Annotated in this window: 826 protein-coding genes, 4 tRNA genes, 18 pseudogenes, 3 riboswitches and 1 other annotated feature (2 of these 852 only partly in view); of the genes and pseudogenes, 493 read left to right on the forward strand and 355 right to left on the reverse strand. The window is 42.3% G+C overall.

All coding sequences use genetic code 11. The features are described from left to right. Nucleotides 1-2,965: the 3' portion of a chromosome segregation protein SMC gene (gene smc, locus H70737_RS12680; protein ID WP_042187708.1), read on the forward strand. It extends 605 nt beyond the left edge of the window; 2,965 of the gene's 3,570 nt are visible here — the last part of the coding sequence; its start codon lies off the left edge, out of view; it ends in the stop codon at nucleotides 2,963-2,965. Between the two features lie 105 nt (nucleotides 2,966-3,070). Then, nucleotides 3,071-4,069, forward strand: coding sequence for a signal recognition particle-docking protein FtsY (ftsY, locus tag H70737_RS12685; RefSeq protein ID WP_042187710.1), 999 nt, complete (start codon nucleotides 3,071-3,073; stop codon nucleotides 4,067-4,069). A gap of 127 nt (nucleotides 4,070-4,196) precedes the next feature. On the opposite strand, the gene H70737_RS12690 is transcribed toward ftsY, so the two are convergent. Beyond that, complete coding sequence (locus H70737_RS12690; RefSeq protein ID WP_052404267.1) at nucleotides 4,197-5,084, reverse strand: DUF1835 domain-containing protein; 888 nt, start codon at nucleotides 5,082-5,084, stop codon at nucleotides 4,197-4,199. Between the two features lie 353 nt (nucleotides 5,085-5,437). Here H70737_RS12690 and H70737_RS12695 point away from each other — a divergent pair, with 353 nt between their 5' ends. The 4 genes from H70737_RS12695 to H70737_RS12710 all read left to right on the forward strand — a co-directional run bounded on the left by H70737_RS12695 (nucleotide 5,438) and on the right by H70737_RS12710 (nucleotide 9,738). Next, entirely contained in the window at nucleotides 5,438-6,901 is a 1,464-nt protein-coding gene (locus tag H70737_RS12695; RefSeq protein WP_042127226.1) for a circularly permuted type 2 ATP-grasp protein, read from the forward strand. A 72-nt stretch (nucleotides 6,902-6,973) separates the two neighbouring features. Next, nucleotides 6,974-7,927: an alpha-E domain-containing protein gene (locus H70737_RS12700; protein ID WP_042187712.1), complete on the forward strand. Its 954-nt coding sequence runs from the start codon at nucleotides 6,974-6,976 to the stop codon at nucleotides 7,925-7,927. Then, nucleotides 7,924-8,790 carry a transglutaminase family protein gene (locus H70737_RS12705; RefSeq protein ID WP_042187715.1) on the forward strand — a complete coding sequence of 289 codons (867 nt, stop codon included), beginning with the start codon at nucleotides 7,924-7,926 and terminating at the stop codon, nucleotides 8,788-8,790. The genes H70737_RS12700 and H70737_RS12705 overlap by 4 nt, the downstream gene beginning before the upstream one ends. Nucleotides 8,791-8,928: 138 nt before the next feature. Next, nucleotides 8,929-9,738, forward strand: coding sequence for an SDR family oxidoreductase (locus tag H70737_RS12710; RefSeq protein WP_042187718.1), 810 nt, complete (start codon nucleotides 8,929-8,931; stop codon nucleotides 9,736-9,738). Here H70737_RS12710 and H70737_RS12715 read toward each other — a convergent pair. Continuing rightward, nucleotides 9,727-10,206, reverse strand: coding sequence for an SRPBCC family protein (locus tag H70737_RS12715; RefSeq protein WP_042187720.1), 480 nt, complete (start codon nucleotides 10,204-10,206; stop codon nucleotides 9,727-9,729). The genes H70737_RS12710 and H70737_RS12715 overlap by 12 nt on opposite strands. Before the next feature lie 1,158 nt (nucleotides 10,207-11,364). Here H70737_RS12715 and H70737_RS12720 point away from each other — a divergent pair. Further along, nucleotides 11,365-11,763 (forward strand): DnaJ family domain-containing protein, encoded by a 399-nt coding sequence (locus tag H70737_RS12720; RefSeq protein ID WP_042187722.1) that lies wholly within the window; start codon nucleotides 11,365-11,367, stop codon nucleotides 11,761-11,763. Nucleotides 11,764-11,878: 115 nt separating this feature from the next. Here the strand turns inward: H70737_RS12720 and H70737_RS12725 are convergent, their stop codons facing one another. Continuing rightward, nucleotides 11,879-12,298, reverse strand: coding sequence for a GNAT family N-acetyltransferase (locus tag H70737_RS12725; protein WP_042187724.1), 420 nt, complete (start codon nucleotides 12,296-12,298; stop codon nucleotides 11,879-11,881). Nucleotides 12,299-12,455: 157 nt separating this feature from the next. Between H70737_RS12725 and hrpB the strand changes: the two genes are divergently transcribed. The 5 genes from hrpB to H70737_RS12750 all read left to right on the forward strand — a co-directional run bounded on the left by hrpB (nucleotide 12,456) and on the right by H70737_RS12750 (nucleotide 18,192). Continuing rightward, the gene (gene hrpB / locus H70737_RS12730) at nucleotides 12,456-14,948 is read left to right on the forward strand and encodes an ATP-dependent helicase HrpB (protein WP_042187726.1); all 2,493 of its coding nucleotides are present in this window, start codon (nucleotides 12,456-12,458) and stop codon (nucleotides 14,946-14,948) included. A 96-nt stretch (nucleotides 14,949-15,044) separates the two neighbouring features. Further along, nucleotides 15,045-15,629, forward strand: coding sequence for a general stress protein (locus H70737_RS12735; RefSeq protein ID WP_042187728.1), 585 nt, complete (start codon nucleotides 15,045-15,047; stop codon nucleotides 15,627-15,629). Nucleotides 15,630-15,818: 189 nt separating this feature from the next. Continuing rightward, the gene (locus H70737_RS12740) at nucleotides 15,819-16,685 is read left to right on the forward strand and encodes an NAD-dependent epimerase/dehydratase family protein (protein WP_042187729.1); all 867 of its coding nucleotides are present in this window, start codon (nucleotides 15,819-15,821) and stop codon (nucleotides 16,683-16,685) included. Between the two features lie 26 nt (nucleotides 16,686-16,711). Next, a complete protein-coding gene (locus H70737_RS31475) occupies nucleotides 16,712-16,840 on the forward strand; it encodes a hypothetical protein (protein WP_256716254.1) in 129 nt (42 codons plus the stop codon). Between the two features lie 407 nt (nucleotides 16,841-17,247). Next, nucleotides 17,248-18,192 carry a GNAT family N-acetyltransferase gene (locus tag H70737_RS12750; RefSeq protein WP_042187733.1) on the forward strand — a complete coding sequence of 315 codons (945 nt, stop codon included), beginning with the start codon at nucleotides 17,248-17,250 and terminating at the stop codon, nucleotides 18,190-18,192. Between the two features lie 112 nt (nucleotides 18,193-18,304). Here the strand turns inward: H70737_RS12750 and H70737_RS12755 are convergent, their stop codons facing one another. Beyond that, complete coding sequence (locus H70737_RS12755; protein ID WP_042187735.1) at nucleotides 18,305-19,195, reverse strand: GNAT family N-acetyltransferase; 891 nt, start codon at nucleotides 19,193-19,195, stop codon at nucleotides 18,305-18,307. 121 nt (nucleotides 19,196-19,316) lie between these two features. On the opposite strand from H70737_RS12755, the gene H70737_RS12760 reads away from it, so the two are divergent. The 18 genes from H70737_RS12760 to H70737_RS12845 all read left to right on the forward strand — a co-directional run bounded on the left by H70737_RS12760 (nucleotide 19,317) and on the right by H70737_RS12845 (nucleotide 36,581). Beyond that, nucleotides 19,317-19,892, forward strand: coding sequence for a GNAT family N-acetyltransferase (locus tag H70737_RS12760; RefSeq protein ID WP_042187737.1), 576 nt, complete (start codon nucleotides 19,317-19,319; stop codon nucleotides 19,890-19,892). A gap of 276 nt (nucleotides 19,893-20,168) precedes the next feature. Further along, entirely contained in the window at nucleotides 20,169-20,834 is a 666-nt protein-coding gene (locus tag H70737_RS12765; protein WP_042187739.1) for a response regulator transcription factor, read from the forward strand. Nucleotides 20,835-20,837: 3 nt separating this feature from the next. Beyond that, nucleotides 20,838-22,244 (forward strand): sensor histidine kinase, encoded by a 1,407-nt coding sequence (locus tag H70737_RS12770; RefSeq protein ID WP_042187741.1) that lies wholly within the window; start codon nucleotides 20,838-20,840, stop codon nucleotides 22,242-22,244. Between the two features lie 70 nt (nucleotides 22,245-22,314). Further along, complete coding sequence (locus H70737_RS12775) at nucleotides 22,315-23,103, forward strand: DUF3919 family protein (protein ID WP_042187743.1); 789 nt, start codon at nucleotides 22,315-22,317, stop codon at nucleotides 23,101-23,103. Nucleotides 23,104-23,125: 22 nt separating this feature from the next. Next, nucleotides 23,126-24,163, forward strand: a complete 1,038-nt coding sequence (locus H70737_RS12780; RefSeq protein WP_042187745.1) for an ABC transporter substrate-binding protein — start codon at nucleotides 23,126-23,128, stop codon at nucleotides 24,161-24,163. Nucleotides 24,164-24,254: 91 nt separating this feature from the next. Further along, the gene (locus tag H70737_RS12785) at nucleotides 24,255-25,910 is read left to right on the forward strand and encodes an ABC transporter permease (protein WP_042187746.1); all 1,656 of its coding nucleotides are present in this window, start codon (nucleotides 24,255-24,257) and stop codon (nucleotides 25,908-25,910) included. A 23-nt stretch (nucleotides 25,911-25,933) separates the two neighbouring features. Beyond that, the gene (locus H70737_RS12790; RefSeq protein WP_042187748.1) at nucleotides 25,934-27,016 is read left to right on the forward strand and encodes an ABC transporter ATP-binding protein; all 1,083 of its coding nucleotides are present in this window, start codon (nucleotides 25,934-25,936) and stop codon (nucleotides 27,014-27,016) included. A 109-nt stretch (nucleotides 27,017-27,125) separates the two neighbouring features. Continuing rightward, nucleotides 27,126-28,142 carry an extracellular solute-binding protein gene (locus H70737_RS12795; RefSeq protein WP_042187750.1) on the forward strand — a complete coding sequence of 339 codons (1,017 nt, stop codon included), beginning with the start codon at nucleotides 27,126-27,128 and terminating at the stop codon, nucleotides 28,140-28,142. 308 nt (nucleotides 28,143-28,450) lie between these two features. Continuing rightward, the gene (locus H70737_RS12800; protein WP_042187753.1) at nucleotides 28,451-28,810 is read left to right on the forward strand and encodes a replication termination protein; all 360 of its coding nucleotides are present in this window, start codon (nucleotides 28,451-28,453) and stop codon (nucleotides 28,808-28,810) included. Nucleotides 28,811-28,903: 93 nt separating this feature from the next. Next, nucleotides 28,904-29,290 carry a DivIVA domain-containing protein gene (locus tag H70737_RS12805; RefSeq protein ID WP_042187755.1) on the forward strand — a complete coding sequence of 129 codons (387 nt, stop codon included), beginning with the start codon at nucleotides 28,904-28,906 and terminating at the stop codon, nucleotides 29,288-29,290. A gap of 215 nt (nucleotides 29,291-29,505) precedes the next feature. Continuing rightward, the gene (locus H70737_RS12810) at nucleotides 29,506-30,378 is read left to right on the forward strand and encodes a PRD domain-containing protein (protein WP_042187757.1); all 873 of its coding nucleotides are present in this window, start codon (nucleotides 29,506-29,508) and stop codon (nucleotides 30,376-30,378) included. Between the two features lie 22 nt (nucleotides 30,379-30,400). Further along, the gene (locus H70737_RS12815) at nucleotides 30,401-30,907 is read left to right on the forward strand and encodes a PTS sugar transporter subunit IIA (protein ID WP_042187759.1); all 507 of its coding nucleotides are present in this window, start codon (nucleotides 30,401-30,403) and stop codon (nucleotides 30,905-30,907) included. Nucleotides 30,908-30,954: 47 nt separating this feature from the next. Then, a complete protein-coding gene (nagE, locus tag H70737_RS12820) occupies nucleotides 30,955-32,409 on the forward strand; it encodes an N-acetylglucosamine-specific PTS transporter subunit IIBC (protein WP_042187760.1) in 1,455 nt (484 codons plus the stop codon). Between the two features lie 147 nt (nucleotides 32,410-32,556). Beyond that, nucleotides 32,557-32,874 carry a hypothetical protein gene (locus tag H70737_RS12825; RefSeq protein ID WP_042187762.1) on the forward strand — a complete coding sequence of 106 codons (318 nt, stop codon included), beginning with the start codon at nucleotides 32,557-32,559 and terminating at the stop codon, nucleotides 32,872-32,874. A 173-nt stretch (nucleotides 32,875-33,047) separates the two neighbouring features. Next, nucleotides 33,048-33,566 (forward strand): sigma-70 family RNA polymerase sigma factor, encoded by a 519-nt coding sequence (locus tag H70737_RS12830; RefSeq protein WP_042187764.1) that lies wholly within the window; start codon nucleotides 33,048-33,050, stop codon nucleotides 33,564-33,566. A gap of 53 nt (nucleotides 33,567-33,619) precedes the next feature. Further along, a complete protein-coding gene (locus H70737_RS12835; RefSeq protein ID WP_042187766.1) occupies nucleotides 33,620-34,741 on the forward strand; it encodes a hypothetical protein in 1,122 nt (373 codons plus the stop codon). Then, nucleotides 34,738-35,700, forward strand: a complete 963-nt coding sequence (locus H70737_RS12840; protein ID WP_042187768.1) for an ABC transporter ATP-binding protein — start codon at nucleotides 34,738-34,740, stop codon at nucleotides 35,698-35,700. Before H70737_RS12835 ends, H70737_RS12840 begins: the two co-directional genes overlap by 4 nt. Continuing rightward, nucleotides 35,697-36,581, forward strand: a complete 885-nt coding sequence (locus H70737_RS12845) for an ABC transporter permease subunit (RefSeq protein ID WP_042187770.1) — start codon at nucleotides 35,697-35,699, stop codon at nucleotides 36,579-36,581. Before H70737_RS12840 ends, H70737_RS12845 begins: the two co-directional genes overlap by 4 nt. A 91-nt stretch (nucleotides 36,582-36,672) precedes the next feature. On the opposite strand, the gene H70737_RS12850 is transcribed toward H70737_RS12845, so the two are convergent. Beyond that, nucleotides 36,673-36,999 (reverse strand): catDE operon transcriptional regulator CatR, encoded by a 327-nt coding sequence (locus tag H70737_RS12850; protein ID WP_042127276.1) that lies wholly within the window; start codon nucleotides 36,997-36,999, stop codon nucleotides 36,673-36,675. Nucleotides 37,000-37,192: 193 nt separating this feature from the next. Here H70737_RS12850 and H70737_RS12855 point away from each other — a divergent pair, with 193 nt between their 5' ends. The 19 genes from H70737_RS12855 to H70737_RS12945 all read left to right on the forward strand — a co-directional run bounded on the left by H70737_RS12855 (nucleotide 37,193) and on the right by H70737_RS12945 (nucleotide 53,070). Beyond that, a complete protein-coding gene (locus tag H70737_RS12855) occupies nucleotides 37,193-37,972 on the forward strand; it encodes a GTP cyclohydrolase II (RefSeq protein WP_042187772.1) in 780 nt (259 codons plus the stop codon). 78 nt (nucleotides 37,973-38,050) lie between these two features. Further along, a complete protein-coding gene (locus H70737_RS12860) occupies nucleotides 38,051-39,106 on the forward strand; it encodes an ABC transporter ATP-binding protein (protein WP_042187774.1) in 1,056 nt (351 codons plus the stop codon). A gap of 127 nt (nucleotides 39,107-39,233) precedes the next feature. Next, nucleotides 39,234-39,983, forward strand: coding sequence for an ABC transporter permease (locus H70737_RS12865; RefSeq protein WP_042193809.1), 750 nt, complete (start codon nucleotides 39,234-39,236; stop codon nucleotides 39,981-39,983). A gap of 48 nt (nucleotides 39,984-40,031) precedes the next feature. Next, nucleotides 40,032-40,775 (forward strand): ABC transporter permease, encoded by a 744-nt coding sequence (locus H70737_RS12870; protein ID WP_179085851.1) that lies wholly within the window; start codon nucleotides 40,032-40,034, stop codon nucleotides 40,773-40,775. 114 nt (nucleotides 40,776-40,889) lie between these two features. Continuing rightward, nucleotides 40,890-41,519, forward strand: coding sequence for a hypothetical protein (locus H70737_RS12875; protein WP_042187776.1), 630 nt, complete (start codon nucleotides 40,890-40,892; stop codon nucleotides 41,517-41,519). 322 nt (nucleotides 41,520-41,841) lie between these two features. Then, on the forward strand, nucleotides 41,842-42,795 hold the full coding sequence (gene mraY / locus H70737_RS12880; protein WP_042187778.1) for a phospho-N-acetylmuramoyl-pentapeptide-transferase: 954 nt from the start codon (nucleotides 41,842-41,844) through the stop codon (nucleotides 42,793-42,795). Nucleotides 42,796-42,842: 47 nt separating this feature from the next. Next, nucleotides 42,843-43,154, forward strand: coding sequence for an ArsR/SmtB family transcription factor (locus tag H70737_RS12885; RefSeq protein WP_042193811.1), 312 nt, complete (start codon nucleotides 42,843-42,845; stop codon nucleotides 43,152-43,154). 82 nt (nucleotides 43,155-43,236) lie between these two features. After that, nucleotides 43,237-44,415 (forward strand): MFS transporter, encoded by a 1,179-nt coding sequence (locus H70737_RS12890; RefSeq protein WP_042187780.1) that lies wholly within the window; start codon nucleotides 43,237-43,239, stop codon nucleotides 44,413-44,415. Between the two features lie 171 nt (nucleotides 44,416-44,586). After that, entirely contained in the window at nucleotides 44,587-45,207 is a 621-nt protein-coding gene (locus H70737_RS12895; protein ID WP_052404268.1) for a thermonuclease family protein, read from the forward strand. Between the two features lie 151 nt (nucleotides 45,208-45,358). Continuing rightward, complete coding sequence (locus H70737_RS12900; protein WP_042187782.1) at nucleotides 45,359-45,814, forward strand: NUDIX hydrolase; 456 nt, start codon at nucleotides 45,359-45,361, stop codon at nucleotides 45,812-45,814. Between the two features lie 91 nt (nucleotides 45,815-45,905). Next, the gene (locus tag H70737_RS12905; RefSeq protein ID WP_042187784.1) at nucleotides 45,906-47,009 is read left to right on the forward strand and encodes a PRK06851 family protein; all 1,104 of its coding nucleotides are present in this window, start codon (nucleotides 45,906-45,908) and stop codon (nucleotides 47,007-47,009) included. A 147-nt stretch (nucleotides 47,010-47,156) separates the two neighbouring features. Next, on the forward strand, nucleotides 47,157-47,900 hold the full coding sequence (locus tag H70737_RS12910; protein ID WP_042187786.1) for an AzlC family ABC transporter permease: 744 nt from the start codon (nucleotides 47,157-47,159) through the stop codon (nucleotides 47,898-47,900). Beyond that, on the forward strand, nucleotides 47,897-48,208 hold the full coding sequence (locus H70737_RS12915) for an AzlD domain-containing protein (RefSeq protein WP_042187788.1): 312 nt from the start codon (nucleotides 47,897-47,899) through the stop codon (nucleotides 48,206-48,208). Before H70737_RS12910 ends, H70737_RS12915 begins: the two co-directional genes overlap by 4 nt. A 33-nt stretch (nucleotides 48,209-48,241) precedes the next feature. Then, nucleotides 48,242-49,750, forward strand: coding sequence for a MocR-like pyridoxine biosynthesis transcription factor PdxR (pdxR, locus tag H70737_RS12920; RefSeq protein ID WP_042187790.1), 1,509 nt, complete (start codon nucleotides 48,242-48,244; stop codon nucleotides 49,748-49,750). Between the two features lie 106 nt (nucleotides 49,751-49,856). Continuing rightward, complete coding sequence (locus tag H70737_RS12925; protein WP_042187792.1) at nucleotides 49,857-50,831, forward strand: ROK family protein; 975 nt, start codon at nucleotides 49,857-49,859, stop codon at nucleotides 50,829-50,831. Nucleotides 50,832-50,918: 87 nt separating this feature from the next. Further along, nucleotides 50,919-51,185 (forward strand): PQ-loop domain-containing transporter, encoded by a 267-nt coding sequence (locus tag H70737_RS12930; RefSeq protein ID WP_042187794.1) that lies wholly within the window; start codon nucleotides 50,919-50,921, stop codon nucleotides 51,183-51,185. 92 nt (nucleotides 51,186-51,277) lie between these two features. Continuing rightward, nucleotides 51,278-51,535 (forward strand): GNAT family N-acetyltransferase, encoded by a 258-nt coding sequence (locus H70737_RS12935; RefSeq protein WP_081951111.1) that lies wholly within the window; start codon nucleotides 51,278-51,280, stop codon nucleotides 51,533-51,535. A gap of 22 nt (nucleotides 51,536-51,557) precedes the next feature. Continuing rightward, a complete protein-coding gene (locus H70737_RS12940) occupies nucleotides 51,558-52,433 on the forward strand; it encodes a hypothetical protein (protein WP_042187797.1) in 876 nt (291 codons plus the stop codon). Nucleotides 52,434-52,536: 103 nt separating this feature from the next. Beyond that, complete coding sequence (locus tag H70737_RS12945; protein WP_042187799.1) at nucleotides 52,537-53,070, forward strand: hypothetical protein; 534 nt, start codon at nucleotides 52,537-52,539, stop codon at nucleotides 53,068-53,070. Nucleotides 53,071-53,073: 3 nt separating this feature from the next. On the opposite strand, the gene H70737_RS12950 is transcribed toward H70737_RS12945, so the two are convergent. Then, nucleotides 53,074-53,508, reverse strand: a complete 435-nt coding sequence (locus H70737_RS12950) for a DUF4395 domain-containing protein (protein ID WP_042187801.1) — start codon at nucleotides 53,506-53,508, stop codon at nucleotides 53,074-53,076. A gap of 162 nt (nucleotides 53,509-53,670) precedes the next feature. Between H70737_RS12950 and H70737_RS12955 the strand changes: the two genes are divergently transcribed. Continuing rightward, a complete protein-coding gene (locus tag H70737_RS12955) occupies nucleotides 53,671-54,240 on the forward strand; it encodes a TetR/AcrR family transcriptional regulator (RefSeq protein ID WP_042187803.1) in 570 nt (189 codons plus the stop codon). A gap of 49 nt (nucleotides 54,241-54,289) precedes the next feature. Further along, nucleotides 54,290-55,744: a DHA2 family efflux MFS transporter permease subunit gene (locus H70737_RS12960; RefSeq protein WP_042193817.1), complete on the forward strand. Its 1,455-nt coding sequence runs from the start codon at nucleotides 54,290-54,292 to the stop codon at nucleotides 55,742-55,744. A gap of 159 nt (nucleotides 55,745-55,903) precedes the next feature. Here H70737_RS12960 and H70737_RS12965 read toward each other — a convergent pair whose 3' ends face one another. Beyond that, nucleotides 55,904-56,722, reverse strand: a complete 819-nt coding sequence (locus tag H70737_RS12965) for an SDR family oxidoreductase (RefSeq protein ID WP_042187805.1) — start codon at nucleotides 56,720-56,722, stop codon at nucleotides 55,904-55,906. 58 nt (nucleotides 56,723-56,780) lie between these two features. Continuing rightward, complete coding sequence (locus H70737_RS12970) at nucleotides 56,781-57,314, reverse strand: PadR family transcriptional regulator (protein WP_052404270.1); 534 nt, start codon at nucleotides 57,312-57,314, stop codon at nucleotides 56,781-56,783. A gap of 235 nt (nucleotides 57,315-57,549) precedes the next feature. Here H70737_RS12970 and H70737_RS29785 point away from each other — a divergent pair, with 235 nt between their 5' ends. From H70737_RS29785 to H70737_RS12990, 4 genes are all read left to right on the forward strand, one after another. Beyond that, the gene (locus H70737_RS29785; protein ID WP_052404271.1) at nucleotides 57,550-58,455 is read left to right on the forward strand and encodes a hypothetical protein; all 906 of its coding nucleotides are present in this window, start codon (nucleotides 57,550-57,552) and stop codon (nucleotides 58,453-58,455) included. Nucleotides 58,456-58,505: 50 nt separating this feature from the next. Then, on the forward strand, nucleotides 58,506-59,270 hold the full coding sequence (locus H70737_RS12980; RefSeq protein WP_197071288.1) for a M15 family metallopeptidase: 765 nt from the start codon (nucleotides 58,506-58,508) through the stop codon (nucleotides 59,268-59,270). Between the two features lie 126 nt (nucleotides 59,271-59,396). Further along, on the forward strand, nucleotides 59,397-60,146 hold the full coding sequence (locus tag H70737_RS12985) for a stalk domain-containing protein (protein ID WP_042187807.1): 750 nt from the start codon (nucleotides 59,397-59,399) through the stop codon (nucleotides 60,144-60,146). Between the two features lie 244 nt (nucleotides 60,147-60,390). Further along, nucleotides 60,391-61,890 (forward strand): DHA2 family efflux MFS transporter permease subunit, encoded by a 1,500-nt coding sequence (locus tag H70737_RS12990; protein WP_042187809.1) that lies wholly within the window; start codon nucleotides 60,391-60,393, stop codon nucleotides 61,888-61,890. Between the two features lie 84 nt (nucleotides 61,891-61,974). On the opposite strand, the gene H70737_RS12995 is transcribed toward H70737_RS12990, so the two are convergent. Continuing rightward, entirely contained in the window at nucleotides 61,975-62,868 is an 894-nt protein-coding gene (locus H70737_RS12995; RefSeq protein ID WP_042187811.1) for a DMT family transporter, read from the reverse strand. A gap of 129 nt (nucleotides 62,869-62,997) precedes the next feature. Here H70737_RS12995 and H70737_RS13000 point away from each other — a divergent pair, with 129 nt between their 5' ends. From H70737_RS13000 to H70737_RS13025, 6 genes are all read left to right on the forward strand, one after another. Next, entirely contained in the window at nucleotides 62,998-63,873 is an 876-nt protein-coding gene (locus H70737_RS13000) for a LysR family transcriptional regulator (RefSeq protein WP_042187813.1), read from the forward strand. A gap of 110 nt (nucleotides 63,874-63,983) precedes the next feature. Beyond that, the gene (locus H70737_RS13005; protein ID WP_042187815.1) at nucleotides 63,984-65,084 is read left to right on the forward strand and encodes a LacI family DNA-binding transcriptional regulator; all 1,101 of its coding nucleotides are present in this window, start codon (nucleotides 63,984-63,986) and stop codon (nucleotides 65,082-65,084) included. Nucleotide 65,085: 1 nt separating this feature from the next. Continuing rightward, a complete protein-coding gene (locus H70737_RS13010) occupies nucleotides 65,086-66,246 on the forward strand; it encodes a Gfo/Idh/MocA family protein (protein ID WP_042187817.1) in 1,161 nt (386 codons plus the stop codon). Nucleotides 66,247-66,295: 49 nt separating this feature from the next. Then, the gene (locus H70737_RS13015) at nucleotides 66,296-67,018 is read left to right on the forward strand and encodes a ThuA domain-containing protein (RefSeq protein WP_042187819.1); all 723 of its coding nucleotides are present in this window, start codon (nucleotides 66,296-66,298) and stop codon (nucleotides 67,016-67,018) included. A 20-nt stretch (nucleotides 67,019-67,038) separates the two neighbouring features. Continuing rightward, nucleotides 67,039-68,142 carry a Gfo/Idh/MocA family protein gene (locus H70737_RS13020; RefSeq protein WP_042187821.1) on the forward strand — a complete coding sequence of 368 codons (1,104 nt, stop codon included), beginning with the start codon at nucleotides 67,039-67,041 and terminating at the stop codon, nucleotides 68,140-68,142. A 75-nt stretch (nucleotides 68,143-68,217) separates the two neighbouring features. Further along, on the forward strand, nucleotides 68,218-69,045 hold the full coding sequence (locus H70737_RS13025) for a hypothetical protein (RefSeq protein ID WP_042187823.1): 828 nt from the start codon (nucleotides 68,218-68,220) through the stop codon (nucleotides 69,043-69,045). A gap of 64 nt (nucleotides 69,046-69,109) precedes the next feature. Here H70737_RS13025 and H70737_RS13030 read toward each other — a convergent pair whose 3' ends face one another. Further along, a complete protein-coding gene (locus H70737_RS13030) occupies nucleotides 69,110-69,994 on the reverse strand; it encodes a helix-turn-helix domain-containing protein (protein WP_042187825.1) in 885 nt (294 codons plus the stop codon). Nucleotides 69,995-70,117: 123 nt separating this feature from the next. On the opposite strand from H70737_RS13030, the gene H70737_RS13035 reads away from it, so the two are divergent. The 4 genes from H70737_RS13035 (at nucleotide 70,118) to H70737_RS13050 (ending at nucleotide 73,342) form a co-directional block, all read left to right on the forward strand. After that, nucleotides 70,118-71,005: a sugar phosphate isomerase/epimerase family protein gene (locus H70737_RS13035; protein ID WP_042127341.1), complete on the forward strand. Its 888-nt coding sequence runs from the start codon at nucleotides 70,118-70,120 to the stop codon at nucleotides 71,003-71,005. Nucleotides 71,006-71,023: 18 nt separating this feature from the next. Further along, entirely contained in the window at nucleotides 71,024-72,070 is a 1,047-nt protein-coding gene (locus H70737_RS13040) for a Gfo/Idh/MocA family protein (RefSeq protein ID WP_042187827.1), read from the forward strand. 78 nt (nucleotides 72,071-72,148) lie between these two features. Continuing rightward, nucleotides 72,149-72,844 (forward strand): HAD family hydrolase, encoded by a 696-nt coding sequence (locus tag H70737_RS13045; RefSeq protein WP_042187829.1) that lies wholly within the window; start codon nucleotides 72,149-72,151, stop codon nucleotides 72,842-72,844. Nucleotides 72,845-72,868: 24 nt separating this feature from the next. Then, the gene (locus H70737_RS13050; protein ID WP_042187831.1) at nucleotides 72,869-73,342 is read left to right on the forward strand and encodes a GNAT family N-acetyltransferase; all 474 of its coding nucleotides are present in this window, start codon (nucleotides 72,869-72,871) and stop codon (nucleotides 73,340-73,342) included. Nucleotides 73,343-73,412: 70 nt separating this feature from the next. Here the strand turns inward: H70737_RS13050 and H70737_RS13055 are convergent, their stop codons facing one another. Further along, complete coding sequence (locus H70737_RS13055) at nucleotides 73,413-74,171, reverse strand: hypothetical protein (RefSeq protein WP_042187833.1); 759 nt, start codon at nucleotides 74,169-74,171, stop codon at nucleotides 73,413-73,415. A gap of 97 nt (nucleotides 74,172-74,268) precedes the next feature. Then, on the reverse strand, nucleotides 74,269-74,763 hold the full coding sequence (locus tag H70737_RS13060) for a hypothetical protein (protein WP_042187835.1): 495 nt from the start codon (nucleotides 74,761-74,763) through the stop codon (nucleotides 74,269-74,271). 147 nt (nucleotides 74,764-74,910) lie between these two features. Here H70737_RS13060 and H70737_RS13065 point away from each other — a divergent pair, with 147 nt between their 5' ends. The 9 genes from H70737_RS13065 to H70737_RS13105 all read left to right on the forward strand — a co-directional run bounded on the left by H70737_RS13065 (nucleotide 74,911) and on the right by H70737_RS13105 (nucleotide 81,247). Then, entirely contained in the window at nucleotides 74,911-75,897 is a 987-nt protein-coding gene (locus H70737_RS13065) for a phosphotransferase (RefSeq protein ID WP_052404272.1), read from the forward strand. Continuing rightward, nucleotides 75,894-76,655: a class I SAM-dependent methyltransferase gene (locus tag H70737_RS13070; RefSeq protein WP_042187837.1), complete on the forward strand. Its 762-nt coding sequence runs from the start codon at nucleotides 75,894-75,896 to the stop codon at nucleotides 76,653-76,655. The genes H70737_RS13065 and H70737_RS13070 overlap by 4 nt, the downstream gene beginning before the upstream one ends. Nucleotides 76,656-76,666: 11 nt before the next feature. After that, a complete protein-coding gene (locus tag H70737_RS13075; protein WP_042187839.1) occupies nucleotides 76,667-77,302 on the forward strand; it encodes a pyridoxamine 5'-phosphate oxidase family protein in 636 nt (211 codons plus the stop codon). Between the two features lie 20 nt (nucleotides 77,303-77,322). After that, nucleotides 77,323-78,180, forward strand: a complete 858-nt coding sequence (locus tag H70737_RS13080; RefSeq protein WP_042193826.1) for a S66 family peptidase — start codon at nucleotides 77,323-77,325, stop codon at nucleotides 78,178-78,180. Nucleotides 78,181-78,249: 69 nt separating this feature from the next. Then, a complete protein-coding gene (locus H70737_RS13085) occupies nucleotides 78,250-78,780 on the forward strand; it encodes a ClbS/DfsB family four-helix bundle protein (RefSeq protein ID WP_042193828.1) in 531 nt (176 codons plus the stop codon). 115 nt (nucleotides 78,781-78,895) lie between these two features. Next, on the forward strand, nucleotides 78,896-79,636 hold the full coding sequence (locus tag H70737_RS29790; RefSeq protein WP_052404273.1) for a DUF5071 domain-containing protein: 741 nt from the start codon (nucleotides 78,896-78,898) through the stop codon (nucleotides 79,634-79,636). A gap of 43 nt (nucleotides 79,637-79,679) precedes the next feature. Continuing rightward, nucleotides 79,680-80,573 carry a PhzF family phenazine biosynthesis isomerase gene (locus H70737_RS13095; RefSeq protein WP_042187841.1) on the forward strand — a complete coding sequence of 298 codons (894 nt, stop codon included), beginning with the start codon at nucleotides 79,680-79,682 and terminating at the stop codon, nucleotides 80,571-80,573. Next, nucleotides 80,564-80,998 (forward strand): NUDIX hydrolase, encoded by a 435-nt coding sequence (locus H70737_RS13100; RefSeq protein WP_231573439.1) that lies wholly within the window; start codon nucleotides 80,564-80,566, stop codon nucleotides 80,996-80,998. The genes H70737_RS13095 and H70737_RS13100 overlap by 10 nt, the downstream gene beginning before the upstream one ends. Nucleotides 80,999-81,031: 33 nt before the next feature. After that, entirely contained in the window at nucleotides 81,032-81,247 is a 216-nt protein-coding gene (locus tag H70737_RS13105) for a sulfurtransferase TusA family protein (RefSeq protein ID WP_042187842.1), read from the forward strand. 2 nt (nucleotides 81,248-81,249) lie between these two features. Here the strand turns inward: H70737_RS13105 and H70737_RS13110 are convergent, their stop codons facing one another. Next, on the reverse strand, nucleotides 81,250-82,134 hold the full coding sequence (locus H70737_RS13110; RefSeq protein WP_042187844.1) for a LysR family transcriptional regulator: 885 nt from the start codon (nucleotides 82,132-82,134) through the stop codon (nucleotides 81,250-81,252). A gap of 174 nt (nucleotides 82,135-82,308) precedes the next feature. Here H70737_RS13110 and H70737_RS13115 point away from each other — a divergent pair, with 174 nt between their 5' ends. The 9 genes from H70737_RS13115 to H70737_RS13155 all read left to right on the forward strand — a co-directional run bounded on the left by H70737_RS13115 (nucleotide 82,309) and on the right by H70737_RS13155 (nucleotide 92,612). Further along, nucleotides 82,309-82,998, forward strand: coding sequence for a YeeE/YedE thiosulfate transporter family protein (locus H70737_RS13115; RefSeq protein ID WP_042187846.1), 690 nt, complete (start codon nucleotides 82,309-82,311; stop codon nucleotides 82,996-82,998). Between the two features lie 65 nt (nucleotides 82,999-83,063). Next, nucleotides 83,064-83,291 (forward strand): sulfurtransferase TusA family protein, encoded by a 228-nt coding sequence (locus tag H70737_RS13120; RefSeq protein WP_036678256.1) that lies wholly within the window; start codon nucleotides 83,064-83,066, stop codon nucleotides 83,289-83,291. Between the two features lie 22 nt (nucleotides 83,292-83,313). After that, nucleotides 83,314-83,874, forward strand: a complete 561-nt coding sequence (locus H70737_RS13125) for a YeeE/YedE thiosulfate transporter family protein (RefSeq protein WP_231573440.1) — start codon at nucleotides 83,314-83,316, stop codon at nucleotides 83,872-83,874. Nucleotides 83,875-83,956: 82 nt separating this feature from the next. Beyond that, a complete protein-coding gene (locus H70737_RS13130; protein ID WP_042187848.1) occupies nucleotides 83,957-85,177 on the forward strand; it encodes an FAD-dependent oxidoreductase in 1,221 nt (406 codons plus the stop codon). Between the two features lie 262 nt (nucleotides 85,178-85,439). Further along, a complete protein-coding gene (locus tag H70737_RS13135; RefSeq protein WP_042187850.1) occupies nucleotides 85,440-86,408 on the forward strand; it encodes an ABC transporter permease in 969 nt (322 codons plus the stop codon). Nucleotides 86,409-86,437: 29 nt separating this feature from the next. Continuing rightward, nucleotides 86,438-87,334 carry a carbohydrate ABC transporter permease gene (locus H70737_RS13140; protein ID WP_042127373.1) on the forward strand — a complete coding sequence of 299 codons (897 nt, stop codon included), beginning with the start codon at nucleotides 86,438-86,440 and terminating at the stop codon, nucleotides 87,332-87,334. Between the two features lie 72 nt (nucleotides 87,335-87,406). Further along, nucleotides 87,407-89,092 (forward strand): extracellular solute-binding protein, encoded by a 1,686-nt coding sequence (locus tag H70737_RS13145; protein WP_052404491.1) that lies wholly within the window; start codon nucleotides 87,407-87,409, stop codon nucleotides 89,090-89,092. Between the two features lie 168 nt (nucleotides 89,093-89,260). Then, nucleotides 89,261-90,847 carry a response regulator transcription factor gene (locus H70737_RS13150; protein ID WP_042187852.1) on the forward strand — a complete coding sequence of 529 codons (1,587 nt, stop codon included), beginning with the start codon at nucleotides 89,261-89,263 and terminating at the stop codon, nucleotides 90,845-90,847. A 16-nt stretch (nucleotides 90,848-90,863) separates the two neighbouring features. Next, nucleotides 90,864-92,612 (forward strand): sensor histidine kinase, encoded by a 1,749-nt coding sequence (locus tag H70737_RS13155; protein WP_042187854.1) that lies wholly within the window; start codon nucleotides 90,864-90,866, stop codon nucleotides 92,610-92,612. An 85-nt stretch (nucleotides 92,613-92,697) separates the two neighbouring features. Here H70737_RS13155 and H70737_RS13160 read toward each other — a convergent pair whose 3' ends face one another. Beyond that, on the reverse strand, nucleotides 92,698-92,904 hold the full coding sequence (locus H70737_RS13160; RefSeq protein WP_036678243.1) for a DUF1657 domain-containing protein: 207 nt from the start codon (nucleotides 92,902-92,904) through the stop codon (nucleotides 92,698-92,700). Between the two features lie 208 nt (nucleotides 92,905-93,112). On the opposite strand from H70737_RS13160, the gene H70737_RS13165 reads away from it, so the two are divergent. The 11 genes from H70737_RS13165 (at nucleotide 93,113) to H70737_RS13215 (ending at nucleotide 107,343) form a co-directional block, all read left to right on the forward strand. Beyond that, a complete protein-coding gene (locus tag H70737_RS13165; protein ID WP_042187856.1) occupies nucleotides 93,113-93,973 on the forward strand; it encodes a DUF421 domain-containing protein in 861 nt (286 codons plus the stop codon). Between the two features lie 158 nt (nucleotides 93,974-94,131). Continuing rightward, nucleotides 94,132-95,574 carry a spore germination protein gene (locus tag H70737_RS13170; RefSeq protein WP_042187858.1) on the forward strand — a complete coding sequence of 481 codons (1,443 nt, stop codon included), beginning with the start codon at nucleotides 94,132-94,134 and terminating at the stop codon, nucleotides 95,572-95,574. Continuing rightward, nucleotides 95,571-96,725 (forward strand): Ger(x)C family spore germination protein, encoded by a 1,155-nt coding sequence (locus tag H70737_RS13175; RefSeq protein WP_042187860.1) that lies wholly within the window; start codon nucleotides 95,571-95,573, stop codon nucleotides 96,723-96,725. The genes H70737_RS13170 and H70737_RS13175 overlap by 4 nt, the downstream gene beginning before the upstream one ends. Before the next feature lie 20 nt (nucleotides 96,726-96,745). Beyond that, nucleotides 96,746-97,834, forward strand: coding sequence for a GerAB/ArcD/ProY family transporter (locus tag H70737_RS13180; RefSeq protein WP_042187862.1), 1,089 nt, complete (start codon nucleotides 96,746-96,748; stop codon nucleotides 97,832-97,834). A 139-nt stretch (nucleotides 97,835-97,973) separates the two neighbouring features. Further along, nucleotides 97,974-98,951: an AAA family ATPase gene (locus H70737_RS13185; protein WP_042187864.1), complete on the forward strand. Its 978-nt coding sequence runs from the start codon at nucleotides 97,974-97,976 to the stop codon at nucleotides 98,949-98,951. A 3-nt stretch (nucleotides 98,952-98,954) separates the two neighbouring features. Then, entirely contained in the window at nucleotides 98,955-100,043 is a 1,089-nt protein-coding gene (locus tag H70737_RS13190; RefSeq protein WP_042187866.1) for a DUF58 domain-containing protein, read from the forward strand. Then, entirely contained in the window at nucleotides 100,040-101,374 is a 1,335-nt protein-coding gene (locus H70737_RS13195; RefSeq protein WP_042187868.1) for a hypothetical protein, read from the forward strand. The genes H70737_RS13190 and H70737_RS13195 overlap by 4 nt, the downstream gene beginning before the upstream one ends. A 136-nt stretch (nucleotides 101,375-101,510) precedes the next feature. Then, a complete protein-coding gene (locus tag H70737_RS13200; protein WP_052404274.1) occupies nucleotides 101,511-104,096 on the forward strand; it encodes a hypothetical protein in 2,586 nt (861 codons plus the stop codon). Nucleotides 104,097-104,135: 39 nt separating this feature from the next. Beyond that, nucleotides 104,136-104,855, forward strand: a complete 720-nt coding sequence (locus tag H70737_RS13205) for an ABC transporter ATP-binding protein (protein WP_042187870.1) — start codon at nucleotides 104,136-104,138, stop codon at nucleotides 104,853-104,855. After that, nucleotides 104,845-106,224 carry an ABC transporter permease gene (locus H70737_RS13210; RefSeq protein WP_042187872.1) on the forward strand — a complete coding sequence of 460 codons (1,380 nt, stop codon included), beginning with the start codon at nucleotides 104,845-104,847 and terminating at the stop codon, nucleotides 106,222-106,224. The genes H70737_RS13205 and H70737_RS13210 overlap by 11 nt, the downstream gene beginning before the upstream one ends. A 30-nt stretch (nucleotides 106,225-106,254) precedes the next feature. After that, entirely contained in the window at nucleotides 106,255-107,343 is a 1,089-nt protein-coding gene (locus H70737_RS13215; RefSeq protein ID WP_042187874.1) for an efflux RND transporter periplasmic adaptor subunit, read from the forward strand. A gap of 18 nt (nucleotides 107,344-107,361) precedes the next feature. On the opposite strand, the gene nagZ is transcribed toward H70737_RS13215, so the two are convergent. Further along, nucleotides 107,362-108,432 (reverse strand): beta-N-acetylhexosaminidase, encoded by a 1,071-nt coding sequence (nagZ, locus tag H70737_RS13220; protein ID WP_231573441.1) that lies wholly within the window; start codon nucleotides 108,430-108,432, stop codon nucleotides 107,362-107,364. 49 nt (nucleotides 108,433-108,481) lie between these two features. On the opposite strand from nagZ, the gene H70737_RS31210 reads away from it, so the two are divergent. Then, nucleotides 108,482-108,691, forward strand: coding sequence for a hypothetical protein (locus H70737_RS31210; protein ID WP_231573442.1), 210 nt, complete (start codon nucleotides 108,482-108,484; stop codon nucleotides 108,689-108,691). Nucleotides 108,692-108,787: 96 nt separating this feature from the next. Continuing rightward, complete coding sequence (locus tag H70737_RS13225) at nucleotides 108,788-109,291, forward strand: ferritin (protein WP_042187878.1); 504 nt, start codon at nucleotides 108,788-108,790, stop codon at nucleotides 109,289-109,291. 43 nt (nucleotides 109,292-109,334) lie between these two features. Here H70737_RS13225 and H70737_RS13230 read toward each other — a convergent pair whose 3' ends face one another. Further along, nucleotides 109,335-110,693 (reverse strand): outer membrane protein assembly factor BamB family protein, encoded by a 1,359-nt coding sequence (locus tag H70737_RS13230; RefSeq protein WP_042187880.1) that lies wholly within the window; start codon nucleotides 110,691-110,693, stop codon nucleotides 109,335-109,337. A 307-nt stretch (nucleotides 110,694-111,000) separates the two neighbouring features. Between H70737_RS13230 and H70737_RS13235 the strand changes: the two genes are divergently transcribed. From H70737_RS13235 to H70737_RS13255, 5 genes are all read left to right on the forward strand, one after another. Next, nucleotides 111,001-111,870 (forward strand): cation diffusion facilitator family transporter, encoded by an 870-nt coding sequence (locus tag H70737_RS13235; protein WP_042187882.1) that lies wholly within the window; start codon nucleotides 111,001-111,003, stop codon nucleotides 111,868-111,870. Nucleotides 111,871-112,012: 142 nt separating this feature from the next. Then, nucleotides 112,013-112,423 carry a bacteriohemerythrin gene (locus tag H70737_RS13240; protein WP_081382799.1) on the forward strand — a complete coding sequence of 137 codons (411 nt, stop codon included), beginning with the start codon at nucleotides 112,013-112,015 and terminating at the stop codon, nucleotides 112,421-112,423. 187 nt (nucleotides 112,424-112,610) lie between these two features. Next, on the forward strand, nucleotides 112,611-113,804 hold the full coding sequence (locus tag H70737_RS13245) for a metallophosphoesterase (protein ID WP_042187883.1): 1,194 nt from the start codon (nucleotides 112,611-112,613) through the stop codon (nucleotides 113,802-113,804). A gap of 147 nt (nucleotides 113,805-113,951) precedes the next feature. Then, entirely contained in the window at nucleotides 113,952-114,398 is a 447-nt protein-coding gene (locus H70737_RS13250) for a MarR family winged helix-turn-helix transcriptional regulator (protein WP_042187884.1), read from the forward strand. Nucleotides 114,399-114,426: 28 nt separating this feature from the next. Continuing rightward, nucleotides 114,427-115,263: an SDR family oxidoreductase gene (locus H70737_RS13255; protein WP_331281436.1), complete on the forward strand. Its 837-nt coding sequence runs from the start codon at nucleotides 114,427-114,429 to the stop codon at nucleotides 115,261-115,263. A 22-nt stretch (nucleotides 115,264-115,285) separates the two neighbouring features. On the opposite strand, the gene H70737_RS13260 is transcribed toward H70737_RS13255, so the two are convergent. Next, a complete protein-coding gene (locus tag H70737_RS13260; protein WP_042187885.1) occupies nucleotides 115,286-115,759 on the reverse strand; it encodes a ferritin family protein in 474 nt (157 codons plus the stop codon). A 144-nt stretch (nucleotides 115,760-115,903) separates the two neighbouring features. On the opposite strand from H70737_RS13260, the gene H70737_RS13265 reads away from it, so the two are divergent. The 4 genes from H70737_RS13265 to H70737_RS13280 all read left to right on the forward strand — a co-directional run bounded on the left by H70737_RS13265 (nucleotide 115,904) and on the right by H70737_RS13280 (nucleotide 119,831). Beyond that, entirely contained in the window at nucleotides 115,904-116,581 is a 678-nt protein-coding gene (locus H70737_RS13265) for a response regulator transcription factor (RefSeq protein WP_042187886.1), read from the forward strand. Further along, nucleotides 116,578-117,954, forward strand: a complete 1,377-nt coding sequence (locus H70737_RS13270; RefSeq protein WP_042187888.1) for a sensor histidine kinase — start codon at nucleotides 116,578-116,580, stop codon at nucleotides 117,952-117,954. The genes H70737_RS13265 and H70737_RS13270 overlap by 4 nt, the downstream gene beginning before the upstream one ends. Nucleotides 117,955-118,023: 69 nt before the next feature. Further along, a complete protein-coding gene (locus tag H70737_RS13275) occupies nucleotides 118,024-119,142 on the forward strand; it encodes an ABC transporter permease (RefSeq protein ID WP_042187890.1) in 1,119 nt (372 codons plus the stop codon). Further along, nucleotides 119,139-119,831, forward strand: a complete 693-nt coding sequence (locus H70737_RS13280; protein ID WP_042187892.1) for an ABC transporter ATP-binding protein — start codon at nucleotides 119,139-119,141, stop codon at nucleotides 119,829-119,831. Before H70737_RS13275 ends, H70737_RS13280 begins: the two co-directional genes overlap by 4 nt. 65 nt (nucleotides 119,832-119,896) lie before the next feature. On the opposite strand, the gene H70737_RS13285 is transcribed toward H70737_RS13280, so the two are convergent. The 4 genes from H70737_RS13285 to H70737_RS13300 form a co-directional block, all read right to left on the reverse strand. Continuing rightward, nucleotides 119,897-121,057, reverse strand: coding sequence for an asparaginase (locus H70737_RS13285; RefSeq protein WP_042187894.1), 1,161 nt, complete (start codon nucleotides 121,055-121,057; stop codon nucleotides 119,897-119,899). A 318-nt stretch (nucleotides 121,058-121,375) separates the two neighbouring features. After that, on the reverse strand, nucleotides 121,376-122,266 hold the full coding sequence (locus H70737_RS13290; protein WP_042187896.1) for a LysR family transcriptional regulator: 891 nt from the start codon (nucleotides 122,264-122,266) through the stop codon (nucleotides 121,376-121,378). Between the two features lie 31 nt (nucleotides 122,267-122,297). Next, a complete protein-coding gene (locus tag H70737_RS13295) occupies nucleotides 122,298-122,729 on the reverse strand; it encodes a GNAT family N-acetyltransferase (RefSeq protein WP_042187898.1) in 432 nt (143 codons plus the stop codon). 78 nt (nucleotides 122,730-122,807) lie between these two features. After that, the gene (locus tag H70737_RS13300; RefSeq protein ID WP_331281437.1) at nucleotides 122,808-123,644 is read right to left on the reverse strand and encodes a helix-turn-helix domain-containing protein; all 837 of its coding nucleotides are present in this window, start codon (nucleotides 123,642-123,644) and stop codon (nucleotides 122,808-122,810) included. Nucleotides 123,645-123,799: 155 nt separating this feature from the next. On the opposite strand from H70737_RS13300, the gene H70737_RS13305 reads away from it, so the two are divergent. The 24 genes from H70737_RS13305 (at nucleotide 123,800) to H70737_RS13420 (ending at nucleotide 141,609) form a co-directional block, all read left to right on the forward strand. Beyond that, complete coding sequence (locus tag H70737_RS13305) at nucleotides 123,800-124,963, forward strand: Gfo/Idh/MocA family protein (RefSeq protein ID WP_042187902.1); 1,164 nt, start codon at nucleotides 123,800-123,802, stop codon at nucleotides 124,961-124,963. A 24-nt stretch (nucleotides 124,964-124,987) separates the two neighbouring features. Beyond that, a complete protein-coding gene (locus tag H70737_RS13310) occupies nucleotides 124,988-125,749 on the forward strand; it encodes a sugar phosphate isomerase/epimerase family protein (protein WP_042187904.1) in 762 nt (253 codons plus the stop codon). Between the two features lie 30 nt (nucleotides 125,750-125,779). Continuing rightward, the gene (locus tag H70737_RS13315; RefSeq protein WP_042187906.1) at nucleotides 125,780-126,868 is read left to right on the forward strand and encodes a Gfo/Idh/MocA family protein; all 1,089 of its coding nucleotides are present in this window, start codon (nucleotides 125,780-125,782) and stop codon (nucleotides 126,866-126,868) included. Between the two features lie 30 nt (nucleotides 126,869-126,898). Next, nucleotides 126,899-127,900 (forward strand): Gfo/Idh/MocA family protein, encoded by a 1,002-nt coding sequence (locus tag H70737_RS13320; RefSeq protein ID WP_042187909.1) that lies wholly within the window; start codon nucleotides 126,899-126,901, stop codon nucleotides 127,898-127,900. A 207-nt stretch (nucleotides 127,901-128,107) separates the two neighbouring features. Beyond that, nucleotides 128,108-128,368: a hypothetical protein gene (locus H70737_RS13325; protein WP_042187911.1), complete on the forward strand. Its 261-nt coding sequence runs from the start codon at nucleotides 128,108-128,110 to the stop codon at nucleotides 128,366-128,368. Nucleotides 128,369-128,614: 246 nt separating this feature from the next. Continuing rightward, nucleotides 128,615-130,111, forward strand: a complete 1,497-nt coding sequence (locus H70737_RS13330; protein WP_042187913.1) for a malate:quinone oxidoreductase — start codon at nucleotides 128,615-128,617, stop codon at nucleotides 130,109-130,111. 102 nt (nucleotides 130,112-130,213) lie between these two features. Continuing rightward, the gene (locus H70737_RS13335) at nucleotides 130,214-130,483 is read left to right on the forward strand and encodes a DUF2691 family protein (protein WP_052404275.1); all 270 of its coding nucleotides are present in this window, start codon (nucleotides 130,214-130,216) and stop codon (nucleotides 130,481-130,483) included. Between the two features lie 174 nt (nucleotides 130,484-130,657). Continuing rightward, on the forward strand, nucleotides 130,658-131,314 hold the full coding sequence (locus tag H70737_RS13340; RefSeq protein WP_042187915.1) for a CatB-related O-acetyltransferase: 657 nt from the start codon (nucleotides 130,658-130,660) through the stop codon (nucleotides 131,312-131,314). A gap of 155 nt (nucleotides 131,315-131,469) precedes the next feature. Beyond that, nucleotides 131,470-131,706: a DUF3977 family protein gene (locus H70737_RS13345; protein ID WP_042187917.1), complete on the forward strand. Its 237-nt coding sequence runs from the start codon at nucleotides 131,470-131,472 to the stop codon at nucleotides 131,704-131,706. Nucleotides 131,707-131,750: 44 nt separating this feature from the next. Beyond that, nucleotides 131,751-132,401 carry a uridine kinase family protein gene (locus tag H70737_RS13350; RefSeq protein WP_042187919.1) on the forward strand — a complete coding sequence of 217 codons (651 nt, stop codon included), beginning with the start codon at nucleotides 131,751-131,753 and terminating at the stop codon, nucleotides 132,399-132,401. Next, nucleotides 132,398-132,949 (forward strand): CDP-diacylglycerol--glycerol-3-phosphate 3-phosphatidyltransferase, encoded by a 552-nt coding sequence (pgsA, locus tag H70737_RS13355; protein WP_042187921.1) that lies wholly within the window; start codon nucleotides 132,398-132,400, stop codon nucleotides 132,947-132,949. Before H70737_RS13350 ends, pgsA begins: the two co-directional genes overlap by 4 nt. Nucleotides 132,950-133,230: 281 nt before the next feature. Beyond that, entirely contained in the window at nucleotides 133,231-133,641 is a 411-nt protein-coding gene (locus H70737_RS13360; protein WP_042187923.1) for a GntR family transcriptional regulator, read from the forward strand. After that, entirely contained in the window at nucleotides 133,638-134,324 is a 687-nt protein-coding gene (locus tag H70737_RS13365; RefSeq protein ID WP_042187925.1) for an ATP-binding cassette domain-containing protein, read from the forward strand. The genes H70737_RS13360 and H70737_RS13365 overlap by 4 nt, the downstream gene beginning before the upstream one ends. After that, complete coding sequence (locus tag H70737_RS13370) at nucleotides 134,321-135,166, forward strand: hypothetical protein (protein ID WP_042187927.1); 846 nt, start codon at nucleotides 134,321-134,323, stop codon at nucleotides 135,164-135,166. Before H70737_RS13365 ends, H70737_RS13370 begins: the two co-directional genes overlap by 4 nt. A 23-nt stretch (nucleotides 135,167-135,189) precedes the next feature. Continuing rightward, nucleotides 135,190-136,389: a hypothetical protein gene (locus tag H70737_RS13375; protein ID WP_042187929.1), complete on the forward strand. Its 1,200-nt coding sequence runs from the start codon at nucleotides 135,190-135,192 to the stop codon at nucleotides 136,387-136,389. A 220-nt stretch (nucleotides 136,390-136,609) separates the two neighbouring features. Beyond that, entirely contained in the window at nucleotides 136,610-137,092 is a 483-nt protein-coding gene (locus tag H70737_RS13380; RefSeq protein ID WP_042187931.1) for a DUF2975 domain-containing protein, read from the forward strand. A gap of 10 nt (nucleotides 137,093-137,102) precedes the next feature. Continuing rightward, complete coding sequence (locus tag H70737_RS13385; RefSeq protein WP_042127458.1) at nucleotides 137,103-137,318, forward strand: helix-turn-helix domain-containing protein; 216 nt, start codon at nucleotides 137,103-137,105, stop codon at nucleotides 137,316-137,318. A 204-nt stretch (nucleotides 137,319-137,522) separates the two neighbouring features. Continuing rightward, nucleotides 137,523-137,996 carry a DUF2975 domain-containing protein gene (locus H70737_RS13390; RefSeq protein WP_042187933.1) on the forward strand — a complete coding sequence of 158 codons (474 nt, stop codon included), beginning with the start codon at nucleotides 137,523-137,525 and terminating at the stop codon, nucleotides 137,994-137,996. A 10-nt stretch (nucleotides 137,997-138,006) separates the two neighbouring features. Then, complete coding sequence (locus H70737_RS13395) at nucleotides 138,007-138,222, forward strand: helix-turn-helix domain-containing protein (RefSeq protein ID WP_042187934.1); 216 nt, start codon at nucleotides 138,007-138,009, stop codon at nucleotides 138,220-138,222. Between the two features lie 66 nt (nucleotides 138,223-138,288). Beyond that, nucleotides 138,289-139,062, forward strand: coding sequence for a DUF817 domain-containing protein (locus tag H70737_RS13400; protein ID WP_262495498.1), 774 nt, complete (start codon nucleotides 138,289-138,291; stop codon nucleotides 139,060-139,062). Between the two features lie 67 nt (nucleotides 139,063-139,129). Continuing rightward, nucleotides 139,130-139,534, forward strand: coding sequence for a hypothetical protein (locus H70737_RS13405; protein ID WP_042187936.1), 405 nt, complete (start codon nucleotides 139,130-139,132; stop codon nucleotides 139,532-139,534). Between the two features lie 109 nt (nucleotides 139,535-139,643). Continuing rightward, nucleotides 139,644-140,042 carry an RrF2 family transcriptional regulator gene (locus H70737_RS13410; RefSeq protein ID WP_042127470.1) on the forward strand — a complete coding sequence of 133 codons (399 nt, stop codon included), beginning with the start codon at nucleotides 139,644-139,646 and terminating at the stop codon, nucleotides 140,040-140,042. 74 nt (nucleotides 140,043-140,116) lie between these two features. Then, nucleotides 140,117-140,746 carry a class I SAM-dependent methyltransferase gene (locus H70737_RS13415; protein WP_042187938.1) on the forward strand — a complete coding sequence of 210 codons (630 nt, stop codon included), beginning with the start codon at nucleotides 140,117-140,119 and terminating at the stop codon, nucleotides 140,744-140,746. A 56-nt stretch (nucleotides 140,747-140,802) separates the two neighbouring features. Further along, nucleotides 140,803-141,609, forward strand: a complete 807-nt coding sequence (locus tag H70737_RS13420) for a class I SAM-dependent methyltransferase (RefSeq protein ID WP_042193848.1) — start codon at nucleotides 140,803-140,805, stop codon at nucleotides 141,607-141,609. 54 nt (nucleotides 141,610-141,663) lie between these two features. Here H70737_RS13420 and H70737_RS13425 read toward each other — a convergent pair whose 3' ends face one another. Then, nucleotides 141,664-142,572 (reverse strand): aldo/keto reductase, encoded by a 909-nt coding sequence (locus H70737_RS13425; RefSeq protein WP_042187940.1) that lies wholly within the window; start codon nucleotides 142,570-142,572, stop codon nucleotides 141,664-141,666. Between the two features lie 163 nt (nucleotides 142,573-142,735). Here H70737_RS13425 and msrA point away from each other — a divergent pair, with 163 nt between their 5' ends. From msrA to H70737_RS13445, 4 genes are all read left to right on the forward strand, one after another. After that, nucleotides 142,736-143,248 carry a peptide-methionine (S)-S-oxide reductase MsrA gene (gene msrA, locus H70737_RS13430; protein WP_042187942.1) on the forward strand — a complete coding sequence of 171 codons (513 nt, stop codon included), beginning with the start codon at nucleotides 142,736-142,738 and terminating at the stop codon, nucleotides 143,246-143,248. Nucleotides 143,249-143,421: 173 nt separating this feature from the next. Continuing rightward, nucleotides 143,422-144,612 carry an ArsR family transcriptional regulator gene (locus tag H70737_RS13435; RefSeq protein WP_042187944.1) on the forward strand — a complete coding sequence of 397 codons (1,191 nt, stop codon included), beginning with the start codon at nucleotides 143,422-143,424 and terminating at the stop codon, nucleotides 144,610-144,612. 21 nt (nucleotides 144,613-144,633) lie between these two features. Beyond that, complete coding sequence (locus tag H70737_RS13440; RefSeq protein WP_179086671.1) at nucleotides 144,634-145,341, forward strand: response regulator transcription factor; 708 nt, start codon at nucleotides 144,634-144,636, stop codon at nucleotides 145,339-145,341. Continuing rightward, the gene (locus tag H70737_RS13445; protein ID WP_042187946.1) at nucleotides 145,338-146,744 is read left to right on the forward strand and encodes a sensor histidine kinase; all 1,407 of its coding nucleotides are present in this window, start codon (nucleotides 145,338-145,340) and stop codon (nucleotides 146,742-146,744) included. The genes H70737_RS13440 and H70737_RS13445 overlap by 4 nt, the downstream gene beginning before the upstream one ends. 59 nt (nucleotides 146,745-146,803) lie before the next feature. Here the strand turns inward: H70737_RS13445 and H70737_RS13450 are convergent, their stop codons facing one another. Then, nucleotides 146,804-147,352: a PadR family transcriptional regulator gene (locus H70737_RS13450; protein ID WP_042187948.1), complete on the reverse strand. Its 549-nt coding sequence runs from the start codon at nucleotides 147,350-147,352 to the stop codon at nucleotides 146,804-146,806. A 151-nt stretch (nucleotides 147,353-147,503) separates the two neighbouring features. On the opposite strand from H70737_RS13450, the gene H70737_RS13455 reads away from it, so the two are divergent. The 3 genes from H70737_RS13455 to H70737_RS13465 all read left to right on the forward strand — a co-directional run bounded on the left by H70737_RS13455 (nucleotide 147,504) and on the right by H70737_RS13465 (nucleotide 150,376). Beyond that, nucleotides 147,504-148,952: an MDR family MFS transporter gene (locus H70737_RS13455; protein WP_231573443.1), complete on the forward strand. Its 1,449-nt coding sequence runs from the start codon at nucleotides 147,504-147,506 to the stop codon at nucleotides 148,950-148,952. Nucleotides 148,953-149,102: 150 nt separating this feature from the next. After that, complete coding sequence (locus H70737_RS13460; protein ID WP_042187950.1) at nucleotides 149,103-149,783, forward strand: HAD family hydrolase; 681 nt, start codon at nucleotides 149,103-149,105, stop codon at nucleotides 149,781-149,783. Beyond that, the gene (locus H70737_RS13465; protein ID WP_042187952.1) at nucleotides 149,780-150,376 is read left to right on the forward strand and encodes a GNAT family N-acetyltransferase; all 597 of its coding nucleotides are present in this window, start codon (nucleotides 149,780-149,782) and stop codon (nucleotides 150,374-150,376) included. The genes H70737_RS13460 and H70737_RS13465 overlap by 4 nt, the downstream gene beginning before the upstream one ends. A gap of 79 nt (nucleotides 150,377-150,455) precedes the next feature. Here H70737_RS13465 and H70737_RS13470 read toward each other — a convergent pair whose 3' ends face one another. Continuing rightward, entirely contained in the window at nucleotides 150,456-151,508 is a 1,053-nt protein-coding gene (locus H70737_RS13470; RefSeq protein WP_042187954.1) for a 2,3-butanediol dehydrogenase, read from the reverse strand. 326 nt (nucleotides 151,509-151,834) lie between these two features. On the opposite strand from H70737_RS13470, the gene H70737_RS13475 reads away from it, so the two are divergent. The 22 genes from H70737_RS13475 (at nucleotide 151,835) to H70737_RS13580 (ending at nucleotide 178,027) form a co-directional block, all read left to right on the forward strand. Next, nucleotides 151,835-152,860 carry a LacI family DNA-binding transcriptional regulator gene (locus tag H70737_RS13475; RefSeq protein ID WP_042193856.1) on the forward strand — a complete coding sequence of 342 codons (1,026 nt, stop codon included), beginning with the start codon at nucleotides 151,835-151,837 and terminating at the stop codon, nucleotides 152,858-152,860. A 70-nt stretch (nucleotides 152,861-152,930) separates the two neighbouring features. Continuing rightward, nucleotides 152,931-153,869, forward strand: a complete 939-nt coding sequence (cysK, locus tag H70737_RS13480) for a cysteine synthase A (protein ID WP_042187956.1) — start codon at nucleotides 152,931-152,933, stop codon at nucleotides 153,867-153,869. 164 nt (nucleotides 153,870-154,033) lie between these two features. Then, nucleotides 154,034-154,396 carry an acylphosphatase gene (locus tag H70737_RS13485; RefSeq protein WP_231573444.1) on the forward strand — a complete coding sequence of 121 codons (363 nt, stop codon included), beginning with the start codon at nucleotides 154,034-154,036 and terminating at the stop codon, nucleotides 154,394-154,396. A gap of 208 nt (nucleotides 154,397-154,604) precedes the next feature. Further along, nucleotides 154,605-156,137, forward strand: coding sequence for a TPM domain-containing protein (locus H70737_RS29795; protein ID WP_052404277.1), 1,533 nt, complete (start codon nucleotides 154,605-154,607; stop codon nucleotides 156,135-156,137). Nucleotides 156,138-156,311: 174 nt separating this feature from the next. Beyond that, a complete protein-coding gene (locus H70737_RS13495) occupies nucleotides 156,312-157,427 on the forward strand; it encodes a phosphodiester glycosidase family protein (protein WP_042187959.1) in 1,116 nt (371 codons plus the stop codon). A 122-nt stretch (nucleotides 157,428-157,549) separates the two neighbouring features. After that, nucleotides 157,550-158,482, forward strand: a complete 933-nt coding sequence (locus tag H70737_RS13500; RefSeq protein ID WP_042187960.1) for a LysR family transcriptional regulator — start codon at nucleotides 157,550-157,552, stop codon at nucleotides 158,480-158,482. A gap of 16 nt (nucleotides 158,483-158,498) precedes the next feature. Next, entirely contained in the window at nucleotides 158,499-159,608 is a 1,110-nt protein-coding gene (locus tag H70737_RS13505) for a 5-methyltetrahydropteroyltriglutamate--homocysteine S-methyltransferase (protein WP_042187962.1), read from the forward strand. Nucleotides 159,609-159,776: 168 nt separating this feature from the next. Then, a complete protein-coding gene (locus tag H70737_RS13510; RefSeq protein WP_042187963.1) occupies nucleotides 159,777-160,496 on the forward strand; it encodes a YebC/PmpR family DNA-binding transcriptional regulator in 720 nt (239 codons plus the stop codon). 7 nt (nucleotides 160,497-160,503) lie between these two features. Next, nucleotides 160,504-160,565: riboswitch (Fluoride riboswitch) on the forward strand. A 68-nt stretch (nucleotides 160,566-160,633) separates the two neighbouring features. Beyond that, the gene (locus H70737_RS13515) at nucleotides 160,634-161,944 is read left to right on the forward strand and encodes a voltage-gated chloride channel family protein (RefSeq protein WP_042187964.1); all 1,311 of its coding nucleotides are present in this window, start codon (nucleotides 160,634-160,636) and stop codon (nucleotides 161,942-161,944) included. Nucleotides 161,945-162,388: 444 nt separating this feature from the next. Continuing rightward, entirely contained in the window at nucleotides 162,389-163,945 is a 1,557-nt protein-coding gene (locus H70737_RS13520) for an ABC-F family ATP-binding cassette domain-containing protein (RefSeq protein WP_042187966.1), read from the forward strand. A gap of 8 nt (nucleotides 163,946-163,953) precedes the next feature. Further along, nucleotides 163,954-165,156, forward strand: a complete 1,203-nt coding sequence (locus H70737_RS13525) for an MFS transporter (RefSeq protein WP_442950258.1) — start codon at nucleotides 163,954-163,956, stop codon at nucleotides 165,154-165,156. A gap of 75 nt (nucleotides 165,157-165,231) precedes the next feature. Then, entirely contained in the window at nucleotides 165,232-166,518 is a 1,287-nt protein-coding gene (locus tag H70737_RS13530) for an amidase (protein ID WP_052404278.1), read from the forward strand. 148 nt (nucleotides 166,519-166,666) lie between these two features. Next, entirely contained in the window at nucleotides 166,667-167,257 is a 591-nt protein-coding gene (locus H70737_RS13535; RefSeq protein WP_042187969.1) for an RNA polymerase sigma factor, read from the forward strand. Further along, nucleotides 167,235-168,860, forward strand: coding sequence for a DUF4179 domain-containing protein (locus H70737_RS29800; protein WP_052404279.1), 1,626 nt, complete (start codon nucleotides 167,235-167,237; stop codon nucleotides 168,858-168,860). The genes H70737_RS13535 and H70737_RS29800 overlap by 23 nt, the downstream gene beginning before the upstream one ends. Before the next feature lie 89 nt (nucleotides 168,861-168,949). Next, the gene (locus H70737_RS13545) at nucleotides 168,950-169,177 is read left to right on the forward strand and encodes a hypothetical protein (protein ID WP_042187971.1); all 228 of its coding nucleotides are present in this window, start codon (nucleotides 168,950-168,952) and stop codon (nucleotides 169,175-169,177) included. A 448-nt stretch (nucleotides 169,178-169,625) separates the two neighbouring features. Then, nucleotides 169,626-171,119: an SMI1/KNR4 family protein gene (locus H70737_RS13550; RefSeq protein WP_042187973.1), complete on the forward strand. Its 1,494-nt coding sequence runs from the start codon at nucleotides 169,626-169,628 to the stop codon at nucleotides 171,117-171,119. A 112-nt stretch (nucleotides 171,120-171,231) separates the two neighbouring features. Then, complete coding sequence (locus tag H70737_RS13555; RefSeq protein ID WP_042187975.1) at nucleotides 171,232-172,683, forward strand: serine hydrolase domain-containing protein; 1,452 nt, start codon at nucleotides 171,232-171,234, stop codon at nucleotides 172,681-172,683. Between the two features lie 575 nt (nucleotides 172,684-173,258). Beyond that, a complete protein-coding gene (locus H70737_RS13560) occupies nucleotides 173,259-173,738 on the forward strand; it encodes a DUF4265 domain-containing protein (RefSeq protein ID WP_042187977.1) in 480 nt (159 codons plus the stop codon). A 137-nt stretch (nucleotides 173,739-173,875) separates the two neighbouring features. After that, complete coding sequence (locus H70737_RS13565; RefSeq protein WP_042187979.1) at nucleotides 173,876-174,457, forward strand: hypothetical protein; 582 nt, start codon at nucleotides 173,876-173,878, stop codon at nucleotides 174,455-174,457. 127 nt (nucleotides 174,458-174,584) lie between these two features. Then, a complete protein-coding gene (locus H70737_RS13570) occupies nucleotides 174,585-175,196 on the forward strand; it encodes a suppressor of fused domain protein (protein WP_042187980.1) in 612 nt (203 codons plus the stop codon). A gap of 381 nt (nucleotides 175,197-175,577) precedes the next feature. Further along, the gene (locus H70737_RS13575; protein WP_042187982.1) at nucleotides 175,578-176,738 is read left to right on the forward strand and encodes an alanyl-tRNA editing protein; all 1,161 of its coding nucleotides are present in this window, start codon (nucleotides 175,578-175,580) and stop codon (nucleotides 176,736-176,738) included. Nucleotides 176,739-176,884: 146 nt separating this feature from the next. Beyond that, the gene (locus H70737_RS13580) at nucleotides 176,885-178,027 is read left to right on the forward strand and encodes a copper amine oxidase N-terminal domain-containing protein (protein WP_042187984.1); all 1,143 of its coding nucleotides are present in this window, start codon (nucleotides 176,885-176,887) and stop codon (nucleotides 178,025-178,027) included. 68 nt (nucleotides 178,028-178,095) lie between these two features. Here the strand turns inward: H70737_RS13580 and H70737_RS13585 are convergent, their stop codons facing one another. Continuing rightward, nucleotides 178,096-178,896, reverse strand: coding sequence for a polysaccharide deacetylase family protein (locus H70737_RS13585; protein ID WP_042187986.1), 801 nt, complete (start codon nucleotides 178,894-178,896; stop codon nucleotides 178,096-178,098). Nucleotides 178,897-179,328: 432 nt separating this feature from the next. On the opposite strand from H70737_RS13585, the gene H70737_RS29805 reads away from it, so the two are divergent. Both H70737_RS29805 and H70737_RS13595 read left to right on the forward strand, forming a co-directional pair. Next, entirely contained in the window at nucleotides 179,329-180,774 is a 1,446-nt protein-coding gene (locus H70737_RS29805) for an ABC transporter ATP-binding protein (protein WP_197071289.1), read from the forward strand. Between the two features lie 14 nt (nucleotides 180,775-180,788). Next, complete coding sequence (locus H70737_RS13595; protein ID WP_042187987.1) at nucleotides 180,789-182,531, forward strand: ATP-binding cassette domain-containing protein; 1,743 nt, start codon at nucleotides 180,789-180,791, stop codon at nucleotides 182,529-182,531. A gap of 44 nt (nucleotides 182,532-182,575) precedes the next feature. Here the strand turns inward: H70737_RS13595 and H70737_RS13600 are convergent, their stop codons facing one another. Beyond that, the gene (locus H70737_RS13600; RefSeq protein WP_042187990.1) at nucleotides 182,576-183,472 is read right to left on the reverse strand and encodes a LysR family transcriptional regulator; all 897 of its coding nucleotides are present in this window, start codon (nucleotides 183,470-183,472) and stop codon (nucleotides 182,576-182,578) included. Nucleotides 183,473-183,605: 133 nt separating this feature from the next. On the opposite strand from H70737_RS13600, the gene H70737_RS13605 reads away from it, so the two are divergent. The 24 genes from H70737_RS13605 to H70737_RS13720 all read left to right on the forward strand — a co-directional run bounded on the left by H70737_RS13605 (nucleotide 183,606) and on the right by H70737_RS13720 (nucleotide 201,638). Further along, nucleotides 183,606-184,829: an MFS transporter gene (locus H70737_RS13605; RefSeq protein ID WP_052404281.1), complete on the forward strand. Its 1,224-nt coding sequence runs from the start codon at nucleotides 183,606-183,608 to the stop codon at nucleotides 184,827-184,829. A gap of 57 nt (nucleotides 184,830-184,886) precedes the next feature. Further along, nucleotides 184,887-185,288, forward strand: a complete 402-nt coding sequence (locus tag H70737_RS13610; RefSeq protein WP_042187992.1) for an NUDIX hydrolase — start codon at nucleotides 184,887-184,889, stop codon at nucleotides 185,286-185,288. Nucleotides 185,289-185,478: 190 nt separating this feature from the next. Then, entirely contained in the window at nucleotides 185,479-185,904 is a 426-nt protein-coding gene (locus tag H70737_RS13615; RefSeq protein WP_042187994.1) for a DMT family transporter, read from the forward strand. Nucleotides 185,905-185,942: 38 nt separating this feature from the next. Beyond that, nucleotides 185,943-186,401 (forward strand): DMT family transporter, encoded by a 459-nt coding sequence (locus H70737_RS13620; protein WP_042187996.1) that lies wholly within the window; start codon nucleotides 185,943-185,945, stop codon nucleotides 186,399-186,401. A 121-nt stretch (nucleotides 186,402-186,522) separates the two neighbouring features. Continuing rightward, a complete protein-coding gene (locus H70737_RS13625; RefSeq protein ID WP_042187998.1) occupies nucleotides 186,523-186,840 on the forward strand; it encodes an iron-sulfur cluster biosynthesis family protein in 318 nt (105 codons plus the stop codon). A 164-nt stretch (nucleotides 186,841-187,004) separates the two neighbouring features. Further along, nucleotides 187,005-187,352: a PadR family transcriptional regulator gene (locus H70737_RS13630; RefSeq protein WP_371916540.1), complete on the forward strand. Its 348-nt coding sequence runs from the start codon at nucleotides 187,005-187,007 to the stop codon at nucleotides 187,350-187,352. Then, nucleotides 187,333-188,544 (forward strand): DUF2812 domain-containing protein, encoded by a 1,212-nt coding sequence (locus tag H70737_RS13635; RefSeq protein WP_042188002.1) that lies wholly within the window; start codon nucleotides 187,333-187,335, stop codon nucleotides 188,542-188,544. Before H70737_RS13630 ends, H70737_RS13635 begins: the two co-directional genes overlap by 20 nt. A 17-nt stretch (nucleotides 188,545-188,561) precedes the next feature. After that, complete coding sequence (locus H70737_RS13640) at nucleotides 188,562-189,305, forward strand: class I SAM-dependent methyltransferase (RefSeq protein ID WP_042188004.1); 744 nt, start codon at nucleotides 188,562-188,564, stop codon at nucleotides 189,303-189,305. Between the two features lie 95 nt (nucleotides 189,306-189,400). Beyond that, a complete protein-coding gene (locus H70737_RS13645; protein ID WP_042188006.1) occupies nucleotides 189,401-190,201 on the forward strand; it encodes a GNAT family N-acetyltransferase in 801 nt (266 codons plus the stop codon). 169 nt (nucleotides 190,202-190,370) lie between these two features. Continuing rightward, nucleotides 190,371-191,054: a response regulator transcription factor gene (locus H70737_RS13650; protein ID WP_042188008.1), complete on the forward strand. Its 684-nt coding sequence runs from the start codon at nucleotides 190,371-190,373 to the stop codon at nucleotides 191,052-191,054. A 1-nt stretch (nucleotide 191,055) separates the two neighbouring features. Then, nucleotides 191,056-192,057 (forward strand): sensor histidine kinase, encoded by a 1,002-nt coding sequence (locus tag H70737_RS13655; RefSeq protein WP_042188010.1) that lies wholly within the window; start codon nucleotides 191,056-191,058, stop codon nucleotides 192,055-192,057. 95 nt (nucleotides 192,058-192,152) lie between these two features. Then, entirely contained in the window at nucleotides 192,153-192,836 is a 684-nt protein-coding gene (locus H70737_RS13660; RefSeq protein ID WP_042188012.1) for an ABC transporter ATP-binding protein, read from the forward strand. Further along, a complete protein-coding gene (locus H70737_RS13665) occupies nucleotides 192,833-195,436 on the forward strand; it encodes an ABC transporter permease (protein ID WP_042188014.1) in 2,604 nt (867 codons plus the stop codon). Before H70737_RS13660 ends, H70737_RS13665 begins: the two co-directional genes overlap by 4 nt. A 171-nt stretch (nucleotides 195,437-195,607) precedes the next feature. Continuing rightward, on the forward strand, nucleotides 195,608-197,002 hold the full coding sequence (locus H70737_RS13670) for a protoporphyrinogen oxidase (protein ID WP_042188016.1): 1,395 nt from the start codon (nucleotides 195,608-195,610) through the stop codon (nucleotides 197,000-197,002). Nucleotides 197,003-197,191: 189 nt separating this feature from the next. Continuing rightward, complete coding sequence (locus H70737_RS13675; protein WP_042127555.1) at nucleotides 197,192-197,458, forward strand: CD3324 family protein; 267 nt, start codon at nucleotides 197,192-197,194, stop codon at nucleotides 197,456-197,458. Nucleotides 197,459-197,552: 94 nt separating this feature from the next. Beyond that, the gene (locus H70737_RS13680; protein ID WP_042188018.1) at nucleotides 197,553-198,158 is read left to right on the forward strand and encodes a TetR/AcrR family transcriptional regulator; all 606 of its coding nucleotides are present in this window, start codon (nucleotides 197,553-197,555) and stop codon (nucleotides 198,156-198,158) included. Between the two features lie 144 nt (nucleotides 198,159-198,302). Then, nucleotides 198,303-199,319 (forward strand): zinc-dependent alcohol dehydrogenase, encoded by a 1,017-nt coding sequence (locus tag H70737_RS13685; RefSeq protein ID WP_231573445.1) that lies wholly within the window; start codon nucleotides 198,303-198,305, stop codon nucleotides 199,317-199,319. Nucleotides 199,320-199,468: 149 nt separating this feature from the next. After that, the gene (locus H70737_RS13690; protein WP_231573446.1) at nucleotides 199,469-200,002 is read left to right on the forward strand and encodes a GNAT family N-acetyltransferase; all 534 of its coding nucleotides are present in this window, start codon (nucleotides 199,469-199,471) and stop codon (nucleotides 200,000-200,002) included. Further along, a complete protein-coding gene (locus H70737_RS13695; protein WP_042188022.1) occupies nucleotides 199,999-200,532 on the forward strand; it encodes a GNAT family N-acetyltransferase in 534 nt (177 codons plus the stop codon). The genes H70737_RS13690 and H70737_RS13695 overlap by 4 nt, the downstream gene beginning before the upstream one ends. 88 nt (nucleotides 200,533-200,620) lie before the next feature. Further along, nucleotides 200,621-200,861: a binding site (T-box leader), on the forward strand. A 53-nt stretch (nucleotides 200,862-200,914) separates the two neighbouring features. Next, nucleotides 200,915-200,987: transfer RNA gene (locus H70737_RS13700), tRNA-Phe, on the forward strand. Between the two features lie 18 nt (nucleotides 200,988-201,005). Further along, nucleotides 201,006-201,078: transfer RNA gene (locus tag H70737_RS13705), tRNA-Phe, on the forward strand. A gap of 18 nt (nucleotides 201,079-201,096) precedes the next feature. Continuing rightward, a tRNA-Phe gene (locus H70737_RS13710) sits at nucleotides 201,097-201,169 on the forward strand. 18 nt (nucleotides 201,170-201,187) lie between these two features. Beyond that, a tRNA-Phe gene (locus H70737_RS13715) sits at nucleotides 201,188-201,260 on the forward strand. Nucleotides 201,261-201,371: 111 nt separating this feature from the next. Next, the gene (locus tag H70737_RS13720; RefSeq protein WP_042188024.1) at nucleotides 201,372-201,638 is read left to right on the forward strand and encodes a CD3324 family protein; all 267 of its coding nucleotides are present in this window, start codon (nucleotides 201,372-201,374) and stop codon (nucleotides 201,636-201,638) included. Between the two features lie 45 nt (nucleotides 201,639-201,683). Here H70737_RS13720 and sleB read toward each other — a convergent pair whose 3' ends face one another. Continuing rightward, complete coding sequence (sleB, locus tag H70737_RS13725) at nucleotides 201,684-202,325, reverse strand: spore cortex-lytic enzyme (RefSeq protein ID WP_042188026.1); 642 nt, start codon at nucleotides 202,323-202,325, stop codon at nucleotides 201,684-201,686. A gap of 176 nt (nucleotides 202,326-202,501) precedes the next feature. On the opposite strand from sleB, the gene H70737_RS13730 reads away from it, so the two are divergent. The 4 genes from H70737_RS13730 to H70737_RS13745 all read left to right on the forward strand — a co-directional run bounded on the left by H70737_RS13730 (nucleotide 202,502) and on the right by H70737_RS13745 (nucleotide 206,775). Continuing rightward, nucleotides 202,502-203,035 (forward strand): YdhK family protein, encoded by a 534-nt coding sequence (locus tag H70737_RS13730; RefSeq protein ID WP_042188028.1) that lies wholly within the window; start codon nucleotides 202,502-202,504, stop codon nucleotides 203,033-203,035. Between the two features lie 203 nt (nucleotides 203,036-203,238). Next, a complete protein-coding gene (locus H70737_RS13735) occupies nucleotides 203,239-204,225 on the forward strand; it encodes a phosphotransferase enzyme family protein (protein WP_042188030.1) in 987 nt (328 codons plus the stop codon). A 54-nt stretch (nucleotides 204,226-204,279) separates the two neighbouring features. Continuing rightward, nucleotides 204,280-204,597, forward strand: coding sequence for an NUDIX hydrolase (locus H70737_RS13740; RefSeq protein ID WP_442950253.1), 318 nt, complete (start codon nucleotides 204,280-204,282; stop codon nucleotides 204,595-204,597). A 144-nt stretch (nucleotides 204,598-204,741) separates the two neighbouring features. Beyond that, nucleotides 204,742-206,775, forward strand: coding sequence for an acyltransferase family protein (locus H70737_RS13745; protein ID WP_231573447.1), 2,034 nt, complete (start codon nucleotides 204,742-204,744; stop codon nucleotides 206,773-206,775). Nucleotides 206,776-206,893: 118 nt separating this feature from the next. On the opposite strand, the gene H70737_RS13750 is transcribed toward H70737_RS13745, so the two are convergent. Beyond that, a complete protein-coding gene (locus H70737_RS13750) occupies nucleotides 206,894-207,478 on the reverse strand; it encodes a P-loop nucleotide/nucleoside kinase family protein (protein ID WP_042188032.1) in 585 nt (194 codons plus the stop codon). 232 nt (nucleotides 207,479-207,710) lie between these two features. Here H70737_RS13750 and H70737_RS13755 point away from each other — a divergent pair, with 232 nt between their 5' ends. Next, a complete protein-coding gene (locus tag H70737_RS13755; protein WP_042188035.1) occupies nucleotides 207,711-209,267 on the forward strand; it encodes an ABC-F family ATP-binding cassette domain-containing protein in 1,557 nt (518 codons plus the stop codon). 89 nt (nucleotides 209,268-209,356) lie between these two features. Beyond that, the gene (locus H70737_RS13760; protein ID WP_042188037.1) at nucleotides 209,357-210,454 is read left to right on the forward strand and encodes a phosphotransferase; all 1,098 of its coding nucleotides are present in this window, start codon (nucleotides 209,357-209,359) and stop codon (nucleotides 210,452-210,454) included. A 56-nt stretch (nucleotides 210,455-210,510) separates the two neighbouring features. Here H70737_RS13760 and H70737_RS13765 read toward each other — a convergent pair whose 3' ends face one another. Next, nucleotides 210,511-212,178 carry a ribonuclease J gene (locus H70737_RS13765; RefSeq protein WP_042188039.1) on the reverse strand — a complete coding sequence of 556 codons (1,668 nt, stop codon included), beginning with the start codon at nucleotides 212,176-212,178 and terminating at the stop codon, nucleotides 210,511-210,513. Nucleotides 212,179-212,303: 125 nt separating this feature from the next. Here H70737_RS13765 and H70737_RS13770 point away from each other — a divergent pair, with 125 nt between their 5' ends. From H70737_RS13770 to H70737_RS13815, 10 genes are all read left to right on the forward strand, one after another. Next, on the forward strand, nucleotides 212,304-212,780 hold the full coding sequence (locus H70737_RS13770; protein ID WP_042188041.1) for a GNAT family N-acetyltransferase: 477 nt from the start codon (nucleotides 212,304-212,306) through the stop codon (nucleotides 212,778-212,780). A gap of 91 nt (nucleotides 212,781-212,871) precedes the next feature. Further along, nucleotides 212,872-213,405 carry a TetR/AcrR family transcriptional regulator gene (locus H70737_RS13775; RefSeq protein ID WP_052404282.1) on the forward strand — a complete coding sequence of 178 codons (534 nt, stop codon included), beginning with the start codon at nucleotides 212,872-212,874 and terminating at the stop codon, nucleotides 213,403-213,405. A 13-nt stretch (nucleotides 213,406-213,418) separates the two neighbouring features. Next, complete coding sequence (locus H70737_RS13780; protein ID WP_042188043.1) at nucleotides 213,419-213,745, forward strand: DMT family transporter; 327 nt, start codon at nucleotides 213,419-213,421, stop codon at nucleotides 213,743-213,745. Nucleotides 213,746-213,762: 17 nt separating this feature from the next. After that, nucleotides 213,763-214,113, forward strand: a complete 351-nt coding sequence (locus H70737_RS13785; RefSeq protein WP_042188045.1) for a DMT family transporter — start codon at nucleotides 213,763-213,765, stop codon at nucleotides 214,111-214,113. 275 nt (nucleotides 214,114-214,388) lie between these two features. Further along, nucleotides 214,389-218,306, forward strand: coding sequence for a discoidin domain-containing protein (locus H70737_RS13790; protein ID WP_042188047.1), 3,918 nt, complete (start codon nucleotides 214,389-214,391; stop codon nucleotides 218,304-218,306). Nucleotides 218,307-218,541: 235 nt separating this feature from the next. After that, entirely contained in the window at nucleotides 218,542-219,351 is an 810-nt protein-coding gene (locus tag H70737_RS13795; protein ID WP_042188049.1) for an alpha/beta fold hydrolase, read from the forward strand. Nucleotides 219,352-219,370: 19 nt separating this feature from the next. After that, nucleotides 219,371-219,805 (forward strand): YciI family protein, encoded by a 435-nt coding sequence (locus tag H70737_RS13800; protein ID WP_042188051.1) that lies wholly within the window; start codon nucleotides 219,371-219,373, stop codon nucleotides 219,803-219,805. Then, a complete protein-coding gene (locus H70737_RS13805) occupies nucleotides 219,802-221,064 on the forward strand; it encodes an RNA polymerase sigma factor (RefSeq protein WP_042188053.1) in 1,263 nt (420 codons plus the stop codon). Before H70737_RS13800 ends, H70737_RS13805 begins: the two co-directional genes overlap by 4 nt. 50 nt (nucleotides 221,065-221,114) lie before the next feature. Further along, nucleotides 221,115-221,456, forward strand: a complete 342-nt coding sequence (locus tag H70737_RS13810; RefSeq protein ID WP_042188055.1) for a DUF1801 domain-containing protein — start codon at nucleotides 221,115-221,117, stop codon at nucleotides 221,454-221,456. A gap of 151 nt (nucleotides 221,457-221,607) precedes the next feature. Continuing rightward, the gene (locus H70737_RS13815) at nucleotides 221,608-222,144 is read left to right on the forward strand and encodes a hypothetical protein (protein WP_156113110.1); all 537 of its coding nucleotides are present in this window, start codon (nucleotides 221,608-221,610) and stop codon (nucleotides 222,142-222,144) included. Nucleotides 222,145-222,230: 86 nt separating this feature from the next. Here H70737_RS13815 and H70737_RS13820 read toward each other — a convergent pair whose 3' ends face one another. After that, complete coding sequence (locus H70737_RS13820) at nucleotides 222,231-222,665, reverse strand: MarR family winged helix-turn-helix transcriptional regulator (protein ID WP_197071317.1); 435 nt, start codon at nucleotides 222,663-222,665, stop codon at nucleotides 222,231-222,233. 275 nt (nucleotides 222,666-222,940) lie between these two features. Between H70737_RS13820 and H70737_RS13825 the strand changes: the two genes are divergently transcribed. The 3 genes from H70737_RS13825 (at nucleotide 222,941) to H70737_RS13830 (ending at nucleotide 225,301) form a co-directional block, all read left to right on the forward strand. Then, the gene (locus tag H70737_RS13825) at nucleotides 222,941-224,476 is read left to right on the forward strand and encodes an MDR family MFS transporter (protein ID WP_042188062.1); all 1,536 of its coding nucleotides are present in this window, start codon (nucleotides 222,941-222,943) and stop codon (nucleotides 224,474-224,476) included. A 171-nt stretch (nucleotides 224,477-224,647) separates the two neighbouring features. Continuing rightward, entirely contained in the window at nucleotides 224,648-224,800 is a 153-nt protein-coding gene (locus H70737_RS31045; RefSeq protein ID WP_197071290.1) for a hypothetical protein, read from the forward strand. 66 nt (nucleotides 224,801-224,866) lie between these two features. Beyond that, nucleotides 224,867-225,301 carry a hypothetical protein gene (locus tag H70737_RS13830; protein ID WP_231573448.1) on the forward strand — a complete coding sequence of 145 codons (435 nt, stop codon included), beginning with the start codon at nucleotides 224,867-224,869 and terminating at the stop codon, nucleotides 225,299-225,301. Here the strand turns inward: H70737_RS13830 and H70737_RS13835 are convergent. Continuing rightward, nucleotides 225,292-226,377, reverse strand: coding sequence for a helix-turn-helix transcriptional regulator (locus tag H70737_RS13835; protein WP_042188064.1), 1,086 nt, complete (start codon nucleotides 226,375-226,377; stop codon nucleotides 225,292-225,294). The genes H70737_RS13830 and H70737_RS13835 overlap by 10 nt on opposite strands. A 128-nt stretch (nucleotides 226,378-226,505) precedes the next feature. Between H70737_RS13835 and H70737_RS13840 the strand changes: the two genes are divergently transcribed. From H70737_RS13840 to H70737_RS13860, 5 genes are all read left to right on the forward strand, one after another. Next, nucleotides 226,506-227,585, forward strand: coding sequence for a saccharopine dehydrogenase family protein (locus H70737_RS13840; RefSeq protein ID WP_042188066.1), 1,080 nt, complete (start codon nucleotides 226,506-226,508; stop codon nucleotides 227,583-227,585). 191 nt (nucleotides 227,586-227,776) lie between these two features. After that, on the forward strand, nucleotides 227,777-230,161 hold the full coding sequence (locus tag H70737_RS13845) for a polyprenyl synthetase family protein (RefSeq protein WP_042188069.1): 2,385 nt from the start codon (nucleotides 227,777-227,779) through the stop codon (nucleotides 230,159-230,161). 145 nt (nucleotides 230,162-230,306) lie between these two features. Next, nucleotides 230,307-231,122: a sugar phosphate isomerase/epimerase family protein gene (locus H70737_RS13850; protein WP_042188072.1), complete on the forward strand. Its 816-nt coding sequence runs from the start codon at nucleotides 230,307-230,309 to the stop codon at nucleotides 231,120-231,122. Between the two features lie 17 nt (nucleotides 231,123-231,139). After that, complete coding sequence (locus H70737_RS13855; protein WP_081951116.1) at nucleotides 231,140-232,213, forward strand: Gfo/Idh/MocA family protein; 1,074 nt, start codon at nucleotides 231,140-231,142, stop codon at nucleotides 232,211-232,213. Nucleotides 232,214-232,226: 13 nt separating this feature from the next. Then, the gene (locus tag H70737_RS13860; RefSeq protein WP_042188077.1) at nucleotides 232,227-233,033 is read left to right on the forward strand and encodes an alpha/beta fold hydrolase; all 807 of its coding nucleotides are present in this window, start codon (nucleotides 232,227-232,229) and stop codon (nucleotides 233,031-233,033) included. 50 nt (nucleotides 233,034-233,083) lie between these two features. Here the strand turns inward: H70737_RS13860 and H70737_RS13865 are convergent, their stop codons facing one another. After that, on the reverse strand, nucleotides 233,084-233,839 hold the full coding sequence (locus H70737_RS13865) for a DeoR/GlpR family DNA-binding transcription regulator (protein ID WP_042188080.1): 756 nt from the start codon (nucleotides 233,837-233,839) through the stop codon (nucleotides 233,084-233,086). A gap of 184 nt (nucleotides 233,840-234,023) precedes the next feature. Here H70737_RS13865 and H70737_RS13870 point away from each other — a divergent pair, with 184 nt between their 5' ends. From H70737_RS13870 to H70737_RS13915, 10 genes are all read left to right on the forward strand, one after another. Further along, nucleotides 234,024-234,518, forward strand: coding sequence for an RNA polymerase sigma factor (locus H70737_RS13870; protein WP_042188081.1), 495 nt, complete (start codon nucleotides 234,024-234,026; stop codon nucleotides 234,516-234,518). 20 nt (nucleotides 234,519-234,538) lie between these two features. Then, complete coding sequence (locus H70737_RS13875) at nucleotides 234,539-236,011, forward strand: DUF4179 domain-containing protein (protein ID WP_042188083.1); 1,473 nt, start codon at nucleotides 234,539-234,541, stop codon at nucleotides 236,009-236,011. Between the two features lie 146 nt (nucleotides 236,012-236,157). Continuing rightward, the gene (locus tag H70737_RS13880) at nucleotides 236,158-237,024 is read left to right on the forward strand and encodes a carbohydrate ABC transporter permease (RefSeq protein ID WP_042193877.1); all 867 of its coding nucleotides are present in this window, start codon (nucleotides 236,158-236,160) and stop codon (nucleotides 237,022-237,024) included. A 58-nt stretch (nucleotides 237,025-237,082) separates the two neighbouring features. Further along, complete coding sequence (locus H70737_RS13885) at nucleotides 237,083-237,916, forward strand: carbohydrate ABC transporter permease (RefSeq protein ID WP_179086678.1); 834 nt, start codon at nucleotides 237,083-237,085, stop codon at nucleotides 237,914-237,916. A gap of 20 nt (nucleotides 237,917-237,936) precedes the next feature. Beyond that, nucleotides 237,937-239,097, forward strand: coding sequence for an efflux RND transporter periplasmic adaptor subunit (locus tag H70737_RS13890; protein WP_042188088.1), 1,161 nt, complete (start codon nucleotides 237,937-237,939; stop codon nucleotides 239,095-239,097). 38 nt (nucleotides 239,098-239,135) lie between these two features. After that, the gene (locus tag H70737_RS13895) at nucleotides 239,136-240,476 is read left to right on the forward strand and encodes an ABC transporter substrate-binding protein (RefSeq protein ID WP_143764108.1); all 1,341 of its coding nucleotides are present in this window, start codon (nucleotides 239,136-239,138) and stop codon (nucleotides 240,474-240,476) included. 37 nt (nucleotides 240,477-240,513) lie between these two features. Then, nucleotides 240,514-243,021, forward strand: a complete 2,508-nt coding sequence (locus H70737_RS13900; protein ID WP_042188091.1) for a hypothetical protein — start codon at nucleotides 240,514-240,516, stop codon at nucleotides 243,019-243,021. 253 nt (nucleotides 243,022-243,274) lie between these two features. Beyond that, on the forward strand, nucleotides 243,275-244,663 hold the full coding sequence (gene nhaC / locus H70737_RS13905) for a Na+/H+ antiporter NhaC (protein ID WP_042188094.1): 1,389 nt from the start codon (nucleotides 243,275-243,277) through the stop codon (nucleotides 244,661-244,663). A gap of 113 nt (nucleotides 244,664-244,776) precedes the next feature. Continuing rightward, entirely contained in the window at nucleotides 244,777-245,997 is a 1,221-nt protein-coding gene (locus H70737_RS13910) for a GNAT family N-acetyltransferase (protein WP_042188097.1), read from the forward strand. A gap of 100 nt (nucleotides 245,998-246,097) precedes the next feature. Next, a complete protein-coding gene (locus H70737_RS13915) occupies nucleotides 246,098-246,421 on the forward strand; it encodes a coiled-coil domain-containing protein (RefSeq protein ID WP_042188099.1) in 324 nt (107 codons plus the stop codon). 57 nt (nucleotides 246,422-246,478) lie between these two features. Here H70737_RS13915 and H70737_RS13920 read toward each other — a convergent pair whose 3' ends face one another. Both H70737_RS13920 and H70737_RS13925 read right to left on the reverse strand, forming a co-directional pair. Continuing rightward, nucleotides 246,479-247,357, reverse strand: a complete 879-nt coding sequence (locus tag H70737_RS13920) for a deoxyribonuclease IV (RefSeq protein WP_042188101.1) — start codon at nucleotides 247,355-247,357, stop codon at nucleotides 246,479-246,481. Between the two features lie 163 nt (nucleotides 247,358-247,520). After that, the gene (locus H70737_RS13925; protein ID WP_231573449.1) at nucleotides 247,521-248,552 is read right to left on the reverse strand and encodes a M23 family metallopeptidase; all 1,032 of its coding nucleotides are present in this window, start codon (nucleotides 248,550-248,552) and stop codon (nucleotides 247,521-247,523) included. 194 nt (nucleotides 248,553-248,746) lie between these two features. Between H70737_RS13925 and H70737_RS13930 the strand changes: the two genes are divergently transcribed. From H70737_RS13930 to H70737_RS13960, 7 genes are all read left to right on the forward strand, one after another. Next, the gene (locus tag H70737_RS13930; RefSeq protein ID WP_042188104.1) at nucleotides 248,747-249,502 is read left to right on the forward strand and encodes a response regulator transcription factor; all 756 of its coding nucleotides are present in this window, start codon (nucleotides 248,747-248,749) and stop codon (nucleotides 249,500-249,502) included. Next, entirely contained in the window at nucleotides 249,499-251,250 is a 1,752-nt protein-coding gene (locus H70737_RS13935) for a sensor histidine kinase (RefSeq protein ID WP_042188106.1), read from the forward strand. The genes H70737_RS13930 and H70737_RS13935 overlap by 4 nt, the downstream gene beginning before the upstream one ends. Before the next feature lie 183 nt (nucleotides 251,251-251,433). Then, on the forward strand, nucleotides 251,434-252,300 hold the full coding sequence (locus H70737_RS13940; protein WP_042188109.1) for an SDR family oxidoreductase: 867 nt from the start codon (nucleotides 251,434-251,436) through the stop codon (nucleotides 252,298-252,300). 178 nt (nucleotides 252,301-252,478) lie between these two features. Next, complete coding sequence (locus tag H70737_RS13945; RefSeq protein WP_042188111.1) at nucleotides 252,479-253,027, forward strand: CueP family metal-binding protein; 549 nt, start codon at nucleotides 252,479-252,481, stop codon at nucleotides 253,025-253,027. Nucleotides 253,028-253,311: 284 nt separating this feature from the next. Then, nucleotides 253,312-253,812 (forward strand): DinB family protein, encoded by a 501-nt coding sequence (locus tag H70737_RS13950; protein ID WP_042188113.1) that lies wholly within the window; start codon nucleotides 253,312-253,314, stop codon nucleotides 253,810-253,812. A gap of 317 nt (nucleotides 253,813-254,129) precedes the next feature. Then, nucleotides 254,130-255,608, forward strand: a complete 1,479-nt coding sequence (locus H70737_RS13955) for an Lsa family ABC-F type ribosomal protection protein (RefSeq protein WP_042188115.1) — start codon at nucleotides 254,130-254,132, stop codon at nucleotides 255,606-255,608. A gap of 219 nt (nucleotides 255,609-255,827) precedes the next feature. Further along, nucleotides 255,828-257,456, forward strand: a complete 1,629-nt coding sequence (locus H70737_RS13960; protein WP_042188117.1) for a response regulator transcription factor — start codon at nucleotides 255,828-255,830, stop codon at nucleotides 257,454-257,456. 56 nt (nucleotides 257,457-257,512) lie between these two features. Here H70737_RS13960 and H70737_RS13965 read toward each other — a convergent pair whose 3' ends face one another. Then, nucleotides 257,513-260,242, reverse strand: a complete 2,730-nt coding sequence (locus H70737_RS13965; RefSeq protein ID WP_231573450.1) for an alpha-mannosidase — start codon at nucleotides 260,240-260,242, stop codon at nucleotides 257,513-257,515. 131 nt (nucleotides 260,243-260,373) lie between these two features. On the opposite strand from H70737_RS13965, the gene H70737_RS13970 reads away from it, so the two are divergent. The 7 genes from H70737_RS13970 to H70737_RS14000 all read left to right on the forward strand — a co-directional run bounded on the left by H70737_RS13970 (nucleotide 260,374) and on the right by H70737_RS14000 (nucleotide 269,624). Next, nucleotides 260,374-262,179, forward strand: coding sequence for a cache domain-containing sensor histidine kinase (locus H70737_RS13970; RefSeq protein ID WP_042188119.1), 1,806 nt, complete (start codon nucleotides 260,374-260,376; stop codon nucleotides 262,177-262,179). Nucleotides 262,180-262,385: 206 nt separating this feature from the next. Then, nucleotides 262,386-263,312 carry an ABC transporter permease gene (locus tag H70737_RS13975; RefSeq protein ID WP_042188121.1) on the forward strand — a complete coding sequence of 309 codons (927 nt, stop codon included), beginning with the start codon at nucleotides 262,386-262,388 and terminating at the stop codon, nucleotides 263,310-263,312. 39 nt (nucleotides 263,313-263,351) lie between these two features. Then, on the forward strand, nucleotides 263,352-264,236 hold the full coding sequence (locus H70737_RS13980) for a carbohydrate ABC transporter permease (RefSeq protein ID WP_042188123.1): 885 nt from the start codon (nucleotides 263,352-263,354) through the stop codon (nucleotides 264,234-264,236). Nucleotides 264,237-264,288: 52 nt separating this feature from the next. Further along, the gene (locus tag H70737_RS13985; protein ID WP_042188125.1) at nucleotides 264,289-265,848 is read left to right on the forward strand and encodes an extracellular solute-binding protein; all 1,560 of its coding nucleotides are present in this window, start codon (nucleotides 264,289-264,291) and stop codon (nucleotides 265,846-265,848) included. Nucleotides 265,849-266,148: 300 nt separating this feature from the next. Continuing rightward, on the forward strand, nucleotides 266,149-267,372 hold the full coding sequence (locus H70737_RS13990; RefSeq protein ID WP_042188126.1) for an enolase C-terminal domain-like protein: 1,224 nt from the start codon (nucleotides 266,149-266,151) through the stop codon (nucleotides 267,370-267,372). A 43-nt stretch (nucleotides 267,373-267,415) separates the two neighbouring features. Further along, nucleotides 267,416-268,258 carry an NAD-dependent epimerase/dehydratase family protein gene (locus H70737_RS13995; protein WP_042188128.1) on the forward strand — a complete coding sequence of 281 codons (843 nt, stop codon included), beginning with the start codon at nucleotides 267,416-267,418 and terminating at the stop codon, nucleotides 268,256-268,258. 37 nt (nucleotides 268,259-268,295) lie between these two features. Further along, nucleotides 268,296-269,624: a family 43 glycosylhydrolase gene (locus tag H70737_RS14000; protein ID WP_081951117.1), complete on the forward strand. Its 1,329-nt coding sequence runs from the start codon at nucleotides 268,296-268,298 to the stop codon at nucleotides 269,622-269,624. Between the two features lie 345 nt (nucleotides 269,625-269,969). Here the strand turns inward: H70737_RS14000 and H70737_RS31650 are convergent. Both H70737_RS31650 and H70737_RS31655 read right to left on the reverse strand, forming a co-directional pair. Beyond that, nucleotides 269,970-270,479, reverse strand: a pseudogene (locus tag H70737_RS31650) (MFS transporter); the annotation flags it as partial. Nucleotides 270,480-270,518: 39 nt separating this feature from the next. Further along, nucleotides 270,519-270,803: pseudogene (locus H70737_RS31655) on the reverse strand (rhodanese-like domain-containing protein); the annotation flags it as partial. 180 nt (nucleotides 270,804-270,983) lie between these two features. On the opposite strand from H70737_RS31655, the gene H70737_RS14015 reads away from it, so the two are divergent. Beyond that, complete coding sequence (locus H70737_RS14015; RefSeq protein ID WP_042188130.1) at nucleotides 270,984-273,773, forward strand: glycoside hydrolase family 3 C-terminal domain-containing protein; 2,790 nt, start codon at nucleotides 270,984-270,986, stop codon at nucleotides 273,771-273,773. Nucleotides 273,774-274,084: 311 nt separating this feature from the next. Further along, the gene (gene spoVB, locus H70737_RS14020; RefSeq protein WP_042188132.1) at nucleotides 274,085-275,641 is read left to right on the forward strand and encodes a stage V sporulation protein B; all 1,557 of its coding nucleotides are present in this window, start codon (nucleotides 274,085-274,087) and stop codon (nucleotides 275,639-275,641) included. Between the two features lie 316 nt (nucleotides 275,642-275,957). On the opposite strand, the gene shc is transcribed toward spoVB, so the two are convergent. Then, nucleotides 275,958-277,850, reverse strand: coding sequence for a squalene--hopene cyclase (gene shc, locus H70737_RS14025; RefSeq protein WP_042188135.1), 1,893 nt, complete (start codon nucleotides 277,848-277,850; stop codon nucleotides 275,958-275,960). Between the two features lie 128 nt (nucleotides 277,851-277,978). Then, entirely contained in the window at nucleotides 277,979-278,425 is a 447-nt protein-coding gene (locus H70737_RS14030) for an OsmC family protein (RefSeq protein WP_042188137.1), read from the reverse strand. Between the two features lie 258 nt (nucleotides 278,426-278,683). Between H70737_RS14030 and H70737_RS14035 the strand changes: the two genes are divergently transcribed. From H70737_RS14035 to H70737_RS14075, 9 genes are all read left to right on the forward strand, one after another. Beyond that, nucleotides 278,684-280,141: a benzaldehyde dehydrogenase gene (locus H70737_RS14035; RefSeq protein ID WP_197071318.1), complete on the forward strand. Its 1,458-nt coding sequence runs from the start codon at nucleotides 278,684-278,686 to the stop codon at nucleotides 280,139-280,141. An 18-nt stretch (nucleotides 280,142-280,159) separates the two neighbouring features. Continuing rightward, on the forward strand, nucleotides 280,160-281,029 hold the full coding sequence (locus tag H70737_RS14040; protein WP_042188141.1) for a methyl-accepting chemotaxis protein: 870 nt from the start codon (nucleotides 280,160-280,162) through the stop codon (nucleotides 281,027-281,029). Between the two features lie 244 nt (nucleotides 281,030-281,273). Further along, complete coding sequence (locus H70737_RS14045; RefSeq protein WP_052404285.1) at nucleotides 281,274-281,657, forward strand: hypothetical protein; 384 nt, start codon at nucleotides 281,274-281,276, stop codon at nucleotides 281,655-281,657. Continuing rightward, nucleotides 281,644-282,129, forward strand: coding sequence for a nitroreductase family protein (locus H70737_RS14050; RefSeq protein WP_042188143.1), 486 nt, complete (start codon nucleotides 281,644-281,646; stop codon nucleotides 282,127-282,129). Before H70737_RS14045 ends, H70737_RS14050 begins: the two co-directional genes overlap by 14 nt. 11 nt (nucleotides 282,130-282,140) lie before the next feature. Next, nucleotides 282,141-283,880 carry an ABC transporter ATP-binding protein gene (locus tag H70737_RS14055; RefSeq protein ID WP_042188145.1) on the forward strand — a complete coding sequence of 580 codons (1,740 nt, stop codon included), beginning with the start codon at nucleotides 282,141-282,143 and terminating at the stop codon, nucleotides 283,878-283,880. Beyond that, on the forward strand, nucleotides 283,867-285,720 hold the full coding sequence (locus H70737_RS14060; protein WP_081951118.1) for an ABC transporter ATP-binding protein: 1,854 nt from the start codon (nucleotides 283,867-283,869) through the stop codon (nucleotides 285,718-285,720). Before H70737_RS14055 ends, H70737_RS14060 begins: the two co-directional genes overlap by 14 nt. A 143-nt stretch (nucleotides 285,721-285,863) precedes the next feature. Next, a complete protein-coding gene (locus H70737_RS14065) occupies nucleotides 285,864-288,395 on the forward strand; it encodes a GH39 family glycosyl hydrolase (RefSeq protein WP_042188147.1) in 2,532 nt (843 codons plus the stop codon). A gap of 167 nt (nucleotides 288,396-288,562) precedes the next feature. Beyond that, entirely contained in the window at nucleotides 288,563-289,876 is a 1,314-nt protein-coding gene (locus tag H70737_RS14070; RefSeq protein WP_042188149.1) for an MFS transporter, read from the forward strand. A 36-nt stretch (nucleotides 289,877-289,912) separates the two neighbouring features. After that, nucleotides 289,913-292,186, forward strand: coding sequence for a glycoside hydrolase family 3 protein (locus H70737_RS14075; protein ID WP_042188151.1), 2,274 nt, complete (start codon nucleotides 289,913-289,915; stop codon nucleotides 292,184-292,186). Between the two features lie 91 nt (nucleotides 292,187-292,277). On the opposite strand, the gene H70737_RS14080 is transcribed toward H70737_RS14075, so the two are convergent. From H70737_RS14080 to H70737_RS14090, 3 genes are all read right to left on the reverse strand, one after another. Then, nucleotides 292,278-292,823, reverse strand: a complete 546-nt coding sequence (locus H70737_RS14080) for a TetR/AcrR family transcriptional regulator (RefSeq protein WP_042188153.1) — start codon at nucleotides 292,821-292,823, stop codon at nucleotides 292,278-292,280. 142 nt (nucleotides 292,824-292,965) lie between these two features. Further along, complete coding sequence (locus H70737_RS14085) at nucleotides 292,966-294,102, reverse strand: glycosyltransferase family 61 protein (RefSeq protein WP_042188155.1); 1,137 nt, start codon at nucleotides 294,100-294,102, stop codon at nucleotides 292,966-292,968. A 111-nt stretch (nucleotides 294,103-294,213) separates the two neighbouring features. Further along, nucleotides 294,214-295,077 (reverse strand): AraC family transcriptional regulator, encoded by an 864-nt coding sequence (locus tag H70737_RS14090; protein WP_042188157.1) that lies wholly within the window; start codon nucleotides 295,075-295,077, stop codon nucleotides 294,214-294,216. Between the two features lie 143 nt (nucleotides 295,078-295,220). Between H70737_RS14090 and H70737_RS14095 the strand changes: the two genes are divergently transcribed. Next, nucleotides 295,221-296,717: a glycoside hydrolase family 43 protein gene (locus H70737_RS14095; RefSeq protein ID WP_042188159.1), complete on the forward strand. Its 1,497-nt coding sequence runs from the start codon at nucleotides 295,221-295,223 to the stop codon at nucleotides 296,715-296,717. Nucleotides 296,718-296,799: 82 nt separating this feature from the next. On the opposite strand, the gene H70737_RS14100 is transcribed toward H70737_RS14095, so the two are convergent. Then, nucleotides 296,800-297,342 carry an RICIN domain-containing protein gene (locus tag H70737_RS14100; RefSeq protein WP_052404286.1) on the reverse strand — a complete coding sequence of 181 codons (543 nt, stop codon included), beginning with the start codon at nucleotides 297,340-297,342 and terminating at the stop codon, nucleotides 296,800-296,802. Nucleotides 297,343-297,812: 470 nt separating this feature from the next. Here H70737_RS14100 and H70737_RS14105 point away from each other — a divergent pair, with 470 nt between their 5' ends. Then, complete coding sequence (locus tag H70737_RS14105) at nucleotides 297,813-298,706, forward strand: hypothetical protein (protein ID WP_042188161.1); 894 nt, start codon at nucleotides 297,813-297,815, stop codon at nucleotides 298,704-298,706. A 103-nt stretch (nucleotides 298,707-298,809) separates the two neighbouring features. Here H70737_RS14105 and H70737_RS14110 read toward each other — a convergent pair whose 3' ends face one another. Next, entirely contained in the window at nucleotides 298,810-299,031 is a 222-nt protein-coding gene (locus tag H70737_RS14110; protein WP_042188163.1) for a DUF3955 domain-containing protein, read from the reverse strand. Between the two features lie 389 nt (nucleotides 299,032-299,420). Here H70737_RS14110 and H70737_RS14115 point away from each other — a divergent pair, with 389 nt between their 5' ends. The 8 genes from H70737_RS14115 to H70737_RS30715 all read left to right on the forward strand — a co-directional run bounded on the left by H70737_RS14115 (nucleotide 299,421) and on the right by H70737_RS30715 (nucleotide 329,525). Further along, on the forward strand, nucleotides 299,421-300,980 hold the full coding sequence (locus H70737_RS14115; RefSeq protein ID WP_042188165.1) for a response regulator transcription factor: 1,560 nt from the start codon (nucleotides 299,421-299,423) through the stop codon (nucleotides 300,978-300,980). After that, the gene (locus tag H70737_RS14120) at nucleotides 300,977-302,755 is read left to right on the forward strand and encodes a sensor histidine kinase (protein WP_042188167.1); all 1,779 of its coding nucleotides are present in this window, start codon (nucleotides 300,977-300,979) and stop codon (nucleotides 302,753-302,755) included. The genes H70737_RS14115 and H70737_RS14120 overlap by 4 nt, the downstream gene beginning before the upstream one ends. 185 nt (nucleotides 302,756-302,940) lie before the next feature. Next, on the forward strand, nucleotides 302,941-304,251 hold the full coding sequence (locus H70737_RS14125) for an ABC transporter substrate-binding protein (RefSeq protein ID WP_042188169.1): 1,311 nt from the start codon (nucleotides 302,941-302,943) through the stop codon (nucleotides 304,249-304,251). Nucleotides 304,252-304,479: 228 nt separating this feature from the next. Further along, nucleotides 304,480-305,292 (forward strand): carbohydrate ABC transporter permease, encoded by an 813-nt coding sequence (locus H70737_RS14130; RefSeq protein ID WP_379423446.1) that lies wholly within the window; start codon nucleotides 304,480-304,482, stop codon nucleotides 305,290-305,292. Continuing rightward, complete coding sequence (locus tag H70737_RS14135; protein ID WP_042188171.1) at nucleotides 305,292-306,113, forward strand: carbohydrate ABC transporter permease; 822 nt, start codon at nucleotides 305,292-305,294, stop codon at nucleotides 306,111-306,113. Before H70737_RS14130 ends, H70737_RS14135 begins: the two co-directional genes overlap by 1 nt. Before the next feature lie 37 nt (nucleotides 306,114-306,150). Continuing rightward, nucleotides 306,151-309,219: a beta-galactosidase, LacZ type gene (locus tag H70737_RS14140; RefSeq protein ID WP_042188173.1), complete on the forward strand. Its 3,069-nt coding sequence runs from the start codon at nucleotides 306,151-306,153 to the stop codon at nucleotides 309,217-309,219. A gap of 210 nt (nucleotides 309,220-309,429) precedes the next feature. After that, entirely contained in the window at nucleotides 309,430-316,458 is a 7,029-nt protein-coding gene (locus H70737_RS14145; protein ID WP_042188175.1) for a discoidin domain-containing protein, read from the forward strand. An 83-nt stretch (nucleotides 316,459-316,541) separates the two neighbouring features. Further along, on the forward strand, nucleotides 316,542-329,525 hold the full coding sequence (locus H70737_RS30715) for a glycosyl hydrolase family 95 catalytic domain-containing protein (protein WP_042188177.1): 12,984 nt from the start codon (nucleotides 316,542-316,544) through the stop codon (nucleotides 329,523-329,525). A 74-nt stretch (nucleotides 329,526-329,599) separates the two neighbouring features. Here the strand turns inward: H70737_RS30715 and H70737_RS14155 are convergent, their stop codons facing one another. From H70737_RS14155 to H70737_RS14200, 10 genes are all read right to left on the reverse strand, one after another. Next, on the reverse strand, nucleotides 329,600-330,853 hold the full coding sequence (locus H70737_RS14155; protein ID WP_042188179.1) for a sensor histidine kinase: 1,254 nt from the start codon (nucleotides 330,851-330,853) through the stop codon (nucleotides 329,600-329,602). A gap of 249 nt (nucleotides 330,854-331,102) precedes the next feature. Then, nucleotides 331,103-332,242, reverse strand: a complete 1,140-nt coding sequence (locus H70737_RS14160) for a Ger(x)C family spore germination protein (RefSeq protein WP_042188181.1) — start codon at nucleotides 332,240-332,242, stop codon at nucleotides 331,103-331,105. Continuing rightward, nucleotides 332,239-333,690, reverse strand: a complete 1,452-nt coding sequence (locus H70737_RS14165) for a spore germination protein (RefSeq protein ID WP_042188182.1) — start codon at nucleotides 333,688-333,690, stop codon at nucleotides 332,239-332,241. The genes H70737_RS14160 and H70737_RS14165 overlap by 4 nt, the downstream gene beginning before the upstream one ends. Then, nucleotides 333,687-334,781, reverse strand: coding sequence for a GerAB/ArcD/ProY family transporter (locus tag H70737_RS14170; protein WP_042188184.1), 1,095 nt, complete (start codon nucleotides 334,779-334,781; stop codon nucleotides 333,687-333,689). Before H70737_RS14170 ends, H70737_RS14165 begins: the two co-directional genes overlap by 4 nt. A gap of 125 nt (nucleotides 334,782-334,906) precedes the next feature. Beyond that, nucleotides 334,907-336,658: an ABC transporter substrate-binding protein gene (locus H70737_RS14175; RefSeq protein ID WP_042188186.1), complete on the reverse strand. Its 1,752-nt coding sequence runs from the start codon at nucleotides 336,656-336,658 to the stop codon at nucleotides 334,907-334,909. A 76-nt stretch (nucleotides 336,659-336,734) separates the two neighbouring features. Then, entirely contained in the window at nucleotides 336,735-337,637 is a 903-nt protein-coding gene (locus H70737_RS14180) for a carbohydrate ABC transporter permease (protein ID WP_042188188.1), read from the reverse strand. Nucleotides 337,638-337,646: 9 nt separating this feature from the next. Beyond that, entirely contained in the window at nucleotides 337,647-338,603 is a 957-nt protein-coding gene (locus H70737_RS14185) for an ABC transporter permease (RefSeq protein WP_042188190.1), read from the reverse strand. 131 nt (nucleotides 338,604-338,734) lie between these two features. Then, nucleotides 338,735-340,288 carry a response regulator transcription factor gene (locus H70737_RS14190; RefSeq protein WP_042188192.1) on the reverse strand — a complete coding sequence of 518 codons (1,554 nt, stop codon included), beginning with the start codon at nucleotides 340,286-340,288 and terminating at the stop codon, nucleotides 338,735-338,737. Next, the gene (locus tag H70737_RS14195) at nucleotides 340,281-342,068 is read right to left on the reverse strand and encodes a sensor histidine kinase (RefSeq protein WP_042188194.1); all 1,788 of its coding nucleotides are present in this window, start codon (nucleotides 342,066-342,068) and stop codon (nucleotides 340,281-340,283) included. Before H70737_RS14195 ends, H70737_RS14190 begins: the two co-directional genes overlap by 8 nt. 286 nt (nucleotides 342,069-342,354) lie before the next feature. After that, nucleotides 342,355-342,906: a TetR/AcrR family transcriptional regulator gene (locus H70737_RS14200; RefSeq protein WP_042188196.1), complete on the reverse strand. Its 552-nt coding sequence runs from the start codon at nucleotides 342,904-342,906 to the stop codon at nucleotides 342,355-342,357. A 148-nt stretch (nucleotides 342,907-343,054) separates the two neighbouring features. Between H70737_RS14200 and H70737_RS14205 the strand changes: the two genes are divergently transcribed. From H70737_RS14205 to H70737_RS14225, 5 genes are all read left to right on the forward strand, one after another. After that, nucleotides 343,055-343,978, forward strand: a complete 924-nt coding sequence (locus H70737_RS14205; RefSeq protein ID WP_042188198.1) for a ketopantoate reductase family protein — start codon at nucleotides 343,055-343,057, stop codon at nucleotides 343,976-343,978. Nucleotides 343,979-344,335: 357 nt separating this feature from the next. Continuing rightward, nucleotides 344,336-344,971 carry a glycoside hydrolase family 11 protein gene (locus H70737_RS14210; protein ID WP_042188200.1) on the forward strand — a complete coding sequence of 212 codons (636 nt, stop codon included), beginning with the start codon at nucleotides 344,336-344,338 and terminating at the stop codon, nucleotides 344,969-344,971. A 154-nt stretch (nucleotides 344,972-345,125) separates the two neighbouring features. After that, the gene (locus tag H70737_RS14215) at nucleotides 345,126-345,959 is read left to right on the forward strand and encodes a formylglycine-generating enzyme family protein (protein ID WP_042188202.1); all 834 of its coding nucleotides are present in this window, start codon (nucleotides 345,126-345,128) and stop codon (nucleotides 345,957-345,959) included. A gap of 313 nt (nucleotides 345,960-346,272) precedes the next feature. After that, the gene (locus tag H70737_RS14220) at nucleotides 346,273-347,400 is read left to right on the forward strand and encodes a glycoside hydrolase family 11 protein (protein ID WP_042188204.1); all 1,128 of its coding nucleotides are present in this window, start codon (nucleotides 346,273-346,275) and stop codon (nucleotides 347,398-347,400) included. Between the two features lie 60 nt (nucleotides 347,401-347,460). After that, nucleotides 347,461-348,564, forward strand: a complete 1,104-nt coding sequence (locus tag H70737_RS14225) for a polysaccharide deacetylase family protein (protein WP_042188205.1) — start codon at nucleotides 347,461-347,463, stop codon at nucleotides 348,562-348,564. A 103-nt stretch (nucleotides 348,565-348,667) separates the two neighbouring features. Here H70737_RS14225 and H70737_RS14230 read toward each other — a convergent pair whose 3' ends face one another. Beyond that, the gene (locus H70737_RS14230; RefSeq protein ID WP_042188207.1) at nucleotides 348,668-349,750 is read right to left on the reverse strand and encodes a GntR family transcriptional regulator; all 1,083 of its coding nucleotides are present in this window, start codon (nucleotides 349,748-349,750) and stop codon (nucleotides 348,668-348,670) included. A gap of 262 nt (nucleotides 349,751-350,012) precedes the next feature. Between H70737_RS14230 and H70737_RS14235 the strand changes: the two genes are divergently transcribed. The 3 genes from H70737_RS14235 to araA are packed head-to-tail and all read left to right on the forward strand — an operon-like array spanning nucleotide 350,013 to nucleotide 353,789. After that, nucleotides 350,013-351,620, forward strand: coding sequence for a xylulokinase (locus tag H70737_RS14235; RefSeq protein WP_042188209.1), 1,608 nt, complete (start codon nucleotides 350,013-350,015; stop codon nucleotides 351,618-351,620). A gap of 16 nt (nucleotides 351,621-351,636) precedes the next feature. Beyond that, nucleotides 351,637-352,332, forward strand: a complete 696-nt coding sequence (locus H70737_RS14240) for an L-ribulose-5-phosphate 4-epimerase (protein WP_042188210.1) — start codon at nucleotides 351,637-351,639, stop codon at nucleotides 352,330-352,332. A gap of 32 nt (nucleotides 352,333-352,364) precedes the next feature. Continuing rightward, nucleotides 352,365-353,789, forward strand: coding sequence for an L-arabinose isomerase (gene araA / locus H70737_RS14245; RefSeq protein WP_042188212.1), 1,425 nt, complete (start codon nucleotides 352,365-352,367; stop codon nucleotides 353,787-353,789). Nucleotides 353,790-353,872: 83 nt separating this feature from the next. On the opposite strand, the gene H70737_RS14250 is transcribed toward araA, so the two are convergent. The 3 genes from H70737_RS14250 to H70737_RS14260 all read right to left on the reverse strand — a co-directional run bounded on the left by H70737_RS14250 (nucleotide 353,873) and on the right by H70737_RS14260 (nucleotide 356,663). Beyond that, entirely contained in the window at nucleotides 353,873-355,015 is a 1,143-nt protein-coding gene (locus H70737_RS14250; protein ID WP_042188213.1) for a family 8 glycosyl hydrolase, read from the reverse strand. A gap of 49 nt (nucleotides 355,016-355,064) precedes the next feature. Next, complete coding sequence (locus H70737_RS14255; RefSeq protein ID WP_042188215.1) at nucleotides 355,065-356,039, reverse strand: glycoside hydrolase family 43 protein; 975 nt, start codon at nucleotides 356,037-356,039, stop codon at nucleotides 355,065-355,067. 141 nt (nucleotides 356,040-356,180) lie between these two features. Next, a complete protein-coding gene (locus H70737_RS14260; RefSeq protein WP_042188217.1) occupies nucleotides 356,181-356,663 on the reverse strand; it encodes a nucleoside deaminase in 483 nt (160 codons plus the stop codon). A 151-nt stretch (nucleotides 356,664-356,814) separates the two neighbouring features. Between H70737_RS14260 and H70737_RS14265 the strand changes: the two genes are divergently transcribed. From H70737_RS14265 to H70737_RS14285, 5 genes are all read left to right on the forward strand, one after another. Then, nucleotides 356,815-357,264 carry an OsmC family protein gene (locus tag H70737_RS14265; protein ID WP_042188218.1) on the forward strand — a complete coding sequence of 150 codons (450 nt, stop codon included), beginning with the start codon at nucleotides 356,815-356,817 and terminating at the stop codon, nucleotides 357,262-357,264. 52 nt (nucleotides 357,265-357,316) lie between these two features. Then, complete coding sequence (locus H70737_RS14270) at nucleotides 357,317-357,679, forward strand: hypothetical protein (RefSeq protein ID WP_042188220.1); 363 nt, start codon at nucleotides 357,317-357,319, stop codon at nucleotides 357,677-357,679. Beyond that, nucleotides 357,660-358,610, forward strand: a complete 951-nt coding sequence (locus tag H70737_RS14275; RefSeq protein ID WP_042188222.1) for an LLM class flavin-dependent oxidoreductase — start codon at nucleotides 357,660-357,662, stop codon at nucleotides 358,608-358,610. Before H70737_RS14270 ends, H70737_RS14275 begins: the two co-directional genes overlap by 20 nt. Before the next feature lie 40 nt (nucleotides 358,611-358,650). Next, nucleotides 358,651-359,679, forward strand: a complete 1,029-nt coding sequence (locus H70737_RS14280) for an AraC family transcriptional regulator (protein WP_042188225.1) — start codon at nucleotides 358,651-358,653, stop codon at nucleotides 359,677-359,679. Between the two features lie 92 nt (nucleotides 359,680-359,771). After that, the gene (locus tag H70737_RS14285; RefSeq protein ID WP_042188227.1) at nucleotides 359,772-360,566 is read left to right on the forward strand and encodes an SDR family NAD(P)-dependent oxidoreductase; all 795 of its coding nucleotides are present in this window, start codon (nucleotides 359,772-359,774) and stop codon (nucleotides 360,564-360,566) included. A gap of 58 nt (nucleotides 360,567-360,624) precedes the next feature. Here the strand turns inward: H70737_RS14285 and H70737_RS14290 are convergent, their stop codons facing one another. Beyond that, nucleotides 360,625-363,621 (reverse strand): hybrid sensor histidine kinase/response regulator, encoded by a 2,997-nt coding sequence (locus tag H70737_RS14290; RefSeq protein WP_231573451.1) that lies wholly within the window; start codon nucleotides 363,619-363,621, stop codon nucleotides 360,625-360,627. 333 nt (nucleotides 363,622-363,954) lie between these two features. Here H70737_RS14290 and H70737_RS14295 point away from each other — a divergent pair, with 333 nt between their 5' ends. Together H70737_RS14295 and H70737_RS14300 are read left to right on the forward strand one after the other, a co-directional pair. Further along, nucleotides 363,955-364,755, forward strand: a complete 801-nt coding sequence (locus H70737_RS14295) for a phosphotransferase (protein ID WP_052404287.1) — start codon at nucleotides 363,955-363,957, stop codon at nucleotides 364,753-364,755. Between the two features lie 76 nt (nucleotides 364,756-364,831). After that, on the forward strand, nucleotides 364,832-365,185 hold the full coding sequence (locus H70737_RS14300; RefSeq protein ID WP_042188233.1) for a VOC family protein: 354 nt from the start codon (nucleotides 364,832-364,834) through the stop codon (nucleotides 365,183-365,185). A gap of 208 nt (nucleotides 365,186-365,393) precedes the next feature. Here the strand turns inward: H70737_RS14300 and H70737_RS14305 are convergent. After that, nucleotides 365,394-366,620: pseudogene (locus H70737_RS14305) on the reverse strand (IS110 family transposase). A 576-nt stretch (nucleotides 366,621-367,196) separates the two neighbouring features. On the opposite strand from H70737_RS14305, the gene H70737_RS29815 reads away from it, so the two are divergent. After that, on the forward strand, nucleotides 367,197-369,707 hold the full coding sequence (locus tag H70737_RS29815; RefSeq protein WP_052404288.1) for a discoidin domain-containing protein: 2,511 nt from the start codon (nucleotides 367,197-367,199) through the stop codon (nucleotides 369,705-369,707). 312 nt (nucleotides 369,708-370,019) lie between these two features. Here the strand turns inward: H70737_RS29815 and H70737_RS14315 are convergent, their stop codons facing one another. Continuing rightward, nucleotides 370,020-370,931 (reverse strand): helix-turn-helix transcriptional regulator, encoded by a 912-nt coding sequence (locus tag H70737_RS14315; protein WP_042188235.1) that lies wholly within the window; start codon nucleotides 370,929-370,931, stop codon nucleotides 370,020-370,022. A 98-nt stretch (nucleotides 370,932-371,029) separates the two neighbouring features. On the opposite strand from H70737_RS14315, the gene H70737_RS14320 reads away from it, so the two are divergent. The 3 genes from H70737_RS14320 (at nucleotide 371,030) to H70737_RS30330 (ending at nucleotide 372,951) form a co-directional block, all read left to right on the forward strand. Next, on the forward strand, nucleotides 371,030-371,971 hold the full coding sequence (locus H70737_RS14320) for an alpha/beta fold hydrolase (protein ID WP_042188236.1): 942 nt from the start codon (nucleotides 371,030-371,032) through the stop codon (nucleotides 371,969-371,971). After that, nucleotides 371,947-372,546: a YdeI/OmpD-associated family protein gene (locus tag H70737_RS14325; protein ID WP_231573452.1), complete on the forward strand. Its 600-nt coding sequence runs from the start codon at nucleotides 371,947-371,949 to the stop codon at nucleotides 372,544-372,546. Before H70737_RS14320 ends, H70737_RS14325 begins: the two co-directional genes overlap by 25 nt. Nucleotides 372,547-372,780: 234 nt before the next feature. Then, the gene (locus H70737_RS30330) at nucleotides 372,781-372,951 is read left to right on the forward strand and encodes an alpha/beta fold hydrolase (RefSeq protein WP_197071291.1); all 171 of its coding nucleotides are present in this window, start codon (nucleotides 372,781-372,783) and stop codon (nucleotides 372,949-372,951) included. Between the two features lie 474 nt (nucleotides 372,952-373,425). On the opposite strand, the gene H70737_RS14330 is transcribed toward H70737_RS30330, so the two are convergent. Continuing rightward, complete coding sequence (locus H70737_RS14330) at nucleotides 373,426-373,968, reverse strand: IS110 family transposase (protein ID WP_231573453.1); 543 nt, start codon at nucleotides 373,966-373,968, stop codon at nucleotides 373,426-373,428. Nucleotides 373,969-374,376: 408 nt separating this feature from the next. Between H70737_RS14330 and H70737_RS14335 the strand changes: the two genes are divergently transcribed. The 3 genes from H70737_RS14335 to H70737_RS14345 all read left to right on the forward strand — a co-directional run bounded on the left by H70737_RS14335 (nucleotide 374,377) and on the right by H70737_RS14345 (nucleotide 376,244). Continuing rightward, on the forward strand, nucleotides 374,377-374,958 hold the full coding sequence (locus H70737_RS14335; RefSeq protein ID WP_042188238.1) for a TetR/AcrR family transcriptional regulator: 582 nt from the start codon (nucleotides 374,377-374,379) through the stop codon (nucleotides 374,956-374,958). Nucleotides 374,959-374,981: 23 nt separating this feature from the next. Beyond that, nucleotides 374,982-375,605 (forward strand): HXXEE domain-containing protein, encoded by a 624-nt coding sequence (locus tag H70737_RS14340; RefSeq protein ID WP_042188240.1) that lies wholly within the window; start codon nucleotides 374,982-374,984, stop codon nucleotides 375,603-375,605. Nucleotides 375,606-375,845: 240 nt separating this feature from the next. Continuing rightward, complete coding sequence (locus tag H70737_RS14345; RefSeq protein WP_052404289.1) at nucleotides 375,846-376,244, forward strand: contact-dependent growth inhibition system immunity protein; 399 nt, start codon at nucleotides 375,846-375,848, stop codon at nucleotides 376,242-376,244. Nucleotides 376,245-376,611: 367 nt separating this feature from the next. Here the strand turns inward: H70737_RS14345 and H70737_RS14350 are convergent, their stop codons facing one another. Beyond that, nucleotides 376,612-377,310 (reverse strand): MerR family DNA-binding transcriptional regulator, encoded by a 699-nt coding sequence (locus tag H70737_RS14350; protein WP_042188244.1) that lies wholly within the window; start codon nucleotides 377,308-377,310, stop codon nucleotides 376,612-376,614. A gap of 157 nt (nucleotides 377,311-377,467) precedes the next feature. Here H70737_RS14350 and H70737_RS14355 point away from each other — a divergent pair, with 157 nt between their 5' ends. The 5 genes from H70737_RS14355 (at nucleotide 377,468) to H70737_RS30720 (ending at nucleotide 381,557) form a co-directional block, all read left to right on the forward strand. Then, nucleotides 377,468-378,334 carry an alpha/beta fold hydrolase gene (locus H70737_RS14355; protein ID WP_042188246.1) on the forward strand — a complete coding sequence of 289 codons (867 nt, stop codon included), beginning with the start codon at nucleotides 377,468-377,470 and terminating at the stop codon, nucleotides 378,332-378,334. A 29-nt stretch (nucleotides 378,335-378,363) separates the two neighbouring features. Beyond that, entirely contained in the window at nucleotides 378,364-379,104 is a 741-nt protein-coding gene (locus H70737_RS14360; RefSeq protein ID WP_156113111.1) for a hypothetical protein, read from the forward strand. Between the two features lie 320 nt (nucleotides 379,105-379,424). After that, nucleotides 379,425-379,982 carry an RNA polymerase sigma factor gene (locus H70737_RS14365; RefSeq protein ID WP_042193899.1) on the forward strand — a complete coding sequence of 186 codons (558 nt, stop codon included), beginning with the start codon at nucleotides 379,425-379,427 and terminating at the stop codon, nucleotides 379,980-379,982. After that, on the forward strand, nucleotides 379,979-380,887 hold the full coding sequence (locus H70737_RS14370; protein ID WP_231573454.1) for a hypothetical protein: 909 nt from the start codon (nucleotides 379,979-379,981) through the stop codon (nucleotides 380,885-380,887). Before H70737_RS14365 ends, H70737_RS14370 begins: the two co-directional genes overlap by 4 nt. Nucleotides 380,888-381,233: 346 nt before the next feature. Next, entirely contained in the window at nucleotides 381,234-381,557 is a 324-nt protein-coding gene (locus H70737_RS30720; protein WP_156113112.1) for a hypothetical protein, read from the forward strand. On the opposite strand, the gene H70737_RS29820 is transcribed toward H70737_RS30720, so the two are convergent. The 3 genes from H70737_RS29820 to H70737_RS14385 form a co-directional block, all read right to left on the reverse strand. Continuing rightward, complete coding sequence (locus H70737_RS29820) at nucleotides 381,541-382,788, reverse strand: sensor histidine kinase (RefSeq protein WP_052404290.1); 1,248 nt, start codon at nucleotides 382,786-382,788, stop codon at nucleotides 381,541-381,543. The genes H70737_RS30720 and H70737_RS29820 overlap by 17 nt on opposite strands. Next, the gene (locus H70737_RS14380; protein ID WP_042188250.1) at nucleotides 382,785-383,477 is read right to left on the reverse strand and encodes a response regulator transcription factor; all 693 of its coding nucleotides are present in this window, start codon (nucleotides 383,475-383,477) and stop codon (nucleotides 382,785-382,787) included. The genes H70737_RS29820 and H70737_RS14380 overlap by 4 nt, the downstream gene beginning before the upstream one ends. Before the next feature lie 126 nt (nucleotides 383,478-383,603). Beyond that, nucleotides 383,604-385,703 carry a subtype B tannase gene (locus H70737_RS14385; RefSeq protein ID WP_197071292.1) on the reverse strand — a complete coding sequence of 700 codons (2,100 nt, stop codon included), beginning with the start codon at nucleotides 385,701-385,703 and terminating at the stop codon, nucleotides 383,604-383,606. Nucleotides 385,704-386,050: 347 nt separating this feature from the next. Between H70737_RS14385 and H70737_RS14390 the strand changes: the two genes are divergently transcribed. The 8 genes from H70737_RS14390 to H70737_RS14425 all read left to right on the forward strand — a co-directional run bounded on the left by H70737_RS14390 (nucleotide 386,051) and on the right by H70737_RS14425 (nucleotide 394,250). Beyond that, nucleotides 386,051-386,380: an ArsR/SmtB family transcription factor gene (locus tag H70737_RS14390; RefSeq protein WP_081951121.1), complete on the forward strand. Its 330-nt coding sequence runs from the start codon at nucleotides 386,051-386,053 to the stop codon at nucleotides 386,378-386,380. Next, nucleotides 386,380-386,796 carry an SRPBCC family protein gene (locus H70737_RS14395; RefSeq protein ID WP_042188254.1) on the forward strand — a complete coding sequence of 139 codons (417 nt, stop codon included), beginning with the start codon at nucleotides 386,380-386,382 and terminating at the stop codon, nucleotides 386,794-386,796. Before H70737_RS14390 ends, H70737_RS14395 begins: the two co-directional genes overlap by 1 nt. Before the next feature lie 102 nt (nucleotides 386,797-386,898). Next, nucleotides 386,899-390,066, forward strand: a complete 3,168-nt coding sequence (locus H70737_RS14400; RefSeq protein ID WP_042188257.1) for an ATP-binding cassette domain-containing protein — start codon at nucleotides 386,899-386,901, stop codon at nucleotides 390,064-390,066. Between the two features lie 202 nt (nucleotides 390,067-390,268). After that, nucleotides 390,269-391,627 (forward strand): right-handed parallel beta-helix repeat-containing protein, encoded by a 1,359-nt coding sequence (locus H70737_RS14405; protein ID WP_231573455.1) that lies wholly within the window; start codon nucleotides 390,269-390,271, stop codon nucleotides 391,625-391,627. Further along, a complete protein-coding gene (locus H70737_RS14410; RefSeq protein ID WP_042188259.1) occupies nucleotides 391,624-392,181 on the forward strand; it encodes a nitrous oxide reductase accessory protein NosL in 558 nt (185 codons plus the stop codon). Before H70737_RS14405 ends, H70737_RS14410 begins: the two co-directional genes overlap by 4 nt. A gap of 2 nt (nucleotides 392,182-392,183) precedes the next feature. Further along, the gene (locus H70737_RS14415; protein WP_042188261.1) at nucleotides 392,184-393,005 is read left to right on the forward strand and encodes an ABC transporter permease; all 822 of its coding nucleotides are present in this window, start codon (nucleotides 392,184-392,186) and stop codon (nucleotides 393,003-393,005) included. After that, nucleotides 392,998-393,717, forward strand: coding sequence for an ABC transporter ATP-binding protein (locus tag H70737_RS14420; protein ID WP_052404291.1), 720 nt, complete (start codon nucleotides 392,998-393,000; stop codon nucleotides 393,715-393,717). The genes H70737_RS14415 and H70737_RS14420 overlap by 8 nt, the downstream gene beginning before the upstream one ends. Beyond that, nucleotides 393,714-394,250 carry a redoxin domain-containing protein gene (locus tag H70737_RS14425; RefSeq protein WP_042188266.1) on the forward strand — a complete coding sequence of 179 codons (537 nt, stop codon included), beginning with the start codon at nucleotides 393,714-393,716 and terminating at the stop codon, nucleotides 394,248-394,250. The genes H70737_RS14420 and H70737_RS14425 overlap by 4 nt, the downstream gene beginning before the upstream one ends. Here H70737_RS14425 and H70737_RS14430 read toward each other — a convergent pair. Then, nucleotides 394,213-395,247 carry a PocR ligand-binding domain-containing protein gene (locus H70737_RS14430; protein ID WP_042188268.1) on the reverse strand — a complete coding sequence of 345 codons (1,035 nt, stop codon included), beginning with the start codon at nucleotides 395,245-395,247 and terminating at the stop codon, nucleotides 394,213-394,215. The two genes, H70737_RS14425 and H70737_RS14430, sit on opposite strands and share 38 nt — an antisense overlap. Nucleotides 395,248-395,449: 202 nt before the next feature. On the opposite strand from H70737_RS14430, the gene H70737_RS14435 reads away from it, so the two are divergent. The 6 genes from H70737_RS14435 to H70737_RS14460 all read left to right on the forward strand — a co-directional run bounded on the left by H70737_RS14435 (nucleotide 395,450) and on the right by H70737_RS14460 (nucleotide 402,128). Further along, the gene (locus tag H70737_RS14435) at nucleotides 395,450-396,586 is read left to right on the forward strand and encodes a glycerol dehydrogenase (protein WP_042188270.1); all 1,137 of its coding nucleotides are present in this window, start codon (nucleotides 395,450-395,452) and stop codon (nucleotides 396,584-396,586) included. Between the two features lies 1 nt (nucleotide 396,587). Then, nucleotides 396,588-398,348, forward strand: coding sequence for a dihydroxyacetone kinase subunit DhaK (dhaK, locus tag H70737_RS30335; protein WP_042188271.1), 1,761 nt, complete (start codon nucleotides 396,588-396,590; stop codon nucleotides 398,346-398,348). Between the two features lie 284 nt (nucleotides 398,349-398,632). Next, a complete protein-coding gene (locus H70737_RS14445) occupies nucleotides 398,633-399,607 on the forward strand; it encodes a helix-turn-helix domain-containing protein (protein ID WP_042188273.1) in 975 nt (324 codons plus the stop codon). Nucleotides 399,608-399,737: 130 nt separating this feature from the next. Next, nucleotides 399,738-400,727: an ABC transporter substrate-binding protein gene (locus H70737_RS14450; RefSeq protein ID WP_042188275.1), complete on the forward strand. Its 990-nt coding sequence runs from the start codon at nucleotides 399,738-399,740 to the stop codon at nucleotides 400,725-400,727. A gap of 156 nt (nucleotides 400,728-400,883) precedes the next feature. Next, nucleotides 400,884-401,087: a biotin transporter BioY gene (locus tag H70737_RS14455; RefSeq protein ID WP_052404293.1), complete on the forward strand. Its 204-nt coding sequence runs from the start codon at nucleotides 400,884-400,886 to the stop codon at nucleotides 401,085-401,087. A gap of 141 nt (nucleotides 401,088-401,228) precedes the next feature. Continuing rightward, nucleotides 401,229-402,128 (forward strand): glycerophosphodiester phosphodiesterase, encoded by a 900-nt coding sequence (locus H70737_RS14460; RefSeq protein ID WP_052404294.1) that lies wholly within the window; start codon nucleotides 401,229-401,231, stop codon nucleotides 402,126-402,128. Between the two features lie 35 nt (nucleotides 402,129-402,163). On the opposite strand, the gene H70737_RS14465 is transcribed toward H70737_RS14460, so the two are convergent. Both H70737_RS14465 and H70737_RS14470 read right to left on the reverse strand, forming a co-directional pair. Further along, the gene (locus H70737_RS14465; RefSeq protein ID WP_052404295.1) at nucleotides 402,164-402,733 is read right to left on the reverse strand and encodes a hypothetical protein; all 570 of its coding nucleotides are present in this window, start codon (nucleotides 402,731-402,733) and stop codon (nucleotides 402,164-402,166) included. A 180-nt stretch (nucleotides 402,734-402,913) separates the two neighbouring features. After that, a complete protein-coding gene (locus H70737_RS14470; protein ID WP_042188277.1) occupies nucleotides 402,914-403,783 on the reverse strand; it encodes a helix-turn-helix domain-containing protein in 870 nt (289 codons plus the stop codon). Nucleotides 403,784-403,906: 123 nt separating this feature from the next. On the opposite strand from H70737_RS14470, the gene H70737_RS14475 reads away from it, so the two are divergent. From H70737_RS14475 to H70737_RS14490, 4 genes are all read left to right on the forward strand, one after another. Further along, nucleotides 403,907-404,965: a Gfo/Idh/MocA family protein gene (locus H70737_RS14475; RefSeq protein WP_042188278.1), complete on the forward strand. Its 1,059-nt coding sequence runs from the start codon at nucleotides 403,907-403,909 to the stop codon at nucleotides 404,963-404,965. Then, entirely contained in the window at nucleotides 404,962-405,819 is an 858-nt protein-coding gene (locus tag H70737_RS14480; RefSeq protein ID WP_042188280.1) for a sugar phosphate isomerase/epimerase family protein, read from the forward strand. The genes H70737_RS14475 and H70737_RS14480 overlap by 4 nt, the downstream gene beginning before the upstream one ends. A gap of 25 nt (nucleotides 405,820-405,844) precedes the next feature. Next, nucleotides 405,845-406,738, forward strand: coding sequence for a sugar phosphate isomerase/epimerase family protein (locus H70737_RS14485; RefSeq protein WP_042188283.1), 894 nt, complete (start codon nucleotides 405,845-405,847; stop codon nucleotides 406,736-406,738). A 216-nt stretch (nucleotides 406,739-406,954) separates the two neighbouring features. After that, entirely contained in the window at nucleotides 406,955-408,892 is a 1,938-nt protein-coding gene (locus H70737_RS14490) for a YhfM domain-containing protein (RefSeq protein ID WP_042188285.1), read from the forward strand. Between the two features lie 133 nt (nucleotides 408,893-409,025). Here H70737_RS14490 and H70737_RS14495 read toward each other — a convergent pair whose 3' ends face one another. Next, entirely contained in the window at nucleotides 409,026-409,559 is a 534-nt protein-coding gene (locus H70737_RS14495; RefSeq protein WP_042188288.1) for a GNAT family N-acetyltransferase, read from the reverse strand. A 363-nt stretch (nucleotides 409,560-409,922) separates the two neighbouring features. On the opposite strand from H70737_RS14495, the gene H70737_RS14500 reads away from it, so the two are divergent. From H70737_RS14500 to H70737_RS14555, 12 genes are all read left to right on the forward strand, one after another. Continuing rightward, entirely contained in the window at nucleotides 409,923-410,816 is an 894-nt protein-coding gene (locus tag H70737_RS14500) for a LysR family transcriptional regulator (RefSeq protein ID WP_042188290.1), read from the forward strand. Nucleotides 410,817-410,934: 118 nt separating this feature from the next. Beyond that, the gene (locus H70737_RS14505) at nucleotides 410,935-411,450 is read left to right on the forward strand and encodes a GNAT family N-acetyltransferase (protein ID WP_042188291.1); all 516 of its coding nucleotides are present in this window, start codon (nucleotides 410,935-410,937) and stop codon (nucleotides 411,448-411,450) included. Between the two features lie 4 nt (nucleotides 411,451-411,454). Further along, nucleotides 411,455-412,306: a transporter substrate-binding domain-containing protein gene (locus H70737_RS14510; RefSeq protein ID WP_042188293.1), complete on the forward strand. Its 852-nt coding sequence runs from the start codon at nucleotides 411,455-411,457 to the stop codon at nucleotides 412,304-412,306. Between the two features lie 33 nt (nucleotides 412,307-412,339). Then, nucleotides 412,340-413,125, forward strand: coding sequence for an amino acid ABC transporter permease (locus H70737_RS14515; RefSeq protein ID WP_042188294.1), 786 nt, complete (start codon nucleotides 412,340-412,342; stop codon nucleotides 413,123-413,125). After that, nucleotides 413,122-413,832 carry an amino acid ABC transporter permease gene (locus H70737_RS14520; RefSeq protein ID WP_042188296.1) on the forward strand — a complete coding sequence of 237 codons (711 nt, stop codon included), beginning with the start codon at nucleotides 413,122-413,124 and terminating at the stop codon, nucleotides 413,830-413,832. The genes H70737_RS14515 and H70737_RS14520 overlap by 4 nt, the downstream gene beginning before the upstream one ends. Then, complete coding sequence (locus tag H70737_RS14525; protein ID WP_042188298.1) at nucleotides 413,829-414,581, forward strand: amino acid ABC transporter ATP-binding protein; 753 nt, start codon at nucleotides 413,829-413,831, stop codon at nucleotides 414,579-414,581. The genes H70737_RS14520 and H70737_RS14525 overlap by 4 nt, the downstream gene beginning before the upstream one ends. 11 nt (nucleotides 414,582-414,592) lie before the next feature. Beyond that, nucleotides 414,593-415,609: an LLM class flavin-dependent oxidoreductase gene (locus H70737_RS14530; RefSeq protein ID WP_042188300.1), complete on the forward strand. Its 1,017-nt coding sequence runs from the start codon at nucleotides 414,593-414,595 to the stop codon at nucleotides 415,607-415,609. A gap of 51 nt (nucleotides 415,610-415,660) precedes the next feature. After that, a complete protein-coding gene (locus tag H70737_RS14535; RefSeq protein WP_042188302.1) occupies nucleotides 415,661-416,842 on the forward strand; it encodes an amidohydrolase in 1,182 nt (393 codons plus the stop codon). After that, the gene (gene solA, locus H70737_RS14540; RefSeq protein ID WP_081951122.1) at nucleotides 416,839-418,014 is read left to right on the forward strand and encodes an N-methyl-L-tryptophan oxidase; all 1,176 of its coding nucleotides are present in this window, start codon (nucleotides 416,839-416,841) and stop codon (nucleotides 418,012-418,014) included. The genes H70737_RS14535 and solA overlap by 4 nt, the downstream gene beginning before the upstream one ends. Then, complete coding sequence (locus H70737_RS14545) at nucleotides 418,014-418,493, forward strand: DinB family protein (RefSeq protein WP_042188306.1); 480 nt, start codon at nucleotides 418,014-418,016, stop codon at nucleotides 418,491-418,493. The genes solA and H70737_RS14545 overlap by 1 nt, the downstream gene beginning before the upstream one ends. Nucleotides 418,494-418,568: 75 nt before the next feature. Further along, nucleotides 418,569-419,906 carry an LLM class flavin-dependent oxidoreductase gene (locus H70737_RS14550; protein WP_042188307.1) on the forward strand — a complete coding sequence of 446 codons (1,338 nt, stop codon included), beginning with the start codon at nucleotides 418,569-418,571 and terminating at the stop codon, nucleotides 419,904-419,906. Continuing rightward, complete coding sequence (locus tag H70737_RS14555) at nucleotides 419,903-421,183, forward strand: M20 metallopeptidase family protein (protein WP_231573456.1); 1,281 nt, start codon at nucleotides 419,903-419,905, stop codon at nucleotides 421,181-421,183. Before H70737_RS14550 ends, H70737_RS14555 begins: the two co-directional genes overlap by 4 nt. Nucleotides 421,184-421,230: 47 nt before the next feature. On the opposite strand, the gene H70737_RS14560 is transcribed toward H70737_RS14555, so the two are convergent. Further along, the gene (locus H70737_RS14560) at nucleotides 421,231-422,277 is read right to left on the reverse strand and encodes a stalk domain-containing protein (RefSeq protein WP_042188309.1); all 1,047 of its coding nucleotides are present in this window, start codon (nucleotides 422,275-422,277) and stop codon (nucleotides 421,231-421,233) included. A gap of 243 nt (nucleotides 422,278-422,520) precedes the next feature. Here H70737_RS14560 and H70737_RS14565 point away from each other — a divergent pair, with 243 nt between their 5' ends. Next, entirely contained in the window at nucleotides 422,521-423,576 is a 1,056-nt protein-coding gene (locus tag H70737_RS14565) for an LLM class flavin-dependent oxidoreductase (protein ID WP_042188311.1), read from the forward strand. 19 nt (nucleotides 423,577-423,595) lie between these two features. Continuing rightward, on the forward strand, nucleotides 423,596-424,162 hold the full coding sequence (locus H70737_RS14570) for an NADPH-dependent FMN reductase (RefSeq protein ID WP_042188313.1): 567 nt from the start codon (nucleotides 423,596-423,598) through the stop codon (nucleotides 424,160-424,162). Between the two features lie 64 nt (nucleotides 424,163-424,226). On the opposite strand, the gene H70737_RS14575 is transcribed toward H70737_RS14570, so the two are convergent. Continuing rightward, complete coding sequence (locus H70737_RS14575) at nucleotides 424,227-424,790, reverse strand: TetR/AcrR family transcriptional regulator (RefSeq protein ID WP_042188315.1); 564 nt, start codon at nucleotides 424,788-424,790, stop codon at nucleotides 424,227-424,229. Nucleotides 424,791-425,116: 326 nt separating this feature from the next. Here H70737_RS14575 and H70737_RS14580 point away from each other — a divergent pair, with 326 nt between their 5' ends. From H70737_RS14580 to H70737_RS14590, 3 genes are read left to right on the forward strand one after another with little or no spacing between them, the layout of a single operon-like run. Next, on the forward strand, nucleotides 425,117-425,959 hold the full coding sequence (locus H70737_RS14580; protein WP_042188317.1) for an SDR family oxidoreductase: 843 nt from the start codon (nucleotides 425,117-425,119) through the stop codon (nucleotides 425,957-425,959). 55 nt (nucleotides 425,960-426,014) lie between these two features. Beyond that, entirely contained in the window at nucleotides 426,015-426,410 is a 396-nt protein-coding gene (locus H70737_RS14585; protein WP_042188320.1) for a cupin domain-containing protein, read from the forward strand. 41 nt (nucleotides 426,411-426,451) lie between these two features. Beyond that, nucleotides 426,452-427,432: an aldo/keto reductase gene (locus H70737_RS14590; RefSeq protein WP_042188322.1), complete on the forward strand. Its 981-nt coding sequence runs from the start codon at nucleotides 426,452-426,454 to the stop codon at nucleotides 427,430-427,432. A gap of 141 nt (nucleotides 427,433-427,573) precedes the next feature. On the opposite strand, the gene H70737_RS14595 is transcribed toward H70737_RS14590, so the two are convergent. Then, nucleotides 427,574-428,407: an AraC family transcriptional regulator gene (locus H70737_RS14595; protein ID WP_042188324.1), complete on the reverse strand. Its 834-nt coding sequence runs from the start codon at nucleotides 428,405-428,407 to the stop codon at nucleotides 427,574-427,576. Between the two features lie 167 nt (nucleotides 428,408-428,574). Between H70737_RS14595 and H70737_RS14600 the strand changes: the two genes are divergently transcribed. Then, a complete protein-coding gene (locus H70737_RS14600; RefSeq protein ID WP_042188325.1) occupies nucleotides 428,575-429,234 on the forward strand; it encodes a ThuA domain-containing protein in 660 nt (219 codons plus the stop codon). Between the two features lie 24 nt (nucleotides 429,235-429,258). Continuing rightward, nucleotides 429,259-430,362 (forward strand): Gfo/Idh/MocA family protein, encoded by a 1,104-nt coding sequence (locus H70737_RS14605; RefSeq protein WP_197071293.1) that lies wholly within the window; start codon nucleotides 429,259-429,261, stop codon nucleotides 430,360-430,362. 133 nt (nucleotides 430,363-430,495) lie between these two features. On the opposite strand, the gene H70737_RS14610 is transcribed toward H70737_RS14605, so the two are convergent. Next, a complete protein-coding gene (locus tag H70737_RS14610; RefSeq protein WP_042188327.1) occupies nucleotides 430,496-430,969 on the reverse strand; it encodes a MarR family winged helix-turn-helix transcriptional regulator in 474 nt (157 codons plus the stop codon). A gap of 152 nt (nucleotides 430,970-431,121) precedes the next feature. Between H70737_RS14610 and H70737_RS14615 the strand changes: the two genes are divergently transcribed. The 14 genes from H70737_RS14615 (at nucleotide 431,122) to H70737_RS14680 (ending at nucleotide 453,603) form a co-directional block, all read left to right on the forward strand. Continuing rightward, nucleotides 431,122-431,706 (forward strand): DUF3238 domain-containing protein, encoded by a 585-nt coding sequence (locus H70737_RS14615; protein ID WP_042188329.1) that lies wholly within the window; start codon nucleotides 431,122-431,124, stop codon nucleotides 431,704-431,706. A 34-nt stretch (nucleotides 431,707-431,740) separates the two neighbouring features. Continuing rightward, nucleotides 431,741-432,367, forward strand: coding sequence for an FMN-dependent NADH-azoreductase (locus tag H70737_RS14620; protein WP_042188331.1), 627 nt, complete (start codon nucleotides 431,741-431,743; stop codon nucleotides 432,365-432,367). Nucleotides 432,368-432,498: 131 nt separating this feature from the next. Beyond that, complete coding sequence (locus tag H70737_RS14625; protein WP_042188333.1) at nucleotides 432,499-433,635, forward strand: MFS transporter; 1,137 nt, start codon at nucleotides 432,499-432,501, stop codon at nucleotides 433,633-433,635. Between the two features lie 102 nt (nucleotides 433,636-433,737). Continuing rightward, on the forward strand, nucleotides 433,738-436,197 hold the full coding sequence (locus H70737_RS14630; protein WP_042188335.1) for a GH39 family glycosyl hydrolase: 2,460 nt from the start codon (nucleotides 433,738-433,740) through the stop codon (nucleotides 436,195-436,197). A 239-nt stretch (nucleotides 436,198-436,436) separates the two neighbouring features. Next, the gene (locus tag H70737_RS14635; protein WP_042188337.1) at nucleotides 436,437-437,549 is read left to right on the forward strand and encodes an alpha/beta hydrolase; all 1,113 of its coding nucleotides are present in this window, start codon (nucleotides 436,437-436,439) and stop codon (nucleotides 437,547-437,549) included. 230 nt (nucleotides 437,550-437,779) lie between these two features. Further along, entirely contained in the window at nucleotides 437,780-440,584 is a 2,805-nt protein-coding gene (locus tag H70737_RS14640) for a DUF8487 domain-containing protein (RefSeq protein WP_042188339.1), read from the forward strand. 502 nt (nucleotides 440,585-441,086) lie between these two features. Continuing rightward, the gene (locus H70737_RS14645) at nucleotides 441,087-443,729 is read left to right on the forward strand and encodes a glycoside hydrolase family 2 protein (RefSeq protein ID WP_042188341.1); all 2,643 of its coding nucleotides are present in this window, start codon (nucleotides 441,087-441,089) and stop codon (nucleotides 443,727-443,729) included. Next, complete coding sequence (locus tag H70737_RS14650; protein WP_042188343.1) at nucleotides 443,722-445,827, forward strand: alpha/beta hydrolase; 2,106 nt, start codon at nucleotides 443,722-443,724, stop codon at nucleotides 445,825-445,827. The genes H70737_RS14645 and H70737_RS14650 overlap by 8 nt, the downstream gene beginning before the upstream one ends. 275 nt (nucleotides 445,828-446,102) lie before the next feature. Further along, a complete protein-coding gene (locus tag H70737_RS14655; RefSeq protein ID WP_197071202.1) occupies nucleotides 446,103-447,035 on the forward strand; it encodes a carbohydrate ABC transporter permease in 933 nt (310 codons plus the stop codon). A gap of 5 nt (nucleotides 447,036-447,040) precedes the next feature. Next, nucleotides 447,041-447,925, forward strand: a complete 885-nt coding sequence (locus H70737_RS14660) for a carbohydrate ABC transporter permease (protein ID WP_042188345.1) — start codon at nucleotides 447,041-447,043, stop codon at nucleotides 447,923-447,925. 141 nt (nucleotides 447,926-448,066) lie between these two features. Continuing rightward, nucleotides 448,067-449,494: an ABC transporter substrate-binding protein gene (locus tag H70737_RS14665; RefSeq protein WP_156113113.1), complete on the forward strand. Its 1,428-nt coding sequence runs from the start codon at nucleotides 448,067-448,069 to the stop codon at nucleotides 449,492-449,494. 99 nt (nucleotides 449,495-449,593) lie between these two features. Continuing rightward, on the forward strand, nucleotides 449,594-452,041 hold the full coding sequence (locus tag H70737_RS14670; protein WP_042188347.1) for an alpha-L-rhamnosidase-related protein: 2,448 nt from the start codon (nucleotides 449,594-449,596) through the stop codon (nucleotides 452,039-452,041). A 64-nt stretch (nucleotides 452,042-452,105) separates the two neighbouring features. After that, nucleotides 452,106-453,134, forward strand: coding sequence for a cache domain-containing protein (locus H70737_RS14675; protein ID WP_042188350.1), 1,029 nt, complete (start codon nucleotides 452,106-452,108; stop codon nucleotides 453,132-453,134). 220 nt (nucleotides 453,135-453,354) lie between these two features. Then, nucleotides 453,355-453,603: a hypothetical protein gene (locus tag H70737_RS14680; protein WP_042188352.1), complete on the forward strand. Its 249-nt coding sequence runs from the start codon at nucleotides 453,355-453,357 to the stop codon at nucleotides 453,601-453,603. A 150-nt stretch (nucleotides 453,604-453,753) separates the two neighbouring features. Here the strand turns inward: H70737_RS14680 and H70737_RS29830 are convergent, their stop codons facing one another. Together H70737_RS29830 and H70737_RS14690 are read right to left on the reverse strand one after the other, a co-directional pair. Beyond that, nucleotides 453,754-455,481 carry a cache domain-containing sensor histidine kinase gene (locus tag H70737_RS29830; protein WP_197071203.1) on the reverse strand — a complete coding sequence of 576 codons (1,728 nt, stop codon included), beginning with the start codon at nucleotides 455,479-455,481 and terminating at the stop codon, nucleotides 453,754-453,756. Nucleotides 455,482-455,512: 31 nt separating this feature from the next. Next, nucleotides 455,513-456,754: a response regulator gene (locus H70737_RS14690; RefSeq protein WP_042188354.1), complete on the reverse strand. Its 1,242-nt coding sequence runs from the start codon at nucleotides 456,752-456,754 to the stop codon at nucleotides 455,513-455,515. Nucleotides 456,755-457,061: 307 nt separating this feature from the next. On the opposite strand from H70737_RS14690, the gene H70737_RS14695 reads away from it, so the two are divergent. The 4 genes from H70737_RS14695 (at nucleotide 457,062) to H70737_RS14710 (ending at nucleotide 467,698) form a co-directional block, all read left to right on the forward strand. Continuing rightward, nucleotides 457,062-459,239: a beta-galactosidase gene (locus H70737_RS14695; RefSeq protein ID WP_042188356.1), complete on the forward strand. Its 2,178-nt coding sequence runs from the start codon at nucleotides 457,062-457,064 to the stop codon at nucleotides 459,237-459,239. A gap of 57 nt (nucleotides 459,240-459,296) precedes the next feature. Further along, on the forward strand, nucleotides 459,297-461,468 hold the full coding sequence (locus tag H70737_RS14700) for a GH92 family glycosyl hydrolase (RefSeq protein WP_156113114.1): 2,172 nt from the start codon (nucleotides 459,297-459,299) through the stop codon (nucleotides 461,466-461,468). A 193-nt stretch (nucleotides 461,469-461,661) separates the two neighbouring features. Continuing rightward, nucleotides 461,662-462,750, forward strand: a complete 1,089-nt coding sequence (locus H70737_RS14705) for a peptidylprolyl isomerase (RefSeq protein WP_042188360.1) — start codon at nucleotides 461,662-461,664, stop codon at nucleotides 462,748-462,750. Nucleotides 462,751-462,775: 25 nt separating this feature from the next. Next, entirely contained in the window at nucleotides 462,776-467,698 is a 4,923-nt protein-coding gene (locus H70737_RS14710; RefSeq protein WP_042188362.1) for an S-layer homology domain-containing protein, read from the forward strand. Between the two features lie 65 nt (nucleotides 467,699-467,763). Here H70737_RS14710 and H70737_RS14715 read toward each other — a convergent pair whose 3' ends face one another. Continuing rightward, a complete protein-coding gene (locus H70737_RS14715; protein ID WP_042188363.1) occupies nucleotides 467,764-468,621 on the reverse strand; it encodes a class I SAM-dependent methyltransferase in 858 nt (285 codons plus the stop codon). A 369-nt stretch (nucleotides 468,622-468,990) separates the two neighbouring features. Between H70737_RS14715 and H70737_RS14720 the strand changes: the two genes are divergently transcribed. The 5 genes from H70737_RS14720 (at nucleotide 468,991) to H70737_RS14740 (ending at nucleotide 472,654) form a co-directional block, all read left to right on the forward strand. After that, nucleotides 468,991-469,662 (forward strand): Rossmann-fold NAD(P)-binding domain-containing protein, encoded by a 672-nt coding sequence (locus H70737_RS14720; RefSeq protein WP_042188365.1) that lies wholly within the window; start codon nucleotides 468,991-468,993, stop codon nucleotides 469,660-469,662. Further along, a complete protein-coding gene (locus tag H70737_RS14725; RefSeq protein ID WP_042188367.1) occupies nucleotides 469,659-470,183 on the forward strand; it encodes a GNAT family N-acetyltransferase in 525 nt (174 codons plus the stop codon). Before H70737_RS14720 ends, H70737_RS14725 begins: the two co-directional genes overlap by 4 nt. A 291-nt stretch (nucleotides 470,184-470,474) precedes the next feature. Continuing rightward, the gene (locus tag H70737_RS14730; protein ID WP_042188369.1) at nucleotides 470,475-471,686 is read left to right on the forward strand and encodes an MFS transporter; all 1,212 of its coding nucleotides are present in this window, start codon (nucleotides 470,475-470,477) and stop codon (nucleotides 471,684-471,686) included. 53 nt (nucleotides 471,687-471,739) lie between these two features. Then, nucleotides 471,740-472,099 (forward strand): GIY-YIG nuclease family protein, encoded by a 360-nt coding sequence (locus H70737_RS14735; RefSeq protein ID WP_042188371.1) that lies wholly within the window; start codon nucleotides 471,740-471,742, stop codon nucleotides 472,097-472,099. Nucleotides 472,100-472,174: 75 nt separating this feature from the next. Further along, nucleotides 472,175-472,654 carry a DUF6530 family protein gene (locus H70737_RS14740; RefSeq protein WP_042188373.1) on the forward strand — a complete coding sequence of 160 codons (480 nt, stop codon included), beginning with the start codon at nucleotides 472,175-472,177 and terminating at the stop codon, nucleotides 472,652-472,654. Between the two features lie 62 nt (nucleotides 472,655-472,716). Here the strand turns inward: H70737_RS14740 and H70737_RS14745 are convergent, their stop codons facing one another. After that, a complete protein-coding gene (locus H70737_RS14745; RefSeq protein ID WP_042188375.1) occupies nucleotides 472,717-473,658 on the reverse strand; it encodes an AraC family transcriptional regulator in 942 nt (313 codons plus the stop codon). A 151-nt stretch (nucleotides 473,659-473,809) separates the two neighbouring features. Here H70737_RS14745 and H70737_RS14750 point away from each other — a divergent pair, with 151 nt between their 5' ends. The 9 genes and pseudogenes from H70737_RS14750 to H70737_RS14785 all read left to right on the forward strand — a co-directional run bounded on the left by H70737_RS14750 (nucleotide 473,810) and on the right by H70737_RS14785 (nucleotide 484,286). Beyond that, nucleotides 473,810-474,718: a DMT family transporter gene (locus tag H70737_RS14750; protein WP_042188377.1), complete on the forward strand. Its 909-nt coding sequence runs from the start codon at nucleotides 473,810-473,812 to the stop codon at nucleotides 474,716-474,718. A gap of 42 nt (nucleotides 474,719-474,760) precedes the next feature. After that, a pseudogene (gene csaA, locus H70737_RS14755) lies at nucleotides 474,761-475,092 on the forward strand (chaperone CsaA). Between the two features lie 243 nt (nucleotides 475,093-475,335). Next, complete coding sequence (locus H70737_RS14760) at nucleotides 475,336-476,262, forward strand: aminoglycoside phosphotransferase family protein (protein ID WP_042188378.1); 927 nt, start codon at nucleotides 475,336-475,338, stop codon at nucleotides 476,260-476,262. Nucleotides 476,263-476,509: 247 nt separating this feature from the next. Next, nucleotides 476,510-478,762, forward strand: a complete 2,253-nt coding sequence (locus H70737_RS14765; protein WP_231573266.1) for an endo-beta-N-acetylglucosaminidase — start codon at nucleotides 476,510-476,512, stop codon at nucleotides 478,760-478,762. 36 nt (nucleotides 478,763-478,798) lie between these two features. Then, a pseudogene (locus H70737_RS31220) lies at nucleotides 478,799-479,161 on the forward strand (discoidin domain-containing protein); the annotation flags it as partial. A gap of 232 nt (nucleotides 479,162-479,393) precedes the next feature. Continuing rightward, a pseudogene (ppsA, locus tag H70737_RS14770) lies at nucleotides 479,394-482,005 on the forward strand (phosphoenolpyruvate synthase). A gap of 231 nt (nucleotides 482,006-482,236) precedes the next feature. Beyond that, a complete protein-coding gene (locus H70737_RS14775) occupies nucleotides 482,237-482,614 on the forward strand; it encodes a VOC family protein (RefSeq protein ID WP_042188380.1) in 378 nt (125 codons plus the stop codon). A 164-nt stretch (nucleotides 482,615-482,778) separates the two neighbouring features. Further along, entirely contained in the window at nucleotides 482,779-483,465 is a 687-nt protein-coding gene (locus H70737_RS14780; RefSeq protein WP_042188382.1) for a FadR/GntR family transcriptional regulator, read from the forward strand. A 38-nt stretch (nucleotides 483,466-483,503) separates the two neighbouring features. Continuing rightward, nucleotides 483,504-484,286, forward strand: a complete 783-nt coding sequence (locus H70737_RS14785; protein ID WP_042188384.1) for an ABC transporter ATP-binding protein — start codon at nucleotides 483,504-483,506, stop codon at nucleotides 484,284-484,286. Between the two features lie 53 nt (nucleotides 484,287-484,339). Here the strand turns inward: H70737_RS14785 and H70737_RS14790 are convergent, their stop codons facing one another. Continuing rightward, nucleotides 484,340-485,218: an AraC family transcriptional regulator gene (locus H70737_RS14790; RefSeq protein ID WP_042188386.1), complete on the reverse strand. Its 879-nt coding sequence runs from the start codon at nucleotides 485,216-485,218 to the stop codon at nucleotides 484,340-484,342. A 210-nt stretch (nucleotides 485,219-485,428) separates the two neighbouring features. Here H70737_RS14790 and H70737_RS14795 point away from each other — a divergent pair, with 210 nt between their 5' ends. From H70737_RS14795 to H70737_RS31230, 3 genes are all read left to right on the forward strand, one after another. Beyond that, nucleotides 485,429-487,702 (forward strand): family 78 glycoside hydrolase catalytic domain, encoded by a 2,274-nt coding sequence (locus tag H70737_RS14795; RefSeq protein WP_231573268.1) that lies wholly within the window; start codon nucleotides 485,429-485,431, stop codon nucleotides 487,700-487,702. Nucleotides 487,703-487,804: 102 nt separating this feature from the next. Beyond that, nucleotides 487,805-487,897 (forward strand): alpha-L-rhamnosidase C-terminal domain-containing protein, encoded by a 93-nt coding sequence (locus H70737_RS31225; protein WP_231573486.1) that lies wholly within the window; start codon nucleotides 487,805-487,807, stop codon nucleotides 487,895-487,897. Continuing rightward, nucleotides 487,870-488,088 carry a hypothetical protein gene (locus tag H70737_RS31230; RefSeq protein ID WP_231573269.1) on the forward strand — a complete coding sequence of 73 codons (219 nt, stop codon included), beginning with the start codon at nucleotides 487,870-487,872 and terminating at the stop codon, nucleotides 488,086-488,088. Before H70737_RS31225 ends, H70737_RS31230 begins: the two co-directional genes overlap by 28 nt. On the opposite strand, the gene H70737_RS14800 is transcribed toward H70737_RS31230, so the two are convergent. After that, nucleotides 488,069-488,626, reverse strand: coding sequence for a TetR/AcrR family transcriptional regulator (locus H70737_RS14800; RefSeq protein WP_042188388.1), 558 nt, complete (start codon nucleotides 488,624-488,626; stop codon nucleotides 488,069-488,071). The two genes, H70737_RS31230 and H70737_RS14800, sit on opposite strands and share 20 nt — an antisense overlap. 170 nt (nucleotides 488,627-488,796) lie before the next feature. Here H70737_RS14800 and H70737_RS14805 point away from each other — a divergent pair, with 170 nt between their 5' ends. From H70737_RS14805 to H70737_RS14815, 3 genes are all read left to right on the forward strand, one after another. After that, nucleotides 488,797-490,311, forward strand: coding sequence for an NAD-dependent epimerase/dehydratase family protein (locus H70737_RS14805; RefSeq protein ID WP_042193931.1), 1,515 nt, complete (start codon nucleotides 488,797-488,799; stop codon nucleotides 490,309-490,311). A 177-nt stretch (nucleotides 490,312-490,488) separates the two neighbouring features. Beyond that, nucleotides 490,489-491,337, forward strand: a complete 849-nt coding sequence (locus H70737_RS14810; protein ID WP_042188390.1) for a sialate O-acetylesterase — start codon at nucleotides 490,489-490,491, stop codon at nucleotides 491,335-491,337. A 30-nt stretch (nucleotides 491,338-491,367) separates the two neighbouring features. After that, nucleotides 491,368-491,889, forward strand: a complete 522-nt coding sequence (locus tag H70737_RS14815) for a PadR family transcriptional regulator (protein ID WP_042188392.1) — start codon at nucleotides 491,368-491,370, stop codon at nucleotides 491,887-491,889. 27 nt (nucleotides 491,890-491,916) lie between these two features. Here the strand turns inward: H70737_RS14815 and H70737_RS31660 are convergent, their stop codons facing one another. Then, the gene (locus H70737_RS31660) at nucleotides 491,917-492,237 is read right to left on the reverse strand and encodes a YfjL-like protein (protein WP_042188394.1); all 321 of its coding nucleotides are present in this window, start codon (nucleotides 492,235-492,237) and stop codon (nucleotides 491,917-491,919) included. A gap of 89 nt (nucleotides 492,238-492,326) precedes the next feature. Further along, on the reverse strand, nucleotides 492,327-493,169 hold the full coding sequence (locus tag H70737_RS14825; protein WP_042188395.1) for a copper amine oxidase N-terminal domain-containing protein: 843 nt from the start codon (nucleotides 493,167-493,169) through the stop codon (nucleotides 492,327-492,329). A 285-nt stretch (nucleotides 493,170-493,454) separates the two neighbouring features. Between H70737_RS14825 and H70737_RS14830 the strand changes: the two genes are divergently transcribed. The 4 genes from H70737_RS14830 to H70737_RS14845 all read left to right on the forward strand — a co-directional run bounded on the left by H70737_RS14830 (nucleotide 493,455) and on the right by H70737_RS14845 (nucleotide 497,760). After that, on the forward strand, nucleotides 493,455-494,138 hold the full coding sequence (locus H70737_RS14830) for a MarR family winged helix-turn-helix transcriptional regulator (protein WP_052404298.1): 684 nt from the start codon (nucleotides 493,455-493,457) through the stop codon (nucleotides 494,136-494,138). 242 nt (nucleotides 494,139-494,380) lie between these two features. After that, entirely contained in the window at nucleotides 494,381-495,733 is a 1,353-nt protein-coding gene (locus tag H70737_RS14835) for an MATE family efflux transporter (RefSeq protein ID WP_042188396.1), read from the forward strand. 76 nt (nucleotides 495,734-495,809) lie between these two features. Further along, the gene (locus H70737_RS14840) at nucleotides 495,810-496,688 is read left to right on the forward strand and encodes a LysR family transcriptional regulator (RefSeq protein WP_042188397.1); all 879 of its coding nucleotides are present in this window, start codon (nucleotides 495,810-495,812) and stop codon (nucleotides 496,686-496,688) included. A gap of 172 nt (nucleotides 496,689-496,860) precedes the next feature. Continuing rightward, nucleotides 496,861-497,760: an NAD-dependent epimerase/dehydratase family protein gene (locus tag H70737_RS14845; protein WP_042188398.1), complete on the forward strand. Its 900-nt coding sequence runs from the start codon at nucleotides 496,861-496,863 to the stop codon at nucleotides 497,758-497,760. A 138-nt stretch (nucleotides 497,761-497,898) separates the two neighbouring features. On the opposite strand, the gene H70737_RS14850 is transcribed toward H70737_RS14845, so the two are convergent. Then, nucleotides 497,899-498,876: a biotin--[acetyl-CoA-carboxylase] ligase gene (locus H70737_RS14850; RefSeq protein ID WP_042188399.1), complete on the reverse strand. Its 978-nt coding sequence runs from the start codon at nucleotides 498,874-498,876 to the stop codon at nucleotides 497,899-497,901. Nucleotides 498,877-499,123: 247 nt separating this feature from the next. Between H70737_RS14850 and H70737_RS14855 the strand changes: the two genes are divergently transcribed. The 8 genes from H70737_RS14855 (at nucleotide 499,124) to treR (ending at nucleotide 509,562) form a co-directional block, all read left to right on the forward strand. Further along, the gene (locus H70737_RS14855; protein WP_042188400.1) at nucleotides 499,124-499,675 is read left to right on the forward strand and encodes a biotin transporter BioY; all 552 of its coding nucleotides are present in this window, start codon (nucleotides 499,124-499,126) and stop codon (nucleotides 499,673-499,675) included. A gap of 120 nt (nucleotides 499,676-499,795) precedes the next feature. Further along, nucleotides 499,796-501,229, forward strand: a complete 1,434-nt coding sequence (locus tag H70737_RS14860) for an AcpB/EbpR/MafR family transcriptional regulator (RefSeq protein WP_042188401.1) — start codon at nucleotides 499,796-499,798, stop codon at nucleotides 501,227-501,229. Between the two features lie 161 nt (nucleotides 501,230-501,390). Beyond that, a complete protein-coding gene (deoD, locus tag H70737_RS14865; RefSeq protein ID WP_042188402.1) occupies nucleotides 501,391-502,098 on the forward strand; it encodes a purine-nucleoside phosphorylase in 708 nt (235 codons plus the stop codon). A gap of 3 nt (nucleotides 502,099-502,101) precedes the next feature. After that, nucleotides 502,102-503,448 (forward strand): purine/pyrimidine permease, encoded by a 1,347-nt coding sequence (locus H70737_RS14870; RefSeq protein WP_231573270.1) that lies wholly within the window; start codon nucleotides 502,102-502,104, stop codon nucleotides 503,446-503,448. Between the two features lie 15 nt (nucleotides 503,449-503,463). Further along, nucleotides 503,464-504,645, forward strand: a complete 1,182-nt coding sequence (locus tag H70737_RS14875; RefSeq protein ID WP_042188403.1) for a NupC/NupG family nucleoside CNT transporter — start codon at nucleotides 503,464-503,466, stop codon at nucleotides 504,643-504,645. 310 nt (nucleotides 504,646-504,955) lie between these two features. Then, complete coding sequence (gene treC / locus H70737_RS14880; protein WP_042188404.1) at nucleotides 504,956-506,659, forward strand: alpha,alpha-phosphotrehalase; 1,704 nt, start codon at nucleotides 504,956-504,958, stop codon at nucleotides 506,657-506,659. A 50-nt stretch (nucleotides 506,660-506,709) separates the two neighbouring features. Further along, nucleotides 506,710-508,680 (forward strand): PTS system trehalose-specific EIIBC component, encoded by a 1,971-nt coding sequence (gene treP / locus H70737_RS14885; protein WP_042188405.1) that lies wholly within the window; start codon nucleotides 506,710-506,712, stop codon nucleotides 508,678-508,680. A gap of 162 nt (nucleotides 508,681-508,842) precedes the next feature. Continuing rightward, entirely contained in the window at nucleotides 508,843-509,562 is a 720-nt protein-coding gene (treR, locus tag H70737_RS14890) for a trehalose operon repressor (protein ID WP_042188406.1), read from the forward strand. A gap of 100 nt (nucleotides 509,563-509,662) precedes the next feature. Here the strand turns inward: treR and H70737_RS14895 are convergent, their stop codons facing one another. From H70737_RS14895 to H70737_RS14905, 3 genes are all read right to left on the reverse strand, one after another. Continuing rightward, entirely contained in the window at nucleotides 509,663-510,397 is a 735-nt protein-coding gene (locus H70737_RS14895; protein WP_042188407.1) for an IclR family transcriptional regulator, read from the reverse strand. A 289-nt stretch (nucleotides 510,398-510,686) separates the two neighbouring features. Further along, nucleotides 510,687-511,145, reverse strand: a complete 459-nt coding sequence (locus H70737_RS14900) for a heme-binding protein (RefSeq protein WP_042188408.1) — start codon at nucleotides 511,143-511,145, stop codon at nucleotides 510,687-510,689. After that, nucleotides 511,146-512,339 (reverse strand): MFS transporter, encoded by a 1,194-nt coding sequence (locus H70737_RS14905; RefSeq protein WP_042188409.1) that lies wholly within the window; start codon nucleotides 512,337-512,339, stop codon nucleotides 511,146-511,148. A 239-nt stretch (nucleotides 512,340-512,578) separates the two neighbouring features. Between H70737_RS14905 and H70737_RS14910 the strand changes: the two genes are divergently transcribed. The 4 genes from H70737_RS14910 to H70737_RS30340 all read left to right on the forward strand — a co-directional run bounded on the left by H70737_RS14910 (nucleotide 512,579) and on the right by H70737_RS30340 (nucleotide 513,974). Further along, nucleotides 512,579-512,848: a hypothetical protein gene (locus H70737_RS14910; RefSeq protein WP_052404299.1), complete on the forward strand. Its 270-nt coding sequence runs from the start codon at nucleotides 512,579-512,581 to the stop codon at nucleotides 512,846-512,848. A gap of 71 nt (nucleotides 512,849-512,919) precedes the next feature. Next, a complete protein-coding gene (locus H70737_RS14915) occupies nucleotides 512,920-513,108 on the forward strand; it encodes a hypothetical protein (protein ID WP_042188410.1) in 189 nt (62 codons plus the stop codon). Between the two features lie 423 nt (nucleotides 513,109-513,531). Next, complete coding sequence (locus tag H70737_RS31235) at nucleotides 513,532-513,597, forward strand: hypothetical protein (protein WP_231573487.1); 66 nt, start codon at nucleotides 513,532-513,534, stop codon at nucleotides 513,595-513,597. Nucleotides 513,598-513,635: 38 nt separating this feature from the next. Continuing rightward, entirely contained in the window at nucleotides 513,636-513,974 is a 339-nt protein-coding gene (locus H70737_RS30340; RefSeq protein WP_231573271.1) for a YncE family protein, read from the forward strand. Nucleotides 513,975-514,160: 186 nt separating this feature from the next. Here H70737_RS30340 and H70737_RS14925 read toward each other — a convergent pair whose 3' ends face one another. Beyond that, the gene (locus H70737_RS14925) at nucleotides 514,161-514,826 is read right to left on the reverse strand and encodes a helix-turn-helix transcriptional regulator (RefSeq protein ID WP_042188411.1); all 666 of its coding nucleotides are present in this window, start codon (nucleotides 514,824-514,826) and stop codon (nucleotides 514,161-514,163) included. A gap of 528 nt (nucleotides 514,827-515,354) precedes the next feature. Here H70737_RS14925 and H70737_RS14930 point away from each other — a divergent pair. The 6 genes from H70737_RS14930 (at nucleotide 515,355) to H70737_RS14955 (ending at nucleotide 520,544) form a co-directional block, all read left to right on the forward strand. Beyond that, nucleotides 515,355-515,714: a HesB/IscA family protein gene (locus tag H70737_RS14930; protein WP_427471628.1), complete on the forward strand. Its 360-nt coding sequence runs from the start codon at nucleotides 515,355-515,357 to the stop codon at nucleotides 515,712-515,714. Between the two features lie 23 nt (nucleotides 515,715-515,737). Next, a complete protein-coding gene (locus tag H70737_RS14935) occupies nucleotides 515,738-516,022 on the forward strand; it encodes a HesB/YadR/YfhF family protein (RefSeq protein ID WP_042188412.1) in 285 nt (94 codons plus the stop codon). A 144-nt stretch (nucleotides 516,023-516,166) separates the two neighbouring features. Beyond that, nucleotides 516,167-516,973: a helix-turn-helix domain-containing protein gene (locus H70737_RS14940; protein ID WP_042188414.1), complete on the forward strand. Its 807-nt coding sequence runs from the start codon at nucleotides 516,167-516,169 to the stop codon at nucleotides 516,971-516,973. Nucleotides 516,974-517,189: 216 nt separating this feature from the next. Next, a complete protein-coding gene (locus H70737_RS14945) occupies nucleotides 517,190-518,494 on the forward strand; it encodes an NtaA/DmoA family FMN-dependent monooxygenase (RefSeq protein WP_042188415.1) in 1,305 nt (434 codons plus the stop codon). A gap of 27 nt (nucleotides 518,495-518,521) precedes the next feature. Further along, entirely contained in the window at nucleotides 518,522-519,568 is a 1,047-nt protein-coding gene (locus H70737_RS14950; RefSeq protein ID WP_042193944.1) for an NAD(P)/FAD-dependent oxidoreductase, read from the forward strand. 28 nt (nucleotides 519,569-519,596) lie between these two features. After that, entirely contained in the window at nucleotides 519,597-520,544 is a 948-nt protein-coding gene (locus tag H70737_RS14955) for an ABC transporter substrate-binding protein (protein ID WP_042188416.1), read from the forward strand. Between the two features lie 161 nt (nucleotides 520,545-520,705). On the opposite strand, the gene H70737_RS14960 is transcribed toward H70737_RS14955, so the two are convergent. Next, entirely contained in the window at nucleotides 520,706-521,281 is a 576-nt protein-coding gene (locus H70737_RS14960; protein ID WP_042188417.1) for a dihydrofolate reductase family protein, read from the reverse strand. Between the two features lie 159 nt (nucleotides 521,282-521,440). Here H70737_RS14960 and H70737_RS14965 point away from each other — a divergent pair, with 159 nt between their 5' ends. From H70737_RS14965 to H70737_RS14985, 5 genes are all read left to right on the forward strand, one after another. Next, entirely contained in the window at nucleotides 521,441-523,363 is a 1,923-nt protein-coding gene (locus tag H70737_RS14965; RefSeq protein WP_042188418.1) for an AraC family transcriptional regulator, read from the forward strand. Between the two features lie 399 nt (nucleotides 523,364-523,762). Beyond that, entirely contained in the window at nucleotides 523,763-525,040 is a 1,278-nt protein-coding gene (codB, locus tag H70737_RS14970) for a cytosine permease (RefSeq protein WP_042188419.1), read from the forward strand. After that, entirely contained in the window at nucleotides 525,009-526,277 is a 1,269-nt protein-coding gene (locus tag H70737_RS14975) for a cytosine deaminase (RefSeq protein ID WP_042188420.1), read from the forward strand. The genes codB and H70737_RS14975 overlap by 32 nt, the downstream gene beginning before the upstream one ends. Before the next feature lie 375 nt (nucleotides 526,278-526,652). After that, nucleotides 526,653-529,949, forward strand: a complete 3,297-nt coding sequence (locus H70737_RS14980; RefSeq protein ID WP_042188422.1) for a chitinase N-terminal domain-containing protein — start codon at nucleotides 526,653-526,655, stop codon at nucleotides 529,947-529,949. A gap of 219 nt (nucleotides 529,950-530,168) precedes the next feature. Continuing rightward, nucleotides 530,169-531,155: an alpha/beta fold hydrolase gene (locus tag H70737_RS14985; protein ID WP_042188423.1), complete on the forward strand. Its 987-nt coding sequence runs from the start codon at nucleotides 530,169-530,171 to the stop codon at nucleotides 531,153-531,155. A gap of 80 nt (nucleotides 531,156-531,235) precedes the next feature. Here H70737_RS14985 and H70737_RS31050 read toward each other — a convergent pair whose 3' ends face one another. Continuing rightward, on the reverse strand, nucleotides 531,236-531,871 hold the full coding sequence (locus H70737_RS31050; RefSeq protein WP_197071204.1) for a TetR/AcrR family transcriptional regulator: 636 nt from the start codon (nucleotides 531,869-531,871) through the stop codon (nucleotides 531,236-531,238). A gap of 79 nt (nucleotides 531,872-531,950) precedes the next feature. Here H70737_RS31050 and H70737_RS14995 point away from each other — a divergent pair, with 79 nt between their 5' ends. From H70737_RS14995 to cydC, 6 genes are all read left to right on the forward strand, one after another. Further along, nucleotides 531,951-533,798: a zinc-binding metallopeptidase family protein gene (locus H70737_RS14995; protein WP_042188424.1), complete on the forward strand. Its 1,848-nt coding sequence runs from the start codon at nucleotides 531,951-531,953 to the stop codon at nucleotides 533,796-533,798. 62 nt (nucleotides 533,799-533,860) lie between these two features. Further along, a complete protein-coding gene (locus H70737_RS15000; protein ID WP_042188425.1) occupies nucleotides 533,861-534,712 on the forward strand; it encodes a GNAT family N-acetyltransferase in 852 nt (283 codons plus the stop codon). Between the two features lie 539 nt (nucleotides 534,713-535,251). Further along, a complete protein-coding gene (locus tag H70737_RS15005) occupies nucleotides 535,252-536,616 on the forward strand; it encodes a cytochrome ubiquinol oxidase subunit I (protein ID WP_042188426.1) in 1,365 nt (454 codons plus the stop codon). Next, on the forward strand, nucleotides 536,613-537,629 hold the full coding sequence (locus tag H70737_RS15010) for a cytochrome d ubiquinol oxidase subunit II (protein ID WP_042188427.1): 1,017 nt from the start codon (nucleotides 536,613-536,615) through the stop codon (nucleotides 537,627-537,629). The genes H70737_RS15005 and H70737_RS15010 overlap by 4 nt, the downstream gene beginning before the upstream one ends. Nucleotides 537,630-537,730: 101 nt before the next feature. Next, complete coding sequence (cydD, locus tag H70737_RS15015; protein ID WP_371915718.1) at nucleotides 537,731-539,530, forward strand: thiol reductant ABC exporter subunit CydD; 1,800 nt, start codon at nucleotides 537,731-537,733, stop codon at nucleotides 539,528-539,530. Beyond that, nucleotides 539,527-541,254 carry a thiol reductant ABC exporter subunit CydC gene (gene cydC / locus H70737_RS15020; RefSeq protein ID WP_042188429.1) on the forward strand — a complete coding sequence of 576 codons (1,728 nt, stop codon included), beginning with the start codon at nucleotides 539,527-539,529 and terminating at the stop codon, nucleotides 541,252-541,254. Before cydD ends, cydC begins: the two co-directional genes overlap by 4 nt. Nucleotides 541,255-541,322: 68 nt before the next feature. On the opposite strand, the gene H70737_RS15025 is transcribed toward cydC, so the two are convergent. Then, complete coding sequence (locus H70737_RS15025; RefSeq protein ID WP_042188430.1) at nucleotides 541,323-541,850, reverse strand: DUF1036 domain-containing protein; 528 nt, start codon at nucleotides 541,848-541,850, stop codon at nucleotides 541,323-541,325. 58 nt (nucleotides 541,851-541,908) lie between these two features. On the opposite strand from H70737_RS15025, the gene H70737_RS31480 reads away from it, so the two are divergent. The 3 genes from H70737_RS31480 to H70737_RS15035 all read left to right on the forward strand — a co-directional run bounded on the left by H70737_RS31480 (nucleotide 541,909) and on the right by H70737_RS15035 (nucleotide 543,818). Beyond that, entirely contained in the window at nucleotides 541,909-542,031 is a 123-nt protein-coding gene (locus tag H70737_RS31480; RefSeq protein ID WP_269321747.1) for a hypothetical protein, read from the forward strand. A 283-nt stretch (nucleotides 542,032-542,314) separates the two neighbouring features. After that, entirely contained in the window at nucleotides 542,315-542,908 is a 594-nt protein-coding gene (locus tag H70737_RS15030; protein WP_042188431.1) for an RNA polymerase sigma factor, read from the forward strand. Between the two features lie 85 nt (nucleotides 542,909-542,993). Beyond that, on the forward strand, nucleotides 542,994-543,818 hold the full coding sequence (locus tag H70737_RS15035) for a hypothetical protein (protein WP_042188432.1): 825 nt from the start codon (nucleotides 542,994-542,996) through the stop codon (nucleotides 543,816-543,818). 163 nt (nucleotides 543,819-543,981) lie between these two features. Here the strand turns inward: H70737_RS15035 and H70737_RS15040 are convergent, their stop codons facing one another. Beyond that, on the reverse strand, nucleotides 543,982-545,004 hold the full coding sequence (locus H70737_RS15040) for an MBL fold metallo-hydrolase (RefSeq protein ID WP_042188433.1): 1,023 nt from the start codon (nucleotides 545,002-545,004) through the stop codon (nucleotides 543,982-543,984). A gap of 155 nt (nucleotides 545,005-545,159) precedes the next feature. Between H70737_RS15040 and H70737_RS15045 the strand changes: the two genes are divergently transcribed. The 13 genes from H70737_RS15045 to H70737_RS15100 all read left to right on the forward strand — a co-directional run bounded on the left by H70737_RS15045 (nucleotide 545,160) and on the right by H70737_RS15100 (nucleotide 572,109). Continuing rightward, nucleotides 545,160-546,170 (forward strand): fumarylacetoacetate hydrolase family protein, encoded by a 1,011-nt coding sequence (locus H70737_RS15045; protein ID WP_042188434.1) that lies wholly within the window; start codon nucleotides 545,160-545,162, stop codon nucleotides 546,168-546,170. A gap of 91 nt (nucleotides 546,171-546,261) precedes the next feature. Beyond that, nucleotides 546,262-546,843 carry a TetR/AcrR family transcriptional regulator gene (locus tag H70737_RS15050; protein WP_042188435.1) on the forward strand — a complete coding sequence of 194 codons (582 nt, stop codon included), beginning with the start codon at nucleotides 546,262-546,264 and terminating at the stop codon, nucleotides 546,841-546,843. A gap of 18 nt (nucleotides 546,844-546,861) precedes the next feature. Beyond that, nucleotides 546,862-547,011, forward strand: coding sequence for a hypothetical protein (locus H70737_RS30730; RefSeq protein ID WP_231573272.1), 150 nt, complete (start codon nucleotides 546,862-546,864; stop codon nucleotides 547,009-547,011). Nucleotides 547,012-547,361: 350 nt separating this feature from the next. Continuing rightward, complete coding sequence (locus H70737_RS15055) at nucleotides 547,362-548,309, forward strand: ABC transporter permease (protein WP_042188436.1); 948 nt, start codon at nucleotides 547,362-547,364, stop codon at nucleotides 548,307-548,309. 13 nt (nucleotides 548,310-548,322) lie between these two features. Further along, a complete protein-coding gene (locus tag H70737_RS15060) occupies nucleotides 548,323-549,192 on the forward strand; it encodes a carbohydrate ABC transporter permease (RefSeq protein WP_042188438.1) in 870 nt (289 codons plus the stop codon). 66 nt (nucleotides 549,193-549,258) lie between these two features. Continuing rightward, a complete protein-coding gene (locus H70737_RS15065; protein ID WP_042188440.1) occupies nucleotides 549,259-550,845 on the forward strand; it encodes an extracellular solute-binding protein in 1,587 nt (528 codons plus the stop codon). A 288-nt stretch (nucleotides 550,846-551,133) separates the two neighbouring features. Beyond that, entirely contained in the window at nucleotides 551,134-552,873 is a 1,740-nt protein-coding gene (locus H70737_RS15070) for a sensor histidine kinase (protein ID WP_042188442.1), read from the forward strand. Next, nucleotides 552,870-554,495 carry a response regulator transcription factor gene (locus H70737_RS15075; protein ID WP_231573273.1) on the forward strand — a complete coding sequence of 542 codons (1,626 nt, stop codon included), beginning with the start codon at nucleotides 552,870-552,872 and terminating at the stop codon, nucleotides 554,493-554,495. The genes H70737_RS15070 and H70737_RS15075 overlap by 4 nt, the downstream gene beginning before the upstream one ends. 99 nt (nucleotides 554,496-554,594) lie before the next feature. After that, nucleotides 554,595-556,811 (forward strand): FAD-dependent oxidoreductase, encoded by a 2,217-nt coding sequence (locus tag H70737_RS15080; protein ID WP_042193948.1) that lies wholly within the window; start codon nucleotides 554,595-554,597, stop codon nucleotides 556,809-556,811. 17 nt (nucleotides 556,812-556,828) lie between these two features. Continuing rightward, nucleotides 556,829-558,037 (forward strand): SGNH/GDSL hydrolase family protein, encoded by a 1,209-nt coding sequence (locus H70737_RS15085; RefSeq protein ID WP_042188446.1) that lies wholly within the window; start codon nucleotides 556,829-556,831, stop codon nucleotides 558,035-558,037. A 297-nt stretch (nucleotides 558,038-558,334) separates the two neighbouring features. Further along, on the forward strand, nucleotides 558,335-563,941 hold the full coding sequence (locus tag H70737_RS15090; protein WP_042188448.1) for a golvesin C-terminal-like domain-containing protein: 5,607 nt from the start codon (nucleotides 558,335-558,337) through the stop codon (nucleotides 563,939-563,941). Between the two features lie 343 nt (nucleotides 563,942-564,284). Continuing rightward, nucleotides 564,285-565,226 carry a hypothetical protein gene (locus tag H70737_RS15095; protein ID WP_042188450.1) on the forward strand — a complete coding sequence of 314 codons (942 nt, stop codon included), beginning with the start codon at nucleotides 564,285-564,287 and terminating at the stop codon, nucleotides 565,224-565,226. Between the two features lie 109 nt (nucleotides 565,227-565,335). Then, nucleotides 565,336-572,109: a stalk domain-containing protein gene (locus tag H70737_RS15100; RefSeq protein ID WP_042188452.1), complete on the forward strand. Its 6,774-nt coding sequence runs from the start codon at nucleotides 565,336-565,338 to the stop codon at nucleotides 572,107-572,109. A 376-nt stretch (nucleotides 572,110-572,485) separates the two neighbouring features. Here the strand turns inward: H70737_RS15100 and H70737_RS31240 are convergent, their stop codons facing one another. Together H70737_RS31240 and H70737_RS31245 are read right to left on the reverse strand one after the other, a co-directional pair. After that, a complete protein-coding gene (locus tag H70737_RS31240) occupies nucleotides 572,486-573,202 on the reverse strand; it encodes a galactose-binding domain-containing protein (protein ID WP_231573488.1) in 717 nt (238 codons plus the stop codon). Then, nucleotides 573,179-574,327: pseudogene (locus H70737_RS31245) on the reverse strand (glycosyl hydrolase family 8); the annotation flags it as partial. The pseudogene H70737_RS31245 and the gene H70737_RS31240, both read right to left, overlap by 24 nt. Nucleotides 574,328-575,485: 1,158 nt before the next feature. Between H70737_RS31245 and H70737_RS15110 the strand changes: the two are divergent. From H70737_RS15110 to H70737_RS15235, 26 genes and pseudogenes are all read left to right on the forward strand, one after another. Continuing rightward, on the forward strand, nucleotides 575,486-577,366 hold the full coding sequence (locus H70737_RS15110) for a peptidoglycan D,D-transpeptidase FtsI family protein (RefSeq protein WP_052404302.1): 1,881 nt from the start codon (nucleotides 575,486-575,488) through the stop codon (nucleotides 577,364-577,366). 250 nt (nucleotides 577,367-577,616) lie between these two features. Then, nucleotides 577,617-578,294 carry a response regulator transcription factor gene (locus tag H70737_RS15115; RefSeq protein ID WP_042188454.1) on the forward strand — a complete coding sequence of 226 codons (678 nt, stop codon included), beginning with the start codon at nucleotides 577,617-577,619 and terminating at the stop codon, nucleotides 578,292-578,294. Then, nucleotides 578,291-579,298: a sensor histidine kinase gene (locus H70737_RS15120; protein WP_042188455.1), complete on the forward strand. Its 1,008-nt coding sequence runs from the start codon at nucleotides 578,291-578,293 to the stop codon at nucleotides 579,296-579,298. Before H70737_RS15115 ends, H70737_RS15120 begins: the two co-directional genes overlap by 4 nt. Nucleotides 579,299-579,381: 83 nt before the next feature. Continuing rightward, on the forward strand, nucleotides 579,382-580,104 hold the full coding sequence (locus H70737_RS15125) for an ABC transporter ATP-binding protein (protein WP_442950241.1): 723 nt from the start codon (nucleotides 579,382-579,384) through the stop codon (nucleotides 580,102-580,104). After that, complete coding sequence (locus H70737_RS15130) at nucleotides 580,101-580,874, forward strand: ABC transporter permease (protein ID WP_042188459.1); 774 nt, start codon at nucleotides 580,101-580,103, stop codon at nucleotides 580,872-580,874. Before H70737_RS15125 ends, H70737_RS15130 begins: the two co-directional genes overlap by 4 nt. Then, complete coding sequence (locus H70737_RS15135; RefSeq protein ID WP_042188461.1) at nucleotides 580,871-581,638, forward strand: ABC transporter permease; 768 nt, start codon at nucleotides 580,871-580,873, stop codon at nucleotides 581,636-581,638. Before H70737_RS15130 ends, H70737_RS15135 begins: the two co-directional genes overlap by 4 nt. Nucleotides 581,639-581,789: 151 nt before the next feature. After that, entirely contained in the window at nucleotides 581,790-582,365 is a 576-nt protein-coding gene (locus tag H70737_RS15140; RefSeq protein WP_052404303.1) for a CPBP family intramembrane glutamic endopeptidase, read from the forward strand. Between the two features lie 179 nt (nucleotides 582,366-582,544). Beyond that, nucleotides 582,545-583,471, forward strand: coding sequence for a VanZ family protein (locus H70737_RS15145; RefSeq protein ID WP_042188463.1), 927 nt, complete (start codon nucleotides 582,545-582,547; stop codon nucleotides 583,469-583,471). Between the two features lie 996 nt (nucleotides 583,472-584,467). Beyond that, nucleotides 584,468-585,178, forward strand: coding sequence for a metallophosphoesterase family protein (locus H70737_RS15155; protein ID WP_042188466.1), 711 nt, complete (start codon nucleotides 584,468-584,470; stop codon nucleotides 585,176-585,178). Nucleotides 585,179-585,460: 282 nt separating this feature from the next. Then, entirely contained in the window at nucleotides 585,461-586,642 is a 1,182-nt protein-coding gene (locus tag H70737_RS15160; RefSeq protein WP_052404304.1) for a polysaccharide lyase 6 family protein, read from the forward strand. Nucleotides 586,643-586,663: 21 nt separating this feature from the next. Continuing rightward, the gene (locus tag H70737_RS15165; protein WP_042188468.1) at nucleotides 586,664-589,018 is read left to right on the forward strand and encodes an AraC family transcriptional regulator; all 2,355 of its coding nucleotides are present in this window, start codon (nucleotides 586,664-586,666) and stop codon (nucleotides 589,016-589,018) included. Between the two features lie 173 nt (nucleotides 589,019-589,191). Then, nucleotides 589,192-590,862 carry a type 2 periplasmic-binding domain-containing protein gene (locus H70737_RS15170; protein WP_231573274.1) on the forward strand — a complete coding sequence of 557 codons (1,671 nt, stop codon included), beginning with the start codon at nucleotides 589,192-589,194 and terminating at the stop codon, nucleotides 590,860-590,862. Nucleotides 590,863-590,965: 103 nt separating this feature from the next. Next, on the forward strand, nucleotides 590,966-591,919 hold the full coding sequence (locus H70737_RS15175; protein ID WP_042188470.1) for an ABC transporter permease: 954 nt from the start codon (nucleotides 590,966-590,968) through the stop codon (nucleotides 591,917-591,919). 12 nt (nucleotides 591,920-591,931) lie between these two features. Beyond that, nucleotides 591,932-592,807 carry a carbohydrate ABC transporter permease gene (locus tag H70737_RS15180; RefSeq protein WP_042188472.1) on the forward strand — a complete coding sequence of 292 codons (876 nt, stop codon included), beginning with the start codon at nucleotides 591,932-591,934 and terminating at the stop codon, nucleotides 592,805-592,807. A gap of 21 nt (nucleotides 592,808-592,828) precedes the next feature. Next, nucleotides 592,829-593,959, forward strand: a complete 1,131-nt coding sequence (locus H70737_RS15185; RefSeq protein WP_052404305.1) for a glycoside hydrolase family 88 protein — start codon at nucleotides 592,829-592,831, stop codon at nucleotides 593,957-593,959. A gap of 142 nt (nucleotides 593,960-594,101) precedes the next feature. Further along, entirely contained in the window at nucleotides 594,102-596,396 is a 2,295-nt protein-coding gene (locus H70737_RS15190) for a chondroitinase-B domain-containing protein (RefSeq protein WP_081951131.1), read from the forward strand. A 208-nt stretch (nucleotides 596,397-596,604) separates the two neighbouring features. Further along, a complete protein-coding gene (locus H70737_RS15195) occupies nucleotides 596,605-597,573 on the forward strand; it encodes a glycoside hydrolase family protein (protein WP_231573275.1) in 969 nt (322 codons plus the stop codon). Nucleotides 597,574-597,641: 68 nt separating this feature from the next. Continuing rightward, nucleotides 597,642-597,785 (forward strand): annotated as a pseudogene (locus tag H70737_RS31580) (MFS transporter); the annotation flags it as partial. Between the two features lie 284 nt (nucleotides 597,786-598,069). Further along, entirely contained in the window at nucleotides 598,070-600,271 is a 2,202-nt protein-coding gene (locus H70737_RS15200; RefSeq protein WP_042188474.1) for a M1 family metallopeptidase, read from the forward strand. Between the two features lie 549 nt (nucleotides 600,272-600,820). Continuing rightward, nucleotides 600,821-601,216: a BlaI/MecI/CopY family transcriptional regulator gene (locus H70737_RS15205; protein ID WP_042188476.1), complete on the forward strand. Its 396-nt coding sequence runs from the start codon at nucleotides 600,821-600,823 to the stop codon at nucleotides 601,214-601,216. 412 nt (nucleotides 601,217-601,628) lie between these two features. Continuing rightward, on the forward strand, nucleotides 601,629-602,360 hold the full coding sequence (locus H70737_RS15210; RefSeq protein ID WP_042188478.1) for a hypothetical protein: 732 nt from the start codon (nucleotides 601,629-601,631) through the stop codon (nucleotides 602,358-602,360). Between the two features lie 75 nt (nucleotides 602,361-602,435). After that, entirely contained in the window at nucleotides 602,436-602,849 is a 414-nt protein-coding gene (locus H70737_RS15215; RefSeq protein WP_042188480.1) for a BlaI/MecI/CopY family transcriptional regulator, read from the forward strand. Further along, on the forward strand, nucleotides 602,846-604,717 hold the full coding sequence (locus H70737_RS15220; protein WP_042188482.1) for a M56 family metallopeptidase: 1,872 nt from the start codon (nucleotides 602,846-602,848) through the stop codon (nucleotides 604,715-604,717). Before H70737_RS15215 ends, H70737_RS15220 begins: the two co-directional genes overlap by 4 nt. Nucleotides 604,718-605,251: 534 nt before the next feature. Next, nucleotides 605,252-608,377, forward strand: coding sequence for a hybrid sensor histidine kinase/response regulator (locus H70737_RS15225; RefSeq protein WP_042193964.1), 3,126 nt, complete (start codon nucleotides 605,252-605,254; stop codon nucleotides 608,375-608,377). Between the two features lie 89 nt (nucleotides 608,378-608,466). Beyond that, a pseudogene (locus tag H70737_RS15230) lies at nucleotides 608,467-608,655 on the forward strand (DNA alkylation repair protein); the annotation flags it as partial. A gap of 58 nt (nucleotides 608,656-608,713) precedes the next feature. Next, nucleotides 608,714-610,352: pseudogene (locus tag H70737_RS15235) on the forward strand (DUF6138 family protein). 725 nt (nucleotides 610,353-611,077) lie between these two features. Here the strand turns inward: H70737_RS15235 and H70737_RS15240 are convergent. Beyond that, complete coding sequence (locus H70737_RS15240; RefSeq protein WP_042188484.1) at nucleotides 611,078-611,794, reverse strand: hypothetical protein; 717 nt, start codon at nucleotides 611,792-611,794, stop codon at nucleotides 611,078-611,080. Between the two features lie 85 nt (nucleotides 611,795-611,879). Here H70737_RS15240 and H70737_RS30355 point away from each other — a divergent pair, with 85 nt between their 5' ends. From H70737_RS30355 to H70737_RS15250, 3 genes are all read left to right on the forward strand, one after another. After that, nucleotides 611,880-612,077: a hypothetical protein gene (locus H70737_RS30355; protein ID WP_269321845.1), complete on the forward strand. Its 198-nt coding sequence runs from the start codon at nucleotides 611,880-611,882 to the stop codon at nucleotides 612,075-612,077. Between the two features lie 457 nt (nucleotides 612,078-612,534). After that, on the forward strand, nucleotides 612,535-613,134 hold the full coding sequence (locus H70737_RS15245) for a TetR/AcrR family transcriptional regulator (protein WP_042188486.1): 600 nt from the start codon (nucleotides 612,535-612,537) through the stop codon (nucleotides 613,132-613,134). After that, nucleotides 613,131-613,868 carry a hypothetical protein gene (locus H70737_RS15250; protein ID WP_042188488.1) on the forward strand — a complete coding sequence of 246 codons (738 nt, stop codon included), beginning with the start codon at nucleotides 613,131-613,133 and terminating at the stop codon, nucleotides 613,866-613,868. Before H70737_RS15245 ends, H70737_RS15250 begins: the two co-directional genes overlap by 4 nt. A gap of 613 nt (nucleotides 613,869-614,481) precedes the next feature. Here H70737_RS15250 and H70737_RS15255 read toward each other — a convergent pair. The 18 genes and pseudogenes from H70737_RS15255 to H70737_RS15345 all read right to left on the reverse strand — a co-directional run bounded on the left by H70737_RS15255 (nucleotide 614,482) and on the right by H70737_RS15345 (nucleotide 630,961). Continuing rightward, nucleotides 614,482-615,006 (reverse strand): putative immunity protein, encoded by a 525-nt coding sequence (locus H70737_RS15255; RefSeq protein WP_042188490.1) that lies wholly within the window; start codon nucleotides 615,004-615,006, stop codon nucleotides 614,482-614,484. Between the two features lie 15 nt (nucleotides 615,007-615,021). Next, complete coding sequence (gene asnB / locus H70737_RS15260; RefSeq protein WP_042188492.1) at nucleotides 615,022-616,899, reverse strand: asparagine synthase (glutamine-hydrolyzing); 1,878 nt, start codon at nucleotides 616,897-616,899, stop codon at nucleotides 615,022-615,024. A gap of 162 nt (nucleotides 616,900-617,061) precedes the next feature. Next, the gene (locus tag H70737_RS15265; RefSeq protein WP_042188494.1) at nucleotides 617,062-618,000 is read right to left on the reverse strand and encodes an alpha/beta fold hydrolase; all 939 of its coding nucleotides are present in this window, start codon (nucleotides 617,998-618,000) and stop codon (nucleotides 617,062-617,064) included. A gap of 277 nt (nucleotides 618,001-618,277) precedes the next feature. Then, the gene (locus H70737_RS15270) at nucleotides 618,278-618,502 is read right to left on the reverse strand and encodes a DUF896 domain-containing protein (RefSeq protein WP_042188496.1); all 225 of its coding nucleotides are present in this window, start codon (nucleotides 618,500-618,502) and stop codon (nucleotides 618,278-618,280) included. Nucleotides 618,503-618,528: 26 nt separating this feature from the next. After that, a complete protein-coding gene (locus H70737_RS15275; RefSeq protein ID WP_231573276.1) occupies nucleotides 618,529-618,951 on the reverse strand; it encodes a MarR family winged helix-turn-helix transcriptional regulator in 423 nt (140 codons plus the stop codon). Between the two features lie 146 nt (nucleotides 618,952-619,097). Next, the gene (locus H70737_RS15280; RefSeq protein ID WP_042188498.1) at nucleotides 619,098-620,195 is read right to left on the reverse strand and encodes a HAMP domain-containing sensor histidine kinase; all 1,098 of its coding nucleotides are present in this window, start codon (nucleotides 620,193-620,195) and stop codon (nucleotides 619,098-619,100) included. Between the two features lie 83 nt (nucleotides 620,196-620,278). Continuing rightward, nucleotides 620,279-620,917 carry an ABC-2 transporter permease gene (locus H70737_RS15285; RefSeq protein ID WP_042188500.1) on the reverse strand — a complete coding sequence of 213 codons (639 nt, stop codon included), beginning with the start codon at nucleotides 620,915-620,917 and terminating at the stop codon, nucleotides 620,279-620,281. A 17-nt stretch (nucleotides 620,918-620,934) separates the two neighbouring features. Beyond that, on the reverse strand, nucleotides 620,935-621,570 hold the full coding sequence (locus H70737_RS15290; protein WP_042188502.1) for an ABC-2 transporter permease: 636 nt from the start codon (nucleotides 621,568-621,570) through the stop codon (nucleotides 620,935-620,937). Beyond that, the gene (locus H70737_RS15295; protein WP_042188504.1) at nucleotides 621,563-622,432 is read right to left on the reverse strand and encodes an ABC transporter ATP-binding protein; all 870 of its coding nucleotides are present in this window, start codon (nucleotides 622,430-622,432) and stop codon (nucleotides 621,563-621,565) included. The genes H70737_RS15290 and H70737_RS15295 overlap by 8 nt, the downstream gene beginning before the upstream one ends. Next, entirely contained in the window at nucleotides 622,429-622,809 is a 381-nt protein-coding gene (locus H70737_RS15300; protein ID WP_042188506.1) for a GntR family transcriptional regulator, read from the reverse strand. Before H70737_RS15300 ends, H70737_RS15295 begins: the two co-directional genes overlap by 4 nt. A 160-nt stretch (nucleotides 622,810-622,969) precedes the next feature. After that, nucleotides 622,970-623,647: a M14 family metallopeptidase gene (locus H70737_RS15305; RefSeq protein ID WP_042193970.1), complete on the reverse strand. Its 678-nt coding sequence runs from the start codon at nucleotides 623,645-623,647 to the stop codon at nucleotides 622,970-622,972. A gap of 122 nt (nucleotides 623,648-623,769) precedes the next feature. Beyond that, on the reverse strand, nucleotides 623,770-624,417 hold the full coding sequence (locus H70737_RS15310; protein WP_042188508.1) for a HupE/UreJ family protein: 648 nt from the start codon (nucleotides 624,415-624,417) through the stop codon (nucleotides 623,770-623,772). A 19-nt stretch (nucleotides 624,418-624,436) separates the two neighbouring features. Further along, nucleotides 624,437-625,777, reverse strand: a pseudogene (gene larC / locus H70737_RS31250) (nickel pincer cofactor biosynthesis protein LarC). Between the two features lie 3 nt (nucleotides 625,778-625,780). Then, nucleotides 625,781-626,530 (reverse strand): nickel pincer cofactor biosynthesis protein LarB, encoded by a 750-nt coding sequence (gene larB, locus H70737_RS15325; RefSeq protein ID WP_042188514.1) that lies wholly within the window; start codon nucleotides 626,528-626,530, stop codon nucleotides 625,781-625,783. Between the two features lie 30 nt (nucleotides 626,531-626,560). Then, nucleotides 626,561-628,033 (reverse strand): gluconokinase, encoded by a 1,473-nt coding sequence (locus H70737_RS15330; RefSeq protein WP_042188516.1) that lies wholly within the window; start codon nucleotides 628,031-628,033, stop codon nucleotides 626,561-626,563. A gap of 16 nt (nucleotides 628,034-628,049) precedes the next feature. Continuing rightward, complete coding sequence (gene larE / locus H70737_RS15335; protein WP_042188518.1) at nucleotides 628,050-628,856, reverse strand: ATP-dependent sacrificial sulfur transferase LarE; 807 nt, start codon at nucleotides 628,854-628,856, stop codon at nucleotides 628,050-628,052. A gap of 42 nt (nucleotides 628,857-628,898) precedes the next feature. Next, nucleotides 628,899-629,669 (reverse strand): SDR family oxidoreductase, encoded by a 771-nt coding sequence (locus H70737_RS15340; protein WP_042188520.1) that lies wholly within the window; start codon nucleotides 629,667-629,669, stop codon nucleotides 628,899-628,901. Between the two features lie 23 nt (nucleotides 629,670-629,692). Then, on the reverse strand, nucleotides 629,693-630,961 hold the full coding sequence (locus tag H70737_RS15345; RefSeq protein WP_042188522.1) for a nickel pincer cofactor-dependent isomerase, group 22: 1,269 nt from the start codon (nucleotides 630,959-630,961) through the stop codon (nucleotides 629,693-629,695). Between the two features lie 165 nt (nucleotides 630,962-631,126). Between H70737_RS15345 and H70737_RS15350 the strand changes: the two genes are divergently transcribed. Next, on the forward strand, nucleotides 631,127-632,293 hold the full coding sequence (locus H70737_RS15350; protein ID WP_042188524.1) for an ROK family transcriptional regulator: 1,167 nt from the start codon (nucleotides 631,127-631,129) through the stop codon (nucleotides 632,291-632,293). 72 nt (nucleotides 632,294-632,365) lie between these two features. On the opposite strand, the gene H70737_RS15355 is transcribed toward H70737_RS15350, so the two are convergent. The 4 genes from H70737_RS15355 to H70737_RS15370 form a co-directional block, all read right to left on the reverse strand. Further along, complete coding sequence (locus H70737_RS15355; RefSeq protein WP_042188526.1) at nucleotides 632,366-633,223, reverse strand: sugar phosphate isomerase/epimerase family protein; 858 nt, start codon at nucleotides 633,221-633,223, stop codon at nucleotides 632,366-632,368. Continuing rightward, a complete protein-coding gene (locus H70737_RS15360) occupies nucleotides 633,216-634,232 on the reverse strand; it encodes a Gfo/Idh/MocA family protein (protein WP_042188528.1) in 1,017 nt (338 codons plus the stop codon). The genes H70737_RS15355 and H70737_RS15360 overlap by 8 nt, the downstream gene beginning before the upstream one ends. Nucleotides 634,233-634,305: 73 nt before the next feature. Beyond that, nucleotides 634,306-635,466: a Gfo/Idh/MocA family protein gene (locus tag H70737_RS15365; RefSeq protein WP_042188530.1), complete on the reverse strand. Its 1,161-nt coding sequence runs from the start codon at nucleotides 635,464-635,466 to the stop codon at nucleotides 634,306-634,308. Continuing rightward, nucleotides 635,463-636,359 (reverse strand): sugar phosphate isomerase/epimerase family protein, encoded by an 897-nt coding sequence (locus H70737_RS15370; RefSeq protein WP_042188532.1) that lies wholly within the window; start codon nucleotides 636,357-636,359, stop codon nucleotides 635,463-635,465. The genes H70737_RS15365 and H70737_RS15370 overlap by 4 nt, the downstream gene beginning before the upstream one ends. 153 nt (nucleotides 636,360-636,512) lie before the next feature. Between H70737_RS15370 and H70737_RS15375 the strand changes: the two genes are divergently transcribed. Continuing rightward, a complete protein-coding gene (locus H70737_RS15375) occupies nucleotides 636,513-637,775 on the forward strand; it encodes a helix-turn-helix domain-containing protein (protein ID WP_042188534.1) in 1,263 nt (420 codons plus the stop codon). A gap of 19 nt (nucleotides 637,776-637,794) precedes the next feature. Here the strand turns inward: H70737_RS15375 and H70737_RS15380 are convergent, their stop codons facing one another. The 5 genes from H70737_RS15380 to uxaC all read right to left on the reverse strand — a co-directional run bounded on the left by H70737_RS15380 (nucleotide 637,795) and on the right by uxaC (nucleotide 645,772). Further along, nucleotides 637,795-639,201 carry an MFS transporter gene (locus H70737_RS15380; protein WP_042188536.1) on the reverse strand — a complete coding sequence of 469 codons (1,407 nt, stop codon included), beginning with the start codon at nucleotides 639,199-639,201 and terminating at the stop codon, nucleotides 637,795-637,797. A gap of 308 nt (nucleotides 639,202-639,509) precedes the next feature. After that, entirely contained in the window at nucleotides 639,510-640,916 is a 1,407-nt protein-coding gene (locus H70737_RS15385; protein WP_042193972.1) for an MFS transporter, read from the reverse strand. Between the two features lie 179 nt (nucleotides 640,917-641,095). Next, nucleotides 641,096-642,511: an NADP-dependent phosphogluconate dehydrogenase gene (gene gndA / locus H70737_RS15390; protein WP_042188538.1), complete on the reverse strand. Its 1,416-nt coding sequence runs from the start codon at nucleotides 642,509-642,511 to the stop codon at nucleotides 641,096-641,098. Between the two features lie 17 nt (nucleotides 642,512-642,528). Further along, the gene (gene uidA / locus H70737_RS15395; protein ID WP_042188540.1) at nucleotides 642,529-644,337 is read right to left on the reverse strand and encodes a beta-glucuronidase; all 1,809 of its coding nucleotides are present in this window, start codon (nucleotides 644,335-644,337) and stop codon (nucleotides 642,529-642,531) included. A 31-nt stretch (nucleotides 644,338-644,368) separates the two neighbouring features. After that, on the reverse strand, nucleotides 644,369-645,772 hold the full coding sequence (gene uxaC / locus H70737_RS15400; protein ID WP_042188542.1) for a glucuronate isomerase: 1,404 nt from the start codon (nucleotides 645,770-645,772) through the stop codon (nucleotides 644,369-644,371). A gap of 206 nt (nucleotides 645,773-645,978) precedes the next feature. On the opposite strand from uxaC, the gene H70737_RS15405 reads away from it, so the two are divergent. Then, on the forward strand, nucleotides 645,979-647,154 hold the full coding sequence (locus H70737_RS15405; RefSeq protein WP_042188544.1) for an ROK family transcriptional regulator: 1,176 nt from the start codon (nucleotides 645,979-645,981) through the stop codon (nucleotides 647,152-647,154). Nucleotides 647,155-647,422: 268 nt separating this feature from the next. On the opposite strand, the gene H70737_RS15410 is transcribed toward H70737_RS15405, so the two are convergent. Then, nucleotides 647,423-647,845 carry an NUDIX hydrolase gene (locus H70737_RS15410; protein ID WP_042188546.1) on the reverse strand — a complete coding sequence of 141 codons (423 nt, stop codon included), beginning with the start codon at nucleotides 647,843-647,845 and terminating at the stop codon, nucleotides 647,423-647,425. Between the two features lie 328 nt (nucleotides 647,846-648,173). Then, nucleotides 648,174-649,472, reverse strand: a complete 1,299-nt coding sequence (locus tag H70737_RS15415) for an alpha-glucosidase/alpha-galactosidase (protein WP_042188548.1) — start codon at nucleotides 649,470-649,472, stop codon at nucleotides 648,174-648,176. Nucleotides 649,473-649,726: 254 nt separating this feature from the next. Here H70737_RS15415 and H70737_RS15420 point away from each other — a divergent pair, with 254 nt between their 5' ends. After that, a complete protein-coding gene (locus H70737_RS15420) occupies nucleotides 649,727-650,590 on the forward strand; it encodes an AraC family transcriptional regulator (RefSeq protein ID WP_042188550.1) in 864 nt (287 codons plus the stop codon). A gap of 11 nt (nucleotides 650,591-650,601) precedes the next feature. Here the strand turns inward: H70737_RS15420 and H70737_RS15425 are convergent, their stop codons facing one another. Both H70737_RS15425 and H70737_RS15430 read right to left on the reverse strand, forming a co-directional pair. Continuing rightward, nucleotides 650,602-651,126 (reverse strand): GrpB family protein, encoded by a 525-nt coding sequence (locus tag H70737_RS15425; RefSeq protein ID WP_042188552.1) that lies wholly within the window; start codon nucleotides 651,124-651,126, stop codon nucleotides 650,602-650,604. Beyond that, nucleotides 651,123-652,346: an MFS transporter gene (locus tag H70737_RS15430; RefSeq protein ID WP_042188554.1), complete on the reverse strand. Its 1,224-nt coding sequence runs from the start codon at nucleotides 652,344-652,346 to the stop codon at nucleotides 651,123-651,125. The genes H70737_RS15425 and H70737_RS15430 overlap by 4 nt, the downstream gene beginning before the upstream one ends. A 175-nt stretch (nucleotides 652,347-652,521) precedes the next feature. On the opposite strand from H70737_RS15430, the gene H70737_RS15435 reads away from it, so the two are divergent. Beyond that, nucleotides 652,522-653,301 (forward strand): GNAT family N-acetyltransferase, encoded by a 780-nt coding sequence (locus tag H70737_RS15435; RefSeq protein ID WP_042188556.1) that lies wholly within the window; start codon nucleotides 652,522-652,524, stop codon nucleotides 653,299-653,301. A gap of 24 nt (nucleotides 653,302-653,325) precedes the next feature. Continuing rightward, complete coding sequence (locus H70737_RS15440) at nucleotides 653,326-653,643, forward strand: DUF4190 domain-containing protein (protein ID WP_042188558.1); 318 nt, start codon at nucleotides 653,326-653,328, stop codon at nucleotides 653,641-653,643. A gap of 76 nt (nucleotides 653,644-653,719) precedes the next feature. On the opposite strand, the gene H70737_RS15445 is transcribed toward H70737_RS15440, so the two are convergent. The 13 genes from H70737_RS15445 to H70737_RS15505 form a co-directional block, all read right to left on the reverse strand. After that, nucleotides 653,720-654,904 (reverse strand): response regulator, encoded by a 1,185-nt coding sequence (locus H70737_RS15445; protein ID WP_042188560.1) that lies wholly within the window; start codon nucleotides 654,902-654,904, stop codon nucleotides 653,720-653,722. After that, on the reverse strand, nucleotides 654,885-656,666 hold the full coding sequence (locus H70737_RS15450; RefSeq protein WP_052404306.1) for a cache domain-containing sensor histidine kinase: 1,782 nt from the start codon (nucleotides 656,664-656,666) through the stop codon (nucleotides 654,885-654,887). The genes H70737_RS15445 and H70737_RS15450 overlap by 20 nt, the downstream gene beginning before the upstream one ends. Nucleotides 656,667-656,743: 77 nt before the next feature. Beyond that, nucleotides 656,744-657,568 carry a carbohydrate ABC transporter permease gene (locus H70737_RS15455; RefSeq protein WP_042188564.1) on the reverse strand — a complete coding sequence of 275 codons (825 nt, stop codon included), beginning with the start codon at nucleotides 657,566-657,568 and terminating at the stop codon, nucleotides 656,744-656,746. A gap of 17 nt (nucleotides 657,569-657,585) precedes the next feature. Continuing rightward, a complete protein-coding gene (locus tag H70737_RS15460) occupies nucleotides 657,586-658,479 on the reverse strand; it encodes a carbohydrate ABC transporter permease (RefSeq protein ID WP_042188566.1) in 894 nt (297 codons plus the stop codon). A 76-nt stretch (nucleotides 658,480-658,555) separates the two neighbouring features. Beyond that, nucleotides 658,556-659,929: a sugar ABC transporter substrate-binding protein gene (locus H70737_RS15465; RefSeq protein ID WP_042188568.1), complete on the reverse strand. Its 1,374-nt coding sequence runs from the start codon at nucleotides 659,927-659,929 to the stop codon at nucleotides 658,556-658,558. 190 nt (nucleotides 659,930-660,119) lie between these two features. After that, nucleotides 660,120-661,310 (reverse strand): Ger(x)C family spore germination protein, encoded by a 1,191-nt coding sequence (locus H70737_RS15470; RefSeq protein WP_042188570.1) that lies wholly within the window; start codon nucleotides 661,308-661,310, stop codon nucleotides 660,120-660,122. Beyond that, nucleotides 661,303-662,406, reverse strand: coding sequence for a GerAB/ArcD/ProY family transporter (locus H70737_RS15475; protein WP_042188572.1), 1,104 nt, complete (start codon nucleotides 662,404-662,406; stop codon nucleotides 661,303-661,305). The genes H70737_RS15470 and H70737_RS15475 overlap by 8 nt, the downstream gene beginning before the upstream one ends. Before the next feature lie 37 nt (nucleotides 662,407-662,443). After that, complete coding sequence (locus H70737_RS15480; RefSeq protein ID WP_042188574.1) at nucleotides 662,444-664,114, reverse strand: spore germination protein; 1,671 nt, start codon at nucleotides 664,112-664,114, stop codon at nucleotides 662,444-662,446. A gap of 178 nt (nucleotides 664,115-664,292) precedes the next feature. Beyond that, on the reverse strand, nucleotides 664,293-666,491 hold the full coding sequence (locus tag H70737_RS15485) for a DEAD/DEAH box helicase (protein WP_042188575.1): 2,199 nt from the start codon (nucleotides 666,489-666,491) through the stop codon (nucleotides 664,293-664,295). Further along, entirely contained in the window at nucleotides 666,488-667,807 is a 1,320-nt protein-coding gene (locus tag H70737_RS15490; RefSeq protein WP_042188577.1) for an ATP-binding protein, read from the reverse strand. The genes H70737_RS15485 and H70737_RS15490 overlap by 4 nt, the downstream gene beginning before the upstream one ends. Nucleotides 667,808-667,822: 15 nt before the next feature. After that, nucleotides 667,823-669,427: a TerB N-terminal domain-containing protein gene (locus H70737_RS29840; protein ID WP_052404307.1), complete on the reverse strand. Its 1,605-nt coding sequence runs from the start codon at nucleotides 669,425-669,427 to the stop codon at nucleotides 667,823-667,825. A 195-nt stretch (nucleotides 669,428-669,622) separates the two neighbouring features. Further along, a complete protein-coding gene (locus H70737_RS15500; protein WP_042193977.1) occupies nucleotides 669,623-670,825 on the reverse strand; it encodes an MFS transporter in 1,203 nt (400 codons plus the stop codon). A 91-nt stretch (nucleotides 670,826-670,916) separates the two neighbouring features. Beyond that, nucleotides 670,917-671,684 carry a DUF1836 domain-containing protein gene (locus H70737_RS15505; protein ID WP_042188578.1) on the reverse strand — a complete coding sequence of 256 codons (768 nt, stop codon included), beginning with the start codon at nucleotides 671,682-671,684 and terminating at the stop codon, nucleotides 670,917-670,919. Nucleotides 671,685-671,797: 113 nt separating this feature from the next. Between H70737_RS15505 and H70737_RS15510 the strand changes: the two genes are divergently transcribed. Further along, nucleotides 671,798-673,123 (forward strand): hemolysin family protein, encoded by a 1,326-nt coding sequence (locus tag H70737_RS15510; protein WP_042188579.1) that lies wholly within the window; start codon nucleotides 671,798-671,800, stop codon nucleotides 673,121-673,123. Between the two features lie 35 nt (nucleotides 673,124-673,158). Here H70737_RS15510 and H70737_RS15515 read toward each other — a convergent pair whose 3' ends face one another. From H70737_RS15515 to H70737_RS15525, 3 genes are read right to left on the reverse strand one after another with little or no spacing between them, the layout of a single operon-like run. Then, complete coding sequence (locus H70737_RS15515) at nucleotides 673,159-673,692, reverse strand: GNAT family N-acetyltransferase (RefSeq protein ID WP_042188581.1); 534 nt, start codon at nucleotides 673,690-673,692, stop codon at nucleotides 673,159-673,161. A gap of 24 nt (nucleotides 673,693-673,716) precedes the next feature. Then, a complete protein-coding gene (locus tag H70737_RS15520) occupies nucleotides 673,717-674,145 on the reverse strand; it encodes a GNAT family N-acetyltransferase (RefSeq protein ID WP_042188583.1) in 429 nt (142 codons plus the stop codon). 25 nt (nucleotides 674,146-674,170) lie between these two features. Continuing rightward, nucleotides 674,171-674,524 (reverse strand): VOC family protein, encoded by a 354-nt coding sequence (locus H70737_RS15525; RefSeq protein ID WP_042193979.1) that lies wholly within the window; start codon nucleotides 674,522-674,524, stop codon nucleotides 674,171-674,173. Between the two features lie 161 nt (nucleotides 674,525-674,685). Between H70737_RS15525 and H70737_RS15530 the strand changes: the two genes are divergently transcribed. Continuing rightward, complete coding sequence (locus H70737_RS15530; RefSeq protein ID WP_081393020.1) at nucleotides 674,686-676,032, forward strand: TrkH family potassium uptake protein; 1,347 nt, start codon at nucleotides 674,686-674,688, stop codon at nucleotides 676,030-676,032. A gap of 61 nt (nucleotides 676,033-676,093) precedes the next feature. Here H70737_RS15530 and H70737_RS15535 read toward each other — a convergent pair whose 3' ends face one another. Then, a complete protein-coding gene (locus tag H70737_RS15535) occupies nucleotides 676,094-676,369 on the reverse strand; it encodes a hypothetical protein (protein WP_042188584.1) in 276 nt (91 codons plus the stop codon). A gap of 177 nt (nucleotides 676,370-676,546) precedes the next feature. Between H70737_RS15535 and H70737_RS15540 the strand changes: the two genes are divergently transcribed. The 3 genes from H70737_RS15540 to H70737_RS15550 all read left to right on the forward strand — a co-directional run bounded on the left by H70737_RS15540 (nucleotide 676,547) and on the right by H70737_RS15550 (nucleotide 679,464). Next, the gene (locus H70737_RS15540; protein ID WP_042188585.1) at nucleotides 676,547-677,779 is read left to right on the forward strand and encodes an aminopeptidase; all 1,233 of its coding nucleotides are present in this window, start codon (nucleotides 676,547-676,549) and stop codon (nucleotides 677,777-677,779) included. A gap of 51 nt (nucleotides 677,780-677,830) precedes the next feature. Beyond that, nucleotides 677,831-679,060, forward strand: a complete 1,230-nt coding sequence (locus H70737_RS15545; RefSeq protein WP_042188587.1) for an aminopeptidase — start codon at nucleotides 677,831-677,833, stop codon at nucleotides 679,058-679,060. Nucleotides 679,061-679,281: 221 nt separating this feature from the next. Next, a complete protein-coding gene (locus tag H70737_RS15550) occupies nucleotides 679,282-679,464 on the forward strand; it encodes a hypothetical protein (RefSeq protein ID WP_042128123.1) in 183 nt (60 codons plus the stop codon). 71 nt (nucleotides 679,465-679,535) lie between these two features. Here H70737_RS15550 and H70737_RS15555 read toward each other — a convergent pair whose 3' ends face one another. From H70737_RS15555 to H70737_RS15600, 10 genes are all read right to left on the reverse strand, one after another. Beyond that, nucleotides 679,536-680,228 (reverse strand): AlkZ-related protein, encoded by a 693-nt coding sequence (locus H70737_RS15555; protein WP_042188588.1) that lies wholly within the window; start codon nucleotides 680,226-680,228, stop codon nucleotides 679,536-679,538. Between the two features lie 26 nt (nucleotides 680,229-680,254). Further along, a complete protein-coding gene (locus H70737_RS15560; protein ID WP_042188592.1) occupies nucleotides 680,255-680,827 on the reverse strand; it encodes a TetR/AcrR family transcriptional regulator in 573 nt (190 codons plus the stop codon). Between the two features lies 1 nt (nucleotide 680,828). Continuing rightward, the gene (locus H70737_RS15565) at nucleotides 680,829-681,545 is read right to left on the reverse strand and encodes an MBL fold metallo-hydrolase (RefSeq protein ID WP_042188594.1); all 717 of its coding nucleotides are present in this window, start codon (nucleotides 681,543-681,545) and stop codon (nucleotides 680,829-680,831) included. 83 nt (nucleotides 681,546-681,628) lie between these two features. Next, nucleotides 681,629-682,096, reverse strand: coding sequence for a DUF6773 family protein (locus H70737_RS15570; protein ID WP_042188596.1), 468 nt, complete (start codon nucleotides 682,094-682,096; stop codon nucleotides 681,629-681,631). 2 nt (nucleotides 682,097-682,098) lie between these two features. Beyond that, entirely contained in the window at nucleotides 682,099-682,278 is a 180-nt protein-coding gene (locus H70737_RS15575) for a helix-turn-helix transcriptional regulator (RefSeq protein ID WP_042132222.1), read from the reverse strand. Nucleotides 682,279-682,517: 239 nt separating this feature from the next. Continuing rightward, nucleotides 682,518-683,120, reverse strand: a complete 603-nt coding sequence (locus tag H70737_RS15580) for a nitroreductase family protein (RefSeq protein WP_042188597.1) — start codon at nucleotides 683,118-683,120, stop codon at nucleotides 682,518-682,520. A 120-nt stretch (nucleotides 683,121-683,240) separates the two neighbouring features. After that, on the reverse strand, nucleotides 683,241-684,017 hold the full coding sequence (gene pstB / locus H70737_RS15585) for a phosphate ABC transporter ATP-binding protein PstB (RefSeq protein ID WP_042188599.1): 777 nt from the start codon (nucleotides 684,015-684,017) through the stop codon (nucleotides 683,241-683,243). Between the two features lie 39 nt (nucleotides 684,018-684,056). After that, nucleotides 684,057-684,953 (reverse strand): phosphate ABC transporter permease PstA, encoded by an 897-nt coding sequence (gene pstA, locus H70737_RS15590; protein ID WP_042128135.1) that lies wholly within the window; start codon nucleotides 684,951-684,953, stop codon nucleotides 684,057-684,059. Next, entirely contained in the window at nucleotides 684,950-685,852 is a 903-nt protein-coding gene (pstC, locus tag H70737_RS15595) for a phosphate ABC transporter permease subunit PstC (protein WP_042128137.1), read from the reverse strand. The genes pstA and pstC overlap by 4 nt, the downstream gene beginning before the upstream one ends. A gap of 91 nt (nucleotides 685,853-685,943) precedes the next feature. Continuing rightward, nucleotides 685,944-686,876: a phosphate ABC transporter substrate-binding protein gene (locus H70737_RS15600; RefSeq protein ID WP_042193985.1), complete on the reverse strand. Its 933-nt coding sequence runs from the start codon at nucleotides 686,874-686,876 to the stop codon at nucleotides 685,944-685,946. Nucleotides 686,877-687,208: 332 nt separating this feature from the next. Between H70737_RS15600 and H70737_RS15605 the strand changes: the two genes are divergently transcribed. Next, complete coding sequence (locus tag H70737_RS15605; protein WP_042188601.1) at nucleotides 687,209-688,093, forward strand: LysR family transcriptional regulator; 885 nt, start codon at nucleotides 687,209-687,211, stop codon at nucleotides 688,091-688,093. Between the two features lie 62 nt (nucleotides 688,094-688,155). Here the strand turns inward: H70737_RS15605 and H70737_RS15610 are convergent, their stop codons facing one another. The 17 genes from H70737_RS15610 to H70737_RS15690 all read right to left on the reverse strand — a co-directional run bounded on the left by H70737_RS15610 (nucleotide 688,156) and on the right by H70737_RS15690 (nucleotide 705,252). Then, complete coding sequence (locus tag H70737_RS15610) at nucleotides 688,156-689,145, reverse strand: substrate-binding domain-containing protein (protein WP_042188603.1); 990 nt, start codon at nucleotides 689,143-689,145, stop codon at nucleotides 688,156-688,158. After that, the gene (locus tag H70737_RS15615; protein WP_042188605.1) at nucleotides 689,142-690,926 is read right to left on the reverse strand and encodes a cache domain-containing sensor histidine kinase; all 1,785 of its coding nucleotides are present in this window, start codon (nucleotides 690,924-690,926) and stop codon (nucleotides 689,142-689,144) included. The genes H70737_RS15610 and H70737_RS15615 overlap by 4 nt, the downstream gene beginning before the upstream one ends. After that, nucleotides 690,923-692,533 carry a response regulator gene (locus tag H70737_RS15620; RefSeq protein ID WP_042188606.1) on the reverse strand — a complete coding sequence of 537 codons (1,611 nt, stop codon included), beginning with the start codon at nucleotides 692,531-692,533 and terminating at the stop codon, nucleotides 690,923-690,925. The genes H70737_RS15615 and H70737_RS15620 overlap by 4 nt, the downstream gene beginning before the upstream one ends. 113 nt (nucleotides 692,534-692,646) lie before the next feature. Further along, on the reverse strand, nucleotides 692,647-693,627 hold the full coding sequence (locus H70737_RS15625) for an ABC transporter substrate-binding protein (RefSeq protein ID WP_042188607.1): 981 nt from the start codon (nucleotides 693,625-693,627) through the stop codon (nucleotides 692,647-692,649). A 60-nt stretch (nucleotides 693,628-693,687) separates the two neighbouring features. Further along, the gene (locus tag H70737_RS15630) at nucleotides 693,688-694,680 is read right to left on the reverse strand and encodes an ABC transporter permease (RefSeq protein ID WP_042188608.1); all 993 of its coding nucleotides are present in this window, start codon (nucleotides 694,678-694,680) and stop codon (nucleotides 693,688-693,690) included. 32 nt (nucleotides 694,681-694,712) lie between these two features. Then, nucleotides 694,713-696,212, reverse strand: coding sequence for a sugar ABC transporter ATP-binding protein (locus tag H70737_RS15635; RefSeq protein ID WP_042188609.1), 1,500 nt, complete (start codon nucleotides 696,210-696,212; stop codon nucleotides 694,713-694,715). Nucleotides 696,213-696,453: 241 nt separating this feature from the next. Further along, a complete protein-coding gene (locus tag H70737_RS15640; protein WP_042188610.1) occupies nucleotides 696,454-697,299 on the reverse strand; it encodes a class I SAM-dependent methyltransferase in 846 nt (281 codons plus the stop codon). Nucleotides 697,300-697,331: 32 nt separating this feature from the next. Further along, nucleotides 697,332-698,246, reverse strand: a complete 915-nt coding sequence (locus H70737_RS15645; protein ID WP_197071205.1) for a DMT family transporter — start codon at nucleotides 698,244-698,246, stop codon at nucleotides 697,332-697,334. 141 nt (nucleotides 698,247-698,387) lie between these two features. After that, complete coding sequence (locus tag H70737_RS15650) at nucleotides 698,388-699,524, reverse strand: zinc-dependent alcohol dehydrogenase (RefSeq protein ID WP_042188612.1); 1,137 nt, start codon at nucleotides 699,522-699,524, stop codon at nucleotides 698,388-698,390. Nucleotides 699,525-699,604: 80 nt separating this feature from the next. After that, nucleotides 699,605-700,423, reverse strand: a complete 819-nt coding sequence (locus H70737_RS15655; RefSeq protein ID WP_042188614.1) for a VanW family protein — start codon at nucleotides 700,421-700,423, stop codon at nucleotides 699,605-699,607. After that, complete coding sequence (locus H70737_RS15660; RefSeq protein ID WP_042188616.1) at nucleotides 700,424-700,948, reverse strand: cysteine hydrolase family protein; 525 nt, start codon at nucleotides 700,946-700,948, stop codon at nucleotides 700,424-700,426. A 128-nt stretch (nucleotides 700,949-701,076) separates the two neighbouring features. Beyond that, the gene (gene queE, locus H70737_RS15665) at nucleotides 701,077-701,799 is read right to left on the reverse strand and encodes a 7-carboxy-7-deazaguanine synthase QueE (protein ID WP_042188618.1); all 723 of its coding nucleotides are present in this window, start codon (nucleotides 701,797-701,799) and stop codon (nucleotides 701,077-701,079) included. After that, nucleotides 701,792-702,274, reverse strand: coding sequence for a 6-pyruvoyl trahydropterin synthase family protein (locus H70737_RS15670; protein ID WP_042188620.1), 483 nt, complete (start codon nucleotides 702,272-702,274; stop codon nucleotides 701,792-701,794). The genes queE and H70737_RS15670 overlap by 8 nt, the downstream gene beginning before the upstream one ends. Next, the gene (gene queC, locus H70737_RS15675; RefSeq protein ID WP_042188622.1) at nucleotides 702,274-702,936 is read right to left on the reverse strand and encodes a 7-cyano-7-deazaguanine synthase QueC; all 663 of its coding nucleotides are present in this window, start codon (nucleotides 702,934-702,936) and stop codon (nucleotides 702,274-702,276) included. Before queC ends, H70737_RS15670 begins: the two co-directional genes overlap by 1 nt. Nucleotides 702,937-702,965: 29 nt before the next feature. After that, complete coding sequence (gene queF / locus H70737_RS15680) at nucleotides 702,966-703,439, reverse strand: preQ(1) synthase (RefSeq protein ID WP_042193989.1); 474 nt, start codon at nucleotides 703,437-703,439, stop codon at nucleotides 702,966-702,968. A gap of 163 nt (nucleotides 703,440-703,602) precedes the next feature. Continuing rightward, nucleotides 703,603-703,646: riboswitch (PreQ1 riboswitch) on the reverse strand. 74 nt (nucleotides 703,647-703,720) lie between these two features. Then, nucleotides 703,721-704,407 carry an ABC transporter permease gene (locus H70737_RS15685; RefSeq protein ID WP_042188624.1) on the reverse strand — a complete coding sequence of 229 codons (687 nt, stop codon included), beginning with the start codon at nucleotides 704,405-704,407 and terminating at the stop codon, nucleotides 703,721-703,723. Then, nucleotides 704,404-705,252: an ABC transporter ATP-binding protein gene (locus tag H70737_RS15690; RefSeq protein WP_042188626.1), complete on the reverse strand. Its 849-nt coding sequence runs from the start codon at nucleotides 705,250-705,252 to the stop codon at nucleotides 704,404-704,406. Before H70737_RS15690 ends, H70737_RS15685 begins: the two co-directional genes overlap by 4 nt. A gap of 213 nt (nucleotides 705,253-705,465) precedes the next feature. Between H70737_RS15690 and H70737_RS15695 the strand changes: the two genes are divergently transcribed. Further along, complete coding sequence (locus tag H70737_RS15695) at nucleotides 705,466-705,801, forward strand: protein YmzB (RefSeq protein ID WP_042188628.1); 336 nt, start codon at nucleotides 705,466-705,468, stop codon at nucleotides 705,799-705,801. 60 nt (nucleotides 705,802-705,861) lie between these two features. Here the strand turns inward: H70737_RS15695 and murB are convergent, their stop codons facing one another. The 9 genes from murB to H70737_RS15740 all read right to left on the reverse strand — a co-directional run bounded on the left by murB (nucleotide 705,862) and on the right by H70737_RS15740 (nucleotide 716,307). Then, nucleotides 705,862-706,773, reverse strand: a complete 912-nt coding sequence (murB, locus tag H70737_RS15700) for a UDP-N-acetylmuramate dehydrogenase (RefSeq protein ID WP_042188630.1) — start codon at nucleotides 706,771-706,773, stop codon at nucleotides 705,862-705,864. Nucleotides 706,774-706,923: 150 nt separating this feature from the next. Continuing rightward, nucleotides 706,924-707,724 (reverse strand): ABC transporter ATP-binding protein, encoded by an 801-nt coding sequence (locus tag H70737_RS15705; protein ID WP_042188632.1) that lies wholly within the window; start codon nucleotides 707,722-707,724, stop codon nucleotides 706,924-706,926. Nucleotides 707,725-707,799: 75 nt separating this feature from the next. Further along, nucleotides 707,800-708,834, reverse strand: a complete 1,035-nt coding sequence (locus H70737_RS15710) for a FecCD family ABC transporter permease (protein WP_042188634.1) — start codon at nucleotides 708,832-708,834, stop codon at nucleotides 707,800-707,802. Further along, complete coding sequence (locus H70737_RS15715; RefSeq protein WP_042188636.1) at nucleotides 708,834-709,889, reverse strand: FecCD family ABC transporter permease; 1,056 nt, start codon at nucleotides 709,887-709,889, stop codon at nucleotides 708,834-708,836. Before H70737_RS15715 ends, H70737_RS15710 begins: the two co-directional genes overlap by 1 nt. 221 nt (nucleotides 709,890-710,110) lie before the next feature. Further along, nucleotides 710,111-711,118 (reverse strand): ABC transporter substrate-binding protein, encoded by a 1,008-nt coding sequence (locus H70737_RS15720; RefSeq protein WP_042188638.1) that lies wholly within the window; start codon nucleotides 711,116-711,118, stop codon nucleotides 710,111-710,113. A gap of 202 nt (nucleotides 711,119-711,320) precedes the next feature. Further along, a complete protein-coding gene (locus H70737_RS15725) occupies nucleotides 711,321-713,138 on the reverse strand; it encodes an APC family permease (RefSeq protein WP_042188640.1) in 1,818 nt (605 codons plus the stop codon). A 123-nt stretch (nucleotides 713,139-713,261) separates the two neighbouring features. After that, nucleotides 713,262-713,420, reverse strand: a riboswitch (cyclic di-AMP (ydaO/yuaA leader). A 197-nt stretch (nucleotides 713,421-713,617) separates the two neighbouring features. Continuing rightward, the gene (locus H70737_RS15730; RefSeq protein ID WP_042128176.1) at nucleotides 713,618-714,082 is read right to left on the reverse strand and encodes a disulfide oxidoreductase; all 465 of its coding nucleotides are present in this window, start codon (nucleotides 714,080-714,082) and stop codon (nucleotides 713,618-713,620) included. Continuing rightward, on the reverse strand, nucleotides 714,079-714,831 hold the full coding sequence (locus H70737_RS15735) for a DsbA family protein (RefSeq protein ID WP_042188642.1): 753 nt from the start codon (nucleotides 714,829-714,831) through the stop codon (nucleotides 714,079-714,081). Before H70737_RS15735 ends, H70737_RS15730 begins: the two co-directional genes overlap by 4 nt. A gap of 159 nt (nucleotides 714,832-714,990) precedes the next feature. Next, a complete protein-coding gene (locus H70737_RS15740) occupies nucleotides 714,991-716,307 on the reverse strand; it encodes a hemolysin family protein (RefSeq protein ID WP_042188644.1) in 1,317 nt (438 codons plus the stop codon). A gap of 693 nt (nucleotides 716,308-717,000) precedes the next feature. Here H70737_RS15740 and H70737_RS15745 point away from each other — a divergent pair. After that, on the forward strand, nucleotides 717,001-717,207 hold the full coding sequence (locus tag H70737_RS15745; RefSeq protein ID WP_042188646.1) for a hypothetical protein: 207 nt from the start codon (nucleotides 717,001-717,003) through the stop codon (nucleotides 717,205-717,207). Nucleotides 717,208-717,971: 764 nt separating this feature from the next. On the opposite strand, the gene H70737_RS31055 is transcribed toward H70737_RS15745, so the two are convergent. The 25 genes from H70737_RS31055 to H70737_RS15865 form a co-directional block, all read right to left on the reverse strand. Continuing rightward, on the reverse strand, nucleotides 717,972-718,127 hold the full coding sequence (locus tag H70737_RS31055) for a hypothetical protein (RefSeq protein ID WP_197071206.1): 156 nt from the start codon (nucleotides 718,125-718,127) through the stop codon (nucleotides 717,972-717,974). Between the two features lie 421 nt (nucleotides 718,128-718,548). Then, nucleotides 718,549-718,767 (reverse strand): hypothetical protein, encoded by a 219-nt coding sequence (locus H70737_RS15750; protein ID WP_042188648.1) that lies wholly within the window; start codon nucleotides 718,765-718,767, stop codon nucleotides 718,549-718,551. Nucleotides 718,768-719,215: 448 nt separating this feature from the next. Next, nucleotides 719,216-719,536, reverse strand: a complete 321-nt coding sequence (locus tag H70737_RS15755) for a DUF3139 domain-containing protein (RefSeq protein WP_042188650.1) — start codon at nucleotides 719,534-719,536, stop codon at nucleotides 719,216-719,218. 227 nt (nucleotides 719,537-719,763) lie between these two features. Beyond that, on the reverse strand, nucleotides 719,764-720,447 hold the full coding sequence (locus H70737_RS15760) for a C40 family peptidase (protein WP_052404308.1): 684 nt from the start codon (nucleotides 720,445-720,447) through the stop codon (nucleotides 719,764-719,766). A gap of 428 nt (nucleotides 720,448-720,875) precedes the next feature. Continuing rightward, on the reverse strand, nucleotides 720,876-721,067 hold the full coding sequence (locus tag H70737_RS15765; protein WP_231573278.1) for a hypothetical protein: 192 nt from the start codon (nucleotides 721,065-721,067) through the stop codon (nucleotides 720,876-720,878). Nucleotides 721,068-721,126: 59 nt separating this feature from the next. Next, nucleotides 721,127-721,453, reverse strand: coding sequence for a hypothetical protein (locus tag H70737_RS30740; RefSeq protein WP_156113122.1), 327 nt, complete (start codon nucleotides 721,451-721,453; stop codon nucleotides 721,127-721,129). A gap of 409 nt (nucleotides 721,454-721,862) precedes the next feature. Next, nucleotides 721,863-722,273, reverse strand: a complete 411-nt coding sequence (locus H70737_RS15775; RefSeq protein ID WP_042188653.1) for a hypothetical protein — start codon at nucleotides 722,271-722,273, stop codon at nucleotides 721,863-721,865. Nucleotides 722,274-722,385: 112 nt separating this feature from the next. Continuing rightward, entirely contained in the window at nucleotides 722,386-723,453 is a 1,068-nt protein-coding gene (locus tag H70737_RS15780) for a hypothetical protein (protein ID WP_042188654.1), read from the reverse strand. Between the two features lie 80 nt (nucleotides 723,454-723,533). Beyond that, nucleotides 723,534-723,977 (reverse strand): phage tail tube protein, encoded by a 444-nt coding sequence (locus H70737_RS15785; RefSeq protein WP_042188656.1) that lies wholly within the window; start codon nucleotides 723,975-723,977, stop codon nucleotides 723,534-723,536. A gap of 3 nt (nucleotides 723,978-723,980) precedes the next feature. After that, a complete protein-coding gene (locus H70737_RS15790; protein ID WP_042188658.1) occupies nucleotides 723,981-725,333 on the reverse strand; it encodes a phage tail sheath subtilisin-like domain-containing protein in 1,353 nt (450 codons plus the stop codon). Then, nucleotides 725,314-725,559: a hypothetical protein gene (locus tag H70737_RS15795; protein WP_042188660.1), complete on the reverse strand. Its 246-nt coding sequence runs from the start codon at nucleotides 725,557-725,559 to the stop codon at nucleotides 725,314-725,316. The genes H70737_RS15790 and H70737_RS15795 overlap by 20 nt, the downstream gene beginning before the upstream one ends. A 69-nt stretch (nucleotides 725,560-725,628) precedes the next feature. Beyond that, nucleotides 725,629-726,303 carry a hypothetical protein gene (locus tag H70737_RS15800; RefSeq protein WP_042188662.1) on the reverse strand — a complete coding sequence of 225 codons (675 nt, stop codon included), beginning with the start codon at nucleotides 726,301-726,303 and terminating at the stop codon, nucleotides 725,629-725,631. A 106-nt stretch (nucleotides 726,304-726,409) separates the two neighbouring features. Then, the gene (locus H70737_RS15805) at nucleotides 726,410-726,886 is read right to left on the reverse strand and encodes a hypothetical protein (protein WP_042188665.1); all 477 of its coding nucleotides are present in this window, start codon (nucleotides 726,884-726,886) and stop codon (nucleotides 726,410-726,412) included. Beyond that, complete coding sequence (locus H70737_RS15810) at nucleotides 726,883-727,377, reverse strand: HK97 gp10 family phage protein (RefSeq protein ID WP_042188667.1); 495 nt, start codon at nucleotides 727,375-727,377, stop codon at nucleotides 726,883-726,885. The genes H70737_RS15805 and H70737_RS15810 overlap by 4 nt, the downstream gene beginning before the upstream one ends. Further along, nucleotides 727,364-727,678 (reverse strand): hypothetical protein, encoded by a 315-nt coding sequence (locus H70737_RS15815; RefSeq protein ID WP_231573279.1) that lies wholly within the window; start codon nucleotides 727,676-727,678, stop codon nucleotides 727,364-727,366. The genes H70737_RS15810 and H70737_RS15815 overlap by 14 nt, the downstream gene beginning before the upstream one ends. Nucleotides 727,679-727,686: 8 nt before the next feature. Further along, entirely contained in the window at nucleotides 727,687-728,073 is a 387-nt protein-coding gene (locus tag H70737_RS15820) for a hypothetical protein (RefSeq protein WP_042188672.1), read from the reverse strand. Then, a complete protein-coding gene (locus tag H70737_RS15825; RefSeq protein ID WP_042193994.1) occupies nucleotides 728,051-728,356 on the reverse strand; it encodes a Rho termination factor N-terminal domain-containing protein in 306 nt (101 codons plus the stop codon). Before H70737_RS15825 ends, H70737_RS15820 begins: the two co-directional genes overlap by 23 nt. Further along, nucleotides 728,356-729,303, reverse strand: a complete 948-nt coding sequence (locus tag H70737_RS15830) for a xkdg (RefSeq protein ID WP_042188674.1) — start codon at nucleotides 729,301-729,303, stop codon at nucleotides 728,356-728,358. The genes H70737_RS15825 and H70737_RS15830 overlap by 1 nt, the downstream gene beginning before the upstream one ends. Nucleotides 729,304-729,324: 21 nt before the next feature. Next, complete coding sequence (locus tag H70737_RS15835) at nucleotides 729,325-730,551, reverse strand: XkdF-like putative serine protease domain-containing protein (RefSeq protein WP_042188676.1); 1,227 nt, start codon at nucleotides 730,549-730,551, stop codon at nucleotides 729,325-729,327. A gap of 559 nt (nucleotides 730,552-731,110) precedes the next feature. Continuing rightward, nucleotides 731,111-732,193 (reverse strand): DUF4179 domain-containing protein, encoded by a 1,083-nt coding sequence (locus H70737_RS15840; RefSeq protein ID WP_042188678.1) that lies wholly within the window; start codon nucleotides 732,191-732,193, stop codon nucleotides 731,111-731,113. Then, a complete protein-coding gene (locus H70737_RS15845; RefSeq protein WP_231573280.1) occupies nucleotides 732,190-732,714 on the reverse strand; it encodes a sigma-70 family RNA polymerase sigma factor in 525 nt (174 codons plus the stop codon). Before H70737_RS15845 ends, H70737_RS15840 begins: the two co-directional genes overlap by 4 nt. Nucleotides 732,715-733,170: 456 nt before the next feature. Then, a complete protein-coding gene (locus H70737_RS15850; protein WP_042188680.1) occupies nucleotides 733,171-734,001 on the reverse strand; it encodes a phage minor head protein in 831 nt (276 codons plus the stop codon). Continuing rightward, on the reverse strand, nucleotides 733,994-735,472 hold the full coding sequence (locus H70737_RS15855; RefSeq protein WP_042188682.1) for a phage portal protein: 1,479 nt from the start codon (nucleotides 735,470-735,472) through the stop codon (nucleotides 733,994-733,996). The genes H70737_RS15850 and H70737_RS15855 overlap by 8 nt, the downstream gene beginning before the upstream one ends. A 3-nt stretch (nucleotides 735,473-735,475) precedes the next feature. Beyond that, complete coding sequence (locus H70737_RS15860; RefSeq protein WP_042188684.1) at nucleotides 735,476-736,792, reverse strand: PBSX family phage terminase large subunit; 1,317 nt, start codon at nucleotides 736,790-736,792, stop codon at nucleotides 735,476-735,478. Further along, complete coding sequence (locus H70737_RS15865; RefSeq protein WP_081951135.1) at nucleotides 736,779-737,684, reverse strand: phage terminase small subunit-related protein; 906 nt, start codon at nucleotides 737,682-737,684, stop codon at nucleotides 736,779-736,781. Before H70737_RS15865 ends, H70737_RS15860 begins: the two co-directional genes overlap by 14 nt. Nucleotides 737,685-737,790: 106 nt before the next feature. Here H70737_RS15865 and H70737_RS15870 point away from each other — a divergent pair, with 106 nt between their 5' ends. Then, nucleotides 737,791-738,435 carry a DUF4145 domain-containing protein gene (locus H70737_RS15870; RefSeq protein ID WP_042188685.1) on the forward strand — a complete coding sequence of 215 codons (645 nt, stop codon included), beginning with the start codon at nucleotides 737,791-737,793 and terminating at the stop codon, nucleotides 738,433-738,435. Here the strand turns inward: H70737_RS15870 and H70737_RS15875 are convergent. The 7 genes and pseudogenes from H70737_RS15875 to H70737_RS15900 form a co-directional block, all read right to left on the reverse strand. Then, nucleotides 738,432-738,641: a hypothetical protein gene (locus tag H70737_RS15875; RefSeq protein WP_042188687.1), complete on the reverse strand. Its 210-nt coding sequence runs from the start codon at nucleotides 738,639-738,641 to the stop codon at nucleotides 738,432-738,434. The genes H70737_RS15870 and H70737_RS15875 overlap by 4 nt on opposite strands. 196 nt (nucleotides 738,642-738,837) lie before the next feature. Continuing rightward, entirely contained in the window at nucleotides 738,838-739,965 is a 1,128-nt protein-coding gene (locus H70737_RS15880; RefSeq protein ID WP_042188689.1) for a hypothetical protein, read from the reverse strand. Nucleotides 739,966-740,059: 94 nt separating this feature from the next. Continuing rightward, a pseudogene (locus tag H70737_RS15885) lies at nucleotides 740,060-741,094 on the reverse strand (DNA cytosine methyltransferase). Next, the gene (locus H70737_RS15890; protein WP_042188690.1) at nucleotides 741,091-741,627 is read right to left on the reverse strand and encodes a ParB N-terminal domain-containing protein; all 537 of its coding nucleotides are present in this window, start codon (nucleotides 741,625-741,627) and stop codon (nucleotides 741,091-741,093) included. The pseudogene H70737_RS15885 and the gene H70737_RS15890 overlap by 4 nt, the downstream one beginning before the upstream one ends. 200 nt (nucleotides 741,628-741,827) lie before the next feature. After that, nucleotides 741,828-742,184 carry a hypothetical protein gene (locus tag H70737_RS15895; protein ID WP_156113123.1) on the reverse strand — a complete coding sequence of 119 codons (357 nt, stop codon included), beginning with the start codon at nucleotides 742,182-742,184 and terminating at the stop codon, nucleotides 741,828-741,830. A gap of 121 nt (nucleotides 742,185-742,305) precedes the next feature. Then, a complete protein-coding gene (locus H70737_RS30745; RefSeq protein WP_197071207.1) occupies nucleotides 742,306-742,470 on the reverse strand; it encodes a hypothetical protein in 165 nt (54 codons plus the stop codon). Between the two features lie 162 nt (nucleotides 742,471-742,632). Next, nucleotides 742,633-743,244: a restriction endonuclease gene (locus tag H70737_RS15900; RefSeq protein WP_081951286.1), complete on the reverse strand. Its 612-nt coding sequence runs from the start codon at nucleotides 743,242-743,244 to the stop codon at nucleotides 742,633-742,635. 437 nt (nucleotides 743,245-743,681) lie between these two features. Between H70737_RS15900 and H70737_RS15905 the strand changes: the two genes are divergently transcribed. Next, entirely contained in the window at nucleotides 743,682-744,770 is a 1,089-nt protein-coding gene (locus H70737_RS15905; protein ID WP_052404310.1) for a GTP pyrophosphokinase, read from the forward strand. 119 nt (nucleotides 744,771-744,889) lie between these two features. Here the strand turns inward: H70737_RS15905 and H70737_RS15910 are convergent, their stop codons facing one another. Together H70737_RS15910 and H70737_RS15915 are read right to left on the reverse strand one after the other, a co-directional pair. Continuing rightward, nucleotides 744,890-745,381 carry a hypothetical protein gene (locus H70737_RS15910; protein WP_042188695.1) on the reverse strand — a complete coding sequence of 164 codons (492 nt, stop codon included), beginning with the start codon at nucleotides 745,379-745,381 and terminating at the stop codon, nucleotides 744,890-744,892. 92 nt (nucleotides 745,382-745,473) lie between these two features. Beyond that, nucleotides 745,474-745,755 (reverse strand): hypothetical protein, encoded by a 282-nt coding sequence (locus H70737_RS15915; protein ID WP_042188697.1) that lies wholly within the window; start codon nucleotides 745,753-745,755, stop codon nucleotides 745,474-745,476. 185 nt (nucleotides 745,756-745,940) lie between these two features. Between H70737_RS15915 and H70737_RS15920 the strand changes: the two genes are divergently transcribed. Continuing rightward, nucleotides 745,941-746,324: a hypothetical protein gene (locus H70737_RS15920; RefSeq protein WP_042188699.1), complete on the forward strand. Its 384-nt coding sequence runs from the start codon at nucleotides 745,941-745,943 to the stop codon at nucleotides 746,322-746,324. A 124-nt stretch (nucleotides 746,325-746,448) separates the two neighbouring features. Here H70737_RS15920 and H70737_RS15925 read toward each other — a convergent pair whose 3' ends face one another. Beyond that, complete coding sequence (locus H70737_RS15925; protein ID WP_042188701.1) at nucleotides 746,449-747,039, reverse strand: HNH endonuclease signature motif containing protein; 591 nt, start codon at nucleotides 747,037-747,039, stop codon at nucleotides 746,449-746,451. A gap of 3 nt (nucleotides 747,040-747,042) precedes the next feature. Further along, the gene (locus H70737_RS15930; protein ID WP_042188703.1) at nucleotides 747,043-747,273 is read right to left on the reverse strand and encodes a hypothetical protein; all 231 of its coding nucleotides are present in this window, start codon (nucleotides 747,271-747,273) and stop codon (nucleotides 747,043-747,045) included. A 124-nt stretch (nucleotides 747,274-747,397) separates the two neighbouring features. On the opposite strand from H70737_RS15930, the gene H70737_RS15935 reads away from it, so the two are divergent. Next, complete coding sequence (locus H70737_RS15935; protein ID WP_042188705.1) at nucleotides 747,398-747,700, forward strand: hypothetical protein; 303 nt, start codon at nucleotides 747,398-747,400, stop codon at nucleotides 747,698-747,700. Nucleotides 747,701-747,731: 31 nt separating this feature from the next. On the opposite strand, the gene H70737_RS15940 is transcribed toward H70737_RS15935, so the two are convergent. The 4 genes and pseudogenes from H70737_RS15940 to H70737_RS30365 form a co-directional block, all read right to left on the reverse strand. Next, entirely contained in the window at nucleotides 747,732-748,163 is a 432-nt protein-coding gene (locus H70737_RS15940; protein ID WP_042188707.1) for a DUF5348 domain-containing protein, read from the reverse strand. A gap of 4 nt (nucleotides 748,164-748,167) precedes the next feature. Next, a complete protein-coding gene (locus H70737_RS15945; protein ID WP_042188709.1) occupies nucleotides 748,168-748,350 on the reverse strand; it encodes an IDEAL domain-containing protein in 183 nt (60 codons plus the stop codon). 32 nt (nucleotides 748,351-748,382) lie between these two features. Further along, complete coding sequence (locus H70737_RS29845; protein ID WP_052404311.1) at nucleotides 748,383-749,213, reverse strand: hypothetical protein; 831 nt, start codon at nucleotides 749,211-749,213, stop codon at nucleotides 748,383-748,385. 22 nt (nucleotides 749,214-749,235) lie between these two features. Further along, nucleotides 749,236-749,397: pseudogene (locus H70737_RS30365) on the reverse strand (RusA family crossover junction endodeoxyribonuclease); the annotation flags it as partial. Here H70737_RS30365 and H70737_RS29850 point away from each other — a divergent pair. Both H70737_RS29850 and H70737_RS15960 read left to right on the forward strand, forming a co-directional pair. After that, on the forward strand, nucleotides 749,369-750,064 hold the full coding sequence (locus H70737_RS29850) for an ImmA/IrrE family metallo-endopeptidase (protein WP_081951136.1): 696 nt from the start codon (nucleotides 749,369-749,371) through the stop codon (nucleotides 750,062-750,064). The pseudogene H70737_RS30365 and the gene H70737_RS29850 overlap by 29 nt on opposite strands. A gap of 17 nt (nucleotides 750,065-750,081) precedes the next feature. Further along, nucleotides 750,082-751,245 (forward strand): tyrosine-type recombinase/integrase, encoded by a 1,164-nt coding sequence (locus H70737_RS15960; protein WP_052404313.1) that lies wholly within the window; start codon nucleotides 750,082-750,084, stop codon nucleotides 751,243-751,245. Nucleotides 751,246-751,486: 241 nt separating this feature from the next. Here the strand turns inward: H70737_RS15960 and gerQ are convergent, their stop codons facing one another. The 6 genes from gerQ to H70737_RS15985 form a co-directional block, all read right to left on the reverse strand. Beyond that, entirely contained in the window at nucleotides 751,487-751,897 is a 411-nt protein-coding gene (gerQ, locus tag H70737_RS15965; RefSeq protein ID WP_371916527.1) for a spore coat protein GerQ, read from the reverse strand. Nucleotides 751,898-752,081: 184 nt separating this feature from the next. Next, on the reverse strand, nucleotides 752,082-752,513 hold the full coding sequence (locus H70737_RS15970; protein WP_042188711.1) for a cell wall hydrolase: 432 nt from the start codon (nucleotides 752,511-752,513) through the stop codon (nucleotides 752,082-752,084). A 213-nt stretch (nucleotides 752,514-752,726) separates the two neighbouring features. Further along, nucleotides 752,727-753,119 (reverse strand): DUF2500 domain-containing protein, encoded by a 393-nt coding sequence (locus H70737_RS15975; protein ID WP_042194012.1) that lies wholly within the window; start codon nucleotides 753,117-753,119, stop codon nucleotides 752,727-752,729. A 194-nt stretch (nucleotides 753,120-753,313) separates the two neighbouring features. Beyond that, complete coding sequence (locus tag H70737_RS31060; RefSeq protein ID WP_179085723.1) at nucleotides 753,314-753,490, reverse strand: hypothetical protein; 177 nt, start codon at nucleotides 753,488-753,490, stop codon at nucleotides 753,314-753,316. A 241-nt stretch (nucleotides 753,491-753,731) separates the two neighbouring features. Further along, complete coding sequence (locus H70737_RS15980) at nucleotides 753,732-755,021, reverse strand: WD40/YVTN/BNR-like repeat-containing protein (RefSeq protein WP_052404314.1); 1,290 nt, start codon at nucleotides 755,019-755,021, stop codon at nucleotides 753,732-753,734. Between the two features lie 26 nt (nucleotides 755,022-755,047). After that, a complete protein-coding gene (locus tag H70737_RS15985) occupies nucleotides 755,048-756,430 on the reverse strand; it encodes a branched-chain amino acid transporter BcaP (RefSeq protein ID WP_042188713.1) in 1,383 nt (460 codons plus the stop codon). Nucleotides 756,431-756,602: 172 nt separating this feature from the next. On the opposite strand from H70737_RS15985, the gene H70737_RS15990 reads away from it, so the two are divergent. Beyond that, nucleotides 756,603-757,526: an L-lactate dehydrogenase gene (locus H70737_RS15990; RefSeq protein WP_042188714.1), complete on the forward strand. Its 924-nt coding sequence runs from the start codon at nucleotides 756,603-756,605 to the stop codon at nucleotides 757,524-757,526. An 89-nt stretch (nucleotides 757,527-757,615) separates the two neighbouring features. Here H70737_RS15990 and H70737_RS15995 read toward each other — a convergent pair whose 3' ends face one another. Then, a complete protein-coding gene (locus H70737_RS15995; RefSeq protein ID WP_042188716.1) occupies nucleotides 757,616-758,521 on the reverse strand; it encodes a tyrosine-type recombinase/integrase in 906 nt (301 codons plus the stop codon). Nucleotides 758,522-758,584: 63 nt separating this feature from the next. Beyond that, nucleotides 758,585-759,481 (reverse strand): LysR family transcriptional regulator, encoded by an 897-nt coding sequence (locus H70737_RS16000; RefSeq protein WP_042188718.1) that lies wholly within the window; start codon nucleotides 759,479-759,481, stop codon nucleotides 758,585-758,587. Nucleotides 759,482-759,607: 126 nt separating this feature from the next. Between H70737_RS16000 and H70737_RS16005 the strand changes: the two genes are divergently transcribed. After that, nucleotides 759,608-760,930 (forward strand): APC family permease, encoded by a 1,323-nt coding sequence (locus H70737_RS16005; RefSeq protein WP_042188720.1) that lies wholly within the window; start codon nucleotides 759,608-759,610, stop codon nucleotides 760,928-760,930. Nucleotides 760,931-761,017: 87 nt separating this feature from the next. Then, nucleotides 761,018-761,974 (forward strand): alpha/beta hydrolase, encoded by a 957-nt coding sequence (locus H70737_RS16010; protein WP_042188722.1) that lies wholly within the window; start codon nucleotides 761,018-761,020, stop codon nucleotides 761,972-761,974. Nucleotides 761,975-762,213: 239 nt separating this feature from the next. On the opposite strand, the gene H70737_RS16015 is transcribed toward H70737_RS16010, so the two are convergent. From H70737_RS16015 to H70737_RS16025, 5 genes are read right to left on the reverse strand one after another with little or no spacing between them, the layout of a single operon-like run. Then, complete coding sequence (locus H70737_RS16015) at nucleotides 762,214-762,594, reverse strand: hypothetical protein (RefSeq protein WP_042188724.1); 381 nt, start codon at nucleotides 762,592-762,594, stop codon at nucleotides 762,214-762,216. Nucleotides 762,595-762,597: 3 nt separating this feature from the next. After that, nucleotides 762,598-762,774, reverse strand: coding sequence for a spore gernimation protein GerPD (locus tag H70737_RS30750; protein WP_156113126.1), 177 nt, complete (start codon nucleotides 762,772-762,774; stop codon nucleotides 762,598-762,600). Next, nucleotides 762,755-763,375, reverse strand: coding sequence for a spore germination protein GerPC (gerPC, locus tag H70737_RS16020; RefSeq protein ID WP_042188726.1), 621 nt, complete (start codon nucleotides 763,373-763,375; stop codon nucleotides 762,755-762,757). Before gerPC ends, H70737_RS30750 begins: the two co-directional genes overlap by 20 nt. A 48-nt stretch (nucleotides 763,376-763,423) precedes the next feature. Further along, nucleotides 763,424-763,645, reverse strand: a complete 222-nt coding sequence (locus H70737_RS30370) for a spore germination protein GerPB (protein ID WP_081951137.1) — start codon at nucleotides 763,643-763,645, stop codon at nucleotides 763,424-763,426. A gap of 12 nt (nucleotides 763,646-763,657) precedes the next feature. Further along, on the reverse strand, nucleotides 763,658-763,882 hold the full coding sequence (locus tag H70737_RS16025) for a spore germination protein (protein ID WP_036687577.1): 225 nt from the start codon (nucleotides 763,880-763,882) through the stop codon (nucleotides 763,658-763,660). Between the two features lie 115 nt (nucleotides 763,883-763,997). Here H70737_RS16025 and H70737_RS16030 point away from each other — a divergent pair, with 115 nt between their 5' ends. Further along, nucleotides 763,998-764,456, forward strand: coding sequence for an Hsp20/alpha crystallin family protein (locus tag H70737_RS16030; protein WP_042188728.1), 459 nt, complete (start codon nucleotides 763,998-764,000; stop codon nucleotides 764,454-764,456). A 238-nt stretch (nucleotides 764,457-764,694) separates the two neighbouring features. Further along, nucleotides 764,695-764,871 carry a hypothetical protein gene (locus H70737_RS31065; protein WP_197071208.1) on the forward strand — a complete coding sequence of 59 codons (177 nt, stop codon included), beginning with the start codon at nucleotides 764,695-764,697 and terminating at the stop codon, nucleotides 764,869-764,871. 131 nt (nucleotides 764,872-765,002) lie between these two features. Here the strand turns inward: H70737_RS31065 and H70737_RS16035 are convergent, their stop codons facing one another. Then, nucleotides 765,003-765,941: a GNAT family N-acetyltransferase gene (locus H70737_RS16035; protein WP_331281382.1), complete on the reverse strand. Its 939-nt coding sequence runs from the start codon at nucleotides 765,939-765,941 to the stop codon at nucleotides 765,003-765,005. Nucleotides 765,942-766,089: 148 nt separating this feature from the next. On the opposite strand from H70737_RS16035, the gene H70737_RS16040 reads away from it, so the two are divergent. Together H70737_RS16040 and H70737_RS30375 are read left to right on the forward strand one after the other, a co-directional pair. Continuing rightward, nucleotides 766,090-766,485, forward strand: coding sequence for a hypothetical protein (locus H70737_RS16040; RefSeq protein WP_156113127.1), 396 nt, complete (start codon nucleotides 766,090-766,092; stop codon nucleotides 766,483-766,485). 289 nt (nucleotides 766,486-766,774) lie between these two features. Continuing rightward, a pseudogene (locus H70737_RS30375) lies at nucleotides 766,775-766,960 on the forward strand (transposase); the annotation flags it as partial. A 340-nt stretch (nucleotides 766,961-767,300) separates the two neighbouring features. Here H70737_RS30375 and H70737_RS16045 read toward each other — a convergent pair. The 4 genes from H70737_RS16045 to H70737_RS16060 form a co-directional block, all read right to left on the reverse strand. Continuing rightward, on the reverse strand, nucleotides 767,301-767,978 hold the full coding sequence (locus H70737_RS16045; protein ID WP_042188731.1) for a stalk domain-containing protein: 678 nt from the start codon (nucleotides 767,976-767,978) through the stop codon (nucleotides 767,301-767,303). 843 nt (nucleotides 767,979-768,821) lie between these two features. After that, nucleotides 768,822-769,235 (reverse strand): VOC family protein, encoded by a 414-nt coding sequence (locus tag H70737_RS16050; protein WP_042188733.1) that lies wholly within the window; start codon nucleotides 769,233-769,235, stop codon nucleotides 768,822-768,824. Nucleotides 769,236-769,269: 34 nt separating this feature from the next. Further along, nucleotides 769,270-770,193, reverse strand: a complete 924-nt coding sequence (locus H70737_RS16055) for a ketopantoate reductase family protein (protein ID WP_042188735.1) — start codon at nucleotides 770,191-770,193, stop codon at nucleotides 769,270-769,272. A 287-nt stretch (nucleotides 770,194-770,480) separates the two neighbouring features. After that, nucleotides 770,481-772,178 (reverse strand): ABC transporter substrate-binding protein, encoded by a 1,698-nt coding sequence (locus tag H70737_RS16060; protein ID WP_231573282.1) that lies wholly within the window; start codon nucleotides 772,176-772,178, stop codon nucleotides 770,481-770,483. A 221-nt stretch (nucleotides 772,179-772,399) separates the two neighbouring features. Between H70737_RS16060 and H70737_RS16065 the strand changes: the two genes are divergently transcribed. Then, complete coding sequence (locus H70737_RS16065; protein WP_042188738.1) at nucleotides 772,400-773,635, forward strand: MDR family MFS transporter; 1,236 nt, start codon at nucleotides 772,400-772,402, stop codon at nucleotides 773,633-773,635. 169 nt (nucleotides 773,636-773,804) lie between these two features. Here the strand turns inward: H70737_RS16065 and H70737_RS16070 are convergent, their stop codons facing one another. Continuing rightward, nucleotides 773,805-774,761, reverse strand: a complete 957-nt coding sequence (locus H70737_RS16070) for a helix-turn-helix transcriptional regulator (RefSeq protein ID WP_042188740.1) — start codon at nucleotides 774,759-774,761, stop codon at nucleotides 773,805-773,807. A 111-nt stretch (nucleotides 774,762-774,872) separates the two neighbouring features. Between H70737_RS16070 and H70737_RS16075 the strand changes: the two genes are divergently transcribed. Further along, nucleotides 774,873-775,808: a Gfo/Idh/MocA family protein gene (locus H70737_RS16075; protein ID WP_042188742.1), complete on the forward strand. Its 936-nt coding sequence runs from the start codon at nucleotides 774,873-774,875 to the stop codon at nucleotides 775,806-775,808. 288 nt (nucleotides 775,809-776,096) lie between these two features. On the opposite strand, the gene H70737_RS16080 is transcribed toward H70737_RS16075, so the two are convergent. The 4 genes from H70737_RS16080 to H70737_RS16090 form a co-directional block, all read right to left on the reverse strand. Continuing rightward, entirely contained in the window at nucleotides 776,097-776,576 is a 480-nt protein-coding gene (locus H70737_RS16080) for a flavodoxin domain-containing protein (RefSeq protein ID WP_042188746.1), read from the reverse strand. A 33-nt stretch (nucleotides 776,577-776,609) separates the two neighbouring features. After that, nucleotides 776,610-777,257, reverse strand: a complete 648-nt coding sequence (locus tag H70737_RS16085; RefSeq protein ID WP_042188748.1) for a TetR/AcrR family transcriptional regulator — start codon at nucleotides 777,255-777,257, stop codon at nucleotides 776,610-776,612. 184 nt (nucleotides 777,258-777,441) lie between these two features. Continuing rightward, on the reverse strand, nucleotides 777,442-777,543 hold the full coding sequence (locus H70737_RS31070; RefSeq protein WP_197069683.1) for a sporulation protein YjcZ: 102 nt from the start codon (nucleotides 777,541-777,543) through the stop codon (nucleotides 777,442-777,444). Nucleotides 777,544-777,727: 184 nt separating this feature from the next. Continuing rightward, nucleotides 777,728-778,273, reverse strand: coding sequence for a GNAT family N-acetyltransferase (locus tag H70737_RS16090; RefSeq protein ID WP_052404316.1), 546 nt, complete (start codon nucleotides 778,271-778,273; stop codon nucleotides 777,728-777,730). 263 nt (nucleotides 778,274-778,536) lie between these two features. Between H70737_RS16090 and xerS the strand changes: the two genes are divergently transcribed. Continuing rightward, nucleotides 778,537-779,619 carry a tyrosine recombinase XerS gene (gene xerS, locus H70737_RS16095; protein WP_042194019.1) on the forward strand — a complete coding sequence of 361 codons (1,083 nt, stop codon included), beginning with the start codon at nucleotides 778,537-778,539 and terminating at the stop codon, nucleotides 779,617-779,619. 230 nt (nucleotides 779,620-779,849) lie between these two features. On the opposite strand, the gene H70737_RS16100 is transcribed toward xerS, so the two are convergent. The 8 genes from H70737_RS16100 to H70737_RS16135 form a co-directional block, all read right to left on the reverse strand. Beyond that, on the reverse strand, nucleotides 779,850-781,112 hold the full coding sequence (locus H70737_RS16100) for a molybdopterin molybdotransferase MoeA (protein WP_042188750.1): 1,263 nt from the start codon (nucleotides 781,110-781,112) through the stop codon (nucleotides 779,850-779,852). A 176-nt stretch (nucleotides 781,113-781,288) separates the two neighbouring features. After that, nucleotides 781,289-781,795: a DUF4178 domain-containing protein gene (locus H70737_RS16105; RefSeq protein WP_042188751.1), complete on the reverse strand. Its 507-nt coding sequence runs from the start codon at nucleotides 781,793-781,795 to the stop codon at nucleotides 781,289-781,291. A 14-nt stretch (nucleotides 781,796-781,809) separates the two neighbouring features. After that, nucleotides 781,810-782,214, reverse strand: coding sequence for a DUF350 domain-containing protein (locus H70737_RS16110; protein ID WP_042188754.1), 405 nt, complete (start codon nucleotides 782,212-782,214; stop codon nucleotides 781,810-781,812). A gap of 123 nt (nucleotides 782,215-782,337) precedes the next feature. Further along, nucleotides 782,338-783,006, reverse strand: a complete 669-nt coding sequence (locus H70737_RS16115; RefSeq protein ID WP_042188756.1) for a PspA/IM30 family protein — start codon at nucleotides 783,004-783,006, stop codon at nucleotides 782,338-782,340. Nucleotides 783,007-783,076: 70 nt separating this feature from the next. After that, the gene (locus H70737_RS16120) at nucleotides 783,077-783,415 is read right to left on the reverse strand and encodes a prenylated flavin chaperone LpdD (protein ID WP_081951138.1); all 339 of its coding nucleotides are present in this window, start codon (nucleotides 783,413-783,415) and stop codon (nucleotides 783,077-783,079) included. Between the two features lie 23 nt (nucleotides 783,416-783,438). Next, on the reverse strand, nucleotides 783,439-784,371 hold the full coding sequence (locus H70737_RS16125) for a dihydroorotate dehydrogenase (RefSeq protein ID WP_042188759.1): 933 nt from the start codon (nucleotides 784,369-784,371) through the stop codon (nucleotides 783,439-783,441). Then, complete coding sequence (locus H70737_RS16130; RefSeq protein WP_156113128.1) at nucleotides 784,364-785,068, reverse strand: dihydroorotate dehydrogenase electron transfer subunit; 705 nt, start codon at nucleotides 785,066-785,068, stop codon at nucleotides 784,364-784,366. The genes H70737_RS16125 and H70737_RS16130 overlap by 8 nt, the downstream gene beginning before the upstream one ends. Before the next feature lie 87 nt (nucleotides 785,069-785,155). Beyond that, nucleotides 785,156-786,190, reverse strand: coding sequence for an NADH:flavin oxidoreductase/NADH oxidase (locus tag H70737_RS16135; protein WP_042188760.1), 1,035 nt, complete (start codon nucleotides 786,188-786,190; stop codon nucleotides 785,156-785,158). Between the two features lie 185 nt (nucleotides 786,191-786,375). On the opposite strand from H70737_RS16135, the gene H70737_RS16140 reads away from it, so the two are divergent. Beyond that, complete coding sequence (locus H70737_RS16140; protein ID WP_042188762.1) at nucleotides 786,376-787,257, forward strand: polysaccharide deacetylase family protein; 882 nt, start codon at nucleotides 786,376-786,378, stop codon at nucleotides 787,255-787,257. A 131-nt stretch (nucleotides 787,258-787,388) separates the two neighbouring features. Here the strand turns inward: H70737_RS16140 and H70737_RS16145 are convergent, their stop codons facing one another. Next, nucleotides 787,389-788,048: a 3D domain-containing protein gene (locus tag H70737_RS16145; RefSeq protein ID WP_042188764.1), complete on the reverse strand. Its 660-nt coding sequence runs from the start codon at nucleotides 788,046-788,048 to the stop codon at nucleotides 787,389-787,391. 401 nt (nucleotides 788,049-788,449) lie between these two features. Here H70737_RS16145 and ppk1 point away from each other — a divergent pair. Further along, nucleotides 788,450-790,563: pseudogene (gene ppk1 / locus H70737_RS16150) on the forward strand (polyphosphate kinase 1). On the opposite strand, the gene H70737_RS16155 reads toward ppk1, so the two are convergent. The 6 genes from H70737_RS16155 to glgB all read right to left on the reverse strand — a co-directional run bounded on the left by H70737_RS16155 (nucleotide 790,511) and on the right by glgB (nucleotide 798,236). After that, a complete protein-coding gene (locus H70737_RS16155; protein ID WP_042188766.1) occupies nucleotides 790,511-792,040 on the reverse strand; it encodes a Ppx/GppA phosphatase family protein in 1,530 nt (509 codons plus the stop codon). The pseudogene ppk1 and the gene H70737_RS16155 sit on opposite strands and share 53 nt — an antisense overlap. Before the next feature lie 157 nt (nucleotides 792,041-792,197). Beyond that, nucleotides 792,198-792,920 (reverse strand): amino acid ABC transporter ATP-binding protein, encoded by a 723-nt coding sequence (locus H70737_RS16160; protein WP_042188767.1) that lies wholly within the window; start codon nucleotides 792,918-792,920, stop codon nucleotides 792,198-792,200. Continuing rightward, the gene (locus tag H70737_RS16165; RefSeq protein WP_042128253.1) at nucleotides 792,907-793,572 is read right to left on the reverse strand and encodes an amino acid ABC transporter permease; all 666 of its coding nucleotides are present in this window, start codon (nucleotides 793,570-793,572) and stop codon (nucleotides 792,907-792,909) included. The genes H70737_RS16160 and H70737_RS16165 overlap by 14 nt, the downstream gene beginning before the upstream one ends. 106 nt (nucleotides 793,573-793,678) lie before the next feature. After that, a complete protein-coding gene (locus tag H70737_RS16170) occupies nucleotides 793,679-794,497 on the reverse strand; it encodes a transporter substrate-binding domain-containing protein (protein ID WP_042188769.1) in 819 nt (272 codons plus the stop codon). A gap of 328 nt (nucleotides 794,498-794,825) precedes the next feature. Then, entirely contained in the window at nucleotides 794,826-796,250 is a 1,425-nt protein-coding gene (glgA, locus tag H70737_RS16175) for a glycogen synthase GlgA (RefSeq protein WP_042188772.1), read from the reverse strand. Nucleotides 796,251-796,298: 48 nt separating this feature from the next. After that, entirely contained in the window at nucleotides 796,299-798,236 is a 1,938-nt protein-coding gene (gene glgB, locus H70737_RS16180; protein WP_081951140.1) for a 1,4-alpha-glucan branching protein GlgB, read from the reverse strand. A 216-nt stretch (nucleotides 798,237-798,452) separates the two neighbouring features. On the opposite strand from glgB, the gene H70737_RS16185 reads away from it, so the two are divergent. Continuing rightward, nucleotides 798,453-799,676 carry a glucose-1-phosphate adenylyltransferase gene (locus H70737_RS16185; RefSeq protein WP_042188775.1) on the forward strand — a complete coding sequence of 408 codons (1,224 nt, stop codon included), beginning with the start codon at nucleotides 798,453-798,455 and terminating at the stop codon, nucleotides 799,674-799,676. Between the two features lie 97 nt (nucleotides 799,677-799,773). Here H70737_RS16185 and H70737_RS29855 read toward each other — a convergent pair whose 3' ends face one another. The 6 genes from H70737_RS29855 to H70737_RS16215 all read right to left on the reverse strand — a co-directional run bounded on the left by H70737_RS29855 (nucleotide 799,774) and on the right by H70737_RS16215 (nucleotide 806,277). Next, complete coding sequence (locus H70737_RS29855; RefSeq protein WP_052404317.1) at nucleotides 799,774-800,832, reverse strand: GNAT family N-acetyltransferase; 1,059 nt, start codon at nucleotides 800,830-800,832, stop codon at nucleotides 799,774-799,776. A gap of 11 nt (nucleotides 800,833-800,843) precedes the next feature. After that, nucleotides 800,844-802,301, reverse strand: coding sequence for a sensor histidine kinase (locus H70737_RS16195; RefSeq protein ID WP_042188776.1), 1,458 nt, complete (start codon nucleotides 802,299-802,301; stop codon nucleotides 800,844-800,846). Further along, nucleotides 802,298-802,996, reverse strand: coding sequence for a response regulator transcription factor (locus H70737_RS16200; RefSeq protein WP_042128265.1), 699 nt, complete (start codon nucleotides 802,994-802,996; stop codon nucleotides 802,298-802,300). The genes H70737_RS16195 and H70737_RS16200 overlap by 4 nt, the downstream gene beginning before the upstream one ends. Continuing rightward, on the reverse strand, nucleotides 802,989-804,278 hold the full coding sequence (locus H70737_RS16205) for a hypothetical protein (protein ID WP_231573283.1): 1,290 nt from the start codon (nucleotides 804,276-804,278) through the stop codon (nucleotides 802,989-802,991). The genes H70737_RS16200 and H70737_RS16205 overlap by 8 nt, the downstream gene beginning before the upstream one ends. A 28-nt stretch (nucleotides 804,279-804,306) precedes the next feature. Continuing rightward, nucleotides 804,307-805,032 (reverse strand): phosphonate ABC transporter ATP-binding protein, encoded by a 726-nt coding sequence (locus H70737_RS16210; RefSeq protein WP_042188778.1) that lies wholly within the window; start codon nucleotides 805,030-805,032, stop codon nucleotides 804,307-804,309. 90 nt (nucleotides 805,033-805,122) lie between these two features. After that, nucleotides 805,123-806,277: an MFS transporter gene (locus tag H70737_RS16215; protein ID WP_042194031.1), complete on the reverse strand. Its 1,155-nt coding sequence runs from the start codon at nucleotides 806,275-806,277 to the stop codon at nucleotides 805,123-805,125. A 162-nt stretch (nucleotides 806,278-806,439) separates the two neighbouring features. Here H70737_RS16215 and H70737_RS16220 point away from each other — a divergent pair, with 162 nt between their 5' ends. The 3 genes from H70737_RS16220 (at nucleotide 806,440) to H70737_RS16230 (ending at nucleotide 808,969) form a co-directional block, all read left to right on the forward strand. Beyond that, entirely contained in the window at nucleotides 806,440-807,357 is a 918-nt protein-coding gene (locus H70737_RS16220) for an ArsR/SmtB family transcription factor (protein WP_042188782.1), read from the forward strand. Between the two features lie 36 nt (nucleotides 807,358-807,393). Then, nucleotides 807,394-808,140 carry an HAD family hydrolase gene (locus tag H70737_RS16225; RefSeq protein WP_042188784.1) on the forward strand — a complete coding sequence of 249 codons (747 nt, stop codon included), beginning with the start codon at nucleotides 807,394-807,396 and terminating at the stop codon, nucleotides 808,138-808,140. 103 nt (nucleotides 808,141-808,243) lie between these two features. Further along, a complete protein-coding gene (locus tag H70737_RS16230) occupies nucleotides 808,244-808,969 on the forward strand; it encodes a DsbA family protein (protein WP_042188788.1) in 726 nt (241 codons plus the stop codon). 89 nt (nucleotides 808,970-809,058) lie between these two features. On the opposite strand, the gene H70737_RS16235 is transcribed toward H70737_RS16230, so the two are convergent. After that, nucleotides 809,059-811,314, reverse strand: a complete 2,256-nt coding sequence (locus tag H70737_RS16235; RefSeq protein WP_042188790.1) for a type IA DNA topoisomerase — start codon at nucleotides 811,312-811,314, stop codon at nucleotides 809,059-809,061. Nucleotides 811,315-811,500: 186 nt separating this feature from the next. On the opposite strand from H70737_RS16235, the gene H70737_RS16240 reads away from it, so the two are divergent. Beyond that, nucleotides 811,501-812,364, forward strand: coding sequence for a pentapeptide repeat-containing protein (locus H70737_RS16240; protein WP_042188794.1), 864 nt, complete (start codon nucleotides 811,501-811,503; stop codon nucleotides 812,362-812,364). Between the two features lie 11 nt (nucleotides 812,365-812,375). Here the strand turns inward: H70737_RS16240 and H70737_RS16245 are convergent, their stop codons facing one another. The 9 genes from H70737_RS16245 to pdhA all read right to left on the reverse strand — a co-directional run bounded on the left by H70737_RS16245 (nucleotide 812,376) and on the right by pdhA (nucleotide 824,250). Next, complete coding sequence (locus H70737_RS16245) at nucleotides 812,376-814,091, reverse strand: proline--tRNA ligase (RefSeq protein ID WP_042188796.1); 1,716 nt, start codon at nucleotides 814,089-814,091, stop codon at nucleotides 812,376-812,378. Between the two features lie 423 nt (nucleotides 814,092-814,514). After that, nucleotides 814,515-816,002 (reverse strand): glutamate synthase subunit beta, encoded by a 1,488-nt coding sequence (locus H70737_RS16250; RefSeq protein ID WP_042188798.1) that lies wholly within the window; start codon nucleotides 816,000-816,002, stop codon nucleotides 814,515-814,517. Nucleotides 816,003-816,232: 230 nt separating this feature from the next. Further along, complete coding sequence (locus tag H70737_RS16255; RefSeq protein WP_042188800.1) at nucleotides 816,233-816,724, reverse strand: dihydrofolate reductase; 492 nt, start codon at nucleotides 816,722-816,724, stop codon at nucleotides 816,233-816,235. Nucleotides 816,725-816,777: 53 nt separating this feature from the next. Beyond that, nucleotides 816,778-817,758 (reverse strand): thymidylate synthase, encoded by a 981-nt coding sequence (locus H70737_RS16260; RefSeq protein ID WP_042188802.1) that lies wholly within the window; start codon nucleotides 817,756-817,758, stop codon nucleotides 816,778-816,780. Nucleotides 817,759-817,865: 107 nt separating this feature from the next. Further along, nucleotides 817,866-818,840, reverse strand: coding sequence for a S66 family peptidase (locus H70737_RS16265; RefSeq protein ID WP_042188804.1), 975 nt, complete (start codon nucleotides 818,838-818,840; stop codon nucleotides 817,866-817,868). A gap of 177 nt (nucleotides 818,841-819,017) precedes the next feature. Then, the gene (gene lpdA / locus H70737_RS16270; protein ID WP_042188806.1) at nucleotides 819,018-820,430 is read right to left on the reverse strand and encodes a dihydrolipoyl dehydrogenase; all 1,413 of its coding nucleotides are present in this window, start codon (nucleotides 820,428-820,430) and stop codon (nucleotides 819,018-819,020) included. A gap of 2 nt (nucleotides 820,431-820,432) precedes the next feature. Next, entirely contained in the window at nucleotides 820,433-822,079 is a 1,647-nt protein-coding gene (locus H70737_RS16275) for a 2-oxo acid dehydrogenase subunit E2 (protein ID WP_042188808.1), read from the reverse strand. A gap of 110 nt (nucleotides 822,080-822,189) precedes the next feature. Then, a complete protein-coding gene (locus H70737_RS16280) occupies nucleotides 822,190-823,167 on the reverse strand; it encodes an alpha-ketoacid dehydrogenase subunit beta (protein WP_042188810.1) in 978 nt (325 codons plus the stop codon). A 15-nt stretch (nucleotides 823,168-823,182) separates the two neighbouring features. Then, nucleotides 823,183-824,250, reverse strand: coding sequence for a pyruvate dehydrogenase (acetyl-transferring) E1 component subunit alpha (gene pdhA, locus H70737_RS16285; protein ID WP_042188812.1), 1,068 nt, complete (start codon nucleotides 824,248-824,250; stop codon nucleotides 823,183-823,185). 265 nt (nucleotides 824,251-824,515) lie between these two features. Between pdhA and H70737_RS16290 the strand changes: the two genes are divergently transcribed. After that, on the forward strand, nucleotides 824,516-825,247 hold the full coding sequence (locus H70737_RS16290; RefSeq protein WP_042188815.1) for an alpha/beta hydrolase: 732 nt from the start codon (nucleotides 824,516-824,518) through the stop codon (nucleotides 825,245-825,247). A 136-nt stretch (nucleotides 825,248-825,383) separates the two neighbouring features. On the opposite strand, the gene H70737_RS16295 is transcribed toward H70737_RS16290, so the two are convergent. Continuing rightward, nucleotides 825,384-825,848 carry a low molecular weight protein-tyrosine-phosphatase gene (locus tag H70737_RS16295; RefSeq protein WP_042194033.1) on the reverse strand — a complete coding sequence of 155 codons (465 nt, stop codon included), beginning with the start codon at nucleotides 825,846-825,848 and terminating at the stop codon, nucleotides 825,384-825,386. 162 nt (nucleotides 825,849-826,010) lie between these two features. On the opposite strand from H70737_RS16295, the gene H70737_RS16300 reads away from it, so the two are divergent. Continuing rightward, entirely contained in the window at nucleotides 826,011-826,652 is a 642-nt protein-coding gene (locus H70737_RS16300; RefSeq protein ID WP_042188817.1) for a thiamine diphosphokinase, read from the forward strand. A 326-nt stretch (nucleotides 826,653-826,978) separates the two neighbouring features. Then, nucleotides 826,979-827,479 (forward strand): C40 family peptidase, encoded by a 501-nt coding sequence (locus H70737_RS16305; protein WP_042188819.1) that lies wholly within the window; start codon nucleotides 826,979-826,981, stop codon nucleotides 827,477-827,479. A gap of 45 nt (nucleotides 827,480-827,524) precedes the next feature. On the opposite strand, the gene H70737_RS29860 is transcribed toward H70737_RS16305, so the two are convergent. The 18 genes from H70737_RS29860 to H70737_RS16395 all read right to left on the reverse strand — a co-directional run bounded on the left by H70737_RS29860 (nucleotide 827,525) and on the right by H70737_RS16395 (nucleotide 845,729). Continuing rightward, nucleotides 827,525-828,418: a response regulator transcription factor gene (locus tag H70737_RS29860; protein WP_052404318.1), complete on the reverse strand. Its 894-nt coding sequence runs from the start codon at nucleotides 828,416-828,418 to the stop codon at nucleotides 827,525-827,527. Then, a complete protein-coding gene (locus H70737_RS16315) occupies nucleotides 828,363-829,403 on the reverse strand; it encodes a ThiF family adenylyltransferase (RefSeq protein ID WP_042188821.1) in 1,041 nt (346 codons plus the stop codon). The genes H70737_RS29860 and H70737_RS16315 overlap by 56 nt, the downstream gene beginning before the upstream one ends. Nucleotides 829,404-829,475: 72 nt before the next feature. Next, nucleotides 829,476-831,029 (reverse strand): ABC-F family ATP-binding cassette domain-containing protein, encoded by a 1,554-nt coding sequence (locus tag H70737_RS16320; RefSeq protein WP_042188823.1) that lies wholly within the window; start codon nucleotides 831,027-831,029, stop codon nucleotides 829,476-829,478. 336 nt (nucleotides 831,030-831,365) lie between these two features. After that, a complete protein-coding gene (locus H70737_RS16325) occupies nucleotides 831,366-832,865 on the reverse strand; it encodes a serine/threonine protein kinase (protein ID WP_042188825.1) in 1,500 nt (499 codons plus the stop codon). Nucleotides 832,866-832,982: 117 nt separating this feature from the next. After that, entirely contained in the window at nucleotides 832,983-834,050 is a 1,068-nt protein-coding gene (locus tag H70737_RS16330) for an SAM-dependent methyltransferase (protein WP_042188827.1), read from the reverse strand. Further along, nucleotides 834,047-834,829: an ABC transporter ATP-binding protein gene (locus H70737_RS16335; protein ID WP_042188828.1), complete on the reverse strand. Its 783-nt coding sequence runs from the start codon at nucleotides 834,827-834,829 to the stop codon at nucleotides 834,047-834,049. Before H70737_RS16335 ends, H70737_RS16330 begins: the two co-directional genes overlap by 4 nt. Next, nucleotides 834,829-835,152 carry a thioredoxin family protein gene (locus H70737_RS16340; RefSeq protein ID WP_231573284.1) on the reverse strand — a complete coding sequence of 108 codons (324 nt, stop codon included), beginning with the start codon at nucleotides 835,150-835,152 and terminating at the stop codon, nucleotides 834,829-834,831. The genes H70737_RS16335 and H70737_RS16340 overlap by 1 nt, the downstream gene beginning before the upstream one ends. Next, nucleotides 835,149-835,493, reverse strand: coding sequence for a cyclic-phosphate processing receiver domain-containing protein (locus tag H70737_RS16345; protein ID WP_042188830.1), 345 nt, complete (start codon nucleotides 835,491-835,493; stop codon nucleotides 835,149-835,151). The genes H70737_RS16340 and H70737_RS16345 overlap by 4 nt, the downstream gene beginning before the upstream one ends. A gap of 2 nt (nucleotides 835,494-835,495) precedes the next feature. Beyond that, nucleotides 835,496-836,419 (reverse strand): deoxyribonuclease IV, encoded by a 924-nt coding sequence (locus tag H70737_RS16350; protein ID WP_331281441.1) that lies wholly within the window; start codon nucleotides 836,417-836,419, stop codon nucleotides 835,496-835,498. Then, nucleotides 836,343-837,158 carry an Fpg/Nei family DNA glycosylase gene (locus H70737_RS16355; RefSeq protein ID WP_042188834.1) on the reverse strand — a complete coding sequence of 272 codons (816 nt, stop codon included), beginning with the start codon at nucleotides 837,156-837,158 and terminating at the stop codon, nucleotides 836,343-836,345. The genes H70737_RS16350 and H70737_RS16355 overlap by 77 nt, the downstream gene beginning before the upstream one ends. 46 nt (nucleotides 837,159-837,204) lie before the next feature. After that, nucleotides 837,205-837,993 (reverse strand): HAD-IIA family hydrolase, encoded by a 789-nt coding sequence (locus tag H70737_RS16360; RefSeq protein ID WP_042188836.1) that lies wholly within the window; start codon nucleotides 837,991-837,993, stop codon nucleotides 837,205-837,207. Nucleotides 837,994-838,276: 283 nt separating this feature from the next. Next, nucleotides 838,277-839,224 (reverse strand): ribonuclease Z, encoded by a 948-nt coding sequence (gene rnz / locus H70737_RS16365; RefSeq protein ID WP_042188838.1) that lies wholly within the window; start codon nucleotides 839,222-839,224, stop codon nucleotides 838,277-838,279. Between the two features lie 144 nt (nucleotides 839,225-839,368). After that, nucleotides 839,369-842,746 carry a methionine synthase gene (metH, locus tag H70737_RS16370; RefSeq protein WP_442950259.1) on the reverse strand — a complete coding sequence of 1,126 codons (3,378 nt, stop codon included), beginning with the start codon at nucleotides 842,744-842,746 and terminating at the stop codon, nucleotides 839,369-839,371. A gap of 174 nt (nucleotides 842,747-842,920) precedes the next feature. Continuing rightward, entirely contained in the window at nucleotides 842,921-843,352 is a 432-nt protein-coding gene (locus tag H70737_RS16375) for a FixH family protein (RefSeq protein ID WP_052404319.1), read from the reverse strand. Nucleotides 843,353-843,600: 248 nt separating this feature from the next. Next, on the reverse strand, nucleotides 843,601-844,386 hold the full coding sequence (locus H70737_RS16380) for an HAD family hydrolase (protein WP_042188841.1): 786 nt from the start codon (nucleotides 844,384-844,386) through the stop codon (nucleotides 843,601-843,603). A gap of 33 nt (nucleotides 844,387-844,419) precedes the next feature. Further along, complete coding sequence (locus H70737_RS16385) at nucleotides 844,420-844,947, reverse strand: hypothetical protein (RefSeq protein WP_042188843.1); 528 nt, start codon at nucleotides 844,945-844,947, stop codon at nucleotides 844,420-844,422. A 49-nt stretch (nucleotides 844,948-844,996) separates the two neighbouring features. Then, complete coding sequence (locus H70737_RS16390; RefSeq protein WP_042188845.1) at nucleotides 844,997-845,206, reverse strand: DUF896 domain-containing protein; 210 nt, start codon at nucleotides 845,204-845,206, stop codon at nucleotides 844,997-844,999. Nucleotides 845,207-845,315: 109 nt separating this feature from the next. Then, nucleotides 845,316-845,729 carry a LysM peptidoglycan-binding domain-containing protein gene (locus H70737_RS16395; protein ID WP_042188847.1) on the reverse strand — a complete coding sequence of 138 codons (414 nt, stop codon included), beginning with the start codon at nucleotides 845,727-845,729 and terminating at the stop codon, nucleotides 845,316-845,318. 295 nt (nucleotides 845,730-846,024) lie between these two features. Here H70737_RS16395 and lexA point away from each other — a divergent pair, with 295 nt between their 5' ends. From lexA to H70737_RS16415, 4 genes are all read left to right on the forward strand, one after another. Further along, nucleotides 846,025-846,651, forward strand: a complete 627-nt coding sequence (gene lexA, locus H70737_RS16400; protein WP_042188849.1) for a transcriptional repressor LexA — start codon at nucleotides 846,025-846,027, stop codon at nucleotides 846,649-846,651. Between the two features lie 273 nt (nucleotides 846,652-846,924). Beyond that, nucleotides 846,925-847,263, forward strand: a complete 339-nt coding sequence (locus tag H70737_RS16405; protein ID WP_042188851.1) for a L,D-transpeptidase — start codon at nucleotides 846,925-846,927, stop codon at nucleotides 847,261-847,263. Nucleotides 847,264-847,412: 149 nt separating this feature from the next. Continuing rightward, entirely contained in the window at nucleotides 847,413-847,793 is a 381-nt protein-coding gene (locus H70737_RS16410) for a hypothetical protein (protein ID WP_042188853.1), read from the forward strand. A gap of 233 nt (nucleotides 847,794-848,026) precedes the next feature. After that, nucleotides 848,027-848,605 carry a hypothetical protein gene (locus H70737_RS16415; protein ID WP_042188855.1) on the forward strand — a complete coding sequence of 193 codons (579 nt, stop codon included), beginning with the start codon at nucleotides 848,027-848,029 and terminating at the stop codon, nucleotides 848,603-848,605. A 124-nt stretch (nucleotides 848,606-848,729) separates the two neighbouring features. Here the strand turns inward: H70737_RS16415 and H70737_RS16420 are convergent, their stop codons facing one another. The 18 genes and pseudogenes from H70737_RS16420 to H70737_RS31490 form a co-directional block, all read right to left on the reverse strand. Next, complete coding sequence (locus H70737_RS16420; RefSeq protein ID WP_442950242.1) at nucleotides 848,730-849,512, reverse strand: MBL fold metallo-hydrolase; 783 nt, start codon at nucleotides 849,510-849,512, stop codon at nucleotides 848,730-848,732. Next, entirely contained in the window at nucleotides 849,509-850,009 is a 501-nt protein-coding gene (locus H70737_RS16425; protein WP_052404320.1) for a cupin domain-containing protein, read from the reverse strand. Before H70737_RS16425 ends, H70737_RS16420 begins: the two co-directional genes overlap by 4 nt. A 133-nt stretch (nucleotides 850,010-850,142) precedes the next feature. Continuing rightward, nucleotides 850,143-850,766 (reverse strand): DUF4352 domain-containing protein, encoded by a 624-nt coding sequence (locus tag H70737_RS16430; RefSeq protein ID WP_042188860.1) that lies wholly within the window; start codon nucleotides 850,764-850,766, stop codon nucleotides 850,143-850,145. Between the two features lie 266 nt (nucleotides 850,767-851,032). After that, nucleotides 851,033-851,236 carry a DUF5316 family protein gene (locus H70737_RS16435; RefSeq protein WP_042188862.1) on the reverse strand — a complete coding sequence of 68 codons (204 nt, stop codon included), beginning with the start codon at nucleotides 851,234-851,236 and terminating at the stop codon, nucleotides 851,033-851,035. Between the two features lie 309 nt (nucleotides 851,237-851,545). Next, nucleotides 851,546-851,653, reverse strand: a pseudogene (locus H70737_RS31665) (IS3 family transposase); the annotation flags it as partial. Nucleotides 851,654-851,668: 15 nt separating this feature from the next. After that, the gene (locus tag H70737_RS30755) at nucleotides 851,669-851,950 is read right to left on the reverse strand and encodes a DDE-type integrase/transposase/recombinase (protein ID WP_269321753.1); all 282 of its coding nucleotides are present in this window, start codon (nucleotides 851,948-851,950) and stop codon (nucleotides 851,669-851,671) included. A 12-nt stretch (nucleotides 851,951-851,962) separates the two neighbouring features. Continuing rightward, nucleotides 851,963-852,367, reverse strand: a complete 405-nt coding sequence (locus tag H70737_RS30760; RefSeq protein ID WP_197071209.1) for an IS3 family transposase — start codon at nucleotides 852,365-852,367, stop codon at nucleotides 851,963-851,965. Nucleotides 852,368-852,420: 53 nt separating this feature from the next. Beyond that, entirely contained in the window at nucleotides 852,421-852,738 is a 318-nt protein-coding gene (locus H70737_RS16445; RefSeq protein ID WP_042188864.1) for a transposase, read from the reverse strand. A 310-nt stretch (nucleotides 852,739-853,048) separates the two neighbouring features. Further along, complete coding sequence (locus tag H70737_RS31670) at nucleotides 853,049-853,183, reverse strand: sigma factor-like helix-turn-helix DNA-binding protein (RefSeq protein ID WP_197071210.1); 135 nt, start codon at nucleotides 853,181-853,183, stop codon at nucleotides 853,049-853,051. Between the two features lie 447 nt (nucleotides 853,184-853,630). Then, nucleotides 853,631-853,900, reverse strand: coding sequence for a hypothetical protein (locus H70737_RS16450; RefSeq protein WP_197071211.1), 270 nt, complete (start codon nucleotides 853,898-853,900; stop codon nucleotides 853,631-853,633). 161 nt (nucleotides 853,901-854,061) lie between these two features. After that, complete coding sequence (locus H70737_RS31485; protein WP_269321754.1) at nucleotides 854,062-854,190, reverse strand: hypothetical protein; 129 nt, start codon at nucleotides 854,188-854,190, stop codon at nucleotides 854,062-854,064. A gap of 72 nt (nucleotides 854,191-854,262) precedes the next feature. Next, nucleotides 854,263-854,907, reverse strand: a complete 645-nt coding sequence (locus tag H70737_RS16455; RefSeq protein WP_042188868.1) for a hypothetical protein — start codon at nucleotides 854,905-854,907, stop codon at nucleotides 854,263-854,265. Between the two features lie 222 nt (nucleotides 854,908-855,129). After that, entirely contained in the window at nucleotides 855,130-855,459 is a 330-nt protein-coding gene (locus H70737_RS16460) for a hypothetical protein (RefSeq protein ID WP_042188870.1), read from the reverse strand. Nucleotides 855,460-855,653: 194 nt separating this feature from the next. Further along, complete coding sequence (locus H70737_RS16465) at nucleotides 855,654-856,337, reverse strand: hypothetical protein (protein WP_042188872.1); 684 nt, start codon at nucleotides 856,335-856,337, stop codon at nucleotides 855,654-855,656. Nucleotides 856,338-856,520: 183 nt separating this feature from the next. Further along, the gene (locus H70737_RS31260) at nucleotides 856,521-856,658 is read right to left on the reverse strand and encodes a hypothetical protein (protein WP_231573491.1); all 138 of its coding nucleotides are present in this window, start codon (nucleotides 856,656-856,658) and stop codon (nucleotides 856,521-856,523) included. Between the two features lie 426 nt (nucleotides 856,659-857,084). Then, nucleotides 857,085-857,288: a hypothetical protein gene (locus H70737_RS16470; protein ID WP_042188874.1), complete on the reverse strand. Its 204-nt coding sequence runs from the start codon at nucleotides 857,286-857,288 to the stop codon at nucleotides 857,085-857,087. Between the two features lie 528 nt (nucleotides 857,289-857,816). Continuing rightward, nucleotides 857,817-858,023: a hypothetical protein gene (locus H70737_RS16475; protein WP_042188876.1), complete on the reverse strand. Its 207-nt coding sequence runs from the start codon at nucleotides 858,021-858,023 to the stop codon at nucleotides 857,817-857,819. A 162-nt stretch (nucleotides 858,024-858,185) separates the two neighbouring features. Next, complete coding sequence (locus tag H70737_RS31490) at nucleotides 858,186-858,311, reverse strand: hypothetical protein (RefSeq protein ID WP_269321755.1); 126 nt, start codon at nucleotides 858,309-858,311, stop codon at nucleotides 858,186-858,188. Between the two features lie 623 nt (nucleotides 858,312-858,934). Between H70737_RS31490 and H70737_RS30395 the strand changes: the two genes are divergently transcribed. Beyond that, nucleotides 858,935-859,102, forward strand: a complete 168-nt coding sequence (locus tag H70737_RS30395) for a DUF4083 family protein (protein WP_231573285.1) — start codon at nucleotides 858,935-858,937, stop codon at nucleotides 859,100-859,102. A gap of 6 nt (nucleotides 859,103-859,108) precedes the next feature. Here H70737_RS30395 and H70737_RS16485 read toward each other — a convergent pair whose 3' ends face one another. The 3 genes and pseudogenes from H70737_RS16485 to H70737_RS30400 form a co-directional block, all read right to left on the reverse strand. Continuing rightward, nucleotides 859,109-859,435: a hypothetical protein gene (locus H70737_RS16485; protein ID WP_042188880.1), complete on the reverse strand. Its 327-nt coding sequence runs from the start codon at nucleotides 859,433-859,435 to the stop codon at nucleotides 859,109-859,111. 263 nt (nucleotides 859,436-859,698) lie between these two features. Beyond that, nucleotides 859,699-859,830: a hypothetical protein gene (locus tag H70737_RS31495; RefSeq protein ID WP_269321756.1), complete on the reverse strand. Its 132-nt coding sequence runs from the start codon at nucleotides 859,828-859,830 to the stop codon at nucleotides 859,699-859,701. Between the two features lie 195 nt (nucleotides 859,831-860,025). Then, a pseudogene (locus tag H70737_RS30400) lies at nucleotides 860,026-860,112 on the reverse strand (2-oxoglutarate dehydrogenase E1); the annotation flags it as partial. A gap of 83 nt (nucleotides 860,113-860,195) precedes the next feature. On the opposite strand from H70737_RS30400, the gene H70737_RS16490 reads away from it, so the two are divergent. After that, nucleotides 860,196-860,666 carry a hypothetical protein gene (locus H70737_RS16490; protein WP_042188882.1) on the forward strand — a complete coding sequence of 157 codons (471 nt, stop codon included), beginning with the start codon at nucleotides 860,196-860,198 and terminating at the stop codon, nucleotides 860,664-860,666. 105 nt (nucleotides 860,667-860,771) lie between these two features. Here H70737_RS16490 and H70737_RS31675 read toward each other — a convergent pair. The 15 genes and pseudogenes from H70737_RS31675 to mutS all read right to left on the reverse strand — a co-directional run. Beyond that, nucleotides 860,772-860,966 (reverse strand): annotated as a pseudogene (locus tag H70737_RS31675) (hypothetical protein); the annotation flags it as partial. A gap of 91 nt (nucleotides 860,967-861,057) precedes the next feature. Beyond that, a complete protein-coding gene (locus H70737_RS16495) occupies nucleotides 861,058-861,393 on the reverse strand; it encodes a hypothetical protein (RefSeq protein WP_052404321.1) in 336 nt (111 codons plus the stop codon). A gap of 57 nt (nucleotides 861,394-861,450) precedes the next feature. Beyond that, nucleotides 861,451-862,779: a type I glutamate--ammonia ligase gene (gene glnA, locus H70737_RS16500; RefSeq protein ID WP_042128352.1), complete on the reverse strand. Its 1,329-nt coding sequence runs from the start codon at nucleotides 862,777-862,779 to the stop codon at nucleotides 861,451-861,453. Between the two features lie 33 nt (nucleotides 862,780-862,812). Further along, a complete protein-coding gene (locus tag H70737_RS16505) occupies nucleotides 862,813-863,223 on the reverse strand; it encodes a MerR family transcriptional regulator (protein ID WP_042128355.1) in 411 nt (136 codons plus the stop codon). 83 nt (nucleotides 863,224-863,306) lie between these two features. Next, the gene (locus H70737_RS16510; RefSeq protein WP_042188884.1) at nucleotides 863,307-864,560 is read right to left on the reverse strand and encodes a methionine gamma-lyase family protein; all 1,254 of its coding nucleotides are present in this window, start codon (nucleotides 864,558-864,560) and stop codon (nucleotides 863,307-863,309) included. Between the two features lie 133 nt (nucleotides 864,561-864,693). Next, nucleotides 864,694-865,983, reverse strand: a complete 1,290-nt coding sequence (hflX, locus tag H70737_RS16515) for a GTPase HflX (protein ID WP_042188885.1) — start codon at nucleotides 865,981-865,983, stop codon at nucleotides 864,694-864,696. A 40-nt stretch (nucleotides 865,984-866,023) separates the two neighbouring features. Then, nucleotides 866,024-866,989 carry an AAA family ATPase gene (locus H70737_RS16520; RefSeq protein ID WP_042188887.1) on the reverse strand — a complete coding sequence of 322 codons (966 nt, stop codon included), beginning with the start codon at nucleotides 866,987-866,989 and terminating at the stop codon, nucleotides 866,024-866,026. Between the two features lie 93 nt (nucleotides 866,990-867,082). Then, nucleotides 867,083-867,739 (reverse strand): YdcF family protein, encoded by a 657-nt coding sequence (locus H70737_RS16525; protein ID WP_042188889.1) that lies wholly within the window; start codon nucleotides 867,737-867,739, stop codon nucleotides 867,083-867,085. Between the two features lie 4 nt (nucleotides 867,740-867,743). Beyond that, nucleotides 867,744-868,298: a ribonuclease FAU-1 family protein gene (locus H70737_RS16530; RefSeq protein ID WP_042128364.1), complete on the reverse strand. Its 555-nt coding sequence runs from the start codon at nucleotides 868,296-868,298 to the stop codon at nucleotides 867,744-867,746. Nucleotides 868,299-868,508: 210 nt separating this feature from the next. Then, entirely contained in the window at nucleotides 868,509-871,079 is a 2,571-nt protein-coding gene (locus H70737_RS16535) for a transglycosylase domain-containing protein (RefSeq protein WP_042188891.1), read from the reverse strand. A gap of 139 nt (nucleotides 871,080-871,218) precedes the next feature. Beyond that, entirely contained in the window at nucleotides 871,219-871,458 is a 240-nt protein-coding gene (hfq, locus tag H70737_RS16540) for an RNA chaperone Hfq (RefSeq protein WP_042128368.1), read from the reverse strand. Nucleotides 871,459-871,477: 19 nt separating this feature from the next. Continuing rightward, complete coding sequence (miaA, locus tag H70737_RS16545) at nucleotides 871,478-872,458, reverse strand: tRNA (adenosine(37)-N6)-dimethylallyltransferase MiaA (RefSeq protein ID WP_042188893.1); 981 nt, start codon at nucleotides 872,456-872,458, stop codon at nucleotides 871,478-871,480. Beyond that, nucleotides 872,448-873,227, reverse strand: a complete 780-nt coding sequence (locus tag H70737_RS16550) for a class I SAM-dependent methyltransferase (protein WP_042188895.1) — start codon at nucleotides 873,225-873,227, stop codon at nucleotides 872,448-872,450. Before H70737_RS16550 ends, miaA begins: the two co-directional genes overlap by 11 nt. Before the next feature lie 42 nt (nucleotides 873,228-873,269). After that, nucleotides 873,270-875,255 (reverse strand): DNA mismatch repair endonuclease MutL, encoded by a 1,986-nt coding sequence (gene mutL / locus H70737_RS16555; protein ID WP_081951145.1) that lies wholly within the window; start codon nucleotides 875,253-875,255, stop codon nucleotides 873,270-873,272. Nucleotides 875,256-875,287: 32 nt separating this feature from the next. Next, nucleotides 875,288-878,041: a DNA mismatch repair protein MutS gene (gene mutS, locus H70737_RS16560; RefSeq protein WP_042188898.1), complete on the reverse strand. Its 2,754-nt coding sequence runs from the start codon at nucleotides 878,039-878,041 to the stop codon at nucleotides 875,288-875,290. 275 nt (nucleotides 878,042-878,316) lie between these two features. Between mutS and H70737_RS16565 the strand changes: the two genes are divergently transcribed. Then, the gene (locus H70737_RS16565; protein WP_042188900.1) at nucleotides 878,317-879,114 is read left to right on the forward strand and encodes a GNAT family N-acetyltransferase; all 798 of its coding nucleotides are present in this window, start codon (nucleotides 878,317-878,319) and stop codon (nucleotides 879,112-879,114) included. Between the two features lie 114 nt (nucleotides 879,115-879,228). Here the strand turns inward: H70737_RS16565 and H70737_RS16570 are convergent, their stop codons facing one another. The 7 genes from H70737_RS16570 to H70737_RS16600 form a co-directional block, all read right to left on the reverse strand. Beyond that, nucleotides 879,229-880,221, reverse strand: a complete 993-nt coding sequence (locus H70737_RS16570; protein ID WP_197071212.1) for a putative amidoligase domain-containing protein — start codon at nucleotides 880,219-880,221, stop codon at nucleotides 879,229-879,231. A 608-nt stretch (nucleotides 880,222-880,829) separates the two neighbouring features. Further along, complete coding sequence (locus tag H70737_RS16575; protein ID WP_036687755.1) at nucleotides 880,830-881,387, reverse strand: outer spore coat protein CotE; 558 nt, start codon at nucleotides 881,385-881,387, stop codon at nucleotides 880,830-880,832. A 225-nt stretch (nucleotides 881,388-881,612) separates the two neighbouring features. Beyond that, nucleotides 881,613-882,635 carry an HD-GYP domain-containing protein gene (locus H70737_RS16580; RefSeq protein ID WP_052404322.1) on the reverse strand — a complete coding sequence of 341 codons (1,023 nt, stop codon included), beginning with the start codon at nucleotides 882,633-882,635 and terminating at the stop codon, nucleotides 881,613-881,615. Nucleotides 882,636-882,800: 165 nt separating this feature from the next. Next, nucleotides 882,801-883,787, reverse strand: coding sequence for an aromatic acid exporter family protein (locus H70737_RS16585; RefSeq protein ID WP_042188904.1), 987 nt, complete (start codon nucleotides 883,785-883,787; stop codon nucleotides 882,801-882,803). A gap of 95 nt (nucleotides 883,788-883,882) precedes the next feature. Continuing rightward, complete coding sequence (locus H70737_RS16590; RefSeq protein WP_042188906.1) at nucleotides 883,883-884,719, reverse strand: ABC transporter permease; 837 nt, start codon at nucleotides 884,717-884,719, stop codon at nucleotides 883,883-883,885. Continuing rightward, nucleotides 884,719-885,495, reverse strand: a complete 777-nt coding sequence (locus tag H70737_RS16595; RefSeq protein ID WP_042188909.1) for an ABC transporter ATP-binding protein — start codon at nucleotides 885,493-885,495, stop codon at nucleotides 884,719-884,721. The genes H70737_RS16590 and H70737_RS16595 overlap by 1 nt, the downstream gene beginning before the upstream one ends. 53 nt (nucleotides 885,496-885,548) lie before the next feature. Next, nucleotides 885,549-886,571, reverse strand: a complete 1,023-nt coding sequence (locus tag H70737_RS16600) for an ABC transporter substrate-binding protein (protein ID WP_042188911.1) — start codon at nucleotides 886,569-886,571, stop codon at nucleotides 885,549-885,551. A gap of 274 nt (nucleotides 886,572-886,845) precedes the next feature. Here H70737_RS16600 and H70737_RS16605 point away from each other — a divergent pair, with 274 nt between their 5' ends. Then, entirely contained in the window at nucleotides 886,846-888,540 is a 1,695-nt protein-coding gene (locus tag H70737_RS16605; RefSeq protein ID WP_042188913.1) for an alpha-amylase family glycosyl hydrolase, read from the forward strand. On the opposite strand, the gene H70737_RS16610 is transcribed toward H70737_RS16605, so the two are convergent. Continuing rightward, nucleotides 888,527-889,195 carry a hypothetical protein gene (locus H70737_RS16610; protein WP_042188915.1) on the reverse strand — a complete coding sequence of 223 codons (669 nt, stop codon included), beginning with the start codon at nucleotides 889,193-889,195 and terminating at the stop codon, nucleotides 888,527-888,529. The genes H70737_RS16605 and H70737_RS16610 overlap by 14 nt on opposite strands. Before the next feature lie 142 nt (nucleotides 889,196-889,337). On the opposite strand from H70737_RS16610, the gene H70737_RS16615 reads away from it, so the two are divergent. Continuing rightward, on the forward strand, nucleotides 889,338-889,577 hold the full coding sequence (locus tag H70737_RS16615; RefSeq protein ID WP_042128392.1) for a hypothetical protein: 240 nt from the start codon (nucleotides 889,338-889,340) through the stop codon (nucleotides 889,575-889,577). Nucleotides 889,578-890,072: 495 nt separating this feature from the next. Then, nucleotides 890,073-890,699 (forward strand): FMN-dependent NADH-azoreductase, encoded by a 627-nt coding sequence (locus H70737_RS16620; RefSeq protein WP_042188917.1) that lies wholly within the window; start codon nucleotides 890,073-890,075, stop codon nucleotides 890,697-890,699. Between the two features lie 118 nt (nucleotides 890,700-890,817). On the opposite strand, the gene rsgA is transcribed toward H70737_RS16620, so the two are convergent. From rsgA to H70737_RS16640, 4 genes are all read right to left on the reverse strand, one after another. Continuing rightward, the gene (gene rsgA / locus H70737_RS16625; RefSeq protein WP_042188919.1) at nucleotides 890,818-891,909 is read right to left on the reverse strand and encodes a ribosome small subunit-dependent GTPase A; all 1,092 of its coding nucleotides are present in this window, start codon (nucleotides 891,907-891,909) and stop codon (nucleotides 890,818-890,820) included. Nucleotides 891,910-892,405: 496 nt separating this feature from the next. Next, nucleotides 892,406-893,077 carry an HAD family hydrolase gene (locus tag H70737_RS16630; RefSeq protein WP_042188921.1) on the reverse strand — a complete coding sequence of 224 codons (672 nt, stop codon included), beginning with the start codon at nucleotides 893,075-893,077 and terminating at the stop codon, nucleotides 892,406-892,408. A gap of 160 nt (nucleotides 893,078-893,237) precedes the next feature. Next, nucleotides 893,238-893,693 carry a DUF3939 domain-containing protein gene (locus tag H70737_RS16635; protein WP_042188923.1) on the reverse strand — a complete coding sequence of 152 codons (456 nt, stop codon included), beginning with the start codon at nucleotides 893,691-893,693 and terminating at the stop codon, nucleotides 893,238-893,240. Nucleotides 893,694-893,814: 121 nt separating this feature from the next. Continuing rightward, nucleotides 893,815-894,411, reverse strand: a complete 597-nt coding sequence (locus H70737_RS16640; RefSeq protein ID WP_042188925.1) for a DUF2087 domain-containing protein — start codon at nucleotides 894,409-894,411, stop codon at nucleotides 893,815-893,817. A gap of 180 nt (nucleotides 894,412-894,591) precedes the next feature. Here H70737_RS16640 and H70737_RS16645 point away from each other — a divergent pair, with 180 nt between their 5' ends. Together H70737_RS16645 and H70737_RS16650 are read left to right on the forward strand one after the other, a co-directional pair. After that, a complete protein-coding gene (locus H70737_RS16645; RefSeq protein WP_042188927.1) occupies nucleotides 894,592-895,596 on the forward strand; it encodes a YpdA family putative bacillithiol disulfide reductase in 1,005 nt (334 codons plus the stop codon). A 1-nt stretch (nucleotide 895,597) separates the two neighbouring features. Then, nucleotides 895,598-896,041 carry a DUF441 domain-containing protein gene (locus H70737_RS16650; RefSeq protein ID WP_042188929.1) on the forward strand — a complete coding sequence of 148 codons (444 nt, stop codon included), beginning with the start codon at nucleotides 895,598-895,600 and terminating at the stop codon, nucleotides 896,039-896,041. A gap of 77 nt (nucleotides 896,042-896,118) precedes the next feature. Here the strand turns inward: H70737_RS16650 and H70737_RS16655 are convergent, their stop codons facing one another. The 3 genes from H70737_RS16655 to H70737_RS16665 all read right to left on the reverse strand — a co-directional run bounded on the left by H70737_RS16655 (nucleotide 896,119) and on the right by H70737_RS16665 (nucleotide 899,450). Next, nucleotides 896,119-897,057 (reverse strand): hypothetical protein, encoded by a 939-nt coding sequence (locus H70737_RS16655; protein WP_042188931.1) that lies wholly within the window; start codon nucleotides 897,055-897,057, stop codon nucleotides 896,119-896,121. After that, nucleotides 897,050-897,568: a sigma-70 family RNA polymerase sigma factor gene (locus tag H70737_RS16660; protein WP_042194048.1), complete on the reverse strand. Its 519-nt coding sequence runs from the start codon at nucleotides 897,566-897,568 to the stop codon at nucleotides 897,050-897,052. The genes H70737_RS16655 and H70737_RS16660 overlap by 8 nt, the downstream gene beginning before the upstream one ends. A gap of 133 nt (nucleotides 897,569-897,701) precedes the next feature. Further along, nucleotides 897,702-899,450 (reverse strand): ABC transporter ATP-binding protein, encoded by a 1,749-nt coding sequence (locus tag H70737_RS16665; protein ID WP_042188932.1) that lies wholly within the window; start codon nucleotides 899,448-899,450, stop codon nucleotides 897,702-897,704. Nucleotides 899,451-899,574: 124 nt separating this feature from the next. Here H70737_RS16665 and H70737_RS16670 point away from each other — a divergent pair, with 124 nt between their 5' ends. Then, on the forward strand, nucleotides 899,575-900,090 hold the full coding sequence (locus H70737_RS16670; RefSeq protein ID WP_042128412.1) for a hypothetical protein: 516 nt from the start codon (nucleotides 899,575-899,577) through the stop codon (nucleotides 900,088-900,090). 76 nt (nucleotides 900,091-900,166) lie between these two features. On the opposite strand, the gene H70737_RS16675 is transcribed toward H70737_RS16670, so the two are convergent. Beyond that, the gene (locus H70737_RS16675) at nucleotides 900,167-900,484 is read right to left on the reverse strand and encodes a HesB/YadR/YfhF family protein (RefSeq protein ID WP_042188934.1); all 318 of its coding nucleotides are present in this window, start codon (nucleotides 900,482-900,484) and stop codon (nucleotides 900,167-900,169) included. 547 nt (nucleotides 900,485-901,031) lie between these two features. On the opposite strand from H70737_RS16675, the gene H70737_RS16680 reads away from it, so the two are divergent. From H70737_RS16680 to H70737_RS16690, 3 genes are all read left to right on the forward strand, one after another. After that, the gene (locus H70737_RS16680; protein WP_042188935.1) at nucleotides 901,032-902,780 is read left to right on the forward strand and encodes an ABC transporter ATP-binding protein; all 1,749 of its coding nucleotides are present in this window, start codon (nucleotides 901,032-901,034) and stop codon (nucleotides 902,778-902,780) included. A gap of 47 nt (nucleotides 902,781-902,827) precedes the next feature. Then, nucleotides 902,828-904,915, forward strand: a complete 2,088-nt coding sequence (locus H70737_RS16685; protein ID WP_042188937.1) for an ABC transporter ATP-binding protein — start codon at nucleotides 902,828-902,830, stop codon at nucleotides 904,913-904,915. A 107-nt stretch (nucleotides 904,916-905,022) separates the two neighbouring features. Next, nucleotides 905,023-906,276, forward strand: coding sequence for a winged helix-turn-helix domain-containing protein (locus H70737_RS16690; protein WP_042188939.1), 1,254 nt, complete (start codon nucleotides 905,023-905,025; stop codon nucleotides 906,274-906,276). Here H70737_RS16690 and H70737_RS16695 read toward each other — a convergent pair. The 3 genes from H70737_RS16695 to H70737_RS16705 all read right to left on the reverse strand — a co-directional run bounded on the left by H70737_RS16695 (nucleotide 906,253) and on the right by H70737_RS16705 (nucleotide 908,426). Beyond that, nucleotides 906,253-906,717 carry a hypothetical protein gene (locus tag H70737_RS16695; protein ID WP_042188942.1) on the reverse strand — a complete coding sequence of 155 codons (465 nt, stop codon included), beginning with the start codon at nucleotides 906,715-906,717 and terminating at the stop codon, nucleotides 906,253-906,255. The genes H70737_RS16690 and H70737_RS16695 overlap by 24 nt on opposite strands. A gap of 241 nt (nucleotides 906,718-906,958) precedes the next feature. Beyond that, nucleotides 906,959-907,306: a four-helix bundle copper-binding protein gene (locus H70737_RS16700; protein WP_042128424.1), complete on the reverse strand. Its 348-nt coding sequence runs from the start codon at nucleotides 907,304-907,306 to the stop codon at nucleotides 906,959-906,961. A gap of 94 nt (nucleotides 907,307-907,400) precedes the next feature. Next, on the reverse strand, nucleotides 907,401-908,426 hold the full coding sequence (locus H70737_RS16705; RefSeq protein ID WP_042188944.1) for a CobW family GTP-binding protein: 1,026 nt from the start codon (nucleotides 908,424-908,426) through the stop codon (nucleotides 907,401-907,403). Nucleotides 908,427-908,598: 172 nt separating this feature from the next. Here H70737_RS16705 and H70737_RS16710 point away from each other — a divergent pair, with 172 nt between their 5' ends. Together H70737_RS16710 and H70737_RS30410 are read left to right on the forward strand one after the other, a co-directional pair. After that, a complete protein-coding gene (locus H70737_RS16710) occupies nucleotides 908,599-909,111 on the forward strand; it encodes a MogA/MoaB family molybdenum cofactor biosynthesis protein (RefSeq protein WP_197071213.1) in 513 nt (170 codons plus the stop codon). A 99-nt stretch (nucleotides 909,112-909,210) separates the two neighbouring features. Further along, a complete protein-coding gene (locus H70737_RS30410) occupies nucleotides 909,211-909,423 on the forward strand; it encodes a hypothetical protein (protein ID WP_081951146.1) in 213 nt (70 codons plus the stop codon). Between the two features lie 531 nt (nucleotides 909,424-909,954). Here the strand turns inward: H70737_RS30410 and H70737_RS16715 are convergent. From H70737_RS16715 to H70737_RS16725, 3 genes are all read right to left on the reverse strand, one after another. Beyond that, nucleotides 909,955-910,548 (reverse strand): hypothetical protein, encoded by a 594-nt coding sequence (locus tag H70737_RS16715; protein ID WP_042188946.1) that lies wholly within the window; start codon nucleotides 910,546-910,548, stop codon nucleotides 909,955-909,957. A 370-nt stretch (nucleotides 910,549-910,918) separates the two neighbouring features. Then, a complete protein-coding gene (locus tag H70737_RS16720) occupies nucleotides 910,919-913,225 on the reverse strand; it encodes a thiamine pyrophosphate-dependent enzyme (RefSeq protein WP_042188947.1) in 2,307 nt (768 codons plus the stop codon). 25 nt (nucleotides 913,226-913,250) lie between these two features. Beyond that, nucleotides 913,251-914,261 (reverse strand): 2-oxoacid:acceptor oxidoreductase family protein, encoded by a 1,011-nt coding sequence (locus tag H70737_RS16725; protein WP_042188948.1) that lies wholly within the window; start codon nucleotides 914,259-914,261, stop codon nucleotides 913,251-913,253. A gap of 322 nt (nucleotides 914,262-914,583) precedes the next feature. On the opposite strand from H70737_RS16725, the gene H70737_RS16730 reads away from it, so the two are divergent. Next, complete coding sequence (locus H70737_RS16730) at nucleotides 914,584-915,927, forward strand: amino acid permease (protein ID WP_042188951.1); 1,344 nt, start codon at nucleotides 914,584-914,586, stop codon at nucleotides 915,925-915,927. A 317-nt stretch (nucleotides 915,928-916,244) separates the two neighbouring features. Next, nucleotides 916,245-916,700 carry a hypothetical protein gene (locus H70737_RS16740; RefSeq protein WP_331281383.1) on the forward strand — a complete coding sequence of 152 codons (456 nt, stop codon included), beginning with the start codon at nucleotides 916,245-916,247 and terminating at the stop codon, nucleotides 916,698-916,700. A gap of 226 nt (nucleotides 916,701-916,926) precedes the next feature. Here H70737_RS16740 and H70737_RS16745 read toward each other — a convergent pair whose 3' ends face one another. The 6 genes from H70737_RS16745 to miaB all read right to left on the reverse strand — a co-directional run. Continuing rightward, complete coding sequence (locus H70737_RS16745) at nucleotides 916,927-917,616, reverse strand: DUF6273 domain-containing protein (RefSeq protein WP_042188953.1); 690 nt, start codon at nucleotides 917,614-917,616, stop codon at nucleotides 916,927-916,929. Between the two features lie 100 nt (nucleotides 917,617-917,716). Then, entirely contained in the window at nucleotides 917,717-919,168 is a 1,452-nt protein-coding gene (locus H70737_RS16750) for a nicotinate phosphoribosyltransferase (protein WP_076283476.1), read from the reverse strand. A 52-nt stretch (nucleotides 919,169-919,220) separates the two neighbouring features. Beyond that, complete coding sequence (locus tag H70737_RS16755; protein ID WP_042188955.1) at nucleotides 919,221-919,760, reverse strand: cysteine hydrolase family protein; 540 nt, start codon at nucleotides 919,758-919,760, stop codon at nucleotides 919,221-919,223. A 30-nt stretch (nucleotides 919,761-919,790) separates the two neighbouring features. Next, nucleotides 919,791-920,561, reverse strand: coding sequence for an NUDIX domain-containing protein (locus tag H70737_RS16760; protein ID WP_042128449.1), 771 nt, complete (start codon nucleotides 920,559-920,561; stop codon nucleotides 919,791-919,793). Between the two features lie 165 nt (nucleotides 920,562-920,726). Continuing rightward, entirely contained in the window at nucleotides 920,727-921,176 is a 450-nt protein-coding gene (locus H70737_RS16765) for a YlbF/YmcA family competence regulator (protein WP_042188957.1), read from the reverse strand. Between the two features lie 28 nt (nucleotides 921,177-921,204). Beyond that, nucleotides 921,205-922,746 carry the 3' portion of a tRNA (N6-isopentenyl adenosine(37)-C2)-methylthiotransferase MiaB gene (gene miaB / locus H70737_RS16770; RefSeq protein ID WP_042188958.1) on the reverse strand. It continues 45 nt past the right edge of the window, so only the last 1,542 of its 1,587 coding nucleotides appear in the window; the start codon falls outside the window, past its right edge; its stop codon occupies nucleotides 921,205-921,207.

Consider the following 922,746-nt stretch of genomic DNA (forward strand, 5'->3'; position numbering starts at 1 on the left):
TGGTCCCCTTAAGGATCAATCGGAGAAGGCCATTCGCTTTAAAGAGCTTCGGGAACAACTGAAGCATCAGGAAATTTCAGTCTATGTGCATCAGATTGAAGGCATTCATACAGCTTGGCAGGAAGGTAACGCTAAGCTCGAAACTTTAAAGGATGAGCAACTGGAATTATCTACAGTTGTCTCAGCCCATGATGCCAAGCTGGAAAGCGGACGTGCTGAACTGCGCGCGTTAGAAGAACAGATCGAGAAGCAGCAAGAGCAATTGCTCCGTTATAGTGAAGCTTATGAGAAGAGCGAAGGTTACGGGGAAGTGTTGAAGGAACGCAAGCGTAATCTTGAGAGCAACCGTGAACAGTTAATGCTCACATTAGGTTCTGTAGGTGAGCGTTCTGCGGACCGACAGCGTGAGCTTGGGGATTTAGAAGCTAAGCTCGAAGCGTCCCGGCTTAAGCTTGTTGAGCTTCGGAAACAGATCGAAGCGGAAGAGGCAAGACTCGAAGGTGTCGCTGACGGTATTAGTCAGAGCCAGGAGGAGAAGCTGAAAAGTGCTCTCCTGGAGTTAATGAACCTTATGGCGAATGCACGTAACGAAATTCGTTACGCGGATCAACAGAAGGAGAACCTGGAGCGTCGTATGAGCCGCAGTGAAGAAGAAAGCGGCAAATGGACTGCACGGCATGAAGAGCTGTCTGCTAACCAGAAAGGGCTAAAAGACAAGATTGCCCAGCTTGGAAAAGAACTAAGCAATCTTCGTGGTGCTTATATTACTGAAAGTGAACAACTTAGTAAACGTCAGAGGCTGATTGAAGAGACGCAATCAGGTCTGAGAAAGTGGGAACAGAAGCGGGAAGCACAAGTCTCTCGTCACGAGACCATGAAAGAAATGCAGGATGATTTCGATGGCTTTATGCTTGGGGTTAAAGAAGTTCTCAAAGGAGCTCGTAAAGGACAGCTTAACGGTGTGCATGGTGCGGTTGCTGAACTCATCTCCGTTCCTGAGAAGCTGGAAATGGCTGTTGAGACTGCACTGGGTGCATCGCTGCAACACGTGGTTATGGATAATGAGAGCGTGTCTCGTCAAGCGATATCTTTCCTGAAGCAACGTCAATTGGGACGAGCTACTTTTCTACCACTCGATGTTATCCGGCCACGCCAAATTTCCGGTAGCGACCGAGGAATGGTGGAAGATGCTGAAGGTTTTGTTGGAATTGGTTCCGAACTCGTTGGATACGATGATAAGTATGCAAGTATTGTTGGCAGTTTGCTTGGCAATGTAGTTATTGCTGAGAGCCTGGAGCAGGCTAACCGCATCGCCGCTAGATGCCAGTATCGTTATCGTGTGGTTACGCTAGAGGGTGATGTAGTCAATGCCGGGGGCTCCATGACTGGTGGTAGCCAGCATAAGAAGAACAATAGCTTACTTAGTCGTAAACGCCAGCTGGATCAGCTGAGCAGTGAGATCGAAGAGAGCGAGCGTCAAATTGTTAAGCTGAAACAAGGCATAGCCAGACTTCGTGAAGAGCAGGAAAACGCTAGCGTGAAGCTAGAGGACCTGCGCCGTGATGGTGATGAGAAGAGACTGGAAGAGCAACGTGTTTCTGGCGATTTGAAGCAGCTTGAACAGGAGCTTCGGCATGTGCAGGAACAAGTGGAGAGTACAGGCGCGGAACGTAGTGGCTTTGAAAGTGAGGTCCGCACGCTTGAGGAGACTCGGAAACAAGCCTCTGCTGAGCTTGAACGTCTCGAGAAGGAAGAGAAGGAAGCTCATGAGGGTATCCGTAATGCCGAATCGGCGCGTAAAGCGAATGAATCCGCTAAGGAAGAGTTGCAAGGTAAGCTGACCAGTATGAAGGTTTCGGAAGGCAAGCTCGATCAGGAGATCTTCTCCTTGGAGGAGCAATTACGTCGTCTAAGACAAGATGCGGGTTCACAGGATAAAGAGCTGCGCCAGAATCGAAATCTGTTACATACGATCGAACAGGATTTGGCTAGTAATGCTTTGGAAACCGTGAAACAGAAAGAAGATTTGAATAGTTATCGTCTGAAGAAGGAAGAGACAGCCGGTACTTTGGATCTAGCTCGGGCGGAACGTTCAGCGTTAACCCGTAAGCTTGAGCTAGAGGAGGGCAAGACCAAGGATCAGCGTCAGGCACTTAGAGTCGTGGAGGACAAGCTGCGTTCTACTGAAGTTTCTGTGGGTCGTCTCGATGTTGAACTTGATAATATTCTTCGTAAGCTGAGTGATGATTACGAGCTAAGCTATGAACTAGCGAAGCAACGTTATCCTGTGCCCGAAGATGTGCCTGCCGCACAAGCAGATGTACAGCGTCTGAAACGCAGTATTTCTGCATTGGGCGAAGTGAACTTAGGTGCGATTGAAGAATATCAGCGTGTTCATGAGCGTTATACCTTCCTCAGTGGACAAAAAGATGACCTGGTCGAAGCCAAGACTACCCTGTATCAAGTTATCCGTGAGATGGAAGATGAAATGTCCAAACGCTTCAAACAGACCTTTGATGCGATCCGTAAACAATTCGGTACGGTATTCTCGAAGCTGTTCGGAGGCGGTCGAGCTGATCTCATGCTGCTGGATCCAGAACATATGCTTGAAACAGGTATAGATATCGTAGCCCAACCACCGGGTAAAAAGCTTCAAAACCTGCAGCTCCTATCTGGTGGGGAACGCGCCTTAACTGCGATGGCCCTCTTGTTTGCCATCCTGCAAGTGAAGCCGGTTCCGTTCTGCGTACTGGATGAGGTAGAGGCTGCGTTAGATGAAGCGAATGTCGTGCGTTTTGCACAGTATTTGCGTGAGTTCTCGGAACAAACGCAATTTATCGTCGTTACACACCGCAAAGGAACGATGGAAGAGGCGGATGTGCTCTACGGAGTGACGATGGAAGAAGGCGGAGTATCTAAGCTTGTCTCTGTACGTTTAGAGGATGAGGAAGCAGAGATCGCTTAACGGCTTGCCAAAATGGTGATTTTTTTAAGTGTCTGCTTTCGAAGCGAGTTTTGTACGAAGTTAAAACAATGAAGTGTCGCTCACAAAACTTTTAGGAGGAAACAAATGAGCTTTTTCAGGAAGTTAAAAGAAAGCATTTCCGGCAAAACGGAAAGTGTAACCAAACAATTCCGCGACGGATTAGAGAAAACCCGTAAAGGCTTTGTCGAGAAGGTAGCAGATCTGATTATCCGCCGTAAAAAAATAGATGAAGAGTTCTACGAAGAACTGGAAGAAATCTTGATTGGTGCGGACGTAGGTGTTAATACAGTAATGACACTTGTCGAGGATCTGCGCGCCGAAGTGAAGCAAAAACGAATTGAAGATGCAGCTGAGCTGCAACCCATTTTGTCCCGTAAGCTCATGGAATTGCTGCGCGGCGATGACGATAACAGCCTGAAGGAAAATCCGGATGGCATTACAGTTATCTTGTTCGTTGGGGTAAATGGAGTAGGCAAGACGACTACGATCGGTAAACTAGCACATCGTTACAAACAAGAGGGTAAAAAAGTTCTTTTGGCCGCAGGGGATACGTTCCGTGCCGGAGCGATTGAACAGCTCGAAGTTTGGGGTCAACGTGCTGGCGTAGACGTAATTAAGCAACAAGCTGGCTCTGACCCAGCCGCTGTTATGTTCGATGCTGTTCAAGCGGCTAAGCAGCGGAATGTAGATATCTTGATTTGCGATACGGCAGGCAGACTTCAGAATAAGAGCAATCTGATGGAAGAGCTCAACAAGATTTTCCGCGTTATTCAAAGAGAAATTCCTAGTGCTCCGCATGAAGTACTGATGGTGCTAGATGCGACCACAGGTCAAAATGCGCTTACTCAGGCCAAGCTATTTGGTGAAAAGAGTGGGGTAACAGGGCTCGTCTTGACGAAGCTGGATGGTACAGCTAAAGGCGGAATTGTAGTAGCCATTCGTCAGGAAATGAACTTACCAGTGAAGCTCGTAGGGCTCGGAGAAAAGATGGAAGACTTGCAGCCATTCGATTCTCAGCAGTTCGTGCATGCTCTTTTTGCCGGATTAATTGCTGAGGAAGAGTCAGAAGAATCGGAAGAGTAAGTGTAATCCATCCCTACACATGATCATAAAGAAGTCATATTTACAAGGAATGTCCTCGAAGCTATATTTAGTTTATGAGGGCATTCCTTTTTTATAAAATATTTGTTAGTTGTTAATGTAGTGACCTCTAAGGAATTCTTAAAAAGTACAAATGCATCGCGTAGGGTATCCCTTTAAATAACAGCTTTCCCTCACTAATAAGCCTCCAGAAGCGATATTCTATAAATGAGGTACTGATAAATAAATTCCACTGCCCTATAATTGCACCTACAATAAGTCCTGCATTTACGAAATGATCTCCCTGTTCATTCTTTTGCAGTTGCAGAATTAAGGATAGAATGTCTTCGTCATAGTATGTTTCGGGTACATTCGTTAGCTGACCTTTGGACCAGACTCGAAGCATATCCTCAGTGTTGCTGATTTCTTGCCACTCCAGCTCATACTGTTTTCTCTGCGCGGAGGTAAGGGGTTGCGTATTTTCGGTGTTTTTGATAATAGTTTGCACAGCTTCGTTTGGGAGCTGACCCAGGGACTGGGGAGATAAGCTCATGGTAAATTGTTCAGCAATCCCGGGAAGCTCCTCATAAGCTTCGATTGGATTTATAACATAAATAGGTTGCTTCCTCTCACTAAGAACAGAAAGTGCAAATCGTAAACCTGTCTGATCATGGGAGTTGTTTCCGCACCAAATAGTGATTTTTTTGTCCTCGGGAATTTCTTTTAAGGTCTGAATCATGGCTCCCAGTTTATGCTGGGGATTGAGATGATAACCCTGATCCGGAAATCGTTCCTGAAACCATAACTCACGGGCTTGACACCCTTCATCATTAGGTAATTTGCACAGCGGTCCAGCAGAGAACGTCTCATTAAATGAAAGTACTCTTATTAAATGACGACTGCCTACACGACTAAGTGCTACCTTCATCGAACCAGCTTCTGACAAGCCAAATAAAAGAAAAATATGATCCCGCCTAGCCTCTTCCTGCTCCATGGTCATAGTATATTTGTGATCCATTTGTTCACTCTCCTAACGCTCCAAATTATACCATATAACTGAAATCACCTTCCCAGACAACTATATAAAAAATACAACATATGAAAAATTCATAATAGTAATGCTTGTCACTACTCCTGCATACAATTCAATGAAGAAACTACATTTCAGCTCCGGCAACCTATATAAGAGAGAAAGGAAGCGATTCCAAAACACGGAAATATTCAGAGATCGCATTTCTCTGTTATATATATTGACATCGGTGATAGGATTTACGTATTATGGGAATACAAAACAATATTTTCTTGGATATTTTCAGAAATTAAAGTATGAATTGTTAGTAAAGATAACATTTATCGAAAGGAGTCGGGCTCATGTCCAAATTAGATCCTCTGCCAGGTCTGTCTCCGTATCCGCTGCAACATTTTTTCGATGAAATGTATGCAGATAAGAGAAATGTCCGGCCGCATTACAGACATGTGAATCGCATGTTTTCCGGAATGAGCTCCGAAGAGCTGCAGGGTAAGCAGAATTTGATGCAGCGCAGGATGATGGAGGAAGGAATTACTTTTACGCTATACAATCCGGCTCAGGATCATCCCATGGAGCGTACGATTCCCTTCGATATGATTCCACGCATTATTCCTAAGAATGAATGGGAGAGGCTAGAGGCTGGAATTATTCAGCGTATCACGGCTTTGAATCTGTTCATTCATGATATCTACCATGAGCAGTACATCGTAAAGGATGGAATAGTCCCAAGGCGTATGATCATCTCTAACTGTTATTTCCGGCCAGAAATGGCTGGTCTAAGGGTACCTGGTGGAGCCTACATCACTACCTCGGGAATCGATCTGATCCGCCATCATGATGGGCAATATTATGTGCTTGAAGATAATCTACGAACGCCTTCAGGTTTTTCATATCTTTTTAAAGGCAGAACCCTTATGAATCAGTTGTTTCCTGAATTGTCCTTTGCCAGCTCCATCCGAGATGTTGATCATAGCTTGAATCGCTTCTTATCCGTTCTACGTAGTTTATCACCCTCACGAAAGTCAGACCCGGTTATAGCACTCCTTACACCTGGGGAATATAATTCTGCTTATTATGAGCATGCTTTTCTAGCACAACAGATGGGTATACATTTGGTTGAAGGACGAGATTTGGTTGCAAAGGATCACAAAATATATTTGAAAGAAATGAACGGACTTCGCCGCGTAGATGTACTATATCGCCGTTTGGATGATGATTTCATCGATCCGTTAGCTTTTCAGCCGGATTCACTTCTAGGGGTGGCGGGTCTGATGAATGCGTATCGGGCAGGGAATGTAGCGATTGCTAATGCCCCGGGGACTGGTGTTGCTGATGATAAAGCGATGTATGTCTATGTACCGGATATGATTCGTTATTATCTGAATGAAGAACCGATTCTTGGGAATGTCCCGACCTATTTGCTAGGCAGGCCTGATGAACGTTTATATGTCCTTGAGAACCTATCTGAAATGGTTGTTAAGGAAACCTCTTTATCCGGGGGATATGGAATGTTGATCGGAAGCGAAGCTACGAAAGAAGAACTTGCTGAATTTCGAATGAAGATTATCGCAGATCCGGAACGTTATATAGCACAGCCTATTATGTCTCTGTCCAGAGCACCTGTATTGTCTGGTGGGACTATGGCACCGAGACATATCGACCTTCGAGCTTTTGTATTAATGGGTGCTGACCGTAAGCCACATGTTATCCCTGGGGGATTGACACGGGTGGCTATGAAAGAAGGGTCTTTGGTCGTAAACTCCTCGCAAGGTGGTGGCGTAAAAGATACTTGGGTCATGGCTTAATACAACCTAGTGAGGCTTGTTGATGATTAACAAAATGCAGCATCAATTTGTTAAATAAGGGAGTGGCTGGAGATGCTGAATCGAAATGCTGAAGCTTTGTTCTGGATCGGCAGATATATTGAAAGGGCAGAGAATCATGCGCGGCTAATCAATGTTCATTATCATATCCAGCAGGAAGAGGATTTTCATGAAGAAGGAAATAAATGGTCAAGGTTAATCGATGCGCTAGGCGTTCGAGGTGAATATATGCAGCAGTTCGAAACCTTTTCCGAGCAGGATGTCCTATCTTTCATCACACTTGATTTAGGCAATTCTAATTCATTATTCTCTTGCGTACATCATGCCAGAAATAATCTGCGAACACTCCGTCAGCAGCTTCCAAGTGAATTATGGGATGTTGTCAACAGCTTCAACCTATGGCTTGGTGAGCGGTCTGTTGCAGATATTATGAGCGGCCCACATCAGTTCTATCAGCAGGTTAAGGAGCGTACAGCCATGTTTCTCGGAGCAGAGCAGTCGGTAATGCTTAGAGGGAATGAGTGGCATTTCATTGAGAGCGGACGGTTTCTAGAGCGGGCAGAGAATACAACTCGTATCTTGCAGGCGGTCATTGCCTCATGCCGATTTAAGGAGCTTGACGCGGTTTATACTCAGTTGCAGGCGGTGCTTAAATCCGTTAGTGGGTACCAGGCGTTTCGCCGTTATTATGCAGATGCTATGTCCCCGGAGAGCATTTTAGATTTCTTGATTGCGAATCCCAAATTTCCGCGTTCCATTCGTTTTTCTTTTCATCAGCTGGAAGAGCATTTAGCAAAGCTTGAACTAGATCCCTCAGAGAAAGGTTCAGGTCATGAGAAGGTTATCCGGCAAGCGGGTAAGCTAAAAGCAGAACTGGATTATATGGAAAAGGAAGAAATGTCCGGCGAGCTAGTGGAAGATTTGCTTAAATCGCTGGTGATATCCTGTCAGAAACTTGGTAAAACAATGGAGGGCGCCTTTTTTCGGCGAGAAGGAGTGTCTGTATGAAGATTCAAATCAATCATACCACCACATACAGCTATCCAGAGCCGGTTACGGACAGTGTCAATGAGATCAGACTCACGCCACGTACGAATTATCGCCAATCCTGTTATCACCATGAAGTGGATATTTACCCGCCAGCCAATCTATTAACCTATGAGGATTTCTTCGGGAATCGGGTCCATGCCTATTCGGTTAATAAGCCGCATACGGAGATGGTCATCCACACTAAAGCTACTGTAGTTACACTGGATAAAGCTCAGGGGACAGATCTCCCGAGAACATCTCTTGAAGAACAAATTAGATTGTTAAATGATGAGGGATTTCAGAACCGTTATATTGAGTTTATATTGCCGACTCGTTATACCGAGGTGACGCCTGAATTAGTGGAATTTGCCTCACAGTACCCTTTTAATGAAGCAGAGGATATGTATGAATGGATTCTTAAATTATCTGCGACGATTTATGAACAGTTCACCTATGACCCTGAGGCTACAAGTGTAAATACTACGGTAAAAAAAGCACTGAAGCTTAAACGCGGTGTATGTCAGGATTATGCTCATCTAATGATTGCTGTCTGCCGTAGTGTCGGTCTGCCTTCCAGATATGTAAGTGGATATCATTTTGTTGGTGATCTGCAAGGGAGTAATGCTAATTTTGAGCAAGCTTCTCATGCTTGGGTGGAGACTCACATTCCGGGTACAGGTTGGCTTGGTTTCGATCCGACAAATAATGTTGAGGTCAATTGGCGCTACATTAAGTTAGGTCACGGACGGGACTACAAAGATATTGTACCTGTAAAAGGTGTATATCGTGGTGGAGCGGGCACTCTGACCGTGAAAGTGGATGTGCGGAAGCTGGACAATTAGATGTATAGATCTAGATGAAACTCTCAGTTCAAGTTTTTGAACGGGGAGTTTTTTTGTGAAGATGATTCCAGTGTGCATGTATTTGGGTAATCTTGATCCATAGTACATCACTAAGAGATCTTAAGGGAGAGATTACATATGAGTCCAAACATAGCTAAGAAACAAAGATTCATTGGAAAAACAGCAATTATAACAGGAGCGGGCTCAGGAATTGGTCGGGCTACCGCTATTAAGCTGGCGAGGGAAGGTGCTAATGTAGCGCTTTTTGATTTGAATCTTGAACGTACCTCATCTTTGGCGGATAAGCTGAACAAGTTTCGGAAAGATTGCGCATTGGCCATAGAGGTAGATACTTCAGATGAAAAAGGGATGGAGGAAGCCGTTCGCAGGACTGTCGAACAATTCGGCGGCTTAGATGTAGTATTCGCTAACGCGGGAATCAATGGTGCGGTGGGACCAATAGAGGAACTGAGCCTGAGTGATTGGGAGCGCACGATGTCGGTGAACTTGACGGGGACCTTTTTGACCTTGAAATATACGATCCCTCATCTGAAGGATAAAGGGAAAGGTAGCATTATCATCACTAGCTCCATCAATGGGAATACTAGATTTGCCAGCTTTGGGTGGTCTACGTATAGTACTACCAAAGCTGGACAGGTAGCTTTTGCCAAAATGGCTGCACTTGAGCTAGCTAAGTTTAAAATTCGAGTGAATGTGATCTGCCCCGGGGCGATTGCTACCAATATAGATGAAACCACTGAAATGAACGAAGAAGTAGAAGCGATCGTCATTCCGATTGAATTTCCCGATGGTGCGCAGCCGCTGGCGGATGGGCCGGGTAAACCGGATAATGTTGCCGATCTAGTTTCTTTTTTGGCTTCCGATGAATCTATTCATATTACAGGTGCGCAAATTGTGATTGATGGAGCAGAGTCCTTATTGTCCTAATTTAGAGATCGCTTCCCGGTATCGTTCATACCAAACGTTCCATTCAGCTTTTCGTGACTCCAGCGTCGTACCATCCAGAAGATGCTGGATCACGTCCAGACATACATGCCAGCCAGCTAAATCTCGGGGTGTGTGTGGCGTGAGCGTTCGGATCGTTTCATTCAAGACGAGTAAACATCCTTCTGAATTAGGATATAGCTCAAAGCGAACGGAATCTTCAGCCCACGTAAATTCAAGAACAGATTCATGTTGCAGGGCGGTAATCGTCATTTCCTCAAAGGTTCCGTCTTGCATATCAAACTTGATTAATCCCCCTTCACGCAGGTCTTCAACACGTAATTCAGTGAACCATAAAGCAAGCTTCTCATTCTCTGTCAGAAAGGACCATATTTCTGATGCGGGATGTTTTAGTTGACGTTCGAAACGAGCGACATAATGATCATCTGCTTTTTTGAGGTTAGCTATCATGTTATATTTCTCCTTTGGACTACTGCTGTAGTCCTTTTTTTATTGTTTAGGAAATTATACAATACAAAAAAAATGTGGATAACTCCGAAGAAAGAGGAAGGAGGGGTGAACGTGAAGAAGCAGGAGACATGAAATAAACGAGGAGTCATCCATCAGATTCTAAAAACCGAGCGGACCTTATATCCTCCGAAATGCATGTTTTAGTCGAGCCTACGGACAAATGTAAGCGAAAAACCGAATACAAATGTGCCGCCAGTAACGTAAATGAGCCAAATGTATGCGGAAAATCGAATACAATGTGCCGACGGTAACATAAACGAGCCAAATGTATGCGAAAAATCGAATACAATGTGCCGCCGGTAACGTAAACGAGCCAAATGTATGCGAAAAACCGAATACAATGTGCCGCCGGTAACGTAAATGAGCCAGCGCTGTTATTCGCCCCAGATCACCCGGGAAGGGGCTTGTTATTAGGGAATAAGTGCAATACGGTCCCTCCCTAATAGATGTGCTCATTTCATCAAAATAAAGCCATTCGGTCCGTAAGCGGAACCTCACTACGAAGGTGTATATGGATACGATTATGGAATTACGGATGTACTCAGCTTGTAACTCTACCTCCAAGGACGACGTCAGGCGTTTTCTTGTTGAGTTGAGGCTTATTAGAACGAGTATAACAATTGTTCGCATGAAAAAAAACTATTGTACGGTTTGGTTAGGCGTCTGTAATATGTTGCGGACAGGGAGCAGAGAATGATGGTGTAGCAGAATGAATTGAATTTGCGGAATGGGGACTCTTGAGTCCTGAGCGATCTGCGGAGGCGAATATGAGGATGCGCAGACTTTTCGGACTGCAGAGCTCTTATTTCCACAATTTCTATTAAAAATAGGGTGTATTTGCGTGAATAGGTGCAACTGAGTCCGATAGTGTAGCAAAATAGCCTGAAATTGCGAAATAAGGGCTCCTTAGTCCGAACGATCTGCGATGACGAGGAAGATTCATAGAACGGAGAAGGATCGCCTTTTATAAGAATGCATTGCGGCAGTTTGATGTAAATCTACAGTTTTTTATGCTAAAATAGACGCAATTCTGCTTACCATACTTTTGCTTAGGCGGGATAGATCATAGTAGTGGTATTGGTGAAGGAGGCTGCGTATATGGGGATGATGTCCTGGCTGGTTGAGCAGCGGATTCAGGAATCTATGCGTAATGGGGAATTTGGAGATTTACCTGGGCATGGCAAGCCACTGGAGCTTGAGGATTTATCGGGCGTGCCAGAAGAATTGCGCATGTCTTTCAAAATTATGAAGAATTCCGGGCTGGTGCCCGAGGAAGTATCTTTGCGTGCAGAATGCGTTACCCTCGAAGGGCTGCTTGCTGCCTGCCACAATAGCGGAGGCGCTGAAACTAGTGAAGGTAAGGCAATCCGGGCAAAATTGTCTTTGAAAAGGCTGCGTCTGCAAGAGCTTCTGCGTGAACGAGGCTTAGATAGTAATCCTGCTTTTATGCAATACAGTGTTCAAATACATGAACAGATAATTAGGGAAGAAGAATAACGCTTATTAGGGTCCTGTTGTATGGACATGAGGATAAATAGTGTGAAATAAAAGCAGCTCTTAGTCCATAAAGAGACGAAAGAGCTGCCTTTTTGCGTGCTTCGTTTCACAAGTGTCATTTTACTTGCTTGAAATATACCCATTCTGGATCACCATCGTCTAAATTCTCAATGATTCCGCTTCTTACAAATCCTAGAGAAAGACACACTTGCTGCATGATCGTATTGGATTCATTGGTGGAAGTAAACAGCTTGGGGGTTGGAGAGTGTTCTTCAATGTAACGAATAAGTGCACCGGCAATGCCAAGACGTCTGAAATTGGGATTCACAATTATGAGCTGAATAAAACAGCATTCGAAAAAAGTGGTATCGTAACAAGCAAAACCGACAGGCTCACTGTTAATCGATGCTACAACACATTGCTCATTTAGAATATATTGTTCAATTTTAGGTTTGCGAATTTCGCTGCCAATGACCATGCTATCGATCTTGCTGAGTATAGATAAATCTGAAATAGTGGCTTTAGTTACGAGCATTTTAGAAAGTCTCCTTTTTTATAATATAATAAAGTTATACTTGAAATGGTAAGTACAGATTGTCTTGATCTTTGAAGTTTTTTCGCACATGATGAATAGGGTTTAGACCACATCAAAGGAAATCATAACATATTATTACAAACGATGGAGAGATATAATGAAACAGCTTCCAATAATACAGGTGCTTCCAGACCTGAAACACATACTTCGCTCAACAAGGGCGGCTGTTCTGATCGCAGAACCCGGTGCGGGCAAAACAACTGGAACGCCTCCGGCATTTCTGGACGAGCCATGGATGGCTGGTAAAAGCATTCTTATGCTTGAGCCTAGAAGACTTGCCGCTAGATCAGCTGCAACTTACATGGCTTCCAATCTTGGAGAAAGTGTTGGACAGACGGTAGGTTATCGGATGCGGAACGACACTAAGGTAGGCAAGAATACACGAATTGTTGTAGTGACTGAAGGTGTCTTAACGAGGATGCTTCAGAGTGATCCATCGCTAGGGGATGTGGGGCTGATTATTTTTGATGAGTTCCATGAGCGTAGTCTACATGCGGATCTGGGACTTGCTCTGGCGCTGGAAGCGCAGGCTGTGCTGCGTGATGATCTTCGGATTCTGATTATGTCAGCAACACTAGATAGTGAACGGGTCTCGGTTATGCTGGGCGATGCGCCAGTGATTGATTGTCCGGGACGAACCTATCCGGTGGAAACTATCTATACCCCAACTACAGGGAATCTTCCGATTGAAAAATCGGCCACAGCCGCAGTGAGACGTGCGCTTGCTGAACAGCCGGGAGATGTACTGGTATTCTTGCCGGGTGAACGGGAGATTCGCAGAACCCAAAATGAGTTGGAACATGGAAAACTGCCTGTCGGGGTAGTGCTTCGTCCTTTATACGGACAATTACCACAGGCTATGCAGGATGCTGCAGTGGCTCCATCCATAAACGGCGAACGTAAAGTCGTACTAGCGACCTCCATTGCGGAGACAAGCTTGACAATCGAAGGTGTGCGAACGGTAATTGATACAGGGCTGCGTCGCACGCAGATTTTCTCTCCGCGTACGGGAATGCCAAGTCTTACGACGGTTCCGGTATCGAAAGCCTCTGCCGATCAGCGGCGAGGACGGGCCGGGCGGACAGCTCCGGGCGTATGCTACAGGCTGTGGAGTCAGGAGGAGCATAATCGCCTTCCGGATGACAATGTGCCGGAGATTATGGAGACGGATCTTGCGCAGCTCGCTTTGGAGCTGGCGCTGTGGGGCGTGCGCGATCCTGCCGCGCTAGCTTGGCTTGACGCGCCGCCCGCTGCGCCCTATGCGCAGGGCACCGCGCTGCTGCGCCAGCTCGGCGCGCTGGACGCCGGGGGCGCCATTACGCCGCACGGCCGCAGCATGGCCGCGCTTGGCGCGCACCCGCGAGCCGCGCATATGCTGCTGCGCGCGGCAGAGCTTGGCGCAGCACCGCTCGCCTGCCGGCTGGCGGCGCTGCTGCAAGAGCGGGACCTGTTCAAGGGTCCCGCGGCACTAGATTGCGACCTCACGCTCCGCGTAGAGGCGCTGCTCCGGTTCGAACGCTCCGCCGACACGGGCGGAGCGGACTCTGCGGTTCTGCGCGCGGTGGTGCGCGAGAGCCGCAATTTCCTGGCGCAGCTGCAAGCAGCGCCGGGCGGGACCGTGAACGAAATCAGCTTCTGCGGGCTGCTTCTGTCGTTCGCCTATCCCGACCGGATCGGGCAGAAACGCGGTGATGGCGCGTTTCTGCTCTCCGCCGGTCGTGGCGTGGCCATGCGGGAAGGGCAACCGCTGGCACGATCCGCTTATATTGTGGCCGCGTCTGTTGACGATCGAGCCACACAAGGTGCAATCTTGCTGGCAGCTGAGCTAGAAGAAGGACAATTGCTTAAATATCATATAGATCACATCACAGAGGATTCTGACGTGTATTGGGATAAAGAAAGTGGAAGTGTGAAGAAACGCCGTCGAACGATGCTTGGAGCTCTTGTCTTAAAAGAAACGTCACATGAAAGACCCTCCTCAGAAGAAACAGCGAAAGTACTGCTAAGTGTAATCGCAGAGGATGGGATTGATATCTTACCGTGGGAAAAGGGACCTCTGCAGCTTCGTGAGCGGCTAATGTTTATGCACGCCTTACGTTCAGATTGGCCGGATGTCTCTGATGAAGCATTAATTGAGATGCTTGATGAATGGCTATTACCTTACATTCACGGTATGCGTAATTTGCGTGACCTTCAGCGAATCCCGTTATCCCGTGCGCTTGAGGGGTTGCTGGACTGGAATCAGCGACAGCTTCTTGAACAGGAAGCGCCGACACATATAACAGTTCCTAGTGGTTCGCGTGTGCCCGTGGACTATGCTAATCCAGCTGCTCCCGTACTGGCTGTGCGTTTGCAAGAGATGTTTGGACAGTTAGACACCCCTAGAATTGGAGGGGGGAAGGTACCTGTTTTACTTCATCTTTTGTCACCGGCAAGAAGACCGATGCAGGTGACTTCTGACCTTGCAAGCTTTTGGCGTGGTACTTATTTTGAGGTTAAAAAGGATCTAAAAGGACGTTATCCTAAGCACTATTGGCCAGACGATCCCTTGCAAGCAATTCCGACCAATCGAACACGTCCCAATAAATAATAAGGTCCTTCGTGCACTTGAAATTTTAATTAGATGTTTTGTCTTCAGCTTACAGGGTAATTAACTAGCGAAGACAATTACTAAGGAGGGCTTCAAGTGACTAAAAAAATCGTAGGTATCTTTGATACAGAACAAGAAGCAACCAGAGCAATTGAAGGACTTCACAATCAAGGGTTTAGTAATGATGAAATATCAGTAATCACACGTGATCGCGATGAGCTAAGACATATTTCGGATGATACAGGCACAAAAGCGCCCGAGGGTGTTGCAACAGGTGCAGCTACAGGCGGCGTATTGGGTGGTGTTACCGGACTGCTAGCAGGTATCGGAGCGCTCGCAATTCCGGGGATTGGTCCTATACTGGCAGCGGGACCTATTGTGGCAACGTTAACAGGTGTAGCCGTGGGTGCAGGTGCAGGTGGCTTAGTTGGTGGCTTGATCGGTCTTGGCATTCCTGAGGACGAGGCAAAAGAGTACGAAGGATACGTTGAAAGTGGCAAGATCCTTGTGCTTGTTGAGGATAATGGACGAGGGTATCAAGCGCATGATGTGTTCCGAGACAATCGCTCACTAAATGCTCAGCGTTACGAAGGCGTCTATAACGAAGACACTCGACTGGGTAATTCGATGGCTAACAGAGCAGACCGAACGGCTGAAGTTTACAACCGCGATAAAATCTAAAATGTTAATCGACCTACTTTTACTATAAACAATCCATTAAAGACTGCACCTCCTAGCGATAAGCTGTGAGGTGCAGTCTTTATTATACATACATGTGGTATGATATGGATAATAATCCAAATTATAATTGGGATTTTGAGAAGTAACTAGCAATCTTATACTTAGAGGCTGTTCTTAAGGAGGGCGTAGATGAAGATATTTGTAGCCGGTGCGGCGGGCGTGATTGGACGGCTATTGCTACCTAAGTTATTAGAAGCGGGGCATGAGGTTGTCGGAATGACCCATAAGGAAGAAAATAGAGCATTTATTGAGAAGTGTGGAGCACAGGCGGTAATCGCGGATGTCTTCGATCGAGAGGCCATATTTGCGTCCATTCACAAAGCACAGCCAGAAGTGGTTATCCATCAGCTAACTTCACTAAGTCAGCGGAATTTCTCAGATAATTCCAGGATAAGAATAGAAGGAACACGAAATATTGTGGATGCATCTCTTGCAGCTGGCGTGGAACAAATCGTTGCACAAAGTATTTCATGGGCTTATGAAGCTGGAGATGTGCCAGCTACGGAGGAAACTCCTTTAGATCTTAAGGCTTTAGAGCCTCGGAGAAGAACGATTGAAGGTATATACTCACTAGAGAAAGCAGTTGCCGAGATCCCCAATCATGTGATCTTGCGGTATGGAATGTTGTACGGCCAAGGAACATGGTATGACACTAATGGCTATATGGCAGAGGAAATTCGTCAAGAACGAATGACAGCGACAGATGCCGTTGTATCATTCCTACATGTGGAGGATGCAGCTAACGCAGCGGTGCTTGCTCTGAACTGGCCTTCAGGCCCTGTGAACATCGTAGACGACGAGCCTGCTAAAGGATTGGATTGGTTATCAGCTTATTCAGATACCATAGGTGCTCCTGCTCCTAATGTTCAAGAAGGCAGAGCAGGATGGGAACGGGGAGCCTCCAATACGAAAGCTCGAATGGATTACGAATGGAGTCCACTATACCCGTCATGGAGATCAGGATTTGCTCGGAGCTTGAATGTCCAGAGTGAATGAATTCAGCTACTGAAAGGAAGTGCAGTATGAGTTTACTTCTTGTGATTTTGTTCTTTATTGGTTTAATCATGATGATTAGCAATCAATATGCGATGATCAAGAAAATGGACGAAATGAATGAGTCACTAAGTGAAATTAATAATAAACTTGGCTAGCTAAAGTTGAAAAGGAGTGATGACGTGGGGGTAATAAAAAAATTCTCTCTAGTGGTCGTGAATTTAATCGCGGATCTATGGTTTGGAATCGTACGAAAACCTGAATTTTATGATAATCACACGGTTACTAGAACAAAGAGAGGGTATGTCCTATTTGTAACGTTAGCAGGTATTATCGCTGTGGGAACCGCCATTTGGCTATGCTCTAGAATTTATTGAGGATAAGACTGCCAATAGGCAGTTTTTTTATATTATAAGGTTTCTTCTTATATATTGGACTTCCAGATGCAATTACACTTGCTGTAGTTTAGTAAATAATCATTATAAGTGTTTATTACCAATCATTTACTTTAAGAAGTGATACTATAGAAAATAGAAGTTGAAGTAGCAGCGAGGAGGAATTGTACATGCAATTAATGGGATGGTCCGAGGATGAAATATCGTATGAGCTAAGTAATGATTATTCAATTCGTAAGGCTGAATCGGAAGAGTGGGGAGTGTATTGCTCCATTTATTATAATATTCAATATATTGGCTTTTTTAGAGAAGATGGGTTCAATTCTGCCCAAAAGAATGCTTTTTGGATCTATAAAGGGGAGGCGAAAATAGGTGGAGTAAGGATGTCACCTAATCGGATCTATCATTTATTTGTTATTCCACCTTTTAACGATACATTTGTGGTGCTTAAACTTCTAAAAAAGCTTTTGATATATTGGTCTGACCGAACGGAGCCTATAAAAACATTTGAGGTTCTACCGGATCAAGTTCATTTATTTGCGCGGGCAGGATTTTGGCCTGATGAATTCAGATGTCGCTGGATGCAGCGTCCTACAGATCATTTTGAGGTGGAATGGAACGAAGAATTTAGAATTGAAAGTCCACAGATCGAAGAGGATGGAAAAGGAGCTAAACGCTTTATTCTTGAAGATCAGATCGCCGAATGTAGCTACGCTAGCTTTGCCGGAAGTCTCGAAGCGACCAGAAGAAAGCAATTTTCCTATGAAGATTTTATTCCAAGTGAAGAACCGAATTATACGAATGAAGCATTACTTACCGCGTCAACGCTTGTGTATGATAGGAAATCGGGACAGTTAATTGCGAATTGTCTCTTGGGCTTACAAGGAGATTACGCAGCAGTTTATAGTATTGGTGTAATGCCCGGTTATAGAGGCAAAGGGATAGCGACACTGATGTTGAAAAGAGGACTAAGTCTCCTTAAAGATAAGTATCCTTTCCTTAGATTATATGTCATGGAAGGTAATGATGCGGAGTCTGTTTATACGAATCTAGGATTTGTTCCAGGAGTACAAGAGATACAGAGCATGTATATTCCAGTGAACGATCAAGCATAAACGTTTCTGCGTTCTTCTAAGGGCGGTAAGCGTTTAAGCGAGTATAGGCGGGGAATTTATAATTTCTAAAATTAATAAAAGGGCTGCCGGAGGGCAGCCTTCTTCATCCTATCTAGGCATGTGAGGTTATGGGAAAAATGAAATGTTTAGGTAGTTCTTTTAAAAGTGGACGTACAAATAACACATCCTCACTCTCGGGAATAAATTCGGTCTCCATGTGATCTATATTGAAATCTGGTGTGAAATGAAAATGAATAACCTCCGTTTCAGGTGAAATAATGCTATTCAATATCACGCTGATATCTATGTGTGAAGTACTGATAATATCAAAAATATGAAGCTGATGCTCCTCATGTCTAAAGATCACTACGACGTCAGCTTCTTCAATATAGTAAAAAGAATCATGGAAAGGAAGGATAAAATAAAACAGCAGCTGATGTTCATTGTTTACAACGCTGAGTATAGAGGACACCGGAACTTTTTCTTCAGCGAATTTTTTTATTATGGTGAAATCAACGGAATTATTCATAGATAAGGGACGCACAGAGAAGATTTTAGACGTTTGATTTCTAAGATTAGAAGCGTTAATCGAAAAGCTGCTTTCTTGCATACGTTCAAATCCGAATTTAGGATAAAAGTCCAAAGCACTGTCGTTTGCAAATAAGTAAATGAAGTCAAATTCATGTTCGTATTTCGCGATAATATGATCTATTAATTTCCTGGATAATCCTTGCATGCGATAATCAGGATGTGTCATTACAGTGCCAATTTGAATGGCGTTATACTCTTTTTGATTTATGAGAATCGTCATTTTGTTTATGGACGCATTAGCGATCACATGGTCCCTATCGATGTAGGAATAACAAATATACTTGTCACTCCAGCCTCCTTGTTCATACCATGGGGAAAAATCAATTCCGAAGATTGATTTAGCTAAGGAATTAAAGCTTTCTTTATATTTTTCGATATGCTTATAATCACTGACCAATTGGTAATCACTCATAAGTATGCCTCTTTTCCAAAGTGTTTTTCATAGTCACGTTTAATGGTTATATCTTACTACATGGTTATTAGGTAATGTTTATTATAAAAAAACAATCCCAATATTATTTGGAGGCTAGAAAATGAGAGAGATAGATTATAGCAATTATTACTGGAAAGATGACCAAATTAGATTGCGTTCAATACAAGAAGGAGATTGGGAAGGTTATTATACGAACCGATTCGATACTCCAGCGCGGCGACTCTTACAATGTGCAGTTGAACTACCACCTACCATTGCCGAAGCCAAAAATTTTGCGGAGACTTACGCTGAGTTCTCATCGGATAGACTAATGTTTACGATCGAAGATTTGCATGGTGAAAATGTTGGAGGCGTAAATCTGAACAGCATTGACGAGAAAAATGGTACGTTCAGCATAGGTGTGCAGGTGGATAAAGATCATCGAGGTAAAGGGTATGGAACGAGAGCTATAACCATCCTCTTAAAATATGCTTTTTTCGAGCGACGGCTAAATAAATTCAATGAATGTGCGCTTGAAGGTAATGAAGGTTCTATAGGGATGTTAAAGAAAGTCGGCTGTGTGCAAGAGGGCGTGCGACGGAAAGTCATTTACACGAACGGACGATATTATGATTTGATATTGTTTGGATTGACGAAGGATGAATTTATGGAAAAAAACGGAGATGAGCAATCATGAACACAATCGCTGGATTAAGAGATTTTCGAGTGGTATAGTCCGTTCTACAAAATCCTGAATCCGTAAAGCTCCCATTATATGGGGGCTTTTTTGTGGTTTTTTCTTACTATACTAGACATATAAATTGTAAGTTTATAGTCAATTATTTGATTTGTATTTCTAATTGTAGATAAATGGAAAGCGTTTTCGTATTGAATGTTATCCGCTATTATAAGAGGGTAACTAAAAATATGAACGTTCAGTGTAATATAGCATCTAAGGAAAAGAGGGCTACATATGAATATTTTAATTATTGAAGACGATCCCAGCATTCAAATGCTGCTAAAATTGAGCTTAGAGGTGGAAGGGTATCAGACGAAAGCTGTAGGAACGGTGACTAAGGCATGGGATGAACTTGCAACATGGTCTACCGATTTAATACTGTTAGATCTTATGTTACCTGACCGTTCCGGGTTCGAGCTTCTTCAAATGCTTCAACAACAGTATAAGTCAGTCCCGGTAATCGTGCTCACCGCTAAGAATGAAATGAATGATAAAATCCTTGGCTTTCAGTTGGGAGCAGACGATTATCTAACGAAACCTTTTGAGACAAGGGAACTTATCGAGCGCATTAAGGCAGTTATGAGACGAATGAAGATGGTAGCGCCTCCTGAAGTGATCAAGATTGGACCTATTGAAATTGATAAGAATGGACGTACTTGTAAGATAGGGGAACAATGGCTTAAGACAACTAGTAAAGAGTTTGACTTCATGTGGCTCTTATGTGCTCATCCTAAGAAAGTTTTCACACGCGAAGACTTGCTTGATCAGGTCTGGGGTTATGATTATTATGGGCATACAAGATCCGTGGACATGGTGGTAAACCGTCTTCGGGAGAAAATGAAACCCAACGAGCATCTGATCGCCACTATACATGGGACAGGCTATAAGCTGGAGGTATAGAAGATGGGGCTGCGAAATAAAATGTTTATTCAGCATGCCGTTACGATTGTTATGCTGCTCACAGCGATGTTTTTTATCGTTAATTATACGCTTAACCAAAGTATGATTAAAAGGGATACTCAGACGTTAAGTCAGTATTTTGGCTTGCATCGTATTGAGGCATTGAAGATTGTCAGTGATCAGAAAATTAATATAGAACAATTATTTTCAGGTAAGTACGCCCCCTTTATTGCGTCGCATTTGGCGTCAAACAGCAATTTTCAAGTACAACTATTCGCACTAGATGAGACGATTGTTGGGAGCAGCAGCGATAAAGAAAACTTACTTAAACGTAACGATATTCAGAAAGCGCTTACTGGTAATGCTGCCACAGTCATAACTGCAGGTGAAGGTACACAATATCTAATTTACTCAGTTCCCTTCTGGTATGAAGGAGAAATTGTGGGTGGATTTCGATATTTATTGGACCTCCATGAGAATTTGCAGACATTAAACCAGATGCGCACATGGTTCATCGCTGCAGCTGTAGGATGTTTAATTTTTTCGCTTATGGTCAGCTATTCATTCTCATCTTTGTTGGTGAGGCCTCTACATGCCTTGCAGCAGGCGCTTAAGCTTGTATCCATTGGCGATTTTAGCAGAAAGATACAGGCGAGTAGTCAGGATGAGGTAGGAGAATTAGCCAAGGATTTCAATCATATGTCGGATGCGCTGCAACATCATATCAAAATGTTAAAGTATGAACAGGGAAAGCAGAAAGCTTTCTACGACAACATAACTCATGAATTAAAAACACCATTAACTTCGATTATCGGGTTTTCGGATTTAATTGAAAGAATGAATAAGAAGGATGATATACAGGAATGTAATACCTATATCCGTAAAGAGAGTACTCGGTTGTTAAATATGGTTGAGGATTTGTTACAGACCTCACTGATTGGTGATGAGGCTTGGCGTATCAAGCTGGAGTGTACTGATTTAGGGGCTGTCATTATGGATAGTCTACGTATCTTAGAGCCGACCCTTCAAAAATCCGCGATTGTTACCACGCTAAAGATCTCATCTTGTGAAGTGAATTTAGATCCCAAGAGAACTCAGCAAGTTCTATTTAACGTGATTGATAACGCTATTAAGCATAGTGAATGTACAAATCTCTATATCGAGTTAACGGAGCATGGGGACTGTGGGCTGGTTCGTATCATAGATAACGGGAGAGGGATATCACAACAATTGCAAAGTATATTATTTCTACCCTCGGCAGAGAAACAGGATCGTATTATTTCAAACGAATCACATGGGTTAGGATTACCTCTATGTAAACAGTTTATGGAACTTCAAGGAGGGAGTATCGTCATTACTAGCTCGGAGAAGAAGGGGACAGAGATTCAGCTGAGATTCCTCTTAACATAACAAATGTAAGCGCTGTTACAAAACTGATACAAATTTAAAATTTTTCTGATATATGAGGAGGTTAAAGTAAGTGCCAGAGGATAAGAAAGGGCTTTCATGGTTTCGCCTCATCTTGTTACAAGTCATCATAGGCAGTCTGCTAATCGGCATGTGCGCTTACACTTTTCGAATACCTCTTGATGAAGTACATGTTGTACCTCGACAGGAGGATCAACTTGACCGGATTGCTGGCGTTCCGATGCGCGTGGATATTACGTATCCAGGCCTAGGGACGATATCCATTGAGGATCCGAAGGAATTGCTGAAATTGAGATCTACTTTTTCCGGGTTGTTATCATCAGGAATGCAGCGTCCACAACAGTTAGTTCCGAGACTTCTGTTGACGGGAACGATGGCCTATCTGGATCAAGAAGATATTCCTTTTCAAGTGGAAACGAATGCGTTTCACTTCGGTGCAGAGTCAGTTAATTCGCTTAATGTAAGTGCAACTATCCGCAAGCTGCAAAGTACACTCATCGATAAGATGTTAACAACGTCGAGTATTGGATCTGCTGTGGAAAACAAGATTAATGATGTGTTCACACTACAGCAGGGAGTACTTACAGCTCTCACTCAGGTTGAGAGGAAGGCGTTGATATCGCAGATTCGTGCAGCAGAGCGTATTATCGATTTCAGCCATTTTGATGACTTACAACGTACACCCGATGCTCACTTTGTCATTCAGCTCACGAATGATTATCGAGTGAAAAAGCACTGGATCCATGTGGATCGTTATAACGGCGCTTACTTCGTGGTCTATGACCTTCTGGATGAGACCAATCAAAGAGTCTATTTCAAACTAAATAATGCCTCATACTGATCTTGAAGGGATGGTTTAGTCTATGGCGAGAAAGAAAAAAAACAGTAAGTCAGTCATTTTATTGTCAGTCATAGTAGTTGTGTTGGTAGCGGGGTTCTTCATGTATAAATCAGGAGTATTTGGCGGTAAAGAAATGAAAAAAATCACCGTATATTCCATTTTTCAAGAGGAAGAGGCTCGTAAAATTCTGGATAAATTCAAAGCTGAAACTGGAATTGACTATGACATCCTACGTTTACCAAGTGGAGAAGCGGTATCCCGTGTACAGAATGAAATGTCGAATCCACAAGCCGACTTTCTGATGGGAGGGCCAGCGGATTCGCACCAAGTACTGAAAGAGGCAGGTTCATTGGAAGCTTATGATTCTCCGAATGCTTCTGACATCGCTGACAATATGAAAGACAAAGATGGCTTCTGGACAGGGTTTTATCTAAATCCAATCGCTATAGGTATTAATGAAGAACGTTGGAAAGAGAAATATGGTAGTGATCCATACCCTGAAACTTTTAAGGATTTGCTTGATCCTAAATTCAAAGGTGAAATTGGTATGTCCGATCCAGCAACATCGGGTACAGCATATACAGCAGTAGCTTCTTTAGCCCAAGTATGGGGTGATGATGAGATGTTGAACTATATCAAACAGTTGCTGCCTAACCTTAAGGAAAGACCTAAGTCTGGCATTGAGCCCATTCAGAAAGCTGCTAAAGGGGAGTATACAATTGGCGTGACTTTCCTAGGCGATCAATTGAAGATTAAATACCAAGGCAACCCAATTGTTAGTGTTGTTCCAGAAGCAGCAGGTTATGAAGTTGGAGCCTTATCCATTGTTAAGGGTGGGCCTAATACAGAGGCTGCGAAGAAGCTTATGGACTATATGCTTACCAATGAACCGGGTGAGTTGTATACGCAATCTGCATACGCAGTATCCGTTAAAGCATCAGTACCGATTCCTAAAGGTGGCATTGATATTAAAACAACGAAATACAACGATGCTTATGATTTGTTAAAAGCAGCATCGCAGCGTAAAGAGTTGCAAAATGCATTAAAAGATTTGAAATAAAAGAGCCAATAGGGGTATTGCAGGGCTGTACCATATATGATGACTGTAATGCCCCTCAAATTGGATGGCAGAAAGGTGGGAGTCGCCCCCTATGAAAGAAAAAAAAGGCATTGGGGAGTCGATCAACAGGCTCTTTAAAGATCCGTCGTCACTCGTACTTGTACTGACTAGCTTTGCATTTCTCATTCTATTTGTTATTTATCCGCTGGTAATCGTTGTGTTTACATCTGGATTTGATAATTGGGCAACGTTTTTTAGTAAACCCCGTTATGGAAAAGCGCTATTAAATACGGTAGTTAGCTCATCATTATCCGCTTTTACAGCAACAGTGTTTGGATTTATATACGCGTATGCAATTCACTACAGTAACATCAGAGGAAAGAAGTTCTTTCGATTTATAGCCTTTATTCCATTATTAGCTCCTTCGGTTATGAGTGGTTTAGCATTCCTATTGCTTTTTGGACGTGGGGGAATGATCTCACAATGGTTAAATACCAACTTTAATTTTGAGCTTGATTTGTATGGATTACCGGGGTTGTGGATTGTTCAAACGATATCCTATTTTCCACTTGCCTACATGACTATAACGGGTGTGCTCCGCGCTATATCACCGAATCTGGAGATAGCAGCACAGAATCTTGGAGCTAGAGGATTCAAATTATTCAGGACGATTACGCTGAAACTTGCACTTCCAGGTGTTATTAACGCATTCTTGCTGGTAGCGATTAACTGCTTCGCTGACTTCGGAAATCCAAAGCTAATTGGTGGTAACTATTCACTTTTAGCAGTTGAAATTTACGGAGAAATCATTAATAACGAGGCAGGACTAGCTTCGGTCATGGGGATTATCTTAGTAATTCCTGCACTGATTGTATTCTGGGTTCAGAATAAGATTTTATCTAAAGGCTCCTACTCAACGATAACTGGTAAGCCGGTATCTGGTTTGAAACGGATCACTACGTCTAAGAAGACAGATGCATTACTTTTCTCTTTTAACAGTTTAATCTCATTGTTCATTATTTCGATGTTTGCGATCACCATTCTTTTCGCCTTTACGAAAAACTTTGGTCGAGATAATACATTCACACTGGATCATATAATGAAAGTTGTCTTTAGTTCATCTAGTCCAGCCGTTTTGAACAGCTTAGTGTTATCGCTAATTAGTGCGTTGCTGGCGGTGGCTCTTGCATTAGTGCTCGCCTATATAGTAGTTCGCAAACCTTTTCCAGGAAAAAAATTACTAGATTTCAGCGCGGTTCTTCCAATTGCGCTTCCAGGAACATTCGTTGGTCTTGCACTGATTGTTGCGTTTAGTAAAGGTCCGATTGTTTTGCAGGGATCTGCAGCATTGATTGTCATTGCGATGTTACTTAAACAGATGCCTGTAGGTTATCGGGGCTTGACTGCGTCTTTTAAACAAGTGGATAAATCGATCGAAGAAGCAGCCACCAATCTGGGTGCGAGTAGCCGTAAGACGCTAACAACGATTGTATTTCCAATGTTGCAAAAAACCGTCGTAGCGAACTTTGTCTATGCGTTTATGAAAAATATGAATACTTTGAGTACGATAATCTTCCTAATTACCCCTAAATGGGTTGTTGCAGCAGTATCGATCTTTAACTATGCCGAAACGGGAACCTATTATTGGGCAGCCGCTGTGGCAGTGGGTTTGATGGGTGCAACGCTTGGAACACTGGGAGTGATCAAGTTGATCTTCCGTTCCAAAGTGAAAATATTTGATTTCTAATGATTTTGAAGGGAGTGGGTACGATGGAATCCAACATACTACTAGATTTGAAAAATGTGAATAAAGTGTTCGGCAATAACCATGTCTTGAAAAATATCAACTTAAAGATTGAACGAGGGAAGTTCATCACCTTCCTTGGTCCGAGTGGTTGTGGGAAGACGACTTTATTACGTTCCATCGCGGGTTTCTATACCATCGATGATGGTGAGGTGTGGATTGACGGGAATTTGGTTAATGAATTACCTCCATATAAAAGGGGCACTCCAATGGTGTTCCAGGAATATGCCTTGTTCCCGCATATGACGGTATTTGATAATATTGCTTATGGACTAGATATTAAGAAAAGACCTGAAGCAGAAGTACAGGAACGGGTAATGGCTGTTATGGCTCAGGTCAAATTATCCGGACTTGAAGAGCGATATCCCCATGAAATGTCTGGTGGACAACAGCAACGTGTAGCTATGGCTCGTGCCTTAGTGATGAATTCGCCGATTATTCTCCTGGATGAGCCACTAAGTAATCTAGATGCTAAATTACGTGAAGAGGTACGCGTTGAGCTGCGAACAATTCAACAGGAACTTGGACTAACCGTAATATATGTAACGCATGATCAATTGGAAGCTTTGTCGATGTCAGATCAGATCGTTGTTTTTAATAAAGGAGCTATTGATCAGTACGGTACGCCGCATGAAATATATTATAAACCTCGTACACAATATGTAGCTGATTTTATTGGTTCTACCAATTTTATTGAGGCAGTAGTCATGCAAAGTAAAGAGGGTACGGCAACAGTTAGCTACGGCTTTGGAGGGGATAATGTTACTATTACTACAGATGAAAAGCTGACAGAGGGTGAGGAAGTTCTTCTGAGTGTTCGCCCCGAATCATTGCGACTAAATCATCCGGACATTAGCGGATTTAACATCATGGGAGTAGTCCAATCCTCGATGTTTCTAGGAGAAAAGGAAAGATATTTCCTTGCAGATCAATGGGGCAAAGAATGGATTGTCGATGCTTATGATATTGGTCAAAAGACTTTCGATGGTCAAGTTCGGATGAGTGCGGCAATAGACAAAATTCATATTATTAAAAAGGTTAGTCCGTAAACTGAAGTAGATGTTCCAAAAAAGGAAAACAGTCGTTTTCCTTTTTTGGCGTATCGTTTTTTTATAGAACGGCGGCTATAGGCTAGTTTAGCGGGAGGAGACGTTCTAATTGAGAACAAAGGTAATTATCCTGTCATTGGTTGCGGTAACAATACTTCTTCTAATATATTTCTATCCTGGCCAGAAAAGCAATCAGCCTCTCAAAGTATATGTAATTTTTCAAGAGGATGAAGCGCGTATTCTGTTGGAGAAATATAAGAAGAAGACGGGACAGTCTTATGAGCTTATTCGCATGTCTGGCGGTGAGGCAAGCTACCATTTGATGTCGATCAATAAGACAGGCATTGATGTTGTTCTCGGTGGGCCTGCTGATCTTCATGAGCAGCTCAAGAACAAAGGGAAATTAATTCGCTATTCATCACATGTTGCTGATGAGATCCCCGACATCTATAAAGATAAAATGGGCTATTGGACAGGTATATACATGGGTGCATTGGCTATTGGTGTAAATGAGCAGGTCTGGAATCAAGATCCTCAGCTTGTAGCTTTACCTCTTCCGGAACGCTACGAAGACTTATTACGTCCCGAGCTCAAGGGGAAAATTGAAATTCCGGACCCAGAAACCTCAGGTACAGGATACACATTGCTAGCCTCTCTTGCACAAGAACGTGGGGAGGAGCAAGCTCTAGCATTGGTGAGTGCTCTTAAGAAGCAGAGTTCATCAACTACATTCTCAGGAATTAGTTCTGCCCAGCGGCTTGCAGTAGGTGAAGTTGCTGCTGTTATCAGCTTTATGGGCGACCAGCTTCGATTTAAGAATTCGGGATATGCTATACAATCTTCTATTCCTCCACAAGCTGGATGGGAGATAGGTGCAGTGTCGATCTTGAAAGGTGGGAACAACGTGACTGCTGCTAAGCAGCTGGTAGATTTTGTACTGTCAACAGATGCTCAGACAGATTATATGAATTCCGCATTTTCCTTACCTGTGATGCCGAATATTAAGATCCATCCGCTTTTGTCTTCTGTTAAGCTGGAAAAATTAATGATTACGTATCGATTCGATATCGCTGCTGCGAACCGAGAGGAATTACTCGCTAAATGGCATGAGGCCAATAAACGCTAAGGGATTGTTCACTCATTATTCAACGGCCATCGAGAACTTTATGGTTAAGTTCTCAATGGCCGTTATTTATTACTCGAGAAAACCAACTTTCATCATATGAAAAATTCACAATAGAAAATCACAAAATAAACAACTCTATCTAGTTACTTTCAATAAATTCATCATCTATCCCTATTAAATTTCTATACAAATCGGAAAAAGTGAACCCACTACCACATTTCAGGTTGTGAAAGTTGGAAAATAGTGCTTATACTAGAGTTATAGAAGGTAAGATTAACCAAAAAAAACACAACATGAGGAGGGTTTATATGGCGTTTATGATTGCTCAACGGGCTTTTATCAAGGTGTATCTTATAACAATGGTAGAACAACATCGCGGGTATGGATACCAAATGCTTGAGGATTTACGTCGAGATTTCAAGGCACATGGATATTCCCCTCCACAGAGCGAAATTTATCGCGCGCTGCATGAGCTGGTACAGCAAGGAATTTTATATCGTACTAAACAGCTAAAAGGGAATGACCCGAAGGTGGATTTTCAAGAAATCGTCTTATACCATTTCACAACTGATGGAGAAGAGAAAGCGAAGCTATATAAGAAGCAGGTGAAGACGGATCTTGATCGCTGCTTAGGTATTTTGAACAAGGCGGTTGCGGATAACTTCTAGAACTGGAACTATAGTTATATTTTCAGGATGCTCTCACCCTGTTATAATGGTTACTGCCGGATAATTGCAGTATATACTTGGAGGTAACAAATGATGGATGAACATATGAAACGTCGATTGGACAAACAACGTAAGCTATTCAGCCAACTTGGCATCACTCTAGATGCTCTAACCATACATGAAAAAGAATTCAGTATGAAGCTTCGTGGTTACGATGCGGAGGAAGTGGATACATTTTTAGATAGCGTAATCAAGGATTATGAGCGTTTTTATGCGACAATTGCTGATCTGATGGATAAATGGCAAGAACAGCAGCTGGAGATGCGAGAATTAAAATCAGAAACCAAAGCCACAGAGGTTATTCAGGTCCCAGTACTTAGAGGCATCGACCCAAAGGAATTAGAAGAGGTCATTTTAAAACTAGAGACCAATGTCCGTCAGCTTAAAGAAAAGCTTCCCCAAATTGAAAGCTATTTATAACTCGTGGATTTTTGAGTTTCAGGAGCTGCGCTTGACATTTATAAATTTACCATTGACGAGTTAGCAGTTCATGATTTATGATATGTTCATAAATGATCATTTATATTTTAGTGGCGTGTTACCGTTAAGGGCATGAGCCAAGGATTGTCTTCATCTCGATGAGACATTTCTTGGCTTTTTTTGTTCCTAATTGACGATAATATGGGAAAGGAGTGATGAGCTTGTCGCGGGAGATCGAGCAATTTCAAGTACAGCGTGTGATTGGGAACAACGTTGTAATGGTTCAGGGAAGCAAGAACGGCAAGGAATATGTCATTATCGGTAAAGGCATTGGTTTTGCTGTGAAAGGTTCAGGTGTGATTGAAGGAAACGATCCTCGTATTGAGAAATTGTTTCGTCTAGAAGACCGCGAATCCTGGAGTCAGTATCAAATATTGCTGGAAGACATAGATCCCAAAGTGATGAGAATAACTGATGAAATAATTGCTGATATCCAAAGTCAATTTCCTGACAAATTAAACGACAAGATTTATTTGGCACTCCCGAGCCACATTCAGTTCACCATTTACCGTCTGCGCAACGGGATGGATATTATTAATCCTTTTTTACAAGAAACTAAGATGTCTTTTCCGAAGGAATTTGATATCGCTTACAAGGCATCAGAGAAGATCAATGCTGAATTTCAGGTGCAAATTCCCGAAGACGAGGTTGGATTTCTAACTTATCATGTGTACTCCGCAGTTAACAATGTATCGGTGGGTCAGTTAGTAAAAGCATCTAATATCGTGAGTGAACTTCTAGACATGATTCAGCAAGAACGGAATATAACTTTTGAGCATGGCAGTATGAATCATATTCGATTAATGATCCACTTGCGGTTTTCGCTGGAACGTATTTTGAAAGGATCACTAATAGATAATCCTTTTGTGAAACATATTAAGAAGGAATACAAAGAGGAATACAAGTTATCTCAAAAGCTCGGTAAAGTGATGCAAAAATCTCTTGGTGTAGATATCCCGGAAGAAGAGCTGTGTTTCCTAGCGATGCACTTACACCGATTATTTCAGACTTTAGTGAAACAAAACTAACAACTTTAGAGGAGTGGAGCATATGTTTTCCAAATGGAAATCAAAAAAAGAAGAGAAACATACTGGACATACAATCGAAATCATGGCACCAATCAGTGGAGAAGCAGTTTCATTAACAGAGGTTCCGGATGAAACCTTTGCTGGTGGTCATATGGGTAGCGGAGTTGCAATCAGACCTTCTGAGGGGATCCTAAAGGCTCCTTTTGATGGCACGGTTGCTCATATCGTGAAATCGAGTCATGCAGTTATTCTGGAACATTCCTCCGGTGTGCAATTGCTGTTACATATCGGAATCGATACTGTCAGTCTTAAGGGCAACGGATTTGTTAGTCATATTGCCTCTGGAGATCAAGTGAAGGCAGGTCAAACCTTAATCGAATTTGATCTGGACGTTATTCGCGCAGCAGGCTGTGACACAATTTCACCTGTAATCGTGACTAGTACGGAGGAAACACCACCTCAAGTGAACGGACATTATGGTCAGGTTACAGCAGGACAGGATCTGATTCTTACAGTGGCTTCAAAGTAATAAGCTGATACAGCATTACTACTATTGAATCGAAAGGATGATATTTTATGTTGGGTTTTCTACAGAAATTAGGTAAGTCGCTTATGCTTCCGGTAGCAACTTTGCCTGCGGCAGCTATTCTTCAAGGATTAGGTCTGATTAACTACGAAAAAGATATACCTCTGGGGGCAACGATAGGTGGATTCCTGAACCATTATTTTGTTCCATTTCTAAATGCCGGTTCGGGTGCTATCTTCGGAAATCTTGCTCTAATCTTCGCAGTAGGGGTTGCCATTGGATTTGCCAAGGACGCCGTAGCAGCCTTGTCAGCAGTAATTGCATACTTAGTACTAGACAAGATTCTGATTGCCGTACCCCTTCAGTTCTCTTTTATTGATGATGCTGTAAAGTTGAATATGGGTGTGCTTGGGGGTATATTTGCCGGTGCCTGGGCAGCATTTCTATATAAGAAATATCACAATATAAAGATGCCAGATTGGCTTGGGTTCTTCGCGGGTAAACGTTTTGTTCCAATCATTACCGCAGCTTCCACGATGGTCCTTGCAGTATTAATTGGGATGGTCTGGAGCCCTGTACAAGATGTAATTAGTGATTTCGGAAACTGGGTAGTGTCACTTGGCGCAGTTGGAGCGTTCATTTTCGGTACAGCTAACCGTTTGTTGATTCCGACAGGTCTTCACCACGTACTTAATTCGATTGCTTGGTTCCAAATTGGTGATTTTACGAATGCAGCGGGTGAATTGGTTAACGGTGACTTAAATCGCTTCTTCGCTGGAGACAAAACAGCTGGGATGTTTATGACTGGATTCTTCCCAATCATGATGTTTGCGCTTCCAGGTGCAGCGCTTGCATTTATTCATACAGCTAAACCAGAAAAACGTAAAATGGTAGCTTCCATCTTCATCGGTTCTGCTATTGCTTCCTTCTTAACAGGAATCACAGAACCACTTGAGTTCTCCTTTATGTTCTTGGCACCAGCCTTGTACGCAGTTCATGCTTTACTTACAGGATTCTCGATGGCGTTAATGTACATTCTGGATGTTAAGCTTGGTTTTGGTTTCTCCGCTGGTTTGATCGATTATCTGATAAACATGAAGCTATCCACCAATGCATGGATTCTTATCCCTGTAGGTCTGTGTTTCTTCGTTCTGTACTATGTGTTGTTCCGCTTTATCATCACGAAGTTCAAGCTTAAGACCCCTGGTCGCGAAGATGATGATGATGCGCTTGTAGCACCAACTGGAGGTAACGGAACAGGTTCAGCTGTTTCTTCCAAGGCTGCTCAAATTCTTGAGCACATCGGCGGACCTTCAAACATCGAAAATATCGATGCTTGTATTACACGCCTACGTCTGATCGTTAAAGACGAAAAAGCCGTTAAAGATTCCGCACTGAAACAACTCGGTGCTTCCGGTGTAATGAGACTTGGTCAAGGTGCTGTACAAATCGTATTTGGTCCGAAATCGGAGCAATACAAAGAGGAAATCGAGAAGTTACTATAACTTAACGTACTCCGTTTAAATTTATTAGCAAGGGCTAGTCCGCATACTAGCCCTTGTTTTTTTTGTATACTTACAGGTATAAAGTGTTGCAATATACACAATACCTAGTATAATACTTGGTATAACCATACAAAGGAGTCGGTACATATGTCAGTCGACGATTATCTGGACCTTTTAAATTATGCCAAAGCAATTAACGATGGACAGTGGCAGGCTGACATCATAGAGAGCTTAAAGAATCTTAACACAGTATCGGAAGAACCTCAGGTTCAAGAAGAAAGTGTGATAGAATTATGGTCACGGTTTGATTCCGTTAACATATTGATCATGAAGTTGTTTGAGAAGCTGCGTAAGAATGAAGAATCAGATGAAGTGTTACATTGGAAAGAACAGCTGCTGGAGCTTAAGCTGGAGCGGAGTATTTTGTCCAAGAAGATTCTTAACCGATATATTCGAATTCGATAATTGGGATCAAAATAGATAGGTAAGACCAATAATGAAGACAGTTACCTTATTAATTAGGGGCTGTCTTTTTGTATGTTTTATAATGGATTATGATAATTATGAAGAATTCTGATACAAAAATGTACTGACAGTCGTCTTACTTATAGCTGCAGCTGATAAGGAGGATTTAAACGATGGAAATTCCGGAATCTGAAATTTTTAAAACAATATTTTATGAACATTACCCTGTTGTCCGCCGTAAGCTTGCCGCTTTGGTACGTGATGAATCGGCGGCTGATGATTTAGCTCAAGAAGTTTTTCTGAGATTGTACCGTAATCCACCAGATGATCCAGCAGCGCTGGGTGCCTGGCTTCATAGAGTCCTAACTCGTATTGGATATGATTATTTGGACAAAAAAGCAGGGGAACGGCGACTGCAGAATAAACAAGAGCAGCTTTATGATGCTAGTGAATCTCCCCCTTCAGGTGAAGAAGTCATTATTAGTAAGCTAGATCAGGAAGATGTACACATCTGGCTGAATGAATTGCCTGAAAGAGACAGACAAGCGCTTCTTCTTCGCTACTCGGGGTACAGTTATGTGGAAATCGCAGGAGAGCTTGGAGTAAGACCTCCAGTAGTAGGGACCCTGCTTCACCGAGCGACAGAAAAACTAAGACAAAATGCAACGAAGGCGATACCCCAGACGAAGTAGACTTCTTTTGAGGAGAAGTTACGAAGTAATCTTTAAAATCAGGAGGTATAATAATGAATAACTATTCAGGAAAGCAAGATAAAGATAAGCAAAGTACAGACGAAGCCTGGGCCAAGCTACAGTGTAAGTTAGAGAATGAACCTTATAATCCTCAATGGGCAAAATGGAGTCAAAATACGGAAGCTCAAACTGAGGATTCTGTTAACTTAAGTCAGGTAGAAAATCTAGAGAACCTTGAATCAGAGTCAACTCCAACGGTAGTACAGGACATACTTATAACTACCCATGATAAGAAAGTACAACGTCCGCGTCGACTGCGTATGAACCGTCGTCGGAAGCTAGGAGTTGTAGCTGCGAGTGTAGCTGTTTTTGCAGTCATTCTCGCGACCCCAATAGGAAACACAGCAATGGCATCCATTCTGAATCAGTTCAGGATGGAACAGGTTACGGTTGTTCATGAGAGTGATCTGCGTAATATTTTCACACAGGTGGCTGAAGACGGTGAACTTAATCGATCAATTAATCAATTCGGTGAGTTTACAAACGCTAGCGGGGCTTACATTGGTGAGTTGCCTGCGGATCAACTGAAGGCTACCCTAGGCTATCCAGCGAAAACCGCTGCTTTAGTGGAAGGGCATAATTCAGTTACGGTGGGTGCTTCACAAGATATCACGCTTAATCTGAAAGTGGACGAAGTGAACAAAGCCCTGAAGAAAATTGGAGCAGAACATCTGCTGCCCGAATCGATTGACGGTAAACCAATTACACTTCATATCCCGGAATTTGTGAATTACAATCTCTCATCTGACGAAACACACTGGGCAAGTCTGTCGCAGATGAATGCACCTGTACTTAACGTTGATCCTTCTATTAAAGTGGAAGAGGCTTTGGAAGCTGTAATGAATTTCCCACTGCTCCCAGATTACTTGAAGACTAGCTTAATGCAAAGCAGGGTCTTATCCGGAGAAATCCCAATGCCGTTAATCGCTGGTGAAAATACGGAGCAAATAACTGTGGGTGACACTTTAGTTATAGTTGACAATTATGAATACAGCCGCGGTCCTGTATATCAAGCCACATGGATTCAGGATGGACAGCTATTCAATTTGTCAGGTGAGCTCTATTCGAGTAAAGAGAAGCTTATCACCAAGGTTCAGGAGCTGATTGAATCATGAGTACTGCAGCAATTGAAGCCAAGTCCCTAACTAAAGAATATGATAACGGACGCGGTTGTCGAAATGTAAGTATTACTGTAGGGAAAGGGGAAGCCTTTGGCTTCCTCGGCCCTAACGGTGCAGGTAAAAGCACCTTTGTAAAAATGCTTGTAGGTCTTATTCATCCATCAAGTGGCAGTGGAACTCTGTTCGGGCATAAGATTGGTTCGCTAGAAGCTAAATCACTAATCGGTTATTTACCCGAATTGTATCGTTATCAGGAATGGCTAACGGGTGAGGAGGTAGTGAGGCTGCATGCAAGACTATGCGGAATGCAGCGGTCTGTGGCAGATAAGAGAATTCCACAACTTCTTGATGAGGTTGGAATTGGTAAGCGCGGACGTGACCGAGTGAAGCATTACTCTAAGGGAATGCAGCAAAGACTGGGTTTAGCTTGTGCACTTGTTAATGAGCCGGCTATCGTATTTTTGGATGAGCCCTCATCGGCACTAGATCCAATCGGACGTCAGGAAGTCAGGCGTATATTACAGAATCTAAAAGAAAAAGGGGTTACGATATTTCTAAACTCTCATCTGTTAGAGGATGTTGAAGTACTTTGCGACCGAATGGCGCTACTTAATAACGGAGTTATTCTCCGGCATGGTAAAGTGTCCGAGGTGTTAAACAAGCGTATGAGCTGGCGATTTAAAGTAGGCGGCTTTGCGCCTATTTTATTGTCGTGGCTAAAAGATCAGACAGGCTTGCAGATCCGGGTGTCTTCCCATACCGAAGAATCCATAGACAGTAGTAGGGTTTGGTTGGAAGCGGAGCTGGAAAGTGAAGAGCAGGTGGGTTGGCTGAATACACTGATTATAGAACAAGGGATGACCTTATATGAAGTTTCACATCAGCAAGAACGTCTGGAAGAGTGGTTTATGAATGCTGTATCAGGACTAAGCCACAGAGGTGAACACGAATGAGAATTATAATGGGTATGACCTGGAAAGAACTGATGCGCAAAAGAGTAATGGTGCTGACATTAATTATGACCGTGGTCTTTCTTATTGGGTTTTGGTTTATTGCGGGTACGATCGGGCAAAGTTCTATGTCTCACGGATCGAGTTTTCCTAGCGGAGAAGAACTCCTTATTCGTTTTACAAATGGTTTATTTATTTTATCGTTTGGATTTTTCTTCGGAGCATTTGTAATTGCTTTTTTAGCAATTTTTAGTTCGTTTTCCGCCATTTCAGGTGAGGCAGAGCAGGGAGTGATGCAAGCCTTGCTTCCAAGACCAATTCCACGCTGGAAATGGTACGCAGGTCGCTGGCTTGGTTATGTAACTCTAGGAATAGGTTATGCACTTATTTTATTTGTTTCTATATTGCTAATTACGCAAGCCCATACCGCAATTCCAAGAGATGGATTAGCGTTATTTAAATCATTTTTGCTCTTTTCTTCCATCGTACCGTTGCTAATAACTGTTTCTATGCTGGGTTCAGGATTCTTCTCAGCCCTTGGGAATGGAGTCTTTATGACGATGCTTTATGGAGCAGGATGGCTAGGAGGAATGATTGACAAGGTAAGTAGTTCTTTATTATCTAAGCCCGAAGCACTCAGCACTCTAAATAATATGACGGGTATAATGTCCTTACTTATGCCTGTAGATGGGTTACAGCGCAGAATGACTGCTGAACTGTTTAGTATTAACGAAATGAACGGAATGTTTAACGCTTCCAATAGTCTGTTTGGGTTAGATAACTTCACCTCAGTCCCATCTAATTCATTTATCGTCTATGCGATCTTCTATACACTAATCGCGTTCTTAATCGGATTGTATCGTTTTCAACGGAAGGATCTATAGCAGTTTAACAATATATCGAAGAACTTAAAATGCCCTTTTTGTTGCCGGATTTACGGAACAAAAAGGGCTCTTCAAGTTAGTATAAGTCGGATTAATTTGTAACACCAAGCTCAATCCAGTCTGTAGACCAATTTCCAATTTCACCAAGTATAGGAGCCAACGCGGTTCCTTTTGGAGTAAGGGAGTACTCAATGCGTACTGGCATTTCTGGATATACGGTTCGCTCAATAATACCTTCGATTTCCATTTCTTTTAATCGGTCAGATAACACTTTACCACTTAGATTGGACAGACAGCTTTCTATTTCGCCAAAACGACGTGGACCTGGCATAAGCACGAAAACGATCAGCGCGACCCAACGTTTACTTAGCAAGTCTACCGCTTTTTCAAAGCGAGGACACATGTTGAAATCATTCATAATATCACCTCGACATTCATTATATCATAAACTTACATAAAGTAATTATAAATATTTAAAGATATATTATAACTTGACGAAGTTATATTACAATGATAAACTTACTTACAAATAGTTACTTATATTTTAACTAATATTCGATCCTTATGTATAGCTATAGCTATACCAGATGAAATTGAGGAAGGTGTTACACATGACAAAACCAGATATTATTTCTATCCTACAAAATAAAATTACTCGGATTCCTTTAGAAAACAGTACAAATATATTAGTTGGACCGATTACTTTACCCGTGAATTTAGACGGAGAGACTGTTACTTTTAAATGGTACAACTGGCTGAACACTACGGATGCAGAGCTTCTTGGTGATAATAGTGAAGCAACAGCCGCTTTGATTTCAAAGTTACCATCCATGAGCCTCGCAGATGGTCAGCAATCCAGTGTTTTAGTATATGGTGATTTCGAAGGCTCAGATGAAGCATTGATTCGGATGCACAGCATTTGTCATACCGGCGATATTTTTGGCAGCAAACGTTGTGATTGTGGCTTCCAACTGCATCAGTCCATGAAAATGATTGTCGAACACGGTTCAGGTGCGTTATTCTATCTTGCTAACCATGAGGGTAGAGGCATTGGACTGTTTAGCAAATCTTTAGCGTATCTTTTACAAGAAGAAGGATACGATACAGTTGAGGCTAATTTAGAACTGGGTTTTTCTGATGATTCAAGAAATTATGAAGAAGCGATCAGCGTTCTACAACAGCTACGTCAAAAACCAGTCACGTTAATTACTAACAATCCGAAGAAACTGGAAGCTCTCAAGACTGCAGGTATGAATGCTGTGAAAAGAGTAGCGCTGTGGGGAGATGTATCTTCTTTTAACGAGAAATACTTACGCACCAAAGTGGCTCGTTCAGGACATTTAGAGGCAGTGAAAGAAGGGAATCCAATTGTAGGAAGACTGGCTAAGTAAAAATTGAGGTAGTGCTTTTGCACTTCTTCAATTATAATGGGTTACTGGAACCCAACTTTAAGCTTAGTGAGGTACAATATGACTGCTATTCAAGTACAAGACTTACGCAAAACATTCAAAGTACAAAAAAACCGCGAAGGTCTCAAAGGGGCCTTCGCTGATTTGTTTAAAAGGGAGTATACGGAAGTAACTGCCGTGAAGGATATTTCCTTTTCCATTCCCGAAGGTGAGATTTGTGGTTACATCGGCGAGAACGGTGCCGGGAAATCAACCACGATCAAAATGCTCACGGGTATTCTCGTACCAACTTCAGGAAATCTTACGGTGGGTGGTTATGTTCCTTATTTGGAGCGCGAGAAATTTGTGAAGAATATAGGTGTGGTGTTCGGGCAACGCAGCCAGCTATGGTGGGACATTGGGGTCATTGAATCCTTCCAGCTGCTGCGCAAGGTATACCGGGTATCTGAACAAGACTTCAAGAAACGGCTGGATGAATTAGTCGAACGATTGCAGTTGCAAGAACTACTGAATCGTCCTGTTCGTAAGCTCAGTCTCGGTCAGCGGATGCGTTGTGAATTAGTCGCAGCATTACTTCATAACCCTTCGATTGTATTTCTGGACGAGCCAACCATTGGTTTAGATATTGTGGTGAAGTCAGAGATCCGTGAATTCCTTAAAGATATGAACCGTGAGCATGGAACAACCATACTATTGACTACACATGATCTGCAAGATATTGAAGCCCTTTGCTCGCGGGTGATTATGCTTGACGATGGTCGAATTATTTATGACGGCGGCCTAGAAGATCTGAAACAGCGCTGGGGAACCGGACGTGAAGTTCAATTTCAATTCGGAAATGCAACGAAACGGCAATTGCTTGAGCTTTGGACTGAAGGGATGCCGGTTACTTGGTCTGCAGACAACGATCTTGGAGCATCGGTTTGGATACCGCTGGATATAAATGTATCCGATGTTTTGGGACGGGTAGTAGGGAAAGCCGACATTACTGATATCAAAATCATTGAGACGAATACGGACGATATTGTTCGCAGTATTTATCAATCCGGGTCTGCGGATAAACCAGAGAAACAAGCTGCCGCTCTGAAGGATGAAAGAGAGGCTTTACATGTCTGATAAGCTTAATGCTGCAACAGCTATGTCTTCGTCCTCAGGAGGTTCGTCTTCAGGTGGTCCTCCAGATAATAGTCGTAGATTACTGTTTGGGGCGTACTTAGATTTTATACGGATCCGGTTCCTTACCATGCTTGCTTATCGGATTAACTACTACTCAGGTATTCTTATCTATTCACTGAATATTGGGGTTAACTATTTCACTTGGATGGCCATCTATGGTAATGGGGATTCATTGGGTGGCTTTACTGCAACGCAAATGACATCATATGTTGCTGTGTCGTGGATGGCTCGAGCCTTTTATTTTAATAATCTAGATCGTGAGATCTCTACGGATATACGAGACGGAAGTATCGCTATCCAGTTTATAAGGCCTTATAACTATGTCTTAGTCAAAATGATGCAAGGACTCGGAGAGGGAATGTTCCGCTTCCTCTTGTTTATGATTCCGGGTATGGCTATAGCGATGTTGTTGTTCCCGGTTCAATTACCGACAGCACCATCTGCTTGGGCGGGTTTTCTTGTAATGCTCTTTTTCAGCTTTTTGATTAATTCACAGATCAATATTATTACTGGGCTCTCGGCTTTCTTTGTTGAGAATAATGAGGGCATGATGCGTATGAAGCGGGTAATTGTTGATCTGTTCTCTGGTCTGATCGTGCCGATCAGTCTGTTTCCTGACTGGCTATCTTCTATACTTAAGGTGCTGCCGTTTCAGGCGATTACTTACTTGCCAGGTTCTGTATTTACAGGACGGGTGCAAGGGGTTGGGATTTGGAATGTACTAGGGATACAGATCGTTTGGTTCCTGGCATTACTGATTCCAATTGTCTGGTTATATCATGCGGCGCGGCAGCGTCTCTTCGTGCAGGGAGGTTGAGGAAACGTGTATTACCTTGGATTATTAATTGAATACATTAAAAACTATATGAAGTCCCGGCTCACCTATCGCGCCGATTTTTGGGTAGAGGTCATATCAGATTTGCTCTTTCAGGCTACAAACTTTATCTTTATACTAGTAATTTTCATGCATACGGATAGCCTTGGCGGCTGGAATCAGAACGAAGTAGTGTTCGTCTATGGGTTCTTTATGGTGCCTTTTGGGGTGTTTAGTTGTTTTGTGAATCTATGGGGATTTAGTGAGCGTTATATCGTCAAAGGTGAGATGGACCGTATTTTGACACGTCCGGCGCATAATCTGTTCCAGATCTTCTTGGAAAATGTTGATCCACCAGCACTAATGGGCTCATTCATAGGTATTATTATTATGGCCATCAGTGGTAGTAATCTGGGTCTTCCCTTTGAATGGTGGACGATACCGGCTCTGATCATTCTTACATTAAGTGCCGTCGCCATCTATACTGGGATTTATACAACATTGACTTCATTGTCTTTCTATTCTGATGCACCAACGGGTATTCTTCCTCTAATGTACAATATTCAGACCTATGGCCGTTATCCGGTAACGATTTACAATCGTGCTATTCAGGTACTTCTAACTTGGATTATCCCGTTTGCATTCGTCGGAGTTTATCCAGCAGCGCTCTTCCTGCAGCGTGAAGAAATGACGAGCCTGGCGCTGATGACACCTGTTGTAGGTGCGATATTCCTTGGGATTGGTCTGTTAGCTTGGAGTTATGGGGTTAGAAGATATAAGGGCGCGGGATCTTAAGCTAAGTTAGTGTCTTCTTAAGTTGGAAAGGCTACCTTCGGGTAGTCTTTTTTTTCACTCCTAATTCATGAATATGCTAAAATCATTAATAACTACAATGGGGAGGAATCATAAATGAATGTGTTAAATATTTTACCATCACCCGAAAACTTAAAAAAACTCATGAAAATACTTGCTTCTCTAAATATTGTCCTATGTCCAGAGGAATGGCTTCGCTATCATAGTTTTGTTTCTGAATTCGATAAGAATGTTTCCTTAGCATCGATTGACAATGGATCAGATGATCATTTGTTTATTATTTTTTCACCTCAAGGAACGATAATTAAAGGATTTGATCATGAGTCAGAAGTAAGTCCATATGCGCGCGACGAACATGAAGTTTGGCCAGGAATCTATGAAGAAGTCCCGACCTCACTATTGTCTTTACTGGAAGATGAGGCGATAACAAAGGATGATGTTACTTTTTGTTTTTGGCGTGAAAATAATGACTTGACGTGGCAAAAGGGGAAGGTAGAGATTCCAGCGGGGACAGAAGATGGTTCGGACTTTTTGCTAGGAACTATTTTCCGCACAGCTGAGGATTTTGTGGAATTTGCCGAAGGTTATTTTGAACTCACACTCCCCTTAGAGGTTGTTGCACAAGTTTATGAGGGTGCAGCTATTACGAAAGAGATGATTAAAGCGTTAAATCCTGATGGTGATATTGAGAAAATCCTTCAGGAGTTAGCAAAGCTAGACTCTTAGGTAATTATCGATTTTGAAAACAAAGGGGGATGCGAAATAAATGAAGGGCTGCCGATAGGCAGTCCTTTATTTATTGATCGGAAGTATTTCTTAATGAGGAGCGAAAATAGGAAATAAAAACAGATTACTTTCTCTTTATCAAAGTTTTATTTACATATATCATTTTACTAAAGATACAAGTGAGAGGGATAAAACTTTACATAATTCAAGCGATCTTAATAACTCTCAAATCAATTTCGTGAGTGTGAGTTAGGTTCCAGAGTAGAGTATTTGGAGTGGAAATATTAAAATATTGTTTTTCAAAGAGGGGGCAGTTTATTATATGTTTGGAATTATGGCTATTTCCGGCCTGTCTTTTCTTCTAGTGGCGATATTTACGCCGTTGTTGATCTGGACACTGCACAGGCTGAGGCTAACGCAGCCAATTCGCTCCGAGTTACCAGCGGATCATCAGGCCAAACGTGGTACACCGCTTATGGCAGGGTTGGTCCTGCTTATCGGGATAGCGATCTCGTTACAGTTTCATCCCGGACCTCTAATGTTACTCTTATGCGTCACGTTTTTGTTGTTCAGCTCAGTCGGATTTCTCGATGATTTCAAAAAGGCTTTTTGGCAAAATCCGTCCGGCATCACCGGTCGCTCAAAACTAGTGTTACAATTTATTTTTACTGGAACCATTTTGTATATGTTGTTCCATTCGTTCGGCCTGACGAGCGATATTGGGTTATTTCAAGGGCACTATTTGCAATTGCCTTTGTACCTTTATGTCGGAATCATTTTGCTGTTTGTGGTGGGCTCCGCAAATGCTATCAATTTTACGGACGGTCTTGATGGGCTACTGATCAATGTAGCCATTCCAACGTATTTTTTCTTTTTTATGATTTCGGACAAACCTGAAGTGCAGACATTTTCCCTTGTCATGATCGGCTGTCTGCTTGGGCTTTTCCTTTATAATATTTATCCGGCAAGAGCTTTTATGGGCGATACAGGATCACTGGCGATCGGTGGCTCCCTTTCCATTTTAGCTGTCATAGAGAAGGTCGAGCTTTTGATTCCGATTTTGTTTTTCGTCTATTTTGCGGAGCAGTTGTCGGTCATATTACAAGTTTGGTACTATAAACGGAATAAGCTGCGGCTGTTCCGAATGGCTCCGATTCATTACCATTTCAGTTTAAAATACGGATGGAGCGAAAATAAAATCGTGATGATTTTCGGTTTCATTTCGTGGGTATCCGTACTGATTTGCTGGTTAATTTGGAAATATCTTATGCACTAAATTAATTTTACATTTACAAATCTATAAAAGTAGATATAATGAAATGCATGGAACCTTTAGTGATATTTAAAGCTTTGTCTAACGAGACACGTAGTCAGATTATGATGTGGTTAAAAACTCCGGAGGAATTCTTTGATGAGAAGCCTTATTTACAACAAGGCCTAAGTTTTCGAACTGGAATATGCGTGGGAGATATTCAAGCTAAAGCGGGACTTGCACAGTCTGTTATCTCGAGTTATTTGTTGACAATGCAAAAAGCTGGATTGTTGGAATCTCAGCGAATTGGGAAGTGGACGTACTATCGTCGGAACGAGAAGACAATTCAGGAATTTTCCGAGTATATTAAACAGAAACTATAAATGAGAGGAGGGAAGACTTTTTTTTGATAATACATATCTACAATTCTGTATATGTAAATATAAATGGAGGATTATTTTAAAAATGAAAAAGATTAACCCGTTGCTTATTATTATTTTGGCTTTAGGTGTATTTGGTATTATCACTACGGAAATGGGGATTATAGGTGTTCTTCCGCAGATAACTCAAAAATTTAATATATCGACTTCACAGACTGGATGGCTTGTAAGTATATTTGCTTTAGTCGTTGCCATTTCTGGTCCATTTCTAACATTACTGGCTTCTGGTATTAATCGTAAAGTTATTCTATTAACGGCTGTACTTATTTTTGCAATTTCAAATGTTGTGTACGCTTATACAACTATGTTTGAAGTAATGCTGATTTTTCGTATTATCCCTGCTATTTTTCATCCTGTCTTTTTTTCAGTTGCTCTTGTGACCGCTGCTCAACTTGTCCCACCAGAAAAGAGTACTAAAGCAGTTACAAAGGTTTTCGCCGGAATCACAGTCGGGTTTGCTTTTGGTGTGCCTTTGACTTCTTATCTTGCGGACAAAATATCATTAGAAGTTGCTTTCCTGTTTGGTGCTGTTGTAAGTATAATTGCCTTTTTAGGGATACTCGCTTGGCTTCCTTCCATGCCTGTTAAAGAAAAAATGTCTTATGGCAAGCAGCTTGGTATACTACGCAAACCCCTATTATGGTTAAATATTGTGACTGTTATTTTTATTTTTGCAGCTATGTTTTCTGTATATAGTTACTTCGCTGAGTATCTTGGACAAGTAACACATATGAATGGATCATGGATTAGTATCATGTTGATGGCCTTTGGTATAGTCATGATTTTTGGGAATTTTTTATTTGGGGGCCTTTTGCATAAAAGCATTTCAAAGACCGTCATCATGTTTCCTCTGCTATATGCGGTAACTTACCTCTTCGTTTATTATCTAGGATCTTATTTCATTCCGATGGTTATTATCATAATCATTTGGGGGGCAGTGCATTCCGGCGGACTCATTGTCAGTCAAGCATGGTTAACGACCGAGGCGAAAGAAGCTCCCGAATTCGGTAACAGCTTGTTTATTTCATTCTCCAATCTTGGAATTACTATAGGGACTGCTATCGGTGGTTGGTTTATTTCTCATGCAGGAATACATCAGCTCATCTGGATCGGAATTATGTTTTCCCTGCTTGCTTTCTTATCGATCATAATCAAAATAAAAATTTCCAACTTAAACGTAGCAGAAGCTAAACTGGGTGATTAACGGAGATTATGAATTTATTAAAACGGCGACAGCCATGTATCTTATTTTTCTGGTACATAGCTGTCGTTGTTTTCTATATTAAATATTACAAACTTGTGTTTTTTACTATTTTGATTTATTTTAATTAGACCCCATGAAGCTATTACATATGTATAAGAAAGAGGTTTAACCATGAGTAAAACGTATCTATTAAAAATCTGCTTAGCCATCACCCTCATACTCGGAACAGCTACCGCTTGCACTTTCGCCGAGCAGTCTACTCCAGATCAAGCTCCATCTATAACAACAAGTCCTAGCCCTAAATCTGATGCTACGGCAAAGAATACACAAGAGGATAACAGACGTTTATTAGATGCTAAGGTAACACGGGTAGTTGATGGTGACACCATGAAGCTGACTATCGACGGTAAAAAAGAAACAGTACGCTTGCTACTAGTCGATACCCCTGAATCCGTTAATCCGAACATTCCTGAGCCACAGCCATTTTCGATAGAAGCCTCTGATTATGCCAAAAAGATGCTTACCAATAAAGATGTGCAAATTGAACTAGATGTATCAGAACGAGATAAATATGGTCGTCTACTCTGTTATCTCTATATCGATGGCAAAATGTTTAATGAGCTTCTGCTAGAGCAGGGTTATGCACGTGTGGCATATGTATTTGCACCTAATACGAAATACGTTGATCAATTTAGAGTTATTCAGGATAAAGCAAGAGAGCAGGGAATCGGCATCTGGAGTATTGAAAATTACGCGCAAAACAATGGTTTTCATGTTCCAAAAACGAAATGATTATCTAGTAATCAGGATTTATAGAGCTACCATGAGGTAGCTTTTTTTATTTGCTTTCGAATGTTATAAATGTAATATTGTGGTATGGTTCCTGTGATTATATTTGGGGATGAACAAAAAAACAAGCCATTAAGGAAAAGGATGCTGTGTAATGAGCAATTATATTATGGAGCTAAGAAAACTAGTAGGTACCAGGCCGCTTATTATGGCAGGAGCCTGTGTTTTGTTGTGTAGCGAGCAGCAATTACTATTACAACGTAGAACGGACAACGGTTGCTGGGGGTTGCCAGGTGGCTCGATGGAGCTTGGGGAGACTTTGGAAGAGGTTGCTAAAAGGGAACTTTTTGAGGAGACAGGTTTACAAGCCAGAGGACTTGAATTGTTCGACATGTTTTCTGGACAAGAGCTTTATTACAAATATCCAAACGGTGATGAAGTATATAATGTTGTAGCCGCTTATCTATGTACAGAATTTGACGGTGCGCTTAAAGAAGATGGAATTGAAGTGCAAGAAGTCCGTTTTTTTAATTATGGAGAATTGCCTAGCGAGTTATCACCTCCTGATGTTCCAGTCATTAAGAGATTTATGGATCATTTTATGAAGTAAGACCACATCTCACTTAAAGTGTCACCTTTCCCAGGGAACCATAATACGATGAAATATGAACCATGACATTAGCCCGGAAAGGTGTGCGATTATGAACGGAACAATCCTCAATTTCTTTGCTGGCGGGAATACGGCTCACGGCTTTTACAGCCTCTATGAGTCGTCATTGCAAAGTTTAACGCGTCTATATGTTTTAAAAGGAGGCCCAGGTACGGGGCAGACCAAACTGATTAGAGAAATTGGAGAGCAGTTGAATCAACAAGGTTATGAGATCTGGTTCATCCACACTGCATCAGATAACGATTCATTCGACGGTGTGATTATTCCCAAATTAAATATAGGAATTGTGGATGGAACAGCTCCGCGAGTAATAAACCCTGAACTGCCTGAAGAGTCCATCGTATTCGTAGATTTGGAGCAGGCCGCTGATCAGTTCCAGTTGTGTCAGCAGAAGTTGGAAATCGATAATTTAGTCGGAGCCATTAAACAAGAACATGAATTGGCTTATGCTGGCTTTGCTGAAGCTCTTCGCATTCATGACGAATGGGAAGCAATTTATATCGCGAAAATGGATTTTCAAGCAGCTGATGAGCTGACACAGGAGTATATTAAGCTTTTGTATGGTGATCAGAAATCTGATAAATCCAGCCGGGTAGATCATCGTTTTTTAGGTGCGGCGACGCCTAAGGGGGCCGTGGATTTTGTTCCTAATCTAACCTCAGGACTAAAAAGATATCTGGTTAAAGGACGTGCGGGCTCCGGAAAATCTACATTGTTGAAGAAAATAGCGGCTGAAGGCATCAAACGTGGTTTCGATGTTGAAATTTACCACTGTGGCTTCGATCCAAATAGCCTTGATATGATTATTGTGCGTGAGCTTGGCTTTGCTATTTTTGATAGTACGGCTCCACACGAGTACTACCCAGATCAGGCAACCGACGAGATCGTCGATATGTATTCCCGCTGTATACTGCCTGGTACAGATGAAGAATATTCCGAAGCTATTGCCGGCATTAAAGAGCGATATTCGAGTACCATGAAGCAATCCACACAACATCTTACAGACGCAAAAGTATTCCTAGTTGCATTAAAGCAAATCTATACTTCTACCCTGAATTTTGATCGTGTAGACCAGATTAAATCGCAGATTTTAGAGGAAATCAACGAGATTGTTGAAAGTCCACTGGAGGTTTAAACCTACATTTAAGATCGCTCTCTAGAGGGCGGTCTTTTTTTGTGAGAAAAGAAATTGGTATGGTACATACGCACCAATGTGGTTATTTCCACTGGAACTGTATCCAAGTATGCTCTCTCTAGTAACAACGATAAGGGAGAGAAGCTTATGAATGATCAAAAAGTAATGTTTAGAACAGGGCTAAAAGATTCTATCGCAATTGTTGCAGGATTTATCCCAGCTTGCTTTACGTTTGGATTGGTCGGTAAGGGGTTAGGTCTAGAAAGTCTGGAAGTATTCTTATTGTCAGCGCTCGTATTTGCGGGGGCTAGTCAATTTATCGGTGTAAAAATGCTTGCCGCAGGAGCAGCCGCTCCAGTGATTTTACTGCTTACTCTGATCATTAACTTAAGATATTTGTTTATCAGCTTATCCTTTGGAGGGCAGTTAAATCGTAACATCAGTGTACTAGCGAGAACTTGGATTGGATTCAGTTTAACAGAAGAGGTATATGCCGTTAGTATGATCCCTCGAGAAGGAGTAAATCGTAAAACGGAGAATGAAAAAATGAACCAGCCCTTAGGACTTCCTTATCTGCTAGGCCTACAAATTCCTCCCTATGTCGCTAACCTGATAGCAACAGCTTCGGGGATCACCCTTGCCTCCTATATCCCAGCTTTATATCTACCGGCGCTAAACACGTCATTATATGCCTTACTAATTGCACTTGTTGTACCTCAATTGAAAGGCAGCTTACGGAATATGGCTATATGTATATCAGCTGCAGGATCATCTTGGCTACTGAACCCTTTGCTGGGAAACTCATCGATTCTTATAGCTATGTTGATCGGCATGGCAGTGGGTTCCTTAATTAAAGGGCAAGTCAAAGCGGAGAAGGGGGTATCCATATGACTATATTAATCATCATAGGTATGGCTGTTATTACATTTTTATTTCGTTTTGTGCCTTTACTGCTTACGAACCATACGAATGGTTCTTCCAAAGTCCAAGCGCTACTGGAGTATTTGCCCATAGCGGTACTTAGTGCGTTAACGGTACCTGGAATCATTCAGGTAGACCCAGATGTTAATCTTGTGGGTATCGCATCAGGGACTGTCGCTGTTATACTGGTATTAATTAGAAAAATTCCGCTGCTCTTCGTGATTCTAGGCTCTGTTTCCGCAGCAATACTCGTAAAAATGCTAACCCTATATTTTTAAATCAAAAGTCGGAAAAGAAGGGGAGGACCTCTTATGAAGCATGATTTGCTGATCACACTCGATAAAGAACGACAGATACCATTTAGCCGTCAAATTTACGAGCAAGTTCGAAATGCTATCCATTCAGGAGCTTTAAGCGGGGGGGACCCCCTGCCTCCGTCTAGAACTTTGGCCAATCAGCTTGGAGTATCCAGAAGCGTGGTCCTTCAATCCTATGAGCTACTACAGGCAGAAGGGTATCTGGAGATGAGAAAAGGGGCGGGAACGTTTATTGCGGAGTTGACGTTAGAGGAGAAAATTACAAAAGATTATGAGAGCCCTTACAATTTTATAACGAAGGGACCTGATATCCTTACGCTTAATCCTCCTGCTACTAGAGAAGTTGATCATTTGAACCCGGTATTTTGCGATTTTCGACATGGTGTACCTGCTTGGGATGCGTTTCCTATGGATCAATGGCAAAAAGCTCTAATGAATGCTTGCCGCCGCGCTTCACCGGATACTTTAGGCTATGGCCCTGCGGAGGGTTCACTGGGACTACGCAGAGAAATTGCTCGTTTATTACGTTCCACGCGGTCTATGCCCGTTGTTCCAGAACAAATCGTGATTACTTCTGGAGCTACGCAAGCTCTTGATATTTTATCGAGGATTTTCTTATTTAAAGGTGATCAAGTCATTGTTGAAGATCCATCACATAGCGTTGTGCGTGAAATATTTTCTTTTGCTGGGGTAGAGGTCATACCTGTTAAAGTAGATCAAGATGGCATCTGTGTGGAAGAGATCCAGACAAACAGTGATAACGATAAAGAAGGTAATCTTAAAAAATCGCCAAAGCTAGTCTATGTTACGCCTTCTCACCAGTTCCCTTTTGGGACGACACTGTCCTTGAAACGAAGAGTTCAGCTGTTGGATTGGGCGAAAGCTAATCATGCTTTTATTATTGAAGACGATTATGACAGTGAATATAGGTACGAGGGTCCGAAATTATCTGCGCTTGCTGGTCTAGATGTTGAAGGTCGAGTCATTTATGTAGGCAGCTTTAGTAAAGTATTATTTCCTTCTCTGCGGATAGGTTATGTTGTATTGCCTCCGGCTTTGCTTCAACCTTTTTTGGCCGTTAAATGGATTACAGATCGCATGTCTTCTGCTTTGGATCAGGAAGCGTTAGCTGAATTTATACAGAATGGTCACTATGCAAGGCATATTACACAGATGGGTAAGCTGTATGCCTCACGTAGAGCCTGTCTCGTAAATAGCTTGAATACTGAATTTGGGAGTCGTGTGCGATATTATGGCGAGGAAGCGGGGCTGCACTTACTGATTGAGCTGGAGTCGGATGCCGAAGAGAATCGTATAGCTGAAGTGGCGCTCCATTACGGAGTTCGTGTATATCCTGCATCTTCTTATTTTCTGGAGAGTAAACCTAAGGGACCTGTGTTTCTACTAGGCTATTCTAATCTTACCGAGAATCAGATTAAGATGGGTGTGAACAGACTGATGTTAGCCGAAGCAGAAGCGACAGTTAGTAGTAGTCATTTGTAATAGAAATGTTGGAACTTTATCATATAACTTGTATGTTCCCTCTATAGTTTCAGCCTTCAGACATTCATAATAAAAGGTGAAGTTATTTCTAATTCTGGAGGTTCTTATGAAACGCTACATTATAGGAATTGATCTCGGTGGAACGAATATTAAAGCAGGAATTTACGATTTCGATTTTATAGCTGTAAAAGAAATATCTACACCTACAGAGGCAGCCAAAGGCCCGTTACATGTGCTGGAACGGATTAGAGAAGCTGTACGTTTGATTACGGTTGAAGCGGATATTTCGTTAGATTTAGTAGAAGGTATGGGAATCGGAGTGCCCGGATTACTTGATCCGGTAGCGGGCATTTCTTTTTTCTCGCCTAATTTTCCGGGGTGGGAGCAAGTATATGTTGTTGACGAGATGAAGCAGTTTTATGATTTCCCTATTTTCATTGATAACGATGTGAGGGTTAATCTGTATGGAGAATGGCAGCAAGGTGCAGGCAGAGGTTATAACAATCTAGTTCTGATTACTTTGGGAACGGGTTTAGGATCGGGTATTGTGAATAACGGGAAAGTAATCTACGGCACGTCTTATAGCGCTGGTGAAATTGGGCACATGAATATGTACAGGAACGGACGACCTTGTAAATGTGGGAGCTCGGGCTGCTTGGGACGATATGTCTCCGCGCTTGGCATGGTGAACACTTTTAAAGAGAAGCTGAAGGAAGGCCGAACCAGCATGATTCAGACCTGGGCAAATAATCAAGAAGAGCAAATTACCGCGCTAATGATATCTGAAGCCTACGAACTCGGAGACGATCTCTCTATGGAGGTCATGCAGGAGACAGGGACTATACTTGGCTTTGGATTAGCGAATGTAGTGAATATGCTCAACCCTGATCTTATTATTGTAGGTGGGGGGATGGCGGCAGCGGGTGATAAGTTGCTCCAACCTGTAAGAGAAACTGTAAGTCAGCATGCGTTGAAGCTATCTGGCAGTAAGTGTGAAATTGTTCAAGCTTCGCTGGGAAGTCGGGCCGGAACTATTGGTGCGGCCTCTTATGCATATAGTAAGCTTAAAGAAGCAGAGTAGCTAAAAATAATTGTTAAATTAGTATGAACTGGAACCAGATGGAGCCGCCCGGAATACAACAGTAATAAAATCCGTGGAGGTGCTCATATGTTTGCAATCATGCAATTAATAGGTGGGGTGATCCTGTCTTTGGGATGGATTCCTCAAATTATTCAAATCCTTAAATCAAAATCCGTAGTCGATTTAAATTTGAAGTCGTATTTACTTATGCTGCTCGGGATTAGTCTAATGGAAGCATACGCGATAAGTTTGGCGGTTACGGGAGTAGGTTTAGCTTTTTTGATTACGAATACGATGTCCTTATGTGTTGTGTTGCTGGTTATTATTCTAGTGCTTAAATATCGAGCAAGATAATGATTAAAGTTAAGAAGGTAGGAAACGGAATGACGTACAGTTATCGAAAAGCCGCATCTACGGATTATGCCGCAATATGACAAGAACAAGATTTGTACTGGCTAGGAAATGTTATTGTTTCAACCGATTATAGAGGTAAGGGAGCCGCGGAGTATTTGATTCGTACCATGCTTGCTGCTGCTAAAGAGGACTTACAGCTTCAAGAGTTACATCTAGTTTGTCATAATGTGAATACTAAAGGGATGTTATTATACTCCAGGTTAGGGTTTAAGCCGTATGAAATTGTCAAAAGAACAGGTCCTCATGAAACAATCATCGCCGGAATCTTTATGAAAATAGAGCTAACTTAGGTTAGTAAATGTGGAGGTACATTTGAGCGAAAAATATTTTACATACGAAATCGATGCAGTAACTTTTCAATTGCAAGAGCCTTGTGATTTTGCTTGGTTATCTAAACTTGGCAGGGTGTTCAAAGTGTTCGATCAGCAGGATTCGGGCAATCTTTCTTTTGGTGTGGAGAAGGAAGGTCAGAGGTATTTTGTGAAATTTGCTGGTGCAAAGCCTTTGACTTACAATGGAAACCCCTCGGATGCTGTTGATAATTTGATTAAAGCTATTCCGGTATATAAAGAGCTTGAATCTGAAGTGCTGATCTATCTGGTGTCACATTTTGAAGTTGGAGTGGGATATGCAGCAGTGTTTGAATGGTTTGAAGGTGAATGTTTGCATTCGCATTGGCTGTTTGCGGGAGAAGCTAAGTTGAACCATCCGGAATCGCCTTTTTACCGCTATAAGCAACTATCTATTGAAAAACGTTTAGCGTCCTTAGACGTAATCTTTGCATTTCATGAACATGTTGAGTTGCAGGGGTATGTCGCTGTCGATTTTTACGATGGAAGTATTCTTTATAATTTCGCGAACGATGAAACAAGGATTTGTGATATTGATTTTTATAGAGCTAAGCCAACTGTAAATGACCTGGGAGAGAACTTCTGGGGCTCATCGAGATTCAAGTCACCGGAAGAGTTTATCTTGGGTGCACCGATTGATGAAGTTACCAATGTATTCAATATGGGCGCAACTTCATTTGTTCTTTTAGGAGGAGCCTCCGACCGGTCGTTTGCAAAATGGGAAGCGAGCGAAGCTCACTACGAGGTTGCTTTACGGGCGGTTAGCCTGGAGCGTGAGCAGCGGTATCAGAGTGTGGCGGAATTTAAATTAGCTTGGGATAGAGCAGGAATTGTTTGAGGTAGGTGGGAAATGAGAACTGCTTAAGCTGTAAGATAAGAATGATAGCCCTGCTATTGTCACATGATATGATTTATAAATAGAACAAGCAGGAGGGATTTCAATGAAAAGAGACATTCAGCATGTTCCCTACGGCTATGAGCCACCGGTTGAACAACGTAAAGGGACGTTAGTGTTTTACGATTCTTTTGAACATATAACAGATCAGGAGCTTGTAATCGCGGCAAAAACGGCCACCGATCGGCGTTTCACTAAGCTAGTGCTATATCCGCTTCATGAAGAAACGGTGAGACGGATGACCAAAGAGCCGGTGAGCGCTTATTATAAGCGTGAGGACCGGCTGCATGAATGGAAGAGGGAGCAAGGACTTAGCTTCATCACGGTAGAGAGTTTGGAGGGAAAGCGAAAGAAATATACTCCGCTTGATTCTGCGCTTAGACATCTTGCAGAAATCTATCCTTCGCCGATTTTTTTGTATTTAACACCTGAGGTGGCGAATCAGTTTGCGTCTTACTCCTCTTTTGAAGAATGGATTGTAAAGATCCGCTTATTGCTGCCATCTGCACCTTCATCACTTCATCCAAGGCTACTAAAATTTCGCCATCGCTGGGATGTTGTTGGAGAAGAGAAAGATTAAGATTTAATGTGTGCTGCTCTGTTTACGTCTGTAATTGTACATTCTCCACTGATAATGGATAAAACATCCGATGCAAAATCCAAGTATCGCAACAGTGGCTGCCACTGCAACTAGCGCTGTGAAAATATAGGCAGCAATCGTCCACCCCGCGATGAAGCTGATCAGACCACCTGTGAGGCAGAAGACAGCAATCGTTTGGTTAAACTGTTGCTGTGACCAGTCTTCGAGTACATAGTGCGAACGTTCTTTTGTCAGAAACTTAGCAGCCAGTTTAATAATGGGATTATAGCCGAACAAGAGTCCGAGCAATCCGGCAAACAAGGGCAGCGCAAGAATCCAGTGCTGTCCTGTTAGCCATGTCAATATTACAGAAATGACGATAAACGCCTGATTAGTCTTTACTAATGGTCGTGGAATTCCTTTGGGCACGACTTGCATTTTATTCACACCTTTCTTATTGGAATAATTATAGTATACGCTGAGGTTGATGGAATGGGAAGTAGATTACTTTGAATTTAAGTAATTTATATGTTGACATATCTCTTAAAAATATGGTTTTATTATGTAGACCAATTGTTATAATGCAAAGGAAGTGTCAGCTTGTCGAACAAGCCGAATACGCGTGAGGCGATTCTGGACACCGCTTCGAAATTATTTTTTTCTCAGGGATATCATGCAACAGGACTAAATCAGATTATTAAAGACAGCGATTCACCGAAGGGATCTCTTTATTATTACTTCCCCCACGGTAAAGAAGAGCTGGCTTTAACATGCATTAACCGGACTAGTCTAACAGTCGCTCAGAAACTGAACTGTCATATGGAGAGCAGCAATAGTGCAGCTGAAGCAATGGAGGATTTTATTCTAGGCATGGCTATGGATGCAGTGGAATCTTCATTTGAGGGGATTGTTCCATTTAGTTTTTGGTTAGCGGCGGAGACCTCTTGTATTAGTGAGGAGCTGCGGACTGCATGTAAATCTGTGTTTATGGACTTGCAGGATGTGATCAAGAAACGCCTTCTGGAAGAAGGTGTGGAGAGCAACACTGCAGCCGATAAGGCTTCAGTAATAGTCTCATTATTTGAAGGAGCGCTTCTTCAGACGCTGACTTTACGGGATGAACAGCCGCTTCTCGCGGCGGCGAAGATTATCCCAGCAATACTTGGTTAGAGATAGACAATAGATAAGAACATCAGGGGGATTAAGAGTGGAAGCAACTATGCAAGGAAAGCAACAAAAGGAAGTAAAGAAGTTTAAAACCATTCCGATTCTAGTCTCTTTACTACTTGCAGGATTTATCGGAATGTTCAGTGAAACCGCACTGAATGTAGCTTTAAGTGATCTTATGAATGTCCTTCAAATTACTCCAGCAACAGCACAATGGTTGACGACGGCTTATCTGCTTACACTGGGAATTCTAGTACCGATTTCGGGTATGCTGCTTCAGTGGTTCTCGACTAGACAGTTGTTTGTTGCTGCTTTATGTTTTTCAATACTTGGAACGTTTTTAGCTGCAGTATCACCTAGTTTTGAGTTCCTATTAACAGCGCGTGTGGTACAAGCAATGGGTACAGCGCTTCTTTTACCACTTATGTTCAATACGATCCTTATTATCATTGCTCCTGAAAAACGTGGTGCCGCGATGGGGATGATAGGATTGGTTATCATGGTAGCACCAGCGATCGGTCCTACTATTGCCGGTCTTCTAATTGAAAGCCTTAGCTGGCACTGGATCTTCTGGCTGTCACTGCCATTCCTGGTGATCGCATTGATATTCGGGATCCTCTTCATGCAGAATGTAACGAAGGTTACGAAGCCGAAGATCGACATCCTCTCCATAGTGTTATCATCAATCGGGTTTGGTGGAATCGTGTTTGGTTTCAGTAGCGCCGGTGAAGAAGCTGGTTGGGGAAGTCCAAAAGTAATCATTGCTATCGTAGTAGGTGTGGTATCACTCTTATTGTTTGGTTTGCGCCAAATGAAGATGAAGCAGCCTATGATTAATCTGCGAGCTTTTAAATATCCAATGTTCTCTATTGGTGTGGCTATGGTATTTATTTGTATGATGGTTATCCTGTCATCCATGTTGATTCTTCCAATGTATCTTCAACAGGGTCAAGGGTATACAGCGTTCAAGGCAGGCTTGCTGCTACTTCCAGGGGGGATTATTAACGGATTGATGTCCCCAATCATGGGTCGTCTGTTCGACAAATACGGTCCCAAATGGCTCGTTATTCCGGGTCTAATTATTGCAGCTACTGCTTTGTGGTTCTTCTCCAGTATTACTGTTGCTTCTACGGTTGTATTCGTAATCGTACTTCACAGTACGCTTATGATTGGTGTGTCGATGGTATTTATGCCTGCACAAACCAACGGAATTAACCAGCTGCCGTTAGAATTATATCCAGATGGTACAGCGATCATGAATACTTTGCAGCAGGTTGCTGGTGCGATCGGTACTGCATTAGCTGTCAGCATTATGTCCGCAGGTTCTAAGAGTTATTTGAAGACTGTGGCCGATCCTGCCGATCCAGCTAATATGTTGCCTGCATTCACGCAAGGTGTACAAAATGCATTTATTTTCGGAATGAGTATGGCGATTGTAGGTCTAATTCTTGCGTTCTTCGTGAAAAGAGTAGTCGTTAATCATAAAATGAATACACCAATGCATTAATCATTAAGCTTGTAAAATCCCCTTACGGTAGATAGTGGAGAAGGTTCATGTACATATGAACATACCACTGTTAATCGGAGGGGATTTTTTTAATCATAACAAGAAAGAGGGACCTCTCCCCGGTAGAATACCGAGAAGCGTCCGCCACCTAACTTCTTTTTAAGAAAAATGCTGGGCTATATTAGTCAGATACTCTGCATCATCTGTATTTTCTTTCATATGAATGAGCATTTTTGCATCTTCTCCAACAATGTACCGGAATTGACTTGTCCCATCTGTGGCGGCTTGATATATTGTTTCCGCAACAATTTCTGGAGGCGAAGCATAGGTAGGTTGTTTTTCCATCTCACCCAATTTACCCAAAAATGCAGTAGTAAAGGGTTTATAATCCGTTAATGTATCATTAAAAAAGAACTCCATCGATCTTCCACCAAAGTCCGTCTGAATAGCACCTGGTTCAATTAACTTAACTTTAATGTTCTGTGATGCTAATTCATAAGATACGGATTCAGAAAAACCTTCAACGGCAAATTTCGTTGAATGATACAGAGACATTGTAGGAAAGGTTACTTTTCCACCCATAGAAGAGATATTGATTAGCAAACCATCTTGATTAGATCTAAAATGTGGCAATATGGCTTTAGTCATACTGATAAGACCAAACACGTTCACTTCAAACTGCCTTCTGATCTGCTCATCTGTAGCTACTTCAATAAGACCCATTGTTCCATAACCAGCATTATTGAGAAGAACGTCAATTTTACCGAACCGCTTAATCGCTTCCGCTAACGCAGGTTGAATTGTATCTGATTTCTCAACATCAAGCTGTAAAACCAATACATTATCAAGTGTAATAAGTTCACTTTCTTGTTCAGGGGAACGCATCGTGGCTACGACGTTCCATCCTCTTTCAGCAAAATGTTTTGCTGTAGTTCTCCCAATGCCAGAAGAAGCACCCGTTATAAAAATTGTTTTCATTAACAATTCCTCCCAAAAGTTTTCTGAGCGTTACATTTTCACTTGGTACGTACAAAACTTACTTCGTAAGCACTAACTGCTCCATGTTTGACAACCCTTCGGCAATGATTTTGAGTTTTGCTTTATATTCTTCAATGCCAATTTGGATACAGATGATCTGCGCTGGATGCATTTCATCTTTATAAAGTGAATACTGCGCAAGTAACTGATCTAACTTATGTTGTGATTCCTCCTGTACCTGCTTCAACCAAAGAATCACCTTGTCATACCCAACAAATTCACCAAAATATAGCCTCATCATAAAATCAGATTTCTTAATACTGTCAGCCTCTAGTGGGGCTAGTAAATAGGCGTTAAAACTATCTCTTCCTTTATCCGTGATGTTTAAAAGATTCTTATTAGGCTTACCTGCCTGCTGTACATTTTCCTTAGTTATCAAACCCTCCTTTTCCATGCGAGCAAGTGTGGGATAAATCGTTCCATAACTAGAACTATAGAAATTAGAGAATACATCCTCCAATAACTGTTTTATTTCGTAACCAGTCTTCGATTCTTTCATAAGCATGCCTAAAATAACATCCTGACTGTTCAAAATAGAACCTCCTTGTTGTTTAGAAATATTTGTATATCACGCTTATAATATATCGGTTAGATATATATTGTGTCAATATATATTATTTTGATACAGGTAACTTTATCGAAATCATAAATCACTTGTTCCTTGAGGATTGTTTGGAATGGGTACTATGAACCAATTAGTTTCAGGTTATTCCCGTATGTCTAAATATTAAGTACAATTACATATATGGCAAAAGGGAGGTCATCTATTGAACTGGAAAAAATCCGGCTTGTTAAGTATTGCTATAGCCCTTGGTTCAGTGACAGGATTCAGTACTTTGGGTATAGAGCCAGTATCTGCCGCAACGGCAACGGAATCTGCAGGCGTTTATAATCAATTCCAGCAGTATGTACAGAAGCCGACATCTCTTGCTAACGCACGTAATTATTTAATTAACCATATCAAAGAAGTGGATACCTGGACAGCGACTCAGATGACACTTCAGCTCGAGAATGCACAGAAGGCACATTTATCTGTATACTCAGAAAAGGTTTTTCCGGACAAGATGCAGAAAGAGATAAACAGTGCTTTTTCCAAAAGCAAAAATCTAACCTATACCTCACTCCTTAATACGATCAAAGATGCCAACGTACGCAAAGTGTTAATTGAAGGCCGGGATAAGGGATATAAGCTGGAGACCAGTGAGGGCATGTACTATCCGGTGATGCATTATGAGGGATTTAAGATCTTTAAGCCGTATATTACGAAGGACATCGCAGCATATATTGACATCATGGCCACCGAATCTAATCAACCGAGTGTATCTGATGCAGCGATAGTAATCAGTTGGACCGAGTTAACAAATAGAGCGCTTGCAATAGAGGATTTTGTGACGAAATATCCTGCTTCTAACCGTTCAACCGCTCTTCAGAAAGAACTTCTCATTGCAACGTCTCGCTTATTGTATGGAACAAGTAATACACCTGCATATGACTATGATGAGCAAGTTATCAAACCAGAAGTAAAAAAGGCGTATGAGAATGCACTAAAAAATAGCAAAGTTGATACTAGAATTCTTTCGATTTTAGAAAAGCTACTACAATTACTTAATTCCACGAATAATAAATTCACTCCTGTAATAGAAAAATTTCTAGTTGAAACCGTAAACTCGTAATTATTAGAGTATGTAAAGACAAGACAACATCTGAGAAGAGGCTGGATTAATTGAGATTAGGATCAAAAGGAATAAGAATTCCAGTTTTCGCAGTTGTGCTGTTGTTGTGGACAAACACTATGTTTATGGGTAGCGCAGAAGCTGCTTATGTCGGCTCTTCAACAGACTCTGTGCTGCAGCAAATGCATATGGAGAAGAAGAACCATTTACCGCAAGATTTTGTCTATCTGGATGAAGTGATTCCAACGGCACAATATGAGATTCGATATTACGGAGATAATAATTTTGTGGGGAAGCGGATTGATGGCTACAAGGCGCCTTTAGCGATATTCTCGCGGACAGCGGCAACAGCTTTGAAGGCTGTAAGTGAGGATTTAGCGGACAAAGGGTATATTCTTAAAATTTATGATGCTTATCGTCCGCAGACGGCGGTGAATCATTTTGTAAGATGGTCACAGAATGCCGTAGATACTAAAATGAAACAGCAATATTATCCGCGACTGGATAAACGTAATCTATTTAAACTTGGTTTTATAGCTAAAAAATCAGGCCATTCCAGAGGTAGCACCGTCGATTTAACGATCGTAAATAAAGAAACGGGAGCTGAAGTAGATATGGGAAGCCCTTTTGATTTTTTCGGAGACATCTCCTATTACGATACGTCCTTAATCAACAAGACTCAGAAAGCAAATCGGGCGATCCTCAAAGAGGCGATGGTAAAACAGGGATTTAAACCTTACAGTAAAGAATGGTGGCATTTTACGCTGATCAAGGAACCTTATCCTAAACAATATTTTGACTTCAAGGTGGAATAACCTAGAACTTGAATGTCCATGTAAGAAGCGATTCACTTTTTTTGTTGAGCTTTACTACCATTAGGATTAGCAGATGCTGGAAACGCACATAATACTAATAGTCAAAAAAAGGGAGGTTTCGAACGGATGAACAAAATCGCGGTTGTTGTAGTGTTAAGTGTACTGTTATTGGTAAATGGATTTGGAGGAACTACCTCTTCTACGGCTTGGGCAGATGCTAGTGAAGTCAAGGTGGTTTTGAATGGTCAGGTTCTGAAATCAGATCAATATTCAGCGTATCCAAACGGTTCTACGGTCATGCTACCCCTTAGAGAGGCATCAAGCGTCTTGAAATATCAAACCACTTATCAAAAAAGTACGGACACCATTACATTAAGCGGAGTCAAACAAAAGATTGAATATAAAGTAGGAAACGACTATATTACCATTAATGATAAAGAGAAAAGAGACTTTAAGGATAATGTTGTGTTTAGGAAGGAACACTTATATGTTCCGCTCTCTTTTTTCACTAGTGCTGGACTGGTAACCTCTTATAATGCTGAAGCTAATCTAGTGGAAGTTTATGCGCCCGAGGTTACAGCAAGTGTGATAGCGGGACTGCTGAGCACTGGACAATTTCAAGAGTTAGAGAATCGATTCTTTAGTGATGAAATGAAGCGTTCGCTTTCCACTACGGGTTTACAGAAATATTGGGCTGATTTTACTGCACGAGCTGGTACTTACCATGGGATAAAGTCTACTGAAAGTATTCAAAAAGAAGATCAAATGTCAATACAATGTGTACTTGGCTTTGCTGTAACGGATGCGTCCCTTGAGTTTGTTCTCAATAAGTCTGGTAAGATTGTTGAATTAAAAGGAAACCTTCCTTCCATTTAATCTTGAGAATAATAAAGATTTAGGTTTAGAACAACAGGCTATGTGTGCGTCCCTTAAGAAGAGATTTCTTCTTGGAGCCATGCATAGCCTTTTTTGTGATTCAATAAACATACTGAGATTGCAATGTATTTTTATTGTAAAAAAGGGTTTTATTTGTTGACTTTCACATTCATCGAAGGTAAATTAAAATTTGAAATAATTGTTAAAGCATTTAACTAAATTAGAGAAAAGAGTGGAGTACTGGATGACAAAATCAATTACTCAGAGTAGCCCGACAGAAGAACGGCCCTTCTCGCTAAGAGCGATCCTTCCCCCGCTTCTTGCTATTATCGTCGGAATGATTATGGTTATTCTGGATGGAACCGTCGTGAATGTGGCTATACCCAAACTGGTGGACTATTTTTCTTCAGATTTAAAAACGATTCAGTGGGCGATTACAGGTTACACGTTAGCTTTAGCTGCTGTAATACCGCTCGCAGGCTGGATGACAGATCGCTTCGGTTCTAAACAAGTGTTTCTGGTGACGCTCACGTTGTTCATTCTCGGCTCCATGTTATGTTCTGTGGCTCAAACTTCTTCGCAGCTTGTTATTTTTCGTGTGATCCAAGGACTTGGTGGGGGGATGGTAGCTCCTATTGGGATGGCTATGGTGTTTAAGTTAGCTCCAGCAGAACGAAGAGGATCGATTATGGGAATGCTTGGGATTCCCATGCTGCTTGCACCTGCACTTGGCCCGATATTGTCCGGATGGCTTGTTGAATATGTTAGCTGGCATTGGATCTTCCTGATTAACGTGCCGATTGGGATTGTTGGTATTATTCTTGGTGTTAAATATTTGCCCAAGACGGAGAAGATCGGTAAAGGCAACCTCGACATACTTGGCATTATACTGGCACCGATTGCGTTTTCCATGCTAGCTTATGGAGTAAATGAAGGTGGGTCGAATAGTTGGTCATCGACTCCAGCAATCCTTGGATTATCTGTTGGGGGCGTTGCACTGATTCTATTTATAATCGTTGAGCTGCGGCATAAACAGCCTTTGCTGGATCTGCGCGTCTTTCGCTCCTCAGATTTCACCCGCGGCATTATTTTAACATGGGTCATGCAAGCCGCACTGTTTGGTTCCATGCTGTTCGTGCCGCTATACTTACAGCAGATTCGGGCTTATACACCACTAGAGACGGGGCTGATTCTGCTTCCGCAAGCTTTAGCTTGTGTAATCGGCATGCCGCTTGGTGGTAAATTGTTTGATAAGATAGGGGCACGACCGCTGGCTTTTGTGGGTCTGAGCATCATTACAGTTACCCTATTCCTACTGTCTGGGATTTCGATGACTACAAGTCTAAACACCATTATGATGTATCTTGCTTTATTAGGATTTGGGATGGGTATAGCGATGATGCCACTCAATACACATGTTCTAAATGCAGCGCCGCGTGAATTGGTGAGCCGGGTCACATCGCTTACAGCAGCGGCACAGCAGGTGGTTGTGGCCTTTGCCGTAGCAGGCTTGACGGGTTATCTGACAAGTCAAATTACTGTGCATATGGGAGCATTGAAAGCAGGAAGTAATCCTTTATCAGCAGCAGTTCTAGGTTTTGATGATGTATTTTTTCTATCTGGTTGTATAGCTGTAGTCGGTGTACTTATGAGTATTATCCTGCGCAAACCAAAGCTTTCCTCGAATGATTCCTCCTCCGAAGAGAGTCAGAAAGCAGATGCAGCAATGATGATGGGACATTAATTTATACGATAATCTTAGATAATAAAAAAAGGCGTCGTTCAGCTTGTATAGCTAACGACGCCTTTTTTGCATGAGAAAATCATCCTATAGATGTTCTGGTTTCTTCTGAGCCCACCTAGGGCTGAATGTAACTTTACCGAGTAGCTCCGATGCTACAATGCCTAGTAGAACAAGAGCTGCACCAGCATATCCTTGTATCGATAGCTTTTCAGCGGCGAACCAATAGCCAAACAACGCGGCGAATACCGGCTCAAGGGAGAAGATCAGTCCGGTGCGTGTAGGTGAAGTATATTTTTGAGCAATGGGTTGTAGGATGAAGCCACAGGCACTACAGAGAATCCCAAGTGCGAGGATCGCAATCCATGCTGGTAAGGTCGAAGGAAGCGAAGGTGTCTCGAATAGCGCAGATAACACTAGAGCAAACCCTCCGGCAAAACCCAACTGTAAGATTCCAATATTCAGTGAATCACACTCTTTTACAGCCTTGCCTGTAAATAAGATCTGTACCGCATAGAACACCGCCGAAAGAATACAGAGGAAGTCACCTGGTCCAATTTTTAAGGTAGCATTTAATGTAAGAAGTCCAATGCCAGCTATAGCGAGTACGGAGCCAAAGACTTGCGGAGGTGCAACTCTTTTTTTGAAAAGTATACGATCTATTATCGGTACAAATATGACCGTCAAGGCTACTAAAAATCCAGCGTTGGAGGTTGTCGTAGTCTTCAGTCCGAACGTTATACATGTGAACACGCCGAGGAGTAAGAATCCGAGTAGAGCACCATATTTCAATGTTTTGATGTCAACTTTTCGTAAACGTTTGTGGAAGATCACTGTGGCTAATATAAAAGCAAGTCCGAAGCGGAGTGCAATCAGATTGAATTCGCCTAACGTACCTAACCCCATTTTCATAAATATGTAGGAAGAACCCCAAAATAATGTTACAACTAACAGCATCAGCTCAGCTTTGAGCGGTTTCATCGCGTCATCCATCCTTCTTCATTTTCAATTCAATTTAGTATAATACGGCTCTATACATAAGGTAACTGAATGTTTATCATAGGATACATGAGTAAAACTTATGTAAATTTAAAAGGTGAGGGATAGAGGTTGAGCATCAATAAGTATGAGATTTTTCTAAAAGTTGTAGAGCTAGGTAGCTTAACAAAAGCAGCAGATGTACTGGGCTTTACGCAATCTGGAATTAGCCACACGATTAGTAGCTTGGAGATGGAATTTGGTTTCACGTTATTAATTAGAAATAGATCTGGCGTTAAATTGACGGTAAACGGGGAGCAAGTACTACAGCCTATCCGTGAAATTCTGAAGTGGAATGAAAAATTGAAGCAGGAAGTAGCAGATATACATGGGCTAGAGGTTGGGACCATTACCATCGGAACATTCACCAGTGTATCCGTGCATTGGCTGCCAGGAATGATTAAGCAATTTCGCAGTGAATACCCCTATATCGAAATCAGGTTGATGGAAGGTGGTTATTTAGAGGTTGAACAATGGATCGAGGCTGGAGTCGTTGACTGTGGTTTTATTTCTCTGCCTACGCGTGAGAAGTTCGAAGTGATTCCCTTAAAAAAGGACCGGATGTTAGGAATCGTATCCAAAGAAAATCCGCTTAGTGCAGAACCTTTTCTCTCCTTATCCCAAATTGCTAAAGAGGATTTCATCATCCCGAAGGCAGGTTCAGATTATGATGTTAGGCGTGTACTGGATAAGGCGGGCATCAAACCGAATATTAAGTTCTCAGCAGGTGATGATTATGCCATTATGGCCATGGTGGAGAAGGGACTCGGAATTAGTATTTTGCCAGAGCTTGTATTAACCCGTCAGAATTATAATGTAACGATGCTTGAATTGGAAGAACGTAGTTTCAGATCACTTGGAATCGCTGTACATTCTATGAAATACGCATCTCCCGCCACTAAAAAGTTCCTAAAGCATGTACAAGCGTGGTTGATGGGGCATCCCTGAACCCTAAGAATACACCGTTTAGAATGAGCAAAACCCCTGATTAATTCAGGGGTTTTATTATGAATGAATATCCAAAATAAGGGTTGACGAGGGACTTTGTTCATGAGAGAATGTACGCGCGTACATTTATTGAATGCGCTTTCGTAGGAGGGGTTTTTATCGCCAGCCGTAAAGAGGTTGCCGAGCTTGCCGGAGTCTCAGAAGCCACAGTCTCCCGCGTGTTAAACAACGTAGGCCCGCTCAAGGAAGAAACGAAGGAACGTGTGTTGGCAGCTGCGCTCAAGCTGGGATATACCCCTAGTTCACTCGCGCAGAGCTTTGCTCGTAGAAGAAGTGGGCACCTTGGTGTAGTAATGCCTTATTTGCCAAATGCACGCTTGTTCTCCACTTATTATTTTTCAGAAATATTAAGTGGAATTGGGAGTAAGGCGCGAGAAGAGGGTTATGATCTGTTAATGCTGTTTCGAAATGCCGAAGAGAGAGTGGACTATAACGAATTGTTTAAGATGCGGAAGATTGATGCTTGTATTGTACTCGGTGCTAAAGAGGATCCAGGTGAGCTAGCCTCACTTCGACGTTTGAAGGAGGAAGGTCATCCGTTTTGCCTGATTAATCAGCATTTTGAAGGAGAGGCTTTTCACGAGGTGGATGCTGATCATTTCGAAGGAAGCTGGCAAGCGGTCAGGCACTTACTGGATCAGGGCTTTACGAGGATTGCCTTTCTAAACGGGCCAGCATCTTATTCGAACAGCCGAGATCGTTTAACTGGTTATTTGCGCGCTTTGGAGGATTCTAACCTTCCTTTAGATGAATCACTTCTATTCGAAGGTAACTTCAGTCGTAAAAGCGGTGCTATTGCTGCCAAGAAGATGTTGCCTCTGCTGAATGAGATTGATGCCATTGTAGCGGCCAATGATCGAATGGCCATTGGATTGCAGCAAGGCCTACAGGAACTAGGCATCCCAAGAGATCGCATCCCAGCCATGGTGGGTTATGATGATTCAGATGCTGCTGAGCTTACTACACCAGCCTTAAGCAGTGTGCGTGTTCCCTTTTATGAGCTAGGAGAAATTGCTGTATCTAAGGTATTAGAATTGCACGGGAATAGTCGCTCAGAAATATCACCCCCCTCCCAAATTATCCAGATTAAATTACCGACTGAACTAGTAATACGAGCTTCATCTAAATCTAAGAAATCTGAGGAGGAATAAGATGAAACAGCTTCGCATTGGAATGATCGGTTATAAATTTATGGGTAAGGCGCACAGTAATGCTTATCGCAGTTTGCCAATGTTTTTCCCGAAAGCGCTTAAACCTGAGATGTCTGTGATTTGTGGACGGAATGCCGAAGCGCTTGCAGAGGCTGGCACTCAGTTAGGATGGTCGGATTGTGTTACGGATTGGAAAGATCTAATCGCTCGTGAGGATGTCGATCTTATTGATATAAATGCCCCTAGTAATGCACATAAGGAGATTGCTCTGGCAGCAGCCAAAGCTGGTAAACATATTTTTTGTGAAAAACCACTCGCACTGACCTTAGCGGATTCTCGTGAAATGCTGCAAGCCGCTGAAGATGCAGGGGTTACACATATGGTTGGTTTTAATTATCGCTTTTCACCGGCGGTTAGACTTGCTAAGAAGCTAGTAGAGAGCGGGCGGCTTGGGAAGATCTATCATTTTCGGGCTTGGTTTCTACAAGACTGGATTATTGATCCGGAGTTCCCGTTAGTGTGGAGATTGCAGAAGGGGATTGCGGGTTCAGGCTCACATGGTGATTTGGGTGCGCATCTCATTGATCTGGCACATTTCTTAGTAGGTGATGTGAAGGAAGTAATCGGTATGAGTGAGACCTTCATTAAAGAACGTCCACTTGCTGCTGAAATGACCGGATTAAGTGCCAAAGGGGATAAGGATGCTCCTAAGGGCAAGGTAACTGTAGATGATGCCACATTGTTTTTAGCCCGTTTTGATAACGGTGCCTTAGGTAGTTTTGAAGCTACAAGATTCGCAGCAGGTCATCGCTCTACCAATTCTTTTGAGATCAACGGAAGCCTTGGCAGTGTGAAATTTGATTTCGAGCGAATGAATGAACTCGAGGTTTATTTAACCTCAGATGCTGAGGATGTACAGGGCTTTCGGCGTGTGCTGGCAACGGACCCTGCTCATGAATATGCGGAGGCTTGGTGGCCGCCGGGTCATACGATTGGTTTTGAACATACGTTTATTCACGAAATGTTGGAGCTTTCTAACGCGATTGAAGAAGGACGTCAGCCTGTACCTAATTTCCATGATGGAGTGAAATGCCAAGCTGTGTTAGAAGCGGTAGAACGCTCTATTGAACAGCGCCGGTGGGTCGATATCTCTGAGATGTAATCAACAAAAATGCGTGTTTGAACAATCTCTATTAGAAGGAGTGCGAAAGATGAGAAAAGCATTGATAGTATGGGGCGGTTGGGATGGTCATGAGCCTGAACAGGTAGCTGATATATTCGCTAAGGTACTGCAAGAGGAACAATTTGAAGTTGAGGTATCGAATACACTTGAGGCTTTTGCCGATGCGGAGAAGCTTCTTGAACTAGATTTGATCGTTCCGGTATGGACGATGGGTACAATCGAACAGAATCTTGTGAATAATGTCTCGGCAGCTGTTCAGAACGGAACGGGTCTTGCGGGTTGCCATGGCGGGACGTGTGATTCTTTCCGAAATAATGTGGATTGGCAGTTTATGACCGGGGGGCAATGGGTAGCTCATCCCGGCAATGATGGTGTGAACTACACCGTAGAGATTTGCCAAAGCTCAAGTCCTCTCGTAGAAGGATTAGAAGACTTCACCGTTTGTTCAGAGCAATATTATCTGCATGTAGATCCCGCTGTAGAAGTACTTGCAACGACTCGTTTTCCAGTTGTTGAAGGCCCACATTCCTTCAACAAAGCCGTGGATATGCCAGTAGCCTGGACCAAACGGTGGGGTCATGGCAGAGTGTATTATAATTCACTCGGACATCATGCCGATATTGTAGCTATGCCACAGGTAAAGGAAATGATGCGCAGAGGACTGCTATGGGCTGCCGAGGGTAAAGTTCGCGCACAATCCCAAATTTCAGCGGTTAGTAGTAGCTATAGCGGAATGGCAGACAGTCAATAATCTCTGGGAGCGATCAACGAATGGATAAAGTCAAAGTAGGAATTATCGGATGCGGTAAAATCAGTAGCATATATATGGAGAACTGTCAGAAGTTCGAGATTCTTGATCTAGTTGCATGTGCGGACTTGGACTTGGAGAGAGCGAAGGAACAAGCCGATAAATACAATATTCCAAGCGTTTACACCACAGAGCAATTACTGAATGATCCGGAGATAGAGATCGTTATCAACCTGACGATTCCAGCTGTTCATGCGGATGTATGCCTGAAAGCTATCGAAGCGGGTAAACATGTGTATGTTGAGAAGCCACTTGCTGTGACGAGAGAAGAAGGACGCCAAGTTCTGTCAGCGGCTCGAGAAAAGGGCGTACTAGTAGGCAGCGCACCGGAAACATTCTTTGGATCGGGCATCCAAACCGTATTGAAACTGATCGAAGAGGGGGTAATTGGCGAACCCGTTGCAGCTACCTCATTTATGATGGGGCGTGGACATGAGCATTGGCATCCAGATCCAGAATTCTACTATGCCGCTGGTGGAGGTCCAATGTTCGATATGGGACCATACTATTTGACAGCATTGGTGCAGTTATTGGGTCCAATTCGTACGGTTAGCGGGATGACTGGTAAAGCGCTAGTCGAACGCACGATTACAAGTGAGAAGAAATCGGGTAATAAAATTCCTGTTCAAATTCCAACTCACGTTGCCGGAACATTAAGATTTGAGAATGGAGCCATTGCAACGCTGATTACAAGCTTTGATATCTTTGGCGGCAGTAACCTGCCACATATAGAAATCTACGGAACACTTGGAACGATTCAAGTGCCGGATCCTAATAACTTTGGCGGTCCGGTGAAATTCCGGCTCATGGGTGAGAATGAATGGACAGAGCAAACGCTGTTATCTGGATATGATCAAAATACGCGCGGAATTGGTCCAGCGGATATGGCTTATGCCATTCGGACGGGAAGAAAGCACCGTGCCAGTGGAGAATTGGCTTATCATGTACTAGAAGTGATGTGGGCATTCCATGATTCTTCAGATGCTCATTCATTCTACGAAATGAAGAGTACCTGCACCCGTCCTGAAGCTCTTCCGATTGGACTCGCTCCTTACACATTAGATTAGAGAATTCATTCTGAATCTGCAACCTATCACTTCCAATCTCCGTTTGAGAAGATAAAGAGTGAGGGAGTGACAAGGATGCGTAAGAGGCTTGGTGGCTGGATATGGATTTCAGTTGTTATTCTTTTCATAATTGGTTGTTCAGAAGATCAACAATCGAATAAGGAGCCGGCTCCAGCTGCTGCAATTACTGCAACTCCAGATATCTTGCCTACTGCGAGCGCTGGAATAGAAGATCCTAAAGCTGAAAAAGTACTTTACTCCAGTGATCCTGAAGCGATTAAAGCTTTCCTATCCGCTCAGAAGATTCCTAACGGAGATATCTATCTACAGGATAATAAGGTTCATATCAATATAGTGGGTTTGAACTCGCAGATTGAGCAGCGGTTTGCTCAGACTTTCGCGGCAGGTACTTATGAGCTCCATGATGTTAAATATTCGATGCAAGAGTTATTAGCTGCACAAGAACTTTTGCATAAGCAAGAACTCTACCAGAAGCTTAATCTATACGGTTCCGGTGTGGACACGATTGGTAATAAAGTAACGATCACAATTCCATCTGATTATGCTGACACGGCCATACTTGAGATAGAAAAATGGATCGCTCCGGATATGTTGACCTACGACATTTCAGAGCTAGGCGAACCACATGTAATAGGTCAAATCGTAGATATCGATACCAAACAGGCGAAGCGGATTCTCATCCTTGAACCTGGCATGGAAGATCCCTCTTACTGGTTCTCATTCAATCAGAAGTCAACATTGTTTAATGAAGCTGGAGAATCGATTAGCTTTAAGGATTTGAAGGTTGGACAGCAGGTTGAGCTATGGAGTACCGGTATGGTGGATGAATCTTTTCCCGCGCTTGCAAGTGTGCGGAGGTTACAGCTTAATGCTACGGAATAATCCAATAGCCAGCACCGTTTGGGAGAGGCAAACGGTGCTATTTTTCGTGAATAGAGAGAATCGCCTATTTTCGAACCCCTGAAGGGGTAATCCCTTTATACTGCTTGTACAGCTTGGTAAAATAATTGGGATTGTCGCAGCCGACTCTACCTGCAATCTCAGTCACTGTAAAATTGGTCTCGAGCAGCAATCGCTCTGCTTCATTTACTCGGCAAAGATTAACATAATCGATGAAGGTTCGACCTGTTAGCTTCTTAAAGGTTTTGCAGAAATGATATGGATTTAGATTTACGGATCTTGCGGCGCTTTCTACGGTCATTTTGTCATCGAAATGATTCTCCATGTACTCTAGAAGTGGCTTAAAACGTTCGCGATTAAAGGAGTGCCGCTCATTCGTTCTACCGGATACTTGTTCAGGTAGAAAGGTGCGAGAGAGCAGCACAAAGAGTAAATGCAGTTGATTCTTGATGACCAGTTGAAAAGCAGGTCCCTTCTGCAGTACTTCATCAACGATGGTATCCAGAAGAGAAAAATATGTGGAGCAGGTCGGAACAAGCTCTGCAGGTTTGACCGGCAGCTGATAACGATTCTCTAAATAAGGGATTACAAACTGCTCATGCTGAGGATCCTGCTTCCAATCCTTAAATAAAGAACTATGGAATACGACGGAGATAAAACGAACATGATCATCCCGCAGACTGTACCCAACATGCAATCCTCCAGAGGGAACAAACAATACCTCTCCGGCATGCAGTTCATAGGGCTTGCTGTCTATGTGAAAAATGGCGCTGCCTTCTTGCATAATGATGATTTCGAAATGCTCGTGCCAGTGTAAATACAGGATATTCTGACCGATCTTTGCGTTCTTGCATTCATTAAAAAATAATCGGAATGGATACGTTTTTTCTTCTAATTGAGGATATTCTTTAAGATCATTAGGGTAACTCATAAATCACTCAACTCCCACAAGATACGACTATATAAACACAAGATAATAAGAGTTTTAAGCTCAGAAGCAGTATATACTCGGGTTGTAGCACTTACTATAAACCAATATTGGAGTGGTCACAAGATGAAGGATACAATGCGAATTGGAACATTAGTAGGCGGCGGCGACGCTGTAAGAGTGATTCCACAAATTGTAGGACATGGATTTGAATCTTTTAGCTTAACCTTCTGGCAAACAACAGGGGAAACAGATCTCGTGGAAACTGGAAAGCGTGTGCAAGAGCTTGCAGCAGAACATGACTTCGTGATCTCATCTGTTGGGATCTTCGGCAATCCTTTGACGAATACTGGTGATAATTCCGATGCAATCGCGAGCTGGGAGCGACTGATTGATCATGCTCATTTGTTCGGAACGGATATGGTATCAGGTTTTACAGGAAGGTTACCAGGGGTATCCATTGATGAATCTATTCCGAAGTTCACCGAGGTGTTTGGAGAGTTGTCCAAAAGAGCAGCGGATCGCGGTTTGCGAATTGCTTTCGAGAACTGTTCCATGGGTGGAGACTGGGGATCAGGTGACTGGAATATTGCTCACAATCCATTAGCTTGGGAAAAGATGTTCAATGCTGTGCCTGCTGATAATATAGGACTCGAATGGGAGCCATGTCATCAGATGGTCCAATTGATTGATCCGATTCCGCAGCTTCGTAAATGGACAGATAAGATCTTCCATGTACATGGTAAGGATGCCACCATCGCTTGGGATATCGTAAAAGAATATGGAATTCATGGCCCCAATCCTTATGTATGGCACCGTACTCCCGGCTTTGGAGATACGAACTGGACTGATGTTATTTCTATTTTGCGTCAGGCAGGTTATAAAGGTACGATTGATATTGAAGGCTGGCATGATCCTGTTTATCGGGATGAGCTGGAAATGATGGGACAAGTACATGCTTTAAATTATTTGAAACAATGCCGGGGCGGTAGCTTTGTACCTAATCCGCTGTAACCATAGAGGGGGAGAATGATGACAGCTCAGTACCGTGTAGCGGTTGCAGGTTGCGGAGGAATGGCTAACGCCTGGATTGAATACGCTTTATCACGTTCAGATACTCAGATTGTTGCTCTTGTAGATATACGATTGGAGTCAGCACAAGCGATGGCGGCAAAGCATGAGATTTCCTGTCTAACGTTTACTGACATTAAAGAAGCGATTCAGGCGACTGGAGCTAATCTTGTGTTTGACGTTACAGTTCCGGGAAGCCATTACAGCATTTCTAGCACTGCATTAGAACTCGGATGTAATGTGTTTAGTGAGAAACCACTGGCCGAGACTATGGAAGAGTGCACTAAGATTGTTGAGATCTCAGAAAGAACCGGAAAAGCTCATGCTGTGATGCAAAATCGCCGATATGATCCGCGTATTCGTTCTTTACGCAACTTAATCGAGTCTGACACCATTGGTAGAGTAGGATACATCAGTTCTAGCTTTTTCCTCGGCGCTCATTTCGGAGGGTTCCGTGATGTCATGGAAAGTCCTCTGCTGCTGGATATGGCGATTCATACCTTTGATCAGGCCCGATTTATTAGTGGAGCCAATCCGATTTCCGTTTACTGTCAGGAGTTTAATCCTCCCGGATCATGGTATAAGGGGAATGCGTCGGCAGTGTGTATCTTTGAGATGTCGGACGGATCTGTATTTACTTATCAGGGGTCTTGGTGTGCAGAAGGTGCCTCTACCTCTTGGGAAGCAGCTTGGCGTCTGAATGGGGAAAAAGGAACTGCGATTTGGGATGGTCATGACATGCCGTATGCAGAGGTAGTCGTAGCAGGAGATCAGAGTGATAAATTTATTCGTGATGTTGAGCGTGTAAATGGAGAAGCTGTTGATATGGACAAAACCTTCCATCAAGGATGTTTGGAGGAAATGTTCCTGTCCCTAGCAGAAGAGCGTTCAGCAGAGACGAATTGTAGAGATAATCGGTATAGTATGGCAATGGTATTTGGAGCGCTGGAAAGTGCTAAAACAGGTCAGAAAATTGATCTAGTAGAGTTCATGAGTACCTCAGAGTGATCAAAACTTTTTGTTAATTTTATCCAAACTTTAATGTTCATGTTATGATAGATAAGAACATTATTCGGGGAGGATATTATGTACAAAGCCATTATATTTGATCTAGATAATACATTAATAAATTATAGTACTTGTGAAATCGAAGCGATGAAAAGAACCTGTAACGATCATAATCTCTTTGTAGAAGATATTGAGGCGTGGTCTTTATTTTATGGAGAGTTTTCCGGTCATAATTTTCGCCATTGGATGAACTTTGTGGGTGGTGGTGAGGTGAAGACTATAGGAGAGGTATTGAGGTATTCTTTTAGAGACACTCTTAAACAGGAGGAACTTTTTCATAGCAAACTGTCAGATACTTATTGGGATTATTTTTGCAATTCCTGTTATTTTGAAGAAGGAGCGGAACAGATCTTAACTTCATTTAAAGATAAGTATGCTCTGGGGATTATCACCAATGGGATCAGTGAGGCACAAAGAAAAAGACTGCAAGCCGGTAAGATCTATGAAATATTCAAATCCATAATGATCTCTGATGAGGTAGGCATCCGAAAACCTGATAAAAGGATTTTTGAAATGTCTTTAATAGATCTACAGCTAAGCAATCATGAAGTGCTGTTCGTTGGGGATTCTTTACAAGATGATTACCATGGTGCTGTGAATTCTGACATTGACTTCTGCTATTACAATCGCCAGAATATAGAGGTTCCTAAAGACCTCAAGCCTAACTATATGATTAGTTCTCTTCTGGAGCTTAAAGATGTAGTGGGGTTGTAGCAATGCCAGCAAGGAGAACACACAATGGAAATTAGAGCTTATCAAGAATCGGATATTAGTCAGCTTATCTCATTGTTCTATGAGACAGTTCATTTCGTAAACAAACAAGACTATTCACAAGAACAGCTTAATGCTTGGGCACCTAAAGAGGAAAAGACCCTCAAACTTGATGCTTGGAGCACTTCTTTACGTCAAAATATTACTTATGTAGCCGAAATTAACGGGTACATAGTTGGCTTTTCGGATATGACGTTGGAAGGACATTTGGATCGTCTTTATGTCCACAAAGATTTCCAAGGCCAAGGCGTAGCCTCTGCTCTCGTGAACAAGCTTGAAATGAAGGCGAGAGAGCTTGGTCTTCATGAAATGGATACCGAAGCAAGTATTACAGCTAGACCCTTTTTTGAACGACAGGGATACCAGCTTATGATGAAACAAAGTGTAGAACGAAAAGGAGTACACTTAGTTAATTATCGGATGAGTAAAAAGCTAATTTAATCAAAAAAGCAGATTGCTATGGTGAGCAGTCTGCTTTTTTATCTAATGAAGGAGGATCAATCAACAAGCTTTATTTGGATGAAGAATAACGATTTATAAAATTAGCGATTCCATTTGGAACGAATTTGTTAACTTCATTATTAAACAGGTCTGTATAGTTTGCAGTGATAACTTTACTTGGTACTAACGTCAAGTTTGAAAAATATTGCTTATACGCCTTATCATAGGCGGATTTATTCACTTCTTTTTGATTTACATAATAGCTTGGCAAATCATCCGTTTTTTCTTGATCTGGAATGTCGGCCAAGAATATCTCTTTGTCATTAAATTTGGTTCCTTGGAAACTAATCTCGAAAACCTGCAAATTAGAATTGTACGAACCGCTGCCATCTACAAAAGCGATATAACGTAATGTTCCATCTTTTTTGTTCTTATAGAGATGCAGGCCACGATTTTCATCGCGTGGTAGAAATCCACCCATACCTACATTAAATATACCCTCTGAAATATCCTTCAGTTTTCCTTGATAATTGAATGGAATGACTTTTCCATTTTGGACGGTTAGAGCAGTGTTGATGGGCTGAATGAATCGTAAAGAATACCCCTGTATAAGTTCAGGAGTACCATCAAAGTTCAAATCTACTAAAGTGAAATAATTGAAGTCACCGTCATAAGAACTATCTCTAGTAGCATCCATTAACGTTTTCTTGATATACTCAGAGTAAAGTGTCTTCCATGATTTTGCAGTTGCTGCTTTTGCTGACGCAGTAATTGGAATACTCCCCGATAATAAAAGTAATGTTACTATGATCCATGCAGTTCGTTTCATGACTCATTAGCTCCTTATCATATTACTATGTACTGGAAATTAATATTACTATTGTTAGACAATATGTTCCAGTAATAATATGGTATATGAAGGGTGATTAGTCATAAATCAATTTCATTAAAGCCTCCGAGTCAAAACGATCTCCTTGCACTAACCATTGACCATCCACATCAAACATAGTCAGTATTCCCTCCAAAGGGACACGTTTACTTTCTTTGTCATCCTTATCCAACATAACAAGATCACAAGTATATTTTAACTCAACAATATTTTTCTTTTGTTCGGAAAGGGTGAACTTTAGATTATCTGGTTTTAAAGAAAGCTTTTGTTTATTAGCGATTTGAAAAGGGATAGTTGTGATTCGGCTTCCTATAGCTTTTTCGGTATAGTATTCAGTAAAGTACGGTTTCATTTCTTCATTTCGGGCTAGAATGGATTCCTCTGAAAATAAATCATCAGAAACCTTAATGGTATATTCAACATTTTTGTACTTCTCAGCGGCTTTAGTGGCATCATCCACTTCTGAACTACAGCCCATAATTAACGTTAGGGATAATAAAATCATACTCAAGATCAACGGTGATTTACGCATTCGAACACCTCCATGTAATTGATTCTGTATTATTATACTTATATTACCATACATTGGTTTCGCGAATTCAAGAAGGAAATGATTCAATTCCCTAAATATGGTATGGTGTAAGTATTACTATCAATAACCTAAAGGGATGGGATACACTTGATTTTTTTTCCTATTACATACTCACTGTTGGCAACAGACGCATTATTATTACATATTAAAGAGCATTATGAGATTCCAGAACCAGTACAGCTGCAGTATTTTCTTAGAGGCATGAACGATACATACATCTTAGAAACGGCATTGGAAAAATACATCTTTCGTGTTTATCGTGCGGATAGACGGAGTAGATCGGAGATTGATTTTGAATTAGAATTGTTGAACGATTTGCACGAAAAAGGTGTAAACGTCTCCATTCCTATTCCTCGAAAAGATGGGATCATATTTAATGAATTTTTGGTGCCTGAGGGTGTGAAGTATGGCGTTATGTTTAGTTTTGCTGTAGGAAATGAAAAGCCTATTCATGCGGTAGAAGACAGCTATTTATTTGGTCAGTCAGTTGCACAAATTCACACAGCTACGGACAACTTTAAGAGTGCACATGTAAGAGGTAAGCTTGATTTTGAACATTTAATTGAGAAACCGCTTCATACGATCAAACAGCATATGAACCATCGACAAGAGGATTATCAATTCCTGTATGACCTGGCCATACAATTAAAAGCACAGATTGAAGTATATCTGGAAGCGGGGCTCGACTGGGGCATCTGCCATGGCGATTTGCATGGGAATACGAATGTGACTTTCACGGACGAAGGGAAATTAACTCATTATGATTTCGATATTTGTGGTTACGGATGGAGAGCCTATGATATCGCAGAGTTTAGATTGGCAAGAGAGATTCATAGTGGCCATGATAAAGATGAAGTAGAACGGTTATGGGCAGCATTTTTAAATGGATATAAAAGTTTAAGAAATCTCAGTGACAATGATATTAGTGCTGTTCCTATGTTCGTTGCGCTTAGACAGCTTTGGTTATTTGCTTTATGTTTCAGTGAAGGTGAGCTTATTGGTGCAGCTGACTTTGACAATGGATTTATCGACAGTAAAATGGATTATTTTAGAAATTTAGAGGTGATCAAATGAATGATGAATTGGGCAGTAAAGAAGCCATAAAAAGATGGGATAGATACGCAGAACTAATCTCAACTTCGTACGGCGAAAACGGGGATATCCATCGAGAAATTTTTTTGAATCCAGCTTTATTCAGTCTCATGGGTTCTGTTGAAAATAAGAAGGTGCTAGATGCAGGCTGTGGTGAAGGATATTTAAGCAGAATGTTAGCTAGGGCAGGTGCCTCAGTCACTGGCGTTGATTACTCGCAGAACATGATAACGATAGCCAAGAGTAAATCACCAGAGGAATTAAAGATAAACTTCTATCATGGCAATTGTGAAGATCTCAGCTTTCTCCAGAAGGAGAGTTATGCTCTCATCGTTTCTAACATGGTGATTCATGATTTATCCGATTATGAGATGGCGATTCATGAAATGTATCGGTTGTTAGTCGATGGAGGGACGTTTATATTCTCAATTCCACATCCTTGCTTTGTAACCCCTGGTAGCGGGTGGGTGAAGTCGGATACTGGAGAGAAGCTTTATTGGAAAGTAGATAATTATTTTTACGAGGGCACTTATAATCAGAACTTCCCAATAGATCAAGAGGAAAAGTTTTTGATTTTTCATAGGACGTTATCCAGTTATGTAAATACGATTGTACGGGCTGGCTTTCAAATCGAAGAAATGATTGAACCGAAGCCCTCTGCTGAAATGCTTGCGAAGTATCCGTCTTTTGAAGAGGATTTTCGTTGCAGCGATTTTTTGGTTTTTAAACTGCGAAAGTAGGAGGGAGAAAGATGAACCATAACATTTTCAAAGAAGTTATAGACTCTGAAGAAGAGTTAAGGTCAATGTATGGGTATCCCAGTGAATTGGTAAACAACAAGAGTATAACCTTCATCGATCATCATTGCCGAGATTATATATCCAAATCACCGTTACTCTTTATAGCAACAAGTGATTCAGCTGGCAATTGTGATGTATCTCCGCGTGGGGATGCTGCAGGTTTTGTATATGTGTTAGACGACAAACATTTAGTGATTCCTGAGCGACCTGGTAATCGACGGTTTGATTCTTTGCGTAACATCCTTTTAAATTCAAAAGTGGGTTTGATATTTATTATTCCCGGTCTTGAAGAAACTTTAAGAATAAATGGACATGCAAGGATTATCAAAGATCAAGAAATAATGGTTCATATGGAGGCTCAAGGTAAACTGCCGAAATTGGGCATTGCCGTTGAAGTGGAAGAGTGTTATATGCATTGTGCTAAAGCTTTTAAAAGATCACATCTATGGGATGATACGTATTGGCCATTGAAAGCAGAGCTGCCTAAACCTTCGGTTATCATAGCAGAACATGCAAAAGAGCTTGGGATTTCTCAAGAGGATGTATCAAAGGGATTAAAGGATAGCTATGAGAATCGGTTATATTAGAAATGAAAGGATTAACTAAGATGAGCAAAGCTTTAAAACTCACTCCAGGGAATAAAGTAGGACTTATCGCTTGTTCTGATGGTGTGAGAGTGGAGAACCTGCCTAAAGTAGAAGAATTAATTAGAATTCTGAACTCGGTTGGTCTAGAGGTAGTAATGTCTAACACCTTGTTTAGAAGAGATGGTTATTTCAGTGGCAATCCTAAGGAAAGAGCAACGGAGTTGAATCGTCTATTTAATAATGATGAAATTTTTGCGATTTTTGATATTTCAGGTGGGGATTCCGCGAACCAGATCTTGGAATATATCGACTACGATAATATTCGATTGCATCCGAAGCCTTTTTTCGGAATGAGTGACTTGTCCGTTATTTTGAACGCTTTACATACACAAAGTAATTCAAAATCCTATCACTATCAGTTGATGAATCTCGTATCTTCTGATGGGGCGGAGCAGCAAGCTGCTTTCTATCGAACATTTTTCGAAGGACATAACGATCTTTACGATTTCGACTTTCATTGGGTCCGTGGGAACCAGATGAGTGGGATTGTAATTGGTGGCAATATTCGATGTTATATGAAGCTGGCAGGAACAAGTTATTTTCCAGACCCTTCGAACAAGATTTTATTCTTAGAGAGTTTAAGTGGCAGAGCTAACAAAATCGTCTCTTTACTTGCTCAGCTTCAGCAAGTTAGAACTTTTGATAAATGTGCTGGAGTGATTCTTGGGTCGTTTACTGAGCTTGAGAGCTATAATGAATTTTCAATCGTAGAAGCGTACTTGAAGGAAATCAGCGGGATTCCTATCGTGAAGACGGACGAGATCGGGCATGGTAGTGACAGTAAGTGTATTGTTGTGGGTGAGAATATTACTTTATAAGAGCTAAAGGTGGATGATTGGTTTTCAAGGTGATTTATGTTGATAAGAGAGGAGTCAGAGAGAGTTATGATGTCCACACACGACTACCCATCTAAAGAGGTATTGAAAAATGCTATACATACTGCCTATCTATCTCTCGATCTTGAATTTGAGGGCATTGAGAATGCTCAAAAAGACACTCGTATGGAAGGCGTCGATCGTACTCCAGCAGAAATCCTTGCCTATCAATTGGGCTGGTTGAATCTTGTTATGAAATGGGATAAGGATGAAAAAGCAGAGATAACCGTTATTACACCTTCACCGGATTATAAATGGAATCAGCTTGGCGGATTATATCAATCGTTTTATCATACATATGCTGCCTACTCATTAGACGAGTTAAGATCTTTATTTCAAGAGACAGAACATCAGTGGCAGAGCTGGATTGATTCTTTAAGTGATGAAGAACTTTTTACGCAAGGCGTGCGGAAATGGACAGGAAACAATCCGAGATGGCCTATGATCAAATGGATTCATATTAATTCAGTAGCACCGTTTAAGACTTTTCGTTCTAAGATTCGTAAGTGGAAAAAGCTCAATCTAAACAGCTCAACATTATAAGAACAGACCCAAGCCCCTGCCTAAGAGAAGAAATCTCTGAAGCAGATGGGAAATCCTGCACTACCGATTAGGTTATCCATGAAGCTTGCAATGATGACGAAATGATGATGAGAAGGTGGATGTAATAGAAGACATATCGAGTTTAATCGAAAAGTTATCATGGAATTTATCCGAAGAAGAAAAGGAAGATGTAATTAATAAGCTACAATACATAAAGGATGAAGATTTGCATTTATTAGTACAACCTATATCAAAAGACTATTGGGATGGAGCGGCTGAAACAGTCATACGTTTAGGATATCCACGTGTGAAAAGCATATTGTCGGGTTTACTTGAATGGATACAAGATATAAATTGGCCAGGTGCGGGGGAAATAGCTGTTTTTTTACTTGAAATAGGGGATCCGATGATTCCATATGTAAAAGATGTACTAAATCAACACAGTGATGATGAAGAATGGGTGTACAGGATTTTTAATGATTTAATTGATCATTGGAATACGGTACAAATCCTACAGATACAAGCAGAATTAATTAAGATTTCACAGGAAAAAGCCAATGATCTTTCGGCATTAAGAATCTTATTAACTCACGGTATATACGCAAAAGATGTGGTCTGTGAAATAATCCAGCGCAAAAAAGATGTCCTTGTATTTGAACTCAAGGAACTTCATGATACTCATCCTGAAATTGATTGTGAAGCTCTTTATAAAGAATTCTTCAATATGCAGCCTAATGTAATTAAACAGTTTCATGAGCACAATAAAGAACGTTTTTATATATGTAATTCGATATCAAAGCGCCAAGAAGTTTTAAGAGAAATAGAAATCTTTACAGCTGAGTTTCTCACTTCATGATGTTATCAAGCTTTACTGAAATAAATTGAAAGGAGACTTACCAGTGAACAACATCAAAGTGCTTCATTATGATGCTTTTTCGCCTTATCCGAACAAAGGGAATCCTGCGGGAGTCGTGTTAGAAGCTGATCATTTAAGCGAAAGTGAAATGCAATCAATAGCTCATAAGGTCGGATTTAACGAAACAGTTTTTGTAGTCCCATCAGATGTAGCTGATTTAAGGCTTAAGTATTTTACGCCAGGCCATGAGATCAATCTTTGTGGACATGCTACAATGGCATCTTTATTTGCTTTAAAAACAAAGGGTATTCTTGGAGAGGCTAGCTCGATAAAGATCGAAACAAACGTGGGTGTGCTACCCATCCAATTCAGTATGGACAACAATAATCACTTACTAATAAAAATGAAGCAAAATCAACCGAAGTTTATTGAATTTAACGGCGATAGAGCGAACCTTGCACACGCCATAGGTTTAACCCTTGATGAGATAGAAGAGGATCTGCCTACTGTTTATGGCTGTACTGGCGCATGGACTCTATTAGTCCCGATTAAGAGAATAGATAGCTTTAATAAAATGAAACCGATTAACTCGTTGTTTCCGGAGATTTTAACGCAGGTTCCAAAAGCATCTGTACACCCATTTTCACTCCAAACGCTTGATCCGCACGCTTTAATGCATGCCAGACATTTCTCATCGCCTTTTTCGGGAACCGTTGAAGATCCAGTAACAGGTACAGCATCGGGAGTCATGGGGGCTTTTTATTTAAAATATATTAATCCGCATTTGGACTCGATAAAATTTGATGTGGAACAGGGTTTGGAAATGGGTAGGGACGGCAAGGTGAACGTAGAAGTATATCGAAATGAATCCGGTGAAATGGATGTGTTTATTTCTGGAACTGCGGTGTTTGTGGGGGAGGTGGATTTATGGAGATGATAAAACATACTCATCTTGGAGTGTATGGAGTCTTAGTGAAGAACGATAAAGTATTACTAATTAAGAAAGCAAGAGGCCCTCATACGGGGAAGTGGGACTTTCCAGGGGGTTCTATTGAGTTTGGAGAGGAGCCGTATGAGGCCCTTAAGAGGGAGTTTTGGGAAGAGACCGGAATTACAAGTTTAAAAGGATTGCTTCATGATTCCATTTCCTATACGTTAATTTATCCATACAGTGATACCCAGTTAGAAGAATTACACCATATAGGGATCATATATAATGTTTCATTATTAGATGTGAACTTTGAGCTTAAGACTGATGGAGACGGACAAGACTCTGATGGGGCACAGTGGATAGAAATCAAACAACTAAACAACCTTGCTTTAACCCCTTTTGTGAAGAAAATAATGCTGGGTCATTATTAGAACTTTAATGATCTAAGGAATGGAGGCAGCTTCATGATTGAAATTGATTGTCTGGGTGAAATCTGCCCAGTACCAGTAATGATGTTAAAAAAACATCAAAAAGCCATTCAGAAGGGTGAAAAGGTAATGCTAGTTACTGATCATAGCTGCGCAAAAGTTTCTATCACGGATTACTGTCGTGGTTCAAATCTAAAATGTTCCATTCAAGAAGTGATTAATGGAGTATGGGAAATTACGATTGAGGTTTAGGCTCAACACAAAGTATCTATTAAAGTCTTTTCAATATATCGAACTAATTGTTTCGTATCGTTGTGACAGCGCTGATTTTGTTTCTTTATCATGTAGACATCGTTATTGACCTGGAACTGATCAATAGGAATGATCTTGAGTTGTTTACTATACAACTCTTTTTTTATGGACATATAAGGGAGAAAGGCGAGACCATGTCCTCTAATGGCAGCAAGCTTTACCGCCTCAAGAGAGTCTAGATTAAAGAGTATATTTAATTTAAGCTCGCCCACTGACACTGCATTCAAAGCTCTTTGCACACAATGAAGCTGTGAGGACCAGATTAAAGGATAATTCGGGAGCTCAGTCAATGTGATTTTATCAGGGCAAACGGTCGTATTGCTTGCCACCAACATAACTTGATCTGAAAATACCATATGTGACCTTAATTCGGATTTTGGAGAGGGACCGGAAATAAACCCGATATCACCTTCTTCAAGAAGTAAACGTTCTTCTACTAAGGACGATGCCCCTTCATTTAAAGTGATATGGCAATTGGGAAAATGTTTTTTTACCTCATACAAGGTACAAGGGAGAGCATAATTACAGACCTCCGGAATTGCATAAATAGACAGCTCTTGTTGTGTTGGCTGTAAATGATTGATTTCTGTGATCATATCATCATACAATTTACAGATTTGCTCCACGTACTTCTCCGCAATAATCCCTGCTTCGGTTAGGCTAGCGCCTTTATTACTTCTCACAAAAAGTTCAGAACCTAGGGTATTCTCCCATGATTTCAACTGCTGACTAAGTGCGGATTGGGTGATATGAGATTTCTGAGCGGCTTTAGATATACTTTTTAACGATGCGATATCTAAAAATAATTTAAGCGTTTCCATATTCATACCTATTCCTCCTGTTGCCCGCTGTTAGTGCACACTATAGCATACTTGATTACGCTCCATCTGTGCCATTAGTAACACTTATACAGCATAAAGAAAGCAGATAACCACAGCACAAATAAGTATGTTACTATTTTCACATAGTCAATTACATAAAAACGATGGAGGTGTTAGACTATGGGGCAAACCGTAAGTCCCGAAACGAGATCAACCCGAACCAGAGCTCCTAGAAAACCTAAAAAGAGTCAGTTGCCCATCGCGTTGCTGGTCACAGCTCTCATTATTGGGTTTGGTTTTTTCCTAGACCATTCCCACGATAAAATGGTTGTCTACCTGCTTTTCGGTATTTCGTTTGGCGTTATTTTACAAAGATCACGTTTCTGCTTTACTGCATCACTTAGAGATCCCTGTATTACAGGCAGCACATCAGTTACAAGAGCGGTTCTGATTGCATTTTCTCTCGCTACGATCGGATTTACAGCCATTAAGTATCCAGCGTTCCTGGAAGGTAAACCGATTCCTGGGATGGACAATGTGGGTCAGATCAGCTTAGCTTTGATCATTGGTGCTGTATTATTCGGAATTGGCATGGTTATCGCGGGTGGATGCGCTTCGGGTACATTAATGCGTGTAGGTGAAGGATTCACGATGCAGATGCTTTCACTTGTGTTTTTTGTCATTGGTTCACTTTGGGGATCACATGATATGGGTTGGTGGAGAGCTAACGTTATAAAGGATGCACCAACTGTATTTTTACCAGACGTCTTTGGTTGGCTTGGAGCACTGGTTGTTCAGTTCCTGATTATTCTTCTGTTATACATTGCAGCTGTTAAATGGCAAGAGAAAAAGATGGGAAGCGCAGATTAGTTTAGATTATCACGTGAATATTTTCACTATTGTTATTCCAAAAAAATATAAAGGTGGTTTTTAAAATGGCTGAATTTACACTTGATTGCATGGGAGAAGCTTGTCCGGTTCCGTTAATGAGAACAGAAAAGAAAATGACTGAACTCAATGTAGGTGATGTACTAGTAGTAGCTATTGATCATAGCTGCGCAATGAAGAACGTTCCAGAATGGGCGAGAAAACAGGGACATAATGTGGAAATCGAAGAGGTTGATGATGGCGAATGGGAAGTTGTTATTGAGAAGGTAAAATAAGATCGGTTACTAGGAAAGGACGGTGAAGGAAACGGTGAACGAATTCTGGTTGAAGATATCGTCTAACCGCTTTTACAAGCAATTGCTCAAAGAACCGTTTACTTATGTAACTGGAGCTGTACTTCTCGCTGTGTTCGCTACAGCACATCTGGCTGTTTTCTCAAAAGGATGGGGAGTAACCAGCGCCTTCGCGGACTGGGGAGCTTGGGCGTATCGACTGGTAGGAGGAAATGTAGATAACTGGGCTTACTTTAGTACGGAGAAAGCTCAAAAAACATTATCTTCCGGATTTTTAAATGATGGTGGGTCCATTCGAAATGTAGGGATTATCTTAGGTGCATTAGCAGCGACATTGTTTGCTTCCGAGTTCAAGCTTAAGAAAATTAAGTCCAAAAAGCAGGTTGTAGCAGCGGTACTTGGCGGATTGCTCATGGGGTACGGAGCTAGACTGGCTAATGGATGTAATATTGGTGCATTGTTTACGGCTATAGCTTCCTTATCGCTTTCAGGATGGATATTTGGATTGTTCCTGCTGGTTGGCGCATTTATAGGCAGTAAATTATTAGCCAAATTCTTTATGTAAAAGTGAAATAGGCTGAGCTTGTAGCGCTGACGAGAGTCAGCCTATTTTATTAAGGCACAGACTCACAGGAGGGACAAAAGGAATGGAAAAGAAGACAGAACAGTATGATGTCGTCATTATCGGTGGCGGGGCTGCTGGTTTAACAGCGGGAATCTATTGTGGACGTGCAAAATTAAAGACTCTCCTCTTGGAAAAATCACTGGTAGGTGGTCTTGCCACTTATACTAATGAAATAGAAAATTATCCTGGTTTTCCTGAAGGATCGACCGGTACAGACCTTATGGGATTATTTCATAAACAAGCTAAGAAATTTGGTGTGGATTTTAAAATGACAGATGTAAAATCTGTTTCGGTAGCGGAAGATATTAAGGTAGTGGAGACCTTTCGGCTTCGTTATGAGTGCAAGGTCATTATTATAGCCAGTGGGGGAAAACCAAGAATTACCGGGGCAGCTAATGAAGATATGTTCTTATATGATAAAGGAATTTCTTTCTGTGCAACCTGTGACGCTGCAGCAAATACGGGAAAGACGGTTATGGTTGTTGGCAGTGGTGATGCAGCTATTGAAGAAGGAATGTTTCTGACCAAGTTTGCAGATAAAGTAATCGTTTCTGTTATGCATGATCATGGGAAAATGGATTGTAATGAAATTGCCAAAACGCAGGCACTAGAAAACCCTAAAATGGAATTCATGTGGAATACGGTGGTAAGCTCTTTCGAAGGTGAGGAACGTTTGAATTCCGTCGTCCTGAAAAATTTAAAATCTAATGAACTGCAAAACGTAAAGGTTGATTCATGTTTCTTATTTATTGGATATACCCCGAACACAGAAATTTTATCAGGTGTAGTTGAGTTGAATCGAAATGGATATGTCCTAGTCAATGAAAAAATGGAAACAAATATACCTGGTGTGTTCGCAGCAGGCGATGTATGTGATAAGTTCCTTAAGCAAGTGGCTACAGCTGTTGGCGATGGTGCCATTGCAGGGTATGGTGCAGAGAAGTATATCTCTGAATGTGAGACCTATGAGCATCAAATTCTAAATCAAGGAAAACCATCCGTTGTTTATTTATGGAATGCAACTGATCCTTCTTGTCGGGAGCTATTACCACTCATTGAGGCGTTTGAACAATCCCATACTGAGATCAGGGTCACAAAGGTAGATGTATATAAGTCACCCGGACTTGCTGCCAAGCTGGGAATAGATTCAGTACCTTCTATAGTTTATCTAGATGATGGAAAGATCCAAAGGGTAATTACAGATAAGATAAGTGATAACATATTGAATGCTCTAACGAATTGATGGAAAAGCCCTATGCAGATATCTCTGCATAGGGCTTTTTTTAATTATGCTTTTATTAATTGGACGAGCTATTTCAAGAAAGTGTCAAAGTATCAATAATAGTTGTTTTGTCATATACCTTTGAAAGCGCTTAGATATTAAGATTAATTCATAAGATAGCAAATCAACGGAGGGAGAGTAGAGGAGAACCAAGGCTGCAAAAAGAGAGAAAGCCATGAAAGATGCTTTATTTATAAGAATCTAGGTTTAGGAGGACTTACATATGGCGAACGCAAGCGTCGCACCAGACAAGACATCAAGACCGAATATCGGCAAGCATCGGACCAGCGGGATAAGACGCTTTTTTAAGCAAATAGATCTGCAGCTTATGGTATTGCCAGCACTTGTTTTAGTTTTTATTTTTGCCTATATCCCCATGTACGGTATTCTAATCGCTTTTCAAGATTACAAGTTAGGTAATAGTTTTATTAGCAGTGATTGGGTTGGATTAAAGCACTTTATTTACTTCTTTAATGCTCCTGAATTTGAAGTGGTTATGAAAAATACAATCATAATCAGCTTACTGAAGTTCTGTTTTGGATTTCCTGCACCGATTATTTTGGCGTTAATGCTGAACGAAGTTCGTAAGATGTTCTTTAAACGGGTTATTCAGACCGTTACATACTTGCCTCACTTCTTATCTTGGGTGGTTATCGGCTCGATGGTTACCTCGATGCTATCCGTAGATAATGGCAGTATAAATATGCTGCTTGAGAAATTGAGATTTATCGATGAACCGATTAACTTCCTGTCTATGACCGAATATTTCTGGGGCATTTTAGTTACAACCAATGTGTGGAAGGAAATTGGATTTGCCTCAATCGTTTACTTAGCTGCCATTGCTGGTATTGATCCGCACTTATACGAAGCTGCTTCGATGGATGGTGCGAGTCGCTTTAAACAGATATATTTGATTACGTTGCCTTCCATTATGCCAGTTGTGATCATCTTTATGATTTTGGCGATCGGTAATCTGGTGAATGCAGGATTTGAAGATATTTTGATCCTTGCTTCCAATCCGGCTCTACGAGAGGTATCAGATTCAGTTGATGTATATGTTGTACGTGTCGGTATAGATAACTTCAGGTACTCCTATGCGACTGCTATCGGATTGTTCAAGGCCGTTATCAGTGTGACATTACTTACCTTTGCAAATTTCATTGCCAGAAGAGCGGGAAACAGCTTGTGGTAATGAATTACTCAATATAGGGGGACTGAATTATGAAACGTACTAACATAGGAGACCGATTGTTTATTGGATTCATATATGTATTCTTGACCTTACTGGCATTCTCCGCGTTTTATCCATTTTGGAATTCACTTGTGATTTCTTTTAATGAGGGGATGGATACTTCCAAAGGCGGAATTACTTTCTGGGTCCGTGAGTTCACGCTTGAGAATTATAAGATCGTATTTGAAGATTCTCGTTTAATGGGTGGATTCGTCATTGCAACATTGCGGACGGTAATTGGTACAGTAACAGCGATATTGGCCACTTCGATATTTGCTTATGGGATGTCGAAGCGCGAACTAATGGGTCGCAAATACTACATGATTATGTGTATCATTACAATGTATTTCGGTGGGGGACTCATTCCGTCATACATGCTTATCAGAAGTTTAGGCCTCTTCAACTCATTTTGGGTGTTTATTATTCCTGCACTTGTCAGCGTATGGAATATGATCATATTCCGGACCTTCTTCCAAGGTCTTCCGCAAGGTTTAGAGGAGTCAGCAAAAATTGATGGCTGCGGATACTGGGGAACTTTTCTCCGAATCGTACTTCCCTTGTCAGGGCCTGTCATCGCAACATTATCATTGTTCACAGCAGTCAATCACTGGAATGAGTGGTTCGTAGCGAGTATTTACATTACGAAAGAGGAGTTAATGCCGATTCAGACCATCTTGAGACAGATATTGTTCTCTAATATTGCTTCAGAACAGCTGTCTAATGTAGATGCAAGTTCCATTGCTCATATTAACTCAGCCAAGAAAATAACGTCGAAGTCATTAACGATGGCTACGATCATGGTTGCAACCATTCCGATTGTATGTGTATACCCATTCCTACAAAGATTTTTCGTTAAAGGTGTCTTGGTCGGATCATTGAAAGAGTAGGATGATAGAATGAGATGGGGTTTAGAGCATATTGCTTTGAACATAGATTACAAATTGAAAGGGGAAAATACATTGAAGACTAAGAGAAAGATGCTTCTCGGAACGTTGTCTACCTTGCTATTGTCGACTGTGGTGGCGGGTTGTGGTGGCAACAATTCAAGCGCTCCAGCTGCAACTGCTGAACCAGTGAAAGAAGGAGGAACAGCGGTTAACACAGCAACTGAAGCTCCAGCGGCTGATTTGTATGAGTTAGGGAAAGAACCGCTTGAAGTATCATTCTACGGAAACTACGGCTGGTATCAAATGCCGAAATGGGGCAAAGATGCTGCTTCTAAATGGATTTTAGATAATTTGAAAATCAATGTCACTGGAATTAGCTCTGGTGGTAATAATGCTCAGAAGCTGCAAACGATGATCGTTGGTAATGAGCTACCGGATATTGTATGGACTGAGAAAGGTGCTGACGTAGAGCGTCTTCGTCAAGCGGATATGCTAGTTCCTTTGGATGAATACATTGATAAATATCCAAACTTTAAAAAGTACTTAACAGCTGGACATTTGGAATTGCTTCGTTCTCCTGATGGTAAAATCTATCAGCTGCCGAATTATTATACAACACAGCCAAACGGTAATGCCGGTTATGCGATCAATAAGAAAATTTACAAAGAACTCGGTTCTCCTAAGCTAGAGACTACGGATGATTTGTATGCTTACTTAAATGCTGTTAAAGCGAAGTTCCCAGATGTTATTCCGTTTGAGACTGGCTTAGCGAAAGATGGTAACGGTATTGACCAGTTGTTCTCCTCTTTTAAAGAGAATAACCTTTCGTATACTAGAATATATGCTGTACCTGATGGCGACAAAATGGCTTCCATTTACAAAGATGAAGGGTTCCGTGAGTCCGTTGTCTTTGGTGCTAAATTAATGCGTGAGAAGCTTATGACACAGGATGCGAATACCCAAACAGAAGACCAAATCAGAGAGAAAGCGATGAACGGTAAGTTCGCTGTGATTGCGACATTCGATCCGATGAAGTTGCTCGCTACTGCTGATGAAGAGATGAAGAAGAAAAATCCGGAAGATGGTTATATGTTTATTAAACCAATCTACAAACCGGGCTTGGATCAAAGTAAAATCACTCCGGGAACGTACAATCAGTTAGGCTGGAACGTGGCTACAATCACTAAAAACGCTAAAAATCCAGAAGCTGTATTCGCAATGCTTGATTGGATGACAGGTGCAGAAGGTTCTATGGTTCTGAACTGGGGCCCTCCAGGACCAGACGCTTACTGGGATGGCTTTGAAGCAGATGGACTTACTCCTAAATTTAATAAAGATAAATATCTAAATGAGCCAGAAGCATTGTCTGAAATCAGCGGTAAGGCTGGTGACTTGGTTTGGGTAGGAAACACGGTTTTCTTGGATAATACGAAGAAAATGATGTTGCAAACCCTTCCAGCTGATAAGATCGACTTTAGTAACCGTTGGCAGATGGAAGTAACGTGGGCTTCACAAGGCGACTTTACGGAGTTCCTAAACTGGGATCCGGCTCCAGACAGTGAAGAAGGTATTATCAGACAAAGCGTTAGAGATATCTGGCTAACTGCTAGAGCGAAATCAATGTATGCTAAGACCGATGCAGAAGCATTAGCCATTCTTGACAAAGCACATGATGATTCCATGAAGGTTGGTTATGAGAAATTCCTTGATTATGTTACAAAAGTATGGACAGAAAACAAGAAAGCTTTAGGAAAATAATAATTAGTAATACGAAGGTTTGCTACTAGGCAAGCCTTCGTTTTTACGTTGTATTCCGATGACTCATTGTTTATAGGCTGGTAGACAAATTTATGAATGGTATACTGGGAAAGAGTAATGGTAGAATTTACAGGGACAGATTTATGCATTTCAAAGGGGGACTTGTTGATGTACAACGTATTATTAGTAGACGATGAGATGCTGGATCTAGAAGGTATGAGACAATTTATTCCTTGGAATGAGCTTGGTATGGAAGTTGTAGAGGCAGCAAATAACGCGTTTACCGCGTGCGATATTTTAGATCAGCATGTTATTGATATTATCGTAAGCGATGTGAATATGCCGAATATGTCGGGCCTTGAGCTGGCTCGAATTGCTATAGAGAAAAAAAAGGATATACGCGTGATATTTGTAAGCGGTTACCAAGATTTTAGCTATGTTAAGCAAGCACTGTCACTAAAGGCGTATAGCTACGTCCTTAAGCCAATGGATGATAGCGAACTCATTGCTGCACTTCAGAAAGTAAGGCAGGATTTAGACGATGAACGTAAACGACGTGATGTTGAAGAAGCCTATCAGCATATGATTCCAATGGCCAAAAATGATTTGTTGATACGCTTATTCGAAGGGGAATGGGAAGGGGAAGAGGGTAGCCAGGCCGGAATGTTGTCGCTTGTGAAGTCATACGGTCTGGATAAGCTGAATTGGCCTGTTCGTGTAGCTGTCTTGGAGCTTGACTACTTCAACTGGCTTCAAGGACAGGATAATCTATCTAAACATCAAATGGCTAAGGACTTCCTTTATGAAGTGAATAGAATAGGTCAGAAGCACGGAATGCCACATTGCTACAAGGTATCGTCCTATCGGATTGCATTATTGATTAACGAGCAGGAAATGGAAAAGTTCACTGAAGATATTTACGCCTCGATTCGTGCGAAGTTTCCAGTCACAATGACTGTAGGTGTAGGCAAACCAACATTTTCTATGGAACAGATTCATATCTCCTATCGACAAGCTATGGAAGCTGTGGACGGAAAAATGTTTATTGGCAAAGGCAATCTAATAATGTATGAGACCGTTAGCAGTGAACCAGGGATGATCGATGCTCGTATGTTAGATACCCGTATGGATACGCTGTTTAAAGCGGTGAAAGAGTATGAGCTAGTTCTTATTTATGATGAGATTGACAAGTTATTCCGCTCTGTAAGTAGTTTGAGATCCAAATTCACTATTCATAATCTGGCAATGTATATCATTTGGAAGCTGGATCAGCAGTTAAAGGATGTTAGTGAGGATTTATTTGAAATTTTAGGTATGGAAATACATAGTTTAGATGTTTTACACCAATTCGATACGATCAGTGATATTCGCTCGTGGCTCGTACTCAAAACGTTTGAGATCTCCGAGTACCTGCGTAGTAAATCAGATTCAGTGAACCATAAATTGATTAGAGAAATCATTCAAACGATGCAGGATAGAATGAGCGATAACTTTACGCTTAAAGATATTGCGCAGCAGTTCTCTTTCTCCCCTAACTATTTGGGCTATCTATTCAAAGAGGAAACAGGGAAAACGTTCAGTGAAGTGCTTACACAGCTTCGAATGGATCAAGCAGGCAAGCTTTTAAAAGATCCGACCTGCAAAATCTATGAAATCGCTAGCAAGGTAGGCTATCGGTATCTCCCTTATTTCAGCAGACAGTTCAAAGAGGCTTATGGTATGACACCTATGGAGTATCGTAAGCGCGACAAGTGATGGGGGATGATGTTCTATGAAATTACGAAGAAGACATAAGTATGTGCCGATTGGTTATAAGTTAATGCTGACGTATATGTTTTTTATTATTATTCCTATATCCTTGATAGGGTTCGTCTCTCATTCCATGTATAATGATTCATTACGCGAACATATCAATACGAATATTAAAGGAACGTTATTGCAGATTCGTGACAATATTGATTATAAAATGGACGAAGTTACTCGAATATCAACGCAATTATACAGTGATTTTGATTTTTATCGGAATCTTCGGAGTTATGAGGAAGGCTGGGAAAATTACGATCGGATGTCTAAGAAGGTGCTGCCAAAGCTTGACGTAGCTATTCAATCTACTGGTGTGAAGATAGGGATGTCGCTATTCTTAAAGAATGAATCGATCCCTGAGATCTATTCGAATTCACTTGAGGGCTATTTGGATAATAGTAGCTTTTATCATCTCTACCACATGAAACGGATTGAAGGTAAGTCCTGGTATTATGATTTTCCAACTGAAAAATACGCTGAAACTATGAAATGGTGGCAGATCGAGAGTGATGTAGAGAATAATCGCATCTCGTTACTCCGTAGACTAATTGATACATACGAGCCTCTTAAGCCTAAAGAGATAGGATTCCTGCGGATTAATGTAAGGATTCCAGATCTATTTGACAGTGTCAATTATACGAAGATAGGAAAAGGAAGTAATTTAATTATAAAGAATGAGTTTGGAAGAACGATGTATCAATCGGGTGAATTACCGGAGAACTATACTAATGAAGCCGAGCTAAATAAGGATTACCTGACGATTAAAGAAACGATTATGGTTGCTAACCAAGCATGGCAATTAATCGCGCTTGTTCCGATTGCAATCCTTGAAAAGGATGCAATGAAGGTACGTTTGTTTATTATTTTAATGTGTCTCATATGCTGTGTGGTTTTTAGCTTTGTAGGTATATTTATATCCCGTTATTTTTCGATTCGGATTAATAAGTTCGTATATGTGCTTAATGCCTATCGGGAAGGTGATCTTCACAAGCGTATTAAATATCGAGGGAAGGATGAATTCTCTCAGATAGCAACCGCACTGAATGATATGGGTGAAAATATTGATATGTTGATTAAAGAGGTATATCTGACGCAGCTCCAGAAGAAGGAAGCGGAGCTTGAAATCCTACAATCGCAAATCAACCCACATTTTCTGTACAATACTTTGTCGTCTATTATTCAATTAGCCAAGTTTGGTCAAAATGAGAAGCTGCAGAAGATGGTGATGGAATTAGCGAAGTTTTACCGCTTAACGCTTAATGAGGGCCGTACGATGATCCCGGTTCCAACTGAAATTGAGCAAGCAAACGCCTATTTAGAAATCCAGAAAATTAAATACGGTGACCGCTTAGAGGTTCTGTTTGATTTTGATACTGAGATCTGGCCTTATGAGACCATTAAACTGATTCTACAACCCTTTATCGAGAACGTCCTGAAGCATGCTTGGTGCGGCGATCACATTCATTTACGGATTGTAGGACGTAAGGAAGGCGATAATATTCTCTTCCGTATTATTGACGATGGTATTGGCATCAGACAAGAGCGTATTGATCAAATTTTCGATTCGAAGGGACACACAAATACAGGTTATGGCGTCCGTAATGTGGATCAACGGATTAAGCTGCAATATGGACCTGAGTATGGCGTAAGTATTTTTAGTCGTGTCGGAATTGGAACATCAGTTCAGATCCTGATTCCTGCCAAAAAAAGAAAGTAAGCGGTATAGCAGTGATGATGTAGAGAAGGGGTCATTAAGCTAGTTATCGCTAGCTTAATGACCCCTTTGATTGTTCAAGTGATCGTTAGAAACCTTTGTATTGAGGTTCTTCTGACTCTAATTCGGTTACCCGATTTTCAACCTGTGTAACGATTTGTTGCGTTTGCTCAGCTGCATTTGTGAATAAAGTTTTTGCACTTTCGTTTTGTGTTTCAAGTGCAAATTGCTCCAAGCTCGCTTGAGCGCCTTTTAAAGAAGATAAACATGTTTTAACTTGTGAGGCTACTGTCATTAGGTTTCTCTCCTCTGTTTTAAGTTTCTAGCATGACGTTTTCTATTGTCCTCAACCGTTACTTTAGTTATGCAGGAAAAAAATAGAAGCTTTACATGTTAACCGATTTCCATAAATAAGTAGTCTAATTCAGGATTGAATGGACCTTTTTTGACAAATAATGAGTGTTAATAAACAAGTGTTGATTTAAAAAAGGAGGAAAATTGTGATGCCGGAGTGGTTGGAGGTTGTAGTACGAACACTCTTTGCTGTGGTTGTGCTTTTCTTTTTAACTAAATTACTGGGGAAGAGACAAGTATCGCAGCTTTCGTTCTTCGAGTATATTACGGGGATAACCGTCGGCAGCTTAGCCGCCTATATTTCTTTGGATACGGATAAGTATTGGCATTTAGGACTCATTGCACTGATTGTATGGGTCGCTTGTTCTTTAGGAATTGAATGGCTTCAGATGAAGAGTAAAAAAGCAAGAGACTTCATTGACTTTAAGTCCACCGTTCTTATAAAAGACGGGAAAATACTTGAAGATCATATGAAAAAGGAACGTTTAACAACAGATGAATTATTGGAAGAGCTACGTAAAAAGGATGTATTCAATATATCTGAAGTGGAATTTGCGATTATGGAGTCTGATGGAGCGATTAATGTTCTGCTTAAGAAGGAGTATCTCCCTCTATCGGCAAAAGACCTGGGTGTGAAGGTTGCCCCACAGAAAGAGTCACAAGCCGTCATTATGGATGGGAAAGTATTAGATAAACCGTTAGATACCTTAAATCTGACTCGCAGCTGGCTTGATGGAGCGCTAGAGAAAATGGGGCTAACCGTCGAGAATGTATTTCTCGCTCAAGTTGATTCTTATGGAGAGCTGACAGTCGATTTGTATGCCGACAACTTTAAAGTTCCACAGCCACAAGATAAACCACAATTATATGCTTTGCTAAAAAAATGTGAAGCGGATCTGGAAATGTTCAGTTTGTCGACAGAAAATGAAAAAGCTAAAAAAATGTACGAACAATGCTCAGAGCAATTGCAAGCATCTTTGAAAGTACTAAAGCCTTTAATCCAAAGTTGATGTGCTACAAAGCTCATACCCAAAAGCAAGAAAGAACCGATTTTTCACATCGGTTCTTTTTTTCGTATACAGCTGAATGGAGTAGGAAGTATAAACCTCGTAAACAATTGGCAAACTAAGCCAGATTCGCAAGTCACAACCAAGGAGGTATACAGCCTATGTCAGGAATTCTAGAAACTATTAAAGATCAACTGGAGGGATGCAGTGATGCGGTGTATCAGTCCATTTCTGTTCATGGGCACACATGTCTTTTGATCTATATCCCTTCCATCATCGATTCTAAGACACTTCATGAAAGTATTGCTTTACCGCTAAAAACAGAAGCAGAAGCAAAGCTCGAATGGGCGAATTTTTTAGAACGGTTAGATCAAGGAATTGTTTTTCCTATCCAATATCTCAAGGCATTTGACTTACAGAAGGTCGTAGATATGATCGTTGCTGGAAAAGTAGTGCTTTGTATAGAGGATCTTCCTTATGTTTATTATTTTGAAATTACCCAATATCAAAAAAGATCAGTGACCGAATCACAAAACGAACTTGTTGTGATTGGTCCCCAAGAGGCTTTCATTGAAGATATTGAAACGAATCTCTCTTTGATTCGACATAAAATTAAACATCCGGATCTAAAAACCATTCATTATTCGATTGGTAAATATACAAAAACTGATGTGTATGTGGTCTACATTGAAGGACTTTACAAAAAAGAAGTTCTTGAAGAGATAAAACAGAAACTAAATGAAATAGATATCGACGGGATACTAGGGATTAGTTATATATCAGAATATTTAAGGGATGGTAATCTCACGCCATTTCCGTTATTTCAATATACAGAACGTCCTGATTCGGTGGCTGCTTCTTTAATGGAAGGCCGAATCGGAATCTTACAAGATGGCACACCTACTGCAATGCTCGCTCCGACATCTTTTTTCACCATGCTGCAATCCTCTGAGGATTATTACCAAAGCTTTTATGCAGCAAGCTGGATTCGTGTTGTTAGATTTCTGTTCTCAATCATATCCATGATTCTTCCATCACTTTATGTAGCGATTACAACCTTTCATCCTCAAATCATTCCACCAAACCTGTTAATTACAATTGCTTCTGCGAGAGAGAACATTCCTTTCTCAGCGCTTACCGAGGCTTTAATTATGGAGCTTACCTTTGAAGCGCTTAGAGAAGCCGGGACTAGAATTCCGAAACCTGTAGGACAGACGGTTTCAATTATTGGGGGTATCGTTATTGGTCAGGCTGCGGTCCAAGCAGGAATTGTATCTGCTCCAATGGTTATTGTTGTTTCTATTACTGGAATTGCCACCTACATCATTCCACATTATGAGCTAGGTCTGACTTTCCGGCTACTTCGTTTCCCGTTACTCGTTATGGGTGGAACAATGGGGCTGCTCGGGGTATATATTACAGCTTTTTTGATTTACGGTCATTTAGCTAATTTAAGACCGTTAGGTGCTCCATATTTGCAACCCGTTGCCCCACTTGTGTTACGGGACTGGAAGGATACATTAGCTCGTTTTCCCTCGAACTTTATGACGAAACGCAGCAATCTCTATACTGATAGGAATAAAAGGAGACAGAAAGAGAAATGAGAATCCTGAAGATAGGAGTGATTGTAATCCTGCTCCTAAATATAACAGGTTGTTGGTCGTCGAAGGTTGAGTTGGATGAACTAACATTTGTATATGGAATGTTTATCGATGAAGGCAAAGAACCAAATACTGTTGAAATTACGATTAACTCACCCTTGCCCAATCGTCTTAACGCAGCTGGACAACCTTCAAATGGCGGTGGAGGAGACGGTAATACTTATTCTACCGTCTCTAAGACCGCAGAAACGATTGCAGATGCCATGCTGTTAATACAAAAAGACTTAACACGTCAGCTTAGTCTTGCTCAATTAAAAGTAATTGTCTTAGGGAAGACCTTTGCTGAACAAGGAATCAGCGAACTACTATTATGGATTGAAAGAGAACCAAGTCTTCCTCTGGGTGCTTTTGTTATGGCTAGTCCGGGAAGTGCAAAAGAGATGAATACTTTAACACCTATTTACGAGCAAATACCCTCGGATGTACTAAGGAACTTTGGATCAGAGAGATATTTGTTTTCTACTACGATTAAGGATTGCCTGTATGCAGAGGCATCCGGTGTTGGATTTGCTATAAACAATCTTTCATTTGGTAAAAAAGAAGAAACATCTAAAGATGGAAAACCGGAATTCTGGGCAGGAATCCAAGGGGCAATGCTGTTTCAAAAAGATAAGATGAAAGGAGTTCTTAAGCTTAAAGAGGGAAGGGCATTAGCTTGGGCGGCAGGCAGTCTTAAGCTGGCAGTTTACTCCGTCGATTGGGATGAGGGAAAAAGCGCCGCAAGTGTTGTATTTGTAAGCACAAAATCATCAAAGAAGTTAAATAAAACGGATAAGGGTCCTGTGTTTACAGTGAATTTAAAGGGGAAAGCTAGTGTAATTTATTTAAGGGATCCTAAGAATAGGGATGCAGAGGAACTCGGCCAAATTATCATTGCGAAGCTTAAAGAGAAAGTCTCTGATAATCTTAACGAAGCTATTCGTAATACCCAAAAAGCAGGTGCCGATGTTCTGCAACTCGGATTGTTACTAGAATGGAACGATCCAAAGCAATGGAAACAGCTTAGAGAGCGGTGGGATAATTATTATGCTCAAGAGGCTGATATTAAAGTGAAGACAGATTTTAGCATTGTGGATTTTGGAACAGCAAAATAAGACGTTTAGAGGGAGAAGTTATGCAAACATCGAAATGGCAGCTGTTCCGTTTTTTTATTATTTTCTTCAGCTCCCAAACCACTATTTTTTTGATTCCGACTCTAATTGCTACTTCATCCTATCAAGGCTGGATTGGTTTAATAGTGGGATCTTTATTAGGGTTAATATTATTGTGGTTTACTTTTCACGTCGGTATGATGCGGCCTAATCAAGCGTGGGTTAGCTTTGGAAAAGATATCATAGGTAAATGGCCACACAAGTTCATGCTTCTTATGCTTTTATGCTGGTGTGTTTATTATGCATCCTTTGATATTGAGAACTTTGTGCTATTCTTTGGTTCTAATTATTTGAGGGGAACTCCACCTCTGTTTATTCAATGTGTGATTGGGCTAGTGATTATGTATACTGCAAGTTTAGGCTTTACAACGATTGCGTATATGGCGGATGGACTTTTTCTTATTTTTTTCATCACGATGATCATTTTATTTAATTTATTTCTCCCAAATGCGGATTTCAATATGCTGCCAGCCTTCATTCATTATCATGATCCCGGGATTGCCCTGAAGGACTCTATTGTAGTCATGTCATGGTTTGGGGAATGGATTGTCCTCTTGTTTGTTGTGCCCGATCTGAAGCTTGAAGCGAAGATGCTGAAAAGATTAGTTCTTACGGGGATATTTGTCTTAGTAACTGTCTTAATTGGTTGGTCACTGACGATGATGAGTTTTGGTCCACATTTGGGTCAGGAACTGCAATATCCTTTCCTTGAATTGGTGCGCAGCGCCAAACAAGATAATCTGCTAGGTAATTCGGATCCGCTCTTAATTGGAATATGGTCGTCTTCTATGTTCATTCACAGCTCTTTTCTTATCTATGTAGCCTCTAGATGTGTATCCGGCTTGTTTAATACAAAAGCTAGAAAAATGTACATTCCCTTTTTAACAATAGCTTCAATAACGATAGCTTTTTTATATTCACGACACATAGGCAGTTATTATAAACACTATAATAGTTATGCTATTGTTGTCATTTGGCTAATCGTTGAAAGCATACCGATCTATTATGCCATCACGGCTTTCTTTCGATATCGGTATAAAACTGCGAAGTAAATGAAAACAGGAGGGGAAATTTAGGTTCTGCCTTTTTAATAGGCAGGGTCTTTTCTTGTGAATTATATATTGGGTACACTTTCTGTTATGATTAAAGGACTTATTACAATAATTTCCTCAGATTGGATGGTGTATTTACATGAATCTTCAAGAAGTTACTGAACTCATCAAATCTATTAGAACCAATCTAGCTAAAGTCATTGTAGGTAAAGAAGATGGAGTAGACCTGCTATTAACCGCATTACTTGCCAATGGTCATGTTCTACTGGAGGATGTTCCGGGTACAGGTAAAACCTTGTTAGCCAAAGTCCTTGCAAAGTCTTTAGATTGTACATTTAAACGTATTCAATTTACACCAGACTTGCTGCCTTCTGATTTAAGCGGCATTAATTTTTATAATCAAAAGTCAGGTGAATTTCAGTTTAGACCAGGTCCAGTATTTGCGAATATTTTGTTGGCTGATGAAATTAACCGTGCAACACCAAGAACTCAATCCAGTCTGCTGGAATGTATGGAGGAGCGGCAAATCACGATCGATGGTGTGACTCATGGCCTAGAAGCACCTTTTCTCGTTATTGCTACTCAGAATCCGATTGATAACCAAGGCACTTTTCCGTTGCCTGAAGCTCAATTAGATAGATTTCTAATGCGGATTACTACGGGGTATCCTTCATTTGACGAAGGGATTCATATTTTGCAGCGTTTCCGCGAGAATAATCCACTTGAAGAGACTTTTGCTGTGGCTGCCGCTCAAGATATACAAGCTGCACAGCGTTTGGCTGCTTCCGTGAGTATAAGTGATGATTTGCTAGCCTATATCGTTCGGATTACGGAAGCTACTCGCAAATCTGCGGCAGTAAAACTAGGGGCGAGTCCACGTGCGAGTGGAGCATTGCTCAGATCATCTCAAGGATATGCTCTAATCCAAGGCAGATCTTTCGTTACACCAGATGATATTAAAGCCGTAGCTGTTCCGGTGCTTGCTCATCGTCTACTTCTTCATCGTGGATTGGGTTCAAAAGAGGGACAGGCCGCGGAAATTGTGTTACAAGTGCTTCGTGAGGTAGAGGTGCCGACAGAACTCGTTGCATCCTTAAGAGGCGGAAAGGTGGAATGAGCTATGGCTTTGCCTTGGTTCATTTTCATTACAATAGCTCTCCTGTTCCTTCTTGCCGTTATCTATGAACGGAATGGTCTGAAAGCGCTTAGTTATACTCGGTATTTTTCAACGAAGGTCGCTTATGAAGGGGATAACCTTGAGATGATCGAGGAGATCGTTAATGCGAAACTTCTGCCATTACCATGGCTTCGACTGGAATCTAGTATTGCAAGAGGCTTGGAATTTGGAAGTCAAGATAATCTCGGTATTAGCACGGGTGAAATCTACCAGAATCATATCAGCTTGTTCTTTCTTAAATCTTACCGTCATATTAAACGGCGTCATCAAGTAACTTGCGAACGGCGTGGGATATACCGTTTGGAGTCAGTCACCATGACCACTGGAGATCCCTTTGGATTGATCCGGAAAAATAAAACGTATCCTCTCCAATTAGAGTTATTAGTCTATCCTAATTTGCTGAATCTAGACGATCTTCCGCTACCGATACATAGCTGGCTGGGTGAACTTCCAGTGAAAAGATGGATCGTAGAAGATCCTTTCCTGACTGCAGGTATTCGCGAGTATAGCTCAGGAGATTCTATGGGACTTATAAACTGGAAGGCTACAGCGCGCACAGGGACTATGCAGGTACATAAGAAAGACTACACTGCGGATTCTAGACTCGTCATTTGCTTGAATATAGAGGACAGTGATTCCATGTGGAGAGCGGTAACGGATGTGGAACGTATCGAGCAAGGGATAAGATATGCAGCCACTATCGCCGAATACGCTATGCGCCATGGAATTGAGACGGGATTTATCTGTAACGGCAGATTGGATGACGGGGGCGAAAGAGATCCTGTTGAAGCAAAACCTATGGCTGAGCTGGAAGACTTGCTAGAGCTGTTAGCAAAGCTGGAGCTAGACAGAACGCTTCCTATGAGTCGATTGCTAGCCCTGCAGGCCGAGAGCGGAATAAGTGATACAGACTTTCTGATCATTAGCTGTCATAGAGGAGCAGAATTACAAGAGGCTGCTGACCTCCTATTGGTGTTGGGCAATGGTATAGAATGGCTGGATATTCCGGAACAGGGAGGAGAGAGCGCATGAAACTTCCGTTATCTGGTTACGTATGGAATACGGTCAAACTCTGGATATACTCTATCTTAGAACTATTATTAGTTTTACCTGTATGGATTCTGTTTCAGGTTTATGTACTGCCCAAGCAAGTTGAACCTATGTGGCTGACTGCCATACCACTAATATCATTAGTGGGTATTCTGTTACGAAAACAGTGTAGTGTTAGATGGAAGCAACTGCTGGCTGCTCTAATCCTTGGGACGGTGGTTGGGGCTTTGTCAGCAGGAAGTCTGTCTATCGAGAGTCTGCCTTTAGGTGTCGCAGGTTTTATATGCGCTTTTCTCGGAATGACTGCTGACTCTCGAGATCAGTCCAGTAAGAAGTATTGGATAGGTATTGTAATCTATTTTGTTGCGACCATTGCATTTGGTAGAATTCCCGATTTGGAGGGAAGTGTTACACTACTGACCTGGTGCGGTAGTTTGTGTCTATTGCTCACACTATTTATTTCTAATAGTAGCTATTTACAGTATAGTTCGCTTTCTCAAGAGGGCAAAGCTTTGCCAAAAGGATTACAAAGGAATAACCGTATTTATGTCATTGGAATAGGAATTGTTGCGGCCGTATTAGCGGCAGGAGTCGGAAAAGCTATAGGGACACTGCTAAGGAATATGGTACGCTCGTTCTTTGGATGGATTAGTAATTTATTCTCTGGGTCAAGTGAGCCGCTACCCCCGCCAGTAGAACAGCCTCAAGCGAGTCCTGAACTACCTTTTGTTGGAGATGAAGAGCCTGGTCTACTAGCTGCTATATTAGATGTTGCTTTATATTTTGCTGGAGCTGTGTTATTGGGAGTTGCAGCTTATTATGGACTTCGGTGGTTGTATAGAAATGCCGGTGGGAAATTAAAGAGAGCCATGGATGCCTTGCTATCCATGCTGCGCAGGGAACATACGCCAAAGGACAATACAACTTATCTTGATGAGGAAAAAAGTGTATTTACATGGGAGCAAACGCTTCAAGGTCTAAAGGATTTCTGGAGTACTCGCCTTACGCCAAGACATCGAAAAGACCGCTGGGAGCAGATGAATAGTGAAACGGAGCGTGTTCGCTGGTTATATCGGCGTTGGCTTCATTTGAAGCACGATCATGGTTATGAAGTTAAGAGTTATCTTACGCCGAAGGAAACAGAAGACGATATTATTAAATGGACTGCTCTTAACAAGGTTAAACATAAGGGCGAAGAACATACGGTTAATACGTCGAATTCATTGATTGAATTATATGAAAAAGTTAGATATGGAGAAGAAAATCCTTCTGCTAATGATGTGGCTGCATTGAAAGATGAATTGAAATTATAGAATAGAATATTCTTCAAATTCATGCAAATAGGAACAAATAGGTTACAAACGCTTCAAAAGTGTTACAACATGGATACAATTGGTTTTGTACTTACCACTATAATAATTCTAGCAAAATACTCGTGGAGGGAAGTAAATGAGAAAGCATAGCAGTACATATGTTGTTTTACTATTAAGTACCTTTGTCATCAGTCAACTGACTGGTCATACCGCTTCAGCGGCATCCGCTAATGCTGTTCGTACCAATCCAGCTGTAGCTGCGGCGACAGTAACACCCCCTAGTAATCTGGGTTCCATTTCATTAGGAGCAAATATCAAAGCTACATTAGAAGATGTCAATATTTGGTCACAACCCGGCGGAAATATTTTAACCTATACCCTGAATTATTCAAATGGGAGCAGTAAAAACGCAAACCTAATGTATTATTTTTCGAGAGTGACGACACCAGGGGGTTCTGTTATTCCGGGTAACCCACTGAGCGCTGACGCGACTAAGAAGAAGATTGGTGCTAAAGAAAGCTTGCGGGTTACATATTACGTCAACATAGGCAAGACCAATTCGTTAAAAGGGATTAAGATTCCCATGTATGTATGGGATTCCAAAACCAAAGGTTATTTAAAGCATGCAGGAAGTTTTACTGTGCCAGCTAATTATTCCCCAACTGCTGTAAATGGAAAAAATGTTAGCACCACAATGAATGACATTCCTGTCATCGCCAAAAGTGAGACCTTAGAGCTCTATAAATATAATGGGAAGGTTTATGCCAAGGTGGGTATAAGCCTGACCAATAAGGGCAGTAAGGTACTCAGTGATCCTGGTTATGCGGCTTATTTACTTTCTGCAGGTGGCAGTTCGTATGAATTAGCACTTGATCGTTCTCAGATTAGTTACAAGATTCAGCCGCAGGAGAAGAAGACTATCTATTATCTTACCGAGATTCCTCCTTATATGAAGACGGATAATATGAAGCTGCAATTTACGCAAAAAGATGAAGCACTGAAGCTTGAGATCGCTAAATCCTCGTACAAGCTACCGGCAGCTACAACACCTAATTTGGTGGTAGGTAAAGGTGTGACCAAGAAAATCACCATTAATAATAATCCGATAGAAACTCAGTTAAACAACGCAAACGTATACGCTGAGAATAATAAAGGGATTTGGACCTTCCAGCTTCGAGTGAAAAATGTTGGGAAGACGGCCGTTACGTTGCCAACGTATGAGCTTGCCGTCAAATCTTCAACAGGGACAACCTTTCCGATCAATGCGAAGGGATTGAGCGGCTTAACCATAAAACCTTTGGAAGAAAAAATCATTCCACTTACCGCACAAATTCCGCTTGAGGTTGAGCAGAGTTCGCTGCAATTGCAAATGATAGAGGCTGTTTCAGCTCCAGCTAATCCAGATACGAGCAGTACAGGCGAGGGAACAGGATCTGAAGGGAATAATGTAAGTACGGGCAATACAGCCAAGCTGACAGTACCTGTTGCTTACTACACAATTTCCTATACATTACGACCTGAGATTCAAAAAGGCGTGGAGTATAGTGCATCCAATGAATATGGTTCTTTCACTTATAACTTGCTGTCTTTACAGCGCTTTCCTTGGAAAGATGATGACATCGTTGTTGCTAGAATAAATATTAAGAATTCGCAATCGGTGGCATTAACACTTCCAGAATTAAAAGGATCTGTGCAAGTAGACAATGATGATGTGTCTTCCTCTACAGAACTGTTTATGGACAAGGAAACCTCGACGATTGCACCAGGAAAAAATGCGGAAATCTATGTATTTTCCAAAATCCCTTACACACAAGAGTTCGATAAATTAAAAGTGAATCTCTTTACAACGGTAAAAGAAGAGAAGAGCTCGTTCCTGTCGCTTAGCACGAACAGTACGATGAATGCTGTAGCGACTATTGAACGTGGGGGAAGTTATGCAATCACCGGTAAAGGCAAGAACGCTAGTGTCCAAGAGAACAAAACAATTATTTATGAAGGTCTCAATTCTAATATCGTATATACAGAGCTACTGCTTAGCAGTGAGGAAAAAAGACAAAGCAAAATGGCTCGCCTTCAGGGTTACTTTAAAACAGGAGATGGCCAGCTATTCGAAGCTACAGTGAATCAGCCAGATACTTCAGCTACACCTGGTGGTAAGCAATTAATAACGTACTGGGCAAAATTGCCTAAATCCGTTATTCCATCAGACGTAAGTATGTATCTAGGTCCAGGAATTACTGGGAATAAGCTGTCTGAACCTGGTCAGGAACCAACAGGATTCATTAACATTGCTTCATTGAGTCTAAATCCAGTTTCTACTCCACCGGAGAATAATTTGACGAAGGTTGCGCTATATCCGTACACGATGTCTGTTCTGAGTTCGGAAGGGCGATCGATGCAAGGTAGTACCACTATAGATATCGTAATGAATTACAACTTACTTCGTGACAGTAGCTATGACATGGGAACCTTCACTCATAAGCTGGTGCTCAAAATGACAGATCCATATGGTCTATCACAGGAACGAAGCTTGAACATCGGTACTGAACTTCTTGAAGGGAATTACAACTCCTATACTGCAACATTTACCAATAATATGTATAAAAACTTGTCAGGTGGCGCCTACAGAATCACACTGTATGATGAGTTCCAAGGAGAACGGATCGAGCTGGCCAGCCAGGCATATAGCATAAAGATTGATAGAACAGTAACCGAGAAGTAGGAATTCATATCTATTAATGTACGAGAAGGAGCAGCTCCAATGTTGCGAGTGGAAAATGTAACGCATTCTTTTAAGAATGGTAATGAAACGACGGCAGTCCTTCATCAAATAGATTTTTCTGTGAAAAAGGGGGAGATGGTTGCATTACTGGGGAGCTCGGGTTCCGGTAAGTCAACCATGCTCAACCTGATGGCAGGTCTGATGAAGCCTACGGAAGGCCACATTTACATTGCTGACCAAGATATTGTGAAGATGAGCGAAAACAAGCTATCTGAATTTCGTAGGAAGCATATCGGGTTTATCTTTCAAGCTTATGAACTGATTACTAGCTTGACTGTCCGTGAAAATGTTGAGTTGCCGCTTGTGTTCCAATCCGTTTCACCATCAATACGTAAGCAAAAAGCTCTGGCCTTGCTGGAAGGGGTCGGCATTCCGGATAAAGCCGACCTGTTCCCTTCACAGTTGTCTGGCGGACAGCAGCAGCGGGTCAGTATTGCACGTTCCTTGATCACAGAACCGTCCGTTATTTTCGCAGATGAACCGACCGGAAATCTGGACTCGAAGACAGAAGAGGAAATTATCAATATCCTGCTTAACCTGAACAAGAAGATGAAGACCACCTTCATCGTTGTAACACACGAGCTCAAAGTAGCAGAACAAATGCAACGGATTTTCACGCTTCAGGACGGATATATGATTACTGAGAAACAAACTTCTTCGGATACAGAACTCGAAGGGGGTAAACTCATTGAGGATTAGTGATATTTCACGTTTGGCTTGGGAGCAAGTCAAACGACGGAAAGTTGTCACAGGTCTTTGTATGGCAGGTATATCGATTGGCTGTGCTGCTATTATTGTTGCTTTAAGTATAGGAGATTCCGCGCAAAGCTATACGGAGCGGGAAATTAACCGGAATTTCAAAATGGATGAAATTACGGTGACTCCGAATAGCGGCATCCCTTCACAAGGGGGCGGAGAAGGAAAAGGAGCCTCTGCCTCTGATGCAAAGCTCGACCCCGGCAGGCTAACGGGCCAGAAGCTGAAAATTGTTCAAGGCCTGCGGCATGTTACCGCAGCAGCACCTTTTCAAGAGCTTGGCTACATACAAATGACTACTATCGATAATAAAATTACGGACGTACAGTTAATCGGAACGGATCTTCGACTACTAACGAAATATGACCATAAATTTAAGCAGGGTGGTCCTTCTGATTCGGTTGGCATGGCAGTACTAAACTATGGAGCAACTGTAGGATTGATTGATGTCGAGACTCGGCAGCGTCTTTTTGAACAACTGAGTACTGATCCTTACAATAATAAAATAATGGAACAGTACAACAGTTTAAGCATGCTTCCGTCGGATATGTTCAAACAACAGGTTCAATTACAATCATATGACCCTGCTTCTCAAACTGGACAGTCTCTAATCAGCTCACCCATTCAAATTGTTGGGATATTGGATAGTACTGGGAACCCTGATATGGCGATGTACGACAAGAAGATTTATGTTTCGCTAGAGACTGGTGAGCGTCTGGTGGAACAACTGAAACTAATGAATGGAACTGCTGGGCAAAAGGATGTTTACAACTCAGCCATTGTAAAAGTTGACAGTACGGACAACATCGTACAAGTGGAGAAGCTTATCCAGAAACTTACACTAAATACTAGTACGAATTTGTATCAAAAAGAGGCGATGGCTTCTACATTCAGTATGTTCAAGAAAGCAGCGCTTGGTATTGGTATATTTATTCTAATTATCGCTTCGATCTCGATCATCGTTGCGATGACCATGTCCACCCATCAGCGTCGTCGCCAGATCGGTATTATGAAGGTGCTAGGCGCCAATATGGGGCAAATCCGAAATATGTTCATTACAGAGGCGGCATTGCTCGGGATGCTTGGTGGGTTGCTCGGTATAGGCTTTTCATACTTGATTGTGTTTGGCATAAATAAGCTGATTGGTTCCACAGGAGGAATGGGGATGGGTGAGCCCTTAGTAATCACTATTCCTCTGATGACCCTTCCAATAGGGATCGCATTTGCGGTAATGACAGGCGTACTATCGGGAATTTATCCTGCGATAAGCGCGTCCAGAACGAATGCGCTCACGGCGATAAAACGGGATTAGCTATTTTTAAGTTGAAAGGAAGCAGAAGTGATGAAGAGGAGAATCAAGTGGATTGTATTGGTATTGATTATTATTGCAGCGGGTTATTTTGTATACAACAAGATGTATAAACCTGAGGCACAGCTAGAACCTGTTGAACCACCACAGGCGATAACTTTTGAAGTGACACAGGAAACCATCACCAACTCTGTTCAGGTCAAAGGGAATTCACATTATGAGCAGGAAACGCTTGTATATGCACCATATGCTTCAAAGGTAACCAAGTGGAAGGTTGAGAATGGTGGGCAAGTTAAGAAGGGGGATTTGCTGTTTACCCTCGATCAGGAAGCCTTAAAGAATGAAATTGCTACACAAGAGGCAACCATTCGAAAGGCACAGCTAGAAGCGGAATTAAATGAATTTGTTAGTCAGCAGGACCAGGAGAACGCAGCCCTTGGTGCAACAGAAGCCGAACGTATAAAAGCACTTACAGCCCAAGAATCAGCAAGAATAGGGGATGAGCTTAACCAAGTAAATGCTGAAATACAGGCTCGTGAATTAAAAGAAAAGAAGGCTAAGCTAAATACAGCCCTCTACCATGCTCCTGCAACAGGTGTTTTTCTATTTGACAGTGCGAGTGAAATTCCGCAAACGGTAACAGATAATCAATACATCGGCAAAATTGTAGATATGAACAAGCTTGAATTCATAGCTCTTGTAGGTGAACAAGATGTCTTCCGTATTAAGACGGGAATGAAGGTCGATGTTAAAATGACAGCTTTAAAAGATTTAAAGCTGTCTGGAGAAGTGACTAAGGTATCTAAATTTGCTAAGACTGCTTCGGGTCAAAATACTACTGCTACTTCGGTTCCACAATTTGAAGTGGTAATCTCACTGCAACCTAACGAGCGCTTAATTGGTGGACTAAGCTTGAGCGGAGAAATCGAGACGGTTCGCAAGGAAAATGCCATCGTTGTATCCAGCATCGCAGTAATGCATGAAGGAGATCTCTCCTACGTGATGGTGGATAAAGGCAATGGGGAATATGAACGAAGAGATATCAAAGTGGGCATGGAGACGGCAGACAAAACAGAGGCCGTCTCAGGGTTAAAGGTTGGAGATGTTGTTGTGCTTCAATAGATTGAAATAGACCTAAGCCTATTTCTCAATCGTGAGTCGCCAAGATTTAATATCTTTATTTAGCTCGGTAAGGTCAGGAACCGGAATTGGCTCGTCGGATAGATTATATTTAGCTTTCAATGCTAAAATCCGATAGACGCTCTCATCAATCCGTGATTCCTGTATCTTACCTTTTTTTACATGGTCCAGAAGCGATTCTAGTACCCGTTTCTCATTATCATAGCCGTGAGCGATAAGTAAGATATCACTGCCTGCATTTATAGTATCTACCGCTGCTGTGGTAAGGTCATAATTCTTCATGATAGCACCCATAGTCAGGTCATCTGTGATTACGAGTCCTTGATATTTCATGTCACCGCGAAGTAGCTCACCAATGATATTACTTGATAAAGATGCGGGTTTATCAGGATCAAGTTTCGGGAACAAAATATGAGCGACCATTACGGCATCGGTTCCTTCTTTTATTGCAGCTTGAAACGGGAGCCATTCTAATTTAGCGAGTTCTTCAGCAGTCTTATTCACAATCGGCAGCTCAAGGTGGGAGTCGACGGAAGTATCTCCGTGACCAGGGAAATGTTTGACGACAGGAACAACACCTTCGCTCTCAATTCCTTTCATTTCGGCAATCCCTAGCGTACTGACTAGTTCAGCGGAGCTACCGAAGGAACGATCTCCAATTACAGGATTATCTGGATTGCTATTGATATCAAGGACGGGAGCGAAGTTCATATTAAATCCTGCTGACAATACTTCTCTAGCGAGCAGCTTGCCCATCATTTCGGCAGCGTTAGCATCCTTACGGGTACCGACCTTTCCATTAGAGGGGAAGGAAGCATACTCCTTAGGCATTCGGCTGACTTTTCCGCCCTCCTGATCGATACTCATAAATAAAGGGGCAGGGTTGCCGCTGTTGCTCTCTTTCATGGAATTAACAAGGCTGACCATACTCTTCAGATCTTGAATATTGTTCTTATAAAGGATGATTCCACCGACTTTGTCTTCGGCAATCATCCTTTTTGCTTGATCATCCAGAACGGTTCCGTCGATGCCAACAAGGAGCATTTGTCCAATTTTCTCTTCAAGGCTCATACTTGAAACCTGAACAGCAATTGGATCACTCTCTGAGGAGGGAGCTGCTGTGGAACTCGTAACAGGTGAAGATGTGGATTCTGCAGTCGGCGGATTTGTAGCGGCAGCTTGGGAACTGTTACTGCTATTGGAACAGCTAGTTAACAGAAGCATAGATACCATAGCAGAAGCCATTAAAAAGCTAGCAGAGGATGTAGGTTTAAGGATGTTGCGTGTAAATCTGGTCATTAGAATAGTCGTCCCTTCGTTGCTTATTTAGATGTCAGAAGGATGAATCCTTGCTGACTTAGATACACGGTGATAAGATGAACTTAAATCTTTACATATTAAAATTGAATTATGAGGTGACGGTCAAATGAAAGATGGATTAGTAAACGCACTTAATGAACAGATGAATTTCGAGTTTTATTCCGCTCATGTTTATCTTGCTATGGCAGCCTATTGTTCCGGTGAAAGTCTCGATGGATTCGCAAACTTTTTCTTAATTCAAGCAGAAGAAGAACGATTCCATGCCATGAAAATCTATAAGTTCCTTAATGATCGCGATAATCGGGCGACACTTGAAGCTCTACCAGAGCCAAAGAACGAATACTCTTCGATGCTGGATGCTTTTGAACATGCATTCGCGCATGAGCAACAAAACACGAAACGCTTCTATCATTTAGCTGACTTGGCGCTGGATGAGCGTGAACATGCAACGATCTATTTCTTGAAATGGTTTATTGACGAGCAAGTAGAAGAGGAAGCGCTCTTTAGCAACATCATTAGTAAACTGAAACGAATTGATAAAGATAGCAACGCCTTCTACATGCTGGATGCTGAATTTGCTACACGTACTTTTACAGCTCCTGCTGAGTAAGTAAAGTTACTTAAGATCAGAAGCCTGAGAAATCAGGCTTTTTTTATTTAATTGATGAAGGCAGTTTAATAGCCAGCAGCTTATTATCCGTTCGGATGATCAGCATGCCTCCAGTTTTAAGAGAAGGGGCAAAGTTACGAGATCCTGTCTTCACGGTAAAAATAGGCTTCAACGTCAACATGTCATAAGCGTGAAATAGGCCATCTGATTGTCCGCTATAAACCACATTTCCAAAAAGATCCGTCTGAACTACAGGATTCTCACCATTATTGAGGACTACCGCCTGACCATTTCCAAGTTTGAGTGCGGATAACGTACCTGTATCATAATTGGAATATAACATTCTTTGCTGATGGACTTGGTTTAGAGGATAATCTTTCTCTTTTGCCATAGAAGTCCAGGTTTGAACTGGCTTACCTTCCGCTGAGTAATTCCAAAAATCATATTTCACAAGCTTTTTGCCCTGAAAAATATAGAAGTCATTTCCATCCAAGAATGCGGTCCCATTTACACCACCAAATGTGAATGCTCCATCTTTATTCTCGGTATCTGTCCATTTATATAAACGTTCTCCTTTAAGTTCACCCGTTTTAACGTTGAATACAGAAATTTTAACATTACGATTCACAGCGTCATCATCCATCATTAACGTATTGGTAATGGAGTAGAGGAGGCCGTCCTTTACTGCTAGTGGCCACCATTGACGGGTATGGTCCCATAGTTTTTTTCCTGTCAGGCTGTCATAAGCAGCAAGTGCGCCAGTTGTTAATGCTCCCTGTGAGAGATAACTTCGAATAACAACCCCATCCGTTTCCATAAGTTCCGATAAGCCTGTAAAGTTATTGCTCTCCTCCGCAGCCTTCCATTTGATCTTCCCGCTGACCGCATCGACAGCGGCCAGTTGACTATCTTGTGTTACATAGATGGTGGAGCCTAACCGTTGTATACTGGTGGCTTTAGGTAGTGATAATGAAGCTGACCACGCTTTTTTACCTGCTTCATTAACGGCATACAGAGAGCCACTCTTAGTCAAACCATAGATAAATCCATTACTGTACGTGAACAACGGGGCTAATGCACTTCCGAATTCCCACATTTTTTTACCTGTTGTAGCATTCAATGCGACTAGTTTTTCATTCCGCTGCAAGGCAAAGACTTTCCCATTCTCGGCAAGGGCTGTAACGTTCTGCCCAGTGATTCTATCTTCTTTTAAGATGGCAAGCGGTGATGACCATACAGGTACAAGAATAGGTGCTTTGACTTCATTGTAATAGGGATTGCTTGTACTTATAACTGCTTGTTCCGCGGAAATGTCGGATAACGATCCGTTGTAAGCTATTGGGGATGCAATGCATGTAACAGCTAAAACTTTAATCATTGTCTTGTGCAAAGACTGAATCATCGTTTCACGCTCCTCAAAAATAGTTATTACTATAATTAGACATTATAAATGGCAAAAAGTTACTACTTCTGTAGAACAAGCATAAACGCCTACGGCTTTTTTTAAGGACGGTAAGCGTTTAAGCGAGAAATATAATACTTAAAGTTGAACTAAGGCAAACTATGTTACGCTCCGCAAAACAGTTATGACCTAGCAACTCTATTTGACGGAGGGAACTATTACGCCTCTTAGCAACACTGTTTCTCTAGACCCACCCGAATCTCGGAGTGTAGTATAGAACAATACTATTCTTTGGGGGTTCTTTTTTTTGGAAAATTACAACGACATCAAACAAGGTGAAAAAGGAGCATGGCTAAGCATAGTTGCCTACATATTCCTGTCCGCCATCAAACTGTTTATTGGTACGGTCGCGGGATCTCAAGCGCTGCTTGCAGATGGCCTGAACAACAGTACTGATATTATCGCTTCTATCGCCATACTAATCGGTCTTAAGATCTCCAGGAGACCGCCGGATTCCAATCATAGCTACGGGCATTTCAGAGCAGAGACCGTGGCATCCTTAATTGCTTCATTTATTATGATCGTTGTAGGGCTTCAAGTGCTGTACCAGGGCGTGAACAAATTTATTCAACCCGAACTGGAAAGTCCAGATCTTATAGCAGCCTGGACGGCAGTTTTTTGTGCTGTGATAATGATGGGCGTATATATGTATAACATTAGACTGGCCCGCTCTATTAATAGTAACGCTATGCGAGCAGTAGCACTAGATAATCGATCAGATGCTTTAGTTAGCATAGGTGCTTTTGTCGGAATTGTGGCTTCTGGATTTGGAATTCCATGGCTTGATCCGCTTACAGCGATTATTGTCGGCCTGATTATCTGCAAGACGGCATGGGATATCTTTAGTAAAGCTACACATGATTTAACGGATGGTTTTGATGCGGAAGAGCTTGAACTCATGAAAGAAACCGTTGCTGAAATTGACGGTGTGCAATCCATTAAAGATATTAAAGCTCGCATCCACGGAAATAACGTACTAGTAGATACAACTGTATTAGTAGATTCCGAGCTTAGTGTGGTGCAGAGCCATGATATTACGGAAGAAATCGAAGAACAATTGAAAGATCGGCACCAAGTTTCAAATGTGCTTGTCCACATAGAACCTGTAATGAAGTAGAAACGGACAATGAATTGTGACTTTCCCTTGGATGGTTATGGGATTTTCCCTGTGATGTTGTTAATAGATCTTTTGTGCGGAAAGGTGGAGAATTAGTTGTATTTATCGATATGTTAATTTCAGGAAATGGAATGGTGATTTCGTGATTGAATGGAAGGATTCTTATGATATCGGTGTTGAGAAAATAGACTGTCAGCACAGACAGTTGCTGGCGAAATTGAATGAATTTTTTGATGCTTGCAGTAAGCAGCAGGGTAAAGAGAAGATCGAAGAAACGCTCAAATTCTTGAAGGAATATACCATCGAGCATTTTAGCAATGAAGAGCAATTGATGGAAGAGATCGATTTTCCTGAATTGGCGGAACATCGCAAGACGCACGCTAATTTTGTGAAAGCCGTTCTTGAATTAGAAGAAACGATTAAAACCAAGGGAGTCTCCGTTCTCTCGACGATTAAGCTTAACCGTACGTTAACCGATTGGCTTCTGAATCACATTAATAAATGCGATAAGCTAATTGGCGAATGTATGGCCACGCGGGATAGAGCAGTATAATTGAAGACCTCCAACGAAGATGCCGACGGGCATTTTCTTTTTTTTGACGGGGAATGTGATAAAGAATTATAGTACGTTATTTGATCCATTTTCCGAAGACAGCATCGTAATTTATACTGGGTTAACGGTTTGTGTTATGATTTGAGATAAGACGTATAGAGTTAGTATGGTAAAGGGGAGTGGAACGATGAAAACATTACGAATGTTAGCTTCAGGGTTTGCAATGCTGCTTATTCTGGGCCTTGTTAATTTTTACATTGGGTATCACGGTTGGCTGCTTGTCCATGAATGGTTCTCAGGTGCTTCCTCTGTTCTGTTCTGGACATTATTCCTGCTTGTTGCCTTTGCGTATGTCGTTGGAATGATACCGTGGCCTACAATAGTGAAGCCGTTAGCCAGATTCTTTAAGGTGATTGGGTCGTATTATCTAGCTTGCATGGAATTCGCTATTATCATGTTGCCATTAGCTGATCTGTTATATGTGCTGCTGGGCTGGATGGGTGTCGATCGAACGCACTACGTCTCAGAAGCGGGTGGTACATTGCTAATATTACTGGTTGTTTTTCTAGTCTGGGGTTCGATCAACGCTTGGAGTACAGTAGTTCGTACCCATCCTATTCCCATTGATAAATCTATCGGAACTAGTACGCCACTTACCATCGCGGTTGCATCCGATCTGCATTTAGGAAATATCGTCGGCAATCGGCATCTCAAAAAAATGGTTGCTCAAATGAATGCTATGAAGCCTGATGTGATTTTGCTGGCTGGGGATGTACTTGACGATAGTATTGAGCCTTTTATTCGCAATAGTATGAGTGAACAGCTAAAGCAGCTAAAAGCACGCCATGGGGTCTACGCGGTACTGGGCAATCACGAATATTACGGTGGTTCGATTAAGGAATATACCGATTTAATGAGTAGCATAGGCATTAAAGTCCTACAGGATGAGGTTGAAGAAGTGGCGGGAACGTATATTGTAGGTCGAAAAGATAAGACTGCCGAGACGATGGAAGCCGGAGGTAGATTAAGCGTAAACTCCTTATTGAATGGCCTCGATCTGACGCGTCCTGTGATCATGATGGATCATCAGCCTACCGGATTTGATGTCGCTGCCCAAGAAGGCGTAGATATTCTACTCTCAGGTCATACGCACCGTGGACAGATTGCTCCTAATCACTGGATCACCAAGCGGTTGTTCGAACTGGACTGGGGCTACCTCCGCAAGGATAAATTGCATGTCGTTGTTTCCTCTGGATATGGGACCTGGGGACCTCCAATCCGTTTAGCCAGCCGTTCGGAGATCATTAAGCTTGAAGTGGTGTTAGAAGGGACTAAACAATACAGTGAAGAAGCCGTGTCTACAAAGACGGTGTTAATCTAAAAGAAATCTTTAATGATATGAGGCTGCCCGAATTCGTAGTATTTTTCTGCGAGCTGAGGCAGCTTCTTTTTTTTGACAATTAGTAGTGCTTGTAGTATGGTTTAATATAGTTAAGTACTTAACTAAATTGGAGTTGAAAAATCTAAGATGGATCATTTACAACCGTTGGTATTGAATCAGCCGCTACATACTCAGGCATTTTTCACTTTAGTTGATACTACTGCAAGCTTAGTTTCTGTCTCTGATAAATATTGGCAGTCGAAAGGAATAAATGGCGCAAGAATTCGTATCCTAGTAGAAATATCTAAACAGGGCGGAACGATTTTACCTTCTACATTGGCTCACAATATTGGGGTTACCAAAGCTAATATTAGTCTGTTGCTGATACCCCTAGAGAAAGATGGTTGGATTACCCGCTCGAACCATACTCAGGATGGTAGAAAAAGCGTTATTACAATTACGGTTGAAGGACAACGATTACTTTTGGAGCATCTTCCCGGAAATCGTCAAGCGGTCGCTGAACGTATGCAGGGTCTAGATGAACGAGAGCTTCGGCAACTCATCGTTTTATTAGAAAAGCTTAGCAATGGCTAAATATAAATAATGTTGTGGTCTTGAAAACATGGAACAGAAAGGTTGGGGTGTAGTGTCAATTATGGTTACTGGGGCTACTGGTCAATTAGGAAGTTTGATTATAGACAATCTTCTTCAGTTTGTGCCGGCAGGTGAGATAATCGCATGTGTTCGTGATCGTGAGAAAGCAAATGATCTTTTGGAAAAAGGGGTTGAGATTCGCTTTGGCGATTATGATCAGCCTGATTCTCTAATTCAAGCTTTTACAGGTGTAGCAGAGCTATTATTCATCTCTAGTTCACATCCCGATGATAACGTCAGATTAACTCAACATTCTGAGGTTATTCATGCAGCATCAAAGGCAGGGGTGAAGCATTTGCTGTATACAAGCTTCGCATTTCCACCTAAAGGACAAATTCCAGCTAATCATGTTCACTTACTTACAGAGCAGATGATTCTTAAATCAGGTATTGACTATACGTTTCTACGCAACGCTTTATATATGGATTTTGTGGATGTACTAGGTCTGAAAGAGGCGATCCAAAGCGGTGAGTTAATCACCTATCCGGGAAACTGGCTATTTAATTCGGTGACACGAAGGGATCTCGCTTTAGCTACGGCGGTCGTGCTTACAACTACTGGTCATATTAATCAGATTTATGAATTAACCGCACCGCGCTCTTGGGACTTCAGCGAACTAACGGAGGTATTATCCGAGCTGACAGGAAAAAGAATCGTTCATCGGCAGGATTCAAGCATTCAGCACTGGATTTATTCATTCCTCGGGAAGATAGATACAGCTTCTACTTCAAAAGATATGGAGAGACTAATGGGACGGCCTGTTACCTCTTTGAAGGAAAGTATAATCACTTTCCTTCAGGTTTAAATAATGACTCTGACTAATTCAACTATATAGTGGTTCGATCTAAAGTAAGTAAATAATTATATTTACTGGCATGTTTTAATTCATCTAATATAATCCCATAAACAGTATCGCGGTATACTCCAACAGGCAGACCAAACCATATTTTGCGATACTTTTCGACTGCAGCCAGTTCACCTTGGAGTGCTTTTTCTAAACCTTCTTCATAGGAACTGATCCGTTGATATTGTTCACTACTAATTCCAGTGATATCTTGACCCGTAATTTCTTTGAACATCCCGCGGAACATGGAGTTGTGACCCCGTTCGTCATCTCGTATTGAGGTGATGATGGAGGCTTGCTCGGAATTTGGGGCCAGTTTGATAAGTTCATCATAGAAAAGCTCATCATTTCGTTCACCTTGCACAGCTTCTTTGATTAAATTTAATGCTTGAGGAAGAGAGGTTGCCCAGATAGGTTTGAAATCAGATCTATTCTGAGATAAAGGTGTCCAATACATAGTTCTTACTGCCTCCTGATTCGTTCGTTATTATTAGAGTAGTATATGTACGAATGCCCAAAATGGTCTCTTTCGGTTCTTTAGTTGTTCTAACCCTTTAAAGTTGATACTATGGGTTCATCCGTTATTCAGGGAGTGTAAACGATGAAAAAGATTTTAGTAGCAGATGACGATAGTAATATTCGTACATTATTAAAGCATGTATTGACCAGAGAAGGTTACCAAGTAATGGAGGCAAGCGATGGCCGGGACGCGATACATAAACTGAAAGAAAGCATTGCGGACTTAGCCGTTGTGGATGTGATGATGCCGCATGTGGATGGGTTGGAGCTATGCCAGCATATAAGAGAAACGTATGATATACCGATCATTTTGTTAACAGCCCGGCAACAGCTAAGTGATAAAGAACAAGGCTATTTGCGGGGGACAGATGATTATGTAACGAAACCTTTTGAGCCGGAAGAATTGTTGTTTCGGATCAAAGCTTTATTTCGGCGTTATTCCATCGCTTCGGATGATCGGATTCGTTTAAATTCACTAGTTATTGATCGTAAAAATTATGAGATCACTGATGGTGATGAAGTACTACTGTTACCGGTAAAGGAATTTGAACTGCTCGCGCAACTGGCACAATATCCAGGAAGACTGTATTCACGCAGTGAGCTGATTGAACTAGTATGGGGAATGGATTATGAAGGTGATGAACGCACGGTGGATGTACATATCAAGCGATTACGTCAACGGTTTTTGGATTATCAGAATGACTTTGTGATTCGGACGGTACGGGGAATTGGATATAAATTGGAGATGGTGAGCTCGTGAAGTCTTTGTATGTGAGAATGTGCATTCTCTTTTGCTCGGCCATTGTGGTGAGCAGCCTTCTCGGCTTCTTGGTATCTAATATTTATTATCAAGCTCAGATTAAATCGCAGAACGATGCGAAGCTTACGGGGATGGCCATTGATATCCAGCAGTTTGCAGAATCTCACCCGGAATCTATGGAGGATTACCTGCGAAGTGTAGCTGTACTGGGATATAAGATCTATTTAACCAATGTAGAGGGCCAATCCCGATTTTACGGCAAGCCATTTCGGAAAGAGGACTTAGATCCGCAACAATTAGAGAAGGTCCTGAATGGACAAGTGTATCACGGTGTTGCTGAGTTTCCTGACAGCGCATTTATTACAGGTTTTTTTGACAATCAATTACGCAATACGATAGGCGTACCTATTGAAGTCAATAATGAGACTTTTGCGTTATTCATGCGGCCGGATGCAGAGGTTCAGTTCGGTGAACTGCGCGTGTTTTTTGCTGTCATCATCGGTTTTACCGTGTTATTCAGTCTAGGATTCGTCATGATCAGCGTACTGCATGTGGTCAGACCCATTACACGTTTGACAACGGCAACAAAACGGATTTCAAAAGGTAGATATGATATTAAATTAAATACTTGGCGCCGGGATGAGATTGGCCAGTTAGCCTCACACTTTATGATTATGAGTCGTGAGCTGGAACGGACCAATCGTGCGCGTCAAGAGTTTGTTGCGAATGTGTCTCATGAAATCGAATCGCCATTAACTTCTATTCAAGGATTTGCCCAAACCCTTAAAGATCCTACATTACCAGAGGATGAACGGATAGAGTACCTCAATATTATTGATCAAGAAAGCCATCGTCTATCGATGCTTAGTAAACAGCTGCTAACGTTATCTTCCCTCGATTATGATCCGAATTCCTTGCAGAAGAAACCTATAGATTTGCGTGCACAGCTTCGGCAGGTTGTACAAATCATGGAGTGGAGATTAACAGAGAAGCAATTAGCGGTTCGTTTAAGTCTTGCGGACATTAGCGTACATGGCGATTCCAATCTATTGTATCAGGTGTGGATGAACCTCATTACTAATGCTATCAAATATACACCTGCTGAGGGATCCATTATGATTTCCGCAAAGCTTGACGAAGGGAACTGTGTAGTAACCTTTTTGGATTCTGGGGAAGGTATTCCTGCTGAGGAATTACCACTCATCTTTGACCGTTTTTATAAAGTCGACCGGGCACGTACACGAGAAACGCATAGTAGCGGTCTTGGACTGGCGATTACGCAAAAAATTGTAGAGACACATAACGGAACTATAGATGTATCCAGTACAGTTGGCAAAGGCACGACCTTTACTGTAACTCTTCCGCTTTTGTAACTCGTTATTCATACTCCGTTCATTTTCATCTTCTAAACTGTGACTATACAGATTAGAAGGAGTGGTAATATGTTTCTAGCCTTAAGAGAAATGCGACATTCTAAAGCCAGATACCTGTTAATAATGGTAATCATGTTATTGGTTTCCTTTCTTGTACTTTTCGTAACGGGGCTGGCCAGAGGATTAGCGTATGCTAATATCTCAGCAATAGAGAATATGCCGGCAAACTATTACGTGGTGCAGAAGGATGCGGATCAGACGTTTAGACGTTCTCAGTTAACGGATACGGAGCTTAATAGTGTTCGAGCAGTAGTAGGAGATAATAATGCCTCTTCACTCGCTCTACAGATGAGTACAGTGACTACGAACGATACGGATACTAAAGCAGACGTAACTTTTTTCGCAGTGGATATGAACGGTTTACTGGCTCCAAAAGTGATTGAAGGTGACAAGATTACGAATGATACGCAGGGAAGTGTCATCGTTGATCGTGACTTGGAACAGTCGGGCATTAAGATTGGTAGCACGATCCAAGATCAGGCAACTGGGAAGGAATTTAAAGTTACAGGATATGTTGAGAATAGCTCATACAGCCATACCCCAGTAGTCTATATTAACAATAAAGATTGGCAGGAAATGAGACAAGGTGTTAATCAAGGTAGTGAGGCTACATCTGGAGCGCCTTTTAATGTAATTGCGCTTAATGCAAACGCAGGGCAAGTGGATAAGATCTCTGCTAGTACGAAAAATGTGGAAGTTATTACGCAAAAAGAAGCGATCTCTAATATTCCGGGTTATTCATCAGAACAAGGTTCACTGCTTATGATGATTGCCTTCCTGTTCGTAATCGCTGGTTTTGTTCTAGCTGTATTCTTCTATGTCATTACAATTCAGAAAACAAGCCAGTTTGGCATTCTGAAAGCCATGGGTACAAAAATGTCTTACTTGGCTTGGAGCGTTGTAGGGCAGGTCATGATATTGGCTATTGCAAGTCTAAGCATTAGCTTGCTGCTAACCTTTGGAATGAATCAGGTACTACCAGACACTATGCCGTTCCAACTGGAACCTTCTACGATTCTATTAACCAGCGGCTTGTTCGTGGGGATGTCTCTTTTAGGATCACTTATTTCTGTCGCTAAAGTGGCAAAAGTAGATGCATTAGAAGCAATTGGGAGGGCTGGAGCATGAGTGCTAAATTATTGATGAAGCAAGTAACCAAGACTTACGGAGACGGCGATACAACGGTATCTGTTCTGAACAATTTGAATCTTATAGTCAATGAAGGGGAATTCGTTGCTGTCCTTGGACCATCTGGAACAGGGAAGAGTACATTCCTATCAGCAGCGGGGGCGCTTCTTACGCCAACCAGTGGTGAAATTTTTATAGACGGAGAATCTCTTACAGATAAAAGTAAAAGTGAGCTGACTGAGCTACGATTAGAGAAGATAGGCTTTATGTTCCAAAGCGCACAGCTATTGCCCTACTTGAAGGTAGAAGAGCAGCTTCTCTTTGTAGCTAAACAGGGGAAGATGAGTTCTAAAGAAGCTAAGGAACGGGCAGCTGATTTGATGAAGCGTCTGGATATCTGGAAACGTCGAAACCATTACCCTGAGCAACTATCAGGTGGGGAGAAGCAACGTGTAGCTATCGCAAGAGCTTGGATGAATAAACCTGCAATCTTGTTTGCAGATGAACCAACAGCAAGCTTAGATTTCAAACGAGGTAGAGAAGTTGTGCAAATGATTGCTGACGAAGTAAAGAATGAGGGTAAAGCTGCCGTAATGGTCACTCATGATGAACGGATGCTCGAATGGTGTGATCGAGTGCTGCATCTGGAAGATGGTCATTTGGTTGAACATGAGTTAAGCAAAATTTAGTAAAAAAACGATTCATGCTATTTATGGCATGAATCGTTTTTTTGTGTGTGAACAATAGTTTGTTCTTATTTGTCAGCTATGGTGACTTGGCCTGAGCCATATGTGTCAAACCAGCCTTTAATCGTGTTGAAATCACTGCTGAATGACAGTGCCAGCTCTAATAGAATTCGGGCATGGGCTGCGTTCAGATTATCTCCGGCAATTATGCCGTCACTTGAAGCATAGTTGGAACCGGAACCCGTACGCGTGGTAGACACGAAGATAACTCCGTTTTCCTTAATAGCTTTCGTACGGGCTTCTCCCATAGCTTTAGATACGCCGCCAGCCCCTGTTCCTGAAGTTACAATACCTTTTGCTCCATCTTGAACAAAACCTGTAATTGCCCCAGAACCGGCATCTTGATAAGCATAAGCAATTTCTACCTTAGGCATATCACTGCTCTTAATCTTCGTTAGGTCGAACGGAGTTGCCCATTTGTCAGCGGTCAATAGTGCTCTGGAATTCGCCCGATAAATTCTGATATTATTCTCATCGATATATCCGAGGATTCCTATTTGTGGAGATTCAAAAGTGTCTGTACGATAGGCATTCGTCTTGGTAACCTCTCTAGCCGTATGAATCTCGTCATTTAGCATGAGCACAGTACCGTAATACTTCGTCTTTCCGCTAGCTGCTAGTTTAATAGCGTTAAATAGATTGGCCTGAGCGTCACTTCCGATAACTGTCCATGGACGCATAGAGCCAGTTACTACGACAGGTTTGGAGCTACGCACTGTAAGATCAAGGAAATATGCAATTTCCTCCATCGTATCGGTACCTGTAGTAACAACGATGCCATCTTGGGTTTCTAGTGCTTTATCTACTTTTAAGGAGAGATCATATAGTTGTTGCATGGTGTACGAGCCAGAGCCTGCATTCCCAAATTGATAGCTAGTTACATCGGCGAACTTTTTAAGGTTAGGCAGTGCTTTAACCATATCTTCCATTAACAAAGTCCCGGCTTTATAGTTCTGGAAGCTGGTCTCATCCACAGATTTACCGGCAATAGTACCACCGGTTGCTATGACTTGGACCTTTGGAAGCTTAACCGTTCCTTCAATCGTTTGGGTAACCTCAGCGGCGTAAGTGGTAGAAACGGGAAGCATTGTTGTAGCAGAGAAGAGTAGAGTGAAAGAGAGTCCTGCGGCAACAGTAGTTTTGGCGAGCATTGATTGTAATCCATTCATAGATGTAACCTCCCATTTGATTATGTATTCTCACGTTTATGTTATTTTATATTACATAAACGTGATTCATGATTGGATTATATCTATGAATATATTATAATGACAAGTTTGCTAACATATTAATAAAACGCTTAAATACACTATTAATAAAGGATATCTATTGATTTCTAGTGTATACTATGAATTTTATTATATTATTATTAAAGTGAAATATAATATTAATGTTATATTTTATTACATGATAATAGAGATGAATAAATAACAAAATGCCGGACAATCTTTAGGAGATTGACCGGCATAGTTATTGGATTTACCTGACTACTTATCTTTTCTAGAGACAAGTAGTTTTTGAATAAAGACATGGGTAGCCATGGAGGAGGAGCTTTCTTTATGGCGAATGATGGAGAATTGTCTTTCAAGATGATGATGTCGGATGGGAAGCTCACAGATTTCACCACTTGCTAATTCTTTGCGCACAATCCATCTGGAGAGCATCGCGATTCCCAAACCGGAGGCAACGGCTTCCTTAACTCCTTGACTACTGTTGAAGACATAGGATCTTTTGACAGAAATCTCTTCTTCTTGAATGAAATGATCACTGAAAGCACGCGTTCCAGAGCCAAGCTCTCGCAGAACCCAAACCTGATTTTGTAGCATCCCTTGCTCCACAGAGACTATTGTTGACAAAGGGTGGTTGGCCGGGGAGACCATAATCATCTCGTCCTTCATGTAAGGTGTAACGATCAGATCATTCTCATGGGCTTCTCCTTCGATAAACCCAATATCCATTTCATTGGCTCTTACCCCAGCAATAATTTCTTCAGTATTACCGATCGTCACCTGAAGCTTGACTTGTGGGTATTGATTTGCAAATTCCGCAAGTCTTGAAGGTAATATATACTCTCCAATCGTAAAGCTCGCACCAATATGTATACTGCCAGTAACCTCATCCTGTAGCATTTGTATTTCCTGATGAGCTTCTTCGAAGTGGGCCAATATTTGTTTGGCGTGATTATAAAGTATTGTACCTGCTTCGGTTAATTTTACTTGTTTCGGAGATCGGTGTAGAAGCTTTGCGCCTAGTTCATTCTCAAGATTCCGGATATGTAGACTGACACCGGGTTGAGATAGATTCAGTAATTCTCCTGCTTTAGAGAAATGACTTTGCTCAGCAACTGTAACGAAAACCCGTAATGTATCCACAATCATAGAATTCCCTCACTAAAAGTCTCGAATGTATTTAAAGTTCCTTATCAAGCACGAACTGAGCTTTCTTCTGCGAAAATCCAATACGTGTATAGAAACATACCGCATCTTCTCTAGTTTGGTTGGTGCGCACTCTTAATTTGTTCACTCCAATTTGTGCTGCCCAGCGTTCACAGGTTTCAACAAGTTGTCTGCCGATCCCTTCTCCGCGATACTGCCCATCGACCACCAGACCACAAATTTCAACAAAGGGCGGAGATTCAATTAACATTCGCACATTGGCGTGAATCCATCCGATTAATTGGCTATCCGACTCTGCTACATAAATAGCATGATCTTTACGATTTCTGATATCTTGAAGTCTATCTGCTAGCTGTTCGATATTTAAAGGATATCCGAGCTCACTGGATAGTTTTGCAATATCTTGCGTGTCGCTAAATGTAGCTGTCCTAATATGTATGATCATCCGCCACCTTAAAAAAATGTTGTTTCATGCTGTTTTTTATTATAGTTCATCTCATTCAGAGGAACATCTCTATGTGAATTACTTCGTACTATTTCGATAAGTGGATGGGGATAGACCCATCGTCTTTTTGAAATATTTAGAGAAATGAGCCAATTCCATGCCGACTTGTTCCGCAATATCTGAAATGCTGTAATCTGTGTAAGAAAGCTGTCTTTTAGCGTGCTCCATACGTTTCAATTGAACATAGGCCATTGGAGTCACCCCCATGAATCTTTTGAAATAAGGTATAAAATAGTTCGGGTGCAGGTGGACAAGCTCTGCTAGTTCATCAATCTCTATGGGCTTATTTAGACAATTATCGATGTAATGGAGCACATGAGCCAGCTTACCATGGTCTCCGGTGTGTATGAATTGCATCATAAAATCTGTATGACTACTGTCGCTCGATTCAAGACAAGTGGCAATGAGATTAAGCAAACAAGCCTGTGTGCGAAGGATAGATAAGACATCGTCTTTTTGAAATTGTTCGATCATCTCCACGAAAATTGCCCTTATTGAATCTGGATTAGGCGAATCACAGATGTATAATTTTTTCTCCGCATGGAATAAGGGCCATTCTCCAATGTCAGCATCAAAGTGGCAGTAATAACGGATATAGGGATCATCAATAGAAGTTTCGGTAGTTTGTGTGCTCCCCGCAGGCATGATCATTAGCTGACCTGGCTTCGGATAGTAGGTGATCCCGTTTATAATTACTTTCCCCTCACCCCCATCAATAAAATATAGCCGATTAAAAGCGGGGGTTTCCAGCGTGCGGTTCCATCCGGGATATCTATTACTAAGTTGGGCATGGGTCACAGTAACCTTGAGATTCTGCAGGAGACGTCCTGATAAGTTCCCTGAATTGTTCATCATTTAACTCCTTTAAAGCTTTTGTATCCTCATTATAACGGTTTCATTTAACTAAAACATCTTACTCAAATACAAATAGTTCTTAATTTCGATCATGTTCATGTCCTTAAATAAAGTATATCCTCTAACCATAACCATTAATAAGGAAGTGATCAGAGATGGGTACAGTTCGTTATGGGATTATTGGTATTGGAAATATGGGAACCGCACATGCGCAAAGTCTGCTGAGTGAGATTAAGGGGGCTGAGCTTACAGCCGTATGTGATATAAGAGAAGAACGTTTGAAATGGGCTGAAGAGCAGTTACCTGAGAATGTTAGGAAGTATTCTACGCCGAAGGAATTATTCGAGTCACGTATCATGGATGCGGTATTAATCTGTACTCCGCATTATGATCATCCTACACTTGCAATCGAAGCTTTTCAGCATGGTTATCATGTACTAGTGGAGAAGCCTGCAGGTGTTTATACGAAAGCTGTTCAACAGATGAACGATGCTGCAGCACAGTCTGACCGCAAATTTGGAATCATGTACAATCAGCGTACTAATCCTTTGTATCAGAAGCTGAGAGATCTTATTCAGTCTGGTGAGTTAGGTGAGATCCGCCGGACGAATTGGATTATCACCGACTGGTATAGATCGCAGAACTACTATAATTCTGGTGGCTGGCGGGCGACATGGGCGGGTGAAGGTGGCGGGGTATTGCTTAATCAAGATCCTCATCAGCTAGATTTATGGCAATGGACGACAGGCATGATGCCGAAGCGGATAAGAGCATTTTGCCACTTTGGAAAATATCGCAACATCGAGGTTGAAGATGATGTAACCGCTTATGTGGAATACGAGAATGGCGCTACAGGTCTGTTTATTACTACAACTGGAGAGGCACCGGGAACTAATCGTTTTGAAATCAATGGCGATAATGGAAAAATCGTAGTGGAAGACGGGAAGATAACCTTTTGGCGTTTACGTACACCAGAGCCGCAGTTCAACGCAGAGTTTACGGGAGGTTTCGGTAGTCCGGAATGTTGGAAATGTGAGATACCTGTACAAGATGGCGGAGGGGAGCAGCATAAAGGAATTCTACGGAACTTTACGAATGCCATTTTGCATGATGAGGCATTACTTGCTCCCGGGGAGGAAGGGATTAAGGGGCTAACCCTTTCAAATGCCATGTATTTATCGGCTTGGACGGACAATTGGGTGGAGCTTCCGATAGATTCGGATTTATTCTACGATAAGCTGATGGAAAAAGTAAAAAACTCGACTTTCCAAAAGGAAACCTCAGAATCTAAAACATTGAATGTTAAAGGAACTCATTAAATCGAAAGAGAGAGGTTGAATCCTATGAAACGTTCGATGATTGCGGCTCAAATGTACACGTTACGTGATTATACTCAAACTGCGGAGGATTTAAGATCAACTTTTCAAAAGGTATCGGCAATGGGTTATGAGAGCATTCAGATTTCATCCATTGGACCGATTAATCCGATGCTCGTTAAAGAATATGCGGATGAAGCGGGGCTGGCTATATGTGCGACCCATGTGTCCTGGGATCGGTTAGTGAATGATCTGGATGCGCTTGCCGCAGAGCATAAGCTGTGGAATTGCAAATATATTGGACTTGGAAGTTTACCAGAAGAATTTCGTACGGGACTTGAAAGCTACCGGAACTTTGCGAAATTGATATCTGAAATTGCAATAATATTAAAAGAACAACACGGTCTGCAATTTGTTTATCATAATCATGATTTTGAATTTGAACGCTTTGAAGGTACTACTGGAATGGAAGTACTGCTCAATGAGACTGATCCATCAGTTGGTTTCATACTTGATTTATATTGGGTGCAGGCAGGTGGCGCGAGTCCGGAAGAATGGATACGTAAAGTTGAAGGCAGAATGCAGGTTGTACATTTAAAGGATATGGCGATAGTTGATAGAAAACAGGTTTTTGCTGAAATAGGCGAAGGAAACATGAACTATGCGGAGATCATTGCTACTTGTCGTGAGACGGGTGTTGAATGGTACGTAGTGGAGCAGGATGTTTGTAGACGTGATCCTTTTGAGAGCTTAGAGATGAGCCTGCGCTATCTCATTAGCTTATTATAGAATCGATAAGAAACCATTAGGAGGATTCTGATGAATAGAATAGATGGGATGACCTATGCACCCACATATGAAGCTAAACCTGTAGTGAAGCCAGGTGAATTCATCATCGCAGCTATTGCACTCGATCACGGTCATATTTACGGGATGTGTAATGGGCTGGTTGAGGCTGGTGCAGAGCTGAAATGGGTATATGATCCGGATGAAGAGAAAATTAGAGCATTCATAGCCAAATATCCTGGAGTTAGGGCTGCTGAGTCTATGGATGAAATATTGGAAGATCCAGAAGTTCGCTTAGTTGCAGCGGCAGCTATTCCTTCAGAACGAGGCCCCTTAGGAAATAAGGTTATGGCTCACGGGAAGGATTATTTTACGGATAAAACCCCTTTTACAACACTTGAACAACTGGATGATGCTAGAGCTATGGTCGCAGCAACCAATCAGAAGTATATGGTTTACTATAGTGAGCGTCTTCATGTTGAAAGCGCAATCTATGCGGGACAGCTGATCCGTCAGGGGGCTATTGGTCGTGTTCTTCAAGTCATTGGATTAGGGCCGCATCGTTTAAATGCATCTAGCCGTCCAGAATGGTTTTTTGAGCGGGAGAAATATGGCGGAATTCTATGCGATATTGGCAGCCACCAAATTGAACAATTTTTATATTATACAGATTGTCGGGATGCTTTAGTTGTTCACAGTAAGGTAGCTAATTATAATCATTCGTCTTACCCTGAATTAGAGGACTTCGGTGATGCGATGCTTGTTGGGGACAATGGGGCAACCCAATACTTCCGTGTAGATTGGTTTACGCCAGACGGACTCGGAACCTGGGGAGATGGACGTACAATGATCATGGGAACTGAAGGGTACATTGAACTGCGCAAATACAGCGATATCGGGCGTTCAAATACACCGGATCATGTGTACTGGGTGAACGGGGAAGGGGAGCATTACGAACATGTAGCTGGAAAGGTTGGATTTCCGTTCTTTGGTGAACTTATCCTCGATTGTCTGAACCGGACGGAGCTGTCCATGACTCAAGCACATGTCTTCAAAGCTGCTGAACTATGTTTGAAGGCTCAAGCCCAAGCGATGAATCTAACTCCTAATCAACTAAAATAGCGAATGGAATAATGAATGGAGGTGGTAAAGATGAACAAACTTGGAGTAGCGATTATTGGCTGCGGGGCGATATTTCCTCTCCATGCTAAAGCAATATCAGCAATAAAAGATGTAAATCTACTTCTAGTTGCAGATATTGATGCTGATAAAGCTACACGAGAGGGAATAGAATATGCCTGCGATGCCACTGATGATTATAGAGAAATATTAAATGATAATCGTATTGATGTTGTTCATCTCTGTACACCTCATCATCTTCATGCAGAAATGGCTGAAGAGCTATTACGTGCGGGGAAGCATGTGTTAACTGAAAAGCCAATCGCCGTTGACCTTCCTTCAGCCATGCGCATGCTGGAAGCAGCGCAAGAGAGCTCCGGCCAGCTTGGTGTGGTGTTCCAGAATCGTTATAATGATGCTTCCGTTTATATTAAGAAGACTATAGATTCTGGTGATTTAGGGAAACTGCTTTGTATGAAAGGTGTCGTAACCTGGCATCGAAACGAAAGTTACTACAAAGATAGCAATTGGAGAGGAAGGTGGTCCACGGAAGGCGGAGGTGTTCTAATTAATCAGACCATTCATACCTTGGATTTACTACAGTGGTATGGGGGTGAGATTAAATCCGTGAAAGGCAGTATTACCACGGATGTGTTTGATGGCGTCATTGAAGTAGAAGATACTGCCCATGCTTGTATCGACTTTGCCAATAATGTTCGCGGGCTGTTTTATGGCACGAATACCTATCTTGAGAACTCTCCGGTGGAGTTGGAGCTAGTTTTTGAAGAGGGGACGCTTAACCTCCGTCGAGAGCACTTATATCTTTGGAAAGATGGGAAGGAAACCTTGGTTTGTGAGCCTATGTTCAGTCCTGCGGAAGGCAAATCGTATTGGGGGACTGGGCATAAGAGACTAATTGAGGACTTCTATGACCATATTTTCAGTGGATCAAAGTTTTGGCTGGATGGTCCTGAGGGGATAAAGGCGCTGGAACTGGTGAAGCGTATTTATAGCTCATCGCAGAGGAACAAATAAGTCATAAATATAGCGAAGGCTGTTCCATATGTAGATTTATCTACGAATGAGGCAGCTTTTTCGTGTTTAGGGACTTCCCGCATTTGGTTAAACACTAAGAAGACTACGACTTGCAGAGGAAGATGGATTTGATTAATTCTCCTTAGTGGAATAATCTAAAGTAAGTATAGGTTATTAACAGCAAGATATCTGGAGGGTGCATACAATATGGAGAAAATACTACTGAACATTAGAACGAACACCAAGCTAATTTCCATTGTGCAGACCATTGTTTTTATCTTTGTCATATTATACGTACTGATGTTTCTTTCTGGTGGATTATTCACCACCTTTTTTATTATGCTCATAGCTTGTTTTGTTAGTGTAATTGCTGCTTTACTCATGCTAATTCGAAAAAGCTTCTTATGGGCAATTGTTGATCTTGCTGCTGCGGGCGGTATGTTCATTTATTTTATTTATAATGATTAACTGTTATTAATCCTTGCAAGAAGCGGGTTTATGGCTGTAGCATAAGTTCCTTAACCTGGAGGACTTATTTCTCTCTTTTTTGCAAGCTTTTAAATAATTTATTTTTTTCATATAATAGTAGATATTAAATTTATAAATAATTGTAATACACTCGGATAAGGGTATAATTGAGACAGAAAAGGTGTGACGCCTAAGAAGGAGCGCCCACATCCTTTCTGCAAAATTCAGGGGATAAGGATGGTAATAATGGGCAAAAGTGCAACTGAAACAGACGTCATTTTAATTGGTGCTGGAATCATGAGTGCGACTTTAGGAACACTTTTAAAAGAATTAGTGCCGGATTGGAAGATTAAAGTGTTTGAAAAGCTCGAAAATGCAGGTGAGGAAAGCTCTAATGAATGGAATAATGCAGGAACTGGACATGCGGCGCTCTGCGAGCTTAACTACACTGTCGAAAAATCCGACGGAACTGTAGATATAAGTAAAGCCATCCAAATTAATGAACAGTTTCAACTTTCAATGCAATTTTGGTCTTATTTGGTAAATCGTAAGTTGATACATAATCCTCAGGATTTTATCATGCCCTTGCCCCATATGAGTTTGGTACTAGGGGAGAAGAATGTAGCTTTTTTGAAGAGAAGATTTGAAGCGCTATCAAAAAATCCTTTGTTCCAAGGAATGGAATTTTCCGATGACTCTAGCAAATTAATGGAATGGATACCGCTTATTATACAAAATCGTCCATCGAATGAACCTATAGCAGCAACAAAAATCGACTCAGGCACAGATGTTAACTTTGGCGCTTTAACGCGTATGTTATTTGATCACTTAAAGAGTAAGAATGTAGATCTCCATTATAAACATAGTGTAGATGGAATCAAACGTACTAGCGATGGGTCGTGGGACTTGAGAGTGAAGAACGACAGCGGTACTATTGAACACCATACTGCAAAATTTGTCTTTGTTGGTGGCGGGGGAGGAAGCTTGCATATCCTGCAAAAATCCGGTATTCCTGAAGGGAAACATATTGGAGGATTCCCGGTAAGTGGAATATTTATGGTGTGTAATAAACCAGAAGTTATAGCCCAGCATCATGCAAAAGTATACGGTAAAGCTAAGGTTGGAGCGCCTCCAATGTCTGTTCCGCATCTGGACACTAGATTTATTGACAACAAAAAATCGTTGTTATTTGGACCGTTTGCTGGCTTCTCACCAAAATTTTTAAAAACCGGTTCAATGTTTGATTTGATCACTTCCGTAAAACCCGATAATCTCCTAACGATGCTGTCGGCAGGTGCAAAGAACATGTCTTTGACCAAATACCTGATCGAGCAAGTGTTGTTATCGAAAGAAAAACGCATGGAGGAATTACGAGAGTTTATCCCGAATGCCAAAATAGAGGATTGGGATCTAGTTGTAGCAGGCCAACGCGTACAGGTAATCAAAGATACAGAGGATGGCAAAGGTATCCTTCAATTCGGTACAGAGGTAATTAGCGCCGCAGATGGTTCGATTGCAGCATTGCTTGGGGCTTCCCCAGGTGCTTCTACGGCTGTTCACGTGATGCTTGAAGTACTTAATAAATGTTTCCCTCAGCATATAAAAGAGTGGGAACCGAAAATTAAAGAAATGATTCCTTCTTATGGCCTGTCACTACTGGAAAATCCAGAGCTTTTGCATGAAGTGCACACATTAACGGCAACTACATTGGGTCTAGGTGGAAAAGAGCGAGTGCATAGTTAAGCAATGATCAATCGCTCGAAAGTATGATAATTGACAGAGATTTTCTTCAAGAAAGCCTATGGATTTCATTCATAGGTTTTTTGTTGAGTCCTGAAAGAACTGTTGGAGAATAACGAATACTATATCATCTTTGCGAACTTCAAGGCTTTTCTACGAGAGAAGGATGTAATTGATGTTCAGACCTATGAGGAGTTCTTAAATAGTGATTGCCAGCTTGTACTTTTAGTCGTCGACAGTGAATATGCTACAGTTTATTGCAAAGACCAGGGGATGCTTGAAGCACTGTGTCATAACGCAATTTCAAATGGATATGAAGATGTTCAGTACATTACGAATGAGAATGACTTCAGAACAAGATTATCAGTATGGTAGAAGGAAACCGTAAGGTTGATTTGACGAACAAATCATTCATTTGTTACAATGACCCCATCAATTAGGAAAAGGATGAGGACGATGGTTCGTCGTTTGAAACGGTTTAAGAATGTCGCTACTGTATCAAGCTTCTAAGTATAAATGCTATAAATTACTTAGAAGCGAGGGAAAAGAATGAAACAACAGTTGTTTAACCACTGGTCAGAAACGAAGTATTTAAAGGATATTGTCACCAACCCAATGATTGAGGTAGGGGATTACTCGTACTACTCTGGGTATTACGATAATCATCATTTTGAAGACGGGTGCGTCAGATATCTTTGGGGAGACGAAACGTCAAGAAAGTTATTTAACCCGATCGAAGATTTTGGGTGGCATTTAGATAAATTGATTATAGGAAATTATGTTTGTATTGCAAGTGGTGTAATTATTTTAATGGGTGGTAATCACAATCATCATCCGGAATGGATTACCGTGTATCCTTTTGCGGACCAGATTGAAACCTCTTACGAACCCAAAGGGGATACGATCATAGAAAGTGATGCTTGGATTGGGATGAATGCAATGATTATGCCAGGTGTGAAAATAGGGGAAGGTGCTATTGTTGCGGCAGGTTCGGTTGTTGTAAAAGACGTTCCACCATATACAATAGTAGGTGGCAATCCTGCTAAAGAGATTAGAAAAAGATTTACAGATCGTGAAATCGAAAAGTTAAAGGAAATGCGTTGGTTTGATTGGAAACGTGAGAAAATTGAACAAGCTACGTCTATCTTTTCAAGTTCATCGATTGATCAATTATATGAGTTTTATCTAAGGGAAATAATTTCATAACACAATCAGAACAGGCTGCCGCAATTATTCGGCAGCCTGTTCTTTTACCAGTTAAGGCAGTTTAACAATAATTGTTCTTTACCAGATTAATCCTAATTAGTATGATAATATGAATGGGCTCATCTAATCTCTTGGGAGGAAAGTGTGCTAGATATATGAAATATATTGAATTTGGTCTAGGTAATACATGGTTTATTAGAACCGAAACGGAGTTAGAGGATGGAAGTGAATTTGAAGAAAAAGGAATTGTGAAACCGGTAAGGTTCCATTCTCTATATATCAGGATTTGGATTAGTAAAACTGTAGTAATCCTAGACTTAAAGCAAGGTTTTAAAAAAAGTAAGAAAAGTTATAACGCGTTTAAGATTATTTTTGGTATAACAAGTCTCTAGAATGGAGGAGCATACATATAACGACAAGATGGAGGAAACTAACTATGGATAAAATATTAAATGAAATAGCCAATTTGATAAGCAGTAAGGAAAAAAGAGTTACTATTGGGATTTCGGGTCATGGTGCATCTGGAAAGACAACATTTGCCCATAATCTTTTAAAGCTTCTGGGTCATGAGAAAGTGAATTATATGAATACTGATCCCTATATTATCGGCTCTCATCTTAGAAAGTACACTGTAATCGATTATGATTATAACAATGAACGTCATCGTAATAAAATGACAGCTTGTCATCCTTCTGCTCATAATATATCTGCTCTAGAGAGAGACATCCGAATGATGCGAGATGGTTTAGATTTTTATACAATAGACACCAATTATTTAAAGAGTGCAATGATAGCTTCACAAAACAGAGTGAATATTGTAGAGGGCATGAGCGTTGCTTTTGCAGACCCGAATTTGTTTGATCTGAAGGTGTACTTATATACGGATGGAGACACTGAATTGATGAGAAGGAGTATACGTGATGTCTCTGAAAGAGGAACAGACATCAAATATTTAAGAAAATCTCATGAAGACCGTAGAATTCAATATGAGTTATTTATGCATCCTTTTCATCGAAACTTTGATATCATTATAAAAAATTCCAATGAAGGTTATATTCTTGAAAATGAATTCAGGAGGGAATTATGAATCTTGCAAATAAAGTAACAATCGCCAGAATATTCTTAATCCCCATCTTTATAGTGCTTTTCTCAAAATATCCTGATTGGCCAGAGGGGATTTATTATGCAGCTATTGTTTTTTTACTCGCTTCAGCCACTGACAAACTAGATGGTTATATTGCTAGGAAGTATAATCAGGTTACGAACCTTGGAAAGTTACTTGATCCATTAGCGGATAAGTTGCTCATTTCTGCTGCGTTGATTCTACTGGTAAGTCAGCAGATGTTATACGCATGGGTTGCTTTAGTTATTGTAGCGAGGGAAGTGATCATTACAGGGATTAGACTTGTTGCTGTCACTCAAAAAATAGTGTTGCAAGCTGATCGATACGGAAAAGTTAAAATGGTATCGCAAGTTGTAGCAATTACTGCAGTTATGTTTACAAACCATCCATTCACCCTTTTTACGAATATACCTATCGATCAAATCCTAATCTATATTTCACTAGTCATAACTATCTATTCAGGATTTAACTACATAAGAAATAACTATCGTTTTTTAAAATTAGAAGCATGAGCTCGATAAAAAGGTTGCTGAATAACAATTAGATTAAGGCGAATTCTCACTCCATTTCGAGTAAGAATTCGCCTTTATTTTATGTATATCCTCGTGCTTTTTACTTAATAACGTCAATATATTTATGAGATTTACTGCAAATAAACCCATAACCCTTGTATGTGTATGCCAAGTCTAAGCTCAAATCCGAACTATTGACACAAAAGTGTATTACACGTATAGTACATAAATAAGATGTATGAACCACTTAGTACACACACTTAGTATATGGAGTTGGTTGTATGACAGAAGAACAAAAATCAGGTGTCAGCTTTAATATTCGAGAACCGGTATATATTCAAGTTGTCCGTTACTTTAAAGAACAGATTGCTACAGGGCAAATCGGAGCAGGAGACAAGATTCCTTCACGGCGTGAGCTGGCATCAGTAATGAAGATTAATGCGAACACGGCACAGAAGGCATATAAGGAAATGGAGGAACAGGGTTTGATCGTAACAGAAGGAAATTCCCCAAGTCGAATTACACAGGATCAGCAAATACTAAGCTCGATTCGTGCTGAATTAATCGAAAGTGCAGTGGATATATTCATCGGTTCCATTCGGAATATTCAAATTCCAGTTGAAGAACTGGTAGACATCATAAAGACAAAATATACATCGGAGCGATCTCCAGAGGGTGGTGACACAAGATGATCCAAGTGAATCAGATGGTGAAGAATTACGGATTCAAGAAGGTACTAAATGGCGTTAGCTTCACTGCTGCCAAGGGAGAGATCACCTGCCTGATCGGAATCAATGGTGCCGGAAAGTCAACGGTGCTGAAGTCCATCATGGGACTGACACCATACAAAGGTGAAGTCTTAATCGATAATGCATCACTAACACCTGCGATGTATGAGAAAATGACTTTTATTCCAGATTCGTTAACGATGCCCTCCAATATGCGAATTGCTGATTGCTTCAGCTTTATGGCTGACTTTTATCGGAATTGGAACGCTGAACGTGCAGAGGAATTGCTTAAGTTCTTCCAGTTGAGCTCTAAAGATCGCGTGTCTTCATTGTCGAAGGGGATGGCTGCAAAGTTAAATTTGTTGCTCGGACTTGCCTTGGATTGTGATTACATCCTAATGGACGAACCGTTCTCGGGGATTGATATGTTCAGCCGCGAGCAAATTACTGATGTGTTCACGAGTGAATTGATCGAGGATCGTGGTGTGATTATTACAACTCATGAAATTAACGATATTGAGCATTTAATTGATAAAGCGGTCTTGCTACAGCATGGGAAGGTAGAACGTGAATTCTACTGTGAAGAAGTACGTGAGCAGGAAGGTAAGTCCATTACGGACGTAATGAGAGAGGTGTATAAGAAATGAGAGCTTTTGTGAAGCTATTGAATTTTGAAATGAACCGATTTGCCAAAATATATTTTGGACTCATCGTGCTGACAGTCGCCTTGCAACTTGTAGCAGTCACCCTCGGTGCTAATCATTGGCTGGATTCTGCGAATGAGGCAATGAGAGTGAATCAATGGACCCTTGAGCAATATCACAATGTGACTGGATATATTCAGCTAAACAGTATGATGTATGCTCGCTATAATGGACTTCTATATTTCGGACCCATATTTTTGAGCATCACAGTGTTGCTAATATATAGCTGCTTCATCTGGTACCGTGACTGGAGAGGCAAAAATACGGTAGTATATCGCCTGCTCACGTTGCCATCCAATCGGGCGAATTTGTATTTTGCCAAGCTGGTTACGATCTTGCTATTCGCATTTGGACTTGTCGCCCTGCAAATTATCCTTGTTCCACTGGAGCGTTTGATAGCACAGTCGATTCTTCCTGCTGAATTATATCGGAACATCTCGGTATTTGATTTTTTGAAGTATCCTACTGTGCTTAAAGCTCTGGTTCCGCCCTACTTTTCTGAGTTTGTACTATACTATGGACTGGGCATTATTGGCTTGATCGTTTTGTTCACAGTGATTCTTATCGAGCGGAGCTACAGACTGAAAGGGATTGGCTTTATCGTACTATATTTAGCGGTTCTGGCTGGACTAGCCTTAATACCATTTCTTATGGGTTATAACAGTTACGATAGCTACTTCTATCCAGGTGAAATCATAGGCGTTTGTCTCGGATTAATAGTGATCATTGTTGGAGGTTCACTTTGGTACAGCTTGTATCTATTGCGTAAGAAAATATCGGTATAATTGAAGGGGATGGAAGTTAAGGAATGAGAAAATATATGGTTACCGCCGTTCTTGTAGTGTTCGCTGTCGTTACAATCGGGACGTATTATGTACAAGCTTCACAAGAGACACCACCTAATTATAAGCTGACGACGGTTCAAGGGGATGCTACCCTCGTTGAAGGTATAGCTGTATACGGAAACTACATGATTAAGGATAGTACTTTTGGCATCAAACGAGCTTATATCACGACAAATGGTACAGATTATCCAGATGAAAAGTCGGCGATTAGCCAAAGCTTAAATCGAAGACCAATGAAAACGCAATTGGATCAGTGGATTGAAGAGCATCGTCAGTTCATGCGCGGTAAGACAAACACATCTGGTTTCTATGAGAATGAGGAAATGCTTGCTTATGTTAAGGCGACAGTAGATACGAAGCGATCAAATGATTCATCAGCGAAGAAATATGCAAAGCTTAGTATTTCTGTACTCAACAAGCAGAAGAACAATACGCTTGAAATCACGTCCGATATCAATGTGGATCATGATATTTCAGATATGTATGTACAAAATGTACAGCTTATTGATCAGCAGCTTGTTGCTATGGTGTTTATGAATCACAGTGCCAAAGGTTATGTATCTGAACCGCAGATCCTCCGTGTCAATCTAACCACAAAAGAGATTAAGAATGAGCCGCTCGCGTTACCAGGCGGTAAATCTGTAGCGGCAGACGGGGATACTCAATATGCATGGCTAGCCAATCAAAATCTGGAGCACACTGAGCAATGGATTTTAAGGATTAGTAGAGATAATCATAGAAAGGCATATCAAGTGGATGTTAAGACAGGACAAATCTCTCCACTCACATTCCAAGGGCATGAAATGTTATTGAATAATATTATGTACGCCTATGGACAGAAAATTTATTTCCTGCAAAAAGCTGTATCGAGTAAGGAAAATATAGGATTCACTGTTATTTCTTACGATCTCGTGAGTAAAGAATATGAGACTACTCTGAAGAATACAAATATAGATTTAAGTGAAAACATTACCTATGCTTTTAAACAAGACCATCTCTATATTATGGGGTATAAGAATTTCAAAGGTAATCGTCTATATGTATTCAATTTGATAAGCGGTAACCTTGAGTACGAAGGAAAAGTAATATCAACAGAGGCCGCCAAGCAGGCTGAAGATGAAGCTAACATGGATTTGAATTTTATCGATCTCGGTCAGTTCTAGAATTATTTTTAGAATAGAAAATTAGATATAAAGAGACATAAAGAGATATAAAAAGGTGACAAAGGCCGGGCTAATGACTTTTAATAGTCGATTAGCTCGGCCTTTTTAGTCGTGAAATATAAAACAGTCATTAAACACTATTTTTCGATTAAAATATATTGTAAAACGATAAACTATATGTTAGATTCAATTTTGAAAATAACTTTGTGAGGTGTGTTTTATGAAACTTGGATCAACGCTTTTTTTAAGGATAGCTGTTGTTCTTATTGGACTTCCAGTTCTTGCCTTGTGTATAATTTTTGTGCCTGCGATTTCGAATTATGCAGCAGAATTATACCCTGATCAAACCTATATTAAATATCTCTTGTACATTGATTTGTATGCATCGGCGATACCTTTTTACTTTGCATTGTATCAAGCGATCAAACTGTTAGGGTATATTGACAACAACAACGCTTTCTCAGAATTATCTGTAAAGGTATTAAAAAATATCAGGAACTGTGCAATTGCAATCAGTGGAATTTATGTAGTGGGATTGCCCCTTTTCTATCTCGTCGCGGAGAGAGATGATGCCCCAGGGTTCATTGTCATTGGGGTGGTTGTGATTTTTGCTTCCATGGTGATTGCAGTGTTTGCTGCGGTGCTCCAAAAGCTTTTGAAGGAAGCTATTGATATAAAATCAGAATATGACTTAACGGTCTGAGGAGAAAACAATGGCGATTATTATTAATATTGACGTGATGCTGGCTAAAAGAAAAATGAGCGTGACCGAGCTTTCGGAGCGGGTTGGAATAACAATGGCTAATCTGTCTATATTGAAAAATGGAAAGGCGAAAGCGGTTCGATTATCAACATTAGAGGCGATCTGCAAAGCTTTAGATTGTCAGCCTGGAGATATTTTAGAATACAAAAGTGACGAGGAGACTTAAGAAATAAATGAATAGTAGAGGCAGGGCTCTTTTCTCAATCTTGATGAGGAGGGGGCCTTTTTGATGTGCAATAATTGGAGGTGTGAAATAATAGGGGGTTATATTAATGATAAAAAATAATTGTAATACAATCAATATATATTGAATAACGATAAATTATGTGATAAATTGAATCCAGATTATTAACTTTGTGAGGTGCAGTTTATGAAACGTGAAACACTCTTTTTAAAGATAGTTGTAATTCTTATTGGAATTCCGGTTCTTGCTTTGTGTATTTTTTGGTTACCTACGATACCTAACAAGGCAGCTGGAGATTATCCGGTGTATTTGGTTTATCCCGTTCTTATAGGGGTGTATGTAACAGTGATAGCCTATTTCGTAGCTTTATATCAGGCGTTAAGACTTCTAAGCTATATTGACAAGAACAAAGCGTTCTCAGAACTATCCATTAAGGCTTTAAAAAATATAATTTACTGTGCAATCATCATCAGTATCTTATATGCGGCAGGTATGCCACTTATTTACGAAATGGCACAGGAAGCCGATGCACCAGGTCTAATCGTACTTGGACTTGTCATGACTTGTGCTCCAATTGTGATTGCGGTCTTTGCAGCTGTTCTTCAAAAGCTCTTGAAAAATGCCATAGAAATTAAATCAGAAAATGACTTAACAGTCTGAGGTGAAAATAATGGCGATTATAGTGAATATTGACGTGATGTTAGCTAAAAGAAAAATGAGCGTTACAGAGCTTACAGAAAGGGTTGGAATAACAATGGCCAATCTTTCTATATTGAAAAATGGAAAAGCAAAAGCGATTCGACTATCAACATTTGATGCGATTTGTAAAGCTTTAGAATGTCAGCCTGGAGATATTTTAGAATACCTAATGGACGAAGATGCTTAAATCGTAATGAGTAATCGACTCCGCAGATTGAAAAGAACAGCATTGCCTGGAAAGGAGAGAGCATCATTGAAATCAACAACGCAGCTTCTGCATTTTGGCTATCATCAGGCGATGAGTTGCATATTTCCTATTGCGATCTTTGGGACTTTAGCTCTCTCTAACGTAATAGATCTGCCTTACATTTACCGATATGATGCCATTCTTATTATATTGCTTACCGTTCAATACCTTATGTACCGTACTGGATTAGAGACGCTAGATGAAATTAAAGTCATTTGTGTATTTCACATTATTGGTTTGCTGCTGGAAATTTATAAGATAAGAATGGGGTCATGGTCATACCCTGAACCCGGGCTAACCAAGGTGTTTGGAGTGCCACTGTATAGCGGGTTTATGTACGCGAGCGTCGCGAGCTATATGTGTCAAATTTGGCGTAGACTGAAAATGGATATGACGGGCTGGCCGGGACTTGCTGCTGCTGGATCGCTCGGAGCAGCTATCTATCTGAACTTTTTCACGCATCACTTCATTCCTGATTTTCGCTGGTGGCTAAAGGGGCTTGTACTCATTGTTTTTTGGAAAACTTGGATCATTTATCGGGTACGAAACACTACTTATCGGATGCCCTTGACACTGGCTTTTTTCTTAGTAGGTTTTTTTATCTGGTTAGCTGAGAATATCGCTACATTCTTTAATGCTTGGAAATATCCTGATCAGAATCAGGTATGGCATGTGGTTAGTGTCAGTAAGATCAGTTCATGGTTCCTTCTGGTCATTATTAGTGTCATTATAGTTGCTCAGCTTAAACATGTTAAAGCTAACCGTAACGCGAAAGAGTAGAGTATTGTCTTCAAAGGAAATAGTAGTACATGGAGTAAGAACAAATTAGTGATGAGGGGGAGATGAGATGGAATATACAGATTTAAAAGAATTGCAGGATGTGTTTTTCTTTGGTCTAATAGAGCCAGAGGTAAATCAACTAAGGTTATCTTTTTGTAAAAGCAAAGCTAGTGATATAGCTGAGCCTCTTATGGATGGTGAGAAAAGCTCTCCCATAATACAAGTTGATTTTCACTCCTATATTGCATATTCGATTAGAAATGAATTCTTTACTTCTTGGGATGATTACGAGGAATTTGACGGAAGAACATTTAGGATTTATAAAAAATCAAGGTATCTTGATTTTATTTCTAATGGAATATTTGCATCAAAGGATTTTCCAAAACCATATAAGCACTATGGGATCTGTTGTATTGACCATGTCGTTGATATTATTTCAACATCGGAACCAGTTGTAAGGGAAATTATATAGATCTGAATTTCTTTCCAGAGGATAGAAGAAAGCAGCTGATTGCACATGCTTGTCTTTTTTAACGATTAGAGTTATTATGGATTTTCAAAGTCGTTAATGGAGGTGCTGAATGAAATATTCCCAAGCGACAGACTATGCGCTTCATGCAATGCTTTATCTGGTGACGGCGGCGTCCGATAAGCCTGTAGGTGTTCAATTACTTGCTGAGAAGCTGGGTGTTTCGCAAACCTATCTGTCCAAAATGATGACCAAGCTAGTCAAGGCTGGATTGATTCAATCTGCACCCGGAGCAAACGGTGGGTATCGTCTCAGACGGAAGTCCGAAGAGATCTCTTTTCTGGATATTATCCATGCGATCGAAGGGACTGCATCTTTGTTCGAATGTAGCCTGGATCACGGTAGCGAGTGCCTGATTCAACAGGTTGTGATTGACGCTGAAAGACAGATGGAGCAGTACTTGGAAAACAAGAAAATTGCAGATTTGGCGAAAACAATGAAGACGGAGTAAAGATCCGTTCTTTTTTGAATATAATTAAAGATAATATAAGTCCGTAATGACTTTAATATAAAGGAGAATGAAATATGACGGAATTCTGGGAATCAAGCTTTATAGAAAAACAAACGATGTGGGGATTTGAACCTACAGACTCTGCGATCGCCACTAAGGACTTTTTCCTTGAGAGGAATGTTAAAGACATATTGGTACCAGGGATTGGATATGGCAGGAATGCAAAGGTTTTTATAGAGAGTGGCATAAATGTAACGGGTATTGAGATTTCTCAAACAGCAATTGATTTGGCGAGGCAAAATGGAATTGATATTAGCATTTTTCATGGTTCAGTGAATGACATGCCGTATGATAATAACCTCTATGAAGGAATATTTTGCCATGGTCTTATTCATCTGTTGAATAAAAGTGAAAGAGAAAAGTTCATTAAGGATTGCTACAACCAGTTAAAGCCAGGTGGTTATATGATTTTTACAACAGTTTCGAAAAATGCTCCTATGTTTGGAAAAGGTACTCTATTGGATAAAAATTACTATGAGACAGATTATGGCGTGAAAATATTTTTTTATGATGCTGAATCCATTACACAAGAGTTTGAAACCTATGGACTAGTTGAGTTCTCTGAAATTGACGAGCCGCACAAGGACATGATCAATAAACCGTCGATAAACTTTTTAATGGTAAAATGTAAGAAAGAACTATAGAAAAATTTCGACATATCGAAGATAATATATTTCAAAAGAAGGCAGGTGTTATGTTGATGAGCAATATTATTGATTATTACTCAAGCTTTGACGAGTGGGGCAGGCTGGATAGAGAACCTTTAGAGTTCATTATTAATCTCCATTATATCAAGAAATATATGCCATCAGCTGGGAAGGTGCTGGATAATGGCGCAGGACCCGGTAAATACGCGATGGAACTGGCTAAGCTCGGATATACAGTAACCCTTTCAGATATCACACCTAAATTAGTTGAAGTAGCAACGGAAAAGGCAGCTGAACTAGAATTAACTAAGCAATTTGACGGGTTTCTTAACTTAAATGCTATTGATTTAGAAGGAATACCTAATGAGAATTATGATGTTTCATTGATGCTCGGTCCTTTGTATCATTTGCAGAAGGAAGAGGAACGAATTTTAGCAGTAAAAGAGTTGCACCGCGTGACCAAGCAAGATGGCTTAGTATTCGTGGCTTTTCAAAGTCGAATGAGAATGACCATTAATTCGTTACAATCTCCGCAGCAGTGGAAACCGAACGATAATATGAACACCATCAATGAATTCTATGAGAGCGGAATCTTTAATCATAGTGACAAGGGCCGATTTACAGGTGCATATTATTTTAACATTGATGAGATTCAGCCTTTCATGGAAAGGAAAGGATTTGAGTCGATAGATTTAATTGGTTCATCAAGTATTGCAGCCATGTTATCTGCAGAGCAGCAACAGTATTGGACTCACCAAGAGGGGGAAGAGAGCTTGATTAACTTTCTCATATCTAAAGCAAATGATCCCTCAATCTTGGGCATCTCATCCCATTTGTTATACATCGGTAAAAGAAAATAAAAAAGAGCGCCAGTTTCTTAACTGGCGTCTTAATTTTATAAATGACAGACTACTTTACAAATGTAGTGTGTAGCGGTTCGCTTTACTCAACCCGCGGATCATTTCGATTTCCTCCGAAGACAGTGGGGCTGACTTAGCAGCCGTTACATTATTCTTCAACTGCTCCATACTACTCGCTCCAGGGATAATAACCGCTACGGACGGATTAGCTAGAGGATAATGAAGTGCAGTTTGTGCTAAGGGGCGAGAGTGGCTCGTTTCCTGGATAAGCTGATCATGCAACTTCAGAAGCTCCTCACTGCTGTAATCTAAGTACTTCTTCTCTGCCTTACTGCGGCCGTTCTCCGAAAGGATGCCACCCGCCAAAGGACCCCGGGCAATAAGACTGATCCCATGCTCGGCCAGCAGAGGGAGGATTTCCTCCTCAGGACGTCGATCTAAAATGCTGTATTGGCTCATTACACTGACAATATTTGATTTTTTTACATATTCTCTAATGACATTAGGTCGAATAGAAGAGATCCCATAATATCGGATTAGACCCTCTTGCTTAAGTTCTTCAAAGGCTTCAATAGTTTCATCTATCGGATCATCGATCGTTCCGCCATGCAGCTGATACAGATCGATATAATCCGTTTGGAGGCGTCTTAGGCTGTCTTTGACTGCGGATTTAATATAGGATTTTGATGGATCCCAGCTCCAGCCTTCTTGACCTGGAATTCTGCGGTTACCCACTTTTGTGCTCAATATTACCTCACCGCGGCGGTGGCGAATCGCCTTACCAATGATCTCTTCATTACGACCCTCATCATACAGATCGGCTGTATCTAAAAAGTTAATGCCTTGATCGAGCGCTTCTTGGACGATGGAAATGGCTTTAGCCTCATCCGTACCTAAGGACATGCAGCCGAGTCCTACTTCACTTACATATAAATCGGACTGACCCAAACGATTTTTATTCATAGGTTGTTCCTTTCTAATTCCGTTGTTTGTTATATTATAACGCCTTAAAGCATCGAATTCGAATGTAAATGAATGATTTCCTTTGACATTATAACCTAGAAGCATTATCGTCATAGCATATGTTATTTACTAGATGATGATGGATAGGGAGAGACTTGAACATATGGAACAAGCAATGTTTGCAGGTGGTTGCTTTTGGTGCATGGTTACACCGTTCGAGGAGTTACCAGGTATCCAAGGGATTGTATCGGGATATGCTGGAGGATTAACTGAGAACCCAACTTACGAAGAAGTCAAAACAGGAACAACAGGACATTACGAGGTGGTACAAATTACGTTTGATCCGGCGCTTTTTTCATACGAGAAGCTGCTTGAATTATATTGGCCTCAGATTGATCCCACGGATGATGGTGGACAATTTCAGGATAGAGGAACACAATACCGGACAGCCATCTTTTACTATAACGAAGAACAACGTTTAGCAGCCCTTGCCTCGAAGGAGCAGGTTGCTGTGAGTGGCAGATTCTCAGGACCCGTTGTGACGGAAATCCTTCCAGCGCCAACCTTTTATCGAGCGGAAGAATATCATCAGGACTATCATCACAAGAATCCCAAGCATTATAAAGAGGATCGTGAGCAATCCGGACGGGATTCCTTTATCGCTAAACACTGGTAATTGCAGAAACGGAATTCCTAAAGTAAAAGAGCATCCTAAGTCGTTTATGGCTTACAGGTGCTCTTTTTACATCATATACAAATTTTATATATTTTAAATTCTACATACTTTCTACACATTTATAGACTAAACTACTCTAAATTAAGCGAGGAATTTAAAATGGAGGGTTTAGGATGAAAAAAATCATACCCATAGTTGCTGTAACATTGCTTCTAAGTTCAGTGTTAGCTGGCTGCCAATCGGGCAATAATGCCCCATCTGGATCAGATAAGCAAGCTTCTATATCTTCAGTGGATCAACCATGGATCGCAACAAAAAACACAACTCGTATAAACACTTCTGACCCTACTGAGGCAGCAGTTATCGTTTCACAAACCCTTTGGACTGCACAGACGAAGAACAACAGACCTTCAAGTGTAGTATTGACGGATGTAAGCAATTGGCAGATTGCCGCGGTTAGTGCGGATTTGATCCATCATCCGAATAATGGCCCTATTCTTTTTACAACTAAAGAGGGTGTCCCTGAGGCAACGTTAGCTGAGCTTAAGCGATTGAATCCTTTAGGCGCAGAAGGTAATAATGGTGTACAAGTAGTGCTCGTCGGACCCATGGCTTCCAATGTCGAAGAACAATTAAAGACACTGGATCTGAAAGTAGACCGAATTGAAGGGGATGAGCCGGCAGCTGTAGCACAAGCCATTGATACTTATTATGCAAAAGCTTCCGGTGAACTTCCAAAGGCAGTCATTGTAGGTTCTATGGATAGTCCTGAGTACACACTGCCTGCGGTGAATTGGATCGCCCATATGCCAGAGCCGCTTCTCTATGTAACAAAAGATGAAATTCCAGACCCTACGGTTAATGCTTTGAAAGAGCGTGGAGGTTCGGCTACGATTTATATCTTAGGACCTGAAAAAGTTGTATCTACAGCAGTAGAAAAGCAATTACAGGAATTCGGCACAGTAACCCGTATAGCTGGAAAAGACATTTATGAGAATGCCATTGCTTTTGCTACTTTTAAGGACGCCAGCAACGGTTTCGGCTGGGGCATAACGACACCTGGACATAACTTGTCTTTGTTGACTATCGATTCAACGATGCTGGCGATCGCCGCTGCACCTTTTTCGCATTTAGGGAAACATGCACCGCTTATCTTTACGGAAAAAGACGGGTTGCCAGATTCCGTGATGGAATATATGATGACCCTTCAACCTAAATTTCAAGATTCACCAGCAGAAGGCCCCTATAATCATGCTTGGTTAACTGGGGACATCAACGCAATAAAAGAAAGTGCCCAAGGCGAAATCGATGATATGCTGGAAATCTCACCGGCGGCAGGAGGCAATCCACATTCCGGTCACTAGGCTACGAAGAGGGTGAACAACTTGAATAAGCTTCAGGTACTGATCGTTGACGATGAATGGAACATGCGGAATTTAATTCGGATTTATTTAACAAGAGAAGGAATAACGACTAGAGAAGCGTCAACGGGGCATGAGGCACTCACTTTGCTGAAACAACAGAACTTTGATCTAATCCTGCTGGATGTGATGATGCCAGATATGGATGGCTGGCAGGTCTGTAAAGCCGTTAGAGAGGTAAGCTCTGTCCCCGTTCTAATGCTAACAGCTCGCTCGGAAACTAAGGACAAGGTTCGTGGTCTCGGAATAGGAGCGGATGATTATCTCACCAAACCGTTCGAGCCAGAGGAACTAGTAGCAAGAATTTATTCTTTGGTACGGCGTTCAATGCTTACATCGACCCAACAACCTCTGAAAAAGGTTCTGAGCTACCCTGAGCTAGCGATTTACCCGGATGCTCGTGAGGTACATATTCTGGATACAGCAGTTGAGTTTACACTCAAGGAATTTGATCTGCTAACGGCCTTGGCGCAAAATGCGCACCGTGTCTTTACGAGAGAAGAACTAGTAGAGCGTTTATGGGGCAATGATTATGAGGGTGAAAATCGTGTCATCGACACACATATTAAGAATATTCGCGAGAAATTACATAAGGCGGGTCTGTCTTATAATCCTGTTCAAACGGTATGGGGGTTAGGCTATAAATTTGAGATCCCAGGTAATCATCTATGAAGAATAATATGATCGGACTGAAGCTCGGGTCAGTTATTATGTCTGTTTTTTTAGTTGTTTTGCTTATTCTTGGGATAACGATAGACCGAATGTTTACCAGTTTTTATTACAACGAGATGCAAAAAGAAACTGAGGAGCTAACCTCGCATTTTATCGGAATGGCTGAATCACCAGATAGTTCAAACGAGCAGATGATGAGTACTTTTGCAGAGTTTTCGGACGTGAGTATATTTAATATTTCAAAAGACGGTAGTGTCATTCTCCATTCGGGTGTTCATGACCGCGCAGATCGTTCATTCATAAATGCTTCGGATATTAGTCGGATATTTGCAGGGAAAAGTGTGAATTTTGAGTATACAGATCCTACTGGACACAGATATTTCATCACTGGAAAACCAATTTCAAAGGGTCAAACCATCCAGTCTGCACTATATGTAATGTCCTCTACAGAGAACATGAAGCAATCCTTGGCTTCTATCCGTAATCTACTGTTGCTCGCAGGAATTGGGGCCTTTATATTGGCACTAGGGATTACGGGAATAATTAGTTTGTTGTTATCCAGGCCGCTGATCAAGATGCAGAAGGCGACTAGAAAAATTGCTGCCGGTGAATTGGAAACGAGACTTTCCATACGGAGTAACGATGAAATCGGTTTTTTGGCAGGAGCTATTAACGACCTTGCTATAGATCTGCAAAGATACAGGGACACGCGTCAGGAATTTTTAGCCAACATCTCTCATGAACTGCGGACACCCATCACCTATTTGAAAGGGTATACCAAAGTTGTAAAGGATGGACTTTATGAGACCGAAGGGGAACGAGATCTGTATTTAGATATTATCCATGAGGAAGCGCATCGGCTTGAGCATCTGGTAGAAGATTTATTTGAACTGGCAAAGATGGAAGAAGGCAAGATCTCACTTACGCTGGACTGGATAGATGTTAAGCACATGGCAGAACAAGCGGTACGCAGAGTGGACTTGAAAGCCAAAGAAAAGGGACTTCAGCTGAAGATTATGTATCATGGAGTTTCGTATAGGGTTCGTGGAGATGAAAAGCGTATGGAACAGATTATGATGAATCTTCTGGAGAATGCGATCCGTTATACGGATGAAGGTGAGATTACTGTCCATGTAGATGAGGATGTCGACGTGGATTCCATTGTATTTATTGTAGAGGATACCGGAATAGGTATTCCTGTGGAAGAACTACCCTATGTCTTTGAACGATTCTACAGAGTTGAGAAATCACGATCCAGGCAATATGGTGGTACAGGTCTTGGACTTTCAATTGTTAAAAAGCTTGTAGAATTACACGGCGGTAAGATTCGAATTACAAGTCAGCCTGGAGTTGGAACCCGATGCGAGGTAGAACTGCCTAGATTAACAAAATCCGAAAAGTAAGAGCCAAAAGAGACTTTGCGTGTATACGCGAAGTCTCTTTTTACTTGCAGTCAACTAAGCTATTTTGCTGGCTCAAGCTCTTCAAGTGCCCATTCGCAAAATTGTATAGAGCTCTCCATATCCAGCACTCGTTTCTGAATGAGTAAGTAGCGTCCAAAAGTGGTTGCTTTTAATTCACGACTCTCACTTCGTTCATCACGCAAGACTTCGTTAGCTTTCAGCAAGACCTTGTATCGTTCTAGCTCACTTTTACAAAACTCCGCTCGTTTTTGTAGAAGTTCTTTTGCCTCCTCGGGTTTGGAGAGCCATAGACTATACAGCTTAAAATGTAGCTCGTCCCGTAGGACTGGAGGCTCAGCTGGAGTTTCCACCCAATTCCGCAATTGCTCAAGTCCTGCTTCCGTAATGGAGTATTCCTTTTTATCCGGCTTATCCGATTGCTCAATGAGCTGATATGAAATGTAACCTTGCTGCTCCATGCTCATAAGAAGAGGGTAGATTTGACTATGTCCTGCTCGCCATAAGGGTTTTATATTCTGTGTTAATTCATATCCAGACAACGAGTTAGCACTTAGTAAAGCAAGAAGTCCATAAGACAGTGTATTCATTACTATGAAGCCCTCCAGTTATTATAAATCCGTTTTCATTGTGATTTTTGGCGATATGTCATCATTGACATATTATCCATACGATTATAACATTATTTAAGTTGAATTATATATGTAAAAGTAGACATATAAAAAGATAAGGAGGGGTAGCGTGGACGTTAAACAAGAAAGTAAAATTCATTTTTGGCCTATTATGATTGCCATATTCTTCGGAAACTTCGTCTCTGTCTTAAGTACAACGACCATCAACATAGCTGTTCCTCTTTTAATGAATCATTTCCATTCGAACCTGAACACTATGCAATGGATGGTTACAGGTTTTATGCTAGCAACGGGAGTAACTGCACCACTTGCCGGATATCTGGGAGGCAGATTTAGCTATAAGCGACTGTATCTATTCGCTTTGATGGGATTCACCATGTTCTCCTTACTCTGTGCAGTAGCTTGGAATCCAACCTCTCTGATTGTATTTCGAATGCTTCAGGGCTCTTGCAGCGGGCTGATTATGGCTTGTACGATGACGATTATATTCCAAGTGATTCCAGCTGAACGCAGACCTTTCGCCGTGAGCCTATGGTCGCTATCCGCGATGGTAGCCCCAGCCATAGGTCCGACATTTAGCGGATGGTTACTTCAGTATGCTAGCTGGCACTGGTTATTTTTAATTAACATTCCCATTGGGATCATTGCTGTTATTCTAACCGTAACGTTAATTCCATACTATCGAATGAATGTTCCGAAATCATTTGATATTCCTGGCTTCCTAACTGTTGTACTGGGCAGCTTATCTTTATTAACCGCATTTAGCCAAGGCAATAGCTGGGGATGGGGCTCATGGAAGACCCTATCCTTAATACTTGTGGGGATCGTACTTTTAGTTTTCTTCGTCTTGCACGAGCTGAAGGCGGAAGTACCACTGCTGAATCTGCGTGTCTTTCGAAATCGGCGTTTTACTGCCATGCTTAGTATCTATAGTTTGGTGACGATAGCAATGTATGCTGGAACTTACTTAACTCCATTGTTCTTACAAACGGTAGAAGGAGCAACAACACTTAAAACGGGGCTTATCTTATTGCCATCTTCGATTCTTCTGGCTTTACTTAGTCCAATCGTAGGTAAGATGTATCCAAAGTTTGGGCCTGTGAAGTTAATTTCTGCTGGTATTTTATTTATTTTCATCGGTTTATTCATGATGAGTCGGCTGCATACAAATGTTTCTTACAGCTTCATTATGTGGGCCATGGTGGTTCGGAATTTAGGTATTGGATTAGCTAACGTTCCGAGTAGCACAGCGTCTATGGAGGAAATTCCAGTCGAATGGTCAGGTCATGCCACATCGATCAACAACTGGGTTCGGAATGTGTTAAGCTCACTTGGGATTGCGGTGTTCACTTCTATTTTGTCCACAAGATCCATATTGCACTCTAAAGAATTGATCAGTTCAGGTGCAGGTAATGCAGATTCGATAAGATTATTATCGTTCACTATGGGTGTGAATGATGTATTCGTAGTCGGCTCTATCATCGTGTTGTTTGGATTACCACTTATGTTTTTATTGCGCAAGAAGCGTAGTGTAATTTCTGTTCAAAGTGCGGGATAACCTTCGCATCACATTAGAAAAGCAGACCAAGGACTTAGCCTTGATCTGCTTTTTTTATGTTTTTATATGTGAGAAGTATGTGGAAAGTATCTTGAAACGAAGGTATTATAAATACATCCATTAATATCAATTGAGGGGAGCAAGACAGCAGTGGGAAGAGGACTACAAAGTATTTTATTTGATTTGGATGGTACATTAACGGACCCTAAAGAAGGCATAACAAAAAGCGTAGAATACGCATTGAACAAATTTGATATACAGATCGAGCATTTGGATAAACTTCTTCCTTACATAGGCCCACCTCTCTATGATTCATTTATCGAGCTGCATCAGTTCTCAGAGGAACAAGCGCAACAAGCAGTTGTATTCTACCGTGAGCGTTACAGCACCGTTGGAATGCTTGAGAATATGGTGATTGATGGTATACCGCAATTGCTGGAAGACCTCAAGAATAAAGGATTTTCATTGTATGTAGCTACCTCCAAGCCTACTGTTTTTGCTGAACAAATTCTTGAGCATTATAAACTAGATCATTATTTTGAGCATATCGGTGGTAGTAATCTAGATGGCACCCGTTCTAAAAAGAAAGATGTGATACAGTACGTACTCGATCAGAATGCTATTCTTCCGGAGGAAGCTGTGATGATTGGGGACCGAGAGCATGATATTATCGGTGCTATAGGTTGTGGAGTAGAATCTATTGGTGTGACCTTTGGTTACGGACCTAAAGAAGAACTGGAGAATGCTGGGGCAGATCATATCGCTTATCGTGTAGAAGAAATTGCGGATATCATCCAACATATATCATTAAGAGAGCGGTGTGCGAAATGATCCAACCTCGTAATTCAATCTTGGAGGGCAATACAGTCAAGCTGATTCCAATGGATGACAGCCATGTAGAAGGGCTAGCGAGAGTATTAAGAAATCCAAACATCTGGGAATTTACTTGGCGAAAAATAACGTCGGACGAGCAGGTACAGGATTTAATCACAACCGCATTCGCAAATCAAAACAATGAATCGCAAATTCCCTTCGTCATCATTGAAAAAGCTACTGGACAAATCGTCGGTACCACTCGAATCATGCATCCGGATTTGGTTCATCGCAATGCTGAAATCGGATGTACGTGGATCTCACCTGAATATTGGAGAACGAGTGTGAATACCGAGGCTAAGTCATTACTGCTTCACTATTGTTTTGAAGAGCTAAAGCTGATTCGTGTAGAGTTTACAGTGGTGAAGACTAACTTGAGGTCACAAAGAGCGGTAGAACGATTAGGGGCTGTAAAAGAAGGGGTCCTACGCCAGCATAGAATTAGATCTGATGGTTCGATTCATGATAATGTTGTCTTTAGTATTTTGGATAAAGAATGGCCATCGGTAAAAGAGAATCTGCACTATTTATTAAATGAGAAGTACTCATAATTGTATAAAAGAAGCCAAGAGTCCCTCTCTTATGGAGAAGGACTCTTGCTCTATAGATCAGCCACTTGGCTGTTTATGGTTATTGTTTAGGACTTACAAGAATTTTCACTTGATTTTTTTCCTTCAAAAGCGCCTCAAACCCGTGTTCAATCACTTCGTTCAATTTGATTCTTTTAGTCACTAGTTTGTCTGCAGGGAAGTAACCTTGTTCCATGAGACTAATTACTGCTGGGAATACATCACGGTATCCGATGATACCAGTTAAATTACGTTCTTTAAGTACGATGTTGTTTGGAGTAATCGTAGCATCTTTTTCAAAAATACTAACGATCATGATTTGACCACTTAATTTAGTGGAATTGATAGCTTGTGTTAGAACGGGAGGGACACCTGTGACTTCAAAAGCAACATCCACGCCGCCATCGGTACGTTTTTGAATTTCTTCAACCACATCATATTGTTTAGGATCGATTACAATACCACCAAGTTCCTCAGCTTTGCTTTTACGTTCTTCTGAGAGTTCAACAACATAAATTTCAGCTGCACCGGAAGCTTTCAAAGCTTCAATCACAAGCAAACCGATAGGACCAGCGCCAAATACTACAGCCTTATCTCCGACCTTCAATTGACTGGAACGAACAGCATGCAGAGCAACTGCAGAAGGTTCTACTAGAGCGCCTTGCTCATAGGACAAGCTGTCAGGAATTTTGTGCACCATATGTTGGTCTGCTGCAACGTATTCTGAGAATCCACCGCCGCCTCCAGCCAAACCTAGGAAGCCCATTTTTTCACAAAGATTGTATTTGCCTTGTCGACAAGCTACACATTCACCACATGCAAAAACTGGTTCAACGACAACTCGATCACCAACATTAAACTTGCTAACGCCTTGACCTACTTCAACGATTTGTCCAGAGAATTCATGTCCCATTACGACTGGCGCTTTTTCACCAGTAAGGGGATGATCTGTACCTTGGGGAATGAAAATAGGACCGGCTACATATTCGTGAAGATCGCTGCCACAAATCCCGCACCATTCTATTTTGATTTTCACTTTCCCTTCAAGTGCTGCTGGTTCTTCAATCGTTTCTAACCGTAGATCTTTGACGTTATGCCATCTTAATGCTTGCATATCATTCATCTCCTAGATTAATTAATTGATAATAAAAAATGTTTTTCTCCTGGAAAAGAGGAAACGTTTCCGAGAACAAATATGTCACATAATTTTCATATTGTCAAATTTAAATACTAAAATATTAATATCGAAAATTAGTGAAAAAATTCACCTGAACTTAGCAATAGCAGGGGTATATAGACTGTGTCGTACTTGCTATAAGTGCTTTTATAAGTACATATATGTTATAATAAATACATTGGAAAAACGGCTTGAATGAGACGGATAGATTTAATAATAGCTATGATTACGGAAACGATTCCGAAAATGAGGGGACTATCAACTTGGCTAATAAAAACAAAGTAACCATAGAGGATGTAGCGAAACGAGCGGGAGTAGGTATTGCTACTGTTTCAAGAGCGATTAATAATTCGGAGGGAATTAGTTCCAAGACTAAGGCATTAGTACTGCAAGTGATTGAGGAGATGGGTTTTACACCTAATACCTCTGCACAAAGTCTGAAGATTCGCCAAACGAAGCAAATCGCTCTGGCCGTTCCCGACATTCGAAATGCCATTATTCCAGATATCGCCTGGTCCGTGGAGCAAGCAGCTAAACAGGACGGCTATCGAGTCATTCAGATTAATACTTCCGGAAATCCGCGGACAGAGCTCGAAACGATTCGTGAGATCAAGAAATTACATGTTGATGGCCTCATTATCATGCCTCTTGCTTATCCCAAGACTATGGTAGAACTAATTAATAAATCGAGTGTTCCTGTCTCGATCATTAACTACGGGAAACGCATTACAGAGAATGTGAAAGCGGATATCGTAAGCCTGTCACGTTTTGAGGGCCAGCTAATCATGGAACATCTAAGCAATATTGGCCGAACTAGAATTGCTTACGCAGGAGCTCAGAAGGATCTCATTGAAGATCGTTATCTTGCCTATCAGCAGGCGTTAAATCAAGTGGATATTTCTTTGGTTTATTTTGGCGAGGATTTCTCCTTGCAAACGGGGGTACAAGCTGCAGATTATTTCTATAGCCTGACCCATATGCCAGATGCAATATATGCTGTAAATGACATGGTTGCTATAGGGATTGTAAACCGATTTAAAGAGTTAGGCGTTCGTGTTCCTGAGGATGTGGCAGTGGTAGGGGTGGATAATAACGCATGGACAACCATTACAAGTCCGCAGATTAGTTCGGTCTCCATCATGGGCAATGAAGTCGCCCGATTGGCTACTCAGCTTCTGTTGCAACGCATTCAGGATAATATTACGGGCGACTACCAAAGGGTGCAGCTTGATCCGCGTTTAATTGTGCGAGAGTCTAGTGTTTCGGTTAAGCGTAGTACGACAGGTTGAAAATCCTCTAAATCCTGTTAGACTTAATACTAAGTAAGTTGATGGGGGAATATGAAATGAGGAGATTATTATGGCTAAAATATATAAAAGCGTAACAGATTTGATTGGTAATACACCGTTATTGGAAATTTCGAAATATAGTAAATCTCAGAACGTTGAAGCAAAAATCCTTGCCAAGTTAGAGTCTTTTAATCCTGGAGGTAGCGTCAAGGATCGTATAGGTTATGCGATGATCAAAGATGCTGAGGATAAAGGCTTAATTCATAAAGATTCTGTAATTATTGAGCCAACAAGTGGCAATACCGGCATTGGCCTTGCAATGGCTGCGACCAGCCTTGGGTACTCGTTGATTATCGTACTTCCGGATACGTTCAGTATTGAACGCCGTAAGGTGATGGCTGCACTTGGTGCTAAGCTTGTATTAACACCTGGAGCTGAAGGGATGAGCGGTGCTCTGAAAAAGGCGGAGGAATTGGCAGCGGAAATTCCACATGCATTCATTCCACAACAATTCAGCAACCCAGCTAACCCTGAAATTCACAGAACGACAACTGCAGAGGAAATTTGGCGGGATACTGATGGAAATGTAGATATTTTTATTGCGGGTGTTGGTTCTGGAGGCACCATATCAGGGGTTGGGGAAGCTTTGAAGGCTAAGAACCCTTCGGTACAGATCGTAGCTATCGAACCGTTTGATTCACCGGTATTATCTGGTGGCCGGCCTAGTGCGCATGGAATTCAGGGGATTGGTGCTAACTTCATTCCGGAGATTTACAATAAAGAGGTTGTTGATGAGATTTTTCAGGTGAAGAATAAAGACGCATTTAATGTAGCGCGTGAAATTGCCAAGACCGAGGGATTACTTGTAGGGATCTCGTCTGGCGCCGCGGTATATACAGCTACAGAAATTGCTAAACGTCCAGAAAATAAAGGGAAGACGATTGTAGTGATTTTGCCGGATACTGGTGAACGTTATTTAACAACTACTCTGTTTGATTTTAATGAATAGCTTGAACCGACCTATGACTTGAAGTTGATACAAATTTGGAGGCTCAGCGGAATGCTGAGTCTTTTTGTGCATTTAGTAACTAAAGAGTGATCGATTCAGCCCCTTATTTTACCAACAGCTATGGTACAATATAGCATAAATCGTAGTAGTTCTAAAAAAGGAGTATGAAACGTGTGAATGTGTTCAAAAAAGTTAGAAATAATTATGTGATTTGGCATGCAAATCGTATTCAGTTACTGGATTTTCCTTCAAGCCCTATCGTTAGAAAACAAATAGTTTTCTCGGGTAGAGTTCAAAACGTAGGATTCCGTTTGGAAATATATACGATTGCTGAAAGAATGAAATTAACGGGTAGGGTACAAAATTTAAACGACGGAAGTGTAGAGGTAGAAGTACAAGGAGAAGAGCAGCGAATCTCTTTTCTAGTCCATTGCATGAAATCATTGAAACGGGCATCTGTAAAGAAAGTAACTATGAGTGATCTGCCTCTTAATGAGAGTGAGAAAGATTTTACGATAGTGAAATAAGTACATATGGATTGGTAGAATTAAGAAGTGGATTGTCTTTTTTGGATTAGGAAGATAGAGGAGAAAGAATATGAATAGATTAATTGGGACTAAAGTTTCTCAGTTCATTCTTCGCTGTGTAATACACAGAATAGAATAAAATGGAACTATTGCTTAAGCCATGCGTAACCGATAAATAAAAGAGATTATGATAGAGCAGGAGGTACATATGAACTACAGAATTTTTAGAAAGATGCTTCTTACCACACTTGCCACCCTGATGTTAAGTGTTTTGCTTCTTCCGGTTTTAACTTCAGCCAAGACAGCTGTACCTAAGCATACTGGGTCATTTTATGTGAATGATTTTGCGAATGTGATCGACGAGAAAGCTGAGAATTACATGGTGAACTATGGAATTCGATTACATCAGGATACGGGTGCTCAAGTCGTAGTGGTGACAGTCGATTCTACAAATGGAGTTTCGATGGAAGAGTATGCAACTTCGCTATTCAATAGCTGGGGTGTAGGCTCTGCGGATAAGAATAACGGGCTTTTGCTACTTCTTTCTATAAAAGATGATGACTACTGGGCGGTACAAGGTAAGGGTATTGAGGACACGTTGCCTAACAGTAAGATTAAAGATATTCTCTCTCAATATCTTGAGCCGGATTTTGCAGCTAAAACTTATAGTAACGGTGCACGTAAAACTTATGGCGCTTTTATTCAAGCCATGGGTGGGACCTGGGTGGAAAATGTCGGCACCAAAAACTATGTATCAGATAATGCCGGTGTACTCAAAAAAGTAACAAAGGATTATTTGAACGAATCTAGCAACAGATATAAAACTACAACTGGCAGCGGAATTTATGTGGTTACTGTAAAGAACGCAGGAGATAAAACACTTCAGGATTATACCTACATGAAGTTTGCCTCCGTTGCTGCTGGCCCTAAGGATGTTATGCTCGTGCTAGACATAGGTGGAGACAACTATCATGTTCTGCAAGGGAAGGACATCGACAAGGTTCTAACTAATGATGCAATCAGCAATATTTTGGATACTGTACTTGAGCCCCAATTTGTGAAAAAAGATTACGGAACGGGAGCTACGGCAACTTCTAATGCTTTGTACAGCTTCTTATTGGCTAGAGCGGATCAATCCGTTGGAGCGACGGGAAATAGTGGAGGCACTACAGCCGCCAATTCTTCCTCAACAACCACTTCAGCAAAGGAGACTAGTGTTAGTGTAGGAAAAGGCCTTCTAATTTACTTGTTGATATTTGCTCCGCTCATACTGTTCGGATATGGTCTTTCACGACGCAATAAATATATTGAAATGTACGGTTTGCCATTTAATCCGTATAGCCCAAGAAATATTCGTCGGTATGGGAATTGGTACGGTCAAGCGGATTACGGTTATGGTAGACGTTGGCACAGACGTTATAATAATCACCATCATAATCACCACCATCATCATAGAAACACACCATCCAATAACTCACAGTCAAGCTTCTGGGGAAACAGTGGTGGAGGCGGATCTACTAGAGGTGGCGGAGCAGGACGATATTCCTCAAGCAACGAGAATCGTGGGGGCGGAGGCTCGAGTAGTGGCGGAGGTGCAGGTAGACATTCTTCTAGCTCTTCCAGCAGCAGCTACTCTAACAATGATAGTGGCTCTTCCGGTGGAGGAGGTTATTCCGGCGGTGGTGGCTCATCAGGTGGTGGGGGTAGCGCCAGCAGTGGTGGCGGAGCGGGTAGACACTAAAAAGGTTGAAGATGAGCAGGTTTCCGGGTTATCCGAAACCTGCTTCTTTTGTTTTAGGAGGTTACTTATTTGTTTTAGGTTGTTACTTAATAGTAACTTTTCATAAAATTTATCGTCTATGATAAAGTTAGACATTTATTTTCAAATTCCGTAATAGTCAGGGAGGAAAAAGAAGTGAGCACTTCATCATTACCTCAACGTTCCACCGTACGTAAAAAGAAGCCAACAAAAAAACGTAAGAAACGGAGTTTTTTCCGAACACTATACAAAGTGTTTTTATTCTGCTTAATTTTGTTGATTGCTGGAGGCGGTTGGTTTTACTTTGCACCTTCGGCTAAAAATCTGCGCTATTCAATCGCTGATACACTGATTACAACACAGCACCGCTACATGGCTAAATATATTATTGGTGAGGACGGATTAAAGAACAGGGTGACTGAATATAGCGCCCAATTTGAAGAGATGGGGGTCGAAAAGGATACACATACCATCACTCCTGAACCAGAAGTAAAAGAGAAACCACTGGTCGAGATAGAAAATGTATCAGGTACTGGATATTCCGGATATGTCATGATCGTTAATGATCCTACTAAAGTTCGTTTGGGAATTCCGGATAAAGTAGGGTCAGGTGAGAAAGTAACTAGTATGGTGAAGCGCACAGGTGCTATCGCTGGAGTTAACGGTGGTGGATTCGCTGACCCCAACTGGAAAGGTAACGGATTTAAACCTATCGGTATTGTGATATCACAAGGTAAGTTATATTACAACGGTCTCGGTGGCAAGAAATCCACGCAAATCGTAGGTCTTGATAAACAAGGGAAGATGGTTGCTGGAAATTATTCTTTAGACGAGATTAGTAAAATGGGTGTTCAGGAGGCAGTGACTTTTAGCCCTCGTTTAATCGTCAATGGAAAAGGATTGATTAAGAACGCGGCTGAAGGTTGGGGAATTGCACCAAGAACAGCGATGGGCCAGCGAGCTGACGGAGCGATTATATTTGTTGTTATTGATGGAAGACAACCTACTTATAGTATTGGTGCAAATCTATACGATGTGCAGCAAATCCTTCTTAAGCATGGAGCAGTGATTGCTGCCAATTTGGATGGGGGTTCTTCTACCGTACTGGTAAAAGACAACGAGATTATGAACAAGCCATCTTCTCAATATGGGGAACGATATTTACCTACGGCTTTTCTTGTGTTTGAGCACCCTGAGCAAGTCGATATGCCGAATATTTGGAAGGGACTTGACCCCTCCAAAATTGATGCTGCTAAGAAGCGTACACGCTAAAGCACTCTTAATACGTAAATAAGATAAGGATTATCTTGGATTGCCATATGAAAATATGCTACGATATCACCTAGCATGAAACAGAATACAGAACTAACAGGTCTGGAACAGGGGGAATAGGAGTGACGTTGCAACAACTCCGCTACGCTATCGAAATTGCAAATAGTGGCTCCATGAATGAGGCGGCAAAGAAGCTCTTTGTTTCTCAACCGAGCCTGTCCAATGCCATTAAAGAGTTAGAAAGTGAACTGGGGATTACGATTTTTGAGCGGACCAACCGAGGAATCAGTATTTCCGTTGAGGGAATGGAATTCCTGGGTTATGCCCGCCAAATTATTGAACAGACAGAGCTTATGGAGAATCGTTATACGGGGAAAAAGCGTAGTCCGATCTATTTTTCCATCTCTACGCAGCACTACGCCTTTGTGGTTGACGCCTTTGTAAATCTCATGAAGCACAATGACGTCTCAGAATACAACTTTAGCTTGAGAGAGACGCAAACCTACGAGATTATCGAAGATGTACGTACCTTGCGTAGTGATTTAGGAATTCTTTATATTAACGAGAGTAACTATAAGCATATGAATAAACTGTTTAGTGATGGCAATCTGAAATTCACACCACTTTTTAATACCGATCCGCATCTTTATGTTCGAACCGGACACCCGCTGGCTCATAAGGACGTCATTACACAGGATGATATTGTGCCGTTCCCTTATATCACTTTTGAACAGGGTGAGAACAATTCACTGCACTTCTCAGAGGAAATGTTAAGCTTTTCACAAATTGAGAAGAATATTAAGGTGAATGACCGAGCGACACTGACCAACTTATTAATGGGTACGGATTGCTATACGGTAGGCACAGGAATTCTGGCGTCTGATCTAAATGGTGATGGACTGAAGACGATTCCTTTTGAGAGCAATGAAGTATTTACGGTTGGCTGGATAGCGCATAAAGATCGCAGACCGAGTGTAATGGCATCTAAGTATATCGAGATTTTGAATGACCTGGTTTCAGGAAGTTATTTTGATCTAAATCATTTTTTACTATAGCAGTAGGAGGATCGGTATGATTAGACCCGTAATTGGCACCCAGAGAAATGCTCCACCCTTTCGCTACGATATCGTTGGCAGCTTCTTACGAACGGATGAGATAAAAACAGCCCGCCTCCAATATGACAATGGTGAAATCACGGGCAGTCAGCTTCATGAAATTGAGAATATTGAAATCGCCAAACTACTGGAACTGCAAAAAGAAGTGGGTTTATTGGCGGTCACAGACGGGGAATTTCGCCGTTCCTGGTGGCATCTCGATTTCTTTGTAGGGATTAAAGGAACTGAGAAGATTAACTTAAATCAAGGAAGAGCGGAAGCGGTTCAGCGCGCGGAATCTTTTCGAATCGTGGACCGGATTGCCTTTATAGATCATCCAATGATCGACCAATTTATCGCTTTGAAACAAATGGCCGGAGACCGAATTCCGAAAATGACGATCCCTTCACCTGCTTTATTTCACTTTGTGGAGGACTTTAACGGGAATGAAGTTTACCCGGATCAAGAAACCCTATTCCAAGATATTATTGCTGTTTACCGAACTGCAATCCAAGCATTCTATGATGCAGGCTGCCGTTACCTCCAGTTAGACGATACAACTTGGGGAACGCTGTGTAGTGGTAGACATCGGGCGCATTTACGAAGCAGAGGTACAGATCCAGATCAGTTGGCTAAGGATTATGTTAGGCTGATTAACGAGAGCATTGCCAATCGTCCAGGTGATATGACGATCGCGCTTCACGTATGCCGAGGTAATTTCCGTTCCACATGGTTCGCAGCTGGTGGTTATGAGCCTGTGGCCGAAGAACTTTTTTCGAATACTAAAGTGGATGCTTTTTTCTTGGAGTATGATAATGAGCGAGCGGGCGATTTTGAGCCCTTACGATTTATTAAAGATCAATTTGTGGTATTGGGACTAGTTACTACGAAACATGGTGGTCTTGAGAGCAAAGAGCAGCTCAAAGCGCGTATTGAAGAAGCGGCACAATATGTAGATATTGAGAAGCTTTGCTTAAGTCCTCAATGTGGGTTTGCTTCCACCGAGGAAGGAAATATCCTAACCGAAGAAGAGCAGTGGGATAAAATACGCCTCGTAATTGAAACAGCCCAAGAGGTTTGGGTATAAATAAAATAAGTTTTTAGAAGGCTCCTGTTTGATTTAGGGGCCTTTTTTATGCGTGTATTGTAACAGCTTAGAGGATTAACCTACCAGCGCACTTTACTAGAGCTATTAATCAAGGGTATAATAAGTAACAATTGTTTTTAATTCATGTTGAAAGAGAGCGGGAACAATATGGGTCGTAAGTGGAATAATATTAAGGAAAAGAAAGCCTCCAAAGACGCCAACACAAGTCGCGTCTATGCAAAGTTTGGTGTTGAGATTTATGTAGCAGCCAAGAAAGGTGAACCCGATCCAGAAGCAAACCGGGCCTTGAAGGTTGTATTAGAACGTGCAAAAACTTACAATGTACCAAAAGCCATTATTGACCGCGCAATGGATAAAGCCAAAGGCAGCGGTGATGAGAATTATGAAGAGCTTCGTTACGAAGGATTTGGACCTAACGGTTCGATGATCATCGTCGATGCACTTACGAATAACGTTAACCGTACAGCGCCTTTGATCCGTTCTACATTCAGTAAGAATGGCGGGAATATGGGTGTCAGCGGATCTGTAGCCTACATGTTTGACTCAACGGCTGTTATCGGTGTAGAAGGTAAAACTGCCGATGAAGTGATTGAGATGATGTTCGATGCAGAACTTGATGTACGTGATGTTCTAGAAGAGGATGAAGCGGTTATCGTGTACGCTGAACCTGATCAGTTCCATGCTGTACAAGAAGTGTTCAGGAATGCAGGAATCACTGAGTTTACGGTTGCTGAGCTGAACATGCTTCCACAGAACTATGTAACACTTCCTGAAGATGCACAAGCTCAATTCGAAAAATTGATTGATGCCTTAGAAGATTTAGAAGATGTTCAACAAGTGTATCATAACGTAGATTCTGAGGACTAAGAATAACATATAACAAGGCGATGGAGTTCGCCACAACCGTCTCTTCAGACTAATGACTCCTACCAGAGTGAGCTTCACTGGTAGGAGTCTGTTTTGTTGCTAGAGACTAATTTATACTGACTTTGGGAGTTGCTGTTATGAATCAATGGTCTGCACGATGGCATGAATTCGTGAAGAAAAGAAGTCATTTTGCACTTTGGAGTACATTTATCAAATGGATTGTACTCGGAAGTGTGGTTGGACTCTTATCGGGAACTGCCTCGGCTTTCTTTCTGAAAAGCTTAGACTATGTAACAGATGTACGTTTAGAGCATCCATGGCTACTTTATTTGCTGCCTCTTGGGGGAGTATTTGTTAGTTTCTTATATATGCGTTACGGAAAAAACAGCGCTAAAGGAAATAACCTTATTATAGAACAAATTCAGGATGGTACAGAGACCATTCCATTACGCATGGCACCCTTAGTATTGTTAGGAACACTGGTCACTCACTTGTTTGGTGGATCTGCCGGACGGGAGGGAACAGCTGTACAAATGGGAGGAAGCCTCGCGGAGTGGTTTGGGAAATTAATCAAAATCAGCCCGTTAGATCGCAAAATACTGTTAATGTGCGGGATTAGCGGTGGCTTCGGTTCTATTTTCGGAACACCGCTGGCTGGAACCTTATTTGGTCTAGAGGTAGTAACCATTGGACTTATTAGCCAACAGGCATTACTTCCATGTTTTGTGGCTAGCTTTGTTGGTGATCTGGTCACCACTCGATTGTGGGGCGTTCATCATACTCACTATGTCGTGAATGAATTTCCAACCTTAAGTTTAATGATTATTCTAAAAGTGGTATTGGCCTCTGTAATTTTTGGTCTCGTGAGTATGCTTTTCAGTGAACTGACTCATTTACTAAAAAGAATCTTCACCGCCATGATAAGTAATCCTATGATAAAAGGTGCAGTGGGTGGTTTGATTATCATAGCGTTAGTATTCCTTGTAGGGTCCCGTGATTACTTAGGCCTCGGAATTCCATTAATCAAGGATTCTTTTGAGGGAGATGTCTCTCCTTTCGCTTTTTTATGGAAGCTGATCTTTACCGCCTTTACCTTAGGAACAGGATTTCAGGGTGGTGAGGTTACTCCGCTATTTGCGATTGGAGCCACATTAGGTAATGCTTTGGCTGGAATTTTACATGTATATGGACCGTTTCTGGCAGCTCTCGGATTCATTGCTGTCTTCTGTGGAGCTACCAGTACGCCTATCGCTTGCTTTTTAATGGGGATTGAGCTGTTCGGGTCAGAGGGGGCTGTATACATGTTCATCGCTTGTGTAGTGAGTTATTTATTCTCCGGACATAGTAGTATTTATACTTCACAGCTTATTGGTGTATCGAAGAGCCAGTTCATTTCAATTCCTCAAGGGACTAGAATAAGTAATGTTAAACGACCTCGCAAAAAATAACAACATTTCCCGTTCTAAGTTGACAAGTAACGGCATGCGTTTTAAACTGTTACCAAACGAAGGGATGGTTTAACATGATTCATGTAGAAACTGTAAAGTTATATACCAGAGGCTGCTCCGAACAATCGGATACAAACGATGAAACGTTGTCCGGAGCTTAATCGAAAAGCAAATCGCTTTTTATATCATCGAAAGATAGCTAGGTCATTTTAGTGTGATTATTCATGCTTATTTGATTGCGCCATCTTCCGATGTTAATGATTAAGAGGCTGTAGACAATTTTCGTCTACAGCCTTTTGTGTTATATTGCTCAGTTTCTACACTGACATTTATATGTTTGTGCCGTTCATTCGTGCACTGACAAGCAGAAGGCTTGCACCTAAGGGTGCAGTGTCTTCTGCTTTTTTTGCGTTCTTAATTAATTTTAGAAAAGAGGAATAGGAAATGAGTTTACTTGAGGTTTCTAATTTATCACATGCTTTTGGCGATAAGGTTCTATACAAGAATGTTTCTATGGAATTATACAAGGGTGAGCATGTCGGTGTGGTTGGCCAGAATGGAACGGGGAAAAGTACGTTTATTAGCATTTTGACAGGCGAAGTGATCCCGGATGTTGGAATGATAAAGTGGCAGCCCAATATTACAATCGGTCATCTCGATCAATATGCTGTCATGGATGGAAACCGTACGGTTCATAATTATTTAAGACAGGCTTTCTCAGAATTATATGAACTAGAACGAAAAATAAATGAGCTCTATGAAGAGTGCGCTGTAACTGGCAACGAAACGTTATTACAAAAGGCAGCAGACTACCAGGAACGATTAGAAGCGCTAGACTATTATTCAATGGAGAGCAACATCAGTAAGATGGTTACCGGTCTAGGAATCAACGCGATTGGAATCGACCGTCCCATCGAGCAGTTAAGCGGGGGGCAACGGACGAAAGTCATTCTGGCCAAGCTTTTACTTGAACAACCTGATGTGTTATTACTCGATGAACCAACCAATTATCTGGATAAGGAACATGTAAACTGGCTCGCTGAGTATCTGATTGCATTCAATCAAGCGTTCATTGTAGTGTCTCACAACTATGCCTTTCTCGATAAAATATCCACTAGTATTTGCGATATTGAGGGCGAAACGATTAAAAAATACCACGGGAAATACTCGGATTTTGTGAAGCAGAAGGAACATTTACGAGAGAGTCATATCCGGCAATATCATGCACAGCAGAAAAAAATCGAAACCACTGAGCAATTCATTCGAAAAAACGGTGCAGGTGTTAATTCCAAAATTGCCCGTGGTCGCCAAAAACAGCTGGATAGAATGGAACGAATCGCTGCTCCGACATTTGTCTCCAAAGCGTCTATTCGCTTTAAGGAGCTTCCGTGCATGTCACAAGTAGTCCTTAAAGTGGATCACTTAGTCGTAGGTTACGATAAGCCTTTGCTGCCTAAATTAAAGTTCTCCATTCGCGGTGGACAAAAGCTCGTGATTACGGGGTTCAACGGAATCGGGAAATCAACATTGCTAAAGACATTGGTTGGAGAGATCCAAGGGATTACCGGCAGGTTTCAGTTCGCAGAACAAGTTAAAGTGGGTTATTTCGAGCAAGATTTAACTTGGGAAGACGATACAATGACACCTATTCAGGTGATTTCAGCTTATAATCCCAAACTGACAGTAAAGGAAATACGTCGCTATCTAGCGCAGTGTGTTGTTAAAGATAACCTTGTAACACAGTCAATACGTACACTCAGCGGTGGGGAGCAATCTAAAGTTAAGCTGTGCCTATTACTGCTTTCAGAATATAACTTTCTAATTATGGATGAGCCGACCAATCACTTAGATGCTGAAACGAAAGATGCTTTACAGAAAGCTCTAATCCAATTTAGTGGAACTGTGATACTTGTTTCTCATGAAGAACAATTTTATAAGGGATGGGTTGATCGTGTGCTCAACATAGGAGATGAAACCAGCAATAAAGGAGTTAAGTACTAATGCAAACCATGAATGACCATTGGAAAAGAAAAATAACCCTATTTCTAACGGCTCAAACCATATCTTTATTTGGATCTTCGCTTGTTCAATATGCGATTATTTGGTATATCACTCTAACAACTACCTCAGGGGTGATGATGACGATATCAACCGTCTGTGGATTTCTCCCGCAGATGGCCATCTCGCTGTTTGCTGGGGTATGGATCGACCGTTATAGTCGTAAAAAAATGATCATGCTAGCAGACGGTATGATTGCGATCGCTACACTTATTCTCGCTGTGATGTTTTTGTTGGGTTATCACAATATTTGGTTGCTATATTTAATTTTGCTGATCCGAGCAGCAGGTACGGGCATACAGGTTCCTGCTGTGAACGCACTTATACCTCAAATTGTTCCAAAAGATCAGCTTATGAAGGTAAACGGAGTAAACAGCAGTATTTCATCCTTGATGATGTTTCTGGCTCCAGCTGCAGGTGGTGTGATCCTGTCGATTAGTACCATTGAAACTGCCTTTTTTATCGATGTGATGACTGCAATTATTGGGATCGGTATGATGTGTATAATCGTTATTCCAGCTCACGCTAAAGTGGAGGATGGTCAGAAATCGAATGTACAAGACATTAAGGAAGGATTTAAGTATCTAAAGGATCATGCTTTTATTAAGCAATTACTAATCTATTTATTTGTCGTAATGATACTGATTAGTCCAGCCGCCTTCTTAACCCCTCTAATGGTGAGTCGATCCTTTGGTCCAGAAGTATGGAGATTGACCGCAAGTGAGATGACTTTTAGTGCTGGGGCGTTAGTTGGGGGGACTCTGATCGCATCTTGGGGCGGCTTTAAGTCTCGTATGCATACCAACATTCTAGCATGTGTTCTCTACGGTTTGCTGATGGTTGGACTTGGCGTCGCTCCTATGTTTGCAATGTACCTATTGTTTAACTTGTTGATTGGTATAACGATGCCTTGCTTTAACGCTCCTTTGACAGTGTTGTTGCAGCAGAATGTGGATCCGGATATGCAAGGTAGGATATTTAGTCTTGTTCAAGTAACGAATTCATGTGCTTTGCCACTCGGGATGGTGCTGTTTGGTCCGCTAGCTGATAGTATCCAAGTGGAGACAATTCTTTTACTCGCTGGTATTACAGTGATTATGTGCGCCTTGTATGCAATGATTAAACTTCTTGCCTTAGCAAAGGACTACGATTAACATGAAGTTATTCCAAAAAAATACAATCATAGCCCAGAGGGATCTTAGTTCGGTAAATTGTGGAGGGGGTTAGGTATGTATATCCATATATCTTCTTTAACACAGTTCCAAGGATTAGAGCCAATTGACTCATCCCTCGAGCTATTCCTTAATCAGCATTTAGATCGTTATGATAAGTTGGAGCCTCACATCCATGCTTTTGTATCGGAAGAGAAAAGAACAGATAGAATCATGAGTGAAGTAGCGCTGCTAAGACAAACCTATCATGAGCTCCCAAAACCATCATTATACGGAGTTCCAGTAGGAGTTAAGGATCTAATTCATATAGACGGCTTGCCCACTCGTGCCGGTTCAAATCTTCCTCCACAGGAATTAACGCGTTCAGAAGGTAGTTTTATTAAAAAGCTGCGGCAAAAAGGAGTATGGTTCACAGGCAAAACGGTGACCGAAGAGTTCGCATATGCCGGGCATCTCCCAACTCGTAATCCTCATCATTTGGATCATACACCAGGCGGCTCTAGTGCAGGGTCTGCAGCGGCAGTTGCCACGGGTATGTGTCCATTTGCGATAGGCACACAAAGTTTGCGTTCTGTTATGGCACCTGCTTCTTTCTGTGGTGTTGTTGGATTTAAGCCAAGCTATGGACGTATCCCTTTGGATGGTGTTCAGTTGATGTCCCCTTCATTTGATACGATGGGATTTTTCACACAGGATATGGTTAGCATGGAGCGGATCTCTTCAGAACTCATCTCGGAATGGAGGCCTTTCGAATCTAACCGTAAACCAGTGCTTGGTATTCCAGAAGGGGTATTCATGACTTTATTGGAAGAGGACGCTAAACATACTTTTTGGAGCCAGATTAAGAAGTTGGAAGAGGCGGGCTTCATCATAAAAACGGTTAAGATGCCATGGGAAGATAGTTTCATCTATGGGGATGCAATGTTGAGATTAGTACAAGGGGAAATGGCTCAAGTGCATGCCGTACGATTTGAAAAATATAAAGATTACTATGGTTCGGCGATGCGTGCTGGTATTGAATCAGGTCAAACCATCAAAGAGGAAGAACTGGAGCGATATCGTAGAGGACAAATCAAATTGAGATATGATCTACTTTATGTTCAAAAGTCAGAGGGGATTGATATTTGGGTCTCGCCCGCTCAAGCAGGAACTGCTCCATTGTGGGGAACACGGACAGGATGGGCTGGAATGACAGCCATTTGGTCATACGCAGGAGCGCCAACTGTGAGCATTCCTTCAGCCACTATTCATAACATGCCTTTAGGATTTCAATGTATTGGGGCTTACGGGCAGGATGAAGAGCTTATATATTGGAGTAGACTTGTATCACTAGCACTGGGGTGAGCCTATTTGGGCTACAGATGGGGCATGTTCGAGGTTAGATAACAGAGTGGGTCTTCAATACAATTGAAGATCTACTTTTTTTGTATGAAGTGAGAGTTTTTCTGTTAGGGATCGTCTATAGAGTATCGTGCTTCAAGGAGGCTTAAAGGTGAAGGGACATGTACCGAAAGTTGAAAAAGAGGAAGAAAGGCAATGGATCCTAAACGTTCTGGATGGTCATAAGGAAGACTATTCGTATCTTGTGAATCGATATAAGAATAAAATCTATGGCCTTTTGAGAGGATTGGGGGCCGATCACCAAGACGCACAAGACATCACTCAGGAGACTTTTATAAAAGCTTATCGTAAGCTAGCCTCACATGATTTGGATAAAAACTTTGCGGCTTGGCTGTATACGATCGCGACTAATGTACTGAAGGATCTGTGGAAAAAAACTCGTCCTATAGCGAGCTTACCAGACGATCTTGCTGAACTATCTCTTTCAGATAATCCAGAAGAAGAATTCATTCGATCGGAGCATCGCACAGAGCTGCATCAGATAATGCAGAAGCTACCACCTAATTATCGTACGACTTTGCTGCTTCGTTATACCAATGATTTAAGCTATGAAGAAATGTGTACGCTCTTAGAGGTCCCTTTAAGTAAGATCCAAAATGACCTTTATCGTGCAAAACAACGATTGAAACATATCATGACACACCAGGAGGTGAAGAGCGATGAAGTGCTTAAGTCCATTTGAGATCGAGCAATACATCCTAAGTACATCCACCTCCCGACCTTTTGAAAATGTTGATCATATCGCTGCTTGTGCCCATTGCAATTTAATCTATCATACACTATTAGAAGAACAAGAGGAGTGGTCGCAAGCGTTGTTTGAAGAGAAGCTACCAGATTCTTTTACTGCTCAAGTTATGGCTTCAATAGAATTCGTAGAACTAGAGAAAGTAACGGTACCTGACAGGAAGCGAAAGAATCCGAAGATACTTAAGTCACTAAGAATAGCCATGGGAGCGGCTTTGTTACTTATTGTTCTGAGTGCCGTGATTTTATATTCTGTGCCCACATTGGCAGAGACTTTACGTTCTCTTTTTGTAAAAGATAATGTGGACATTGGCCTTCTACGTGCACAAGAATTTGGGTTAGTAGAACATCCTAATATTAAGGTGAAGGATAAGGGCTATACGATAAAAATAGATGAAGCTGTAGCGGATCCTACTCGTGTGATTGTCGCTCTTCAGTTGTTCGGACCGGATGGAAAGCATGACAGACATCGCTTGGGTTTTGGTGAAGGAAATAAGATTGAAGTTAAAGATGATCAAGGAAAGGTCGTTGGAGAATTATACGATATGGGATTTACCAACGATTTTTACTATATGATTGCTAATTTCTCGGAGCCACTGCAAACCGATCAAATTATTGTCGAAGGTCATATTACTGAGTTGGGAAGCAAGAGCAGAAATATTCCTGCACTTCAAGGCGAGTGGAACTTTAGTTTTTCGATGGATATGACAAAAGCGAATAAGCAAACGACCTCAACTCCACTAACGGGTAGCTACACATCTCCGGATGGTTTAACAGTCACCTTGAAAAAATTAACTCATATGGTACAAGGTGTTCGTTTTGAATTTGATACGGAGTTGAGTGATGAGGCGCTAAACCGTTCTCCAGGTGAATTATGGAAGCAGCAAGGGGTGAAGTTCCATTTTGAGGATAGCGCGGGTGAAGAGATTCACAGTGTTAATGCAAGGAAATTGCCGAGTAAGGATAGTGTAATGTCACGATCTTCGACACCTGGTGATAAACCTGGACTTATGCATTGGAGCTATACGTTTAAATATTTGCCTCAGGATACGCCGTATACTTTTGTGCTCGATGGGTATTTCATTCTAGAAAAGGATGGTTCGATGGTACAGTTTGAGCCATCCAAGTTGAAGGAGCATCCGATCCCCTTTGCATTTGATGGAGATGAGCTGATGTTAAATGATTTTACTGTGGAATCACCGCCTGATACCAATGGATCAACGAAGGAAGGTTCATTACATTTTAGCGGAAGATTGAGAAATGAATTTATGAACAGTGAGTGGATATTTAAGGATCTTGAGGGTAAAGAGTATCCTCTCTCAGGACGAGGAGCTTATTCTACTGATGGGTCCGGATGGAAAGATGGTTATATCGTAATCGTTGAATCGCAGTCAAATAACAAAAAGAATTTTTTTGAGTTCTGTGCAATTGGCCTTACTACGATCCCTGATCAGCTTCAATTAATACGCACGATAGTCAACCGATTGTACACCAATGTAGATTGGTCAGTTCCTATCATGGAAGCTAGCAAAAAGCAGTAAAATCAATCATTTACCTTCCGTATTGTACAAGCAGATAGGAGCTCTGTCGCATCTCATATACTATCACAATCGAAAAGAGGTGGTAGTTTATGACTGCTGCAGAGAAGAGAAGAATTCAAAGAGCTTTGAATGCTTTGCGTAAGCAAAGAGTGGTTCTGAAGGAAAGCCTTAAAAGAATTGAAGCATTGCTTTGCAGATTGCCTATTGGCAGTCGCGAAAGATTTGAATTGTTAGCAGTAAGAGATTCAATCGTAGAAGCGCTCCGACTCAATGCTATTGCTATACGAAATTTAAAAGACGTTACTTGTGCTTGTTAATTCGTTGAACTTCTGAACCTTCTGATCCTTGTATCAACGATCAAAGTAAAGCTTTTTCCTGTCACATTAGGAGGATACTGTTTTTCTTTCTTATTGATCTGATGGGTAACGATAGCTCAATAAACACGACAAGGCAGCCGGTCAGTCAATGTGATCGGCTGCCTTTATTCAGCAAACGGGCAGGATAGTTGAAGTTCAAACGCGGGAAAACGTATAATAAATAGGGTTTAACCCCTAAGATGACTCTTAGTTTTTTTATATGACTTAATACAACAATATTTACAAATTCATGATACGATATTGCTAAATCAGGAAATAGATGCTCTATATGTAAGATAGAATTAATTATTGATGGAACTGTTGAAGATGATTAATAACAAAATGATTGATGATCAACCAAGGACGTTTACTGAAACTATTATGATTCTGTAGAAATGGGGGCCACTATATGTCATTAGTTAATGAAAAAGAAGAGTGTTTACTTATCGAGACATTAAAATCGCATATACCAAATGTAGAGGAATTACTGAATCCAGCAGTTGAGGAATCAGAATTAAACCTTTTTGAGAGCATGATGAACTGCAAATTTCCAGAAGATTTTAGAAAGTTATACATGAATTCTAATGGAGAAGGAGAGCAGATTTTTGGCGTTATGGCTGGTCTTGGTTGGATGAACATTGAATCGATAGTAAGCAACTGGAAGTCCCTTTTGGAATCAGCATACGATATTATATCCAGCAAACCAGATATAATAAAAGATGGGAACTACAGAGAAGGCTGGATTCCTTTTGCCGAAGATGGTGGAGGCTCATATTTGGCAATTGATTTAGACCCCGGAGAAAAGGGCGTTTATGGGCAAATTATAACGATAGATCACAATTCTAGTTTTTCATATGTTATTGCGGAAAGTTTGGGACATTTCTTTGAATTTATCGATTCGAGCCTCAGAAATAGTAGTATTGGTATTCGTGAAGAAGATGATGTAATCATATTATCCCGTGAAAGTGGAAGTTTGTTGGATGATATTTTGGCTTTGACTAAAATGGATATCGAAGAGAACAGCCTTATCCCTGTAAGTGGATTTTGGGAAGAGTATTTTAAAGACGATGTTGAGAGTGGTTTTGTATCTTCAAAAACATTGAAAAAAAAGAGAATGGTATTTATTAGAGCTGATCAAGCTCAAAAATACGGAGCAATATCTTTGGATATTTTAACCCATATGGTTAATCTTAAAGAACTTATTATACATGCGGATGAAATTACTAATTTCGATGTACTTAAACGGTTGCCTTCTTTAGCAGAACTTGTGATAGGATCAGAAGCCTTTAAAGAGTCTGATTTGGAGTACTTAGTTTCTTTAGATGGGCTAAGGCAGCTAACATTAATAGGACTTCCATTAAAAGATATACATAAACTGAAAGATATAAAGAAATTAAAGAGTTTGAGACTATATAGAATGAACTCAATTGATAGGGGATTAATAGGAACTATAAAAAATTTGAAGGAACTAAGTTTAGAAGAAATGGAGGTTGGCGACCTTCTTTATATTTCAAACCTTAGTAAGTTAATAAAACTAGAGCTCAAACAAGTGACTATACCACATTTATCATTCTTAAAAGGTTTAAAGAACCTAACGTTTTTTGAGACGGATAGCTGTGCAATAGATGAATCACATATAGAGGTTATAAGAGAATTGAAGAAATTAAAGCAATTCACTTATCCGGTTGGAGATTTAACAATACTCAAAAATTGTATGAGTCTAAAGCAGATTGGAGTAGATGCATCAAGGCTTAAAGGGTTGGAGGAAATTTCAGACTGTAATATAGTCGATATAACTATATTTCATGCAACATCGAAAGAGAACGCAAAGTCCGTAGTCGCGGAGTTTAATAAATACTTTAAACTTCAGTCATATGGATGGCAGGTAACATGGAAAGATTAATGAAACTTGCCTACACTGAGCTTTATCATAATAGGGAAATTTTTATAAAAGAAAGGAGACTAGCCATATTGGTTAGTCTCCGTTGTTTATATTTTTTCGAAATGGAGAGTTTATGAAAAAGACTATTGTTTTTGTATTATCAATACTTATATTATTCTCAGGATTCGCAACACAAAGTTATGCGTCGTTGTCAGATACGCAATCTGCGGCAATACAGACGTTGTTGGATGATGCCCATCGCATATCAGGTGTGCCGGGAATGTCAATCTCAATACTTGCTGATGATGAAGTGTTCTACTTTTCTTCCGGGTATGCAGACCGTGAAAGTGGATTGTCTGCAAGTGAAAATACACTATATGAGTTGGCCTCGGTCAGTAAAGCTTTTACCGGCATGGGTATTCTGCTGTTGGAGGAGCAAGGGCTGCTGTCAATGACTGACACTGTCCAAAAATATTTACCTTGGTTTACGTTAAAATATCAAGGCAAACCTGTTGATATGCAAAGCCTTACACTCAATAACTTTCTTCACCATACTAGCGGCCTAACAAATAGTAGGCATTCTCAAAATATTCCACAAGGCAATACACCAGATTTGCTGCAAAAGACTGTGGAAATGCTGGTAGATGCTGAGTTGGCGTTCCCTCCCGGTGAACAGTATAGCTATGGAACCGTTAATTATGACGTATTGGGTTTGGTTATTGAGATTGTGTCGGGACAAAGATATGAAGACTTTATGAGCGAACAGGTATTTCAGCCGTTAGGTCTTCACCAGACGTATGTTTATAAAGAAGATGCTCAAGCCACCGGACAGTTGGCGCAGGGCTACCGTTCTTCCTTTTTTATGACAACTCCATATAACGCGCCGGATTATTCCGGGAATAAACCCGCAGGCTACATCATTTCTTGTACAAAAGATATGGCGCGTTGGATGGGCATACAGATGGGTATTGTGCAGGACATACCCGAAATATTCCATACGGTTATCGAAAAATCACATCAGGGTGATATGTCTGTTCCGGCTGTCAACGAAATGTACTATGCGGCGGGCTGGACGGTAAACGCCAACCAAACGATTATAGAGCACCCCGGGGGAAATCCCAATTTTGGAACCGAAGTGATCATACTGCCAAATGAACGAACAGCCGTCTGCTTGCTGACCAACGGCGCAAATATCAATAGAAGCATGGTACTAAAAGTTAAAGATATATTAGACGGCAATCTAACGCAGTCATATGAAATAAGCGGCACACAGCTTTTGGACATCATTTTATCGTCTATCACAATTATTCTTTGCCTATTGGCTGTACTGTTCTTTATCTTAGGATTACGCAGAAGGAAAACGAATGAGCGGCAGCCAATTACAAAAAAGCGAATAATCGTAACAGCTATTTTGCTGATTGCTACGATTGCCCTGTGTATAATGTGCTGTGTATTAGATTGGTCAACGATACTTATTTGGCAAACATATAGTGTTCTTACAGCTTTGATTTCGTCGGCATTATTAACAGCAAGCATTACATGGTTTGTATACACTCACCGATATAATGCCTCGCTCCGAAAATAAGCATTTTGTTTCGCTTATTGGTAAAATGCGTATAGCGTATTTTGTTTGGTACAGCGGAAAGTAGAGTTACGAAATAGTGAGAAAGAATTGATTTAACGCCAGATTCACCTCAATATAACCATTTAAAGTTCAAGAAGAGATACCACATGAACTTTTCTTTTGTTGAATTACTTGCACAATCCTTGGTGATTCTCAATCTACATACTGGCAGTAAAGCTCAATGTTACTATACATCGGATTTGTTGGGTTTCCGTTCATTACCGGAATCTCGTTATCCGAGTATATCCGGCGTCGAAGACTTGTCTACCGCTTCCAGCACTTGACGAGGCGTTTTAGTACCTGCTATGATTTCTTGAATATCTTTCCTAGATTTGAGAAAGCAGGGCCAGCAACGCCCCAATTATTAACAAGGTACATGACATTGCCGACTTGAAAGCATCTTGAAGTAACCCTTTTCAAAAAAAAGAGGACCCTCCTTTATTATCGACCCGTTGAATTACAAGCGATAGCGGATACATGTAGGATGTAATCTCAAATCTCATACATTAAAAGAAACAGTATTGAGGAGTATTCGTATGGAACATAAATTAACTTTAATTAATGTTTTTGCCGGCATAAATTCAGAGGAAGCAGTCTTTGAAGAGCTTCCTTCAGAATGCATAAGCGATAAAATATTCAAATTATGTGCATCTCCTGGGCTGGCTCTAGGGCTTGCGAAAGGAGATACAATAAAACTCCATCCCAATGGAGAGTTTGAATTAATAAAACATGGTGGAAATTTCTGCATTCAAATTTACAAAGAGGAGCTTGTTAAAGAAAAGATAGAGACAGCTGAATCTATAGTCAAACGAGAGCTTTCCGGTTCTTTAGATGGATTTCATAATGGCTCGCTTGCCTTCACCGCGCCCATCAGGAATGGATTTCATGCCACCAATAAGGTTTTCAATGTAATTAGAGATTTATTAGAATCGGAGTACTATTACTCTAATATTTACGAATATCCATATAACTTTGACGATGAAGAGTTAGTTAGCTGGGCTAGAGATCTGGATTAATCGCTTCAAAATATCAGTTCTCCGGCATCATACACTATCTCTGGGCCACATTTTTCAATTTGATCTCCAATCCTGAGTCAAAAAAATAACGCGTAATCATAATATACCCAAAAGCTCAAGAGTTGCAGGAGGCAGATATGGTAGATGAAAGGCATCTTGTTTATTTCAAAGAACTCCTGGAAGGAAATGCTGAAATTTCTTTTAAGGCATACCTTTCAAATAATGAAGATTCTTTGCGCAAGCAATTTTCTCCGGCGAGATTTGCAAGACTGAAGTTCAAGTCAATTGATGAAATAATAAAGATTCTTGACGAAGAGAATGTATCTTACAGCATTAATGATCATGCCGTAAGAAACGAAAAATATTTAGCAACCTTTCATCTGGATGCCTTGAATGAACAAGGTAGGCTTAAGGAAGGATTCAAAGACACCCTATTCAAAGGAACTGTTCACAACTTTAAAACCAAGGGGGAAGAAGCAGTCTTAACCCTCTATAAATACATCGAATACCCTAAAAAAATCAATAGCAAAAAAAATATAGAAAAACTCCAAGACATCGAATGTTTCGCCGAATTGGAATTATCCTTAGGGGATGAAAGTCTTGGCTTATTTTTACTAAAGGCTCTAGCCTCTATTGAGCGTCAGCTTTCCGAAGTAGATGATATTGTCCTTAAAGCTCAAGAAGCAGTCATGAAGCACCATTCATCGAAAAGAGATTAATAACTTCTTAATTGGAGAGATTTGCCCTTTCAATTACTGAAATGGCAGGCCGCGAACGATGAAGGAGGACAATGATACCAGCCCAAATTCTAAACCAAAAAACCAATATTGAAAAAAGGTGATGGATGTGCAAATCAATAAAGAGTCATGCCGAGGGATCATTCTGGAATTCGACATTAGGAGAACAATTATTCTCAATTTATATATTAAAGAATGGTCTATGCCAGAATATAGAGTCATAATGACAAAACCGGAGATTGGCGTATATATTGAGTTATATTATTTTCCATCAATTGACGTTAATAATCCTGCGAGATTCGCAACAGTCGGCCTATCTAATTCCATTCGGAAAACTGGAAAACCTATTGAGAATGAATGGATGATAGCTTTAAAACCCGATTTGGGACAAGAAAACATTGATCGCATATTCTCATATTTCTGTGACATAATTGCCCATAATATTGAACATATCCAATCTTCGGAAGTACCACGAGTAATGACTGAGAGCGCACTCGCACCAGAAAATTGGACTACAAAAGCCCTTTTGATTGATGAACTAAGAGGAGAAAGTGAGGATTTAGAACAAATAAAAATAGGTGAAGAAATAATTAATGTCTTGTGGGTAGTACCAATTACCCCAAAAGAATCGCGTATAATTTTATATGAAGGCATAGATGCTTTTGATGCTTACATAGATAATCATCACTATTCCATAATTGATCCCACTCGTCCTGATTAATAAGAGCAGTTCAATATCATTCGCACTAAACCAACCATACCCCCACAGGTGGGTCCTTGGCTCGCGAACCACGTTGTGGAAATTCAAACCATGTCTACGGTGGTGCCATAAAGTCCAAATGACACTGTGAAGCGCTTGCTCGGCTAGGGCATTATTTTCCTTGAACAGGGGTAATGGTTCTAGAGTATGACAGCGGAATTCTTGGATGAGAGTACAGGATTACTGATGTACAAGGTAGAAGACAACTGAAAGTAGAACAACAGAGTGAATTCCTTCCAAAAGCGCCGCAAGGCGTTTTTCATTGTGCAGTTTGTCTTAGAAATCCGATATGATACTATAAGCTTAATGTGCCGAAAACGTATAAAAGAGAGGGATACATATATGACCAACAAACTGTACTACAATTCTACATACCTTACTGACTGGGAGACCTGTATTACTGAAACCATAGAACGAGAAGATGGACTCTATGTTGTTTTGGAGGAGACCGCTTTTTATCCGCATGGCGGTGGACAACCTTGTGATTTAGGGACTATTGGGGATATTCCGGTACTTGATGTAATTAGTGAGGAAGATCTTGTCTTGCATAAGCTGGAACGTCTGCCTGATGATTTATCCGTCACTTGTCAAATCGATTGGAAGAGAAGATTTGATCATATGCAGCAGCATAGTGGACAACACTTGCTCTCAGCCATCTGTCTCAATTTGTACCAGTTTATGACTCTAAGCTTTCACTTGGGTGAGGATTATTGCACCATTGATATAGAAGCGTCAGAACTGTCGCCTAAACAACTTCATTCCATAGAGTGGGAGGTTAATCGGCAGATTTACCAGAACCATAGTATCCTGAGCTATTTTGTAACAGGGGAAGAGGCTTCACAGCTTAAATTGGTCAAACAACCTAAAGTGACGGAAAACATCCGGATTGTAGAAATTAAAGATGTTGAATATAACGCTTGCGGTGGTACGCATGTATCTTCAACAGGTGAGATTGGTATAATTAAGCTTCTGAAAGCGGAGAAACAAAAAGGCAATACGCGAATCTATTTTAAATGTGGATACCGTGCTTTGGAGGAGTTTAATAGCAGTCTGCAAATTGTTGGAGCACTATCTTCCAAATTCAATACGGGAAAAGATGAAATTATCGATCGCATTGAAAAATGGGAGAATGAACAAAAGCAGCTGCAAGCTGAAATTACCCTACTTAAAGAGAAGAATGATGATTATGTCGTACAGGAGCTTTTAGCACAGCAAGAAGGAAAGCTGATCGCAAAAGTGTTCGAGGATAAATCGCTGAAAGATTTACAAAGTTTAGCTAACAAGCTTACCGCGAAATGCGATGTTCCGGTTTTATTGGCTAGTTCTGCTGAGAATAAGGTTGTATTTGCACAGAATGGCAGCGCGGAGATCTCCTGTGGAGCTTTTTTCAAAGAGCATCTTAGTACCTACAATGGAAAAGGCGGAGGCAGTGATAAACTAGCGCAAGCAGGATTTCCGACATGGGGAGACGCTTTGGCGTTTTATGAGTTTGCTAGAAGTTAAGATTACTTTATAAAAGACAGAAGACCTGACTGCGGTAGTCTACCGTGGATCAGGTCTTTTTTATACGTAAAACGGAAACAAGAAACTTTTTCCAAATTCTGTCGTCTAATTACATATGACTATAGAGTCAAGGGAGACGAAAAGAAATGAACAAATGGAAGGTAACGCTAGGAATCTTGACTGTTTTGATTTTAAGTACGGGGTATGGATCGGTATCAGCCCAAGCAGAAAACCAAATTCAATTCAACTATAAAGAAATCGGAATCAGCAGTAAACAGGTGATCACGGAGAATATAACTTTTGTACCCCTGAAATCACTCGCAGATGCTATGGGGTATACATTATCTTGGGATCAACCATCCAAAACGGCCAAACTGGTTCGTCCTGAGCGTGAGGTTAACTTCACGGCTGGTACTGTAAAGTCAAAAGTGAATGAGGCCGTGGTGACTTTAACAAAATCCCCACGTATTATAAAAGGCTCGGTGTACGTTCCATTGGTCTCAGCGGTCAGTGTACTTGGAGGTAAAGCGGGGCTTAATAAAACGGATGGGGTTATCCAAATTATAGATGAAGCTAGATTGGTTTCTGCTTCTGTAGATGGAAGATCCTATTGGATATCTCAAAAAAACGGCGATTTGTATTACCGTGCAACGGAAACTGGGAAACCAGTAATTATTGGTCGACTACCTTTTAAGGAATCTGCGTACAACTACGCTTTTGAGATTGAAAAAATGGGCAATGGTACGGACTTACTCCAGTTAACGGACAATCATTATGCCATGTTCACCGATTTTAATAGCAGTTATCAAGTATTGGTCAAAGCGGGCACTATTCTCAAGCAAATGGACTATCATTACAATAACTCGGCTTATATCCATGCACCACAAGTGCCTTCCACTCAGGTGTATATGACCGATGGGAAGAACGTTCAATATATTACTAAGGATGGCGGTTTGGGCAAGTTATTTGAGATGGAAAAGTTAACAGGAGCAACCGGAGATTTCATAGTGGAGTATGCTGCGGAAGACGTAGTGCTCGTTCGTTTATTAGATACGACACACTTATATTTAGTTTATAGCAACACCGGTGAAATCATTAATCTCTATGAAAAACTAATTACTAGTGAGGATCGTAAGGAATGGGATAGAGTAAATGATGGCAGAGATCCATATGTATTGACCAGAATGTTAGTGTTGAAGAGTCGCAAAGGGAATGTAATGACATTCACCTATACTCCAATCCTTGAGGAAAAAGCAAAAACAGTGACATTTACACTTCAATCCAAATAATTTCAATCACTTTTATGTAATAAGCAAAATGAGAGCGATGTTTAAAATCGCTCTTTTTGCATTTTGGATTATTTCATCATCATCGTACTTCCACCTTTAATCTGAACAGGTTGATCATTTACGGATACCCAAACATCAATAGCTGAGTTGTTACGGATGACCGTTTTGTCAGCACTCATCTTCAGTGAATATAGCGCAGCAACATAATCATAAATCTCTATATTGGTAGCGTACCAAATATCCGAATGTCCACCTGCTTGTTGGCAAAAGGATTCGATAAGCTCCCAATTGTTCTGCTGTGCAAATTCATAACTATGACCCCAAACATAACAGAGTCTCAGTTTTTGGGATGGCCCTTCCGTTGTAAATCGCTCCCATACGTGATGCAGATCTTCTATATGATGACATGTTGGATGCCACTCCATGAAATTCAAAGGCATATCAAACTGTTTGGTAGAATGGACAGTTCGGCTGTATTCAATCCCAACAGACTGTAGAGGAGCAATGATTTCCTGAGAGTATGTACCGTATGGATAGGACATGCCTCGTACCGGATAATCCACTAGTTTCTCTAGTCGCTTACGGTCTTCAAACAGCTCTTCGATTACCATAGGTAAAGGTAGACGCTCTAGATGTGGATGGGTAACGGAATGGGCAGATACCTCATGGTTTCTGAGCGAATGTTTAACATCAGCAGATGATAAGAATCCCGGTGCGTTTATCATTGCGCTATTTAAATGGAAAGTACCTTTAATCCCATGTTGATCAAAAATCTCCGCCAAGCGAATATCGTGTTTCTGTCCGTCATCATAGCTCATGGTGAGCGCCTTGGGCAATCCGCCCGGGAATAAGTTAAATTGAAGTTTCATGAATGTACACTCCTGTTCATTTGGTCATTTCGAAAATTACCTCTTCCAATTATAAACATTAAACGTTATAATCGGTTTCCACGTCTAAACAATGAAAGTGTTTACAGAATGGAATACACTTATAAGGAGAGATGCTGCCTGCCTGACTTTCTCTATGTTGTAAAACTATTATATGTGAAAGACAGAAGAAACTCACTTTTATATTTTATCACTAACTTACTGAGTGCCCCAATCCTTTTTGCAGAATTATTCACAACGAAATATGTGGTTGACCTCATTCAGAACTTCAATCCTAACACCTACCAACATATCTTGTTATTAGTAAGTTTGCTTATGGTAATGTTATATCTCGCGGGCCTTAATAGTTCTCTTCGAGCCATTGCTATCACTAATTTAACATCCACCAGTATATATGAACTGGAACATAGCATTTTGGAAAAGACTTCTAAATTATCTACGGCACTTTTGGAGGACCCCGCTACAAAAACTAAAAGAGAAAAAGCAAAACGACTTTCCTTGATTGATCTGTTAGACCAATGGACAGGTGTGACAGTTCACCTAATAATATTAGTTGTGTTAATGGTTGCCTTATCTGTTTATGGCTTCTATATTCTGGCTTTGATTATTTTAGGGGTGCAGATTCTACAGCTTTATCTTATGAAGCGAATGTCACAGAAAGTAGAGTCCATTTCAGCGAATCAAACCTCCTCTGTGCGAATGATCAACTATTTAGTCGATTTGTTGATTAACAGAAATTCCATTCCGGAAGTAAGAATGTACAGAATGTCCTCCTATTTTTTTTCCTCAATGAAAGAGAGCTTTACGAATAACTTCAAACAAATGCACCGTAAGGTTATTTATTCTGAAACCCTCAAATTCTCCCAAAGCTTAATCATGATCTTATTAAATGGGACTACGATTGCCATTCTAGCGATTACGATCGGAAGTAGCGGACAGAGTGCTGGGCTTTTTGTGTTATTACTTCAGATATCCAGTCAATTATTTATCGTTATTCCTGCATTAACAAGAGTTTACGCTGACTTAGCGAAGAGTCGTTTACGGTACGAGGATTATACGTCTTATTTAGATTTGGAAGAGCAGGTGCTTAGAGATCAGGAGGTGAATTCCAATAGGAACACCGATCCGATGAAGGTCCAAGTTCATCAGCTGTTTTTTAGATATCCTACCAACGCTAAGAATACCCTGAGTAATGTAAACATGACTATTCATCCAGGTGAACGAATTGCTTTTGTAGGTGAGAATGGCTCGGGTAAATCTACGCTTGTTAAGTTGATCTTAGGGTTGTATCCTGCAACAGCTGGAAACATCCAGTGGTTTAAAGGTGAGAATGAAGTCTTAGCGCATAACGTGACACAGGATACCAGAGTTGTTTTTCAGGATTTCATTAAGTTACAAAGACCAATTAGAGAAAACATTGCATTAGGTAATATGGCTACTATTCATGACGATTCAAGATTATTAGCCGCGATGAAAAAAGCAGAAGCCGATAATTATGGTGTTCAATTGGATACTTTAGTAGGTCCACAGTTTGGAGGGATAGATTTGTCTGGGGGACAATGGCAAAGACTGGCGATTGCTCGAGCCTATCTCAATGACGGCGCTCTTATGATTTTTGATGAGCCGACTGCTGCCCTGGATCCTTATGCGGAACAACAGGCGTTCGATACCTTTATGAAATTAGGAGAGCAGCGGACCTCCATTATTGTGACTCACCGGCTATATATGTCCAAATTCGTCGATAGAATTTTTCTGTTTGAGCATGGAGAAATCGTGGAAAGTGGAACGCATGAAGAATTAATGAGGGTGGATGGTAAATACAAAAAGATGTTTAATCGCCAGTCCTCTTTATATGTATAAGAAAGGAGAAATCCATGCTGAAGTCTGACATCACTAATCTTGTAATGATACTCGTGAGAATGTTTAGAAAAAGTCCGATGATCTCAACAATCACTAACATAGTCCCTATAATCAGTGGTTTATTAACTTTTTATTCTTACGCTGTCCAAGTGAATATCATTAACGGTGTGGCTCGCGGTGTTATGACGCTGCTCCCTATTCTATGGTTTGTTGTGATTCATACAGTACAGGCTTTTTCATTGAATATAACCAACATGATGAAGAATCGAATGAATGCGGAACTAACCCTCGCTTTTCAATCCGAACTGATAGATATTGCAAACCGGGTTGATTTTGAGGATTTTGATGATGAAGAGTTTGGAAACAAGCTGCAAAGAGCTAAAACCGTAGTTGGAGAAGATCTTGAGGGGATTACAGGTTTTTTGGTATCGAGTGTAGGGATTATCTCAGGACTAATAAGCATCATCTGGTTGTCGGCGACAAGTGGTTATTTCTTGGTCACATCCGTGGTAACACTAATGATCGTGACTACCTTATCCATTCGATTATTTACGGAAATTAAAGTGAGAAGAACAGGAAGAGAACTCACCTTCGATGGAAGAATGGGAGACTATCTTGCTAACACTTTGGAAGACCCTAATGCGATTCGAGAAATGCGAATTTATAATTCCATCTCTTATTTTACAAATCTCTGGGCAATGATTATGAAGAAGCAGCATAATAAAAGATTTAGCGCCAGAAAATTCGAGATCAAAACAGGGATGGTCGTGGCTATGGTCCAGACGAGTGCTATCTTTGTAGTTCTAGTGTACCTGTTAAACAAAATGGGGGAGTCTAATACAGTTACAATTGGAACAATTTCGGTGTTATTTCTGGCGCTGTTATCGAGTGGTGGTAAAATTATGAGTTTGACCTGGCCATTAAGCAAGCTTTACATCAGCAGTAGCAAATTATATGACTTAAATGAAGTACTTACATATAAGAACAGTGATTTTCGCAAAAATAACATAAATAATTCGACTGATTCTATGCTCCCAATTACCGTTTCAAATGTCTATTTTAAATACGCCAAATCGAACAAGAATGTCTTATCTAACATCAATATGACCATAAAGCCGGGTGAGAAAATAGCGATCGTCGGGGAAAATGGAGCAGGGAAATCTACGTTGATTAAAATGTTATTAGGTCAATATAGACCAAGCTCCGGAACGATTTGCTGGAAGGATCATTTAGAACCTCACGGTAAGGTGTCCGTTGTATTTCAGAATGCTGTGAAGTTTGAACTGACACTAAGAGAAAATATCCTATTGGGCGATGCGAATACACCTTCAGATGATGCTAAAATACTAAGGGTTCTAGAACAATGTGAGCTGATAGATTTGCTCCATGAATTAGGCGGATTAGATGTGAATTTGGGGCAAATAGTAGAAGGAAGCAGGCAGCTATCAGGGGGACAATGGCAAAAGCTGGCGATTGCGCGCGCGTTATACAATGATGCGGAACTTATAGTATTCGATGAACCTACTTCTGCAATTGACCCGAATGCCGAGATGGAGATCTATACGAAATTATTAGAAATCTGCCAAGATAAAGCAGCTATTTTTATTTCACATCGCTTGGGTTGGGCGAAGAATGTTGATACGATCTATGTTATGTATCATGGAGAAATTGCTGAAGTAGGGGATCATCAAGACTTAGTACATCACAATGGGATTTATGCAAACATGTACGCTTTACAATCCTCTTGGTATAAGTAGCTTATTAGATGTGATTGCGGTTGATATAAGATGGCATATTCTCCTTAACTATACTCATGAGGTTTACTAAAAAAATCCACAACAAATTTCTGGAATTGTATAGCCGCTTGTGATAAAAAGTGTTTTCTGCTCCAAGCGATGCCAAAAGTGCGCTGACAAAACGGATCGGTTATTTTCAATTGAACGATTTCTGTGTTTTTACTTCTCCTGCTTAAGGCTAAAGGGAGAGTAAAGGTGATACCCAGCCCCATCTCAACTAAGGTTTGAACGGCACTTACTTCTTCGAGCTCGAAAGCAATTAGCGGTTCAAATCCAGCTTGACGGCAAAATGCATCTGTAATTTCACGGAAATTAGATCTAGAAGACAAAGAAATGAAATTCTCACCAGCAGCTTCAATCAAGGAAATACTCTCGCGATTGGCAAAACGATGATTCTTAGGCACACTTAAACATAATTCCTCTTCTGCTAAGGTAAACCATTCGATGTCTGGTCCGGTGACAGGTGTCGAAGATATGCAAAAATCAATCACCGCACTCTCCAGATCGTTTCTCATTTCTAATGCTGAGCCAAGCTGACGCTGAATGATCCGAACGTGCGGGTGAAGGGTAAGAAACTCTTTTAGTAAAGTGGGCAATACATAGGGTAGTGTTACTGCTATAGATATTACTCCATGTTCAAGTCCAGCCATATCCGTGAGCTCATGCTGACCTTCATCCAGTTCCAGAAATGCTTGCTCCACACGACGAAGATATGTTTTTCCGAATTCGTTCAATTTTAAATTTCTGCCTTGGCGTTCAAATAAGGGAACACCTAAGGTTTTCTCTAAACGTTGGATGGAATTGCTAAGTGAGGGTTGAGATACATTTAATTCTTTGGCGGCATTAGTCATGTGCTCAAGACGAGCAACTACACGGAAATATTGAAGCTGAAGGAATTCCATAACATTGACCTCTCTTTATTCATAACTCTAATGTGATATATCCATCATATAATTTGTATTTTACTTAATTAATTTTCGGTCCTATACTATTGTAACATATAAAAAGATTTAGGTAGGATGGAGAGAGTCTGCTGTGATTAGAGAGAAGATATGGACCCGGAATTTTATTGTTGTTTGTTTGAGTAGTTTTTTTATGTTTCTGACCTTTTACATTCTGGCGACTGCATTCCCGTTATACGTGAAGGAAAGCTTGCACGGGAATCAGCAGCAAATGGGGTTAGCCATTACCATCTATGTCCTCGGAGGTGTATTGATCCGTCCTTTTTCAGGACAATGGGTTGATAAATTCGGTAAAAAGAAAATGGCGGTTATTGGGCTGGTCTTATTTCTACTCGCCTGTATAGGATACTTCGGAGCTAATGGAATTGTATTGTTTCTGGTGATTCGTTTCATTCACGGTATGAGTTATGCGGTTGCCTCGACAGCGACAAGTACAATAGCTTCCACGTTAATCCCTTTCTCACGCCAAGGAGAAGGTATCGGTTATTTTAGTATGTTTATGAGCATTGCGATGGTCATTGGACCAGCTTTGGGTCTTTTTCTATGGAAAGATGAGAACATTCATGTATTGCTGTTAGGTGTATGTGTGATTGCTGCGCTTTCGCTGTTATTCACATTAGGCGTTCGTATGCCCAAAGAAGAGAAGGATACGGTTAAAGAAGCCGTTAAGGAACCTGTGAAGATCCGAAAGGGTCTTCGCTGGAGTGACGTCATTGAACCCAAAGCACTGCCCATCTCGCTTGTTGGATTTACGCTTGCGTTCTCCTATAGTTCTTTATCTGGTTTTATCGCTTCTTTTACAAAAGAAATTAACCAATCACAGCTTACTGGTTATTTTTTTGTGGCCTTTGCGATTATGATTGTGCTGTTTCGACCGCTAATCGGTAAAGTATTCGATAAATATAATGAACATATTCTCATTTATCCCGGAATTCTGATCTTCGCTGTAGGTCTGCTTAGCTTAAGTCAAGCTAAATCCGGATTCATGCTGATGTTCTCAGGCATCATCATGGGGGTTGGGTATGGCGCACTTATGCCATGCTTTCAGACGCTTGCACTTAAATTAGCCGATAAAGAACGTAGAGGAAGCGCCAATGGAACCTTTTTCTTGTTATTTGATTTGGGGTATGGAGCGGGTTCTTATATTATGGGTGTAGTTGCTTCTTATACAGATTACCGTATGATGTACGAAGTTGCAGGGTTCGTGACGCTTATCTCAGTTGCTGTATACTATTTGCTTCATCACCTACCTCAATCTAAGCTTCGCGTTCAAAAATCTAAAGCTGACGTTGCATAAATGTATACGTTCAGCTGTATGATATAATTGTTGAAAAAAAGGCATGGGGAGAACAATATGACTACAATCATTGATAAAATCGCCTGGATTCATATCGAGAATGGACAAGTCTTATGTGCGCGTTCCAAAGGGAAAGATATGTATTATTTACCGGGAGGAAAAAGAGAAGCCGGAGAAACAGACGAAGAGACGCTCGTGCGCGAAATCGAGGAAGAGATTTCTGTTCAGATCAAGACAGAGACTGTTTCTTATTTTGGAACGTTTGAGGCAGAAGCTCATGGGAAAGCAGAGGGTGTTACAGTCAAAATGACCTGTTATATTGCGGATTATGAAGGGACATTAATGCCAGCGTCCGAAATCGAGGAATTATCTTGGTTAAGCTATAAGGATCGGGATCGCGTGTCTGTTGTTACCCGAATTATTTTTGATCAATTGTATGAGAAGAATTTGCTCTCATAATCAACCATATACAGCATTTGAAGTCCGTTTTAAGCCAGCAAGTTGGCTTGAGACGGTCTTTTTATTTCTACGAGCCAAAGGTCGTTGTTGGGCGATAGCAACGTTTCTTCTCATTAAGGACAGATGTCCTTTTTTAAACCCTTGAATTGCTATTTAATATGGAAGAGATCGAAGTTGAGGAGAGAGAGAAATGAGAGGAATTATATTTGCATTTTTAGCGGGGGCTTGTATTACGCTACAGGGCGTGTCAAATGCTCGAATTAGTCAAGATATCGGGACTTGGCAGGCGGCTACAATTACACAATTAACAGGGTTCATCATGTCCTTTCTCATTCTTTTGTTCGTTAGAGATGGGAAAAGGGGAGGCTTTAAGCAAGTGAAACCCTTATATTTGATCGGTGGCGCTTTTGCGGCTGTTATTATTTTTAGTGAAGTAACGGCCATTCAGCAAATTGGTGTTACGTTTACGATATCCTCATTGTTGATTGCTCAGCTATGTCTGACGTTCTTAATTGATATTAAAGGCTGGTTTGGAATGGAAAAGAGAAAAATGAGACTGCCGCAGTTCATCGGCATCGGGTTGATGATCGCTGGCGTAGTGATACTGAAATTCTAATGGCCTTGCGTAAAGTCGATAAATGGAGGAGTTAAGTTATGATTATTGGTTTGATATTAGCGCTTATCGCGGGATCACTAGTGAGTCTGCAAAATATATTTAATACAAAAGTTAATGAAAAGGTTGGATCTTGGGCCACGACAACTTTAGTGTTAGGGATGGGATTCCTAGCTTCATTTATCATGAGTCTTATCGTTGAAGGAAACCGTATATTTACTTTGAGAAATATGGAGCCTTGGTATTGGATCAGTGGTTTGATCGGGGTTGGGGTAGTAATATGCCTTGTGCAAGGTACTAAGCGGTTGGGCCCTACGTATGCGATTTCGATCGTATTAATCTCTCAGCTTGGGTTTGCACTGCTCTGGGATTCACTAGGCTGGTTAGGGCTTGAAAAGGTTCCTTTTACTTGGAAGCAGTTGGTCGGAGTGATTGTTATTGTTGGAGGTATTCTCGTGTTTAAGCTAGGTGGTGAACGGGAGACGCAGAAGGCGGTTTAATTTATGCTCAGACTCATGTTTGTCAAAATAGAAGTGATGGCACTCACACGAGGATGGAAGAAAATCAAATTATACTTTGGGAAAGTAATAGCTCGATTATAAATAAGGAGTAGATCATCCTATGTTCATACAATTGAACTCCCAAACTATTGAAAAGTTAGAAAAAAGCCTTGGTGAACGACCAGGATATTTTAAATTATTCTTCGATACAGAGGGCTGTGGTTGTAATGGCGTGATCGTAATTCAGGTCATTAGTGAACCTCATGCTACAGATATTGAAGTTCAGAAAGAGCCTTTTACTTTTTTTGTTGACCGGCAACAGGAGTCTTTATTTGATGAACAGATGCGACTTGAAGCAGATGAGAATTACCCGTCATTCCGATTAAGTAGTGATTCGAGTCTGTTAGGAAGTAATATTCGTGTAAAAGATATTCGTTAGGCAGGTTGGAGCAGTTAAATGTAGAGTGTGTAGAATGGCTGATGAAGCGATTCTACACACTTTTTTTATTTTTTTCGAGCATTAATATTGTAGACTATGTCACGACGTGATATAGTCACGTTAAGACATATTTAAATGCGACGTATAAATAAAGGGAGCTGGGCATGTTGAACCCTGAGAAAGTATTGAAGAAATACGTACCCATGACTGAAACAGCATTCTATATTCTTTTATCCTTAGATGAACCACGTCATGGATATGGAATAGTGAAGCATGTGGAGAAAATCACGAAAGCACGTCTTTTGTTAGGTTCAGGTACAGTTTATGGCACGTTAACGAAGATGCAAAAAGATGGGATGATTACTGTTTTTGCTGATGAAGAGAGAAAAACAGTTTACGAAAGAACAGACATAGGGATGCTAATTCTTGCTACGGAGATTAATAGACTTAAAGAGCTACATGAGAATGCTACAAAATATGGAGGTGACATAGATGATTATCAAAATATTTAGACCCCTTTGGAGTTATGATGTTCAGAAAACTGAAGAATGGTTAGCTTCTATGGCCCAAAAAGGCTACGAACTTATCCGAATCAACCGTTTAACTAGATATTTTTACTTTCAGCAGGGCGAACCGAAAGCAGCAAACTATCGAATCGTATTCGATAAAGTTCCCAACCAATCCCTCTCTAAGGGTCTATTAAATTTCGGATGGACGAAGGTGTTACAGAGCGGCAAATGGGTTGTGACGATGAATCGGCTGCCTTTAGAACAGATTAGAGCTCTCCCTGATCGAGAGGGAATCGTAAAGCATAACAAGAAGATCATGTATATTTTTATGGGGATATTGATTTATTTAATGGTTGCATTACTCAATGTAATTTTAATAAGTACTATAGCATTGAGTGTTTCCAAGTCTGGTCATTTTAATGTCTTCAACGGACCTTTTGGTTTTATTCCCGCTACTGCATTAGGGCTTAGCATTATCTTATGCATTTTCACCGTATATTCGCTGATCACATTAAACAAGACGAACCAAAGATTAACAGGGGAATTCATACAACCAAACAAGCAAAATGGTCAGGGGACATCCCCTCTGAAAGACAGGTTAAGTAAGAATGAAGAGAAGCGTTTGAAAAGTTCAGGTCAACTTGTTTTGAAGTGGAAGATTGGATGGATGTATTCGCCGGATCGGCTTGAAGAGTGGCTAGAGGGAATGGAAGAAAAGGGATATAATCTGTACAGCGTTGGCAAAACAGGAACTGCCTTTTATTTTAAAAAAGGGAAGCCTCGTAAGATGTGTTATTGTGCGGACTTACAAAATACTGCTGATACCAATTACTTCAACATTCATACGGATTCTGGCTGGATATGCCTGTATCATTCGAGTTCATGGAGTCAGAAATGGGTTTTATGGGGCCAAGAATATGTACCAGGTAAAGCCAAACCGCAAATATACAGCGATAAGTTAAATCACTTGAAACTAGCTAGACGTATAGCTTTAACGTATTCTGCTATGTTCTTACCCCTCACTATTTTATATATGTATATCATTGGTTTAAATGTAAGATTATCGACTTATTCTAACCTGGATCGATTGCAGATCATAAATATGATCTTGTACGCAATCTTAATTCTAATGTTTGGATCATATGTTAGTCGGACTTGGCTATATTACAACCGACTTCGTAAACATCATCAATAATATCGTGGAGGTGTATGATGCAACAGAACATTTATGACAACCCTGAGTTTTTTCAAATGTATAAGAACTTAAGGGAGTCAAGAATTACATACAATGACTTTATTGAACAACCTGCAATAAGAGGGTTACTTCCAGACCTACAGGATTTAAATGTTCTCGATCTGGGTTGTGGTTTTGGTGAAATGGCAAACTATATGATTGATAACAATGCTTCACAGGTAACAGGTGTAGTTATATCAGAGAAGATGTTAGCTATGGCAAGGAAACGACCTGAGATCCGTTATATACAGGGCTCAATGGAAGAAATCGAATTTAATCGAAATGAATTTGATTTGGTTGTAAGTTCGTTAGCTTTTCATTATGTCGAGGATTATAAAACACTCATTAGTAGGATTTCAGAATGGATTAAACCCAATGGTTACTTGGTATTCTCAACAGAGCATCCTGTTGTTTTATCAAATAAGATTCAAAGTGGGTGGGTTAAAGATTCCGATCAAAATATCCTACATTGGCCCATTGATAATTATGGAGAAGAAGGTCTCAGATCACAGTTTTGGGGAATCGATGGTGTCATAAAATATCATAGAAAACTTTCAACATTACTTAATACTTTGATCCAAAATGGACTGACTATTGAAGGAATTGTTGAACCTGAATCCAGCCTTGAGGGTCTTGAGAAGATGCCCAAATTAATAAATGAAAGAAGGAGACCTTCATTTTTAATAATTAAGGCTAGAAAAACAGTTATACGTGGACAGTAATTTTCAGTTATGAATGAACTTTACCAGCCGATGAAGGACGATTACTTTATACTTATGTATACAGCATCTGTAAGGAAAATAAGGGGAGTGTTTGTATGCATGAAATACCTCATGAGGATTATTATAAAGTGAAGCCACTACTTCAAGGCGAGCATATCCATCCCGAAACTCTCTCTGTGATTGAAGGCAATAATCCTGGTTGGATCTTTGTCGATCACCTTACAGCACCAAAGAGTGCGTTAGTATGGAGTCAGGGGATTGAAGGGTTTTATCTTATCGGTGATCACACCAATCAAGCCTTTATCCATGCACTGGACAGTTATGTAACAGATCATATTGTACCTAGAATGAAGGAACTCGGGATGGAACATTTCGAAGTTTCTGGTCAACATGATGAATGGAATCTGGAATTGATGTTTCCTTCTAGGAAGCTATATCCGTTTGAACAGATAGTGTTCAAGTTACTTCACAAGCCGCCTACGACGCAGACTAATGGGACTAGAACTATAAATCTTAAAATGCTGGATTGGGAGAACTCAGATCTAAAGAATATAGAATTTGTACATGAAAATATTGATTTATTCTGGTCATCGAAAGAAGACTTTGCTGAAAAAGGCTACGGATATGCTGCAGTTGAGGGATCTGAAATTATGGGGGTGTGTTATTCTAGTTTTGTTACACAGGATACACACGCAATCGGAATTGAAACCCTTCCTAAATATCAAAAACAAGGAGTGGGGACACATTTAGCAACGCTAGTTGTTGAAGATGTGCTCGCCAATGGCTTTATTCCTTACTGGGATTGTTCTACTGATAATGAAGCTTCGAAAAAATCGGCACTACGGCTAGGGTTTCAACAGATACATCAATATAAGTGTGGTGCTTTTGCAATATAATCCTTTTAGAGACGTCTATTCCATGGAGTAGACGTTTTTATTATATTTACCGTGGAGTTGTAAATACTATAATATGAATTGTAATTTGGTATAACTCTATAATTATGAGAGAATGATCATCGGAACGAATGGAACGATTGAATATATTATAAGGTTAGGATGATCATCCATGAAAATTTTTCTTGTCGAGGACGATAGAACGATAGCATCAGGACTTGAATATTCATTACAGCAGGATCATTTTGAAACCCTTCTATGTTATGACGCCACCTCAGCCAAAGCGGTGTTATCTGAGCAGTTATCAGAGCTCACCTTATGCATCTTTGATCTCTCACTGCCGGATGGCAGCGGTTATGAATTGTGCAAGATCGTGAAAGCGCAAAGTGATATACCGGTAATTTTTTTAACGGCGATTGATGATGAGGTCAACGTGGTGATGGGACTCGATATGGGGGCAGATGATTACATAACCAAGCCTTTTCGGATTCGGGAGCTGCTATCGCGGATTAAATCCGTCTTAAGGAGATATAACAAGCAGGCTCAGACCCAATCCAATATCGAATTAGAGAATATACGGATTAACACGCTTGAAGGAAAGGTTTATAAGAACGGCGATGAAGTGCTATTGACCGCATTAGAATATCGATTATTACTGATCTTTGCTAACCATGTTGGTCAGGTTCTCTCAAGAAATCAATTGTTAGAACGGATTTGGGATGTGGCAGGTGAATTCGTGAACGACAATACATTATCGGTTTACATAAAAAGACTTAGGGAAAAGTTAGAAGATAACCCCCAAGAACCAACGCTGATCAAAACAGTTCGAGGGTTGGGTTACAAGGTAGGTGATTAGGATGCTTCGTAATAGAGAATTTAGATGGTTATTGTTTACGATGTGCTTGATCAGTCTTGTGGCTACAGCGGTGGCGACATTTATATCGTTAGAGGCGGTAGGGCTCACAGCTGGGACTTCAGCTTTGCTTATAGCTTGCAGTGTATTGTTTACCCGCTGGAGATATGGTGAAATTGAAAAGCTCTCAGGGTATCTACGCCAAATCAGTAGTGGGAATTATTCGCTCGATGTTCGTGATAATCAGGAAGGTGAGCTTAGTATCCTGAAGAATGACATTTATAAAGTGACGCTGATGTTATCCGAGCAGAGTGCGCAATTACAAGAAGATAAAATGAAGCTCACCAATGCGATTTCGGATATCTCTCATCAGCTCAAAACCCCGCTTACTTCCATGACTGTGATGGCAGATTTATTAAGTGATCCTGAGCTGCACACTGAGAAGAGAATGGAGTTTACCCGGAAAATTACGATCCAGCTCGAACGAATTGGCTGGCTAGTCTCCTCTTTATTAAAATTCTCCAAGATCGATGCAGGAACCATTCATTTTAAAAAAGATCTTGTTCTGGTGAACAAGCTAGTTCAAAAATCTTTGGAGCCCATGTTAATTCCAATGGATATTAAAGAACAACGGATCTTGATTGATGGAGATGATAGCACCACATTTACGGGCGATCTCAATTGGATAACTGAGGCGATCATTAATATTCTGAAAAACTGTGTAGAGCACACACCTGCTGGGGGAGAAATTTCTATTTCTTTTGCAGAAAATGCACTGTTTACGGAAATTATCATTACAGATAACGGCAAAGGAATCCCAAAGGCAGAGCTCCCCTATATCTTCAAACGATTCTATAAAGGTAAGAATGCAAGCGAAGATAGTGTAGGGATTGGACTTGCCTTGGCACAAAGCATTATCACAGGACAAAACGGAACGATCGATGTGAAGAGTGAAGTGGGAAAAGGTACACAATTTCAGATTAAATTTTATAAGCAAGTCATTTAACACTTGTAGCTTAGTGACTAGAATGTCACTTTAGAGTCACTGGATAGTCATTGTAGACAGATATACTGATCTCATCAACAAATGGAGGTCTAACAATGGACATTTTAAAGATTGAACATCTGTCTAAAACATATGGAAAAGGCGAAACAGCGGTAAAGGCACTGGATGATGTATCTTTTTCGATTAAAAAAGGGGAATTCGTAGCGATTATCGGGCCATCTGGCTCCGGGAAATCGACCATTCTACACTTATTAGGCGGAGTGGATAGACCGACAAGCGGCAAAGTATTCGTAGATAACACGGATATTTATAAATTGAATGAAACACAGCTGGCGATCTTTAGACGCAGACAAATTGGGCTGATTTATCAATTCTATAATCTTATACCGGTGTTAACGGTCGAAGAGAACATCACACTTCCTTTACTCCTTGATCAGCACAAGGTAGATAAGAAACAATTTGCGGATACTGTAAAGGCGTTAAATTTGGAGAATCGCTTAAATCATCTCCCGAATCAGCTCTCAGGCGGGCAACAACAGCGGGTCTCTATTGGTAGAGCGTTAATTAGTAATCCCGCAATCATGCTGGCAGATGAGCCAACCGGTAATCTGGATAGTAAGAACAGTGGTGAAATTATAGATTTATTAAAAATGTTTAATAAAACCTATAATCAAACACTGATTGTCATTACTCATGATGAACGGATTGCATTACAAGCGGATAGAGTGATTACCATTGAAGATGGAAGGATCGCCAAAGATGAGGTGATTCGTCCGTGAATATCGTAAATAAATTAACGCTTAGACATTTGAAGCAAAATAAACGAAGAACATTGGTTACTATCATTGGAGTCATCATTTCTGTGGCTATGGTGACGGCTGTGGCAACGCTTGGTTTTTCATTTATGGAATTAATGAGGCAGCAGAGTATCTCAACAAATGGAGAATGGCATGTCCAATATAGAAATGTTACTAAAGCTCAGCTTAAAGCGATAGAAGCGGATGATGCAACGAAAACACTTGTCATCTCAAATGATCGTGGCTATGCCCCTTTAGAGGGGGGACAGAATGAGAACAAGCCCTATTGGTATATTAAGGAATATAATTTAGCTGGTTTTAAACAATTTCCGATTGAACTTCTGGATGGAAGACTCCCGAAGACTAACTATGAAGTAGTCATTTCTGAGGAAATTGCAAAGAACGCTAAAGTAACATACAAGATTGGTGAAACTTTAACTCTCGATGTCGGAGAGCGAGTCACTAGGGATGATAAAAATAGTGGGCAGCCCTTATCTCAGAACGAACGATTACGGACTGAAGAGGATACCCTGAATGAAGAGATCATTCATAAAAAACCAATGAACTACACGATTGTGGGAGTGATAAAGCGCCCTACTTGGGAACCAACATGGTCCCCGGGTTATACTGCTCTAAGTTATGTGGATGAAAGCTTGATTGGAGCAGCTGAAAAAACCACAGCGACGGTTGTATTAAATAAGGTGGATAGCTCCATATACAAGCATGCAGAGGAATTGGCACAAGAAAACAATATCGAGTCGATCTCTTATAATAATAGTCTGCTCCGCTATTATGGTGTGACGAATAACGATGGCTTACGTAACACACTTCTTTCATTGTCAGTCATCGTTATGACTGTGATTATCATTGGTTCCGTTTCTTTAATCTATAATGCTTTCGCAATTTCTGTCTCGGAACGTGCACGCCATTTAGGAATGCTCTCCAGCGTAGGTGCTACAAAGAGGCAGAAGCAGAATTCAGTGTTTTTTGAAGGGATGATCATCGGTTTAATTAGTATACCTATTGGGATCCTTTGCGGAATTACAGGAATCGGGATCACTTTTATGTTTATCAATTCGATGATTCAAGATGTATTAGGGATAACAGAAAAATTAACGTTGGTTGTTACACCTCTATCTCTTCTAACCGCTTGTGTAGTTTCAATTATGACGATTTTTATATCCACCTATCTTCCAGCTCGAAAAGCTTCAAAGATCTCGGCAATTGATGCGATCAGACAATCAACCGATGTTAAGCTCTCTGGTAAAGCGGTGAAAACATCCAAGTTCGTTCGCAAGTTGTTTGGAATTGAAGCAGAGATTGGTTTGAAGAATTTAAAGCGAAATAAACGCAGGTACCAAGCAACCGTATTCTCACTTGTCATTAGTATCGTTTTATTTTTATCCGTATCTTCGTTCACTTCTAATATGAGAAAGTCGGTAGAACTCTCACAGGATGGTTTGAACTATGATATCCAAGTTTATATGGGGACTGAGGACGCTCAAAAAGTAGCTCAGCTGACGAAATCGATATCTGCCTTACCTAATATAACGGAATATAATGTGGTCAGGGAACTAAGCTTGAGTTCATGGATTGATGAAAAAGATATGGCAAAAGAATTGCAAGAGATCGTGGAGAAGGATAGCAGTATTTTAAAGAATGGGAAATATCCTTACTACATTCAGATCCATGCCCTAAATGATCAGAGTTTGAGAACCTATGCAGAATCCGTCGGTGTAAGTTATGAACAATTAACGGATCTCAATCAGATGTCAGCTATTGTGAATGATACCGTCACCTTTGAGGATGAGAACGCCAAAAAAATTATTGAGACCAAAGCTCTTCATTCGGAAATCGGTCAGAAGCTTGATTTAATTTATACGGATTGGAACACAGAGAAAGAGACGAAATTACCACCAGTAGAAATCGTCGCATTAACTGATAAACGCCCTATGGGTGTTCATTCAGCACAAGTTGGTGGATTAAACATCATTGTCTCTGACCAAGTCTTCGATCAATTAACAAATGATACGATGAGTAACGATATACAAAGCCGACTAAACCTGAACAGCTCTGATCCATTAGCGACACAACAAGCCATAGAGGAAATGAAAGAGCGGAATATCTATGTTCAAAATGTGTATCAAAATAGACAAAATAGTGAGCAGATGATCATGTTAATGTCTATTTTCACTTATGGTTTTATTGCTTTAATTACTTTAATATCGATTGCGAATATTTTTAATACGATATCAACTAGCATATCCCTTCGTAAAAGAGAGTTTGCGATGCTGAAGTCTGTGGGGATGACGCCAAATGGTTTTAATAAAATGATTAATTACGAAAGTGTTTTTTATGGAATTAAGTCACTACTTTATGGGCTTCCGATTAGTATAGTTATTATGTACCTGATCTATAGATCAATGATGAGTAGCTTCTCTTATGGATTCACACTTCCGTGGATGAGTATCCTGTATGTCATTGTCGCTGTATTTATCATCGTTAGCTCAGCTATGCTGTACTCCAGTTCAAAAGTGAAGAAGGAAAATATTATTGATGCTTTAAAACAGGAGAATATATAAGGATTAGCCGCGATAATCGCGGCTTTTTTGACTTTTCTGAAGGTTTATATTTTTTGGGGGTGTTTTGTGTCATATATGACACGAACGGTATGTTATTACATATAAATCCCTATGATATAATGTATTCAATTGAATTTAACAGATTATAACTTTAGAGGCAGGTGTCAACGCTTGAGAACGGTCGTCGTGATTGGCGGGGGAATTACTGGATTGTCTACCGCTTACTATCTACAGAAATCTATACAGCATAATAAGTTGGATGTAAAAATCATTTTGGTTGAAGCCAGCGATAGACTGGGCGGCAAAATCAGAACACTTCAGCATGATGACTTCATCATGGAGTCTGGTGCTGATTCAATTGTCACTCGCAAGACAAATGTAGCACCATTGATTGAAGAATTAGGCATTCAGGATGAGGTTGTATATAACGCGACAGGAATATCATACATCTACACAGAAGGTAAGCTGAAGCAAATTCCTAAAGATGCAGTCTTTGGCATCCCTCTCAGTATTGAATCGCTTGCTACTACAGATTTGATCTCTGCTGAAGGTAAAGTTGAAGCACTTAAAGATTTCTATACTCCGAATGATCGTTTTACGAAAAACGATTCTGTAGGTGACTTTCTGGAAGCTTTCTTTGGAAAAGAACTTGTCGAGAAGCAAATATCACCTGTCCTATCAGGTGTATATTCCGGGAAATTGAGCGAACTTACCATTGCCTCGACCCTTCCTTATTTGATTGATTATAAAAATGAATATGGAAGTATTATTCAGGGATTGTCCGCGAATAAGGCTAAATTCCAGGGGAACGGCGATAAGAAGTTTATGTCTTTTAAGGGTGGCGTATCTGCTCTGATTGATGCCATGGAAGAACAGCTGTCCGATGTTGAGATCATCAAAGGGATTCGGGCAGAGCGCATTGCAAAGGATGGAGAACGGTACCGGGTAACACTGGCAGATGGACGAATCTTGGAGAGCGATTTTGCCGTACTAGGAACGATGCATTCTACTGCACAAGCATTACTTCAAGACGAAGCGCTGAATGAAGATTTCAAACAGTTGTTTAACAGCTCTATGATTAGTGTGTATATAGGATTTGATATCCCTGACAGTCAACTGCCAGCGAACGGTACAGGGTTTATAACAGCCAACAGTGACGATGTTCTTTGTAATGCTTGTACGTGGACAAGTCGCAAGTGGGAGCACACGTCTGGTCAACAACGTCTGCTTGTCAGACTCTTTTATAAAAGCTCAGGACCGCATTATGAGTCCTTGATTAAGCTTTCAGAAGAGGAATTATTAAAGGTGGCGTTGAATGATATACAGACCAGTCTTGGAATTACTGGACATCCAGTTACCCACGATGTGACCAAATGGCATGATGTTATGCCAAATTACCACAAACGCCATCACGAGATTGTAGTATCCTTAGAGAAGAAGATTGCAGATCATTATCCGAATGTAATCCTTGCTGGATGTTCTTATTATGGTGTGGGTATTCCTGATTGTATTGCAAATGGAGAGAAGACAGCGGAACGCATTTTGGAACAAGTAATTACACATTAAACAAAGGAGGGCGGACAATAGTGAGAAAATTAGCGATAAGCTCTATGCAAAGTCTAGACTATAAACAACGGCGGTTGTTTGTATAGAGCGAATAAAAATTGATTTACCGCCAGTGCACTGTGCAGGGTTGTTTTTAGAATAGACTTTGCTACCTTCAAACTCAAAAAAAGTTTAAGGAGCAGAGCGACTATGAAATATGTAAATGCAGATACGATTTTTCCAAAAGAATTATTAGAGGAAATTCAGAAATATATTAACGGTGGTTTGGTGTATATCCCTAAGCCTGAAGAAGCACATGTAAAATGGGGCGAGAAGTCAGGGAGCAGAAAATACTTAAGATCTAGAAATATTGAGATTTGTTTAAGGTTTGCCGTTGGAGCGACGGTTGACCAGCTTTCAGATGAATACTGCCTATCAAGGGACAGTATTAAGAAGATTGTTTACACAAAAAAATAGCTATAATCCCAAAAAGCCACGTTAGAGGAAGCTCTGACGTGGCTTTTTGTATTATAATTGACAGTATGTTCATTAACTACGAGGTGGAAGATACATGGCAGACAAAACATACTTAGATTTACGGATAAGAAAGACAAGAAAAGCAATCCGGAATGCTTTTATAGATTTATTAGCAGAGAAAGAACTGAATAAGATCTCGATCAACGCTATTACGCTAAAGGCTGAAATCAATCGAGCCACATTTTATTTACATTACAAAGATATTAATGATTTGATTGATAGTATCTTGGATGATTTATTAGCAGATTTAAAGAAAATACTCATAGATAAATTTGAAGAATCCTATAAACCAGGGGATGAACTTACCTCGCTGATTTTATTGCTTGAACATATTGCAGAGAATTCTCATATGTATAAGGTGTTGCTTGTAACCAAAAACATTCCTTATTTCACACCGAAATTGATGGATCTGTTATATGAATTGATATTAACAACTACAGAACAACAATCGATTCAAAAAACAGAGGATTTCTTAACCGTCGATACTCCATCTGATATTGCAGCTTGGTATGGAACATCGGCTATCATTGGTACAATTTCCATGTGGCTAGGCAATGATATGCCTTATACACCTAAATATTTAGCAGAACGAATCATACAGTTAAATCCATTTATACCTGCAAATAATAAAAAGATATAGTGAATTGTTTCACTATTTAAATTTTAATTAACACATATTTATCAACTGTTGCTTTATTAACGCTTTCAGTATTATTGTAGATTGCTTAGCTCCTTAATAACTACTACCATGAAAGTAATAGATAGTAATAAGGAGTGTTAATGAATGATGAAAGTCGGCATTTATCACGGTCAAAATAGTGTGGGGATAGAAAAGCGTCCGATACCTCAAGTAGGAGAAAAAGATGCGTTGGTTCGGATTTTAGCGGGTGGAATTTGTGGTACAGATATCAATATAGTAAAAGCAGGCTCAGAAATGGGTATCCGTTTCGGCTCAGAGTTTGGACATGAAATGTTTGGTGAAATCGTCGAATTAGGTTCTGATGCGGAAACCGATTTGGCAGTTGGCATGCGTGTAGGTGTGAATCCAATTACTGCAAAACGTGCAGGTCGTCGTTATTCGTTGGAGGTAGGAGCCTTTTCACAATATGTCTTAATTGAAGATGCAGCACTTAATTATAACCTTTATGAATTTGATGATTCCGTTTCGGCAACAGAGGCCGTATTAATGGAACCCATGAGCGTAGGCTTCCATGGCGCTTTTAGCGTACTGCCCAAACATGGAGACAAAATCGTAGTTCTTGGTGCTGGTCCTATTGGCTTATCTGCAGCTGCAGGATTAATTGGTGAAGGCATTAAAGATGTTTGCGTAGTGGATATTGACAACTGGCGTTTGGATAAAGCAAAAGAATTAGGCGCATTAACAGTTAATACGTCGACTGAAACATTAGCAGAGGGTTTAATCAAACACTTCGGCGAAGTGAACGTATACGGTGTGAGTGTACCCAATGTAGATGCTTTTGTGGACGCAGCGGGCGCTCCAATATTATTTGAACAAGTGATGCAGATTGTAAAGCCACAAGCAAGAATAGCAATCATTGCCGTTTATAAAAATGAAGTACCTATAAGCCTTGCTCAAGTGATGAGTAAAGAAGTTAACATAGTTGGAGCTAGTGGATACACACATGAAGATATTGTAAAGGTAATTGAACATATAAACGACAAGAAAACGAATATCTCTACAATGGTGACACAGACTTATAAATTAGAGGATATTCAAGCCGCCTTCGATAAAGCCATTGCAGCAAAAGAAACGATCAAGGTTATTGTAGATCTAACTTAATCATTAGGTAATTATATTGGAGTTCATTTGAGTGTAAAACTCAGGTGAACTCTTTTTATTTTAGAAGAATAATGACGTTATATAAAATTTAATTCTAATTGAACATGGCATATTACAAGTGTGTGGTCGTAATTATACTGAGTATAGAAGTGAAATTAGAGAAAAAACGTGGAGGTATGATGGAAATTAATCTTGTTCCAGTAACGTTTGAAGATAAAGAGGTATTGACTAATCTATATCAATTTTACAATTATGATTTCAGTTTATTTACAGATCAAGACGTAAACCAGCATGGGGAATTCGAGGTGAATATTGATTATTTTTGGGAAGGGGATCATCGATGGAATCCATATTTGATTGAGGTTTCAGGAAACGTAGCTGGATTTGTGGTTGTTCTTTTTGAAAACTTAGATACAGACCCAGATCCAACTCATGTGATCTATGACTTTATGATTTTGCAGAAATACAGGAGAAATGGAATAGGTACTGCTGCCGCAATAAAAACACTTGATCTATTTAAAGAAGCTAAATGGAAACTAGCTCAAATGGAAAATAATAAATCTGCCATAGCATTCTGGCGAAAAGTTCTTAAGGATTATACAAAAGACAACTATACAGAACGTTATTCGAGTGATCTCCAAAAATATATTCAAGCATTCGATAGAAGGGGAAGAACGAAATGAATATCACCGTAACATTAACTGACAGCACAACGAAGTTTATGATTAACAATCTCTACCCACTATACTTACACGATCTATCAGAGATATGGGGGAATCTTCCTAATCAATACGGGGTATACGAGGATAATGAAACACAGACGCTGAATGAACAGAATAAAGTCTTCGACATATGGTGGGAGAAGCTGGGGATTTTATATCCTTATTTAATAAAAGAGGATGGAATTCCTGCTGGCTTTGCATTAGTAGCGACACCACCTCATACACCACCAGGTTGTGAATTTTATTTAAACGAATTCTTTATCCTGCGGCCCTTCCGAGGTAAGGGAATCGCTGAACGTGCGGCTAAGGAGGTATTTAATCTTCATATTGGAAAATGGGAGCTACAAACCAATCCCACAGCTACTAATAGGAGAGCCCAGCATTTTTGGAGAAAGACACTAAAAGAATATACTGGTAATAGCTTTCAAGAAGAATGTAAGAAGTCTTTTGATGATGAATTAAAGATGATTTTTAATTTTTGTAATGGATAAAGCTAATCAAATCGAAATGAGGGAATTATTTCTTCTATTGACTTATAGTGGATTAGGGCTTACAATTAGAAAAAAATTATATATCAAAACAAATGCTTTGATGGAGAAAAGTAGTTCAATACCTCACTACAGGGAGGAAACGCCGGAGATTGAGAGCGTTTCTAGAGAAAAGGGTTGATCGAAGTTCACTCCGGAGCAGTCCCTTGAAACCATTGTTGGCAAGTAGAGGTGTACCGGTGTTAACCGTTAAATATTTAAGTGAGAACATTTCTGTTTGTTGTACAGAATAGTTCTAATTTAGGGTGGTACCGCGGCTCCTCGTCCCTTTTCGGACGAGGGGTCTTTTTGTTTCCATTTAGAAGAAATATTTGTATCCCTGCAAGGCTCGGTAGCTCAGTTGGTAGAGCATAGGACTGAAAATCCTAGTGTCGGCGGTTCGACCCCGTCCCGAGCCATCTTAACTTTAATAGCAAGGCTCGGTAGCTCAGTCGGTAGAGCATAGGACTGAAAATCCTAGTGTCGGCGGTTCGACCCCGTTCCGAGCCATCTTAATTTTAATAGCAAGGCTCGGTAGCTCAGTTGGTAGAGCATAGGACTGAAAATCCTAGTGTCGGCGGTTCGATCCCGTTCCGAGCCATCTTAACTTTAATAGCAAGGCTCGGTAGCTCAGTCGGTAGAGCATAGGACTGAAAATCCTAGTGTCGGCGGTTCGACCCCGTCCCGAGCCATCTTAACTTTAATAGCAAGCTTTCTATAAAAACAGCCTGTCCGACCATTATGGTTAGACAGGTTGTTTGTTATTTCATCTTAATTTGAAAAGTTTAAGGAGTAGATTAATTATGAAATATGTAAATGCAGATACAGTCTTCCCTAAAGAGTTACTACAAGAAATACAGAAATATATAAACGGTGGTATGGTCTACGTTCCAAAGCCTGAAGAATTACATGTAAAATGGGGTGAGAAGTCAGGGAGTAGAAAATATTTGGAATCAAGAAATATTGAGATCTGCCTGAGGTTTGCTGCTGGTGCAACCGTCGACCAGCTCTCAGGTGAATACTGTCTTTCTAAAGATAGTATTAAGAAAATTGTTTATACTAAAAAATAGCCGGTCAACCTTAGGGTTGACCGGCTATTACATTTATTTGAAGCGTTAACTCGCAAATATATGCTTACCAATTTTTAAGTTCTGAGGACGAGTCCAGATCCATGCGCTAGTAGCTGTATCTGGATTGAAATAATAGATCGAATTGTTTGTTGGGTCCCAACCTCGGACAGCATCAAGAGCAGCTAAATAGGCAGTCCGGTTTGGAGTAAGCCAGTATTGACCGTCAGATACGGCTGTAAATGCGCCTTTTTGAAATACAACGTCTTTAATATTGTCTGGGAATTGACTAGATTGTATGCGATTCATAACTACAGCGCCAACTGCGACTTGACCTTTATAAGGCTCACCGCGAGATTCACTATAAATGACTTTCGCCAGAATATCCATTTCCTCAATACTAAGCGTGTATTTTTTTAGAGCATTCCAAGTTTTTGTACCAGTAACTCCATCGGCATTTAATCCGTAGGCCTTTTGGAATTTAGCAACGGCAACTTTCGTTTGTGATCCATATACACCATCTAAAGGCTGAGTATAGAAATTCAGAGTTTTTAATCGATACTGAAGATCCCACACATCTCCAGAAGAACTCCCTACGGTTAATACAGGTGCAGCACTAGCAGAACCGATCATAGTAGCCATACTTACCAGACCCAAAAGAAGCAACAAAGTGAATATTTTAGTCTTCATTGTAGTAGCCTCCTTTCAGAAAACATTATAAATAACCTTCAATAACTGAGACAACACTCATTTATTGGTAATCTAATAATCCATTTTACATTTTCGAAAATACTTCATTAGGTTTGTGATCTTATGAAATGGGTAAATGAATAATCAGAGGCACATCAACATCGGAGGTTTTATATATGAAAAAGCAATTATATCTATTCATAATCGCAGCTGCACTCACTTTAAGCGCATGTGGTAATGATAATAGCTATGGCAATAAGATAATGGAAGATACCTCACATTCCAGTTCAAGCGACGTACCTGAAAATTTGAAAGTGGCAGAGAATCCTACTTTTAAAATAGGAAGTAAAGCGATTATCCAAGCGGAGCATATGGAAGGTATGAAAGGGGCAACAGCAACGATAGTTGGAGCTTTTGATACCACTGCGTATATCGTTTCTTATAGGCCCGCAACAGGTGGATTTCCAGTTACAAATCATAAGTGGATTATTCATGAGGAAATCAAAAAAGCAGCCGACAAACCCTATGAATCCGGCTCGGAAGTCATAATGGAAGCTGACCATATGAAAGATATGAAAGGTGCAACGGCTCAGATTAACGCAGCGGAACAAACCACGGTATATATGATTGATTACACACCTACTACGGGTGGAGATAAAGTGAAAAATCATAAATGGGTAACGGAAGATGAGCTTTCAGCAATAAAGTAACCAATAGAAATATAAGCTCAAAAGTAATGAAAGATGATTAAGGTAGGGGCAGTCATGGACTTTGTTAAAGTTCTAGGCTGCTCCTACCTTTTTGATTGCTTCTTTTATTGGTAGAGAAGTGTTAAGATATCTTTATAAAATACCGATATACAAAATATACCATTTTAATTGATGTTTTCTTAGAAGGTAGGAGCGTGATTGAAATGCCTAACTGGCAGGTGAAATTCGATGAAGAGATGCTTAAGCAAGCTGCACAACAGATTCAAGTCGATTGGACAGCGATAAAGTATATTGGTGGTTTTGAAAATGTTGTCTATAGCTTTCCAAAAGATGATCATGAATTTATTTTACGTGTATCTCATCAGTCTCATCAGGAGCTGGAGATGGTTATCTCTGAACTTGACTTTATGGACCATCTTGCAAAGCATGGCGTGCAACTGGCTCCCCCCATTCCCTTTCAGGATGGCAGTTTGGTACAAGCGTTAGTCAAAGATCAAGAAAGATTTATGATCTGTGTGATGGAGAAAGCACCAGGTGGTCATGTTAATGCTTCCGATCCCTATTGGGGAACGGAGCTTTTTGAGCAATGGGGTGAGGTAACAGGAAGAATGCATGCTTTAGCTCTGCAATATGAGCGTCCGGAGACTGTTCTGGCAAGACCACATCAGGGTAAGCTAGAGTTTGACTTTGCTAACTTTGGTACTGTTGAACAGCAGCTTTTTGAAAAGTTGCTTCAAATAAATGATCGGATTAACCAGTTGCCGCGGAATCGAGAAGGCTATGTACTATGTCACCGTGATTTGCATCCAGGTAATTTCTTCGTGCATGAGGGGCAGATCACCGTGTTTGACTTTGATGATTGTGGATACGACTACATGGTGCATGATATTGCCATTGCCGTTTATTATTCGACCATCTTTGGGGATTGGCGAAAACCGGAGGTAGAGCAGAGTAGAACTTCTAGTCTTGCGGCAGCCATGCTGACGTCTTTTATGAAAGGGTATAATCGAGAGTACTCACTCGACAATAAGTGGCTAGAAGAGCTCCCGCTCTTTATTGAGAAGCGCCGACTGGAATTAGTGCTTTTGTTATTTCAAGAGTTTTCGGAGTCACAGCGTGAGCAGGATAGAGAGTGGCTTGCCCGTAATATTCACGATGCTCTAAATGACATTGCTTGTTTAGAGCTTTAATGAGGGAGGTATCCGATATGACAACCCCCAAACATATTCTTTCCGCAGCTACCGTTGTATTCAATGATCAGGGAAGCCAAAGAAGAATCGGGCATTGATATAGAGATTAATAAGTTCTGCGGAGTTTTTCAAAATGTTGATCGATCTATTTGTACTAACCTATTTCTAGGGAAAGCCATCGGCGGCGAACCTGCTACTAGTTCCGAGAGCTTAGAAGTTGGGTTTTTCTCGATAGAACAAGCATTGGAAATGGTCACATGGAAAAACCTCAGACTGCGGCTGGAGTATTGTCTAAATGATGAGGTGCAGCCTTTTTACGTAGAGTTACGGGGTACAGAAGTTGAAGAAATTATTATTACACATCTGAGTTAATATAGGGAGCACAATGGACAAGTGTTTCGATCAACAAAGATTCATTTTTTTATTTTATAACATTTTCAGTTGATTACAGAACTTTTCATACGTTTACAGCGTCTTACTTATGAACGATAAATCGACGGTAAGGACTGAAACATTATGAAAGACAACACGAAGCTTTTCAGAAATAATATGAGGAGCCAGTCTTCTATACAATCTGTAGGCGGCAGGCGTTATGTGCCAGGAATTGATGGTCTAAGGGCTTTATCAGTACTCGCTGTAATCGCATATCATTTGAATCTGAATTGGGCTGGGGGTGGACTTCTCGGCGTTGGAATATTTTTTGTAATCTCCGGATATCTCATTACTGACCAAATCATTAGCCAGTGGGAGCGGCACCGAAGGCTGAACCTTGTAGACTTTTGGGTTCGTAGGGCGCGGAGGCTGTTGCCTGCGATGGCCGTTATGCTTTTTGTGGTTGCCATATGGCTTTTAATTATAGAACCATCAAGATTGTTTAGGCTCAAGGGTGACTTTATGTCTTCCTTATTTTATTTCAATAACTGGTGGCTAATATTTCATAATGTTTCCTATTTTGAAAGCTTTGGCCCACCATCTCCTATCGGACATTTATGGTCGCTTTCTATTGAAGGACAGTTTTATATTCTATGGCCAATAGTTCTCATCATCGTGATGAAAATCGCTCGTCGGCGAGGTAAGCTTATTGCATGGATTATGGCTTGCGCAGCAGTCTCGGCTTTAGCCATGGCATTGATCTACGTACCGGGGACAGACCCAAGTAGAGTATATTATGGAACGGATACCCGCTTATTTGCGCTTCTCATTGGAGCAGCACTTGCAGTTGCTTGGCCAAGTCAGAAACTTAATGATAACGTCTCAGAACCGGCTCGGCGTGTGCTTGATATTGTAGGGGGATTAGGACTCATTCTATTGTTGGTACTTTTTAATCAGGTTAATGAGTTCGATGATTTACTTTACCGTGGTGGGTTTTTAGTGATTTCTTTGATTGCAGCTGTAGTTATTGCCGTTCTAGCTCATCCTGCTAGCCGTCTGGGATCGATCGTAGGCTGTAAACCTTTGCGTTGGATCGGGCTGCGATCATATAGCTTGTACATATGGCATTTTCCAGTCATTATCCTTAGCAGTCCGAATGTGAGTACTGAAGAAAGCAGCATGCTTCGGATTATCATTCAGGTAGCAGTAAGTTTCCTTCTAGCTGCATTATCATATAAGTATGTGGAGGAGCCCATTCGTCGAGGTTCATTTAAAGAAACATGGAAGAATATCAGTGTAAAACGAAGGGGTGGTCTTCGTCCAGGCTTCTTAATGGCTATTATTGCCGTGATTCTTATCCCAATCGCATGCAAAGGTTATTTGTTAAACGCTGGATCGGATACGTCTGCGATCGAATCGGCAGATTTGCAGTATGAACAACAACAACTGCAACAGCAAGAACAACGACTGCAGCAGCAAGAACGACAAGATATGGGAAGAAAGAATGATCCCGCAGATCATAAAGCGATAGACGAAAATGTAACTGATAAACCATCAATACCAGCCTTGGCAACAGCTACAACTGAACCTGAAGTGAAAAAAGCTGATACTAAGGTGGGAACTACAAATACAGAAATAGCAAAGCCTGAATCAGAAGTAAAAAAATCTGTTCCTGAAGAAAAGAAACCCGTGGCTGAGAAGAGTCAAGCTGGAACGGATGTTACGGCCATTGGAGATTCTGTCATTTTGGATGCAGCACCATACCTTTCAGAGGAATTACCTGGCATTGTCATCGAGGGAAAGATCGGTCGGCAGATGGCTAAAGCTCAGGAGGTAGTGGATCAGCTTAAAGCTCAAGGCCGGCTGGGTAAAAAGGTTATAATCGAGCTTGGGACTAACGGATCCTTTAGTTCAAAGCAATTACGTAATTTACTGGATTCATTAAGTGATGCTGAGCAGATTTTTTTGGTCAATACACGGGTTCCAAGAAAATGGGAGAATAATGTGAATCACAATATTTCAAAAGTTTCCAGTGAATATAGTAATACGACCGTAGTAGACTGGTACTCTGCAAGTGAAGGAAAAGACGATTATTTCTACCAAGATGGTGTGCATCTTAAACCAGAGGGCTCCAAGTGTTACGCCTCACTTCTTGCGAAAGCCTTGGAAAGTAAGTAAGAATTAATTGAATCTCCAAACTTTTTGATATTATATTTTAATAGACCGGCAAGAGAGTTCTCTCTTTGCCGGTCTTTTTTTTTCGTAAACGAATGATCATTGAAGAGCTAATTAATTCCTAGTCGTAGATAAAATGCTCCACCACAGCCACAGTCGTAGTTATGTCTGGATCAGAATTATCGATCACTTTCACATTAGAACTTGGAAGCGGCCACTTCACACTGCGGTTTCCAAATGATTTGCGAAATTCATCCCAATGCTGGAACTTCCATTCATCTAATGGTGATTGTCGATCGTGAATTCGTGTCCGATACAATTCCTCATTGGCTAGTTCGACTAAGACAACTTTAACCTCAACATCTTGCAGCGAACGTCCGATTCGAGATAACTCACTGCTGATCCAGTCAGGGTTGGCAGCTTCTTTAGTAAATGGTCCAACCACAAATGCATCTACATTCAGGCCTATATTGTCTAGCGCTGCATCCATCGTAATCCGGTAGCCCAAATCACGGCATAATCTTTTGTAATCGGCAGAGTCTCTGTCTGCCGGGTCCAATCCGTGAAAGGTCATAATGGCGTCAGCCGCTGGACGTAATAGAATATCCATATCAAAGAAGGGTACTTTACGCCGGGAAGCGATCGCTTTAGCTAATGTCGTTTTGCCTGCCCCAGCTGGCCCTAGAAAAAATACAAGTTTGTTCATCAATGTCTCTCCTTAGAACCTCAATTCAACTCCATAATGTATCTCTGCATACTATCATATAAAAGATAGTGAGTAATCGCCAGCGCAATATCTCCATCAGAGAGATAGGAACAGACTACCTGAGATATTGCGCGTTACGGTCCATAATATGATATTTTTTTGCTTCTCCATTGAGTTTTTGTGTAATCCTGCTTATAATATAGCGAGAAAAATAAGAAAAAGGTGTCCATAAATGAGCATATTAAATGTAGAAGGATTAAGTCATGGTTTTGGAGATCGTGCGATCTTCAAGGATGTTTCATTCCGTCTTCTAAAAGGCGAGCATATCGGATTATTCGGCGCTAACGGCGAAGGTAAATCCACTTTTATGAATATTGTTACAGGAAAGCTTCAACCGGATGAAGGTAAGGTCGAATGGTCCAAACGGGTGCGTGTTGGCTACCTCGATCAGCATGCAGTGTTGACCAAAGGCATGACCATTCAAGATGTACTCAGAGGCGCTTTTCAATACCTCTTTGATCTTGAGCAAGAGATGAATGATATGTACGGCAGAATGGGTGACGTGTCGCCTGAAGAGTTGGAAAAGCTGCTTGAAGAAGTTGGTACGATCCAAGATACGCTTACAAATCAAGATTTCTACATGATCGATGCGAAGATACAAGAAACCGCGCGCGGTCTAGGCATCACAGATATTGGATTGGATCGTGATGTAGCTGATCTTAGTGGTGGTCAGCGTACCAAAATCTTGCTTGCGAAGCTGTTGCTTGAAAAACCAGATATTTTGCTCCTAGATGAGCCTACGAACTATCTGGATGAGCAGCATATTGAATGGCTGAGACGTTATCTTCAAGAGTATGATAATGCATTTATTCTGATCTCACATGATATGCCTTTCTTGAACAGCGTTATCAACCTGATCTACCATATGGAAAATCAAAAGCTGACTCGTTATGTGGGTGACTATGAGCAATTCCAGCAGGTCTACGAAATGAGAAAACAACAGCTTGAATCTGCTTATAACCGTCAAAAACAAGAAATCGCAGAGCTGAAAGACTTCGTTGCACGTAACAAAGCAAGCGTAGCTACCCGTAACATGGCAATGTCCAGACAGAAGAAGCTCGACAAGATGGAAATTATCGAGATTGCAAAAGAGAAGCCAAAACCACAGTTTAACTTTAAAGAAGGTAAAACCGCGGGCAAGATGATTTTCGAAGCAAAAGAATTGGTTATCGGATATGACACACCGTTGTCCAGACCGCTTAATTTGTTAATGGAGCGTGGACAAAAGATCGCGTTGGTCGGTGCGAACGGGATCGGTAAAACCACCTTGCTTCGCAGCATCTTAGGTGAAATCCAAGCATTGTCCGGTTCGGTAGAACGTGGATACCATCAAGAGATTGGATACTTTGAGCAAGAAATGAAAGAAGGCAATTACAAGACTTGTATCGAGGAGATCTGGGATACATTCCCATCCCTGTCACAATTCGAAGTACGTGCTGCCCTTGCCAAATGTGGACTGACCACGAAACATATCGAAAGTAAGATTGCTGTTCTAAGTGGTGGAGAAAAAGCTAAAGTGCGTCTATGTAAACTCATTAACAGCGAGACGAACATTCTCGTATTAGATGAGCCGACGAACCACTTGGATATCGATGCCAAAGATGAACTGAAACGTGCGCTGAAAGCATATAAGGGAAGCATTCTCATGATCTCTCACGAACCAGATTTTTATCAAGACATTGTCACCGATATCTGGAATTGCGAAGATTGGACAACAAAAGTATTCTAATAAGCAAATCTTTATTGAACAAGCCTATGAGGTGTTAACGAATCAGTTACGCTTTATAGGCTTTTTTATGGATAGTGGGGAGGGTCTATGTGTTAGAGAATAAAATGGATCAGCTTAACATCAGTGTTCAAAGAATTTTTGGAGAACAAGAAATAGAAATAGTCGATTTCACATGTGAGGATTTAGATTATAAAACACCTAACTTTACAACAGCGGGTATCTTTCATCTTCAGGGTATCGCACTAATTAATAACGAGCAGCTTCCATGGTCAATCATATTAAAAATCATTAAGTCTGATAGTGCAGAAAAAGAGGATCCAGCACATCACAATTACTGGCGACGAGAAGCCCTAGTCTTTGAATCTAAGATTCTGGATGAGCTTCCGGGCTCAATCCAAGCTCCTAAGTGTTATCTTGTTGAGGAGCAAGTAGATGGTACCGTATGGTTATGGATGGAACGAATTGAAGGGGAATTTGCACATGCGAAGGAGCAGTTTGATATTATCGCTGAACGGTTAGGCCGATTTAATGGAGCTTATCTTTCAGGAAAGAACACTCCTAATAACCAATGGATATGTAGAAGCTGGCTTAGATCATGGACTACCGCAAGTAAAATGTATGCACCTAACCCTGAAGAATATATTCATCAATTACATAGAGACAATGACCGAAGCCTTTGGGCTTGGTTCCAAGACTTCACGAAGCGGATAGACAGTAACTTGAATGCTCTCCATCGCTTGCCGCGAGTATTAGCCCATCAGGACCTCAGTCAAATGAATATGCTGTTAACTCAAAACGGAGAGTTAGTCTTGATAGACTGGCAATTTATGAGCTTATCAGGTTTAGGTGAAGATCTTGGTAAAATGTTTGGCGTAAATATGAGTCTTGGTGTAATTCCTATCCATCGTTACGAGGAATTTAAAGAGTCTTTATTCCATTCGTATATCAAAGGATTAAAGGCTAGCGGATGGCAAGGGGACGAATCCCTTGCAAGATATGGTTATTGTTTAAGCACTGCTTTACGTAGTGTCTGGGAAGTGCCACAATACTTTTCTCTAAATGCTCAGCTACAATCTGACCTGTTAAACGCTAATCTTCAGGAGCGGGTTAATCGGCTAGAGCAAATCATTATTATTCATCAAAAAATGACGCTAGAAGCTGAGACATTGAAATTATGGATAACATAGTTCTTAATTCTCATTAGATATGAAAAAGGAGCCCCTATTAAAGGAGCTCCTTTTTGCTACACCTCAATAATGATGGGGAGAATCATTGGACGTCGTTTCGTTTTTTCGTACAGGAATCTACTTAGGGTCTCCTTGATGGTCTGCTTGATGATATTCCACTCGCCTAGGTCAGCCTCACTCATCTTTTGAAGGGTGGAGGTTACAAGCTTGTTGATCTCCTCCATTAAAGTTTCTGAGTTACGGACATAGATGAATCCTCTGGATATGGTATCCGGCTCGTTTAATAAACGTCCATCTTCTTGGCTTAATGTAATCACTGTAATCAAAATACCGTCTGCTGACAGCTGGCGACGATCGCGAAGAACGACATTACCAATATCTCCAATCCCAAGGCCATCCACTAGGGTTTGTCCAGCTGCCACTCGGCCAGATTGGCGGACGACACCTGATGATGACTCGACGATATCTCCATTTTTTAGAATAAAGATATTATTGGGGTTAACACCAACTGCCTCTGCTAACAAGCTGTGATGATGTAGCATACGGTATTCACCATGAATCGGTATGAAATATTCAGGTTTCATCAAGGTTAACATTAACTTAAGCTCTTCTTGGCTTGCATGCCCAGATACATGAAGCTCGCTGCGTGATCCATAGATGACTTTAGCGCCCAGCACGTATAAATTATCGACGATTCTAGATACATTGCGTTCATTCCCGGGAATGGGATTAGCTGCTATCAGAACGGTATCTCCTGCCTGGATTTCCATCTGCCTATGACTTGCGTTAGCCAGTCGCGATAACGCAGCCATGGGCTCTCCTTGACTGCCTGTACATAATACAGTTACTTGCTCTGGAGGGAGTTTGGCAGCTTCTGTAGGCTCGATCAGCATGTTATCTGGAATGCTCAAGTACCCGAGTTCCTGGGCTACTCGGACAACATTAACCATACTTCTGCCAAGTAAGGTTAATCTACGATCGGTTAAACGAGCAGCTTCAATGATCTGTTGTAGACGGTGTACATTTGAAGCAAAGGTAGAGATAAAGATTCTACGGTCAGCTTTCATGAATGCTTCTTCTATATGAGCGCCAACGAGTTTTTCAGAGGGGGTGAAGCCTGGGCGTTCTGCATTGGTACTCTCTGAGAGCAGGAACTTTACACCATTTTTACCGATGTCAGCCATTTTATGTATGTCTGGATACTGCTTATTAACAGGGGTCATGTCAAATTTGAAATCCCCTGTATGAACAACGGTCCCTTCTGGGGTGTCGAATACAACACCAAGGCAATCCGGAATACTATGATTGGTATTAAAGAACGTTGTAGTAATCGCTCCTAGCTGTAAAGTAGACTCAGAATCAATGACATGAAGCTTGGTCTGACGTAATATTCCGTGTTCCCTCAGTTTATTTTCAATTAGACCTAAGGTTAACCGAGATGCGTAGATCGGAAGATTTAATTGTTTGAGTAGATACGGAATTCCTCCAATATGATCCTCATGTCCATGTGTAACTACTAATGCTCGAATCTTATCAAGATTACTTAATAAATACGTAACATCAGGAATAATGAGGTCAATCCCCAGTAGACTTTCGTCTGGAAATTTAGAACCGCAATCAATGACAATAATATCATCTGCATATTGCAGGAAATACATATTCTTACCAATTTCATTCACACCGCCTAATGCTGCAATCCAGAGCTGCTTTGCTGCCACTTTCATTAAAGTCCCTCCTTTTATAAATTCACCTATATTATGTATGAAATCCCTTATAATTATCCTTTCATTGAGGTGGTACAATAGTATAACAATAGATTGATATTCAAAAGTTAGGGGACAGATTGATCATGAACATCAGAAGAATACAAATGAAGGATAATTATGCAATCGAACAGATTATTAGGAACTGCCTGATTGAGTTTGGCGGGAATAGGGCAGGGCTTGCGTGGGAAGATGACAGCCTGCATCATTTATATGAGTATTACAATCATAGTGATAATCAGGCCTATTGGGTTGTAGAAGAAGATGGAAATATATTGGGCGGGTGTGGCATTGCGCCTTTCGGCAATGAGGGCGACATATGTGAGTTGCAAAAAATGTACTTATCTCAGTCTGTTAGAGGTAGAGGGATATCTTCCGAACTCTTAAATACGGCTCTGGATTTTGCCAAGCTATATTACAACAAATGTTATTTGGAGACATTACAGAACATGCATGCGGCTAACCGTTTTTATATGAAAAACGGCTTCGAACTTTTAGATGCCCCATTAGCTGGCTCAGAGCATTTCGCATGTGATGCTTGGTATATTAAAGAGTTAATTTAATTATGGTTTAGTAAGCCTGGATTAGCAGGCTTATTTTTTATTTGACATTAAAACCGTCCAGACGGTATAGTAAATATTAGGGGTGATCAATGTGAACAGTAATTCTAAACGTAAAACTATTTTATTGGCGGCTTCCACAGTTGTTAAAAATAATGGAGTAGAGAAGCTTACGCTTGAAGCTGTGGCTAAAGAAGCCGGGGTCAGTAAGGGCGGGCTACTGCACCATTTTCCAAATAAAGAAGCTTTGATCATAGGGATGGTCGAAGATCTAACGAACCATTTTTTTACCAATGTTCAAGATAGAGCAATGAGCGAAACGGTTGAAAAAGGAAAGTGGAGTCGTGCTATTACTAAAGCCATGGATGATGATATTAAAGAGGGCAAAGAGATTGGTACCGCGCTTCTCGCTGCTCTTTTCACAAATCCAGATATTCTTAACAAATTTCAAAGTCAATATGCAACATGGCAACAAAACATAGAGAACGATGGCATTGATCCTGTACGCTCCACTATCATTAGGTTGGCAGCAGATGGGTTATGGTATTCCGAAATGTTCGGATTAGGTGTGTTAGATGATGAATTACGCACGAAAGTCATTCAAGAATTGATAAATATGACGAAGTAAGGAGAGGTTATCTTTGAATTCATATGTATTACTTGCAACAGCGATCATCTGTGAGGTATTTGGCAGTTCAATGCTAAAAGTGTCTAACGGGTTTAAAAGGGTATTCCCATCCATTGGCGTGATCCTTGGTATGGGCTTAGCATTTTACAGTCTTTCTTTAGCGTTAAAAACAATTCCATTAGGTACAGCTTATGCGATTTGGTCAGGGGTGGGCACAGCTTTGACAGCTATAATTGGCGTAGTTATTTATAAGGAGAATTTTAATCGTAAGAAATTACTAGGTCTACTACTTATTATTGGTGGTGTAATCATTATGAAGCTCTCAGGTGGGGCTCATTAGAATTTGGAGGCTGCAGCATGAAAAGAAATGTAGGATATATTGCTCTAAGTATAGCGATTGCTAGCGAAGTCGTAGGTACTACTATGTTGAAAATGTCAGAAGGATTCACGCAATTACTCCCTTCTATAGGGGTTATTATTGGTTTTATTATTGCTTTTTATAGTTTATCCATAAGCCTTAGAGAATTACCGTTAAGCTTAGCTTATGCGATTTGGTCGGGTGTAGGTACTGTTCTAACTGCAATTGTGGGTATTGTTGTGTGGGGAGATCCATTTGGTATTCTTACTTTTGCCGGAATAGTATTAATAGTAGGAGGAGTGGTATTATTAAACTCTCCTGCCAAAGGTGAAGACAAAGTACGGGCCTGATAAATCAGGCTCTTTTTTTATTTTTAAACGGATGTCATAGATTCCATAAATCGCATAGTTTCGCGATAATGGTATCACTTACCTTTTCCGTAGAATTACATCTTATAGTTTGAGCTACTATTTATCTATAATGAGTGTGTCTGAAAGTGAAGGGAGGGTGTGGTTCTTTTTAATGTGCTCTGGATGATCTCTATTGAAAACGCTACCATTTGAGCACTCTGATAGGTTCGTGAATTTTTGAGAATCTAACATATTTAAGGAGGATTAAAATTAAAATGCGTAACAAGTATGTTGTATGGTCGCTGGTAGTATCCATGCTGATTTCAAGTTTATTCTTGGCTGCGGGCCCACTTAATTTTGTTTCAGCCTCCGGAGGACCAAACCTGACACTCGGCAAAAATGTAACTGCGAGCGGTCAATCACAAACTTATAGTCCTGACAATGTTAAAGACAGTAATCAAAGCACGTATTGGGAAAGCACGAATAATGCATTCCCACAATGGATTCAAGTCGATTTAGGTGCAAATACGAATATTGATCAAATCGTTCTAAAGCTCCCTTCTGGCTGGGAGACGCGGACGCAAACATTGGCTGTTCAAGGTAGCACAAACGGTTCGACATTCACGAATATTGTAGGTTCTGCAAATTATGAATTCAATCCATCAGTGGCAGGGAACAGTGTTACCATCGACTTTGCCTCAATCAGTACGCGTTATGTTCGTCTGAATGTAACGAGCAACACAGGTTGGCCGGCAGCTCAGCTCTCTGAATTCGAGATTTACGGCGCTAGTGGCCCTATTGCTACTCCAACTCCATCGCCTTCCGGCACTTATGAAGCTGAATCTGCTTCACTGTCTGGAGGAGCTAAAGTGAACACGGATCATGCCGGTTACTCCGGCGCGGGATTCGTGGATGGATATTTGACACAAGGTGCAACAACGACATTCACGGTTAACGTGCCAGCAGCAGGTAGTCGTGAGGTGACATTGAAATACGCTAATGCAAGTGGCAGTGCAAAGACAATAAGTGTCTATGTCAATGGTGCTAAAATTGGCCAGACCTCATTATCTAACTTACCAAATTGGGATTTATGGAGCACTAAAGTAGAAGTTCTTAATCTAAATGCGGGTAACAACACCATCGCATATAAATATGATGCTGGTGATTCTGGCAATGTTAACCTTGACCAAATCACTGTAGCGTCGACGACAACAACACCACCTGCAACACCTACTCCGACACCGACAGCCACACCAACACCAACACCAACACCAACACCAACACCAACACCAACACCAACACCAACACCAACACCGACGGTCACACCAACGCCAACAACCACACCAACGCCAACAACCACACCAACACCTGCTCCTGGGAGTAATATTGCTGTCGGCAAGACGATTACCGCTTCTTCCAGTACACAAACGTTCGTAGCAACAAATGCGAACGATAATGACACAAGCACGTACTGGGAAGGTGGCAGCAATCCAAGTTCGCTCACCCTCGACTTAGGGGCGAACCACAACATTACGTCAATCGTTTTGAAGCTGAATCCAGCCTCTGCATGGAGTACTCGCACACAAACGATTCAGGTGCTCGGTCACAATCAAGACACGACTACCTTCGGTAATTTGGTATCGGCTCAATCCTATACGTTTAATCCAGCTTCGGGCAACACAGTAACCATCCCGGTTACGGCAACGGTTAAACGTCTGCAGTTGAATATCACTTCGAACTCTGGTGCCCCTGCTGGGCAAATCGCGGAGTTTCAAGTATTCGGTACACCAGGGGCGAACCCTGATCTAATGATAACGGGTATGTCCTGGTCACCTACTACTCCTGTCGAGACAAGTGCAATTACATTAAATGCAGTTGTTAAGAACAACGGTAATGCTAGCTCCGCAGCAACCACTGTCAACTTTTACTTAAACAATGAGCTCGTTGGATCTGCTCCAGTAGGTTTATTAACTGCAGGCGCATCAACAACAGCCTCAATGACATTAAACGCTGGAGCCAAAACCGCTGCGACCTATGCTCTCAGCGCTAAAGTAGATGAGAACAATGTGATTATCGAGCAGAACGAAGGGAATAACAGCTATACGAACGGGGCATCTCTTGTTATCGCTCCAGTCTCCAGCTCTGACTTAGTTGGTGTGACTACCTGGACACCAAGTAATCCAGTGGCTAATAGTACAGTAGCTTTTACCGTAAATCTCAAGAATCAAGGAACCATTGCTTCTGCAAGCGGTTCTCATGGTGTTACTGTAGCTCTTAAAAACTCAGCAGGTACCACGATTCAAACATTTAATGGATCCTATTCCGGGACCCTTGCTGCTGGAGCTTCCGTTAACGTCACGATTCCAGGGACATGGACAGCAGTCAACGGTAATTACACTATAACCACTACTGTTGAAGTGGATGCTAATGAGGTAACAGCGAAGCAATCAAACAATATAAGCACAACTAATCTGGTGGTCTATGCCCTACGTGGTGCAAGCATGCCTTATAGTCGGTATGATACCGAAGATGCTACTCTCGGTGGTGGAGCTACGTTGAAATCAGCACCTACGTTTGATCAAGCACTAATTGCTTCAGAAGCATCTGGTCAGCGTTATGTAGCACTTCCTTCAAACGGCTCGAACGTGGGATGGACAGTCAGACAAGGACAAGGCGGCGCGGGTGTAACTATGAGATTTACTATGCCTGACTCTTCGGATGGTATGGGACTGAATGGTTCACTTGACGTGTATGTGAATGGAGTAAAAGTCAAAACGGTATCGTTGACATCCTACTACAGCTGGCAGTATTTTTCGGGCGATATGCCTGGTGATACTCCTAGTGCTGGGCGTCCGCTCTTCCGATTTGACGAAGTCCACTGGAAATTGGATACTCCTCTCCAGCCTGGAGATATCATCCGTATTCAGAAGAACAATGGAGATAGCTTGGAATATGGTGTTGATTTCCTCGAAATCGAACCCGTTCCTACTGCAGTCGCTCGTCCGGCGAACTCCGTGTCAGTGACAGATTATGGTGCTGTAGCAAATGATGGTCAGGATGACCTTGCAGCTTTTAAAGCAACGGTGAATGCAGCTGTTGCAGGTGGTAAGAGCATGTATATTCCTGCCGGAACATTTAATCTTAGCAGCATGTGGGAAATTGGCTCTGCCAGCAATATGATTAACAACTTTACGGTGACGGGTGCTGGAATCTGGCATACGAACCTCCAGTTTACTAATCCTAATGCGGCGGGAGGCGGTATTTCACTCCGTATTAGCGGCAAGCTAGATTTTAGTAATATTTACATGAATTCGAATTTGCGATCCCGTTATGGACAAAATGCAATTTATAAAGGATTTATGGATAACTTTGGTACTAATTCAATTATCCATGATGTCTGGGTAGAACATTTTGAATGTGGTATGTGGGTAGGCGACTATGCTCATACACCTGCTATTTATGCCAGTGGGCTTGTGGTTGAAAACAGCCGGATTCGGAACAATCTTGCCGATGGTATCAACTACTCCCAAGGCACTAGCAATTCGATTGTTCGAAACACCAACGTAAGAAATAACGGTGACGATGGTCTTGCAGTATGGACTAGTAACACCAATGGTGCTCCGGCGGGTGTAAATAACACATTCTCCTACAACACGATTGAGAATAACTGGCGTGCTGCAGCCATAGCATTCTTTGGAGGCGGCGGTCATAAGGCAGATCACAACTACATCATCGACACTGTAGGTGGTTCTGGTATTCGTATGAACACCGTTTTCCCTGGTTACCATTTCCAGAATAATGCGGGCATTGTTTTCTCAGATACTACGATTATCACAAGTGGTACCAGTAAAGATCTGTATGGTGGAGAACGTGGAGCCATCGATTTAGAGGCATCGAATGATGCCATCAAGAACGTCACCTTTACCAACATCGATATCATCAATACACAACGCGATGCAATCCAGTTCGGTTATGGTGGTGGATTTGAGAATATCGTGTTTAACAACATCAATATTAATGGTACTGGGCTTGATGGTATTACTACTTCACGTTTCTCTGGGCCACATCAGGGTTCGGCAATCTATACCTACACAGGCAATGGTTCAGCAACGTTTAACAACCTGACGACTACGAATATCGCTAACCCCAACCTGAATTATATTCAGAGCGGTTTTAATCTGACGATTCATTAAGCGTTAGTGTGAGGGAGGAGTTCTTCGGAACTTTTCCCTTTTTTCTTATATTGTGGATAGTAAAAATTTAAAACTTCAGAGAAGGATATTGACTTGATGAACAAGAAATAAATGGTAGGATATAGTATTTATCTCATAAGAAATAAATTTTTAAAAATGTGTCGATTTCATCATCTTCCGTTCGTCGTTTAAATAGAAGTCCGGATATCAGACGTTAAAGCGAAGGAGAGATGAAATGCATTTAGTAACTTCAATGGACGGAACTAAGATTGCCTATGACAAAATGGGTCAAGGGCCAGCACTTATATTAGTGACAGGTGCATTTAGTTACCGAAAATTCCCAAGTCAGGTACAGTTAGTTGATCTGTTGTCTGAGAATTTCACAGTCTTCAATTACGATCGACGAGGTCGTGGCGATAGTGGAGACACTCAGCCATACGCAATAGCTCGTGAGATCGAAGATCTGCAGGCTATAATTAATGCGGCCGGAGGAGCGGCATATGTCTGGGGATTGTCTTCTGGAGCAGTTCTTGCTCTACAGGCAGCAGCGGATGGAGCAAATATTACAAAATTAGCTCTGCATGAGCCTCCATTTGTGGTTGATGCTTCGGATCTCAAGCCGCCTCTAGATTTCGTAATGAATGTTACTGAGCTTATTGCTACAAATCGCCGATCTGAGGCGATTAAGTATTTTATGACTAAAGGTATGGGAGCACCTGCGTTTATTGTTAAATTGATGCACTTAATGCCAAGTGTATGGTCTAACCTAATGGCTGTAGCGCACACTCTTCCCTATGATGCTGTTTTATTGGATGGGTATATGGACGGAAAGCCGCTTCCTGCCACATTGTGGAGCGCAGTTACCATTCCAACGCTGGTCCTCGAAGGTACGGAGAGTCCTGTTGGCTTACGGCATGGTGCTCAGGCAATTGCTAAAGTACTACCTAATGCGAAACTGTTAAGTAAAAAGGGGCTCGGTCATACGAAGAAACTCAATACAAGGATCATTTCAACTGAGCTTACTGTATTCTTTATGGGAAATTAAAAATAGGAGGGATACACCTATGAGATTTATGATGATTGTTAAAGCTACCACAGATTCAGAGGCGGGAATTATGCCTAGTCAAGAACTGATTGATGCTATGCAGAAGTATAATGAGGAATTGGTGAAAGCAGGTGTGTTGCTGGCAGGCGATGGATTGCAACCGAGTTCCAGTGGTATTCGAATTTCATATCCGGAAGCTGGCGGCAAACCGAAAGTTATGGATGGTCCGTTTACAGAAGCTAAAGAAATGATCGCTGGATATACGCTGATTGAGGTCAAATCAAGAGAAGAAGCCATTGAATGGGCTTTACGTATGCCGGACCCTCATGGATTTGGCCAAGGAGAGATTGAGTTAAGGCAGGTATTCGAGCCGGAGGAATTAATGGACGATCCCGAAACATTGGCGAAAGAAGCAGCACTTCGTAAACAGGTTGAGGAGCAGAAGCAAACGTGAGTTTCTCCCATACGCATCGAACGATTGATACAATATGGCGAATGGAATCGGCAAAAATCATTGCGGGTTTAACGCGCATGGTACGGGACGTAGGTCTCGCAGAAGATCTTGCTCAGGACGCATTAGTAATTGCCCTTAATCGATGGCCAGAGACGGGGATTCCAGATCATCCAGGTGCTTGGCTGATGACCACCGCGAAACGGCGTGCGATTGATCTTATTCGCAGGACCAAGCTTCGAGATCAGAAATACGTAGAGGTTGCACATAGCATGGATTTATACACTGAGGTAGATATAGATGATGCGTTAGATGAGGAGATCAGTGACGATCTCCTTCGTCTGATCTTTATGACCTGTCATCCTCTGTTGTCACAAGATGCCAGAGTAGCCCTGACCCTTCGACTGTTATGTGGATTGACGACAGATGAAATCGCACGTTCTTTTCTAGTCGCCGAATCAACGATTGCTCAGCGAATTGTTCGGGCGAAGAGAACCCTAAGTGCTAACAAGGTTCCTTTTGAGGTACCCGTTCAAGAAGAGCTTAAAGACCGTTTGTCTACGGTGCTTGAAGTCCTTTACCTAATGTTTAATGAAGGATATTCTGCAACTTCTGGAGTGGATTGGATCCGTCCGCTGTTATGCCAGGAGGCGCTGAGGTTAGGACGGGTACTAGCTGAGATTGCCCCTTATGAACCTGAGGTTCATGGACTGGTCGCCCTTATGGAGATTCAATCCTCGCGTTTTAGGACGAGGGTTAATAGCAAAGGGGAGCCTATTCTACTTATGGATCAAAACCGGGCACAGTGGGATCAATTACTGATCCGCCGTGGCCTGACTGCATTAGAGCGTAGCCGAAAGCTTGGACTTCCGCCCGGACCTTACTCGCTTCAGGCTGCAATTTCTGCTTGTCATGCACAGGCGACTACTGCAGCAGAGACAGACTGGATCCGTATTTCTGCACTGTACGAAGCGCTCTCGAGAGTCATGCCTTCGCCGATTGTCGAATTAAACCGAGCGGTCGCCATATCCATGGCGTTCGGCCCAACCTTTGGACTGCAAATTGTGGATGAGCTAAATACTGAACCATCTATAAGGGAATATCATCTGCTGCCCAGCGTTCGTGGTGATCTTCTGCTGAAGCTGGGTCGATATGATGAGGCTCGTACAGAGTTTGAACGTGCCGCATCCTTGACTGGGAATGAACGTGAAAGGATTCTTTTGCTGAATCGGGCGGCAGCGTGTAACTTAGGAACATCGTAGTTAATTCAATATTATTTTAAACCGGTACGTACATAAAGGAGAGATAAAAAATGAATCAAGAAGTCATCGATTTTATTGAAGCATTAAAAGAACCATGGCAGGTGGTGTTATCTACTAATCTTCGTGAGGTTGTTCACCAAGCAATCCCAGATGTACAGGAACGAATTCAGTATAAGAAGCCTCATTTTTTGAAAAATGGTAAATACGCAGCAGCTATTTCAACTTCAAAAGATGCGGTAAGCTTTGTTATTTTTAATACGAATGAGCTTGAGTTTCCAGAAGGGATATTCGAGGGCCCTCCGGAGAGAAAAACACTGAAACTACGAAAAGGGGATACAGTGGATACGGCTCAATTAGTGGCTTGGGTTAGCCAATCCTCAGCTTCCCTTTAATTGCAAGATTCATGATGTAGGACGGTATCTCAAAGTCATTTGACTTCATGGGATATCGTCTTTTTTGGACGAATTTGGCTCCAGCAATACATAATCATTCAATAAATTGTGAAAAATACATCAAGAGCTAGCAATGAAGGGAATGAAACCCATGAAGATATTAAAACAAACTTGTTTGCTACTGCTTACGGTCCTTGCACTTAGTGCATGCTCAAGACCAGTAGCAGATAAATCCCAGCTACCACCTCCAACGGTTGTGCCAAGTGGAGCTGAGGAAAGATTTAGCCTTGAGGAACTTGCCACTTTGATTGGAAAAGAGGATGCTCAAGTTGTCCAAGCTCTCGGCAAAGGCGCACCTAATCGTAATGAAGGTACGAATTCTACTCTTTTATCCCGCGAATATAACGAGAAGATTGTGAATCACGAAGCAAATCTTCAGGTCTCCTATGATCACACTGGAAAAGTGATTGGAGAGACGATTCATTTTGAAGAAGCTACCAAGGAAAAATTAACGCAAGAGATAACGCAACAGCTTGGAGAGCTTACGACTAAGAGTGAAGGTAACACAGCAGATATAGGAAAAGAAGGCGAAGGTACAAACTTTCGTAGGGTATGGCAGACGGATAATGCCAAAATTTCTTTAATTGAATCCAATGGAAAGCTATCTATTTCCATAGATACGAAGTAACATTCGAATAATGTGAGAAAAAAAAGGACAATACCCATTGTAATTAGACAATGGGTATCGTCCTTTTTTTGATGAATAATTAAGGCTTAAGAGGAAGAATTATTGTTTGTTGCGGAGCTTAGACGATGAATTTGCTCTTCCAGAATCGCACTTGCTTTGCCAACAAATTGTGTAATAAGTTCAAGCTCTTCATCCGAGTAGGTGGAAGCTAATTTAAGCATCTCGGCATGCAGGGGAAGGTAGGCATTCCCGACCTCATTATTTTCATACAAAGGGACAATAATTACCTTACGACGGTCACTGGGGTCATTTTGTCTGCGAACAAAACCGTTATTTTCAAGTCGATCAATTAATGCCGTAACACTGCCTGTAGCCAGTCCGGTTAGCTTGGACAGTTCACCAGCGGTGATGGGACCTCTTTCATGGAGGATATCTATGGATAGATAATCATTATTATATAACCCAAGTGATGCTGCCACATTTTGCTGATATAGTATCGTTCGACTTCCTAGGCCCCGCATACGCAAGGTGAAGTCTTCCTGCTGATTTTTCACTTGATTGTGTCGATCTCTTGACAAAAGAGAGCCCTCCTTTTAAAATATTGATATCTTGATAATCGAGATATTAGACAATTAAGATACTCGATAAACGTGCGATTAATTGAATTCATTTTATCGGAATTATTAAAGTTTTGCAAAAGGTAATGCATCAAGAAGTTTAGAGAGAGGTTGGTGTGCGATCTTATAACGATAAGATTAAATTCGAAATTAAGGAAAAGTGGAGGGAACAAAAGAGAATGGTAAAGAACTTGGAGAAGAAAAATAATGTAGGGATTATTATAGCGGCTCTATTACTGGCCACACTTATGGCATCCATGGATAACACTATATTAGCAACTGCAATGGGAACAATCGTAGGGGAACTTGGCGGTTTTGACAAACTGATGTGGGTGACTTCTGCTTATATGATAGCTGAGATGGCAGGAATGCCGATTTTCGGAAAATTATCGGATATGTATGGCCGCAAGCGTTTCTTTATTTTCGGAATTATTGTATTTATGATCGGATCTGCTTTATGTGGTACCGCAAACTCTATAGTTCAGCTGAGTATTTATCGTGCGATTCAGGGTATTGGTGGAGGGGCACTGGTTCCAATTGCGTTCACCATCATGTTCGATGTGGTTGCTCCGGAAAAACGGGGGAAGATCGGTGGATTATTCGGAGCAGCTTATGGTATATCAAGTATTTTCGGACCCCTTATTGGCGCTTACATAGCGGATTACATTCATTGGTCTTGGGTCTTTTACATCAACTTACCTATAGGTGTTATTGCCTTCTTTTTGATTGCTTTCTTCTACAAAGAGTCTGTTGAGCATTCCAAGGAAAAGATCGATTACCTAGGTGCGTTTACACTTGTAGCTTCCATCCTATGTCTCATGTTTGCGATTGAGCTGGGTGGTAAAAAATATGCTTGGGACTCTGCTATGATTTTAGGATTGTTCTTAGCTTTTGTAGTGTTTATCGTGGGATTTATTTTTATCGAACGTCGTGCAGAAGAACCCATCATTACTTTCGGCATGTTCAAGAATCGTCTTTATTCTACGAGTAATGTTATGGCTATATTTAGTGGAGCAGCATTTATTACAGCCTCGGTGTACATTCCAATCTACATTCAAGGGGTGCTTGGCGGCTCAGCAACGAATTCGGGTCTTGTTCTACTTCCTATGATGCTCGGCTCCGTTATCACTGCAGCGGGGGGCGGATTCCTGCTCTCGAAGTTCAATTATCGCGCCATCATGATATCGACGTTAATACTGCTTGTTTTAGGTATCGCCTTGCTAACCACATTAACACCAGATTCTTCACGGTTCATGGTCACCATATTTATGTTTCTAGTAGGTCTTGGAATAGGTTCTTCATTCTCTGTTCTAAGTAACGCAGCCATTCATGGATTTACAGCAAGGCAGCGTGGGTCCGCAAGTTCGACACTTAGTTTTACAAGGGAGCTGGGAATGACACTCGGCATAACAGTATTCGGTATTATCCAAAGTCATGTGTTTTCGAATAAATTAGCATCCATGTTCAGTAGCAGTGGTGCAACACCTATAGGGGTAAATTTAAGCGATCCAAGTACTATTTTGACTCCGGATACTCGTGAGAAAATCCCTGCGGAAGTTCTTGATAAGATTACAGAGGGATTATCCTCATCGCTTGTTCACACTTTTGCATGGGCAATTATTCCGTCTGTTATAGCTCTACTGGCTGCATTTGTGATGAGTAAGGAAAAGTTTGATCCGGCTTCTGAATTGGGAGAGTATACGGCTTCGCATTAAAGGTTGGCTGCTTTGCAATATACATTTAAACAGATTGAGCCCTCTATTCATAGGTGCTCAGTCTATTTTTTTAAATAATTATTTACATTATATTCCTATTGTAATATTATCAAATTTGACGATTGTAAAATTAGATGATATTAGAATTAATTGAAGGTAGGAGGATTTTTCGTGTCAATTGTAGGTATTTTGGGAGTGGTTCACGATGATGAACTTAGGCAAAAATATCATTTTTCTTTAGAGTTCATAAAGGATTTAATTTTAGAGTTTAATCCAGATATTATTTGTGGAGAAGTCCTTCCTAGTAGTTGGGAACATTATTAGAAGGACAGTAATTACCGTGGATATTGGGGAGAACCTGCAAGTGAATATTGGGATCTCATTTTTCCTTTGTGTAAAGAAGAGAATTATGAATTTGTCCCTATTGATTGGGTTGAATTGGATGTTTGGACAGATTTTGATCCTTTTAATAGCTATAAAGAAGATCAGAGAAAAGAATTGGAATATGAGTTAGAGCAATGGTTTCAAAGACAGCTTTCAACAGTGGATTCAAGTGCAATCCCCTTTAATTCATTAGAATATGACACTATTACAAGACAGAAGTATGAATGGTTAGAACGAATCAATCCGCAAGCACATCAGTTCAGATGGTTGTGTAGACATCTTATAATGATTCAACGAATCAAAAACGCCATAAAAGGCCACTCAGAGAAAAGAATCTTGTGTATTGTAGGTGCAGACCATAATCATTCGTTATATGAAGGACTAATTACAGAGAAGGACATACAACTTGTATATCCTTTATCTCGGATTACTCAAGCTTGAGCAATATTGTAGCGTGAATGCAAATACCAAATAAGTTCTCTACGGCTGCTGACATTTGCTTTGCTAAAAATGGACTTTAAATGATCCTGGACGGTGTATGCAGAAATATGCAGTGCAGAAGCCAATTCTTTAGTGGATAATCCTCGAATTACACCGTGTAATAGCTGTTGCTCACGTTCCGTCAAACCATAAGCTTCAGCAATGATGGGGAGCATGTCAGCAGGACGCGCGGGTTCGAATGAAATGGCAATTTGGTTCTGACCGTTGGAAGCCTTAAGAAGACTTGCCCGAACGACTAAATAGGGCCCCTCAGTCATACGAATGCATGCCTTCGCTATCCCCATAGATTCGGAAGGGCTGTTTAACGCTTGCGTGCTTACAGCACGGATTGGACGAGGTAGAACATGAGCCTCAATCATTTCCAATGAGCGGAGTTTGCCTAACCAGCGATCCGCTGTGGGATTGGAAGAGAGAAGAGCCAAGTCATCAGATAAAACTGCAATGCCGGAACCGTAATGATCTTCAAGCCAAGTCTCATCTTTCTCTGGAAGCTCAAGACTGAAAGCCCGCATTCTAGCTGCAATCAGAGGGATGAGCGAGGTGATCCAATCACATTCCTCTTGTGAGAATTTCGATTGATCTGTATTCCTGTACAGCGTCAAATATCCCCAACAAGATTCGCCAAGAATAAGGACTGCACGTAGTTCATCCCCAAAACCTGCAGGAGACAATACCTTTCGATAGCGTGTACACCGCTCGGGTTTCTGCTTGGTCGCCTCATAAATTGTAGCGACGAGGAGTTTGTTATGAACCATTTGCTCATAGGTGTTAACATCATCCTGACCGTATTCGATCTGGAACAAGTGGGGATGAATGGATTCTACATTGTCTTCAGTAACCGCACCTGTCGAAAGCAATGTCTGTGGATCAACATGAGTACAGCAGGCAGCATCAAAGGGAACTGCTTCACGTAAAAGAGTCAGCAAGGAAGTACGGTAGTTGTGAGATGAATCAGTAACCATACCTAGTTTAACGATTTGTTTCTTTATTAGAATGAATTGTTTATTGGTATTCATTGAGTAGCCCTCTAGTCCTTAATGGATTATATCAACTCCCACATTTGTGGGATAGTGAACGGAAGCGAAATCCGTATAATTGAGAATGATTCTTAATCAACTCTATTATATAGGATGCGGTGATAAAAATGCAGGGAAAAGAAGATATTGTTGTCGTTGGTGGTTATGGACATGTAGGGCGTACCATATGCGAAATATTAGAGAAGAAGTATCCAGGGAAAGTATTTGCTGCAGGGAGAAGTCTTGAAAAAGCAGAGCGGTTCAGTCAATATACCCACGGCAGGATCAAGCCGTTACAGTTAGATATTAATAAGCCGATACCTCCACATTTACTAGATCAAGTGAAGCTAATCATTATGTGTTTGGATCAAACGAATACGGATTTTGTAAAAGCCTGCTTTCGTAGCGGTACGTATTATGTGGATGTATCAGCGAGTGGTCCGTTTTTATCTCAAATTGAGGCGTTATACGAAGAGGCTGCACGACATGGATCTAGTGCCGTTCTTAGTGTAGGGCTTGCACCCGGCATAACCAATCTAATGGCTCTTGAAGCGGAAAGATTGATAGAACAGACGGAGGACATCGAAATCGCGATTATGCTCGGACTTGGTGATTCTCATGGTAAGGCGGCGATCGAATGGACAGTGAATAGTTTAGGAGAAAAGTTTGAATTTAAGCAGAAGAATCGTCAGGTAGAGGTAGAGAGCTTCACCGATAGAAAGTCATATCACTTTGGTGACGATTTAGGGAATCGCCATGCCTATCGTTTCCCATTCTCAGATCAACAGACGCTTGCCCGAACGCTCAAAGCATCGTCCATCTCCACACGATTTTGTCTGGACTCAGTTTTCGTTACTAAAATGCTGGCTATAGCCAAAAAAACAGGAGCCGTTCGTTTGTTAAAGACAAGCTGGGTGAACAGGTGGATGGTTAGTGCTATGGAGCGGCTGCATATTGGGAGCGACCAGTTCGCTATCAAGGTTGAGGCTCGTGGAAGAAATCGAGAGGGGAAGCCAATGCATGCTGATTTAATATTGCAAGGAAAGAATCAATCCATCATCACTGCAAAAGTGACAGCAGCAGTATCAAAGCTCCTCTATGATTCTTCATTTCCAGGCGGCGTTTATCATATCGAGCAGATAACAGATTTAGCATATATACAAAAGGAATTAGGATCGACGCTCTCGCTAAAGATCCAAGTAAAGTAGCATAATGCAGATTAATCTAAATAGAATAATTTGTGTATAGTTATTTTGAAAGAAGCTTGATTAGTCAAGCTTCTTTTTCGTAACCCAAAAGAGTTTTGACCGTATTAACTGATGAACATTTCATTCAGGAAGAAATTCTGTTCTTCCCTAATGGGTCATGTTAACAAAAAGAGAAGTTGAGGTCATCACCTATGAATGAAAAATTTACAGATTACGCCGATACAGGATATTCGATCGCTGAGCAGAAGGCAGCTCAGTATTTTGCATCTCTTCGTGAACAATTCAAAGAAAAAACTTATGTGTCTACCTTGATTGAAGATTTTCAATTGTGGAAGAAGAACCATATTCATCGCCGTTCATGGTTGTCCTTTTTATCAAGAGGCAAGAGGAAACCTGATTCTCAGGATTATCATAGATATCTAGGATGGCTGAATCAGACCGGTAAATTGGATGATTATTTGGATCGAAGTGTTTCCTATCTTTATATGAGAGATCTGGGGCAAGCTTTGGATTCGCCGAATACACAGCTCCGGATTAAGCGTATGGTTGCCGATATTAGAAATCAGATGATTCTTCCAGGCTCCACAAGTTCGGAGGATCAGTCAGATTTCATGAATTTCACCGGGATTTACCGTTGGGCTCAGAAGGAAGGCGTTGAAACGGCCACGATTTGGGTGATAGACAAACTTAAGCGGGTATCAGCACATCTTCCGAAGGAAATGAATCCCGAGCAAGCACAGCGTAAATTAATCAAGATCATTATTGGGGTGATTCTCCATGTGATGGAAGAGATGGACGATGACGTACCACCTGTGGAGCGATCCAAGAGGATTGGTGAAGCCATTAGACTTGGTTATTCATATGGCCTAACTTATCCATTCATTGATGATCTCCTTGATTCCAGTGTCTTAACCGACCAAGAGAAAGAACAGTATTCTCATATGATACGCACTGCGATCCTTAATAGAGTTGTACCGGAATTGGGTGAATGGTCTGGAGAGAACATGCCGTTCATTCGATTTGTACATTTGGAGCTCAAGGAGGCTTTTGAGTATATTAGAGGGTATCAGCGGGAAGAAATGCAGGATGCATTTTTCGAGCAGTCTTTTGTATTTTTCCATTCTCAGGAATTGGATCGTATGAAGGATCTTTCTAACTCTGAATACAGCAATGAAGAGCTTTTCATACCCATCATTTTAAAATCCTCTTCTTCCCGTTTAATTGTCCGATCCGTAATTAGTGCTCCAGCAGATGATGGATTTGATCAACATACCTTTTTCTATGGGTTATATAATCAGCTGGCTGATGATTATGCGGATATGTTTGACGATATGAAAGCGGGAGCGGTAACCCCCTATACTTATTATTTAAAATACCGTAGTCAACGTACAGATCTGATCAATCCTTTTGAATTATACTGGACGGTCATTTCCCATTTAATACACACTGTGTATCGCTCTGATCCTAAAACCCGTGAAGTAATATTAGATCGCGCCATTAATGGACTCAAGCGATGTAAAGAACGTGTAGGAAATGAGAAGTATAAAGAGATCATGGAGATTTTTGCTTCTGGTCAACCAGCATTTAATCGGCTTGTCCAGCAGATGGTGCAGAAAGCGGACGATGTGGATTTTTTCGATAAACTGCTTCGGGATCAGTTGCTTTTGAATCTAAAAAACAGCAAGAAGGAAAAAGTGGAATTTCGAGATACGATCCAAAAGGTTCGCGATCAAATCAATAAACAATTGTTGATAGCCAAGCCAGACGGGACGCCAGAAATGAAAGAGTTGCTTATTGATGCGGCTAATTATAGTCTAGCAGGCGACGGCAAGCGGATAAGACCTATATTGACTTGGGTCATGGGTGTTAACGAATATGGTCTAGATGCATCCGCAATTGTGCCGCTTCTAAGATCTTTGGAATATATGCATACCGCTTCTCTAATCTTCGATGATCTTCCATCACAGGATAATGCTTCAACCCGAAGAGGTCGTGCAACTCTACACGAAATGTATACTAGTTCAACGGCGGAATTAACCGGACTATTTCTGATTCAGAAGTCGATCGAGGAACAGGCGTCACTTCATTCTTTTGATGCAAAAGCGGTGCTAGCCTTGATGCAATATTCAGCCCAAAAAGCAGAAGATACATGTATGGGTCAGGCAATGGATCTGAATTCTAAGGGAAAAGCATTGACGCTAGAGCAATTAAATATGATTTGCTTTTATAAGACCGGAATTGCATTTGAAGCTTCACTAGTGATGCCAGCGATTCTGGCTCAGGTTAAGAAAACTGAAGTTCTGGCTTTGAAAAAATTTGCCTATCATGCGGGGATTGCCTTTCAGATTAAAGATGATTTGCTCGATTTGGAAGGAGATCATCATTTACTAGGTAAGCCGATAGGTCAGGATGTGGAGAATAACAATTCAACGTTTGTATCTATCCTTGGTGCTGACGGCGCAAGAAAAGAGATGTGGGAACACTACTGTCTCGCTATGGAAGCGTTAAAGGAGATCCCTCGTAATATTGCTTTTCTGAAGCATTTATTGAATTACATGATTAATCGAAATCGATAATTGATTCTAAAGTGTTGGCATTATTGCCAGCGCTTTTTTATATTTTTTGCAGATTATTAGTTCTTTTTTTGTAATTGAATTTTATTGTTTATAATCGAAATTACGTGTATGATGAAGTTGAAAATAGATAAAGGAGGTGTAACTTGTGAAGTTAGGAATTTTCTCAAAAGTATACTTGAACTATGAACTGGAGAGCGCCTTACACAAAATCAAAGCGCAAGGCATGAGTAGCGTTCAATTCAATTTTGCTAATGTAGGACTGGAAAGCTTGCCTAAAAAGATTAGTCAGGAGACCATCCATCAAATCAGAGAAGCAGTAATGAACAGTGGAGTTAGCATTGCTGTGATCTCAGGAACGTTTAATACGTTAGAGCTAAATGAGGAGAAGAAAGTTAAAAATCAGCAGTGTTTTAAAAATGTAGTTGTGGCTGCAGCTGCATTAGCTGTTCCGTATGTTTCGATTTCTACGGGTAGTTTGAACCAAGAAGATTTCTGGAGTTCTCATCCTGACAATCATACAGTGAGGGCATGGTCACTATTGCATGAAAGTCTTGCGTGGATGCTGAAAATTGCAGAAGACAACCAAGTAACATTAATATTTGAACCTGAACAAGCCAATGTGGTGAGTACGGCAGAAGATGCTTTGAGACTATTACAAGATCTAGATTCACCTTATCTTAAGGTTTTGTATGATGCAGCAAATCTAGTAACCCCACAGGATCATAAGGACCTCTTAGGTAAGATTTCAAAAACGCTAACAGCGCTGAAGAAGCACATTGCCATTGCGCATTGCAAAGATGCTTTTGTATCCGAAGAGAAGATCACTTTTGCACCGGTGGGAAAAGGAAACTTGCCCTTAAAGGAATATCTAAATGAATTAAGTAAGGTTTATGACGGTCCTGTTATTATGCATGGGTTAGCTGAGGACGATGTAGCACTTGCTTTGAATTTCTTTAACTAGAATAGGAGGACATGAATATGAAAAAGGAAAACCAATTGTTGAACATCGGCGTATTAGGTTGCGGTCAGATTTCACAAGCGGCGCATTTTGACTCTATAAGGCGTTCACGTAATGCTCACCTTTACGCAATATGCGATGTAGACGAATACTTACTTCGAAGAATGAATGCTATCTATGAACCTGACAAGGTATATATGGATTATGATCAAATGCTGGCGGACCCTAGCGTAGATGCTGTAGTTATTGGGATTGCCGATCAATTTCATGTGGAGGCAGCTAAACAAGCGGTGCGTGCAGGTAAACATGTCTTGGTAGAAAAGCCTCTAGGTGTATCCATCGAAGAAGTGGAAGAATTAAAAGAGCTAGTGGATCGTACCGATCTCAAAGTGCAAGTGGGGAATATGAAGAGATTTGACCCCGGTATAGTAGCAGCTAAAGAGTTTGTAGATCATGAAATGGGTGAGATTATTGGCCTAAAAGCTTGGTATTGTGATTCCACCTATCGGTATACCGTTACCGAGAATGTTCAGCCAGTGATTATATCCGGTAAAAATATAAAGAGACCTGCTGGAGATCCAAAAGCGAACAAGGAACGCTATTATATTTTAGGTCATGGAAGCCATTTGTTCGATACCGCAAGATATCTAGGTGGAAATATTGTAAGTGTGAAAGCATGGAATACGCAAAAGCTCGGTGCCTATTGTTGGTTTATTACTGCGGAGTTTGAAAGCGGCTTTGTAGCTCAATTGGATTTGACCATTGCGGTTCGGATGGATTGGCATGAAGGATTCCAAATTTATGGTGAATTCGGATCAGTAGTAGGAAAGACATACAACCCGTGGACATTAAAATCAAGCGATGTAGAAATTTTCAAAGCTAGTGATAACAGCTACCATAGACCGCTTGGAGCAGATGGTCATTTTTATAGATTGCAGATTGAAGGTTTTGCAGATTCAATTCTGCATAATAAGCCAGGTGTAGGTGCAACGATTGAAGATGGGATTGCTACGATGAGAGCGATGCTCGCTGTTGAAGAATCGGTGAAGACCGGAAATACGATTTATCTAAGTGACGTTTCTGGTCCTTTGTAAAGGAGGGGAGAATATGCCGTACTTTACCTACGAGCACATTCGATTTTATTATGAAGATGATGGAGGGGATGGAGAGCCTTTTATTTTTCTTCATGGTCTGGGCGGTGACGTTAATCAAACTTTCGGTTTAATGAAGCAATCAAATCACATCCGAAGGGTTTCACTAGATTTTCGAGGTCATGGAAAGACGGTGGCGTTCGGCCATGCGGATGATTTTTCTTTTAAACAATTCGCCGAAGATGTGATGGCTTTAGCGGAATACCTTCATATCAGTCAATTCAATATTGGGGGGATTTCCACAGGTGCTGGGGTGTCGCTTCATTTGGCATTGAGGTACCCGGATAGCGTTAAGAAGCTTATTTTGTCACGTCCAGCCTGGAAGGATAAGCCGCAAGAGACGTTGATTCGTGAAGCCTACGCCAAAGTTCATGAGGTACTGCAAGATACAGATCCTCTGACTGCCCAAAATAGATACGAAAATTCAGAGGTCTATAAATCCATAAATTCATTATCTACTTATGCGGGTGAATCCCTATTAGGGCAGTTTAAATATCCTTATGTAAAAGAAACCTCGATGAAGTTTGTGAAGCTGCCAATGGATTGTCCTAATCATGATCGTGAGGCTTGGAAGAACTTAAAGCTGCCCACATTGATCCTTGCTAGTCAACTTGACCCTATTCATCCATACACCTACGGGAGAGTACTCTCAGAATATATCCCAAACGCTAAATTTATTGAGATTACTTCGAAAACGATCAGTAATAAGCAACATAATCAAGATTCCTATGAGGCTATTGAGAACTTTTTAAATGAAAGATGAGCACAAGCTTCAAAGGTGTTCATCTTTTTTTGTACAAATTTAGAAAGTATCTATACTGTAATTACGTTAACGCCGAGTTTGTTATATGTATCAACAATTTTATTGTCTACTGTACCTTCAGTGATTAAATAGTCTAACGCGGATACCTTGGCTACAAAAAAAGTGGATATTTTCTCCAGCTTTTCTTTCGTAGCTATGGCGATAACCATGGAAGATTGTTCAAAAAGTTGATTCTTAATGATGGATTCCTCATAAGAGGGAACAGTTATGCCCACCTTTGAATCCAGCGTGGATACGCCAAGGATTGTTAGATCCAAATGGATTTGCTGTATCGCTCTAAGCGTTGCGGCTCCGAATAACACTTGGTTCTTTTTATCGAGGTCGCCACCTAACAAGGTTACACTAGCTTTGGACAATCGGCACAGCGATAATGCAATAGAGGGGGAGTTGGTAATAATTCTTCCATCAAAATGCTCAGGGATGTTCTCGGCTACTTTTAAATTTGTGGACCCTCCATCAATAAAAATAACCTTTGCATTCTCAATAAGTGTGCAAGCTCGTTTAGCTAAGTCAGCTTTGGTCTGGCTATTAAATTCTACACGTGAATTGAAATCTTTCATGTCATTAATAAGGCTGTGAGCACCACCATGAATTCGTTTGAGAAGTCCCAGCTTCGACAAGCTTTGTAAATCTTTTCGTATGGTATCTTCTGTTACATTTAATTCCTGTGTTAATTCTTGGACAACGACGCGGCCTTCGGTCTCTACTTTTTTTAGGATATACGCCTGTCTGTCAGCTTTTAGCACTGATCCACCTCTTTTCACAAAATGCTCTAAAGGTTGTACTTAACGTTACTATTTTACTACATATGAAATGAATTTGAAAAAAATCAATCGTTTTTACGTTCAACTCCGTCTTACTTATAGATATATGAGGTGGATGCATCTTCCTGATAGAAGATAGAGGGGGTGGTGGAAGGTGGAAAACACAATGGATGAAGTCAGAATGGTAGATTTTGCGCAAATGGATGAAGAAGCTTTTTTTAGTCGATTGTATGTGGAGCATCGAAAAATGTACGCTATTGCCTACAGTTATTTACGAACAGAGGCAGACACGCTGGAGGTGATCCAAGAAGCGTCATGCAGGGCATGGATGAAACGTAAAAAATTAAAGGATGAACAGTCCTTCACACCTTGGCTGATCCGAATAACGATCAATTGTTGCATGGATGAGCTACGGCGCAAAAAGCGTGTGATTGTAGCGGAGAAGCTGGTGGAGGAAGCGGCACAGGAAATGAAGAGTAATGACCGAATTGACCTGGAGCGTGCGATGAATCGGATAAAACCTAAATACCGGCATGTCGTAACGCTGAAATACTACCATGACATGACCACTGTTGAAATTGCCAAAGTACTAAAAAGGCCAGAAGGTACGATTAAGACTTGGCTGCGCGAAGGACTCAAACAGCTTCGAAGTTATCTATAGCGATATTGGAGGTGAATGGAATGACAGAAAAAGAAGAACGTATTCTACGTAAGAACATCGATGATATGCAACAGAATGTCGAAACAATACAGGAGATGAAAATCTACAACGCTATGAAAAAGGGAATTGTGGAAGGGAAGAAGCGAGAAAAACGACGCATCTATACTACAGGTATGGGCGTGGTTGCAGCTGCAGCGGTTGCGTTACTGTTTACATACTCAACAATCGGATTACCGAATAAGGGAGTGGCACAACCTTCAGTACAATCGGCAAGCACTAAAAACACGGATAATTTCAAAGCTTATCGCTCGTTCTCAAGGTTAGAGCCTGCGCTAGCCAGTGCTCTTGAGCAGAATCTCGTTGTGCCGGTCGGTCAAAGTGCGGAAAACAAGGGTTACCGGATAGATGTGACAGGTGCCGTTACAGATGGACGGAAGGTTTATGTTTTATACAGTGTTCAGAACAATACGGACGAAGTAGTTATACACGCGGATTTTGAGCTTAAATTTGAAGGGATACAGGAGTCGCCTCTTCACAAAGGCGCATCATTAAGTATGCTCGCTAGTGAGAGCCGAATTCAACCTGGGCAGTCTATGGATTTTATATACTCCACTAAACTTTCACCATTGGTAAAATATCCAAAGAAAGTAAACTATAATATAATTCTTACCGAAACTTCAGATAAGGCTCTCCTATCCAGTAGTAATAAGTATCGGACTAGCCTAGATGTTGCTTTCGAGCTTGATCCTGACATGCTTAAAGCACAGGAACGAATGCTGGATACAGACGGAACACTGACAGTGGACGGGCAAAAGATTAAAGTGAATCAAGTGCAGTATACTCCGCTTAGCACCTATGTGGATCTGGAATATAATCAGAATAATGATAAACAGATTTTTCAATTAATTAATCCAGTACTGATTAGTAAAAAAGGGGACACAGTTGAGAAGTTGTATTACCCCGATATCATCAATTCTGACAATTCCGAAGTCTACTCGGACAACTCCAAGTTCACGTTAGTGTTCAAGAATAGTAAGGGCAGCCAGCAGCCGGATTCTGTGACGTTGAAAGCATTCGGAATTTCGGCAGTCGAAAAGGATCAAATGAAAATTGTCGTGGATCTTAACAAATATCAGCTTATTGAAGCGCCCGGAACTGGACTTGAGTTAGTCACGCCAAAGCAAGAGAATAACGTAGAGGAAGGAGAAATCCTCCTAATTCGTAATATTGAGAATGCTCAATATTTAGAAGGCTCTACTAGACTTGCTGAGACTTTTACTGACGCAAAAGGGAAGGTATATAATAGAGCACCTTCCACAAGTAGCTTCAGCAGCTATACGACTTCTAAGGATGGCTCAGCCGTGAACGAGTTTGGATATAATTTTGGCACGGATGCGAAGAACTATCCTCAGCCATTAACGATTACGTTAGAGAGATATATAAATCCAATTATGGATACGCAGGCTGTGGAGCTGTACTCGATTAACCGTTGATATTTCATCAACGGTTTTTTTGTGTTCTCAGAGAATTCATTCTTTGAAATTTAAGAAATACTTAATATATACCGTACTTCTTTTTAAAAAGTTTTACCTATTCTAAGTACAGGAAGGAGGTTACTGAAAGAATGATAAACCCAATTATGAAGAAATGGCTCCGAAAGGATGTCTCAGCGGCAATAATGTTCCTGGCACCAAGCGGTATCGGATTCGCGATGTTTTACCTTATACCGTTTGTTATGGGAGTATTCTATTCTTTTATGGACAGCACGATAGAGGGCCACTTTGTAGGGTTTGATAATTACCGAGAGCTGCTAGATAGCGATTCTTTCCGTAAAGCAGCATCTAATACATTTTATTTTAGCGTGATAAGTGTTCCACTAATGCTTGTGCTCTCGTTAGGATTAGCGATGTTATTGAATAAAAATACATATTTTCGGAATTGGCTGAGGACTGGATACGTGTTGCCGCTTGTCGTACCTGTCGCCTCCATCATTCTGATCTGGCAGATGCTCTTCGATTGGAATGGCTCGCTTAACGCCTGGCTGAACAACTTCGGTATCGATCGTGTGGATTGGATGAAGACGGATGCAGCTAGAAATGTAATCATTGTTGTTTATTTATGGAAGAACATCGGTTATAACGTGATTTTATTCTTGGCGGGATTGCAGCAAATTCCAAAGGATTATTATGAAACGGCTCAAATTGAAGGTGCTGGACGATTACGGCAGTTTCGCAGTATTACGCTTGTCTATCTAACCTCTTCGATGTTTTTTGTAATCATCATGTCGATTATTAATTCATTCAAAGTGTTTCGAGAAACGTATTTAATCGCTGGTGATTATCCGCACGACAGCATTTACATGCTGCAGCATTATATGAACAATATGTTCATGTCGCTCGATGTTCAGAAGCTGACTGCCGCGGCGACCTTGATGTTTGGTTGTATTTTATTGATTGTGTTGGGATTGTTTGCATTTGAACGGAGGCATAGACAATTCATGGAATAGGGGTGAAAAGGTTGTGCCAGTTGTCAAAGTGTTGCGAAAAGGGGCATTAACACTCGTCATGGCTGTTATTGCAGTCTTGTTATTATTCCCGATTGTGATCACATTCACAAATTCGCTTATGACAGAGAAAGAAATTGAGATCAATTATGGACCTATCGGGCAGATGAATGAGGTGATTGAAGGGAGAGAAGATCCTTTTGTAAATTTAAAATTGCTGCCGGATCAAGTGTCCTTGGACCAGTATACTAAGGTTCTCCTAGACAACCCTAAATATCTGACGATGTTCTGGAACTCAGTATTCATGGTTGTGCCCATCATTGCAGGACAAACATTAGTAGCAGCACTCGCTGCCTATGCATTCTCGAAGCTGAAATTCCGGGGACGAGATCCTTTGTTTCTTATTTATGTTCTAACGATGCTTATGCCTTTCCAAGTGACGCTAGTACCGAACTATATTATGGCGGATAGGCTAGGAATATTAAATAGTTCATATGCAATTATATTGCCTGGAATTTTCGCAGCTTTTGGTGTGTTTATGCTCAGACAGTTCATGCTAGATATACCGTATGCGTATATCGAAGCAAGCAAAATGGATGGTGCTGGACATTTTCTGATTTTCTACAAGATTATAATTCCGATGATTAAACCTGGTCTGGCAGCACTAGTCATATTATTGTTTGTGGATTATTGGAATATGGTGGAGCAGCCGCTTATTTTTCTTGATGATCCGTTTAAACAGCCATTGTCAGTCTTTTTATCGAGGATCAATGAAGGCGAGCGAGGCATTGCTTTTGCTGCATCCATACTTTATATGGCTCCGATGGTGATGCTGTTTCTGTATGCGGAATCGTATTTTATTGAAGGCGTTCAATTGTCTGGTATCAAAGGTTGATTGGAGGAGAATGACGGGATATGGAGTTAGGTATAAAGCCGACTGATCGTAGACGTAAACGAAATATTCAAGTCGTCTTCATGGTTTTTATGGGATTATTGTTGTTTTTTACATTGTTCAGTAACACGATACAAACTTTGACCTTGCCGAAAGTTAGAACCGAAAAACCAACAAAGGGAAATCTTTTATTTACGATTGAAGGTAGTGGGATATTGCAGCCACTTGCTGAAGTTAAACTTTCGAGTACTTCCGGACTAAAGGTCGAACAAATTCTAGTGAAAGAAGGACAACGTGTAAAAAAGGGACAAAAGCTTATTATCTATGAGAGCAAAACGGCTGAGCAAGAATTGAAAGATGAAATAACAAATTTAGAAAAGCAGAAAATTGATCAACAGAATAGGCAAGATCAGTACATCCAATCCGCGCTGGAGGAGGATGAATTCAAAATCAGAAATGCAAGACGTGATATCGAAAAAGGTAAATTAGATATCTTAGCTCAGGAAAATAAGATTAGCGGGCTAAAAAATCGTCTAACAACTGAAAAACAACTATTTTCTCCTTTCGATGGTCTGATTTCAAAATTGAATGCCGTCGAAGGGTTAGCTCCAATGGGAGAACCGGATGTAATTGTATCCAACAGTAGTCGGGGTTACAGATTGGATATTATTATGGATTCCGTGCATTTGTCCAATTTAGGGATTTCTGCTGGAGAAAAGATAGAGGTTGAGGTTGATATGAATCATGGACAAGAAGCCCGGACCCTAAACGGCTCCATTGAAGAAGTTGCGAATTCAGAGTCACGTACTGATAGCCCCTCTAGTAATGAGTCCGGAAAGATTCAAACCATTCCTCAAAAGAATCTGAGAATAAAAGTCGTTGATCCAGAACTTAAAGGAGGTGAACAGGCTCGGATCAAAATCGAAAAACATTCACTCCAAGAAGGATTACTCCTTTCCAATGAAGCTATTCATGAGGATCGCGAAGGTTTGTTTGTCTATAAAGTTGACGAGCAGCGGGGGGCATTAGGCAATGTTTTTGTCGCTCAAAAAGTCCGTATTCACTCTAGTGAAAAGAACGAGAAAGAAACGATGATTCAATCGGATATTCTCTATGAGGAGGATTCAATTATTCTGGAAAGTAATGAACCTCTTGAAGACGGGAACCGAGTTCGACTGCAATAAGAAATCAAATAAACGAGAAAATAGGAGGAGGAAATCAAATGATTAAGAGATCTATTTTTGTACTATTAATGGGTGCTTTGATAATGACAACGGCATGTAATTCCGGAGGTAATGAGAAAGTGGAAAGTAAGGGGAAAACGACAACTGAAGAGGGGAAGACAATCTTAACTCTATCTCTAGCAGAATCGAGTGCATTCTATCAGGCGCTAGAGAAAAAGTTTGAAGCGAAATACCCGGATATCGACCTACAAATTAAGGCATATAAAGAAGAGGGAAACGAGTGGGGGGAGAATGGTTATGTAGAATATAAAAAAACAACGAATACAGCCCTACTCTCTGGAAAAGGTGCAGATATTTTTGATGTAAGCGCCTTTTCAATCAATGATTATGTGAGTAAAAAGTTGCTTGTGAACATGAATGATATATTTGAACACGATAAAACGGTAAATAAGAGCGATTTAGAAATGAATGTGTTGGACGCAATGAAGGTGAGCGACGGTCTATACTTCATTCCTACCGGGTTCGCTTTTAGAGCGTTCATAGGTGATGGAAATATGATTAAGAACTCAAATGTGAAGATTGACGATAAGAATTGGACTTGGAAAGAGTTTGGGGAGCAATCGAAGGAAATTATACAACTGACTGGGAAGGACGCTAAAAACAAACTTTATGCCCTAACGGAGTACCCAGCGGAAATGACACTCCAAGAAATGGCTATTGATAATTATAATTTGTTTGTTGATAGTGAAGCGAAACAAGCGAAGTTCGACTCGCCTGATTTTGTGGAGCTGTTGGAACAAGTCAAGAAAATGTATAAAGAACAAGTTATGACTTCGGAGCCAGCGGAGATAGGTAATCAGCTTTTTAACTCCATCGTTATATGGTCACCAACAGACTTTATCGATGGTCCATATTCTTACTTTGAAAATCCGGTGTACCTTCAAAAGCCACATGCAGGTCAGAATGGTGGTATGAGAATCATTCCTTCATCATCGCTCGCCATACAAGCCAATACTCCGGTGAAAGAAGAAGCTTATAAGTTTATGACCTTCTTGTTATCTGAAGAAGCACAGTCCTTGCAAGATAGAGAAGGATTTTCTTTGCTCCAATCCGTGAACGATAAGAATTTAAACGATATTCAGGAAAAGATGAAAAGTGGTGCATATAAGCTTCCAACCGGAAAAGTAGCTAAGGTTTCTGATGAAGAATTTACTAAGTTTAAAGAAATCATTCATACAATAGATCAATATGCGGAACTGGATACTAAAGTGCTTTCTATTATTGGAGAGGAGTCCTCATCATTCTTCAGTGGACAAAAATCTGCGGAAGCTGTTGCAAAGCTGATCCAGAATCGAGTAGCAACCGTTCTAAACGAATAGATGTATTGAACAGGATTTTGTATAAGGAGGGGGACTCATGCACAAATCACTAAAGACATATGCTGTAGTTCTGCTCAGCGCAATGCTATTAAGCCAACCTTTTGCAAACAGCACATATGCAGCATCGGCAAGTGCTTCAGCTACAGCGGTATTCACGCTGGACAAACTTGGTACGATCGCTTTAAAAAACAATGTCAACGTGAAGCTAATTGATATGGATATTATTGAGCAACCGAGCGGCAATATACTTATATACACACTTAGTTATAGCAATGGTAGTAGCAATAGTGTAGCTCACGTTGATTATTTCTCAAGGGTTACTACAACTGGGGGGGCTGTCATACAAGGCAAACCTGTCACGAGAGATGTTACCAAAAAAAACATCCCTCCAAAGAGTAGCCAAATTGTAACTTATTATGTGAATATTGGACAGTCTACTAAATTGAACGGCACTAAAGTGACCCTATTGAAGTGGGATTTCAGTAGTCAGGATTATCAGAAAAAGCTAGGTGAATTCGCTATTCCGGCAAGTTATTCATTTGTCGTTCCACAAGGCCAGAGCAGGAAGCTCACGATGGATAATCTGCTAGTAAACATCAAAGCGGAAAGTCTACAAAGGCTTAAAAGGAATGGAAAAGTATATATGAGAGTAGGCGTTAGTTTCACGAATTTGGGTAAAAAATTGCTAAGCGGCTCCACTTATATTGCTTACCTGAAATCAGCCGGTGGCTCGGTGTTCGAACTTAAGCAGGAGGATGCGAGAAGCAGTATCAATGTACAGTCCCAAGAGAAGAAGACGGTTTACTATTTAACAGAAGTCCCTTCCTATATGAAGACTGAACATATGATATTGCAATTTGCGCAAGAAGATGAAACTTTGAAAATAATGCTACCTGTTAAATCGTTTAAGCTTCCTGCATTAACAACTGTCGACTTTGCTGTGGCTAATTATGCTGTTAAGAAGATTTCAGTAAAGAATAATACGGTTGAAACGCAATTGAAGAGTGCTTCCGTATATTCGGAGAATGACTCCGCGAAATGGAATCTTCAATTCCGACTTAAGAATCTTGGGAATAAACCTATCACTCTACCTGCATACGAGCTTACGGTTAAAGCAGCTGAAGGACTTAGTATTCCAGTAGACTCAAAAGCACTTGCCAATTTAACATTGAAACCGCTTGAAGAGAAGATCGTCAGTCTCAGGGCGGATGTGCCATTAATACTTAATCAAGGTACATTAAAGTTAGAGTGGACGGAACCTGCTGTTGACGACAAAGTTATTTTCCCAACTGCGCTGTATAACATACCTTATGCACTAGAAAACAATAATCTGATAGGACAAGGGTATTCGGTCGAGAATAGCTACGGGAAATTCATGGTGAAACTTGGATCCTATCAGCGTTTGCCTTGGGATGATGGTGATCAAATCGTAACTACTATCAGCATCCGTAACACCGGCTTAACCTCAGTACAGCTACCTTCTTTAAAAGCTATAGTTAAAGCAGGAACGAGTGATCTTAGCAGTACAGCCCAGATCGTGACCACAAATACGCAATCGATGCTTGCTCCCAATGAAGCGACAGAGATCTATGTGATAGCGAGAGTTCCATATACTTATAGTTTCAATCAGCTAAAGGTAGAGTTGCAAGATACCTCTGGAGATGAAGTCACGAAGTTTCTCTCTATGAATACAAATTCGCTAAATAATGTGATCAATACGATTGCTGCAGGTGAATCTTACCAAGTGAACTCGTTAGGCAGAAAAGCAAAAGTTCGCGAGCGTCGGACAACCACTTATAATGAAAACAGTTCTAGCTTGATCTATACGGAACTGGAAATGATTAACGAAGAACCACGTCAGTCGAAACAGGCACAGCTTGTGGCTTATTACAAAACACCTGACAACCAATTTTTCAAGGCGGTGGTTAGCCAATCGACAACTCCAACAAGCCCAAATGGTAAAAACCTGGTTACAATCTGGAGTAAACTTCCGCAAGGGGTGAATACGTCTGAGCTTGTGCTTTATATTGGGGAAGGGGTTGCTGACGGTAAGCTTACAGATTTAGGGGGAACATCCACTGGATTTATCAATAGTGTTAAATTAGCACTTACCCCAATGACAGCAATCTCACAGAATAATCTAACAAGTGTCGATCTATTCCCTTACAACCTTTCGGTTGCAAATGCAGTGGGTACGATTACTGAAGAGAAAGGTACATTAGATATTGTTATGAATTATAGCTTATTCGAAAAAGACGCTTTTGAAGCAGGTGCCTATGAGCATAAGCTAGTCTTAGAAATTATTGACCCTTACGGACAATCCATGGAGAAGACTTTGCAGCTGGGGTCTGATTTGCCAATGGGTAATAATAAATCATACTCAACCTCATTTAATAGTAACTTCCACAAAATATTAAGGGGAGGCAGCGTTCGTATAAATCTATATGATGAGTTTCAGGGTCATAGGATGTTGCTAGGGAGTCAGTCTTACCCGTTAAATTACGTTTCATCAGAACAGAGAACACCTAAAAACACTGGCAATTAAAATTGTAGTGAGCTGGGTTAAGAACCAAGTCAAATGTGTTGGCATAATTGCCAGCACTCTTTTTATTTCTCGCCTATACTTATGAACTTTTTATGGAAATTCCTTCAATGTATGTTCTTTACATTGACTGTTCTCAGTCTTTTCGTTAAGATTACCTCTGCGCTTCAATGCCAAAAAGCAAAAAAGCTTAAAAGTGCGGAAGCGTTCGATCATTATTTTTATACCCAATACAATGTTAAGGAGCATTATTTTCATGGAACGACAGCTTAGTTTCTCAAAAAGCATGATCATCATCGTTTTTATTTTAGCACTTCTATTTGTATCCATCTTTCTATTGAAAGCGGAGCCGCATCTACCGCTTCTCGTAACTACAATAGGCACGGCCGTCTTACTAGGAATGTTTGGTTTCTCTTGGAAGAAGATCGAATCAGCCATTATTCAAGGGATACAAACGGCCATAATGCCAATTCTTATCCTCATGCTGATTGGAATTCTGATCGCTGTGTGGATGATGAGCGGTACTGTACCGTCGCTTTTATATTATGGTATGGATTATATTAATCCGAATTATTTTGCGGTGAGCGCATTATATGTCACGATCATCGTCTCGATGTTCACTGGAAGCTCCTTCACGACAGTTAGCACCATCGGCGTTGCTTTAATGGGAATTGCAGTAACTACGGGGATTTCCCCAACTTTGGCTGCTGGAGCAATTATCAGTGGGGCTTGTTTTGGTGATAAAATGTCGCCACTTTCCGATACAACGAATTTTGCACCTGCAGTAGCGGGTATATCCTTGTTTACACATATTCGTAATATGGCATACACTACGGTGCCAGCGCTTGTTATCACCACTCTCTTTTTTCTGTTCGCTCCAAAGGGGAATTCGATCGATTTATCCTCGATTAAAGACATTAAGCTTGCGTTACAAGATGGATTCCATATTCATTGGTTAACGCTGCTATCTCCGCTAGCTGTCATCGCTTGTTCGATCAAGCGGATACCGATCCTGCCTACGTTAGTTGTTGGTATTGTCAGTGGTCTTCTTGTGACGGCTTTGATTCAGCAGCAGACTGAAATCGATGTCTGGTTTAGTGTAATGCAGAGTGGATATAACAGTAATATCGCGAATGAAATGGTTGCTTCTATCGTGAACCGCGGAGGAATGCAATCGATGATGTGGTCTGTATCTCTAATCTTAATTGCCTTATCCTTAGGTGGTTTGATTCAGCATTGCGGTGTCATTGAGGCCTTTTTCCGTAAACTCATTCAACCACTCAAGCGTAAAAGCAGCATTGTACTTATGAGCGGAGCGTCATCCATAGCGGTAAATGGCATGACTGGTGAACAGTATCTTTCGATTCTTTTGCCAGGTCAAATGTTCAAAGATGAATATAATCGCCGTGGTATTCCAGCGAAGACACTGTCCCGTACGCTAGAAGATTGCGGCACTCTCGTTAATCCATTAATTCCATGGGGTGTCAGTGGTGCCTTCTTCGCAGTGACTCTGGGTGTGCCCGTGATAGAATATGCGCCTTATGCAACTTTCTTATGGTTAAGTCCATTCATCACGTTTGCTTACGCGTTGATCCCTAGATTACAAAGGAACTCATTGGGTAAGGATCAAGAAATCTCAAGATAAAGGACACCTTATGCATTGATTCAACGTATATAAAGAATACTATGCGTTGAGTCAATGTGATCAAGCTAGTGATCTAAGCTTAAAAAGTGGTCAATTTATCGGAGGTAATAACAGTGAGTCGCAGTAAGTTACAGGATAGAATCAGATTAGCTAATGTCGAGACTAAGCACGCAGAACAATTTAATAATCTATTACGTTATGTATTTCAAGTGACCAATCGTGATCTGCAAATCTTTGGCTGGGAGAATCGTGAAATCACTCAGGCTAAGTTGCCAGTTCTTAAGTATGCTGATGTTGTAGGTTGGTTTGATGGAGACAAGCTCATCTCTCAGTTAGCCGTATACCCATTTCAGGTTAATATTTTTGGGCATATCTATGAGATGGGTGGATTAACGGGTGTTGGAACCTATCCCGAATATGCCAATTTAGGTTTAATGAATAAACTGATGCTTCATGCTTTAACTAAAATGCGGGATCGTAAACAATCGATATCTTATCTTTATCCGTATTCAATCCCTTATTATAGAAGAAAAGGCTGGGAAATCATCACTGATAAGATCTCATTTGAAGTGCCGGATACACAGTTGCCAAAAATGAGAAATGTCCCAGGAAATGTGGAACGTGTATCCATTGAACATCCAGATATCAAAGTGATTTATGATCAGTTTGCCGTGCAGCATCATGGGGCGATGATTCGTAATGAGTTAGCTTGGGAAGAATATTTGCGGTGGGATTTAGATGATATGACGGTAGGTATTTATTACAATAACAACGATGAACCCATGGGGTACTTGTTGTATTGGGTCGCCGAAGAAATATTTTATATCAAAGAGATGGTATACATTGTTGAAGAGGCTCGAACGGGCTTGTGGAATTTTATTAGTGCGCACTTTTCAATGATTAAGCTGGTTAAAGGGGATATTTATAAAGGAGAACCGTTGTCATTCATATTAGATGATGGGGATATCAAGGAAACGATCGCTCCATACTTTATGGCACGGATTGTAGATGTCCGTTTATTTATCGAACAGTATCCTTTTAAACGGCAGGACAAAGACTGTGAGCTCATTTTCAACTTAAGCGATCCGATGCTGGAATGGAATCGAGGGACATTTTCACTAACTGTAGATAAAGAAGGGAAGGGGACCCTGCGAGAAGGGGGATTAAATCCTTCACTTACGATTGATATTCCTACCTTAACAACCCTGTTAATGGGCTATAAGCGGCCAACCTACCTGGCTCGCATCGGACGTATTCAGACGGATGAAGCCACGATTCATTTGCTGGAAGGACTGATTAGACCAGAGCATCCTTATTTCTCTGATTATTTTTAAAATATGTGAACCTTTGAAGCATACTCTAATGAGTGTGCTTTTTTGCTCTTTTTATAGTAGAATAGTCTCTCAGCAACACAATATGATATGAGGTGTAAGAATGGCAATTAATTTTACTAAACCAATGATCACTAAATTACAACAAGAAATTACCGAGCTCGAAAACAAAATCAAGAGCACACAGAACAAAAAAGAAAAATCTAAATTTAAAATTAATCAATTAGAACAGGATATGAAATTTAGCAAGTCTCACACAGATTTGAGCAGTAAAATGTCGCGAATCAAAAAGCTGAATGATGAGATAAAAACCTTAAATCGTATGCAAGCTGATCTGTCAAAAGAATTAACCGCAAAGAAAAACTCGCTAAAGAAACTCCAAGTGAACGAAACCGCACCTGTTACGAATGATCCTGCAAAAGGATAAATTGATTATAGTTTATAGCATAAACGCTTACCGTCCTAATAAGGACGCCGAAGGCGTTTATGCTTGTTTTATCGGCTCATCCGTTTCTCCTCGTAGCAATGAAATCTCATGCTTATAGGGCGGGTTGACATATTTCTTTTCACCGATGGAGGGGGTCTCCAGGAGCTTGGGAATGGTTGTTAGCTGTGGATGGTGGACTACATATCGAAGCGCCTGAAGGCCGATATATCCATGTCCGATATTTTCGTGCCTGTCTTTTCGCGAGCCGATGATATTCTTTGAATCATTTACGTGAATGACTTTTAGGCGTTCTATTCCAATTATGCGATCAAATTGATCCAATATGCCATCAAAATCTTCCTTCACATTATAACCAGCATCGTGGATATGGCAAGTGTCCAGACAAATAGACAGGCGCTCGTTATTAGTAACTCCATCAATGATCGCTGCTAATTCCTCAAATGTAATTCCGCATTCACTACCTTTTCCCGCCATGGTCTCTAATGAAACCTGAACATTTCGTTTATCGGACAGCACTTCGTTCAAGCCTTCTACAATTCGAGAAATTCCGGCCTGTGGACCCGCACCCACATGGGAACCGGGATGCAGGACAATTTGTGTAGAGCCTAAAGCTTCCGTTCTAATAATCTCTGATTGAAGAAACTCAATACTATGTTCAAAGACCTGAGCGGATAGCGTATTCCCTAAGTTAACAATAAATGGAGCATGTACAACGATATTTGAAATGCCATTATCTCTCATGTGAGCTTGTCCAGCTTCAATATTCAAAGCTTCAATGGGCTTACGGCGAGTATTATGAGGAGCTCCGGTATATATTAGGAAGGTGGTCGCTCCATAAGATGCTGCCTCTTCACTAGCTCGAAAGAGCATTTTTGGTCCAGTCATGGATACATGTGACCCAAGGAGTAAAGTCATCTGGTGTAACACTTCCTTTCTTCAGAGAAGAGATCAGTATTTAGTCACTATAGGCCTATTAATATTTGTAAATCGACCTATTTGTATGTATTCAAGCTTAGGTATAGGTTGTCTCGTCCGAATATCTCCTAGGAGAGACAACCTTATCAACCCAAAATGATCGCTATTCAGTGGCGGTAATCGTCTCGCCTTGGATTGGATTCAATCCGTTCTCCCACCTAACAGGGATTGAACGAGAGTTGAACAAATCTACTCCGTCAGAAATCTGGAAATGCAAATGGGGCTCACTAGAGTTGCCTGAGTTACCTGTCAGTCCAATGACATCGCCTTTTTTAACTATATCGCCCGCCTTAACTGTAATCGAGCCTTTCTTTAGATGAGCTAGATGGCTGTATTCACCACCGTGGTCGATGATCACGTTATTGCCGGTTGCCTGGTTTGGATTCATGACACCGACAGGTTCATTATCTTTAATATCATTCACAACCGATACGATTGTACCATCCGCAGGGGCGAGAATTTTTTCGCCAAAGGCATAATAGCTTTTGTTTTTTAGCGGATCCCCTTTATAAGAATAGTTATTCTTGGCTTTGATGAAATCATAAGCGTATCGCTGGATCTCTACTTCATAATGATAATTTACGAGAATATTCTTTCCGCCCCAAAATACAAACCAGTCACCTTCGAAAGGCAACGCGTATTCCTGCTTGCTAAGTTTCGAGTCGGTTTCAGGGGAGGATGTCAGTTCTTGAATCTGGATTAATGAAATGGTTCCATCCGGATCAAACATTCCGATAAGCCCTTTATTACCTGCATCACTCACCCAAGTACGTCGATCAAATCCATTAAGCTGCATATCAGAAGCTTTATTCAGTGTCTGGATATCCTTTGTGAATTCCTTAGCGGTCTCAGCTAATTCAGCTTCACTAACCTCATCTTTCAAAGGCTGACTAAAGTGGGCGTACATTTCTTTATAGTTCCCTTTAAGCAGAAAATTTGGCAGATCATCAGGCAGGAACATTGTTTCGTTTGATTCTACAGCTGAACTGGATGTTTGCTCCACTTTCGCATTATTGTTCATATCCGTTTTTCCTCCTCCACAAGCTGTTAATAGCAAGGCAAGTGATCCTATTGCCAAAACTGTTTTTGCTGACATTCCCGGTATGCTGATTATTTTTTTAGAGCTTTTTTTCAAGAATATCGCCTCCCATTAGTCAAATTATAGCAAATGAGTCTTAGCTCTTCTGAAACACAGCATTAATACGATCTTAACTTTTGGTGTAGTAGACGAATACGAATTAAGCTTCTGTTAAGGTAAGTGCGATTGATAGCGTCAAGAATCATGCTATGATGATAAAAACAAGGGCTATTTGGAAAGGGAATTTCACAATGAATGAAGCATCGATTTTACTTGTAGATGATGAACAATCGCTTTTGGAGATTATGGAGACTGTATTACGCAAAGAGGGTTATTTAAATATTGATACTGCGGTGACGGGTGAAGAAGCGATAAGCGCCTGCGAAGCCAAAAAATATGATTTGATTGTATTGGATGTGATGTTGCCAGGGCGCAGTGGAATTGAAATCTGTCCTTTTATCCGGCAGACGACGGACGCACCTATCCTGTTTCTTACGGCTCGAACCTCTGATTTTGATAAGCTGACCGGATTTGCTATAGGTGGAGATGATTATATCACTAAACCCTTTAATCCACTTGAAGTTGTCGCTCGAATAAGAGCGCAGTTGCGGCGGTACTTAAGTTCACCTGCTCCATCAGATACTGATAAGATCACAGCGACAGTTCACAGCAAATCTGCGAACGTTTACGATTACGGGAGATTTAAACTGGATGAGACGGCAGGGGAGCTGCTGGTTGAGGGTGAGTCGGTCTCTTGTCCGGCACTTGTATTCCAATTGCTGCTGTTCTTATGTAAACATCCCAATCAAATATTCAGCAAAAGTGAATTATATGAAAAGGTTTGGGGTGAAGAAGCCTTAAGTGATGATAATACGGTCATGGTGCATATTCACCGTATAAGAGAGCGTATAGAAGCAGACCCATCCGATCCGAAGTTTATTGTTAATGTTAGAGGTCTTGGGTACAAACTGGTTAAAGTAGAACGTCAAGAGTTGTCTGCGCCATGAATATTAAGCGCCGGTTAACGTTAAAGTTTGTTCTTCAGCTCGCAATTACGGGCATGGTAGTACTCGCTATTTCTGCCATAACATTTACTTGGATTTTGCTGCGGTTTCTTGATATTAGTCTCTCGCGTGATTTTGCCAATGTGGGTCTTGAACAATTGGTAGAATCTTCTAAGATTGATAAGGATGGCATACATTTTTCTCCGAGTTTACTGGAGCAAGTGAAGAAAAATAATGGCTGGCTACAAAGTCTAAATGAAGATGGGCAAGTTGAGAGTGCCTATAATACACCTAAAGATGTACCCATTCAATATGGCCCTGGCGAAGTAGTTGCTTATTGGACGGGCACTCAGCCGTTTCCTTATAATCTGGCACTATGGATTCAAGAAAAGGATGGTAAACAGCTCGCACTGGTGTATGGTGCGCCTAATGTATTAGGTCCACTATTAAAGAAAGTGAGTGAGGGGACATTCGCTGCTGCGAAAGGGGAGCCAGTACTTCCTGATGAACTTGAAAAAGAAATTAAATCGGCCCAAGCTTTTGTTCAACTTATAGATTCATCAGGCAATGAAGTGGTTTCTTATAATAGACCTAATGTGATACCCACTCAGTACTCCGTTCAAGAGCTTGCACTTCGCACCCTGTACAGTGAACGATATGGGTACCATGTTCTTTCTTCTTTTGATAAGGACTCAGGTCGTACTTGGATCGTGGGAGAACCCAATATCAAAGGGACAGATCCAGGCAAAAAAATGTGGGTACCAGAAGAAGTTAAAGTCGTGATCATCGGTTCATTTGCCATGCTTATCGCATTATTGATCGCGTTTGTGTTGCTTTCCTTATGGCAAGCACATCGTTTTGGTGCGCCAATGCTGCATATGCTCGTATGGCTCGATTCCATCGGAAATGCCATTTATACAGAGCCAACGGATCGTAAAGGACTTCGTCGCAGTCGAACACCCGCCTTAAAATGGAGGAGAAGGTACCGTGTTTTTGCTGATGTGATGGTTTCAATTGAGAAATTATCGGCAACCTTGAAGAGAGATCAAGTCATGCGGGAGGAGACGGAGAGCTTACGCGAGGAATGGATCGCTGGTGTTACTCATGATTTGAAAACCCCATTATCCTCAATCACAGGATATGCTCATTTACTGGCAGAACCAAAATACGATTGGTCGAAAGAGGAAGTCCGTAAGTTTACAACGACTATGCTAGATAAATCGGCCCATATGGACATGCTGATCAGTGATCTTGCAATGACCTATCGTCTAAAGTCAGGAATTAAACCACCTGAGACGATGGAAGTTGAATTGAACACTTGGCTGCAACAAGCTCTCGAACAAGCTGCTGCCAATCCTGCCTACGGGAAGCAGCGAATAGTATTTCTACCTGCACAAACCGAAGTTAGAGCTCAATTGTATACGCCATGGCTAGAGAGGGTTGTCAACAATTTAACTGCGAATGCGCTGCTCCACAACCCACCGGATACGAAGTTGACCGTTTCGCTTATTCATAAAGAAAGGGAGACCGGATTTATCATTCAATTTGCTGATGACGGCGATGGAATGGATGAAGAAACAATGATTCGGCTATTTGAACGATATTATCGAGGAACGGATACAGCGTCTACCTCCAACGGTTCTGGGCTCGGTATGGCGATTTCTAAAGGTCTGATCGAATGTATGGGTGGCCAGATTACTGTAGAAAGTCACATAGGTAAGGGAACGGTTATTAAATTAATATGGAGCTGATATATTCATTCGAGCCCTCGCTGTATTCCAACCGGATACCGCGAGGGTTGTTTGTATTTATTAGGTTGAGTAAAGGCTATAAAAATAAAGGAGTTGACATCTTTTTTGAATGTAACTACAATAGTTACAGGTAAACAATTATTAAGAGGATAAAATTTATCATAATTTGAGGAGGATTTTAAAATGAAAATAGCAATAACAGGAGCAACAGGTCAATTCGGATCATTAGTGATAGAGTCTCTACTTAAAACTGTACCCGCAGGGGACCTTGTAGTTAGTGTCCGGAATCCAGATAAAGCAAGTAATCTTAAAGCGCGTGGTGTGGAAGTCCGTCATGGTGACTTTGATAAGCCGGAAACATTGGATGTTGCGTTTGCCAGTGTGGATCGACTGCTAATTGTATCTTCAGATGGAGATAACGAGACTCGGATTCGCCAACATAAGGCAGCTATTGATGCAGCCGCTAAAGCTGGTGTTGGATTCATTGCCTATACAAGTGTAGGACATGCAGAGAAGAGTGAGCTGTTCCTTGCTGAAGTACACCGTGTAACCGAGGAAGCCATTCGAGCTACCGGAATTCCTTACAGTTTCCTTCGCAACAACTGGTACATGGAGAACGAGGTTGGGTCTATCCAAGGCGCCGTAGCAGGTGCCCCATGGGTAACTTCTGCTGGTAGTGGTAAAGTTGGCTGGGCAGCACGAGGAGATTATGCAGAAGCTGCTGCTAATGTTCTAGCTGGGGAAGGACATGAGAATTCTGTCTATGAATTGTCTGGCAAGCCTTTAACACAAGAAGAATTGACTGGAATTATAAGTGGCGTAATTGGTAAAGAAATTAAAGTGCTGCAAGTTGACGACGAAGCTTATGCGAAAATCATGGCTGAGGTTGGTGTACCAGAAGCTGCTCTGCCATTCGTTGTTGCGATTCAACGTGGTATTCGCGAAGGATGGCTGGATATTGAAAGTGGCGATCTAGAGAAAGTACTGAATCGTCCAGTCACTCCGTTAGCGGATGTTATCAGTGATCTTGTAAATAGTCTGCAAGCTTAAATAATATATCAAGATTCAAGGCTTCTTCTCGGTGAATAACCAGAAGGGGTCTTTTTTTGTGCATCTTTAACATCAATGATAAGGTTTCGTGAAGTAATAATAATGATATAATAGGAAACATATGTGAACTATTGGTGTAATGAAAATGATTGAATCGAAGAGAAGGGGATGAATATCAATGAGGACAAAAATTTGGATGGCTTCTGGTGCAGTAGTTGTAGTTGCTTTAGGGGCTGTTTTATTTGTGGGGGGGAACGATAAAAAATCACCCGCAGCAACCGATACATCTAACGTTAAACAATTAGTGCAGGAATATAGTTCAAGCAGCATGAAAGACCTCTCTGCTTCCATCACTTCAGAGCAGCTTATTGTGACCGACAGCAACAATCAATCAACCAAATATGACTTACCCAAAGATGAGTTTTTTGTTTCCATCGCACCATATGTTAAGAATACACACCCGTGTGCAACACATAGCTTGACCGGATGCCAAGGGGAATTAACAGAACAAGAGTTTAATGTATATGTCGAGGACACTGCGGGCAACGTGATTGTGGATCAAACTATGAAGTCCCAATCTAACGGATTCATTGATCTTTGGTTACCTCGCGATAAGAAATATAATGTAACGATTGAACAGGATGGTGTAAAAGCGAAAGCCGCACTTTCCACTTTTAAGAGTGATAATACATGTGTAACGACCATGCAATTAGTAGAGAGTATCTAAACACCAGAGACAGCGAAGTCACTACTTCCTCTGAAAATTCCATATCGGACCTGCCATTTAATTTATGGGAGGTTTTTTTATGTATCTGTAAGAATAAGAAGGTTCTAAGGTAAAGTTTAATTATAGTTATTTTCCACCTCCTGGAAATGATATAATCTGATGGATATCAAGTGTCGACCTTTTATAGGGAGTGTTCTTTGAAGAAGGGTATCGTCGAAAAACTCACGGGTGATTCTCTATGATAAACTTTAGTTGGTACTTCATTTTTGAGAGGAGATAGAGGAATGGATAAAGATCTGATCATCGGGGATGTTTTGCAGGAGTTAGCTGGTACGCGTCGTATGCTGGAGAAGCTGACGCAGGAACATATGACATGGAAACCACACGAAAAGTCAATGAGTCTCGGTGGGCTATCCACACATCTCGTCAATCTGTTAAACTGGCAATCAGCTATTCTGCTTCACTCGGAGTTTGATTTGGCATCTGTGCCATATCGTCGAGAAGCGCTGGAGAGCCCCGCCGCGGTTCTTCAAGAGTTCGATATGAGCGCTCGCAAGATTGAAGAATTAATTTCTCAAAGCAATGTGGAGACGCTTGGTGCGGAGTGGACACTGCGTAATGGCACAGCGGTGATCCGCCGTCAGACACGGGCAGTAGCGCTTCGTACCATCGGATTAAATCATATGATTCACCACCGGGCACAGCTTGGGGTATACTTTCGCCTTCTTAATATACCAGTGCCGGGCTTGTATGGTCCCTCGGCAGATGAATTAGCGAACGCCTAATAAATGAATTTCTTAATGAGTTAAGGATCGGAAAGTTGAAAAAAACAAATCGGCATGATAACATGGATACAAATTGATGATCGGAGTTGAAAAGTATAGTGTAGTAATTATTCTTGCGACACATGATGAATAAAACAACAAAAACGGTTTATTTCGTTTGTTTTATTTTTTGTATGCAAGAAAGTTACTACTTCTTTTCACTCGAACAATATATCCTTATCTAACTCCATTTGGGGCTAGATTTGCTGTATTTATTTGAGTCACAAGAAAGTAACTTTCTTGTGGCTTTTATTTTTTTCATACAGGAGGATACTTATATGTCATTAATAAATGTTACAAATCTAACCTTTGCCTATGAAGGCAGTTACGATAACATCTTTGAGAATGTAAACTTTCAAATCGATACTGATTGGAAATTAGGCTTTACCGGAAGAAACGGTAGAGGAAAGACCACCTTTCTGAGTTTATTGCTTGGAAAATATGAATACAGCGGAAATATTTCTGCCCATGTCACTTTTGAATATTTTCCTTTTCAGGTGGATAACAAGGCGCTTAATACCATTGATGTGATCAGCGGGATTTTTCCGGATTATATTCATTGGAAATTAATGCGTGAACTTTCATTATTAAAGGTTTCTGAAGATGTGTTATATCGGCCCTTTGACTCATTGTCTAACGGAGAGCAGACGAAAGTGCTGTTAGCCACTCTCTTCATTAAGGAAAATAGCTTCCTATTGATCGATGAACCTACCAATCATTTAGACATGACGGCAAGAAAGCTGGTCAGTGATTATCTCAATACGAAAAGTGGATATATTCTGGTCTCTCATGACAGATCTTTTCTTGATAATTGTGTAGACCATATTTTGTCTATAAATAAGACGAATATAGAAATTCAAAAAGGAAATTTTTCAAGCTGGTGGGAGAACAAAGTCAGACAAGATAACTTTGAGCTGGCAGAGGACGAGAAACTCAGAAGAGATATTAAACGCTTATCTGCTTCTTCTAAACGGACAGGCAACTGGTCACATGAAGTGGAAAAAACAAAAAACGGAACGAGAAATTCCGGCTCAAAGGTCGATAAAGGCTACATTGGACACAAGGCCGCTAAAATGATGAAACGCTCTAAAGCCATTGAGCAAAGACAAAATTCTGCGATCAACGAAAAGTCTAAGCTTCTTAAAAACATCGAAAATTCTGAGAATCTAGAGATTACACAGCTTGACTATCACAAACGTCAACTTGCTGAGCTAGACAATATTTCGATTTTTTACGGTGAAAAAAAGGTATGTTCTGACGTAAGCTTCACTATCGAGCAGGGTGAGCGTATTGCTCTGGCGGGTAAAAACGGCTCAGGTAAATCAAGTATCATCAAATTGATGTGTGGTGAGGATATAGATTTCACAGGCACTCTCACAAAGGATAATCAGCTTATCATTTCCTACGTATCCCAAGACACTTCAAATCTTCAGGGGAATCTAACGGATTATGCCAGAGACAACGGAATCGATGAAAGTCTGTTTAAATCTATTCTACGAAAGCTTGATTTTTCTAGAATCCAATTTGATAAAGACATATCCACTTACAGTGGTGGTCAAAAGAAAAAAGTACTGATTGCCAAAAGTCTTAGTGAGAAAGCTCATTTGTACATTTGGGATGAACCGCTTAATTTTATTGATGTCATTTCACGTATGCAAATTGAAGAGCTGTTGCTTGAATACACGCCAACTCTTGTTTTTGTGGAGCATGATCGGGAATTTTGCAACAATGTTGCTACGAAGATCGTTGAACTTTAATTAAAATGAAGAAATGGGGGAAGTCGACAGAGTTTATCTGTCGGCTTTTTTGTATTATTTTACAAACGCTGCACATTTGAAAAAGCAATTTAATATCCCCCTATAAAAGTTATGGATTACCTCCGTGCAATCCTAACTCGTGTCGAGTACTATGAAATTAAAGACTATAATCTCCAAAAGAAACAGTTGTACATCCAAGTGAATCAGGAGGGAGATCAGATGCTTAGTGTACTTATAGTGGATGATGAATATGAGATTCGTGAAGGATTGCGAAATCGCTTTCATTGGGAGGATTACAATATTACAGAGGTTCTTGTTGCGGATGATGGTGATGTGGCCTTACGTACGGCACTTGAGATCAGGCCCGCTCTGATTATTACAGATATCAAGATGAACCGCATGTCTGGTCTTGAATTCCTTAGCGCCTTATCTGCCGAAGAGGACTATAAGCCTGAGAAGATTATTGTAAGTGGTTATGATGATTTTGAACTGGTCAAGCAGGCCATGAAAATAGGGGTATGCGATTATATTTTGAAACCAATTAATTTGGATGAACTGGGTAAAATGGTGGATAAATCGATAGAAAACATTAATAAAAAGAAGATGGATCATCGTAACCGGCAGATGCTTAAGAATCAGGCGGTCTTCGCCATCTCCAAAATGCGTGAGGAATTATTAAAGGAAATGATTGAGCAGGTTTATGATCCTAATCTTGAAATGCGTAGATACCACCGTCTTCAAACATTGGAGCTTGAATGGATGTTGAAGGAGCCTACGATGTTGATTGTCGTTGAGGCTGATAATTTAAAAGCGATAGAGAATAAGAATCCGCATGAGAAGGAACTGATTCTATTCGGGATTAGTAATGTGTTACATCAGACGCTTGAAGAGGAATACGCCCACCCTTCTGCTCTCTATAAGGACCGTTATAACCGCTGGATTATCGTGCTGGGAAGCCTTTCGCATGAGCAGACGGATATCGCACAGGGCATGGCACAGCTCTTCATTCAAAGAATCAATGATTTTGTCAAAATCACTGCTAGTGCAGGAATGCTGACTAAACCAGGGAATACAAGAAACTTGCACCATATGTATATTGAGGCAGTGAGTGTAATGGAGCAAAAGGCGGTTTATGGGGGCAACAGATTATTCACTGAGCAAGGGCTATTTTACGACGGGGAGAGTGATAACTTGTCACTTCAGAACCCGGAAGAAATGCTTGATTTAGTTCGATATGGTTCGGATGAAGATATAACAAGAGCGATGGATACCTTTATCGAGATGATACAGTCTTGGCAGCTTACACAACTTAGAGATATCCAGCAGAAAATTTTTGAATGGCTGTTCGAAGTGTTCCGGCGAGGAGCGGAGGGAACCGTCCTTAAGAGTTGGAAAAATAATCCGATCGCAGTTTGGGAGCTGTTGGAGCAATACGATACACTGCAGGCGCTTCGTGAACAAACAGAGGTTTTTCTGCATGAGATTGCTGCCGACTTTCGAAAGCTTTCGCATACACCTAGCCAAATTGTTAGCGAAGCTGAGAAGATCTTACACCGTGATTATGCTGAAAGCCTAACGCTGCAAATTGTAGCTTCTGCGGTTCACGTAACTCCGGTTTGGCTTAGTAAGTTATTTAAGAAAGAACTGCATATGACCTTTCTTGAATACTTAACAGATATTCGCATTAAAAAGGCAAAAGAAATGCTATACGATGTGCAGTTTAAAATTTATCAAATCTCCTATCAGGTCGGCTACAAAGACCCGGTGCATTTCTCAAAGCTATTCAAGAAACAGGTAGGCTGCACCCCTAAGGATTTCAGAAGACAGCTTGGAATTGCTGAAGAATAAAGAATCCAGGTTGCTCAGGTTCGGAAGAACCTGGCACCCTGGATCTATGCAAGTATTTATAGTGGCGTGATTCCTATAGTTACAATCCCAGCCTTACATACAGGAATCGGCTGTGTCTGAACCTCGGAGGTCATTTCTTCCATGATATTACTGTGGTATAGCAGGGAGTTTTCGCTGGTATTAATACTCAGATTAGAAGGCGTGTAAGCAAGATTGTACCAGCGTGCCATTAAATCTCCATTATCTTCATTGATTTTTAAACTGGAAAAAGCCATTTCTTTACCATCCCATGCCAGAAAACTGTGCACAGGAGGAAGTGTTCCTTCATGAATACCGGTCTGAGCAGTGGTGACAGGAACAGCATAACGATAGGCTTCACGGTAGGCCGCGAAGCGGTTGTCACATCCGCCATGTGGGATAAGGCTCCACTCTGCTACATTAACGCCAAGGCACTGAGCATCAGGGGTATGAAAGACGCCCCAGTCGCCAAGTTCTCCTATGGAACGAAGGAGTGTTAGGGCGATTGTACCTTCATCATCCTGCAACACCTCGTACTCATTAAGACCTTTACCGGCTGCGGTCAAGCCGCGACCATCGGCATGTACATCCACGAACGCCTGCATATGCTGACAGTTGCTTGGGTTCTCCCATTCCGGTGCAGGTATGGTTTCGCGCTCAGCGACTTCAAAGACGGAATCTGCGTAATGAAGCGCCGTCTTAATGCCAGTTGGCAGCAGAACACGTAGACGGTGATCCTTGGCGGTGTTGTCGATTCGAGTATTAACTTGCAATGCATGGCTTTCACGCTCCAGACTGATTCGAGTCACAATATTTAGAGGGACAAGCTGCTGTGACCGGACCGACTTTCGCTTACGGAACTCAACCATGGTTTCTACTTCCTGCTGTAACTGTTCATCTGCTGAGGCTGGAACTTCTAAGGTGTGTCTGATTTCAAAAGCAGCTCTGTAAGGGGTATTCTCCGTTAGGTGAATCTCAGCAGGGATACCGCGTGTAGTTATGGCTACATCACCTTCGGGTTGTTTGAAAATGTATTCATTACCTATGTCACCGACATCCTCGTATACACCAAGACCGCTGTACAGCTCATCGCTGCTTTTGTCGAACATAGAAAAGCTGCCGTCTTGTGCCACTATGACTCGAATAAATTCATTCTCCATAGTGAAGTCATCGGTAATCAGTGTGTCACTTGAAGATTTCGATATCGCTGTGTCCATTGCGGGAATCCAAGCAAAAGTTGCCAGTCCTAGGGCAGGAAGCGATTTTGCCTCAAAGGTTAGCCGTAATGCATGCGCCATATATGGCTGTCTAAATCTATCGTTTGGCAGCTCGTAACCGAAGCGTACCCCCAGATCTTCAACAGTGCAGTCTAATCGATCACCTTGGGAATTGACCAGGTAGCCCTCGCCATGCGTTCTGTCAGAGACTTGCTTGAACACGGCACTTGGGTCTTCACTTTGAATGAAGAAACGATGAGACCACTCAATTTCACAGGTCACAACGCTGCTGCTAGAATAGCCGCTAGTATTATAAACTACGAACGCAGTAGCGTCTTTTCCAAATTGTGCGAAGATAGAGGTATCGACCTTAGCACTAATGAATCTGGCGCTGTCAGTTATGAGGGCTGATCCGACCTCCATGCTTTTTGCAAACCGAGTCTTCATCTCATGGTAGACTTCATCTACACTGCAACCGCAAATACTGTCATGCGGATGGTTCTGCATAAGCGTCTTCCAGGCATATTGCATTAGACCGTGCGGATAAGCTTTGCCTAATCCATGTGCAATAGCGGCTAGCGGTTCAGCTATTTTTTCTAGAAGAGTCTGGTTCTGTTGATTGAGCTGCTTGATGTATACCCTCGCTGAAGCAGTATTTACTAGTGAGTACCAGCCGTCTGTATGTTGCCCGCGCAGCTCCCCTGTAGTAAGGGTTAGGTCATCGGGAAGCTCATTTTTAACGGCTTTTACATAATCATCATAGTTAGAATGAATGAAATCACAGTCTGGATATAATTCACGCGCAACACGTAAAGCTTCAGAAAGATCGGTTTGGATGGGCTGGTGATCACATCCATTCATAAGCAGTAAATGTCGGGTGGAAGCATATTGTCTGGTACGTGCAAGGCGATGGACCCAGTAGCTTTTAGCAGTATCAGGATCAACAGGAATTTCCATGCCATTGTTGTACCAATTCGCAAAGAGAATACCGAGCACTTTGGAGCCGTCAGGAGATTGCCAGATCAGCTCAGAGTAAGGAGATTCCTGATCAGAGGCATCTACCACGCGATTGTTGAACCCAGTAGCTTTCACACCCCTGCCGAAAATGGCTGTATCGATTCCAGCTTGCTGAAGAATCTGTGCAGCTTGGCCCATATTGCCAAAAGAATCCGGGAAATAGCCGATCTTAGAGATGGGACCGAATGTCCTTGCATCACGATGTCCGATTTGCAGATTGCGAACATTAGCTTCACCGCTTGTCAGAAATTCGTCTTGAAGAATATACCACGGCCCAAGAGAGAGCTTGCCAGCATCGCATAATCTCTGGATGATTTCACGCTTCTCAGGATAAACCTGCAAATAATCTTCCACTACTATGGTTTGTCCATCTAGATAAAAGCTCTTAAAATCCGGGTCGGATTCAAACGTCTCAATCAAAGAATTTATAGTTTCGATAAGCTTAACGTGATGGGCTTCATAGGGCATATACCATTCTCTATCCCAGTGAGTATGAGAGATGACATGTACAACGGTTTTACTAGCTCCAGTCAATACGATTCCTCTTTTCCATAAGATGATGAATGCTACAGCCTAATTATATAAAATGCATTTTTTGCCACAATGAGTGGATCGCAAATTATTGCGGGGATTATTGTCGACATGTAAGGATTGGGGGGATTGTTATGAATCGTTTCACTCTGCGTCTGGGCGCATCGTTAAGGAACCGTATCATATTGGTATTTTTTATGATTATTATTGTGCCTTTTCTCATCTTTGCTTACTTTGCGCATATTAAGTCTATTGAAGGCATCACGAATACGAACACTAAGATCTCACTGAGCTACCTTCAGCAAGCAGCTAAAAATTTTGAGATTTATCTTAATACACTTAATGATCAGGTCAACACTCTTATCGGCAATAAACGTGTGCAAGATCTACTGATTGATCCGCCCGCCAATCCTGTTGAAGAAGAGGATTTTACTGTAAATCTACTTACAGTGCTCTATCAGGCCACTCCACAAATCGATGCTTTCCGAGTGCGAGTATATCCAATAAATCCTTCGCTGTATCCTTCTTATATGAATACATTGGGAGAAGCGGTGAATATAACTTCAGAGGAATGGTTTACGCGGTCACAAGGGACTGTAGGTCCAATGTGGGAGTTATTTATGCCACAGCAAGGCAAATATGGACGCCCTCTGCTAGGATATATTAAGCGTTTCTCAGGACTCTATGACCGTAAGCCCCGAGGTATGGTCGTTACAGAAGTTTCAGAGGATCATTTGAAGCGTTACTTCTCACCCACTGAGCAATTGAAGAATCAGAAGCTGCTACTCATGAATCGTGACGGTACTATTTATTATGACTCATCATCTAATGAATGGGCTGGTACACGATTTCCTTCGAATTCGTTCATTACCCATCTTCAAAAAAATCCGGCGGGTTCACAAACGATCAAGATTGATGGACACAAATATCTTACTACTTATGTCAGCTTAGACAGTGAGCCTTGGGCGATTGTCAGTCTGACGTTATTGAAGGAACTGACTGGAACAAGTGATGAAATGACACGTCTGCTAATCATCTTTCTGTTTATTTATCTCGTCTGCTGCTTTGCCGTTGTTTTTTACATTACGGTGTATTTCACCCAGCCTATCGCACGTCTGGTAAGGCTTATGCGGAGAATGGAGGAGGGCAATTTCCAGACAGAAGCGTTAACTTCGCCAAGAACAGATGAAGTAGGCTGGTTGTATCGAGGCGTCGGAAGTCTTGTCCAGCGGATTGACGTTTTGATCCAGGAAGCTTGGCGTTCCGAGCGGAAGAAGAAGGCTCTGGAGTTTCAGGTGCTCAGCCACCAGATCAACCCACATTTTCTCTATAATACGCTTGAATCTATTCGGTGGAAGGCAGAAAACCATGGCCGCAGCGACATTAGTGAAATGGTATCTGCACTGGGAAATCTACTTCGGCTCAGTCTGAATCAAGGGAAGGAGATCACCACGCTGCGGCGTGAGATTGAGCAAGTTAAAGCTTATGTGCTGATCGAACAGGCCCGAATGGGCAAAACAATCCGGATTTTATATTCCATAGATGAAGATTTGCTGGATTTTCCATTCCTTCGCCTGCTGCTACAACCTCTAGTAGAAAATGCAATCCAACATAGTGTACGGACTGACTTCGAGAAGGGGAAGATCATTGTGTCTGCGAGACGTGAAAAGGAAGATATGATCATCGAGATTGCGGATAATGGAAAAGGCATTCCACAAAGTATCATTGACGAGCTGGATTATGAAGATCCTGAGGAGGAAATGTATACAACTACTCGGAGAGGTGTGGGCTTGCGCAATGTGAACGACCGTCTGAAGCTGTATTTTGGCTCTGACTATAAGCTACAGATTCAGATCGGAGCACAAGGAGGGACCCGTATTTTATTGCGACACCCTATGAAGGTAGACGAAGAATTGTCCAAAACAGGTGAGGCCCATTAATGGCCTGACTCAATCAAATCGTTAAAAGTCTTATAAAGTAGCGATTCTCGCATCTAAGAGAATCGCTACTTTTATTTTTACACAGGAAATTGGATATCTCGTGGATCAGGATAAAAATGAATCAACAAAGTGCAAGATTGACTCATAGTAAGTGCACATTCACTCTTTTACAATTAATTTATCCAAACAGCGAAAGGGAAATCGATATGAAACTAAACGGAGTGTTCAAGGAACTGTACAAAAATCGCACCTTGCTGCTCATGTTCTTACCAGTCGGGGTACTGTTCTTGCTCTTTAACTATCTACCGCTGGCTGGTCTTGTAATCGCCTTCAAGAATTTTGATTTCTCCAAAGGGATTTTTGGAAGTGATTGGATGGACCCACTGTTCAGCAACTTTGACTATGTATTCTCTTCTCCGGTGGCATTCCGGGCCATCCGCAACACGATCCTATTAAATGCTCTCTTTATAGCAATAGGGCTCGTTTTTGAAGTTGGGTTTGCTCTCCTATTGAATGAAATGCGCAATAAGTATTTCAAACGAATTACGCAATCCTTGACCTTTTTACCGTTCTTTATCTCATGGATTGTTGTAGGTGTATTCGCTTATAATCTGATGAACTATGAGAATGGAGCGATAAATCGCTTCCTGGAGTACCTAAATCTTCAACCGATTGACTTCTATAGTAGAGCCGAGCTGTGGCCGGCTATCCTAACCATTGCTGCCCGCTGGAAAATCACTGGCTATGGCACAATTATCTATTTGGCCGCGTTAACCTCTATTGACAGTTCCTATTATGAAGCTGCTTCCATTGATGGAGCATCTAGATGGCAGCAGATCAGGTACATCAGTATTCCTATGCTGCGGCCAACGATTATCATCCTGACGCTACTAGCAGTAGGTAGAATTATGAATGCTGATTTTGGGATGTTCTACGCCATGGTAGGTGACGCTTCGCTACTCTTTCCAACCACAGATGTTATTGACACCTTTGTCTATCGGAGCCTGCGTAAATCTGGTGATATTGGGATGGCTTCCGCTGCGGGCTTTCTACAGTCCTTTGTTGCCTTCTTCCTAGTCCTTGGGAGTAACTATGCGGCACGCAAAATCGACAAAGACTCAGCGATATTCTAAAGCCAAGCTCATCTAACTTTAAGGAGGTCATCCCACACGATGTCAGCAAGAAAATTCTCTTTCAGCCAGTTCCTAATCGCTTTGGTCATCGGCCTATTCAGTCTGGCCTGCCTGTTCCCGTTCCTCATGGTGATCTCAGGCTCGCTTAGTACGGAAAAAGATATTATGCAGTACGGCTATTCTATATGGCCGAAGACGATAACATTTGATTCCTATCGTATTTTACTTCTTGGCTCTAATCGAATCTTTGAAGCGTACGGAGTCAGCACATTCGTCACTGTTGTCGGAACTATTTTGTCGCTCTTCTTAACGAGCATGGGCGCTTATGTAATGGCAAGACGTTCTTTTAAATATAGGAATATTCTTTCTATCTTTGTCATCATCACCATGCTCTTCAGTGGGGGATTGGTTCCCTGGTATATCGTTATCGTCAGATACCTGCATTTGAAAGATACGATTTGGGCGCTTATTCTTCCATCGCTGGGGAATGCCTTCAATATGTTTCTTATTCGAAACTTTATGCTCTCTATTCCAGAGGATCTGCATGAATCGGCCAAAATGGACGGTGCAGGTGAATTCAGAATCTATTCTAGGCTGATCATGCCACTGGCTCTACCAGTTCTAGCGACTGTTGGCTTGTTCGTAGCTCTCGGGTATTGGAACGACTGGTTTCTCGGGTTAATGTTCGTCGATAAGCAAGAGCTTCAACCCCTGCAACTCCTTCTGCGAACATTGATCTCTAATGTCGATTTCTTGAAGAACTCTGGAAATGCGGCAGCGATGCAGCGGATTTCAGCTCAGATTCCTTCCGAGTCTATCAAAATGGCGCTAACAGTTATAACCATTGGACCTATTATTTTCTTGTATCCATTCCTGCAACGTTATTTCGTTAAAGGTCTTATGGTTGGAGCAGTTAAAGGTTAACTATGTCGACTTAAGTCGTATAGTATAAATTAAAGGTAAAGGGGAGATTAGGATGCGCAAACGCATGGGTAGATTTCAGATCGTCCTGATAGCAATGCTAATGCTAGGACTGATTATGTCCGCATGTAGCTCGAGTGGCGGAAATACTTCGTCCAATGAAACGAATCAAAACAAGGGCAACACCGGTTCTAACACAGAGCCTGCGAAAGGTGAAGATGAAGTTACACTCAAATTCTATTTCGGTGGGGACAAAAAGGCGGCCACGGACGAGGTTTGGTCCAAGATTAGTGATTACGTGAAATCCAAAGGCCTAAACGTTAAGTTCTCCGTAAATTTCATACCATTTGGCGACTTCAAGGAAAAAATGCTCGTGATGGCCGCGTCCGGGGATAACTGGGATATGAACTTTGATGGAGATTGGCTCTCCTATAAACAAATGGCTGCAAAAGGTTCTTACATGGCCTTAAATGATCTGCTCCCGAAATATGCGCCTAATCTTGAGAAGAAATATGTAGAACAAGGAACATTAGGAGCCGCAACGGTTAACGGACAAATCGTAGGACTTCCATGGACAATGAAAATGAATGAACGTAAATTTGCTGGATGGCGTTCAGATCTGGCTGAAAAAGCAGGCATTAACATCGCTCCGGATTCTATTCAAACGATTGAAGATGTCGACAATCTGCTTCGTGAGCTGAAAAAAGCTTATCCGAACGAGAAGCTTTCCCGTACTACACCACTATCTTTGTATTATATCCGCGATGAATGGGTAGATCTCAACTTCCATGGTTTAGGCTTCTATCTGAGTGATCCGAAAATTACTATTCAATCTGTTGAACAACAGCCTTTCTTCCTCGAAGCTTCTCTTTTGGCAAAGAAATGGTATGACGACAAACTGATCAACAGAGATGCCATGATTGATAAAGAAGGAGCAGAAGATCAGTGGAGAAACGGTAAATTGCTCTTTACTGTAACATCACATGAATGGGCTTATGCTGATCCAGGCTTCTCTGATGCTTCCTATAAACAAGGGATGTCGCTCATGTATCCAGACAAAAAGTATGTCAACCGTACAGCACTTGCTAATGTTGTAGCCATCAATGTAAACTCCAAGAATCCAGATCGGGTACTTCGTTTCCTTGATATGGTGGAGACTGACCAAACGCTATATGATTTGTTGCAATACGGTATCGAAGGCAAAACCTATGTCCTGAATGGTGAAGCTGCGGATTATCCGGAAGGCATGCAGTCTTCTACGAGTAATTACATGGAGTGGGGTGGACAATGGGCGTTCTGGAAACCTCAATACATGCGTCCAACAACAACTTATGCTAAAGATTTCTGGGTGAAAGAAGCCGATTTTGCTAATCAGCCGTACAATGTGAATTCCCCGATTGACGGTCTGTTTATTGCTGAAGATGCTATGAAGAATGAATTAGCTAAACGCGATCAAGCCACCGATGAGATCAGCAGACCAATTGAATACGGTATGGTGAAAGATGTTAACAAAGCTGTAGCCGATTATGTGGAGACTCAAAAGAAAAACGGACTTGATAAAATTATTACTGAAACTCAGAAACAAATAGACGCTTATCTTGCTGCCAAAAAATAAGCTACGGAGTTACTGCATGGAAGTGGCACCAATCTGAATTCAGAAGGCATGCTGAAACGTGCGGAGACCACAGACCTACTGTATCGGATTTATAATTTGAAGTGATTATCATAAGGGTTTTTGATTAATAAAAAGGCGTCCCAAGTTGTCGTTTTACGACAGTCTGGGACGTTTTTTGTTCCATTCTATCCCATCAACAGGAAGAGGATAGAAATGCGGTGGAAAGTTTAATAACGTCCCGTTTGGATGTGTCGAAGATTGCATTAAAATAAAAGCGACACAAAAGGGGATGGTGAAATCATGGCAAAAATAACAGGTGTAGAATGCATCCGCACCAGACATGATGGAAGCTGGACAATTGTGAAAGTAACGACGGATCAGGATGGATTGTATGGGATTGGTTCCGCATCAGATTTGTATAATCCTGAGGCTGTAGTTCAAGTTGTTGAGCAACTGCTTGCACCACTTCTAAAGGGTCGTGATCCGGCAAATATTGAAGACCTCTGGCATCTTATGCATATGAGTGGTTATTGGAGAAACGGTGCGATTCTTAATACGGCTATCGGTGGTATTGATATGGCCTTGTGGGATATCAAAGGTAAAGAAGCGAACCTGCCAGTCTATCAGCTTCTGGGAGGTGCCTGCCGTTCGGCGGTCCCTTGTTATGGCCATGCTGGTGGCAATGATATCACAGAGCTCAAGGAAGATGTCTATAAATTCATTGAGGAAGGTTACACAGTGATTCGTGTCCAGATGGGAGGATACGGCGGCGGTGGGTTTGTCAGCGGGAAGGAAGCGAAGCTTCCTGTCCATCCTTGGAGCAGTGGTCCTGTATTTGACGAGCATGCTTATCTGAATGCCATTCCTGACATGTTCGAGAAGCTTCGTGTGGAATTTGGATCCGGCGTTCAGTTCACTCATGATGTTCATGAGCACCTCTCGCCTATACATGCGATTCAACTCTCAAAACGCTTAGAGCCTTACAGTCTTTTCTACTTAGAGGATGCAATAGCACCAGAGCAGATTGGTTGGTACCGCCAGCTTCGGCAACAGAGCGCAACACCGCAGGCTGTGGGTGAGTTATTTGTGAACCCGCAGGAATGGACAGGGCTTATGCAGGAGAAACTGATTGATTTTATTAGGGTACGAGTTTCCAAGGCAGGGGGCATCAGTGCCTGTCGTAAAATAGCCGCATTGGGTGAAATCTACGGTGTCCGCACGGCTTGGCAAGAAGGAGGAGAAAATGATCCAGTGAACCAGGCAGCTGCAGTTCATCTGGATATGGCACTCTGGAACTTCGGCATCCAGGAAATTAATCATTTCAAGCAGGAAGAATTAGAAGCTTTTCCAGGACATATCGTCAGACAAGGTGGGTACCTGTACCCCTCTGACAAACCGGGATTAGGTATTGATATCGATGAAGTGCAGGCTAAATCTCTTCTCAGAGAACAATGGAGTTCTAGTCAATATCACCGGCCTTATCCTCTGGACCGTAAAGCAGACGGAACATTGGTACGCCCTTAGATTACAGTACTAAAATAACCGCAGATCAAGGAGGTAGATTGAAATGAACACTATTGCCGTTACTGGTGGTGGGGGCAAACTTGGCTCTCAAGTAATCGGGATGCTCCAAGAGCAGAAATATGATGTTGTGTCGTTAGATAATCATCTGTCTGATCGAATTCATTGCAAGCAGATTAAAGTCGATCTGAATGATTTCGGGCAAGTGGTGGGATCGCTTGAAGGCGTAGATGCTATCATACATTTAGCTGCAATACCTGCTCCGATTCATTATCCACATTCTTATATTTATGCGAACAATACAGTGGCTGGTTATCATGTACTGGAAGCGGCTTCTCTCTTGGGTATTCGTAAAGTGATAATGGGCTCAAGTGAGTCTTCCTACGGATTTGCTTGGGCTCCACAACCCTTTTCACCGCATTATTTTCCGGTAGACGAAGACCATCCACAGCTACCGCAAGAATGTTATGGACTCTCCAAAGTCGTCAACGAGCTGACTGCTGAAATGTTTCACCGGAGAAACGGTATGCAGGTGACATCCCTACGTTTCTCTATGATTACTGGTCCTGGAGATTATCGACATCTTGCGATAGCAAAACCGGAGACGTTCAAACCTATTTTATGGAGTTATATTGATATTCGGGATGCAGTGACAGCTTGTATTGCCGCTCTTCAAGCTGAACTTAATGGAGCCATCCACCTGAACATCACTGGAGATGATACATTAAGTGACCGAACAACAGAAGAACTGCTGAAGAGCTTTTACTCTGAAGTAGGAGACTTGCGTAAGACATTCCAAGATAGAGAGGCTATTGTCAGTAATACTCTGGCGAAAAAGCTCCTGTCTTGGCAACCTAAATACTCATGGTCAAATACAGAAGTAGAATAGCAACCTATCAAAAAAGCATACTTTAGGAGGTCTTATCATGTCTAACAACAATCAAGATATAATTGTCGAATCAAAAAAGAGAACATCTTTGAATCCTGTAATTACATCCATCTATACGGCTGACCCATCAGCTCATGTCTGGAGTGATGGTAAGATTTATATTTACGCTTCCCATGATATGGATCCAGCCAGAGGCTGTGATCTTATGGACAGATACCACGTGTTTTCCTCTCAAGATATGGTGAATTGGGTGGATGAAGGTGAAATTCTTAGTTCGGACGATGTCGCTTGGGGCAGACCTGAAGGCGGTTTCATGTGGGCTCCAGACTGTGCGTACAAAAATGGAACCTACTATTTCTATTATCCTCATCCGAGTGACTCGAATTGGAATGATTCGTGGAAAATTGGGGTAGCGACAAGCAAGAAGCCAGCAAGTGATTTTACCAATCAGGGATATATTCCAGGGCTTGGTGGATTCGCTTTGATCGATCCATGTGTGTTAGTGGACGAAGATGATCGCGCTTATATGTATTACGGCGGAGGGAGTACATGTCTTGGCGGGGAACTGAATGAAGATATGTTGTCTCTGAAGAACGGGATGACTGAAATGGAGGGACTAGAAGATTTCCATGAAGCAGCCTGGGTATTCAAAAGAAACGGTCTTTACTACCTTACCTATGCGGATAACTTAGAAGACAATAATCGAATGAGATACGCAACCAGTGAGAATCCGCTTGGTCCGTGGATGTACAGAGGAATCTTTCTAGAGCCGACAGGCTGTTCAACAACTCATGGTTCTGTGGTGGAGTTCAAAGACCAATGGTATTTGTTCTATCATAATCAGGCCATTTCTGGAGAAGGCAATCTGCGTAGCGTATGTATCGATTACCTAGAGTTCAACGAAGACGGTACGATCAAGCCGGTTATTCAGACAAAAGAGGGCGTCTCATCGATTGGAACTGCACCGGAAGTAAGTCCTAATCTTAAGACATATCCGGCTGCGGATTGTATGGTTTTTGGAGGAGCAGAAATACAGAGTCTAGAATCAGGTCAACAGGTGGTGAATCACTTACAAATAGAGGGTTCCTACGTTCTTTTCAATAATGTAGAGGGAGGAGAGGGCGGCAGAGCTTCCATTGAACTTCATTATGCTACGAGTGAACGTCTGGCAAAAGTGAATTTATACGTCAATGATAAGGATTACTCGCTCCTTAATGCCCTCTCCACTGGTGGAGCTCAACAATTTAGTGGCCGTACGAATATTACCGTCAATGTATTGCCGGGTGCTATTAATACGCTGAGAATCACGGGCGGTCATGGTGAAATTAGTATTATACAAATGACGATTAGCCCACTTGTGGATTGAAATGTACTCTATTTTTTAAAATAAATTACTATTAAAAGTCAAAGGTTGATCTCACATCTTTCTTGAGGTCAACCTTTGTTATTGTTATTCAAATTTCGAGACGAAAGAACGACTGGAATAAGCAATAATGCAACGAAGCCTCCACCAAGTGATAAAAGGGCGTAACTGGAATTTGCTAAAATCATACCAGATAAAGCTCTACCAGATGCTCCTGCCAACGCGATCAAGACATCTACTGATTACTGTGGCTCCAATAATAACGCCCTTTTTGTTGAAAGAAGCTGTATTTCCTGTTGAATGATCAGGATGACTTGGAGTGGAGCTTAGTGCCTCTGCAAGAGCTTTTGCAACAACGAGCGGATCTGATCTAAGTAAAGCTAGAAGGATTAAACCAGCGACAATGTATGCTGCAGCAGCTAGAATGAACGGTTCGGCAAGAGCCGGGACACCAATAGATTCAGCGAACTTTCCCATTACATTAACTAAGTTTGGCCCAGCAACAGCACCAAATGTAGTTGAAACCATCGCGATGCTAATCGCTGTTGCTCGTTGAGTGGGGGCCGCCAGATCTGTACCCGCATAACGTGTCTGCAAATTAGTTGCAGTGCCTGCTCCATAGATAAGCAATGAGAACATTAAAAGTAGAATATTATTAGTTAAAGCAGAAATTACGACTCCGATTGCTCCTAATCCGCCTATTAAGAATCCAGTAGCAAGACCACTACGCCTTCCGAATCTTTGAGATAGATGTCCAACAAATAATGCTGCCCCAGCAGATCCTAGTGTAAAAAGTGCAGCAGCAAGACCTGCTCCTCCAAAAATTTGCGAAATGATGACAATAATTAGTGTTTTCAGATATAATTGGCGTTGTTTTTCTGGAGAAACGAGGTAACTTTATAACCATTCAGGCTGATTGCTAATACTTGTAGAATCACTAACTTTCGTCGACATTAGATTTTCCGCCTTTCTAGCAACACTTCTTAATCTTCTTGCTTTTGTTTTTAATTCGACTGCCTCCACGGACATTAAACAGTAAGGTCCTCTACAATAAGCGACTACATCACAATTTGAGGGTAAGGAAGCAAGCTTCTCTTCTAATTCTTCAATAGGAATAGATATAGCCCCTGGAATATGTGCCACATCATATTCTTCCTTCGGTCTAACATTCAACAGCAAAATTACTCGTTATTAAATTAGTGAAGGGTCCAAACTAAAATTATTATATTAATAAAGTTAATTATTATATATATTCCAGTTTTCCAATGTACTATAATGATATAGATGCATTGTTAGCATGTTATTAAAGGAATGAAGATTTCAAGAAACAACCTATAGAATTGAACAACAGGAGGAAATAAGTTGAGCACACAGAATGTGGGAATTCCATTAGAAGGTTTTGCAGAATTTAGCCGGACAGTAGCCGCTGAAGGTGCGGTGCTGGTGAAGAATGATAATCAGGTACTTCCGCTTGGCGAAGGCGATAATGTTGCGATTTTTGGCAGATCTCAAGTGAATTATTATCGCAGTGGTACAGGTTCCGGCGGTAGTGTCCATGTTACTTATACGACCAATTTATTGGATGGTCTTCGCACTAAGAAGAACTTTACAGTTAACGAAGAGCTGGCTGCTGTCTATGAAAAGTGGATTGAACAGAATCCATTTGATAATGGTGGAGGCGCATGGGCTGCAGAACCTTGGCATCAGAAGGAAATGTCTTTGAGCAATGAATTAGTTTCCGAAGCTAGAAACAAATCGAATAAAGCCATTCTTGTAATTGGACGCACGGCAGGGGAAGATCAGGATAATGCTGATGCACCAGGCAGCTACCAATTGACAAATGATGAACAGGCAATGCTGAAGCAGGTAACTACATATTTTGAGCAAACAATCGTTGTCCTGAATGTCTCCAACATTATTGATATGAACTGGATGAACGATGAAAGCTATAAATATCCAATTTCAACTGTGATTTATTCATGGCAGGGTGGTATGGAAGGCGGAAATGCGATTGCAGATGTGCTGTCTGGAGAGGTAACTCCAAGTGGTAAACTGACGGATACAATCGCTTATTCCATCAATGATTACCCATCAACACAGAATTACGGCAATGAATTTACGAACTTGTATCAGGAAGATATCTATGTAGGATATCGTTATTTCGAGACATTTTGCCCAGATAAGGTTCAATTTGAATTTGGTTATGGTTTATCTTATACAACTTTTAGTATCGAGCCAGAAGAAGCCAAATTGATTACCAAAGAAGGCGAGTCCTTCATTGAAATCGGCGTAACCGTTACCAATACAGGAACTTCCTTTACTGGTAAAGAGGTTGTTCAGGTCTATTATGAAGCTCCGCAAGGTAAGCTTGGTAAGCCAGCTAAAGCTCTGGTGTCATTCGGTAAGACGAAAGTTCTTGAACCGGGTGAAGCACAGCGCCTTACCGTGAGTTTCTCAGCTCATTCTATGGCTTCTTATGATGACGCAGGCGTAACAGGACATGCTTCTGCCTATGTTCTCGAAGAAGGAACGTACCGCTTGTATGTGGGAACTAGTGTTAAACAAGTGGTGGCAGTCGGTGTTGAGGGTAAAGACGGCTATGTCGTTGAAGCTCTTCAAGTTGTGGAGCAATTGCAAGAAGCGCTCGCGCCTACAGAAAGCTTTACGAGAATGATGCCAGGTGCTCAGAAGGCGGACGGTTCGTACGAGATTGTTTATGTTGAAGTTCCTAAACGTAAAATTTCGTTGGCTGAGCGAATTGAAACTAATCTTCCAGAGACGATCTCACAAACAGGTAATAAAGGATATAAATTAAGAGACGTATATGAACAGAAGGTTAGCATGGAAGCCTTCATTGCACAGCTCAGTGATGAGGATTTGGCTGCAATTGTACGTGGTGAAGGGATGAGCAGTCCTTTAGTTACACCGGGCACAGCTTCTGCATTTGGAGGCGTAAGTGACAGTTTATTTAATCTCGGAATTCCAGTGGCTTGTACAGCTGATGGTCCTTCAGGGATTCGTATGGACAGCGGAGCAAAGGCGACTCAAGTTGCTATCGGAACGCTTCTTGCAGCTACTTGGAATGCGGATTTGGTAGAAGAGCTTTATGTTATGGAAGGGCAAGAGTTGTTAAGAAATAACGTGGATTCCTTGCTTGGACCTGGCCTTAATATCCGACGCAGTCCGCTTAATGGACGTAACTTTGAGTATTTTTCAGAAGATCCTTTGATCTCTGGGGTGTTTGCTGCTGCGTGTACTCGCGGTATCTTGAAAGGCGGCTCAACCGCTACGATGAAGCATTTCGCTTGTAACAATCAGGAGAAACATCGTAGTAAAGTAAACGCCGTGGTGTCTGAACGTGCACTTCGTGAGATTTATTTGAAAGGTTTTGAAATCTCCGTGAAGCAGGGCGGTTCGAATTCTATAATGACCTCCTACAATCCAGTTAATGGACACTGGGCGGCTTCGAATTATGATTTGAACACCACGATTCTTCGTGGAGAGTGGGGCTTTAAAGGCATTGTAATGACTGACTGGTGGGCGATCATGAATGATGTAGTTAATGGTGGACCAGCAGATCGGAAATTTACAAATTGGATGGTTCGTGCACAAAACGACCTCTATATGGTTGTACCTAACTATGGTTCAGAAATTAACGGATGGAATGATAACACCATTGAGTCGTTGGAAAATGGCACGTTAACCCGTGGAGAGCTCCAACGTTCTGCCATAAACATTTGTGAGTTTATCATGAATGCACCTGTATTCTCTAGAAAACAGGAAATTGTAGAAACTGTAGAGTTCTTTAAAGCTAATCCTTCACTTACTGAAGAACAAGCTCAATCCTTATCACAGAATCCACAGGTTAAACCTGTCGTAGAAGGATCGACTAGCTTTAAAGTGGAACAGGCTGGTCAATACCGTATCCTGGTGCATATCATGTCAACGGAACCTGAGCTGGCTCAAAGTGCGTGCAATGTATCAGTGAATGATCAATTGATGACAACCATTCAAACAAATGGTACTGAAGGTCAGTGGATCAGACAAAAGCTTGTGAAAGTTGAACTCGAAGCAGGTCTTTATGATATGAAATTGGAGTTCATCAAACCAGGTTTGCAAATCGATTGGATTGAATTTAATAAAATCGACTAGGTGTCATGTGTTAATGTTAGAATATTAGCCATTTCTAAAAACCGCGATATTTTTCGCGGTTTTTTTTGTTGTACTTATTGTTGCGGGGGTTCATATATTTCATTTCCACTGCTCCACATGAGTATGTAGGGGTGATTTCGAGTCCTTTATTGGATACTAAAATATGAGGAAATTGCCCGGTACACCAACTATGGTGTGTCGGGCTTTTTGCAGATTATATACTTTACAAATACTTGTCTGCATGTACTTGTGTTTGTTCGAATAAGTTAGAAAGTAGGACCAGGACAAACCATAGGTGGAGATGCGTAGAAATGGGGATGCGTAAACAAAGCTTTATTCGTGGCACGTTCATTTTAACCGTGTCATCATTTTTTACAAAAGGGCTTGGATTTTTGAATGGCGTATTGTTGGCACGTTTCTTAGGAGCCGAGGGGGTAGGGCTTCTTATGATTGCTCATCCACTGCTTCCCTTGTTTATTACGTTGACAGAGCTGGGACTTCCTGTTGCGATTTCAAAGCTTGTCTCAGAAGCTGAGGTTAAGCAGGATGAAGCGCGAGTAAAGCGAATTCTCAAAGTATCTTTAAGTATTACGGGTACGTTGAGTATTATACTAACTTTAGTGGCTCTATTTGGCTCCAAATGGATAGCGTCGGTTTTTTTAGCCGATCAGCGGGCGTATTATGCTATGGTCGCTATTACGCCGATCATTCCAATTATTGCGATGTCAGCTGTACTGAAAGGTTATTTTCGTGGAAAACAGAACATGAACCCACTGGCCTTTTCCGATATTATTGAGAATTTGGCGCAAATCATTGTCATTATCGGTGTTGTCAACGTTTTGCTGCCTTATGGGATTGCTTATGCAGCTGCGGGCGCTATGGCGGCTTCCGTGATCGGCGAAGGTTTTGGTTTGCTCTATTTGTTTGCTGTCTTCAAATGGGCAAATCGAGGGAAGATCAAACCCACCTCACCGCCTAATTCTAGTTTTTCACCCAAAGGAGACAGTACGTTGAGAGATCTGCTGCGCATCGGCTTACCGATGACAGGCAGCGGTTTTATTCATTCTCTCTATCATGCGTTTCTCCCATTGCTGATTACGAAAAGTCTAGTCCTGTTTGGTGTGGGGGTTGAGATGGCGACTAAGCAATTCGGACTTTTAGCGGGATATGCTCTCCCCATGTTGTTTCTCCCCAGCTTCTTCACACAATCGTTGTCCACTGCATTAATTCCGGCGATCAGCGAAGCAAGTGTGAGCAATAATAGCAAGCTTATGCATAGTCGGATGGATATGGCTATGCGATCCGCGCTTATTGTTGGTCTTCCATGTACAATCATCCTGTACTTATGGGCTGTACCATTAACTACTTTGATCTATCATTCGCCAGAAGCGGGTGAGCTGCTAAGGTTGATTGCCCCCTTATTTTTCCTTTATTATTTTGGAGCACCACTGCAAGCGATTCTGCTTGGTTTGGGGAAAGCATCAACCGTCATGTGGAACCATATTCTTACGAATATCTTTGAAGTGATTGCGATCTTTGTTCTCGGTTCTAATATTGGCATCGAAGGGGTTGCTATAGGGTTCGGACTGGGGCTTTTGCTGCTGACGCTGCTGAATTTTATGTCTGTGGCAGGAACGATCGGATTTTATTTTGACTTTCGCATTGTATTCAAGGTGGGTGCGGGAGGAATTATCATGACAATTTGCGGGATGACGGCTCATGGTATTCTGCAACGAATGGACCTGGGGCAGATCATTGAACTGTCCGGAACGCTAATCGTTTCATTGATCACCTATGCTGCAACATTGCAGGTAACTCATGCTTGGGAACGGTCACCGAAACCGCCGACGATTACGCCTGTTTCTTGAAAGGGGATATTTCGGTGTCGTGCTCCAAAAAGTAAATTGAGTAATGCAACCCTCTGTGTAACAGTATGAAGGCGGATGAAGGTAACGGACAAAAGTATTCAACCCCCGGTTCATAACATCAGAGCAACGATTCTCCAATAGCGGATGATCGCTGCTCTGATGTTTTTTACGAATTTTGTTTGAACTGATGAATACATACAGGAGCGGGCTATTGGAAAGGGGAGCTAGATCCAAAAGAGGACTACATAAAGTCGCGATCTAGCTTTTATGAGACACTTTAGAAGTGAAACAGGACTACGCTAGTTATTACCGAGTATTATCTTTGACCGTATTTTTTTCTAAAATGACTCAGTGTGAGTAACGGCCAGATATAGCGATAACTATGATAATTGGAATAGAAATTACCGGGGAGACCAGCACCAGTTGGATAAGAAGTTTTCCAATCCTCTTCATGAATAGACATGATTAATCTTTCAATCCCTTTTTCCACCGCTGCTGTTGATTTCGGCTGAATGGTGATGATTGCGTCAAGCGCCCATGCGGTTTGGGAAGGCGTACTTTCGCCTAATGGTACATACTTCAATAGCCGATCACTATGACAAGATTCCCCCCAACCCCCATCCGAGTTCTGTATGCTTAGGAGCCAATTCGCTCCTTTTTGCAATGTTTCATGTTCCAGTGGCAGGCCCACGGCCTGCAATCCTGTTAAGGCAGCCCAAGTCCCATAGATGTAACAAACGCCCCATCTTCCGTACCATGAGCCATCCTTCTCCTGATGCTGAATCAGCCATTTCACACCTCGCCCGATGAATTCGTTTCGCGTATCAAGGTCGGCAAAGTTCCCGAGATACTCCAAGGTGCGCCCGGTTAGATCTGCCTCCGAGGGATCAATAGCAGCAGATTTAGCCCCATCGATTGCGAGCCAAGTGAGCATTTCTTTATTGGTGTTTTTTTCAAAAGCTGGCCAGCCACCGTCTTTATTCTGCATCGATAGGACCCAGTTCAGTCCACGATTCCATGACTCTAGATAGGATGGCTGAGTTATTGATAAACTTCGAATGGCTCGTAAAGCAGCGGTCGTATCATCCACATCCGGATTAATCGTATTAGATTCTGAGAAACCCCATCCCCCCGGAGTCGTATCCGGATTATGAATACTCCAATCAGCAGTTTTATGCTGTTGTCTGGTCAGCAGATACGAAGTAGCACGTTGAATCGCGAGATGATGATCGGGAATTTGTGCCTCCTGTAAAGCATAAGCGATTAGAGCCGTGTCCCATATCGTAGACGGAGAGTTTTGAATTGTTGTTTTACTTTCAGAACGGCATTGCATCGCGGTAAGCCCATTTATGGCATTCGTAATCAGAGGATGCTGCTGGTCATAGTCCAGAGCCAGAAGGGCATAGACCATAAGAATTGTACTAGTTGCGTAACTGTATAGAGTCCCGTCGGATTCAATCCGCCGGAGAATAAACTGTTCTGCTTTGGTTCGGGCAACTTCGTGAATGTAGCGAGGGCTTCCAAGAAGTCTGCTTAGGCCAGTTTGAATAACGTCCTGCAGCTCATGATATCCACGGGAAGCGGGTTCAGCATCTTCAATGCGTGTGTCTATGAGATCAGATAGATCAGGAGCATTCGCTGTTGAGATCGAGAAACGTCGATCGGCCATAATAAGCATAGGCGTGAGATGCACTCTTGAGTAGCCAGAGAACTCAAAATAGTTAATAGGAAAATAAGACGGGAACAACAGAACTTCTAGGGGAATCGAAGAGATCGATAAAGGCCATTTGCTCTGACCAGTAGCTGCGAGAATGACTCTGGTTAGGATGCTGGTTACTTTTCCAATTCCTCCTTTGGATTGAATATAATGCTTTGCGCGCAATATCGGCTCATCTGTCACCTTACTGTACCCAGAATAGAGAAGGGCGTAGTAGGCTTCAACCGAGGTGGATAAGTTACCATCTTTTTCATCTCTATACAATTGCCAGAATCCAGCGGATTGCTGCTCAGCAAGAATGCGATCATGTAGCTGTCGAATCAGGGCTTCATTCTGTACGTTCAAAATCCGAAAGAGAATGATGACATAGGCATCGATAACGATTCCATTCTCAAAACAAAAGTGCCAAGATCCATCTTGCTGCTGTTGATCAATCAGGAATGCCGTTAAACGCTCGATCTCATTATCTACTGTGCTCAGTATAGGATTCATTCCCTAGGTACCTCCGAGGTCCTTCATTTTTAGTATTATATGATGGATGAGAGGTTGAAATGAAAAAGGACTGTAAAGTTGCTTGATGCAACCTCACAGCCCTTGATAATATTTAGCTAATCAATCGGTTAATTTTCAATCACGATACGGTTCAGCTTAAGATTTACCGGGGCAGCAATCGTGTCACCCACAGGGCATTTGCTTTCTAAAAATTGTACGAATGCTTCGACCTTCTCGGCAGGGGATGGGGTCTTTATGTAGAATGTATAGCGAATATCTGAATAGCCGGGACGGACTTCAGAACGGTTAAAAAATCCATCGAGGTCCAGATCACCTTCCACGTCTACTCTGAAATCTTCAAGCTCTACCTCAAATTTTGAAGCATAAACTCGTGCCACAATAGATTGGCAGGCCCCTAAAGAAGCAAGCAAAGCTTCAACAGGATTCATTCCTGTATCCGTACCCCCAAGATTTTGTGGTTCATCGATGACGAGCTCGAATTGTCTTGCTTTTGTAATGACTTTAACCCCATCTTGTAAATGGGCAGTTGCTTTGAAAGTTTGAACATTTGGCATTTGTCTACACTCCTTCTTCTGGACAACCCAATTATGATTAGATGTTTCGAATTTTATGTAATTCATAGTATTTTTCTAGGAATTGTTTAGATTATAGTTCTATTCTTTGTACCTTGTCAATACTTGATTTGTTTTATTGGAGGTAGATAATGTGTCGTTGAAATGACGTTTACGTGAATATGAAAATTGACTTCACAACTATCTCTATTATGTCGATAAATATATAGATTGTTTGGTATTTATATACACTGGAGGGATATTATGAACTATTCAGAACTAGGAAAACAATTTATAGGTGGGGAATGGAGAGAAGGGAAGAGTAGTAAAACACTGACAGACATCAATCCATATAATGATGATGTAATCCATACTTTTCAAATTGCAAGCGTTGTTGACATTGACGATGCTTATCAAGCAGCTTATAAAGCAAAGCTGGAATGGGATAAGGTTAACCCGTATATTAAACGTGACATCCTTGAGAACGCTGTTAAATATATTGAAGCGAATGAGGAAGAAATTACATCCATTATTGTTAAGGAACTGGGTGGAACGAGGCTGAAGGCAGCATTTGAGATTGGTCTTGTAAAAAATATGGTAAAAGAAGCGGCAACGTTCCCACTTAGAATGGAGGGTAAGATCCTGCCTTCTACAGAGGATGGTAAGGAGAATCGGCTGTACCGCATCCCTGCAGGCGTGGTTGGGGTGATTAGTCCTTTTAACTTTCCTTTCTTCTTGTCTATGAAGTCGGTTGCTCCTGCGCTGGGTGCTGGAAATGGTGTGGTACTTAAACCACACGAGGATTCACCCATTACGGGTGGAACTCTGATCGGCAAAATTTTTGAAGAAGCAGGTGTACCGAAGGGGCTATTAAATGTTGTAGTGACGGATATAAAGGAGATTGGCGACGCGTTCGTCGAGCATCCGATTCCGAGAATCATTTCCTTCACGGGTTCGACTAAGGTTGGAAGCTATATAGGTCAACTGGCAATCAAGAACTTCAAAAAGCCGTTACTTGAGCTTGGCGGCAATAGCGCGTTCATTATCATGGAAGATGCGGATCTCGACTACGCAGTACAAGCTGCGACATTCAGCAGATTCACACATCAAGGTCAGATTTGTATGTCTGCCAACAGAATCATTGTACATAAGACGATCTATCAGGATTTTGTAAATAAATTCAAAGAGAAGGTATCTACACTTACAACAGGTGATCCGAGTGATCCACAGACCATCATTGGACCAGTCATCAACCACCGCCAAGCAGAGACACTGGAAAAGTTAATTGCTAAGGGCATAGAACAAGGCGCTGTTCCTCTGTTGCATGGTAAGATTACCGGCCGAATGGTAGAGCCTACTATCCTTATTAATGTTAAAACGGATATGGCTGTTGCACAAGAGGAGCTGTTCGGACCAGTTGTATGTATCATTCCGTTCGAAACGGATGAGGAAGCTATTGAAATTGCCAACGATACGCGTTTTGGGCTAAGCGGAGCAATTCATACCTCCAATCTTGAGCGTGGTGTAGAAATGGCTAAGAAGGTCCACACTGGAATGGTTCATGTGAATGATGTCACGATTAACGATGAGCCGATTGTAGCTTTCGGAGGAGAGAAACAGTCCGGTATAGGCCGTTTAAATGGGAAATGGAGCTTGGATGAATTTACAACGATGAAATGGATTTCAGTTAATTATGGACAAAGAAAACTCCCTTATTAAGGGTTTGGAGGATAAAACGTGAATGAGATAAATGTAGAAAAAACACAGCATGAACTGATTAATGCTTTCGTAAAAGTGGCTCCACTGCTGAATAGTCTCTATAACGATGACATTACAATTGGCATTTATGACACGGAAAAACTGATCATCAACATTCCGGGGAAAACATTCTCGCTGAATGTCAATCCTGGGGACCCACTGATGGAAGGGGATATTGTAACAAATGCGATTAGGAATGATACAGCATTATCAGCTGTCGTTCCGAAAGAGCTGTTTGGTTTTCCGCTTGCTGCACGTGCGATACCGCTTCATGACGAGCAGGGCAAGGTAATCGGTGGTATCGGTATGGGGACAAGCCTTGAGAAGGCGAATAAGCTTTTTGAAATGGCAGAAAGTTTTTCCGCTATTGTCGAACAGACAACGGCATCTATTGATGACATCAGCCAATCGGTTTCTCATCTTACCGGTCGTGTGACAGACATAACAAACCAAATGAAGGATGTTAGCTCCAGTGCTCAGCAGATCGGAAAGATTTCGACTGTGGTTAAAGAGATTTCGGATCAGAGCAACATGTTAGGACTTAACGCTTCTATTGAGGCGGCAAGAGCAGGAGAATTTGGGAGAGGATTTTCGGTTGTTGCCGATGAAATTCGGAAGCTGGCGACGAGCTCCAAGGAAAATGTGGACCAGATTAATGGCATTTCTAAGAATATTCAGGAACTTTTACAACGGTTAAATCATACGTTTTCTGATATTCACGCGCTTACCGGTAGTCAATCAGGAGCAATTAAAGAATTTTCTGCAACGATTCAAGAGATAAGCTTAAAAGCGGAGGAACTAGCGCAGGTTGCTGAAGAAACGCTTTTTAGAAAAGATAAAAGTCAATAAGCAATCAGCATTGATTATACATTAATAAGAATTAATAAGAAGAAATACAGTTATCTTGTATTTCTTTTCTCTCTTTAAGCCTGCGCTTTACGCGGGTTTTTTTGTTGTTTGTTGGGATTCAGAAATGAATAATGCTGATGTTACAAAATGGAAAAATAAAACTTGACAGGATTAGATCATCTCGTATACATTTGTATACATAAACGAATCGTATACATATGTATACAAAAAAGGAGGAGTAAATATGCGTGATGGACATTTCGGAAAACGCGGTCATAGAGAACATGGGGAACACAAAGACCGTGGAGAGCATAGAGATCGCGAGCATATGAGCAGACATGGGATGGATTCTATGGATGGTCCCCCCAAAAGTGCTCAAACTTTTCGTCGCGGCAGAGCTCTAGCATTTTTGGAAAAGCTGAATGTGAATCGAGCCACTTTACAGCGGCAGCTGCAAACACCGGAGCTGGATTCGATTAAGCAAGTGATTAGCGGTGAATTGAAGGCAACGGAAGCGATCATTGAAGAGTTTATCCATATTTTTCAGATTCATGAAGTAACGCCGGAAGATAAGACTGTTGGCGAAATTAAAAAAGAGGAGAATGATCAAAAAAATGAAAACCATTGATCTTATAAAAACCCGTAGAAGTATTAAGCAATTTAAGGCGGATTCGATTCATGAGGATGATTTATTGAATTGGCTGGAAGCAGCTAGTTATGCTCCAAACCATCGTATGAACGAACCTTGGGAACTCCTATTTATCGGGCCTGAGACTAGAGCTAAATTAAAGCATAAGACGAATTTTGGAAGCGCTCCTGTCGTTCTTGCTATCTTATCTAAACCTGGTGCAACAGCGTTTGAACGTGATGAGAATGTTATGGCTGCCGCATGTTTCGCACAGAACTTCTTATTAGCTGCACATGAAGTGGGAGTTGGAGCCTATTGGGCTTCTTTAGGTGCTTTACCTCATAATCGTGAAATTCTAGGTGTCCCGCAAGATTACGATGTGATTGGACTATTTGGCATTGGATATCCGGAGGAAGTTCCAAATACTAAGCCAAGAACACCGATGAAATCAAAAATCACATATTTATCTTAAAAGGTGATGGAATGTGGAAACTTAAGAGTTACTTAAGGCCATATTGGTTGTGGTCTGTGTTAGCACCACTTATGATGATGCTCGAAGTGTTTATGGATTTGCTTCAACCTACACTAATGGCAAGCATTGTGGATCATGGGATTATGACGAAAGATTTATCACATATTTATTCGACGGGATTGACCATGCTTGGTGTAGCATTTGTCGGTCTAATTGGTGGGGTGGGCTGCACCGTTTTTTCGAGCATCGCCTCACAAAATTTCGGGAATGATTTACGGATTAACCTGTTTGAACATATTCAGAAATTCTCAAACAAGAATCTGGACCAATTGAAGACGGGCTCGTTGATTACTCGTTTAACAAACGATGTGGTACAGCTACAAACCTTTGTTCAGATGATTTTGCGGAATATTCGCTCTCCATTGCTATTAATCGGCAGCTTGATAATGGCTATACGGATTAGTCCTTCGCTGACCCTTATCCTTGTCGTTGCCGTGCCATTGCTGGTTGCAATATTATATGGGTTGATTCGACTTTCTTTCCCTTTGTTCGAGAAAATGCAGGTCAAATTAGACGGCGTCAACACAGTATTACAGGAAAATTTATCGGGTATCCGTGTAGTCAAAGCCTTCGTCCGTGCTAAGCATGAACAGAAACGATTTAATACAGCTAACAAGGATTACACAGAAACTGCGATAAAAGCGGTGCGATTAATGTCGTTAAATATGCCGCTCATGATGCTTGTGCTCAATGTCAGTATCGTAGCTGTTCTTTGGTTTGGTGGGCTGCAGAGCTGGAACGGCTCGCTGCCGGTCGGTCAGCTAATTGCCTTCATTAACTATATCACCCAATTGTTGATGTCTATGCTGATGTTGAGCAATATGCTCACATTCTTCTCGCGTGCAAAGGTCTCCGCAGATCGGGAGAATGAAGTGTTTTCTACGATCAGCGAGATTACAGACGTAACCGAATCTAAAAAAGATACGATACTAAACGGTCGAATTGTATTTGACAACGTTTCCTTTGCCTATGATCCTGCGGATGAGAACCTCGTGTTAGATGGCATCAATTTCACTGCTGAGCCAGGTGAAACTGTAGCCATCCTTGGAGCCACAGGCGCTGGAAAATCAACCTTGGTGAGCCTCATTCCACGCCTTTACGATGTTTCTTCTGGATCAATCACAATTGATGGTTCCGACACTCGGCAAATTTCTTTGGAACATTTACGTCGCAAGATCGGTTACGTTATGCAGCAAGCCATTCTGTTCAGCGGAACAATCCGTGATAATATCCGATATGGCAGACCGGAGGCTACGGATGAAGAAGTGGAACAAGCAGCAAAAGCTGCTGAAGCGCACCCTTTTATTTTAGAGCTACCACAGGGTTATGATACAGTGCTTGGCCAACGAGGCATCAACTTGTCCGGTGGGCAGAAGCAACGGCTTTCGATTGCAAGGGCGTTGTTAATACAGCCAACAATTCTCATCATGGATGACAGTACGAGTGCGCTCGATGCGGCGACTGAGTCACGAATTCGGCAAATGTTAAAAAAACGGCTGAGTAGCAGCACTAATATAATGATTGCTCAGCGTGTCACATCAGTGATTGACGCGGACCGCATCTTAATTCTAGAAAACGGCCGAATTGCTGTACAAGGTACACATGATGGTCTAATGAGTAGCAGTGAAATTTATCGAGACATCTGGAAATCACAGATGAAAGGGGAGGAGGTTCCTTATGTCAAAGCATGACAACGGCATGAACACTCCCCCTATCCATAGACCAGGCGGATTCGGACCAGGAATAGGACCGGGATCTGGCCCCGGACGCGGCGGCGCTGTGCCAATCGTGCGCGCCAAAAATCAAGCGAGCACGCTTAAACGCATCTGGACTTATTTGAATCGTCAGCGGTTCGGGTTAATCATTGTATATGTATTTACTGTGTTGAATGCACTTCTTTCATTGATCGGACCGTATCTCATCGGTAAAGCGATTGATACTGCGGTTATTCCACACGATTATCAGGGTCTTATTCGGTTTTGCATACTCCTTATTGGCATTTATGGGCTAGGCAGTGTAGTTGCCTGGGTGCAAGCATACGTCATGACATCTGTTTCGCAGAATACTGTTTTTGAGCTGCGCCGTGATCTGTTCAGCAAGTATCAGCAGCTGCCCATTAAATTTTTTGACACTCGGGCTAACGGAGAATTGATGAGCCGGGCAACTAACGATATAGAGAGCGTATCCAGCACACTCAATCAGAGTGTAACCCAATTGTTAAATAGTTTGATAACATTAAGCGGCTCCCTCGTTATTATGTTAATGCTGAACGTTCCGTTGACTGTAGTCTCATTAATCACGATCCCGCTCGTATTATTGGCTAGTCGAAAAATCATTGGTTTAAGCCGCACTTATTTTAGAAATCAGCAGCGACATTTAGGTGAACTTGGCGGGTTCATCGAAGAAACCATCAGCGGACAAAAGGTGGTCAAACAATACAGTAGGGAAGAGTCAGAAGTTAAACGATTCCGAAAAATAAGCGGAGAACTGAATAAGGTCAGCATTAAGGCACAAATCGTATCAGGATTAGTAGGACCCGTGATGAACATGATTAATAACCTTGGTTTTGCGATCATTGCCGGGGTTGGGGGCTGGATGGCTTTCCATAACATGGCTACGGTTGGTATAATCGTTAGCTTCCTTACCTATTCCAAACAGTTCGGTAGACCCATTTCTGATCTTGCTAACCAGTACAATTTAATTCAATCTGCAATCGCCGGTGCAGAGCGTGTGTTTGAGGTTTTGGAGATGCCGTCCGAATACGGGGATGAAGAAAGTGAGGATCTCCCAAGATTAACAGGGGAGGTTGTTTTTCAGGACGTTTCTTTTGCTTATAAAGCGGATTCCCCGATTCTGTCTGGCGTTACGTTTGAAGCAAAACCTGGGGAGAAAATTGCACTCGTTGGCCCAACAGGAGCAGGTAAAACAACCATCGTTAACCTGCTGATCCGATTCTATGATTTGAATGGCGGTTCCATACGAATTGATGGTCGCGACATCCGAGAGCTGGATAAAAACGCACTTCGTAGTCAACTAGGGATGGTGCTGCAAGATGCGCATGTATTCTCGGGAACGATTCGTGAGAATATTCGGTTTGGCCGACTCGATGCGACCGATCAAGAGATTGAGCAGGCGGCTCAGCTAGCCAATGCAGATGCTTTTATCAAAAGATTACCGCATGGTTACGAGACCCTCCTCAATGCAGAAGGCAGTAATCTGAGTCATGGCCAGCGCCAGCTGTTAACGATTGCTCGCGCAATTTTAGCTGATCCTGCCATATTAATTCTTGACGAAGCAACCAGTAGCGTGGACACACGTACGGAAATGCACATTCAACAAGCAATGAAGAATTTGATGAAGGGTCGAACAAGCTTTGTAATCGCCCACAGGCTTAGTACGATCCAGGACGCCAATCGCATACTCGTGATCCAGGGTGGAGGAATTGCTGAGCAAGGAAGTCATGAGGAGCTTCTTGCGATGCAGGGCGCCTATTACGAGTTATACAATACCCAGTTCAAACGAGCGATTTAAAGAAACATTTGTATGGCTTATGAAAAAACACTGACTTGGATCAGTGTTTTTTTGTTAGCGAGGTGACCACAGACCATCGAATTGACCGCCGAAACGCTACATTGTATGCTACTACAAGATAATGTAAACAAGGAAGTGATTATTTGAGCCATTCCAGCTATGAACAGCTTGAGACCGAAGGCAAACTACCGTTTGATGTTTCTTTACATAGTGTCAACTTTGTGCCGAATCACTGGCATATGAGTGTGGAGCTGATTTTTGTGCTGTCCGGCAATCTAGAGGTTTCGACCGGAAACCGTCAATATAGGCTTAAAGAAGGCGATATGCTACTCATTAACCAGTGTTACGTGCATGAAGTTATCGGATTAGATCAGAATATCATCGCTACCTTTCAAATCCCAACAACCTATCTTAAGCAGCATATCCACAATGTGGAGAAGATCAGCTTTGAATGTTATTCTGCTGAAGTCGGTCCTGAGAAGCAAAATGGCTTAGATAACATGCGTCAGCTCATGGCTGAAATGGTACAACTTAAGTACAAAGGCGGAGAAGCCTATGAACTGGGGATGGAAGCACGTATGCTTGGGTTATTCTCTGTTTTGGTCAAACAGTTCAAGCTGCCAAATTCCGGTGAAGCGATGAATATAAAATATATGGAACGAATGATGAGCATCATCACTTATATAGATGAACATTATAAAGACCCGGTGTCGCTGCAGACAATCGCAGAACGAGAGTATTTGTCGGTGCCGTATTTGTCCAAATTTTTTAGCGAGAACATTGGGGTCAACTTCCAGACTTACTTAACCAGCATTCGTTTAAAAAATACCGTAGAAGCCCTTTTAAGAGATCAAGATCATTCGCTTGCTGAGCTGGCACTTGAGCAGGGCTTTCCAAACGCAAAATCTTTTTACGCTGCATTCAAAAGCCGATATCATATTACACCACATGAATATCGCAAAAAATATCGGCCTCAAACTCATGCGAAACAGGAAGGTTCAGCTTCCGGCTACTTAGCATTTAATCAATCCAGCGCACTGGGTATTGTTCGGCAATTCCTCCGGCGTAGTCAGTCGCACCAGCTTGAACCCGTACATGCGGTTGTTCAGCTGTCTGCGAGTATTCCTTTAAACAGGATTCAGCGGCAAATCCAGCATAGCTGGAAAAATATCATTACGATTAGTAAAGCAAATGAAGGACTCCAAAGTGATGTACAAGCTCATTTGAAATATGTACAAGAGCGGTGTCCGTTTCGCTATTTGCGTTTTCATGGAATTTTTGATGATTCAATGATGGTGTACCGGGAGGATCACGAAGGGCAGGCACATTTTAATTTTCGCTTTGTAGATCAGTTGTTTGATTTTTTGTTATCGATCGGTTTGAAGCCTTTTATAGAACTGGGGTTTATGCCTTTTGATCTCGCAGCAGACAGCAGTAAACATGTGTTTTATGAAAAGAGTTACGTGAGTCCGCCTAAATCCATGGACCGCTGGTGCGAATTGGTAGATCGGTTTATTCGCCATTGTATCAATCGGTATGGTCTTGAAGAGGTGGAAAGCTGGAAGTTTGAATTTTGGAATGAACCGGAATATGGTTTGTTCTGGCCTGCGACGGAAGAAGTGTACAACGAATTGTATGCCCGAACGTTCGATACCCTCAAAGCCATCTCTCTGAACCTTCAGATTGGCGCTCCTGGTAGAATTATTACTCTGAACTCCAATGCGTTTTGTGAACAGTTTTTCGCTTTCTGCAAAGAACGGGGTTGTCTTCCAGACTTTATCCCGTTACATTTTTATCCGCATGAGGACATGGATGATCTGCTTAGTAAAAATTGGGAGCCTAAAGAACGATTAAGTGAAAAAGAAATATCTCCACTTACAGTAGAGGGGTTCAACAAAGTGTCCCCAAACCCCGATTATTTGAAGGAATCACTGGAGCGTGAAATCGGACTGCTCGCTGAGTTGGGACTTAACGGACAAGAGCTATATTTAACCGAATGGAATTCAACGGCATTTCATCGTGAACTGACCAATGACACATTATATAAAGCTGCATATATCGTAAAAAATATCATCGAAAATCTCGACAGTATCAATGGGTTCGGATATTGGGTACTGAGTGACAATATTGAAGAAACGGCGGCTTCATCCCGGATATTTCATGGTGGTCTTGGACTTATGGCTCAGTATGGAATTCCGAAAGCCGCTATGCATGCCTATGAAATGCTCGCTAAACTGGGGGATCGGCTAGTCGCACATGAAGAGGGTTATATTGTGGCGGCTGGAAGAGGTGGTTATCAGATTTTGGCTTATAATTACTGTCATTTTGATGATTTGTACGCGCTTGGTGATACTTCATTCATTACACCTACTAGTCGTTATAATGGCTTCAAAAACGAGAGGCATCTTAAAATTGAACTCACATTAACTGGATTACCATCTGGCAGATATAAGCAAGTGAACCATACGATCAGCAGGGCACATGGCAGCAGCTTTGACAAGTGGGTAGAAATGGGGGCTCCACCCGTTCTGACTGTAGAGGACACTGCTTATCTAAAAGCTGCCTCTCTTCCAGGTAGACAGATTCAGCTTCTTGAAGTAGGTGAAGAGCTTTCTGTTGTCATTAGAATGGAACCTCATAGCGTAGAGCTCATTGAGCTGACTCCATTGTTTTGAGAAAATGAGTCAATTTTTAAGCTTCATCTTGATGAATAATATTGAAACGCTTTCATTTAGATTAAAAATGAACCTAAAAGTGTGTAATTGACCACCTCTCCTCCAAGAGGTGGTTTATTTTATAATCAAATTGTAAACGTTTTCTAAAAGGACGAGGAGGAATTACAATGACTGGAGCATCGACTAAAGGGCAGGTTCACACCCCTTTTCGTAGATTGACCTTTGGTATTCTGCTTGGGTACGGCATGATGATGCTGGCACTGATGACACCTGCCACCTTGCTGCTGACCTTTAAAATGATTGAAGTGGATCCGAATGGATATACCTCTTCCTATGGGCTGGTTGCAGGAATAGGCGCATTCTTTGCTCTTATCGGAAATCCGATTGGCGGTGCACTCAGTGACCGAACCCATCTTTCGTTCGGACGGCGGCGCACGTGGATTATCCTAGGTCCACTAGTTGGCTGTGCTGCTCTGGTATGTACTGGTTTCGCCAACGAACCTTGGCAGATCATGATTAGCTGGGCAGTCGCCCAATTTTTCTTTAATGTAGGGATGGCAGCCTATACAGCGCTCATTCCAGACCAAGTACCTCAGGAGAAACAAGGGACAATCTCCGGATTAATCGGTCTCACTATTCCAATCGCTATGACGGTAGGGATGATCATGATGACAGTGATGACCTCAGTTTCTTCAGAAATTAAGTGGCTTTTGCTAGGTGTAATCGGCATCATAGGTCCACTTCTCAGTACGTTGATTATTAAAGAAGGTAAAGTAGAACTTGTTCCCAAGACACATAATCAAATATCGCTGGGTAAGAAGCTGAGTACGATTTTTCCTAGTCCACGTAAATTCCCGGAATTCTCTTGGGCTTTCGTATCCAAGTTCCTGATCATGATGGGATATTGTAGCACTTTATACCTCACAGTCATGCTGGTAAACCGGATGGGACTTACGGAAGAGCTGGCCACCGCAAAGGTTGCTACGATTAATATCGTTATGTTAGTGGGTGTTGCAATTACAAGTATCTTCGGTGGGGTGTTGTCAGATAAATTTGGTAGGCAAAAACCATTCCTGATTGTTTCAGGGTTCATCATTGCTATTGGGGTTCTGTTGTTTGCCTTTGTGCCAAGTTATCCGGCCTACATTGCCGGAGCTGCAGTGATCGGATTGGGCTTTGGCTGCTTCTCAGCCGTAGATATGGCACTCGTTGCACGGATTCTTCCAAGTAAAGAGGATTCCGCCAAAGACTTCGGGATTATGAACGTAGCTAATGCGTTGCCTCAGTCCATTGTTCCAGCAATCGCTCCTGTGCTGTTAGGCATTGGCAGCTGGACCTTCTTTTACATCTTCCTTGCCGTCTGCACTATACTCGGTATGCTGGCAGTGAAGCCACTTCCAGAAGTGGGAACAGAGAAAAGAGCTCAAACTGTTGAACTAACAGCTGTCGAAGCGCAATCACAAAAAGCCAATCTGGTCTAAGAAAAAACAAACAAGAAAACAGTGGAGGGAAACCATATGAATCAGAGAGAGACTATTAACACTAAAAGCCTTCATACCATTTCTTACGTAAGCAATAAGGGCGGTCCAACCTTGGGTTATTCCCCGGATTCTGGAGTGCAGATTCTCGAGCAGGACGGACTTTTCTTCAAAGATCTGAATCGTAATGGCAAGCTGGATAAATATGAGGACTGGCGATTGACGCCGCGAGAGCGGGCTGAAGATCTAGCTTCACAAATGAGTATTGAACAAATTGCTGGACTCATGCTGTATAGTCGTCATCAATCCATCCCAGCACTTAGTAGCAGCTGGTTCTCAGGAACATATAACGGTAAATCCTATGAGGAGAGCGGAGCTAAGCCATGGGAGCTTACCGATGAACAATTAGCATTTCTGGCACAGGACCACCTGAGACATATTCTGGTGACCACCGTGGAGAGTCCAGAAATAGCTGCTCTGTGGAACAATCAGGTGCAGGCATTTGCAGAAGGAACCGGCCTTGGGATTCCAGCCAACAACAGCTCCGACCCACGCCATGGCTCAGATTCTAGCTCAGAGTTTAATGCTGGAGCTGGTGGGCAAATCTCCATGTGGCCGGAGACGCTGGGCCTTGCGGCAACCTTCGATCCGAAGATCACCTATCGTTTCGGGCAAGTTGCATCACGTGAGTATCGTGCACTTGGTCTAGGGACGGCGCTATCGCCGCAAATCGATATTGCTACAGATCCACGATGGTTTCGTTTTAACGGCACTTTTGGCGAGGATTCGAAGTTATCTGCTGACATGGCAAGGGCTTATGTCGACGGCTTCCAGAGCTCGAAAGATGACAGGGAGATTAACGAAGGCTGGGGATATGACAGCGTGAACGCTATGGTAAAACACTGGCCTGGCGGTGGTTCCGGGGAAGGCGGAAGGGATGCGCATTATGCTTGTGGCAAATATGCTGTCTATCCGGGTGCTAACTTTGATGAACATCTTATTCCATTTACAGAAGGGGCTTTCAAGCTGGAAGGCCCAACCAAACAGGCTTCAGCAGTCATGCCTTATTACACAATTTCTACAGATCAAGATCAAGTGAACGGGGAGAATGTCGGAAACTCTTATAATTCCTATCTTATTAACGACCTGCTTCGGGGGAAATACGGTTACGATGGCGTAGTGTGCACGGATTGGCTCATTACAGCAGACGAATCAGATAGTAAGGATTCCTTTCTCAGTGGTAAACCTTGGGGCGTAGAGGGTATGTCCGTCGCAGAACGGCATTACAAGCTCTTGATGGCAGGCGTTGACCAATTCGGCGGCAATAATGAGATGGAGCCCGTCCTTGAAGCATACAGAATGGGAGTAGCTGAGCATGGAGAGGTATGGATGCGGAATCGCTTTGAGCGGTCAGCTGTTCGGCTTCTACTTAATATTTTCCGTCTGGGTCTCTTCGAGAACCCGTATTTGAAGCCTGAGGAGAGCGCTCGGATTGTTGGGAATCCTGAGTTTATGCAATCAGGCTATGAAGCACAGCTGAAGTCGATCGTGCTGCTGAAAAACAAAAATCGGGTATTGCCGTTGGCAGCGAAACAAACCGTATATGTTCCGAAGCGTTATACTCCAGCAGGAAAGGATTGGTTCGGCAACCCAACGCCGGAAAAGACAGAATATCCAGTGAACCTGGATGTTGTGTCTAAATATTATTATGTGACAGATCAGCCGGAAAAAGCAGACTTTGCTCTTGTCTTCATAAGCAATCCTAAATCAGGAGTAGGCTTTAGTCAGGAAGATTCTGAGCAAGGTGGTAACGGCTATGTGCCCATTAGCTTGCAATTTAGACCGTACACTGCGGAACATGCTCGGGAGCAGAGCTTAGCTGGAGATGCGCGAGATAACGATGTACTTAACCGTTCTTATAAAGGAAAAACCGTTGTTACGCATAATGAGAGCGATCTGGATCGTGTCCTGGAAGCTCGCAAGCTGATGAAAGACAAACCGGTAATTGTGTCGATGTTATTGTCCAATCCTTCGGTTGTTGCCGAATTTGAGGGAGAGGCTGATGCTATACTTGTTAATTTTGGGTTACAGGATCAAGCACTTATGGAGGTGTTAACGGGTGCCGAGGAGCCTTCGGGATTACTCCCAGTACAAATGCCATCAGGTATGCAAACGGTAGAAGAGCAGCTGGAAGATGTGGCACATGACATGGAATGTCATGCGGATTCAGAAGGAAATGTATATGATTTTGCCTTTGGAATGAATTGGAATGGTGTTATAGAGGATGAAAGAACGAAGAATTACCGGAAATAAGAACCGTTCTGCGGAAAAATAAAAGCAAAGCACCGCCTGAAGAATTTATCAGGCGGTGCTTTGTATATCAATCGGTTTTCCGATGGCGGAGCTATAAATTTCTTTCCAACAAAGTCCCAAGTTGTTCAGCCAAGATTTGATGTGTCACAGGCTTCTCATTCTTGAACCACCATTCCACTACCCCTGCATAAGCCGATGCCACAAAACTAATCATAACCTCTTCATTTAATCCGTGGTTTATCCCTTTCGTTACATTTACTTCATGTCTAAACTCTTTTTGAAGAAAGGTTAAGAACCGATTACGGAAATAAGGGGCGCCTTTGCTCGCCAGCATCATAGAGAAAAAAGAATAATGATTATCGAAGTATTCCGTCCACTTCAACGTGGCCTCGATGAAATCTAATTCTGCTGCCGATTCGCAAAGTACTCTAAGAACTTCTATATGTTCCTCGATAAGCTTGTCTAACAAATCATATTTATCCTGATAATGAAGATAAATGGTTCCTCGGCTTACATTTGCCTTGTCGGAGAGATCCTGTATGGTAATGTAGTCAAAATTCTTCTCGGACATCAATTCAATAACAGCTTTCTTAAGTGCTTCTTGCGATTTAAGAATCCTTCTATCCACTTTAGACATTTGAGTTTCTCCTTACCTTCAAAAAAAATGAACGCTTTTATAGGACCTGTTCAGTATTGAACAAAACACACACATCGCTTTAAAAAACCAGAAACCCGCAAATTTCTCTTTAAGAAGCGTAGACAAGCTCAATGACGATGGGCTAAGTATTCAAACCTGCCAAATGCAAAATCTGCTTCAGACGATCTATATCCACATAGATATCTTCGAATCCCGGAAAACGAATAGCAGGATCTGGCCAGCCTTGACCATACATCATGTAATAATCAAGAGCGTTATGGTTGCTGATCATCCAATACGTTGGAACGACATGCTGTTCATGAACAATTTCAATAACTTGTGTTCCAGATTGACAAAAAGCCAGATTGGCCAGTCCAGCGCCATGTGCTCCCATGATTACCTTTGCCGAAGCGAATAACTGGATTTGCTGGGCAACCGTCCAATCCTCAAGATAAATAGGTTGAATGCTATATTCTTCAAGGCAGCGTATAACTTCCTCTTCATTAACCAAGCGCCTGGTTCTTGCTTTGTTTCGAGAAATATAAATACGCTCAGGTGTAGCGAGTGTTGATTCCCTGTGAGGCAGCAATAATTTACGTAGCGTATCCGTGGTCCACGGGGGATAGTGGGAATTCATCATCAAAGAAGGGACAAGTAGCTGATCAGCTTCAAAGTAAGCTTCAGGATTTGTCCGGATTACTGAAGACTCTGATATACCGAGCATAGCCCAGGTTTGTTCCACAAATGGTCCATATGGATTTGGATTCATGATGATAGAGGTATAAGGAATTCCACTCGTTTTGAGCATCGCCAGCCTAGGGAGCACATCATACAACCAGTGGAAATAGTTATGGCTTCCGCAAAACGTCAACACAGCCACGGTTCCTTCTAAATATTGAAGTTTTGGACCATTCCACCGGTGGAACACAGGGTGTTCCTCAGCTTCTAGCATTCTATTTTGAACGGCGTCATATTCCTGTGACAGATCAAAGATCAGCTTTCCCTCCGGAGATAGAACAGCACCAGATTCTCCCCATACCCTTCCACTCGAGATGGTGGCTAAGTATCCGCCAAACGGCTGTAAACAATAAGGCGTCAGTGCAGGATGAATACTCGATTCAATGCTTTTAGGAGCGGTGAACTCGGCCACCTGACCGAAATCAAACGGAATAACCTGTCCAGCTTCATGGATAGTTCTTTTTTGTCCCCATTCTGTTTCAAGTTCCAAGACACTCCGGTAATATCCAGAGGGCGCTCCCCCGTTCACAGAAAAACTCATCGTTTCACCTCTTTTGGCCAAGTAGAACTCCAGAAACATCATTAAGCTATTCTATGGAACAAGGAACTTAACGACACAATTCCTTCTGAAAAGGGCGAGTGAACAGTTCCTTTATAGCTTCTTCCGATAAGCCTTAGGAGACATACCGTAGGTTTTGGTGAATTGTCGTGTAAAGTAATTGCTATCGCTAAACCCGCTTTCATGTGAGATCTGAGTAATACTGAAGTTAGAATGCTTCAAAAAGCTGCAAGCCCGTTCCAGACGCAATCGATGGAGATAGGAGATAGGAGTCGTCTGATAGTAAGAGCGAAAGATCCGGTTTAAGTGTCTAACAGATATCCCTGCGTGTGCGGCGATTTGATCCAGCGACAACGTTTCAAGATAATGGTCTTCCATAAAAGAGAGCGACTTCGCCAAATGTATTAGATGATTATCCTGGCTGCCTTTATCCTGTTTTTCATAATGCCTTGATAAATAGACAACCAGTTCCATAAACCGTGAGACGAGCAACGTCTGATATCCTTGAAGCTTGTGGCTATATTCTTCAATCATACCGGCAATGAGTGCAGTGACAAACTCCAGCATGGGAATTGGCAAGCTTAGTTTACTTGTGTAGGCATGTTTATGACGATACAACGGTTCCAATACAAACAGCGCCTGAAAGCCATTCGAAGTTCGCAGATCCGGTCCAGCCGTCGACAGCATTTCAGGCTTGTACATAATATTACAGATCTTAAAATCCTGAGGATCTTTAAAAGCATGCGGGGTTGAACCGTTAATCACAAAAACATTCCCCTTCTTGATGAATGATTCTTCGGTATTCACAATATGAGTAGCAGTACCACTCAAGACGATTACAAGCTCTGAAAAGTCCACATGTCTATGAAGATCAGTATCATTGTCATGAAAGCCGTATTGAATAAAGAATGGGAATTTCTGATCTGATGTAAACCAATTCAAATAAAATTCGCTCAATTCGTAACCCTCCAAAAGCATGTCTAGATGAATGGATGTCTATATCATGCTATTTTACGACTGGATAATCAAGGTTTATCGTTTAGCTGGTGGAGTATAATCCTTGACATAGATGCAAATGTTCAACAAAAGGAGAATGCTTCATGAAATATAACAATCCGATATTACCAGGTTTTTATCCAGATCCAAGCATTTGCAGAGTAGGCGAGGATTACTTTTTGGTAAACAGTTCATTTGCTTACTCTCCGGGAATACCCATTTGGCATAGTAAAGATTTAGTCCATTGGAAGCAGCTCGGGTATTGCTTAACACGTGATTCCCAGCTTCAATTTGATAAATCGGTCGTGTCTGGAGGGGTGTGGGCACCAACCATTCGTCATCATAATGGTCGATTCTACATGGTGACGACAAATCAGGATAGCGGTGGACATTTCTATGTTTGGACGGTGGATCCAGCAGGTGAGTGGTCGGATCCTATTTATGTGGATCAGGAAGGGATTGATCCATCCTTATTTTTTGACGATGGAAAAGTATATTTTACAAGCACTGGCACCAAGGATGGTATGGGAATCTACCAATGTGAGATTGATATTGAAACGGGCCATAAGCTGTGCGATTCTCGTTTGATATGGACAGGCAGTGGCGGTAAATTTCCTGAAGGACCACATCTTTATAAAATAAATGGCTACTATTATTTAATGTGTGCTGAAGGCGGGACAGAATATGGACACATGGAAACCATAGCAAGAAGTAAATCACCCTATGGACCCTATGAATCCTCACCCCGGAACCCCATTTTGACTCACCGGAGCTCGGATTACCCTATACAAGCTACGGGACATGGCGATCTGGTAGAAGCACAGGATGGCAGCTGGTGGGCGGTATTTCTAGGGATTCGACCAGTAGGATATCCATATCGACATCATCTTGGCAGAGAGACATTTCTTGCTCCGGTCCATTGGAGTGAAGATGGATGGCCGATGATTGGAGATCACGGTGTTGTTGGATTAGAAATGGAAGCTGACACTCCACCACCAGTGCTATGGGAAGACGAGCCTGAGACCGATGATTTTAATCGATCTGATTTAGGAATGAGCTGGAATTTTATTCGCAATGCTAAAAAAGTCGATTGGTCTTTGCAGGAGCGACCAGGGTGGCTGGCATTACATGGAGCGGATGTGAGATTAAGCGAACAGGGAACGCCTGCATTTATTGGCTGTAGACAGCGTCACTTGGATTGTGAAATCTCCACTAAAATGGAATTCAACCCACTAGATGGTGATGAAGCGGGTCTCGTTGTGTTTATGGATCAGATGTATCACTACGAAATCGGACTAACCCAGGTAGAAGGTGAAAATGTGATTACGCTGCGAAGACAAGTGGGTAGCATAAGTGATGTAAAATATTCTTCTCCATTGGAAGACACAGTCGTAGAATTGAAGATTCAAGCATTACCTGAGAAATATTTGTTCTCTTATCGAGGTGCAGATCAGTTATGGCATCCACTAGGTGAAGCGGAGACACACTTGATCTCTACTGAAGTGGCAGGTGGATTTACCGGAGTGTTCTTTGGGATGTATAACTACTCTATCAACCGAACAATCGCATATTATGATTGGTTCCGCTATCAAAAGGAATAACAATCCTAAAATATGTTAAATTAAGAAATGGCGATGCTCGGGATGTTTCCCTGCACCGCCATTTCTTGTATTTGGCAATAGCTTAATTTTTCCGTATATATTCTATATACCAGTGCTGATTGTGACCGCCGTTATCACTCCATTGAATGGCCTGCGCACCGCTGGTTTTATCTTGTCCCGAAATATCCAATAACTTGCCACTGGCTCGGTTTTTAATTTTATACATGTTTTTTTCACCAGTTGGAATAAGTTCCCACTGTTGGTTCCACCCGTTATTGCTCGGCCATTGAATAACACTGGCCCCATCGGATGAAGATGCTCCGTTGACATCCAATAAATCTCCGCTAGCAATGTTTCTGAAATTATAATATCCGTTTTCTGCAATTTCGAGATACCATTTTTGATACTCTGCTCCTTGATCGATGTATTGTACGATAAGCGCACCGTCTGCTTGTGAATCCGCTCCGCTGACTGACAGCACGTTATTGCTGTGTTCATTAATAATTTTGAGAGGAATTGGCACTCCAGCGTACGTCGTTGAAGTTAGTGCGAGTGATGATGCAGATACAACTAACACAAGTGCCAAAAGAGTTTTCAAACCGTACCGAATGAGAGATCGTTTCATGAAAATACACTCCTTCTTCAATTTAATTTAATTTCTTAACCTGCGGCCTGTCCAATTTAAAAACAAGCTTTATGTATTCAACTTAACCACCTCCTAAATCAGTAAATGTATTGCATGTCATTTGATAGAATCTGAAAAAGGACTCTATCCTCAAAAGTAAATAGATGAAATATAAATAAATAATGGTTCATTTGCTAAGAATATACTTTAATATCAAATAATGAGTCAATATGATTTTTTTCTCTATTTATATAAAAATAATACTATCAACAGCTTTAAATGAGCACTTCAAAAACCAAAAATACTCATCGGACCATAAAAAGACACGGATACAAGTCAGTGTCTTTTTGTGGACATTCCTGATATTTCACTTCTATGTTCAGTGCTAAAGGAAATATCTTCTTGTCTACTTTTTAAGATATTCTTGGTAAGGTAAGGGGATATCAATGAATAAGAGGTGATGAGTTGTAATGATTAAGAAATACTGCTTGTTCTGTGATGAGATGGTATCCATTACATCGGAAGGTGATTACGATAGATTTTTAGGCTGTAATTGTTCTCCTGACGGGTTCTATAACTTATTGAGAGACAGCTATGAGCCTATAAACTCTCTCGCGCATCCAAAGAAACGCGATATGTTTCATGTGATATCGGCTTATATACGGGAGCTGACAGATCGCGGAGAAAAGGTCAGTCTATCGGCCGACGATTTAGAATCCATTGTAAACTCCTCGAAAATTCCAGTGACGATTGAAGATAAAGGAAACCGTTTACTGCAATACTTATACAGACATTCTGAAGCCCCTGGGGAATCCGTTGTTATTCAGCCACTCTCCAGTAGCTATAACCTAACGTATTCGCCTAATCTGCAAGAACTGGTATATATCATAGATAAGCTGATTAACGAGCAGTTTATGATCAGGGAAGGCATGACCTTTAAGCTGACGGATAAGGGATGGAATGAAGCTGCCGCAATCGCAGGAGGCAAAAAATTAAAACCCTGTATCGTTCTATTGTCAGATGCAGAGGATTTGCACACGGAGTGGGTGGATAAGCTGCTTCCTAAAATCGAGCAGTTTGGTTATATACCACGGTTACTAAGGCATACTTCAATGCATAACCGTGAACCGTATTCCTTAGAGCTTATAGAGGAGAGTAAACTGATTATCGCTGATTTAACCGGCCAATCCCCTGAAGTGTATTTTACTGCAGGATATGCGCTCGGGTTGAACATTCCAGTGATTTGGACTGTGAACAGCAGCGATGCTAATGATCTTTTCGTACAAGTGAAGAATATCCGTCCAATCGTTTGGGATACAGCTGAAGAGCTGGTAGTCTTACTCCAGCAGAAATTGAGTTTATAGAGTTCATGTCAAATTTAAAATGAACATCCAACACAGAAGAAGCCGCGATAGATTGCGGCTTCTTTCTTTTTGCTATGAAAGTTAATGTCCCCACACAACGCTATTACGAAATCTTTTTTCTATTATTGAGGACTGACCCGAGACCTACGAATAGAAATGCTACAATACTGCAGAAAAAAAATAGGTAACTAAGCGGAATTAAGAAGAAAGCCGGCTCATGCAAGATTCCATCCGATCCCACGCTTGAACCCACCATACGTGAGATCATTAAACTGATGATGCTTAATAATAATGGTGAAGCGGCTAATAGATATTTCTTTTTCATATGACATTCTCCTTTGCTTGATAACCATATAATACACAAAAAACACTCGCGAATCAACATTAATTTATTGTAATTCGATATATCATTATTGTAAATCAAATGAATTAACTTGTGCTAGGAATTGGATTTGAAAATGGGGACTTGACCATAATTGCTGGTGAGGACTATTATTTGGTTTAAACAAATTTAAGTAAGTCTCAAGGCTTTATTTGTATAGAAGGTCGCTCCAAGTCGGAAGGATTGAACTGTAACAGATAAATAGAAAACGGTTACATCGAATGCTTCGATAGTATGGAGGAACGACGTTCTGATCATTTGTATGACTTTTTAAATTTGTTCAATCAGTGAATGAACATAATAACAGGTTGAACAGCTGCAAGGGGGCAGATATGAAACCAATATTTAAGATTATGATTGTGGATGACGAGATGCTGGTTAGACAGGGAATTAAACATCTTTTGGATTGGGAACAAGAAGGGTATCGAATCGTCGGAGAGGCCTCTAACGGTGTTGAAGCACTGAGTATGATGGATGAGCTGAATCCTCATATTATTATTACGGATATCGTAATGCCAATAATGGGCGGGGAGAAGCTAGTCAAGATCGTTAAGGAGAAGTACCCACACATTGAAGTAATCGTCTTAAGCAGCTTCAGTGAATACGATTATGTCCGTTCCACATTTCAGAGTGGGGTAGCGGATTACATCCTTAAGCCGAAACTGGAAGCCGATTATCTGTTGTCCATCCTAAATAAAACTACAGCTAAGATGGCAGGGATGAAGATAAGCGACTCAGGGGCCGATCCAGAGGAAAAGCAGCTTTTGTTCGCGATCGAGAAGCTCATCACGGGATATGAGTCAGTGCTAGAACCTGCTTTGCTTCATTCCAAGTTTCCACACGTACAATTCGCATTTTTCGGAGCAGATATGAAGCATATTAAAGATTCTGGTGATAAGTTAACGTTCGCAAATGAAATCGAAAGAGGAATTCAAAAGTTAGCATTGGACGATGTTGTGTTTATTCGGTTAAAGTTTGTTAACGACTCGGTCATTTATTTGCTTAACGTTAATCCAGAACATTGGGACGAGCTTGTGATTGAACTCCGTTATCTGATCTCAGAAATAGAACATCGTGTGAGAGAAACACATTTTATTATCAGTCAGAGCTTCGCGCACTTTGAGAGACTTGGTGAGATTTATCGAGACAATTACTTGAAGCTTACACGATACAGTTTCTACTTGCCAGAACGAAGTCTGATTGAGAATGATCATTTGCCGGGTCTTCCGGGAGCATATCAGGAAATTGATATGGGAGAATTAATGGACCAGTTGAGACGTAAGCAATTCCAGAAGGCATTTACAGAGTTTCTTGAATATGTCCATCTGCGTTCAATGGATTATCGCATTGATATTTTCGAATTTAAATCGCTATTGGGCAACTTTATATTTAACGTAGCGACCACGCTTGGAAAAATGAAGTGTGAGATCGGAGGTCTGGAGGAGACCAAATACGACTACTTCCGAAAAATAGATGAAGCGATGTATGCAAGTGATGCTATTGCTGTTACCGAAGCATTCATTCGAGAAGTTGAGCGCACGATTGGTGAGACGAATTCATCGATTAACCCCAATATGACAAAGCTACTCGAATATATTCAGAATCATTATGCAGATCCGATCACACTGACAGGGGTAGCTAGACAGTTCCACTTCAATGCTTCTTATTTATCGAGTTATTTTACTGCCCATAATGGAGAAGGCTTTAGTGAGTACCTGAATAAAGTCCGTTTGGAAAAAGCTATGGAATTGCTCGAGACAACAGAAAAATCAATTTCTGATATTAGCGCAAGCGTGGGATATTCAGATCAGAGTTATTTCACCAAGGTATTTAAAAAGCAGACTGGCATTTCTCCAAGCCGGTACCGGAGACGGGACGTAGAGCAGCCATGATTGGAAATTTCATTAACAATATTAGAAAGCAGGGCTTATTCCTCAAGCTGTTTCTCGTGACCCTGATTAGCATCGTAACTGTATCACTCTTGACGCTGGCTATTACAATTAGTATGTCGGAGAAATTATTTTTACAGACCTTTAGTATTACAAACGGCAAACTGCTGAATCAGATGAAGACAAACCTGGAATCGTATAACAATATTATTGCTACCGGTGCTACTATGATGGCTCAAAATGAAGCTATCCGGAACTATTTATCTAGCGGAGAGACGGATGCAGTGAATCTTGCGATCAAAACTTATCACATGACAGAGGGCATGCGGGCAATCCGCTCTAACCTCAGCGCCGTTGATGTTGGTATCATGATCGTGGGTGTAAATGGCAGGAGTTATTCAACAGATCCTTGGTATTGGGACATTTCTGCAGATGAACTAATGGCTCACCCAATAACGAAGGAAACCATATCCCATCCTGATCAAATCCTGTACCAGCTCGATCTAAGGGAAAATAAAGAGAACGTGAAAGAGCCTATGCTGGTAGCTTCCAAAGCTTTATTTGATCATTCGACCGGAAGAATTTATGGCACCATGTACGTAGCCATTCGTGATCGAGATTTCAAGCCCTTTTATGCTAACTTTACGAGTGAGGGTAATGACGTCGTGTTGCTGAATAAGAAGGGATTAATTGTATCCAGCAGCAAGACAGAAATGATTGGGCTCCGCGATAAAAAGCTGCTGCAAGAAGTAGAGGATGGAGGTAAAGATGGCGATTCTACCTATGTGATGGGGAATGAACGAATTGTTTTCTCGGAATACTTACCTGAATTTGATTTTTACATGATGAACCTGATAGATAAGAACGCCGTGACCGGACAGATGGTGAATGCCAAAGCGGTGACACTGACAATCATGGCTATCGTGGCAATATCGCTCATTATTGTTTTTTTGATTACCCGAAAAATGACGAAGTCCTTACGTGTACTCGTTAAACAGATGTCGAGTATTCCTACAGGTGATTTCGATAATCATGTAGATGTCACTAATAGTAGTTATGAAGTTAAGGAGCTAGGTAACGCTTTCAATTTTATGCTTGATTCACTTCATGATTATGTTGATAAGCTAATGGAGACTCAAAAGCAACAACGTAATGCGGAGCTGGCGGCACTCCAAATGCAGATTAACCCACATTTTTTATATAATACGCTGGCTTCTATCAAATTTCTGGTGCAGCAGGGCAATAAGGAAAAAGCAGCTGGAACGATAAATTCACTAATCTCACTCCTGCAAAATACAGTAAGCGATGTTCATTCTACTATTCCTGTTAGTCAAGAATTGGAGTCGTTGAAGCATTATGTGTATATCAATCACGTGAGATATGGCGAGAAGATTCGTGTGAATTACTTTGTGGAGCCAGAGAGCTTGGATTATCATATGCCGAAGCTAATTCTTCAACCTTTTATCGAAAATGCATTCTTTCATGCATTCAACCTAAAAGATGAGGGAAGAATTCTCATCATGATTTCCGTACAGGAAGAGCAACTAGTATGTGAAGTTGTAGATAACGGTGATGGAATGGATCTTGACCCGAATTTGCTGGAAGAGGAGCAGCTACCAGCTTCGAAGCACAAACGCCAACTGTTCTCCGGGATCGGTATACGGAATGTGGATGATAGAATCAAATTGTTATACGGTGAGAGATACGGGATTAATATTACAAGCAAACGGAATGAAGGTACACAAATCGTTGTTACGCTTCCATTGTTAAAAAACTAAAAATTTTACATGAATCTAAAAATAGTACCAGAGTCGATATTAGAATCAAAATAGGACCCAATAATATCACCAAAGCTAACAAAGATACTGCCAAAGAAAACGAATACAAAATGATAAGATGGAGGCGTAGCAGAGAAAACGCTTCCATCTTTATTATTTTTCAGACTATCAAGGGGGTTTACGTAGTGAAAAAATTATTATCCGTAATGCTAGCTAGTGTGGTTCTACTGTCGGCATGTTCCACAGGTGGAACGAAAAATGAAACGAGCAACTCTGGTAACTCCGGTGCCGAAGGTAGCAGCAAGCCAAAAGAGATTACAGTGTGGGCTTGGGACCCGGCGTTTAACATTGCCGCTATGAATGTTGCCAAAGATGCTTATGCGAAAGTTAATCCGGACGTAACGGTTAACGTCGTTGAGAACGCGCAAGCTGATATCGTTCAAAAGCTGAATACGGGGCTAAACTCTGGTTCCACGAAGGGTTTGCCTAACATTGTGTTGATCGAAGATTATCGTGCACAAAGCTTCTTACAAGCTTATCCAGATTCTTTTTATGAATTGACGGATGTTGTAAAGGCTGCTGACTTTGCGGATTATAAGATAGGCCCTACCAGTGTTGACGGTAAACAATACGGTGTTCCGTTTGACTCTGGCGTAACTGGAATGTATGTACGGACAGACTATCTCGAGCAAGCAGGCTACAGCCTGGATGCATTACAGGATATCGACTGGAAGCAATATATCGAGATCGGTAAAGCTGTAAAAGAGAAAACCGGCAAAAGCATGCTAACACTTGATCCGAACGATCTTGGTCTTATCCGAGTGATGATCCAATCGGCGGGCGCATGGTATACCGGAGATGATGGTCAGACTCCGACCATAGAAAGCAACCCTGCTTTGAAAGAGGCACTTGTGATGTACAAAGAAATGATGGATTCCGGGATCGTAAAAGTAATTTCAGACTGGAGTCAGTTTGTAGGTGCATTCAATGGTGGTGAAGTGGCTAGTGTACCTACAGGTAACTGGATTACACCTTCGATTAAAGCAGAAGCTTCTCAATCTGGTAAATGGGCAGTAGCTCCACTACCTAAGTTAGGAGCAACAGAAGGCTCTGTTCACGCTTCCAACCTTGGAGGTAGTTCCTGGTACGTAATGAATGTTGATGGTAAAGAAGCAGCAGCTGAGTTCCTATCTAAGACTTTTGCTTCTGATGCTGAACTGTATCAGACGTTGAATACAAAAGTTGGTGTTATCGGCACCTTGAAAGCTGCGGCGAGCGGTGAAGCTTACTCAGCTGCGGATGAATTTTTCAAAGGCCAAAAGGTCGTATCAGACTTTGCAGCATGGACCGAGCAAATTCCTAACGTCAACTATGGCATGAACACTTACGCAATCGAGGACATTATGGTTGTAGCAGTACAATCTTATCTAGGTGGCAAAGATGTAGACACTGTTCTGAAAGATGCGCAGAAGCAAGCGGATACTCAAATTCGCTAATCGCACTTAGGCTGTACAACCGATGCCCTTGCTCCTTCTTCTCCTGTAAATTGGATTTATACAGAAGGATAGGTAGCAGGGGCTTTCATCTCTAATATATAAGACAGAAGGGTGCGGAGTGGAGTGGAAACTATAAAGACAGGGCTAAGCCCGCAAAAACATAAGAGCTCTAAAGGGTCGCGGCAGATCCGTCTGACGGGTTGGTTATTCGTCCTTGTGCCGGTCATTATGATCAGCGTTTTCTATTTTTATCCAATGATTCAAGCTTTAATTCTATCTTTTAAGTCGGGTAGAGGAAGCAATCTTCATTTTACCGGACTAGATAACTATATTCGATTGTTTAGCGATACTACTTTTCTTACTGCCGTCAAAAATACATTTATTTATTTGATTATTCAGGTTCCAGTCATGCTGGTACTGGCGCTCTTTATCGCCGTCCTGCTAAATGACGATAGACTGAAATTTAAGGGCTTTTTCAGAACGGCTATATTTCTGCCGACGGTAACCTCACTTGTAGCGTATTCCGTTGTTTTCAAGTACATGTTTGGAGCCGAAGGGATCATTAACAAATTTCTGGTGAATTTTCATCTAATCAGCGAACCGATTCAATGGATTACTGACCCCTTCTGGGCCAAAGTTACCATCATCATTGCTATCACCTGGCGCTTTACTGGCTATAATATGATTTTCTATTTATCATCCCTGCAAAATGTAGACAAATCTATTTATGAAGCTGCTCACATAGATGGCGCTAGTGCATTTACTCAATTTTTCAAAATCACAATTCCTCTATTGAAACCGATTATCTTGTTTACGACGATAACATCGACCATTGGAACACTTCAGTTGTTTGATGAGGTGGTTAACATCACGAAAGGTGGACCCGGCAATGCAACCATGTCGATTTCCCAATATATTTACAACCTTTCCTTTGAATACACACCTGACTTTGGATACGCTGCAACCGTCTCCTACTCGATTGTTGTAATGGTACTCATTCTGACGCTAATTCAGAACAAAGTAGGAGGAGACAAGAGATAATGAAAACTAAACGCATGTTTACTTACCTGTTTCTAGTCATCGCTGCGCTGATCTCTATCTTTCCATTTATCTGGATGGTTATTAGTGCCACAAATCAGTCGGTTGATGTAACTAAAGGGACATTACTTCCGGGTACGCATCTCTTTAAAAATATAGACAATCTCTTTAGTTCAGTGGATATGTGGCAGGCTCTTTGGAATTCTGCAAAAATCTCTGTTGTTACTACTTTACTTTCACTATTGGTAGCATCGGCGGCTGGATATGGTTTTGAAATGTACCGCAGCCGTGGTAAAGATATCGTATTTAATATCTTACTGGCCTCTATGATGATTCCGTTCGCGGCAATCATGGTACCTCTATTTCAAATGTTCGCCAAAGTATCGAGTGTTGTGCCGTTCCTTGGTATCGATACAGCAGCAGCAGTTATTATGCCGACATTTACAACAGCATTCTTAATTTTCTTCTTCCGTCAAAATACAAAAATGTTTCCTAAAGAAATGATGGAAGCTGGTCGCATTGATGGTCTTTCGGAATTTGGTTTATTCTTCCGCATATACATGCCAACGATGAAATCAACTTATGCTGCCGCGGCGATTATCACCTTCCTTAACAGCTGGAACAACTATTTATGGCCTTTGATCGTATTGCAATCACCAGAAAATATGACCGTGCCATTGCTAATATCGAATCTTGGATCGGGTTATGCGCCTGACTATGGTCTGATTATGTCCGCGATTGTCATTACGACTCTGCCGACTGCCCTTGTATTCTTCATGATGCAAAAGCAATTTGTGGCTGGGATGACGGGTTCAGTTAAATAAGCTAACGATCATTTTAAAGCAGAAGGAGGAAAATTAGATGAAGCAGCAGGTTGAACGGGGCGTCGCTCCAAGTTTGGAATGGTTGTCAGACCCTTCCATTTATGCAGTAGGCAGAATACATGCGCACTCCGATCATCGGTATTACGAGACGAAATTTGAAGCTGAAGGGCTTGGAGATATGCGTTGGCGCCATAGCCTGAACGGAAGCTGGAAATTTAGCTACGCCCACAACGCTATGGAACGACAGGCATATTTTTATAAGGAGAACGTGTCCTGTAGAGGGTGGGATGATATTGAGGTTCCTGGACATATCCAGCTTCAGGGTTTCGGGCAGCCTCAGTACGTAAATACGATGTATCCATGGGATGGTCATGAGCATCTTAGACCTCCGATGATATCTGAGGATCACAATCCTGTAGGCAGCTATGTTAAATATTTTGAAGTGCCTGTGGGCTGGGAGCAACGTCCACTGTATATCTCTTTTCAGGGAGTTGAATCCGCTTTTTATATCTGGCTAAATGGGGAGTTTATTGGCTATAGCGAGGATAGCTTTACGCCGAGTGAATTTGATCTGACACCGTACTTGACGGCAGGTGAGAATAAGCTGGCGGTTGAGGTCTATCAGCGCAGTACCGGAAGTTGGTTGGAGGATCAGGATTTCTGGCGCTTCTCCGGAATCTTTCGCGATGTGTATCTATATACTGTGCCTGATGTTCACGTGCGGGATCTCCACGTTCAGACCGATCTGGATGAGAAGTTTGAGCAGGGAACGCTAACGGCTGTATTGCAGTTGATGGGTAAGCCTGCTTCGAAAGTGGTCCTTGAACTTAAGGATAAGGCAGGTAATCTTGTAGTTCGTAGCGAGACTGGAATTTCAGGAGATTCCGTTTCGCTTACGGTTGAGGCATCAAGGGTTCATCTGTGGAGCGCAGAAGATCCTAATTTGTATACCCTTTACGTATCTGTCTTCAACGCATCCGGGGATCTTGTGGAAGTTGTGCCGCAAAAGGTTGGATTTCGAAAATTCGAGATGATCGATAAGATTATGCACTTAAATGGTAAACGTATTGTATTCAAAGGTGTCAACCGGCACGAGTTTAATTCGCGCTTCGGACGCAGTATTACGAAAGAAGATATGCTGTGGGATATAAAGACTTTGAAACAGGCGAATATCAACGCTGTACGGACGTCGCACTATCCGAATGAAACACTCTGGTATGAGCTGTGTGATGAGTACGGTGTGTATGTTATTGACGAGATGAATTTAGAATCGCATGGATCATGGCAAAAAATGGGTGTTGTAGAACCGTCTTGGAACATTCCGGGCAGTAAGCCTGAATGGCAGGATATCGTAATGGATCGTGCGATTTCCATGGTGGAGAGAGACAAAAACCATCCATCGATTCTGATATGGTCCTGTGGCAACGAGTCTTTTGCCGGAGAAGTTATTCGGAACGTAGCGAATTATTTTCGTGAGAAGGATTCTACGCGTCTGGTTCATTACGAAGGGGTGTTCCATAACCGGGATTATGATGATGCGAGTGATATGGAAAGCCGGATGTATGCGAAAGCAGCAGATATCGAAATGTATCTAAAAAAGAATCCATTAAAGCCATATATTAGCTGCGAATACATGCATGCGATGGGGAATTCCGTTGGAGGATTGCATAAATACACAGAGCTAGAGCAGAAGTATCCAATGTATCAAGGTGGATTTATCTGGGATTTCATGGATCAGGTCATCGTAAAAAATGATCGATATGGCAAACCTTATATGGCTTATGGTGGAGACTTCGATGACCGTTCAACCGATTACAACTTCTCAGGAAACGGAATTGTGTATGCGGATCGCAGATGGTCTCCGAAAATGCAGGAAGTGAAATTTCTATATCAGAACGTCAAACTTTCTCCTGATTGCTATGGGGTTATCATCAGAAATGAGAACTTATTTGTTGGCTTGGATGCTTATAAATTGAACTATTGTCTGAATTATGAGGGCAAGGAATTCCATCGTGGCATTGTATTCGCCCAGGTTAAACCCGGAGAAGAAAGATATGTAGAACTTGATTTACCAGAGACTAACCTGTCTGGTGAGTATAGTTTAGATGTTTCTCTTGTGCTCAAAGAAGATTCGTTATGGGCAAGCGCTGGTTATGAAATCGCTTTTGGACAGTATGTATTTCAAGTGGAGAACAAGTCAGGAGATGAGGTTACAACACAGCCTAAGGTAAGCACTAGTGTAAATGATTTTCGCGTAGTTGAAGGGGATGTAAATATTGGCGTTCACGGTCGTGACTTCTCTGCAATGTTCTCGAAGCAGGCTGGTACACTAATATCTGTCAAATATTCGGGACGGGAAATGATCTCTTCGCCGCCGGCACCGCTCTTCTGGAGAGCGATGACAGACAACGACAAGGGGGCGGGAATGCATTTCGACTCTTCCATTTGGTATGCTGCAAGTTTGAGCCGAAGAACCTTAAGCTTCGAGCTTATGGAAGAAGAAGACCGAGCGACTGTGACTTACGTGTATAAACTGAGTGTGTCAGAGGAAGTACGAGTAAGTGTAACTTACACGGTGTTCTCCGATGGGAGCATAAAGGTAAAATCAAGCTACCATGGAGAGCCGGGTTTACCGAAGTTTCCCCTCTTTGCTTTAACCTTCAAGGTGCCAGCGGATTATTACCAGCTGAATTGGTATGCGAATGGGCCAGAAGAAAATTATATTGACCGTTCGTTTGGCGCGAGATTGTGTCGCTTTCAGAATCATGCGGTGGACAATGTATCGTCCTATTTGGTACCGCAGGAATCAGGCAACCGTACAGGTGTGCGCGAAGTATCCGTAACCAACGATCTTGGTCAAGGGATTATTATATCCTCACCATTCTCAGCCCCTGTTGAAGCCAACATATCGCCATATTCGGCAATGGAGCTGGAGAATGCGACGCATCATTATGAGCTGCCGAACATTCATCATACCGTTGTTACGATTGCCGGTCGTCAAATGGGCGTTGGCGGTGATGACAGCTGGGGAGCACCAGTTCTTGATGAATATTTAATTGATCCATCAATAGATTTGGATTTTGAATTTACAATTCGCAGAGCATAATTAGAGACGGATAGCAGTTGCCTCAATGGATAAGGTTGGGGCAACCAAATCCTATTTGTGAATGATGTAATAGTTTATTTATACATATTTGTAATCGTTTACATTTTATGGAGGAGGTGTTTGGAATCTAAAAAATAGTTTGCAATGTTGATCGGAAGATAGTAAAGAAGTGGTTTCTATGATTATTTTTATGAGAAGGGGGTAATCTGGATGATTACTACAGTTAAACGAAGGTTGACCATGTCTTTTCTTTCTATTTCTTTAGTCGTACCTATGTTTATGGGTTTAACAGGTCAGAAGGTAGATGCAGCGAATACTACGATTAAATTAGATCCAAACCATATGAAGCAATCTTGGGAGGGGTGGGGAACCTCACTTGCCTGGTTTGGTAATATCACTGGTGGTTGGAACGATAAAGTCAAAAATGCAATGGCTGATGCACTATATTCTCCAGACGGATTGAATTTTAATATTGCTAGATATAATATAGGCGGCGGAGAGAATCCTGCTTACAATACGATGCGCCAAGGAGGGGAAGTACCCGGATTCTCGCCATCACCTGGAGTATTTGATTGGGCGCAAGATGCTAATCAGCGTTGGTGGCTGCAGGCGGCTAAAGAACGAGGTGCCAACATTCTGGAAGCGTTCTCGAACTCTGCTCCGTATTATATGACGGAAAGCGGAAGTACGACTGGTCACTGGGATTCGGGAAAAGACAACTTGAAGCCGGATGAGTACGAGAACTTTGCTAATTATTTGACAGAAGTGGTTAAGCATTTCAAAGATGACTGGAATATTGACTTCAATTATCTATCACCAGTGAATGAACCTAGTACGAGTTACTGGGGATTCGGTGGGGGTCAAGAGGGTTCCCACTGGGATGTTGGTTCTCAAATGAAGATCATAAATACGACACGTGCTAAATTGGATGCAGCAAATCTACAATCTGTACAAATAGCTGCCATGGATGAATCTATTCTGGACACCTTTGTAAGTAACTGGAACTCTTATGATGAGACAACTAAAGCTAATGTTGGTAAAATGAATACCCACTCCTACGGTGGTTCAAAGCGAGCTGAGATCAGAGATGCCGCGAAAGCTGCAGACAAGACGTTGTGGATGTCTGAAGTGGATTTAGGTCCTTCTGGGGTTGCCCACGACCATGATGATTTCGAACCAGCACTAGCATTGGCAGAAAGAATTATGACGGACATTACTTGGCTAGAACCTACGGCGTGGATCACTTGGCAAGCGTTTGAAAGCGAGAAGAATATGCAAAAGGATAAGGAGAACATGAACTGGGGTCTCCTTCATGCAGATTTCGACACGCAAGAATGGTGGTATACGAAGAAGTATTACGCCATGCAGCAATTTAGTAAATTTATTCCGCAGGGTGCACGTTTCATAGAGGATACCGACGATAACACGTTGGCCGCTTATGATCCTTCAACTAAAAAAATTCATGTTGTATATAGAAATCCTAACGTAACCAGTCAAAATATTTCTTTAGATTTGTCACAGTTCGATACGGTCACTGGGGATGCAACGCCTTATGTTTCTTCCGCGACAGAGAATGTCGTACAAAAGGGCAAAATTCCTGTTTTGGATAAAATGCTGCAAGCGAAGGTTGGCGCGAAATCTATTACAACTTTCGTAATTGATGGAGCTTCCTTTACAAGCAACTTACTTATTCCTCAGAGCGATATGACGGTAACCGCAAGTAGTGCTCAGTCTGGTGAAGAAGCTGAAAGAACACTGGATGGGAATAATTGGACGAATTGGCATACGTCATGGGACCCTTATAATGCAGGACCGCATTCGATTACTTATGATCTTGGAGCGCAATATGATGATGTCAACAAGCTGAGCTATTTGCCTCGGCAAGATAAAGATGAGAACGGTATCGTAACGAAGTTTACCATCGAAGTGAGTTCGGATGGCGATAACTTCACACCGGTTGCGATAGGAACCTGGAAGAACGATAAATCTGAAAAAACTGCAACGTTTTCTTCGCGAAAAGCGAAGTTTGTAAGGTTAAAGGTAGATGAAAGTAATGGGTCTGGAGCGCAGTACGCATCGGCTGCAGAGATAAATATTATGAGAAAGTCCAATTTCACAGTGGATACGACTTTACTCGCTAATGCAATTTCTAGAGCAGAAGACTATATCTCAGCTAATAACGCAAATGTAAATGTATCGGAATTGCAAGATTTGGTGGATGAAGCCAAAGTTGTTCAAAAGAACACTTTAGCAACACAGGAAGAGATCACGCAAATCGTTTACAAACTGAACGTAGAATATAGCGTTTTAGGCCTAGGACTTATCCCACAAAGCCAGATGACGGCAACGTCTGACAACTCCGCATCTGAGGATGGACCGGAGAAAACGATTGATGGCGATATTTGGACTAAATGGCATACTGCATATAACAACGAATATTCAACGATTCCGCATTCCATTACTTATAATCTCGGTAAAGCATATAACGGTATTTACAAACTTCAATATTTGCCACGACAGGATGTGGACTGGAATGGTGTAGTCACTAAGTTCGAAGTTTCTGTAAGTGACGATGGTGATAAATTCACCAAAGTAGTTGCAGAAGGAACTTGGAATGCCGATAAGACAGAGAAATCAGCAACCTTTAATGCGCAGGGTGCTAAATATGTTAGATTTACTGCACTTGAATCGAGAAGCGATGCAGGTAAGCAATATGCATCGGCTGCAGAGATCAATATTTTTAACAAGCAGGGATATAAAGTGGATTTCTCCAGCTTAGACAGCGCAATTCAAGCTGCAGAGAAGTTCAAAACAGATTCTGGGAAAGATGAGTCTTACTTCAAGAATCTGGACGCGATCCTTAGTCGAGCTAGTACTCTGCTAAATAGCGCAACAGCGACACAAGAAGAGATCGCGAAATTTGCCAGCCGTATCTTAACTGAAATATCCAATATTCAAAACAGTAATCCAAATATTAAGGGAATGAGCCTTTTCTATACACCAGAAGCCTATCACGCGAATCCTGCTAATCTAATGGTGGATAACGATATTTCTACCTTCTACGAATCTAACTGGGACAAGAATGGACGGAAATACAAATCTGGCGATTATATCGTTATAGATCTGGGAGAGAGCGTTCCTGACGTTGGGAAGGTGCTTGTTACACCAAGACTAGACAAAGCGAATGGCCGCATCAAACAGTTCAAAATCTATTACAGCGATGCGAACCTGAAGGATTTACCTTCTGACGCTGTCGGTACGCAAGCTTATTTGGACGAGAATTTCAAATTTGCAGCAAATGGCTCTTTTGATGACTATAGCACGAGTGTTCAATCCGCAACGTTCAAATCCGTTGAAGCTCGGTATATCGCCATTCAGGCTATAACTACTGGCGGTGACGGTAACACACTCAGCGCTGCAGAAATTGCAGTTAGTCAGAAACAAACAGTGACTTTTGATACTAGTAAACTACAAGCAGCAATCGATCAATTGCGTACGTTGTCAGACATTAGTCCAAAAGTGAAAGCTGCGATAGAAAAGCAAATTACAACGATCGGTGATCTTAGTGATTTAACCGAAGAAAGCATTTCGCAATACACCAGACAGATAAAAGACTTATACAATCTCTATTTGACTGTAAATAACAGAAACTCCATTAAGAGTGGTGAAGTATGGTTAGATACGGAAGGCGTACCGATTCAAGCACATGGCGGAGGCATTCTGTACAACGAGAAGAATAAGACATATTACTGGTACGGTGAAGACAAGACGGAAGGTTATCTTCCTACTGGAGTTCACGCATATTCGTCCAAAGATTTGTACAAATGGCAAAATGAAGGCATCGTATTGCCTGTCTTCAATAACCCTCAACTTGGCGAAGCTGTAGTGCCGGCTGGAAATGACCTGCCATTATATCTGGATGAAAATTCTGAAACGTACAAGAATAGCGGGGTTCCATACGATCCGGATAGGAAAGTAGAAATTAAAAGTAAAGATGAAGATTACACAGGTAACATGAAAGCGCCAAACAATACGCTCAGTAAACATAATTCACCAGCTCGAATCGCTGAGCTAAATGCGCTGTATTCGAATTATTCGAATGAAGAGAAGCAAAAGATGTATAAAGATTTCAACTGGGATAAAGTTGTCGAGCGTCCTAAAGTCGTCTACAACAAGAAGAACAACAATTATGTGATGTGGTGGCATCAAGACGGACCGATTGCTGGCGAATATTGGACAGCAGAAGGTGGTGTTGCTGTAAGCGATTCGCCGACTGGACCATTCAAATATCTCGGCACATCCCGATTGCCAAATGTAGGTGATAAAGGTGGCAATGAAGGAATGCTTCGGGATATGACCTTGTATGTCGATGACGATGGTAATGAAGCAACGGATGACAAAGCCTACTTGGTTTATTCTTCTGAAGAAAACAATACGACCGTGATCATGATGTTGAATGATGATTACACAGGTCCAGCTCAGAATGAGAAGGGTGAAACCTTAGAAGGAACTCACTATGTTAGAGCACATAGCGACCAGAGAGAAGCGCCAGCGATCTTTAAGCAAGATGGTGCCTATTATATGATTACTTCCTGGCTGACTGGTTGGAATCCTAACCGTGCCAAATACCACGTCTCCACTAAGGGTATGCTTGGACCGTGGGAAGATAAAGGCGATCCTATGGTTAACGACTATGATGGTACTACCTTCAGAAGTCAAAGCACATTTGTACTGCCTTATCGGGATGGTAATGGCGCTCTCGTGCCGAATAAATTTATCTTTATGGCCGATCGCTGGTACCCGAATAATTTGAGTGATTCCAGATATGTTTGGCTTCCAATTGAACTCGATAACGAGAATCGCAGAGTTGCGGTAAGTTGGCATGATGAGTGGAAAATCTCCCAACTCAATACCGGTGCGACTATTAACTTCAATAGTAATGGAGGAAGTTCGATTTCTTCCTTGTATGGGGTTGAAGTCGGTACGAAAATTACTGCGCCAACAGAACCGACTCGTGATGGATTTAAATTTGTGAATTGGTATCAAGACGCAGCCTTGAATACAGTATGGGATTTTACTGTTGATACGGTTCCGGCAAATGATATTACTCTCTATGCGAAATGGGAGCCTTTAGCTGCACCAGTGATTACAAATATCATACCAGTCAATGTAGCTACGGTGATTGGAACTCCACCTGTACTTCCAACAGTTGTAACGGCTGTATACAGCGATGGAACAACCCAAAATAAATCAGTTGTATGGGGCGTAATTGATCCTTCACAGTATGCCGAAGCGGGTAGCTTTAGCGTGAGTGGAATGGTAGACGGCACAGTCATTCTAGCTGTTGCGAATGTAATCGTAAGTGAGGATGTTTATAGAGCACAACTTGCAGCGCGTATCGCTGATGCTCAAACCATTCATGATTTAGTCGTGGAAGGAACGGCTGTTGGTCAGTATGCAATAGGTTCGAAACAGAAACTGATGGATTCGATCATGGAGGCACAGCAAGTGCTTGACAATGATTCAGCTACACAGTCTGAGTTAGAACAAGCAACAAATGATTTGAATTCAGCAATTCAAGTATTAAAGGCTTCAAAGAATCAACATGTTAAAGTACAGTCTATCTCAATCACGAGCGTTTCGTCGTCCATTGAAGTGAAAAATGGAACTCTGCAGTTACAAGCGGAAGTTCTACCAGCTGATGCTACGAATAAGTCCGTTACGTGGGCGGTCTATGAAGCAGATGGAAAAACTGTAACGGATAAAGCAATCATCAATACAAATGGGCTGTTAACGGTTGCCAAGAACGGCGTTGTGAAAGTCGTTGCAACATCCGTTGACAACACCACAGTTTACGGAATAAAAGAGATTATGATAAGCGGTCAAAATGACAGCCCAGAGCCTACTCCAAGCCCGGGAACAAATCCAGGAACAAATCCAGTCAACCCAACGACATCAACGAGTCCTACACCTACACCAACGACCCCTCCTACAAAAGAAGATCCTCATCGTTATGTGCCAACTGGTAAAGAACTACAAAATGAAACTGCACAGAACGGAACAACGAGCCTGACCATTAACATTGATAAGGAAGCTTTAGCGAAGAAGTTAGAAGCACTTAAGCAAGCAACAGGAAGTCCTAATCTTGACATCGAGATTCCGGGAATGAATTCATGGAATGCAGTCAATTTGCCATTGGATGTCTTGTACAACAGCTTGAAAGCAAATAAGGAAACAATCATAACACTAAGAAGCCATTTAGGCAGTTATGAACTTCCACTTGCCAATCTTAATCGTGAAGAACTTGAGAAAGCTGCTAAAGTTGCGGGTGCAACCTTAATCATTCGAATGGATAATGTGACTTCACAGCATGAGCAGAAGTTTGAACAATCCATAGTAGAAAAAGGAATGAAACGAGTAAGCGACATCATCGCGTACAAAGTCATTCTTAAATCGAATGATAAAGAAGAAGAGCTTCAACGTTTCGGAAATCCGTTTATGACAGGTGTCATAAATATGGATGGCGTTATTCAAGATCCATCGACTGCGACCGCTGTTATATTCGATTCGGTTACAAGACAAATGCGTTTCGTACCATCGGTGTTTAATGTGAAGAACGGCAAGACTGAAGTCTCGATCTTCGGACATGAAAATGGTCTATACACCATCGTTCAGAACAAGAAAACATTCGATGATATGATTGGACATTGGGCACAAAAGGATGTTGAAACCTTAGCCTCTAAACTGATCATTAACGGAATGTCGGATCGGACGTTTGCACCAGCAGGCCAAGTTACACGTGCTCAATTTGCGGCACTACTGGTAAGAGGACTGGGGTTATCAACGGAGTCGTTAACGAATGTGTTTGCAGATGTTAATACAACTGCGTGGTATGCACAGGATGTGAACACAGCAGCGAAACTTGGTTTGGTTCAAGGCGTTGGTGAAGGTAAATTTAGTCCGGATTCACGGATTACGAGAGAGCAAATGGTCGTGATGATCATGAACGCTATTCAGCTCGTTCAAGGAGATGATAGAGCAGAAGCTCAATTGCGCACTCCATTTGCCGATCAAGCTAGTATCTCTGGTTACGCTACCCAAGCCGTAACAGAAGCAGCAAGCCAAGGATTAATCAAAGGCAAAACAGAAACAGCTTTTGCTCCGCAAGATGCAGCCACACGTGCTGAGGCAGCGGTGATGATCAAACAAGTTTTGCAATACTTGAAGTTTATGAACTAGATAAATGTTTAAAAATTGTGCTCGGCTCACACTGAACTGTGAACCGAGCACAATGATTATCAACTAGTTATAAGGAGGAGTGAATGATCTTGATTAAAATCAAACCTTTAGCTAAATATTTGACTGTAAGCGCTTTATCATTGAGCTTAATTATTCAGAATCCTATATCAGTTCCCATAGCTAAAGCAGAACCTGTAAGCGCAATTAATAGAATGTCTGATGCTCCGGAGAATAAATTGTCCCTATGGTACCGACAACCGGCGATAAATTGGGAAACTGATGCGCTTCCAATTGGAAATGGCCTTATGGGAGGGATGATCTTCGGTGGCATCGAGCAAGAACGCATTCATTTAAATGAAAAAACGTTGTGGTCTGGTGGTCCAGGTTCTTCTTTTGTATATACTTGGCCTTCCACGGATGAACCAACAACGTCTAACCCGTATACATTCGGTAATCGCGAGGGTGGTGCAGATCATTTAGAGAGTGTCCGAGCTAAACTCCGCGCGGGGGATATCGATGGTGCTCACAAAGAAGCGGATGAGAATCTTACAGGCTTGAATGAAGGATTAGGAAGTTATCTAACCTTTGGTGACTTGTACCTGGACTTTGAGAAGTCCTCAACAACCAATGTAGAGAATTATCGCCGGGAGCTTGATCTTGAAGACGCGATATCTCGAGTTAAATACACGCTGGATGGAGTAGAGTATACACGAGAATACTTTGTCAGTTATCCAGATAAAGTAATGGTTACTCGCCTGACAGCCAATCAGCCGGGTAAGCTGTCCTTGGATGTACGCCCGACAAGTGCTCAGGGAGGGACCGTCACGGCGAATGGCAACAACATTAATATTAGGGGTAATGTACTAGACAACAATATGCTATATGAAGGTAACTTCCGCGTCCTAAATCAAGGTGGAAATATAACATCAGGTAACGGAAAGATCCATGCAGCGAATGTAGATTCATTAACAATCCTTACATCATTAGGCACCAACTATGCCAACAGCTATCCTAATTATAGAGGCACTGATCCGCATAATGAGGAAGTGGCGATATTGGATGCCGCTGAGAGTAAATCTTACGAAACATTACTTGAGAATCATAAGAAAGATTATAAGTCATTATTTGATCGTGTGAAATTAGACTTGGGAGAGTCTAAGCCTACGATTCCGACAGACGAGCTCTTAGCCACCTATGCAGGAACGAAAAGTAAAGCACTTGAGGTTTTATTTTATCAATATGGCCGATATTTGTTGATTTCATCTTCTCGTCCCGGTTCACTACCGGCCAACTTACAGGGCGTGTGGAATAATTCTAATAGAGCGCCTTGGAGCAGCGACCATCATTTTAATATCAATATTCAAATGAACTATTGGCCAGCGATGGTAACGAATCTCTCGGAGACAATGACACCACTGATCGATTACATAGATTCGCTGCGTACTCCGGGGCGTATTTCTTCCGAAAAATATTATGGCATTACTAATGCGTGGTCGATTGGAGTGGCAAACAATCCATTCGGATATACTGCGCCTGGATGGGATTTTGATTGGGGCTGGTCGCCGGCATCCAATGCTTTTATAGCAAATAATATTTGGGAGAGTTATAAATTTTCCGGAGATGTCGATCTACTAAAGTCACGTGTTTATCCAATATTGAAGGAAACGACGCGATTTTGGACCCAGTATTTAGTAGAAGATACGGATGGGACATTGGTATCCACACCATGTTACTCACCAGAGCAAGGTACGATCAGTACAGGATGTGCCTATGATCAACAGCTTGTACAAGATTTATTTACTAACTACTTGGAGGCAAGTACAACATTAGCTGTCGATTCCGATTTTCGTGAGGAAGTACAAAGTAAATTAAATCAGGTGTCTCCAATCAAAATAGGAAAGTACGGTCAAATTCAAGAATGGAAAGAGGACATCGACGATCCGAATAACAAGCATCGGCATTTGTCCCAACTAGTTGCCTTATATCCAGGCAAGCAAATTAACAAAAATACACCTGAGCTTATGGAAGCTGCCAGAGTGTCATTACAGCATCGCGGAGACGAGGGTACCGGGTGGAGCAAAGCTAACAAAATTAACATGTGGGCTCGTGCGCAAGATGGCACACATGCACATACGATTCTAGAGGGTCAGCTTACTGGAAGTACATTAAACAACTTATTCGATACGCATCCGCCATTCCAAATCGATGGCAATTTCGGAGCTACGTCCGGCATGTCTGAAATGCTGCTACAAAGTCATTTGGACAATATTGATGTTTTGCCAGCGCTCCCAGCTTCATGGCCGAAAGGAAGTTATTCAGGCTTGGTTGCCCGCGGGGGATTTGAGGTCAGTGTGAATTGGAACCATTCAAGAGCTTCAAATATCAGCGTCAAATCGAATAAAGGTAATCGTGCAGTGATTGCCTATCCAAACATAGCAGGTGCAAGTGTCATAAATCAGGTTGGGGAGAAGGTGAATTATACTGTAGACAATAACAATCAAATTTCCTTCGACACACAAGTTGGAGACGTTTACTCGATTGTTTCAATTCCTCTTCAAGACGGACAAATGTATAAGATGACAATGAAGAACAGCGGTCATTTACTGGACATTGAAGGGGCATCGGAGCAAGAGCAAGCAGCAGTTATTCAAATGCCAGAATCGTTATCTAGCAGTCAGCAGTGGTATTTAGAAAGTGTAAGTGATGGCTACTACAAAATTACTAATAACACGAGTAAAAAAGTGATTGCCGTATTAGATTCGTCAAAGGATGATGGTGCGAAGCTCGTACAGCAAACCTATACATCAGACAAATCATATAATGATGAATGGCTACTCGTAGATAAAGGGAACGGTTATTATCAGTTGGCTAATCGCAATAGCGATAAAGCACTTACTGCATCAGGCAACACAGAGAATGGGGCACAGCTGATCCAAACTTCAATAACAGATTCAGATGAGCAATTATTGAAAATAGATCCTGTAAGAGATTTATATGATCAGCAGAAGTTCAATCTAACGGTTCAACACAGCAATCTTCGTATGGACGTAAATGAAGATTCAAAAGCAGACGGGGCCGCAATCATACAATGGACTGCAGGTTCAGGCTGGAATCAGCAATGGATGTTTATGAAGACAGATCCAGGCTATTACAAAATAATTTCAATGAGCAGTTCAAAAGCATTGGCTGTAGAGAATGCTTCAACAGCAGATGGTGCGGGAATTATTCAAGCCACTTTCATCGGTGATACGAACTACAAAGATGAATGGTCTGTCGTAGATGTAGGTGATGGTTACTTTCAATTGAAAAACCGGGCTAGTGGCAAAGTCATTGAAATGCCCGATAACCGTTTATCAAACGGTGAACAATTCGTGCAAAATAAAGCCGGAACAGGAAATAATCAGAAGTTTGTATTTTCGTTAGATAGAACCGTGAACGACAATGCAACTGGATCAGGAAGTGATCAGTTTGTATACAGTTCAGGTTGGGACTATACTACTTCCGAAGGTGGGGCATTCAGTCGTGACAACCACTACTCTAACAAGGCGGGTTCATACGCACTTTTGCGTTTTACTGGCTCAAAGGTGCAATTGTATGGAGCTAAGAACGATAATCAGGGGATTGTTGCGTTTTCCATCGACGATGGTCCTGAACAACTGGTTGATACTTACGCCTCTTCGCGTTTAGATCAACAGCTTCTTTTTGAAAGCTCGGAGATGTTGAATCAGGAGCATGTGCTCAATATCCGGGTTACAGATCAGAAGAATGCCAATGCAAGTAACACCTTTATTTCAATCGACCGTGCGGATATTCAGTCTCGTGTAGTTAAGGGCATGAATAAATCCGAGGATTATTATAAACAAACGGAAGAAACAATTAACGGAGTTGACTATAGTGTAATCACCTTGAATTATAAAGGGGAAGACGCAGGGGATGCAGTTAGTGCTGCAATTGAGGCCGCCAAGACGGCACAGAAGCCAGTTATTCTAGACTTCCCGACAGAAACTTACCACTTTAAAGCATCAACCGCCAATCAAGTGCGATATTTTATTTCAAATACATCGACTATTCAGCAGACACCAAGCAGCAGTCGAAAAGTAGGTCTTCTATTCAAAGATATCGATGACCTTACCATTCGAGGGAATGGCTCGACCTTGTTGTTCCATGGAGTAATGACACCCATCGTATTTGACCATGCGACCAATATCAAGGTGAACGGAATCAATATTGATTTTAACCGTCCTGTAGTGTCGGAGATGACCGTTACTGAAGTGGGCAATAACTTCATGAAAGCGAGCATACATCAGGACTCATGGTACTCTATTCAGAATAATCAATTAGTATGGTTCGGAGAAGAGAACTGGACTGAGAACGGGACTCAAAATGTACGTGCGGTGCAAGAGTATAATCCCCTCACCAAACAAACCAGGAGAGTAGATAATCCTCTGGACGGCTCAACAAGTGCGAAGGATCTCGGTAAACGCGAGGTGCAATTTAATTTCTCTAAGAGCCCGAATGTGACGGTGGGTAACACCTTCCAACTACGGGATACAGCAAGAAGAGAACAGGGTGCATTGATCTATCGAAGCAAAGATATTGTTTGGTCGGATGTCAATTTCTATGCTGCTCCGGGGCTTGGAATTGTCAGTCAATATAGTGAGAATGTAGCGATCGATAAGATGAGCTTTGCGCCTAAGGCAGGAAGTGGACGGACAAACGCATCGATGGCGGATTTCCTACAAGTTTCGGGAAGCAAAGGCGATATTCAGGTGTCGAACTCCTATTTTGCTGGAGCACAAGATGATGCCATTAATATTCATGGTACACATCTGCAGATTGTACAGATTCCGGCATCCAATCAGGTGAAGGTCCAATTTATGCATCCGGAGAGCTGGGGCTTTGATGCATTTGCCGTCGGGGATACGATGGAGTACATCAATAAATCTACTTTGCTTTCTAAGGAAAGTGCTGTGGTCACCAACGTAACACGTATTAATGATACTCAAATTCTCCTTACTCTAGATAAGACGGTACCTTCGTCGATAACTGAGAATGACTATGTGGTGGAAAATGCTACATGGACACCGAAGGTTACCATTACAAATTCAAAGTTTGAAACGATTCCGACTAGAGGTATCCTCGTGACAACGCGTGGTCCTGTTCGTATCGAGAATAACACCTTTAATGGTATGCAGATGAGTGCGATCCTGATCGCTGATGATGCGAGTAGCTGGTACGAATCCGGAATGGTGAAGGATGTCTTGATCCGCAACAATACGTTTAATAATAACGGGAATGCGGTGATTAGCGTTGAGCCGAGCACGACTCTGTCGAATCCGGATAAGACTGTACACAGCCATATCGTGATTGACAGTAACCAGTTTAATAAACCGGATGGAAACTCTGAGATTTATGCAAAAAGTGTGGACGGCTTTACGTTTACGAACAATACCGCGAATCAAGGTGGTTTTGACCTAGCTTTGGATGCATCCAAGGATGTTACTATAGCGGGAAACAGCTTCAAAGAAAGCGATGCTGATAAAAAAATCAACTTCAATCGCATGATTCCTGGCAAGGACTCCGTGGATGGGGCTCAAGGGTTTGTTGTTACGCGAACGAATGATTATACACCTGACGATTCAGAAGCTATTGAGATTCCGCAAAGTGAAATGACAGCGAAAGCTACCAGTCATCACAGCGGAGAAGAAGCGGGTAATGCCATAGACGGAGATCCTTCAACCATCTGGCATACAGAATGGGAACCTATTGCGGAGTTGCCACAATCGATAACTTTAGATCTTGGGAAACCAAGAATGGTATCTAAACTAAAGTATTTGCCAAGACAAAATGGGGCACAAAACGGAAATATTACATCTTATGAGCTATCAACAAGCTTGGATGGAATATCATTTACACGGTTTACAAGCGGAAGCTGGAGTGATGACAGCAATGAGAAAATTGCAACATTCGCTCCGATTACAAGCAGATACCTGAAGCTTACCGCTACTGCAGGTCATGGAGGCTATGCATCTGTGGCAGAGCTCCATGTTAGCAAAGATGCTAGTGACGTAGGGTATCAGGAATTAGTTAAGCTTATAGCGAATGCACAAAGCAAGCATGATGGCGCCGTTGAAGGAAGTAGCATAGGTCAATATCCGGCTGGTTCGAAACAAACGCTACAGGCGGCCATTAAAACAGCACAACAAGTCATTAATAGCACTTCAATCACATCACAGCAGTTACAAAAGGCTTACGATACCTTGAATACTGCGCTACAAACCTTTGAATCGCTCAAAATTAATGATTCGAATGCTAAATCTATCACGATCACAAGCACAACTAACCGTATTAACGTTAAAGGCGGAAGTCTTTCATTAGGGGCAGTCGTGCTTCCGGTTGATCAGCCAGTGACATGGAGTGTCTTTGAAGTGGATGGCACTGCAACAGATAAAGCGGTAATCAATCCATCTGGTGTGTTGACGGCTGCGAAGGATGGAAATGTAAAAGTCATTGCAACAGCGACGAATGATTCTTCTCTCTTCGGTGAAAAAGTTATTATCATCACTGGTCAAAATGATGAGAATCCATCTACTGATCCGACGAATCGTGAGGAACTAAATTTCAACACAGGTTGGTTATTCAAACGTGAGGATGTAAGCGGAGCCCAAGTGGCAAGTTTTGACGATAGCGCCTGGGAGGGAGTCAATCTGCCTCATAGTGTGCGTCTGGAGCCAAAGATTAGCGGCGGCTCTAATCAAAGCTACCAAGGCTTTGCAACGTATCGAAGACATTTCACACTCGACAATTCTTACAGCGGCAAGAAGCTATTTATAGAATTCGAAGGTGCGATGATCAACGCTGAAGTGTGGATAAACGGCACTTATCTAGGTGTCCATCACGGAGGCTACACCCCGTTTACATTCGACATCACGAAATATGTTCAATTAGAGGGGGCAACGAACGTCATTACAGTCAAGCTTGATAACAGAGATGACCCACAAACGCCACCTGGCAAGCCGCAAAGCGGTTTGGACTTTCAATATTTCGGCGGACTTTATCGAGATGTTAAACTGCATGTCATGGACAATTTACACGTTTCCGATGCTATATACGCAAATAAGGTGGCGGACGGTGGCATCTTTGTTACTTACCCAGAGGTGAGCAAAGAGGAAGCGACGGTGCAGGTGAAGACAAATATCATCAATGAATACACGAGCGCTAAGAACACCAGTGTAAAAACCACGATTGTAGACAGCAATAATCAAGTGGTTGCCACAATGGTGAGTGATCCACAGAAAATAGGAGCGGGAAGCGATCATACATTTGTCCAATCGACGACGATATCCAAACCACAGCTTTGGCATCCTGACCATCCTAATCTGTATACGGTGTATACCGCTGTGAATGATGGAGCTGCTTATGTTGATAGCTATAAGACCCGTATCGGGATTCGTCACATTCAATTTACACCTGATCAAGGTTTTCTTATCAATGGTGAAAAATTAATGTTAAATGGCGCAAATCGCCACCAAGAGTATTTGTATGTCGGTAATGCAATGCCTAACTCTGGACAGTACAGAGACGCCATGCAGCTTCGAGAAGGCGGTTTCAATAATGTGCGTACGGGTCATTATCCACAGGATCCTGCGTTCCTGGATGCGGCAGACGAGCTTGGATTGACTGTCATCGCCCCAACGCCAGGCTGGCAGTTCTTCGGAGATTCTGTCTTCCAAGAGCGTTCTTATCAAGCCATACGGGATATGGTACGCCGTGATCGAAACCATCCGAGTATTATTATGTGGGAATCCAGCTTGAATGAAACGTTCTACTCGCTGGAGTATGCACAAAACGCACATAATGCTACCCATGAAGAATATCCAGGAGATCAGACATACACATCTGCAGAATACGGATTCTTCGGAAAAGAAGTTTATGATGTGAACTACAAAGAATTAGATACAGCATTCAAACCACTCTTTACAAGGGAATGGGGAGATGATTGGTCGGAAAGCGCAACAAGTCCTACGGGATATCGATCAGTCCGCAAAGTGGGCGAAACCGACATGCTCAACTCCATCATCATGCGTCAAAAGGCGCTAAATGGTGAAGGCTACTTCGACTGGGCGGGCCTCAATGCCAATCCACGTATAGCCGGACATTCAGTTTGGAGCTTTAGCGACAACAACCGGGGTATGGATTCTGACCCGGCATATTCAGGCCTAGTGGATCTGGATCGTTATCCGAAATTTAATTATTATTTCTTCCAAAGTCAGCGTAATCCTGATGTGAAGCTAAGTGGTATCGACTCTGGACCGATGGTTTATATCGCTAATTATTGGACACCATCTTCATCTAGGAATGTTACAGTAACTAGCAATACGCAGCAAATTAAACTTTATTTGAATAATAAACTGATTGATACCCGTAGTCCTGACAGCGGATTAAAGTATGTCGCCCATCCGACATTTACTTTCAACAATGTTCCTTGGTCAGCAGGAACGTTGCGGGCTGATGGACTGATTGACGGTGAGGTCGTCGCTTCTCATACCGTGAATACGCCGGGACAGGCGGATCATTTGGCGGTTGAGTACGATAAGAAGGGGAAGGAACTTGTTGCAGACGGCTCCGATCTGGTAATGGCTTATATTACGGTGCGGGACGCTAACAACAATATAGTTCCGACAAATGATGTTTCAGTTTCTTTAAACTTGAGTGGCCCAGGAGGGCTCATCGGAAATGGTGAGACACGAACCTTTGCCAATCCGGTTGCCGTGGAAGGTGGCGTTGCCGCTGCGCTTGTGAAATCTTCTCTTGTGGATGGCACTTTGAAATTAACGGCCTCAGCGAGCGGATTGCTGTCGGGAAGTGCTGAAATTACCAGTGTTCCAAATCAAAGTATGTTTGTTCCCGGTGGAAGTGATGGAGGAGACAACTGGTTTGAAGGTGAGAATGTTGCCTTAAACAAAACCGTTAGAACAAGCAGCGAGCAAAGCGAAAATCCAGGAACGAACGGAAATGATGGAGATGAGACTACTGGATGGACAGCTACAAACAGCAATTCAGATCAATGGTGGGAAGTAGATTTAGGAGATGCCTATAACATTACGGGATCTGAAATCGTTTGGGCGAATAGTAGCTCCTATAATCAGTACAAAATTGATGTATCCGAAGATCAGGGGAACTGGACGACCATTTTGGATAAAACCAAAAATACGATAGCAACAGCACAGCAGAGGGATAAGCTTGTCGCTAATGCTCGGTATGTACGCGTAACGTTAACGGGTGTGCAAACCGGTCAGGCTAGTTTCAACGAGTTAAAAGTGTTTGGCGTAGCTCCGGTTCAAAATCAGGCGACTCAGCGCCCAGAGTTGGTAAATGTCGCATTGAATAAATCCGTCAGCGCAAGCAGTTCGTTAACTGGCAACGAAGCTTACAATGCAAACGACGGAATCAATGCCACATGGTGGGAGGCTAGTAGCGATGCCCCTGGATGGTGGCAAGTGGATCTAGGTGCCTCCTACAATTTAACAGGCAGCAAAATCCTTTGGGGAAGGGATAACATCTATTACACCTATAGAATAGAGGTTTCCTCCAACGGTAAAGAATGGTTACAAATGGCGGGCCGCTCGGCCTCAGGTCAAGATATGAGACCAGACAACTATACGGCAACTGGGGTTAGATATGTACGGGTATCCGTAGATTCACTAGCAGGGGGCAGTGGAAAAGAGAAACCAGCGATCAAGGAAATTCAAGTCTTTAGTGATCCTCAGAACGTTGCGCTTAATAAGTCCGCTACCGCAGACAGCTATCAAAGCAACAACCCAGAAGCGGCTGGTAACGATGGGAATGAAACGACTCGTTGGAGCGCGGCCGACGGAGATGTCGGACATTGGTACAAGGTAGATTTAGGAGGGATTTACGATTTATCGGGTACTCGAGTGAAGTGGGAAATGGATAATAAAAAGTATGGATATCAAATCGAGGTTTCAGAAGACGATGTAAACTGGGCATCCGTAGTAGAAAAGTCAAGCTCACAGCAAGTGCAGTTCGACTATTTCAATACGCACGCAAGGTATGTACGAATTCATGTGACGGATATGTCCGATGGTTGGGCAAGTTTTTGGGAATTTGACGTGTACGGCGCAGTTCCGATTGATACGTCGTTGATCCCGCAATCGCAAATGACAGCTACGGCAACGAGTGAAGAGACAAGTGGTGATAATAATGATGCTTCGCAAGCCATCGATGGGAATCCGGCGACAATCTGGCATACGAAGTGGGATTTGTCTAATCCGCTTCCACAGTCGATCACCCTTAATCTTGGGAATACACACGTCATTTCGAAATTAAAGTATTTGCCAAGGCAAAATGGGGCACAAAACGGAAATATTACTTCTTATGAGTTATTAACAAGCTTGGATGGAGTCAACTTCACACCGGTTACTAGCGGACGCTGGGATGATGACAGCACTGAGAAAAACGCAGAATTCACTCCGGTCGCTAGTAGATACCTAAGACTTACTGCTATCGAAGGTCATGGTGGATTGGCTTCCGCGGCAGAGCTTAACATCGTGAAGAATGAAATGGATATAGACTATCAAGACCTTGAAGTACTTATCATGAGTGCACAAAGCATGCACGACATTGCTATTGAAGGGACTGAAGATGGCCAGTATCCAGAAGGTTCAAAACAAACATTGCAAAAAGCCATTGATCAAGCGAAGAAAGTACGTGACAGCTTATCTGTTACGCAGCAGCAATTGCAGCAAGCGGCGAATGATTTAACTGCTGCGTTGCAAGCGATGGAGGAGAGTATCAACAATCATGAGATGGTGCAATCGATCACGATTACAAGTGAATCATCAGTGATTACGACTAAGAACGGAACGCTCCAATTAGGCGCTACCGTACTTCCTACCCATGCTAATAAGTCGGTAACATGGGCTGTGTATGAAGAAGATGGCACAACAGCAACGGACAAAGCGAACATTGATCTCTCCGGTTTGCTGACGGCTGTGAAAGATGGAACCGTGAAGGTGGTCGCCACAGCAACGGATGGCTCTGGTGTTCATGATGAAATGGATATTACCATAAGTGGTCAAACGGACATTATCGATCCAGGCACTGATCCTGTGAATGTTGAAACGATTAACATCACAAGCTCAGGAAATGTGTCCGCGATTACTGCTAAGAATGGAACTTTGAAACTAGGTGCTACCGTGCTACCTGCTAATGCTACGAATAAGTCAGTAACATGGGCTGTATACGAAGTGGATGGTATAACAGAAACGGATATCGCAACCATTGATGTATCCGGTTTGCTCACAGCTGTGAAAGACGGGACTGTGAAGGTGGTAGCTACAGCAGTTGATGGTTCTGGTGTCCAAGGAGACATGGTTATAACCATAAGTGGTCAAACGGACATTATCGATCCGGGTACTGAAACAGTGTATGTTGGAACGATTGACATCACTAGTGTGGGTAATGTGTCTACGATTACTGCTAAGAACGGAAGCCTGCAATTAGGCGCTATCGTGCTGCCTGATAATGCTACGAATAAGTCGGTAACATGGGCTGTATTCGAAGCTGATAGCCGAACAGCTACAGATAAAGCGACCATTGATGTTCATGGTTTGCTGACAGCTGCTAAGGATGGCATCGTAAAAGTGGTTGTAACTGCAAATGACGGCTCCGGAGTAATTGGAGAAAAATCTATAACCATTACAGGACAAAGCAATCAATCTGGTAATGAAAACGGAAATGGCAACGGTAACGATAATAGTAATACTAACAACAGCAGTGGAAACACAACTACGCCACAAGTCAAAGAAGATCCGAATCGCTATGAACTGAAAGAAACGGACCTACGGATCTCAACGCAAGACGGCCACACGTCGGTGACGGCGGTCATTGATAGCAAGCGATTGGCACAGACATTAGCTGATCTCATGGCAGCTAAGGATCGTTCGGTTCTTCATTTTGAAATTCCAGGAGAGCATGACTTGAACGCTGTAGAGTTCCCTCTTCCAATTCTGTACAACAGTATGAAAGGAAGTAGCGAAACTATTTTCACCTTACGAAGTCATTTGGGTTCTTATGACCTTCCGCTTTCCATTCTGAATCGTGAGGATGTGGAGAAGGCTGCTAAAGATGAGGGTGCTACCTTAGTCATTCGAATCGATAATTTGACTTCACAGCAGGATCAAAAGTTCGAACACTCTAAATTAGAAAAAGGCTTGAAGCGGATAAGTGACATCATCGCATTCAAAGTCATTCTTAAATCGAATGATAAAGAAGAGGAGATCCAACATCTGGGGAATTCTTTTGTGACGCGCGTTATGTATATGAATGGTGTCATTCAAGATCCTTCGACTGCAACCGCAGTTATGATCGATCCGCTTACAGGACAATTGCGATTCGTGCCATCGGTGTTCACTATGAAGAACGGCAAGACTGAAGTTTCGATCTTCGGAAATGCAAATGGTCTATACACCATCGTTCAGAACAAGAAAACATTCGATGACATGATGGGACATTGGGCGCAAAAGGATGTTGATACGTTGGCATCTAAACTGATCATTAACGGAATGACGGAGCGGACCTTTGCTCCAGCAAACCAGGTCACACGAGCTCAATTTGCAGCACTATTAGTTAGAGGGCTGGGATTATTAACGGATTCGTTAACAAATGTGTTTACAGATGTTAGTGCCACGGCGTGGTATGCGGAGGACGTGAATATAGCTGCGAAACTCGGGTTGGTTCAAGGCATAGGCGAAGGGGAATTCAGCCCGGATACAATTATTACAAGAGAGCAAATGGTCGTGATGATCATGAACGCTGTTCAGCTCGTTCAAGGAGATCATAGATCAGAAGCTCAATTGCGCACATCATTTGCCGATCAGGACCAAATCTCTGATTATGCTAGCGAAGCGGTAACAGAAGCGGCAGAGAAAGGATTAATCAAAGGGAAAACAGAAACAACATTTGCACCGCAAGACGCATCAACACGTGCTGAGGCAGCGTTGATGATTAAACAGCTTTTGCAATATTTGAAGTTTATGAATTAAGTAATATTAAATAGGCTCGGTTCAAACGATAAGTTTGAGCCGAGTTTTTTTGTTGCGTTGGAGCATCTATGTACTCAGTCAGTTAATGGAATCGAGAGAATAAATTCAGTTCCTTCTCCTGATTTACTTCGTACATTTACATCACCGTTCATCGAACGGATCAGTTGATAAGAAAGCGTAAGTCCCAATCCGGTACCCTTGCTTTTAGTTGAAAAATAAATGCTTCCCAGTCGATCCATCTGCTCGCTGCTCATACCAACCCCATTATCAATTATTATTATTTTTGCGAATTGGGATTGACGCTCGATACGGATGCTCACAATACCTGTTGAATGAACAGAGCAAGCTTCTATCGCGTTTTTGATGAAATTTATGAATAGTTGTTTGATTTCAGTAGGATTTGCAGATACATATAGTTTATCCTCCAAGGGGTGCATCTCCAAAGTAACGTTATTCATATTGGCGTACGGCGTTATGATATCTACAATTGAGCAGATTTGCTGCACAAGTTCAATTTTCTCTACTATTGAATGATTGGGTTTGGCTATCGATAAATATTCAGAAAGAATAACTTCTGTCCGCTTAATCTCTTCAAGGCAAATTTCAATATATTTCTGACTCTTTTCTCTTGTGATCGAATCATCCTTCATTAATTTTAAAAATCCCATAACCGCTGTAAGTGGATTACGGACTTCATGGGCTAGAGAGGCTGCGACATGAGCAATCGTTTCCGATTTTTCACTTTGAAGATACCTGAGATATAATTCCTTATCAGAAACTGCTTTATTAAAAAGGGAAATCAATATCCAAATTCCGAGGAAATTTTGTACTGGCATAACGAGGATATTGAACTTTAAATGCTGTATCGTGTATTGGTATTCCGTTGCAAACATAGTACCTATTGGAATAATGGAAAAGCATATCCCTGCAATGAGTGTAATAAGCTTTCGGTACTCGGAACGACGACGGTATAGATTGGATAACAATGCGGATAAGGAGAAAGTGATGGAGAGAATAATTATCGCTGAAAATAGTCCCTGTCCACCTATAAGGAGGCGGTATACTAGAAACTCAACGATAAGAAAAACTCCAGTAGTTATGCCTCCATACACCATTCCGAAAAACATGATCACGTAACGAATGTCGAATATGATTCCATCTTGTATACTAGCAGGAAAGGTCATCGACATAAAAAGACATATCATGCAGGTGATCGTGATAAATTGTTTTGAATAGTTAACGGCTTTGTCACGATAGTAAATGGTATAAAGGACAAAAGGGGTTAGGGCAAACAATAATTGCAGTAAAATATCCTTTACATCCAGCATATTAGCCCTCCCGATAGTTTGGAAATAATTTGATATACTGTTTATTCGTTGTGACTATGAATTCCTCCTTCTGAGGGAGCGGTGTAAAGGCACTAATCATAACTATTGAGAACAAATTTACATATACAGGAAGAATTATACTGTGCGTGCGAAACCTGTCGTTTAATCATTTCAAATAAAAAGGCTGAAGAACAACTTTTAGTAATTAAAAGTTGTTCTTCAGCCTTTAGTTGATCATTTCATCTGAGTTTACTCAATCTTAGATATCCCACCACTGGTCAGATTCACCTTGATATCAATTTTTTCGATGCTGCTTGAATCGAGCGGTAAGATTCCTTTATCATTCAGTTTGTTCCACTCTTTTGGAAGATTACGATAGAATATGCCTGAAAGTCCATATACATCGGCATTTATTTCTAAACCTTTCAAGTAAGTTTCCCTAATCTGATCTTCAATTACTTTTATCGCTTTCAGTTCAATATTTTTTCGATTAAGGTTTGCGCTCAATTCCGGAAGAGTGCCCTGCATAGACACTTTAATATCGAAGACAGGTTTGTCATGCTTCATCTTGGGTTGAATAGAGAATTTAAGTTTGTTCATGACGATCACAGCAAGTACTTTTTTGTCATCTTTGATTATCAGAGGCGTTCGTTGCGTCTTTTTTTCCAGCCATCGAACCCCTAATATCTCTTTAGACTTCAGGCAACCACGAAATTGCTCATTTTGCAGAAAGCAGATCCCTGACATGCTAATGTTAGGGGAAGGTTTCTTATTACTCGTCCAGTCTGGTGCAATTTCAAGAAAAGGTAATCGAACCGTTTCGGCTTTCTCTCTCCATTTCCATATAAACTTGTACAGATACAACGGAGCGATAACCGAGCTCTGTTCATAGGTTCGCATGGGACTGTTAAGCTGCGAGTAGATCACTGACAGATCGGCGATCGACGGGGTATTCAGCACATCTTCCATGGGTTCGTTGGTTGCCATGGTCCAAACGGTATATCGAAATTCATAATATCGATCCCAAACGTCCAATACTTGATTGATGACGCTACCCTTCTTTAGCGCTGCTTCACTAAATACGATTGTTTTCACATTACTCCAGATAATTCTTTGTGGACTAGTGGCATATAAATTAAATATTGCCGCATCAAACGAATCTCCTTCTGCTTTCCCTATGAAAGTTTTTTGTTCTTGGCTCTGCCCGGCCTCTTTTTTCGCAATGCCACTAAAGTTAACCATTTGAATATAAACAACGACTTTGTTATCTACATAATCGACGCCTAATGTATTCACATAGATCATATGCTCAATTTCTTTTGATCCCCAACAGCCTGTAAGCAGCATGGAGAGAAGAGCAGTAACAAGCATGCACCGGATCAATTTCATGATCGATCTCGTCCTTTATTTCCCGTATTGTCCGTGAACTTTCCCTTTCCCCACGGCATTCTGAAAATAACTTTATAAAAATCCTTCCAGTGAGGCGGGGATAGAGGGGAAAGGTAGTAGGTGCCGAAAGAACGTAAATTTACCATAAATAGGATCAGTGCAAGCAGACAGGTCATCGTACCAAACAACCCCAGAAACCCGCTAATGATGAGAATAGCAATTCGAAGCAAGCTAACAACGCTAACTAATGACTGGTTCACCAATGTAAAGGTAGCCAATACTGAAATGGCTATTACTACAATCGTACCTGGACCTGCAATGCCGGCGCTTATGGCTGCCTGACCGATAATTAAACCTCCAACAACCGATAAGGTCTGGCCATAAGCAGTGGGTAATCTCATCCCTGCTTCCCGAAAAATCTCAAATAAAATGAGCATCACAATCGCCTCTAAGGGAGCCGGAAGAGGCACGCCTTGTCTCGAATTTACTAACGTTGCAAGCAGCGTAAAGGGGATTTGATCTTGATGAAACGTAGTAAGCGCGATCCAAAAGCCCGGCAAAAACAGGGAAAGCATAACCCCTAGGACTCTTAATAACCTAGTAAAAGCAACAAAGATGTTTACCATATGTGCATCTTCCGAAGTATTCAACAAGAAGCTAAAGCTCACTGGCGCTATAATCACAGTAGGCGAACCATTCGTCAAGAGCACAAATTTGCCATGAAGCAGTGAATTCGCAGCATAGTCAGGTCTGCCCGTATATGCGAATAATGGAAAAAACGAAAATCCAGTCAGACTTTCTTCAAGCTGGGTGCTACTCACCAATCCCTGGATTTGAATGCCGGTTAGTTTTGACTTGATCTCATCTAGTACATGAGGTTTAATCGTCTCCTTGAGATATAAAAGATGAACCTCAGTCGCGGTTTGGATTCCAATACTGAATTGTTCAACAGCCAATAATTCGGTCTTAAGTCTTTTTCGAATAAGGGCAATATTGGTAAATGATTCTTCCGTAAAACCATCCTTAGGCCCTCTTGTGGACACTTCTGTATTGGGTTCTTCAGGTTGCCGTTTAGGTGGATCAGCCAATTTCACAACATAGTATTGATTCGATGGCGTAAAAAGAAGGAAAAGATCACCATTAAGCACAGTATCAATCATTGAAGCATTAATCTCTTTTGATGGAAGGGGGGTCATGTGAAACGGAACTTTTTGCATAAGATCGAGTTCATTCGATGTGAGAATAGATTCCGGGATCTTTTTTAATTCCGGGATGATATATTCTTCCACTTTGATTTCATCGCACAACCCCTGGCAATACACCAGTTGAACGGCATTGTCCGAGTCAGACAAAGAGATAGTTAGTCTCTTAATGTCTGAACTTGAACCAAATACTCGTGTGAACACATCCTCGAACGTATTGGATTCCTTTTGCTCAGGCTCTTTCATGATGTTGCTTTCCCCTTTCGTTGAGCCAAGCTAATCAGCCCTGCAATAATTACAGAAAAAGCGAGTACCCCCCATAAAGAAAAGGGAAGTACATAGTGAGCTAACATACTCAGAAAAAATTGGTCACTAAATGGAATGGCTGTGAACACTACAATAGCAAAAGATATGCTTCCAAGAACCAACATTTTCACTTTTTTGCTTTGAATTTGGAGTATATCGAGAATTAGAAACATAGTTAGAGAAATTCTCAGAAAAGCACCACTGAACCATTGATAAACGCTAAAAAAATCAAGATGCTCAATGTATCTTCCAATCGTCAGCAATCTCCATTCTTCATACGCGGGAAATCTGAGTTTATCAGCCTCATCCGGACCAAATTCAACAATTGCACCAATTATCGGACCCATGGTTAGACCTAAGATAAGCAGGATCATGATCATAAACGATAGATATGACAATCGCGATTTGATGTGATGTTGCATAAAGAAAAGCATGATGACCTCAACAAAACCTGCTCCTACGTACACGCTCCCTTTCCAAACGGGTTGCATACCGTGCTCAAGCATCGGTCTTAATAAGGAATAATCTTTATGAGTTGTATTAGAGAACATTATAAAAAAACCCAATATAATAACAAAAGGCAGCAAAATTGCAGCGGTATTCGCGAGGGAGTGAATACCTAAATAAGCATTTATCACAGAAATCAAAAGTAATACGAACGTAAGGACCAGTATAGGTGTCTCTGGTGAGAAGGTCAGATGCACCCAGTATACAGTGTCTCTAGTTGTAATCATGCATAAGACAAACAAATATACACTAGCGACTACCGCAAGAATACGGCTCACGATAGGAGGGTAAGCTTTAGCCAGCCAAGCGAAAAGATGCTGTTTTTTGATTTTGGTAGTACTAATGTGCAGGATAAAGATCCAAACTAGCGCACATGCCCCAGCAAGCAGCACTGAGATCCAGGCGTCACGCTTTGCCGCGTCCAATAGGATGGGGATGATAATGACATGATTTAGAAGGCCTGTACTCAGCATAATAATCATGATGGATTGAATAAACGTAATATTTGTTTTGATTTTCCTCATCCTCCTAAATAAACCGGACCCACCGTCTACCTTATAATGCCATTCTTGGAGGTGATTTATTCTGGAGAATTGAGCAGTGCAAAACGTAAAGAGCCGAGCGGATATCCGCTCGGCTCAAAGTGTTATTATTTAGCGCTCCATAAGGCAACACGATCCTGCACATATTTGGTGTAGCCTTTTTCCATTTTTTCTACTCCGGCTTTCTCCAGAGCTGCCATGTAGTCAGCCCAGATTTTATCGAAATCTGCTGGTTTGGCAAGAATGGCTTCCGGAATACGTTTCCATGTAATATCTCTCATTTTGTTACCTAAAATGGTGACCTCATCTTCACCTGGAATCGCGATATTCCATGCTGCACCATAGGCCTTTTCAGTGAATTCTTCTTCTTTCGGGAATAGATCCTTCCAAGTGGTTGCCTTGTAGGCAGCTAAAGTTTCTTTCTCAACATCGCTATACCCAAGTACAAGTTGTTCCGGGAAGTTTTTAGTATAATAATTTCCACTTGCATCCTTAGCGCCGTCTCCGTAATGAACCATCATATTCCAGTAGAAGCCGATTCCTGTTTCCTTGGTGAAGGCTGTGTTGTCATTGTTGATGCGATCTTGTACATCTGTCGGAACGATCCGTTTGCCGTTCTCTACCACGTAATGCTTACCTTCAATTCCCCAGTTATTCAAGATCTGTCCTTCGTCAGAAGCGAGAAAATCCAGGAACTTAATTGTACGAATCGGATCCGGATTTGTGCTGGAGATCGAGATGCCATAACCACCCATGAAGCCGGTAGGCCAGAAGCTAGTTTCCTTGTATTCTTTCGTTAATGTTACCGGATAATGACCATAAGTTTGATCGAACTTTCCTGCCGTTTTCAACGCTTGTTGAGCATCATTATAATCCCAATCTTGATCAATCAAGCCAAGCACACGTCCTGTGGCTACTTTAGCTTTGTACTGGTCATACTTTTGCACGAAGCTCTCTTTGTCTAGCAATCCGATATCATTCATATGATTCAGCCAGCGGAAATACTCTTTCTCCTCCGGACGGCGAAAGTGGTAGATCGCCTCATGTGTCTGTTGATCTACGTAATATTCCCCGTCATCCGAACCGCCTGTCGTTGCAACTGCAGGGTTAGTGACAGAAATGTACATATGCCAATCATCCGCGTTCAGTGAGACTCCGATGTTCTTGTTGCCGTTCTCATCAGTTGGATGTTTCTCAAGATAGGCTTTAATTACATTCTCATAATCGGTGACTGTTCTGATTTCAGGGTATCCGGCTTCTTTCAAGACGCGATGTTGAAGCTCAAATCCACCGCCAGCCACGAATTTCTTCTCATCAACCGCTGCCCAGGTAGGAATGGCATAAATCGATTGGTCTTCATTCGTGTATTTTGCCCGGGCAAGGTTGTCACCAAGCACACGTTTAATATTTGGTGCATACTTGTCGATTAACTCCGTTAAATCGATGACTGCTCCAGCATCTACAAGTTTACCGATATCAGCTTTGGCAGAGATGATATCCGGATAATCACCACCAGCAGCGATTAAGGCGATTTTTTGTTGTGGATCCCCTACCGCAAATTCCGCATCGAGTGTGACGCCTGTTTTCTCTGTAATCACTTTACTGATGTCATCTTTCATATTGTTCCAGTTCGGATTTGGATCTTCAGCGAAGAAGGAGAGTGTAAGCGGGCTTAAATCTTCGGCTTGTGCAGTTGCTTCCGCGGTAGCCTCAGCAGTGGCACTAACTTCATTCGTTTGTTTAGTTCCTACGTTGTTATCAGCCGTTTTGTTGCTTGATCCGCTACAACCTGCCAGCACACTAATTAGTAAAGTCAAGACCATCAACATCACATGCGATTTTACTGTATTTCTTGTCATGAATAGAAACCCTCCCTTTTTCTGGTCAAAAAATGTATTGTGTATACAGGCTGAGCCTGCTTATACCATTAGCGTACTAACTCTTTACTGAACCCAAAGTCATACCTTTAACAAAGTAGCGCTGCAAAAACGGATAGACGATTAGAATAGGCACAGTGACTACAATCGTGATTGCCATTTTGACTGATTCCGGAGAAATTTGTGCCATAACCTCTGTCATATTGCGACCTCGGAAATTGTCCGCATTAGTTGTCGTACTCTGTATGACCTTCATTAGCTCGAACTGGAGAGTAGTCAACGCATCCTTGGAACCATTGTAAAGATAAGTATCAAGCCATGAATTCCATTGGCCAACGGCGAGGAAGAGAGCGATGGTTGCCAGCGCAGGTTTGGTCAGCGGAAGAATAACCCGCCAATAAATCGTGAAGTCATTAGCACCGTCCAACTTAGCGGATTCCTGCAGTGCATAGGGCAAGCCATCGATAAAGGAACGGATGACAAATACATTAAATGCGCTGACTAGACCGGGGAGGACATACACGCTAAAGGTTCCTATCATATGAAGATCTTTAATCAGGATGTAGCCAGGGATGAGACCACCTGAGACATACATCGTAAGCGCGAGAAATGTAGAGACGAACTTTCGGGCTTGGAAGTCTACCCGACTCAGAGTGAAAGCTAACATGGAGGCACTAACCAACCCAAGAATCGTGCCAATCACCGTACGTAATATAGAGATTTTGAGTCCGGTCATCAGCCCGGAATAGGCAAAGATCGTCTCATAGTTCTTAATAGTGAAGACGCGTGGATATATCGTAATTCCACCCTTAATGCTGTCTGTGGAGTCGTTAAAGGAAATTGCCAACACATTCAGAAAAGGATATAGCGTAACTATGGTTACTACAGTGACCGCAATATAGACTACCAGATCGAAGATGCGGTCCGACCATGACACGGCGGCCAGTTTTTTACTTAGCATAAGGGCCTCCTATATGATGCTTTCTTTTGTTATTTTTTTGAATATCCCGTTGGCGACAAACAGCAGAATCACACTTACCACAGAATTGAAGATATTAATGGCTGTACCGAAGGAGAAGCGGCCCATGCCAAGCCCGTAGTTCAATGCGTAGAGATCCAGCGTCTGTGAGTAGTCGCGCACCAGGTTATTGCCAAGCAGGAACTGCTTCTCGAACCCAATGCTAATTAAATGTCCGATGGAAATAATGAGCAGAATAATGATGGTTGTCTGAATACCTGGAAGTGTAATGTTTCGTACTTGCTGTAGGCGACTTGCACCGTCTACTCTTGCTGCTTCATAAAGCTCTGGACCTATACCTGAGATAGCTGCAAGGTAAATGATTGTGTTCCACCCGGTTTCCTTCCAAACATCAGAAGCTGTGACGATCCCCCAAAATAAATGACCTTTAGCCATGAATTGTATAGGTTCACTAATTAGATGAAGACTTAGCAGCAGGTCGTTTACCGCACCGTTATCGGTAGAGAGCATCTTGGTAATAATTCCGGCAGCAACTACCCAAGATACGAAGTGGGGGAGATAGGAGACTGTCTGTACAAACCGTTTCAGAAACTGAAGCCGTAGCTCGTTCAGAAGGATAGCAAAAATGATGGGAATAATGAATCCAGCCAACAAGCCCATGATGCTCATAGCGAGTGTATTACGAAGTGCATTAAAGAATTGATCATCTTGAAAAAGCTCTCTGAAGTACTGTAAGCCGACCCATTTTTGATCGAAAAAGGATTTTCCGGGTTTGTATTTCTGAAAAGCCATCGTCCAGCCCCATAAAGGCAAATAATTAAATACAAATGCCCAGAGCACAAATGGGAAGGCCATCATATAGAGGTATTTCTGCTGTATAAAAGTTGGCCAAAAGCGTGAAACAGGCTTCTTCAGCTCCAGTTGAGCTTTTGAGGTAATCGCTTTCATTTATGTCCCTCCTTCGATATGCCATAATCATAATCTACAGAAAGTGAAAGAAACACCCGAATATTTTATATAAAAAACAGGGGTATATCTGTTATTTTCGTAAGCGTTTTCTGAAAAATGTTGAGTCTCTTTTAATTCTTTCTGCGGTAGTCGGAGGGAGAGACACCTTCATGCTTCTTAAATTTTTCACGAAAATAATCTACATCACTGATGCCCACTTCGTTTGCAACCTGATGGATTTTGTAGCCTTGAGTAAGCAGTTCCTTGGCCTTCTCCATGCGGACATTATCTAGATAGCTGTTAAAAGAATACCCCGTGCTGTTCTTAAAAAGCTTCCCTAGATAAGCGCTACTATAACTAAATACATCCGCTAGCGTGTCGAGCTTAAGATTCTTATTATAATGTCGATGGATGAGATCCAGCATCCGCTTTAGGAAGACCTCCATATCGTCGCGGGTAATGCCTTTTGCATAATACTCAAGAAGAGTGGAGGCATAGCGCTGCAATTGAGGCAGAGAGGTATGTTTATAGATTTGTTCAATTTGCTCATCCATGTTGCTGTGCATAGGACTCAGCTCCTTATATTGAAACGAGAGTTTGTTAAGTAGATAAGAGACGATACGCACATAACGCGATTTCACGGCCATCTCGGAATAATCGGCAGTAATCATAAGTTCTCCAGCTTCTTGAATCAGGGTGAAGAGTAACGAGCAATTGCCGGTATCCATACAAAAAAACATCCGTTCTAGAACGAACTCCAGCCTGTTCTCTATTTCCTCTGAACTAACTGTCAGCCCATTCTTTATTTTCATGGAATCCGGTCCAATCATCCCCGTCTCGTCATAGAAGAAATGCTCTTTCATCCTTGCCAGCGCCGATAGGTGGGAGACAGAGATATCCTCCAGAGAGTTCACCATATCACCTGCGGTGATGATACATTCAAGTTCATGGTCAGATACTACTTTCTGTATATTCTGGACCATTAACTTATGTACAAGTTCTTTCTGAAATGAGGGCTGAAGCAGAACCCCCAAATAAGAATCTAGCAAGAATACTATGCCCCAGTCATTTTCTTCAAAGCTTTTTGCAAGTCTCGCCTTTACGACTGTTGAAGGTCCATGATCCGCATTGTCCTGAAGTATCAGCCTAATCAGAACCACTTGATAGGAATCCCATAGTAGTTCTGCTTCAAGAATGATTGCATCCATTATTGACGGAGTCTGCGCACTTCGATCCATTAACAAGGATTGAACTAGCATTTCCCGGTTCCATACTTTGACTGCGGCCTGTTTCTTACGATCAGTAATACGTGCATCCAGCTCAATGGACAGATTCTCCAAGTATAGCTGTAGTTCATCTTCATCTACAGGCTTGAGCAAATAGGTATCAATGCCAAAGGATAACGCTCGCTTAGCATAGTTAAAATCCGCATAGCCACTGAGGATGATGATGTGCATTTCCGGATCAAGTGCTCTCAGTTCTTCAACAAGCTCTAGACCATCTCTACCGGGCATACGAATATCTACGATCATTAAATCAGGGGAGTAAAGTTCATATTTATGTTTAGCCTCAATGGCATTTGCGGCGGAATCGATGACTTGATATCCAAGACTCTCCCAGTCTAGCAGAGCAACTAGTCCTTCACGGATCGCCAGCTCATCATCCACTATCAACACGCTATACATAAGAATCACTCCTTAATGGAATCGCAAAGCTGATTTGCGTTCCGAATCCGATTTGACTTGCTAAGGTCAGCCCAAATTGTGGACCGTAGGTCAGCTGCAGCCGCAAATGAATATTGCGCATCCCAATATTATTACTTTCATAGTCATCATTGTTATTCAACATCTTCCTAATTTCTTGTATCCGTGTTTTTGAAATACCCACTCCATTGTCAGATACCTGAACCTTTAGATAACTGTCTTCTAAGCGGATTTCCACCCGAACCATGCCGCCTTCAATTCGATTCTCCAATCCGTGGATGACACAATTCTCTACCAGTGGCTGAATAATTAAAGGGGGAATTTGAAAAGGATTCGCCTTTGGGTCCACAAGTAGCTCATAAGTGAGTCTGTCATCATAGCGGAATTTTTGGATGACTAGGTAACTGTTTACGGTTTCTAGCTCACTTTGCAGACTGATCATCCCATTGCCGACCTCAAGGTTTTTACGCATCATTTTTCCCAGCAGTCGAACGACTTGAGAAATATCCGCTTGTCCTCTGACAAGAGCTTTCATACGGATTGATTCTAGGGCATTGAAGAGGAAGTGAGGATTGATCTGGCTGGCCATCATCTTGAATTTAATTTCATTTTGCTTAAGCTGAGTCGCATTTTTCTGTCGATTGGATTCTTGTACCTCACTCATTAGTTCATTAATGTTCCGAACCATATGATTGAATTGTCTGGCAAGCTGACCGATTTCATCTTTACCGTCAATAACAAGCGTGGCTCCTAAATTTCCCGAAGCGACCTTAGAAATATGTTTGCTCAAATGTAGCATCCTTCCGGTGAGTAGCCGCGAGACATAGTAAATCAAGAGAATAGCCATAATCAATGCCGAAAGAATTACAATTGAAGCTAGAAAGATAATTCGGTTGGGCTCATCGACAATGCTTGCTACAGAAAAAATGGAAATGATACGCAGGCTATTCAAGCTTCCTCCAGGTTGCCAGTGATCGATCACCATTTTGAAGGGTTTGCCATCAATGGTTACATCGTGGGGACCTTGCCCTGTAGTGGATAAGGTTGCTAGGTCAATATTCGACAGTGATTTATCTTGTGTATCTACACGATTTGAGGCGACAATATTGTCGTTCTCATCCATAATAAGAGTTTCAAAAGATTCTTGGTTGAGGATCGCATTGAGCTTTTTGGTATTCACATTCACGACTAGCACACCGGTGGTTCTCGCCTTAAAAAAATTGACCTTTCGGATTAGACTTAAATAATATTGTCCATTACGGTTGTCCCGAATATAATTCCAGCATACCAGTCCCCTTTGGGCTAGTGCGGTTTGGTACCATTGTTCCTGTGTAACACTCTCATTCGTCTGTAGAAACTCCCAGTTGTTGAGAACCGTTGGGTTATCGATATATAAGCGGATACTGGAAACTTCGTTGTATAGTCGAACAAAATCACGGAAATCAGGATAGTTCCAGTAAGCTTCAACAACATCATAGACAGACTCATAACGATGATTGGCAACCTCTTCAAGCCGGCTATCATTCGATAGTCGATAAGCAATATCAAGCGGGATGTTGAGCATTTCGCCAGTCCGTTTTTTCACTCGATCCACGTTGGCTGTAATCTGCTCAAGCGCATTAGCCATTGCCATATTCCGTAGTTCATTTGTAAGGAACAGTCCTACAATTAAGACCGGGATTAGAACGACACAGCCAAATGATAGAAATAACTTCGTTCTGAGTCTTAGATTATTCATAAGAGTGATGATACGAGCATACACGACTAAGGGCCACCTCCTGCACCGGAATGTTAACGCTTACATAAAAGTATATCGTTTAACGAACTTCCATTATATGTGATCATTTAGGGATTTATTGTCTTCTGTTATGGAGTTTTGGAAAGAGGATACATTATATAAAAATCTACAAAAAAATAGAAAACCACTGATCTAGTCAACTAGATCAGTGGTTTTTTTATCCAATTGAATGGTCTCGATTTTCTTTACCGAAGAATAATTCTTAAACCAGAATGCGGACCCTTATGAGGATTTGGTTTGAATGACAGACTCATTCTTTAAAATAGGGTGTAATCCCTTTTGAATATAGGTTCTCTACTAACTTGAAAAATTCTTCTGACGATAAATCCTTTTGACGCTGGAGCCAAAGACGAAATAAAGAAAGGGTAGTTGTCAGGTAAAACTCAATGAAGTATGGCGTTAAGGATTGGTTTTGCGGAACGTTTAATTCTAATTGATTCAAAGTGATTTCTTTTTTTAAGCGTTTTAAAAAACGGGCACTTCCATAATCACCCAAAAGGGCATTAAGAACCAGGAGATGTTCTTTTTTATCCAGACAATAGAGCGTGTCTTGAACCGTATCCAACGATAGCTCTTTATTTGCCAATTCTTTTTTCATTTCATTCAATAGGTCATTTTCAACAGAGTCTAACAATTCGTAAATGTCAGTAAAGTATTGATAAAAGGTGCTGCGGTTATATCCTGACTTATTCGAAATTTCCTGAATCGAAATTTTCTCTATCGGCTTTTGGCTATATAACTCACAAAAAACTTCTACAAACTTTTGTTTTGTTTTCTCCGTTATTTGGGGTTGCTTTTTCATGTTTCCCTCCTACTAGCGAATAAGAATATCATCCGACAAATCATAAAAAACTGATGGTTGATCAAGGAATAATGAAGATTTATAATCACATCATACAACATGTTGTCGGATAATCAAAAGGGAACATTAATAAGTAAGGGTGGTTTATATGTCAGCAAAACAAGATAGAATTTTAATTTTTGGTGCAGGTGTCATCGGGAGCATGTACGCAATTAAGCTTCTTGAAGCAGGGTTTGACGTTAGCCTGTTTGCACATTCGAATAGATATAAATCATTAAGAGAAAATGGCCTGCAGTATACAGAAAAAGGTACAGTTAAATCGATACAAGTGAATGTCATTGATACGCTCGAAAATGACGATGTTTACGATTTTATTTTCGTTACCGTTCGTTATGATCGGTCCGAAGCAGCATTGTTAGCGCTAAAAAATAATCAAAGCAAAAATATAGTTACGATGACTAGTAATTCATTTGGATTTTCTTCGTGGCTGGATATCGTAGGGGATAGACTTTTACCAGCTTTTCCCGGCTTCGGCGGACAGATTAAAGATGGAGTATTGCATGCTCGATTTCTACCAAAGTTTATAGCGGCAACTGCATTTGGAGAAATTAATGGTGTATTGACAGAACGCATAGAAAACCTTGCAAAATTATTTAAAACTGCAAAGCTTCCCTACGTTATTAAAAAAGATATGCAAGCGTATCTAATCACACATTCCGTATCAGACATTGCCATGTTGAGTTTTTTGCATTCTGAGAATAAGATCATTGACAAAAAAACAGCCAGAACTAGAAAGACAGCACGCAAAATAACATTCACTTTAAAAGCGTATCTAAGGGCAATACAAAAAGCTGACGTTTCAATTGATCCACCAATGCTTAAAATGGTGCTTAAATTCCCAAACTTATTTTTGGACCTTTTCTTTATGACATGGCTACGAACTAAAATGGTTAGGGATATGATGTTGCCGGATTATGCGAAAAATGCTAACAATGAGATTGTGCAGCTTAGAAATGATTTAATGAAATTTTTAAGTCAACATGATATCAAATCGGAAATACATGTTCAGTAATTTTTTGTTAAAATATTATAGTATTGTGGAGGGGCTTGTAATGAACATAATTAATCTGATATATGACAAGTAAAAGGGGGACGCTAAGTCCTCTTTTTTTGTATGTTCCTTCTTTAAATCTCCAATTATAACCACAAAATAACAATACTTTTTGGGGTAAAACCTTTAATTTGAACAGATTAAATTGTACGTAAGCTATGATAAACTTCTATTTGAAATCGCTTACAATTATATAAATGGAAGGATGTGGTGATCTCGGGAGTTTTACCAAACAACAAAGAAAACCACAGACGATTGCTTGGAATACTAGAGGCCAGTCAAGTAGTATGTAATCAAAAAAATCTTAGGAGGTAGATTATGTTTAAGATGAATAAGAAGATCTTGACTGTATTATTCGCAGCTACAATGAGCTTTAGCTTGTTTGCAGCAACTACAAATGCGGCGACAGATTATTGGCAAAATTGGACTGATGGTGGAGGAACAGTAAATGCTACGAATGGATCAGGTGGGAATTACAGTGTTACATGGTCAAACACCGGGAACTTTGTTGTCGGTAAAGGCTGGAATACCGGATCACCAACAAGGACAATAAACTACAATGCCGGAGTCTGGGCGCCGTCCGGTAATGGATATTTGACACTCTATGGGTGGACGAGAAACTCACTCATAGAATATTACGTCGTTGATAGCTGGGGCACTTATAGACCAACTGGAACATTTAAAGGTACCGTGACCAGTGATGGTGGCACATATGATATCTATACGACAACCCGAACCAACGCACCTTCTATTGACGGCACTGCAACTTTCACTCAGTTCTGGAGTGTAAGACAGTCGAAGAGAGCGACTGGGAGCAATGTTGCTATCACTTTTAGCAATCACGTTAACGCATGGAAGAAATATGGAATGAATTTGGGAAGTAGTTGGGCTTACCAAGTGTTAGCTACTGAAGGATATCAAAGTAGTGGGAGCTCTAACGTAACGGTGTGGTAACAGGTAAACTGTAGCCTCTTAATCGATGATAATAATACTAAGGACTGCCGGTCTCACCACCGGCGGCCTTATTTATTCCAAAAGAAGACTTACATACTACTAAGATCATCGTCACGACTTATTATTTTCCTATCCGTTCAAAGGAGATAAATCAATGAGAAAACTATTGAGTTTCCTATTCATAGCAACAATAGTTGTTATCAGCGCTTGCTCACAAGAAAAGCCTGAAACGAGTAATGACAATGTATTTGTAAAGGGAGGGACTTTTATAAACACAAAGTCCAACTACAATGGTGCAACCCTATCGAACTTTTATATCGGTAAATATGAGGTAACTCAAAAAGAATGGAATGAGGTAATGGAAAGTAATCCCTCAGAATTCAAGGGCGACAATTTGCCGGTTGAAATGGTTAGCTGGTATGACGTTGTTGAGTACTGTAATAAGCGGAGTATAAAAGAGGGTTTAACACCCTATTACAATATAGATAAGAATAAAATAGATACAAATAATAAGAGCGAAAACGATAATATAAAATGGACCGTAACGATCAATGAAGGTGCTAATGGTTATCGATTACCGACAGAAGCAGAGTGGGAATATGCTGCAGGTGGAGGTCAATTAAGCAAGAGTTACACCTACAGTGGAAGCAATAATGCAGATGAGGTAGCATGGTATTGGAAAAACGCTGGAGATAAATACTTATCGGGAGAATGGAACTGGCCTATCATTGAAAACAACAATAATAAAACAAAATCTGTTGGTGTCAAACAGCCCAACGAGTTAGGACTTTATGATATGTCAGGGAATGTAAGGGAATGGTGTTGGAACTGGTACGGGGATAGGGGAAGCGATGTCGGATCTTTCCGGGTTGTGAAGGGCGGCGGTTGGATCGGTAACATCTCCAACAACGAGATATCTTTTCAAGGCAAGTTCGACGCAAATGGCATGGGACCTGATCAAGGCTTTCGTGTGAGTCGTGGTGAGTAAATGGCGGGAAGGTTATTCTCTTTTAAGTTAAGACTCCATTTCATAAGCAATGATAAAATGATCAAGCCAATAAGCTGCTTCCGGTACTCTACCGGAAGCAGCTTATTTAATTTTCGTTTATTTCCAACTACAAAAGATCTAAACTTTTCACGGTATAAGCTTTAGTTTATGCATATGAAAAAAATAGGACAATGTTAGAATCTAATTGTTTCCGCTTACATTAATAAATATGGAATAAAAAGGAGGTTGATCAAACGGGTTGCACAGCATCTTAGTAAGACTAGTTGCAGTATAACCAAGAGGAGGACAGCAAATGAAACAGAAGAGAATGCGTTTATTTTTAGTAATCATTATTTGTTTTATGCTTGCATTGCCTGCAGTAAGCGTAAATGCCGCAACAACGATCACATCTAATCAAAGTGGCACCCAAGACGGCTACTATTATGAGCTATGGAAGGATTCCGGTACCACGAGTATGACTCTTGATAGTGGAGGTACATTCAGTACTCAGTGGAGCAACATCGGAAATGCTCTGTTCCGTAAAGGTAAGAAGTTCGATGAGACCCAGACACACCAGCAAATTGGAAACATATCTGTTAACTACAGTGCCAACTACCAACCAAACGGTAATTCGTATTTATGTGTCTACGGATGGACCGTTGATCCACTAATCGAATATTACATCGTTGATAGCTGGGGGAGCTGGCGTCCGCCTGGTGGAACGTCTAAAGGTACCATTACCGTTGATGGGGGAACATATGACATATATGAGACTACCAGAGTCAACCAACCTTCAATTAAAGGCACAGCAACCTTTAAACAATATTGGAGTGTCCGGACGACCAAACGTACAAGCGGAACCATATCTGTTAGTGAACACTTTAAAGCGTGGGAGAGCAGAGGAATGTCAATGGGGAAGATGTATGAAACTTCGCTTACGGTAGAGGGTTATCAAAGTAGTGGAACAGCTACCGTGACTAGCAATACAATTACGATCGGAGGTAGCGGAGGTACGAATCCGACGCCAACGCCTAATCCGACTTCAACGCCAAACCCAACCTCCACACCAAATCCGGGCACAAGCACAAAGATAGAAGCAGAAAATATGACTAAAAGTGGTCAGTATACCTCCAATATAAGCTCACCATTCTCTGGAGTGGCTTTATACGCCAACAATGATCTAGTGAAATATACACAGAATTTTACGACCGGTACCCATAATTTTTCACTCCGCGGGGCTTCGAATAACTCTAATATGGCGAGAGTCGATTTGGAAATCGGGGGAGTGACCAAGGGCACCTTTTATTTCGGGGGAAGCAGTCCCGCCGTTTATACTCTAAACAATGTCAGTCATGGAACCGGAAATCAAGAGATCCAGCTCGTCGTAACTACTGATAACGGGACATGGGATGCTTACCTTGATTATCTGGAAATCAATTAATAAGACGTAGCGGTAATGGAAAAATTTGAAGAGGTAAAGTTGCTGGGAGGGGTAAAAAAGATGTTTAGAGCCAACGTAATAAAATGGACGGCCATTGCGTCGTTAGTCGTATTCTTATTCACAGGCTCACTGACGATGACTGGCGACAAGGCGCTCGCGGCCGATTGTTCGAACGGTTATGTAGCATTAACCTATGACGATGGTCCGAACCCTAACAATACTGTAACACTACTTAATGCACTTCAACAAAACGGCTTGCGTGCAACGTTCTTCAACCTTGGACAGAATGCCCAAAATAATCCGTCCCTAGTAAACCAGCAGAAGTCAGCAGGCATGTGGATTGGGAACCATTCCTGGTCTCATCCGCATTTGACCCAACTGTCTACCTCACAAATGTCGTCAGAAGTTACAAACACACAAACGACATTACAGTCTATAACTGGTACGGCTCCGAAGTTGTTTCGTCCGCCATATGGCGAGACTAACGCAACTTTAAAGTCCATCGAGGCCCAAAATGGTCTTACTGAAGTGTTATGGAACGTTGACTCCCAGGACTGGAATGGAGCCACTACCGCCCAGATAGTAAATGCTGTTGGTACAATGCAAAATGGCGACGTGATCCTTATGCACGATCAGTACCAAACTACGGTTCAAGCGATTCCACAGATTGCACAGAATCTCAAGAACCGCGGTCTTTGTTCAGGCATGATCTCGACGAGCACAGGCAGGGCAGTCGCACCTGATGGTGGAGGCACGACACCAACTCCGACACCAACACCAACAACTACACCAAATCCAGGCACAAGTACAAAAATAGAAGCTGAAAATATGAGCAAAAGTGGTCAGTATACCTCCAATATAAGCTCACCATTCTCCGGAGTGGCTTTATACGCCAACAATGATTTAGTGAAATACACACAGAATTTTACGACCGGTACCCATAATTTTTCACTCCGCGGGGCTTCGAATAACTCTAATATGGCGAGAGTCGATTTGAAAATCGGGGGAGTGACCAAGGGCATCTTTTACTTCGGGGGAAGCAGTCCCGCCGTTTATACTCTTAACAATGTCAGTCATGGAACCGGAAATCAAGAGATCCAGCTCGTCGTAACAGCTGATAACGGGACATGGGATGCTTATCTTGATTATCTGGAAATACAGTAAATATTCCAAACACGGAAATTGGAGACGGACTGCTTAATATAGAGACAAAATGAAAAAAGCAACCCACCAGCCATGACTGGTGGGTTGCTTGCCTTGTTACAACCTATCTCTCAACAACGGTCTCACCTTCAATTAACACAGGCTGATAATAAGTGTTGTTCGGAAGGTCTTTTTTTCCTTGTAGTTTCTTAATGACCCAATCCGCTGCATCGCGTCCCATGGCTTCTTGTGGGTGTGTCAAGGTGGTTAGTTTGATGTTCGCGTTTTTGGCGATATAGGAATTGTCTTGTCCGATAATCGATAATTCCTCCGGAATAGTGATGTCCAGCTGTCTGCAGGCATGAACCACTTCCAACCCAACCTCGTCGTTATAACAAACAATAGCAGTGAGCGTATCTCTATTTTTATTCAGAAAATCCTTCAAGTCTGTAGATAACGTCTGTTTTGTCTCCGTGTTGAATGAAAAAATCTGCTCAGGATAAAATCGTAATTTGGATTCTCCGAGTGCTTTAATATACCCTTTCATCCGATACTTCCCTTGTAAATCATCCATTTTTGCAATGAGCCCTATTTGGGTGTGCCCTTTGGTTATCAACTCTTTTGTTGCCAAATAACTGGACTGCACGTCATCAAGACAAAGGTACGGCAGTTCTATTTCTTCATAAAAGGCATTAATCATGATAATCGGAATATCCTGTTCCTTAAACGACAGGTAGTAAGCAATATTAGGGTTATATAGATTGCTTTTCGTCGGTTCAATAATTAAACCATCTACACCGTAGGACAACATCATTTCCAGTGCCTTTTTTTCTTGAGCAACATCGTTATTTGTACTAGCTAATAGTAGAGAGTAATTATCCTCATTTAGCCGGCTCTCGATCCCACGGATAATGGAAGGAAAGATATAGTCGGAAATATAGGTCGTGATTACACCGATCGTCTTCTTATGGGAACTCCCGCCGGTCTTCGAACGATATTGGTTGCTGACATAAGTACCAGAACCTTTTTCGCTTCGCAGGAAGCCTTCGTTGGAAAGTTCTAAAATTGCTTTTCGAACAGTCTGCCGGCTAACTTCGTACATGGACTGCAAGGCAGATTCAGTAGGGATTTGCTCACCAACATTGTAATCTCCCGAAAGGATTTTGCTTTTTATGTCATCTAATATCACTTGATACTTTGGTTTCATGTAATTCCTCTTTCCATTCTTGTTCGCTAAGTTATTCGTATATTCGGTAAATTTGTATGTACAAATTATAGCATGACAACAAAAAAAATAGAAAGGGGCTCTTTTTTTATACAGTTAAATCATTATTATCTCCATATTTGTATGTATATATAACTAATCAATTGACAAATGTACGTACAAAAAATTATACTAAAGCTGTCAATTAAGAAAGCAAACTCTTATCATGACCTTTTAAAAAAGCGCTCTCAGAGAGGTGACAAACGTGATATCGAATCGATTAAGCATCGAACAAGCGATTAATAAGGGAGAAACTTCGCTTGGTATTGAATTTGGGTCTACGCGCATTAAAGTTGTACTTATCGATCATAGCTTTCAAACGATCGCTTCTGGAAGTTACGAATGGGAAAATCAGTTGAAGGACGGTTTTTGGACGTACAACTTGGAAGATATTATCAAAGGTCTGCAAGACGCCTATCGCGAGATGAAGGAAGAAGTTGCTCAAAAATACGGAATCACCCTTCAAACGGTTGGTTCAATCGGTTTTTCTGCAATGATGCATGGATACATGGCTTTCGACGAGCACAATGAACTGCTTGTTCCATTCCGGACTTGGCGTAATGCAACTACAGGTGCGGCTGCCAAAGCATTGACCGAGCTGTTTGGGTTTAATATCCCAGAACGCTGGAGCATTGCTCATCTTTATCAGGCGATTTTGAATGAAGAAGAACATGTGCCACAGATACGTTTTGTTACGACACTAGCAGGATACATTCATTGGCTATTGACTGGAAATAAAGCACTTGGTGTTGGTGATGCATCCGGTATGTTTCCAATTGATGAAACTACAAGAAATTTTAACGCTTCCATGATACAGCAGTTTGATGAACTGGTTGCAAGCAAAGCTTATCCGTGGAAGACCAGTGATTTACTTCCTAAGGTGTATGTTGCAGGAGAGCAAGCAGGCGTTTTAAGCGAAGCGGGAGCTAAAATTCTGGATCCATCGCTGCATTTACAATCAGGTATTCCGCTTAGTCCTCCAGAGGGGGATGCTGGAACCGGGATGGTTGCAACGAATAGCGTAAGAAAACGCACCGGGAATGTATCTGTAGGAACCTCTGTTTTTGCCATGATTGTATTAGAAAAAGAACTTTCCAAGGTTTATCCGGAAATCGATATGGTTACTACTCCGAACGGAAGTCCAGTGGGCATGGTTCATGCGAATAACTGTTCAAGTGACCTCAACGCCTGGCTCGGGTTATTCCGTGAATTCTATGAAGCCATGGGACACAAAGTGGATGCCAATAAATTGTACAGCGTGCTATTAAATAAAGCTTTGGAAGCAGATCCTGATGCCGGTGGATTACTAAGCTATGGTTATCTCTCAGGAGAGAATATTACTGGGTTAGAACAAGGTCGTCCGCTATTTGTCCGCTCGCCGGAGAGCAAATTCAATCTGTCCAACTTTATGCGTACACATCTATTCAGCGCCTTTGGTGCTTTGAAAATTGGAATGGACATTTTGACGAAGGGAGAGAATGTAGCCATTGATAGTATTTTAGGCCACGGCGGCTTATTTAAGACTCCGGTAGTGGGTCAAAAAATGATGGCAGCTTCAATGAATGTTCCTGTTTCCGTAATGTCGACTGCCGGTGAAGGCGGTGCATGGGGAATGGCTATTCTTGCCGCTTACATGATGAATAAAAATCAGGAAGAAAGTTTAGAAGACTTCCTCGATCAAAAAGTGTTCAAAGATGTTAAGGGTGAAGAAATTCATCCAGAGGCAACCGACATTAAAGGATTTGAAACCTTTATCGAACGTTATAAAAAGGGTCTGGCGATTGAGCAGTCCGCTGTTGACAATTTAGTGTGAAAATGGAGGTGGCAAGATGTTAGAACAACTTAAAGAAGAGGTTTTTCAAGCCAATCTGGAATTGCCGAAGCAAGGACTTATTAAATATACATGGGGAAATGTGAGTGCAATTGATCGTGAAAGTGGATTATTCGTAATCAAACCTAGTGGTGTAGATTATGAAACAATGAAAGCCAGCGATATGGTAGTTGTTGATCTGGATGGCAATGTGGTTGAAGGAGATATGAGACCTTCCTCCGATACACCTACTCACGCCGTGCTTTATAAGCATTACTCCGAGATCGGGGGAATCGTTCACACGCATTCCACTTGGGCAACCATTTGGGCTCAAGCAGGACTAGATGTTCCTGTCATGGGAACGACCCATGCTGATACCTTCTATGGTTCCATTCCTTGTGCGCGTTTCTTGACGCAAGAAGAAGTCGATCGTGGTTACGAAGCGGAAACGGGTAATGTAATCATCGAGACCTTTGAACAACGTGGGATTGATATTATGGCGGTTCCTGGTGTTTTACTTAAAGGACACGGACCCTTTACTTGGGGGAAAAATGCGAAATCGGCGGTAATAAACAGTGTAGTTTTGGATGAAGTATCCAAAATGAATTTGTTTGCAAGAGAGCTGAACCATTTTGCTGAGGAGTTGCCACAACGTATTTTAGATAAACATTACTTGCGAAAACATGGAAAAGACGCTTATTACGGACAAAAATAATTAAACCACAAAATTACGAAAAGAGGATGAATATGTCAACAGCAGTAGCAAAAGAATTTTGGTTTGTCGTAGGTTCACAACATCTTTATGGCGAAGAAGCATTGGCTGAAGTTAAGGCGCATGCCCAAACGATGACAGATGCTTTGAATAAAAGCGGAGTTTTACCTTACCCACTAGTGTTACAGGATTTGGCTGTCAGCACAGATAAAATCACAAACATCATGAAAGAAGTCAATTACCGCGATGAAGTTGCCGGTGTTATCACTTGGATGCATACCTTCTCACCTGCAAAAATGTGGATCCGCGGAACTAAAATGCTGCAAAAGCCTTTGCTACATCTAGCTACGCAATATAATGAAAGTATCCCATGGGCAACGATCGATATGGATTTCATGAATCTAAATCAAGCCGCTCATGGTGACCGTGAATATGGTTTTATTAACGCCCGTTTGAACAAACAAAACAAAGTGGTAGTAGGCTACTGGGAACGTCCTGAAGTCCAAAAGCAAATTGCAGAATGGATGGACGTAGCCGTTGCTTATAACGAAAGCTTTAATATCAAGGTCGCTCGCTTTGGTGACAATATGCGTAACGTTGGCGTAACCGAAGGAGATAAGGTTGAAGCCCAAATTCAATTTGGATGGACTGTTGACTACTTTGGTATTGGCGATCTAGTACAAATCATTAATGAAGTTAAAGAAGAAGAGATCGACGCCTTATTCGCTGAGTATTCAGAGCTGTATGAATTTGATTATGGGACTAACAGCAAAGAAGCTTGGGAAGCTAGCGTGAGAGTTCAAGCAAGCTATGAAATTGCTATTAAAAGTTTCCTTGATCAAGGTGGCTACAACGCCTTCACATCGAACTTCGAAGATTTACACGGAATGAAACAACTTCCAGGACTTGCTGTTCAACGACTGATGGCACAAGGCTATGGTTTTGCTGGAGAAGGAGATTGGAAGACTGCAGCTCTCGATCGCTTGCTTAAAGTGATGAGCCATAACCAATCCACTGGCTTTATGGAAGATTACACTTATGAATTGACGGTTGGTCAAGAATCCATTCTTCAATCCCATATGCTTGAAGTAGATCCTACTTTGGCAAGCAACAAACCAAAAATTATCGTATCTCCACTGGGTATTGGTGGTAAAGACGATCCAGCACGTTTAGTATTTGACGGTAAAGCAGGAGACGGTGTAGTTGTTTCCATGGCTGACTTTGGGACTCATTACAAACTATTGATCAATGAAGTTACTGCTTTCGAACCAACGGTTCCAGCTCCCAACCTTCCAGTAGCTCGTGTACTTTGGAATGTTAAGCCTAACTTCCAAGATGGGGTTAAAGCTTGGATCGAAAATGGTGGCGGTCACCATACCGTTGTTTCATTAACGCTTACAACAGACCAAATTATTGCTTATGCAAAACTTGTAAACTTGGAATATGTAGTTATTAAATAATAGCAAAGCTTTATTACGATTAATAGGACTCCATTCCTCGAGCTTTTTGAGGAATGGAGTCCTATTTGTTTGTTCGATTTCCTTCAATAAATGCGATAATTTCCACTCAGGGCCAATAAACTAAAGAAGTACAGACAGTTATCATAATAACGACGTTGTCCAGTGCGCAATGGTGTATCCCAAAACAAACGGACAAAATGCTCTGCCTCCGGGCCATTAGAAGCTAGGGAAGCCATGGCATTGGTCGCCAACAGACCTGTCGGGTGCAGCGCCGGTTCGTCGAAGGGCTGTCCCTCAATGGTATACCGCCGGTAATCGGAAACTTCGATATTCCTAAAAAAAGCCTGAATCCGGTTACATTGATCGACCTGCCAGATGTCCTTTTGGAACCAAGCCCAGTCCAGACCGATATTAGCCGCTACCCGGTAAGCATCACTGAAAAAATGGCTGAAATCACCATGAGGCTGGGGTTCTGCCGGGGACCCGTTAAAATTAGCATATTCGGGAGCAAGGCCAGTTATCGGATGGCATGCAGTATGCAGATATGTGCGGCTGGCTTCCGCGGCTTCTCGCCAAAACATGTGGTCACCTTCATCAGCCCACAAAGCGAACAAATCATAGAAATGGGGGAGATGGTAAGATGGATCACTGAAGGTGGATTCCGGTACAAATTTAATCAGTTTCGTTTCCGCGTCCCACATTGAGTCACCAACGCCTGTTTCAGTTTTATGTACACAAGCACGCAATATTATTCGAGCCTGCTCGGAATAATTATAAGGTGCCGGACCGTTCCCCCAACGTTTTGAGGCAAAAAACAAAGCCATGGCGAAAAACTCTTCCCCGTCCGGTGCGGGTCCTTGAGAAATTCTTGTACCGTCAGGCTTGCAGTGCCAAGCAAAGTAATCGGCATGACGGCCTTCTTTGTGCTGCATAAACGTCTTAGAGAAGTTCCATAAACGATCAAACTCATCTTTTTTATTCATTTGAACAGCCATCATCATCCCGTAGGACATTCCTTCAGACCTAACATCCAGATTACCTGTATCCAGAATATAGCTTTTATCCTCGTCCAGCGGATAGTAGATTCGTACGTTCGGATCTCCGTAAAACAAATCACTCCAAGTTTCTTCGAGTTTAGCGTTGATTTCATCTTCAGAAAAGCCGAGCTCCTTAAATAAATTGCGATATTTCCCCGTATAAAAAGCACCTTGTTGTGTTATTGTCATCAAAAACGCCCTCCTGTGAACTACAGTATGCAGTCCATTTTAATAAAAACTAAGGATGGATGGTTTGAATGGTGCCATCATCGTTGTAACTCAGCTCTGTATATTTTACAGAACGCTTGTTGTCAGCTCCACCAGACAAAGAACTGTCATGATAAAATAAATACCATTTCTCTTTAAAATGAACAATAGAATGGTGCGTTGTCCAGCCTATCACTGGAGAAAGGATTTTCCCTTGATATTCATAAGGTCCAAGCGGATCTTTACTGATAGCGTATACAATATTGTGGGTAGTACCAGTGGAATAAGAAAGATAATAATACCCGTTGTATTTATGTACCCATGGACCTTCAAAATATCTTCTCTCTTCATCTCCAGCAAGAATCGGATTTCCGTTCGTATCGATGATGGATATTTCTCTAGGTTCACCTTCAAAGCTCAGCATATCCTCGCTCAACTCCGCTACGATAGGTCCAAGAGCTGGTGCCGTTTCAGACGGCCCCTCAGCATCCGGAACAAATGAGCTGGTTTGCCATTTTTCAAGTTGACCTCCCCAAAGACCCCCAAAGTATATATACGATTTACCATCATCATCAACGAAAACGGCGGGATCAATGCTATAACTGCCGGGAATGTAGCTTGGTTCAGGTGTAAATGGTCCGGAAGGTGAAGCTGAGGTGGCGACCCCGATTCGGAAAATATCGTCATGGTCTCTAGCTGGGAAAAACAAATAGTAGGTATTGTTTTTGTATGCTGCATCCGGAGCCCACATTTGCTGCTTAGCCCATGGAACATCCTTCACATGAAGCACTTCACCGTGGTCAACACAAGGGGAGCCATCTCCATCAATAGAAAGAACATGGTAATCCTCCATATTATATTGGTCACCGTTGTCATTAGAGATCATTTCGTGATCCAGGTCATGTGAGGGATAAATATAAATTTTACCTTCAAATACATGAGCGGAAGGATCCGCAGTATAAATATGAGTTACGAGAGGTTCATTGGGTTGCACAGGCTTTGTCAAGTCATTTCCTCCTATAAAGTTAATCGCTTACAAAGCTAATGGTATAAGAACTTTAGGACGCTGTATATATAGCAACTATAGTTTATACCCCACAAAGTTTAGGACATAAAAAAGAACCTTTATTCAAAGGTTCTTTTTTTACTACTGTCTTTGTCCGTGGAATTGTCGATGAAGTTCCCGCACTTGTTCTGCAAGCTCCGTTACAGGGCCATCTACGACCGCATTATGGATGACTTCCTGAATGCTCAAATTACGGACAGGTGATGCTGCAATGCCCATTTCGCTTAACCACTGTGATAATTGCTGCGAAGAGCTGGCATATACAATCCTTCCTAATTGAACCCAACCGTGAGCTGCCGCACACATAGGGCAATGTTCCCCGGAAGTATACACAGTTGCCTGCTTACGTTCTTCCAGTGACATATTCTGAGCTGCCCAGCGAGCTAAAGCGAACTCGGGGTGCTGAGTATGGTCACCACCGCCTACATGGTTACTATCTTCGGCCAAGACCTCTCCATTTGCTGAGACCAGGATGGAGCCGAAAGGTTCGTCCCCAACCTCGAGTGCAATTCGGGCAAGTTCAATACAACGCTGAAGATGTTTGATATCTGTATCGTTTATCATGATAATAGAGCCTCCTGAAATTTAATTTATAGATAAATCTCACGAACAGTAGGCCTGAGCCTGTTTGTTCACCGCATTCTTCTATGTTAGCATGTAAAGTATTCGATTAAAAATATGTCATGCAATTTCAAGATAGGGAGGACATCTAGAAATGAAACACCCATTTATTTTAAATGCCGTATGGAACGGCGGTCGTAATAGTGATGGAACGATTGAAGCTGGACAACTCAAGACTCAAATCTCCATTCCGAAAGAAATGGGCGGGCCAGGAGTTGGAACGAATCCGGATGAGATGCTACTGGGTGCCGCGGCAACCTGCTATCTCATTACACTAGCAGCTATGCTGGAGCGATCAGGGCTTACGACTTCCAGCCTGACGTTAACATCAGAGGCGACAGTGGATGTAACAAATAACATTTTTACATATGAAGCGATCAAACATTCACCCATCACCACACTTACCGAAGATGCGTCACAGGAAGATATTGATAAAGCAATTCGTATTGCCCATAAAGCAGAAGGCTCTTGTATGATTTCCAGAGCTGTAGCAGGAAACGTACAAATTACCACAGAGCCAACAGTGCTTACATCAAGTATGTAAGGTTAAGTTCTAAAGGAGTTATCCCTTAGGAATCAGAGAGGAGAAATTAACTTTGAACGTTGAGTTGTATAAGGATTTGATCAAGGATGAACGTGGGAATTATTACGTAGCGGTGCAAAAAGAGGGCAATGAACTGACCTTGGTAAACGCAATGCTTGAGCGTTCTTATCAGGACCTGCTGGAATTTAATGAAGAGTTTAAAAAGAAATATGCGGAATACGAGCACCAGTTCATCGGCAAAGTGATTATGGATAAGCTGCGGCACGATGTTGTGTTCGCGTCCAAAGAAGACGGCCATGGACGAATGTATAATCTGGCAGCGATTGCCGGCGATTACAAGGTTACTTTTATTGATATGATTGAATTTTACCGAAACCCTCGAGTAGGACGTAGCCATGACAACGACATCCATTAAGCTGAGTGTTTTGGACCTTGTACCTGTATTTGATAATGTGGATGCAAGCTTTGCTTTAGGACAAGCCGTGGAACTGGCTCAAACAGCTGAAAGACTGGGATATACTCGATATTGGGTTGCCGAACATCATGATATGCCGGGCTTAGCGTGTACCTCCACAGAGGTGTTTTTATCGCATATCGGAGCGAGAACACAGCATATCCGCATCGGATCGGGAGCTTTATTGCTGCCGCACTATAAGCCGTTAAAAGTAGTGGAATCTTTTCATTTGCTGGCAAGTTTATATCCGGGACGCATCGACCTTGGGTTAGGCAGGGCTCCTGGCGGTGCTGCTGAAGTAAGCTTAGCGCTGAGCGGGAATTTTCTCGAAAATGTTTGGAAAATGCCGGAACTGCTTAAGGGAGTCACCGAATTGTTGCAGGGGAACTATTCATATGAAGGACGTCAGATAACCGCCCGTCCGACTCCACCCGAATCGCCAGAGCTGTGGATGCTGGGTACAAACAAGAAAAGTGCAGCATATGCTGCCGAGTTTGGAGCAGGCTATGTGTTTGGTCAATTCATGAGCGATGTAGCTGGGGAAGAGATTTTGCAAGCTTACCGTGAAGCTTTTATCCCTTCTTCAGTTAATGCTAGTCCTCGGGCCATCGTAGCTGTTGGCGTTATTTGTGCCGAGACTGAGGAAGAAGCAGAGCGGCTAGCCTCTTCCGGTATGACATTATTTCAACAAGAAGGCTCAACCGAAGAGAAATCCAAGCTTTTGGAACGTAAACTGCTGATAGGCACACCCCAAAGCATTAAAGAAAAGCTGGAACAGTTATCTCACTTGTATGGAGTTGATGAATTCATTATCGTTACTATGATTCCAGACTATGAGAAACGGTTGCATTCGTTTGAGTTGCTTGCCCGCGCTTGCTGGAATTCTAACTAGCCCTTTCTTCATGCAATGATGCTAAAGGAGGTCCACATAGATGCAGACTCATACTTCTGACTCCATTAAAATCCCTCCCGGATTTTGGGCTGGATTAATTCAATTAGGGATAACCGCTCAAGATATAGCCAGTAAAGCAAGTCTTCCCCTGAGTCTTATCACGGAGTCAGCAGTCACCACAGCCCAATATTTCGCTATCTGGCAGGCATATTCGGATCTCGTTGGAGACACTGCTGAGGGAATCATCAAGCTAGCAACCGTTTTTGAAACCACACAATATCCGCCGACCGTCTTAGCCACTTATCATGCTAAAGATTATCGCGACGCTCTAAACCGAATGGTGCGCTATAAACGAATGTGCCCTCCAGAAAGCTTGCATATCGTCGAGGAGGGAGAGTTGTGTGCAATCGAATTGAATTGGCAGCATCCCGAGTATTCCGGTCCACCGCTGCTGCTTGGCCTTACACTGGCGTTTTTACTGGAGCTTGGGCGGCGGGGAACAGGTATACCTCTGACAGCACAGTTTGTAGAATTTTCACAACCCATAGTGAATTTAGAGGTTCTTGAAGCTTATTTCGGCTGTCGAATTCAGATCGGTGCTGAGACTAACCGCTTAACACTACGACGTAGTGACTTGGATCTGCCCTTTATCTCGTATAACGAAGAGTTGCTAGAGATTCTGACTCCTGTTTTGGATCGGACACTTGCTGAACAGCACGGCAATCGCTCAATTACTGAAAGGGTCAAATGGATTATGAAACGCAGCCTTAGCGGAGGCCAACCCGAGATTCAAACCGTTGCTAAAGAGCTAAGGATGAGTGCTCGTACCTTACAGCGAAGGCTTACTGAAGAAAATACGAGCTTCAAGCATTTGCTGACACAAGCCAGAAATGAGCAGGCGCGAGCGTATTTAGCAGATCCTTCCCTCGATGTTAAAGAGGTGGCTTTCTTGATCGGATATGAAGATCAGAACTCGTTCTATCGTGCCTTCCGACTTTGGGAAGGAGATACTCCTTCAAATTGGCGTGTTAAACAAGAAGTTTGGCGCAAGACACTAGTTACTGAATAATCCCGGTAAGATAGTATAAATACTAGCCGATGCTCAGTACAGTTCTTGAGAAACTGCTAATTAACTTGCCATGATAAAAGGAGAAAAGAAATATGGATATGGGATTAAACAATAAGACAGCTTTAATTACAGGATCTACAAAAGGTATTGGTAAAGCTATCGCCTTTGAACTTGCCAACGAAGGCGTTAATGTACTAATAAATGGACGTAATTATGAAAAGGTAGAACAAACAGTAAATGAAATTAAAGCAAAATTCCCGGAAACTTCTCCAAAGAATGCTACAGCCGATATTGTAGATATGGAGCAAAGAGAAGCTTTATTTGAAAAACACCCCCATATCGATATTTTAGTTAATAATATGGGGATTTATGAACTGATGAGCTATGACGACGTTGACGATGAAATATTTGAAAAATACATCCGTACGAATGTTCTTGCTGCAAATGGATTAACAAAATTTTATTTACCAAAAATGTTAGAAAACAATTTTGGTCGCGTGATCTTCATTGCTAGTGAAGAAGCAATAATGCCGTCAGCTCAAATGCCACAGTATGCAATGACCAAATCAATGCTATTATCATTAGCAAAAAGCTTATCTAAATTAACAATCGGAACAGAAGTTACCGTCAATACTATCATGCCAGGACCAACACTCTCTGAAAACGTGCACCAAATCATTGATGTAATGTACCCAGATGAAGCGTTGACCTTTTCAGAAAAAGAGAAAAAATTCATGGCTAAAAACTTACCGCAATCTGAAATACAGCGATTTATTAAACCTAATGAAATAGGTAGACTAGCAGCATTTATGAGCAGTCCCTATGCCTCTGCATTTAAAGGTTCTCCCATCCGTATGGATGGGGGCATGGTACCTACTATTTTCTAAATGTAGTATCGATACACAAAAAGCCACTCCTTATGGAATGGCTTTTTTATTTGATATATTATTCACTGTCCTCCGGTATAACAAAGGATACCAAAGTACCTTCACCTTGTTTACTTTGAATAAAAAGACCCTTACCATACAATTGCATCAGTCTTCGATGGGTGTTAGCCAGTCCGATGCCACTTTTAGCTTTCATGGTCGGTTCCAGCAACAACGCGAGCGCTCTATGATCCATACCTTGCCCATTATCCTCCACTTCGATCTTTACAGCATTGTTCAGACGTGAGATCCGAATATAAACGGTACCCACCTGTTTACGCTTGAGCAGACCATGCTTGATAGCATTTTCAACCAAGGGTTGGATGGTTAGAGGGGGTAACAGGATATTAATGTCTGGAGCTACCTCCCAAACAACGGAAATTCGTTCTGCAAATCGTGTTTGTTCAATATACAAATAAGATTCTACCAGCTCTAGTTCATGTGAAAGGTTCACGAGTTCTCCGATATTTAAAAAGTCAAAGCTGATTCGCAAAAAGGAAGTAAATGCAGTGATGAGCTCTTGCATCTTTTTAGTATCCATATCACTGAGTGCCGCAATAGAGTTCAAAGTATTGAACAAGAAATGGGGTTGTATCTGTGCCTGTAGATAAGCCGCTTCAATACGCACCCGTTCATTAAAAGAAATTTTCATCGCTGTTAAAGCTCGAATGCGATATTTGAGTTCAACTGCATCCACCGGTTTGGTAACATAATCATTTGCGCCGGAGTAGAATCCAGTGTAAATATCCTCAGGTTGACTGCGGGCAGTCAGCAATAGCACTGGGAGCTCATATAGGGAATAACGAGCGCGAACCTTTTGCGTTAATTCATATCCTGACATATGCGGCATCATTACATCACTAATCAGTAAATCCCAACTCTTTTTATCTAGCCAATCCAGTGCCTCTTGTGCTGAGTTCACTGTCGTAATGAGATAAGGTTCGTTTTCGAGAATGCCCTTTAGCACATTCAGATTAACAGGGTCATCATCTACCACCAAGAGATTCACCTTCGCATTTGTAAAGAGTGGCGGGATTTTGTCAGTGTGTTGATTAGTTTGTTCGGAAATCCCCCATTCAGCCATCTGCTTATAAATCTCATCTGGTGTATACGTTGTTATAGGTGAAACCTCTCTTACTATCTGTTCGCTATAGGAATCAGCAAGGGGTAGTGCAAAACTGAAAGTTGAACCTTTGCCGAGTTCAGAATGTATGCTCAAGCTGCCACCATGTAGTTCTACCAACTGCCTACTAATGCTTAGTCCCAGTCCAATTCCACGCCCGTCATTTATTCCGTGAGGGCCTTGCTCATAGGGGAGGAATACCCGCGCCATGGTCTCTTCGGTCATGCCTACTCCGGTATCTGTTACATATATAAAGACATGAGCGTCTTTTTCCTCAGCTGAAACAGAAACAAGTCCTTGCTCGGTGTATTTGAGCGCGTTGTGCACTAGATTTAATAATACTTGTACTAGTCGTTTCTCATCCGCAAGAATAGGAGGCATAGATTCTGGTATGTTCATGGATAGCCGTACCGGTTTGCCTTCAGTCATATATTGAAGCATATTGATGACTCCGGGAACCACCGATTGAACCAAAATAGGCTCCTGATGCAAAATAACGCGATGCTCTTGAAGACGTACTACATCCAGTAGATCACCAAGCATATGGGACATACGGCGGCTGATAGTAATCAGTAACTCCATATCTTGCCGGCTACTCTCGTAGAGTCTATCCTTTTCCTTCGTTATTATATTTTGCGCGATATTCATAATTCCATGAACTGGTGTTCGCAGCTCGTGAGAAGTATTGGCGAGAAACTGATCCTTGAGTTTGTCCGCTTTTTTCAGCTGCTCATTTAGCTCCATGTTCTCTTTGGCATTCTGAAAATACTTTTTAAACCAATAAGCTGAGAAGCCAACGATGGCGGCAATAATATCCACAGGATAGTAGACAATTGAATAATGGCCGTTATTATCCCACAAATTCCATAACAAATTAGAGATGATGGCTGCACCTGATATCAGTAGAAAAACAACATCTTTTTCATCTTGCCTTTTGAACAATAAGCGCCCCAAGCTATAAATTAACCAGATGAAGGGAATGTACTGAAACACTTGAATGATTCCCCAGTGAATCGATGTACTGACCAAATAAGCAGGAACGATAAATATAAATAAGGTATAAAGGAAAAGACACCACGTGTAAGCACGTAACCACTTGTTGACTTCGGCACCTGAGGTGAATTTCCTGAAAACAAGCAGAATAAAAAGGTTCTGCCATAAGAAGGCGATTAAGCGGATTTTTAATGACCAAGTGTAATTAATCGTCAGTAATGCTAAAACTAAATTGTCATTTCGGGCTAAAAGGATTACGGCTACAGATAATGTCATTAGCCCTACAAGAAACAGGGCACGTTCTTTAGGATTAAATAAATACAGAATACAGGCATACAGCCCATGTAGTAGCAGGATGATTGCAGTAAGTATTTGAAATCCAACGGTATAAAAATTTGTCCGGTTAACCACTTCCTGAGAGCCAAAGAAAATAGGCCCACTAATACCGCCTTTATAGGGGTGATCAAAGTTTGCTACCTGAATAAGTACATCTATTTCTGTCATATTTTTCGAAAAATATGATGCTGTAAATGAGGTGGTTTTTGGTGCATATGTATTGGCATCGAGAGAAACTGTCCCATTATTGAGAATAGGGGTACCGTTAATTTCCACACTGGACGCGGAATAAATTTGTTTGATCCAGAACGAGATAGGCTCCTGAAGCGGTTCTACCAAAATACGCAGACGGTAAGTCCCGTATCCATATGAAGTTGTCTGATCAGTTCCCATGGCGTGGTTCCAATTTCCGGGAACTTGAAGCGAATGGGTTAGCTTTGGTATAGTCGAAGTTTTGGACGAAACGAATTGCGAAGGATAGAAGCTCCATTCACCATCTAGCCTGATTAAGTTAGCCTTCTCCAGATCCTGACCACGTAAATCCAGTACACCGTTGCTAATCATAGGTACATTGTTGGAAACCTTAAATATGCTGAACCAAATGCAGCGTAAGCCAAAGAGAACGCTGATAAAAAGTAGAATGATAGTTAATTTATTTAGGATCGTATTATTTTTCATGAGAACATTATAGCAAATAATTCTAATCTAGATTCTAAAATGGATTTATTTATATAAGATGAGCAAATGCCAGCAATGATCTTAAAGGACAGTATAGTTATAATTGTTCTTTCTAAACAATAACTTGTAAATATTGTTATTATTAGAGAGGGAGTTTTCATCGCTAACAGGTCAAAATCTGCAACAGGTAATGCACTGAAAAGAAAAGGAATGAACCTAATGCCTAAGGAAGAAGTGTTAAAAGGCGGTAATGTAAATCATATAGTCCGTATGGCGAACACTGTTCGCCGCCCTATAGGTTATTGGAGTCCGAATGTACATGAACTACTCAAACATTTGGAACAACAGGGCTATGAGGGAGCACCAAAATTCCTCGGAATCGATGATTCTGGTCGTGAAATATTGACATTTATTTCTGGAGAAGTTCCAGGGAATAATTATCCAAACCTTGAACCGTATATGTGGACGGACGAAACGCTTGTGGGTCTGGCACACCTTATACGTCGTTTCCATGATGTGACTACAGTGTTCAGGTTCAATATGGAGGACAGATGGCAGCTTAGCTATGCCGAGGATGCCGAACATGAAGTGATCTGTCATAATGACGCAGCATTGTATAATGTTGTCTTTCAAAAGGAGGCTCCTGTGGCGCTCATTGATTTTGACATGGCAGGTCCAGGTCCGCGTATGTGGGACATTGCGTACACCCTTTACACATCTGTTCCACTTGCGAGTTTTGCACCTGACCATACTTCTGGAACCATAGTAGCATACCAATGTGAAATACATGCCGTAGAGCGACGTCGGCGAATTCATTTGTTTTTTGAAGCTTATGGAATTCCCGTCCCAAATAATCTGCGACAGTGGATTATACAACGTTTGATAGTACTGTGTGATACGTTGAGAAATGGTGCTGCTGATGGGAATCCTGCCTTTCAGAAAATGGTTGATGAGGGTCACTTGGCCCACTATGAGAGTGAGATTAGGTTTGTAACAGATCATTTCGAAGATTGGATATAAAAATCGGATATTCCGCTCACGGACAGGATCATTGAATAAAATTAAAAAAGTATACCATTAGAATTGAGGTCTGAGAATGAGTGTAAAACGAATTGTCACAAATATTAAAACGCAGAATGTTTCGGCAGCAAAAAGCTTTTACCAGGACGTACTCGAGCTTGATTTATTGATGGATCATGGTTGGATTGAAACATACGGCTTACTGGGGAAGGAGAACATTCAAATAAGCTTCGCATCACAGGGCGGCTCCAATACGCCTACTCCTGATCTATCGATTGAAGTTGATGATGTCGATGCAGTGTTTGAACGTATGAAGAGTGCTGGATATACGATAGAATATGGACCTGTTGATGAGCCTTGGGGTGTTCGGCGATTCTATGTCCGCGACCCATTTGGCAAACTTATCAACATCCTTGCTCATGGACATTAGATAAACGGTCACGGCGTGCAGAAATCTAGATCGTTAAACAAACTTGAAACGATAGTGGAGGAGCTTCCTATAGGGTAGCTCCTTTTAATTTTAAACTATACCAGCTAATAGCTTGTCAAGATTACCAGTAAAGTAAAGCCCAATCATATGTTATATTTAAAAGTAGGTAAGCCAAATAACCCCCCCCAATTGTATTGTATTTGGAAGGTTATACCATTGGTTTCGTATTAAGCAATCCGGTATTTTTTTTGTTTTTCATGATGGCATATAGCCAATGCACCAATTTATTGGCACATGCGACTAGAGCCACTTTATGTGGTTTTCCTTTGGCTCTCTTACGATTGTAGAATTCTTTGATTCGTATATTACGAGCGCGAATTAATCCGCATTGGACAGCCAAAACCAGCGCGTAACGCAACTGCCTGGAACCACGTTTCGTGATTCAATTTCGAGTTGCTGTAAACTTACCTGAAGCAAAGACACTTGGATCAATGCCTGCAAAGGCGACTAGCTTTTTTAGGATGATCAAATCGGTCGACTTCTCCAATTTCAGATAAAATTGTTGCCGCAATTTTATGCCCAATACCAGAAATCGACTGAATTAATTCATATTCTTCAATGTCTTCAGCCAGAGCATCTATGTTCTGTTCCGATCCAGTAATATGCTCTTGGTACTGAAGAATGAGGGTAATAAGGACTTTCAAATTGATTAAGTGGCTTGCATACATGGTTTGCTGAAATGGGTTTTGTTTTGCCGCAACTAGCAGCCGTTGCACCCGTTGGTTAATCCAGTCCTCTGAACGCCCCCGTTTTGAAGAAAGCAGTTCTTTCATCTTAGATTTGAGTGTGTTTTCATCCGTCTGTAATACTGAATATGAGGTTGGGAATTCACTTAAAAACTGTAATGAAATACCGGAATACATAGCTCCAAAGACACCTTTGTAAGCAGGAAAACCTGATCTAAAACAGCTTGGAATTGTAGTTTAGTCTGTACACACATCTTTGAAAGAGACTCATATTGTCTTGTGAGATAGCGCAGATTGAGAAGTTGCACACCTCTTTTCTTAAACGGTTCAAATTCTTCTTTGTAGTACAGCTCTCCCAATAGGTAAGCGTCAGCAGCATCCGTCTTTACTTTACGAAGTTGAGACTTCCTAAGCCGATTTGAGATGAGCGGATTAATAACAATATAAATATAATGATGTTCCTCTAGGAACTGAACAACGGGACTTTGATAGTGACCGGTTGCTTCTAGAATAAGCAAAGGACGTTGTTGAGATGCAAATTCAACTTCTGTTAAAACTTGAAGGAAATTTGCTAAACCATCTCGAGTGTGCTCGAAGTGGAATATCCCTTGGAATGGCTTTCCGCGCTCTAGAAAGGCTTGTCCATGGCTTTCTTCTTTAGAAATATCTAGACCGATAACTGGATTCATTTCATCTCCCCTTGTAAGTGTAGCTTCGCCGGCATCCCCTAAGGTTGATCTTCTTGTCGCTCCATAGCATCGCTTGTTATACGGGATCTTACGTCCCAACCAGCCTCAATCATGGTCATGACAAGTAGGGGTGAACATTATAGCTCTCGGGATCAAGTCCCACGGGCAGGTACGTTCGACCAGGCTATTTTAATCCTCTATGCAAATGAAAAAAGGATCAACCAGAAAGAACTGGTTGATCTCATAATACGAACGGGCAGGAGAGTTGAAGATCAAACGCGGGGAACCGTACCACAAATAAGGGCAAGTTTTTTTTGAATTCCTTGCGGCGTATGGGTTTGAATATATGTGCGTAGGTCACATTTCGAAGAAACAAGAGAAAGGTGCATCGGTTCATTTTTTGATTTGTAAAAAGGTGTATATGAAAGTAAACAGATATCTATTTTCAAGCATAAAATTGCCTCATAGAATTAGTCGTAAAGGGGCCGTTTGGAGCTTGGATAAAATGGACACTCGGATCAAGACCATGTACCAGACTTGTTAAAATCATTTAAACCTAAGAAATGGGGATGAAAGATGAAGCGAAGTCAGAGGTATCCAAGACGAAGTTCCTTGCTGTTATCATTTGTGTTAATCTTATCGATTGTTTTTTCTGTTCAACCATCAGTAGTGAAGGGAGAAGGGGATAGGTCGCCGAAGATTTCGCAGGGGCAGGAGGATCAACAGCCTTTACTTGAAGTTCCTAATCAGCAGGGACAACAAGAAAAGTCCGATCCTGATCTCGAGCAACAACCCCAGTCTAACTTAGAACAGCCGCTTGCCGCTGCTGCTGCAACAGGATATTTCCCACCAAATACCGCGGCATCTGGGAATGTGAAGAACATGGCCTTGCTTTATACTGGATATTACGGTGGACGAACGACATACGAGGGAAGAGAAATCGGCACGTATGACAAGAATACGCTTTTGCCCTATGTTGCGCACTACAACAGTAATAATGTGATGGATGACACCTTTTTCGATTCATTTCTATTTCTAGGAATCAACACATCTGACTATAGAGATTTTGGTGATACAGCGGACCCTGCCAAGTGGACCTATAAGGCGGATTGGGAATGGTATATAAACCGCATTTTCACCTCTAATCAACAGCTCGATGCCCTCAACCAAGCAACCCAGCAAGTTGCAACCACACTAAACCTAACAAATTACAAATCCAAAGTATATATTATGCTGCCTTATCCTAATAGCGAAATCACCAATTTCGGAGATGTCGATAACGACGGAATCAGCGAAAATCTGAATTCGATGCCTAGCAATATGACGAAGGTAACCAAATGGTATATCGACACCGTATTAAGCAGATGGAATCAAGCCCAATACAGCAACCTTGAATTAAAAGGCTTCTACTGGTTCCATGAAGATATTGATCCCGGCAATCCGGGTGAAGTAAATGCAATTAATAACTCTGGTAACTATCTTCATACGCTTGGTCTGAAACTTGCCTGGATTCCATACTTTGGTGCCGGACAAAGCAACAACCGGAATAATTATGCAATCGATTTTAGCATCCAGCAGCCCAATCACTATTTCGTTCCGGAGACTGATTATTCGAGAATGACGAATGTATCGACCCAAGCTCAAACATATAATAAGGGCATCGAAATGGAGTTTGACGAAAGAGCGATGTTCGACCCCGATTTTAAAAACAGATTCGATAATTACTTAATGGCCGGCGTAGAATACGGATACATGACGGGAGCGGTCAAGGGTTGGTATCAAGATATTTTTGGGATATACAACTTGTATAAAAACAAGAATAACAACGGTGTAAACGGAGTTTATGACGGGAGACAGATGTATGAAGATATCTACAAATTTGTTAAAGGAACGTATACCATTCCAGTTAATCTTGCAAGCGGTAAATCGGCAGTAGCCTCATCCAACCAAAGTTCTTCTCTATCCGCTGCTAAAGCTGTTGACAATTTGCCGGGTACACGGTGGTCAAGCCAACAGTATTCAAGTACAGAGTGGATTTACGTCGATCTCGGGCAAGCTAATAACATCAAACGCGTTAAACTTAACTGGGAGTATGCTTACGGCAAGAGCTACAAAATTCAAGTATCGAATGATGCGGTCAATTGGACCGATGTGTATTCGACAACGACAGGCAATGGAGGTGTAGACGATATAGGCTTTGTGCCTACAACGGCAAGATACGTGAGAATGCACGCAACAGAGAGGGGCACGAGCTATGGTTACTCTATTTATGAGTTTCAAGTATATGGAGACAGCGTCGGATCCGCTACTACAACAAATTTGGCGTTAAATAATACAGCTACGTCATCTTCCAATCAAGAGGCAGCTCTTTCTCCGAATAATGCGGTTGACGGTAACGTGACGACAAGATGGGCCAGTCAGTTTGCAGACCCGCAATGGATTACGATCGAACTTGGGCAAGCTTATAACATAAATCGAGTTATATTGAATTGGGAGCTTGCCTATGGCAAAGGCTACAAGATTCAAGTATCGAATGACACTGTCAACTGGATGGATGTGTATACGACAACGAATGGAGACGGGGGGATTGACGATATATTCTTTACTGCCGTAAATGCAAGGTATGTAAGAATGTACGGAACCCAAAGAGCTTACTCCTTCTATGGCTATTCTTTATATGAATTCCAGGTTTATGGCAAACCGAATCTAGCGTTAAACAAATCGGCAACATCCTCTTCCAACGAGACATCCACATTAACGGCCGATAAAGCGGTGGATGGTAATGTAACGACAAGATGGGCCAGCCTGTATTCAAATCCGCAATGGATCTATGTAGACCTCGGACAGGAAACCCGCGTCAACAATGTCAAACTCAACTGGGAGTATGCTCATGCTAAGGGCTATAAGATTCAGGTGTCGAACGATGCAACCAACTGGACGGATATATACATGACAACGAATGGAGACGGTGGTATAGACGATATCTACTTTGAACCGGTAAATGCAAGGTATATAAGGATGCATGCGACAGATCGAGGCACAGGCGACTGGTATTCTCTTTATGAGTTCGAAGTTTATGGCAGCTGATCCATTAGCATACGTAAAGCCTAATATGGGGTTCTCATCCCAAATAACAAAACAAGCCCATGCACGAAACACTGTGCCGGGCTTGTTTAGCTTGGACCCCATCACATGTCAGGCGGAATATATCCAATATCTCGGCTATTAGTTGACCGGATTTGCTGGTGGGCACGTGTCGGCGGGACTGCGTATTTGGAAAAATATGACAATCCCGCAAAGGATGGCTCAAAAACTTGCCGTTACAGACAGCGCGGTGAACCTTACCATAAGTGACGGCGAAAAGTTGAGTTGAAGGTTGAAGCTTTAATGCTAAATCTATCAGGAATAGTTCTCCATCATTTGATATAAATAATTTCGAAAGTCTTCAACATAGGTTTTGGGCTCTACAACTTTTAGATGAGTGCCGAAGCTTGCTAAAAGTTGAAATCCCATACGATTTTGTGGGACATAAATGGTTGCTAATAAAAATCCAGAACTATGGTCTTCAATACTTCTTCGACCATACCTTTCGATGATTTGATCTTTTATGCTAGGCGATATCCATGCCTTAATCGTGACGAATTCAGGTAGATAATTTGCTTCGTGTACTTGCTCTGACCAATCGTCTCTAGGATGAAACGCGCGTTCATCCATAGTAATATGATCGATCCGAGATAACTTGAAAGTTCGACATCCCTGTCGATGTAAACAGAATCCTTTCAAGTACCAACTTGATTCGCTAAAATGCAGCTCATAGGGCTCGATCATTCTATTCGTTACAGCCCCGTCTTTATCTGTATAATCAAACGAAACCAGCCTTTTCTTTAAAATGGATGTTTGACATGTCTTTAAGGTTTCAAGAATCTCGGACCGACCTTCCCATTCATAAAACGACAGTTGAATGGAACGATTCAGAGACAAAGGACTAACCATTGCCTCTATTTTTTTTATCGTTCTTTCAACTTCTTCAGTAAGGAGGATTTGTTCCAATCCGCCGAGCGCAGCTAATATATTCTGTAAATCGGAGCTGCTTAAAAGGCGTTTATCCACCTTGTATTCATCCATTATGCCGTACCCGCCTTTGACCCCAGTGATAGAGTAGATCGGGATGTTCGATAAGCTCAGTGTTTCCATATCGCGAAGGATCGTTCTTTTGGAAACATTGAATAGTTGTGAGAATTCCTTTGTAGATATAATCTCTTTTCTCAGCAATATCATGATAATCGAAATGAGTCTTTCCACTTTGTCCATAATTGCCCTCTTTTTTTCTACATGATTTCAAAATGGTGACACTAAGATGTCACCTTTTGTTCATTATACTACATGTATCACAAGAAGGAGGAATTGCAATGTTTAATCCAACCGATTTTCCCAAGCCCACCCTTATTTCAGTCAACGGTGTGGAACTCGAAGTCTTTGAAGCAGGCCGACAAAATTTAGGAAAACCTATTGTATTCTGTCATGGCTGGCCAGAGCATGCCTTTTCTTGGCGCCATCAGGTGCCCGCCCTTGTCGCAGCGGGCTACCATGTCATCGTCCCAAACCAGCGGGGTTATGGCAACTCATCCCGTCCGAGCGTAGTAACAGACTATGACATTGAACACTTGTCGGGTGATCTCATCGCACTTCTCGATCACTACGAATACGAAGATGCCACCTTTGTCGGTCATGATTGGGGTGCAATGATCGTTTGGTGGCTGACCTTATTGCATCCAAACCGTGTAAATAAAGTGATAAATCTGAGCATGCCTTACCAAGAGCGCGGAGAAAGACCCTGGATCGAGTTCATGGAAGAAATACTTGGCGGCGACTACTATTTTGTCCACTTCAATCGACAGCCGGGTATCGCAGACGCCGTATTAGAAGAAAATACATTCCAGTTCCTTCGCAACATTTACCGGAAAAACGAGCCACCCAGAGCGCCTCAGCCAGGTATGGCGATGATTAATCTTGCCAGAGCAGAAACACCACTCGGCGAACCCATAATGAGCGACAGCGAACTGGCCGTTTACGTCTCAGCCTTCAAATCATCAGGCTTCACGGCAAGTATAAATTGGTACAGGAACCTTGACCGCAACTGGCGCTTATTGGCGGACGTGAACCCAATCATCCAACAGCCTGCACTTATGATCTATGGCGACCGGGATGTGATCCCGAAGTTTGAAAAACTAACGAAGTTCGTGCCCAATGTGGAAGTGGTCAATCTGAATTGCGGTCATTGGATCCAGGAAGAAAAGCCGGAAGAAACAAACCAAGCAATTTTAAAATGGCTGGAACAATGGGAGATGTAGTTTTTTTCAACAACCAAGAAGAGTTTAACGATTGGTTAGAAGAACATCATACTGAAGCTAGTGAAATTTGGGTGGGCTATTTTGGGATAAGTACAGGGCGTGCAAGCCTTACTTGGTCTGCATCAGTAGATGCCGCTCTTTGTTTTGGGTGGATTGACGGTATACGAAAAGCCATTGATAAACAAAGCTATAAGATTCGCTTTACTCCGCGCAAAGTAAATAGTGTATGGAGTGCTGTGAACGTAAAGAAGGTAAAAGCACTAATACAGCTTGGAAAGATGAGACCAGAAGGAATGCACGTCTTTAACAACAGAACCGATGCACAAGGCTATTCCTCTGAACAAAGAAACGTGGAACTTGCCAAAGAATATGAAGAACAAATCAAGGCAAATCAAACAGCCTGGCTATTCTTCACTAATTTATCACCATCCTATAAAAGAGATTCTATCTGGTGGGTAATGAGCGCCAAGAAAGAAGAAACACGATTAAGAAGGCTTGGAATATTGATCGCTTCATCTGAAGAAGGGCTAAAATTTCAACATTGCAAAAAATTATTACAGAATAAGGAAATATAAATAACAAAAGAATCGTTAAAAGGATTTTTGGTACTGCATAAATCTGGGTCTATTGTTTCCCTGATCTTTAGGAGAGAGGAGCTACTGTATTTCTCAATCATTTAGGGTTTAATTCTCATCAAAAGTCAGAACGTTTTAAATGCGAGGCATAAATCAAATCGCTAAATGAAGAAGGGATGAAACAGCTCATCCAAAATCGCAACCCCCTTCATTTTTATGGTACAGCCGACCCTCATGATCTATGGTGACCGGGATACGGTCCAGAGGTCTGAAAACCTGACAAAGTTCGTGCCTAATGCGGAAGTGGTTAATCTGGATTGCGGTCAATGGATCCAGCAAGAAAAGCCGGAAGAAACAAACCAAGCGATTTTGAGATGGCTGGAAGAGCAGAATGATGCTGAATAGATTCGATTAGCAAGCAAAACTTAGAAAAACAATAAGGACACCCAAACAGGCAATGTCATTAAGTTAAGCTCAAAGGTAAGAACGGGAATAAAAATGGAATTCAAAACGGCATGGGAAAGCCCCGTGCCGTTTGTTTTTTACTTCACGCAAGGAAAAGGCGTATAACTAACAAAGCAGAAATACTGCAATAATTGAACAGGCGGAGAGAAAAGCATCGCTCTATGTTCTGTTCCAATCCAGTAAGATGCTCTTGGTACTGAAGAATGAGGGTAATAAGGACTTTCAAATTGATTAAGTGGCTTGCATACATGGTTTGCTGAAATAGGTTTTGTTTTGCCGCATCTAGCGGCCGTTGCACCCGTTGGTTAATCCAGTCCTCTGAACGCCCCTGTTTTGAAGAAAGCAGTTCTTTCATCTTAGATTTGAGTGTGTTTTCATCCGTCTGTAATACTGAATATGAGGTTGGGAATTCACTTAAAAACTGTAATGAAATACCGGAATACATAGCTCCAAAGACACCTTTGTAAGCAGGAAAACCTGATCTAAAACAGCTTGGAATTGTAGTTTAGTCTGTACACACATCTTTGAAAGAGACTCATATTGTCTTGTGAGATAGCGCAGATTGAGAAGTTGCACACCTCTTTTCTTAAACGGTTCAAATTCTTCTTTGTAGTACAGCTCTCCCAATAGGTAAGCGTCAGCAGCATCCGTCTTTACTTTACGAAGTTGAGACTTCCTAAGCCGATTTGAGATGAGCGGATTAATAACAATATAAATATAATGATGTTCCTCTAGGAACTGAACAACGGGACTTTGATAATGACCGGTTGCTTCTAGAATAAGCAAAGGACGTTGTTGAGATGCAAATTCAACTTCTGTTAAAACTTGAAGGAAATTTGCTAAACCATCTCGAGTGTGCTCGAAGTGGAATGTCCCTTGGAATGGCTTTCCGCGCTCTAGAAAGGCTTGTCCATGGCTTTCTTCTTTAGAAATATCTAGACCGATAACTGGATTCATTTTATCTCTCCCTATAAGTTTAGATTCACCGGCATCCCCTAAGGTTCTTCTTGTCGCTCCATAGCATCGCTTGTTATACGGGATCTTACGTCCCAACCAGCCTCAATCATGGTCATGACAAGTAGGGGTGAACATTATAGCTCTCGGGATCAAGTCCCACGGGCAGGTACGTTCGACCAGGCTACCTTAATCCTCTATGCAAATGAAAAAAGGATCAACCAGAAAGAACTGGTTGATCTCATAATACGAACGGGCAGGATAGTCACAATGAGACTTTGAGACTTGGTTTGATTCCGGATAAATAAAAGTTGCAAAAAGGAAAAATATTGCTATACTAAGTTTAAACGTTATTTTAAATGATATTTAAAATGTTGTTTAAATCAGGGTAAATATACTTGGAGGTTGCCTATGGAGACAGACAAAAAGTTGGAAACAAAAGAGAAGATTATGCGTGCCACACTGGAGTTGACCAAACAAGAAGGCTTTGAAAGGATCACTATAAAAAAAATTGCAGAAGCCTCAAACACGAATGTCGCTCTAGTTAACTATTACTTTGGGTCCAAAGAAAACTTGTTTAGCGAGTCCATCAAATTGATATTGAACAGCTTTCAGCATACCTTTGCCATACTTGACGATTTCTCTATATCCTCACGGGATAGATTGAGGCAATTTTTACTAGATTATTTGCAAGTGATCCGTCAATATCCCGAATTGCTCTCCAGAATCATCCTGATGGGCAATACCGTTTTCTCCTCGCAGCATGAATATGGATCATTTTTGAATCTATTGGGGTTTCCTAAGATACAAAATACTTTAAGAGAGTTAACCGATGAACAGCAGCCAGAGCACCTGATGACCATGACGATGCAGATTTTTGGAGCGCTTTTTCTACCAGCACTTATGAGTCCTATTCTAGAAACAGGAGCTTCCGTGAAGATTGCACCTATAGAGGAACAGATTGATTTGCTCTTTGCAAGATACTTTCATTAATAAACTCAGATTGAGGTGATTAAATGAATTTTTTGAGAAAATATTGGCAGGATATAGGACTATTCATTGGCATTGTTATATGCATTTATCTTCTAATGAACTGGGAAACAATACCGCGGATAAACAGCATATTATGGTTAAGCTTTGTGGCGATCCTTCTTCATCAGTTTGAGGAATACCGCTGGCCAGGGTACTTTCCAGGCATATTCAATATAGCCCTGTTTAAAAGTGAATCCCCTGACAACTATCCGTTAAATAAACAGTCGGCAATGATTATTAATGTGGTCATCGCCTATGTGTTCTACTTGCTCCCTGTATTCTTCCCGTCAGTAGTATGGCTGGGGATGGCACCTGTTTTAATGGGCTTTTTCCAAATCATTTTCCATGGAGTCGTCATTAATATAAGAGCAAAAAGCATGTATAATCCAGGATTAGTCTCCGCAATTATTGTACATTTACCGGTGGGGATCTGGTACATCAACTACTTATATGAGCATCATTTAATAACCCTCTCAGACTGGATTTGGAGCGCAATTTATTTTGCCATAGCTGTTTATATTTTAATAGTGAAAGGAAATACATGGATGAAAAACAAAAACTCCATTCACAAATTTTCGCAAAAACAATTATGGTCTTTTCGTAAGTAGGTCCTCATAACCCACCAGAAGGTCCAGTTGTTATAACTCTTGATGTAAAATTAGATGGGTTAATGTAACTGAAATTGAAGGATGATTATTTTCTCAACTAACGGGAAACGTTAGTTCAATAACACACAATGATGAGTAGGTGCTTCGTATCCTGCTCTTTTTTATTAAGCTAACGGGCAGTTTAACACAACAAATCGCCACTTCTGATATACTTTTTATTAAAGCATTTAAGGTGGTCGGATGATGTTAAATAATTATTTGGATAAAACATTAGAAGAACTTGAAGGGGAGACTTGGGGTGAGCCACAGTATGGCTCAAACCTTGTTGTTAGGTGTCATGAATTACGAAGAAAACCGTTAATGGATTTCTCAGTCGAAGATTTAAGAATAATGATTGGACAAGGTTTCAGTTTGAAATATCTTGTTCCAATTGCTCTTAGGTACTTGGCAGACAACCCATTTGTCAGAGGAGATTTTTATAAAGGAGACTTGTTGGTATGTGTAATAAACATCGAACAGACTTTTTGGGACTTAAACCCCGAAACGTATGTTGAATTGGATTCAATTATAACCGATGTTAAATACACAATTGAAAAGTTACTTCCATTGGTTTCCACTTATAAGACTTCAAATCACTGAACTAACGGGGAACGTTAGTTCAATAAACTAGCGGCTGTCTAAATAGTTCCGAGATTCTGCCCTTTACAAGGGGGCATCGTTATTGGACGATAACAGAGAGGGTGTATTCATGAATACACCCATCAGGGTGGTAACGCGAAATCAACTCCGTCCCTTAAGGGAGGAGTTTTTTTGTGTTCTTATAAATGATTTTAAGAAGGATTAATTATGTTCCAAAAAATCTATGCATTCGATCGAATTCTGAGCCAGAATATGTTTATTGCTGTAAGGACTTCTTGCCGAAAGAAGGGGTATTCAGGTGCACTGGTATTTGAGTTAAGTTTTCTTCTTTTTGGGAAGATTGCTTGTTGATATCAAGTTATCAAGTTTAATAGTATTTCACATATTTCATAAGCTCAGCGATTCCTAAAAACTGCTTCATTAATTGACTATTTAATTTTTGTAACGCAAGCTCGAATGTCAATTCTACTTTTTTATAGTTTTGTGTCTCTATTTCATTCAGGAGTTGTTTCATGTTCTCGATATAATACACGGTTTTCCTTAAACTGCTGATCAGTATAATCTTTCTTAATTCCGTTATAGTATAGACCCTATAGCCGTTGTCTTTATTTCTGTTAGAAGTAATAAGGCCTTCTTGTTCCCAATGTCGAATGGCTGAAGGCTTAACACCTGCCATTTGTGCAACTTCACCAATAGTCATTGCATTTGTGACCTCTAAATCGTTGTATCTTGATAAATCTGCATTTCGGAACATGCGTAACACATCCTCTAACCTATGCTTTTCCGTTTGTGTATTATGCTGTTCCTGATTGATTGACCAAAGTGCATCCTCAATTTGCCGAGCTTTAATCTTTCTCATCACATCGTACACAACTGGAATCTCATATCCTTGTAAAAGTGCCCGAATCGTAATAAAAGCTTGGACATGAATGTCTGTATAACACCGGCGATTGCTAGGAGTCCTTGGGACTTCGGGAACTAAGCCTTGATCTTCATATCTTCTTAATGTAGTGGTACTTACATTTAATTTCTTAGCTATCATTGTTGGTGTATAATTATCTCTCATAATCGTCATCGCCCCAGAACATTAAAGTTAAACCTTCAAGTGCTACAACAACATTAAATCTAATTTAATTAGATATATCAAGGCTTAGTATGGGATAAACCGAAAGATTGCATGAATGTTATATGATATTTTTATAAAACAGTAAGGAGAGGATTGTTTGAAAAAAATCATACGATTAACCAACCATTCAGCAATAGAAGTAGGATTGACAGGAGGATCAGATCGTCCAACCATTATGTTACCTATCGCTAAAAAATCCGTGTACAATCAGGAGGCAGAAAATCTAAAGCTATGGGGCGTAGATCCTGAATTAGGTAAACATTTTGTTGAAGGTCTCGCGGATACGTTTCAAGTGCTTTATTTTGATTATGAAGGTCATCTCTTTCAACATCCAGTGGACAACTTAACCGTAGACCATATTGTGAAGGATCTGCTCCTCATTGCTGATGAAATGAACGTTAAGAGCTTTAGCTACTACGGTTATTCCTGGCTAGCTTTAATTGGACTACAATTGGCTATCAGAACAAATCGTCTGGAAAGCTTGGTCATGGGAGGTTTTCCGCCTTATAATGGTCCCTATCAAGAGATGCTGATTGTAACTCAAAAAACACATACCCAAGCTTTGAATAATCAAAATGAGGTAGCTGAAAAAAGCTCCATTGAAACAGAGAATCCTAATGAGATAGACTGGGACAACATCAAAGTATCAATGGATACCCGTGTAACAGCTCAATTTGTTGCCTTATACGAGAGCCTCACTGCTTTTGATGATCGTAGTATTCACCAATTGCTTAGTCTTCCAAAATTAGCTTTTGCAGGAGAAAATGATACTATCGTATATGGTGAGAATTTTGGAAATGTTACCGTTGATATTGCTGGGATATTAAAGATGAATTCGACGAAGCTGTGTGATTTAGGTTGGGATGTTGAAGTGCTAACGGGAAGCCAAATGGATCATACAAAAGCTATGCAACCAGCCGTGGTAATACCATTAATTAAGCCCTGGTTTATAAAACAATTATGAATACAGACTGGACTGTAATTCGGGAGTAGTTGTACCCAGCTGTAAATGAAAGTGAGAGGGTTACAATTAACAAGCTTATTTTGCAAGTAGCATCATCGGTTTTAGCATTTAGTTTACTCGTTGCCTGTAACCATCAACAAATCAACTCATCTACTCAGGAACAAAAACCATCAGTGGTTAGCTTATTTCCAAAAAACGATCTCATGGATTCTATTGTAATTGACGCAGTAAATGAGGATAAATCAATTCGGGCGGAACAGCAAACGGAAAAGGGAACATTATTGATGATAGCCAAAGGTAGAGAAGAACTTGGGCATTTGGTCGTATCGAGCACGATGGGACAAGAGGGTGATCAGACGTTTCAGAGTAATTACTCTATTATCTACAGACAGGGAGATCAGGACAAAGTCTTAATGGAACTACCCAATTACTTGTTTTTCCGACCATCCAGCAAAAAAATATCTTTTGAGAAGCTGAGTTTTAAAGAAGCTGAGGTTTACATCCTTACTCCTCAATATCAAACAGGTCATGGCGTGGAAGGATATATTTTCGCGATTGATAAGCAAAATGAAGATGTATTCCCATTAGAAATCGTAAAGAAGGATCAAGTCTCGAAAACACTTCTTTATTCAGAAGCTGAGCCTTTACCGAGTGTCGAAAATAATATCTTAGTAGTCCATCCACCAGTTGGAGCAGGTACACAAGAAGCAGATGCAAAAGATATCTTTTACAAATTGGATTTAAACAATAAACGGTTTGTGGCTGAATAGCATGATTTGAACAAAAAAAAGGTCAGTTCACGAAATCGCGGAGCGTCTATGCTTCTATCATGAAGCTGCAGCAATTCCTCTATAGTTTCTACTTTTAATATATTGGCCGGTGTTGCCCTTTATAGGGTACACTGGCTTTTTTCATAGGAATCAAAAGGATAAGATCACACGTCATATTATTGGCATTGAATGTCGAAGCTTATGAAGACATAAAATGATTTCCCGCACTAGTACATAAGAAAAAAACTTTTTTGCAACCAAAACCCTTCTTTTCTTACTTTATAAGTGAGGCCTTAATCAAACTGAACGGAAGTGATGGAGTGGACGATAGTGAAATCATACAGCTGTACTTTGCCCGCAATGAAACAGCAATAGAAGAAACATCCAAAAAATATAGAAATTATTGTACCAAGATTGCTCATAACATTCTGTCTAATTTTGAAGATTCGGAAGAATGCGTGAACGATACCTTTCTAGGAGCGTGGGAAACGATACCGCCGAAGACGCCTGCTAAGCTCTCATCTTTTTTGGGGAGGATCACACGAAATATCGCGTTAAATAAACACGATTATTACATGGCCAAAAAGCGGAATAAAACATTCGATACGATTCTTGATGAATTAAATGATTGTTTATCCTCTCCAGACAATGTCGAAAGTCAATATGAGGAAGAACAAATCGCTGAATCTATAAGCAATTTTCTGCTGAAGATTAATGAAGATCATCGGAATATTTTTCTGAGACGTTACTGGTATTCCGATTCTTTGGCTGATATCGCAACTCGATTCTCAATAAGTGAAAGTAAAACGAAATCGGTTCTTTTTAGAACACGAAAAAAACTCCAATTATACCTTATGAAAGAGGGCTATATCCTATGAATAATAAAGATCTATTTAAGACTATTGGTTATGTAGACGGCAATCTGGTAGAAAAGGCCAACACAGCGAGGCGTACTAATAAGAGAACATATGCGAAGTGGGGAACCATGGCTGCTTGTGCTGCACTTGTGTTAGGAGTGGTCATTTATACATCTCCTCTAAAGACATCATTAACGAATTCACCACAAATCTCGCAGCAAACGCCCGTTTCAGCTCCTACCGGAGTTCGGAAAATTTTAAATTACAACGGATTTCGTTATGCATTCGTAAGTGATGGTGCTCAGTTTAAGTTCACAGGAATGAAGCCTGAAAAATCACTTGGAACCATAGATTTTGATATTAACCAAGAGATCGGGAAGAACAATGGAGGAGAAGTTGTAGAAAAGGATTTTTCGTCTACGTTCGCTGTTGGAGGTAAGTTATATGAAATTCCGACGTACCCATCCCAATTCCGCATCGCTGTTAAAGTTGAGGAGCATTATTATTTGGCAGAAATCGTGGCGAAGACTAACGATTCTACGATGACCGCTAAGGAATATCTGGATATGTCTAATCTAAAAGAGCATGCAAAAGATATCCATGTTCTTAATCATGTGGGAAATGACGTGTTAAAGAAAATGACAGATCATGCTTCTGTGGAGTCTATCATTGATGGATTGTACAGCGCAAAAACAGCTGATTTAAGTAATAAAGAATACGAGGCTATTGCAGAGGCGCAATCCCAAGGAAAATCGTATCAGTTAAAGTTCAACCTCAAGGACGGAACCTATATGGGCATGTATATCATTCCTGAATTAAAAGTCGTATCTATGGGAGATGCTTACTATCATTTGCCTGACACCTTTTTTGAACAATCTGGAGATCTTTTTTTAGGGCTTGCACAAGATGTGTTGCCGCTTTACTAAACTTAAGAAGATTTGATTATGTTTAAGAAAAAAGTAACGATTTCTAACAAGTTAAAACAAAGGCATCGAATCCACAGATTCGATGCCTTTGTTTTAGAGTAGAGTACAATTTCCCAGATTGTGCGTTAGCCCTCACCCACTAATAGTCATTTGCGTAATGATTTAAATCATAATGGGCAGTTTAATCCTGGTGAACCTTGGATTCCGAATGTTAATGTTGTTCTATATAGTAATTCGAGTGGACCTGTGTTTCTACGCTAACGAATGTCAATGGAGTTTATAGTTTTCCGATTACCGTTTCGGGAAGTTATTTCGTTTATAAGACGGTTACAGATTCGGATGCTACTTGTCCACCAACTACTTTTTCGCAGCCAAGTGGATTTACAATGTCAAAGGGCCAAGAAAACTGACCTTAACCGTTACGAAGTCTCAAATCAGCAATAATGCAACTGTAGCCAATCAGAACTTTAGCCATGATACTACAAATAATCCCTTAAGCTGTAATACAACAATGATTCAATTTGCAGGAAGACCTTTCGTTTGGTATTACCTCAATGTTGTAACAGGTGCAACCGTTATTCGAGGAACGGTTAGCCCCCCTGTAGATATAAATGCAATCGGATATAATCCACTGGATAACTATTTGTGTGTCTCTATTTATAGCGTTTAAGGGTAAATTGAAAGATCGTTCCCTTTCCCGGTTTACTTGTAACCGATATTTTTTCACCTAGACCATTCACAATTTCTTCCGCAATTGCGAGCCCCAGACCGCTTCCTTTTTCATTATGTGACTGCTCGCTCTTGTAAAATCTTTCAAAGATATAAGGGAGGTGATCTTTCGCAATACCGGGTCCATTATCAGATATCAGTACAGTTACAACCCTTGAATGTACTTCAGCATCAAAAGTTATTCTTCCATCTTCTCCTACATATTTCATGGCGTTATCCATTAAAATATTGACCAGCTGAAATACTTTATCTTTATTAGAAAGAACAGCAGGCAGATTTCTAGCGTTCTCTGTAATCTCAAATACAATGCCCATCTCATCAGACAAGAAAGAGTATTTAGACTCTATAAGCGCCACTAATTCCTGCGTATCTATTTTTTCTTTATCCCAGGTATCTCTTTTATTTTGCATTCTTGATAATTCCAACACATCATAAATCAAACGTTGCAGACGTGCACATTCGGATAAAATAATGCCATAATATTTATTGGTTTTTTCTTCGTCTTTAATCATTCCATCTGCCAATGTCTCTGTTAAAGCCCTGATGGAGGCAATAGGAGATTTCAGTTCATGGCTAATATTAGCGATATAATCCCGGCGAGTTTTTTCAAGCTGTTTCATTTCTTTAAGATAAGAAGAGATAAAAAAGCCGATTATTAGCGAGCCTAATAGTAGGGTGCCGGTAAAAACGTAATAGAACCCATTCAATACGGCTTGAAATTCACTACCCGGCTCTAATAAAAAGACAACTCCGACCGCTTGCTCATTCTGAATAACGGGTGCACCCACGACAATGGATTTACTCGGAAACCCGCTAATATTTTTAATCGCAGCAAATTTATTCGCTTTAATTACTTCTGGAATATAATCTATAAGGGCATCTTTGAATTCTTCCGATGTAACATTGAAAAATTGCTGCTTACTCTCGTCTCCAGGTGAAAGGTCATTTCCCTCCAAATCATACACCTTCATAAGGTAGGGTCTAAAACCCCTAATATTCTTCTCGTTTTGTGCGATTTCAGCAGCTATAGAGGTTGCCTGAGGTAGCATATCTTTTAATTTATAATTCAAAAAAAGCTGTTTTATAATCAAGGTTCCCCCGATTTGCCCTAAAATAAAGCAGAAAAGGATGGCCAAATAAATTACTTTTTTGTTGGAAGTTACTCTTTTCATTTAGAAGACTCCATTTTATAGCCCATCCCATAAACGGACTTGATTTCAAACCCCAAATCTTCTTCGGGTAGTTTTTTTCTCATTCTCTTAATGAGATTATCAACCGCTCTAGTATCGCCAAAATAATCATATCCCCAGACCTTATTGAGGATTTGTTCTCTTGAAAGCACTTTGTTCCTATTGGTTGTAAAATAGATCATCAATTCAATTTCTTTAGGTGTAAAGTCCATTCGGTTTCCCTTGATATGGATTTCAAAAGCATTGCGATCAATTTTCATTTCACCTAGGGTCAGGATTGCATCTTCAGTTGGAAAGGTATAATGGATCCGTTTCAAAATGGTTCTTACTCGTGTGACAACCTCCCGAGGGGAGAACGGCTTCGTTATATAGTCGTCTGCCCCAATTTCCAACCCCAATATGCGGTCAGTTTCTTCACATTTTGCGCTTAGCATAATAATCGGGACGTTACTAGTTGTTCGAATCTTACGGCACACCTCTGTCCCAAAAAGCCCGGGTAGCATAATGTCCAGTATGACGAGATCAAAATGCTGATCCTCTAACTTTCTAAGCACTTCTTCACCATTGTATACCGATTCATATTCCATATGTTCTGCAAGTAAATAAGCAGATATGCTCTCATGTACAGCAATATTGTCATCACAAATTAGTATTTTCACTTTTCCTTGCATAGCTACCACCTTTATTCCGATATCATGGACCTTATTGTAAGTAAAATGTCTATACGGAGCAAGGAAGACTCAAGCAGAATGGAAAGAGACCGATTGGATGATCGGCCTCTCTTAACCAAGAATGCTTTATTCAGAAATATATACATTAGAAGTATCCATATTTATGGTGTGCGTTGCGGCATTCCATACTAAATTAAAATCAAGGGATTTTGCTATATCCCGGAGCTTATAATACTCATTCCCGCCGATATTATAGCCTGTTACTGAAATCTCTTGACCGTTTAAAGTTATCTTAGTGGATGTCGTAACACCTGTCTTCGAATTAGTATTTCCGGATGCTGAAAGTTCAATGCCAGTCGGGGTGTACGCTTTGTTAGATGTAATGTTTAAAGCATTTGTCTTCGCATCTGAGGTCACTTCAAACTGTTTTGTAGTGTTGTTTACAGCCATAGCTATATCCCGCAGTTTAAAATAGTTGCTGCCGTCAATAGTGTACGCATCTACAGATATCTTGTTCCCATTCACCATCACTGATGACTTGGAAGGAGTGGCAGTTGCGGATGCTTTTGGTGATGTAGCACTAACCTTGTCCGCCCAAGCAAAAAGCTCGTCCAGATCGTAATCTCCGCTGTGTGGAATATCCCAAGCCATCGCAAAGTCTACATTTAAGCCTTTATTCTCCAGCTCCGTAGCCAATATAGTAGAAACAGCGAGAGAGGTATCACTATCTTTGGTACCCATCCGAATCCGCCAATTACTTGTAGTGGTTGTTCCCTCAGTACTGATATAGTTCATCGGATTCATCATTTTCACTAGATTCTGGGCAGCAAGCGTTCCGCCGGCCGTATCATTATCCAAACCGAACTGGGTAAAATGCTGGGCAGTGACGTTCGATGTGCCAAACAGTTCGTTTTCGCCATTGCTCAGGTCTAAACCGTCAAAGGCTCCAGGCAGCTTCATTCTGCCCAAGTAGGCGAGGTATTGATCATAATCGATATCAGTGACGGTTCCATTTTCTATTGTAATCCATGTTTTATCAGACAGATCTGAACCCGCTTTTAGCGCTTTTTGCGCTGAAGCGATGACCAAGGATTTGATGTAATCTTTAAAGGGACCATTGCCATCTGCATTCATTGTTAATGCCGTTCCATCGGCTTTTGTTAGCTCTAGGCTATTTACGTAAGTTGGGAACATTGCTTTCAGTTCGTCTGATATTTTAATCTGATCTTCCGTTAATGTTCCTTCAACCATCTTTCTCTCCATGTTAAAATCCGTATTTCCGGAGAAATCCAGCTTTTCATAAGAGATAATATCGTTGAATTGCCATTCATAGGCTGCATCTGCGTTGTCTAGATTCGTAATTGGCGTGTAAGCCGAAACAGCAAAAACGTCATCACGCTCGTCGGCTGCACCAATAGCCTCCAAATAAGGCTCATATTCCGCATTATTGCCAGTCGCACCTAACAGTGTAGAGAGCGCTCCACCTGCGCTTGTACCGTTCGAAATGATTTTCTCGGCATCGCCTGGCATGATATCGTCATTATAGCGAAGGTAGCGGACAGCTGCCTTCAAATCCACAATCGCTGCTGGTGCCTTGCCAGTGTATGTGCCATTGTCATCTTGTGTAGTTCTACCGCGAGCACCAGGGGATGCGACTACATACCCTTTTGACAAGGCAACTGCTATAGCGTTAGGTGACCCTGAGGAGGCAGGTCCTGCAGTTACGTTTGTGCCAACTGCAGGACTATTTAATCCGGTTTCCGCTTCGGGCTTACTCGAATCAGTTTTCGCATTCACTTCTGAAGTCATTTCGGAATCCTTATCTGTTTTTTGAGCAGCGCCTTGCGGACCCGCTCCCATGCCTTTGCTCGACTCAGTACTACCTGGCTGAGCAGGCATGTACCCGCCGACCTGGTTCGGGAAAAAGATAGGTGCTGTATCGGCGGTATAGCTTCCGATCGATTTACCTTGGAAATAATCCTCAGGGACATAAACGTTCATGATTTCATAATTAGTATCTACTGGATTCTTAACGTAGACAATATTCTCATATGCTCGGTAAGTGACTGATCGGCCGTCTACCGTCAAAGTTTTAGTAGTATATTGGGCATCATTGAACTTTAGGCTGTATGCTCCGGAAGTTGCTGCACTAGCAGAGCCTGTAGTGAACGACATCGATAGCAGAGAAAAAGTAAGAACAGGGGTAATCCATTTTTTTAGTTTCATAGTTTTATCTCCTTTTTCTAAAATTTAATAGATCATTTCATCAACGATAGATATCTACAAACTCTTTTCAACTCCTCTCTGCAAGGTGTTAGCTTGGATTCCGCACGAATATTGCGAATATCCTTGATGGATTGAATCTAACAAAACATTGTGGCATAAAAATATCATCCTCATTGAGATATCGAATCTTAATCAGAAAAGTAAAGGAACTGTTAATGGAAGGAATAGGAATCTTGACACGACACCATTTGGTGTCCTATAATCAATATGACACTAAATGGTGTCCAATTGGGTGCTGATGAAGTATAATTGGTCACACTACAGGTAATATTACGGAAAAGGTGGGGGTGGTTTTGAACGATAATAGTCAAGTGAGGGATGTATATGACGCTGTTGCAGATCCAACAAGGCGAAAATTACTTCAAATCCTGGCTGATGTTGATGAATTACCCCTACATGAAATCACGGTTCATTTTGATATGGGCCGTACAGCAGTATCTAAGCACTTGTCTATTCTTAAAGAGGCTGATCTTGTAGTTGCTCGAAAGGTTGGTAGAGAAACGAGGTATCGTTTGAATGCCAATCCATTGAAAGAAATTCGGGATTGGGTATCTTTTTACGAAGGCTTCTGGAAAGAAAGAATCGATAAACTAAAACTTTTATTGGAGGAAGAATAATGAAACCAGATGTATCCTTAGATTATCAATTTACAAGCTCCATCGAGAAGGTATGGAACGCTTTAACGGATTCAGATACACTAGCGAAATGGATTTGGAGCAATGACTTTAAACCAGTCGTAGGGCATAAATTTCAATTTCGTGCAGAGCCAAATGAATGGTGGGATGGTATTGTAGATTGCGAGGTTCTCATAGTAGATGAGCCACATACATTATCCTATACTTGGCATAGTGCCGGAGAAGGTACAACAGTTACTTGGACTTTGAGCAAAGAGGAAGATGGTAAGGTTCATCTGCATCTTGCTCAATCTGGATTTAGTGAGGAGACCAAAGCTCGCCAAGGCGCTATTGAAGGAGCTAAATATGCTTGGGCGAATATGGGCAGTCAGCTTGAAAAAGTATTAGCAGAACTGTAATTTCAAGAATAGGGCGCTTTTCTGAAAATGGAAAGTGCCCTTTTTAATGGAATAAATGATGGCAATACTAAATGAAGAGAATGGAGATGAGATGATACCACTATGAAAATCAACCGATTGATTGCGAACAATATTAATAAGTTAGATGCAGTACTTCCAGTTGACCAATCCCTAGGGATTGCTGGTTTATCCGGATCTGGTAAAACCACCTTTTGTCAAACCATCGGAGAAGAATCCAAGAAACGTCTCGTTTCTTTATTGCCAAAGGCAGAATATCAGTATTTATTCCCTAACATTATGGAGACTAATTTCAGTGCGATTCAGATGGAAGAAATGCCACTCGTACTTTTTCTAGGGAGATCATCTATTTCTTCCAATCCTCGTTCAACCATTGGCACACATACGGGCGTGTTCACAGAGATTCGAGTTGCGATTGCTGAACAATATAACCTATCGCCAGAGGTTTTTTCATTTAATAATGAATTAGGCTGGTGCTCAGATTGTAAAGGTCGCGGCACTACTAAAAATGTCGAATGTAAAAAGTGTAAGGGTAAGCGATATAATCACGAAGCTGAACAATACAAAATGGAGTTATTAGGTCAAGGCAAGAGTATCTCCGATATTAATGACTTAAGCATTGAAACCATTTTTTCTCTAGCAGAAGTTCTAAACATTAGTGAAGGTAAACAAAACATTCTAAAGAACATAATCCATATGAATATTGGTTATCTAACCTTAAATCGTATAATGGGTACCTTGTCAGGCGGAGAGTTAACACGACTTTACTTGGCAGAATTCATGGCAACCAGTGAAAATACAGTAATTATCATTGACGAAATCTCTGTGGGTCTGGATCACCAAACCCTTTTAAAAATATTAGAGCAGATAAAACAACTAGGATTTAAGAATCAAATTTGGCTTATTGATCATTCGGATACCGTATTAGACATAACGGACGAGCAATTGTTCTTTGGACCAGGAAGTGGTAAATACGGCGGAAAAATCGTTGAAGAATCGCCACGTCCGGCGCCCATCAATGGAGAAATAAATCAGACAGCTCCAACTGAATATTATCATTTTCATGATCTTTACTGTCGTAATATTCAAATCGCCGAAATTCAGATTCCCCGTAATAGACTTGTAACGTTCACTGGGGAATCTGGCTGCGGCAAATCTACATTGGTCAATGAGTGTATGTCCAAGGATTTTGTGAAGCGATATCCCAAGGATAAGCTGGTGATTGTGGGGCAGGATCGAAATCAATCGATTACCAGCCGGTCTACGGTTGCGACTTTTCTTGATATTAAGAGAAAGCTCACAAAATATAGCGAAGAGATTGATGATATTTTTCAGCGCTCAATTGAAGATATTATTGATGAACTGCCAAATGAAGACATCGCTCATAAACGTTTAAGTTTATTGATCAAGCTTGGGCTGGGTTATTTAACGTTGGAAAGAAAAACACAGTCTTTATCCACAGGTGAATTTCAATGTGTTCATTTAGTCTCCGAGCTATTTGCAGGTTCAAGAAACCCCAATACACTTTTCATTTTTGACGAGCCTTCCAAAGGGTTATCACAAAATATTCTAAATCAATTCATTGATAGCATTAGAGACATTCTTCAGGACGAATCCGTCTCCATAATGATGATTGAACATAACTCGTATATGCTGGAAAATTCTGATTTTATCGTTGATTTTGGTAAAAGACAGCTTGAACCTGTTGAGCATCTAGAAGTTGTAAGTCATGAAGATTATTATCTCCAGCAAATCAGTGAAGATCATGTCGCTCCATTGCAGATTTCTTCAACACTGCGGCAACAAAATGGCATTAACTATTTAAAAGAAAATCAAATTGCCTACTTTAAAAATGCGGAAAACGTTTATAAAGGTGGCATCTTAAAAAGCTTATCTTCTATGGCGCGTTTGATATATGGTGAATATGAATCAGATACCATTGCACCTGTCATCGCCATTGATCTGGAAAGACACCTATATAGTCAATATACTTTTCTATATGAAATTGGTGGCTTGATCAACCAAATTGTAACGGCACATCCGACCAATAAAGATACAAATAGCTTCGATTTCTATAATCAAGACAATCATTGTCCATGCTGCAAGGGACGTCGAGTCATTGAAAAATTTGATTTTGAAGTTGTTCTTCAGAATAAAAATGTGCCATTTTGGGATGGCTTATTGCATCCAGATGCAATGGATATTCTGAAATTCTATCAATTCCCCAAAATCAAATTCATCTTTGATGAGATTAAGAATGAACTCGGACAAGATATCAGTAAGAGTTATAATGAGATGACGGATGTAGAAAAGCATACATTTTGGTACGGATATTGGGAAAAGTCATTTTATGATAAAGCAAGCAAGGCAACGAGAACTTGGGAAGGCTTTAATTACATCATTGGGAACTACATGGTGATATCGAAAGCGATTATTAAAGAGCATATTAAACAATCCAAAATACTGATTACCTGTCCAATCTGTGAAGGAACCGTACTAAATCATCATAAGAAGCTAAAGTTTGGCGACACAGATATTCGTGAGATCATTGGACTACCTCTTGATCAAGTGATCAGTACCGTTGGCAAATTACCGGTGCTTGAAAAAATGAAAGCTATTGTCGGCGGTGATATGGTTCTAACAGTGGATGTCTCTCTATTACCTAGGGAAATACAAGTTGCTCTAAAAATGCTTGAACTTGAAGTAGCGAGCTTTGCGCACTATGAAATGGTATTACAAAATGCACTGCCATTCTGGGGCGATATTAGCGGCAGTATTGAATCTATTAGCTTGAATAATCAGATTACGATTTGTGATTTTGAGAATATCACCGAAACCAGAGAATACATCATTGATAAGTTTTTCACGAATGGAAAATACAAAAAGCTGACCTATGTTTATGAAGCGTTTGGTTACAAAAAACTGGTCACTCTAATTAATAAGATAAAAGCTAGTCAGCCATGTCCATTCTGTAAAGGAAAGAAAGTCATATCCGAAGATGGACTTCACGATGGCGTTTATAAGTTAACGATTCCATGTGTTAGTTGTTACGCAAGTGGCATTAATGATGAAGGGCGTAAAGAAATTGTCGAAGGCATTGACGTCCAGACTTGGCTTACAGGTAACGTTAGTGATGTCGTGACTGAAAGCTCAAATATTGATGCTGTAGCAGATATTCCAATTTTCAATCGTATTCGGGAGTTAAATAAACAAGAAATGATGGCCGTTTATCAATACCTTGAAAATAATTAGTTAACCTAATGAAACCGCGCTATGCGCGGTTTTTTATTAGGTGGACACACTTTTGGGATAGCAAACGATGTGATATAACTCACAATTTAGACACATCTTATTAATAGGGATAGCTACATTGAGCTATAGGCATGCAACTTCCTTTTCTTTACAATTAGGCAAATGATAGATTAGAGAATGAATTGCTGATAGGGGGTGAACAATGGTTATACGCAAAAGTTTCTGTCACCTCAGAGTAATGCTAATGATGTTCTTCAGCCTTTTCTTAATAATCACGGCCTACAGTGGGAGTGCCAGTGCAAATACTACTTCGAAAGCGATTCCACTCCAGCCGATTATTAATGCGGCCCAAATCGGAGATTCAATTACTTTAGCTCCAGGTACTTACCTGGGTCCGGTTCAAATTGATAAAAGGCTGACGATTAGCGGGGAAGGAAGGGCAACACTATTAAATTCATCTCCCGATGCTGAGGTTGCAGTTATGATTCAGGCTGATGGGGTAAAGCTTCAAGGACTTAATATACAGCAGCATAACGGGGGAGAAGCAGCAGCGATTCGGGTGGAAGCCGATCAGGTAACTTTGAAAGATTTAGTCATACATACATTTGGCTTTGGCATTATGCTACGTGAGGCTGATAGTGGAGTTATAGTAAACAATAAAATCCGTTGGTTTATACCTAAAGGTGCTGCTTCGGGAAAAAGAGGTAATGGCATCGATATCTATAACTCTCATGGTTCAGATATCAGAGAGAATGAAATCTCTTATCTCCGAGATGGCATTTATTTAGAGAAGAGTCGCAATACAAAGGTTGATCACAATCGGCTCTATCATTTACGATACGGTGTTCACTGTATGTATATCAATGGATCATCTGTTACGAACAATATTGGAGAATACAACATTACTGGCGCGATGGTGATGGGAGTGAGCGACGTTATGGTATCAGGAAACTCTTTTCGAAAACAAAATCAGAATGTTCATTCTCAAGGAATCCTGCTCTTTGACGTTCGTACCTCTCAGATTGTAAATAACCTCGTGGAAGGAAATCGGGTAGGAATCTATATGCAACAATCCTCCGACAACACTCTCCAGAATAATATGGTGCTCCGAAATTATATTGGGATTCAATTTGAGGGTTCTGAAGGCAACCGCTTTCAGAAGAATGCTTTTATTGCCAATGTGATTGAAGCACAGGCAACGGATTCTAAGAATAATAAGATGACGAGAAATTTTTGGGATTCATTCGAAGGTCTGGATGTATCGGGTGATGGCATAAGTGATCTATCATATGCTATTAATCCATTTTATCAGCAATTAGTTACAGAAAATGCTGCTTATCAGCTCTTTTTTCAATCACCGGGCATGACATTTTTAAGCGATCTGTATACAAATGATAAAGAACAATGGTCCACCGATCCAGAGCCGCTTATGCAATTGGATTCAGTTCATGCAGATGTTGGACAAGTTAGTGAGGGGCAAGGGTCAGTAATGGTAGTGGGTTGGCTGCTTTTGTTCTTCGCTGTGATCACAATACTATATATGGGGGTATTAAGGTTATGAAAAAATGGAGTTTAGTACTGATGATGATGATGGGTTTGTTAATTCTGGCGGCTTGTGGCCCCAAAAAGTTTGAACCTTTGGCGATAAATGAAAAAGTTGATATTTGCGCGATTTGCAATATGCAGGTTAAGGACGATGCTTTTGCTACACAACTAACAACAAAAGACGGGAAGAATTATAAGTTTGATGATATTGGTTGTATGAATGAATGGAAGAGCAAGAATGGAACCAAAAACATCGGAATGGACTATGTCCGGGACTATAACGACAAAGAATGGGTAGAATTCAGTAAGGCCAGCTTTGTATATGATGAGACTCTACGCACACCTATGGCTTATGGAGTTATCAGCTTCAAAGACACTGCTTCAGCCGAAGCTTTTGTGAAGGAACAAGGTGTTGGCAGCGTTCTGTCAGCAAGTGATCTGTCCAAGCATGAATGGAAACAAAATACGGATATGATGCAAATGGACATGAATGGCGGAGAAGGACATATGGACGAGCATAAGTCTGAGGAAATGGAAGATATGACATCGGATAAAGAGATGGATATGTGATAATGGTTGATATCCTGCAAGTCGCACGCAGAGAGATTAAAATGGGTTTTCGGAATCCATGGGCTTATTCTTTTTTGGCATTATTTTGTGCGTTTAGTCTTGGCTTACTACTGATTAATGCACAAAATGAGATTCAAGGCTACACCGCAGTTACAGGTTCCATGCTAAGTCTGATTTTGTATCTACTGCCGCTTATGACATTATTTCTAGGCTCGTTTTCACTGACTTCAGAAAAGGAAGAGGGTAGCTGGCAGCTTTTATCTACTTATCCAATAGGAACATTGTCATTTATTCTTGGCAAGTATGTGGGGCTGGCTGTCGTATTACTTACGGTTGTGGCTTTCGGCTATGGTTTAATGGGAATGATTAGTGGATTCTTGGGCATGGCCTATGATTCTACTACTTACTTTCTATTTTTGTTTTTTTCCGCAGGACTTGTTTTACTATTCTTGACCATCGCTTTGTTTATCGGTTCATTATCAAGAAACCGCTGGCAGGCGCTGACTGTTTCTGTTGCTGTGTGGTTTTTCACAGTAATAGGTTGGCCGACGTTTTTGATCGCCTTTTTAGGTTTAATGCCGTATCTCTGGATTAAGCCCTTGCTGGTCGTATTCACAATACTCAACCCAGCAGAGCTTGTTCGGTTATTCGTTGTAATTAAGCTGGGCGGAGGTTCAGTGCTGGGACCTGAATATTACCAATGGGTAGAATGGATAAATGGTTCGAAGGGTAGTTTGTTGTTTATGGGAGTCTGTCTAGTTTGGATGTTAAGCTCGATCCTGTTTGTAAATTGGATATGGGAAAGGGGGCGCTCTCGTGGATAACCCCTTAGTGAATGTAAGAGGAATCTCTAAAGTTATTAAAAAGCAAACAATAGTTGAAGAGATTAGCTTTCAAATCCCCACTGGGAGCATACTTGCACTATGTGGCGGTAACGGGGCTGGCAAAAGTACCGTTTTGCGAATGGTTGCCGGTATTATTCAGCCTTCGGTGGGCGAAATCTCAGTGGGTGGTTTATACTGGCACAAATCACGCAAACAATTCTCGGAACAAATTGGTTATATGCCAGATGATTATCAATTCAATCAGGGGCTGTCGGCAGAGGAAGCTCTGACTTTTTGGGCCGCTCTCCGTAGGGTACCCAATCGCAAAGCGAGAGTAAACGAAGTCCTTGGCTTAGTAGGCCTACAGGATAAACGAAATCGTCTGGTCAACACCTTTTCAAAGGGAATGCGTCAGCGTATCTTATTTGCTCAGGCATTGTTGGCCAAGCCTTCGTTGCTAATTATGGACGAACCCACAAACGGTCTTGACCCTTTTTGGATGAATGAATTCGTAGACCTACTCCAAAGAATCAAGGAAGAAGGGCATACCGTTATTTTCTCCACACACCAGTTAGAAATCGCTGATAAAATCGCTGATCAGATTGTCTTTTTAAGTCATGGAAGAAATGTTGGTTCAGGTCCGACCAAAGAATTTCATGCGAAATTTGGTTCTCTGTATACAGCCTTTAATCATAGTCTGGGTCTGAAATGAGCATGCGTCGAATCATTGCTTTGCTGGTGATTATCGCAGCTGTCACGACTGTTGTATGGGTATTTAGCCATAATGAAACAAGAGATTCATCTGAGAGGATTGCAGTGGGCTCTATCGCTCCCGAATTTGAAGCTACTACTATAGAAGGTAAAAAGGTTCGACTAAGCGATTTTCAGGGACAGATTGTGGTGCTTAACTTTTGGGCCTCCTGGTGCACGTCATGTGTGCGAGAAATGCCCCTTCTGAATGACATTCACAAATCCACTAGTTCTCAAATTGAAACCTTGTTTATTAATGTTGGTGAGTCTAAAGGGACTGTATCAGAATATCTTAAGAATCACAGTTTTTCTTTTCCAGTTGTCATCGATGTTACCGGAAAAATATCTACTTCATTCGGAGTTAGTGCGCTTCCTGCTACGTTTATTATAAACGGAGAGGGGAAGATCAAAGAGGCTATATTAGGCGAAATCACAGATTTCCCCTTAATGCAACTAATCAATTCATATACATATTCCGGTATACAGCCGGGGTGAGATTCTCGAACCGTTTGAATGTTTTAATAAAATAACCAGTATCACAAAATCCTAAGTCATCGCTCACTTGATTAATAGGTGCGTCTGTGGTTTCCAGCAACTGCTTGGCCCATTCAATTTTGAGTCTGGCAACGAAGAGGGAGAAGTTCTCGCCTGTTTCTTTTGTAAATATGCGACTGAAATAACTAGGGCTGATATGACAAAGCTTGGCCATTTCTTTTAGGCTGAAATTTTCATTTTTGTGCGCATAGATGTAATCGAACGCAGGCTGAAGCACTGCATTTGAAGAGACCAACTTTTGTGCTCCATTTTTCAATTTGGTCTCAATAAGCGCTCCTGACAACTCTTGCTGCAGAGACTGAATTTTGCGATAAGTAAGGTCTGTCTCCTCGAAAGATTCTGCTGAAGCAGATATATCGATATCTGTGGTCAGTACTCTTTTGTACAAATCAACGGTGGTACGCTTTTGAATGGCTTCTTCCACGATGTAAGTACTTAACTGTAGAAGTAGGTCCACGCATTTGGTTACTTCATCGTAGGATAGGACAGGAAGTGCTTCGTAATCCTCTTTGAGCGCTTGAAACTTCATGTTCGACTCAACATTAGGTGGCCTAGATACTATCTGCTCCAGCTGTGACACATCAGGTTCACGAAGCTTAAGCTGTCCGGCCATAATTGCACCCAAATATTGATCGTCAATAATAATTGGAATCGCGATATCGATAATGTTGAAATGGCATAAATAAATATAAGGCTTGTTCTGGCGTACAGCCTCAATGCCGGCACGAGCATCACATTTTTGACAATAAGGAGAGAGATTAGAATCTTGGCGAACGCCTTGGCAGAAAGGCTGACAGAAGCTGTGCTTAGTCACGGGAACGCCTTTATAATCTACGGTAAGAATCGCCATTTTAGTCACGAGTGATAAAGAATCCTGCAGTTTCTCCCATTTTTTCAAATCAATTATTTCTTCTAAATTAAATCGAGATTTGGACATCACGATATTCTCCTAGGTAAGTTATAGAAACATATTGAACATTATAGCGAATTTTTGCTCAAAAGGACAAGATAATACTATTCCTTAATAAGAAGACAAAAAAACTCGATAAGAAAACGCTTTATTCTGATCTTATTGTTTCATGCATACCGAAATAGAGCAATCTATAATAATAACTATATACAACCTAGGAGGAATGAAAATGAGAAGAGCGTTTATCAGTCCGACGAAATATGTGCAAGGTGAGAATGAACTTTTGAATTTAGGCTATTTTGTAAAAACATTCGGTGATTCCGCACTGCTCATTGCACATCCAGATGATGTTACACGTGTGAAAGATAAATTGGAGTCAACTAAACAGAAATTTAATATAACGCTTGTTGAAAGTGGCTTCCATGGGGAATGCTCAAGACAAGAAGTCGCAAGATTACAGGCTCTGGCTAAGGAACATCAATGTGCATGTACGATTGGGTTGGGTGGAGGTAAGGCGATTGATACGGCAAAATGCGTAGCAGAAGGTGAAGCATTGATTATCGTTCCAACGATAGCAGCCACTGATGCACCAACAAGCCACTCCGCGGTACTCTATACCCCAGAAGGTGAGTTTGATGATTATGCTTATTTCAAGCAAAGCCCAAGTGTAGTCATGATCGATACAACAGTCATTGCCAAAGCGCCAACAAGATTTCTTGTTGCAGGGATGGGTGATGCACTCTCCACTTATTTCGAAGCAAGAGCTACAGCAAATTCTTATTCCAATGTGAATGCGGGATTGCCTTGCGGGGTTCGTGAAGGTGTTTGTGGGGAAGCTAAAGGAACAATAACCGCACTAGGTCTTGCCAAACTGTGTTATGACACTTTGCTTGAAAATGGGTTCAAGGCGAAGCAGGCCTGCGATCTGAATATCGTAACCCCAGCCTTGGAGAATATCATTGAAACGAATATTTTGTTATCGGGACTAGGCTTTGAAAGTGGAGGTTTGGCTGCGATTCATGCGATCCATAATGGTTTAACAGCTTTAGAAGGAACACATCATTATTATCATGGTGAGAAGGTAGCCTTCAGTACAATTGCTCAATTGGTGCTTGAAAATGCAGACCGTACCGAATTAAGAGAAGTATTGGATTTCTGCCTGTCTATTGGGCTTCCGGTGTGCTTAGCAGATATCGGAGTGGAGCAAGTCACTTACGAAGAACTTCTTGAGGTTGCTAAAAAAGCTTGTATTGCTGAGGAATCGATTCATTCGATGCCGTTCCCAATTACAGAAGAAGCCGTAGCATCGGCGATTATGGCTGCTGACCAATTAGGCCGTCAATACAAATTAAGTAAGGAGCTTTAAGATGAAGAAAATTATGAATAAGCCGGAAACGCTAGTCCGGGAAATGTGTAATGGACTTGTCTTAGCGCATCCTGAGCTGGATTTCAACGATAAATTCAAAGTGATTTCTAAAAAAGAGATCAACACCGATAAAGTTACACTTATAAGCGGTGGCGGTAGTGGGCATGAACCGGCCCATGCCGGGTTCGTAGGCAGCGGTATGCTGGATGCAGCCGTGTGTGGTGATGTGTTTGCTTCTCCATCCCAGATTCAGGTCTACCAAGCGATCCGTAGCTCTGCTAGTAAAAAGGGAACGCTGCTTATTATTAAGAACTACAGCGGTGACATCATGAACTTTAAAAATGCGGCTCATCTCGCAAGTGAAGATGGCATACAAGTGGAATACGTCAAAGTAGACGATGACATTGCCGTTGAAGACAGTCTCTACACCGTAGGGAAACGAGGGGTGGCCGGAACTGTTCTCGTTCATAAAGTAGCCGGGGCTGCGGCAGAAGCAGGGCTGTCCCTGTCGGAAGTAAAAGAAGCGGCGCAACATGCGATTGACCATGTTCGCACCATCGGCTTCGCCTTTACATCTTGCACCGTTCCTGCCAAAGGAACCCCGACGTTTCATATCGAAGAGGATGAGATGGAATACGGTGTTGGAATTCACGGTGAGCCTGGAATTCGCAGAGAAAAAGCCGTGTCAGCGGATGAACTGGCGCAGCGAATGGTTACGTCCTTGCTGAGCAACTTGCAAATGAACGATGAGTCGCAGCAAGAAGTTGCTGTTCTGATCAATGGATTTGGTGGAACACCACTGCAAGAGCTTTATTTGTTGAATAATTCTGTGATCCGTGAATTGACGGCGAAGAATAAGCAAGTGTTTAAAGTATTTGTCGGCAACTATATGACCAGCATCGATATGGCTGGCGCATCAGTGTCGATTATGAAGCTGGATGAGACGCTGAAGAAATGGTTGTCTGCTCCGTGTGATACACCGGCATTGTCGGTTAAAGGTTCATTTGAGCCTGTGAAATATACGGAAGTCATCAAGGAAGAGAAGGCAGACAGCACGGTATCCTTCAAGAATAATACGGATGCTGAAGCAGCGATAATTAAGAACAACCAGTTTTCCTTACAAAATATCGTATTTTTGATCGATCAAATGAGTGAGGTCATTATCGAGAATGAGGTACCGTTCTGCGAGCTAGACGCCCACGCCGGAGATGGTGATTTTGGGATGAGCGTAGCCAAGGGCTTTAAGCAGTTGAAAGTAGAATGGGAAGATATTCTAGCTAATCATCACAGCGATATCGGTGACTTCCTTGATGCTTGTTCATTGATCATTATGGAGCATTGTGGAGGAGCTTCCGGGCCGATCTGGGGATCGGGCTTCCGCGCTGCGAGCAAGACTGCGCTGCAGAAGCAGGAGTTATCCATTCAGGAATTTGCCAATATGATGCAAGCGGTCGTCAAAGGAATTCAAGATACGGGCGAAAGGTCTTTCGGGAGAGGTGCTGTCGTTGGAGACAAGACTTTAATTGATGCGCTTGTACCTTTTGCGGATGCCTGGACACAAAGCGCAGAACAAGGCGAAGATATAAAGCTGGCAGCTATCAAAGCTGCTGAGGCGGCAGTTCTCGGTGCCCAGAAGACTTCCGATATCGTCGCCCGTATGGGAAGAGCAGGCACGGTAGGTGAACGCAGCATTGGTTATCCGGATGCAGGAGCTTACGCGCTTGGAGTTATTTTCACAGAGCTAGCTAAAGCGATGAGATAAGAGATAATATAAACTGAATCCGGATCTGAATAATGCTACGAAAGTTAAAAGCTGATTAACAGAAATCGACACCCCCTTATCCATTAGGATGAGGGGGTGTTTGTATTTGGAATCATACGCTAACACTCCTCATAAACTGTTCGTTGCAGTTTAGCTAATATCTCGAATATAATGATCTAAATGATAATCGTTATCATTTAATACATGGATAAAGGTGATCTCCTCATGATAAAACACTACATTGGGACTACAGCGTACTGCAGCTCTGCTGAGGGTATAACTTAATGACAAGAAAATCAATTCATAACATCTATAACGGGTATTTCAATGCATTGTTTGAGACTCCGACTATAAGGGACACCACAGAGCGAATGCATTTTTCACAACCTAGTGACCATGGATACGTCGATAGGGTTATCACATCTTCCGGGATCGAAATTGTAGATAGTGATTACCGTTTCACTGAGGATCGTTTAGTCCGAGTTCAATCCGAAGCAGCTATGATTGAGCTAAGCTTTTGTCTACAGGGCAGCGGAGAAGTTCATGTAACAGGCAATAGTCACGAGTTGGTGCCCGACAGTTGTTCATTGCAGCTCATGCGAGATTTCCAAGCCGAATTTCACTATCGCAGTGCTGAACCCATCCGTTTACTGTCCATTGGTGTACCGGTAACACTGTTCGATTCATGGATGGTAGAGCAAGGATCTCTACATACTTGCAGTTTATCCGGGCTGTTAGATACACAATCATTTCGTATGTTCCGTATGCCTATTCTTCCAGAAACCTCCCGAATATTGGTTCAATTGAGAGATTGCCCATATCATACCTCAATGCGCAGGTTATACGCAGAGGGTAAGGCATTAGAACTCCTTTCCGCATATTTGGGCGCTTTTCTTTTTGAGCAGAGTCATACTAAACGTAGCTTGCATTTATCTCGCACTGACCGGGAAAGTATTCGGAGAGCCAGAGAAATCATACTCGAGCAAATGGCAAACCCTCCATCACTCATAGAGCTTTCCAAGCTGGCGGGTATTAACGAATACAAATTAAAAGTTGGTTTTAAGGAAGAGTATGGTACGACTGTATTTGCCTATTTACGGAAGAAACGTTTAGAAAAAGCATGGGAAATCATGCGTTCCGGGGAGAGTAGTGTTAGTCAAACAGCGACGATGGTAGGTTACAACAACTTTAGTCATTTTGCGGAGGCGTTTCGGAAGCAGTATGGAATAAATCCTTCTGAAATAATAAAAAAACGTTAGACAACAAATAAATATCCGCCAAACCGTTATTCAATCCCTCTATCGGTAGTTTAGCCCTATCAGCAGAGTGTATGATCGGACTTGCTAGTAGTGAGAATGATTATCAATAGATTGGAGAGGGTTGGAAAAAATGTTCAGTTTAAAACGTATCTCTTTTGTCGGAATCGCCTTATTCATGATGGTGATGTTGTACGGATGTGGGAATTCAGGGCAGGAGGCTCAAGGGGATAACACCCCACCCGCGGTAACATCTGAACCCGTCGCTACGAATTCCTCCGAAACACGTACCATTAAGGACGCCATGGGAGATGTTGAAATACCGGTAAACCCGGTTAGAATTGCCGATGTATCTGGCTCAACTGAAGAACTTTTAGTGCTTGGATATAAACCTGTGATTACCGGGAATACAGACATGGCTAATTCACTGGAAATCACACCTATTCTAAAAAAAGAACTGCCTAATGTAACGCCCGTTGGATGGTTTCAAACGGAAGTTAACTTAGAAGCGATCAGTGCAGCAAGTCCTGACTTGATACTGGCAGGGCCTACACAAGAGAAAATCTATGATCAACTAAATATGATTGCTCCAACAGTGAGGGTTCCTTATGGCTTTAATGCTTTTAGAGAGCGGTTTGCCTTTGTTGCAGAGGTACTTGATAAGAAAGCAGAAATGGATGAGTGGCTGAAGGCCTATGATCAACGTGCTCAACAACTGCATGATCAAATCACAAAGATAACTAATGAAGAAACGTTTGCGGTAATCGAAGCTACAGAGAAAGAAATCCGGATCTATTCCCGCACAGGTATTGCAGATATGATTTTTAATGATCTTGGATTACTCATCGCGCCAGGTACACCGGAACCAGACCCATGGGGAGGAAAAGTAACAAGTCTAGAAGCACTGTCTACCTTTAATCCAGACCACATCATTTTATTATCTGATAATGACCGGAATGTTCTAGACAAAAGTAAGGTCTGGAGCAGCCTAAAAGCTGTAAAATCGAAAAATATATATCGCATGACAAGCAGACAAAATTACAATGAAGCATTCTTTGCATTGGGGAAAGAGGCATTGCTGGAACAAATCGCTGAACAAATCAAGGAACATATCAACAAGTAAAGCTATTCTGTTTAAAATAAAATGTGTAGCTAAAAAACACTGATCCTAATCTGGATCAGTGTTTTTTTAGTTCGAGATTCTTCCAACTTTATGAATCTAATCAATACATTCAATTTTCCTATGTAGGTTTTTTCATGAAAATCAAAGAATTTGTATATGCTGCATGATTCGCTGGATGTCAGAACTTGGAATCTGATTGTCGTAAATTTGATTTTTGGTGTAATGTTGATTAATCTGATAGGTGCGCCTACCATGGCATTGATTACGAATACTTCCATTTGGGCTAGATTAACAAGTGTGGTGATCTTTCTTCCACGTGATATCATTAAAGCGGTTATTGCAGCCATCATTGCGATATAGCTTAGAATAATCCGCAGGTTTTACATAATTATAAATCAAGAGGAGATTTGATAGGATTATGAATGGTAATTAACTGGATAAGATATAAAAAACAGCACCAAGTAAACAACAATAAATTTTTGAAAAGAAGAGGGAAGTTTTATGCAAAGGATTCAAAATTCTAAAATGTACTTTATATTTATTCACATATTTTTGTTGATCTTATTATGTACCTCAATGTATGCCTATTCTCCATGGATTCGTACTAAAGTGAAGGAAATTCTCGAGCCTGCGGACAAAATCTATACCATTGCTCATCGTGGCGCTTCGGGATATGCTCCTGAGAATACTATACCTGCATTCGAACTAGCCATTGATATGGATACCGATTATATCGAGTTAGACATTCAGTTAACTAAGGATCGTGTTCCTGTTGTTATTCACGATGAAACTATTAATCGTACGACAAATGGAACGGGGTATGTTAAGAATTATACTTTAGAGCAGCTTTCGAAATTAGACGCTGGCTCTTGGTTTAACGAACAATATCCCATGTTTGCTAGGGAACAATATGCTGGATTACGTATTCCGACGTTAGAAGAGGTATTTGAAAGGTTTGGAAAAGAAGTGGACTATATGATTGAGATTAAAGATCCTGCTTTGTATCCGAATATCGAAACCATATTAAACGAACAAATTGAAAAATATAATCTGTCTGATCATGTTTCCGTACATTCATTTAGTGAGGCGAGTTTACGTAAGCTTCATTCGATTAACCCAGAGATCCCGCTTTATCAAATTGTTTGGTATAATATTCCGGTTTACAAAGTACCAGAGTCTTTTATCAATCGGGTGAAAACTTATGCAGTTGGTATTAGCCCTAACTTTCAAAGAATAAATTCCTCCTATGTCGCACAGGTGAAAAATTCGGGTCTAAAGGTATTTCCATACACAGTGAATTATCAAGTGAATATGGACAAAGCCGTGGTTTGGGGCGTAGACGGGGTACATACCAACTTTCCTGACCGTTTTAATGAAGTGATTAAGAATAATAAGAAGTGAGGAAGTACGGAAACGGGAATTCAACTATCGGAAATTCATATGCCGAATACATCGATTTCAGAGACAGGATACCATGTTTTTGAATTTACGTCTTTAAAAAACACTTGAATAGTATAGGTGCCTTTTGTATTAAACGAATAAGTAAATTCGTTAGTTTTGAACCAAAAGTTTTCTTCACTTTTCTTAATTTGTTGATTATCGATAGTTTCTGTTTTATCTGCGGGATCAGTGATCGTAAGTTTTATATCTGAAATTTCTGTTTTTAAATGATCTACTTGTAATAAGGTTGAAAAGGCAAACCGTGAAGGGCTTTTTACCTTACCGAAAATCTCTCCATTGTTATCAAGCAATACCATGTTCACATTTGGCTTGTAGATTCGAACCGTTTTACTTGTTTCATCTAAAGCGATTAAAGCAAACAAATTTTTAGAGAGCTGTTCAACAGGTAAGAGGATGTCCCCCTCGGATATTACTGCTGCCTGTTTTTGCACCACATTATTGAAATATAATGAAACTTCTGATTGGTTCGATGCGGCATAAATCATTGTTCTCGGTAGAATCATTATGCAAAGTGCTAATATAGTCAGTTTAATTATTTTTCTCAATGAAATCTCCTCCTATATTTTTGTTATGTTAATTATACCCATAAGATGGAAGATAGTTTCTTTTATGCAATTAATAAAATAAAAAAAGGTCAGTAGAGGGGATTACCCTTTCCTGACCTTTTTGATGTTAAAATTAAGGAGCGATAGCAAGTAGAAGACTGCTTCCTTTGTTCACCCTAACTAGAACCCTCTCACACTGCTTGGGGGTACTTTTCTATGTTTTTTGAAAGTCCGGCTGAAATAGTAGATATCACTGAAGCCAGTTGTGGTAGCGATTTCAGAAATCGTTAACTGGGTATGCCTTAGCAAATAATCTGCACGGTCTAAACGGACAGCATTTATATATTCCGAAATCGTATGACCAGTTAATTCCTTGAAGAGACGACTGAAATGGAAGCGGCTTAGCCCTGTTAGAGCCGCAAGTTCGTCAACTTGAATGGGCTCCTGGTAATGGGTATCGATATAACGCAAAACAGGTGCGAAGCGTTCAACGGTTTGAATACGTCTTTCTTGCTCAGCCTGTGAGAGTACGGTGACGATATGTCTGCGCAATAGCAACGTTAGCAGGCGGTATAGCTCGGACTTCACGGCCAGCTCATATCCGAATTCGCGAAGTTCCAGTTCCCGAATAATCGCCAGCGCACAGTCTGTAATGTGCTGATCTCCCCGGATATGATTACGTAACAGCAGCTGGTTCTGCTGAATCGGGGCGATGAACTTGGTCTCGGCAGCGTCGCTTACCGCACTATGCAGCAAAGAAGTATCTGCAATGATCGCATAATACAATAAATCAGAAGAAGCGCTCACCCCATAATGCAGCTCGTTGCTGTTCACAGCAACTAAATCACCAGCCCGTACGTTGATCGGTGTTCGTCCGCATTCAAAAACAGCCTCACCGCTTTCGATAAACAGAAACTCAAGATGCTCATGCCAATGATGTGGGAACAACAAAACTCCCTCTTGGTTGAAGCGCTGGGTATGTACTTTAATCGGAAACTCGGGATCCGGCATGTCCATGGGTTCCTGTAGATGTTTATCATAGTCCAACATTTATTGACTGCACCTCCTATAGCACAATTGTACAAATGAAACCGCAAGGTTCTGCATGGTGTTTAGGGTTGAAATCATTATAATACGAATCATAACCTATGCAAAATAAAGGAGAGAGTATTTATGGATATGATCAAAATTGGCGTAATAGGAACCGGCTCTATCTCCAGCATGCACTTAAGTGCTTATCGGAATAATCCGCAGACAATCATATATGCGGTTTGTGACCTGAATGAAGAGCGTGCACGAGCTGTTGCTGCTGAGTATAACGTGGAGAACGTATACACGGATTATCGTGAATTGCTGGCTAATTCCGAAATAGATGCAGTCAGCATCTGCACATGGAACAACTCTCATGCTGAGATTAGCATCGCGGCACTTGAGGCAGGCAAACATGTACTTGTGGAAAAGCCCCTTTGCCGCACGGTGGAAGAAGCGCTTCAGGTTCAGCAGGCAGTGGAAAAGAGCGGTAAAATTTTGCAAGTAGGCTTTGTACGACGTTATGACTCTAATGCCCAGCTACTTCAGACATTGGTGGAACAAGGAGAATTCGGTGAAATCTACTATGCGAAGGCAACGACGTTCCGGAGACTTGGTAATCCCGGCGGCTGGTTCAGTGATATTGAACGCTCCGGCGGCGGACCATTAATTGATATCGGCGTCCATGTGATCGATCTATGCTGGTATTTGATGGGCCGTCCGAATCCAGTATCAGTAAGCGCCAATACTTACCGGAAGCTCGGCAATCGTTCCAATATCAAGAACCTTTCTTTCTATAAAGCCGCTGATTACGACGCAGCGAACAATACGGTGGAAGATTTAGCAAATGCACTAATTCGTTTTGAGAATGGAGCTTCGCTGATGGTTGATGTTAGCTTTACATTGCATGCCAAAGAAGACGAGCGCTCGGTCCGCCTGTACGGTGACAAGGGTGGGTTTGAAATTGATCCTGAGATAGTCCTCGTCAAAGAACAGTCGGATACGATCGTCAATATCTATCCGCAGACCGATCATAAGGGGTTTGAGTTCAACAGTGCATTCCAGAATGAGATTAATCACTTTGCGAACAACATCAGCAACGGCTCTACACCGATTAGTCCTGTGCAGGACGGCGTTACAATCATGAAGATTCTCGGCGCGATCTATGAATCCGCTGCCAAAGGCGAAGAGGTGAAACTATGAAGCTAGGAATCAGTACCTACAGTTTGCATTCAGCTTTTTCAACAGGTGAGCTTACGCTTGAAGGAGTCATTGAGACAATCGCCGATCTGGGCGCGGAGCATGCGGAGATTGTACCCTTGGGCATCAATTTGGTTGAGAATCCTGAGCTAATTGATCAGATTGTACGTACGGCAGCAGGTCGTGGACTAGAGTTGTCTAATTATGCTATCGGGGCGAATTTTGCCGGTCTGGAGACAGCGGAAAGACAGCGTGAAGTCGAACGGGTAAAGCGGGAAGTAGACGTCTGTGCGGCATTAGGCATTCAGCGGATGCGGCATGATGTAGCCTCGTCAAATGATCTATCAATTACGCACTTTTTGGAAGAGCTTCCACATTTAGCTGAAGCCTGTCGGGAAATTGCCGATTATGCCGCAGGTTTGGGAATAACGACCAGTGTGGAGAATCATGGATACTTTATTCAGCACAGCGATCGTGTACAGGCGTTGGTTCACGCAGTAGGAAGAGATAACTTCCGTACAACACTCGACATTGGTAACTTCCTGTGCGCTGATGAGAATCCGCTTATTGCTGTGACTAACAATATTAAGCTTGCTTCGATGGTACATTTCAAAGATTTCTATATTCGTCCGCAGGATCGCCAACCTGGAGAAGGCTGGTTCCAGTCTACTGGTGGGAACTGGTTGAGGGGTGCCATCGTTGGTCAAGGAGACATCGATATGCCGGGCGTCATTCGAACCGTTAAGGAAAGCGGTTACGACGGATATATCTCTGTAGAATTTGAGGGAATGGAAGAGTGCCGTAAGGGGACAAGACTTGGGCTCCAATACATCAAGCGGGTTTGGAACCAAAACTAATTCATTTTAAAGGAGGATTATTGCCATGGTTAAACCAATTATCACTAACAAAATCGGCGTTATCGTAGACAGTTTTCAGGTCGGAGTAAAAGAGGGGTTGCGCAAGGCAAAAGAAGCAGGGGCTGATGGAGTTCAGATTTATGCGGTACAAGGTGAATTTGATCCCGCTAACCTTTCTCCTTCAGCCCGCCGTGAATGGAAGGAATACATCGCTTCACTGGGTCTCGAAATCTCTGCCCTCGTTGGAGATTTAGGCGGACATGGATTTCAGGACCCTGCACAGAACCGTGCCAAAATCGAAAAGTCCAAACGCATTATGGAGCTGGCCAAGGAGCTAGGTACAGATATCGTAACTACACATATCGGTATTGTTCGCTCTGACCACACCAGTGAAATTTATGAAACCATGCACATCGCCTGTGAGGAACTAAGCAGATACGCGCATGAGATGAATTCTTACTTTGCGATTGAGACTGGGCCAGAACCCGCTGCGTGTCTGAAGACGTTCCTCGACGGTTTGGGTTCCAAAGGGGTTTCTGTTAATTTTGACCCGGCCAACATGGTGATGGTGACTGGTGATGATCCCGTGCAAGGTGTTCATACACTAAAAGACTACATTGTACACACCCATGCTAAAGATGGTCTCAAACTTGCCGATATCGATCCACGCGATGTTTACGGTCAATATGGTTATGAAGCACCCGCATTAGACCATGAGAAGATGGCTGAAATGGCCGAGACCGGCTCGGCGTTCCGTGAAGTTCCACTTGGAGCAGGTTCTGTCGACTGGAACAATTATCTGCAAGCGCTGAACGACATCGGTTATACAGGTTTCCTGACCATAGAACGGGAAGTTGGCACTAATCCAGAGGAAGATATCCGCCAGGCTGTGAATTTTTTAAAGGCTTTTCGGGTCTGAGCATGGTAGTAATAATGATTAAATAGTTCATCCAACCTTTGGGATAAAAGAGAAGCTGCCTTACAGGAGAACAGGCCTGTACGGTGGCTTTTTTTATTGCTACAAACAATTTTACATAGTTCAGGATAAGAATCTGATCCAATTGCTAATCTCATTTATTGCAACTTTATCCTCTATTTGGCGTTAAAGAAGAGAGAATACGAAGGGGGAGCCTATATGAAAAAGATAAATCTACTAGCCCTTTTAGCAGTCATTTCAGTAATCATTGTTGGATGTTTCAATACAGGGAATAAGGATAAAGTGAATGAAACCCTGATCGATCTGAGCTCTGTTAATTCCATAACAATCCAGAACGATAGCGGTGAATCCATGACCATAACGGACAATAATTTAATAGAACAATTCAATGAAGCCATACATACTGCTGAGTATGACAGCGCCAAGCTTGATATTGCAGCACCTGATTATGAAGCTACTGTTGAAATGAAGAATAATGAAAACGAAAAGTTCTCATTCTGGATTAAGGGCGAGAATAGTGGTCTTTTCACCAAATCAGGACAAAATGGACATTACAAGCTGCCGGAAACAAAAAAAGTAGTTTTACTTGACTTATTTCAACCCAATGAGCAACAAGTAGAAGCCGATAATCTAAAAATTGACGAGGAAATCAAGCGAATCACAATAGCGAAATCTCTAGCACATGGTTCAGTGAGTGCTAACATAAAGGCTGAATACATAGATCATGAAAGCATAGAAACTTTCGTCCGAGCCATCCGTACCGCTGTACAAATACCAGGAAATTTAAATACCGCAACGCCTAACTACGATATTGTTCTAATTTCAAATAATAATAAATATGCCTTTCATCTATGGATTAACGAAACAAGCGAGCAAGGCATGTTAATGAATGTGAACGAAACAAGCACAGGCTACACACTTACTAAGGAATCAACTATCGAGTTAAAAAAGCTTATATTCTTGGAAGCAAACTTTAAGGGGCTGGAGTTTAATGCAGTACGGAGCTCAAATGGAGAACTGGTGGCTAAACCAATTGGCATAACCGAAAATAACTATCTATTAAACGGTGGGGCAGTGGTTGAATTACAAGGAATCTTATATCATACCATTCATTTTTTCTATGGCGACCATAATGCAGTTAACGCTTTACTAGCCCATGATCCTGCTACGGATGAGGTGATGGTGAAATGGAGCGATGAGCTGATCGATACCGATAACCGTTGGAACAATGCATTTATGAACAACTATAATATGCTAATCAAGTTGGACGAGGATCATCTATTATTTCTGGAATCGGATCTGACGAAAGAAGCTGGGAAATATCATTTGTCCTCTTATAATGTTGTTACAGGAGATATTGAACGACTTCGGGAAGACTTTTGGCCGCTTTCTGATGATTCTGACTACATCTATAAATTCCAGTGGAATGCGGATGAACAAATATTATTTATGCAAAGTTACCTCGGCAATGTATGGTTGTTTGATCTGAGGAAAGGAAAGGACGATGTGCATCTTCTAAAATATCCGGTAATCCCTCACTCGACGACCGGTGCGCCATCCCTGTTTCTTTCACCAACCTTTAAGAGATTTGTACATGATGATGAGAGCGGCCAATTAACCTTTTACGATAATAAAGGAGCTTCGCTACGCACTGTAGCTTTACCACAAGAGCAATATGTACCTTCTGAGAAAATAAAGTGGAACCCGGCGGGCACGATTGCCTGGATGGATACAGCAGAGATGAACCAAAACCGAATCCATGATATCGATATCGATTATTTGAAAATCGCTCCCCAAAAAATTGATTTTTATAATCAGGATGGGCTTCCCATCGGCTCCATTAAGACTGAAAGCGACCAAGAAGATGCAGCGGTTGAAGTTGTAGGATGGATGGACGCTAATGTAGCTGTGATAAAATCCTATTCCGTAGAACTTTTGTACAAGGATACTATAGGGCTGAAGGTTAAGAATGTTTCTTATTATCTCTATGATGTAAAGAAGAAGCAGAAGGGGGCTAGCTTTTCGTCCATCCCCGCCAAAGCAACTGTAATTTTAGATCATCGCCTGGATGATGCTGATAATGAAGGCAATATCACTGTGAGTTTTAAAGAAATTACCTATAAAAAAGGAAATTAAATGAGCCTCGGAAGTTCGCCGCAATGATCACATAAGATCATTGGGAAGCTTCCCGAGGCTTCTTTTTTTAATTTCAAGACAACGGTTAAGAAGACGTTATATTCATCGAGTAAGTCTGTCTCGAATTTTATATTTATCCTGCTGTTGTACGGACTGAGGTTAGTAGGTCTAGTTGGAAACCCTGTACCAGGGTTTCCCCGTTCATAAGATCGGTCTCATACGCCCGTTTGAAGCCTAAGCGATAGTAGAGCTTGATTGCTGAAGCCATCATTTCTGAGGTATGCAGATTTAAAGTGGTGGCTCCTAACTCACGAGATCTCCTAGCAGCTTCGTGAATTAGATGGGTTGCAACACCGAGGCCGCGAGCGGATGGGGATACGGCAAGCAGGCGTAGGATAGGGGAGTGAATGCCTAACTCTGGTTTACCGTAAGCCGTTTCCGAGGAGCTAAACAAGAGTGCGCTACCAATGATTTTCTTGTCGATTTCAGCGATGATCCGCATAATCGGGGCATCGCCATGGACAGATTCAAGAAGTGATTTCCGGTACGCTAGCCACAACGGCTCGGGCATAATTTCCGAGTATTGGTGGTAAGCGTCCAGTATCACTTCAGCGATGGCATCACGGTCATTATTCTCAGCTTCACGGATAATAATCTTTTGTGACATAATCTCGCGATCCCCTTTCAGTTAATGTATAGTTCATACGAATGAAGTCATTATAAACGATAATTCCGAGTTATATAAGGGGTATTTTATTATTTTGATAAATGAATAGAAAAGCTCTATATGAAATAAACATAACAGTCGATTATAAAGGGATTCACTATAGCTTCTGTAGTTTCGAATTTTAAATTATTAATCATTTATGAATGAAATTTTGTGGAAATCCGATTATTTTACACGGAATTTAAGTTGACAAAAAATAGGGGGGTGCATAAGATATAAACAAAATCTATAGGAAAGCATCATTCTATTTCATTGTTTTTTCATCGGAATAGTAAAATTAATATTAGTTTAGGGGGAGTAGGGATGAACATTGAAAATATTGAGGCTTTTGTCTACATTAACCATTATGGAAGCTTCAATAAAGCGGCCGAAGTCCTATATATCTCTCAGCCGACAGTTACGGCACGGATTCAATCGCTCGAAAGGGAATTGGATTGCAGAGTGTTTGATCGGTTAGGTAAGCAGATTAGCCTAACGGATAAAGGTAAGCAATTTCTTCCCTATGCCCAGCAGATTCTCCAGATCTATCAGAACGGTAAATATCAGGTTCAGGCCAAGGGGCTTATTCCAAATGAACTGAGGATCGGCAGTACTGTCTCGGTATCCAATTATTTAATGCCGCATCTGATGCTTCATTTGAAGCGCAGGTATCCGCATATCACGATCAAGCTGACGACAGCTTCTACGGAAGTATTGATTGATAAGCTGAAATCGAAAGAGCTAGATCTGGCTTTTATCCGTAAGGTCGTAAATCCAGCCATTCAAGCCTTTCCTTTCTGCGAAGACCCCATTTCGCTGTATGTAGAGAAGGGGCATCGCTTAGCTAAGGCACAACGTACATCGCTGGAAGATATTCGCCAGGAGACGTTAGTCTTTTTTGAATGCGGGTCTTTGGATTGGATGCGACTGCATCGTGTATTTGAGAGCATGGAACAGCCACCGAAAATTGAATATCAGGTGGATAACCTGGAGACAGCCAAGAAGCTGGTGTTGAAAAAAGCAGGTATCTGTTTCCTTCCGGCACTTAGTGTGCAAGAGGAAGTAGCAGCTGGGACGTTAGTACGGGTAGATATTGCGGAGACGGAAGGCATCTCCTTACGTACCAGCCTGATTTCACTAAATGGGGAGAACGCTGAATTCATAGAAACTCTACTTGAACTCGGGATTGGTAAAACGGGAGATCGACTAATTGTATAGATGTATTAAAAAACTCTATTAGCGCATGGACACATGCAGTGATAAAGTTAATTGCATATAATGACGACTATTTCTATAGGAATTATAAATTTAATTTCGGAAGGATGGAGGGCTTGCGATGAGTGAGACATACAGACTGGCAGAACTGCAAGATGCGGAGATTTTGCTTGAGGTTACATATCGTGCGTATGAGCTGATTCGTGAGCTCGGGCTGCATTGGCCGGCGGCTACAGCTGACTTGGCACTTATTGAAGACAATATTGCTACGAATGAGTGTTATGTGCTTGAAGTTGATGGAACGATAGTTGCGACGATAACACTTTCAAAAGAAGAAGAGATTAAGAAGATTAGCCCACTGCCTTTTATTAAATGGTTTGCTGCTCATCCGGATTACAGTAACAGAGGTTATGGTGGAAAGCTTCTAGATTGGGTGGAAGAGCACATTATTGCTGGACAATTGGGTTCGGCTGCGGTCACGCTGGCAACGGCGAAGATGCACCCATGGTTAGTTCAAATGTATGAACGCCGGGGGTATGAACGGTTTCTGGAACTGGATCAGCAGAATGGTGACGGCATTATGTTTCTGATGAAAAAAACACTTATAGATAAACCACAAATCATTCAAAGGGGATAGAACAATGAAAAAGTCCATTTCATTAGTAATTGCATCGTTATTGACACTGGCGATAGCAGGTTGCGGAAATAACAGCACGAACAGTAGTCAGAATGGAAATGCAGCCGAAGCTTCGGCAACGGCAAATAGTTCGACAAAGGTAACTAAGATCATCGTAGGTACGGGTACTGCTTTTCCGAAGGTCTGCTTCATAGATGAGAACGGCAAGCTTACAGGCTTCGATGTGGAACTGCTCAAAGAAATCGATAAGCAGCTGCCTGAATATGAATTCGAGTTTCAAACCATGGATTTCAGCAATTTACTGCTGAGTTTGGAAACTAAAAAAATCGACCTGGTTGCCCATGTCATGGAGAAAAATCCGGAGCGGGAGTTGAAATATTCTTTTAACAAAGAAGCCTATGCCCATTGGAGAAACCGCATCGTAGTGGCGAAGGATAATGACTCGATCCAATCACTGGATGATCTTAAAGGGAAAAAGGTATTAGTCGGTGCGACAAGCGCACAAGCGCAAATTCTGGAGAACTACAATAAAGAGCACGACAATGCGATTAATATCGTGTATCAGAACGGTGCAGCGAATGATACCGTCGCACAGATTAGTACTGGGCGTGTGGACGCTACGCTGGCTGCAGATTTTGTCCTGCCGATCATTGATCCGCAGAGTCAGCTAAAAGCTACGGGCGACGAGCTGTCCTCCGCGGACATTCTCTATGTTTTCCGTAAGGATGATGCCGATTCACAAAAGCTGTCAGATGCGATTGACAGTGCGATTAAAGAGCTGAAGACGGACGGAACACTGGGTAAGCTGAGCACGGAATGGCTGGGTGCGGATGTTACAGCGGATTCGGTTAAATGATTGAGCCGGTGAGCACGGGAAGGGAGGGAATATATGGGCGCACAGTTTGATATCAGTTTTGTATTTTCGTTTTTGCCTAAGTTACTAGGGACTTTAAGCACCACGCTTCTGATTGTCGCCTGTTCTCTACTGACAGGAATTATTGTCGGCTTTCTCGTAGCTCTGCCAAGACTTTATAAAGTGCCTGTGTTAAAGACCCTCTCCGAAATCTATATTTCTTTTTTTCGGGGAACTCCGATTCTTATCCAGCTCTTCTTGTTTTATTATGGTCTGCCTGAAATCATGAAGCTGGTCCATGTGGATATGACCCGAACTCCAGTACTTGTCTTTGTTATTCTAACCTACGGTCTGCATACGGGAGCATACATGTCTGAAATGATTAGGGCTTCAGTGATGGCGGTGGATAAGGGGCAGGTGGAGGCTGCATACGCTGCAGGGATGACGGGGTTTCAAGCTTTTACACGAATCGTGCTGCCCCAAGCGCTAGGTATAGCAGTTCCTGTATTCTCTAATCTAGTAATTGCACTACTGAAAGATACATCATTAGCTTTTACCCTCGGGGTGATGGAAATGTCAGGTAAGGCTCAGACGCTTGGCAGCTTAACACAGCATTTTATTGAAACCTATATCGCGCTTGCGCTTATCTATCTGGTCATCAGCTTTACGATTGAGAAGCTGCTGCTTGTAGCAGAACACCATCTGCTACGGCATGAAAGACGAAATACGCCTGAGAAAAAATTGTTTAAAATCAACAAAAGCTGGTCCTACCGACGCATCATTGCAGAACTGGGACCTGGCAAAGGAGGCACCGGATTATGAAACTGGACCCATCGTTTATATGGACTGCTCTGGTACAAATTCTGAGTGCAATTCCTACGACCTTATATATTACCGTTGTCTCTGTATTGATTGGTTTTGTGATTGGAGTGGCTGTAGCCTTGATCCGGCTATACAGAGTTCCACTGCTGCATCCGCTGGCCGTCGGTTATGTTACGTTCATCCGCGGGACACCGATGCTGACGCATCTGCTGCTTATATATTTTGGGCTTCCTGTGCTCATTGATGGTCTGGCGGCGCATTTCGGCTGGAGCTTTAGGTCGGTTTCGATTCCGATGATCGGTTTTGCTTATATTTCATTCTCGATTACTGCTGGAGCTTATATGTCTGAGGTCGTCCGTTCCGGTCTGCTCGCTGTGGATCGTGGTCAGCTAGAAGCGGCCCACTCTATCGGTATGACTACGCCCCAAGCACTAAAGCGGATTGTTTTTCCTCAAGCGCTGGCGGCAAGTCTGCCTAATCTTTCGAATTCAGTAATCGGTATGCTGCACGGATCTACCCTTGCTTTTACGGTTTCGGTGGTGGATATCAATGCTAAGGCACAGATTGTGGCTTCAACGAACTGGAAGTTTTTCGAGGCATATCTGGCGGCAGCACTGATCTTCTGGGCACTAACGTTTCTGATCGAACGCGTGACATCGGTCATTGAGAAAAGGATTAATCTGTACAATCGAGGTGGAGTAGCATGATCAAACTTGCGCAAATTTCGAAGTCATTCGGTCGGAATCAGGTGTTAAACAATATAGATTTAACGGTGACGAAGGGAGAGGTTGTCGTCATTCTCGGCCCCAGTGGCTCCGGCAAAACGACTCTCTTACGTTGCGTGAATTATCTGGAGAAGCCAAGCAGCGGAGAGATCGCCATTGGCGATTTCAAAGTGAACTGCAAACATGCCCGCAAAAAGGAGATTCATCAGCTTAGGCAAAAAACGGCAATGGTATTTCAGCAGTACAATTTGTTCCGTCATAAAACCGCGCTGGAGAACGTGATGGAAGGCCTGTTAATTGTCAAAAAGCTTCCGAAGGACGAAGCGAGAAAGCGGAGCATAGCACTGCTTGAAAAGGTTGGTCTTGCCAGCAAGCTGGATGCTTACCCGAGTCAGCTGTCCGGAGGTCAGCAGCAGCGTGTAGGGATTGCCCGAGCCTTGGCGCTTGAGCCAGAGGTTATATTGTTCGACGAACCAACATCGGCGCTGGACCCTGAGCTAGTGGGTGAGGTGCTGGCTGTTATCCGAAAAATTGCCAAGGAAGGCATCACAATGATTGTAGTCACCCATGAAATGGGGTTTGCTCGTGATGTGGCGAATCATGTGGTTTTTATGGACGGAGGCGTCATTGTTGAAGAAGGAACGCCGACTGAGCTGTTTAATCATCCGCGCGAAGAAAGAACGAAGCAGTTCCTGAAGCGAATCACACCTGAATTTAACTATTCCATATAGGAGGAAAAACAATGGCTATTACAATCAGCGTACTTGATCAAAGTCCGATCTATCCGGGAGAAACGCCAGAGGAAGCATTCCAGCATACCATTAAGCTGGCACAACAGTCTGAGGAGCTTGGATTTCATCGATTCTGGGTTTCCGAGCATCATGACTCTGAGCAGGTAGCCGGTTCTTCTCCAGAAGTACTCATCTCACATCTGCTGGCCAAAACAGAGCGCATCCGCATTGGCTCCGGTGGCATCATGCTCCAGCATTACAGTCCGTACAAGGTGGCGGAGAACTTCAATGTGCTGTCTACACTGGCTCCTGGCCGAGTGGATCTCGGAGTGGGACGCGCTCCCGGTGGACTCCCGCGCAGCACACAAGCGCTTCAGCAGGAAAGAACCGAATCCCCTAGCTTAACGGACAAAATCATCGAGTTGGAGAAATATGTGCATAACCGGCTCGAAGAAAACCACCCGCTGGCTGGTTTGAAGGCAGGTCCCCTTCCTGGTATTCCGCCTGAGCTGTATGTGCTTGGCGCGAGTGTAGGCAGTGCAGAGATTGCTGCTGAACTTGGATTACCTTATGTGTTCTCCCTATTTATTAATAGCGATAAGACAGTAGCGCTAGATGCTATTCGTGCTTACCGAAGCGGTTTTGTTTCTTCACAGGGCAGACAACCGCAAGCAATTATCGCTTTAGCACTAGTGGTGGCTGAGACCGAAGAGGAAGCGAAAGAACTGGCGGGCGCACATAAGTTGATTCGGATTCAGCTGGCAAGCGGGAAGAAGCTAACCGTTGGAACCCGGGAACAGGCGGAGGAGTTTGCCCGCCAGAGCAATGAAGCATACACGATTGAAGAGTTGGAACCAGAGATTACCAAAGGAACAAAGAACTCTGTACGTGAACAGCTGTTGGCACTTTCAGAGGCATCCGGTGTTGAGGAGTTCATCATAACTACGAATGTGCAGCCTTTTGACAAAAGGTACCGCTCCTTTGAGCTCCTGAGCGAAGCAATCGCTGAAGTGCCGGCAGAGGCATAAGCGGGCGGATCAGGATCACACAACAAATCGTTTAAAGGAGGGTGACTGTATATGACTAGTAAAGCTAAAGAGCTGAGTGCGGAAGCGCTTGGAGAAGAATTAATCGGGATACGCCGTCATCTGCATCGGCACCCGGAACTGTCGAACGAAGAATATGAGACAACAAAATATATTATTTCCCTGCTGGAGCGGGCAGGAGTCAGGGTCGTAGATTACGGTCTGTCTACCGGAGTGATCGCAGAAATTGGGGGCAAGCAGCCCGGTCCGGTCATCGCGCTGCGCGCAGATATCGATGCCTTGCCAATCCAGGAGGAAACTGGAGCAGCTTATGCTTCGTTGTATCCCGGCAAAATGCATGCCTGCGGACATGATTTCCATACGGCTGCCTTGATCGGTGCCGCCTATCAATTGAAGCAGCGAGAGGGTCAGTTACTAGGAACGGTACGCCTGTTGTTTCAACCGGCTGAAGAGAAGGCGCAAGGGGCACAGCGGATCATTGCTAGCGGGGCGCTAGAAGAAGTCCGGGCAGTAATCGGGCTGCATAATAAGCCGGAACTGCCAGTCGGAACGATCGGTATTACGGCGGGCCCTTTAATGGCAGCGGCTGACGGGTTTGTGATTGAAGTGCAGGGTGGCAGTTCTCATGCTGCCGTTCCAGAAGCTGGGATAGACCCGATTGTAGCTGCTTCGCATATCGTGACTGCATTTCAATCCATTGTAAGTCGCAATGTCAGTCCCCTACAAAGTGCGGTGGTCAGTGTGACGCAGATTCACAGCGGAAATTCATGGAATATCATCCCCGAAAAAGCCGTGCTTGAGGGTACAATCCGTACCTTTGATGAAACGGTGCGCAGCAAAGTACTTGACCGCTTTCGGGAAGTGGCGACTGGTGTGGCAGCTGCTCTTGGAGCAAAAGCCACTGTCCGCTGGATCGAAGGGCCGCCTCCGGTCATCAACGACGCCGCCTTAGCGGCGTTAGGGGTAGAGTCGGCTGAAGCTCTTGGCTACCGAGCGGTCAAACCAGAGCTTTCACTGGCCGGAGAGGATTTTGCCTTCTATCAGCGCGTGGTACCGGGATTGTTCGTCTTTATAGGTACTGAAGGAAGCCAAGAATGGCATCATCCAGCCTTCAATCTGGATGAACAGGCACTCCCTGTGGCAGCACGTTTCCTTGCGGATGCGGCTGTACGTTCCCTTGAGTACTACAATTCCGGTGGAGGTGCAGAATTATAGCTGAACATAAAAGTTACGATGTAATTATCGTAGGCGCAGGCTCGATGGGCATGAGCGCTGGTTACAATCTTGCGAGGCGTGGAGTGAAGACGCTACTAGTGGATACCTTCGATCCTCCACATACACAGGGCAGCCATCACGGGGAATCCCGGCTGATCCGGCATGCTTACAGCGGTGACCCCGCCTACACTGATTTAGCTTTACGGGCAGATAAACTATGGAAAGAAGCGGAACAGTTGAGCGGAACAGAACTCCTTGTCCGCTCAGGTGTCTTGAATCTCGCGGATAGCGCAGTGTATTCCTTCAACGGTCGTCTCGAAGAAGCGAAGAAACGGAAGGTGCAGGTCCATCATCTGGATGCCGAAGAGATCCGGCGGCGCTGGCCGGCATTGAACATACCAGAATCATTCGCGGCAATGTATGAACCAGATGCCGGATATTTGTACAGCGAACGCTGTATTTCCGCCTACCGTCAGCTTGCCCTTGGACATGGTGCGGAACTGTTGACGAACACTCCAGTAGTGAATGTCACCGCTCGCGAAGGCAGCGTTACGGTTCATACGACAAATGGCGATTATCACGGAGCGGCAGCTATTCTTAGTGCCGGAGCTTGGTTTGGCAAATTGGCACCTTTTGTACATTTGCCGATTAAAGCAATCCGCAAAGTTGTGGGCTGGTTTGAGAGCTCCCCTGCTTTTGCTGCTGGTAATTTCCCTGGCTTTACGTTAGGAGCAGAGGAAGGTGGCTATTACGGATTTCCCAGCATCGATGGAGCTGGCCTGAAGATCGGCCGGCATGATACAGGGCTGGAATGGATGCCGGGTACACAGCTTGCCCCGTTCGGCAGTGAAGCCAGCGATGAGGGTGACCTCCGCAAGGTACTGGAGTCTTACATGCCCGGTGCAGCTGGTCGATTGCTAAAAGGTTCTGCATGTAAATATGAGCATACGCCTGATGAAGATTTCATTATAGACTGCCATCCGCTCCATTCCAATGTGCTGATAGCGGGAGGGTTTTCGGGGCATGGTTTTAAATTTTCTAGTGTTGTGGGTGAAATACTGGCTGACATAGCGATCGGTGGAGTTACAACTCATAACATCCAGCCTTTTTCGTTATCTCGTTTCGCACCACCGGATCATTCGCGAACAAGTCATATATTGGAGGGGATTTAATGAGCAGAGTTCAAATCAGTGATTATCTAAGGACGTATCATCAATTAGTAAAGTCGACCGCCGGGTTAACGGAGGAACAACTGAAATGGAAGGCAGAACCCGCCAGTTGGAGTGTGACTGAGGTACTGACTCATCTGGCTGATCACAGCATCGTAGTTTCGTTCCGCATTCGTGATATTCTCGCTGCTACGACTGCACAGCTTCCAGTCTTCAATCAGGATGCTTGGGTCAGCGGTCAGTACGCCAACAGCGGCAATGCTTCCGACAATCTGGAGCTGTTCCGCAGCCTGCTTTACTATAACAGCCTTTTGTTTGAACGGCTTAGCGAAGAAGATTGGGAGAAAAGCGGAATTAATTTCAAAGGGGAGACCGTGAAAATTTCCGATATCGTGCACGGCTTCACTGGACATGTGGAGAGACATCTTGGTCAGATCGAGCGAATCAAACAGGGCGCAGCTAATGCATCGTTTGTGCAATGATTGCTTCCGAAGTCAGTTTTGCATGAAGTGAAATCAAGGAAGCTTATGCTCACAAAACTTTTAGGAGGAATGAACATGACCAAACCAAGACAACTGAAGCTGGGTGCACTGCTGCATGGGGTAGGGGGCAGCACGTCGATGTGGCGCCATCCAGATGCCAAACCAGATGCCAGTGTAAACTTTGAATTATACAAAGAGTGGGTACAGAAGGCAGAAGAAGGCAAGTTGGATCTGATCTTCATCGCAGACGGTCTGTACATTAATGAAAAGTCCATTCCTCATTTCCTTAACCGGTTTGAGCCGCTGACTATTCTTAGCGCACTCGCAGCCGTCAGCACTAACATCGGTTTAGTTGGTACCTTGTCTACCTCGTACAGTGAACCATTTACCGTAGCGCGTCAATTCGGCTCACTGGATGTAATCAGCGGCGGCCGGGCCGGCTGGAATGTGGTGACTTCACCTCTGGAAGGTTCTGCGTCAAATTACAGCAAAAAAGAGCATCCTGACCATGGCAAGCGCTACCGCATTGCCACCGAATATTTGCAGGTGACACGCGGACTATGGGATTCTTGGGAGGATGATGCGTTTGTACGAGACAAGGAATCAGGTGTATTCTTTGATCCGCAAAAAATGCATACCCTGGACCATCAAGGAGAGTTCTTCTCTGTGAAGGGGCCGCTGAATATTGCTCGTTCGAAACAGGGGCAGCCAGTTGTATTTCAGGCAGGATCCTCGGAAGTCGGTAAGAATTACGCCTCCAAGGAAGCAGATGCTATCTTCACTGGACACGAAACGCTAGAAGATGCCCAAGCATTCTATAACGATGTTAAGACACGGGTAGCTTCGTTTGACCGGAATCCGGATGAAGTGCTGATCTTCCCTGGAATTGCTCCAATCATCGGTGACACGCCGGAGGAGGCAGAGCGCAAGTACCAGGAGGTTGCTGGCCTTGTAACGATTGAGAATGCACTGAACTACTTAGGCAGATTCTTCGAGCATCATGATTTCTCGCAATATCCGCTGGATGAGCCGTTCCCTGAGCTTGGTGAGTTGGGGCGCAATAGCTTTCAGAGCGGCACGGATAAAATCAAAAAGGATGCGAAGGAGAAAGGCTTGACGCTTCGACAGGTTGCCTTACAATCGGCTACCCCACGCAGCAGCTTCATTGGCACACCGGAGCAAGTAGCTGATCAGATTCAATCTTGGTTTGAAAGTGGTGGGGCAGATGGATTTATGATCGCGGCTGCCGTCCCTAACGGACTAGAGGAATTCATCGATCGGGTGGTGCCGATTCTGCAGGAGCGGGGTTTGTTCCGCACTGAATACGAAAGTGACACGCTGCGTGGAAACCTCGGCATACCGTTGCCGGAGAACCGTTATTCCAAAGCTTCTCAACCAGCAGGGCAAATTTGACGGTTGATCCAGTATTCGCAATCCACCAAAACTCGAATATTGCGGAGATGATGCATTACGCCGGCCAGCTGCAGGATGAAATGATTGAATACCGTCGTGATTTGCATGCCCATCCGGAGCTACTGTATGATGTCGTCCGCACTTCTAATAAAGTAGCAGAATTGTTAGAGGAGTGGGGGATCACAGTACGTAGAAATGGCGGCAAACATTTCGGAATGGGAGTGGTCGGCCTCCTGCAAGGCTTAGCAGACAATGGCAATAGTGGGCCTACTCTTCTTCTAAGGGCTGATATGGATGCCCTGCCGATACAAGAGTGCAATGAGTTACCTTACAAGTCAGTCAATGACGGCATCATGCACGCCTGTGGCCATGATGCCCATACCGCTATGCTGTTGGGGGCTGCCCGAACCTTGGCAGCCTTCCGGGAACGATTGATGGGTACGATCATTTTCGTCTTCCAGCCAGCTGAGGAAGGCGCGGTCAAGAGTCCGCTTGATGGAAGATTACTCTCAGGCGGCCGCGATCTCATTGAGGATAACGTGCTGGAAGGTGTCGACTATGCCTACGCGCTACATGTCATGCCAGAGCTTCTGGTAGGAACGCTTGGTATTCACCCTCATGGTGCCATGGCAGCGTCAAGCCATTTTAAGGTGGAATTTCAGGGAACATCCGGTCATCATAGTGCTCCGCACAGAGCTGTAGATGCGATCCAGATGGCGGCACGATATATAGGAGAGATTAACGGAATGATGGCTAATCGAATCGATCCGCAGGAGGCGGCGGTGTTGGCCTTCGGAACGTTGCAGGCTGGTACTGCTGTTAATGTGATCGCTGAACACAGTGAACTGACAGGAACGTTCAGAGCGTTTACCAAGACGACGGTAGCTGCAATTACAAATGGTTTACAGCGCCATGCTTCAGCTATAGCTGAGTCTTATGGAGGGAAATACAAGCTGGAGCTGCGTGAAGGAATTGCAGTAGTGAACAATGCGGAAGCGGTGCAGCAGGTGCTTCATGCAGCCCGTGCAGTTCTAGGTGAGGATCAGGTAATACTTCTGGAGCAGCCAAGTCTGGCTGGTGAGGATTTTGGTTGGTATCTTGATAAAGTTCCTGGTGCCTTAGCCTTTATCGGTTGCGGCAATAAGGAGAAGGGAATTCTCCATGCTATCCATCAGCCACAGTTTAATATCGATGAAGCGATGCTAGTTCATGGTGCGAGGGTACTGGTTAGACTCGCAATACAGCATAATGGATCGGCCAGCGGCAAACAAAAGTAAAAGGTACCCCAATGGGATACCTTTTACTTTTGTTTAGGCTTGTCAACTCACCAGAAATACGTTCCGAATGAGTAACCGTTTTTCCCAAAGAATGTTATCTCCCCGCTTGTCACGCCCTCAGGAATGTCAAAAAACATGCCTTGTTTACCCGAGATATCATAGGTGTGAGTTACTCTCTTATCATGAACTTTGTAACTTACCTCGAAATGACTGAATTGCTTCTTAAGACCTTGATCGAACATACCGACACTAACGAGTTGTCCGCTCCTCTTCACTTGGACGTCGTCTCCATCATCCCCCATGCCTAAATCCATACTCCAGTCCAAACTCCCGTTTTTTAAACGATCGACGTATTTCAACGTAAGCGATTCTACGCCATCTTCCTCTTCGATATGTAAGAGTACAGCTGTATATTTATCAATAATCCGAGAATCCAGAACTGGGAGTCCGCTCAAAATAGCAAATTCAGTTAACTCCTGCTCTGTTATTGCCTCTCCTGAGGGATCATCCATCTCGATAGGTTTCATTCCTAGCCAATCTTCCCACTCCTCAGGAGATTCGAGTTCAGCACGAAAGTCATCATCCGTGGTAATGATCGCTGTTCTAGTTGCTACATCCCAATCAACGGAGATCCCGATTCGTTCGGCAATAGCACGCAATGGAACCATAATATCACTGCCGGAGAGATAAGGTGTAGGACTCTTCCAATTGATCCAAACATCAGAATCCTCTATATCTTCGTTGTAATCGCTAAACATATAATCACTTTTATCCGGATAAATAGAAAGTGCTCCATTAAAATGTGAAATAAACACATGTGGATAAGGGTTATCTATAAACTTCGTAATATCGGCTTGAATGTCGGGATGCTCAAAAATTTGGGTTGGAACGAAGGTTTTTCCCTCTATTAAAGTAGGCAACTCATCTTGAAAGGAAAAGTTTATGCCATTAATTGTAACGGAGGGTTGGATTGCAGAACGTTGGATAGAATCGGATAACTTCGGTACAACAGAAGCCGATGCGAAGATCGGAGTCGAATTGGAAGCTGATAAGAAAAGAATAAGTAATACGTTCATGAAGCGGCGGTTGTGCATGAATACAATTCTCCTTTTTTTGTTTATCACTTTAATAATCAAATCAATATCCTAAATATACCATGTGGAGATTATTATAGGCGATTCTTAGCACAGGCTTAAATCGAGTAGTTTTTTCTTAACAGGATCATTAGTTTGACATTATGCAAGCACTTAACTATACTTATTATAGTGACTTACTTAATTATATTGAATCGACAAATCATAAATGAATTCTAACTTTTTAAAGAAAAGAGGGTAATCATGGAACAATATCGGATCAATGCAGACAATGGCTTAGAGTTTGGACTTTATACATTAGGTGATCATCTAGCGAACCCCGAAACTGGAAGCCGAATATCTGCCAAACAACGCATACGTGAAATTATTGACTTGGCTCAATTAGCGGAGCAAGCAGGAATTGATTTTTTTAGTGTAGGAGAGAGTCATCAAGAGTATTTTGCTACTCAGGCGCATACCGTCGTGCTGTCAGCTATTGCACAGGCTACTAAGAAAATGAAAATAGGTAGCTCATCTACGATTATAAGCACCTCTGATCCGGTTAGGGTGTACGAAGATTTCGCTACAATTGATTTGATCTCAAATGGTCGAGCTGAAATAATAGCTGGCCGTGCCTCTAGAGTGGGGTTATATGAACTATTGGGCTATGATCTTAATGATTATGAGGAATTATTTGAAGAAAAATTCGACTTGTTATTAAAGATAAATGAAAACGAAGTTATGAATTGGAAGGGAGAATTTCGTAACCCTCTCAAAAATGCAAGAATCCTTCCCCGTCCTGAGGGAAACTTACCGATATGGAGAGCTGTAGGGGGAACTTCTGCCAGTGCGATCAAAGCAGGCATTGCAGGTGTTCCAATGTTTTTGGCCCATTTAGGGGGTCCTGCAGTCTTGTTTAAAAGATCCATTGATGCTTATCGTGAAGCTGCAAGCCAGAACGGATTTGATCCGTCGAAGCTGCCTGTAGCGACTGCTGGATTCTTTTACGCAGATGAAACGACACAGAAGGCACAAAGAGCCTATTATCCATATATAAACGAAGGAATGAAATTAACCAATGGACGTGGTTTTCCTAAACAGGCGTTTGCTCAAGGAGCCGATCCCCGCGATGTTATGAATATTGGCAGCCCACAGGAAATCATTGAAAAAATTCTATATCAACATGAACTCTTCGGCCATCAACGATATATCGCACAAATGGATTATGGTGGCGTACCTTTTGAAAATTTAATGAAAAACATAGATTTAATTGGTTCTGAAATTCTACCAGCTATTAAAAAATATACGGCAAAAAAATAAACTCCAGGAGGTCAGAATTATGAAAATTGTAGCATTATCAGGGTCAAAGATAGGATCGAAAACCAGAATCGCTATGAATTACACAATAAATTCGTTTCATGAAAAATACAAAGATGCAGAAGTTACGCTTCTAGATCTGGCGGAGTATGATGTTCAATTCAGTGATGGTCGCAATTATCTGGAATACGAAGGGGACACCAAGTACGTAATTCAAACGATCATGGAAGCAGATGTTATCGTAATCGGAACGCCTATATTTCAAGCTTCCATCCCAGCAACACTAAAGAATATATTCGATTTAGCACCCGAAAAAGCATTTCAACACAAGGTTGTAAGTATGCTCGTCACGGCAGGTTCTGCACGTCACTATCTGGTAGCTGAGCAGCAATTGAAACCGATATTGGCCTATATGAAAGCGCAAATTGTTCAAACGTATGTATTTATAGAAGAGAAGGATTTTTATCGAAAAGAAATAGTAAATGATGATGTGCTATTCCGTATAGACCGCTTAGTGGAAGATACCTATGTACTTTCTGAGACCTATGCCAAAATTCGAGAGGCTGAAGAAGCTAAATATGGTTTCTAAGAAAGATCGAAATAGGCTAACATTTCGCAAACTAGTTACTATTTTCCAAGTCACCCTTCATCCTTTAGGATGAGGGGTTATTTGTACAATTTCGTTCCAATAAGGCTCCCAGCTGTTCTGCTAATACTTGATAGGTTACTGGTCTTTCGTTCGTAAACCACCATTCAACTACACCTACATACGAAGAAGCTACAAATTGTACGACTAGATCCTTATTTAATCCTTCGTTTTTACCCTTTGTGATATCCACTTCGTCTTTGAACTCTTCTATAAGAAATTCCAGAAAACGACTCCGGAAGAAAGGGGCTCCTTTACTAGCCAACATCATAGAGAAAAAGGCATAGTTACTCTCAAAGTATTCCGTCCAAATCACGGACCCCGTTACAAAATCCAAATCAGAGGCTGCTTCACATTTTTCACGAAGTTCATTGATATGCTTCTCGATAAGCTTATCAAGAAGATCATATTTATCCATATAGTGAAGGTAAATAGTACCACGGCTTACGTTTGCTTTATCTGAGAGTTCCTGAATGGTTATATCATCAAAATTTTTCACAGTCATTAGTTCAATGACTGCTGTCTTCAGGGCTTCCTGTGTTTTTAAGATTCTTCGATCGACTTTAGACAATTTGCTCACCGAACTTTCTTTATTCATCAATTAAAGAGTAAGAATTCATTATATAACATACTATAACGAGCTCATCAATGGGACATCTGTTTTAAATTTATATAAAAGAATCGCGAATACGCAGTAGGAAATAAACAATTTCGATGGTTTTGTTTATTAATGTACAAATCGCATCAAATTAACAATTGGCACCAAATTTAATCCGATTATAATAATAGACATGTGATCATTATTGTAATTATGCGTATTAAATATTGGTTACAACTACTCATGTGCTAAGTATTCCAGCAGCAAAATCGGAATAAGAAGTTTAGGAGGAAATGATTATGAATAATCGCACATGGCTTATCACCGGTGTGAGCAGTGGTTTTGGTTATGAGATGACGAAACAGCTTCTTCAGAAGGGCAATAAGGTTATCGGTACTGTTCGTAACAAAAGCAAGGTCGCTGACCTCATTGAGAAGTATCCCGAAACCTTCAGTTGCGAGATTCTAGATGTGACCGATTTTCCAGCCATTCGAAATCTTGTCGATAGATCTTTTGAAAAGTTTGGACGTATCGACGTTATCATAAGCAATGCTGGTTATGGACTTTTTGGGGCTGCAGAAGAACTCTCTGACGACGAGGTTAATCATATCATTGCCACGAATCTAACGGGGTCCATCCAGCTTATTCGTTCAGCTATCCCGCATTTGCGCACTCAGGGTGGTGGACGCATTATTCAGATCTCCTCCTATGGTGGGCAGGTCGCCTTCCCAGGAAATTCGATGTACCATGCGACCAAGTTTGGGATAGAGGGCTTTTGTGAGTCCGTTGCTCAGGAGGTTGAAGCTTTCAACATCGGTATTACATTGGTGGAGCCGGGAGGAGCCCGTACCGAGTTCCGTTATGGGAGCGCACAGGTAGCGAAACTCATGACAGAATACGAAGGCAACCCAGCACATAACTTTTTGAACATGCTGGACGCTTCTAAGAGTTTAGCTCCTGGAGATCCTGTGCGGATGGCTGCCCGAATCATAGAAAGTGTTGAATTAGAACCGGCACCGATACGAATGATACTTGGATCTCATGCACTGGCAAGCACGATTTCGACCCTCAAAGCTCGTGTTGCCGACTATGAGAAGCAGACTGAACTGGCAGCTTCTACTGATTTTCCAGCGGGAGAGTAAGAGGATCGCAGTGCACTAATAATCATTAACTATAGGAAGAAAGTAGGAATCAACGATGAAAAATGAACAACTTAGTAGCAGCACTATTTTTCCTTTAGGGGAAAAGGTTAAAGCAAACTTTACGGGTGACGCTTATTTGCAAATGGTGTTTACAGATCCGAAGCCGCTTAATACCGCAATTGGTAATGTAACCTTTGCTCCAGGCGCACGCAATAACTGGCATGCTCATAAGGTTGGACAAGTTCTGTTAGTCACTGGTGGAAATGGCTGGTATCAGGAAGAAGGAAAACCTGCTCAATTGCTCGAAATAGGTGATGTGGTCAACATTCCAGCTAATGTGAGACATTGGCATGGCGCGACAAAGGATAGTTGGTTCGTTCATTTGGCTATGACTCCAGGCGAAACAGAATGGTTTGAAGCTGTCGAGGATGAATGGTTTGAAGCACTGTAAGAACTAAAACTCATTTAAATATAGAAATGGAGGCTTGCTTTATGGAATATATCAAATTTGGAAATACGGGAATGGACGTCTCTCGGATTTGCCTTGGTTGTATGAGCTTTGGAAAAGTGCTGCCTGGAGGGCACCAATGGGTGCTCGATGAGGAGAACAGTCGTCCTATCATTAAAAGAGCGCTTGAGCTTGGCATCAATTTTTTTGATACAGCTAATATTTACGCAAGTGGTTCCAGTGAAGAGATTATCGGACGTGCGCTTAAGGACTATGCGAATCGGGATGAAATTGTACTTGCCACGAAGGTCTGGGGCCAGATGCGTCCAGGTCCTAATGGTGGTGGGCTTTCTCGAAAAGCTATTATGAGCGAAATAGATAACAGTTTGAAGAGACTTGGGACCGATTATGTGGATCTCTATATCATTCACCGCTGGGATTATAACACACCCATTGAAGAAACCATGGAGGCCTTGCATGATGTAGTGAAGTCTGGAAAGGCTAGATATATCGGTGCGTCTGCTATGTATGCTTGGCAGTTCCAAAAAGCATTACATGTGGCCGAGAAAAATAGCTGGACTCGCTTTGTATCCATGCAAAATCACCTTAATCTCATCTACCGAGAAGAGGAAAGGGAAATGATGCCGCTTTGTCAGGATCAAAAAATTGCGGTAACTCCTTATAGTCCTCTGGCATCAGGAAGATTGATTCGTGATTGGTCGGAAACAACACGCAGATCCGAAACCGATCTCATTCAAAAATCAAAGTATGATTCAACTGCTGATGTAGATCGATTAATTGTTGAGCGAGTAGCGTCGTTAGCAGAGAAACGAGGCGTACCACGTACTCATATCGCACTTGCATGGCTGTTGCAAAAAGCTTCTGTAGCTGCTCCAATTGTGGGCGCGACGAAAATTGCTCAGCTCGAAGATTCAGTAGATGCTCTAGCGGTGAAATTATCACCTGAAGAAATTTCATTCCTTGAAGAGTTGTATGTTCCACATCCAATAGTTGGAGCTCAGTAATGAAGACTGGTTAAGCTTGTCACTTAAACGTAGACCTTTTCGCTGTCTTTGTGCATTCGAATATTAAAATAAAGCCGATGATCTAAACCAAAAGATCATCGGTTTTTTGTTTGCTTAATAAGATAACGGACCATGTATCTCTTAACGTAATTCACTTGGAGTCCGTTGTTTAATCTGTTTAAATACTCTGTTAAAGGTACGGATATTAGTGAAACCGCATTCCAGTGCGATATCTAAAATGGATTTGTCTGTGGTCAGCAGCAGCTGTTCTGCTTGGTTGACTCGGATGTTGCTAAGGTATGCAATATAGCTCATACCCGAAAGACTCTTGAAGAAGCGGGAGAAATAAAAGAGGCTCATATTGGCTTGCCTTGCGGCGTCAGCAAGTGTGATGGGATGCATGTAGTTGACGTCGAGGTATTCAAGAACCCCTTGCATAATCTTCATGTTAGTGATGCGCCTTTTATCTTTCTGTGGATTAATCTTATCCAAGGGAACATGCCGTAAAATGAGTCCGCTCCACTCGTGCAAAAGGCCGATGATTACCTGTTCATGATATTCCAGCTTCTGATTATATTCGTCCATAAGTTCCTGCAGGATCTGAGAAAGACGATTGTTGATACGCACTTCTTCTTCTCGTATAGCTCGTTTCTCCATAAATGGGGAAGTCAGCCTCACATTCAAAGGCCATCCACCAGGAAAACCGATTAATGAAGGATTGAATATCACCATCATTATCTTGGAGCTGCTGTCTTTACTGTCATAGTAGTGGATGTCTCCGCTGCTGCATATAGCCATATCTCCCGCTTTCAAGATCCTTGTTTCGGAGTTAATTCCCATCCGAATTGAACCTTCAAATACATAGACTATCTCAAGATCGTTATGCCAGTGGGCTAGAAAATCAATATCATTAGACATTATTACAGTGAAGGGGAACGTCGAATGGTAAGTTCTATTTTCGTGAAAGGCTTTCATGAGATCTCCTGTTCATGTGGTTTGAATTTTAGGTTCACCTCTAAAACTTAGCAAAAAATGACCATTCCTACAAGTGAAATGGCGAGCACACCTCTCTGATCTGGATTACAATTTCATCAGATGGACGAAAGGTTGATTACATATATAAAGGAAAAGGAGATTGCAGGATGACGAAGAAAGCATTGATTGTAAAAGGTGGATGGGATGGGCATGAACCAAATGAAGTAGCCGCAATTTTTGCTGGCATTCTAGAGGCTGAAGGCTTTGAAGTTGAAGTGTCTGATACGCTGGAGAGCTTCAACAGTGCAGAGAAGCTTACGGATTTAAGCCTTATTGTACCGGTATGGACCATGGGAGAAATCAGTAATGATCAGGTATCCTCAGTTCTGAAGGCAGTAGCTTCTGGAGTAGGAATTGCCGGTTGTCATGGAGGGATGTGCGACTCTTTCCGTAACAATACAGAGTGGCAATTTTTGACTGGGTCACAATGGGTAGCACATCCATTTAACGATGGGGTAGAGTATGAAGTTAATATCGTACATTCTGGCTCCAGTCCCATTGTGGAGGGTATCCAAGACTTCAAGGTGAAATCGGAACAATATTATTTACATGTAGATCCTGCAGTGGATGTCTTGGCAACAACTACGTTTGTAATGAGTGAGGGTGAGCATTCAGCAAATGGTGTCATCAGGATGCCCGTTGTATATACGAAGAAATGGGGAAAAGGGAAGGTTTTCTATAATTCACTTGGCCATCATGCAGACGTTTTCGATATACCGGAAGCCAAGGAACTGATGCGAAAAGGCTTTTTGTGGGCGGCTAACTAAAACTGAGATAAGGTGGGAATGATCTTGCGCAAAGTGAAGGTAGGTATAGTCGGCTGCGGTAACATCAGCAGCATTTATTTTGAGAATTTGAATGGGACCTTCGTTAATACTGAGGTCTATGCTTGTTCCGACCTGGATAAAAGTCGTGCAGAGCAAGCGGCGGAGAAATATGGCGTTCCTCATGTATGGACGACAGAACAATTACTTGCTTCGGAAGAGATTGAAATAGTCGTTAATCTAACAACGCCTAATTTTCATTTTGACGTGTGCAAGCAAGCCTTGCTAGCTGGCAAGCATGTGTATGTGGAGAAGCCCTTATCACTTTCCCTTGAAAATGGCACTGAGCTAGTTCGTCTGGCGAAGGAAAAGAACCTGTTCCTTGGCTGCGCACCAGATACTTTCCTTGGAGGCGGTCTGCAAACCTGCAGTAAGCTGATTGCGGATGGTTATATCGGGGAGCCGGTGGCAGCAACTGCCTTTATGCTTTGTCATGGACATGAAAGCTGGCATCCTGATCCGGAATTTTATTATAAAGCCGGTGGAGGACCCATGTTTGACATGGGACCCTACTATCTAACTGCGTTAGTATCTTTGCTAGGCCCAGCTAAAACAGTATGCGGCATCACTAAAACCTCTTTTGCTCATAGAACGATCACGAGCGACAAAAAGTTTGGCAAAGTCATTGATGTAGAGGTGCCCACACATGTTGCTGGAACGATTGAGTTTGACAGTGGCGCTGTGGCAACCATGATTACCAGCTTTGATGTTTGGCACAGTACTTTACCGAGGATCGAAATCTACGGATCGCAAGGAACCTTGATCGTACCGGACCCTAACAACTTTGGAGGGCCGATCCTTTTACGCCCGGCACACAGCTCGGAATTCCAAGAGATCCCACTTATCTACAATTATGCAGATAATAGTAGAGGCATAGGAGTAGCAGATATGGCACACTGCATCGACACGGGGGAGACTCCTCGTGCAAACGGAGAACTCGCCAATCACGTACTTGAGATCATGCATGCATTCCATACAAGTTCCGACTCTAAGCAATATGCTCAACTGGTAACCAGCTGCGAGCAGCCCAAGCCATTGCCGCTGGGCTTAGTCAAAGGGTATTTAGAGTAGTAATTTCCCAGAACAAATACTAAATGTATGCTGCAGATAATCAGCTTTCAAAAAGGGTAGAAGACAGATCTTTAAGTCTTCTACCCTTTTTGGTTTGATGAATCGCAGCATACACCAAATCTTCACCATACACTTACCAGACAGGTCTTGATCTCATAGTAGATTTATCTTCATTTGCTTTATATACAAGTGTTGTTAAATCATCTTTGAGCATCTGCAGTCGTTCAGCACCTATGATTTCAATCCAACGTTGCTCAATCTCAGTTAGTATTTCCTCTTTTGCTTTCACTGCTAACCAACCTCGCTCAGTCAAAACAATGATTTTTCCTCTCTTGTCAGTGGGATGATTTTCGCGAATTACATAACCACTTTTCTCAAGATAATCTACCATTTTACTTACAGCTTGCTTCGTAATTCCTAAATATTCGGCTAATTCTATACCTGTTGCTCCGTTTGGAGCAATACACTTAAACATAAAACCATGTACAGGTCTAATATCTGCAAATCCTAATTCACGCAATCTATCATGTAGTTCATTAATTGATGTACTAAAGGATACTGATAAAAGTGTTGTCAGATCCAATTCACTAAAGATTTCCTGAGTCATACATAAAACCTCCTTAAATAAAGTCAACTTAGTTGACTTTGTACGAAATACATTGTACTATGCGAAAAGTAGTCAATCAAGTTGACTATATTTTCTGTTGTGAAAGAAACAGGAATTACTGAAACAGAATTAATAAATTATGGAGGGTTCTCATGACTAATATTGTTAAAGTTAGAGCAAGTGTATTTATTCCAACACCGTGGACTGATCCTAGGAAGGATGAAGAAACAGGAAACGTAATCCATTTTGAAGGTGACTCACGTGAATTCACACCCTATGCTGTCAACGCTATGCGCTCCAGAGTGGAACAAGAAGTAGTTGTAGATTTTTACAAAAAAGATATTTTCACATATGCAAATACTGGTATTACAACAGAAAGAGTCACTACTCCAGATGGTTCTGTTAATAAAAAAACAGGAAAAGCTACTACAGAAGGTATTTTGTGCACTGATATTGTGTGGGGCTCTGAAGACGTTAGGTTTCAAATGAGTGCAAGTGCTAGCAATCCATTAAATGCATTTGCACCTCCAGTTGACTATCTTTTAATAGTTCATATTCAAAAGGATGGTACTGTCAATATGCAAGGAGCACATGATGGATTTCCTTGTTTTGAATTTTATAAACAAGTGAACTTTGGAACGTTCGAACAAATTTATACACATGATTACAGAGTAACTGGTGATACTCCTGAAGCTATGGCTGGAGAAATGGAGTATAGCTTCAAAAAAATATTATAAACAACATAAGAGTGCACATCAGGAGGAACAAGGAATGACAACCGTTTTATTTGTAAAAGCAAACAATCGACCAGCAGATCAGTCGGTAAGTGTTAGATTATTTGAGGCTTTTTTAGCGAGCTATAAAGAATCACATCCAAATGACACTGTAGTAGAGCTGGATTTATACAATGAGGAATTGCCTTACGTAGGTGCAGATATGATTAACGGAACATTTAAGTCTAGTAGAGGATTAGATTTAACAGTAGAAGAAGCAAAAGCAGTAGCTGTTGCTGATAAGTATTTAGATCCATTCCTTGCAGCTGATAAAGTCGTATTTGGGTTCCCTTTATGGAATTTAACCATCCCAGCTGTACTACACACATATATTGATTACTTAAACCGCGCAGGCAAAACATTTAAATATACACCAAAAGGTCCAGTAGGGCTTATTGGAAATAAAAAAATAGTGTTATTAAACGCAAGTGGTGGTGTGTATTCTGAGGGACCAAAAGTTGATTTAGAGATGGCTGTTAAATATGTAACAAGTATGATGAACTTCTTTGGTGTGAAAAATATAGAGACTATTATCATTGAAGGGCACAGCCAATTCCCTGATAAGGCAGAAGAGATTATTGTCGCAGGGCTTGAAAAAGCTGTTAAAGTATCAAGGACGTTCTAAATAACCAAGCGTGTATCAGTCTATATAGGGCAGTACCAACACTTTTATAGCGGTGGTGCTGCTTTTTTATTCGCCTATTTCACTATTTTTGGGGATTACCTAAAGTCGATAGAAAGAAGGATTACATTACAATGGAACGGTTATGGACAAAAAACTATATCATGCTGACCCTTACAGCTTTATTACTATTTAGTGGATTTTATTTACTAATGCCAACATTGCCTATGTTTATCAAACAACTAGGTGGAAGTGAATCTCAAGTTGGATTAATAATTGGAGTGTTTACAATATCGGCAGTAATTTTTCGTCCTATTATTGGAGGATTAATGGATCGGTTTGGTCGACGTGCATTTATAATAAGCGGATTACTATTTTTTGCTATAACCATGTATTTTTATGATTGGGTAACAGGCATTATATTTTTAGTAATATTACGTATCCTTCATGGAGTCAGCTGGGCAGTTGCTACAACTTCGATAGGAACGGCTGTGACTGATGTTATTCCACAATCTCGTCGTGGAGAAGGAATGGGATGGTATGGACTAGCAATGACATTAGGAATGGCGTTAGGACCAATCATTGGTCTTTGGGTAACAAAATCTTATTCATTTCATTACCTATTTCTTCTATGCACAGCATTAGCTTTGATTGCATTCATACTTGGATTTGGTGCAAAAATTCCAACAGTTCAAAACACATCAAAAAAACCAATATCATTTTATGAAAAAACAGTTTTACCTATCGCTATCGTTACATTTTTCTTATCATTTACTTTTGGTGGTATTACAACTTTTTTACCACTGTTTGCGGCAAATATTGAAGTTAACACGGGTACTTTTTTCTTAGTGTATGCAGTCACACTTACAGTAATTAGACCACTTACAGGGAAGATATCCGATAAGTATGGGGAAGGGGTCATTATTGTACCTGCTCTCTTCATATTGATAGTCGCACTATTCGTCCTAACAATGACTAAAGGAATTGCTGGAGTGGTTATTACAGCTATTTTGTACGGAATTGGATTCGGATCAGCTCAACCAGCGCTTCAAGTAGCGATGATTCGATTAGCCCCACCAGCGAAAAGAGGTGTAGCGAACGCTACATTCTTTACTGCTTTTGATTTAGGAATTGGTTTAGGAGCAATACTACTTGGATTTGTTTCACAGCTTATGGGATATCAGATGGTATTTATTACTTGTGCTATATCTGGGTTTATTAGTCTGGTGCTTTTTATATTGATTGTAAAAAAGACACTAAAAACAACCTGAACCTTCGTTATCAATAAGACAGTAAACTTGATTTCATGGGTTTATATGATAGGATTTTGGATGAGGCAAGGCTCTATTAAGATTAAGAATAGGAGGTTAGGTATGCAAGAAAATACATTGATAGCCTCGGATTTCAGGTTTTCAATTAATCTCCCTGAAGACGCTATCGCTTCCTGGCATCAAGAACTTGAGGTAATGTACATCTTGCAGGGAACTGGGGTACTACAGTTGGATGACAATCAGTTTACCTATGAAGTTCAGCAGGATGACATTATTGTATTGAATAGCTACCAACTGCACGCTTTAAATATGAAAGGTTCGGGCAAGGCGCTATCGCTGTTTATCTCGCCGGCATTTTTGGCAGCTTTTTGTCCTGAGATTGAAAGTATAATTATAGAGTGTAAGTCTTTTCTATACCCTAAGGACGAACAAGCTCGCTTTAATGTAATCCGAAGTGAGTTCGCCAGTGTATTCCAGGCCTATTACAAAAACGAATCTCGTTTACCTATACTAATGCGTAGTCGTGTAGGTGTACTGCTGAACAGTCTAGTGCATACTTTTCTTGAGCAGAACAAGCAGAAGGATCCCTCCAAATCCTCAAGTAAGGAAAGATTGCGCAAAGCAACCGACTATCTCCACCGACATTATCGGGAAAATATTACTCTGAGTGGACTAGCCTCCACTATCTATTTAAGTAGCTCCTACCTGTCCCATTTATTTCAGAAACAGCTTGGCCTTACTTTTACTGCCTACCTTACAAATGTCAGACTGAGTCAGGCAGTGGCACTTCTTCGTAGTGAAAGAACGATCACGGACATCGCCTCAGAAGTTGGATTTCCAAGTACCAACGCTTTGATCGACGCCTTCAAACGGCGCTTTGGTGTTACACCAGGGCAATACCGTCTAGTAAATGAGCATGATGCGACAGATCCACAGGAGAACAGAATGGTCACAGCGGGATTTTCGACCGATTTCACTTCACTAATGCGGCATTTGCATCACAACGAGCACTCCATTGTCCAACCTCAGGTCAATGAGGGATATGATCTTCATGTGGACACTGGCCGTAAGATTCGGACGCTGAGTCATAACTGGCGGACGTTGATTAATGCAGGTTACGCCAAGGATCTGTTGAATGGCGCGGTACAGGCGCAAATACGAAAGCTGCAAAAGGAGATTGGCTTTCGCTATATGCGCTGCAAAGGTCTGTTAGACGATGACATGATGCTGTATGTCAGGAAAATGTCTGGTAGCGCAGATTATAACTTTGTTTATGTAGATGAGGTACTGGACTTCATGCTTTCAGTGGAGTTAAAGCCTTATGTTGAATTTAGTTATATGCCTTCTGCATTAGCGAGGGAAGCCGTGTTTCCATTTAAGAGGCCAAGCATCCTTTCTATGCCTGAGCATCTTGACAAATGGCTCGACCTTGTGACTTCCCTTGTTAGGCATTTCATTGATCGGTATGGGATTGAGTCCGTGCGGGAATGGAGATTTGCTCCTTTTGTGAGTCCAGAGTTTTCAGGATATGGTGTGTTTACCATGGAAGAATACTGGGTGCTTTACCGTGAAACCAGCCACGCCATCCGTGCTATCGATCCGCAGCTACATATTGTTGGTCCAGGAAGCAACATTGATTCTAGTAATTTTATCAGCGAATTCCTAGTGTCTTGCAGTAAGGGGAATTGTTTGCCCGACTCTCTGGCTCTACGTGCTTATCACAGCATCTTACCGGGTCAGGAAGACACTGGTCTTCAGCTCATGGCAGAGGATGAAGCTTTTCCACTTGCGGTAAGCGGCGATGAACAGTTTATGAAACACGCGTTACATAAGGTCAAAAAGCTGTTGCGTCAACGTGGTTTCGCTAGTCTGCCTGTGATTCTTGAAGAGTGGAGTAATAACATATGGCAGCGTGATTTGTGTAATGATACCTCCTACAAATCTGCTTTTCTTTTCAAAAATATTCTGGAGAATTACGACCACTTTGAGGCTATGGGATACTGGTCGCTCAGTGACCATATGGAGGAAATTGTTCCTTCGTCGGATCTTTTTCATGGCGGGTTTGGTTTATTCACTCGCGGAGGTTTGCCCAAAAGCTGTTATCGGGCGCTGCAATTGTTGCGTTATGCAGGAAGCGGTCTGATAGCTGAAGGTGATGGGTATTTTATAACTTCCTCGAAAGGTGAAATACAGATATTTCTATATAATTATTGTCATTATGATACTCTATATCGCTACCGTCATACCACTCACTTGACTCAAACCGAACGTTACAACGTGTTCAATATACGCAATACCCGTCAGTATCACATTCGTCTAGACGGCTTAACGCCGGGTGTTTATACAGAGCGAAGGTATTCAGTAGGTCCGGCTGGGGGAAGCGCCTTTGATGAATGGTTGAATATGGGGGCACCTAAGGACATGCGTCCAGAAGAATGGTCTTATCTTGAAGGTCGGTCCCTGCCGTTATTTCAAATACGTTCGCTGCAAGTGACAGCAAATTTTGTGGTAAATGCTGTTGTACAACCACATGAGGTACAAGTGATTAGATTAACACGTTAAATAGAGAATAGTATAACAAGGATGACTTTAGTGTTGTCCTTTTTTGTTTTTTATATTGTATTTTTGCTCTCGACATCATTTTTGAAATCGCTTTCAATATTAATGATAAAAGAAGGATATAACAAAAGAAATAATGCGATATTTTTTCTGCAAACCCAAACCTATAATTGAGTTATGGCAACCAATACAAATCGCCGCAAATCATTTTACCATACAACATTTGAAAAGGAGTAATCATCATGGAACGTAAATATTCGCAACAGCTTCTTACATCGATGCTAGAAAGGCAACATGTAATTAATGAAAATGGACTGGATATCCTGATTAAGCCTATTCCTGAAACCGATGAGCCTGGTGTACTGGATCCTCGCTTTTATCAAAGTATGGAGTCAATCCTAAAAGGTTTCAAGGGAATGCTGGTTAAGATGATGTTGAAAGGCAGCCGAAAGAAAAATATCCAAAAAAGTGCAGCCCAAATGCGCAAGATGATGAATGGCGTGAACAGCATTCCGATTACTGAAGGTGTTGATGTGAGGCATGCTACCGTTCAAAACGGTAATGTTGCTGTCCCGGTACGAATTTACACTTCGCAGAAGAAGAGTGGAGAGTTGCAGCCAGTGTTCTATTACATCCACGGAGGCGGTTTCGTAGCAGGAGGACCCGAAGTAGTAGAGGAGATGTGCAAGCTTGTGGTTGCAAATACGGGCTGTGTATCGATTCAGGTTGATTACCGCTTAGCTCCGGAGAACCCATACCCCGCTGGGCTCGACGACTGTTATACCGTGTTGAAATGGATATATGCTCACGCCGAAGAATTTAATGGTGATCCGAATCGCATCTGTATTTCCGGTGATTCCGCAGGTGGGAATTTAGCCACGGTATGCGCAATGAAAGATCGGGATGAAGGAACGCAGATGGTAAAGGCACAGGCACTACTATATCCAAGCGTGGACGCAGCAGGTATGCAGGAACATATGCAGCGCAGAGATGTTTATGAAATATCCCCTTCTCAGGAAAAAGAAATTAGATCTATATTGGATCTGTTGAGCGGTGGTTTAGGAACTGTCGGCTTAGGTGAATATCTGGGCGTGCCCGATGATACAATCCCTTATGTGAGCCCGCTGCGAGGAGATCTGAAAGGGATGCCGCCTGTCATTATTTTGTTTGGCGAATATGACTTTCTGCGGATTGAGGATGATGCATATGCCTTAAAGCTGAAGGAGTCGGGCGTCAAAGTGAAAACGGTACGGTACAAAGGACTTTCTCACGGCTTTGCCGATCAGGTGGGGGTCACACCGCAAGCGGAAGATAGTTTGATTGAAATTGGGAATTTCATGCTGGAGAATGTGTAATGAATTATATTCAAAAGCCGCTCATTGCGGCTTTTTTTATTGTTCTGAAATTACTATTAAATCTTGTCATCAGGCACATTCATGCTCCGGCTATATTGTAAGTTTAGACCTGTCGTCATTCAAATGAGTGTTAACCACTCTACTGAATTATCTGGCTTAATATGCTAAGCTTTATATAGTAGAGCATTATACTGCTAGAGTTCAGTGATTACCATAATAGGAGTGATATTTTGCAGACAAAGATCAACCTAGAAGGCGAATGGAAGTTGCAATTGGATGAGACAAAACAGGGACTAACCTTGCCTTTTACAGATGTTATCACACTGCCGGGAACAACGTCATACGCACGTAAAGGACCAAAGAACGAGGAAGTTTTAGTAAGCGCTCTAACCGATGAATATTTGTTTGAAGGGCAAGTCTGGTTTGCAAGAGAGGTATTCATTCCGGATGAGCTGGCTGGTAAGGCCTGCTATCTATTTTTGGAACGGACGAGACTTACGACGCTTTGGCTGGACAATACGGAGATCGGTAGCCGTAATAGTCTGAACACCCCGCATATATATGAATTGCCGAAGCTACAAGCTGGAATTCATACAATCACCGTCCGTGTGGACAATATCGATTACCCAACCAAAGGCGGACATTTGACTTCACAGGATACCCAGACCAACTGGAATGGAATTACCGGTCGTATGGAGCTTCAGTTCTATGGGGAATCGCAGCTTACTAATATCCGATTGGAGTCGAATCTGACTGAACGTACGGTTCGTATTACAGCAATTTTGGACAGCAACAGTGAAACTACGCTTGCGGTGTCTGCCCAAAGCTTCAATAGTGAAGAGACACACGCGGTGGACGAGCGTGAGTTTCCTGTTTCACCGGGGCTTTTTTCCGTCGATTATGTGCTAGGACAAAACGCGTTGCTCTGGAGTGAAGGCGCTCCCAATCTTTATAATATAACCCTTGTTTTGAAAGACAGGGATGGACATATTACTGACCAACAGGAGCTTATCTTTGGTTTGAAGGAATTCCGAGCGGAGGGCGACAAGTTTACAATCAACGGAGAGAAAACCTTTCTCCGCGGCAAACATGACGGCCTGATCTTCCCGCTCACCGGCTATGCCCCAACTGATGTCGAGGAATGGGTAAGAATCCTTGGCATTTCCAAGTCCTATGGTATCAATCATTATCGCTTCCATACCTGCTGTCCACCGGAGGCTGCATTTACCGCTGCGGATATGCTTGGGATCTATATGCAACCAGAACTTCCATTCTGGGGTACAATCACGGAAAAAACCGATGATGGCCATAATCAAGCAGAGCAGGATTATCTGATCAGTGAGGGTTATGCCATTCTCCAGGCCTTCGGCAATCATCCCTCCTTCGTGATGATGTCCCTTGGTAATGAGTTATGGGGCAGTAAAGCTAAAATTGATTCTTTCCTGAAGGACTATAAAGCGTTCGATAATCGGATTCTCTATACACAGGGCTCCAACAACCACCAATGGGTACCGGAAATTCTGGAACATGACGATTTCTTCAGTGGGGTACGCTTCTCCAGAGACCGACTATTTAGAGGCTCTTATGCCATGTGTGATGCACCACTAGGACATGTACAGACTGCCTTGCCGAGTACAATGAAGGATTATGATGATCAAATCGTACCTTTGGATCTCTTAGATGGAGAGAAGATCGAAGATACAGCTGGCGGTGAGATCCAGATTCAGTATGGTACCGAAGCCAAGACCGTGAAGGCAGATGAGGCATCCGGAGAATGGATACCGCATATTCCTGTTGTTTCGCATGAGATTGGACAATACGCAACCTATCCAAATTTTGAAGAGATCGAAAAATATAACGGACCACTCAAGGCCGAGAATTTCAAAATTTTCCGTGAACGCTTGGAAAGTAAGGGACTGGGGCATTTAGCCGCTAAATACTTCGAATGTTCAGGTCAGCTGGCCGTAGCCTGTTACAAAGAGGAACTCGAGGCGGCATTCCGCTCCCGGCGGCTTGCCGGCTTCCAGCTCCTGGATCTCCAGGATTTCAGCGGTCAGGGAACAGCATTAGTAGGTGTCCTCGACGCCTTTATGGATTCCAAAGGAATGATTAGCCCTGAGGAATGGCGAACCTTCTGTAATGATGCCGTTCTGCTGGCGAGATTTCCTAAGTATAACTATGTCTCCGGTGAACCGTTCGATGCTCATGTAGAGCTAAGCTGCTTCCGCAGCGGTTTGCCAGATACACTTGAATTACGTTGGGAACTGACTGTCGATAACGGTATTTTGGCAGAAGGGACAAGCGAGGTGAACGTTCCTGCAGGAACGAATTACATCAATATCTGCGATTTGGAAATAACGCTGCCTGTAGTTGACCGGATGAGTACAATCGTATTGTCTCTCTCGATACAGGGGACAGATATTCGTAAGAGCTACGATCTATGGATTTACCCAGAAAAGAGCGGCAATATGCTGGAAGGCATCCATGTATTCGACAAGCTGTCTAGTGATGCGCTTGCACTGCTGGAGCAAGGTGAGAACGTGCTGCTGATGCCGAAACCGGAAACTCTCCAAAATGCTGTCGAGGGTTATTACTGCACAGATTTCTGGTGTTACCCAATGTTCCGCTCTATCTCAGAGAGCATGAACCGGCCAGTTCCTGTGGGTACCATGGGGCTGTTAATTGATAACAGCCATCCTGTATTCCACGAGTTCCCTACCGAGGAGTATTCAACATATCCATGGTGGAATATCGTTCAGCACTCAAAATCCATTATCATGGATGAAGCTGATCGAAGTTGGAATCCCGTGGTGCAGACCATCGACAATTTTGAAAGAAACCATAAGCTTAGTTTCCTCGTGGAATGCAGCGTAGGAGCAGGCAACTTACTAGTGTGCGCTTTAGATGCAGACAAGGTAAGCAATACGCCTGAAGGAAGACAGTTCTTATCAAGCCTTGCGGGTTACATGAAATCCGCAGCGTTCAAACCACAATACAAAGCAACTGTTAACGAGCTTCTTGAGTTAATCAAGTAGGGGTTTGCTAAGACTCTTCATTGTATTTCATATGGATGAACAGAACACAGGGACAGTGATTCTTTATATACGATGGACCGTTTAACAGCAGAGCAGCGATTCTCTAAGTCACGAGAGAACCGCTGCTCTTTTTGTGCTAGTCAGGAGGCAGACTTCAACTTCAACAGTGTAATCATCCTCTAGCTTGTGAGAGTTTCGGACTCCAGTGAACCTATTGCTCAGAAAGAGGCTCCCCAGTGGCCTTTCACGGCTTGAGGGAACTCCTTTTTTCGCGTTCTACAAACGGCTTGGTTCTAGAATAGTTGTTTGTATTTATCTGCAACTGCGCAGATTAACAAACGATTTCACAGGGTTAGGGGCCTTCGAAAATGATAACCCGATGCTATCATTGGTAATGAAGCTGGATGAATAGAATTGTAAGCGCATTAACCGATGGCGCCAGATCCGTTCTTAGTCATGAACAGCGCCAAATTAAGCAGGATTTGGGGGAACGGGAGAAGACATGAAACAAATATTATTGAACGATCTAAAGTGGGAAGTCAAGGGGTACTGGCCTTGGGTGCCGTTAAAGGGCACCAGCATGGAGCTAGGGCAGGAATTGATGGGAGTTACAGACTGGATGCCAGCTACTGTGCCGGGTGGAGTTCATTATGATCTCTACAGACAGGGCTGGATTAGCAATCCTTATGAAGAGTTGAACAGCTTAAGCTGTGAATGGGTAGAGAACCGTTGGTGGGTTTACCGCACGACTTTGAAACATCCTGAGCTGAAGGCATCCCGAGTTGAACTGGTCTTTCAGGGGCTAGACTATGAAGCAGCTGTTTACGCCGACAATATCCTGTTGGGTGAACATAAGGGAATGTTCGAACCTGCTGTATTTGATGTTACAGATCTCCTCTCGGAGCGGGAGAGTCTGGAAATCTCAGTGCTACTGAAGCAGGCACCGGATGAAATGGGTCAAATCGGCAAAACTTCGGCCACCTTTACGCAGAAGAGCCGTTTTAATTATAAATGGGATTTCTCCACCAGGTTAGTTAACGTCGGAATCTGGGATGATGTGGTACTGAGGGTTCACCGGGATTGTTCTTGGCAAGACGTGTCGATCACTACAGATGCGGACCTTGGTGAAAATGACGGGCAGGTGTCTGGTCGAATTTCTATTCAGGCAAGCATCAAACAGATGGCTGGTCCTGAACATACAGGAAGGCTGACAGCGAGCATCACTTGTTCTGATCCGAAGGGGAATCCGCTGCTGGTTCAGACGTACTCTGTTCTTGCGGGAGAAGTTGTGAACACGGAGCTCGAAATACCTGAACCTCAGCTATGGTATCCAAACGGTTACGGAGAACAACCGCTCTACAGCCTTGAGTTGAAGCTAATGGACGAAGACGATATGGAGCTCGATACACGAAGCTTACAGACAGGCATCCGCAAACTTAATTATATCCTTAATGAAGGAAGCCCCGACAACGCGCTACCTTATACGGTTGTGATCAACGGGTGCAAGATTTATATAAAAGGGGTAAATATGACACCCTTGGATCATCTCTACGGAAATGTGACGGTCGAACAGTATCAGCAGATGATCCATCTTATGAAAGCGGCACATATCAACCTAATTCGGGTATGGGGCGGTGGAATCATTGAGAAGAAAGCGTTTTACGACTTATGTGATGTAAACGGCATTATGGTCTGGCAGGAGTTCATCCAATCGAGTTCTGGCATTGATAATATTCCATCCAAGCAGCCAGAGTTCCTGGAACTGCTGCGTAAGACGGCTTGCACCGCACTCTGCGACAAACGCAATCATGTATCACTAACGGTATGGAGCGGTGGAAATGAATTAATGAGTGAACCAAACAAGCCTTCAGACCTCAGTGATTCCAATCTGGCGATGCTAAAGGGGCTGGTAGAGCAGTATGATCCGCAGCGGCTCTTTCTGCCGACCTCGGCATCTGGTCCGGTGGAGTATATTACGGAAGCCAACGGCCAGGGGCATGATGTTCATGGCTACTGGAAGTATATGGGCAACCCCTATCACTACGAATTATATGGCAGTAACGATAATCTGCTGCATAGCGAATTTGGTGTGGACGGTCTGAGTTCTCTCAAAAGCCTAGAGAAATTTCTGAATGAAGCCAACCAGCAGCCTGTCTCGATGGAGAACAGCGCCGTATGGAGACATCACGGGGAGTGGTGGGATACGCTAAGCCGTGAAGAAGAAATGTTCGGTAGCATGAATGATTTGAAGCAGTTCTCTGCTTGCAGCCAATGGATGCAGGCAGAAGGAATCCGCTTCGTGCTGGAGGCTAACCGTCGCCGCAAATTCCGGAACAGCGGCAGCATTGTCTGGCAGTTCAACGAGCCATGGCCGAATGTGTCTTGCACCAATCTTGTAGATTATTATGGTGAAACTAAAATGGCCTACCACTGGGTGAAACAAGCCTTCCGTCCGCAGCATGCTTCGCTAGATTATCGCAGCCTACTTTTAACGCCTGGTACTAGATTTCATGGAAATGTATTCGTACATGGTGTGGATGGAAGCAAGGTAAAGGTTGATGCAGAAGTGCTAGATGCAACGGGCAGAAGCCTATATCGGCAAACCTTCGAGGCAGAAGGAGACAAAGATCGTGCTGTCTGTGTTGGGGAGTTGAATTTCAGCGTGCCTGAGCCTGAGGATCTATTATATTTTGTCAGATTGTCATTCCGGAACATTGAAGAAGAATCGCAGCAAAATTTATATGTGTTCTCTACCGCTAACCAACATCTTTATGCCCCAGCACTTGATCTTACAGGTGGCAACCTTCAGGTGCGGCAGGAAAGCTTATGGCAACCTACTGGTGTAGGAAAGATAAGTCACCAAGCTCACTTCACTCTCCATAATACTGGTAGTGAAGTACTGTTACATGTACATGCAGAGGAGAAGGGGGACCGCTACTGGATGGAAGCAGAAGAACAGTTCCTCACCCTTTTTCCAGGAGAAAAAAGGACGGTGACGGTTACTTGCACACCAAAACTGTCGGGAGGATTTCTGGCTGGGGAGAATTACTGTAGTACCGACGGTCTGCCAGAAATTAAATTTTGCTCGTTTCTGACAGCACATGGCGATACGATACCAGATGAAGGAGAAGGAATTTATGAGTAAATCATTATGTTTTGTACCGGGGAAATACGTTCCGCTAAGTCGCTTTATTCTGAGTGGTGGATCTGAACCCATTGCTCTACCCGTTACTAGGGCTGTGGCCGATTACTTAAAATTGCACAACGCAGAACTACTGCTAGCCTGCTTGCGGAGCGGTGAAGTGACTTTCCACAGAGCCGCTTGGTCAACCCTGCGAGAGGATACAGTCGAGGCTGAGAACGCTGATGGAACCCAGAATTCAGAGGAAGGAGTGTTCGTATTGGTCAGCCCGTTGCTGACCAATACGCTTCCAGTAGTGTCACACTGGGATAACAGTGCTGCTGAGGGGAAAGGCGGCTTCCGTTATGGTGGGACCGACGGCATCGGGACCCTGCGGATGGACGAAGCTGGAGAGAAGGTTGTAGCTGAGCATGTAGTGCTCTATAATAACGATCCAGATAGCCCTTATGTATACAATACCGAAGATTATCAGTTGTTCGGCAGTAACGAAGGGGATAAAGCACTTAAAACCCCGCAATTTGAACGCTATATTGGTGACCGCTACAGTCTCTATGCAGTAGATGATTTAGTTGCCATCTCCTTGAGCGACCGTATCCTGAAGACCTTCGGGTATCCGGTGGTCTTCTGTAATGAAACCGCTGACGATGGGGCTCTTTTAAGCAATGCGCCTGTGTTTCAGCTCATCAGCGGCAGTCTGTTAGTTACGAAGAACGGTCAGCATAGCCTTGCGTCCTATATTTTGCCGCCCAATTGGAGTGCGAAAAATGTTAAGGGCTATCCGCTGTTATTCAACGGTTATTATGATGCCAATGAAAATACCTTCAGCACTGTAGGTCCCTCATTTCTGGAAATCATCGGAAAGACTCTAGCCAGCACAGGCAAAGGTGTTGTTGGTGTTCTCTGGAACGGTGAAGGTTACATCGGCAGCCGCTCCCTGCAAGGCTCCATTTACGCCGGCATTGGGACGGCAATTGCCAAAGGCCAAGATAGCTATGGTGGTGATGCGGAGCAGGTTGTGGCCGTAGGTGGCTCACGCGGTGGGCTGACCGCGTTGCTGGCGGGAGGCAATCCTCTAAGGCTGCCGTATCGGGTGCGGTACACATTGTGTTATGCACCTCCGCTAATTCTGAATGGGCTTACCCGTGAGTTTGCGGAAGGGGCATGCCCGTTGATCTGGCATGTGGCAGAGGTGGACACCGGTTACCGGGATATCTGGAAGAAGGACTGGCGGCATCCTCAGACCGGAAGATCAGGTATCGAGACTCTGCTACAGACACTTACGGGAGCTGGTAACTCTGCAAGTCTGCGGGAAACGACCGGACTGGAATCCGATTTCTTCTTAGACGGCCTTAAAGCGAGCGGCACTAAGCTACTGATAAACCACGGCACGCATGATGCCTTTACCCTCAGTCGATTCAGCTTTGCCTTCGCGGCCTTGGTCCGGCGTCACGGCATTCCACTTCGCCATGAGATCGGCTACCGCTTCGGGCATAACAACTGCACGGACCTTTACGAGCAGGCTGCTCTGTGTCTAAAAGCTATACTACAGGAACAGGAGCTTGAATTCACGGGGACGGTGCATTATCGCAGACGCAGTCCAGCTGCGGGCGAGTGGGAGCAGACGGAACGTTTTGTTCCGGTTCATCAGCCAGTTTTTCTGGAGGCACCGAAGTTCGTAGCGGTGGGTAGTCCAGTGGCTTGGACTCTTTATGGAGAGCCGGGAATGGAATACCGCCTAGAGCTGGGAATCCTAGATCAGCAGGCTTGGGAACAGAAGCAGCAGGTAGTCCGTAATGAGTGCATTACCCTCGCGTCCGGTGTTTTACCTGACAAACAGCATCCTCTTGAACTCTGCTCATGGCAGGATGGGGTAAGTCAACTCGCTGACGGGCAGCATGCGGGTTATTATCTCTATGAGTTATCTTACAGGCTCAAGGGTGAACAGGACTGGAACGTAGTATCTCCATCCCGTGTGCCGCAGCCCGGCGTGGAGCCGCAGGCGGTTCTCCGCATTTTGGAGGAGCAGCCCAATCCGGCGAGCGAAGCATTTCGAGCGGAAGCAGCCGTCCTATGCATTAGCTCAGGGCTAAGTGAGGCCTAAACAAAGCGTCATACCATGAACATAAGCGGTGTACGACCATTCCGGTGCGTACATCGCTTTTTTTGAAATATAAGAAAGTATAAGTTTCATACCATACACAATCTCTTATATTTCTCGCATGATTGCTTGCCAGCAAAATAAGTAGCTTTACAAACGCTTTCGCAGGGTTACCGGATTTCGAGGTTTTGTAGGAAGCGCTATCATTTAAATATAACAACTATACAACGCCTGACCGGAGTGAATTCTTGGCTTCGGGAGGAAGGAAGGACAGGAGCATGATTGGAAGAACCACTGAACTAAATCCTTTAATGACTAAGAAAAAGAAAGGTTATCCTGTGCGGCGTCTATTTAGAGATTGGTCATCTTGGATATTAATTGTCCCTACGCTGTTTGCCTTTTTCTTTTTTTCCTGGCAGCCGCTGGTCAAGGGCATTGTGCTCTCATTTTTCAATACAGAGGGTTATAATGCCGTAAGCTTTGCCGGACTCCAGAATTACAAGGATGTGATACAGAATTCAGCATTTCAGCAGACACTGACCAACTCTTTCGTGTATGTGTTCTGGTCGCTGCTGATCGGTTTTGCTGTACCCATTATAGTCGCAGTTGTGATCAATGAGCTCAGGCATGGGAAATCGTTTTTCCGCTTTTCGGTCTTTTTTCCGAGCATGGTTCCCGGCATTGCTGCCTCGATGTTATGGATGTTTCTGTTTGAGCCTGGGAAGGGCGGCGTGCTGAATATTATGCTGAGTGCTCTGGGATTCCCGGTGCAGCAGTGGCTTCAGGACCCGGACATGACGATTATGCTGATTATTTTCACGATTACCTGGCGGAATTTCGGGGGAACGGTGCTGCTCTATCTAGCCAGTCTGCAAAGCATTAATCATGATCTGTACGAAGCGGCTTCCATCGATGGTGCGAATGTGTGGCGGAGATTTAAAAGCATCACCATTCCGCAAATCTCCAGCATGATCGGATTGATGATGATTTTGCAGATTAGCGGTGTATTCCAGATTTTCAACGAGCCTCTAGTCATGACCGAGGGTGGGCCAAACAATGCTTCGATGACGTTGATGCTGCAAAGTTATTATTATGCGTTCCGAAGTTTTGAAGCAGGGCATTCCATGGCGCTGGGGGTTATTACTTTTCTTGTTCTGATGGTGCTAACTATTATTTATTTCCGGCTGGATAAGAAATTGAACAGGGAGTAGAAGCTATGAAAACAAAAGAAGCATTTGGTATTATCGGCAATATAGAATATAGATCACCTTGGGTGCGCGTGCTGTACTGGTGCATGTTCATTCTGATGATTGTGCTTGCCGCCGTCTGTATTCTGCCTCCGGTCTGGATTATGGTTTCGAGTCTTAAAGACATCAAAGAGTTCTATGCGATCCCGCCCACCCTGATCCCTCGCTCATTCAATGTTGGCAAGCTATGGGAGACCTGGCAGGAATTTAACTTTTTCAGTTATTATCTGAATACGGCTTACTTAGCCGTCGGTTCTGTACTGTTCTGTCTTACGTTTAACGGGCTGGCAGGATATTTTTTTTCCAAGCTGAAGCCTCGAGGGAGTGCACTGCTGTTTGCTCTGATCGTGTGGACCATGATGGTTCCGAATACAGTCGGTATGGTGCCGCTGTTCAAAAACCTGATTGATTTTCCACTGCTGCACTTGAATCTGACCAATACCTACTGGCCGATGTGGTTTATGGCTGCCGTGAATCCAGTGGTAATTCTGATCTTCAAGAACTTTTTTGATACCATCCCACTGGCGCTGCTGGAAGCGGCCAAAATTGACGGAGCGAGCACCATCGGCATTTTTATCAGGATAATCCTCCCGCTTAGCGGACCAGTTATGGCCACAATTACAATACTAACGATGAACAGTGTCTGGCAGGACTTCTTCTGGCCTTTTATGGTGCTGAAGGATAAATCGACCTGGTCGGTCATTGTGGCCATCTATAATCTGAAAGCGACTTTGCCGCAGGACATTCAGTTTATTGCGCTGACGTTTGCGATTCTGCCGCCGATTATTCTGTTTGTTTTTTTCCAAAAGTACATTATGAACGGACAATCCATGGGCGGCAGCATTAAAGAGTAACATCACCCGATCACAAACCATTTCACAGTTTTGCCCCGTAGGGTGCTGTAGAAGGTGCGTGGTAAGATGATTTCAGATTTAAAAGAAAGCGCTTTACATGTTGTGAAGAATGCTTTAACAATAAGACTAGGGGGAATTACATTGAGAATCGAACACACCAAAAAAATTACAGCTACACTGGCGCTAACGCTGCTACTTACGGCCGGTCTGGCTGGCTGCGGAGGCTCCAAAGAAGAGAACGCCGGAGGGAATACGGAGGAAGCGAGCAACAAACAGGTGACGATCAAGGTCAGCAACTGGCCGAAGCCGAATGAGGAAGCCAAAATTGCCCAGTATGAGCAGCTCATGGCGAAGATGAAAGCTAATTATCCAGATATCATTGTGGACAAGGATGAATGGGGTTATGATGTCAGCTCTTTCTTGCCTAAAGCGGCTAGCGGTCAGCTTCCTACGGTGTACGAAACCTTTTTTACAGAAACTAGCAAAATCATTAAGGCAAATTACGCGGCAGATATCACGGATACGATGAAAAAATATGGCTATGACAAAGCGATCAATCCAGATCTGCTGAAGATGGTGACCAAGGACGGCAAATATTACGGGATTCCGAAGGACGGCTACGTGATGGGGATGCTGTACAATATGAATCTCTTCAAGGAAGCTGGACTGCTGGACGATAAGGGCATACCAAAGTTCCCTAAAACATATGAAGAGCTGGCACAAACTGCGCAGATCATCAAGCAAAAGACCGGTAAGGCGGGAATATTCCTGCCAACCAAAAGCGGCCAGGGTGGCTGGATGTTCATGAACATTGCTTGGGCTTACGGCGCGGAATTCGAGAAACAGGTAGATGGAAAATGGCAAGCGGTGTTCAATTCTCCAGAGGCAGCGGCGGCCCTGCAATATGTGAAGGACTTGAAATGGAAATATGATGTCCTGCCGGACAATAATCTGGTGGATGTTACGAATGACATGTTCCGCATGTTCGGAACCGATCAAGTCGCTATGAGCTTCGGCATGAATGACTGGCCTCCAGTCATCCAGCAGCAGACCAAAATGTCTAAAGATAATGTAGCAATGTCCGCCCTTCCAGTTGGACCGATCGGGAAACCTGTAACTCTGCTCGGCGGTGGTCTATATATGTTCTCGCCTAATGTAACCCCTGAGCAGATTGATGCTGGATTCAAATGGCTAAAAACCTACGGCTTCACACCGGAGTCCTCAGAAGAGGCATTAACTGGTTGGGATATCGAGAAAAAGACACTGAGTGATCAGGGGCTGATCGTAGGCCCTTACGGCCTGCGGATTTGGACAGATGAGAAACGGATTGGTGAAGAACAGAAGATTCTCGACAAATACAACAATGTAAACTTGGATTTGTTCCGTGATTATATGGACAACGGCAGCAAAGGCATGCGGGCAGAAGAGCCGGTCAACGCTCAGGAATTGTACCAGAAGCTGGATATTGTACTGCAAACCGTCCTAACAGACAAAAACGCAGATCCACTGGAGATTTTGACTAAGGCTGCTGAAGAATTCCAACGTGATTATCTCGACAAGGTGAAATAAACACAGTCAAACGGCGGCGTCGTCCTTCTGAAGGGCGGCGATGCCGTTTCTGCGTAGATTGACAAATCTACTCTAAGGGATAAAGGAGAGGTGCATTATATGGCAGCAAAAGAATGGGGAGGCTGGAGCGCGCGATGGATCTGGCCTTTGGATGAGGAAGGGACAGAAAGTTGGGAGCAGCAACACGAGCGAGTGTATTTTCGCAAAATGTTTGAGCTGCCAGCTGGAGCCGAGAGGGCCTACAGTCTGAATTTGGCCATTACTGCTGACAGTCGCTACAGACTCTTTGTTAACGGGCAGCGTTTATGGGCCGGTCCTTGCAAGGGTCATGGTCATGTACACTATTATGAGGAGTTCAATTTGGACGACGTTTTGCAACCAGGTATAAATGTGATTGCTGTTATGGTAGTTCATTATGCAGGGACATCTCCCTTTGAGCTGGGGGAAGACGGACCTCTATCCATCTGGCGTTCGCAAAAAGGCGGCTTGCTTGTAGAATCGGAAGTTATGAACAATGGGCAGCTTGTGCAGGAACTGAATACAGATACCTCATGGAAAAGCATTAGGGACCACAGCTACCGACTTCAGCCGTTTCCGATTATGCGCTGGATGGGCGGATTGGAAGAGGTGGAGGGGGACGTAGCGCTGCTGGATTGGACGCTGCCGGAATATGACGACAGCGCCTGGTTAGCCGCAAGGATTGTACAGCCGGTGCGGGATGATTATGGCCAATTGGCCCCATGGCAACTGGACAAACGTCCGATTCCGCTGCTGTATGAGCGGGAGCAGCTCTTCCTGAAGCTGATGCGGAGCAGCAGTGGTGAAGGAGATGCCCTATTTGAAAAAGGGCATTGTCTGGAGCTGCGGAATGAAGCTAGTGAGGTTGCCCTGCCATTAGCAGGAATACACGTGGAAGCGGGACAGCAACTCTGGCTGGAGTTGGATGCAGGTGAGCTAATCACAGCTTATCCGCAGCTTAAGCTTCTTGGGGGGGAAGGTAGCCGGATCACCCTCCTGTACGCCGAGTGCTACGAAGAAGAGACTGGGGATGACGAGATCCGCCGCAAAGCTGTCCGCGATGATATGCAGGAGCATGTGTTAAGAGGCGGTTATGACAGCTACTATCCAGCCGGTTATGGCACCTCGGTGCAGATGGAATGCTATGAGCCATTCTGGTTTCGTACTTTCCGGTATGTCCGGCTGGAGGTGAATACTGGAGCTGAGCCTTTGACGATATCCGGCTTCAGTTATCGGGAGACCGGATATCCTTTGCTGCCGGAAGGAAGCTTTCATTGCAACGATGAACGATATAACCAGCTCTGGGAGCTGAGTGTCCGAACACTACAACGCTGCATGCATGAGACCTACGAGGATACGCCGTATTATGAACAGTTGCAATATACCATGGATACCAAACTGATGATGGAATTTACGTACCTGTTATCAGGAGACGACCAATTGGCACGGAGGGCAATGGAAGATTATAGGGCTTCGCAGCTGCCAAACGGCATGTTGCAAAGCCGCTACCCCTCCGTGCTGCCACAGGTCATCCCCTCCTTTTCTTTATATTGGATCGGGATGATTCATGACCACTACAGATCCTTCGGAGATCTGGCTATCATAAATCGGTACCGACTGCCACTGTTATCCGTATTGGACTGGTTCGATCAGCGACTGACACCGCAAGGTCTGGTGGACAGAACGCCTCGCCAATATTGGAATTATTTTGACTGGGTGGAAGAATGGCCACTCGGTGCACCAGATTGTACGGATGATGCACCTGCAACCGTGCTTAGCTTGATGTATGCGGCCGCGTTGGAGCAAGCGGCTGAATTGCTTGCCGCCAGCGGGTGGACGCAGATTGCAATTGAATTGCGTCAGCGCAAAGCCGCGGTCAACGCTGCGGTACTGGATTGCTGTCGCCAATCGAACAGCTTGATGTTCCGCGACAGTCCGGCGGCAACAGCGGAAACACAGCTGAGCCAGCATACGCAGGTCTGGGCGATTTTAGCAGGCACTGTGGACGCTGTAGAGGGGGCAGCACTACTAGAGACTACAATGGCTGACACATCACTGGCTAAGCTTTCACTGCCGATGAGCTATTATCTTTTTCGCGCGTTGGAACATTGCGGATTGTATGACCGCTCCTTCGGACTATGGGCACGCTGGATGAAGCAGCTGGATTTGAACCTCACTACACTCCCAGAAATGGACTCTGTTGGAACCAGAAGTGACTGTCACGCCTGGAGCGCGCTGCCGATCACTGAGTTCACAAGAGGGATATTGGGTGTCCGGCAAGGGATAGGGGGAATAACCATAAAGCCACATTGCGGCGAACTGCAACAGGCCAGTGGAATCGTAAGCACAAGTCTGGGTCCAATACATGTGAAATGGGAAATCCATTCAGAAGGGGGACATAAAAGCTTCCATTTTGAAGCTAACTGGCCAGCCGGTTCGGCGATTACAATTATCTTGCCTAATCATGAAGTGCTGCTGACAGATGCAGGTTCTTTTTATAAGGAGATCGACTTTAGTCACTTTAGCTGATAGTCTGATTTCAATTGATCTTCGTTTTCGTTGATTCATACACCAGAGGGGGATAGGGAGTTATATGTTCAGATCATTCGGCCGCAACATCCGCCTTGTCCTGGTGTTGTTTATTACCGTTTACATTGCCGCTTCGAGTTTCATTTTGTACCGTACTATGGAGCATAGAAGTTTGGATATGTTGCGGCTGTTGTCCGTTCAATACACTGGTCAGCAGCATAAGAACACTCTTTTGTTCATGAACTGGCTAGAGGAGACCTCCAAGCTTATCTCCAACAATCAGGTGGTACAAAATGCGTTGAAAAAACCAGCATATGATGGAGCGATTTCTCCGATACTTGAGGGCATTCGCTCCTCTAGCAGTGACATTCTCGGCATTTATATTTGGGGTGAAGCAGGGGGGACGTACTCCTCGAGCAATGTATCCGGGCTTCTCCCCTTTACAGAGATCAAGAAAGTTCCAGGGATGGAACAATTTCTGGATAATCGGGAACAGGCTTTGCGCTGGACGGTGCTGAACCGGGAACATCTGATGAACGCGCCTTCTGATCTGCGCGATCGTCTGCTGCTTGAGGTGAAAATTCAGAACACGGAGGGGCAAATTTTAGGTCTGCTCTCGCTCGAAGTTGAGATTGACAAGCTGTACAGCTTCTACCTGTCAGGCAAGAATACGATCTACGGCGAGAATGAAGTTTATCTGCTGACAAGTAACGGAAAGCTGCTGAATGCGGCGGATGTGCCCATGAAGCGGCTGCAAGAAATTAGAACTGCGCTGACCACACCGGAGAAGGATAATCCAGCTATGCCGGAAGAACAAGATAGTTCAAGTAGCGGTGCTATGGATTTGTTGGAGCGTGAAACGGCCGACGGCTTGATTTTGCTCTATCCGCTGCCCGAATCGGACGAGCGGATTGTCACCTATATCTCTGCAGACGGGATGAATGCAGAGCTGCGGACATTTAAGTATTTAATGATCGTTTTAAACATCGTCGTTTTCATAGTGTTCTGGTTGCTGATCTCAATGCTTAGTGGCAGTATTGTTAATCCGCTGAAACAGTTGTACTTGAAAATTAACTCCACGATGAAAGACTAAGATTGGTAGTCGGAATGGCAACAGAATGGTAGACAGAATCTATGAAGCATTGGAATTTCAGGTTACCCGCTAAAATCTGCAAAAGGTCACTGGCTAGCAGTGCTTATATCTACTTGGGTGGGAACCGATCACAGCGAATCTACTTCGTAGGGGCTTGTTCAACTATTGGGCTGGATAACGTTATGGTAAGATACTGCAATAGAACATATGGGGTGAAAATATGAGAATGTATGCTCTTCTTACAGAACCAATAGGGGACATCAGTAAGGTAATGATTTATGAATCAAAGTATCGTGTTTATTTATTTCTATTTGAAACTCATGAAAATAAGGGTGCAAATGCTGACTATTGTTATGAAACATTAGAAGAAGCAATGGAATTCTGCAATGAGGAACTAAACATAGTTGAGGAACAGTGGGTTGTTATTAACGATCCCAAAGACGGGGAACAACACGATATTATTTATTAAATCAGTATTGACAGCATTGAGCAGAATATCTACCCACACTGCTCACACGTCAAAAAAAGAAATCGCTCTTTGTGAGAAAAGTGGAAGTACCACCAACTCTCAAAAAAGGAACGATTTCTTTGTAGTGTCCGCATTAATTAACAATCTTAGTTAATTGGGCAGATCTTTCTTCAAGCTAATCGTAACCGTGGTGCCTTGCCCCGGAGTGCTGGAGATGCTTAGCCCATATTGAGGACCGTATTCCAGCTTGATCCGTTCGTCCACATTTCGCAACCCATATCCGCTCTGGAACAGCACATCTTCCTTAGCTTGGCTAAGTGTCGCACCGTTGGCAAAGCCGACTCCGTCATCCGTCACTGTAAAGCGAATCTCATCCTCCAGCAGCTCGCCTTTAATCCAGATTCTGCCCATGCCACGTTTTTCGCTAATGCCGTGCTTGATCGCATTCTCTGCGATAGGCTGAAGAATCAGCTTTAGAATGCGGACTTTGCGCAGCGATTCCTCAATATCGTATTCAATCTCGAATTTATTCGGGAAACGCATTTGCTCGACCGTCACAAAACTCTCCACCAAACGGATTTCTTCGTCGACAGTAACGAATTTATCGCCTTTATGCAGGCTAATCCGAAAAAAGGTCGCCAGAGAAGAAATCAGCCGCTCAATGTCGGGCTGCTTCTTCAGCCGGGCAATCCAGGCAATCGCATCTAACGTGTTGTAGAGGAAATGAGGATTGATCTGCGACTGTAGCGCAGTCAGCTCCGCCTTGCGCTGCTTCTCTTTTTCCTCATCTTTTTCAAGCATTAATTGGCTGATCCGTTCTACCATCTGATAGTAGCTGTTCTCTAGCTGGAAAATCTCATCGACCTGTGCCCGCTGCTCATAGACAGCTGCTAGGTCTTTTTTGCCAAACAGACTCAGCTTCTTCTTCAAGTTCAGTAGTGGTCGGGTGATTTTGGCCGCCAGATAAAAGGAAAGAATCAGTAGCACAATGAAGGTAACACTGGCGAAAAGAAGGGCATTTCGGTTACCCTTGGCAATTCCCTCCAGTAACTTGTGGCTAGAAATCACACTGGTGAACTCCCAGCTAACGCCAAGCGTCTCCAACCTAGGATTCAAAGGATAAGTAGCAATGATATAGGAATTCCCGTTATCTGACCAGGTGCGGTAGCCTTCTTTCTGACCCGGGCGAAGAGGGGCATTCTCCTCCAAAAAATTGCCCAAGAGCCGCTTGTCGGGGTGAGATATAATCCGGTCGCTGGAGGTCAGGAAGGAGTAGCCAATGCCAGTGAAACTGGAGGAATAAAGATCTGCCAAGGCGGCTTCTCTGACATAGATGATGACGACCCCGATATTTTGCCCCGTATTGAAGTTCCGGAATTGCTGTCCGAAGGGGATATAGGCATTGCCGTCCCCATCCCGTTTGATTTCACCGACAACAGGCATGCTGCTCTCCTGAATACGTTTAATGAACAAGGCTTCGGGAACCTCGAGCATCTGCTCCTTGGACTGATAAGAGTAAAGCATATTATCATTGGTGTTGATGATTACATTGCCCACCAGATCATTCTGTGCCAGCATACCGTCGATGATAGCCCCGATCCGTAATTCCTTGTCTGCTGCTGGCAGGGAATCGTTATTAATGATCTGGTAAATGTCGCTGTTCACCAGAAATCGCAGGAACAACATCTGAATGTCATCGACCATCAACTCCACACTGAGCCCAATTTGGCGTTGAGTCTGGACCACATGGCGATACAGATCCTTCTGCAGATAGGTATAGGAATAGAAGTTAAAAATAACAAGCATCAGCACCAGATGCAGAGACAATCCCACTAACAGGACAACAACAATCCGACTTTTGATCTTGAACCTCCGCATCCAAGAATCCATCCGGTTGGCCATCGTTAGCTTAACCATAGGTTTTTGCATATTCGCTCGGTGGGATGCCCGTCATCTTTTTGAAAATCTGGCTAAAGTATTTGGAGTCGGTGAAACCAACCTGATTGCCTACCTCATAGACCCGGTACATCGGATTGCGTAGCATACGTTTGGCTTCTTCAATCCGATATTCCGTCAGACATTCATAGAACGTCTTGTTCAAATCTTTGCGGAATAGATGCATTAAATGGGTTGGACTGACGAACACCGCAGCAGCAACCATCTCCACGGTAATGTTCCCAGCATAATGCTCCCGGATAAAAGCGAGGGCGTCTCTGATTTCACGCCGGCATCGAGCTCCGGCCTCTTCCTCAGCGTACAACACGCGTTCAATACCAGACAATGCACGCTGCGAAGCAAGCACAGCCTGTTTGTATGAATCTACGATTCCGTTCCATTCTTCAGTTGGTTTGCCGATGCCAACGCTAAGAGCCTGGCCGAAGTGCTGCTGGCTCCATTCCGATAGCTGCTTACCTAATCTGCGGGCAGAATCACCAGCAAGCTCAGGTTCATCGGTTCGGAGAATCATAACCCACTCCAGATGACTATCGCGGAATAGACAGAGCTGTTCAAAAGAATACGCTTCCAGAATAACCGCTGCTTCATCCTCCAACGCTTTGCCTACATCAGTTTCTTGAAGACCATTATCAGCAGGGAAGGCTATGGACAGCGGCAGCATAGCTTTTCCTGGTTCCAATTGCAGCTCCAGCAGCTTAATTTTGCTGGTAATGAATTCCTCACTATGCAGCTGGCCATGCAGTAAATCCTGCCAGAATTGTTTGGATATCGCGGCAATTTCCTCATTAAGCTGTGAATATCGCTTGGAGAGTTGCTTTTTCCCCAGGATTTCATCACCAACGCTTCGTACTGTATCTGCGAGTTCTTCTATATTAATGGGCTTCAGCAAATAGGTGGAGGCACCATAACGTAATGCAGCCTGCGCATATTGAAATTCGTCATAACCGCTAAGTACGACAATGCCTACGAGCATGTCCTGCTCCCGTATTTTCTCGATAAGTTCAAGACCGTTCATATACGGCATACGGATATCGGTAATAATCACATCCGGGCGGTGCTGTAGTGCAAGCTCCAAACCCTCTTCACCATTGCTGGCTTCTCCTATGATCTCGACGTTGTATTCTGCCCAGTCTATGGTTTGGGTGATGCCCATACGGACGAGATATTCATCATCTACTATAAGCGCTTTCAACATTGGCCTCACCTCGAAGTAGTTTCTAATATGTCTTACAGTCATTATAAACATGAAACCTCTTTTAGAGGAGCGGTAATTTCTCAGTTGTCAGGATCACAAACGATTTCGCAGTATGTTCACCGGTGGCTAAGTACAAAAATGTCCGCATAGCGGAAGTTCTAAACATTTCAACAGCTTAACAAACCGTTTCATAGGATTCCATCCTAACTTTTGCAAAATGTACTGTGATAGACTTTAACCGTAAAAGAGCGGTAAGCGCTTTTATAAATACATGACATCGAAATTGAACGCTGTAGGAGGAGTACCCTTGATACAAAAATCATTTATTCCATTCGGGTTTCAATATTACCGTTCCCCAACCCCATTCCGGGATCAATGGGAGAAAGACCTAAGCAATATTGCCGGGCAGGGCTTCAATTGTGTGAAGTATTGGGTGCAGTGGCGCGCCAGCGTGTCCAAAGAAGGGATCTACCAGTTCGATGATATTCAGGAGCTGATGGATATTGCTCAACAGAATGGCTTAAAGGTCATTTTGAACGTGATTTTCGATGTGGCGCCAGCCTGGTTTTATAAAAAACATCCTGATTCCAAAATGATCACAGCAGACGGTTCCGTTCTGGAACCAAGGGCAATTAACTGCCGCCAGATTGGCGGAGCTCCTGGACCTTGTTATCACCATGCAGCTGCAGCCACGGAGAAGGCGAAATTTCTGGCGGAAACAGTGAAGACTTTCAAAGATCATCCTGCACTCTGGGTGTGGGATTTATGGAATGAGCCTGAGCTGACGACAGGGATTAAGCGCAAGCTGTCATTTGACAACCAGGTATGTTATTGCGAGCACTCAGTGCTGGCATTCCAAGAATGGCTGAAAAATAAATATATTACTCTGGTAGCTCTGAACGAATCATGGCAGCGGACTTACGGAAGCTGGGAGGAAGTAGAGGCACCGCGTGGGCAAGGCGTATTCAATGATTTGGTGGACTGGCGGCTGTTCATGTCCTGTACTTTAACAGATGAGCTGCGGAGCCGGGTAGATACTGTGAAGTCACTGGATCTGCTTCATCCTGTTATGGCACATACTGTGCCAGCTCCTATTTTTAATATGATTACAGCAGGATCAGACGACTTTAAGCTGGCTGAGCCCTGTGACCTGACAGGAAATAGCCTAGGGTCCTCAGCTTGGTCGGCTGATCTACTGATCTCTGCCGCCAAAGGCAAACCGATCATCAACTCAGAGATTCATGCGCTGCCTGGCAATACGGCGATGAAACCGCGCCAGCCGGAGCTGCGAGAAATGAAGCAACATATTCTGACCCCGCTCGCCCGTGGTATCACGGGATATCTGTTCTGGCAGTATAGACCGGAGGTATTAGGACAGGAGGCTCCGGCTTGGGGTAGTGTGTATTTGGACGGCAGTCCAACCCCATGGTACAAGGATATGGCCCAACTAAATAAGCATGTGCAATACAATAAGCATGAGCTTTTAGAGGCAAAACGGCGTGGGGACGGGATTGCTATTCTATTCAGCCCACAGAACCAAATCGCAAACTTTGCTGCCCATGATCATTTGGACACCTATAACGATTCCCTGCAAGGCGTCCATAAACTGCTACATGATCTTAATTATAAAGTGGAATTTCTGCATGAGTCGGATGTTACGGAAAAGACATTGGAGCAATACCGCTGCCTGTGGATGCCTTATCCACTGTATCTGAACCGTAAACTGTGTGACCTCCTGCGTGAGTGGGTGGAAAAGGGAGGCATATTGATTTCGGAATGCTCCTTCGGAGCGCTTCAGGCAGAGAATGGCTGTCACAGCTATACAGTTCCTGGTTACGGATTTGATGAAGTCTTTGGGGTTCGGGAGACTTGGATTCATTCTGCCGAGAACCTGGATCATAGCTATCATCAGGTAGCATTCGAATCACGGACGGCGATCCCACTCCTTAATGTAATGAAACACAGCAAGGAAGGGGAAGCAGCCGCAGATGATAAGGCACACGGCTCCTATTACAAATCAGATATTGAGCTGCAAAGTCATGTGAAGGTCCTAGCCGAATTTGCCGAGGACAACATGCCTGTGTTGACGGCCGCCGCTTATGGCAATGGGCGTGCTGTGTGGTTCGGTACCTTACTTGCGGCTGCCTACTGGCAGGATGGACATACCGGAACGCTCCAGTTGGTGCGCGATCTTTTACAGCAGGAATTGAAGCTACAGCCGAATGTGCAAGCAAGCGGAGGTGTCCGCGCTGATCTTTCCGAGTGGGAAGTTGAAGAAGACAGAGGTGCGTTCCTCTATGTGCATAATGAAGGGAAGACGTTGGCAGAAGCCAAAGTTACGCTGCCTGCCAATTATACTTCAGCAGAGCCATGGTTTGACGATGGGAATGCCAAAATTCAGCCAATAAATCCGTTTGAACCTTCAACAACTCAACTGTCTATACGGGTAGAAGCTGGAGATGTTCAAGTATTTCGATTATCTTAGCCGGCAGCAGTTAAGGTCGGAGATTATAGAGCTGGTGTAAGCCAGCCAAAGGAGTGTATCCATTTGGGTTTGTTAGATTATGTTAATCCATTACAGGGGACTAAGTCGGATTTCCGCTACTCACACGGCAATACGCTGCCGCTTACAGCGATGCCATTTGGCATGGCGGCTTGGAGCCCGCAAACCCACGAAGCAGGGGGGACCTGGTTCTTCCATCCGCACCATCGCCACCTGGAGGGCATACGACTAACTCACCAGCCCAGTCCTTGGATCGGAGATTATGGACATCTAACACTGTTGCCGCAGACTGGACCGTTATTGCTCAGTCCTGATTCGCGCTCATCTTCCTTTAAACCGGAAGAGATGCAAGTGTCCCCACACTACTTCGGTGTGTCTCTTCAACGATATCGTACCCGACTGGAGCTGACCCCTACAGAGCGCTGTGCGGTGATTAGAATAACATACGCTAAGGGGCAGCAGAACAGGCTCATAATAGCACCGCTTAAAGGCGAGTCTCAACTCACCTTTCAACCGGAGAAACGCAGGATCATCGGCTTTACAAGAGGCCATACCGCCGGGGTACCCGATAATTTCGCGATGTATTTCGTCTTCCAATTCGACACAGACATTCTCATGGAGGATTCGGGAATCTTTGACGGGGAGTACCAACCTTTAGGGACGTATGAAGGAACCGGCGATAAGCTGGGTGCATACGTAGAATTAAACCTACCGGAATCCGGTGTAATAGAAGTGAAATGCGGCACTTCCTTTATTAGTGGGGAGCAAGCGCAATTGAATCTCGATCGGGAGGTTGGTGGGAACAGCTTCGGAGAGATCTTGAGCAAAGCAGAGGCAGGCTGGGAAGAACGGCTGAGCCGCATCGTTGTCGAAAGCGCGGATGAAGAGAACCTCAGTACCTTTTACAGCTGTATGTACCGGATCTGCCTGTTTCCTAGAACATGGCATGAATATAACGAGCAGGACGAGCAAATTCATTACAGTCCTTTTAACGGCAGAATTTGCCGGGGTCCAATGTATTCAGATATCGGACTGTGGGATGTATACCGGACTAGCTTCCCGTTATACAGTATCCTGTTTCCATCCTTGCTCGGTGAGATCATGCAGGCTTGGACATTAGCTTACGGTGAAAGCGGCTGGCTGCCAAAATGGCTTTCACCAGGCGAACGCAGTGCCATGCCCGGCACACTGATCGATGCGGCAGCTGCGGATGCCGTGGTTAAGGGCATCGGCGGCTTCGACGTAGAGCTAATATATGAAGGTTTGCTGAAACATGCAGATCGTCCGGCTACAGACGAGAAGCTGGGTAGACGGGGGCTAGAATTGTATTTGCAGCACGGCTATCTGCCGCATGATCGTTTTCATGAAAGTGTAAGTAACACGCTGGATTATATATACGGGGACTTCTGTATAGCCCAGATTGCTAAAGCACTCGGCAAAATGGATGATTATGAGCGTTTTATGGACCGGGCGCAGAATTACAAGCTGCTGTTTGATCCAGAGGTTGGTTTTATGAGAGGCCGTAACGAGGACGGTACTTGGCAGGAAGGATTTGATTCTTTGGCGTGGGGTGATCCGTTCTGTGAAGGTGGAGCTTGGCAAGGGAGCTGGGCGGTTCCCCATGACTTCCCGGGATTAGCCAGTCTGATGGGTGGCGAGGAAGCTTTTGTTCGGCGTCTGGCCCAGTTAATGGCCGAGGAACCGATATTCAAAGTGGGGTCTTATGGCTTGGAAATTCATGAAATGTCGGAAATGGCTGCGGCCGATCTAGGGCAGTTTGCCATCAGCAATCAGCCCAGCTTCCATATACCTTATATTTTCGCCCGACTCGGGGCGTTGTCCAAAACACAGTACTGGGTTCGCAAAACCATGGCTAAACTGTTCAACAGTGGAATGGAGGGGTTACCCGGCGACGAGGATAATGGCAGCATGGGTGCCTGGTATATTTGGAGCGCCATCGGACTGTATCCGTTAAGTCCCGGGATTCCCGAATATGTGCTAGGCAGCCCTCTATTTGATAAAGTAACGATCCAGCTTGAAAATGGGCGGCAGTGGGTCATTGAAGCGCAAAACAACAGCCCTGCCAATGTGTACAGTAAATCAATTCACTGGAACCATACGCTTTGGGAGCACCACTCTTTGCCTCATGAAGAGATTATTAAAGGCGGCGTCCTGAACTTCAGTATGTGTCCGGGGGTAGTCCCGTCCTAAAAGCAATGCAAGGCAGTCCGGAATATTTCGGGCTGTTTTTGTTTTTTGGATGGAACGAAATTGCTCTTTTTGGTCAAATCGTGAAATGGCAAACCATTTCGCAGCATTCCCGCCTGTTTTTTCAAGGGTAACATGTCTAATATCGAAGAGAATGAAAGCGCTTAATAAGAATGCGGAGAGGAGGAAGCAACTTATGACTTTAAGGCTTTATTCCAAAAGAAATCGACTTATCACTATTCTATTCGCCCTGATTGCGGGAAGCCTGCTGCTGATTGGCGCGATGAATGTGCAGGCTCCACAAGCAGAAGCACCACTTCTGACCCTTAACGGACAGGAGGTCACTGCAGCGGAGTTCAACTGGCATCTTCAAATGAATCGGGCACTGACTGCTGATTACTTCAAACAGACCTACGATGCCGACTACTCAGAGAAATTCTGGTCTACCGACTATTCCGGCGAAAAACCAATCCACAGGTGGATAAAAGAATCCCAGACGCAGCTACTGACGAAGCGGATGGAGTTGCAGCTTGCTCAAGAAGCAGGGGTGATATCGGATATCAGCTATGAAGGTTTTCTAAAAGGAATGGGGCGTGAGAATCAACGGCGGAGTCAGGCGGTAGCGAATAAGGAAGTGGTGTATGGTCCTCTTCATCTGGAAGCGCAGGCCTATTACAGTTATTACATGAGCAACCTTGAGGATACCACGATTGAAGCAATGCGCAGCAACGGAGGCATCGTGATTTCAGATGAACAGGTAAGGCTGGAATATGAAGCAAAGCAAGCTGCTAAATATTCTCGGCCGGGAGCTATACATCTTGAATGGGCATCACTGCCCTTTGGTCCGGAAACAGAATACAAGGATCAGCAGGAGGCCATGGAGAAAATGGAATTGCTCCGGGCAGCAGCAACAGCAGAAATAAGATCAGACGCAGGCATCCATCAGCAGGCAAAAGAGCTGGGTATAAACGTGGGCGAAGTCAAAATAACAAGTGCTTCCCGGCGAACAGCAGCGCTGGAAAATCCTAAGGTATTGCTTGCTGCAGATCAGCTTGCACCTGGACAGATTAGTGGCTTGTTTGCTGAAAATGGGGCCATCCATCTACTTTACTGTCTATCGGTAGAGGATGCAGGAGTTATACCTTTCGATCAAGTGAAGGATGCTATCACACTTCATTTGGCGCAACAGAAGTTTAGATCCTTGGTGGACGATAAGCTATCCAAAGCTGTCCCAGAATGGAATTACCCAATGGCTGAAAGACTCGCAAACCAAGCCATTCAATAAATGTTCAAGGGGGAATAACACAACAATGTTAAAAAAACTCGCAAAATCACTGCTAATGATGGTTCTGATCTTTACGACAGTGTTCCCAGTAATGGGTGCTTCTGCCCATGCTGAAGAGACGTATGCCGATGATTTCACTGCTTTGCCAGCAGCGGAGCTGAGTTCGGAGAATTGGTTGATTGACAGCAGCAATCCTCAATTCTTCGGCGGAGATGCTACGCGGTTGGTCAGGACATCCACGGATACCGGTTATGCCGTTTATTCATTAACAGGAATTCAGTCGTTTACGCTTCAAGCCTATTATTTCTCTGGCTCAACAGCCGTAATCAAGTTCTACGGATCGGGTGATGCGACAGCGTGGACGGAGCTTCCAGTCATTAATGACAGTCCCACAGCAACCGGTTCTGGTTGGTATGGAACAGTATACACGCCCGCCGGTGCACTTCCGAATGATGTCAATTATCTCAAAATCGAGATCAGCGGCGACCTCGACAGCTGGCTGATGCAGCTTGGACACCTTACGCTCTCCAATGTATCACTTGCACCCCAAACGATTAATGATGAGCTTGATGATGTTTCACAGCTGTATGCATTTAGTACAAATTGGTCTTTAGATACAAGCAATCCCACTTTTTTTGGTGGAGATCATTCTCGTGCAGTGAGAACAGCAGATTCGGCAGAATCACTTGTGTACCATTTGCATAATTTGCAGCATTTCATCGTCCGTCTGCATTCCTTTGCCGGGTCTAGCGGAAGCATAAAGTTCTATGGATCGGCGGATGCATCCACCTGGACAGAGATTTCAGCAATACATGAAGCTCCACAATCTACAGGAGATGCAGCTTGGACCGGGACGAATTATACCCCAGCACAAGGGATTCCTTCAGGCATTCATTATTTAAAAATCGAGCTCAGCGGCGATTCCGCCCCTTGGCTGATGCAGCTAGGATCGGTCTCCTTGTCCAATCGCTTGCCTGGAGATGGAGGGAACAGCGGTGGAGACGGAGATTATTACGTCGATTCATTTGCAGGCAGCGACAGCAATGATGGAAAAACACCTGAGACAGCCTGGAAGACCTTCTCTGTAGTGAACGAGACCACCTTTGAGGCTGGAGACCGAATTTTGTTAAAGAAGGGTGGAATCTGGAACGAACAATTATATCCTAAGGGTAGCGGAACAGACGATAAACCGATAACAATCACTGCCTATGGCAGCGGAAGTAAACCGACTATCAATGGTGGAGGCATGGCCGGAGCAGCTGTATACCTGCGCAACGCCTCAAACTGGAGCATCCGGGATCTGGAGGTCACAAACTATGTTTCCGAGAGAGGAACCATTTACCGGGAAGGCATAATGGTGGAGAACGCAAACGGAGGAACTTTAAGAAATATCCGCATCCAGGATAACTATATACATGATGTATCAAGCAGCTTCCGTTATCCGACAGTTTCCGGTGCAGAAGGGGGTCCACATGCGTTCGGTGGAATCTCCGTATATGTGGGTGGAACGACGGGAACGGACAAATTTGATGGGGTATGGATCGAAGGCAACACGGTCGAACGAATTGGACGGACAGGAATTGTGGTATGGGATCAGCGTTTCAACGGAGCCGACTATGCTACGGTCAATGTTACGATCCGCGGAAATTATGTCAAACAAGCAGACAGCGACGGCATCCTCACCTTCGGTGCGGACGGAGCGTTAATTGAGCATAACATAGCAGAAGAAGGTGGGAACTACTCCGAAGAAGGCGAGTTTAACGGCTCAGCCGCAATCTGGCCGACCCGGGGCAAGAATAATATCGTGCAGTTTAATGAGTCCTTTAACACAAATAAACCAGAGGGAGATGGACAGGGCTTCAATCTGGATATCGATACTAAGGACAGTGTAGTTCAATATAATTACAGCCATGGAAATAAGGGCGGATTCATGCTTTTTGTCGATGCCCGTTTAACTCCAGGAGTGCTTATCGGCTCCTCTAACAATGTAGTCAGATACAACATCAGCCAGAATGATCTGACGCATACGTTTAATTTTGCAGGCGGGGTTACGCCGGATACGCAAATCTATAACAATACGATCTATATCGGCACTGGGCAAAACACCAAAATAATCGACCATGAATGGGACGACGCGGGAAATATCAACGCTCCCTATACGTTCAGGAACAATCTGGTCTACAACCTTGGACAGGGAGGTTATAATCTGCCCGGGGAAAATGGCAGCTTCGACCACAACCTGTTGTATGGAAATCATCCAGTAAGCGAGCCGGAAAATACGAATTCCGTCACAGCGAATCCGCTCTTGGTTGCTCAGGGCAGCGGTGGAATTGGCTGGAATACAGTGGACGGTTACAAACTGAGAGAAGGTTCTCCTGCACTTGGTGCTGGTGCTATTATTGCAGATAATGGCGGTCGGGACTATTGGGGAAATGCTGTTTCAGCAGAAAATCCACCGAATATCGGAGCCTATAATGGACCCGGACTTGATCCTGCCACACTGCCTGAAGCACCTGTAGATGATCTGCGATTATATTTTCAAGGCTTAAAAATTGCTCCTCATATTACAGATGGTAGAAACGGAGGCATATCCCTTCAACTTCAGTTTACAAACAGTTCTGGAGTAGACCCTCTGAAAATTAACAAAATTTCCTGGAAAATAGGGGAAGGAAGTGGCCAACTCAGCGGTAGCGAGTCGCAACTAGCAGAAATCGCTCCGAATAACAAATTTACTTATCCAATACCCTTGCCGGGATTCTCTGAAGGTGTCAAATATCCTCTTGACTTGACCGTTGACCTTGAAGGCTATGAGACAATTCACCTCAAGCAAAACATAGATATTAACCGGATGAAGCATCAGTCAGACACAGGAACTCCCGCGCTGATTGATCTTGCAGACGGAACCCCTTTGTTGAGCGGGTATAACGGTGCGGATGATCTTAGCGGAACAGCACAACTACGCTGGGACAAGGATAACATTTATTTGACTGCCGACATCCGTGATGATGTATTCAGCCATAACGCTTCCGGGATTAATATTTGGCAAAATGACAGTATTCAATTCAGCCTCGCTCCCGGTGTACCGGGCGATAGCCAATCCTGGTATGAATACGGAATTTCACAGACGCCGGAGGGGCCGCAAATATACCGCTGGCTGTCCATGAAAGGTGCTGCTACTGGAGTGTTGACCAAAGGAACTCTAAGTGTAACCCGAGATGAAGCGACTAAGATTACCTCATATGCACTGGCACTACCTTGGAGTGAAGTAAGTCCAATTCGAGGAGCGGGAGGCAATGTCTTGAGCTTCTCGATGTTGGTTAACGATAATGATGGTGCGGGCCGAAAAGGGTATATTGAGTGGGGATCAGGCATAGGCGCTGCGAAGGATCCGGCACTTTTCCGCACCTTCCAGTTTATGAATGTCGAAGATGAGGAGGAGACACAACCGAGTGATAATGCTGATTTGAGCTTTTTGAGTATGGAGGGTACAGATATTCCCGGGTTTGACCGTAATACATTGACCTATACAATAAATGTACCCTTTTCTAAAACAGCCGTGACTGTTACAGGGATACCTTTAGATCCGAAAGCCAAATTAACAGTAACTGGCGGAAGTGAACTAAAAGTAGGAGAAAATAGCGTCAGCATCAAAGTTACCGCCGCAAATGGAACAACAACAAAGACCTACACTTTGAAAGTGGTACGGAGTGAAGACCGCGGGGGAACAGAAACGCCTGGCAGTTCGTCCGGCAGCAATAATGGCAGTAACAATAGTAACAGTGGAGGGAAAATAGTTAATCCAGTGAATATAATCTCAGCCGGCCGTATTCAGATTCAGGCTTCACCTGATGCTGAAGGAATGCGCCTTGCACAGCTTCCTACTGGAGAAATTCAAAAAGCGATGAAGGGTGTGCAAGATGGTGCATTGGCACTTGAGCTTACTAAATTAGATGCCACAGCTAAGGGAGTAACCTTTCAATTGCCCGTTACCGAACTGAAAGATAATGTTATCTCTCTTACAATAAAAGCAGGTGAAACCACCGTGACGTTCCCAATTGACAAGATGGGTAGCAATATTCCGGAAGGTTCCAAGCAGTTGGAGCTGTCCATTCATTTTGTTGATCCTTCAACCCTTTCTGTTTCATTAAAAGAGAAATGGAAAACGCATGCCGTGTACCGGATCTCCTTGATGGTAGACGGAAAGCAAATAGAAACATTAAGTCAAACTGCGGCAATGAAGGTATCGTTTGGATATAAATTGAATCCTAGTGAAGCGCCGAATCAAGCCATCGTCTATTCTATTACCCGCGAGGGGCTGGCGGAAGTGGTCAAGAACTCCAAATACGTTTCAGGTACAGAGAGCATCACCTTTACAACACGGAACTTCGGATTATACGCTGCAGCGAATGGAGATATACACTTCTCTGATGTCAATTCGGACTACGCTGCTATCCTAGAAGCGTTGGCTTCCCGTGACCTGGTGCACGGCACAGGCGATGGCAAATATGAGCCTGCCCGCCAAATCACCAGAGCTGAGTTTGTTCAACTACTAGTATCAGCTCTAGACCTTCAGGCCGATAGCAGCAGTACTTTCGAAGATGTGAGTCCTGACACTTGGTATTACCAAGCTGTCTTAACGGCTCAGGCACTGAAGCTGGTTAACGGACGCAGCGAAGGCTTATTTAGCGCAAAAGAACCGATTACTCGCCAAGAAATGGCTGTTATTTTGTTTCGCGCTCGGAGTTTAGCTGCTCTTCAGCCGGATTACTCCAGCAATACCGTAGTATTTGCTGATCAGAAGCAAATCGGAGCTTATGCCAGGGAAGCAGTTGAGTACCTGCAGCAGTCAGGGATAATCAATGGTTATTCCGACGGAACCTTCAGACCACTGAATCTGACCACCCGTGCGGAGGCTGCTGCTTTGATTTATAGAATTATGGGATTGTAATCATCACAAAAGAGCTGGAGCCTAGTGTATTTGGCTCCAGCTCTTTTTCTTGCAAGTATAATAAATTATTCCTTCAGGCTGGCCACACAACATATCTCATGTCCGCGACGTTCGCCTTGCCATTTGGCCAATAATGCCATTCGCTCTACAAATGGAGTATTCGGCCCATAGTGAGGATGTGCATCGATCAATCCATCCGAAACAGAGACCAGCTGCCGCGTGAATATCGAAATGATCTCAAATCCAGCCTGATTGAGTAATTCACGCACATTAGCGTCCGTGTAATGATACAGGTGATCGGGTTCAATAAATAACGGTGATTCAGGTCCGTAGACTTCGTTGGTTAATGAATGGCTATTGGGTATACTGAAATAAATTTTCCCTTGCGTTGTCAAAAGATTACGAATATCCTTCAAAAATGCAAATGGATCGGAAATATGCTCAAGCACATGCCAGAACACTACCGCATCATAACGAGGAAGATCAGGATTTTCAGCCGAGTCATCGTCTTGGGTGCTTTTCCATTCATCTTTAACCAGATCCACACCGTATTTATATTTGGCATAGGCTCGTGACATTTGTGAGGGTTCAATGCCAACCGCTCTCCAGCCGCCATTTTCAGCTGCATGTAAAAATTCACCTGTTCCAGAACCAAACTCTAGCAATGCTCCTTTTTCTGGACTGAACATTTCCAGCAGCATTAAATTAAACAGAGCATGATCAGAATAGGTAGCTTGAGCATATTTTTCACGCATTGCAATCCATTCTGTATTATAAATATCTGCGATTAAGCCGGTTGTATCAACCTCCGCAATATTCGCTCTAAAGATAAGACCACAGTTGCTACACCGCATCAGTGTAAACGAACTATACTCATGGAATACGTTGATGGCTGGAGAAGGACCACACAAAATACATTGCATATAAAAAACACCTCCGTTAATCGTTTCACTTATTCCTCCCAGGCCACTAGCTGGGGTTAGGGCATCATAGTTAAGTTGAAGGGCTTGGAGTGAGTTTCATTTCATTCATTCTATTATCAATCTCGATAGAATATGCTCGTCTCACTGATCCTAAACAAGGTCAAACTTTAATAGATTTATAGTATAGCTTTCTAGGACTTTATATTAGGTGAAGCGGAAATTGGGAATCCTTCTGTTGTTGCATGATTATAAAGGATGAAGAAGCAAGCACATTGTTACAATCCATGATTACGCCAAAAGATTGTTGGCTTCGAAAATGCCTGTTAATATTGGAAATAGAATCATCTTTTAGATTGGAGAGTCAATGATATGAAGGTCATTATTTTTGGAGCTACAGGTATGGTTGGTCAAAGCGCGTTACGTGAATGTTTGATGGATGATAGAGTTCAAGAAATACTTACGATTGGGCGTAAAAAGACAGAGCAGCAACATACAAAACTAAGACAAATTCAACTTTCCAATGTAGCTGAATTATCAAGTATAGAACATGAAATCACAGGTTATGATGCATGCTTTTTCTGCCTTGGGGTTTCCTCTGCTGGTATGAAGGAAGAGGAATATAAAAGAGTAACATATGATATCGCGCTATCCGCCGGAACAACATTAGCAAGATTGAACCCTCAAATGACCTTTATATATGTTTCTGGAAGTGGGACGGATAGTTCGGAAAAAGGACGCTCTATGTGGGCGAGAGTGAAAGGGAAGACAGAAAACGATCTGTTGAAGCTACCTTTTAAGGACGCATATATGTTCAGACCAGGTGTGATTCTACCCCTATATGGCGTACAATCCAAAACAAAAGTGTATCAGATTTTTTATGATGTGATGAAGCCACTTTATCCCTTGCTAAAGAAGTTAAACAGTGTCATTACATCGGAACAATTGGGACGAGCTATGATTCAGGTAACTATTAACGGTTATCCAAGACCCAGAATAGAAAGCAATGAGCTCAAATCCATGATCAGGAGATTAAATCAATGAACATTATCATTAGACAAGAAAAAGCTCAAGATATTAACGAAGTCTACCATGTAGTCCAAAAATCATTTGAAAATGCGGAACATTCAGATCATGATGAGCACAATTTGGTAAATAGACTAAGGAGCTCGACAAAGTTTATTCCGGAGTTATCTCTTGTAGCTGAATATGAGAATAAGATCGTCGGTCATATCCTTTTTACAGAAATTCTAGTGGGTGATCAAACTCTGGTTGCGCTTGCACCTGTTGCAGTACTACCAGAAATGCAAAGCAAGGGCATAGGGAAGCTACTGATTACTGAAGGCCACAAAATCGCAACACAGCTTGGATATAAAGGCTCTGTCGTTTTGGGTCATGATAAGTATTATCCGAAGTTTGGTTATAAAAAAGCTAGTCAATTTGGTATAGAAGCACCTTTCGAAGTTTCAGACGATAATTTTATGGCCGTTGAGCTTATAGATGACGGTCTCTCAGATGTCCATGGCGTTGTCGAATACGCTAAAGAATTTTTTGAAATTAGATAAACATAAAAAAGTGGAGCAAATGCTACGGCAGTTGCTCCACTTTTTTATTTGTTTACAGAATCAATTAACACCTTTAAAAAAAGGATTGTGGAATATCGAGACTGAAAACGGCTTGACGAACGACACTATCCTGTATAAAATGAAGCAGTGATTTAGTAAATTAGTAAATAAGTAAATTAGTAAATAGGAGTGGTGCAATGAAAATACCAACAACGTTTAAACATAATCATGTTGTCATGTTGGAGAGTTTTGAGAAGGTGTAAAAAATAGTAAAGGATATGGGGAATTAAAATGTTTTCTAATCGTTATGTTCGAACAATTATCCTCTCCCGTGTGTTATTGCAGCTCGGAATATGGATCCGGAATTATGCCGTCCTTCTTTATGTATCTGAATTGACGAATAATAATCCGGTAGATGTATCTCTGATATCAGTTGCCGAATTTGCACCGATCTTTCTTTTTGGTCTTATTGGTGGGACCTTTGCCGACCGATGGCGGCCGAAGAGAACCATGGTATGGAGCGATTTGTTATCTGGCTTGTCCGTCGGGGTGGTGCTGATTGCGGTCATGAATGGCGAATGGATTGCGCTTCTTATCGGATCTTTTGTATCTGCCAGCTTATCTCAATTTTCTCAGCCTTCGGCGATGAAACTGTACAAGAGACATGTGCCAGCTGAACAGCTGCAAGGCGTTATGGCGATGTCCCAAACCCTTGTCGCTGTCTTTACGGTTTTGGGACCCATTATTGGTACGTTTATTTTTATTAAGTTTGGAATTCACGTATCTCTGATCCTGACAGCCGTTATGTTTCTGGGCTCTTCGCTTATATTGTCTTCCCTTCCTCGGGATGAAGAAGAACCGAAGTCAGGTAAAGCCAGCGGCTTCATCAAAGAGTTAACGGCTGGCTTGCGTTACATCGGATCGAGTAAACCCTTAAGAACACTTAGTTTAACTTTCTCGGCGGTGGGATTGGCATCAGGGCTAACTCAGCCGCTTCAGATTTTTCTTGTCATCGAGAATTTAGGTAAGGACAAACAATTTCTTCAGTGGCTTGTGATGGCTAGTGGGGCAGCCATGTTAGTAGGCGGAACTGCAATAATCGGGATAGCCAAAAAAGTAAGGCCACAGCTATTGCTTTTGATAGGCTTACTCGTCAATGCCGTCTGTACGGTTGGAATGGGAGCTTCTAAGCAAATTTGGCTGACGATTATTTTCTTGGTGATCAGTGGTTTGTTTTACCCTTGCATTCAAGGAGGGATTCAGACACTTCTTGTGCGAAATACCGAAGGGGCCTTTATTGGCCGAGTTTCAGGAGCAATCATGCCTATTTTTATGGGAATGATGGTGGTTGGCATGTTCATTTCCGGCTACCTTAAGGATACGTTCTCCTTGATGGGCGTATTTATGGCGAGTGGTGTATTTGTGATTATCGGTGCGCTTTTTCTGCTTCCTATTGTGGTTAAGATAAGAAGCAATGTGGAGCTGGAATCGCTGGGAAAATGAAAATCCAACTACAATTTCCATGAATTTATTATCTAAGATAAGGAGAGAAAGATATGGATATGAATAAACGCAAAGAGCTGATCGAGGAGTACAAACAGATTAAGATTTATATGGGTGTTGCTCAAATCAAAAACCAAATCAACGGCAAAATATTTATCGACAGCTATCCTAATTTGAAAAACAAATGGCTTACCCTGCAAATGCAGTTGGATTCAGGGAGATTTGCAAATGCCCAGCTCCAGAAGGATTGGAAAGAATTCGGTGCGGATGCGTTCACTTATGAGGTACTAGAACAGAAGGAGATAGATAAGGTAACTGATATGCGCTGGGAACGGAAGAAAATCTTAAAGCCATGGTTAGAGAAGTTACAGCCCTACGGAGATAAAGGTTATAACAAACCACGAATTGACTAACGATGAAATCCAAGATAAGATGAAACCGTCGTTTAGTAAATTAGTAAAATAGTAACTGGAAGGAAGAAAAAAAACATGAAAATACCTACAACTTTAAAACATAAGCCTGTTGTCGTATCGGAGAATTATGAGAAGGTTGACGGCCGAATGGCTGGAAACACAGATGCGAAAGGTCTTTCCTTAGGATTGGCGCAGTGGAATGATCGAGGAAAGGTCGATATTTCTGCTAAGGTATGGAGATATACCGGGGAAAAATGGTCCAGACAATCAGAAGAACTGCCTCTTCATCGCGTGCTTGATTTGTCCATTCTAATTTGCCGGTCGTTAGAACATTTCCGCGAAGCGTATCGATATGAGAATTTATATGACCCGGAGCAGCCCGTCATCGACAGAGTTGGCTTGCAAGGGGATGCGATGACTGTAGCGGTATGTACAGATAATGAGCGAATTAATGAAGATATTAAGCTATTTAATCAAGCTCTTAGCGATGACGATGAAATGATCGGTGAGCGTCTGAGCACGTTATCCAAAATATTAAAGGATATGGGATATTAAACAGTGAGTGGTAGTCAAACAGGGCAAAAAAGCCTTCGTGACTGCCACTTTTTTTATATAGTTTAAAACAATTCCGGCCCCCGTCCAGGAGTGTCTATTGGCAAAGTATCTTGGATTTTGATTTCATTTCTTAATTTCCGGAAATCTTTAGGTGTTCTTGTTTGATGTTTTTTAAAGGACTGAATGAAGTTGTTAACATGATTAAAACCAACTCTATGGGCAATTTCAGTTACTGTATAATCAGTTGAAATTAATAGCTCCATACTTTTCTTAATCCGGTACTTTATTAAATATTCATACGGTGTGATATGAAGGGTCTTTTTGAAACTACGGGTACATTCTGAAACACTTAAATGAGCAGCATCAGAAATATCTTGCAAAGTTATATTAGTTGCGTAGTGCTGATGGATGAAAGAAAGCATGAGTTGAAGTCGTTCTTGCTGCCTTTTTACGTATTTAGCTGTGTCCTCAAAGGAGAGAGAAATATTAGATATCAAGGTTAACCAGAGTTGTACGGTTCTGATAGAAACCTCATATTCCCATCCCCATTTCTTTGGCATATCAAATCTATTCTTCAGCTCCAAAAGCATGTTTAGTACATCTCTTTGCCATTCAGCATCTCCTTTAATTACTAGAGACAGTAAGGAAGAGTTCGTATAAGGTGATACATAATTTTTTTCCATAGCACTATCTGCATAAAAGACCAACAGCTTTTCAGGAAAATTGAAACTCACATACTGACCGTCAGGAGTCAGGTGCGTCGTAACATGAAGGGCACCTTTATTGATGAAAATGGCTTGGCCATTTTTCAATTCATAATCAATACCATTCACTTGTATAACTAGTTTACCTTGAGTAACCAAAGTGATCTGAAGTTCTTCGTGCCAATGTAAGTCATTAAATCCTCGTCCTTCAGGGATAATTTTCCGAGAGTTAGCTGTGTACATAATGTATGGAAATGAAGCATCAGGAAAAAGAATGTTCTCGTGCAGCAGTTTTGACATCTAATGACGTCCCTTCTAAAATGATGATATTTATATATAATACAACGATATAATGACACAATTTAAACAATGATGATGATATTATTATATCCAATCTTGATTTTATCACTCTGTGCACAGGAAGTAGATAGAACATTTTGGAGGATTATATGTGAAATCAAATAAACCGTCATATCCGTACATTTTGCTTTTTATTAGTATTTTATCTATTTCGATCTCTTCCATCATGATAAAATTTTCAAATACTCCCACCTCTGTAGCCGGCATGTATAGATTGTTTGCTTCTGTAATTTTATTGCTTCCTTTTGTATCATGGAAAAAGCTTCGCTGTCTGGAGATGAGTAAACAAGATTGGAGTATTGTTTTCTTAGCGGGTCTCTTTCTTGGGTTACACTTCTTATTTTGGATGGAGTCTTTAGTTTATACTTCAGTTGCAAGCTCTATGGTGATATTATCATTGCAGCCTTTATTTGTAATGATTGGTTCATACTTCATCTTCAGAGAACGGGTAAATGTGGTAAACATTCTTTGTTTAGTGATTGCTCTTCTGGGTTCAATAGTTATTGCTTGGGGAGACTTTGGAGTTTCTAGAGTGGCGTTAATAGGAGATGGCTTATCATTATTAGGAACCGTTTTTGTATCAGCGTATATGCTGGCAGGACAAAAAGTAAGTCATAAAATAGGAGCAAGTTTATACAGTGTTATTGTTTTTTTCCTTGGCGGAAGCGTCTTGTTAATCTACAATTTGTCAAACGATTTCTCTTTGATAGATTATAACTCTTCGGACTGGATCTATTTCTTTTTACTCGCATTAATCCCAACTATTTTGGGACAATCTATTATTAATATGTTATTGAAATCTTTAGGTGCAACTACTATTTCTGTAGGGATTATTGGTGAGCCTGTTCTCGCCATAATACTAGCTTATCTATTCTTGGGAGAAACAATCACTAGCTTTCAATTTATAGGAGGGATGATGACTCTACTCGGCATGGGGATGTATTTCTGGGTAAAAGCCGTCAATTACACTACTGTTAAATATCAGAATCAAAGTAGATAAGCAAATAAATTAAGAAAATATCATTTAAAGGGAGAATGCTATATGGCTATTATTGATGATTTTTGAAACTGGATATTCGAGTTGGAACAATAATTAAATCTGAATTCTTCGCCGAAGCAAAAGTTCCTGCGATCAAGCTTGAGATTGATTTTGGAGATGAGATCGGAATAAAGAAATCTAGTGCACAAATTACTAGAAGATATGTGGCTGAAGATATTACCGGAGAACAAGTAATTGCGGTAGTCAATTTTCCTCCTCGACGAATTGCAGGCTTTAAGTCAGAGGTATTAGTCCTTGGAGGTGTACCTGAAAAGGGTGATGTAATTCTATTGAAGCCAGATATGAAACTGCCTAATGGAACACCCATAGGATGATTTTTCAGAAATATAATTAAGTCTAATACTTAACTAGTTGGTCCCCTAAAAATGTCCCCTCTGTTCAATAATGCTCAGTTGCGGATAATTCAATTATAATTGTTTTTACTATCCAGTTTATCAATACTATCTGGTAAGCTGTACGTAAATTGATCGTATTAGGAAACGAAAGGCTAAGAAAATTTTGAAGTAGTCCTCAAAGGATACAGATCTGAGACTATTCGATTTATAGGAGTTGAAGCAATGGTGATGTATGAGAAACCCAAATTGGCCATAAGTGAAATTGAAAAAGTATTAGAGAATCATCTTGGGCCTGGTTCAACTGAGATTAAACCGCTTTCTGGCGGCAACATAAGTAATGTGTTTTCATTCAACCACGAAGGGAAGGGGTATGTTGTGAAATTCAGTAATCTGGAAGGAGCATATGAAACGGAACACTATGTATCCCATTTGCTCTCAGGTCAAAACATCCCTTTCCCCAAATGTTTGGCGATAGGGAGAATTAACCAGTTAACCTATATAATCATGGAACGAATGGAAGGACGGAATCTATCCGATTTCACAGCAGAGGAACAAACTCATCAGTTGCCTGAGATTATTAGTATTTTGAAAAAAATGGCTGAAGCAGATATTGGGTCAACTAACGGCTATGGGTGGATCGCTGCTGACGGCAACGGATCCTATGTATCATGGAAAGACTTCGTCGTTGCCGTAAATGCAGAGGATCAAAGGGGAACATTCTGGGAGAACTGGCATGATCTCTTCCGTACTTCTTGCTTGGAGAGAGATGTATATGAAGAAATATACGGTCGGTTGATGGACTACGTACCCTATAATGAATCGTACAGAAGCTTTATACACGGAGATTTTCAACAGTGGAATATTTTGTCCGATGGAACACGAATTACCGGCATCATCGATGGGAATTGCATGTACGGTGATTCTCTCATAGACCTTGCGATTCTCGATCGGCATATGCCGTGGAGTGATGTCATTAAGACATATCAAATCAATCAAGAGAAAGCCAGCATAAAGATACCTTATTTTAAAGAGCGGCTAATGGGAGCTTATTATTTCAAGGGGCTCGACGGACTACGCTTCTATGCTAAAATGGGATGGAACGATGCTTATCAGAACACACGGCAATTTCTTTTAAATCTGAATCCTTAACGTCAGGATACATAACTTGAAATCCCAAACAAGTCCAGTATTGATTCTAAATGACATAAAAAGATTGAGAGCCCCCATTTGTTTAAATGAGGGCTCTTTTATTTATGGAGTGCTGTCTGATACTAGCTTCAGACTTACAATCTGTAATATTTGCACCTGGACTTGTCATTAATCCACTATCTAGAGCTTTGTCCAACTTGATAAAATGTAAGCGCAATCATAAAATAATCGATTGGAGGAGTACGGCATGAAAAAGATTGGTGCAGGTTTTATATTCTTATTTGTGATGTGCGTAGCATTATCCACTACTGCGTTCGCTAAACAGCCTTATTCATCCTACTGGTTTCCAGAGCAATTGCTTCAGTGGAGTCCTGCATCCGACCCGGATGCGGTATTCAACCGAAGTACAATTCCGCTGCAAGACCGCTTTGTGACAGATGGAGTCAATGCTCATGCGACAAAAGCGCCAAAAGTTATGGCTTTATCAGCACTGAACTCGGGAACAAGTGGTGTGCCATCACAGGGATCAGACAAATTTGGAGCTAATACGTTTTCTTATTGGCAATATGTTGACAAGCTGGTCTATTGGGGCGGATCTGCCGGTGAAGGAATTATCGTACCACCAAGCGCTGATACGATCGACGCAGCACATAAAAATGGGGTACCGATCGTCGGAACGGTGTTCTTCCCGCCAACTGTTTATGGAGGGAAATTTGAATGGGTGAAGCAAATGCTTCAGCAGAACAGCGACGGTTCCTTTCCTGCCGCAGATAAGCTGATCCAGGTTGCGAAGTATTACGGATTTGACGGTTGGTTTATTAACCAGGAGACTGAGGGTGGAACACCAGCTGATGCCCAGAAAATGAAAGCTTTCCTAAGTTATCTAGAATCGCACAAATCTGCATCTATGCAAATCGTATGGTACGACTCCATGACCAAGGAGGGCAGTATCAGTTGGCAAAATGCGCTAAATGACAAGAATGCAATGTTCCTGCAAGACAATAATAAGAAAATAACAGACAATATGTTCCTGAACTTCTGGTGGAAAGATCTTAAAAGCTCGGCAGAGAAGGCCAAAAGTTTAGATAGAAGTCCGTATGACCTGTATGCAGGGATAGATGTTGAAGCCAAGGGCTACGATACGAATGTGAACTGGAATCTGCTGTTTCCGGATGGTCAACCTGCCGTCACTTCCCTTGGTATCTACCGTCCAGACTGGTCTTTCAACAGCGCAGAAAGCATGGAGGATTTCTTCGCACGCGAGAACAAATTCTGGGTGGGGCCAAACGGGAATCCGGGTAACACCGTGAGCGATCAGGCCTGGAAAGGAATCGCGAACAATGTGGCAGAATCATCCCCTGTAAATAAGCTACCTTTCATCACCAATTTCAATACAGGAAGCGGGCAGAAATATTATGTCCGAGGGCAGCAGGTACGAGATAAGGGATGGAATAACCGGAGCCTGCAGGATATCCTGCCAACATGGCGCTGGATCGCAGACAGCAAAGGAACTTCACTTACTCCAGAGCTCGATTGGTCCGATGCGTATTACGGTGGCAGTTCGCTGAAGGTTTCAGGTGATCTGAGCCATAACAATGCAACGCATCTGAAGCTCTACAAGACAGACCTTAAAATCGAAGCAAGCACAAAGCTATCGGTTACTTATAAAACGCTGAACAAGCCTAGCTTGAAGGTAGGTCTTGCTTTTGCAGACCAACCAGACCAATTTATCTTTCTTAATGTGAAGGATAAGACAGCACCAGGCTGGACTACCGAAACTTTGAATTTGACCCCATACAAAGGGAAACGAATCGTAGCAGTATCACTTTATTTTGATTCCAAGGATACGATTAGTAATTATAGTATTCAAATTGGCCAGCTCTCCATCCAAAATGCCAACGACCCGATCAAAACGCTGCCGGCGGTTCGCGATCTGAAGGTTACTCAATCCGATTTCCGCGATGGAATTTATGGAGATGCTAGATTGGAGTGGAAAGCACTTGATCAGCAGGTGAAGCAATACGAAATCTATCGAGTACTTCCAGATGGTAGTGAGGTTTTATTGGGCGCAACGCCAAATCATGTGTTTTACGTTCCTGAGATGAGAAGAATAGACAAAGAAACACTAACAGCATTAAAGGTCGTTGCAATCAATGGAAGATACGAGCAAGGTCAGGCCTCCAGCGCGAAGATCAGCTGGCCAGCTTATCCGAAGCCGATTGCAGAGTTCAAGGCAGATCGGACCTTGGTAGCTCCAGGTGAGAGCGTAAACTTCACCGACCTGTCGACCGAAGTGACAGAAGAATGGTCATGGAGCTTCGAAAGCGGTAGCCCAGCTGTCAGCACATCGAAAAACCCGGTTGTAACGTTCAATCAGGAGGGCATATATAAGGTATCACTAACTGCAACCAACAGTTCGGGCCAAGACACAATTATGAAAAAGGCGCTCATTACAGTGAGTAAGGAAGCTGGTGCGGTGAAGAATTTAGCACTTGGATAACCTGCAACAGCCGATCATGCATGTGGAGACAAAGAAGGCGCACCAAACGCAGTTGACGGTAAAGTGACGGATAATAGCAAATGGTGTGCACTTGGAAATCTGCCTCATTGGCTACAAGTCGATCTAGGAGCCGAGCATCAAATCAGCACTTTTATCATCAAGCATGCTCAGAGTGGAGGAGAATGGTCCGGGTTTAATACAAGCGATTATACCATTCAGGTGAGTAACGACGGAACGAACTGGACGGATGTTGTAAACGTGCAAGGAAACTCGGCAGCTGAGTCGACAGACGCGATTGCTTTGGTGAAAGCTCGCTATGTAAAATTAATAACTCTTAAGCCCACCCAAGGAGCCGATACAGCAGCACGAATTTATGAGTTTGAAGTCTATGGGTTGTAGTTCGGTTCAAACCATGGTTTTTGAATAACAAATAATAGCGGGAAACACAAAAAAGAACCTGAATAGCTTTCAGGTTCTTTTATATTGCATATAAAAAGACACGATGATATAATCGGATTACGACTATAAAAAATATAAAGGTATAGTTAATGCATCTTATATTATTAATATACCATGCAGCCAAAATCTTGTCAAATTTTTTTCTCATTTTAATGGTTAGGAGAGATATTGTATGAGTTCATTGGTTCTTGGTTTTCAGGAAATAGAAACCACACAGCTTTTGCTCGTGGGCGGAAAAGGGTTGAATTTAGGGCGATTATCAACTATCGAAGGAATAAAAGTACCAGGAGGATCTTGTGTTACAACAGTGGGCTACCAAAAAGCCATCGAAAAGAACGAAAAGTATCATATTTTATTGGATCAACTATCCATATTAAACGTAGACGATCGAGAGCAAATTGGTGAAATCAGTAAGAAGCTTCGACAACTCCTCATGGAAGTAGAAATTCCTTCCGATGTTGTGACAGCAGTTACTCACTATCTCTCCCAACTTGGTGAAGAACAGGCTTATGCAGTACGCTCTAGTGCAACTGCTGAAGATTTACCACATGCCTCATTTGCCGGTCAACAGGACACCTATTTAAATATCATCGGAAGAGAAGCAATCATGCAGCATATCAGCAAATGTTGGGCATCTCTATTTACGGATCGCGCGGTAATCTACCGCATGCAAAATGGATTTAACCACAGACAGATATATTTATCTGTTATCGTGCAAAAGATGGTTTTCCCTCAGGCTTCAGGGATTTTATTCACAGCGGATCCGATGACTTCTAATCGAAAGCTGCTATCTATTAATGCCAGTTTTGGGCTTGGCGAAGCTCTGGTCTCTGGCTTGGTATCTGCCGATTGTTATAAAGTACAGGAAGAGGAAATCGTCGATATGATGATAGCAACCAAAAAATTGGCTATCTATGGATTAAAAGAAGGTGGAACAGAGACCCTGAAAATCGATCTCGATCAGCAAAAGACTCAAACCCTTTCCGAACAACAAATTTTACAACTGGCACGTTTAGGTAGAGAGATTGAAGCTTATTTTGGTTGTCCACAAGATATCGAATGGTGTTTGGATCATGATACTTTTTATATTGTTCAAAGCCGGCCAATCACTACTTTATACCCGATCCCTGAAGTAAATGATCAAGAAAATCACGTTTACGTATCTGTCGGTCATCAACAAATGATGACGGATCCCATGAAACCATTAGGATTGTCTTTTTACCTATTAATCACTCCTGCACCCATGCGTAAGGCCGGTGGAAGGTTGTTTGTTGATGTTACACATATGCTGGCTTCACCTGTCAGCAGAGAAAATTTCATAAATACCCTTGGGAAATCCGATCCGCTCATAAAAGACGCATTTATGACCCTAATAGAACGAGAATATATAAAATCGTTACCAGATGATAGAAAAGAACAGAGTCCCGTTAATAGCAGTAAAGATAGTTCGTCAGAAGGTTTTCAAGCATTAATCGAAAATGATCCGGCAATCGTTTCTGATTTGATTAAGAACAGTCAAACGTCGATAGAAGAATTAAGACAAAACATCCGAACGAAATCAGGAGCAGATCTATTTGATTTTATTCTTGAAGATCTCCAGGAGTTAAAGAAGTTCTTATCTGACCCACAAAGTACAAAGGTTTTTATGACTGCTATGAACGCTTCGTCATGGATTAATGAAAAAATGTACGAGTGGTTAGGTGAAAAAAACGCAGCAGATATGCTTTCTCAATCTGTACCAAACAACATTACCTCAGAAATGGGTCTGGCGCTTTTGGATGTTGCAGATGTGATTCGTCCTTACCCGGAAATAGTTGATTATTTACAACATGTAAAAGATGATGGTTTTTTGGATAAACTGGTTAAGTTTGATGGTGGACAAGCAACTCAAGACGCAATCTATGCTTATCTCAACAAATTCGGAATGCGATGTGCCGGTGAAATCGATATTTCGAGAACTCGTTGGAGTGAAAAGCCGATTACACTTGTCCCCATGATTCTCAGTAATATCAAAAACTTTGAGCCTAATGCTGGCAATCGGAAATTTGAGCAAGGCCGACAGGAGGCTTTAGAAAAAGAACAAGAGTTATTAGATCGATTGAAGCAATTACCGGATGGAGAACTAAAAGCTGAAGAGACAAAACGAGTAATCAGTTTTATCCGGAATTATATCGGTTACCGTGAATATCCAAAATACGGAATGATTAACCGCTACTTCATTTATAAGCAGGCTTTACTGAAAGAAGCCGAACAACTTGTACAAGCTAGCGTTATTCATGAAAAAGAAGATATATTCTATCTCACTTTTGAAGAACTTCACGAAGTCGTACGCACAAATAAACTGGATGATCAGATCATCAGTAAAAGAAAAGACGATTACAATTTTTTGAAAAACTTACTCCGCCACGTGTAATCACATCTGATGGTGAAATTATTACAGGTGAATACAAACGAGAAAATCTGCCAGACAAAGCGATTATAGGTCTCCCTGTTTCTACCGGAGTAATAGAGGGACGAGCTCGTGTCATCTTAAACATGGAAGAGGCAGATCTGGAAGATGGCGATATATTAGTCACCGCCTTTACTGACCCTGGCTGGACATCATTGTTTGTATCTATTAAAGGCCTGGTCACCGAAGTTGGCGGACTGATGACCCATGGAGCCGTTATCGCTCGTGAATATGGCTTGCCAGCAGTTGTCGGAGTGGAAAATGCCACCAAGCTGATAAAAGACGGGCAACGAATTCGTGTGAATGGAACAGAAGGTTATATTGAAATATTGTAGAGGTATTTAAAAATAAAAATAATTATCGATGTTCTCTTTCGCTGGTCTGAAATTCGGTTTAATGTAGGAAAAGAAAGTAAATAATATGGGGATATGGACAACCTCCGGAAACAAAGCCAACTTATATTTGCAAAAGGGGAGTTCGAATTAATATTCCTTGACGTGAATATTCTTCATGAGGTATATTGTAAAAGCAATAAATTATCCCGACTAAGAAGGAGAGTATAACTTATGATTAATAAAATTGGACAAATTATGTTATATGTAAATAACCAAGAGGAATCCAAAAAATTCTGGACAGAAAAGCTAGGATTTGAGGTGATTTTAGACGAAACAAATGGCCCTATGAGATTTATCGAGCTTGCTCCGAAAGGTGCAGCGACTAGTATTGTTCTTCATAATAAAGAGTTGGTTGCCCAAATGAATCCTGAAATGAATCTCGGAACACCTTCTTTAATGTTCTTTTCGGATAATTTTGATCAATTGAATCGAGAGTTGAAGGACAAAAATGTTACGGTTGGAGATATTGTAGAAATTCCCGGTGGAAGAGTATTCAATTTCGCAGACGGTGAAAATAACTACTTTGCGGTAATGGAAAAAGGGCAATAAAATTGAGTGAACATGCAATAAGGGGATAGTTAAATAAATTACGTCAGCAGCTAATCAAAATGATTAGCTGCTTTTTTATTCCCATTATGACCGTTATAAACTTCAAAATCTTACTTGTTAAGTAAAGAATATCATGTTATTCTGCAAAAAGAGGAGATGATCAGATGTTTGAAAAGGGGTCGTTCCAACCCGTTCAAGCCACTAAGTTAGTGGACGATGTTGTTAATCAAATACAACAAAAAATTTCAACAGGAACAATCCTGCCAGGAGACAAATTACCTCCAGAACCTGAATTAATGAAATTATTTAATGTAGGGCGATCAACGATAAGAGAAGCAGTCCGTGTGTTAGTTCATGCTGGTCTATTGGAGAAAAAGCAGGGTTTTGGAACTTACTTAAAATCCAGTCCTATTATTCAAGAACCACTTACCCATCGTTTACTTCGTGCAGAATTGATTGAGGTCTTTGAAGCTCGAAAAATGATTGAATTAGAAATCGCAAGATTAGCAGCTCTACGGCATGATGACACTGACTTATTCAACATGCGAAAACATTTGGATACAAGAGATATGGCTCTAAAGCAGAATGATCGTGAACTGTATGCCAAATCGGATATTGAATTCCACATGGCTGTAGCAATGGCAAGTAAAAACGCTGTAATCATTGACTTATATAGAACGTTTACTCATATTTTGTCAGATGCAATGAGTAAATTAAACCGTAATTATAGTTCCCATGATCCTCAATCCGATTACCATGAACAAGTATATGAATCTATTAAAAATGGGGATTCAGATCAAGCAGTACAATCGACGCTCAAAATTTTAAATGGAACACTTTCTGAGCTTTAAGTTCAATATAGACATTCATGTAGAGGAGGAATTTGGGCATGATTATATCACTCAAAAATGTATCATGGCAACGTGATACAACAATGATCTTACGCGATATGAATTGGGAAGTGAAACAAGGGCAACACTGGTGTATCGTCGGACTAAACGGTTCAGGCAAGACGACGATGCTGAACGTAGTAAACGGCTATATATGGCCGACGACTGGGCAAGTCGAAGTGCTAGACCACCGCTTTGGCGATGTGGATCTTAGAGAGTTACGGAAGCGAATCGGTTGGGTCAGCACCTCGCTGCAACAGAAGCTATACGGCCATCAGACTGCGCTGACCATCGTCCTCAGCGGAAAATTCGCAACTATCGGTTTATATGACAAGACGAATGAAGAGGATCAAAAGCAAGCCGAGGAGCTGATGGAATTTCTAGACTGCTCTTCCTTAGCCGCTCGTACATACGATACCTTGTCGCAAGGTCAGCGTCAGAAGGTCCTCATTGCACGCGCACTTATGGCCAATCCAGATCTATTGATCCTTGATGAGCCTTGCACAGGACTCGATATTTTTGCCCGAGAACAGCTGTTACAAATGATTGAGAAGATTACGAAGCAACCGAACGGACCAACTTTGCTGTATGTAACGCATCATATCGAGGAGATAACATCATGCTTTACACATACTTTGCTGGTGAAGAACGGAGAAATCTACAAAGGGGATGAGACAGAAAACTGCTTGCAGTCGGATGTGTTGAGCGATTTCTTTGATACCCCCGTTGAAGTTCAGGAGCATCACAATCGCAAGTGGCTTACACTTGCCGGTGATAAGTAGGAAAAGCTGCCTAGCAATTGCTAGGCAGCTTTTGTTATCTTGAATGTTAGAAGCTAGTGTTCACTTCGAATAGAATTACTATATTGTCGGGGACTCATTCCTATCTTTTTTTTAAATATTTGGTGAAAAAATTTGAGATCAGCATATCCAACTGCAGCGGCAATTTCACTTACACTTCTATGACCTCCTGAAAGCATACGACATGCAGCATCCATTCGAATACTTTGCGTATAATCTGTAAAGCTCATTCCAGTCTGATGCTGAAAAAGGCGACTGAATTGCCGTTCGCTAAGGTTCGCTTTACTGGCGAGATCACTAAGTTTAAGCCCATTGGCATAGTTGTAATTTATAAATGCAATCGCATCATCCACTGCCATCCATTGCGGCTTATCCCCTGATGGCGCAACAATCTGCAATCGATGTCTAAACAAGCCTGTTAATATTTGTACGACTAGAGCATCGAGTACAGCTAGATATCCTGGCGGTTTTGCCGAGAATTCACGAAACAGTTCACGAAACATTATATGGTATGCGCCATTGACATCTTTCATAGAGTACCATAGCAATTGCATGTCTGTGAAAAATTCACAAATATCTGTAGCGTGAGGAAAGGTAGCCTGAAGTTCTGATAAATACTCTACTGGAAATAAACAGTTATAAACGATGAGCGGGCGGTCTTTCATCGGGGTCTTAGGTCGAAATACATGACTGCGTCCAATGGGGATAAAAAATAACGTACCGTGCTCGACAGGAACAGCCTCATCGTCAATGTAGTGAACGCCTGCTCCTACACTGATATAAGTAATTTCGATAAACTCATGGGAATGCGCATTCAATTCGAACGTTTCGCAAGCCCTGTTCACATAAATTGGCACACCAGGCTCGAAAAAGCTATCTCCAGACATGACAAAAGTGCTGCGTCTGATACTCATAATCGTGGCCCCTTTCAAATTGCTAAGGCTAGACATATCGTACGAAACTAATGAATGAATGTCTAGATCCACCTATAAAAATGTCTGAAATACCCCCAATTCTAAATTCTCTCAACTCATACAATAGAAATAGCTGCCGGATCAAAGATCTATGAATACAGTTCAAAGTGTTCCGGCAGGTTACTGGATGAATATAGGAGGTTGATACAAATGTCCAATTTTGAAGTTACAAATCTTAAAGTGAACTATAGAAAGAATCCGTTGGGGATTGATGATTTACATCCGCGGCTTAGTTGGTGGATCAGCACAGAAATACGGGGATTTATCCAATCAGCCTATCAAGTTCAAGTCGCAAATGATCACAATTTCTTTTCAAAAATCATATGGGATTCTGAAAAGGTAGAGTCGGATAGCAATGTGCATATTGAATACGAAGGTCCCGCCTTACAATCCCGCACCCGGTATTACTTTAGGGTTCGAGCTTGGGACGATCATGGGATAGTTTCAGAATGGAGTGAACCTGCGCACTGGGAAACGGCATTGTTATCGGTAGATGAGTGGCAGGCAAAATGGATAGCAGCACCTCCGAATCACCAAGAGAATGGGGCTGATCCTTGCGACTATATTCGTACGGAATTTTCAATCCCTGATAATGTTGTATCAGCGCGTGTGTATGCAACGTCTCTTGGGATGTACCGCTTATATATAAACGGTAAACCAGCAGATAACACGTTATTTAACCCTGGCTGGACCAGTTATAATAAACGGCTTCAATATCAGACCTATGACGTGACTTCTTTGATTGCTGCTGGCAATAACGCTCTTAGTTGCATGGTGGGAAACGGGTGGTATAAAGGATATTTAGCTTGGGAAGGAAAGAAAGACATCTTTGGTGAGGATCGTGCTGTGCTTATCCAGCTACACGTCACATTATCTGATGGTTCGGAACAAATCTTTGTATCGGATGACAACTGGCGTACTTCTACAGGTCCACTCTTGATGTCAGAATTGTATCATGGCGAAACGTATGATGCGAGGCTCGAGGTAGAAGGTTGGTCTTCTCCCGGTTTTGAGGATGTAAAGTGGCAAAAGACTATTCTCAAGGACCGTCCAGAGACTTCATTGGTTGCTCAGGAAAACGAACCGACCAGGGTTATAGAAACCATCAAGCCTATTGCAGTCATTACTACACCTAAAGGCGAACACGTGCTGGATATGGGACAAAATATGGTTGGATGGGTAAGATTTACGGTTCATGCTGAAGCTGGAACAATAATTACTTTAGAACATGCTGAGGTGTTGGACCGCGAGGGGAATTTCTACATCGGAAATTTACGATCTGCAAAACAAACTGTTACTTATATATGCCATGGCGGGGAGGTAGAAACGTTTGAGCCCTATTTATCCTTCCAAGGATTCCGTTATGTAAAAGTGACTGGCATACCGCTAGATCAATTATTGGAACAATTCATCGGCTGCGTCATCCATACGGACTTGGAGCAAACGGGAAACTTCAACTGTTCAGATGTACTCTTGAATCAGCTTCAGCACAACATCTTATGGGGACAAAAGGGGAATTTTCTAGATATCCCGACAGATTGCCCTCAACGAGACGAAAGATTGGGATGGACGGGGGATGCTCAAGTTTTTATTCGCACATCTGCCTACAACATGAATGTAGTTCCGTTCTTTGAAAAGTGGCTAAAGGATTTGGCCGCAGATCAAGAAGAAGACGGAAGAGTTCCGCATGTTATTCCCGATGTGCCAACGGCAGGATACGGCTCTGCTGCTTGGGGAGACGCCGCGGTGATTTGTCCTTGGACGCTTTATCAATGTTATGGGGACATTCGTGTGCTGAAAACGCAATATCCAAGTATGAAAGCATGGGTCGAGTATATTCGGGCGCAAGGTGAAGACGAATATCTATGGAATACAGGTTTTCACTTCGGAGATTGGTTAGGTCTGGATGCCAAAGAAAACAGCTACGTCGGAGCAACACCAAAAGAGTTGATCGCTACCGCGTTCTATGCTTATTCAACGGAATTGCTAGCTAAGACAGCGGCTGTCATTGGAAAACCCGAAGATGCCTTAAAATATGAAGCATTGCATGAGAAGATTGTTCTGGCATTCCGTCAAGAGTTCGTAACGCCAAATGGTAGGGTGGCCTCACCGACACAAACTGCGTATACACTTGCCCTTATGTTTGACTTATTAGAGGAAAAGGATCGTCATCGGACGGCCAAGATGCTAGCCGACCATATCGAAGAAAATGGAGTGCACCTAACGACCGGCTTTGTGGGAACTCCCTATCTGTGTCTAGTCCTCTCTAGATTCGGTTATACGGATGTAGCCTACCAATTGGTACTGCAGAAAGAGTATCCTTCCTGGTTATATTCTGTAATCCAAGGGGCTACAACCATTTGGGAACATTGGGATGGAATAAAACAGGACGGTTCGTTCTGGAGCGATGATATGAACTCCTAAAACCATTATGCTTACGGTGCTATTGGAGATTGGCTCTATCGCACTGCCGGTGGCATCGAACTATTAGAACCAGGCTATAAAAAAATACGGATCCAGCCGCAGATCGGGGAACATTTGACGTGGGTTGATGCTTCGCTTGAATCTGTCCATGGAACGATCAAGGTAACTTGGAAAAACAGAACGAAGATTCAGTAGAAATGCAAGTGCTGATTCCATCCAATACAACAGCTGAGATTATTATTCCAACGATGAATCAGGACAGTATCTTGGAGTCTGGGACACCAATAGAACAAGTCATAGGTCTATCCAGTGTGGAACAAATGTCAGAAGGCCTTAAACTACTAGTTGGGTCTGGTGACTATTACTTCAAGTTTCCGATGACTTAAACGTTAATAAGGAATGATCCGCCAAAGAGAAAATAAGTTGAGCCAATTCATCGCTTGATATAATGAAATTTTCTAATATCCATTCCTGTATAATTGCTAAGCTTCCATTAACCAAATAAGCGTAAGTAAAACGCTTCATATTTTCGGGAACGTCAAGCTGAAGGAAAGTGTCAATATTCATCAGTACTTCATTAAGCAAACGTTTTGAAAACAACTCGTTATCATTTGATTTGAGTAGCATGATGGCAAATAAATCATCATTCTTTTTGATGTAGTCTAAGAAGGTCAATATATAAGTGATGCCATTGTCATTAGCTTCGATTTTTTCTAGATATGCATTTGTGTTATCAATAATCTCCTGCTCAACATGTTCAAGCAGATCGTATGCATTTGCATAATGCAAATAAAAGGTAGAGCGATTGATGCCTGCTGAAGCGCATAATTCTTTTACGCTGATTTGGCTTATATTTTTTTCTTTGAGCAGACGAATCAAGCTTTGCTTCAGCAGCAATTTGGTTAACCGTTCACGTTGATTCATTGTTGATTCACCCCCTATAAAAATTTTTTTAAACTAATCGACAGAATATCTTCGACTGTCTATATTACATCAGTTTGATAATCAACTGGTGGTTGTGAAATAGACACTGTGTCTGTATTCTGAAGGGAGACGAATGACTTGTCAATAATCTTATAATGCAGGTGAAGAATATGGTAAAGAAAAAACGAGTCATGATAACAGGTGCAGCGGGCAATATGGGTGGCGAAACATTGAAATTTCTTAGAAACGATTTAGCGAAATGCGAGCTGTTACTCTTTGATTTAGACAATTCAACCAGTCGCCAAAAGCTGAAAGAATATGAGAGACTAAGTGGTGTTAAAGTAGTCTATGGCGATTTACTAGACTGCGACCTTGTCTATGAATGTGTGAAAGATGCCGACATTGTGCTCCATATAGCAGCCTTTGTATCTCCTGCTGCAGATGAGTTTCCCGAACGAACGATGCAGATTAATTATGGTTCAGCGAAGAACATCGTCGAGTCCATCAAGAAAAGTGTTCGTGCCCATGTAACGCGTTTCGTAAATATCGGTACAATTGCGGAAACGGGTGACCGTATGCCGCCAATCCATTGGGGACGTGTGGGCGACCCTCTCAAACCAAGTGTTTATGACTACTATGCCGTTTCGAAAATTGCCGCCGAGCGTATGGTAATTGAATCAGGACTAAGCTATTGGGTGAGCCTCCGCCAAACAGGTATTATGGGGCCAGCGATGAGCAAGATAGAAGACCCTATTATGTTCCATAGCTGCCTAGAAAATGTGCTTGAATACGTATCAGATCGGGATTCAGGACGTTTAATGCGAAACCTCTGCATCTCGGATATAGACGGAGAACTAAATGAAGGATTTTGGCAACATATTTACAACATTGGCGGGGGCGAGAGCTGTCGAGTCAGCACGCTTGAGATGTATCAGGTGCTTTATGGTAAGTTAGGTTTAACAAATCTTGATTATGTGATAGATCCTAAATGGTATGCAACACGGAATTTTCACGGACAATATTATCTGGACTCTGATAAGCTGGAGGACTATTTTCACTTTCGCCGAGATTCAATAGATTATTTCTATCAAAGCTACCTCGATAATCTAGGCGCACTTGTGCCTGTTGCGAAAGTCATCACTAAATTGCCCGGAGGTCAAAAATTGATGGGTGCGATGATTAAGCGGACGATGAAAAAGCAAGCAGTAAAAGAGCGAGGAACGATACGTTTTATCGAGGAAAATGACATTGAGAAAATAGACGCTTATTGGGGCAGCAAGAACAACTGGGAGGCGATTCCTGCAAAGGTGTCTGAAATGAAGAAATTCGCGGATTGGGATAAAGTCATCAAACTTGACCACGGGTATGATGAGAATAAGCCAACATCGCAATTAAATCTTGAAGATATCAAGGGTGCTGCGAAATTTCGTGGTGGTGAATGTCTTTCAACAGATATGGAAACGGGGAATTGGGCAGGCAAACTTGATTTCAAATGTGCGTTCGACCATACCTTTACGGCTAGCCCCAAGCTTATGCTAGAAGGTGGACATTTCTGCCCGCAGTGTGAGCTCGAAAGCTGGAATTACAAAGAACGTGCGAAGCGTGAACCGTTCTTTGCTCAGGTTTGGAACCCTATTCAAAGTAAGGCAGACGGACGCGAGTATATGAAATCGTATCAGAATTAGATGGTATTACCTCACTTCTGATATGTTAATACTTAATACAAAGGTTGATCTTTTTGAAGATCAGCTTTTTTGATTTCATAAAGAGGGAGAGAATAAAAGCGTATTTGTTGACAAATAGTCTAATTAGACTAATAATATAAACAGTCTAATTAGACTATTGAAGAGAGGATGAGAATAATGATCAAATCATTTCTAATGATTGGACAGTCAAATATGGCTGGACGAGGATTTATACATGAAGTACCCCCAATTTATAACGAGAGAATCCAAATGCTACGTAATGGCAGATGGCAAATGATGGCTGAACCTATTAATTATGACCGTCCTGTTTCTGGAATAAGTCTGGCAGGATCATTTTCGGATGCATGGTGTCGTGAAAATGAAGAAGACATCATTGGCTTAATTCCTTGTGCTGAGGGTGGGAGCACCATTGATGAATGGGCTGTAGATGGGGCACTTTTTAAACATGCATTACAAGAAACTAAATTTGCTATGCAAAATAGTGAATTATCGGGGATTTTATGGCATCAAGGAGAAAGTGATAGTAGTAATGGCAACTATAAAGTCTATTATCAGAAATTACTTATAATGGTTACGACGCTTAGAAAAGAGTTAGATGCTACAAATATTCCATTTATAATTGGTGGTTTAGGGGATTTTTTAGGCAAAGAAGGATTTGGGAAACATTGCACTGAATACGAGTTGATGAATCAAGAGTTACAAAAATTTGCTTTTGAACAAGATGATTGTTACTTTGTTACAGCTTCAGGTTTAACTTCTAATCCGGATGGTATTCATATCGATGCAATATCTCAAAGAAAATTTGGGTTGCGATATTTTGAAGCTTTTATTAATAAGCAACATGTACTTGAGCCGCTAATTAATGAACAGGAGTTGTTAAGTCTCCATAATGCAAGAACACACACTAAAGCGGAAAAAATGTATATATTGAGTATGGATTTTGCTTTAGGAAAAATATCATTTGACGAATTTCAAGCCAAGTTTATACAAATCAACAATGATTAAACCTAGTAGCATTTTGACGGAGGCGTTGAGTTGATAATATTACTGATTTTAGGATTATTAAAACAAAATCCAGGGGCTCACGGTTATGAATTGTTATCCTTAATGGAAGAAAAACACTATAAATATATAGTGAATTTCACCAAAGGGTCCTTTTATTATAATCTTGGGCAATTAGTAGAGAAAAAGTATATTGTAAAAGTTGACCAAAGAGACAGCACCAGAGAGACACATAATTATAACATCACGGAATTAGGGGAAAAAGAGTTTGAAAAGTTGATGTTCAAATATGGGTCTAAGACAGACTATATAAACCTATCTTTTTATGTAGCAATGTTATTTTCAGATGAATATAAAAAAGAAGAGCTAACTAAATTAATAGAAATACAAATCGAACAAACTAAAAATAAGATTTCTTTAATACAGCTATCTCTTGAGAACGATGAAAATATCACTGCTTATTTTAAAAAAATGTTAGAAAATTCACTTTCCCACCATATAGTAAATATTCAATGGTTTGAAGGTTTGCTTGAAGATATAAAAAAAGAAAACTGATCAAAGCTCAACGGTTATTCTAGTAACCTATTTGAACATACGTTTTTCTAGTTCATATAGATAAAGATCATGAATTTCTTTGTTTTCAATATCTTGACCTACAAAAAAAACTAAAGTTGGGTCACTCACGGGATATGCATAAGTAAGGTATGTTCTGTGCATAAAATCATAGTCCATCTTTTTTAACTTGAAGTCAATTTGATACTTATCTTCTAAATAGACTTCGAATTGTTTTTTATGAGTTATGGACTTCCATGGTAATCCGAAGAATAAAAAGTATATTCCTATAAGGAATATCAAAAAAATTATTAGAATGAGCGATTTTTTACTTAGAATAGGGTGTTTCATATATTAATACCCCTCCTTGTAAAATAAGACAAAAGCGAGCCTCTAAAATCACTTTTAGGCTCGTTTTGCGTTTCGTGAATTGTATTTACTTATTTTAGAATCCTGCCCACTACTAGTATATATTTTAAATAGTCGCCATAATTGCCTGCTGTAAACTCCGTTTTCTGCTGAAATACTTGATCTTTTATGAGGGCTGGACGAGGACGTAGTTGTTCTGTTGTTGGGTTAAGATCAGCTTCCATTTGAAAGGTATTATTAAATATAACAATAACATGTAGATCTTCTTTACCTTTAGGTATAGAAATTCCACTAATATTTTTTGCGCTTAAATTGATATTTCCCTGCTGAAGCTTATTTTCAATTAGTTCACTCAGCGTCAAATCAAAAGTGGTTGGTAAAATTCCATTCTGATTAGCAATTCTATCAGGAGGAATGTCCGATTCCTTAATAGACTTTACAATATTAAATCCGTTGATCGCTTCATCTTCCAAGTGCAAAATACCCGTTTGGCTATCGTGAGTTCCCCTTAAATTCATATTATCCAACAGTACACGAATAGGTAACATAAAAGATTGTTTGTATACTACTGGAACAGTATCCATTGTTTTCACTACACCATCTACTATTATCTTATTCGAATTCTCTGTTAAAATAATTTTCTTACCATTCTTTTCAATTATTGCTTGTTTTAATTCGGCATTATACGACACTGAAGCTCCTAGTAGTTCACTTACTGCACGAAGGGGAACTATTAATCTTTGTTTGCTATCAATATAAGGTTGCTTTGGATAAGTGTAGAGAATATTGTACTCATTGATTTGCAATAGAACTGGGGAGTTTATTGTAGTAGACGCTGCAAAAGATGGATACGAAGGACCAAATAATAGGGTACTCGCTAAAGTAACAGCTAAACTGAGCTGTAATAATTTCAATCAAGTCACCTCCAGATATTTTTAAAACAAACCCGAATAAGTGTTACTGTTATAAACACCAATTATAATAGCGTGCAAGCGAACTTACAGTAATTATATGATAAAAAATGTAATAAGGATGTAAGTAATTTTGTCCGCTACATTGTCCCGATAACAATTAACAACATACTAACGGTACCTGTAAAAAACATTTTGACATGTCTAACAGGTACCGTTATAATAAAAACCAACAGGTACCGTCACAAAGATTAACAGGTACCATACAAACTTTATGGAGGATTCAATATGGACATGAATACTGAATTATACGAAAAACTCGCGAAACTGCAATGGCTGCTGCAACGACAACACTTAAAAACACACGCTGCTGTTGGCCCTATGGCCGACACATCCCGCGGGCAAGGAAGGATACTGGCATTTCTCCGGATGAAAGATGGTATCAGCACCAAAGATTTATCCTATATGCTGGACATCCGTGTATCATCCCTCAATGAATTGCTTGCAAAATTGGAAAAAGCCGAATATATCACCCGTAAGCCATCAGAAACAGACAAACGTATCATGTTGATTTACTTAACCCAAAAAGGACAAGAGGAAGAGGGGCATGAGATAGACAGCGTCAACATATTTTCTAGCCTATCTTCAGAAGAGCAGATTGCTTTCGGGGATTACTTAACCCGCGTTATTATGGCTTTAGAAGAAGAGCTTGGAACGGACGGAGAACGTGATGTAATGGCTATGTGGATGGAGGCTGCAAAGGAGCGTATGGGAACAGAGGAATTCGAAAAACTAATGGCCATGCGTGGACAAATGCAAAAAATGTGGGGGAATTCTAGGGACGAACGCTTTAGCGGAAGGTTCCCTGGTTTTGGCGGGGAAGGGCATCGTGATATGCGCGGATTCGGCTGGCCTTCCAGAGATGGAAGAAATTCGTCACCAGACCAGTCACATGATCCGGACGATAAGTAAGCAAAGTCTTTTCGTCAAACAGTAGCAGTGGCGTGCCTTTTACAAAGGAAAGCTGAACGGCAAAGGCGGCGCAATGACGTACTTTCTTGGAAACTGAAGAACAGTTAATTTCGCACACCAACCCCGTAAAGTCGATGTTACGGTACGGGGTTGGTTGTTGCTGCGTCATGGTTCATATTCAATAAATAGTTAGAATTCTAAGTAATTTGAATACTAAATAGATGAAGGAAGTGGTGACCCACATGGATGCAGAAAACCTCCATTACTTTGAAAAAGCACCCATCTCAAAAGCCGTAGCTCACTTCGGTATACCGATGATGTTAGGCATGTCAATGAGTGTCATATATTCCATCTTGAATGCCTATTTCCTTGGCACACTGGGCAATACGGCTATGTTAACCGCACTTGCACTAACCTTGCCGTTATTCGCGATCATTATGGCGCTAGGAAATTTGATTGGCATGGGCAGTGGTACATTCATCTCCCGCTTGCTAGGGGAGAAAAAATATGATGATGTTAAGCATGTATCTTCATTCGCTTTTTACAGCAGTTTAGTTATCGGTCTTATCGTGATGGCTGTTGGCCTCCCGTTGATTGATCCAATTGTTCATGGTCTGGGAGCGACGCCCGACTCCTTCGGATTTACTAAGGACTATGTAACGATTATGTTTATCGGCTCACCATTCGTTGTATTATGCTTCACATTGGAGAATATCGTGCGCTCGGAAGGTTCAGCAATCACATCGATGATCGGGATGATTCTAAGTGTTGTCGTGAATATTATTCTCGATGCGCTAGTTATCTTCGTCTTCCATTGGGACGTGATTGGCGTTGCGACTGCTACGGTCATCTCTAACTTGGTTGCGAGTGCATTCTACGCCTACCATTTGGGTTATAAAAGCCAATTCTTAACTGTCTCTTTTAAATGGTTCAAAGCTACCAAGGATATACTAAGCAATGTATTCAAAATTGGAATCCCTGTCTTTATTATGAGCATCTTCTTGGGTGCAATGTCACTCGTGTTGAACCATTTTCTTGTCGAATATGGAGATCAAGCCATAGCGGGGTTCGGAATTTCATCACGTTTATTACAATTACCTGAGTGTATTCTGATGGGATTATGCGAAGGTGTCGTGCCGCTCATTGCCTTCTCTTTTACAGCAAATAAATTACGCATGAAGCATACTATCGGATTCACGATCAAAGCGATAATAGCTTTAGCTGTCGTGTTCGGCGTTATCGTCTATCTGATTTCCGACCACTTAATTGGCTTATTTACGAATGACCCGCAATTAATTGAAATGGGCAGCTACATTCTGCATGTGACATTCTTATCCTTGTTCATTACAGGAATGACTTCGTTGTTTACCGGGATCTTCCAAGCTACAGCGCAAGGAACTGCTGCATTTATAATGTCAATTATTCAAGGAGTTACTCTGATTCCTGTGTTGTATATAGCCAATCGAATGAATGGTTTCCATGGTGTGGTCTGGTCGCTCGTCATTTCGGATGCCGTTGCGTTCCTTGTTGGTGCCATCATGCTGTATGTTCTGCGGAACAAGATGCAGCCGGATTTAAATGCTTTAGCACAGTAGAATACAGAGTCTTAAGTTGATATATTAAGTTCATCTTCTAATATAAATTTTACAGTATAAAGGTGGAGCCTAGAGTATGGTTGATTTTGAATGGTATAGAAGCTTTTGCACAATATATAAGTATCAATCGATTTCTGAAGCCGCAAAAATCCGCATGATGACGCAGCCAGCCATGAGTCAGCACTTAGCCGCCTTGGAGGCGGAGGTGGGAGAAACTTTATTTATTCGGTCGACTAGAAAAATCACCCCAACAGAGCGGGGAAAGGAGTTATATTCCCAGCTCGCTCCACTTATAGAATCATTAGAGAATACGACAATGAGCTTTAAATCGGCTTCTTTGCCTACTCTGAGTGTGATCAAGCTGGGAGCTGCGCATGAGTTTTTTAGTGAAAAAATACTGCCACAACTTACTGATTTTAATACTTGCACCATTTCGCATTTTGGAACCTCCGAGCAATTGCTAGAGCTCCTGAAGGAAGACAAGCTAGACATTCTCATTATGTCAAAAAGGTTCCAAACTCCCGGTATTGAGTATTTGAAATTAATGGATGAAGAGTTTGTTATAGTAGCTCCAAGCAATTATGAAATCCTTGAATTTGATAATCTGAAGCTTGAAGAGCAATGGCTCTCTGAACAGAAATGGATCAGCTATGGCTTGGAATTACCGATAATAAGAAGAATTTGGAGAGAACATTTTAAGAAACGTCCTGAAATTAGACCTATTCATATCATTCCTAATTTACACATGATCCTGAAGGCAGTTGAGCTCGGGGTGGGCTTGAGTGTCATACCTACATACCTCTTGCGAAACTCGTTAAAAGAAGGCAAATCAAAAGTTATTTTTAAGCATTTAAAAGTAAAAAACGAGTTATATATCGCTTATCAGTTAAAGAATAAGCATTTGCCTCTGATTCATGAGATCATATCTATCCTAAGAGAAAAGAAGATGGATTAGCTAGTATTATTTATAAAATAATTTATGAATAAATGGTTATTTCATAATTTGTTTTATTTATGTTTTGGAGCTTACAATAAAGAAGCAGCAAAATTAATAAATAATTGAGACTGGCACCACACTTTGTCGAATGGACAAGCATCAACAGCATAGATGAGGAGGAAATATTATTATGAAAGTGTTTATCACAGGAGCTTCAGGCTATATCGGCGGGTCGGTGGCTAAAGGTTTAATTGATGCCGGGCATACTGTCTTCGGTCTGATTCGCAATCCCGATAAGGTGGAAGCATTAAGGGATATTGGTATAGAGCCTATACTCGGCACGTTGGAAGATACGGATACGCTAACGAAATATGCTAAGCTCAGCGATGCAGTAATTCACACAGCCGATTCAGATCATTTGCTGGCAGTTGAAACTTTTATAGCTGCTCTACGTGGAAGTGGAAAACCATTTTTGCATACATCGGGTTCAAGTGTGGTAGGGGATGATGCCCGTGGCGAAACGGCGAGCGAACAAATTTTTGACGAGGAAACACCATTTGTGCCTATGGATATTAGAGAAAACCGCGTAGCGATCAACAACCTCGTACGCAAGGCTGGAATTGAGGATTGGGTGAGAAGTATCGTGATAGTCCCATCTATGATTTATGGTGATGCACTAGCGTTGCCTGTGGAAAGCGATCAATTGCCGCAAATTATTCGCAAGTCGAGAGAGCTACAGGCAGGCGTTCACGTAGGTAAAGGCGTAAATCGCTGGTCTAATGTCCACATCAAAGATTTGGTACAACTGTATGTATTGGCACTCGAAAAAGCACCGTCTGCATCGTATTTCTTTGCCGAAAATGGGGAGGAATCTTATGGGGACATCGCCAAATCTGTCAGCGAGGCGTTAGGCTTTGGGGGCAAGACCATAAGCTGGCCCGCAGACGAAGCGATAGCAGAACTTGGAGACTGGGCGCGTTTTGCTATCGCCTCGAACAGCCGTGTGCGTGCCACCCATGCAAGAAATCTACTTGCTTGGGCTCCGAAGGAAGAGTCGCTGCTTAGCTGGATAAAAAATAATTTGCAATAATAAACCACTGAAAAATGATTTCTCCATGTTTAAATTTGAAGATTACCATGAATAACATATACGCAAAAGAAGCCGCCTACTAGGTGGCTTCTTTTGCGAAAAACGTCATAAGCTAGCCTATCTTAAAAAGAACAATAGCTAAATTTTAACGCTGACTTCTCCATTTGAAAGATATTCCTCGTCACCATTTTCATATCTGACTTTCAGATGGCAATCGTTATCGATATCAATGGCTGTTGCCTTAAGCTGTTCATTATTCTTTATCACTGTTACGGGTTTACCAAGTGAAATTAACCGTTTTCTATATTCGGAAAGAAACAATCTGTCCGTTAATTGCTCATAATATCCCATGAAATTGTTCAGTACTTCTGCTACCAGTCGGTTGCGGAGATCACCATAAGAACTGTTTTCAGAAATTACAGTTGTTGCAATCTCAGTAAGGTCGTTAGGAAAGCCGTCGGAAGGTAGCGCTACATTGATACCAATACCAAGAGCGGCATAATCAAGCCAGCCGTTTTCCAGCGACACGGATGCTTCGGTAAGGATCCCGCATACCTTTTTTCCCTCCATAAAAACATCATTCACCCATTTAATCTGCGTTTCTTTACCGGATACGCTCTCGATGGAAAGGGCGACTGCAACAGCGGCGCAAGTAGTCAGCAGAGCGGAATCTGTTGCTGACAGCTTGGGACGCAGCAGGATACTCATATAGATACCCGTTCCTGGTGGAGAAAAGAATTTTCGGCCCATTCTCCCGCGTCCAGCGGTCTGTTCTTCGGAAAGGATCACCTTACCCTCAGCTTCTCCATTTGAGGCAAGACTTTTTACTGCTTCATTCGTTGAAGATAGTGTCTTAAAGACTTCTAAACGTAACTTTTGCCCCTGGGTATCCAGATATTTTGAAATTGCACTTGCAGATAGGATATCTGTTTGAGGTGACATGGAATATCCTTTATTAGTTACAGCTTGTATGGAATATCCGTCAGTCTGTAACGATTTTATGGCTTTCCAGACAGCGCTGCGCGTCACGGATAACTGAACGGCTATTTCCTCGCCAGAAAAGTATTCACCCTTATTACTGTCGAGCAAGGCAAGAATATGTTCTTTTACTGTCATGAACTTAAACCTCCAAAAGTATAACTCTCCGACCAAAACCCATTGAATATAATAACATCCAACGATTGCGACTGAATACTCTAATTCTATATAACAATTGGAAAAACTCAAGCTTGGTATTTCATTCTATTGTGAACTATAAATTAATTTTTGGTTTACAATCATGAATATCTCCATTATAATTCAGCTTACTGGACGTATTTACTAACCAGAATACAATTATTTATATCCAATGGAGGTCAATTTTTTGAAGACAAAAGAACTTATTTATGCTGCATTATTCGCAGCACTTATCGCGGTGCTGGGCATGATTCCACCCATCCCCCTCGGCTTCATCCCCGTTCCGATCACTGCCCAGACGCTTGGCGTCATGTTAGCTGGATGTTTTCTGGGGAAACGGATGGGCGCCCTCAGTCTAGTCATTTTCATCGTTCTGGTAGCCATTGGACTGCCTGTACTGACTGGTGGCCGCGGCGGAATCGCAGTGCTCATTGGTCCTTCTGCAGGATACATATTTAGCTTCCCTATCGCGGCCGGCCTTATCGGCTGGTATTCTGAAAAAATCTGGCCGAAGGTCCGAACTTGGAAGCTGATAGCGATCAACATAATCTTTGGTGTATTACTAGTGAGTCTGATTGGTGCACCAGTCATGGCATTAATAACCAATACGTCGATCTGGGCTGGACTTGTCGGAGCGTTAGCCTTTCTTCCGGGGGACATCATCAAAGCCGTTATAGCAGCCGTCATAACGATGCAGCTGAAAGCAATTAGCCCTATTGAAGAAAAAACACAAATATAAAGTGATTTAAAACTCGGGTAAATGAAACCCGAGTTTTTTTATTGAAAAATAATATGGTTATAGATGTGAATTTGTTTATACTATAAAAATTAAAATGAAATTGAAATAGGGTGGATAACAATGGATAAGGGATTTAATTTAGCTAGCCAACTATTAACGCTGCTTGATACAGAACAAAGATGGTTTACCTTAGCCGAAGTAGAAAAAAGTTTAGGGATCTCAGATAAGACAATACGGAAGATGGTGGAGGAAATCAGTAAGCAACTACCCTCTACTGTAACCATTGAAGTTTCTAGAGGTAAGGGAATCGTTCTTCTACGTGATGGGCAAAGTACGATAAGTGAAGTGATTTCTTCTATGTTCAGACAAACCATTTTTTATCGGCTGATGCATTTATTGTTTACGAATGCTGGTCAAATGTCTGTGGAGGAGCTTTCTGAAGCCATGTTTATGAGTACCTCGTCTTTGAAGAAGCTAATTGTAGAATTAAATAATAATGATCTAAAAGCGTATAAGTTACGCATTAGTTACTCTACACCTGTGATCAAAGGGAATGAAATGAATATTCGATATTTTTATTGGAATTTATATTGTGATGCGTATGAGTTTACAGGATGGCCCTTTGCGAATATCGATTTTGCTTATATAAATCAGTTGATCACAAATATAGAGATTGAGAATAACATTGTATATTTTATCAATTCCAAAAGGAAATTGTCCTTTTTGTTGGCAATTGTAATAGAAAGAGCTGGGAAAGGAAATTGTGTAACCATCGACGAAAATGCATACCCCTGGGAAAAGGGAATGTTTTATATACCAGTGAGAGCCATAGCAGAGCGTCTTGAAGAAAAGCTGTCCATCGAATTTCCAAAGAGTGAAATATTCTTTATGCAATCCATGGTTAGTCTCAGCCAATATCATTATTATGAAGGGTCAGAGATCACTCCGATTAAAGAAGTCGAATTACACAAGAATAAAGAAGAATATCAAATGGGGAATCTGCTTCTAATGTTGTTGGCAAAGGTATACCCGAACTTGGATATGCATGAACGATTTATCTTGGAGATTTACGGGTTCTTTGACAAGTTATTAATCGAAAATGCCATTCCGGAATGGATGATGATTTCGAAAAGTCATTTAACAACATATGTAGAGCAGGAGTGCCAGCAGATTTATCAAGAAATGCAAACCTGTATGCAAACGTGGAATAAAACTTACCCTTCCGTTCTCTTCAATAATTTTCATTTAACAAAACTAACCTTAATTGTCCGCTCGAGTTTACGTTATAAGAGTAAGAGGGCTTTCTTAGTGATCGGGGAGGAATTTTCAATTCGTCATTACATAGCAGATTTGATAAAGAAGGAAATAGGGGATCAGTTGATCCTTAATACCTCCATTATGAAAGGGCTAACCGACGAGATCATGCAGCAAAATAATATTGATCTTGTCATTAGTAATATCCCGGTTGCACTAAAGACCGTGCCTGTTGTTATTATTTCTACGATCCCTTCTAAAAGAGATTTGGACAATATCCGTAAAGAATTGCTTTTATAATTTGACCAATTATTTTCCGTTACCTACGTAAGTTTTTGGTCTAGTTTGTAATGTTAAAAAACCTTATGCTCAATCTAGTTTCGAAACTGATTTTACTTGAGGCCAAGTGGAAAGCGATTTCGGTAAACCTCAGTTTACTATTAGAAGTTGGAGGAAGAACTATGAGTAGGCATTTAGGTGCAAATAAGGGAGAAATAGCAGAGCGCGTTTTGCTCCCAGGAGATCCTTTACGTGCAAAATTTGTAGCAGAACACTTTTTAGAGGGGGCTAATTGTTATAACGAAGTAAGAGGGATGTATGGATACACTGGATTATATAAGGGTGTACCGGTGTCGGTTCAGGGGACAGGGATGGGAAATCCATCGATGAGTATCTATGCTACAGAATTGATCGTCGATTATGAAGTTAAGAAATTGATTCGCATTGGTACATGTGGTGCGATGCAAAGTGAAATTAATATCCGCGATATTATAATAGCCCAAGCGGTGTCTTCAGACAGTAATATGACGGAGAAGATCTTTCATGGTTGTAATTTTGCACCTACAGCAGATTTTTCATTGTTAATGAAAGCGTATCAACAAGCACAAGCTAAAAATGCAAATGTTTTTGTTGGTAACATTTATAATTCTGATGAATTTTATCGTGAAAATTTAGATCGACTTCACAAGTTTATGGATTTTGGTGTATTAGCAGTAGAAATGGAAAGTACAGCCCTATACACTTTAGCCGCTAAATATGGTGTAAAAGCGTTATCGATTTTAACAGTCGGCAGTCAATTGCTAAGACAGGAACACCTGACTCATAAAGAAAGTGAACAATCTTTTTATGAAATGGTCGAAATAGCCCTTAACACAGTCATTGATGGCTGATTTATGGATAAGAGCAGTGTTGTTAGAAAAGAGAGTGAGAAAGAAATGAAGGTAATACTGTCAGGATTGCAGTGGATGATTTTTATGATCGCTGGTGCAATTGCTGCACCCATTGCTATCGCAGATTTATATAACTTAACACCCATAGAGACTTCCGGGCTTATCCAGAGCACAATGATTACTTTAGGGATAGCTGGATTTTTACAAGACCTGATGGGTCATAAATTCCCTATCCATGAAGGTCCGGCAGGGTTATGGTGGAGCATTTTTACGATTTACGCAAGTTTAGTGGGGGGGCTTTATTCTTCTAACAATGGTGCTTTACAAGCTTTAAGTGGGGCAATGATCATTAGCGGTGTGTTATTTATCCTAATTTCAGCATTTAAGCTAATGGATAAAATCGCTCGTCTATTTACTCCCACCATCACTTTTATTTATTTACTTTTATTGATCTTTCAATTAAGTGGATCTTTTATGAAAGGGATGATGGGGATTACCATAGCCCACACCACGTTAGATGTTAAAGTATTCATCCTTAGTGTGATTGTGGTTTGCATTACCTTTTGGTTAGGAAAAAGTCGCTTTGTAGTACTCAGCCAGTTTTCAATCATTTTCAGTATATTGATAGGCTGCCTATTATTTATTATCTGCGGTAATATACCAGTGTTTTCTCATGCGGATACTCTATTTAAGCTTCCGAAAATATTCCCATTTGGCAGACCTCAATTCGATGCTGGGACAATCACTACTGCATTTTTATTAACGCTGTTATTAATAACCAATGCAGTTGCGTCGATCCGTTTGATGGAGACCGTTATGAAACAAAAGCAAGTGGATCATCATCGTTATTTGCGCGCCGGGTTTACTTCTGGAATTACGCATCTTATTAGTGGCGGTTTAGGAGCGGTCGGTTCTGTCCCTATCTCGGGAGCGGCGGGATATGTTGAACAAACAGGGATGAAGGAGCGCAGATCATTTTTAATTGGATGTTGCTTTGTGATCTCAATATCCTTATTTCCGCCAATGATGAATGTTATATCAGCGATTCCAGCTCCCATAGGCTATTCCGTTACCTTCGTCATTTTTGTGAAGATGGTCGGACTAGCGCTAAAGGAATTGAAGAAGGTCATTCATGAAGAACGAACATTTATCGTTAGTGGAATTTCCCTTTTAGTGGGTGTGGGATTAATGTTTATCCCTTCATCAGCTACGGCCCATTTATCTCCGATCGTGATAGCCATTTTAAATAATGGATTAATATGCGGAAGTCTGTTGGCGATTATTTTGGAACAAGGGTTAATGTGGAAAGATGCATTTCGATATGAGGATTCCAAGAAAATTAACCGATAATTTGGAGGGCTAAAAATGCATTATCTAATTTCTATTGCTGGTTTGGTTATTGTTCTATTACTGGCATGGCTAGGAAGTAACAATAAGAAAAAGATTAAATATCGACCAATCATTGTAATGATTGCTATTCAGATCGGTTTGGGATTAATTATACTAAAAACAAGTATAGGTGAATTCTTAATTAAAGGGTTTGCCGATAGTTTTGCAAAATTACTTGGATACGCCAATGAAGGGACTGACTTTGTTTTTGGTGGGATTGCAAATGAAGGGGCCCATACATTTTTCCTTTATGTTTTGATGCCAATAGTTTTTATGTCGGCATTAATTGGGATATTGCAGCATTACAAAATTCTCCCGTTCATTATCAAGTATATTGGTTTGGTACTAAGTAAAATTAATGGCATGGGCAAATTGGAGTCTTATAATGCAGTTGCAGCCGCAATTGTAGGACAAAATGAAGTGTTTATTTCGGTGAAAAACCAGCTTGGATTATTACCAAAACATCGCTTATATACATTATGTGCGTCTGCAATGTCGACGGTATCCATGTCAATTGTTGGTTCATATATGACGATGCTAGAACCTCGGTATGTTGTAGCTGCATTGATATTAAACCTATTTGGTGGATTCATCATTTCATCCATCATTAATCCGTATGAAGTTACACCTGAAGAAGATATTGTTGAAGTTCAGGTAGAAGAAAAACAAACGTTTTTTGAAATGCTAGGCGAATATATTATGGATGGCTTTAAAGTAGCCATAGTAGTTGGTGTAATGTTGGTTGGTTTCGTTGGGATCATTGCATTAATTAACGGGGTCTTCAGCGGAGTATTCGGTATCTCGTTTCAAGGAATTTTAGGGTATGTCTTTGCACCCATTGCCTTTCTTATCGGTGTCCCATGGCATGAAGCTGTTGATGCAGGCAGTATCATGGCGACAAAGCTTGTTGCGAATGAATTCGTTGCTATGCTTGACTTTGTTAAGATCCAAGATGGTTTAAGTGGGCGTACTACAGCCATTGTCTCGGTTTTTCTAATCTCATTTGCTAACTTTGGGTCCATTGGTACCATTGTGGGTGCAGTGAAAGGCTTAAATGAAAAACAAGGGAATATTGTGGCTCGATTTGGATTGAAACTGTTATTTGGCGCCACACTTGTAAGCGTTTTATCCGCTCTGATCATCGGTATCATTTTTTAGTTAAACTTAGCGGATTTTCGTCATCGTTATGAATTCTGCACAAGACATCTTTGTATATAAAAAGCCGCTTACTTAGCGGCTTTTTTTGTTGTGATTATAGAACAATTATTAAGATAGGAAATAGTAATAAGAATAATTGATTATCAAATGGGTTAATTAAAGAAGAACCGCCAGTGTTTATTCTTTTTCCGAGTCAGATAGCAAAAGTATTGACAACCTGTATATACAGGTTTAAACTGTGTGAAGTGTTTGAACTTGTATATACAGGTTTAATATTTGACATAAAGTAATTCTTTTGGAGGTGTTCAACTTGAGTCAGTCCCAGTATTCGGAGTGGTGGCGCCGGTCCACGGTGTATCAGGTGTACCCGAAGAGCTTTAAGGACACTACAGGCAACGGAACAGGAGATATTAAAGGACTTATTGAAAAATTAGATTATTTGCAGCAGCTTGGAATTGATATTGTCTGGTTACAGCCGGTCTATGTCTCGCCACAACATGATAACGGTTACGATGTTGCGGATTATGAAAATATCAACCCGGATTTTGGTACGATGGAGGATTTCGAAGAGTTAGTACAGGAACTGCACAGACGTGAAATGAAGCTAATGATCGATATCGTGGTTAACCATACTTCAACAGAACATGAGTGGTTCAAACAGTCCATTTCAAGCAGGAACAATTCCTATCGTGATTACTACATCTGGAAGGACCCGGCTCCGGACGGTGGCTTACCCAACAATTGGCAGTCGAAGTTCGGAGGTCCTGCCTGGCAGTTTGATGAAGCTTCGGGACAATATTTTCTTACTCTCTTCGATAAAACCCAGGCCGATCTGAATTGGGAGAACGAGAAGGTACGTAGAGCAGTGAATGATATGATGCTATTCTGGGCTAAAAAGGGTGTCGACGGCTTCCGCATGGATGTAATTAATTTAATCTCCAAGGATCAACGCTTCCCTAACGATGACGGGAGTGTTCCACCGGGGGATGGACGCAAGTTCTATACTGACGGTCCACGGGTTCATGAATACATCAAAGCGATGTACGAAGAGGTATTTGGTCCGTATGAGATGGTGACGGTCGGAGAGATGTCCTCAACTACATTGGAGCATTGCATCCGATACTCGAGTCCTAAAGAGCGAGAATTTTCTATGACTTTCAATTTTCATCATTTAAAAGTTGATTATCCGAATGGACAGAAGTGGGAGCTAATGCCCTATGATTTTGAGGCGATGAAAGGCTTGTTCACAGAGTGGCAGACCGGAATGCAGAAAGGTCGGGGCTGGAACGCATTATTTTTTAACAATCACGATCAACCGCGTGCCCTCTCCAGATTCACTGATGATAAGGTCTACCGTATAGAGAGTGCCAAGCTGCTTGCAACAACTCTGCATGGCCTTCAGGGAACACCTTATGTGTATCAGGGGGAAGAAATCGGGATGCCAAATCCGGTATGGAAGAGCATCGATGAGTTCCGTGACATTGAGTCACTGAATATGTACCGTATTTTGTGTGAACAAGGGAAAAGCCCTGAGACTGCCCTGAGTATTCTTCAGGAACGTTCACGGGACAATTCCCGTACGCCGATGCAGTGGGATGACAGCCGAAATGCCGGATTCACCACAGGTACTCCATGGCTGAAAGTTGATGAGCGGTATTCGGACATCAATGTGCAGAAGGAGCTAGCCAATCCCGATTCCATCTTCCATCATTACCGCAAGCTGATTGCACTACGCAAGGAGTATGGGATATTCATTGAAGGTGTATTCAAGAGACTCGATGATGGTCATCCTGAAGTGTTCGCTTACGCCAGAACAGGTGATGGAGAGGCGCTTGTAGTGGTCTCGAACTTCAGCAGTAAAGAGATTACCTTCCGCTTTGAAGATAGTCACTGGGCAGAGTTATCATCAAGTGGTAAAGACGAGCTTCTGATTGGAAATACAACAGAAACACCTGAATTAACACAAGAGCTTCAGCTTAGTCCTTATGCTTCCTACATGTGGTTAATCCGCTAACGAGGTGTACTTGAGAAGGAGCACAAATCAATTATGTAAGGAGTGAAAATATGGCTATAGACCGCAAAAATGTTGAGGATATTGTACGGGCAGTTGGGGGCAAGGAGAATATAGAGGTTGCGACACATTGTGTAACCCGGCTGAGATTCTCGCTGTATGATGAGAGCAAGGTGGATTCGGAAGCCTTGGACCGCAACGAACTAGTAAAGGGACAATTTTCTAGCCAGGGGCAGTTTCAGATCGTTATCGGACCGGGAACTGTAGATAAAGTATACGATGAAATGATTCAGATCACTGGCGGTTCTCGTTCTTCCAAAGATGAAGTGAAATCCGCTGCTGCCCGAAAACATAATCCGCTGCAGCGTGCGATCAAGACGCTGGCTGATATATTTATTCCTATTCTTCCGGCTATCGTAACCGCAGGTTTGCTGCTTGGGATCAATAATATTTTGACCGGGCCTGGTATCTTCTTTGATAATCAGTCGCTGGTGGATGTCTATCCCGCATGGAAAGACATTGCTGCGATTATTAATACGATTGCCAGCACAGCTTTTACCTTTTTACCAGCACTTATCGGTTGGGCAGCTGTTACACGTTTCGGCGGCAGTCCTCTGCTCGGGATCGTTTTGGGTCTCATTCTCGTGCACCCAGATCTATTAAGTGCCTATAACTATGCAAGTGCTTCCACTGAGGGTACTGTTCCAACCTGGAATTTGTTCGGCTGGCATTTGGAGAAGATCGGTTATCAGGGACAAGTATTGCCAGTGCTGGTTTCGGCCTACATTCTAGCGAGGCTGGAGAAGTTCCTCAACCGCCGGGTGCATGATTCCATTAAACTGCTGGTTGTTGCGCCAGTGACTCTACTGATTACCGGTTTTCTGGCCTTCACCATTATCGGTCCGGTTACGTTTGGCATTGCCAATGCCATCACCTCCGGCCTGATCTTTGTATTTGATCATTTTGCGCTTCTTGGTGGCTTGATTTACGGCGGATTCTATGCGCTTCTGGTCATCACCGGTATGCATCATACCTTCTTGGCGGTTGATGTGCAGCTCATCGGCAGCGAGGGCGGCACTTTCCTCTGGCCGATGTTAGCGTTATCCAATATTGCACAAGGTGCCGCGGCACTGGCAATGATGTTCGTAGTCAGAGAACAGAAGGCAAAAGGCTTGGCGGCTACATCTTCCGTCTCTGCATTCCTCGGTGTGACGGAGCCGGCGATCTTCGGAGTGAATATCCGCTATCGTTATCCTTTCATCTTCGGGATGATCGGCTCAGGGATTGCCGGTATGCTTCTTACCGTTAATCAGGTTCGCGCTTCTTCCATTGGCGTAGGCGGGATTCCCGGCTTCCTTTCGATATTCCCGAACCAGTGGGGCGTGTTCTTCATTGGTATGCTTATTGTTCTCATTGTGCCATTTGTCGCCACTGTACTCTACGGCCGTTCTGTGGTTGGGCGTTCCGAAAAGAACTCAGCTACAAATGCTACTAGTACTGTGAGCGAGACAGACAATTTGAACAGCCGCCCTACATTTCAAGAGTCACAGGACTCCGTGAATATTCTGGAGCTTATCTCTCCGCTCAGTGGAACTGCAGTATCTCTAGAACAGGTGCCTGATCCTGCCTTTGCAGAGAAGCAGATGGGCGAAGGCATTGCAATCGAACCTTCTGAGGGTAAAGTATATGCACCCTTTGATGCTACAGTAGCTCATGTGATCAAGAGCAAACATGCGCTTATATTGGAGCATGCCAGTGGTGTACAAGTACTCATCCACGTTGGGATTAATACGGTGTCGCTTAAAGGCAGTGGTTTTACCACCCATAAGAATATTGGCGACAAGGTGCAGGCAGGCGAGCTTCTGCTAGAATTTGATATGGAAGCTATCCGCGCAGCAGGTTACCCTTTGATTACTCCTATCATCATTCCTGCAGGTCAGGATATGGTGGAGAAGATTGAGGAGAAGACTGGACCAGCTGCAGCTAGACAATCTAGCATCTTGACTATTCATCTCAAGGGTTGATACAGGCTATATTGGCAAAGACTTTATATTACAGAAAGACAGCCCCTGGGGGCTGTTTTTCTGTAAATATAAGAATTCATATGTCCACGCTATAAATTTCCCTCCAATTGAATCGATGCTTCCATAGGCATGACGTGATACAATAAAGGGCGGTGATCAAAATTGAGAGAAAATAAATATTTGCAAATTTATAATGAGTACAGCAACCAAATTCTTTCTGGACAACTGCTGCCGGGAACCAAACTGCCCTCTGAAAGTGAACTTGCTGAAGCTTACAGCACTTCACGAGAGACCGTTCGCAAAGCGCTGAACCTGCTGTTCCGTGAAGGATACATTCACAAAATTAAGGGCAGAGGCTCCTTTGTGCTTGATATGACGAGAATGGATTTCCCCGTTACCGGTCTGATTTCATTTAAAGAGATGGCCGATACATTGGGTACTGCCTCGCGGACACTGGTAGAGCGGACGATAAGTGAGCCGGCAGGCTCCGCGCTCGCCAGACACCTACAGATTCCGCCTGAAACCCTGGTTTGGAAAGTTATTCGTGCCAGAGAGATTGAAGGCGATCGGATCATTTTGGATAAGGATTATTTCCGGGCGGATATTGTTCCATTCCTAAGCGAGGAAATCGCGGAAGGCTCACTCTATGATTATCTGGAGCAGGAGTTGGGTCTTAAAATTAGTTATGCGAAGAAGCTGATATCCGTTGAGCCTTCTACTGAGGAGGATCATAGACTGCTTGATTTGAAGAGTTACACGCATATTGTAGTAGTACGAAACTATGTTTATTTGGAGAACACGGTGCTTTTCCAATATACCGAGTCCAGGCATCGACTGGATAAATTTCAGTTCGTTGATTTTGCTCGAAGAGTGAAACGTTAAGCTAAGCTTAAAGAGGGGTGTCCCAGTTTGGGATACTCCTTTTTTTCGCGTCAGATGGTGTTATTGGTGTGAATTATTGAAATTTGAATAGTTGAGCGTGTCAAAGTTGACTGGAAATCTGTGCACTGCATTCCTTCAATATTTTACTTACCGCACGGTCTCTCTTTCGGTTCAATCGTGCAGCAGGGCCGGATATAGCCAATGCAGCGATCACTTTACTATTATAAAATATAGGTGCAGCAACGCAGCGTAAACCCACTTCTGTTTCTTCATCATCAATGGCGTATCCTTGTTGACGGATTACATTAAGATGCTCTTTTAATAAATGGTTGTCGTCAAAAGTTTGCTTTGTTGCTTTGTACTGGGTAAGATGTGTAAGCATTTCTTTTAGTTGTTCATCACTTAGATGCGCCAGGATTACTTTTCCAAAGGCACTGAGATGGGCATAAGCAGAATCACCTACGTGTGTATGGCTACGGATGGCATGATTGCTCTCCACCACTTGTACTGTCATGACTTTCATACCATCTAAAATCCCAATATATGCGGTTTCGCCAAGTTCATTCGCTAATTGATGCAGGGATGGAACAACTAACCAATTAAGTCGAGTGTTAGCAGATGATGAATGGTGCCCCTTTAATTCAGAAGCTTTGTACGTGTGACCTTCTTTTTGAATAAAACCTGTCAATTCCAGCGTATAAAGCAGACGAAAAGTTGTTGACTTATTAAGGTTAAACCGGTGCATAATCTCAGTCAATCTCATGGGTTCACCTTGCTGCAGAGCGTCTAGAATGAGTAGACCTTTTTTTAGGGTTGCAACCTCATATTGATCCATTGATTCACCTCAAAACTATAATTGAATTATTGGCATACAAATAAAAACATTTAATTCCATTTTAGCTTATATAAAGTAACATTATACTGGTTAGTTCTTTCGCCAGAGAACCTCAACGCATTTCAATGAATTAGTCTGTTCTACAAAGGGGTTATTTGGGAAACACAAAGATTACATCGAAAATGGCTCTTGATGAACTATTATGAATGAAAATGAGAGGGGTTGAGCTTTACGCCTAACCCTCTCATTTATATTAAAGTAGTTATGGTCATGACCATAACTATGACACTTATTCGCCTTTTAAAAACAGGTGAATGCCCTCAACTGCATAAGCATGATCTAACTCGCCGGTCAAACCCCCGACTGTTACGGACCCGACAACGCCAACACCTTTGACACGGATGGGAATAGAACCACCCACTGCTTGATACTCTGACGTGGAAAGCAGGGAGTGTTCTGTGTGAGAAGCACCACTTTGGATAAAGCGTTGCTCAATGTAGGCAGAACTTCGGTTATAATGATCAACGATCCGTTTTTTGCGAAATAACCATTCGTAGTTTTCTTCCGAAGTACCATCCATTAGATGCGTAAACACGGGAACTCGGTTACGTTCAATATGCACGGCTACCGCTACTTTGTTATCTTGGGCACACTGCACAATTCGGTTGCCAATAGCGAGTGCATCTTGATGGCTAAAACTTGTGAATTCCAATTCCTTCTCTAATAGGTCTAATGCTTTTAAATCCATTTATCCTCTCTCCTCAACATAAAGATTCTGTTTCTTATCCATTTTGTAGTTTATAGCTGCGAGTAAAAAAGCCAATCCAGCCATAATTGAACCGATCCAGGCCGTATCCATAATATACAAATGGTCTACTGCAAGCCCACCTAGTGTAGAACCAGCAGCTATCCCAATATTAAATGCAGAGATGTTTAATGCAGAGGCGACATCCTTAGCAGAAGGTACCAGCTTTTCTGCAAGCATTAGAATGTAAGCCTGTACGCCGGAAGACATCATAAAAGCGAAGAAGCCCATTAATATAAGGGATAAAATGGTGAACGTCTTGTTGGGTAGCAGCCATATTTGCAACAGCAGAGCAATGCCCTGAAACAGGAATACAAATCGGAGCGACTTTACAGGATGTCCATTTGCTAATTTCCCTCCAATAATATTCCCAAATGCCACAGCAACTCCGTAAACCAACAGCAGCCATGAAATAGACGAGGCTGAGTATCCGCTAATCTCTTTAAGGATAGGAGAGATATACGTAAATAAGGCGAAGGTTCCGCCGAAACCCAGTACTGTCATTAGCAGTGCAGCGATGATACGTGGGTTGGCAATCAGACTACCAACATCTCTAAGGCTCGGTGAGTGAATTGAACGCGGAATTTTTTCCACGGCAATAATAGTGACAAACAAAGCTATTAGTCCTAATACAGCAACCACCGCAAATGACATCCGCCATCCAAATTCCTGACCGATATATGTCCCAAGGGGAACACCTAGAATGGTAGCGACGGTTAACCCGGTGAACATGATGGAGATGGCGGTGCCTTTTTTGTTAGTAGGGACCATATCTGCGGCCACTGTAGCTGCAACAGCGAAAAACACACCATGTGCAACAGCTGTAATTATCCTTGCTAAGAGCAAAATGGAATAGGTAGAAGCTAATGCTGCCAGAGCGTTCCCTGCAGTGAATACGATCATGAGGAACAGTAGATATCCTTTTTTAGGAAATTCACCTGTAATAACAACGATGATCGGGGTTCCAATAGCAAGGGCAATTGCATACCCAGACACCAGAGTCCCAGCTTGCGTAACCGATATGCCAAGATCTGAAGCTACCTCTTGCAGAATACCAACAATAACAAATTCTGTTGTTCCAATGGCAAAAGCACTTAGTGCAAGTGACATTAGTGCTATTAGGATTTTTGAATTCATACTTTCACCTCCTTTATGTAGGTCAATATTAAGAGAGAACTTGAATAAGCTCAAATAAAGAGAGAAAGTTTCTATAAAAGAAACTTTTCTCTCGGTGGATACAATGATATTACCAATTAGAGTATCGAATGGTGGTCTTTTTATTGAATGGAGCAATTATAAAATTGTCATCGACCTCCAATGTCTAGAGTTATTTATGTGGTAAAATTAGGATAAGTGAATCTTGGGAGGCGAGTAAATTGAGTCTAGATCTTGTGATGATTATTTTTCTACTGTTCTTAAATATTCCAGTATATAAAGTATTGTTTCGCGTGTTCTTTGTGGATAATGATGATTATAACGAAACGATCAGACATACTTTTACACCTAACATCGTTTCATTATTCCGAGGAGAGTATTGGAAGGATAGAATGAATACGGCAAGACTTCAGTTTTTTATTATTCTTTGCGTTGGGATCGTTGTTTTAGAATACCTTGTTTTGAATAAAGTTATTGAAATTCTTGCATAAGCACCGCTCTATTATGGAAAACTTCTGTAGTGCGAATAAACTGCATGATTCCATTTTGGGAGGATAGCATTATGACAAATCAGGATCCGCAGGAGCTTCTTAAGAGTAAACACAAGCTAGATGAGCAGAAAAGGCAGTTCACAAATTTTGCCCGAAGTGCTTCCGGTCATGGTGAAGTAGAAGCAGGCCAGGAATTCAGTAATGACCGAGTGCCTGACGATCAAAACCGCATGAAATCTGTTGAGAACAGACAAGATTGACCTTAAAAGCTATTAAATAAGCCGATCCTTTTCTGGATCGGCTTATTTAATAATTATTACGTTGTAAGGTGTTGTTTCAATAGGTATCGGATGCTAGAGTTTTCTTGCTTTAATTTCAGAAGTTACAGGAAGTATTTTTGTTTTTTTTGAAAAATCGCTTTTATCGTCCCGCGACTACATAAGTTATCATCAGATTGCTCAATCATTTGCTCAATGACAAATCCCACTTTAGTGAGTGCATTCACATAGGCTGATAATTTACTATCGGATCCGATTATGTTAGCGTACTTTCGTCAAGAGATACTGAATACCAAGATTCATCGAAATAACAATTTTTAAAAACTAGAATTTCATTTTCTGTATAGACACACAGGCTCCGTTAAACGCATTTATGTTTCCAATTTCAATAGCAATGATGTTTCTGTGATCAACGGAGTAACAGGTGCGGTGATAGTAGTCATCCCTGTAGGCGTGAATCCTCCGGGGTAGCCATAAACCCGTTAACCAATCGTATTTATGTTGCTAATTTGAACAGCGACAACGTATCCGTTATCGACGGAGCGACCAATACTGTGCTGGCCACCGTTCCTGCCGGGGATGGAGCAGGTGCAGTCGCGGTCAATACCTCTACAAATGCTATCTATGTTGCCAACTTTAATGATAATACTGTTACTGTCATTGACGGATTAACAAACACTGTGGTGACTACCATTATTCCCGCCGGCGGTTCTCCTTTTCCAACGGGAATAGGTGTGAGTTCCTTAAACAATTCTATTTATGTAGCTGAATTAGGCATCTTCTTTTTACTTTTTAAGAAGCGTGAGAAGTTACCTTTGTATGTAATCGTGCGATGGTGGCATTACTAACTATGTGTATAGGGGGAGATAGGCTGTGAGCTTGTAGATTTTCAAGGTATTGGGAATGGACTAGTGTATTCGATAATCTGAAAAAATTAGCTACTTCCCATAAATCTCATAGGCGGCTGGTTCTTTCATCCGTCGCACCGCCAGTTTTAAGATCGAGGGACAAGAACATAGTCCCTTTAAAAGTCGTTAAAATGGCAGCTTATTTTGCCTAACCGTATATACACAGTTTCTTCCTCCCGCTAAAATGTACTCCCCTCGTTCAATATGAACATTATTTCCTAGAACAGTTTTAAATAGATGCAACTCATTCTTACATAACCCGGTACACACAGCAGCAGCTTCACAGATCGGGCAATGTTTCTCAATGAATAAAAGACTGCCATCTTCCTGCTCCTTAACCTCGGCCATATAACCTTCATTTGTTCGAATCTCGGCCAGCTTCTCCAGTTTCTCTCTAACGTCTGTTGTATCACCAAGATGCTGAAGATATTGTTCTTGCATATTCTTATTTCGAACAGCCAGCAGCTTGTCCAGCCCCTCATTTCCGAAAGCTTCTTTCATAGAATTGATCAAACTGACGGATAAATCCGAATATCCGCTTGGAAAAAACCGATCGGCCGCGGGTGTTAAGATCCATAGCTTGGTGGGTCGACCCATGGGACGGGACTCTTCTTTGTTAGTTACCAACCCTTCTTCTTTCAGCGCATTCAAATGTTGACGAATAGCCATTCCAGATAGCGAAAACTGGGAGGAGAGTGCCATAACATCCATTCCCCCTTGCTGCTTTAACAGATCAATGATCGCTCTTCGGGTCTTGGTTGAGACATCTTTTTTGGTATGAATTCGGCTCAAGGTGCACCTCCTTTTGAAGCAACTAAATCTACATCACAGACTACATTTTAAACAAAAATGTTGACAAAGTCAAAGCTGAACTGTAGCTTAGACATTATAAACAAAAATGTTTACTAAGTATCCGGATACGATGTATACATACCAATTTTCTTGGAGGTCACATTTCATGCGTCTAATCATCAAAGCATTTTCAGCCCACGTTATTTTGTACTATCCATAGGTATTATTATGTCAGTGATGGCCATTGGATTCGAAGGTCTGTGTAACCACCATTGCCTCTTCAAGTGTTGTAGATTTGAACAGCCTTAGCATGTATTAAGTACGTATCTGCTTGTGTAGATTATCGGGACTCTGGTCGTCGGTCGAATCATAGATAGAAGAGGATCTGCAGTACCGTACACTATCGCACTTCTTTTGTTTATCGTTGGGCTGATCGCTGCCTCAACATCAGACGATACATATACCAAGATAGGAACGGGTATCCAATCTTTAGGTTTGAAAAACAAATAACCGAAGGAGGAGTTCACAATGATCATCGAGGTCAGTGATAAGGCATCAGAAAAAATCACCGAAATCTTATTAAGTGCGAATATCCGAAATCCATTTCTTAGAGTGGGTGTTGATGAAGGGGGATGCAGTGGATTATCCTACACCCTAGTCGTAGATGAACAGCAGGCAGAAGAGGACATTGTATTAAATAAAAAGGATTTTAGTATTTTGGTTCACCCGAATAGTATTCCATATATTGACGGGCTTGAAATTGACTATGAAGAGAGTGGAATGGTAGGCGGATTCACTATGAATAACCCTAATGCAAAAGCTTCATGTGGATGCGGAGCCAGTTTCAGAATGGCCAATTATCGTGGCGAAATAAAAAAATGTGATTAAACAGCAGAAAGGAGAGAAGAGGAATGATATCATTTGCAGTTTCCGAAAAAGCATTGGATTCATTTAAGAATGAATGGGATTTGGAAGAGGGTCAATATGTAAGAATTTATGCAAAATATGCCGGTGGAGGCTCAGATGCTTTCAATGTTGGAATAAATGCAAGTGCTACACCGATCGATCCAGCATGGGTTCAATCCATTGGTGGATTTCATTTCTTTGTTGAAAACACTGATGTTTGGATTTTACAGGATGAACTTCTTCAAATTGATTGTAATGAAGACGGCATATTTTCAACCAAAATCTCCTGAGCATCTTCTTGGGTGCAATGTACAGTAGAATATCTACTACACTTCTAGCAATTTTGCACACTATTGTCTATACTATTTTAAATAAATATCAGAATTGGATCTGATTTTAAAAGAAGCATGGTGCTAGGAAGCAGGTGCAGAACATTGATAAATTTGGACAAATTAGCAAAGGCATTTACTAAAGGTGTCTATGATATAGAAGATAGAAGCAGATTAGTTATCCAGCCCAAAAGTTTATTAAGTGAATTTACCACCGTTAAGCATGGATTTCTGTTTATCATTCGCGGGGGAGCCAGAATACGTGTGAATGGAACCGTATATGAATTACGGCCAGGGTCAGTTTTTCATGCGGCTCCAGGTATGCAAATGGATTCGCAGGTTATAGGACAATCAGAGCTTGAGTATTACTCCCTTTTTTATAAATTGGATATGCCAGAAGAAATGAATTGTACTACCGAATTTGACTCTCATTTCAAGCTGGAGCCAGGAGCCAATCTAAAAATTATTGAATTACTAATCATGCTTCATCAGAATACTCATCCATCCGGAGAGATTGGAAAGCTGCGTATCAAAGAGCTGTTCTTAAGCCTAATGCATCAGGTTCTGATTGCTTGCAGTTACAGAGAGAACGACAGTTCACCGAATCAAAGGATGGTAGACGAAGCCCTCGCATACATTAAACTCCATTATATGAATTCACTTACACTCGGTGAGTTAGCGGAACGGCATGCAATGAGTACGAACCGCTTCTCTTACTTCTTTCACAAATACACGGGGCTGCGCCCAATCGACTATGTCGTTAATTATCGTATGGAACGAGCTTGTGACTTACTCAAAGCAGGCAATTTTCCTATCCACGAGATTGCGGACCGTGTCGGTTATGACAATCCGCTGTATTTCAGCCGATTATTTAAAAAGAAATTCGGTGTTTCTCCATCTGCCTATAGATAATTAGATAATATACATATCGAGTTTCTTATACTTGAATTAAGTCTGTAGCTACTGGTGATAAACCAGAAGTGCAGATTTTTTTTATTTAGATTAAATAATGATGCATGTAGAATTTGAGATTTGTACATTTGAATTCATTTAAATTTTTGATAAACTCACCCTTGTAACTGAGAATCATTATCAGTAAATTGATTTATAAATGAAAGGCTGGTAGATATGACAGGAAACAGACAATTATGTATTGGGTTGTCCTTAAATGCAACCTGGATGAAAGGAGACGGCTGGCGGCACCCGGATAGCGGAGTCGAAAAGATGGGGTCTATCGAATATTATATTGATTTGGCAAAAATGGCGGAGAATTCTAAGCTCGATTTTCTATTCAGGGCTGATTATCTGTATGTTAGCCCGCAGATGTTAGGGGATTCCTCTAATTTCGGCAGCCCGGACCCTGCATTGTTTTTTGCAGCGATAGCCCGTGAAACCGAACGGATCGGACTAGTGACGACGATTTCTACCACTTTTAATCCGCCTTATGTTGTAGCAAGACAGCTTCAGTCTTTACACTGGCTGAGCAATGGACGTGCTGGCTGGAATATTGTCACATCTATTGAAGGCGCCGATAATTTCAGCGATTCACCTATGCCTTCACCGGAAGAGAGATATGCCAAGGCAAAAGAGTTCACGGATGTTGTATGCAAGCTGTGGGAGAGTTTTCCGAATGAAGCGATTGTTATCGACCGTCAGTCGGGTATGTTCTCGGATAAGGATAAAGTAACTGCTATAAATCATTCCGGTGAATTTTTCAGTGTAAAAGGACCGCTTACTTTGCCTGCTCACAGGTCAGGAACGCCTCCGCTATTTCAAGCCGGCGCTTCGGATATTGGACGGAATTTCGCTTCTTCCATTGCAGATGCTATTTTTGCAGCAATGCCGGATATCGAATCAGGAGTGGAGCTAAGAAATGATCTGAGAAAAAGAGCGGCAGAGCAGGGACGTGATCCGGATGCCATCAGAGTTTTGCCGGGCTTATATTTTTTTCTGGCTGATACGCGTGAAGAAGCGCTTGAATTACATAAGACCGCACATGCGAATTTAAGTCTTGAGCGCAGACATGCTTCGCTTAAATCGGTGTTAGGTCTTGATTTAACCGGTTATTCCATAGATAGGCGCGTAACTGCCGATATGTTACCCGATCCAAATCAGGCCGTCCGCAGTCGGACACATGCCGAACTATTGCGGCGGTATATTATCAAAAACCAGCCTACAGTGAAAGAGATCCTGGACAGGCCGGAGGTTGTCGGATCTGCTCATTGGGTATCTGTCGGGACAGTCGAGGATGTACTGAACGATATTATTGAGCGGTTTGAAGCGGGGGCTATGGATGGCTTCATCGCCTTGCCGGGCGGTTCAGAACAATCTATGGAACTGTTTTTTGAGAAGCTGGTACCGAAGCTGGTTGAGAGAGGCTTGTTTCGAAGTGAATATACGGGGTGCACTTTTCGTGAGCATCTAGGGATATAAAAAAAAGAGAGTTGAGGCGATTGAATGATGCATGAAGAGGAAATGTTTGATGTTACAATTATTGGCGGCGGTCCGGCCGGATTATTTGCTGCATTTTATAGTGGACTCCGCGAAATGAAGACCAAAATCATTGAATTTCAGCCTGTACTTGGCGGCAAGGTGCATGTCTATCCGGAAAAGATGATATGGGATGTGGGAGGCTTACAACCTATTCTTGGCTCGCAGCTTATTGAACAAATGGTTGCGCAAGGGATGACGTTCCAGCCGGATGTTGCTTTTAATGAAAAGGTCACATCCATCTCGAAAGATGAAGCAGGTTACTTTATATTGCACACGGCCGCAAACCGGAAGCATTTCACTAGAACTGTAATATTGGCCATTGGAGGAGGCATTCTGAAGCCGATCAAGCTTGAAATCGAGGGTGTCGAAAGATTTGAAATCACAAATTTGCATTATACGGTGAAGTCACTTGCCCGCTTCAAAGAGAAGACTATTCTAATATCGGGTGGCGGACATTCTGCTGTTGACTGGGCGAACGAACTGGCCCCGATTGCCAAGAAGGTGTATTTAACGTACCGGAAAGAGAACTTAAAGGGGCATGAAGCCGATATTTCACGCTTGGCGAACAATGACGTAGTGTGCTTGTTAAATACTTCAATCGAAAAATTGATTGCCACACCGGATCACGAAAGAATAGGGACAGTACTGCTAAAAAGCAATGACAACGGAGAAGCATTTGAGCTGTCCGTTGATGAGGTCATCATTAATCACGGCTATGAACGCGACAAGGAACTACTGGTGAACAGTGAAATTAAAATTGATCTGTGGGAACATCGGATTTCAGGATCAGCAATGAGCGGGACATCCGTGCCGGGTATTTATGCGGCAGGTGATGTTCTGCATCATGAAGGTAAGCTGCACCTGATAGCGGGAGCGTTCCAGGATTCTGCCAATGCAGTAAACCAGGCCAAACAATACATCACGCCAGAGGCAAATTCGACCGGGATGGTGTCTTCGCACAATGACCTGTTCATACAGAAAAACCGTGATTTAATGAAGCATTTATACAGATAGTAATGATAACAACTCAAGGGGGAGCCAAATGAATAGACTATTTGGATGGATTGCATCCTTAATTATAATAGCAGGATTACTGGCTGGATGTTCCGAAACTTCAGTCACAACTGCACCTGAAGTCGGCAAGATCGAGGAAGCGGGATGGCCAAGAACAATTGCAGATGCCAGCGACAATGGAGTGGTGCTCAAGACACGACCTGAGCGGATAGCGGTTCTGCATCCTTTGTATTTGGACTACTTTTTCGCTCTAGATACGTCTCCAATCGCATCAACTAACGCAGCTGAAGCAATGAAAGATTTCGCTACTTTACAGCCTTATGCCGGAACTGCTGAGATTATTGATTTGGGCAATAGCAATGCGAATCTGGAAATGATCATGGATGCAAAGCCTGATGTGATTGTAACCTTCAAGGGTTCTGTTGATAGCAATTATGATGAGTTGAATAAGATTGCACCTGTCATCTTAATTGACTACACCGATACCTGGGAAAAAACGACTATGCTGTGTGCTCAGATTGTTGGAAAAGAGACGTTAGCGGAACAAGCCATTAAGGAAACACAAGAAATGATAGCCAATACGAAAAAACAGTTAAATAGTCTTGAAAATAAGACCTTTGCCTTGCTACGGGTCGATGGAAAAGCCAATTTTAATGCTCAAGGCTCTAAAAACACGATGTACTACAATCAAACAGTGGGCTTTGGGTTGTTGCCACCAAAGGGATATCCCGAGGAGGGTGGGGCTCTTTCTCTGGAGGGTCTATACAGCATGAATCCCGATTATATTATTATCCAGCATGATATGGATATCGCAAAGGCGGCCATCAAGGAGAAGGAAACTTCAAAAGCGTGGAACTCACTGGAAGCAGTAAAAAACAATCATGTTCTTATCTTTGATAATTCACTAAACAGCGCAAGTATCCTGGCTGTCCGTTTAGCTGCAGATCATTTCCTGCAATTGGCGGCTGAACAATAATTTATTATACAAAAATCCGATTGACGCTGCTGGGCGCAATCGGATTTTTGTTATTTAGATAAATATCTTGTCCTGTTGTTTGGTGAAAATAAAGTATTAGACTGCAGCTGTTGTCGTTCCAATAACGTTCCCCGTTAGCATAATCACCTTAAGTGACAAGGTCATCTTAGCGTCTGGTAAACGAGGCCTATGGCTCCAGAATCAAAGGTCTTGTTTTCGATTAGCTTAAGATTGATCTTCTCCTTGAGACCTTGGAATAACGGCAATCCCTTACCGATCAGAACGGGAGAAACCGTAATTTTATACTCATCAATTAAATCAAGCTGCATGAGGTGGTGTGCGAACCTAGGACTGCCGAGGATGACCATATCCTTGCCTGGCTGCTGTTTGAGGTTATTGATCTCTTTCTCGACATCTTCTTTCACGAGTCTGGAATTATTCCATTCGACTTTCTCCAGCGTCGTGGAAAAAACGATTTTGGCTGTCTTTTCGATCCACTCGGCATGATTCCGTTCATGCTGCGAAGCTGATGGGTTCGAAGGCACAGATGGCCAGTAACTATGCATCATCTGATAAGTCCCACGTCCCCAAAGGACAGTGTCGGCAGTACTCAGAATTTCTTTCGCATGTTTCTCCAAATCAGCATCGTAGGAAACCCAACCAATGTCCATTTCACCATTAGGCCCTTCAACAAAACCGTCAAGCGATGTGTGAAGAAATAGAACGAGTTTTCTCATTTTCAGTTCTCCTTTGATCATGAGGGATATTTACATTATACATTAACTACATTTTAACAGTTTTCTTCAGTCTAGTCCTTTATTATCTTTAGACAACTGTTATTGATAATGGCTATCATTTATGATGATCATTAGACAGATAACGGAGGGGTAGTCATTATGCACATCAACAATCAAATATTTCTTTGGGATCAAGCGACCGTCAAGTTATTGGATGTACGCCAAATTGAAATGGTTCAAAGCGAAATTCTTCAAAAATATAAGATTCCTGCCAGTATATTTTTACTTTCGGTACATGGGAGCGCTCAAGTTCAGTTAGATCAGGCCGAATTTTCTTTTACAGGATTTCAAATCCTCCATAGCGGGAAAGGGGCGACCCTCAATATTGTTCCGACAAGCAAGAAATTTGTTTACTATATCATTTACTACCGTGCATGGATTCATGAAGAGGATCCCTTCCAAATACAATATTGTTTTTCCCCTAATGCACCCATTTTACTTTATAACAAAATTCAAATGATGCATCAAAAATGGAACAGGCAAGAAGAGAGACTCCATGTTAAATCATTGTTTTATCAATTCATTGATCAGGTTTTAAAAGAATTACATAGACAAGAGACTGAGGTGAAACAAACAAGTGTTGCAGTCCAAGTCATCACCTACATCCAGGAATACTATGCGGAGCCAATCACATTAGATTCTCTTGCGGAAGTATTTAATTTCAGTGCTTATCATTTGTCATCATTGTTTAAAGAGTACACAGGTATGAGTCCGATTGATTACTTAATTCGTTTTAGGCTTGAACGGGCAACAGAGCTTTTAATGACAACAGAGGCTTCTGTCGGGGAAATTGCAGCAAGCGTTGGTTATAAAGACGTTTATTATTTCAGCCGAATTTTTAAGAAAAGAAAAGGTGTATCCCCTGCACATTTTAGAACAAGAGAGATACAGGCACATAAAGTTGCTGAAAGTCCATCAAACTTCCCCACATCCTCTATTTTTGAACACATCGTTCAACAGTATATTAATAATGATAATCATTATCATAATACGGAAAAAGGGGAATTACATATGTTTAAAATGACAAAATCTCAGACGACGGCAGCTTTGCTGCTTTGCGGTTCTTTATTATTAGGCGCTTGCTCAAGCGGGACGGGCACAGCTGCGAAGGAGCAGAGTACTGGGAATGGAACCGTTAATCAAACAGTATTAGAAGAAAGTTCGAAGACTCGAATAGTATCAACGCCAAAGGGAGATGTGGAAGTACCTGCAGAGCCGAAAAGAGTAGCGGCTGACCAATATATGGGGCATTTATTGAAATTAGGAATTGTTCCAATCGGTGCAAGAACATTTATGCTGGATGAAGGCTGGATGGAGAAGGCGGACATTCCGAAAGAAACGATCGAGAAAATTGAAGATCTAGGAGATTTTCCTTTAAACCTGGAAAAATTAACGATGCTAGATCCGGACTTAATTATCGGTTCAATCGATGAGAACATAGAACAATATGAGAAGATTGGAACGACTGTTTTTCTGCCTTATTGGGAGGGGTTATCAACCGCAGGGCCGCTTGATAAATTCAGGGGTGTAAGCAAGATATTCGGAAAAGAAAAAGAAGCAGAAGAATGGATTACGGAATACGAACAGAAAGTAGCTGAAGCAAAGTCGAAACTCGCCGGTGTTATTAAGGAAGGGGAAACCGTTTCGGTTGTTTCATTTTCAGAAAAAGCGGTATACGTCTTAGCGGCAAAGGGAGGAAACTATGGTTCTTCCACTATATACAATATGCTGCAGCTGCCTCCAACAGAAAGTGCAAAAAATATGGCTGAGGGGTTTGAATCGATTTCACTTGAAGTGCTCCCAGAATACTTAGGGGATTATGTTTTTGTTTATAATGGCGATGCTGATGCAACAAATAAAGCAATGGAAAGTAACATATGGAAAGGCATCCCTGCAGTGAAAAATGGCAAAGTTTATTTGTATGGTGATAACTATCATGATGAATTCGTTATGGAGGACCCTTTTTCATTAGAGCTTCAGCTGGATACGATTGTTAATCTATTACTTGGCACTACTAAATAATTTAATAGATATGGCACATCTGAGGTTGTCCGGTACCACATAAGGCTTTGTCCTATGAGCAAGTGCCTTGGTTGACCTCATCCACATAATAATTCCAAGCGCAGCATTCAAAAGAGGATTTATATCAATGGATATTAATGACATTGACATCTATAGGTTTTTCTAAAATAATAGAATGTAATTGAATACTGGTACCTTTAATTCAGTCCAGAGAGGCTGACAAGGACAGCGGATTTTTATAATCACGTGAGAAGCAGGGCATATTCCGTCAAGGGATGCTCTGTGTCTTAGCGCGGATTATGATGAACAAAAGAGGCTACTTGTCAGTTTGATCTGACGAGTAGCCTCTTTTGTTTCTGCTTTTTTGGTATCAGGACACTTTATACTGGGGGTATTCTGATGAGTAAACAGGATCAAGAGTTTTCGTGGCAAGCGGTGCCGAAAACGCAGAGAAATCATTTTGGAAAGACGTTCTCCGTCATGTTAGCATTCACTTTCTTTTCCGCAAGCATGTTGGCAGGGGGAACGTTAGGGGTCAGTTTGACATTCATGGAGTTCATTGGAATCGTGCTTGCCGGTAATCTGGCACTCGGCATCTATACCGGAGCACTGGCACATATCGCTGCCAAAACAGGTCTTTCCACGCATTTGCTTGCAAAATATGCGTTCGGTGAAAAAGGCTCGTACCTTCCTTCTTTCCTGCTTGGCTTCACACAGGTCGGATGGTTCGGTGTCGGTGTAGCCATGTTCGCGGTACCGGTCGCCAGAGCGATGGACTGGAATGTGTACCTTTTGATCTTCGTGTTTGGTCTCGCAATGACGGCATCAGCCATCTTCGGCATGAAGTCGCTCGTCATTCTGGGTTATATAGCAGTTCCGGCCATTGCTATTCTCGGTGGTTACTCAGTGTTCGAAGGAGTAAACACGCTGGGTGGTCTGCAAGGGTTGCTCGATTACACACCAACAGAGTCGCTCACCGCAGCAGCAGCATTGACCATTTGTATCGGGTCATTCATTAGCGGCGGAACGTTGACGCCCGATTTTGCCCGGTTTGCCAGAACCTCCCGGCAGGCGGTTACTGCAACGGTCATTTCGTTCTTTCTAGGGAACTCACTTATGTTTCTCTTCGGTGCAGTCGGCGCAATGGCTTATAATTTGGCAGATATCTCGGAGGTCATGTTCCTGCAAGGATTGCTCATTCCTGCGATCATCGTACTGGGGCTGAACATCTGGACAACTAACGATAACGCACTTTACGCTTCCGGGCTGGGCTTTGCCAATATCACTAAAATTTCGAAAAAGTTTTTCGTTATCGTTAACGGCATCGTGGGTACCGTATTTGCCATGTGGATGTACAACAATTTCGTTGGTTTCCTGAATGTGCTGGGCGCGGCGATACCGTCCATCGGGGCGATCATCATCGCAGACTATTTTATTGTGAAGCGCAGAAACTATAAACCATTTGCCGACATGACTTTCAAAAATGTAAACTGGATCGCGATGGTGGCTTGGGTTATCGGCGTGGCCTTCGCCCAGCTGGCTCCAGGAATAACACCACTTAATGCACTGATTGGAACAGCGGTTGTATACACTGTGATAATGCTGATCGTTGCTAAGAAAGAATCCAAAGAAATGGGGAATAAAAATGATTATACAGAACGCAAAATTGCGGGGTAAAGAAGGTTTATGGAATATTGTTGTGAAAGATGGGAAGTTTGAGCTTATCACGCAGTCAATGGAGCTAACTGCGAATGAGGAAGTAATTGATGTTAACGGCTCACTTGTGCTGCCACCGTTCATTGAACCTCATATTCACTTGGATACAACGTTAACAGCAGGTGAGCCGGAATGGAATTTGAGCGGAACACTGTTTGAAGGCATCCAGCGTTGGTCAGAACGCAAGGCCTTCCTGACGCATGAAGACGTCAAAACGCGTTCCAAAACTGCATTGAAGTGGCAGATCGCGCAGGGTATCCAGCATGTACGAACACATGTAGACGTTACTGATCCAAGTTTGACCGCCGTTAAAGCGATGCTTGAAGTGAAAGAAGAAATGGCACCGTTCATTGACATCCAGCTTGTCGCTTTTCCACAGGAAGGTATTCACTCCTTCCCGAACGGTGTGGAATTACTAGAAGAGTCGCTGAAAATGGGTGTTGACGTGGTGGGTGGTATTCCACACTTCGAATTCACAAGAGAATATGGCGTCGATTCGATGAAGGTTGCGTTTGACCTCGCTGAAAAATACGACCGTCTGATCGATATCCATTGCGACGAAATCGATGACGAGCAATCCCGTTTCTTGGAAGTTGTAGCCAAAGAAGCTTACGAACGCGGGCTTGGCTCCCGTACGACAGCAAGCCACACGACGGCGATGGGGTCATACAATGATGCATATACGTACAAATTGTTTAGATTACTGAAGATGGCTGACCTAAATTTCGTCTCCAATCCTCTGGTTAACATCCATCTGCAGGGACGCTTTGACACTTATCCGAAAAGAAGAGGATTAACTCGCGTCAAAGAACTGCTGGAAGCGGGACTTAATGTATGCTTCGGTCACGATGACATTTTTGATCCATGGTATCCGCTTGGCACAGGCAATATGCTTCAGGTGCTGCACATGGGTATTCATGCTTCTCAGCTGCTTGGATACGATCAAATCGTAAATTCAATCGATCTTATTACGAAAAATAGCGCAAGAACGTTGAATATCGAGGATATGTATGGCATTGAAGTAGGTAAACCTGCCAACTTCATCGTTCTTGAAGCAGAGAACGAGTATGAGACCATTCGTAAACAGGCCGGAGTACTTTATTCGTTCAGAGCCGGCCGCAAAATCGCGGAAACAAAGCCGCGGGACACTTCGATCATTCTTGAGAACGGTTCGGAGAAGATTACTTTCAATAAATAATTGAATGAAGTATGTGCTCCATCAAGCAGAACCTGCTTTTTAGCCAAAAATCCCCTCATGATAGTCAGGAATATATGAGATCACGTGAATGTGAACTCTTCCTGTATATATGGGGGATTTTTTTTGATTCTTGTGTTTGACCATTTTTCTATTGCAGGACGTTCCGGACCTAAACTCCAGTATCACTAAGACTTTTTTCATAGCTTATTTCCAAGATTCGACCTTGTTTTCACCCACTGTATAGGCCGAAAGTATAAATTTACAACACTTTACAAAAATCTATGTTTTTCCTAATCCTTATGAGATAGCATATTAGACGAAAGCGGTGGACAATTATGGAAAAATCCACCGATCTATATCTTAAGGAGGAAGAATATGAAGGAGAAGCGTTCAGGTTTGAATAAGAAGCTGCTAAAAAGCATGCTGGTTGCATCTGTTGCCGTACCCCTGCATTTGTTCGCATTCGGAGCCGGCTCGGCGATATACGCTGAGGGGCCAAGCGACCCCGCCCCATTCATTGAAGCCAAAGTGGTCAACGAGCATGCAGGCCAGAAAATTCTGTTTGACAATACCCACGCGCAGACGGCCGGAGCGGCCGACTGGGTTATTGATGGCGCTTTTTCCGATTTTGGCAATGCGCTTGCGCAAGAAGGCTATTACGTTAAAGAGCTTCGTAAGACCACTCCGATTACGCTAGGCGATCTTTCCAGCTATGACGTCTTCGTCGTGGCCGAATCTAACATTCCATATAAATCCAGCGAGCAGGCAGCTATGGCGGAATACGTGGAGAATGGCGGCAGCATCTTCTTCATCGGCGATCATTACAATGCGGACCGCAATAAGAACCGCTGGGACGGCAATGAGGCATTCAACGGTTACCGCCGTGGAGCTTGGGACAACCCAGCCAAAGGCATGAGCACCGAAGAGGCCAGTTCCGCGGCAATGCAAGGCGTGGTCAGCTCCGATTGGCTGGCGGAAGAGTTCGGTGTCCGGTTCCGCTTCAATGCGCTAGGTGACATTAACGCGACCAACATCGTGGCTCCCGATCAGGCCTTCGGTATTACATCAGGAGTATCAAGTGTAGCCATGCATGCCGGCTCCACGCTGGCAATCCTCGACCCGACCCGGGCGAAGGGCATCGTCTATCTGCCGAAAACCAACAATGCTTGGGGCAATGCGGTGGACCAAGGTGTCTACAATGGCGGCGGCGTAGCGGAAGGTCCTTATGTAGCCGTGGCGAAAAAAGGTGCCGGCAAAGCTGCCTTTCTCGGCGACTCCTCCCCAGTTGAGGATGCCACACCGAAGTATTTGCGCGAGGATACCGGTGCCAAAAAAACGACTTACGATGGCTTCAAGGAGGCTGACGATGCTGAGCTCCTGGTGAACACCGTTAACTGGCTCGCCGAACAAGAGAGCTATACGGATTTCACCAAGGTAAGTGGCCTGACGCTGGATCAGCCGACGCAGCTGCTGCCGTTCGAAGAGCCGGCGCTTTCCACCGAGCCGCAGCCAGAGCCATGGGCCGCTCCGAATGCCGGCTACAAATGGTTTGACCGCACCAGCTACAAGGCGGGCTCTTACGGCGGACCGGCGGCTACTGCAAGCGCGGTGTACAATTTCACGCACCAAACGGTGCTGCCGAACGCGCAGGATTTCCAGATTCGTATCAGCGCAGATAATCTCCCTGCCAATACGAGCGTATCAGGATTCCAATTGGGTATCTACCAGGTGAGTAGCGGTGCCCAGATCGCCAAGATCCAGAACAGTGACGGCACTTGGCCGAGTAGCTATGCTTACAGCGCCAACTTTAGCCTGACTTCAGACTTGAACGGCCATGCCTACAAAGATCTGACCGTGCAGATCAAACCGGGCACCACGGCTGCATCCAATCTGCGTCTGCGCCAGAACGGAACGAACCTGAAGACCGAATCAGTAACGCTCGGTAACGTCCCAGCAGAACCGCTTCCGGACGAGGAAGATCCAATTCCGGCGACCGTTTCCATCGGCGAAGCCCGGACCAAGATCATTGGATCCTTGGTGACGGTTGAGGGGATCGTAACGACTGAGCCGGGTATTTTCGGCGGGCAAACCTTTTATCTGCAGGATGAGACCGGCGGACTTTATGTCTACCAGAGCCAAAGTGGATTCCATGCAGGCGATACGGTCAAGGTAACAGCGTCCACGGCGCTGTACAATTCGGAGCTAGAGTTGACCGAAGTTGTGCAGATCGAGAAGACCGGCACAGCGAAGCTGCCCGAGTCCGTTGACGTACCGGCTGTGAACGATACCAATCAAGGTCAGCTGCTCAAGCTTAAAGACGTGAAAGTGACGAATATTATCACAGCCACTCCAAGCGGTTCCTTTGAATTTGACGCCATCGCCGATGGCGGGACAAGCAATCACATCCGGGTGGATGCCCGGACGGGCATCACGAAAGACAGCTTCCCTTATGCGGAAGGACAGAAGCTCGATATTACGGGCGTAGCCGCGATCTTCAAAGACGTATACCAACTCAAGCCTAGAAGTCTCGGAGACTTCAGCATTGTGGAAGAAGTGGGGGCTCCGGTAACGACGGCAACCCTGTCGGCAAATCCGAACGCTGCCGGCTGGTTGAACCAGCCCACCGAAGTAACCCTGAAGGCCGACTCTGATACAGCTAAGGTTTATTACTCGCTGAACGGCGGTGCGGAAGCCGTATACAGCACTCCGTTGGCCGTAAGCAAAGATGGACGGCATACGCTGTCTTATCATGCGGTTTCGGGCAAGGGAAAGGTGGAAGAAACTAAGACACTGAGCCTTAATATCGACACGGTTTCACCGACAGCGGAGCTGACGGAGTCCGGTCATGCGGTTGGCGATGTGGAGGAGGAAGCCCAGCTTAAGTTTGTATTGGCTGCCGAAGATAATCTGTCTGGCGTCACCTCCAAGCAGCTTCTGCTGGATGGACAGCCCATAGCTGACGGACAGACCCTGAATGCTGCGGAGCTGGGTGCCGGGTCCCATACTGTAAACTACGTCGTGACCGACGCCGCAGGCAACACTGCCGAAAAGAGCTACACGTTCCAAATTACTGGCGGAGCGGCGCTTGCAACTGACAAGCCTGGACAGCCAGTGTTGTCTTCGAACAGCGGCTACGGTTATGGACTCAGTGACGGTAACTTTACCGTCACCATGAACCTCTGGTGGGGCAATAACGCTACCAGCTACATGCTTTATGAGAATGGCACACTGATCGATTCCAAGTCTCTGAAGGATGTATCTCCTTCCGCGCAGACGGCAAGCACAGCGCTTTACGGTAAGCCGAATGGCACCTATATATACACAGTGGAGCTAACCAACAAATACGGCACAACCAAGAGCCAGCCGCTCACGGTGACGATCCGCGATGCCGCACCGGGCAAGCCGGTCCTGGCCCATGACAACTGGGACGGAGATGGCTCTTATAAAGTAACGATGAATCTGTGGTGGGGCACTAATGCCACAGAGTACCGCCTTTATGAGAACGGGCAACTGATCGACACGCAAGCGCTAAACGCCAACACGCCTTCGGCGCAGAGTGCTACGACTGACGTCACTGGTCGCGCTTCCGGCAATTATGAATACCGGGCGGAGCTGGTTAATGCAGCGGGAGAGACCATAAGTGATATCATCAAGGTAACCGTCAACAAATAATACGATGAGCGTTTAAATCTTGTAAGAAGTATTCCAAGGTGTTGCATACCTATTTGCTGTTGATCCAGGAGGTGCTTATATCTTTCAGATATAACGCCTCCTTTTTGACTTGTTCATATTCCGTTCATATTGTCGTCACGATGAGTACATCTTGATTGATTACACTTTGAATATGTCGTCAAGGCGGCACTTCAGATACAGGGACAAGGAAGGGAAGAGATGAACGTGGCAAATAAGGTGGAATTAAAAACAACAGGGACTAAGAGCCACAAGAAACGGAACCTATGGTTAAAAATAATCGGAGGTATTGTAGGGGCGCTCGTGTTGTTCATGGGCATCGTTTTTATCGTTGATTCTATTAGCGATGGGGTAGAGAAAAAGAAAATCGAATCGTATGGCCAGTATGTCAATGTGGATGGGAAAAAAATGAATGTGCTTATTCAAGGCAGCGGAGAACAAACGGTTGTACTCCTACCGGGACAAGGAACCCCGACGCCTGCACTTGATTTCAAATTGCTGATCGATGAAATTACCCCTAATTATAAAGTCGTGGTGGTCGAGCCTTTCGGTTATGGTTTGAGCGATGAAACCGAGAAGGAGAGAACGACTGAGAATATAGTAAGTGAGGTTCACGAAGCAGTGCAGCAACTGGGTTTAGACCGTTACATTCTAATGGGACATTCCATCGCGGGACTTTACGGAGCGACCTATGTGAACACATATCCGGATGAAGTTCTTGCTTTTGTCGGCATCGATAGCAGCGTTCCCAATCAACCCGGAATGGATGTCAAATTACCTTTGAACGCCATGAAATTTCTTCAAAAATCAGGTCTAATGAGATTGGTCCAAAAAGTGAGCGGAGATCCCTATGAATCGCTTGCGTTCGATGAGCATACCAAAGAACAGATGCGTTTGATTTCGAATCAAGTCGCGACCAATCCAACGTTGATGAATGAACTTAGCCACCTCGGTTCCAATTTTAAAAATGGAGAAAAACTCACAATGCCAAAAGACTTGCCGTTGCTTCTCTTCGTTCAATCGAATAATGAGCACAATAAACAGTGGATTCCGCTTCATGAAGAGCAAGTCAAACAATCCGCACAGGGAAAAATGATCCCGATGGAAGGTTCTCATTACCTGCATCATACAAAATACAAAGAAATCGCTGAGGAATTCAAAGCTTACATGAAACAAATTCAATTGTAGGGTTGATAATTAAACTGCGGAGCCGAACTTGGTTCCGTAGTTTCTTTATTTTTTCCATTTAAAAAACAATTTATCAAATCTTATTCCTGAGACATTGGAGTTTGGTATACATCGAGACAAATCTTGGTCATCTCATCAATGGATTTTGCAAAGTCGGATTGTATCCATTTGAGGAGAACATTATAGAGGGCCCCCGCTTTAAAGTATATTCGGTACACATTTTCATCGCTTTTGTCGTGAGCAGTAGAGAGCATCATTTCATTCAAGCAATCCAGAATTACATCATCAAATTTTGCGCTTTGAAGTGCTTTGTAGATGTTCCGCTGCTGAAAAACAACTTCAAAAAGCACACTGATAAATTTTTGAGGTTCTTTAGCTTTGCCTGTTAATTCATTGGTGTAAGGTAAGAGTTTTAGATTAATTTCGAAAATAAGCGAATCGACCAAATCCACCAGGATCTCTTGCTTGGAGGAATAGTTGTTGTAATAGGCCGTTCGAGAGACCCCTGCACGCTTCACAATATCGGTGATGGTAATTTTGTTAAAAGGCTGTTCCTGGATCAAGTAGACTAATGCCGTGCAGATGGCTTCTCTTGTCAAGCGGTTGGTTTCTTTATTGGAACGATGCTGAGAGGTATTCGGACTATATAATTCATGATTTGAGATGACATTTCCCCTCCGTTTGTACATTCTGGTGTTCGTTTTATTGTTTTTCATGAGTCTTTTCAATATGCTAAAACCATAAGGCATTACAAATGTAATGTCAAAATAGTAGTAGATACAATGGGAGGGCGTCATGTTAGAAAACTTATATAGACGATTGTCAGCGGGGCTGCTTTTGATCCTAGCACTTTGTGCTACGGTATTCATTGGCAAAGAAACGGTAATCTCGATAGTGACCATTACCCTTTTGTTAGCGGAATTAGGCATCTCTTTTTTACTTTTAAAGAAGCGTGAAAAGTTACATGTGGTGTTAATTAGTGCGATGGTGGCAGAAGGGTTGTACTTACTGACAAGAGAATTTTGGCTGCTTGCGCTTTCTATCTTGCTGCTGATCGTAGCGGGCATATGGAGAGGACTCTTTGGACAAAAGGTGCGCAGTAGAGTCACTCCATTGATAGTGGTTCGTAAAGTGTTAATCAGCATTGCTGCTCTTATCGTTACTGCACTTTGGGGTATTGGAATCTATGCAAAACCTATTACAACACCTGTGGCATTACCAACTGATGCGGCTGTGACGATCGATGAACGTAAATTGGATTCTGCAGCAGTGATGCTGAAGGATATTGAAGTAATGAATTCTTTTGGAAGCCGTACAACAGGATCTGAGGGTCATAATCAATTTATTTCATGGCTGGAGCAACAGGTAACAGATATGGGGCTGAAAGTTTATCGTGATCACTATACTTTTGACCGATGGGAAGAAAAGAGCAGCTCTTTAATGATTGATCAGCAATCAATTCATGTCTCTTCAGCTTTTCCTTATTCCGGGGAAACTGACGAAAATGGGGTAACAGGGGAGCTGGTATATACGAAGCGTGGTGAGTATGACCAGGCCAGCGGAAAAATTGCTGTCATTGAAATCGAGAATTTCAGAAATTTCCCAAGTGGGATCGTTATGAACATGCGGGATTCCTCTCCAATGGAAAGCCAAATTGCCCCAAATGAAGGCGATCTAGTCCTCACTACAGCTTTAAAAGAAGCTAAATTGGAGCAAGCGAAGGAAATGGGTGTGAAAGCTGTTGTTGTTGTCTGGAAAGGGGTATCCGACGATAAGGTTGAAAAGCAGTATGTGCCTTTTACTACCGATTATGCTGGAATTCCTGCGATCTGGGTCAATGAAACGGAAGGGAAAAAGGTAATCAATGCAGCCCAGAAGCACAAAGAAGGTACGGTTATTTTAGAAGCGGAAATACAAAAAAATGCTCCAACAGAATCCTTTTATGTGAAAATTGACGGGAAAAATAAAGATGAAGCGATCATTATAAATACCCATACGGATGGAATAAATGTGGTGGAGGAAAATGGTGCTGTGGGCATGCTGTCCATGATTCGTTACTTACAGCAGGAGCAGCCGGAACGTACGATGATTTTCACCTTTGTGACAGGCCATTTTAGATTACCGGATTTCAAAGGAACTTCTCAGGCGACTTCCACTTGGATGGAGGGGCATCGAGAGCTCTGGGATGGCAAGAAAGGCCATATGAAAGCTGTAGCTGGAATTACGGTTGAGCATTTAGGCAGTATGGAGTGGAAGGACGATGATACGGGTCACTATAGACCAACTGGAAAAATAAGTACAGAATATACCTATGCGGGCAATGAAATGATGGCGTCCATATGGCTGAAAGCTATTGAAAAGACCGACGGCACACGTACTGTATTATTACATGGACATAACAAGTTTGAGTTTGGAGAGAGTCAGCCTTTATTTGAAGCAGGGATACCGGTGATTGGCTTCATTCCAATGCCTGACTATCTGCTCGTAGATAGTGAAAACAGAGAGATGGACAAATTTGATGCAAAGCTTATGCATACGCAAATTGTATCGTTACTGAAAGTGGTCAAGATAGTGGACGGAACGGAGACGACTAAGCTTGGAAAGTCAGATGGGTATTCTTTTTTCTATGGCCGTACTAAATGATGAATTGGAGATTGGCTGATGATTAAGAACTTAGTACCAAAAGAAAAGGAGAAAAAAACTACATGTTGATCAAAAGTGTTAAGGATCTTGAATTACAAGAGTTTACAACTTGCTTTAACGAAGCCTTTTCCGATTATGTAATTCCATTTCATGTTTCTTCGGAGTATTTAGCTGATAAATTTGCAGGTGCGGGAGTAAATTATCAGATGTCGTTTGGTGCTTTTGATCAAGAGAAGCTGGTTGCATTTGTTATGCATGGCATCGGGGATCGTAACGGCGAAAGTACTGCATTTAATACTGGTACAGGAGTCGTTCCTTTATATAGAGGGAGACGGCTAGTCGAACAAATTTATCGTCATGCTCTTCCCATCCTTAAAGAAGCTCATATTCAAAAGTGTTTGCTTGAAGTGATTCAAACGAATGATAAAGCTATAAAAGCGTATACCACCATAGGATTTCAAATTCATAGAGAATTGGCTTGTTTCAAGGGGCGTATTGATGTCACCCTTCCGGACGATCATAGACATACATTCATTACTATGGTTCGACTGGAAGAATTCGATTGGACATCGGTACATTCTTATTGGAATTTTGAACCTTCTTGGGAACAATCTGTTCATGCAATTTTACGAAATCCGCATTTATACGATGTGGTCACGATAAGGGAAGAGAATAAGATTTGTGGATACGCGGTAATAAAATCGGCCAACGGAGCAGTTGTACAGTTCGGTATTTTGCGAGAAGAAAGAAACCAGGGATTTGGGCGTTCCTTATTTCATTGGATGGGAGAGAGACATTCTATCATCACCGTCAATAATGTAGACAAAAGAGATACAAATTCTATACGTTTCCTTCAAAGTGTTGGTCTTGACGTATACATCGAGCAATATGAAATGGAGAAAGATTTGTCATGACGAAGATGACATTAGCTTTAATTCAAAAACACTGATGATTTGAGTCAGTGTTTTTTTGTTGCAGAAGGGGGTATATATTAGAGGTTAAAATGAGGAAATATTGTTTTTTTCTAACATCGAAGTAGGAGGAGACTTGTGAAATCATATATACGCTATTGAATCAATAGCTCTTTTGGGTTCTTTTTATGTTATTCACTGAGTTGTCAGAAAGATTTGACCCTTTCTTGAACATTTAGGGATTAAGAGATATCTGTGATTGAATTACTTGCAATTTAAGATAAGATGATTTTAATCATTAGGTCACGTTATTAATTTGACTGCTCAGTATCAGGTAAATCGGGCTCGCCAACTCTTGCTTTGTGAAATTTTTCTCTTTTTACATAGCAAAGAACGAGGAACGTCATACTAAAACGAACAGGCAACGATGTCGCTGAGCCCTGCTAAACCTGATAATGAATGCAGCCCAAGAATTAGCCGGCCTAATCATAAGCATCAAGTTATGACGAAAAATGAACAGCGTTTGAAGGGAGCAGTAAAGAATGGCAATTGATACGGTGCTATGGAGCAGGCTGGTGACAGGCTTGACTCTCGGGTTCCACGTTATTTTTGCGACAATTGGCGTCGGTATACCGCTAATGATCGCTATTGCAGAGTTCATCGGGATCCGCAAAAAGGATCCCCATTATACACTTATGGCAAAGAGATGGTCTCGGGGATTTGTCATTTCTGTAGCGGTTGGTGTCGTGACCGGTACAGCCATATCACTGCAATTAGCCTTGGTATGGCCGAATTTTATGAAACTGGCTGGGAATGTTATTGCACTTCCGTTATTCATGGAAGTGTTCGCGTTCTTTTTTGAGGCCATCTTCCTGGGCATTTATTTGTATACGTGGGATCGGTTTAAAAATCCGTATATCCATTGGCTGTTGACGATTCCGATTGTCGCCGGGGCAGGCATGTCTGCCGTTTTTATTACGACGGTGAACGGATTCATGAACCAGCCTGGAGGCTTTGTCATGGAAGCAGGCCAATTCACAGCGATTGACCCAGTGCAAGCGATGTTGAATACGGCGACGTTCTCCAAGGTATTCCATGTATTAAGCTCGGCCTATTTGACAGGAGCTGCCTTGTTAGCCGGGATTGCAGCCTTTGCGATGCTGAGAAAAGGAGTGTCCGCATACCACAAAAAATCCTTGAATCTCATGATGGCGGTCGTTTTGCTGTTCAGCTTGCTGAACACATTAGCTGGTGATGTGTCCGCCAAGTTTTTGGCCGAGCATCAGCCAGAGAAGCTTGCAGCGGCAGAGTGGCATTTTGAGACGGGTAGCGGTGTGGACTTGGTTCTAATGGGATGGCTGAATGCAGAGCATGAAGTGATAGGGGCTCTTCATTTGCCGAAAGTGCTCAGCTTCCTGGCCTTTGGAGACTTTAATGCGGAGGTAACGGGGCTGGAGGAATTCCCCAAGGAAGAATGGCCACCGCTTCTTGTTCACTACCTGTTTGATTTAATGGCTGGAATCGGATTTGCTCTGCTCGCGATTTCGGTCCTGTACTTCCTGTTTGTGTTCTGGAAAAAACGCAATGTGCTTAACAAGTGGATGCTTGGCATCATCGCACTGATCGCACCGCTCGCTTTTCTAGCTGTAGAGCTGGGCTGGTTTTATGCAGAGATTGGACGACAGCCGTGGATTATCCGTGGATATATGCGTGTAGAGGAGGCTGCCACGACTTCACCGAATGTAAGAATTATATTCTTCGCCTTATTACTCTTGTACATCGTTCTCGGCAGTATGTGTGTAATCGTGCTAAGACGCTTGTTCAACAATAATCCGGCAGAAGCTGAGATGGAGAAATGGATGAAGGAACATCCTAATCAATCTGTGGAAAAGGGGGGCACTGAATGATGAGTTACGAAATAATTGGCATCTCGGTGCTCTGGCTGTTCTTGTACGGCTATTTAATTATAGCTTCCATTGATTTCGGAGCGGGATTCTTCGCCTTTTATGCCCGTTTGACGAAGCAGGATCATCTCATTAATCGTCTGATTTCCCGTTATTTATCACCCGTTTGGGAGATCACAAATGTGTTTTTCATCTTTTTCTATATTGGCATCGTCGGATTTTTTCCGGACACAGCCTATTATTATGGCTCTGCGCTGCTTGTTCCGGGAAGTATTGCAGTTATTCTTCTTGCGATTCGCGGTTCGTTCTACGCTTTTGAAAATTATGGTTCCAAGAAAAACATAGTATATCTTTTTTTGTACGGAGCTACAGGTCTGCTTATTCCGGCTTCGTTGTCAGTGGCACTTACTTTGTCTGAAGGCGGCTTTATTGTGAAGCAGGCTGAGACGGTTTCTCTGGATTACTGGGCGCTGTTTACCAATCCGTTATCGTGGAGCATCGTTGGACTGGCAATCGTGTCCGTTTTGTTCATAAGCGGCTCATTTCTGACTTTTTACGCATCTCGTGCAGAGGATCATTCCGCGTTGAAGCTGATGCGGAACTACGCCCTGTTTTGGAGCACACCGACGATAATTCTCGCACTGACAGCATTTATCTATTTGGGTCAACACAATGAGCGGCATTTTCAAAATATGATGGATTTATGGTGGCTCTTGGCACTTTCCGTTGCTTTCTTCATGATCGCGATGTGGCTGTTATATAACGGACGCCGTTACGGATTAGCTTTCATATGCATCATGCTGCAATTTTTCTGTGCCTTTTTCGCTTATGGGATTGGGCAATACCCTTATATTCTCGATCCGTATATCACGATTCAGAGCAGTGCAACTTCACCAGCAATGGGCTTAGCGTTAGTTGTTGTGTTTATCGGCGGTCTGTGCCTGTTGATCCCATCCCTTATTCTGGTCTTCAAGCTCTTCCTGTTTGATGCGGATTATGTAAAAGGGAAAAAATAAAGCTAATTGATCCATTACGGCGTGTATGAGGTTTCTCTACAAGCCTATATATAAAGGAGGTGTGATCTGTGCCGAGGAAATCCAGTCTGATTTCTCAACAAATGTCTTCACAAAGAAAAAATATGGCCCTCCTCGCGATCCTTTCGCTCGCGCTTGGTACAGCTATTGTGAGTCAGGCTGGACTGCTTGCTGAAGCAGTCCAACGGATTTTTGTGGAGAGAGCTTCATTTTCATCGGTTATCCTGTTGCTCGGCATTCTTCTGGCTGTTATGGCTGTACGCACATTGTTGTCATATGGAAACGGTAAAGTTGGCTTGCGTATGGCTGCCACTGCCAAGACAAATATGCGCGCAGCCGTGCTGCAAAACTTGACCCATGCTTCCATGCCTTCCACCCTTCGTGGACAGACGGGAGGCAAGGTCAGTATTGCTCTTGATGCTGTGGATGAGGCTGATAGTTATTTCAGTCAGTACATGCCGCGTATGATGGAAGCTGCTATCATCCCGATTCTGATTTTGGTCGTTACATTTATCCAACATGCCAACACAGGTTTCATTCTATTATTTACAGCTCCATTCATCCCGCTATTCATGATTTTGGTAGGGCTGAAAACGAAGAACAAATCCGAAGAAAAATATGCGCAGCTGGCCGAGTTTTCAGGTACTTTTCTGGATTCTCTTCAAGGGCTGGTGACGTTAAAAATATTTGGACGGGCACACCGTCAGCAACAGAAAATTGAACACAGTAGCCTTAGTTACCGTGATGCCACAATGGGCATTTTGAAGATTGCGTTTACGAATACCTTCATGCTGGAATCGATCGTGATGCTAAGCATTGGCATTGTCGCTCTTGAGCTGGCCATCCAATTGCTTGTTTTCAAATCTATGACGTTCCACACCGCCTTTCTCGTGTTGTTGCTCGTTCCCGAGTTTTACAACCTTTTAAAGAATACGGGAACGGCCTTTCACAGTGGCCGGACAAGTATGGGTGCGGTTCGTAAGGTGGAACAGATGCTTGAAGAACCGGCAGGGGAGAGCAGGGACGCGAATAGCGTTGAAGAAGCATTAACAACCGATGGACTCGACGAGATCGACAGCATGGATAGAGTCGACAGGGGAAGCAAATTGGAAATTGCAAATTCCAATGATCTTTCAGTACCGCCATCCATGGAAATAAATCATCTTCAGTTTCAATATGCTCCAGATTCATTCAAGCTTGAGACGGGTCGGATCCAGTTTAAACCGGGAGAACATATTGCGATTGTAGGTAAAAGTGGTTCCGGTAAAACGACTTTGCTCCATCTCATTGCCGGTCTGCTAAAACCAGAATCTGGAACGCTTCTGGTGAATGGTAGTCCACTCTCGCAATACGATGAAACTGAATGGTTCGAACATGTTAGCTACATTACACAGCATCCGTATATTTTTGCAGGCACATTTTCTGAAAATATTGCGATTGGTGCTCGTGGGAGCATCTCCAGGGCAGAAATTGAGCGGGCGGGGGAGGAAGCAGGACTCACTGCGCTTACAGCCCAATTGGAGCATGGATTTGATACCTTTGTTGGTGAAGGAGGCAGGGGACTGTCTGGTGGGGAAAAGCAACGGCTTGCCTTAGCACGCGCTTTTTTGAAGCGTCCTGCTATCATTTTGTTTGATGAACCCACAGTTGGACTGGATTTGCACACCGAGCGGGTACTGCAACGCTCCATAGCCAAACTGGCAAAAACGGCTACGATGATTACGGTGGCTCACCGATTATATACGATTCAACAAGCCGACAAGATTTTGTTTATGGACAATGGAGTGTTGGTGGACTCCGGACGGCATGAAGAGCTTCTGGGGCGCCTGCCTCAATATGCCGAGATGATTGATGTAGAGCGGAAAGGGGGGATATCCTCATGAATGAACTGGCCGTTCTGTCAAAGGCGATGATTCAGGAGCGTAAGGATATCATTCTTTCGATTTTGGGTGGATTTATCGCCGGCATAGCCGGTGTGGCACTCTTTTCTGCGAGCGGGTATCTAATTTCGCAAACGGTATTTGCGCCGCCGCTTTATACTTTAATTGTACTCACCTCGATGGTCAAACTGCTTGGTCTGCTACGGGCGGCGAGTCGTTATGGAGAACGCTTATATTCTCACCGGGCGACATTCTCCATGCTTAGCCGTTTACGTACATCCTTTTTTGCCAAGCTTATTCCTTTAACGCCTGGTATATTGAACAAAAATCGAAGCGGGGATCTGCTTGCGCGGATCGTTGGGGATGTCGAAAGTTTACAAAATTATTTCTTGCGAGTCGCTTATCCTCCGATCATGGTCGTCATGGTGTTTTTGGCTACGGTGCTGTTTACTTCTACCTATTCGATCTGGATTGCCGTTTTGTTTGTATTAGGTATGCTGATAACGGCATTCGTTGTACCGGGAATTGTGTTACTCGGGCAGCGGAGAATACATGGACGCGTTCGTGAGCAGAGGGCGCAGCTGTCCACGGAAGTTACAGAAGTGTTGTACGGTTTCCGGGATTTAAAAGTATACGGTCAATTGGCACAGCGGGAGGAGCAGCTTCAGCACGCTTCCGCTGTATTGGCAACTGAACAGCAACGAGCAGCCGGGCACTTGTTGCGCGGGCAATCGATGCACACTTTTGTTACGTTTCTCGTTTCCTGGGGAGTGCTGACGCTCGGCGCCTATTTAATTATGGAAGGAGCGCTTGCAGGCGTATTTCTTGCCATGTTGGTTATGGCATCACAAACCGTATTTGAAGAAGCGACGGCTATGGCCACATTACCCGCGTATAAAGAGGATAGCGAACACGCAGCCAAACGACTGACGGAAACAGTTCAGACCTTTGATGAGCAGTCTTCGCAGCCAAGTGGCACATTGTCTGTTGATCATGCTGTTACGATGGAACTATCCGATGTTACGTTTCAATATGATGGGGAGTGGAGACCGGCGCTCAGGGATGTGTCCCTGCACATTATACCTGGCTCCAAAACGGCGATTGTCGGGCCGAGTGGGTCAGGAAAATCAACAATTATCGAATTGCTGCTCAAACTGCGAACACCAACGGCTGGAGATATACGATTAAACGGCATTTCGGTGAAGGAACTGGATGAGACGAGCATTTGGCAAACGGCTAATGTAGTGTTTCAGCAAAGTCATTTTTTCCGGGGAACGATCCGGGACAACCTGCTGCTGAATGGAGAAGAATATACTGACGAACAATTGTTGGAGGTACTAGCTAAAATGCAGCTACCCGATACATCGTTGACCGATATGGTGTATGAAAAAGGGGAGAATCTGTCAGACGGCGAGAAGCAGCGGCTGGCTCTAGCGCGAGTGATGCTCCGCAAAGGACGGGTATGGCTTCTGGACGAACCCACTTCATCGCTGGATTATGTGACAGAGCATCACGTTTTGAAGCATCTCTACGCACAGGCGGCTAATGATACGCTTCTCCTGATTTGTCATCGGCTAACCGGATTGGAAGAGATGGACCGAATTGTGGTCATGGACCAAGGCAGGGTAGTCGAAACGGGGTCCTATTCGGAGTTGATGGGGCAAAAAGGCTATTTTTATGAGATGAAAAAAATCGAACAGCAAATGATCGGAGAAGTTGGAGTGTGAAGATTTGAAAAGTAGAAACAGTCTTGAACTGAATAGGAAAGCCCAAGACTGTTTCTGCATTTTTACGTCTAACGTTTCGAGATAGATTTTCTGCCAGCAGCAGGCCGTACAACTCGAAGACCTTTAATAGGAGAGGTACTCCGGCCAACATTCTTATTTTTACCAGGAACTGCCGTGTTGACATTTAAAAACTTAGATTGACTTTGAGTATTACTAGATACAATATTAACTGTGTAATTTCTGAAGTTACCAATACTGATTTTTCTCAATCCTAGCCTTCTACAAAGCGGAGCATCACAGTAACCTGCGCCACCACAAAGTTTGAAAGCATTTTGCGGTAGAGTAAGATAGTTAACACCTGACCATACAAGACTCCTATCTGTAGATTCAGCATAGTAATATATCTCTCGATTGTTGACTGCCCCACTCAATACCTCTACCGTTTGACCTGGATTTATTGTGTACCAACCTACCGCTTCATACCAGCTGGGCCAAGGTATCAAGGGGTTAGAGCCCTGATTACAGCTTGCAGAGGAGTAATATGCGAAGGCAACATATACAGTTAAACTCGTATTGTTACGAAAACTAAGTCCCATTGCATTCAGCTCCCTTCTTGTTAATAGAATAAAGTATGCAGTTTAATAGGAGAAGGAAATGGACATCAAGAGAAACAATTTCGAATCGATTGGGCTGCTCATGAGTAAACTGACGATCTGGATTTATGAAGTGCTAAGAACTACTTATTACAGTTTCATTTCACCAATCGTACCTAGATGAATATCTAAAACAAAATACTGATTAATTCCTTGCGGTGTCCCAAAAGCCATTTTATGGCTGTTTAGGGCACCTTTCGTTTTTTATATAAGATTTAGGTAAACACCAAAATTCGTTTTTTCTTTGAATCTACTACAGAAAATGAGGTGATACAAAGTTATGATATTCCTAAGGTTTATGATGGCATACTCTTTGAAGTAATTAGCTATGGCTTAATACATAAACAATTGCTGTCACATTTTGGGTCGAGCTCTTCGTTGTATAGAGTGAAAGGGGGGGAGACAGCTTGAATGATACGGAGTTAAGTCAGATCATTGCAGATGTGTTGGATGGGGACACAGAAAAATTCGAAAAAATCATGGAGGTTTATCAAAAACCGATTTTTCTCTACTGTTATCATATGCTGGGCAATTACGCCGAAGCCGAGGATAACGCACAGGAAGTATTTTTGAAGACATTCCGCACCTTGAAGAAATATACCCAATATCAAATAGATTTTGGCGCCTGGGTATACAAGATTGCCTACCATCAATGTATCGACATCATCCGTAAGCGAAAGTTGGTGAAATATTTGCCTTTCTTTTACCAGGATGAGAAAGAAAATAATGAAGTCGACTTGCATATTGAAGCCAACTATTTTGATGAATCCGTACATCAAGCCATGGCAAAATTATCGGCGGAAGAGCGTAATTTGTTAATCTTACGTTGTGTCGAGGATAAAAGCTACCAGGAGATCGGATTGATTCTCGGCAAAAACAGTGCCAGCCTTCGTAAAAAATACGAACGTGCATCTGCAAAATTTCGAAAGTATTATGCTCAAGTGAAGGGAGTGGGAGTGTATGAATATGGACAGGGATCGGGATTTGAAAAGACTGTTTGATGACCCGCGCATTCCCGACGCCGACTTGACAGGAAAAGTAATGAGAATATTACATGCTAAGCCAAAAGAAAAGGAGAGGTTTTTTATGAAATATAAAGTTGTTTTGACTGCGTGTGTAGGGATGATGTTAATGGCCTCCACAGGTTATGCGGCAGTTCAATATCATTCTTTGACGAATAAGGATGGCGAAGTCGTATATGAGACTAAATCGACGAAAGATTACGGAAAAGCAGAATCGAAAGATGAGATAGAGCGTTACAAGGCATTTTATGAACTTAAGGATAAGGTGCTAAAGAACGGGGAAGCTGGGCTGTTCTATATGGTTGCCAATAATCCGAATCATGAAACAATTCTTGGAACGAAGGTGACTATCTTCCAAGATCTTTCTCAATTGAGAGATAAGATTACGGATAAATCCATTAAGATCGCAGACAAAGTCAATGGAAATTATACATTCCAAAAGGCGGACGTAATCTTTAAAAATGCTCAGGAAGTGAATCCTCCTTCTTCGGAAGAAAAAAAGAAAATGGCAGAAAAGCTGAGAAAGCAGGCGGAAGAATCCAATCAGGGATATGCCATGATGCCGGTTGAAATGACAGATCAGTTTTTCCTTCTCTTTGCTACGTATCAAAATGGCGAAGATAAAATCGGGGTTAATATCACTAATCTGAGTGGAAAGAGCGATCCTACAATGTATATTGACGAGAAGGTTGAATTTAAGCAGGAGAAGGTTCAAGTGAAGGGAGTAGAAATGCTGCGTACAGAATTTGCTCCTTCGCAGACGCACGAGCTGAAATGGGTATACGAGAGCCCAGACAAAAAGGTGAAATACGCCTATACTTTACGTGGAGACATAAATAAAGTAAGCAAAGAAACTTTGATGAAAATTGCAAAAGGCTATTTGGAATAATAAATATTAAAACAACGGGAATCTTCTCCAAATCTAGTTGGGGTTGATCATAATCGGTTCTAAGCGCCCATTTAATTCCGTTGAACAATTCAAAAAAACGGCCGCTGTTCGCATCGTTTGCGACAGGGCCGTTTTTTGTTTTTCATAGGTTAGCTGTAAATTGCTATTCTTGCCAAACACTCATAGGGTCCCATGGCTTGATCTGATTGCCATATTTTCCGGCCAAAAAAACTTTCATGTCTTCCAGCTTAGCAGGCACCTCGTTCCAAATTGGAAGGGGTGGTAATCCTCGTTTGCTTTTCAATAGGATGTCCACTGTAACATACAAGCGTTCTGGCTGAATCCAATGAAGGAAGCGGGAAATATCAATTTGCTTGGTCAGGGACAAGGCATCAATTTCGTCATTGTAATGCTTGTTGAACTCGCTGATCAAGTTCAGGAGGTAGTCTCTCTGCTCCTTCACGAAGTCCAGGCCGCAGATGGCGCCATGTCCTGGAATAACGATTTCGGGTTTAATTTCATCAATAATGCGGTCAAGCACTTTAACCCAATTGTGGGTTCCCTCTTCGCTGTATGCCGTACAACCGTTAAACACGACATCGCCGGCGAACAGCACTTTTTCTTTTGGCATCCACAGCAGCAAGTCACTGTCAGAGTGGGCCGGAGCTACGTTGTAAATCATAACTTCCGTTTCGCCAAGACGGATATTGATATCGTCCTTTATCTCAATATTCGGGAGCACCCATTCTACGCCTTCCAGGTCGAATCCTTCAAATTCCGCTGCAAAAAACCGCTCGCCCGAAGTCGATTCCGGAGAATCCTTTCCTCTTCTGATGACGTTATCCATCCAGGCGATATTTTCGGTGAGACGCTCTCTGGACGCTTCCTTGTGCATAATAATGCAAGCATCTTCAAACACTTTGTTTCCCCAGGCATGATCACTGTTATAGTGCGAGTTCACCACATATGCGGGAGAGCCACCGTTACTTACTTCCTTAAAAGCCTCCCGCATTTCCCGTGCATGGAACAAATCGAAGAACGTGTCATACACCAGCCCTTCACCCTTGTTGATGAACCCGGCATTGGCCCAACTGATGCCGCGATACGGCGAAATACCGGCAAAGACGCCATCTGCGACTTCAAAAAATTTAACGCGAGGTTTTTGGATAATACGTCCATACTTCATGAAAATTCTCCTTTGTGTATATGTTTTTGGGGTAAAGCATGCCTTTATTATAGAGAGTGGAAAACATAAATGCAAGCATGTACTTGCATGCATTCGCTCCATGTAATATGATGTAACAGAACAACATCACACTACATGCATGGAGGCGCTGCAACATGAAACTAGTAACCTTTCAAACCAAGACATCTCAGGAACCTTTGTTTGGGCTTGTAATTAACGAGAAATTTGTCGTGTCTTTTGCCGCAATCATGAAAAAGCAGGGAACATTCGTTGACAGTCTTGAAAGTATGGACAGCTATCTTCATTATTTACCGGCAAGTTATGATGCCGCTAAGGAATTAATGCAATATGCGGTCGAACAGTCGCATCAATTTAATGAAAATGAAATCTGCCCGATTGTAGCGGTAAAACTACTGCCGCCAGTTCCAAATCCGGCTGCGCTTATCGATTTCGGACTGACACCAAGACATCTGAGAAATGCTGGCGTAAATCTGCTGCAAAGAGAATATACAGGGCCGGAAAGAGAAGAGCTTAAACAAAAAATTGCTGAAAAATTCCAGCAAGATCCGAACAAAGTAACTTTCAGTTATTACAAATGTAACCATAATGCATTAATTGGCGATGGAGATACGATTCATTGGCCTTCGTACTCTTCCTACCTGGATATTGAGCCGGAGCTGGCCTTTGTTACAGGGATGGAGAACTGCATTGCAGGTTATGTTATTTTTAATGACAGTACTGTCCGCGATGTGCAATGGCCGGATTTCCAGGGGCTGACCGGACCGACGCGCTGCAAAGATTTTGATCGCAGCAAAGGAATAGGGCCATTTCTGGTTACGCCGGATGAAATCGACAATCCGCTGGTACTGGATGTGAATGTATTCATCGGGGAGAGACTGCACTGGAAGGGGAGCACATCCGAGTATTCTGCACACCCTGCAAAAGTGATGGAGGAGGTTCTCAAAGTTTTCACGCCGCTCCCGGGCACGATTATAGGAATGGGGACGATACCGGATTGCTGCGCAATCGAGACCGAAGAATGGCTGTTGCCCTCTGACCGAATCCAGATTACATTTGATAAATTAGGCACGCTCACGCAATTGGTGCCTGATCATGTCAAGATTACGGAACCAAGCCGCTGGGAAAAAAGAAGCGATTTGCCTTAAAAAACGTTTATCAAAATGATGAACCCCGACCCTGCTGCATATGCAAAACTTGTAGTAGAATAGGATTAACATATGCAAAAGGAGAAATACAATGCAAACTTCAGACAGAATCATTGAAGCCGCGACACAGCTCATCAAAAAGAAGGGCTATCGGGGAGTAAGCACCAAAGCCATTGCAACGGAAGCTAAAGTCAATGAATCTACGATTTTCCGGCAATTTGGAAGCAAGCAAGGCATATTGGAAACCATCATTGAAAGACATTCGGATATCCCGCAATTTGAGAAGCTGTTAAAAGAGGACGCGACCGATAACCCGGAAATCGATCTGCTGAATGTAAGTCAGCAGTACCGTTTGTTTTTCCATAAAAATGCGGACATCATTTTGATTGGCATCCGCGACAAAGGAATGCTTCCCGAATTAGACAGAGTGCTAGCCGATCCGCCGGCGAAGCTTCACTCCTTGCTGGTTGAATATTTTCAACGCTTGCAGAATAAAAAAGTTATAGCCAGACAGGATGAGCGTCTTGTCGCAATGTCTTTTCTCTCGATGTGCTACGGATTTCAGATGAGCGAGCTGATTCACCGGCAATATCAATCCCAACTCGTCACCGAGGAAGAGTTCTACAAGCACAGTGTCTCATTGTTTGTTAAAGGAATTTTGGCTCAGTCATAAGCACTATTGATTTATTTAATGAGAAGTCTAAACTTACGAGAACGGGCTGAAGCTGGAAACTCGGTGTTACTATCCATTCATCTAATGGAAGAGCATGCAGCGACGGTTGATGATGTGATGATTATTAAGCATGGAACAATCGTTGCTGATGGAACATTGGAGAAGTAAAAGGTAATCCTTCCACGCTGGAGGAAGCCTTTTTTGCTCATGAATGTAGTTTTTAGTAATGGAAAATAAAATACGTGGATGCATTATATAAAAAACATGTCTCATTGAATTAAGCCCAATTTTTTCTAGGGCTTTTTTTGTTTGGGACCTCAGGATTGTATTTGGTCTATACTCAAACTTTCGAGTCAGAGTTATTGTACAGCTTTAAATCAAGACAATCATGCCTATTGTATTGGAATTATCCAAGGCTGTACTTACTTAAAATCTTATAAGAAATTCTTGAAATCACAGAAATTTATTCGGGTAGTGGGATGCTATTATACAAATATAAATAAAGACGAGGTGATGATATGCAAGCAAAATTGGCAGCGGACGCCATTCCCCTCACCAAAAAGCGAAATTCATGGATAAGAACGATAAAAAAGTATAAAGTGATGTACGCTCTCTTGTTCCCGGCATTACTTTACTTTGCCGTATTCAAATACGTTCCTATGGCGGGAATCATTATTGCTTTTAAAAACTATAACCTAGCATTGGGACTATGGGATAGTCCATGGGTGGGATTTAGAAATTTTACAGATTTTATGAACGGCGTTTATTTCTGGGACATCATGAGAAATACGATAATCATATCGCTGTATAAGCTATTGTTCGGTTTCTCAGCTCCTATCATACTTGCTTTGCTGCTCAATGAAGTTTATACCCAATGGTTTAAGAAAATCGTACAAACGATCACTTATTTACCCCACTTTCTATCATGGGTCATTGTTTATGGAATGATGGTGGCATTATTAGCCCCAGGGGATGGTCTTTTTAACATGATTTTGAAGGAAGCTGGAGTTGAACCCATCTCATTCCTAACGGAACCTGCCTGGGGCAGACTGCTGATCATCTTATCTGAAATATGGAAGGATATTGGATGGGGAGCGATATTGTACCTTGCAGCATTAGCAGGAATCGATCCAAGCTTATATGAAGCGGCTAGAATTGATGGCGCTTCCAAATGGAGACAGCTATGGCATGTAACACTTCCCGGCATTCGAGGCGTGATGATTCTGATGCTGATCCTTAAATTAAGCCATATTCTGGATGCTGGTTTTGACCAAATATTCATGTTTGCCAACAGCTTTAATCAGGAGAAGATCGACATTATCGACACATGGGTATACCGTGAAGGGCTCGAGCGACTTAAGATTGGCTTGGCAACTGCTGTGGGATTGTTTAAAGCGGTCATCGGATTTGTTTTAGTGTTGGCAGCGAATAAGCTCGCCAAAAAATTCGATGGGCAAATTTGGTGAGGTGGTTATCAATATGATCAATTTGACAATCGGAGAGAAAGTCTGGCAAGCCGTCGTTTATTTTATTCTTATTTTGCTAGCTCTACTTTGCTTACTACCCTTTCTATATGTAGTTGCTGTTTCAGTGACGCCAGAATCGGAAGTGTTAAGAAGAGGAATTGTTATTATACCAGAATCCTTTACCTTTCTAGCCTATAAAGAAGTATTCATTTCTCATGGTATCGGGCAGGCGTATAAAATTACATTGTTTCGAACGATAGTAGGCACTGCTCTTAATGTGTTCTTTACGGTAATAGCGGCATATCCGTTATCCAAAAAATATTTGCCGGGTCGAAGCCCATTTTTACTATTCATTGTCTTCACCATGATGTTTGGGGGAGGATTAATTCCGACTTATTTACTAGTCCGCTCTCTGGGATTGCTAAACAGTCCGTGGGTATTGATTATTCCAAATCTCATTAGTGCATTTAATCTGGTGATCATTAAAGGCTTTTTCGAGCAATTGCCTGCTGAAATCGAGGAATCGGCGAGGGTAGACGGTGCAAGTGAGCTTCAGTCGTTATGGCGGATCATTTTACCCTTGTCCTTGCCCGTCCTTTCCACAATTTCCTTATTTTACGCAGTCGGGCATTGGAATAGTTATTTCGACGCTATTGTTTATATCAATGATTCCAACTTAATGCCGCTTCAAGTGATCTTGCGCAACATCCTGCTTAACGTCGCAACACAAAGTGCTGATTCGCTTGCCAATACCGGAGCTGTTAGTACGTTCGCTATACAAATGGCAGCAGTTGTCGTGACTACAGTTCCGATTTTGATCGTTTACCCATTTATGCAAAAGCATTTTACCAAAGGTGTACTCTTGGGATCTGTTAAAGGTTAAAAAGAAATTCCAACCTGAGTTGTTACGGGGAAACCGTGATAATATAGAAGCAAAGGAGAGGTCATTATGCAACGTAAAGCGATTACATTTGCTATTCTGACAGCAATGGTCGGTGTGGGAACGGTATTGTCAGGTTGTGGGGACAAAAAAGAGGTTACATCGTCAGCTACGGGTAATTCACAAGGCCAGTCTAGTCCCTTTGAAAAAAAATTGAAAATTTCGATGTTTAACCAAGGCACTTTCAATGCTGCTGCTCCGATTCCTCCCCGTGAAGAAGATATCCAACGCCAAATGTTGGAGAAAGCAGTAAATATCGACTTGGAAATGATGATTCCTCAATCAGGTCAAGCAACGACTAAATTAAATACGCTCATTGCTGGAGGAGATATTCCAGATTTGATTTTCTTGAAAAGCCGGGCTGATCTCGCGCAATATTATGACCAAGGCGTTCTTGCGGATTTGACACCGTATCTGGATCAATTTCCTGAATTACAGAAACGTTTTAGCAACGACTCCTGGGAGGCGATGTCCTATCAAGGAAAAACCATTGGGGTTCCAGGTTATGATAATGTAAATGGTATCAGTCGAAGTTTCTTCATTCGCAATGATTGGCTGAAAAAGTTGAATATGGAAGTGCCAACGACACCTGACGAGTTATTCCAAGTTATGAAAGCCTTTACAGAGAAAGACCCGGACGGTAATGGCAAAAACGATACTTACGGATTCATAGGCGGCATGAATAAAGAAGGGAATCTGCAAACCTACGGCTTCGATAGTTTAATGTGGATGTTTGGCGTCAATCCTCCATCAGCCATTGATGTGAAAGACAATGAACCGGTGTTCCTGTATACCGACCCAAAAATGAAAGAGGCGCTCACTTATATCAATAAAATGATGGAAGCCAAAGTTGTAGATCCAGACTGGGTGACGATGAATACTCCCGATTTGTTGGACCAAAAGTTATTTAAGGGTAAAGTTGGCTTCATGATAAGAGATGCACGCAGGCTGGAACCGGATTATCAGCAGAAAATGAAAGAAATCAGTGGAGAGGTACCGGAATGGATCGTCATTCCTCCAATGATAGGTCCTTATGGCGATCAAATTGTAGAGAGAAAATCGTTCCAAGGCAATTCATGGGCCATATCCAAAAAAGCGGATAAGGACAAAATCATTCGGATCTTGTCCATGCTGAATTATCTCTTTACGGACAAAGAAGCATATCCGAATTTTGCATACGGAATTAAAGGAATTCATTGGGATTTAGTGGACGGCAAGATCAAGAATAAAACCTCCGAATTATCAAAGGAAATGAAAGAAAAGTACCTATGGGTTGACCATTATAGAATGCCGCGTCGTGGTGATGATGCTGAGTACTTCAGCTTCCAGAATCCTAAGACGGCAGAAGCTTTTGAGAACAATCAGAAATACGTGGCGCCTACTTTGCCCGGGAATTTATTGACTGAAGACCCGAACGATACATTGGCAGCTGACCGCCAACGTTTCATTAATGAAAGTTTGGTCAAATTTATGACCGGAAAAGATCCTCTTTCTAACTGGGAGAATTTCCTCAATACGTTGGATACCAAGTTTGACATGCAGAAATATAAGGACACAGTAATCAAGCAATTTAAAGAAGCGGGCTTAATTAAGTAAATCAAGTAGAAACGGCTTCGCCGTCCTTTTAAAGGACGGTACCGTTTCAGCGAGAAAGATAAGGAACATTTATGCGCGAAGCATATAAATTCTTATCTCTTAAACAAAGAGAGAGGCTATAAATAGCCCCTCTCTTTATTGAAATATAAGAAAGTATAAGTTTTACTTTATACTTTTTCCTTCTATTTTTTGAAGAAACGCTTATCGTTCTTAAAAAGGACGCCGAAGGCGTTTCTTCTTGTCATATGCTATTATTTGTTTAATACAGATTTAAAAGGAAGATGATAGATGCGAAGAAGAATAAGCTTGCCTTTAAAATTATTTTTTATCGTGTTTGCATTTGTATTAAGCTGCATAATCTTGATAAGTCAATTGTCTTACCACTATGTCCAAAAGGAAATAAGAAAAACTGACATTTATTACACCAACCAAATACTAGACAAGGTAGATCAGTATTTCACAGTTAATTTTTCCTCCTTTCAGACGATCCTGTTCTCGGTCGAAACATCGGTGAAAGCCAACATTGACAATACAGAAGTGATTAAAAAGCAATTAAGAGAGCTGTATGAACTCAACAGTAATTACGTCAGTAATATTTATTTGATCAAAAGCGATTTATCCATTCTAGGCGGGAGTACACCTACCCGAATATTCGATGAACCTTTAGCTGAAAGAGAACCTTTGTTTGATGCGGCTGACAAGAACAGAAGGACTACATTTGTCAGTGATCCTTACAAATCTAAATATTCCGGCTGGACAGTTACGATGGTTCGATATCTGAACAGTGCTCCGTTTCCTATGGCCATTGCGGTAGATTTGGATCTAAATGCCATTGAAGAAACCTTGTTCAAGATTAATAAAAAAGAACAAATGGATTTGGCTCTAATCACCGCATCGGGAAAAATCATTGCCGGATTTTCGGAAAATAAAGGACCCATGAATATTCAAGATCATACTTTTTCAATCGGTGAAACGACGGCGGAACAAATTCTGGATACTACAGAAACAAGCCTTCAACTACATGCCAAGGATGGTATTCCAGTCTCCCTTTTGAAAAAACCGACTGAGAAATTCAACTGGACCATCATCTCGATCAACGATGAATCACGCTTGAAAGCTGCTTTGTCCAGATTGGAAACCTATTATATCGGGCTTCTAGCTGCAGGTCTTCTCTTAAGTCTGTTCATTTCCTTTTTTATTGCCAAATATATAAGGACCCCTCTCTATGCGCTCAAAACAAAAATGAAGCGGGTGGAGCAAGGCCTCCTCACAACTACAATATCGATTAACCGAAACGATGAGTTTGGAGATCTCTCCCGAGCATTCGATCGTATGCTTCAGCAAATTGTGGAACTGATACGGGGAGCAGAGCTACATAATGAACTTGAGCGGAAGCTGGAAATCCAAGTGCTTCAGTCTCAAATAAACCCTCATTTTCTGTATAACACGCTTGGTTCTATCAGCAATGTCATACGACTCGGACAAATAGAGAAAGTAGATGTGGTGATCGAGTCTCTCATTTCAATATTGGAATATGGGATAGCTGATGCTTCGGAGAAGGTTTCACTACGTCAGGAATTGCAAAATGTATCGGACTATATCGCGATCCAGAACATCCGCTATAACAGGAACTTCCACTTGATTGAAAATATCGAAGCAGATTTAATAGATTTCCCAGTTTTTCGAATGCTGCTGCAGCCCCTTGTGGAGAATAGTATCTTCCATGGTTATAACGGAGGGGGGATCGAAGGCCCTATTACTATTCATGCGTACAGGGAGGGCGGCATCGTCATCATAGAAGTAGTCGATCTAGGCGAGGGAATTCCAACTGATAAAATAAAGCATATTTTGATTTCAGAACCGAGTGATGTGGAATTGAAAAGGAAAAGAATCGGGTTAAATAATATTCACGACCGAATAAAACTTCACTACGGAGAACAATTCGGGCTTCAAATCATAAGCATACCTAAGGAAATAACCCGTGTTCAAGCCTTATTCCCAGCAGGCTCGTTTAAAGGAGATGCATGATGGTGAGAGACTACACCTGCTTCATTGTTGACGATGAAGATCTAATCATTCAGAGATTGGAATTGTTTTTTAACGAGCTCTCCCATAGGGATAAGCGATTTCATTTAGTGGGAAAAGCAAAAAATGGTCTGGAGGGGATAGAGGAGATCGTAAAGCTTAAGCCGGATATCGTGATATCTGATATCGTTATGCCTCGAATGGATGGAATTTCCATGATTGAGCAGCTAAAACCAAAGCTTCCCCATACCCAATACATTCTTTTGACCGCTTATTCATCCTTTGAATACGCCCAGAGAGCTATTCAAGCCAACGTATTGGAGTACATTGTTAAGGTTCCGCTCAGGGAAGCAGATTTAGTTCGCGCTTTAGATAAGGCAGCCGGGATTTTAAATGAGGTTAAGAAAAAAGAAGCGGAATTTCAATCGTTAAACGTATCCGTACTTGAAAATAAATATAGAGTCCGCAAGCAATTTTTTAACGAGCTTATCAGAGGCGAAATTCCTTCTCATCGGGCATCGGATTTTGCCAATCGCATGCAATTCCATTTCTTTCAAGCCAACTATTGCTGCTTCATTGTTGAAATGAATTTGTATGAAAGTTTCCGAAACGATTATTCAGCGTCTGATCAAAACATCTTGAAATATGCGATTACGAATATAATCGAAGAAACTGTGGTGAATGGTGGCAGAGGTGTAGCAGCGGATCTATCCGATAATCGTTTTATTGGCTTTCTTTCCTGGGAAAATAATCGCAGCGATATGGACACGGAATATGCTTGCCATTCATTGGGTAGTCAGATCGTCTCCCATTTACATCAATATTTGAATCAAAGGGTATCCGTCGCTTTTGGAGGTCCGCACCGAGGCTGGGAATCTATCAAACAAGCTTACATGGAAGCTAATATCGTGAGTGAGGATTTCTATTATCATGAAGAGAAAGTAGTCAAAACACCCATGCATCGGTTCCATTACCGCAATGACAAAAAGGAGGACTTTCAGCTGAAACTGGCTGATTTTCTCACATGGGTACAAAGGAAAGTTTCCAAGGAAGAGCTGGAAAAAGAACTCTCTGCTTTAAACCAATTTGTGACGGATTATAAAATTCATAAGTCCATCATGGCACCTATGCTTCAAGGCTTGTACAGAGACATAACTGCGAAATTTAAATCGGGGAACTCGTTGACCACGGATGCATCAGAGTTTCCCATAAAATTCATGACATTTCGGGAGCAGCTTGCCTATATTGGCGACTTCACATTCGAATATGTACACGCTGGCCAGCTTTTACATCGTATAGAAATCATGAGTGCTATGCGGTTTATAGAGAAAAACCTGAAACAGAGATTAACGCTGGAGGCTATTGCTGAGGAAGTGAATTTAGCTCCATCGTATTTTAGCAGCTTGTTCAAAAAAACAATGAACGAGGGCGTTATCAGCTACATCAACCGCAAAAAAATTCACTTAGCTCTCGAGCTGTTAAATGTTCAGGATTATTCTTTATTGGAATTGTGCGAGGAAGTAGGAATTGTGAATGAAGGTTATTTTTGCAAATTATTTAAAGAATATACGGGTGATACGCCTAAGCAATATCGGATAAAAATGACACGGTATGAATCCAAATAAGGTTGCAAAAAATGTATAAATTTCTCGCGAAATCATGTAAAAAAAAGGGCATCAAAAGGCTTACCATGATAGAAGGATCTAATCATGGAGGTTATCAAAATGGAGCTTATTAAAGCAGATGTAACCGTCGTAGGCGGAGGTATTGCTGGGATATGCGCTGCCATTGCTGCCGCACGCCAAGGGCTGCAGGTTTCACTTATTAATGATCGGCCGGTTCTTGGAGGAAATGCGAGCAGCGAGGTCCGGGTTCATATCAACGGGTCAGCATATCTCGGAAACAGTCCATCCTATTATGCACGCGAGGGCGGATTGGTGGAAGAACTCAAGTTGAAGATTTTTCACTATAATCCGTTATACAACAAGAAGCTTATGCTTTCGCTTTCGGATACGGTCTTGTTGGATATGGTTTATGCTGAGCCTAACATTTCTCTATTTCTGAATACATGCGTGCATGAAACGGGCATGGAGAACGGCAGAATTAAATGGGTGGAGGGCCTTCAATTGGCTTCCGAAAGAAAATTTCGTTTCGAAAGCCGAACCTACATTGATTGCTCCGGAGATGGAGTTGTCGGATATCAAGCAGGTGCTCTCTTCCGCTGGGGGAGAGAAGCGAAGCATGAATACATGGAAGAATTGGCTCCTGAAGTGGCGGACCATTACACCATGGGCGATACGATCCTGTTTCAAGCCCGTGACGTAGAATATTCCGTTCCATTCAAAAGGCCTGGCTTTGCGTATGATATTACGAAGTTGGCTTTTTTCGATAGTATCAGAAAAGGCTTAAACCATCGGGCTTTACCAAGAAAAATCAATGGGCTTGGCGGATTGTGGTGGCTGGAATATGGTGGACATATGGATATTATCAAGAATAATGAAGACATCGCATTGGAACTGCGGAAATTGGTGTACGGGATTTGGGATTATATCAAAAATAGCGGCGAATTTGATGATGTAGACAATCTCATCTTGGATTATGTATGCCCGATTCCTGGAAAGCGGGAGTCGAGGCGGTTCATAGGGGACCACATGTTGTCTCAGAACGATCTTACAGCAAAGCCGCATTTCGAAGATGCTGTATCCGTCGGTGGATGGTATATGGATTTACATGCGAATAAGGGCATCTACGATGAGGGGCCAGCTACAGCATGGAATTTCGTGCCTGGATTGTACAATATCCCTTTCCGCAGTTTATATTCACGAAATATTCCTAATCTCATGTTCGCTGGTCGCAATATAAGTGCTACCCATGTGGCTTTCGGATCTACTAGGGTAATGGCAACCTGCGGTTGTATGGGGCAGGCGGTTGGAACGGCAGCTTCGTTATGCTTGAAATATGAGATAGACCCTGCGGCCATAGTCGAATCTCATATGGAGGAGCTGCAGGCGCTGCTGCTTCGAGATGGCCAAACGATTGTAGGGCTTCAAGAGGAATTGAATCCTTACTTCGCTGACGGATTAACTATTCGTGCCTCGTCTCAGCGCAGCTATGATAATCCTCATCCAACTGAGGAGATTCCCTTGGAGAAAGGGTTATGTTTGGTCTTGCCGATTCAGACATCCGTGGCTGAAAGTGTACGGATCAAAATTAAAAATAGATCCGAGCATTCGGAAACTTTGCATGTAAAGCTGTTTGCCGGGGAACGGAAGGAAAACTACATTCCCACTAGCGAGTTGAAAGATTACCGCTTGGATATTGCAGCCGGTCATGACGACTGGATTACGCTAAACTTGGGCTGCGAAAAACCGACTGATGACAAAATCTACATCGTATTGGAAGGTACGGCGAGCCTTGCCGTCTACGGCAATGAAGAAAAAATAACAGGAGCGGTCAGCTTCCATTATAGGCCGGAAGAGCCGTCCAGGCTGAAGAAATTCAATAAGAGCATTTGCTTCAAGGATCTGTTACCGTCCCAGAGTATGTATAATCCCGAGAATGTCGTCAACGGCTTCTCCAGACCTTATGGTCTACCGAACGGCTGGATTTCTGAACGTACGGAAGAACAGGAATGGTTGGAATTCTGTTTTGCAAGCCCCAAAAATGTAGACGAAATCCATCTTGTTTTCAATTCACAGTTGGATTTGGAGCATTTCAACGACCCGATCGAGTCCCTTATCCAAGATTATGATATGACCTTGACCTTAGAAGACGGAACCGAGAGGACAATCATAACTCGTGGGAATTATCTCACGTTGAATAAACATAAGGTGGATGCGAAACATGTAACCCGAATCCGGATTAATTTCTGCGCAACGTATGGTTCGCCTTATTTTGAAGTGTTTGCAGTAAAATTGTTTGCTCCTAAAATTGATAAATGAGGTCAGGTGAAGTAACGATGAAGGAATTATTCCCACGTAATGGGCTCCCCAATATAATTCAGAAATTGGAAAATGGGGATACCGTAACAATCGTCTATTTCGGCGGCAGTAATACCCGTTCTGAAGGCTACAGGGTCATGACGGCGGATTGGCTTCGTGAGAAATATCCTAAGGCGGATATCCGCTCTGTGAATGCAGGCATTAATGGGACAGGATCGGATTTGGGTTGTGCCCGTTTGGAGACAGATGTACTGCGTCATCGGCCTGATCTAGTATTTGTTGAATTTGTCGGTAACGATGGCGGAGATCCCGAATCCAAGGCGCGGATCGAAGGGATTGTCCGTCAGATCCGCAAGCGGAGCCGGTTTACCGATATCCTGTTCGTTTATACGCTGAAGGAGCGGGATGTGGCCTTATTTCAGTCTGGGGAATACCAGAAGGGGGCTCTAATGCAAGAGGAAGTGGCCGACTATTATGGTATTCCTTCGATTCATCTGGGCGTAGCGGTCAGTCACTTGGTGTCGGAGGGAAAACTCGTTTTTACCTCAAGGGAAGACGTGTCCATTTCTGGTGCCGTTGTTTTTACACATGATTCGATCCATCCGACTATTCCCGAAGGACACCAGATTTACACGGATACGATCACCCGGTCATTTGAGGTAATTATCGAACTCAGAGGTCATCAGGGAAGGTTAGTACATCACTTACCTCAGAATCCGTTGGTTCCGGCTAATCCTTGGGAGTATGCGACCATGCTGTCACTGGATAGTCTTACTACTTTTTCCGCAGGATGGTCTTACATGACGCCCGATGATTCTGCTTTAGTGCGCGAGTACAATTGGTTGTTCCCCGGCCTATGGCGAGCAGTCGATCCTGGAGAGGCTATCACGGTGCAGTTCGAGGGCACCCATATCGGGTTATTCGATATCGGTGGGCCTGATTCTGGCAGATTGAAGGTGTCGGTGGATGGTGGGGAACCCTTTATTATCGATCGATTCACACTACACAACGATCATAATCGAAATCAGTATGTATTCTTGCCGGAGCTCCCGAATGGAAAACATACGGTTCGCTTTGAAATCGATACCGAGAAGACAGACAAAGCGGCCGTGTTTGAAGCATGCGGCAATGAACGAAGTAGAGAGCACGTTAGGCAGCATCCAGATTGGTATGATCAAACGGTGATTCAGCTTGGGAAGTTGTTATTAGTGCAGCCGCCATTATAATTAATCATTAGGCTTTGTACAATTGGTAGACCTACATCATAACTGACTGCAGTTGAGCGGGCAGTTATGATGTAGGTCTCTTTTTTAAAGGACGACAAAGTCGTTTCTTCTTGCTTAAAATCTTATAAGAAATTCTTAAAATTAAAGAAATTTCACAGTTCTGTAACATGCTATGATAAAACCGACAGAGCGGGCTTAGTCAGAAGGATAAGACTAATTGCTTCTATACGATCTTCGAACAAAGGAGGGCAACATTATTTTGAAAGCGTTATCAACACAAGGGAGGCTGTGAGTTGTATGATAAAAAGGAAGCTGTTTTTCTTAATCGTTTTCATCGTGACGATATTAGTTCCTTTCAGCCTAGTCGGAATAAGGACCGCATACGCGGAGCCCTTACCGTATAAGACGATTATCATCGATGACGGGAGCATCACGATCAATGATGTTGTGACACCTGATGTGGGTAACGAGAACAACGGATATTCAGCTCCAAATTGGACCACAAGTACAGGGGTGAAGGGATATGATAACTCCAGTTCTAAATATACGAGTACAGCAGGCAGAGCGATATCCTGGAATCCACGATTGGAAGCGGGAACGGCGAAAATTTCGTTATACAAACTTAATTGGGAAGATAAAGCAGATAGCAATGTAAAAATTGAAATCGTCCACAATGGAACGACCGATATTCTCTATATGGATTTGCGGCCTTCATTTGGTGCTCCTGCGGGATGGGTTGATTTGGGAGAGTACTATTTTTCCGGAGTTGGTAAAGAATTCGTTAGATTAACTCGGTCTACCAGCACAACCAGCACGATAATTACTCGTGCAGATGCGGTCAAGTTCGAAGGGAATCTTCAGCAAAAAGAGCCGCATAAGACGATCATCATTGATGATGGAAGCATCACGATTGATGATGTCGTCACCACTGATGTAGATAACGCAAATAACGGGTTCTCCGCTCCTTATTGGACTACAAGTACGGGAGTGAAGGGATATAATAATTCCAGTTCCAAATTTACCGATGCAGTAGGAAGAAGCATCACATGGAATCCGCGATTGGAAGCAGGGACGGCGAAAATTTCATTCAACAAGCTTGATTGGGCGGATAAAGCAGACAGTAATGTTAAAATTGAAATTGTTCACAATGGGATTACGGATGTCATGTTTATGGATCTGAGGCCCTCGTCAGGCCCATCGGCCGGATGGGTTGATTTGGGGTCCTATTATTTCAGTGGTGATGATAGCGAATTTGTCAGACTGACTCGAACGCAACCTACGACCGGAAAGATCGTTACGCGGGCCGATGCGGTCAAGTTTGAAGGGAATATCCGGCAGCAAGCTCCGCCGTTGCCTCCGCTGCGCAGCCGTACATTGGCGAATCTCAGTTACACGGAAAAAGGCAGCATCGAGAATGCCAGCTACAAAGTAACCTTCCATGAAGCAGCTTGGGATGGTGGCAAATCCATCGTTCGTGATATGTTCTACAAGGACACGGATACGGGGAACTGGGTGCCTGTCAATAATGTGGCGGAAAGACTTGAAGAGCAATGGGTCTTATTGGATGGGAATTCGGGGAGTCTAACCAATTACTACGATACGATGAACAAACGCTGGATTACATTCGACGAGATTGATTTCCCTGACAGCCATACGGCGATATTAACCGATTCTTCACATGGAAGCGATTACGATTTACAAGTGAACTGGTCCATGTCAGGGGACAAACCTGATGTTTCCTTCGCTTTTACACCCCGCCGGGATGGCAATTATGTGATCGGCTATCAGTCTTTCACAACAGAGCAGATCTCTGGCGTCAATGAAGTGTTAAATGGTTTCAGGTCACACGCCAAAATGGTAGGTTCGGTGGAATCAACAAGCTTAAGGGAGCTAAGCGCTCCAATGAGTCTGGTTGAAAAGAATGACGGTTCGGGCAATCCATTGACGTATGGGGTATTTGTACCTTCGGATGAGCTTCCGGTTGAATTTGAACCGACGGGAGGTGTTACGAAACAAAGGCTTGGCATGAGCCTTGTCAACAACGAAGGTAGCGTGCAGCCAATCTTGTATGCTCCTCAATTAGGGACTTATTCGCAAATGGCCGCAGAAAGCACTTATAAATTTCATATGGGACTAATCGCTCAAAAAAGCAATTTGTATGAGTCCTACGCGGATATTCTTCGCAATGAGTACAGTTATTCCGCATACCGGGAAAATGTATCAGATCAGTCGCTCACTGACGCGATGTTCAATATGATCGATTTACTTAAGATAGAGCCGCAAGGGGATGACTCTGTTGATTATGTCCCGTCACCCAGCGGATGGTGGAGCCGTGCCAAGGGCTTTATTGACATCGAAAACGAGGATAGTGTTCGAACAAGCTCGAATGCGGTTCTTTTGGGGGCTTACTATTTGACTGGGGATGATCAGCTCTACGATACTAGAGCATTGCCGTCCGTTCAGTATGGCTTATCGCGAAATGGTATAGGCTGGTCGCCGACGCAGAAGCCAGTATACGGTGTGCCGTCGTTATGGAAAATGGCAACCTTGCCGTTTGATTTTTCAAGCGTAGCCGCTGTCAATCAGATGATGGGGACTTCGGCAGGAATTGGGGCGCTGGCACAGGAAGAGTACCTCGTGCGTGATCCTGACCAGAAAGACCGGGGTCCTGTCATTCAGCCTCTGATGATGTATCGTATGACGGGAGATGCGCAGTATTTACAGGCTGCCAAGGATGCAGCCGACAGCTATATCATGCAGCATATTGATACGCCTGCATCCGTAAATGTGAGTAAAAATGAGTTCATTTATTATTATAGCAAGCTGTGGATGGAGATCTTGGAGCTTTACGAGGAAACTCAAGATATCAAATACTTGAATGCTGCTTATAAAGAAGCCAAACGGTATGCAACTATGTTCGTTGCTCGTCCAGTTCCTGAAGGTGCCGTTACGATTCCGCAGCCTGAGACGTATAATTACGCGGAGTCGTTCCATTGGCCGGAAAGTGGTAAATATCAATATCCTCGGATCAAGCTCCCAGAAGATGTAGCCGGAGGCGTACAAGCGGATAGTTGGCTTGTCTCTCCCAATGGATTGACGTTTGAAGCGGGAAGTACAACTGGTTATTATCGGATGAATGCTCAGGAAGCTCCATTCATGCTGAGATTGTCGCTCTATACAGGCGATAAATTGCTGCAGGATATTGCTCATAATGCAGTCATCGGACGATATTCGAGCTATCCAGGTTATTACTATAAGGGCTTCGCCGTTAGTCAACTTGAACCGGAGTTTCCTCTGGAAGGCCCAAGCGGGGCTACATCCATCTATTATCACCATATACCGGGACAGCTCGGGCAAACGATGGATTATTTGATCAGCGAGCAATCGTTGAAATCGAATGGAAGTATTACATTTCCTTCTGTATTTGAAACTAATTTTCTATGGTTCAAATATCACCTCTATGGAAATAATCCAGGTCATTTTTACGGTAATTCCAACGTTTGGCTCTGGATGCCTAAGGGGATAATTCAGACCAACCATTCTCAATTGAATTGGATAACGGGAGAGAGCGGGAATAAATTCTACATCGGGTTAAGCAACGAATCGGCAACTGAAGTTCAGACTCCGATCGAATTGAATGCGCAAATCATTGGGTTCAACCCGGCACAAGATTATACCGTAACCATCATCCGCGACAATGGCACACCAGAGCAAGCGGTTATGAGTGGCGGAATCATTCAAGCCACGGTTTCAAGCAAGGGAATAACCGCTATCATAGTGGAAGGACTCAACATTGAAGTGCCGCTGCACCAGGTCAGAACTGCTGAAACATCGGAAGCAAGCTATTTCTTCGATATCCACAGTCCAATAGATGCGGTTAAAGGCATGCTGATCGTCAAGCCCGACGAAACGGCTTACGATGCTTATGTGCAGGCAAAAACGACGAAACCAGCGACGATCCATTATTCCTTGGATGGCGGGGCTACGTATACAACTATTCCAGATAAGATCTATCCGATGGAATGGTCGATACGGGTAAACGATTTATCCCAAACCTTCACTTATTATGTGGAATCGGACGGGAAACAGACTCGCAAGCGGACTCTCTTTCTGCCTGATCAGGTAACCGAAACTCCAGCTCAACCGGATTGGCAGGAGGGTTCATCCATCATTGTGGATAATACGGAGGCAGAGACAGAAGGGATCTGGATACGGGATACAACGGCTAACGACTATTACTATGATAACTATGTGTATGCCAAATCGACTGCCGGCACAGCGACAAGTAGAATTAAATGGCGACCTGAGCTGCCGGAAAGTGTTACTTACAGTGTGTACTATAAGCTTCCGCAAATAACCGCTGCTAGTGAAAATTGGGCAACGAATGCCTCATTTACCGTTTATTATAGCGGAGGCTCCGAGACGGTTACCGTAGATGAGACAGCGGCCAATGGGACTTGGGTGTACCTGGGTGCTTATCCTTTTGCAACAGGCGATAGTGGGTACGTGGAATTAACCAATAAGGCCAATAAGTCACGGGTAGTTGCCGATGCGATGATGTGGGTGGACCCGAACAAGATACCGCAATTGGAGTCTGCGGTGATCCTGTCGAATCGGAACGAACTGCAGATGACTCAAACCGCACAACTAAGCGTAACCGGCTATTTGGATAATGGTCTGATTGGTGATCTATCACAGGCAAATGTGCAGTATTTCGTTGATCGAACCGATCTGGCTGAAGTGGACAGTAGCGGTTTGTTGACCCTTCTAAGTCTCGACGGGGAAAAGGATCACATTGAGGTATGGGCCACTGTAACGATTGACGGGTTGACCTTAACAACACCGCCTTTGACAATTGCGATCAGGGACTTAACGGTTATTGTCGACAGTACGAATACGACTGGGTTGTACACGACAGAAGGGTCTTGGAGCCAAAGCAATTTAGCCGGATACAAAATTGGCGTTAAGTCCCGTTACTCTACCGTTCAAGGATCCTCAGCCACGTGGAAAGGCCAGTTTCCAGAGGGAAAATATACGGTCTCCATCTACAAGCTCGTCCATACGACGGCAAATGATAATTATGTCAAAGTGGAAGTGAAGCATCAGTCGGTTACAGAGGTCACGTATATCGATGCAACCGTTGGCTCGTCGGGGTGGGTTAATCTAGGAACGTTCGATTTTACTGGAGACGGCAGCGAGTATGTTCGTTTAACAAGGGTTACTCCGACAACGGTAGATCCGCCAACTCTACCTGCTGATATGATTTATACGAGGGCTGATGCAGTCAAGTTCGAACGGCATTCCAGTAGTCTGCCGTTGCTTGCAAATGGGGTGCCAGGTAAACCGACACTATCGAATAATAGCGGTGTTGCGACAGGCTTACATGATGGCAATTATGAGGTTACGATGAATATGTGGTGGGGAAACAATGGCACATTGTATAAGTTGTACGAGAATGACCAATTGATCCAAACGAAGTCACTCGCCGATGTTTCGCCAGCTGCCCAGACTTCCATTATTCCTATTCAAGGAAAGCCGAATGGAACCTATGTGTATACATGTGAGTTATCGAATTTGTATGGAACGACTTCATGTGATCCACACACCGTCACCGTGACTGATGCGAAGCCCGGCAAACCTGTTTTGTCTAGTGACAACTGGGATCAAGATGGGGACTATAACATTACTGCTAATATGTGGTGGGGCACGAACGCAACACAGTATCGATTATATGAAAATGGCGAACTTATTGAAACGCAATCTTTATCTTCACAAACACCAAGTGCTCAATCGGCCACTACACAAATTTCAGGGAAATCTCCTGGCATCTATCAATATCGCTGTGAGTTTATGAATGGAAGTGGAACAACGGAAAGTGATACTATACAGATTATTGTAAAATAAACCTATGAGCTGAGTGGATGAGAACAATCCATTCGGCTTTTTTATTTCTTGGAATTTAGTATTGAACTATGTAAAATGCTAATCATTCAAGGCTCACAACTGAGTGATATTTACATAATACTGCTCATGCTAGATAAGCAGGGTGTTTTCAACCAAACGTGGTATTTTGAACATGTCAAATTTGTTTTAATTCAGTCTAAATAAGCGCTTACATTAGAGGGCAGCTAAACTTACAATTATGTCTAACCATTTAAATTTGGGAACTTCTCCAGCAACGGCGATGAATTTCACTGTCATAGACTTTCTTGCAAAGCTAGGTTGAATATTTGAAAGGTGGGGCGTCATGGGGATTACTAGACGAAAAGCAACCGTGATTATTTTGTTTACCACTCTGATTGTTCTTGCTTTACTCGTGTTGAGTTTAACTAACAAAAAGGCGGAGCTACCTGAAGATTGGATATTTACAGTAGATGGATACGCCGTAACAGAGGACGAATTTCAATTTTATGTCAAGGAGCAAAGAGCTATAACGGCAGACTATTTCTTCAGAACTTATGGGGTCCAAGTAGATGAGGGCTTCTGGACACGTCAATACGGAGAAAATCATGAAACCCCAACTGAATACGCCAAAAAATCTGCAATGACTGCATTGCTAAAGACCAAGCAGGAGCAATTTATTGCAGATGAGCGGGGGATCGCCCCTTACAAAAGCTTTGATGAGCTAAAATCCGACATGGAAGATGAAAATGTTAAGCGAGCTAAGATGGATGATTCAGAAGGGACTTACTATGGATTGCCTCAGTTTGATTTAAATCAATACATGCAATATTTAAGTGGCGCCCGTTGGCCGGATTTGGTAGAAACGCAGGTTAAAAAAACGAAAATGAGCGAAGCAGAGTTGCAAGTTGAGTATGCATCAAAAAGTGCGGAATATGTTCGTGTTGCAAATGAATTGACGGCTGCGTTAGCGACAGCGGGACAGGCCAAGGAAGAGAAAGTGCTAAACCGTTTGGATATATCCAAAGAAGAAACCGAGTCTCTTAAGTTCTGGGAGTCTTTAGCTGCTGCTTCTGTAGGTGAGACAGTAATCGGTAAATATATGGGCGAGGATGTCGTTGCCACATTAACCACAAAACCGGAAATCACCAAGCTTAAACTGGAAGAAGTGAAAGATTCCATTCTATACGGATCGGCGGAGTCTGACTTGCGAGCGTTAATTGCAAATACGAATAAGTTGAAGATCGTATATAACGGTAATCGATTCAGTGAATTAGTAGTGAACTAGAATAGTTATGTTTTTAAGTTTATAAAAATCTATGTCTATTGAGGCTTCCATAGATGCAGATTTTTTATAAAGTATTAATTTATTAATTTCAAAGGGAGGAAGTTTTTGGATGATACGATCGAAATGGATGCAAAAAGCTTTGTCGATGATTACGGCAACTTCGTTGGTGTTCCCTGGTCTGTTCGGCTTGGCGCCTTCATCTGAAGTGTCAGCTGCGGGAGGGGGCGAATCTTTTGACTCTGTTGTACTAGAATTGACACAAGCGGCAGGTCAGGCAGGCAGGGTGAATCTTACCTATAAAGGTTCGCCTTTAAGCAGTCTCGTGAAAGGACCGGTTATTGACGAGGTTAATTATGATTCCAGCAATGCGAATCTTTTAACTGTTAATAATCAGGGGAACATTACTTTAGCTAGCGGTTATACATTTGCGTTGCCAGATGCTCCAGGCATCCCGGTGACAATCACGGCCGCGGCGAGTTATTACCATGACTCAGATGTATTATTCATGGAGGATTTCGAGAACAACAATGGTCCAATGACATCAACTGGCAAATTAGGTTCGTCATACACGCTTTCCGATGCTCAGTCCCGTTCTGGATTGAAAGCGATTACACCTTCGAATGATACGAATAATGAAAATGTAACCCAAGACGTGGCATTGCCGGCAGGTAGCAATTATAAGATGACGGCATGGTATTTTGACCCGTATCCTGATGAGGAGAAGACAGCGACGGATAGAACTCAATTTGCTATTGTAGATGGCAAAAATGCCACCTTTGCCGGGACATTCTATCAAAGTTCAGAGGCTGATGTTATTCATAACCCGACTAGATATACTTGGGCATATGCACCATCATCAGCGGGTACAGCAGGCAACCGTTGGAAAGATAGCGGGGCTTTACGTTCCACAGGCTGGCATAAATTCGAGTGGCTCATTACACCGAATGGTGCGACTTTACAAATAGACGGAACATTAATATCCGATTCAGCGCAAAGTAATATTTACAAAGCTATGAAGAGCGGTACAACCATTCAGCCTAAAATAGCTGGAGGATGGAACAACCAGTCAGGTAACAAAGCTTATATTAAAAATAAACATCTAATCGACGATTTTTATGTTGTTAAAGATGTGGCTACAACAACAGGAACCAGAACATTAACATTGAATTTGGTACCTCCCGGTGGATTGCCAAATTTAGAAATAATCACTCAGCCAACAGCGGCAGAAGTGAAGCAAGGTGAGACAGCAACATTTAGCGTTGCGGCATCAGCCGCTGCTTCAGCATATCAATGGTATGTATCTGACGACGAGTCTGGCTTGAACGGGACAAAAGTCAGCGGAGCTGATAAGGCGCTATTAACGCTTCCCAATGTGGACGCAGCTTCACAACAAGGCAATTTCTATTATTGCGAAGTGTCTTCGGCAGACGGAATTGTGGTGAAATCCAATGCTGCACCGTTGTTGATAACCACCAATACACAGGTGAATGCGCCAATTAAACCGACGCTTGACTCGGACACGGGCATTTATAGTGGCGCTTCCAATTACGGTGACACCCTTGTAACACTGTTCAAAGACGGTGGACCTGTTGGTTATTATTTATCGAAAAATGGAGGACCCGACCAGCCTAACAATCACGAAAGGCATCATGTTCTGCCCTATGCAAGGGCACTGGGAGTGGGCAACTACACGGTTACAGCCATTGTCATTAATAATGCGGGGGACATCAGTGAAGAAGTTGCAGCATCCGGAATATTAAAGATCGAGAAATTGCCTGTACCGGTAAATGTCAGATGGAACGGCACATACGCTACATGGGACCGCGTCGCTAACGCATCTGCCTATTCGGTTCAACTCTTCAGTAATGGAGTGGCTAAAGGAAGCCCGATTGCAGCAACAAGCAATGATGCGGCTTTGTCCCCGACTTTAAATGATACATTTAAAGTAAAAGCAAACGGCAATGCAACGTCACGATTCTTGGACTCTGATGAATCAGAGGAGAGTGCACAATATTCAGCCAACATTGCACTAATTCGCCAGAGCGATACTTTACGGGCAGGAGATAGAACACGGTTAATCGTTGACACTGCTGATGTGTTCGTTGCTGATAACATCAGCTTCAGACCGGCAGATCAAGACAAGGATAAGATTGAAGTTGATGATGCCGGATTCGTGACGGTTAAGAAAGGTTATGTTCCGACAGGGAACGAAGAGGTCACTGTTCAAGTAAGCGTTGATTACTTCAATAAGGCTGACACTATGTTTTACGATGGATTTGAAGGGGAGAAGAAATTTTCAAATGGTGCGAACGGATATGTTCACAGCGATGTGATGTCCCGTACCGGAGGAAAAGCCGCAACATCAAGCGGCGCCGGTCAGGTGGCTACTGTTCCAGGTACCTATAATTACGCCCCTGCAACCGGTAAGACAACAATCGTTACTGCTTGGTACTATGATGATGGCAGAGCGGCTTCCAATGACCACGCTGTCTTTGGCTTAACCCCATCATCCAATGAACATATCGCAATAAATTATGGCAATGGAGATGGCGATTGGGCCACAAATCTGACCAATTACGCAGTCAGACCCGGTTCATCCGGGAGATTCTATCCTGTAGATGTCAAGCGAAGCGAAGGCTGGCATAAATTCCAATGGTTCGTTACATCAACGGGAACGACCTATAAAATCGATGGAAAAGACATTAGAAGGCAATCAACAGATGGCGGCAATTTTGATACCCTAGTTAAGAACAATATTTCCAAGATCGATGCATTGCAGCTTGCTACGAACTGGGGCAACAAGGCTGGAACGATTAAGGATATACAGAACAGGCACTTTATCGATGACGTATATGTTATCGATAGTGGAATAACAGCCCAAACCGGAACATCTTCTATTACGCTAAAGCTCATGCCCAAAGAGTATAGCCACTTAGAAGACAGCACATATGTTATTGGTCTGGACGACTATAATATCACCGTAAATCCTGATTTAGCAGATCTAGCTGGAGTGGAGATCGGCGCTGTAACACTGCAGCGGGATGTGGATTATACGGTTAGCGGTAATGTATTGAAAATTAACAAAGAATCATTCGCAAGAAATAATATCGTGCCAGGAAAATATACCATTAGACTGGATCTGAATCCTGCCGAAATCACATTCGAGTTGAACATTCTACCACTTGAAGTCCGTGATTATTATTTCTCCAATAACGGTGACGATCATTCAGATGGACGCACACCGGCTACGGCATGGAAATCAATCTCCAAGATTAATGAATATGTATTTATGCCAGGTTCAACCATTTATCTGGATGCGAATAGCGTATGGAACGAACAAATCAGACTGCGCGGCAATGGTGAGGAAGGAAATCCGATTACGCTTACAAAATATAATACGACCGACCCTAACCGACGCCCGATAATTAATGGTGGAGGAACAGCGTCAAGCCCATCAGGCATTTCCTTAAACGGTACAATTGAGTTATATGACGTTAACTATTGGGTAGTCAGTGGAATTGAAGTAACGAACATCGGCAATAAAGCAGGTGACGGCCGTTCTGGTATCGCTGTAATGTCACGGATTTCCAAGCTGGGACAAGGTCAGTTTAATATTCAAGATTATGCTGATGCTCGTATGCAAGGAATCGTCATTCGAGATAACTACGTTCATGATGTTAATGGGCTGCACCAAGCAAATGGAGCAAGTAAGGTATCCGGCGGCATCATTATTAATGGTTATGTAGATATATTGGTTGAAGGAAATAAAACCCTTCGCTGCGATAACGAAGGTATTCGTAACAATGCCTACGGACCAAGCAATCCTGGGACGAATAACACAGGCATTACTTGGAGTAACTCAAGCTATCCTTGGGCATCAAACGCTGTGTTTAGAAACAACTGGATTTCTAGTTCGGTTGGAGATGGCATTGTTATGTCCGGCGGGAACAACTCCCTTGTGGAACGAAATGTGGTCACAGACAGCGGATACAGCTATTTAAGCGATAAGAGCGGCAACCTGGTTACGAACTGGGGGCCAAATAATACAACGCCAACATATCTAGGTTCGCAAAACTATGCGGCAGCGTGGATTATGGCAAGTAAAGGCACGATCTTCCGCTATAATGAAGCCGTGGACAACCCTTATCATGCAAGTAATGACGGTATGGCATGGGACATTGACAACTATTGTCAGGACAATGTGTATGAATACAATTACAGCCGAAATAACTATGGCGGTTGGTACTTACAGATGAATGCTGCCAAGGGCAATATCGTTCGCTATAACATTAGCGTGAACGACGGTCGCAGCCCGGATTTTAACAAGAGCTTTAACAGTCTTATATTACTTGCGGGAGGTTCTTCAACGAGCGAGGAATTAAGCGGATTATACTATAACAATGTCATCGTCACACCATTGAAGAATAGCAGTTCGTTAGTATTTGATCCGACGGCCTCCAACTTGCATATTTATTTCCAAAATAATATTTTTGCCTACACTGGGGCAAACAACCAGGTTGGTCTGAAAGGCGGGGGAACATCTGCTTCATTTGCAGCCGGACGTTTTACGAACAACATTGTATATCCGGCTAATCTTTTTGGTAGCATGAACGCAGGCGGAGGCGGGTATCTAGGTGCAGGCGTAACAGCAACTGACAACCGCTATGTATCGGAAGAGGAACTTAACTCTATATTAAATGATTATAAATCTGCGCCGGAACATTGGATTACCAACAGCGGAAAAGTTGATGCCAAGCTTGATTACAGTGCGATGAACGGGTTCCGTCTTGCTGACGGTAATAACCTGGCCTATGGTGCAGGTGCCGAGATTGTAAGCCCATATGTGGATCGCGCGAACGCTCTGCCTCATATGACGGAGAGAACAGACTTCTTCGGCAATCCACTTAGCGGCAGAACGCCTTCCATCGGCGCACACAACCCTTATGCGGTAACTTTTGATTCCAACGGTGGCAGCGAAGTGGTGATGAAGTTCGCAGATATGGGCGGGACAATTACCGAGCCAACAGCGCCGACAAAAGAAAACACTGTTTTCGGCGGTTGGTATCAAGATGCAGGATTAAACGATGTCTGGGATTTCGTTGCTGATCCTGTTTCAAGGGATATTGAATTATATGCGAAATGGGTTGAAGACGCAGGTACTGCGCCAACGATTACGACGAAATCGCTTGCGGATGGCAAGGTAGGACAACCTTATTCGGCAGTTCTTACCACTGACAGCGATAAGCCGATCAAATGGGCTGTTGTAGATGGTCAATTGCCATCAGGATTGAGCTTGGATGAAGATGCAGGTGTTATCTCGGGTACACCGGATCAATGGGGTCAATTTACATTTAAAGTTCAAGCTAACAATGACGCAGGCAGTGACTCGAAATCGTTCAATATAGTTATTACTGAAGATGTCTCAGTTGACACAGCTCCGGAGATTATCACTAAGACTTTGCCGAGTGGCAAAGTTGGACAACCGTATACGGTAACATTAGCGGTATACGGCAGCGAACCGATTACTTGGAAGGTCCAGGGAGGAGATTTACCAGTAGATTTGAACCTAGATGAAGCAACAGGCGTTATCTCGGGTACGCCTCAAGAGGCAGGATATTACGAATTCACTGTTGCAGCAACGAATGATTTTGGTATAGATAAGCGAGTATTGAGCATCGAGATTAAAGAGGATAAGCCAGTGGAAACAGCTCCGGAGATTATCACTAAGAATCTGCCAAGCGGCAAAGTTGGAGAACCTTATACGGTAACATTAGCGGTATACGGCGACGAACCGATTACCTGGACAGTGAGAGATAATTATTTACCTGCAGGGTTGAAATTAGAAGGAGCTACGGGTGTTATTTCAGGGGTGCCTAATGAAGCGGGAACATACAAATTCACTGTTACGGCTTCTAACCATGCTGGCATGGATACGATAGAGTTAACTATCGTAATTACTGCAAATAATAACGGCGGAGGATCAGGTGGTCAAATCAGCACGCCGACTCCTTCTCCAGAATCACCGGTAGCAGATCTTATTGATGCTACAATCAAAGAGCAGCTGATGAAAGGCAATTCCATTGCATTGACGATGTCAGCCGGAAAAGATGAGCTTGAGATTCAAAACGATACGATCGGTGCGATTATTAAAGCCAACAAACCGCTAACCGTTACGAATGACACCGTATCTGTTGAATTGTCCCCTGAATTGTTGAAGCAGTTGAATACAGGCAAGAGTATGAAGGTTGTCATTAAACCTGTAAATGATAGAGACGGAGTTATAGGGCGGGGATATGAGTTGAAGATCTTCGTGGATGGCCGGGAAGTAACGGATTATACAGGGCTTATACCCGTAACCTTCGATCTGTCAAAAGAGAAGTTGTCGACTAACGATATTAGCATGTTATGCGGTGTCATGCTTCGATTAGACGGTAACATGGAACGCTTAGGCGGCAAATATGACCATAAGACAGGTAAATTTACCTTCACGGCAAAAGGACTAGGCTATATCTTTGTTACAACCAAGCCTGAACCTGTGAAATTAGAACTTACTCTAGGTAAGAAAGGGTATAAATTAAACGGAATCGAAATGAGTATGGATGTTGAGTCGATGGTAGTTAAAGGCAGAACTTTAGTGCCACTGCGCTTCGTTGCGGAGAGCTTAGGAGCAAATGTAGGCTGGGATAACATTACGAAAACCGTAATGATTACCTTGGAAGGTCAGACTTTGTCCATTGCGATCGGTGAACTTGCACCAGGAATGGATGTTGCAGCTGAACTTGTAAACGGACGTACTATGCTCCCGTTACGCTTCATTGCTGAATATTTTGGTGCAGATGTATTCTTCAATAATACTACGAAATCCATTAGTATCATGAAGTAGTATTCGCTAACAATAGCAGCTACACACGAAACCCTCTAACATGCACTGCAGCGTCTCATAAAGATTCGTTTCGAGGACGTTGAAAAGGCAATCGCTGAATAATTATGAATATTTCATTTTCAGTTATCATCAAAAAAGTCTTGATGATAACTGAAATGCACCCCTTAGAATAGATATTGGATAAACCCCCTGGTTTGTCCGATGAAATTCTAGGGGGTGCATTTTTATGGCGATTAAAGGGTAGAAGTTTAAGACATCTCAAATGAGATCACAAAAAGAGGCCATTCGTTTACTTACGAACCCCCCCCGAGAAGTTACATTCTGCTCTTTAGACAAACAAATCCTGACAGAGTCATATCCGCCAGGATTTGTTCAATTAAGAGCTGTAAACCTCAAAATCGAATATCGAATATCCGTATACGGTCCCTCTAGCAGTACAGAGCACTCTGACGTAACGTCCGCTATTTGCGGTAAATGTAATATCGTCAATAGAACCATTACCGGTCGTTGTTACGTAAGTATCCGTCCATGTTGTTGTGTCGTTAGACACCTGAACTTTGTAGCCTTTAGCGTAAGCGTCTTCCCAATTCAACTTGACGCGGTTTACGCTTTGGGTTGCGCCCAGATCGACGTAAATCCATTCATTGTTGCTTCCTTCGATGCTCGCCCAACGGGTAGTAGAGTTGCCGTCTGTTGCCTTGGAAGCTTCAAATCCTACACCTTCGATAGAACTGGCTACCGCTGTCTTGCCCAGCGCAAGGTTGATACCGGCAGCAGGAGTTGAACTTGTAGTTGCTGATGCGGTATTACTGTTAGCAGACAAGTTGCCTGCGGCATCGACAGCTTTTACCATATAGCTGTAAGCTGTCGATGCGGTAAGTCCGGTATCGCTGAAGGATGTGTCTGTAGGCGCTCCTACTTCCACGCCGTCACGGAATACCCGGTAGCCTGTTACACCGACATTATCGGTAGAAGCAGTCCAACTCAGATTAATTTGGCTGCTTGAAGCTGCTGTTGCGTTCAGATTCGTTGGATCCGAGGGAGCTTGAGTATCCGCTGCACTGTAGGTAGGCTTCCACCAGTTCCCCGAGATGAACAGTAGGTTCAGCATGTTAAAGGAGTCGCTGAAGTAACTTTCCTTTTTGTTCTTCATCCAGTCCCAGCCTGCATTGACCCAAGCTTGATGCGTGCTGGTAGTCGTCGCTGCGGAGATAAAAGGCGCTACGAATACCGCTGTCGCATAAGTACCGCGATTCGAACCGTTCAGTTGGTAACCGTCCTTCACATTGTTCGGATTGTTGCCTGTTTTTCCTTTGATCCATACTACCATTTTATTAGCGATATCCTTACCACGGGTGTCTCCGTACAAGGCGTAATCCATTACGATACGAAGTGGTACACGGCTTGCATTGTAGTTGTATTCATTTGTTTCAGGGAACTCTTCCAAATAGTTTGGGGGGGCCGGCTTAGGCGGGTTGCCTACCACAAAGTCCGAAATCAGACCTGTGCTAGACGAATAAGCTGCTGTAAATTGGCTGTATACGTTATACAGATTGTTGATGACATTTAGCCAAGTTGAATCTCCAGTAACTTCATTGAAAGCCCGTAGATGACTGAGCATCCAGTCGGAGGGACGCGTATTCAAGGCGCTCTTCGTATCCCAGTCACCAAGATTCAGCCTGTTGTTAGTTGTCACATTGCTAAGCTTAATAGCGCCAATCATCTTTTTGGCTTCAGCCAAATAATTGATCGTTCCAGTCGAGCCCCATTGGCGATCAGCTAGAATAAGGGAGTAAGCGATATCGAGGTCCCCATCTGTTGCTGAACCGAAGTGCCCTTGAGCCCCAGTACTATCTGCTATTACCCACCCCATCAGGTTCGGATTATTAGAGCTCTTGAACGCTCTAGCCGTTTTGAACAAACCGTCATAGATTGTTCTGGAATTCGTATCGTATCCAGCCATTAGCACGGTAATAACCATACCGTATCCTTGGCCTTCCGATGTGCCGAGAGGATCGAAGCCGTCCGCTTCGCCAGTAATATCACCTTTTACATAGTACCCTCCGGGCAGCGAGGACAAATTGTTTTTAAGATAAGTAGCCTTCCAATAGTTATAGTAGGAAGATACAGAACTGTTCATCGAGGATTGACTGACGTGGTTTGGTTTAATGATACCCGGATAGCTGACTTGTTGAGGAAACGGTTTCAATTCACCCGCTCCATGAGCTTTCCGTTGAAGCGGTGCAGGGGCGGCTAATGTCGCTAGAAGCATAACCGCCGAAAGCATGACAAGTAACATCACTTTCATTGTGCCTGAGGTCGATTTCAATGAGTACACAAAAATTCCTCCTTTAGTGATGGTTAGTTTAATTAACGTCAATGAATCCTCCTTCCCTTTAGACTGATCTCCAAAGTAAACCGCTTAACAATAAGTGCTATCCACACTTCTAAAGTTTAAGCGCTTTAACTTTAGGGCGGAAGTGACATTTTACATATATGCTGAAGAGATTTGAAGGTACGCGCTTCAATAGGAAATCATCGCATCCTCAACGTCACTTTTCACCTACAGGTTACAAATCACCAGCCAAACAGCATTACTTTATTCACACAAATGTAACACAACTATTTTCGCCGTGTCTAGATACTTTAAAATAAATTAAAAAGTAATGTTCATAAAATAAAAGCGTTTATACTAAACAGATTATAGTAAACAACATGGTCATACTGGATTAGATGGCACGAGGAACATTCTGAAATCATCCAAAAAGAAAAAGAAATATTCATACGGTTTCATAGCATAGTCAGAAAAATGAGCATCAGTCCATCGGTGAACAGACTGGCGCCGGATACGATCAGGACATCAATAGATGCTGTTAATCTCTTGGCATAAATGGCGGTAATTGAGAAGATAAAAGCCGAGCAGGCAGCCGTTGAATTTATTTTTGCTCAACCTCATGCTGGCTCAGCGCTCCTTATCTGAATGCCCGCATACAGTGAAATGGAGAATTCACAAAGATGTTCCAATTGTCTATTACATGTAGCCTAAGTTCGCGAAATAGCGCAGTGACAAAGGATTCACAAAAATGGTTGTTTTTACCTTGTTATACATTGTACAATGTGTAACGAGCCTGGTATTCATTAAGGTGATCATTTATCAAACTAATAAAAAACCTGGCATTACCTATGCCTACAATAATGAGCCTTACTGGGACAAGGAAAAACAGTAATCCCGTGCCAAGGTTGTTCAGCTAGCCATGGATATGGGATATCAGGAGACGAATGCCGACGATACCATTCATATCAGTGAACAAAACGCGGTGACTATTAACGAGCGATTTGCCGAAAATTGCAATATATATGTTTGTGGGGTTTGCTTATGGTGAAGAGAATAAAACTTCGTACGCTGTTTATAGGAGGGTGCATTACCCTCTTTTTTCTTGTTTTACTCGGCAGAGTGTTCTGGATTCAGGTGCTGGATCGTGATTTCTGGCAAACCAAGGCCGCAAAGCAATGGGCCCATACTTCGGTGTTTAAAGCGGTGCGTGGCACGATCGAGGACCGCAACGGCAGGATGCTGGCTAGCGATGTGCCCGCCTACACAGTAGTGGTCAATCCGGAAGCGATTAACGCTCTCAGTATCGGGGGAGAAGTTATCACCGGCCTACATGAACTGCTCGGCAAGCCTGAGGATGAGCTTAAGGCGCTCGTGGAAGCCAAAGACGAGAACGGAAAGTATCTGAAGAACCGGGAGATCCGTAATGAAGGCTGGAAGATAGACCAGGAGCTGCGCGACAAGGTCAACGAGTTCATTGAGAAACTGAAGGGTGAACATGACACTCTGGAGACTGGCGTTGGCCTGATTAGGGAGCAGAAGCGCTATTATCCGCAACAAACACTGGCCGCACATATTTTGGGTTATACGGACCGCGATGGCAACGCGGTGATGGGGTTCGAAAAGTATTTTGACAAGCAGCTTAAGGGTGCGGATGGTAAGCTATTCTACCAGAGCGACGCCAAAGGCATCAAGCTGCCTGACTCGGAGGACACTTACCAGCCGGAGGTCAATGGAAGTACTTTCAAACTGACGATTGATAGCACAATCCAGTATTATATCGAGCAGGCAATGCAGAAGGCCTATGAAGAATATAAACCCAAGAGTATTACGGTAATTGCCGCGGATCCCAGCACCATGGAGATATTGGGGCTAGCGAATATGCCAACCTTTAACCCGAATGAGTTCTGGAAATATGCCTCTGATCCAGGGGTATTCTTCAACCATGCCATCAAAACAAGATTTGAACCAGGCTCCACGTTCAAAATTGTACCTCTTGCCGGAGCGGTGGAGGAGAATTTGTTCGATTCTGACGCAACCTTCATGTCCGGTTCTATCCGCATCAAGGGGTACGGCAAGCCGCTGTATGACCAGAAGAGAAGCGGTTATGGCGAAATCTCCTTCCTGGAAGGCGTGAAGCGGTCAAGTAACGTGGCCTTCGTCAAGCTTGGCTATGAAATGCTCGGTCCGGAAAGGCTGCTGCAATACGTGGATGATTTCGGATTTAACGATCTTACCGGTATTGACCTGCCGGGCGAAATCAGCGGAATCGTCAATCCGACTCCGAATAATGCTTCAGAGAACGCGACGATTGCATTCGGGCACGGCAAAGTGCTTGTTACTCCGATTCAGCAGCTTACCGCCATCTCGGCCATCGCCAACGGCGGAAAACTGATGGTGCCGCACGTGGTCAAGGCGACCACCGATCCGAATACCGGCAAGACTACCGTAACCCAGCCCCAGGTGGTACGCCAGGTTATTTCCGAGGAAAGCGCCAGGGAAACCAGCAGCTATCTGGAGCAGGTCGTTGCAGACCTGGTCCATGGAACCGGCCGCCATGCATATATTGAAGGCTATAGTGTAGCAGGTAAGACCGGTACGGCGATTAAACCCGACGGTAAGGGAGGGTATGACCGCGATAAGGTGCACTCGTCCTTCCTCGGATACGCACCGGCTAATAATCCGAAGATTGTGGTCTATGTCGGCATTGACGAGCCTGCTAATGCTGCTGGCGGTGGTGCTGCGGCAGGGCCGGTGTTTAAAGAGATCGTATCCGAAGCATTGTCATATATGGGGGTGCCAAAAGTTACATCGGGCGATGGAGGCAGTGTTTCCAAATCCGTCAAGAATGCACCATCCGCGCAGCGCTCCGCACCCGATCTGACCGAAAAAAATGATGCAGGCGGCCAGAAAATTGCTGATTGATTAGGGCTTTTATTTTGAAACGGTCGGAGGCTCAATATCTGGACTATGGATTGGTGTCGGTGAACAATAACATAGTCCCATTAGAATCCGCGCCTGGCGCGGTTTTTCTGTTTTATGGGATCAAGTTCTTGTCCTTTGCTTAAGACAAGAACTTGATCCCATTGCCGATTTCATGAGCATCTAAACAAATATTTTTTAGATTGTGTTAATCTGTCTAATAGTGAATTCAATTTAGAGCGAGGGATGTTACTTGAAAAGAAACGTATTATACATTGAAGATAATGAGAAAATAGGCAGCTTTCTAAAAGAAGAATTGGAACAGCGGGGATTTTCAGTTCAGTGGCTGCTTTCTGGTGAAGGAGCTGAAAAAGAAGTAAATCAGCATGAAATCGTTATTTTGGATATCATGTTACCCGGTTTAGACGGATTTACTGTGGGGAAACGATTAAAAAAGGCAGCTCCTGCTGTTCCTATTTTGCTGTTAACAGCTCGAACATCGATAGATGATAAGGTAGAAGGTTTACAATTTGCTGATGACTATTTAACGAAACCATTCCATACGGATGAATTAGTTGCAAGATTAGAAGTACTAATCCGTCGAAGTGGCGGAACACATTCCGAACGCATTTCATTAGGAAATTATATTGAAGTAGATTCAGAAGGCCAAATGGTATTTGACAAACGCACAGGAGAAGAAATTATATTAACAGCGAAGCAACATCATATTTTAATGTACTTCTTACGCCACCCTAATCAAGTTTTACCAAAAGAACAAATCTATGAAGCCATCTGGGAAGAAACATATATAACTGGCGATAAAACACTAATGGTACATATCCATCGACTGCGTCAAAAGTTGGAACGTCATCCAGATTCCCCAGAGATTATTGAAACGTTGAAGGGAATAGGCTATCGGGTGAAACTATGAAACAGACTAAATCATTATTTCGTCATTTTCTAAAAGGACATTTTCTATTTATCTTTTTGCCTCCAAGTATACTTATTTTCTTATCTGCGTTCATTGAATCTCCTATTAATGGAGAAGAGCTGAATGCATTAAATCTATTTTACGTTGTACTACTTTTGTTTGGTTTTATTATTGTCGCATTTGTTGTAATATCTTGGATTTTCTTCTTAAGACTTCGTAAACGTCTCACCCGCTTACAGGAAGCCATGTCATTTTCAGCTAATCATAACTCATTTCCTAGACCAATATCTGTTCAAAGTGATCGTATGGATGAAATAGACCAGTTAGGCAATTCTTTTAATTGGATGATTCAGCAGCTTGAAGACAGCCGCAAGCGAGAACATGAAGAGGAATTGTTACGACATCGACTCATAGCGAATTTATCTCACGACTTACGAACGCCACTTACCATTTTGAGAGGACATGTCACCCGATTAAATAAAGAATCAATGAGTCTAGAAGGACAAAATTCATTAACAGAAATGAATCATACGATTACAAGAGTGGGGGATCTAATGGATGATTTACTTTCCTATACATTGCTTACATCAGGGAAACATCCTTTTAGGCCCACTTCAACAGATATTGGACGTTTAGTAAGAGCATCTGTTGCTGCGTGGTATCCTGTATTTGAAGAAAAAGAAATCCAGATCGAGGTTGATTTACCGACAGAGGCGACTTTTTATTGGGAAGCAGATCCTAAATGGATGACACGGGTTCTAGATAATTTATTTCAGAATATTCTTCGTCATGCAGCAGAGGGGAAATATGTAAATATTGTGGTTGATGTAGAAAAAGAACAAATCATTGTTGCAGACAGAGGTCCAGGTATGGATAACTCTTCCTATGAGCGTGGGGCGGGGATTGGTTTATCGACTTCAAATTATATGTTGAAAAAAATGAAGCTGAAAGCTGATTTTACATCAAATGATAGTGGCACAAGAGTAGCTATCGGAAGATCTTAACCTAAAGTTAACCCAGAAGTAAACAGCATGATAACCGAGATGTAACTTTGCTTCTTTATAATTAGAACCATAACAGAAAGGAAGTGTTATGGTTGCTTACAATTAATAACTTAGTCAAACATCGCGGAACTGGGGAAATCTTATCGGGTATCAGTTTTAAAGCTAGACCAGGTAGAGTAACTGGTTTTTTAGGTCCAAACGGGGCAGGTAAAAGTTCTACACTTCGCATCCTGCTTGGATTAGACCGCGCTACCTCAGGGAGCGCACTCATTAATGGAAAGCCATTCGCAGAATTACATAATCCTCTAGCAACAGTAGGTGCCGCACTTGATGGCTTCGGAGCTCATCGTATGCGAACAGGACGGGCACACTTGCGTTGGATTGCTCGTGCCGCAGGATTGTCTAACTCACGTGTCGAGGAAGTTCTGGAAATAGTAGGTCTTACTAATGCCGCTGGGAAAAGAGTTGGGAAGTATTCTCTTGGTATGGGGAGAAGACTGGGAATAGCAGCAGCGCTACTTGGTGATCCAAAAATATTGATTTTAGATGAACCCGTAAATGGGCTCGACCCAGAAGGAATTCGGTGGATTCGGACATTTTTACGTGAACGTGCTGAGTCTGGAAATACGGTGTTATTATCCAGTCATCTGATGGGAGAGCTTGCAGAGACGGTTGATGATGTGGTGATTATTAAGCATGGAACCATCGTTGCAGATGGAACATTGGAAGAAGTAATAGGTAACCATTCCACGCTGGAGGAAGCCTTTTTTGCCCTGACATCTGAAATTGCAGGTGATGTTGTATGAGAGCATTTAACGCGGAACTATCTAAATTGTTCTCCTTACCGGGTATTTGGCTTGCTTTTCTCATTGGAGCGTTTGCACCAGCGCTTATTGCTGCCTTGGACAGCATAGCACAAAAAGAGGAGATTATAGCTGGAGTTAGCACGAGGCTATCAGAAGTTGGCTATATCGGGTTAGCTCTTGGTGTGCAAGGCGTTATTATTCTTGGTGTGCTTGCTGTCAGCAGTGAGTATTTAACAGAGAGCAGTGAATCTGGTGGAGGACAACAGATAACAACGAGTTTAACTGTTATTTCATCCCGGTTTCATTTTTTACTGGCAAAAGCAGGTGCTGTGACTGTGATCAGCATACTGCTTTGTATTGTTGCTATTATGACAACTGTGTCAGCAACGCATCTTATTCTTGGTGAATATGCCCCCGCATTTGAATGGTCCAGACTTATCGGTGCAGTTTGTTACTGGACATTCACTGCTCATTTAGCACTTGGAATTACTTTTCTAACTAAGAATGGCATCCTCCCGCTTGCTGTGCTCATAATAAATTCATCCGTTGTATCATTTAGTGTCCTGTTGTATAGGGTTACAAAGTTGGCGTTTTACTTACCAGATAGGGCTGGCGCTGAAATGTTTATGTTTACGGACAACACGTCCACAGGCACTTTATTCGACGGGTTTCACACCCCCTTCACAGGCGGTTTAGTCATGTTTGCCTGGGTACTTGTTGTTTTCATTGTTGCAGCTGTTGTATTCCATAGGAGGGATGTTGCAGCATGAGTGTCTCATCTGGTAGAAAGTTAACACAAATCCTTGGTGCTGAACTGGATAAATTAGTTACATTACCATTGATATGGTTCACTCTTATGGGTACATTCATTCTAAATTTAGTTTTAGCCGCAGCTTTTACTTCTGTTGGTGTACAAGGGGCAACAGGTACGCAAAATATACTGAATATAGGACTTGCTTCTATGGGATATCTTCAAGCAGGGTTCATTATTCTTGGAATCTTAGCTACTTGTTCGGAGTATACTGGTGGACAGATTCAAACTACTTTAATTACGATACCTTGGCGTGGGTTTCAATTATCCACGAAGCATTTGGCATTGGCGATTATAACCATTCCTGTGGCGTTTATTATTGCTGCATCTGGTGTACTTTATACTTTTATTATGATGAGAGACTCAACAGTAGTGATAGAAATAGACACAATGATAACAACATTAATAGGTGCAACGGGCTATCTAACATTAACCACACTTCTCAGTTCAGCTGTAGGTGCTTTATTAAGACGAACCACTCCTGCTTTAGTGGTACTGCTTGGTTACTATTTCATTGTCAGTCCATTGACGAGGGCTTTTCTACCTAGTAATAAAAATTTTTTAAATTATTTTCCGGATACGGCAGGATCTTATATGTATATGCCGTCTTCCTCTGATGAAATAAGTGTCCTTACACCAATGCAAGGGACAGGTATTTCAATGTTATGGACACTGAGCTTTATTACAGTAGCTATTGTATTTTACCGTAAACGAGATGCCTAGTTTTTTAAATAATTATATCTTATTCAACTAACGGGGCAGGATTGTCGAAGAAGTAAAGGAGGAGTTTCTGATAGAATTCAAAGTAAATAAAAATTATATTTGGGTATATTTCATAATATTTTACGCCCTATGGTGTATCAGAGAATTATGGTTGGTTCAATATTTAGATTTGATGGAACCCGTTCCAAGAGCTATAACATCTGCCACTATTAAAATAGTTATTTGGGTCATTCCTGTTATTTTATTAGTTATAATTAAGGAAAAAAGTAAACCGTTTTCCTATTTACAGTTATATCATAATTTTAGAAAAAGTCTAAAATGGACAGGTTGGGTATCCTTAGCCTTGATACTATTCTATTTTGTAATAAATCTTATCGTTTTAAATAATAATATCGATTTTCAAATAGGATTTAACGGATGGCTTAATACTATTCTATTGGTTGGTATTACTGAGGAAATTGTCTTTAGAGGTTTTTTATTAAGAAAGCTTATGGATTCTTTTAGATTCTGGATAGCAAATACAGTTACAGCTTTACTCTTTGTATCGATTCATTTTCCTATTTGGTTTTATAAAGGTCTGTTTGAATTCCCTTATATTCTAAGTTCCATATTAACAGTTTTTGTGTTGGGTATTATATTTGGGTTTGTATATAAGAAAAGTAATTCTCTTTGGTCAGTAATTATTATTCATTCTTTGTATAATTTATTAGTGTTACTCTTCTACTAGCGGGTGCTTTAGTTGAATAAGACTATACTACGACGACTATTAAACATAGAATCGGATTCAATTTTACAAACAAATCATTTAATAAGCGTTTAAGTGACTAAAATGTCACTTCAATGTCACTTTAATGTCATTTTGGGAAGATACACTAAACCCATCGATGAATTATTAAAGGAGATATTATGGAAGTGAAATTACGGAAACTCCTCTTTGTAGGAACAATTTTGTACACGCTGTTGATATTATATTTTATGTTTTTTGCTTTCAGTAGATTAGATCATTGGAACAACGATTATGGATACACATTTATACTTGTTCCAGAAGGAGTTCCACTTCGATTTCCAAAACTAACTTTTTCATGGGTATACAACTTTGGAAACATTGCTGCCTTTATCCCTTTTGGAGTAGTAATTCCTCTGTTGTATCGTTCCAGTTTTGGGAAGTTCATATCCTTTTTTGTCTTGACGATTCTCGTTCTGGAAACGATGCAGGCTTTAACTCATCTTGGCAGCTTTGATGTAGATGATGTTATATCCAATACATTAGGTGCAGCGATAGGATTTATCGCCTATAAAGTTGGATGTTCTTCAAAAATTTCTTATAAAAAGCTTATTGCTTCAGCCCTATCTATCGGTGTTCTTCTTGTTGGAGTAATCGTGATCTCGGAAACCATCAATTATGTTGTAGCGAAAAGAGAAAGCCCAATTCAAGCATTACACGATGTGAAAGAAATGAATGGAACCATGCCTATGACTGAAAATCTTCCAAGTTTCACCGTGGCAGGCAAGAAAATAGAACCCAAAATGAACGTGTATTACAGTGAAGGAGATAAAAGAAAATCGTACACCTACATCTTGGGTAACAAAAAAGATGTGACGTTTTATTCTTATTTTGGCATTCCAGACAAGGGAGATTCCAAGGGAGAACTCACTATATTGGTAGATGGAAACCAAAGAGTTCATTATCAGTACAATGAACAATATAATAATGGAGCAGAACCTTTAAATATACCATTTTATGACAAGGTGAACGAAATTACGATTATCGTTTCTGGGAACGCTAAACTATGGGACGTTGGATTCAGTGAAATGAAGCATTGGTGGGAGTGAAGAACAAACACGCAACATATAGAAACCGCGATAATCGCGGCAAGGCTGTCAAGAAAGTCTCGACAGCTTTTTTTTATATCATAATCATTTAATACAGTACCGCGTTAATGTTTACAAATGATTGTCCAATACGTTTCGTTGCGTCCGCTCGTGATACGTCCCGGACCACCTAAGAGTATGAGAATACACCAAGCTGGACGCGATTCAGGGCTAAGCGTATATTTTCGTTAAAATGTTGGCGGAGCCCCAACTATAGGATTCTGTGCATATAAGATCTGACCTACAAAATTGGCTTCAAACAATATATGACCAGGGCAAGAAACATAATAATTAAAATGAACATAGGGAGTTGTGAAAATGAAATCTTGCTAAAACATCTAAGGTCGGATGTCGTTTTGTTTACTTCTCCAAATAAAAAGGATCATGTTGTTGATACTTTTGTTTTAAGAACATTGAATGCTGTATATAAAAATAGCTACAAAGATGTTTCTATGCATATTCGTGAGATGTGAGTGACTTTTTTAAGATTTGATGTTCATTCCAAAAATTGGAGATAAGAAGTTGGACTATTTGATGGCGATTTTAGCTTTTGACGATTTATCAAGGTTCCATCTTTTTATATAAAGGAGGGAGAGTGCACTCGACAAATGGGAGAACAGCCTGATACGCAATGTCAACAGAATATTGTCCGAAGGCTACCGACTGAAGGGAATCGTCAAATAGGGTTACACGCATGTTCCGTTACGGCCAATTCGTCGCAACCAGCCTCCAATTATGTCCCGGCCAATGTTGTGGACGGCGCCCCTGCGCCGCAGTGGTTTGAGGACAGTGGAGACACCCCCGACTGGGAAAGACAGGCTGTTTCCTTGGCGTCTGCCGCCGGAATCATTGAGGTGCGTCTGCCGCGGGACCATTTCATGCCAGACGATAAAGCTACGTGGCGGATGTGGTGACGGTACTGCTGAGAATGTTGAATCTTAGGGAGTTGAATCGATTATGAAAGCTTTAATTATTTCGGATATTCACAGCAACGTCAAAGCGCTGGAATCGATCCGCAAGGCAGAATCCGACTGTGACGTGATTTATTGCGCGGGAGATCTTGTAGACTACGGGCCTTTCCCGCGGGAAGTTATCGAATGGGTGCATAAGAACGATGCGAATTGTGTTCGCGGTAACCATGACGACATTATTATCGACCTGTACCGAAACGGCAATAGCGGTCACGATGTGGCGGAGGATGAGATCAAGTGGGCGCATTACAATGCAAGGCTGCTCGGCGAAGCGGAAATTTCCTTCCTCGAAAGCATACCGGTCTACCGCACATTCGAGATGGACGGCTATAGCTATACAATGCAACATCTGTACGAAAACTATTTGACGATTGATAGCTTGCCCAAGTACGATGCTTTCTGGGCGGAACGCAACGTCAGGACAATTGGGGCCAAAGAAGATCGCCGCATTATTTTCGGACATACACATCGCAGATGCATTCATTATTTGAGTGACGACAGTTTGTGGCTGAATCCAGGAAGCGTGTCCTACCGCCGTCGCGACGATCCATCGAAAGAAGCTCACTATTTCACGATTAGTGATGGCAAAATAGCGATGAAAAGTCTTGTCTATGACCGCACGCCTTTGCTCGAAGCGGCACAAAAGTTGCTGTTGAAAGAAGAAGAGATGAAGGTTGCGTACTTCTTTTTCGGGTAAGCGGGCGGCAGAGCAGGCAACAACAATGGGGACGTATCCACGATTTGGTGTCGGGATACGTCCTTTCTCATTTATTGTACACCGGCAGGTTGCGATTTACAGCTGGCAAGGCGGTAATTCCCGCTCATTTTGTGCCTCAGTTTACATTTTTATGATTGCTTCATTTTTTTACACTATGGCATGGGAAACGTATCTTTCATAATAGAGGTTGTGAAGTTGCGGATATGATCCTGAAGAGGCTGCGGTTCATATCCGCCTATTCTATAGGAAGCAGGTGGGAAAATGACTACTATTTATTGGGTATCGAGTAGCGACGAATTGGCGGCAGCCATTGGCCGGGCAGAACCTGGTTCTTCGATCTTGTTGGCAGACGGCGTTTACGAACGGAATGAAGATTATATTATTGAAGGCAAAGTAGGATCGGACACCGCAATATTAAGCATTCGCGCTGTAAATAAAGGAAAAGCGACGATCGCTGGAGAATCAAGTATACGCATCTTGAACTCTGCTTATGTAGAGGTATGGGGACTGCATTTCCAGGTCGGGCAGCGCGAATCTATCATTCTGGACGGTTCGCAGCATGTGAGGATTGCGCGGAATAGATTTGAGCCGCGACAGGTTGGGGCGGAGTATAGCCTGCTGTCAGTGCTGGGAAGCGGCAGCGGCTGGAACCGGATCGAACGCAACGAGTTCGGGCCAAAGGCCGACCTTGGACCGCTCGTTGTTTTTGATGGCGACGGTGAACAAATCTCGCAGCATGATGTCATTGAATATAATTATTTTCATCATATAGGCCCGCGTGTCGTCAATGGGCTTGAAGCGATCCGGCTCGGCCTGTCCGGCATCTCTCTCTCGAACGGCTATATTACCATTCAACACAACCTGTTTGAAAATTGCGACGGAGAGCCCGAGATTATTTCGGTAAAAAGCTGCTATAATACAGTCCGGTACAACACGTTCCTTAACTCCGCCGGCCAAGTGACAGCGCGTCACGGACATGGAAATCGCTTTCATAATAATGTATTTATCGGCGATGGCGTGAAGGAAGAAATGGGCGGATTTCGCATTTACGGCAACGACCATCACATTTTTGAAAACTATATGGAAAACTTGACGTTGGATGCGCTGCTCATTGATGGCGGCAACTACGATGGCGGATCGGACGGCTATCCCGAGGCGCCGACGCAGGAGGAACTGAGGAAACATTGGCGCGTCTATCGAGCCAGCGTAGTGAATAATACGATTGTCAATTGTCGTCACGGCATTACGCTCGGCAAGCGGATTCCTTATGCGCCGGAGCAATGTGTAATCGCTTACAATCGAATATGCGGCAAAGAGCAGCCGGCCATCTATGAATACCGGCCGTCTCCGGCGGTTTGTATTAACAATCATAAAGCGGATGTCGCGGATATTCGTTGTCCGGCTATTCTGACAAGAATTGACGTCGGTCCCGACTCCGACTAAAGCTAACATGGAGGAGAACCTATGGCCCAAACTCGAAACCGGTGGACAATCTATCTGAAGCAGCTCCGGCATAAAAATCGCAGTGTATACATGACCTGGATGCTTTCTTACGTCTCGGTGCTGCTCGTGCCCATTCTGATCAGCGGCGTTATATACGGCGCGACGCTGAACGTTGTAAAGGCTGAAATTAACCGTGCCAACCAATCTATTCTTCTTCAGATGGAGCAAGCCATAGATAGCCAGTTCAAAGGAATCGAGAATCTAAGCCTCGAGGTGAGCCTCAACAGGCGAATCGCAGCATTTATTTCGGCCGATACCAATCTGTCTGATTCGGACCACTACGATGTATACCAAATCGCTAATGATTTGCGCGTATACGAAATCGCTAACGATTTTCTTGAAGGTATTTATATTTACTACAAAAATAGCGATACGGTCATCGCACGCAACAACCGTATGAACATCGAAGCGTTATACGACCATATTCGCCTTGAAGAGCATATGCCCTTCCAGTCGTTACGAGAATATTTTGACCAAGGGTACATTAAAGGCTACCACTCCGTTGTTGTGTCTGAAGAGAATGAGTGGCGGCCAACGGTCATGTATGCCCAAAATGTGAACTCAACAATCATGAATCAACCTGGAGCTGTCTTACTGTTCATGATTGACCGCAGTAAGCTGCTAGAGCAAGCTTCGGCGCCTGAGAAAGGTACGATCTTTATTCTGGATAAAGACAACCGGTTCATTGCGTCTACGGGCGATTCGCTGTCGGAACCTGCTCTATTATACAGCGATATGTCGAAAGAATCGGGGCAACTTGAGATCGAGACTGACGGTCACCGGCTTGTTGCATCCTACACAACCTCATCCATTACGGGATGGAAATATGTGATGACGCTGCCGGAGAACGTATATCACCAGAAAATGAACGTGGTAGAGCAATTGACGATCGCCAGCATCTTGCTTTGCCTTATTGTTGGCGGTGGCGTGACGTATTGGCTCCTCAAACGGAACTACCTGCCGATCCATGCACTGATCCAGAGCTTGTCGTTCAAGGCGGGTTTTACCTTTGATCGCGGCTCCAATGAATACTCCTTTCTAGAGCAGGCGCTGAGCAGCACCTTCCATGAGAAGGAGGAGCTTCATTACAAGCTGAATCAGCATAACAATACACTCAGATCGCACTTTTTGCAGCGGCTGCTGAAGGGGCAACTCGACAGCCATATCCCGTTGCACGAATCTTTCTCAGCCTATGATCTGCGTTTCCCGCTGGGCGGATTTTCTGTTATTTTGCTGCGCATCGAGCACTTCGGCAAGTTCCATCGGAAGGATGAGGATCAGGTCCATAATAAGCGATTGCTGCACTTCCTGATCGCCAACGTGGTCGAGGAGGTCGCTCGAAAGTCAGTAAACGCCTATGCGGTAGAGCTGGACCAGGAGTTGCTCGCCTGCATCGTCAACCATCAGCTTGCATCGCCGACGGAACAGCGGGGGGAGCTGGGGCACATCGCGGAAGAAACGATGTCGTTCATCTCCAATTATGCTCATGTACAGTTGACCGCTGCCATCAGCGCGCAACAGGAGGGCGAATATGGCATCTTCCAGGCGTTCCAGGAAGCGATCGAGGCGATGGAATACCGAATCATTGTAGGTAGCGGGGGCATTATTCATTATGGGGACCTGAGCGGTAACGACAACCTAGGGGCTGCTCCAGGTGGTTATTTTTATCCGCTCAAGGTCGAGCAGCAATTGATCGTTATGGTTCGCGAAGGGCAGCTCGATAAGGCAAAAGCGTTCGTCGGGGAGATCATTCAGAAAAATGTGACGAAGGAGCCGTTTCCTTTTCATACTGCCAAATGTCTCATGTTCGATCTAATGGCTACGCTGCAAAAAGTAATCGGCGAAATCCGCATCGCAGGCAAGCCGGATATGCCTGACGGAGTGCGCGCCATCGAACGCCTGATGCAATGCCAGACGGTAGGGGAGATGCGCAGCCAGCTTTACGATATGCTAGAGCTTCTGTGCGGCTACGTTAATAATAACCGCGAATACTGCAGCAATCCGCTAATCGATAAGGTCATGAAATATGTCAACGAGTATTATCAGGACGAGAACCTGAACATTTCGATGATCGGGGAAGCCTTCTCCATGACGCCGTCGTATGTTTCCAAACTGTTCAAGGAACTTGCCGGCGAATCTCTGCTCGATTATATTAACAAGACGCGGCTGGTGCAGGCCAAATTGCTGCTTATCGGCGGGAAATATACGGTCAGCGAAATATCGCTGAAGGTTGGTTACAACGATGTGAATACCTTCCATCGTATATTCAAAAAATTTGAAGGGATAACGCCCGGGCGCTACAGGGAAGTCAAGTAGCTCTAGGGCTTTTCTTTTCAAGAAAAAGTGGCATACATGCGGTTTTGTTACCCTCATTTTTGAGAAATTGCAGTATATTTTAGGTTTTAACGATAGCTTGCGGCACCGGATTAACGATATGTTGAAAGCGTATTCACACCAACATATTCGAGACGAAAAGAACGGAGGGCACAATGGCGAAAAATCGCAACGTCAAGACTCATAAGAGACTGCAGCTCACACTGGGGTTCGCAATGGTACTTTCATTGTTGTTAACCGCATGCTCCAGTAATGGGGGCTCTGGAAACAAGGATAAGACAGAGCCGACTCAAAGCGCCGTCAGCAATAAGGGCGGCGAGGGCGTAAGCAAAGGCAACGAGGGATCGGATAAGCCGGTGTATCCGCTGGATACAAAAGATACTTTCTCATACTGGGCTCCAATCAACGGAAACCTGATTACATTTACAACGAATCTGGCGGAAGCGCCGATCGGGAAGGCGATTGCAGAAGCTACCGGCGTGAAAGTGAACTACATCCATCCGACCGAAAGTCAAGCTGAAGAGCAGTTTAATTTGTTGCTGGCTTCCAGCAAGCTGCCGGATGTGCTGGAGTACGACTGGAGTATTTATCCGGGTGGACCGGAAAAGGCGATTTCAGACGGGGTTATCGTACCGCTAAACGATTTGATCGACCAATATGCGCCTAACCTGAAGAAGATGCTGGAAGCTAATCCAGAGCTGGATAAAATGGTGAAGACCGACAGTGGCCAATATTACGTCTTCCCGATGGTGCGAAACGAGGAAGGATTAGTCTTCCGCGGACCAATGCTGCGCAAAGATTGGTTGGATGAGCTAGGGCTGCAATTGCCTGTAACGATAGACGATTGGCATAAGGTTCTGACGGCGTTCAAAGAGAAAAAAGGCGCCGTAGCACCGCTGACGGCGCTATACGCGAACAAAATGAATTTGCAGGACGCGTTCTTCGGCGCATACAAAACATCGCACGGCTTCTATATTGACGACCTAGGCAAAGTGAAATACGGTCCATTAGATCCGCAATACAAGGATGTTATGACGCTGTTCCGCCAGTGGTATTCCGAAGGGCTGATTGATAAAGACTTCCCGATCGTCGAACGCGACACGCTGGATAAGCGGCTTCTGAACGGTGAGTCCGGCGCGACTGTTTTCCTGCTGGGCGGCGGCATGGGCAAATGGTTGGAGTCCGGTAAAGCCCAAAATCCGGCTTTTGATCTTGTAGCGGCTCCTTATCCGGTATTGAAAGCAGGCGAAAAACCGTTCACCGGACAGCGCGATTTCAAATATAACCCGAAAGCAAGCGCGGCCGTGACGACATCGGCGAAAGACCTGGAAACGATCGTAAAATGGCTGGACTTCGCATTTAGCGAGCAAGGAACCATGATGTACAACTTCGGCGTTGAAGGCGAAAGCTACACGATGGACAATGGCGTTCCGAAATTTACTGATATGATCGTAAAAAACGATAAGTACACTTCACAGCAGATGTTGGCGCAGTATACGGTTCCGAACGGTCCATTTCCGATGCATGAGCAAAAAACGACCAATACGTTCCCACAACAGGACGAGGCGGTCCAGATTTGGTCGGAGACCGATGCGGCGAAACATATTTTGCCCGCGTTCATTACGCCTACTGTAGATGAGAGCAAGAAGGTAGCGCAGACGATGACGGCAATCAACACGTATCTGGAAGAAATGTTCATCAAATTTGTAATGGGCAACGAGCCGCTCGACAAGTTCGACAGCTTTGTGAAGCAGCTGGAAGATATGGGGATTCGTGATGTAATCGACATCTATCAAGGCGCTTTGGATCGCTACAACAACAGATAACTCCATGTATCGTCCCACGGCTGGCTGCAGGCTGCCGTGGGGCAAGGGAATGGTGCAGCCATCCCCTGCTGATAATTCTGGATTTGGATAGGAGGAGTAGGAGATGGCTCAATTGAAGCTGGGACGCAGCAAAGTCACGCATGCCGGTCGTCTGCCGCTTAATATTGCAAAAGACATGGTTAAGAACAAGTATTTGTACATGATGCTTACTCCTGTTTTGTTATATTTCATTATTTTTCATTATTTCCCGATGTACGGTTCGATTATTGCGTTCAAGGATTTTAACCCCCGGCTTGGAATCGGGGGCAGCGCGTGGGTAGGACTTGAGCATTTCAAAGACTTTTTTGGCGGGATGTATTTTTGGCGGGTGTTAAAAAACACTCTGATGATTAGCTTGTACGATCTCATTTTCGGTTTTCCCGCTCCGCTTATTCTCGCCTTGTTGCTTAATGAGGTGAAAAATGCACTGTTCAAGCGTTCGGTTCAGACGATTACTTATTTGCCGCATTTTATTTCGCTTGTCATAATTTGCGGCATGATCAAAGATTTTACGAGCAGTGACGGCGTCATTAACGATATTATCGCATTTTTCGGTGGTGAGCGGGTTACGATGCTGCTGGAGCCGTCTTTTTTCCGGACAATCTTCGTTTCGTCGAATATATGGCAGCATATAGGCTGGGGTACAATTATTTATTTGGCCGCGCTGTCTGCGATCGATCTCGAGCAATATGAAGCTTGCAAGATCGACGGGGGTGGACGCTGGAAGCAGATGCTTCATATTACCCTACCCGGTCTGCTTCCCGTTTTCGTTATATTGCTCATCCTGAACATTGGCCGAATTATGAGCGTTGGCTTCGAGAAAGTTATTCTGTTGTACAACCCGACCACTTATGTGACAGGGGATGTCATTTCCTCGTATGTGTACCGGATCGGGCTTCAAGATTTTCAATTCAGTTTCAGCTCCGCTGTCGGATTGTTCAACTCCGTGATTAACTTCGCGCTTGTTATCGGCTCCAACTGGATAAGCCGGAAGTTGAACAATACGGGTTTGTGGTAGAGGAGGGTTCGCATGCGAGTAAGCTTGGGTGAACATATATTCCGGGTTTGCAATACGCTGTTTTTGTCCGCGCTCATGATTGTAACAGTGTACCCAATTCTATACGTGGCATTTGCTTCATTCAGCGAACCAGCGCTGATGATGGCGCATAAGGGCATTCTTTGGAAGCCGCTGGGCTTCTCGCTTGAAACATATGAGGCGGTATTCAGCAACCCGATGATCCTGCTCGGCTACCGCAACACATTATTTATTGTCATTGTAGGCGTGGCTCTCAATTTGCTGCTTACTTCTTTTGCCGCATACGCTTTGTCCAGAAAAACATTGCAATATCGCAAGCAGCTTACGTTGTTTATCGTATTTACCATGTTTTTCAGCGGTGGATTAATTCCGTTCTACTTGCTGGTCAGAGGGTTGGGCATTACGGACACACTGTGGGCGCTGATCCTGCCTACCGCAATAAGCGCATTTAACCTCATTATCATGCGAACATCGTTCGAGGCAGTGCCGGATGCGCTAGAAGAGTCGGCCAAGATCGACGGCGCCAACGACTTTGGCATTCTGTTCCGCATCTTCCTGCCGCTATGCAAGCCCGTGCTTGCAGTGGTAGGCCTGTATTACGGAGTAAGCCACTGGAACTCATGGTTTAACGCCATGATCTTCCTTCAGGATCGTTCGCTGTATCCGTTGCAGTTGATCCTGCGAGAAATTTTGATTATTGGCGAGGCAAACTCCATGGCGGAAGGAGCCTCCCAGGATGAGATCATCATATTGGGCGAGACATTGAAATACGCCACGATTATGGTAGCAACCCTTCCGATTTTTCTGGTCTATCCGCTATTGCAAAAATATTTCGTGAAAGGCGCCTTGATCGGTGCCATTAAAGGTTAGGAGAAGGGGTGGACTTCAGAGATGAGCAATGAAAATGTGAAACTGAAACCATCCGAGCTGACGGCTTGGTGGGATAAAGTGAAGATTAAAGTTGATCATATGATCGAAGCGGGCTGGACAGAAGCGCCACATGTTTCGGCGGCGGGCAAATATGACCAGATCAAAGTGGATCAGTGGATTTCAGGCTTCTGGCCGGGCATTCTGTGGATTCTATACGATATGACCGGCGAGCAACGTTATCGGGAGGAGGCGGAGCCTTGGGACGAACGCATGGAGCAATGTTACTTGCGGGACAACCATTTCCACCACGATGTTGGCTTTCAGTTCCTGCCGACATCGGTTATCCGCTACAAGCTGACCGGCGACCCGGACGCTCGGCGGCGCGGCCTGTTCGCCGCCAACTATCTGGCGGGCAGGTACAACCCAGCAGGACAGTTCATTCGAGCCTGGCCCCGCAACCAGACGGGTTGGTCGATCATCGATTCGATGATGAATTTGCCGCTTCTGTTCTGGGCGAGTGAAGAAAGCGATGATCCGCGCTTCAAGCATATTGCGGTCGCCCATGCAGATATGGTGCTTCGCTCATTCATCCGAGGCGACGGCTCGGTGCATCATATCGTTATCTTCGATCCGGAGACGGGCGAAGTGGAGCGTTATGACGGCGGACAGGGCTTCGCGCCGCAATCGTCCTGGTCGCGGGGCCAAGCTTGGGCGCTCTACGGGATGAGCTGCGCTTACCGCTATACGGGAGAAGCACGTTACTTGAATGCGGCGAAGGGGGTGGCACATTATTTCATCAGCGCGTTGGCGGAAGACGATGTGCCGCATTGGGATTTCCGTGCGGCGACCGACTTGACGGACGAGCCGCGCGACACCTCAGCGGCGAGCTGCGCAGCATCTGGCTTGATCGATATCGCGTCGCAGGTGGCTCCTGAGGAAGCCGCTTTATATCAGCGCGCGGCCACGCGCATTCTTCGCTCGCTGTCGAACAACTACAGTGCGCTCGACAAGCCGGAGTATGAAGGCATCCTGCTCGGTGCAACCGGTCATAAGCCAGTCAATACCAACATCAACGTATCGCTGATTTACGGCGATTACTATTATATTGAAGCTTTGGCGAAGAGCAAAGGCTGGAGCCAGAATGTTTTTTAAGCGGGATCAAAGGCCGTAATCACGAAGCCGGGAGGACAGGAAGCTCCTCCCGGCTTTCGTATTCTTGAGAGGAGGTGCCGGACGGAACGAAGGGAATGATTCAATAACCATCATTTCATAATGGAAAGGATGAAAATGAATTATGGGAACCAAAAGTATGACGTTCATTATTTTGATCTGTATGCTGGTTGTGTTAATACCAGGAACGGCAAGTGCGGCTGATACGAAGTTCACAATTGGCAGCTCCGACGTGACGGCGAGCGGAGATGACGGCAACGTTCCAGCCAACACGGTGGACGGCGATTTCTTAACACGTTGGTCGGCGAATGGCGACATGCAATGGATCCAGTACGATTTGGGCGTAAATCGCAAATTGTCTTTCATCAAAATTGCATTTCTGAATGGGTCAAGCCGCACTTCTACTTTTGATATTTTGACGTCAATGGACGGTTCCACCTTTACGACCGTCAGCAGCGGAGTTGTGAGCAGCCTTGTGGAAGGTCTGCAAACGTTCGATTTTCCGGATGTCGATTCTACCCGCTATGTGAGGATCGTTGGGCACGGCAATTCCTCCAACCTGTGGAACAGTTATTCTGAAGTTGAACTCTACGGCACCGCGAACGGATCTCCGCCAGGCGCAAGCAAGTTGGCGATTACCGTGCCACAACTTATGGCCAGCGGAGATGACGGCAATATCGTCGCATATACAATCGACGGCGATCTTAACACACGCTGGTCAGCGAGTGGCGAAGGGGAGTGGGTCCAATACGACCTTGGATCGAGCAAGCGGGTGGAATACGTGAAGATCGCCTTCACCAACGGGGCGGAGCGAACTTTCGCTTTTGATATCCAGACTTCATATGATGGCTACAACTTCAGTACAGTGCTTTCGGGAGCGGTCAGCAGTCTGAGCAACAGCTTGCAGACGTTTGATTTTGCCGATGTTGCCCCCGTCCGCTACGTTCGTATTGTTGGCCATGGCAACTCGGTGAACGCCTGGAACAGCTTTGCCGAGGTCGAAATTTATGGTAGCGATTCAAGCGGCAGCGGTAGCGAAGGGACGGTCGTCGAAGTTAGCACTTCCACGCAGTTGGCTGCCGAGCTTGCAACCGCTACGGCGGGTAAAACGATTGTGTTGGCAAACGGCACGTATTCGCGTACAAGCCCGTTTGCTGTTCAAAACAAAAACGGTACTGTCAACGCGCCAATCGTCATTAAAGCGAAAAACCGCGGTCAGGCTATCATCTCGGGAGCGTCAGGCTTCCGCATCGAGAACTCCTCGCATGTGGTGCTTGACGGATTAAAGTTTACGAACACAAGCAATGGCGCAGTGGTGTTGGAAGGCTCGCACCATGCGCGGCTGACCCGTAATACATTTGCGCTTCCCAGCTCGGGGAGCGGCTTGATGTGGCTGCAAGTGCGGGGCACGAACAGCCATCATAACCGCATCGACCGGAACGACTTCGGACTGAAGAGCGACACCGAACCGCTGATCGCTTACGAAGGACAGGATGGCTCAGGGCAAATTTCGCAATACGATATTATCGAATACAACTATTTCCATGATGTAGGCCCATGGGTAGCTAACGGCAAAGAGACAATTCGTCTCGGCTTGTCGGGTCTTACGCTCTCCCACGGCTATAATACGATACAATACAATGTATTTCAGAATTGCGATGGAGAGCCGGAAATCATATCGGTCAAGAGCAGCAGCAATTCGGTGCGCTTCAATACATTCCGCACGTCCAAGGGCAGCCTGACGCTGCGGCATGGCCATAACAACAGCGTATATGGTAACTTCTTCCTCGGGGACGGTGTGGAGTCGGATCAGGAAGGCATCCGGATGTTCGGCAATGACCATAAGATTTATAACAACTACTTTGAGAATTTGACTGGCGAAGCAATCTACTTGCCTAACGGAGACTTCGACGGCGGTACTGGAGGCTCACCTCCAAATCCGACGGTCGAACAATTGCGCAAACAATGGAAAGTTTACCGGGCGCTTATCGTCAACAATACGATTGTAAACAGCAAAACCGGTATCGTCATCGGCTCGGGTAAAACGTATGCTCCGCAGGATTCCATCGTGGCGAACAATATCGTATACAACAACACCGGCACGCTTTATTACGAGGCGGCGACAACAAATACGCTGTTCCAAGGTAACATCGGGTTTGGCAGCACTATTAGCAACATATCGCGCAGCTCGGAGCAGATCCGAAATATCAATCCTCTGCTGACTGCGGTGAACGGCATTCAGAAACTGTCCGCGAGCAGCCCGGCAATTGATGCGGCTGTGGGAACATACGCGTTCGTGCTGGCGGATATGGAAAGTCAAATGCGGGCGACAGTAGATGTGGGGGCAGACGAATATTCCGGCACGCCTCTACTGAATCGCCCGCTAGCGGCCGACGATGTGGGGCTGAATACGCCTTAGGATCGATATATGTGCAAGCATGCCGGCGGTTGGCTCGCTGGCATGACTTTGTCGATCCATTGATATATGGAGCAGTCCTGTTATTCACTTCATTTGGAAGGATGGGAGACCATGTTTCACAGCAATTATGGAGCAGCGGGAAAAAACGAGGTGACTGTACATGCATACTAGCACAATGTTGCCGGCTCCACGTGGCGGCGGCTTCCGTATGGAAGGTTATTGGGTATGGTGCGGTTCCGTCGTGAAGGGTGAGGACGGCAAATTCCATATGTTTGCCTCGCGCTGGCCGAAGACACTGCCGATGCATCCCGGCTGGATGACGGCTTCAGAGATTGTCAGGGCAGACTCGGATACCCCCGAGGGACCGTACCGATTCTGCGAGGTGGTGCTTCCGGCGAGGGGAGCGGAATATTGGGATGGACGCTGCACGCACAACCCCCATATCGTCAAGCACAACAACAAATATTTGCTTTATTATACGGGTTCGACCCATCCGCTAAGCGATCCAGAGCCGCCCGGGAATTTCGGGTTAACCGATCCTCAATGCATCGTGGCACGGGCGAACAAACGGGTAGGTTTGGCTATAGCGGACAGCGTTTTGGGCCCGTGGCGCAGAGCGGACGAACCGATATTGCCAACACGTCCCGGCCGATTCGATAGCTTTCTGACCTCCAATCCGGCTCCGTGTGTCAGGGAGGACGGTTCCGTGCTGCTGATCTACAAGGCACGTCACTACGAAGGCAACCTTCATGGCGGCATGACGATTGGAGTTGCGTATGCGGATCACTACGAGGGGCTGTACCGGGTGCTGAGTGACGAGCCGGTGTTTCCTCCAGAGTCGTTCCATATCGAAGACCCTTTCATCTGGCAAACAAACGAAGGATTCAATTTGATTGCCAAAGATATGGAAGGGCATCTATGCGGAGAAAAATTCGGCGGCATCTACGCCAAGTCGCCGGACGGACTGAAATGGAGCTTGCATGGGCAGCCGCAAGGCTATTCCCGGACGGTGCGTTGGGATGACGGTACGGTGCAGACGCTGGGCAATCTGGAGCGGCCGTTCCTGTTGTTCCAGAACGGCAAGCCGACTCATTTGTTCGCGGCCGTCTCGGACGGCAGTGATGGTTTTAAGGACGCTTCTGATACGTGGAACATGGTTATACCTTTGAAGCAATGATTCACTGGAGCTGTGGCAAATTATTATCGGATACGGTGATCAAGACTGCAGCTACAAGCTTAAATGCCATTACGTTGGGAGCTTCCCTTGGTGATTGGTTTATCTCTCAATGGGGGATACATCAGCTCATATGAAGTGGAATCATATTCGCTTTGCTTGCTTTCATGTTGATTATGATAAAAATTAAAGTTTTTAGTTCAAGAGCCACATAAGACCCTTTTTTGAAGCCCAACAGGCGCTACTATATCGGCAGCCTGTTGGGCTAGATGTATTGTCAAGCCAAGTGCGGGAGCGGACCTCCTTGGAACGCTGTTTTATCGAGTTAGTGCAATACACTTGTGCAGAGTATCTGTTTTAAAAAACTATAAGTGATTCCTTTTTAAGGTTAATGTAAGGTTCCTTTAAAACTCGTGTAAAGTAAGAGCTTTATACTAGTCTTTGTACATACTCGAGAATCTACGATCATGATTAGGAACTTATCATTAGGAGGAGCAACATGAATAAACTTAAACATTGGAATACTAAACTACCGAAGTGCATGATTGCCGGCAGTCTTGTTGTCGCATTAAGTACAGGCCCTGTTTTCGGGACGGGGATAGCGATGGCGGCGAAACCAACGATTCAGAACGATTCGTTGCTAGAAGCCGATGCGGCTGTTCATCAGCTTGCGCGCTATCAAGTAGACGCAAAGCTTGATGAGAAGAAGATGACAATTCACGGTACAGAAACTGTGACCTATCGAAACAACACGAAGGATACACTGGACAATATTGTATTTCACACCTTTGCAGATGCAAACCGTTCAAAGGATACACAGTCGGGTATGTTCCAAAATTCAAATGAACGAATGGCAAAGGAAAATCCGGATAAGAAACCTGAAGATTTCCTGGGCGGCATTGACATTAACAATGTGAAGTCGTTAGGTCAACCCTTGAAGTTCGATAATACGAATCAGGCACTTAAGGTTGCATTGGGACAAGCATTGCAGCCCGGGCAATCAATCACACTGGAACTTGAATTCGACGTAAAAATTCCTTATGGCTCACAGCGGTTGTCCCATTACAAGAATATCATCAATGGCGCTCATTGGTTCCCTGTGCTTTCGGTCTATAACCCTGCAGATCATACATGGGACAAAACTCCTTACAGCACTACATTTGAATCCGATTATTATGATTCTGCGGATTATCAGGTAACCATGAATGTACCCGCCGATTACCAGATTTCCATGCCTGGAACACTGACCGTACAGGATGCCGAAGCAGGCCGCAAGATGGTAACGGCCACTGCGAATAATACGAGAGAATTTGTCTTCTTCACGAGTCCCGATTTTAAAGTAGAAAGTGTTACACGAGATGGTCTGACCATACAATACTATTACTTTGATAATCAGAAAGACAAAAAACAGATTATCGATCAATATATTGATCAAGCGTTTAAAGTCATTAACTTCTTCAGCGAAAAATATGGTAAATATCCTTATCCGGAGTTCAGAATTGTTGAATCGTACGTTGAAGGGATCGCTGTTGAATTTTCGCGAATGATTCAGATGGGCATGATCGAGGGTCAGCCAGATATTTCAAACCATTCAGCATTTGTCCATGAAATTGCGCATCAATGGTTCCACGCATTAATTGGAAATAATTCCGAGAAGGAATCATTTCTAGATGAAGGATTTGCCGATTTCTCTATGGTATATTTCTATGAGAAACAAGGAAATCCGTTAAATGGATTCAAGGTGATTCAATTCGATGAAGTATCGTTAGATAGTCCGCTTGATGCATCCAATGATAAGGTTGGCGATTCTCCCGACGCTATTTTTTATAAAAAAGGCCGTCAAGCCATCTATGAGTTGTATCGTACGCTTGGCGAAGAGAAGTTTGATAAGTTGATGCAGACATATTTTGACCAGTATGTATACAAAAATGCGACGATCGAAGGACTGCTTCAGGTTGTTGAGAACAAAGCGGGCAAAAAGGTCAGAGATGATTGGGAAGCGGATTTGCGTCAGCCCAATTATTCATTGAAGTCTGAATATCGTCTAACAGCGGACGAGGAAGCCGCTTATATGTACGAGCAATTTAAATCAATATACCATTCAGTGTTTGTGCAGTTTCCAGAGGTTCCGTCTGAAACGATGAGCCGAATTATCGAAAAAACGTTGCAGGGCGAGCCGCTAACGATTATCTTGAGCGACCGTTTGACATCGGACAAAGCAACAAAACAACAGGATCAGCTGCTCAACCAGTTTCAAGGCTTCTTCCAAATAGCAGGAATAAAACCAACGATTATAACAGAACGTCAAGTATTAAAAAACAAGCTTAAGAAGGAGCTAGGGGACAGTAATATCATTGTCATCGGCAAACCGGATGCGAATGGGTTTGTACAAGCCTTGAAGTCCGGCATCATCAAGCGTGCTGATACAGTCGGTTTTAAATGGCAGGAAATCATGAATAAGTCTAATCAATCCGGAGCCTACATTATCAAACATCCGTATAACCAGAATCGTCTCATGTTGCATTATTTTTGGACAGGGGACCAATTGAGTGATCAGACGGAAGATCCATTTATGGCTAAAGCATTGGAATCATTGAATTTTTCAAACCATTTCTATCAATATTATGTTCTGAATAACACAGGTAAGAGTAGCAGCGAACAAAAGATCGAAAATCCGTATGCAAAACTATTTGCAGAATAATAAATGACAGGGCAGTCTTAGTCCCGAGGGAGCTCCATGGTCGTATTTTTTTGTTAACATAATAAGGATTCTCAGGAAAATTTAAAACCGCACAACAGGTGAAAATCTAAAAAACAAACGTTTGTACTGTTTTCGGGAATTAACTTTCAAGGATCATTTCGTGTGTTCCATGGCAGCCAAAACGTAGCGAACTTGGATAATTTCAAGAACACCGGTTAATTTGGGCTTGCTCAAAGTTAACCGGTGTTCTTTTTTATTTTTACGAGCTTTAAAAATGGAGAAAATTCTGTTTTTAATTGATACTAAACATAGAGGAATATGTTGAGCAAGAGAATGGACAAGAGGAGGCTATGTTTTCATGGACAAACGAAGGACAAGATGAGAATATAACTATTAACCTGCATTTGACTGGTTTATCAATTGATAATAGCTCGGCAAAACTTTATTTTTAGAATGAAACATAATGCAGGTTGACAAGATCAGACCACAATTGTACTATTTAAGTGTGACTACAGATGTAGTCATAACTTGATTTTGGAGGGTTTAGGCATGACAAAAATACCACCCATCACGGATGCGGAGCTCGAGGTGATGCGCGTATTGTGGGCCAGTCCGAATTGTCCTTCCAGCCAGGTCGTCAAGCAATTGGCGGAACAAGTGGGGTGGAGCCCGAATACGACAAGGACGCTCCTGAACCGTCTAGTGCAGAAAGAAGCGGCGGGAACAACACAGGAAGAGGGATCCAAACGGAACTTTTTGTTCTATCCACTCATCAGCGAACAAGAATATTTGAAGTCGGAGACTAAATCGTTCATGAAGAAACTGTATGGCGGCGCCTTGAAACCCATGCTCGCTAATTTTTTGCAGGATAAGAAGCTGAACGAGAAAGAAATTGATGACTTAAAAGCTTTGTTTGACGAAAATCGCAACAACGATGATCGATAAGAAAATTGATTAAAGGTAGAACCATTCAGCCTAACGTCGAACCGCCGCGTAAATCGCGGTTTTTTTATTAGTATAATTCCACAAAATTACCCAGCATACAATTGAGACGATGCAACACCCCCCTAATTAAAAACCAATTTATGTAAAGACAGGCATCGCCGATTTAATCTTCCATGATCTAGGACTGCTTCCAACGCCAGATTTGCCGGAACCGGAACCTTGGGGTGGGAAAAAACAGCAATAACGAATCCATCGTACGATCAAACTGCTCTCCGGAGGAGTTTTTTTTATTTCATGGATACTCGAAAAGGGTCCGATAAAATAGTGTTGACAAAATATAACTACAACTGTAGTATTGAATTATAACTACACGTGTAGTTTTAAAACATGATCACAGAAAGGAGTTTTTCACATGAAAGCAGCATCAAAATTAGCCATCGCAACCCTCAGCAGTGTTCTACTATTGGGTTCATCGATGAACCTTGAGGTAGACGCGGCTTCTTCCAAGTCAGCCCAGAAGTCGACGGCTAAAAAAGCAGCCGATCAAGCTCCAACGGCAGCGGAAAAAAAGGTGGTTGACGCAGAAATTAAGAGAGTGAAGGATTTGACCGCCAAGACTGGAGATACCTATGTCATGTATTATAAGTACAAGGCACTCAACAGCGGACTTGATCTTAACTACTGGGGGCTGACGAAGGAATACTTTTCCTTTGATGAATATCTCCAGAAAGCATCAACCTTAAAAGGCGTTGTCTTGCAAAAGCCCTCCAACCTGCCAAAAGGTTACACTTTCTCCAAAGCGAGAATCGGAGGACCCTTGGGAGGCAAGTTCATCGATGATTTAAGAGCCGAAGGGAAGAAGAGCGGCAAACCGGTCTTCACGAAAAAAATGGACTGGAAAGAAGCCGACGATATTCGCCTGGAATACACGAACGGGGAAGATACGCTTGCGATTACGAAGTTTGTGGTGGATGCGAAGGAAGGGAAGAAGAAAGGTTATTTTGACGATAACCTTCCAGCAAACATTTTCCCAAAATACATTTATTGGCAAGATGGCGGCAAATTCGGATACAGCCTTTCAACTTCATCCGATATCACCCGAGAACAGAAGATTGAAATTCTAAAAGCAGCGGTCAAGAAGTGATAGGTTGCCTTGAGCATGCGCAGCAGTTCGCCCATCCTATGCATTCTGCGCAAGTTAGATTTGGAGGTTGTATATATGAACCGAATACCATCCATAACGGATGCAGAGCTCGAAATTTTGCGGGTATTGTGGCTAAATCCAGATTGCTATTCTAGTGAAGTTGTTCAACAAATGACGGATCGAATGGGCTGGAGCCCGAATACGACCCGAACGCTTCTTAGCCGACTGGTACAGAAGGAAGCGGCGGGCGTGAAGCTGGAGCAGAGTTCGAGGCGTATGCAATTATTTTATCCTCGGTTCAGCGAGCAAGAATATCAGCGTTCCGAGACTACTTCCTTCATGGAGAAGATGTATGGTGGTTCCATTATGCCGATGGTGGCTAATTTCCTCCAAGATGAGAAGCTGAATACGCAGGAAATTGAGGATTTGAAGACGTTATTCGACAATAGCGGCAGAATTGGGGAACTAGAAAAGAGAGAATCTAAATGAGTCCAAGCTTATACGAAACTGTTGTGTCATTCTTCGGCTGGGTGATCCAGGGATCGTTCATGGCAGGTATTCTGGTCATGCTGATCTTGATTCTGCAATTCTTATTCCAAAACAAACTGGAAGCCAGATGGAAATATTTGCTCTGGATACCCGTGGCGATCCGCTTGCTACTTCCTTGGGCACCAGAGTCTTCTCTTAGCCTTTATAATGTATTGTCTCTGGAATCCTTCATGCCTGGCATTCACCAGCAAATGCAAGATCCATCGATAAGTGCAAGCGAGACAGGAGAACACGTAAAGGGTTCTGTGGCGGAGAAATATGGAATTGTCGTTGGGATAACGGAATTAACCGCACCCACGGATACATCGGGAAGCAAGCCGGAGAACCATTTCTGGTGGAATGAAATTACATCGATGGGCTTTGTTCCAGTCTTGGTACTGATCTGGCTTACGGGTGTACTGCTTCTCGTCGCGAAAACCATATACGATCAGCTGCGATTGCAACATGCCCTGCGCGCTGGTAGCCGTATAGAAACGCCTTTGTTATTGGCCTTGTTCCATGATACACGGCAGCAGCTCGGCGTGAAGCGCAAAGTTGAATTTGTTTCCAGCGAGCGTATTCCCGGTCCGGCCGTCGTTGGGTTCTGTAAGCCGACAGTCGTCATCTCTTCAAGTCTACTGATGTCGCTGCATGAAGGACAGCTTCAGTATATCTTGGCGCATGAATTCGCTCATGTCCGTCGCAGGGATGTAGCCGTGAATTGGATCATGCACCTGGTTCTGATTCTCCATTGGTTCAACCCACTTGTATGGCTTGCAGTGAACAGAGCGCGACAAGATCAAGAGATGGCCTGTGATGCCTTCGTGCTGGATCGGATGAGACCACAGCAAAATAATGCGTATGGGCAGACGATCATCCAAGTGTTGGAACATTTCTCGGGAGACCATCGCCTGCCGGGACTTGCCGGCCTATCTGCGACACATAAACAAATGAAAAGGAGACTTATCATGATCAAACAATTCAATAAAAAATCATATCGCCTTTCTATCTTAGGGATGACAATCATTCTCGCGCTTGGCAGCGTGACGCTGGTCAATGCCAAAGAAAAAGATGATGGGAACGCAACGATAGCTGTTTCGGCACAATCAGAAGCTGGGGATCATCAATTAGATATCACCTATCCTGAGGAATTCAATGGATCTAAGGTAGACCGTGCGTTGTATAAGCAAGAAATGGATAAAATGAATAAACTAGCGGCGGATGCAGCTAAGGCACTTCCAGCAGAGGATAAAAAATATATCGACGATGAAATCAATCGCGTGAAGGAATTGGTTAAAGGGACGGGTGACACGTATGTTATCTATCATAAATATAAAGCGTTGAACAGCGGACTTGATCTTAGCTATTGGGGGCTGACGAAGGAATATGCTTCCTTCGATGAATATCTTCAGAAAGCAGCAACCATAAAAGGCGCTGTCTTGCAAGAGCCTTCCAACCTGCCAGAAGGCTACACTTTCTCCAAAGCGAGAATCGGAGGACCCTTGGGAGGCAAGTTCATCGATGATTTGAGAGCTGAAGGGAAGAAGAGCGGCAAACCGGTCTTCACGAAAAAAATGGACTGGAAAGAAGCCGACGATATTCGCCTGGAATACACGAACGGGAAAGATACGCTTGCGATTACGAAGTATACTGTGGACGCCGATGGAACTAAGAATAATGGATTTTTTGACGATGATTTACCGGCTAATGTTTTCCCGAAATACGTTTTTTGGCAAGATGGCGGTAAATTTGGATATAGCATTTCAACCTCATCGGATCTATCACGACAAGAGAAGATCGAAATTCTGAAAGCTGCAATTAAAAAATAACATCTCAAGGCAGGCGCCCATATCACCCTAGAACTAGGGTCGATATGGGTTTTTTATCTTGGAAGAATTGATATAAGTGAATGATTATCTTAGTAAATTGCTTATCATATAAAACAGGTGAGGCTTCTTCGTGAATATTAAGTGACATGACTGGATTTATTATAGGTTTACAATGGTAGTATATATCGAACGTGAAAATATATTTTGTGAGAAGCGCAAATTTGAATTAGCAAAAAGCAAAGATTCTGAATTAGTTGATTCGAATAAAGCATTAGCTATGGAGAATGAATTGGTCTTGAAATATATGTCGATGTATGGTTGGCAAAAAGTAAGGGGAGGTTGTTATAATTTAATAAGTGAAGCGGTTACATATCAAACTTTGTGTATTTCTATATAATAGACATAGAGATGTCTTTATCGTCCGTTTCTCCTGTATTAACTGTGGTAAATTATGGGGAGTACTTATTTAAATGACTTAGAAGAAAATGACTAGGGGAGAAATATTTCGTGGAAACTCACTCATCCAAATATCAAATGAAAAAGAGCTATATAATATTATTGCTAGTTTTCATATTAGTTGTTTTAACCGGCTTTCGCATTTTATGGATGGAAACGTTTCAATATCCCAAACAGGCGTCAATTCATAATGGGCAATTCGATTTACGCAATTGGAATGCAGAAGATGGCAGCATTCACTTACTTGATGGGGAATGGGAGTTTTATCCCTCGCAATGGTTGATAGATGGTAATCGGCAACAATTGTTAGGCGATAATGCGCCAAGGCACATTCAGGTACCGGGAGGATGGAGTGAAGTTTTGCATGCTGACAAGCCATCTCCATACGGGTATGGCTCTTATCGTTTGCTTCTTTATGTAGACCCGGCGAAGCATCTTAATTATAGTATTCGTGTACCCAGTGTACGCACTGCATCAGAATTATATGTAAACGGTCGATTACTTACTAAATCCGGACAGGTGGCGACAACAAAGGATGAATATATTTCGAAGGACCTACCTTATTCTACAACCTTTACAGCAGATGACAACGGTGTAATCGAACTCGTGATCCAGGCTGCAAATTATGTGGATAGTCGAAGCGGGGGCATTGTCCGATCCATAAAATTCGGTTCAGAAGAAGCCATTGCCAAAGAGATGAAGGCTTCCATTTTTATGCAGTTTTTGGCAGCGATTATTTTTATTATGCACGCTGTCTATGCACTTATTTTGTATTTAATAGGAAATAGAGAAAAGAAGCTGCTTTATTTTAGTTTGCTTGCATTCTGTGTAACGATCACGAGTGTCTTTAGTACGGATGAGAAGTTGTTCCATCAGTTATTTTACATTGGAATTGATTGGGATTTTAGGCTGACTAATATTGCTTTCGTTATTGCAGCCTATGCTTTACTCCAGTGTACGAATCATCGCGAGCTTCCATATTGGCGTAGGATGTACCCTGTCTATAAAATAATGAATCTAGGGACTGCCGGCATCACGTTGTTTTTAAATCCAACTCAGGTGATCATGCTCTTCCCTATTTATTATGTATTAGGTGGTACTGCTGCAGTTATAACGCTGATTACAATGTTTAAAAAAGTAATTAAAGATTTAAAGAGCAATCTTTTACTGCTTATCTCTTTTCTTGCGTTGATGAACTATGCTCTTTGGTCGTTAATCTTGCTGGATAGCGGTTTGAGTCTTGTCTACTATCCGTTCGATATGATTATTGCGATAGCTTGTTTAGCCTCTGTATGGTTTAAAGATTATTTTATCATGCATGCGAACACGAAAGAGCTTGCGACAACATTGCAAAGGATGAATGACCATAAAGATCAATTCCTAGCAAATACTTCTCATGAATTTAAAAATCCGCTTCATAGTATTCTTAATATGTCACAATCCGTTTTAAAAAGGGAGCGGCATTTGTTGCAGGAAAGGAGTATCAAAGAGCTTGAAACGGTTTTATCTGTAGGACGTCGAATGACATTGATATTAGACGATTTGATTGATGTGATGAGTTTACGGGAAGGAAATCCGCGTATACACAAAAGAGTCATATTTATTCAGCCAATTGTGACCGGAGTACTTGATATGCTGCAATTAAATGCAGATGTGAAGTCTGTAAAAATTGCAAATCAAATTCCTGAAGATTTTCCGCCAATATATGCGGATGAGAACCGGGTTGTTCAAATCGTTTTCAATTTACTTCATAATGCTGTGAAATATACGAATGATGGGGTCATTTCGATTCAAGCTTTTGTAAAAGATGGACGAGCCTATATTGTTATTGCTGATACCGGGATCGGAATGGATGAGAACATGCTTAAGCGCCTATTCCGTCCGTACGAGCAAGCCAGCACGAATGAGACTATGATTGATGGTGGCTTTGGGTTGGGTTTAAGTATAAGCAAGCAACTGGTTGAGCTTCATGGAGGTACGTTAGTAGTGTCCTCTGTTTTAGGAGAGGGCTCAAAATTCACATTTTCATTAAGGCTAGCAGGTTTGGAAGTAGAGGAAGAGGATGATTTGACTAACTCATTTGAACCATTCCAATCCATCCCGATTCAAGAAATAGCCTCCTCAGTGTATATGGAAAAAGTGAAGATTCCGCCAGCTACGAATCAAGCAACTTTAATAGAAATGAATCGTGAACGTCCGATTCTATTAGTTGTTGATGATGATCCTGTCAACCTTCAAGTACTTGAAGCCATACTACCACCAGACGAATATGATTTAACGATGGTAACGAGCGGTAAAGAGGCATTAGCTGTACTGGACACTAAGGAATGGGATCTGGTCATCTCCGATATCATGATGCCACAGATGTCCGGTTATGAGCTGACACGAATGATTCGTGAGCGGTTTACACTCACGGAGCTCCCTGTACTGCTCCTTACCGCAAGAAGCCAACCGAAAGATATTCAGAGCGGTTTTATAGCTGGGGCAAACGATTATGTGACGAAGCCAGTGGAAGCAATAGAAATAAAATCGCGGATTGAGGCGTTAGCTACGATTAAACAATCCGTTCGAGAACAACTGCGATTAGAAGCTGCATGGCTGCAAGCGCAAATCCAGCCTCATTTTATATTTAATGCGTTGAATGCTGTAACAGCTTTAAGTGATATTAATTTGGATAAGATGCGTAATTTGCTCGATGAATTCAGCAATTTTCTGAGGAATAAATTTGAATTTCAAAACATGGATAGGCTTGTTCCGATCGAAGAGGAGTTAAGTCTAGTACGTTCTTATCTATATATTGAAAAGGTTCGGTTTGAAGAAAGGTTACAGGTTATTTGGGAGACAGATGACCGTGGGGACATAAAAGTCCCATTTCTTACGATCCAGCCTCTCGTTGAAAATGCGATAAGACATGGCATAATGAAGCGCAATCGTGGAGGAACGATTCTTATTCGGATTTCTGTCTATGAGACGCATGCAGAGATAACCGTTGAAGATGATGGGGACGGAATAGATGGGGTCCAATTGCAACGAATATTTGAAAGGAAAGCAGATAGTCGTTCAGGCGTCGGATTGATTAATACTGATCTGCGATTAAAACGGCACTTTGGAACAGGACTCCATATCACAAGTACGTTAGGTACAGGGACAAAGGTAACTTTTCATGTACATAACAGGTTGAATAGCGGGGATAAAGCTAGGTGATATATAAGTGATTTAATGAGGAGCAACCTTGGCTGCTCTATGCTACAGGGAATTACGACGCTATTTACTAAGCAGGAGTGATCACGGGCGATTTTGTGGTAGCAGTGACTTTGGCAGAAACGGATATTGCGCCAGAAGTAGCCGATAAATGGATTGCAATTGGTGTAGAGCTGAAAATGTCGGTGGGTTGGAATTGTTACTGCTGGCTACTCGGAAATCGCAAGGATAGAGAATTTTCCGAAGGGAAAAAAACCGATATTTTGGATGCGATGAGCGAAGAAACATGTGGAAAGGCGGGAGACCATGAACGCACTACAGGAAGAAGCGCTGGAAGAGATGAAAGCGGCAATTTATGAGTGGTTTGAGGAACAAGAGAAACGAAAGGACGTGGAGGGCGCTGTCAAGCGTACCACGCTGCAAGTGGGCATTTTTAACGACATTGTGCTGGATTATCGACCGGGTAGGACTAGCGTTGGCAGTTCGGATTTTGGAAGGAATGCTTCAGGGCGCAAGTCGATGAAGGCGTCTCCTTTTACGCAAGAGGAGGTCTTGCATGAGGTGCAGCCCCGGTTGACGAGCATCGTAAGGGAGAAGCTGGACAAGTTGCATACGTCGGCCCTTATCGACTACCGGTTTACCTTGAAGGGAAGATTCGCAACGGCAGACGGGCCCGTGAGATTAACGGTGTTTGACATCGTATATGAAGAGAAAAAGCGGCAGCTTCTGGAGCGGGTTGAGTCCTATATCGAGCAAAAACTGGTGAAGGGCGCTTACCCGACAAAGCCGCTAGAAACTTTCTTTTTGACACGCCATCTGTTGGACCCGTATTTGTTCAACGAACCGGACGTCGGACGGACGATTGCTATATTTGACCGGATTCAGGCATTGAATAAAGAACGGGTACAAGCGCTGAGGGAGCATCGAAGCGATATCATTCGAGCTTTAACCCACTGGGCCGAGGAAGTATTCCTGCCACGTCACTATGATGTTACCCTTTCCAAATACAGAACCAATGAAAATGGAATCAAGCCGGATACGGATCTCAATCATATGGATGAGCCGAACCAGCCTATCGATCTGCTATTGTACGGCGCTGTGATGATTCTTCGTTACGAGCCAAGTTACAGTAAAGCCAAGGGCATGACTTTTCTGGAGCTTGCGAGGCAGCTGGGCAGCGGCAAAGCCGGACGCATGTTGAAGGAAGGTAGCGACACCTTCGCACGAGAAGACGTTCATCTGCGTGACGAGTTGACTGAATGCAAGGCTAACGATGTGTTTTCCATCATTACGGTCGTTATTCGTAAAGAAGAGGCTGGGGCGTACGAAAGGGCAATTTCATTTATTCTCTCCCTACTCCGGAAGGGTTTCCCAAAAAGCTACAAAATCAAGCTAAAATCCAGCGTGAGAGAGGCATTACCCATTAAAGGACTTGCCAAATCGGATACGCATCGTTTTTTCGCGAATGCACTGGCCTATTCCGAGCTGTATCCGTTATTGGAGGAATACGCTCGTGAGGCGATGGAAGAGTTTGTGTGGTACGAGGATACAGAAGGTGAGAAAAGCGTCATGCCAGGCAGTTATGCCGTATTCGGGCTGGGACTCACGGACGAGCGCTATTTTCCGTTGGTAGAAACATATGGCCCTTGTAGACGAGGAGCATCAGCTGGTGCAGGACAAGTTCACGGCTGTTTTCGCCGAGACCCATGGCATAACCGAACGCTCGATGCCCGCCTTGGTCGCTTGCCTGCGTTGCTCTCATGATTCGCTGAAGCTGAGGATTCAGCCAGAACTGGAAAGTGAAGACAAGCTATCGCTATTGGTGCAGCATGTCGAGGCTTTATCGAATTACGAGGCCGAACGAGTGCTGTACCCGATTTTTGGCAAGGCGGAGAAGCTGGCTACATTGGCTCGTAAGGCGCAGGAACCGCGTAAGGAGCTGTTGCTTCGATTGCTAAAGGCAGCGGAACAAGCTTGATGATAGGGAGGCTGCCTGTGTGAAGATCATTTGCAAATTTGCATACCACGTCACAAAACCTAGAGAAGATGATCGAAGCATTAAGATCGTTAAGCGAAGGAGCATGCACGGCAGCTCCTTTTACTTTTTTTGCCGCTAGCCCCGTTACGGGTGAACCGTATCATAAGTAGGGGAAAGCTTTTACAAATAGATCATTTAATATGGTCAGGGAACACACAGAGATACTATGATTTAATATGACTAGGTGGCATCTTACATTATGTACTCATTTCCTCCAAGAATAGATAAAGAAGCATTGCAACTTGAGGATTTTAACTCAATAGTCTTACTCGAAGCAAGTTAATAAAACAAAAATTTGGAGGGTAGCAAAATGACTGTAGATGATCATGCTCACTTAAAGTCTGGTACGAGTTTCTGATGAAAGTCTTGATTGAAGAACATACGGAGGATTCCGGAAGAAAGGTTAGTGAGCTTACATCTGTATATATTTGTCAGTGGATAAGAACATAGTCCCATTAGAACCCGAGCCCCGCGCGGTTTTTGTATTTTAAGGGATCAAGTTCTTGTCCTTTACTCCAGACAGGAACTTGATCCTTTAGCCGTTAATGGACAGGAACATGGTCCTATTACCGATTTGGTATTCATAAAATGAGCTTGAAAATAATTACCTATTTCATTAAATGGATGTCTAATGAAAGGTTAAATACTTAATGTTGTGGCAACTTTTACTCCTTGGTTTCTTTGTCCTTACCGCCGATTTTAAGTCCTAACTTTCCATTATATTTGCCTACCTGTCCGGCAACTCCTAAGCCTGCTCCTTGGCCGCCGCCGAGTTGTGCCTTGGCCTGGGCTCCGAGACCATTTTCGCCGCCAAGCTGTAAATGGGTTTGGAGTCCCGCGCCTTGACTGAACCCCAAGTGTCCTTCGGCATCAGCACTCATACCGTACTCTCCTCCGACCTGCGCCCCCGTATGAAAACCTGCCACTTGACCGCCACCTATTTGGCTTTTTGCCTGAGCCGCAATCCCGTAATTGCCGAAGGCCTGGGCTTCCGCATTGAGCCCTAGACCCTGGCTGCTGTCCAGATGAGTATTGCCTTGCGCATGGATTCCATATGAAGGAGTGCCCATATGGCCGCCCGCATACATACCCATGCTACCTAAGGCTAAATTCCCGCCAGCATTTAAACCAATGCCGTGTTTACCGCCTACTTCTATCCCGGTATTTAGCTTAATCCCCTGACCGCTGCATAAATTTTCGTTCATATAACCATTTATAAGTTCTTTTTTGGTGTTTTCGCTATCTGAGGGTATATCTGCCAGACTGCTTTCTGAACGGAAGAGATGGTAGTAATGAGAGTAAGGGAAAGGATTGTAACGGGTAAAGTAAGGGGATACGGATGGATCAGCCTGGCTGTTTGGATATTCGTTCCCAAAGGTCATCCGGGATACCTCCATTATTCAATTTATTACAACAGCCTATTCATGGATGACTTGAAGTGATACCCTTCCTAAGTAAATCATATGAATTCAAGGTTCGCAGCCGATGCACAATGAGCCGGGCGAAGTATCACTTATTTTTAACGGGGAAATCTACAACTACCGGGAACTGCGTAAATTGGTACCGGCGGCGTGGCAAGATGCTGTGCGCCACGGACCTGGTTGCTTCGGACACGTAGGTGGGCGGAATGACCGAAGTCAGGGACCAATCTCGTTAATTTTGTAAGAAAACATGGTTATTGATCAACTCATTTATATGGGTGGATTTTATATGCCGGAAAAAGTGGGGGAATCGGCAAAGGGACAAAGTTCTTGTCCTATAAGGGAATATGTTCTTGTCTTCCGATGTCCAAGGACACCAAAGTGCCTACATTTTGGGATTTTGACATAAAGTCACCTACATTGTAGCGGTGATTGTACTTACTGATACATACAAAGTATCTAGAGAGACTTTATAGCCGGATTTCTAGTTCACAAGGTAAGTAGTTCATTGACAGTCCACAGATTTGAACGGTTGTACGAGGAGTAAGTTTCTGATCGGGGGATTAGATACGAGATATGCGATGGGCAGAGCTACTAATCCCGGCATGGATTGGCAACAGTTTTTATTGACTGAACTACATTCAGTCAGTTATGATTGAATCATATTCAGTCGCGATAAAAATTACATTGGGAGATGGACAATGAAGAGAATATCAAAAGAACCTGATCTAAGACGCCAAGAATTAATGGATATTGGCTTTGAACTTTATATGAAAAATGGTATGGGAGGATTTAGCATAAAGGATGTCGTTAATCATGCGGGTGTTGCAACCGGCTTATTTTATTACTACTTTAAATCTAAAGAAGAGTTTGTTAATGAGATTTTGAATAATTTCATTGTGAAAAATGTAGAAAAAATTCAACATGCACTTAATTCAAATGAATTGACCGTTATGCAAAAAATGAAAGATTCTCTAGAGATATTTTGGACATTTATTGAAAAACTAGCACCATATAAACATGTGAGTTCTTATCAGACAGAACAACACTTCCAACTCGAGAAGAAATTATACAAGCAAATACACCCACTATTTCAACAGGTAATTGAAGATGGGATGAAAATAGGGATTTTCCACACTGCCAACGCATCGTTAACTTCTGGATATATTTTATATGGCCTTAGTAGTATTGCCCATTCGGAGATAGATTTAAATCTTGATATTAAGAAAGAGATCGTTAATCTAATATTAACCACACTACGATACGATTCAAAACATAAGAATACAGGAGAATTCATATGAAAATTTATATTAACGGAAACGATATTTCACAGGAACAACTTACAAAATGGAAAAGAGAACGTATAAAAAAGGTTTTAAATACATTAGGACATAATGAGCCTGAAATAAATGATACAGACGCCATGATAAAAAAGTTAGCTGAACTAAAGATGAGATATTCCTATAACGAAATGTACGATAAATTGAAATCTAAACTTAGATTGAGTGGAATGATTATGCGTGTCTGTGCTGCTTTATCTGGAGATAGACGGAAATTTTCAAAAACAGGTATCTATTTAGAGGGCATTTCGGCAGAAGAAGCTATAAAGGGAATTGATAGTTTAATGCTAGAGCAATCACGCGAGAATGATAAAGTAAATCTATCAGCTTGTCCTGATCATTATGTATTAAGACCTTTTGGAGAAAACGAACTGGAGGTCATTGAAACTACTGGTAATTCCCCGTTTCCTGTTCAATTCTTCATTGTCTTTGATGACGAAACAGGATTAAAAACACCTAGAGATAACTCTTATCAGTACCAATCAGCAGGTGTTGCCCGTATGAAAGACGGTACTATTATAGGTGGGGTTCGTCATCAATTCAAAGATACCAATACTGGGATAGAAGTAAGTCTTGTTGTTGAGTTCCCAGCGCTTTGTCCTACTAGACTTATAGAATCGCATCAATTGCATTTAGCATGTGAGTTTTCTTATTGGTTACAATGGATCAAGGATCATAAAAATAGTAACGGATAAACATTCTTGAAATAAAGAAAACATGCAGTTTTTTTATAATTAAGACTAAAGTATAGTGCTCATGCCTTACAAAGTTTTTGATGTAATCAATGTCGCCGTTTTATATTTTTTTGTTTGAGAAAGAGGTCATTTCAGTAGAATGTACTGAATTTTATCTAATAGAATGGGGGGGGAATTTCTATGTTTGCCATACTTTTAGCTATTAACACGATTTTGATGAAAATTGGAACCAAACAGGGCCTTTTCCAATTCATAGACATATGTACAAAATACGGGTTTTGTGAGGAAGTAGTATATAAATTAATGTAGCAAGCCAATTTAAACCATACTAAAGCCAATTAGCTGTCCATAATTGATATCTATACAATATTCAAAATTGTTCATAATAGCTTCCCTTTCATGAACAATCGAATCTCTTTTTAGAAATTGATATGTCTCTAACGAGTATTAAACTTTAAAGTGTATCAGAATCTCGGATTAAACTCTGTGTGGTTATATTTAATATGTTTATTGTTGATTGTTCTTTACGTACCTCTTAAATAAAAAATCTAAATATTACCATTAATTAACTTATATCAGTATCTTCATACACGTCAGTCTTATAGCTTCAATTTTAAAACATTTCTTTAGCTATCCTTAATTGTCTTTCCCGTTCTTTAGTGGCAGCCTCGGCCACTGAAAAATCATTGGATATGTTTACCATTTTAACGGCATAGTCACTGCTTACCATAGCGTGTCCTCTCATATGTCCAGTTGCAATGGCTTGTTCAAAAGAACGAGCAGCATACTTACTTGCTTCGGTTGTGGACTTTTTCGCTAATTCATTCACTATGAATCCAACTTTTCTTAAGTCAAAGGCTCTGATACCACCAGCTATACGTTTTTCTAGCGTTTCTATCCCTAAATCAATGCGCGGGTCATTTATAAGATGTTGATCCAGATGATCCAGGTGTTCAACAGCAACGCTCAAAGCCCATTTGGCCAGGAACTTCTGCGGTAATTTTTCAAGTGTCTCTTCAAGTTGATTTCTTAATTCATTATTGTCTACAATCTTTATCTTAGGACTACTGTAAGTAAATTCGTTAGTTGATTTTATTTGCTGCTCATGTTTATTCCATGCATATTCCTCAATGTTCAAACGATCTCTCCCCCATTACAGCACGGCACTCTTTAATTGCTTCAGATCTTCTTTCATAAAAAGCGTGTACCACACTGAAAAAATGTAAATTAGCCAGATTCTACGCGAATAATCACCTTTATTACTCCGATGCTGGATAAACATTTCTTCGATGATATTCATATTGAATATTTCTTCAATACCACTATAGCGTATTTGCTCAAACATTATATCTGAAATCGGGGTCTTAAGCCAATCACGAATCGGTACGGGAAATCCTAATTTCGGGCGATTCACAATAGCATCAGGAACAATTCCTTCCATAGCTTTACGCAAAGCGAGTTTTGTTGTATTTTTGCCAATCCGATTGGAGACTGGAATTTTACTAGCCGTTTCGAAAACCTCTTTATCTAAAAACGGGACTCTTAATTCCAATGAATGTGCCATAGACAGCTTATCTGCTTTTGACAAAATATCGCCAGGCAACCAAAAATTCATATCAATAAACTGCATTCTTGTCGTAGGATCTAGGTGTACTGTCTTATCATAAAAAGGCTTAACGATATCCGTCGGATGTAAAAAGCTATTTTGAGCGTGTACCGACTCATGGAGCAAGTTCATCTTTCCGCTTTTGTTAAAGATATTAGCATTACCGAAAAAGCGTTCCTCTAAAGGTGTCAGCCCCCGAAGTAAATAGTTTTTTCCATAAAAATGATATGGATATATAGACAATGATTTTCGTAACGAATCCTTTATGAAATTGGGCATCCATGAAATGGGTCTTAGTGCATCTGGCTCTCTATAGATCCGGTATCCTCCGAATAATTCATCAGCTCCTTCCCCGGATAGGACAACCGTGACATGATCTTTTGCAAGCTGATTGAGATGATAAAGAGCGATGGCGGAAGGATCCGCGACAGGCTCATCTAGATGCCATACCGTTTTCGGAATACTCTCAAAAAAGTCTTCTGTTGATAAAATGTGAAAATAATGATCCGTTCCCAGTTTAGCTGCCGTTTGATTTGCAATGATTGTTTCATTGTTTACCCCTTCAAATCCAATCGAAAAGGTCTTTGTGGATTCTTCTGCTTTCATCATTGCAGCTATAGCTGTGGAGTCAATTCCACTGGACAAAAAACACCCTCTATTCACATCACTTTGTAAATGAAGGTTTACAGACTCTTTCAATTTCCACTGAATTTCTTCCGCATAGTCAGCTAAAGATCGTTTTACCGGATGAAAATGGGGCTCCCAATATTTCTCGATCTTCATTTCACCTTCAGCGTTAACTAATACTCTCTCTGCAGGTCCTAATTTATGAATATGTTCAAACATCGTATCCGGTTGCGGCACATACTGAAAAGTTAAGTAGCTAAATAAACTTTGATACTGTAGCTTTCTTGGTACTCCGCGAACCGCAAGAATGCTTTTAATTTCCGAAGCAAATAAAAGATGATTCTCGTCTTTGTAATAATAAAAAGGCTTGATGCCAAAATGATCTCTGGCAGCAAAAAGGGTCTGTTCCTTAACATCCCAAATCGCAAAACTAAACATTCCTCGTAAATGATGGACACAGTCCTTACCGTATTCCTCATATAAATGCACAATGACCTCTGTATCTGATTGCGTTTGGAAGTGATGTCCTTTTAGCTTAAGCTGATCTCGTAGTGTTTTATAATTATAGATTTCACCATTAAAAACAATCCAAAGGGAACGATCTTCATTCGTCATCGGTTGATTTCCATCACGTAAATCTATAACGGATAACCTACGAAAACCGAGCCCAATTCGAGAATCGAGCCATACCCCTTCATGATTAGGACCTCGGTGATTCATTGCACCTGTCATTTGTTTTAAGGTTTCCTCTTGCGGGGGTTGTCCATTACACTTTAAGATTCCTGCTATTCCGCACATGCTATTGTAGTCCTTCCTATAGTAAAGATTAGGATATAGAGTGCCCACAATTGCATTGATCAATCATTTTTTTTAGAATCACGCTGGTGAATCGTACTTTAATCCATAAAAAAACGCCGAATGATTCACTATATGAATCGTTCGACGTTTTCTTATTCACTCTTATTTTATTTCACTCATGAAGCTTCTGAAATTCTCCACGATTTCTTTCGATTTAGTATGGTGTAAATAATGATCGCCTTCAAACATCATCATCTTCCCATGCAAGGAATCTTTGATCTGTTCTTCATGTAAAGCTGCCCAGCCCTCAACATCCGAATTATCTTTTACTAAGAAGAACATCACGGGAAGTTCTTTAGGGAACTTTAAGTTTTCTGCGGCTTTGAAGTTGCTTGAGAAATGATCTGCTTCGCTGATGATATTTGGATTCATCATGTTTTTAAGCGAAAGCATTCTATTTTGCTCTTTCGTTTTAGCATCAACATCGGGTGCAATGATTTGATCAGGCGAGAGTTTAACCAGCAATCTGTAGAAACCTGATTGTTTAAGTGATTTTAAGGCTGCTGTTGGAAGTTCATCGCCGGCTCCTTGTGCCGGAACACTGCTGTCGATCCCTACGAATGCACTAACTTCGTTTTTGTATTTGTTCACATAGTCTAGAGCATAAATTCCGGATATGGAGTGTCCCATCAGAATATAACGGTCTATATTTAATTGTTGTAAACTTTCATGTAACTCACTCACTATATTTTCAGTACTTCGTTCTTTTTCCGTGATATCACTTAATCCATAGCCAAATGGCTCAATCACAACCACTTTGTAAAATGGAGATAACTCGTCTACAAGCGGCTTAAAATCAATACCCGGCGCTGCAGTTCCATATCCTGGTAATAATACTACCGACTCTTCACCATTTCCTTGAATCGTGACGTTCATTTTTTTTCCATCTACAGGTACAAGCTGACCATAGGGTTCAATTTTTCCTTTCTCGATTTTGTTGCAGATCACATTAACAGTAAAAACAATGGCTAGAAAAAGCGCTATGGCTATGACTATAACTCCTATTGCTTTCAGTAAAAAGAAAAATGTCTTTTTCATCATGTAATTCCCGCTCCCCACATATTTATATCTTCTCTTCTGTCCATTTCATTCTAACAATCCAGTCTTAGATCCTGTGAAACACAAGTTTAAGTGAACCTTAACTTTCAGCATCAGCTAACGAAATCAAATTAAGCTTCCGTTAAGATAACTTTTATAAATATGATTTCACTTTCGTCCATTTGATATCATAAAAAAACACCTTTAGATATTCGCTGATTAGCCCATAAGACCATTCAACGATATTCTAAAGGTGTAAATTCACTTCATTAGCTAAATATTAGTTCAAAGTTTCTTTACGCGATAAACGAATTTTTTCAGGCGTAACATCATTTCCCTCAGGATCTACAATCGTTACTCCCGATAGACTGTTACGAACTTGTCCACGAATTTCACGCAGATAATCTTCACGCAAAGCGATCTGTTCCACCCATTCACTTTTTGTCAGACCTTCTTCACGTTCTTTCCTGGCTAGTTCATTAATACGAGTCAAACTGGTAATCATCTATGTTCCTCTTTTCTAAGTTTTGATTAGCTTGCTAATAAATTTACAACCATCTGTTTCATAAGCCTTCTTAATAATAAACGTTCTTCGGGTAAAATTCCTGTTAATAATTTATCCAATTGCTTATTCCATATACGTTCCACAGGTTCACAAAGATTACGTCCGGCTGGAGTTAGATACACTCGGCTTACTCTGCCATCTTCAGGATCTCTTTTTCGAACAACAAACCCATGACTCTCAAGTGATTTCACCATATTCGTAATAGTTGGAGGCTCACAATTCAGACTTTCGCTTAACTGGATCTGTGTCATTCCATCTGATCTCCATAACCGGCATAATAACTGTTCTTGGCCCACATGAAGATTAAATTCTCTAAGCAATGCTGCATAATCTCTACGCATTTCCGCTGAAATTCTATCCAGTAGTTCTCTTATCTCATCTTCAATCACAGCTTTTTCCCCCGAACCACCTTACAAATTAATTAGCATGCTAATTATATCATGTTTTTAAGAGGATTTCAAAGGTGGACGATTTTTAGATATCACCCACCAACGAATCCTCTTTAGGTTGGTACTTCATCATATGGAAATGGTCTTCAATTACTGTTTCTCGGGAGTCTCACTTCAAAGATTGTCCGCACCACACTGCTTTGCGCAGATACGGTTCCATTATGCTGCTCTACTATATTTTTAGTAATAAACAAGCCAAGTCCCGTACTTCCTGTTGGATGTGTTCGTGCACGATCACCCGTGTAAAACATATCAAAAATTCGTGGCAGCTCTTCCGGCTCAATACAATTCCCATAGTTAATTACTTCAACGACTACCTCGTTAGCGTCCAAGTAACCGTGAATATCAATAAATTGACCATCGTTTCCGTATCGGGCCGCATTCGTAAGAAGGTTCTCAAATACACGAGCTAACAATTCCCCGTCACCGTAAATCATCAGAGGTTGTGTCATATCCAATCTGGAGGTTAGGCCATTTTTCTCAAAGACTGGATATAATTCTTCATTTAATTGTAAGAGAAGCTCACTGAGATCAATCGAGGATTTCTCAAGCTTAAGCTTGCCGTAATTCATTCTTGTAATTTCAAACAGCTCATCAATCAATTTTTCTAAACGTTGAGATTTAGTATAAGCAATCGTCGTATAATGCCTGGTCTGTTCAGGGGTTAATTGATTGTCTTTCAAAATAAAATCCAAATAGCCGATAACCGAGGTTAGGGGTGTACGTAAATCATGCGCCAGGTTCAACACGAGTTGATCTTTACTGCTCTCGGCAATGTCTCCCCGCTCAATGGCTTCTTGCATATTCTCAATGGCTAGATTGAGATCATGACCAATCATTCCAAATTCATCTTTGGAGGGTATATCTACTCGTTCAGAGAAATCACCTGACGCTAGTTGATGAATCCCCTTTGAGATTTCTTTGAAGTATTTTGCATACGGCTTAGTGAATAAGAAGAAAAATAGAATGGCTAGTGGTATAAAGATAATTAAAAATGTATTCACATCTCCAATATCTCTTATTACATAGCGAACTTTGGTTAGTGGATTCTCAAATTTCACCTCAGAGTGATAATATCGCTGGAGCGCCTTATAGATTAAAAAGGTTATCCCACCGGATACTAGCATACTGGCCATCAGCAGCATAATCATTTTTGTACGAAAACTATAAATCATTTTAGGCATTAGATGTATACCCTTCCCCTACAGTATTTATCTTTGTAGTGATAATGGTATATGAATTCAATCTAAATCTCAAATTATTAACATCAGAGATCCTTCTTCTCAAAAATCCGCAAAGAAATGAGATAAGAACAGCTGAGTAAAAACACGTAAGCGAGTCCTAGTATGATATAAGGAATAAAGTTAGACTTCACTCCAGAGCTATGCCAGTTCTCTAGGTCAGGAAACCATTGAAGCAAGCTGCCGATCACGTTCGGACCAACCATTATAATCATCATAAATACGAGATTAACCACTTGCGTTCCTTTAGCCCCTAACCAGTAATGAATCGGTAAATAAAGCATAGCGAGGAGTGGGAAAATAGATATCGCAATACCAACCTCTTGCCAAAAATGAGGGGTTACCTCTTTACCTGTCATGATAATCAGGAGATAGGTAAAAGCAGTTGCTGCCAGCCCAACAAGCGCATACGGAAGGATTGAGAAGTATTTGGCACGGACAAGCTCTTGTCTCCGCACAGGGAGATTAACGAGAAACCGTTGCGTCAGCTGCTGAGTATCCATAGAACAGGAGCTTATCAACAACAGCATGGGTGGCATTACCGTAAATAAACTGAAGCTATGATAGTTCGAGTAAGCGATAAAAATAAAGAAAGGGATAAGCAGCATCAGAAATTTACGCAAAAGAATGAAGTCTTTTTGAATAAGATAAAATGAATGATACACTATAAGTCCTCCTTAGCTTATAACTCTTCCCTGCTAAACAATCGTAGTGAAATCTTATATGAGAAGTACAAGATGAATAGATAAACAATCCCTATCAAACCTATCTGCACCAGATGATCTTGCAGCTTTAAATGGGTTATTTTTGAGAAAACTGATGAATGTGAGAGTGAAGATCCAGCGTTTATGGTGGTTATCGTTATAACTACATTAAAAAAGATATTGAAGTAATAGTTTTTGTATCCAAGCCAATAATGAATCGGCAGATAAATAGACGCAGTCAAAGGAATCATAAATAACGTTAAAGATACCCCTATCCAATACACTGGGCTAATGGAATATCCAAATGAAAAGGAAATTAGAAACAAAGCAAAAGAGCAAACCAAACCGATGAAACTATAAGGAATCAGTGATAAGTATTTAGCCAAAACAATCTCTTGCCGACTTACTGGCAGTCCTATAACAAACTTTGTATTGTTATTCTGCGCATCCATTGAACAGGAGTATACGAGCAGTAGTAAAGATTGAAAGGTAGCAAACATACTGGAGCTATCCAATTGTACATATGCAACAAACAAAATACTCAAGAGAAATAAAGGAATGAAATTCCGCAGGAGAATAATGTCTTTCCGAATTAACAGCAAGAGATTAAACATACAAAGCGTTTCCCTTTACCGTAAAATACATGATTTCTTCCAGAGTAGGTGTCTCGCATATGGCATGATCTCTAAAGAATCGTTCGCACTCAGAGCGATTGTTCAGAAGACCCTCGAAACCAACTTCCGTCTCTCTAAGCCCGATGAACCATTTCCGCACATCCCGATCAAGCAACTCCTTGTTGCCTTTTACCAGCATATATTTATTAGGGAGAGATTCTTTCATCTCATTAAAAACTAACCTCCCCTCATTCACAAAAACAATATAATCCGCTATCCGGTCTAAATCAGTCGTGTTATGCGTGGAGAAAAGAATAGATTTCTTCTCATCCTGGATATGCTCACTAAGCAGATCAAGCAGTTCTCTTCGGAATATGGGATCAAGACCTGCAGTAGGTTCGTCCATGATGAGCAGGTCTGCACCGTGCGATAAAGCAATGGCGAGCGAATACTTCATTTTCATCCCTTTGGAGAGCTCCTTAATCTTTTTCCGCGGGGAAAGCTTAAACATCTCTATGTATTTCCTATAAGTCTCTTTATCCCACTGACTATAAAAGGGAGCAATCATCTTACTCATCTGATCGATGGTTAATTGCTCGTAAAAGTGATTCTCATCGGAAACATACCCAATTCGATCTTTGTACTTTGCATTTTTTATGGACGTTTCTTTGCCAAAAATCTCGATATTTCCTTGGTCCGGTTGTACCATACCCATCATCATTTTAATTAAAGTTGTTTTCCCTGCCCCATTGGGTCCAATTAGCCCCGTTATATACCCTTCCTTAATACCGAACGTAAGTTCGCATAGGCTAAAATGGCCATATTTTTTAGATATTTGATTCAATTGAATGACATCGTTCATTCTGTCTCCTCCTCATACAGCAGTTTCAACATCTCACTGAACTCAGCAAAATCAATCCCTAACATTTTACTCTCGTCGATAATCTCCTTCATCTTATTCTCCATGATCCGTAGCCGCTGCTCACGAATAAACTCCTGATCTGCACCAGAAACAAAGGAGCCTTTTCCCACAATGGAATTGATAAGCCCTTCTCTCTCCAGTTCTTCGTAAGCTCTTTTTGTTGTAATTACGCTAATCTGCAGCTCTTTGGCTAACAGTCGAATAGAAGGTAAAGGCGTACCTGAGACTAACTCTCCTTGCAGGATCATCTGGCGGATCTGACTTACAATCTGTGCATAGATGGGTTCACCGGAAGTGTTGGATATCAATATGTTCATGAACTCGTGCCCTCACTCCTAGTTTATGTGTATTCAATGTATATATGTAATATATACACTATACTCATTGTTGTCAATGATCTTTCAAATCCACACAAAACAAGCCGATTCCTATGAACTAAGGGTCAGCTTGCTTGGCATACAGCGTATCTAATCATCATCACATCAATCCAGCACTTCTTAAAAAGCGACTAACAATGTCTATCTGATAGCGAATACGAAGGTCACGATCAAGACTCCAGCAGGTTTCCACAGTAAATGCCTTCGCTCCTATGATACGGGAGACGGCTGCACGTGACGACCCGGGGCGCTCTCGTAAACGGATATTAAAATGATAAGAAGTATTAGCGATTGTACGATTAATGTCTTTTATGATACGTCTTGCCGTAACCGTACCTTGGCTCCCCGGCTTAATAATAATAGACTGACCTAGGCGTTTCGGATTTCTTTGAGACAAACCGTTCGCTTCATGGAGATCAAGGTACCAGGTGGGGCGATAACGCCGTACTAATTGAAGCAAGGCTACGGATAAGGGATGTTTGGCAGTTCCATTCCGAGTACGCGGAAACGTTCGGTTCAAATCGGGCACGCCCCGAATTCGTTTGCGATAAGCTTTTTGATTCATGAGGGGAACAATAATAAGCGTACCACGGTAAATATATAGTTCTCCTTGTCTTAAGTGATTCACGATGTTTTTCGCCGCACGAATGCTTGCCGTTTCATTCCCGTGTATGCCGGACACCACCATAAACACAGGACCAGGTAGCCCACCTCTGATCACGTAATAAGGGGTGGCATCGGATGTGGACGATGCTAAAGTATAATTTTCAATGATCATCATGCTTCACCTCCGCATTTAGGTGTCCATATATTTGTATTCCGTAGGACCCCAGTTGTCCTAGACAGATATATGCAAAAAAAGCCTGATTTCTCAGGCTTTAGACTTTACGTAATTTGAATCTAATTTAACCACAATTGAAATAATCCTTCGCGAACCCCGAGGTTATACATATAATAAATCCCAAAAATGAAACTAATAGATCCAGCTAGCTGAGTTAATGAGCGGTTCAACACTACATTCTTCTTACTGTAAACAAAAGGAATGCCAAGAATTGTCGTAAAGATAAGCATGCCACTAATCGTACCTAATCCAAATATCAAAATATACACGGCACATTCCCAAATTGAGGAGACCGTCGTGAGGGTAAGTAATACCATCGCCGCACTACCAGCTAATCCATGAATGAATCCGATGATGAATATCTTAATTAATGGAGATCTCTCATGAGTATGAGGTTCAATGTTTGACTTTTTTATAGACGCCATACTTTTAAACCCCAGATACACTAACATGATGCCAACGAGGAATTCTAAAGACATCGCCCATACTTCAGGTAATTCACCTTTTAACAGCACTAAAATCATTCCAACAATAAAAAGTGTGCTAGTATGACCTATGCCCCAAAATACTCCAGTTAAAGTTGAACGCCATAATTTTTTATTTGTGCCTACCATAGTAGAAACCGCAATAATATGATCAGGTTCTATAGAATGCTTGATCCCTAGAATAAATCCGAAAAACAGCACAGACAATAAGCTAAATTCCAATTCAATTTCCTCCTACCATTCAAATGCAGCTAGACTTTCGTACTTGATCGTAGACCCTTTTTAAAGGAATGCCATGCAAAAGGGCTATGCGCTTGCACTCCTCAAACTCAGGCGCCCACTGGACAACCTCACCTGCACATATCCCTTTTTTAATAGTCACGGTTCCCCACTCTGTTTCAACGGATTCAAACGTTCTTTCAAGACGGTGTACAATTAAGGGATAATAACGAATGCCTAGTGTTGTTGTTTCTTCAAATAAAATCTCCTTCATAACGCTTACATTTTCAGAAGAACAAAGGAGCTGTAGTAGTGTTCCTGGTCTGTTTTTCTTCATATAGATAGGTGTATAAAATACATCATTTGCCCCGTTCTCAAAGAGCAAGTCCATAACATAACCAAGCCATTCTCCGGGAATATCGTCTAGATTCACTTCCATTTTAACCATGTCTGTATCTATATGTTCATGATCAGGAGGTCGTTGAGATTTCATGGACTTACTCCTTTCATATTTGTGCTAATCCCCAATAATAACTCTTAACGCATTGGGTTGATCCGAGAAAGTCTTGGTACCCGCTCCATATCCAATAGATTGAATGTTCATCGATGGAAGGGAACAAAACTCCTGAACGAGCACCGCAATTAAGGCAGCTCCAGTCGGTGTTGTTAGTTCTGCACTGATATTCGATTGCTCCAATGGAATGCCTTTAAGCATTTCAAGTGTTGCGGGCGCTGGAACCGGATAAATGCCATGATCAATGCGAATCTTCCCTTTGCCTACTGGAACTGGAGATGACTTGACGGTTTCAATCTCCATTTGATGAATCAGGATGGCCGCTCCAACAATATCAATAATAGAATCTACAGCACCCACTTCATGAAAATGCACCTGCTCTAGTGGGATTCCATGAATAAGCCCTTCGGCTTCTCCGATTTTCTTGAAAATTTTTAATGCTGTATTTTTCACTTGATCCGAAAAGCCAGCAGATTCAATTAACTTAACAATATCTTTATACGACCGGTGATCATGGTGGTGATGGGTATGGGTATGGTCGTGACTATGTTCAGGATGATCATGCGTGTGTACATGTTCGTGCTTATCTGTGTGGCTATGTTCATGTAAAAGTGCGGTTTTTTCACCACCAGAACTTATGTTCGCTTCACTCTGCAACAGCACATCAAACTTGGTACAAGTAATGCCATTTTTAACGATCTTACCCCACTTTAGTTCGTATTCAGCTTCGATATGCAGCTTGCTTAGCTCTTCTCTCAAATGGATGGGATCAGCTCCTGCATCGATAAGTGCTCCAATGAACATATCTCCGCTAATTCCGGAAAAGCAATCCAGATATAATGTTTTCATTATTTACAGCCCCTTTTGAATAAGCTTATGAATTAATGCGGCGTCGTACCCTCCACCGAACCCGTTATCAATATTTACAACACTTATACCTGAGGCACACGAATTCAGCATTGTTAGCAGCGCTGATAGACCATTAAAGCTAGCTCCATAGCCAATGCTCGTTGGGACAGCAATGACTGGATGAGCAACTAATCCACCAACCACGCTTGGAAGAGCCCCTTCCATACCAGCGACCACAACAGATACAACTGCATTCTGGATCTCTTCAGCATGATGCAACAGACGATGAATACCGGCGACTCCGACATCATAAATACGATGCACAGTACTTCCAAGCACCTCTGCAGTAACAGCAGCCTCTTCAGCTACCCTAATATCCGAAGTGCCTGCAGCAATAACGGCGATATAGCCTTTAGAGATATCCTCAGTACCTTCATTAGCTTTCCAATATAGAATTCTTGCAATTTCGTTATATATCAAATCTGGTATTACCTTTAAAATATCTTCAGCCTTATCCGAAGAAATTCTAGTGACGAGTACCTGATTATTCCGCGTACGTAAGGACTGGACAATAGCAATGATTTGTTCGGAAGTTTTACCTTCACCATAGACAATCTCAGGGAATCCTTGACGTTTTTTTCGATGATGATCCACTTTCGCGAACCCCAACTCTTCGAAAGCAGCCAAATGCTCTTGTGCCTCTGACACACTAAGTTTTCCATCTTGAACTTGCTTTAAAATGTCCTCGAGCATTTCGTCACCTCTTTAGTTCAAATCTAGTCATCAGAATAATTCAGCTACGGTTTTTGCTACTTTTTCATAGTTACAATAAATTTCTTTATATCGCTTGCTGCTTTCCTGATTGGGGGTGACAGGCAGTCCCATCGGAATATTATCTTTGATTTCTTCAAAAGACTTCACGCGACCCGTGCCCACCAATGCCGTCCAAGCAGCGCCCCACGCAGCACTGTGATGATTCTCTGAAACATAAATCTCAGCTTCAAAAATATCAGCCATCATCTGCAGCCAAAGTGGAGATCTGGCCAAGCCGCCGTTCACATATATTTTTGAGGAGGTTCCGGCAATGTTCTCTAGTGCCCTACCAATTTGATAGAGATTGAAAGTAATTCCTTCCAGCACAGCACGGATAAAATGCTCTTTCTTATGCGTAATCGCCACACCATAGAAATTCCCTTTTGCCTGTTGATTCCACAGTGGTGCTCTTTCTCCATTTAAATAGGGTAGGAACAGCAGTCCCTCCGCACCAGGTTCAACACGCTCTGCTTCACTTAGAAATTCTTCGAAGCTTCCTTGATCTTGAATCAGATCCTTAAACCATTGAAGGACAATCCCACCATTGTTCGTAGGCCCTCCGATAATAAAAGTATCTTCGGTAAAAGAATAGCAGAACGTTTCTTGATTCTGACTAACCTTTGCGTGGCTTGTGAATTGTCTAATGGCTCCGCTAGTCCCTACTGAAACAGCAACTTCCCCTGGAAGTAGAGCGCCAATCCCTAAGTTAGCCAGCTGTCCGTCTGCTGCTCCGATCATAAAAGGAAGCTCTGCCTGAATTCCCATCTGTTCTGCTATTTCCGGATTAATCTTATTGAATTGAAAAGTTGGAGGAACAATCTTAGACAGCTGTTTATCAGATATGCCAACCAGCGTTAACAGATCCTGAACCCATGTGTGAGTTGCCGGGTTAAACAATCCGGTTGCAGAAGCCATCGAATAATCGATCATTCTTTCCCCAAACCAGCTGTAAATTAAATACTCCTTAATGGACATGAAGTAAGTAGCTTTTAGATAGGGTTCATAACCATTCTCCTTCATCCATAACAGCTTAATCAAAGGCGTCATCGGATGGACAGGAGTCCCAGTTTGCGCGTAAATCTGTTGTTTCATCGATTCTGACAGTTGATGGACCTGATCAGATCCTCTTCCATCCGCCCAAATGAGTGCAGGGGAGAGCGGGATGCCAGCTGCGTCTATTAGAACAAGAGAATGCATGGCCGCTGAGAATCCAATAGTAATCAATTCATTTTTACCGATCTTTGCTTTTCTAACAGCTTCTCTAATAGCCCTTACAGCAGAGCGTTCAATCTCGATTGCATCTTGTTCAGCCCAGCCTTGCTGCGGATAATGGAAGCTATTCATTTCTTCAACCTCTGTAATTAATTTTCCGTGAATCGTAAACACACAGGCTTTAACACTTGTCGTACCGATATCAAGTCCAATTACAAGCTCTCTAGACATGCCTAACCTTCCCTTCTTACGATATAGAAAGAGCTTTATTCATACTGCCGCTCCGATATCCTAACAGATCCAACGTAACGTATTTATAGCCGTAACTCTGAAGCTCTTGCACGATAAGATGATGATGTGCTAAAACAATCTCCATATCTAAGGGTTCCACTTCAATTCTTGCAATATCCTGATGGGTTCGAACTCGTACTTGACGTATTTTCAGCGATTTTAAATAAGCCTCGGCTTTTTCTACCTTCTGCAGTTTTTCATTCGTAATACGCTCCCCATAGGCGATTCTTGAAGACAGACAGGCGAACGATGGTTTTTCCCATGTAGGCAAATTAAATGATTTCGAAAGCTCTCTTATTTCTGTTTTGAACAGTTCAGCCTCAAGTAGAGGACCACGGACGCCTCTCTCTTTAGCGGCTTGCATCCCTGGACGATGTTCGTTCATATCATCTGCAATAACACCATAGATGATATTCTTAAAGCTCTTTTCCTCGAGTACAGGGATTAAGTGATCGAATAAGCTGCTTTTGCAAAAATAACAGCGGTTTTTACTGTTCTCTGCATACCCCGGAATTGCGAGTTCAGAGGTTTCAATTACCTGATGTGTAACACCTATAAGTGCAGCGAGCTCTTTTGCCTCCTCCAGTTCACTTGATGGATAGGTTTCTGAATCCGCGGTTACCGCGAGTACATGATCAGGACCCAAAGTATCAACAGCCACTTTTAATAAGAAGGTGCTATCAACCCCACCAGAGAATGCAACCACTACTGATTTCATTTCACGAAGGATGGATTGTAATTTGTTATATTTATCTGTAAGCACTTATGATCCCTCCCATTGATGAATCTATTTACAGGATGCTCTTTAAATCGTCATACTTCCAAATCCGCCATCTACACGAATTAATGTACCGGTAACGAAACTGGAGGCTTTCTCAGAGGCTAGCCATACCGCAGCACCTTGAAGTTCTTCTGGTGTTCCAAAACGCTGCATAGGCGTATGTTTCATAATGGAGTCTATTCGCTCTGGACTTAGAATTTTGCGATTCTGTTCAGCCGGGAAGAACCCAGGGATGATAGCGTTTACACGGATGCCATTTAATGCAAACTCACGCGCTAAGAACTGAGTAACACTGTTAAGCGCCGCTTTGGAAACCGAATAGGTGAACACTTTGGATAACGGTGTTGTTGAGGATACGGAAGAGATGTTAATGATGCTGCCTTTCCGATTCTGCTCAATCATTTTTTGGGCAAAGATTTGACAGGTCTGCACGATGCCTTTTAAATTCACATCCATAATATCGTCCCACTCTTCCATTTCTAGTTCGAAGAAAGGTGTGGAGCTATTTTTCCCTGGAGCGTTCAGCAGGATGTCCCATCCTCCAGCCCATTCCTCAATTTCAGAAGCTACCTGAAGCAGAGAGTCACGTGAACTAACATTAGCTTGAAATGCTTTTGCTGTACCACCATTCTTAGCAATGCTCTTTGCTACTTCTTCCGCTTTCTCTAGATTCCGTCCGACAATTGCAACTTGAGCGCCTTGTTCGGCCAATCCTGCCGCGATAGATGAGCCAAGTACGCTGTTCCCACCAATGGCAACTGCTGTTTTTCCTGTTAGATCAAATAGATTAGTCATGTCTTCTCTCCCCAGTGTTAGTATTAAAGTAAGTTTCCATTGCTATCGAAAGTTAGGCCGTAGGCTTCAGAGATCAATTCCATTTGAGGATGCTGTTTCACTATATCAATTAATGCCTCGGACACTTCCAACTCATTTAGCACCAATGTGTTTTTGATCCGAACCATTTTGACCTGAGTGAAATCTAAAATATTGCTGGTTTTGATAGCCGCTTGAATGGTTTCCCGGTCGTTAGGCAGCGTGGTTGCAATTTTTGTAGGTGCTACAACAGTAGAAGTCAATCCATTGGCATAGGTTACTTCCAGATCAATCTTGTCTACTAGCCTTTGCGTTGTAAAATCAGCGGTTCCAACACCGTTTGCATTACCTTCAGTCTGTGGCGTCAAATCAAGTACAACGATCTTATTAACCTCAGGACCTCCATAAGCGTATGGCGTTGGGTAACGACCTGTAATATTTGGATCCATACCGTCTCCGCTAATGTTTTTGCCAATTTGATCGATGATAAGTACCTCTAATTGATCAAAGAATAGTTTTGGCAGCATTTCCTTTGCCTTCATTTGTAAAGCGGCTTCCTGTTCAACAATCTCTTCAGGAGTTAACGTCTCAATGCAAACTACTTTATCAAAAGCGTTTTCAATCGTTGCCACTCCAAATAGAATAGGTTTCTTCTCCATAATCATCTTGGCCATAGCGGGAACATTCTCGGCCATGTACTTGAAGCCCAACTGATGACAGGCCTCAGCACCTTTTTGCTTGCCTAAACCAATGCTAATCATCTTCATGATTCCGCTTTCGACAGGGCCTCTAAATGCGGTATGAGGTTTGATGCGATTAATCACTACAATCCCATCTGCACTTGCGGCATGTTTGTCTACATAAACGGGTAATCCATTAGGCAGCTCACCAAGCAGAACCACTTCCATCGATGAACGAATCTCGCAATTCACGCTTTCTTCTGTAACGCCCAGATGGGCCAAAACATCACGTTGTCCCTCAGCGGTGGCTCCGCCATGACTCCCCATGCTTGGAACGATAAAAGGCTTCGCTCCGGCATCTTGCAGAAACTTCACCGTAACGGCTGTAATTTCTACTAAACGGTCTAAACCTCTACTCCCAACAGCAATAGCGATTTCCATACCAGGTTGAATGGTGTTCCGAATCTCATCTCTTTGCAGCTTCTTATTCAATTCCTTCCCAAGGTCTTCAATATGCCCACTATCAAAATTCACTCTTACTTTGGCCATTTTCGGAACCGGAATATCTTTTAGAAGCTCTTGTAAAATCCCCATGATTTCCTCCACTCCAAGTACAAATTGTTATTCATTCATGCTTTCTAATCTGCTTAAAATAGCGTTCTGATAAACCACTTTAAATTAATTTGTTTACCATACAAACTAATTACCTGTATAATAACATCATGCCTTAGGTTCGTCAATCATTCAAGGAGGTGCTTTATGATTACCGGCGATTCTTCACATGTCAAACAAATTAATCGTGCTCTAATCTTAGGTGAAATTATAGGGCACGGCTCTATTTCAAGAACAGACCTGGCAAAGGTAACCGGGTTAAATAAGTCCACTCTATCCGTTCAGGCAGCTGATTTGTTAGCAGAGGTTCTAATTATTGAGACCTATAAAGAGCATAACAATCCAGGCCGAAAACCGATCTTCCTCTCACTTAATGAAACTGCTGGGTATGCGCTAGGGATTGATTTGGACGGAAAAAAGATGACTTTTGTACTTACCAATTTACAAGGTGTTCCAGTCTCTTCTCAACTGATTGAGTTTGAAACCCATAACTATCACGAAATATTTAGATTATTAGTGGAACAGATCAGACACTATAAGAAGCGTTGTGAACTTGCTCCTCACGGCCTCATAGGCGTGGCCATAGGGGTACATGGGATTGTAGATAATTCTGAGTTGATTTGTTATCTCCCCTATCATCAATGGCACAACAGAAATTTAAAACAAGATCTTAAAGACGCAACTGGACTTAACATTTTTGTGGAGAACAACGCGAATTTAAGCGCCTTCTCAGAAATTGTCTTTATGCATCATCAGAGTGAGCATTTATTTTCATTAAGCTTCAATTCAGGAATAGGGCTGGGGATGATGGTTCATGGAGAGGTATTAAAAGGCTATAACGGCTTCGCCGGAGAGATAGGTCATATGATTATCATTCCTGACGGGAAAGTCTGCAGTTGCGGGAATTCGGGGTGCTGGGAACAATATGCTTCTGAAGTAAGTTTAACGAGTTCGATAGCGCGTATGAAGAAAAAAGAAAAGGTAAGTCTTCAGGAAATTGAACATTGGATCCAAGTGGCTGACCCTGTAGCAATTGCTGCGCTAGAGAAATATATGAATTACATTGCGACTGGCCTCAATAATATTATAAATCTGTTCAATCCTGAAATTATGATTCTTAACAATCGCCTGCTAACAATCTATCCTAATGCCCTGCCTCTACTTCTATCAAAGCTAAGTTCGTCGATAAGTCAGCCTTGTAAGTTACTCCTTTCAGAATTAGGAGAGAAGGCCTGTGTTATGGGAGCTTGTGCATTAGTTATAAAAAACTTTCTTGGAGTCTCAAAGCTTAGCTTGAGTAATAACAGGAGCTAGATGGATTTTGTAATAAAAAAACGAATAAAGCCTATTTCAACGGCTTTATTCGTTAGATTAGATTACTAAATTTTAGAACCAGTTCTCATAACCCAACTGTTTCAGATAGCTTCCTGAAGTCTGTAGACAATCAAACGGATCTTTCCCATACGTATCGTCTTGCTCAATCAAGAAATACTGCACACCACTCTCGTGACCGGCTTCGATAATCGCCTGAATATCTAAGCTCCCTTCACCAAGCTCTGCAAACTCAATAATATTGGAGAACTTATACATAAACTTTGACATATCTTTAAAGTCATCTGCACTTAAATCCATGTGGCCGATTCTGTAATCCTTTAGATGCAGTAAGGATACACGTCCAGCAAAGCGTTTAATAACATTTACCGGATTCTCACCACCCCGCTGAATCCAATGAACATCCAATTCGAAACCTAGCTTCGAGGTGTTGTCCTTCATCATATCCAGAAGCGTTTCCCCGTCATATTTCTCAAATTCTACGTGGTGGTTGTGATAATAGAGCTCAATACCGTGCTTCTCCAAACGTGTAGCCATTTCTTCTGCTTGATGAATATACTCCATGATTTTCTCTTTATTTCCCATAAGCGTTATTGGCATCATACCAATACGGACATAATTACAGTTCAATGTCCTGCAATCATTGACGATTTTATCGAAATCTGTGGTTAAGGATTCCCCTGGCATACCCGGCATCGTATTCAGAGGAGCAGAGACCGAAACGATTTGGATATTAAAATCCTCGCTAGCTCGTTTAAGCTCGGACACATTCTCCTTAGTCATATCAATTTGAGTGACTTCAACGGCACTAAATCCTAGTTCTTTTACCGTTCGTAGTGTCTCATAAACTCCGTTTTCCACAATTTTATTTTTCAAGTTGAACATTTGCACACCAATTTTACCGTTACTCATCTAGATCACCCTCCAGTTGAATTTCTTGTTTTTGTGCCGAAGATTTGTGAATCGTATCTATCATTCTTATGGACTGAACAGCATCTCGGATATGAACATAATCGTGTGAATCGTTACGTATACAATCATAGAAATGATCGATTAGTGAAGCGTGGCTAGCTCCATAATAAAACTTCGTCCCTGGAAGCTTGGCATCTTCAACTAATACCTCTTTCTCCCCATGATCATCTTCTTTAATTAATAGGCTGTCTTTTATTGTGAATTTCACTTTCTCATACATCACTTCAAGCTCAACGCTAGAATTACTCGCATTGGCAACGGTTGCAAAAAACAAGCCCTTAGCTCCGTTCTTAAACCGAATATACGCAGACACCGTATCCTCGACCTCAATACCGTAATTCATCAGTTGATCAACGGATCCTCGGATCGCCTCGATCGGCCCACCAAGCAATTGCATATGATCCAGCGTATGGATCGATTGATTAATCATCACCCCGCCACCGGATTCGCTTTTCCGTCCACGCCATGGTTTGATATCATAATAGACTTGCGGTCTATACCATGCTACCAAGCCCTTAATCCCAATCAAAGGGCCATAGTCATTATGACGAACGATATCCTGAAGCATCTCAAAAGTCTCGTTATAACGGTTCTGTAGACAGATGCAAACTTTGATCTGCTCATATTCTGCCTCAAGCTTCTCCATGGCTAACGCTTCTACTAGGTTTAAGGCTAACGGTTTTTCTTGAAGCACATGAACCCCATTCTCCATGCAGGCTTTGGTTACTGGATAGTGCAGATGATGTGGCAAGCAAATATGCACGCAGTCAAGGGACTCTTTTTGAAGCATGAGCAGATAATCTGTATAAAAGCTTATACCAGGTAGTGTGTTCCTTAGAGACTCATCAATATCACATACAGCCACTAACTCAATCCCTGGATTCGTCTGAATCGCTTGAATATGAATGTTGGAAATATCACCAAGTCCAATAACCGCTGCCTTTAACATATGGAAATCTCCTTTTCAAAACTAACCCATGGCTCATACCACGAGTTAGTTTTTTAAATATTAAGAAGTATCATTACTTGGTTAGAGGTTGCTTTTGCTCTTCTTCGATCTTCTTCTTGAGTTCGTTCAAATATAGCTCTTCATCAACAGGGAGCTCCACCTCTTTACCTAGCCAGCTAGATAAGTGAATGGCATTGGCAAGCGCCACGCCGTGAATACCATCACTTCCTGGTGCCAAAAGCGGCTCCCCATTTAAAATATGGGATGCGAAGTTCTTCATGACTGCAGTATGCTGAGCTCCCCAGACACTTTCAAAGGTAATAACTTCTTCATTGTAGATTTCATCCGAATTTCCACCCATGAATATTTTCATTACATCAACCATACTCATGGTATCGCTCATTTCGCGCTCAGGTTTGATCAGGCGTTTAACGGTTATCTTATTACTGTCATCAACTACGATTTTCCCTTTATCACCCAAAATCTCAAATCGGTCCGTTCCTACAACATCATGTGTGCAAGTGACGAATACGCCTGTTGCGCCGTTCCCATAGTCTAGTAGTACAGTAACCTCATCTTCTACTGCTATATTTCTTTGATAACCATATTTCACATTGGAGTAGACTTTCTTAGGCATTCCGCATATCCACTGTAATAAATCCAGCTGATGTGGAGCCTGATTGACCAGAACACCACCACCTTCGCCTTCCCAAGTAGCTCTCCAAGCGCTTTGATCATAATAACCTTGAGGTCTCCACCAGGTGGTAATCATCCAATTCGTGCGACGAATCTCACCGATTTCTCCGTTATCAATAATTTCCTTCAGCTTCTGATATAGCGGGTTGGTTCGCTGATTAAACATGATTCCAAAAGCTAATTCGGGCTTAGTTGCTGCGAATTCATTTAGTTCTCTAACCTGCTTCGTGTATACTCCGGCTGGCTTTTCCACCAGGGCGTGAACGTTTCTCTTCAACGCTTCGATTCCCATTTCCGGATGCAAATAGTGAGGCACACAAGTGACTATTGCGTCTACTTCTCCACTTTCAATCATTTCGATGTAGTTGTCATAGAAAGGAACATCCGGATACTTTTCTGATGCCCACTGTTTCTTTGCAGGATCGATATCACAGATTGCCCCAAGCTGCATATTCTCCACTTTTTCTTCGGTCAAAAAATTTGCATATGCACTGCCTTGTGCACCAACACCGATAATTCCCATTCTTACTTTTGTCATTTCACTTTCTCCTCGCTTTCAATATGTTCAAGTATTTGAATAAGAGCTTCGTACTGTAGCTTGTAGCCCTCCGCCCCATTAAGACCTTTGTTGTCCTTAATAATTTCTTCTGCATTCTCCAGTTCTAAATCCTTTAAGGAGTCAAACTGAACCAGATGTGGTTCAAGCGTCAAGAAACCTTTATACCCACTGTGAATCACCTGAGACAATATCGACGGGATTTGCCCCTCCCCAGTCCCACAGACCACATTCTGATTATCCGACTTAACTGCATCCTTAATGTGTATATAAGCAATTTCATCTTTCAATAAATCGTAGCATGCTTGAGTATCCTCACCACATTGCACGAAGTTCGCAAAATCAAAAATAGCCTTAAAATACTTGGAATTAACCGCATTCAACATCTCACTACAGCGCCGAGCAATATCACCGTAGATATCTTTTTCATTCTCATGCAGTAGAATTACATCGTATTGTTCAGCGATCGTAGTAAATTCCTTGATCTTCTCAATCACTTCGTCCCGGTATTGATCGGGATCGTCACCCTTGGGGATATAGAAGCTGAATATACGAATATACTTGCACTGCAATAAATTGCTGATCTGACAGAGTCTGTGTAGCATTTCTTTTTGCTTTATAAAAGCGCCTTCATCTTTCACGAAAATTTTCCCGATTGGCGAACCGATGGAGGATACTCGAATACCGGATCGTTCAAGTCTGGGTAGAACATTCGATCGAATCTCTTCCAGTGTAAAGTCACCGATATTTCTACCGTCGATGCCGCGCAAGGATAAGTACTGCATCCCCAATTTCGAAACTACCTCAAGCTGCTGGTCAAACTCTGCAGAAATTTCATCAGAGAAGCCTGAGATGCTAAGGTTTTTATTTACCACAACCTCTTTCCCTCCTCCTAGCGATTACCAGTTGAATGTAAGAATAACGTTACTATAAATGAAACCGATTTATTATTCTCGTAAAATCTTGTGTATAATAGTAAAATATAGAGCAGCTTGAGAAGAATAATGTTTACAAGGGGTGAGAATTTAGTGTTATCTGAGGAATGGGAACAACTACAAAAACTACTTAAATTCACATATAACTATGCGAGCATTGAGACTGTCTTTTTTCAATCAGGGGTACAGATCGTATGGGAGTCTGGGCATATACAAGTGCCAGAGCCATTAAAAGGTTACTTCGAAGATCTCAGAGCAATGCTTCAGCTTCAACATTCGAATGCCGCATCACATTTACTTATTCATTCCACATCCTATAAATTGAATTTCATCTCTTCCAACCTTTACAAAGGCACCAGTTACCTAGGGAGCATAATTGTAGGTCCTTATCTACCGGGAGAGCCTTCTACACTTCTCATGCACGATATTATATTTGACAATAATTTATCCATTTGGCTGCAGCCCATCTTAGAACAATATTATCTCTCTCTGCCTTTAATCAATGAACAAAAGGTCAATAACATCTCAGAATTTCTAGCGTATCTTTCAGAGAGTGCTCAACTTTCTAACCACTCGGTTTCAACTTTTGAGCATGTTAGCTATAACTTTCGAAGCCAGAATCTGTTACTTTCTGAAGCGGTCAAAAACAAAACAGATTTATCGCCAGCGATCATAGAAGAAAGATATCGGAAAGAAAATCAATTATTGTCTATTATAGAGCGAGGAAATCAACAACAGCTGCAACAATTCTTGAAGGATGGTGCATGGGGTAAGAATGATTTTCCTGACCGTTTCCCTACGGACCCCCTAAGATCACGTAAAAATTTGACCTTTGTAAGCAACACTCTGCTGCGCAAGGCAGCAGAGAAAGGTGGCGTTCATCCAGTCTACATAGACAGTATCTCAGAGAAATTTTCTATTCAAATCGAAAGATCTGCTTCTGTACAACAGCTTTCTGAGCTTCAAATGAAAATGTATTCTGAATACTGCAAGCTTGTTAATGATTTGTCTCTGAAACCCTATAGTTCTACCATAAGAAAAGCGATCGAATATATCCGCCTAAACCTGGATAAAGAATTGAGTCTTGATATAATAGCCCGTGCGATCTCGGCAAGCATGTACGAGCTTTCCAGACAGTTCAAACAAGAAACTAGCCAATCTATTATTGATTACATCAACTTGCTGAGAATTAAATCCGCTGTTGAAATGTTGGAGAACAATTATCTATCGATAACGGATATCGCTCAGATCGTTGGTTATAATGATGTGAACTATTTTATAAAGGTCTTTAAAAAAACTAACGGAATCACCCCAAATCAGTTCCGGAAAAATAGAAGAAGTATTCAGCAGAATTAACATCTGAAATCGCTACATTTTACAAGCTTCTATTCTCTGTTAAGTCAGTAGCAAGCTGGAGTGTACGTTTTTTGTTCAATGGATAAAGAAATACTAAGATTAGAAAAACTATGAATACCATAACGGCAGGTAATAAAGTTGCTAATGTATGCACTCCCTGAAGTGTATCCTGCGATTGCGCTTTAAGCTGAGCATTATATCCGACAGCACTAATGGCAAAACCACCAAGTCCACCAGCAATTGCTTGACCCACCTTACGGGCAAAGGAATACACAGAGTAAACTGTACCATCTTCCCGTAATCCCGTTAAGTATTCATGATAATCAATAACATCCGTAACAAATGCCCAGATCGTCATGTTAAAGAAAGCGGTGCCAAATGAGGCTACAGTCATTACTCCGATGAATTGATTAACGCTCAAGTTCGGCATGAAATATAACAAAGCATATACTATAGCCGCTAGAAGCAAACCCGCTGAGGCGGTTTCTTTTTTTCCGAATCTTGCAACCAAAGGTTTTATTAATGGCATGGTAATGAATATCGTTGCCGTTTGAATCAAGCCCATCATACTTAATGCTTTTGCACTTCCGAAATAGTCTTTAAACAAATAGACATTCACAGCACCGGTAAGCATAAAGCAAGTCATGATGGCAAGCGAAGCGATTAGGATCCAGATCAGGGGTTTGTTCTTTTTAAATCCTTTTAGCGTTGCTCGAAAATTTGTTTTTACCTTTGAGTTATTCGACGAAGTAATACGTTCAGTGGAGAGACTATAGCAGGCCATATAACAGGAGAGTGAAAGAATGGCGAAGATAACAGCTGTCAAAAAAAATCGATTAGCATCTGCTTTGTTATCTACGAAAATAATCAAAGGACCAACCACATTTATAATCAGCCCTGCTAATGAAGCCCCTAAGCTCCGAAAGGTTGATAACGAGGTTCGTTCCACTGGATCACTGGTGATCACTGAAGCCATTGAACCGTAAGGAATATTAACCGTACTGTATAATGTTCCCCATAGAATATAAGTTACAAAAGCGTAGGCCAGATAGAATCCATCAGACATTCCTGGAATATGAACGAACATTAACACACCAGTAACAACTAGCGGAAAAGACATTCTAAAGATCCATGGTTTGAATTTCCCCTTCGGCCCTGCTTTTCTAGTATCGATAAAACGTCCCCAAGTTACATCTGCGACTGCATCCCATAAGCGAGCAATGAGAAAAAGTCCGCCTACGGCTGCCGCACTGATTCCATACACATCTGTATAGAATACCATCAAGAAAGAGCTTGCAAGAATGAAGAAAAAATCATTGCCGAAATCACCGAACAAATAACCCATCTTATCTCTGAGGCCAAACCTTCTGTTGTTTACATTTGTTACTAAACCCTTTGAAGTTTCGAGACCGGCTTGTTGATTCATATTTATCCCCCCGTAACTTTTGAATAGCTACATTTAAGCGCATCCTTCAAAAGTAAGAATTGTAAGGATATTTAATTAGTTCATTAAACTAACAAAATATCTTTACCGTAGGATAACACCATCAACTTATACTCGTCAACAGAAATTGTAAGCGCTTCAAAATATTTTTTATGTGTATATTTTCACATCGTTTTTTCGCAAAAACCTCTCAGGAAGTTGAGTAATATCAAACATCTTTAAAGCAAAAATCAACAAAAAACCCCTATCAAACCTGGGGTTTCTGTTGAAAGATGACAAACGATATAACCTTAAGAATGACTTCTCTCTGCTATGTCTGCGGTAAGCTGAAGCGTGCGTTTTTTGTTCAAAGGATATAAGAATACAAGGATCAAAAATACTAGAGCTAAGATAATGGCAGGCATTAATGTTGCTAAGGTATGGAGTCCGTGAAGCGTAGCTGGTGTCTGTGATTTAAGGGTGGCATTATAACCTACTGCACTAATCGCAAACCCTCCAAGTCCTCCAGCAATCGCTTGCCCCACCTTACGAGCAAAGGAGTAAATAGAATACACCGTTCCATCTTCACGAAGGCCCGTTATGTATTCATGATAATCTATCACATCGGTCACAAACGCCCAGATCACCATATTAAAGAAAGCGTAACCAAAATTAGCGATAGACAATATTCCAATAAATTGATTAGTGCTCACATTAGGCAAAAAGTATAATAAAGCGTAAATGGCTGCAGCTAATAAAAGACCGGCGGAGGCTGTTTCCTTTTTACCGAATCTGGCAACTAGTGGTTTTACTAATGGCATAGCGATCAACATAGCTACGGTTTGAACAAAACCTACCATACTTAAAGCTGTTGTACTACCAAAATAGTCTTTGAACAAATAGATATTTACTGATCCGATAAGCATAAAACAAGTCATAAAAACGAGTGAAGCAACTAAGATCCAGATTAGAGGTTTGTTTTTGGAGAATCCTTTTAAAGTGGCGCCCAGATTACCTTTAACCTTATTGTTCTCTGGGGCAATAATCCGTTCAGTTGATAGCTTATAACAAGCCATGTAACAGGAAAGTGAAAGAATAGCAAAGATAACGGCAGCAAGCAAAAATCGGTTCGGATCAGCCTTGTTATCTACGAATATAATCAGGGGCCCTACTACATTAATAATTAACCCCGCTAATGAAGAGCCTAACGTTCGAAATGTTGATAGTGAGGTGCGTTCAACAGGATCACTTGTGATTACAGAAGCCATTGACCCGTAAGGAATATTCACAGTACTATAAAACGTTCCCCAGAGGATATAGGTTACATAGGCGTAGGCGAGATAGAATCCGTCAGACATCCCTGGAAGATGAATGAACATTAATACACCTGTAACCACTAGTGGAAACGACATTCTAAAAATCCATGGTTTGAATTTTCCGTTAGGGCTTGCTTTTCTAGTATCTATAAAACGCCCCCAGGTTACATCAGCGATTGCATCCCAAAGTCGGGCAATTAGGAAGAGCCCACCAACGGCAGCCGCATTAATTCCAAATACATCCGTGTAGAATACCATTAAGAAAGAGCTTACAAGAATAAAGAAAAAATCATTTCCGAAATCACCGAATAAATAACCCAGCTTATCCCTTAGACCAAACTTTCTGTTTGTTGCACTAGACACAAAACCCTTTGAAGTTTCCAGACCAGTTTGTGTATTCAACTTCATTCCCCCGTAACTCTTGGATGGTGTACACTTTTACTTCTTCACCTATCAAAAGTAATGATGTAAGGATAATTAATTTGTTTAATAAACTAATTAATTATCCTTACCGTAGAATACCATTTTCTGATGTGCTCGTCAATAACTTTTGTAAGCGCTATATTAACTATTTTATTAGTCTATTCTAACCATTTTGTATGAAATACGCCTTCTTTATCTACTCTCTGATAAGTATGGGCACCAAAATAATCTCGCTGTGCCTGTAGTAAGTTTGCAGGAAGTGTCTCCGCGCGATAACTGTCGTAGTAAGCAATCGCACTTGAAAATGAAGGTACAGGGATCCCGCATTTAATCGCAAGTGATAGAACGTCACGTAGAGCCGTCTGGTACTCTTCCACTATATCTTTAAAGTATGGATCTAGCAAAAGGTTAGCAAGCTCAGCATCTTGATCATAGGCATCTTTGATTTTTTGTAGGAATTGCGCACGAATAATACAACCGCCACGGAAGATCATGGCTATATCTCCGTAACGTAAATTCCATTCGTACTCCTCAGACGCTACACGCATCTGTGCAAAGCCTTGAGCATACGAGCAAATTTTACTCATATATAGTGCTTTCCGAACAGCTTCGATCAGCTCATCTTGATCACCATTGTAGCTCTTCTTCTCTGGTCCTTGAAGCAATTTACTAGCCTTTACCCGTTCCTCCTTCATGGCCGAGATAAAGCGTGCAAATACAGATTCTGTAATGATAGGCAGCGGAACGCCGAGATCTAGCGCATTTTGACTAGTCCACTTTCCTGTACCTTTTTGGCCAGCGGTATCTAGGATGACATCGACCATAGGCTTTCCGGTTTCTTCATCTGTTTTCGCAAAAATATCGGCAGTAATCTCAATCAAATAACTATCCAGCTCACCTTTATTCCACTCACTAAATACATCATGCAGCTCTGCAGCACTAAGATTCAGGACCTGCTTCAGAATAAAATAAGCCTCCGAAATCAATTGCATATCGCCATATTCTATGCCATTGTGAACCATCTTCACATAGTGTCCGGCACCGTCGGGTCCAATATAGGTACAGCAAGGATCGCCATCGACTTTGGCCGATATAGCCTCGAGAATGGGCTTTACAAGCTCATAAGCTTCTTTCTTCCCCCCAGGCATGATGGAAGGGCCCTTAAGAGCTCCTTCCTCCCCACCAGATACGCCAGTACCAATAAAATGAAAGCCGGCGGATTGTAGTTCCTTGTTTCTACGAATAGTATCTTGGAAGAAAGTATTTCCTCCATCTATCAAAATATCGCCTTCTTCAAGAAAAGGCTTTAACGATTCGATTGTCGCATCCGTAGCTGAACCCGCTTTAACCATCAGTAATATTTTTCGTGGTTTCTCGAGCGCATTTACAAACTCTTCAACCGTTTCTGAGCCTATAAAATTCTTGCCATACGCTTCATTGGTTAGGAACTCTTCTGTTTTATCATAAGAACGATTAAAGACTGCGACGGAATAACCTCTGCTTTCTATATTCAAAGCCAGGTTCTTCCCCATCACTGCAAGACCTACGACACCAATCTGCTGCTGTTTAGACATGCCTCTGCTCTCTCCCTCTATTCGTTATCCTGTTTGTAATGGAAGTCTGGAATTGCAGTCCACCGTTTACGTAATTCATGCGCTGCATACTTAGGCTTACGATCCCGAGTAAAGATCCCCTTCTTATTCCCTTGCACACGAATGATTCCCTGACTTGTAGCGAAATCTGCAAAATTCCAAACCTGCTCACCGATAAAATGAGGGAATTCATCAAATACTTCATGATTAGCTTTATAAAACTCCACTTGATATTCTTCAGTGAACATAACCGGTTCAACGTCATGGAATCCAGCCACAGTATCCGCCCCGTATTCGGTCATCATGATCGGTGTGTTAGGGCAACGTTTAAGCCAACCATTGAATTCTGCACGCAATTTCACTTTTGCAGATTCTAGGTCTCCCCCATCCACATACCAACCATAGTAACGATTCAAAGCTAGAACATCGATTAGTTCAGCAATTTTATCTCGATCTGGAGTAGAAGCTAGATGAGTAACGAGTGTAACTGGTCGTTTTTGCGGATCTAATTCTCTCATCAATTCTACAAGCGGCTTAAAGTATTCATAGGCCCCTTCTTCCTCGGACGCAGGTTCATTAGCCACATTCCACATCACAACAGACGGATGGTTTTTATCTCGTGCAATTAATTCCCGAATATCTTGCTCATGTTGCTCTTTGGTTTGGAGTTCCTCCCATGTATTTTTATGGGCTCTGCCTCCTGATAACATGACCATAAAGTTCACATGTAGTCCCACGGCGGGGATTTCATCAATCACAACAAAACCTTCACGGTCCGCAAGACGCATTAATTCTTCAGAGTATGGATAATGGGAAGTGCGGAAGGAGTTCGCTCCCATCCACTTCATCAGATTAAAGTCTATAATATTGGCCGCTTCATCAAAGCCTCTACCATGAATGGGTGAATCTTCGTGTTTACCAAAACCCTTAAAGTAAAATGGCTTATTGTTGATTAAGAACTTCCCATCTTTTACTTCCACAGTTCGCACGCCAAACGGTTGCTCATACACATCGACAGTAGTTCCATCATCAACAAGCTCAATTTGTAGTGTGTACAGATAAGCGTTCAACGGTTGCCAAAGCTTAACATTTTTAAGTGAGATTGTGCCAGCCTCTCCCGCTTGCTCAGCAACGATGTCTCCTGCTTCGTCCAGAACTGTTACTTTAACTTCTGCATTATTTACGAATTTCACAGCGTAGTTAACCTTACCGTTCAGACCTTCTAAAGCGGTTACAATTTCAACATCTTGTACATAGGTGTGAGGTGTTGTATAGATCTTAACAGGACGCTGAAGACCAGCATAATTGAAAAAATCGAAATTGGGTTCATTTTTCAGCTTTTTTCCGATTCCTGGTATTTCTTTCTCAGAGTAAATCCCAACAGGCAGTGTGGAATAATCAACAATATTGTTCAACGCAACAGTCAATCTGTTTTTGCCTGATTTCAAGATCTGATTTAGCTCCGTTTCAAAAGGCAGAAAGCCACCTTTATGCTCAACAGCAAGCTCTCCATTAACATACACCTTAGCTTGATGTGTCGCAGAACCAAATCTCAAGACAGTACGCTCAGCCGAGAACACATCCGGCACTGTAAATTCTCTTTCATACCATACCCAGCCTACATGATCACGGATTTCTGCTTTTACCCCGATGTCGTTAAAGGATGCTGGAACAGCCATCGCTATCGTATCTGTTAATTTGGATTCAAACCATTTTTCTTGAAAGCCCACACCTGAATCTAGCTTAAAGTTCCATAATCCATTAAGATCAATAATACTGCGAGTTTCAGTAACGATTGGATATAACATAAATAAATCCTCCTTTTATTGTATTAACAATTTATCTTTGCAAGAAAAACTTATCCGCATTATGATAGCCGATGTTTCGAATCATCTGTTCCAGAAAATCCATATCATTAGGAATTAGACCTTGTTCCACCCAGTTTCCAACAATCTTACATAAAATACGCCGGAAATATTCATGACGAGCATAAGACAAAAAGCTTCGAGAATCGGTAAGCATTCCAATAAAATGGCTAATCAAACCAACGTTCGCTAAATCCTTCATTTGTTTTTCCATGCCATCAATATGGTCATTGAACCACCATCCGGAGCCAAACTGTACTTTGCCTGGGATACCCTCTTCATAGTAATTCCCCATCATCCCCGCAAGCACTGCATTATCCTTAGGATTGAGGTTAAATAGAACCGTTCTCGGCAGAGAGTCCTCTTGATCAAGAGCATCCAAGAATCTGGACAATCCTTGTGCAAAATTAGTTTCACCCACTGAATCAAAACCTGTGTCAGAGCCAATAAGCTTTTTCATTTTTGTATTATTATTGCGGATAGCGCCCATATGCAGCTGCATCACCCACTGTTTCTCCGCGTACATTTTTCCTAATGCTTTGAGCAGATAAGAACGATAATCCGTGATCTCAGCTTCGCTAAGCGTCTCTTTATTCAATCTTTTGTTAAAAATAGCAGTAACCACTTCCTCGGAAACCTCCGAATAATCCAGCTTCTGAATATCATGGTCCGATGCGCGTCCGCCATGCTCATGGAAATAATTCACTCTTTGCTTCAAAGCATCCAGAAAATCCTCCAAAGAATCAATCGAACTTCCAGTGATGTTTTTCAATTGATCTAACCAGGATAAAAAGGAAGCGGATTCAATATTTAGAGCGCCATCCGGTCGAAACGTCGGTGCGATAAGCGTCTCAAAAGTTTCATCTTGATTTAAGAGATCGTGATATTCAAGTGTGGATAGCGGATCATCTGTCGTTCCAATAAATTTCACATTTGATTTTGCAATAAAACCTCTAGGTCTGTGCGTTGGCAGAAGCAGCTTCTCATTACATTCCGTCCAAATTTCATGTGCTGTTGATGGACTAAGAATTTTCTCTATCCCGAAGAACATCTTCAATTCCAGGTGTGTCCAATGATATAGAGGATTTCCTATTAAATGTGGAACCGTCTCAGCCCAAGCCTTAAACTTCTCCCAGTCATCTGCATCTCCAGTGATAAACTTTTCGCTTATACCATTCATTCGCATGGTGCGCCATTTGTAATGATCCCCCCCAAGCCAGAGTTGAGTAATATTAGCATACGGCTTGTTTTCCCAAATTTCTTGGGGATTCAGATGACAGTGAAAGTCAAAAATAGGCAATTGATTCGCACCATTTTCGAACAGTCGTATAGCTGTATCTGAATTTAACAGAAAGTGATGATCCAGAAAACTTTTCATACATGATCTCCTTCCAAATTCATATTCAGGTAACTCTATTACGGGTTTAAATTATCCTTACAGTTAATTTGTTTAATAAACAAATTAACTGTAAGGATAATTTATCAATTCCCTTTCGTTTTGTCAAATGTATGTTACAGCAGTATAATAACTCTTGATAGGAAGAAAAAGAGCATCAGAATCACTGCTCAAATTGGAGGATAATAATGATTACCGGTGATGCTTCATACATAAAGAAGATTAATCGTTCTTTGATAATCAGAGAAATTGTTAAGAAAGGAATGATCTCCCGGGCAGATCTATCCAAAGCTGTAGCACTAACAAGAGCAACTATCTCTGTTCAAGTAGCTGATCTGTTAGAAGATGAATTGGTTGTAGAAACACAGCTTGAACATAATGCTGTTGGACGCAAGCCAATTATGCTCTCTTTAAATGCTGACGCGGGTTATGCCCTCGGTATTGATCTAGATTATGGGCAAATATCCTTTGCGCTTACAGATCTTCTAGGACGCCCTGTATTTTCTAACATCGTTAAGCTTGAAACCACTGACTATTCCGAGATTCTTGCACTGCTAATCAAACATATCATCACATACAAAAAAAATTACACAAATAGTCGATATGGCATTATTGGTATTGTGATCGCCATTCACGGCCTCGTCTCGAATCAAGAGGTGATTCATTATGTGCCTCGTTTGGGATGGAATGATGTAAATCTGAAAGCAGATCTAGAAAACGCACTTAACCTTGAAATTCATCTTGAGAATAACTCGAATCTCAGTTCTTTTGCCGAAAGAGTCTATGTCCATCATGATACGGATAATCTTTTATCAGCTACATTTCATTCAGGTATAGGCTTAGGAATGATTATTAACAACAAATTCTTTCGTGGACATGACGGGTTTGCAGGAGAAATTGGGCATATGATTGTGGTGCCGGGCGGAAGACCGTGTAAATGCGGAAATAAAGGGTGCTGGGAGAAATATGCCTCTGAATCTAATATTATGGAGGTTTTGTCCGAAAGAAAGAAAACCCCTAATATTACCTATGAACAAATTCAGGAGTGGATTGACCAAGGTGATGCGGAAGTCACTGAGATCATGGATGAATTTATCTACTATCTCTCCATTGGCTTAAATAATATGATCAATATTTATAATCCAGACGTTATCGTAATAGATAGTGAATTGTTACGGATCTATCCAGACTCTATTTATAAAATCAAACAAAATTTGAATTCACAAATTAGCCATTACCGTGAATTGTTAATCTCTACGCTTGGCAAAAACTCATCCATTCTAGGAGCTTGCGCTCTGGCCATTCAGTATTTCCTAGATGTACCTGTGCTAAATCTGCCAAACGCAATGGAAGCTTCAGAGTAAATTGCAGCATACTAATTTCTCTGAAGACTATACATCTATGGAGTGAATGGTAAATACGGTGAATATTTGGACTTCCGGCCGCTGTTGTCTCCAGATTTCTTGAATTATACCGCTGTGAGCGGATGAAATCCGGAGACAAAGGCGATCGCTATCGCGCCTACAGTTCCAAATCCCCCCTTCGCTACGCTCTCCTTTAATGTTTTTTAAATTCAAATAATGCAAGCCTTTTCGTAGAAGATCACTTAATTAAAGAAGCCTAAATCAGTTTTCAGCTTCTTGTTAGAGCTACTCTTCTTATACTCTCTTTTGTCCAAGGAGGAGCTTGAGGATGATTCATTATTTCCTCGTAGGTCATCCAATGTACGGCTTCAACCTCATCAGGACTCTTGTTATATGCTGTACCACTGTCATATTCGCATAGGAAGACCATATTTATAACGTTGCATCCAGCATCTGTCACAAAGGAGGAACTGAATACAAAAGTAACAGCATCTTTTATCTCGATGCCAACTTCCTCATAAAGTTCTCGTTTTACAGTCCGTTCTATGATATCGACTGTGCTTCCTTCAACGTCTACTTTCCCTCCTACAAGAGACAGAGTACCACCTGCATGTTCTTCTTTGATACTTCGTGTAATAACAAGCCATTTGTCATCCCTACAGATTGCACTTTCTACGTTTACTATGAACACGCTTTCTTACTCCCTTCTAATTGAGCAACTAATTAACTATTCCACTCGTTTAAATTATTGGACTACCCTTTTGTATTCGACACCCGCTAGCTTCAACCCTCCGCTGATCCTTATGGACCCAAATAACACTATAAGTACAATTATCGTCATTTGAGCATGGCTTCAAGGGTTAACTGGGTCCAATTGCGAGTGGTTTCGTTCGCGGAGCGTCCATCGAAGCGCAAAGGTTGATCATGCTCACAAAAAGAAAAACTGTCCCAAGCAGCCATTTCGTGGCTTTTTGGGACAATTCCATATTTATATATCTGCCATTTAGGTTTAGACCGAATTATTTATACGCGGGCAACCAATCTCCATGGGCTGTGATCAGCTCATCACACATATTCGTAATGTCATCCATCGACAGTTCGGCGGCAGTGTGCGGATCGAGCATAGCTGCGTGATAAATATGCTCTCTCTTATGAGTAATCGCTGCTTCGATTGTTAACAATTGTGTATTAATGTTCGTACGATTCAGTGCGGCACACTGCGGAGGCAGATCTCCAACAAAGGTTGGAGTGACGCCACTACGGTCTACAAGGCACGGAACTTCAACACATGCTTCTTTCGGAAGATTGGTGATAAGACCTGTATTCATAACATTACCACCAATTTTGAAAGGTACATTCGTTTCGATGGCTTCCATAATGTAGGACGCATATTCATGCGAACGTTCATGTACAAGCTCTTTGTTATTTACTAATTCTTCACGCATCTTCTGCCACCGTTCAATTTGTTCTACACAGCGGCGTGGGTACTCGTCGAGTGGAATTTGAAAGCGTTCGATGAGCTCAGGATAATTACGTTTGATAAAATAAGGATGATATTCTGCGTTATGTTCTGAAGACTCCGTAATGTAGTATCCAAATTTAAGCATCATTTCATAACGAACCATGTCCCCGTGATGTTCTTTCTGCTTCTCAGCAGCGCGGCGTTTGATTTCTGGATATAAGTCCTCTCCGTCCTTCGTAACCTCGAGTAGCCAAGCCATATGGTTAATACCGGCAATCTTAGCCTGTACACCTGTCTGATCCATTCCCAGATGCTCGAATAAGCCTGGAATACAATGCTGTACGCTATGACATAATCCAACGGTCTTCACATCACCATAAGTGTTCATCACATTCGTCAATACGGCCATTGGATTCGTATAGTTCATAAAGAGCGCATCTGGACAAACCTCTCTCACATCTGCAGCAAAATCAAGCATGACAGGAATCGTACGTAAGTTGCGGAAAATGCCACCGATACCAACCGTGTCCGCAATCGTTTGACGCAAACCATATTTCTTCGGAATTTCAAAGTCTGTAATGGTACAAGGATCATAACCCCCGACCTGAATCGCATTAATCACATATTTAGCTCCACGTAAAGCTTCCTTACGATCCGTATAGGATTTCACGATACAAGTACTGCCACTACTTGCTTTTATATTACTCAGCATATTCTCGGAATCTTTTAGGCGCTGAAGATCAATATCATATAGGGCAAGCTCAAAGCCTTGAAGGGCTGGAGTTCTCATGCAATCTCCTAAAACGTTCTTTGCAAATACAGTACTACCCGCTCCGATAAATGTAATTTTGGACATGTGAAATATTCCTCCTTAAATAGTGAGTTCTACGGTCACGACATCGCTAACGACTCAGAAAACCTCGATGAATTTTCCTTATAAACACTAGAATGTCAGAGGGTATCCGTCTCTCTCTTCACTATTCACTATAAATGAGAGCGGTCTCAATGAGTATGGATAAATACAATTCATATATGGATATTTGTTGCATTTAAGTGGCCTGTCCTATAATCTAAATGTAATTCAAATCACGTATAGGAGGTCATAAGCAAATGGCTTCAGAGCATTATCATTTCACAGCAGGGTTTAATCTTGCTCCTGATGAAATCGACCTAACTGTATTGTTCAGCGGAGAAGGTAAACCGGTCCCGGGACATAAGATGGGGCCTTCTGTTCACGATTACTACCTTATACATACCGTAATGGATGGAAAGGGTGTGTTTCAGAGTGGAAGTAACTCTCATATATGTGGTACGGGAGATACCTTTGTCATTTTCCCAGGGGCATTATTCAGCTATCAGGCAGACATGGAACAGCCTTGGACTTATGCATGGGTAGCCTTGCAAGGAGAAGCCGTTCAGCAGCTATTTAAAGAAGTGGGGATTACACCGGACAAGCCGTTAATACACTTAGATAACCTTATAGAGATACATAACTTGTATGAACATATTCGTTTTTCCTTTCAGCAATCTGCTTATCCAAGGTTGGAAAGTTTGGAGGCTTCTGGGTGGCTGCGCCTTCTGGTGCACAAATTCGGCCTTGCGAACATAGGTTCACTCACCCCTAAATCCGCACAATTACCGGATGTTATCGACCGCCAGATCAATCAAGCGATCCGCTGGATCTCTCTCCAATTTCATCAACAGATCAGTATCGACCACATGGCATCCTCTCTTGGTTATCATAGGGCACACCTCTCTAAGGCCTTTAAGCAAAAGATCGGAATGTCACCCAAGCAATATTTGTTAAAGGTTCGCATGGATAAAGCAAAGGAACTGCTTGGAGGAACGCTCACCATCGACCAGGTATCCTCTTCGGTCGGTTTCAATGATGCGTTATATTTCTCCAAGCAATTCCGTAAGTGGAGCGGTATGTCCCCCAGTGAATATCGAAGCCATCTTCGATCTGGCACATGATTGCTTATGGGTTATTTCATGGCTTTTGATAAAATCGAGGTGACAAACGCTGTCTTTCCTTCACAGTAAGCATCCATATCGTAACGATGTTGTTCCGCCAAATGCTGTTTGACTTCTGCATATGCTTGGCGCGCTACCGCATTTGAACGGAGATAGTCTCTAAAAGCGATATGCTCCAAATACCCTTTTCCATCCTTAGGGCATACATACAGATGATATTGCATGAATTCGTCCGCTTGACGTCTTTTGAAGGCTTCCCTGCCCTCGATTCCCAAGTTCCCTTGATGTTCATAACCATACTGTTGTAAACGTTCTATGATTTTTGGGAGTACATCGTTGCTATCCATTACAAGATCAAGATCTATGATGGGTTTAGCAGCGAGTCCTTCAATGGAAGTACTCCCCACATGCTCTATCGTAATAATGAGGTCGCCAACATAAGATAACAACTGTTCTTTTATTCTATCGAATTCTAACTTCCACTCTGGATCATAAGGGACAACTTCTACGACTTTCGTCTTCTGAGCGATGCTCATGCACCTCCTGCGATGAATGTCTTCTTCTCAATTCCTCTATAGACTATCCATATACATATAGCGGCCACAATTAGCATTCCACCCATCAGACAGACGCCATTCCAGCCCCAATGCTGCCATGCAAAGCTTCCAAGTGTTGATCCAATAGCTCCACCTGTAAAAGTGCTAACCATAAACACCGTATTTATTCGGCTGCGCGCCGCCGGCTCAAGTGCATAGATCCGTGTTTGGTTACTAACCTGTGACCCTTGTACTCCAAGATCCAGGATAATAACACCGGCAATCAGGCTCCAAATTGTAAATCCAGCTAAACCGAAGAATCCATAAGCAATCAATGTCAGCAATAGTAGTATACCTACTATCTTTTTCGGTGCGATCCTATCAGCTAACCTACCGATAAATGGAGCACCCGCAGCACCTGCTACACCGATCAATCCAAACAAGCCTGTGATAGAGCTACTATAGTGGTAAGGTTCACCTTCTAGAAAGAAAGCCAGTGAAGTCCAGAACACGCTGAAGCCACCAAACATACAAGCACCAATCAATGATGCTTCACGAAGCGTCGAATATCTGCGAATCAAATTCCCCATTGATTTCAGTAGATCTGTATAGGATGAATTATTTTCTGGTTTCGTCTTTGGAATTAGTTGGTATAAGATAAGGGATAACAATAGCATTATAGCTGCGGCAATCCAGTACATGGCTCTCCAGCCGAACATATCTCCTATAATTCCAGATATTGTTCTTGCAAGCAAAATACCAAAAAACAGCCCGCTCATTACTGTTCCAATAACCTTTCCTCTTTCTTCTGGCAAAGCGAGCTCCGCCGAGAGAGGAATGATAACCTGCGGCACGACCGTAGTAATGCCAATAGCAAAGCTGGCGATATACATCCAAATAAGGTTCTGAGCTGTAGCGAAACCAACAAGTGATAGTGATACAGCAATAAGAAGTCCGGATATTAGTGTTCTTCGTTCACGGATGTCGCCCAACGGAACAAAGAATAACATCCCAAGCGCATAACCGATCTGAGTAAGCATCGATACATATCCTACTGCGTTAGAGGATGCATGGAATGTTCGTCCTATATCGGCCAAAAGGGGCTGATTGTAATACATATTTGCGACGCTTAATCCTGATGCAATGGCTAAAATAAGTATGAATTGCTTAGTTAGGCCTCCTCCTACACGAACTGCAGCGGGTGTGATAGATTGTGTCATGAAATTCTGTGCCTCCGATTACGTATGCTGCATAAACAGCAAGCTTTATTTTCCTAATACATTATAGCAGTCACTGTCAAGCTGACGTATTTCTGCGATATAATAATTATCCTAAATACAATGATCTGCATAAGTGCAATTTATATTGAAATATATTGAGCGGGGAGTAAATAACATGCACCAGAATGACCGAATTATAACCAGATTGCGCAAAGAACCGTTAAAGAATGTCAGTTTATTAAAAATGCTAACCTCATTCCATGAAGTCATGGAGTCTCATCTTGTGGAGCAAGGAAATCAATGGGGTGTTTTATTGCTTCTTCCTGCTTCAGCGTACGCATATGATCATAGAGTATATCCTCAAGCGGATTACATCGTATTTATGGATTACAGCAGCCCAGATGTATTTCCGGCTCTGTTTCAATTCCTGCCTCCGCAAGCAAATTTTGTTTTTAAACTGCAAGACCTGAACTATAAAAAGGCATTATCATCACATTTTTCAATGGAGAAAGTCCGGGGGTTCTACTCATACAGTACAGCTGAGGGACAAATCTATCCGAAGGACGAAGATGTTGTTATCAGTCATGTGGTTGACGACAGATTAATTCCGCTGTGGGCCGCTAATCATTACACGAAAGACGAAATAGAAGACTATTTTCAAAACGGGGCTTTTTCCGTGTCAATTTTCCTAGACGACAATCCGGTCAGTACCTGCTTAGCGTTCCGTAATGAAGAAACCATCTGGGAAATCGGCGCTGTACATACTTTAGAATCCTCTCAAAGAAACGGGTATGCGAAAAAGGTGGTCCAAACCGCCATACAAGAAACGTTAGAACGAGGGTTTATTCCACGCTATCATGTGCTTGAAACAAATCAAGCTTCCATTAGACTAGCTGAATCTATTGGACTCGTTCCTTGTGTACAGCTTGAACACTGGATTAACTACAGCCAATAACACGTTTGATAGGAGGTGATATGCATGAGTTATGGGCCAAACGAGAATCAAAACTATTATCCTCCCCCGCCTCCACCAACACCGATGAATGGTAAGTCAATCGCTGGTTTCGTCTTAGGAGTGCTTTCCATAATTGTTCCTTATATCGGATTTTTGTTAGGGATTGTAGCGGTTATTCTGTCTGCCCTATCCCTTAAAGAAATACGGATTCGGTATGAGCAAGGAAGAGGCTTAGCTATTGCGGGTCTGGTATGCGGGATTGTCGGCACTCTACTTTACGCCATATTAATTTTATTTTTTATTATTTTTATATACGCAGCAGCAAGTTACACCCCCTACTGATCCACACAAAAAAAAAGGATCTCTACAGCCAACCTAATGGCTGCAGAGATCCTTTTTCCTTTCCTATGAACAGAATTCAATAGGTTCCATTGTTAAGCTGCTGACGATACTCCGTAGGAGTTACGAGGAACCGCTTGCGGAACATCTGTGTAAAATGTCGCATGTCCTGATATCCAATACGTTCGGCGATTTCTGCCACCTTAAGCTTCGAGTTTACTAGCAGCAGCTTCGCTTGCTCCAATCGTAAGGATGTCACATATTCTTTATAGCCTTGACCCGTCTTCTGTTTAAATAATTGACTGAAGTAGACCGGATTCAGAAATACAACGGAAGCAATCTTTTCCAAAGTAAGGTCTTCGTAATAGTGTTCCTTTACATATTGCAATGCGATGTCGATTGCTTTTTCGCCACTACCTTTCGCTGGCGTTAAATCCAATGCTTGCGAATTCACCGCCTCTCTTAAGCTCGTTACGATCTGAGGGACAGTATTTATATCGTAGCTAAGTCCGGAATGGATCATTTGGAAAGGTGTTCTTAAATATTGCTTCAAATAGGTCCGCCCATCTTCCAGAAAAGATTCTAATTTTGCTTCTTCCCTTAAGGTGATTAATCCCAGCAGACTCTGTCGGTCATAACTGACCACAAACCCGCTCCCGTCCCGCTCTATCAGCTCAGTTAACACATTCTCTACAATAAAATGTTCTATCCGAATGTTTTTATCACCCGCATCCATTTGCAGCAAAATCAAATAGAAATATTGATGGTCTTCTATTAATTGGCTGATGTCTAAATTACCGAGATTAAAACCAGAAGCGAGCCTCTGAAATACACCTTCTCTTAAATATTTCAGACTTGACCTTAATCGGTCTTCATCTTTAATAAGCTTATGATCCTGCTCTATTTCTAGCGATAAGTTACTAATAATCTCAAGTAGCTTGCTTTTGCCGATCGGCTTAAGTAGATAATCTCTCGCTCCAAGACGAACGGCCTCCTGCGCATAGGCGAACTCACTGTGTGCAGAGATGACCACCCATTTGACATAAGGATACCGCCGCTTAGAAATCCTCATGAACTCTAGGCCATTCATACCGGGCATAAGAATATCTGTTAAGACGATATGGATGGACTGTTCCTCCATAATCTTGACAGCTTCTTCTGTCGACGCAGCAACATGTACACAATAATCTGGATAGATACTTCTTATAGTGCGCTTAATGCCTTCTCGGATCACCCGTTCATCATCAGCTATGAGAATGTTCACGACTATGCTCTCCTTCCTGCGGAATCGGCAGCATGATAGCAACCTCGGTTCCTTCTCCAGGTAAGCTTCGAATCACAAGACCATAGGATTCTCCGAACATATGCTGGAGCCGCCGATGCAGATTTTGAAGACCGATCCCCATTTTTCCATTTTCTTTCGTTGTAGGTCGATCCAAGGATTCCACCAGCGCATTCAGCTTCTCTGCATCCATACCTTTGCCATTATCTTGAACGACGATGTTCAGCACTCCAGTTTCTTCAAGTATACTCACCTTCAGAATACCTTGACGATCGAGCGATTCCAAGCCATGTTTTACAGCATTTTCAATGACCGGTTGTACAGTCATCTTGGGAAGGCGAACCTCAAGCCATCGTTCATCTATATTTATCTCAATCCGTAGACGACCTTCCAACCGGATAGAAATAATATTTAGATAGTGCCCGATTTGTTCCAGTTCTTCTCTTAGCGTGACTTCTACATCAACTTCCCAATGACTGCTGTACCGGAACATCGAAGATAGCGAGAGAACAAGTTCACCTAGTTGCTCATTCCCTTCCTCATCCAGCATCCAATAAATCATATCCAGAGTATTGTATAGAAAATGTGGGTTCACTTGAGATTGCAAGGCATGAAGCTCAGCATTCTTCTCACTAACGGAAGATAGTTTTACCCGCTCGATTAGTTCTTCGATTCGGCTAACCATCCGATTAAACGAAGCAACAAGAATATTAATCTCTTGATAAGAAGAAACATTCACCATTCCCCGAAAATTACCGATCTCCACCTGCTTCATCTCTCGAATCACCTTTTTAAGCGGCAAAGAAATCGTTCGTGAAACAATAGAAGCTATAAAAGTAGAGACGAGAACAAGAATCGAAAATACAATGAAAAGATACCGTTTCATCTCTACCAGCTCTACATTTAAATCGCGATTAGGTGTGATACTAAGCACCCACCAACCTGAGAAGGACAGTTTAGAAGCGACAAGCAGACGATTGGCTGTCTGTTCAACCACAACATTCTGGGAGTTCTGCAAAGACGGGAGCTGAGTTAAATCTGGTTCCTGATCTTCGGCAGAGGATACGAATCGTCCATCCTGCGACATTAAATACACCTGGCTATGCTCACCCAGCTTCACATTATCCAACGCATCCAGAACAGGCTTCGGATTCGTCTCGTACAGAACAATGCCAATCGGTTTGTGTTCATTGAGATCGTAAATCTGACGGCCGAACGCAAACACAGGGCTATCCTCCACTTGATCGATAAGAGAATGTTCATAGACGCCGAGCCAGACCATTTTACCGGAGGAAGCTTGCAGCTGATGGTACCAATCTTCCTTCATATATTCGGGATCAACCACATTCATATAGTTTCCGTAATTATAGATCTTACCTTTATCTGTAATGACATGAATACCTACGAGATCATCCCGAGAATAAAATATAGCTCCCAAAATATTGGTAATTGTCTGTTCATTGATGTAAGCTACCGCGGGCTCTGTGCTTGTCTCATTAATCAAACGTATCAATTCAAAGTTATTACTGAGTGATTTAGAGAGACTATCATACCCTTTGTACAGTAAGCTGAATAGATCCGCTGTCTGAGCGACATTCTTCTGCGACAAATCACTTATTTTCTCATGAAACTGTACGGTTGTCCGGTTGTAATAGAGCAGACTCACAATTAATAGAATGCTAGACATGCAAAAAAGAAACAGCAAAAACAATCGATGGTGGATGGAATGAAAGCTGTTTCTCAAAAAGGCTTCCCTCCTCAAACTCATCTGTCCTGCTGCTTCTTCATTATAATTCCATTATTGTAATTTGCAATATAGATTTATCCTTTTACTGCGCCCGCCACCATTCCTTTTGTAATCTGATTGGATAAGAAGAAATAGATTAAAATGACGGGTAACGCACCCATCACTAGAAATGCACCGATATTCCCATAGTTTACAGAATACTGACTAACGAATGTGTACACACCAAAGGGCAAGGTCTTCAATTTCTCGGAGGAAATGAAGGTGGCCGCTAAGATATACTCATTCCAAATGTTGATGAACGTTAGAATACATACAGTCATTACAGGTGGGACAGATACCGGAAGAATGATCGTGCGGAAGATCCGATATACGCTCGCCCCATCAATAAAGGCTGATTCTTCAATTTCATGCGGAATGCTCTTCATAAAGCCACTTAATATGAACACCGCTATTGGGGTTGAAAAAGCTACATAAGGCAATATGAGTGATAAGTGTGTATTCAGAATATGCATATTTTTGAAAATGATCATCAGCGGAAGCAAGGTGGCCTGCATGGGGATCATCATCCCCATTAAGAAGATCGTCATGACCAAGTTGCCGTAACGCCAACGGAACCGTGAGATCGCGTAAGCTACCATCGAACTAAGCAGGATGACGAAGATCATTGTTACACCGGTAACCACTACACTGTTAGATAAATACTTTAGATAGCTACCTGACTTATAAGCCTCGCTATAGTTATGCCACTGAAATACTTTAGGAAATGAGAAAAAACTTCCTCCCAAAATCTCTTCGTTGGTCTTCAAGGAATAGAGCATTAGCCATAGCAGAGGATATAGCTGGGTAACGACAGGAATCGCAAAGAGAAGATACACGAGTCCTTTCTTGACATTCCGCATGATCGCGCACTCCTTTGCTAACTGAATTTTTTCTCAAGCTTATTAAAGATAGTATTAATGCTAGCAGTAAACACAAGGCACAGTATGACCAAGAACGAAGCGATAGCACTACCATATCCATATTTAAAGGATAAGAATGAACTGTTGTACATATGTGTAGAAATAACATCTGTAGCATGAGCGGGTCCACCGGCTGTCATGACCATAACGAGATCAAAAGCCTGCAAAGACCCTATAAAGGCAAGTACGATAGATATTTTGAAAATTGGAATAATCAGTGGAAAAGTAATATATCGATCGGCTTTAAATCCATCAGCCCCATCAATCTTTGCCGCTTCATACAGCTCATCCGGAATATTCTGAACACCGGTATATTGAATCAGCAAATGGTAGCCAAAATATTGCCAAAGAGATACTGCATAAAGCGCGAACATCGCAATTTTAGGTTCTGTGATCCAATTGTGAGTCCAGCTATCCAGCCCAAGAGAGATCAGGACGCCATTCAACATCCCGCCCATGGAGACAGGGTCATAGATCGTTTTCCAGAGCTGCCCGATGATAACCACCGACAAAATAACCGGCGTAAAGTAAATAGAAACTAAAGTGTTTCCTTTTCTCACGTACCGATTTAGAAGGATAGCCATCAACAAACAAAATGGAATTTCCACCATGGAAGCCACAGCATAGAGTAACGTTCTCTTTACAGATGGCCAAAATACTGGATCATGAAAAAACATCTCTTTGAAATTAGCAAGTCCAGCAAATGTTTTCGTAGTCGTAATTCCGTCCCATTGCAGCAATCCTGTATAAAAGGATACTAGGATAGGAGCAAACACCAAGCACACATACAAAAGCAGGCAAGGTAACACGAAGACGGCGATTGTGCGCGCTGGAACCTTTAGTACCTTCATTATTTCCGCCCCCTAGAATGTAAACACGATGCGAAGAAGCGTTTAAGCACCCTCGCATCGCGTTTTCTAAACCTTCTTATTTATTAGCTTCAAATGCGGTTTGATGTTCTTTAGCTACTTGAGCGGAATCCACTTTTTGAACAAAAAGATTTTGGATACTGCTTAGATGGACTTGTGCCGTAGCTGGGTTCATGGTGTTGTCAAAGGCCAAGTCGCCACCTTTAACCTGATTGAACAATCCTGAAATGTTGATCGCCAGATCAGAATATCCTGCGCCTTTCAGGTCTCCATCCACTTTTTGACCAATCCCTACAGCATTTTTAAGTTCAAATTGTTTTTTAGGAAGATTCAGTGTAAAGAAATTCAAGAAATCTTTCGTTTCTTGTAAATGCTCACTGTTCGCAGAAATCGCAAAGGCGCTACCTGGTGCGAGCATGAATTCATTTGGATCCCCTTTACCATTAACGCTTGGGAATTGGAAGGCTCCTGCTTTACCAGCGACTGAGGAAGCGTCAATTGCACCTGTTTCCCATGAACCGATAACCCACATAGCGGCTTTACCGGATTTGAAGATATTACCACCTGCATTAGCATCGATGGAAGTTGCTCCATCTGGGAATGCACCTGCTTGCACGAGGTCTTGGAAACGATCTACAGCTTCTACGAAAGCAGGATCTTCAAATGTTTTTTTGCCATCAAGTACATCTTGAAGGAAACCAGGTCCTCCATTGGTGCGAAGCAGGATATTCATGAACAAGAATGAACCCGTCCAGGAATCTTTTTCACCGATCGCGATTGGCGTAATGCCTTTTGCTTTCAAGGTTTTTACATCTTGAAGTAGTTCATCGAATGTTTTAGGAGTGTCTGCGATGCCCGCTTGCTCGAAGAGTTCTTTATTATAGTAGACTACCTCGATGTTATTACCATCTGGCAGCGCATAAACATTACCATCGAAGCTGTAGTAATCAAGTAGACCGGATTGATAAGTGTCTTTCAATCCATTTTGATCCAGCATGTCATTCAGAGGAGCAAACAGCTTTGCATCAACGAAAGGTTTCATTTGTGCAGCCGGGTTAACAATCGTAATATCAGGAATTTCTTTGGAAGCGGCTTGTGTTTTCAATTTAACCTTTTGCTGGTCCGTATTTAAAGTATCCAATTCGATGTGAATGTTAGGGTTTTCTTTTTCATATTGGTCAACTAATTCATGAAGCATCTTATAAGAAGGGGTTGCTGGATCCGGGTAAATATTTTGAAAAGTAATCGTGACCTTCTTACCGCTTTCGGTTTTTGTAGTTCCGGCATCTGGAGCATTCGTAGCTGTATTCCCTTTCGACTCTGTAGCGCCTTTACTCTCGTTGTTGTTTGAATTTCCACACGCTGCCATACTTAAAACCAAAGCTGCTGATAACGCAATTGTTGAAGTTGCCTTCATTTTTTTGCTGACCATTGTTTGACGCCCCCTATTTTCGTTATAGGCTTATTATTGTACTGTTAAGCGCTTTCAACAAGGTGTCAAATTTAAGATATATGGTTTGTTTTTTCTAGAAAAATACAATATATGTCCGAACATAACGAAACACCCGCTAATTCAGGTGCTTCGATTAACAATATTTTCGATATTCTGTCTGAAAATTCGTTCAATCAGATGTTGAACCAAAATCGGTAATCTTAAGCTTTAAATCAAAGGTCACTGGAATCCGAGTAAATTCCTCGTCCCAATGATCCTTAATCTGTTTCCAGACATGCGGCTTTTCAATGCTGTACCAATCACCGAATCCTGCTACCTCCACCTTGTAAGTGGACTGCATCTTATGGATAAGACTATTGATATGTTGGGTTAATTTCTCTTCGAATATCTTCTCTAGTTCTTTGAAGTAACCAACACTCGAGGAATGCTCTTTCACATCCCAATCCTCTATTAGTCGTCCAGTGGACTCAATTGCAACATGAAACGATATCTTCTTATCATCGGTTTCATTCAGTGTAATCTTGCTCTTAACGGATTTAATCTCATAAGTAATCGAGTCATTCGACTGATCATATGCTTTGATGCTCCCGCCTTTTATATCTCCCTTGATCCAGGCAATACTCTCCACATCATGTTGGTCAAGATTGCCGATCCAATGTCCTGTATCTCCCTTGATAATACCGGCTCCGGAAAATTCGACCTCACCGTGTGCCTCCACAACGTTCTGCAACACAAAGCTTTGCTTGGAGTACATCAGCGCATCTAGATTCGACAACGTTATGCCCTTCATAACTTTACTGGTTCTGAAGTTGTTATGGACCATCTCTGCCAGTCGAAAGGAAGGAATCTCCTCCGAGGTCGTCATAAGCGTATCGGACGCGCGACCTTGACTAAGAAATATGAGACAGCTGGGACGGATATCGTTATCTCGCAGTACAAAGTCCATCAACCGTCTGATCTTCTCCTTTTGCACTAGATCCTCTGATATGACTATAACCTTGAGATGGTGGCCTATAATTGGACGGTTCTGGCGAATGGAGAACTGCCGGAATACTTCAAGCAGAGAATCTCCTGTCTCTGAAATATTGTTAAAATGGGTTTTCGGTGTTTCGCCATCTTTGCCGGAGTTCCCGATTGTTCTTTCAGGCACAATTTGTACGGTTGCCGTAACTTTATTATGCTTTTGATAGCTTCCTCCACGTTCCTCGAATTCCCGTTCGAGCGTATTAGGTTCTCCCTTGTCTAGCGCCAAACCCGTATAAACACTAAGGTCTTCAATCTCTTTACTACTCCAACAGCCAGGCTGCGTAAACAGAACCATGAGTACTAATAATATGCGTAAAACTCTCTGCCTAAACATTCTGCTTGAGTCCTTTCTTCCTGATAAGTAATACAATCGACAATAACAGTGGCAACAACATAAAAATCAGCACACCCATATAGCCAATCGAATCACCAAGACTGAAGACATCATTGATGCGTTGAGGGATCATCGTGCAGATGAAGATTACGGGCATTAAGGCGAAAATTACCGGATGGATCTTCAGATTGAACACTTGCGAGATTCCAAGCGCCGCATTAAAGAAAAAGCTGCAAAAATTACAGAACATCTGCATCAGCCAGATGACTAGCAGCGGAAATTCAAATCGTTCAAAAAAGAAACCTGAAATTTCAAAGCTCCGTACCAAATCTATCGTTGGCCAGGTACTGGTGATTACAGAATTGATGGACAGACCGCCAATAACCATCACAACAGTAACCAGATATAGTACCAGCGGGATGCAGAATCCGACCACCATCCCCTTGACTGCTTCCTGCGGTTGCTCCATAAAAGCTGTCATTGTCATTACAACTTCACAACCAGTAAAGATGAGGATACTCGACTTCATGCCATGGATGACTGGCATCAGACCTTCACTCATAAAAGGACGCAAATGCTGGATATCAAAAATCCTGGTGCTTAAGATAAAACAAATGATCAGGATAAAAATACTGATCGGAAACACAATCTGAAACACACGGGCAATGGAATTAATCCCACCATACACCAAATAAGTACCAACCCAGATGAACGGCATCACAATCGCCCAAATTGGTGTCCCTTCCAGAAGAAAGAACAATGTTACTTCCGCCAGTACACGGATTTCGAATCCCGCAATCACAATAAAGTACAGAATCAACAGTGAACTCAGTACACCACCTGGAAGATTCCCAACAATTTTTTTAGAATACTGAAAGACAGTTTTACCCGGAAATTGCTGGCTAAGTTTCACCATAACCAGTATCACTATAAGCACAGCGATCCCACCTAGCACCACAGAAACCCAGGCATCTGGAGTCTTCACACCTTGGACAATATCTCTGGGCAAGGTCAGAATTCCAGCTCCTAGCATTGAATTCGTCAGTACTATGGTAGCCTGCGAGGTTGTGATCTTGTCATCCGTACGTTTGAACACTGTGGTCTCCCCTCTGCTCCTGCTAAGAATACATTCTCTAGGACCTGCGCTTTTTCTTTTGGGTCTTCAGCATCTCCGGTCTTCGCTTCATGATGGATAACGGTGCACGGACGAATAAATCCTTCCAGTCACTTACCCGGAAAGGTGAGATAGGGGTGATGTAAGGAACCCCGAAGCTTGAAAGCCGAGTCAGATGACTGCAAATCAGCAGAAAGAACAGGATGGTTCCGAACATGCCCAGGACTGCCGCAAATAACATGCCTGCGAATCGTAAGATTCGGAGGGTGATGCCGGCACTGTACATCGGTATGGAAAACGAAGAGATCGCTGTCACGGCAACGACAATGACTAGAAAGGGACTTACAATACCAGCCTGTACCGCGGCATCTCCAATGATCAGACCTCCAACAATTCCCATTGCCGGACCTATGGGCTTCGGCAGACGAATTCCAGCTTCACGTAATATTTCAATGGAAATCTCCAGAATCAACACTTCAATTAAAGCAGGAAAGGGTACGCCTTGGCGTGTTTCGATAATGGAAATCGCCAGCTGTGTAGGAATTAGCCCCGGATGAAAGGAAATAAAAGAAATATACAGCGCAGGGGCTAACAGAGCCAGAAATGATGCGCAAAACCGTAGCACCCGTAATAGTGTTCCTGGTAACCAGCGTTCATAGTAATCCTCGGGAGACTGCAAAAGCATACTGAACGTCACTGGAACAATAAGTGCAAACGGTGTGCCATCAAGTAAAATGGCAATTCTCCCCTCTAATAAGGAGGCAATCACACGATCGGGTCTTTCCGTGTTCTGTGTTTGCTGAAACGGACTTAAATAATCATCCTCGATTAACTGCTCCACATAGCCAGATTCCAGAATGAAATCCATATCAATTTTGGAGATCCGGTCCTTCACTTCCTGTAGCAGATCAGGATTTACAATGTTTTTCATATAAGCGATAACCAGATTCTTCTTGATTTCGCTGCCCACTTCAACCTTTTGCATTTCTAGATTCTTATTGAGTCCTTGGCGCCGTAGCATAGAGGTATTCTCGCTGAGCACTTCGGTAAAGCCAATCCGAGGTCCCCGCAGTAACGCTTCCGAGGTCGGCTCATTAATAGCGCGCACTGCTCCATGTGGAAAGCCAACCAGCAGCATCTCACGCATTCCTTCGACAATCAGTGCAGTGTAGCCAAACAGGACAGACTCCTGCAGATAGTCCAAATCTCTGGTTTCATTAAGCTGAACCAGCGGGAGCATATTCTGTTTCATATAGGTGTATATTCCTTCCGAAGCCTGCATTTCACCAGCAAACATCAGATTTTGCAGCACCTGTTGATTGATCAGCTCTTCATCCTGCATTCCCTCTACATAAACCAACACGGCACGTGCCTGAATACTTTTTACTGAGAATTCACGGAAATGCACATCACTGTTATCCCCCAATGCCATTCTTATCGTTGTTAGGTTGGCATCATAGTCTTGAGTAAACGCTGTACACACAGGAGGCTGCTGATTTGCTTCATCGTTGTCTGCCTTCTTTAGTTCCGAATCCTGAGATTTAGCCCCTGATTCCTTGGAACGTCCGCTTCCAACATAAAAATACAAATGCTTGTAAAGATAATAAATCCCTATGGGAAAGAGCAGCGTGATCGCCGCTTGCATGAAAATTGTCCAATCCGGAATATAAGAGACTATTTTAGACCACATCGTAATCATCCTCTAATAGGAATCTTCTAGATACTATTCTCCGCCTGCCCTATTTTTATACAACTTTTGGAATAGAAGGAAAGTATAGATCGGTGCAAGGAGATAAATGTTGTTGTGCATCCAAACATAAAGAGACGCCCGCATAAGCGGGCGTCTCGATAAAAAATATTTAAGATAGTTACTGTGGTTGCCGCCATTGTTTTAGCACTTCAAGTAGCCCCGGAACATCTAATCCATCCAAAGAAAAAGCTTTGCGTAGCAGCTCATGCGGGATGAATTCGTCGTATTTCCCGAGATAAGGAGCTTCATCTGGAGATAATAAGGATAACGGATCTGTGGCAGCCATACTCTCAGCGATGATCTCCGCCTCAAGCGTTTCTGCATCTGTTTTGCCTGCAACCACCATATAATAAGGTTCCATCGGCACGATAGAACGAAGTCCCTGTGAGCTCTTCAAATTGTTTTTAAGAAGGCGCTCCAGTGTGCGGAATTGCCGACTACCCGCCCAAGGCAGAATGAACATTGAATCTCCACCTGCTGGCATAACGGAGCGTTCAAGCATTCCACTCTCCTTCGCTAAACGGCGGGCTCTCTCAAGCCGCGCAGCGGCACTTGGAGCTAGATAGGGATACAGTGCAGTTGCGCCTAAGACTTCACGTATCTTGGTCATAATGCGTGTATGTACATCTCCACCCGCTCCAAGCCACAACGTATCCACTTTACCGCGTGAGGTTTTTACATAAACAGCTTTATGGCGATTATCGACCTCTTCTACCTTCCAGAGCTTCCCTGCCAGAGTAAAACAGTAACCCGGTGGTGGTACTGTTGTGATCGATCCAATTTCCTCTGTTCCATTATAGACAACATGCTCTTCATCGTCTTTAAAGACAGCGTAGAAGCGGAAGTTGTTCACGATTTTCTCCCCTGCCATCCCGATAATCAAGCTGCCTTCATCCATCTTCTCGATTTGTCCCATACCCAGCATATAAGTCATGAAGGTATCGTAGTCCGTAGGATCAATGCTATTGAAGGAAGGTAAACTTAATACTGCTTCCTTTAAATCCTCCGGCTCCGCCTCCCCCATACTCTTCAATATGCTCATCGTCTGATGGTATAACAGCCCGACTGGCAGCTGGCGCACCACCAGTGGTTCAACCCACTTCTCGCGCACATATAGCTCAATAACCGCTATCGCCCGAAGCAGCGTCCAAGGCATCCGTGCCGGAAGCTGCGCTTCCTCATCCTCTTCCTCGGGCGTGACAAAGATCATCTCGGATGCGGCGTCACCGCGCCTGCCCGAGCGGCCGAGTCGCTGCACAAAGCTTGCGCAGCTATAAGGAGCGCCGACCTGGAGCACCCGCTCCAGCTCTCCTAGATCAATGCCCAGCTCCAGCGTCAAAGTCGCTGCCGCAACTGCAGGTCCGGAGCCTTGCCGCAGCGCGGCTTCCGTCTCTTCGCGGAGCATCGCGGAGATGCTGCCATGGTGAACGTGAAAAACATCCCGTTCCCCACGCTTCGCGGCCGTTCTCCGCAGCTCAAGGGTTGCCGTCTCCGCATCCGAGCGGCTATTCGTGAAGATCAACGCTTTCTTAAGATGCGTATGATCGTAAATGAAATCGTAGTAAGACTGCTTCGCGCGTTCTAAATGCTCCGCCTGCACTTCATCCCGTGCATCCGGGAAAGAGAAATGCTCCACACTTAAACGGAGCTTACGCCCGCCCTGTGGAGCGGACACCTCTACGCTCTCCCGCGTACCTGCCGCCAGCCACTCCGTCACCGAAGCATAGTCGCTAAGCGTAGCCGATAGACCGATTCTACGCGGATGACATCCCGCCATTCGTGAGATTCTCGCCAGCTGACTCAGAACCTGAATCCCCCGATCAGCACCCATAAAGGCATGCACCTCGTCAATGACAATGTAACGGAGATCATGGAACAGCGCCGGAATAGCATTCGGGCGGTTCATCAGTAATCCCTCAAGGGATTCAGGGGTAATCTGTAGCACGCCGGAAGGATTCTGCACCAGCTTCGTCTTATCGGCTTGCGGAACATCCCCATGCCAGTGCCATACCGGAATATTGCCTTCACGGAGCAAATCGTTCAGCCGTGTAAATTGATCGTTAATCAATGCTTTCAGAGGAGCGATATACAGAATACCAACCGAACCGGAAGGACGTTCATACAGCTCAGTAAGCGCTGGGAAAAAAGCCGCCTCTGTCTTACCTGAAGCTGTACCCGAAGCAATCAGTAAGTGATGCGGTGTATTAAACAGCACACGACAGGCATCCACCTGTGCCTCACGCAAAGTTTCCCAACGGTTCTTATAGATAAACTCTTTAATAAAGGGAGCCAGCCTATAAAACGGATTATCACTCATAATTCAAACTCCGCGAGGAACCCATCTAACTCATTTTGTTCAGTATCAGCAGGTTTAGAGGTTCGTTCGCCCACTAGCTTCTCGAAAGAGATCTCCGGATGCTGGTGTAAGGTGTGAAGTAGATCCATGAAATCACGCACCACTTCACGCGGAGTCAGGAGCTCGTCTGCCCCTAATCTGCCCACAGCTTCTTCCATAAAATGAACCAATTGTTCCTGTGTTAACCGTGCTTCGTAACCATAATGAAGGGCATGGATATCTCTAAGCTTTTGCAAAAGGATCAAAATTTCTTCATGTGAGAGCATGTCCAGTGCAATAATAGGCCCAGTATAATTGTTCAGACCTGCTGCGCCGTATCTTCCTGCAACTAATCTTGAACGCAGCGCTTCATAACTAAATAATCCACGCCGTCCATCCTCCACAAATTGCGGAGTCCCCCCTATAAAAATTCCTAGGCTTTCTGCCTTGCCCTGCATCGTATCGTTGAACATCGTAAGCAGCTTTTCATAGTTACTCTGACGCGAGATACTGTTCGTGATTTTGTAGAGATTGACGCCTTCGTCTATGAACAGCAGCAGTCCCTTATAACCAATAGCAGAAGTGAATTCCGCCCACAGCTTCATATAATCATACCAATTATCATCATCAATAATCACGCCAACACCAAGTGCTTTTCGTGCTTCCGTTCGAGTAGCGAATTCACCTCTTAGCCAGCGAAGGGAATCCTGCTTCAATTCATCGTCAGCCAGCTTATGGGCATTCCAATAAGAAGCCAGCACCTTAGCAAAATCAAATCCATGCACCAAACCGCGCATTTCGGAGGCTACAGCATAGATTCGTTTCTCTACCTCTTCTCCAAGTTGGGGGTGATCAGGGCCGTATTCATTCTCCTGCATCACAGACTGCTGAAGCGTAATAATCCATTTTTGCAAAATAATCTCCAGAGCGCCTCCATCTGGACGCGTCCGGGTAGACAAATGACTCATCAGCTCTCGATATGTAGCAAGACCTTGTCCTTTCGTTCCCACTAATCTTCGTTCAGGGGATAGATCCGCATCGGCTACTACAAAATCCCGATCCATCGCATAATTACGGATCATCTGCAAAAGAAAGCTTTTGCCGCTACCGAATTTGCCGGTAATCAGCTTAAAAGCAGCTCCACCCTCCGCAATATTATCCATATCTCTCAATATCGCTTCAATCTCTGGCCGGCGGCCAACGGCTATATGCTCTAGTCCGATACGCGGAACCACACCGGTTGTCAGTGAATTGACTAGCGCTGTCGTCATACGTTTGGGTATTTTTAAACCATTCATCCAAAGTTCACCCCATTAAATATTAAGCAGATGAATTTTATATTCTTCTGCAATTTCTTTATCATCTATGATCAAATCACCTAGAATGTTCATTGCGATATCATTGATCTCATCAATCAAGAGTTCTGACATCGTGCCATTTGCAGCCGCTAGCTTCTGTATGGTTTGTGTTCCATCCTCGTTCATAAACGCAATCAGAGCTTCGTGTTGGAGTGGACTTAAAGCATTAGTGAACTGCTCCCACTCCGTATCTACGTTAGCAGATTGAATTTCTTTTATGGTTAATTCAGGCTCAGGAGACTGAAGCGGTACAATGATTTTATCTTCAATATCTTCAAATTCTTCTTTTTCTACTACTTCTTCAAGCTCGGATTCCTCATTAGTAATCTCAAAACCGCTATCCTCAAGTTCTTCCAGCTCGTTCATTTCCTCAACCGTAAGCATGGTTCGTACAATCTCGGAATCACTCTGCAGCCTTTCAAGCTTCTCACGATCAATAACTACTGCCGGCCCCTTATCTTCCTGTTTCTCTTTCTCAAATTCCCGCTTCAGAAAACGAGTGATAAGGTCATCCATATCCGCATCCACATTAACCCCTTTGAGCCGTCCTCGATACCCCAGCAGTTCCCGTAATTTATTCTCAGTCAAACGGAATAGCCTTGTAATCAAACTGCGAAGCGGTGGAGATTTACTGATACGCACAACCGGTATAAGCACTGAATAACCATATAGCGAAATATCATATACGGCGCTACGAAATAAATAACGCTCCCGCATTACTGAGGGGCCTGGTGGGAACATTTCAACCAAATTCGAGCCATGTTTCCGACTGACATAAGCATTGATTAATGCCACTACCTGTGGAATATATCGTTCAAGGGCTTCTTTACCTTCCCCCATATAAAACTTCGATTTACTAATATCGTAGTCCGACATTGCTGTTAATACCGTAAAGGTTAACTGCTCAGGAGCTACAGTAAGACATCTCTCTAACTCTAGCTCTGCCAAATCTCCGGCAAGACCGCGTGAACGAGCAACGATTAAAGATAGAGGCACATTCAAATGATGAACAAACGAGAAGTCCGCGATCCAACCACCCAAATATTGATCCAGACGTTTATAATTTTCACGATAAGCTTCCCAGATTTGACTGAGCTGCTTATAGCCATCATAAGGATCTTGCCAACCTACACCATTAATAAGCTCATACACGTGCAGAAAAATATATGAAAGATCCGTTTTCGGATATCTACCCTGTCTAACTTCATTGCGCCAATAAAAATACCATCTACTTTGCGTGCCCGTCATATGACCATACGTTGGCCAGTAACTCTTAAAAGGAATAAATAGCGCCGAATCCTCGGTTCTATGTTCCAACTCCTTCGCTCTAGCTACAAACTGACCTTCGGTGGTTGTCACAGGCTCCGGCGTGTCGGTCTCCAGATCCCAAAGCTGAAGCTGTAAAGAAGGTTCAGACGACGCTTTAGGCTTCCCTACATTTGCAGTAGATAACTTTGGCAGCGCTGGTTCTGATGAATTTCGCGGGGGAATAGGAACATTTTGTTCCGTACTTTCCCAGACTAATTCCGTGAAATGAGGCTGATTCCTATCCTTACTCATGTTCGATCGCTCCGTTCTTATAAAAGAAGGACTAATGCAAGCATAACGCCTTCTTTGCGGGGGCCCTAAATATATAGTAGTTTCTAATGTTAAAAAAAACGGCCCTGTTCACAACTGTGAAGGAACCGTTTTGTTCTTATTAAATTTTAGCATTGTTGGTAGATTAACATCAAGTATGTAATGAAGAATTATCCTCTACAGGAGCTCCGTTCCCTTTGTCTCTTTTCCTAGGAAGAGCACCGCTAACGCACCGATAATAATCGTTACAAAAAATAACATGAAGATCGAGCCAATCGCTATAGATTTACCTACCAGCACCCCTACTAACAAAGGAGCGATGATGCCACCAATCCGTCCAAAGGAAGTCGCTAAACCAGCGCCTGTTGAACGAATAGTTGTTGGGTACAACTCTGGTGTATAAGCGTACATGCCACCCCATGCTCCGAGATTAAAGAATGATAAGCAGATTCCAGCAGCCATCAGCATTCCTTCTGTAGTTGCATTTCCGAACCATGCCGCACTAACGGCAGTGAACAGCATATAGATGACCAGGACAAACTTACGTCCGAACTTCTCGATGAAGTAAGCGGCAGTAAAGTAACCCGGCAGCTGAGCTAGCGTCATGATAAGCACGTATTCGAAGCTTTTAACCAAGCTGAAGCCTTTAAGTACCATAACTGTAGGCAGCCATAGAAACATCCCATAATACGAAAACACTACAGTAAACCATAAAATCCACAGCATAATCGTAGAACGACGATACTCTGGTGACCATACTGTTGTGATACGTTTTTTCAAGGACACAGGCGCCTTCTTGATCTCAGCAAACTTCGGTGAATCGTCTATAGCGCGTCTTAAGTATAGAGCGTATAGAGCAGGAACAGCACCAATACCGAATGCTACACGCCAGCCATAATCAGGAATAACAAAGAATGCAATTAAAGCAGAAGCGATCCATCCAACCGCCCAAAAGCTCTCCAGCAGCACAACCGCACGGCCTCTCTCACGGGCAGGCATACTTTCAGACACTAATGTTGAGGCGACGGGCAGCTCCCCACCTAGTCCAAAGCCAGCGATAAATCTAAGTACACAGAGTATTCCGAAGCCTGTTGCAAAAGCCGATAACCCACTCGCAGCCGAGAAAATTAGGAGTGTCCATAAAAGTATCGGTTTACGTCCAAAACGATCGGCTAATATCCCTGCTGCCGCAGCACCCACAGCCATGCCCACGGAGTTAATACTTGTCAATATACCTATCTGCTCCGGTCCCAGATTCCAATCCTTGGCTAAAGCCGCTACAACAAAAGAAATCATCCCGACGTCCATCGCGTCGAACATCCAGCTTAAGCCTGCACTGAAGAGTAATTTCCTTTGCTTCGGATTCCGCAGCAGTGTCATTTGATTCACTTCTAAGCCCCCTTATATCCAACATATATCTTATGAAACTTACTTTTGATTGTTTCACTTATACATATTAAAATTGAAGCGTTCAAAAATCAAGAAATAAAGCTGCATTAAAGTATTGTCTGGCAAGCGATTGAAAATAACAGGTCTGAACAGCTATCGTGGCTATCAGAAGTATGTTGCGGACAGACTCTCTCTGAGATCTCGTAAGATGCGTCAGCCGATTGATCACACGATCTGTGGAACTTCTAAGCAGGGAATCTTCTTTCCAGGAGAACTCCTTGTGTAAAAGTTGATCTACTTTACATTGGGTTTGTATTGTTGGATTGCTCTTGATCTCTTCAAACAGTCCAGCATATGCATAATACAGCTTTGTCGGTTCTATAAGATCATCATCGTCTCGATCTGGCTTTAAGAACATTAATCGGAATAGCTGACGAATACTTTCGAAATTTAGGGCCGATTTGAGATCATCAATCATAAACAGAAGTGCTGCCTGATTAACTGAATACTTCTTTCCTTCTCTTGGAGAACCGAGATACTCCTTAAAATCACGCTTCACCCAATTTTGCATAGTAGTCACAGTCAAAGTGGAATACTCTATTAGATGGCCTAATGAAGCAATTTCACCGAGTGAAAAGCCTTTTACATCATGCCCCTTAATGATCTTTTGAAAAATGGGTGGTACATCTGTAGATAAAAAAGCGGGTAACGAAGTCCCCTTTTGTACTTCATCAAGATGAAATTTAGTCCATGCCTCTTGGAGGATATTCAGCGGTTTCCGGTCTGATAATCCGGTCAATGAGAGCAGAAGACTGGACATCTCCACACGAGTCAATGCAAATGATTCCATATCTGTTTCCCTCCACCATTTGATATTTCTCTGAAAAGTTCGTAGAATAGTTCATAAGAACTCATAATATGAGTATAACCTATTTTAGGAACGAAAGGGATGGTAAAGATTATATGGGTATAGGACTTAGTTTGACGTTGGTGGCTATTTTGATTATTTTAACCGCTTTTTTTGTAGCAACGGAATTTGCATTGGTGAGACTTAGAGGTAGTCAGATCAGTCAAATGGTGATCGAGGGAAAGAAGAACGCGCTTGCTGTACAACGAGTGTCTGCTAATCTTGACGGGTACTTATCCGCTTGTCAGCTCGGGATTACAATCACTGCACTGGGTATTGGTGCTCTGGCAGAGCCAGCGTTTGAGCAGTTGCTCCTTCCGGTATTCGACTGGGCTAATATTAGTCCAAGTGTGAGTCACCCTCTTGCGTTCTTATTCGCATTCGTCATTGCAACATTCCTACACGTCGTTGTCGGGGAACTTGCTCCGAAGACAGTAGCTATAAACATTCCGGAAAAAATCGGTCAAATTACTTCACCGCTGATTATTTGGTTCTACAGAATTTTGTACCCACTCATTTGGTTTATGAATGGTTCCGCAAATCTGCTTGTTCGCCTTTTTGGGATGAAGCCTGCCAGTGAGCATGGAGACGCTCATAGTGAAGATGAGATTCGTTTGATCTTATCCGAAAGCTATGAAAGTGGAAAAATCAATAAAGCTGAATATGGCTATGTCAACCGCATCTTTACTTTTGACGAGATGTTGGCCAAAGAAATCATGGTTCCACGAACGGATATGGTATGTCTTTTCACCAATCATTCATTGAAAGAAAATTTCGAGATTATTCGTAAGGAACAATATACTCGCTTCCCGGTTGCAGAAGGTAGCAAGGATAATATCATCGGAATGATTAATACGAAACAGCTTTATTTGCAATATGACAATAACCCTGATTTTGATTTCAAAGGCTTGATTCAGCCAGTTCTAACCGTATCTGAGGTAACACCTGTTAAGAACCTTTTAACACGTATGCAATTGGAGCGGGTGCATATCGCCCTGCTACTTGATGAATATGGCGGAACGTCTGGACTCATCACAATTGAAGATATTTTGGAAGAAATCGTTGGTGAAATTCGAGATGAATTTGACGGTGATGAGCGCAGAGAAATTGAGAAACTAAGCGATACAAATTATCTGTTCGATGGTAAGGTATCTTTAATTGAGGTCAAGGAGCTTACCGGTCTTGATTTCGAACATGAGGAAGTGACAACGATTGGAGGCTGGTTATACAGTCATATCCCAGATCCGGCCGTTGGCAAAAGCATTGTACATGACAACGTAACCTTAATCATTCGTGAAATGAACAGATACCGTGTACGCAAGGTTGAGGTCATCATTGAGACCACTGGTGACACTGAATCGTCAGAGCTTGAGAATTCATAAGCTTTTAATCATAAAAAAAGGATAGAGTTATCAGATTAAATCTGATCCTCTATCCTTTTTTCTTTTATCAAAATCTTACTCATGTAATATTCATCCACCCATTGACCATCGATCACAAGTGATTTTCTCTTTGTCCCTTCGATCTCAAACCCATTTTTGATATATAGCGACATCGCTAGCTCATTATGGGTCATAACTGTTAACTCTAACCGGACAATTTCAGTATTCTTAGCCCATACATCCAGTTCTTTGAATAGCCCCGTACCAATCCCCTGACCTTGATGCTGTCTTAGAACTCCAATGACTATGTACGCACTATGGCGATTGCGTCTAACATTTCCACCTCTAACCGACATAAAACCTATCAAATGGTTATCAACCTCAGCACCAATAAGGATTGAAGTATTTGCTAAAGCGAAGCTTTCGATCATCTCTTTGACCTGATTTAGACTGGATTGTCGTTCATCCGGCTCTAATAACATAAATTTGGATTCCTGATCCAACTGATGCTGTAATCGAAGTAATTCTTCTGCATCCTCTGGTATAAGCACTTTAAGTGTAACCATCATATCATCACTTCCAATCATAAATAGCTATAAGTACTTTTTGAACAGCTTACTGGAGCTGCTATTGTATCCAAGATGCTCGTAAAATTGATGTGCATCCTCTCTTCTGACCGCACTCGATAGCATGATCTTAAGGGCGCCCCTAGAAGTGGCTACGTGCTCAGCGTATCTCATTAGTTTCGCACCGTATCCTTTCCCTCTCACCTCTTGTGATATGATGACTCTTTCAATGACAGCAAAGGGTCGATCGTCACATAAAGCATCCATACATAAATGAAGATGAAGCGTCCCAACAATAGTCCCTTCTTCTTCGTACACATAAAGAAAACTATCCGTATTGTCAGCTATCCGCTTCAGTCGGTCCGGTGACACTTGTATAGCTGTCTGCTCAGGCAACAACATTCGATATAAGTTTTCAATATACAATGCGTCTTCAGGAACAGCCTCTCTTATCATTTGTTTATTCCTTTCTTAATCGTTCTTAACAACGGCAGACCATGATAACATTACCATTCGGATCTTTAAAATTAAACCAATGGTCATGCTCGATATCCGTAAGAATCTCTCCGCCATTTGCTTTCACATAGTCATAAGCAGCATCAATATCCTCGGTATTTAGATGAAAAGAGGGGATATTAAGAACGGACTCAGAAGTGTAAATTTTGCTGTCTAATACGATTTCTGGTCCTTGCATGGGGATCACGTATAGATGCCCGAATAATACTTCACCATCCAAAGGCAAACCAAGCAATTGGCAATACCATTCTTTGGATTTCTCAATATCCTTTACCGGAATAAAGACTGCACCAATCTGATTCAGAATCGGACTTACCACCATTAAGAAAGCCTCCTCTTTAAAGTTGCAGAATAGGGTGTTATTCTAGAATAATTCGATAAAATATGTCAATTACCTCCCTCCACTTAGGGAAGGTCTGGCAAGTTATGTTATAATTTTGTGTGCACTACTCTAATTTCACGTATGACAGGAGAATTGAATTGGCTAATCTGAACTTCGGTGGATTGAAATTAACTCCACCAAAAGTCTTATCACTAGGATTTGTAATACTTATCACTGCCGGAACTTTTTTACTTAGTTTGCCGGTCGCCTCAGTAGAAGGGCATATTTCTTTTATTGATGCATTATTCATGGCTACATCGGCAACCTGTGTTACAGGTCTGGCAGTCATTGATACGGGCACACAGTTGACTACTTTTGGACAAGTTGTTCTACTCGTATTATTTCAGTTTGGGGGATTGGGTTTTATTACGATGGCCACCTTGATTACTTTGGTCCTTAATAAACGAATATCCTTTAAAGAGCGAATTCTTATGCAAGAATCTATGAACCAGAATTCCATGCAAGGTATTGTCCAGTTGATCCGCAGAGTTCTGATCTATTCCCTTGTTATTCAGCTCACAGGTGCCATCGTGTTTGCCGGTAGGTTTATGATGGATATGCCTTTCGGGAAAGCTGTATATTATGGAATTTTTCACAGCATATCTATTTTTAATAATGCAGGCTTTGATTTATTCGGTGACATTCATGGGCCCTTTAGTGGACTTACACGTTTTGTAAATGATCCTATAGTGAATTTCACCTCAATGATCCTCATCTTTCTTGGAGGGGTCGGTTTTATCGTTCTATCTGATGTTTTTGACTTTCCAAAACGTAAAAAGCTTACTCTACATTCTAAGGTTGTTCTTTCGACCTCGATGATATTGATTGTCATTGGGGCTGCTCTATTTTTCTTACTAGAATTTAATTCTACGCTGAAGCCCTTGAGTGCAGGTGGAAAGATGATGGCTACATTTTTACAAGCGATAACACCACGTTCAGGTGGCGTCACTACGATTGAAATTCCACTGATGCGGGAATCTACACAATTTCTAATGATTCTGCTAATGTTCATAGGGGCTGCGCCTGGATCTACTGGTGGGGGAATTAAGATTACTACGTTCGCTGTTCTAGTGGCTGCGGTTTCTGCAAGACTAAGGGGTAAAGAGGATATTGTAATGTTTCGTCATCGGATCGCCAAAGAAAATGTCTATAGAGCCGTGACGATGACATTAATGTCTCTAATGTTAGTGGTCATCGCTACGATGTTGTTATCCGTGACAGAAAAGGCTGACTTTCTTGCTGTACTCTTTGAATCCGTATCTGCATTCGGGACTTCTGGTCTCTCCATGGGACTTACTCCAGAATTGACTACGGCGGGTAAAGTGCTCATTATTTTTCTAATGTTTCTGGGTCGGACAGGTCCGCTTACTCTAGCTTATGCACTCAAACCTAAGGGTAGTAAGGAACTTTACAGATATCCTGAAGGTAAGATTACAATCGGATAAGGCGAGATGTAACCAGCGGCAATGAATATTGCCGCTGGTAATCAATCAACACTTGTATGTTTTACTCTTCAACGATCTCTTGTTTATCTAGTGCGGCATCAAGCAATTGATTGTATACATCGTCATCATTTTCAAGTAGCGCGTCAGTTTCTAAGAACTGCTCTTCACTTCCAGGCTCACCAGCAAAGCTTAGGCTGTAATCCCATTCCGTTCCTCTTGTACTGAAAAAAGTGATCTCATATGGAGCCTTATGGTTTTCGAGAGTAAATATCGTCCTCCCTACATAGCTTTTATCCTCTTTACGGCTCATTTCAGCACTTACGATCTCTAAATTCATCCGTTAATCTTCCTTCCATTCATCAAATCATTTCCCCTTTCAGTATAGCATTGAAATGAATGTAATTCCTCAATTTACACTGTAAATTCCATGTAATTGACTTTTTTCATCCGGCGGTTAATAATTTAGTACAATACTTGTAAAGTACCAAACTATTAGTAATTGGAGGAAATATCGATGACTGATTTCGAGGCAAAGCTTAGTAAATATGCAGATTTAGCTGTGCAAATTGGGGTTAACGTTCAACCAGGGCAAATTCTGGTGGTGAATGCACCGATTCTTGCAGCTGATTTCGTTCGTATGATTACCGCCAAGGCATATGCGATTGGAGCAAGCTTGGTGAAGGTGAACTGGAGTGATGCAAGCATTACACGCCAGCAGTTTGAACATGCTGCACCAGAAGTGTTCACTGAGCCTCCTACTTGGTACGCAGGTGAAATGACCGAACTCGCCGAGAAGGGTGCAGCTATTCTTAACGTGATCGCGGAAGATCCTGATGCACTTAAAGGTATTGATCCTGTACGCATTTCAAATTATCAAAAAGTACGGGGAGCCGCACTCACCAAATATCGTGAAATGCAAATGTCCGACAAAGTTAGCTGGAGTATTGTTGCCGTACCTTGTCAGGCTTGGGCGGATAAAGTATTCCCGAATGTTCCAGCTGAAGAACGTGTAAATAAACTTTGGGAAGCTATTTTCCACACCGTACGTCTTGATCGTGAAGATCCGGTAGCTGCATGGCAAGAACATCTCGACACCTTAGATCAAAAAGCAAATGTACTCAACGCAAAAAAATATAAGAAGCTGCATTACATAGCACCTGGTACGGACCTAAGCATTGAACTTCCAGAAGGCCATATTTGGGCACAAGGAGACAGTATTAATGCTAAGGGTCATTCTTTTGTAGCCAATATGCCTACTGAAGAAGTATTTACCGCCCCTCTAAAGACTGGCGTGAATGGCACCGTACGAAGCACAAAACCTCTTAGCCATGGCGGCAACATTATCGATGGATTCTCTATTACTTTTGAGAATGGACGAATTGTTAGTGTTAGTGCAGAGCAAGGACAAGAAGCACTAGAACACCTCATTAGTATGGATGAAGGCGCTAAATACCTCGGTGAAGTTGCGTTAGTTCCTCATAAGTCCCCTATCTCTGAGTCCAATATTCTTTATTACAATACCTTGTTTGATGAGAATGCATCCAACCACCTGGCTATAGGTATGGCTTATGCTTTCTGCTTAGAAGGTGGTAAGGATATGACTCCTGATGAACTGATTGCACATGGATTGAATAATAGCGTTACCCATGTGGATTTCATGATCGGTTCAGCGGAAATGAACATTTATGGTATATCTGCTGATGGAACCGAAGAACCTGTATTCCTGAATGGAAACTGGGCGTTCTAATTATTGCAAATATGAAATAAAAGACTAGAGATATTGGGAGGAGTTGAAACTATGTTAGATTTCAAGCAAAAACTGGAGAACTATGCGTTGCTGGCAGTGAAGATTGGGGTTAATATCCAACCTGGGCAGACCCTTGTTGTAAATGCCGACATCGTTTCGGCAGAACTAGTGCGTCTTGTCGTACGCAAAGCCTATGAAGCGGGTGCGAAGCTCGTCAAGGTTAATTATAGCGACGAGGTTGTTACACGTACACGTTATGACCTCGCTCCATCCGATTCCTTCTTGGAACCGCCACAATGGCAAGCAGATGAATTAGAAGATCTGGCTAAAAAAGGTGCAGCATTTCTATCGATAACTTCAACGAATCCAGATCTGTTGAACGGTGTTGAATCAGGAAGAATTGCAGATAATCAGCGGATCTCTGGACAGACATTAGCTCCATATCGTGAGTTGTTAATGGGGAATCACGTAAGCTGGAGTATTGTAGCCTTCCCATCAGCATCGTGGGCGGCAAAGGTATTCTCTGAAGCATCACCTGATCAGCAGATTGATTTGCTATGGGATGCTATCTTTAAAGCTACACGTGCGGATCAAGCTGACCCTATTCAAGCATGGAGTCAACATTTAGATGGCCTGAAAGCACGTTGTACTGCTTTGAATGATAATAAGTTCCGTAAGCTGCACTATACAGGACATGGAACCGATTTGACGATTGAGCTACCAGAAGGGCATATTTGGTGTCAAGCAGGAGCTGTCAATGGCAAAGGAGTTCCTTTCCTAGCCAATATCCCTACTGAAGAAGTATTTACTGCCCCACTGAAGTCTGGTGTGAATGGTAAGGTAAGCAGCACTAAGCCGCTTAGCTATGGGGGTAATCTTATTGATAATTTCACCCTCACCTTTGAGAACGGCAAAGTAACGGATTTCACCGCTGAAAAAGGTTCAGAAACGCTTGCTTCCCTTATCGCGTTAGATGAAGGCTCTGCTTATCTTGGAGAAGTCGCTTTGGTGCCTTTCCACTCCCCGATCTCCGAGAGCGGAATTCTATATTACACCACATTGTTTGATGAGAATGCCTCCTGCCATTTGGCGTTAGGTGCAGCATATGCCTTTACCCTTCAAGAGGGTACGACAATGACCAAAGAACAATTGCAGGAAAAAGGAATGAACCAAAGCCATACACATGTTGATTTTATGATGGGTTCACCTGAAATGAGCATTAATGGTATTAAGGATGATGGAACAATCGTACCTATCTTCCGTGATGGAGATTGGGCTTAAATTGTTCGCTTAAATTATTGAATAAATAAAATGTCAAACAACCTGCTTGGTTCCTCTTCCGAGGACAAAAGCAGGTTGTTTTTTATTTCATACTAGATATCCAGAAAATAAATAGCCCAAATTTGAATAAAAGTTCAATATTTGTTCACACTATTGTTGATTTCCGTTCACAAATATGTCACAATACAGTTAAGGATCTAATTTCCAAGGAGGGGATTATCATGTTGAGAGACCCAATATCCAATGAAATTGACAGCGTTGAAGAAGAACAGCTCGAAATTCAAGCACCGGTGGATTCAAGAATTGTTGCATCTAATGCAATCAAATATACCGCCTATGTTATGCTGTTTTTCGGATTCTTGTATTTCCTGATTGCTTACTTGGCACCTATGTTGGAACAATAATGTGATGGATATGATTTTATTAGAAAACGCTTACGGTTAATCACTCTCATGGGAGTAGTGGTTAACCGTTTTTATTTCCATGAAAATGCTTTGTTCGTCCAGGCTATTGCTGAAGGCGACCATATGCCATTCATTTTGGAATGTAGCCAAGCTATCGCCTCTTCTCTATCGCCTTCAAATGAGGAAAGACCGTTATCTTCCATCCAGTGGCTTACAGTCTCAAACGAGGTACTGCTCCAGCCATTTTTCTCACCTTCTGCATTTTGGCGTTCTTTTACACCTGAAATAACGATGTCCAGCGATGCCTGAAGCTCCGTAACCGCATTATCATAAGCCGTCTTCTTTTCTTTAGCCTTCATATCAGCTTCAACACGAAGTATACGCGTATCAATCCCTTGATGTTCACGGATAATTTGCAGTAAAGTCATTGCTTCTCTGCTGGCCAATCCGTCATTATAACGTTGTTCTATAGATTTAGTACTTCCTACAGCTGACACAAATGCTGGAAACCACTCCCTCGAGACCAAGATAGCTTTCTTCTTAACAAATTTACCGTATCCAGCCAGGCCTTCAGAAGGAAACCTTACACGCCATGACCATGGATCTAGCTCTGAACCCGTATGCCAATTCTCCGCTTTCGTTAATCCATTTAAAGATGGGTGCTCAGGAATCAGAGTGGCAAGCGGCAAAATCCCAATCTTGGTAATGATTTCTGCGGTTTCCTCAAAGGTGATAACACTTTCCTCTTCATATCCCTTATACATCACAACATCATCTCCTATGTACTCCATTATTTAGACTTCATATTTCCGATCCCAGCAATATAAGTACTGATGAGCCGAGATAGGCTTACATTCGTATCAAGCGCCATTCCAAAACCGCCCTTTTGTTCCAAAGAGGCAAAGCCATGCAGAATGCTTCGTAACCCGCGTACTGCATGAATTTCTCCTTCCTCACCCAATTGATAATCCTTCATCACATGAATGATAAGCTTCAAAATATGATCACTTGCCGTTTCCAGCTCCGTATTTGCCTGTTCAGGGGCTCGCAACGTTGTCTCGTATAATCCAGGTCGGCTTCTAGCAAAGTCCACATACGCTCGCCCCATCGCCTGTACAGCAGCGTCTCCACTAAAGCCTTTAGCTGCGTTGTTCATTGCATTGGAAAGCTCCCCTAGTCCATAAATCGCAAGTTGTGTGCGCAATTCCTGTAGCCCGTTAATGTGATTGTATAAAGACGGAGAACGAACACCTAATTTGTTAGCCAATGCGGCTAAGGTTACGGCCTCTATCCCTTCATGATCGGCGATTTCTGCTGCTGCAATAACTAGCGTACGACGATCTAATCCTGCTCTAGGTGACATTTTAATTACTCCTATCTTGAATCATTTGTGCTTTATGAATAGCTTTCTCCATGGTTTGTACTGGGTTTCTAAGTAAGTCTCCATGTCCAGTAGCCAGTATAGTCGGGGAAGCCTCTAGAAGCTTAATCGCACTTTTTAATGCTTGATCTTTACTCCAGGTTGCCAGAGCCGGAAACGGAAACCAAGGAATTACGGTTCCTGAAACTGCGGTTCCCCGGAAGGTTTGAAAAGCATCTCCAACGATAACAGCGCCGCTTCGTGTATCCATGAAAGACATAGATCCAGGAGTATGACCAGGAGTTAAAATTGCTGTTAATGAACCAATGGTATCCCCATCATAGAGCAATACATCTGGTCTCGTTGCTACCTTCTTGGGCACGCCTCCCTTTATAGGGGTCTGAGGTTCTCCCTCACGAAGGGAACGATCTCCACTAAGCAATGCTGCATCCCTTTCTGAAATGTACGCCTGAGCCTCTGGAAGCTGTCTCTTTAGCTCATCCAGTGCACCTATATGATCGTCATGAGCATGCGTCAATATAATACGAGTGATCTTTTTATCAAGCTTCGCTGCGGTATCTATAATTCCTTTTACACTGAACGGCATTGCCGCATCTATCAAAGTCAACTCATTCTCTTCCTCAATGATGTAACAATTCACAGGAAACACTCTTGGCATCCAAGTTAGCTGTAATAAATGACCTTCACGCGTTACTCTCATCATTACCCCTCCATAAAACTAATGGTATTAGCTTAAATATAAACTAATCACATTAGTTTTACAAGAGTGAATTATTAGTTTTCTTATCCATCTAGACTTTTGTCCGCATTTTTATTAGATCTTTTAATAATGAACCACTGAATCCATGTTATCCCAACGAAAAATATAACGGAACCCACAAGGGTGCTCATGATACTTTTAGCAATATCCAATTCCCCGGCTTCTCTAAAATCAGATAGGAACATTAATGCAGCCCATACGAATGTACTAATTACTCCCCCAATTAAATTGATTTTCTTATACCGTCTTACATCGCCTTCTTTACTCGGCAGCAGATATATTCCATTTTTGACGGAACGAACAGTTATATACAAACACCCTGCCATCACAATCACAAACGTATCTAACCAATACTTAATGTCCCATTGCAGAATAAACACTTTTACCAAAAGACTAACCATAAAGCCCACGAACACAATCATAAAACCATGCGTACTAAACTTCTGAATTTCGCTAATAATCCGCTCATCCTTAATCCTTGTCCTGCTCACCCTTATTCCTCCCAAAAAATATCGTTTAAAGATCGATCCAATGCCTTGCAGATAGCTATGCACAACTTAAGCGTTGGGTTATAGTTCCCGGCTTCAATCAGACCAATCGTCTGTCTTGTAACCCCTACAACTTCCGCTAACTGTTCTTGGGAAAGATCTTTTTGTATACGAGCCAGTTTCATCTTGATGTTCTTGTTCTCCCCCACGCTTTTCCCTCCTTATTTAAATTCATCCACTTAACCAAATTGTAATCAATATCATTCATTATGTACATTATATATTGCTATAAACATTTATCGCGATATTTCTATCAACCATACGACATTATGAGCTTAAACTTACAACAAAAAAGCACCCCTTCGGATGCTTCGGATATATATTCTTTTAATATTCATTATTCAAATACCGTAAAACCTTCTGCTTATTCCACTACATCATTCTCTGGATAGCTATCAATGATCTTCAGCAGTTCAGAAGCATCAGTGCGTGGACGGCTGTCTGGCACAGTCTCCGGGTATCCGGCATGGATCATAGCTATGATCTTCTCTCCTGGCTTCACACCAATTTTGTTACGGAATTCAGGATTATTGATATAAGGATCTGTCTTCCAAATCGTTCCCACACCTTGCTCCCAAGCTGCTAGCTGGAAGTTCTGCACAAGTGCTGACGCTGCTGCAAAATCCTCATCCCACTCTCTCTGCCGAGGATCCTCAGGCATCACCACAATTAACGTTAAAGGAATATTTGAGATATATTCTTTTCGCTTAGCAGCCACTTCAGGATCAGAAAAAGCACGTTTCACGAAAGCAAATGCCGCTTCAGCCAAGAACTTTGTACCATCACCTTGAAAAGCAATAAATCTCCACGGCTCACGCACCCCATGGTTCGGCGCCCATACAGCTACATTTAACAATTCCTCTAAGAGACCTTGTGGCAGTGGATCTTTTTTAAAAAGCTTAATAGAGCGTCTTTCTCTTATTACTTCAGCTAAGCTATTCTTTTGAGTCGGTTGAGTTTGTGTCATGAGATCCACTCCCTATAGTAATAATGATAATCATTATCATTAATGATACAGTATCTATCTGCGATTTGCAAATAATAGAAACAAAAAACACCGTTCCCTAAGGAACGATGTTGAAAGGCTTCAGCCGAAACGACCCATGATATATTCTTGTGTCATTTGATTCTCTGGATTAGTAAAGACCTTATCCGTCTTATCGTATTCTATAAGGGATCCCAGATAGAAGTAAGCCGTATAATCAGAAATCCGTGCAGCTTGCTGCATGTTGTGTGTCACGATTACTATGCGTAGCTCTTCTTTTAACTCCTTGATGAGCTCCTCTACTTTACCAGTGGAAACCGGATCTAGTGCGGATGCTGGTTCGTCCAAGAGTAGAATTTGTGGGTTAACTGACAACGCTCTTGCAATACAAAGGCGCTGCTGTTGTCCACCGGACAAAGCTAATGCTGAATCTTTTAACCGGTCCTTCACTTCATCCCACAACGCTGCTTTACGAAGGCTGCTCTCTACAATCTCATCGAGTGCTTTTTTTCCTTTCACCCCATGGTATTTCGGTCCAAAGGCGATGTTATCATAAATGGATTTATAGAACGGATTGGGTTTTTGCCAAACCATACCGATCTTCTGACGCAGTTTGATAACGTCTGTGCCAGGAGCATTAATATCAACGCCATCAATCCAGATGCTTCCTTTGGTTGTTGATCCGGAGATTTCGTCATTCATACGGTTCAGTGAACGAAGAAAGGTTGATTTACCGCAGCCGGATGGGCCGATCAGTGCAGTAACCGTATTTTCAGCAAAAGGAAGACTAATCCCCTTAACTGCCTCATATGTTCCATAAAAAATACTCAGGTCCTCGGTTTGAAAAGATTCACGCACTGCTGTTGCCGACGTTCCCATCGATTACTCCTCCTACATCTCTACTTTAGTTTTTAGGAATTAGTTCATTCTTTTTGAAGCTGTAAGCTTACGATAAATAAATCTACCGAAATAACGTGCTGCCAAGTTGAAGATCAACACCATAATAACAAGTACTGCTGAAGCTCCCGCAGCAATTTGCGCGGCATCAGGAGCAAGGCCTTCACTATTTACCTTCCAGATATGAACAGCCAGTGTTTCAGCTGGTCGGAAAGGATTCAGTGGTGAGTTCGGACTAAGTGGATTCCAGTTAGTGAAATCTAGTCTTGGGCTACTCATTCCTGCAGTGAACATCAACGCGGCTGCTTCCCCAAAGACACGGCCAGCAGACAAAATAGTACCCGTAATAATCGTTGGTAATGCTACTGGGAACAACACGGAGGTTACGATTTTCCACTTGGACAATCCTAGTGCAAAACCAGCCTCTTTTTGTTGCTTCGGAACACTACGGAAAGCTTGCTCAGTAATCCGAACCATCAGCGGTAGATTAAAGACCGTCAATGCCAGTGCTCCAGAGATTAAGGAAAAGCCAAGATTAAAATAGTTAACAATCAGCAATAGACCAAACAAGCCGACTACGATTGAAGGGAACGAAGATAATACCTCAACAATTAAGCGAATAAAGCCGGTGATTTTTCCTGGACGAGCATATTCAGCCATATAAATACCGGCACCCAGTCCTAGAGGTACTGTAATTATTAGCGTGAGTACCAAAAGGAATAAGGAGTTGAATAGCTGAGGGCCAATCCCTCCACCTGCTCGAATTTTTTGCGGTGCAGAGAATAGAAAATCCCAACTAATGTGACTAAGACCTCGAAAGAGGATATATCCTAATAGACCAACCAGAATAGCTACGATGAGCAATGCGAAAAACACAATAAGGCTTGTGGCAATTTTATTTACGGTTCTTGGCTTCAAATTTTATTTCTCCTTTCAAGCAGTCTCACAAAGAAGACAAATACAAAGGTCATCAGCATAAGAACCAGTGCCATACTCCACAGAGCATTATTGTGTGCAGAGCCCATGGTTGTGTTCCCCATTCCAAGCGTGATTACACTCGTCAGGGTAGAAGCTGATTCAAAGAGTGATTTTGGTACGAATGGCGCATTCCCGATGACCATCTGTACAGCAAGGGCTTCACCGAATGCACGTGCCATCCCCAGTACAATACCAGTCATAATAGCAGGAAACGTTGTCGGAATAATCACTCGAGAGATCGTCTGCCACCGGGTGGCACCAAGCGCATAGGAGGATTCCTTTAAATTTTGCGGCAATGAAGCCAGCGCGTCTGCAGCCACGCTTGTAATCGTCGGAAGAATCATGACCGAGAGCACAAGCGCGCCTGCAGCTACCCCGATGCCTTGACCAGGCAGGTTGTTGCGTAGAAACGGTACAATAACACTTAATCCGATGAAACCATAAACAACTGAAGGGATACCTGCCAACAGCTCGATTACCGGCTGAAGCAATTTTTTGCCCCATCCTGGGACAATCTCAGTCATGAACAGCGCAGCGCAAAGGCTAAGTGGACTAGCAATCAATGCTGCAAGTAGAGTAACTAAGAAGGATCCAGTAATAAACGGAAAAGCACCAAAGGATGGCGTATCTGCTTCAGGTGACCACTTTGTTCCGAATAGAAAATCAGTAACGCTAACATCACCGCTTGTGAAAGTTGAAATCCCTTTAGACGCCACAAAATATACCATCGATACAATGATTGTTATCAATAGCAGTACACAGAAGGACATATATGTACGTCCCACAAAATCTTCAATATGATGTTTCTCGATGCGTGAGTTCTTTAGTTTCACCCTCAATTGCTCCCTCTTTCTAAAGTGAAAAGAGAGGCAGATGTATCCGCCTCTAATCACTTGAGATTCTAATCCTTACAAATTACTTAGAAGTGAATTACTTAGCTGTAACATTTCCTGCGACGTCACGAGTAACTTGCATTTTTACTGCTGGAATGTATCCAAGCTCAACGACTTCACCTGTTTGTACTTCGTCTGTCAAGAAAAAGTCAAGGAATGCTTTTACTGTTTCATTTGGTTCGCCGTTTGTGTACATGTGCTCGTAAGCCCATACTGGATATTTACCAGAAATAACATTGTCTACAGATGCTTCTACACCATCAAGGCTAAGTGTTTTGATTGAATCGTCAAGGTATGAAAGAGCCAGATAACCGATAGCCCCTGGAGTTTCTCCGATCATTTTCTTAACAGTACCGGAGGAATCTTCTTGAATCGATCCTGGGATATCTTCAGTTTTAGTTCCAAGTGCAAAGCTTTCAAAGGTTGCGCGAGTACCGGAGCTGCCTGGACGGTTGATGATTTGGATTTTTTGATCCGCTCCGCCAACTTCTTTAAAATTTGTAATTTTTCCTGTGAAAATATCGATAAGCTGTTGCTTAGTCAAGCTGTCCACACCAGCATCCGGATGAGTTACTGCTGCGATCGCTACTACTGCTACTTGATGATCTACAAGAGCTGCTGCTTTTTCTGCATCTGCATCTTTTAGTTTTTCTTCTGCGAATACGTCAGAGTTACCGATATCTACTTGTTTCTCAGCTACTTGAGTAAGACCAGTACCACTACCGCCGCCTTGAACCTGAATGTCCACACCAGCATTTTTATCCATGAAATTCTCGGCTACCAGCTCAACCAATGGTTGTAGTGCTGTTGAACCTGAAGCTAGAATCGAACCACTTATTTTAGCGCCGCTACCTTCATTTGTAGCTGCAGCGTTTCCTCCCGTGTTGTTTGCCCCACCATTACCGCAAGCTGAAAGTGCTAGTACGCTTGTTAAAGCCAAAGTCATAACCCAAGATTTTTTGAATTGCATTGTTTTGTCTCCTCCTAAATGTTTTGTTAGCACGGCTTCCTCATACAGTTCATACGGAACTGGCTTGGAAAGCTTTAACATGGTGTTGTGGAGCTTTGGCCCCCATATGCTTGTTTACTGTAAAAGTGCATTGTACGCATATGTTATTGTTGTTGTCCGGAGCTTCTTGGCCCCTCTGACTCTTCTTATTCTAGAGCTCGTTCGTTAGAGAAACTTCTTAACTTTGTAAAGCCAACGATAAAAATACCAATAGAATCTATATATATGTATAGATTTAATCTATAATGGAGATATAATTTGTTATCCAACTTAGCATTGTACGGAGGAAAATCATGAATATTATGAAGTTAAAGATCGTTATCCTACTTGAAAAATATAAGAAAGTAACCGATGTAGCTGCTGAATTAGGCCTTAAACAACCCACAGTATCTTTTCATATGAAGAATCTAGAGAATGAATTTGGAACGCCTTTATTCCAATATCGAAGTGGAAGAGTACTGCTCACAGATGCGGGTCGAGCCCTTTATCAATATGCGCTCAAGATTGTCTCACTTACAGCCGAAGCTGAACGTACTGTTAAACAGTTTTCTTCCCCTTCACAAGGTACTTTAAAGTTGGAAGCAAGTTATATACCTGCAACTTATATTTTACCTAAAGCGCTAATCCAATTCATGAAACAATATCCTGGGATTAATAATTCAATGACGATCCAAAGTGATACTTTGTTAAAGGAACGACTCCGAAGCCGAGAAATTCAAATGGCTATTTTACACACTTCTGATTGGCATGATGAATCCTTTAACTTTCAGCTGGTTGTCCGCGACGAGCCTGTGCTCATTTTTGCCCCTAGTCACCCTTTTGCAACTATAGAGAAGTTAACACCAGAACAGATCGCGCTTGAGCCTTGGATTCAGTATGAGGGTGGTTCTTGTTTACGGGGATTTGCGGATCAATGGGCAGAAATAAATCATATTCGCTTGTGGAACCGATCCGAGTTGAATTCACCTGAAACTCTAAAGATGTTAGTTAGCGAGGGAGATGGCGTAGGCATTTGTTCTAGAGTTAGTATTGAAGCAGAACTTGCGTTAGGTCGTCTTTGTTATGCTCCTCTACCGGGAGTTTTGCCTGAGAGCGGTGGTTTTGTACTGGCTTGGCGAAAAGATCATATATTAACGCCATTGCAGCAATCTTTTGCCGATATATTAAACAACGTATAGGTCCTTCTATTTTATAAAAGGGAGCGCCCAAAGCCAAAATGGTTTTGAGCGCTCTTATTTGCTTATTCTATAAAGGGAAACATTAGCTTTTCATTCTCACTTGTGTACATATTTTCCTTCGTAATGAATTCGGAGCCTGTATCCATAACAGGAGCTACTTTGTGACCTGAAACGACTTCAAGTGCAGTTTTCACAGCCAAGTACCCCATAGTAAAAGGTTTTTGAATCACCGTTCCCAGCATCGTTTCGTTCTCCAGCAACTGAACCTCACTACTGGAATTGTCGAAACCAACCAGCTTCACTTTTGATTTCAAGCCCATATCCATAATTGCCAGTCCCGCACCTAATGTAGAAGGCTCATTGAGACCAATGATTCCCTTTAGATGTGGCTGATTCTTTAGAAGATCAACAGTTAATTGATATGCTTTCTTCGAAGATCCGTTACTGTAAAGGGTATCCTGAACAAGATTAACTCCATTCTGAGATAAAGCATCCCGAACACCTTTCTCCCTCTCGATAGCTGTAGCGGAGCCTGGTACAAAATTCATAATGGCGACTTGATCGTCGCTTTGAATATTTTCAATCAACTTCTGCGCTGCTTTACGGCCTGCTTCATAATTATCTGTGGCGATAAAACTATCCGATACACCGCCGTTCAGTCCCGAATCCACCGTAATAAGAGTGATACCAGCAGCCTTAATCTGCTCTGCAACCGGAACGAGACGATAATAGTCGGTAGCAGCCAATATAATGGCATCGGGCTTCTCCTCAATCGCCTGTTCCAGTAATTGAATCTGCTTATCCACATCTAGCTCGGTATCTGTTCCTACCGTATGGACATCTGCACCGAATTCCTTGGCAGCAGTCGCCACACCTTGTTTCATTACTTCCCAGAATTCAATACTGGTATCGATAGTCTTAGGAACATAGATAATGGTTCTGACTTTTGGATCAAGCTCATTCGTAAACATACGATATCCTACCCACCCGAGCGCTACAATGAAGATTACCAGTAGAGCAGACAAGCCTATTTTCGACCATAGTGAGCTCATGGATTCTCCTCCTCATAGAGCGCAGGAATTCTTAAAGTGACCGTCGTCCCTTCTTCCATTTCACTCGTAAAAGACAACCCGTAATGGTCGCCGAAATATAGCTGAATGCGATGGTTCACATTTGCGACGCCAACCCCACTGCCAATCCTGTAATCTGCCTTTTGAAGCAATAACTTGTTCATCTGCTCTGGATTCATACCAACACCATTATCAATAACCTGAATGGTAATATCGTTTTGCTCTTTTTTACCTCTAATCAGGATGTGCCCTTGCTCAGGATTATGCTTTATCCCATGATAAATCGCATTTTCAACTAAGGGTTGAAGGACCAATTTCAATATACTGCATTCAAGAATGTCTTCATCCACTTCTATCGAATATGTGAATTTATGGCGATAGCGCATATTCTGAATCGTTAGATAGTGTCGAATATGTTCTAATTCTCTTGCGATCGGAATCAATTCCTCGCCCTCACCAATCGTAGAACGCATCAGCTTCGATAATGATGAGGTCATTTCGACCACCTCCTCCATCTTACCGGTCTCTGCCATCCAGATGATCGAGTCTAGCGTATTGTACAAAAAGTGGGGCTTAATCTGTGCTTGTAAGGCCTTCAACTCACTCACGCGTTTCATCTCTTGCTCCATCACAATCTGACTCATCAACTCTTTAATCTTCATAATCATCAGGTTAAATGTTCGGGCAAGCTTGCCAATTTCGTTCGTGCTCTCAATTTCCACACGAATGTCGAACTCTCCGCGTTCAGCCTTTTTCATGTTTATTTCAAGATTCTTGAGTGGCTTAGTTAGTGCGTACGAAAGAAGCACAGATATAGCCATGGCAAAGATGAGACTTACTGCTCCCCACAAGGCAGCTGTACCTTGCATCTGCTGTTTGTTAGCAACCAGATCATCTGGATAGGTCACCCCTACAATCTTCCAACCAAAGCTGGTTGTATCCACCGTGTACAGCTTCTGCTCGTTCCCTGTATTCACTGTAACCGACCCGCTTTTAATCCCAAGAACGGTTTCCAATTGCTCGAACTTGAGCTGCGAGTAGATCAGCTGCTGTTGAGGATGATAGACTAGGCTCCCTGACGGATCTACGATGAATACATAGCCGCGTTTTCCCAATTCGATTTGTTTGCACAAATTGTTAATAACGCTGTAATTAAGATCTACAAGTAGCACACCTTGTCGATCTGCTTCCATTTCTGAAAAGGTATCTGATAGCTTTCTACTGATCGACACTACCCAACGATATTCATCCTGAAATAAGTGCTGCACATGTGAAGAGGAGACAGCCACTCCCGTCTGGTTCAAAGCTTGCAGATACCACTCTTGAGCAATCAACTCAGGAAGCGGTTTCAAAACTGCGTCCAGTCGATCCGAAACCGTTATCCCCTCTGAGCTTGCATACACTATAGAAGAAATGTCGGTGCGGGATTGGACGACAGATCGAAGATATTGGCTGGCTAACTGCTTATCTTTGACTTTTCCATCTTGTCCCGAACTCGAACCTTTTACATATCTCTCAAGATCACTACTAGTTAATACCAAAGCAGCAATACTCTCCATGTTACTAATATAATTCTCGATGTTCAGTTTTACTTGTTCTATTAATTGTGAAGTATAGGCTACGGAATTCCCCATGACGGCAGCTGAGGAGAGTCGGTATGAAGTATAGCTCAGAACTATAGTTGTGCAGAGAATAAGAAGGGAAAAAGAAATAGCGATATTATTATGAATACTTCGACTTCGGAAGAAGCGATGAGGTTTCATAGAAGGAGATTCTCCTTCTGTCGCTGTCGATATTCCTTCGGTGTGATCCCAACATTACGTTTGAAAATCACACTAAAGTACTGTGGATCAGCATAGCCAACTCTAGCAGCGATGTCATAAGTCTTCAACTGTGTGACGGTAAGGAGCTCTTTAGCTTTTTCCAAACGGAGACGAGTCAAATACTCAATAAAAGTCTCTCCAGTATGCTGTTTAAAAGTCACACTGAAATAACTGATGCTCATAAAAATATGGCTGCACAGCTGATTAAGTGAAAAGCTGTCATTACAATAATTCTCCCGAATATAAGCTTCTGCTGCCTTCATCTGAGAGGTTCTGACGGTTGTTCTTTGTTCCGATAGCTTGAGTATCAACTCATGGCAAGTTCTCTCCAAATAATTCCTAGCTTCATCTAAAGTCTTAAGGGCTGCAACCTCAGCAAACATATTATGCGAAACAAGCTCTGTATTTGGGAATCCGATATCGACCACATAGTTCATTAGAGAGACGAGCATTTGGTAGAGGCTACTGCGGCAGTCTTCTATAGAAGAGCTATTGCTTTTTAGCTCCTGAAACCATTTTGAGAGGACTTCCGAGATCGCTGATGCTTTACCTGTCTTCAACGCGGATATGAATTGCTTTTCCCATGAAGAGAAATGTGCTTGATCCAATCCTTTGCCGAACTCAAGATCCTGTATGGAGATAACCTTATCTATACCTAAAAGATATCGATATTCTATGGATGAAATCGCTTCCTGGAATGATTGTGGAATTTGCTGTAAATCAGCGTATTTTCTACCGATGCCGATGGTTGCCGTCAGCTTCAAGTACTTGTTCAGGCTGGTTTGTACTTGATCTGCAAGAAGTTGTGTTGTGACTTCGATCTCTTCGGAATCCCCTGATAATATCGCAGCGAGTTTCCCATCTCTCGTCTGAAATACGACACCGCCCTGCTCCTTCTCAAGTTGCTCCTGCACAATGTTAAAAGCAGCAAAGCGCAGTAGCTCAGCATCAGAAGCAATATCCAGGCTACGATTGTCCATTTCTATATCGATTACGATTGCAAGATTAGCCTCACCCTGCAGCTGTATATGAAAATAATTCATTTTATTCTCGATCTCGTCGTTTTTCATACGAGTAGTAACAAGCTTCTCCAGAAAACGTTCGCGAAGCAAAGGAAAGCTCTGATTTAATTGCATACGAAGCTTAGCGATATTGGCCTTTTGTAAATGCTCTTCATCCAAATCCTGCTTCATCTTGCTTAGATATTCGGCAAACTCACGAGCATTAATTGGTTTTAACAAATATTCCGTCACCTTCAAGGTTATAGCCTGTTTAGCGTATTCGAAGTCTTCATAACCAGTTACGATAATGACCTTCATGTCCCGGTATCGTTCCATTACAGCTTTAGCCAATCCTAGTCCATCCATAAAGGGCATGCAAATATCTGTAATAATCACATCCGGTCGATACTGCTCGACTGCATCAAGGGCATCTCTGCCGTTATCGAAATCTCCAACAAGTTCAAAACCATGATTATTCCATGCTATCTTCTGTTTAATCCCCTCACGAACCTCGTCTTCATCATCAACTAGAATAATCTTATACATCCAACACCTCCTCAGCTATTGACTCATCGAGTACATGTAATGTAAATGTTTACCTTTTGGGATAAGCATAATAGAGGTTGCCTTCTTGAGGCAACCTCTATTATTAATCTCTTCTATTCGTACAGCAGAGGTTTGATCTCATCGGAATCTATATTGTTCTTATCGTACCAGTGAAACCCGGTATCAATATTCTTTTCTACGGTTTCCCCTTTAATCGCCTGCACAGCTGCCTTCACCGCTTGATACCCAATACCAATGGGGTCCTGTGTAACAGCGCCAGCTACAACACCACTACGAATAGCATCCATTAACTGTTTACCGGAGTCAAAGCCGATAACTACAATCTTACCACCCATCTGTAATTCATTTACTGCATTAGCTACTCCTACTGCAGATCCTTCGTTTGAGCCATAGATTCCATTAAGGTCCGGATTGGCTTGCATCATCGCTTTTGCAAGATCCGTGGACTTCAACTGATCTCCACCGCCATATTGCGGCTCTAACACTTCAATATCTGGATATTTCGCTTTCATTTGTTCTAAGAAGCCATCACGACGCTGTTGACCTGTACTGCTTGTTTGGTCATGTACAACTAAACCTACTTTACCCTTTTTGCCGATCAACTCAGCCATTTTATCAGCTGCCAAAGCTGCTGCCGCTTTATTGTCAGTCGCTGCGGTTGCTACAGGAATGTCGCTATCTACACCAGAGTCAAAGCCAATGATTGGAATATTGTTTTCCTTTGCCTTTTCCAGATATGGAATCGCTGCTTTGCTATCGAGAGCTGCTAACGCGATTGCTGCTGGTTTCTTATCTAGCGCCGTCTGCAGCATTTCAATTTGTTTATCTACCTGACTCTCGTTTTCAGGTCCTTCAAACGTAATCTCGACATTAAACTCCTTGGCAGCCTTCTCGGCTCCTTGCTTCACCGCTTGCCAGAATTGATGCTGGAAGCCTTTTGAAATGACAGGGATATATGGTTTGTCTGAACCGGATGCACTCTTCTTACTATCACTGTTGTTACAAGCACCAAGTAAGGTAGTAGCCAGTAACAAACTGGCAAGCATGATAATCCCTCTTCGACGTTGTTTCATTTAAATCTTCCCCCTCGTCATTTGCTTTGTATATCACTCCGTATGGAGCTAATACCTCGTTCATTGCTTCCGTCTGCGAAGAATATCAGCATACACTGCTATGATGATTACAACACCAACAATGACTGTCCGCCATTCCTGAGCAACGGACATAATCTGTAAGCCATTCGTCAGTACACTCATAATCAGTGCACCAATAATTGTACCTAGAATAGAACCTATGCCCCCGCTTAAAGATGTGCCTCCAATGACGACAGCCGCTATAGCTTCAAGTTCATAACCAGTGCCAAGTGATGGTTGGGCTGAATTTAGACGTGATGCCATCAGGATACCAGCGATTCCGCTGAAAATCCCTGTGATGGTATAGATCACAATCTTCCATTTGACCGTATTCACACCTGATAAGCGAGTTGCTTCTTCATTGCTACCAAGTGCAAAGTTATAGCGTCCAATAATGGTCTTCGATAAGATGATGCTTGCGATAACACCGAGCAATAGGAAGATTACGATGGTGTTAGGAATGCCTGGGATCATCTTGCCCATTGCAATCTTGGCAAAAATCGGATCATCATTGAAATAAATCGGCTTGGCACCCGTTATGACAAGTGATAATCCTTTAGTTACCATCATGATCGCCAGAGTAGCAATGAAAGGAGGAATATTCATTTTCGCCACCATTAAACCACTTATAAAGCCGCAAAGTGCACCAGCTAGAATCCCGCCTACAATTCCGAGTGGAACAGGTAGACCCCAGAATGTAATGATGACGCCAACCATCACCGAGGAGAAGGTCATCACAGTACCCAAAGCAAGGTCGATCCCACCCGTAATAATTACAAAGGTTGCGCCCAGCGCTAATACTCCAATTACAGCTGTCGAGACGAGGATTCCAACTAGGTTAGAAAACTGAAAAAAGTTACTTGATGCTACGGAAAATACGATGACCAGAATGATCAAACTTGCGAATGCTAGTAATTTTTGTTTAAACCCTGATTGCGCCCCGGTTTGCTTCGAGCTGATAGGCTGGCTAATCCCTTTATCTGCGATCTTCATGACCTTGACACCTCCGATAAACTCTTGAACGATTATGAACGCATCGTCGCATATTTCATTATCGCTTCTTGCGATGCTTCTTCTGCGAGTAGTTCACCAGTTATACGTCCTTCACACATGACAATAATGCGATGGCTCATTCTTAGAATCTCTGGGAGATCTGAAGAGACTATAATGATCGCTTTTCCCTCACCTGCTAGCTGATCAAGCAACTTATAGATCTCACTTTTCGCTCCTACATCAATACCACGTGTTGGCTCGTCGAAGATTAACACATCGCAATCTCTCGTTAACCATTTCCCGATAACTACTTTTTGCTGATTCCCACCGGATAAGAATTTGACTTTTTGACTTACACTTGGAGTCTTGGTCGCTAGTGCTTCCGCATGCTGCTCCGCGGACTTTCGTATCTCCCGATCCCTCATCCATCCGAATGCATTACGGAATTTATAGAAGGAAGCAATCGCATTATTCATGCTAATGTCCATATCTACAAGCAGCCCGTAGCGTTTGCGATCTTCGGACAAATAGCCAATTCCATGCTGCACGGCTTGGTGAGGCTGTTTTATACGAACCGTATTTCCATGCAGCTTAATCTCACCCTTATCGATAGGATCAGCCCCAAATACGGCACGAACAACCTCAGTACGTCCAGCGCCCATTAATCCAGCGAAGCCCAGAATCTCACCTTTATTCAAATGAAAGCTGATATCCTTCAACATTTGCCCACTGGATAAGTTTCGAACCTCTAGTACGACTTGCTCTGTCTGTAACGAAAGCGTTGGCTTCGACGTTTGATACAGTTCACGACCAACCATCATGCTAATAATCTGATCAATGGTTATTGAATCCGTCCGAACAGTATCCACGTAACAACCATCCCGCATGACTGTAATGCGGTCTGTGATCCGTTTCAACTCATCCATGCGGTGAGAGATGTATATAATACCTACACCTTTTTCTCGTAATTGCTCGATCATACGGAATAACTCGTTAATTTCCGTATCTGTCAACGCTGCAGTTGGTTCATCCATGATCAGTACCTCCGCATTGAAGGACAAAGCTTTGGCGATTTCAACCATTTGCTGATTAGCAACTGTCAGATCTGAGACCAAAGTCTTCGGATCTAGTTTTAGATTCATCTGATCAAACAGTTCCTGCACCTTACGATTTAGCTCCAGATCATCAACGAACCATTTCAGTGCCTTGCGCGGCTCACGACCAATAAATATATTTTGGGCCACTGTAAGATGCGGCATTAGATTTAGTTCCTGATGAATGATACTAATCCCGAGTTCCTGCGCAGCGCGAGTATTGGCAATCTCCACCTCAGATCCTTTGTACCACATCTGACCCGCATCCTTGGAATAGACTCCTGTTGCAATCTTCATTAAGGTAGACTTTCCTGCGCCATTTTCACCGACTAAGGCATGCACTTCCCCACGCTTCAGCTCAAATTGACATTGATTCAATGCATGAACACCAGGAAAAAATTTATCAATCCCCGCCATTCGTAGTAATACTTCGTCCATTTCATATCCACCTCAAATCCTTTATGAATGCCTTTTTGTAAAGTAATCGCTTTCAAATGTTGAATGTAAAATTATTGTATTACCTATAAGTTTCTAATGTAATGGAATATTCTCCGTAAAAAAGTTTAAAATTTTATGTTTTGAAGCAAGCAAAAAAGACTACACCGTCCTTTTACGGACAAAGTAGCCTTTAGATTAGCTCATATGTGTATAACAGTTGTAATCCTTACATTCGAATAGCCTACAGGTTCTGACCCTTTCCAGCCACCAAGGTGAATGTCTTTGGTATTCCTTTATCATAAACATCCGAGGATAGATTGGGTTCTTCGATCAATTGGCGGATCACAAGCCCGGAACTGGCAGCAGCTGTTACAATTTCTCCAAGCGTCCAGCGGCGCCAATATACAACGCTATGTTCCTGTTCGTCTATTGGTTTGCCTGTGGAAGGCAAATACTTAGAGTACGAGACCTTTTTTTCTTCCAATGTCGTATCGAAATAGTCCCCGCTAACTTTGTGCTTACGAACCTTCGCTGTAGAACCCTTAGAGGATATCAGCTTAGTTGTCACAGGATGGAAATCACGTAGAACAAAAATCCCACCAGGAGAAAGTAAATGGCGGACGGTTTCCATAAACGGTGCTAGGTCGGTAAAGTAGTGTACAATTCCTAATTCAGCAAATACGATATCATATGAACCATCGAGCACGTGATCTGGCAGCTTAAGAACATCCGATACGATATAGTTAAGCTGAACACCTGCTTCTTGTGCGAGATCAGCTGCATAACGCGCATTAGCTTCTGAGAAGTCAGCAACAGTAAGGTCTGCTCCAAGTAATGACAGCGCGACTGCCTTCATTCCGTTTGATCCCATGAGATTCATCATCTTTTTACCCTGTACATCTCCAAAATAAGAAGAGAGCGGGTACAGCTTAGCACTTGGTTCCTTGATTAACTTGGCTGCAGCCTCAGACGGTGTACCAAATCGAGCAACCCAAGCTGTGTACGTGTCTTCGTTCCATAGTTCCTCACTCGTTGGCGCAGTGCCTTTTCCAGGATGCAGTTCTAAATTTTGATCTTGTTCTTCCATACCTTGCGACCCCTTTATGATTAAAATATCTGTTATGAAGCATTCTGAATGGCATCTGCCACCTGAATCGTTTTCTTTCTTCCAGCGTACAAATATACACCCAGTCCAAACATAACCAAAAGTCCACCTGCCCATTGTAGCGCAGTTAATTGTTCACCTAATAGCAGATAAGCAAGGATACTAGCCCCCACTGGTTCTCCTAAGATGTTCATAGATACCGTAGTTGCGGATACATACTGAAGCAGCCAATTAAATAAAATATGACCAAACACCGTAGGAACAACTGCTAGCAATAGGAAAATCCCCCACTCATTCGCAGGATAATTAAAAAAGGAAATCCCCATGAACAGATTGTAAATGGCAAACACACCAGCCGCTGATAAGAAAACTATCAAGCTGTACAGGTATGAGGGCATGCGCACTACAAGCTTTTGACCGATAAGCATATGCACAGCTACCGCTACTGTTCCTCCAACCGATAACAAATCACCTTTAAGATTATCTGCAGAGATACCAATATCTCCCCAGCCGATAAACACTACTCCGCCAATAGCAATACTCAGCCCCAGAATAGCAGACACAGCCGTTTTTTCCTTATACAAAAAATAAACGCCCAGCATAATAAACACTGGCTCCAGCGCCATGATCATCGTTGAACTAGCTACCGAAGTATACTTCAAAGAGCCCATCCAAAGCAAAAAATGTAGAGCTAGCATAGTGCCTGAGAGCACTAGCATGATCCAGTCTTTTTTACGAAGAGCGAACGCTGCTCCGCTGTATGGTTTTGCAAAAGGCAACATCAGCAGCGAGGTGAACAACAGCCGATACATTCCTTGTATAGATGCTGGCGCTGCAGACCACTTAATAAAAATGGCGGAAAAAGAGATGGCCACAATCCCAATCAACATTAAAATCGGAATAGGAAGTGGCGGTTTTTTAAGCTTCACATGGTACGCGTCCTTTCACTATCTTAAGTCACTTATGTTAATTTAACGCAGACCGTGAAAAAATGCATCTATTTTCATTAGATTTCACTAAAAAAAGCATAAGCAATGTCATTTCTGACGAGAGCTCATGCTTCTTAAAGGCTAAGGTTTCAGAACCACCTTTATGCAATCCTCTTTTTTCTCACTAAAAATGTCATAGCCATGCTCCGCTTTGCTGATAGGCAAGCGATGTGTAATGATATCTGTGGGATCAAATTTATTCTCTTTAATCATCTTATAGAGCAAAGGCATATAGTGAATCACTGGAGCCTGTCCCATTTTTAAAGTAATGTTGCGTTCAAATAGATGACCCAAAGGGAACATATTGTAATTAAGCCCATAAACTCCTACAAGCTGAATAGTTCCGAATTTTCGTACGATATCCGAGGCCATTCTAAATGCACTGAGTGAGCCTCCCTGTAGCTTCAGAGTGGTTTCCACTTTCTCCAATGCAGATATTTTGGCATCCAAACCTACACAGTCAATAACTACATCTGCTCCCCCATGTGTTATCTCCTTCAAATGAGCTTCAATATCTTTAATCTCTTCAAAGTTGTAAATTTCGACATTATTGGTCAGCTTCGCATGCTGCAGACGGTAGCCGATATGATCAACCGCAATGACTCTTGAGGCGCCTTTGATCCAGGCAAATTTCTGAGTAAGCAGTCCAACAGGCCCGCAGCCGAGAACAATGACTGTATCCCCTGGCTTCACTCCGCCGCTTTCGACTCCCCACCAAGCAGTAGGTACAATATCAGATAAGAAAAGAATTTTTTCATCTTCCATTTCTGCATCCTCAGGAACGACAAAAGGGCCGAAATTACCATAAGGAACCCGCAGTAATTCGGCTTGCCCTCCTGCAAATCCCCCATAAGTATCGGAATAACCCAGATATCCGCCTGTATCCTTGGCGTCATTAGCATTGTCGCATTGACTCTCCATCTCATGCTGGCAGAAGTAGCACTGACCACAGGCTACATTAAAGGGAATAATGATCCGGTCGCCTTTCTTGACTTTAGTTACGTCTGGACCGGTCTCCTCAACAATCCCCATGGGCTCATGACCAATAATATAGTCATCATGCATACCTGGAATTTCACCGTTAAAAATGTGCAGATCTGAGCCACAAATCGCTGTAGTGGTAATTCGAACGATAATGTCATCCTTTTTCTCAATCTTCGGATCAGCTACCTCTTTAACTTTCACTTTCTTCTTCCCTTGGTAGGTTAATGCTTTCATGCTGTTAATCCGCTCCTTTGGAAATGGTATAGAGATATAAGGATCACACCTTTCTATGTTATATCCCTATGCCTATCCTCTTATCCATGAAGAAGCGGAGAATACATCATAAGCGCATAGTTATCGGTTACAGCTTCATCTCCAACTAGGTCGCCGGTACGTGTGAATATTTTTCGACTGATCTTATTGCTACGAATATATCCGCCCCATGGTTCTAGGCTTATCCGATGATCACTTTCGTACACTTCATATTTATAAAGGGACTGCTCATCGCATCTCCATTCCCCATGCAAATGGCTGTCATCCAGCCAGAGCTTTAATTGATACGTTTGATTCGTGTTATTCTTCATTTGAAGATCCAAATAATTATAAGAACAGGTGGCCCCGCTTCCAAATGGCTGTGTACGCTGTTCATCTGGAAATACATCATAGCTGTGCCGATGCCGTTCTGTAACCGTAAGAGGTGTATGCAGTGTCATCCAGTAGATCAGATTGGACAACTGGCACAGTCCCCCGCCAACTCCAGAATGGAAGCCACCATAATGCAGCACCATCCCCTCTAGATACCCTTTTCGCTTACTGGGCTTACCGATGCTTCTCCAATAGGAAAAAGTCTCACCCGGACGCACCAAGAGCCCATCCAGCTTCGCTATCGCCAGACGTAAATTGGTTATTTTATTGTATTGAAGCACCATATCTACATTCCGTAGACTTCTTAATAACGGTGTAGCATGAGTCATCACTTCATTAGATAAAATTTCACTAGTGCGCTGCTTCGCCACCTTGCTGCGGCTAGTGCACCATTTCAAATATCTTTTCCAAATAAAATATCGCTTTCCGGCAAATAGTCTAAGTCGAGAACGCTGAATAGGTTTCATGGCAGCCTGAGGTGTATTCATCTAGAACTGAACCTCGCTTTCAGCTCGTAACTGGGCGAATCTCCCTCCGATTACCGCATTATGATGCTTAACGATCTCACTACTATTCAGAACCCCATTATCAAAGGTGCTATGAGCATCTTGGACGAGAACACTCTTATACCCCATACTGTATGCGCGTCTTATTGTCGTATCTAGGCAGAACTCACTTTGCATCCCACAAATCACCAGATTCGTGATCCCCAGCTTCTGTAGCTCCTCTTGCAGTTCGGTTCGGTGAAAAGCATCCCAAGTAGGCTTCTCCACAATAACTTCGCCTTCCTGCGGTGTGATGCGGTGACTGATCTGCCATGTGGGCGTACCTTTTGTATATTCCTCATCTTCGGTGTGTTGAATATAAACTATTGGAGTACCTGCAACCCTAGCTTTGTTCTGAAGGGAAATAATTCTCTCCATTACACCCTCTTCATCGTACAGCTTTTGATCAGGATAGGAGAACATAGCTTCTTGAACATCGATAATTAATAGTGCAGTTGAATTTCCCATTTAGTACCTCCTACAATTTTTATGAAAATCATACCAGATTATGGGACATTCTATCTACCTATTTAAAGGCTTAAATCAATAAAAAAAGGGCATCTGCTGAGCAGACACCCGTTACATTTAAATACTTTTTACTTGCCACGCTTATTGTGCCAGATCAATGCATGCAGCTGTGGAAGGACACGTACTCTATTCATATCAGCGTCTACGATTACTTTATTAAACAACCATTCCAGCCTTCCCAAAAGTCGAGCAGAAATGTCGCCTTCTTCAGTGACATCATCATTCCCAGGCTGCAGAAAGAGCTGCACATTGGGATATCGCTGGTGAATGTCTTTTGCATAATCAAAATCCTTATCGTCAAACACTACGACCTTCAAGCTATGCATAGAACGACCCAGTTTCTCCATTTTACTCATGATGTTATCTAGAATTTCCCAATTCGTCGTCATTCCTGAGCTTGGGGGTTTAGGGCTAATTGTCAGCACATCCACGTCATTGAACCAATCCTGCCATTTACTCCCCTGAGTTTCTATTGCAGCTTGTATCCCTCGCTCATGTAGCAGGTTAATAAAAGAGCCCAGCCCATCACCAATCAAAGCAGGATTTCCGCCTGAAATCGTAACACAGTCGAAATTATCTCCAGCTATAGCTAAAAGTTCATTCATAATTTCCTCCGAGGTCATCATTCGAACCTTATCCTTAGCAGTACCATCCCAAGTAAAAGCAGAGTCACACCAGCCACAGCGATAATCACAGCCATAGGTGCGGACAAACATTGTCTTCACACCAATTACCGCACCTTCACCTTGAATGGTCGGACCGAACATTTCAATTACAGGAATCTTACTCACAGTCACAGCCTCCATACAAGCGGTAAGATGGTCCATCCTCAGGGATATCTTCAGCCAGCACTTCTGCCCAGGAGGTTGGTGTCTCCCATAGCTTTACAGCATACAAGGGCAGCCCTGCCTGCTTAAGCTTATAGGCAATATAACAGGACATATTTTCAACTGTGGTGCGGAAAGACAACAAAGCTACTTTGGAACCCGTATTCGTTAATGTCTCTAACACAGGTTCGTTTCCCATAGCGAGAAAAGCGTGATCTAGACGGTCTACAAGGCTTTGTTGCACAGTCGTCTTGATATCACTGAAGTCAATAACAAACCCTTCGTCTGAATGGCCTTCCGTAGCCTCTGGTTTGCCCTTAAGCACTACTTCGAGCTTATAAGTATGTCCATGCAGATTGCTACATTTCCCTTTGTGACCAATTAATTGATGCGCCGCATCAAACGTAAATATTTTGCAGACTGAAACCTCGTTAAGCATTAAGATCCGGCCTCCATTCTCTCCGCCTCATATTGCTCAAGACCACGCTGACGCAACAGACAGGCTGGACAAGTACCGCAGCCACTGCCAATAATACCGTTGTAACAGGTCAATGTGTGTTCGCGAACATAATCAAAATAACCCAGTTCATCGGCCATTTTCCACGTTTCTTTTTTATCCAGCCACATCAATGGAGTGTGTATCGCAAACTCATAGTCCATAGATAAATTCAGCGTAACATTCAATGATTTCACAAATACATCACGGCAGTCCGGATACCCGCTAAAGTCCGTTTGGCAGACACCAGTGACGATATGGGAGTAACCCAATTGTTTAGCTAATATTGCGGAAAAAGACAAAAATAACAGATTCCGTCCGTCAACAAATGTACTAGGAAGCTCATCACCTTCGCCAGCAACGATATCAATATCCTGGCGGGTTAGTGCATTTGGTGCCAGCTGATTAAGCAGCCCAAGATCAAGGATATGCTGTTTTACATTAAACTTAGCTGCTATTTCTGTAGCAACTTCGATTTCAGCCGCATGACGCTGATTATAATTAAAGGTAACTACCTGCACTTCCTCAAACTGCTTCAATGCCCAAACCAGGCAAGTGGTGCTATCTTGTCCGCCGCTAAATACGACGAGTGCTTTTTTGTTCATCTTAATCTCTCCTTATCAACTTGTTGGGATTAGCGGTTATCCACTTTTTCTGGATAGAGGTCGTGATTCATTAAGCGGTGCTCCGCCATCGCCTCATACTTCGTACCCGGTCTTCCATAGTTGCAATAAGGATCAATAGATATGCCTCCACGCGGAGTGAACTTGCCCCATACCTCAATGTATCGTGGGTCCATCAGTGAGATCAGATCATTCATAATAATGTTGACGCAGTCCTCATGAAAGTCACCGTGGTTACGGAAACTAAACAGATACAGCTTTAATGATTTAGATTCCACCATTTTCTGTTCAGGAATATACGAAATATACAGTGTGGCAAAATCCGGCTGACCAGTAACAGGACATAAGCTAGTAAACTCAGGGCAGTTGAATTTAACAAAATAATCACGCCCTGGATGCTTGTTATCAAACACCTCAAGAATAGCTGGATCATAACCAAACTTGTACTGCGTTCCCTGATTACCAAGTAAAGTGACTTCTTGCATTTCCTCTTTCAATCTTCCTTCTGACACGACAAAAAACCCCTCTCTTTTCCTTCGGCCTTGGCCGGTAATGGAAAGAAGAACGAGATTTCGAAAACTTTGCTCCACTAAGAAGAAACGGAAGCAACGTCCGGGTTAAGGACTGCATCCGCTTATAAGATTTAATATACTCTTAGTTTTTTATAGAGGGAGTTCGCGAACCTCTCCTGCACAATCCGTGCAGACTTCTTCTTCATGCATATTGCGTCTTGAACTATACCATGGTAATTTGCTTCTGACAAGTTCTACGCTTTGCCCGTCTTCTGAATCCAGAGCGAAAGCACCACAATCCACAAGAGCAAAAGCAGGCTTTCTAGGAGCAATACTCCTTCTCCATTTAGAATACTGTTCAAATTCTGGACGATTTCAATACTTGGCAGAATTACAAAGATCGGATAGGTCCACTCTGGAAGAGCGACGTACACAGAAGCTACTAAGAAAAAAACGACCATAAATGCGGAGCAAATGGCTGAACCATTTTTGGAGGAACTTACCTTTAAACCAATGATAATTCCAACTTGCACAAAGATAATTCCACCCAATAACATATACATTAAGGAAGGGAGTAAATCCATTGTCAAACCTTGATTTAGTACATAAACAATCAGCTGTGATAACAAAGAAAAAACAAGAACAGATCCAGCTTTCGCTGTAATAATCTGGCCTCTGCTTAGCGGAGTAATCAACAGCGCATCATAAGTCTTACTCTCCCGCTCCTCAATTAATCCTGGGCCGGTAATCATGATCCCAACCATCACTTGCGCAAATAATATCCATGTAGAAAAAAGCATGAAGTCCAAACCGCTCTTGTCCACTACAGTGATGATGATTTTAGCCATAAATATAGGCAAAATTATTAGAATTACAGTCGCAGGATTACGCAGTATATCCTTACTTTCATGTTTAAACAGCTTCCATATCTGATAACTCAACTTAGCTCACTTCCCGTCAGGGCAGCGAATACATCTGCCAGCGAAGCTTCTTTACTGTGCATACTTAGAATTTGATTCGTAGACATTAGCTGATAGATATGATCTTTAGTAGCTTCTTCTGCAATCGGCCAGGATTTCATAACCACTTTCCCATCCTGCTGATATTTAACTTCAATTTCTGGTTTACCATAAATGGTCTTAAGTCTATGCGGTTCATCGAGTGCCACCAAAGCACCAGCGTGCATGATGCCCACTCTATCGCTTAATGCCTCGGCTTCGTGCATATCATGCGTCGTTAAGACGATGGTTGTGCCTTCTTCTTGAATTCTCTTGACGTGATTACGTATGAGTGAAGCTGAATTTGGATCTAACCCACTTGTAGGCTCATCTAAAAACAACACTTGAGGCTTATGTAATAATGCTCTGGCGATTAGAACACGCTGCTTCCAGCCTTTGGATAAGCTGCTTACTTTAGCTTTTTCCTTATCTAACAGCTGGAGGGTTTCCATGACTTCATTCACTCGATTTCCTGCTACCCTATACAGATCAGCGAACAGCTCCAGATTATTTCGAATAGAACTACGCATGTATAGGTTCGGAAGCTCGAAAACAACACCAATTTGAGCATGGATTTCTTTTTTATGACATGAAATATTCATGCCATTAATTAAAATTTCTCCGCTTGTAGACTGAAGAAGCCCTGTCATCATTCGCATCGTTGTAGTCTTCCCTGCACCATTGGGACCTAGAAATCCAAAGACCTCACCTTTCTCCACCGTGAAAGTAATTCGATCAACTGCACACCTCTCCTGATAATATTTTGAGACCTCAGTTAGCTGAATCAATAACACTCCCCCCTTTTTAGAATAGTTAACTTTCTTCTATCCTTATTCTGGTTGTAGAGGATTATCTCTGTTGTTGCTATTCTGTAACATTCGCTATTCCTTAGTACCTTCCTTTGTTCAAATCTGCTCAGATGTGGCAAAAATAAGGATTCAAATCCTAAGAAAAGGGTAACTTAAACATAATAATCTTCGAGGTAAGGGTGGGATCATCTAATGGAACAAAGTATACAGAAACTTATGGACTGGATTAACAGTCATGTGAATGAAACTATTGTAATTGAAAAGAAAGAGCTTCGTGATCTGGATAAAATTCATTTTAATCTAGAGGCTGTTGAGTTTCGGAGTGCGGAGGATGTTATCGATGATTATCTTGGGAGTGCATTAATATTAAAAGGATTTGGCAGCACTTTAAACGCCGATGGTGAGCTAGTATCGCTACCACACTCCACCTATGACTTAGCTATTGACGGGCTTCGGATTGAGGACATAAGTGATCGCAAGGCGGAAATAACTACTGAAAGAGCTAAATATACCCTTTCAGTGGATTAAACCATATGTAATGACAGCAAAAGAGCCCACAGTAATCTGTGGGCTCTTTCTAATTAATAGTTACTCTTCTCCAATGATCTCCACTTCAGTTTCAAGCTCCACTCCGAATTTATCCTTCACAGTCGCTCTTACATGGTGAATTAGCCCAATGTAATCGCTGGCGGTTGCATTATCAGCATTCACAATAAATCCTGCATGCTTCTTGGATACCTCAGCACCACCGATTCTTGTTCCCTGTAAGCCACTCTCTTGAATTAACTGACCTGCAAACCGACCTGGAGGACGTTTAAAGACACTCCCACAGGAGGGATACTCAAGCGGTTGCTTGGATTCACGCAAGTAAGTAAGTTCATCCATTTTCGCCTTGATGGATAATGCATCTCCGGAAGTCAAAGCAAATTTCGCCTCAAGCACGATGTATTCACCGCTTGCGAACACGCTTTTTCTGTAACCCCATTGCAGTTCATCCCCTTGCAGAGTCACCAATTGCCCGCTCTTAGTTATAGCCAGCGCACTGTGCAATACATCTTTAACTTCTCCGCCATAAGCACCTGCGTTCATGTAAAGCGCTCCACCAACCGTTCCTGGAATGCCACAGGCGAACTCAAGACCCGTAAGCTCCATATCCAGTGCATATCTGGAAACATCAATAATCTTGGCTCCACACTCCGCATATAAGAGATTGTCTCGAATCCCCACATCCGTTAGTCCTGCTGTTTGCAGAACTATTCCGCGCACACCTCCATCACGGATAATCACATTGGAGCCGTTCCCAAGTACCGTAAGGTTTATCCCATTCTGTTCCGCATATGTAACGATCTTTTGAATTTCCTCATAAGTAGCTGGTGCTGCCAAAATATCAGCTTTACCGCCCATTTTGGTATACACGTGATCTTTTAAGTTCTCATGACTCTTCACAATCCCTGCAGTCATTAACTGCTCTAGGTCATTTTGAATTTTGTCAATATTCATGTTTCATGCTCCTTTAACCATGTATAAATGATGGTCCTTGATCTATTTTTAGTAGTAGTATCATGGATTTGTAGGCAACCACAACTGTAACAACGAACAGGCTCCCTTGTCAATGACGGGAGCCTGTTCGTGTATGATTTTCGATTATGATTACACAGCTTTGTAGGCCGCAAGCTCGTAAGGAAGACACAGCGGCACACCTGTACGTGGATCTGGAACAATATCTGCCTCAATTCCAAAAACTTCACGCAGTACATCTGGTGTCATAACTTCTGTAGGTGAGCCTTCACTAACCACAGTACCGGACTTAATAGCTACCATATGCTGCGCATAACGAGTAGCATGATTCAAGTCATGCACTACCATGATAATGGTACGGCCTTCTTCCTCATTCAGCTTTTGCAGAAGCTGTAGAACTTCAAGCTGGTGAGCCATATCTAGAAATGTTGTTGGTTCGTCCAGGAATAGAATGTCAGTTTCTTGCGCCAATGCCATAGCGATCCAAGCACGCTGACGTTGTCCTCCAGATAAGCGGTCAATCGGACGGTCATGGAAAGGCTCCATACCTGTAACAGTGATTGCGTTGGAGATAATGCTGCGATCCTCTGCTGTCATTGTGCCAAATCCTTTTTGATGCGGGAAGCGACCATAGCTGACAAGTTCAGAGACCGTTAGTCCGTCTGGAGCTGTTGGGTTTTGCGGTAAGATCGCAAGCTGACGAGCTACCTCTTTCGTTGAAAAGTTATGGATCGATTTACCGTCCAACATTACACTGCCGCTCTTAGGCTTCATGATCCGGGCCATTGTTTTAAGAATTGTAGATTTACCAGAACCGTTAGCGCCCACTAGTGCGGTTATTTTTCCCGTAGGGATAGTTAAGTTCAACCCTTTAACAATTGTAGCCTCTGCATACCCAATACTTAACTCTTCTGTGTTCAAACGTTCTGACATGTTAACAACTCCTTAAAAGTTTTATGGAGCTATGCTCCTAGAATGAACTACATAGTAAAACTCGCTTCGTACGCATTATGCTTTCGATTTGGCGAGTAAATATAAAAAGTAAGGTGCACCAATGATCGCAACCACGATGCCTGTTGGAACTTCTGCAGGCTGTAACACCCATCTGCCGATAGTATCAGCAGTAATCATAAGAAGCGCCCCTGTCAACGCACTAGCGGGCAATAATACCTGATGACGGGGTCCAACAAGCTTGCGGGCAAGATGTGGTGCAATTAGGCCGACAAAGCCAATTCCTCCACTTACAGCAACGCAGGAGCCGGCAAGCGCAACTGCAGTCACTAGAAGAAGAATACGCTCCTTCTCCACTCGCATTCCAAGTCCTACTGAAGTATGGTCCCCTAGATTCAATACATTAAGAATACGGGCTTTATAGAAGGCGAACGGTAACAGAATCGCTATCCAAGGTAGCAGAGCAAGGACGAATCTCCAATCGCCACCCCATATTTTCCCGGCGATCCAAGTCGCTACAAACTGATAATTATTGGGATCAAGCCGAAGTGCCAACACCAGCTGGCAAGCGTTAATTCCGGCAGCGACTGCAATCCCGATAAGGATCAACCTTGTTGGAGATAGACCATCTGCTTTTCTATAAGCAAGAATATAGATTAAAGCGGCGGTTAAGCTAGCCCCTCCAAGCGCTAAGAGCGGCAAGACAAATACCGGAGCTGCTGTTGTAGCCGGAAAAAACGAGATAAAAATGATTACCGCAAAACCAGCACCCGCACTTATGCCCAGCGTAGCCGGTTCAGCAAGTGCATTTCTTGCGAGACTTTGTAAAATACAGCCTGACACCGCAAAGCCCGCTCCAACCAACAATGAAATTACGATGCGAGGTAATCTGAAATCAAATAAAATAAGCTTTTGCTGATGAGTTCCATCACCCAGCAGTGTATGTAATACCTCCCGTGGGGATAGACGCATAAATCCTGTATTCATACTGACAATAAAAACAACAACGATCAATATGGCAAGGACCGCTAACACTGTAATAGCACGTGTACGGCGTTCATTTTCATTGGGAGAAAGGGTTGTTCTGTGCATTACAGCTCCCCCTTCCGCTTACTCGCTAAGTAAATAAAGAAAGGTACACCGATGATGGCAATTAATGCGCCTAGCGGCGTCTCATAAGGGGCATTTATCATTCTAGCGGCGATATCCGCAAAGATGATCAATAAGCTCCCAAGAACTGCCGAGCAAGGAATGATCCAGCGATAATCTACTCCAACGAAATAACGTGCTACATGTGGAATAATTAGTCCTATAAAAGCAATCGGGCCAACCATTGAGACTGCACTTCCGGCAAGAACTACTACAACAATCATACATGCCAACTGTACTAATCTTGTCCGCTGCCCCAGACCAACTGCAACTTCTCTTCCTAAGCTGAGCAAGGTGACAGACCGCGATAACATCATCGCTGCGATTAATGCCACGAACACCCAAGGGAAAATAATCTTGATCTGAGTCCAGCTTGCCCCGCCCATTCCGCCAGCCAACCAGAAGGCTATATCTTGGGATAAGTTAAAAAGAATAGCTATGCCCTGACTAACAGCAACCAGTAGTGCACTTACCGCGGAACCTGCCAGCGTCAAACGTAAAGGTGTAAGGCCATTAAAAGATAGCGACCCGATTCCAAATACGATAAAAGAAGCTATAGCAGCACCTATAAAACAAAACAACATAAGTGAAGTGAATGAGATCGAAGGTGCAAAAGCAAAAACTATGGCCAGCGCTACACCTGCTCCCGCATTCAAGCCTAACAGACCTGAATCCGCAAGAGGGTTCCTTGTCATCCCCTGCATGATTGCCCCTGCTACTGCGAAGCAAGCACCGACCAAAGCACCTGCTATCGCGCGAGGAAATCGCAGTTCTCTTATCACCTGATGTTTTTGTACATCTGGATTGAAATGAAATATTGCTTCCCATACCGTAGCTAGCTTGATATCTGCCGCACCCACTGAGACCGAAAGTGCCAGTCCAAAGGCAATGGCAGCGAGTCCAATCACTAGAATACCCATTGCAGCTGCCGGTCGGGTATGTATAGCTTTTTGTGTATCATTTTTATTACGATGTGCGAAATCTGAGGGTGAAACCATGAGTCGTCTCCTTAATCGATAGTTACAATGTTCTATATGATAACAACAATCATTCTCATTATCGCAAAAAAAATTAGGTTGTACAATTGTAGGAGTTATTTTTCAGTAATACAGGAATGGTTTATAAAAAAATGGTGCAGATCTAAGCATCTTAAGATACTTGATCTGCACGCCCTTCCCCACCCAAATGATCAGTCTCATTCATGGTGAATTACGACTTTTTATTTCACAAAACTTTTTAACACATCATCAATAATTTTGCCACCAGCGTTCGCACCACTGTATAGCCAACTGCTTGTTGAGCTCATTTCATGCACATTGCCAGCTTTTACAGCCGGGATGCCTTTCCAAATTGCACTGTCCAGAATCTCCGAACCCTCAGTCTTATCACTATTTACAAGGATAATATGATCTGCTGTCAGCTCAGAAAGCTTCTCTAGCGAAATTGGATTCCAAGTAGCTCTTGTACCAACAGGAATTTCTGTTACTAAGTTAGGCAGCTTTACACCAAGGTCTGTATATAATACAGCACCACTGCTGCGAGTTTCGTCTACAATATAGAAGTTCTTTTGTACCAACCATAAAATCGCCACGGACTCTTCTCCAATAGCTCCTTTAAGCTTTTCTTTCGCTGCAGCCGCCTTGTCTTCATAATCTTTAATGGCTTTCTCTGCTTCAGGAGTCTTGTTCAGAATTTCACCAATCTTGAGTAGCGATTTACGCCAATCTTGATTTAGCTTATCCCCAATCACATAAGTCGGTGCAATCTTATTCAGTTGGTCATAGATACCATTCTGTACAGATGACTCCGATGGGATGAGGATAAGATCCGGAGCGAAGCTGGTTACTGCCTCGAGCGGAAGATCGTAGCTGATCGTAGGAACATCCTTCAATTCAGTGGACAGATAATCTTGAATACCATTAGTCACTGACCATTGCGCTACTGGAGTCACACCTAGAGTTACCAAAGCATCCTCCAAATAAGAACCCAGTACACGCCCAGGATTAGCTGGAATCGTTACTTCATGTCCCATTGCATCCGTTAACGTCTTAGGGGCTGCAGGAGCTTCTGTAGCTTCAGCAGTAGGTGCCGTCGCTTTGTCTGTTCCTGCGTTTGAAGCGTTACCGGGATTATTATTACCGCAAGCGGATAAGAATAGCACCATCACCATTAATCCGACCATCGTTAATTTCATGCTTCCAAATCTTTTTCTGTTAAACAAAAACATTAAATACCCTCCTAGTGTGTGCATCCTATGTTATTCAAAGGTATTGACTACCTCAGTCTCACTTTTAAATGATATTGATTCTCATTCTCTATGTCAACACATAAATTTTAAATTTTGTGGATTTGCAATAATTTCCTTCTTAAAAATACAAAAAAAGGCTATATTCCGAACGTTCCGGATATAGCCTCTCCTCAATGATCCATTATTTATTCAAATGATATGGGACAGTCGCAACTACAACATCTTTTGAATTCATTAGATACGAACGGATTAAAAAGCTGGTCTGATTATGAAGTACAGCTTGCCACCAATGCTTAGTTATAAACTGTGGAATCAGAATCGTGATATGATCCGTCGCTGCGGTCTTCCACTCCACTGTATCAATAAATTTCACTAACGGACGAATAATACTGCGATATCTAGAACGAAGTACAATCAGGCGTACACCCGGATTCCATTCCTCCCACCGTTGCTCCATTTTTTGAATGTCCTCTTCATCAAAGCCAACATACACGGCTACAACATTATCCGTTAGAGACTTGGCATAGCTGATGGAATGTAGTACAGCACGTGTTACACCCGCAACAGGAACAACAACTGTACTGCCCTTAATCAAAGGTTTATCTGTACTCGGGCATATACGAAGCTGATCTGCAGTGTTCAAATAGTGCTTGTGAATCCGGTGGAACACGAACATTACAGCAGGTAAGAAAATGAAAGCCATCCATACGCTTGAGAATTTAGTGATGATAAAAATAAGCGTAATCGTCAATGTAGTCAGCATACCGATGGTATTTACAACAAATCTTTTTTTCCATCCCGCTGGTTTTGTTTTAAACCAATGAACCATCATTCCTAGCTGTGACAATGTGAAAGGAATGAATACACCAACCGCATAAAGTGGAATCAAGCTTTCTGTATTTCCGTGGAATGCAGCTACAAGCACAGCAGACAGAACACCTAGAAAAATAATACCATTAGAGAAACCTAGACGGTCACCACGAACCATAAAAGCATGTGGCATATATTTATCTTTTGCAAACATAAATGCGAGCAGCGGGAACGCTGAGTAAGCTGTATTAGCTGCCAAGAACAAAATTACTGCTGTAATACCTTGAATGAAAAAATATAAGGTTCCGCGGCCAAAGGTCGATTCAGCGATCTGAGAAACAACCGTTGCCTTTTCATCAGGCACTATGCCGTACCAATACGCCAGTAGTGTGATACCTGTAAACATAAATCCAAGTATAACCCCCATGACCATTAAGGTCTTGGCTGCGTTCTTTTCAGCAGGTGCTTTAAAGTTTGGAATGGCATTAGATACAGCCTCTACACCCGTAAGTGCCGAACAGCCAGAACTGAAGGCTTTTAATAGTAGAAACAAACTAACATTAGAAACAGCAGAGCCAATTTCAGGGACATTCGCATGCACGCCACCTGCTGCATATTTAATAACACCGGAGATAATCAAGACTACAATCGACACCACAAACAAATACACTGGGATTGCGATGAATGAAGCTGATTCTGTAACTCCGCGAAGATTAATCAAAGTAAGTAAAATAATAACTGATACTGCAATAAGAACGGTGTGATTATGAAGACTTGGAAAAGCCGATGTGATCGCATCCGTCCCTGCCGACGCACTAACAGCTACGGTCAGAATGTAATCCACTAACAAAGACCCTCCTGCTAAGAGCCCTGTCGGAACACCAAGATTACTCTTGGCAACGATGTAAGCTCCGCCTCCCTGAGGATAAGCGTAAATCGTCTGCCGATAGGATAAAATCAGGATGGCCAGCAGGCCCAATACGGCTAATGCAATTGGCAGGGAATACCAGATGGCAGTAAACCCCGCAGCCACCAGTACAATCAAAATTTGTTCCGTTCCGTAGGCTACAGACGAGAGCGCATCAGAAGACAGGACAGCCAGTGCTTTAACCTTGGATAACTTTTCATGATCGAGTTCGTTCGACTTCATCGGACGCCCGATCAATAGTCGTTTTACCTTGCTTACCATGGTGGATACAGTTCCTTTCTTTGGGAGCTGAAACGGAATTTCCGCGCGCTGTTTTCATTGGTGGATTTCATAAATGCAGACACTAAAAATAGCATACGGAAATGATCCGCATGCTATGCATGGTCATTATCCCACCTTTGCTTACGAGGTTAGCTGGCGGATTCGGGCTGTGGTTTAGCCCTACGGTATAAGTCTAATCGACCCATTCCGATTCACCCCATTGGCACATATGCCAAGTTTGGTTCCCCCGTTTTTCCTAAGAAAATTCAGCGCATATTCAACTTCTCACAAGGTCTAATATTAGTCTACAAAGTGTATACAGTAAAGCGTTGAAAAAAATGAAAAAAGAATGAAAAAACATCCAGTAAGCGCAAATACAGCGTCTTATTGGATGCTCTCTTTCATTCTCTTCAATTATCCCTCTGGATCGTGTTTTTAATCACTTTTCACATTTTTTCGGATCCTTTAAAATTAAAAAATCAAAATCCTAAACTTTCCTCTGTATCTAACTCCATCACTTCTTCTTCCTTGCGTCCGTACCAAAGCAAAATGCTAATTAAAGCAAAAGCGATTAATGCAAGGAAAGGAATCGTAATGAATCCAAAAAAGTTCAAGTAATCCTTATTACAAGGAACACCAATTGTACAAGGAAGCACTTTACTTAACGCAGGAATCTTCTGCTCCGCATAATGATAGATCGAGATACTGCCACCAATTAAGCTTAGTGGAAGTACATATGGGATAATCCTTTTATCCCCTCGAAAGGTTGCAATTCCCAAGAGGAATAACTGAGGATACATAAAAATTCGCTGAAACCAGCAAAGCTTACAAGGTTCATATTTCAATACTTCGCTCAGATACAAGCTACCAGCAACAGCAACTAAAGAGACGAACCAGGCCAGATACAGGCAGTTACGCTTGCAAAAAGATAGGAACTTTGTCACTTTGCCTCCACAGCTTTTGCGGCGTCGTTAATTTCAGTTGAAATCGCTTCAATGTTAAATGGATCCGCAGTCATTACTCCATTGATATAAAGGGATGGTGTAGTCGTCACCCCAGCTTCACTAGCTAACTGCATACCCTTATTCAGCTCATCTGCATACGTACGATCTTTAATATCTTTACGAAGCAGTTCGTAATCGATAGCTAACTTCTCTTTCTCCGCAAGGCTTACTAAGAAATCTTCAGTCGCCCATTCTTCGCTCTCATCACCTTGCTGAGCATATACAGCATCATAGAACTTCCAGAATTCATCATGATTCTGATGGTAAACAGATAATGCAGCAAGTGAGGCAGTTTCAGAGTCTGGACCAACGAAAGCCATATTTACAAAGTAGAGCGCTGCTTTTCCCTCGTTGACAAAATCTTGAACAATTTTCGGTTTAACTGAAGTTGCAAACTGGGAACACGCTGGACATTTCAAGTCTCCAAATTCAACAATTTTAACAGGTGCATCCTCTTTACCGACTCTAGGTAGCTCACTGTAATTGAATGCTACTGGTTCTCCCGAAGTTGCATTTTTTGCGGCATCTTTCGAAGCTAACATAAACAATCCAACAAAAATGATGACTACTAAAGCAATTGAACTAATAATTAAAATTCTCGTCTTCTGCTTTTGCTGCTCCTGTTCTACCCGCCGTTTCTCTTGTTTGCTAAGCTGGGGAACGCTTGTACTTTTATTAGGTTTACTCAAGGAGAGTTCCTTTCTGTCCTCTGTGGACTAATGTAGTTTTTATCATATACATTTAAAATTATATAATTTTTATTCTCTTTTTGGCAAACTATACTGTAAAAACACTGTAAAAAAGACACAGCGCTATAGCACTGTGTCCTAATATTACTAATAAGTTCGTTATGCACCAGCTTCTTCAGTCAATAGCTGTAACTTCAGCAGCTTAATTCGAGAAATCCGCTTATTATCCGTTTCTTCCACAATAAACAGATGATCATCAAATTCTACAGACTGTCCTTTTTGAGGTGGATTAACCTCCAATTTAGAATACAGCCAACCGCCTATCGTATCATAATCCTCGGTATCCATATGGAGCCCCAAAAGATCATTGATCTCTTCAATAAGCATCAAGCCGTCGATGGAGTGTTCATCCTCCCCCAGCTTCTCAACACCAGGACGTTCCTCATCGAACTCATCCTGAATTTCTCCTACAATTTCCTCCATGATATCTTCCAGCGTAACCATTCCTGATGTTCCACCGTACTCATCAATCAGAATGGCGATTTGTGTCTTTGCGCGCTGCATGACTTTCAGCAGAGCACTAATCTGTATAGATTCTGGTACGGTTAGTATAGGACGAATCAATTTATTATAGCTTTGTTCACGATCCCTAATTAAGTCCTTGATATGAATAAAGCCTAGGATATGATCCTTATCACCATCACAGACTGGGTAACGCGTCCTCATTCCATCAAAAGCAATCTCAAGGTTCTCTTCCGTTGAAAGATGATTATTCAGGCAGATCATTTCTGTTCGAGGAATCATGATCTCACGGGCCATTGTGTCCACAAATTCAAAAATATTGTCAACCAGCGCCATTTCGGTATTATCAATAAAGCCGCTTTTATTACTTTCTTGCATGATAATACGGATTTCTTCTTCCGTATGCGCCGTTCCCAGCTCTGAAGCAGGGGATAAACGGAAGATCCGTAATAAACCACGTGCCAGCCCATTTACGATCCAAATCACTGGATACATGATCTTGTAAAACACATTCATCGGCCCAGATGTTAGCAAAAGGACAGATTCAGCCTTGTTAACTGCAATAGTCTTAGGTGCAAGCTCTCCTAGTACGATATGCAAGATAGTGATAAACATTAGAGCAATAATCAAAGATACAACATTAACAGCGGTTACTCCAAAACCTATACTTCCTAATAAGGGCCCAACAAGGTTAGCTATAGCGGGTTGCCCCAACCATCCTAGCGCAAGTGAAGCCAATGTAATACCAAGCTGACAGGCGGATAGATAACCTTCCAAGTTGCGTACGATGCTTCTCGCTTTTAAAGCTTTTTTACTACCTTCTTCAATAAGGGTATCAATTCTACCGCTTCGTACTTTCACCATTGCGTATTCGACTGAAACAAAAAATCCATTTAATAATACCAACAGAATAATAAGACCTACGTGTAATATACCGGGTAAAGGGTCGCTCAATTTATAATCCTATCCATCATTCTCCGTACGGATGGATAGGCCCACCTCCTTCGTTTTTTCAGAGTATCAGCAAGAAGCTTGCCAGTTGTTCCTTTCAGTATCAATTTCCCAATGGTTTCATCTCCAGTCTGGAATCACGTTTTTGAATATATACTTTATTATATTATTACATAGCCCATCAAAACAGGTCAAAACCAGTGTAAAAATATGATCTATTTTTGCCGCTGATGGACACATACCCCTTAATAGTAGAAACAGGTACAAACTAATAAAAAGAGATTATGTGATTTTTCCGTGATTTTATCAGATGATTTTCTTTTGTTCAAATTTCTTATAAATGTGTTCCTTCTATTATATATGTTAAGTCTTTAGAACCCGTCCCGTCAACCGGAGCATCTCCAGCTTACGTTGAAGTTCCAATTGCTACTCATGATCATTCGTAACGCTTGCCAGTCTAGACTGATTTTCGAACATCAGTCAGTCGCAACAGCAATCGCGGGGCATTTATTTATGTAGTCACCTGAATAACATCGTCGATCTTAATCCAATCATTGTCATATTCCATTTGTTCGAGGATGCTGTATCTGCAAGAAAAGCTGGTGAGGATATGTATCATCGACCTATTATGGAAGATAGCTTATAAAACAAAAATCCCCCACCTTCGGGAGTCGAAGAACAAGGAATGTGTATTGGATGGAAAATAAATTTATTGAAAAACAGATTCAACATCATAAAGCATATCTTGAAAAAATGGCTGCCTCACTTCTAGAATTGTGGACACTTTCTGAACCAGTGAAAATTTGGATTTTGAGTCAGCTAGAAGATGCATATTATTATATTCCTGATGATATTGGAAAAAGAAAGCCCATAGAATGGGCCTTCTCATTAATGTTATTTTAGGAATTAACGAACTGAGGTTACGCAATTAAATAATAAAGGGAAATAAAAAGGGTATTTCTTCTCGTCTTTCTTCTCGTCTATCGCTTCGTCTTTCTCCTCGTCTTTCACATCTTTCTTCACGTCTCTCTTCGCGTGAGAAGACGCCACAGCTACAAGCGATAATTACCAATAAAATGAATAGCACCAGAATCGTAGCAGAGCTAGTGTGCATTATTCAATTCACCTCCATCGTTGTTAATACCATGTAAATTATGTGTTGATAGAGCTTAGTGATTGGATGTTTGTTCCGGTATGATACTAGCCTTATATAAAATGATAGGACAATGAGTGCGAACGATTTACTGAGACAATGTTGAATGAATAAAGAAATACATGGGAGGTGGTTAAATTGACGGTCACAATTCCAGTTCGGTTAGTATGGACATTAATTGGTATTATTGGAATCCCGACCTTAGCTTTCGTATTGGTCTTTGCGAATTAAGAAATGAACATTCGTTGAATATCAAGTTACATAAACAGAAAAATCCCCGCCGACCAGTTAAGGTTGACGGGGATACGTCTTTGATTATGTGTTTAAAAAATCCGCCAGCATGAGTACTGGCGGATTTAATTAGGTGCAGCTATATTGGGAGGTTTGAAACTTAAATAAATAAAGTCTTAGAGATGATTACCAACAAGATAAATAGAACCAGAATTGCAGCGGTAGAAGTAAATCCTCCAGCAAAATCACCCATCATAATTCCTCCTTTGTAAATGAATACAATTTAGAATAAACAAGCTTTTGTAATGATGACCAGCAGGATAAAGAGCACCAAGATTGCACCTGTGGATGTAAAGGCTCCACCAACAAAACGTTCAGGTTCACGTTCACGTTCACGTTCACCAACGCCGCAACAACGTTCTCCACGTACTTCGCCCATTTGTCAATTCCTCCTTTTTAATTGGATACAAAACTAAGATATGCGGGATTTGTATCGGTGCGTGGGGTAAATGGAAATTAGCGTTCACCCCAACCACAAGCAGTGGAAATCGGGTTACTTTCTCCACGTTTATATCTATCAAACATTACTGTTCAGGAATACCCTACTATACGTTCCTTATCAGTAAGAGAAATTTTCTTATTCTAAGTTCCATTATTAGAGAGCGTAGAAGAAGACGCATCATACGATTGGCGGAGATTATTCTGCTCTCAAGGTTATTCGGCTAAAAGACTATTAAGATGCAGAAAGCATATCGCAAAGTTTCCTTGTGCGTAATGCGGAGTACAGCCCATGATACAACATGTAATTTGTATTCAAGATTAGAAAAAAAGGAAAAACCGTCAGGCATAAGCCCGGCGGGTTATTTTATGTATGTTCTAAACTCAAACCGTCCCCGAACAAAATGAGCTCCAGCGAGCTTAATAGATTCCGGCGTATATCCTTCCACGATGCCCACATAATCCATGAGGTTACCGATTGGATCTGGTTCCAGCCGAAACCATACAGATACTTTTGATTGAGCTAGGGCTGCTGTCAGAAATTCAGCATCGCTCTCTAAAACTTTGTATGTAGCGCTCAAATAATCAACTCCTTAATCAACAAAATACCCCACCAATTATGGCAGGGTACGGTGCTTTCGTAAGTTAAGTATATAAGTTTTGGGTCATTATGTGAAAATGTTGAAGGTAATATGACAAGAAACTCTTCCTCATTGTTCTTGAGTTAGAAGTGATTTATTCGGAATTTTATAAACATATATCCTTATTCATGCTCGAAAATCAAAAACATTGCTGACGAAATAATCCAAAGATAAAAAAACATCGAAGAAATCGTTAATTATCATCGGTACCGTTCGACGCATGCAACGGTCGAAGACCGACAAAATCGCATCAAAGCGCCCCATCGCGCCATCACTTCAGTCGCAATCGCCACCCCTACAAAGACGGTAACCTTCTAGAATGCAATCGGTATCGAATGCTGCATTAATCGTCAAGCAGCGATTTTAAGGAAGGTTGAGCTTATTATTATTACTTATTTTTCAATCTTTGAGGATTCTTAGGATCGAGCTGGTACCAGTCGGGTACGTCACCGCCTCCATCGGTAAAAATATAATCTGTATCAGGATCATCCACAAACCTTACATATACTGGATATTTAGGCATAGAACTGAGTTTTGCTTTAATACTGATAATATCAGAATCAGAGTATCCCTCTATATTGATAAGGTGATTTCTCAAGCCTTTTTCAAGTGAATTGTACTTGATTTGAAGGGACGTATAGAAACCTGCTCCAATTAAAACAATAAGAATTAAAAAAACAATACCAATTATCCCTAATTTATTTCTCATTTCTAAATTATCACCCTTACCAGTTTTAAGATGTCTTTCAACAGCTAATTCTCAGAAAGAAAAATAAACAAATTTCCATATTTTATTTTATTCTAGCATAAAATTTTAATAATTAACAATTAGATCTAAACCTATTTGCTACAGTAGTGCATTTAAATCATAAATAAAAATCCACTTGAAACTTCATCATATAAAAAAAGGCTGCATTTATGCAGCCTTTTTTATTGCTATCGTATTACTTTAAAGGATATTTGATAAGATAAGTAAGGAGAATCAGTTATATTTCCTGGTGTTACAAACCCAAGTGTATTTGCGTTTAAGTTTTTATTTAAAATATCAGTTCCTTCACCAAAATAAAATGCTTGCCATACAAATTTTGAACAATAGTTTGGTGAAATGCTTCCTAATGTGGATGCAATTTGAATAAGGTACTCTTTTACATAAGAATAGTTGTAAGTAGCCCACTTAGCTGCATTAACCCCCATTCCATCTCTCGGTCTATAAACTTTAATAGTTTCACCTTCACCATGTCTGTACATATAACCGGTCATATTGTCAATGGTCCCTCCATTTACCGGTAAAGTTACATGAACTACCTTAAAGTCAGAGTTCACTATACCTGTATGTCCGACAATTGCAGAGCTACCTCCTAGTGCTTTAGTGGAGTATAAGACGTCTCCAACTCTCATTGCAAAATTAGTTCCTGGATATGTAGGACCAATTTCGGCAAATGGTGTAATTAACCCTTCATCATTATTAACCTCTTCATTCACCGTAATATCTTCCGAGAGAACGTTTTCATGAATATCAAGACTGTTTGCACTGACCGACGATTGACCTAGAGATGTAATGCCTAATAACATTAATAAAACTGAAAAAATTAAAATTCCTTTAACAAAAATATTTTTCAAAATTATTCCTCCTTTTGTTTTATTTCCCCCTAATTATACATATATCACCATTATTTTTAATATAGTATATATTGAGCAAAAAAACAGTATATAGGTACCATTGTATTATTTTGTAATTAATGATAATAGATTTACATTAGAATATTAATGGCCCGTTAACTTCCGGGATCATCTAAAACATTAATGTGGAAGTTTAGCTCATTTCAAAACATCATCCAAGCTCAACCCTAATCACTCAATAAAAATACAGCCTTTTAAGTCAATGGGCATTTTGACGAATCTGAAATGAAATAGAAATTGAACGATTATCACATTTTATAAATATTGGGCAAGCGCTAAAAACCAAAAAAATATTACCCACCAGCCGGAACTAGTGGGAGAATTCTCGTTTGTTTGGGGATTTACTCTTTGATACTACCTCCAGCTTACTAAAAGCCAATTCGAACAACCCAATTGCCAATAGTCCCTTTAAACCACCAGCCCACAACCGGAGTGTTAGATCCAATCCGTGAATAGATAAGCAGCGGCCCCACCAGTAAGCCAATTATTAAACCTATCATTGGCAGCAGATTACGCGGAACGTTTACTGAGTTTTTAACCAGTTGGATCACAGCAAGCATAAAAACGGCCAACACCGAAGCGTGGGCCAGAACATCAGAAAATTTTGATTGTCCATTCTTTACTTCTCCCCCTTTTGTTGTGCTGCCAGCCCTAGCCGATACAGAATAGTAATCAGCCGCGCCTCGGCATATGTCGCTGATCCCGGTGTATCAATAACTGGCTTGCCATTGAGAACTGATGGCGTACATGCAAACGCCTGTAATGCCTCCCAGGACCATGTAGGAGGGTCGGTATTCGTCAACTCCAGCAGTATAGCGCTCAGTTCTTTAATTTCCACAGCCTGTTTGAGAAACTGTTCTTTAAGTGCATCTTTGCTATTGTTTAATCCCGTTACAACTTTCTTTAGTTCCTTCACTTGTTCTTCCAGATCCGCAATTTTACTCATGTCTTCCTTTCCCTCCTCTTTCCTAACCATATTTCTATTGGTGAAATTGCTTACGATGCTACCAATGCGCGCTACTTCATTCCAATCGAAGCACGCTCTGCTTACATCAATACTTTTTCTATCACTGTAGAGACTTGGTCTTCTGTTAGAGATGCCGCCCCAAGAATGGCTTTCCGCATATTCTGGACAGCACCGGAAATAAGATCCCGTGCTTCGAACGGGACCGTCACCTTTGTTGTAGCTGCTATAATTGTTCACCCCCATCCTGCCTATTTCTTGTTAGCCAGGCGTTTGGCTTCTTCTTCAGCAATCATCCCCGCGGCAAGACAGAAATAATACTGCCGCTGTTTATCCACCTCATAAGGTAGGATTTCAGCCGGCAGCCGCTTCTGGTTAATCCAAAAGGATGCTACCCAGCTTGCTTCTCCATCTTGCTTGATGAGTTTTTTGCTTCTTTCATAAGTTCGTCCTTTGTTTCTTGGAAATTACGCACAGCTTTGCTAAGCTCCGAATAATCAGCAGGATTGTCTAGAATACGAGGTGGCAGCTCATATTTGCTGGTGCAATTGAAGGCGAGTAGTAAATCTTTATTGTTCCAATCGAAATCATGCTCCGTTGCCTTAACGATCATGACGTCGATCTCGTTATAGGAATCTTTTGGGTCTCCGCTGTCATCGTAAGCCAGTTCATATGAACGGCGTACCTCAATAGTGGTCAGACGCCGCACAGACCAATCTTCTCCGTCTGCCGGTACAGTGATGGTATCATCATTCCGACCTGCTTTGCCCTTGGATAGATATTTTTCCAATTTATCATTCATTGAAGATCATCCTCACTTATTCATAATAAAAAGCCACCTGTTAAGGTGGCCCTTTTGATTTATTCAAAATTCAACGGCTAGGCGGTGCATTGCCTGTCCATTTTATAAATACTTATTCGTCCTTATCAAGACTTTCCTCCGTCTCATCTCCTGATGAATTTAAATACTTTACCTCCTTAGATATCAGCCCCCGTTCCTGCAGTCTTTCAATTATAGGTTTTGGATCTATCATTCCCTTAGTGTTCTTTGGAAATATACTAATATCAACTTTTTTATTTTCATTTAATATACCAGCAGTATCGAGTAAATCAGTAATATAGTTTCTAGCATTTACGTAAACATCAAAGGCTTTATAACCTTCCTCACCTGTGACATGTAGTCTTCCACTATGGATTATCTCGTTTCTTATCATGTACAAATTCTTATACCAATCAGATATTGGACCCGATGGATCATTAAACTTCATACTGACTCCAAGATACCTACCTAAATGATCCTCGATAACATTTCTGAAAGCGATAGTGGCTGCTTTATTAAGTTCATCTTGATTCGCTCTATTATGCAATAACAGTAATTTATGTGTATTACGAATAAAGATCTCAAATGATGTCTGCAAATCAATAACTGCTTCTATCATCTCTTGCTTGTAAAGATGTGTTTGGGCATTAGCGAAGAATTTTTCAAAAAGAAAAATCGTTGGATACATATCTAACATTTGTAATGAAGATCCCACTGCAGAAAGTTTCTCAATAGTTATTAATTCTCCGGGTGCTACCACATCCTGTGGACGAGTTAAATACTGATAGACAGAATTATCATCGATTTCAATGTCCAGTACGATTGGTAGATCATTGATCGTTATGTTATAAATATTACTCAACCCAAAGTTAATACGTAATGCATCAAAAAAACGATTTAGAAATTCTATACTGTCCAAAACCATTAATCTTAGAACTTCATCCATTTTCATTCCATCTATATATGAGTCATGGGGCATATAATCAATCTTTACTAATGTGCACTCCATTTCATCAAGTAGATACTTTTCATTGATAACCGTTTGTCTCTGATAGGATTTAAAAGTAAACATTAGATCTAAATCCTCATATCCGCTTACATGATTAATCCCTTCTTTTATTGGCAGCTTAAATGGTAAATGCATATCTACACTCAATTTCATGAATATATCACCTCATAAAGTATTGGAATAACCCTTACTTGATTGTATCAGGTACATTCCATTTTAAGGAAACATATTCTTTATGCCATATAATCCGGAAACTGCTCTATGAAATCAAAATCATTCGCTGTACCGGAAAGCGTGATATCAATGCCATTGTTGTCGTCGATCTTGGCCACCAGAAGATCCATCTCATCATGAATATGCACCCCACTGATCATTACCCGTTCTACATTGCCAGTCTGCATGTCCTCGATAGAGCCGGTAATCCGGTCCAAGAACATGGTTTTGCCCGCCTTGAAGTCGGCCAGAAGGCGGTAACGAAGGGCAGACTCCAGCTTTGACATCACCAGTTTCACAGTGATTTCATACCCCACAATCTGCTTCGTCTTGGACATCTTCCGCGCGCGGATAATATCCAGTGTTTCCGGCTTTAGGATCACCTCCACTTCTTTAATGGTCTGAATCGAATCCCCGTTATCGTCTTGCACGGATAAATTCCGGCCAATAAGTTCGCGTTCCATCTACTATGCCACCTCCCAATCAATATTAAAGATTTCAATTGCATCGAGCGGTTTTGCAGATAAAGAGAAGTAAGCATAATCCATATCACTTTTCTTCGTTGGATGTTCGGTAAATGTAAATTCTGAGCCAATCGCCTTTTGTTCAGCACGAGTCTTCAAATAACTAACGACTGCTGCGATAAACATCCCCCGACCATCCTTGTCATTGTCCAGCTTAGCCTTGTTTGTTTTGCCAGCAAAGTAGATGTCGTTCAAAATTTGGTCAATCGTCATGGAAACTCTAATCTTGCCGAAGTCCTCCCGTTCCCCTGCCCCAAGTGTGGTCAATGTGTTCACTGCCGACTCAATAATATAGTCGTAGCCGTCACGGGTAGCCATCAGCGTGCCTTCGGCCAACCCCTTCAAAACTTCACTATGGCTCCAGTCCACTAGCGCTTCAGTCATTGGTACCTTAACACCCGTAAATGATTTATTTGCAGGTGTTCCAGCGGCTAAACCAGCTACCCATGCCGCCCACTGCAAGGAAGTATAAGTCTTTCCGTTGGAATGTTCACCAGCCAAAGAGCAATTGATGATAAAACGAGCATTAGCAGCGCGGCTGCGGGTGTTGTGAGCTTCAATATCATCATCAGCCCCCGATGCTCCTGCAATGACCAGCTGTGCTAGCTTGCGAGCCTTGCTACGCCGATCTAGCAGCCATTGCTTAGCAGCAGCTTGTACCGCTGCGTCCGAGGAAGGTAGATAAACGACATCAAACACTAGACCATCAATGCGATTTAAGATGCCGCTCCAATTGGCTGCCGTGATCGCTGCAGTACCAGTAACTCCGCCAGCCAACTTTGTATAGGCAACATCAGCCAAAGCCGTTGAACCTGTGTCCTTAAAACGCACCATGTTAGACTTTTTCAGAGCATTGATAGCTTCAGTTTTATCAGCGACCAAGAAAGTCTCAGTATCGTAGATACCTTTCGTATCCCGAACGACAATTTCTTTCTTGGTAGCATCAACCAAGCTGGCACGGATGAGGTACTCGAAATCATTTCCGCGAGTGCCTGGATAACGGGCCTCAATGGTATAGCTGCTGGCTACTGCAACGGATGCTGCTACCTCACTGTCGTTGGTGACACGGTAACCGATAACGGTCGCCCCGTTCTCAGCTGCTAGCTCCAACTCATCTACCAACAATTCAGATTCTTTCAAACGCTCCGACTGATCCGCCATATCCACTGCTTTATTTGGCAATCCCCACTCTGCTTGATACGGTACCAAAACGCGACCAGATACCGATAGGACACGAGACTTCGCAACCGCCTGCAGCTCCACATATGCACCTGGTCTATTCCGTTGTATCGACATTCACTGTTTCCTCCTTTTTTGTCAGTCCCAAATAGGCTTTCACCTTTTGAATAACTTCCTGCTGAGACAGCAGGGTATCATCGTCACAATCAAAAAGAGCGCCTGCAATTTCAAAGCGTTCCCGCTTCAAAACCACTGCGCTCTCTATCCATTCCTGCTTACTCCGCTTGTTCAGGGTATCTGGAACAACATTAGTAGGCTGGCGAATCTGTTTTTTTAAGTTCATTCTTTAAGTTTTCCTCCCTTTCTGTTTCAAAAGAAAAACCGCCTTTCCTTAGGCGGTTACAGTTAGTGCTTAATCGACATTTCCTGTTGCTGGTTCTTGCTCTTCATTGATTGTACAATCATCTAACCAAGGTTCTATACTCCAAACAGACTTCCGGGCAGCGTATAACGTATTATTATCATTTGTGTAGATGAACATTTCTTCATACCCATCCTTATACACGTCAAATAAATGTGCTGGCAGAATGGCAGCATCAAATGCCCATACCTCATCTTTTTTGCTGCAAACTACAGCTTCCCAGGGTATTCCATCCGTAACTTCATTAGTGAAATATACTCCCGTTTGTTTAAATTCCTCCGAGAACTTACTCAACATCGACCATACTAATGATTTAATCTCATCTTTTAACTGTCCTGTTCTGTAATCAAGCTCAATCTCTTCTGTCCAAAACAGTAAACTAACTTCTAACCACGATTCTTCCAATTCGCTAATGGCCTTAGGTGTCCATCCCATTACATATGGGCGGATATGAAATGGGTGCTCATTATAATCAAAAATCTGAGATTCCGCATCACCACCTACGTACATAAAACCATTATCAGAGACTTCATATTCAAGTTCTGGCGAAAAGTACTTAGATTCAAGAGATAGTGATTTTAGTACATTTGAGAAGTGGAGAATAATTTCCTTAAAGTTTTTTTGGTCGCATTTGAGGTAGGTCTGAATTTGGGAGTATTCGGGCATCTGGTCACATCATTTCTCAATTTTTAATGATTCCAGTATACCCCATTTACTCAAGTCTAACTAACGAAATTTCTGTTATATTAACAAATAGAATCGAACGTTAATTTCAACTAGGTTCAATAAAAAAGTCATTGATCTTCTGGATCTGCCGCCCGTCATCTCTGATCATAAGTTTCGGAACGTGAGTCAGAAATGAATACCTAAACGTAACTTCCATCCGATCATTCTGCGGCCGAGTGCGTGGAGCCTCAATCACCATCATGATTCCAAAGCGCTTCGAAACCACACAGAACCGCCGTTGGCGGAGGTAAAGGAAGAAGGGTGATAAGTCTAGAGGAATGGGCTCTCCGTCTTCCTCTACCACACTACGGTCGATGTCGTAATGAAAGACTAACCCTACATCCTCAATGATTCGGTCTGCCCGCGGCGTGTGTGCTTTATCGGATACCAGATCCGTCTCGATAAACACGCTTGGACGATCAAACTGCCCTGCCAGCCAAAGGGAACGATCTCGAAGAATCGGCAGCTCCGGGTATATCCGCTGCACGAGTTCTGCCCAGGCTTTTAATCCGACATCCATCATGACAGCATCCTCCCCAGCTCCTTCTCCAGACGCTTCATAATTAATGCATTCATGCCACCTTCCAGCTGTTGAACAGCAATATCAAAGTAATGTCGACCAATGAACGATCGTGGCTTAGCCATAAATCCACCCTTTGCCCTGGGATCATAGACAAATGTACCATTCGTTGCCCAATAACCTGGGACAAAGTGAGCCTTGTGGATGGTATAACCGTCATTGAGATGACGTGCGTAAGGAACATTTGAACCGACTTCGATAGTAATAGAATTGCGGTCAATATCCCACTCCCAAATGTTATTCTCCTCTCCACGAGTAAAGGAGTTCCACATCAATCCAGTGTCAATCAGATCCTGTTTATCAATCTCATCGATGACCAGGTTCAAAAGTGTTTCGCCCACAGCCTCAGCAATGTTCTTAAGGATCTGACTAACCCCTTCGTCGCTCAGCTTCTTAAATTTCTTCGCAAGTCCGTCAAAATCATGCACGCTCACTACCTTTCACCTCGCAAGTCACCAACAGCTCGCGCCAGTAACGGCGCGGGTTAGAGTCAATCACCAGATACTTGCGTCCGAACAGCAATACTTCGTCACTGATTTGAACGTCCGCTGTCTTTGGAACCCCGATTGTCTTTTTCACAATGTATATGACAGGAGTGGAATCTGCCTTGGCATCAGTCTGCGTCTTAACAACGAAACCTTTCAGATCTGCGATCTTTCCTACCTTCCGATCGCTGAATAAGTTTTCCGCATCTTGTTGGCGGCCGACCCGGTATACGGCCAGCGGTGTATTCATGCGGTGATTCATAGCAAATAGGCCGTGATGTTCCCATCATCCGGCCCGGACTGCTGCTTCTTGACCCATAGGAAGAGGATAGAGTCCACATCAGCATTGCCCGTGGTCTTCCCTTCTACTGCCTGCCGGGTGTAGGTCCAGGCGCCCTCACTCTCAGCTGAGTAACCGCGGGCGACGGAAGCCAAGTATTCCTCACTATCCTGCAGAGCCAGTGACTCCGCAAGTTTCACCCAGGCCAACATGAGCTGCTTATCTGCCACCTCCGGAAAAGGAACAGGTAAGTACAGCTCAATCCGGGTCTGTGCATCATCAATGTACTGCTGAAGCTGAACGTCAGTTGCCTCTTGTACAGCACTAACGCGGCTACGTTTCTTAAGGAGTGTCGCTTCCAGCATTCGGCACACCGCCGCCTTCCAGCGCCTTTAGTTCATTGATAAGCTCGGGCTTCTTCATATCCGCAAAGCCTTCAATACCGGCTTTCTTCGCCTTGTCCTTCAGTTGGGGAACTGTCAGATCTTCCAGCGGAATGACCTTCTCAGCATTCACTTCAAAATCAGGATGCTCATGCAGTTTTTCCAGCACAACTGAATCTTCCACTAGTACCGGTTTAGCCGGCTCAAAACGAATACTATACAGCCGAAGTGAGGCGTTCTTGCCTCTGTAGGTCACGTATGGCATTAGAATTCCACCCCTTCCACGTAGGCCAAAGCTTGCGGCTCTTCGAAGATGGCATCAAAGTCGGAATGAATCGCATAGAAACGCTTATCAGTCCAGATTGCCTCCTTGCCCTCAGTCGTCTTCCGAATCTGCATGTCATAAGTATGGACCATCGCAAAGTTCGGCTGATATGGGAAGAGAATCGATCCTTCCGGCATACTCCAAACCTCTTCGACCTCGTAGGCGTTGACTTTCTTCGTGCCCCCCAAGATCTGCAACTGAATAGATGCGCTGGTGTCCTTCTCAGCCAACATTTGTAGTCGCTCGCTGAAAGTATTTGGATGCATAAAGTATTTAAATACCCCACCAGCACGATAACGGGTTGGTATCGCACGTTCGACCTCAAACAAAATCCCTGTTTTCTCTTTAGCCGAAAGTGTCTTCCAATCTAAGTAATGACCGGTGGTACGTGCCTTCTTCAACCAACCGTCATTTATGCACAAAAACTCATAATCCGGATCCGTGTTCGAAGTTGCCGTATCACCATTAAAACCGATGTCTTGCATATTCTCACCATAGTTGTTAGCCATAGCCCGCATGATAATATCCTCTGCGTTTTGTCCACGCACCCGCTGAGTTTGGCGAATAAATTCCTCGGTAATATCAAATGGAACAATTACCGGCTCCACTGAATAAGGGATCTGTGGAAAGGTCAAACCAGGCGTGTTGGAAGCCATAATATTCTCTTTTTTACTACGCATGTTACGGCCTCGTACACCCACCTTGTCAATGGTTCCTTTAGAACTCTTCCGATTCTCATGACGAATCCCTTTTAGGAAGCCATTTGCTTCGTACGCCATATCGGTGAAGGCTTCCACTTCCTCATAGTTCAAGGCGTTCTGGTCCATCGGTGTAACGATGGTTGATTTACGAATGCTCGTATTTGCGATATTACCGTTTGTTCTCATGATTTGCATTCCCCCTTTAATTTACAGAAAGCGTCCGAAACTTACGGCGCCTTCTGATTTGCTGATTTCTTCTTGCTCACCTTGCGCAGAAGCACCGCGACTGTTCTTCACCAGTTGTACATCTGCTGCCAGCGTCTGCATCTGCTCACTCAGCGGTGCTAGAGCTTTCGCAATGGCATCCGTTATTGCAGTCTCTTCTACGGTTGCAGCCGGAGTTACACCGCATGCGGGCTGGTCACCTTCGACACCTTCTTCTTTCTTCAGCTCCGCAATCTCTGACGTCAGGCCTTCTACCTGCTTGGCGATCGGAGCCAGTGCGGCTGTTACAGCCTTGGCAATATCTTCAGCTTTCAAATCGTCATCCTCCTCGGGCTCTTGCTCTACAGGAGCCGTTTTATTTTTAAGTTCGGTCAATGCAGCGATCGCATCATCGACGTGTTTCAGGTTGTTGGCGGAAATCTTCTTGCCAGCTTTGGCAATCTGCTCAGGCGGTGTACCGATGGCTTTGACGATATCTTCTTTGGTCAGCACATCCTGCGCAATATCTACAAAATCTTGAAGCGCCTCACGAATAGTATCCACATCGGTTTCCATCCCGCTGTTATAACTGTCCCAATTAAAAAGAACCGAGTTGAGGGCATCCTGCGCCGCCCAAAATTCTCGGTTCTTCCGGTTCTTATGGTATTTATCAGCGACCGCACCCTTTTCGATCAAGCCCAGCGCTTTAGCTATTCGGCTCAAGATTCCCTTGGATACCTCCTCTTCCTCCTCGATCTCTTCCCGCTTACCTACACCCCACATTAAAAAGCCAGTTATCTCGCCTTTCTTGATTGCCTCCCAAGTATCATTTTCAGTCACTTTTACAGCTGCCACCCAGGAGCCCTTCACGATCTCCTGCTCACCGAGTGTCATGTCGCAAGGAGCAATGTAAGACTCAATGACGAAGCCCTTGTCCGCTTCGAGATCGTGCTGCTTGTCGATGTTGTAGGTATGCTGCTTCTCCATGAAGAGATGAGCTGCCTTCTCGATCTCGACTTCATCCATTTGATCGTCATGTGCGTCTGCCACATCTGGCTGATACACCACACCTTTGACAATCCGCTTATCATCATCAATCTTAGCGATTTGAACCTGTTTCTGGATGGCGTTCTTCCCGGCAGACTTGATGATGGCAAACGGCACGCCGTTCGCTCCTTTATCTACCAGAGAGATATGCGTGATTTTAGCATCTTTCAGTTTATAGCTCATATTCTGTTCTCACCTCCTTTCAATAAAAAAGCAGCTATTATTAGATGACTCCTTGCAGAATTTGAATTGTAATGGCATCAAACTTCTAAAAAAATAATAGACTGACCCTAGAAATTGAAACAGCGACAGCAAAGGACGAGAAAATAATGTCCTAGACTGTCGCTGTTTCATTGAACTAACGTGTCCCGTTAGCTTAACCAACTGTAGTGTGGTTTCTACTGTTACATTGTCTTGATAAAGATTTATTGGTCTTTCCGCATCAGTTGAATACTCATCCATATGCATTTAATCTTTCGAGTTTTATGATTCCGCTATGAGCCCCTTTACCTTCGATTCAAAAACCAGTTCATACTGTTGCCGTTAGCGCAATGACTGCAACCAAACCACACGCGATCATGATACCACATATTGGAATTATTCTGCCCGTTAGTTGAGAAAAGGCTGCCATTCGGCAGCCTTGATACAGTAGAACTATAGTGTTGCGTTAGTGGAATATACAATCTCTGATGTTAAGTTGAGTCAACCCTATTTACTTTTATCGGTGGTCAATAACGATCGTTTAATCTTTTGGTTTTATTTCGATCAGCATCTCTAACTCAGGAATATACATTCTTTTCATCGTATCGTCTTCTTGCTTATAAATAGAAATATACGGCTTCACAATGACAGACTGAGGAACATCATCGAAGGGTCTAAATTCAGCATTCATAGAAAACACCTCCGTACCAGGAATCAGAGTTCCGGCTAAGCCCCCTGACTTTTCAACGATATTTCCAGATTGATCCTCGATCACATAATCAAAATAGCGTCCTTCGGTAAGCTTCTCTATTTCATCCGAGTTCTCGATATTAACCACTAGTTGTGTCATGATTGGTGTGAATTCCAGACTTTTAACAGTAAGTTTTACTCTATTCCAGGTCTTCTCGGCATGAGGAGGTGTAACCTTATATACTTCTGCGGTTTTCTCGACAGGTATCTCGAACTGGAACGGCATTTCCTCCATGCCATTAAGTAATAAAGTAAACCCTAGTTGAAACGTTTCCGGGAACGAATACATCTCACCAGTACCACTATCCACCTCGGAGTGGCTGACGCTAATAACTGCTGCGCCTTCGCTTGGATTCGATTCATCTATTTGGGTATGTCCGCCTGAGAGGATCATTGGAAAGTCTTTACCATCGATTTTGACAAACGCCTCATACTTAACCGGAACACTTCCTCCTTCATTGTTCTTCATATGTAACACGAACGAGACATTTGATCCCGTATATATGACCTTCTTTATGCTTAGAGTGAATTCATTATGCGTTATGCTGTAGCTGGTCTTCGAGAGTAACCCTCTTTGATCGGCAGTCTCAAGCCCCACATTACCCGTAAGTTTAAATAATCGATCCATGATAGGAATTCCCTTCAAAGTCTGGGCGATTGTAGTCGAGACGAATGCTGAACTGAACAAGCAGACGAATAGAATCGCTGCGGCGGCAGCTACCAATGTAACTTTGCGTTTATTACTTGCAGTCTTTTTTATCGGTTCTAGCTCAGCAAACGCCTCCATCAATTTCAACTCTACGATCTCTGGTATGATTTCAGGTTCTTCTGCACGAAGTTCCAACAATTTGTTTTTCAACTGAAAGTCATTCATGCCTCATGCTCCTTTCTTTCTGAATTGGACAACCATTCAAGTAATTGCTTACGGGCACGATACATTCTCGTTTTTACTGCTCCCTCTGTTAGATCTAAAATATTGGAAATCTGTTTCATCGTCATATCGTGAAAATAGTGTAAAATAACAACGATACGCAATGGTTCGTCTAGATCATTCACTAGTTCCCGGAGATCGATGTTCTCATACCCTGGTTCAATATACGTGATCCTCTTAATCTCATCAGCCTCTCCTTGCTTGTGCTGGTTCCCTAGTATCCGATTGCACTCATTGATCAGAATACGGAATATCCACGTCTGGAAATAATCCGGTTGTTGGAGGGAGTGCAATGCCTTGTACGCTTTAAGTACTGTTTCTTGAATAGCATCGCCGCAGTCCTCATCAGTATTCAATAGGGTTCGTGCCATACGATACATGGGCAACTTAATTTCGGTGATGAGACGTATAAATGCTTCATGATCGCCTTTTCTTGCCTTTTTTATATCTTGCTTATTGATCACATCGATGATTCTCCTTTGCCTTATTAATTATGATAACACCGTTCAATCAATTGTTAGATACGAATTATTGCCAAAAGGTTACAAACAATTTCGTTAATCTTTCAATATAACAAAAACTGATCGTATGGATCGTCGTTCCGTCTGAAATCCAACTTCTTAATAACTTCAGAAGTTGCATATCTTCAAAATTCCAACAATATTGAAGCGACACGCAGAAGTTACCACACGGATTAAATCTAAAAAGCCTTTTTATCAATCCTACACTATCAATGTGTATACATAATAAAGATAGATTGTACAAAGATAACTAAACTATCCTGCCAGTTAGCTTAATGATCATCATCAGTCTATTACTCTATTTACTCAGCCTTCTGTTCCTCATTCAAAATAATCCCCTCCACTTTTTTTGTAATTCATATTAACTAAAAGAAGAAGGTTAGTCAGGAAATCACCTTTTCATTTCAATACAGATTGCATCGTGCATCGACATTTGATAATTTCCTCGGCACGTCCAGATGGATCTCCGGGGAACATCAGCTTGCTTTTACCGACTTCATAAGGCTTATCCAACGGTTGCACCTGGCCGTTGGCCTTACGGTGTGTCTTCCGGGTGCGATCCCCCTTGGAAGACCTCCATTTCTTCCCAGTTACCACCTCGGACTGTTTCCAGCCCTCCAGCTTACCACCATTGGCAGCAGCCGTGCTCATTGTGCGAGAAACGGTAATGGCCCTTTCCATATTGAATGGGCCGGCATCACCTTTGGCGGCTGCTGCACTGATCTCACGTACCAGCAACGCCCGCTCAGAAGGGGTCTTTCCCTCCTTAATAGCTTTCTGAAAAGCCCGGGTCATGACATCCTTGCTGGTCCCGTTCATGTCAGGTACCAGCTTCTTGAGGTTCTTCGCAAAACGGGATGCAGCTTTGTTCTTGGTGGACCAGGTCTTGTCGTTGTTCAGCACTGTCAGCTCAGATTCACCTGCCAAGTGAAACAGCGGCGTGAAGGAATCATATACCGCCTGTTCAAACTGGACAGTGAACAAATCACCGGACTGTACGGACTGTATAACCTTGCCCAGTTCCCCGATATCAAGCAGCAGCTCCTCACTGAGTTCCAGAATCGCATCATGCAGCGCCTTCCCCTGAAGCTCAAGAATCTCAACAATCCGATTCTCTCCTTGCTTGTAGAGTTCTTCCAGCACCGCGCGCTCTGCATTGGTCAGTTCCAAGCTGTCTAGAAACTCAGTGTCGTCCGCTTTGGCGATGAGCTCCCAGCATTCCTTACACATGGCCAGTTACCTCATCATGGCTCTGGCGAAGCAGACGCTTAGCAATTGTGGATACCTGCTCCTGCAGATCATTCACATCGGAGTCAGGTTCTGGCACAGTTAATGCATGCTGACTATTAATCAGTTGAGCAATCGGTGTATCCAAATATTCATCAGTGTATTTTGACTCATCGACCGTTGTATCAAGTACCTCTTCAGCGATCGGGATTAAATCTCTGATCAACATAATACCGCGGTCTGCGATAAAGTCCAGCAGCGCCTTGCGGTCTTCCGGATCAATAATACGCGGTCCACGTAAAGTCGCCCGTACGCGGAAGATGCCCATGGCAGGGAATAGGCGTTTATTAAAGATCTCGTCCATGATCCACTTGCGGTACGGTTCAAAGACCTGTTCCTCTGCAAATCGCAGTGCAGCTTGCGCCGTTGCACGGTTGTAATCGGAACTCTGACCAACCAGGATTGGGGGCAATCGGAACGAGGATAGGATATCAGCTTTCTTGTCCTTCCCGTATTCCAAGAACAAGGCATCTTGCTGTAATAGATCATTCAGTTTGTCCAGCTTAATAGACACCTTTTCGACTTTCTCATCTAGCGGTCCACCAGTCTCTTCCCCGATGGCTTCCAGATAAAGAATGCCTCCTTGGGACTGCGAACCTTTTACATTCTTCAGCAGCTCCATCGATTGCTTGGTCAGTCGTCCGTTGGTCACCGTTAGCAGCATGGAAAGCATTCGGCCGTTACTGAAATAAGAAACATTGAGTTCCTCCGCCTCTCGACTACCAACCACTCCAGGTGCATTCCCAAACCAGCGCGGTTCACCATAAGGACCATCATTTCCTAACTTTAAGGGAATGATCTGGTTCCCTTGACCCTCGGTTCCAAACGGCCGAAACCATACCACAGACTGCCCTCTCTTCATGGCATACTTCCGGGCATAGATATCTTGGGAGAATTCCTCGATCTTCTTCGATGACCGGATCAGCCGCTTACGCTTGATCGTCACCTTATCTGTCTCCCGTTTACAACGAACGAATTTCGGATTGATTCGGTAGAGTGTCGGGAACTCACTGCCGGCAGGCCAGGCCACCTCAACATTTGCATTCCCGCTGCTCTCGATGTCCTCAATCAAGGAGCCGATAATCTCATCCGGCGTATCCTCAAGGTTACAGGTCTCCAAGAACTTATCAGCCTTGTTCCACTCCTCCTGCGCGGTCTGATCACTCTCACCAGGGAGGTACTCCAAAGCAATACCATATCCAGCAATGTTTCGCTTGTATGCCTCGATGCACTGCGGAATGATGTTACTGTTCTTGACCAACAGTTTGCAGGAGGCAGGGTCATTGCCTGGTGGAAACGGAAGCAGCCCGTGCTGATCGTATAGGTTTTCAAAGCTATCCGATAGCTGTGCACTCGAGGGGATATGCCTTTCCTCTGCTTTTGATATTTGAAACCACTGTGCCTCGCCACTCATGCCTTACACCCACCCCACATCATGATCAGATCGCTCCTCTCTCTCTTTTTTACGTTGCTTCACACGCTGCAACAGATAATCCGTATGGATACCGTATCGGCGTGCATCACAGGTATGGTCGTTTTGCTTAATAGGCTTGTCTTCGCCCCGTTCAGCAGCCTTTTCATCCCATACGTAAGACACCAACTCCTGAAGCGAATTGGTGTTATCAGCACAGATATAAAGTTCATTATTCTGAAATCGGTTAGATACCGTCTGAATACCATCTAGTACAGTATTCACAGCAGCTCGGATATTGTTAATACCGCGCTTCTTCAACTCAATAATAAAAGCCTTTGCTGATGGGTCGATGAAGATTGAATACTCATCACCATCAAGAAAGGCCTCAAGGTAATCCGCATATTCACCATTCGTTTTCTCACCCTTATGGCGGATATTGTGGTAATACTCATCCAGTTCATAATAGACATTCCCGTTGACCCCGTATTTTAGGAATGCTGTCGGGTTGTTAGCCCCATAGTCGATACAAATGAACTTTCGATCAAACTTGGACGGAAACCAGTCCCGCGGCTTTTTGTGAATCGCATCATTAAACTTGGAGAAGATTACCCCTTCAGCCATGACCCAAAGCCCTAAGATGTACCGCTGATAGAAGATCCCGCTGTACATGCGACGGTACCGCTCACGCACCCGCTCGGAAAGAGAGAGATTATCCTCCATTGTAAAATGTAGGTGCAGTGCGTGCTTCTTCTGCAACTGTTCCAGCCATTCCTTTTTGAACCAATGATAAGGTCCTGCGGGGTTGCAGTTGAACCAGAGCTTTGCACCATCTACGGAACAACGAGCAGTCGCTTGATCAACAAAAGACTTCGGCATGAGTGCCACTTCATCGAAGAACATCCCGGCCAGCGTTATCCCGGCGATTAGATCCTGAGAACTTTCATCGCGTCCACCAAATAAAAAGAACCGGTTGCTTATTAAGCCCCGGGTCACAGTCAAAACATTTTCAGATCTATTATCATGAACATGATACCCACGGCTGGCCAACATGCGTTTCAGTGGACCGACTACGTTACGCCGGAGCGCACCGATGGTCTTCCCTGACATGCCGAACTGTTCTCCTCGGAAGGTGTCCATCCCCCATGCTATAAAGGAGAATGACATGCAGACCGTCTTACCGGCGCGGACCGAACCATCACAGATGATTGCGTCTTTATCGTGGTGTGGGCTTTCAGGTGTCCACCATGTCAGCACTTTAAGCTGCTTATTCGAGAAAGGGGACCACTTGAACGCCGCTGGTTTGAGTTTAAGCTTCGCCATCGTCGCTCCACACCCCCGCTGCCATGCCTTTCAGCGCATCGATAAAACCATCATCCTCAAAGGCTTCCTTACCTCCACCACCGCGCAACATTTGCAGCTCATACTCCATGGTTTCTATGCGGATACGCTTCTCGTCGTCGATCAATCGATTTTTGAGTTCAATGGCCCGAATCTTCTTATCCTGGATGCGGGTCAAGGCCTCCTCCAGCTTTACGATGTCGTCTATCTTGCGGAAACCCTTCTCCTCAATCTTCGACTCCATCATTTCATTTCGACTGTGTGGGATCTTCTTCGTAATGCCGGTCTTCTCATCATAGATCTCCGCGACTTCCTTGATGGCCTTCATCTCGTAGAGCACACTGCGCTCGGTCTCGGATAACCCATCCATCAGGGATTTGATCCGGTGCATCATGCGGCGCTCACGGATCGCTAGGAGGTAAAGAGACTCATTCGCTTGATTGATCGGGTCAGTGTCCACCTGATCAATGAGCTGCTGCTCCGTTTCGGTCAGGGTATCCAACCAGATAGTTTCATGCTCACCAGTAGTAACGGCCTTTTTATTACCGACTGGCCCGCCAGCACCACCGCTGTTTCCCTTGGCGTTTTTATTGCCAGTGGGAGCCCCGCCTCGATTACCGACTGCGTTTCTGTTCCCTTTGGGAGCACCGCGATTTGGAACGTTCCCTTTCATTTCAACTGGAACGCTCCCTTTAGATTCAGGTGGAACGTTCCCTTTGAGTTCCTCTTCCCAATGGTCAATTGACTTCCATTTACGCACCTTATTTTCGCCAACAAAAAGAGCGGCGGCGATGTCCTTAAGCTTCATCGTCCCGCCGTTCTCGAGCCACATCTGCTTTGCCTTATCCCGTTCGGGACTACGTTCTCTAGCCATGCTACATGTCACCACCCCCGATAAAAATTTGTTTACCTTAAAGGGTTCAGTCTATTTTCATAGAAATAAACTATACTTTGATAAAATTGTGTTAGGAGATTTAGAAATGAGCGAATATTATCCACCAATGCATTTAAAAGAATCCTTTCATTGCATATTTTGCAACGTATACACTACTCATGAATGGATTAGAACTTACCGTCAAGTCCCAATGGGATATAGTCAACTATCTGAACTCTATGTCTGTATGTGCAAACATTGCAATAAAAAATCTTATTGGCATGATGAAAAAATGATTTTACCCTCATCTGCCGGTGCTCCTAATCCTCATGAAGACATGCCAGTTGTGTTGATAGATGACTACTTGGAAGCTAAAGGAATTGTTAATCTTTCCCCAAGGGGCTCTACAGCACTTTTAAGACTTGTTTTGCAAAAGCTGATGATTGAGCTCGGAGAATCAGGAAAAGACATCAATAAAGATATTGGATCTCTAGTTAATAAAGGTCTCCCTGAAGAAATCCAACAGGCTCTGGACATTGTCCGTGTTATCGGTAATGAGTCTGTTCATCCCGGCGAACTTGATCTTCGGGATGATCTAGAAACTGCTTTACAACTCTTTGAACTAATCAATTTTATTATTGAAGAACGTATTTCACGCAAAAAGCGGATTTCTTCACTCTTTTCCCGTTTACCTGAGGCAAAACTGAAAGGTATTGAAGTTCGTGATAAGGACAAGCCAGTAACCACCTAAAGCTCATCCTTCTGTAACTCAATATCTATCTCAATCAGCTTCTTCAGGTCGTCCACCGTCTTGATTTCAATTCGACCATCCTGGAAGTCCTTGACCCATTTAGCTATGCCGGCTTTAATAATTTTACGATACTGCGCCTTGCTCTCCAGGATACCGGCCATAACTTCAAGCTCATGCTGCAATAAAATTTCATCTTGTGTTCCCATTTACGTACCCCTCGACTTTCCGTTATGATGGAATGCGAGACAGCGGATGTCTGAGAATGCCACGCGTGGCGCGCCGCTGTCTCAGCCGGGGGATACCCTGGGTGATGGGGAGGACGTTAACGCGTCCTCCTTTTATTTTGGGCAAAAGAAAACCACCTAGTATAAAGAGGTGGTTAGAAAGCAATTGCAGCAGTTATCAAATTCCAAATAACTCTTTCAGCATCTGACTCAGCTTTTTAAAATAAGCTTGATAGTGATCTTCTTTTGTTGTATTTGTAACATCAACTGATGATGTCACTGTTTTTTGTAAAGGACCCGAAACACCCATCGCCAAATGGCGATTTGCCAATGTATAGGCGATATTTAAAACTAGATCCAATCTTGAAAACCATACACTTGTTCCATACTTAGGTCCATCAGGATACCCAGCGATTAAAGGTGCTAACGAAAAACTCCCTGTTTCAGTAAAGGCATTTGCAGGTAATGCAGCCGCCATACATAACCATTTTGAGAAGATTTTATTATTTCTGTTCTCACTCAATAACTTTTGAGAAGCGGAAGCAAGAGTAAAACATCCTAATGAATGTGTAACAGCAAAACCAAGAGCAGTAGGTACTTCTTGTTTAATTCTCTTTAGGAAGGGGAAGATATAATCGCCTGTCAATGAAGCACGTCTTTCCAATTCTCTCCAAAATACACCGAGAACTAAAGGTTCCAAATCTCCTCCTGGTATCATTCCTAATAATAATTCGATAGCTGCTCGAATTATTGAATCACTTTCATCAGTTAACTCTGTATCATAACTTACAAGATAAATATCATGATCTGCATAACGACTATCGCTAAATACATCAACATGATCTTCAAAGTCCCTATAAAAAGAATAGGCATCGTCAAGCGAAGCATTATAACCCATTCCATGAACCAAAATACTTGGATACTTATTCTTTGGAAAGACATGGCTTGCAATATCAATTTTTTTGGCTCCTACTGAGGACTTGGGATTAGGCAAATGATAAATAGCTGGTTCTGGAGATCTTCTAATATCATTCTTGACCATATGCCAAACTGTTTCGATTATTTCTTGCTCGACGTAGTTACTTCTTATTAACACCCTTAAAGCAGCGGTGTGATACTCGATTGTTCGTTCCATAACCCGAATCCTTATTTTATCTAAAGAAGCTAAGCACTGGCTAATATTACCTAAAGAATCAGTTATATCACCTATCGTATTCTTATAAAATTGATCCGCCATTTGCCCAACGTCTCTCACTGCACCTTTAGCTTCGTTTGACCACTTCCCTAGTGATCCGCCAATTTTCATTCATTAACCCTCCTTAATAAATTTCACTGTGGTTAATGTTTAACTGATGAAATTAAAATATTCATTCTAATGCCTTTGAGCTAAAAATCTTACTTTATCTGTTTAACCATTGAACTATTAATTCCTTAGCAATTCGCTTCATCATCAATGGTGGTACACTCATGCCACATACATATTGCACATTAGCATCCATAAAATTATAGTCGGCCGGAAAAGTCTGCATACGAATAGCATCCATATCGCTGATGTGTCGCGGTTGATCCGTCCGTAAAAACACAGATGAACTGGCTAGAGTGTTCGCTACCTTCTGATCTTTTAGTAGGATCGTATTGAAGTTGCTTATTTTCCCTTCTTCTCGTTCAGTCACATCGCCCATATTCAAATCTGGTGGACGTCGTTTGTGCCAGCGGGTATATGTCTTGCTGTCTGGATTTATCAGAGATCCATCTCCACTACGAATATCTCCATATAGTATAGGCGGCTCGTTGAATTCCAATTGGAGCGATGGAAGGTTTTGATCCTCCCGAGAAGCGATAAAGAAAAGACGTTCCCTTTTTTGAGGAACGCCCATAGTAGCCGAGTTTAGTAGAAAGAGTTGTGGATTATACCCAAGCTCTCGAAATCGAGACAAAACCAGACTAACGAACCCACGAGCCTTACCAACCATCATTCCCCGAACGTTCTCAGCGACAATTACTCGAGGTCGAAGTTTCTCTGCAACGTCCAAGAAATCGAAGAAAAGATCATCCAGTCGCTGCACTGCCTGTCACTCGCGGAATGCATGCTCCCCACCCCACTTGTCCTCTCGATCTCCTGCCATGGAAAACACGCTACAAGGCGGCGAACCATCCAAGATATCTAGGTCAAACAACTCAGGTGGAAGCTCTTGATTAGGCAACGCCTTGAAATCCTGAATGGGCAACAAAAATGGATACTTCGGCTTATGATTCTGCCGATAGATCCGCATCATCTGTGGGTCGATCTCTACATTGCCCAGCACCGTGTATCCTGCCAGCTTATATCCCATCGTAGAGCCACCGCCACAGGAGAAGCATGAAAATACCGTTCTCCCATTCTTCGGGACGTTGGAAATTTCTGATAGCCGCCAATCCCATGCTGGACGACTCATGAGGCACCTTCCTGATCAAAGACAAATCCGCAGCGTGGGCATTTACAATCAAAACGAGATTCATCGAATTCACTCAAATCCAGCTCTCGGTTCTGAAAGTCTCCAAGCTGATCGGCAGCCGGCTCAGTGAAATCAGCGATTAACCTCTCGGCTTCTCCTGCATCAAAACCGGACAGCGCCAGATCAGCCCCACCCTCTTGCAGCTCACCTAGTAATTGCGCCAGCGCCTCGTCATCCCAGCGACCAGACACTTTATTTAGTGCCAGATTCAGCATCCGCTCCCGCTCCGGGTCTAGTTTGACTACTGATACAGCCAGCTCTGTGAGACCCTGCTCATTGACCAGCACCTTATATCGCTGATGGCCACCGACCATGTTGCCAGTCTGCTCATTCCAGACGATCGGGTCAATGTAGCCGAATTCATCCAGGCTGCGGCGAAGCTTCTCGTATTCTGGATCTCCCGGCTGAAGGTCGACGCGTGGGTTATAGATAGCTGAATTGAGTTGGTCAATCGGTATAATTCTGATGTCCATAAGGACCCTCCTTTGAGTTGAGTTGGATTTGGGATATGGGTATGCAAAGAGAGAGCCGTACAGCAACGCTGTGGCCCTGTCCTGACGCTTTATGCTCTTGTCGCTACATTCGAACACCTAGAACATACTTGCCTGTAATTGACTTATATAATGTTATATGAGCAAAAGAAAAAGCACCACAATGGGTGCTTTTATTAGAATTACAATTCTATCTTAATAGTAATATCATCATTTTTAATTACAAGAGTGAGTACATCAAACTGTATTTTTTGGTAGCTCGTAGACGCAGATCTTGAATATGTTGACTCAAGAACTTTAATTTGTTTTTCTGATAAATCGTGATCTTCATCTTCCCAATTTATTCCTACATTGTAGTACGGAGTATTGGCATAATGTTGCCCACTCAAAGATATAGTTACATCCTCTATACTGATATCATCGTTATCAGCAGTTTTAAATCGAACATTTGCCTTAAAAGTATACCCTCTTTTTTTATACAGATTATGAATTGAGTTATATTGCTCAAGAGCTTTTTTATCACTTAATTTCTCCCCCACTATATCCCCCCCCCCTTCGACATCATATTTCGACATCTAGGAAGTTTTTCCCTTCTGACACTTCACTCTTGAACAAAACTGTGCGGTTCCTTCCCATCTGCCCCATATGCACCCTGTACACTTATTCGGCTGCCGGGGCGGATCTTTTAACCACCGCTTCTTCTTCAAATCGATTCCCCCAATACAAAAAAGCCGCCCAATAATGAGCGACTTCGAAATATATATTCAATTCAATCATGCCATGAGTCCGATCTATAGAACGGCGTCCGCTCCGCATCCGCAGCAAATGCACTACGCTCTTTGCTTAAAATCTTTACGGACTTTGTAACAAAGGAGGACAAGACCATTCTACTGAGCCAATGAAATAAGAGTCAAAGCCACCAACGATGAATATAAGGCTTTAGTACATCTATTTACATCTCATTCTTTTTATTGCTCACTATTTCGCTTAAGCACTCGTCTTAGCATTATTGACTTTTTTAGCAGCCGTCATCTTCTCTCTCATTTGCAGAAGCATTTCAATAAGCTCTTCACGGCCGATGAGACGTACATTATTTGACTTTGCTAGCTTATAAGCCTGTTCAGTATAATCTCTGTTCGTTACAACCCAAGCAGCTGAAGCACCGTAATGTGAAACTGCCCCACGAACCTCTTGCACTGCCTTTAGCCCGACATTTTTACTGTAGCGTTTGGCTTGGACAACAATTTTTTTGCCGTCTTTGGATAAGACCAGATCAGCACCGTAGTCACCCGCTGCTTGTGTAACTTCAGCTTTGTATCCTTGAGATCGAAAGAGATGACCAAGGTATTTCTCGAACTGAACACCTTCCATTTTATCAATTTCAGCGATACCGGATTTCTTTAAGCGTTCAGCACGTTTTTGCCCTATCACAATCATTAATGCAACTACAACAGCCACGCCAACAACCGCTCCAATTATAGCCCCCTGTAAGGTTTTGGTTAAATAGTATCCTCCAAGTGCTAACCCCATTGCTGCTAAGCCAGCCACCCCTTGAAAAAACTCTTCTTCTTGTTTTGCCTTACTCTTTCTTCTTGCCATTCGAAACCCCTCCGCTATATCTTCATATAGTCCAATATTCGTCATAAAGGAAGGATTTTCCTCTTTTGGTGTCGAACTTTAGACCTATAAAAGAAGAAAATGGAGGTACTAATGGATTTCATCGAAAGATTAAGTGAAGCTTTAAAGCCAGTCGCTGTTGGGTTAATTGCTGGTGCTGCTGCAATCGGTATGATTTTCAAAGTGTTTGAATCATTTTTATAGAAAAAGCGAGAGGAGGTACGCCCCGGTTAATGCTGCAGCGACGCAGCCGTGCGTGTCACTCTCGCCTGATTTCCATGCTCTTATACTATCATGGGGAAACAGTCAAATGGTGTTCAACCTACAGTCAACTTGCAGTCATATTTCTCAAATAACATATTCAAAAGAGAATAGAAAAAAGGGATTATTTTAAAATCTAATGATTTGAAGGTGAAAATGTGTCAATTCAAAAGAATGTTGACGATTTAAAGGAATGGTATCATCAAAAACAACCTATTTACTCTAACCTTGCAAGCAAAATAGAATCTATTATTAAAGAACTCTTTAAAGCTGAAGGGGTTACATACTACTCAATATCTAGTAGAGTTAAGGATTTAGATAGTTTTATAAAAAAAGCACAGAAAGAGAAATATCATGACCCAATCAATCAAATTCAGGATCTCGCTGGGATTCGAGTAATTACTTATGTTAGGAAAGAAGTAATCAAATCTTGTGATATAATAAAACCTTTATTTAAGATTGACGAAACTAACAGTGTAGATAAAAGTAGTGAGTTGGGGAAGGACAAAGTAGGATATCGCTCAGTTCATTATATTGCTACTTTAACGGATGAAAGATTAGCCTTGCCGGAATATAAAATGTTCAAAAATTTAGTTTTTGAGATTCAGGTTAGAACATTACTTGAACATGCATGGGCGGATATATCTCATGATAGAAGCTATAAATTTAAAGGGGATTTCCCTCCAGAGTATGATATTGAACGTCGATTTGCTCTGGCATCAGCAACATTAGAACTTGTTGATAGAGAGTTCGATTCTATTGTAACTACTTTAGATAAATACGAGAATGAAACTGAGGAAAAAACGAAAAGGGGAGAATTAGATTTACCTATTAACGCTACTTCCGTAAACAATTACTTATTACACACCCTTGCTAAATATATTGAAATGGGTAAAGTTGAACCATCTTTTAATGGTGCTGAAGCAAATGTTATTGATGAATTATTGGATTTTGACTTAAGCAATCTAGGTGAACTCGATCTACTCATTTCTAGATTTCTCAAAGAGGCACCAATGATTTTTGAGCGTACAAATTTTGTTGGATTGTTAAGGAATTTAATGATGCTTACTGATACAGATAAATATTTTAATAAAGCTTGGAATCAACATTGGGCTTCGATCGATGCTGGTTTTTTACAAATAGCTAGTGATTATGGTATAGATATGGGAGATTATATAGAAAATAATCAAATAGACATCTATGTAGATGAAGAATATGGTTATTACATTGATCACGAGGATATTTGAGCATGAGAGAACCCAGTTTTAACATAATAATTTTGTGTTAAAACTGGGTTTTGTTTTTAGAAATAATAATAGGTGAGCACTGTCAATCAAAAAACTTAACCCCCACATATTATTGTCAATCAAACTTCCTCGTCATCCTTCTCAAAGAATCCCATCAGCTTCAATGTATTGGAAATACTCCTGATACCCTCATCGAGTTTACGCCGAATAGTACTGTCACTGAGACCGTAGCGGAAGAATAGTATTGTCTCCTTAAAAGAATGTCCCTCAATATATCTATGTTGAATCGCATCACGTGCCTCCTTGTCCTGGATCAGACTAGTTGCCCGCCGAATAACCCCGGTATAGAGCTGGTACTGCTCGTACACCCAACGTTGTTTTTCGATTAGAATAACGGCATTTACAGTCTTGTCAGCGTGCAGTTCATCTTGATCAATCCGTCGTGCGACTTCTCCGTCAGTAGCCACTTGCTGCATATCTCGCGTGAATTTTTCGTAATCATTCATTAAAAGTAGCATACTTTTACATTTACAAAGGAGGAACTTTGTCCGCTGGATCTCTGTCTCACTCGCTGTTGGAAAAAGCTCATCCTGTTGCCAAACCATCGCCATCCCCCTACTCCCCTTTATGTTATAATATCAAGAGGAATAGTTTGGTAGAATGACCCCCGCCCCAGCCAAGGATATGGGGGTCTTTGTATGTCTCAGTATTTTTCAAGCTGCTTAAGCTTCTTCCGCAACTGCACATTCTCCAGCAGTAACCTCCAATTTTGCTCTCTTAAATCTTCCTGTGACTGTAGCGAATCGCTAGTTTTCTGCCCAACCACACGTAACGTCCGGACTTCATTATCCTTCTTCACTAAGTACCCTTTATCTACTAATTGTTTTACTAATGAATGCGCAGTAATAGGCAAGCCGCTGCATCCGCACTCCCGTCCATCACAACAGTATTCAGGCTCATATTCGATGGGTTTTCCGCATTCCATACACTTATCTGCGCTGTATATCTGTCTTCTCCCCCTTCCCTTTTTCTCAGGGTCACCCGGACCTCGCCAAAAGCTCTCTACTTCATCCTAGGTTGCGTTTTGATATTTTTCTTTTCCGTTTTAACCACTCTTTTTTTCATATCCAAACATATTATTTTATATAACTAAAAGAAGGAGGAACAAAAATGCTTAGTGTTATCAACTTTAATAATTCTCTGCTTACGAATTTGGACGACACTGGAATCTCTCTTACTACCGTACCGGGGTTATTACTCGAATTTGGTATATTCGTAGCAACACCAATAAACGTTCTAAACATTCTTTCGTGTATTGGTTCCGATCCACCCACTAATTCAGTTGTTGCAACTTTTGAAGTCTACCTTGATGGTGTGCTTACGGGACAAACGATGATTGAGGCCGTGAACGAATCCCAACAGATTACTTTTTCAACGATAGTGTCGAATGTAACTCCAGGCCACCATGTTATCCAAGTATTCGGTTACGCGGATACAGCTAATGAATTTATTTTAGGTGGTCCTATTAACGCTACTGCAACAGTGTATGGGTAATGGTTTGATCGGCCTCATTCATCTTAATGAGGCTGACTTTCATGTCCTTCCCAATTCCAGTCTTACTGCAGGTGCATTTCAATAAGTTCAGCACCTTTAACCATCCAAAATGCTCTCCTTCCGGTTAACGTTTGCTTCGCTTTCTTTCACCGATTTTCTTAATAATGTCAGCCAAAATAATACCGCTCCGCGTGAGCTCCGCATCCTTTTGGATAAGTCCTCTTTTATTCATGATGGCCAGCTGCCCGCCGGAAACCATGATCAAGTTATCCGGATCGAAGTTCCGCCTATCTCCATCCCCGAAAATGACTGCATGCCCCTTCGGAACCGAGCGGCCGCAGTGCTGCTCCCAAACGATTAGATGCTTCCTGCGCCACATATTCGGATCAGCAATCTTTATATCTACATAATCATCCCCGTTAACCCTCTCAGAGCCTACAGAAACATAATTGTGCGGCTTATGGCCCTTCTTGAATTGAGTATCCTCACCGCCGGTCCATAACTTCTTCTTTCCCTTATTGGGTGGAATGCTACCCGGTTTGATCCTGGCATCGATTCCGCTCTTCAACCCGTTATTTTTGATGAAGGCTCTCATTTGAGAAGGCTGGATCTCCACGTCGAACTTCTCATTAAACATTGAAGTCAATTCCAGAACATATCGTCCATGAATGTTGGTGCTGATAAATTCCTTGTGCTCCAAACTGTATCGGAACATTGATTATCCCTCCAGCATCTTAGGGATAGCCGTATTTGCATTCATCTTGTCATCAGAAAGCTTTATTGCATCTAGCACAAGGGAACCATTAGCAATAACTTGAGAAGCGACACTCGTTACAGCCTTTGCTCTGCTAATCTCGTCAGCCAGTTTCTCTCCGGTCAATTCCTCATCACTCAGGCGCTCTAATTGAGCAAATAAATGATTATTCAAATCTCCCAATGTGTTTCGCATAGTCGACCTCCCACTGATTTGAATTTTGCATCTTCCGCCTTAACAATTGTCGTTAGACATAACATTGTTTCCATATTATTGAATCTATTCTCCTAAATCTTCGTAATAGATTCGAGGTGATACAATGATATTTAAAAAAATGAAACGTTGGGTAAAGATTGTATTTGGACTCCTATTCTTCTTCACAATACTAGGAGTAACTGGGTTGATTGGCATCATGATTTTTCTAGCTTTCATTGATGACCAGGCAATCACCAACACAGCTTTAATTAATAGACTCACTTTGCTTCTAGCAGGATTATCTTTACCTGGGTTGATTGTCCAACTCCTTTCATTCCTCACTATTAATGATAAAAAAACTTTTACCTTAGAAAAAAAGTGTCCCCATTGTAAGCAACTCATTGAATTAAAACTTACCGAAGATTGAACGGATGGGATTTACTCCATCCGTTCTTTAATTACTCCCATAGGGGCAGTTTCTTTACCCTTACCCGTAGCCCTTCCATCGAAGGTTTCGGATCACTAACAATGAAATAATCTCCATTATGCTCCACATGAGAGTACACCCAGCGACTCTCTCCTGTGGAATCTTCGGACAAGTATTCAATAGAAGAACCAGACGTATAATAAGCATGCTTTCCGGTTGTGTACCTACCATCTTTCCCTTTGTGAAGAATACCTTGTTCAATCAGAGGTGCCGTCACTTGGCGTATATACCGCCTAACCTCGTCCAATTTACTGCTAATCTGATAAAACATCCCCCGAAGATACATCTCTTGTGGATCCCCTTGGTTGTAACCTCCCTGATTTTCAGCTTCATTGATCATATTTGTAACCCACTTAATTCGAGGTTCCAGCTTCTCTAGCTCTACTTGTATTAGGTTTTTCATTTCTTCACTCCCCCTTCCTTAATACATTTAACTCCGTCGAATATTGATAAAAGGTTTCTCTATCTCGCTCATCTAGCGCTTGGTCGATCAGTGTCCGTAACTGCGCAATCCGATGTTTCCGCACTGCCGTTTCCCACACAACTTCGATATATTTATCAATTGCCAGTGCATAAACCCCAAAGATCAAGGTGGCACCTCCCTAGGTAAGAGAAAAGCAGCTTACGCTGCTCCTCCACCACCCTTCATTTTCTTTGCTGCCAGCTTGCGATATGCCGTCCATCTGGTCGATAGTTGCCCACTGGTCATGCCATTTTCACTAGCAATTTCGCGCCATGTCTTATCTTCCTTGATGCGTTTCTCCAGAAGAACAGGGAATGGGATTGGCTGTCCATCATATTCGACTTCAGGAAAAATTGGGCGTTCCGCAAGGATAAAAGCATCCAGTACTTCCTTACTCGTCTCATCTGCAACAGCTTCACGTAGATCAGAGCTTTCACCTTTAAAGACTTGTTCCCCTGATTCATTAGGATCACCCTCGTTATCTTGGCTGTCAGTTCCAGCTCCATCATTCAGCCAATCCGGTTTGAGGTCTGCGCCCTCTGAATGCTCATCAGAACCGCCATCATTTATATCTTCTTCAGATGATTGAACGTCATTAGCTCCTTCTTCTTCTGCATCTGGTTCAACAATTTCAAAATTATCATCCTTCTGCTCGCCATCCGAAGCACCTTCTTGCTGTTCGAATAGCTTGCCTTGATCTGGATCTTCTTCACCAAGCTTCTCTGTGCTCATCACGATACCGGAAGCATCAGTTGTGACACGACGGTCAGTGACTTCCCGGTATATATCTCCGTCCTCTTCATCGAAATCAAAAGCAGCCTGCGGATCTCCCATGAAGACATTGATCTTTTCCCCTTGATTGCTGCTGAGGAACAAGAAATTTTCTTGCATAACCTTCAGTGGCACAAGCAATTTAACTTCAACGTCGGCATCTCCAACTTTAATTCCTTTAGCAATAGTTGCACTGAATTTTGCATAATCCTTTATCATATCGATCTTCCCCTCAAGTTTTTTATTGGAGTTGCTTGATCTTCACTTCAATGCGTGGTCGTGCGCTGTACCGTTTCCTTACGTATGCGTCCACAACTTGGCTATCATCCTTCCATATGATGCCTTTCAGTGCATCCTTAACACCCTTCAGATAGTTGTCTGCATCAGGCTTAGTCACTGGAAGAATATCACCACGCGATGTACAGCATAAAACATTCTTCCACGAGCTTGGACACGTGCTCCGCCATGTTGGGGATCAGCGTCAGATTTCGGAGCTTTTCCAGCAAATGCAAGAAGCTGATGCCGAACGATTCAGTCTTTACGCAGCCATCCCCTTTTTCATGCTTGAAAAATTGCAGCTCCCTGCTTTCGAAGAAGAAGCGGCAGGTATAGTTGCAACCGTATTTCAGGTTCCTCCAGAATTCGCACTGTTGCGTCTGAAACAGATTCGCGAGCGTATTGCTAGCGCTGAATTCATGACGGCTTTTACATATACTGCTGTGGCCAAGGAAAACACTTTACCATACACGACAACTCCTGAGCCAATCATACGAGGTGTTTACGGGCTTGACGATTTATCTAGACCCCACACGCTTATCATTGAACAACGTGGAGGCTTTAAGTGGGATCAGCCACTCTACATCGAGGTTAATGGAACCTTTAAAAGCGTGGATGTCCATCCAAACTCTAATCGGAATAGCGCTGTTGTTCGTTCAAGTGATCTTTTAATCCCTCCGAGCCGTTCTGGATACGTAATGATCGACATGGAGCGAATTGCTTCTCGACATGGACAAAACGCAAACAAATTGTTTCTAACCATAGAAGCTTTAGAAGATGCTATTAATTTTTAATTTAGGAGGACCTACTCATGGCCAGCGTATTTAAAATACCTGCAAAGAACAAACAAGGCTACAAGTGGAAGTGTGTCATGGAGGGTCCTCCTGATCCGGTCACAGGCAAGCGCCAACAGGTACCGAGGGTACGTGATACACAGAAGGAAGCCATCGCCGCAGCTCAGGCAGTTGTGGATCGTATGAAGGGTGGAACAGATACAAAGCGAGCCAAAAAAATGAAATTCAATGAGGCTGCTCAAGAATGGCTACAAGATTATATTATTACTAGCGGAGTTAAAGGAAAAACTGTGGAAGCTCATGTGTCCGACATTAATTTGCTGAACAAATATTATGGTGGAGCTAATATTGATAAAATAACACATAACCAACATCAAAAAATGCTCAACAATTTGTTTTCAGAAGGATATGAAATAAATTCCATCTATCGTTATCACTCAACAGCAAATTTAATTTTCAAATGGATTATCAAAGAAAATTTACGCATTGATAATCCTTGTCAAAACATTAAAATGCCTAAAAAACAAAGGACAGTTTTAGAAGCTAAAAACAATGCACTGGAAGAAAAATTTCTGGAAAGAAGTGAAATTGAAGAATTTCTGGAAGTACTACAAAATCACGGTTTAGGTGATGATCTAGAGACGTTTTATTTTTTGCTGTTTAGCGGAGTGCGACCAGGAGAATTTTGTGCTTTAGAGTGGCCTGATTTCAACTTCGAAACTCATGACGTTCATATTTATAAAACACTTCACTTTCCACAGGGTGGAAGTGGCGCGTACCAATTAACACCTCCAAAGACTACCGGATCCGTCCGCACCTTTGATGTGGATGATTTCATCGTTGAGATGTTTAAGCGGTTAAAGATAAAACAGTCCGCTCGACATAAAAGATACAAGGAGCTCCACGATGATTTTGTAGAGACTCAGTTTATTTTGACCAATAACAACGGAACACCATTTACAAACTGGAAGTTAGTTAATCGTATGGCTCGTCTAATGAAATTAACAAATATCAAGAAGCACGCAACTCCTCATATATTTCGACACACGCACATCACGATGCTAATCGAAGCAAGTATCGCGTCTGGCTCTCAGATTGATCTCAAAACGATTATGAAGCGTGTAGGTCACGATGATGCAAAAACCACACTCAATAATCCCAAGGATCTGCCGAGAATGTGATTTTTCTGTGATTTCAAGATAAAAAAAAGACTCAAAATCCCTTGTAAACACTGATATATCAAGGTTTTTTGAGTCTTATACAATTTATTATATTAATATATTGGGGCAAACCGCAAGCATGCGTGTCCTTTCGAAAAAAAATGGGTCTTTATTCCCCTTATTATTCCAAAATATCAGTATATATAAAGAAAACCCCCTCACCGTTAAGTGTTGGGGTTCATCCAGAAATATAAGGACTTGATTAGCGACAGTTTCTTGTTGTTGGAGGATTACCGATCACTCCAGGGTACTGGTAAGTAAGGGGCTCATCAAATGTAGCATAATCAAAATAAATCATAAGTAATACAGTACGTTGACCAGTTACTGGGTCACTAATAATAATGTGGTCACGACCCGCAGCTTCCAGCACACCCTTGTAAACTTTGGCATTCCACTCTTTGTTATTTTCGTAAGTAAAATAAAATGTACCTACTTTGCCTAAATTCAGTCTGAAAATATTTTCGATATACGATTGTTCAAACTGTTGAGGTGGGTTTTGAACTACAACCCCTCCTGGTGTCATTGGACTTCCACTGCTAACTTGTGGCGGCATGCTACCCATGCCTTGCATTCCTTGCATCCCTTGCATTCCTGTAGACATTGGCATTTGCATACCTGAAGAAGAAACACTACCAATAGTATAAGTGACGGGACGGTATGGTTGAACGATCATTTAATGAAACCTCCTAAATGTTTATCGGAGCAGTTGCTCCCTTTGGACACAAAAGAACCTTTGCACTAGCTTACTGAGAGAATTACTCATAATAATGAGTAATTCTCTTTTACACAGTTCCCTGTTAATTACCAATAAATACAGACGGACAATCTTCACCAGTCGGAGTAAAGAAGCAATGAGCTTTAAAGCGGCCTGTGTTTTGTTGGTTATACCAGGTTGGAGGGCAATCTCCTACAGGACGGAAGAACCATAAAGCATTGGTCGCTGGCCATGTTCTTTCACCTGCAATTGCACGTTTAGCAAGACGGATATCTGCTTCTCTTGCTCGTTGATAGAAGTAGCTTTTCTGCGGGGCTTCGAATCCTCCTGGACTTTGATAGACCATGTCATTCACATTACGAATGTTCAAAAAATCAAGGCAATTGCCAAGAATCCGGTTGACACCAACATTGCCGACCATAAGCATACCGAGATCTCCATCTTCCTCAGCTTCCGCTCTCATCAACCGCGCTAGCACCTTCACATCTTCCGAGTTCGTTTTGATGACGGCCACGCTGTCTCCTCCTTGGGGTTGCTTCGTAAACAACCTCGTTCTTAACTGCATGGTGTATTGTATGTGCATTAGCCCAAGAGGTGACAGTTCCAACCTAATTTTAAAGCCATTTGCTTTCCGTTAGGTTCTTAATAGTCCGCAAATAAAAACCATTCTCTCTGCTCCGTTGAAAGGAACAGAAGAATGGTTTAAGAATGAATGTATAGCTAATGACTACTCCGCTGTGGAGTATTGTGGTTGTCGCTCAAATCCGTGATATCTGGTTCCTTGATAGGTAAGCATGCCTTTATCGCCTTCTGCACTCATTCCATATTCATGGCCATCTACTTTAAATTCAATTCGACTGCCCCCATTCAATTCGTACGTTAAGTAGTAGGTTGTACTCGTACGACTTGAACCATTATCTTCTTGAACCTGCTGCTGTCTTATTTCACTCCGCTTGCTGACGATACGGGCAGGGATGGTTAGCATGGGTGAGCTATTGTTCCGGCTCCATTGAAGCAAACCCCTGCCTGCTGATACTGCAAGAATACCAACCATTACAATGAGAAATATTGGCATCACTGTTCCAGAGAAATCAAACATCCATGAAAGATCCGGGCCCATTCCCATGACATTTTCCCCCTTCATACCCATTAATTCAACCCTTAACTTAACTTCAGGCACTTCTTCTGTACATGTATATGCCTCTTCTAGTCCAGAAAGCATTAAATTAGTGAGACTTCATGCAAAAAGACCACTTCGTTTTCTTAGAAATCAAGAAATCGAGTGGTCTTTAATCATAATTTTGAGTGATCAGATTAAGCATGAACGAGGTCTAGCAATTGCTTCGTTTCGTCAGTCTCAACATCTAACATACCATTGTCTGCCCAGCATGCTCTGCATTGTTCTTCCGTTTCACACAGGTGAGCGTCATCACAGTTGTAGCAAAGTTGCAGCAGGTTTCTTGTCATATAATCTGTTTCAAAAGTTTTCATTGTAATCTCTCCTATTCGAAAGTTAAGTTTGTGAAAATTTGAACTTGTTCTATGTGTTAAATATATCACACGATCATTTAAATGTCATGTGATTTTTTTCACATCTATAAAGAAAATTTTAATTAAGTTTTTTCCTTATATTCAATCAATCAAAAACATAATGATTTAGAAGTTCATTCTTATTCAAAAAAAGCTGTTTCAAAAGTATTATCCTCTACTTTTGAAACAGCTTCACTTCACTTTACATCACACGCCAACTAATCCCACCATTTGTAGTTTGCAAGAGGAGCGAGCGTTTTTGTTCTTTTTTCTCAAGTAAAAGCCATCCCACCTCTGTGGAAATAAACTGCATCTTAATCGTCTCAGGATATTCCTCAAGCTTAGACTGCAGAACACTGCTCTCCTTTAGAGGGAGCCAAGTTTTCCCTTGGTTAGCGGTATGGTAAAGAGTATCACCAATAATGGCCCAACCAACTTGCGAATTCAGAAACGTCGGAGCGCTCTGATGATTCCCTCCGGTTGGACTCTTTAATTCAAACGGTGTGAATTTCCAGTTATCTCCACCATTAGCGGTAAAGTAACCGTGGTAAGTAATCGTCTTATCTTTATCATTTTGGCAGCCCACAGACATCCAACCATTAGTCTTACTAGCATCGAAGAACTCTGGTTTGCCAGTAATGACTCTGTCACAGCTTTCCAGTTGTTCATTTACTAGAAAAGACTGTCCTGGATTCCAACTCTGACCACCGTCCTTAGTTATAAAGATCTTAGGAAGGGCACCGGTCTGCAAAGTCACAAATCCTTCTACACGACTCTTGAAGATCATTCCAGTACTTACACCTGTGAACGGGATCGAATGATTGGGAAGGTTCGGATTATACTGTTCATTCTGCATCACTTCTTCCCATGTGGCCCCACCGTCTGACGTTGAATAAATCGCCTTGCTTTCCTTATTAGGAGTAGCGTTCGCAGAGGTCATTAACCATCCCTGTGTTGGTGAATTGAAATAAACGGAAGATACATTATTATCATCACCTAATGAAGAGATTTTCCAGCTTTTCCCTCCATCAGTAGTTCGTAGCACTATATTCTCTGTCGTACCAAAAGCACTTCTTATAATCCAACCATGGTTAGAGTCAGTAAAAAAGATGCCTTTTCCATAGACAGGTGTGGACAGGAACTGCACATTGGGTGCAGGAGAAATATTAGCCCAGGTCGCCCCGTTATTATGGGTAACGTACAAACGAAGTTCATTTTTTGTTACACCCCATACCATGCCCTCTGTCTCACTAAGCAGATGAAAACCCGTAATTCGAGTTTGAACCTGATATTTCGGGCCACTCTCTTTGTTAGTATTGTTATTTGGTGGTGTAATCAGAGTAATCGTCTGTCCTTCTTCCGGTGCTTCTGTAGGCTGTGGCTGTGGAGAAGGCTCCGGTGGTGGTGAAGAACATGCTGAGACTATCCACGCTAAAAAAAATAGCATCATAAACATTCTTAGAGTTTTCAATCCAGCGGTTCTAGATGTCAATGCCCTCTCTCCTCTCAATTGGAATCTTATTTATGATTTAACTTACTATTACGGTAGCCGTATAGAAAATAGATCAGAAGTCCAAGACTCGTCCAAATCAGAAACCCAATCCATGTCTCACTTCCTAGATTATACATCAAATATCCGCATGTTGCCGCACTTAGCAATGGAATGAAGGGTACCCAGGGTACTCTGAACCCTCTTTTCATATTGGGATGAATAACCCGCAGGGCAATTACCCCCAAAGAAACGACAAAGAAGGCAAACAGTGTTCCAATGCTTGTTAAGTTAGCCAATCGATCCAAAGGAATAAAGCCCGTTAATACAGCTATAATGATCCCAACCATCCACGTACTACGAATAGGTGTCTGTGTTTTAGCATTGATCTTAGACAATCCTCGTGGTAAAAGACCATCACGTGAGATTGCGAATAACAGTCGGGTTTGACCGAACAGCATTACGAGCAGTACGGTGGTCATTCCCGCAATAGCTCCAACAGAGATTAGACCCGCTATCATATCTTGATTTACAACACGAAGCGCATAAGATACGGGATCACTAACATTGAGATCCGTATAAGGTATAATACCTGTTAATACAAGTGAAACTAGGATATACAATACAGAACATATAGCAAGGGATGAAATAATCCCTATAGGCAAATCGCGCTGTGGCTGCTTTACTTCTTCTGCAGCAGTCGATAACGCATCAAAACCTATGTAGGCAAAGAAGACAGTTGCCGCACCGTTTACAACACCTTGATAGCCAAAGGGTAGAAATGGAGTCCAGTTCTCTGGTTTAACATAGAAAAATCCAGTTACGATAAACAAAAGAACTACAGCTATTTTGATAACGACCATAATCGCATTAAAACGAGCAGTCTCTTTAGTTCCCCGTGTTAGTAAATAGGAAATTAGTAAAATGATTATTACTGCTGGTAAATTAATAATGGTACCTGCTTCCGCATTATACGCCCCGGATAGTGCTGTAGGAATATGGATACCAAAGCCCTCTAAAAGTCCCTGCAAATAGCCTGACCATCCACTGCTTACTGCAGCTGCTGCAACGCCATACTCTAACACAAGATCCCAGCCCAAAATCCAAGCAAGTAATTCTCCAAAAGCTACATAACTATAAGAATAGGCACTTCCGGAGACCGGGATGGTCGATGCAAACTCTGAATAACAAAGGGCTGACAGCACGCAGGCAAACGCGGCTAACAGGAATGAAATGACAAGGCCAGGACCAGCGTGTTCTGCTGCCGCTACTCCTGTCATTACAAAAATACCAGTACCAATAATCGCTCCTACACCTAACATGGTTAGATCCAGCGCACCAAGTGTTTTGTTCAACTTGGTTGCACCCGAGTTTGAAGGTGCGATTAGCGGTTTTTTGCGAAATAAATCCATTCTTACATTCTCTCCTGTCTAGTCTTGTTGTCAAATTGATTAGAGAATTTCTATTAAGTATGCCCAAAATGGGGTAATGCATTAAATAAGACCTGCTTGAAAACAATATCGTTAGCGATTATGATGGACAAGATTAAAAGCTAAAAATTTTAATTACTGAGGAGATGGAATCATGGCCCCCCCGAAACCCAATCGTGTCGTAGTCATTGGTACTGGAGCAGTTGGTACAACAACAGCCTATACATTACTGCTACGGAGACGTATGCCTGAGCTCGTACTTATTGACGTTAATCAAAAGAAAGCCCTTGGAGAAGCATTGGATATGAATCACGGCATGCCCTTTGTTGGTGGTGTGAAGCTATGGGCTGGTACATATGAAGATTGCCGGGAAGCGGATATCATCATTGTAACGGCCGGTGCATCACAAAAACCGGGTGAAACCCGGATAGATCTTCTCCGCAAAAACATTTCAATTTTCAAAGATATCGTTCAAAAAATCACCAAATATAATCAACATGCGATACTACTTATTGCTACTAATCCTGTAGATATTTTGTCATATGCCACTTTGAAAATAAGCGGTTTTGATCGCAGAAGAGTCATCGGTTCCGGAACGGTGCTGGATAGTGCACGTTTTCGCTACCTGATTGGACGCCACAAAGAAATTGATCCACGCAGTATTCATGGTCAGATTATCGGGGAACATGGAGACTCGGAACTTCCTGTTTGGAGTCTAGCGAATGTTGCCGGGATTGATCTCGGTTTTGACGAAGCAGAACAAGATGAAATATTCCAAGATACTAAGAATGCCGCTTATGAAATTATTGATGCCAAAGGCTCAACCTCTTACGCAATAGCATTAGCACTAGATCGTATTGTGGTATCCATTCTTCATAATGAAGGCTCTGTATTGAACGTATCTACTTTATTGAATAATTATAACGGAGTTTCGGATGTCTACCTTGGCGCCCCTTGCGTCGTAGATCGGTCCGGTGTACGAGAAGTACTAGATCTTCCATTAAATGAGACAGAACGAGCTCTATTCCAAAAATCTGCCGAGAAGCTTAAAGCTGAGATAGCTAAGCTAGAACTATAAGCAAATGAATACATGGGGCTCTCCCTGTTGTCATGATACATGGCCGGGGATAGCCCCTTTTTCATGAAAGATTTGCACTTAGAATTCTATCAAATCTGGACTTGCAATTTCGACATGGCTTCTTCCTTCTCACGGCTCGTGATATGCGTGTAAACCGTTGTTGTCTGAATGGAAGAGTGTCCCAGCAGCTCCTGAACCGTCCTCAGATCCGCACCTTTTCGTAGCAGCATGGTAGCGAAGGAATGTCGTAGCTTATGGCTGGAATAGGGTCGACGTTGTGCAACAGGCACATCCCTTTGGAAACGATCGAAGGTGTCCGCAGCGATTTGCTGAATGCCACGTATGGACAGCCTGCGTCCTTTCTGTGAAATGAACATAGCTTCCTCTTTACTGCGCCAAGGATTTAATCGTTCTTCAATCGCCAGATCGAGAAAAGGTACCACATCCTCTGGAATCGGTACATTACGCCATTTACGTCCCTTACCGAACACTCGAAGGGAATGTCTTTCTACATTATAATCACTTAAATTAAGCGTGTGGACTTCCCCCACCCGAAGCCCCATATAGGACATGAGTAAAAAGACTGCTAAATTACGACCTTTGTATTTCCCATCTATAGAAGACAAAAATCGCCCCAGATCACCTTCATCTAAGTAGACCGGTTCGCGATTGATCTCAGTTTTAGATTTCTTAATCCCAGCTGCAGGATTGGTTAGAAGCAATTCCAGCTCAATTAATGCCTTAAAAAAACAGTTAATTGAGGCATGCTTCCGGTTACGGGTAGCATCACTTACTCCACGTTCACGCACTGACGTAAGAAAAGAAATAACATGTAGCTTCTTTACGGACTCTAGCTTTTTACCATTCAGACTTTCTAAAAACTGTTTTACATCCACTAAATAGGATTTCTGCGTATAGGGAGTGTAACCGGCATCCTTCATCCAGATTAAAAAAGCCTCAAGCCCCTCTTCGTAGTCTTCACTCCACTCATTCATGGCTTCGAGCCTCCCTTGATTTCGACAATCTATTGTACCATAGAATAGCTACAAGAATTAAACTTAGCTGCTCCATTTTTCAGCATGCTTTTGCACAGCTTTTAAAAACTCTGTTAGAACAGGAGATTTCCATTTCTTATGATGATAGGCAATTTGAGTAGCCACACGCTGCGATTCATCATTCCAACTCAGCCTATCTAACTTCCCTTCCGCTAATTCGTTGCTCACTGTAATCATTGGAATAAAAGCAATGCCTAGACCCGCCATAACACATTGCTTGATCGCCTCAATACTCCAAAACTCTAACGTAGGGTCCGGAAATACCCCGTGTCTGTTTAAATGATGTTCAAATAAAGTACGGTAGCTACAACCAGTTTCCGTATGCAATATCGTTTCTCCCTTAAGATGAACCGGTTCTACCACTGGAAGACTCAATAAGGGATGATCCGGCGGAGCGATCAGGGTCATTTGTTCATGCACCAGTGTTTCTATATTCAGATCTTTATCTTCCGTCTCTGGTTGAAGTAGGAAGGCCAAATCCAATTCACCGGATCGAACTAAATCCGTTAGCTCCCAGCAGGCCCCAGGCTTCAGAAGAATTTGGACCTTTGGATATTTCACGCGAAACTCCTTGATAATGCCTGGTAAGCGAAAAGCAGCCAGAGATTCAGGTGCACCAATGCGTAAAGACCCTGTTAGCTCACTCTCAGAGCGAAGAGCATCTTGCGCTAGAGAGTGCATTCTGGAGATCTCTTGAGCGAATGGGAGCAGACGTCGGCCTGCATCGGTTAGGATGATTTTTTTACTGATCCGATCAAATAAAGGCTGACCTATTTCAGTCTCTAATGCTTGGATCTGTGCGGTAATACTGGATTGTGCATAATCAAGCTTCTGTGCAGCGCGTGTGAAGCTACCCGTCTCCACTACGACTATAAAGGTAAAAAGATGACGTGATTCCATACATGCCCCCTGAATAATAGTACCCATCGGAATTTCGAATGGATACTATTCAAAAAATCTGTTTTTCCAATGGATCTATTATCTGCTACTCTATAACAAAAGACAATGAAAGCAGGATTAAAAATCATGAAAGATTCAAGTTCAACCACTTTACGAAGAAACATCGGCATGCCGCAAGCCATAGCTCTTTATATCGGCGCTGTATTGGGCTCGGGAGTCTTAATCGTTCCCGGACTGGCTGCAGAAATGGCAGGTCCCGCTTCATTGCTGGCATGGGGATTTATGACGCTGTTGATTTTGCCAATGGCCTTATCGATGGGCCTGCTCTCTGCCAAATTTCCTAACGCAGGAGGCGTGTCCCACTTCGTTACCCTTGCTTTCGGACCTAAAGCCGGATCTTTAGTGGGCTGGTTTTTTCTAATGTCTGTTCCGATTGGTGCGCCTGTCGCTGCGCTGACCGGAGCTGGTTATATGACAGCCGCAATGGGCTGGGATGAACCTGCGAGAATTACTATCGCTGCGGTGATGTTGGCCATTGGGCTAATTACAAACTGGATTGGTATGCAAGTGGCGGGAAAGGTACAAATTGCTGTAGTGATTGCGATTGTAGCTGTTCTCGTCTTCTCGTTTGCTACTGCGCTTCCTCGAATGGAGGTTGAACACTTCACTCCCTTTGCCCCACACGGATGGATGAGCATTGGACAGGCTGCAGCAATCCTATTTTGGTGTTTTATTGGTTGGGAAGCTGTCTCACATCTCTCTGAGGAGTTCAAAGATCCACAACGTGCTGCAGTTAAAGGTGTGACCATCGCTGCTATTATTGTAGGTGTTCTATATTTCTTATCCGCTTTAGCAACGGTTGGCACACAAAGCTACCTTAAAGGTGGGTCGAGCACTTCACTTGTCTGGATCATCAGCCAGCCCCTTGGACGCTGGGGAGGATTTATCGCAGGACTTACAGGTCTCTTCATCTGTACCGCCACCATTATCGCTTATGCCGGTGCTGCCTCGCGTGTGGCTTATGCGTTATCACGTCAGGGCTATGCACCGCAATGGATGGGAAGACTATCCAAACCATATCATACCCCTATCGGTGGGATAGCTTTCCTGCTCCTCTGTTTTGTAACGGTCATGTCACTGTACAGCAGCGGATTGATATCTATCACTACTTTGATCCAGTTTCCAAATGCGACTTTTATCCTGACTTATATCGGAGGTTGTGCTGCGGGGATACGCCTACTTAAGGGAAGTAGATTAGGCGTAACGATTAGCTGGATCTCTTTTCTAGCTACCGCTGCTGTGTTTCCTTTTACAGGATGGGCAATAGGCTATCCGTTACTTATTACTTTGATGTTTATTTTGATCTTTCGTATCAAACATAAACAAGCGGTTGCCGGAATAAGGGATTTAAAAAGTGGAATTCGTGAGGATCAACAAAAAGCATTGTAAGACTCATATCGTTTCAGCATTCGTTTAGATGGTTATGGAATGAAGAGGGTAAACTATACTATGACCAGACAAAGGAGACGATACATCATGCCAAATCAACCAAAGATCATTCTTGAGCCAGCAGCGCAGAAATTTGCCGATGATAATTCCAAGCCTCCGTTCCTTCCTGATCTTGGACCAGAAAAAGGCCGTGAAACGGTAGATACTGTACAATCCAGTGAGATATATAAACCTGAAGTCGAAATTGAAGATCTTATGGTGCCAGGAGGACCTAATGGTAATGTTTCCATAAGAATTGTTCGGCCTCCTAGCTCCTCTTCCGCGTCGTTGCCAGTGATCCTTTACATTCATGGTGCTGGCTGGGTGTTTGGTAATGCACATACCCATGACCGCTTGATCCGTGAATTAGCTGTCGGAGCGGAGGCTGCCATTGTTTTTCCAAATTACAGCCTCTCTCCAGAAGCTAAATATCCTACAGCAATTGAAGAAATCTATGCTGTTCTGAAATGGATCGCTGCACAGGGTAGTGAACATGCACTTGATGCTAGCAAGCTATCCATAGGCGGTGATAGTGTCGGTGGAAATATGGCAGCCGCCATTACGCTTATGGCTAAAGAACGCAGTGGCCCGAAGATAGGGAAACAACTTTTGTTCTATCCAGTAACGGATGCCTCCTTTGATACCGAATCTTATCATGAGTTCGCCGAAGGATACTTCTTGCAGCGTGATGGAATGAAATGGTTCTGGGATCAATATACAACTGACCCTGAGGAGCGGAAGCAGATCACAGCCTCCCCGCTTCGAGCTAGTGTAGATCAGTTACGCGATCTACCTGAAGCACTAGTCATAACGGGTGAAGCAGATGTTCTACGTGATGAAGGTGAAGCTTATGCCGCCAAATTACGTGAAGCTGGAGTCACAGTCACGGCAGTTCGTTTTCAAGGGATCATACATGATTTCGTGATGCTTAATCCTTTAGCTGAAACCAATGCCAAAAAAGCCGCCATCAAGCTGGCGACTACATGGCTTCGCGAAGGTTTCTAAATAAATATGTTCGTTCACCAAATTAGAGAAAGCCTGCAAATGTGCAGGCTTTCTCTAATTATAAGTTTAATGCTATTTCTATAGCAGAATACCTTTGATGGCCCTCCTTTTCGTAGCTCGAAGCTCGCTTATTTGTGAAAAGTACTTTCTTATAGGACAGTACCTTATAATAGTTAACATAATAATGATTATGTTAACTGTTTTATTTTTATAAAATAAGTATCAGCAAATATGCTAAATTACCCCTCATCTTCTGAAGCTATTTCTCGCTTGAACTCACTGGTTCGACTCTCCAGATGAACTGAGCCACCATTTCCAATCTGGAAGGTCGTCCCAGACCCAATCGATAAAATCCTAATATATTGCATATTAATCGTTGATTCCTTGGAATCATTCAAAATCTCAACTTCATCTTCATTCACTTGCTTCGGCCATGCCGTGAGTGGGATCTCTAAGGGTGAAGCCTCTCTATTATTGCTGTTAATATCTTTTATGTTATATAGGTAATTTTCTTTACTACCCACAAATTTAGACTGAATCCGCTCTACAGATCCACATATGAAAATCGAACTGTCAGACAGATTATTGATATACACATCTAGTATACGTGAGGTGTGCATTTATTAACTGCCTTTTCGGACTTGATCTGGAGGACTCGGAGCATACTCTATCACGCTGTCAAACGCCGAAGAACAGTTAATCGTCTGCGTATCCCCTACTAAAAATACTGAAGAACCTGATATCGAAACCACTTTTACTGCGTTTACATTTATGTCTCTGTTAATCACGGTTACTTTCATGCGGCTCCCGCCTTCCAGTTATGTTTATTTCCAAATGCCGTTCTACCGCCGTAACAATATCTCGTTTGATTTGTTCAACAATAGAAGCACTTTCCTCTTCTGTGTATCCACGCCCTTCTTCTGCGGCAGGAAGCTGGCTTACATACTCGTTAATCCGGCCATCCATCTGATTCAGCAGATCCTGGGTTACCATTTGGATATACTGCTCATCAATACTTAAGTTCTGCTCTTTTTCTAAGCGTGAAAATTGAGAAGGAACTTCCTCTTGCACATACTTCAGAATCTCTGGACGAATTTTATCCGATAATGCAGATGCAGTTGGTGTCCCTCCCTCTTGCTCCCCAATAGGCTTACCATTGATCATCGCTTCATCCAGATTATTCCCCTCATTTGGTGTAATGCCTATATTTAGAGTGCCTTCCAGCTTCTCGATTTTCAATTGTTCAAAATGATAATTTATAGGACCTATACTTGCAATGTTATTGTTCTTTATGCTGACTACTTCACACTGTAAATCTTGGAGCTGTTTTTCTAGAAGTCGAATCTTTTCAGTTTGTATTCTTAATGCGTTAAAGACTTGCTGAACATAATACGGATGCATACAACCCCCTCCTATGGTTTATTGTATGCGAGGGATACGAGCCTAATTCTAGCGTGTATATAGTTCAGTTGGTGTAGGCAAGCAAACAAGCGGTGAATCACTTTTCGCTGATGATAAAGCAGGAGGAGAGTCTGGAACGTCAATAGACTGATAACTATGAGACAAGGCATTAATTCGGCCGGAAGTGCCGATCTGAAGAACCGATGAATTTGAGATTATACCAATTTTTAGATTATTGACCGAGATGCACTGATACACCGTAATATTCATGTAAACCCATCCTTAAGGAGGCGATACTTGATCCACCACATCTGAATCCATCGTGTTCGTACTGCTGGCTGCATTATTCGTAATGTTTGTACCTATGGAGTCACCTATGGAGAAGGAGTTGGCACCGGCATAGATTTTGGAGTTACTGCTCAAGATAACGGATGCCGTATTTCCTACTAAGACTGTGGAACTGGGGCCTACGCTGTTAATTTTAATATTGCCGATGATTGAAACCACCAAACCACTCCTCCCTTCGGAATGATAACCTATTCTATGTAGATATCCGCCCAGATGTCACTGAATAAGTCATACGCCCATACAATGGATTAAAAATGAAGGAGGTTGAGCGTTCATGAGTCCGAATAAATCAAACCCTTTAGATTGGATGAACGAAGATCCCTTTTTTAAGAAAAAGTTATCCTTAAAGTCACTTGAAGAGCAATGGAAGCTGGATCCAAGCCAGATCGATGGCTATGTTGAAAAAATAATCAAAGAAGCTACTGCAGCGACTTCTTCGTCATTTACGAACGAAACCTCAAGTCTGCAATTTGAGCATCTGGACACACATAATTATTTGATCACTAAAATCCGTATTCCAAGTGGAATTCACCCCGAAAGTATTTGGGCACAAATCAACCGAACACAAATCAAATTAAGCAGTCTCGGAAAAGATCATAGCGAGATCATCCCACTCCCCGTTCCAGTCAATCCGGATCAGAGCAGAGGCACTTATAAACAAGGATCATTGCAATTCAGAATGCCGAAAATGTCAGTAGGAAAATTTAGAAATATCGACATCCGTTATTTATAAAAAAATCCTTAAAATCCCTCCTTTTTGCTCGTCCAAGTGGCGATCTCTCCTCAAAAAAATGCCTTAAAACTAAAACAGCGTATAATTTAAGTTATGCGCTGTTTTTTTAGGGCGTTTTTTTGCCCTTTTTATCCTTAATTTTGTCTGCAATCACAAAGGAATTTATAAGCTTCATTCTCCGAACTTTAAGGTTCCCTCGCTCATAAGATAGGGTATCAATCGCAAAGGTGGGCTATTTATGTCCAAAAACAAGCGCGGCAAAGCACTCTGGCGTATGCCATCCCGAAGCAGAGGAACATGTCTGATCTGCGGCAGCACTCGTATTAAGCTTTTGTACATCGGAAAAGGACCTTCTGGCGAAAAGGTTAACGTGTGTAAGAAATGCGAGGGTAAACAAGTAACTAACAGTAACTGAACAAAATTGTTCAGAGGATTTCCTGTCATCATTTATTACAAGGCGAACGGATTACTAAAAAAGTGCAATCCTGTCATCGAACCTCGATGAAACTGAATCACACTTTGCTTAGTAATCCTCCACTTCAAAAACTATAGGAGTTCTATACGATACCGCCTTTCCTCACTCGATAAACTGAATCCGACAGATTCATAAAGATGCAATGCAGAATCATTATCTGTTAACACCATTAAATAAGCTTCTTCAAGTCCATGTGTTCTGAAATAGTTTAACGCTTGAGAAAGCATGTACGTAGCAATCCCAAATCTTCTCCACGGCTCTAGTACAAAAACATTTTCAATATACCCACTTTTCTCTTCCTGCCATACCATCAAGCTGCCTACAACCCTCTCCCCTTCTCGAACAACCATAGAGTTCCAAAGCGGATTTTGCTTAAACTGAGATAGCCGTTCTTTCCCGAGTGGGGTTTCTGGCCAAACCTCTGTTTCCAATTCTAAATAAAGCTCTTCTTCTTGTGGCGTCTCCATCATCCAAGTTGCAAATTCAAATTCCTTTTTCAGTTCAGGTACGGTGTAGGAATGATCAAGAGTATGATTCATTTTAAATAAGCTATTAAATTGACAGAAGCCCTTTTCTTTTTCAAAAAATTGCGTATTTGCGATCTCTGATGCGTTATTCCCGACACATAGCGTCGTTTTGTACGCTGTTGATAAAGTTTCCTTCAATTCAAGTGCTCTCAAGAGGAGCGTTTGATACATGCTCTCTAATAAATCGTAGTCTTCTTCTCGATCAGGTATTGTTTTCAAATTCAAATAGATCGAATGTCTGCTTTCCTTTGAACGCCCAGGCGGCACAATATTTATGATCTCTACTTGACCTTTGGCAATCATTTTTCCATTTTCAAAGGCGCAGTACACATTCTCCCAGTTTTCCTCATCACCAACCCACCAAAAAACAGCATTTCCCCGCGAAGTAACCGAGTTATATAACTCACCCAGTAATGGCATGTCCCCTTGTTCAAAATGACGAATCGTTATTCCTTCTAATGAAAGAATCGTAGATTTTGTCAAAACAAAACCCCTTTTCATATAAATTTTGGCATACAATAAGGGTAGCACAACTCTTCCAATTTCACTTGTTAATGAATAGTTATAATTAATTCTTATATACCGTAACATTTATCGAGCGAACCCTGTCTTACTTACATAGGGGGACTAAATGATGAAGAGACGATTTTTTATAGGCATTTCTATATTTTCAATGGGTATTGTAATAGCTTTAGGGATCGGTACGATATCAAATATCCTAACTCCATTTAAGAATTTCTTACTCACTGTTGATAATCAGTCGGATGATGAAATTAGCTCTATTGAAATAGGTTTAATCCATATGGATTCCAAGGAATTATTTACAGATCCCATCAAGAAAGGTGAAACGAAAAGGTTCAAACCTACACTGAGCTTAAGTGGTGAAGGTTCTATATACCTTAAATATACTGACGCAAAAGGACAATCCACCCAAGAAACGGTATGCGGTTATACAGAGTATCTATCTGGTTATTCAACTGTCACGATTACTAATGAGGGCACAACTATAGTTCAGCAATGTAATTAAATCCTTTCTTCTAAGGGGCTGTCCCAAAAGCCATGAAACGGATGCTTAGGAGATCCCTTGTTTTTGGAGTCGGATAGACGGTTGCGCTCCATAAGGACGCTCCGCGAACGGTCCGTTGTTCCAATCGCTGTTGTGTCCAGATTTTTTTCAATTTTCCTTAGCGGATAAAATCCGGAAACAAAGGCGACCGCTATCGCTTTTCCACAATCAGTCCGTTCTCTCCGCTGTGTAGGCGGGAAATGGACTACAATATTTATAAAAACGCAAAAAAAACCTCTCTTTTGGTAAAATGGAGTTACCACACAACTATTTCAAAGAAGAGGTTTCTTTTGAACATTCAGTATACCAAGCTCAGGAAATCCTGCGAAGCGAGGAAGACCATGCTTTGTCCGTACGTCGAATGATAGAACTAGAGAGTATGTTTGGACAACTAAAGAACAATCGGAGCTTCCGGCGATTTCTGCTTCGCGGCATATGATCGAAGAAAATAAATTAGTAGACTGAGTAACGTCCCTTTAAATGGCTACCGGCGAACACATTCTTGTCGTCGGCATACCGATCGCGGCCCGTCCCGTTGCATCCGAAAGAACCATAAGCACGAGTTGCAGGCGCGCTGCTCAGCCGTTTGCTAATCGCCATGCCAGTCTACAACTTTATTTTTCGAGTCGACACATACCCTCTAAGCATGTCCACATATAACGAAAGATGGATTTAAATCTCTTTATAGCAAAAGAACGAGAAAAAATCCAATGTAACCTCACGTGAAAATAAGCCCACTACGCCTATTCGGGCATTGTGGGCTTCGCTGCTTAATCTTACTTGTAAATTGAAGTATCTAGCGGAATAATGAACCCGCCGTCAACAGCTTGTGTCACATTTATTGCGATGGTCTTTACTCCAGAAATATCTACCTCAATCGTCAAGAGATCACTATTAGGTGAAATCTTCTCTACTTTTTTAAGGAGCACATTCTTGTCATTATCCCTAATTTCAAGAGATTCCACTTCCTTGCCGACTGAAGCGAATTGTAGAACAAGCTTCTGATATTTGCCGTTAGGGCTGAGCGCGGTATATTTAATATTTGAATTAGGTGCGCTGTACAGAACTTCCTTATAATTTTTGCCGCCGTATTTGGTCAGTGCAGGGTCCTTGGTATACAGACTCGTGTTAAAATCCTCCTGCTTCACGGGAACGCCTGCCTGCTGTTCGCCAATAATTACCTCTTTGGCTGTCCCGTCATAATTCACCGGAACATCCAGAAGCTCAGAAACAGATCGTACCGGAAGATAAGTAGTTCCTTTATAAGTAATTGGAAGTACCGCTTTGCCATTGCCATCTTTGAGAGGGGTAATCTCCCCGTTCACTCTGATTTTTAAATCTCCGTTTAACAACGCTTTAATTTCTTGGAGCTGCGAGCTCGCTAAAGCACCTGTGCCCATGCCCACTAAAAGTATCATGGTACCGCATAAAGTCTTAACAACCTTCTTCTTCATTTCTGTTTTCCTCCTCTTGGGATTTCTTCAAATCCAGGTATTCCGCAAACAACGGTTATTTGAGAGATAATCTCTCTGAAAGATGACGCTACATGTGCGATAGTCTCAGTAGAGTTGAATATTTTACCATATTATATCACAAAGCCCAATGCTTCATTTCCAATTCTCCCTTCTTCCAAGCTACTGATTAACCCAACCCTTTCTAAAAGTATATAACTCTTCTTCTGTGTGTTATCATCAACACACGAAAAAAGGCGCTCCCGGCAGTAGTCCAGAAGCGCCTACTTCATTCCCATAGCAGTACCAACTACTCGCCAAATCCGCGGGCTGACTCTTTCAATTTTTGAATTAACTGACTCACTCCTCCCTGGGATACACCGATTAGCTCGACCAACCTTCTTTGTGATGTAGCCGGTTACTCTTTTAAGACCTCAACTAGTCGGACGAGCGTATCCTTGCTACGGTTCTGTTTGAGAATATAATCTCACCCGGCTGTCCACCCCAATGCATCCAAAAGAATCAGGAGCTCGAGCTACAGCCTCGCTGCTCAGCCGTTTGCTAATCGCCATGCCAGTCTACAATTTTATTTTTCGAGTCTAATACTTTATTTTCTTTTGACAGCATGGAAAAAGTGACGCTTGAGGTCGGTTGACTTTCACTTGCTATGACCATAAACAAAGAGCAGTAATTCTCCTGTCACTGGAGAATTACTGCTCTTTTGACCTTTTTGCGGTTTAAAAATGGAGAGTGGGCTGTCACTCTAATCGTAGAAAACCCACTTTTTCACTTGAAAAGTATGTCGGGTCAAACCCTAAAGGAATTGACCGAGCAACACTTCAATCGTTACGCATTCCCCGAAAAATTTAATTGCCAGGTCACACCAAATCGATCCGCTACCCAACCAAATTTCGGACTAAACGGATAGCTTCCAAGTGGCATTAGGACTTGTCCACCTTGCGCTAATGATTCGTAGACCCGATCAATTTCAGCTTCACTCTCGCAATTTACATATAAGGATATCGCTGGAGTAAAGGTAAACCCGTGCTGAACATAACTATCTATACACATAAATACTTGTCCATGCATAGAAAAGGAAGCTTGCATTACACTCCCTTCAGGTCCTGCTTCATTCGCTCCATATCGCTTAATGCTAATAACTTCGGAATCATCAAACAAGGACGTATAGAAATTCATAGCTTCTTCTGCCTTACCTTCGAACATTAGAAAAGTCATGATCTTTTGATTCGTTTCCTTCATAATTGTCCAGCTCCTTATTGTGATTTAAAGTAGATCATTTCATATCATTAACGCTTTCGTATACTTTCAAACGGGCATACACGGTTTCGAGAACCGGATACGCGCCTTGACCCGGAACAGCCATAGCCAGAAGTGCCCCATGCAGATGGTCCGCTTCTACAGGTAGTTGCTTATGCATATCCCGATGCATGGATGAAGTAAATACAGGTAACACAGAAAGCATCTTTTGCATCGTGGAAGCTATATTTTCCGGTCCCACAGGCATTCCAGCATTTTGAGCCAAGCTAACAATCTCTTGAAGAAGCTGCTCATAGATTGCACGTGCTTTTGGGGAAGCAAAAATAGGCCCAACAGAGCTGTCCATTAAAGTGGTAATCCCACTTAGACTAGCTACAAATATATATTTCTGCCACACTTCGCGCTGAATGTCAGAACTTAATGTCACTGTGAATCCAGCATGATCCAAATGACTCAGAAGCAACTGTGTTCGTTCTGACTCACCACCTGCCCATTCACCCAACACAATACTATGGAACGAACTGCTTTGAACGATAGTACCTGCTGAATCTAGAGTTGTTTCTATATAACAAAGACCACCCAGTACATGTTCTGGGCCAAAACGCTTCTGCAAAATGCTAAATTGATCGTAACCATTGAGGAGCGGGAGGATCAGTGTATGTTCACCAACGTAGGGTTCAATGTCATTCATCACCTGAGGCAAATGGTATGCCTTGACCGCTATAATAATGCAGTCGAAAGGCTCTACTGCTTCCCTATTAGAAATCGTTCGTACAGAAGTTTGAAAATCCCCATGAACACTTTTTACAATCAAACCGTCCGCTTCTAACTGAATCTGTTTGGCATTTCGGACGAGAAAAGTAACATCTTCTCCTTTTTGAACTAGACGACCCCCGAAATATCCACCTATAGCTCCTGCACCCACGATAAGAAAACGCATAATAATCTCCCCTTCTTTTCCCTTAATTTAAACAAACAAAAAGACCTTTTAGCTATCTGCTAAACAGGTCCGAAAGGCAAAAAAAGAGTCAAGTATCGACCGTTCTTTTGTCTCGGTCCTTACGGATCTGAGCAAAATCCAACGAGTTCACCTCCATGGCTACAAGTTAATTACTATTCATTTATTAAAACCTATTAGAGCACCATTCGATGATTTATCGATACAGCCTCCCTGGAAAGTATAGCAAAAGAAAACATTCCTGTACAAGCATATTTAGGTAACTCTCCTTAAAGACTAGTAGTTTTGATCCACAGTTTTGAGATATCCAGAAATCCGAATGAACTGGTGTGAAGTCCAAACAAGCTTTGATTTAGCTGCGCTTTTTTATTCATATGACAACCATATAACACCCAATAGTTGTCCCTAAGCACACCTTCTGCCTGATCCAGCAACTTTATTCTTTCTTCCTTTGGGGATTGCGTGAAATCGGTAAGTACATCTGAGAATAACAAGATCTGTTCATCTCTCAGCAGAGAAAAAAGATAATTAAGTTTATTATTAAAGTAGTTAACCATTCCCCACTGCCAATCATCTTCAAGAACCTCTTCAGCAAGGAGGATTTCGGAGGTGTTCTTTATATCTGCTGAGTTAAACTCGTTGAATAAATACAGCTCAATATGCAGTCCTACTGAAGCAGCTCGTGCTTGAAGCCACAGGGCTTCTTCTCGCTCTTCTTTTTTATCTTTTGTAGCTAATCTTAAGGTCTCCCCCTGGTAGCCACTTGCCACTAGAAGCTCTCTCGCATGTTCCAGAGTAGGCTCAATAATACTTCTCTTACTGCTCTCCCAAGGTAAAAAGCTATCAGCAGGGGTACTACGGTTCCCTCCTAACTCCTTAATTAAGGCTTCTCGGCTGTAAAGGATTCGTATAGCCTGCCGGAATAGTTGCTGTTGATGAATTCCGTCTTTATGGAAATTGAACAAGAGATATCGGCATCCCAAGGCAGGGTAGTCAATACTGTGGTTACAGATGATATTAGGTAATAAACCTTCCTGAGCAGATTCAGGAAGTTCATACAATCGTTCATTTGAAGCTTGTTCTGGTAAATACCAGATTTCCACACGATCTAGTAGCGGGCGTATACCGTAATAATAGTCAAATGCCGCGAGGACTAGCACATCTTCATTAAGATCTAGTAAACGATAGGGCCCTGTTCCACACACTTCATTTACAAGATCTACGTCATGAGGAAGAATCGACATATGAATACAGCTGAAAATGTGTAGAAAAAAGAGATTGGGACGAGATAACTCAAACCTGATCCTGTGATCTCCTTCGGGCTCTACTCGTTCTATATCTTTGTATAGGCTCAATGCTGGACTGTTCAAATCTATAAGGCGTTGAAATGTCTCTTTTACGTCTTTGGAGGTCATTATCCTGCCGTGATGGAATCGCACACCTTTACGGAGATAAAAAATATAACTTGTACAATCTTCATTGGCTTCCCACATATGAGCCAGACCAGGGAGAAAAGTATCACTTCCTGCATCATAGGTAACTAATGTGCTATATATTTGTCCGAGTAAATAGGATTCAAACGCGGTATATACATAAGCTGGATCCAGCACTTCCATATGCCGGTTTCGTGTAATTCGCAAGACATCCAATCCTGATGTCGACTCCGTTTCACTACGGAAGCCCATCTGCTTATTTAACACCATTAATAACCGTTCCTTTAATGTGTCGCTAACCTGACCACGACTTAATAACTCTATAGCTTCCTTAATCTTCCCTTTATTAATCAGTTCCTGAAAGTTGTCCTCAAGCACCTCTTCAATCGTTCGAAGAAAAGTTAGCTGCGAGATATTTCCACGTCCTCTTCCAGGCTGCCAGTGTATAAAACCCTGCTCTTCAAGTTTTCGCAGAATAAACTTTACGTTACGCGGAGTGCAGCATAGAATCGAAGCTAGTCTATCTATTGTCACAGGATTAGCTCCCCCTATATCTATTGAGGATGGGATGGCTATTGCTAAACATAAAAAATGATTACTAATATGGTCCACGATCGTTCACTCCTTTAAAGGTGAAACACTGTAAGTGATTCTTACACTTTTACTTCCCCCTTTTATCATTATAATTATACATATATCGTTAATGAATATGCAGTACTAAATTATAGCTATCAGATTAGGAGACCTTTTCAATTATGAACCAGCATCTTAGGCATATTCACCCACTAGCTTGGACTATCATCGTCGGTACGATGTTCGGACGTTTGGTAACTTCAATGAGCATTCCGTTCTTATCCATCTATTTAACCCAAGTCCTTGGAGCCACCCCCACACAAACGGGGATTACGGTAGCCGTCAGCTCTCTGGCGGGCGTAATGGCCAGCTTCTACGGAGGATATATCTCGGATATTGTAGGCCGCAAAATTGTCATGTTAATCTCCGTATTTGGCTGGGCGGCAGTATTCTTCGGATTCTCTGTTGCACAACATCTGTGGGTGTTCTTCCTGGTCAACACCCTGAACGGTTTATGCAGATCCGTGTTTGAGCCCACATCACGGGCACTTTTATCCGACATTACCCCTGCTGAAAGTAAGCTGCTTGTATTCAATCTTAGATACGCTGCGATTAACCTTGGTGTTGTCTTTGGTCCGATTATTGGAGTACAGCTCGGTTCTGCCGAATCAACGTTTCCTTTTATGATCGCTGGTGTTGTATATGTTGCATATGGACTTGTATTATTCGTCCAATTTAAATTGCATCGTTCAACCATGCAGAATCATACGCAAGCTGAACCACCACGTTTACTTGAAGCCTTGGCAACAACCGGTAGAGACCGTGTATTCTTGCCAGTTCTACTTGGTACAATTTTTTGTGTACTTGGATACGGACATTTTGGTTCAACTATGGCGCAATATTTAGCAATGAACAACCATTTCACAAATGGTGGGCAATTATTCTCCTATATGTTGTCACTCAATGCCATTACAGTGCTCGTGGTACAGTATCCTATCGTACGTACTGCAAGCAAATTCTCACCGATTGTTCCATTGATTCTCGGAAATATCTGCGTTGCTATTAGTCTTCTCTTAGTAGGTTTAGCTGAAGGTGTAGCCCTTCTAATGTTTAGTGTCGTAATATTTACGATAGGGGAAGTACTGCTCTTTACGATGATGGATATGTTAATTGATCGGATCGCGAAGCCAGAAATGAAGGGTACGTACTTTGGAACGATTGGCTTTAACAATTTGGGGAGTGTAATCGCGCCTATCTTCGGCGGAGTGCTGCTGGATCATTATGGAGCTCAGAATGGCCTTACGATCTTCCTGCCACTCGCTTTAACCACGGCTATAGGTCTTCCTTTTCTAATCGTAGCGCACAAGAGGCTTACTGCTAGAGAGAAGTTATCTCTTGGCGTAGACGCTAGCACATAAAAGGCTAAATTTTTTAAATCTAAAGGTTATTATGGGGCAATCCCAAATTAGTTAACATATTAATTATTATGTAAACTTATTGAATGAATAAAGCCTATTCACAAATGAGCGGGACCGTTTCATTGCAGAACATGCATTCGAAACGGTCCCTTTTTCACAAAAAATCATGCTAATTGTAAACCTCCTGTAGCAAATTCGCCTGTACTTTCACATATTGTCTCAGTTCCAAAGGTTCCACAATCTCGCCTTGTCCAAGTATTCCCCAAATATTCGTACATGCACTATCATAGCTATACATATTTACAGTAAGGGTTATTTGATCTCCTTCCTCTACTCTATTCATAATCTCCACCCCGTGTAGCGAGGCCTCTCTCCTCTTATCCGTTCTGATCAATACTGGGTAGATCTCTTCCTCTTTACAAGCTTGCTTGAATCCCCTCTCCTGCTGCTTCCAGTGCCTTTCTAATGAAAAGTCCTGAGGGATAGCATACTCTTCATCTATAAGCTGTATAGAGGCGATTCGCTCACATTTAAACGTGCGGATTTGTTCGATTTCTTCACAGTAGGCTATAAGATACCACTCTTCTTTTTTCACAACTAGACCATAGGGCTGTAATTTCCTGCTCGAGATGACTCCGTTAATCTTGTGGTACTCAATCTGTAGTTTCTGAGATCTCCAAACAGCAGTTCGAATCGATTCCAGACATGGAATCTCTAAGCGTTCTGTCCACCAAGGTGTATCATCAAAATAAAAACGTCTTTGTGCCTTCTGGATATCATTTTGATAGGAAGCGGGTAATGATTTTTCTAATTTCAAGAGGGTTGTCTTTAGCTTTAATCCGGAATCTGTATGTCCGCCAGTATGAATCCCCATTCCTGTTAAAAATAGATTGATTACATCTTCCCCATGAAGCTGATTTAGGTTAACAGTATACCCCTCCATCAAGGAGATGCCACCATTCGGTCCCGGCGTGGATAACAGTGGTATTCCTGCTTCAGCTAATACATCAATGTCTCTATAGATAGAACGTACGGAGGTTTCCAAGGCTTCAGCTAAGTCATTGGCCTTCATCTTCCCTCTTGATTCCACTAATAATAAAATTGCAATCAAACGATGCAAGCGCATGGGGAGCCTCCAAATCTTTCTTTTTTTATAGTATACATCATAATTCTTGCCAAGCTGATGTCAACAATAGAAGGTTATGATTAGTTCATTACATTAAAGGAGCTGATACACATGAATATAGGCGTATTGGGAACTGGATTCGGAGCTTATCATGCGAAGTTATGGACGACAATGGAACGAGTAGACAAAGTAATTATCTTTGGTCGGAACGAAGCTAAGCTGCAGGAGCTAAAACAATCTTTAGGCGTTGAGATAACTACTAATATTGACGATATTATGCTTGATTCCACCATAAATGTGATTGATATCTGTTTGCCCTCTTTTTTACATAGGCAGTATGCAGTCGATGCGCTTAAGCATGGGAAACATGTATTATGTGAGACACCCGTTTGCTACAACTTAGAAGATGCTCTTGCGATGAAGGAAGCTGAACAACTGTATGATTCGCGAATTCTCGTCAACCAGTTTATTAAATTCGATCCTGCGTACAAATATCTTTGCGAAGCGAATCATAATGAGAAATACGGAAAACTCTTATCTCTTACCTTAAAAAGAGAGACACCTCCTTTGTGGGGTGACCTCGGTCTACACGCTATCGCTACAAATCTGATGATTCACGAATTGGATTTTGTGACCTGGATGCTGGGGTCTATGGAGCCGCACTCGGTTTGGGGATCCGATGGTGGTAAAAGTAATCAAGCCTTAGTCCGTGCAATTTTTCAGCAACCTCATGTATCCGCAGAGATCGTTGTTTCTTCACAAATGCCGGCTTCGTATCCTTTTACCGTAGGCTATGAGGCTTATTTTGAACAAGGCAAGCTTGTCTATCAAGAGAGTGACAACATGAATGGAGCTGTTGAAAGCTCATTAATTGAATATACCGCTGTAGGTAAACAAGATCTTTTGTTAGAACCAGCTAATCCCTATGAAAAAAGTTTGGAGTATGCACTCCAATGTCTAGTGGAGGGTAGTTCATCAATAATTGAGTTAGACCATGCGATACAAGCTATAGAACTAGGTATTTGCATTGAAAAAAAGCTTGTATAAATGGATCAAGGGATGTTATATCCTTTTTCATGGGTTTTGTTTGTGAGGTGAGGTGAATTGTTTATTGATGTGTAGTGTCTAGGGTGAGACAGTAGTGGATTTTGACTTTTCTATTGTGAATTATTCATATGATGAATTAGCGGAAAATAATAGCGATAAAATCAAAAATCAATACTTTTTATAAGCCCCCCTTCTCCTAACTAATGATAATTGGTATCTGAAATAATAATTAGTTAACATAATAATGATTATGTTAACTAATTTAGGAAATCGATTTTCCACACTCGTTCACCGCTTCTTTAGCGCAAGTGCAAACCGTTCTATCGTCTCTTTGGATAATCCATTTACACTCTTATTCTTCCCTTTTACCACTCGCAGAACCACTCGATCTAATGCAGTCATCTTCTCTTCGTAAATCTCATCACCGAACACTTCTTTTGTAATTGATTGGTTATACAGCTTCTCTGGAAATGAAGATTTCAATTCTTGTATGGCTTGCTCCCCCTTCGCTCCTGCACAAATAAACAATCCAACGCGCTTATTAGCTAGTTCATTTTGATATTTTGAAGTAAACTCCGTCATTTGTTTTTGTATTTTCCCAAAATAAATAGACCCACCTAAGATTACAGTATCGTACCGTTCTAATGTAGGCTCTTTAGCATGCATTAAATTAACTACTTCAGTCTCATCATCCAATTGATTTTTCAATAAATAGGCAGCTTTCTCCGTACATCCATATTTAGAAGTATAAATAATAATCGTCTTCATTCTGATTCTTCCCTCCACCCTCTGATCATCCTACTATGTTAAAGGCTCACGTATCTCCCTGGTTGCTATTGAAACCATAGAATCCAAATAACAAGATATCAGTGCTTCAACCTGATCTTCTGGCAAATCCTTTTCCACAATCAAACGCATAATTAATCCGAACGCAGCACTCCACATCACTTGAGCAGTGAGCTCTATCGAAGATTCCATATGTTGTTCTTTCGATTCGAACCTAGATAGACATTGACAGAGCATACCTATCGCTTTACGCTCCTGACCAGCTCCCTTGAATAGAACTGCTGTGTAACTAAGAACAGCCGGTGTATCATTTAGCATAACATTACGGTACTCAACACTTGTGGTAAGGGTCATCCTGATCCATTGCTCAAGCGATTGTCTCAAAAGCGTCTCTGGGGGCAGTTCATGCTCCACCTTCCGCTGTACGGACTGAAGCCCGGCAACCATATCTGTATATTTCTGTTGCAAATATCTCACCACAATTTCATCTTTACCCTGAAAGTAATGATAAATAATACCCGGAGAATACTCGATTTTCTCTGCAATTTTGCGAATAGAAAGCTTTTCAATCCCCTCCTCTGCAATCAACAAGGCCGCAGCCTCTAAAATTCTTTTCTTCATTTCCTCACGCTCACGCATTTGCCGTTGTTCTTTAGTCATCATGACGTCTCCTTATAATTTGAACATCGTTTAGTCATTGAACACTGTTAAATATATATAATTTATAACGTTCTTTTCTATATAGTAAGTCACAGGCAAACCACCCAACCCTTATTGTCAAATCCAAACATGAAAAATCCGCCAGTCCTTATAGACTGGCGGAACCAAACTTCATGATGTTAAAGGATTACAGACAAAGAGTTTTAGTGATGATAACCAACAGGATAAACAGAACCAGAATCGCTCCTGTGGAAGTAAATCCACCATATCCTCCTGCGAATTCGCCCATTTTAACTCCTCCTTTGTAATTGAGTACACCATAAGATATGCTAAATCCCACTCTGTGCTTGGGTGAAATGAACAAAAATAACCCAACAATCCTGTTAAGGCTGTTAGGTTATTCATTGTTAGTTTACATAATAATTATTATGTAAACTTTTTCCGCGTTTATCTTAATTATCGTGAGATAACCATTAATTTTTCATGACTACATCATCGCTGTTACCTTTACAATCATTAACCTTATTATTAGTTAATGTGTTGAAGTATTGACTCGGATTTCCTTGAGGCGGATTAAAACGCTCTTTAAATTCTCCATTTGTGTACTCTCCAATCACTCTATGCCAGAAACTACGGGCAGGCGTATTCGCACGTACCTGTGACACCTTCCAGTCGCCTGGATACATATCAAACAATTTATGCGCGGCCCAGGTCCCCACACCGCTCCGGCGATATTTTTGCATCACAAAAAACTCAGTCATGTAAAATTGCCCTTCGGGATCATACAACAACCGTTCTACCAAAGCAAATCCGGCAATATTCCCGTCTACTTTAAACAAATACGCAAATTTATTGTTGCCACTACTCCAAAATGATTCTAATCCCGGATAAGCTGGATATACTCCATCTTGATCTACATCAAGCTCCAGATAACGGGTGAAATCATATAAATAGTACTGCATTAGTTTGCTTATCGTCTGTTTCCGCTCTTTGGGAACCAGCTCCATTCCAAGTTCCATTTCGTGCACCTCTGCCATTTATGTTTACTACACATCATATAACTTAGTTACTTCAGGAGCAAGTTCATCACTAGTAAATAGCTTTGATCAAAGCCATGGGACAAGAAGAACCGGCTTTACCGTCCTTATTGGGACGGTTTCCGTTTCTGCGAGAAATATAAGGCATAAAGTATGGTGTGAAACTTATACTTTCTTATATTTGGACAAAACATGATAAGATAGAAAGAAGAAATGATATGCAAACTATGGAAAAGGTGAATCACATGAGCGTTCAAAAGAACGATGACCGTAAAAAACTGGATCTAAAGCTACCTCTCATGCCTTGGTTCGTTCAGCAGTTTATTGATTATAAGCGTCCTGATCTATCCCCATCCACCCTGCTGGAGTATATTCGGGACTATGAGTCCTTTTTTGGATGGCTGCGTGCAGAAGGCCTCTCACAGGCCAACTCCAATACAGAGATCACTCTGCTGGAATTAGAAACCCTGCATATGGATAGTATTGTTGGATACCGCCTACACCTCACTACCCGAGCTGAGGGAACCAATACACGAGTAACCGTGTCCCGTAAGCTGTCCGCATTACGCTCTTTATTTCATTATTTAAGTCAAATCGCTGAGGACGAGAACTTCTATCCATTGCTTAAGCGAAACATTATGGCTAAGGTTGAAGTTAAACGAACGCATAAACCTAAGGATACTGCTACTAAATTAAAGGGCAAGATTCTAGAGGATGAGGAACTGCTGGAATTTGTGGGGTACATTTTCGAAGGATATGGACGAGATGTTGAAGGAAACAAGCAGGCCTATTACTCCTTTCAATTAAATCGTGAACGCGATGCTTGTATTGCCAGCTTAATTCTGAATTCTGGTCTTCGTGTATCCGAAGTAGTCAATCTAAACGTAGATGATCTGGATGTTAATAACAAGCTGATCTATGTCACCCGAAAAGGGAACAATGATGAAACCTTCAAAACCCCTGTTTATTTTCGAGAACAAGCTAAAGAGGATTTAGCTCTTTATTTAAGCCTACGTCAATCCCGTTATAAAACGCCGAAGAGGGAAAAAGCTTTATTTATCGCTTTGCCCAATGGACGGCAAGAAGGCAAACGCATGACCAAAAGAGCCATTCAAGAAATGATTATTAAATATGCAAAACGCTTTGGTAAGCCCTATCTAACGGTACATAAGCTTCGTCACTCTTTTGCAACAGACTATTATCTGCAAAACGATATTTATAAAACGAAAGAACAGCTCGGGCATGCTTCGACAGAAACAACCGAGATCTATGCTCATCTCACGGACAAAACGATGTCTGAGGCGATTGAACGCCGTTTGGATAGTTAATTTTTTGCGAAAAGCCGGCCATACCCTATCCGATTTTTATGGAAAAGGTGTGGCCGGCTCTCTTTTTACATGGTTTAAAAAGACTGATCAGATTAGCATTATGTTGAATTATCGGATTTTCTATTGTGAATTTTTCATATAATGAAATGTTGTAAATAATATCGTTGGCATATTAGATAATTAGCTATTTCCGTCCTATTGTTAATGTCAAAAAGCATTTTACCTTTATCCTATCCCCGTATTTCTCCCGGAAGCTTGATAATAGTCACTTTAGCACCCGCAGATAAGCCTCGATCCCCTGGTGGAACAACAATCAGACAATCGCTATCCTTGATCGTGACCATCACGGAAGATTCGTCTATCGCTGCTGGAATGGCATAAAGGCTGCCTTCACGGATCTCTAATCGCGCTCTAACAAATCGGGTAAAGTCATTCACTCTGTTATAATCTGCACCGAGTGTGGCGCTCCATTCTGGTAAGAACGGCTGTGACGCACACTGCATTAATCTGATAACCGGACGTGCGAACAATTGAAAACCAACGAAACAAGCACCTGGATTACCTGATAGGGCTAACAGCAGCTTACCACCTCTAACAGCAGCAGTGGTTACACTTCCCGGACGCATCGTCACTTTATTAAATAACATATCTCCACTCTGTTCACGAACCAAATCGCCCATAATATCATAATCTCCTACCGATACTCCACCCGTAGTGATTACAAAATCATAGGTTTCCAGCGCCATCTGTACTTTACTTCGAGCCAGATCCAGATCATCCACAATAGATCCCAGCATCACGGGCTCCCCACCTGCCTCTTTGACTAAAGCTTCGAGCATGGGTGAGTTGCTGTTTCGAATTTTGCCAGGCTGTAGTGGTTCATGTACCTCTAGCAGCTCTGTGCCTGTCGCAAAGATAGCTACCTTAGGCCGACGATAGACTTTCACTGTATGTATGCCAAACGCTGCCAGAACAGCTATATCCCCGGCAGAGATTAATCGCCCCGCTGGCAGCACTAGCTCACCAGAGCTTAACTCCAGCCCCATCGGTGTGATATTAGACTTCGCTTCCTGCTTCTTTCGAATACCTACGTAAGTCTTTCCTTCCTCCTCACGTGTCTCTGTTACTTCTAGCATAACTACAGTATCTGCCCCTAACGGCACTTGTGCTCCAGTCATTATCCTTGCTACTGTTCCCGAAGTTATATCTACCGATGCTACAGCGCCACATGGAATATTGTCCACCATTTCTAACCATACGACTTGTCCATTTACACAGTGACTTGTATCTGCTGCAATAATTGCATATCCATCCATGCTAGAACGGTTAAACGCGGGAAAAGAATGTGGCGCAATCACTTCCTCAGCCAAATAACGTCCACAGACCTCATTCAATGAGACCTCCTGTGACTCTAGCGGATTCGCAAATTTGATTATTTTGGCCTGTGCCTCTTTTACTTGAAGCGCGCTGCGCTGAAATTTATGATCCTTCATACCATACCTCCGCTCTAAATCGTCCGTTTTTTGCAGTACAATAGGTACTATTTTAACATGAGCTATCCTGAAGTAAAATGAATGGTGGAAACGACATTAAATCCTTTACCGATTTCAGCTACGTAATTACAAAAAAAAAGATGCGATCTCAAGATCACATCTCTTACGATTCATGTCTAGGATGCTCTAATTACCTTCACATCACCAGGAATTACTTTCTCCCCTTCATACAGCATGAACCGTCCATGTTGCCATTCTACACGCAGAAGCCGAGAATCATCTGACTGATATTGCCATACATGCTGCTCTCCACCATTCATAAAAGGGGTTTGGCCTAGGGCAGCAACATATCCTTCATACTCTTCCTCCAGAAAAAATGTATAATCATCCAGTTCAAGTGTTGTTGGAACCTCAGCAGGATTATCTAAGCGCCCATCAATAGGTTTATATAAACCATATTGCAGCTGTTCCCGCTCCTCAATATGCAAATAGGCAATTTGACTACCATCTCTTAATGTCAGCACTACCGCATTTCGTCCACGATTATGGGTCCTGCCGGTAACCTCGTAGGTAACGAGCGATACTTCACAGATGTCTCCAGGAGACAAATTAAGCATACTTTTCTGAACTTCCTGTGCCGCTGGTTTGGAGAAAAGATTACCTATACGTTTCCATATACTCAACTTGATCGTTCCCCCTACATAAATGCAGAAATAATTAAAGCTCCCGTAATTTGCAGTGAGCCTGATAATAAGCCGTACCCGATTTTGCCAAGCTGTGTACCATGATCCAGATCCAGACTCCCCCATTTAGCCAAGAGGAGACGGACCGTTCTTTCCAATATAAGCAAAAGAAAAAAAGATACAATCGAGATCAGCAAAGCATCTGGCAGGCTGTTAGAAGCAGCTATCGATGATGATAAAATGAACGCCTGTGCCAATAGCTTCATTACAAAACGTGTAGTAACTGCCATATTTCCAGCCTTTAACTCTTCTAAATCATTGTATCGAGTGAAGAGTGAATCTACGAACATCAGCACAAACAGCAACACCGCGCCGCTCACTGTCCACACGACCATGGACACCAGGATATGGAAATCCATTCTAATAGCCCCCGCTTATTCATTTTGCATGCTGTCATAAGCATAGATAAAGCGAAGAGGAAACGATATTCCTGTCTCCCCTTCGCCTGTGAACATCAGCCGTGAAACGGCTAAGATCAAATGTTATTGCTTCTCGTATTGTTTCATCAGAGCAGCCAATTCATCTTCTACTGCTTGATCTTTGTTCAACTTCTCGAACTCATCATCAAGTGATTTGTTGCCCGAGCTCATCTCGTTGCTGGCTTCGGCTTGAGCTTCTGCTTGCAGCATTTTTTCTTCCATACGTTTCAGGCCAGCAGATGCGGAATCAGAGCTGAAACCGCTCATCGCTTTATTAATTTCAGTTTGAGCTTTGGCAGCATTATAACGTGCAACCAAGGTTTCCCGTTTGTTCTTCATTTGAGTGAGCTGCTTACGCATCTCGTCAAGTTTGCCGCGAAGATTATCCGCAGATGCTTTGTTCTGGTCGAAGCTAGCTTTGTATTCTACCAGTTTAGCTTCAGCAGCCTTCTTCTCTTCCAGAGCTCGGCGAGCAAGGTCAACATTACCAGCTTGAGCTGCAGCATGTGCCTGTTGCGTACGTTTGTTAACAAGCGCTTCCTGCTCTTCATAAAGCTGCTTGAACTTTTTCTCAATAGCGATTTGAGCCGCTACCGCTTTTTCTGCATCTTCCAAATCTTCGGTCATATCACGAATGTACTGATCGGTCATCTTAATCGGGTCTTCTGCTTTGTCGATAATCGCATTCACGTTAGACATTGTTAAATCGCGCAATCTTTTAAATATAGACATGGTTTCATTCCTCCAAAAGATAATTTAAATACTCACTTGATATCTTTTACGCAGAATTGCCAATCCCGTTTCACATTTGTTGCGCTAAATATTGAATTACTTTATTATTTACGATCTCAACGACCTCTTTAATACCTTCTTTCGTGAGATCGTCGTAATGAATGCCCATAACCACTGTGACCGTCCTGTTTAAAGCCTCAGCTACCCTAATGCAAATATCTTCGCTTATCGTATGCTCTTTATGATGAGGAACGGCAGAGGTCTGCACTTCCACCCGCTCTCCATTTAAATACGCAGTACTTGCCGCTCCAATATGACGAACGCCCCCACTAATTACGAGTAAAAGATCACATCCGACAGGCATCGCCGTCAGCTCAATCTCCTCGGGGTTAATCTTGTTAGAAGTCAATAGTATCTCCTCACTACTCCACTTTATATAATGCCACGTATTTCATCCAAGGATTGAATATTCTCTTGAACCATGAATTGCTCAAGCTCTTCAACAAGCTGGCTACCTGCTCTCAAATTCATGAAATTGTAGGTTCCTACTTGGATTACCGAAGCACCTGCCATAATAAATTCAATAATATCAGTAGCTGTGGTGATGCCCCCCATTCCGATTACTGGAATAGATATGTTCTGTGCGACTTGATGCACCATGCGCAAAGCAACTGGCTTAATCGCTGGTCCGGACAGTCCGGCATACAAGTTATTAAATACACTACTTCTCCGTCGCACATCAATTTTCATCCCGGAAATGGTGTTGATCAGCGAGACAGCATCTGCTCCCTCTGCCTCACACATTTGCGCCATCTCAACGATATTCTCAGCACCTGGAGACAGCTTTACCGCAAGTGGTAGCCTAGTGGCACGTCTAACAGCTTGTACTACTTTTTGCGCTTCTGAAGTCTTGATTCCAAATGCAATTCCACCCTCTTTTACATTTGGACAGGAAATATTCAACTCAATCATATCAACAGCTGGTTTACCTGCGCTTAATCGAAAATCTGCATCACGCTGGATTATTTCTGCTCCAAGTACGTAATCCTCAAGCGTCCCGCCCCCAAGATTCACCAAACGGGCTGTATCGAGTGTTTCCCAATAAGGGCATTCTTTTTCCAAGAACGCAGCTACACCGGGATTCTCCAATCCTACACTATTCAGCATGCCAGAGGCTGTCTCATAAACTCGAGTGCCAGGGTTACCTGCTTTTGGATGGAGGGTGAGCCCTTTCCCTGAGATTCCACCTAGCAAAGATACATCATACAGCTTTCCATATTCACGACCAAAGCCGAATGTTCCTGAAGCCATTACAATCGGATTCTTAAAATGAACGCCTGCAATAGTTGTACTCATCTTAGTCATGAAAAATCACCTCCTCAGAAAGGAACACGGGTCCGTCTGCACAGGCTTTTCGCTGACCATCACGACAAGAAACACTACAAACAAGACAGGCACCAATGCCGCAAGCCATTCGATTCTCTAGAGAGAGATAAACTTTTGTATTGCTTCCTGCCTCTTCGGCCGTTACTCCTTTAAGCTGTGCAGCTTTAAGCATAGGATGTGGGCCGCAAACGAAAACATGATCATATTGACTAAAATCCACACGATCCAAAATAAATCCGCCTACATCTACTGTAAGCTCGGCTGCTAATGGACGAAAAGCTTCTGTCCGGTAAGCTTCCCGACTAAAACCTAGAAAGATATCACAACTAGGCAGCTGCTTTGCACAATAATATAGCGGCGCTATTCCGATTCCACCACCAATAAGTGCAACCTTGCCTTCGACCTGCGGGAATCCCGTGCCAAAAGGCCCTTCAAGCTCCACTGAGTCACCATGAGTCAACTGTGAAAATATCTCAGTGCCTTCCCCCACTACGTGATATAAAAATTCGACACTATCTTCTTTTACTTCATGTATACTTAACGGTCTGGAAAGGATCGGATAAGCATCCCATGCCCGTAACATGTAGAATTGACCCATTTCACCGCCGCTATTCGTTTCAACTTTAAGGTGGTACACTCCGTCAGTTAGCCGATCGTTACTTAAAACCATCCCCACGTTATCAAGCTCCTTCAAATTTTATCTTTATTAAGATTGCCTTAGAAGGAGTATAAAATCTGTGACAAACTTCACATTCAAAGCGCGCTATCCCTTTTTCCAGATCCCGCGTTCATAAGGTTTGGGGACATTACGTACGCTTCCAAGCGCCTCTTCCGCATGTAAAGCCCAATAGGGATCGCTCAACATCCCACGGCCAACGGCTATCAGCTCTGCCCGTTCTTCCGCGACGATGGACTGTGCCTCAGTAAAGGATTCAAGCCGCCCCACTGCAATTACAGGCACCTGTAATTCACTACGGATAAACTCTGCCAGATCCACTTGATAAGCAGGGCCTGCACCCGGCCCTCCATTTGAACCTATAGGACCTTCTCCTCCAGAAGAAACATGGAACAGATCCACTCCAGCATTCTTATACCGTCGGCAAATATCCAGAGCGTATTCAGCATCATATCCACCCTCTACATATTCCTTCGCAGATATTCTCATAATCAATGGCATGTCTACAGGAACCACTTCTCGGACTGCTTTAACTACCTGTTCTCCGAACAACGCAGGATCTTGTCCATATTCATCATCTCTGGTATTCGTCAATGGAGAATGAAACTGATGAATTAAATAACCATGTGCACCATGAATTTCGACCGTATCAAATCCTGCCTCTATAGCTCTGCGCGCCCCTTCACGGAAGGCCTCAATTAATTCTGAAATTCCTTTTTTAGAAAGGGCCTGTGGCGTTTTGAAATTAGCATCAAAAGGAATTGCTGATGGAGCCACTGGCGGCTCTGCATCCACAGCTTTTCGTCCAGCATGTCCTAATTGAACAGCGATTTTTGATCCATACGCATGTACACCATCCGTGATTCTACGATAAGCTTCAATTTGCGAATCACTCCAGATTCCTGTATCTCGATTAGTGATTCTACCATCTGGATGTACGCCAGTCATTTCCACGATAATAAATCCTGTACCGCCAATAGCACGGCTTACATAATGAACATAATGCCAATCATTAGGGATGCCATCCTCTTTATCCACCGAATACTGGCACATAGGTGGCATGACAATACGATTCTTCAGCGATAACCCCTTCAATTCATACGGTGCAAACAAATCAGACATACATGTCTCCATCCTTCCGTAATCTATAATTGACTCGGGAATTCCCCGTTCTATTAGTATACACGCATTGGTTCCTTCAAGAAATCTTAACCAATACTGTATTGTTATCAGCATAAATCTACCCATCTATGGAGATAACAATTAAGAATATGACGGTGATCAGGTAGTAAAGGAGGCAGATGGGGATGTATTTTCAACGGAGAGGTCAGAAACTGCTTATAGTATTAGGAACAATCATAACTATGCTATTCCCAACCTATTCTTCAGAGGTTGCGTCAGCGCCTGTGCAGAGTCAGAAGACTCCGCAAGAACAAACACAAAGTGTACCCGCTTCAGACGAAGATACGGCAATTTCAGCAGGTAGCGCTGCTACAAATAGTTCGACGCTTAACAGCAATAAAAACACTAAAGGTCTGACATTAAGTCAGCTGTTACACAAATACCCAGAGACTTTTAAGACTAGTGGACCTCGGAATAAAGTCATAGCACTTACTTTTGATGATGTTCCTGATCCAAGATTTACCCCCCAATTGCTTAGCATCCTGAAAAAATATAATGTCAAAGCAACCTTCTTTGTGGTGGGAAGCCGAGCAAAAAAACATCCAGCTTTGGTGAAAAGAATGATTAGAGAAGGACATGCGATTGGAAATCACTCGTATAACCACCCTCAGTTTGTGAAGCTTGCGATGAATGATTTTCAATCACAAATCATAAAGACCGAGGATATTATACAAACCTTGGCCGGATATAAACCACGACTAATTCGCCCACCCTATGGGGATATCAGTGAACAGCAGCTTAAATGGGCAAAAAGCCATGGCTACACGCTCGTGAATTGGAATGTGGACTCATTGGACTGGAAAGGACTTTCCAAAAACCAAGTCAGAAATAATATTCTAGCCCATATTGGAAGAGGAGCGATTATTCTTCAGCACGGTGGAGGCGGTCCAGGTAGTCATCTACAAGGAACGATTCAGGCTTTACCTGAAGTAATCACTATTATGCGCAAGCGGGGCTATACATTCGTTACCGTTCCTCAATTACTTCAAGTGTCCAAAAGTAAATAAATTTTCCAAAAATATATATTTAATAATACGCAAAAAAACGGAGGCAGCCGCTAAGGACTCCCTCCGTTTCCTGTGTAACCTTATTTTAGAACTTTTCATATCTCATAGGTATTCTCTCTATTTTTATCTTTCTATTTAACAATGTATAATTGTACATATTGATAACCGAATGACGATACAAAGCTTTGGCTACCAGGGATAAAGATATCGATACGATTGCCTTTTATAGCACCGCCCACATCCGTTGCCGTTGCTAAGAATGCATCTTTAGGCAATCCATCATGTGAATGGCCTGTCACCAATACTTTGGTACCGAGAGGAATCACATTTGGATCAACAGCAATAGTTCCAAGCTTGAGAGAATTTCCGAAATAATCTACTGCACCCCATCCGCCGTTCTCACTGCTTGCAGAAGAATAAGCTGAAGCTTTGACTTGAATCGATTTGTCATAATTAAAGGACTTACCCCATGCTTCAACTGTTTTGGACTCTGAGTTTACATTCAGACTTGGTGTAATCACTGGTGATTTGTCAGTTGTAGTTACGGACTCAGCCTGCATCTTACTAGGAATAGTAATTTCAAGACCTTCGTAAATGTTAAGTGCTGCAACGTTTGGGTTTGCTTTCATTAATTCATTCACACCTACATTATATTGCTTGGATAAAGTATAAAAAGTGTTGCCATCCTTAGCGATATGAACGCTGTCTGCATGAGCTGGAACGGCATGCAGTAATGCACTGATTCCCATAATTGCAGCAAGGGTTTTAATTGTTCTAAATCTGTTCTTCATAATTGCCTCCTCATTAGATGGGCGTGAACGGTATCACTTCCGTATACGCTCGTGTACATTTTAAGTACTTATGTACAACCCGTGTGTGATTTCTTGATGTGTTGCAGTCTTTTGTAAAACTGACAGGACTTAATATATCACAATTTTGTAACCTGTGCTTATGTAATTGTTACCATTGTGAAAAATCAAGTTTCAATATTGTCATTTTTTCGGATTGTGGTTAACATATTTTTCATTATGTAAACTACATTAAAAGATACATACACCATTTTTAATAAATTATCATATAAAATTCCCGAAGATTTTACATAGCGTTAACATTTCATGCTTTATCCAATAGTAGAATGATAGAATATGATAAATAGAATAGATATAGACAACGAATCATATTTGGAGGTCCCATGAATACAGAAGAGAATAAAAATAACCAAAGCAGCCCAGCCACTGCTTACCTCAATAGAGATTTGAGCTGGATCGAATTTAACCGACGCGTGCTGAAAGAAGCTCAAGACCCTGATAATCCGCTAATGGAACGGGCTAGATTTCTGGCTATCGTCTCAAGCAATCTTGATGAATTCATAAGCGTTCGAGTGGCAGGAATTCAAGATCAAATCCGGGCAGGCTATACTAAAAAAGATTTCACTGGCTACACCCCTTCCGGGCTATACAAACGTCTCATCAAGCGAGTTACCAAAATTGTTGCCGACCAATACCGGATTTTCCGTGATATTTCACGGAGTCTGCATAAAGAAGGTATCGTTTTTGTTGATTATGAGGATCTCACTCATGCACAAGAACAGTCCATAGAACAATATTACCGGGATATCATTTATCCTGTACTTACGCCAATGGCTGTAGATCAGAGTCGACCGTTTCCACTCGTTCATAGCCAATTTATCTATTTAGCAGTAGTTCTTACTCGTAAGAATGGCCTTGAAGAAGAGCCTTTTTTTGCTATTCTGCAAATTCCATCTAATCTGCCAAGATGTATCCCGCTACCACACCGGTCTAACAGTAAGAAACGACAGTTCGTATTTATAGAGGATGTCATCCGTCATCACATTCAAACTTTATTTAGTGGTTATGAGCCCGTTGCCGTTAGTGAATTTCGTTTGACCCGCAACTCTGATCTCACGATCGACGAAGAAGGGGCCGAGGATCTTCTAGAAGAGATTGAAAAGGAGCTGCGCAAGCGTCGCCGCGGTGTTCCAGCAAGACTTGAAGTACAAAAAGGAATTCATCCATATGCCTTGGAACAGCTGCAAGCTGAGTTTGAAATTGAAGATTTCGTATTCGAAATTGAAGGTCCGCTAGATCTAAGTTTCCTTCGTAATTTCGCCGGCAGTATTAAGGGCTTTAGTTACTTAAACTATCCAAGCATTGAACCCGTCTACCCTGCTGAATTTGAAGAGAACGAGGATTTCTTTGAGGTATTACGTGAGCGAGATGTCCTGGTCTATCACCCTTACGAATCCTTTGATGCGATGACGGACTTTATCATTCAAGCCTCAGAGGACGAACAAGTGATGGCCATTAAGATGACTTTATACCGCGTGAGCGGAAACTCTCCTCTGATCACTGCACTCGCTAATGCTGCTGAATCCGGAAAACAGGTAACAGTCGTTGTTGAGTTAAAAGCCAGATTTGATGAGGAACGTAACATTGCTTGGGCCCGCCAACTTGAAAAATCCGGATGCCATGTCGTTTATGGTCTTGTTGGACTCAAAACACATGCCAAAGTCACCTTGATTGTCCGTCAAGAAGGCCATGAATTACGTCGTTACGTGCATGTAGGCACAGGAAATTACAATGACAGCACCGCCAAAGTCTACACGGATCTAAGTCTATTTACTGCTCAAAGTGATATCGGACTTGATGCTTCCGAACTGTTTAATCAAATGACTGGCTATTCCGCTGATTTTGACTGGAATTCCTTCATTGTAGCTCCAACGGACATGAGCCTTTCCTTACAAAAGCTGATGAAGCGTGAAGCGGAGCATGCTGCAGCTGGAAGACCTGCACGTATCATTGCCAAAATGAACTCACTCTCTAATCAACAAGTCATCGACGATTTATATGGTGCCGCACAGGCCGGTGTATCTATCGATTTAATCGTTCGGGGGTTTGTTGTCTTCGTCCGGGGATTGAAGGCTTGAGCGAAAACATTACGGTTCGCAGTATTGTCGACCGCTTTCTGGAGCATTCAAGAATTTACTATTTTGAAAATGGCGGGAAGCCTGAGGTGTATTTATCCAGTGCAGACTGGATGACTAGAAACCTAACCCGACGGATCGAGCTGATGTGTCCGGTAAGAGACAGCAATATTCGTAAACAAATCGTTAAGATTCTTGAACTATCCCTTAAAGATAATGTGAAGGCTAGCTTCTTACAGCCTAATGGGTATTACGAGCAACCAGACGACAAAAAGGCCCCTTTCCGGAGCCAGTTCGCAGCAATGGATGTTACACGTTGGAAGGAAAATCGAGTTTTACCTTCACCGCCCAAGCATTCTTAAATGCTTTCAAGGCGTTCTCAATGTCCTCTAGACCAATCAGAAGCGCTGAAGCGCCCTCAAGATCCAGATTAAGAGTATTGCCGTGGAGATTAGCCTTCAGGCCGCTTACAATCCCGATCTCGGTGCTGTCTAGTGCAATGCTAAGCTGTACAAGCGATCCGAGCTTATGAATCCACTCTTCGTCGGAAGGCAGTAAAATGTCCTTATACATCTGGGACAATTTCTGCTTCCGGCTTTTTGTGCTATACGAGGCAATCATCGCGCACAGGATAAGCTGGCGGTGTGTCAGTCCACGAATCGGTGAATTCATCAGCCAATACAGGGTGTGTCGTTTAGATTGATAATAGTTAATGTTAGACCCTGTCCGATGTAGCATGATGGATACATAAATTAACATCTCATGTTCAGCTTTATTCTCCTCATCCTTGAACGCGTCAAACAGACTTAGAGCAAGTTTGTTAATATGATCTAAATACCGTTTAGAAGTACGAATATCAAACCGAATAATCGTATTTAAACTGTATTCAAGCGCACTGTCTCGCACCGGTTGCTCCGGCTTCAGTAGATCATGTAGCATACCTTCCCTGAGCCCCTCCCCGCTGATTACAGCCTGACTAGCCCCAATATACTGATATACCGTATGGAAAATAATCAACCCGGATACGATGATATCTGCTCGACTCTTAGACAACCCATCTAAATCTTTACGCTTATCATAAGGCATTGAAGGTAATGTGTTCATAAAATGCTCAATCGTCTCACTGGCCATGGTGTAACCGTGAGAGTTAGGTAATGAGTATGCTCTAGTCTTTTGATCCAGCTTACCTAGAGAACGAACCGTACCTCCCAGACCAAACAATGGAAGACCTGCTGTTGAGTTAAGCCAATCATGCTCTACCAATCTCCCCAGAACATAGGTCTCGAGCTTCTGAATCTGCTCTCCATTCCAGTTCCCACCTTGACCAAACATAAGATTGGTATTCACCGCTCCGAACGGAAAGGAAATACTATGTTGATAACGCCGCCCGCGAAAAAGTGTGATTTCAGTACTCCCGCCACCAATATCGATGACATAACCATCTTCAACATTAAATGCATTTATGACACCTAAGAAGCCAAAGTAAGCTTCCTGATGACCACTGATAACCTCAATGGGTATAGTTGAAGCTTCTGACAAAAAGGCAATAATTTCACTGGAGTTAGCAGCATTTCTGATTGCCGCTGTAGCGCCCGCACGAATGGTTTCTACATCAAAAGCATTGCAGATCTCCTTAAACTGGCGCAAGACTGGGATGATCGTCTCCATATCCTTCTGCTCCAGTCGACCTTCCTTCGTAATCTTCTCACTAAGACGCGCAGAGTACTTACACTCCTTTATGATCTTATAGCCTCCCTCCGGCGTTGTATCATAGATTACAAGACGTATGGAGTTAGAACCAATATCGATAATGCCTATCCGGCGCAGATCATCTCTCATTATGTATGTACTCCTTTTCAAGTTGTTTGACCATCTATTATACATGGTTTACATAAATAAATGAACTCAGTCCATTATATCCTCAAATTACGCAACTGTTAAAAAAATAAAGCGGCACCCGGATAACTTGCCCGAGCGCCGCTACAATTTGACTTACTTATAACACTTTACTTAAAAAATCCTGTGTACGTACATGCTGAGGATTTCCGAATACTTGTGCAGGTGTACCTTGCTCTACAATCACGCCGCCATCCATAAATAGAATACGGTCGCCCACTTCGCGTGCAAAGCCCATCTCATGCGTAACTATGACCATTGTCATCCCATCTTCTGCAAGCTTCTTCATAACCTCCAGCACCTCACCGACCATCTCTGGATCAAGGGCTGAGGTTGGCTCGTCAAAGAGCATCACATGAGGCTGCATCGCCAGCGCCCGGGCAATCGCGATCCGCTGCTTCTGTCCTCCTGACAGTTGAGCAGGATAAGCATCCTTTTTATCTTCTAGGCCTACAGTCTTGAGCAGCTCCATTGCGAATTTATCAGCTTCGGACTGCTGCTGTTTTTTCACCTTAATCGGTGCTAGTGTAATGTTCTGTAGAACTGTTTTGTGAGGAAAGAGGTTAAACTGCTGAAATACCATGCCCATCTTCTCACGTGTGACATTAATATCGTGCTTTTTGGAGGTAATAGATTCACCTTCAAAAGTAATTTCGCCACCAGTTGGCTGCTCCAGGAGATTCAAACAGCGCAGAAAGGTACTTTTACCCGATCCACTCGGTCCGATAACGACGACGACCTCACCTTTATGAATCTCCAAGTCAATTCCCTTGAGAATTTCCAGCTTTCCGTAATTTTTTTGCAAGTTCTTAACGGCGATCATCGGTATTCAGCCTCCTTTCCAGTCTACCTAGGATCTTCGATAGCGTAAATGTCAGCACAAAGTACATAAATGCGATAATTACAAGTGGTGTCATACCATCGTAAGAAATCGTTGTAACCGTACGTGCTTGAAACATCAAATCCGTAACGCCGATAAAAGAAATAATCGATGATTCCTTGATAATGGTAATAAATTCATTTCCGATTGCCGGAAGAACACTCTTGAGTGCCTGCGGGAGTATGATATGGCGCATAGTCATCCCTTGCTTCATTCCAAGCGAACGGGCTGCCTCCATTTGTCCACGATCTACCCCTTGTATCCCAGCACGGAAAATCTCTGCAAGGTAAGCAGAACTGTTAATGGATAAAGTGATTGCCCCCGACTGAATCGGTGTAAATTCAATCCCGAATGTAGCCAATCCATAATGGATCAGAAACAGTTGTACAAGCATAGGTGTACCACGAAGGAATTCTACCCAGGCTGTTGCCAAGAAGCGAAGCACACCCCATTTGGACATACGTAGCAAGGAAACAATAATCCCTAGAATAAAACCAAAGAAGACGCCTAGAACAGCAAGCAGCAAGGTATACTGCAAACCGGTTAGGAAAAAATCACGATAATCATAAGCCATTTTAAATAAAGTAATGTCCATAACCTATCCTCCCATCTCCAAAAAAATAGAAAATAGCTTATTGTCGCTATTTTCTGTATACACATACAATTTACTTTAGCAGACTTTAAAAATATCCGTTGTTTCTTTACTTCGTGCTATCTGCAAGCTCACTAGCTGCCGTTACGTACTCATCAATTTTACCTTCTGAGTTTAAACGTGTCAGTGTGCTGTTTACTTGATCCAGTAGCTCTTTGTTTCCTTTTTTAATACCAATAGCATAACCGTCATCTTCAACTTCTGGCTTAGCATCAGTAATTACAAGACCAGGAACATTCTTAACGAATGATTTGGCGACGGGCCCTTCAATGATAGCAGTATCTACACGATTGGATTGCAATTGTAGAACGATTTCGGAGATTTTACCCAGCGAAGTGATTTTCGCTCCCTCGATCCCTTTAGCAATTTCTTCTTGAATGGAACCAGTCTGCACACCAATTTTGGTACCTTTTACAGCATCCATAGTGGCGTATTTATCTTTGTCCGCTTCGCGCACAACAATCGCTTGCTCAGCCTTGTAATAAATGTCTGAAAGATCAACAGCTTTTTTACGTTCTTCCGTCGGGCTAAGTCCAGAAATTACAATATCTACTCTTCCGCTGGACAATTCGTTTAGTAGTGAGTCGAATGGCAAGTCCTTAATTACAAGTTCTGCACCCATATCAGCAGCAATTTCCTTAGCGATATCGATATCAAAGCCCACGATAGTATCTTTACCGTCTACTACTTTATGGAATTCGTACGGAGGAAAATCTGCACTTGTGCCCATAGTAAGCTTCTTAGTAGCCCCACCGTTAGTTGCATTTCCACTTGCAGCGGTATCACTATCATTTTTATTTTGACCGCAGCCTGACAACAGGCCTACTGCTAATAACATACCTAAACTAAGTTTACCCCATTTGTTCATTTCTATATCTCCCCTATTCATATGAAAAAAATCCACGTTGTCTCTTTGACCGACTTATTATAAATCAGAACGCATGAATATGCAAAGGCATAATTGTGACAATAACTTCCTTTTATTGGGTTTCAAAGCAAAGAATTCATTCTTCTGAAACATATTATTCAACATTTATTCAAATTTTATATAATTTTATACATTTTTACTATTCCCTAACTTAACCAAATCATGCGGCAAATCGCCCCTAATTTTCATTAAAAAAAGGAGTGCACTAAAGTATGAGTTATACTTCAGTGCACTCCCTTATTAACCTATTACGGAATCTAATGAATCCTTATTCCGTAATTTCATTATAAATATCAATGTACTGTTGCGCCGATACATTCCAGCTATAATCGCCAGCGAATGCGTTTTTCGTAATCTTTTTCCAGTGTTCAGGCTGCTTGTATAATGAGATCGCCCGGCGAAGTGTAAACATCATATCGTGGGCGTTGTAGTTACTGAATGTAAAGCCGTTCCCTTCACCGGATTCTTCATTATAAGCTTGAACTGTGTCATTCAGGCCACCAGTTTCGCGCACAACAGGTATGCTACCATAGCGTAAAGCGAGAAGTTGACTGATCCCGCAAGGTTCAAACTTGGAAGGCATAAGAAAGATATCACTAGCAGCATATATTTTGCGTGAGAGTGCATCATTAAAGAGGATTTGTGAAGATAGCTTTGTCGGATAACGCCAAGCCGCTTCCTTAAACCATCGCTCATAGGACTCATCCCCCGTTCCAAGCAGAACAAATTGAATGTCATCCTTATACAATAGCTCATCCAATACACGCGTAAGCAAATCTAAACCCTTGGAATCCACAAGACGAGTAACCATAGCCACCATCGGAATATTAGCATCCACAGGTAGTCCTAATTCCTCCTGCAAGGCTAATTTGTTCTCCGTTTTCTTCGCCAGATTAGAACGATAACGGGTAGCAAGACTTGTATCTGTTGCAGGATTATAACTTTTTGTATCTATTCCATTCACAATACCGCTCAAAACATCCGCTCGCGCATTCAACAATCCATCCAGTCCGTAACCATAATAAGGTGTTCGAATTTCTTCCGAGTAGGTTGGACTTACTGTGGTGACACGGTCGCTGTATACAATGCCACCTTTTAAGAAATTCACATTCCCGTAATACTCCACGCCTCCAAAATAACTGCTGTCAAGACCCAATAGCTCCCCAAGCACCTCATATGGAAACACACCCTGATACAACAGGTTATGTATGGTAAATACACTTCGCATTTCGCTGTAAAATGGATTGTGTCGATAATGACCCTGAAGCAGCATTGGGATTACAGCCGCATGCCAATCATGGCAATGCAAGACGTCCGGCTGAAAATCAATAGCTGGCAGACACTCCAGCACCGCACGATTATAGAACGCGAAGCGTTCCCCATCGTCCATATATCCGTAGATTCCGTCCCGTCCAAAATAATATTCATTGTCGATAAAGTAAACGGGAATACCGTCATAAACCATATGTTCGATCCCGCAGTATTGATTACGCCAACCGATTGGCACATACACTTCTGTTAAATGCTCCATTTTTGAAGTGAACTTTTCTGGAATCCCACGATATTTAGGCAAAATCACTCGTACATCTACCCCGGCACCCTTCAGTGCTTTAGGTAATGCCCCAATGACATCGGCCAGACCACCCGTTTTGATAAATGGATGAGCTTCAGCTGCGGCAAATAAAACTTTCATGATTATTTCCCCCTTTAAAGTGTACGGATTCTCTATTCGTTCTTTAATCTATGACTCATTTGCCTCTTTACTCTTACCCACTCGTGACGTTTTCTTAAACACCAGGAAGCTAAGAGGCGGTAATGTTAGCTCTATACTGTTCACCTGATTATGCCATTCTAACTTTTTGCTCTTCTGAGGCAAGTTGTGTATACCCGAACCTCCGAACGCTACATCTTCCGAGCTAAAAAGTTCTTCATAGGTCCCTGGGCGTGGAACCCCTATACGATACTGTTGACGCTGGACAGGTTGAAAATTAATGATAAACAGCAACGTATCTCCAGGCTTCTTGCCTTTTCGCAGATATGAAATTACGCTTTGTTCATTGTCATCTGCATCAATCCATTGATAACCCTCTTGGGAATGATCAAGCTCCCACAGGGCTTTCTCCGAGCGATACAGTTTATTAAGTGCAGCTGTGTAAGCTAGCATGCCGCGATGGCTGTCATAGTCCAGCAGTAGCCAATCCAGCTGCTCCTGATCCTTCCACTCAATAAATTGACCAAATTCTCCACCCATGAACAGGAGTTTCTTTCCGGGATGAGATATTTGATAACCAAGTAGCTGTCTAAGTCCTGCGAACTTTTGTTCATAAGAACCGGGCATTTTGTCCAGTAACGACTTTTTGCCATGTACAACCTCATCATGTGATAACGGTAATGCATAATTTTCGGCATAAGCATAACATATTGGAAATGTTAATAAATTATGATGATGAGGGCGCCCCCAAAAATCATGTTCTATGTAGCCCAATGTGTCATTCATCCATCCCATATTCCATTTGTAGTTAAAACCGAGGCCACCTTCATGAGCTGGTGCTGTAACTCCCGGCCAAGCACTAGATTCTTCTGCCATCATTAATGCCTTAGGAAAATACTGAAATATCGCCTTATTCAGGTTCTGAATAAATTTGATGGCCTCTAGATTCTCCAGACCACCATTCACATTGCGTCGATATTGATGAGCTTGCTTTTCAAAATCGAGACGAAGCATGCTGGTAACCGCATCTACACGCATCCCGTCAATATGATAATACTCAAACCAAAAGAGTGCATTAGAAATGAGGAACGAAGAAATCTCAGGCTTGCTGAAGTCGAACGATAGGGTTCCCCAGCCTGGTTTTTCCGCTAACATTGGATCTGCATATTCATAAAGTGGCGAGCCATCAAACATTCTTAAACCGTGTGCATCCTTTGCAAAATGGGCCGGAACCCAATCCAGAATGACACCAATTCCAGCTTGATGCAAATGATCGATTAAATACATCAACTCATGGGGTTCACCATATCGGCTCGTAGCCGCAAAATACCCCGTACCTTGATAGCCCCATGACAAATCGTATGGATGCTCAGCAAGCGGCATAAACTCAACATGGGTATAACCCATTTCCACCAAATAAGGAATTAATAATTCACTCATTTCCTGATAGCTGTAAAATTCCCCATCTTCTTTTTGACGCCAAGTTCCAAAATGCATCTCATAAATGTTCATCGGTTGATGATATGGAGCTTTACTCTTTCTCCGCCATGCAGCATCTCCCCAACGATAACCACTGAGATCCGTAACAACGGATGCAGTCGCCGGTCGAACCTCAGCTTTGAAGGCAAAAGGATCCGCTTTTAGGAAGCTGGAGCCATCACTGGCAACAATCCTGTATTTGTAAAAAGTTCCCGGCTGTATTCCCGGAAAAAAACGACTCCAAAATCCTGAATCGGGTATCTTATATAACGAGTCCATGTCCTGCGTTCCATCCCAGCCATTATGATCACCAGCTAGTCCTACATATGTCGCATGAGGAGCCCACACGGTAAAGCGCACGCCCGTAACGCCTTCTTCAGCGGCAGTGTGCGCACCCAGCATAGAATAGCTGCGATAATTGGTGCCCTCATGGAACAAATAAATATCAGATGCTGACGGAAGGGTATCGATTGTTGCTTTTTCAGCCAATTCTACACCACCTTTTTTGAATGCTTGTACCTATTACATTACCCGAATATTACCATTTTGAAAATGATTTGATGTGAAAACAAAAGATTTTCTGATAAAGAAATATTAATTGTAATTTTTCTTTTTACACAGCAATATACTTCACCTATGTCGTTTCAAGTGCTTGTCGTGAGTTTATATATCAAGCATTGACAAAATAAATGGGAGGGATAACAAATGAATAACAAAAAAGATTGTATCGCCATGCTCTTGGCAGGAGGGGAAGGCCGCAGATTGGCTCCCTTGACTTCCAGTATGGCTAAGCCTGCAGTCCCTTTCGGTGGACAGTATAAAATTATTGATTTCCCACTAAGTAATTGTGTAAATTCTAAAATTGATACAGTAGGTGTCCTGACGCAATATGAAGCTGAATCCTTACATGAACACATCGGTGAAGGTGAACCTTGGGGTTTACATAGTCAAAAGGATAAAGGTGTAACCCTGCTTCCTTCCGGTGTTGAAGGCAGAGACAGCTATACAGGAACTGCTGATGCGATTTATAAGAATATTGAGTATATCGATAGCCGTAATCCAGAACATGTTCTCATTCTATCCGGTGATCATATTTACCATATGAATTACCGGAAAATGTTGGATTACCATGTAGAGAAGGCTGCAAAAGCCACCATCTCCGTAATGGAGGTTCCTTGGGATGAAGCTAGTCGTTTTGGAGTGATGAACGTAAATGATGAACTAAAAATCTCTGAGTTTGCGGAAAAACCCAAAGTACCTAAAAGTAATTTAGCTTCTATGGGTATATATCTGTTTGAGTGGGCTTATCTGAAGGAGCACTTGTTGCGGGATGCAGCTAATCCTAATTCCAGTCATGACTTTGGTAAAGACGTTATACCAACGATGCTTGATCAGAATGATGATTTATTCGCTTACCGCTTCAAAGGATACTGGAGAGATGTAGGTACTGTGGGTAGTCTCTGGGAAGCACATATGGATCTTCTGCAAAAAAACAATGGCATGAAGCTCGACAAAGCTCATTGGCCGATGTATAGCCGGAGTCGCCGGACTAAGCTTGCTGTTCATAAAGCACGTGTTCAGATTCCATCAACGGACTCTCTCGTGAATGAATTCTGCACGCAAGAAGGCAGCTTGCAACGTTCTGTAATCTTCAATGGTGTGGAAATTGGCAAAATGAGCCAAATTAAACAAAGCGTTATTATGCCTGGCGTTCGCATTGGACGTGGAGTACAGATCGAAAATGCCATTATTGGCGAAGGCGCCATTATTAAGGATGGTGCTGTCGTCAAGGGAAGTATTAATAATATTGTAGTTGTTGGACCTAATGAGACCGTAGCTCCTAAGCCAGCGGTTCGAAATCAACCCTCCCGTCTGTTTCAGGATGTTTATGAGAAGACAGGACGTCTACGGGAAGTTCTCCCTTCATAAAACCATTATATATATAAATACTTTATATAAAAAGGGGCTGTTGTCCTGGTCGAACATGACCAGAGCAACAGCCCCTTCGGTTGTTAGAAGTTAACCTTTATGATTCATGGAGCGCTAACCATTCTCGATCTAAAATGCTCATTTCCACACAATCTACATATTGCTCCCCAAACAGCGCTGATTCGCGCTCTACACCCTCCCGCTTAAAGCCCAATGCTTCATAGGTTTTCAGGGCAACGGTGTTGAAAGCAAAAGCTCCCAGAGAAATACGATGCAGATCCAAGCTCTCAAATCCGATCCGGAGCATTTCATTCATCATCCTTGTTCCAAAGCCTCTGCCCTGATAATCAGTATCTACTACTACTCTGCCAATACGTGCAGATCGATTCGCCCGGTCTATGGCTGAAAAACTGATGTGTCCCACGACCTGCTGAGTAGCTTCATGCACCGCACAGAAAATAAGGCGATCAGAATTCGCTGGATGATTAGCCCCATCTAAATACTTAGTAAGCTGGTCATCGTCAAGAGGAAAAGTTAGTGAAGGTCCAGCCCATTGCTTCAGATACTCAGGTGAGACACTCCATCGTTTCAGGTGCTCAAAGTCCGATTCAGAAATAAATCTAAGAATCAGACGATCGGAATCAGGTTGTTCCTCAAAATGCTCATACAGGTTCACTAAACGACCATTTCCCATATCGTTAGTACCCATGTAATGAAAACCCATGCTCTGATAATAACGATTGAGTTTAATGTTATGTGCGACTGTATCAAATCTGAGTCCTCTGCAGCCAAGTTCTTTGGCTCGCACCGCAGCATATTTAAGCATATGCTGACCAAGTCCCTGACTGCGGTGTGAACCCGCTACAGCTAATCTATGCAAATATGCATAAGACTCATCGTTTTTGCTTCCCCAGTATTGAGGATCACTGAATTGTAATGTGAACATTCCAACTACTGCTTCATCGTCAATCGCAAGATAAACATGCCTATCAGTGAAATAGCCTGTGATATCATTCTCGTTAAATTGGCCGGGGGTCCATTGCTTAATCCCATTTCGTTCCATCCAATTTGCTGCTTCCTGCAGCAGCCTCAAGATATCACCAGTCCGATCAGGTTCTCCACGAACGATCCTAATCGAATTCCCCCATACTTCCATTTCCATACCTCCTAGACATCTGATTCAGGTAAGGTAGCTGTTATTTGTGCTACATGATCTGAATTGACTTCAGGCAGCTTCTCAGTAAGTGGCAAGATTACGGTAACTTCAGTTCCACTACCTAGCTCACTTTCCATTTCAAGCTTCCCATGGTGAAGTTCCACGATTTGTTGTGAGATGGCTAGACCTAAGCCCGTTCCCCCGTTCAACGCATCCACTTGAAAGAAACGGTCTTTCACTCTGGAGATATGTGCTTCACTAATCCCAATCCCACTATCACGAACCATGATAGCAGTCTCTGTAGCCGAAATTCTCTTCGCAGACAATTCTATACTGGACTCCTCATGTGAAAACTTCACGGCATTGTCTACCAGATTCAAGAAAACTTGTTTTAGACGATTGGCATCCCCTTTAACATAGATCCCGTCTTCACATTCAAGAAGCAAGTGAATCCGTTTCTTCTCCGCCTTGGCCCAAATATTAAGTATAGTCTCCTGAAGTAACACTTTCACGTCAACAATCCCAATGGACAGCTTCATTTGGTTCTGCTGCAGCTTTGAAAAGTCTAGAATCTCCTCTACTAAACCAATCAAGCGTTCACTTTCTTTGGAAATGATGCTGACTCCAAGCTTCGTCTCCTCCGGATCATAGCCACCAGAGACCAAGGTTTCACTCCAGCCCTTGATACTAGTAAGGGGTGTCCGAAGCTCATGTGAAATGGACGAGATGAAATCATCCTTAATCTGATTACTGCGCACAATTTCCTGAGCCATATAATTCAGCGTTGAAGCCAAATCACCAATCTCAAATTTGTAATTCCCCTTAATCCGCACATTAAATCTACCCTTAGCCATTTGGGCTGATACCGCCGTAATGTTATTGAGCGGCTTTACGATTGAATTGGCAAGTCCGAAGCTGAACACGATAACTACAGCCATAACAGCTGCACCTATACCAATTGACAGTAACGTAAGATTAAGCAAATCGTTGTTGATACCCTCAAGTGAAGTAAGATATCTAAGAATATACGTATCACGTCCGTGAACCTGCAGCATCTTGGACACAGCCATAACACTCTCGTTAGTACCACTCTGGCGTCCTACCCAGCGGCCAATGCTGCCCCCTACCGCTTCAGGGACGTCACTAGTTGTAATCGTACGATCAGGCTGAAAACCGGTCGAACTGGTAATCATGTCACCATTCATGGTCAATACTTCTAGCTCTGTATTGGGCAGCTCAAATCTATCCAGCAGTACTTGCAGCTGATTCGAGTTGTTATCGCCATCTAGCTCGTATTTATGAAAAAACGACTCTGCCGTGGTAATGTGATTTTTCATCTTGCTATATACACTGTCATAATAATACGTTCTGATGGCAAGCAGGAAGATAACTTCTACGAGGAGAAGCGCCAAAAAAACTACAAGAATGTAGTGTAGAACAATTTGTCTGCGCATCCCCTTCTTAATCATTGTACTTGGCCTTTCCATCTATATCCGTGTCCCCATACCGTTTGCAAAAATTCTGGCTCTGACGGATTATTCTCTATTTTTTGACGCAAACGACGAATATTCACATCCACAATTTTGGGATCACCCATATACTCCTTGCCCCACACATGATCCAGCAGAAGATCGCGGCTGAGCGGTGTATTTTCTTTTTCGAGGAAGAATTGAATCAACGAAAATTCCGTTGGCGTCAGTTCAATCGCTTCATTATCACGTTTAAAATGTTTGGAAATAAGATCCAAGGTAAATGGCCCTGAAACGAATGAAACTTTCGCTGACTGTTCACGATGAACGTTCACTCGGCGCAGCAAAGATTGAATTCGAGCAATCAGTTCTGTGGGGCTGAATGGCTTGCTAACATGGTCATCCGCTCCTACAGACAATGCATACACTTTATCTTGCTCTTGAACCTTGGCTGTCAGAAAAATAATACCCAAACGCTCATTGGTTTCTCTGACCCGTCTACATACTTCAAATCCATCAATACCCGGAACCATTACATCCAACAGAGCGATATCAATATCAGGGATCGTGGTTAACTTGTGAAGAGCTTCATGCCCATCCGCAGCCTCTATCACTTCGAACCCATTACGCTTCAAGTTAATGACAATAAAACTACGAATGGACTCCTCATCTTCCAGTATCAGTACTTTACTCATCTATTCCCTTCCTTTCTATAGGGGAAGCAATTTTATTGCTTCCTTCCTTTGTTGTACTTTGTTCTAACTTACCGCGGTAGGCGATGACCTTGTCTGCATCACGTGCAAGCAAATCCCAACCGTCATTTTTTACGCGATCCCATTCTGAAGGAGAAAAGAAGGAAACCTCAGCAACCGTCTCACCGGTATCTGACATGATAAACTTAAGGTTCTTATCCAGAACCGATTTCGTATCAACTGTCACCTTTCCATGCCATTCCGGAGAAAAATTAATATTGAATCGATCCGATGGATCATGATATAGCTGGGTTGCGAAGGTCAGACCTTCTTTCCCATCCCATTTATAATAGGAGGTAAAGTATGGAATTTCAGCTGGATCGAAATACTCCCATCCTTTAGGCGCCTCAAGCAATCCAATTTCAATAATGCCATCATGATCAATATCTTCACTTGCAATCCGACGATCTTTATAAGTCCGCGCATCGCCTGGTAATACCACACGCAGCTTGTTATTCTCCATAACGACAATAGAGGTATAGGCAGATTGGGAATCCACCGCAGCATCCAATACGATTCCTTCTTTATTCTCTGAGATTTTTCCTGCAACAATATTGTAATAATTATTAAAATAAGGATCGATATTATCAAGCTTATCGAGTACCTTAAAGCCATCATTGTACTGATAGACCGAAATGGTTGCAAATTCATTTCTTTTAAAGTAAACAACGGTTATGTCTTCAATTCCATCCCCATTAAGATCATCAATCATATATTTAGTATAAGGATGTGAAAGCACTTCTTCTAATGTTCCGCTGGAATAGCTATAGACGACAAGACCCTTTTCTTCACCTTGTGAATAGCCGGTAACAATTTCAAGCTTCCCATCACCCGTCATATCCTTCAAATCAACCGATTCCAGCACAGACCCGTCGCCATCGAATACAAGTTTTTTGACCCATGTGTCGCCCTGTTTCTCCAGTATCATCCCGTGAATCTGTACGGCTTCACCTGGAGTCCTATAGAACACTAGCGTCTCCATAACTCCATCCTTATTGAGATCCTCAGTAAAGATGGTACTATCATCGTCATTGGTCGGACGAATCAACGTGGAACCTGCTGGCTTAAGTGAATTAATAGCAGCCATAAGTGTTGCTTTGTCAGCAGACAATTGTGGGGATTTCATCTTAGAAACAGGATCACTGATGAAAGTACAACCCGACAGTACGGATAACGTCAGCGTTGCGGCTACAAAGCACCTAAGACTTCTCATATTCAACTTCATCACTCTTTTCCTTATCCGTGTCCTATATTTAAAGATTTGTACGTTCTTGGAACGTTAATCTACGCCCCTTTATATCATGCTTAATTCTGCCATCTTCTAGTACCCATAGACGCGTAGCAAAACGTTCCGCTAATTCAATCGGTAACACCGTTACAACCGTAAGACCGGTTTCTTTACACAGATTCCGCAATGTTTCCAAGACACTCTCCGCGGATTTAGGATCTAATCCCGTAACCGGTTCATCCGCTAAAATCACTTTAGCACCGTGAGTCAACGCTCTAGCAATCGCTACACGCTGCCTTTCTCCGCCACTAAGTTGACTTGTCTTCATCTTCGCCTTATCCAGGAGGCCAAGGGCGTCCAGTTCATCCATTGCACCCATATAATCATCTGAACGTACCATCCCAGTGACCATTCGCCATAACGGCGTTTGTGAAGACTGGCCGATCAGTACATTTTTCAATGCAGTACGGTTAGGATTGAGCTCTGCATTCTGCTCCAGGTATGCCCACTCGCGGCGGATTTTTCTTTTACCTGTAAAGGCACTCGCCATTATATCTGTACCGTCCACTCTAAAATTCCCTCTATCCCACTTCTCACGCAGCGCTAAACAGCGCAGTAAAGTGGTCTTACCGCTACCGCTAGCTCCAAGTATTGCTACGAACTCACCCGGTTCTAATTGAAACCCTATATCCTGTAGAACTGGATTCTTATCTTCCCCAACTGCCTTGGCTAAGTGTTCAACTGTGATCATAGTTCAGCCTCTCCCTGTCTTTATCTATAATCTATAGTGTACTCTGAAAGCCAGATGAATTTCCATGCGAGCACTCGTTCTTATCTTACCTCAAATTTTTTGCCGTGGCGAGAAAAATAACCCAAGCAATCCGAAGGCGATATATAAAGCGCCCATCAAGCCGAAAATCCCCCCGCCCCAGCCGACTTGCATGAGCAAACCGCCGATACCTGGACCTATAATACTGCCTATACTAAAATGAAAAGAAGCAACCACATTTGCAGCAGGCAGTAAATGTCGTGGTAAAATGTCCGCAGCCAGACTAAGCCCTAACGAGAAAAAGGAGCCTACAAGTCCACCAGCAATCATCAACAGCACCATAGTCACTTTGAAATGGTCACCTGCTAATGGCAGTAATGCGAAGGCAATCCCGCCTCCAATCCCAGTAAGAATCAATACCTTCTTTCGACCAAAACGGTCGCTCCACAGTCCTAGCGGGAATTGTAACAACAGTCCTCCAATGCCCGCAAAAGGCAATAAGGCTGCAATTTGATCCGTGCTGTATCCGATCCGGAGGCCATACACTGGAAAATTACTGTTTAAGCTTGCTTCCATGAAACCGTATAGGAGTGCAGGAATTAAAGCGAACCACGCTAGACTGTAACAACGTCCAAACCGGCGTACCTGACTTTCTCCACTCTCAACTTTATCTGGACGTGAATCCGGAAGTAATGTAACGGCTAGTATTAGGACCAGCAAAAAAAGAAAAGCTAGAACAATAAAGGGTGTTGCCTGACCAAAGCGCAGCAGACTAATTCCAAGTGGCCCCAAGCTAAAGCCCAGACCATAGGACATCCCATACAGGGAAAGATTTCGTCCGCGATGCTCGGCAGGCGTCATTAGCAGCACCCATAGCTGGGCGGCATAATTGATAGCTGCATCACCAACACCTACAAGAAGACGTAACACAAACCATATTTTGATTCCAGGAAAAAAGGGGAATAAGAGCAAGCTTACTAAGACTAAGCTTATCCCGCCAGCAATCAATTTTTTGAATCCAATCGCTCCGAGAACTCTTTCAGCAATCAAGGTCATTCCGAATGATCCTATGTATAAAGCAGCTGCATTAAGTCCATTAAGCGAAGAGGAAACTCCTTTCTGCTCCAATAGAATGGATAATACGGGAAGCAGCATTCCTTGGCTGAGTCCAGCCGCTATAGTAGCGGTGATAAGAATCATGAAATTCATTTTGCTGTTACTTCGAATAGATAATTTTGGCCGGTCTGACACAGATGATATCCCCCTATAATTAATAACGCTAATTTGTTCTAACGCCAATTGGCAAACACCGAACATTATAGTGGACAACCCTCTTCAAAACAAGAGATAATATGAAGATGTTACGGATTTCCTGGGGGTGCATGAGACATGGAGTACGAATTAAAGATCGACGTATCGCCGGTTTATGAACTGCTGGACAGTTTTATGTTATATGTAACTAGAAAATGGATCTCCAATTTGGACATTGGTCCCCACTGGATAAGTGATGTGGAAGATCGCATTTCTCCTCATAAGGTAACAGCTTTAATGCAAGCCGCCGAGTGGCCTTTTACGGATTATGATGTGCTATATGCCTGGGTTTACATTCGAGGACCCGCAACTTCAGTGCAGCATTTCCTAGATGATCTGGATTCAGCCTCCATAGAAGAATGTTATCAGCAGATCGCTCCGCTCATTCAGGAGTTTACGATTGAAGATGCTTTGCGGATTCGGAGCAGCTATAGTCCACTCTTGCGTCTCTGGTACGAGCAATACTTCCGCCATGTGGAGCACAAAATATTACCGCTATTAATTGAAGATGCTTCTGAGAAAAAAATGCTTGAAAGCAAAATGGACCCCATTTCTCTAATTGAATACGCATCTGGCGGTGTAGTTTTCGAGGAGATCACGGATTTAAAGACGATTGTATTACTACCAACTGTTCATAATCGTCCGATTAACACCTACTGCTTCTACAAAACCATGGTGATCGTACAATATCCTGTAGATGTACCTTTAGAAGACGAAAATGAACCACCTATGGTGCTTTTGCGCATGACCAAGGCACTTTCCGACCCCACCAGACTTCGATTGCTTCGCTATGTCGCACATGAACCCAAGTCGTTGTGGGAGATGCAATCTGATCTGAATCAATCCAGAGAAATGCTGATGCATCACCTTATGATTCTACGAGTAGCCGGCCTACTCCGCATCCATCTTAGAGGTGAACAAGATGAACGTTTCAGTATTCGCCCTGACGGCGCATCAGAGCTGCAAATGTTCCTAGAGTCTTATATTTATCTATAGAACACTATACAGATACAGATCCAAGGAGTGAGAGATATGAAATACATGACACAACAGGTGATTTTCGATCTAGATGATACACTGGTCCACTGCAACAAATATTTCGATCTGATTTTAGGGCAATATTTTGAGCTAATGACTGATTGGTTTAATGAATTTGGCCCAAGCACCAGTGAATTACGTGATAAACAAATAGAAATTGACGTGCACACGGTCAACACAAGTGGTCTTGCCAGCGATAATTTCCCTAAATCCCTAATCGCTACCTACCGCTATTTCTGCGCCAAATATAATCGTCCGACGGACCGTTTTCAAGAACAACAGTTACACAAGCTTGGACTAAGCGTCTATGATCAAGAAATCGAAGCTTACCCTGGCATGGTTGAAACGCTTGATACTCTGAAGCAGGATGGTCACCATTTATTCCTGTATACAGGTGGAGACGATACGATCCAACAACGTAAAATTGAGCAAATGAAGCTAGATGCTTACTTTGATGACCGGATCTATATTCGTCAACATAAAAATGTTGAGGCACTTGAAAATATTTTGACTACGCAAGGCTTTGACCGCAAACGCACCTGGATGATTGGTAACTCTTTACGTACAGATGTACTTCCGGCAGTAACCGCAGGCATTAACAGTATCTATCTGAAGCAACAGAATGAATGGAGCTATAACCTTATTGAACTGGAGCAAGAAATGCAACAAGCAGTGAAGACCATTTCCTCCATCCATGAGGTGCCTCCTGTTATTCGTACTGCTACCCTGCAGAAACTCTAGGTGCAAAGTAACCTCAGACATTGTTACAAATGACATATCTACTCTACCTCTGGGATGATTATACTATTTTTGTATAATTCCTAAATGAGGTAGGAGATGAGATATGAACAAGAAAGTGAAGTCCAACCATTCTCGAACTAACAAACAAATGCTTCCCATGCTCTTAGGTATAGTTGTTGTAATCCTTGTCGCTGTTATTGTCTTCATTCTAAATGACAAGACGGACAGTTCAGAGGGTTTACCTAACTACACTGATGTGAAGGGGAGCATTGTTGTTGATGGGCTGAAATATGAAAAGCAACCTCATCTTGGTAGTCCTGATGCCAAAATCAAAGTCATCGAATTTGCAGATTTCAAATGTCCTGCCTGCAAAAACTGGACGGAGAAATATCTGGATACGTTTGTTAAGGACTATGTGGATACCGGAAAAGTTGAGCTTTTCTTCATGAACTTTGCCTTCCTGGATCGAGATTCCTATCTTGCTGCAAGTGCAGGTGAAGCCATTTATAAGCAAAGCAACGAGAAATTCTGGGAATATCTCCATAAGCTGTACGCCAATCAAGGCGATGAAAGCAAAATATGGGCCACACAGAAGTTCATTCTAAATTTCGTCAAAGATAACATTGAAGGTATTGATTACGCACAATTCGAAACAGATCTCAAGAATCATACCTACATGTTCGACGTCAAAGAAGACTTCAAGATCGCGGGATCGTACGGGGTAAATGGTACACCTAAATTTATGGTAAACGGAACCCTGCTTCCTGACTCCTCCTATGAAGGGTTAACTGCAGCGATTGAAGCGCAGCTGGCTAAATCCACTGAATAATTATAAGGCATGATTAAAAAGGTGTCTCCGCCATGTATCCATCATGGCTAGAGACACCTTTTTACCGTACACCCATTCTTTTTGATCGACTATGATTCAATTGCTAATTGGCCCGTATCCATATTTTGAAGAACTAGCTTGCCTTCCAGTGGTGTACCGTCTTCGCTGGTAAGCTTTAGCTTGCCCGTCCGACCTTTCTCAATCAATGCCTTCACTTGTGTATCCGTGAGTATACGACCATGATTCTCTTTCCAGATCACGAATTTGCAGCCTTCCTTGTAATGAGAGCAGCCGTAGCCTTTTTTACCCATAAAAATCATTCCACCGCAGCCGGGACGCGGACAGTTTCCGATGACCTTAGGCCCTGAATTGGCAGATTCCTCTTCACTACTTGCCTTGCGCTTTCGCGGCGCCGCAGGTTTGTCGGTGGTTTTACGAGATGTACTTCCAGCATTTCGCCCTTTAGCACTTGTATTGACAGAAGGCGTCTCCCCTTCAAAAGAGGTTTTGGACGCCCGGGATTGTACTCGTACTTTGTCTACGATCATGCAGGCGAATCTTTTTACATTCTCCATAAACTGCCCATCCGACGCCGTTCCTCTCGATATTTCGTTCAAACGACGTTCCCATTGTCCGGTCATTTCCGGTGAAGTCAACAGCTCAATACCCGCTCCACGAATCAGCTCAATGGCTGTTCGTCCTTTTTGTGTGATGGCAATTTTTTTGCCCTGCATTTCGATGTATCCGACATTCTTCAGCCGTTCTATCGTTGCTGCACGGGTAGCCGGAGTTCCAAGCCCTGAATCCTTCATAGCATCGCGAAGCTCTTCATCCTCAATCTGCTTTCCGGCACTTTCCATCGCTCGAAGCAGCGTACCTTCTGTGTAATGCTTGGGTGGCTGAGTATCTTTCTCTTTAACAATAGCCTCACTACAAACCACTTCTTCTGCCGGAGCAATAGAAAATGGTTCGTTCACTTCGATCTCTTCGTCCTCTTCGTCATCCTTGTTCTTACCCTTGGAAGTCTTCGCTTTATCCTTCTTCTGGTCCGCGTAAATGACCTTCCAGCCGAGGCTTAATAATTCCTTGACTGTGGTTTTGAACTTTTCCTCTTCTACCTCGGTCATCACCGTATGCACTTTATACTCCGCTGCCGGATAGAACTGAGACAAAAAACGCCGCACAATCAAATCATACAGCTTTCCTTCATCTGCACTAAGTCCTGATGCTTTACGATATGTAGGCAAAATCGCGTGGTGATCCTCAACCTTCGAGGGGTTGCAGATGAATTTATTCCCTTTATGAACGAGATTGCGATTCGCACCCTTCACCCACTCATCATAAGCCGTCCCTTGCAGCGCGGATAATGTCTTATGCATCTCAGGAATATTCTGTTCTGTAACATAGTTGGAGTTCGTCCTCGGATAAGAGATCACCTTATGCTTTTCGTATAATGCTTGAGCGATATCAAGCGTCTTTTTTGCGGAAAAAGCGTACTTTCCATTCGCCTCACGCTGCAGCAGCGTCAAATCGTACAGCTTATTCGGATACTCTTTTGTTTCCTTAACCTCGTAAGACTCAATCCGGCCCGGTTTTCCTTTGACCTTGGCAGCCAGCGCCTCCGCCTTATCCCCGTCTGTCAGCCGATCCCCCTGCCACATCCCTTTATAGGTCATTTCATTCTGAGTAAAATGTCCCTCCACCTCAAAAAACTTTAGGGAAGAGAACGCCTCAATCGTCTTCTGACGGTCGTAAATCAGCGCGAGTACGGGAGTTTGAACCCTACCCACGGACAGCAGCACATTATGCTTTGTAGTAAAAGCGCGTGATCCGTTCATACCGATGAGCCAATCCGCTTCACTGCGAGCTTTTGCTGCTTTCGTTAGATTCTCGTACTCCGATCCATCCTTCAGCTCCTGGAATCCTTTGCGAATGGTCTCTGGCGTCAGATCCGAGATCCACAACCGCTTCACAGGATGCTCCAGCTTCAAATGTCGTTGAATGAGTGAAAAGATATGCTGCCCTTCTCGCCCGGCATCGCATGAATTCACTAGAAGATCGCTACGTTTCGCAAGATCTCCAATTACCTTAAGCTGGTCGATTGTCCGCGCATTAGGAACCAGTTTGAACTGGTCTGGAATAATGGGCAGATCATTAATATTCCACTTTTTGTATTTAACATCATAAGCATCCGGCTCGGCCAAACCGATTAGATGCCCTATTGCCCAAGTAATAATGTACTGCTCCCCTTCAAGATAGGAACGGTAATTTTTGGCCTTCGGTTCTATTGCGGCGGCGATATTCCGCCCCATATCCGGTTTCTCCGCAATAATGAGTGTCTTCAAAAACAATCGCTCCTTACCTTTTCGTTCTTAAGTCCAAAATGCGTCCAGTATTCTATTATACCATTAACCTCGGTTTTTTTTAATGGATTGGTTAGTAGGCCTAGATAAAATTCAGACTTCCCTTTGTCTTTTCTATGAATTAGAATAGTTTGGTAAACGAGTTTTATATATCGGAGGAATCAAAACGTGTCTGAAAATCACAAATTTACAGAACCTTATAAGGACAAAAAAGGTCACTATTTAAAAGCAGAATGTGAGAGCTGCTTCGGTTTGTGCTGTTCCGCACTACCTTTTTCAGCTTCAGTGGATTTTGCTATGGATAAAGCAGCTGGCCAGCCGTGCCATAACCTACAATCAGACTTTCGCTGTGGTGTACATACAGATTTAAGAGCGCTTGGATTTCGTGGTTGTACTGTATATGACTGTTTTGGGGCTGGGCAAAAGCTTTCTCAGGTTACTTATACCGGTGAGGACTGGCGGAAGAATCCAAAAACTGCAAAGCAAATGTTCGAGGTATTTACGGCCATGTGGCATTTGCACGAATTGCTATGGTACTTAAATGAATCATTGAACTTAGATATAACCCATTCAATACATGTTGAGCTGCAAACAGCACTCGATGAGACGGAACAACTCACTTTACTTAACCCTGATTCTCTACAGAAGGTGAATGTTGACGCTCATCGAGCAAAGATTAATCTGTTACTGCTGCAAGTCAGTGAACTTGTGCGTACTGAGGCTCGTCGTAAACTAAAAAAAGCATCGAGAACTTTCAGCCGTGGTGCTGACCTTGTCGGCGCAAATCTTAAAAATGCAGATCTCAGAGGCGCCAACCTGAGGGGAGCCTATTTGATTGCCGCTGACCTTAAAGGCGCTAATCTTAGAGGTGCAGATCTTATTGGTGCAGATTTCCGTGACACTGACCTTAGGGGCGCTGATCTATCAGAGAGCATTTTTCTAACTCAGGGTCAGATTAATGCGGCAATAGGTGATGATCTCACAAAGTTACCTCCAGCACTTTCCCGCCCTGAACAATGGCTTTCAGTTTGAGTTATAGAAGTTTAATTCAGCTGCGAAAAGAATTCTTGGATACGAGAAACTGCTTCTAACTTTTCTAAGACTTCTTTACCCGCAGCGGAGGCTCTTTCTAGATACTCCACCCTACCTTGTGCAGCCTCCTTACCGACTACTAGCGTTACGGGTATACCAATCAAACTTGAATCCTTAAATTTAACGCCAGCACGTTCATCCCTATCATCTAGCAGCGTCTCAAAACCGAGCTTAGTAAGTTGATTATAAAGCTCCTCTGCAACTTCCAGTTGCTCCGAGTCCTTTATGGACATCATCAAAATATGAACCTGATAAGGTGCTAATGCAACTGGCCACATTATTCCTTGATCATCATGATTCTGTTCTACAATTGCGGACAATAGTCGCGAGATTCCAATTCCGTAACAACCCATGATCATAGGCTGACTTTTGCCTGAACGATCTAAAAAGGAAGCTCCAAGCTTCTCACTGTATTTGGTACCTAATTTAAAGACATGTCCGATTTCAATGCCTTGATGAAAATGAAGAACGCCATCCTCGCAATGTGGACAAGCTTCTCCTTCCGCTACATTGCGAAAATCCCCCACATACTCAAGCCCAAAATCTCTACCAGGTACAACATTACGGAAGTGATAATCTTTTTCTCCTGCTCCCGTCGTACCTTCCGTCATCTCAGCAACTGCGGCATCAACTAGTACAGTTAATTGAAGTCCCACAGGCCCCACAAACCCACTCTCTACACCCGTTAAGGATTTCACAGCTTCATAGTCAGCAAGACCGATCTCCATCGCTCCGATATATTTACTCACTTTTATCTCATTAACTTCATGATCTCCTCGAACCACTACAGCAAAGAATTGTCCGCTACCTTCGTAGATCAATGTTTTCATAATCTGCTCTGGCTGGATCTCCAACTCCTGCTCTAATTGATCAATTGTACGTAAATTTGGAGTATGGAATTTCTCTATCGCTGGTACTTCGAAATTCATTTCCTTCTTAACAGGACGCACAGCTTCTGCCTGTTCCAGATTGGCTGCGTAATCGCAAGAGGAACATACCGCAATCGTATCTTCCCCGATATCAGCCAGTGCCATAAATTCATGGCTGCCCCCTTCTCCGCCAATTGCACCAGAATCTGCATGAACAGCTCTGAACTTCAATCCACATCGCTTAAATATCCGGTGATAAGCATCGAACATTTGGTGGTATGATTTATCAAGTCCTTCTGAGCTTATGTCAAAAGAGTACGCATCCTTCATCAAGAACTCTCTTCCTCTTAGCAATCCGGAACGTGGTCGCCGTTCATCTCGAAACTTAGTCTGAATTTGATACACGGTAACAGGAAGCTTACGATAGGAGCTGATCTCATTCCGCACAAGTGTGGTTACTACTTCTTCATGCGTTGGACCGAGAATGAATTCCCGCACATGACGATCCTTAAAAGTCATCAACTCCTTACCATAAACATCATAACGTTCTGATTCCTTCCAAAGTTCCGCAGGCTGCATGGATGGCATTAAAATCTCCTGCGTTCCGGAATGATCCATCTCTTCTCTCACAATCGCTTCTATCTTTCGCAGAACCCGCCGTCCAAGTGGTAAATAGGTATACACTCCAGCAGCTAATTGACGGATATACCCCGCACGCAGCAGTAGCTGATGACTGTTTGTCTCCGCTTCCGAAGGCACCTCACGCAGTGTTGTTAATAATAAATTGCTTTGTCGCATCTTAAATACCCTCCTCAGAAATTATCTCTCTAAATGCAAAAAGACACATTCGTCAGGGACGAATGTGTCGTGATACCACCCTTATTTAACTGCCAGCTCAACATACAATCCATTCTGATTTGGCAATCCTCAAATCGGATAACGGTCGATTCCGGTAGCGGGTTAGTAGATACTATCGCTACAGCTACCAAGGCAGGATACCACTCACACGTGTTTGAGGAACCTTTCACCCGGTGGGTTCCCTCTCTGTTCTAACGCTTCTTGAATCGTAGATCCTTGGTCAATGCTTTTATCATGTGAATAATGTATTTAATTTATATGATACTGATATCTACGTCAAGCATCGCTTTATTTAAAAAACCGTTTCTCCAGCAGGTAAACTGCTTTTGAAACGGCTTATTAGACAATTATTATCTTAACGTTTTAAACAAGAACGGTTGAACCCATCAGGTATTTATCCACTTCACGCGCAGCTTCGCGTCCTTCGTTGATGGCCCATACAACCAAGCTTTGACCACGTCTCATATCGCCAGCAGCAAACACTTTATCCACGTTGGTATTGAATTTACCATAACGTGCTTTCACATTGGAACGACGATCTGTCTCAAGATCAAGCTCTTGAATAATATCTTGTTCTGGCCCATCAAAACCGATGGCTATCAAAGCTAATTGAGCAGGATACACAGCTTCGGTACCTGGAACAGGTTGATAGATCTTACGACCTGTCTCATCCACGATCCGGCGGATCTGTACAGTATGCAACTCTTTCAAGTTACCTTCATCATCACCAACAAATTTAGTAGTCATGATAGAGAACTCACGCGGGTCATCCCCAAATATGGCTTTAGCTTCTTCTTGCGCGTAGTCTAGGCTATATACATTCGGGAATTGTGGCCAAGGGTTAGCAATCGGATCACGCTGAAGAGGTGCTTTTTCATGTGTACCAAATTGAGTGATACTGCTGCAGCCATGACGAAGTGCTGTAGCAACACAGTCAGATCCAGTATCACCACCACCCAAGACGATCACGTCTTTACCTTCAGCAGATACATAGTTGCCATCTTCAAGATTGGAATTCAAATAGCTCTTAATCGTACCATTTAAATAGTCCATGGCGTACATAACACCCTTAAGCTCACTGCCTTCAACGTTAAAACGACGTGCCTTTGTAGCTCCACCACACAGAACAACCGCATCATATTCATCCACTAGCTGTTGAGCAGGAATATCCTTGCCAATCTCTGTATTCACTACAAAATTAATACCTTCTGCAGCTAATAAATCTACACGACGTTGTACAACTCTCTTATCGAGTTTCATAGTGGGAATGCCATATGTCAGCAGTCCGCCGATGCGGTCACTGCGTTCAAATACAGTTACTGTATGTCCAGCCTTATTAAGTTGAGCTGCTGCTGCGAGTCCAGCAGGTCCAGAGCCTACGATTGCAATCTTTTTGCCTGTACGTTTCTCTGGAGGATTAGGTACAACCCAGCCTTCTTCAAAGCCCTTATCAATAATAGCTAGCTCAATGGTCTTAATGGTCACCGGCTGTCCAATTAGACCCACTGTGCAAGAGCCTTCGCAAGGAGCAGGACAAATGCTTCCAGTAAACTCAGGGAAATTATTCGTCTTATGCAGACGTTCCAGGGCTTCTTTCCAGAGTCCGCGGTACACCAAATTATTCCACTCTGGAATTAGATTATGAACTGGACAACCCGAGGTTCCTCCAGCCATATCAATTCCTGTATGACAATACGGCGTTCCGCAATCCATGCAGCGCGCTCCTTGTGTCTGAAGCTCGTCCTCGGATAAATGATGGTGGAACTCCTCCCAGTCTTTTACCCGCTGCTCAGGATCCCGATCACCTGGGAGCTGCCGTTTATACTCCATAAAACCTGTAGGTGTAGACATGTTTACGTTTCCCCCATCCGTTCTCTTCGTGTTGAAGTATAGTACATTGTAGCATATTGCGGCTTCGTATGGTCGTGAGCAGCGCAATGAAGTACCTGCACATTCTATACCTGTAGATTATCATTTCTAATTTTAATTATAGTAGCACTCATTACTTTTGCACAGTAATGGATTAATCTACTGATTTTTTGTACTATTTCACATGTTATGTCAGAGAAAACGTTTTATTGCTATTCCGTACGTTCATAAACAAGAAAACGGTAATCATACGGATTCTTTTCATCACGAATTCCCTTCTTATTGGAAACTTCTTTCCACACACTCCAGTCAATATCAGGAAACCGGGTATTCCCTTCAAAATCCTGTTCAATTTGCGTTAACATCAACTTGTCAGCATACGGCAACATCAGCTTATAAATTTCCGCACCGCCGATCACCATCAGCTCATCGTCTTTTCTACCCTCGCTGAGAGCTTCCTCAAGTGTGTGTACAACCTTTGCACCTTCAGGAGCATAGTCAGTATCTCTAGTCATAATTAAGCTTGTTCTGCCCTTTAGAGGCTTCCCTCCGAGCGAATCCCACGTTTTGCGGCCCATAAGCATTCTCTTCCCCAGTGTTTCTGCTTTGAAATAAGCGAAATCAAGCGGTAAATGCCAAGGCATATCATTATCTTTTCCAATAACATGATTGGTGCCCATTGCCCATATTAAGCTAATACTCATGATACACGCTCCTTCCTACCTATATAGATCAAAAAATCTTGATAACCATTAATTTATACTGCGATCGGAGCTTTTATCGAAGGATGCGGATTGTACCCTTCAATGATAAGGTCTTCCAGCTCGATATCAAAAAGTGATTTCTTATTTGAATTAATAACCAATGTAGGCAATGGTCTTAAATCTCTTGATAATTGCTCTTTTACTTGATCAACATGGTTTGAATAGATATGTGCATCACTAATGCTATATACAAACTCGCCTACTTCTAGACCACACTCATGTGCTATTAAATGTGTAAGTAAGGAGTAAGACGGGATATTGAAGTTAGCTCCAAGAAAAGAGTCAGCGCTGCGCTGCAGCAAGTGACAGCTTAATTTACCATTTGCAACATAGAACTGGAACATAACGTGGCAAGGTGGTAACGCTGCTTTACTCCCTTTTGCCCCAGCATTTATAACATCTTCCGGGTTCCATGCGCTTACAATTAAACGACGAGAATCAGGATTTGTTTTGATCTGATGAATTACATCTTGTAATTGGTCAATGGATTCACCCGTAGAAGATGTCCAATTTCGCCATTGCTTACCATAAACATTCCCTAGGTCACCATGCTTCGCTGCGAACGCATCATCTTCTAAGACACGATCACAAAATGCTTTCATCTCTGCTTGATAAACTTGATTGAAGTCTTCATCAATTAAACAACGATTCCCGAAATCAGTCATATCTGGACCTGTATATTCGTCTGATTCAACCCATCTTTTGAAAGCCCATTCATCCCAAATATGATTATTATTTTTCAATAAATAACGAATGTTTGTGTCGCCTTTAATAAACCATAATAATTCACTTGCGATTAAACGGAACGGTGTCCGTTTTGTTGTAAATAATGGGAAGCCTTTTGATAAATCAAATCGCATTTGATAACCAAATACACTAATAGTACCCGTTCCGGTACGATCTTCTTTTTTTACACCATTATCTAAAATATATTGTAAAAAATTCAAATAGGTTTGTTCTAACTCATTATTCAATTTAATGCACCTCCGTAATATTTCACCTCATATATTATATCTGAAAAATCCGAATTTTGTAGAAGGTAAGATATTTTTTAAATTTATTTAATAATCCGAGGAGTTCACTACTCTGATATTCTTAACTCTACTCTAACCCCATAAGCACGAAGTGAGGCTTGTCCACCTACAGGGAAAGTAATCATTGGGGAGGTATGTCCAAAGTCCACGTCTGCAATGACAGGAATGTCTGATAGCTCTTCTTTTGAAGTTATGATTTTGATCAACAGTTCTTTAGTCATACGTGATCCTTGTTGGAATCTGCCAATAACCAATCCTTTAACATGCTGAAAATCTGGTTGATGAATCAGCGATTGTAAATCCCGATCAAAGGTTGCAGGCGATGACTCATAATCATCCTCAAGAAATAATATCGAATTTTTTAAACTTGGCATATACTCCGTTCCCTGCAAAAGATTTAATGTACACAGGTTCCCACCGATAATTGTCCCTTTCGCTTCTCCATCATTGATAATGAACGGACCTTCATTTCTGATAAATACACGGTTCTCCTGGTCCAGATACCACTCATCATCACTCCAATGCTTCGAAGGCCTCACCACTATTTCTTTGTTGTCCATCATCAGCTTACGGAAATATTCGGTGGTATATTCATTGTCGTGAAGCATTGCAAAGCTAGAAAAATGTGGTCCGGAATATGTAACTAATCCTGTTTTAGCATAGATTGCATTACTTAAAGCAGTAATATCCGAATACCCGCATAATCGTTTAGGATGCTCTGCAATGATGGAATAGTCGATATAACGTAGCAGTTGATTGCTATTAAAGCCTCCAATGGTCGTAAGAATCCCTTTAACATTCGGATCTAAAAAAGCTTCGTGCAAATCCTCTATTCTAGAATCGATCGATGAGGAAACAAAATCATCCTTCTCAAAAGAATTTACGGAAAATGATATCCGAAAGCCTAATTTTTGTAGCTGTTCTTTGGCAATTTTCCTTTGTTCAGCAGCGATTAACGATAGACTTCTGGCAGGTGAGATGATTCGCAACTCATCACCAGGCTTTAACTTATTGGGTTTCATCATTTGTCCTCCCTATATAAGTTTTTAAAATACGGATGAATGATTTTATAGTGTATTCGCTCAAATTGTTTCATCTCCTCCCATTATATCCTTTTTCAAAAAAGTGGAAAACTCAAAAAGGCGAAACGCAAATGCGTTCCGCCTTTCAGTGCCTGCTAGAGCAATTGGGTAGTGAAATTATTTCATTACGTGAATAGGATGACCTTCAACCAGTTCAGCAGCTTCCATGACGATTTCGCCAAGGGTTGGGTGCGCATGAATAGTCAAAGCGATATCTTCAAGTGTTGCGCCCATTTCGATTGCCAAACCGAGTTCAGCGATCAAGTTAGAAGCTTCGATACCAACGATTTGTGCACCAAGCACAAGATTGTTTTCGGAGTTAGCAACAATTTTGATGAAACCTTCTGGGCTGTTCAAAGATACGGCGCGGCCATTCCCTGCAAATGGGAACTTACCAGCTTTCACTTTGTAGCCTTTGTCTTTCGCTTCTTTCTCAGTTAAACCAACGCTTGAGCACTCAGGATCTGTAAACACAACTGCTGGGATGACTTTGTAGTCAACAACAGATGTAAGTCCTGCAATCGCTTCTGCGGCAATCTTACCTTCGTAAGAAGCTTTGTGAGCCAACGCCAGACCTGGAACAACGTCGCCGATAGCGAAGATGTTAGGAATGCTTGTGCGACCTTGATGATCGACTTTGATCAATCCACGCTCGTCGAGTTCAAGACCGATCAGGTCTAGTCCAAGTTCACCATCAGTGTTAGGACGACGGCCTACAGTTACAAGTAAGTAATCCGCAGTAACTTCTTTGGATTCGCCACCAACAGAATATTTCACGGTAACTTCCTTGTCGTTCTGTACAGCACTTTCAGCTTTAGCGTTAGTTACGATTTCGATGCCAGTTTTAGCCATGTTTTTCGCAACAAGACGAGTCATATCTTTATCAAAGCCTGGAAGTACAGTATCCAAACCTTCGATGATTGTTACTTTAGTACCGAATTTGGAGTACATTTGGCCAAGCTCAGCGCCGATGTAACCACCACCGATTACGATCATGCTCTTCGGAATTTCTGGAAGCTCAAGAGCTTCAGTCGAAGACAGAATGCGGCCACCGAATGGGAAAGGTTTCAGTTCAATCGGACGGGAACCTGTTGCAATGATACAGTGTTTGAAGCGGTAACGTGGGGATTCATGATCATTGAACACACGTGCTTCTGTGTCGCTGATAAACATGCATTCGCCGTTAAATACTTCAATTTTGTTGCCTTTCATCAAGCTAGTCACACCGCTAGTCATTTTCTTAACTACGCCGTTTTTGAACTCTTGAGTTTTGGCAAAATCCACTTTAACGTTCTCAGCAGTAACACCGAAAACTTCACCATGCTTAGCAGATTCGAACTGATGTGCAGCAGCAATCAGTGCTTTAGAAGGAATACATCCACGGTTCAAACATACACCGCCGAGTTCCGATTTATCCACGATGAGGACTTTTTGGCCGAGCTGGGCGGCACGAATTGCCGCCACATACCCACCAGGACCTGCACCAATGACCAATGTGTCAATATCTAGAGAAGCGTCTCCTACTACCATAATTATACCTCCATAACCAGCAGCTCAGGATTATTGAGCAGCGATTTAATGTAGTTCATAAAGTTTTGAGCAGTCGCACCATCGATAATACGGTGGTCAAAGCTGAGTGACAACGCCATTACAGGAGCAACTACGATTTCACCATTCTTAACTACTGCTTTTTCACTGATACGGCCAGTTCCGAGGATAGCCACTTCAGGGAAGTTAATGATTGGAGTAAAGAACATACCGCCAGCAGAACCAATGTTACTGATGGAGATCGTGCTGCCCTTCATTTCGTTAGCAGACAATTTACCGTCACGACCACGAACTGCAAGGTCAGTGATGCTGCTAGCGATCATCCAGATGCTCTTACGGTCAGCATCTTTGATAACTGGAACGATCAAGCCGTTTGGTGTATCAGTAGCGATACCGATGTTGTAGTATTTCTTGTAAACAATCTCGCCTGCTTCTTCATCAATCATAGCGTTAAGCGCTGGGAATTGACGGGAAGCTGCAACCAATGCTTTAACAATGAACGGAAGGTAAGTAACCTTAACGCCTTTTTTCTCAGCGATTGGTTTCATACGTGTACGGAATGCTACCAGTTCAGTAACATCTACTTCGTCCATAATTGTAACGTGAGGTGCAGTGTAAGCCGATTTAACCATTGCATTGGCGATCGCTTTACGAATGCCCTTGTAAGGTACACGTTCTTCTTCAAGACTAACATTACCGCTCGCTGCTGCAGATGTTGCTTTAGCTTCAGTTTTAGCAGCCTTAGGAGCTTCAGAAGCTGCCGCTGCAGGTGTTGCCGCTGCCGCAGGTGCTGAACCACCTTTCAAGAATGCTTCAACGTCTTCACGAGTGATTTTGCCGCCTTTTCCAGTTCCGTTCACTTTAGAGATATCCACTTTTTGCTCACGAGCAAATTTACGAACGCTTGGTGTAGCCAACACATCACGGTCAGGCGCAGGTGCTGCACTAACAGATCCACCTTGTTTAGCATCAGATGGGCTAGTTGCTGCAGGGGAAGAAGTGGTATTTGCACTTCCTTTTGCTGCATCTGCTTCTGCGGAAGCATGACCTGCTTGTTCAGGAACGTCACCTTCTGCAGCAATGATAGCTACAACATCGCCAACACGGCATACTTGACCATCTTTAGTCAGAACTTCCAACACAGTACCGTTCACTGGACAAGGAACTTCAACTACTGCCTTGTCATTTTGAACTTCCATGATGATATCATCATCGGTTACTTTGTCACCGGCTTTGATATGCATTTTGATGATTTCACCTTCATGCAGACCTTCACCCAGTTCTGGGAACCGATATTCAAAGTTCGCTGATTTAGCATTCGCAGGAGCTGGTGCAGCAGGTGCAGGTGCAGCTTCTTCAGCAGCATGACCTTCTTGCTCAGGCACGTCGCCCTCAGCTTCGATAATAGCTACAACTTCGCCAACACGGCAAACTTGGCCATCTTTAGTCAAAACTTCCAACACGGTACCGTTCACTGGACAAGGCACCTCAACTACCGCCTTATCATTTTGAACTTCCATTACGATATCATCATCCGTTACCTTGTCACCGGCTTTGATATGCATTTTGATGATTTCACCTTCATGCAAACCTTCACCTAGTTCAGGGAATCGGTATTCAAACTTTGCCACTTTGAAAACCTCCTTGTGAAATTGGGACTGATCTTATGGTTAGAATTCAGAAGAAGAAACGACGTTGTCATCCATAAAGGATGACAACCGTTTCTCATAGAAAAAATATTTTAGAAATCCAAAACTTTCTTCACGCCTGCAATAATACGCGCAGGGTTTGGAAGCCATGTATCTTCAATTTGTGCGAATGGATATACTGTGTCCGGACCTGCGATCCGAAGAACAGGTGCTTCCAAGTGCAGCAATGCTTTTTCGTTAATTTGTGCAATAACCTCAGCAGCAACACCGGAGCTCTTTTGAGCTTCTTGTACTACGATAGCACGGTTAGTCTTCTTCACAGACGCTACAATAGTGTCGATGTCGATTGGACTTACAGTACGAAGGTCAATAATTTCAACGTTAATGCCTTCTTTTTCGAGTTGCTCGGCTGCTTTGGTAGCTGTATGTACCATCAGCCCGTAAGTAATGATAGATACATCAGCACCTTCACGTACTACGTTAGCTTTGCCAAGTTCAACAGTGTATTCACCTTCTGGCACTTCAGCACGGAATGCATGGTAAAGGTTCAAATGCTCCATGAAGAATACAGGGTCATTGTCGCGGATAGACGCGATAAGAAGTCCCTTAGCATCATATGGGTTTGAAGGAATTACTACTTTAATACCCGGGCTTTGTGCAATCAAACCTTCGAGTGAATCTGTATGAAGCTCAGCAGCCTTAACTCCGCCACCAAAAGGAGTACGGAATACGATTGGAGCATTATATTTACCGCCAGAACGCCAGCGCAGACGTGCCGCTTGAACAACGATCTGATCAAGTGCTTCAAAGATAAAACCAACGAATTGAATTTCTGCAATTGGGCGGAAGCCTTGTACACCAAGACCAAATGCCAGACCACCGATAGCGGACTCAGCTAGTGGAGTATCAAAAATACGATCTTCGCCAAATTCCTTTTGCAGCCCTTCCGTTACACGGAAAACGCCACCTACATTACCAACATCCTCTCCGAAGATAAGAACGTTAGGGTCACGATTCAGTTCAACGCGCATCGCGTCGCGGATCGCTTCTTTCATATTCATTTGTGCCATTGCCTGATATCCCCCTTATTCAAAATCGGCTTTTTGCTCTTCCAGATGTTTAGGTGTTACTTCGAACATGCTGTCGATCAAGCCAGGTATAGTCATTTTTTCGGTTTGTTCAGCTTTTTTAATCTGCTCGTTAACAGTAGCTTTCGCTTCGTCTTTCACGCGCAGCGTATCTTCTTCAGTCCAAAGACCTTTCTTCTCCAAATACTTGGCAAGACGGTTGATTGGATCCTTTTCGCTCCATTGTCCTTCTTCTTCTTTCGAACGATATTTACTTGCATCGTCAGAAAGGGAGTGTGGACGGAAACGGTAAGTTACAGCTTCGATCAATGTAGCACCTTCGCCATTACGTGCACGCTCAGCAGCGTCACGAACAGCACTGATTACTGCAAAGATGTCCATGCCGTCAACTTTAATTCCCGGGATACCAGCTGCAACCGCTTTGTGAGCGATCGATTTGGAAGCTGTTTGTTTTGCGAATGGAGTCGTAATCGCGTAACCGTTGTTTTGAACAAAGAAGATAACAGGCAGTTTAAAGCGACCAGCAAAGTTCAAGCCTTCATAGAAGTCGCCTTCAGAAGAACCGCCATCACCAGTGTAAGTAATTGCAACACTCTTTTGTTTCTTCAATTTAAAGCCCATTGCAATTCCTGTAGCGTGCAGGATTTGCGCGCCGATGATAATTTGTGGCATCAATACATTAACGCCATCAGGAATAGCTCCACCATGTTGGTGTCCACGGGAATATAAGAATGCTTGGTACAATGGAAGTCCGTGCCATACTAGCTGCGGAATATCACGGTAGCCTGGGCATAAGAAGTCTTCTTTCTCCAAAGCGTACTCGCTACCAATCATAGTAGCTTCTTGACCGGATACCGGTGCGTAGAAACCAAGACGGCCTTGACGACCAAGATTTACTGCACGATCATCCCAAGTACGGGTAAATACCATACGATACATAATTTCTTTCAGTTGATCGTCGGTTAAATCAGGCATTTTATCCTTGTTGATAATTTCTCCATCCGGGGAAAGTACCGTTAGAGCCTCGACGTCCTCTGTATACACTTCATAAGGAACTTTACTCATTATCTTCACCTCAATAAAAAAATTTGAATATCAGCTGCCTCTGTTATAATATTATTATACACCTGTTTGGTTACTTTCGTCAAAGAAATACTTATAAAATTTATATTCCTTTAAATTTTGTATGTATAACAGGTGATTTATTTTTATATAACAGTTTAAAGCTTTTGGAACAAGTAAATGATTAATCACACAGTTACTCAGCTATTCATTTTAGAGCAAACCGTTGTGTATTGCAAAATTCGACAAGAAAGGTGACGTGGCAACTATGAGCGATTCTGTTTTTCTGAAACGCACAATTGTAAAAGAAACGCTTTGGAGTAAACATCTGCAGGAGGAACGTAAATTACGCATCTATCTTCCTCCCGGCTACAACGAAGTCTTGAGCTACCCAGTGGTGTACTGCCAAGACGGCGAAGAGTTCTTTAACTTTGGCCGTATCGCTACACTCGCTGGACGTCTTATTATAGAAGAAGACGTGGAGCCCTTCATCATTGTTGGTGTCGAAGTAGACGTCGCTGTTCGGACTCAAGAATACGCTCCTTTTGGAAGCAGATTCAAGCAGTACTTATCTTGCTTTTCCGAAGAGATTATTCCCTTCATTGAACAAAAATATCCTGTGCGCCGTACTCCGGACGAACGAATCTTAGCAGGCGACTCCCTTGGGGGCAGTGTATCGCTCCACCTTGCACTTGCTTATCCTGCGATCTTCACACGTATCATCAGCCTTTCCGGTGCATTCTATCCTGAATCCCGCGACATGCTGGCTAAAGAAGAGGATCTCTCCTGGCTCAACATTAATATGGTCGTTGGTCTGCAGGAAACAGAATACAAAACGGATACTGGCATTTATGATTTTGTTCAGATGAATCGAGAAACAAAAACATTGCTTGAATCACGCGGAGCAACCGTATCCTACCGAGAGAAAGACGGACTTCATCTCTGGGGCTTCTGGCAGAAAGAGCTACCAGAATCTCTACTCTATTTCTTAAACGCATAATGACCTATTGATAGTAGTAAATAGTGAACATCTAAAGAACAGTATGTAGATTACTTGATTACGCTTACAGTTAAATCCAGCAATTCCCCTCGATTTACCATATGAATCATACAGAGAGAGCTGTAATCTGAATGGGTTACAGCTTTTCTCTTATCATTCTTTCCAGCAATATGTCACAGCCCGCGTTGATCAAATCATATACCTGTTCAAAATTACCTGTAAAATACGGATCCGGCACTTCGCGCAGCTCCTCCTCAGGCAATAAGTCCATGAAGAACATTAGCTCGGCGTCTTTCCCGCCAGGAATCTTTCGAACATTCTCTCCATTAGACTTGTCCATGCAGACGATATAGTCAAATTTTTGAAAATCTTCACTGTCGACTAGCCGTGCTAACATGTTCTCATAGCTAATGTCGTTCTGATCAAGGATACGTCTTGTTCCTTCATGCGGCTCTTTTCCTATATGCCAATCTCCAGTTCCCGCTGAATCTACAAGAATCTTATCAGATAGTTCTCGTTCATTAATCTTATGCCGCAGAACAGCCTCCGCCATTGGTGATCGACAAATATTACCCAGACATACAAACAGTACGCTTACGATTTCGTTCACCTCCCAGTTGTTAAACCTAAATATATGTGAATTTATACTCAAAAGATCGCACACTCTCATTTTAGCGTTGTCGAGGTCAATTGTGCAACCTTTCGATCTGCATTATACTGGACAGGATACTCAACAAGAGGTTTAAGAGGAGGAATGGATGTTATGTCATCCAAACGAGTCGTAATTTTTGCAGGTGGAGAACTGTCTCCAGAATATTTCAACCTATTAGATGAAGATGATTTTATTATCGGTGCGGATCAGGGAGCGCTATTTCTCATTTCACACGGATATACACCAGATATAGCAGTAGGTGATTTTGATTCCGTTTCGCCTGAAGCGCTTCAAGATATTAAATCCAAAAGTAAGAAGACTATCACCTGTGATGCCGTGAACAAAGATTTGACAGATAGCGAGATGGCGTTAGATATTGCAATGGATCAGCAACCTGATTCTATTCTACTATTAGGTGTTACGGGTACTCGAATTGACCACTCCCTGGCTAGCATTCAAATGATGACAAGAGCCCTACAACGTCAAATCAACTGCCACGTCATGGACACGCATAACTATATAACCCTTACAGGATCCCAGGCTGTTATCAACGATTTAGGCTATACCTACGTTTCTTTACTGCCTTTAACCCCAGAAGTATCGGGTATTACCTTAGACGGATTTCAATATCCATTGACGGACGCTACACTAAAGCTTGGACAATCACTTGGTGTGAGTAACAAACTGGTTTCATCCTCAGGGACGGTTACCATTCGAAGTGGATTGTTGCTGATCATTCAGAGTAAAGACTAGATACATACGGATCATTTTCAACTTAAAAATGCTACTATTTTATAGTTTAGAAACATCATTGTAACTTTTATCTCAAATTCGAAAGAGCCGTGAAAACTCTTTTGTACCAAGGGTTTTCCGGCTTTTTTAAGATAATATTACATCAAATTATTAATTTTTTGTAACTTTTAATGAATTTTTAATAAAACGCTTACAACCCATACCCAGCCTCACTTTATTGCACCTCTTCCAATTTTTATGTCATAGATAACCTGCTATACTACGAATCAGGCAAGCAAGACAGACAAACACAACAACAAAGACTAACACCTTGGAGGTAATACAACATGAATAAACAACAATGGATTAAAAAAGCGATTGTTATAGGAATGGTTACTACAATGGGCTTGGGTACAATGATGGCAACAGGCGTAGGCGCAACGAAAGTTGAAGCAGCTTCCGTATCTAAAGGTCAAAGCGTAGTGAATCTCGGGAAGAAATATATGGGAGTGCCTTACAAATTCGGTGCATCCACTTCTACTACTAAAGTTTTTGACTGCTCTTCTTTTACAAAATACATCTTTAAACAATATAATGTAACACTGCCTCGTACGGCTGCAGCTCAATCTAAAGAAGGAACAGCCGTATCTAAAGCGAATCTTCGTGTAGGCGATCTTGTATTCTTCTCCAGCGGTAGCAGAGCAACTGGTAAAAACGTAACTCACGTTGCTGTTTATGCCGGCAATGGTAAAATTCTGCACACTTACGGCAAACCTGGTGTTACGATTTCCGATCTTAACTCCGGTACTTGGAAAAAAACATATTTAAAAGCTCGCCGCGTACTGTAAACAACGACTCTGTAGTAGAGTTCTAACTATAATAGAGAAATAGTCTCAGGATGTGGTGCCGCCTTCGGGCGCCCTCATTACATATCCTGTTCCGCGAACGGTGTGAATCAACTTGTTCCGGTGACCTTTATCCATTTTCAAACGGATATGTCTGATGTAAACATCTACAACATTGGTATCTGCGTGAAATTGGTAACCCCATACTTCCTTAAGTATCTCGACGCGAGAGCATATCATTCCTTGGTTCGCAGCGAGATAATACAATAGATCAAATTCTTTGGGTGTCATTTTTAACTCGATCCCGTCGCGACTTACAAACCTGCGGCTGGGATCGAGCATTAAACCATCGACTCTCAGTATTTGATTTAAATTTCGACGCCGTCCAGTAAGGGTTAACAAATTTAGAATTCTGTGTTTGAATTCACCGGTATGTAAAGGCTTTGTCATATATTCATTACCCCCGGCTGAGAACGCCGAAACTGCCCCAGTTCCAGATTCAGATTGTTCACCGGAAATCACCATTACCGGTAGAATCATCCCCTCAGCTCTTACAGCGGAAATTATGTCCCAGCCTTCCCAAGTCCCCACCTCGCATAACTCAGCAAGCAGCAGTACCGGTTCTACTTTTGATATGGATAAGCGGAGATCCTCGGGATCTTCGCTTTTTGTTGCTTCAAGTCCAATATCTTGTAGCACACTTTCTATAACGGTTCGATCTTCTTCTCTACTACTGCTATCAGCCATATACCATATTATTTGCTCAATCACAAAGTTCCCCCATATCCATATGACTTGCACCAGCATCACTGCGGTACGTATAGAATTCCCGGAAAACAAAAAGACCATTCCTAAGAAATGGCCTGAACACCTATTTACAGCTTCTTTATCCAAAATATCGATGATAAAAGCTCCGAGCAGCAGCAATATCTTTTGTTCCATGAATCAACGCTCTACCATCAGCAAAAATTACTAACCGATAAGGCCCTTCTATAAAAGAAATCAGATAAGCGTTGCTGTCCACGCTTCCGCTTCCTAAACGAGACAAACGGTCCGCAGTTTCCTGCAAGTTAAGCTTCTGTGGTCTCGCAGGGCGAATTTGTACTGTATCCCTTCCACAAAGAACATCGCCTCGTTCGGTATTCGCTGCCATTAGATAGGGATAGATCGGATGACTCCCACAAGAAGGGCAGTTTTTCTTTTTGGCAGCTTTCACTCCAATTTCATGGTATTCATTCCGCCACACATCAAACGTTAACAGTTTGTTTCTTAATTGTTCTTTACGCTTACCTAGTAGTTTCAGCGCCTCTGCCGTTGCATTTGCCGTAACTAGTTGTACTGCTTGCGGAAGTATACCTGCGGTATCACAAGTATCACCTCCTAGCGGTACTGTACCTAGAAGACAATGGAGACATGGAGTTTCTCCTGGCAAAATCGTATAGGTTATTCCATAACTCCCTACACATGCACCATAGATCCAAGGAATACCGTGCTTTTGCGCCATATCATTAATAATGAGCCGAGTATCAAAATTGTCTGTACCATCCATGATCAGATCAACCCCTGAAACAAGCCCTTCCAACTCTTCGGCACGAACATCTATAACATAGGCTTCAATAACGACCTCAGAATTAATCTGTTGAAGTTTGCGCTGCGCAGCAGCAGCCTTAGGCATACGTTCAATAGCATCTACCTCAGTATAGAGCTGTTGCCTCTGAAGGTTACTCCACTCTACATAATCACGGTCAGCTAAAATAATTTTGCCTACCCCGCAGCGTACCAGCGTCTCTGCAATCCCTGTACCAAGCGCACCTGCTCCCACTACTAAAACACTAGACTGCGCGAGCCTTTCTTGTCCCTCTGCTCCAAATGGCGCAAATCGCACCTGACGAGAATAACGATCTTCACGACCATCTGTATGAATCATTCGGTTTCCCTCCCCGTATCCAAAAACCGGAGAACAGCAGATCGTCTGCTATTCCCCGGGAGTATGAAGATTCTATACTTGTACTGCTGACCACTGTTCAACATCCCAAATTTTCGTAACCCAATCTTCATAGAAATCAGGTTCATGGGAGACGAGCAGGACTGTGCCTTTATATTCTTGTAATGCCCGCTTCAGCTCTGCCTTGGCAATAACATCAAGGTGATTGGTAGGTTCATCGAACAGAACCCAGTTGCTCTCACGCATCAACAGCTTACAGAGACGGACCTTAGCTTGTTCGCCACCACTCAGCATGCTAAGCGGTCTGGTAATATGCTCATTTTTCAGACCACATCGAGCTAGATGTCCACGCACTTCATTCTGAGTTAGACTAGAAAATTCATTCCAGACATCCTCAATAGGTGTAAGATTAGCTGCTTTCACTTCTTGTTGGAAATACGCTGAGTTCAGATAATCTCCTAGATAGGTTTTACCGCTATACGTAGGAATCACGCCAAGAATAGTCTTCAGTAGCGTCGATTTACCGACACCATTGCAACCAGTTATAGCGATCTTTTCTCCACGTTCAATGGTCATGTTCAGCATAGGAAGCAACGGACGGTCGTAACCAATCTCGAAATCAATGCCTTCGAAGACTGTTTTCCCGCTGGCCCGACTTTCTTTAAACTTAAAGGTAGGTTTTGCAGCTTCTTCTGGTCGATCAATTCGATCCATACGATCCAACTGTTTCTCACGGCTCTTCGCCCGTCCAGATGTGGAGGCACGAGCTTTGTTACGCTGAATGAAATCCTCTTGTTTCTTAATAAAATCCTGTTGTTTCTCATAAGCATCTATGTGTTGGATCTTATTCATCTCGGCCATATTCAGAAATTTCTCGTAGTTCGCAGTGTATCGAGTAAGTTTGCCGAACTCCAGGTGATAAACCACATTTACGACTTTATTCATGAATTCCGTATCATGAGAGATCAATATAAATGCATATGGATATTGCTTCAAATAGTTAGTTAACCAGTCGATATGCTCAACATCCAAATAGTTAGTAGGCTCATCCAGCAATAGTACATTCGGTTTCTCAAGCAGAAGCTTCGCGAGCAGAACCTTTGTGCGCTGACCCCCACTTAGTGAAGCGACATCACGGTCAAGTCCAATAACGGATAGGCCAAGACCATTCGCCATTTCCTCCACTTTTACATCAATAAGATAAAAATCTCCGATGTCCAGCTGTTCCTGAATGTCCCCCATTTGCTCGAGTAACATCTCTAACTCTTCAGGAGAAGCGTCGCCCATCTTTTCAGTTATAGTTAGCATTTCCTGTTCCAGCTCTAAAAGTGGCAAGAAAGCGTCCTTCAATACATCACGGATGGTTTTCCCTGGCGTTAAGATCGTATGCTGATCCAAGTAACCGTAACGGACGCGAGGCGTCCACTCTACTTTTCCACTATCCTTCAACAGTTTTCCAGTCAAAATATTCATAAGCGTCGATTTTCCTACGCCATTTGCTCCTACGATTCCTACATGCTCACCCGGTAACAACCGGAAAGAAACATTTTTAAACAACGTCCGATCCCCAAAATTGTGGGAAACGTCTTCTACACTAAGTAAACTCATAAATTCTCCGCAAGCTCCTGTCTATACTTAAATAATGCGTAATAAGAAGAAACGACGTTGTCATCTTTTAAAGACGACAACCGTTTCTCGTAAAAATATAAGGATAAAGTATAGTGTGAAGCTTATACTTTCTTATATTTCAAGCAGAAACGTCTTCAGCGTCCCTATAGGACGGTAAGCGTTCATGCAAGAAATATAAAGGTAAAGTATAGTGTAAAACTTATACTTTCTTATATTTTTCAAAACACGTATAAATATATATTTTAACACACTTTAATGCAACACTGAACTAAAAGTTAGTTGAGTGAAAAGAGGAAGCATAGAGAACCGCTTTATTCAGCCTTTCTTTTGAAAAAAACTACGGCTTTTCCCCTTACTGGGTACATCTAATACTCCCTCAAACATTTCATTGATCTCTTCTACCAACTTCCCCTTAGGTTTGAATGGATCTTGCTGAAAAGGTAGTCCATAAATCTTATCTGTACCTATAGCGGTCTGCAACAGTTGTACAGTTGAGCGTTCTGCGAGTGGTAACCCCACCCTCCAATTCGTTTCAGGCTGTAACCTTTTACGCCTAAGCCACACTAGTAAATCTTCGAGTCGCCAATCTGCACCAGAAGTAATTAGAATCGGCATATCGCTATATTTGAACTCATCAAGCGCCCCTTCATATTCCCCAACGCCAAGATCCAACACTACAAATTGATAATCCCCTCTCAGCAAATCAGCCATTTTTCCGTGAATAGGACGTTTCCAATAATGCACCCCTTTCCATGAAAAAGCAGATATCTCATCCTTGGATGCAACAGTTGTAATCTGTGTATGTAACATGCTGCGAATGCGTTCATAAACCGATGAATCAGGAGAAAAATCAACCCATGCAGTTGCCCCCTTCTGTGCAAGTAAGCTACTCACTGCGAATGAAGTATGTGTTGTTCCAAGACCTGAAGCAACTCCGAGTATGGCAATGACCATCGCTTTTCTCTTTTCTAGAGAATGTGGGACTGAAATAGTAAAATCATTTACTCTAACCATTTCGGACTCCATACGAATTAGCGTCTGTAGAACTGCTTCCGCATTCTGATAACGCTCTTCCGGGTGATGTCGTAATAAGCGTCTTATGATTGGAATAATGCCAGCTGGCATATGGTTATATAGCCGATCCTCCATCCCAGACTCCCATTGACTGCATTGCCCTCCAGTTGCCATAAAGAGAATTAATGCACCTAATCCATATAAATCGGATACCGGCTGACTCTGCCCACTTCCATATTGCTCAGGTGCCGCGAAGCCAACCGTACCAAGCTTAACCGTATCTTCAGAGATACCGTGTTTGTAGCTTCGTGCGATCCCAAAGTCAATTAACATCAGTTCTTTTTGCAGTGTCAACATGATATTTGAAGGCTTTAGATCACGATAGATAATCGGTGGTTGATGACTATGCAGATATTGAAGGACTTCTAAAAGCTGTTTAGCCGCCTGAATGATGAAGTCACTTGGCAAAGGTCCGGGATTATCCTTCATTAGCTGACTCAAGCTCACACCTTCAATATAGTCCATGATTAAATAGGAATACCCTTCTCGATCTGGAAGATAGAAATCGACAATACGCGGCAATCGTGGGTGGTCTAGTGTAATTAACATATCGGCTTCCGCTTGGATGTCAGAATGCAGCTCATCTAAGCATAAGCTTTCTTTTACAGCCCATCGTTTACCCTTTAGACGCAAATCATCCGCAAGATAAACATTACTCATCCCACCTGATCCAATATGGCCCGTAATTCTGTATCTGTCATCAATAACCTGTCCAATCTTAAGTTTTGTCTCAAAATACAAACTTACTCCCCCTTTTCGCAAAAAAAAGAGAAAGCTTCCGCCATTAACGTTCTTACCGCAAAATACGGTCACGTTAATAACGGGATGCTTTCCCTTAGAAAATTAAAATTTGTTTGATTAGTATTTAATCATATAAAGTGTAATTTCATCACGATTATGGAATAGCTGCTTTGCACGCTGAATCTGCATGCGCTCCCCTTCAAACATCGCAATAATTTCTTTGATCATCGCAAGTGGTTTCTTATGCATCAGTTTTACGGTCACAATGGCCGTCCCACCCGGTGACAGACTGTGGAGTAACCCGGTTACTAGCTTCGCCATCAGCTTAGGACTCCAGCTCATATCGCACACGAGCAGATCAAATTCATTGTCCCGGAATTTTACTTCTCCTGCGTTTTTACGAAGGATTTTCAAGCCCGGATAATTACGAAGGGACTCATGCATTAACGCAGGGTCAACCGCAGTAACCTTCATTCCACGTTCCAGTAAGAAAGAAGTCCACCCACCTGGAGAAGCACCAATATCTAACGCATTACGGAAGCTGTAAAAAGGAATATCAAACTCCTTCTCGGCTTCCATTAGTTTGAACTTGGCACGCGAGATTTGTCCATCCTCCTTACGGAAACGGATGGCACCACCATTCCAGCTAGATAAATTCGCTTCTGGTCTGGACACACCTGCATATAAGGCATTCCCGTCTGCGTAGACTGAAATAACCCAGGCTGGATCTTGCACAGTAAATTCTGCGCCTAAGTTCTGCAATTGCTCTTGGAGCCATTCACGAAGTTCTCCTGGACTGTCCTGCCAGAAGGAAGGATCACCTTTACGAACATTTAGGGATACCTTTTCACCCACAAGCTCAGTGTGGCGACTTAAATACACCGCCAAACGCTGTAGAGCTTCCATGGTTCCTTCATCCTGAAACTGAACAGGTTGTATATGACGCAGGAAAATGGGAAGATTCTGTGTGAGTAGGCGCGTTACTTCCTCTGGTTCAGATTGCAATGTAGCCAGAAAGATTTCTCCTGGTAGTAACAAGGTACTCTTCACAGCACCGAATAAACGGCGAAGCTCTTCTTGCGCATAAGGCGCAAATCCGTGATTAGCTGTACAAATATATCGGGAATACACTTCTTCTTCCGGAGCAATGTTCTGCTCTTCGGTATCTTGTCTTAAATCGTTCAAATCGTTTTGCCTCCAGGTCTAATTTTAATCCAGGGACGACCGCTATCCCATTCAACATCAACAGGAATATCATAAGTGGCCAAGATCATTTCTTTCGTTAATACTTCTTCTTTCGGTCCAGATCCAGCTAGCTTACCCTCACGGATTAAAGCAACATGCGTGAAAAGCGGGACAATTTCTTCCACATGGTGAGTTACGTATACTACAGAAACATTACGCTGTCTCAGCTTGTCTATTTCAGCCAGCATTTTTTCCCTTTCATATAGATCAAGGCCGGCACATGGCTCGTCCATAATTAATAGCTTAGGGTCAGCCATAAGACATCTTGCCAGCATAGCTTTTTTACGTTCCCCCTGTGACAAGGTCCCAAAAGGATGAAATGCCATATTGCCTAGATTCATATCTTCCAGCATGCTGATTGCTTTCTCTTTTACTTCGGTGGGGATCGTCTCGTAGAAACGCAAATAAGCGTAAGCACCTGTTGCTACGACCTCCCACACCGGATCATTTAATGACATTTTTTCCATCAAGGAAGGCCCGATATAGCCAATTTCTTTACGAACCTCACGTATATCACATTGTCCATATTTATAACCCAGCACTTCTACAGTCCCTTTGCTAGGAAACAAATAACCAGTCATCATCTCTAAAATTGTGGTTTTACCGGAGCCATTCCGTCCCAAAATGACCCAGTTCTCACCTTCTTTAACTTCTAGCGACACATCGTCCAAGATTAAGCTTTCTTCCCTGCGGAGAGATAAATGTTGTAATGAAATGATTATGATATAACACTCCTTATGTATTCCAGCACTCGCTCAACTGAAACCATGGAATAATAAACTTTCGGATCATTTTCCCGTTCTGCAGAAGCTACAAGTAGTGCAGGAACGCTCGTAATACGATATTGTTGTACCAAATTCGGCAGCATGTTCACATTGCCTGCAACCATTTGAAGTTCAGCAGGCAATAGATGAGCCGCCACCTCTAACATCCGTTCAGCAGCCTTACAAGTACCGCACAGTGGAGTGTGTAAGAATACTACAAGCGGTTCTCCTGAACTCTTGAGCGCCTCCAGTAATTCCACTTCATTCATTACCTTCATTTCAAGTCCGTCTCCTCGGCGATATCGCGAAGCTTATCAGAACTCAGGGGACCATTTACCAAAAGCATCCCCTCAGGTTTAGCAGTATATAAGATCTCATACATTTCTTTTCGCCCCCACAGACTGGAAGTGTGCAAATAGATTTCTCGGGGGAACAGTCCTTCCAGTACGATCCGTCTGGCAACTTCTCCACCCGAATAATCACCCGGTCCCATATCGTAATCCAGTGATAAAATATCCACCTCGCACTCACGCAGCATTAGAAGACATTCTTCCGTCGAACGAGCCAGAGCGAACCCTTTAGGTACCTTTCGAAGATCATCCATATAGATATGAATCACAATTACGCCTCCGCTTCAAACCAACCACGCACAGTAGCAATTTCTTTTCGGTGACTGCCATCCGCACCCTTCTCCGTTTCCATGACAACAGCTGAGCTTCGTAAAAGCTTGGAGGACAATAAGCTTTTCAGCCCCTGCTCTCCAATATGTCCTTGTCCGATTCCAGCATGTCTGTCGCGTCTTGAGTCGAAAGGAAACTTAGAATCATTTAAATGAACAGCAACAAGATGTGGCCAAAATCCAAGTCGCTCTCCTCGTTCAAGGAAGTCTTCCGTTCGCTCAGGGTTCCAGATACCAGCTGCGTAAGCGTGACAGGTGTCCAAACAAAATCCTATTTTCTCCGAAAATTGGCTAAGCTCTCGAACTTTCACGAGTTCTTCAAGTGTAATTCCTTCATTTCCATGGTTGCCCGCTTGATTCTCTATAAGCAGCTTAGTACGTCCATCCCAGGACTGAAGCACCTCATTCATACATTGTATAATATTTTGATAGCCTTGTAACGGCTCCATTCCACCAAAATGTCCAAAATGAACAACGATGCCTAATGAACCACAAGCTTCTGCAATCTCCAGATCATTTAAGAGAGAGGCTACATAAACCTTTCGCGGAGTAACATCATCTACACCAGCCGCCATGTTAATCCCATAGGGTGTGTGAGCAATCGAAGCAATCCCTTTGTCTTGGCAAAAGAGCGCACAATCCCTCGTATCTCTTACATCTACCTGTTTAAGTTTCAAACTACGCGGATTTTTAGGGAAATATTGAAAACATGTTGCACCGCTCTCCCAAGCGAATCGGGCAGCTCTCCCATAACCACCGCGAATGCTAACATGTGCCCCTATTTTGGAGCTATTCGTCATGCTGACAGTTTGGGCAATAAAACACTTTGCGTCCAGACTGCTCTGTTTTGATAATCGTTCCCCCATCACGAAGACAAGACTCGCCTTCACGATCATACACTTTACATTGATTATTATATGAACCTGTAACAGTATCCCCAGTCATAAACGGCATTTCCATGTACCCACCAATTTCAGTCGCCTCAGTCAGTACTTTTTGGATGCTCTCATAAAGACGGGCTATAGATTCAGTTGTTAAATTTTGTACTAGTGCAGAAGGTAAAAGCCTAGCTTCAAAGGCAATCTCATCAGCATAGCAATTCCCGACTCCAGCCATCACATGCTGATTTACTAACAGGCTTTTGAGCGCACCTCTCCGTCCCTTTAATAATGCAGTGAATCTTTCCAGCGTCATCCGACGATCCAGCAGCTCAGGTCCAAGCTTACCCATTGTGGCTTCGCTTTCCTTCACCGACAGCAAATGTATATAGCCTAAGCGAAGTCCAATAAAGTAAAGGATATGATCTCCAAATGCGATTTCGACTTGTGTGTTACGATCCGGCCGTTCTTCCTCCGTGCCATAAAAAAGTATTCCACCAAGCATTAAATGTAAAAGTAGTCTTCGTCCATCATGAAGATGAAACAAAATATACTTGGCACGCCGCTCAACAAAAACAACACGCGCACCGATCAATGCATTTCTAAAAGCTTCTGTTTCCATATTAATTGATTTTTCTCTGTTCACGATTACATCAGATATTGGCACATTTATAATATGCTGACTAAGCAGCTTTCTATAATTCTCCATTTCCGGCAATTCCGGCATAGCTCATCGTCCCTTCTAGGTTGGTGAAGTAATAAGATCCTAGCTATTATACACCGAGAAACGTTTTAAGTTCAGTTAAATCGGCACAAATTTCATCCGGTGAGATTCCGGTAAGGTTTTTATAGTGGTCAAGATTTTCTGCATTGGTTAATCCGGTAAATACAAGAACTGTACGACAGCCCGCATTTACTCCAGCTGCTATATCTGTACGCATATTATCACCGACAACCACTGCATGTTCAGGCTCTATACCAAGAAGATCTGTCGCAAATTTGATTAAATGGGATTCCGGCTTGCCAATCACTACCGGACTCACTCCACTAGCAGCCTCGATGGCTGCTCCGATCGTACCTGCGCCAGGCATAATGCCATCATCTGATGGCAGCATTAAGTCTGGGTTAGTGAGTACAAACTTTGCTCCTCCCAGAATCCAGCGTGAAGCTTGCGAGAGCGACGTATAGTTGAAGGAGCGATCGATGCCTTGCAGTACATAATCGGGTGAGTCTGTGACAATGCGGAGCCCAGCTTCGGTACAAGCCACATGCAAACCCTCTTCTCCAAGTATCGCCACTGCAGCCCCAGGTGATTCCTCAGCTATGTAACGTGCGGCCGCCATTGATGAGGTACATACCTCCTCAGCTTTCGCATCGATTCCCATTCCACATAAATGTGCAGCCACATTAGCAGCTGTACGCGATGAATTGTTGGTAACAAATAAAAAAGGAATGCCCACTTCACGCAGACCTTTAATCAGTAAATCAGCACCAGGAATCATTTTTTGCCCATGGTATAACGTACCATCTAAGTCAATCAATAATCCTTTAATCTGTTCCATTATAAATCCCTCTATTTCCATAAAAAATTAATTAATGCGATAAATTAATAATGGTATTAATAAACATTCAACCTAAGCCCAGCTTGGATTTAGAATGATTAATAATACTTTTTGTTTGGTGGTATTGTCCGTTTATTTTCGGCAAGATTTCCAGCCATTCGTACCTCTTTCACGCTGTAATTACTTTAAATCTAACACACTTCGTCGAATGAAATCGAACGAGAGACTCTTCCAGCATTTTTTAGCATAGCACTGTCATTTCCTGCGCTTTCCCGGAAAATAATCATTTCCCCAATTGCCCGTTTTGTCTTCGATAAATTGGATATGTGCCGAATTCCTCCGCTAATAATGTCTCTGGAAAAATGAGTTCAGCTTCTTCCAGCAAAGGAATTAACTCTTCAGACGAACTGTAACGAGAGCTGAAATGAGTCAACAATAGTTGGCCTGCATTGGCTTCCTTTGCTAGCTCTGCAGCTTGACGTGCGGTACTGTGATGGTATTGATACGCCATTTCTGCCAGATCATGAGCAAAGGTTGCTTCATGAACGATAAGGTCTGCATGAAGTGAGAGTTCTAAAGCTCCTGAACAAGGTCTTGTGTCTCCCAAGATCGTAACAATACGCCCTCTTTTAGGTTCTCTAACAACATCAGCAGCGCAGATACGAACACCGTCATCCGTTATAACATCTTCACCTTTTTTTAATTTTCCATATAACGGTCCAGGCTTTAAGCCAAAACTCTTTAGTAATTCCGTATTGAGGCTCCCAGGACTATCCTTTTCCGTTACCCGGTAACCATAGCTATCAATACGATGCTCTAATAATGCTGCCTCCACTTTAAAACCATCATCCTCAAATACCGTTCCTCCTGTATGCTCAACAATCTCAATCTTGTATGGAATTCGGGATTGGCTCACAGCTAAGGATATATCTAAGTATGCCTTCAATCCAGGTGGACCATAAACCGTTAAAGGAGAAGTCCCTCCCTGATAACCACGACTAGATAATAAACCTGGAAGACCAAATAGATGATCTCCGTGTAAGTGTGTAATAAATAGCTTTTCCAGCTTCCCTAGGCGAATCGGTGAGCGAAGAACCTGATGCTGAGTCCCTTCCCCGCAATCGAACATCCAAATGCTACGGCGTTCTTCAAGAAGTCTTAATGCAATCGACGTTACATTGCGTTGTATAGTTGGTACCCCTGCATTCGTACCTAAAAAATATAATTCCATCCTTTGTCCTCCCTTCGTCTTAACGGCTGAACAATCTCTTATCTATTCTAAACGTCCTTCTTCCAGCAAAAAACCCCCCAGTTACGGGAGGTTCCGCTGAAAGGGATACAATCCCCCTACAGACCGGGTGTATAAATGAAAGAATTACAGCTTCTCTACATTAAAATACTGCGCTTCTGGATGAGCGAATACCATCGCCGAAACGGAAGCCTCAGGCTCCATCATAAAGCCTTCTGTAAGGTGAACACCGATATCCTCTGGGGATAATAGTTTAAATAGTGGTCCCTGATCTTCCAGATCTGGGCATGCAGGATAACCAAAGGATACACGAATCCCTTGATATCTTGCCCCATGTCTTTGTTTCATGGTCATATCTGCAGGATCTGGGAAGCCCCATGTATCACGCATCATATGATGAACACGCTCCGCTAATCCTTCTGCTACTTCCAGCGCTACAGATTGTAACGCATGTGAGCGTAAATAATCGCCATTATCCTTAAGGGCTGTAGAGAGCTCACGAACACCGTGTCCCGCTGTTACCACGAGGAATCCAACATAGTCCATCATTCCACTGTCGACCGACTTCAAAAAGTCCGCTAGACAGAGATAAGGCTCAACACCTTGTCTTGGGAAAGTAAAGGTATGCAGAATCTCGGCTGTATTCTGTGGATTATACACGATAATATCGTTACCACTTGATTGTGCCGGAAAGAATTGATACATCGCATGAGGAGTAATCGTACCTTCCAGCATCGCTTGATGTAGAATGTCATCGACAGTACCTTTCAACTCCACAGTCCGCTCATCACCAGCAGCTAATTGCGCCTCTACAGAACCTCGTAGCCCCAGATGGTGACCGAGCAGCATTTGCATGTTCACATAAGGGATAATATGCCCCAATGGATAATTACGAATGACATGGCGCTCTAAATCGGGTGGAACAAATACAGGTGCATCTGGAGAAATTTTGGAGCGTACAGCTCTAGTCAGCGTAGGAAGCTCTTGCTTAGGAGCAACTGCCACTGCGGATTCTGCTTCCACTCGAATTTCCTCGGCAATTTTCTCCCGTTCAACAGGATTCATAAGCCGATTAGCAATATCGAGTCCATCCATAGCATCCTTAGCATATAATACCAGTCCATCATATTCCGGCCGGATACGTGTTTTGGTGAACTTGCGGGTCAAGGCAGCACCACCTACCATAATAGGCACATCAATCCCAGCCGTGCGTAGGTCTTGCGCAGTCAGCACCATCTGCTGTGCCGATTTTACGAGTAGTCCAGACAATCCGATCGCATCGGCTTTTTCACGACGAAACGCTTCGATAATGGTCTCAGGTGGTACTTTTATACCCAAATTAATGATCTGATAACCATTATTGGATAAGATGATCTCCACCAGATTCTTACCTATATCATGCACGTCGCCTTTTACAGTTGCCAGCATGATCTTACCTTTTACCGATGTCTCATCCTTCTTCATAAACTGCTCTAAATGACCAACAGAAGCCTTCATCACTTCAGCGCTTTGCAGCACCTCAGCAACAATCAACTCATTGTTATTAAACAGCCGTCCAACCTCTGACATCCCGGCCATTAGCGGGCCATTGATAATCTCCAAAGGTCCTGATTTGGTAAGCGCCTCATTAAGGTCTGGAATAAGTCCTTCTTTGGTGCCTTCAACTACATATGAAGCCAGACGCTCTTCTAGTGACAGGTTAGAAATTTTCTCTTTTTTCTCAACCTTTTTCCCTCGGAAGGCGGCTACAAAAGCAGCAAGCGTGTCGTCATTCGTATTATAAATTAATTCCTCCGCAAGACGACGGTCTTCAGCAGGAATAGACGCATAACGTTCTACCTTCTCGGTATTTACGATCGCATAATCCAATCCAGCCTTAGTGCACTCATAGAGGAATACTGAATTCAGCACTTCACGTCCTGCTTCCGGTAATCCAAAGGAAACGTTGCTGATCCCCAAGATCGTATGAACACCTGGAAGTGCTTCTTTGATTAGACGAATCCCATCAATAGTTTCTTTAGCAGAGCCAATATATTGTTCATCCCCGGTTCCTACAGGGAACACAAGCGTGTCGAAAATAAGGTCTTCTCCAGCTAATCCGTATTTGTTCACTAGTAAGTCGTAGGAGCGTTTGGCAACTTCCAGTTTGTCCGTAGCCTTGATTGCTTGTCCTGTCTCATCAATCGTACCCACTACGATAGCTGCGCCATACTTATGAATCAATGGAGTGACCAGCTCAAATTTTTCTTCACCATCTTCAAGGTTAATGGAGTTAATTATCGCCTTACCTTGACAGTACTGTAATGCCAGATCAATAACCTTCGGATCGGTAGTATCGATCATCAAAGGAACTTTAACCTTTTTTACAACTAATTCTAGAAACAGCTTAATATCTTCAATCTCATCACGGTCCGGATCTTGCACGCAGACGTCGATAACTTGAGCACCACTCTTCACCTGTGCACGGGCAATTTCTGAGGCTTCCTCATATTTACCTTCGACGATAAGACGTTTAAACTTACGCGATCCTAATACATTCGTACGTTCACCAACCATGTATGGACGGTTGTCGTTCTCAATATAAATAGGTTCAATCCCAGAAAGTGCCGGCGGATGATTTCCTGCAAGCGGACGTGGAGGGAATTGTGAAAGTGCCTCCGACATAGCACGGATATGTTCCGGTGTCGTTCCGCAACAACCTCCCGCAATGTTAAGCCATCCCTTTTCTGCAAACGCAGCAATTTTACGCGCAAGAGAATCAGGAGATTCATGATAATGCCCATTCTCATCTGGCAGTCCAGCGTTCGGATAACAACTCACAGCCGCTGAAGAGATTGCAGAAAGTGAACGAATATGATCACGCATGAACTCTGGACCCGTCGCACAGTTCAGACCTATAGAGATAGGCTTCAGATGTTCTAAAGAAATATAGAATGCTTCAATGTTCTGACCAGCAAGTGTGGTACCCATCGGCTCTATTGTTCCCGAAATCATCACTGGCAATTTGATACCCGTCTTCTCAAATGCATTTCGAATACCTATACTTCCAGCTTTCACGTTCAGCGTATCCTGAGAGGTCTCTAGCAATAACGCATCTACTTGACCATCAATCAATGCCACTGCCTGTTCCTCGTAGCTATCAACGAGCTCTTGGAAAGTGACGCCTCCTGTAACAGAGAGTGTCTTTGTTGTAGGACCCATCGCACCTACGACATAGCGGGGACGATCTGGTGTATCATATTTATCAACGGCATTGCGAGCTAGCTTTGCTGCAACCAGATTAATTTCACGAGCCCGCTGCGGAATATCATATTCAGCAAGTACAACAGACGTTGCACCAAATGTATTCGTTTCAATGAGATCAGCACCTGCTTCTAGATACTGCTCATGAATCGTCTGAATTACTTCTGGACGAGTTAATACTAGCATTTCATTACAGCCGTCCAATTCTTCCCCACCAAAATCCTCACCTGTCAGAGGCACCTGTTGGATCATTGTGCCCATTGCACCATCTAGAATTAATATTCTTTGTTGTAAGCTTTCCTCAAGTGTATATTTAGCCAACGTATAGTCCCCCCAGTAAAACATTAGAGTAAGTTTAGCAGAATAAAGGAATTTCGAAAAGCCTTCCTTTCCACTCTGCATTATCTGTAATCATAGGAATTGCTATTCTTTTAATTATGGTTTTACAGAGAGTTCTTTATTAGGCATAGAATGTTGAGTTCTAGCAGTTACGTGTGATGTAACAATATATTGTCCTTCTTTCGTTAGTGTTCCCTCTGCTTGATAGATTCCATCACTGACTAGCTTCCCTTTAAATTCAATTTTCTGTTCACTATCATCTTTACTCACAATTTCGAACAGAACCTCTTTCGCATCATCTACTGCCAAGTTGTCTTGCGTCACCACTGCTTCAAAGGTCACCTTCTGATTTACAACAACCTCTTCAGGATTCCAATGTAACTCGACCTTGATAGGTTCCATAGACATGTCCATGTTCATATTCATATTATGTACGCCAGAATGTTTAGTTTGGTCTGATGAACATCCTCCCAATACTAAAAGTGTTGCACCTAATAATAAAGGAACTATTGTTCTTGAAATCTTCATTTAGATTCCTCCCAGTCGAATTGATTACTAAGAATCTACCAATTCATGTTATACATTCTCCATCTATTATACACATTATTATTGGTTTTTCAGTATTTCGCATTAATTCAGCTAAACTCTTGTGACTTAAATCATATACTAGTAAATCTCATCTATCATATTAAATATGATGTAGATATAAAAAAGACAGCAAGTCTCCTAGATACCTAGGAACTCACTGCCTTCTTAAAGCTTAAATGAATGAAATTTTATAGAGATTGGACTAATGAAAGAAGCTCTCCAAGATGTTTGATTTCATAATCCGGCTGAATTTCCGGATCTGGCTGTTTGCCTTTTCTATTAATCCAAACTGTAGTCAAACCTGTTGCCAGCCCACCACGAATATCAGTTGTAAGCTTATCTCCGACCATAACTCCTTGCTCAGGTGCAATATCTAAAAGTTCTAGGGCATGCAGAAAAATTTCCTTATCCGGCTTTCCTTTTCCGAAGCTTCCAGAAATCACGATGTGATCAAAGAAAGGAACGATTTCAGGTACGCCATCTAGTTTCTCTTGTTGCAATGCAGGGCATCCATTAGTCAGAAGCAATAGCTTCACTTTTCCCTTCAGTTCTTCAAGCACCTGAATCGTTTCTTCATAGATGTAAGGTCGATTTCTACGCTCTGCTGCGAATTTGGCTGCTAATGTCTCAGCAAGAGCTTCGTCCTCTACACCAAGTGCTGCAAGACCACGACGCCATGCCTCTTTACGATATCCCGGTGCAAGCTGCTCCAATTGACGGAATTCCGGCTGTTCACCTGCAGTAAAGTTCCCCCAAAGTGCTTCAAACGGATTAATCCCAATCATCTTTGTAAACGGGTTCGTTTCGTAGGATTCATATAGTCCAATGGCTTCTTTACGCACCGCAAGTTCCAGTTCTTGTGGATCAATCGTATCCCCAGCGGCTTCACATGCAGAACGAAATGCTTCATTAACGCTCCGATCATCCCAGAGCAGTGTATCATCAAGGTCAAATAGTACGGCGGAAATTGGCATTACAGGTCTCCCTCTCCCATGGCTGGTTAATTTCTATTCGTGAACTACTTCAATTTGGTGAGCTTTTGCGAATGCTTCCAGTCGAGTCCCCATTGCATTGGTATCATAACGATTCATAAGTCTGGTAAAAATCCATTTCGTGCGTTTGCCTTTATGCTTAATTACAACAGCTCCACGCGAAAGGATGATTTTCTCAATATCAGAAGCTGGCAGATAACGTTCGCGGTTGAATTTTATAGTAGATAGTCTAGCATTCTCTACCTTCAAGTACGGACGTCGGAAGAACAGAAGTGCCGCTAGTAAGTAGTACAAAACGACTCCTAGCCAGTTCATAAGCATACCATTACCTTTGGCTTGGTCCACTGAACCAATCATCCAAAACATAGTACCAAGCACTAATAACACTACTGGAAATGCAATGTTACGGCCTTTAAAGGTTTCGCTGTTCTTACCAGGAGATTTAGATTTAGATGCGTAAATCGTTTCCTTCCCCTGTTTCTTTCTTTGCTTATTAATTTGCTGCGTGTTGCGTTGAACCATTCTTTCCCAAGAACGGGCCATATGCGTTCCCCCTAGTCATCCAGTAATATCTATGAAAAGGAACAGGGTGTTAATGCTTACGCCCCTTGTTACCTTGTTCATGCTCATCATTATCGACCAATTCAATCGTATTCAATTGTGCTCGGAAGTTATTGCGAATATTCCCCAAATAAATTTCACGAAGCTTGGCGCGTTCCGCCGTTTCCTCTTGATTAAGGCCTACGCTCTTCTGTTTGCGTGCCAATTCGTTAATACGCGCGACCAACTCATCAATATTCAAAACTTTCCCTCCCCTTATAAATTAATTCTAACTCTGCCATGAGAAAAAGAGCTTGTCAAGGTTTACTCCCTGCAAGCTCTTCATGTCCTCTTATTATGTTCTTAGAATATTAATATATAGGTAAAGTGAGAATATCTCCAGCATTAATCTGATTACCTTTAATGCCATTGAATTTTTTAATTCCTTCTATATATACAGCCGTTTTCATATCAGAAGGTTTATTCTCAAGAGCAATACTCCAAAGTGTATCTCCACGTTCAACCACTACGCGCTTCTCATCCTTCATTAAAGTAGTAGATCCTGCAAATACATTACCTACTACTGTAAGTCCTGATAGTACGAGCACAATGATCAATGTTAGTTTAATAACAAAATCTCTACGGAACAAACGCATCAAGCCTTCAAGCAAAAGCTCTGTAATCTCTTTAATCTGAGCTGAATAACGGGTAATAGGATTATGTCCTAAAGATTCAACCACTGGGGCTTTATCGTAGATGCTGCGGTATGTACTGTATTTTAACATGAATATCACCCTCCAAACACTTGTTCTTACTTTTGAAATTATAATAACACGAACATGTGTTTTGTTCAATACTATTTTAGAACAATTGTTCTCTTTTTTTCAGAGGTTAATATTTACCATATTCTTCATATAAAGAATCACTCTTATTGTTTAGATGAAGGAAACGCAATCAATACAAGACTACCATTTATTAACTCTTTCGAATTAATATTTATAATAGTTAGAACTTATGTTTGTGCGAACGGTAGTTCTATGTTATAATTTTCCCAAACATTACTATATGGGGTTGATTCCAATGTCAAAGATTTCAAGTCGCCAGCTGGCGATCCTGGAATTTATACGTAGCGAAGTCCGCAGCAAGGGTTATCCTCCTTCCGTCCGGGAGATTGGAGAAGCTGTTGGTCTTGCTTCCAGCTCCACAGTTCACGGTCATTTAGATCGGCTAGAGAAGAAGGGACTTATCCGTCGAGATCCAACGAAGCCTCGTGCGATAGAATTGCTTGGCCAAGAGGATTCCGAGAATGTCCATCATTTCGCGCAAACCGTCGCTCGCATTCCTGTCGTAGGTAAGGTTACCGCCGGGGTTCCTATCACTGCTACTGAGAATATTGAAGACTACTTCCCGCTTCCAACTCACTATGTTGGAGATAACAAAGTATTTATGTTATCGGTTCAAGGTGACAGTATGGTCGAAGCTGGGATTATGAATGGCGACTATGTTATTGTTCGTCAACAACAAACGGCTGATAACGGAGATATCGTTGTAGCTATGACCGAAGAAGATGAAGCAACCGTTAAGACTTTTTATAAAGAACGTGATCATATACGTCTTCAGCCGGAGAATCCGGCGTACGAGCCTCTTCGCCTTAATCGCGTGACCATTCTCGGCAGAGTTATCGGATTATTTCGAGATATCCACTAAGTATGCACTCCTACCAAGCGAAAACGGATACCGCCCTTTAAAGGACGGTATCCGTTTCTACGAGAAGTATAAGGATAGGGTATATCGTAAAAATATATACTTTCTTTTATTTTTTTAAAAGCTGTTCTGCAAATGCAGAACAGCTTTTTTATTGTTATCAAACTCCATTTATCAATTACAGAACATTTATTCTTATGGGCTAAAATGACCATTTTTAATGAATAACCGTTTAGGCATCCTCCTCATATCTTAATTAGAAAGGAGTGTTGCACAATGCCAAATTACCGGATTATAGTTGATCTGACGCAGCGTATGCTTTATCTTCTTGATAACGACATTGTGATCAGGGGCTTCCCAGTCGGAATCGGTAAAATGTTAACTCAATCACCACTCGGTGAATTCACAATCATTAACAAACAACCCGATCCAGGTGGTCCATTTGGGGTCTTTTGGATGGGTCTATCTAAGCCTCACTATGGGATACATGGAAATAATGATCCCTCATCCATAGGGCACGAAGTATCCCACGGTTGTATTCGTATGTACAATGAAGATGTGTTAGCACTAGCTGCGATTGTTCCGATTGGAACACGAGTAACGATCAGGAATTAAATCTATCTCTATAGATAAACACGCCTCACTCATGGTTCAATGGAGGAGGCGTGTTTGTATTTATGTATTTTTGATGACCTAATAGGAATTATGTGGTTATATGTCGAATAATGTTAACAGGATTTCAAATTGAAAGGAAGTGTCTCGTTTTGAACAACTCAAAAATTAGAACCCTCGTCGATTTTAAAGTCGATGCACTTGTTAAACTCTCTGGCTTATTGTTAAATAACGATCAAGCGAGTGGAAAAAAAGTAAATTTACTCACCTCATTCGGCAGTATTCAAGGGACCATCTCCCCTTCCACCTCCAATAAAGAGGATGTTTTTGACTTAAAATCTCTAATGGATGATGTCATTGTAGATGAATACATATCTTATTTAGGTGCGGAACATCCCGATAAAAATTTCAGCTATAACTTTGTAGTCCTTAATGATGTTTCTGTAAGACCCTATACTCACTATGAATCTCCGATCGAATACAAACAGCTAATTGTTTATACTGATCAAATCACAGCCTTCAATTTCTTATGATTTTGACATATTTATTTTAAAAACCTCTCATCAGCACTCCAGCAGTTGCCACAATTTTGCACTCAGCTCGCAAAATCGGCAGATCTCTGGGTGCTTTCTCTTTTTCTAATCAATAGTCGTTTCCTAAATTCCCACGATTTTCGCTCTTAACAGATACTAGTAGAGTGAATTCAGGCATATCTTTCAATAAGCAATAAATCTTGCTCTACTGAGATCATTGGAGGTGTGATTACATGCTGATTTTCTTGATGTATATGTTTGCCATTGTAGGAGGAATTTTAATTCTAAGTGCCGTTATTATAGAATTAAAAAAACTATCTACTTCTTCTGAACTTTCTAAGCTGTTAAACGCAACCTCATCTTTTAATATTATATTCACCAAAACATTCATTCCGCCCAATCAATCTCACTTGATCGCCCTTAATGAACCTTATAAAAAAATAGCAATAGGTACCAGCAATCCAAAAACAAGCAAAAAAGCAATAGCAAAGCTTTACTCGTTCGACAATATAATGGGATCAGAGATTGTTGTTAACGCACTAACCCTTTCAAAAGTATCTAAACGACAACAAAACAGCAAATCAACTGCTTCAAGTGCGGATATTAATGTGCTTAATAACGTTGACGAAGAGGCTGATGTTATCGAGGAACTTACGCTTAAAATATACATGAACAGCAATGAAATACCTGTGTATAGTATTTCCTTCTTGCCAGGCTTACTGCCCATTCAACAATCCGATAATCAGTACAAAGAAGCTTACTCCCAAGTCCAACAATTACATGCGTTCTTCAGGTCGATCGTATCCGAATAAATGCCCCCCTTCCACCTCTGATTACTTCACTTTACTTTACCCAATTAGAAATTTTGAAAACCTTAAGGAAAGACAAAAAACGGTCCTTTTGGGGGGGCCGTTTTCGCTGCATCCAACATTCATTTTAAAATTGCACACTAAATCCGTTAAATTGGTGAATGCCCGTACCATGAGCGACAAGATCCCGTTCACGTAATTCACGAACTGCCTTCATAACCTCTTGCAAAATAGATGGATCTAGACCCAACGTATTATGAGAGCCAAATATTTGTGATACACCTGGAATTTTTGCAATTTTTTCTAATGAAGCCACTAAATCAACAGGACTAGTAGAGGGGTAAAAAGCATAAATTGGCGTAACATCATACAATAAATCCCCTGTAAACAGATACCCGTTCGCATGATCAAAGATGCTAATATGTCCTGGCGAATGACCCGGTGTGTGGTAAATTTCTAATCTACGCCCGCCTAAATCAAGCACATCTCCCTCTCGCAATAGAGCTGTTGGTTTCCCTTGATAAGGTGTATACGTATTAGGATCAAACGTCTCAGGAACAGGAAGAGTAATATCTCGGCTCATATCTTTTCTGATCTGGGCAAGGGACAAACCTCGTATTCCATTAATCAGCCAATCCTCATCCTCTTTATGAACATAGATCGTCTCAAATTGTCCATGACTGCCAATATGATCTGCATGCACATGCGTAGTGATGACAGCGATAGGTAAATCCGTTAACTGATCCGTTATTCTTTTTATATTATCGATGCCTAATCCCGTATCAATCAACACCGCTTGTTCTTTCCCTAACAACAAAAAAGAGTGCACCTTTTCCCAATGTCCATATTCACTGATTGCATAAGTAATTGGATCAATTTTCGTGACTGTGAACCATCGATCTTGAATCAAGTGTGATCCTCCATTCCGTTCCATTTCTCCCTTACCTGCTCTTCTCCTTTATAATAGTCCGCTTGTTGATCCGCCTGATAAATTTCTTGATAGGGGAGAATGTTGATTTTACCTGAGTCCGGATATTCGCAAACATCTATGCCCTGGTTCGTTCGGAGATCAAGATACTTGCAAGGTGCATCCGTATGATTATAAAGTTGATGCGCTCCTTCAGGTCCTATTTCAAAAAATAGCACATCACCTTCAGAAACCTCACTAAAACCCTCGGGAGTTCTTAACATCGCTTTTCCCGTCAAAATCACAAATATTTCTTCAGCGTTTCTATGAAAATGATAAGGAAAGGAATACTTATCTGGATCAAGCGATCTTATGTCGAAGACAAGATGTTTAGAATTAGCGATCTCAGCTAACCTCTCACTCGTATGCCAAGCAAACTCAGGGATCGGAGATAACTTTTGTTTAAATGAAACTGTATTTTCATTAAAAATCTTCGCCAAATATAACACCCCTCATCCATTACGCTTTTCTTTCAATATAATCGGTTTGGTACTTTATGTAAATGCAGATTATCAGATTTAATAATAAAAAAAGCCCCGCCAGCTTTGGCGAGACTCTTGTATGTGAAATATCCTATTTATTTTGAAGAACGATTTTGATTTCTCCATCTGAACTAAAACTTAAAACCGTGAAATCAGTATTGATTTCAAGTTCTTTCCAATCCTTAGGAAGCTGGTAAGCTAGTTTGCCACGAATTTTCTTTCCCGCAGCTAAAGCGCCGTCCATTGTTCCTACTTGACTATCCAAAGTATGAGCCAAGAGATCTTCATTTATGGAGAAGCTGTCTTGGTATGCATTGAACATTAGCATAGAGCTTACCATATAATCTTTACTGGAAATATTCTCAAGTATAATTCCGATTTCTACAAACTCATTACCCTCTGATGGTTGTACATAATCATTTCCTTTAGGCTTTTCCAGAGACTCAACTGTAAGCTTAAAATTCTTAGTTGTGATGGTTTGTCCAACTTCAGTTATCATCGTTTCCTTTGGCTCTTCTGTAGGCTTGCTGGTAGGCTTTTCCTTTTCGACCGGTTTCTCTGTTGCTGCAGTATCATCTACCTTTGCCACTGCTGGTTCTGATTTTGATACTGTAGGTTCACTATCATTCTTCTGTGATCCAATCACCCCTATTACAACAAAAACAATAATAAGCCAAAACCACCATTTTTTAAAAAAAGGTTTCTTTGTTTTCAATATTCTACTTCCTCTCAGATAATATCCATTTCCAACTTTTGCTAGGAAAATATACCCATATTATCCTATGAAAGATATACCTTTGCAAGAAAAATATAAAATAATGTCAGATGATAAGAATAATTGTGACTGTTGTATTAAATTCCATTTTACTAGAATTATAAATACAAAAAACCTCAACGGCAAAGACATCAAGGGTCTAAAGGTTCTTGTAAAAAGTCTTGTATTGCACTCTTTACCACTCTTGAACTTGAGTGAGGTAAATATCACATTAAATATACTACTCCAGCTATAGCCAAGGAAAGAACTCCTCCTAAAGCAGACCATTTCGCTACTTTGTTTTTAATTTTACGGTCTTCTTTGGATTCCGAATAAAAATTCCCTCTTTGCTGAGTACCTGTCGTAAATCCGCCAACACATATACCAGAGATCACAAAAAAAGCCAGTCCTATATATATGAATATGCGCATATTAGTGCTCCTCCCAGGAAAGTATTGGATATCTATATATAAGATATTCTAACATTATTCTCCACTACTATTGGAAAAATTAAAATGTTGTATGACGAGAATACACATAATCGAGGAATCATGGGTATGAGCTCAGGTGCTATTTTTGTGGCGATTGGTATTGCGGCCCTTCTGGTGTCTACTTAGTTTCTCAACTAACGGAGAAAGTCCTCTTCTTCGAGTTTTGGACTCAGTTGACGTTATTTACATAATAATCGTCTTTTGTGCATGGTTTCGGACTCCATGGACCTCTGTCAAGAAAGTGGACAGTCACGCAACAGACATTCTAGTCAATTGCTCAGCAAAACGAACTGGAGAAAGATACCCCAGCGCGCCATGCATTCGCTTGCGGTTATAGTAAAACTCAATATATTGAAAAAGTGTCTGGTAGGCTTACTCCTTAGTCTTGAACCGTGGATTACAATAAATGAGCTCCTTTTTCAAAATGCTGTGCCACGACTCTATACAGGCGTTATCATAACAGTTACCTCTGCGGCTCATGCTGGACTCCATGCCATACGCTTTCAACTGCTTCGCGTATTCATGAGAAGTATATTGAGAGCCTCGATCGGAATGATGTAATAGACCCTCTTCTGGTTGTTTAGCTGCGTAAGCATCTTGTAACGCGCCCAAAACTAGGCTTGTTTCCATATGGTTCTCCAAGCGCCACCCCACGATTTCGCGCGTTCAAAGGTCCATCACATTAGCCAGGTACAAGCGCCCTCCCCGGCAAGGAATGTATGTAATATCGGTAATCCATACTGAATTGGGTTTGAGTATTTTAAATTGCTGGTTCAGCGTATTCGGGGCAATCGGATGGTCATGATTGGAGTCGGTAGTCTGTACGCGATACGTTTTGAAGACAATGGAGCGAAGCTTCATATGTCGCATGTACACACTCACCGTGCGTTCGGTAATGGTATAGCCTTCTTGATGTAACAGGCGGGTGATCTTCGGACTCCCATACCGCTTTTGATGGTCTGCAAAATGATACTGAATTCGCTTCATTATCGCAGCCTTACGAAGCATATGCGTACTGGTTTTTTCTGTCCGGCACTTGTAGTACCCGCTCCGTGACACATGTAGGGTCATGGACATCTTCTCCAAGAGAAACTCGGAGCGATGTTTTTCAATAAACTGGAATCTCAGTTCCTTGGTTTGCTGAAGATGTGCACTGCTTTTTTTACGATCGCTAATTCCTCTTCCACATCGGCAATCTTGTTATCTTTTTCTTGAAGTTGAAGGCTCATTTCTTTCAACTGTGCATCGAGTTCCCGTACTCGATCCACGCTAGCTGCCGGTTCATTCTTTTGTTCTCGATACTGGCTCATCCATTGATGCAGGGTACTTTTTGGGATGTTGAGCTCTTCCGCCAAGTCGCCCACTGTCTTTGTTTGCTCTTGAATGAACTGCACTGTCTGTTTTTTAAATTCTTCGTTATACCGTGGTCGACGTTCTCCCATGTGAACACACGTCCGTGGACTCATTATCGCCAGTCTGTTAACTACTGTCCACTTTTTATTCTAGCTTCACAATTGTTGTTGCATTCGTTGACTTTTTTATTGAACTCTATCTAAAAAAAACTTTAATGCTGTGTATTCTAGCCATCGAAGAAATATTACCGCATCGTTGATTAAGTAACATGTAGAAAGAGCCCTCTGGATTGGAGGGCCCTTTGATAGACATAGTTATAGTAGATAGGTTATGCGCCACGGAGTGCGACAGTATATGCTACAAGTCCTATAAAAAGTCTTGTTTAATCTTGCATTTCGTTCAATCTACGTACATACTTACGGTGTTTTTTGATTGATTTAAAATACTTGAAATCTCTAACAGCTTCAAGTCCTGCGCCATGTGAAGTAAGAAACATGTACGTTCTCGATCACTCAACGCCAGCAACGCATCCACCAGCTTTAACCGTTCAGCCTCTCCCGTTCGTTGTTCTGATGCTCCCCGTTCTTGGCATTACCTTATCACTCCCCCCCGTATTTAAGGCATAGAAAAAGGCATCTGTATTAGACACCCCTCTATCTTCTGCTATACTATTCAGTTTCTGAACCTATCTCTTCGGCATGCTTTTCTAGATAATATTCCACGTCCTTCAACACCTCCAGATTCATTCTGGACGCATATTCAGATTTTAAGTAAATATCCATTGTATTTATTTTCAATTTACTCCAGAGTTTCGCAATTATGCTCTTACTTTTTCAGATACCTTCTTCTCATCCTTTACCATTTCAGAAATTTCAGCCTGTAATTCAGTACCCAATTTATTTTCGGATTTAATATATTCTACCTCGGAAAATTCAAAATTTAAATCATGTACAAACTTATTTCTTAATTCATTTAAGAACTTTAGTCATCGAACAACTCTTTCTTTACAATACCTAATCCCAATGCCATATCTAATTTTTGTTTGTAATATTTAATCAATTTATCTAGATTAATTATATATTTCGACAACAAGTTTTCTAACTCATGATCTACATATAGATGACCTCGTAAAACAGTTATTAAAATATCTTCACTCTTAGTAATTGTAAGGAATTTCTCAAACGATTCGGTAAACTCTTTAGCAGTTATTTTTACATACTCATTTTTTACAGAATCTAAGTCAAAATCCAAATCTAATAGGATCATTCCTCAGATTTATGTACTGTAATTATTCAATACTAAGGAGTATAGTTCCTTCTTACCCATGTACCTTACCACACCGTCACCTCTGCAGCTTTGGGGTTTAGATTATGGGCTTTACCTCCATTTTCCATTCGATGGCATTAAGCCACTCACATACTCATCCCAGACTTCCCAAGGATACGTTTATCTTCAATAATCAGGTTCAGAATGTCCACAGTCTCCTTAACCAGCTCCAAATTAAAGGCATTGATCGTGATTTTTCTCGGTATTGCTACCATAACTTTCACCCCTTCCTATGGTATTGGTGTACAACAAAAAAGACCATACCCGATTGAGTATGGTCAAAAGATCTATTCTAGATTTAAGACATTAAGAGGATCGTTCCATCCTGTAACGACTCCGTTGTCAAAATTAACAATAGATGATTCAAAAAACCATGTGTCCCCATTATTAATTATAGAACTTGGTGTTCCCATAGATTTTTTAACTGTTTCTTTAGTATCACCGAGTCCAAACTTTGTGATTCCAGTTGAGCTACTTAATTCTTCTTTTCTATGGGCTACGAATTCAGATGCGGATTCTGTCCCTGTTTCTCTATTCCTTACTGCATCAAACACTGATGTTCCATCTTCGTATGTTGGATTTGGTTCGCTTACAGTTTCAGAAATAACCTGATTTTTCACTTGATCTAATTCTGTCTGAACACTTTCTAAAACACTCTCTTTGATTTGTTCATTCTGTGAATTCATCGTTTCTAATATTTCATTCTTGTAGCTTTCAAATTTACTTAATTGTGCATCTATATTGCCAACAGTGGACCAATTATCGCTAAAAAGTATCTTGGTTTCCCCTGTTATTCGATTGATCATTACTGGAAATTTTTGATCGAGTTTATCATACTTATATATTCCAGGATAGATGAAAATTCCAAAGGCTACAATGCATATTATTATAAATAAATATTTAATTATTTGTTGAATCTTAGGTTTCCACATTAATGTATCCCCTTATATATCCACATCGGTTGCGGTACTTACTATATCATCTGTAACATTAATATATTATAAAGGAGTAATGAAGCATGACTAAGAAAACTTATGCAACCCTTGTATATTCAGTATAAAAAAGCACCCTAAGGTGCTTGATACAGACCTAATGCTTCATTGTAGTATTAATCCAGTTTGATATAAATTTATTGGAAGACTTCCAGCTATCTCCTAAGCTGTCATGTGCTCCAGACAACCAGGAAGTGTTACGTCTTTTTCAGTAATTACTTGTCTCAACTGAAATGAATAGTGATCATATGCTTGGAAGAAACTTTCAATTCCATAATGTACCAACTCTTTTTCATACTTTATACGAACAATTTCAAGAAAACAATTCTGGGCCATATTCAAATAATTTTGTGAAACTACGTATCTATATTCATCTTCAAAATTTTCAAGACATTCATAGGCATCATTAGAGAAAGAATAGACCATTCTCATTACTTCTTGTAAATGAGTTACATTACGTAACATTTCTATAGTATCTTTATCAGTAATCAAAAAGCTTACCTCCCATCGACATCATATTTCGACGTTAAGGAAGGATTCTCCTGCTACTATTTACCATGTACCTTACTTCGCCGTCTTTTTGGGTTTATATTATGAAGTATTTCATCACTATACAAAACGATCCACTCTTCAGCGACTCATTTTGTATGAAAAAAAGGGTTTACTCAGGCTTTAACGATGTATTTTCATTTCCTTATGAAACGCCTCTGCTTTAACGGAGGCGTAACATAATCATTATTTTTAATAATTTCATCGTAAACATCTAATGATTTTCGTACTATTGAAGTCTTCGCTTCACGTCTTGAAAGGTGAGCAATTACAATAATATAGACACTAACTAATCCCATAGCTCCATAAAATGCAACATTCTTTTCTACCGAAGAGCTTTCGCTGAGATGAGCTGCTCCAAAACCGATAAATACAGCTACTATCATCGGAATAAATATTGAAAATATATTGAAGTTGCTCTTCTTTCCAATTTTATCAATGTCGGTATAACCCTTAAGAATTATTCTTTCATCTAAGTTTAAGTCTTTTACACTTAATTCTTTCAATATTCTATCCATCTGCTTATTATCAGTTTTTAACCATAACCCTCCCATTAGGTCGTCGCGATAATAATTATACAGACTTTCTTCTTGACTTAATTCTTTGTCTTTTTTACTTAGGATAGATGGAGTTGTCCATGGACCAGATGCAATATAATATGTTCTTGTGAACCATTTACAATCACTAACATCCTTTCTTTGAAGAATTTTAAAATTAACCCATGCAGCTCTGATATACGAACAAAATAATAAAAAAATAAATATAAAAATCACAAGAATCCAAGATATAATAATCTCCCCCTTAATACCATATTTCGACATTAGGAAAGATTTACCTTCAAAAAGTATAGACTGGCATGTCGCTATTCCCATAACGGAAAGTAAAGACAAACCGTATGAGCAATCCATATACCTCGATAATGGGATTTGGGTCACATTAACGAAAAATATTTGCTATTAACGAGCCTTTTGTAATAGGTTCCTCCTATATATAGTGGGCATTTACTAGACAAAAAACAGAGAATCCTCTACAGTATCGCTAATCTTCCGCTGCGCTCGTTGAATATATTCGCTAACGCTTCCGTAGGTAATGCCGACCATTTTGCCTATTTCAGAATGTGGGATGTACTGCCCATGTGCCAGAGTATAGCATTCTCGTTCCCGTTCGCTTAATTGATTAAGTGCATATTCTAATTGGAACCGTTATTCATCTGAAAGATTGGCTGGGCTTCCCGCCTTTGAATTACTAGCTAAAGCCTGCATTCGTATTGGATCCAATAGTATTTCCCGTTCATAGGCAGCTCGCCGTTCAATTCTACGCTTATTCCCTGGTCTCCGTCCTGAATTCAGCCACTCAATGACAAACTCACAGTCAGATTCATTCCAGAAATCACCTTTTTATCATCAGCATCAGCCTTCCTATATGCTCGCTCCACGCCTTTAAAGGAGAGTCGATAGTTTAAAGTCCGTTACCTTTACTGCAGGAGCCTAGCTATCGGCGATGTTCATCCTCATTCCCCTTTGTGGTATAATTTGGTCGAGGATAAAAGCTGCTATTGGCCTGACGCATCAGGGCTTTTTTCTGTATAAATACATTCCACCATCAGAGAACATCTTCATGTTTGTACTGATAGGATATGTGTTGTATGCATCCTTAGATCTCACCCAGGTCGGTCCCCAAGCCAGTACATCTACAGGTAAGCCCGGGCTTGCAGTAAAAATAAATTGTCGATGACCGGCTCTTAATGCGTTTTGAGTGTCTTTGTATTTCATTCTACTATCCCCTTTATCACAAATGGCCTCTCGGCAGCCTTACCAGTAGGTTTGGAATATTTCAGATCTAGGTTTACTCTCTCTTCCTCCGTGAGTTGTGATCTCTTAATCTTTCCTTGCCCACCGCCTGTAGATTCAATCTCCTTGCTTTTGATTCCTGAGTACCAATCGCTTATTATGATTTCCTCGCTTTCGGATTATCAAAGTCTCTTGTTCCTCTCTCAACCCGTGCTATATTAAATAAGAGGTGAATTTTATGAACGGTAAGAAAGTTATCATTATTCTTTTGTCCATCTCTTTACTGGGTGTGATTGCTTACTTCGGAATAGCTTATGGATTACTTTGGTATATCTTTAATGGTTAAGATCTATGATTACCCGGGCCCCATTTTACTAAAATTATTCGGTCTGACTCGATGGACTTCGGCCTAATAGTCAAGTTCCATCTCTTCGATCTGCTCTTTGGACCTGTCCCAAGTATCTTCATCGAAGCATTTTTTGTAACTACTCAAGCTATGACCTTGCCCTTCTATATGTCATTCAATTCAATGCAGATTGTTCTCTCAAACATCGTGACATTCATGCCGCCCACTATCACGCCACATTGCCCGTCAACCTCGATCTTCATTCCTTGATATGCGAAGTCAATTGCACGGCGCTCGCAAATCTCCCTGAAGGTCGCTGGATTGGTGAACAATTCACTGACCTTGAAACCGCCGAACTTCTCTTCCCACAATCCATCCTGAAAGTATTCCCAAAATGATTACTTAGCCTTCCCAGCAGTTTCACCTTGTACTGTTCGTCTGCACCAAGGATATCCCATTCACTCCACTGGCCTCATACTTCATAAGTATTCATCGTGTATCGTCTCCTTTGATTGGGGTCTCAGCCCCCTAAATTAATCCAGCGCTGATACTGTAGGCTCTAAACTTGCAATCAGATTCATATTCATGAACACTTGTATTCGAATTCCCTTCATATCCCGATAAAATGCCCATGCCTCAGAATCGTTTTGTGTTGCCATTTCTACCTTTCCATGCAGCGTGTTAATCAAAACGTATACATGTCATGCTTATCCATGTGTCTCAGCCAATTATAAGTTCAGTACAGCCAATTCATCATTTATATCCTCCTTGTGGGAGAGGAGGGCTATTAATCCATCTCTGTCCCAGTATTTTCGTACTGTGCAGCATGTGGACATCAACCTAAGTTGACATGATATAATACATTTGTTAATAATTATCATTTATTTGAAAGGGGATAAACATGAATAACATAAAGAAGGAAAATCAAAATATTAATAAATGGCTTTCTATTATTTGTCTTATATTAATACCTCTCTCTGTTGGCATCGGAATTGTATTCGATATTTATCGAGATCCAATACAAATTCTGCTTATGGCGTTAGGTTTTATAAGTTTATCTTGGATAAATTGGTCAAAGTATAAAGAGAAATCTAAGCTGTAAATACTTTTGCTTCATAGTATGCGTCTACTGCGTCATAAACTTTGGGTGAGGAGTGCTGTAACCTCCTCTATCCATTAATGTCATGTATCTTCGTACTGCGCAGTAAATAACTTCAAATAAGTTCTTTTTTTTAGTTTTAGTTTGTTATAATAAAACAATAACTATTAATGAGGTGCTATCTTGCAATATATTTTTTTAATACCATTGGCATTTGTTTGGGCGATTCCCTTGGTTTTACTGTTAAAAAGAGATTATCTTACTAAAAACAAGGTTTCAGATAAAAATGCTAGCATAGAGAAAAAATTAGACAGAATAATAGAATTGCTTGAAAAAGATAAGGGTGCATAATCACTTTTATCTTTTTTTATGTCGCAGTATGCGTCTACTGTGCCTTTGGGAGAGGAGGGATACTCCTACTCCCTTAATGATCTGGTGCGGCCCCCGCGTTGCTGGGTTTATGCTGTCGGATGATGGCCAAACAGCCGTAAAATTATCATTTTTTAAATCCTCTCTGCGGATCGTTAATGCCGTAACCGGTCCGTAGCAGCCTACATCCTCTTTACGGTACTCTACAGGTCCGCTGCATATAACGATGTGTCCGATATATGTAGGGAGCCTTACCTCTACTTGGTCACTTACTTTGACAGGAGATTCATTCCTATCAATTAATTCATTTGTCATCGGCTACTCCTTTTTCCTTTAACCTTTCTATTCCTTCCAAAGATAAATACTTAACTAGATCAGGTATTGTATCACACAAGAATGGATTACATTCGTTGTATCCTGCTATTCACGCGTCTGAATAACTGTATTGAAGCCATGCAATGCTCTTGTAGCTTTACTTTTTTAGACTTTTTCATTTAGCGAATCCCCCGATCTACTCTTTGACACTACTAAGCGTGATATATGCTGCCTCTGCCCTCTCTCGGGGGCAAATGTTTGTCTTATCCTTTACCTGTGTCATGCCTTGTTGCTCCCTTCCACCAACAATTCACGTGCTTTACTTCCTCTGTCGCTCTTAACCTTTGAATGACCTCTACCGAAGCTTGGCAGTTCCCAATGTACTTGATTCGCATAGAACTCTAGTACCTCCCATTGTCGGGCTATGGTCTGCCGTACCTCTTTAAGTGCTATCCGATCCTATCTATGTTGTTCTAGACTGTTACTTATTGAGCGTTCATAAGTTTTGTTCAGTTGTTGTGACTCTTCTAGAGCAGCTAGCGCATCCATTAACTCAACTTCTTCTCTGCTCAATTTCCTTTTCGGGCTTGTCGTTCGGAAAAGCTGCGCGTTTCAAACTTCTTCTCCCTGAGAGCTATGAGCGTTGCCCATGGCTGAATGATGGTTATGGCTTTCATACTTCCCCTCCTATCTACTCTAAAAAAAGGCTCACAAGACTTGTTGGACAACATACTCTATAAATAAAAAAGGAGTGAGTCTCATGACAACACGAGCTCTTGATATGCGGATTTCGGAACATATGTCTGGGTTAGGGAGTGCAATTGAGTACGTATACGTCAACCCAATTTTGATTGGAGATTTGGGAATTCAAACATCTTCAATTGTAGGAACGCCAGATGCAAACAAGGTACGTATATGGTTGTCTGGTTCAGTAACTTTCTATAAAGCTTTCGATACACCAGATGAAACCTCAGTAACAGTCGTAATAGAAAGAAACGGAAACGGAATCCTTGGTTCTGGCACACTAATCTATGAATCGCAAGTCCGTCCAGGTCCTATAGAGAGTACAGCATCCACAATCTCCATAACCGCAGGAGATTTCCCCGATATTCCTACTGTTTCAAATGGTCAAATTCGCTATTCACTTTTTATTTACTCAGACTTAGAAGTTGGGAGAAACGGAATATGGATGGTAAATGCTGCGTTTAATGGAATAGCATTTGCAGGATGAAGGAAATATGTCAGAAAGAATTATTGTCTGATCAATTAGAAATTTCGAACTGCCAGAACCATGTCTTATTATCCGGCATTGGGGCTTATGCCCCTTATTTTTGTGTCACAGCTCAGCCTTGGCATTTATCTCAGATGCTCCTGCCTTAATTACCTGATTCATTCCTTTTATGGTGAGCACTATGGTTCTTTGTTGATTCCTCCTCCAGGACAGGAGCTTTTTGTTCTCCAAGCGCTTAATAAAACCGTGAGTTGTCGATATTGACTGGTGCCCCATGGCTACTGCAATTTCGCGTATACTGGGCTGATATTGAAATTCAAATTAGAATTTATCAATAAAGTCGATTATTGCTTGCTGCTTTTTCGAAATGAATTACATCTTCAACCCTCGCTCATAAATAACTTACATTCGTTGTTATAAGAATTTTATAATCTTCAAATCGGTCATTTGGATGATAAGAACCCTGAGCAGCATAGCCATTAAGAGTATCAGTAAACATTGCAGTGAAGGTTTTTAGATCCTCGGTTTCTAATGATTCCAAAAATCTAATTTCCTTTGCTCGGAGATCCCTGCCAGCAGCCGTTATGATTAGATCTGCTATAGGTTCAATCTGCTGCAGTCGTTCTTCTTTTGCCTTTTCTAACTCCAACTGCTTAGTATCCTCGAATGAAACTACATTTTCAGGGGCATTACGGGGGCGCTCATTAACCTTCCACAAAACCTTCAAACCTTACCCCCACAGAAAAAAACCCTCAACACCAATGGTGTCAAGGGTTTAACAGTTCTAGTAAAGAGTCATGTATTGCGCTCTTTCCCACTCGTGAACTTGTGTGCGGTAGATATCCCATTCGATTTCTTTTAGCTCGTAGAAGTGAGCCAAAGCATGTTCGCCGAGAGCTTCGGTGATAACATGACTGCGGATCATTTCGCTAAGTGCTTCTTTCAAATCGGATGGCAAGCTTGGAATGCCTTCTTCGATGCGCTCTTCTTCAGACATCACATAGATGTTACGGTCAATCGGAGCTGGAAGATCAAGCTTACGTTTAATTCCGTCAAGACCTGCTTTCAACATAACAGCAAGTGCGAGGTAAGGGTTAGCTGCTGGATCCGGGTTACGAACCTCAACACGTGTGCTAAGACCTCTAGAAGCCGGAATACGAATCATTGGGCTACGGTTACTTGCAGACCAAGCTACGTAGCAAGGTGCTTCATAACCAGGAACAAGGCGTTTGTATGAGTTCACTGTTGGGTTAGTAATCGCTGCAAAAGCACGAGCGTGCTTCAAAATACCAGCCATGTAGTAACGTGCAGTTTTGCTCAGACCCAGCTTGTCGCTTTCGTCGTAGAACATGTTTTCTTTGCCTTTAAACAAGGATTGGTGAGCGTGCATACCAGATCCGTTGATACCGAACAATGGTTTAGGCATAAAAGTTGCATGCAGGCCGTGTTGACGGGCTACCGTTTTCACGACGAGCTTAAAGGTTTGAATTTGGTCAGCAGCAGTAATCGCGTCAGCATATTTAAAGTCAATTTCATGCTGGCCCGAAGCTACTTCATGGTGGGAAGCTTCGATTTCAAAGCCCATTTCTTCAAGGGTCAGTACGATTTCACGACGACAGTTTTCCCCTAAATCCGTTGGCGCTAAGTCAAAGTATCCACCTTGGTCGTTCAATTCCGTAGTAGGATTTCCTCTTTCGTCTGTCTTGAATAGGAAGAATTCAGGTTCTGGTCCAACGTTCATAGCTGTGAAACCCATTTCTTCAGCTTCCTTCAGACAACGTTTGAGGATACCACGCGGGTCTCCAGCAAAAGGTGTACCATCTGGCATGTAGACGTCACAAATCAGACGAGCTACACGACTATCAGTCACCCAAGGGAAGATTACCCATGTATCTAGGTCAGGGAAGAGATACATATCAGATTCTTCAATCCGTACGTATCCTTCGATGGAAGAACCATCAAACATCATTTTATTATCAAGCGCTTTTTCCAATTGGCTAACTGGAATCTCTACATTCTTGATAGTACCTAATAGATCCGTAAATTGCAGACGAATAAAACGAACATTCTCTTCCTTGGCAATGCGTAAAATATCCTCTTTAGAAAAGCTCATGTGATCCTCTCCCTTTCGAACTTCTATATATTATTATTTATTAAAAAACCGGGATAACTCACCTTGAATCAGAGACACTTGTCCCGGTCTTTTACCGGAAACTAGTTCTTGCTTCAGCATTCGGTGAAGCTGGGAATCGGATAACTCTCTACGTCTTACCTCTGTATCAGGGGTAATAACAGTAGCTTCCTCAGATTCCTTAGAGACAGGATTCATTACTTGCTTAATGCCAGCAATATTAACACCCTTCTCGATCAGAGCTTTAATTTCTAATAGGCGCTCAACATCATTAAAAGAGAACAAACGCTGATTCCCCGACGTACGTGCTGGTACGATCAGACTGTGCTGCTCATAATAACGAATTTGTCTCGCGGACAAATCAGTCAGCTTCATTACAATTCCAATAGGAAATAATGCCATATTTCTGCGGATTTCATCACCCATGACTCATCCAACCTTCCAATGATCTTTTTCTGATCTCATTGTACATTTCCTAATACAGCGTGTCAATGGTATGTGAGATATTCTTACAGCAATTTTCTTTCACGCATACTTTGAAGTGCCATCAAAACGCCATATTTAACATGTGAATAGGTTAACCCGCCTTGCATATAGCCAATATAAGGAGCCCGTATAGGCGCATCTGCAGATAACTCCAAGCTTCCACCTTGTATAAACGTACCTGCAGCCATAATAACAGGATGTTCATAACCTGGCATATCCCAAGGCTCTGGTACCACATGGCTGTCCACAGCCGCAGCGCGTTGTATGCCCTGAACAAAGGCAATTAAGTGTTCTGGTCCATCAAAGGAAACCGCCTGAATCAAATCTGTACGAGGCTCGTTCCAGGCTGGCTTTGTCTCAAACCCGCAACGCTGAAATACGGATGCAGCAAAAATACTCCCTTTTAAAGCTTGTCCGACCGTGTGTGGTGCCATAAATAACCCTTGGTAAAGCCCACGTGTTGTTCCTAACATAGCCCCTACTTCACCACCTATGCCAGGAGCGGTTAATCGATAAGCTGCCAATTCTACAAGATCCTGTCGGCCACAAATATAACCGCCTGTCTCAGCAATACCGCCACCCGGATTCTTAATTAACGATCCTGCTACTAGATCCACACCAACCTGTGGAGGCTCAAGATCTTCGGTAAACTCACCATAACAATTGTCTACGAAGACAATCACTTCCGGTTTCAACACCTTTACCCTCGAAGTCATTTCACCAATTTCAGCCACTGTGAAAGAAGCACGCCAATCATATCCTCGTGACCTTTGGATTCCAATCACTTTAGTATTTTCGTTAATAGCGAGAGCTACCTCATCCCAATCGATCTTGCCATCTGCAGTAAGAGCAACCTCCCGGTAAGTAATTCCGAAATCTGCGAGTGAACCTGTCCCATCCCCTGTGTGACCAATTACCTTATGTAAGGTATCGTACGGACGTCCTGTGATGTATAGCAGCTCATCTCCTGGACGCAGTACACCAAATAGGGCTGTTGATATGGTGTGTGTTCCTGAAGCGAAATGCGGGCGAACCAGAGCAGATTCCGCACCAAAAACGTCAGCATAGACAAGATCCAACACTTCACGGCCACGGTCATTATACGCATACCCCGTTGAACCGGCAAAGTGAAAATCACTGACTTGATGACGCTGGAACGCTTCTATAACCTTCCACTGATTCTTATCTACAATACGATCAAGGGCTTTGACAGCGCCTTCTATTTCAACTTCTGCGGCCTCTGCCGCGCTCAAAATATCCTCTGCAAAAACTACCATTCGTTCTTATTCGCTCCTTACATTTACTTGCCATCATAATGACAGAAAGCGGCAGTAAACTGACGCTTTCTAGATTAGCTATTATTTTATACCTATAAACGAAGCATTTCCACCTTAGGAATGACTGACAAGATTACTGCTGGTCCACAAAATCAGCAAGCATGTAACCCCATTTGTCATAATCCTCTTTATTAAGACGAACGTTATAGAGCACATCGTTCTCATCATATGTCGTTTCCAGAACCTCTCCCACCCTGTAGAGCAAGGAAGAAATGTCACCTCGGTCTCCGGGAATGCGGAAGTTGAGTGTGTCGCCAGCCAGTTCATCGGCGATCATTTCGGTAATCCGAGTTAAATCTTCAGGATTAAATGCACTGATCTTCAAGTACCCTGTACCTGTAGGCAACATTTCCAGTTGCTCAGGCTGACATAGATCAATTTTATTAAAAAGTACGATTTGCGGTGTACCAGATGCACCTAGATCCTGCAAGATGGATTGGACAATCTCCATCTGCTCCTCACGCATTGGTGAAGAGGCATCCACCACATGTAGCACCAAATTGGCCTCATTCACTTCCTCCAGCGTTGCACGGAAAGATGCGACAAGATCATGCGGAAGATTCTGAATGAAGCCTACAGTATCCGTCAGCACAACCTCTTTACCACCTGCTAGCTCAAGTACACGTGAAGTAGGGTCCAGTGTGGCAAACAACTGGTTTTCAATATAGACATCCGCATCGGTTAGTTGCTTAAGTAGCGTTGATTTCCCTGCATTCGTATACCCAACAAGTGCGACTTGCACTGCTCCCGCCTTGCGGCGACGCTCCCGATGTAGCTCACGAGTCTTAACAACCTCATCCAGCTGGCGTTTCAGCTCCGTAATCCGATCACGAATATGTCGGCGATCAGTTTCCAGCTTACTTTCACCCGGACCTCTGGTACCAATTCCGCCACCTAGTCTGGATAGGTTCTTCCCTTGGCCGGAAAGCCGGGGTAACAGATAGGACAATTGTGCCAGCTCTACCTGAATAATTCCTTCTCGCGTCTTCGCACGCCCCGCAAATATATCCAGAATAAGCTGCGTCCGGTCAATAATCTTAAGATCCAGAGCCTCCTCAAGGTTCCGTACTTGGGCTCCTGACAATTCTTGATCAAAGATAGCTGTATTAGCCCCGAGAGCATCAGCAGCCATCCGTAGCTCTTCTACTTTACCTTTACCAATAAACCATCTAGAATCAGGTGTTTCCTTGTTTTGACGCAGCACATCCAGAACTTCAACACCAGCCGTTTCGGCTAATTGCACTAATTCCTGTAGTGAAAGCTCTGGATCAATTCCGGTTCTTTTAATTTTATCTGTGACGAGACTTACCAATATCGCTCGATCTTGTACATCTGTTTCCGTATCATGCGTAGTTATTGCCATGTATGTTATGCTCCTTATGACGGTGATAGTATCCTGTAATTCATAATTTGAAATCCTCAGTTCGAAGCGTCATTAATTCCTGCTTGCCTGGGCTGGTACTTTCATACTGGTTTAACAGTCTGACAGCCTGACCCCGAACAGCTTTCTCAATGGCGTTGCGAACATACCTCGCATTACTGAAAGCATGAAGACTCTCCGTCTTCTCTACTAACAAATGCTGCTTTAACTTGAGTATCGCCTGTGGCATCAAAATATAGTCGCGATCTTTTGCCATCAGTTCAGCGATTTGCAGCAGTTGATCGATCGTATAATCAGGAAATTCCACTTGTATCGGAAACCGTGAAGGCAATCCGGGATTGCTCATCAAAAAATACTCCATCTCTCCAGAGTACCCCGCTAAGATAAGTATAAATTGACTGCGATGATCCTCCATGGCCTTGACGAGCGTATCAATCGCTTCTTTCCCAAAATCCTTTTCTCCACCCCGAGCAAGGCTATAAGCCTCATCGATAAACAAAATACCGCCCAAAGCCTTTTTTACCAGGTCGCGAGTCTTCTGTGCAGTATGACCGATGTATTCTCCTACAAGGTCGGCCCTCTCCACCTCAATAAGATGTCCTTTGGTCAGTACACCCATACGCTGGAACAGCTTAGCCACGATTCTAGCCACGGTTGTCTTGCCAGTTCCGGGATTCCCTTTAAAAACCATGTGATAAGCTTGCCCGCCGCTTGCAAGTCCTGCCTCAGTTCGCATTTGAGCAATTTGTAACAAGGCGTAGATTTCAAAGACTAGCTCTTTGATATTGTCCAGACCCACTAAACCTTCCAATTCTTGCGTTAACTCTTGGAATAGGCTAGTGTGGCCGTGATTTTTTGGAGGTACCGGCCGACTCTCTCCAGAAGGGTTAGTTATAGCCGGAGGCTCTTGACTCCGCAATACAATATTGATTTGTCGAGACGGTCTTTCTTCCTCCCGTCCACTGGCCGCTGCTACGCGTCCGCTCATCGGTATCACCTCATTATCCAGGGCTGACTTCTCTAATCAAGTCTATTCCAGTAAATGAAGTGTTATTAGAAGATTCGGGATTTTTTGGACAAATCACAGGAATAGCTGCTGAAGCTTCCATTTCGTATAGGCTAGAATCTCACGTGTTTTATGTCTTGTCATCGATAGAACGGTGGATTCTGTAAGTCCCAGCTCAGGATTCACATATCCAAGCTCGTCAGCAATTTCATGAGCCCGCCACCCATGATAAGTATGCGTAATGATTATTGTTGAAGACAAACCTTCTCGTGCCATAATCTCTTTACTAAACAAAAGATTCTCGTAAGTGCTGGTAGCTTCATTCTCTACGTAAATGGCGCTATCTGGCACTCCTTTAGCAACCAAATAATTACGCATTCCTTGAGCTTCTGTGTATTGTAAATCAGGTTTATCTAAACCACCAGATACAATAAGATGTGGGAACATCCCTTTTTGATAAAGCTTCAGTCCGTAATCCAGCCGTTCCTTAAGTCCTGGGCTAGGCTCATCCCCCCACATCGACATGCCAAGAATGATCCCAACATCCGCCTTTTGCATAGGATCTGTGGTGGCAGCTTTATTAATATTGTTTAACGCATAAGCACACCACAACAATCCAGCAATCACAATTATCGATAAAGCGATAAGCAACGTTCGTTTCGTCCAGAATCTGCGTTTTTTGGAAACAATCCGAATCGGGGAAGACCCTCTTCCGTAGACATACCATTCCATTTCTTTATTTCCTCCTGAATTCTCCATGATGAAATAATTCGGCACGATGCTTCAAAGATAGTGAGAAATAAGGGAAAGCATGAGCATCGATGCCGCGTAAAATAGTATTGGCTGTCTCCCAGGCGAGTTTATAATCACTCTCGGAAATATCTTCCCTCTCCAGCGCTTCCTCTAATTCATCCTCATCAAGCAAGAAAACCTCGCCGTTCCAAAGCACAACCACATCCAGATACAAATCATCAAACCATGGAACGCCTTGGTCTGTGACGCCCTGCACCTTGCAGGTGTCTATGTACCATTGAATGATATTTTGCCGTTCGTCGAACATAGCCGTCACAATATAGTGACTGTCTTTTGGGAAATATTGCAGCCAGGAATAACCTTTATCCGCAATACGATATGTATGCCGTCCATAGCTCTTCCACAGTGGTTCTTTCAGCCCGTAGATGGTATAAAGCGTAATATATCCGCTGAATTCCCGGCTCTCCACATAGCGGCAGGCAAAATGGCGACGCGTAATCCGGCGCCAGTTGGCCCGGTCTCCGAATTTACGTTTCATAGAAATTACCCTCTCCAGTATGGTTTCTTCAGCTTACCACATTTAGAGGATACACTCAAAACATCCCGCAAAATACAGCAAATTTTTATCACAGATCCTATTAGAAAAATATGGAGTTATAAAAGAAAGAAGCTGTCCCATAAGTAGCATTCACTACTTTTGAGACAGCCTCAGGAAAAGAAAAGCTAACTTCATAAATTCAAAGCATCACTATTGAACAGAAGAATCACCATTCATATTACTAGCCTCTTGATCAGGGCTTTGTGTTGCATTACCACTGTCATTCCCCGAACTTCCGCCTCCAGAAGGTACATCTGGCGGAGCAGTAGGTATCGGTGTTGCTGACGGTGGAGGCGTAGTGAATTCAGGCAAGGTTCCTGTTCCACCATTATTCCCGCTTCCATCGTTGCCACCACCATTATTACCACCGTTGCCATTATCCCAGCCATTGTCTCCACCATTCTCAGGGGTTGGTGTCGGGAGATTAGGATCAATGGTTGGCTCAGGTGTTGGCATCTCATCCTGCACAGAGACAGTAACCACATTCGATGGTTCACTTTCTACTTGGGTTGCAGGATCGTAGGAAGTAACATAATACTCGTAAACCAGACCAGGCATTGCACTAAAGTCTCCTGCACTAGTCGTGACCGTATTTAACAGTAAACCGAAATCAGCCTCGGATGTCTCTCTACGATAAATACGATATTCCACACCCGCAACAGGAACTGCCTGCCAGCCCAGATTTACTGTCATCGTAGATGGATCATAAGCTGCAGTAAGTCCACTAACATTCTTAGCTGGTTCAGGTGTTTCTGTAGGTGCAGGAGCGATTTCATTATCTAGCTGTGGGAAGGACTTCTTAGGAACATCCCTTAACGCTTCCTCCATCACTTTACCCCAGAATGCTGCGGCAAGCCCACTGCTATTCTTAAGCAGATGTTTCTTGCTTGGCTTGTCATAACCCATCCACACAGCAGCTGTCCATTCAGGTGTATATCCCACAAACCAAACATCACGGTTCGAGCTGATTCCAGAATATCCACTTTGAGTCGTACCGGTCTTACCAGCAACTGGACGATCAATCCTTGCTTTTCTACCTGTACCACTCTCTACAACCTTTTGCATCATCTCGGTCATTTGATAAGCCGTTTGCTTACTCATAACACGCTCAGGCGTTGTATTAGCCTTGAAGACGGTCTCTCCACTACTATCAGTGATCGATTTAATGGAATATGATTCTCGAAGTTCACCGCCATTTGCAAAAGCACTGTAAGCTTGTGCCATTTCCAGTGTATTCGTTCCTTTGCTCATACCTCCGAGAGCCAGTGAGAGGTTCTTGTCCTCGTCTTCCAGTCCAATCCCCAATTTCTTGGCAAACTTAAATCCGGTATTCACTCCAATTTCATTAAGCAACCAGACCGAAGGAATATTCTCTGATTTCTGTATAGCATCACTCATACTAATACTCTTGGAATATCCGTGAAGGTTAGTTGGGCAATAGTTGGAAAAACACTGCTTCTCGTTGCTTAACGTAGAATACTTGTCGTACTTTCCAGTTTCCAGTGCTGGAGCATAAGCAACGATTGGTTTAAAGGCTGAACCAGGAGAACGTCGGCTGCCATTTACACGGCTATAGCCTTTTTTCTCATAATTCCGTCCACCTAGAAGTGCGACAATGCCGCCATTCTCTTGATTCACGATGGTCATAGAACCTTGTACCAATTCGTCGTCTACACTCTTCTCGAAGTTATCACTGTCTGCAAAAGCATCTTCTACAGTTTCTTGAGCGTGCTTATCCATCGTGGTGTATATCTTGTAACCACCAATATTCAGATCATCTTCGGATAGTCCAAACTTCTCTTCTGCTTCTTCCACTGCGAAGTCAATAAAAGCTTGATAACGCTGTTTCTTTTCAGGTGGCTTATAATTATAATCCACGGCTTGTGCTTCGTCTCTCTCTTGCTCCGTAATATAACCTTGTTCGTACATGAGCTGAAGCACTACTGCGCGACGTTCCTTTGAAAGATCCGGGTTACGCAAAGGGTTGTAACGAGACGGTCCCTTAGGCATCGCAGCCAGTGTCGCAATTTCCCAAACTTTCAGATCATTCAGATCACTCTTACCAAAATATCTTTCCGATGCTGCTTTAATTCCGTAGATCGTACCCCCAAAGTTTATTCGGTTCAGGTACATCGTAATGATCTCTTCTTTAGATTTCTGGTTCTCCAATGCTACAGCAATGGATACCTCAGTCGCTTTACGGAAAAATGTTTTATCCCGTGTCAAAAAGATGTTTTTGGCCAGCTGCTGAGTAATGGTACTACCACCTTCTACCATGCTGCGTGCAGCAATATCTTTTACCGCTGCCCGGCCGATTGACCATAAATCCACACCAGAATGCTCAAAGAAGCGTTTATCTTCTGTGGCCACAAAGGCATTGATCAATAACGGTGGAATCTTCTCATACTCTACAGGATCGCTTTTCTCAAGCGATAATTCGCCGATTAAATTAGCATTGCGGTCATATACTTTTGTAGTTTCATTTACGGTCAGCTTGTCTTGGTTCTCTAGGAGAAGTTTTTGCCCATTCAGCATAATGAACAGATAACCGCCAAGCGCACAGAAAATGGCCAACGCTGTAGCAAAGAACAAGCTCCACAGCACACGCTTTTTAGTCAAAAACTTCTTTTTCTTCTTACTTTTCGGTTTTGGTTTTGAATTGGTACTGGACGATCCTCTATTTCTATTGTTGTTCGTCCTTGATGTATCATCTCTAGACATGATGCCTCCTGACTCCCTTCCTTGAATAAATCATGTATGGACTTCTCTGAATGAAAAGAACAACCTTCTCAGGTTGCTCTCTCACACTCTATTCAAACGATTTATTAACAAGAAAGGTTTCACTTCAATTTTGTTAATGTTATTCTTCGTTACTATTGTCCTGCATAAGTGACACACTGCGCTGTGGTGTAAAAGTGGAAATCGCGTGCTTATACACCATTTGCTGGCGTCCATCACTGTCAATAACGATTGTAAAATTGTCGAATGCTTTAATAATTCCCCGGATTTGAAAACCGTTGGTCAAATATACTGTAGCAGGGATATTTTCTTTGCGTAGTTGGTTCAAGAATGTATCTTGGATGTTAATGGACTTGTTCATATGACGTACCCCCAATGGTTCAATTATATTGTTCAGAAGTATATTCAAGACCTGAGAGAAACTTTCCTGCTATTATAGCACGTATTTTCGAGAAATTCTCAGAAAAGTTTTGCTCACCTTCGACATCGATCCACTCGATTTCCTTCATGTGGCGAAACCATGACAACTGTCTTTTGGCGAATCGGCGAGTATCGCGTTTAAGCAGTATCACAGCTTCCTCAAGCGTCAGTTCCCCTGCAAGGTAAGCGGCAATTTCCTTGTAGCCCAGTCCCTGCATGGACACAAGGCTTCTGCTGTAGCCGTTTTCCAGCAGTCCGTTCACCTCAGCAACAAGACCATCCGCAAGCATGCTATCAATTCGGTCCTCAATACGTTTATATAGTATTTTCCGGTCCATTGTCAAACCGATGAGGCATAAGTCATAGGGCGACTCCTTCTTTTGAGCTGCATGAGAAGCAGAAAGTGTGGTGTTTGTCTGGTGATGAATTTCCAGTGCCCGTATAATTCTACGGCGGTCATTCGGATGCAATTTCGCTGCACTGACCGGATCAACGGCTTCAAGTCTGGCATGCAGTGCAAGCGCTCCATGTTCTTCTGCAAATTGATCCTGTTCTTTACGGAAAGCTTCGTCAGCCACAGCTTCAGAGAATTGAAAACCGTAACATAGGGACTCAATATAGAGACCTGTTCCCCCAACAATAAATGGAAGTTTCCCACGACTGCTTATCTCTTCGATAAGTCTGCTACCTTGTTCCTGAAATTCAGCAGCAGAATATGGGTCCTGCGGATCATGAATGTCGATTAAATGGTGAGGAATTCCCATCATCTCAGCTGGAGTAATCTTAGCTGTACCAATATCCATACCACGATAAACCTGCATCGAATCTCCAGAAATAATCTCTGCGTTATATGCAGCCGCAAGCTCCAGACTTAACCTGGTTTTACCTACAGCTGTTGGTCCTAGTAAGACTAGAACCTTATGTCTCTCTTTAGTTGTCAATGTGTATCACCCCGTACGATGTTTTGGAGTTGCTCCGGAGCAGCTCTGTAAAGCCAAGCCTTTCAAATTCGCCGCTCAGAGCCTTTTCTTTCAAAAGAACAGTTTTACGGGCCACTCTTACCGCCTCAGCTACACTCTCTAGTGATAATGCTGCACGATTAGCAAACTGCCGCAGCGGGGAAATCGAAGCAGAACCGGTCAGCGGCACTCGGAACATAGGATCAAAGTACACAATATCTACACTTCGATCCGGTAGAGCACGTAAGTAGCTCAAATGCTCACTATGAACGACATTAATTCTACGCAAGGCCTCATTAACCCTTACTTGCCCAGAGGTATAATGCCGCATCCCTTCATAGAGCAGTGCATACAGCGGCAATGAGCTCTCCAGAGCGGTAATCTCTGAGGACTCACCACCATGCACAGCAAATAGCAACGAATCAGCACCTAGACCCGCTGTGCAATCTAGTACGCTATCTCCGGGAAGCATTCGAGCAGCGACAAGCATCGGTTCTATTTCACCCTTTAGAATCCGTTTCGCACGAACAAAACCCATGCTTGGGTGAAACTCCATAGGCTCCATCCCTAATCGGTGTAAACGAACGGCTTCTTGAGAAAGAATTAGTATATCCTCATCTCCGTAGTGTTCCACCATCTTGGGTATAGAGAATTTCTCGCGTGGAGCGTATTTACAGCCCGTTCTCTCTGCGAGATTCTGAGCTCGCTCTACAATATCCATTATCGGGCTATAACCCGTAGTTATAATCATGTTGCCTCCAGTCTTGCTATAAACAAATTTCTAATCGTACAATTACATCACCCGTTTGAACAATTTCTCTAAATCATAGGATGAAAAAGAAATCACAATCGGACGCCCATGTGGACAAGTATACGGCTGTCTGCATGCTGCCAGACGTGACAATAAGGCCTCGACTTCCTGTTCTGTTAGTTTCTGGTTGGCTTTGATGGAGGCTTTACACGAGCATAGAATAGACGATTTCTCTCGTAGCTTTGCTAGGTCAATCAATCGTTCACTCAAGACCCACTCCGCCATTTCTTCAACGATCGCCTTCTCCTCGCCTTCAGGAAACCAATACGGCAAAGATCGAATCAGAAAAGTCTGTCCTCCAAAATGTTCAAGGTACACTCCAGCCTGCTGAAACCAATGTAGACGTTCACTAAGTTGACGACTTTCCGAAGGCGTGAACTCAAGTGTAATTGGCAAAAGCAGATCCTGAGAAGCGTCTTCAGGACGACCGAACTTCTCATAAAAAAACTCGTAATTTATGCGTTCGTGTGCCGCATGTTGATCAATGAGATACAGTCCGCCGTCATTCTGAGCGATAATATAAGTCCCATGATGCTGTCCGATATAATTTAGTTCCGGGAAGGCAGGAAGCCCAGGTTCTTCATCGACTGGCGGTGCCCATAACGCTTGGGCAGAAGGAATCTGCTTCTGCAGGGATGAAGTTTCTTGCGGGCGATACCCATTAGCATAGTTGTTGCTCACATTATTTTGACGTCCTTGTGAAGAGGAAGACTGGTATCCTGACCCGTAGGATGGAGCCGTTTCACGGGTCATCGGAGTATCAATCTGCCCCTCTTTTCTGATCTCCCTGGCGCTCTGTTCAACATTTGATGGTTGTTGTCTACTAAAGGAACTACCAGATCCCTGAGGAACTGGATCCTTGCCCACCTCAGACGGTGGGGGTGCCGGAACTGACCCTTTAGAAAAAGCAAACTGCTCCTGTATAAATGAACTGCTGCCCTTTGGCCCAATGGTTTCTTTACCGGGACGCGGTATCAAACTTTGCCCTAACAACACTTTACGAATTTCTTGTTCAACAAACGTGTAAAGCTCATTCTCCTTACTAAACCGAACCTCCAGCTTAGCTGGATGAACATTGACATCCACAAGTGAAGGATGCATGTCCAGTTCGAGCACCAGCAGTGGATAGCGATTAATCGGAAGTAAAGTATGATAAGCACGCATGATCGCTGCGTTCAGACCATTGCTGCGAATATATCGTCCTCCCACAATGGTAGTCACTGCGTTTCGATTTGAGCGTGTCCATTCCGGACGACTTATATAACCAGAAATACGATAATCCAAGTCCTCTGCCGTAATCGGCAACATAGCCTTAGCTGCGGAGGTTCCGTACACCGCTGCGATCACTTGCAGCAGATCACCATTACCAAGCGTGTGCAGCAGCTGATTGCCATTATGATGCAAGGTAAAAGAGATTCCCGGATGGGCTAACGCCATTCGATACATGGCATCCGATATATGACCAAGCTCCGTCTGGATACTCTTCATGTATTTCAGCCGTGCCGGTGTGTTAAAAAATAATTCACGCACCGCTAGATCGCTCCCACGGCCCGAAGGGGAATCTTCATTCCGAATTAAATTACCACCCTCAATATCAATCAGGCGTCCTTTGCCGTCATCGGCAGTAGCCGTTAGAAGAGAGACTTTGGATACCGCAGCAATACTGGGGAGCGCCTCACCTCGGAACCCTAAGCTAGTGATCTGGAATAGATCACGCCCATTAGCGATTTTACTTGTGGCATGACGATAAAAGGCGGTCTCGCAATCCTCAGGCTCGATCCCCGAGCCGTTATCTTTTACTCGGATGCTCTGTAAACCGCCTTCCTCCACCGAAACCTCAATCCTTGTGCTTCCTGCGTCAATAGCATTCTCAACTAGCTCCTTCACAACAGAAGCTGGTCGCTCTACAACTTCACCCGCAGCAATCTGGTTGGCAATATGCTCGTCCAATATATGAATTTTGGCCAATTTCATTCACCTCTTATTTAGGCAATCAATAATCAAAGATCCTTTGCTTTCATCTTCAGGTCGTTCAGCAGACTCATAGCCTGAAGCGGAGTCATATTCATAAGATCTGCGTTACGCACAGAAATGATGAATTCTTTTATCGCAGGATTCTCTTGTACTTCAGTTACTACAGCCGACTGATTTGCACTACCCTTCCGATTCTTACGTGGTTCTTCCTCGCCAAAGATAGACAGTTGAACTACTTCATCTGCTATTGATGAATAGGAGTCTGCAGGAATCCCCGAAGTTTCTGCGATGACATTATCGGGTTGTTGGGTAGATGTAGTTGCGACCTCTTTTGCAGCGGCCTGAATTTCTAGTCCACCCCCATAATGAATAGAGGAACCACCTGGATGAGCCGCCTGCTCGATACTCTGAAGTAGACCGTAAGCACGATCAATAATCCCTTCAGGAAGCCCTGCTAGGCGTGCACAATAAATCCCATAGCTACTGTCTGCTGCTCCCGGAACAAGCTTACGCAGGAAGTTTACTTTATCCCCGCTCTCCTGTACGGCCATAGAATAATTCTTAAGCCCTTTAAGGCTTTCTTCTAAGTGGGCCAATTCATGAAAATGCGTCGAAACTAAAGCTTTGCAAGAAATGGTATCGTGCACATACTCAATTACCGCTTGTGCAATCGCCATGCCCTCACTCGTCGATGTTCCTCTACCAAGCTCATCAATGATAATTAAACTCCGGGCTGTTGCTTTTTCTGTCATGACCTGTATGTCGGCCATTTCTACCATAAATGTACTCTGACCTCCGATCAAATCATCAGCTGCCCCAATACGTGTAAAGATTCGATCAATTAGCGGAACTTCTGCACTGGTGGCCGGAACGAAACAGCCAATTTGAGCCATAATACAAATGAGTGCAACCTGCCGCATATAGGTACTTTTCCCAGCCATATTAGGACCAGTGATCAAAAGAATATTTCCATCTTCCTTACTAAGCGTACTTCCGTTTGCTATAAATGCCGAGTCCTTTAACACAGCCTCCACGACAGGATGACGACCACCTTCAAGTCGAAGATCGTACCCATCCGATAGAACAGGTTTTACGAAGCGATGCTCGGCACTGACGGCTGCCAGACATTGATACACATCAATCTCTGCTACCTTTTCCGCAAGATTCTGCAGTCGCGGAATTTGACCGCTGATTCGATCACGCAGTTCAGTAAACAGGCTGTACTCCAAATCTGTCATTTTATCTTGCGCTTCAAGAATCAGTGCCTCTTTCTCTTTAAGCTCAGGTGTAACAAATCGCTCTGCATTTGCAAGCGTCTGCTTACGTTCATAACGCCCTTCCGGCAACGAAGCCAGATTAGATTTGGTGATTTCTATGAAATAACCAAAGATTTTGTTATAGCCGATCTTCAGTGATTTGATGCCAGTGGCTTGGCGTTCTTTCGCTTCCAGTTCGGCGATCCAACGTTTACCATTACTGCTAGCTTCCCGCAGCTCGTCCAACCGGCCATGATAACCAGAACGGATAATTCCTCCGTCTCTCACGGACACCGGCGCATCTTCAACAATTGCTCGATCTATATCCTCCCGTATCTCGGCACATTCATCCATGCTAGCACCGATCTCGCGTAGGGTTGCAGATCCCGAAGTCATACATAATTCCTTCAAAGCAGGGATTTGTGCCAGTGATAGCTTTAAGGCATTCATGTCACGACCATTCGCACTGCCAAAGGCAATACGACCTACCAGCCGCTCTAAGTCATAAATTTCCTTCAACGCTAAACGCAGGTCCTCTCGAACAATAAACTGATTGTACAAATAATCAACTGCTTCTAGACGACGTTCGATCGGAGCGCGCTGCAATAGCGGTTTATCTATTCTGCGACGTAACAATCGCGCACCCATGGATGTTTCAGTACGGTCTAGTAGCCATAGAAGAGATCCTTTTTTAGAACGTTCTCGGACCGTCTCTGTTAGCTCCAGATTTCGGCGTGTGAACGGATCAAGAATCATATAATTACCTGGTTCATAAGGAGAAATTTGACTAAGTTGTCCCATTGAACGCCGTTGTGTCTCGTTTAGATAGGAGATTAGCAGTGCTAGACATTGTCCACGTTCTTTCTCCAGACGAACCCATGCGGCTTCACCGAATTGTCGACGTGCCAGCTCCTCCTCACGTTTCTCCCAAGGTGTGTACACAACAGGTTTCGCCAACAGAGGCGTTTCACTACGTAAAAGCTCCAATAACGTCGGGTCTCCGATGATCTCAGCCGGTTCATAAATGCCAATCTCATCGCGCAGCCACTCTGCACCAGATAACACTGAAGTAACATACAATTCACCTGTAGTTAAATCACATGCAGCTAATGCCATCATCCCATCACTTTCGGTTACACAAACAAGATAATTGTTGCTTTTGTCGGCGATGATTTTTCCATCCATAACTGTTCCAGGTGTCACGACACGTACGATATCCCGTTTCACCATTCCCTTTGTGACAGAAGCATCCTCTAATTGCTCACAAATAGCGACTTTATATCCTTTTTCAATCAGGCGTTGAATATAACCCTCGGCGGCGTGATAAGGTACTCCACACATCGGGATCTTCTCTGCGCCCCCGCCTTCGCGACCTGTCAACGTAATTTCAAGCTCCTTGGAAGCCAAAATGGCATCTTCAAAGAACATTTCATAGAAATCGCCCAGTCTAAAAAATAGGAAGGCATCCTTTGCCCCTTCCTTCACTTTTAAATATTGCTCAATCATCGGCGTATATTGTGCCATGGTCAACCTCCATGCCTATTTATTGCTGTCCTCCATTATAACAGAAAATTTGCGTACAAAGTCACCCCGCAACCGCATAGAAGTTCATTCTTCTCGATCCTCAGACAAAAAATCACGAAATCCGACACTATTACTGAAGCTCAATGGGTAGTACCTTTTGTATATATTTCAAGCATCCATCGTTCATTAGAAAGAGGTGTATTCTTCTGCATTTTAATATTGTAAAATCTTAACAAAGAGCGTTAGATCATAAGAAAATAAAAGGAGAATATCAAATGATACGAAGACTTACGGAGGATGATCGGGAACTTCTAATGGCATTGCTACAGAAAGAGCCTGCTCTTAATTTGTTCATCATTGGAGATGTAGAGAATTTCGGGTTTGAACAGGATTTTATGGCATTGTGGGGAGAGATAGATCCATCTGATGGTCGGATAAAATCCGTTCTATTACGTTTCTATAGAAGCTATCTTCCTTACGCGGATGGGCCGTTTGATGTGGAAGGATTCGCTACTATCATGCGACAAGATAACGATATTCATATGATTTCTGGTGTAACCGAAGTGGTAAAAGCCTTTGACGGAGTAATTAACTTTAAACAAGAAAAGCAATTGTACTTTGCTGAGCTTAAGGAAATGAATACCAAAATTAAACAGTACTCTTCTTCCGTTGATAACATTAATAAAGCAACCATCCAGGATGTGGAAGCGATTTGTTCGCTTACGGATACAATAGAAGAGTTTGAAAGCAGTCGGGATGGATCGAGAACTAGCCTACGTAAAACATTGGCGACTGGCACTGGCCGTACGTATTATATGAAACGTGAAGATCAGGTGATTACAACGGCCTCAACATCAGCGGAAAATTCCATGTCAGCTATGATCGTAGGGGTTGCCACTCATCAAGCATTCAGAGAGCAAGGATTAGCTACAAGCGTAGTTGCACAGCTATGCACAGACTTACTCTCTGAAGGGAAATCTTTATGCCTCTTTTATGACAACCCTCATGCTGGGCTCATTTACAAACGACTTGGATTTCAAGATATCGGCTCTTGGAGCATCATGTACATGTAGACAAGCATAAACGCCTTCGGCGTCCTTACTAGGACGGTAAGCGTTTATGCGAAAAATATTAGATATAAGGGATATGTGAAAAACTAAGACTTTCTAATATTTTGAAATATAAGCTCAAGCTTTAACTTTGCTGCACCACAGCTCACGGATATCGCGAGATTCATCCCACGTTCGTTTAGAGGCGATATACTGAAATAAAGGCTCTATGTATTGGGCGGCCTTCTCGTAGCCGCCTAGAGAGCGTAGCTGCGCCAGCAGAGGGGGTACTACGTCGCGCAGCGAGGATTTATCGCCGCCGTAGTAGGCGATATGCAGGTCTTCCCGGTCGAGCGGGCGTAGCGTCAGGTCTTCATAATGGCTCACGATAAGGTGAGCCAGATAGACTGCGCCTTTAGCGATGACCGGGGATACCAGGAAGCTCGGCAAAGTCCGGTACTCAAAGCCGCCATGCGGCTGAATCCGGAAATCGCCGAGCACGCCGTAACGAGGACGACGCGCTCCCGCGCGGACGTCCTCAAGCAAAAGCATCGGCAGCGCGAGATAGTTGTCGAGCGCGCGCAAGAGCGGCGCCGTCAGCGTCACGCCGCTGAAGTGCAAATGGCCGCCGAGGGCCCAGCCCGTCAGCGGCATGCCTCCCGCCCGCCAGCGCAGCGTGCGGTCGGCGATGAGCCGGTCTGCCGTAGCCGCGGCGGACATCAGCTGCGCCAGCAGCGCGCGTGGTTCCCCGCGCGGCTGGGGGCGCAGCTCGGCGACCGGGAACGCGCCGCGCGTTCCCGGAGGTCCGGCGTCGCAGCCTGCGACGCCGTCCGTGGGCAGGTACCGCGACGCAGGCACGACGCGGCCCGTGGACTCCCGGAGGATAATAAACTCCGGGTCCATACCCATGAGCAGGCCGCGGCGGCCTGGCTGCTCCAGAGCAAGGCTCCGTTCCAGCGATAATGCTGCGGAACGATAAGGCTCTGGCAATGATTTGCCGGAACTCTGTAGTAATGGAGTGACTCCCTCCACGACATACCTCCGGTTTCCCATTGCCCTCAGCATGACCTCACCGCTATCCAGCCCCAAGCTGTACAAAGTCCGAACAGCAATACGCTGAAGTAATTTCATTACTCCACGCCATACTCCTGGTGCAGCCCCCATTGATTCGCTGCTATCGACTCTATCCATTCGCACAGCCCCGGCTAGCAAATCGGAGGCTGCACGCATACCTGGGCCTGCTCCTAGTGGAGTGATCTGCAGAACGCTCAAATTATACACGAGTATGTTATAGCACTGTTTATGGGCCTTATCGGAAGGTAGAGTATCATATGTATCTTCTAAGCGATTGCTTTCACCAGAGATCTGGTTTCTCCGCAGAGATGCTTCTGAGCCCTTCATTCGCAACAGTTCCTGCTTACTAGACGAAGTAAGCGTCGCTTCAATCCCGCTCCGAAATAATCTGGACTCTCTTTGTGCTGATGACAATCCCGAATACACCTTAAACCCCTCATTCATTCTCCTGCCCCTCCATCCATCGCAGCCCAAGATTGAAAGCCCTGCAGTAGCACTTCTTGCCCATTCATACAAACCAGGTTGTTCTTAATCCACTCAGGTTCCATTTTTAATTCTAAAAATAAATAAAAAAAAGGAGGGCATTCGCCCTCTACGCCGCCGCCCTCCCTACATATAATGGACCATAACCCATCAGTACTCAGTTAACGGCGGCGTATCCTTCCTTACAGTTCATCATCCAGATTGTCAGGGTCTAGATCATCGTAATCGAAGCTATCACCTTCAAAATCATAATCCTTGTCTTCTGGATCATCGCTTTGCTCAGTGACATACACACGGACTTTGGTCTCAGCCACCAACTCCACTTCGAATTCGCGCTCTACGCGAAGTGTCACACTGCCTCCGCCTGGCGATACGCCCGCTTCTACACAGTTGGGTTCCTGCGTTGCCTCCGCAGAGACCTCAACGGTAGAAGTGCGGTGTCTCGTGTCCAGGTAGGAAAGCGGAATGAGCTCCACATAGGAGACCGTTTCTTTAGCTACCTCGGTCTGCTTGTTCTTGTCGTACGAGTACCAGATGTTTACATCGTAAGTACCAATTACTTCGATTCCGTTCCCGGCGGCAACCGCTTCGTACTGGTGGTTGATAATCCAAGCCCCCAGAATACTAGTCGGGTGATGTGGCGGAGTCACGGTATGGGTTGCTGTAGAGAACTTACGACCTTTGCCGCAAATTGCCTTCGTAATGATCTCCCTTGTTTGACGTTTATGGCTTAATGACATCTTTAAACCTCCTCCATACAATCATTCACTATCAAGTGTATGCAGGTTCTAGGCATTTGTTGATTGTTAGTCTATAAATAAATTTGAGTAAGCCCTCCAGAGGGTCTTATCAGAAGACTTATAGTTCATTTTATTTCAAAATTTGTACAGATATGAGTAGATTATAAAAATGGTCCAGCCTGATACATATCCATTCTGAACGTTAAAAAAACCTTATAAAGCCCGCTATTGCGGGATTACGCGCATAATACCAATAGATCTATGTTTGCTCAGGTCAATAAAATCGTCATCAATATTCACGAGGGGACGCAGTGGATCAGTAGCAAGAATCATAATGATTTTTCCTGTCCGTCCATCTGTCAATTCCACTTCATTCCCTATCATTGACTGCATTAACTTATTAATAAAGACTCTACAAATATAAGGGTCAAGCTTGCCAAATACGTTTTCCTCCATCTGCAGCAACACTTCATAAAGAGGTGAAGCTTTACGATAAAACCGGTCGGATGTCATCGCATGGAACACGTCTGCTACTGCAACAATTTTACTGAAATCAGTGATGCGATTCCCAAGTACGCCGAATGGATAACCACTGCCGTCCATTCTTTCATGATGCTGCAGGGCGACGAGCGCTTGCAAATGATTGGTTCCAATAGTGTCCCGGATCATCTCGTAACCATAGGTCGTATGCTTTTTCATAAGCTGATACTCCTCTGCGGTCAACGGGCCTGGCCGGGTTAATAATTCATCCGGAATCCTCATTTTTCCGATATCATGAAGGGTCGCTGCGATCGTCAGCATACTCAAATCCTCAGGCTTTAATTTTAGCCATTTCCCTAGCAATGTAGATAAAATACCAACCGCTACATTATGTCTGTATGTATAATCATCCTTGGACTGCAATGCAGCCAATACGCCGTAGAAGTCATTCTTTTCACTTACCTGCTGAATAAACGGAATGACTTCATTTCTAACTTCAAGCATAGGAATTCGTTTGTTTTTGTTATGACGAAGCTGTTCAAAAATATTCTCTATCGCAGCTGTGCAATCATCGATTGCAAGTTGGAAAAATTCCGCGCTATCCAGCTGTACGACGTCATGAGACTCTAGGGTGATCTTATGTTGATTGATTAATCGTATATGCTCAGCACTTAATAAAGTCAATGCGGGTAAAACAAATACTCCTTTGTCATTAAAAAGGTTAGCTATAAGCTGTTTTCCTATAAATGATTCCATAACTTTGTCCATACGCCTCACCTGCCAATGCGGAAAATTCGACTACCGAACTTCCTGCTATTATTTGAACTCACCATAAAATCGTTAATCATATCCTGTGATCAACTTTTAGCTCATACATATCTTATCGTGATTTTGACAGAGATAGTTAATACTTCAGTTTATTAAAGCCTTAATTTAAGCCTTATTTCGAATCTTCAAACGTTTCTCCGGCTTGTAACTGACCGGGATTTTATGCCGCTTAGCGATCTTTAAATAAAGTGCCAGTTCCCTGCATAACTGAAGAATAGCTGAGCGCACTTCAAATTCCTCACGTGTCTCTGGCAGATCCATTTCTTCAAATTCTCTTGTTAGCTCGTCCAGTAAATGTTCAGTTCGTCCAGTATATTCTTCCGCAAGCACATCCCCGCTAAGCTGGTCAAATAACTCAGCAACCATCTCCCCATGCGGTAAATGGCGATACACTTGAGAAAGCAGCTGCATCATACTTTGAATCGATTCCAGTTGCTCCTTCCGCATGTAGAAATAAACATTCCATGCTTCATCAGGATGAATAACATGATTCTCCATCTCACGGGTAGCTGCCGTTAATCCCCGCTGCACTGTATTATCTGCGTCAATTAATTCTTTGCCGTCCCAAATATAAGCAGGATCTCGAAGCGTTCGGGCCATCTGGGTAAAAATAACCGAAAAATAGCGATCCACTTCCTTACGGATTCCATAAATGACCCCACCAGTCTGAGGCATGTAAATCAAGTTTACCAGCCCTGCTGAACCGAGCCCAATAGCCAGAAGCTCTATTTGCTGCAACAGGACATGGAGCGATAGTTCAGCTTGTCCAAACACGCGAAACACGATAACCGAGCTGGTGACAATTCCTTCTTTGTAGCCAGACTTTACAATCATCGGAAAGCCCACGAGTACATACAGCCCGAGCACCCAGTAATGGAACCCTAGAAGCCAGAATAGGATGCAGCCAAAAAAGAGTCCCACGAGCGAGGCTAAAAAACGAGCCGTTATCGTTCGGAAACTCCTTTTCAAAGTAACCTCTACACCCAAAATTGCCAGCAAGCCTGCACTCTGCGCATTAGGTATACCCACTGCAGACGCAACTAGTACGGATAATAACGTAGCTGCTGCTGTTTTTATCACACGAAATCCCATAGCCTTATCTCTCCTTACAAGCACTAACCCAATAAATAGGTAAAGATATAGACATGTTACAAGATTTTGTGTACGGACACAATATTACATAAGGTTCATCGCCGGGATAACAGCCGCTTCTCAAGATATACCACTAATTGATACATTGCTGTAGCCACGGCCGCGATAATCAAAAGACTGGACATCACTAACGTGAAATTAAAGACCTGGAAACCATAAATAATCAGATAACCCAGACCCGATTTAGCGACCAGGAACTCCCCTACGATAACTCCTACCCATGACATCCCCACATTCACCTTTAAGGTGGAGACCACCGTCGGGAACGAGGCTGGAAGAATTACTTTAAAGAACACCTGAACTCTGGAAGCTCCGAAGGAACGAACCACCTTGACCAGATTCGGATCCACACTGCAAAAACTATTGTACACAACAAGCGTCGTTATAATAACCGTTATAGATAAAGTAGTAACAACGATAGCAGTGAATCCGGCTCCGAACATGACGATAAAAATCGGCCCCAGCGCCACCTTCGGCATACTGTTAAATACGACCATATACGGATCAAGCACTGCTGATAAAAAAGGAGACCACCAAATGATCACAGCAAGAAGTGTCCCTAATAGCGTTCCTAGTACAAAGCCTACCGCAGTCTCACCTACCGTCATCCCCAGATGCGGCCACAAGCTTCCACTGACCATATCTCCCCAGATCTGCCGGAAGATTTTTGTGGGATAGCTGAATAATAACTCATCAATCCAGCCCATTCTTGCGCCAGCTTCCCAGAGAACAAAAAACAGCAGTAACAGGCTGCTCCTTACAACAATCACCTGATTGCGCCAGCGGTGCTTCGTTTTTTTATAATCGCCATGCAATTGTTGTAGCCACTGTTCACGGGAAGCTAATAACCCCGATTGCTCCGTATGCTTCATTAGCTTTCCCTCCCTGCAATCTCCATCTCTTTCCATATTTCATGAAAAAGCTCCGAAAAGCCTGGCTGATCACGTGCAAATAGCGGAGGTGCTGACCGGATTTGCTCTGGCACTGAAAATACTTTTCGGATCTTCCCTGGATTTCGTTGTAGAAGAATAACACTGCTGCTTACCGCAATGGCCTCAGATAGATCATGAGTAACTAATATCGCAGTTGTCCCCCTGCTGCGTAAGGTCTCAGAGACCAAATCTTCCAGCTGTAATTTGATCTGGTAATCAAGTGCCGAGAACGGCTCGTCTAGTAGAAGGAGTCCAGGATTCGTTGCCAAGGTTCGTACCAGAGCCACTCTCTGCCGCATCCCACCTGATAACTGAGTAGGAAGGGCGTGCTCTTTGCCTTCTAAGCCCATCTCTTGAAGTAGCTCCAACGTCCGCTTTTTGCTCTCCTCGTTCAAGTTTCCAGTCAGCTCTAGTCCTAGAATGGCATTGTCCAGAATACTCCGCCAAGGAAAAAGATAATCCTGCTGCAGCATATACCCAACCTCTGGTGAGGGTCCCATAATGGGCTCTCCATTTACGAACACTTCGCCTTGAGATGGCTGCAGCAGTCCTGCAATAATCGATAGGAGAGTCGTCTTACCGCAACCACTTGGTCCGACTAAGCTAACGAACTCCCCTTGCTCGACATTAAGGTTCAGGTCCTCAACGGCCAGTGAAGCTTCACGGTCGCCAAGATAGGCATGCGTTACTCCCTTTAATTGCACTACTGGAAGCATTGTCAGCCCCTCCTTCAATTTTACACATCTAATTTAGGATCTTTGGTTCTCTCTTATTTTGAAGTGCTGCTCTTTATGCTTTTCTCAGCTTTCTCAGCAAAACTGTTATTCACTATTTTGTCAGAGGGAACGCGTTCTTTAAGCTCACCAGCATTATCAATGACATCGAGCAAATTGTTCCATTCTTCTTGATCTATAATTGGATTAACCGCATAGGTATCCTGTTCCTTATAACGTTTGACTGCAGAAACGACGATATCTTTATCTGTCTTATCAAAATAAGTCATTATCGCATCCGCAATTTCTTCAGGGCTATGTTCCTTCACCCAAAGCTGAGCACGCTGGATCGCATTTGTGAACTTCTGTACCGTATCTCCATTTTTACTAATATAGCTGTTCTTAGACATAAACACGGTGTACGGTAAATAGCCGCTTTCCACACCAAACGAAGCCACTACTGCCCCTCGGTTCTCACGTTCAAAGATTGAAGCCTGTGGTTCAAACAGCTGCACATAATCGCCTGTACCTGAAGCAAAAGCACCAGCAATATTAGCAAAGTCAATATTTTGGATCAAGGTAATGTCTTTGGTAGGATCTATTCCTTTTTTAGATAAAGTAAACGCACCTGCCATTTGTGGCATTCCGCCTTTTCTTTGCCCCAGGAAGGTAGAACCCTTCACTTTATCCCAGTTAAACGCTCCGTCAGCTTTACGGGCAAACAGGAACGTTCCATCCCTCTGAGTAAGCTGTGCAAAATTAATAACCGGATCATCTGAACCCTGTTGATACACATAAATGGAGGTTTCAGAACCTACCAATGCAACATCGATGGCACCTGAGAGGAGTGCAGTCATGGTTTTATCTCCACCGGGGATCGTCTGTAGCTCTACGTCAAGTCCTTCGTCTTTAAAGAAATTTTGTGATAAGGCAACATATTCGGGTGCATAAAAGACAGAACGGGTGACTTCACCAATCTTCACCTTTACCAACTCTGACTTTCCGCCGCAACCGGCAAGCACTGAAAAGCATAAAGTAATGATCATGAGCGACAATGACAGCTTTTTCCTAATCTTCATTCTTCATTCTCCTTTCTTACCGGGTCCTTCGCCCTTGCTTAAAGCATATGCAGATGCCTATGAAAAGGTTAAAACCTCCAATAACCTAGGGAAATCCAAGAATAACCATGATACTAGCGACTTTTATTGGAGGAATGGATAAATATCGTTTAATTTGCTGTTTTTGTATCTGTGCAAACGTTTTACCAATGGGGATGCATTCGAGTACTATAGGAAATAAAGCGCTTTCCATTTCTTGAAATCAGAAAATTTGCAATAGAAGGAGTTATTACATATGTATAAAGGTGTTACATTCAAAACCAAAAAAATCACAATATGCTCTCTGGTGGGCATCAGTCTAACGACATTACTGCTGTCCGGTTGTTCTGGTAATCAAAGCAACAAAACATCCATTGCCACGCCCTCCCCTAAAGCAGACTCCATTCAGAGCACCGCTACACCTCAAGCATTGATAAATAAGACGGATGAACAACCTTCCGCTGTTTATTATGAATTATTTGTTCGTTCCTTCTATGATTCAGACGGCGATGGCATTGGAGATCTAAAAGGGATCACCCAAAAGCTGGATTACTTAAATGATGGGAATCCTGAAACCACGACTGATTTGGGGATTGGCGGGATTTGGCTCATGCCCATCAACCCATCACCAAGCTATCATGGATATGATGTAACCGATTATCGTGCGATTAATCCTGATTATGGGACGATTGAGGATATGCAGGAGCTAATTAAAGAAGCGCATAAACGAGGAATAAAAATAATTATGGATTTGGTTGTGAATCATACCTCCAAAGAACACCCATGGTTCGTAGACTCGGCTAAAAACAGTGACAGCAAATATCGCGATTGGTACGTCTGGGCTGAAGATCAAGGTCGTCCCGCAAATGGAGCCAGCGCTGCTGGCGGTGGCAGTGCGTGGCATTCTATCCTTGGCAGTCATTATCTGGGCGGATTTTGGGAAGGCATGCCTGATCTGAATTTCGATAATGCAGAAGTTCGTACTGAAATGAAGGACATCGGAAAGTTTTGGCTTGAGCAAGGTGTGGATGGCTTCCGACTAGATGCTGCGAAGCATATCTACGAAGATCTTTTGAGTGATAAAAGTGAGGCTACTACCGCTAAAAATGTGTCCTGGTGGCAGGAGTTCCGCAAGGCTATGAATGAAGTAAATCCAGAGGCATATATAGTTGGCGAGGTCTGGGAGAATTCTGCTGTCACTGTCGGAGCTTATTTAGATCAAGCTTTTAACTCAAGCTTTAACTTTGGCTTAGCAGAAACACTGGTGAACTCTGTAAAAACTGAAAAAGACAGTGGGACGGCCTTTACGCTGGAACGAACCTATAAATTGTATTCCAAAATATCCGATAACCAATTTACCGATGCTACTTTCTTGACGAATCATGATCAAAACAGAGTCATGAGTCAATTAGACAATAACCCGAATCATGCAAAAATGGCAGCAGCCCTACTGTTAACTTTGCCTGGGAATCCTTTTATCTATTATGGTGAAGAAATTGGAATGCGCGGTGTGAAGCCAGATGAAGGACTTCGAGAGCCTATGAGATGGGGTGCAGCCGATCAAGGAGAGGGGCAGACTACTTGGGAGGCCGGACGTAATAATGCGGGTGCGATTAACGTTGATGTTGAGAGCCAGCTGAATGACAGTGATTCAATGCTAGAAAGATATCGCAAGCTTATTGCGCTAAGAAATGAGATTCCTGCGCTCCGGGATGGCGGAATCCGTGACTTTGCTTCAGGCAATCCCGGGGTTATGGCTTACGAACGACTAACAACACAGGATCAGGTGCTCGTCGTTCATAACCTTACTGGCGAAGAACAAACCATTGTACTACAACCCAATGTCGAGGGTTTCTCTTACTCCAAGATCCTAAAGACGATTGCTGTCAAATCGATCTTGAATTCAGATCAACTTACCCTCCCTCCTTATTCAACTGCTATTGTGGAGTGAGAAATGCGGAAGAATGTAACACCCACTTTGTTACTGACCCACATAATTGAGCTTTTGTAATCGGGAGGGCTATAAGCCAGTCTTTGGATGGATCACTGCTCATTCGTAACAACCAGCCACTGGAATGATCGCCTAAGAAGCGTGCTTTCTGGAAGCTCCATCCACTGTCACTGGACGTACAGAGTCGTAATTCTCCTTCCGCCATGAAGCACTTCATTACCCGTGCTAGTTGGATGGAATGTACATCATCCCCTGTCTCTGCTGCTAAACAATCTGAGAGCATTTGCAGCGTGGATGAGCATGAGCTTTTTTTCAGCTCCTCAAATTTTCTTTTTGACATTAGTAATGCCGGAATCCCGTGATTAAAGAGCTCCTTCATGTTCTCACATTCGAACAACTGAAGACAAAAGCTCTCCGTTTCACTTTCATCCTTTAATTCATAGGGCAGGGTTTCCGGGTTACTATTGCAGATTACTAGTATCCGGTCTTTATGTATTTGCAGACACAGATCCTTCATTTCCTCCTTCTCTTTATATTTCAATCTACAGATCCGTTCTGCGTTTAAACCTGTATGTAACTGATCCAGAACCGCTTGCCCCATTACTTCATCTGGAAATAAAAAATGCGTTAAATCGGCCAATCCATTGTCATTCACATCATTGTATCCTTCCTGTATTTCATATATATGTATATTAATCTAACAATCTTTATGTTATCATAAGCTAATTTTAAGGTAAAATTAAGAAACAAAGGGTATTATCATTAACATGAAATACTTTTAGCGAGGTGTCTTCAAAATGAGAATGCTCATCACATTTCAGAACAAACTTGTACCTGTGTATTTCACAACAGAAAATAAACAGCCCACTCAAAAAGTACTTAGATTACTTAACAGTACGTTGGAGCTCAAAATTCAAAAGGGCAAGAATGCTATCCAGAAATGCCTGAATTCATTAATTAGTATCGAAATTAAAGGCTCTGAGGCTATATTGCACAGTTATAGTGAGAATGATTCATTGGCGCTATCCCTCTATTAATAGAGGGGTAGTTTTTTTGTAAAGTTTCTTTTATCCTTTGGCAGACAAAACAGCAAGTCTCTGAAAGAGACTTGCTGTTTTTAAGTTTTGCAGCTTTAGTAATGAATGATTACACCAGTATGGGACAATATCAGCTAATCTTATAGTTCTTATTCTCTGCTTTTTCAGCTTTCTGTATTCGAAGTTTAAAGAGACTCACTAAATTTTGGCGTGTATGCTCTTCGTGACAGCTATCCAATTTCTTAATGATAAACCGATCAATGGACATGTCCATCGCTCCTTTTAATTCATTCAGATCCTTATGAATATAGGGAATATTTTCCTGTTTGCTTGTAAGTTTATTAACCGGGATTTCTATTATTCAAACTCTTGTTCCTTTATAAAATACTCTTTTCCCCCCAAAAAAATCACAAAAAAATAATTTACAAACAAAAAAATACATGCTATATTATTTATAGTTAATATTAAATACACACATCCAAGGGAGCAATCATAATGTCTAATGTTTTATTTATCAAAGCAAACAACCGTCCAGCAGAACAATCCGTAAGTGTTAAGCTTTACAATGAATTTTTGGAGAACTACAAACTTAACAATCCAGAAGATGAAATCACTGAACTTGATTTGTTCGCAGAGCAACTTCCATACTACGACAATACCCTGATCACTGGTATGTACAAAGCTGCTCAAGGTTACGAACTAACAGCTGAAGAAGCAGCAGGTGCTGCTGTAGTTAATAAATATCTGGAACAGTTTATCGCTGCTGATAAAGTAGTATTCGGTTTCCCACTGTGGAACATGACTGTACCAGCTGTATTGCATACTTATGTCGATTACCTTTGCCAAGCTGGCAAAACATTCTCTTACACTGCTGAAGGTCCAGTTGGTCTTTTGACAGGTAAAAAAGCAATCGTACTGAACGCTAGAGGTGGCATTTATTCCGAAGGTCCTGCAGCAAGTGCTGAAATGGCTGTAAACTTCATCGTTGGTAACCTTAACCTTTGGGGTATCAAAGATATTACTCAAGTAATCATCGAAGGTCACAACCAACTTCCTGCACAATCCGCTGAAATCATTGAGAACGGATTACAATTGGCTAAGGAAACTGCAGCTTCGTTCTAATACAAGCTATAAGAGAATTTAATAAAAAAGGGTGACCCTGAGCTCAGGGTCACCCTTTTTTGACTTTCTAGCCTATTGGAACACTACTCTTGGCTCCGTCGCTGTCTATAAAGTTCTTCTAATACTCATCAAGTTCTTTACGCCAACCGTACCCTCTAGTCCTTGTCGAATGAACTTTAGAAGAAGCTGTGGTTTTTCTCTTGAGCTTCACCTCTTTGGTGCTTTGGTACTGCAGTTCCCGCTGTGTCTTTCGGTAGTTCAGCAGTCTCTTCTCTTCGAGCTCACCGTTATGAACCGCTTCAAGTACCGCACAGCCCTCCTCACGTTCATGTTTACAGTTACTAAACCGACATGCAGCAGCTAAGCTGCTAATATCACTGAACGCCAGATCTAATCCACCCTCATCTTCCCACAGCTGCAGCTCACGCATCCCTGGTGTGTCTACTATGATTCCTCTGTCCGGCATAATAAACAGTTCACGGTGGGTAGTAGTATGGCGTCCTCGGCTATCGCCTTCTCTTACATCCTGTGTAAGCTGAAGATTCTTTCCACATAACCAGTTGACCATCGTAGATTTGCCGCAGCCTGATGAGCCCGTTAGAGCTACTGTCTGTCCACTCCCAATGTAAGGCAGCAACTTCTCACGGCCATTATCTTGCAGTGCACTAACCGCATGAACAGGCACACCTGGAGCGGCGCTTTCCATTTCGGCAATTTTACTCTCTGCATCTAGGCAAAGATCTGCTTTGGTCAGTAGAATGACTGGATTGGCCCCGCTGTTCCAAGCCATGATTAAGTATCTCTCCATCCGCCGAACATTAAAGTCATCATTCAAAGCACTGACCAGAAATAAAGTGTCTACATTCGAGGCAACAATCTGCTCCTCTTGTGTGTTACCAGCTACCTTGCGTGAGATGACACTATGCCGAGGCAATATCCCATGTAAAATCGCATGCTCGCCGCCATCCTGCATTGAAAGAGCCACCCAGTCGCCGATCGCTGGAAAATCACCTGAAGCGACAAACGTATGTCTCAACTTGCCTGATAGCTCCCCCCATGTCTCTCCCAAATCAGTCATCACCCTATACTTACTGCCAAAATCGCCTACAATTCTTCCGGGAACAAGCCGTTTATCCTCCGTCTCCTCCCACTTTTCATCCCATTTTGAACTCCAATTTTCATTCCAACCATATTGCTGTATGTTAGTCATTTGAATCCTCCTAAAGATCTGTTTAAGTTTTTATTTTTATTTACCATGTACTGCTAGCATTTTCCGAGAACACAAAAAGCCGTCGGAATTTAAGACTCCGGCGGCGGTCACACTTCATGAACTCTTCTAGGACGAAAAGGACAAAAAGTGCACACATAATCAGAAAAATGTCTCATCCAAAAGACAAGGATAAATTCATTTTCCCGTGCGATATATAGAGAAATAGACAATTAACTACAATTCCTATCGATTCTATATACGCAAAAAAGCCGCCGGACCCAATACGGTTCCCGCGGCTCTAATAAGCGTAATAGAGCTTACCTGCTAAACTGCACGAATAACTTATTCGGCAGCCGCTGTTCCCGGAAGACACGTATCCACAACAGTTGAGTTCATTACATTTAAAACTGTCATAAAACATCGTCTCCTTCCGAAATAAGATGTTGTTATCATAAACGGCGCTGCCGTATAATGTCAACTATAAATTTTGATAAAATTACAAAATGGACTTAAGCTCATTCAACTCGTAGATTATCTTCCAAGGTTGTATGTCCAATTGCTCGTCCCAGGCATGTTTTCTTTGCAGCCAAATGCCTTGTAGCCCTGCTTTCCCTGCACCCCAGATATCATTCACCGGGTGATCTCCAATAAACAATGTCTGATCCGCAGTAACTCCCAATCTGTCTAATGCAAGTTGATAAATCTTAGGATCAGGCTTAGCGATTTCTACTTCTCCAGAAATGACAATAGCCTTGAAGTACTCTCGCAGGGCAAGGGTATCAATTTTGGTGTTCTGGATATCTACTTTGCCGTTGGTAACCAGACCAAGTATATAACCGCGCTCTTTGCAGTACTTTAGAACGTCCACAGCATCCTTCATCGTAGCACCATGATTGATATAGCTTGCATCATAATACGCACGAATATGTTCGGCCGTAACTGGTGTTTCCCAAGGCAGCACCTCGCTTAGCTCTACGAAGAATCCGTCCTTATCACGGTAACCATCAGCATCTCTGTGAATCATATCTTCTACTACCTTCTGCGCTTCTTCAGCTTCCAAATGTCCTAGAAAATCCTGAACAAACTGAGTACTAAAACTGCGAAATGTATGGTCACGATCCATTAAAGTATTATCCAAATCAAATAATATAGCTTGTACTTCTTTCATCAAGCGATTCCCCTTATATGCTGTTGATTATAAAATTTAACTTACAGAAATCTATTGTACTATGCCTTTGAAGACAATGAAAAGACCATTCTGTAAAAAGGAACTGCTGTCTCCCCTTCTACTGAACAGTCTTTATAGGCTTTATATTTGATTTATTCATTTACTCAAAATGCTCCGCTCGATGTGTCAGCATCATTTCCTCTTCTGTGATATACAGTGGGAAAGGAGGGGTTTCTTTGAGATAACTTTCTGTGGCTAGCAAACGATAATGGACCTCAGGTAACCATGCATCTTCAACAAGTGGCAACTGACCTGTATCACTGATGTAATTGTCTACAGCGGACTGAACCATATCAAGGTAATACGGAACTAGCTTATCTTGTTCCTCGAAAACTTCATACGTCTCACGTGACATATAGAAATTCTGGTCTGGAACTCCACCTAAATATCGTTGTAGTCGGCTCAAATCTATTCTTTTGTCTTCAAGGATTAAGGCTGTTCTATTAATTAGCGCAGGCATATCTTCTTCAAACTGTCTGATCGCCTGCTTGACTTGATTTAAGGTAACGGTGACGTGATCGGATTGTGATTGTTTTTTTGCGCGTTTGAAAAACATAAGACAAGTCTCCTTTCGAAAAACTATCTTTGTTAACGCTTACAATTCTATTATATTCGAATTCCTCCTTCTTAATCAACATATTTCCAATCGACACAAATTGTTAACAGCTTTATGATCATTATTTGACATCTTCCCACCGTGTCCAAATTTCTTGGGGATTAAGTTCATATTTATCATTCTCACGATACATAAACTGATGCATAATAAATTCACGCCGAATGGTAGCAAAATCTTCATGGAACTGCTTAATAAACTCGTTAATTTCCTTCTCACTATAAACTACCCCTGGCTCTAGCTTCTCAACCATGTACTGAAGTGCGATCAGTTTCTTTTTATATTGTGCCGGGATTTGCCGAAGCCGCCCATCCTTCGAAAAAAAGTTACGCAGCACAGACTCCTTTAGACTATTTTCAGGTGATTTCTCTTCCATATTTCTCGCTCCTTTCGAAAAAATAAACTGAAGTGAAGCCTCAGCGCCACTACTAATGAAATCTGGATTCAACTTAAAATAAACTGTATTTTTGTCACGTCGTTCCTTTATTAGAGCTACTTCACGCAATTTCGCTGCATGATGAGTTACCGTTGGTTGTGATAAATTCAATTTCTCAGCCAGCGCTTGTCCGTGCATTTCTCCTTGTGACAGAAGCAACAATAAACGAAGACGTGTTGGGTCAGCCAAAGCTTTATGATAGTTCACTATTTTTTCTAACTGCATTGGAATCACACTCCTTCACCTTCATAAGCTAGATACACATTAGATATATATCTAATTATATAACAATCAACATTATGATTGCAATGGTTATTGTGTTTAATCTTATGCTTATGGCAAAATGAATGAATTTAGGGTAGGATTTAAAGAAAAGATAGTAACAATCAGGAGGTAACCCACTGTATGAAAGATGTAATTATTATCGGTGCAGGTCCTTGCGGCCTCTCGGCAGCTATCGAATGCCAGCGCCAAGGACTGTCCAGTCTCATTATTGAAAAAAGCTTTATCGTTCACTCCATTTATTTGTATCCAACAAATATGCAATTCTTCAGTACCGCTGAGTTATTAGAAATCGGAGACGTTCCTTTCACCTCGACCAATGATAAACCATACCGCCATGAAGCTCTTGTCTATTACCGCCGGGCTGCGAAGCAGTATGGTCTAGATATCGCCGCTTACGAAGAAGCGTTATCCATTGAGCCTCTGGAAGATGGAACCTATGCTGTACATACGTCCAATATGCGTGGTGAGCATCACACACGAATCACTGCAAATGTCGTTATCGCTACAGGTTATTTTGATCAACCGAATATGATCGGTATTCCAGGGGAAGAACTCCCTAAAGTTACCCACTATTTCGGTGAAGCCCATCCATATACAGGGATGAAAGTTACTGTCATTGGTGGCAGTAATTCAGCGGTAGATGCAGCACTGGAGCTTATGCGCGTTGGAGCTACAGTCGATATGGTCTATCGTGGTGAGAGCATTTCCTCGAATATTAAGCCTTGGGTTCGGCCAATCTTTGAAGGGATGGTACAAAAGGGTAAAATCACTCTACATCTGGAATCACGTGTTACTGAAATTACGGCTAGTTCGGTTATAGTTACGAGTCATAATGGAGACAAAAAATCCATAGATAATGATTTCGTCCTTGCTTTAACTGGCTTCCGGCCTAGCCGGGTGCTTCTCACTTCTGCCGGTGTAGTTATGGATGACGATATGGATAAGCCAGCATTTAATCCTTCAACTATGGAAAGTAATGTTCCAGGTCTTTATGTTGCAGGAGTAATCGCTTCAGGCCGCAATGCGAATGAAGTATTTATTGAGACAGGACGTGGGCATGGTAAACTTATCGCAGATCACATTCTTGCGAAGCGCAGTTCTCACAATAAGGAGTTGAACGTTTAAGATGGACATGACCTCTTTGCTTTTGCTTGGTCTTGCTGCGCTCGGTATTATAAGCAGTAATTCCCCTGTAACAATAGCAATGGTCGTCCTACTACTGCTAAGAGTTCTTGGCCTGCAGCAGACCTTCCCTTGGCTTGAGAAATATGGTTTAACTATCGGGATTATCATTCTTACGATCGGGGTCATGACGCCTTTGGCCAGCGGAAAAATATCGCTGCAGATGGTCGGTCAGTCCTTCCTCCACTGGAAGTCTCTTCTTGCGATTGCGATCGGCATTCTCGTCGCTTATCTTGGTGGGCGCGGAGCCATCCTTATGACCAACCAGCCCACAGTTGTTGCGGGTCTCCTGATCGGAACAGTGATTGGCGTTGCATTGTTCAAGGGTGTCCCTGTAGGACCGCTTATCGCAGCCGGTATTTTGTCGCTCTTGATTGGCAAAATGTAAAAGGTGGAGCAACCATTCAACACAAAAATAGAGCAGCAATTCTCCACTATCGAGAGAATCGCTGCTCTATTTTATTTTTATTCAGCCTGAGAAATGGATTGTGGAATCTCCTGAGACGATCGTTTTTCTACAAACAATAGATCACCAACCCCATGCTCTGTTTGAATTTTTTTCAGTTGGGCCAAAGCTTCTGCTTCTGTATTAAAATACCCAGCTTCCACTAGGAATAATCCCTTCTGATCCTTTAATACGCGCACGTTCTCTAACCCGTATAACATCTCTTCAGCCATACCTTGACTCTCGCCGGAAGGCTCTGAGCTTGTTCTAAGTGAATAGATAGAAGATCCTTCTTCCACGTCACCCTTCTTATCCTTCAATGTAATCGCCACCTGTGCCGGATCCTTATATTCCTTTACCTCATAAGCAACTGGCTCTTTGAAGGTTACATTGAAACGTATCATGGAGTCATCCAATGTAATTAAAGGATAAGCATCTTGAACATACTTACTTTCTTTTAATGTCTCAAGATCTTTAACAGCTGAGAAGTTCCTTGCCCCACTCACGGTTACGGTCATTGTATAAGGATTGTCAGTGAATTTTACGTTATAAGAGCTTGCAAGGTCTTGTGTATTGTCCGAATTTGCAAAGTTTAAAATCATTTGATCACTGTTCTTCTGATGTTTCAACGAAATGAAATTGACATCTACTCCATCCTGAATCGTGCCGCCGCCTGCACTTCCATCCGTAAATTTCAATACACTTACCAGCTTACCTAGAACGGGCACTTGATTCATACTATCCGCGAAAGCGGGTACCGTATTTACACCCACTGTAAAAGAAATGATAACTGCTGCTGCAACTGATCCTGTCCATTTTAATCCGCTCATTTTTATTCCTCTTTTCTGTTGTTTATAGCGTTTTCCTCTTTCAATACCTTTTCGAGAAGCTTGTGATAGTTCTTCGGGGATTTCAATATCGTTGTATGCTTTCTGTAAACGTTCAAGTTGATTATCCAAAGTACTCACTCCCCTTCATATTAATTTTTAATTTCCCTAATCCCCGATAGATGACGGTTTTCACCGTACTCTCTGGCATGTCCAATACCCCGGCAATTTCCTTTATGGGCAAGTCTTCAAAATACCTCATCACAATGATCATTCTTGATCTTTTATCAAGAACTCTTAGCGCCTCCTGAAGATCAATGACATCCTCTATGGGTTCTGAAGCGTAGCTGCCTTCGGGATCTTTCTCCATATACACGATTTTTTTAGATTTTCGGATAAAGTCCAAGGCACAATTGACGGCTATTTTTGTGAGCCAAGTTTTAAAATATTGGGGTTGCTGCAGTTTATGAATTGAGATGAACGCTTTATAGACGGTCTCCTGTACAATCTCCAGCGCATCATCCTTATTCCTCACATAGGAGTACGCCATACGGTAAAGACGTTCTTGCATCCCGTCTATCAATGCAGTAAAGCTGTCTTCATCACCCGCTATCGCCTTTTCCTCCAGCTCTGTTGTATTCAAGTTCTCACTACCTTTCATGTTGCTTATATTTTTTAGACGCACGTGATATTCAAAAAGACTCAAATGGATTTAAAAAAATGGCCCTCTCTCCCGAGAAGACCACCTAAGTAATTTATTATAATGTTAGATCTTATCATGTATCCAAATGCTGTACGTTAAACAATCTCGCATAACTTCCGTCCAGTCCCATTAGTTCCTCATGTGTACCACGTTCTGTGATTTCACCGTTCTCAAGCACCACGATCTGATCAGCATGTGTAATGGTAGACAGTCTATGCGCAACAATGAGTGTAGTTCGTTCCGACGAGAGGGATTGCAGAGCTTGTTGAATTAAATGCTCTGATTCCAGATCCAGCGCTGACGTAGCTTCGTCTAATATAAGAACCTTTGGGTCTTTAAGAAACACCCTTGCTATGGCTACCCGTTGCTTTTGCCCACCGGACAGCTTCACTCCACGTTCTCCCACTTCTGTATCATAGCCTAGCGGCAGCTGCTCAATAAAATCATGCGCATTGGCAGCTCTCGCCGCCGAGAGGACTTGCTCCTCTGTAGCATTAGGATTGCCGAACAAGATATTATCTCGTACAGACCCACTAAATAAGAAATTATCTTGAAGCACCATCCCAACAGCTCTTCGCAAACTCTCCTGCGTCAAACCCTGTATATCCTGACCATCCATCTGGAGGCTACCTTTGCTTATGTCATAGAATCGCGGGATCAAGCTTATGAGAGAGGACTTCCCGCCACCACTCATTCCAACAAAAGCGACCGTCTGACCAGGTTTGATACTTAAATTAATATCCTTCAGTACCCAATCATTTTCTTCGTTGTATTTGAACCAAACATTATGAAAATCAATTTCACCACGTGCATTCGTCAGAGGTCTTGCTCCCGGTTTATCCACGATATCATAAGGCTCGTCCAGCAGCTCAAGCACCCGTTCAAGGGAAGCCGAGGCTTGCGTGAGCACTGTCGAGGAATTAATCAATCGACGCAGCGGCGCATACATCCGGTCCAGATAGCCGAAGAAAGCAACAAAGGTTCCCACAGTCAAATTACCATGAATCACTTGATAACCACCGTATCCGATGACTAGCAGTGGTGCAATATCCGTTAGTGTGTTAATAATCGCGAAGGTAATCGCATTCCAACGAGTTTGAGCCATCGCTTTTTTGAGAAAGTTACCGTTGATATCTTCGAACTGCTTCTGATCCACTTTTTCCATGGTGAAGCTGCGGATGATCGAAATGCCTTGAATCCGTTCATGAAGATAGCCTTGAATGCCAGCCAGAGCCTGTGAACGGTCTTTCGTTAACACTTTAAGTCGTTTATATAGTTTACTTACCGCAAAGGCGTAGAACGGAAGTACAGCGATAGATACTAACGCCAGCACTGGATTCAAATAAAACATAAAACCAAGCGCAAACACTAGCGTAAATAAATCCAGCCATACATTCATCATTCCGACTTCTACTAAATTTTTAGTCTGTTCCACATCATTTATAAATCTCGAAATCGCTTCACCCACTTTTGTATTCTGATAATACCGCAGCGATAACCGCTGTAAGTGACTGTATAGCTTATTCCGCATATCGAACAATATCTTACTTGTGATCAGCTGGGCAAAATACTGCCGGTAATACTCCACCGGTCCCCTTACAATTACAAATAAAACAAAAGCGCCTCCGAGGATGAGCATCAATTGCGATACCCGCTCCTGGGCACTCATGGCAGGGTTCATCAGCAGATCATCGACTACGTATTTCAGAATCATAGGCAGTGTCAACGGGATGCTGAACTTGATCATACCTATAAAGAGCGTAAACACAATCCATTTCATGTAAGGCCGTACAAAAGTAAAATATGATTTCCATTGCTTCACAGGGATATTCTGTCCTTTCTCTTTACTGAGTTGCTAAGTACAGTTGACTTTTGCGCTCTACAGTGTTTTTATATTTTTAAGTCCATAAGTACGATAGCAGTACCCGAACTTCAGGAGGATAAAGATGTCTAGACAATTTGTGACGGAAGCCGTCATGATGGCGATTTACGGCCAGCTTCTCATATCGAGCAGCCCTGTAGAATATATAGTGCCTTATACGACCGTGATGGAATTATACGAACTGCGGGACAGTGATGATCCGTTAATGAACCGTCCAGATGATGACAAGCATGTTAAACTCAAGATTGGTGAGCTCATTGCCTATTTTGAAGAGCCACTTAATGCTAAAAAAATCAACCGCTGTCTGGCCGTTCCTTGGGCAAAAAGCTCTGGTATTCTACTAGGCGGACAATCAAAGATTACCATCATTAACAGCATGGATACCGCTGTCTACGGCGAAACGTTCGATCCTATCGAAACGGAGCTTCTATTGTCCTCACAACGTGAGAAGGTGCCTATTCTTACAGATCAATTCGAGCTGATTCAACGCATTATTGAAGGTGGAGTCCCTGTTCAAGTATACGACATTGACGATTTCGATTTTGCTATGGAGGAAGAAACGTTTCGCAATTCGCACTGATTATATCAACACTAGAAAAAGCCCTGCCTTTTGGCAAGGGCTTTTCACATTAGTAAAAAAAACAAAATTAAGACATTTAAACCTGTACTCCGCCAGGCACCGATTTGGCTTCATACTTATATTCAATGTCATCGTCTGCCTCAGAATACACAATAGTTAAGCCGTAACCTTCCATATACCATAAGTCCTGCTCTTCCATGTAGAACACAATACCGTCTTGTTCAACTTGTATTGCCGGACGTCCTGGTGCCTCCGTCCCGATACCCAGTGAGAAACCAGGGTGAAGTCCACCTCCCGAGCTATAGCGGGGAAATAAACGAATATAGTCTCCATTCTTAAGATCCAGTTCTCTTTTAAACCAAGCTGCCGCTGCTTGACTAATTTCCATGTTCATCTCTCTCAGCTCCTTTGTATAGTCTAATCATACTGAAAATGAATCGATATTCAAATACCTTTATACAATTAATGTTTTCCCAAGCTCCTCAAAAATTAGTTTGACAACTTTGCGAACCGAGTGATAAACTCTGAACATAACTAACGGTCTACTAGTTATTACCAAAAGTTATTATTAAATCAATGAAAGGGGTGAGCGCGGTGTTTACGAAGTTACAGCCATATCAAATAACTATTGTTGGAATTTCCAATCAACCGAATACCGAAGCAGCCCAAGTGGTGAAACCATCCTGAAGTTCCCTGCGAGTGTAATTGATCGTATAACTTTAGTTCTTGAAGGTCTCTCACATGCCTGGTGCTGTATAGCACCGTGCGCATGATAGCTGTAAATTACAGGCATATCGTCCGTTTTCGGATGATATGCCTTTTTTTGTCGGTTGTCATCTTTGAAGGACGACAACGTCGTTTTTTCTTGGCTGTCGAGATAACCACTTGCGCTTTTTTCCAACATCACAGCTAGTACTTTAACTCGAAAGGAAGGGATTTACTTGTTCTCCGTTCTCCGTAATCTCGGCTGGTTCTTTCGCCGAGAAAAAAGGCGTTACCTGATTGGCCTTATCTTACTTATTGGTGTAGGTGTTCTTGAATTATTCCCCCCACGTCTGCTAGGCAATGCCATTGACGACATAGTACGCGGTTCTATTACTACAGCATCGTTAGCCAAGTATATCGGTATGATCCTCATTTTGCTGCTAGTCATTTATTGGATTACCTACATATGGATGCACAAATTATTCGGAGGCTCCAACCTCGTAGAGCGCCTGCTGCGCTCGAGATTTATGAATCATTTGATGACCATGACCCCGTCGTTTTTCGAACGCAATAGAACCGGCGACCTGATGGCTCGGGCAACCAATGATATCAGAGCTGTCTCAGCTACCGTTGGATTCGGGATGCTCACCCTGGTGGATTCTACAATTTACCTCACTGTCGTACTATTCGCAATGGGTTTTCTTGTCAGCTGGAAGCTGACACTTGCAGCAGTCTTACCATTACCACTAATTGCAATAGCTATGATTTTTTATGGTAAAGCGATCCATGATCGTTACAGCTTAGCACAAGATGCGTTCGGAGATATGAATGATCAGGTTCTCGAGTCTGTATCAGGTGTGCGAGTTATCCGTGCTTATGTACAAGAAAGACTTGATGAGAAGAGATTCTCAGATATTACAGAAGATGTATACAACAAGAACATGGCCGTCGCCCGTGTCGATGCCTTCTTCGAACCGACGATTCGGTTCTGCGTAGGGCTCAGCTACATTATCGGTCTTACCTATGGGATATATCTTGTGTTCCGTAATCAGATCACCCTAGGGGATCTTGTCTCCTTTAATATGTACCTCGGAATGATCGTTTGGCCGATGTTCGCTATTGGAGAGCTTATTAACATCATGCAACGTGGTGGTGCTTCTCTCGAACGTATTGATGAGACGCTAAACTCCAAAGCGGATGTTCAAAGTGCGGCCAATCCGGTTCAAGTTGCTAATCCTACCCGAATTGAACTTAACGATGTGACCTTCCGTTATCCCTCATCGACGATTGACAATCTAAGCAATGTCAGTCTGACCTTAAACCAAGGGCAAACACTAGGTGTAGTCGGTCGTACGGGAAGCGGTAAATCAACCCTCCTCAAACAGCTGCTTCGTGAATATCCGACAGGTAATGGTGAAATTCTCATCTCTGGAGTTCCGATTCAACAGATTTCATTGGATCAGCTACACAGTTGGATGGGTTATGTTCCTCAAGAACAGATCCTGTTCTCCAAATCAGTACGTCAGAATATTCAATTTGGTCTAGACAACGCGGATGACGATACGATCATGAAAGCTATCACAGCTGCCGCCTTCCAAAATGACTTAGGAACATTATCCGATGGTTTAGATACGTTGGTTGGTGAACGTGGAGTATCCTTATCCGGTGGACAAAAACAACGTGTATCCTTATCCAGAGCCTTTATCGCAAATCCAGATGTACTGATTCTGGACGATGCCTTATCCGCTGTTGATGCTCGTACTGAAGCTCAGATCATTGAGAATATTCGCCAAGAGCGTGCGGGAAAGACTACATTGATCTCTACGCACCGCCTCTCTGCTGTTCAACATGCTGACATGATCGTCGTACTTGATAACGGACATATCGTTGAACGTGGTACGCATCAAGAGCTGCTGGATATGAATGGCTGGTACCGCGAGCAGTATGACCGGCAGCAAGTAGAGAATAATTTATCGAATGATTAAATGACATACTAGCTATGACTAAGCAAAACTTTTAGGAGGTGTCACCGTTGACAAAGAGTACAGGCAAACGCCTGCTTGAATACGCATTGACCGCAAAAAAAACCTTTATCGCAGCCCTTCTACTCCTCTCCATCGGGGTAGCGGCTGAACTGGCAGGTCCATTTATTGCCAAAAGCATGATTGACAATCATATGTTGGCCATCGAAAAGCCTTATTTTAGTACTGCATCACCTGATGAGGCAGTTCAGTATAACAACGCTTATTACAAACGCGGAGACCGATTTGAACCCGGGGAAGCTAAGGGTCAAGAAATTCGCATTCTTCAATCGGGACGAAGTTTCTACTTTATCAATGAAGCCGTAACACAGTCCGATGGTGAGAGAAAGTTCAGTAATGGTGAAATGCATATCACGCGCGGCCAGGACGAAGTCATCTATCCTGCGGTTAAACTTTCAGCGGATGAACTGTTTGATTTTTACAAACCTGAGCTCCCTGGTATTTATCAGCTGGTCGGTTTGTACGCTATCTTCCTGGTCATCTCGATCTTTGCCGAATTCGGTAAAACCTATTGGCTGCAATCTTCGGCGAATCAGGTAATCCGAAAACTACGAACAGATGTGTATGCGCATATCCAGCGACTTCCGGTTTACTTTTTTGACAACTTGCCAGCAGGTAAGGTAGTGTCACGTGTAACTAATGATACTGAGGCGATAAAGGATCTATTTATTGCCGTTCTCTCTAATTTCAGCACTGGTATTATTAATATTACTGGTGTATACATCGCCTTGTTCTTGCTCGATGTTCGGCTAGGTCTGATCAGCTTGTTCATCATCCCGATTCTTATTCTTTGGATCGTGCTCTACCGTAAAATCGCTACAAAATACAATACGATCATCCGCTCACGTCTGAGTGAGATCAACGCTATCATTAATGAATCTATTCAAGGAATGTCCATTGTTCGTATATTCCGCCGTCAGAAGCAGCTTGGTGAAGAATTTGAGCATCTGAACGATGACTACTTGAAATATCAGAATAAAATGCTGAATCTGAATGCCTTCACCTCCCACAACCTGGTGAACTCTCTACGCAGTCTCTCTTTTGTGATGGTGCTTTGGTATTTCGGACATGGCAGTATTACGGGTTCTACATTTGTATCTTTAGGTGTTCTATACGCCTTCGTCGATGTGCTTGGACGTTTGTTCCAACCGATTACAGGTATGGTGAATCAGCTTGCAAATCTCGACACTTCTATGGTGTCTGCGGGTCGTGTGTTTACTCTTATGGATGAGCCTGGGGAGAATGTTACCGATGGTTCCATGCCGCGCTATAAAGGAAAAGTGGAGTTTAAGAACGTCTCTTTTGCTTATAAAAAAGACTTCGTCCTTCGCGATATTTCCTTTGAAGCACGCCCAGGCGAAACTGTTGCTCTAGTAGGTCACACCGGTTCCGGAAAAAGCTCGATCATCAACTTATTATTCCGGTTCTATGATCCACAGAAAGGTGAAATCACGATTGATGGCCAGAAGGTTACAGATATTCCGAAGCAATGGCTACGCAATCACATGGGGATTGTTCTTCAAGACCCTTACCTCTTCACTGGCACTATTGCTTCCAATGTCAGCCTGGGGGATGAACGAATCTCACGCGAACGGGTTGAACGGGCTTTACGGGAAGTCGGAGCAGATAAATTGCTGGCCCACCTTCCTCAAGGTTTTGATGAACCGGTTATTGAAAAAGGGAGCACCCTTTCTGCAGGTCAGCGGCAATTGATTTCGTTTGCCAGAGCGCTCTCCTTCGACCCAGCTATTCTGATTCTTGATGAAGCTACCTCCAATATCGACACGGAGACAGAAAGCGTCATTCAAGATGCATTAGAAGTCCTCAAAAAAGGACGCACCACATTCATCATCGCACACCGTCTTTCCACGATACGCAGTGCAGATCAGATTCTTGTTCTGCATCATGGTGAGATTGTAGAGCGCGGTAGCCACGATGAGCTGATGGCACTCGGCGGTAGATACTTCCGGATGTACCAGCTACAAGTAGGTGCTGGTTCTAACAGCATAGACAATAACAATGGTGCACCCTCCCGACCTTCGTTAGGCAGCTTGCAACCATCGTTAGAGAAGATGTAATCGATCCCCTGAGTCACATCCTGTGATTCAGGGTTTTTCTATACTTGATATTAGAACGTTTGTTCTGTAAAATGAAAAATAATACATATAGGTGAAGGAGGCATTTGATGCGTACATACACTATAACTAAGAAGCAAGCTCGACTTTTTCTCCTGGCTCACCAAAAGTTAACTAGGAGCGCTCTACCTGCAGGTAAACTTAGTATTTATGATTATGTTCGTCACGTAGGCTGTATCCAATATGATCCACTTAACATCGCAGGCCATAACCATGAGCTTGTCCTCCAAGCACGAGTTCCCGGTTTCACACCTGAGCAAGCCCAAGAGCTACTGTATCAAGACCGACTTCTAATAGATGGCTGGGACAAGAACATGTCCATTTATTGTACAGAGGACTGGCCTTATTTTAAACGCAGAAGAGAGGCATCAGCCACACACCATCGGGCCAATGAGCCAGTAATGGCTACAGTAGAACAGGTTCGTGGAGAGCTATTAAAGCGCGGCCCCCTCTCCTCTCTGGATCTAGATGGTAAGGATAAGGTGGATTGGGCTTGGGCTCCGGCTAGATTAACCCGGGCCGCTTTGGAAAGTATGTACTTTTGGGGGGAAGTAGTCGTTCATCATCGTGTTCATACCCGTCGGTATTACGATTTCACTGAACGCCTGCTTCCTCATAATCTTTTAAACACTGAAGACCCTAACCCCACTGATGAACAATTTCATGATTGGTATGTGCTACGTAGAATAGGTAGCATCGGACTGTTATGGAATAAATCTGGCGATGGATGGCTTGGAATTTCTGGTCTAAAGAGCAAGGAACGTACTGAAGCGATTCAAAGACTGTTAATGGCAGACAGTCTCAGAGAAGTTCTAGTGGAGGGTATTAAGCTTCCACTCTACATCCGTAGCATGGACGCTCTAACTTTAGAAGCTGTAATACAGCAGGAGTCTGAAGATGCTGAAAGTCATTCAAGTTATTCGTTTGCGGCTGTCTTAGCTCCACTCGATAACTTGATATGGGATCGAGAGCTGATCCGACAATTATTTGGATTTCATTACCGCTGGGAAGTCTATAAGCCACCCTTGGAACGGGAGTATGGTTATTATGTACTGCCTATATTATATAATGATCGTTTTATTGCGAGATTTGAACCGGTGATGGATAAGAAGAGCCAAACATTGAACATTATGAATTGGTGGTGGGAACCCGGTGAACACCTAACGCCAGAGATGCTTCCGGCATTAGGCGAAGCTCTATCTGCACTGTCACGCTGCGTTAGAGCTTCTAAGATTCATTTTAGACCGGAGGTTGTAGAGGAGTGCGGATTAGAAGGGTTATTAGTGCAAAGTTTCCTCTTCTAACCCCAGTTTCGTGAACATTTCTGTACAATAGCCTTGTAATTTGATCTCTAGCCTTCTTGCTTTATTTTTGAATCGTTTTAACTCCTCAATCATTTTCGCCCTTCCAGCGGGGGTGAACGTTTCTTGTATCCGTTCCTTGAAATAATCATGAACGATATGGTTACGCTGCTTCCACACTTCTTCTAGCTGAGCGGTTTCTTGCTCTGAGAAAGGAAAGTGATGCTGAATTTCTTTGATGAGTTGACCGAGAGAATTGCTGAGTTTTCGCTGATACAAATCAGTCAGATCTGCTTCAGTGGGCGTCTTCCCTTGTGATAATTTGGTGAGCAATAACAAATTGGTCAACTGCTGTTCTAGAGCTTGACCATAATAAACTGCTAGTCCAAAATACGCAAATAACTCCTTGGATTGTTCACTCTCTGGTACTTGTGTATGCTTCATCTTTCCCCTCCACTTCTGTTCGGCCTGCCAGAGCTATAATAAACTGATATCATCCAGGTGAATCGGAGAAGTTTATGTTCGCTTCATATCTACTGTTAATTCTCCAGTTCCCTACATATTTCCTCTTCTAGAAACGAAATTTAATCTAGCCTTGTGCTAAAAAGAAAAACAGACCATGCTGTACATCCACAGCAATGGTCTGGTCATTTGCTTATTATATAGTTAGGTTGGGTATACAACCTTACGCGTATACTTCAACCGCATCGCTAATCAAACGGCATGCCTCAGCACATCTACGGCAGGCATCAATACATTCCTGACAATGTGTATGTATATGCTTGCTGCTTTCATCTGCACAGGCTTCACAAATTTCGGCACACAGACGGAGAATTCCGGCTACAAACGGACTTTGGCGAGTCATCGCTTGTACGGCATATGAACAAATATCCGCACATTCACGATCTAGCCGCATGCTTTCACGCAGAGAAGCAAGATCATATTCTTTTAGGCTTGAGACATAGCTATAATTACAGGCATTCATACTTTCTAAACAAGCGTCAATGCACTCCTGATATTGAATTCGGGTCATAGCCTTAAACCTCCTGTATTTTTATAGGGTATGCGATACTATTAACCTACAAGATTAGGAATGAACCATTACAACTTCTGACAAGGAGATCTGATTATAGACTTCTCTTAACTGTACTAGGACGAACGAAGGTACGTCCCTCCATCTCCAGTAATCTAGTGCGCAGTTCATTTGATGAGAAATGTTCGCCGATAAATACGGCAACGTCAGGCACTTCGCCTTGTGGTGTGATTTTCATAAAATCAGCTTCACGATAGGCATATTGGAAAAGAAACCGGCTGGAGGTGTCATTAAAGGTCACAATACCTTTAGCTCTATAAACATCACGTGGCAATTCCTTAACGAACTGTTCGAATTCTTCACTGTTTACTGGACGTTTAAAATAATGTGTGTACGCCATCACATGATCGTGGCTAGTATGTGTGCCACCAGTAGTGTGTTCATCTTCATCATGCATGAAGCTTTCGCTCGCGTCCTTAACCTCTTCCAGCTGTTTATCCGTAAGAACTCCACCTGCATCACGCAGCAGTTCCTCCGGTTCCACCTCACAACGCACAGTTGGCAGAATGGGTGCATAAGCGTTCCATTTCCGCAGTACAGCGTTAACCTCCTCCGCCTCTTCAGCGGTTACACGGTCAACTTTATTCAATAGCAAGACAGAAGCGCAGCGAATCTGCTCCTGCATCAAACGATAAGTTGCCCCCTGTTGTGCGCGATACAGTTCAAGAAGATGCGCGGCGTCAACGACGGTGATCAAGCTTTTCAGTTCTACTTTTTGATACAACGAAATCTCGGTTACGCCATCCACAATTTCCAGCGGATTGGCAGCGCCTGTTGCCTCGATCACTACGACATCCGGAGTCTCTTTCTTGATCAGTGTTGCGAGTTCTGTACTAAGATCACTTCGGATAGAACAGCATATGCATCCACCAAGTAGTTCTGCCATAGGGACAGTTTGCTCAACTAGCAATCCATCTAAATTCACTTCACCCAGCTCATTCATCACGACTGCTGGGCGTAAACCCTGATTTTTCCAATGATCTAGTAGGCGCTGCAGCAGTGTTGTTTTGCCGCTCCCCAGAAATCCTGACAATATATACACAGGTACGACCTGTTCCATGTTTCATCGCTCCCCAGCAAATTACAGTTATGTGTAGCGAGTGTACTACATGCGCGCGAAGCACGCAAGCGGCACCCCAAATTCCTGCTGAATTTTGTGAGTACAAGTAAGCTTGTCTTTACTTCTGCCATACCCTATCATGATAACATCTCTAATCTAGGAGTTGAGCCATTTGTCATCTGTTGAAGAACATCGGAAAGAAGCGCCTCAAACCGTTTCCTGCTATATCATTACTGTCTCGGACACCAGAACTATTGAAACAGATACCGGAGGAGCTTTGATTAAATCTATGCTCGAAAAAGCCGGGTATGAAGTGATAGGCAGCACCATTACGAAAGATAATTATCAGGATATTCGTGAGCTATTGTATAAATGTGTTGACCACGCCGGAATAGAAGCTGTACTCCTGACAGGTGGAACAGGGATTTCTCCACGGGATACGACGTATGAAGCTGTTGCCTCTTTGCTAGATAAAACATTACCCGGCTTCGGTGAAATTTTTCGGATGCTAAGCTTCACAGAGGACATCGGTTCGGCAGCTATTCTTAGTCGAGCCATTGCAGGCACCATGGGAAAGACCGCTATCTTTTCTATGCCTGGCTCTACTGGAGCCGTAAAACTGGCTATGGAACGGTTAATTATCCCGGAACTTCGCCATGTTATGCGTGAAATTTACAAGCGTTAAGCAAATACCCATTTTTAAATACAATAGACAAACAACCAAGCAGGCTTTTGTTCTGTGCGTATAATACGGTAAGTCCACACACAAAAGGAGCTGAAGGAAATGTCTGAATGTCCAAAATGCCCGGCCCAAACGGTTACTGACCCACCTAAAGTGGTTTATCAAGATCACTTCCACCCACAAGTAGTAAATGTGATTCATCCAGTTGAAATCGTAAGACGTCACCACTGTGTACCCGTACCTCGCCATTGCTACACTTATTCTGTTAAAGATGTATTTGTGGATAACTCCATGATGCCTAGAGGCGGAAGATAACTTTACTTCACAACACTATTAAAGGTCCCCTATATGTGAGAGACAGACCCGTGCAAAATGCATTGGGTCTTCTCTCGCTTTTTTCTGTAGAAAACATTTGACTGCTTGTGTATTATTCTATTTTCATAGATTCGCTGCTCTGTGTATTTAGATTATAATCCCAGAGGCTGTCGGACCCAGTTGACATTATTCGCTAGTTTTCAGCCTTTTTAGAAGAGTTTCGGACTTCAGAGTCCCTATTTCTTCGAAAAGGGCTCTTTTTTGTTGTTTTTCATGCTAATAGCTGCACTGGAGTCCGTTAACATTTGAAATGTGTGAAAAAGCTGCGTTTAAGATCAACTGTGTCCGATTTTGACTTTTCACGCGTAAATATCCCTTCATAAGTCGTAGTTTAGTGAATAACCTCCATTTTTATATGATCAAGGGATCTGTGGATTAAATGTTTTCAACCGTTCAAACTCATATATCTTCCGCAGATAGTAGGGTTCCTTCTCATTCTCTCTTTCAAACACACCCATGTATCCAACCTCATTAAAAAAAAACGTATTCCAATGTAACCCGCTGATCTGGGCGGTTAGATTGCCAATAATAATGTAATTCTAACGGAGCCTCATACCATAACCAATCTAAATCCTTAATTGCTACATCTCTATGCTGGAGAACCCATATACTGAAGGCTACATGAGGATCCTCTACAGGTATTTCTGACTTTGGATTATTATCTTTTAATTGATTTGCTGACGTCCGAAGTACATCGTTAATATCTGATTCGACGGAAAATTGTGAAACGGATTTAATCTGATTAAATTGCTCAGTATATTTATTAGCCTTCGTTAGCTCATGGATTTCATTCAAACTAATCTTAGGACCATAGAAAATAACACAGACACTAATCAACCCAAAAATAAGTGCTTTTGAAAAAAGAAACTGCTTCTTTTTTTTCATAACAATCAATCCAATGATAAAACCCACAGGAATCAGTAACCCAAAGAAATTGACGTAGAACTCACAAAGTAAAAAAGCCCCAATAATTAACGCCCAATCCTTTAATCTCAATGTTTTTCGCTGATCCCAATAGGACACTAGTAAAGAAACAATAAAACAAATCCAAAAGATCCAGCTCATTAAAATCAGTCCTCCTCTCTCCTACATTCTCCATATAATACCACATCCAAGGTGGCACCAAGAGGACTCCCAGCATGTCTTACAACTCCAAATGATTACTCAGCCCTTAAAAAAGAATCTGGATAATTGGCTACAAATTGAATCATGACATCAGAGATCTCCCATCTAAAGAAGGACGCTTTGTGAATTCTGTTCATAAGCATTCCGATCTTCCGAACCCTTGAACCCCCCTGAATCTCCTGTACAGCATCCACATACGAAGTATTAGCGATAATTTTGACGTATTTAATGTCAATGACAAATCTGTTCTATAAAGTTAAATAAAAAATAACCCGACAGACTAGTCTGCCGGGTTATGAATCATTATATTTTACAAATCAGGATGCTCATGTTTCGCTTTCAGACGATTCCAGCGACGTTCCACTTCTGCCTCGAAGCTGCGTAAAGCCGGCTCATTCTCAGGCTTCAGTAAATGACGGGTTTTGCCCATTGTCTTCAACCAAGCGGAGAGCTCAACGCGTTTGCCCTTATCCTCTGGATTGTACGTAATATTCGTAGAACCATGCTCCACTTCATATAGAGGGAAGAAGCAAGATTCAACAGCCAGCGAAACGATGTTGGTACCCTCTTTATCCTCAGACATCCAGTTCAGTGGGCATGCGATCAGGATTTTACCGTACACAAGTCCTTCGTTCTGAGCGTACCATTGTGCTTTTGCCGCTTTCTTCACAAGATCCTGCGGGTAAGCTTCGGAACCTGTGAAGACATATGGAATGTTAGTAGCTGCCATGATTTGCGCAGTATCCTTATGCTGTGTAACTTTACCTTGCTGATTCTTACCAATGCTTGATGTAGATGTACGGTGACCCAGTGGTGTGGAATAGGACTGCTGTGCACCTGTGTTCATGTAACCTTCGTTATCGTACTCTACGATAATCATTTTGTGACCGCGTAGTGCAGCTCCAATTGCAGGTCCCATTCCGATGTCCATACCACCATCACCAGTTACCATTACAAATGTGAAGTCGTCTTGAAGCCCAAGTCCGTCCAATTCACCACGGCGTTTGCGTTCCCAGAACATTTCTACGACACCGGATAAGGTAGCTGCACCATTTTGGAACAGGTTATGAATAAACGTAGATTTATGAGAAGAATATGGATAGCCCGTAGTTGTTACCATCGCACAACCCGTGTGATAAAGCGCTACGATATCCCCTTCAATGCCTTTGAAGAACGTCTCCAGTCCTGAGAAAATTCCACAGCCTGGACAAGCGCCATGACCTGGTGCAAGCCGTTTAGGTTTCTTCGTCAAGCTGCGCAGTGGGGGTATCCGCACACTTAGTTTCCCTGTTGCTTCATCCTGTTTAACCGTAATTAATCCTGTCTTCAGCGAATCAAAGTCCATCGGCTTCAATAAACGCTCTGGCGCTTTGTCCGGTGCACCTGGATTGTGACCATAGTAGTCAAATGGAACATCAACACGGTCTGCAGCAACGGCGTCCAAAGCTAATTGGAAGAATGCATGACCATCTTCTGCGTAGAAGTCCTTACCGCCCAACCCGTAAATACGGCTAATTACCTTTGTAGTAGTGTTACCATAGGTGAACAAGGCTGCCTTGATCTCATTTACCATATTACCGCCGTGACCACCAACCGAATCTGCACGGTCGCCTACAGTGATTGCCTTAACATTCTTCAGTACTTCAGCCATTTGCTTCTGCGGGAAAGGACGAATCATATTCGGCGAAATTGCACCTGCTTTGATCCCTTGCAAACGAAGCTGATCTACAACATCTTTAATGATCTCTGACGCAGAGTTCATCAAGAATACGGCTACTTCCGCATCTTCCATCCGATACTCTTCGATCATTGGATAGTGGCGTCCAGTCATTTCAGCGAATTCCTTAGCAATTTCTTCGAAGACTTCACCCGCATTATACATCGCTACCGACTGCTGATAACGGTTGTTGATATAATCAGGTTCGTTCATGTAAGGACCTACGGTAACTGGATTATTGCGGTCTAGTGTATCTGTGAAGCCTACCGGTGGTTGTGGGCCAACGAATTTATGAACATCCTCACGGTGAGTAAATGCCTGTACGCGACGTTTCTGGTGAGAAGTAAAATACCCATCTGATGCTACCATTACTGGAAGACGCACTTTTGCGTGCTCAGCAAGCTTAAGTGCCATCAGATTCATATCATAAACGGATTGTGGATCACGGCACATCAGAATCGGCCAGCCCGTATTAAGCGCAAAATACAAATCAGAATGGTCACCATGAATATTAAGCGGACCGGAAATCGAGCGGCAGATCAAATTCATTACCATAGGCATCCGTGTACCAGCTTGTACCGGCAATTGCTCTAGCATGAACATATAACCTTGAGCACTGGTAGCATTAAATACACGTCCACCAGCCGTCGAAGCTCCATAACAGATTCCTGCAGAACTGTGTTCGCCATCTGATGGAATAAGCATAATATCATGCTGACCGTTCGCTTTCATGGTATCAAGAAATTGAGCGACTTCTGTCGATGGGGAGATCGGAAAATAACCCATGACGTGATAATTTATTTGATGGGCAGCATAAGCCGCCATTTCATTACCGGATTCATATAGGAATTTCTGCTCTACCTTCGTTGAGCCTACTTCTTTTTCATAATCAATAGCCACGTGTATTCCACCTTTCCTCCGTTAATTAACCCTCAGTAACAAGATCAAAAATATGCCGGACTGTATGGCTCTCAGCGTAGCCATCTTCCTCGCGTTCGCCAGACAAAGCCGTTGTAGGACAAGCTTCTACGCATTTTAAACAGCCTTTGCAGTATTGATAATCAATGCCTTGCAGGAACATTTGCGGACGTCCCTTCTTATCAGGCTGCTCATCCCAAACAAAACATAAATCAGGACATACCGTATCGCACTGCGCACAATGAATACAATCCTCTAATTTAAAATGAGGCAATAAACCGGATCTTGAAATGCTAAGATTCTTTAAAAAGCTGCTGCCAGGATTCGTAATGGTACCACCAATAGGCTGAGTTTCATAACCTAAGGCCGAAATATCAGACCGAACGAACTCAGGCATAATCGCACCTTCAGGCAAAGGGAAATGCATGAAAGTAACTTCATTAAATCCACGTTCGAAAGTAGTTAGTGCGGATTGAACAGCCTGCGGATATTTTTTGCCAAGTGATTTCTCGATAACCCCCTTCATAATTTCAGGATCCAAGAAATCACACATCCGAAACAACGCACCTAACATTGCCATGTTTACGCGGTTCTTCTCATCTAATGCGATTGATGTAGCATCAACAACTGCTATAGTTCCTGCCATCATGTTCAGGGAGGACTTCAATTCCTCTGGCGACTTAGCCGAGTTCACTAGCACCGTGCTATGATCATAAATTCCGCTAGTCACGTTGACGGTCTTTGCCAACGCTTCATGGAATATGCCTACGACGTGAGGTCGTTCTACCGGCGAAGTGTCACGAATATGTGTGTTCAAATCACAAAAACGGATATGTGCCTTTACCGCTGATCCCTTTTTCTCAGAACCATAGGATGAAAAGCTCACTCCATTCATTCCAGCACCGACAACGCCTGCTTCTGCAAGCATTTTACCAGCTAAGTTCGCGCCTAGCCCTCCAATTGATTCCAGACGAATCTCAAAAAATCCGAGTTCGTTCACTTTTGGTAACTGTACCACCGACATAGCCCCTTTCAGAATGTCATCCGTATAATATCCTTTTGACTTTTTCAACGATTGTATCTTGATTTTGCAAGTCGCGAAGTGACAAATCTTGCATTTTCCATGTGTTACCTAAGCTTATTTAGCTACTTTTATTTAGCAATAAAATTAAAAATTAAGATGTTAAATTCATCACATTCTTCATGATAAATATCACACTCCAGTGAAAAGTCACGCCTCTTCATAAAAATGTGTGTTATTTTTACTTTTCAACTAGTCCGTTTCAGGATAAACTGATGCTTGGTGTAATTTTTCGAAGACAGCTTAGGAGGCATTAATTGTGAAGTCAAACGAAGCATCATTACAGAAGAAATTGCTTCCTCGGCATATCAGCTTTATGGCGATGGGCGGAGTAATCGGTACTGGGATTTTTAAAGGAAGTTCTGAGACCATAAGCATTGCCGGACCTGCGGTAATTCTTACTTATGTATTAGCAGGCCTGCTACTCTTAGTGGTCATGGGGGCAATAGCCGAAATGGCTACGGTGTACCCGAATAGGAATATGAAGGACTTCATCCGTGAGGCTTTTGGAGAACGACTCTCCTTTATCGTGGGCTGGTTATATTGCTTCATGTGGTTGACCGTTTGTGTAATTGAAGTGCTGGCAGCGGGCAGCTTCTTGCAATACTGGTTACCGGATGTTCCTTTATGGCTGCTTAGTCTTGCAAGTGGAGCTCTAATTATCGGCATCAACATGATGAGTGTAGGTGGTTATGGAGAAACGGAGTTTTGGTTAGCCGGGATCAAAATCGCAATGATCATCATCTTCATTATCTTAGGAAGCTCATTAATTTTTGGACTGTTGCCTATGTCTGAGGCTACGCCTTACTTACACAACTTTACAGACTATGGTGGATTTCTCCCGAGAGGCTGGGCCCCCATTTTCTCTGCCCTTCTTGTCGTCATGTTCTCCTACGGTGGGTCAGAGTTGATTGGGCTAACCTTGACGGAGACACAGGATGCAGAGAAGGTCTTACCTAAGGTTGTCAAAAGCTTCATTCTGCGCGTTATTCTGTTCTATACCTTACCGATCCTAATCATCTGTGGATTAATACCCTGGAATCAACTGAATGAGCATACAAGCCCGTTTGTTCAGGTATTAGCCGCAACAGGACTTAAGGGTGCCGATCACATCATGAACTTTATTCTGATTACAGCGGTGCTCTCTGCTGCCAATTCTGGTATTTATGGCGCCACTCGGATGCTGCATTCTATGGCGTCACAGGGCGAAGCACCACGCAGCTTGGCAAAAACCTCTGCAAAAGGTGTACCCATCAACAGTCTGAAGCTCTGTGCCGTTGTTCTTGTTATTGGTTCCTTGTTAGCGTACTTCGCCCAGGATGGATTGTTCCGTTTGCTAATGGCTGTTCCAGGCTTTGTGGTTATTCTCGTATGGATCAGCATTTGTATGTCACAACTTAAACTGAGAAAATCCTATCCGAAAGAACCAACCTTTAAGGTATGGGGATTTCCTTATATAACCGTTGTTACACTGGTTTGTTTAACTGTTATCGCGGTTTCTTTTCTCTTCGATGTTCAGAACCGTATCAGTATAGGAACATGCCTAGCAGTTCTGTTGATGCTTACGATTTGGTCGTTCTTAAAATTCAAGAAAAAGAATTAAAGGTTCTAGCTCGGACCCATGTATCAAAAAGAGGTGTATCCCTTGTTCTTCACATTCGTGAAGAGAGGGATACGCCTCTTTTAATTGTTGCCGTTCAAAACGTGCTCGCAGCCACCACCATGAGCGGCCAACTTCTTCGCCGTCTTTGGTTATGAATCCATCGGACTTTTTCGTTTTGACAAAAAACAAAAAAACGCAGGAACATCACTCTCCCGCGCTTTTTTTTGTATATTCGTTTATCTAACACTAATCATGACTCCTTTACATACAATGTCTCGTGACAAATGACTATTGTAATTAATAATGGAGGGAACAGAATGTCTATGTATAATAATTCTACTATGATTTATCCCAATAGGATGAGGAATACAACTGTTGACGATAGAGAAATGGTGATGCCTCATCCTGTCGTAGTGGAGGCAAGACAAATTGCTTTGAATCAAATTTTAGTTACTTACGATCAACCTGCGGATTTAGCATCTGCAACAAATATTTCGAATTATTGGATAAGAAGTAATATGCCAAATCCAAATGACATAGCTAGTGTAGGAATGGGAGAGGCCCTTACTAGAGAGAATACAATTCGTGCTGATAAGGGTATGATAGCTGCAATTGATAATTCAAAAATGAGATTTGTTATGACCTTCAATACAAATGCTACTATGGGTGTTCTGTATATCTTGCTCCCTTGTTTTGTTAATTTAGAGGGGAGATCAGGGTACACAGGGGCAAACTGGGGGCCGTTTAGTAGAAATATGTTTATCGGACTGTAGTTATAATAATGGGATGTGTAATTTTGCAGGCACCAAGAAGTCGATCTTTGGAAATCGAGAATCTCTTTTTAAATTGCAAGCTTTAGATGTTTAAATAATTGAGATACAAGATCTTCCAGTGTGTATTAATAATACTTAATAAAAAGAGGTGTATCCCTTGTTCTTCACATTAGCGAAGAGAGGGACACGCCTCTTTTTAATTATTGCCACTCAAAACCGATTGTCTTTATCGTGGAAGATTAATTACCATAGCGGGACGGACGCCGTCACGGGCTACACTGACATTCGCATAGCTGCGAATACTGTAACTCGGTCCGACAAAAAACGCACGTGAAGGTTTGTTTCCCTGTGTTCGCAGCCACCACCAAGAGCAGCCAACTTCTTCGCCGTCTTTGATTATATAGTTATCTTTATCCGTTTTATCATATACGTATAAGCTGCATCCATCATACTTTTTCATTTTAGCAAATTCCGTGCCAACCGCACGCCGTAGTTCTTTGCCGTGTACCTCTGAGAATGCCTTTATTTCATCAACGCTAAGCAAAAAAACATTGTCCTCTGTATCTGGGGTACCCTCTCCGTTATCTGAGCAACGGGTCGTCTTTATTAATTCCTTCTCGGCAGCATTGAATGCACTGTTATAGAATTCATCGTTCAGCCACTCACGCAAATCACAGTCGTACCACGTAATATCCACGCAATCACGCCATTTAATATCTGCGCTCTTGCCGTGATACCTCTTGCATTCCAAAATGTCCTCGCTCAAAACGAACAGTCCGCTACCTGAGTTATGGAGAACACGCCATTCAATCGGCAGCGCTTTACCATCCTTCGATTGTGAATACGTGCCGAAAGTAATGATTTCACCTGGCTTAACGTTCCTGTTCGGCGCTAAAGCAAGCTTCCCCTTTTCCATTAAGTTCTCCTCCTTATTTACAAGCCTCCGAAAAAACAAAAAAACGCGGGTATATCACTCTCCCGCGTTAACACTGTTGACAGAATTAATCCTGCAAAATCTATTCAATATCCGGTCGTATATGCTCAGCGATTAACTGCTGCTTGCTAGTCCAGACCTTTTCACTTAAATTCACCCGATATACTTCGGGATTCAGCTTACGTTGATACTCCGGCCAGAATAGGTCCTTTTGCTCCCGATGATAACGGCGAACCTCATTCAAATCCGGCAAAGTATACACTTGAAATCCGTTAACGTATATCGGTTCTAGCATAGGCAATGCCTCATAACGCTCGACATACTTATGCATGTATGGATGCAGCGGATTAAACAGCTTCAACCGCGCACCGTTACGTGGAGCTTCCTCTTCTGGAAAGCAGATATAATCCGCAAGCGCTTTGCCATTTTTACCGATGATCCGGAATACGTCCTTCTTGCCAGGCGTGGATACTTTTTCAGGATTGGAGGAAATCTTGATCGTCGGGATCATTTCTCCAGTAGCGGATTCAATTTCCACCAGCTTGTAGACGCCACCCAGAGAGGGTTGGTCAGAGGCGGTGATTAGTTGTGTACCCACACCCCAAGTATCAATTGCTGCGCCTTGCAGCTTCAGATCCATGATCGTGTTCTCATCCAAATCGTTGGAAGCGACTATCTTCACATAATCCAGGCCAGCATCATCCAACATCTTACGCGCTTGACGAGATAGATAAGCCAAGTCACCGCTATCCAAACGGATACCGACCATTTTTTTACCTTGTGCCTCAAGCTTCTTGGCTGTATTGATTGCATTAGGCACCCCACTACGGAGTGTATCGAAGGTGTCGACCAATAGCGTAACTTCGTCCGGCATCACCTTAGCATAGGCATCAAAAGCCTCCTGCTCGCTGCCAAAGCTCTGAACCCAGGAATGTGCATGTGTTCCCTTGGTCGGAATACTAAACATTTTGCCTGCGAGCATGTTAGAAGTAGCATCAAAGCCGCCAATATAGGCTGCTCTAGCCCCCCACACCGCTGCATCTGCTTCTTGCGCACGCCGGGTACCAAACTCCAGCAAGATGTCATTCGGAGCCACCTGCTTAATTCGTGAAGCCTTAGTAGCGATCAACGTCTGGTAGTTCATGAAGTTCAGAATGGCTGTCTCCACCAGCTGAGCCTCCATAATTGTCCCTTCCACACGGATTAATGGCTCATCTGGAAAAATCAAAGCGCCTTCTTTCATCGAATGAACGGTTCCCTGAAAATGAAACTGCAACAGTTCCTCCAAAAAAGCGGGAGCATAGTTTTCTTCTTGCTCAGACAAATAACGGATATCATCTTCGGTAAACCGCAAGCCGCCGATATAACCAACAATACGCTCTAAACCTGCGAACACAGCATAGCCGTTACCGAAAGGTAGCTTCCGGAAATAAGCCTCAAATACAGCCTTCCGTTTATGAGTTCCATTCACCCAGTGAGCGTACATCATATTGATCTGATATTTATCAGTATGTAGCGCAAGTTCTCTTCTCAAGTCCTCATCTCCTAATATCTACGCTGCTATATGTGTATGTTCTGTTCTAGTATTATGCCTTAACAACGTCTGCTCCTAAACTTCCCCGGAAATGTTCTAACGCCCAAGTATGTCCATTTGGATTAAAGCTGGCAACTGCATCTTCGTGCACAATAATTGCAAACCCTTTGTTATATGCATCCACTGCTGTGTGCAATACACAAATATCGGTGCAGACCCCAATTAAATGAAGTTCAGTAATGCCACGCTCCCGCAGCTTTATTTCCAGATCAGTTCCACTAAAAGCGCTATAACGCGTTTTGTCCATCCAATAGATGGAATCGCGGTTGTGTTCATACACAGATTTCAAACCTCCGAACAACTCACGTCCTTCACTCCCGCTTATATTATGAGGAGGAAAAAGTTTACTCTCCGGATGGTAAGGGTCATTCTCTTCATGTAAATCCACGGCCATAACGACATAATCGCCACTTTGGACAAACTCCGACGTTAATTGGCTGATTCTAGGCTCGATATCTACGGCTGGCTGACCAACCGGCAGATTTCCGTTAACAAAATCATTCGTAAAGTCGATCACTATTAGTGCTTTCATGAGATTAATCCCCTCTCCTGATTTAAGCCACTACGTGTAGATGGATAACAAAGGCTCATGATCTGTGAACATATAGAGCTGTGCGGGACGCTGGGAGTATTGATTTGAACTAAGCGCATTTCCCTCTTCATCTCTTACTTCTTTTAATATACCCTGACGACTACGTGTTGAAGTGATTTTACGAATAAAATTCGGTTCCTTAAATTCCGGCACTACCGTTTGAATGACTTGATAGAGCTCACTAAGGGTAAAATGTCTAGGTAAAAACTGTCTTGCGATCGTAGTCTGAAGCATTTGTTGTTGAATACGCAAATATGCATCCTTGATGATATCATGGTGGTCAAAAGCGAGCTCCAGCTCTTCAAGTGCTTCCTGCAATGTAAATAAACCTACCTCGCCAGCATCATCCGAAGCTTGTCTTTGCTCCAACATCCATTCTTCTACAAGGGCAAAAAAAGCATGACTGATAATCCATCCGCGAGGGTCGCGGCCTGGTGTACTGTAAACGCCCAGATATTCCAAATGACCACCATCTACACCAGTCTCTTCTTTGAGTTCACGTGTAGCCGCAGCATAAATGGACTCATCCTCCTGACAGAATCCGCCTGGGAGAGCCCACATTCCAGCACATGGCCATTTCTTTCGTCTAATTAACATTACCTTAAGCTCACGTAAGGGAAGCGTCTTCGTGACCGTCTTACGTTCGCGTTTGGTCAGTGTAAACATTACGATGTCGGCCGGAACTCCGTCCGGTGTACGATATTTTTTGGCGTTATAGGTTTGTTCCCCATTTTCGCTCATATTTGCCCCATCCTTTTCCGAAGCTATAATTTTACTAATTCGTATCTTTAAATGTACCAAACCTTAACTTCTAAAATCAACAACTGGACATAGAAAGATTAGGATTATGTATAGTGTGAAACTTAAAGGGGCGGATCTGCATCCGCCCCCTAAACTGAGTGTGGGTTATCCGCATGTGGTCGGAGGCGCCTCGGTGCCGGCTTCCACATTTATTTTTTCCGAAACGGTATCTCTAATCACGGAAATGACAAGCTGGAGTAGATAATTGATGTCACTCTGGCTCTGCTGAAATTCGTTCACGACTGGAATGCCGTCAATTTCATCCTGCAACACTTCAATTTCACGCTCGATCTTGGCTACCATATCTTTATTTTTAAAGCTTTCGAAGGCAACAATCTCCTTCTGCTTTTTCTTAATCGTTGCAATCAGGCCTTGTACACGCTCGTGGTTCAGGATTTTTTGCTCAGCCTGCTGAAAATGCTTTACTTCTTCACTTGTCGAGATCAATGTAGCCAGTTCTTTGGCTTTACCCATAATATCCTCGCGTACGATCAAGTCACGGGTATTATAAGTCTTCATTCCATATTTATTCAAACGTTGTTCCTCTGTACTCACAAGCCATCTCCCCATTCGTATGTGATGATTAATGAACAGCAGCAGCTTCTGCCACAATATCCCCTTTGATGTACCATGTTTTGGTATCTGTAATTCTCACTTTTACAAATGTGCCAATAAGCTCCTTCGACCCTTCAAAATGGACCAGCTTGTTCGCACGGGAACGGCCAGAAAGGACTTCCGAGTTATTCTTACTCTCGCCTTCTACCAGTACCTCGACGACTTCACCTAGCATACGGTCATTAATGATCCGACTATTCTCTTTAATGAGATCATTGAGTCTTTGCAGACGTTCGCTCTTCACTGACATCGGTACATTGTCCTCCATAGCAGCTGCAGGGGTACCTTCACGAGGTGAATAAATGAACGTATATGCCATATCATACCCAACCTCGCGCACTAGCGAAAGAGTATCTTCGAATTGCTCATCCGTCTCACCAGGGAAACCAACGATAATATCGGTACTTAATACCGCATTAGGCACACTTATCTTGATCTTACGAACTAACTCCAGATAAGCTTCACGAGTATATTTGCGACTCATTTTCTTAAGTACGGCAGTACTTCCCGATTGAACCGGTAGATGGATATGCTCCACCAGGTTGCCGCCTTTGCCGAGTACTTCAATCAATTTATCGTCAAAATCACGTGGATGCGATGTCATAAAGCGGATGCGCGGAATATCAATTAAACGCATATCATCCATTAGGTCACCAAAGGTGTAATCGATGTCTGTAAAATCCTTACCGTATGCGTTTACGTTCTGCCCCAGCAAAGTCACTTCCTTGAATCCTTGACGCGCGAGCTCTCTTACTTCAGCAATAACGTCCTCCGGACGGCGGCTGCGTTCTTTTCCTCGTGTAAAAGGTACGATACAGTACGTACAGAACTTATCACAGCCATACATAATGTTTACCCAAGCCCGCATGCCTTCACGTTTTTTCGGTAAGTTCTCAATAATATCGCCCTCTTTAGACCATACCTCCACCACAAGCTCTTTACTGAATACAGCTTCTTTAATGAGGTGTGGCAGACGGTGAATATTATGCGTACCGAAGATCATATCCACGAATCCATGCTTAGACATAATTCGATTAACTACGCCTTCCTCCTGCGACATGCAGCCACACACGCCCAGCAAAAGACCTGGCTTCTCAATCTTCAAGTTCTTAAGGTGACCAAGCTCTCCAAACACCTTATCCTCGGCATTCTCGCGAATCGCACAAGTATTGAGCAGAATGAGATCCGCATGATTCCGATCATCGACGCTTTTGTAGCCCATCTGTTCCAACAGGCCCTTCATCGTTTCCGTGTCATGCTCATTCATTTGGCAGCCATAAGTCGTTATATGATAATATTTGTCTACTCCGAAATTCTGCATCTCTTCAGGAATCTCGAAATCATAATGCACTTCTATTTCTTCCTTGCCACGCCGTTTTCCTTCTTTATAATCAGGCTGGCTATTAATTTGAACGTTTCTTCCTTTAATCCGATAAGTAATCTTACCTTCTTCTTCACTAATTACCTTCGCATCGCTAAAATCAAAATATTTCGAATAATCTTTCGAACC

The sequence above is a fragment of the Paenibacillus sp. FSL H7-0737 genome (genome assembly GCF_000758545.1).
Lineage (GTDB): Bacteria > Bacillota > Bacilli > Paenibacillales > Paenibacillaceae > Paenibacillus_AQ.

Coding starts and splice junctions, on each gene's coding strand:
- ftsY (WP_042187710.1), top strand. CDS start 3,071: ATGAGCTTTTTCAGGAAGTTAAAAGAAAGCATTTCCGGCAAAACGGAA.
- H70737_RS12690 (WP_052404267.1), bottom strand. CDS start 5,084: ATGGATCACAAATATACTATGACCATGGAGCAGGAAGAGGCTAGGCGG.
- H70737_RS12695 (WP_042127226.1), top strand. CDS start 5,438: ATGTCCAAATTAGATCCTCTGCCAGGTCTGTCTCCGTATCCGCTGCAA.
- H70737_RS12700 (WP_042187712.1), top strand. CDS start 6,974: ATGCTGAATCGAAATGCTGAAGCTTTGTTCTGGATCGGCAGATATATT.
- H70737_RS12705 (WP_042187715.1), top strand. CDS start 7,924: ATGAAGATTCAAATCAATCATACCACCACATACAGCTATCCAGAGCCG.
- H70737_RS12710 (WP_042187718.1), top strand. CDS start 8,929: ATGAGTCCAAACATAGCTAAGAAACAAAGATTCATTGGAAAAACAGCA.
- H70737_RS12715 (WP_042187720.1), bottom strand. CDS start 10,206: ATGATAGCTAACCTCAAAAAAGCAGATGATCATTATGTCGCTCGTTTC.
- H70737_RS12720 (WP_042187722.1), top strand. CDS start 11,365: ATGGGGATGATGTCCTGGCTGGTTGAGCAGCGGATTCAGGAATCTATG.
- H70737_RS12725 (WP_042187724.1), bottom strand. CDS start 12,298: ATGCTCGTAACTAAAGCCACTATTTCAGATTTATCTATACTCAGCAAG.
- hrpB (WP_042187726.1), top strand. CDS start 12,456: ATGAAACAGCTTCCAATAATACAGGTGCTTCCAGACCTGAAACACATA.
- H70737_RS12740 (WP_042187729.1), top strand. CDS start 15,819: ATGAAGATATTTGTAGCCGGTGCGGCGGGCGTGATTGGACGGCTATTG.
- H70737_RS31475 (WP_256716254.1), top strand. CDS start 16,712: ATGAGTTTACTTCTTGTGATTTTGTTCTTTATTGGTTTAATCATGATG.
- H70737_RS12750 (WP_042187733.1), top strand. CDS start 17,248: ATGCAATTAATGGGATGGTCCGAGGATGAAATATCGTATGAGCTAAGT.
- H70737_RS12755 (WP_042187735.1), bottom strand. CDS start 19,195: ATGAGTGATTACCAATTGGTCAGTGATTATAAGCATATCGAAAAATAT.
- H70737_RS12760 (WP_042187737.1), top strand. CDS start 19,317: ATGAGAGAGATAGATTATAGCAATTATTACTGGAAAGATGACCAAATT.
- H70737_RS12765 (WP_042187739.1), top strand. CDS start 20,169: ATGAATATTTTAATTATTGAAGACGATCCCAGCATTCAAATGCTGCTA.
- H70737_RS12770 (WP_042187741.1), top strand. CDS start 20,838: ATGGGGCTGCGAAATAAAATGTTTATTCAGCATGCCGTTACGATTGTT.
- H70737_RS12780 (WP_042187745.1), top strand. CDS start 23,126: ATGGCGAGAAAGAAAAAAAACAGTAAGTCAGTCATTTTATTGTCAGTC.
- H70737_RS12785 (WP_042187746.1), top strand. CDS start 24,255: ATGAAAGAAAAAAAAGGCATTGGGGAGTCGATCAACAGGCTCTTTAAA.
- H70737_RS12790 (WP_042187748.1), top strand. CDS start 25,934: ATGGAATCCAACATACTACTAGATTTGAAAAATGTGAATAAAGTGTTC.
- H70737_RS12800 (WP_042187753.1), top strand. CDS start 28,451: ATGGCGTTTATGATTGCTCAACGGGCTTTTATCAAGGTGTATCTTATA.
- H70737_RS12805 (WP_042187755.1), top strand. CDS start 28,904: ATGGATGAACATATGAAACGTCGATTGGACAAACAACGTAAGCTATTC.
- H70737_RS12810 (WP_042187757.1), top strand. CDS start 29,506: ATGAGCTTGTCGCGGGAGATCGAGCAATTTCAAGTACAGCGTGTGATT.
- H70737_RS12815 (WP_042187759.1), top strand. CDS start 30,401: ATGTTTTCCAAATGGAAATCAAAAAAAGAAGAGAAACATACTGGACAT.
- nagE (WP_042187760.1), top strand. CDS start 30,955: ATGTTGGGTTTTCTACAGAAATTAGGTAAGTCGCTTATGCTTCCGGTA.
- H70737_RS12825 (WP_042187762.1), top strand. CDS start 32,557: ATGTCAGTCGACGATTATCTGGACCTTTTAAATTATGCCAAAGCAATT.
- H70737_RS12830 (WP_042187764.1), top strand. CDS start 33,048: ATGGAAATTCCGGAATCTGAAATTTTTAAAACAATATTTTATGAACAT.
- H70737_RS12835 (WP_042187766.1), top strand. CDS start 33,620: ATGAATAACTATTCAGGAAAGCAAGATAAAGATAAGCAAAGTACAGAC.
- H70737_RS12840 (WP_042187768.1), top strand. CDS start 34,738: ATGAGTACTGCAGCAATTGAAGCCAAGTCCCTAACTAAAGAATATGAT.
- H70737_RS12845 (WP_042187770.1), top strand. CDS start 35,697: ATGAGAATTATAATGGGTATGACCTGGAAAGAACTGATGCGCAAAAGA.
- H70737_RS12850 (WP_042127276.1), bottom strand. CDS start 36,999: ATGAATGATTTCAACATGTGTCCTCGCTTTGAAAAAGCGGTAGACTTG.
- H70737_RS12855 (WP_042187772.1), top strand. CDS start 37,193: ATGACAAAACCAGATATTATTTCTATCCTACAAAATAAAATTACTCGG.
- H70737_RS12860 (WP_042187774.1), top strand. CDS start 38,051: ATGACTGCTATTCAAGTACAAGACTTACGCAAAACATTCAAAGTACAA.
- H70737_RS12865 (WP_042193809.1), top strand. CDS start 39,234: ATGCTTGCTTATCGGATTAACTACTACTCAGGTATTCTTATCTATTCA.
- H70737_RS12870 (WP_179085851.1), top strand. CDS start 40,032: ATGAAGTCCCGGCTCACCTATCGCGCCGATTTTTGGGTAGAGGTCATA.
- H70737_RS12875 (WP_042187776.1), top strand. CDS start 40,890: ATGAATGTGTTAAATATTTTACCATCACCCGAAAACTTAAAAAAACTC.
- mraY (WP_042187778.1), top strand. CDS start 41,842: ATGTTTGGAATTATGGCTATTTCCGGCCTGTCTTTTCTTCTAGTGGCG.
- H70737_RS12885 (WP_042193811.1), top strand. CDS start 42,843: ATGGAACCTTTAGTGATATTTAAAGCTTTGTCTAACGAGACACGTAGT.
- H70737_RS12890 (WP_042187780.1), top strand. CDS start 43,237: ATGAAAAAGATTAACCCGTTGCTTATTATTATTTTGGCTTTAGGTGTA.
- H70737_RS12895 (WP_052404268.1), top strand. CDS start 44,587: ATGAGTAAAACGTATCTATTAAAAATCTGCTTAGCCATCACCCTCATA.
- H70737_RS12900 (WP_042187782.1), top strand. CDS start 45,359: ATGAGCAATTATATTATGGAGCTAAGAAAACTAGTAGGTACCAGGCCG.
- H70737_RS12905 (WP_042187784.1), top strand. CDS start 45,906: ATGAACGGAACAATCCTCAATTTCTTTGCTGGCGGGAATACGGCTCAC.
- H70737_RS12910 (WP_042187786.1), top strand. CDS start 47,157: ATGAATGATCAAAAAGTAATGTTTAGAACAGGGCTAAAAGATTCTATC.
- H70737_RS12915 (WP_042187788.1), top strand. CDS start 47,897: ATGACTATATTAATCATCATAGGTATGGCTGTTATTACATTTTTATTT.
- pdxR (WP_042187790.1), top strand. CDS start 48,242: ATGAAGCATGATTTGCTGATCACACTCGATAAAGAACGACAGATACCA.
- H70737_RS12925 (WP_042187792.1), top strand. CDS start 49,857: ATGAAACGCTACATTATAGGAATTGATCTCGGTGGAACGAATATTAAA.
- H70737_RS12930 (WP_042187794.1), top strand. CDS start 50,919: ATGTTTGCAATCATGCAATTAATAGGTGGGGTGATCCTGTCTTTGGGA.
- H70737_RS12945 (WP_042187799.1), top strand. CDS start 52,537: ATGAAAAGAGACATTCAGCATGTTCCCTACGGCTATGAGCCACCGGTT.
- H70737_RS12950 (WP_042187801.1), bottom strand. CDS start 53,508: ATGCAAGTCGTGCCCAAAGGAATTCCACGACCATTAGTAAAGACTAAT.
- H70737_RS12960 (WP_042193817.1), top strand. CDS start 54,290: ATGCAAGGAAAGCAACAAAAGGAAGTAAAGAAGTTTAAAACCATTCCG.
- H70737_RS12965 (WP_042187805.1), bottom strand. CDS start 56,722: ATGAAAACAATTTTTATAACGGGTGCTTCTTCTGGCATTGGGAGAACT.
- H70737_RS12985 (WP_042187807.1), top strand. CDS start 59,397: ATGAACAAAATCGCGGTTGTTGTAGTGTTAAGTGTACTGTTATTGGTA.
- H70737_RS12990 (WP_042187809.1), top strand. CDS start 60,391: ATGACAAAATCAATTACTCAGAGTAGCCCGACAGAAGAACGGCCCTTC.
- H70737_RS12995 (WP_042187811.1), bottom strand. CDS start 62,868: ATGAAACCGCTCAAAGCTGAGCTGATGCTGTTAGTTGTAACATTATTT.
- H70737_RS13005 (WP_042187815.1), top strand. CDS start 63,984: ATGTACGCGCGTACATTTATTGAATGCGCTTTCGTAGGAGGGGTTTTT.
- H70737_RS13010 (WP_042187817.1), top strand. CDS start 65,086: ATGAAACAGCTTCGCATTGGAATGATCGGTTATAAATTTATGGGTAAG.
- H70737_RS13015 (WP_042187819.1), top strand. CDS start 66,296: ATGAGAAAAGCATTGATAGTATGGGGCGGTTGGGATGGTCATGAGCCT.
- H70737_RS13020 (WP_042187821.1), top strand. CDS start 67,039: ATGGATAAAGTCAAAGTAGGAATTATCGGATGCGGTAAAATCAGTAGC.
- H70737_RS13025 (WP_042187823.1), top strand. CDS start 68,218: ATGCGTAAGAGGCTTGGTGGCTGGATATGGATTTCAGTTGTTATTCTT.
- H70737_RS13030 (WP_042187825.1), bottom strand. CDS start 69,994: ATGAGTTACCCTAATGATCTTAAAGAATATCCTCAATTAGAAGAAAAA.
- H70737_RS13035 (WP_042127341.1), top strand. CDS start 70,118: ATGAAGGATACAATGCGAATTGGAACATTAGTAGGCGGCGGCGACGCT.
- H70737_RS13040 (WP_042187827.1), top strand. CDS start 71,024: ATGACAGCTCAGTACCGTGTAGCGGTTGCAGGTTGCGGAGGAATGGCT.
- H70737_RS13045 (WP_042187829.1), top strand. CDS start 72,149: ATGTACAAAGCCATTATATTTGATCTAGATAATACATTAATAAATTAT.
- H70737_RS13050 (WP_042187831.1), top strand. CDS start 72,869: ATGGAAATTAGAGCTTATCAAGAATCGGATATTAGTCAGCTTATCTCA.
- H70737_RS13055 (WP_042187833.1), bottom strand. CDS start 74,171: ATGAAACGAACTGCATGGATCATAGTAACATTACTTTTATTATCGGGG.
- H70737_RS13060 (WP_042187835.1), bottom strand. CDS start 74,763: ATGCGTAAATCACCGTTGATCTTGAGTATGATTTTATTATCCCTAACG.
- H70737_RS13070 (WP_042187837.1), top strand. CDS start 75,894: ATGAATGATGAATTGGGCAGTAAAGAAGCCATAAAAAGATGGGATAGA.
- H70737_RS13075 (WP_042187839.1), top strand. CDS start 76,667: ATGAACCATAACATTTTCAAAGAAGTTATAGACTCTGAAGAAGAGTTA.
- H70737_RS13080 (WP_042193826.1), top strand. CDS start 77,323: ATGAGCAAAGCTTTAAAACTCACTCCAGGGAATAAAGTAGGACTTATC.
- H70737_RS13085 (WP_042193828.1), top strand. CDS start 78,250: ATGTCCACACACGACTACCCATCTAAAGAGGTATTGAAAAATGCTATA.
- H70737_RS13100 (WP_231573439.1), top strand. CDS start 80,564: ATGGAGATGATAAAACATACTCATCTTGGAGTGTATGGAGTCTTAGTG.
- H70737_RS13105 (WP_042187842.1), top strand. CDS start 81,032: ATGATTGAAATTGATTGTCTGGGTGAAATCTGCCCAGTACCAGTAATG.
- H70737_RS13110 (WP_042187844.1), bottom strand. CDS start 82,134: ATGAATATGGAAACGCTTAAATTATTTTTAGATATCGCATCGTTAAAA.
- H70737_RS13115 (WP_042187846.1), top strand. CDS start 82,309: ATGGGGCAAACCGTAAGTCCCGAAACGAGATCAACCCGAACCAGAGCT.
- H70737_RS13120 (WP_036678256.1), top strand. CDS start 83,064: ATGGCTGAATTTACACTTGATTGCATGGGAGAAGCTTGTCCGGTTCCG.
- H70737_RS13130 (WP_042187848.1), top strand. CDS start 83,957: ATGGAAAAGAAGACAGAACAGTATGATGTCGTCATTATCGGTGGCGGG.
- H70737_RS13135 (WP_042187850.1), top strand. CDS start 85,440: ATGGCGAACGCAAGCGTCGCACCAGACAAGACATCAAGACCGAATATC.
- H70737_RS13140 (WP_042127373.1), top strand. CDS start 86,438: ATGAAACGTACTAACATAGGAGACCGATTGTTTATTGGATTCATATAT.
- H70737_RS13150 (WP_042187852.1), top strand. CDS start 89,261: ATGTACAACGTATTATTAGTAGACGATGAGATGCTGGATCTAGAAGGT.
- H70737_RS13155 (WP_042187854.1), top strand. CDS start 90,864: ATGAAATTACGAAGAAGACATAAGTATGTGCCGATTGGTTATAAGTTA.
- H70737_RS13160 (WP_036678243.1), bottom strand. CDS start 92,904: ATGACAGTAGCCTCACAAGTTAAAACATGTTTATCTTCTTTAAAAGGC.
- H70737_RS13165 (WP_042187856.1), top strand. CDS start 93,113: ATGCCGGAGTGGTTGGAGGTTGTAGTACGAACACTCTTTGCTGTGGTT.
- H70737_RS13170 (WP_042187858.1), top strand. CDS start 94,132: ATGTCAGGAATTCTAGAAACTATTAAAGATCAACTGGAGGGATGCAGT.
- H70737_RS13175 (WP_042187860.1), top strand. CDS start 95,571: ATGAGAATCCTGAAGATAGGAGTGATTGTAATCCTGCTCCTAAATATA.
- H70737_RS13180 (WP_042187862.1), top strand. CDS start 96,746: ATGCAAACATCGAAATGGCAGCTGTTCCGTTTTTTTATTATTTTCTTC.
- H70737_RS13185 (WP_042187864.1), top strand. CDS start 97,974: ATGAATCTTCAAGAAGTTACTGAACTCATCAAATCTATTAGAACCAAT.
- H70737_RS13190 (WP_042187866.1), top strand. CDS start 98,955: ATGGCTTTGCCTTGGTTCATTTTCATTACAATAGCTCTCCTGTTCCTT.
- H70737_RS13195 (WP_042187868.1), top strand. CDS start 100,040: ATGAAACTTCCGTTATCTGGTTACGTATGGAATACGGTCAAACTCTGG.
- H70737_RS13200 (WP_052404274.1), top strand. CDS start 101,511: ATGAGAAAGCATAGCAGTACATATGTTGTTTTACTATTAAGTACCTTT.
- H70737_RS13205 (WP_042187870.1), top strand. CDS start 104,136: ATGTTGCGAGTGGAAAATGTAACGCATTCTTTTAAGAATGGTAATGAA.
- H70737_RS13215 (WP_042187874.1), top strand. CDS start 106,255: ATGAAGAGGAGAATCAAGTGGATTGTATTGGTATTGATTATTATTGCA.
- nagZ (WP_231573441.1), bottom strand. CDS start 108,432: ATGAGCCTTGAAGAGAAAATTGGACAAATGCTCCTTGTTGGCATCGAC.
- H70737_RS13225 (WP_042187878.1), top strand. CDS start 108,788: ATGAAAGATGGATTAGTAAACGCACTTAATGAACAGATGAATTTCGAG.
- H70737_RS13230 (WP_042187880.1), bottom strand. CDS start 110,693: ATGATTCAGTCTTTGCACAAGACAATGATTAAAGTTTTAGCTGTTACA.
- H70737_RS13245 (WP_042187883.1), top strand. CDS start 112,611: ATGAAAACATTACGAATGTTAGCTTCAGGGTTTGCAATGCTGCTTATT.
- H70737_RS13250 (WP_042187884.1), top strand. CDS start 113,952: ATGGATCATTTACAACCGTTGGTATTGAATCAGCCGCTACATACTCAG.
- H70737_RS13255 (WP_331281436.1), top strand. CDS start 114,427: ATGGAACAGAAAGGTTGGGGTGTAGTGTCAATTATGGTTACTGGGGCT.
- H70737_RS13260 (WP_042187885.1), bottom strand. CDS start 115,759: ATGTATTGGACACCTTTATCTCAGAATAGATCTGATTTCAAACCTATC.
- H70737_RS13265 (WP_042187886.1), top strand. CDS start 115,904: ATGAAAAAGATTTTAGTAGCAGATGACGATAGTAATATTCGTACATTA.
- H70737_RS13275 (WP_042187890.1), top strand. CDS start 118,024: ATGTTTCTAGCCTTAAGAGAAATGCGACATTCTAAAGCCAGATACCTG.
- H70737_RS13280 (WP_042187892.1), top strand. CDS start 119,139: ATGAGTGCTAAATTATTGATGAAGCAAGTAACCAAGACTTACGGAGAC.
- H70737_RS13285 (WP_042187894.1), bottom strand. CDS start 121,057: ATGAATGGATTACAATCAATGCTCGCCAAAACTACTGTTGCCGCAGGA.
- H70737_RS13290 (WP_042187896.1), bottom strand. CDS start 122,266: ATGATTGTGGATACATTACGGGTTTTCGTTACAGTTGCTGAGCAAAGT.
- H70737_RS13295 (WP_042187898.1), bottom strand. CDS start 122,729: ATGATCATACATATTAGGACAGCTACATTTAGCGACACGCAAGATATT.
- H70737_RS13300 (WP_331281437.1), bottom strand. CDS start 123,644: ATGATGAACAATTCAGGGAACTTATCAGGACGTCTCCTGCAGAATCTC.
- H70737_RS13305 (WP_042187902.1), top strand. CDS start 123,800: ATGGGTACAGTTCGTTATGGGATTATTGGTATTGGAAATATGGGAACC.
- H70737_RS13310 (WP_042187904.1), top strand. CDS start 124,988: ATGAAACGTTCGATGATTGCGGCTCAAATGTACACGTTACGTGATTAT.
- H70737_RS13315 (WP_042187906.1), top strand. CDS start 125,780: ATGAATAGAATAGATGGGATGACCTATGCACCCACATATGAAGCTAAA.
- H70737_RS13320 (WP_042187909.1), top strand. CDS start 126,899: ATGAACAAACTTGGAGTAGCGATTATTGGCTGCGGGGCGATATTTCCT.
- H70737_RS13325 (WP_042187911.1), top strand. CDS start 128,108: ATGGAGAAAATACTACTGAACATTAGAACGAACACCAAGCTAATTTCC.
- H70737_RS13330 (WP_042187913.1), top strand. CDS start 128,615: ATGGGCAAAAGTGCAACTGAAACAGACGTCATTTTAATTGGTGCTGGA.
- H70737_RS13340 (WP_042187915.1), top strand. CDS start 130,658: ATGAAACAACAGTTGTTTAACCACTGGTCAGAAACGAAGTATTTAAAG.
- H70737_RS13345 (WP_042187917.1), top strand. CDS start 131,470: ATGAAATATATTGAATTTGGTCTAGGTAATACATGGTTTATTAGAACC.
- H70737_RS13350 (WP_042187919.1), top strand. CDS start 131,751: ATGGATAAAATATTAAATGAAATAGCCAATTTGATAAGCAGTAAGGAA.
- pgsA (WP_042187921.1), top strand. CDS start 132,398: ATGAATCTTGCAAATAAAGTAACAATCGCCAGAATATTCTTAATCCCC.
- H70737_RS13360 (WP_042187923.1), top strand. CDS start 133,231: ATGACAGAAGAACAAAAATCAGGTGTCAGCTTTAATATTCGAGAACCG.
- H70737_RS13365 (WP_042187925.1), top strand. CDS start 133,638: ATGATCCAAGTGAATCAGATGGTGAAGAATTACGGATTCAAGAAGGTA.
- H70737_RS13370 (WP_042187927.1), top strand. CDS start 134,321: ATGAGAGCTTTTGTGAAGCTATTGAATTTTGAAATGAACCGATTTGCC.
- H70737_RS13375 (WP_042187929.1), top strand. CDS start 135,190: ATGAGAAAATATATGGTTACCGCCGTTCTTGTAGTGTTCGCTGTCGTT.
- H70737_RS13380 (WP_042187931.1), top strand. CDS start 136,610: ATGAAACTTGGATCAACGCTTTTTTTAAGGATAGCTGTTGTTCTTATT.
- H70737_RS13385 (WP_042127458.1), top strand. CDS start 137,103: ATGGCGATTATTATTAATATTGACGTGATGCTGGCTAAAAGAAAAATG.
- H70737_RS13390 (WP_042187933.1), top strand. CDS start 137,523: ATGAAACGTGAAACACTCTTTTTAAAGATAGTTGTAATTCTTATTGGA.
- H70737_RS13395 (WP_042187934.1), top strand. CDS start 138,007: ATGGCGATTATAGTGAATATTGACGTGATGTTAGCTAAAAGAAAAATG.
- H70737_RS13405 (WP_042187936.1), top strand. CDS start 139,130: ATGGAATATACAGATTTAAAAGAATTGCAGGATGTGTTTTTCTTTGGT.
- H70737_RS13410 (WP_042127470.1), top strand. CDS start 139,644: ATGAAATATTCCCAAGCGACAGACTATGCGCTTCATGCAATGCTTTAT.
- H70737_RS13415 (WP_042187938.1), top strand. CDS start 140,117: ATGACGGAATTCTGGGAATCAAGCTTTATAGAAAAACAAACGATGTGG.
- H70737_RS13420 (WP_042193848.1), top strand. CDS start 140,803: ATGAGCAATATTATTGATTATTACTCAAGCTTTGACGAGTGGGGCAGG.
- H70737_RS13425 (WP_042187940.1), bottom strand. CDS start 142,572: ATGAATAAAAATCGTTTGGGTCAGTCCGATTTATATGTAAGTGAAGTA.
- msrA (WP_042187942.1), top strand. CDS start 142,736: ATGGAACAAGCAATGTTTGCAGGTGGTTGCTTTTGGTGCATGGTTACA.
- H70737_RS13435 (WP_042187944.1), top strand. CDS start 143,422: ATGAAAAAAATCATACCCATAGTTGCTGTAACATTGCTTCTAAGTTCA.
- H70737_RS13445 (WP_042187946.1), top strand. CDS start 145,338: ATGAAGAATAATATGATCGGACTGAAGCTCGGGTCAGTTATTATGTCT.
- H70737_RS13450 (WP_042187948.1), bottom strand. CDS start 147,352: ATGAATACACTGTCTTATGGACTTCTTGCTTTACTAAGTGCTAACTCG.
- H70737_RS13465 (WP_042187952.1), top strand. CDS start 149,780: ATGATCCAACCTCGTAATTCAATCTTGGAGGGCAATACAGTCAAGCTG.
- H70737_RS13470 (WP_042187954.1), bottom strand. CDS start 151,508: ATGCAAGCATTAAGATGGCATAACGTCAAAGATCTACGGTTAGAAACG.
- cysK (WP_042187956.1), top strand. CDS start 152,931: ATGGCTAAAATATATAAAAGCGTAACAGATTTGATTGGTAATACACCG.
- H70737_RS13485 (WP_231573444.1), top strand. CDS start 154,034: ATGAAACGTGTGAATGTGTTCAAAAAAGTTAGAAATAATTATGTGATT.
- H70737_RS29795 (WP_052404277.1), top strand. CDS start 154,605: ATGAACTACAGAATTTTTAGAAAGATGCTTCTTACCACACTTGCCACC.
- H70737_RS13505 (WP_042187962.1), top strand. CDS start 158,499: ATGATTAGACCCGTAATTGGCACCCAGAGAAATGCTCCACCCTTTCGC.
- H70737_RS13510 (WP_042187963.1), top strand. CDS start 159,777: ATGGGTCGTAAGTGGAATAATATTAAGGAAAAGAAAGCCTCCAAAGAC.
- H70737_RS13515 (WP_042187964.1), top strand. CDS start 160,634: ATGAATCAATGGTCTGCACGATGGCATGAATTCGTGAAGAAAAGAAGT.
- H70737_RS13520 (WP_042187966.1), top strand. CDS start 162,389: ATGAGTTTACTTGAGGTTTCTAATTTATCACATGCTTTTGGCGATAAG.
- H70737_RS13525 (WP_442950258.1), top strand. CDS start 163,954: ATGAATGACCATTGGAAAAGAAAAATAACCCTATTTCTAACGGCTCAA.
- H70737_RS13530 (WP_052404278.1), top strand. CDS start 165,232: ATGTATATCCATATATCTTCTTTAACACAGTTCCAAGGATTAGAGCCA.
- H70737_RS29800 (WP_052404279.1), top strand. CDS start 167,235: ATGAAGTGCTTAAGTCCATTTGAGATCGAGCAATACATCCTAAGTACA.
- H70737_RS13545 (WP_042187971.1), top strand. CDS start 168,950: ATGACTGCTGCAGAGAAGAGAAGAATTCAAAGAGCTTTGAATGCTTTG.
- H70737_RS13550 (WP_042187973.1), top strand. CDS start 169,626: ATGTCATTAGTTAATGAAAAAGAAGAGTGTTTACTTATCGAGACATTA.
- H70737_RS13555 (WP_042187975.1), top strand. CDS start 171,232: ATGAAAAAGACTATTGTTTTTGTATTATCAATACTTATATTATTCTCA.
- H70737_RS13560 (WP_042187977.1), top strand. CDS start 173,259: ATGGAACATAAATTAACTTTAATTAATGTTTTTGCCGGCATAAATTCA.
- H70737_RS13565 (WP_042187979.1), top strand. CDS start 173,876: ATGGTAGATGAAAGGCATCTTGTTTATTTCAAAGAACTCCTGGAAGGA.
- H70737_RS13575 (WP_042187982.1), top strand. CDS start 175,578: ATGACCAACAAACTGTACTACAATTCTACATACCTTACTGACTGGGAG.
- H70737_RS13580 (WP_042187984.1), top strand. CDS start 176,885: ATGAACAAATGGAAGGTAACGCTAGGAATCTTGACTGTTTTGATTTTA.
- H70737_RS13585 (WP_042187986.1), bottom strand. CDS start 178,896: ATGAAACTTCAATTTAACTTATTCCCGGGCGGATTGCCCAAGGCGCTC.
- H70737_RS13595 (WP_042187987.1), top strand. CDS start 180,789: ATGCTGAAGTCTGACATCACTAATCTTGTAATGATACTCGTGAGAATG.
- H70737_RS13600 (WP_042187990.1), bottom strand. CDS start 183,472: ATGGAATTCCTTCAGCTTCAATATTTCCGTGTAGTTGCTCGTCTTGAG.
- H70737_RS13610 (WP_042187992.1), top strand. CDS start 184,887: ATGACTACAATCATTGATAAAATCGCCTGGATTCATATCGAGAATGGA.
- H70737_RS13615 (WP_042187994.1), top strand. CDS start 185,479: ATGAGAGGAATTATATTTGCATTTTTAGCGGGGGCTTGTATTACGCTA.
- H70737_RS13620 (WP_042187996.1), top strand. CDS start 185,943: ATGATTATTGGTTTGATATTAGCGCTTATCGCGGGATCACTAGTGAGT.
- H70737_RS13625 (WP_042187998.1), top strand. CDS start 186,523: ATGTTCATACAATTGAACTCCCAAACTATTGAAAAGTTAGAAAAAAGC.
- H70737_RS13630 (WP_371916540.1), top strand. CDS start 187,005: ATGTTGAACCCTGAGAAAGTATTGAAGAAATACGTACCCATGACTGAA.
- H70737_RS13635 (WP_042188002.1), top strand. CDS start 187,333: ATGATTATCAAAATATTTAGACCCCTTTGGAGTTATGATGTTCAGAAA.
- H70737_RS13640 (WP_042188004.1), top strand. CDS start 188,562: ATGCAACAGAACATTTATGACAACCCTGAGTTTTTTCAAATGTATAAG.
- H70737_RS13645 (WP_042188006.1), top strand. CDS start 189,401: ATGCATGAAATACCTCATGAGGATTATTATAAAGTGAAGCCACTACTT.
- H70737_RS13650 (WP_042188008.1), top strand. CDS start 190,371: ATGAAAATTTTTCTTGTCGAGGACGATAGAACGATAGCATCAGGACTT.
- H70737_RS13655 (WP_042188010.1), top strand. CDS start 191,056: ATGCTTCGTAATAGAGAATTTAGATGGTTATTGTTTACGATGTGCTTG.
- H70737_RS13660 (WP_042188012.1), top strand. CDS start 192,153: ATGGACATTTTAAAGATTGAACATCTGTCTAAAACATATGGAAAAGGC.
- H70737_RS13675 (WP_042127555.1), top strand. CDS start 197,192: ATGAAATATGTAAATGCAGATACGATTTTTCCAAAAGAATTATTAGAG.
- H70737_RS13680 (WP_042188018.1), top strand. CDS start 197,553: ATGGCAGACAAAACATACTTAGATTTACGGATAAGAAAGACAAGAAAA.
- H70737_RS13685 (WP_231573445.1), top strand. CDS start 198,303: ATGATGAAAGTCGGCATTTATCACGGTCAAAATAGTGTGGGGATAGAA.
- H70737_RS13695 (WP_042188022.1), top strand. CDS start 199,999: ATGAATATCACCGTAACATTAACTGACAGCACAACGAAGTTTATGATT.
- H70737_RS13720 (WP_042188024.1), top strand. CDS start 201,372: ATGAAATATGTAAATGCAGATACAGTCTTCCCTAAAGAGTTACTACAA.
- sleB (WP_042188026.1), bottom strand. CDS start 202,325: ATGAAGACTAAAATATTCACTTTGTTGCTTCTTTTGGGTCTGGTAAGT.
- H70737_RS13730 (WP_042188028.1), top strand. CDS start 202,502: ATGAAAAAGCAATTATATCTATTCATAATCGCAGCTGCACTCACTTTA.
- H70737_RS13735 (WP_042188030.1), top strand. CDS start 203,239: ATGCCTAACTGGCAGGTGAAATTCGATGAAGAGATGCTTAAGCAAGCT.
- H70737_RS13745 (WP_231573447.1), top strand. CDS start 204,742: ATGAAAGACAACACGAAGCTTTTCAGAAATAATATGAGGAGCCAGTCT.
- H70737_RS13750 (WP_042188032.1), bottom strand. CDS start 207,478: ATGAACAAACTTGTATTTTTTCTAGGGCCAGCTGGGGCAGGCAAAACG.
- H70737_RS13755 (WP_042188035.1), top strand. CDS start 207,711: ATGAGCATATTAAATGTAGAAGGATTAAGTCATGGTTTTGGAGATCGT.
- H70737_RS13765 (WP_042188039.1), bottom strand. CDS start 212,178: ATGAAAGTGGCAGCAAAGCAGCTCTGGATTGCAGCATTAGGCGGTGTG.
- H70737_RS13770 (WP_042188041.1), top strand. CDS start 212,304: ATGAACATCAGAAGAATACAAATGAAGGATAATTATGCAATCGAACAG.
- H70737_RS13785 (WP_042188045.1), top strand. CDS start 213,763: ATGAAAAGAAATGTAGGATATATTGCTCTAAGTATAGCGATTGCTAGC.
- H70737_RS13790 (WP_042188047.1), top strand. CDS start 214,389: ATGCGTAACAAGTATGTTGTATGGTCGCTGGTAGTATCCATGCTGATT.
- H70737_RS13795 (WP_042188049.1), top strand. CDS start 218,542: ATGCATTTAGTAACTTCAATGGACGGAACTAAGATTGCCTATGACAAA.
- H70737_RS13800 (WP_042188051.1), top strand. CDS start 219,371: ATGAGATTTATGATGATTGTTAAAGCTACCACAGATTCAGAGGCGGGA.
- H70737_RS13810 (WP_042188055.1), top strand. CDS start 221,115: ATGAATCAAGAAGTCATCGATTTTATTGAAGCATTAAAAGAACCATGG.
- H70737_RS13815 (WP_156113110.1), top strand. CDS start 221,608: ATGAAGATATTAAAACAAACTTGTTTGCTACTGCTTACGGTCCTTGCA.
- H70737_RS13820 (WP_197071317.1), bottom strand. CDS start 222,665: ATGCGGGGCCTAGGAAGTCGAACGATACTATATCAGCAAAATGTGGCA.
- H70737_RS13825 (WP_042188062.1), top strand. CDS start 222,941: ATGGTAAAGAACTTGGAGAAGAAAAATAATGTAGGGATTATTATAGCG.
- H70737_RS13835 (WP_042188064.1), bottom strand. CDS start 226,377: ATGAATACCAATAAACAATTCATTCTAATAAAGAAACAAATCGTTAAA.
- H70737_RS13840 (WP_042188066.1), top strand. CDS start 226,506: ATGCAGGGAAAAGAAGATATTGTTGTCGTTGGTGGTTATGGACATGTA.
- H70737_RS13845 (WP_042188069.1), top strand. CDS start 227,777: ATGAATGAAAAATTTACAGATTACGCCGATACAGGATATTCGATCGCT.
- H70737_RS13855 (WP_081951116.1), top strand. CDS start 231,140: ATGAAAAAGGAAAACCAATTGTTGAACATCGGCGTATTAGGTTGCGGT.
- H70737_RS13860 (WP_042188077.1), top strand. CDS start 232,227: ATGCCGTACTTTACCTACGAGCACATTCGATTTTATTATGAAGATGAT.
- H70737_RS13870 (WP_042188081.1), top strand. CDS start 234,024: ATGGATGAAGTCAGAATGGTAGATTTTGCGCAAATGGATGAAGAAGCT.
- H70737_RS13875 (WP_042188083.1), top strand. CDS start 234,539: ATGACAGAAAAAGAAGAACGTATTCTACGTAAGAACATCGATGATATG.
- H70737_RS13880 (WP_042193877.1), top strand. CDS start 236,158: ATGAAGAAATGGCTCCGAAAGGATGTCTCAGCGGCAATAATGTTCCTG.
- H70737_RS13885 (WP_179086678.1), top strand. CDS start 237,083: ATGGCTGTTATTGCAGTCTTGTTATTATTCCCGATTGTGATCACATTC.
- H70737_RS13890 (WP_042188088.1), top strand. CDS start 237,937: ATGGAGTTAGGTATAAAGCCGACTGATCGTAGACGTAAACGAAATATT.
- H70737_RS13895 (WP_143764108.1), top strand. CDS start 239,136: ATGATTAAGAGATCTATTTTTGTACTATTAATGGGTGCTTTGATAATG.
- H70737_RS13900 (WP_042188091.1), top strand. CDS start 240,514: ATGCACAAATCACTAAAGACATATGCTGTAGTTCTGCTCAGCGCAATG.
- nhaC (WP_042188094.1), top strand. CDS start 243,275: ATGGAACGACAGCTTAGTTTCTCAAAAAGCATGATCATCATCGTTTTT.
- H70737_RS13915 (WP_042188099.1), top strand. CDS start 246,098: ATGGCAATTAATTTTACTAAACCAATGATCACTAAATTACAACAAGAA.
- H70737_RS13920 (WP_042188101.1), bottom strand. CDS start 247,357: ATGACTTTACTCCTTGGGTCACATGTATCCATGACTGGACCAAAAATG.
- H70737_RS13930 (WP_042188104.1), top strand. CDS start 248,747: ATGAATGAAGCATCGATTTTACTTGTAGATGATGAACAATCGCTTTTG.
- H70737_RS13935 (WP_042188106.1), top strand. CDS start 249,499: ATGAATATTAAGCGCCGGTTAACGTTAAAGTTTGTTCTTCAGCTCGCA.
- H70737_RS13940 (WP_042188109.1), top strand. CDS start 251,434: ATGAAAATAGCAATAACAGGAGCAACAGGTCAATTCGGATCATTAGTG.
- H70737_RS13945 (WP_042188111.1), top strand. CDS start 252,479: ATGAGGACAAAAATTTGGATGGCTTCTGGTGCAGTAGTTGTAGTTGCT.
- H70737_RS13950 (WP_042188113.1), top strand. CDS start 253,312: ATGGATAAAGATCTGATCATCGGGGATGTTTTGCAGGAGTTAGCTGGT.
- H70737_RS13955 (WP_042188115.1), top strand. CDS start 254,130: ATGTCATTAATAAATGTTACAAATCTAACCTTTGCCTATGAAGGCAGT.
- H70737_RS13960 (WP_042188117.1), top strand. CDS start 255,828: ATGCTTAGTGTACTTATAGTGGATGATGAATATGAGATTCGTGAAGGA.
- H70737_RS13970 (WP_042188119.1), top strand. CDS start 260,374: ATGAATCGTTTCACTCTGCGTCTGGGCGCATCGTTAAGGAACCGTATC.
- H70737_RS13975 (WP_042188121.1), top strand. CDS start 262,386: ATGAAACTAAACGGAGTGTTCAAGGAACTGTACAAAAATCGCACCTTG.
- H70737_RS13980 (WP_042188123.1), top strand. CDS start 263,352: ATGTCAGCAAGAAAATTCTCTTTCAGCCAGTTCCTAATCGCTTTGGTC.
- H70737_RS13985 (WP_042188125.1), top strand. CDS start 264,289: ATGCGCAAACGCATGGGTAGATTTCAGATCGTCCTGATAGCAATGCTA.
- H70737_RS13990 (WP_042188126.1), top strand. CDS start 266,149: ATGGCAAAAATAACAGGTGTAGAATGCATCCGCACCAGACATGATGGA.
- H70737_RS13995 (WP_042188128.1), top strand. CDS start 267,416: ATGAACACTATTGCCGTTACTGGTGGTGGGGGCAAACTTGGCTCTCAA.
- H70737_RS14000 (WP_081951117.1), top strand. CDS start 268,296: ATGTCTAACAACAATCAAGATATAATTGTCGAATCAAAAAAGAGAACA.
- spoVB (WP_042188132.1), top strand. CDS start 274,085: ATGGGGATGCGTAAACAAAGCTTTATTCGTGGCACGTTCATTTTAACC.
- shc (WP_042188135.1), bottom strand. CDS start 277,850: ATGAATCCTATACTGAGCACAGTAGATAATGAGATCGAGCGTTTAACG.
- H70737_RS14030 (WP_042188137.1), bottom strand. CDS start 278,425: ATGCCAAATGTTCAAACTTTCAAAGCAACTGCCCATTTACAAGATGGG.
- H70737_RS14045 (WP_052404285.1), top strand. CDS start 281,274: ATGCGTGATGGACATTTCGGAAAACGCGGTCATAGAGAACATGGGGAA.
- H70737_RS14050 (WP_042188143.1), top strand. CDS start 281,644: ATGAAAACCATTGATCTTATAAAAACCCGTAGAAGTATTAAGCAATTT.
- H70737_RS14055 (WP_042188145.1), top strand. CDS start 282,141: ATGTGGAAACTTAAGAGTTACTTAAGGCCATATTGGTTGTGGTCTGTG.
- H70737_RS14060 (WP_081951118.1), top strand. CDS start 283,867: ATGTCAAAGCATGACAACGGCATGAACACTCCCCCTATCCATAGACCA.
- H70737_RS14070 (WP_042188149.1), top strand. CDS start 288,563: ATGACTGGAGCATCGACTAAAGGGCAGGTTCACACCCCTTTTCGTAGA.
- H70737_RS14075 (WP_042188151.1), top strand. CDS start 289,913: ATGAATCAGAGAGAGACTATTAACACTAAAAGCCTTCATACCATTTCT.
- H70737_RS14080 (WP_042188153.1), bottom strand. CDS start 292,823: ATGTCTAAAGTGGATAGAAGGATTCTTAAATCGCAAGAAGCACTTAAG.
- H70737_RS14085 (WP_042188155.1), bottom strand. CDS start 294,102: ATGAGTTTTTCTGTGAACGGGGGAGCGCCCTCTGGATATTACCGGAGT.
- H70737_RS14095 (WP_042188159.1), top strand. CDS start 295,221: ATGAAATATAACAATCCGATATTACCAGGTTTTTATCCAGATCCAAGC.
- H70737_RS14100 (WP_052404286.1), bottom strand. CDS start 297,342: ATGAAACGATCTCTCATTCGGTACGGTTTGAAAACTCTTTTGGCACTT.
- H70737_RS14105 (WP_042188161.1), top strand. CDS start 297,813: ATGATTAAGAAATACTGCTTGTTCTGTGATGAGATGGTATCCATTACA.
- H70737_RS14110 (WP_042188163.1), bottom strand. CDS start 299,031: ATGAAAAAGAAATATCTATTAGCCGCTTCACCATTATTATTAAGCATC.
- H70737_RS14115 (WP_042188165.1), top strand. CDS start 299,421: ATGAAACCAATATTTAAGATTATGATTGTGGATGACGAGATGCTGGTT.
- H70737_RS14120 (WP_042188167.1), top strand. CDS start 300,977: ATGATTGGAAATTTCATTAACAATATTAGAAAGCAGGGCTTATTCCTC.
- H70737_RS14130 (WP_379423446.1), top strand. CDS start 304,480: ATGATCAGCGTTTTCTATTTTTATCCAATGATTCAAGCTTTAATTCTA.
- H70737_RS14135 (WP_042188171.1), top strand. CDS start 305,292: ATGAAAACTAAACGCATGTTTACTTACCTGTTTCTAGTCATCGCTGCG.
- H70737_RS14140 (WP_042188173.1), top strand. CDS start 306,151: ATGAAGCAGCAGGTTGAACGGGGCGTCGCTCCAAGTTTGGAATGGTTG.
- H70737_RS14145 (WP_042188175.1), top strand. CDS start 309,430: ATGATTACTACAGTTAAACGAAGGTTGACCATGTCTTTTCTTTCTATT.
- H70737_RS30715 (WP_042188177.1), top strand. CDS start 316,542: ATGATCTTGATTAAAATCAAACCTTTAGCTAAATATTTGACTGTAAGC.
- H70737_RS14155 (WP_042188179.1), bottom strand. CDS start 330,853: ATGCTGGATGTAAAGGATATTTTACTGCAATTATTGTTTGCCCTAACC.
- H70737_RS14160 (WP_042188181.1), bottom strand. CDS start 332,242: ATGAAATTGATCCGGTGCATGCTTGTTACTGCTCTTCTCTCCATGCTG.
- H70737_RS14165 (WP_042188182.1), bottom strand. CDS start 333,690: ATGAAAGAGCCTGAGCAAAAGGAATCCAATACGTTCGAGGATGTGTTC.
- H70737_RS14170 (WP_042188184.1), bottom strand. CDS start 334,781: ATGAGGAAAATCAAAACAAATATTACGTTTATTCAATCCATCATGATT.
- H70737_RS14175 (WP_042188186.1), bottom strand. CDS start 336,658: ATGACAAGAAATACAGTAAAATCGCATGTGATGTTGATGGTCTTGACT.
- H70737_RS14180 (WP_042188188.1), bottom strand. CDS start 337,637: ATGCTAAGTAAAAAACTGGCCGCCGTGTCATGGTCGGACCGCATCTTC.
- H70737_RS14185 (WP_042188190.1), bottom strand. CDS start 338,603: ATGAAAGCGATTACCTCAAAAGCTCAACTGGAGCTGAAGAAGCCTGTT.
- H70737_RS14190 (WP_042188192.1), bottom strand. CDS start 340,288: ATGTATAGCGTGTTGATAGTGGATGATGAGCTGGCGATCCGTGAAGGA.
- H70737_RS14200 (WP_042188196.1), bottom strand. CDS start 342,906: ATGAAAAAGCAACCCCAAATAACGGAGAAAACAAAACAAAAGTTTGTA.
- H70737_RS14205 (WP_042188198.1), top strand. CDS start 343,055: ATGTCAGCAAAACAAGATAGAATTTTAATTTTTGGTGCAGGTGTCATC.
- H70737_RS14210 (WP_042188200.1), top strand. CDS start 344,336: ATGTTTAAGATGAATAAGAAGATCTTGACTGTATTATTCGCAGCTACA.
- H70737_RS14215 (WP_042188202.1), top strand. CDS start 345,126: ATGAGAAAACTATTGAGTTTCCTATTCATAGCAACAATAGTTGTTATC.
- H70737_RS14220 (WP_042188204.1), top strand. CDS start 346,273: ATGAAACAGAAGAGAATGCGTTTATTTTTAGTAATCATTATTTGTTTT.
- H70737_RS14225 (WP_042188205.1), top strand. CDS start 347,461: ATGTTTAGAGCCAACGTAATAAAATGGACGGCCATTGCGTCGTTAGTC.
- H70737_RS14230 (WP_042188207.1), bottom strand. CDS start 349,750: ATGAAACCAAAGTATCAAGTGATATTAGATGACATAAAAAGCAAAATC.
- H70737_RS14240 (WP_042188210.1), top strand. CDS start 351,637: ATGTTAGAACAACTTAAAGAAGAGGTTTTTCAAGCCAATCTGGAATTG.
- araA (WP_042188212.1), top strand. CDS start 352,365: ATGTCAACAGCAGTAGCAAAAGAATTTTGGTTTGTCGTAGGTTCACAA.
- H70737_RS14250 (WP_042188213.1), bottom strand. CDS start 355,015: ATGACAATAACACAACAAGGTGCTTTTTATACGGGGAAATATCGCAAT.
- H70737_RS14260 (WP_042188217.1), bottom strand. CDS start 356,663: ATGATAAACGATACAGATATCAAACATCTTCAGCGTTGTATTGAACTT.
- H70737_RS14265 (WP_042188218.1), top strand. CDS start 356,815: ATGAAACACCCATTTATTTTAAATGCCGTATGGAACGGCGGTCGTAAT.
- H70737_RS14275 (WP_042188222.1), top strand. CDS start 357,660: ATGACAACGACATCCATTAAGCTGAGTGTTTTGGACCTTGTACCTGTA.
- H70737_RS14280 (WP_042188225.1), top strand. CDS start 358,651: ATGCAGACTCATACTTCTGACTCCATTAAAATCCCTCCCGGATTTTGG.
- H70737_RS14285 (WP_042188227.1), top strand. CDS start 359,772: ATGGATATGGGATTAAACAATAAGACAGCTTTAATTACAGGATCTACA.
- H70737_RS14290 (WP_231573451.1), bottom strand. CDS start 363,621: ATGATTAGCAACGGTGTACTGGATTTACGTGGTCAGGATCTGGAGAAG.
- H70737_RS14295 (WP_052404287.1), top strand. CDS start 363,955: ATGCCTAAGGAAGAAGTGTTAAAAGGCGGTAATGTAAATCATATAGTC.
- H70737_RS14300 (WP_042188233.1), top strand. CDS start 364,832: ATGAGTGTAAAACGAATTGTCACAAATATTAAAACGCAGAATGTTTCG.
- H70737_RS29815 (WP_052404288.1), top strand. CDS start 367,197: ATGAAGCGAAGTCAGAGGTATCCAAGACGAAGTTCCTTGCTGTTATCA.
- H70737_RS14315 (WP_042188235.1), bottom strand. CDS start 370,931: ATGGACAAAGTGGAAAGACTCATTTCGATTATCATGATATTGCTGAGA.
- H70737_RS14320 (WP_042188236.1), top strand. CDS start 371,030: ATGTTTAATCCAACCGATTTTCCCAAGCCCACCCTTATTTCAGTCAAC.
- H70737_RS14325 (WP_231573452.1), top strand. CDS start 371,947: ATGGCTGGAACAATGGGAGATGTAGTTTTTTTCAACAACCAAGAAGAG.
- H70737_RS30330 (WP_197071291.1), top strand. CDS start 372,781: ATGATCTATGGTGACCGGGATACGGTCCAGAGGTCTGAAAACCTGACA.
- H70737_RS14330 (WP_231573453.1), bottom strand. CDS start 373,968: ATGAATCCAGTTATCGGTCTAGATATTTCTAAAGAAGAAAGCCATGGA.
- H70737_RS14335 (WP_042188238.1), top strand. CDS start 374,377: ATGGAGACAGACAAAAAGTTGGAAACAAAAGAGAAGATTATGCGTGCC.
- H70737_RS14340 (WP_042188240.1), top strand. CDS start 374,982: ATGAATTTTTTGAGAAAATATTGGCAGGATATAGGACTATTCATTGGC.
- H70737_RS14345 (WP_052404289.1), top strand. CDS start 375,846: ATGATGTTAAATAATTATTTGGATAAAACATTAGAAGAACTTGAAGGG.
- H70737_RS14350 (WP_042188244.1), bottom strand. CDS start 377,310: ATGAGAGATAATTATACACCAACAATGATAGCTAAGAAATTAAATGTA.
- H70737_RS14370 (WP_231573454.1), top strand. CDS start 379,979: ATGAATAATAAAGATCTATTTAAGACTATTGGTTATGTAGACGGCAAT.
- H70737_RS29820 (WP_052404290.1), bottom strand. CDS start 382,788: ATGAAAAGAGTAACTTCCAACAAAAAAGTAATTTATTTGGCCATCCTT.
- H70737_RS14380 (WP_042188250.1), bottom strand. CDS start 383,477: ATGCAAGGAAAAGTGAAAATACTAATTTGTGATGACAATATTGCTGTA.
- H70737_RS14385 (WP_197071292.1), bottom strand. CDS start 385,703: ATGAAACTAAAAAAATGGATTACCCCTGTTCTTACTTTTTCTCTGCTA.
- H70737_RS14395 (WP_042188254.1), top strand. CDS start 386,380: ATGAAACCAGATGTATCCTTAGATTATCAATTTACAAGCTCCATCGAG.
- H70737_RS14400 (WP_042188257.1), top strand. CDS start 386,899: ATGAAAATCAACCGATTGATTGCGAACAATATTAATAAGTTAGATGCA.
- H70737_RS14405 (WP_231573455.1), top strand. CDS start 390,269: ATGGTTATACGCAAAAGTTTCTGTCACCTCAGAGTAATGCTAATGATG.
- H70737_RS14410 (WP_042188259.1), top strand. CDS start 391,624: ATGAAAAAATGGAGTTTAGTACTGATGATGATGATGGGTTTGTTAATT.
- H70737_RS14415 (WP_042188261.1), top strand. CDS start 392,184: ATGGTTGATATCCTGCAAGTCGCACGCAGAGAGATTAAAATGGGTTTT.
- H70737_RS14425 (WP_042188266.1), top strand. CDS start 393,714: ATGAGCATGCGTCGAATCATTGCTTTGCTGGTGATTATCGCAGCTGTC.
- H70737_RS14430 (WP_042188268.1), bottom strand. CDS start 395,247: ATGTCCAAATCTCGATTTAATTTAGAAGAAATAATTGATTTGAAAAAA.
- H70737_RS14435 (WP_042188270.1), top strand. CDS start 395,450: ATGAGAAGAGCGTTTATCAGTCCGACGAAATATGTGCAAGGTGAGAAT.
- dhaK (WP_042188271.1), top strand. CDS start 396,588: ATGAAGAAAATTATGAATAAGCCGGAAACGCTAGTCCGGGAAATGTGT.
- H70737_RS14445 (WP_042188273.1), top strand. CDS start 398,633: ATGACAAGAAAATCAATTCATAACATCTATAACGGGTATTTCAATGCA.
- H70737_RS14450 (WP_042188275.1), top strand. CDS start 399,738: ATGTTCAGTTTAAAACGTATCTCTTTTGTCGGAATCGCCTTATTCATG.
- H70737_RS14455 (WP_052404293.1), top strand. CDS start 400,884: ATGCTGCATGATTCGCTGGATGTCAGAACTTGGAATCTGATTGTCGTA.
- H70737_RS14460 (WP_052404294.1), top strand. CDS start 401,229: ATGCAAAGGATTCAAAATTCTAAAATGTACTTTATATTTATTCACATA.
- H70737_RS14470 (WP_042188277.1), bottom strand. CDS start 403,783: ATGTTGGACTATGATAAACATCTACAGGAACCCATGGACATGCCGGAT.
- H70737_RS14475 (WP_042188278.1), top strand. CDS start 403,907: ATGGATATGATCAAAATTGGCGTAATAGGAACCGGCTCTATCTCCAGC.
- H70737_RS14480 (WP_042188280.1), top strand. CDS start 404,962: ATGAAGCTAGGAATCAGTACCTACAGTTTGCATTCAGCTTTTTCAACA.
- H70737_RS14485 (WP_042188283.1), top strand. CDS start 405,845: ATGGTTAAACCAATTATCACTAACAAAATCGGCGTTATCGTAGACAGT.
- H70737_RS14490 (WP_042188285.1), top strand. CDS start 406,955: ATGAAAAAGATAAATCTACTAGCCCTTTTAGCAGTCATTTCAGTAATC.
- H70737_RS14495 (WP_042188288.1), bottom strand. CDS start 409,559: ATGTCACAAAAGATTATTATCCGTGAAGCTGAGAATAATGACCGTGAT.
- H70737_RS14500 (WP_042188290.1), top strand. CDS start 409,923: ATGAACATTGAAAATATTGAGGCTTTTGTCTACATTAACCATTATGGA.
- H70737_RS14505 (WP_042188291.1), top strand. CDS start 410,935: ATGAGTGAGACATACAGACTGGCAGAACTGCAAGATGCGGAGATTTTG.
- H70737_RS14510 (WP_042188293.1), top strand. CDS start 411,455: ATGAAAAAGTCCATTTCATTAGTAATTGCATCGTTATTGACACTGGCG.
- H70737_RS14515 (WP_042188294.1), top strand. CDS start 412,340: ATGGGCGCACAGTTTGATATCAGTTTTGTATTTTCGTTTTTGCCTAAG.
- H70737_RS14520 (WP_042188296.1), top strand. CDS start 413,122: ATGAAACTGGACCCATCGTTTATATGGACTGCTCTGGTACAAATTCTG.
- H70737_RS14525 (WP_042188298.1), top strand. CDS start 413,829: ATGATCAAACTTGCGCAAATTTCGAAGTCATTCGGTCGGAATCAGGTG.
- H70737_RS14530 (WP_042188300.1), top strand. CDS start 414,593: ATGGCTATTACAATCAGCGTACTTGATCAAAGTCCGATCTATCCGGGA.
- H70737_RS14535 (WP_042188302.1), top strand. CDS start 415,661: ATGACTAGTAAAGCTAAAGAGCTGAGTGCGGAAGCGCTTGGAGAAGAA.
- H70737_RS14545 (WP_042188306.1), top strand. CDS start 418,014: ATGAGCAGAGTTCAAATCAGTGATTATCTAAGGACGTATCATCAATTA.
- H70737_RS14550 (WP_042188307.1), top strand. CDS start 418,569: ATGACCAAACCAAGACAACTGAAGCTGGGTGCACTGCTGCATGGGGTA.
- H70737_RS14560 (WP_042188309.1), bottom strand. CDS start 422,277: ATGCACAACCGCCGCTTCATGAACGTATTACTTATTCTTTTCTTATCA.
- H70737_RS14565 (WP_042188311.1), top strand. CDS start 422,521: ATGGAACAATATCGGATCAATGCAGACAATGGCTTAGAGTTTGGACTT.
- H70737_RS14570 (WP_042188313.1), top strand. CDS start 423,596: ATGAAAATTGTAGCATTATCAGGGTCAAAGATAGGATCGAAAACCAGA.
- H70737_RS14580 (WP_042188317.1), top strand. CDS start 425,117: ATGAATAATCGCACATGGCTTATCACCGGTGTGAGCAGTGGTTTTGGT.
- H70737_RS14585 (WP_042188320.1), top strand. CDS start 426,015: ATGAAAAATGAACAACTTAGTAGCAGCACTATTTTTCCTTTAGGGGAA.
- H70737_RS14590 (WP_042188322.1), top strand. CDS start 426,452: ATGGAATATATCAAATTTGGAAATACGGGAATGGACGTCTCTCGGATT.
- H70737_RS14595 (WP_042188324.1), bottom strand. CDS start 428,407: ATGAAAGCCTTTCACGAAAATAGAACTTACCATTCGACGTTCCCCTTC.
- H70737_RS14600 (WP_042188325.1), top strand. CDS start 428,575: ATGACGAAGAAAGCATTGATTGTAAAAGGTGGATGGGATGGGCATGAA.
- H70737_RS14610 (WP_042188327.1), bottom strand. CDS start 430,969: ATGACTCAGGAAATCTTTAGTGAATTGGATCTGACAACACTTTTATCA.
- H70737_RS14615 (WP_042188329.1), top strand. CDS start 431,122: ATGACTAATATTGTTAAAGTTAGAGCAAGTGTATTTATTCCAACACCG.
- H70737_RS14620 (WP_042188331.1), top strand. CDS start 431,741: ATGACAACCGTTTTATTTGTAAAAGCAAACAATCGACCAGCAGATCAG.
- H70737_RS14625 (WP_042188333.1), top strand. CDS start 432,499: ATGGAACGGTTATGGACAAAAAACTATATCATGCTGACCCTTACAGCT.
- H70737_RS14630 (WP_042188335.1), top strand. CDS start 433,738: ATGCAAGAAAATACATTGATAGCCTCGGATTTCAGGTTTTCAATTAAT.
- H70737_RS14635 (WP_042188337.1), top strand. CDS start 436,437: ATGGAACGTAAATATTCGCAACAGCTTCTTACATCGATGCTAGAAAGG.
- H70737_RS14645 (WP_042188341.1), top strand. CDS start 441,087: ATGAAACAAATATTATTGAACGATCTAAAGTGGGAAGTCAAGGGGTAC.
- H70737_RS14650 (WP_042188343.1), top strand. CDS start 443,722: ATGAGTAAATCATTATGTTTTGTACCGGGGAAATACGTTCCGCTAAGT.
- H70737_RS14655 (WP_197071202.1), top strand. CDS start 446,103: ATGATTGGAAGAACCACTGAACTAAATCCTTTAATGACTAAGAAAAAG.
- H70737_RS14660 (WP_042188345.1), top strand. CDS start 447,041: ATGAAAACAAAAGAAGCATTTGGTATTATCGGCAATATAGAATATAGA.
- H70737_RS14670 (WP_042188347.1), top strand. CDS start 449,594: ATGGCAGCAAAAGAATGGGGAGGCTGGAGCGCGCGATGGATCTGGCCT.
- H70737_RS14675 (WP_042188350.1), top strand. CDS start 452,106: ATGTTCAGATCATTCGGCCGCAACATCCGCCTTGTCCTGGTGTTGTTT.
- H70737_RS14680 (WP_042188352.1), top strand. CDS start 453,355: ATGAGAATGTATGCTCTTCTTACAGAACCAATAGGGGACATCAGTAAG.
- H70737_RS29830 (WP_197071203.1), bottom strand. CDS start 455,481: ATGCGGAGGTTCAAGATCAAAAGTCGGATTGTTGTTGTCCTGTTAGTG.
- H70737_RS14690 (WP_042188354.1), bottom strand. CDS start 456,754: ATGTTGAAAGCGCTTATAGTAGATGATGAATATCTCGTCCGTATGGGC.
- H70737_RS14705 (WP_042188360.1), top strand. CDS start 461,662: ATGACTTTAAGGCTTTATTCCAAAAGAAATCGACTTATCACTATTCTA.
- H70737_RS14710 (WP_042188362.1), top strand. CDS start 462,776: ATGTTAAAAAAACTCGCAAAATCACTGCTAATGATGGTTCTGATCTTT.
- H70737_RS14715 (WP_042188363.1), bottom strand. CDS start 468,621: ATGCAATGTATTTTGTGTGGTCCTTCTCCAGCCATCAACGTATTCCAT.
- H70737_RS14720 (WP_042188365.1), top strand. CDS start 468,991: ATGAAGGTCATTATTTTTGGAGCTACAGGTATGGTTGGTCAAAGCGCG.
- H70737_RS14725 (WP_042188367.1), top strand. CDS start 469,659: ATGAACATTATCATTAGACAAGAAAAAGCTCAAGATATTAACGAAGTC.
- H70737_RS14730 (WP_042188369.1), top strand. CDS start 470,475: ATGTTTTCTAATCGTTATGTTCGAACAATTATCCTCTCCCGTGTGTTA.
- H70737_RS14735 (WP_042188371.1), top strand. CDS start 471,740: ATGGATATGAATAAACGCAAAGAGCTGATCGAGGAGTACAAACAGATT.
- H70737_RS14740 (WP_042188373.1), top strand. CDS start 472,175: ATGAAAATACCTACAACTTTAAAACATAAGCCTGTTGTCGTATCGGAG.
- H70737_RS14745 (WP_042188375.1), bottom strand. CDS start 473,658: ATGTCAAAACTGCTGCACGAGAACATTCTTTTTCCTGATGCTTCATTT.
- H70737_RS14760 (WP_042188378.1), top strand. CDS start 475,336: ATGGTGATGTATGAGAAACCCAAATTGGCCATAAGTGAAATTGAAAAA.
- H70737_RS14765 (WP_231573266.1), top strand. CDS start 476,510: ATGAAAAAGATTGGTGCAGGTTTTATATTCTTATTTGTGATGTGCGTA.
- H70737_RS14775 (WP_042188380.1), top strand. CDS start 482,237: ATGATTAATAAAATTGGACAAATTATGTTATATGTAAATAACCAAGAG.
- H70737_RS14780 (WP_042188382.1), top strand. CDS start 482,779: ATGTTTGAAAAGGGGTCGTTCCAACCCGTTCAAGCCACTAAGTTAGTG.
- H70737_RS14785 (WP_042188384.1), top strand. CDS start 483,504: ATGATTATATCACTCAAAAATGTATCATGGCAACGTGATACAACAATG.
- H70737_RS14790 (WP_042188386.1), bottom strand. CDS start 485,218: ATGAGTATCAGACGCAGCACTTTTGTCATGTCTGGAGATAGCTTTTTC.
- H70737_RS14795 (WP_231573268.1), top strand. CDS start 485,429: ATGTCCAATTTTGAAGTTACAAATCTTAAAGTGAACTATAGAAAGAAT.
- H70737_RS14800 (WP_042188388.1), bottom strand. CDS start 488,626: ATGAATCAACGTGAACGGTTAACCAAATTGCTGCTGAAGCAAAGCTTG.
- H70737_RS14805 (WP_042193931.1), top strand. CDS start 488,797: ATGGTAAAGAAAAAACGAGTCATGATAACAGGTGCAGCGGGCAATATG.
- H70737_RS14810 (WP_042188390.1), top strand. CDS start 490,489: ATGATCAAATCATTTCTAATGATTGGACAGTCAAATATGGCTGGACGA.
- H70737_RS31660 (WP_042188394.1), bottom strand. CDS start 492,237: ATGAAACACCCTATTCTAAGTAAAAAATCGCTCATTCTAATAATTTTT.
- H70737_RS14830 (WP_052404298.1), top strand. CDS start 493,455: ATGGACATGAATACTGAATTATACGAAAAACTCGCGAAACTGCAATGG.
- H70737_RS14835 (WP_042188396.1), top strand. CDS start 494,381: ATGGATGCAGAAAACCTCCATTACTTTGAAAAAGCACCCATCTCAAAA.
- H70737_RS14840 (WP_042188397.1), top strand. CDS start 495,810: ATGGTTGATTTTGAATGGTATAGAAGCTTTTGCACAATATATAAGTAT.
- H70737_RS14845 (WP_042188398.1), top strand. CDS start 496,861: ATGAAAGTGTTTATCACAGGAGCTTCAGGCTATATCGGCGGGTCGGTG.
- H70737_RS14850 (WP_042188399.1), bottom strand. CDS start 498,876: ATGACAGTAAAAGAACATATTCTTGCCTTGCTCGACAGTAATAAGGGT.
- H70737_RS14860 (WP_042188401.1), top strand. CDS start 499,796: ATGGATAAGGGATTTAATTTAGCTAGCCAACTATTAACGCTGCTTGAT.
- deoD (WP_042188402.1), top strand. CDS start 501,391: ATGAGTAGGCATTTAGGTGCAAATAAGGGAGAAATAGCAGAGCGCGTT.
- H70737_RS14870 (WP_231573270.1), top strand. CDS start 502,102: ATGGATAAGAGCAGTGTTGTTAGAAAAGAGAGTGAGAAAGAAATGAAG.
- H70737_RS14875 (WP_042188403.1), top strand. CDS start 503,464: ATGCATTATCTAATTTCTATTGCTGGTTTGGTTATTGTTCTATTACTG.
- treP (WP_042188405.1), top strand. CDS start 506,710: ATGGCTATAGACCGCAAAAATGTTGAGGATATTGTACGGGCAGTTGGG.
- H70737_RS14895 (WP_042188407.1), bottom strand. CDS start 510,397: ATGGATCAATATGAGGTTGCAACCCTAAAAAAAGGTCTACTCATTCTA.
- H70737_RS14900 (WP_042188408.1), bottom strand. CDS start 511,145: ATGGATTTAAAAGCATTAGACCTATTAGAGAAGGAATTGGAATTCACA.
- H70737_RS14905 (WP_042188409.1), bottom strand. CDS start 512,339: ATGAATTCAAAAATCCTAATAGCACTAATGTCACTTGCACTAAGTGCT.
- H70737_RS14915 (WP_042188410.1), top strand. CDS start 512,920: ATGACAAATCAGGATCCGCAGGAGCTTCTTAAGAGTAAACACAAGCTA.
- H70737_RS14930 (WP_427471628.1), top strand. CDS start 515,355: ATGATCATCGAGGTCAGTGATAAGGCATCAGAAAAAATCACCGAAATC.
- H70737_RS14935 (WP_042188412.1), top strand. CDS start 515,738: ATGATATCATTTGCAGTTTCCGAAAAAGCATTGGATTCATTTAAGAAT.
- H70737_RS14945 (WP_042188415.1), top strand. CDS start 517,190: ATGACAGGAAACAGACAATTATGTATTGGGTTGTCCTTAAATGCAACC.
- H70737_RS14950 (WP_042193944.1), top strand. CDS start 518,522: ATGCATGAAGAGGAAATGTTTGATGTTACAATTATTGGCGGCGGTCCG.
- H70737_RS14955 (WP_042188416.1), top strand. CDS start 519,597: ATGAATAGACTATTTGGATGGATTGCATCCTTAATTATAATAGCAGGA.
- H70737_RS14960 (WP_042188417.1), bottom strand. CDS start 521,281: ATGAGAAAACTCGTTCTATTTCTTCACACATCGCTTGACGGTTTTGTT.
- H70737_RS14965 (WP_042188418.1), top strand. CDS start 521,441: ATGCACATCAACAATCAAATATTTCTTTGGGATCAAGCGACCGTCAAG.
- codB (WP_042188419.1), top strand. CDS start 523,763: ATGAGTAAACAGGATCAAGAGTTTTCGTGGCAAGCGGTGCCGAAAACG.
- H70737_RS14975 (WP_042188420.1), top strand. CDS start 525,009: ATGATTATACAGAACGCAAAATTGCGGGGTAAAGAAGGTTTATGGAAT.
- H70737_RS14980 (WP_042188422.1), top strand. CDS start 526,653: ATGAAGGAGAAGCGTTCAGGTTTGAATAAGAAGCTGCTAAAAAGCATG.
- H70737_RS14985 (WP_042188423.1), top strand. CDS start 530,169: ATGAACGTGGCAAATAAGGTGGAATTAAAAACAACAGGGACTAAGAGC.
- H70737_RS31050 (WP_197071204.1), bottom strand. CDS start 531,871: ATGAAAAACAATAAAACGAACACCAGAATGTACAAACGGAGGGGAAAT.
- H70737_RS14995 (WP_042188424.1), top strand. CDS start 531,951: ATGTTAGAAAACTTATATAGACGATTGTCAGCGGGGCTGCTTTTGATC.
- H70737_RS15000 (WP_042188425.1), top strand. CDS start 533,861: ATGTTGATCAAAAGTGTTAAGGATCTTGAATTACAAGAGTTTACAACT.
- H70737_RS15005 (WP_042188426.1), top strand. CDS start 535,252: ATGGCAATTGATACGGTGCTATGGAGCAGGCTGGTGACAGGCTTGACT.
- H70737_RS15010 (WP_042188427.1), top strand. CDS start 536,613: ATGATGAGTTACGAAATAATTGGCATCTCGGTGCTCTGGCTGTTCTTG.
- cydD (WP_371915718.1), top strand. CDS start 537,731: ATGTCTTCACAAAGAAAAAATATGGCCCTCCTCGCGATCCTTTCGCTC.
- cydC (WP_042188429.1), top strand. CDS start 539,527: ATGAATGAACTGGCCGTTCTGTCAAAGGCGATGATTCAGGAGCGTAAG.
- H70737_RS15025 (WP_042188430.1), bottom strand. CDS start 541,850: ATGGGACTTAGTTTTCGTAACAATACGAGTTTAACTGTATATGTTGCC.
- H70737_RS31480 (WP_269321747.1), top strand. CDS start 541,909: ATGGACATCAAGAGAAACAATTTCGAATCGATTGGGCTGCTCATGAGT.
- H70737_RS15035 (WP_042188432.1), top strand. CDS start 542,994: ATGAAATATAAAGTTGTTTTGACTGCGTGTGTAGGGATGATGTTAATG.
- H70737_RS15040 (WP_042188433.1), bottom strand. CDS start 545,004: ATGAAGTATGGACGTATTATCCAAAAACCTCGCGTTAAATTTTTTGAA.
- H70737_RS15045 (WP_042188434.1), top strand. CDS start 545,160: ATGAAACTAGTAACCTTTCAAACCAAGACATCTCAGGAACCTTTGTTT.
- H70737_RS15050 (WP_042188435.1), top strand. CDS start 546,262: ATGCAAACTTCAGACAGAATCATTGAAGCCGCGACACAGCTCATCAAA.
- H70737_RS30730 (WP_231573272.1), top strand. CDS start 546,862: ATGAGAAGTCTAAACTTACGAGAACGGGCTGAAGCTGGAAACTCGGTG.
- H70737_RS15055 (WP_042188436.1), top strand. CDS start 547,362: ATGCAAGCAAAATTGGCAGCGGACGCCATTCCCCTCACCAAAAAGCGA.
- H70737_RS15060 (WP_042188438.1), top strand. CDS start 548,323: ATGATCAATTTGACAATCGGAGAGAAAGTCTGGCAAGCCGTCGTTTAT.
- H70737_RS15065 (WP_042188440.1), top strand. CDS start 549,259: ATGCAACGTAAAGCGATTACATTTGCTATTCTGACAGCAATGGTCGGT.
- H70737_RS15070 (WP_042188442.1), top strand. CDS start 551,134: ATGCGAAGAAGAATAAGCTTGCCTTTAAAATTATTTTTTATCGTGTTT.
- H70737_RS15075 (WP_231573273.1), top strand. CDS start 552,870: ATGATGGTGAGAGACTACACCTGCTTCATTGTTGACGATGAAGATCTA.
- H70737_RS15080 (WP_042193948.1), top strand. CDS start 554,595: ATGGAGCTTATTAAAGCAGATGTAACCGTCGTAGGCGGAGGTATTGCT.
- H70737_RS15085 (WP_042188446.1), top strand. CDS start 556,829: ATGAAGGAATTATTCCCACGTAATGGGCTCCCCAATATAATTCAGAAA.
- H70737_RS15090 (WP_042188448.1), top strand. CDS start 558,335: ATGATAAAAAGGAAGCTGTTTTTCTTAATCGTTTTCATCGTGACGATA.
- H70737_RS15095 (WP_042188450.1), top strand. CDS start 564,285: ATGGGGATTACTAGACGAAAAGCAACCGTGATTATTTTGTTTACCACT.
- H70737_RS15100 (WP_042188452.1), top strand. CDS start 565,336: ATGATACGATCGAAATGGATGCAAAAAGCTTTGTCGATGATTACGGCA.
- H70737_RS15110 (WP_052404302.1), top strand. CDS start 575,486: ATGGTGAAGAGAATAAAACTTCGTACGCTGTTTATAGGAGGGTGCATT.
- H70737_RS15120 (WP_042188455.1), top strand. CDS start 578,291: ATGAAACAGACTAAATCATTATTTCGTCATTTTCTAAAAGGACATTTT.
- H70737_RS15130 (WP_042188459.1), top strand. CDS start 580,101: ATGAGAGCATTTAACGCGGAACTATCTAAATTGTTCTCCTTACCGGGT.
- H70737_RS15135 (WP_042188461.1), top strand. CDS start 580,871: ATGAGTGTCTCATCTGGTAGAAAGTTAACACAAATCCTTGGTGCTGAA.
- H70737_RS15145 (WP_042188463.1), top strand. CDS start 582,545: ATGGAAGTGAAATTACGGAAACTCCTCTTTGTAGGAACAATTTTGTAC.
- H70737_RS15155 (WP_042188466.1), top strand. CDS start 584,468: ATGAAAGCTTTAATTATTTCGGATATTCACAGCAACGTCAAAGCGCTG.
- H70737_RS15160 (WP_052404304.1), top strand. CDS start 585,461: ATGACTACTATTTATTGGGTATCGAGTAGCGACGAATTGGCGGCAGCC.
- H70737_RS15165 (WP_042188468.1), top strand. CDS start 586,664: ATGGCCCAAACTCGAAACCGGTGGACAATCTATCTGAAGCAGCTCCGG.
- H70737_RS15170 (WP_231573274.1), top strand. CDS start 589,192: ATGGCGAAAAATCGCAACGTCAAGACTCATAAGAGACTGCAGCTCACA.
- H70737_RS15175 (WP_042188470.1), top strand. CDS start 590,966: ATGGCTCAATTGAAGCTGGGACGCAGCAAAGTCACGCATGCCGGTCGT.
- H70737_RS15180 (WP_042188472.1), top strand. CDS start 591,932: ATGCGAGTAAGCTTGGGTGAACATATATTCCGGGTTTGCAATACGCTG.
- H70737_RS15185 (WP_052404305.1), top strand. CDS start 592,829: ATGAGCAATGAAAATGTGAAACTGAAACCATCCGAGCTGACGGCTTGG.
- H70737_RS15190 (WP_081951131.1), top strand. CDS start 594,102: ATGGGAACCAAAAGTATGACGTTCATTATTTTGATCTGTATGCTGGTT.
- H70737_RS15195 (WP_231573275.1), top strand. CDS start 596,605: ATGGAAGGTTATTGGGTATGGTGCGGTTCCGTCGTGAAGGGTGAGGAC.
- H70737_RS15200 (WP_042188474.1), top strand. CDS start 598,070: ATGAATAAACTTAAACATTGGAATACTAAACTACCGAAGTGCATGATT.
- H70737_RS15205 (WP_042188476.1), top strand. CDS start 600,821: ATGACAAAAATACCACCCATCACGGATGCGGAGCTCGAGGTGATGCGC.
- H70737_RS15210 (WP_042188478.1), top strand. CDS start 601,629: ATGAAAGCAGCATCAAAATTAGCCATCGCAACCCTCAGCAGTGTTCTA.
- H70737_RS15215 (WP_042188480.1), top strand. CDS start 602,436: ATGAACCGAATACCATCCATAACGGATGCAGAGCTCGAAATTTTGCGG.
- H70737_RS15220 (WP_042188482.1), top strand. CDS start 602,846: ATGAGTCCAAGCTTATACGAAACTGTTGTGTCATTCTTCGGCTGGGTG.
- H70737_RS15225 (WP_042193964.1), top strand. CDS start 605,252: ATGAAAAAGAGCTATATAATATTATTGCTAGTTTTCATATTAGTTGTT.
- H70737_RS15240 (WP_042188484.1), bottom strand. CDS start 611,794: ATGACCTTTGGGAACGAATATCCAAACAGCCAGGCTGATCCATCCGTA.
- H70737_RS15245 (WP_042188486.1), top strand. CDS start 612,535: ATGAAGAGAATATCAAAAGAACCTGATCTAAGACGCCAAGAATTAATG.
- H70737_RS15250 (WP_042188488.1), top strand. CDS start 613,131: ATGAAAATTTATATTAACGGAAACGATATTTCACAGGAACAACTTACA.
- asnB (WP_042188492.1), bottom strand. CDS start 616,899: ATGTGCGGAATAGCAGGAATCTTAAAGTGTAATGGACAACCCCCGCAA.
- H70737_RS15265 (WP_042188494.1), bottom strand. CDS start 618,000: ATGATGAAAAAGACATTTTTCTTTTTACTGAAAGCAATAGGAGTTATA.
- H70737_RS15270 (WP_042188496.1), bottom strand. CDS start 618,502: ATGATTACCAGTTTGACTCGTATTAATGAACTAGCCAGGAAAGAACGT.
- H70737_RS15280 (WP_042188498.1), bottom strand. CDS start 620,195: ATGCCTAAAATGATTTATAGTTTTCGTACAAAAATGATTATGCTGCTG.
- H70737_RS15290 (WP_042188502.1), bottom strand. CDS start 621,570: ATGTTTAATCTCTTGCTGTTAATTCGGAAAGACATTATTCTCCTGCGG.
- H70737_RS15295 (WP_042188504.1), bottom strand. CDS start 622,432: ATGAACGATGTCATTCAATTGAATCAAATATCTAAAAAATATGGCCAT.
- H70737_RS15300 (WP_042188506.1), bottom strand. CDS start 622,809: ATGAACATATTGATATCCAACACTTCCGGTGAACCCATCTATGCACAG.
- H70737_RS15305 (WP_042193970.1), bottom strand. CDS start 623,647: ATGATCATTGAAAATTATACTTTAGCATCGTCCACATCCGATGCCACC.
- larB (WP_042188514.1), bottom strand. CDS start 626,530: ATGCTCGAGGACATTTTAAAGCAAGTTCAAGATGGAAAACTTAGTGTG.
- H70737_RS15330 (WP_042188516.1), bottom strand. CDS start 628,033: ATGTCTAGAGAGCTTGTAATTGGACTTGATATCGGTACGACAAGTGTT.
- H70737_RS15340 (WP_042188520.1), bottom strand. CDS start 629,669: ATGACTAATCTATTTGATCTAACAGGAAAAACAGCAGTTGCCATTGGT.
- H70737_RS15345 (WP_042188522.1), bottom strand. CDS start 630,961: ATGGGGATTTTACAAGAGCTTCTAAAAGATATTCCGGTTCCGAAAATG.
- H70737_RS15350 (WP_042188524.1), top strand. CDS start 631,127: ATGATTACCGGCGATTCTTCACATGTCAAACAAATTAATCGTGCTCTA.
- H70737_RS15355 (WP_042188526.1), bottom strand. CDS start 633,223: ATGAGTAACGGTAAAATTGGTGTGCAAATGTTCAACTTGAAAAATAAA.
- H70737_RS15360 (WP_042188528.1), bottom strand. CDS start 634,232: ATGTTAAAGGCAGCGGTTATTGGACTTGGTGATATTTCCAACATTCAT.
- H70737_RS15365 (WP_042188530.1), bottom strand. CDS start 635,466: ATGACAAAAGTAAGAATGGGAATTATCGGTGTTGGTGCACAAGGCAGT.
- H70737_RS15380 (WP_042188536.1), bottom strand. CDS start 639,201: ATGAATCAACAAGCCGGTCTCGAAACTTCAAAGGGTTTAGTAACAAAT.
- gndA (WP_042188538.1), bottom strand. CDS start 642,511: ATGTCTAAACAGCAGCAGATTGGTGTCGTAGGTCTTGCAGTGATGGGG.
- uidA (WP_042188540.1), bottom strand. CDS start 644,337: ATGTTATATCCAATCGTTACTGAAACTCGCAGTATTATTGATCTTAAT.
- uxaC (WP_042188542.1), bottom strand. CDS start 645,772: ATGAAAAGTTTTCTGGATCATCACTTTCTGTTAAATTCAGATACAGCT.
- H70737_RS15405 (WP_042188544.1), top strand. CDS start 645,979: ATGATTACCGGTGATGCTTCATACATAAAGAAGATTAATCGTTCTTTG.
- H70737_RS15415 (WP_042188548.1), bottom strand. CDS start 649,472: ATGTCCAAAATTACATTTATCGGAGCGGGTAGTACTGTATTTGCAAAG.
- H70737_RS15420 (WP_042188550.1), top strand. CDS start 649,727: ATGGCTTCAGAGCATTATCATTTCACAGCAGGGTTTAATCTTGCTCCT.
- H70737_RS15425 (WP_042188552.1), bottom strand. CDS start 651,126: ATGAGCATCGCTCAGAAGACGAAAGTCGTAGAAGTTGTCCCTTATGAT.
- H70737_RS15430 (WP_042188554.1), bottom strand. CDS start 652,346: ATGACACAATCTATCACACCCGCTGCAGTTCGTGTAGGAGGAGGCCTA.
- H70737_RS15435 (WP_042188556.1), top strand. CDS start 652,522: ATGCACCAGAATGACCGAATTATAACCAGATTGCGCAAAGAACCGTTA.
- H70737_RS15440 (WP_042188558.1), top strand. CDS start 653,326: ATGAGTTATGGGCCAAACGAGAATCAAAACTATTATCCTCCCCCGCCT.
- H70737_RS15455 (WP_042188564.1), bottom strand. CDS start 657,568: ATGCGGAATGTCAAGAAAGGACTCGTGTATCTTCTCTTTGCGATTCCT.
- H70737_RS15460 (WP_042188566.1), bottom strand. CDS start 658,479: ATGAAGGTACTAAAGGTTCCAGCGCGCACAATCGCCGTCTTCGTGTTA.
- H70737_RS15465 (WP_042188568.1), bottom strand. CDS start 659,929: ATGGTCAGCAAAAAAATGAAGGCAACTTCAACAATTGCGTTATCAGCA.
- H70737_RS15470 (WP_042188570.1), bottom strand. CDS start 661,310: ATGTTTAGGCAGAGAGTTTTACGCATATTATTAGTACTCATGGTTCTG.
- H70737_RS15480 (WP_042188574.1), bottom strand. CDS start 664,114: ATGTGGTCTAAAATAGTCTCTTATATTCCGGATTGGACAATTTTCATG.
- H70737_RS15485 (WP_042188575.1), bottom strand. CDS start 666,491: ATGAGTGATAATCCGTTTTATAGGCTGGCTCCCTTTATTAAAGAGTTT.
- H70737_RS15490 (WP_042188577.1), bottom strand. CDS start 667,807: ATGAATGGTTTAAAAATACCCAAACGTATGACGACAGCGCTAGTCAAT.
- H70737_RS29840 (WP_052404307.1), bottom strand. CDS start 669,427: ATGAGTAAGGATAGGAATCAGCCTCATTTCACGGAATTAGTCTGGGAA.
- H70737_RS15500 (WP_042193977.1), bottom strand. CDS start 670,825: ATGACACTGCTGCGGAATCCGAAGCAAAGGAAATTACTCTTCAGTGCA.
- H70737_RS15505 (WP_042188578.1), bottom strand. CDS start 671,684: ATGGAATCATTTGCATTGACTCGTGTGGAGATGTCCAGTCTTCTGCTC.
- H70737_RS15510 (WP_042188579.1), top strand. CDS start 671,798: ATGGGTATAGGACTTAGTTTGACGTTGGTGGCTATTTTGATTATTTTA.
- H70737_RS15515 (WP_042188581.1), bottom strand. CDS start 673,692: ATGATGGTTACACTTAAAGTGCTTATACCAGAGGATGCAGAAGAATTA.
- H70737_RS15520 (WP_042188583.1), bottom strand. CDS start 674,145: ATGATAAGAGAGGCTGTTCCTGAAGACGCATTGTATATTGAAAACTTA.
- H70737_RS15535 (WP_042188584.1), bottom strand. CDS start 676,369: ATGAATTTAGAGATCGTAAGTGCTGAAATGAGCCGTAAAGAGGATAAA.
- H70737_RS15540 (WP_042188585.1), top strand. CDS start 676,547: ATGACTGATTTCGAGGCAAAGCTTAGTAAATATGCAGATTTAGCTGTG.
- H70737_RS15545 (WP_042188587.1), top strand. CDS start 677,831: ATGTTAGATTTCAAGCAAAAACTGGAGAACTATGCGTTGCTGGCAGTG.
- H70737_RS15550 (WP_042128123.1), top strand. CDS start 679,282: ATGTTGAGAGACCCAATATCCAATGAAATTGACAGCGTTGAAGAAGAA.
- H70737_RS15555 (WP_042188588.1), bottom strand. CDS start 680,228: ATGTATAAGGGATATGAAGAGGAAAGTGTTATCACCTTTGAGGAAACC.
- H70737_RS15560 (WP_042188592.1), bottom strand. CDS start 680,827: ATGTCACCTAGAGCAGGATTAGATCGTCGTACGCTAGTTATTGCAGCA.
- H70737_RS15565 (WP_042188594.1), bottom strand. CDS start 681,545: ATGAGAGTAACGCGTGAAGGTCATTTATTACAGCTAACTTGGATGCCA.
- H70737_RS15575 (WP_042132222.1), bottom strand. CDS start 682,278: ATGAAACTGGCTCGTATACAAAAAGATCTTTCCCAAGAACAGTTAGCG.
- H70737_RS15580 (WP_042188597.1), bottom strand. CDS start 683,120: ATGACACAAACTCAACCGACTCAAAAGAATAGCTTAGCTGAAGTAATA.
- pstB (WP_042188599.1), bottom strand. CDS start 684,017: ATGGGAACGTCGGCAACAGCAGTGCGTGAATCTTTTCAAACCGAGGAC.
- H70737_RS15600 (WP_042193985.1), bottom strand. CDS start 686,876: ATGCAATTCAAAAAATCTTGGGTTATGACTTTGGCTTTAACAAGCGTA.
- H70737_RS15605 (WP_042188601.1), top strand. CDS start 687,209: ATGAATATTATGAAGTTAAAGATCGTTATCCTACTTGAAAAATATAAG.
- H70737_RS15610 (WP_042188603.1), bottom strand. CDS start 689,145: ATGAGCTCACTATGGTCGAAAATAGGCTTGTCTGCTCTACTGGTAATC.
- H70737_RS15615 (WP_042188605.1), bottom strand. CDS start 690,926: ATGAAACCTCATCGCTTCTTCCGAAGTCGAAGTATTCATAATAATATC.
- H70737_RS15620 (WP_042188606.1), bottom strand. CDS start 692,533: ATGTATAAGATTATTCTAGTTGATGATGAAGACGAGGTTCGTGAGGGG.
- H70737_RS15625 (WP_042188607.1), bottom strand. CDS start 693,627: ATGAAACAACGTCGAAGAGGGATTATCATGCTTGCCAGTTTGTTACTG.
- H70737_RS15630 (WP_042188608.1), bottom strand. CDS start 694,680: ATGAAGATCGCAGATAAAGGGATTAGCCAGCCTATCAGCTCGAAGCAA.
- H70737_RS15635 (WP_042188609.1), bottom strand. CDS start 696,212: ATGGACGAAGTATTACTACGAATGGCGGGGATTGATAAATTTTTTCCT.
- H70737_RS15640 (WP_042188610.1), bottom strand. CDS start 697,299: ATGGAAGAACAAGATCAAAATTTAGAACTGCATCCTGGAAAAGGCACT.
- H70737_RS15650 (WP_042188612.1), bottom strand. CDS start 699,524: ATGAAAGCATTAACCTACCAAGGGAAGAAGAAAGTGAAAGTTAAAGAG.
- H70737_RS15655 (WP_042188614.1), bottom strand. CDS start 700,423: ATGAATACACCTCAGGCTGCCATGAAACCTATTCAGCGTTCTCGACTT.
- H70737_RS15660 (WP_042188616.1), bottom strand. CDS start 700,948: ATGGGAAATTCAACTGCACTATTAATTATCGATGTTCAAGAAGCTATG.
- H70737_RS15670 (WP_042188620.1), bottom strand. CDS start 702,274: ATGCTTAACGAGGTTTCAGTCTGCAAAATATTTACGTTTGATGCGGCG.
- queC (WP_042188622.1), bottom strand. CDS start 702,936: ATGAACAAAAAAGCACTCGTCGTATTTAGCGGCGGACAAGATAGCACC.
- queF (WP_042193989.1), bottom strand. CDS start 703,439: ATGCAAGAAGTCACTTTACTTGGTAATCAGGGAACGCAGTACAAGTTT.
- H70737_RS15695 (WP_042188628.1), top strand. CDS start 705,466: ATGGAACAAAGTATACAGAAACTTATGGACTGGATTAACAGTCATGTG.
- murB (WP_042188630.1), bottom strand. CDS start 706,773: ATGAATATTGACAAAATTCAAAATGACCTAGAGCAGTTAATGACTGCA.
- H70737_RS15705 (WP_042188632.1), bottom strand. CDS start 707,724: ATGTCAGAACGTTTGAACACAGAAGAGTTAAGTATTGGGTATGCAGAG.
- H70737_RS15710 (WP_042188634.1), bottom strand. CDS start 708,834: ATGCACAGAACAACCCTTTCTCCCAATGAAAATGAACGCCGTACACGT.
- H70737_RS15715 (WP_042188636.1), bottom strand. CDS start 709,889: ATGGTTTCACCCTCAGATTTCGCACATCGTAATAAAAATGATACACAA.
- H70737_RS15720 (WP_042188638.1), bottom strand. CDS start 711,118: ATGTTTTTGTTTAACAGAAAAAGATTTGGAAGCATGAAATTAACGATG.
- H70737_RS15725 (WP_042188640.1), bottom strand. CDS start 713,138: ATGGTAAGCAAGGTAAAACGACTATTGATCGGGCGTCCGATGAAGTCG.
- H70737_RS15745 (WP_042188646.1), top strand. CDS start 717,001: ATGGAAAATAAATTTATTGAAAAACAGATTCAACATCATAAAGCATAT.
- H70737_RS31055 (WP_197071206.1), bottom strand. CDS start 718,127: ATGGGCGAAGTACGTGGAGAACGTTGTTGCGGCGTTGGTGAACGTGAA.
- H70737_RS15755 (WP_042188650.1), bottom strand. CDS start 719,536: ATGAGAAATAAATTAGGGATAATTGGTATTGTTTTTTTAATTCTTATT.
- H70737_RS15765 (WP_231573278.1), bottom strand. CDS start 721,067: ATGCTTGCTGTGATCCAACTGGTTAAAAACTCAGTAAACGTTCCGCGT.
- H70737_RS30740 (WP_156113122.1), bottom strand. CDS start 721,453: ATGAGTAAAATTGCGGATCTGGAAGAACAAGTGAAGGAACTAAAGAAA.
- H70737_RS15775 (WP_042188653.1), bottom strand. CDS start 722,273: ATGAATGATAAATTGGAAAAATATCTATCCAAGGGCAAAGCAGGTCGG.
- H70737_RS15780 (WP_042188654.1), bottom strand. CDS start 723,453: ATGAAATTGAGTGTAGATATGCATTTACCATTTAAGCTGCCAATAAAA.
- H70737_RS15785 (WP_042188656.1), bottom strand. CDS start 723,977: ATGGAACGCGAACTTATTGGCCGGAATTTATCCGTGCAAGACGATAAC.
- H70737_RS15790 (WP_042188658.1), bottom strand. CDS start 725,333: ATGTCGATACAACGGAATAGACCAGGTGCATATGTGGAGCTGCAGGCG.
- H70737_RS15795 (WP_042188660.1), bottom strand. CDS start 725,559: ATGAACTTAAAAAAACAGATTCGCCAGCCTACTAATGTTGTTCCAGAT.
- H70737_RS15800 (WP_042188662.1), bottom strand. CDS start 726,303: ATGCCCGAATACTCCCAAATTCAGACCTACCTCAAATGCGACCAAAAA.
- H70737_RS15805 (WP_042188665.1), bottom strand. CDS start 726,886: ATGATGGATGTCGGATTAAAAGCCTGGGCAGAACTCGTGCAGCGGATA.
- H70737_RS15815 (WP_231573279.1), bottom strand. CDS start 727,678: ATGAATACACCGCTGGCCGTATACCGGGTCGGCCGCCAACAAGATGCG.
- H70737_RS15820 (WP_042188672.1), bottom strand. CDS start 728,073: ATGCTGGAAGCGACACTCCTTAAGAAACGTAGCCGCGTTAGTGCTGTA.
- H70737_RS15825 (WP_042193994.1), bottom strand. CDS start 728,356: ATGCCATACGTGACCTACAGAGGCAAGAACGCCTCACTTCGGCTGTAT.
- H70737_RS15830 (WP_042188674.1), bottom strand. CDS start 729,303: ATGAGAACAAACGGTAATATCGCAAATACGAGCATTCGTAAATCAACC.
- H70737_RS15835 (WP_042188676.1), bottom strand. CDS start 730,551: ATGAGCTATAAACTGAAAGATGCTAAAATCACGCATATCTCTCTGGTA.
- H70737_RS15840 (WP_042188678.1), bottom strand. CDS start 732,193: ATGAATGACTTTCAGTTGAAAAACAAATTGTTGGAACTTCGTGCAGAA.
- H70737_RS15850 (WP_042188680.1), bottom strand. CDS start 734,001: ATGTGTAAGGAATGCTGGGAGCTCATCGCCAAAGCGGACGACACTGAG.
- H70737_RS15855 (WP_042188682.1), bottom strand. CDS start 735,472: ATGAGTGGCGAGGCACAGTGGTTTCAAATATCAAAAGCAGAGGAAAGG.
- H70737_RS15860 (WP_042188684.1), bottom strand. CDS start 736,792: ATGGCGAAGCTTAAACTCAAACCAGCGGCGTTCAAGTGGTCCCCTTTC.
- H70737_RS15865 (WP_081951135.1), bottom strand. CDS start 737,684: ATGGCTAGAGAACGTAGTCCCGAACGGGATAAGGCAAAGCAGATGTGG.
- H70737_RS15870 (WP_042188685.1), top strand. CDS start 737,791: ATGAGCGAATATTATCCACCAATGCATTTAAAAGAATCCTTTCATTGC.
- H70737_RS15875 (WP_042188687.1), bottom strand. CDS start 738,641: ATGGGAACACAAGATGAAATTTTATTGCAGCATGAGCTTGAAGTTATG.
- H70737_RS15880 (WP_042188689.1), bottom strand. CDS start 739,965: ATGAAAATTGGCGGATCACTAGGGAAGTGGTCAAACGAAGCTAAAGGT.
- H70737_RS15890 (WP_042188690.1), bottom strand. CDS start 741,627: ATGGACATCAGAATTATACCGATTGACCAACTCAATTCAGCTATCTAT.
- H70737_RS15900 (WP_081951286.1), bottom strand. CDS start 743,244: ATGGCAAGAAGAAAGAGTAAGGCAAAACAAGAAGAAGAGTTTTTTCAA.
- H70737_RS15910 (WP_042188695.1), bottom strand. CDS start 745,381: ATGGCGATGGTTTGGCAACAGGATGAGCTTTTTCCAACAGCGAGTGAG.
- H70737_RS15915 (WP_042188697.1), bottom strand. CDS start 745,755: ATGGAATGCGGAAAACCCATCGAATATGAGCCTGAATACTGTTGTGAT.
- H70737_RS15920 (WP_042188699.1), top strand. CDS start 745,941: ATGCTTAGTGTTATCAACTTTAATAATTCTCTGCTTACGAATTTGGAC.
- H70737_RS15925 (WP_042188701.1), bottom strand. CDS start 747,039: ATGTTCCGATACAGTTTGGAGCACAAGGAATTTATCAGCACCAACATT.
- H70737_RS15930 (WP_042188703.1), bottom strand. CDS start 747,273: ATGCGAAACACATTGGGAGATTTGAATAATCATTTATTTGCTCAATTA.
- H70737_RS15935 (WP_042188705.1), top strand. CDS start 747,398: ATGATATTTAAAAAAATGAAACGTTGGGTAAAGATTGTATTTGGACTC.
- H70737_RS15940 (WP_042188707.1), bottom strand. CDS start 748,163: ATGAAAAACCTAATACAAGTAGAGCTAGAGAAGCTGGAACCTCGAATT.
- H70737_RS29845 (WP_052404311.1), bottom strand. CDS start 749,213: ATGATAAAGGATTATGCAAAATTCAGTGCAACTATTGCTAAAGGAATT.
- H70737_RS15960 (WP_052404313.1), top strand. CDS start 750,082: ATGGCCAGCGTATTTAAAATACCTGCAAAGAACAAACAAGGCTACAAG.
- gerQ (WP_371916527.1), bottom strand. CDS start 751,897: ATGCAAATGCCAATGTCTACAGGAATGCAAGGGATGCAAGGAATGCAA.
- H70737_RS15975 (WP_042194012.1), bottom strand. CDS start 753,119: ATGGGCCCGGATCTTTCATGGATGTTTGATTTCTCTGGAACAGTGATG.
- H70737_RS31060 (WP_179085723.1), bottom strand. CDS start 753,490: ATGAAAACTTTTGAAACAGATTATATGACAAGAAACCTGCTGCAACTT.
- H70737_RS15985 (WP_042188713.1), bottom strand. CDS start 756,430: ATGGATTTATTTCGCAAAAAACCGCTAATCGCACCTTCAAACTCGGGT.
- H70737_RS15990 (WP_042188714.1), top strand. CDS start 756,603: ATGGCCCCCCCGAAACCCAATCGTGTCGTAGTCATTGGTACTGGAGCA.
- H70737_RS15995 (WP_042188716.1), bottom strand. CDS start 758,521: ATGAATGAGTGGAGTGAAGACTACGAAGAGGGGCTTGAGGCTTTTTTA.
- H70737_RS16000 (WP_042188718.1), bottom strand. CDS start 759,481: ATGGAATCACGTCATCTTTTTACCTTTATAGTCGTAGTGGAGACGGGT.
- H70737_RS16005 (WP_042188720.1), top strand. CDS start 759,608: ATGAAAGATTCAAGTTCAACCACTTTACGAAGAAACATCGGCATGCCG.
- H70737_RS16010 (WP_042188722.1), top strand. CDS start 761,018: ATGCCAAATCAACCAAAGATCATTCTTGAGCCAGCAGCGCAGAAATTT.
- H70737_RS16015 (WP_042188724.1), bottom strand. CDS start 762,594: ATGCACACCTCACGTATACTAGATGTGTATATCAATAATCTGTCTGAC.
- H70737_RS30750 (WP_156113126.1), bottom strand. CDS start 762,774: ATGAAAGTAACCGTGATTAACAGAGACATAAATGTAAACGCAGTAAAA.
- gerPC (WP_042188726.1), bottom strand. CDS start 763,375: ATGCATCCGTATTATGTTCAGCAAGTCTTTAACGCATTAAGAATACAA.
- H70737_RS30370 (WP_081951137.1), bottom strand. CDS start 763,645: ATGAATATTACGGTGTATCAGTGCATCTCGGTCAATAATCTAAAAATT.
- H70737_RS16030 (WP_042188728.1), top strand. CDS start 763,998: ATGAGTCCGAATAAATCAAACCCTTTAGATTGGATGAACGAAGATCCC.
- H70737_RS31065 (WP_197071208.1), top strand. CDS start 764,695: ATGTCCAAAAACAAGCGCGGCAAAGCACTCTGGCGTATGCCATCCCGA.
- H70737_RS16040 (WP_156113127.1), top strand. CDS start 766,090: ATGATGAAGAGACGATTTTTTATAGGCATTTCTATATTTTCAATGGGT.
- H70737_RS16045 (WP_042188731.1), bottom strand. CDS start 767,978: ATGAAGAAGAAGGTTGTTAAGACTTTATGCGGTACCATGATACTTTTA.
- H70737_RS16050 (WP_042188733.1), bottom strand. CDS start 769,235: ATGAAGGAAACGAATCAAAAGATCATGACTTTTCTAATGTTCGAAGGT.
- H70737_RS16055 (WP_042188735.1), bottom strand. CDS start 770,193: ATGCGTTTTCTTATCGTGGGTGCAGGAGCTATAGGTGGATATTTCGGG.
- H70737_RS16065 (WP_042188738.1), top strand. CDS start 772,400: ATGAACCAGCATCTTAGGCATATTCACCCACTAGCTTGGACTATCATC.
- H70737_RS16070 (WP_042188740.1), bottom strand. CDS start 774,761: ATGCGCTTGCATCGTTTGATTGCAATTTTATTATTAGTGGAATCAAGA.
- H70737_RS16075 (WP_042188742.1), top strand. CDS start 774,873: ATGAATATAGGCGTATTGGGAACTGGATTCGGAGCTTATCATGCGAAG.
- H70737_RS16080 (WP_042188746.1), bottom strand. CDS start 776,576: ATGAAGACGATTATTATTTATACTTCTAAATATGGATGTACGGAGAAA.
- H70737_RS16085 (WP_042188748.1), bottom strand. CDS start 777,257: ATGATGACTAAAGAACAACGGCAAATGCGTGAGCGTGAGGAAATGAAG.
- H70737_RS31070 (WP_197069683.1), bottom strand. CDS start 777,543: ATGGGCGAATTCGCAGGAGGATATGGTGGATTTACTTCCACAGGAGCG.
- H70737_RS16090 (WP_052404316.1), bottom strand. CDS start 778,273: ATGGAACTTGGAATGGAGCTGGTTCCCAAAGAGCGGAAACAGACGATA.
- xerS (WP_042194019.1), top strand. CDS start 778,537: ATGAGCGTTCAAAAGAACGATGACCGTAAAAAACTGGATCTAAAGCTA.
- H70737_RS16100 (WP_042188750.1), bottom strand. CDS start 781,112: ATGAAGGATCATAAATTTCAGCGCAGCGCGCTTCAAGTAAAAGAGGCA.
- H70737_RS16110 (WP_042188754.1), bottom strand. CDS start 782,214: ATGGATTTCCATATCCTGGTGTCCATGGTCGTGTGGACAGTGAGCGGC.
- H70737_RS16115 (WP_042188756.1), bottom strand. CDS start 783,006: ATGTCTATATTTAAAAGATTGCGCGATTTAACAATGTCTAACGTGAAT.
- H70737_RS16125 (WP_042188759.1), bottom strand. CDS start 784,371: ATGACTAAGATGAGTACAACTATTGCAGGCGTTCATTTTAAGAATCCG.
- H70737_RS16135 (WP_042188760.1), bottom strand. CDS start 786,190: ATGTCTGATTTGTTTGCACCGTATGAATTGAAGGGGTTATCGCTGAAG.
- H70737_RS16140 (WP_042188762.1), top strand. CDS start 786,376: ATGTATTTTCAACGGAGAGGTCAGAAACTGCTTATAGTATTAGGAACA.
- H70737_RS16145 (WP_042188764.1), bottom strand. CDS start 788,048: ATGAAGAACAGATTTAGAACAATTAAAACCCTTGCTGCAATTATGGGA.
- H70737_RS16155 (WP_042188766.1), bottom strand. CDS start 792,040: ATGAGAGATGATCTGCGCCGGATAGGCATTATCGATATTGGTTCTAAC.
- H70737_RS16160 (WP_042188767.1), bottom strand. CDS start 792,920: ATGATCGCCGTTAAGAACTTGCAAAAAAATTACGGAAAGCTGGAAATT.
- H70737_RS16165 (WP_042128253.1), bottom strand. CDS start 793,572: ATGGACATTACTTTATTTAAAATGGCTTATGATTATCGTGATTTTTTC.
- H70737_RS16170 (WP_042188769.1), bottom strand. CDS start 794,497: ATGAACAAATGGGGTAAACTTAGTTTAGGTATGTTATTAGCAGTAGGC.
- glgA (WP_042188772.1), bottom strand. CDS start 796,250: ATGAAAGTTTTATTTGCCGCAGCTGAAGCTCATCCATTTATCAAAACG.
- H70737_RS16185 (WP_042188775.1), top strand. CDS start 798,453: ATGAATAACAAAAAAGATTGTATCGCCATGCTCTTGGCAGGAGGGGAA.
- H70737_RS29855 (WP_052404317.1), bottom strand. CDS start 800,832: ATGGAAGTATGGGGGAATTCGATTAGGATCGTTCGTGGAGAACCTGAT.
- H70737_RS16195 (WP_042188776.1), bottom strand. CDS start 802,301: ATGATTAAGAAGGGGATGCGCAGACAAATTGTTCTACACTACATTCTT.
- H70737_RS16200 (WP_042128265.1), bottom strand. CDS start 802,996: ATGAGTAAAGTACTGATACTGGAAGATGAGGAGTCCATTCGTAGTTTT.
- H70737_RS16205 (WP_231573283.1), bottom strand. CDS start 804,278: ATGAAGTTGAATATGAGAAGTCTTAGGTGCTTTGTAGCCGCAACGCTG.
- H70737_RS16210 (WP_042188778.1), bottom strand. CDS start 805,032: ATGATCACAGTTGAACACTTAGCCAAGGCAGTTGGGGAAGATAAGAAT.
- H70737_RS16220 (WP_042188782.1), top strand. CDS start 806,440: ATGGAGTACGAATTAAAGATCGACGTATCGCCGGTTTATGAACTGCTG.
- H70737_RS16225 (WP_042188784.1), top strand. CDS start 807,394: ATGAAATACATGACACAACAGGTGATTTTCGATCTAGATGATACACTG.
- H70737_RS16230 (WP_042188788.1), top strand. CDS start 808,244: ATGAACAAGAAAGTGAAGTCCAACCATTCTCGAACTAACAAACAAATG.
- H70737_RS16245 (WP_042188796.1), bottom strand. CDS start 814,091: ATGCGACAAAGCAATTTATTATTAACAACACTGCGTGAGGTGCCTTCG.
- H70737_RS16250 (WP_042188798.1), bottom strand. CDS start 816,002: ATGTCTACACCTACAGGTTTTATGGAGTATAAACGGCAGCTCCCAGGT.
- H70737_RS16255 (WP_042188800.1), bottom strand. CDS start 816,724: ATGAGTATTAGCTTAATATGGGCAATGGGCACCAATCATGTTATTGGA.
- H70737_RS16265 (WP_042188804.1), bottom strand. CDS start 818,840: ATGAAACCCAATAAGTTAAAGCCTGGTGATGAGTTGCGAATCATCTCA.
- lpdA (WP_042188806.1), bottom strand. CDS start 820,430: ATGGTAGTAGGAGACGCTTCTCTAGATATTGACACATTGGTCATTGGT.
- H70737_RS16280 (WP_042188810.1), bottom strand. CDS start 823,167: ATGGCACAAATGAATATGAAAGAAGCGATCCGCGACGCGATGCGCGTT.
- pdhA (WP_042188812.1), bottom strand. CDS start 824,250: ATGAGTAAAGTTCCTTATGAAGTGTATACAGAGGACGTCGAGGCTCTA.
- H70737_RS16290 (WP_042188815.1), top strand. CDS start 824,516: ATGAGCGATTCTGTTTTTCTGAAACGCACAATTGTAAAAGAAACGCTT.
- H70737_RS16300 (WP_042188817.1), top strand. CDS start 826,011: ATGTCATCCAAACGAGTCGTAATTTTTGCAGGTGGAGAACTGTCTCCA.
- H70737_RS16305 (WP_042188819.1), top strand. CDS start 826,979: ATGAATAAACAACAATGGATTAAAAAAGCGATTGTTATAGGAATGGTT.
- H70737_RS29860 (WP_052404318.1), bottom strand. CDS start 828,418: ATGGAACAAAAGATATTGCTGCTGCTCGGAGCTTTTATCATCGATATT.
- H70737_RS16315 (WP_042188821.1), bottom strand. CDS start 829,403: ATGATTCATACAGATGGTCGTGAAGATCGTTATTCTCGTCAGGTGCGA.
- H70737_RS16320 (WP_042188823.1), bottom strand. CDS start 831,029: ATGAGTTTACTTAGTGTAGAAGACGTTTCCCACAATTTTGGGGATCGG.
- H70737_RS16340 (WP_231573284.1), bottom strand. CDS start 835,152: ATGAAGGTAATGAATGAAGTGGAATTACTGGAGGCGCTCAAGAGTTCA.
- H70737_RS16350 (WP_331281441.1), bottom strand. CDS start 836,419: ATGGGGGAACGATTATCAAAACAGAGCAGTCTGGACGCAAAGTGTTTT.
- H70737_RS16355 (WP_042188834.1), bottom strand. CDS start 837,158: ATGCCGGAATTGCCGGAAATGGAGAATTATAGAAAGCTGCTTAGTCAG.
- H70737_RS16360 (WP_042188836.1), bottom strand. CDS start 837,993: ATGGAACAGATTAAAGGATTATTGATTGACTTAGATGGTACGTTATAC.
- rnz (WP_042188838.1), bottom strand. CDS start 839,224: ATGGAATTATATTTTTTAGGTACGAATGCAGGGGTACCAACTATACAA.
- metH (WP_442950259.1), bottom strand. CDS start 842,746: ATGGGCACAATGATCCAACAGGTGCCTCTGACAGGTGAGGATTTTGGT.
- H70737_RS16375 (WP_052404319.1), bottom strand. CDS start 843,352: ATGAAGATTTCAAGAACAATAGTTCCTTTATTATTAGGTGCAACACTT.
- H70737_RS16380 (WP_042188841.1), bottom strand. CDS start 844,386: ATGCCAATTTCCGCCGTACTATTTGACCTTGATGATACACTGCTCTGG.
- H70737_RS16385 (WP_042188843.1), bottom strand. CDS start 844,947: ATGGCCCGTTCTTGGGAAAGAATGGTTCAACGCAACACGCAGCAAATT.
- H70737_RS16395 (WP_042188847.1), bottom strand. CDS start 845,729: ATGTTAAAATACAGTACATACCGCAGCATCTACGATAAAGCCCCAGTG.
- lexA (WP_042188849.1), top strand. CDS start 846,025: ATGTCAAAGATTTCAAGTCGCCAGCTGGCGATCCTGGAATTTATACGT.
- H70737_RS16405 (WP_042188851.1), top strand. CDS start 846,925: ATGCCAAATTACCGGATTATAGTTGATCTGACGCAGCGTATGCTTTAT.
- H70737_RS16415 (WP_042188855.1), top strand. CDS start 848,027: ATGCTGATTTTCTTGATGTATATGTTTGCCATTGTAGGAGGAATTTTA.
- H70737_RS16435 (WP_042188862.1), bottom strand. CDS start 851,236: ATGCGCATATTCATATATATAGGACTGGCTTTTTTTGTGATCTCTGGT.
- H70737_RS30760 (WP_197071209.1), bottom strand. CDS start 852,367: ATGACCCTACATGTGTCACGGAGCGGGTACTACAAGTGCCGGACAGAA.
- H70737_RS16445 (WP_042188864.1), bottom strand. CDS start 852,738: ATGGGAGAACGTCGACCACGGTATAACGAAGAATTTAAAAAACAGACA.
- H70737_RS31485 (WP_269321754.1), bottom strand. CDS start 854,190: ATGGTAGCAATACCGAGAAAAATCACGATCAATGCCTTTAATTTGGAG.
- H70737_RS16455 (WP_042188868.1), bottom strand. CDS start 854,907: ATGTGGAAACCTAAGATTCAACAAATAATTAAATATTTATTTATAATA.
- H70737_RS16465 (WP_042188872.1), bottom strand. CDS start 856,337: ATGTCGAAATATGGTATTAAGGGGGAGATTATTATATCTTGGATTCTT.
- H70737_RS16470 (WP_042188874.1), bottom strand. CDS start 857,288: ATGAAATACAAAGACACTCAAAACGCATTAAGAGCCGGTCATCGACAA.
- H70737_RS31490 (WP_269321755.1), bottom strand. CDS start 858,311: ATGGCAACACAAAACGATTCTGAGGCATGGGCATTTTATCGGGATATG.
- H70737_RS16485 (WP_042188880.1), bottom strand. CDS start 859,435: ATGACAAATGAATTAATTGATAGGAATGAATCTCCTGTCAAAGTAAGT.
- H70737_RS31495 (WP_269321756.1), bottom strand. CDS start 859,830: ATGCGAATCAAGTACATTGGGAACTGCCAAGCTTCGGTAGAGGTCATT.
- H70737_RS16490 (WP_042188882.1), top strand. CDS start 860,196: ATGACAACACGAGCTCTTGATATGCGGATTTCGGAACATATGTCTGGG.
- glnA (WP_042128352.1), bottom strand. CDS start 862,779: ATGAGCTTTTCTAAAGAGGATATTTTACGCATTGCCAAGGAAGAGAAT.
- H70737_RS16505 (WP_042128355.1), bottom strand. CDS start 863,223: ATGGGTGATGAAATCCGCAGAAATATGGCATTATTTCCTATTGGAATT.
- H70737_RS16510 (WP_042188884.1), bottom strand. CDS start 864,560: ATGGTAGTTTTTGCAGAGGATATTTTGAGCGCGGCAGAGGCCGCAGAA.
- hflX (WP_042188885.1), bottom strand. CDS start 865,983: ATGGCAATAACTACGCATGATACGGAAACAGATGTACAAGATCGAGCG.
- H70737_RS16520 (WP_042188887.1), bottom strand. CDS start 866,989: ATGAGCGGACGCGTAGCAGCGGCCAGTGGACGGGAGGAAGAAAGACCG.
- H70737_RS16525 (WP_042188889.1), bottom strand. CDS start 867,739: ATGGAATGGTATGTCTACGGAAGAGGGTCTTCCCCGATTCGGATTGTT.
- H70737_RS16530 (WP_042128364.1), bottom strand. CDS start 868,298: ATGAAACGTAAATTCGGAGACCGGGCCAACTGGCGCCGGATTACGCGT.
- H70737_RS16535 (WP_042188891.1), bottom strand. CDS start 871,079: ATGTCTAGAGATGATACATCAAGGACGAACAACAATAGAAATAGAGGA.
- hfq (WP_042128368.1), bottom strand. CDS start 871,458: ATGAACAAGTCCATTAACATCCAAGATACATTCTTGAACCAACTACGC.
- H70737_RS16550 (WP_042188895.1), bottom strand. CDS start 873,227: ATGATTATAACTACGGGTTATAGCCCGATAATGGATATTGTAGAGCGA.
- mutS (WP_042188898.1), bottom strand. CDS start 878,041: ATGGCACAATATACGCCGATGATTGAGCAATATTTAAAAGTGAAGGAA.
- H70737_RS16565 (WP_042188900.1), top strand. CDS start 878,317: ATGATACGAAGACTTACGGAGGATGATCGGGAACTTCTAATGGCATTG.
- H70737_RS16570 (WP_197071212.1), bottom strand. CDS start 880,221: ATGAAATTACTTCAGCGTATTGCTGTTCGGACTTTGTACAGCTTGGGG.
- H70737_RS16575 (WP_036687755.1), bottom strand. CDS start 881,387: ATGTCATTAAGCCATAAACGTCAAACAAGGGAGATCATTACGAAGGCA.
- H70737_RS16580 (WP_052404322.1), bottom strand. CDS start 882,635: ATGGACAAAGTTATGGAATCATTTATAGGAAAACAGCTTATAGCTAAC.
- H70737_RS16585 (WP_042188904.1), bottom strand. CDS start 883,787: ATGGGATTTCGTGTGATAAAAACAGCAGCAGCTACGTTATTATCCGTA.
- H70737_RS16590 (WP_042188906.1), bottom strand. CDS start 884,719: ATGAAGCATACGGAGCAATCGGGGTTATTAGCTTCCCGTGAACAGTGG.
- H70737_RS16595 (WP_042188909.1), bottom strand. CDS start 885,495: ATGCTTCCAGTAGTGCAATTAAAGGGAGTAACGCATGCCTATCTTGGC.
- H70737_RS16600 (WP_042188911.1), bottom strand. CDS start 886,571: ATGAAGATTAGGAAAAAGCTGTCATTGTCGCTCATGATCATTACTTTA.
- H70737_RS16605 (WP_042188913.1), top strand. CDS start 886,846: ATGTATAAAGGTGTTACATTCAAAACCAAAAAAATCACAATATGCTCT.
- H70737_RS16615 (WP_042128392.1), top strand. CDS start 889,338: ATGAGAATGCTCATCACATTTCAGAACAAACTTGTACCTGTGTATTTC.
- H70737_RS16620 (WP_042188917.1), top strand. CDS start 890,073: ATGTCTAATGTTTTATTTATCAAAGCAAACAACCGTCCAGCAGAACAA.
- rsgA (WP_042188919.1), bottom strand. CDS start 891,909: ATGACTAACATACAGCAATATGGTTGGAATGAAAATTGGAGTTCAAAA.
- H70737_RS16630 (WP_042188921.1), bottom strand. CDS start 893,077: ATGAAAGAAGTACAAGCTATATTATTTGATTTGGATAATACTTTAATG.
- H70737_RS16635 (WP_042188923.1), bottom strand. CDS start 893,693: ATGTTTTTCAAACGCGCAAAAAAACAATCACAATCCGATCACGTCACC.
- H70737_RS16640 (WP_042188925.1), bottom strand. CDS start 894,411: ATGCAGTTAGAAAAAATAGTGAACTATCATAAAGCTTTGGCTGACCCA.
- H70737_RS16645 (WP_042188927.1), top strand. CDS start 894,592: ATGAAAGATGTAATTATTATCGGTGCAGGTCCTTGCGGCCTCTCGGCA.
- H70737_RS16650 (WP_042188929.1), top strand. CDS start 895,598: ATGGACATGACCTCTTTGCTTTTGCTTGGTCTTGCTGCGCTCGGTATT.
- H70737_RS16670 (WP_042128412.1), top strand. CDS start 899,575: ATGTCTAGACAATTTGTGACGGAAGCCGTCATGATGGCGATTTACGGC.
- H70737_RS16675 (WP_042188934.1), bottom strand. CDS start 900,484: ATGAACATGGAAATTAGTCAAGCAGCGGCAGCTTGGTTTAAAAGAGAA.
- H70737_RS16690 (WP_042188939.1), top strand. CDS start 905,023: ATGCGTACATACACTATAACTAAGAAGCAAGCTCGACTTTTTCTCCTG.
- H70737_RS16695 (WP_042188942.1), bottom strand. CDS start 906,717: ATGAAGCATACACAAGTACCAGAGAGTGAACAATCCAAGGAGTTATTT.
- H70737_RS16700 (WP_042128424.1), bottom strand. CDS start 907,306: ATGACCCGAATTCAATATCAGGAGTGCATTGACGCTTGTTTAGAAAGT.
- H70737_RS16705 (WP_042188944.1), bottom strand. CDS start 908,426: ATGGAACAGGTCGTACCTGTGTATATATTGTCAGGATTTCTGGGGAGC.
- H70737_RS30410 (WP_081951146.1), top strand. CDS start 909,211: ATGTCTGAATGTCCAAAATGCCCGGCCCAAACGGTTACTGACCCACCT.
- H70737_RS16715 (WP_042188946.1), bottom strand. CDS start 910,548: ATGAGCTGGATCTTTTGGATTTGTTTTATTGTTTCTTTACTAGTGTCC.
- H70737_RS16740 (WP_331281383.1), top strand. CDS start 916,245: ATGTCTATGTATAATAATTCTACTATGATTTATCCCAATAGGATGAGG.
- H70737_RS16745 (WP_042188953.1), bottom strand. CDS start 917,616: ATGGAAAAGGGGAAGCTTGCTTTAGCGCCGAACAGGAACGTTAAGCCA.
- H70737_RS16755 (WP_042188955.1), bottom strand. CDS start 919,760: ATGAAAGCACTAATAGTGATCGACTTTACGAATGATTTTGTTAACGGA.
- H70737_RS16760 (WP_042128449.1), bottom strand. CDS start 920,561: ATGAGCGAAAATGGGGAACAAACCTATAACGCCAAAAAATATCGTACA.